This window comes from Mucilaginibacter corticis (assembly GCF_007558865.1).
Classification (GTDB): Bacteria; Bacteroidota; Bacteroidia; order Sphingobacteriales; family Sphingobacteriaceae; genus Mucilaginibacter; species Mucilaginibacter corticis.
Genome location: NZ_VLPK01000003.1, coordinates 1 through 690,073 on the forward strand (window position 1 = coordinate 1; position 690,073 = coordinate 690,073).

Annotated in this window: 655 protein-coding genes, 5 tRNA genes, 2 other RNA genes, 2 pseudogenes and 1 riboswitch; of the genes and pseudogenes, 283 read left to right on the plus strand and 381 right to left on the minus strand. The window is 41.8% G+C overall.

The genetic code is table 11. The annotated features are described in order from the left end of the window. Positions 1-1,190 (plus strand): carboxypeptidase-like regulatory domain-containing protein (locus FO440_RS15300; RefSeq protein WP_144249167.1); only part of this gene is annotated, 1,190 nt, incomplete at its 5' end. A gap of 42 nt (positions 1,191-1,232) precedes the next feature. Here FO440_RS15300 and FO440_RS15305 read toward each other — a convergent pair. Beyond that, positions 1,233-1,514, minus strand: a complete 282-nt coding sequence (locus FO440_RS15305; RefSeq protein WP_144249168.1) for a hypothetical protein — start codon at positions 1,512-1,514, stop codon at positions 1,233-1,235. A gap of 244 nt (positions 1,515-1,758) precedes the next feature. Beyond that, positions 1,759-2,817 carry a nucleoid-associated protein gene (locus FO440_RS15310; RefSeq protein ID WP_144249169.1) on the minus strand — a complete coding sequence of 353 codons (1,059 nt, stop codon included), beginning with the start codon at positions 2,815-2,817 and terminating at the stop codon, positions 1,759-1,761. Between the two features lie 75 nt (positions 2,818-2,892). Here FO440_RS15310 and mnmE point away from each other — a divergent pair, with 75 nt between their 5' ends. Then, a complete protein-coding gene (gene mnmE / locus FO440_RS15315) occupies positions 2,893-4,254 on the plus strand; it encodes a tRNA uridine-5-carboxymethylaminomethyl(34) synthesis GTPase MnmE (protein ID WP_144249170.1) in 1,362 nt (453 codons plus the stop codon). A 304-nt stretch (positions 4,255-4,558) separates the two neighbouring features. After that, a complete protein-coding gene (locus FO440_RS15320) occupies positions 4,559-5,617 on the plus strand; it encodes a site-specific integrase (protein WP_222103995.1) in 1,059 nt (352 codons plus the stop codon). Between the two features lie 3 nt (positions 5,618-5,620). On the opposite strand, the gene FO440_RS15325 is transcribed toward FO440_RS15320, so the two are convergent. Continuing rightward, positions 5,621-6,307 (minus strand): ATP-binding protein, encoded by a 687-nt coding sequence (locus FO440_RS15325; protein WP_144249172.1) that lies wholly within the window; start codon positions 6,305-6,307, stop codon positions 5,621-5,623. A 390-nt stretch (positions 6,308-6,697) separates the two neighbouring features. Between FO440_RS15325 and FO440_RS15330 the strand changes: the two genes are divergently transcribed. Beyond that, on the plus strand, positions 6,698-7,969 hold the full coding sequence (locus tag FO440_RS15330) for a glycoside hydrolase family 71/99-like protein (protein WP_144249173.1): 1,272 nt from the start codon (positions 6,698-6,700) through the stop codon (positions 7,967-7,969). A gap of 59 nt (positions 7,970-8,028) precedes the next feature. Here the strand turns inward: FO440_RS15330 and FO440_RS15335 are convergent, their stop codons facing one another. The 4 genes from FO440_RS15335 to FO440_RS15350 all read right to left on the minus strand — a co-directional run bounded on the left by FO440_RS15335 (position 8,029) and on the right by FO440_RS15350 (position 15,120). After that, positions 8,029-9,258 carry a PQQ-dependent sugar dehydrogenase gene (locus FO440_RS15335; protein WP_144249174.1) on the minus strand — a complete coding sequence of 410 codons (1,230 nt, stop codon included), beginning with the start codon at positions 9,256-9,258 and terminating at the stop codon, positions 8,029-8,031. Between the two features lies 1 nt (position 9,259). After that, a complete protein-coding gene (locus FO440_RS15340) occupies positions 9,260-10,510 on the minus strand; it encodes a PQQ-dependent sugar dehydrogenase (RefSeq protein WP_144249175.1) in 1,251 nt (416 codons plus the stop codon). Between the two features lie 119 nt (positions 10,511-10,629). Then, a complete protein-coding gene (locus tag FO440_RS15345; protein ID WP_144249176.1) occupies positions 10,630-12,075 on the minus strand; it encodes an arabinose isomerase in 1,446 nt (481 codons plus the stop codon). Between the two features lie 9 nt (positions 12,076-12,084). Further along, positions 12,085-15,120 carry a glycosyl hydrolase gene (locus FO440_RS15350; protein WP_144249177.1) on the minus strand — a complete coding sequence of 1,012 codons (3,036 nt, stop codon included), beginning with the start codon at positions 15,118-15,120 and terminating at the stop codon, positions 12,085-12,087. A 167-nt stretch (positions 15,121-15,287) separates the two neighbouring features. Between FO440_RS15350 and FO440_RS15355 the strand changes: the two genes are divergently transcribed. Together FO440_RS15355 and FO440_RS15360 are read left to right on the plus strand one after the other, a co-directional pair. Next, a complete protein-coding gene (locus tag FO440_RS15355; RefSeq protein ID WP_144249178.1) occupies positions 15,288-15,677 on the plus strand; it encodes a DUF6864 domain-containing function in 390 nt (129 codons plus the stop codon). Then, positions 15,670-15,984: a hypothetical protein gene (locus FO440_RS15360; RefSeq protein WP_144249179.1), complete on the plus strand. Its 315-nt coding sequence runs from the start codon at positions 15,670-15,672 to the stop codon at positions 15,982-15,984. Before FO440_RS15355 ends, FO440_RS15360 begins: the two co-directional genes overlap by 8 nt. Positions 15,985-15,997: 13 nt before the next feature. On the opposite strand, the gene FO440_RS15365 is transcribed toward FO440_RS15360, so the two are convergent. From FO440_RS15365 to FO440_RS15400, 8 genes are all read right to left on the minus strand, one after another. Next, a complete protein-coding gene (locus FO440_RS15365) occupies positions 15,998-17,203 on the minus strand; it encodes an MFS transporter (RefSeq protein ID WP_144249180.1) in 1,206 nt (401 codons plus the stop codon). Positions 17,204-17,367: 164 nt separating this feature from the next. Further along, complete coding sequence (gene gap, locus FO440_RS15370) at positions 17,368-18,345, minus strand: type I glyceraldehyde-3-phosphate dehydrogenase (protein ID WP_144249181.1); 978 nt, start codon at positions 18,343-18,345, stop codon at positions 17,368-17,370. Then, positions 18,329-19,213 carry a GlxA family transcriptional regulator gene (locus FO440_RS15375; protein WP_144249182.1) on the minus strand — a complete coding sequence of 295 codons (885 nt, stop codon included), beginning with the start codon at positions 19,211-19,213 and terminating at the stop codon, positions 18,329-18,331. The genes gap and FO440_RS15375 overlap by 17 nt, the downstream gene beginning before the upstream one ends. 196 nt (positions 19,214-19,409) lie before the next feature. Further along, a complete protein-coding gene (locus FO440_RS15380; protein WP_144249183.1) occupies positions 19,410-20,573 on the minus strand; it encodes a glycoside hydrolase family 130 protein in 1,164 nt (387 codons plus the stop codon). A gap of 76 nt (positions 20,574-20,649) precedes the next feature. Then, the gene (locus FO440_RS15385; protein ID WP_186292699.1) at positions 20,650-21,702 is read right to left on the minus strand and encodes a LamG domain-containing protein; all 1,053 of its coding nucleotides are present in this window, start codon (positions 21,700-21,702) and stop codon (positions 20,650-20,652) included. Between the two features lie 22 nt (positions 21,703-21,724). Continuing rightward, a complete protein-coding gene (locus FO440_RS15390; protein WP_144249185.1) occupies positions 21,725-23,236 on the minus strand; it encodes a RagB/SusD family nutrient uptake outer membrane protein in 1,512 nt (503 codons plus the stop codon). Between the two features lie 18 nt (positions 23,237-23,254). Further along, complete coding sequence (locus FO440_RS15395) at positions 23,255-26,662, minus strand: SusC/RagA family TonB-linked outer membrane protein (RefSeq protein WP_144249186.1); 3,408 nt, start codon at positions 26,660-26,662, stop codon at positions 23,255-23,257. 199 nt (positions 26,663-26,861) lie between these two features. Further along, the gene (locus FO440_RS15400) at positions 26,862-27,965 is read right to left on the minus strand and encodes a FecR family protein (RefSeq protein ID WP_144249187.1); all 1,104 of its coding nucleotides are present in this window, start codon (positions 27,963-27,965) and stop codon (positions 26,862-26,864) included. Between the two features lie 138 nt (positions 27,966-28,103). Between FO440_RS15400 and FO440_RS15405 the strand changes: the two genes are divergently transcribed. The 6 genes from FO440_RS15405 to FO440_RS15430 all read left to right on the plus strand — a co-directional run bounded on the left by FO440_RS15405 (position 28,104) and on the right by FO440_RS15430 (position 35,865). Next, a complete protein-coding gene (locus FO440_RS15405; protein ID WP_144249188.1) occupies positions 28,104-28,655 on the plus strand; it encodes an RNA polymerase sigma-70 factor in 552 nt (183 codons plus the stop codon). A gap of 168 nt (positions 28,656-28,823) precedes the next feature. Further along, positions 28,824-29,243 (plus strand): response regulator, encoded by a 420-nt coding sequence (locus FO440_RS15410; RefSeq protein ID WP_144249189.1) that lies wholly within the window; start codon positions 28,824-28,826, stop codon positions 29,241-29,243. 250 nt (positions 29,244-29,493) lie between these two features. Next, positions 29,494-29,847, plus strand: coding sequence for a hypothetical protein (locus tag FO440_RS15415; protein WP_144249190.1), 354 nt, complete (start codon positions 29,494-29,496; stop codon positions 29,845-29,847). A 218-nt stretch (positions 29,848-30,065) separates the two neighbouring features. Further along, the gene (locus FO440_RS15420) at positions 30,066-31,361 is read left to right on the plus strand and encodes a Gfo/Idh/MocA family oxidoreductase (protein WP_144249191.1); all 1,296 of its coding nucleotides are present in this window, start codon (positions 30,066-30,068) and stop codon (positions 31,359-31,361) included. Positions 31,362-31,395: 34 nt separating this feature from the next. Further along, positions 31,396-34,776, plus strand: coding sequence for a DUF1080 domain-containing protein (locus tag FO440_RS15425; RefSeq protein ID WP_144249192.1), 3,381 nt, complete (start codon positions 31,396-31,398; stop codon positions 34,774-34,776). A gap of 12 nt (positions 34,777-34,788) precedes the next feature. Continuing rightward, complete coding sequence (locus FO440_RS15430) at positions 34,789-35,865, plus strand: Gfo/Idh/MocA family protein (RefSeq protein ID WP_144249193.1); 1,077 nt, start codon at positions 34,789-34,791, stop codon at positions 35,863-35,865. An 83-nt stretch (positions 35,866-35,948) separates the two neighbouring features. On the opposite strand, the gene FO440_RS15435 is transcribed toward FO440_RS15430, so the two are convergent. The 4 genes from FO440_RS15435 to FO440_RS15450 all read right to left on the minus strand — a co-directional run bounded on the left by FO440_RS15435 (position 35,949) and on the right by FO440_RS15450 (position 39,906). Beyond that, the gene (locus FO440_RS15435; protein WP_144249194.1) at positions 35,949-36,788 is read right to left on the minus strand and encodes a DUF2911 domain-containing protein; all 840 of its coding nucleotides are present in this window, start codon (positions 36,786-36,788) and stop codon (positions 35,949-35,951) included. Positions 36,789-36,937: 149 nt separating this feature from the next. Continuing rightward, positions 36,938-38,674 carry a phospho-sugar mutase gene (locus FO440_RS15440; protein WP_144249195.1) on the minus strand — a complete coding sequence of 579 codons (1,737 nt, stop codon included), beginning with the start codon at positions 38,672-38,674 and terminating at the stop codon, positions 36,938-36,940. Between the two features lie 202 nt (positions 38,675-38,876). Then, positions 38,877-39,638, minus strand: a complete 762-nt coding sequence (locus FO440_RS15445; RefSeq protein ID WP_144249196.1) for a C1 family peptidase — start codon at positions 39,636-39,638, stop codon at positions 38,877-38,879. 192 nt (positions 39,639-39,830) lie between these two features. After that, positions 39,831-39,906, minus strand: a tRNA-Lys gene (locus tag FO440_RS15450). A 193-nt stretch (positions 39,907-40,099) separates the two neighbouring features. Here FO440_RS15450 and FO440_RS15455 point away from each other — a divergent pair. Next, a complete protein-coding gene (locus tag FO440_RS15455) occupies positions 40,100-41,533 on the plus strand; it encodes a family 43 glycosylhydrolase (RefSeq protein ID WP_144249197.1) in 1,434 nt (477 codons plus the stop codon). 30 nt (positions 41,534-41,563) lie between these two features. Here the strand turns inward: FO440_RS15455 and FO440_RS15460 are convergent, their stop codons facing one another. The 3 genes from FO440_RS15460 to pyrE all read right to left on the minus strand — a co-directional run bounded on the left by FO440_RS15460 (position 41,564) and on the right by pyrE (position 44,341). Continuing rightward, complete coding sequence (locus FO440_RS15460; RefSeq protein WP_144249198.1) at positions 41,564-43,186, minus strand: ABC-F family ATP-binding cassette domain-containing protein; 1,623 nt, start codon at positions 43,184-43,186, stop codon at positions 41,564-41,566. A 95-nt stretch (positions 43,187-43,281) separates the two neighbouring features. After that, positions 43,282-43,683, minus strand: a complete 402-nt coding sequence (locus FO440_RS15465) for an SRPBCC family protein (RefSeq protein ID WP_144249199.1) — start codon at positions 43,681-43,683, stop codon at positions 43,282-43,284. 7 nt (positions 43,684-43,690) lie between these two features. Further along, complete coding sequence (gene pyrE, locus FO440_RS15470; protein WP_144249200.1) at positions 43,691-44,341, minus strand: orotate phosphoribosyltransferase; 651 nt, start codon at positions 44,339-44,341, stop codon at positions 43,691-43,693. Here pyrE and FO440_RS15475 point away from each other — a divergent pair. After that, complete coding sequence (locus FO440_RS15475; RefSeq protein WP_144249201.1) at positions 44,340-44,978, plus strand: NUDIX hydrolase; 639 nt, start codon at positions 44,340-44,342, stop codon at positions 44,976-44,978. The genes pyrE and FO440_RS15475 overlap by 2 nt on opposite strands. Here FO440_RS15475 and coaD read toward each other — a convergent pair. From coaD to FO440_RS15495, 4 genes are read right to left on the minus strand one after another with little or no spacing between them, the layout of a single operon-like run. Beyond that, complete coding sequence (coaD, locus tag FO440_RS15480) at positions 44,947-45,408, minus strand: pantetheine-phosphate adenylyltransferase (protein ID WP_144249202.1); 462 nt, start codon at positions 45,406-45,408, stop codon at positions 44,947-44,949. The genes FO440_RS15475 and coaD overlap by 32 nt on opposite strands. 45 nt (positions 45,409-45,453) lie before the next feature. Continuing rightward, complete coding sequence (locus FO440_RS15485) at positions 45,454-46,464, minus strand: hypothetical protein (protein WP_144249203.1); 1,011 nt, start codon at positions 46,462-46,464, stop codon at positions 45,454-45,456. 45 nt (positions 46,465-46,509) lie between these two features. Continuing rightward, positions 46,510-47,043, minus strand: coding sequence for a 16S rRNA (guanine(966)-N(2))-methyltransferase RsmD (gene rsmD, locus FO440_RS15490; protein WP_144249204.1), 534 nt, complete (start codon positions 47,041-47,043; stop codon positions 46,510-46,512). Beyond that, a complete protein-coding gene (locus FO440_RS15495) occupies positions 47,019-47,828 on the minus strand; it encodes a DUF3822 family protein (RefSeq protein WP_144249205.1) in 810 nt (269 codons plus the stop codon). The genes rsmD and FO440_RS15495 overlap by 25 nt, the downstream gene beginning before the upstream one ends. Positions 47,829-48,115: 287 nt before the next feature. On the opposite strand from FO440_RS15495, the gene FO440_RS15500 reads away from it, so the two are divergent. Further along, positions 48,116-48,340: a hypothetical protein gene (locus FO440_RS15500; protein WP_144249206.1), complete on the plus strand. Its 225-nt coding sequence runs from the start codon at positions 48,116-48,118 to the stop codon at positions 48,338-48,340. Positions 48,341-48,498: 158 nt separating this feature from the next. Here FO440_RS15500 and FO440_RS15505 read toward each other — a convergent pair whose 3' ends face one another. After that, positions 48,499-48,714, minus strand: coding sequence for a hypothetical protein (locus FO440_RS15505; protein ID WP_144249207.1), 216 nt, complete (start codon positions 48,712-48,714; stop codon positions 48,499-48,501). 1,400 nt (positions 48,715-50,114) lie between these two features. On the opposite strand from FO440_RS15505, the gene FO440_RS15510 reads away from it, so the two are divergent. Together FO440_RS15510 and clpB are read left to right on the plus strand one after the other, a co-directional pair. Continuing rightward, on the plus strand, positions 50,115-51,545 hold the full coding sequence (locus FO440_RS15510) for an ATP-dependent DNA helicase (RefSeq protein WP_144249208.1): 1,431 nt from the start codon (positions 50,115-50,117) through the stop codon (positions 51,543-51,545). 168 nt (positions 51,546-51,713) lie between these two features. After that, entirely contained in the window at positions 51,714-54,329 is a 2,616-nt protein-coding gene (gene clpB, locus FO440_RS15515) for an ATP-dependent chaperone ClpB (protein ID WP_144249209.1), read from the plus strand. An 84-nt stretch (positions 54,330-54,413) separates the two neighbouring features. Here the strand turns inward: clpB and FO440_RS15520 are convergent, their stop codons facing one another. The 4 genes from FO440_RS15520 to FO440_RS15535 all read right to left on the minus strand — a co-directional run bounded on the left by FO440_RS15520 (position 54,414) and on the right by FO440_RS15535 (position 59,332). Then, positions 54,414-55,454 (minus strand): CsgG/HfaB family protein, encoded by a 1,041-nt coding sequence (locus FO440_RS15520; protein WP_144249210.1) that lies wholly within the window; start codon positions 55,452-55,454, stop codon positions 54,414-54,416. A 264-nt stretch (positions 55,455-55,718) separates the two neighbouring features. Next, positions 55,719-56,933, minus strand: a complete 1,215-nt coding sequence (locus FO440_RS15525; protein WP_144249211.1) for a homoserine dehydrogenase — start codon at positions 56,931-56,933, stop codon at positions 55,719-55,721. Beyond that, on the minus strand, positions 56,933-57,988 hold the full coding sequence (locus FO440_RS15530; protein WP_144249212.1) for a homoserine O-acetyltransferase family protein: 1,056 nt from the start codon (positions 57,986-57,988) through the stop codon (positions 56,933-56,935). The genes FO440_RS15525 and FO440_RS15530 overlap by 1 nt, the downstream gene beginning before the upstream one ends. Positions 57,989-58,033: 45 nt before the next feature. Then, positions 58,034-59,332, minus strand: a complete 1,299-nt coding sequence (locus FO440_RS15535; RefSeq protein WP_144249213.1) for an O-acetylhomoserine aminocarboxypropyltransferase/cysteine synthase family protein — start codon at positions 59,330-59,332, stop codon at positions 58,034-58,036. A gap of 243 nt (positions 59,333-59,575) precedes the next feature. Beyond that, positions 59,576-59,685: riboswitch (SAM riboswitch) on the minus strand. Positions 59,686-59,978: 293 nt separating this feature from the next. Here FO440_RS15535 and FO440_RS15540 point away from each other — a divergent pair. Then, positions 59,979-63,977 (plus strand): T9SS type A sorting domain-containing protein, encoded by a 3,999-nt coding sequence (locus FO440_RS15540; protein WP_144249214.1) that lies wholly within the window; start codon positions 59,979-59,981, stop codon positions 63,975-63,977. A 3-nt stretch (positions 63,978-63,980) separates the two neighbouring features. Further along, positions 63,981-64,235: a hypothetical protein gene (locus FO440_RS15545; RefSeq protein WP_144249215.1), complete on the plus strand. Its 255-nt coding sequence runs from the start codon at positions 63,981-63,983 to the stop codon at positions 64,233-64,235. A gap of 87 nt (positions 64,236-64,322) precedes the next feature. Here the strand turns inward: FO440_RS15545 and FO440_RS15550 are convergent, their stop codons facing one another. After that, entirely contained in the window at positions 64,323-65,438 is a 1,116-nt protein-coding gene (locus tag FO440_RS15550; RefSeq protein ID WP_144249216.1) for a trans-sulfuration enzyme family protein, read from the minus strand. A gap of 109 nt (positions 65,439-65,547) precedes the next feature. Between FO440_RS15550 and mqnE the strand changes: the two genes are divergently transcribed. The 10 genes from mqnE (at position 65,548) to FO440_RS15600 (ending at position 73,543) form a co-directional block, all read left to right on the plus strand. After that, positions 65,548-66,741, plus strand: coding sequence for an aminofutalosine synthase MqnE (gene mqnE, locus FO440_RS15555; RefSeq protein WP_144249781.1), 1,194 nt, complete (start codon positions 65,548-65,550; stop codon positions 66,739-66,741). A gap of 93 nt (positions 66,742-66,834) precedes the next feature. Next, on the plus strand, positions 66,835-67,452 hold the full coding sequence (locus FO440_RS15560) for a histidine phosphatase family protein (protein ID WP_144249217.1): 618 nt from the start codon (positions 66,835-66,837) through the stop codon (positions 67,450-67,452). 7 nt (positions 67,453-67,459) lie between these two features. Then, positions 67,460-68,203 (plus strand): menaquinone biosynthetic enzyme MqnA/MqnD family protein, encoded by a 744-nt coding sequence (locus FO440_RS15565; protein ID WP_144249218.1) that lies wholly within the window; start codon positions 67,460-67,462, stop codon positions 68,201-68,203. A gap of 60 nt (positions 68,204-68,263) precedes the next feature. Continuing rightward, positions 68,264-68,824 (plus strand): hypothetical protein, encoded by a 561-nt coding sequence (locus FO440_RS15570; protein ID WP_144249219.1) that lies wholly within the window; start codon positions 68,264-68,266, stop codon positions 68,822-68,824. A gap of 276 nt (positions 68,825-69,100) precedes the next feature. Beyond that, on the plus strand, positions 69,101-69,577 hold the full coding sequence (locus FO440_RS15575) for a hypothetical protein (protein ID WP_144249220.1): 477 nt from the start codon (positions 69,101-69,103) through the stop codon (positions 69,575-69,577). Positions 69,578-69,755: 178 nt separating this feature from the next. Beyond that, positions 69,756-70,391, plus strand: a complete 636-nt coding sequence (locus tag FO440_RS15580) for a peroxiredoxin (protein WP_144249221.1) — start codon at positions 69,756-69,758, stop codon at positions 70,389-70,391. A 136-nt stretch (positions 70,392-70,527) separates the two neighbouring features. Next, the gene (locus FO440_RS15585; protein WP_144249222.1) at positions 70,528-70,725 is read left to right on the plus strand and encodes a cold-shock protein; all 198 of its coding nucleotides are present in this window, start codon (positions 70,528-70,530) and stop codon (positions 70,723-70,725) included. 111 nt (positions 70,726-70,836) lie between these two features. Further along, the gene (locus FO440_RS15590) at positions 70,837-72,090 is read left to right on the plus strand and encodes an MFS transporter (RefSeq protein ID WP_144249223.1); all 1,254 of its coding nucleotides are present in this window, start codon (positions 70,837-70,839) and stop codon (positions 72,088-72,090) included. Between the two features lie 140 nt (positions 72,091-72,230). After that, positions 72,231-73,145, plus strand: coding sequence for an oxygen-dependent coproporphyrinogen oxidase (gene hemF / locus FO440_RS15595; RefSeq protein ID WP_144249224.1), 915 nt, complete (start codon positions 72,231-72,233; stop codon positions 73,143-73,145). A 2-nt stretch (positions 73,146-73,147) separates the two neighbouring features. Then, complete coding sequence (locus FO440_RS15600; protein ID WP_144249225.1) at positions 73,148-73,543, plus strand: hypothetical protein; 396 nt, start codon at positions 73,148-73,150, stop codon at positions 73,541-73,543. Positions 73,544-73,592: 49 nt separating this feature from the next. Here the strand turns inward: FO440_RS15600 and FO440_RS15605 are convergent, their stop codons facing one another. Next, a complete protein-coding gene (locus FO440_RS15605) occupies positions 73,593-74,636 on the minus strand; it encodes a glycosyl hydrolase (protein ID WP_144249226.1) in 1,044 nt (347 codons plus the stop codon). Between the two features lie 427 nt (positions 74,637-75,063). Here FO440_RS15605 and gyrA point away from each other — a divergent pair, with 427 nt between their 5' ends. Genes gyrA through FO440_RS15620 form a run of 3 tightly spaced genes read left to right on the plus strand, consistent with a single transcriptional unit; the run spans position 75,064 to position 80,036 of the window. Next, positions 75,064-77,637 (plus strand): DNA gyrase subunit A, encoded by a 2,574-nt coding sequence (gene gyrA, locus FO440_RS15610; protein WP_144249227.1) that lies wholly within the window; start codon positions 75,064-75,066, stop codon positions 77,635-77,637. 3 nt (positions 77,638-77,640) lie between these two features. Further along, positions 77,641-78,759 carry a tetratricopeptide repeat protein gene (locus tag FO440_RS15615; protein WP_144249228.1) on the plus strand — a complete coding sequence of 373 codons (1,119 nt, stop codon included), beginning with the start codon at positions 77,641-77,643 and terminating at the stop codon, positions 78,757-78,759. Positions 78,760-78,767: 8 nt separating this feature from the next. Continuing rightward, on the plus strand, positions 78,768-80,036 hold the full coding sequence (locus tag FO440_RS15620) for a tetratricopeptide repeat protein (RefSeq protein WP_144249229.1): 1,269 nt from the start codon (positions 78,768-78,770) through the stop codon (positions 80,034-80,036). Positions 80,037-80,187: 151 nt separating this feature from the next. Here FO440_RS15620 and FO440_RS15625 read toward each other — a convergent pair whose 3' ends face one another. Beyond that, entirely contained in the window at positions 80,188-80,391 is a 204-nt protein-coding gene (locus FO440_RS15625) for a hypothetical protein (RefSeq protein WP_144249230.1), read from the minus strand. Between the two features lie 166 nt (positions 80,392-80,557). Between FO440_RS15625 and FO440_RS15630 the strand changes: the two genes are divergently transcribed. The 4 genes from FO440_RS15630 to FO440_RS15645 are packed head-to-tail and all read left to right on the plus strand — an operon-like array spanning position 80,558 to position 83,520. After that, entirely contained in the window at positions 80,558-81,028 is a 471-nt protein-coding gene (locus tag FO440_RS15630; RefSeq protein ID WP_144249231.1) for a DUF4442 domain-containing protein, read from the plus strand. Between the two features lie 5 nt (positions 81,029-81,033). Then, entirely contained in the window at positions 81,034-81,504 is a 471-nt protein-coding gene (locus FO440_RS15635) for a GNAT family N-acetyltransferase (RefSeq protein WP_144249232.1), read from the plus strand. Then, positions 81,501-82,124 carry an AlbA family DNA-binding domain-containing protein gene (locus FO440_RS15640; protein WP_144249233.1) on the plus strand — a complete coding sequence of 208 codons (624 nt, stop codon included), beginning with the start codon at positions 81,501-81,503 and terminating at the stop codon, positions 82,122-82,124. The genes FO440_RS15635 and FO440_RS15640 overlap by 4 nt, the downstream gene beginning before the upstream one ends. 16 nt (positions 82,125-82,140) lie before the next feature. Further along, positions 82,141-83,520: an MATE family efflux transporter gene (locus FO440_RS15645; RefSeq protein ID WP_144249234.1), complete on the plus strand. Its 1,380-nt coding sequence runs from the start codon at positions 82,141-82,143 to the stop codon at positions 83,518-83,520. A gap of 5 nt (positions 83,521-83,525) precedes the next feature. Here FO440_RS15645 and FO440_RS15650 read toward each other — a convergent pair whose 3' ends face one another. Genes FO440_RS15650 through FO440_RS15660 form a run of 3 tightly spaced genes read right to left on the minus strand, consistent with a single transcriptional unit; the run spans position 83,526 to position 85,250 of the window. Further along, positions 83,526-84,128: a DNA-3-methyladenine glycosylase gene (locus FO440_RS15650; RefSeq protein ID WP_144249235.1), complete on the minus strand. Its 603-nt coding sequence runs from the start codon at positions 84,126-84,128 to the stop codon at positions 83,526-83,528. After that, positions 84,125-84,775, minus strand: coding sequence for an alpha/beta hydrolase (locus FO440_RS15655; RefSeq protein WP_144249236.1), 651 nt, complete (start codon positions 84,773-84,775; stop codon positions 84,125-84,127). The genes FO440_RS15650 and FO440_RS15655 overlap by 4 nt, the downstream gene beginning before the upstream one ends. Continuing rightward, the gene (locus FO440_RS15660; RefSeq protein WP_144249237.1) at positions 84,768-85,250 is read right to left on the minus strand and encodes a GAF domain-containing protein; all 483 of its coding nucleotides are present in this window, start codon (positions 85,248-85,250) and stop codon (positions 84,768-84,770) included. Before FO440_RS15660 ends, FO440_RS15655 begins: the two co-directional genes overlap by 8 nt. Before the next feature lie 74 nt (positions 85,251-85,324). On the opposite strand from FO440_RS15660, the gene FO440_RS15665 reads away from it, so the two are divergent. The 5 genes from FO440_RS15665 (at position 85,325) to FO440_RS15685 (ending at position 94,866) form a co-directional block, all read left to right on the plus strand. Beyond that, the gene (locus tag FO440_RS15665) at positions 85,325-86,035 is read left to right on the plus strand and encodes a DUF3291 domain-containing protein (protein WP_144249238.1); all 711 of its coding nucleotides are present in this window, start codon (positions 85,325-85,327) and stop codon (positions 86,033-86,035) included. Next, entirely contained in the window at positions 86,032-86,280 is a 249-nt protein-coding gene (locus FO440_RS15670; RefSeq protein ID WP_144249239.1) for a hypothetical protein, read from the plus strand. Before FO440_RS15665 ends, FO440_RS15670 begins: the two co-directional genes overlap by 4 nt. A gap of 343 nt (positions 86,281-86,623) precedes the next feature. Beyond that, complete coding sequence (locus tag FO440_RS15675; RefSeq protein WP_222103996.1) at positions 86,624-88,282, plus strand: alpha-L-rhamnosidase-related protein; 1,659 nt, start codon at positions 86,624-86,626, stop codon at positions 88,280-88,282. Positions 88,283-88,602: 320 nt separating this feature from the next. Beyond that, complete coding sequence (locus FO440_RS15680; RefSeq protein WP_144249240.1) at positions 88,603-91,731, plus strand: AsmA family protein; 3,129 nt, start codon at positions 88,603-88,605, stop codon at positions 91,729-91,731. A 579-nt stretch (positions 91,732-92,310) separates the two neighbouring features. Further along, positions 92,311-94,866: an NACHT domain-containing protein gene (locus FO440_RS15685; RefSeq protein WP_144249241.1), complete on the plus strand. Its 2,556-nt coding sequence runs from the start codon at positions 92,311-92,313 to the stop codon at positions 94,864-94,866. A 10-nt stretch (positions 94,867-94,876) separates the two neighbouring features. Here the strand turns inward: FO440_RS15685 and FO440_RS15690 are convergent, their stop codons facing one another. From FO440_RS15690 to FO440_RS15705, 4 genes are all read right to left on the minus strand, one after another. Next, on the minus strand, positions 94,877-96,832 hold the full coding sequence (locus FO440_RS15690; protein ID WP_144249242.1) for an alpha-amylase family protein: 1,956 nt from the start codon (positions 96,830-96,832) through the stop codon (positions 94,877-94,879). 150 nt (positions 96,833-96,982) lie between these two features. Beyond that, positions 96,983-98,992, minus strand: a complete 2,010-nt coding sequence (locus FO440_RS15695; protein ID WP_186292700.1) for a serine hydrolase — start codon at positions 98,990-98,992, stop codon at positions 96,983-96,985. 260 nt (positions 98,993-99,252) lie between these two features. After that, positions 99,253-101,358: a plastocyanin/azurin family copper-binding protein gene (locus FO440_RS15700; protein WP_144249244.1), complete on the minus strand. Its 2,106-nt coding sequence runs from the start codon at positions 101,356-101,358 to the stop codon at positions 99,253-99,255. Positions 101,359-101,375: 17 nt separating this feature from the next. Continuing rightward, positions 101,376-102,830, minus strand: a complete 1,455-nt coding sequence (locus tag FO440_RS15705) for a 3-keto-disaccharide hydrolase (RefSeq protein ID WP_186292701.1) — start codon at positions 102,828-102,830, stop codon at positions 101,376-101,378. 292 nt (positions 102,831-103,122) lie between these two features. On the opposite strand from FO440_RS15705, the gene FO440_RS15710 reads away from it, so the two are divergent. Further along, on the plus strand, positions 103,123-104,739 hold the full coding sequence (locus tag FO440_RS15710; protein ID WP_144249246.1) for a Na+/H+ antiporter: 1,617 nt from the start codon (positions 103,123-103,125) through the stop codon (positions 104,737-104,739). 3 nt (positions 104,740-104,742) lie between these two features. Here the strand turns inward: FO440_RS15710 and FO440_RS15715 are convergent, their stop codons facing one another. The 8 genes from FO440_RS15715 to FO440_RS15750 all read right to left on the minus strand — a co-directional run bounded on the left by FO440_RS15715 (position 104,743) and on the right by FO440_RS15750 (position 113,030). Continuing rightward, positions 104,743-105,513: a tetratricopeptide repeat protein gene (locus FO440_RS15715; RefSeq protein ID WP_246104238.1), complete on the minus strand. Its 771-nt coding sequence runs from the start codon at positions 105,511-105,513 to the stop codon at positions 104,743-104,745. After that, entirely contained in the window at positions 105,503-107,281 is a 1,779-nt protein-coding gene (locus tag FO440_RS15720; protein WP_144249247.1) for a BatD family protein, read from the minus strand. Before FO440_RS15720 ends, FO440_RS15715 begins: the two co-directional genes overlap by 11 nt. 5 nt (positions 107,282-107,286) lie before the next feature. Further along, positions 107,287-107,994, minus strand: a complete 708-nt coding sequence (locus FO440_RS15725) for a tetratricopeptide repeat protein (RefSeq protein WP_144249248.1) — start codon at positions 107,992-107,994, stop codon at positions 107,287-107,289. Beyond that, positions 107,991-109,031 carry a vWA domain-containing protein gene (locus FO440_RS15730; RefSeq protein WP_144249249.1) on the minus strand — a complete coding sequence of 347 codons (1,041 nt, stop codon included), beginning with the start codon at positions 109,029-109,031 and terminating at the stop codon, positions 107,991-107,993. The genes FO440_RS15725 and FO440_RS15730 overlap by 4 nt, the downstream gene beginning before the upstream one ends. 1 nt (position 109,032) lies before the next feature. Further along, positions 109,033-110,052, minus strand: a complete 1,020-nt coding sequence (locus tag FO440_RS15735) for a vWA domain-containing protein (protein ID WP_246104239.1) — start codon at positions 110,050-110,052, stop codon at positions 109,033-109,035. Continuing rightward, positions 110,024-110,998, minus strand: a complete 975-nt coding sequence (locus FO440_RS15740; protein ID WP_144249250.1) for a hypothetical protein — start codon at positions 110,996-110,998, stop codon at positions 110,024-110,026. The genes FO440_RS15735 and FO440_RS15740 overlap by 29 nt, the downstream gene beginning before the upstream one ends. Before the next feature lie 4 nt (positions 110,999-111,002). After that, positions 111,003-111,884 carry a DUF58 domain-containing protein gene (locus tag FO440_RS15745; RefSeq protein ID WP_144249251.1) on the minus strand — a complete coding sequence of 294 codons (882 nt, stop codon included), beginning with the start codon at positions 111,882-111,884 and terminating at the stop codon, positions 111,003-111,005. Positions 111,885-111,974: 90 nt separating this feature from the next. Next, positions 111,975-113,030, minus strand: a complete 1,056-nt coding sequence (locus tag FO440_RS15750; RefSeq protein WP_144249252.1) for an AAA family ATPase — start codon at positions 113,028-113,030, stop codon at positions 111,975-111,977. A gap of 238 nt (positions 113,031-113,268) precedes the next feature. Here FO440_RS15750 and FO440_RS24890 point away from each other — a divergent pair, with 238 nt between their 5' ends. The 3 genes from FO440_RS24890 to FO440_RS15760 are packed head-to-tail and all read left to right on the plus strand — an operon-like array spanning position 113,269 to position 114,833. Beyond that, positions 113,269-113,658: an SGNH/GDSL hydrolase family protein gene (locus FO440_RS24890; RefSeq protein ID WP_246104240.1), complete on the plus strand. Its 390-nt coding sequence runs from the start codon at positions 113,269-113,271 to the stop codon at positions 113,656-113,658. Between the two features lie 8 nt (positions 113,659-113,666). Further along, entirely contained in the window at positions 113,667-113,930 is a 264-nt protein-coding gene (locus FO440_RS24895; protein ID WP_246104241.1) for an SGNH/GDSL hydrolase family protein, read from the plus strand. 54 nt (positions 113,931-113,984) lie between these two features. Continuing rightward, positions 113,985-114,833: a 3-keto-disaccharide hydrolase gene (locus FO440_RS15760; protein ID WP_144249253.1), complete on the plus strand. Its 849-nt coding sequence runs from the start codon at positions 113,985-113,987 to the stop codon at positions 114,831-114,833. Between the two features lie 11 nt (positions 114,834-114,844). Here the strand turns inward: FO440_RS15760 and FO440_RS15765 are convergent, their stop codons facing one another. From FO440_RS15765 to FO440_RS15775, 3 genes are all read right to left on the minus strand, one after another. Next, positions 114,845-115,684, minus strand: a complete 840-nt coding sequence (locus FO440_RS15765; protein WP_144249254.1) for a hypothetical protein — start codon at positions 115,682-115,684, stop codon at positions 114,845-114,847. Between the two features lie 44 nt (positions 115,685-115,728). Continuing rightward, on the minus strand, positions 115,729-118,182 hold the full coding sequence (locus FO440_RS15770; protein WP_144249255.1) for a bifunctional YncE family protein/alkaline phosphatase family protein: 2,454 nt from the start codon (positions 118,180-118,182) through the stop codon (positions 115,729-115,731). Positions 118,183-118,544: 362 nt separating this feature from the next. Continuing rightward, positions 118,545-119,114, minus strand: coding sequence for a DUF6580 family putative transport protein (locus FO440_RS15775; RefSeq protein WP_144249256.1), 570 nt, complete (start codon positions 119,112-119,114; stop codon positions 118,545-118,547). A gap of 145 nt (positions 119,115-119,259) precedes the next feature. Between FO440_RS15775 and FO440_RS15780 the strand changes: the two genes are divergently transcribed. Next, a complete protein-coding gene (locus FO440_RS15780) occupies positions 119,260-120,030 on the plus strand; it encodes an SRPBCC family protein (protein ID WP_144249257.1) in 771 nt (256 codons plus the stop codon). A gap of 76 nt (positions 120,031-120,106) precedes the next feature. Here the strand turns inward: FO440_RS15780 and FO440_RS15785 are convergent, their stop codons facing one another. The 7 genes from FO440_RS15785 to FO440_RS15815 all read right to left on the minus strand — a co-directional run bounded on the left by FO440_RS15785 (position 120,107) and on the right by FO440_RS15815 (position 128,194). After that, positions 120,107-121,408 carry an amidohydrolase family protein gene (locus tag FO440_RS15785; protein WP_144249258.1) on the minus strand — a complete coding sequence of 434 codons (1,302 nt, stop codon included), beginning with the start codon at positions 121,406-121,408 and terminating at the stop codon, positions 120,107-120,109. 12 nt (positions 121,409-121,420) lie between these two features. After that, positions 121,421-124,459, minus strand: a complete 3,039-nt coding sequence (locus tag FO440_RS15790; RefSeq protein WP_144249259.1) for an amidohydrolase family protein — start codon at positions 124,457-124,459, stop codon at positions 121,421-121,423. Between the two features lie 191 nt (positions 124,460-124,650). After that, on the minus strand, positions 124,651-124,995 hold the full coding sequence (rplT, locus tag FO440_RS15795; protein WP_144249260.1) for a 50S ribosomal protein L20: 345 nt from the start codon (positions 124,993-124,995) through the stop codon (positions 124,651-124,653). Positions 124,996-125,069: 74 nt separating this feature from the next. After that, positions 125,070-125,270, minus strand: coding sequence for a 50S ribosomal protein L35 (gene rpmI / locus FO440_RS15800; RefSeq protein WP_144249261.1), 201 nt, complete (start codon positions 125,268-125,270; stop codon positions 125,070-125,072). Positions 125,271-125,343: 73 nt separating this feature from the next. Further along, positions 125,344-125,910 carry a translation initiation factor IF-3 gene (gene infC, locus FO440_RS15805; protein ID WP_144249262.1) on the minus strand — a complete coding sequence of 189 codons (567 nt, stop codon included), beginning with the start codon at positions 125,908-125,910 and terminating at the stop codon, positions 125,344-125,346. A gap of 1 nt (position 125,911) precedes the next feature. Beyond that, positions 125,912-127,837 (minus strand): threonine--tRNA ligase, encoded by a 1,926-nt coding sequence (thrS, locus tag FO440_RS15810; RefSeq protein ID WP_144249263.1) that lies wholly within the window; start codon positions 127,835-127,837, stop codon positions 125,912-125,914. Positions 127,838-127,966: 129 nt separating this feature from the next. Further along, positions 127,967-128,194: a hypothetical protein gene (locus tag FO440_RS15815; protein WP_144249264.1), complete on the minus strand. Its 228-nt coding sequence runs from the start codon at positions 128,192-128,194 to the stop codon at positions 127,967-127,969. Positions 128,195-128,353: 159 nt separating this feature from the next. Here FO440_RS15815 and FO440_RS15820 point away from each other — a divergent pair, with 159 nt between their 5' ends. After that, positions 128,354-130,591: a glycoside hydrolase family 2 protein gene (locus FO440_RS15820; RefSeq protein ID WP_144249265.1), complete on the plus strand. Its 2,238-nt coding sequence runs from the start codon at positions 128,354-128,356 to the stop codon at positions 130,589-130,591. 77 nt (positions 130,592-130,668) lie between these two features. Here FO440_RS15820 and FO440_RS15825 read toward each other — a convergent pair whose 3' ends face one another. The 10 genes from FO440_RS15825 to kdsA form a co-directional block, all read right to left on the minus strand. Beyond that, complete coding sequence (locus FO440_RS15825) at positions 130,669-131,265, minus strand: DUF4468 domain-containing protein (RefSeq protein WP_144249266.1); 597 nt, start codon at positions 131,263-131,265, stop codon at positions 130,669-130,671. Positions 131,266-131,467: 202 nt separating this feature from the next. Beyond that, the gene (locus FO440_RS15830) at positions 131,468-132,043 is read right to left on the minus strand and encodes a DUF4468 domain-containing protein (protein ID WP_144249267.1); all 576 of its coding nucleotides are present in this window, start codon (positions 132,041-132,043) and stop codon (positions 131,468-131,470) included. A 92-nt stretch (positions 132,044-132,135) separates the two neighbouring features. Next, complete coding sequence (locus tag FO440_RS15835) at positions 132,136-132,864, minus strand: (Fe-S)-binding protein (protein WP_144249268.1); 729 nt, start codon at positions 132,862-132,864, stop codon at positions 132,136-132,138. Between the two features lie 12 nt (positions 132,865-132,876). Then, positions 132,877-134,178: an MFS transporter gene (locus tag FO440_RS15840; protein ID WP_144249269.1), complete on the minus strand. Its 1,302-nt coding sequence runs from the start codon at positions 134,176-134,178 to the stop codon at positions 132,877-132,879. Between the two features lie 30 nt (positions 134,179-134,208). Further along, positions 134,209-135,543, minus strand: a complete 1,335-nt coding sequence (locus tag FO440_RS15845) for an MFS transporter (protein WP_144249270.1) — start codon at positions 135,541-135,543, stop codon at positions 134,209-134,211. Between the two features lie 126 nt (positions 135,544-135,669). Next, entirely contained in the window at positions 135,670-136,182 is a 513-nt protein-coding gene (locus FO440_RS15850) for a GNAT family N-acetyltransferase (RefSeq protein WP_144249271.1), read from the minus strand. Between the two features lie 12 nt (positions 136,183-136,194). Continuing rightward, positions 136,195-137,433 (minus strand): Na+/H+ antiporter, encoded by a 1,239-nt coding sequence (locus tag FO440_RS15855; RefSeq protein WP_144249272.1) that lies wholly within the window; start codon positions 137,431-137,433, stop codon positions 136,195-136,197. Between the two features lie 100 nt (positions 137,434-137,533). Next, positions 137,534-137,615: transfer RNA gene (locus FO440_RS15860), tRNA-Leu, on the minus strand. Positions 137,616-137,777: 162 nt separating this feature from the next. Then, complete coding sequence (locus FO440_RS15865) at positions 137,778-138,707, minus strand: KpsF/GutQ family sugar-phosphate isomerase (RefSeq protein WP_144249273.1); 930 nt, start codon at positions 138,705-138,707, stop codon at positions 137,778-137,780. A 28-nt stretch (positions 138,708-138,735) separates the two neighbouring features. Next, positions 138,736-139,518 carry a 3-deoxy-8-phosphooctulonate synthase gene (gene kdsA / locus FO440_RS15870; protein ID WP_144249274.1) on the minus strand — a complete coding sequence of 261 codons (783 nt, stop codon included), beginning with the start codon at positions 139,516-139,518 and terminating at the stop codon, positions 138,736-138,738. Positions 139,519-139,785: 267 nt separating this feature from the next. Here kdsA and hscB point away from each other — a divergent pair, with 267 nt between their 5' ends. The 3 genes from hscB (at position 139,786) to FO440_RS15885 (ending at position 142,326) form a co-directional block, all read left to right on the plus strand. Next, entirely contained in the window at positions 139,786-140,319 is a 534-nt protein-coding gene (gene hscB / locus FO440_RS15875) for a Fe-S protein assembly co-chaperone HscB (RefSeq protein WP_144249275.1), read from the plus strand. Positions 140,320-140,708: 389 nt separating this feature from the next. Continuing rightward, positions 140,709-141,974: a fasciclin domain-containing protein gene (locus tag FO440_RS15880; protein WP_144249276.1), complete on the plus strand. Its 1,266-nt coding sequence runs from the start codon at positions 140,709-140,711 to the stop codon at positions 141,972-141,974. Positions 141,975-142,246: 272 nt separating this feature from the next. Next, a tRNA-Leu gene (locus tag FO440_RS15885) sits at positions 142,247-142,326 on the plus strand. 136 nt (positions 142,327-142,462) lie between these two features. Here the strand turns inward: FO440_RS15885 and FO440_RS15890 are convergent. Both FO440_RS15890 and FO440_RS15895 read right to left on the minus strand, forming a co-directional pair. Further along, entirely contained in the window at positions 142,463-142,684 is a 222-nt protein-coding gene (locus tag FO440_RS15890; protein WP_144249277.1) for a hypothetical protein, read from the minus strand. A gap of 159 nt (positions 142,685-142,843) precedes the next feature. Next, positions 142,844-143,734: a winged helix-turn-helix domain-containing protein gene (locus FO440_RS15895; protein ID WP_144249278.1), complete on the minus strand. Its 891-nt coding sequence runs from the start codon at positions 143,732-143,734 to the stop codon at positions 142,844-142,846. A 118-nt stretch (positions 143,735-143,852) separates the two neighbouring features. Between FO440_RS15895 and FO440_RS15900 the strand changes: the two genes are divergently transcribed. Continuing rightward, positions 143,853-144,953 (plus strand): WD40/YVTN/BNR-like repeat-containing protein, encoded by a 1,101-nt coding sequence (locus tag FO440_RS15900; RefSeq protein WP_246104242.1) that lies wholly within the window; start codon positions 143,853-143,855, stop codon positions 144,951-144,953. Positions 144,954-145,025: 72 nt separating this feature from the next. Here FO440_RS15900 and FO440_RS15905 read toward each other — a convergent pair whose 3' ends face one another. Both FO440_RS15905 and FO440_RS15910 read right to left on the minus strand, forming a co-directional pair. After that, positions 145,026-145,412 carry a DoxX family protein gene (locus FO440_RS15905; protein ID WP_144249280.1) on the minus strand — a complete coding sequence of 129 codons (387 nt, stop codon included), beginning with the start codon at positions 145,410-145,412 and terminating at the stop codon, positions 145,026-145,028. 108 nt (positions 145,413-145,520) lie between these two features. Further along, complete coding sequence (locus FO440_RS15910) at positions 145,521-146,627, minus strand: acyltransferase family protein (protein WP_144249281.1); 1,107 nt, start codon at positions 146,625-146,627, stop codon at positions 145,521-145,523. A gap of 401 nt (positions 146,628-147,028) precedes the next feature. Between FO440_RS15910 and FO440_RS15915 the strand changes: the two genes are divergently transcribed. Further along, positions 147,029-148,204, plus strand: a complete 1,176-nt coding sequence (locus tag FO440_RS15915; protein WP_144249282.1) for a hypothetical protein — start codon at positions 147,029-147,031, stop codon at positions 148,202-148,204. A 46-nt stretch (positions 148,205-148,250) separates the two neighbouring features. Here the strand turns inward: FO440_RS15915 and FO440_RS15920 are convergent, their stop codons facing one another. Next, the gene (locus FO440_RS15920; RefSeq protein WP_144249283.1) at positions 148,251-151,019 is read right to left on the minus strand and encodes a family 78 glycoside hydrolase catalytic domain; all 2,769 of its coding nucleotides are present in this window, start codon (positions 151,017-151,019) and stop codon (positions 148,251-148,253) included. 145 nt (positions 151,020-151,164) lie between these two features. On the opposite strand from FO440_RS15920, the gene FO440_RS15925 reads away from it, so the two are divergent. The 6 genes from FO440_RS15925 (at position 151,165) to FO440_RS15950 (ending at position 159,068) form a co-directional block, all read left to right on the plus strand. After that, complete coding sequence (locus FO440_RS15925) at positions 151,165-152,199, plus strand: basic secretory protein-like protein (RefSeq protein ID WP_144249284.1); 1,035 nt, start codon at positions 151,165-151,167, stop codon at positions 152,197-152,199. Between the two features lie 88 nt (positions 152,200-152,287). Continuing rightward, positions 152,288-153,457: an alpha/beta hydrolase gene (locus FO440_RS15930; RefSeq protein WP_144249285.1), complete on the plus strand. Its 1,170-nt coding sequence runs from the start codon at positions 152,288-152,290 to the stop codon at positions 153,455-153,457. A 136-nt stretch (positions 153,458-153,593) separates the two neighbouring features. Continuing rightward, a complete protein-coding gene (locus tag FO440_RS15935) occupies positions 153,594-155,858 on the plus strand; it encodes a GH92 family glycosyl hydrolase (RefSeq protein WP_144249286.1) in 2,265 nt (754 codons plus the stop codon). Next, the gene (locus tag FO440_RS15940) at positions 155,858-156,799 is read left to right on the plus strand and encodes a DUF6282 family protein (RefSeq protein ID WP_222103997.1); all 942 of its coding nucleotides are present in this window, start codon (positions 155,858-155,860) and stop codon (positions 156,797-156,799) included. Before FO440_RS15935 ends, FO440_RS15940 begins: the two co-directional genes overlap by 1 nt. A gap of 51 nt (positions 156,800-156,850) precedes the next feature. After that, positions 156,851-157,954: an aldose epimerase family protein gene (locus tag FO440_RS15945; RefSeq protein WP_144249287.1), complete on the plus strand. Its 1,104-nt coding sequence runs from the start codon at positions 156,851-156,853 to the stop codon at positions 157,952-157,954. Between the two features lies 1 nt (position 157,955). Beyond that, positions 157,956-159,068: an aldose epimerase family protein gene (locus FO440_RS15950; RefSeq protein ID WP_186292702.1), complete on the plus strand. Its 1,113-nt coding sequence runs from the start codon at positions 157,956-157,958 to the stop codon at positions 159,066-159,068. A gap of 128 nt (positions 159,069-159,196) precedes the next feature. Here FO440_RS15950 and FO440_RS15955 read toward each other — a convergent pair whose 3' ends face one another. Further along, complete coding sequence (locus FO440_RS15955) at positions 159,197-159,415, minus strand: hypothetical protein (protein ID WP_144249289.1); 219 nt, start codon at positions 159,413-159,415, stop codon at positions 159,197-159,199. A gap of 157 nt (positions 159,416-159,572) precedes the next feature. On the opposite strand from FO440_RS15955, the gene FO440_RS15960 reads away from it, so the two are divergent. From FO440_RS15960 to FO440_RS24725, 3 genes are read left to right on the plus strand one after another with little or no spacing between them, the layout of a single operon-like run. Then, a complete protein-coding gene (locus tag FO440_RS15960) occupies positions 159,573-160,358 on the plus strand; it encodes a cupin domain-containing protein (protein ID WP_144249290.1) in 786 nt (261 codons plus the stop codon). A 20-nt stretch (positions 160,359-160,378) separates the two neighbouring features. Next, positions 160,379-161,038, plus strand: coding sequence for a serine hydrolase domain-containing protein (locus FO440_RS24720; protein ID WP_222103998.1), 660 nt, complete (start codon positions 160,379-160,381; stop codon positions 161,036-161,038). A 9-nt stretch (positions 161,039-161,047) separates the two neighbouring features. Continuing rightward, on the plus strand, positions 161,048-161,941 hold the full coding sequence (locus FO440_RS24725; RefSeq protein WP_222103999.1) for a hypothetical protein: 894 nt from the start codon (positions 161,048-161,050) through the stop codon (positions 161,939-161,941). A gap of 15 nt (positions 161,942-161,956) precedes the next feature. On the opposite strand, the gene FO440_RS15970 is transcribed toward FO440_RS24725, so the two are convergent. Beyond that, positions 161,957-162,550, minus strand: a complete 594-nt coding sequence (locus FO440_RS15970; RefSeq protein WP_144249291.1) for a TMEM175 family protein — start codon at positions 162,548-162,550, stop codon at positions 161,957-161,959. A 210-nt stretch (positions 162,551-162,760) separates the two neighbouring features. Between FO440_RS15970 and FO440_RS15975 the strand changes: the two genes are divergently transcribed. Further along, on the plus strand, positions 162,761-162,946 hold the full coding sequence (locus FO440_RS15975) for a hypothetical protein (protein ID WP_144249292.1): 186 nt from the start codon (positions 162,761-162,763) through the stop codon (positions 162,944-162,946). Positions 162,947-163,045: 99 nt separating this feature from the next. Here the strand turns inward: FO440_RS15975 and FO440_RS15980 are convergent, their stop codons facing one another. From FO440_RS15980 to FO440_RS15995, 4 genes are all read right to left on the minus strand, one after another. After that, a complete protein-coding gene (locus FO440_RS15980; protein WP_246104243.1) occupies positions 163,046-163,843 on the minus strand; it encodes an NIPSNAP family protein in 798 nt (265 codons plus the stop codon). A gap of 12 nt (positions 163,844-163,855) precedes the next feature. Next, the gene (locus FO440_RS15985) at positions 163,856-164,722 is read right to left on the minus strand and encodes an ABC transporter permease (protein WP_144249293.1); all 867 of its coding nucleotides are present in this window, start codon (positions 164,720-164,722) and stop codon (positions 163,856-163,858) included. Then, a complete protein-coding gene (locus FO440_RS15990) occupies positions 164,722-165,687 on the minus strand; it encodes an ABC transporter substrate-binding protein (RefSeq protein WP_144249294.1) in 966 nt (321 codons plus the stop codon). The genes FO440_RS15985 and FO440_RS15990 overlap by 1 nt, the downstream gene beginning before the upstream one ends. Positions 165,688-165,768: 81 nt before the next feature. After that, positions 165,769-166,878, minus strand: a complete 1,110-nt coding sequence (locus FO440_RS15995; RefSeq protein ID WP_144249295.1) for a serine hydrolase domain-containing protein — start codon at positions 166,876-166,878, stop codon at positions 165,769-165,771. 88 nt (positions 166,879-166,966) lie between these two features. On the opposite strand from FO440_RS15995, the gene FO440_RS16000 reads away from it, so the two are divergent. The 8 genes from FO440_RS16000 to msrB all read left to right on the plus strand — a co-directional run bounded on the left by FO440_RS16000 (position 166,967) and on the right by msrB (position 178,799). Then, positions 166,967-168,121: a methionine aminotransferase gene (locus FO440_RS16000; protein ID WP_144249296.1), complete on the plus strand. Its 1,155-nt coding sequence runs from the start codon at positions 166,967-166,969 to the stop codon at positions 168,119-168,121. Between the two features lie 58 nt (positions 168,122-168,179). Continuing rightward, the gene (locus tag FO440_RS16005; RefSeq protein WP_144249297.1) at positions 168,180-168,956 is read left to right on the plus strand and encodes an amidohydrolase; all 777 of its coding nucleotides are present in this window, start codon (positions 168,180-168,182) and stop codon (positions 168,954-168,956) included. A gap of 64 nt (positions 168,957-169,020) precedes the next feature. Continuing rightward, entirely contained in the window at positions 169,021-171,570 is a 2,550-nt protein-coding gene (locus FO440_RS16010; RefSeq protein WP_144249298.1) for a GH92 family glycosyl hydrolase, read from the plus strand. A gap of 14 nt (positions 171,571-171,584) precedes the next feature. Beyond that, positions 171,585-171,923 carry a TfoX/Sxy family protein gene (locus tag FO440_RS16015; protein WP_144249299.1) on the plus strand — a complete coding sequence of 113 codons (339 nt, stop codon included), beginning with the start codon at positions 171,585-171,587 and terminating at the stop codon, positions 171,921-171,923. Between the two features lie 117 nt (positions 171,924-172,040). Then, positions 172,041-174,356: a penicillin-binding protein 1A gene (locus FO440_RS16020; protein ID WP_144249300.1), complete on the plus strand. Its 2,316-nt coding sequence runs from the start codon at positions 172,041-172,043 to the stop codon at positions 174,354-174,356. Between the two features lie 38 nt (positions 174,357-174,394). Further along, positions 174,395-177,598, plus strand: a complete 3,204-nt coding sequence (locus FO440_RS16025; protein WP_144249301.1) for a DPP IV N-terminal domain-containing protein — start codon at positions 174,395-174,397, stop codon at positions 177,596-177,598. Between the two features lie 36 nt (positions 177,599-177,634). Further along, positions 177,635-178,246, plus strand: coding sequence for a fasciclin domain-containing protein (locus FO440_RS16030; protein ID WP_144249302.1), 612 nt, complete (start codon positions 177,635-177,637; stop codon positions 178,244-178,246). Positions 178,247-178,322: 76 nt separating this feature from the next. Then, a complete protein-coding gene (gene msrB / locus FO440_RS16035) occupies positions 178,323-178,799 on the plus strand; it encodes a peptide-methionine (R)-S-oxide reductase MsrB (RefSeq protein ID WP_144249303.1) in 477 nt (158 codons plus the stop codon). On the opposite strand, the gene FO440_RS16040 is transcribed toward msrB, so the two are convergent. Next, positions 178,789-179,145: a GIY-YIG nuclease family protein gene (locus FO440_RS16040; RefSeq protein WP_144249304.1), complete on the minus strand. Its 357-nt coding sequence runs from the start codon at positions 179,143-179,145 to the stop codon at positions 178,789-178,791. The genes msrB and FO440_RS16040 overlap by 11 nt on opposite strands. 84 nt (positions 179,146-179,229) lie before the next feature. Here FO440_RS16040 and FO440_RS16045 point away from each other — a divergent pair, with 84 nt between their 5' ends. The 10 genes from FO440_RS16045 (at position 179,230) to FO440_RS16090 (ending at position 189,572) form a co-directional block, all read left to right on the plus strand. Continuing rightward, the gene (locus FO440_RS16045; protein ID WP_144249305.1) at positions 179,230-180,003 is read left to right on the plus strand and encodes an XRE family transcriptional regulator; all 774 of its coding nucleotides are present in this window, start codon (positions 179,230-179,232) and stop codon (positions 180,001-180,003) included. 68 nt (positions 180,004-180,071) lie between these two features. Continuing rightward, positions 180,072-180,434: a hypothetical protein gene (locus FO440_RS16050; protein WP_144249306.1), complete on the plus strand. Its 363-nt coding sequence runs from the start codon at positions 180,072-180,074 to the stop codon at positions 180,432-180,434. 150 nt (positions 180,435-180,584) lie between these two features. After that, entirely contained in the window at positions 180,585-180,956 is a 372-nt protein-coding gene (locus tag FO440_RS16055) for a hypothetical protein (RefSeq protein WP_144249307.1), read from the plus strand. 74 nt (positions 180,957-181,030) lie between these two features. After that, positions 181,031-182,164 (plus strand): aminotransferase class I/II-fold pyridoxal phosphate-dependent enzyme, encoded by a 1,134-nt coding sequence (locus FO440_RS16060; protein WP_144249308.1) that lies wholly within the window; start codon positions 181,031-181,033, stop codon positions 182,162-182,164. Continuing rightward, positions 182,154-182,759: a dethiobiotin synthase gene (gene bioD / locus FO440_RS16065; RefSeq protein ID WP_144249309.1), complete on the plus strand. Its 606-nt coding sequence runs from the start codon at positions 182,154-182,156 to the stop codon at positions 182,757-182,759. Before FO440_RS16060 ends, bioD begins: the two co-directional genes overlap by 11 nt. A gap of 12 nt (positions 182,760-182,771) precedes the next feature. Then, positions 182,772-183,665, plus strand: coding sequence for a 3-hydroxyacyl-CoA dehydrogenase family protein (locus tag FO440_RS16070; RefSeq protein WP_144249310.1), 894 nt, complete (start codon positions 182,772-182,774; stop codon positions 183,663-183,665). Positions 183,666-183,714: 49 nt separating this feature from the next. After that, positions 183,715-184,008: a YXWGXW repeat-containing protein gene (locus tag FO440_RS16075; RefSeq protein ID WP_144249311.1), complete on the plus strand. Its 294-nt coding sequence runs from the start codon at positions 183,715-183,717 to the stop codon at positions 184,006-184,008. Positions 184,009-184,230: 222 nt separating this feature from the next. Continuing rightward, positions 184,231-186,768, plus strand: coding sequence for a T9SS type B sorting domain-containing protein (locus tag FO440_RS16080; protein ID WP_144249312.1), 2,538 nt, complete (start codon positions 184,231-184,233; stop codon positions 186,766-186,768). 11 nt (positions 186,769-186,779) lie between these two features. Next, complete coding sequence (locus tag FO440_RS16085; protein WP_144249313.1) at positions 186,780-187,748, plus strand: PorP/SprF family type IX secretion system membrane protein; 969 nt, start codon at positions 186,780-186,782, stop codon at positions 187,746-187,748. A gap of 9 nt (positions 187,749-187,757) precedes the next feature. Continuing rightward, a complete protein-coding gene (locus tag FO440_RS16090; protein ID WP_144249314.1) occupies positions 187,758-189,572 on the plus strand; it encodes an OmpA family protein in 1,815 nt (604 codons plus the stop codon). On the opposite strand, the gene FO440_RS16095 is transcribed toward FO440_RS16090, so the two are convergent. After that, positions 189,573-190,550 (minus strand): GlxA family transcriptional regulator, encoded by a 978-nt coding sequence (locus FO440_RS16095; protein ID WP_246104244.1) that lies wholly within the window; start codon positions 190,548-190,550, stop codon positions 189,573-189,575. 139 nt (positions 190,551-190,689) lie between these two features. Here FO440_RS16095 and FO440_RS16100 point away from each other — a divergent pair, with 139 nt between their 5' ends. The 6 genes from FO440_RS16100 (at position 190,690) to FO440_RS16125 (ending at position 194,634) form a co-directional block, all read left to right on the plus strand. Next, positions 190,690-191,115, plus strand: coding sequence for a VOC family protein (locus FO440_RS16100; protein ID WP_144249315.1), 426 nt, complete (start codon positions 190,690-190,692; stop codon positions 191,113-191,115). Positions 191,116-191,170: 55 nt separating this feature from the next. Then, positions 191,171-191,668 (plus strand): DinB family protein, encoded by a 498-nt coding sequence (locus tag FO440_RS16105; protein WP_222104000.1) that lies wholly within the window; start codon positions 191,171-191,173, stop codon positions 191,666-191,668. 11 nt (positions 191,669-191,679) lie between these two features. Next, positions 191,680-191,892, plus strand: a complete 213-nt coding sequence (locus tag FO440_RS16110; RefSeq protein WP_144249317.1) for a hypothetical protein — start codon at positions 191,680-191,682, stop codon at positions 191,890-191,892. A 23-nt stretch (positions 191,893-191,915) separates the two neighbouring features. Continuing rightward, positions 191,916-193,292, plus strand: a complete 1,377-nt coding sequence (locus tag FO440_RS16115) for an MATE family efflux transporter (RefSeq protein ID WP_246104245.1) — start codon at positions 191,916-191,918, stop codon at positions 193,290-193,292. 121 nt (positions 193,293-193,413) lie between these two features. Beyond that, complete coding sequence (locus FO440_RS16120) at positions 193,414-194,199, plus strand: 3-keto-disaccharide hydrolase (RefSeq protein WP_144249318.1); 786 nt, start codon at positions 193,414-193,416, stop codon at positions 194,197-194,199. 189 nt (positions 194,200-194,388) lie between these two features. Beyond that, positions 194,389-194,634 (plus strand): hypothetical protein, encoded by a 246-nt coding sequence (locus FO440_RS16125; RefSeq protein ID WP_144249319.1) that lies wholly within the window; start codon positions 194,389-194,391, stop codon positions 194,632-194,634. 17 nt (positions 194,635-194,651) lie between these two features. Here FO440_RS16125 and FO440_RS16130 read toward each other — a convergent pair whose 3' ends face one another. The 4 genes from FO440_RS16130 to folB form a co-directional block, all read right to left on the minus strand. Further along, positions 194,652-197,408 (minus strand): PKD domain-containing protein, encoded by a 2,757-nt coding sequence (locus FO440_RS16130; RefSeq protein ID WP_144249320.1) that lies wholly within the window; start codon positions 197,406-197,408, stop codon positions 194,652-194,654. Positions 197,409-197,917: 509 nt separating this feature from the next. Continuing rightward, a complete protein-coding gene (locus FO440_RS16135; protein ID WP_144249321.1) occupies positions 197,918-198,553 on the minus strand; it encodes an MgtC/SapB family protein in 636 nt (211 codons plus the stop codon). Next, a complete protein-coding gene (locus FO440_RS16140; protein WP_144249322.1) occupies positions 198,554-199,960 on the minus strand; it encodes an FAD-binding oxidoreductase in 1,407 nt (468 codons plus the stop codon). 22 nt (positions 199,961-199,982) lie between these two features. After that, positions 199,983-200,351: a dihydroneopterin aldolase gene (gene folB, locus FO440_RS16145; protein WP_144249323.1), complete on the minus strand. Its 369-nt coding sequence runs from the start codon at positions 200,349-200,351 to the stop codon at positions 199,983-199,985. An 83-nt stretch (positions 200,352-200,434) separates the two neighbouring features. Here folB and FO440_RS16150 point away from each other — a divergent pair, with 83 nt between their 5' ends. Continuing rightward, the gene (locus tag FO440_RS16150; protein ID WP_144249324.1) at positions 200,435-201,616 is read left to right on the plus strand and encodes an acyl-CoA dehydrogenase family protein; all 1,182 of its coding nucleotides are present in this window, start codon (positions 200,435-200,437) and stop codon (positions 201,614-201,616) included. A gap of 72 nt (positions 201,617-201,688) precedes the next feature. Next, positions 201,689-203,818: a tetratricopeptide repeat-containing sensor histidine kinase gene (locus FO440_RS16155; RefSeq protein WP_186292703.1), complete on the plus strand. Its 2,130-nt coding sequence runs from the start codon at positions 201,689-201,691 to the stop codon at positions 203,816-203,818. On the opposite strand, the gene FO440_RS16160 is transcribed toward FO440_RS16155, so the two are convergent. After that, positions 203,783-205,135: a GH1 family beta-glucosidase gene (locus FO440_RS16160; protein WP_144249326.1), complete on the minus strand. Its 1,353-nt coding sequence runs from the start codon at positions 205,133-205,135 to the stop codon at positions 203,783-203,785. The genes FO440_RS16155 and FO440_RS16160 overlap by 36 nt on opposite strands. A 289-nt stretch (positions 205,136-205,424) precedes the next feature. Between FO440_RS16160 and FO440_RS16165 the strand changes: the two genes are divergently transcribed. The 9 genes from FO440_RS16165 to FO440_RS16205 all read left to right on the plus strand — a co-directional run bounded on the left by FO440_RS16165 (position 205,425) and on the right by FO440_RS16205 (position 212,511). Then, entirely contained in the window at positions 205,425-205,988 is a 564-nt protein-coding gene (locus tag FO440_RS16165) for a methyltransferase family protein (RefSeq protein ID WP_144249327.1), read from the plus strand. A 3-nt stretch (positions 205,989-205,991) separates the two neighbouring features. Further along, positions 205,992-206,450, plus strand: a complete 459-nt coding sequence (locus FO440_RS16170; protein WP_144249328.1) for a DinB family protein — start codon at positions 205,992-205,994, stop codon at positions 206,448-206,450. Positions 206,451-206,522: 72 nt separating this feature from the next. Beyond that, positions 206,523-206,930: a lipoprotein gene (locus FO440_RS16175; RefSeq protein WP_144249329.1), complete on the plus strand. Its 408-nt coding sequence runs from the start codon at positions 206,523-206,525 to the stop codon at positions 206,928-206,930. Positions 206,931-206,932: 2 nt separating this feature from the next. Next, positions 206,933-207,583 carry an SCO family protein gene (locus tag FO440_RS16180; RefSeq protein ID WP_144249330.1) on the plus strand — a complete coding sequence of 217 codons (651 nt, stop codon included), beginning with the start codon at positions 206,933-206,935 and terminating at the stop codon, positions 207,581-207,583. Continuing rightward, on the plus strand, positions 207,580-207,999 hold the full coding sequence (locus FO440_RS16185) for a c-type cytochrome (protein ID WP_144249331.1): 420 nt from the start codon (positions 207,580-207,582) through the stop codon (positions 207,997-207,999). Before FO440_RS16180 ends, FO440_RS16185 begins: the two co-directional genes overlap by 4 nt. Positions 208,000-208,178: 179 nt before the next feature. Next, positions 208,179-208,570: RNase P RNA component class A (gene rnpB, locus FO440_RS16190), an RNA gene on the plus strand. Between the two features lie 150 nt (positions 208,571-208,720). After that, positions 208,721-209,365, plus strand: a complete 645-nt coding sequence (locus FO440_RS16195; RefSeq protein ID WP_144249332.1) for an START domain-containing protein — start codon at positions 208,721-208,723, stop codon at positions 209,363-209,365. Positions 209,366-209,733: 368 nt separating this feature from the next. Beyond that, complete coding sequence (locus FO440_RS16200; protein WP_144249333.1) at positions 209,734-211,113, plus strand: sigma-54-dependent transcriptional regulator; 1,380 nt, start codon at positions 209,734-209,736, stop codon at positions 211,111-211,113. A gap of 120 nt (positions 211,114-211,233) precedes the next feature. Next, positions 211,234-212,511: a DNA polymerase Y family protein gene (locus FO440_RS16205; RefSeq protein ID WP_222104001.1), complete on the plus strand. Its 1,278-nt coding sequence runs from the start codon at positions 211,234-211,236 to the stop codon at positions 212,509-212,511. A gap of 142 nt (positions 212,512-212,653) precedes the next feature. Here FO440_RS16205 and FO440_RS16210 read toward each other — a convergent pair whose 3' ends face one another. Genes FO440_RS16210 through FO440_RS16225 form a run of 4 tightly spaced genes read right to left on the minus strand, consistent with a single transcriptional unit; the run spans position 212,654 to position 215,960 of the window. Continuing rightward, entirely contained in the window at positions 212,654-213,262 is a 609-nt protein-coding gene (locus FO440_RS16210) for a hypothetical protein (protein ID WP_144249334.1), read from the minus strand. Between the two features lie 24 nt (positions 213,263-213,286). Continuing rightward, positions 213,287-214,552, minus strand: coding sequence for an adenosylmethionine--8-amino-7-oxononanoate transaminase (gene bioA / locus FO440_RS16215; RefSeq protein WP_144249335.1), 1,266 nt, complete (start codon positions 214,550-214,552; stop codon positions 213,287-213,289). Continuing rightward, entirely contained in the window at positions 214,549-214,989 is a 441-nt protein-coding gene (locus FO440_RS16220) for an NUDIX domain-containing protein (protein ID WP_144249336.1), read from the minus strand. The genes bioA and FO440_RS16220 overlap by 4 nt, the downstream gene beginning before the upstream one ends. Next, a complete protein-coding gene (locus tag FO440_RS16225; RefSeq protein ID WP_144249790.1) occupies positions 214,989-215,960 on the minus strand; it encodes a cation diffusion facilitator family transporter in 972 nt (323 codons plus the stop codon). Before FO440_RS16225 ends, FO440_RS16220 begins: the two co-directional genes overlap by 1 nt. Before the next feature lie 235 nt (positions 215,961-216,195). Here FO440_RS16225 and FO440_RS16230 point away from each other — a divergent pair, with 235 nt between their 5' ends. Next, positions 216,196-217,389 carry a pyridoxal phosphate-dependent aminotransferase gene (locus FO440_RS16230; RefSeq protein WP_186292704.1) on the plus strand — a complete coding sequence of 398 codons (1,194 nt, stop codon included), beginning with the start codon at positions 216,196-216,198 and terminating at the stop codon, positions 217,387-217,389. Positions 217,390-217,466: 77 nt separating this feature from the next. Here FO440_RS16230 and FO440_RS16235 read toward each other — a convergent pair whose 3' ends face one another. From FO440_RS16235 to FO440_RS16250, 4 genes are all read right to left on the minus strand, one after another. Then, complete coding sequence (locus tag FO440_RS16235) at positions 217,467-218,027, minus strand: porin family protein (RefSeq protein WP_144249337.1); 561 nt, start codon at positions 218,025-218,027, stop codon at positions 217,467-217,469. Between the two features lie 418 nt (positions 218,028-218,445). Then, on the minus strand, positions 218,446-221,610 hold the full coding sequence (locus tag FO440_RS16240; protein ID WP_144249338.1) for an efflux RND transporter permease subunit: 3,165 nt from the start codon (positions 221,608-221,610) through the stop codon (positions 218,446-218,448). Positions 221,611-221,640: 30 nt separating this feature from the next. Next, a complete protein-coding gene (locus tag FO440_RS16245) occupies positions 221,641-222,819 on the minus strand; it encodes an efflux RND transporter periplasmic adaptor subunit (protein ID WP_144249339.1) in 1,179 nt (392 codons plus the stop codon). Positions 222,820-222,892: 73 nt separating this feature from the next. Beyond that, positions 222,893-224,221 (minus strand): TolC family protein, encoded by a 1,329-nt coding sequence (locus FO440_RS16250; RefSeq protein WP_144249340.1) that lies wholly within the window; start codon positions 224,219-224,221, stop codon positions 222,893-222,895. Positions 224,222-224,579: 358 nt separating this feature from the next. Here FO440_RS16250 and spt point away from each other — a divergent pair, with 358 nt between their 5' ends. The 12 genes from spt to FO440_RS16310 all read left to right on the plus strand — a co-directional run bounded on the left by spt (position 224,580) and on the right by FO440_RS16310 (position 237,109). Then, positions 224,580-225,788: a serine palmitoyltransferase gene (gene spt / locus FO440_RS16255; protein WP_144249341.1), complete on the plus strand. Its 1,209-nt coding sequence runs from the start codon at positions 224,580-224,582 to the stop codon at positions 225,786-225,788. A gap of 80 nt (positions 225,789-225,868) precedes the next feature. Beyond that, positions 225,869-226,987, plus strand: a complete 1,119-nt coding sequence (locus FO440_RS16260; RefSeq protein WP_144249342.1) for a hypothetical protein — start codon at positions 225,869-225,871, stop codon at positions 226,985-226,987. Beyond that, positions 226,984-227,970 carry an NAD-dependent epimerase/dehydratase family protein gene (locus FO440_RS16265; protein ID WP_144249343.1) on the plus strand — a complete coding sequence of 329 codons (987 nt, stop codon included), beginning with the start codon at positions 226,984-226,986 and terminating at the stop codon, positions 227,968-227,970. The genes FO440_RS16260 and FO440_RS16265 overlap by 4 nt, the downstream gene beginning before the upstream one ends. A 46-nt stretch (positions 227,971-228,016) precedes the next feature. Then, positions 228,017-229,339 (plus strand): inositol-3-phosphate synthase, encoded by a 1,323-nt coding sequence (locus FO440_RS16270; RefSeq protein WP_144249344.1) that lies wholly within the window; start codon positions 228,017-228,019, stop codon positions 229,337-229,339. Between the two features lie 2 nt (positions 229,340-229,341). Beyond that, positions 229,342-229,806, plus strand: a complete 465-nt coding sequence (locus FO440_RS16275; protein WP_144249345.1) for a phosphatidylglycerophosphatase A family protein — start codon at positions 229,342-229,344, stop codon at positions 229,804-229,806. Between the two features lie 207 nt (positions 229,807-230,013). Then, positions 230,014-232,572: a DUF5686 and carboxypeptidase-like regulatory domain-containing protein gene (locus FO440_RS16280; RefSeq protein WP_144249346.1), complete on the plus strand. Its 2,559-nt coding sequence runs from the start codon at positions 230,014-230,016 to the stop codon at positions 232,570-232,572. A gap of 4 nt (positions 232,573-232,576) precedes the next feature. After that, positions 232,577-233,326, plus strand: coding sequence for a CDP-alcohol phosphatidyltransferase family protein (locus FO440_RS16285; protein WP_246104246.1), 750 nt, complete (start codon positions 232,577-232,579; stop codon positions 233,324-233,326). Further along, a complete protein-coding gene (locus tag FO440_RS16290) occupies positions 233,326-233,901 on the plus strand; it encodes a DUF4833 domain-containing protein (protein ID WP_144249347.1) in 576 nt (191 codons plus the stop codon). The genes FO440_RS16285 and FO440_RS16290 overlap by 1 nt, the downstream gene beginning before the upstream one ends. A 6-nt stretch (positions 233,902-233,907) precedes the next feature. After that, positions 233,908-234,528, plus strand: a complete 621-nt coding sequence (locus FO440_RS16295; RefSeq protein WP_144249348.1) for a sterol desaturase family protein — start codon at positions 233,908-233,910, stop codon at positions 234,526-234,528. A 1-nt stretch (position 234,529) separates the two neighbouring features. After that, a complete protein-coding gene (locus tag FO440_RS16300) occupies positions 234,530-235,468 on the plus strand; it encodes a phosphatase PAP2 family protein (protein ID WP_144249349.1) in 939 nt (312 codons plus the stop codon). 159 nt (positions 235,469-235,627) lie between these two features. Next, entirely contained in the window at positions 235,628-236,431 is an 804-nt protein-coding gene (locus tag FO440_RS16305; RefSeq protein ID WP_144249350.1) for a hypothetical protein, read from the plus strand. Between the two features lie 117 nt (positions 236,432-236,548). Further along, entirely contained in the window at positions 236,549-237,109 is a 561-nt protein-coding gene (locus FO440_RS16310) for a CAP domain-containing protein (RefSeq protein WP_144249351.1), read from the plus strand. On the opposite strand, the gene FO440_RS16315 is transcribed toward FO440_RS16310, so the two are convergent. The 10 genes from FO440_RS16315 to argS all read right to left on the minus strand — a co-directional run bounded on the left by FO440_RS16315 (position 237,106) and on the right by argS (position 245,942). Further along, positions 237,106-237,309: a DUF1456 family protein gene (locus FO440_RS16315; protein WP_246104247.1), complete on the minus strand. Its 204-nt coding sequence runs from the start codon at positions 237,307-237,309 to the stop codon at positions 237,106-237,108. The genes FO440_RS16310 and FO440_RS16315 overlap by 4 nt on opposite strands. A gap of 24 nt (positions 237,310-237,333) precedes the next feature. After that, on the minus strand, positions 237,334-238,635 hold the full coding sequence (locus tag FO440_RS16320; protein WP_144249353.1) for a DEAD/DEAH box helicase: 1,302 nt from the start codon (positions 238,633-238,635) through the stop codon (positions 237,334-237,336). Positions 238,636-238,729: 94 nt separating this feature from the next. Then, complete coding sequence (locus FO440_RS16325) at positions 238,730-240,106, minus strand: putative oxidoreductase C-terminal domain-containing protein (protein WP_144249354.1); 1,377 nt, start codon at positions 240,104-240,106, stop codon at positions 238,730-238,732. Between the two features lie 13 nt (positions 240,107-240,119). Then, positions 240,120-240,668: a DUF4337 family protein gene (locus FO440_RS16330; protein WP_144249355.1), complete on the minus strand. Its 549-nt coding sequence runs from the start codon at positions 240,666-240,668 to the stop codon at positions 240,120-240,122. A gap of 76 nt (positions 240,669-240,744) precedes the next feature. Next, on the minus strand, positions 240,745-241,026 hold the full coding sequence (locus FO440_RS16335; RefSeq protein WP_144249356.1) for a hypothetical protein: 282 nt from the start codon (positions 241,024-241,026) through the stop codon (positions 240,745-240,747). A gap of 38 nt (positions 241,027-241,064) precedes the next feature. Continuing rightward, positions 241,065-241,742: a pseudouridine synthase gene (locus FO440_RS16340; RefSeq protein WP_144249357.1), complete on the minus strand. Its 678-nt coding sequence runs from the start codon at positions 241,740-241,742 to the stop codon at positions 241,065-241,067. 3 nt (positions 241,743-241,745) lie between these two features. Beyond that, the gene (locus tag FO440_RS16345; RefSeq protein WP_246104248.1) at positions 241,746-242,216 is read right to left on the minus strand and encodes a nucleoside triphosphate pyrophosphohydrolase family protein; all 471 of its coding nucleotides are present in this window, start codon (positions 242,214-242,216) and stop codon (positions 241,746-241,748) included. A gap of 634 nt (positions 242,217-242,850) precedes the next feature. Then, entirely contained in the window at positions 242,851-243,624 is a 774-nt protein-coding gene (locus FO440_RS16350) for a 3-keto-disaccharide hydrolase (protein ID WP_144249358.1), read from the minus strand. Positions 243,625-243,760: 136 nt separating this feature from the next. Continuing rightward, entirely contained in the window at positions 243,761-244,003 is a 243-nt protein-coding gene (locus tag FO440_RS16355) for a hypothetical protein (RefSeq protein WP_144249359.1), read from the minus strand. Positions 244,004-244,178: 175 nt separating this feature from the next. Further along, on the minus strand, positions 244,179-245,942 hold the full coding sequence (gene argS / locus FO440_RS16360) for an arginine--tRNA ligase (protein WP_144249360.1): 1,764 nt from the start codon (positions 245,940-245,942) through the stop codon (positions 244,179-244,181). Between the two features lie 165 nt (positions 245,943-246,107). On the opposite strand from argS, the gene FO440_RS16365 reads away from it, so the two are divergent. The 3 genes from FO440_RS16365 to FO440_RS16375 all read left to right on the plus strand — a co-directional run bounded on the left by FO440_RS16365 (position 246,108) and on the right by FO440_RS16375 (position 250,140). Beyond that, on the plus strand, positions 246,108-247,559 hold the full coding sequence (locus tag FO440_RS16365; protein ID WP_144249361.1) for an arginine deiminase family protein: 1,452 nt from the start codon (positions 246,108-246,110) through the stop codon (positions 247,557-247,559). 44 nt (positions 247,560-247,603) lie between these two features. Continuing rightward, complete coding sequence (gene ctlX, locus FO440_RS16370) at positions 247,604-248,593, plus strand: citrulline utilization hydrolase CtlX (protein ID WP_246104249.1); 990 nt, start codon at positions 247,604-247,606, stop codon at positions 248,591-248,593. A 152-nt stretch (positions 248,594-248,745) separates the two neighbouring features. Next, positions 248,746-250,140 carry an arginine decarboxylase gene (locus FO440_RS16375; protein ID WP_144249362.1) on the plus strand — a complete coding sequence of 465 codons (1,395 nt, stop codon included), beginning with the start codon at positions 248,746-248,748 and terminating at the stop codon, positions 250,138-250,140. Positions 250,141-250,191: 51 nt separating this feature from the next. Here FO440_RS16375 and FO440_RS16380 read toward each other — a convergent pair whose 3' ends face one another. Together FO440_RS16380 and FO440_RS16385 are read right to left on the minus strand one after the other, a co-directional pair. Further along, on the minus strand, positions 250,192-250,428 hold the full coding sequence (locus tag FO440_RS16380; RefSeq protein WP_144249363.1) for a hypothetical protein: 237 nt from the start codon (positions 250,426-250,428) through the stop codon (positions 250,192-250,194). A 144-nt stretch (positions 250,429-250,572) separates the two neighbouring features. Next, the gene (locus FO440_RS16385) at positions 250,573-252,168 is read right to left on the minus strand and encodes an aryl-sulfate sulfotransferase (RefSeq protein ID WP_144249364.1); all 1,596 of its coding nucleotides are present in this window, start codon (positions 252,166-252,168) and stop codon (positions 250,573-250,575) included. A gap of 262 nt (positions 252,169-252,430) precedes the next feature. Here FO440_RS16385 and FO440_RS16390 point away from each other — a divergent pair, with 262 nt between their 5' ends. From FO440_RS16390 to FO440_RS16425, 8 genes are all read left to right on the plus strand, one after another. After that, on the plus strand, positions 252,431-252,682 hold the full coding sequence (locus FO440_RS16390) for a hypothetical protein (RefSeq protein WP_144249365.1): 252 nt from the start codon (positions 252,431-252,433) through the stop codon (positions 252,680-252,682). Positions 252,683-252,699: 17 nt separating this feature from the next. Continuing rightward, entirely contained in the window at positions 252,700-253,527 is an 828-nt protein-coding gene (locus FO440_RS16395; protein WP_186292705.1) for a beta-propeller domain-containing protein, read from the plus strand. Positions 253,528-253,887: 360 nt separating this feature from the next. Further along, on the plus strand, positions 253,888-254,595 hold the full coding sequence (locus tag FO440_RS16400; protein WP_144249367.1) for a 3'-5' exonuclease: 708 nt from the start codon (positions 253,888-253,890) through the stop codon (positions 254,593-254,595). 1 nt (position 254,596) lies between these two features. After that, positions 254,597-256,288, plus strand: a complete 1,692-nt coding sequence (locus FO440_RS16405; RefSeq protein ID WP_144249368.1) for an ABC transporter ATP-binding protein — start codon at positions 254,597-254,599, stop codon at positions 256,286-256,288. Positions 256,289-256,385: 97 nt separating this feature from the next. Next, complete coding sequence (gene rnr, locus FO440_RS16410; protein WP_144249369.1) at positions 256,386-258,524, plus strand: ribonuclease R; 2,139 nt, start codon at positions 256,386-256,388, stop codon at positions 258,522-258,524. Positions 258,525-258,545: 21 nt separating this feature from the next. Next, the gene (locus tag FO440_RS16415) at positions 258,546-259,520 is read left to right on the plus strand and encodes a polyprenyl synthetase family protein (RefSeq protein WP_144249370.1); all 975 of its coding nucleotides are present in this window, start codon (positions 258,546-258,548) and stop codon (positions 259,518-259,520) included. Between the two features lie 89 nt (positions 259,521-259,609). Continuing rightward, entirely contained in the window at positions 259,610-261,151 is a 1,542-nt protein-coding gene (locus tag FO440_RS16420; RefSeq protein ID WP_144249371.1) for an alpha-amylase family protein, read from the plus strand. A 15-nt stretch (positions 261,152-261,166) separates the two neighbouring features. Next, complete coding sequence (locus FO440_RS16425; protein WP_222104002.1) at positions 261,167-263,479, plus strand: GH92 family glycosyl hydrolase; 2,313 nt, start codon at positions 261,167-261,169, stop codon at positions 263,477-263,479. A 98-nt stretch (positions 263,480-263,577) separates the two neighbouring features. Here FO440_RS16425 and rpmA read toward each other — a convergent pair whose 3' ends face one another. From rpmA to FO440_RS16445, 4 genes are all read right to left on the minus strand, one after another. Then, positions 263,578-264,021: a 50S ribosomal protein L27 gene (gene rpmA / locus FO440_RS16430; protein ID WP_144249372.1), complete on the minus strand. Its 444-nt coding sequence runs from the start codon at positions 264,019-264,021 to the stop codon at positions 263,578-263,580. A 47-nt stretch (positions 264,022-264,068) separates the two neighbouring features. Then, positions 264,069-264,377 (minus strand): 50S ribosomal protein L21, encoded by a 309-nt coding sequence (gene rplU, locus FO440_RS16435; RefSeq protein ID WP_144249373.1) that lies wholly within the window; start codon positions 264,375-264,377, stop codon positions 264,069-264,071. Between the two features lie 73 nt (positions 264,378-264,450). Next, entirely contained in the window at positions 264,451-264,870 is a 420-nt protein-coding gene (locus tag FO440_RS16440) for a hypothetical protein (RefSeq protein WP_246104250.1), read from the minus strand. A 134-nt stretch (positions 264,871-265,004) separates the two neighbouring features. Continuing rightward, positions 265,005-266,399: a dicarboxylate/amino acid:cation symporter gene (locus FO440_RS16445; protein WP_144249375.1), complete on the minus strand. Its 1,395-nt coding sequence runs from the start codon at positions 266,397-266,399 to the stop codon at positions 265,005-265,007. A gap of 65 nt (positions 266,400-266,464) precedes the next feature. On the opposite strand from FO440_RS16445, the gene FO440_RS16450 reads away from it, so the two are divergent. The 3 genes from FO440_RS16450 to FO440_RS16460 are packed head-to-tail and all read left to right on the plus strand — an operon-like array spanning position 266,465 to position 268,118. Next, positions 266,465-266,992: a hypothetical protein gene (locus FO440_RS16450; RefSeq protein WP_144249376.1), complete on the plus strand. Its 528-nt coding sequence runs from the start codon at positions 266,465-266,467 to the stop codon at positions 266,990-266,992. A gap of 48 nt (positions 266,993-267,040) precedes the next feature. Beyond that, entirely contained in the window at positions 267,041-267,541 is a 501-nt protein-coding gene (locus FO440_RS16455; RefSeq protein ID WP_144249377.1) for an RNA polymerase sigma factor, read from the plus strand. Next, positions 267,528-268,118 carry a hypothetical protein gene (locus FO440_RS16460; RefSeq protein ID WP_144249378.1) on the plus strand — a complete coding sequence of 197 codons (591 nt, stop codon included), beginning with the start codon at positions 267,528-267,530 and terminating at the stop codon, positions 268,116-268,118. Before FO440_RS16455 ends, FO440_RS16460 begins: the two co-directional genes overlap by 14 nt. Before the next feature lie 3 nt (positions 268,119-268,121). On the opposite strand, the gene FO440_RS16465 is transcribed toward FO440_RS16460, so the two are convergent. Beyond that, on the minus strand, positions 268,122-268,826 hold the full coding sequence (locus tag FO440_RS16465) for a hypothetical protein (RefSeq protein ID WP_144249379.1): 705 nt from the start codon (positions 268,824-268,826) through the stop codon (positions 268,122-268,124). Positions 268,827-268,981: 155 nt separating this feature from the next. Between FO440_RS16465 and FO440_RS16470 the strand changes: the two genes are divergently transcribed. The 6 genes from FO440_RS16470 to rseP all read left to right on the plus strand — a co-directional run bounded on the left by FO440_RS16470 (position 268,982) and on the right by rseP (position 275,806). After that, positions 268,982-269,935 carry a glycosyltransferase family 2 protein gene (locus FO440_RS16470; protein ID WP_144249380.1) on the plus strand — a complete coding sequence of 318 codons (954 nt, stop codon included), beginning with the start codon at positions 268,982-268,984 and terminating at the stop codon, positions 269,933-269,935. Between the two features lie 109 nt (positions 269,936-270,044). Then, the gene (locus FO440_RS16475; protein ID WP_144249381.1) at positions 270,045-271,013 is read left to right on the plus strand and encodes a glycosyltransferase; all 969 of its coding nucleotides are present in this window, start codon (positions 270,045-270,047) and stop codon (positions 271,011-271,013) included. A 7-nt stretch (positions 271,014-271,020) separates the two neighbouring features. After that, on the plus strand, positions 271,021-271,755 hold the full coding sequence (locus FO440_RS16480) for a hypothetical protein (protein ID WP_144249382.1): 735 nt from the start codon (positions 271,021-271,023) through the stop codon (positions 271,753-271,755). 3 nt (positions 271,756-271,758) lie between these two features. Then, a complete protein-coding gene (locus FO440_RS16485) occupies positions 271,759-273,258 on the plus strand; it encodes a GH3 auxin-responsive promoter family protein (protein WP_144249383.1) in 1,500 nt (499 codons plus the stop codon). An 8-nt stretch (positions 273,259-273,266) separates the two neighbouring features. After that, positions 273,267-274,457 (plus strand): 1-deoxy-D-xylulose-5-phosphate reductoisomerase, encoded by a 1,191-nt coding sequence (locus tag FO440_RS16490; RefSeq protein ID WP_246104251.1) that lies wholly within the window; start codon positions 273,267-273,269, stop codon positions 274,455-274,457. A gap of 11 nt (positions 274,458-274,468) precedes the next feature. Beyond that, positions 274,469-275,806: an RIP metalloprotease RseP gene (gene rseP, locus FO440_RS16495; RefSeq protein WP_144249384.1), complete on the plus strand. Its 1,338-nt coding sequence runs from the start codon at positions 274,469-274,471 to the stop codon at positions 275,804-275,806. Between the two features lie 210 nt (positions 275,807-276,016). Here the strand turns inward: rseP and FO440_RS16500 are convergent, their stop codons facing one another. After that, on the minus strand, positions 276,017-278,614 hold the full coding sequence (locus tag FO440_RS16500; protein WP_186292706.1) for a M1 family metallopeptidase: 2,598 nt from the start codon (positions 278,612-278,614) through the stop codon (positions 276,017-276,019). A 329-nt stretch (positions 278,615-278,943) separates the two neighbouring features. On the opposite strand from FO440_RS16500, the gene FO440_RS16505 reads away from it, so the two are divergent. Continuing rightward, positions 278,944-280,254 carry a cytochrome ubiquinol oxidase subunit I gene (locus FO440_RS16505; protein ID WP_144249385.1) on the plus strand — a complete coding sequence of 437 codons (1,311 nt, stop codon included), beginning with the start codon at positions 278,944-278,946 and terminating at the stop codon, positions 280,252-280,254. 123 nt (positions 280,255-280,377) lie between these two features. Continuing rightward, entirely contained in the window at positions 280,378-281,397 is a 1,020-nt protein-coding gene (locus FO440_RS16510; RefSeq protein ID WP_144249386.1) for a cytochrome d ubiquinol oxidase subunit II, read from the plus strand. A 4-nt stretch (positions 281,398-281,401) separates the two neighbouring features. Here FO440_RS16510 and FO440_RS16515 read toward each other — a convergent pair whose 3' ends face one another. After that, positions 281,402-283,603 carry a GH92 family glycosyl hydrolase gene (locus tag FO440_RS16515; RefSeq protein ID WP_144249387.1) on the minus strand — a complete coding sequence of 734 codons (2,202 nt, stop codon included), beginning with the start codon at positions 283,601-283,603 and terminating at the stop codon, positions 281,402-281,404. A 161-nt stretch (positions 283,604-283,764) separates the two neighbouring features. Between FO440_RS16515 and FO440_RS16520 the strand changes: the two genes are divergently transcribed. Continuing rightward, positions 283,765-286,479, plus strand: coding sequence for a PQQ-dependent sugar dehydrogenase (locus tag FO440_RS16520; RefSeq protein WP_144249388.1), 2,715 nt, complete (start codon positions 283,765-283,767; stop codon positions 286,477-286,479). An 83-nt stretch (positions 286,480-286,562) separates the two neighbouring features. Beyond that, a complete protein-coding gene (locus tag FO440_RS16525; RefSeq protein WP_144249389.1) occupies positions 286,563-286,997 on the plus strand; it encodes a hypothetical protein in 435 nt (144 codons plus the stop codon). Positions 286,998-287,083: 86 nt separating this feature from the next. On the opposite strand, the gene FO440_RS16530 is transcribed toward FO440_RS16525, so the two are convergent. From FO440_RS16530 to FO440_RS16575, 10 genes are all read right to left on the minus strand, one after another. Beyond that, positions 287,084-287,623: a hypothetical protein gene (locus FO440_RS16530; RefSeq protein WP_144249390.1), complete on the minus strand. Its 540-nt coding sequence runs from the start codon at positions 287,621-287,623 to the stop codon at positions 287,084-287,086. A gap of 183 nt (positions 287,624-287,806) precedes the next feature. Then, on the minus strand, positions 287,807-288,166 hold the full coding sequence (locus FO440_RS16535) for a response regulator (protein WP_144249391.1): 360 nt from the start codon (positions 288,164-288,166) through the stop codon (positions 287,807-287,809). Positions 288,167-288,501: 335 nt separating this feature from the next. Then, complete coding sequence (locus FO440_RS16540) at positions 288,502-288,843, minus strand: HopJ type III effector protein (protein WP_144249392.1); 342 nt, start codon at positions 288,841-288,843, stop codon at positions 288,502-288,504. 48 nt (positions 288,844-288,891) lie between these two features. Then, positions 288,892-289,470, minus strand: a complete 579-nt coding sequence (locus tag FO440_RS16545) for a YdeI/OmpD-associated family protein (RefSeq protein WP_144249393.1) — start codon at positions 289,468-289,470, stop codon at positions 288,892-288,894. 29 nt (positions 289,471-289,499) lie between these two features. Further along, complete coding sequence (locus FO440_RS16550; protein ID WP_144249394.1) at positions 289,500-290,063, minus strand: DUF4256 domain-containing protein; 564 nt, start codon at positions 290,061-290,063, stop codon at positions 289,500-289,502. Then, positions 290,056-290,433: a DoxX family protein gene (locus FO440_RS16555; protein WP_144249395.1), complete on the minus strand. Its 378-nt coding sequence runs from the start codon at positions 290,431-290,433 to the stop codon at positions 290,056-290,058. Before FO440_RS16555 ends, FO440_RS16550 begins: the two co-directional genes overlap by 8 nt. A gap of 6 nt (positions 290,434-290,439) precedes the next feature. Beyond that, the gene (locus tag FO440_RS16560; RefSeq protein ID WP_144249396.1) at positions 290,440-290,907 is read right to left on the minus strand and encodes an SRPBCC domain-containing protein; all 468 of its coding nucleotides are present in this window, start codon (positions 290,905-290,907) and stop codon (positions 290,440-290,442) included. A 6-nt stretch (positions 290,908-290,913) separates the two neighbouring features. Further along, positions 290,914-291,237, minus strand: a complete 324-nt coding sequence (locus tag FO440_RS16565; RefSeq protein ID WP_144249397.1) for an ArsR/SmtB family transcription factor — start codon at positions 291,235-291,237, stop codon at positions 290,914-290,916. Between the two features lie 74 nt (positions 291,238-291,311). Continuing rightward, on the minus strand, positions 291,312-293,702 hold the full coding sequence (locus FO440_RS16570) for a GMC family oxidoreductase N-terminal domain-containing protein (protein ID WP_144249398.1): 2,391 nt from the start codon (positions 293,700-293,702) through the stop codon (positions 291,312-291,314). 67 nt (positions 293,703-293,769) lie between these two features. Then, the gene (locus tag FO440_RS16575) at positions 293,770-294,327 is read right to left on the minus strand and encodes a hypothetical protein (protein WP_144249399.1); all 558 of its coding nucleotides are present in this window, start codon (positions 294,325-294,327) and stop codon (positions 293,770-293,772) included. Between the two features lie 234 nt (positions 294,328-294,561). On the opposite strand from FO440_RS16575, the gene FO440_RS16580 reads away from it, so the two are divergent. Beyond that, positions 294,562-295,296, plus strand: coding sequence for an AAA family ATPase (locus FO440_RS16580; RefSeq protein ID WP_144249400.1), 735 nt, complete (start codon positions 294,562-294,564; stop codon positions 295,294-295,296). A gap of 19 nt (positions 295,297-295,315) precedes the next feature. Here FO440_RS16580 and FO440_RS16585 read toward each other — a convergent pair whose 3' ends face one another. Genes FO440_RS16585 through FO440_RS16595 form a run of 3 tightly spaced genes read right to left on the minus strand, consistent with a single transcriptional unit; the run spans position 295,316 to position 297,259 of the window. Continuing rightward, a complete protein-coding gene (locus tag FO440_RS16585; protein ID WP_144249401.1) occupies positions 295,316-295,768 on the minus strand; it encodes a hypothetical protein in 453 nt (150 codons plus the stop codon). A gap of 12 nt (positions 295,769-295,780) precedes the next feature. Continuing rightward, positions 295,781-296,866, minus strand: coding sequence for a sensor histidine kinase (locus FO440_RS16590; protein ID WP_144249402.1), 1,086 nt, complete (start codon positions 296,864-296,866; stop codon positions 295,781-295,783). A gap of 24 nt (positions 296,867-296,890) precedes the next feature. After that, positions 296,891-297,259, minus strand: a complete 369-nt coding sequence (locus tag FO440_RS16595; RefSeq protein ID WP_144249403.1) for a helix-turn-helix domain-containing protein — start codon at positions 297,257-297,259, stop codon at positions 296,891-296,893. 259 nt (positions 297,260-297,518) lie between these two features. Here FO440_RS16595 and FO440_RS16600 point away from each other — a divergent pair, with 259 nt between their 5' ends. Continuing rightward, complete coding sequence (locus FO440_RS16600) at positions 297,519-298,898, plus strand: helix-turn-helix transcriptional regulator (RefSeq protein WP_144249404.1); 1,380 nt, start codon at positions 297,519-297,521, stop codon at positions 298,896-298,898. 58 nt (positions 298,899-298,956) lie between these two features. Here FO440_RS16600 and FO440_RS16605 read toward each other — a convergent pair whose 3' ends face one another. The 5 genes from FO440_RS16605 to ald form a co-directional block, all read right to left on the minus strand. Beyond that, on the minus strand, positions 298,957-299,712 hold the full coding sequence (locus FO440_RS16605) for an MBL fold metallo-hydrolase (RefSeq protein ID WP_144249405.1): 756 nt from the start codon (positions 299,710-299,712) through the stop codon (positions 298,957-298,959). A 105-nt stretch (positions 299,713-299,817) separates the two neighbouring features. Then, positions 299,818-301,827, minus strand: coding sequence for a glycoside hydrolase family 71/99 protein (locus FO440_RS16610; protein ID WP_144249406.1), 2,010 nt, complete (start codon positions 301,825-301,827; stop codon positions 299,818-299,820). 69 nt (positions 301,828-301,896) lie between these two features. Then, a complete protein-coding gene (locus FO440_RS16615; protein WP_144249407.1) occupies positions 301,897-302,766 on the minus strand; it encodes an inositol oxygenase family protein in 870 nt (289 codons plus the stop codon). A 22-nt stretch (positions 302,767-302,788) separates the two neighbouring features. Further along, positions 302,789-304,414 (minus strand): sodium/sugar symporter, encoded by a 1,626-nt coding sequence (locus FO440_RS16620; RefSeq protein WP_144249408.1) that lies wholly within the window; start codon positions 304,412-304,414, stop codon positions 302,789-302,791. Positions 304,415-304,947: 533 nt separating this feature from the next. Continuing rightward, positions 304,948-306,060: an alanine dehydrogenase gene (gene ald, locus FO440_RS16625; protein ID WP_144249409.1), complete on the minus strand. Its 1,113-nt coding sequence runs from the start codon at positions 306,058-306,060 to the stop codon at positions 304,948-304,950. 220 nt (positions 306,061-306,280) lie between these two features. On the opposite strand from ald, the gene FO440_RS16630 reads away from it, so the two are divergent. After that, a complete protein-coding gene (locus FO440_RS16630; RefSeq protein ID WP_144249410.1) occupies positions 306,281-306,865 on the plus strand; it encodes a DUF6992 family protein in 585 nt (194 codons plus the stop codon). 159 nt (positions 306,866-307,024) lie between these two features. Next, positions 307,025-307,432, plus strand: a complete 408-nt coding sequence (locus FO440_RS16635) for a hypothetical protein (RefSeq protein WP_144249411.1) — start codon at positions 307,025-307,027, stop codon at positions 307,430-307,432. Positions 307,433-307,503: 71 nt separating this feature from the next. On the opposite strand, the gene FO440_RS16640 is transcribed toward FO440_RS16635, so the two are convergent. The 6 genes from FO440_RS16640 to FO440_RS16665 are packed head-to-tail and all read right to left on the minus strand — an operon-like array spanning position 307,504 to position 311,870. Beyond that, complete coding sequence (locus tag FO440_RS16640; RefSeq protein ID WP_144249412.1) at positions 307,504-308,427, minus strand: hypothetical protein; 924 nt, start codon at positions 308,425-308,427, stop codon at positions 307,504-307,506. Positions 308,428-308,451: 24 nt separating this feature from the next. Beyond that, positions 308,452-309,048 carry a 4'-phosphopantetheinyl transferase family protein gene (locus FO440_RS16645; RefSeq protein ID WP_144249413.1) on the minus strand — a complete coding sequence of 199 codons (597 nt, stop codon included), beginning with the start codon at positions 309,046-309,048 and terminating at the stop codon, positions 308,452-308,454. Further along, the gene (locus FO440_RS16650; protein WP_144249414.1) at positions 309,045-309,302 is read right to left on the minus strand and encodes an acyl carrier protein; all 258 of its coding nucleotides are present in this window, start codon (positions 309,300-309,302) and stop codon (positions 309,045-309,047) included. The genes FO440_RS16645 and FO440_RS16650 overlap by 4 nt, the downstream gene beginning before the upstream one ends. Continuing rightward, positions 309,302-310,576, minus strand: coding sequence for a beta-ketoacyl-[acyl-carrier-protein] synthase family protein (locus tag FO440_RS16655; RefSeq protein WP_144249415.1), 1,275 nt, complete (start codon positions 310,574-310,576; stop codon positions 309,302-309,304). The genes FO440_RS16650 and FO440_RS16655 overlap by 1 nt, the downstream gene beginning before the upstream one ends. 8 nt (positions 310,577-310,584) lie before the next feature. Beyond that, positions 310,585-311,040, minus strand: coding sequence for a 3-hydroxyacyl-ACP dehydratase FabZ family protein (locus tag FO440_RS16660; RefSeq protein WP_144249416.1), 456 nt, complete (start codon positions 311,038-311,040; stop codon positions 310,585-310,587). A 29-nt stretch (positions 311,041-311,069) separates the two neighbouring features. Next, positions 311,070-311,870 (minus strand): SDR family oxidoreductase, encoded by an 801-nt coding sequence (locus FO440_RS16665; protein ID WP_144249417.1) that lies wholly within the window; start codon positions 311,868-311,870, stop codon positions 311,070-311,072. Between the two features lie 130 nt (positions 311,871-312,000). Here FO440_RS16665 and FO440_RS16670 point away from each other — a divergent pair, with 130 nt between their 5' ends. The 9 genes from FO440_RS16670 to FO440_RS16710 all read left to right on the plus strand — a co-directional run bounded on the left by FO440_RS16670 (position 312,001) and on the right by FO440_RS16710 (position 319,688). Next, complete coding sequence (locus tag FO440_RS16670) at positions 312,001-312,492, plus strand: hypothetical protein (protein ID WP_144249418.1); 492 nt, start codon at positions 312,001-312,003, stop codon at positions 312,490-312,492. 4 nt (positions 312,493-312,496) lie between these two features. Then, entirely contained in the window at positions 312,497-313,396 is a 900-nt protein-coding gene (locus FO440_RS16675) for a hypothetical protein (RefSeq protein WP_144249419.1), read from the plus strand. A gap of 5 nt (positions 313,397-313,401) precedes the next feature. After that, positions 313,402-314,541, plus strand: a complete 1,140-nt coding sequence (locus tag FO440_RS16680) for a beta-ketoacyl-ACP synthase III (RefSeq protein WP_144249420.1) — start codon at positions 313,402-313,404, stop codon at positions 314,539-314,541. Positions 314,542-314,594: 53 nt separating this feature from the next. Beyond that, the gene (locus FO440_RS16685; RefSeq protein WP_144249421.1) at positions 314,595-315,002 is read left to right on the plus strand and encodes a hypothetical protein; all 408 of its coding nucleotides are present in this window, start codon (positions 314,595-314,597) and stop codon (positions 315,000-315,002) included. Positions 315,003-315,063: 61 nt separating this feature from the next. Continuing rightward, on the plus strand, positions 315,064-316,107 hold the full coding sequence (locus FO440_RS16690) for a BtrH N-terminal domain-containing protein (RefSeq protein ID WP_144249422.1): 1,044 nt from the start codon (positions 315,064-315,066) through the stop codon (positions 316,105-316,107). Next, positions 316,080-316,835, plus strand: a complete 756-nt coding sequence (locus tag FO440_RS16695) for an ABC transporter ATP-binding protein (protein ID WP_144249423.1) — start codon at positions 316,080-316,082, stop codon at positions 316,833-316,835. Before FO440_RS16690 ends, FO440_RS16695 begins: the two co-directional genes overlap by 28 nt. 1 nt (position 316,836) lies before the next feature. Next, the gene (locus FO440_RS16700) at positions 316,837-318,129 is read left to right on the plus strand and encodes an ABC transporter permease (protein ID WP_144249424.1); all 1,293 of its coding nucleotides are present in this window, start codon (positions 316,837-316,839) and stop codon (positions 318,127-318,129) included. Positions 318,130-318,136: 7 nt separating this feature from the next. Further along, entirely contained in the window at positions 318,137-318,400 is a 264-nt protein-coding gene (locus FO440_RS16705) for a phosphopantetheine-binding protein (RefSeq protein WP_144249425.1), read from the plus strand. 232 nt (positions 318,401-318,632) lie between these two features. Further along, positions 318,633-319,688: a carboxypeptidase-like regulatory domain-containing protein gene (locus tag FO440_RS16710; RefSeq protein WP_144249426.1), complete on the plus strand. Its 1,056-nt coding sequence runs from the start codon at positions 318,633-318,635 to the stop codon at positions 319,686-319,688. A 149-nt stretch (positions 319,689-319,837) separates the two neighbouring features. Here FO440_RS16710 and FO440_RS16715 read toward each other — a convergent pair whose 3' ends face one another. From FO440_RS16715 to FO440_RS16750, 8 genes are all read right to left on the minus strand, one after another. Beyond that, positions 319,838-320,200, minus strand: a complete 363-nt coding sequence (locus FO440_RS16715; protein WP_144249427.1) for a hypothetical protein — start codon at positions 320,198-320,200, stop codon at positions 319,838-319,840. 1 nt (position 320,201) lies between these two features. After that, the gene (locus FO440_RS16720; RefSeq protein WP_222104003.1) at positions 320,202-321,266 is read right to left on the minus strand and encodes a beta-ketoacyl synthase chain length factor; all 1,065 of its coding nucleotides are present in this window, start codon (positions 321,264-321,266) and stop codon (positions 320,202-320,204) included. Between the two features lies 1 nt (position 321,267). Beyond that, positions 321,268-322,467, minus strand: a complete 1,200-nt coding sequence (locus tag FO440_RS16725) for a beta-ketoacyl-[acyl-carrier-protein] synthase family protein (protein WP_144249428.1) — start codon at positions 322,465-322,467, stop codon at positions 321,268-321,270. Next, entirely contained in the window at positions 322,468-323,100 is a 633-nt protein-coding gene (locus tag FO440_RS16730; protein ID WP_144249429.1) for a hypothetical protein, read from the minus strand. It abuts the gene before it with no gap. Between the two features lie 180 nt (positions 323,101-323,280). Continuing rightward, a complete protein-coding gene (locus FO440_RS16735; protein WP_144249430.1) occupies positions 323,281-324,408 on the minus strand; it encodes a beta-ketoacyl-[acyl-carrier-protein] synthase family protein in 1,128 nt (375 codons plus the stop codon). Beyond that, positions 324,408-324,824, minus strand: a complete 417-nt coding sequence (locus FO440_RS16740; RefSeq protein ID WP_144249431.1) for a 3-hydroxyacyl-ACP dehydratase — start codon at positions 324,822-324,824, stop codon at positions 324,408-324,410. The genes FO440_RS16735 and FO440_RS16740 overlap by 1 nt, the downstream gene beginning before the upstream one ends. Beyond that, positions 324,821-325,549 carry a 3-oxoacyl-ACP reductase FabG gene (fabG, locus tag FO440_RS16745; RefSeq protein ID WP_144249432.1) on the minus strand — a complete coding sequence of 243 codons (729 nt, stop codon included), beginning with the start codon at positions 325,547-325,549 and terminating at the stop codon, positions 324,821-324,823. Before fabG ends, FO440_RS16740 begins: the two co-directional genes overlap by 4 nt. Positions 325,550-325,634: 85 nt before the next feature. Further along, on the minus strand, positions 325,635-327,173 hold the full coding sequence (locus FO440_RS16750) for an HAL/PAL/TAL family ammonia-lyase (RefSeq protein ID WP_144249433.1): 1,539 nt from the start codon (positions 327,171-327,173) through the stop codon (positions 325,635-325,637). Between the two features lie 207 nt (positions 327,174-327,380). Between FO440_RS16750 and FO440_RS16755 the strand changes: the two genes are divergently transcribed. Then, positions 327,381-328,100, plus strand: a complete 720-nt coding sequence (locus FO440_RS16755) for a carboxypeptidase-like regulatory domain-containing protein (protein ID WP_144249434.1) — start codon at positions 327,381-327,383, stop codon at positions 328,098-328,100. A 12-nt stretch (positions 328,101-328,112) separates the two neighbouring features. On the opposite strand, the gene FO440_RS16760 is transcribed toward FO440_RS16755, so the two are convergent. Then, entirely contained in the window at positions 328,113-329,393 is a 1,281-nt protein-coding gene (locus FO440_RS16760; protein WP_144249435.1) for a phenylacetate--CoA ligase family protein, read from the minus strand. 18 nt (positions 329,394-329,411) lie between these two features. Then, complete coding sequence (locus FO440_RS16765) at positions 329,412-330,293, minus strand: alpha/beta hydrolase family esterase (RefSeq protein WP_186292707.1); 882 nt, start codon at positions 330,291-330,293, stop codon at positions 329,412-329,414. Between the two features lie 145 nt (positions 330,294-330,438). Here FO440_RS16765 and FO440_RS16770 point away from each other — a divergent pair, with 145 nt between their 5' ends. Further along, complete coding sequence (locus FO440_RS16770; protein ID WP_144249437.1) at positions 330,439-330,675, plus strand: hypothetical protein; 237 nt, start codon at positions 330,439-330,441, stop codon at positions 330,673-330,675. 75 nt (positions 330,676-330,750) lie between these two features. Here the strand turns inward: FO440_RS16770 and FO440_RS16775 are convergent, their stop codons facing one another. The 4 genes from FO440_RS16775 to fdhD all read right to left on the minus strand — a co-directional run bounded on the left by FO440_RS16775 (position 330,751) and on the right by fdhD (position 335,167). Beyond that, entirely contained in the window at positions 330,751-331,395 is a 645-nt protein-coding gene (locus tag FO440_RS16775; RefSeq protein WP_144249438.1) for a peroxiredoxin family protein, read from the minus strand. Positions 331,396-331,656: 261 nt separating this feature from the next. Then, positions 331,657-333,972 carry an FdhF/YdeP family oxidoreductase gene (locus tag FO440_RS16780; protein ID WP_144249439.1) on the minus strand — a complete coding sequence of 772 codons (2,316 nt, stop codon included), beginning with the start codon at positions 333,970-333,972 and terminating at the stop codon, positions 331,657-331,659. A 3-nt stretch (positions 333,973-333,975) separates the two neighbouring features. Further along, positions 333,976-334,152 carry a DUF7009 family protein gene (locus FO440_RS24520; RefSeq protein ID WP_394348380.1) on the minus strand — a complete coding sequence of 59 codons (177 nt, stop codon included), beginning with the start codon at positions 334,150-334,152 and terminating at the stop codon, positions 333,976-333,978. A gap of 127 nt (positions 334,153-334,279) precedes the next feature. After that, positions 334,280-335,167 (minus strand): formate dehydrogenase accessory sulfurtransferase FdhD, encoded by an 888-nt coding sequence (gene fdhD / locus FO440_RS16785; RefSeq protein ID WP_144249440.1) that lies wholly within the window; start codon positions 335,165-335,167, stop codon positions 334,280-334,282. Positions 335,168-335,244: 77 nt separating this feature from the next. Between fdhD and FO440_RS16790 the strand changes: the two genes are divergently transcribed. After that, a complete protein-coding gene (locus FO440_RS16790) occupies positions 335,245-335,487 on the plus strand; it encodes a MoaD/ThiS family protein (RefSeq protein WP_144249441.1) in 243 nt (80 codons plus the stop codon). A gap of 12 nt (positions 335,488-335,499) precedes the next feature. Then, positions 335,500-335,919 carry a molybdenum cofactor biosynthesis protein MoaE gene (locus FO440_RS16795; protein ID WP_144249442.1) on the plus strand — a complete coding sequence of 140 codons (420 nt, stop codon included), beginning with the start codon at positions 335,500-335,502 and terminating at the stop codon, positions 335,917-335,919. Positions 335,920-336,076: 157 nt separating this feature from the next. On the opposite strand, the gene FO440_RS16800 is transcribed toward FO440_RS16795, so the two are convergent. The 10 genes from FO440_RS16800 to FO440_RS16845 form a co-directional block, all read right to left on the minus strand. Next, positions 336,077-337,144 carry a HesA/MoeB/ThiF family protein gene (locus FO440_RS16800; protein WP_144249443.1) on the minus strand — a complete coding sequence of 356 codons (1,068 nt, stop codon included), beginning with the start codon at positions 337,142-337,144 and terminating at the stop codon, positions 336,077-336,079. Positions 337,145-337,146: 2 nt separating this feature from the next. Beyond that, on the minus strand, positions 337,147-338,313 hold the full coding sequence (locus FO440_RS24730; protein ID WP_222104004.1) for an NTP transferase domain-containing protein: 1,167 nt from the start codon (positions 338,311-338,313) through the stop codon (positions 337,147-337,149). Further along, positions 338,294-338,770, minus strand: a complete 477-nt coding sequence (moaC, locus tag FO440_RS16810; RefSeq protein WP_144249444.1) for a cyclic pyranopterin monophosphate synthase MoaC — start codon at positions 338,768-338,770, stop codon at positions 338,294-338,296. Before moaC ends, FO440_RS24730 begins: the two co-directional genes overlap by 20 nt. A gap of 2 nt (positions 338,771-338,772) precedes the next feature. Then, entirely contained in the window at positions 338,773-339,975 is a 1,203-nt protein-coding gene (locus tag FO440_RS16815) for a molybdopterin molybdotransferase MoeA (RefSeq protein ID WP_144249445.1), read from the minus strand. Between the two features lie 59 nt (positions 339,976-340,034). Next, positions 340,035-341,024 carry a GTP 3',8-cyclase MoaA gene (gene moaA, locus FO440_RS16820; RefSeq protein ID WP_144249446.1) on the minus strand — a complete coding sequence of 330 codons (990 nt, stop codon included), beginning with the start codon at positions 341,022-341,024 and terminating at the stop codon, positions 340,035-340,037. Positions 341,025-341,094: 70 nt separating this feature from the next. Then, positions 341,095-342,162: an aldose epimerase family protein gene (locus tag FO440_RS16825; protein ID WP_144249447.1), complete on the minus strand. Its 1,068-nt coding sequence runs from the start codon at positions 342,160-342,162 to the stop codon at positions 341,095-341,097. A 9-nt stretch (positions 342,163-342,171) separates the two neighbouring features. Further along, a complete protein-coding gene (locus FO440_RS16830; RefSeq protein ID WP_144249448.1) occupies positions 342,172-343,035 on the minus strand; it encodes an HAD-IIA family hydrolase in 864 nt (287 codons plus the stop codon). Between the two features lie 19 nt (positions 343,036-343,054). Next, positions 343,055-344,092, minus strand: a complete 1,038-nt coding sequence (locus FO440_RS16835) for a hypothetical protein (RefSeq protein ID WP_222104006.1) — start codon at positions 344,090-344,092, stop codon at positions 343,055-343,057. 72 nt (positions 344,093-344,164) lie between these two features. Continuing rightward, on the minus strand, positions 344,165-346,333 hold the full coding sequence (locus FO440_RS16840) for an outer membrane protein assembly factor BamB family protein (protein ID WP_222104007.1): 2,169 nt from the start codon (positions 346,331-346,333) through the stop codon (positions 344,165-344,167). A 23-nt stretch (positions 346,334-346,356) separates the two neighbouring features. Continuing rightward, positions 346,357-347,715: a glutamine synthetase family protein gene (locus FO440_RS16845; RefSeq protein WP_144249449.1), complete on the minus strand. Its 1,359-nt coding sequence runs from the start codon at positions 347,713-347,715 to the stop codon at positions 346,357-346,359. 68 nt (positions 347,716-347,783) lie between these two features. On the opposite strand from FO440_RS16845, the gene FO440_RS16850 reads away from it, so the two are divergent. Further along, positions 347,784-348,188, plus strand: coding sequence for a gamma-glutamylcyclotransferase family protein (locus FO440_RS16850; protein ID WP_144249450.1), 405 nt, complete (start codon positions 347,784-347,786; stop codon positions 348,186-348,188). A 190-nt stretch (positions 348,189-348,378) separates the two neighbouring features. On the opposite strand, the gene FO440_RS16855 is transcribed toward FO440_RS16850, so the two are convergent. Beyond that, positions 348,379-349,389: a glutamine synthetase beta-grasp domain-containing protein gene (locus FO440_RS16855; protein WP_144249451.1), complete on the minus strand. Its 1,011-nt coding sequence runs from the start codon at positions 349,387-349,389 to the stop codon at positions 348,379-348,381. A 409-nt stretch (positions 349,390-349,798) separates the two neighbouring features. On the opposite strand from FO440_RS16855, the gene mdh reads away from it, so the two are divergent. Beyond that, positions 349,799-350,737 carry a malate dehydrogenase gene (gene mdh, locus FO440_RS16860; protein WP_144249452.1) on the plus strand — a complete coding sequence of 313 codons (939 nt, stop codon included), beginning with the start codon at positions 349,799-349,801 and terminating at the stop codon, positions 350,735-350,737. A 55-nt stretch (positions 350,738-350,792) separates the two neighbouring features. On the opposite strand, the gene FO440_RS24525 is transcribed toward mdh, so the two are convergent. From FO440_RS24525 to trxB, 10 genes are all read right to left on the minus strand, one after another. Further along, complete coding sequence (locus tag FO440_RS24525; RefSeq protein WP_186292709.1) at positions 350,793-350,945, minus strand: hypothetical protein; 153 nt, start codon at positions 350,943-350,945, stop codon at positions 350,793-350,795. A gap of 95 nt (positions 350,946-351,040) precedes the next feature. After that, a complete protein-coding gene (locus tag FO440_RS16865) occupies positions 351,041-351,532 on the minus strand; it encodes a gamma-glutamylcyclotransferase family protein (RefSeq protein ID WP_144249453.1) in 492 nt (163 codons plus the stop codon). A gap of 72 nt (positions 351,533-351,604) precedes the next feature. Continuing rightward, positions 351,605-352,726, minus strand: a complete 1,122-nt coding sequence (locus FO440_RS16870; protein ID WP_144249454.1) for a Gfo/Idh/MocA family protein — start codon at positions 352,724-352,726, stop codon at positions 351,605-351,607. A 147-nt stretch (positions 352,727-352,873) separates the two neighbouring features. Further along, positions 352,874-353,437, minus strand: coding sequence for a DUF4199 domain-containing protein (locus FO440_RS16875; protein WP_144249455.1), 564 nt, complete (start codon positions 353,435-353,437; stop codon positions 352,874-352,876). A 12-nt stretch (positions 353,438-353,449) separates the two neighbouring features. Beyond that, the gene (locus FO440_RS16880; protein WP_144249456.1) at positions 353,450-354,118 is read right to left on the minus strand and encodes a hypothetical protein; all 669 of its coding nucleotides are present in this window, start codon (positions 354,116-354,118) and stop codon (positions 353,450-353,452) included. Continuing rightward, positions 354,118-355,377: a dihydroorotase gene (locus FO440_RS16885; protein WP_144249457.1), complete on the minus strand. Its 1,260-nt coding sequence runs from the start codon at positions 355,375-355,377 to the stop codon at positions 354,118-354,120. The genes FO440_RS16880 and FO440_RS16885 overlap by 1 nt, the downstream gene beginning before the upstream one ends. A 10-nt stretch (positions 355,378-355,387) precedes the next feature. Next, complete coding sequence (locus FO440_RS16890) at positions 355,388-357,472, minus strand: BatA domain-containing protein (RefSeq protein WP_144249458.1); 2,085 nt, start codon at positions 357,470-357,472, stop codon at positions 355,388-355,390. A gap of 110 nt (positions 357,473-357,582) precedes the next feature. Beyond that, positions 357,583-358,347 carry a hypothetical protein gene (locus tag FO440_RS16895; protein WP_144249459.1) on the minus strand — a complete coding sequence of 255 codons (765 nt, stop codon included), beginning with the start codon at positions 358,345-358,347 and terminating at the stop codon, positions 357,583-357,585. 12 nt (positions 358,348-358,359) lie between these two features. After that, positions 358,360-360,663 carry a family 20 glycosylhydrolase gene (locus FO440_RS16900; protein ID WP_144249460.1) on the minus strand — a complete coding sequence of 768 codons (2,304 nt, stop codon included), beginning with the start codon at positions 360,661-360,663 and terminating at the stop codon, positions 358,360-358,362. A 139-nt stretch (positions 360,664-360,802) separates the two neighbouring features. After that, a complete protein-coding gene (gene trxB / locus FO440_RS16905) occupies positions 360,803-361,759 on the minus strand; it encodes a thioredoxin-disulfide reductase (protein WP_144249461.1) in 957 nt (318 codons plus the stop codon). A gap of 154 nt (positions 361,760-361,913) precedes the next feature. Between trxB and FO440_RS16910 the strand changes: the two genes are divergently transcribed. The 7 genes from FO440_RS16910 (at position 361,914) to FO440_RS16940 (ending at position 369,268) form a co-directional block, all read left to right on the plus strand. After that, positions 361,914-362,297 carry an NADPH-dependent FMN reductase gene (locus tag FO440_RS16910; protein WP_144249462.1) on the plus strand — a complete coding sequence of 128 codons (384 nt, stop codon included), beginning with the start codon at positions 361,914-361,916 and terminating at the stop codon, positions 362,295-362,297. Positions 362,298-362,604: 307 nt separating this feature from the next. Next, on the plus strand, positions 362,605-363,882 hold the full coding sequence (locus FO440_RS16915) for an erythromycin esterase family protein (protein WP_186292710.1): 1,278 nt from the start codon (positions 362,605-362,607) through the stop codon (positions 363,880-363,882). Between the two features lie 16 nt (positions 363,883-363,898). Further along, on the plus strand, positions 363,899-365,113 hold the full coding sequence (locus FO440_RS16920) for a TraB/GumN family protein (RefSeq protein ID WP_144249464.1): 1,215 nt from the start codon (positions 363,899-363,901) through the stop codon (positions 365,111-365,113). Between the two features lie 17 nt (positions 365,114-365,130). Then, positions 365,131-365,706 carry a hypothetical protein gene (locus FO440_RS16925; protein WP_144249465.1) on the plus strand — a complete coding sequence of 192 codons (576 nt, stop codon included), beginning with the start codon at positions 365,131-365,133 and terminating at the stop codon, positions 365,704-365,706. 43 nt (positions 365,707-365,749) lie between these two features. Then, entirely contained in the window at positions 365,750-366,511 is a 762-nt protein-coding gene (locus tag FO440_RS16930; RefSeq protein WP_144249466.1) for a peptidase associated/transthyretin-like domain-containing protein, read from the plus strand. 101 nt (positions 366,512-366,612) lie between these two features. Next, complete coding sequence (htpG, locus tag FO440_RS16935; RefSeq protein WP_144249467.1) at positions 366,613-368,496, plus strand: molecular chaperone HtpG; 1,884 nt, start codon at positions 366,613-366,615, stop codon at positions 368,494-368,496. A 253-nt stretch (positions 368,497-368,749) separates the two neighbouring features. Further along, a complete protein-coding gene (locus FO440_RS16940; RefSeq protein WP_246104252.1) occupies positions 368,750-369,268 on the plus strand; it encodes a DUF4251 domain-containing protein in 519 nt (172 codons plus the stop codon). A 36-nt stretch (positions 369,269-369,304) separates the two neighbouring features. Here FO440_RS16940 and eutC read toward each other — a convergent pair whose 3' ends face one another. The 5 genes from eutC to dinB form a co-directional block, all read right to left on the minus strand. Further along, complete coding sequence (gene eutC, locus FO440_RS16945) at positions 369,305-370,060, minus strand: ethanolamine ammonia-lyase subunit EutC (RefSeq protein ID WP_144249468.1); 756 nt, start codon at positions 370,058-370,060, stop codon at positions 369,305-369,307. Further along, positions 370,057-371,433 carry an ethanolamine ammonia-lyase subunit EutB gene (locus tag FO440_RS16950; RefSeq protein ID WP_144249469.1) on the minus strand — a complete coding sequence of 459 codons (1,377 nt, stop codon included), beginning with the start codon at positions 371,431-371,433 and terminating at the stop codon, positions 370,057-370,059. The genes eutC and FO440_RS16950 overlap by 4 nt, the downstream gene beginning before the upstream one ends. Before the next feature lie 2 nt (positions 371,434-371,435). Next, a complete protein-coding gene (gene eat, locus FO440_RS16955; RefSeq protein WP_144249470.1) occupies positions 371,436-372,791 on the minus strand; it encodes an ethanolamine permease in 1,356 nt (451 codons plus the stop codon). A 529-nt stretch (positions 372,792-373,320) separates the two neighbouring features. After that, a complete protein-coding gene (locus tag FO440_RS16960) occupies positions 373,321-375,720 on the minus strand; it encodes a PAS domain S-box protein (RefSeq protein WP_144249471.1) in 2,400 nt (799 codons plus the stop codon). Between the two features lie 103 nt (positions 375,721-375,823). Then, the gene (gene dinB / locus FO440_RS16965) at positions 375,824-377,008 is read right to left on the minus strand and encodes a DNA polymerase IV (RefSeq protein ID WP_144249472.1); all 1,185 of its coding nucleotides are present in this window, start codon (positions 377,006-377,008) and stop codon (positions 375,824-375,826) included. A 74-nt stretch (positions 377,009-377,082) separates the two neighbouring features. Between dinB and FO440_RS16970 the strand changes: the two genes are divergently transcribed. Together FO440_RS16970 and FO440_RS16975 are read left to right on the plus strand one after the other, a co-directional pair. Continuing rightward, positions 377,083-377,700, plus strand: coding sequence for a 2'-5' RNA ligase family protein (locus FO440_RS16970; RefSeq protein ID WP_144249473.1), 618 nt, complete (start codon positions 377,083-377,085; stop codon positions 377,698-377,700). A gap of 110 nt (positions 377,701-377,810) precedes the next feature. Continuing rightward, complete coding sequence (locus FO440_RS16975) at positions 377,811-378,011, plus strand: hypothetical protein (RefSeq protein ID WP_144249474.1); 201 nt, start codon at positions 377,811-377,813, stop codon at positions 378,009-378,011. Between the two features lie 94 nt (positions 378,012-378,105). Here FO440_RS16975 and FO440_RS16980 read toward each other — a convergent pair whose 3' ends face one another. Together FO440_RS16980 and rlmB are read right to left on the minus strand one after the other, a co-directional pair. Further along, entirely contained in the window at positions 378,106-378,474 is a 369-nt protein-coding gene (locus FO440_RS16980; RefSeq protein WP_246104253.1) for a DUF1801 domain-containing protein, read from the minus strand. A 109-nt stretch (positions 378,475-378,583) separates the two neighbouring features. Beyond that, positions 378,584-379,348, minus strand: coding sequence for a 23S rRNA (guanosine(2251)-2'-O)-methyltransferase RlmB (gene rlmB / locus FO440_RS16985; RefSeq protein WP_144249475.1), 765 nt, complete (start codon positions 379,346-379,348; stop codon positions 378,584-378,586). 324 nt (positions 379,349-379,672) lie between these two features. Between rlmB and dnaB the strand changes: the two genes are divergently transcribed. Next, positions 379,673-381,229, plus strand: a complete 1,557-nt coding sequence (gene dnaB / locus FO440_RS16990; RefSeq protein ID WP_144249476.1) for a replicative DNA helicase — start codon at positions 379,673-379,675, stop codon at positions 381,227-381,229. A 159-nt stretch (positions 381,230-381,388) separates the two neighbouring features. Here dnaB and chrA read toward each other — a convergent pair whose 3' ends face one another. Next, positions 381,389-382,594 (minus strand): chromate efflux transporter, encoded by a 1,206-nt coding sequence (gene chrA, locus FO440_RS16995; protein ID WP_144249477.1) that lies wholly within the window; start codon positions 382,592-382,594, stop codon positions 381,389-381,391. An 87-nt stretch (positions 382,595-382,681) separates the two neighbouring features. After that, the gene (locus FO440_RS17000) at positions 382,682-383,020 is read right to left on the minus strand and encodes a tetratricopeptide repeat protein (protein WP_144249478.1); all 339 of its coding nucleotides are present in this window, start codon (positions 383,018-383,020) and stop codon (positions 382,682-382,684) included. Between the two features lie 46 nt (positions 383,021-383,066). Here FO440_RS17000 and FO440_RS17005 point away from each other — a divergent pair, with 46 nt between their 5' ends. From FO440_RS17005 to FO440_RS17025, 5 genes are all read left to right on the plus strand, one after another. Further along, the gene (locus FO440_RS17005) at positions 383,067-383,804 is read left to right on the plus strand and encodes an electron transfer flavoprotein subunit beta/FixA family protein (RefSeq protein ID WP_144249479.1); all 738 of its coding nucleotides are present in this window, start codon (positions 383,067-383,069) and stop codon (positions 383,802-383,804) included. A 23-nt stretch (positions 383,805-383,827) separates the two neighbouring features. Further along, positions 383,828-384,805, plus strand: a complete 978-nt coding sequence (locus FO440_RS17010) for an electron transfer flavoprotein subunit alpha/FixB family protein (RefSeq protein ID WP_144249480.1) — start codon at positions 383,828-383,830, stop codon at positions 384,803-384,805. Positions 384,806-384,831: 26 nt separating this feature from the next. Then, entirely contained in the window at positions 384,832-385,434 is a 603-nt protein-coding gene (locus FO440_RS17015) for a bifunctional nuclease family protein (RefSeq protein WP_144249481.1), read from the plus strand. A 179-nt stretch (positions 385,435-385,613) separates the two neighbouring features. After that, entirely contained in the window at positions 385,614-386,879 is a 1,266-nt protein-coding gene (locus FO440_RS17020) for a nucleoside permease (RefSeq protein ID WP_144249482.1), read from the plus strand. A gap of 25 nt (positions 386,880-386,904) precedes the next feature. Next, on the plus strand, positions 386,905-388,026 hold the full coding sequence (locus tag FO440_RS17025; RefSeq protein WP_144249483.1) for a DUF3667 domain-containing protein: 1,122 nt from the start codon (positions 386,905-386,907) through the stop codon (positions 388,024-388,026). Here FO440_RS17025 and FO440_RS17030 read toward each other — a convergent pair. Both FO440_RS17030 and FO440_RS17035 read right to left on the minus strand, forming a co-directional pair. Further along, on the minus strand, positions 388,023-388,595 hold the full coding sequence (locus FO440_RS17030; protein WP_144249484.1) for a porin family protein: 573 nt from the start codon (positions 388,593-388,595) through the stop codon (positions 388,023-388,025). The two genes, FO440_RS17025 and FO440_RS17030, sit on opposite strands and share 4 nt — an antisense overlap. Before the next feature lie 84 nt (positions 388,596-388,679). After that, positions 388,680-390,308: an acyl-CoA carboxylase subunit beta gene (locus FO440_RS17035; protein ID WP_144249485.1), complete on the minus strand. Its 1,629-nt coding sequence runs from the start codon at positions 390,306-390,308 to the stop codon at positions 388,680-388,682. Positions 390,309-390,469: 161 nt separating this feature from the next. On the opposite strand from FO440_RS17035, the gene FO440_RS24530 reads away from it, so the two are divergent. Next, a complete protein-coding gene (locus tag FO440_RS24530) occupies positions 390,470-390,607 on the plus strand; it encodes a hypothetical protein (protein WP_186292711.1) in 138 nt (45 codons plus the stop codon). Between the two features lies 1 nt (position 390,608). Here the strand turns inward: FO440_RS24530 and FO440_RS17040 are convergent, their stop codons facing one another. Continuing rightward, positions 390,609-391,193 carry an LOG family protein gene (locus FO440_RS17040; RefSeq protein ID WP_144249486.1) on the minus strand — a complete coding sequence of 195 codons (585 nt, stop codon included), beginning with the start codon at positions 391,191-391,193 and terminating at the stop codon, positions 390,609-390,611. Further along, complete coding sequence (locus tag FO440_RS17045) at positions 391,190-391,828, minus strand: hypothetical protein (RefSeq protein ID WP_144249487.1); 639 nt, start codon at positions 391,826-391,828, stop codon at positions 391,190-391,192. Before FO440_RS17045 ends, FO440_RS17040 begins: the two co-directional genes overlap by 4 nt. 115 nt (positions 391,829-391,943) lie before the next feature. On the opposite strand from FO440_RS17045, the gene FO440_RS17050 reads away from it, so the two are divergent. Further along, positions 391,944-392,504 (plus strand): glycoside hydrolase family 108 protein, encoded by a 561-nt coding sequence (locus tag FO440_RS17050; protein ID WP_144249488.1) that lies wholly within the window; start codon positions 391,944-391,946, stop codon positions 392,502-392,504. Positions 392,505-392,591: 87 nt separating this feature from the next. Here the strand turns inward: FO440_RS17050 and guaB are convergent, their stop codons facing one another. From guaB to FO440_RS17070, 4 genes are all read right to left on the minus strand, one after another. Then, the gene (guaB, locus tag FO440_RS17055; RefSeq protein WP_144249489.1) at positions 392,592-394,061 is read right to left on the minus strand and encodes an IMP dehydrogenase; all 1,470 of its coding nucleotides are present in this window, start codon (positions 394,059-394,061) and stop codon (positions 392,592-392,594) included. Between the two features lie 231 nt (positions 394,062-394,292). Next, positions 394,293-395,246 (minus strand): alkaline phosphatase family protein, encoded by a 954-nt coding sequence (locus FO440_RS17060; protein ID WP_144249490.1) that lies wholly within the window; start codon positions 395,244-395,246, stop codon positions 394,293-394,295. 430 nt (positions 395,247-395,676) lie between these two features. Further along, positions 395,677-396,963, minus strand: a complete 1,287-nt coding sequence (locus FO440_RS17065; RefSeq protein WP_144249491.1) for a M16 family metallopeptidase — start codon at positions 396,961-396,963, stop codon at positions 395,677-395,679. Beyond that, positions 396,956-398,203, minus strand: a complete 1,248-nt coding sequence (locus FO440_RS17070) for a M16 family metallopeptidase (RefSeq protein ID WP_144249492.1) — start codon at positions 398,201-398,203, stop codon at positions 396,956-396,958. Before FO440_RS17070 ends, FO440_RS17065 begins: the two co-directional genes overlap by 8 nt. Before the next feature lie 115 nt (positions 398,204-398,318). On the opposite strand from FO440_RS17070, the gene FO440_RS17075 reads away from it, so the two are divergent. Continuing rightward, complete coding sequence (locus FO440_RS17075) at positions 398,319-398,867, plus strand: hypothetical protein (protein ID WP_144249493.1); 549 nt, start codon at positions 398,319-398,321, stop codon at positions 398,865-398,867. Between the two features lie 32 nt (positions 398,868-398,899). Here FO440_RS17075 and FO440_RS17080 read toward each other — a convergent pair whose 3' ends face one another. The 4 genes from FO440_RS17080 to FO440_RS17095 all read right to left on the minus strand — a co-directional run bounded on the left by FO440_RS17080 (position 398,900) and on the right by FO440_RS17095 (position 404,713). Further along, complete coding sequence (locus FO440_RS17080) at positions 398,900-399,244, minus strand: phosphoribosylpyrophosphate synthetase (RefSeq protein ID WP_144249494.1); 345 nt, start codon at positions 399,242-399,244, stop codon at positions 398,900-398,902. A gap of 103 nt (positions 399,245-399,347) precedes the next feature. Continuing rightward, a complete protein-coding gene (locus FO440_RS17085) occupies positions 399,348-400,703 on the minus strand; it encodes a dihydrolipoamide acetyltransferase family protein (RefSeq protein WP_144249495.1) in 1,356 nt (451 codons plus the stop codon). A gap of 43 nt (positions 400,704-400,746) precedes the next feature. After that, a complete protein-coding gene (locus tag FO440_RS17090; RefSeq protein ID WP_144249496.1) occupies positions 400,747-401,994 on the minus strand; it encodes a competence/damage-inducible protein A in 1,248 nt (415 codons plus the stop codon). A gap of 4 nt (positions 401,995-401,998) precedes the next feature. Continuing rightward, positions 401,999-404,713, minus strand: a complete 2,715-nt coding sequence (locus tag FO440_RS17095) for a putative LPS assembly protein LptD (RefSeq protein ID WP_246104254.1) — start codon at positions 404,711-404,713, stop codon at positions 401,999-402,001. A gap of 94 nt (positions 404,714-404,807) precedes the next feature. On the opposite strand from FO440_RS17095, the gene FO440_RS17100 reads away from it, so the two are divergent. Together FO440_RS17100 and FO440_RS17105 are read left to right on the plus strand one after the other, a co-directional pair. Continuing rightward, complete coding sequence (locus FO440_RS17100; protein WP_144249498.1) at positions 404,808-405,710, plus strand: N-acetylmuramoyl-L-alanine amidase family protein; 903 nt, start codon at positions 404,808-404,810, stop codon at positions 405,708-405,710. A 116-nt stretch (positions 405,711-405,826) separates the two neighbouring features. Then, the gene (locus FO440_RS17105; protein WP_144249499.1) at positions 405,827-406,777 is read left to right on the plus strand and encodes an MlaD family protein; all 951 of its coding nucleotides are present in this window, start codon (positions 405,827-405,829) and stop codon (positions 406,775-406,777) included. Positions 406,778-406,826: 49 nt separating this feature from the next. Here the strand turns inward: FO440_RS17105 and FO440_RS17110 are convergent, their stop codons facing one another. The 4 genes from FO440_RS17110 to FO440_RS17125 all read right to left on the minus strand — a co-directional run bounded on the left by FO440_RS17110 (position 406,827) and on the right by FO440_RS17125 (position 410,242). Continuing rightward, a complete protein-coding gene (locus FO440_RS17110) occupies positions 406,827-407,738 on the minus strand; it encodes a ribonuclease Z (RefSeq protein WP_144249500.1) in 912 nt (303 codons plus the stop codon). A 21-nt stretch (positions 407,739-407,759) separates the two neighbouring features. Then, entirely contained in the window at positions 407,760-408,137 is a 378-nt protein-coding gene (locus FO440_RS17115; RefSeq protein WP_144249501.1) for an STAS domain-containing protein, read from the minus strand. A 53-nt stretch (positions 408,138-408,190) separates the two neighbouring features. After that, on the minus strand, positions 408,191-409,135 hold the full coding sequence (locus FO440_RS17120) for a phosphoribosylaminoimidazolesuccinocarboxamide synthase (RefSeq protein ID WP_144249502.1): 945 nt from the start codon (positions 409,133-409,135) through the stop codon (positions 408,191-408,193). A 147-nt stretch (positions 409,136-409,282) separates the two neighbouring features. Continuing rightward, positions 409,283-410,242, minus strand: a complete 960-nt coding sequence (locus tag FO440_RS17125) for a PhoH family protein (RefSeq protein WP_144249503.1) — start codon at positions 410,240-410,242, stop codon at positions 409,283-409,285. Positions 410,243-410,344: 102 nt separating this feature from the next. Between FO440_RS17125 and FO440_RS17130 the strand changes: the two genes are divergently transcribed. From FO440_RS17130 to FO440_RS17140, 3 genes are read left to right on the plus strand one after another with little or no spacing between them, the layout of a single operon-like run. After that, the gene (locus FO440_RS17130; RefSeq protein ID WP_144249504.1) at positions 410,345-411,130 is read left to right on the plus strand and encodes an SAM hydrolase/SAM-dependent halogenase family protein; all 786 of its coding nucleotides are present in this window, start codon (positions 410,345-410,347) and stop codon (positions 411,128-411,130) included. Beyond that, on the plus strand, positions 411,127-411,654 hold the full coding sequence (locus tag FO440_RS17135; protein WP_144249505.1) for a DUF4870 domain-containing protein: 528 nt from the start codon (positions 411,127-411,129) through the stop codon (positions 411,652-411,654). Before FO440_RS17130 ends, FO440_RS17135 begins: the two co-directional genes overlap by 4 nt. Beyond that, positions 411,654-413,045, plus strand: coding sequence for an MBL fold metallo-hydrolase (locus FO440_RS17140; protein WP_144249506.1), 1,392 nt, complete (start codon positions 411,654-411,656; stop codon positions 413,043-413,045). Before FO440_RS17135 ends, FO440_RS17140 begins: the two co-directional genes overlap by 1 nt. Here FO440_RS17140 and FO440_RS17145 read toward each other — a convergent pair. The 9 genes from FO440_RS17145 to FO440_RS17185 all read right to left on the minus strand — a co-directional run bounded on the left by FO440_RS17145 (position 413,042) and on the right by FO440_RS17185 (position 421,855). Next, on the minus strand, positions 413,042-413,617 hold the full coding sequence (locus FO440_RS17145; RefSeq protein WP_144249507.1) for a Maf family nucleotide pyrophosphatase: 576 nt from the start codon (positions 413,615-413,617) through the stop codon (positions 413,042-413,044). The two genes, FO440_RS17140 and FO440_RS17145, sit on opposite strands and share 4 nt — an antisense overlap. 155 nt (positions 413,618-413,772) lie before the next feature. After that, the gene (locus FO440_RS17150; RefSeq protein WP_144249508.1) at positions 413,773-414,306 is read right to left on the minus strand and encodes a GNAT family N-acetyltransferase; all 534 of its coding nucleotides are present in this window, start codon (positions 414,304-414,306) and stop codon (positions 413,773-413,775) included. A 513-nt stretch (positions 414,307-414,819) separates the two neighbouring features. Next, complete coding sequence (locus FO440_RS17155; RefSeq protein ID WP_144249509.1) at positions 414,820-415,356, minus strand: carboxymuconolactone decarboxylase family protein; 537 nt, start codon at positions 415,354-415,356, stop codon at positions 414,820-414,822. An 11-nt stretch (positions 415,357-415,367) separates the two neighbouring features. Continuing rightward, entirely contained in the window at positions 415,368-415,946 is a 579-nt protein-coding gene (locus tag FO440_RS17160; RefSeq protein WP_144249510.1) for a carboxymuconolactone decarboxylase family protein, read from the minus strand. 23 nt (positions 415,947-415,969) lie between these two features. Beyond that, positions 415,970-416,518, minus strand: coding sequence for a carboxymuconolactone decarboxylase family protein (locus FO440_RS17165; protein WP_144249511.1), 549 nt, complete (start codon positions 416,516-416,518; stop codon positions 415,970-415,972). A gap of 21 nt (positions 416,519-416,539) precedes the next feature. Next, positions 416,540-417,799, minus strand: coding sequence for an MFS transporter (locus tag FO440_RS17170; protein WP_144249512.1), 1,260 nt, complete (start codon positions 417,797-417,799; stop codon positions 416,540-416,542). A 1-nt stretch (position 417,800) separates the two neighbouring features. After that, positions 417,801-420,569, minus strand: coding sequence for a TonB-dependent receptor (locus FO440_RS17175; RefSeq protein ID WP_144249513.1), 2,769 nt, complete (start codon positions 420,567-420,569; stop codon positions 417,801-417,803). Between the two features lie 21 nt (positions 420,570-420,590). Next, positions 420,591-421,160: a carboxymuconolactone decarboxylase family protein gene (locus FO440_RS17180; protein WP_144249514.1), complete on the minus strand. Its 570-nt coding sequence runs from the start codon at positions 421,158-421,160 to the stop codon at positions 420,591-420,593. Between the two features lie 155 nt (positions 421,161-421,315). Continuing rightward, positions 421,316-421,855, minus strand: coding sequence for a hypothetical protein (locus FO440_RS17185; protein ID WP_144249515.1), 540 nt, complete (start codon positions 421,853-421,855; stop codon positions 421,316-421,318). Between the two features lie 343 nt (positions 421,856-422,198). On the opposite strand from FO440_RS17185, the pseudogene FO440_RS17190 reads away from it, so the two are divergent. Together FO440_RS17190 and FO440_RS17195 are read left to right on the plus strand one after the other, a co-directional pair. Further along, a pseudogene (locus FO440_RS17190) lies at positions 422,199-424,436 on the plus strand (GH92 family glycosyl hydrolase). Between the two features lie 103 nt (positions 424,437-424,539). Continuing rightward, the gene (locus FO440_RS17195) at positions 424,540-425,727 is read left to right on the plus strand and encodes a M23 family metallopeptidase (RefSeq protein WP_144249516.1); all 1,188 of its coding nucleotides are present in this window, start codon (positions 424,540-424,542) and stop codon (positions 425,725-425,727) included. Positions 425,728-425,751: 24 nt separating this feature from the next. Here FO440_RS17195 and FO440_RS17200 read toward each other — a convergent pair whose 3' ends face one another. The 13 genes from FO440_RS17200 to FO440_RS17260 all read right to left on the minus strand — a co-directional run bounded on the left by FO440_RS17200 (position 425,752) and on the right by FO440_RS17260 (position 438,624). Further along, positions 425,752-426,273 carry a KdsC family phosphatase gene (locus tag FO440_RS17200; RefSeq protein WP_144249517.1) on the minus strand — a complete coding sequence of 174 codons (522 nt, stop codon included), beginning with the start codon at positions 426,271-426,273 and terminating at the stop codon, positions 425,752-425,754. A 172-nt stretch (positions 426,274-426,445) separates the two neighbouring features. Continuing rightward, positions 426,446-426,688, minus strand: a complete 243-nt coding sequence (gene iscX / locus FO440_RS17205) for a Fe-S cluster assembly protein IscX (protein WP_144249518.1) — start codon at positions 426,686-426,688, stop codon at positions 426,446-426,448. Positions 426,689-426,704: 16 nt separating this feature from the next. Continuing rightward, complete coding sequence (locus FO440_RS17210) at positions 426,705-427,037, minus strand: 2Fe-2S iron-sulfur cluster-binding protein (protein ID WP_144249519.1); 333 nt, start codon at positions 427,035-427,037, stop codon at positions 426,705-426,707. Between the two features lie 19 nt (positions 427,038-427,056). Beyond that, positions 427,057-427,839, minus strand: a complete 783-nt coding sequence (locus tag FO440_RS17215) for a Rossmann-like and DUF2520 domain-containing protein (RefSeq protein WP_144249520.1) — start codon at positions 427,837-427,839, stop codon at positions 427,057-427,059. Between the two features lie 99 nt (positions 427,840-427,938). After that, positions 427,939-430,416, minus strand: coding sequence for a cytochrome c biogenesis protein CcsA (gene ccsA / locus FO440_RS17220; RefSeq protein WP_144249521.1), 2,478 nt, complete (start codon positions 430,414-430,416; stop codon positions 427,939-427,941). A 13-nt stretch (positions 430,417-430,429) separates the two neighbouring features. After that, positions 430,430-430,840, minus strand: a complete 411-nt coding sequence (locus tag FO440_RS17225; RefSeq protein ID WP_144249522.1) for a cytochrome c maturation protein CcmE domain-containing protein — start codon at positions 430,838-430,840, stop codon at positions 430,430-430,432. Positions 430,841-430,941: 101 nt separating this feature from the next. Beyond that, a complete protein-coding gene (locus FO440_RS17230) occupies positions 430,942-432,615 on the minus strand; it encodes a gliding motility-associated C-terminal domain-containing protein (protein ID WP_144249523.1) in 1,674 nt (557 codons plus the stop codon). Between the two features lie 192 nt (positions 432,616-432,807). After that, complete coding sequence (locus tag FO440_RS17235) at positions 432,808-434,247, minus strand: Glu/Leu/Phe/Val family dehydrogenase (RefSeq protein ID WP_144249524.1); 1,440 nt, start codon at positions 434,245-434,247, stop codon at positions 432,808-432,810. 152 nt (positions 434,248-434,399) lie between these two features. Next, positions 434,400-434,609, minus strand: a complete 210-nt coding sequence (locus FO440_RS17240) for a CcmD family protein (protein WP_144249525.1) — start codon at positions 434,607-434,609, stop codon at positions 434,400-434,402. Next, positions 434,610-435,284, minus strand: coding sequence for a cytochrome c biogenesis protein (locus FO440_RS17245; protein ID WP_144249526.1), 675 nt, complete (start codon positions 435,282-435,284; stop codon positions 434,610-434,612). Positions 435,285-435,326: 42 nt separating this feature from the next. Beyond that, positions 435,327-436,550 (minus strand): carboxypeptidase-like regulatory domain-containing protein, encoded by a 1,224-nt coding sequence (locus FO440_RS17250; RefSeq protein ID WP_144249527.1) that lies wholly within the window; start codon positions 436,548-436,550, stop codon positions 435,327-435,329. A 112-nt stretch (positions 436,551-436,662) separates the two neighbouring features. After that, positions 436,663-437,880: a carboxypeptidase-like regulatory domain-containing protein gene (locus FO440_RS17255; protein WP_144249528.1), complete on the minus strand. Its 1,218-nt coding sequence runs from the start codon at positions 437,878-437,880 to the stop codon at positions 436,663-436,665. Between the two features lie 60 nt (positions 437,881-437,940). Continuing rightward, positions 437,941-438,624, minus strand: coding sequence for a heme exporter protein CcmB (locus FO440_RS17260; RefSeq protein ID WP_144249529.1), 684 nt, complete (start codon positions 438,622-438,624; stop codon positions 437,941-437,943). A gap of 66 nt (positions 438,625-438,690) precedes the next feature. Between FO440_RS17260 and FO440_RS17265 the strand changes: the two genes are divergently transcribed. Next, positions 438,691-439,176 (plus strand): methylated-DNA--[protein]-cysteine S-methyltransferase, encoded by a 486-nt coding sequence (locus FO440_RS17265; RefSeq protein ID WP_144249530.1) that lies wholly within the window; start codon positions 438,691-438,693, stop codon positions 439,174-439,176. Here the strand turns inward: FO440_RS17265 and FO440_RS17270 are convergent. The 8 genes from FO440_RS17270 to FO440_RS17305 all read right to left on the minus strand — a co-directional run bounded on the left by FO440_RS17270 (position 439,160) and on the right by FO440_RS17305 (position 448,572). Continuing rightward, entirely contained in the window at positions 439,160-441,094 is a 1,935-nt protein-coding gene (locus FO440_RS17270; RefSeq protein WP_144249531.1) for a hybrid sensor histidine kinase/response regulator, read from the minus strand. The genes FO440_RS17265 and FO440_RS17270 overlap by 17 nt on opposite strands. 29 nt (positions 441,095-441,123) lie before the next feature. Continuing rightward, positions 441,124-441,711 carry a chemotaxis protein CheB gene (locus FO440_RS17275; RefSeq protein ID WP_186292712.1) on the minus strand — a complete coding sequence of 196 codons (588 nt, stop codon included), beginning with the start codon at positions 441,709-441,711 and terminating at the stop codon, positions 441,124-441,126. Continuing rightward, a complete protein-coding gene (locus FO440_RS17280) occupies positions 441,701-442,531 on the minus strand; it encodes a CheR family methyltransferase (protein ID WP_144249533.1) in 831 nt (276 codons plus the stop codon). Before FO440_RS17280 ends, FO440_RS17275 begins: the two co-directional genes overlap by 11 nt. Before the next feature lies 1 nt (position 442,532). Beyond that, positions 442,533-445,979 carry a response regulator gene (locus FO440_RS17285; protein ID WP_144249534.1) on the minus strand — a complete coding sequence of 1,149 codons (3,447 nt, stop codon included), beginning with the start codon at positions 445,977-445,979 and terminating at the stop codon, positions 442,533-442,535. Between the two features lie 113 nt (positions 445,980-446,092). After that, complete coding sequence (locus FO440_RS17290; protein WP_144249535.1) at positions 446,093-446,500, minus strand: hypothetical protein; 408 nt, start codon at positions 446,498-446,500, stop codon at positions 446,093-446,095. Between the two features lie 7 nt (positions 446,501-446,507). Then, complete coding sequence (gene gldC, locus FO440_RS17295; RefSeq protein WP_144249536.1) at positions 446,508-446,837, minus strand: gliding motility protein GldC; 330 nt, start codon at positions 446,835-446,837, stop codon at positions 446,508-446,510. Between the two features lie 5 nt (positions 446,838-446,842). Then, a complete protein-coding gene (locus FO440_RS17300) occupies positions 446,843-447,109 on the minus strand; it encodes a hypothetical protein (protein ID WP_144249537.1) in 267 nt (88 codons plus the stop codon). 116 nt (positions 447,110-447,225) lie between these two features. After that, complete coding sequence (locus FO440_RS17305) at positions 447,226-448,572, minus strand: DEAD/DEAH box helicase (protein WP_144249538.1); 1,347 nt, start codon at positions 448,570-448,572, stop codon at positions 447,226-447,228. An 88-nt stretch (positions 448,573-448,660) separates the two neighbouring features. Here FO440_RS17305 and FO440_RS17310 point away from each other — a divergent pair, with 88 nt between their 5' ends. Next, positions 448,661-449,245 (plus strand): NUDIX hydrolase, encoded by a 585-nt coding sequence (locus tag FO440_RS17310; RefSeq protein WP_144249539.1) that lies wholly within the window; start codon positions 448,661-448,663, stop codon positions 449,243-449,245. An 18-nt stretch (positions 449,246-449,263) separates the two neighbouring features. Here the strand turns inward: FO440_RS17310 and FO440_RS17315 are convergent, their stop codons facing one another. Further along, complete coding sequence (locus tag FO440_RS17315; RefSeq protein ID WP_144249540.1) at positions 449,264-449,632, minus strand: type II toxin-antitoxin system VapC family toxin; 369 nt, start codon at positions 449,630-449,632, stop codon at positions 449,264-449,266. 6 nt (positions 449,633-449,638) lie between these two features. Further along, a complete protein-coding gene (locus tag FO440_RS17320; protein ID WP_144249541.1) occupies positions 449,639-449,863 on the minus strand; it encodes a hypothetical protein in 225 nt (74 codons plus the stop codon). Between the two features lie 97 nt (positions 449,864-449,960). On the opposite strand from FO440_RS17320, the gene FO440_RS17325 reads away from it, so the two are divergent. Continuing rightward, positions 449,961-451,295, plus strand: a complete 1,335-nt coding sequence (locus FO440_RS17325; protein ID WP_144249542.1) for a dihydroorotase — start codon at positions 449,961-449,963, stop codon at positions 451,293-451,295. 90 nt (positions 451,296-451,385) lie between these two features. Here the strand turns inward: FO440_RS17325 and FO440_RS17330 are convergent, their stop codons facing one another. The 3 genes from FO440_RS17330 to FO440_RS17340 form a co-directional block, all read right to left on the minus strand. Beyond that, positions 451,386-451,823 (minus strand): SRPBCC family protein, encoded by a 438-nt coding sequence (locus FO440_RS17330; protein WP_144249543.1) that lies wholly within the window; start codon positions 451,821-451,823, stop codon positions 451,386-451,388. Positions 451,824-451,858: 35 nt separating this feature from the next. Continuing rightward, positions 451,859-452,296, minus strand: a complete 438-nt coding sequence (locus FO440_RS17335) for an EVE domain-containing protein (RefSeq protein WP_144249544.1) — start codon at positions 452,294-452,296, stop codon at positions 451,859-451,861. Between the two features lie 251 nt (positions 452,297-452,547). Beyond that, complete coding sequence (locus tag FO440_RS17340; protein WP_144249545.1) at positions 452,548-453,507, minus strand: helix-turn-helix transcriptional regulator; 960 nt, start codon at positions 453,505-453,507, stop codon at positions 452,548-452,550. Between the two features lie 52 nt (positions 453,508-453,559). Here FO440_RS17340 and FO440_RS17345 point away from each other — a divergent pair, with 52 nt between their 5' ends. The 3 genes from FO440_RS17345 to FO440_RS17355 all read left to right on the plus strand — a co-directional run bounded on the left by FO440_RS17345 (position 453,560) and on the right by FO440_RS17355 (position 455,848). Further along, positions 453,560-453,973 carry a putative signal transducing protein gene (locus tag FO440_RS17345; RefSeq protein ID WP_144249546.1) on the plus strand — a complete coding sequence of 138 codons (414 nt, stop codon included), beginning with the start codon at positions 453,560-453,562 and terminating at the stop codon, positions 453,971-453,973. Positions 453,974-454,040: 67 nt separating this feature from the next. After that, the gene (locus FO440_RS17350; protein ID WP_144249547.1) at positions 454,041-455,057 is read left to right on the plus strand and encodes a N(4)-(beta-N-acetylglucosaminyl)-L-asparaginase; all 1,017 of its coding nucleotides are present in this window, start codon (positions 454,041-454,043) and stop codon (positions 455,055-455,057) included. A gap of 38 nt (positions 455,058-455,095) precedes the next feature. After that, entirely contained in the window at positions 455,096-455,848 is a 753-nt protein-coding gene (locus FO440_RS17355) for a copper homeostasis protein CutC (RefSeq protein WP_144249548.1), read from the plus strand. An 18-nt stretch (positions 455,849-455,866) separates the two neighbouring features. On the opposite strand, the gene FO440_RS17360 is transcribed toward FO440_RS17355, so the two are convergent. Next, positions 455,867-458,704: a TolB family protein gene (locus FO440_RS17360; protein ID WP_144249549.1), complete on the minus strand. Its 2,838-nt coding sequence runs from the start codon at positions 458,702-458,704 to the stop codon at positions 455,867-455,869. Positions 458,705-458,816: 112 nt separating this feature from the next. Here FO440_RS17360 and hscA point away from each other — a divergent pair, with 112 nt between their 5' ends. Together hscA and FO440_RS17370 are read left to right on the plus strand one after the other, a co-directional pair. Next, the gene (gene hscA / locus FO440_RS17365) at positions 458,817-460,673 is read left to right on the plus strand and encodes a Fe-S protein assembly chaperone HscA (protein WP_144249550.1); all 1,857 of its coding nucleotides are present in this window, start codon (positions 458,817-458,819) and stop codon (positions 460,671-460,673) included. A 141-nt stretch (positions 460,674-460,814) separates the two neighbouring features. Beyond that, positions 460,815-461,405 carry a hypothetical protein gene (locus FO440_RS17370; RefSeq protein WP_144249551.1) on the plus strand — a complete coding sequence of 197 codons (591 nt, stop codon included), beginning with the start codon at positions 460,815-460,817 and terminating at the stop codon, positions 461,403-461,405. A gap of 14 nt (positions 461,406-461,419) precedes the next feature. Here FO440_RS17370 and FO440_RS17375 read toward each other — a convergent pair whose 3' ends face one another. After that, positions 461,420-462,127: a DNA alkylation repair protein gene (locus FO440_RS17375; protein WP_144249552.1), complete on the minus strand. Its 708-nt coding sequence runs from the start codon at positions 462,125-462,127 to the stop codon at positions 461,420-461,422. Between the two features lie 120 nt (positions 462,128-462,247). On the opposite strand from FO440_RS17375, the gene FO440_RS17380 reads away from it, so the two are divergent. Next, positions 462,248-462,784 carry a DUF4251 domain-containing protein gene (locus FO440_RS17380; protein WP_144249553.1) on the plus strand — a complete coding sequence of 179 codons (537 nt, stop codon included), beginning with the start codon at positions 462,248-462,250 and terminating at the stop codon, positions 462,782-462,784. Between the two features lie 68 nt (positions 462,785-462,852). On the opposite strand, the gene FO440_RS17385 is transcribed toward FO440_RS17380, so the two are convergent. Continuing rightward, positions 462,853-463,140: a hypothetical protein gene (locus FO440_RS17385; RefSeq protein WP_144249554.1), complete on the minus strand. Its 288-nt coding sequence runs from the start codon at positions 463,138-463,140 to the stop codon at positions 462,853-462,855. Positions 463,141-463,235: 95 nt separating this feature from the next. Between FO440_RS17385 and FO440_RS17390 the strand changes: the two genes are divergently transcribed. Further along, positions 463,236-464,387, plus strand: coding sequence for a tetratricopeptide repeat protein (locus FO440_RS17390; protein WP_144249555.1), 1,152 nt, complete (start codon positions 463,236-463,238; stop codon positions 464,385-464,387). Positions 464,388-464,436: 49 nt separating this feature from the next. Here the strand turns inward: FO440_RS17390 and FO440_RS17395 are convergent, their stop codons facing one another. Next, positions 464,437-465,021 carry a riboflavin synthase gene (locus FO440_RS17395; RefSeq protein ID WP_144249556.1) on the minus strand — a complete coding sequence of 195 codons (585 nt, stop codon included), beginning with the start codon at positions 465,019-465,021 and terminating at the stop codon, positions 464,437-464,439. Positions 465,022-465,082: 61 nt separating this feature from the next. Between FO440_RS17395 and FO440_RS17400 the strand changes: the two genes are divergently transcribed. After that, entirely contained in the window at positions 465,083-465,550 is a 468-nt protein-coding gene (locus tag FO440_RS17400; RefSeq protein WP_186292713.1) for an NUDIX domain-containing protein, read from the plus strand. A gap of 516 nt (positions 465,551-466,066) precedes the next feature. On the opposite strand, the gene accC is transcribed toward FO440_RS17400, so the two are convergent. From accC to FO440_RS17415, 3 genes are all read right to left on the minus strand, one after another. Next, entirely contained in the window at positions 466,067-467,545 is a 1,479-nt protein-coding gene (gene accC / locus FO440_RS17405) for an acetyl-CoA carboxylase biotin carboxylase subunit (RefSeq protein WP_144249557.1), read from the minus strand. A 125-nt stretch (positions 467,546-467,670) separates the two neighbouring features. After that, positions 467,671-468,183 carry a c-type cytochrome gene (locus FO440_RS17410; RefSeq protein ID WP_186292714.1) on the minus strand — a complete coding sequence of 171 codons (513 nt, stop codon included), beginning with the start codon at positions 468,181-468,183 and terminating at the stop codon, positions 467,671-467,673. 76 nt (positions 468,184-468,259) lie between these two features. Beyond that, on the minus strand, positions 468,260-469,102 hold the full coding sequence (locus tag FO440_RS17415; RefSeq protein WP_144249559.1) for an SDR family oxidoreductase: 843 nt from the start codon (positions 469,100-469,102) through the stop codon (positions 468,260-468,262). A gap of 104 nt (positions 469,103-469,206) precedes the next feature. Between FO440_RS17415 and FO440_RS17420 the strand changes: the two genes are divergently transcribed. From FO440_RS17420 to FO440_RS17430, 3 genes are all read left to right on the plus strand, one after another. Further along, positions 469,207-469,569, plus strand: coding sequence for a BlaI/MecI/CopY family transcriptional regulator (locus FO440_RS17420; protein WP_144249560.1), 363 nt, complete (start codon positions 469,207-469,209; stop codon positions 469,567-469,569). 4 nt (positions 469,570-469,573) lie between these two features. Further along, positions 469,574-471,241, plus strand: a complete 1,668-nt coding sequence (locus FO440_RS17425) for a M56 family metallopeptidase (RefSeq protein WP_144249561.1) — start codon at positions 469,574-469,576, stop codon at positions 471,239-471,241. A gap of 122 nt (positions 471,242-471,363) precedes the next feature. Continuing rightward, the gene (locus FO440_RS17430; protein WP_144249562.1) at positions 471,364-472,125 is read left to right on the plus strand and encodes a DOMON domain-containing protein; all 762 of its coding nucleotides are present in this window, start codon (positions 471,364-471,366) and stop codon (positions 472,123-472,125) included. 100 nt (positions 472,126-472,225) lie between these two features. Here FO440_RS17430 and FO440_RS17435 read toward each other — a convergent pair whose 3' ends face one another. Continuing rightward, entirely contained in the window at positions 472,226-473,311 is a 1,086-nt protein-coding gene (locus FO440_RS17435; protein WP_144249563.1) for a DNA topoisomerase IB, read from the minus strand. A 284-nt stretch (positions 473,312-473,595) separates the two neighbouring features. Between FO440_RS17435 and FO440_RS17440 the strand changes: the two genes are divergently transcribed. Then, positions 473,596-474,627, plus strand: coding sequence for an aldo/keto reductase (locus tag FO440_RS17440; protein WP_144249564.1), 1,032 nt, complete (start codon positions 473,596-473,598; stop codon positions 474,625-474,627). A gap of 86 nt (positions 474,628-474,713) precedes the next feature. On the opposite strand, the gene FO440_RS17445 is transcribed toward FO440_RS17440, so the two are convergent. Continuing rightward, a complete protein-coding gene (locus FO440_RS17445) occupies positions 474,714-475,727 on the minus strand; it encodes a threonine aldolase family protein (protein ID WP_144249565.1) in 1,014 nt (337 codons plus the stop codon). A 42-nt stretch (positions 475,728-475,769) separates the two neighbouring features. Between FO440_RS17445 and FO440_RS24535 the strand changes: the two genes are divergently transcribed. Both FO440_RS24535 and FO440_RS17460 read left to right on the plus strand, forming a co-directional pair. After that, positions 475,770-476,471 carry a hypothetical protein gene (locus FO440_RS24535; RefSeq protein ID WP_186292715.1) on the plus strand — a complete coding sequence of 234 codons (702 nt, stop codon included), beginning with the start codon at positions 475,770-475,772 and terminating at the stop codon, positions 476,469-476,471. 81 nt (positions 476,472-476,552) lie between these two features. Beyond that, positions 476,553-478,493, plus strand: coding sequence for an endo-alpha-N-acetylgalactosaminidase family protein (locus tag FO440_RS17460; RefSeq protein ID WP_144249566.1), 1,941 nt, complete (start codon positions 476,553-476,555; stop codon positions 478,491-478,493). Between the two features lie 24 nt (positions 478,494-478,517). Here FO440_RS17460 and FO440_RS17465 read toward each other — a convergent pair whose 3' ends face one another. Together FO440_RS17465 and FO440_RS17470 are read right to left on the minus strand one after the other, a co-directional pair. Next, positions 478,518-479,735, minus strand: coding sequence for a glycosyltransferase family 87 protein (locus FO440_RS17465; protein WP_144249567.1), 1,218 nt, complete (start codon positions 479,733-479,735; stop codon positions 478,518-478,520). Positions 479,736-479,913: 178 nt separating this feature from the next. Next, positions 479,914-481,128 carry a BaiN/RdsA family NAD(P)/FAD-dependent oxidoreductase gene (locus FO440_RS17470; protein WP_144249568.1) on the minus strand — a complete coding sequence of 405 codons (1,215 nt, stop codon included), beginning with the start codon at positions 481,126-481,128 and terminating at the stop codon, positions 479,914-479,916. On the opposite strand from FO440_RS17470, the gene FO440_RS17475 reads away from it, so the two are divergent. The 7 genes from FO440_RS17475 (at position 481,127) to purE (ending at position 485,708) form a co-directional block, all read left to right on the plus strand. Then, positions 481,127-481,735: an NADH-quinone oxidoreductase subunit A gene (locus FO440_RS17475; RefSeq protein WP_144249569.1), complete on the plus strand. Its 609-nt coding sequence runs from the start codon at positions 481,127-481,129 to the stop codon at positions 481,733-481,735. The two genes, FO440_RS17470 and FO440_RS17475, sit on opposite strands and share 2 nt — an antisense overlap. Beyond that, positions 481,728-482,210 (plus strand): NADH-quinone oxidoreductase subunit B, encoded by a 483-nt coding sequence (locus tag FO440_RS17480; protein WP_144249570.1) that lies wholly within the window; start codon positions 481,728-481,730, stop codon positions 482,208-482,210. The genes FO440_RS17475 and FO440_RS17480 overlap by 8 nt, the downstream gene beginning before the upstream one ends. A gap of 4 nt (positions 482,211-482,214) precedes the next feature. Continuing rightward, positions 482,215-482,766 carry a GNAT family N-acetyltransferase gene (locus FO440_RS17485; RefSeq protein WP_144249571.1) on the plus strand — a complete coding sequence of 184 codons (552 nt, stop codon included), beginning with the start codon at positions 482,215-482,217 and terminating at the stop codon, positions 482,764-482,766. A gap of 24 nt (positions 482,767-482,790) precedes the next feature. Continuing rightward, the gene (locus FO440_RS17490; RefSeq protein ID WP_144249572.1) at positions 482,791-483,255 is read left to right on the plus strand and encodes a hypothetical protein; all 465 of its coding nucleotides are present in this window, start codon (positions 482,791-482,793) and stop codon (positions 483,253-483,255) included. 112 nt (positions 483,256-483,367) lie between these two features. Beyond that, entirely contained in the window at positions 483,368-484,510 is a 1,143-nt protein-coding gene (locus FO440_RS17495) for a 5-(carboxyamino)imidazole ribonucleotide synthase (protein ID WP_144249573.1), read from the plus strand. Positions 484,511-484,521: 11 nt separating this feature from the next. Further along, positions 484,522-485,163: a hypothetical protein gene (locus FO440_RS17500; RefSeq protein ID WP_144249574.1), complete on the plus strand. Its 642-nt coding sequence runs from the start codon at positions 484,522-484,524 to the stop codon at positions 485,161-485,163. A 44-nt stretch (positions 485,164-485,207) separates the two neighbouring features. Continuing rightward, the gene (gene purE / locus FO440_RS17505) at positions 485,208-485,708 is read left to right on the plus strand and encodes a 5-(carboxyamino)imidazole ribonucleotide mutase (protein ID WP_144249575.1); all 501 of its coding nucleotides are present in this window, start codon (positions 485,208-485,210) and stop codon (positions 485,706-485,708) included. A 183-nt stretch (positions 485,709-485,891) separates the two neighbouring features. Here purE and FO440_RS17510 read toward each other — a convergent pair whose 3' ends face one another. Together FO440_RS17510 and FO440_RS17515 are read right to left on the minus strand one after the other, a co-directional pair. Beyond that, on the minus strand, positions 485,892-486,308 hold the full coding sequence (locus tag FO440_RS17510) for a hypothetical protein (RefSeq protein ID WP_144249576.1): 417 nt from the start codon (positions 486,306-486,308) through the stop codon (positions 485,892-485,894). Between the two features lie 35 nt (positions 486,309-486,343). Next, on the minus strand, positions 486,344-486,907 hold the full coding sequence (locus FO440_RS17515; RefSeq protein WP_144249577.1) for a YqgE/AlgH family protein: 564 nt from the start codon (positions 486,905-486,907) through the stop codon (positions 486,344-486,346). A gap of 117 nt (positions 486,908-487,024) precedes the next feature. On the opposite strand from FO440_RS17515, the gene pdxH reads away from it, so the two are divergent. The 3 genes from pdxH to FO440_RS17530 are packed head-to-tail and all read left to right on the plus strand — an operon-like array spanning position 487,025 to position 489,385. Continuing rightward, positions 487,025-487,672: a pyridoxamine 5'-phosphate oxidase gene (gene pdxH, locus FO440_RS17520; protein ID WP_144249578.1), complete on the plus strand. Its 648-nt coding sequence runs from the start codon at positions 487,025-487,027 to the stop codon at positions 487,670-487,672. Beyond that, complete coding sequence (locus FO440_RS17525; RefSeq protein ID WP_144249579.1) at positions 487,669-488,166, plus strand: NADH-quinone oxidoreductase subunit C; 498 nt, start codon at positions 487,669-487,671, stop codon at positions 488,164-488,166. Before pdxH ends, FO440_RS17525 begins: the two co-directional genes overlap by 4 nt. Positions 488,167-488,197: 31 nt before the next feature. Beyond that, positions 488,198-489,385, plus strand: a complete 1,188-nt coding sequence (locus tag FO440_RS17530) for an NADH-quinone oxidoreductase subunit D (protein WP_144249580.1) — start codon at positions 488,198-488,200, stop codon at positions 489,383-489,385. 141 nt (positions 489,386-489,526) lie between these two features. Here the strand turns inward: FO440_RS17530 and FO440_RS17535 are convergent, their stop codons facing one another. Then, entirely contained in the window at positions 489,527-490,636 is a 1,110-nt protein-coding gene (locus FO440_RS17535) for a S1 family peptidase (RefSeq protein ID WP_144249581.1), read from the minus strand. 14 nt (positions 490,637-490,650) lie between these two features. Further along, entirely contained in the window at positions 490,651-491,223 is a 573-nt protein-coding gene (locus FO440_RS17540) for an RNA polymerase sigma factor (protein ID WP_144249582.1), read from the minus strand. 223 nt (positions 491,224-491,446) lie between these two features. On the opposite strand from FO440_RS17540, the gene FO440_RS17545 reads away from it, so the two are divergent. From FO440_RS17545 to FO440_RS17555, 3 genes are all read left to right on the plus strand, one after another. Then, on the plus strand, positions 491,447-491,698 hold the full coding sequence (locus FO440_RS17545; protein WP_144249583.1) for a hypothetical protein: 252 nt from the start codon (positions 491,447-491,449) through the stop codon (positions 491,696-491,698). A gap of 164 nt (positions 491,699-491,862) precedes the next feature. After that, positions 491,863-492,075: a hypothetical protein gene (locus FO440_RS17550; protein ID WP_144249584.1), complete on the plus strand. Its 213-nt coding sequence runs from the start codon at positions 491,863-491,865 to the stop codon at positions 492,073-492,075. A gap of 286 nt (positions 492,076-492,361) precedes the next feature. Beyond that, a complete protein-coding gene (locus FO440_RS17555) occupies positions 492,362-492,547 on the plus strand; it encodes a hypothetical protein (protein ID WP_144249585.1) in 186 nt (61 codons plus the stop codon). 63 nt (positions 492,548-492,610) lie between these two features. On the opposite strand, the gene FO440_RS17560 is transcribed toward FO440_RS17555, so the two are convergent. Then, positions 492,611-493,087, minus strand: a complete 477-nt coding sequence (locus tag FO440_RS17560) for a PA2169 family four-helix-bundle protein (RefSeq protein WP_144249586.1) — start codon at positions 493,085-493,087, stop codon at positions 492,611-492,613. An 85-nt stretch (positions 493,088-493,172) separates the two neighbouring features. Next, positions 493,173-493,343, minus strand: coding sequence for a phosphatidate cytidylyltransferase (locus FO440_RS17565; RefSeq protein ID WP_144249587.1), 171 nt, complete (start codon positions 493,341-493,343; stop codon positions 493,173-493,175). Between the two features lie 183 nt (positions 493,344-493,526). Here FO440_RS17565 and FO440_RS17570 point away from each other — a divergent pair, with 183 nt between their 5' ends. The 4 genes from FO440_RS17570 to FO440_RS17585 all read left to right on the plus strand — a co-directional run bounded on the left by FO440_RS17570 (position 493,527) and on the right by FO440_RS17585 (position 497,056). Then, a complete protein-coding gene (locus tag FO440_RS17570; RefSeq protein ID WP_144249588.1) occupies positions 493,527-495,029 on the plus strand; it encodes an ATP-binding cassette domain-containing protein in 1,503 nt (500 codons plus the stop codon). A 193-nt stretch (positions 495,030-495,222) separates the two neighbouring features. Next, a complete protein-coding gene (locus FO440_RS17575; protein ID WP_222104008.1) occupies positions 495,223-495,405 on the plus strand; it encodes a helix-turn-helix domain-containing protein in 183 nt (60 codons plus the stop codon). A gap of 8 nt (positions 495,406-495,413) precedes the next feature. Further along, positions 495,414-495,665, plus strand: a complete 252-nt coding sequence (locus FO440_RS17580; RefSeq protein WP_144249590.1) for a hypothetical protein — start codon at positions 495,414-495,416, stop codon at positions 495,663-495,665. Positions 495,666-495,931: 266 nt separating this feature from the next. Continuing rightward, positions 495,932-497,056: a CofH family radical SAM protein gene (locus tag FO440_RS17585; RefSeq protein ID WP_144249591.1), complete on the plus strand. Its 1,125-nt coding sequence runs from the start codon at positions 495,932-495,934 to the stop codon at positions 497,054-497,056. Positions 497,057-497,117: 61 nt separating this feature from the next. On the opposite strand, the gene FO440_RS17590 is transcribed toward FO440_RS17585, so the two are convergent. From FO440_RS17590 to FO440_RS17600, 3 genes are all read right to left on the minus strand, one after another. After that, entirely contained in the window at positions 497,118-498,101 is a 984-nt protein-coding gene (locus FO440_RS17590; protein WP_144249592.1) for a glycosyl hydrolase, read from the minus strand. 117 nt (positions 498,102-498,218) lie between these two features. Then, positions 498,219-499,058, minus strand: a complete 840-nt coding sequence (locus tag FO440_RS17595; protein ID WP_144249593.1) for a ferritin-like domain-containing protein — start codon at positions 499,056-499,058, stop codon at positions 498,219-498,221. A gap of 13 nt (positions 499,059-499,071) precedes the next feature. Further along, entirely contained in the window at positions 499,072-499,773 is a 702-nt protein-coding gene (locus FO440_RS17600; RefSeq protein WP_144249594.1) for a ferritin-like domain-containing protein, read from the minus strand. Positions 499,774-500,119: 346 nt separating this feature from the next. On the opposite strand from FO440_RS17600, the gene scpB reads away from it, so the two are divergent. From scpB to FO440_RS17615, 3 genes are all read left to right on the plus strand, one after another. Then, positions 500,120-500,680 (plus strand): SMC-Scp complex subunit ScpB, encoded by a 561-nt coding sequence (gene scpB, locus FO440_RS17605; protein WP_144249595.1) that lies wholly within the window; start codon positions 500,120-500,122, stop codon positions 500,678-500,680. Between the two features lie 129 nt (positions 500,681-500,809). Further along, positions 500,810-500,995: a hypothetical protein gene (locus FO440_RS17610; protein ID WP_144249596.1), complete on the plus strand. Its 186-nt coding sequence runs from the start codon at positions 500,810-500,812 to the stop codon at positions 500,993-500,995. 74 nt (positions 500,996-501,069) lie between these two features. After that, positions 501,070-502,188, plus strand: a complete 1,119-nt coding sequence (locus FO440_RS17615; RefSeq protein WP_144249597.1) for a GNAT family N-acetyltransferase — start codon at positions 501,070-501,072, stop codon at positions 502,186-502,188. Positions 502,189-502,284: 96 nt separating this feature from the next. Here FO440_RS17615 and FO440_RS17620 read toward each other — a convergent pair whose 3' ends face one another. The 8 genes from FO440_RS17620 to FO440_RS17655 all read right to left on the minus strand — a co-directional run bounded on the left by FO440_RS17620 (position 502,285) and on the right by FO440_RS17655 (position 508,986). Next, a complete protein-coding gene (locus tag FO440_RS17620; protein ID WP_144249598.1) occupies positions 502,285-502,626 on the minus strand; it encodes a helix-turn-helix domain-containing protein in 342 nt (113 codons plus the stop codon). A 63-nt stretch (positions 502,627-502,689) separates the two neighbouring features. Continuing rightward, a complete protein-coding gene (locus FO440_RS17625) occupies positions 502,690-504,048 on the minus strand; it encodes a UDP-N-acetylmuramate--L-alanine ligase (RefSeq protein ID WP_144249599.1) in 1,359 nt (452 codons plus the stop codon). A gap of 159 nt (positions 504,049-504,207) precedes the next feature. Next, entirely contained in the window at positions 504,208-505,056 is an 849-nt protein-coding gene (locus tag FO440_RS17630) for a universal stress protein (RefSeq protein WP_144249600.1), read from the minus strand. Between the two features lie 187 nt (positions 505,057-505,243). Then, positions 505,244-506,080 (minus strand): 50S ribosomal protein L11 methyltransferase, encoded by an 837-nt coding sequence (gene prmA / locus FO440_RS17635; RefSeq protein WP_144249601.1) that lies wholly within the window; start codon positions 506,078-506,080, stop codon positions 505,244-505,246. Next, positions 506,077-506,550, minus strand: a complete 474-nt coding sequence (locus tag FO440_RS17640) for a hypothetical protein (protein WP_144249602.1) — start codon at positions 506,548-506,550, stop codon at positions 506,077-506,079. Before FO440_RS17640 ends, prmA begins: the two co-directional genes overlap by 4 nt. 93 nt (positions 506,551-506,643) lie before the next feature. Next, on the minus strand, positions 506,644-507,408 hold the full coding sequence (gene tpiA / locus FO440_RS17645; protein WP_144249603.1) for a triose-phosphate isomerase: 765 nt from the start codon (positions 507,406-507,408) through the stop codon (positions 506,644-506,646). 103 nt (positions 507,409-507,511) lie between these two features. Next, entirely contained in the window at positions 507,512-508,672 is a 1,161-nt protein-coding gene (locus tag FO440_RS17650; protein WP_144249604.1) for a GlmU family protein, read from the minus strand. A gap of 65 nt (positions 508,673-508,737) precedes the next feature. Then, positions 508,738-508,986 carry a type B 50S ribosomal protein L31 gene (locus FO440_RS17655; RefSeq protein WP_144249605.1) on the minus strand — a complete coding sequence of 83 codons (249 nt, stop codon included), beginning with the start codon at positions 508,984-508,986 and terminating at the stop codon, positions 508,738-508,740. Between the two features lie 247 nt (positions 508,987-509,233). On the opposite strand from FO440_RS17655, the gene bla reads away from it, so the two are divergent. Next, positions 509,234-510,139, plus strand: a complete 906-nt coding sequence (gene bla / locus FO440_RS17660) for a class A beta-lactamase (RefSeq protein ID WP_144249606.1) — start codon at positions 509,234-509,236, stop codon at positions 510,137-510,139. Between the two features lie 65 nt (positions 510,140-510,204). Here bla and FO440_RS17665 read toward each other — a convergent pair whose 3' ends face one another. The 3 genes from FO440_RS17665 to FO440_RS17675 form a co-directional block, all read right to left on the minus strand. Next, the gene (locus FO440_RS17665) at positions 510,205-510,981 is read right to left on the minus strand and encodes a DUF6348 family protein (protein WP_144249607.1); all 777 of its coding nucleotides are present in this window, start codon (positions 510,979-510,981) and stop codon (positions 510,205-510,207) included. Between the two features lie 55 nt (positions 510,982-511,036). Continuing rightward, complete coding sequence (gene mce, locus FO440_RS17670; protein ID WP_144249608.1) at positions 511,037-511,447, minus strand: methylmalonyl-CoA epimerase; 411 nt, start codon at positions 511,445-511,447, stop codon at positions 511,037-511,039. A gap of 219 nt (positions 511,448-511,666) precedes the next feature. After that, the gene (locus FO440_RS17675) at positions 511,667-513,145 is read right to left on the minus strand and encodes a TonB-dependent receptor (protein ID WP_144249609.1); all 1,479 of its coding nucleotides are present in this window, start codon (positions 513,143-513,145) and stop codon (positions 511,667-511,669) included. Positions 513,146-513,410: 265 nt separating this feature from the next. Between FO440_RS17675 and FO440_RS17680 the strand changes: the two genes are divergently transcribed. The 3 genes from FO440_RS17680 (at position 513,411) to FO440_RS17690 (ending at position 515,580) form a co-directional block, all read left to right on the plus strand. Beyond that, positions 513,411-514,622 carry an IscS subfamily cysteine desulfurase gene (locus tag FO440_RS17680; protein ID WP_144249610.1) on the plus strand — a complete coding sequence of 404 codons (1,212 nt, stop codon included), beginning with the start codon at positions 513,411-513,413 and terminating at the stop codon, positions 514,620-514,622. A gap of 104 nt (positions 514,623-514,726) precedes the next feature. Further along, positions 514,727-515,140, plus strand: a complete 414-nt coding sequence (iscU, locus tag FO440_RS17685) for a Fe-S cluster assembly scaffold IscU (RefSeq protein ID WP_144249611.1) — start codon at positions 514,727-514,729, stop codon at positions 515,138-515,140. Positions 515,141-515,253: 113 nt separating this feature from the next. Beyond that, positions 515,254-515,580: a HesB/IscA family protein gene (locus tag FO440_RS17690; protein ID WP_144249612.1), complete on the plus strand. Its 327-nt coding sequence runs from the start codon at positions 515,254-515,256 to the stop codon at positions 515,578-515,580. A gap of 116 nt (positions 515,581-515,696) precedes the next feature. On the opposite strand, the gene FO440_RS17695 is transcribed toward FO440_RS17690, so the two are convergent. Next, the gene (locus FO440_RS17695; protein ID WP_144249613.1) at positions 515,697-516,317 is read right to left on the minus strand and encodes a nuclear transport factor 2 family protein; all 621 of its coding nucleotides are present in this window, start codon (positions 516,315-516,317) and stop codon (positions 515,697-515,699) included. A gap of 280 nt (positions 516,318-516,597) precedes the next feature. Between FO440_RS17695 and FO440_RS17700 the strand changes: the two genes are divergently transcribed. Both FO440_RS17700 and FO440_RS17705 read left to right on the plus strand, forming a co-directional pair. Continuing rightward, complete coding sequence (locus tag FO440_RS17700) at positions 516,598-518,511, plus strand: AMP-dependent synthetase/ligase (RefSeq protein ID WP_144249614.1); 1,914 nt, start codon at positions 516,598-516,600, stop codon at positions 518,509-518,511. A 33-nt stretch (positions 518,512-518,544) separates the two neighbouring features. Next, positions 518,545-518,751: a hypothetical protein gene (locus tag FO440_RS17705; protein WP_144249615.1), complete on the plus strand. Its 207-nt coding sequence runs from the start codon at positions 518,545-518,547 to the stop codon at positions 518,749-518,751. 3 nt (positions 518,752-518,754) lie between these two features. Here the strand turns inward: FO440_RS17705 and FO440_RS17710 are convergent, their stop codons facing one another. The 4 genes from FO440_RS17710 to FO440_RS17725 form a co-directional block, all read right to left on the minus strand. Then, positions 518,755-519,534, minus strand: coding sequence for a hypothetical protein (locus FO440_RS17710; RefSeq protein ID WP_144249616.1), 780 nt, complete (start codon positions 519,532-519,534; stop codon positions 518,755-518,757). A gap of 256 nt (positions 519,535-519,790) precedes the next feature. Then, positions 519,791-520,474: an HAD family hydrolase gene (locus FO440_RS17715; RefSeq protein ID WP_144249617.1), complete on the minus strand. Its 684-nt coding sequence runs from the start codon at positions 520,472-520,474 to the stop codon at positions 519,791-519,793. A gap of 37 nt (positions 520,475-520,511) precedes the next feature. After that, on the minus strand, positions 520,512-521,666 hold the full coding sequence (locus tag FO440_RS17720; protein WP_144249618.1) for an SDR family NAD(P)-dependent oxidoreductase: 1,155 nt from the start codon (positions 521,664-521,666) through the stop codon (positions 520,512-520,514). Positions 521,667-521,732: 66 nt separating this feature from the next. Then, positions 521,733-522,626, minus strand: a complete 894-nt coding sequence (locus FO440_RS17725) for a helix-turn-helix domain-containing protein (RefSeq protein ID WP_144249619.1) — start codon at positions 522,624-522,626, stop codon at positions 521,733-521,735. 78 nt (positions 522,627-522,704) lie between these two features. On the opposite strand from FO440_RS17725, the gene lysS reads away from it, so the two are divergent. After that, positions 522,705-524,426, plus strand: coding sequence for a lysine--tRNA ligase (gene lysS / locus FO440_RS17730; RefSeq protein ID WP_144249620.1), 1,722 nt, complete (start codon positions 522,705-522,707; stop codon positions 524,424-524,426). A 175-nt stretch (positions 524,427-524,601) separates the two neighbouring features. Then, positions 524,602-524,814, plus strand: coding sequence for a hypothetical protein (locus FO440_RS17735; protein ID WP_144249621.1), 213 nt, complete (start codon positions 524,602-524,604; stop codon positions 524,812-524,814). A 39-nt stretch (positions 524,815-524,853) separates the two neighbouring features. Here FO440_RS17735 and FO440_RS17740 read toward each other — a convergent pair whose 3' ends face one another. Next, a complete protein-coding gene (locus tag FO440_RS17740) occupies positions 524,854-525,414 on the minus strand; it encodes a DUF2892 domain-containing protein (RefSeq protein WP_144249622.1) in 561 nt (186 codons plus the stop codon). Between the two features lie 73 nt (positions 525,415-525,487). Here FO440_RS17740 and ung point away from each other — a divergent pair, with 73 nt between their 5' ends. Beyond that, positions 525,488-526,168, plus strand: coding sequence for a uracil-DNA glycosylase (gene ung, locus FO440_RS17745; protein WP_144249623.1), 681 nt, complete (start codon positions 525,488-525,490; stop codon positions 526,166-526,168). Between the two features lie 89 nt (positions 526,169-526,257). On the opposite strand, the gene FO440_RS17750 is transcribed toward ung, so the two are convergent. After that, positions 526,258-526,728 (minus strand): Lrp/AsnC family transcriptional regulator, encoded by a 471-nt coding sequence (locus tag FO440_RS17750; protein ID WP_144249624.1) that lies wholly within the window; start codon positions 526,726-526,728, stop codon positions 526,258-526,260. Positions 526,729-526,850: 122 nt separating this feature from the next. On the opposite strand from FO440_RS17750, the gene FO440_RS17755 reads away from it, so the two are divergent. From FO440_RS17755 to FO440_RS17770, 4 genes are all read left to right on the plus strand, one after another. Next, the gene (locus FO440_RS17755; protein WP_144249625.1) at positions 526,851-527,501 is read left to right on the plus strand and encodes a metal-dependent transcriptional regulator; all 651 of its coding nucleotides are present in this window, start codon (positions 526,851-526,853) and stop codon (positions 527,499-527,501) included. After that, entirely contained in the window at positions 527,498-529,381 is a 1,884-nt protein-coding gene (locus tag FO440_RS17760; RefSeq protein ID WP_144249626.1) for an Nramp family divalent metal transporter, read from the plus strand. The genes FO440_RS17755 and FO440_RS17760 overlap by 4 nt, the downstream gene beginning before the upstream one ends. A 101-nt stretch (positions 529,382-529,482) precedes the next feature. Further along, the gene (smpB, locus tag FO440_RS17765; protein WP_144249627.1) at positions 529,483-529,935 is read left to right on the plus strand and encodes an SsrA-binding protein SmpB; all 453 of its coding nucleotides are present in this window, start codon (positions 529,483-529,485) and stop codon (positions 529,933-529,935) included. After that, the gene (locus FO440_RS17770; protein ID WP_144249628.1) at positions 529,935-530,177 is read left to right on the plus strand and encodes a hypothetical protein; all 243 of its coding nucleotides are present in this window, start codon (positions 529,935-529,937) and stop codon (positions 530,175-530,177) included. Before smpB ends, FO440_RS17770 begins: the two co-directional genes overlap by 1 nt. Positions 530,178-530,184: 7 nt before the next feature. Here FO440_RS17770 and FO440_RS17775 read toward each other — a convergent pair whose 3' ends face one another. Beyond that, complete coding sequence (locus FO440_RS17775; protein WP_144249629.1) at positions 530,185-530,841, minus strand: protein-L-isoaspartate(D-aspartate) O-methyltransferase; 657 nt, start codon at positions 530,839-530,841, stop codon at positions 530,185-530,187. A 188-nt stretch (positions 530,842-531,029) separates the two neighbouring features. Between FO440_RS17775 and FO440_RS17780 the strand changes: the two genes are divergently transcribed. Continuing rightward, the gene (locus FO440_RS17780; RefSeq protein WP_144249630.1) at positions 531,030-531,338 is read left to right on the plus strand and encodes a hypothetical protein; all 309 of its coding nucleotides are present in this window, start codon (positions 531,030-531,032) and stop codon (positions 531,336-531,338) included. A 5-nt stretch (positions 531,339-531,343) separates the two neighbouring features. Here the strand turns inward: FO440_RS17780 and priA are convergent, their stop codons facing one another. Then, complete coding sequence (gene priA / locus FO440_RS17785; protein WP_144249631.1) at positions 531,344-533,833, minus strand: replication restart helicase PriA; 2,490 nt, start codon at positions 533,831-533,833, stop codon at positions 531,344-531,346. Positions 533,834-533,836: 3 nt separating this feature from the next. Continuing rightward, entirely contained in the window at positions 533,837-534,220 is a 384-nt protein-coding gene (locus FO440_RS17790) for a DUF423 domain-containing protein (RefSeq protein ID WP_144249632.1), read from the minus strand. A gap of 195 nt (positions 534,221-534,415) precedes the next feature. On the opposite strand from FO440_RS17790, the gene FO440_RS17795 reads away from it, so the two are divergent. Next, the gene (locus tag FO440_RS17795; protein ID WP_144249633.1) at positions 534,416-535,891 is read left to right on the plus strand and encodes a hypothetical protein; all 1,476 of its coding nucleotides are present in this window, start codon (positions 534,416-534,418) and stop codon (positions 535,889-535,891) included. A gap of 120 nt (positions 535,892-536,011) precedes the next feature. Beyond that, entirely contained in the window at positions 536,012-537,481 is a 1,470-nt protein-coding gene (locus FO440_RS17800; protein ID WP_144249634.1) for a DUF5723 family protein, read from the plus strand. Here the strand turns inward: FO440_RS17800 and tsaB are convergent. The 5 genes from tsaB to mscL form a co-directional block, all read right to left on the minus strand. Further along, on the minus strand, positions 537,478-538,164 hold the full coding sequence (gene tsaB, locus FO440_RS17805) for a tRNA (adenosine(37)-N6)-threonylcarbamoyltransferase complex dimerization subunit type 1 TsaB (RefSeq protein ID WP_144249635.1): 687 nt from the start codon (positions 538,162-538,164) through the stop codon (positions 537,478-537,480). The genes FO440_RS17800 and tsaB overlap by 4 nt on opposite strands. A 78-nt stretch (positions 538,165-538,242) precedes the next feature. Then, positions 538,243-538,485 (minus strand): membrane protein insertion efficiency factor YidD, encoded by a 243-nt coding sequence (gene yidD, locus FO440_RS17810; RefSeq protein WP_144249636.1) that lies wholly within the window; start codon positions 538,483-538,485, stop codon positions 538,243-538,245. Beyond that, positions 538,482-538,862 carry a ribonuclease P protein component gene (gene rnpA, locus FO440_RS17815; RefSeq protein WP_144249637.1) on the minus strand — a complete coding sequence of 127 codons (381 nt, stop codon included), beginning with the start codon at positions 538,860-538,862 and terminating at the stop codon, positions 538,482-538,484. The genes yidD and rnpA overlap by 4 nt, the downstream gene beginning before the upstream one ends. A 72-nt stretch (positions 538,863-538,934) precedes the next feature. Next, positions 538,935-539,093: a 50S ribosomal protein L34 gene (gene rpmH / locus FO440_RS17820; RefSeq protein WP_144249638.1), complete on the minus strand. Its 159-nt coding sequence runs from the start codon at positions 539,091-539,093 to the stop codon at positions 538,935-538,937. Between the two features lie 153 nt (positions 539,094-539,246). Continuing rightward, positions 539,247-539,654, minus strand: a complete 408-nt coding sequence (gene mscL / locus FO440_RS17825) for a large-conductance mechanosensitive channel protein MscL (protein WP_144249639.1) — start codon at positions 539,652-539,654, stop codon at positions 539,247-539,249. A 158-nt stretch (positions 539,655-539,812) separates the two neighbouring features. On the opposite strand from mscL, the gene rpoN reads away from it, so the two are divergent. After that, positions 539,813-541,288 (plus strand): RNA polymerase factor sigma-54, encoded by a 1,476-nt coding sequence (gene rpoN, locus FO440_RS17830; protein ID WP_144249640.1) that lies wholly within the window; start codon positions 539,813-539,815, stop codon positions 541,286-541,288. A gap of 69 nt (positions 541,289-541,357) precedes the next feature. Here rpoN and FO440_RS17835 read toward each other — a convergent pair whose 3' ends face one another. From FO440_RS17835 to FO440_RS17850, 4 genes are all read right to left on the minus strand, one after another. After that, positions 541,358-542,377 (minus strand): PorP/SprF family type IX secretion system membrane protein, encoded by a 1,020-nt coding sequence (locus FO440_RS17835; RefSeq protein WP_144249641.1) that lies wholly within the window; start codon positions 542,375-542,377, stop codon positions 541,358-541,360. A gap of 196 nt (positions 542,378-542,573) precedes the next feature. Continuing rightward, a complete protein-coding gene (locus tag FO440_RS17840) occupies positions 542,574-544,667 on the minus strand; it encodes a T9SS type B sorting domain-containing protein (RefSeq protein WP_144249642.1) in 2,094 nt (697 codons plus the stop codon). Between the two features lie 87 nt (positions 544,668-544,754). After that, positions 544,755-548,345 carry a PKD domain-containing protein gene (locus FO440_RS17845; RefSeq protein WP_144249643.1) on the minus strand — a complete coding sequence of 1,197 codons (3,591 nt, stop codon included), beginning with the start codon at positions 548,343-548,345 and terminating at the stop codon, positions 544,755-544,757. A 90-nt stretch (positions 548,346-548,435) separates the two neighbouring features. Further along, positions 548,436-548,885, minus strand: a complete 450-nt coding sequence (locus FO440_RS17850) for a response regulator (RefSeq protein ID WP_144249644.1) — start codon at positions 548,883-548,885, stop codon at positions 548,436-548,438. Between the two features lie 114 nt (positions 548,886-548,999). On the opposite strand from FO440_RS17850, the gene FO440_RS17855 reads away from it, so the two are divergent. After that, complete coding sequence (locus tag FO440_RS17855) at positions 549,000-551,192, plus strand: sensor histidine kinase (RefSeq protein WP_144249645.1); 2,193 nt, start codon at positions 549,000-549,002, stop codon at positions 551,190-551,192. Here the strand turns inward: FO440_RS17855 and FO440_RS17860 are convergent, their stop codons facing one another. After that, positions 551,193-552,950, minus strand: a complete 1,758-nt coding sequence (locus FO440_RS17860) for an ABC transporter ATP-binding protein (protein WP_144249646.1) — start codon at positions 552,948-552,950, stop codon at positions 551,193-551,195. Then, entirely contained in the window at positions 552,940-554,682 is a 1,743-nt protein-coding gene (locus tag FO440_RS17865; RefSeq protein WP_144249647.1) for an ABC transporter ATP-binding protein, read from the minus strand. The genes FO440_RS17860 and FO440_RS17865 overlap by 11 nt, the downstream gene beginning before the upstream one ends. 101 nt (positions 554,683-554,783) lie before the next feature. Between FO440_RS17865 and FO440_RS17870 the strand changes: the two genes are divergently transcribed. The 3 genes and pseudogenes from FO440_RS17870 (at position 554,784) to FO440_RS17880 (ending at position 556,570) form a co-directional block, all read left to right on the plus strand. After that, complete coding sequence (locus tag FO440_RS17870; protein WP_144249648.1) at positions 554,784-555,386, plus strand: GNAT family N-acetyltransferase; 603 nt, start codon at positions 554,784-554,786, stop codon at positions 555,384-555,386. 67 nt (positions 555,387-555,453) lie between these two features. Continuing rightward, positions 555,454-555,675 (plus strand): annotated as a pseudogene (locus FO440_RS17875) (CDGSH iron-sulfur domain-containing protein); the annotation flags it as partial. Between the two features lie 94 nt (positions 555,676-555,769). After that, the gene (locus FO440_RS17880; protein WP_144249649.1) at positions 555,770-556,570 is read left to right on the plus strand and encodes a tRNA pseudouridine synthase A; all 801 of its coding nucleotides are present in this window, start codon (positions 555,770-555,772) and stop codon (positions 556,568-556,570) included. A gap of 74 nt (positions 556,571-556,644) precedes the next feature. Here the strand turns inward: FO440_RS17880 and FO440_RS17885 are convergent, their stop codons facing one another. Next, positions 556,645-556,857 (minus strand): VF530 family protein, encoded by a 213-nt coding sequence (locus FO440_RS17885; protein WP_144249650.1) that lies wholly within the window; start codon positions 556,855-556,857, stop codon positions 556,645-556,647. Between the two features lie 47 nt (positions 556,858-556,904). Continuing rightward, on the minus strand, positions 556,905-557,564 hold the full coding sequence (locus FO440_RS17890) for a bifunctional 4-hydroxy-2-oxoglutarate aldolase/2-dehydro-3-deoxy-phosphogluconate aldolase (RefSeq protein WP_144249651.1): 660 nt from the start codon (positions 557,562-557,564) through the stop codon (positions 556,905-556,907). 335 nt (positions 557,565-557,899) lie between these two features. On the opposite strand from FO440_RS17890, the gene FO440_RS17895 reads away from it, so the two are divergent. Beyond that, positions 557,900-558,913 carry a sugar kinase gene (locus tag FO440_RS17895; protein WP_144249652.1) on the plus strand — a complete coding sequence of 338 codons (1,014 nt, stop codon included), beginning with the start codon at positions 557,900-557,902 and terminating at the stop codon, positions 558,911-558,913. A gap of 77 nt (positions 558,914-558,990) precedes the next feature. Further along, a complete protein-coding gene (locus FO440_RS17900; RefSeq protein ID WP_144249653.1) occupies positions 558,991-559,443 on the plus strand; it encodes a YhcH/YjgK/YiaL family protein in 453 nt (150 codons plus the stop codon). 49 nt (positions 559,444-559,492) lie between these two features. Here the strand turns inward: FO440_RS17900 and uxaC are convergent, their stop codons facing one another. The 9 genes from uxaC to FO440_RS17945 all read right to left on the minus strand — a co-directional run bounded on the left by uxaC (position 559,493) and on the right by FO440_RS17945 (position 570,282). Beyond that, the gene (gene uxaC / locus FO440_RS17905; RefSeq protein WP_144249654.1) at positions 559,493-560,899 is read right to left on the minus strand and encodes a glucuronate isomerase; all 1,407 of its coding nucleotides are present in this window, start codon (positions 560,897-560,899) and stop codon (positions 559,493-559,495) included. Positions 560,900-560,972: 73 nt separating this feature from the next. Next, on the minus strand, positions 560,973-561,995 hold the full coding sequence (locus tag FO440_RS17910; protein ID WP_144249655.1) for a glycoside hydrolase family 130 protein: 1,023 nt from the start codon (positions 561,993-561,995) through the stop codon (positions 560,973-560,975). Positions 561,996-562,012: 17 nt separating this feature from the next. Further along, the gene (locus tag FO440_RS17915; RefSeq protein ID WP_144249656.1) at positions 562,013-562,231 is read right to left on the minus strand and encodes a YidH family protein; all 219 of its coding nucleotides are present in this window, start codon (positions 562,229-562,231) and stop codon (positions 562,013-562,015) included. A gap of 57 nt (positions 562,232-562,288) precedes the next feature. Further along, positions 562,289-563,059 carry an HAD-IIB family hydrolase gene (locus FO440_RS17920; RefSeq protein ID WP_144249657.1) on the minus strand — a complete coding sequence of 257 codons (771 nt, stop codon included), beginning with the start codon at positions 563,057-563,059 and terminating at the stop codon, positions 562,289-562,291. Positions 563,060-563,069: 10 nt separating this feature from the next. Beyond that, entirely contained in the window at positions 563,070-564,089 is a 1,020-nt protein-coding gene (locus tag FO440_RS17925; protein ID WP_144249658.1) for a class I fructose-bisphosphate aldolase, read from the minus strand. Positions 564,090-564,206: 117 nt separating this feature from the next. After that, positions 564,207-566,462 (minus strand): DUF7133 domain-containing protein, encoded by a 2,256-nt coding sequence (locus FO440_RS17930; RefSeq protein WP_144249659.1) that lies wholly within the window; start codon positions 566,460-566,462, stop codon positions 564,207-564,209. A gap of 234 nt (positions 566,463-566,696) precedes the next feature. Beyond that, the gene (locus FO440_RS17935; RefSeq protein ID WP_144249660.1) at positions 566,697-567,098 is read right to left on the minus strand and encodes a c-type cytochrome; all 402 of its coding nucleotides are present in this window, start codon (positions 567,096-567,098) and stop codon (positions 566,697-566,699) included. A gap of 1,131 nt (positions 567,099-568,229) precedes the next feature. After that, positions 568,230-569,111, minus strand: a complete 882-nt coding sequence (locus tag FO440_RS17940; protein WP_144249661.1) for a YitT family protein — start codon at positions 569,109-569,111, stop codon at positions 568,230-568,232. Positions 569,112-569,133: 22 nt separating this feature from the next. Beyond that, on the minus strand, positions 569,134-570,282 hold the full coding sequence (locus FO440_RS17945; RefSeq protein WP_222104009.1) for an FG-GAP repeat domain-containing protein: 1,149 nt from the start codon (positions 570,280-570,282) through the stop codon (positions 569,134-569,136). A gap of 232 nt (positions 570,283-570,514) precedes the next feature. Between FO440_RS17945 and FO440_RS17950 the strand changes: the two genes are divergently transcribed. From FO440_RS17950 to FO440_RS17960, 3 genes are all read left to right on the plus strand, one after another. Then, positions 570,515-570,970, plus strand: coding sequence for an RNA polymerase sigma factor (locus tag FO440_RS17950; protein ID WP_144249663.1), 456 nt, complete (start codon positions 570,515-570,517; stop codon positions 570,968-570,970). Then, positions 570,960-571,457 (plus strand): hypothetical protein, encoded by a 498-nt coding sequence (locus FO440_RS17955; protein ID WP_144249664.1) that lies wholly within the window; start codon positions 570,960-570,962, stop codon positions 571,455-571,457. Before FO440_RS17950 ends, FO440_RS17955 begins: the two co-directional genes overlap by 11 nt. A gap of 124 nt (positions 571,458-571,581) precedes the next feature. Beyond that, positions 571,582-573,129 carry an MFS transporter gene (locus FO440_RS17960; protein ID WP_144249665.1) on the plus strand — a complete coding sequence of 516 codons (1,548 nt, stop codon included), beginning with the start codon at positions 571,582-571,584 and terminating at the stop codon, positions 573,127-573,129. Here FO440_RS17960 and FO440_RS17965 read toward each other — a convergent pair. Both FO440_RS17965 and FO440_RS17970 read right to left on the minus strand, forming a co-directional pair. Next, entirely contained in the window at positions 573,110-573,484 is a 375-nt protein-coding gene (locus FO440_RS17965) for a DUF779 domain-containing protein (RefSeq protein ID WP_144249666.1), read from the minus strand. The genes FO440_RS17960 and FO440_RS17965 overlap by 20 nt on opposite strands. A gap of 83 nt (positions 573,485-573,567) precedes the next feature. Next, complete coding sequence (locus FO440_RS17970; RefSeq protein ID WP_144249667.1) at positions 573,568-575,070, minus strand: aldehyde dehydrogenase family protein; 1,503 nt, start codon at positions 575,068-575,070, stop codon at positions 573,568-573,570. 154 nt (positions 575,071-575,224) lie between these two features. Here FO440_RS17970 and FO440_RS17975 point away from each other — a divergent pair, with 154 nt between their 5' ends. Then, complete coding sequence (locus FO440_RS17975) at positions 575,225-576,157, plus strand: AraC family transcriptional regulator (RefSeq protein ID WP_144249668.1); 933 nt, start codon at positions 575,225-575,227, stop codon at positions 576,155-576,157. 11 nt (positions 576,158-576,168) lie between these two features. Here FO440_RS17975 and FO440_RS17980 read toward each other — a convergent pair whose 3' ends face one another. The 4 genes from FO440_RS17980 to FO440_RS17995 all read right to left on the minus strand — a co-directional run bounded on the left by FO440_RS17980 (position 576,169) and on the right by FO440_RS17995 (position 579,572). After that, positions 576,169-576,669 (minus strand): RICIN domain-containing protein, encoded by a 501-nt coding sequence (locus FO440_RS17980; RefSeq protein ID WP_144249669.1) that lies wholly within the window; start codon positions 576,667-576,669, stop codon positions 576,169-576,171. Between the two features lie 20 nt (positions 576,670-576,689). Then, positions 576,690-577,145 carry a DsrE family protein gene (locus FO440_RS17985; protein WP_144249670.1) on the minus strand — a complete coding sequence of 152 codons (456 nt, stop codon included), beginning with the start codon at positions 577,143-577,145 and terminating at the stop codon, positions 576,690-576,692. Positions 577,146-577,169: 24 nt separating this feature from the next. Then, positions 577,170-578,069 (minus strand): c-type cytochrome, encoded by a 900-nt coding sequence (locus tag FO440_RS17990; protein WP_144249671.1) that lies wholly within the window; start codon positions 578,067-578,069, stop codon positions 577,170-577,172. An 84-nt stretch (positions 578,070-578,153) separates the two neighbouring features. Beyond that, the gene (locus tag FO440_RS17995; protein WP_144249672.1) at positions 578,154-579,572 is read right to left on the minus strand and encodes an alpha-L-fucosidase; all 1,419 of its coding nucleotides are present in this window, start codon (positions 579,570-579,572) and stop codon (positions 578,154-578,156) included. A 257-nt stretch (positions 579,573-579,829) separates the two neighbouring features. Between FO440_RS17995 and FO440_RS18000 the strand changes: the two genes are divergently transcribed. Continuing rightward, entirely contained in the window at positions 579,830-580,741 is a 912-nt protein-coding gene (locus tag FO440_RS18000; RefSeq protein WP_144249673.1) for a molybdate ABC transporter substrate-binding protein, read from the plus strand. Between the two features lie 60 nt (positions 580,742-580,801). On the opposite strand, the gene FO440_RS18005 is transcribed toward FO440_RS18000, so the two are convergent. Both FO440_RS18005 and FO440_RS18010 read right to left on the minus strand, forming a co-directional pair. Then, positions 580,802-582,175, minus strand: coding sequence for an aspartate kinase (locus tag FO440_RS18005; protein ID WP_144249674.1), 1,374 nt, complete (start codon positions 582,173-582,175; stop codon positions 580,802-580,804). Between the two features lie 59 nt (positions 582,176-582,234). Continuing rightward, positions 582,235-584,367 carry a formylglycine-generating enzyme family protein gene (locus FO440_RS18010; RefSeq protein ID WP_222104010.1) on the minus strand — a complete coding sequence of 711 codons (2,133 nt, stop codon included), beginning with the start codon at positions 584,365-584,367 and terminating at the stop codon, positions 582,235-582,237. Between the two features lie 101 nt (positions 584,368-584,468). Here FO440_RS18010 and FO440_RS18015 point away from each other — a divergent pair, with 101 nt between their 5' ends. The 4 genes from FO440_RS18015 (at position 584,469) to FO440_RS18030 (ending at position 588,003) form a co-directional block, all read left to right on the plus strand. Then, on the plus strand, positions 584,469-585,053 hold the full coding sequence (locus FO440_RS18015; protein ID WP_144249675.1) for a Pycsar system effector family protein: 585 nt from the start codon (positions 584,469-584,471) through the stop codon (positions 585,051-585,053). Positions 585,054-585,204: 151 nt separating this feature from the next. Further along, positions 585,205-585,591 (plus strand): VOC family protein, encoded by a 387-nt coding sequence (locus FO440_RS18020; RefSeq protein WP_144249676.1) that lies wholly within the window; start codon positions 585,205-585,207, stop codon positions 585,589-585,591. Positions 585,592-585,732: 141 nt separating this feature from the next. After that, on the plus strand, positions 585,733-587,157 hold the full coding sequence (locus FO440_RS18025) for an inorganic phosphate transporter (protein ID WP_144249677.1): 1,425 nt from the start codon (positions 585,733-585,735) through the stop codon (positions 587,155-587,157). Between the two features lie 24 nt (positions 587,158-587,181). Next, on the plus strand, positions 587,182-588,003 hold the full coding sequence (locus tag FO440_RS18030) for a universal stress protein (RefSeq protein WP_144249678.1): 822 nt from the start codon (positions 587,182-587,184) through the stop codon (positions 588,001-588,003). A gap of 89 nt (positions 588,004-588,092) precedes the next feature. On the opposite strand, the gene FO440_RS18035 is transcribed toward FO440_RS18030, so the two are convergent. The 4 genes from FO440_RS18035 to FO440_RS18050 all read right to left on the minus strand — a co-directional run bounded on the left by FO440_RS18035 (position 588,093) and on the right by FO440_RS18050 (position 591,026). Continuing rightward, positions 588,093-588,995 (minus strand): helix-turn-helix domain-containing protein, encoded by a 903-nt coding sequence (locus FO440_RS18035; protein ID WP_144249679.1) that lies wholly within the window; start codon positions 588,993-588,995, stop codon positions 588,093-588,095. A 67-nt stretch (positions 588,996-589,062) separates the two neighbouring features. Beyond that, a complete protein-coding gene (locus FO440_RS18040; protein ID WP_144249680.1) occupies positions 589,063-589,875 on the minus strand; it encodes an SDR family oxidoreductase in 813 nt (270 codons plus the stop codon). Between the two features lie 105 nt (positions 589,876-589,980). Beyond that, complete coding sequence (locus FO440_RS18045; protein ID WP_144249681.1) at positions 589,981-590,289, minus strand: hypothetical protein; 309 nt, start codon at positions 590,287-590,289, stop codon at positions 589,981-589,983. Positions 590,290-590,306: 17 nt separating this feature from the next. Next, on the minus strand, positions 590,307-591,026 hold the full coding sequence (locus FO440_RS18050) for a hypothetical protein (protein ID WP_144249682.1): 720 nt from the start codon (positions 591,024-591,026) through the stop codon (positions 590,307-590,309). Positions 591,027-591,224: 198 nt separating this feature from the next. On the opposite strand from FO440_RS18050, the gene FO440_RS18055 reads away from it, so the two are divergent. From FO440_RS18055 to FO440_RS18065, 3 genes are read left to right on the plus strand one after another with little or no spacing between them, the layout of a single operon-like run. Next, the gene (locus FO440_RS18055; RefSeq protein WP_144249683.1) at positions 591,225-591,677 is read left to right on the plus strand and encodes an SRPBCC family protein; all 453 of its coding nucleotides are present in this window, start codon (positions 591,225-591,227) and stop codon (positions 591,675-591,677) included. Then, positions 591,658-591,981, plus strand: coding sequence for an ArsR/SmtB family transcription factor (locus tag FO440_RS18060; RefSeq protein ID WP_144249684.1), 324 nt, complete (start codon positions 591,658-591,660; stop codon positions 591,979-591,981). Before FO440_RS18055 ends, FO440_RS18060 begins: the two co-directional genes overlap by 20 nt. 12 nt (positions 591,982-591,993) lie before the next feature. Further along, a complete protein-coding gene (locus tag FO440_RS18065) occupies positions 591,994-592,464 on the plus strand; it encodes an SRPBCC family protein (protein ID WP_144249685.1) in 471 nt (156 codons plus the stop codon). A gap of 111 nt (positions 592,465-592,575) precedes the next feature. Here FO440_RS18065 and FO440_RS18070 read toward each other — a convergent pair whose 3' ends face one another. The 4 genes from FO440_RS18070 to FO440_RS18085 are packed head-to-tail and all read right to left on the minus strand — an operon-like array spanning position 592,576 to position 598,982. Beyond that, the gene (locus FO440_RS18070) at positions 592,576-593,685 is read right to left on the minus strand and encodes an efflux RND transporter periplasmic adaptor subunit (protein ID WP_144249686.1); all 1,110 of its coding nucleotides are present in this window, start codon (positions 593,683-593,685) and stop codon (positions 592,576-592,578) included. 4 nt (positions 593,686-593,689) lie between these two features. After that, positions 593,690-596,923: an efflux RND transporter permease subunit gene (locus FO440_RS18075; protein WP_144249687.1), complete on the minus strand. Its 3,234-nt coding sequence runs from the start codon at positions 596,921-596,923 to the stop codon at positions 593,690-593,692. Between the two features lie 5 nt (positions 596,924-596,928). Further along, complete coding sequence (locus FO440_RS18080; protein WP_246104256.1) at positions 596,929-598,392, minus strand: TolC family protein; 1,464 nt, start codon at positions 598,390-598,392, stop codon at positions 596,929-596,931. A gap of 26 nt (positions 598,393-598,418) precedes the next feature. Continuing rightward, a complete protein-coding gene (locus FO440_RS18085; protein WP_144249688.1) occupies positions 598,419-598,982 on the minus strand; it encodes a TetR/AcrR family transcriptional regulator in 564 nt (187 codons plus the stop codon). Positions 598,983-599,315: 333 nt separating this feature from the next. On the opposite strand from FO440_RS18085, the gene FO440_RS18090 reads away from it, so the two are divergent. The 3 genes from FO440_RS18090 to FO440_RS18100 are packed head-to-tail and all read left to right on the plus strand — an operon-like array spanning position 599,316 to position 601,877. Beyond that, the gene (locus FO440_RS18090; protein ID WP_144249689.1) at positions 599,316-600,323 is read left to right on the plus strand and encodes a sugar kinase; all 1,008 of its coding nucleotides are present in this window, start codon (positions 599,316-599,318) and stop codon (positions 600,321-600,323) included. Further along, positions 600,320-600,940: a bifunctional 4-hydroxy-2-oxoglutarate aldolase/2-dehydro-3-deoxy-phosphogluconate aldolase gene (locus FO440_RS18095; RefSeq protein WP_144249690.1), complete on the plus strand. Its 621-nt coding sequence runs from the start codon at positions 600,320-600,322 to the stop codon at positions 600,938-600,940. Before FO440_RS18090 ends, FO440_RS18095 begins: the two co-directional genes overlap by 4 nt. A 22-nt stretch (positions 600,941-600,962) precedes the next feature. Further along, positions 600,963-601,877: a hypothetical protein gene (locus FO440_RS18100; protein ID WP_144249691.1), complete on the plus strand. Its 915-nt coding sequence runs from the start codon at positions 600,963-600,965 to the stop codon at positions 601,875-601,877. Positions 601,878-601,948: 71 nt separating this feature from the next. Here FO440_RS18100 and FO440_RS18105 read toward each other — a convergent pair whose 3' ends face one another. The 4 genes from FO440_RS18105 to FO440_RS18120 all read right to left on the minus strand — a co-directional run bounded on the left by FO440_RS18105 (position 601,949) and on the right by FO440_RS18120 (position 606,986). After that, entirely contained in the window at positions 601,949-603,097 is a 1,149-nt protein-coding gene (locus FO440_RS18105) for a metallophosphoesterase family protein (protein ID WP_144249692.1), read from the minus strand. 200 nt (positions 603,098-603,297) lie between these two features. Then, complete coding sequence (locus FO440_RS18110; RefSeq protein WP_144249693.1) at positions 603,298-603,744, minus strand: M15 family metallopeptidase; 447 nt, start codon at positions 603,742-603,744, stop codon at positions 603,298-603,300. Positions 603,745-604,069: 325 nt separating this feature from the next. Next, positions 604,070-606,571: a glycosyl hydrolase gene (locus FO440_RS18115; RefSeq protein ID WP_144249694.1), complete on the minus strand. Its 2,502-nt coding sequence runs from the start codon at positions 606,569-606,571 to the stop codon at positions 604,070-604,072. Positions 606,572-606,737: 166 nt separating this feature from the next. Then, positions 606,738-606,986, minus strand: a complete 249-nt coding sequence (locus tag FO440_RS18120; RefSeq protein ID WP_144249695.1) for a hypothetical protein — start codon at positions 606,984-606,986, stop codon at positions 606,738-606,740. A gap of 309 nt (positions 606,987-607,295) precedes the next feature. On the opposite strand from FO440_RS18120, the gene FO440_RS18125 reads away from it, so the two are divergent. Beyond that, the gene (locus tag FO440_RS18125) at positions 607,296-608,255 is read left to right on the plus strand and encodes a hypothetical protein (RefSeq protein ID WP_144249696.1); all 960 of its coding nucleotides are present in this window, start codon (positions 607,296-607,298) and stop codon (positions 608,253-608,255) included. A 400-nt stretch (positions 608,256-608,655) separates the two neighbouring features. Here the strand turns inward: FO440_RS18125 and FO440_RS18130 are convergent. Further along, positions 608,656-608,729: transfer RNA gene (locus FO440_RS18130), tRNA-Ile, on the minus strand. Positions 608,730-608,851: 122 nt separating this feature from the next. Here FO440_RS18130 and FO440_RS18135 point away from each other — a divergent pair. Genes FO440_RS18135 through FO440_RS18145 form a run of 3 tightly spaced genes read left to right on the plus strand, consistent with a single transcriptional unit; the run spans position 608,852 to position 610,965 of the window. Continuing rightward, a complete protein-coding gene (locus tag FO440_RS18135; RefSeq protein WP_144249697.1) occupies positions 608,852-609,796 on the plus strand; it encodes a sugar phosphate isomerase/epimerase family protein in 945 nt (314 codons plus the stop codon). 56 nt (positions 609,797-609,852) lie between these two features. Then, on the plus strand, positions 609,853-610,485 hold the full coding sequence (locus FO440_RS18140) for an HAD family hydrolase (RefSeq protein WP_144249698.1): 633 nt from the start codon (positions 609,853-609,855) through the stop codon (positions 610,483-610,485). Next, positions 610,486-610,965 (plus strand): DinB family protein, encoded by a 480-nt coding sequence (locus tag FO440_RS18145; RefSeq protein WP_144249699.1) that lies wholly within the window; start codon positions 610,486-610,488, stop codon positions 610,963-610,965. It begins immediately after the preceding gene. Between the two features lie 2 nt (positions 610,966-610,967). On the opposite strand, the gene FO440_RS18150 is transcribed toward FO440_RS18145, so the two are convergent. Further along, positions 610,968-612,146: a proline dehydrogenase family protein gene (locus tag FO440_RS18150; protein ID WP_144249700.1), complete on the minus strand. Its 1,179-nt coding sequence runs from the start codon at positions 612,144-612,146 to the stop codon at positions 610,968-610,970. A 139-nt stretch (positions 612,147-612,285) separates the two neighbouring features. Between FO440_RS18150 and FO440_RS18155 the strand changes: the two genes are divergently transcribed. Then, positions 612,286-612,492 (plus strand): RNA-binding S4 domain-containing protein, encoded by a 207-nt coding sequence (locus FO440_RS18155; RefSeq protein WP_144249701.1) that lies wholly within the window; start codon positions 612,286-612,288, stop codon positions 612,490-612,492. 44 nt (positions 612,493-612,536) lie between these two features. After that, complete coding sequence (gene aroB / locus FO440_RS18160) at positions 612,537-613,595, plus strand: 3-dehydroquinate synthase (protein ID WP_144249806.1); 1,059 nt, start codon at positions 612,537-612,539, stop codon at positions 613,593-613,595. An 11-nt stretch (positions 613,596-613,606) separates the two neighbouring features. On the opposite strand, the gene FO440_RS25130 is transcribed toward aroB, so the two are convergent. Together FO440_RS25130 and FO440_RS18170 are read right to left on the minus strand one after the other, a co-directional pair. Next, positions 613,607-613,903, minus strand: a complete 297-nt coding sequence (locus FO440_RS25130; RefSeq protein ID WP_144249702.1) for a type II toxin-antitoxin system RelE/ParE family toxin — start codon at positions 613,901-613,903, stop codon at positions 613,607-613,609. Continuing rightward, on the minus strand, positions 613,904-614,104 hold the full coding sequence (locus FO440_RS18170) for a DUF2683 family protein (RefSeq protein ID WP_144249703.1): 201 nt from the start codon (positions 614,102-614,104) through the stop codon (positions 613,904-613,906). It lies immediately after the preceding gene. A 320-nt stretch (positions 614,105-614,424) separates the two neighbouring features. Here FO440_RS18170 and FO440_RS18175 point away from each other — a divergent pair, with 320 nt between their 5' ends. The 6 genes from FO440_RS18175 (at position 614,425) to FO440_RS18200 (ending at position 621,076) form a co-directional block, all read left to right on the plus strand. Next, positions 614,425-615,339 (plus strand): prephenate dehydratase, encoded by a 915-nt coding sequence (locus tag FO440_RS18175; protein WP_144249704.1) that lies wholly within the window; start codon positions 614,425-614,427, stop codon positions 615,337-615,339. Between the two features lie 44 nt (positions 615,340-615,383). Then, positions 615,384-616,514: a bifunctional 3-deoxy-7-phosphoheptulonate synthase/chorismate mutase type II gene (locus FO440_RS18180; RefSeq protein WP_144249705.1), complete on the plus strand. Its 1,131-nt coding sequence runs from the start codon at positions 615,384-615,386 to the stop codon at positions 616,512-616,514. A 7-nt stretch (positions 616,515-616,521) separates the two neighbouring features. Then, complete coding sequence (gene aroA / locus FO440_RS18185; RefSeq protein WP_144249706.1) at positions 616,522-617,802, plus strand: 3-phosphoshikimate 1-carboxyvinyltransferase; 1,281 nt, start codon at positions 616,522-616,524, stop codon at positions 617,800-617,802. A gap of 96 nt (positions 617,803-617,898) precedes the next feature. Next, a complete protein-coding gene (aroC, locus tag FO440_RS18190) occupies positions 617,899-618,996 on the plus strand; it encodes a chorismate synthase (RefSeq protein WP_144249707.1) in 1,098 nt (365 codons plus the stop codon). 251 nt (positions 618,997-619,247) lie between these two features. Continuing rightward, positions 619,248-619,868, plus strand: coding sequence for an HAD family hydrolase (locus FO440_RS18195; RefSeq protein WP_144249708.1), 621 nt, complete (start codon positions 619,248-619,250; stop codon positions 619,866-619,868). Between the two features lie 20 nt (positions 619,869-619,888). Continuing rightward, positions 619,889-621,076, plus strand: a complete 1,188-nt coding sequence (locus tag FO440_RS18200) for a serine hydrolase domain-containing protein (protein ID WP_144249709.1) — start codon at positions 619,889-619,891, stop codon at positions 621,074-621,076. Between the two features lie 182 nt (positions 621,077-621,258). Here FO440_RS18200 and FO440_RS18205 read toward each other — a convergent pair whose 3' ends face one another. After that, the gene (locus FO440_RS18205) at positions 621,259-621,771 is read right to left on the minus strand and encodes a DinB family protein (RefSeq protein WP_144249710.1); all 513 of its coding nucleotides are present in this window, start codon (positions 621,769-621,771) and stop codon (positions 621,259-621,261) included. A 209-nt stretch (positions 621,772-621,980) separates the two neighbouring features. Here FO440_RS18205 and FO440_RS18210 point away from each other — a divergent pair, with 209 nt between their 5' ends. After that, positions 621,981-623,408 carry a L,D-transpeptidase scaffold domain-containing protein gene (locus FO440_RS18210; RefSeq protein WP_246104257.1) on the plus strand — a complete coding sequence of 476 codons (1,428 nt, stop codon included), beginning with the start codon at positions 621,981-621,983 and terminating at the stop codon, positions 623,406-623,408. A 137-nt stretch (positions 623,409-623,545) separates the two neighbouring features. On the opposite strand, the gene FO440_RS18215 is transcribed toward FO440_RS18210, so the two are convergent. The 3 genes from FO440_RS18215 to FO440_RS18225 all read right to left on the minus strand — a co-directional run bounded on the left by FO440_RS18215 (position 623,546) and on the right by FO440_RS18225 (position 627,641). Beyond that, positions 623,546-624,328 carry a murein L,D-transpeptidase catalytic domain family protein gene (locus FO440_RS18215; protein ID WP_144249712.1) on the minus strand — a complete coding sequence of 261 codons (783 nt, stop codon included), beginning with the start codon at positions 624,326-624,328 and terminating at the stop codon, positions 623,546-623,548. A gap of 179 nt (positions 624,329-624,507) precedes the next feature. Further along, entirely contained in the window at positions 624,508-625,083 is a 576-nt protein-coding gene (locus FO440_RS18220) for a nitroreductase family protein (protein WP_144249713.1), read from the minus strand. A 125-nt stretch (positions 625,084-625,208) separates the two neighbouring features. Further along, on the minus strand, positions 625,209-627,641 hold the full coding sequence (locus FO440_RS18225; protein ID WP_144249714.1) for an alpha-ketoacid dehydrogenase subunit alpha/beta: 2,433 nt from the start codon (positions 627,639-627,641) through the stop codon (positions 625,209-625,211). 299 nt (positions 627,642-627,940) lie between these two features. Between FO440_RS18225 and FO440_RS18230 the strand changes: the two genes are divergently transcribed. The 4 genes from FO440_RS18230 (at position 627,941) to FO440_RS18245 (ending at position 631,666) form a co-directional block, all read left to right on the plus strand. Then, on the plus strand, positions 627,941-628,345 hold the full coding sequence (locus FO440_RS18230; protein ID WP_144249715.1) for a DUF1573 domain-containing protein: 405 nt from the start codon (positions 627,941-627,943) through the stop codon (positions 628,343-628,345). Positions 628,346-628,484: 139 nt separating this feature from the next. After that, positions 628,485-629,717: a pyridoxal phosphate-dependent aminotransferase gene (locus tag FO440_RS18235; RefSeq protein ID WP_144249716.1), complete on the plus strand. Its 1,233-nt coding sequence runs from the start codon at positions 628,485-628,487 to the stop codon at positions 629,715-629,717. A 169-nt stretch (positions 629,718-629,886) separates the two neighbouring features. Further along, positions 629,887-630,256: a transfer-messenger RNA gene (gene ssrA, locus FO440_RS18240) on the plus strand. Between the two features lie 189 nt (positions 630,257-630,445). Next, a complete protein-coding gene (locus FO440_RS18245) occupies positions 630,446-631,666 on the plus strand; it encodes a site-specific integrase (protein WP_144249717.1) in 1,221 nt (406 codons plus the stop codon). Between the two features lie 125 nt (positions 631,667-631,791). Here FO440_RS18245 and FO440_RS18250 read toward each other — a convergent pair whose 3' ends face one another. From FO440_RS18250 to FO440_RS18275, 7 genes are all read right to left on the minus strand, one after another. Beyond that, positions 631,792-632,289 (minus strand): hypothetical protein, encoded by a 498-nt coding sequence (locus tag FO440_RS18250; protein ID WP_144249718.1) that lies wholly within the window; start codon positions 632,287-632,289, stop codon positions 631,792-631,794. Between the two features lie 242 nt (positions 632,290-632,531). Further along, entirely contained in the window at positions 632,532-632,696 is a 165-nt protein-coding gene (locus tag FO440_RS24540) for a hypothetical protein (RefSeq protein WP_186292716.1), read from the minus strand. Between the two features lie 205 nt (positions 632,697-632,901). Beyond that, positions 632,902-633,414, minus strand: coding sequence for a hypothetical protein (locus FO440_RS18255; RefSeq protein WP_144249719.1), 513 nt, complete (start codon positions 633,412-633,414; stop codon positions 632,902-632,904). A gap of 6 nt (positions 633,415-633,420) precedes the next feature. Beyond that, positions 633,421-633,795 carry a hypothetical protein gene (locus FO440_RS18260; RefSeq protein WP_144249720.1) on the minus strand — a complete coding sequence of 125 codons (375 nt, stop codon included), beginning with the start codon at positions 633,793-633,795 and terminating at the stop codon, positions 633,421-633,423. A 21-nt stretch (positions 633,796-633,816) separates the two neighbouring features. Beyond that, on the minus strand, positions 633,817-634,692 hold the full coding sequence (locus FO440_RS18265) for a hypothetical protein (protein WP_144249721.1): 876 nt from the start codon (positions 634,690-634,692) through the stop codon (positions 633,817-633,819). A gap of 80 nt (positions 634,693-634,772) precedes the next feature. Then, entirely contained in the window at positions 634,773-635,159 is a 387-nt protein-coding gene (locus FO440_RS18270) for a single-stranded DNA-binding protein (RefSeq protein WP_144249722.1), read from the minus strand. Positions 635,160-635,609: 450 nt separating this feature from the next. Further along, the gene (locus FO440_RS18275; protein WP_144249723.1) at positions 635,610-636,224 is read right to left on the minus strand and encodes a GIY-YIG nuclease family protein; all 615 of its coding nucleotides are present in this window, start codon (positions 636,222-636,224) and stop codon (positions 635,610-635,612) included. Between the two features lie 94 nt (positions 636,225-636,318). Between FO440_RS18275 and FO440_RS18280 the strand changes: the two genes are divergently transcribed. After that, the gene (locus FO440_RS18280; protein ID WP_144249724.1) at positions 636,319-636,627 is read left to right on the plus strand and encodes a hypothetical protein; all 309 of its coding nucleotides are present in this window, start codon (positions 636,319-636,321) and stop codon (positions 636,625-636,627) included. 145 nt (positions 636,628-636,772) lie between these two features. Further along, positions 636,773-637,690 carry a D-2-hydroxyacid dehydrogenase family protein gene (locus FO440_RS18285; protein ID WP_144249725.1) on the plus strand — a complete coding sequence of 306 codons (918 nt, stop codon included), beginning with the start codon at positions 636,773-636,775 and terminating at the stop codon, positions 637,688-637,690. 18 nt (positions 637,691-637,708) lie between these two features. Here FO440_RS18285 and FO440_RS18290 read toward each other — a convergent pair whose 3' ends face one another. Then, a complete protein-coding gene (locus FO440_RS18290) occupies positions 637,709-638,413 on the minus strand; it encodes a hypothetical protein (RefSeq protein ID WP_144249726.1) in 705 nt (234 codons plus the stop codon). A 421-nt stretch (positions 638,414-638,834) separates the two neighbouring features. Here FO440_RS18290 and FO440_RS18295 point away from each other — a divergent pair, with 421 nt between their 5' ends. The 5 genes from FO440_RS18295 to FO440_RS24900 all read left to right on the plus strand — a co-directional run bounded on the left by FO440_RS18295 (position 638,835) and on the right by FO440_RS24900 (position 643,165). Further along, complete coding sequence (locus FO440_RS18295; protein WP_144249727.1) at positions 638,835-639,164, plus strand: CoA-transferase; 330 nt, start codon at positions 638,835-638,837, stop codon at positions 639,162-639,164. Positions 639,165-639,222: 58 nt separating this feature from the next. Then, positions 639,223-641,754 (plus strand): hypothetical protein, encoded by a 2,532-nt coding sequence (locus tag FO440_RS18300; RefSeq protein WP_144249728.1) that lies wholly within the window; start codon positions 639,223-639,225, stop codon positions 641,752-641,754. Positions 641,755-641,756: 2 nt separating this feature from the next. Beyond that, positions 641,757-642,434, plus strand: coding sequence for a DUF4198 domain-containing protein (locus FO440_RS18305; RefSeq protein WP_144249729.1), 678 nt, complete (start codon positions 641,757-641,759; stop codon positions 642,432-642,434). Between the two features lie 59 nt (positions 642,435-642,493). Continuing rightward, entirely contained in the window at positions 642,494-642,622 is a 129-nt protein-coding gene (locus FO440_RS25135) for an Lrp/AsnC ligand binding domain-containing protein (protein ID WP_144249730.1), read from the plus strand. Between the two features lie 195 nt (positions 642,623-642,817). Next, positions 642,818-643,165, plus strand: a complete 348-nt coding sequence (locus FO440_RS24900; protein ID WP_246104258.1) for a CoA-transferase — start codon at positions 642,818-642,820, stop codon at positions 643,163-643,165. Between the two features lie 230 nt (positions 643,166-643,395). On the opposite strand, the gene FO440_RS18320 is transcribed toward FO440_RS24900, so the two are convergent. Continuing rightward, positions 643,396-643,887, minus strand: a complete 492-nt coding sequence (locus FO440_RS18320; RefSeq protein ID WP_144249731.1) for an Lrp/AsnC family transcriptional regulator — start codon at positions 643,885-643,887, stop codon at positions 643,396-643,398. Between the two features lie 687 nt (positions 643,888-644,574). On the opposite strand from FO440_RS18320, the gene FO440_RS18325 reads away from it, so the two are divergent. The 3 genes from FO440_RS18325 to FO440_RS18335 all read left to right on the plus strand — a co-directional run bounded on the left by FO440_RS18325 (position 644,575) and on the right by FO440_RS18335 (position 647,242). After that, entirely contained in the window at positions 644,575-645,042 is a 468-nt protein-coding gene (locus FO440_RS18325; protein ID WP_144249732.1) for an Lrp/AsnC family transcriptional regulator, read from the plus strand. Positions 645,043-645,141: 99 nt separating this feature from the next. Continuing rightward, entirely contained in the window at positions 645,142-646,683 is a 1,542-nt protein-coding gene (locus tag FO440_RS18330; protein WP_144249733.1) for a S8 family peptidase, read from the plus strand. 331 nt (positions 646,684-647,014) lie between these two features. Then, the gene (locus FO440_RS18335; RefSeq protein ID WP_144249734.1) at positions 647,015-647,242 is read left to right on the plus strand and encodes a hypothetical protein; all 228 of its coding nucleotides are present in this window, start codon (positions 647,015-647,017) and stop codon (positions 647,240-647,242) included. A 103-nt stretch (positions 647,243-647,345) separates the two neighbouring features. On the opposite strand, the gene FO440_RS18340 is transcribed toward FO440_RS18335, so the two are convergent. The 36 genes from FO440_RS18340 to FO440_RS18505 form a co-directional block, all read right to left on the minus strand. After that, a complete protein-coding gene (locus tag FO440_RS18340; RefSeq protein WP_144249735.1) occupies positions 647,346-648,290 on the minus strand; it encodes a zeta toxin family protein in 945 nt (314 codons plus the stop codon). 26 nt (positions 648,291-648,316) lie between these two features. Beyond that, positions 648,317-648,592 carry a hypothetical protein gene (locus tag FO440_RS18345; protein WP_144249736.1) on the minus strand — a complete coding sequence of 92 codons (276 nt, stop codon included), beginning with the start codon at positions 648,590-648,592 and terminating at the stop codon, positions 648,317-648,319. 94 nt (positions 648,593-648,686) lie between these two features. Beyond that, positions 648,687-648,917 (minus strand): hypothetical protein, encoded by a 231-nt coding sequence (locus FO440_RS18350; protein ID WP_144249737.1) that lies wholly within the window; start codon positions 648,915-648,917, stop codon positions 648,687-648,689. After that, entirely contained in the window at positions 648,914-649,492 is a 579-nt protein-coding gene (locus FO440_RS18355; protein ID WP_144249738.1) for a hypothetical protein, read from the minus strand. Before FO440_RS18355 ends, FO440_RS18350 begins: the two co-directional genes overlap by 4 nt. Further along, a complete protein-coding gene (locus FO440_RS18360) occupies positions 649,461-650,240 on the minus strand; it encodes a DUF4099 domain-containing protein (protein ID WP_144249739.1) in 780 nt (259 codons plus the stop codon). The genes FO440_RS18355 and FO440_RS18360 overlap by 32 nt, the downstream gene beginning before the upstream one ends. 3 nt (positions 650,241-650,243) lie before the next feature. Continuing rightward, the gene (locus tag FO440_RS18365; RefSeq protein ID WP_144249740.1) at positions 650,244-651,404 is read right to left on the minus strand and encodes a zincin-like metallopeptidase domain-containing protein; all 1,161 of its coding nucleotides are present in this window, start codon (positions 651,402-651,404) and stop codon (positions 650,244-650,246) included. After that, entirely contained in the window at positions 651,397-651,831 is a 435-nt protein-coding gene (locus FO440_RS18370; protein WP_144249741.1) for a M23 family metallopeptidase, read from the minus strand. Before FO440_RS18370 ends, FO440_RS18365 begins: the two co-directional genes overlap by 8 nt. A gap of 2 nt (positions 651,832-651,833) precedes the next feature. After that, positions 651,834-653,798: a type IV secretion system DNA-binding domain-containing protein gene (locus FO440_RS18375; protein ID WP_144249742.1), complete on the minus strand. Its 1,965-nt coding sequence runs from the start codon at positions 653,796-653,798 to the stop codon at positions 651,834-651,836. 58 nt (positions 653,799-653,856) lie between these two features. Next, a complete protein-coding gene (locus FO440_RS18380) occupies positions 653,857-655,143 on the minus strand; it encodes a type II toxin-antitoxin system HipA family toxin (protein WP_144249743.1) in 1,287 nt (428 codons plus the stop codon). 7 nt (positions 655,144-655,150) lie between these two features. Continuing rightward, the gene (locus FO440_RS18385) at positions 655,151-655,438 is read right to left on the minus strand and encodes a helix-turn-helix domain-containing protein (RefSeq protein ID WP_144249744.1); all 288 of its coding nucleotides are present in this window, start codon (positions 655,436-655,438) and stop codon (positions 655,151-655,153) included. Between the two features lie 50 nt (positions 655,439-655,488). Then, a complete protein-coding gene (locus tag FO440_RS18390; RefSeq protein WP_144249745.1) occupies positions 655,489-656,250 on the minus strand; it encodes a metallophosphoesterase in 762 nt (253 codons plus the stop codon). Positions 656,251-656,317: 67 nt separating this feature from the next. Then, positions 656,318-656,863, minus strand: coding sequence for a nucleotidyltransferase (locus FO440_RS18395; protein WP_144249746.1), 546 nt, complete (start codon positions 656,861-656,863; stop codon positions 656,318-656,320). 2 nt (positions 656,864-656,865) lie between these two features. Then, the gene (locus FO440_RS24735) at positions 656,866-657,030 is read right to left on the minus strand and encodes a hypothetical protein (protein ID WP_222104011.1); all 165 of its coding nucleotides are present in this window, start codon (positions 657,028-657,030) and stop codon (positions 656,866-656,868) included. 31 nt (positions 657,031-657,061) lie between these two features. Further along, positions 657,062-657,259, minus strand: a complete 198-nt coding sequence (locus FO440_RS25140; RefSeq protein WP_394348381.1) for a DUF4138 domain-containing protein — start codon at positions 657,257-657,259, stop codon at positions 657,062-657,064. Beyond that, complete coding sequence (locus tag FO440_RS18400) at positions 657,165-657,857, minus strand: DUF4138 domain-containing protein (RefSeq protein WP_246104259.1); 693 nt, start codon at positions 657,855-657,857, stop codon at positions 657,165-657,167. The genes FO440_RS25140 and FO440_RS18400 overlap by 95 nt, the downstream gene beginning before the upstream one ends. Before the next feature lies 1 nt (position 657,858). Continuing rightward, positions 657,859-658,929, minus strand: coding sequence for a conjugative transposon protein TraM (traM, locus tag FO440_RS18405; RefSeq protein WP_144249747.1), 1,071 nt, complete (start codon positions 658,927-658,929; stop codon positions 657,859-657,861). Positions 658,930-658,934: 5 nt separating this feature from the next. After that, on the minus strand, positions 658,935-659,345 hold the full coding sequence (locus tag FO440_RS18410; protein WP_144249748.1) for a hypothetical protein: 411 nt from the start codon (positions 659,343-659,345) through the stop codon (positions 658,935-658,937). Continuing rightward, positions 659,323-659,937: a conjugative transposon protein TraK gene (traK, locus tag FO440_RS18415; protein ID WP_144249749.1), complete on the minus strand. Its 615-nt coding sequence runs from the start codon at positions 659,935-659,937 to the stop codon at positions 659,323-659,325. The genes FO440_RS18410 and traK overlap by 23 nt, the downstream gene beginning before the upstream one ends. Positions 659,938-659,946: 9 nt before the next feature. After that, complete coding sequence (locus tag FO440_RS18420) at positions 659,947-661,092, minus strand: plasmid transfer protein (protein WP_144249750.1); 1,146 nt, start codon at positions 661,090-661,092, stop codon at positions 659,947-659,949. Further along, a complete protein-coding gene (locus FO440_RS18425; RefSeq protein WP_144249751.1) occupies positions 661,089-661,868 on the minus strand; it encodes a hypothetical protein in 780 nt (259 codons plus the stop codon). Before FO440_RS18425 ends, FO440_RS18420 begins: the two co-directional genes overlap by 4 nt. 58 nt (positions 661,869-661,926) lie before the next feature. Further along, the gene (locus FO440_RS18430) at positions 661,927-662,562 is read right to left on the minus strand and encodes a hypothetical protein (RefSeq protein WP_144249752.1); all 636 of its coding nucleotides are present in this window, start codon (positions 662,560-662,562) and stop codon (positions 661,927-661,929) included. Continuing rightward, positions 662,559-662,804 carry a hypothetical protein gene (locus tag FO440_RS18435; RefSeq protein ID WP_144249753.1) on the minus strand — a complete coding sequence of 82 codons (246 nt, stop codon included), beginning with the start codon at positions 662,802-662,804 and terminating at the stop codon, positions 662,559-662,561. The genes FO440_RS18430 and FO440_RS18435 overlap by 4 nt, the downstream gene beginning before the upstream one ends. An 8-nt stretch (positions 662,805-662,812) precedes the next feature. Beyond that, entirely contained in the window at positions 662,813-663,472 is a 660-nt protein-coding gene (locus FO440_RS18440) for a hypothetical protein (protein WP_144249754.1), read from the minus strand. Then, the gene (locus FO440_RS18445; RefSeq protein ID WP_144249755.1) at positions 663,469-664,131 is read right to left on the minus strand and encodes a hypothetical protein; all 663 of its coding nucleotides are present in this window, start codon (positions 664,129-664,131) and stop codon (positions 663,469-663,471) included. The genes FO440_RS18440 and FO440_RS18445 overlap by 4 nt, the downstream gene beginning before the upstream one ends. Continuing rightward, on the minus strand, positions 664,128-664,790 hold the full coding sequence (locus tag FO440_RS18450) for a hypothetical protein (protein ID WP_144249756.1): 663 nt from the start codon (positions 664,788-664,790) through the stop codon (positions 664,128-664,130). Before FO440_RS18450 ends, FO440_RS18445 begins: the two co-directional genes overlap by 4 nt. Then, entirely contained in the window at positions 664,787-667,210 is a 2,424-nt protein-coding gene (locus FO440_RS18455; RefSeq protein ID WP_144249757.1) for a TraG family conjugative transposon ATPase, read from the minus strand. The genes FO440_RS18450 and FO440_RS18455 overlap by 4 nt, the downstream gene beginning before the upstream one ends. Continuing rightward, positions 667,188-667,484 (minus strand): plasmid transfer protein, encoded by a 297-nt coding sequence (locus FO440_RS18460; protein WP_144249758.1) that lies wholly within the window; start codon positions 667,482-667,484, stop codon positions 667,188-667,190. The genes FO440_RS18455 and FO440_RS18460 overlap by 23 nt, the downstream gene beginning before the upstream one ends. Continuing rightward, entirely contained in the window at positions 667,484-667,756 is a 273-nt protein-coding gene (locus tag FO440_RS18465) for a DUF4134 family protein (RefSeq protein ID WP_246104260.1), read from the minus strand. The genes FO440_RS18460 and FO440_RS18465 overlap by 1 nt, the downstream gene beginning before the upstream one ends. Positions 667,757-667,816: 60 nt before the next feature. Then, complete coding sequence (locus FO440_RS18470; RefSeq protein WP_144249760.1) at positions 667,817-668,056, minus strand: DUF4134 family protein; 240 nt, start codon at positions 668,054-668,056, stop codon at positions 667,817-667,819. A gap of 2 nt (positions 668,057-668,058) precedes the next feature. Continuing rightward, complete coding sequence (locus FO440_RS18475; protein WP_144249761.1) at positions 668,059-668,331, minus strand: hypothetical protein; 273 nt, start codon at positions 668,329-668,331, stop codon at positions 668,059-668,061. Beyond that, a complete protein-coding gene (locus tag FO440_RS18480) occupies positions 668,328-668,633 on the minus strand; it encodes a hypothetical protein (RefSeq protein ID WP_144249762.1) in 306 nt (101 codons plus the stop codon). The genes FO440_RS18475 and FO440_RS18480 overlap by 4 nt, the downstream gene beginning before the upstream one ends. Further along, entirely contained in the window at positions 668,626-669,258 is a 633-nt protein-coding gene (locus FO440_RS18485; RefSeq protein WP_144249763.1) for a ParA family protein, read from the minus strand. Before FO440_RS18485 ends, FO440_RS18480 begins: the two co-directional genes overlap by 8 nt. Continuing rightward, positions 669,255-670,157: a relaxase/mobilization nuclease domain-containing protein gene (locus FO440_RS18490; RefSeq protein ID WP_186292718.1), complete on the minus strand. Its 903-nt coding sequence runs from the start codon at positions 670,155-670,157 to the stop codon at positions 669,255-669,257. Before FO440_RS18490 ends, FO440_RS18485 begins: the two co-directional genes overlap by 4 nt. A 58-nt stretch (positions 670,158-670,215) precedes the next feature. Next, complete coding sequence (locus FO440_RS18495; RefSeq protein WP_144249765.1) at positions 670,216-670,587, minus strand: plasmid mobilization protein; 372 nt, start codon at positions 670,585-670,587, stop codon at positions 670,216-670,218. 573 nt (positions 670,588-671,160) lie between these two features. Then, entirely contained in the window at positions 671,161-671,559 is a 399-nt protein-coding gene (locus FO440_RS18500; protein WP_144249766.1) for a GNAT family N-acetyltransferase, read from the minus strand. Position 671,560: 1 nt separating this feature from the next. After that, positions 671,561-671,905, minus strand: a complete 345-nt coding sequence (locus FO440_RS18505; protein WP_144249767.1) for a YciI family protein — start codon at positions 671,903-671,905, stop codon at positions 671,561-671,563. A gap of 128 nt (positions 671,906-672,033) precedes the next feature. On the opposite strand from FO440_RS18505, the gene FO440_RS18510 reads away from it, so the two are divergent. Next, the gene (locus tag FO440_RS18510; protein WP_144249768.1) at positions 672,034-673,500 is read left to right on the plus strand and encodes an aminotransferase-like domain-containing protein; all 1,467 of its coding nucleotides are present in this window, start codon (positions 672,034-672,036) and stop codon (positions 673,498-673,500) included. Between the two features lie 92 nt (positions 673,501-673,592). Beyond that, positions 673,593-675,683 (plus strand): sensor histidine kinase, encoded by a 2,091-nt coding sequence (locus tag FO440_RS18515; protein WP_144249769.1) that lies wholly within the window; start codon positions 673,593-673,595, stop codon positions 675,681-675,683. Positions 675,684-675,882: 199 nt separating this feature from the next. Here the strand turns inward: FO440_RS18515 and FO440_RS18520 are convergent, their stop codons facing one another. Then, on the minus strand, positions 675,883-676,656 hold the full coding sequence (locus FO440_RS18520) for a DNA-formamidopyrimidine glycosylase family protein (protein WP_144249770.1): 774 nt from the start codon (positions 676,654-676,656) through the stop codon (positions 675,883-675,885). A gap of 86 nt (positions 676,657-676,742) precedes the next feature. On the opposite strand from FO440_RS18520, the gene uvrA reads away from it, so the two are divergent. Then, on the plus strand, positions 676,743-679,253 hold the full coding sequence (uvrA, locus tag FO440_RS18525; RefSeq protein WP_144249771.1) for an excinuclease ABC subunit UvrA: 2,511 nt from the start codon (positions 676,743-676,745) through the stop codon (positions 679,251-679,253). A 282-nt stretch (positions 679,254-679,535) separates the two neighbouring features. On the opposite strand, the gene FO440_RS18530 is transcribed toward uvrA, so the two are convergent. From FO440_RS18530 to FO440_RS18580, 11 genes are all read right to left on the minus strand, one after another. After that, positions 679,536-680,300, minus strand: a complete 765-nt coding sequence (locus FO440_RS18530) for a sulfatase-like hydrolase/transferase (RefSeq protein ID WP_186292719.1) — start codon at positions 680,298-680,300, stop codon at positions 679,536-679,538. Beyond that, on the minus strand, positions 680,254-680,922 hold the full coding sequence (locus tag FO440_RS18535) for a sulfatase-like hydrolase/transferase (RefSeq protein ID WP_186292720.1): 669 nt from the start codon (positions 680,920-680,922) through the stop codon (positions 680,254-680,256). The genes FO440_RS18530 and FO440_RS18535 overlap by 47 nt, the downstream gene beginning before the upstream one ends. Positions 680,923-680,938: 16 nt before the next feature. Beyond that, positions 680,939-681,223 carry a hypothetical protein gene (locus FO440_RS18540; RefSeq protein WP_144249774.1) on the minus strand — a complete coding sequence of 95 codons (285 nt, stop codon included), beginning with the start codon at positions 681,221-681,223 and terminating at the stop codon, positions 680,939-680,941. Continuing rightward, positions 681,216-682,415, minus strand: a complete 1,200-nt coding sequence (locus tag FO440_RS18545; RefSeq protein ID WP_144249775.1) for a peroxiredoxin family protein — start codon at positions 682,413-682,415, stop codon at positions 681,216-681,218. The genes FO440_RS18540 and FO440_RS18545 overlap by 8 nt, the downstream gene beginning before the upstream one ends. A gap of 12 nt (positions 682,416-682,427) precedes the next feature. Next, positions 682,428-683,882: a SusD/RagB family nutrient-binding outer membrane lipoprotein gene (locus FO440_RS18550; protein WP_144249776.1), complete on the minus strand. Its 1,455-nt coding sequence runs from the start codon at positions 683,880-683,882 to the stop codon at positions 682,428-682,430. A 5-nt stretch (positions 683,883-683,887) separates the two neighbouring features. Beyond that, on the minus strand, positions 683,888-687,016 hold the full coding sequence (locus tag FO440_RS18555; protein WP_144249777.1) for a SusC/RagA family TonB-linked outer membrane protein: 3,129 nt from the start codon (positions 687,014-687,016) through the stop codon (positions 683,888-683,890). A gap of 30 nt (positions 687,017-687,046) precedes the next feature. Beyond that, positions 687,047-687,358, minus strand: coding sequence for a TlpA disulfide reductase family protein (locus tag FO440_RS24905; RefSeq protein WP_246104261.1), 312 nt, complete (start codon positions 687,356-687,358; stop codon positions 687,047-687,049). Beyond that, positions 687,315-687,596 carry a hypothetical protein gene (locus tag FO440_RS24910; RefSeq protein ID WP_246104262.1) on the minus strand — a complete coding sequence of 94 codons (282 nt, stop codon included), beginning with the start codon at positions 687,594-687,596 and terminating at the stop codon, positions 687,315-687,317. The genes FO440_RS24905 and FO440_RS24910 overlap by 44 nt, the downstream gene beginning before the upstream one ends. Positions 687,597-687,627: 31 nt before the next feature. After that, positions 687,628-687,699, minus strand: a tRNA-Cys gene (locus tag FO440_RS18565). A gap of 255 nt (positions 687,700-687,954) precedes the next feature. After that, positions 687,955-688,455 (minus strand): DNA/RNA non-specific endonuclease, encoded by a 501-nt coding sequence (locus FO440_RS18570; protein ID WP_144249778.1) that lies wholly within the window; start codon positions 688,453-688,455, stop codon positions 687,955-687,957. A gap of 386 nt (positions 688,456-688,841) precedes the next feature. Next, on the minus strand, positions 688,842-690,073 hold a 1,232-nt coding region (locus FO440_RS18580; RefSeq protein WP_222104012.1), incomplete at its 5' end, for a carboxypeptidase-like regulatory domain-containing protein.

Consider the following 690,073-nt stretch of genomic DNA (forward strand, 5'->3'; position numbering starts at 1 on the left):
TAGCGGATTCTGAAAAAGTAAACAGGGCCTTAGACAACCTGATGCTTACGCAGGGCTACCGCAGGTTTGAATGGAAATTATTGGATAGTGCACTGAAATCTAATCCTATATTTAAATCTGAAGGCTTAAAGGCTACCATTTCAGGTTTGGTAACCGACCTGAGAAACCGCCCGTTACCAAACGCGGCAGTGCTGCTGGTTTCATTAAACGCCCGCATTAAAAAAACAACCACTACCGATGCCAATGGCAGGTTCAATTTTGACAACTTATTATTTGCCGATAGCGCTAAGTTTGCAGTGCAAGCCAGGGATTTGAAAAATACTGACCATGTTATTATTATTTTAGACAGCATACCCCAAATTAAGATCGCTGCCCAGCAAAGTTTTGCAGATATAAATATCATTAAAGCCAACTTACAAAAAGCCGAGGATGAGGGCACCCCATTGAAGTTAACGGGGCATATTTTAAAGCAGGTAAATATTAAGGATGTTAAATTGAAGAATGAACCAGGGGTCGCAACCCAGGGAATGTTTTCAGTGCCTGATGAAGAGTCGGCAGATAGAGTCATACCTATGAATCATCCGGAACTTTATCCTACAACGCAAACTTTTTTGCAAACAATGATCCCTGGTGTTACCTGGCAGTTAGATAATAAGGGGCATACCAGGTTATTAACTATGCACAGGACGGTTAACTTTTCAAATAGCCCAGCTGATGCAGAGAGTAATGATCTTATACCTCTTCTCAACGGCCGGCCATCAAGCTATGAAGAAATTGAAGATCTTCAACCGGACGAGATCATCAAAATATTATTAGTGACAAAAAATGAAGCTATTAAAAATATATTGAGAACAGGCAATTCTCATCCTGCGGGTTTTATATTATTTATCACTAAAGTACCCGGTGCACGCAAGCAATACATTCCTAATATGGCTAACATATCGCCCAAAGGCTATAACAAAGTACGCCGGTTTTATTCACCGCGTTATGAAAGGCCGGATGCCGGGAATAAACAGCCCGACCTGCGTTCAACCATTTACTGGAACCCGTACGTTAATACGGATGCCACAGGAAAAGCAACATTTGATTTTTACAATGCCGATGGCCCCGGAAAGTACAGGGTAGTGGTGGAGGGCATTAATGCCGCCGGCGAATTAGGCAGACAGGTGTATACTTATAAAGTTGAGTGATGTAAAATAATATGTTAAGCTGTAAAGCAATCGTTATTATGACTAATAACGTCCTAATTGTTCGCCGCGGCCTATCGTTTTATTGGTTTCATAGTAATGCTCGGAAGGTTTCCTTTTTAGTTCCGGATCATATTCAGGGTCGGGTTTTGTTAAATAATAAACCAATACGCACCAAACAAAAGGCAGTATCACAACAAGCAAACCATTTACAATTTTTTGATTTTTGGTGAATAAAGTACTTTTAACCACCCGGCTAACAAAGTAAGATGCTATACTTAAATGGGCAACTATTAAAATTAGTAAAGTGATATTGCCGGCGTTCATTGTGCTTATTAAATTTTCCTTCTAAAAATAACCGATTTTCTGGTTTAAAATATTAAACGTAATTGTTTTATATACAGTATTTTATATGATTTTTAGCTATAAATTTACTGACGTAAAAGTTATACCAAACTGTATCATGAAATCCTTGATAGTAAATTAATTATTTTATTATCAATGAATTGCAAAAACAGGTGTACCAAATGTTCCAACTGTTACACACTCACGTGGTACAGATGAGACAGCCTTACTGCTCTTCTTTAAAAAACACCTTGTAGTAATTCATGGCCTTTTCATCATCAAAACCTTTTTCAATCAGCTTGTTGTCGCCATGTATGTAAATGTGAAAGTTCTTATCCAGCTTTAACACGCTTTTATATACGCGCGCCTGCTTTTTGACCGCGTTGTCCGAGATCTCGAAGGTATCCCCAATACGGGTGTCAAATTCGTCCTCATACTGGCTCTTAAATGTTTTAAACGACTCGATAGCTTTTGGGTTACCAATCACCTCATCGGCAAACTCATCCATATCAAAGGTTTCTTTTTCCTTAAAATACTTCATCGAGCGATTAAGCAGGTCTATTTTATCGGTTTTGTTCATATCAAACTCTTCGTCTATCTTATTAGTGACAAAGTTCTTGTAAATGCCTAAAGCGTTGCTGGTTTGGTTATAGCTGTCGTTACGGATCTTAAGCTGTAAGAAATCGTCTTTCCAGTAAACAGCGGTATCCTGCCCGCGATTGCTGTTATCAATCACCACTACCTTATAGCCATTCTCTTTTTCGATATTGAAGATCAGGCAGCCTTTATCCAGTTTGTTAATATTGATAGCATTCTCTTCATAATCAATCGCGAAACCACCTTTCTCGGGGTATACCTTTAAATAGGTTTCCTTATTCTCTGATTTAAAGATCCCAATAGCATCCAGCAGATTACCCTCTATCTGCACATCCTTAAAGTAAGCCACATACAACTCGCCGGATTTGATGTTGGGATGATTAGCAACCTTATACAGGTGTTTGGCTATCTGTTCAGACGCTTCATGAAACCTTTCCTTATCCTCAAACATCTGTGAGGCAAAGTGATGGATCTCGTTCAATGCCAGGTCGCCGCTGCTGTGCATCAGGTGATAAACCTCGACAGCTTTGCTAAACGGCGACAGGAAATACTGCTTTAACAGGCTTGCTATCAGCTCGTCTTTTAAAACAAGTGGATGGCCTGACAGTGCATACATTTCACTTAGCGCCTGGTTGCCAACGTGATGTACAGAAATAGTATTGAGCGAAGCTTCAAATGAGGTTACCATAATTGGGGCGCAATTTACTTTTTTTACTTTAGGGTTATAGCTATTGTTGCCGCTAATTTGCGACCTTTGCCGCCAATGACTAATACTGAAGAAACCATTGTTGCTTTAGCCACCCCGGCAGGTACAGGGGCTATAGGCGTTATCCGCTTATCGGGCCCTGACGCCATACTTATCGCCAATAGCGTGTTTAAAGGGAAGGATTTGACCAAACAAGGATCGCACACCATCCATTTCGGCAATATATTTGACGGCAACGTAATACTGGATGAAGTATTGGTGTCATTATTTATTGCCCCAAAATCATACACCCGCGAAAACGTGGTAGAGATCTCCTGCCACGGATCTAACTTCATTATTGAATCTATTATAAAACTGCTGATCAAAAAGGGGGCACGCTCTGCCAAAGCCGGTGAGTTTACTTTGCGAGCCTTCCTGAATGGTCAAATGGACCTATCGCAAGCCGAGGCTGTTGCCGATCTAATCGCTTCTAACTCGAAAGCATCGCAACAGGTTGCCTTACAGCAATTAAGAGGAGGATTTAGCAGTCAGCTACAAACCTTGCGCGAACAATTGGTGCAATTTGCCTCGCTGATTGAACTGGAGCTTGATTTTGCCGAAGAGGATGTAGAGTTTGCTAATCGTGACCAGCTAAAAAAACTGATCTACGAGATAGGTAAAGTTATAGGCGCACTGATACAATCGTTCGAGTTGGGTAACGCTATTAAGCATGGCGTAAATACCGTTATAGCCGGCCGGCCAAATGCAGGTAAGTCAACCCTGTTAAACGCGTTGTTAAACGAAGAACGAGCCATTGTAAGCCACATACCTGGTACCACACGCGATACGATAGAGGAAGTGTTAAATATAAACGGTATTAACTTCAGGCTGATTGATACCGCTGGCATCCGTGAAGCTACAGATGCTATTGAAAAGATAGGGGTAGAGCGTACCATGGAAAAGATCGAGCAATCTGCATTGCTGGTGTATGTATATGATGCGGCACAGATAACCAAGGACGAACTTGACAGTGATATTGCAAGCCTGCAACGCCCCGGGGTAACCATGCTGATATTAGCCAATAAAGCAGACTTACTTACGTCAGAACAATTAGAAGGTTTGAGTCAATCACATACGCTAATTATATCCGCAAAGGAAAAAACGCACATTGATGAGCTGAAGTCAAAAATATACCATTCGGCAGTAAAAGACCAATTGGATGCAAACGAAACTTTAGTAACCAACATACGCCACCTTGAAGCGTTGCAAAAAACAGCAGATGCCCTCGGAAGAGTATTAAGCGGGATAGATACCGTTACTTCGGATTTTCTGTCGATGGATATAAAACAAGCCCTGCACTACTTAGGTGAGATTACGGGTGTGGTTACAACTGATGATCTGTTGGAGAATATATTTAGCAAGTTTTGTATCGGAAAGTAGTCGTGTTTCATTGATTTTCAATTATTTGCATTTCAATGCTCCCAACGCAGTTTATTTTTCAATGAGTGGTAATAATTTGCATTGATCTTCCCATTTTGTGTGCCGTTTTTGTAACGCGACACTAATTCAACACCAAAACGTCACCAATTTAGCCCACCATTCGTGGGCTTTTATTTTTGCTCTGTGTTTCTGCTGCTCGTTCTTTTGTGTGTATTGAATGGGGACATTCGGTGACAAAAAATCGTAAATTATTATGGCAAGCATTAGCATCAGAGAAAGAGCATTGAAAGACGGAAAGTCGAGATTGGTACTTGATTATTATTTACCGGGGGGAAAACGGAAAACCGAAAAGCTGGATTTAACCGTAATTGATAAACCGACAACCCGCGAAGAAAGAGAGAATAATAAAACTGCCCGACACTTAGCTGATAAAATCCGTTCAAAAAGATTTTTGGAAATCAGTAACAAAAAATATGGTTTCGCTGATAATCAAAAATCACAAGGTAGTTTTCCCGATTACTTTAAAAAAGAGGTAGAAAAACGTAAGCGCACAGGAAGCCATGGCAATTGGCAAAGCACCTACCAGATATTATTAAAGTTTCTTGACGGTAAAGATCTGACTTTTGAAGAAGTGGACACCGACTTCCTGGAAAAATTTAAAAAGCATTTGCTTGAAGCAAGAATAACCAAAAGTAATACACGCTTGGCACGTAATTCAGCATTGTCATATTTCAACAAAGTGAAGGCCGCTCTTAATCAAGCTTTTGATGATAAAATAATTCAGGATAAAATCGGTCAGCGTGTAAAAAGCATCAAAGAGCAGGATACACACCGTGAGTACCTAACCATTGAAGAACTAAAAAAACTGGTTGATACCGAATGTGAAAGCGATTTACTAAAACGGGCCTTTTTATTTAGTGCGGCTACCGGTCTACGGTGGTCGGATGTTAATTCAATTACCTGGGCTAACATTGAGTATTCAGATGAATTACTGTGCCATCAGTTAAGGTTTGTACAGCAAAAAACTAAAGCTGCTGAAATTTTACCAATCAGCAGTCAAGCGCTTGAGTTTGTCGGTGAGCGAGGTAATGATGTAGATCGCGTGTTTAAAGGATTAAAATATTCTTCATGGCATAATTTAAAACTTAGAGAATGGGTGATGAGGGCGGGTATACGTAAAACAATTACTTTCCATTGCGCACGCCATACCTACGCTACCTTAATGCTTACCCACAACGTTGATATTTTCACTGTTTCGAAATTATTAGGCCACAGAAATCTAAAAACTACGCAAATTTACGCCAAGGTAGTTGACCGCAGAAAGGTTGATGCCATTAATCAGTTACCGACATTTAGTTTTTAGAATTTATGAGTGATTATTCAATATATCGACAGGAGGGAAATAACAAGGAGCCAGCGCTTGATCCATTCCCATAAAAACTAAAATGTTTTTTAAGAAACTTACCGAACGACTTTCAGAGATATATCTAAACAACAATGGTAAGGTATTATTTAGAAAAAATTGCGTACTAGCCGCGTTCGAGCGATGCCTTAAGCCTAGATATAAGTAAAAATCTTCAACAGCATTGCTTTTTTGACGAAATCTATCCATCGGAAGATAACTTACTGCTACAATATTACCTGGCAAAATAATCCTATCTTGAATTTCTTCAATTGGCTTATCGTTTATTGAAAATTCATAATACCATTTTAAGATTCGAGTACCTTCTTTATAGGCGTCTAGATCTAGGCCATTATTCTTTTGAGTAAACTTAAAAACATCAGTATTTATTTGATATGTTATATTATAAGAAAAGGTTATAGCCCGAGGCGCTCTTTTCCCCGTGTCTTTAAAATATTTTATGTCTTCAAAAATTTTTACTAGGTAGGATAGTATTGTACTTTTACCTGTACCATTAGCGCCAATTAAAACAGAAGTGTAAGGTAAATCTGTTGGCTCTCGTTCTTCTAGAGGAACAAATACTAACTGGTCGGCGGGAATGTGGCCTAAATAGCTCTGGTCATCAAAATTTAATTCAATTAGCCGAAACATTTTCAAATGATAAGGTTACTAATGTATTTTAGTAAACTTTAAAAATATGAGAAGACCACTTATCTTCCAAATTATCATTGAAAAGATCTGAAATATTTAATTCAAAATTACTATTGAATATTTTATAAACAAACGTCGCAGTAAATCTCAAATTAATTACTCAATCAGACAACAGGAATTTTTATCACCGATTTTAAAACTGCTTGATTTAGCAATGATTTTCCGCTGTTTTCATCGGTTCGGTGACAGATTGGTAACGCAATAGCATTAACTTGCTGAGAATCTGCACTACTTCACTTTCTGTATCGGGAAATAGAGAGTAATATCTCCATAATATTTTGTTACTCATTCAGAATATCTGATTAACTTGCTATTTATTATAGTTAAGACATGAGAACCAATAACCTGCAGATTTGGTTGATGGCGGTATTGCTGTCAGCAGTTTTTAGTTGTTCGAAGAAAAAATCAGTTGTACCTAATCCATCCAAAGACACCACTACTGTAGTTGTTAATAAGCCGTTGCCAACAAGCGATGTTGTGGGTAAGGTTATTGTAGGTTACCAGGGATGGTTTGCAGCAACAGGCGATGGTTCGCCAATTAACATGTACTGGCACTGGGCGCAAACCTGGGAACAACAGCCTTCGTCAACCAATGTCGCTATTAAATCCTGGCCTGATGTCCGCGATTATGCAACCACTTTTCCTACACAATTTGCTAATTTAAACAATGGCCAGCCGGCTAATGTATTTTCATCTTTTAGTGATCAGACGGTGGATATCCAGTTTAAATGGATGAAACAATATGGCATTGACGGTGCGGCATTACAGCGTTTTAATCCGAGTGGCCTGGAAGGGCCAATACGCGATGCCATGGCAGCAAAAGTAAAAAAAGCTGCAGAGGTAAACGGCGTTAAGTTTTACATCATGTATGATGTTAGCGGTTGGACAAATATGCAAACCGAACTCAAAGCCGATTGGACAAACAAAATGTCGGCATACATTTCATCAACTGCTTATGCAAAACAGAACGGCAAGCCTGTAGTATGTATCTGGGGCTTTGGTTTCAATGATGATAATCATAATTTCAATACCACAGACTGTATCGATGTCATCAAATGGTTTCAAAGTAAAGGCTGTTATGTAATAGGGGGAGTGCCCACGCATTGGCGTGAGCAAAATAGCGACTCAAGACCTGATTTCCTAAGCGTTTATAAAACTTTCAATATGCTGTCGCCATGGATGATAGGGCGTATTGGTAATGCTGATGACTCGGATAATTTTTATGTAAACGTTAATAAAGATGATCAGACATATTGCAACGCTAATGGTATTGATTACCAACCTTGCGTTCTACCCGGTGATCTTCAGGAACGTCAGCGCGCTCACGGCGATTTTATGTGGAGACAGTTCTATAATATGAAAAGGTTAGGGGCGCAAGGTCTTTACATATCTATGTTTGATGAATTTAATGAGGGAAACCAGATCGTAAAAACAGCCGAATCACAAGCATTCGTTCCATCAGGATCAAATTTTATGGCCTTAGATGAAGATGGAACACCATGTTCTTCGGACTATTATTTAAGATTGACCGGAGATGGAGCTAAAATGTTCAAAGGTGTGATTTCATTAACCACAACAAGGCCTACAAAACCAACGCTTTAAACTGTCTAAAGTGGACCACTAAAGAAAGAGTAAAAGTAGCCACTGGTGTGGCTAATAATCTATTTTATGATCTTATAAATTGCGCCTTTTACATCATTCAATAAAGTACCACCGTTCGTGATCACGTACAACTCGCCTGACGGATCTTCGCCCCAACTGGTTATTTTTAGGTTTTCGGGATAGTTTTTTAGTTCAACTTTTCCCCTTTGCCATGCTGCACCTGTTTTTTCGATGTAGTAAATCGGCCCTGTCCAATCGGCAAAGAAGTATTTACCTTTAATAGCCGGCAGTTGCTTTCCATTATAGACATAACCACCAATAACACAGATACCGCTTTTATGGTCATATTCAGAAATTGGTTTTATGGTGCCTGTAAAATCACAATCCTCTTTGGGGTTAAAACAATGATCGCCCTCAACCATCCGCCAGCCATAATTACCACCTTTTTCTATGATATCAGTTTCTTCCCATGCACCCTCTCCGACGTCACAGGTAAACATTTGCTTAGTTGCTTTATCAAAAGAGAACCGCCACGGGTTGCGTAAACCATATGCCCATATCTCCGGCCTGACATCAGTTTTTCCGGCAAAAGGATTATCCTTTGGCACAGTGTAAGTAGAATCGCTATTAACGTTTATGCGTAGTATCTTACCCAGCAGCGTATTTTTATTTTGACCGTTGCCGATAAGGCCGTGCTTATCACCGCCGCCACCGCCATCACCCATGCCGATGTACAGATAACCATCAGGCCCAAATTTTAGGCAACCACCATTATCTCCCTGGCCGGGTTCATCGGCAGTAAATAAGATTCGTCCGCTGTCGGGGTCAACTTGTGTTGAATTTGACGATAATGTGTATTCAGCTACAACATCTTTGTGGTCTGATTTATCAGCAGTAGCGGGCGCGCAGTAAAAAACGTATATCTTCCTATTCGAGCTAAATTGGGGGTGAATAGCAAAGCCCATTAAACCCCTTACATCAACAGGCATAGTTTTAACCAGTTTGCTGCTGATGTCTAACAAAGGTGCATCGGTTAATTTCCCGTCTTTAATCAGCCGTATCTTACCTGTTTGTTCGGCCACAAGTATATCACCATTACCCGGGAATGCCATATCCAAAGGCGATTGCAAATCTGTAACAACTTGTCTGACGTTTAGCGTCAAGGTAGGTGCGGGTAAATCGGCATTAGCCACTTTAATTTTTTTGGAAACGTACGAAGGGAGTAGCAATATGCTAACTCCCCCCGTTAAAAGAATAATAAATAATTTGTTACTAAAGCCTTTTGCCATGCTAATTTTTTATGATCTTATAAATACTTCCGGTGGTAGCGCCCACAGGTCCCGGGCCTGTATCCGTATTGGTTAAAAAATATAACTCGCCTGACTGATCTTCGCCCCAGCCGGTGATCTTAGCGTTTTCAGGATAATTTTGTATCGTGATCTTACCGCGCAACCATGTATTACCGGATTTTTGAAGATACCAGATCGGGCCGGTCCAGTCACCAAAAATATATTTGCTTTTTAATGAAGTTACCTGTTGGCCATTGTAAACATAGCCACCTATAACGGATACGCCTTCACGGTGATTATATTCGGTAATTGGCGGCGTAAGTCCGGTAAAATCGCAGCCCTGGGCAGGGTTGTGGCAATGGTTGCCTTCAACCAGGCGCCAACCATAGTTAGCGCCTTTTTCAAGAATATCAACCTCTTCCCAGGTATCCTGACCAACCTCGCCGATGAATAGCTTTTTAGATACTTTATCTATCGAAATACGGTATGGGTTACGAAAACCATAAGCCCAGATCTCTGGCTTATAACCTGCTTTACCAACAAAAGGATTGTCTTTAGGAACCGAATAGGTAGAATCAACATTAACGTTAATGCGTAAAACTTTACCTAACCATGTATCCATATTTTGTCCGTTACCGATAGGACCATGCTGATCATGCTGACCGCCACCATCACCAAACGTAACATATAAGTAGCCGTCGGCACCGAATACAATACCGCTGCCATTGTGGTTACCGTCGGGTTTATTTTGAGTTAAAATAATGCGTTCGCTGTTAGGGTCTGCCTGGTCTGAATTAGGCAACATTTTATATTCTGCAACAACATCGGTATGATCAAACTTACGGTTGTTTGCCGGGTTTTGAGTTGTTGTAGGCCTGCTGTAAAAAACATAAAATTTCCCATTCGAGCTAAATTTAGGATGCAACACCACATTTAACAAACCGCGTTCTTCATAACCGGTATTAACCTTTATCATTTTGCTTTTCAGGTCGAGCACAACAACATCTGTGAGTTTACCATTTTTAAGTAGCCGGATCTTGCCGGTTTGTTCGGTTACCCAGGCTTTGCCGTTTTCAGGAAAGATCAAAGCTGTAGGTGCTTGTAAACCATCGGTTACTTTTTCTGATTTAACAGTTATGGTTGCAGGGTCACTGTTTTTAGTAAATGAGGGCAACGTAAACACAGTTGCTAACACCAGTAGCGAACTTATTGATGCGTAATATATAGTTTTAACCGGCGTGACTTTCTTCATAAAAAATAAGGTGTGTTAAATTAATGTTTGTTGTTGGTTTGGGCAACAATTTTACAATATATCACTCAGATTAAAAGATAACAAACCTATATTTCTACGCAAACGATGTCGGGCTTTACCTAACAGACTTTGATATATTCAAGGCCAAGCAAATTACTCAGCTTTTGTATTTTCGACGCAATATGGCCATTACCGATAGCGCAATGATGTGCCGGTCCATGTGAGTTCCAGGCTTCAACAAACCCACGGGCACCAATACTGAATTTATACCGGCTGTTGGTATTGCCAATTTCTAAAATTGGGCCTGCAACAGATTCGGCTTCGGCTACCAGCAGCATTATTTTACCATCCACAGTTTCAACTACAGATAACAGCGTCACCGGGCCATATTTTACCGACATCTCTGCCGATAAACCTTTACCCACTTTACCATGATAAACCTGTAAGGGTTTAACTTTTATTTTACCTTCGGCGATGGCTGGATGACAAGGGCCGTCATGCCCCATTAATACCACATCATCATTAAAATCCATAGCATAATACTCGGTAAATGATCCGCCAGCACCAAAGCTATCCATGATTTTCATCGCTTGTACGTTCTTTATCTCGTATTCGCCTGCAACAGGTACGTTGTGCCCTGTAAGTAATGAAGTGCCTAAGATCACTGAACTCATGGTATCTTCATTGGCAGGATTACCTGTGCCTTTATGATAGTAAGCGATAGAACCTAAATTATATTTAGCGACCAATTTATCCAGAGCCACCGCAGTTAACGCAGCGCGTTTTACTTCATCTTCAGAACAATCGCTTTGCACATCAAACCATTTATTGATCGTTTGGATCTTGTCATCTATTTCTACAGGTGTTACGCTATTTCGTAATCCTGATAACTCATCTACTTCAATAATTTCAATATGCCCGCCAAAAGTGACGCACTGCAAAGTCAGGTTTGAGTAGATATCCAGCATACCGCCATAATAATTACCCATTACACCTAAAGTGTTATTGTACATAGTGTGAGCAACTTTTGCTGCTGCTACCCATTCTTCAACCTCCTGCCAAACATGCGGATCGTTATTTAACATACCGGTTATTTGATGAAACGGGATATTTGAGCGTTTAAAAACATTTGCTATTTCAGGCACAGGGCAAGCCGAACAATAGGCCAGCCATTCGCCCGTCATTGTTGTACGGTTATTCAGCTTATTAAAGGTTGAGTAATCAATGGCCGCCTCGGGTGCCAGGTTCAAAACAATAACCGGTACTTTGGCTTTTTTCACCACCGGCAACACAGTTGACGATAGGGCATAAGTGGTAACATATAAAAATATCAATTCTACGTCTTCACGTTTGAACTGACTGCCTGCTTCAAATGCCTTTTGCGGTGTATCTATTAAACCAAGATTGACAACTTCAGCACCATAATTACCCAATTTGCTGCTTACGATATCTATATACCCATGTAATCTTTGTTTTAATCCTTCAAATTGTTCCCAATAGATATCTAAACCGATGCCGAATAACCCGATCTTAATTGGCTGAGTTGTTTTTTGTACAGATGTCATTATTATATTTTAGTTACTTTTTTGGATGGTTACCGGACCTAAAAGCCCTGAACTGTATAAAGGTGAATTTTTATTATAGAAATGGTATGTGGCGAATGTATACCGTTTACCTGGTCTTGGCAAGCCTTTCATTAGCCAGTCAGGCCATTGATCATTTACTATGCCATCGTTAGCAATTTTATCATCCCCAATCAGCCGATTTGGCCAACGGTTTGCAACTTCAATTTCGAGTTTGTTTTGCTTTTTTAAAGCGGATGCTGATATCTCAACGCGCCATGGGGCGGTCCATAATACACCCAGATCTTTTCCATTTAACTTAACCCTTGCCAGATCTTTAACATTACCAAGATCAATAAAAAATGTAGCTTTTTTGTCAGAGGCGATATTTGCCGGAAAGTCAAAAGATTTGGTATATGTTGCTATGCCCGAGTAATACTTTATTCCGTCTTCAGGCCTTGAGATCCAATCGCTTAACTGATTGAAAATTATGTTTTTAGGCCCGCCCCATTTTGCATCAAAAGAAACATTCCATGGGCCATCAATCTTGGCAACAGTCGTAAGAGTATTGAAGTTTTTATTTTTCAATGACGGGGCTGTTCGTACGTCTTTTGTGAATACAACAAAATAGCTTTGGTAAGCATCTAATCGAACAGGGATTATAGTATGGTCACCCTGCTTTTTAAATTGAGGTAATGCCTGTGTTTTGCCTGTTAGCGGATCCCAAAGTTGTGGTGAGCCTTTTATGTTGCGGAATGAAGCATTAGCGTCTACAGGGTTGTCTGACCGGTTTGAAATAAAATACGCATCCCAATTTGAATTGGTACGACGGGTGTAGCGGATAGGCCCGTTTGATTCAAAATCCGGGCTGACGTTCATTTTCTTCAAAATGTTTGCCGTTAGCTCATATTTAGGATAAAGATTGTCTAATTGCTTGTCGAGCTCACCGCCCCAAATAACCCTGCCTTTTCCGTAAGTATGAACAGATTGTGTTGTCGCATCAATATTTGTTCCCCAAACTAATTTAACAAGGGTTGCAATCTCCGCATCACAAGCCGGATAATTTGATAATCCCGGCGATTTTAAAGGAGGCTCACCTACAACAGTCGCACCAGCTTTAACCAATTCTGTTATTTTTTTTAACAGGGCAGGTGTCATGGTTTTTACTGCCGGTAATACCAATATGCGATAACTTGCACCGCCAGGGAAAACAATACTGCCGTTAACAACACCAGCTTTATAAAGTTGGCCCGGTGAACATCCGTCAAAATTATAACCTTTCCTGTCAGGGATTGTATCGTTACCTTCCATAGCAGAAAATGGTGGCCGGAATACATGTGGCGAACCTTCAGGGGTTAAATACAACACATCTGCAACCGTTCTGCCTTGCTGTAAAATATAGCTGCAACGGGTGATGTATTTATGATAATCACCTACCATGGGCCACCAGGTTTGGTTACGGTCCCAATGTACACCATAAGGACCCATCGTAGCGCCCGGACGTAAAGAGTCCGGAAGGAACTGGTTTTCAAACGTGTGATAAACAAACCTATTTACACCGGCTGCAAAGGCCCAGTCGCCCTGGTTTTTCATTGATCCTGGATATTGTTTCCAACCTTCATCATTCTGCGCGGTAAAAGACTCGGCAGGCGTAAGCGACTTGCCGTTAACATGCGCGATAGATGTTGCCTCAACTACACTAAAAGACGAATTAAACCCCAAACCTTTGCTCCAAAACTCGCTCATGGGCACATCGGCTACTGCGCCAAGCTCCAGATCGGCAGTAGGGTTCATATCATATGGCTCGATAGATAATCCCATGCCATTTCTGTGCGCATATTCTTTTACCGCTGCTGCGTGATATTCTAATATCAGTTCTTGAGAAGTTTGGCGCAGGTCCCACAAAAAACGCTCGCTTATTTCGCGGTTGCCAACAATATTACCTGCATAAACAGGGTAGTAGGGTAATGGATCGTAACCGCGTCTTTTTATAAACTCGGCCCGAAAGTGCGGTGTCCAGTTTTGTGAGCCCATTTCCCAGCTATCCATGTGCAGACGTTTTAATCCACCTGCCACTTTAGGATCAGGATTGCCTACCTTGCGTATTAGCTTGCCTATGTAATTATCCAAGTGATCGTTTAATGCTACCGTGTCAAATTTATCAGACTCAAAACCTAAACCAGGAACAGGGGCAGGCCGCGTTATCGCACCATTATTACGACGGCCAAACCGCATGATCGTCCAGTTGCCGGCGGGTGGTGTCCAGTTCAATGTGCCGTCAGGTTTTAAATATTTTGTCAGGTCGACGATCTTATTTTTATCGATCACCGCTTGTTTGGTGGTCTGCGGGTAATCAGCAACCGAAGGCAGGAATTGCTTTACACCCTGTACTGATGAATAAGGTGCACGGTAATACAATGCTTTTTCGTCAATATCCTTGATCTTTTCTGAGACTTCGGGCGTGGGATAAGCCAGCACCGCCACATCTTCGTAAAAATCGTCCCATTGTTTTTTTAGCTCTGTTGTAAAAGCGCCGTCGCCAAAGTATGGGCTTTTAGGTGGTGGTACTGGTAGCACGATTTTATCAGCCTGGCCGCCTTTTACATTTACCGAACTTGAAACCAGGTGTTGCATAGACTGCCCGGGCTTTACCCAAGGGCCGCCGCTGCCTGTCCAACCCGGGCCGATACCTAAGGTTATTTCAATACCCAAACGTTCACTCTCGCGCACAGCATGTTTAAAAAGTTCCTGCCATTGGTCACTCAAAAAATCGACCGGCCCGCGCGGTATGCCAACATTAACTTCAAGGAATATCAAGTTACCTATACCGGCTTTTTTCATGGCCTCCAAATCCTCGGTTATGGATTGCTTATTCATATTGCCATCCATGAAATACCAGTAGACACCGGGCTTGGCAGTATTTGGCAGGTTTACAAAACCCGCTTTTAAAGCTTTAACAGCAAGAGGGGCAATTTGCTGACTATAACCGCAGACGCAGCAAGCCGATAGAATCAGGGTTAATAAAAGTCTGTTTTTTACAAGCAACATCAGAAATTTGGTTTATCAGGCATTGGTTGACGTAAAGATAGCAGGTTGTATTTAAACAACTATCCTTAACAGTCTAACAGTTACACAAGCAATAATTAAAAGCAAAGTCAAAAAAATAATCGTTTAGATATAAGCTATTTAGATAAATTTTGTGATATTTTTGAGTTATGTCAAATATCGTATCTAATACAAATGCCAATATAAAAGTTACCGCCAAATCGGGAGATCTGGAAGTAATAGGAGATGGAACCGTAGTAGTTTCTACCGAACGGCCATTGTCGCTTTCTATAGATGATTTTGAAGTTAAATTTAATTTTGAAAATGATCTGACGGATAAAGCCCGGAGATATTCGGCTGATGTAGCTCAAAGTGTTTTAAGCATTAAAATGATCAATTTTAAAAACCCATTGGGCGAAGGTATAATGGATCCGTGGAAAATTGGTGTTGCGTACAACCGCGCTTGCTATTTGTCATTTTGGGTTTGGACACCTGATGAGAACGCGGAATCGAGAATTATGAATTACGCTATATATTTAGGAGAGCCTGCAAATGGGTAAACTTTCAGACATACCGGTAATTGAAGAAAAAAAATCTGCCCGCCAACCCAGGCTTAGTAGTGATATAGCCGGCAAGGTAACAGAGACTTTAGGCACCGGGGCAAATGCCAAAGACTCGATTGTGTATTATACCATAAAGTGGGCTTTTATAGCAGGTACGATAATTTCTGTTTGTGTAATGATCAATTACTGTGTGTACAGAGACAAAGTATCTGATTTTACCGACGATGTGAAGAAAATCTGGGAAATGGTGGTTCCGATTATTACTTTGGCGTTAGGGTATCTTTTTGGCAAATCGCAAAAATGACACATCAGCATTTTTAAGCGTATACTTGCTTCACACTTTGCTGTCTGTTCATTCTGAACAAAACAAACATGACCACACCGGATAGTAATATAAATACCAGGTAACTATAACTCAGATTAAGCTCGTCTTTAGCCGGAATTATCGACACGACCACATAGGTTAATAACGACAGAATAACATAAACCATTCCGCCTGTTAATCCACCCGACATACCTGCGTTTTTTGGGAACCGGCTAAGGCAGTATGTAAAGTAATTATTGTAAGTAAAGCCTGCACCCACATGGATAAGGAATGCGAATAATACCATCGCATAAATGTTGGTGATAAAGTTGATACTGACAATCATCATCAATACAAACAATAATTGTAAAGCGATATTCACAGACAGTTTGCTGAAAAACGGACGGCTGATCAGAGCTTTGCCAATAAAACCGCCAACCATCCAGGCGAAACCTAATATTAACGAGCAATAACCTGCAACGACAGGCGTAAAATTAAAATGATGCTCAACAATAAAAGGTCCGGTCATGTTGTACATGATCACCATTGAGTAAGCAAAACTTAACATCAGGATGCCTAAACTAAAAGTTGTAGTTTTTATCATTTCGGCATACAAGCCTGCTATAGTTTTTAAGTGGAATACCGTTGGCTTCTTTAAGGTTTCGCCACTGTAAATGATCTCAAGAATAGCTATAACCAATGCTATAGCTGCCAAGAAGTAAAAGTTTGACTGCCAACCTAATGTGCTTTGAAAATAACCGCCAATAAACGGCGCCACAATTGGCCCTGCCGACCAAATGATGGTGAACATGCTTAGGTAGTTTTTAAGCTCATCACCTTGATAAACATCAACAAAATAGGCGCGTTTAGCTACAACAATCATAGCTACTGTTATACCGTGAATTATCCGCATAGCGTAGATCAGGTAAATATTATGCGTAATCGCGATAACAACACTGGACAGTATAAACACAATAAGCGCTGCTAAACTAAATTTATAACGACCATATGAATCTAAAATACTACCCAGGAAAAGCTGCGAAGTACCGTAGCTGATCAGGAATAACGTAAGTGTGAGCTGTACCTGTATGCTGCTGATATGCATATCTGCTCCCATACTTGGCAGCGAAGGGATATAAATATCAGTAGCGAAGCCGGATAGTGGTAACAGCGCAAATGCAAGTATGGTAGAGATACGCCGGTTACTTTCTTTTAACATGCTGGTATTAGTTTAACGTGGCGCAAAAGTACAAATAGCAAAAATGGCTATTGTTGGCTCAAGGTAAATTATACACCGGCTCATTAAAAGCAAAACGGAAGAAGCTTAAATACCTCTTCCGTTTCGCAGGATATGAATTATCCGTTGTTTATTTTGGTGACGCTTTAAATCTGGCTAACCAATTCGGCAATTCTGTTTGAGATACCTACTTCATTATCATACCAGGCAACAACCTTTACCATTTTACCAATAGCTTTGGTAAGGTTACCATCAACGATAGAACTATGGGTATTGCCTAATATATCTGCAGACACAAACTGTTCTTCAGTATATTCTAATATTCCTTTTAGTGAACTATCTGCATATTGTTTTATTACAGCATTAAGGTCTTTAGCCGTTACCTCTTTTTTCAGGTTGATTGACAGGTCTACTATAGAACCATCAATTACAGGCACGCGGTAGGAGAACCCGTCAAGCTTACCTTTCAATTCAGGTAATACGTCGCCAATGGCTTTTGCCGCGCCGGTAGTGGTGGGGATGATAGAATGTGGGGCAGACCGCGCCCTTCGCAGATCCTTATGCGGTGCATCCTGTAAGTTTTGATCCGCAGTAAAAGCATGTACAGTTGCCATATAACCAGATTCAATACCAAACTCTTTATCAAGTATATATAAAACCGGTGCTATACTGCCGGTTGTGCATGATGCTGTCGAGTAGATATTATCATCTCCGATAAGGTGATTATTCACACCATGAACAATTGTTTTTATACCACCAGTAGCAGGTGCGGTGATCAACACTTTTTTAGCACCTGCGTCAATGTGTGCCTGCGCGGCAGACCTGTCTGTAAAGCGCCCGGTCGATTCAATTACAGCATCAATGCCCAGATCTGCCCAAGGCAAGTTCTTCGGATCTTTTTCGCTTAATAACTGTGTTTTTTTGCCGTTAACTATTAAAGCGTCATCACTCCCCTCAACTGTGCCCGGAAAACGCCCGTGGGTACTATCATATTTTAACAGGTGAACCAACGTTTGCAGATTGGTGAGGTCATTGATTGCAACGACTTCAATATCCTGTTTATCTTGTAAGGCCCGCAGCGTCATACGCCCGATACGGCCAAATCCATTAATTGCAATTTTCATATTTCTGTAGTTTTAAAAATCTTCTGTAATCTGATGGAGAAACCATCAGGTGTCTTAAAAACAAGCGCCTCATAGACACCAATCCACCCAGTCCGCAGCGTAAAGCTATTTCTTCAAGAGGTTCATCGCTTTGTTCCACATATAAACGAGCCTGCTCAACACGTAATTTTTCGATGAATTTTGCCGGTGATATATCCGTTTGACGTGTAAAAACACGGGTGAAATTTCTTGAGCTCATATTCATTTTTTCGGCCAGTCGGCCAACATCCAGTTGCTCATGTAACCGCCCTGCCAGTTTTTCTTTTAGCGATATGGCTAATGCCGATGTATCAACAAGGTTGCCAAATTGTACCTGGTAGGGGGGCCTGTTTAGGTAAAAAAATATAAGCTTCCGCGCAATGTCAGCAGCTACGCCACGGCCGCAATCTTCTTCTACCATAGCCAGGGCAAGGTCTATTCCTGATGATACACCACCTGATGTATACAACTGTCCATCACGAGTATGAAAAAAGTTCCGGTCGGGCTTTAAACCTGATCTTTCTAAAATTGTCATTCCGACACCGATAACACCTATCCTGCGGATATGACTATGCGCACTTGTCAACCAGGTATAAAATTCTTCGAAATTTGCCTGCGTGTCATTACCTGTGATCAGCAGTGTATCTATACTCTCGTCCAAATCTTTTAAGTCCGCAAAATCGATCCTAATACCACCTGTACTTATTACTGCTCCGGCAACCGGTGAAACCAATAGAATATCATAAAGATTACGTAGCCTGTTTGCGTGATGAAAAACATCTGCCGGGCCTGCAAAGTCCATCAATATATTGCCGGACATCACTACTATAGCGACCTTCTTTTTAAGCATGATCAAAATTATAGATTACTAAAACTGTCTCAAAGGACATAAATTATACAATTTACGCCATGTATTGAATACAGCATAATATTAACTACCAATATTTAATTAGTTGATATAAGAGGAATTAAAGGTTGATAAAATAAGAAAGCGGCGAGAAATGATTTATTCCTGCCGCTTTCTTATTTTATATGTAGTGCTAATATTAATTAGCTGCTGTACTAACCGGATCAGGCAATGCCGGATTAGCCGGATCATAAACAGCAACAGCTACTCTTGAATCGGCGCAGCCGTAATACAAGAACCATTTCTTTTTAAAATAAACCATGCCCTCAATAAAGACAGTTCCGTTTACATATTGCCCGCTCTTTTCAAATGGTTTCATAGGGCGTAAAAAGGGTAAATCGAGCCTGGTTACAAACTTTGAAGGATCACTACTGTCAAAAAGAGCTTGCCCGGCGCAATAGGAATTGGCATTGAATCGCTCATCACGGCCTTCTTTTGCTTTGTTTTTCCCGTTATAAAAAAGGATGATTCCATTTTTTGTCATTAATGCAGGCGGGCCGCATTCGGTGAGGTCGCTGTCAAAATATCCATTTCTTGGCGACATTAATTCTTTTAGCTCACCATTGGCATCTACCACCGGATTCCAGTTAACCAGATCGGTAGATGTAGCCGCGTATACGTGGTGTTCGCCCCAGTATAACCAATATTTGCCTTTACTTTTAATAATAACCTGTTTGCCATTAACAACCTGGGTTAATATAGAAGCAGATTTACTGGCGATATTAAAGAATTTGCCATTGTAAGCCTTTCTAAAAATCGGTCCATACTTTTTCCAATGGATCAAATCGGTTGATTTGGCAACACCTAAGCGTGGTACATCACGGTTCCATTCCGTATAAAAAACAACATAGGTACCCGTTGTTGTAACCGCTACCCGCGGATCTTCACAGCCACCCGGCCATTCATATTTTTTTGCTATATCATTATCGGGGAACAAGACAGGAGTGGGGCGTCTTTTGTAAGTAATTCCGTCACTGCTTTCGGCATAACCAATGCGCGATGTACGAAAACCTATTCCTGTTCCATAAAGATCTTCGGCGCGGTACATCACCACGATCTTGCCGTTTTTTACAGTTGCTGCCGGGTTGAATGTATCGTTAGCTTCCCAGGCGACTTCTTTTTTACTTACAGGATCTAAAAATCGCGAATCTTTATTAGGGGAAATAATAGGATCGATATCCTCAGAACGTACAAAACCGCCAAATGCCCATTTGGGTAATTTGTTTTCTACATTTTGCGCATAACAGTTTATAGATGCTAACAGCAGTATTGCCAGCCTAATACTTATCCAGTTTTTTCTCATTTCTTATTGGTTTATCAAATAAATATAGCGGCTTTTTACAGCATGCTATATTTTTATGTGTATGCTAATTAATTTATTATGGCTGTTCCATCACATAAAGTGAATTAACCTCTGCATCGCTCAATACTTTATTGTAAAGGCGAATATCGTCTAACGATCCCTGGAAATAACTGGCGCCATAAAAATAGTTGGGGTTTGAGGTATCGCTAAAGTTATAAGCAGTTTTTGGTAGTTCATTACCGATACAGACATTTACGATAGTTTTTGGCGCTATCAAATTACCGGTAGTAGTTACGCTTTTTACTAATTTGCCGTTGATGTAAAAAACAATGGTACCAGGGGTGAAGGTAACGATCAATTGGCTCCAGGTATTTAGCTGCACAGCGCCGGGATTATCATCAACATCATGTATACCGGCATCGGTTGACACAGTCAGGAATGGAAAGTTGTTGCCTTGTAACTGGAACTTATAGCCAAAGTAATGATCGACAGAGAAAATGTAATTACCATTACTTGCTACAGTTGGTTTAACCCATACGCTTATGGAAAAACTACTTGGATACAATGAATTATTATAAGGTATTTCAACATATGCCCCTTTATCAAATGCATAGGCTTTGTTTGCAGCGCCGTACCTGTCAGTAGTAAGTATGGGTACAGTACCTCCGTCAGTTGCAGCAGCAGCAGTTGCACCAATGTAATTGGTCTTTAGTGCACCGTTATGGCCATTGCCTGAGGCATCGGTAACGTCGCCGTCAAATTTCCAATACGCAACCAGGTTTTCAGGAGATACCTCGAGTATCAACTTGTTCTTAAATGCAATCTCGGCACGTATAAGATTGGCGTTTGCATTATTTACCTCTTGCTGGGTAAATGCACCTGTTTTAACTTGAGTTGCCAGGTCTATAGCTTGTTTAAGCGTAGCTTTTGAGCCTGTTGCATAGTCACCGGCTTGCTTTCCTTCAGTAGCACTATTGTACAAAGTGTTTGCCGAATCTATTTGTAAGCTAAGTTTTGCTTTATCAGAATTAGTATTACGTGAATCCTCATTCTTTTTACAAGATTGGGTCAATATTATTACAGCCGTCAATAACATAACAGCTTTTATCAATTTGGTTAGTCGTTTCATGTTCATTTTTAATTAAAACGTGTTACAAGCCTAATTTCGGGTTACTATCTCTTTCGCTTTGCGGGATAGGGAAATATTTATTGGTGTTATAATTAAATAACGGCACATCTGACAAAGCCGAGTTGGCATAAGCAGATCCATAACGAATAATATCAAAGAAGCGATGAAATTCAAGCGCCAATTCAGAACGTCTTTCTCTGCGGATAATGTCGCGTAACTGCGACTGATCTGTCGTAGTAATATCAGGTAGTAGGCCTGCAGGTACAGTACCAAAACCAGGTAAAGTATTGTCGTACAAATAACTTTCACGGGCGCGTTTTCTCACACGATTAAGTGGAGCTAACGCCTGGGCACTACTACCGGCTTCATTTAAAGCCTCGGCTTCAATTAACAACACATCAGCAAAACGGATTGCAGGATAGTTTAAATTACCATCGCCTTTGATATTTGTTGCAATTTCTGATAAAGGTTGACAGTCTTTTTTGCTGAGATAGCCGGTGCTTGTCCAGCTCGGATCAAATGTACTGTCAAAATATGGATGGCCGGCGCGGGCTACAGTATAATCCAAACGTGGATCATCAACCCCGCCCGGCGATTTTTCAAAATTACTTACAAGGCTTTGAGTTGGATAAAAGAAACCATAGCCGTTAATTGTGCGTGGTGCAAACCATTGGTTAAGCGTATTACCCTGAAAGGGTGTTAAACCGGTTTGGTGCATCACGGTAAATACGGCTTCATTATTGTTTTTTGTAGCTGCGCGAAAATTATCTGCAAACACCTGCAACAAGCTATAAACATTCAGATCATCAACTGCTTTTGCCGTTGATGCAGCCAAAGCCCATTTTTGCTCAAACAAATAAGTTTTTGCTAAAAGGGCTAATGCCGCACCTTTTGTAGCGCGGCCAATATCGCCCCCTGTTTGCGTGGTTGGCAGGTCAGCCGCTGCATCTGTACAATCTTTTTCAATTTGTGCGTAAACGGTAGCTTGGGGTGATATTGGTTTTTGTGCCTCCAAAGGTGTCTCAACCGTTAAATGGAGTGGGATATTACCATAAGTGGTAGTAAGGACAAAATAGTAATAGGCTCTTAAAAATTTAGCTTGCGCCAAAGCCTGTGTTTTTACCGTCGCGCTTATCCCGGTTGCATTTCCTGATGTTAATCCATCAGTAACCACATTGCAGGCAAAAATGCCCTGATAGTACCTTTTCCACAAACCTTCGACAGCAGAATTTATCGGCGTGATATTAAAATCATTGATCAATTGAAAATCAGCCTGATCGCCCGCACTTCCGCCTTTTATGGCATCGTCAGAGGCTACATCCCCCAAAACCCAAATTGTATTTGAGGATGCATCCGTAAAACTTAAAGGCGTGTAGGCAGCATTTATTGCCAACAGCGTATTAGCATCACTGTTAAAGAAATTCTTGTCGGTGTATTGACCCTTTATAGATTGGTCTAATACCTTTTTGCAACCCGTAGCAATAATAAGCAGGGAGGCAACCAAAAATATATAGAGGTTATGTTTTGTTTTCATCTTTCTGTAAATTAAAGGTTAGAAATTTGCGTTGATACCGGCTGTTAATATGAGTGCCGACGGATAGGTACCCCAATCAATTCCTACGCCTCTGGTGTTGTCGCCTGCGTTATTATCATTGAAGTATTGTTCCGGATCAAGGCCTTTGTATTTGGTAAAAGTGAGCAGGTTTTGCCCGCTTACATATATCCGCACAGACGATAACCCGAGCGGTTTTAAAGCGTTTTTACCTAACCTATAACCTAATTGTACATTCTTAAGCTTTAAATATGAACCACTTTCTAAAAAACGGGTTGATGGTTGCTTATTGTTAGCGGCATCAGACCATGACAGTAAAGGATTGCTATTGCTTGTGCCCGGGCCTGTCCAGCTTTGAGTGGCAGTGGCTTGGGTGATGTTAAACGGACGATAAAAACCTTCTAATTCGGTCATTACCTGGTCGTATATTTTATTGCCATAAACGCCCTGGAAGAATACGCTCAGATCCCAGTTTTTATAACTGACATTGGTGGTTAAGCCATAGGTTAATTTAGGGATAGCGCTACCGGCAAAAACACGGTCATTTCCATCAATAACACCGTCACCGTTCACGTCTTTATACATCACGTCGCCTGGGCGTACTCCCGGGCCCTGGTAAGCGTGTGTAAAAATTTGCTGAGTATTTTGGAAAATACCTTCCTGTTGTAACAAGTAAAATGAACCTATGGGATGGCCAACATCTGTACGCGTGGCAAAAACACCATTATCTATGCGGCCACCAGGAAGGGATGGGTTGCCACCTAAAGAAACGACCTCATTTTTCTCTGTTGCCAGGTTACCATTAATACCTATATTCCAATCATTACCTATCTTAGTACGATAGTTTATATCCAACTCAAATCCCTGGTCACGCACTTTACCCGCATTAATAAATGGAGCGGAAGCTTGCCCGGCGCTGCTTGGTAATTGCAGTGGCAGTAATACATTGTTGGTGTTTTTTATATAATAGTCGGCAGTTATTTGCAAGGCGCTGTTAAACAAACCTATGTCTAAACCAATGTCCTGTTGAGTGGTGACTTCCCACTGGATCTTTGGGTTACCAATAGCGCCAATAGTAGAACCCTGATTGGTCACACTGTTAAAAGGATAGTAATAATTGCCGAAAAAGGTTGACAGGTATGGGTAATCATTCAAAGCCTGTTCATTACCCAATTGGCCTACGTCAACCCTCAATTTAAGGTTTGATATTGGCTTTATATCTTTCATAAAATCTTCCTGGTCAATGCGCCAGCCTAATGAGCCCGAATAAACCGATTTTGAGCGGTTTGTTGGGTCTAATTTAGATGAAGCATCCCAACGGTAATTGAAACTGGCCAGGTATTTATTATTATACTGATAATTTACACGCCCAAATAAAGAAGAAAGGCTGTGAGAACTTTCAATACCGCCATTTTGCATACCGGCTAAGCCACCCAAACTCAGGTATTGAAAATCAGGAGTTTGGTTTACAAAACCTACACGAGACGCACTCAAGTCTTGTACATCCTCTACAACTGTTTCTGTACCTACAATAAAGCTGAAATCATGTTTATCCAGCTTTAAATCATAATTTGCGGTATTTGTCCAGTTGTAAGTAAAGTCGAGTGTTTGCGTTTGAGCCAGTGACGCCGGGGTGTTGAAACTTCTGTCAGCGCCGTACGTTCCAAAAAACTGCTTATAATTTACTTGCCTCAGGTTTACGCCCAAATCAGATTTGATTCTTAAGTTTTTTATAGGTGTTAATTCACCAAAAACATCCCCTAATACCGAGTAGTTATAATGATTATCATCTGTAGAAGCCGCTAACTGTATGGGGTTAATGCCATCGCCTAAAAAATTACCTAAAGTTGCGTTTTGCTTAGGTAAATCTACAAACTGCCCGTTGGGTCCGTAAACAGGCGTACCCGGCGTGCGGAACAAAGCATAACGTACTACACTTGGTTGTGCGCCGGTAAAGCCATCACCTGACGAACCAACCACGCGGGTTTTCTCATAAACCAGGTTTAAATTGGTGCCAAATTTTAAATATTTTGTAGGGCTGCTATTGATTGCTGTACGTAGGTTGTAGCGCCTGAAAGATGAGTTTTCTATCAAACCATTTTGACTGAAAACGTTACCCGAAACAATATAATTTGAAGTGGCATTGCCTCCGCTTACTGATAAATTGATATTTGTTACCGGTGCAGGCCGCAACAGTTTTTTTAGCCAGTTCACATCAGACAGCGTAGCGGCAAGGCTATCGGAAATACCAGGCCGCCCATCATTTTTTGCTGCCATATTATATGCGCTTACGTATTGCGCATTGTTGGCCATTTTAATTAAATGCGTGGCCGATTGTACGCCGGTATAGGCATTTACACTTAATTTAGCTTTACCCTCGCTGCCATGTTTGGTAGTAATAATAACCACGCCGCCGGCGGCACGGGCACCATATATGGCTGCAGACGATGCATCTTTCAAAATATTGATACTTTCAATATCGTCTGGTGCTAGCTGGTCAATACCGCTTAATTGATTGCCATTGGTAGTTGATACAGGACTATTCGCAACCGGCACACCATCAATTATATAAAGTGGGGTTATGCCATTAATAGTGTTTAAGCCACGTACCTGTACACTAATGCCACCGCCGGGAGCACCATTGTTTTGTGTTACGGTAACACCTGCCGCTTTACCCTGAATGATTTGGTCAACACCACCAACAGGTATACCTGCAAGGTCTTTTGTGCTGATAACAGAAACCGCACCGGTAAGATCTTTTTTGCGTTGTGTGCCGTAGCCAGTAACAATTACCTCATTTAAATTACCGGCATCTTCAGTAAGGGTAATAGTGATCGCCGACTTGCCCGCGGTTTCAACTTCCTGCGTTTTAAAGCCGATATAGGTAACTACCAATATGGTATTGTCGGGAACGGTAACGGTAAAATTTCCATCCGCGTCGGTTTGCGTTATCGAGCTGCCGTTCTTAATAGCTATAGTTGCGCCCGGTAGGGGTTCGCCCTTCGTATCTACTACCTTACCCTTTATGGTAATATCGGCCGTTTGCGGGGCAGATTGCCGGGTTATCACAATAAGGTTATTATTTAATATCCTGAATGATAAGCCTGTATTTTTAAAAGCGTTATCCAGAATTTGAGGTACGGTAACATCTTTAACATCGATAGTTACTTTCCTTTGGGCTATGGCCTGGTTGTTATATAAGAATGTATAACTGCTTTTTTGTTCAAGCATCTCGAATAGCTTGTCGAACTTGACGTTTTTTACAGTTAGGTCTAATTTGTCTTGTGAGCGTACCGCCGCAGAAACATGCATTAAGGCGATAAGTATAAAGAATGTTGTTAGTTTCACACACAATAGTATTTTTTTGCCAATAGCAGGGTCAATGAAATAACTTAAAGTTTTTTTCATACTTTTGAATTGTTGAGGTTAATAAAATCTAAAAAAGCCTGGTATCCAGTCAGATATTTGGGTAGCATCGGATAACCCCAATAGAGGAAGTGTTCCCGCACTTCCTTATTTTTTTGAGGTTAAAAAGCTGTCGTGAAAATAAATTTACGTCATGTGTTTTTTCCTTTCTTCTCCTTTAAGTTTATGGTTATATGGCTGGTTACCATATGTGTATTTGGTTGTTTTTTATATTATAATGAAATGGCTCGGTAAATTGCAGATCGCGCATTACTTCGTTAATATCTTCATCTTTAAAGGCGCCTGTAAACTGTTTTGCTGAATAGTTATCATTATCAAATTTTATTTCAACATTATACCAGCGTTCCAGTTGCCTGGCAAGGTCGCTAAAGTTCTCTTTTTTAAATATCAGCTTATCGCTTACCCAAGCTGTTTCAGTGATGGCAGCATCCGGTAGTTGCGGCAATAAAGTTGTTTTGTCGGTAGTTGTTGAAACAGAATCAATCAGCTTGTTTTTAACCGCAAGTTTTGTTTTAAATGATACAGCGGCATTTGTACCGATGGTAACCTTTTCGTTTGGATATAAGATCACATTATCTCCGGGTTTATCACTGTTTAAAACCTCAACTTTTCCGCGGATAAGCGTCGTTTCCATATAAGCATCACCCTGGTAAGCTTTAACATTAAAGGCGGTGCCTAAAACCACCACATTCAGCTTACCTGCATGTACAATAAAGGGGTGTTCTGTGTCATGCTTAACATCAAAATAAGCTTCTCCATTTAAGGTCACTTCTCTTTTTCCGTTAATCACCAGGTTTTCCGCATATTTTATTGTGGAACCTGAATTTAACCAAACTGTAGTACCATCAGGCAGGGTAGTATGTATGCGTTTACCATAGTGCGTTGCCACTAATTGCTGTTGCGGATTTGCCGGTATGGTTTTAAAACGCTTTAACAGTATCGTCCCGGCTGTAAATAACACCAGTAATGATGCCGCAACCATCCACCAGGTTATGCGCTTGCCGTTTAGCGGAGTGGGTTCGTGGTTGAAAATATGCCTTTCTATAAATCTGCCTTCGTTGGTTAATGAATAGTCCAGCTTTTTCAAACCTCTCTCAAGCGCACCGCGCTCTTCAATGGAGGCAGCTACCGGTGTATCCAGTTTTAAGCGTTTAATATTATCATGATCATCCCGCAATTCGGGTTGAGCAAGAAAAATAAGTTCCAGCTCATTAGCTTCTTCAGGTGAGATATCACCCGATACAGAACGTGCTATTAAAAACCAAACTCTTTCTTCTGATGTCATAATATTATTAAGACACAGAAAAATCAAAATACCCCCAAACAAAAAATATTTTATTTAAAATTAAAACGTTTTTTACCCGGGTTGGTTTATTGAATAAATACCATACCTTTATTTTCTCTTATAAACCGTGCAGCTCCTATGCAAGTTATACTTCATGAAGAATTAAGTCATTCTGCATTGCAGGATGAACAGGTCTTTAAAGAACTGTATAGGGAGTATTTTGTAAAATTATACAGGTTCACCATTTCAATTGTGCACTGTCGCGAATCGGCCGAAGAAATTGTACACGATGTATTGATCAATCTCTGGAAAAAAAGAAGCTCGTTTCATGAGATAGAAAATTTAAATACCTACCTGTATGTATCGGTAAAAAACCTGTCGCTTAATTATCTGAGAAAACAAGGCAAGCATGTTTATGTAGATGATGACGTTTTGTATAATAAAACTGCTTACACATCTGTCGATCCTGAAAGTGTAATGATCAGTAAAGAAAAGGTAGAAGCCTTAAATGGTTTCATCAATAATCTGCCTTTAAAGTGCAAACTCATATTTAAGCTTATTAAGGATGATGGCATGAAATATAAAGAGGTGGCTGCACTTTTAAATATATCTGTAAAAACTGTCGAGAATCAATTAACCATAGCTATAAAAAAAATATCAGTAGCTATCAGGAAAAGCGATACGCTTTAATTTTAACCGGCATAAATAAAAAAACTTATTATTAATAATAACAAGTGCAGCAATATTCGGCTTATTAAATAACTGCGGCTAAGCTATTTTGTGGGAAAATACACCAATGTTGATATTATGATTCACCTTAATAATAAAATATTTCGTTTATTAGCTTCAAGGCAACCCATGAATAGCTTATCAACTAAGAAAATTTTGTTTGTGCTTGACTATGATGTGATTTTTCACCGCATCCTGACTTTTGCCAATAAAAGAAATGATTATAAAGGGATCTATTTTTATACACAGGCAGATCATTTACTCAGCTATTTAAAAGAACACCGAAGTGACACAGCCAATCTTCCGGATGTGTTATTTTTAGAGATCCCGCCTTCAAATGATGGTTGGGTATTTTTAGATGCCTACGACGAACTCAGAGTAGGTATGAGCAAAAACATCGCTGTTTACATAGTATCATCATCTGTAAGGCAATATGATAAGCAACGCGCCTTAAGTTATGGCTTTGTTCTTGATTATATTTTCAAACCGCTCCCAATGGACAAATTTCGTGAAATTGCCGGTTTTAAGTCCTCATCGACCGAAATTTAGAAAATAGGTAAGATTTTGAACATCGTTGTTTAATTATAAATTTAATTAGTGGTAAGCCATATTAATTAAACACATCATTAGCTTTCTTAATACTTCAAATTAGACCAAATTCGTTTTCGTTTATTGCTTAATGGGGTATTTTTTTATCTCTCAGATAAGGTATATTTTACTGTAACTTTTTTGATATCAATAAGTTGCGTATAAAATCACTATGTATATTTGGTATACCATACCTTGAAAAATTACGATTATGAAACATTGGGAAATTATCCTGACCAATTATTTGCCGATAATTATATTTGGCTTAATCAGCTTATTTGCAGCTTATCTTTATTTGTTTCTTAAAAGCAGGTATTACAATCAGTTAGACGGATTAAGCAAAGTAAAATTAGAGAACCAAATCGCCATCATCCATGCAGAACTTGATCGCCTGGAAGTTCAGATAGATAGGGCAAGCCTTACTATTAAACAAAAATATGATTTACTATCAAGCGCACTTTATAGTAAAGCAAGTAAGGTTTTAACCCTCTCCATCACTTTTACCATACTGGCAATTATCGCGGGGTTTTTATTACGACTTCCGGTTTTAAACAGAATTGCCTGAACACCGACTTTTTAATTATTATTTATTTGGATCAGCACCTTTCGCGTATAAAAGTTGACCTTGCCTGTTAACCAAACCTCATTTGTGTTAACATATAAAATATTGCCATTTGTTGCATTTTTGCATTAATTACATAACTTTATAAGCGATAACAAGTATATACAAGCTATAGTATATACTTGTCCTTGTACCTAACTGTTTTGTCCAAACCTGCAACTATGAACTCCAAAAAAACGGAAAACCCAAACCCGCGTAGGGATTTTATTAAAAAATCAGCAATTGGCGTAGCCGCTTTCACTATTGTACCACGTTATGTATTGGGTGGTACAGGCTTTACACCGCCAAGCGATCAGCTGACTAAAGCCGTTGTTGGTGTTGGTGGTATGGGCCGTAATCATTTTGAGTATGAAGGTACACGTGTTGTCGCCATTTGCGATGTTGATAAAAAACATCTTGCCGAATGCGTGGAGATATTAGATAAGGACTTTAAAATTAAAGGCGTTAAAACTTTTGGCGATTACCGGGAACTGTTACTATTACCCGAAGTTGATATTGTACATATAGCAACCCCACCACACTGGCACGGTATCATCAGTGTTGATGCCGCCAATGCCGGAAAAGATGTATGGTGCGAAAAACCCATGACACATAGCATAGGAGAGGGCAAACGTGTAAAGGAAGCAATGGAGCGGCAAGGCAGGATCTTTCGTATCAATACGTGGTTTCGTTTTAAAGACGCATTCTATGGTATGGGTACCACCGTGCAACCGATCAAAAAATTAGTAGATAGCGGGTTGTTGGGCTGGCCGTTAAAAGTCACAGTAGGTAAACATACCGGTTACGACTGGAAATTTTACTGGGTGGGCAAAGACCACCTTGAGCCACAACCGGTACCGCCCGAATTGGATTACGACACCTGGTTAGGGCCGGCGCAATATAAACCTTATAATATACATCGTACACACCAGACATTTCGTGGTTATTGGGATTATGATGGTGGTGGCCTGAGTGATATGGGGCAACATTATATTGACCCTGTTCAATATTTTTTAGGAAAAGATGATACAAGCCCTATATCTGTAGAGGTTGATGCCCCGCAACAACATACAGATGCTGTAGGTACATGGCGAACAATAACTTATACCTATGCAGACGGGTGCCAGATTGTACTGGATGGCGAAGGTAAAGACATTGATGTACCTTATATTCAAGGCCCTAAAGGTAAATTATACCCGGGTTTTAAATCTGACATTCCTGATTTGGAACGTAAGCTGGCCGCCTTCCCTGAACCCGCACCGCAATTATCCGTTTTTACAGACGCGGTTAAAACACGTCAAAAATTTGCACTTAACGAAGCGAATGCCTTCCGTTCATGTACAATTGTAAACATGGGGATGATTGCCTTAAAATTAGGCAGGTCTTTAAAATTTGATCCCGAGAAATTGGAATTTATAAATAATGATGCGGCAAACCGGATGATCAATCCTGTAATGCGCGCGCCTTTCAGTATTTAACGCAGTTCAGTATAACTATTTCAAAACTATCATAATGGTAAAAAAAATATACCTAATATCGTTAGCTGTTGCTTTGCTCCAAAATATGGTTCATGCGCAGGATAATAAAATTGACGCCGTACTTGCCCAAATGCCCGCAAATAATGCCGGTGCATATAAAAACAATGTAGAAAACATCGCCAGCCTGGGCGAAGATGGATATGTAACCCTTATAGAAGGCCTTAAAGCGCCGGGTAAAGATAATAACGCTTCCATTGAGTATACAGTTGGCGGTTTTTCTGCCTATGCAACGCAAACCGGTAAAGAGGATCTGCGCAAAATGAGTGTTAATGCTTATATAAAGGCATTACAAAAACTAACAGACAAACAGAATAAGTCATTTATCATCAGCCAGTTTGATATTGTAGGTAAGGATGATGCTATCGCTTGTTTAAAACCATATTTAACAGATAATGATCTTGCTGATCCTGCCGCCCGGGCATTGGTTAAGATCAATACACCTGCGTCAAAAGCAGCTTTGTTAAGTGCTTTAAGTAAATCAAGTGGCAATGCCCGGCTTTTTATTATTGAAGCATTAGGCGATAGCCGTTTAAAAGAGGCGGCGGCACCAATTAACAAATTAGCTACGGGTAATGACCCATCAGTTACCAAAGTCGCGTTGTATGCATTGGCTTATATCGCTTCTCCATCGTCTGAACCGGTAATGGCTGTAGCAGCTCAAAAATGCGGGTATAAATATGAGAGCACCAATGCAACAAAATCATACCTGATCTATGCCGAACAACTAACAAAAAATGGCAATTCCTTATTAGCTAAAAAAATCGCAACTAACCTGACAGCTAAAACAGCAATCCCAGGAAATGTCCGCGCTAATGCTTTGCAATTATTAGTTAAAACTGCTGCAAATCCGCAACTGATACTGTTAAATGCCGCCGGCAGTGCAGACCCACAATATCGTGCAGCCGCACTCCGGTTAGCACTTCCTTATCTGACACCCGCAAATACCGGTTTATGGGTTAAAAAACTGATCAGTGTAAATGATCAGTCAAAAGTCGATATCTTATATATGTTCGGTCAAAGTACCGCCAAAAGCGCGTTACCAGCCATCCTTGAGCTTGCTAAAAGTAAAGACCCTAAAGTTAAACAGGCCGCTGTCAATACCGCTGTCAGCATAGGACAGCAGGAAGTATTAGGTAACCTGATCAAATTAATGGGGCAGGGCGATTCGGATGATATAGATGTCATTACAGAAGCAATATCTCACATGAAAGGCGCTACCGTAGCCGCGCAAGTTGCCGCCGCTATTCCTGCCGCTAAACAGAGTGTGCAGGTAGCTTTGATCGGCATTCTTGACACGCGTGCTGCAAATTCACAGATCAACACCATTTTTGAACAGCTAAAAAGTAAAAATTCAAGAACCAGCCATGCCGCTTATGCGGCCCTTGCCCATGTAGTGGTTAAAGAAAACGCACCTCAACTATTTACGTTGCTTAATGAAACTAACGGATTGGATGAAGAAGCTGTGCAAGATGCCATCATAGCTGCATTAGGCGGTAAGGGTGACCATACTAAAGAAGTAGATCTTACCCTTCAACATATGGCTTCTGCCCCTCAAAATAAGAAGTTACTGTTCTATAAAATTCTTGGCTGTCTTGGTGGCGAAAAAGCTTTGAAAATAGTTACCGCTGGTTATGATAGTGGCGATGCAGAAACTCAAAAGGTATCATTAGCAGCTTTAGCTGCTTGGCCTAATGATGGCGCCGCGGCAGAGCTATTAAAGATAGCACGTGAAAGCAAAGATCCGGCTGCTCAAAGCAGCGCTGTTTATGGTTATTTACGCATGGCTGAACAAGATGTCGTTCCGGACGAACAACAATTGCTGCTTTTGCGCAATGCAATGTCTGTAGCGCAAACCCCTGAACAGAAAAAGCAGATCCTGAAAGACATGGCGCAGGCTAAATGTTTTAACACCATTATTTTTGCCGGTAAATACCTGGATGATCCTGAATTACAACAACAAGCTGCCCGTACGGTGATGACTGTTACCCTGGATAGTGTTTATGAAGGTGATGTCATAAAAACATTGTTAAACAAAACTATTCAGGTTATTAATGGCAGCAGGCAGAAAGATGCTATCCGTAAATACCTGGCTGATATGAAACCGGGCGAAGGTTTTGTTTCTTTATTTAACGGAACGGATCTTACCGGCTGGAAGGGTTTGGTAGCTGACCCTATAAAACGTGCCGCGATGGATGCCAAAAAACTTGCAGCCGAACAGCAAAAAGCTGATGCCGAAGCCAAAGTAGACTGGAAACCGATTAATGGTGAACTATTATTTGAAGGCAAAGGCTTCCAGAACTTATGCACCGTGAAAAAATACGGCGACTTTGAAATGTATGTTGATTGGAAAATTATTGACGATCATAAAGGCGAGGGTGATGCAGGTATTTATCTGCGCGGTTCGCCACAGGTACAGATCTGGGATACTTCCCGCAGAAATGTTGGCGCGCAAGTAGGTTCGGGTGGTTTATACAACAACCAGGTGAATGAAAGTAAGCCGTTAAAAGTTGCCGATAATAAACTGGGGGAATGGAATAACTTTCATATCATCATGAAAGGCGACAGAGTTACTGTTTACCTGAATGGCCAACTGGTAACCGACAATATCATTCTTGAAAACTATTGGGACAGAAAGATCCCTATATTTGCTGAAGAGCAAATAGAACTGCAGGCCCATGGATCGCCGGTGGCTTACCGTGATCTCTACGTAAAGGAATTACCAAGTGTAAAACCTTATGAGCTAAGCAAGGAAGAGCAAAAAGATGGTTTTAAAGTACTGTTTGACGGCACAAATATGTTTAACTGGACAGGTAATACGGTTGATTATACCATTGATAGCGGCAACATGGTTATACACCCGAGGCCGGGAAAAGGATCGGGAGGTAATTTATATACCAAAGAAGAATTTAGCGACTTTGAATACCGTTTTGAGTTTAAGTTGACTCATGGCGCAAACAATGGCTTAGGTATCAGAGCACCGCTTGAAGGCGATGCCGCTTATGTAGGTATGGAGTTACAAATACTGGATAATGAAGACCCGATGTATAAGGACTTGCATGTATACCAATACCATGGCTCTATTTATGGTACCATATCGGCTAAACGGGGCTACCTAAAACCGGTAGGTGAGTGGAACTATGAAGACGTAATTGTAAAGGGCCCTAAGATAAAAGTGATATTAAACGGGACCACGATATTAGATGCCGATATTACCGAAGCACGTAAGAATGGTGCCGCTGATGGCAAACCCCATCCCGGATTGCAGCGTGATAGTGGACATATCGGCTTCCTGGGCCATGGCGATGTGGTATCATTCAGAAATATCAGGGTGAAGGATCTGAGCGGCAAAAAATAACGAATAATAAAAATGTCTGAAAAAAATATAAAAGTATTAGTTGTTGGGTGCGGAAATATGGGTGCTTCGCATGCCATAGCTTACCATAATCTGGATGGATTTGAGATATGCGGATTAGTATCTACAGGAAATAGTAAGGCAGTGTTGAATGAAAAATTAGGTGGCGGCTATCCTTTATTTAACGATTATGATGAAGCGCTGGCGACTACAAAGGCCGATGCTGTTTGTATTTCTACATACCCGGATACTCATGAAGAATTTTCAATAAAGGCGTTTGAAAGCGGATGTCATGTGTTTATAGAAAAACCGCTTGCCGATACTGTTGAAGGGGCAGTACGCGTAGCTGAAGCTGCAGAAAAGGCAGGTAAGAAACTGGTGGTTGGTTATATATTACGCTATCATCCGTCATGGGAAAAATTCATTGAGATCTCAAGGCAGATGGGTAAGCCGCTTGTTATGCGGATGAATCTTAACCAACAAAGCCATGGCTCTAAATGGACCGTGCATCGTAACCTGATGAATAGCCTTAGCCCCATAGTAGATTGCGCGGTACATTATATTGATGTAATGTGCCAAATGACACGCTCAAAGCCTTTACAGGTAAGCGCGATAGGCGCAAGGCTTACCGATGATATCCCCGCATGGAATTATAATTACGGACAATTACAGATCCGTTTTGAGGATGGCTCGATAGGGTGGTATGAAGCAGGATGGGGGCCAATGGTAAGCGAAACGGCTTTTTTTATTAAAGATGTTTTCGGGCCAAAAGGAGCGGTATCAATTGTTGCTAAAGAGGCGACTAAGGAAGGTAAATCTGATTCGATAGATGCGCATACGCAAACAGAATCTTTAAAAGTGCACCATGCAGACCTGGATAAAAACGATGAATTTGTTAAGGCAGACGAGTGGATAGATCTGCGTGATGAGCCAGACCACCAAGAGCTTTGTAAACGTGAACAAGTTTTTTTCCTGAAAGCCATCCGCGAAGACCTGAATTTGGATGACCCTACGGCAGACGCAATAAACAGCTTGCGCATAGCTTTTGCCTGCGATGAATCGGTGAAAACCGGTAAGGCTGTGGAATTATAATATCTTTAATGAGATATTAAATTGGTTATCAGAAAAGGTTTATGACTTGTAACTAATATTTCTGATTACTAATCTCTAATTAACTATTTCTTCGCTTGTTCGATCACTTCAGTATTTAACCGTATATACTCGTCACTTTTATCTTCGGTTGCTGCCTTAACACCTTCCTGTGCGGTGGCTATTGCGGCAGCTTTGTCACCCTTTTTTAACAGTACACGCGCTTTCCATAGTTTAGGTACGTATGGCGAAAATGCTTTATTCTTCTCCAGTTCGTTAGCCCAGGCAAGGGCTTTGTTCATATCTTTATTATTGTTGTAGTAATAAATAATAGCCTCGTAATAGGGTTTCTTATCAGTATTCATAGCCGAATCTATTCGCGCCATAACTTTTGCATCAATATCTGTTGCCAGGTGAATGGTAAAACCGCTGTGTTCCCATTTCATTTGCAGATCGCAGGCAGTAGGGGTTACATTGTTAAAAGTAAGCGTCATGGTTTCAGTTAAAGCCGACAGATGCTCGGTTTTTACTTTTAACCGTAAAAAATCATCGGCTTCTTTGTAAGCATAGGCACCCCATTGTTTAGCTTGCTTAATAAAAATAATTGTCCATTCCTTTTCGTCCGGTATACTGAAAAAGCCATATTCGCCGGCAGGTACCTTTTGGCCCTCAATCGTAACATCATCCGTAAACTTTATTATCGTTGCCGAGTTAGCACCTGTACGCCAAACAGCCCCATAAGGTTCCATGCCTCCAAATATTTTGCGGCCCTTTACGTTAGGGCGTGAATAGGTCAAATTAATCTTGCCAAGGCCAAAGCCCTGAACAATTGTTGTGGCCGAACTGGGTTGCGGGGTTATTTGTGAATAGCTTTTTGCTGTTATAATTAGTAAAATCGCGCAGATACAAACGTATAACTTCTTCATTGTTGTCAGGTTTAATAATGCTAAGTTATTAAATAAGACTATACTTTTAATGACTTTAGCGATGTAGTATTGCAGAATAATATCTACCATAAATAAAAAACCGCCTCACAATTACTTATGAGACGGCTTTTATTTAATATCAGACAGGGTTAAACGCCAAGGTCTTTTATAATAGCATCTATCTTTTGTTCAAGCTGCTGATCTGTTTCTTTGTATTTGTCAGTGCTGCTTAATTTACCGTTTACACTACAATAAAATTTAATTTTAGGTTCAGTGCCTGATGGGCGGGCAGATATAATGCTGCCATCTTCGGTAATAAATTGCAATACATCTGATTTTGGCAGATCAATTGGTTTAGTTGTATTACTCGTCAGGTCGGTTTCAACACGACGCTCATAATCCTTCAGCGTAACCACTTTTGAGCCACCCAAAGTTGCCGGCGGATTGGTGCGGAACGTCTCCATCATAGCTTTGATATCCTCGGCACCGGTTTTACCTTTTTTAGTGATCGAGATCAGTTTTTCTTTAAAGAAACCGTATTTAACATAAGTTTCAAGTAATGCCTCAAATAAGCTGCTGCCCTGGTCTTTGTAATAAGCCGTCATTTCTGCAATAAATGCGCTTGAAACAACCGCATCTTTGTCACGTACCAGTTCGCCTATCAGGTAACCGTAGCTTTCTTCGCCTCCGCCTATAAAGGTTTCTTTGCCTTCAAGCTGTGTCATCAGCTCACCGATGTATTTAAAGCCGGTTAAGGTATTAAAGCATTTTACATTTTTTGCCGCAGCAATGGTATCTATCAGGTTTGAGGTTACAATGGTTTTTACAATGTACTCTTTACCTGTTAATTTGCCTGCTTCTTCCCAGGCGCTTAACAAGTAATTGATCAGCATACTGCCGGTTTGGTTGCCGTTAAGTAGTATAAACTCGTTATCGGTATTTTTTACCGCAATACCAACACGGTCGGCGTCAGGGTCGGTAGCCAGTACCAGGTCGGCATCCACTTCTGCCGCTTTTTTCAAAGCCAGTGTTAAAGCTTCTTTTTCTTCAGGGTTTGGATAAACAACGGTTGGGAAATTACCATCCGGAGTAGTTTGTTCGTCAACCAATATCACATTTTCAAAACCGAACATTTTCAGTGCTTTTGGCACCAACGTAATACCTGTACCGTGTATCGGCGAGTAAACGATTTTTAAATCTTTTTGGCGATTTATGGCATCACTGGAAACCGACAGCGCCGTGATTTTTTCAAGATATGATTTATCTATCTCTTCGCCGATCAATTCGATATTCTCGTCAACGCGGTCAAATTTAACCTCATCAATACTTTTAATTGCAGCAACTTCGTCCATTACTGCAGTGTCTTCAGGATGTACAAACTGACCACCGTCGGCACCATACGCCTTATAGCCGTTATATTCTTTAGGGTTATGAGATGCCGTAACCATTACTCCACTTTTGCAACCCAATTGCCTGATGGCAAATGATAGTTCGGGCGTAGGCCTAAGTTCTTTAAAAAAATAAACATGTATGCCGTTGGCCGAAAATACTTCGGCAGTAATGCGGGCAAACAGGTCAGAGTTATTACGGCTATCATGCGCAATGGCTACACTTACTTTTTCGCCGGGGTATTTCTTTTTAAGGTGATTGGCCAGCCCTTGTGTGGCAGTGCCGATAGTATATTTATTGACACGGTTTGAACCCGGTCCCATAGTGCCGCGCAAACCGCCTGTACCAAATTCAAGGTCGCGGTAAAAAGCATCGGTCAGCTCGATAAAAGCACCTTCGTCAAGCTGCTTCTGAATTTGTTGTTTTACATCCGTATCATAGCTTCCCTGAAGCCATACGTTTACTTTTTTTAGGATTATTGGATCTAATGACTGCATTTTTAAAAGTGGAAATAATACTGCGGAAATTACAAACTATTGTCTGAATTGTTGTGATAAATAAAAATATTTGCAGATTTGCTTTCATGGCCGATCTTATTATTTCAGGTCCGCGGCGAGCTTACAAGCTTATCACGAACCTGAAATATAAAAAGAGTATGATTAGCGATTATTATTTCCTTACAGATCTTTTAATATCTATTTAAGACGCTTGCCTGATTGTCCAGAAATCAGTTGCCAGATTGGTATTGGTAAGATACTCATATGGTAAAGTAAACCTTCCTTTGTTACCCCAGTTTTCTCCCCACGAGTTAGTTAAGATCCACACGCTTTTAGTATCATCAAAACCCTCAAGTACCACGCAGTGACCACCTACCAGTTTAGAGCTCTTGGTTGGCATGGGTACTATACCTGTTTTAGCAGCATCTTCACCCTCAAATTCTGAATAAACACTAAACCCGATGATTATAGGATAACCTTCTGTAAGGCAAGCTTTCAAATCGCCAATTTTAGTATTGTCTACCCTGAAATATTGTATGGCTTTATTTTTAAGGGCCGACTTATATACCGCTTTGGCTGGCTTCTTTTTAAATTTAGCGATGTCGTAAGGCCACAACTTTTCGTCGGCTGCACCATTATTGGCTAACACTTTTAAACAATCTCTTATTTGAGCGCCGCTATCCGTTTTTACAGTACCTTCAATAACCCGCTCGTCATAATAAATTTGCAATCTTGCTGGTGCGAAATCTGTTAAACCCTGTTTTAAAATTTCCTGTCTTAGTATCCTGGCTCCGCCGTTACCCGTGCAGCAACCTAATTGCCCCTGGTCTAAAATGGGATTTTTCGGGTTAAACACATCAGCGCTTTTTGGAACCTTAAGCCCGGTTGGTGGTACATAAGGCAAATCGCGGAAGTCGCCAAAATCCGGTATATAACCGTATTTGGTAATTGATCTTTGTTCCATAATGATTGATTTTATTGGGTATTAAGTTTTTGATTTATAATAGCTTATGTTAAAGTTACATAAAAGGAAAAGTCAAATTATAATAATAATTAAAATCAATAATTGAATAGGTTTTAGATCAGAAAATATTTGGAAGTAGCTTAAAAAAATAAAACCGCTTCTAACGTAATTAGGAGCGGTTTTTTATTTAAGTGGTGACCTGGGAGAGGATCGAACTCTCGACCCACTGATTAAGAGTCAGTTGCTCTACCGGCTGAGCTACCAAGTCTGATTTTGACCGGGTGGCAAATATACAGCAATATAATAAATTGTCAACTTAGTTTGTTGTTATTATTTAAAACGATACCCAATTGGTTCAAAGTACAATTGATCAATAAACATCGGGCTTGCGAATCAGCGCATCCTGCTCAATCATTTATTTTTATTATTTCTATTTACCGGGATAGTTGCTACTTTTAAAAATGAATCTTAAACACAAGGTATTTTTTTGGTTGGCCGTAGTTTGCCTGCCTTTCTCATTAACTGCGCAAACTTTTAGCAACTTCAATAAAAAGGGTGAACAGGTAACCAAGTTTAGTAAACTGGGCGATGCTGTTGATGCGCACGATGGAGAGATAGCTTATTTTAACGGTACTTATTACTTGTATGGCACCAGTTATGGTTGCGGGTTTGAATGGGGCCATAAAGACGCGCCATTTTGTGGATTTGAGGTTTATTCATCTAAAGATATGGTGACTTGGACAGATAAAGGTACTTTGTTTGATGCCAGTACACCGGTTTGGCAAACACGTTGTAATGGCAATACTTATGGCTGTTTCAGGCCACATGTTATCTATAACAGCAAAACTAAATTGTACGTGCTCTGGATAAATGTTTATGATAATCGTGTGGGTTATCGTGTATTTACAAGTAAAACCCCTGTCGGCCCATTCGTTGAGCAGGCAGAACCGAAACTGGCTGTAAATGCCGACGCTGCTGTGGGAGGCTTAAACAACGGCGACCATGACACCTTTGTAGACGACGACGGGAAAGCTTATTTGGCTTATACGGATTGGCATGCCAAAGGAGCTATCGCTATTGAACAATTGAGTGATGATTATCTTACCGGCACAGGCAAAGTGGTGCAGGCAGTAACCAAGGAAAGCACAGAAGCCCCGGCCTTATTTAAGCGGAAGGGAATTTATTACCTGATATACTCAGACCCAAACTGCGGTTATTGTGGCGGAACGGGTGCGTCTTATCGTACTGCTAAATCGCCATTAGGTCCATGGTCAGAAGGGATTAAGATCAGTGATAATTCATGCGGTGGGCAACCTTCGTTTGTGTCATCCATTAAACTAAAAACAGGTGATGTGTTTTTATTTGGAAGCGATCTGTGGAACAATGCTGCAAAGAATGAATCGCTGGCTAATTATTACTGGGCGCCATTAAAATTTAATGAAGATGGTTCTATAAAACCTATAGCCTGTCAAAATACCGTAGCTGTGCCCGGAAGTACCAAAACAGACGAGAGCTTGAATTATGCGCCGGGTTGCGATATTAACGCTGCAACTAAGCGTACCACAAGTTTTAAAGCTGCTAAAACCGGTTTGTTAACCAATCTCAGCCTATCAACTTTCAAATCGGCTTATCCCGACGCAGAATTACAGATAACTATTTCTGCAGAAGGTAGTGATCAGCCTTTAAAATCATTTACCGTGAACGCCGGTAGATTAAGCTGGTCACCTAAGAATCTGGTTTTGCATCCTGAAATTAAGGTTATAGCCGGTAAAACCTATACTATCAGCATAAGCTCTACTATTTCAAAAGGATGTTATGGTTTGGAGTATGACAGGGCGACGAAGGATAGTGCCGAACCTGCATTTTTATATAAGTTAACTATAGCAAGCAAATAACTTGCTTGCTATAATTAACACACGTTGCGTTTAGGCGTAACGTTCTTCTTTCAGTTTTTCAATAGCGTCACTATTGATGTACTCGTCGTAGCTCATCAGTTTGTCTATAACACCACCAGGGGTTAATTCCACAATGCGGTTAGCAACGGTTTCAACCAACTCATGATCCCGTGAAGTGAATAGGATAGTGCCTCTGAAGTCCTTCATGCCGTTATTCAGTGCGGTGATAGATTCCAGGTCAAGGTGGTTGGTAGGTTCATCAAATAGCAGCAAATTGGCTGATTGCAGCATCATACGGCTAAACATACAACGCATTTTTTCACCACCTGATAATACCGAGCTTTTTTTCAGTACTTCCTCGCCCGAAAATAACATACGGCCCAGGAAACCACGGATAAACTGATCGTCCTTTTCGCCTGGTGAGAATTCACGCAACCAGTCTATCAGGTTTTCGTTATTATCTTTAAAATATTCGGTATTATCCATCGGGATATCGGCCGGGTTAATGGTTACGCCCCACTTAAACTCGCCTTTAAAATCTTTATCACGACCGGTTAATATATTGTAGAAAGCAGTAGTGGCTAAGCTATTGTTAGACAATACAGCGATCTTATCGCCTTTATTAACCATCAGGTTGATGTCTTTAAATAACACTTCACCGTTAAGTGTTTTACTCAATCCTTCTATCTGTAAGATTTGGTCGCCGGCTTCGCGTCCCTGGTTGTTAAAGATAATTCCCGGATATTTACGGTTTGACGGTTGGATCTCGTCCAGATTGATCTTATCCAAAGCCTTTTTACGGCTGGTTGCCTGTTTTGATTTTGATGCGTTGGCACTAAACCTGCGGATAAACTCCTGTAACTCTTTAACCCTGTCCTCAGCTTTTTTATTCTGATCGGCACGTTGTTTCAAGGCCAACTGGCTTGATTCGTACCAGAAAGAGTAGTTACCCGTAAAGATGGTCATTTTACCAAAGTCAATATCCACAATATGCGTACAAACCGAATCCAGGAAGTGTCTGTCGTGCGATACTACTAATACAATAGCTTCATAGGTTGCCAGGAAATCTTCCAGCCAGCTAACGGTATGAATATCCAAATCGTTGGTAGGCTCATCCAGGATCAGTATATCAGGATTGCCAAAAAGCGCCTGGGCCAATAATACACGTACTTTTTGTGTACTGTCCAGATCTTTTACCAACTGGTAATGAAACTCTTCTTTAATACCTAAATTACTTAATAAGGTAGCGGCATTGCTTTCTGCATTCCAGCCATCCATTTCGGCAAAAAGGTTTTCCAGTTCGCCTGCGCGCTCGCCATCGGCATCTGTAAAATCTTCTTTAAGGTAGATGGCATCTTTTTCCTTCATTATTGCATACATCTCCTTGTGGCCCATCATCACAGTTTCAATAACCGGGAACTCATCAAAAGCATAGTGGTTCTGGCTTAAAACTGCCATACGCTCGCCGGGGGTAAAGGCCACCGATCCGCTGGTTGGGTCAACCTCGCCCGAAAGAATTTTTAAAAATGTTGATTTACCCGCGCCATTGGCACCAATAATGCCGTAGCAGTTACCCTGGGTAAATTTTAAATTAACATCTTCAAATAAAGTACGCTTACCATAGCGTAAAGTTAGATTTGATACATTGATCATGCTGCACCTGTAATTTGCGGCAAAGGTAGGTTTTTTTTAGTGATTAGCGGTTGGAGATTAGAGATTAGTTAAGCGAATTGTGGTAGATGGCGACATTAACTTATCCTCATTAAGGATTCAAGGCTTTCTGTTTCATGATCTGCCAGTTTTTGAAGCGGACCTGATGCTACCAGTTTCATCATCATGTTTAATTCAGCAGTAATGCTGAATGTTACGTTTGTTTTATCGCTGTCTGCTTCAAGCACCCAGTTAAGTTGTACCGGGAAAGGTGGGTTATCAACTGCTGTGATATTTACTGCCTTATTTTCTACGCGCTCGGTGATCCGTAACGATAGTTTAATGGTATTTTGTACCGTAAAACCGGCCTCATTATAGCTGGCTGACCAGTTTTGTACACTATCAGGCATTAACTGCCCATGGTTATTAAAGTCAGATAAGAAACCATAAACAGCTTCCGGCGAAGCGTTTATAACCTTTTTACTTTCGAAAGTTGTCATATTGTTATTAAGCAGTTTCCGTTCCCCAGGTTGACGGGCTTTCGCGCCACTCTCTTAAAATCTCAACATCTTTGCGTGAAATGTATTGATGCTGCTCGGCATAATTAATTAATGCCGAATAATTTGAAAGCGTAATAAAAGGGCAATTGGCGGCCTTGAAATTCTCGGTAGCTATATCAAAGCCATAGCTGAATATTGCGGCTAAACCAGCTACATCATAACCCGCTTCGCGCAAAGCAGCTACAGCCTGTAAACTACTGCCGCCGGTCGATATCAGGTCTTCAATAACCACTACACGCTTACCGGTAAGTATATCGCCTTCGATCATATTCCCGCGGCCGTGTTCTTTTGGTTTTGACCGAACATAAATAAAAGGTAATCCAAGTTCCTGAGCTACCAATGCACCTTGAGGGATGCCTGCAGTAGCAACACCTGCAATACAGCCTACAGAACCAAATTTTTCCTGGATAGCTTTAGTTAATTGCTGGCGAATGTAAGTACGTATAGGGGGATGAGACAGTGTAATCCGGTTATCGCAATAAATTGGCGATTTCCAGCCCGATGCCCATGTAAAAGGATTATTAGGTTGTAATTTAATTGCTTTAATTTGCAACAGAAATTCCGCTACCTGTTGTTCGGTTTCACTAATATTAAACATGGCTCAAAAATACAGAATTTATATTAACCAGAAAGTTATCTTATTAACAGAATCTGAACCAATTCAAACAGCTAATTATCAAAAGATTGATAGCCAGACATTTGATCTTAAAATAATTTATACCTGGATATTGGCCCATAAAAGCGAACTGTTTTATGTTCTGTGTAAAGATGCCAAAGCATTTTTAAAACAGGTTAAGCAGAGTGTTACTGTTATTGAAGCGGCAGGCGGCCTGGTGAAAAATGAAAACCGCGACCTTTTATTCATCTATCGTAATGATAAATGGGACCTGCCCAAAGGAAAAATTGAAAAAGGCGAAACTGTTAAAGAAGCCGCCGTGCGCGAGGTAGAAGAGGAGTGCAACATAGTTGTTAATAAACTTGGCAAAAAGATCTGCAAAACTTACCATGTTTATATTTATAAGGACGAGGTGGTTTTAAAGAAAACCCATTGGTATAAAATGAAAGCGAAAGGCCAGAACAAGTTAAAGCCACAAAAAGAAGAGGGGATAACAGACGTACGCTGGTTTAAACCAAATGACATTGATGCGATATTGAGTAATACTTTCCCGTCTATTCTTGATGTATTGGCAGCAATGGATCTGATTACAGATAAGCCAGTGCTTCTTTCGGAATAAACTGGCTTACATCGCCGTTGTAGCGCAATATCTCGCGTACAATAGTCGAACTGATAGATGAGTAACCCGGTTTGCTTACAATAAAAATACTTTCGATATCCGGCATAAGCGAATGATTCATTTGGGCTATGGCTTTTTCATATTCAAAATCAGATACCGTACGGATGCCTCGGATCATATAAGCGGCGCCAATACTTTTACAAAAATTAACCGTTAAGCCTTCGTAAGCTATGATATGAATTTTAGGCTCAGTTTCAAAAATGGCCCTGAGCATCTGCTCGCGTTTTTCTATACTTAAAAAACCTGGTTTGGCGCTGTTGCTGCCAATACCTATATAAATTTTATCAAATAAGCCTACCGATCTTTTCACAATATCAACATGAGCTTTGGTAACCGGGTCAAACGATCCGGGGAAAAGGGCTATTTTCATGGTCTGTTGTATTTTACGTAAAGATAAATCTAATATGGTTTAGTTCTACCTTAATTTTTGGATAAATCCGTAATGCGGCGCCGGCGTCTTTCCGTTGGGGATATTGTTATACGCCTGGTAAAATATGTTGCTATTGTTTTGGTCAATCCCTTTAAATAATCTCCCTATCGCTTTTTGAATTTCCTGGTTCTCTGCCTTTAAAGCAACGCTGTCCGTCAATTTAATTGCCGACTTATAACCGATCAAAGGGAAAACACCTTTATGACCTTCCTCTTCCATTATCTCCGGGCTGATAGAAAAAATTTGCGGTTTAGTTTTAACCAGGCCAATTATAAACGGGAATTGGTACCTGGCATTTGCTTCGTCAATTATTTTTGAATAAAAGATCTTCATTTCGCTATTGTTTTTGTACGTAAAGCGGTCGCCACCAGGGTTAACTAATTGCGATACCAGGATCATATTGTTTGTAGCGTCCAGCAAATCACCTCCGTTATAAAGGCCTAAAGCAGTTTTGTAATATTCCTGGGGTGTTTTATTAAGAATATTGTAATCACCAATCTGCAGGATGTTTATTTTCCAGTTATCTCCATATTTTCCATAAATAACCGTTATTAAACAATTAACAGGTAGGTTCTTGGTTACCAGTAAAGATATATATGTCTGCTCATTTACTGCTTTATAAGATAATATATAATCCGCGTCGTTTCCTTTATTTGACGTGATGGTATCAGGTATATTAGCGGTAGTATTTACTTTATAATACTCATCAAGTACCTCGTAATCTTTTGCCTCATATTTTTTAGCCGATCTGTTTATAATGCTATCAAGATTGCCTTTTGCCCTTTTAACCAATTGGGCAGATAACAATGCCTTTACCGCGCCAATATTTTTGGTCATTATGCCGGTAAAAAGTTTTTGGTTCAGATCAGCTATTTGCTTTTTAACGTCGCTGTTTATATCGCCATTAGTCCAGGTGCCGGTTTTGTCTGAATGACAACTTTGCATTGACACAATAAAGCAGGTGGCAAATAATAGATATATAATATTTCTTTTCATTTGTTAAAATTGGTACAAGTCGGGGGGATTAAAAACGCAATATTATTAATTTTTAAAGAATGAAAATGATGAATGTCCATATTTTCGTTGTTCTACAAAAGCAGGGTGGTTGCTCAAGTTTTGCATTGACTGATGCTCTACGATCAGTAAGCCATCCGGCAGCAGAAGATTTTTGTCAAATATAATCTTAGGTATTTCAGGTATATGGTTCAGATCATATGGCGGGTCGGCAAATACCAAGTTATATTGCTCGGTTTCAAGCTGCAGGTATTTGAAAATGTCAGCTTTGTAGGTTTTTATTTGTGTTAAGCCGTGTTGGCGTGCAATGTCCTTAACATAATTAATGCAATGGATGCTGCGATCAACAGCAATGACCTGATCTGCCCCGCGAGAAGCAAATTCATAAGAGATATTACCCGTACCACAAAAAAGGTCAAGTACTTTTATGTTGTCAAATTCTATTTGATTTTGCAGGATATTGAACAGCGCTTCTTTTGCAAGATCAGTAGTGGGGCGTACAGGTAAATTTTTTGGCGGGTTAAGCCTCAGACCCTTTAAAGTACCTCCGATGATACGCATAGAGTCAATGCCGCTAAATTCAATATTTGTTTTGAGTTGATGTGTCCCGGTAATTCTAAAATTTGCGGGTCAAATGAAGAAACTGACTCAAAAAACCTGCTTAAAAGCGCGTTGTATTTTCCTTCGGAAGCAATATTGCCGCTTAATTTAAGATTAACCTGGTTAGGTGATAAACCTAATTCTTCGCTCACAAACGCGGAAAAATAAGCAATGTCGTTTTCGTCGGTAAACTCAAAACTGTTGTAAAAACGGATGTTATTATCTTTGAAATACAGAAAATCGACTTTGCCGTTTTCCGCATACAGGTAAAGTTGGTTGTTTAAAGGTGAGGCTTGAGCTATTGCCGCAATCAGGCCTTTGCCTGAATACACAATTTTGTCCAGGCCGAAATGCTGAACCGCTGCAACTGTTTTTTCGTCGACTTTATAAATTATAAAGTTTTGTTTATCCAGTCTTTGTGCTAAAACTTTTTCGTTAGATTTTACATCAAGCAGCAGGGCATAGTTGGCAATCTGGTCTTCGTTGAAAAGCGGGGCGGGCACCAACGTAAAACCACTTCCTTTTAAACCAATAATTATCTCTTTGTAGTTTACCGCTAATTCTTCAGCCAGATCCTGCGGATCTGATAACTCACTTAAGCCATAATCTGTTCCCAATGCAACTAATTCTTTTTCATAAGTTATGGCATACGAAAAAGAATTGGAATCAATTTGTAGCAATAACCTGTAATAGGCCGACCGGTTAAGGTCAAATGAAAGATCGCGGAAAGTGTTTTGTTCGCTCATGCTGTTAACAAAAGTAATATTCTTTTATTATTTTGCTGTTTCCTGCATAAAATAATGAAATGGGCTTCAAAGGACAGAATACTATATTTATTCATCATTATGGCAGGCTTTGTTTTAAAAACCCAGGCTTTGAAAGAACAAAGATAACAAAAATGGTTCATCGATATAGTGTGAAATATCCGGGAGATCAGATCTTCGCTATAACGTGCCCGGGGATAAAAAAATATTATTCTTAAACAACATAATCAATAATAAGAACGTTGATATACACGCAACCCTAAAAAACTATGACTATAAGAATACCACAAACAGCATACGAAAAAGTACTAAAAGCAGTTGTAGAAACAATACCCCGCCACGCCATTAAAATAACTTATGTAAGTTACAGTTACATTTTAGAAGCTGAAGAAACTATCATACAAAGTTTATACGCTGCCGTTAATGAGAAGCTAAATTATCTGGAACAAATCAAACTAACGTTTGACCAAAAGATAGATTTAAACCCGGCTTAATAATGCCAAAGGCATGGAAATAATTTCAATGTTAATTCTACTTAATAAGATGTCAGGATTGCATACCCTTGTTTGAAATTATTGCACGAATTTTGACGTAGTCTAATAAAATTTGAATGAGCTATTAACCTGCCATTGGGGGCGGGTTTTTAGCTTTTTTATTCGCTTTTATAGGCAACATCAAAGCTAAAATCATTTGCAGATTGTCCGGTTAAGGTTTCAAGCAAATCCATAAACTCAATTAATTTCATTACTTTACTATCTGAATCATTGATAATAAATCTGATAGTATCCTGATGTAAAATAGCCTTATTGCCATCAGTCAACGTTTCATTTATTTCATCCACAAGGGTAGGTAGGGGTGTGTTAATCATAGTTTAAGGGTTTTGGTACAAAAATACATTCACGTAAAAAATCGAAAAAAATATTTGGTAACTTTTTTGTGATAAAATACTGATAGTTAGAGATGTTAGGAATAAATTAACTCTTTTTTAATAGATTAAATTATTTGAAAAAAAATAAAATGAACTTTGGCGAGATAATAATTACAGCCTAAGCTGAATTCAAAAACGGTTTAATATTAGCGGGTCTAAGCCTGGCAAAATCATATATGACGATCAACCCCGGTGGTTGAAACAATTATTGCCTACGAGACGTATTACAGCCTGACCACAAGATATTATCTCAAATCAGATATATAGAGAGAATATTATGTAAGTCTGATTAATTAATAACTTTTAAAATTGAATGACCTAACCTTAACAGTATGATTGCACTTTACCAAAAAATATTACTGAATAAACTTACCTATGGGATATCCTTTATTTCAACATCCCTGTTACTTGTATTATACACATTTTATACTACCCTCTTGACAGTGGCGGCATTTGCTTTATCATTTGCCATATTAAGCGCAAATAAATATCAAGCAAATAAACGCCGGTATTGACACCTATTTAATAACCAAATTTCATTGATTTACAAAAAAGCCCCTGCAAGATGACATGGGCTTTTCATTAAATTTATTTTTATAAAAAACTATTAGAAATAATCAGTGTTATTATTCTCACCCACTGAAAAATTTAATTGTTTAATAAAATGAGGATAGTTGTAATATGGGTGCTTGTATGTAACGTTGTTTATACCTTGGCTCAACATTTTGAGGTGTTACTGAAGAGGTAATATACTGCAAACTCTCGGAGTTTACACATGCGTTCCACGCATGGTAAAAAATATATTTTAAACATTTGGGGAATATCTATATCCAATTAAAATATTAATTATTAGTTTCGATTTCTCAGAATAATTAACCTAAAATTAATCAGATATGGCTTCCGTTAAAAGAAGGCAGGATAATCAGCTTATTACTGCAAATTCAATGTTTAGTTTAATCTTTAATAATGGGTATCCACCCGAAGGGACAGAAATCAATATCAAAGCAATAGTTATTTCTATGAAAATTACATTTCTTATTTACTGTTTTTTATTCTTAGTTCATTAGTTAAGCTTGTTTATTAGGTAAATTTAGGTTTAACCCATAGTTTATACATGATTGCTACGTGAACATGATTATGGTCTAAACTTGACGACGGGGCATTCGTCAATCAAAAACAATATTCAATTAGTTGCATTTATTATATATGATTAATAGTAGGGGTATTATTGATCAATTATTCATTGAAAAAAGGGCTGATCAGGAATGGTCAGCCTTTTTGCTTTGACCATTTGGCTCAAATTATTCTTTACTTAGATCAGTAATCCGCATTTTTGCTATGTGTCAACAACAGATCAGATCCGTAAAGCCTTTCCGCACGAACCTACAGCCCAGCAACAAGAACTGTTTAGCAGGTTAAATACCTTTTTGTTAAAAGATGATGGCGATGAGTGTTTTATATTAAAAGGATATGCCGGCACAGGTAAAACCACCATTGTCGGTGCGTTAGTAAAAGCGTTAAGAAGTTACAACTACAAATCGGTACTATTGGCACCAACAGGGCGCGCTGCAAAGGTGATCACAAGTTATTCGGGGCGTAAGGCATTTACCATCCATAAGCGCATCTATCGCAAAAAAACAGCGTTGAATGTTGATGAATCGTTCACAATTTCTGATAACCTGGCAAGCAATACTCTTTTTATTATTGACGAGGCATCAATGATATCAGATCAGCTTAGCGGCAATAATCGTGATACCTTACTGCATGACTTAGTTAAATATGTTTATAATAAAAAAAACTGTAAGCTGATGCTGGTTGGCGACACCGCGCAATTACCCCCGGTAGGTTCTTACAGCAGCCCGGCGCTCGACGAGCAGTTAATGAAATTAGATTATAGCCTTACCGTATTCAGTTATGAACTGACTGATGTATTGCGCCAGGGTAAAGACTCCGGGATCTTATATAATGCCACCCGCATCCGTGATATCATCCGCCAGGAAAAAGAGATCATACCCAAAATAACTACCAAAGGTTATACCGATGTTTTCAGGATGACAGGCGAGCGATTGGAAGAGGGATTGGAATACGCCTACAATAAATATGGCAATGAAAATACACTGGTAATATGCCGCTCAAACAAAAACGCTAACCTTTATAACAAGCAGATCCGTGCGCGACTGTTATGGCGCGAAGAAGAGCTAACCGGCGGCGACCAGTTGATGGTGGTTAAAAACAATTATTTCTGGCTGCAGGATCAGGAGGGGGGAAGCACCGGTTTTATTGCCAATGGCGATATAGCCAAGGTCAGGAAAGTACGTCGGATAGAGGATATGTATGGCTTTAGATTTGCCGATGTGCAACTGGAATTTATTGATTATGCCGAAGACCCGGTTTTAGATTGCAAGGTATTGTTAGATACTTTGTATTCAGAATCACCAGCTTTACAACCGATAGACCAGAAACGGTTTTACCTGGAAGTAATGAAAGATTACGACCACATCCCTAACAAACGCGCCAAGCACCAGGAATTGAAACTTAATCCATATTATAATGCCCTGCAAATAAAATTTGGTTATGCCATTACTTGCCATAAAGCGCAGGGCGGACAGTGGGATGCTGTATTTGTTGACCAGGGCTACCTTACCGACGATATGGTAAATACAGATTTTTTAAGATGGTTCTACACCGCCTGTACCCGCGCGACCAAAGAATTATTCCTGGTTAATTTTAACGATCAGTTTTACGGTGCCCCTATTGAACGGCCATTTTAACAATGGTGTTTTCTGTTAATTTTTAATCATCTGCCTTGTTGTTATAATGGCTGATTCTTCAATTATTCGTAGACAAAAAGTCATTTTATTTAAAAAGTGAATGCCATTATTTCATAAACATGGTTGTGGCAAGTGATTTGATTGTAAGCTAATACAACAATAATAATTATGAATTTTAACAATTTTACCATAAAGGCCCAGGAAGCCGTTCAAAAGGCTTCAGAGATTACAACCGGTAATCAGCAGCAGGCAATTGAGCCCGCTCACCTGCTAAAAGGTTTATTACTGGTTGATGAGAATGTTATAACCTATTTACTAAAAAAACTAAATGTTAACCTTAACAGGTTAAACGATATTTTGGATGAGCAGATAGCGTCGTTCCCGAAAGTTAGTGGCAGCAACGTTTACTTATCATCTACTTCTAATTCGGCTTTGCAAAAAGCTACAGGTTACCTAAAAGAATTTAAAGACGAGTTTGTATCTGTCGAGCATATCCTGTTAGGTATTTTAAGTGTCAGCGATAAAACCAGCGCCGCGCTTAAAGATTTCGGGGTAAACGAAAAAGACCTGAAAAAAGCTATTATTAGTTTGCGTGGCGATAATAAAGTTACCGATCAAAATGCCGAAGCAACTTATAACGCTTTAAATAAATATGCCCGTAACTTAAATGAATATGCCGAATCAGGCAAGCTTGATCCGGTAATCGGCCGAGACGAAGAGATCAGAAGGGTGATCCAGATCTTATCGCGCCGTACAAAAAACAACCCTATTTTAGTTGGTGAGCCTGGTGTAGGTAAAACTGCCATAGCAGAAGGCATCGCTTTCCGGATCATTAAAGGCGACGTACCAGAAAGCTTAAAAACTAAAACAGTTTATTCGCTTGACATGGGCGCGCTTATTGCGGGTGCCAAATACAAAGGCGAGTTTGAAGAGCGCTTAAAAGCCGTTATTAAAGAAGTTACCCAGGCAGATGGCGAGATCATTTTGTTTATAGATGAGATCCATACCCTGGTTGGCGCAGGTGGTGGCGAAGGTGCTATGGACGCAGCCAATATATTAAAACCAGCCCTGGCAAGAGGCGAATTAAGAGCCATAGGCGCAACAACGCTGAATGAGTATCAAAAATACGTTGAGAAGGATAAAGCCTTAGAACGCCGTTTCCAGATGGTGCTGGTTGATGAACCTGATACAGCCGACGCGATTTCTATTTTGCGTGGCTTAAAAGAACGCTACGAAGCGCACCATAAAGTGCGCATTAAAGACGAAGCTATTATAGCCGCCGTCGAAATGTCGCAGCGATATATTTCTGATCGTTTCCTGCCGGATAAAGCGATCGACCTGATGGACGAAGCTGCCTCTAAATTACGTTTAGAGATGGATTCTGTACCTGAAGTTGTTGATGAGCTTGAACGCCGGATAATGCAACTGGAGATTGAGCGCGAAGCGATAAAACGTGAGAAAGATGATAAGCGTGTAAAAGAATTAGGTGAAGAGATTGCTAATCTATCCGCAGAGCGGGACTCGTTACGTGCCAAATGGCAGGGTGAAAAAGATGTGGTAGATGGCATTAATCTTAAAGTTGAGCAGATAGAAAATTATAAGCTGGAAGCAGACCAGGCCGAACGCGCCGGCGATTATGGGAAAGTAGCCGAATTACGCTATGGTCGCATAGTTGAAGCGCAGGAGGAAGTTGAAAAGCTGAAGGATGCTTTGTTAGGTAACCAGTCTGAAAACAGGATGCTGAAAGAGGAAGTTACTTCGGACGATATTGCAGGTGTGGTTTCACGCTGGACAGGCATTCCTGTTTCAAAAATGATCCAAAGCGAACGCGAGAAATTACTGAATCTTGAGGATGAGCTACACAAACGTGTTGCCGGTCAGCATGAAGCTATCGAGGCTATCAGTGATGCCATCCGCCGCAGCCGCGCAGGTTTGCAGGATAAACGTAAACCAATAGGATCATTTATATTTTTAGGTACCACAGGTGTTGGAAAAACAGAACTGGCAAAAGCTTTGGCTGAATACCTGTTCAATGACGAGCATGCTATGGTGCGCATTGATATGAGCGAGTACCAAGAACGTCATGCTGTGTCAAGGCTGATTGGTGCCCCCCCGGGATATGTAGGCTATGATGAAGGTGGACAATTAACAGAAGCAGTACGCCGCAGGCCTTATAGTGTTATACTTTTAGACGAGATTGAAAAAGCGCACCCGGATGTATTTAACATCTTGTTACAAGTATTGGATGATGGCCGTTTAACCGATAATAAAGGCCGGTTAGTGAACTTTAAGAACACCATTATCATCATGACCTCAAATATAGGTTCGAATGTTATACAGGAGAATTTCCAGGATTTTGAGGATAGTGATAAAGAGAAGGTAATTGCCAAAACTAAAAATCAGTTATTTGACCTGTTGAAGCAAACCATCAGGCCCGAGTTTTTAAACCGGATAGACGAGATCATTATGTTCACCCCGCTTAGCCGTGATGAGATTGGTGATATCGTGAAACTGCAATTTAACCAGGTACAGCAAACGCTTGCAGAAATGGGCATAGAGATCGAAGCATCAGAAGAAGCTTTGGACTGGCTGGCGCAATTGGGTTATGACCCGCAATTTGGTGCAAGGCCTTTAAAAAGGGTAATTCAGAAAAGAATATTAAACGAATTGTCTAAACAAATACTGGCTGGCAAGGTTGATAAGGACAGCAAGATAAAACTGGATATGTTTGATAACCAGTTCGTATTTCTAAACACCAATGAGCATGCTACTGCCGATAAATAAAAAATAATTAACCCATCATATATAGTTAAAAAGCCACCCGTTTATATACCGGGTGGCTTTTTTATGAATTACTGATGATGGTTATTACTTTGCCTTCATTTCAACTTTCCCCGAATCAAACCCGGTCACTTCGTATTTGGCACCTATTTTTTTACTCAACTCATCAAGGAAAGCATCGGCTGTACCACCATAGCTCACGGTAAAACTACCAACGCCAGATGATAAAGCTTTTTCCATTGATTTGTAGTTAGGCATAGTTGAGATCATACCTGCAAGACCGTTAAATGACGCATAGTTCGCATTTGATAGCGTTACCTCAATTTCATTTACACCACCGTTATGGCTGGTATTGCCCGGGATATTGTCGGCAGTAATATTTAATGAATCGCGTACATGGGCCATATATTCAACCGCGTGTATAACACCGTCTTCCATTACTGCGGCAACTGCAGGGTCGCTGTTGTCTGTCGATACCAAACCTAATACCGAAACACTATTACCTGTTTTTGATTGAACCCTGATCACCTTTGAGGTAATCACATCACGAGTTTCCGGATTTACCAGTTTCAGGTTAAAACCTATCTTTACCACTTTTTTGCTGGCGCCAACACCCATTACATTTACACCTTTGCCCTTTACACTGTATTCAATTACCTCGCCGGTTGCTACTATCTGCGCGCCGAGTTGTTTACCTGCTTTTGGTGCTTTTTTGCTACTTAGGGCAGTGGTTCCTGCATTTATTTCCTGGGTAAGATCATCATTGTTTTTCAGCGTTTCCAAAACACGGAAACAGTTTACACCTTGTAATGCATTGGTAAGCATGGTGGCCATGTTGTCACCCAAAGTAACCGGGATCTCATCTGCCCTTGGGGCATTACCACCACCGCCTGTAAGCATAGATAGCGCTTTAAGGCCGTTATTGGCATTGGCGTTTCTTTGAACGTTCTTGTCGTTTACACTGGTAGTGGTTACGTTAAAACGGGTAACACTGATCCGTGCCCGTTTCTCAAGCGGCATGCCCGAGCATTGCTGCTTTACTTCTTCGTAAGTTACTTTTTCATCTTTTTGTGCATAGGCCTCGGTGGCCAAAATAATTGTGATTAAACAGAGTAATGCTTTTTTCATCTTGGTTTAGATTTTAGGGATAAATAATTAATAATTAAAGTTTGTTAATTGTGAAATAATGAGGCAATCGTTTTAAGTAATTAGCGATTTCCTTCTATTAAATTTATATAATTATTTAATAATCAAAGCATTGTTAATAAAAAATTAAAGTTTTATAAACCTTATCTTAAACAATATTCAAGCTTGCTTATGTATCTAAATATCTATAAACAAAAAAAGGAGCCTTGTGTAAAGCTCCTTTAATACATCTTAATTTTAAAGTTGTTATACGATTGCGGCCAAACTAATGCCGGCTAATTGATCAGCAAAAGCGATAAACGCGTTATCAGCGTTGATAGCATCCTGGTGCTCAATTAACTTTTTCAGGTTCACTTTACCGGTAACATATTTGTAGGTACCCGAGTAATAACGTTCATTAATGGTTTTGAAATCAAGCAGATCAACCAATTGCTCGTTATCATAACGCAAGTAGATATTCAGTTCGATATCATTGGTGAAATTCAAACCTTTACTTTCTTTGGTTTTCTTGTATTCGTATTGGTAATCGTAGCGCAGCGCTGCAATGTCAGATAGCACAGCCGATCCGGTAGGGTGGCCGCCCGCACCTTTTCCGAAGAAGAATTGCTGGTCTGCAAACGCAGCCTGTACGGTTACACCGTTATATTCGTATTCAACGTTATATAAAAACTCAGTTTCGGTAACAAACTTTGGTAAAACAAACAGGGTTACGTGCGCGTCGTCCAGTTCTTTAGCAACCGGAACCAGTTTTATCTTCAGGTTCTTTTCGCGAGCGTACTGGATATCATTTGCCCCTAAGTTCTGGATGCCAAAATTAAACACATCTTTAGGATCTATCACTACGCCGTAAGCGTGTGCCGCAGCTATTACCAGTTTATATTTAGAATCGAAACCACCTACATCTGAGATAGGGTCAGTTTCTGCAAAACCAAGGTCCTGCGCTTGTTTTAATGCCGAAGCGTAATCTAAGTTCTCTAAAAATCCTTTAGAAAGAATATAATTTGATGAACCGTTAAAGATCCCGCTGATAGAGTGCAGCAATTCGTTATCATAATATTCCTCCAGGTTACGGATGATAGGGATACTGCCACAAACCGCACCTTCATAAAGTAAAGAGGTGCCATATTCGTTTTGTAACGCTATCAACTCATCAAGATAAGTAGCAATCATCTTTTTACTGGCTGATACCACATTTTTGCCGGTTTTTAAAGCCGTAGAGACAATATCGAAAGCAGCCTCTGTATCGTTGATCAATTCTATAATGGTATTGATCTCGGGGTTGTTTAATAGCTCGTTTTTATCAGTAGTGAAATAATGCTCTGGTAGCGAGCGTTTTTTGGTAGCATCTTTAATAGCTATCTTTTTTATTTCAAGATTCAGATTTTTTGTTTTGATGATATCGTATAAACCCTGGCCAACAACTCCGAAGCCAAACAGGCCTATATTTAATTTTTTGCTCATTATGCGGTTTGCTGTAATTGGATGATCTTTCCTTTTACGTCTGTTTTAAAAAATGATGTAATTATATTAGTTAATGCTTCTGTCTCAATTAAAAATCCGTCATGACCGTAATACGAATCAAATTCAGCATACGCGGATTTCGGGATATGCCTGAATAGGTATTGTTGTTCTTCAATTGGGAACAACAGGTCTGACTTAATACCGATAACCAATGTACGCGCTGTAATCAAAGCCAAAGCTTTCTCAATACCGCCGCGATTACGGCCTACGTTGTGCGAGTCCATTGATTTACTTAAATACCAATAGCTGTAAGCGTTAAAGCGGTTAACCAGTTTATCGCCCTGGTAATTTTGATAACTGGATGCTTTATAATTATCGGTAACACTGTCATTGTCTTCCTGTTGCCTGATACCATAGGTTTTATAACCACGGTAGGAGAGCAGGGCCATAGCCCTTGCAGCCTTTAAACCCTTTGCACCACCCGTAGGTGTATTTGCATTAAAGGTTTCATCCGCGGCAATAGCCAGGCGTTGCGACTCATTAAATGCGATACCCCAGGGCGAATGACGTGCGTTGGCTGCTATGATGATCAAGTTTTTTATAAAACCAGGCTCAATGATGGCCCATTCCATTGCTTGCTGCCCGCCAAGCGAGCCGCCAATTAAAGTATGGATACCTTCAATACCTAAATGTTTAGCCAATAATTGCTGACTTTTTATCATATCACGTACAGTAACCTGCGGAAATGATAAATAATAAGGTTGACCTGTTGCCGGGTCAATGCTTAACGGGCCGCTTGTACCATAGGCAGAACCCAGCATATTGGCACAAACAATAAAATGTTCGTTCGTGTTAAAGTAGTCCTTTTCGCCAAATAGGCCCTTCCACCAATCCAACACATCAGAGTTTGCTGTAAACGCATGGCATACCCATACTACGTTATCTTTATCAGCATTTAATGTACCGTAAGTATGGTAAGCTACTTTAAGTTCCTGCAGTTGCAAGCCTGATTCAAGCTCAAATGGTTGTGAATGTTTATATATACCTGTATCCATTAATTATGTAACCCTCTCCGTATAGGAGAGGGTATTATTGTTATACTATTTTATTTTATTAAATGCCTGTTCAAAATCGGCTTTGATATCATCAATATGCTCAATACCTACCGCTACGCGCAATGAAGTAGGCGTAACACCTGCTGATAATTGTTCTTCTTCAGAAAGTTGCTGGTGCGTGGTAGCTGATGGCTGTATGATCAACGTTTTTGCATCACCCACATTAGCAAGGTGGCTTACCAATTCTAAACTGTCAATAAATGCGCCGGCTTTTTCTTTATCACCCTTTATCTCGAAAGATAAAACCGCGCCAAAACCGTTCTTTAGATATTTTTTAGCCAGGTCATGATATGGCGATGATGTCAATCCCGGGTAATTAACTTTAGCTACCTGCGGATGCTGTTCCAACCATTTTGCCAGTTCTAATGAATTATCAACATGGCGTTGTACGCGTAATGACAATGTTTCTAAGCCCTGTAATAACAACCACGAATTAAATGGCGACTGTGCAGCGCCAAAATCACGCAGGCCTTCAACACGTGCACGGATGATGAACTGAATGTTGCCAAACGGCCCGTTAACGCCAAACACATCAGCAAAAACTAATCCGTGGTAACCTTCTGACGGTTGTGTAAACTGCGGGAATTTACTATTGCCCCAGTTATAATTACCACCGTCGACAATAACCCCGCCGATAGTTGTACCGTGGCCGCCTATCCATTTGGTAGCAGACTGTACCACCACGTGTGCGCCATGCTCTAACGGGCGGAACAGGTATCCGGCTGCGCCGAAAGTATTATCAACTATTAAAGGCAGGTCATGCTTTTTGGCAACGGCTGCTACTTTATCAAAATCGGCAATGGTAAAGCCCGGGTTACCTATGGTTTCAAGGTAAATGGCTTTTGTTTTATCGTCTATTAAAGCTTCTATATTTTCGGCAGTATCGTCCTTTGCAAAACGTGCCTCAATGCCTAAACGCTTAAAGGCAACTTTAAACTGGTTGTATGAGCCGCCGTAAAGGAAAGGTGAGCTTACAAAATTATCACCAACACCTAATATATTATTCAATGCCAGGAACTGCGCCGACTGGCCCGAAGCTGTTGCCAGCGCCGCTACGCCACCCTCTAATGCCGCTATGCGTTTTTCAAACACATCGGTAGTAGGGTTCATAATGCGGGTATAGATGTTACCAAACTCTTTCAGTGCGAACAGGTTAGCGCCATGCTCGGCGTTTTTAAATACGTATGAAGTTGTTTGATAAATAGGTACCGCGCGTGAGCCTGTAGTTGGGTCGACTTCCTGGCCGGCATGTAATTGTAAGGTTTCGAATTTTTGAGCAGACATGATCTTTTTTGTTTTAAAGGTTTAATGAATTTTAACAATTGGTTTGTGTTTAGTCAGCAGGATAAATTATCCATTGACAGCACACGTGATTTTTTTTCGGGATAGAAAAAAGAGAAACGTATTAACCGTGTATCAACAACAGCAACACATGCAGCAACCGGTATTGTTGTATGCAGGCATAGTGCGTTTAAGCGCGTTAATAATGTTTACAGGATGGGGACTTGCTAAATTTTCCATGTTGTTAATTTATATTTCCCGGGATATTTACCGGGCCAGGAATTGGCACCTTCTCTAACCTTAGAGGGTTGCCAGCGGGTCACGGAGCCTGATCTCTCGCCGCTTCTTTATAAATCAAAACCTTTATTAAGGGAATTGATCGTTATTGTATTGCTACCAAATATGGGGCAAATATATAGGCTTAAGTTTTATATACAAAATTTATTTTACTTATGCACTAGTTGTATAGACTGATCGCGCTAAAAATAAATATTCCTAAAATGTTTATTCGCAAAAAAATTAGCTAATCATTAAAAAATTTGGAAATATTAGTTAAAAAGTCGATGCTATTTATATATTTGTTAGGTAAATGCTTGATTATTAACAATAATTCAACATTTATATTATTAGTTAATTTAAACCCCTGATTTTGAAAAGACTTTTACTTAAAATAATAAGTGCGGTTGCGCTTACATTTCTGTTTTTTTTTAATTCGGCAAACGCCGCTACATTAACTATAGCTTCTGTTGGAACAACTGCCGGCAGTAATGGATTGGCTGCAAATCCGTTAAGTATCAATCAAACAGGTATTGCGGTGATGGGTTTTTCAGCTAAAAGTAGCGCAGGTACCATTAGTGCTACTCAATTTGTATTTACCGGCAGCGCTGCAATAGGTACTAATTTATCAAATTTTAAATTATATAGCTCTACAAATAGCACTTATACATCTGGTACAGACCCTCTTGTAGCAGGTGCCACTTCTGTAATTTCAGGCTCTACAATAACTTTTTCATTTCCGGCTGCATCAGCACCAATAACAACAACAACAACATATTATTTTTTAATAGCCGATTACACAGTAACAAGTTCAGCAAGCAGCACTTACACTTTTAGTGTAACTGGCGCAACCAGTGCAGGTAACACGCTTTCAGGCCTTCCTAAAAGTGGGCCAACATATACACTTTCTTCTTACACTTGCGATTGGTTAGGTTCAACTACCAATACAGCCGCGGCAAATAACTGGAATACTGCTTCTAATTGGAGTAATAATCATATACCGGCTACTTATGATATTGTTAATATTGCTGTAAACCAATTACCAAACTACAACCCTGTTATTAATAGCGGTGTAACAGTTAACGTTAGCGCAATTAATTTCGGTGGACAGTTTACAACTAATAATGGTACTGCAACTCCGTTATATACTTATCCAGGTATAACAGTTACCGGAACGCTTAATGTTAGCGGAGATATATCAACACCGCCGGATGGATTTCCGGGTAGTGTCGGTACTTCTACTCCGATCCCATTAAATCAATACACGCTTAGTGGTGCCGGTACGGTAACTGCTAACAATATATCGGTTTCAGGAGTTTATGGTTCTCAAGCCGCCGAAAATTGCATACAGGTAATTTATAGTTCGGTTGCTTCGCTTACAGTAAATGGTGATGTGACTTTATTATCTGAAGATTGGAGAAGTAGCGGATTTGGTGCAACTACTTATCATCATTATGCCAATTTTATTCAAACGACCGGTACTGTTTCAATTGCTGGTAAAATAAAAACAACTCCTACTACTAATACAACTACTTATACCACCAGTACTTTCCAGGTTAAACCTACTGCAACGGCTACGCTATTACTTGCCGATGCAGCAGTGTTGTCTAATTTATCAGCTAATGGCACAAATGTGATAGATGTTGACAATACAGGAGTTACAGTAAATTATAACGGTGCAAGTCAAACAGTTTACACGTCCTCGGCGCCTAATGTTTCGTTAGGAGTTCCCTATTATAACTTAATTTTATCAGGCACCGGAACAGCAACGCCCGGCACAGGGACAGTTACAGTAGCAAATGATTTTACCACCACAGCAACAGCTGCCAATTTTAACACCAATAATACTGCTTTAACGGTAAGTGATATTTCATATATTAAAGGTGGTACAATGACCTTAGGTTCAGGTAATTTTACAACAAGCAATGGTTTGGACGTATATGGCAGTTCAGTATTTAATGCCGGTTCAGGAAATATACTTGACGGTAATTTTTTCAGAGTGAATGTTGATTTAGGCTCAGCCACAGTTAATTTCAGCACAGGTACAACTACAATAGGTAATGCTATGCAACTTTATGGTGGTACAGTAAATGCTGGCTCAGGACCGATCAGTATTGCCGCAGCAAGCCAAATTTATACAGGCGCAACATTAAATGCAGGCACTGCGGCCGCATCATCTTTCACATTTACAGGTGCATATACAAATAACACGGGCGGTGCTTTTACCGCCGGGGGTGGCAATGTTTACTATAACAGTGCCTATACTAATAATGGAACTTTTACCGCAGGTACCGGTACCGTCAATTTTAATTTCGGAGGTGGACAAGCACTTGCTGACAACAGTACGGCAGGTACATTATTTAATAACGTATCATTTAATGGCGCAGGAACAAAAAAAATCACTAACGGCGTTTTTGGCGTATCATCAATCGGGGTATTGACTGTTGGCACAGCAACAACCAAATTTGATCCGGGAGGCTTTCTTACCATGTATGCCAGCAGCAGTAATCCGCTTGAGTATGCGCAAATAGCACCTGTTACCGGCCAAATTATCAGCAATCTTAATTACCAGGTATATTTCCAGGGCGGTGCAGGTTATCGTAACTATCGGTCTATGGCCGCGCCGGTTTATACAGGAGCTTTCAGCACTTCAAATGGCACATACCCGCTCTCCACTCTTAAAGGATCATTTATCATAACCGGAACAAGTGGCAGTACTAACGGGTTTGATAAATCATTTAATAACGGTTTTACACTTAAAACCTACAGTCCAGCTACAGGTTATTCATTTATAACCTCACTTTTAACAAATCCTACTATTGCAACAGGAAGCGGATTTTACATGTATTACAGAGGCAATCGTACAGTACCTTCTACTGGTGTTACTGCCACAGATCCCTTTGGATCAAAAACAAACAAATCGTCTACCGGGTCTTACTCTATACCCGAGAGTGTAACATATACTTATACCGGCATACCTAACCAGGGGCCTTATTCAGTTTCTATCTTGGCAGCCCCAACGGCACCTGCTACATCTCCATATTATTTCTTAGCTAACCCTTACGCAGCGACATTGGATGCTAACGCTGTTATTAACAGTGCTGTGACCGGCGTTATTTATTTTATAAATCAGAAAACATGGGTATGGAACCCGTCAGTGGCCAATTATGCCGTATATAGTTCTATAAATCCTTTGCTTATAACTAATGGTGCCAAGCAATACTTGGTGCCCGGTCAGGGCTTTTTTATACAAGGAAACAATCTTTCGGGTTCGACAAAAACATTGACAATTACTGAAAATATGAAAAGCGTAAATAATAACAGTAATGCCGCCCGCTTTTTATACACCGCAGACCCTGTTGCTAAAGATGAAATGCCAATTTTTAGGTTGCAATTTATTAAAGATCGCATTTTATCAGACGAGATAGCAGTAGGGCTTACAGACAGTGCTAAAGCGGGGTATGATAAAAATGATGCCACACACCTTGAAGGTACCAGCCTCACGCTATCAAGCTTAACACCCGATAATCAATATTTGGCTATTGACGTTAGGCCTTTTACAGCTAAAAGCACGGTGATACCATTGTATATTACTCCGGATATTGATACTACTTACAGCATGAAGTTATCATACAAAAACACTTCGATGAATAATTTCAAGGTGTTGTTAGCTGATAGCTTGCTTGGTAAAACAACTGATATAAGCAATGCCGCTTATACTTTTAAAGTGACCCCAGGTACTGCCAACACATATGGTAAAAGGTTTAAATTATTTGTACAGGCCCAAACCGCGCCTGTAGTTTTCGCTGATTTTAGAGGTAGTATTGATAAAACCAAAACGGTAACCCTAAAATGGACAAGCGAAAACACCGTAGGAAATATTCATTACCAGGTGCAGCGCAGTGCAGATAAAACTACGTTTACCGACATTGGCAGTACAGTACTAAGCCCATCAACAGAAGAGCCGGTAAAAACCACTTATACAGTTTTAGATAAAGCGCCGCTGGTTGGCTTAAACTATTACCGTTTGGTACAAACAGATATGTTTGGCAATGTTTTATATTCTGACACGATAACGGTGGCCAACAATCCCGGCTTTAACAATGGCGTAGCAAAAACAGGTTTTATTTTATATCCAAACCCTGTAAAAGATGTACTCTCAATAGTGAGCGATAAAAGCTTCAGCAAAAAAGTGGTGATGAAGGTTTATGATACGCAAGGCATTTTAAAGTTTACGCAAACCTATAATGATGGTATCACTGCGCAAATACCTGTACAGGCCAATGTAAACAAGCTGCAAACAGGGGTTTATGTAGTACTGATTACCAATAATGAAAAAGAATTGGTAGCTTTGAAATTTAAAAAGCAATAAAAAATGTTAAAGAGTAAATTGTGCAGCGCGTCTTTTTGGAGTAAAGGTGCTTTAACAGCTTTGTTTTTATTGATCTCCCTGGCAACTTTAGCCCAGCCAGGTGGCCCAGGTACTGGCGACTGCGGTACAGATACCACAGGTGGACCCGATGATCCGTGTCCGCTTGATACATGGGTTGTACTGTTGGCCATTATTTGTGTAAGCTTTGCAGTTTACCAGTTGCACCAAAAGCAAAAAAAAGCTTTACAAATAAGCTAAAAGGCAAAAGGTTTAACGTAAAAGGTATTTTAGCTTTTCGGTGATTTTGCCTTTGATATATGGTAAAAAAACCTTTCACCTTTAACCTCAACGCATGGCTTGTGCCAGATCGTCAATCAAATCATCTATATGCTCCAGTCCGACTGAGATCCGCAATAAATTAAACGGCGTTTTGGTGTCAGGGCCTTCCATTGTTGCCCGGTGCTCTATTAAACTCTCAACCCCGCCAAGGCTTGTGGCTTTAGTAAATAATTTCAGTTTATTAATAACCCTGTTAGCTTCTTCAGGGCCGTCTTTTAAGCAAAACGACAATACGCCCCCAAAACCGTTCATTTGTTCTTTAGCGACGCTATAATTAGGGTGCGTCGGCAAACCCGGATACAATACCCGTTCAACTTTTGTATGCGTATTTAAAAATTCGGCCAGTAACTGCGCGTTATGTACGTGGCCACGCATGCGGTAGGGCAACGTTTTAATACTACGCACTAAATAATAGCAATCGGCAGGCGAGGGGATAGCCCCACCCATTTGCTGTACGTTGCTGATCTTTTGCCACCAATCATCATTCTTAGCAGTAATTAGTGCACCGCCCATTAGGTCGCTGTGCCCGCCAAAGTATTTGGTGGTCGAGTGCATTACCAGGTCGGCACCTAACGCTAATGGCTGCTGGCATATCGGCGTGGCAAATGTATTATCGCAGGCTACTTTAATACCGTGCTGTTTGGCAATGGCGATAACCTTTTTAATATCCGTTACTTTAAGCAAAGGATTTGAAGGTGTTTCAATCCAGATCAAACCCGTATTAGGTTTAATGTGTTGCTGTAAAACTTCGGTATTGTCAATGTCGATAAAATCAAACTCTAAGATTCCTTCAAACAACTGCTTTAGCTGGTTGCGTAAGCCATGGTACATATCGTCAGGAGCGATGATGTGTGTACCTGGTTTCAAAGACTGAAAAACAGTCATGCCGGCTGCATTACCTGATGAAAACGCGGCGGCGGCTTCACCACCTTCTAATTTAGCCAACACGTTTTCTAAAGCCGTACGGTTGGGGTTTGCAGACCGGCTGTAAATATAACCTTCGCGAAAACTGCCGTCTTCCAAACGCTCAAACGTTGTTGATAATACAATAGGTTGTATAACTGCTCCGGTTGTGGCGTCGGTATGGTTGCCGGCATGTATGGCTATGGTTTCCGTTTTCATAACGCAAACTTAGTTTAATCGCTGTAGAAGCACAAAATAATACGTTGTTACAACAGATATTACATCAGCATTACAGTAACATTTCTTACTTTTGAAAAAAAGTTTTTTGATGGGAGCTGAAGATAATTTACAAGTATTATTACAGGATCCGGGTTTATCTGCTGATTTAAAACACATTGCCCAAAAGGTGCTTAACCATGAGCGTATAACTTTTGACGAAGGCGTTTTACTTTTTGAAAAAGGTGAGTTAGGATATTTGGGTGTGTTAGCTAATTACATCCGCGAGGAGCGCCACGGCGACAAAACTTATTTCAACCGTAACTTTCATATCGAGCCTACCAATCTTTGCGTTTACGACTGCAAATTTTGTTCGTACTCACGCCTGCTGAAACAAAAAGAAGAAGGCTGGGAGTACACCATGGACGAAATGTTTGACATGGTTACCAAATATGATAATGAGCCCGTTACCGAAGTACATATAGTAGGTGGCGTTTTACCGCAATATGATGTGCCATTTTATGTAGAACTGTTTAAACGCATAAAAGCCCATCGCCCCGAGTTGCATGTTAAGGCATTAACGCCGGTTGAATATCATTATATCTTTAAAAAAGCTAAGATAGATTACGCAACCGGCATGAAAATGATGCTGGATGCCGGCCTGGAGTCAATCCCCGGTGGAGGCGCTGAAATTTTCCATCCCGAAATAAGAGAACAGATCTCAAAAGATAAATGTACTGCCGACCAATGGCTGGCGATACACGAAGAATGGCATAAACTAGGCGCACGGTCAAACGCTACCATGCTGTACGGGCATATTGAAGAATATAAGCACCGTATTGATCATATGGAAAGGCTGCGCCAATTACAGGACAGGACAGGAGGGTTCCAAACCTTTATTCCGTTGAAGTTTCGCAACAAAGACAACCAGATGTCTGATGTACCTGAGTCTACCGTTGTTGAAGATCTGCGCAATTATGCTGTCGCGAGGATCTACCTGGATAACTTTGACCACATTAAAGCATATTGGGCCATGATCAGCCGTACCACAGCGCAGTTATCATTAAACTTTGGCGTTGATGATATTGATGGTACGTTGGATGATACCACAAAGATCTACTCGATGGCCGGTGCCGAAGAGCAAAACCCGGGCATGAGCACAAAGCAACTGGTTGAACTAATAAAACAAGTTGGCCGTTACCCCATTGAGCGGGATACACTATACAATGTGGTTACCGACTACAATGACTACCAGTTTGCCGACGAGCCAAAACCACAGTATTATAAGCTGCCGGTTATAAATTAGTTGATGTGTCATTGGTCATTAGATAATTGGTTCTGTTTGATCTGAACATTGTATCTAATGACCAATGACACAATGACCAATGACTAAATAGGAATGATAAAAACGCTATATATTGTCCGTCACGGGCAAACAGATCTGAATAAACAAGGTATTGTACAGGGCCGGGGCAGAAACACCGACTTAAACGACGAGGGACGCAAACAGGCTAACCAATTCTTTGAAGCCTATAAATCTGTCCCTTTTGATAAGATCTATATTTCAGAACTTAAGCGTACGCAGCAAAGTATTCAGCAATTTATTGATTTTGGGATCCCTTTTGAGAAATTATCAGGCCTGGATGAGCTGGCCTGGGGTATTTATGAGGGTATGCCCAGCACACCCGAAACCAAAGCCGCTTTTTTAAAATTAATGCGCGATTGGATAGCCGGCAACCTTGACGAAAAGTTTGAAAACGGCGAAAGTCCGAACCAAGTCAGGTTAAGGCAGTTAGAGGCGCTGCAAATTATAATGAGCCATACCGAAGAAAACAATGTGTTGATTTGCATGCACGGCCGGGCTATGCGTTTATTATTATGCCAGCTAACCGGCAAACCACTTACCGAGATGGATACCTTCCCTCACCAAAATCTGGTACTGTATAAAGTTACTTTTGACGGCGAAAAGTTTGAGATCATCAGCTTCAACAATGCCGAACATCTAAAAAACGACTAACACTTCTGTGAAAAAAATTAAAATATCAGCTGTAAGCTACACTAATACCAAACCATTTTTATACGGTATACAACATACCGATGTCATTAATAAAATAGACCTGAGCCTTGATATCCCGTCAGACTGTGCTCAAAAACTGATAGACGATAAAGTTGATATTGGCCTGATACCCGTGGCTGCCACGCTTAACTTGCCACATTGGGAAATTGTAGGTAGCCATTGTATTGGCGCGGCTGGCGCGGTAAACTCGGTATTTATATTCAGCAACTGCGATATTAAGGATGTAACCCATTTACAGCTCGATCCTGAATCGCGCTCATCAAATAATTTAGCCAAGGTTTTATTAAAAAACTTTTGGAAGATACACCCCGAGTTGATCACCAACGCGCCCGATTATGCTGACACAACAGAGACAACTACAGCTTTTGTACAAATAGGGGACAGGACCTTCGGCAAAAAAGAGAAGTACCCGTTTGTGTACGATCTTTCAGAAGAGTGGCAAAGGTTTACCGGCCTGCCATTTGTATTTGCTGCCTGGATAGCCAATAAACCTATTCCGGCTGATTTTGCAGCCGAATTTGACCAATCACTAAAGTTTGGATTGGATCACCGTGCAGAATTGCTTAAAGAGCTCCCTAAACGGCCGGATTTTGACATGGAAGATTACCTGATGCACAAACTCGATTTTGATCTTACCGAAGACAAACGCAAAGCACTGCATCTTTTCCTTGATTACATAAAGGCTTTGTAACAATAGGCTGACAGTTTAAACCAAGCTGTACATAACTAATCCTACAGTTACCATATCATTATGGTACAATTAGTTATGGCGGGTTTAAAAAAGATTAGTACAAGTTTAAAGGTGGTTTTGTCGTTACTGGCATTACTGGCTGTAGCTTATACTGTAAACTTATTTACCGGGCATAAACAGGTCATTTTGGCTGACACTGACACTATAGCAGTAAGCCATCCACTGCAAAAGCTTGTAAAACACCACAGAAACAAGCAACATGCGCAAAGGCCGTCTGCCATAAAGGAAATTGACCACACCCCGAAAATTGTACAATTGCCGGCGACACAAACCAAACCTGAAATAATTAAACCTTCATTACGGGTTGCTTTACAGAATCCAGAATCCCCTAAATCTGATACTTTGGTCAATACTAACAACTTTATATATACTACCTATGTACAACCCAATGTAACAGGTGTAGTTAAATTGCGAGATCAGGATAATTTCTACGCTAATACATTAACAAATATCCCTGCCAACTCAAAAGTGCAGGTGTTAAAAAGAGGGCAGACCTACTACCAGGTGGCCTATAATCATACAATCGGCTTTGTGCCAAAGTGGACATTAAAAACCAAGTAGCCTATGGGAATTTTTTTAGAATTATAATATCTGCCGCTGTTTTGGGCAGAAAATGGTTAAAATCATTGTAAACAGCGTGTTACAATGCAGTTTTGTCATTTTTTTATGATCTACAATATTTACATATTGTACAAAATACACTAAGTAATTTAAAATATTTTCAATTTAATATCTAATAAGTTTATAAATTATGAAATATTCACAAAAGTTTAAAATTTTTTAATTAATATTAAACTCGGCCGTACTTTTGTTGTCAATAATACAAATTCACACACTATGAAAAAGTTATTTATAACCGCAGTGATCGCTACCATGTTTAGTGTAACTGCATTCGCGGATGGCGGAAAAAAAACATCAACAGAAACAGGTGAAAACAATGTATCATACTCAGCGCTTACTCAATTCAAATCAGATTTTGAAAATGCAAGCAATGTAGTTTGGATAGTTACATCTACCTCTCAAAGCGTAAGCTTTACACAAAACAACGCTAAATACACTGCTTATTATGATTGGAACGGTCAGTTCTGGGGTTTAGCTCAGGATGTTAGCTTAGCAACCATAACCAAACCGGCAAAACAAACCATCGCTAAAGAATATAGCGGTTATGACGTAGCAAATGTTACCAGGTTTGAAGCACAAGACGGTGAAGAAGCTGTTGTATATTTTGTTAAACTTAAAAATGCAACGAGCGAAATTGTTGCAACTATATCACCTGTTGATGGTGAGATCAAAAATATTGATACAATTAAATAATTAATTGTTCACTAATTTTCAAGCCCCGTTAGGCAATTGCTTAACGGGGCTTTTTTTATACTTAAAATTAAATAATGTAATGTCTATGTAAATAGTAGTTTAATTTTAAAATAGCCATTGTTATTTTAAACAATCGCAGTAACTTTAAAAAAATAATTCTATTTAAAAACGTACAATCATGAGTTTAAGATTAGGCGATAAAGCCCCAAATTTCACAGCACAAACCTCACTTGGCGAGATCAATCTATACGATTATCTGGGCGATGGGTGGGGTGTATTATTTTCGCACCCGGCAGATTACACACCGGTTTGTACAACCGAACTGGGCAGAACTGCAGCTTTAAAAGACGAGTTTGCAAAACGCAACACTAAAGTACTGGCGTTAAGCGTGGATTCGGCTGAATCACACAGGGGTTGGATCAAAGACATTAATGAAACACAGAATGTTGAGGTTACCTTCCCGATAGTTGCAGACGAAGACCGTAAGATAGCCGAAGAGTATGACATGATCCACCCGAACGCGTCTGTAAACGCTACCGTGCGCTCATTGTTCATCATCGGGCCGGACAAAACTATTAAGCTGATCATCACTTACCCGGCATCAACCGGAAGAAATTTCCAGGAGATATTACGTGTGCTTGATTCGTTACAACTTACTGCATATCACAGCGTAGCAACACCTGCCGATTGGAAAGACGGAGAAGATGTGGTAGTGGTGCCTGCTATAAAAACTGAAGATATCCCGGCAAAATTTCCTAAAGGATATACTGAAGTTAAACCATACTTACGTTTAACCCCGCAACCTAACAAATAATTTTATTTGGATAATCAAATAATTTTATATATTTGGAAAAGCAGGGTATATTATTCCACTGATTATTAATACCATTTTGTATTCAGCCTGGTTTAGCTATATATCTAAAACAAACTTTTAATACTATTATATTATTATGAAAACAGGAAAAGTAAAATGGTTTAACACACAAAAAGGTTACGGCTTTATTGTTACCGAAGACGGCAAAGACCTGTTTGTGCACTTTAAAGATGTACAAGGCGGTGTAAATGCTATTAAAGATAATGATAGCGTTGAATATGATGTGGAAGACGGAAGAAAAGGATTACAGGCAGTAAATGTAAAGAAAATATAATTTACTAATCCCACCCAAAGAAACCTCTGTAAGCCCAGGGGTTTTTTTTTGTCAAAAAATTTAAAAACCTGCCTATTTCGCTTACATTAGGCCACCCAATTATATCGTATTATGACTGATGCCGCCACACCGGCCAAAATTTCACGGAACGTTACTTTTTTAGTATTGGTAGCCTCATTAGGTTACTTTGTAGATATTTATGATCTGGTTATCTTTTCCATTGTACGGTTAAGAAGCCTGCAGGAAATTGGTGTACCCGCTACAAGTATAGAAACCGAGGGTAACTACATCATCAACATGCAGATGTTTGGCCTGTTAATGGGCGGGATATTATGGGGTGTTATTGGCGATAAGCTGGGCAGGATAAAGGTTTTGTTCGGATCGATATTTTTATACTCGATAGCCAACATTGTTAACGGCATGGTGCATGATGTTAACAGTTACGCTGTTATCCGCCTGGTTGCAGGCATTGGCCTGGCCGGCGAATTGGGAGCGGGCATAACCTTAGTAAGCGAAACTTTAAGTAAAGAGCGCAGGGGATATGGTACCACTATTGTAGCCATGATAGGCCTTTTAGGCGCTGTAGCAGCTGCTTGGGTAGGCCAATATAACTGGCGCACGGCTTACTACGTAGGTGGCGGCCTGGGCATAGTTTTGCTATTACTGCGGATGGGTACTTTCGAATCGGGCATGTTCAAAAACATGTCAGACAAGGATGTTTCAAAAGGCAATATCCTGATGTTATTTAATAACGGTAAACGGTTTTTAAAATACCTGTATTGCATCCTCATCGGCGCGCCGTTATGGTACGTAGTGGGTATATTGGTTACAAAAGCACCCGAGTTTGGTAAAGCATTGGGATCTACAGAACCTTTAAGTGCCGGTACAGGAATACTTTTCACTTATGTGGGCATTTCGGTAGGTGGTGTATTTGCGGGTTTGCTGGCGCAGTATAGCCGCTCGCGTAAAAACACCATGTTTATTTTCTTGTTACTGTCGCTTATTAGTGTAATGTTTTACCTGAGTGCAAAAGGCATTACGCCAACGCAGTTTAAATGGCTTTGCTTCTTTATGGGCTTTGCAGTAGGGTATTGGGCTACGTTTGTAACCATAGCTTCCGAGCAATTTGGTACCAATATCCGGTCGACCGTTACTACTACCGTACCCAACTTTGTACGTGGGTCATTGATCCCCATCAATTTTGCATTTACCGCATTAATGGTACATTTTGGCCGCATCAGCAGCGGCTATATCATGATGATCATCCTGACAGGTGTCGCTTTATTTGCGACAAGCCAGTTAAAAGAAACTTTTGATAAGGATTTGGATTATATTGAGGATGAGGGTGCGAATTTACTTTCGTAGATTCCTTTTTATCATTTCGAAGCGAAAAATCTTAAACGTTTTGTTATTAATCGCACTTGTAAGATTTCTCACTCTTTCCTCGTTTCGAAATGACAAGTCAATTATAGTCTAATTCCAAAAAAATCGCATTTTTGCGCTCAATGATCACTAAAGAACAAATCGCTGCCGATTACCAGATTATCCAGAACGAAATATGCGCTGCTTTAGAGTTTACGGACGGCAAAGCCAGATTTGAAGAAGAAAAGTGGGAGCGGGAAGGCGGCGGTGGCGGACGCACGCGGATTATCCAAAACGGCAATATCTTTGAAAAGGGCGGGGTAAACTTTTCGGCTGTCGACGGACAACTGCCCGAGGTGATCAAAAAAAGCCTGAAAGTGGACAGCGATGATTTCTTTGCTACCGGCGTATCTATTGTTATCCATCCCAATCATCCGCTGGTGCCCATTATCCACATGAATATCCGCTATTTTGAAATGCCGTCATCATTTGCTGCGGGAAAAGAGCCGATAAGATGGTTTGGCGGCGGTATTGACCTTACCCCGCATTATGTTGTGGAGGATGATGCAAAGTTCTTTCACAGTAGCTTAAAAGCAGTTTGCGACCGATTTAATACCACGTTTTATGACCGGTTCAAAAAATGGGCCGACGATTATTTCTTTATCAAACACCGTGACGAAACGCGCGGCGTTGGCGGCATATTTTATGATCGTTTAACCGCCACTGATAATCTGAGTTGGGATGACCTGTTTGCATTTTCAAAAGCGGTGGGCCGGTCATTTATCCCTATTTATACCGAACTGGTTAATCGCCATAAGCAGGAAACTTTTACAGCCGACCAGCAGCAATGGCAATACCAGCGCCGCAGCCGTTATGCCGAATTTAACCTGGTGTATGATGCCGGAACAAAATTCGGACTGGAAACTAATGGCCGGATAGAATCAATCCTGATGAGTTTGCCGCCGACTGCAAAATGGTTGTATAACTACCAGCCAAAGCCGGGCAGCGAAGAAGAAAAAACATTATCCCTGTTAAAAAAGGGTATTAACTGGGTATAAACATGAAAAAGCTGCCGGTAATATTGATCTTATTTGCGCTGTTGTCTTTTAAGCAACAACCTGCATCCTTAAAAGGAACCTGGGAATACCGTGGCGGTAAATACAACTATAAATTATCGGCTGCGCCAAAAGGCTATTCGCAGCAAAGAAAATATACCGATGCTAAGTTCGACGCCTTTTTGTACGAACCCGACCAACCCACTGTCAAATATGAAAGCGGTGATTATACTTTGGCCGGCGACAGTTGCCTGGAAACCCAAACCTTTTGCCTTCAGGATCAAAGTATGATTGGTAAAACTGTGCATTACCAATATACCATCATAAAAGACACCCTAAAATTAAAAGGAACTTTACCTAACGGCGCTGTTATTGAAGATTATTGGGTAAAGACGAAGTAAGATTATTTATCAAAGCGTCATTGCGAGAAACGGGGGATAACTGATTAACCTACCGCATCTTATCCAGCGTAATCGCCGATGTATCATCCATCAGCGCTTTGTAATGCAGGTTGTCAACAATATTAACTTTTGCGCCCGGCCAGCTATGCCACTGTAAAAAATAGGGGGCTTTTCCTTTAAAAACTTTCAATACTTCCAGCTCGTCAAATTTTCCGTGCGATTCTTCAATCGGGCCTATTTCAGCTTCGGTAACCGGCTTGCCTAATTTGATCAATTCGGGGTAATCATTAAATGCGGGGACTTTAGGATAATTATCTATGGCCACGATATCCACATACTTGTCACCGGGATAAAATGCAGCAGGGGCAGGGAAGTAGTTACCGGCAATATTAGGCGCATAGATCCAGATCAGGTTATCCAGGCCGTAATCTACGGTCAGCGTTTTATACAGGTCTATCCAAAGTGCCGCATAGTCTTTTTGATTGGTCGGGTTTTTAACATCATTTGTTCCCCACCAAAACCAGGTACCATTCATCTCGTGGAATGGCCGCCATAATACCGTTACTCCTGCATTTTTTAGTTGTTTCAATGCTTTTGCAACATTGGCTAACTCGGCACGATAACTGTCTTTTTCCTTCGACTCGGGTGCGTTTTTTAATAGTTTTTTCAGGTCGATAATATTTTTATTATCAACCGTATTTAACCGAACGTTATAACCCGCGGTAAACGGGCAGTCGGCATGCCAGCTTAAGGTTACCAACCCACCACTTTGCCAGTGCTTTAAGGCATATTGGTTGGTTTGCACAAAATCAATATTTGGGAAATAACCATAATCCAGCCCCAACAAAGCAGGGTAATGACCGGTAGAATCGTACAGGCGCTGAAAATTCTTTTTATATTCCAACGCCACATCAAGCGATTGGCTGCATTGCTGCCCAACAATAACCTGGTTATTTTTAACAATGGTTTTGAAGTACTGTAATATGCCTTTTTTGCTTCTGTCAGTTAGTTTTGGGATAGGCGTTTGAGCCATAATCAATTGACTGATTATCAACAGAAAAACTATAGCGGCTAAGCGGATCACGGTTTTCATTTTTTTGGCTCTGCGTTTTTTTAATTAAGGTACATAATTAGTCACATAATTATGTAATCGATTTCTTTGGTGGTGTAATATTGTCAGTGACTTTGTCCCATTTTGTCCCACCAATTTTTAACAAAAATCTAATAATCAACAATTTAAATCAAAATACTGTCCCACTTGTCCCATCTGTCACACACTTACGTGGGACAAAATTACATTGTAAAAACTCCGAATAACTCTTGTAAACCATCGCCTAATGTTGACTAATCATGATATGTGGAAAAAAGTGCAAATTATTGAGGTTCAAATATGTGTTAGACTGCCATTTTGTTGGTAAAAAAAGGGTGATAAATCAACTAAATTCTTAACTTCGCAGGTCGTATAAAAAATCCGTTTTTTACGATCAATTATAAAGCAAAATATCTACAAATAAATAAAAATGGCTGAAGGTACAGAGAACGATAATCCGAACAAAGAGGACAGAATTATTTCTATAAATATTGACGAAGAAATGCGATCGGCTTACATTGATTATTCAATGTCAGTTATCGTATCGCGTGCATTGCCTGACGTGCGCGACGGTTTAAAACCCGTACACAGGCGTGTGCTTTTCGGTATGCTTGATCTGGGTTTAAATAATAACAAACCTTATAAAAAATCGGCCCGTATTGTGGGCGAAGTGATGGGTAAATATCACCCGCATGGTGATTCATCTGTATACGACACCATGGTGCGTATGGCGCAGGAGTGGAGCTTACGTTATCCGTTGGTTGAGGGCCAGGGTAACTACGGTTCAATTGACGGTGATAATCCTGCGGCAATGCGTTATACTGAGGCAAGGCTTGAAAAGATTGCCGAGGAAATGCTGGCCGATATTAATAAAGACACCATAGATTACCAGTTAAACTTTGACGACTCGTTACAGGAACCAACTGTATTACCTGCAAAGTTCCCTAATTTGCTGGTTAACGGCGCATCGGGTATTGCAGTGGGTATGGCCACTAACATGGCTCCGCATAACCTGTCGGAAGTAGTTGATGCCACTATGGCATTGATCGATAACCGCGATATTGAGGTTACCGAGCTAATGAAATATGTTAAGGGCCCTGATTTCCCAACAGGAGGTATCATATATGGCTTTGAAGGCCCGCGTGAAGCGCTTGAAACCGGCCGTGGCCGTGTAGTACTGCGTGCCCGTGCAGAAATTGAAACCTACGGTAGCGACCGTGAACGGATCATCGTATCAGAGATACCTTACCAGGTAAATAAAGGGCTGATGATAGAACGTACTGCCGACCTGGTTAATGATAAGAAACTGGAAGGCATATCTGCCATTCGCGACGAATCAAACCGTGAAGGCATCCGGATAGTTTACGAGATAAAACGCGAAGCAAATGCAGCTATCGTATTAAATAACTTATTCAAATACACAGCGTTACAAACTTCATTTAGTGTAAATAACATTGCACTGGTACATGGCCGCCCAATGCTGCTAAACCTGAAGGATCTGATCCATCACTTTGTTGAGCACAGACATGAGGTTGTTATCCGCCGCACTAAATTTGAGCTGGCCGAAGCACAAAAACGCGCGCACGTTTTGGAGGGCTTGCTGATAGCCTTAGATCACCTGGATGAGGTTATTAAATTGATCCGCGCATCACAAACGCCTGATGAGGCCCGAGAAGGCTTAATGAGCAACTTTGGCTTAAGCGATATACAGGCACGTGCCATACTGGACATGACCTTGAGAAGGTTAACCGGACTGGAACGCGACAAGATCAAAGACGAATACGAAAGCTTAATGAAACTGATAGACCATTTAAACTCGATTTTAGCAGATGAAGGTTTAAGGATGCAGATCATTAAAGATGAGCTGGCCGAGATCAAAGATAAATACGGTGATGAGCGCAAAACAGAAATGGTGCATTCGTCAGCAGAAATGCAAACCGAAGACTTTATTGAAGACGAAAATGTTGTAATAACAATATCCAGAGAAGGATACATTAAACGGACATCGCTTACAGAATACCGCAGACAGGGCAGAGGTGGCAAAGGATCAATTGGCAGCAACAGCCGTGATGAAGATTTTATTGAGCACCTGCTGATAGCCTCAAACCATAATTACATGCTCTTCTTTACAGAATCGGGCCAATGTTTCTGGTTAAGGGTGTTTGAAATTCCGGAAGGATCTCGTACTTCTAAGGGCCGTGCTATACAAAATATCATAAATATCCCTAAAGAAGAAAACATAAAAGCCTATATTAAGGTTGTTAATTTGAAGGATACTGAGTACCTTGAGAACAACTTTATCATTATGTGTACCAAAAAGGGTGTGATCAAGAAAACTTCGTTAGAAGCTTATTCAAGGCCACGCGCAAACGGTATCAACGCTATAAATGTTAACGAGGGCGATTCGTTATTAGAAGCAACGTTAACAACTGGCAGCAGCGAAATTGTAATGGCGTTGCAATCGGGTAGGGCGATACGCTTTAACGAGGCTACGGTAAGGCCAATGGGCCGTACCGCTACAGGCGTTAGGGGTATTACTTTAGATAGCGATAATGACGAGGTTGTAGGCATGATCAGTATCGATAACCCTGAAACTACCGTATTAGTAGTGTCTGAAAAAGGTTACGGTAAACGTACCGATATTGATGACTATAGGGTAACCAACAGGGGTGGTAAGGGTGTAAAAACACTTAACATAACTGAAAAAACCGGAAACCTTGTAGCCATAAAAGGTGTTACTGATGATGAAGATCTGATGATCATTAATAAATCAGGTGTGATCATTCGTATCGCTGTAAGCGAACTGAGGGTAATGGGACGCGCTACACAAGGAGTGAGGTTAATAACATTAAAAGGCAATGACGAAATTGCGTCAGTAGCTAAAATAGAGCATGACGATGAGGAAGAGGTAACAGATGTTGAAAATTCAGGCGAAAACCCGGATACAAATTCAACACCTGATACTGATGCCGAATCAACATCTCAAATTGACATAACTGAATAAACAATGAACGGCCGTAAAATAACAATATCGGTTTTATTGATCCTGTTTACTACATCTTTTGCATTCGCTCAATCAGAAGTGCTAAAAGGTGTAGTAAATAATTTAGCTTATTATAAGCAAAAAAAGGAACTCAAGAATTTAGCTAATGCTAAAAAATCCATAGATAGCTTACTTAAGTTACAGCCTGATACTAATATACTTGATCAGAACGTTTATCGCGCAGTTATCAACTCTGCTATTTTATATATCGACTCGACGAATACACTCGGCCAACCCGAAAACTATTTCAGAAAAACAGTTGAACAGGTTGATATCTTAAATACCCGCAAAAAGATCTATAAGTATCAGCCCGAGATGGATTTTGTGAGGGAATGCTTAGCTAATGTTTACATTCGCAAGGCTTTTGCCTATATCAAGATATCTGACTATACTAATGCCGGTACCATGTTCTTAAAAGCGCACAGATATGTACCTGCATTTAAGCCCCTTAATGCCTACATAGCGTACACTAATAATAAGTTGGGTGATGTAATTACAGCTGCTAAGTATTACGACAACCTCATCAAGACAGATAGTGCTAAAACTGACAATATTGAAGCTGCATCAAATGTATATAAAGCTATAGGAGATACGGCTAAAGCTATTGATGTACTTAAACGAGGCAGACGGTTAGCGCCGAACGACAAGTTTTTATTACTGGATGAAGCTAATATCTATAACAACAAACGCGACTATGAAGCATTAGGTCCGTTATTGCCGCAATTACTTGATATTAACCCAAATAACCCCGATATTGTATTGGTTGCGGCAAATTGTTATGAGCATTTACATCAGTACGATAAGGCCGAATCGTTGTATTTACAGGCTATTGATTTAAATAGTTCTGCATACGAACCGATATTTAATTTAGGTTTGCTTTATTTAAAAACAAGTGCCTTAAAAAAGAATGGTGACGCCGGTAAAAATTTAGCATATGCACAGCAATGGCTTGAAAAAGCAAATGAAATATCTCCGAATGATGTAAATTGCCTGCAGGTTTTGCAGCTTGTTTATGCTAAAACCGACAATAAAGATCAACTAGACAAAATAAATAATAAACTAAAACAGTTAACTAATCAATAAATTAAACTATGAGAATTAAATTTTTGATAGCAGGCTTATTAGGCGTAGCCAGTACCACGGCATTTGCTCAAAAATATGAGTTAAATTACGCCAAGGATTCGTATGTAAAGTATGTAACTTTAAACAAAGTAAAAGCAACTTTTGCCGAAGCTGATAAAAATCTTAATGAGGCTAAAATAGCAATTGAAAAGGCAGGAGCCAATTCTAAAACCGCAGAATTGCCTTTAACTTACGCGGTAAAAGCGGCAGTTTATGCAACTTATGCATTACGTGACAGTGCTAAAGCTGTTTCATATTTTAATGATGCCGATGCTGCTTTAAAAAAGGCCAAAGAATTAGACGCCAGCGGCGAGAACAAAGTATTAACAAATGATGCCGCCAATAACTTGGCGCAATACCAGTTAAATAGGGGAATAATAGACTTTAAGGATAAAAAATATGATGCCGCCTATAAAGATTTCGATTATTTCCACCAACTTTTTCCTGAAGATACAACTGCTTTATATTATTCAGGCTTAGCTGCAGTAGCAGGTAAAAATTATCCGGCCGCTATTACCTCATACTCGAAACTTTTACCGGTTACTTTTTCTAAAAAAGAAAGCATTTACTCTGATATGGCAAGTATTTATCTAATGCAAAAAGATACTGCAAGCGCTTTGAAAATATCTGCAGAAGGTGTAGAAAAGTTCCCAACAAGCGCTGAATTAAGAAGAAGAGAAATTGAGGTTAGTTTACAAGCAGGTAAAGCTCAGGATATTCTTACTAAAATACAGGCTGCTATAGCTAACGACCCCAAAAACAAAAACCTATACTATTATGCGGGTTTAGTTTATACTACTGAAGGTGGCAATGCCGGTGCAGAAATCACTAAATTAAAAAAGGCAGGCAAAGATGCTGCGGCAATACCAGCTACTCTACAAACAAAAAAAGATGAGGCTTACGCAAAAGCAGCAGAAATGTATAAAAAAGCAGTAGATATCGATCCTGAGTTTTTTGAAGCTAATTTAAACTTGGGTTATGCATACTTGGCGCCGGCAATTGATCAGTATAACGCTGCAAACCAATTACCACCAAGTAAACAAAAAGAATACAATGCGGCCATTGCAAAAGCAAATGCGCTGTTTGAACAGGCAAAACCTTATTTATTAAAAGCTACCGAATTGAATCCAAAATCTAAAGATGCTTTGATCAATTTAAAAAATTATTACCTGGGTACTAAAAACGCAGCAGAAGCAACTGCAACTCAGAAAAAAATAGAAGCATTACCTGGTAACTAATGTTTAGAGCCTGCCTGAAGAAAGGGCAGGCTTTTATTAGATAACATTACTTAACATAATGTTAATTATGTGATAATTTATATAATATAATTAGCATAAAAAAAAAGCCCAATAAATTGAGCTTCATTTTGATTGAACGTATCCGATTAATTTACATTTTCTTAGTAGTGTCAGTTGACATTTTTCCGGTGTCTTTTTTAGTAGTATCTTTTTTACCGGTATCCGGGCTTGCCATTTTACTGGTGTCTGTAGACGTCGAATCAGATGTGCCGGCTTTTTTTTCTGAACTACAACCGACTGCTAATGATCCGATCATTGTCGCGACAAGCGCGAAACTTAAAATTTGCTTTTTCATAAGTATAGATATTAGTTTTTTAATGTTAACTGAATTATTAACCCAGTTTTAAAGTCATTGTTTACAATAATCTATATGTTCACATATTCACTACGGCATCATCAGAAATTAATTTATGAGCTATTACTGATCGATATTTAATTTTTATTACAGATATTTAAGCGTTATGGTAATATCAGAAAGATTATCCAAATGGGGAATGCGCATCTACCCTCCTCTTTTTTTTCAACGCATTTGGGTAGTTAAAATTGATAAAAGATTTAGGGGCGTTACCGTACGGATAAACAAAAGCATTTTTAACAGGAACTACAATAATTCTATATTTGGCGGTACTATATTTTCTGCAGCCGACCCATTTTTTCCGTTGCTGTTTCACCAGATATTTACCCATAAGGGCTACAACGTAATAGCCTGGTCAAAATCGTCAGAGATTCAGTTTTTAAAACCCGGATTAACTAAATTGCAGTTTAAGATCCATATAAGCGAGGAAGAAATAGCTGAAGCTGAACACATATTAAACACAGGTGGCAAATACATTAAATCGCATCCCATTGATATATATAACACCAGTGGCGAAGTGTGTGTGTCACTAATGAATGAGGTTTATTTAAGAAACTTAAATTTTATCGAAAAATAATTGTGATGAAGGTTATAGTAAACGATAAGGCATTTTTAGATAAAGGCTACAGTATATCTACCGATAAAAGCCTGCTAAATTTTGATGTGATATATAAATATCTTGACCAGGAATCTTATTGGGCAAAAGGCATACCTGCGGCCACCTTAAAAGTCTCAATAGAAAACTCCTTTTGCTTTGGCGTATATTATGATAACGAACAAATAGGTTTTGCAAAAGTAATAACCGATAAAGCTACATTTGCCTATATTGCTGATGTATTTATTCTGCCCGAATTTAGAGGCAAAGGCTTGTCAAAATGGCTAATACAAACCATAGTTAATCACGCCGAGTTGCAGGGATTAAGGCGATGGTCATTAGCTACTGCAGATGCACATGGTTTATACAGCCAATTTGGATTTACAGAAATAACCCGTCCGGAAAGATGGATGGAAATATTTACGCCCTACCAGGTACCTAACAAAGAAGAAAAATGAACGTAAAGAAACTGATATTTGAGGGCGAAGGCGTAACACTTGATTTTAAAAAAACCATAACCAGCTGCGAAAAAATTGCGCGCACCATGGTATCGTTCGCTAATAATAAAGGCGGCCGGCTATTAATTGGCGTAGCTGACGATGGCACAATAAAAGGTGTAAAATCTGAAGACGAAGAGCGTTATATGATAACAAAAGCCGCACACCTTTTCTCAAGGCCGGCATTAGAACCGTTGTTTGAAGAGATCTATGTGGACGATAAACTGGTACTGGTTGTTGATACAGCCGAAAGCACGTTAAAACCACACTATGCGCTTGCTGAAGATGGTAAATGGTGGGTATACGTAAGGGTAAAAGATAAAAGCGTTTTAGCCAGTAAAATTGTTGTTGATGTGTTAAAAAGATCGGCAGATAATGCAGGCGTCTTAATCGAATATTCGTCTAAAGAAAAATCGCTGTTAGAGTATCTTGAAAAAATGAACCGCATCACTGTTAAAGAATATTGTGAATTGATAAAAGTTGGCCGCAGGGCTGCTCAGCGCATTTTGGTTAACATGGTGCTGTCGGGTGTCATCAAGATCCACACAACCGAAAAAGACGAGTATTATACTGCGGCTTAATATAAAGCTACATTTCATGTTATCTGTTTACAAAAAACACCGGGCGCATTATGGCGACAACCTCAGGTTGGCTATACCGGTTGTGATATCACAATTGGGCCATACCCTGGTTCAAACATCAGATACCATTATCGTTGGTCATTTTGCGGGTACGGTTAGCCTGGCCGCAGTGTCATTAGCTTCGAGTATTTTTGTAGTCCCGATGATCATCGGCATTGGTATCTCCTATGGTTCCACTCCCCTAATTGCCCAATATAACGGCCGTAAAGAGTTTAAGGAATGCGGGCAGCTATTGTCAAATAGTTTATTTATTAATTTGATAACCGGCTTTATTCTTTTTGGACTGGTTTGTTTGGGTTCTATTTATTTCCTGGATCAGTTACATCAATCGCCGCAGGTTTTAAAACAGGCTAAACCGTTTTTAATGCTGTTGGGGTTATCGGTAATACCCATGCTGGTATTTAATACGTTTAAACAGTTTGCAGAGGGCCTTGGCTTGACCAAACAAGCCATGATGATATCTATATGGGGTAACATCTTCAATATATGCCTGGGGATAACTTTTGTTAAAGGCCTGTTTGGCATCCATCCTATGGGCATAATGGGTGTTGGTTACAGTACACTAATTGACCGTTGTACCATGGCAATTGTTATGGCTGTTTATGTTTTCAGGTCGCGTAATTTCAAACAGTACCTTAAAGATTTTGCGATAAGAAACATCGACCGCATCAGTAGTTTCAAGATCTTAAAGATCGGTGCTCCTGTGGCCCTACAATATACATTTGAGATCAGCGCGTTCAGCGCGGCAGCCGTTATGATCGGCACTATTGGTTTAGATCAGCTTGCAGCTCATCAGATAGCCATCAATATGGCATCTATTACTTACATGATGTCAAGCGGATTGTCTGCCGCTGCTGCCATAAAATCAGGAAACTACTTTGGTGTTAAAGATCATCATGGGCTTAGGTTGTCTGCCAATGCAAGCTATCATATCGTGCTGATTTTCATGAGTATTACCGCGCTGATATTTACCTTCGGCAATAATGTTTTACCATGGATTTATACTTCAGATAAAAATGTTATACTTATTGCATCACAGCTACTTATACTTGCTGCAGTATTTCAATTATTTGACGGAGCGCAGGTTGTTGGCCTTGGGATTTTAAGAGGCATGGGCGATGTTAATATACCTACCGCAATTACGTTTTTGGCTTATTGGATAGTTGGCCTGCCCATTGGTTACTTTTGGGGTATCCGCCTGGATTGGGGCATTGCAGGCGTTTGGTACGGACTGGTTTTAGGGTTGATGGTATCTGCAGTATTACTATTTATCCGCTTTAAAATGATTAGTAAACATCACAGAAACAACCAATCTGTTATTATAGCCCAGGATTAGCTCGGTTATTTATTGGACTTGCTTACATACGGATTACCTTTAATATAAAATCTATAAGGTAAAAGCGCGTCTTCTTTTGCATAAGCAACTCCTACCCGTGGCACAGTTGCAATATTTTCATTAGGGATAACCATTCCCCGGTCTTCAATCCATAATGTATCACTTTGTAAACTGATTCCGTTTATTTTGCGGGAGATGCCAAGTGCCAGGGCTACAGATCCGGGACCAGAAGTAATGCTTGGTTTAACTACATTCATACTTCGCCTAAACTGCATAATATCCAATCCATCAGTTGGTTGTATGGCTCTAATTAATATAGCATGTGGTGTACCTTCTATCGATGTTACCACATTAAACATTTCATGAATGCCATAACAGAGATAAACATATGCTATCCCACCTTGCTGGTACATGGTTTCAGTACGCGGAGTTAAACGGTTGCCGTAACTATGTGATGCACGATCTATAATCCCGTTATAGGCCTCTGCTTCAACAATATATCCACCGGTAAGCGCATCATCAATATAGGTAAATATATACTTACCCAACAGCTCCCGACTAATAGTCAAAACGTCATTACGTTGATAAAATGATGGCGCAAGCTTCATTTTTTCTTTAAAATACCTTTCAATAATTTATTAATCTCTTTGGCTTTATCAAATATCATGATATGTGTACCGCCTTTTATTACCATATCACTATTTATGCGCTTGTAATTGAACACATGATCACAGTCGCCAACAATATGGTAGACATTGGCCGGAATAACTTCGTTTTTCCAGGCTAAGACAGCATCCATTGCCCATTTCACAAATTTAGGCGACGACTTTTTCAACATATTGTTAAACAGCCAGGCATCATTGGCAGACATTTTACCAAATATAGGTTTAATGAGTACACCTAAATTTGTCAGTAATACTCCGGGCAGTAGACGCTGAACAGGTATAGCTTTAAAGAATTTAAAATATGCCGGGGCTTCATGAACAGTCTTAATACTTGATATAAGGATCACTTTGTTAAGCCTTACCTGTTTGGCAATTTCTATAGCTAGCATTCCGCCTAAAGAATTACCAATTAAAATTGAATTATCGTCTATAAAATACTGATGAATAAGTTTTTGTGCATACGTGTTTAAAGTATCTGTCTTGTGAGGTTCTATCCAGTCAACAGGTATTACCTCGTTATCGCCAAGGTCGATGTTATTGTAAATACGGGTATCAGCCCCAAGGCCTGCTATCAGGAATATCTTACTCATTAAAATTGATCAGCTTTAAAACCTCGTTAAGGTATTTTGCATCTGTTTCATCAAACTGCGCTAAATTTTCGCTGTCTACATCTAACACCCCAACTACCTCATTGTCGTTAAAAAGCGGCAAAACAATTTCAGACCGCGACGCAGAACTGCATGCTATATGTCCCGGAAAAGCATCCACATCAGGAACTATCAATGTTTTGGCTTGCTGCCATACCTCGCCGCAAACACCTTTGCCTTTAGCAATACGTGTACATGCCACTGGTCCTTGGAATGGCCCCAATACCAGTTCTCCGTTTTTAACCAAGTAAAAGCCTACCCAAAGCCATTTAAACTGCTCTTTTAATGCAGCGCATACATTTGCCAGGTTGGCAACCAGATCAGGTTCGCCAAATAACAGGGCTTCTATTTGCGGGATAAGCGATCTGTATTGCGCTTCTTTATCGGTTGATGTTATAATTGTCAGGTCTTCTGCCATGAAACAAAGGTAAGTAAGGCGTATTAAAAGTAAATAAGACGAATCTCATATTTAATCTTTTATTTAGCAATTCAATGATCGTCAGCCTTACCATAGTACGTTATAAAAAAGCGCTTATACCGTTTGCTTTGCTGGCCATGGCCATACACCGGTTGCCTTTAATGCTGCAAAAGGGCTGCTCATTCTGGAAATTGCTGGGAAGCGGTAAAAACGGCACCTTTGATACCAAACCCGACTGGCAACAATGGGGACTTTTAGCTGTTTGGGATAAACCAGAGAGTTTTTATCAGTTTCACAACCAGTCATTCATAGCCTTTTGGTGGAATTTTTTCTTGGTAGAAAAGTGGACAATATTGTTGACCCCGCTGCAAAGTCATGGTAAATGGGACGGTAAAGAACCTTTCGGTAATGAGCAAATGGGTATGGAAGATGGGCTCATCGCCGTGCTGACACGCGCTACGATCCGTTTAAACAAACTAAAACACTTTTGGGGTAACGTGTACGGTGTTTCGGATTTAATGGCCACAGCGAGGGGCTTTATAGCCTCATTTGGCATTGGCGAGGCACCCTTGTACCGTCAGGCCACATTTTCTATTTGGGAAAGCCTGGAAGATGTCAAGGCATTTGCTTACCGGTCGAGAGAACATAGCGAGGTTATAAAAAGAACCCGTGCCGAGAACTGGTATAAAGAAGAACTTTTCGCAAGGTTTAAACCCATTGCTACCTTTGGCACCATAAAGGGCAAAGATCCCTTGGGAGATCATATTAATTTATTAAACAAATGAGAGTAATAGCAGAACTACCGCATCCTGAATTTAAAATAACCATCTTTTACATGAACCAGAAATTTATTGTAAAAGCCGAACGTGGTATTTTAGAACAGAGCTACAAAATACCTGAAATGGACCTGACAGATGGCGTTAACAGCGTATTTGAATTACTGGATGAAGAGTTTTTAAAAACCATCGCGGCACGTTTTATAGAAATGGGTAAAGATTTTAAAGCCAGTTATCACAGATATAACTATTGATAGAAATAAATTACATAATAAATTGATTAACAATAATATATAAGTAAAAGTTTAAATTATGAAATGGTAGCCAAATATAATTTGCTGTGCCATATTTTAAAAAAACGGACATTTCGACAAGAAACGGGGAGAAATCCATACAAGACAGGTCGGTTACATATCTGTGTTTAGATCTCTCAAATCGTTCGAGATGACATTTTTTATTAATCGCATTACTCTCGGTGTTTTCTTCAATCCTCCCATTTCACTCCCATGTTCAATCTTTAGGCCATTAGATAAGATTGAATAGAAGGTTTGTATATTGCAGCTACTAATCATTATAAACAAGCTTTAATTAAACAACATGGCAACAGGCAGAATAATATCCGGGCGCATGCTCTTATTAACTTTTATGGTGATATGCCTGGTAAACCATGTAAATGCCCAAGATGTTTACGCCCCCTACCGGCAAAATTGGCTTAAAAAGGCAGAGCAATATAAGCCGGTTCTAAAAGAAACTGTAAAACAACCTTTTGGCATTGTTAAGTTAGAGAAAGATGCGTCCGCTTTCCAGGGATGGAAAACGGTAAGCGCGGGTGGCATGGATCAGCTTTACAACAAGCCGTTTAACAAAGGCACCAGCGGCATTGTAGTCGACTTTGGCGAACACATGACGGGTTACTGCACCTTTACCCTTAAAACTTTAAGAAGCGATATGGACGCGCCGCTACGCTTGAAACTAACCTTTGGCGAAGTGCCTGCCGAGTTAGCCACCCCATTTGATCCGTATCCCGGTGGTTTAAGTCGCGCCTGGCTGCAGGATGAAACGGTTACCGTTAGTGTTTTACCGGCAACAATTACCATTCCGCGCAGGTTGGCTTCCAGGTATGTTAAAATAGAATGGCTTGGCTCGTCATCAAATTTCGAGTTTGGTTTCTCTGATATCCAGTTTAAAGCGACTACTTCTGTCAGCATCACTCCACCCGCTTTGGCGGCAGGTACACCGCAGATTATAAAGGACATTGACAGGGTTGGCTCAAATACTTTAAAAGAGTGCATGCAAACTGTTTATGAGGATGGCCCGAAGCGCGATAGAAGGTTATGGATCGGCGATCTGTATCTTGAATCGTTAGCCAATCAGTACTCATTCAAAAATGACGGCCTTACCAAACGCTGCCTTTACCTGTTAGCAGGTTTAGCTAATGATGATGGCATCCTAAATGCTAACGCGTTTGAAGAGCCCGTACCACACGCGCAAAAAAGCCGACTGCTTGATTATTGTTATTTATTCAATGTTGCACTGAAAGAATATGTAACCGCTACCGGTGATGTAGAAACAGGTAAAGATCTATGGCCCGTAGCAAAGAAACAATTGGATATTGCCAAAATGTACGCAGGTGCTGACGGCATGATGGATTATCAAAAAGCGGAAAGAGAATGGTGGGTATTCTTCGACTGGAAAGACGGGCTGGATAAACAAATACCGCTACAGGGCATAACCATATATGCCCTGAACCAAACCTATGCTTTAGCCAAGCTGTTGGGTAAAGAAAACGAAGTTGCAGAGATTCCCGCTATTACTAAAAAATTAAAGGAAGCTGCCCATAAAAACCTATATGATAAAAAAACAGGGGTGTTTGTCAGCGGAACTAACAAACAAGTATCGTACGGAGGACAAGCCTGGATGGTATTGAGTGGCGTAGCTACCAAAGCCGAGGCTCAAAAAGCGCTTAAGACGCTACCGTCTTTACCTGATGCGGTACGGCCCGGCGCACCCTACATGTTCCACTATTACGTAGCTGCATTGATCGAAAGCGGTTTGAAAGCCGAAGCAAAAGAAGCAGTAACAACTTATTGGGGCGGCATGGTGAAAAAAGGCGCGGATACTTTCTGGGAGGTATATGACCCGGCGGATGAATTTAAATCGCCTTATAACTTTTTCCCGGTAAATAGTTACTGCCATGCCTGGAGCTGCACTCCCGTATATTTTATCAGGAAATACCCGGAGATATTTCAACAGTAAAACCCGGTGTAAACTTTTGACAGGATTACTGATTCAAGGTGATTCACTTTTAGTGATTCACTCATTAAAAAAGGGTCGAAAAATGCCATTTTTTAGTTAATTGATTATCAATTATTTAAATAGGTATTACACTTAAAAATCCTGACTTTTAGTGGTGATCCAAACTGATCCACTCAATTTGACAAAGCACTTGTTTACAGTACATTAACTAAAAAAGGTGATCCGGTGATCCATATTTTAAAGTGGATCACTCACATAGCATATCAGCAGTACAATGAAGGATAATTAGCTTATCTTTACAGCGTCTTATTGCAATTTTCATGAAGATCCATTTTAAAAGTATCTTGCTTAAAACTCTTAAAGTAACAGGTATAAGTATAGTAAGTTTACTTGCTTTGATGTTCCTCCTTCCCTACCTGTTCCCGCAAACCATTACACAAAAAATAAAGCAATGGGCCAATGGTAGTATCAACAGCCAGCTTTCGTTTTCGGGCACCAGCTTATCTTTCTTTAAAAGGTTCCCATCGCTTACCCTTACGCTAAGCGATTTTTCATTACAAGGCAGTGCCCCGTTTCAAAAAGACACGTTAATTGCCGCTAAAGAGATCTCATTAGCTATTGATATCAGTTCGATATTTAAAAGCAAGATCAATATCAACAAAATATACCTGAGCCAGGCTAACATAAACATCTTGGTGGACAGTTCCGGTAAGGCCAACTACAATGTTTACCGGGCTAAACCTAAAGCAACACCGTCAGCTAACGATACCAGCAGCGCGTCATTAGGTATTGAGCAGATCCTGATCGAGCAAAGCCATTTGTATTATAACGATAAGTCACTACCCCTGCTGATCAATGCCCGCAACTTTAACTACAAAGGCAGCGGCGACCTGAGCAAGGATCTTTTCGACTTGCACTCGCATACCGAGATCGGTTCAATCGATTTTTACTATGGCAACCAACCGTATGTGATCAACAAAAAAGTAAACGCCGACCTGGTGACAAGTATCAATACCAAATCGCTTGCGTTTAGCTTTCAAAAAAACGACCTGATGATAAATGAACTGCCTGTTCAGTTTAAGGGTCGGTTCGAGTTCCTGAAAGATGGCTATGACATGGATTTCAAGGTATCCAGCTACCAAAGCGACCTGAGCGATATCTTTACCGCGATGCCCGCAGCCATAGCTAAATGGGGCGATGATACTGATATCAATGGTACAGGCAATATCCAGTTGTCACTTACGGGCAAATACATAGCATCAAGCAATGTAAGGCCTGACCTGAACTTCAGCATGAAGGTAAACAATGGTTATATCGCCAGTAAAAACACCCCATTACCTGTAAAGAACCTGTACATTAACATGAATGCGCAGGTACCCGGCCTTAACCCGGATAATCTTAGGCTCAACATTGATTCTGTTCATTTCAACATTGGCAAGGATTACTTCAATTCGGTATTCAAAGTAAAAGGTATCAAATCGCCTGAGATCTACGCCAAGGTCAATACCGAAATTGATCTTGACAAATGGGGATCGGCCTTGGGGGTTAAACCATTTAAAATAAAGGGCCGCTATGCCTTACAATTATTAGCACAGGGTAAGTATATCACCGGCTTGCAAAAAAGAGGACTGCGCCATGTCGATACGGTTATTACCAGCATCCCGAAGTTTACATTGCACTCAACGTTTAAAGATGGTTATTTTAAGTATGCCAAATTGCCTCAAGCCATTGATCATATCAGTTTTGACATTGATGCCAACTGCCCTGATAACAATGTAAAGCACGCCAAACTTCAAATAAACGATATCAATATTGCTGCATTAAGCAATTACATTAAGGGACATTTTAGCTTGAATAACACTTCAGGAATCTTCATAAATACCGCTGCCGATATCAAATTCAATCTGGGCGATATCAAAAATATTTACCCGGTTGACGGACTGGACCTTCGTGGTATCATAAACGCGAACGTTAAAACCAAAGGGAAATATGCCCCCTCCCATAACTTATATCCTGTAACTAAAGCTGATATTAACTTAGCTGACGGCTATATACAAACCAAGTACTATCCGCACCCGGTTAAGGATATACAGGTTAGTGCAAGCATTGTCAATAATACGAATTCGTTAAAAGGATTAAAGGTTAATATTAAACCGGTTTCGTTAAGTTTTGAGGGCAAACCGTTTGTTCTTAAAGCTGACTTGAAGAATTTCAACGACCTTGAATATCGCATAAGTTCACAAGGCACAGTGGACATTGGTAAGATCTATAAAGTATTTGCTGTTAAAGGATATGATGTTAAGGGATTGATCACCACCAACTTTTCATTAAAAGGCAAACAAAGCGATGCAACCGCCGGCCGTTACGATCAGTTAAATAATAAAGGCTCAATACAGGTTAAGAACCTGGTTCTGACATCAGACTTGTTCCCGAAACCTTTTCTGATTAAATCCGGCATCTTTAGCTTTAACCAGGATAAAATGAACTTCGACAGTTTTACAGCTAATTATGGCCGCTCTGTCATTGTGCTGAACGGCGCTCTGTCAAACGCGATAGATTATGCGGTTAAGCCAAACTCGACATTACAGGGCGTGTTCAATTTAACAAGCAGCAACATCATTGCTGATGATTTTATGGTATTCGCTGATAGCGCCCCCCCTTCGTCCGGTCAAAAAGCCACAGGCAAATCAACAGGCGTGATACTTATTCCGGCCAATCTTAATTTAACTTTTACAGCAGATGTGAAGAGTGTTAAATATAATGGCCTTAATATAAATGATGTTAAAGGACAGATGATTATTAATAATGGGCAGTTGTCATTAAAACAAGCCGGTTTTAACCTGATAGGCGCACCAGTTGTAATGGATGCCGACTATCAAAGCATAACCCCTACCAGTGCTCTGTTTAATTATCATATAAACGCCAAAGATTTTGATATACAAAGAGCCTATCGTGAAGTGAAGCTATTTCATGATATGGCATCGTCTGCTGCTTCTGCGCAAGGTATCGTAGGTTTAGATTACCAGTTAAGCGGCAAACTTAACGGTGATATGAGGCCGGTTTATCCTTCATTAAAAGGTGGCGGAGTACTATCAGTCAAAAGTGTAAAGATAAAGGGGTTTAAACTGTTTGGAGCTGTCGGTAAACAAACCGGGCACGACAGCCTGGGCAAAGGTGGCGATGTGTCTAAAGTTGAGATTAAAACAAGCATTAAGAATAATATCATGACCATTGAGCGCACTAAAATGCGGATTGCAGGGTTTAGGCCAAGGTTTGAGGGCCAGGTGGGCTTAGATGGCAAATTAAACTTACAATTCAGGCTTGGTTTGCCTCCATTGGGCATATTCGGAATACCTATGACCATCACCGGCACCCAGGACAACCCTAAAATACATTTAGGCAAAGGCAAAAAAGAGGATGAGTTAGAAGAAACAGAAGATGATAAATAATACTTATTTCTCATTCATGATTTACTTTTAAAATGCTTAAACTGTTGGTCTTATTTGTTCATTTTATTCATTCGTCACACAACTGCTGTTTAGATTTAAGGTATTCCATATAATTGTATTTATCTTAATCTTAACATTTATGATTATAAACATTTACTCCATCTCAAGTTCAGAAAAGACTTTATCTGATTGCTATGTACAATCTACAGCGGGATCAATAAATTATATTTATCGCTCCCAAAACAAACAGGGTCTTTTTTAGTCATCGTTATATAATAATGTTAACTATAGGTATAATATAATTTCATATATTATCCTATTGTTATAATTTAAATTATAATAAGCTCTGACTAATACAATTTTTGATGTTAGTTGATTACATTGCTATGTGTAGTATATAATCTTTGTTTGTACTTAAACCTTATACCAATCTTTGAAATAACCATTATGATCATAACCTGTAACCAACTACCTAAAATCATGGATGCTAAATTGATTAACGCTTAAGTACAACCGGTGATAATATGCAACAGGTTGAATTAGTTATGAAAGGATTTAGTACAGTGGAGAGAATAGATAATGAATAAAATTTCATTACCAAAGTATGAAGAATTAAAAAAGTTAATGCTTATCAACTCGGGCATTGTGCACATGCTGCCGTCTGATTGTAAAACATTATCTGATAAAATATTTAAGAAAAATGGTAATCGCATTAGCGAAACCACCTTTAAACGCATATATGGCTTTGCTTTTAGCAAGTACAGCCCTTCATTATTTACGCTGGATGTTTTGTCCAGATATTGTGGTTATAAAAGCTGGGCGGCGTTTTGCGAAAAACAAGACAAAGACGAAACCACACCTGCAAAAGAACTAAGCTGGCAGACATTAAAACAAAATGCTGATAAAATAACCGGCTTTGCGTTACAGGCTTTAAAAAACAAATCAGGCATACCTTATAATCAAACCATTGAGCGGGAGTTTACAGATCATCATTTTGATGAATTTCTTAATTCTAATCTCACAGGTACCATATTGTGTGCACCCTCTGGTTACGGAAAAACAATAGCTCTTTGCCAATGGGTCGAGAAAAAAGCCGCCATTGACGCGTTAAAAGGTAATAATGATATTGTATTACTGTTTAGCAGTAATGCTGTTATGAGCGTTATAGTTAGCGGCAAAGACATCCACGACTGGATGCTGGCTTTACTTGGCTATGATACGGATAATGACATCAGCGTTCTATTAGATGTAAAGCAACGTAAAGACGCTAAGTTTTATCTGATCATTGATGGGTTTGATGAGCATATGTTTAAGGGCGATCATTTTAAAATAATCCTTAACCAGCTTGTTGATATTTTTTCGTTTTATCAGCATCATGATTGGTTTAAACTGATATTGACTACCCGTACCGCTACCTGGATAAATAATCGGCACGAGCTTGAAATAAATAATAATACGTGGTTTACAGGGTTTGGACAAGATCCGAATTATATAAATATCCCTTTACTTAACTTGCAGGAAATTAAGTTTTTATGCAATCAAATTAACTTAAATATTGAAAATGCTATACCCAATGACATTATAGAAAGTTTCAACCATCCCTTATATTTTCAATTTTATTATCAGCAGCATAAAGAGTTTTCTTCGCAAACCAATATTGATCACATCAGTTTTTATGAGATCTTGTCTACTTTCATTTTAAAGAAAGTATACCTGGGGCACTACTCTACCGAAAAAATACTCCTGATTAAAACCCTGGTTGAAGAATTAGACATAGCAAATGATGTTTATATTATAAATAAACTAAAGGTTGCAGGCGATATTAAAAAATCGCCCCATGCCTATCAGGAGCTTATAAACATTGGATTTATCAGGGAGTTTGCTGAAAACAATAACTATCTGCAGCATACCTATATTGTATTTGGCAATACAGATTTTATGGAGCATAGTATTGCCAAAACATTGCTTTATAACAACGGGAACTTGCTGGATATTGATCTTATAAGATCAATAAACAGTTTATTAGCTAACAATAAACACAAAGTAAAAGTACTGAAGTGGTGCATTATGCACGCTATCAAATCAGGGCAGTTAAAAAATATCGAATACATAACAAACGTACAATTAACTACAAATGAGAAATCTGAACTGATCACCTTCCTTGGTGAAGTATTACAAACCGAATACGCATCTACTACCGGAAATGACTCGATCATAAATTACTTTAAAAATTCATTTAGTGATGAGCTGTTTGATTATTTCTTCGGATTGGAATTGGTAAATACTGATTACAGGAAGTTCCTTCATGTTCTATTGAAATTCGACCAGTCGAATCAAAAGAAAGTGCTTATTCATTCTACATTAGCGATTATTGCAGCTATACAGCTTGATCTTAATGATCTGGAAATAAATCTGGCAAAACTTAAAGCGTTTCCAAAAGCCGAATATGAGATATTTGCCGTTAATCCATTAAGCTGCCTGGATGCTATTTATTACCAGTTAAAATATGGAATAATTAAAACCGAGGCATTAATTGATCTGACCAAGCTATATTTTAAAAGGCCCTATGATATTAGTATAAAAGAAAGCGCATCGAATGATATGCTTTACCTTTTAGGTTTGTTTACAATGTTATTGTGTAATAATCCTAAAAAAACATTGCGCTTTATTAATTTCCTTGATAAGAATTATCGAAGTAAAATAAAAGAAAACGATAATTCGCAATATGGCTTCTTCATAAAAATATTTAAGGCAAACGCTTATTTGGAACTTGGCGACCAAGCAAAGGTTTCTGAAACGTATCAATCTATTGCGATTGACTATGAAGAAAATGAAGATCTATTAACACCATATATGAAAATCCTTTTTCATAGTGTAAAGATCAAAACTTTGCTAAACACCACGGAAGAAAGCCTGGTATCAAATGAAATGGAAAACATTAATGATATTGCCCTAAACTCCGGGTACAAGTTTCCGAAGCTTTATATCACATCTATGTTATTACAGAGCATAACGTTACAAAACTCATCGCCCGCTTTTTATAAACAGCTTAATATTGACTTTAATAATATTATAAAAGAGTGCGGCCTAAATCCTCAATTGTTTCTTGATTATATAGCTATCAACAGAAAATAGCGTTTTACTTTTATAAAGAAGTTATTTTATACAAATGGGCACCCTCCTCATTAAACCCCACCTCAAAGTTATTAGCGCCACTAATGTCTTTATCACCGAGTATTTCTGTTAGCTGATAATTTCTGTTTGCAGCAAGCCCTAATCGCTTTGCGATCAACATAATATTTGCAGGTTCCTTTTTGTAATGGAATACAGCCAGGTAGATATTCTTGGCGTCTTTCCTTATAAATGCCTGTGCAGCTGCTCCGCCTTCACCACCTTCTACAGGCATAAAGGCCTTTCCACTCTTTATTAGCTCTTTAAGCTCGGGCCGTTGTATCCATTCTTTAACCTGTTTTTGCCACGTTGCGTCTTTGCTATAATCGTCGCCTAATATTACTGATCCGGTAATTAAACCCGACACCAGCCTGATCTTGTTGGTGCCTACGCTTTCTTTTTGAAAGATCAAATGATCAGCATCTACATAATCGTACAAATAAGTTTGCCACCAACCATAGGTAACGCTGTTAAGGGTGTATTCAGCATCCTTAACAGAGTGAAAGGCATCGCAGGCTATCCTGCGCATATTCACGTATTTTGCTGTTGCCAGCGATGGCGAAATAGCCGCGTAAACCAACATCGAATTATCAAGCGTTTTAATAACGGTTTCCATTCCCACCCGGTAGGCTTGCATACCTGTTGTGATTTTAGGGTCGTAAAACTTAGTAGACTCCGCCGCGCCATGCCCCAGGAAATCGATCTTGATCATTTTAAAACCACAATCTTTTAATTTGCCCAACACATAAGCTATCCGTGCTTGTGTCCCTGGATGGGTTGGGTCTAAAGCTCTACCTCCATCCAGATCATGAAATCCTTTATCAGTTTTTGTCCACATTTCAGAAAACTTGTAATTACTTCCTTCTGCTGTACGGTCTGGGTTTGTCGATTTAAATCCCCAGTCGGTAAACGGGGCCCAGTAAACTCCAGGCTGCAGGTTTCTGTCCTTGCAATAATTTACAAATTCTTTAAGCTTTGAAAAGTCACCCCTTATTCCCCCCTTCACCATGTTATCCCAAAACGAATCCAGGTCTATATATGCAGTTCCATCAGCATTACGAAATGCGGGGATCTGTTTGTCAAAAAAGTCGGCCACGGCGGTCGCTTTATCGTAACTGATGTGCTCGGCAATTACGCCCCAGCTATTCCAGCCTACCGGCGTAGCTTTAGTCCATGGTTTAATATATCTGCCTTCCACTAAATTTCCGGTACGTGCATATGTTTCCAGGCCGGTGCGCCAGTCAGAAAAATAACCGATAAACATTTTTGGAGATAAGATCTTATCCCCTTTTAAAGAACCATGCGCCATCGAGTCGCGCGTAATGGTTACGTTATTCAATCCACCCCAAATTTCAAGCTGGTTAATGTGACTCTTAACTCCTTTACTTTTAACTCCGGTTTTCCAGTTATCATGATTTAAAGAGCCTAATATCAATCCTTTTCTTGATTCATTATCATAAACCACTCCTACTTCAGCGCTGGTAACGGGTTGGCTGTTCAAGTCCTTAGATTCATACCTGATAAAAGTATCATTATCAAAAGGCACAAATAATGACTGCGCTTGGCTATTGGTGTAAAGATCAGCTTTAGTTGTTATTACTGGCGCCATGTAATTAGAACTCAGGTCATGACCATCAATCTCCAGTTCGGTTATAACAAATTCCTTGTTTGGATAGCAGTAAAAACGCTGGATCATAACAGGCGCATCTGCTTTGGTTGAGGTCAATATTAAAACCTTTCCTGTACCAATTTTATCATGTACGACTTCTGTTTTTATAGCATGCTTTTTAAAATCGCTGCGTTGATATTTGGTATCGCCTAAGGCAAATGCGGCAGAAGCATTTGAGATAATAAATTTACCATTGTATTTTATACTGATCAAACCGGTATTAGCATCAACGATTAATTGATTGCCTTTGCCAAAAGGCATTGCCTGTTGTTTAGTAATCGCTGTTCCTGAAGCACAGAAAAACACGCTGAACAGAAGGATTATTGCAATATTTATACGCAACATAATTGATAAAATTTGTGATAAAGATATAGCTATGCCATTATATAATTTTGGCATACTGTTACGTAATCATTGCTTTGTTTGAAGCGTGAGTTTCCTTACAGAAAAAGAATCATTTCCAGAGAATAGATAATAAATTGTTCTGCCATCCTTGCTCATCCAGTTAACGGGTAAACAACCCGATTCTCCCGGCCCCATATCCCATTCTCTTGTGTAAAACACTGTTTTCCATGGCCCCCAAGGGTTAGGCGATTCAAATATCCCTAAACCACCTTTAAACCGTGGCCCCTGCTCCTCTTTGTCGTTTGACAGAGGTACTACCTGGCACCATAAATATCTTTTCAACCCGGCGTCAAAGGTCATACCAGAGCGATAGGTTTTTCCGGGATTTACATAAACAGGCTTTCTGCGCCTGATATCAATTGACCATAAAGGTTTTCCTGAATTACCGTAACCGGCAAAAAATTCATACGCTTTCCAATCCATGATCTGAGTGTTTTTCACCCTGGTAAGAACCATTTGGTCTGCGTATTTATAAGCGCTGGCATCGTCTACCGAATAGGTATAAACATAACCATCCCTTGCGCCTGTATTGTTTTTTCCGTAGTTGATAAAATTCGGGCATCCAAAACTGGTATCAAATTTCCAGTCGGCCCAGGTCCATGTTTTACTATGATCTGTCGAACAAGCTAACCGGGCGTTGTTAACATTGCGAACCCACATATATAGTTTGCCATCAACCATAATCATACCGCTTGGCTTTGCGCCGGCCGGCCCTTGTCCGACCCGATCTGCCGATTGTGTTCTGATATTGGCGCCTGTTAAATTTGGAGGTGTGCCGGATACCACAGCTAAACCCATACTTAATTTAATATCGGTTTGTGGTTTAAACCCATTACCGTCTCCATAGGCTGTATACATTAACCCGTCATCACCCCAGGTTGATGGCCAGCAATCGCCGCCTTCGGCCATTCTGATCACTTCATTCGCAGGTGCAAATTTTGCAGATACAATAAAATCGCTTTTTGGATAAGGTGGCTCATCAACCGCATCAGCTATCGGGTTAAAAATATTGTTCTCTATAAATTCCCAGTAACCTTCGCCGGTTGTGCCTTTGTTCATCGTTTCTCCCATTCTTACCAAAATGATATTCAGACTAGGAATTACCAATAATAATTGTTCGCCGGCACCAGCACCCCAAAACGCGTCCCTTGGCAAAGATTTGAAGGTCCCATCGTGATTTGTGAACCACCCAAGTACGGCGGTGGTCTTGGGTTCTCTATCATCATTCGTAAGGTTACTATTTAAAGCGGGCATGGTGGTTGCGTCGACATTTAAGGCTCGTTTTATAACTGTTGAATCAATAATCTGTGTGCCTTGCCAGCTCCCTTTTTTCAATATTAGCCTCCCTATTCTTGCGACTGCGTCAGCCGTAAAAGCAGCGCCGCCCCATCCTGCTACCAGATCAAGGCTATCGACCTTATAAGTGGTGTTATAGCCCATGGAGTAAGTATCTTTCTTTATCCCTACCCTACTAAATATACGCTTGTCTAAATAGTCTCTGATATCTTTATATGACGTTTTTTGCAGGCTTTTAGTTACCGCATAGTTGAGCATGGCAATACCAGGGTTACTGTAGGCAGATCCCGTCCCCGGTTTAAATAGTACTTTTGCGCTGTCGCGTGATAAGGTAAACGGATCCGGCTTTTGTCTCCAAAATGCACCTTTCCAACCCGGAAGGTCCATATGCCGGTCTTTTTTCTGACTAATTAATTTTTGTTCCTCTTCGTCTGTTGCCTCCGCGTCCTCCAAACCAGATGTATGGGTATCTAACTGTCGGATTGTAATTTTTGATTTTACGTCGAACTTTTTCCAGGATGGTATGTACAAACAAGCCGGCGCGTCCGGGTCAATGTATCCATCGGCTATGGCAGCATTTAAGGACATGCCACTTATCAAAGCTTTTGCTAATGATGATGTACCACTTGTTTTTACAGAGTCTTCCCACCCTTTGGCAAAAGCCTGGCAAATTATTTTATCGTCTTTAATGATAAGTAATTTGTGTGTTCCCCCTGCCATAAGCCGTTTTTTAAAAGCGTCCAATTTAGCACTTGAAATTCCGACATCTTCAGGCTTGGCACGCGCCCATTCAAATGCTTTTTTATCCTGTGCTAGAAGGGCAACGGGTAAACAGACAAGTAGGATGCAAAGTTTAATTGATCGCATTAAGGGAACTAATTGGTCAATCTAAATTAGTCAATTTAACTTCCCTAAAACAACAATGGTGATAACGACCTGAGTCATTATCACCATTGTTACATTTAATTTGGTATTAAATACTATTCAACTGTCAATGTACCCTGCATCACATAAAAGTGGCCGGGTACGGTACATACATAAGTGTATTTACCTGCCTTTGGAGCCACAAAATAAATAGTTTGTGATGAGCCCGGGCCTACCAATGTAGCATTGAACAATATTTTAGGTGTATTAGCTATGTAATTTAATTTAACAGCCTGCAAGCCTAACTTGCTACCCAATTCGCCTACCGCAATAGCTTCGCCTTGCGGAACAACCACAAAATTATGCGGCATATCGTCATTATTGGTAAAGGTTAATTTAACCTTGCTGCCTGCTTTTAAGGTTAGGTCTGTTTTGTCAAACTTCAATCCCGGTTTTGTACCGATAGTAATAGTCTGATCAATTGTTGTCCATGAAGCAGGTTTAGTGGTCTGATTCTTTTTAAGAGCGACACCACCCACAGCAGCAGCTTTAGCGGTTGAAGGCGCGGCTTTACCCATTTGCATGTTCATGCCTGCCATATCGTGTGCCATTTTAGGTTTTCTTTTTGGTACATTCAATTTTTCGCCATCAGGGATATTGTTAAGGGTGTAGTAAGCAACAGGGTGTAATAATGAGAAACTGCTGTCTGCAGATACTACTGCTTTATCTACCTTAATCTCGTGAATATATTTTTCACGCAGGCTATCTGCAACTAAACGTACTTTTAATCCGTCCTCTGATACAATAGCAGCATTGATATTACTTACTTTCTCACGGATGGTAGCACTACCATAAACCGGGTGATATTTATAAGTAAAACCTGTAATAGTGTAGTTATCAGGATCAGCTGCTGCTTTTTTATCAACCGGCTTAGTAAATTCAATTTCAAATCCATCAGGCATCGCTCTTACCGCTTTCATTTCGAACGGCGTTGTCTTTGCCCAAACCAAACGCTCTAATCCAAATATTTTCTGACCGGTTGATCCCCAGCCACGGCTGGTTTGGCCAACAAATAATGAATTGTCTGCACCCCAGGCTAACCTTAAAACGCCCGATTCAAAACCTTCACGGAACGGAATTGCAGCGCCTTGATACTGACCTTTTACCTGCTCTAAAAATATACGGTTAATACGGCTTTGTGCTTGGTCGCCTACCAACACCTGGCCTGCAAACGGGCCAAAGCTATCATTGTTAGGGATCTGGATCATTGACGAGGTTGAGTTACCCAACGTACCATGAGGCACCCAAACAGCAGGAGTTTTATAGCCTTTTTTAATATCCGAAGCTACTTCCCACAAGGTTTTAAACGGACGTTTAGGATCCCTGTCTTCTATTTTTCCTTCAGGATCATTAAAACGTGGGTTAACGCGTGAATAAATATCTTCAGTACGTACTTTAACAGGTGATGCCGGATCAGTAGCCCAACGCAAACCTGCAGGGTGCATAGCAAAATCACCACGATCTAATTGCATGATATAGCCCGATCCTACCCAGTCCCCTTGATTTTCAGCATAAAAATATTTGCCGTCAATTAAGCCCTGGCCTGCCGGTGAACGGAAACCCGTAGCATAAGGGTTCATGGTACCATCCGGTTGGATCTCTAAACACCAGGCTCTCCATTTTACTAAACTTTTACCGCGCCACCACTCGTCATCAAAACCTACGTTAAGGTTTACCATCATGTTACCGTTAGGCATAATTACCGGGCCGTAAGAATACTCATGATAGTTACCTGATACCGGCCATGAATAAACAATCTCGTAAACATCAGCTTTACCATCACCATTCTTGTCGATCAACTTGGTTAATTCACCACGTTGTACACAGTAAAAAGCACCGTCTTTGTAGGCAAGTCCCAATACTTCGTGCATACCGGTTGCAAACTTTTTATAAAAAGGCAGGCTGCCGTTTAGCTGGTACGGGTTTTGAATGATCCATACATCACCACGACGGGTTGAAACACCCATATCGCCGTTAGGCATCAACGCAAGTCCGCCAACCTCAAGTTCAACACCTTCGGGAACCGGCAAGGTTACTATACGGTAATAATCTTTTTCGGTATGCACTGCTTTTTCCGGGCTGTTTTGTGCGAATGTGGCAGTACAGCCAACGCCTGCAGTAACAGCAGCAGTAAATAATATATTTTTAAAAATAGCTTTCATTTTAATGTCTTTTTAAATTACCAGATCAATGAATATTGAACAGAAGTCCCTTTATCGGTATTTTTTATCGGCAGCAACAATTCCTTACCTTTTGCAGATGCACGTAAAACCGGCTTATCGCTTTTTTCAAATTGTACGTAATAGGTAAAGTCGTCTATGCTGAATAAACCATTGCCAAGATCTGTAATATCGTGAGCGTCTGCCACGCGGGTAAACAGATCTTTTGGTGCAGGTCCGTCAACACTTATCTTACGGGTAAGCATTTTACCGTCATCGCTGGTAGTTTTATCATTGATGCTAATACCATCAAAAATATATTTAAAAGTAGGTAAACCGGCTTCATCAAGCTCATAACCTTTAGCACGGTAAACACCGGTAGCTAAAGTGTCAGGCCATGCCTGGGTGTCGCTGTGAATTGAAGCTAATGCAGGTTTATCATTCAGGTGGATAACGCTGCCTATTGGGTTTGCATTACCATCGCCACGAGACAACCACATTGGTGAAGCATCAAGGAAAGCACCTTTCCATATGTTATAAATAGCACCGTTTTCAAGGTCATATCCAAAACTGATATTATGTAACAAGCCTACACTTACAGAATGTGTAACCCTTTTACCAGGGATATCAACAAAGCTGCGGAAAACAACAGGCTCGCCTTTAACATCAACCGTTACCGGTTTATCATTTTCGTCCCATACATTTCTTGAGCCATCAACCTGGCTGCTGTTAACTGTAGTATTGTATTTAAAGTTTTTGAACGCCACGGCTCCATGATCGCCTTGTAAACGTAGCGGGCCTGTAGCAGCCTCATTTGCAAATGCCGAACCACGGGTTGGCGCTTGTAATTCAGCATTTTCAATAATAACAACACCATTTAAAATGATTTTTACAACACGCGCGTTTGCTATTTTCTTGCCTGAAGCGTCAAACTTTGGGGCCTGGAAAAGAATACGGATATTTTGCCAAAGGCCAGGCGCGCGGCTTACGTTAATACGCGGGGCAACACCATCAAAGCCAAATTGGCCTGCCGGGCGGCTTTCGTCCCAACGCTCATAAACGGCACCAAGATCACCACTGGTAAGAGCTTGTTTTCCCCAGCTGTCAAGCAACTGGATTTCATAACGACCTTGCAGATAGATACCTGAATTTGATTCTTTAGGCATCATAAAATCAACGCTCAGGTCAATATCACCATGCTCCATGTTGGTAAAGATATCTTCATTTTTCCCTTTACCCGGTATGCTTACCAGTATACCGCTTCCATCTTTTTTAGTAATGGTATTCGGCTTAACAAAATCGGCCATAACTGAGCCTGCAATTGACCAGTTAGCACTGGGACTTTTAAATGCTGAAAGATCATTTAATGAAATTTGAGCTGTTGAACCGCCTTGCGCTGAGGCAAAAAACGGAATGAATGTGGCCCATAAAAACACGTGCAATGGGATACACTTTAGCAAGTACTTGTTTTGCATATTGTTTAAATTAAATAAGGCAATCAGAAAGATTTGCATTTATTGGTTTGATTACAAATATGTAATTAATAACTTAATAATCCCAACACAACTATCTCAAAAAAAATACACACATTGACAAAAATTTCAACAAAAATCATTGCTAATGAACCTGAATTATCCATCTTGTATTTACAAGTGAGTATAATTGTATTTATTACACTGTATTTAAGTAATAATTGGTGCTTAAAATTAATGAGTAAACCATTAAATACGTTAACATATTTTGGCTGTTTATTGTATTTTTATTGCTATGCATAATACCGTAATTCAATACACCTGCCTTATCGCTATTATTTTATTTAGTGTGATGCTGGCGCAAAAAATAAAGATAGCCTATCCTATTTTATTGGTTTTAATTGGGCTTCCGCTTGGTTTTGTGCCTTTTTTAAGAGGTGTGGAAATACAACCCGAACTTATCTTCGTTATATTTTTACCTCCGTTACTCTACGAAGCTGCGTGGAATACCTCATGGAAAGATCTCTGGAAATGGCGCAGGGTGATCAGCAGCTTCGCATTTCCGGTAGTTATCATTACCTCATGTGTGGTGGCGTTTGTTTCTGCCGCTCTTATCCCCGGTTTTTCCTTGGCTACAGGCTTTTTATTGGGTGGTATTGTTTCACCGCCTGACGCGGTTTCAGCAAGCGCGATACTTAAAAACGTTAAAGTACCCAAACGTTTTATTTCTATTGTAGAGGGTGAAAGTTTACTAAACGACGCTTCGAGTTTGGTGGTCTTCAGATTTGCCTTGGCGGCAGTTTTAACCGGAAGTTTTGTATTCCGTGATGCGGCGACAAATTTTGTGCTGGTAATTGTAATGGGGGTTTTAATAGGTTTGGCAGTGGCACTTATTTTTTATGCCATTCACCGCTGGTTGCCCACATCAAACAATATGGATGTAGTGCTCACCTTTATTACACCCTATGCCATGTATATGGCTGCAGAGGAGTTTCATTTTTCGGGCGTATTAGCGGTGGTAAGCGGTGGCCTGTTCTTATCATTCAGACAGCAGCAATTCCTGTCGCACCGCAGCAGGTTGCAAGGCGTAAACGTTTGGGAGGCGGTAGCTTTTGTGCTTAACGGCATTGTCTTTATTCTGATAGGCCTGGAATTTCCCGTAGTCATTAAAAACCTTGGGCCTGATGGATTAAGACCCGCTATTTTATACAGTGCAATTATAACCGGGACTTTAATAATCACACGGTTTGCCAGCACCTTCGGGGCCATTGTGGTGACAATAGTGATGAGTAAGATCATTACCGTTGCCGACCCTAACCCGGGATGGAAAGCCCCTATCCTATTGGGCTGGACAGGCATGCGTGGCGTAGTATCTTTGGCCGCTGCATTAAGTGTCCCGGTTGTGTTAAGTCCGGGCCATCCGTTCCCAAACCGCGACCTTATTTTATTTATCACGTTTAGCGTGATACTGGTTACGCTGGTTTTACAAGGCCTTACTTTACCCGCAATGGTAAAGCTGGTCAATATGCCTGATCCGGATTTTACAGATATATCTATAGCGCAGCAAAGACAGCTCGTGCGCAAAAAACTATCGCATTTGTCCCTAAAGATACTGGATGAGGAATATCATGAGCAAGCCATGCATAACGCCATGGTGAAATCAGTTAAATTGCGTTATAGTGCCGATATGGAATTATTAAAGGATTGGGAAAAAGATGACAATGTAGATCGCGCTGAAGAATATTACAAAGATTATAGGGCTATCATGGCTCACCTACTCAGCGAACAACGCAAGCTATTACTCACCTTAAATAAAAAGGAAAATATCAGCGATACATTGATCAGGCATCAGCTGGAATTGTTGGATCTTGAAGAAGAAAAACTACGCCAACATTTTGAGGCCGGAGAATAACTATCAGATCTCTTTAACGTCTGCCAGTTTTAGCCAGCCTTCGTTACCGTTTGCAAGTTTGATCTTTAGCCAACCGTTGTTGTTATCAGATATATTTACTTTGGTGCCGTCATGTAACACAAACAAAGTTGCTGCCTGCTCTGCAGGGCTGCCTTTTACATTTACTACGCTGGTAAAAATTATAGCCTGCTTGTTATCGTTAAAATAACTTACCTGGCTGCCGGCTACAAACACCGCAAATATCCCCAGGAAAAATAAAACCAAGGATGCAAAGAATGAAACCTTTTTAACAGTAAAAGAGTTGCTAAAGAAATAAAGGATCAATGTACCCGAGCCTAATAGTATCAACACGATAGCAACAATGGCCAAAGCATTAGCAGATATAGCTAACATAAACCCTTTCCACCATTTTGACAAGAAAAACTCGGGGGCTTCATCTATTTTATCTGTGGTTTTGGCATTAGCAAAACGGATGTTAAAATTGATATCATCATCACCAGGAGATAATCGGTGCGCCTTTTCATAATATAACAGTGCCGATGGCAGATCACCATCTTTGTAATAAGCATTACCTAAATTAAAGTATACAGGCGCAGAATAGCTCCCTGCATTTATGATCTGAGTATATGTGCTAATAGCTTCTTTATAATGGTTTTTGTTATAAAAACTATTGCCTTTTTCAAAGGCCGACTGCATATCATCAGCAAAACACAATGCCGGCAAAAACAGCATTAGCACAAAGCAAAGCGATATTTTAAGCTGGTTATATTTCATTTTCAATAGCATCAATGGTGTTCTTTGCCTTTTCGTAAACTTCATTTGTCGATATATGCGTCACAGGTGCATATCGCGCCATCTCGCATAAGTCAAGCGTATCAAGCAATTGAGCAACTACGTTCTCATTTACAGCTTTTGCTTTAAGGGCAGAACTAATTGTTTCCCTGTCAAGGTCAGCGTAGCTGATATTTAATTTATCACTTAAATAACCATATAAGCCTTTAAATACTGCCTCGTAAAATGCTTTAATATTATTTGCCTGCAGTTCGGTTTGTGCATTTGCCAGATGTTTAGCCGCAACCTTACTGGCTCTGCGGCTTTTTACTTTTACCACGTCACTGTTTTCTTTACGCACCCGGTTACGATATACAAAAGCACCTGCGCATGCAATCGGACCTAATAACAACAGCAGGTAATAAGGCAAAGAACCATAAAAACCGTCGCCTTGCTTAATTGATCCGGCATTACCTGTTTTAATGTAATGGATATCTTTATCCAGCAACTTAACATCTTGTTTATCGTCAGAAAAAGCAGTAACGTTATTTTCAGTCAGACCTTTATTAACCTTTATATTAAAAGCCTTTGTAGACAAGCTGGTATATTTGCCGTTAGCCGGATTAAAATAAGAAAACTTAACTTCAGGAATAGTAAAATCGCCTTTATGCCTTGGTATTAGCAGGTAATTGTAGATCCGGCTGCCTGCGCCGCCGTTAACTGTATCCGTTATCTTAGGATCATACTTTTCAAAATCGGCAGGGAAAGCCGGGTTAAGGTTTTTAAGTAATTTAATATTACCTGCGCCAGTAACTTTTATTTTATAGTTTAAAGCCTCGTTGGCTTTCAATTCGTTTTTGTCAACGGATGCTTCTACATTAAAATTACCTACTGCTCCCGTATAACTATCAGGTTTACCTGCCTCAGGTAATGGCTTTACATGTATAACTACTGGTAAGCTTTTGGCTGTATAGTTTACATCCTGTACATTTCCACCAAAAAACTGATCCATAATATCGCCGGTAGCTACACGCACTCTTGCAACAAACGAAATTTCAAACGGATCAATAATTATATTACCGGCATGTTCAGGAAACAATAACACCTGTTTAACATCAGCAACGTTATATTTTATGCCTTTGTAAGTTTCAACACGAGGTTGTTGCTGTTGCAACTTAACATCTTCATTCCAAAAGCCTGTTAAATCAGGTAGCTTATTTACCTGGTTCTGTAAAATATCAACTCGGAAATAAACCTTATAGGTCAACGTTATTTTTTGGCCCTGGTAAACATTGTCTTTATCAACCACAGCCCTTAAAAACAAGGACTTTGATAAATCCTGTGTATTTGCATTTGAAGCTCCGCTTTGTCCCCCTCCTCCATTATTTTGCGGAACAGGCTGGCCTTTTACCACCCTGATCTGAATAGAATTAGAAGTTACCTTAGTACCATTAGCAACAATCGAAGCAGGGCCAATAGTAAAATTACCCTCTTTAATGGCCATCATAATATAGCTGATAGTAGTACTTTGTGATGATTGACCATTAATAGACTCGAAACTATTTGACACATTTGGCCCGCTTAAAATATGTAAGCCGGTAACATTTGGTGGGGTAAAATCGTCAGCATTGGTATTTATGGTGTATGAAACCTCAAATTGCCCACCTGTTCCCACCACAGTTTTACTGGCTGTGCCAATAAATTTTGCCTGCCCAAATACTTGCGCAGAAAGCAACACTAAAAGTGACAATATGTAATAGCGGATCTTCATTGATATTACCAGTCTTTTAAGATTTTACCGCCAGTACCTTTAACTTTTTTATTCTTCAATTTATCCTGGGTTTGTTTTTCGTCATTATTCAGCGCGTCCAGCATCCGTTGTGCATCTTCTTTGGACAATTTATCAGGCTGTGGTTGTTGCTGATCCTTTTTTTGCTGGTCTTTTGGTTTATCCTTGTCCTGGTCCTTGTCGTCTTTTTTCTGCTGATCCTTTTTATCCTGATTAGGCTTATTGTCTTTATTTTGGTTCTTATTATTCTTATCCTGCTGCTGTTGCTTTTTTAACTGTTCTTGCGCATAGGCCAGGTTGTAGCGCGTCTCTTCATCCTTAGGGTTATTAAGCAATGACTTTTTATATGCTTCGATACTTTCTTCAAGTTTTTTATTTTCAAGTAAGGTATTGCCCAAGTTATGATATGCCCTGGCTGTTACTGATTTATTTCCACCCGATTCCGCTATTTTATTAAATTGTTCACCAGCTTTGTTAAATTGTTTCTGTTTATAAAATGCATCGCCCAAATTAAACTGCCCCTCAACACTTCCGTTTTTCTTTTCAACGGCTTTGCTGTAACTCTCAGCAGCTTCTTTATATTTTTTTTGCTGATAAAGGTCATTACCATTTTTTACATAGCCTTTTTCTTGTGCAAAAAGCGTGTAATATGGTAGTATGACCATGACCATCAGTATTAATACTAACTTTTTCATGCGCTTTTTACCTCAAATAACTTCAACCTGCTTAATCTTAAACTTCTACGATTGGTAATAAAAAATTCGACTACCAAACATAAAAAAGCAAACCCTAAAAAGAACTGGAAACGATCTTCAAAATCTTTAAAAGATTTAGTATCATAAGTTTTTCGCTGCATTTTATCTATCTGCCCCATTACTATGTTTAAACCGCTGTTTGCATTAGTTGCCCTTACATAAGCCCCATTGCCCGCTGCAGCAATTTCTTTACACATATCTTCATTAAGTTTACTTATAACAGTTTGGCCCGTAGTATCTGTGTGAAAACCCACCTGTTTACCATCCTGATATTTAGGGATAGCTGCACCCTCGGGAGAGCCCATTCCTATTACGTGAACAGAAACATCTTTATCTACCGCATTTTTGGTAGCAGCAACCGCGTCATCTTCATGATTTTCGCCATCAGTTATTATGATCATTGCCTTACCTGTTCCGTCATTAAAGTCAAATGATTTCATCCCCAGATCAATAGCCGCGCCGATTGCGGTGCCTTGAGTGGGTACCATACTGGTATTAATAGTATTGAGAAATAGTTTGGCGGCCGAGTAATCAGTGGTCATTGGTAATTGCACATAGGCTTCGCCGGCAAATACAACAATGCCGATACGGTCGCTGTGTAAGTTATCTATTAATTGAGCTATAGCTTGCTTGGCATTTTCAAGACGATTGGGCGCCATATCTTGCGACAGCATGCTGTTTGAAACATCCAGCAAGATCATCAGGTCTGCACCTTTACGCTTTTCTTCCTCCATTTTAGACCCGATTTGCGGATCAGCAATGCCAATGATCAAAAACACATAAGCCAGCATAAATAGGATGAATTTTAAACGTGGGGTTGAAAAAGAAACATCGGGAACAATTTTATCTATCACATTTCTATCGCCCAGTTTTTTGATCGCTTTAGTTTTCCAACGCGTAACCCTGATAAAAAGTAACAGGAAAACAGGGATAGCAGCCAGTCCCCATAAATATTCTATATGTGCAAAACGTAGCATTTTATGTTAAGGCTCCTTTTAGTAATGTATTTTTAAAAACAAATTCAAGCACCAGGAACAACAGCGCCAATAGAGCAAAGGGTAAAAACACCTCGGTCTTTTTACGATACTCAGTAACATTGATCTTTGCCTTCTCTAACTTATCTATTTGTTCGTAAATACTTTTTAGTTTTTCGTTATCTGTAGCTCTGAAATATTTTCCACCGGTTATATTGGCTATTTTGGTTAATGTCGGTTCATCAACATCAACCGCCATACGCTGGTACTGTACACCCATTGCAGTTTGTACCGGGAACGGCGCAAAGCCATGTGTACCTAAACCAACAGTATAAACCCGCACACCAAATTGTTTTGCGATCTCGGCAGCTGTAATCGGTGGTATGGACCCCATATTGTTTGATCCATCAGTAAGTAATATTACTACCTTACTTTTCGCTTCGCTGTCTTTTAACCGGTTTACTGCAGTTGCCAGGCCCATACCAATAGCCGTACCGTCGTTGATCATTCCATATTTAATATCGCTAAACAGGTTGATCAACACCGAATGATCAATAGTTAAAGGGCATTGCGTAAAACTCTCACCGCTAAATATTACCAGCCCGATACGATCATTGGGACGATTTTTAATAAAATCAATTGCGATGTTCTTTCCAGCTTCCAGCCTGTTGGGTTGAAAATCTTCGGCAAGCATACTGCCGGAGATATCAGAGGCAATAACAATATCAATCCCTTCGGTAGTTGAGTTTTGCCAGCTTAAAGCGCTTTGCGGACGGGCCAAAGCAATTATCAAAGCTATGAATGCCAGCGATCTGAAAATAATCTCTAAATGGCGCAATTTCGGCATCACACTTTTTACCGGTGTGGAAAATCCTTTTATTGCCGACATATTCAAGTAGCCGTATAATTTCTGTTGACGCCAGATATACCAGGCAACCATTGCAGGTAGGATGAGCATTAACCAAAAAAATCCCGGATGTGCAAATTCAATATCCTTAAACATTAACCTTCCCTCCTTCAGCATCAGCCTGGTTAACTACACTTTGCTGTGTTTTCAGCACAAATTCAATAGCGTTATCCAGACTTCGTTCGTTTTCAAGTGGTAACGGTTTTTCTTTAGCAAACTTTACAAGGTCAGCCATTACCAGGATCTGTTGCAACATATTACGGTATTCACCAGTGATATCACGGTTATTTAAAGCCGTTAATATTTCGTCTGTAGTTTTTTCATGGGTTTTAATGTTATAACGTTTTTCAAGATATTCACGAATGATATCCGTTAGTTCGCTATGGTACAGCTTAAACTCTTCCTGCTGCCATAGCTTTTTATCACGCAATTCCTTCAATTTATCAATAGCAACTATATGTATCGGGATGCTTGGTTTGGTAATTTTAATAACAGGCTGTTGTTTAGGTTTATTACGTAAATAAATAATCAGACCAATAATTAACGCTGTAACTACTATCGCTATGACAATCCATGTCCAGTTATCTTTTACCCGGTCAAAAAATGTGTAGTTTACCAAGATCGGCTGTTTAATATCATAAATAGATTTTGTTGTATCTATTTTTACTGTTTGCACCTGCAACATCAATTCGTTACTTTTAATAACGCCAATACTTGAGCCAAACGAAAATAATGGAAACTTATAAATGCCCGCGTCGAAGCTTGTTATAACATAGCTGCGGATAATGGTTATCCTGCTGTAATCTTTTTTGTCGGGTATAGTATCGGGCTTATTGGCGCTTACTATTTGTACCTTATCTGTAATGGTATCTGTAAATACCGGGAAGTTTACATGTGCCTTTGCCGGTTGATTTACTTCAAGGAATAGCCTGGTTTGGTCGCCTATCTTTATAGTATAATCCTGTAGTTTGGCCTCTACTTTTATATTTTGCGCCTTTGCAATACTTGACAGGCAGGCTAATAATAAGGCAAGCAGGGTATAATTAAAAAACTGTTTCTTCATTTGCTCACCGTTTTCTTTCCCGTTTTTTAAATAGTGTCATTAATGGTTTGACGTAAGTTTCATGCGTACCTATTGATGTAGTATCCACTCCCGATCTGCTGAAAACATCTTTCAATTGAATGGTTCTTTTTAATGCTTCCGTTCTAAAAGCCTCGCGTACCTTTTTATCGCCTGTATTAACCCACATTAGCTGCCCGGATTCTTCGTCTTTAATTGGTATCAAACCTAAGTCGGGAAATTCTTCCTCATGTTTGTCATACAGCCTTAAAGCGATAACGTCATGCTTTTTATTGGCGATTTTAAGCTCGGCTTCAAAAGCCGGGCTGATAAAATCTGATATAATAAAAGCGGTACATTTTTTCTTAATGGCCGATGTAAAATATTTTAAGGCCACCCCTACGTCTGTTCCTTTATTTTCTGGCTTAAAGTCTATCAGTTCCCTGATGATCATCAGGATATGGCTACGACCTTTTTTGGGTGGGATGAATTTTTCTATCTTATCGCTAAAAAATATCACACCCACTTTATCATTGTTTTGAATAGCCGAAAATGCCAGTACGGCACAGAGTTCTGTAGCCAGATCCTGTTTTTGTTGGTTGATGGTACCAAAGTTTTCAGAACCACTAACATCCATCAGCAGCATTACCGTAAGCTCACGTTCCTCGTCAAATACTTTAACATAAGGATGGTTAAAACGTGCCGTAACGTTCCAGTCGATAGTCCGGATCTCATCTCCTACCTGGTATTCACGCACTTCGCTAAAAGCCATACCGCGCCCTTTAAACGCAGAATGGTATTCGCCCGAAAACAGGTGATTACTTAAGCCCCGGGTTTTGATCTCTATTTTCCGAACTTTTTTTAATAGTTCCTTGGTGTCTTTTGCCATTTTTCTTGAGAGTCAAGAACCAAGACGCAAGAACCAAGATAGATTTGTTATAATCTTACCTCTTGATTCTTGTCTCTTGGTTCTATCTGCTTATGGTACCTCTACCGCGTTTAGTATTCCTGTTATAATGTCCTCGGTGGTCATGTTCTCAGCTTCGGCTTCGTAAGTTAAACCTATACGGTGGCGTAACACATCATGGCAAACAGCACGCACATCTTCCGGTATGACATAGCCCCTGCGCTTAATAAACGCGTATGCTTTTGATGCCAGGGCCAGGTTGATACTTGCCCGTGGCGACGCGCCGTAACTGATCAGGTTTTTATAATTTGCCAGCTTGTATTGTTCAGGGAAACGTGTTGCGAAAACAATATCAATAATGTATTGCTCTATCTTCTCGTCCATGTATACCTCGCGCACTACTTTGCGTGCCTTAACAATATCATCAGGGTGAATAATTGCATTTGGTTTTAACATCCCTTGCGGGGCGATATTTGACCTAACTATTCGCTTTTCATCTTCCTTGCTTGGATAGCCAATAACTACCTTTAACATGAAACGGTCAACCTGGGCTTCAGGTAGTGGGTAGGTTCCCTCCTGTTCAATCGGGTTTTGCGTGGCCAATACCAGGAATGGGTTAGGCAGCGGGAAAGTTTTCTCGCCGATAGTTACCTGTCTTTCCTGCATCGCTTCAAGCAACGCGCTTTGTACCTTTGCAGGCGCACGGTTTATCTCATCAGCCAAAATAAAGTTAGAAAATATAGGCCCCTGCCTTACAATAAACTCCTCTTTCTTCTGATTATAGATCATGGTACCCACCAAATCGGCAGGTAACAGGTCGGGCGTAAATTGGATCCGGCTAAAATCTGCCTGGATGGCTTTTGACAAGGTATTAATAGCTAATGTTTTTGCCAAACCCGGCACACCCTCTAGAAGAATATGTCCGTCGGCCAGTAGACCTATCAATAAGCGGTCGACCATATATTTCTGGCCAACTATCACTTTGTCCATTTCCATTCTCAGCAGGTCAACAAAGGCGCTTTCACGCTGGATCATTTCATTGATAGCCCTGATATCTGTTGAATAAGACGAACTGCCGGCAGGCACGTCTGTTGAAGGATGCGTTATATTGCTAATTGATTCTTCCATTAAATAGTTATTAATTTTTGGTAGGCAAACTTAAAAAGCAAATCATTTTTTTGCCAATAAAAAACTGCTTTTAAATGTTAAAATTTGTTAAATTCAGTTAAAGCCTGTCAAATTTTGCCAAATATGGTTATAACAAACCGATTAACGGGTTAGTATTTGTATTAAATTTAGTACTTAAGCCAATGTTTAATTATTTGCATTAATTTGCGTAGCCAATTACACCAAATTATACCAGGAAATGAAAAAGTATTTTGTCGCTTTTGTGAGTGTATGTTTATTTATTTCGACAACATTTGCCCAAACACCTAAGCCACCATTTTGGGATGACGTACAAACCATAAAAAAATATGATAAAATGTTTGCACCTCCTGAACATCCGGTGTTGTTTGTGGGTAGTTCGTCTATTCGTAAATGGGATGATGCACAATGGGTGTTTGCTAAATATAACGCGTTAAATCGTGGCATAGGCGGCGCAGTAACTAATGATATTATCTATTACCTGAATGATCTTGTGTTTGCTTATCAACCAAGGCAAATTGTATTGTATGTCGGCGAAAACGACCTGATGGACAATATCTCGACCGCGGACTCGGTTTATAACCGCCGGTTAAACTATACCATGCAATAAGGACCCAAATGCCCGATGTGCCTATTTTGTACATCGGGATGAAACCAAGCCCGTCCCGCGAAAAAATAAGACAGGCAGAAATTGACGCCAACCTAAAGATCAAAACCTTTTTAGCTAATGAAAAGAATACGGTTTTTGTTGATGTAATGCCATTGATGTTAAAAGACGGAAAAACGCAACCTGAGCTTTATTTAGGTGATATGCTGCATATGAAAAAAGCAGGGTATGCTATTTGGGAAAAGGCAATCAAAAAATACCTTATAAAATCATAAATACTTAGTATACATTTAAATACAGATTATATTTGATCAGTTAAATCACCAATTATGTACCGAAAATATATCATCTTGTTGTCGTTAAGCGTTGTTGCATTTGGTTTTACACTACCCCTAAAAACCAGCGAATGGAAACCTTTATTTAACGGAAAAAACTTTAGCGGCTGGGATATCTATCTCGGACCGGATTTGGATGATAAAGGTAATGCCATAACAAAAATTCCGCTTGGATTAAATAATGACCCGAGGCATGTTTTTACAATTGTAAAGGAAGATAACGAAAGTATTATCTGGGTTTCCGGAGAAAACTGGGGTGCTATCATAACCAAAAGCGAATACGAAAATTACCACCTGCAGTTACAGTTTAAATGGGGCAAGTTACAATGGGGACAAAAAAAGAGCGGGCATAAAGATAGTGGTTTGCTTTATCATTCGGTTGGTAAATATGGTGCTGATTATGGAGCATGGATGCGCGCGCAGGAGTTTCAGATAGAAGAAGGTAATTGTGGTGATTTCTGGGGATGTGCAGGCGGAACAGCGGATATACCGGCGATAAAAAGATCAGAAAGCGATTACATTTACAGCCCGCAAGGCGAGCTTTTGACGTTTAGTGAGGGAAATAAGCAAGGTAGACATTGTACCAAGCAAGGTGTTAGTGCAGAGAATCCAGCGGGCAAATGGAATACGCTTGACCTTTATTGCCATGGTGATACCAGTATCCACGTGGTAAATGGAAAAGTAGCAATGGTTTTATATCATAACAGCCAGGCAGATAACGGCAAGTTATCCCCGCTAAATAAAGGTAAAATTCAATTGCAATCAGAAGGTGCCGAAATATTTTATCGACACATTAAGATGCAATCCATCAGCCAATTACCTGCTGAATTGATCAAGCAATAAGTGCAGTAAACTTATCTGCCTATATTAAAAGCGACCATTGCTCTTATGGAATAACCGTTTTGTGTACCGGCTGTACCGATATCGCGGATAGCTTCTGAACCTAAAACAGTGCTATGGGTTGCATAAAATACCGGTCCGCCGGAAAGCGAAAAAGAAAAACGCGAATACATAGGCGCATAATTTAATGACGGGCCAAGTAATAATTTTGCACCGCCTTCTGCTTCATCTGTTTCCCAAAAGCCTTCCAGATCCTCACCAACAGCTTCTATACCGGCAAAGAAAGCACCCGCTATACGATGCTGGTAGCCAATGCTCGAGATCAGATCAATGCCGTCCCGATCTTTAGCAAACGCTTTTTCAAATTTAAGGTTACCACCTATCCGCCATGTTGGCGATTCGAATGCAGCCGTAATCCGGCTAAATACAGCTCCGACACTTGAGAAATCGCGGTTAGCGCCAAGTCCCACGCCAAAACGTGCGCCATAAAAGCTTTTACCACCTACAAAATCGCGGATCACTTCGGCTTGCTGGGCACTTGCGGTGCTACCCGTACGCGAAAAACCGAGATCGGCATTCGCCAATAAGGTAAACCTATTACCCAAATAACCTTTTACAGCAAGTTGCTGATCTACTCCGTCGTAACCAAATGGGCCTGCGGTACGCTCGGCGTAATTACCGGACGCGCTAATGCTTACAAATGGTGTTTCTGAAGTAAATGTATTAACTGAAAACAGAAACGGTTGCGCCGCGTTACCTACCGCATTCATAGACTTACTAAAAGATGGTAATTGTGCCATTACTGACGAGCTTATCAGTGCAATAATTAGCAAGGTTAAAATACTTTTTTTCATAAAGTTGATCTTAATAGCTGTATTTAATATTTTTTTGATTTTGATCAATCGTCATCATCTTTCTTTTTCTTTTCCAGGATCACGAACGCGCTGCGCTTAGGTGCAGGCATAACCGCATCTTCACCTTTTACCGATTTCCAGATCACTTCATTCAAAGCCAGATCAGGCGCTGCATCTTCTTTTTTGAAGTTAAAGCTGTCTGACTGTTTGCTGCTTTTGTTTACAGCCACATTACGGCTTGTAAGATCTACTTTAGCCGGAATAGCTTTAAAGGGTGACAGATCAGGTGTAGCGGTAAAACATTCGTACATGGGTAATGCGGCCGCATCATATTGGCTCATAGGTGGTAAGCCCAATATCAGTTCAATAGTACGTAATACACCGGATGTTGAATACATGCTATGAACGACTGTATTACGCTTGACATATGGCCCAACTACATAAACCGGTGACCGGTGTGCATCTATATGATCAGGGCCGTTTTGTGCATCATCTTCTAATATAAAAACAACCGATTCTCTCCATAATGAACTGTTAGACAAGTGATCTATCAGTTTACCTACAGCCAAATCATTATCAGCAACAGCAGCTATGGGCGTTATCGCACCTCTTTTTTGTCCGCTGGTATGGTCATTACTGATCCTGATGGTGCTCAGTTGTGGCACAGCTCCGGCAGTTTCGAGCGAATCAAAATCATGAGCCCATGCGTCATAACGTACCTGATCCGGTATATTCAGGTCAAAACCCGGCGCAGCCGCACACATATGCCCCTGTAATGTTTTATATTTTGTTTTTCCGAATTCACCAAATTCGCCATAGCTACGGAAACTTACCCCGGCCCGCTGGCAATAATCCCATATATAACCGTCATTTGGAAAAAGCGCAGGCCTTGCCCCTTCGTACCCGGTTGATCCGCCACGGTTGCCATAAGTTGTTGGCCATGTCTTTTCAATCGCGTCTGTGGCATAAGCTGCCATACTCCAGTTATGTCCGTCGGCACTCACTTCTGCGTCCACATAAAAGTTATCCATCAGTACATAATTATCTGCGAAAGCATGCTGATTAGGCGTAACCTCATTGCCAAATATACATAACGACCTGTCTCCGTTGCCTTTACCCATATCACCCAATACCTGGTCGTAGGTGCGATTTTCCTTAATGATATAAAATACATGTTTAATTGGCGACTGTTGTCCTGGTTTACGTGGTATAGGGTTCCCGGTTTCGCCCGCTGCCATAGCTACTTTGTCGTTATTAAATGGAGTATTAGCATATACCTGTTTTGTGTAAGCCTTTAATTGTGTTTCGTTCGGTGCGTCAATGATTGACAACGTTCCTTTGAATAAACCTGCTATGTATTGCAAGCGGCTATTTGCAGTACTTCCCACATGCACACCGCTATTATCTTCCTTGGCATAAGGTTGCGGACCTTTTGGGTTAGCTATTGATGTTAAGCCCTTACCGTTTGTTATCAGTATTTTATTACCGGTTAACTTAACATTGGTTGGATACCATCCTACCGGGATAAAGCCCATGCTTTTGCTGTTAGCCGCAGATGAAACATCAAAAACTGCAACGCAATTATTATCAGCATTGGCAATGTAAAGTGTTTTTTCGTTGACTGATAACGCGAGGCCATTAGTTGTTGAGCCGGTAAGGTTAGTAGGATAAAGCGACGTAACCAAGGTCTCAATCACTTTACCGGTTTTTGTATTGATTATTGATACCGAATTATCATTGGCGTTTGCCACGTATAATAAAGTTCCTTTCTTATTCAATAACAATTCGTTAGGGTGGTTACCTACAGTGATATTGCCCTTGATGGTTTGTGACTGCGTATCAAACAATACCAGTTGGTTACTTCCCCAAATGGATATATATAACGTTTTTTCATCCGGCGAAAGCAGGCAGCTATAAGCCATTTCCGGTAACTGTGAAGCATTAATAACTTTCCGGGTTTTCAGATCGATAGTATATACGCTATTATCTTCTTTGGTAACGGTGTACAACCGCGACATATCCCGCGTAATCGCTATACCTGCTGGGCATATTTTACTTTTTGGCCAGGCATCACCAAGGCGGATAGTATCCGGAGTTTTTAATTTGTGGTTGCTGACGTTAAAATCCAATATTACATTTTCATTTCCTCCTGATACATACAGATTTTTCTCATCGCTGCTAAAAGCCAGGCCGTACCATGACATACCCAGCTCTTTTTCAGACAATACCTTCTCAGCTTGCGGATCGATCAACTGCAGCGTTTGGGTGCTTTGACCATTGTTTGTAACCGCTAACAGTTTTTCTGAAGCACTTAACTGCATATTTAAAGGCAAGTCACCCAACTGAAGCTGCCTCCCCGCCGGGCTCAGTTTCCAACCGTTTGGCAGCAAGATCTGTTCGGTTTCTTTTACTTTACCGGGTATTTGAGCCCACAAAGAATTGAACATGAACAAAGCTGCTGAAAACAGCGTCCCTGTTATTTTGATTAAGTTTTTCATATACAATAGGTTAACATTGTAAAAATAACTTTATTTTATTAATCTTTCAATCCTGTCGGAATAACTCCTGAGGGATATTCGGCCTCGATCTGGTCAAATGTAGATTGCTTTATTAGCTGTACTAAAGATTATATACCAATTGCAAGATAAACGCCACTACGTTTAGACAATGAAACATCTGTGTTAAGTTTACATTAAGAGCCGCCTTATGAGTTATTACGTGTCTGTAGGTTCGCTTAATAAGAAATATTAATTACTATTGATGTAACCGGTATAAGATATTGGTTATGTAATATTATGACTTTAACCCATAAAAAAAGCGCCCGGTTTACCGAGCGCTTTTAAATTATAATAAGTTTAGTCTAAAGGGCAAGTTCACGGCCAGTGCGCAGCACTGTGTATTTACTTTTAGCGAATTCAAACCCACCAAACAAGATCGCACAATATATTAAATCGCCATAAAACATATTTTTTTCAAACGGTATAGCATTATGTAATGACAATGCGTAACCTGCCCAGGTATGTGCATATAGTGTACCATATAACCATGGCAGATCCATTACCAACCAGTGATTAACCACAGTAAATAACGAAACCGCAAATACACTTAACGCATTTACTTTTTTGATCAGGCTTCCAGCAAATACGACGAATGCAAAAAACAGGTAGACCCATAACGAACCGGAATACCATGTCAACGTTGAAGTATACATATAATTTACAGCCAGGTCACTTAAAAACAAGGTGATCAATACAACTGCGTATGCTTTCCACTTGTCGGTAAAATAAGCGCCGCCAAATAGAGCGATGGCACCGACGGGTGTTAAGTTACTCAATGCCTGATATTTAACATTAACTAACCGCATAGTGGCCGCCAGTATTATCAGCAGCACAAGCACTATTGTACGGACATCGATCTTCTTTAATGACATGCAGTAAAATTACGTATTTATCCTAAAATTACTAAACAATTTAATAAATGCTATTATTTGTTAATTAATGTGTTTGAGATTTAAATAAACTAAAAGAAAACTACCCGGCCTGTATGCTGTTAAATAACTATAATATAATATCATTATGGCAACAAACACATTATACCCGGTTAAACGCTACAATACTGTAACCGAACCGGTAAACATAAATTTAAACTGGCCCGAGCGTTATATTTTCATCGCTACAGGTGTGAAACTTACATTTTCGGGTTTGGGTAATTTATTTACAAGCCCGTTATCAAGTTTATTCAAATTAGGCGTAGGTGGTTACTTATTAAACCGTGGCGTTAGCGGCCACTGTGCCATCTATTCAAAAATTGGTAAAAACACCCAGGATCCGGTTAATATCACTATCCGGAGCGCATTCAATATTAATCAGCCGCGACAAAAAGTATATGAGTTCTGGCGCAAGCTGGATAACCTACCACTGTTTATGAACCACCTTGAAAGTATCGACTTAATTGATGATACCCGGTCACACTGGGTACTGAAACTACCTACAGGGGTTGGAACCATAAGCTGGGACGCCGAAATTGTTAAAGATAAACCTGGCGAAGTTATAGGCTGGAGTTCATTGCCTGACTCGATCATTGATAATGCCGGTAAAGTATTTTTCAGGGATGCCGCGGATGGCAAAGGTACGGTGGTGGATATTGTTATTACTTACCAGCCACCAGCAGGTGGTGTCGGCGCAAGCATTGCGCACGTGCTAAATCCGTTGTTTAAAAATATAGTTGATAACGATGTGCGTAATTTCAAACAGTATATGGATATTGAAAACACATTAAAGCCACTTGCCAGCAATAACAATACGCATAAATCAGCTTCTCATAAAACGGCAACCCACAATAATTAAGCTGATAAGCTTTAAATAAAAGAAAATGCTTCCACTAATCAATTAATGGGAGCATTTTATTTTAGGCTGGAATCTATCAGTCAGCTTTTATACCATATTTATTGCTGAATTTTTTGTACAACTGTTTATGCAAATTATCCAGGTTAATGTTTCTGCCTTGAATAAAGGCCTGTTGTACATCCAGCGTGATCATATCCAAAGCGTCACCGCCTGATATGAACAGGTTAGCGTCTTTTCCTACTTCTAAAGTTCCGGTAGTTTTATCGATTCCTAAAATTTTAGCATTATTTATGGTGATCATACTCAATGCCTGTTCCTTGGTTAAACCATAACCGACTGCCTGTCCTGCCTCGAACGGTAAATTACGCTGACGCCAAAAGCCCGTACCGGTTAAGCCGTATTCAACGCCGGCGTCCTGTAGTATTTTAGGTAATTTGTAAGGCAGGTAAACATCATCTTCATCCCTGGCAGGCAAAGTTTGTGTTTCGCGGATGATTACTGGCACATTGTTTTGTTTTAACAGATTGGTCACCAGGTAAGCTTCTTTACCGCCAACAATCACAGCCTTGATGCCTAATTTATTGGCAAGTGTTACAGCCTCAATAATTTCTTTAGCGCCATCAACATTAATGAACAACTTTTTGCTGCCATTAAACAAGCCCTTTAATGCTTCAAATCTCAGGTTGACGACGTCGGGCTTTGCTGTAGCATAAGCTTTGGCGGCTGTGAAAAGATTGTTGATCTCGTCAAGTTGTTTTAGTCTTGCTTCATCCGGCGACTCGGCATTAGCATCAGCTACAGTTGCTCTTCTGCGTGGTGGCCTAACCACCGGCCAGTTTAAATGCACCGCGATATCTGTTTTATAAGCTGCGTCTTCCCAGTTCCAGGCATCCAACTGTACAACAGATGACTGGCCTGATAATGTACCGCCATTAGGTGTAGGCTGTGCCAGTAAAATACCATTTGATCTTACGGTCGGGATAACTTTTGAATCAGTATTATAGGCTACTATAGAACGTACATTCGGGTTCAGGTCACCTGTTTCTTCATCGTCAACAGTCCCCTTTGCCCCTTCTTCAATTTCAACTAAGCCCAGCGTAGTAACCGGGCAAATAAAGCCGGGGTAAACTTGTTTGCCGGCAGCGTTAATTATATCAGCTCCGCCGGTATTGGGTGCTGTGCCCTCGCCTACTGCTGTTATCTTGCCTTTATCAAATGCGATGTAGCCATTGTTGATTACCTGACCGTTACCCAAATGGATGGTAGCACCGGTAATGACGATTGGTTTTGATTGTGGTTTGGCAGGCGAGATGTTAGCCTGCGCATATACAAGGACGGTGCTCAGCAACAATCCTCCAAAAATTAATATTTTTTTCATGGTGTTGTGTCCTTATTTAGATTTAAGCATTCCGTTATAATCATCAGCTACCACATAGGCACCGTCTTCAATTGTATCGCAATCATAAACAGGTCGCTTACGGCCACCAACACCGGCCGGTTGTGTGGTAGCTCCTTTATTTTTGGCTGCTAACATTTTTTGAATGATTCGGGCCTCATCAGCCTGTAATTCTTTTTGTTTAGCTGCATCTTTGTCGTAATCCCAATAAGGGACACCATCTACATAAGTTTTTTCGGCAACAGCGTAAATCGATAAGGGATCTGTCGACCAGACAACCAGGTCGGCATCTTTGCCAGCCTTTAAGCTGCCGATCTTATCATCAACATGCAGCATTTTTGCAGGATTAAGGGTAACAAGCTTCAGCGCTTCTTCTTCGCTCATATGGCCATAGGTAACCGCTTTACCTGCTTCCTGGTTTAGGCGACGGGCCATTTCTTCATCATCAGAATTAAAGGCGGTAACCACACCCATATCATGCATGATCTTGCCGTTATATGGAATAGCTTCGCTAACCTCGTTTTTGTACGCCCACCAATCAGAAAAAGTAGAACCGGCAATGCCGTGTGTTTTCATTTTATCGGCCACTTTATAACCTTCAAGAATGTGGGTAAACGTATTTACTTTAAAGCCCATCGAATCGGCCACGTGGATCAGCATATTGATCTCTGACTGCACGTACGAGTGGCAAGTGATATGTCTTTTATCTTCCAGTATCTCTACCAGGGCATCCAGTTCAAGGTCGCGGCGTACATGGTTGCCTTTTACGGCAAGCGCCGCTTTATATTCCTTAGCACGGGTAAAGGCATCAACATAAACCTGCTCAACCCCCATACGCGATTGAGGGAAACGGGTATTAGGGCCGCCCGGTATGTTAAAGTTACTTTGCTTCACATTTTCGCCTAAGGCAAATTTGATAAAACCCGCAGCACCATCCAGTTTCAATTGTTCGGGCAGCACCCCCCATCGGTGTTTGATCAGCATAGTTTGACCGCCGACCGGATTTGCCGATCCATGCAGGATATGCGACGTGGTAACACCGCCCGCTAATTGACGATAAAGGTTAATATCTTCTGAATCCAACACATCGCCTATCCTCACTTCTGAGGTAACAGACTGTGTTCCTTCGTTAATACCACCTGTAGCAGCAATGTGCGAATGCTCATCTACTATACCAGCGGTAATATGTTTGCCCGTAGCATCAATCACTTTGGCATTACCTGCCGATAAATTTTTGCCTACCGCTTTGATCTTTCCGTTTTCAATCAATACATCGGCATTTTTTATGATGCCTTCTTTCTCGTTTGTCCAGACGGTCGCGTTTTTAAATAAAACCGTTTCGGCCTTTGGAATTTCAGCATTACCAAAGGCGGCGAACGGATATACAACCGGCCCATAACTTAGATCAGGCTTTGGCTGTTCACGGTGTTCGGCCGCAGGTACCGGACCTGAATACACAGCCGACCAATTGGTTGAACTGCCGTCAGGCAAAGTAGCGCCGCCGGTTAAAGTTAAAGGCGAGGTATTCGAGATGTAACCATTTAAGCGGATAGTCCCGGAAGGTTTGTTTTTCAGGTCGAAATATAAAGTAACCATATCGCCATTGCGGATAAAAGTACCGCGGGCACGCACACTGTCAGCACCAGTACGCTGGGCACTCAAATCATACGAGCCGGGATTGCCCGTGACCTTCAGTTCTATACCTGCCAATCCATCACCGCTTAGTTTATAATTGCCTGCCAGGTTAATGGCGCTTACCCGGCTTACTATATACTGCCTGCCTTCTACCCAATTCTCATAGATCACATTTTCTTTTTTAAACAGATCGTCAGACGTGATCAGGAAGTTGGCCATTTTGCCTTTGGCAAGTGTGCCAACCTTATCGCTTACACCTAACATTTCTGCGGGGATCTCGGTAAGTGATCTTAAGGCCTGTGCTTCGGTCAAGCCATGCTCAATGGCAGTGCGCAGGTTTGTCCAAAAATCGCGTGGGTTATTTAAACCGAACGAGGTTATTGCAAAACGGATGCCTGCCTTTTCCATCAGTGCCGGATTGTTAGGTGCAAGTTCCCAGTCTTTTAACTGTTCGTAAGAGATCTTACGGGCTTGTAGCGGATCCTCCACATCAAAAGCATCAGGGAACGTAAGCGGAATAATGAAACTACTGCCGGTTGCTTTCATGGCATCCATGCGGCGGTATTCGTCGCCATCTGTTTTATACACGTATTTCTTACCAAACTCTTTGGCTATTTTATCGGCACGTAATACCATTAATTGATCACCAGCCTCAAATATCTGCGGTAGGTTTTGCTGACGGTTAAACTCGGCTAATGAAATATTATATTCTTCTTTCTGGCTATTGTACCATTGCGCATCAAGATAAGTTTGCCTGATCAGGGCGATACTCCCCATTAATGAAGATGGATAGTTAGTTGCCGCTGTACCTTTTGAAAATGAATAATTTGCAGCCGCTTCGTCCTTCAAAACAACCAGGTTATCACGTTCATCGCCCAATGTTGCAACAACTGATGTACCTCTTGCAATGCCGTCATGAATTAACGATTGTACCGCACCAAATCCATTCTTTTTAAATGCCTCGGCTTTTGATCCGTCAGAATGAAATATCGACTTTACATTCATTTCCGGGCGGATGGCTTCGTTCCAGCCATAAGCGCCTGGTTTTGTTGATAAGGGTGTGATGGTACGCCCGGTAAAAGCTTGGCGCGGCGCATCAGGTAAACCGTAAGTTGTGTAAGCATCAATCAGGCTTGGATAAATATATTTTCCTTTAAGGTCGACAACAACATATCCCTTCGGGATAGCTGTACCGGCACCTACAGATTCAATTACCCGGTCTTTAATTAATAAAGTGCCGTTCTGAATAGTTTGCTGCGAGTTTACCACTATAGTGGCGTTTGTAAAAGCGTATAACCCCGGGCGGATATCCTGTACGCCATTAACAGGAAAGGTTTGCTGCGCTTTTGAGTAGTTAAGCAAAAGCACAGCAAAACCACAAAGTATAAGTTTCTTCATGTGATTAATTAGGAGTCAGTTAAGTATCACCGAATATAATTGTAAAAAATAAGTTTTTTACGTAGTAACAGAAATGTTAGATAGAGGAAAAACATAGCTACTCAATCAAAAGTAACAGGCAGCCAAATATTTATAAACAAAAAAGACCCGCATTACTGCAGGTCTTTTTTATAATATTTAAAATATACGACTTATTTCACCGCGTCAACCACTGCTTTAAAAGCATCAGGGTTGTTCATAGCTAAATCAGCTAATACTTTACGATTTAAACCAATGTTTTTAGCGGCTAATTTACCCATTAATTGTGAGTAAGATATTCCGTGCTGACGGGCACCTGCGTTGATACGCTGGATCCATAAAGCTCTAAATTCTCTTTTCTTGGTTTTACGGTCGCGGTAGGCGTATTGTAAACCTTTTTCTACTGTGTTTTTAGCAACGGTGTAAACCTTGCTGCGTGATCCCCAATAACCTTTGGCGAGGATCATGATCCTTTTTCTGCGTCTTCTCGACGCTACGGCGTTAACTGAACGTGGCATTTTGTTTGTTTTTTGGTAGTGAGTGTCTTTAAAAGATCTTTAATACTCTAATACCTGGTTAATTAATTTGTTAATTACTTTCCGATTGCAAGCATACGTTTTACGTTACCCATATCAGCATCAGAAACTAAACTGGTGTGAGTTAGGTTACGCTTACGTTTTGTAGACATCTTGGTTAAGATGTGGCTTTTGTATGCGTTCTTTCTTGCAATTTTACCGGTTCCAGTAAGCTTAAAACGCTTTTTAGCACTGGAATTGGTTTTCATTTTTGGCATATCCGTTATTTATTTGTGTTAGTTACCTGCGTTATCTCAACGCGTTATCTTTATGTGCAACAGCACGTTATAATTACTTTTTAGCTCCTTTTGAGGCTACGGTTAAAAACATCCGCTTTCCTTCCAGTTTTGGCAACTGCTCAACTTTGCCTACTTCTTCTAAAGCCTGTGCAAAACGCAGTAACAATATTTCGCCCTGCTCTTTGTAAACAATAGCACGGCCTTTAAAATGTACGTATGCCCTAACCTTTTCGCCGGCTTCTAAAAATTTGGTAGCATGCTTTAATTTAAAATCAAAGTCATGGTCATCAGTATTAGGGCCGAAGCGAATTTCTTTTATAACTGTTTGCTTGGCATTGCTCTTTATCTCTTTAAGCTTTTTCTTTTGTTCGTAAATAAACTTGTTATAGTCAGTTACTTTACAAACCGGCGGAACGGCGTTTGGAGATATCTCTACCAGGTCTAATTCCTGCTCTTCGGCAATAGCCAAAGCATCTTTTAGGGAATAAACACCCTGTTCTACATTGTCGCCTACTAAACGAACTTCTGCAGCCCTGATAAATTGATTAATGTTGTGTTCGGCTTCTTTTTTCTTGAAAGGAAGCCTTGGTCCTCTGTTGAAGGGTTTGTTTAATGCCAAGTTATACGGTTATTTCTTTAATTATTTGTTTTTTAAATTCTTCTATACTCATTCTTCCCAAGTCGCCCTGACCATGTTTACGAACAGAAACAAAGTTTTCTTCTGCTTCTTTTTCGCCTACAATCAGCATATATGGGATCTTTTTGACTTCGGCATCACGGATCTTTCGACCAATTTTTTCATCCCTAAAGTCAATCAGCCCGCAAATATCGGAATCTTTTAACTCATCTGAAAGTTTTTTTGCATATTCTTCATATTTTTCAGAGATAGGCAGGATAATAAATTGTTCGGGCGATAACCAAAGCGGGAAATTACCGGCACAATGCTCAATTAACACAGCCACAAATCGTTCCAGTGAGCCAAATGGCGCGCGGTGGATCATTACCGGGCGGTGTTTCATGTTGTCGCTTCCGGTATATTCTAACTCGAAACGTTCAGGCAGGTTATAATCAACCTGGATAGTGCCTAATTGCCATTTACGGCCAAGAGCATCCTTCACCATAAAATCAAGCTTAGGACCGTAAAACGCGGCTTCGCCTAATTCAACTACAGTTTTTAAACCCTTTTCGTCAGCAGCTTCAATGATAGCGCTTTCTGCAAGCGCCCAGTTCTCGTCGGTACCAATGTATTTGGCCTTATTTTCCGGGTCGCGAAGCGATACCTGCGCAGTATAATCTTCAAAGCCCAAAGCTTTGAATACATACAATACCAGGTCTATCACCTTCATAAATTCTTCTTTCACCTGGTCGGGACGGCAAAATAAATGCGCGTCGTCCTGTGTAAATCCGCGTACGCGGGTTAAACCATGCAGTTCACCGCTTTGCTCATAACGGTATACAGTACCAAACTCGGCCAAACGAACCGGAAGGTCTTTGTATGACCGTGGTTTTGTTTTGTAGATCTCGCAATGGTGCGGGCAGTTCATCGGTTTTAAGAAGAACTCCTCTCCTTCCTGCGGAGTTTTTATCGGCTGGAAAGAGTCGGCACCATATTTTTCATAGTGGCCTGAGGTTACATATAGATTTTTATGACCTATGTGCGGAGTGATCACCTGCTCATAACCCGCTTTAACCTGCGCTTTTTGTAGGAAACTTGCCAGGCGTTCGCGCAAGGCAGTGCCTTTTGGTAACCACAAAGGCAGGCCCATGCCTACTTTCTCTGAGAAAGCAAACAGTTCCAGTTCTTTACCCAGCTTACGGTGATCGCGTTTCTTAGCTTCTTCCAGCAAATGCAGGTAATCTGTTAACTCGCTTGCTTTGGGGAATGTTACGCCATAAATACGGGTTAGCTGCTTACGGCTTTCGTCGCCGCGCCAGTAAGCGCCGGCAACGCTCATTAACTTAACAGCCTTTATGAAACCAGTGTTAGGGATGTGCGGCCCGCGGCAAAGGTCGGTGAAGTTACCCTGTGTATAAAAAGTGATCGAGCCGTCAGGCAGGTCCTTGATCAGGTCCAACTTGTACTCATCATCCTTTTCAGTAAAATAAGTTATAGCATCAGCCTTTGAAACAGGTGTGCGGACAAATGTTTCTTTAGTTTTTGCTAGCTCAATGATCTTATCTTCAATTTTCTTGAACTCCTCTGACGAAAATTCGCGGTCGCCAAAATCTACATCATAGTAAAAGCCGGTTTCAATAGCCGGGCCGATACCAAATTTTGTTCCCGGGTATAAGGCCTCAAGCGCCTCAGCCATTAAGTGAGCAGACGAATGCCAAAAAGTTGATTTACCTTGTGTATCGTTCCAGGTTAACAGTTTTACGTGCGCGTCTTTTTCAATCGCGCGGCTTGCGTCCCAAACCTGGCCGTCAACTTCGGCTGCTAATACGTTACGGGCTAAGCCTTCAGAGATCGACAGTGCGATCTCCATGGCAGTGATCCCTGCGTCATACTGACGTACGGACCCATCGGGTAGTGTAATATTAATCATCTACAACTATGATTTAAAGTTTATAAAATTACGTTTTGCGGTCACCTACGTGTGTGACCTGTTATTTGTGTGCGAATTTACAATAATTTTAGAATTATAATGGCTCTTATAACGGTATAGTTAAACAGCCTATCGTAATTTCTTTTCGTAATGCTCCCTTACATGCCGATTGATATACGTAGTTAACCCAACCCCTTTCTCAGCCAGTATTTTCATCTCGGCAATAGCAGCGGGGCCGGCACTTTTATTGGTATAAACATAAACCGACCCATCCCTGAATTTTACACTAATGCTGTCGGCCTCTGTTTCGTAGGCAATTACTCCTGTATCAAGATCAGCCGATCTATACTTTTTCATATCTATCGTGTAGCAAATCAATTGCCAAATAATCTTTGTTATGACTTAACGGACTGTAAATGTCTTTAGATAATGGTAAGGCATCAGCAGTGCGGTTTCTTAAAAAGTTTATTTACTTTTAGCGCAATTAATCAACCTGATAACTTCCTGTTTTAACTTATGAATCTGAAAAAAGTATTTACTTTATTGCTCTGTACCGGATTTTCGTCCGCGTTATTTGCCCAAACCTGGCAGCCTAAAACCGCTCCGTTAATGAGCAAGTTTGCCAAGGACGTAAACCCCGATCATGTATTGCCCGAATATCCGCGCCCTCAACTGGTGCGTAAAGAATGGCTTAACCTTAACGGCATCTGGCAATACCAGCCCGGCGCTGCCGGCGACGCGTTGCCTACCGGCAAACTAACCAAAACTATCCTTGTTCCATTCCCGGTTGAGTCGGCCTTGTCTGGTGTAAGAGAACATCATGACCGTTTATGGTATCGACGCAGCTTTACTGTACCCGCAGCCTGGAAAGGCAAGAACGTTATTTTACATTTCGGCGCAGTTGATTTTGAGTCGGAGGTATTTGTAAACGGCAAAAGCTTTGGTATACACAAAGGCGGTTATGACCCGTTTGCGTATGATGTTACGGCCGCCCTGAAAGGTACAGGCCCCCAAGAACTTACCGTACGTGTTTACGATCCAACTGATAACGGGGGCTATCCGCGCGGCAAGCAAACGTTAAATCCGCAGGGAATAATGTACACATCTGTTACCGGTATCTGGCAAACAGTTTGGGCCGAGCCCGTTGCTAAAACCAGCATCAGCGAGATCAAGATCGTTCCGGACGTTGATAACTCAGCTGTTAAGCTAACTGTTAATACAACAGGTAATGCCGCAGGTGCATCGGTTTCGGTAAAGGTAAAAGATGGCAACAACGTGATTAGCACGGTATCTATAAAACCTAATGTTGAAACCAGCGTTAAGGTGGCTAATCCTAAACTGTGGTTGCCCGATAGCCCGTTCCTTTATAACTTAGATATCGCGCTAAACAAAGGCGGCGCAAGCACTGACGCGGTATCCAGCTATTTTGGTATGCGTAAGATCTCTGTTCAAGAAGAAGGCGGCTTTAAAAAACTGTATCTGAATAATAAATTTCTGTTCCAGTTAGGCCCGTTAGACCAGGGCTTCTGGCCTGATGGCGGCTACACTGCCCCTACCGACGCAGCCTTAAAGTACGACCTGGAAATGATCAAGAAATTTGGTTATAACATGGTGCGTAAGCACATTAAATATGAGCCTTATCGCTGGTATTACTGGGCAGATAAGCTGGGACTATTGGTTTGGCAGGATATGCCTTCGCCAAATTCATATACCGAGCATGTGCCTCCTGTTGACACTGCCGAGTTCAGGTCTGAATTAACCCGTTTGATCAAAACCCACTGGAACTCGCCAAGTATTGTAACCTGGGTGATATTTAATGAAGCACAGGCACAGCATAATACAGCAGGCTTAGTAAGCATGGTACATAAGCTTGACCCGTCGCGTTTAATTAACCAGGCCAGTGGTGGTAACCACTTTGGTGTTGGTGACTTTCTGGATATCCACAGTTATCCGCCACCGGCAGTACCTTTCAGCAAGACACAGGTTTTGGCCTGCGGTGAATACGGTGGTATCGGTTTCATCATCCCAGATCATACCTGGAAAGTTGGTGACACCTATATCATGATCAACAACAAAAATGATTATACCGATCTGTACAATAAGTTTGCAGACGACTTAACGCTTTATAAAACCAACATGGGTTTAAGTGCAGCGGTTTACACAGAAATTACCGATGTTGAAGTTGAGTTAAATGGTTTACTAACTTATGATCGCGAGGTGATTAAAGGTGATATCGATAAGATCTACGCGGCAAATTATAAGGTGATCCATGACAACCTTTATATTAAAGAGGTTTTACCATCATCACAAAAACAAGCCCGCGAGTGGAAATACACCACTGACGAACCGCAAGGCGAATGGTTTCAAACCGCGTTTAACGATGCATCATGGAAAACAGGACCGGCTGGTTTTGGCAGCAAAGGTACACCGGGCGGTAACATAAAAACCAACTGGACTACAGACAACATTTGGCTGCGCCAGGAATTTACATTGGGTAACCTGACAGCCGAACAAAAAGATAAACTGGTGTTGTACGTTCACCATGATGAGGATTGCGAAGTTTATATCAATGGTGTTAAAGCTGCCGCTATCAGCGGATATTCATCTGCCTATACCGTAGTGCCAATGAATGCCGAAGGCAAAGCCGCAATTAAAACCAACGGCAAAAACATTATAGCTATTCACTGTAAACAAACGGTTGGTGGCCAATATATCGATGCCGGGCTTTCAATACTTAGCAAAACTAAGCTATAATAAGGCTATTAACTATAATATAAACAAAGAGGCTGTCTCAAAAGTGAGACAGCCTCTTTATATTTTAAAGTTTACCGTTAAAAATTATCAGCATCATTCAGATTATCAGCATCACTTACGGTTTGATTTATTGATGACATGATATTGCCAGCCAAAACATTTAAGCTTTGAAGTGCTCTTTTCGATTGATTTTTGTTAAAAGGGTTTACACCACCCGATAAAGCAAGGTCGGTTTTATTGCCGAGCAAATAATTCATTAACTTTTCCGCATAAAGTAAGTTTTTCACCTTGTTCGTATCTTCAGTTTCAATAACAATATTGTAGATGCGTGTTCGATATCTGCCATTTTTGCAATCTATCTGAATAGTCATATCGACATCGTAATCCCGTTCCATTTCTAATATACTTTTAAATGTCAACAATTCCCGCCCATTGCCAACAACACGCCCAATAACATCGTCCTGAATTTGGATACTTTTAGTATTTTTATAATGCTTTATAAACCACAATTGGGCATTGCCAAACAGTTGTACATTTGATTTACCCGGCGCGCTAAAAACTTTTTGATACATGACATCTCCGTTGATAAAAGGTGTATTTAAACCAACAGTGTCTTTTTGTGCAAATGTAGTCTTGGCAAATAGTATAAATATTAATAGCGGTAGCTTTTTCATGGGTGATGATTAGGTTGAAGAATTAAGGCGTTTTAACTTTGACAGCAGCTGTTAAACTTCGTTTAACAGCTTTGAAAATAAAAAAAAGATGAAATTGAACTAACAATTTCATCGTTATGAATAGTCTTAAAATACTTGTCAGATTCTATCTGGCTTAAGAATATTATTGTATAAATTATGACAATAAACCAAATCCGGTTAATTATTTGCCGGTCATAGTCTGATTAATAGATGCCATAACGTTATCAATTAAACCATTTAATTTACCAAGTGCTCTCTTTGAATTATTTTTGTTAAAAGGAACCGGGTTATAACCTTCGGCATTTTTAACCTTTTGGCCTAAAATATAATTCATCATATCTTCTGCTTTACAAAACTCTCTTTCTTTGGTGGGATCACTTTGGTAACCGTAAACAATGTTATATATACGTACATTATAACCGCCGTCTTTACTATCAATTTGGATCATCATTTTTACCTTACAATCAACATCCGTACTGAACGGGCCATCAAACGTTAAAAATTCAGTACCATTGCCTATAACTTTCCCTGTTGGCTTGTCTTTAGTTTCAATTCCTTCGGCGCTTTTATAACGCTTTACAAACCACGATTCAGAATTGCTGTAAAGTTGATCTGCTGATTGGCCCGCTACGTTGTAGGACTTTTCGTAAACAATTTCGCCGTTTTTAAATGGGACATTCGGCATCTCGAGCTTCTTTTTTTGAGCGAATGTAATTTGGCTGATCAGTACAAATGTTAGTAAAAATAACTTTCTCATAAATGATTAATTAAGGTAATATTTATAATTGGCTGCCGCTGTTATGGCTAATGATTTAATTCGTTTAACATAACGAAAATTTATTTAAAACATTATACATTACCCCAACCATTTGCTAGTACATCGGCAAGGTGCATGGTTTTAATGGGCAAGCTGTTTTTGTCGATGTAGCTTTGCAGGTGTAACAGGCAGGAAGCATCGGTCGAAATAATGTAATCCGCTTCAACACCAAGTGCATAGTCTACTTTCTGTTGTGCCATAGCGCTTGATATAGCGTCAAACTTAACCGTGAATGTACCACCAAAACCACAACAGGTATCGCCCTGCGGCAGGTCGACCAGTTCAAGGCCTAAAACTTTTGATAATAATTGACGAGGTTCCTGTTTGAGCTGGCATTCGCGCAAAGCTGCACAGCTATCATGATAAACAGCACGGCCATCCAGTTCGGCACCGAAGTAATCAAACTGTAAGATATTCACTAAAAAGTCTGACAGTTCATAAATATTGCCTTGTATGGTTCTGCATTTGTTATGAATAACTGTATTAGTGAACAAGTCGTTATAATAGTTCTTAACCATACCTGTGCACGATGCTGATGGCGTTACAATAACGCTATCGTCCGAAAATCCATTCAGAAATTTACTGCCTACTTCTTTGGCATCGTCCCAAAAACCGGCATTGAAAGCGGGCTGCCCGCAGCAAGTCTGATCCGGATTATATTCAACAACACAGCCTGCCTTTTCAAGTAACTTGGCCGTATTAAAAGCAGTTTCGGGAAATAACTGGTCTATGAAACAAGGAATAAATAGTTCAGTCTTCATTGGCCGCTAATTTCAACTTTTTTTTCGGATTTTCTTTTCTTGTTGATGCAAAGAAATTAGCAATACCAAACCAATCATAAAGAAAACACAAAGCATTAGTGCCGAGTTACGCATGTTCCCGGTAAGCTCTTCAATAAATCCAAAACTGAACATTCCGCCTACAATTGCCAGCTTCTCAGTCACATCATAAAAGCTAAAAAAAGATGCAGTATCGGGGATATTTTGAGGCAGGTATTTAGAATAAGTTGACCGGGAAAGCGATTGGATCCCTCCCATGATCAGGCCTACAATACCGGCTAAACCATAAAATTGAAATGCAGTTGTAGTTAAATAAGCACCCACGCAAGCCAGTATCCAAACGACAACCACACCTGCCAGCACCAATACGTTACCATATTTCTCAGACAGCTTGGACATCAGGTTGGCGCCGCCGATGGCAACAAGCTGAATTATCAGCACAACTGTAATCAAGTTCGGCGTAGGCAAATTCAGTACTTTGGCGCCAAAACTTGCGGCAACCAGCATAATGGTTTGTACGCCCATCGAGTAGAAAAAGAATGCTGGCAGATAACGTTTTAACAAAGGCATATTCTTAACCTGCTGCCATACTTTCCCTAACTCAATAAAACCGCCCTTTATAATATTTTGATGATTGGAATGTGCATTGGGGCTGCCTTTTGGCAATACAGTGAATGGAATGTATGCGAACCCTATCCACCACACCCCTACCATCAAAAATGATAGCTGCGCCGCGCCAGATGCTGATAACCCAAAGTTTTTTGGAAAAAGTACAAATACAAAACAAATGATCTGTAGTAAAACGCTGCCTATGTAACCATAGGTAAAGCCTTTAGCGCTTACTTTATCCTGCATATCCAACGTTGCAATTTCGGGCAGGTATGAATTATAAAATACAAACCCGCCGGTATAACCTATTGCCGCGAGGCCAAAACAAATGATACCAAACTCTAAAGTACTCAGCTTAAAAAAGAATAGACAGCAGCATGATATTGCACCCAGCCACGTAAAGCACTTCATGAAGATCTTTTTGTTTCCCTGGTAATCGGCTATCGAGGTCAAAATGGGTAACAGCAGTGCCACAATCAGGTAAGATGCAGCAAGAGCGTAATCTGACAAAGCTGTATTTACAAAACTTTTACCGAAAAACATCACCCTATCCCCGGTAGCTTTATTAGCTGTTATAGCCACGTAATAAGCCGGAAAAATAGTTGATGTAATAACCAGGTTATATGCCGAGTTAGCCCAATCAAAGAAGGCCCAGGCGCGAATAGTTTTTTTATCGTTCTTCTCCACTGACTGATATCTTGAGTGAATATTTCTTCATTAAACTACTTCTGCATGTAATGTGGTCGATTCATTTTTAGCTTTCTTTTCGGCGGCAAATAAGGCTATCAATAATATCAGTCCGACAACAAAAAAGCAATCCAACGCTAATGCCGAATCGCGCATTTCGTGGGTATAATCCTCTACTAAAGCAAAAACAGCAAGGCCTACAACAATAGATAGTTTCTCAGTTGCATCATAAAAACTAAAATAAGATGCCGTATCCGGAATATTCTCGGGTAACAATTTGGCATATGTCGAACGGGATAAAGACTGGACGCCGCCCATTACTATCCCAACTGCGAATGCCGCTACATAAAATTGATTTTGGTTAGAAATATAGTAAACACTCAAACAAGTCAATGTCCAAAAAACTACCAGAACTATTAGCGCTTTTGTATTACCATATTTATTTGAGGCTAAAGAAGTAAGCCACGCACCAATTATGGCTACCACTTGTATGATCAGGATAATAGTGATCAGGTCATCGTCTTTCATGTGTAATTCTTTTGCAGCAAATTCGGCAGCAACAAGCATAATGGTCTGCACACCTACAGAATAAAAGAAAAACGCAGGTAAAAATCGTTTAACTAAAGGCATATTTTTTATTTTACCGAACACCTTGCCCAACTCTTTAAACCCACCTGTAATTACGTTGAATTTATGGGATCCGGCGTTAGGCTCACCTTTAGGTAATATCTTAAAAGGAATAATGGCAAAACCTATCCACCATAAAAAAACAATGATAAAGGAGATCCGCGCCCCCATATCTTCAGTGATTCCAAATGAACTGTGGAATAACACCCCTACCAAACAAACCAATTGCACTACAATGCTGCCTGCAAAGCCATAGATAAAACCTTTGGCGCTAACGTCATTCTGTTTATCTAATGTGGCTATTTGTGGCAGATAGGAGTTATAGAAAACAAATCCCCCGCAATAGCCAATGGTAGCTAAACCAAAGCATATCATTCCAAACTCTATCGGACCGCCTTCTTTTAAAAAGAACAAACCGGCGCATGCCAAAGCACCTACCCAGGTAAATAATTGAAGGTATAATTTTTTAGCTCCGCGATAATCAGCAATTGATGTTAGTATTGGTAATAAAAGTACAATGAGCAAGTACGATACTGCTAAAATGTAATTTTGCAATACGGTATTAACAAACTTATGACCAAAGAAGCTAACCGTGTTTTTACCGTAAACGGTATTAGCTGTAATGCCTACGTAATATGCGGGGAAAATGGTGGACGTGATCACCATGTTGTATGACTGGTTTGCCCAATCGAACATACACCATGCCCAAATAGTTTTCTTGTTGTTTTTTTCTTCCATGTAGAAGCTAAAAGTATATATTTTTTGGCAGTTACAAAACTATGCTTTGTTGGTGATAAGCATCATTTTTACTTATAACGCGGTTTCCGTTTTGGTGGAGTTTTTTGTTAGCCGGACTTACTCTAATTATTTTAACAAAGCATATAAATGCTCATCCATAACCTCACCATTTTTTACTATCGCATTTTTAAGGATTCCCTCTTTTTTAAAACCCGCTTTCTCGAGAACACGCATAGAGGCCGGGTTATTATCATTTACAATTGCCTGGATCCGGATGATATCAAAATTATGAAAGGCATAGTTTGTAATTAAATTGACGGCTTTAGTCATGATTCCTTTGCGCCAGTGATCCTGGCCGAGCCAATAACCCAAGGTGAATGTTTTATAATGAATATCGTGTTCTGGTTTTAGTTCTATAGCTCCCGCTACCTGTTCGTTAATAACAATGGCAAAATTTGTTATGGGACTTTGATCATGCAGCATTACTACCCAATTAGCTGCATCGGCCAAGGTATAGGGATATGGGAAGCGGTCAAATAAATAGCGCGAAATATTGTTGTTATTTGCCTGTTGCTGCAATGATATCTCATCGCCGGCTTGCCATTGCCTTAATATGAATGTATTTCCTTTCAGTTCCATATAATTGGGTATTTACTTCTTTAGTCGTTTTACTATCCACGGCAAGGTAAGCCCCTGGCCCAGTAAAGAAAGCAATACCACAGCGATAGACAGAAAAACAATCTCGTTTCGCATAGGAAAAGGTGCGCCATTCTCCAGGGTGACAGGTAAGCCTATCGCGATTGCTAACGAAACAATGCCCCGCATACCCGACCAGGTAATAATAAAACTTGTCTTTGAATCAAACAAGGCATCCTCACTAACTTTACGTTTACCTTCAAAAGCTCTTTGCAGATCGAATTGCTGAAGGTAAACCCTGATCAATCTTATTACGATAGTTACAGCAGTTATAATTGCTGCATAACCAATAAACGGCCATATTTGAGCCGATGCCATATGCTTCAACACTAAAGGAAACTGTAAGCCTATCAGCAGGAAAATAAGTCCGTTAAGCAAGAATGTGATCACTTCCCAAAAGTAACGGGACTGCTCTTTAAACTTCTCCGGGAACTTTTCACGACTTAGGCGCGACATCCCCAAGCCTAACACGACTACACCGATAACACCTGATACATGAAAATGCTCGGCTACAAGGTAAGTTACAAATGGCATTAAAAGCAGCAAACTTGCCACTACCATGGCATTGCCTTTAAAATATCTTAGTGTATAAGCCAATATTCTTGCCATTACTACCCCGATCACGAAGCCGCCGCCCAATACAATTAAAAATTGCACAATACCTTTCCACCAAACAAAGGCAATACCTGTAACCGCCGCCACAGCAAAACGATAAGCCACCAATGCCGAAGCATCATTAACCAGGCTTTCACCTTCAAGAATGGTTACGGTTTTATGAGGCAGGCCCAAGCCCTTGGTGATTCCCATAGCGGCGACAGCATCGGTAGCCGAAAGAATAGCGCCTAATACAAAAGCCAGCGGCCATGAAAGGCCTGCTATGAGGTAATGCGCGGTAACGGCTATCCCGGCAGTTGTCAGGAACACCAATCCAATGGCCAGTGTGCCGATGGTATTACGGTTGGTACGGAACTCTGCAAACGAGATGTTGAACGCGGCATCATACAATAAGGGAGGCAGGAAAAGCAGCATAATGATATCCGGGTTCAGTTCGATACCCGGCATGGCCGGTACAAAGCCAACACCTATGCCAACCAATAGCAGTAGCACAGGTACCGGGATCTTTACCTTTTCGGCAATGCCCGACGCCCCGATCATCAGCGCCATGATGACTAATATAACGGTGTAGTTTTCCATCAGTTTAACAAAAGTATTATTGCCGGGTTAAACTACCAACGTTAATTGGTTTAATTGAAAATAAAAAAGCCATTAACTGTATGAGTTAACGGCTTTTTTGTGCGGAAGAAGGGACTCGAACCCCCACGCCGTGAAGCGCCAGATCCTAAGTCTGGTGCGGCTACCAATTACGCCACTTCCGCTTTAGGATTTTTAAGAGCGACAAAGATATGATTATTTAAGTGATTTCACAGATATTTTTGTGAGATTTTGCCAATTGATGCGGATTGCATTGATTCTAATAGAGTTAGCAATTCAATAAATTTTTCGGTTGAATGTACAATAGACAATATTAGTACATCATATTATTGATTATAGATCTGGTAAACGCCTACTATCTTCCTATTATTACCTACCAACACGTTAGTTATCTTCTTATCCATCATTAGACCCTCTATCTGGCTTACAAATTCGTCGCCGTCGACGATTACGGGATTGGTCGTCATCATATCTTCAACAGATAGTTTGGATGCGTCGGGGTTTTTAAGCAGCGCTCGGCGCAGATCGCCATCGGTTATCAGGCCTGATATATGATTTTTATCACCTACGATTACCATACCAAGCTTACCTTCTGACATACGCAGCAGCACGTCTGTAAAATGTGCATCGGTTTGTATGAACGGCAAATTATCTGTACGCATCAGGTCTTTTACTCGGGTAAGCAGTTTTCGGCCCAGACTGCCGCCCGGGTGAAAACGGGCGAAGTCTTCTTCCTGGAACTTGCGCGACTCCATCAAAGCAATAGCCAGAGCATCGCCCATAACCAATGCTGCCGTGGTTGACGATGTTGGCGCCAATGCCAGCGGGCAGGCCTCGCGGGTAATTTTAATGTTTAAATGGTGACGGCTATTTTTAGCGATAGTTGAATTAATATTACCTGTTATGCTGATAATCACGTTCTTATTCCATTTAAGGAATGGGATGACTTTTAACACTTCGTCAGTCTCGCCCGAGTACGAGATCAGGATCACTGCGTCTTCAGAACCGATTATACCCAGGTCGCCGTGAAAAGCATCGCCGGGGTGCAGAAAGAAGCTTGGCGTGCCTGTGCTTGACAGTGTAGCTGCTATCTTTTTACCGATCAATCCCGATTTACCAATGCCGATAACGATAACCTTACCGCTGCTGTTCAATATGGCCTCAACCACTGTAGTAAAACTATCGTCTATCAGCCCAACCACATGCTGCAGCGATTCTATCTCGACCTCAAAAACCCTTTTGGCAATATCTTTCATGACCTCAACACACCCGGTTATACCTTATTTAGTAGTTAATTAACGGTTTTATCACTTCTTCCAGTTGGTGCAGTTTAACCATGTTAGGGCCATCGCTCAGTGCGTTGTCCGGGTCAGGGTGCGCTTCCATAAAGTAGCCGTCAGCGCCAAAAGCTTTAGCGGCAAGGGCCATCATAGGTACAAAGGTGCGGTCACCGCCGGTTTTGCCCCCTGCCCCACCCGGGCGCTGTACAGAGTGCGTACAGTCCATACAAACAGGGTAGCCAAAGGCTTTCATGTCATAGATGTTCCTGAAATCGACAGCCAGGTTGTTATAGCCGTACATGTTGCCACGTTCGGTTAAAATAACCTGTTCATTACCGGCCTCAACAACCTTCTGTGCGGGGTAAAACATATCCTGGCCTGATAAGAACTGCGCCTTCTTTACATTCACGATCTTGCCGGTTATCGCGGCAGCTACCAATAGGTCCGTTTGGCGGCATAGAAACGCCGGTATCTGCAGGATATCAACAACCTGTGCGGCTACAGCAGCCTGGTATGGCTCGTGGATATCTGTAGTAACAGGCAGGTTAAACTTCTCTTTTACGTTTTGCAGCATCTCCATGCCTTTCTCAATCCCCGGGCCGCGGTATGAATGTATGGAAGTGCGGTTAGCCTTATCAAACGATGATTTAAATACTACCTGTATCGGGTACTTCTGCCCCAATTCAGCCACCTTATCGGCAACGGTATATAAAAGATCCTGGTTCTCCATTACACATGGGCCCAATATAAAAAACGGCTTCTGCCGTATCTGTTCAAACAATGCCATGGTGCAAAGATGAGAATTTTTATCATTAGCCACTAATCGCCTTTGTTTATTGCTAAAGACGTAGCGTTTGTCTTAAGAGAGTATGACTACTGTACCAAACTGAATGTGTCCCGGTGATACATGTTGATACACCTGTTTTTGTAAATGCCTGATAATTAAAAAACTAATTTTGTGAAATTACTTTCATGATACATTTTGGTACAATTTTACAGTAAATTCATACTTAAAAATCTCGTAATATAATGCGCTATCCCGTACTTTTGCATTATGATCAATTATTTTGACTTTTACGCCATTCCGCAATCATTCAATCCTGATACTGTACAGCTAAAAAAGAAGTTTTACGAGCTGAGTAAACAATATCATCCCGATTTTTACGCCAACGAGGGTGAGGCTAAACAGCAGGAGATCCTGGAACTATCAACCCTGAACAACAAGGCTTATCAAACACTTTCAGACCCCAACAAGCGATTGGAATATATTTTGCGCTTGCATGACCTGGTATCAGAAGGTGCTAAACCACAGCTGCCTTCAGATTTTTTAATGGAGATGATGGATATAAACGAACGTATTATGGAAGTTGAAGACGCTACCGAGTTAGGACACATAACCGGCGAAGTGCTTGCTATTGAAGGCGATATGAACGAAGAATTAAATACACTTACTACCTATTACGAACAATTAGACGATACCGCCAAAGAAAGCCGTTTAAACGAAATTGCAAATGTGTACTACCGCCAAAAATATTTGTTGCGTATTAAGGAGAGCATGACCAATGTGTCGCAGCGGTTATCCATTTAGCCTATTAGTATAGGCCATCTTTTGTGGTTTTTCAGGATATCCGGTATGTATAAAAAAAATCCCTCAACATAAAATACCATATGCACCGCTTTAGCATAAGTTGCCGGTAATGAACGACGCCCCTTCAATAACGATACTTAAGTAGAGAATTTTGTCACTTTTATGATATATTTACAATCTTTTATGATATATTTACAATATAAATATTAGTTGTACAACAAATTTGCCAACTTGCCGTTAGGTGAACAAATGAATATTTTTTTATAAGATTAAATATTCACCTACCCCCCCTAAAATTAGTTATATAAAGCCATTTGATTAGTAAGATCACTAATTTACTAAACTGACTTTAGTCAATTCTACCAATTTATTTATTAACCAATCTATTTATGAAAAAACAAAAACGCATTATGAAAACATTTTTATTTGGGAAACGCTTTGCGGCAGTTGTAGCAATTGCGCTTATGGTCCAAACAGGCTGTAAAAAGGAGAAAGGCTACTACGACAGCAAGCCTGTCGCAGGTTCAGGCAACTTAACCGCTTATGATTATTTAAAAAGCAAGCCAGGAATTTATGATTCGTTATTATTAGTTGTTAACGCTTTAGGTTACCAACAGACTTTAACTGACAGTAGTGTTACGGTATTCGCGCCGTCTAACCAGAGTTTTAAAATCGCCATTTCAAACTTAAATACTATCCGTCAAAGTCTTGGACAAGCCCCTGTTTATTTGACCCAGCTTGCCAAGGGCGGCGACGCTATAACTGACCCTAAGGCCAAGAATAAGGCTAACCGTGACAGGGCACAGTTAGATACCATGGTTTCGATGTATATTATCCGGAATCAATACACGTCTACTGATTTCTCGGTTGGTGACGGACAGACTGTAGCCACCGTTCGTAATAATTACCCTATGCATGGCCAACGGATTTATGGAGATGCTGAAGGTTATGTAGGCGGAGGTGCCGCGTTGGTTGAATATGCCGATACTAAAAGGAGCTTATTCGTTTCCAATTGGTCAAAAAGCACCACCTCGTCGGTTGATATTAAAACAAAAAACGCTATTGTTAACCTGATGAGTGATGATCACGTATTTGGTTTCGATTCGTTTGTATCGCGGATGACGCTGATACCTGCCCCACCTGATGTTATTAACCCTAAAACAGATAGTTTGTGGGTTGTTTTCCCTGCCGGTTCAGGGTATACTGACGGACAAGTATCGCCTGGTGAGGTATATAAGAATCTTTTTGACAATACCGTGGGTACAAAATTTATCTGTTACATCAGCGTTCAAAACAACTGGTATCCTATATTGTATTGGAAACCCGCAAAGCCTACACCTGTAAATAGTTATTCGATGACCAGTGCCAACGATTCTAAGGAAAATAATCGTAACCCAAGAGCCTGGAGAGTACAAGGTACGCTTGCTGATCCCGCGAACGATACAGTCCCCGATGAGCAATGGGTAACCTTAGACGTAGAACAGGAACAGGACTGGAGTTCGAACTATCAATTAAGAAGTTGGTCCTTTAATAACACGGTGGCTTATAAGGCATACCGCCTGGTTTTACTTCAAACCGGTGACGGTCTGAATCCTCCGGATCAACTATTCCAGATTTCTGAGTGGACAATGAATTATCAAGATCCTAATCAATAAGAAATTTCTGACAGCTTAGAGCTACAAACAACAAAGCCATGTAAACTAACACTTTACATGGCTTTATTGTTATAACGACCCTTAACCGAGAGAATTCATCGCCTTAAGAGATACCGCATTTTTAATTTAACTCAATCTCATAAATGCCACAGGCCATAAAAGGAATTTAAAAAATATTTAATATAGACAAAATACCTGTTGCGAATTAAGGAGAGTTTAAATACATTTGCATCCCGCTTCTGAGGGTTGAAAGACATCATCAGATTAAGCATGCCCAGCTGGCGGAATTGGTAGACGCGCTGGTCTCAAACACCTGTGGGAAACCGTGCCGGTTCGACTCCGGCGCTGGGTACAAAGCCTTGACGTGAAAACATCAGGGCTTTGTTATTTTTTGGGGGTTCGAGTCCCTTCTTCCGCATATTTTTGAGAATAGCAGATTATCAAGTTAACGGCTTTTCGTTTTATTTTATCAAATCAAGAAATTTATATCAGGCTTTTTTATTTTGTTTGCGATGATTAATCCATTCAAGTAACAATGGCCTAAATTCGGTCATAGGTGTTATCTCACCATGTAATTCAACATTTGGATAGTTTAATGTAAGGTCGGGGTCTGCCCAATCAAAAGAAATACATTCCTCATATTGAATTTCGTTTAACGCGTTATCTATTTCTTCAATTATGCGTTCATATTCAACAATATGTAGATCCAATATGAATCTTAATTTATAAAACTTTTCATTATAGTAAGCTTTATTTTCCGTGAATTTGTCGTCATTTATAATGTGGGCCTCTTATATTGGCTCAATTCCACGTGCATTTTCAATGATATTTTTAAAGAAATTTAGTATTCCCATATAAATAAATTCTCTTTAAGACCCAACTTCAAGCCTATATCCCTTCCCACGCACAACAACAATATTAGTATTGGGGTCAGCTTCTAATTTTTTTCTGAGTTTTGAGATGAACATATCCAGGCTACGCCCTACAATAATGCCTTCATCTTCCCAGATCTCTTTTTGCAGCCGGCTTCTTTCAATGATCTCATTGGGCGATAACGCTAAAATTCGGAGTATGCGCGTTTCAGTTCCGGTCAGCTCTGCGGTATTCCCATTTATTGTCAGTTGCCGTTTTTCCGCATCAAACAAAACAGAGCCAAAAGTGAGTACCCCTGTGTGCTGATTATTATGTAAGTCTCTCCGCGGTTTAAACGATCTGAAAAACACAAAACCGATAAATGCTAAAACCGGCAGGCTACCCAGAAGATATTTGTTCTTTACCGCATTTATTCCTGTCGGTTTAAATTTTATATTGATGGTATAAGATGCTTTGGGTTGTTTCCTTCCTCTGCACGCTATAATATCGTCTTTTTTATTTCCGGATATAGCAAATCCGTAGGCTACACCGGCATTGCCACGGTTCAAAACATTAACAATATAATCACCTGCGAGTGGGTCTTTAGCTAATAAACGTTGGGTAGTGTTTACCAGGGAGTCCGCCTGGAAAGTAAGCTCATTTTCAAAACTGACCTGGTATTCATTTTTGGCGATCTTTTTTACCGGGAGCACCCTTGATGTACGGTCGCCGGATTGTGTGAGCAGTTCATCTCCTATCCTTCGGAGTAAAACTTCCCTCCTTGAAATAGCAAAATCGTCACTGCCGTTCATGCTGAAAGCCACACAGATCACAGCTACAAACGAAAGCAGTATCAACCCGAACAGGTATTTACGCTTCCCCGGGAAGAGTTTTTGGCTAAGACGCATACTGTCAATATTTTATTTACAAAGTTTGCATTTTTATTTACAATCCAAATTATCCAAGCCGAAAAACATCAAAGTAATTTTGCAGTATCAAATTTATAAGGACATGAAAAATAAAAAAATGAAAAGATTATTTGTGTTTGTTCCGGCCTCATTAGTGGTGTTATTTCTGCTAAATTCTTTTGTGGTAAAAGAAAATAAAACTGAGAAAAAAACAATAAAGCGGACTAAATCAGCGATTTTGAACATAATTTTCAGATCTACTGATGGCGGACAAACATGGCAGAACATTAGCGAAGGGCTGCCCGAAAATTTACAGAGAACAGGTGTGTGGGGCAAAGGCTTATTTACAAATGACCGTGGGCTCTATTTACGTGCCGGCAATGGGGTTTATCACAATGAACCAAATTCGACTACTTCTTTTTGGACAAAAGATCTTTTTCCAGGTGGACAACGTAACATTGCCCCCGGCAAGAATGGGATACTTGCTTATGATTTTAGGGGGCAATTTTTACAAAAAATAAACGGAACGACTGATTGGTCACCTACCTATACGAATTTCCAGGAGCAAGCCTTGCGCATAGACAAAACAGCAGATTGGATGTATAAGAATTATAAAGAGCGCGAAGTACGCAGCGTTTTTGAAACTGCCGGGGGCACCGTTTTCATTAGCTCGAACAACATGCTTTTTAGATCAACCAACGGTGGAAAAACCTGGAAACAAGTACATGTTGGAGATGGCAGCATGAAGTTGACAGAATCAAACGGTGTACTGCTGTCTACCAGCTTTGACGGAATATTAAGATCGACTGATGATGGCCAGACCTGGGAACGTGTGATCGGTGAAGGGGGTGCCGGCATAGCTGTGGAACATATAGATGGCGGATTTGCTGCTATAGCCCATAACACAATAACCCAAACAAACAGGATACACATTTCACTGGATAATGGAAAAACCTGGAATATCATAGGTGAAGAACTTCAGCCTTCTTGGAGTAGCCTATTCATGCAACAAATATTCGGGCTTCAGTCTTCATGGAGTATTTTATCAATCAAACAAGCCGGCAAATATTTAATCTGTGGCCGCTCAAACGGTATATTCCGGTCATCTGATATGGGCAAAACATGGACGAAACTATCACTTCCTTCTATACAAAATAACGGTTTCAATTTATCTGTTTCAGGCGATGTAATTTATATCTTACCCAACAAAGGATGTTAAAAGGTATTAATTAACCTGTGATTGGTGTTAGCGGGAATGATAACACCAATCATAGGCTAATTAATTATTATGCTACTTTGCAATACCTTTCAGCGTTAATCGTTTATGGTAAAAAATATAAGAGCACGCTAATACGGCAATTAATATCAGCATAAATGCCCAGTCTTTAATGGCAAAGCCAGAAGCATAAAAAGAATAAGTCGCGCCGATAAGGTCGAACGTAAAACCCGCGTACGCCCATTCTTTAAGTCGTGGAAAACCCGGCGTAAGGATAGCTATTATGCCTAACACTTTGGCTACCGCTAAAAGATGCAATACATACGGCCTATACCCTATTGCTGCCAGCATTTTTGTACCGTCAGGGTTGTCCATAAAGCTTGACACTGCCGAAAACAGCATCATGGCCAGTATCAATACGGTCGAGATCCAGTAAATAACGTTGATAGTTGTCTTGTTCATAGTACTTATAATTTAGGTTAAGTTTTTAATTAGTCAGGGTTTTCTGATGTCTAATATAAAGCTTTTATTATAATATGAACACTTACAAGAGTAGATTATACGCTCATCCTACCCAAGCTTTTTACGCAGCCATTTGCGTACCGGCTCGTCATACCATTTCAATGCGGCGTAGGCCAAAACTATAGCGCCTGTCAAAATAAGTAAAGCGTACGGCCAGGCCTGTACAATGGTTGTGCCTTTATGGTTGCTGATCCACGCGACATAAAAATAAACCAGCGGGTAATGTACCATGTAAAGCGGGTAAGACAACTCGCCTAAAAATTTGCAGATCCTGTTTTCTCTTTGCGTTTGAATCTCACCGCTTGCGCCAATGTATACAATCAACGGGAAAACAATGATGATACAAACAGATTCATAAATGCCATTCATCCAAAGATGCTCGGCGCCGCCAATGCGCGGCATATATAGTATGATAACTATTAAAAGACTGCACCATAAAAAGGCGTTTTTAATTTGGGCCGGTTTTATTATGCGTGACATTAACAAGCCAGCAAAAAAGGGATATATGGTACGCGTAAACCCAATGCGTACCTGTGGCACATTCAGTGTCCAGCCGCCGCTTACGTCGCCGTTTGTAATTGCCAGGTGTGCCAGCGCTATAGCAGCAATTCCTACCAAAACAGCTAAAGCTGTTTTTGAAAACTTCCTGATCCATACGGCATACAAAATATTGGCTATGTATTCAAAGAACAACGACCATCCCACGCTATTCAGCGGGTGCATCTCTTCCCAGCCGCGTATATCAAGCGATAACGGTACAGGCAGGATAGTATAGCCGACCAGCATCACCAGCAACATTTTCCATAACGGAATAGTATGAATAAGCGGCCACAATGTCGAATCTGTAAAATAGAAACCTATGGCACCCATTGTCATCCCCAAAACCACCATAGGCTGCAGCCTTTCTATACGACGTTTGAAAAAACTACCTACGGTCATTTTATTCCAGCGGTCGTCATAAGCGTAACCGATCACAAATCCTGATAATAAAAAGAAAAAATCGACAGCCAGGTAACCGTGATTAACAAGTTTATCTAAATTGCCGGTAGCCAATGGCTCGCACAGGTGAAAAGTTACAACAACTATAGCCGCGACACCGCGAAGACCGTCTAATATGGGATAGTGTGGCTTGGTGGCCAGCTCGTTATTATTCATTAATAAAATTAAGTATACAGGCTATAAATAAAACCGGCGCAAAATATAAAAACAAATGCATCGGTAGCCCCTTAGGCGTGAAAAATATTCGTATCACTCTTTTGAGATCTTGAAGCTGAAGCTAATTCAAGTAAAAATTAATTATTAAATCGCGCCGAAAAATATTTTTTTTCAGTCTTATGAAAGCACATCCTGTTACAACATCATATCTCTAAACACCACCTATTATTAACGTTATTTGCATTTTTAATAAATAACATTTACCTTAAAATAATTTTTCTAATTGACTGATTTATAGACCATCAATTTTACTAAGCCGCTAAAAAGGATAGATCAATCCTTAATATGGTCCCGGTATGCCGAAACCGGATTTAAGTAGGCGGTTACCTTATCCTTTTACCATGCGTACAATTAACCCCAACCGGCTAATTTTTGTTGGCTTTAGTCAATTGATCCGGCATTTAAGTTTTATTTTGTTTTTAATTTTTGCACCGGCATCTAGTTTTGCTATTGGTGTGGAAACTGCAAAAATTGACTCGCCGGTAGTTGCGGCCGCCCCGCCTCTTGTATCAACCACTGTAAAAGACACAATTATTAGTGTAAAAAGCTTAGGTACTCAACCCGATTCGGCCAAGTTAAAGCAGGTTATTGCCATCAGGCTTTCAACTACAAAAGACGCTGAAACATTCAGCACCTTGTATATTGATGGCATTGCTTTGCCCAAATTAAAACCATGGAAAATCAACGCCGGTGATAAGATATTATTCTTCCCGTTGAATACTGATGTACAAGAAGTTTTACTTAATTTTTTACAAAGTAGTCCTTTTGAAAAATCTGTCATCCCGGTTTACTTTAGTGTAGGCACGCCAAAACAGGCTTTAATTAACAATAAGATCCCTGTTTATGTTGAAGTAAGGCAACGTATTGCCACCTGGTGGATCTGGTTAGCAGCAGTGGTCTTGATCGCGCTTGCAATAGCAGCGCTTAAATACAATATTTTAAAGGATGATAATAATCTATATTATAGCCTTGGCCGTACGCAACTTTTCTTCTGGACGCTGCTTGTGCTTACCGCTTACATCATGATCTGTTTAAAAACAGATACCATACCCGACCTGCCGCTATCAGTACTGGGCATTTTGGGTATAAGCGTTTCAACAACAGCCGTGTCAAAACTCATTGAAAATAAAAACAAGGCAGGTATCCCGATAGACAAAAATGCTAAAAGCGAGGGTTTCTTTCTGGATATTCTTTCTGACGGCAGCAGTATCAATATTCAGCGTTTCCAGAATGTAGCTTTCAACCTGTTTTTTGGTGTCGTATTTTTACAGAAAGCATTTGCAAACCATATCATGCCTGATTTTGATCAGAACGTATTGATCCTGATGGGTATCAGTGCAGGTACATATGCAGGCTTAAAGAATACAGAAGCCACAAAAGAACAATCAGAACCTGCAAAGCAAACAGGGGATGATATCACAACACCAACCACGCCGACTGCGCCCCCTCCAACGAGTCCGCCGCCTACTGCACCTGTAGCAACAGATCCGCCGCCAAGCAGCGGGGATCCACAATAAAATATTAGCAAAGCCCTGGTATTAACATCAGGGCTTTGTTGTCTGATTATTTCACCTCGAACAGATAGCTACCTGATCCGCAATTAATTATCTCACTACCCTTTTCTGTCAAAGTAATTTTTGCAGGTTTACCGTCAACATAAGCTTTCAGGCCGTCTTTTACCGGCAGATACACATTCGCCTTTTCATTCGGCGGGATAGTTACATGCAACGTAAATGTACCGCCCTGTTTTTTCCAGCTGCTAGTAACCCAGCCGTAAGGCGTATGGAAACTACCCGAAGCGCTGGTAATATCACCGACAGGTTGCGGCCTGATCTTTAATAATTTAAAGCCAATACTGCCATCTTCCTGCCCTATCCCAGCTAAACCGCTGTAGAACCACTCCATAATATGGCCAAGCATTAAGTGATTGTTAGATACATTTTCAAGCGCCGGCCATGATTCTGTTAACGCGGTGGCTCCTTTTTTTAGCTGATAGCCATAACCCGGTACATCATCGCGGTTATTCATGGCATAAATAATTTGCGATTGTCCGCCCTTATCCAACGCGTCTATCAAAAAATGAAAACCAATGTCGCCTGCGGTCAACGCGTATTTATGCCGCCTGATAGAGTCTGTTAAATTTTTAAGCACTGTGCTTTTCTTATCATCGTCAACCAGCCCAACACTTAAGGGCATCGCCATAGCTGTTTGACTGCCTGTAGCATAAACTTTAGTAGCATCGTTATAGAATTTATTATTAAAAGTTTGCTTAGTGGCAGTTGCCAGCTTTGTATAAATAGCAGCATCACCAGGTTTGTTTAGTACTGACGCCATTTTACTGAGCAATATAATATCATAATAAAAAATGGCTGTTGCGGTAAGCGCTTTAGGTGTCAGTTGCGCTTCGCCGGGCTGGTTGGGTCCATAATCAAACCAATCGCCTAAACCGTATGATAACAGGTGATGATCAGATCTGCTGTCCAGGTAATCAACATACTTCTTCACTATGGGATAGGCTTTTGCTAATATATCTTTATCGCCATACCAGTTATACAACTGCCAGGGCAAAATAACGGCACTGCTGCCCCATTCCGGCGAATCCAGGAATCCCCCTTCAAACCTCACAAACTCAGGCGCTATATCCGGTACAAAACCTGCCGGGTTTTGTGCGTCTATCAAATCAAAAACAAGTTTGCGGTACAGGTTATAATTATCCAAATTATAATGAATAGAGTTACCCATCAGGTAATCTTGTTCCAACCAGCTCAATTTTTCGCGATGCGGGCAATCTGTAACCACACTTTGATAATTACTTTTTATAGCCCAGTTTATCAGTGTGTAAATGCGGTTAAATAATTCATTTGAGCATTTAAATGTACCGTTTTGCGGCGATGAGTTGCGGGTATGTAAAGAAGTTAATTGCTCAATAACCGGAAGATCACTCACCTTATCATTCGGAACAGCGCCTTCAAACTGTACGTACCGGAAACCATAATAAGTAAATTTCGGCCTGAAGATTTCTACACCATCTCCTTTTAGCGTATAAGAAAAGCTGTATGGGCCACCGGTAGCATCCTGGTTAGCCAGTTTGTCTTGAGTCAGTATTTCGGCCGGGACCAATTTTACAGTTTGACCTTTGCGGCCTTTAACTTTCAATTCAATAATTCCCGAAGCGTTTTGCCCGAAGTCATATACATAAACTGATGTCTTTGGCTCACTGATCTTTTTCACCTTAAAAGAATCCATAACGGCCACCGGGTAATCCGGATCGGCAAGCAAACGACCGGTTGGGGCCTTTACCAATTCTGCTTTTTTCCAATGACTGTCGTTAAAGCCGTTTTTATCCCATCCCGGCTGTTCTAAACGGGCATCATAATCCTCACCGCCATAAATACTGCTAAATGTTACAGGCGATGGTGCAGTCGCCCAGGTATTGTCACTCACAACATCAGCGTTTGTACCATCTACGTACTGAATTTTTATCCTGCAGATCAGTTTGGGCATACCAAAGGCGTCTGTCATTTTAAAATACCGTTCGCGGTTGATATTATAAAAGCCGTTACCTACAATAACCCCTACAGTATTATTTCCCTGATTTAATAGCGAAGTGATGTTTAGTACATTATACAAACAGGTTTTATCATAATAGGTCCAGCCCGGTGTTAAAAAGCCGTTGCCCGCTTTCTTACCATTCACTGTCATATCATATTGCCCCAAGCCACTAACAAAAGCATACGCGGCTATTACTTTTTTATTAGCTGTAAATTCTTTTCTGAATAACGGGATCACCGGCCTTACTTTTGCTTTATTTCCGAGGTGTGCCACCTGACCGTCATCAAGCCCATGTACGCCGGGAACAACCCGCATTGAATCCGGCAGATCCTCATATCCTATCCATTGCGCGCCGTGCCAGTCGGCAGTACTTTCAAGCCCGGTGCAAAAGCTTGAAGTTTTACTCCATGCAGATGCCTGTTTATTTTTATCCCATACTTTCACCTTCCAGAAATATACTGTACCGGGTTTCAAGTCTTTACCGGTAAAAGGAACCAATACGCTTTTATCACTTTTAATAAGCTGTGAATTCCATACGTCATAAATGCCATTTTTTAATTTATCGGCCGATGTGGCTATAACTACCTGGTAAGCGGTTTGATAATTATCATTCTCAGGCGATGACATTTCCCAACCGAAATAAACACCTTTAATAGACACGCCTAACGGATTAATTTTATTACCGCACAAACTTTTTACAATGCTTAATTGCGCATAAGCATTACAGTAAAACAGGCAGCATATTGTGCCGTAAAAAAACGCTTTCCGTACTATTTTCATGTTATAGGTGGCTTATTTTATAAAACTAAAAAATATTTGCGTTTAATACCTACATCCCCTATAGCTATGATCCCAATTTACTGTAGCCTATTTTTTACATAATCACAATTTTACGGTAGCTATATTTATAGCCAAACTAACTGATATGATCAAAAAATTCTCAAACCTTGCATTAGCATTAATGCTTTGCAGCGCAGCCATGGCGCAAACCACTCCGACACCTACAAAACCCGCAGGACAACGCAGGCGTAACGAACCCCGCCCTTATACGGTTACCATTACCAATAACTCAAAAAAAGTAAAGCTTGATACAGTACAAACCGCACAACTTACCAAAGCTTTTATGGATGTATACCCACCGTTTGCAGGCGCAGATGGCTATCGTACCAAAAGAGAGGTTACCTTAACAGTTACCGATACTTTAAAAAGTGACCTGACCGCTAAAGCCGGCGAAATTGTTGTCAGCGGTAAATGGCTTAAAAAGAAAAAGAATTTTGACGCGTTTGAATCAACGTTAAATGCCGAGCTTAAGAAAAACTGGGTATCGGTAGATACCATCAAGAAAGAAGGTTACCAGTTAGTTTTCATCGACAAAAATTCAAAGTTTGACCCGGTTATCCAAAAAAATCTGATAGATACTTATTTCGAGATCTACCCTAAACTGGTTAGTCTGTTCAACGATAAATCGACCCACGAAGTGGTGTTTGTTACAGATACCGCTTACAAAGGTGTTGCTGAAACCAGCGGAAGCCGCATATTATTCTCAACCAAATACATGAACAGCCACCCTACAGATATTGACGTGGTAACGCATGAAGTAATGCATATTGTACAAGGTTACGGATATGGATCGGGCCCGGTTTGGTTAACAGAAGGCATTGCAGATTTTATCCGTTATGAATACGGTGTAGATAACGTTGGCTCAAAATGGTATTTACCCGCATTTAAACCAACCCAAAGCTATAAAGATAGCTACAGGGTAACAGCACGCTTTTTTGAATGGATAAATCAGAAGGTAAAACCGGGAATGATTGTTCAGATAGATAAAGAATTAAGAAACCATACCTATACAGAGGCAACCTGGGCCACACTATGCGGTAAATCTTTAGACGATTTATGGGCAGACTACGCAAAAGACCCTACAGTTGAACTTAAATATAGCAGCAAAGCTAAAATTTAATTTCAACTACCTGTGAAAGCAAAAGCCTGGTGCTAAGCGTGCCGGGCTTTGTTGTTTTTATACTAAATTTAGCCAACCATAAAATCTGATGATCAAAATATACTACTCCTTTAAAGCTTGCACTTTATTTAGCCTGATATTGCTTTGCAGCGTGACGGCCTTTTCGCAAACTAATTTAAGCCGTGAAAAAGCTGCGGCAATAGCGGTTGCCGAATTAAAAAGTCAAATGGAATTGCAGAAAGCTAAATCTACTATTGACTGGGCGGCTAAACAGATCACATATAAAAATTACACTTTAAAATTTACTACCCAGATCTTTGGCGATAAACCTGCCGACGGCCGGAGCCTGTACATATCATTACACGGCGGAGGTGGCACCACAGCGGCCGAAAATGATCAGCAGTGGGAAAATCAGAAAAGGCTGTATAAACTTAAAGAAGGCGTTTACTTTGTGCCGCGCAGTCCGGCAAATACCTGGAATATGTGGCATGATTACCCAATGGACCAGCTAATAAGCGAGGTGGTTAAAGGCGAAATTGTGATGGATAATGTTAACCCGGATAAAGTTTACGTAATGGGTTACTCTGCCGGGGGCGATGGTGTATTTCAGTTAGCGCCCCGGCTTGCTGATTACTGGGCAGCAGCTGCGATGATGGCCGGCCATCCGGGTGATGCGCAGATATTAAACCTGAAGAATATTCCTTTCGACGCTTTTGTGGGCGGTAAAGACGCGGCTTATCACCGCAATGAGTTGGTGGCCCAATGGGGCTTGCGTATGGACAGCCTTGCCAAAGTTTATCCGGGAAGTTTTATTCACGAAACACACGTTTACCCCGACATGCCGCATTGGATGAACAGAAAGGACACCATTGCCGTACCATGGCTGGCATCATTTACCCGTAACGCTCTACCTAAAGATGTGATCTGGATCCAGGATGACATTTTACGTGATCAGTTTTATTGGTTGGGAACACCAATTGAAAGCGCTAAACAAGGCTTAAAAGTTCATGTGGCTGTAACAGGCAATACTATTAATATCATCGAAAACCAGGATGAGGTACTATACTTATACCTTAATGATGATTTGTTGAACCTGGACAAAAAAGTGTCGGTTACCATAAACGGCAAAAAAGTATTTAATAAAAACGTGCCCCGTAATGCTGAAGTGATCAAACAATCAATTGCAGCAAGATTAGATAAGAGTTTAATTTTTAGTGGCAAACTAATTATTAAAAACGGGCAGGTTAGTACTTTATAGAAAGTACTAAGTAAGTTAATTATTACAATAAGACATTTTGGCTTAAAAGTTTTATTTATTTCCTATAATTGGGGTGTCAAATCGCTTTTATTTTGGAGCGATACCCTATAACCCAAACTATATTAGGCTACAAAGCATGAAACTTAAGTATCTTTTTTTTGCACCCCTGTTTTTTATTAATTCGGCATTTGCACAGCAGTTGGATCTTGTGCATTATGTAAATACGCTGCAAGGCACAAACTCTCAGTTTAAATTAACCAGGGGCAACACCTATCCTACTACAGCATTACCGTTTGGTATGCACACCTGGACACCACAAACCGGTAAAAACGGCGACGGTTGGAAATACCAGTATTTTCTTGACCATATCCGCGGATTTCAGCAGGCACACCAGTGTAGTTCGTGGACCAATGATTACGCTGTTTTTTCATTAATGCCCATGACCGAATTGGTTGTGGAAGAAAACAAACGCGAAGCCAAGTTTAGCCATGCCAATGAAATAGCCAAGCCCAATTATTATAAAGTACAGTTCGATAACAAGATCACTACGGAGATCTCGCCGACAGAACGCGGTGCGCATTTAAGATTCACCTATCCGGCAGGTAAAAAAAGCTTTTTGGTATTAGATGGCTATACCAATATCAGTGGGGTTAAAATTTATCCGAAAGAAAACAGGATAACAGGCTATGTAAATAACGGCCGCGGGTTTCACAAAGGCTGGAAAAGTTATTTCGCCATGAAGTTTGACCAGCCGATAAAAGCATATGGCACATGGGAAAATAAAGGGAATACTACCAAGGCTGATTCGACCGAAGCTGAAGGTTTGGGTAAAGGCGCTTACATCGAATTTAAAGCCGGCGCTAAGGTGCAGGTAAAAACGGCATCGTCATACATCAGCCTTGAACAAGCCGAATTGAACTTGAAAAGAGAGTTAGGCGCTGATAAAACATTAGAACAAACCAAAGCAAACGCCGCCGCGGTTTGGAATAAATCATTAGGAAAAATTGTTGTTGAAGGCGGCACGCAGGCCGACAGGGAAACATTTTACTCTTGCTTTTTCAGGGCCAGCCTATTCTCACGTAAATTTTATGAGATTGATGCTTCAGGTAAACCGGTTTACTTTAGCCCGTACGACGGCCAGGTACACCCGGGCTATATGTACACCGATACAGGTTTCTGGGATACTTTCAGGGCGCAGTTCCCGCTTAATACACTTATCCAGCCCGAAATGCATGGGCGTTACATGCAGGCTTTAATTGATGCCTACAAGCAATGCGGCTGGCTGCCGTCATGGTCGTTCCCGAGTGAGGGCGGCAGTATGATAGGTAACCATGCCATCTCATTATTGGCAGACGCCTGGGCAAAAGGCATCCGCACATTTGATCCTAAAGAAGCCTTGGAAGCTTATCTGCATGAAGCAACAAACAAAGGCCCCTGGGGCCCGGCAAATGGCCGTGACGGCTGGAAAGAATATTACGAATTAGGTTATGTGCCTTATCCAAAATACCGCGAAGCAACTGCAAAAACCTTAGAGTATGCTTATGACGATTGGTGCGGTTACCAATTGGCAAAAATGACCGGCAATAAATACTATATGGACATATTTGCCCGCCAGATGTATAACTACAAAAACGTATATGACGCTTCAACCCGTTTTATGCGCGGTAAAGATATCAACGGGCAATGGACACCAAATTTCGATGCTATTGAATGGGGCGGCCCTTTTACCGAAGGTAACTCATGGCACTGGACCTGGTGTGTTTTCCAGGATACTAAAGGCTTGATAGACCTGATAGGTGGTAATAATAATTTCAATGCAAAGCTTGACTCAGTATTTAGCGAGCCTAATAAAGTAAAAGTTGGTACCTACGGTGGTATGATCCATGAGATGACCGAAATGGTTGCTGCCAACATGGGCCAGTATGCGCATGGTAACCAGCCTATCCAGCACATGATCTACCTGTATGATTATGCCGGCGAGCCGTGGAAATCACAATTCCATGCCAGGGATGCAATGTATAAATTGTACAACGCTACAGAAAACGGTTACCCGGGCGATGAGGACCAGGGTCAAACATCGTCATGGTATGTGTTGAGCGCTTTGGGTTTTTATAGTGTAACGCCGGGAACAGGTGAATACGCCATAGGCAGCCCGATGTTTAAAAAAATCACCCTTAATTTAGAGAACGGAAAGAAATTTGTTATCGACGCACCTGCCAATGATAAAGAGCACGTCTATATCCAATCTGCAACCTTAAATGGCAGCACCTTTAACAAAAACTTCATTACACATAATGAACTGACCAACGGCGGTGTTTTAAAACTGGAAATGAGCGATAAGCCTAATAAACAAAGGGGCATTGCTGACAGCGACAAGCCGTTTTCATTAACCAAAAACTAATGCTGAAAAAAGCGGGGATCATATCAGCAGGTTGTTTACTGTTAGTCAATTTTGTTTTGGCTCAAAAAATAATACATCCTGCTGATACTAACTCCTTGGCCGGTACTATTGATTTTCATTGCCACACCGGCCCCGACGTCTCTCCCCGGTCCATAAATGATCTTGACCTGGTTAGGCTGGCCAAAAAGGATGGTATGCGCGGCATTGTCCTCAAAAACCATTATGCAATAACTTCGGACAGGGCGCAACTGGCCATGCAGGAGATTGGCGGCATTGAAGTATTTGGCGGTATCGCACTTAACTTATCCGTAGGCGGTATTAATGCCGAGGCGGTTCGCCGTATGGCGCAGTTTGATGGGCACCGCGGCAAAGTTGTATGGCTGCCGACTGTTGATGCAGAAAACAGCTTTGAACATGGCCCAGGCCCCAGGAAATTTGTCCCGGTGGTAAAAAACGGCAAGCCTGTCCCTGAACTTGCAGAAGTATTCCGGGTTGTAGCAGAAAACGACCTGATATTAGAAACCGGCCATTCAACGCCTGCAGAGTCATTGCTACTTATCCCTGCTGCTAAACAAGCAGGCGTTAAAAAAATTGTAGTGACACATGCCATGCTGCTGGGCGCAACACTTAGCCAGGTAAAGCAAATGGCGACGATGGGCGCAGTTGTGGAGTTTTGCTGGCAAACCTACCTATCAAAGTCTAATGGGAAAATTATTGTCGATAATAAAGCAGTCGCCAATTGCGCGGAAGTCATAAAAACTGTAGGTGCAGAACATTTTATTATTGATTCTGATCTGGGCCAGAAAGGTAACCCTTTGCATCCTGATGGCATGCGGGCCTTTATAGCCGCACTTAAAGCAAATGGGTTAAGTGAGCATGAAATTGATTTGGTAGCCCGTAAAAACCCTGCGCAATTACTTGACCTTGATACCGGGAAGTAAAACCTGTACCTTTATTGTACTTCTGTTATAAACCAATCTTAATTATACCTGATGAAAAGACTATTTTTTTCAATCTGCCTGCTTTGTTTATTTTTAATAACTACTGATATAAGTTTTGCAAAGACTCCAATTAAGCCAACCATCAGCAAAACATATTATGGTGAGTTGGAAGGGCAAAAAATATATCAGTATACATTAACCAATAGCAACGGTATGCAGGTTAAGGTGATCAATTACGGCGCTACCATTACCGATATCATTACACCTGACAAGAACAAAAAAATGGGCGATGTAGTATTGGGTTTTGATTCACTTAAACAATATGCGGGCCGTGATAACGCGTTGCTGGGCGCTGTTGTAGGCCGGGTGGCTAACCGTATCGCCAATAAAAAATTCACGCTTGATGGCAAAGAATATGTGCTTATGTCAAACATTCATGGCGGGCCAAAAGGCTTTGATAAACAAGTATGGAATATTGAAGAAATACCCGGCAAAGATGTGGCTTTAAAATTGACCTATTTCAGTAAGGATGGTGAGATGGGTTATCCCGGTAATCTAAACGTTACCATGATATATACGCTTACCAACAACAATGAACTGAAACTCAACTATAGCGCAATTACCGATAAAGCTACACCCTTAGTGCTGACCAATCATACTTATTTTAACTTGTCGGGCACAACTGATAAGGTGTCCGACTGGCAATTAACCATCAACGCAGATAAATACCTTGAGGCCGATAAAGACGTAATGCCAAGCGGGAATTTATTAGATGTAAAAGGTACGCCATTTGATTTTACCCAGCCCAAAGCCGTAGGTAAGGACATTGCTGCTACAGCGAATGGTTATGACCTGAGCTACGCTTTGCGAAACAAATCGGGCAAGTTGGCTTTGGCTGCAACTGCTTTCGAGCCTGTCAGCGGCCGGCAGATGGATGTATATACTACCGAGCCAGGTCTGGTTGTATACACCGGCAATCACTTTAGCGAACGGATAATTGGCCGCAACGGTCAGCATTTTAATAAGTGGGGCGCTCTATGCCTGGAAACACAACATTATCCCGACTCGCCCAATCATGCTAATTTCCCCAATGTCATCTTACGGCCGGGCGAAACTTTTAAATCTGAAACCATTTACAAGTTCTCGACCAGATAAAATGAAAACCCTGTTTGTGTTGGTTTTAGGATGGTGCGTAATCAGTAATTGCGCAATTGCGCAGCACAAACAAAATCCGTCAGGTACTAAGATTTTCTTTGGAGAAGCCGAAGGCCAAAAGATCTACCAATATACCTTGCAAAACAGCAATGGTATGCAGGTGAAGGTGATTAACTACGGTGCTACCATTACTGATATCATTATACCCGATAAAAATGGCGAAATGGGAGACGTGGTATTGGGATTCGATTCACTCAGTCAGTACCTCAGTAAGGATAATGCCCGTATGGGGGCAATCCGCGGCAGGGTTACCAACCGTATTGCCAATAATAAATTCAGCATAGATGGTAAGGAATATAAAGTAATTACCAGTAAAAATGGTGAAGTACTTGGCCTAAACAAACGGATCTGGAATATTGAAGAAATACCCGGCGATAAGGAAGCAGGATTAAAAGTAACCTATTTAAGCAAAGACGGCGAAGAGGGTTTTCCGGGGGATTTAGACCTAACAGTGATCTATACATTAACAAACAAAAACGAGCTCAAAATAAATTATAAAGTAACTACTGATAAACCAACACCCGTAGTACTTACCAGTCACTCCTATTTTAATCTTTCGGGTGGCAAGGCAGATAAGGTACTGAGTACCGAAATGCAATTTTTTGCTGACCAATACCTGGAAACTACCAATGGCGGGATCCCGACAGGTAATTTGCTGGATGTTAAAGCAACTCAGTTTGACTTTACCCAACCTAAGCAAATAGGCAAGCGCATAGCCGATTTTAATAATGGTGATGGTTATGATCTTACTTATGTGTTACATAATCAAACCGGCAAATTAGCTTTAGCTGCTATTGCTTATGAACCCATTAGTGGCAGAGTAATGAAAACTTATACTACCGAGCCCGGCGTTGTTTTTTACACCGGTAATGGATTTAATGATAAAGTAAGAGGAAAAGGCGGTAAGACGTTTACCAAACACGGTGCTTTTTGCCTTGAGACCCAGCATTACCCCGACTCGCCTAATCAACCTAAATTTGCGAATGTAATATTAAGACCGGGCGAAATATTTACATCAGAAACTGTTTACCAGTTTTCGGTGCGTAAATATTAAGTACAAACTAAAAGAATGCTGTCAAAAACAAAAAAGTCCAACATATAATGTTGGACTTTTTAAATTATCGGGTAGCGATACGGTACCGTCTTTAATAAAGTAAAGAGTTACGCTCGTTGAAGATCAATTTATGATTGTTGTTTTTCGCCGGCTAATGGAAGGCTTGATATGTAAAGAACAATGCCAATACCAAACACAATAAATCCGCCGTAGGCTAAACCTGCAGAAGCGCTTATTCCGCTTCCTGAATCGGCAGCGTTTAGTGCATGGTCAGGGGTAAGAACAAATGAGCCAACCACTATCAATATACCAATTAATGTAATTATAAGTCCTAAAGTCTTTTTCATATCAGTTGTACAAAACTATTAATGCGCAAATATATAAACTTTGTGTTTTAATTAGATATCTAAAACAATTCTTTTACCCTCCAATTTTTTATAGCGGTTATCTAATTATGAATAACTTCTGTTACATTTACTTACCAATACATCAATAAGCCTGTTAATGAAAGTAATTATTGCCGTTTTATTCATGGCACCATGGTTATGCGTTCATGCGCAAACTAATGAATTACAGTCTGGTGTTTATAGCTGGGGCAACAGCAAGGATGAAAAAATTGGTATTGTTGAAAAACGACAGGTATTAAACGGTAAAACACTTGATCTTCAACATTTCGAGATCTACACACTTACCCTCCGTCCCGGCAAAACTTATATACCACTGGTTACTGATGAGAATAACGAACAGCTTATAGTTGTAAAAAGCGGCAATATCAAACTCCGGCTTAAAGATACAGCTCAAACCGTTAGCGCAGGCAGTATAGCCCTGGTTTTGGCGGGCGATAAGATCAGCTTTCAAAATCAAACGGCAACTGCGGCAACCTGGTATGTTATTAATTATAAATCGGTAAACCCCGTTAACACACAACGTGGATATGGTGGGGGGCCGTCGTTCATAAAAAATTGGGATCAGCTTAAAGTCAATATATCTCCAAAAGGCGAAAGCCGGTCGTTATTTGACAGGCCGACAACTATGTTTGAGCGGTTTGAAGTGCATGCCACCGCATTAAATCCAGGGTATGCCAGTCATGATCCACATACGCATCGCGTAGAAGAATTGATATTAATGCTGACCGGCGATGTGCAGGAAACTATTGCACAGAATAAATTTAATGCCCATGAGGGCGATTGCATTTATTTACAATCTGAAATATTGCATGGCCCGAAAAATATCAGCAATAAACAGTGCTATTATTTAGCCATACAATGGCATAATTTAAAAACAGATTAATCAACCCAATTAATAGCCGTATGCCTGTACAACGACGAGAATTTTTAAAAAACGCTGCTATCGGTTTAGCAGGTTTAAGTTTGGCGCCTATCTTTAGTGAAACATTATTTGCAATACCCCCTGCAGCCGCACTAACACATAGTCTGCCCGAAGAACAAGGCATATTATCGGCAAGTATATTGGAGTTTATTAACGCCGCCGAGAAGAATAACCTGCAGTTGCATAGTCTGATGATAGTGCGCAACGGTAAAATAGTTACACAAGGCTGGTGGGACCCATATAAACCTGATCTTAAGCATGTGCTTCACTCGTTAAGTAAAAGTTTTACTTCTACAGCTATCGGGTTTGCTGTAAGCGAGGGTTTATTATCAGTTGAGGATAAGGTGATCAAATTTTTTCCCGGCGATGTACCATCTGCACCTAATCCACATTTGGATGAAATGCAGGTTAAGCACTTGCTCACCATGACCACCGGCCATGACGCGGATACATCAGGCCCTATGCGAAAAGGAACTGAAGTATGGACAAAGGTATTCTTATCAACCCCAATTGCACACCAGCCCGGCACTTATTTTCTTTACGATACGGGTGCCACTTATATGCTATCGGCCATTATTACTAAATTAACAGGCAAAACGGTATTAGAATACCTTACCCCCCGCCTATTTACCCCGTTATAAATTACCGGTATGGATTGGGAAGTTAGTCCGCAAGGTATTAATACAGGTGGCTGGGGTTTGCGTGTTAAAACCGAAGATATTGCCAAACTAGGTTTGCTTTACCTGCAAAATGGGAAATGGAACGGTAAGCAGGTTTTATCGGCAACGTGGGCAGAAGCGGCCACAACTTATAAAGTACCTAATGCCAATCCTAAAGGAAAAGATGAGAACAGCGACTGGCAACAGGGGTATTGCTATCAATTTTGGCGCTGCCGTCATAACTTTTTCAGAGGTGATGGCGCGCAAGGCCAGTATTGTCTGGTGTCGCGTGATCTGAATACGGTCATAGCTATCACCAGCGAAATTGCAGATATGCAGAAAACGCTGAATTATGTTTGGGATCATCTACTTCCCGGTATAAAAAAGGATGCACTACCGGCAGATGGTGTTAACCAAAACGCGCTTAAGCAAAAATTGACCACCCTTACCTTATTACCGCAAAAAACAAGTTTCGGAGAAAGTACAAAAACTTTAGTATCGGGCAAAACATATACCATTAAAGACAATGCGGTAGGTATTAGCCAGGCATCATTAACGTTTAATAAAAACGAATGCGTTTTTACATTAAAGAATAATCAGGCCGCACAAAGTATAACCTGCGGATTAGATCATTGGGTAAAAGGTGAAACGACAATTCCCGGTGCGTCTGTTGCAAGCAATACCCCCCAGAAAATAGTAGCTGCCGGTATTTGGACCGATGATAAAACATTTGTGATTACCTTACAATACTATGAAACCCCAAATTCTGACCTCATCACCTGTCGCTTACAGGACAACGCTATCCACATTGAGTTTTTAAACGGCATGGCTGCAAGAAATGGCAGTACTAAAGATAGTCGCCCTGCTTTAGAGGGAAACGCGTAGTATATTGAAAGCTTGTTATTTTGTATGCTGATCGTCGGCCAGTTTTTTTTCTATCCGTGTATCAGGTATAAACCAAATGCAAGCTACAGCTACGTATAATGCTAAGCTTACATAAGTATTGATCCAGGCAAATCCTATCGCTACAACGTAAAATACAATGGAGATCCTTCCTTTACGGTCAGTACCTAAAGCAGCTGCCAATGCCGAATTTGGACCTTCATGCTTTAACAATACAATAACCAATATAGCATAAGCTATTGCATTCATTAAAAGCACAATACCATACATAGCCATGGGCCAAAGTAATGTGAAAGGGTTTTCGCCCAGCCAGGCGCTTACAAACGGCACCATTGACAACCAGAAAAGCAAATGCAAATTAGCCCATAACACTGCGCCGTTTATAGACTTTACAATATGGAACATATGGTGGTGATTGTTCCAGTATATGCCAACATATATAAAGCTGATAATATAGTTTAATAACACCGGCCATACATGATGTAATGATTCCAAGTCGGGCTTTTCAGGGGTTTTAAGCTCTAACACCATTATAGTGATGATAATGGCTATAACCCCATCGCTAAAGGCTTCGAGCCTTCCTTTACTCATATTCGCATTTATAGATCGCATAGCTTAAAAGTATAAATATTATTAAATAGCAGGCGAAATCTCTTTAAATAAATCATTGTACTGCTGTTTTCCAAATTGGGAAAAATGAGCTTGAAATTCAATTGTAACAAAATTGTTGCAAATCAAAAATATACGCTATATTAGTGACGGCTTAAACAGAAAAAAGTTCACCTAATTTTTTAAACTAAAATGTACGAAAAAAAGTCCCCCTCGCTTTTTTTTACAAGGCTTGTAGTAGCCTTATTAATTATTGTTCTGCTATCAGGAATGACAGAAGTTGCCTATATAGCAGCGTCATATAAAGACCAAAACGGCTTTAAATCGACAGGACAGAAAGCTACAATTCCGCACGAAACCCTTCATCGCTTAAAATAACATAGCAGATGGTATGATGCTCATAATTTCTAAACGATCAATAACAACAAAAAAGGGATAACGTCAAGCTATCCCTTTTTTATTTGCCTGTAACAGATTTTAATAATCCGAGTAGTCTGTTGGATAAAGGAACAAGCTTTCTGATCTTGATACGTTTTTCTGGTATTCGGGCATTTTGCCTAATGCTTTGAAATGTTCATCATCAAAAAACAGCTTCCATTTATCTTTATTATCCTGAAGCCCGTTAAACGTGGTTATGTACATCAGGTTGGGCATATGACTACCTGCTATCACTTCACCATAAAACATAGCGTTAAAGTTGTATTTCTTAAATACCGAGATCTCATCGCCCACATTAAACATTTTAACTTTACTGGCATTGTATTTTTCTGTCGCGCTTTCATAGCTGCGCAGTTCGTAAATACGGTCGGCTTTTTTTGCGGTAAGGTTAGGCACGTTTGGCTCAGGTGCTCCCGGGAATGCACGCAGCACAATGGTTTCTATACGTGTATAAGTAGGGTCATTGTACGATGCATCTAAATAATCTTTCCCGGCATTCAGGTAATCCTGGTCTTTTAACAACTTTTGATCTGTATTTTCTAAGGCATCAAAAGTTTTGTAAGCTGTATATACATAGATTTTTTTATCAACGCTATCCGGCTTTAAGACTTTAAACACGCCAACATTTTTTATACCTGCTTTATGCATTGCCGGCAGATACGCGTTTTGCAGGTAAGCATCTAACCTATCCTCTTGGGCTTTGCTTTTATAATGATATATTTTAAGCTGATAGTAATATTGCGAGGCTGCCTGCACGTACAGGCCGGAGAACAAACAAGATGCAAACACAAAAAGCGCGACAAGCACTATTGGGCAATTTTTATAAAACATTTTCATTTTAGGTGATAATTAATCTTTTATGTGGTTTAAACGTGGTAAACTTACAATTAACAATACAAATACAGCGGTAACCAGCTTCAATAAATTTGCATCAACCCCAATGTATAAAGTTAAGGCTAACACCAACTGAAAAATGATAGCGCCTGCCAATACCAACAACAATATCATCCATACGGATGTAATATGCAGCCAGCCTATTAATGTTTCAGCAATTATGACCGACCCCAACCCTACTATCACTATCCCGATGCCCATGCTGATATCTGCAAATCCCTGGAATTGCGTTATCAGATAACCGCTTACCGCTGTTAAGGCATTGGCCAGCGCCAAACCTATGATTTTCATCCTGTCGGTATTTACACCTAATGCGCGGATCATCGACTCGCTATTTCCCGTCGCGCGCATGGCGATACCAAAATCTGTTTTTAGCAGGTAACCGATTAGCAAAGTAATTGCCCCTACAAATAATAACAATATCCAAAATGTATTCTGATTTATATTGGTTGCAATTTGGATCAAAGTAAATATAGACGATGTGCCGATAAGAGGCAAATTAGACCGCCCCATTAAAGTTAAATTAACCGAATATAAGGCGGTCATGACTAATATACCCGCTAATAACGGATTGATCTTCAATTTGGTATGGATAAGCCCGGTAATTGCTCCGGCCAACCCGCCGGCAAATAATACAGCAGGTAAAATCAGATATCCGGGGATATGCCGGGTAAGTAATATTGCAGACACCACGCCACCTAATGTATAGCTGCCATCGGTAGTAATATCGGGGATATTAAATATCTTCATAGATATATAAATCCCTAACGCTATACCCGAAAAGCAAAGCCCCTGCAATAAGGCGGTAAGGTAAAAATCCATTATTTTACAGCTTCAAAATTTGAAGGTATGGCAATATTGTACTTTTTAACGGCGGCCGGATTATACACCCGTTTCCTGATCTTTACCATTTCAGGTTTTAAGCCGTCTGTTTTATGAGTTTTAAGGTATTGAGCAGCTTGCTCGCCTGCCTGATACCCCCATTGATAGATATCTGCACCAAAGGCAGCTACCGCGCCGCGTTGTACTAATCCGGCCTCGCTGGTAAATATCGGCACATTGGCTTGGTTACAGTTTTTTAATATAGTTTCAAACGATGCAAATACTGTATTGTCAGGATTGGCAAAAAATGCGTCTATCTTTTTATCCAACAGGGCTTGGGTAACTAATTGCGCATCGGCTGATGAATTTAAAGGTAGAGCGATAAGAGTAATATTTAATTTATCCGCTAAGGATTTAATTCGTTGCATGGCATCTGCCGATTGCGGTTCGGCCTGGTTATAGATCATCCCGATAACCAGTTTGCTCCCTTTTGGTTTTAACAATTTAGGGATGATAGAGAATGAAGTATCAATGTATTGCAGATCCTCAACCGCACCAAAAAGGTTAGCCGGGGCTTTACCATCCTTACCGATCACTTTCATACGTTCAGGCGTTGGCGAAACCATTTCAAAAATCGGGATGGTCTTGGTGTTTTGCACAGCAGTAACCGATGATAAAGTTGTACAGGTAGCCAACAGGTCCACATTTTCTGATACAAAATAGTTGACGATCTGTGTCAGGGTAGGAATATTACCCTGCGCATTACGATATTCTATCTTGACCGTCTTTTTTTCTTCACTGAAGCCTTCTTTTTTCAGAGCATCAGTAAACCCGGTCCGTGCTTGCGCAATGGTAGCGTCTTCAAAAGCATCAACAAAACCAACAACCGGCGCATTGTTTGCCTTGGGCGATTTACAGGCGGCAAACAGTACAGTAAACAATATAAGGGGCAGATATTTTTTCATGTTACTAAGTTAGGTAAAGCTGGCAAAGTAGCGAAATGCAGGTATTAATATTTACGTCACAATTGAGTTGACTAAGACATATTAAAAAAAATCTCTCAGTAACTTTTTAGCGACTTCGTTTAAATCAGTACTACCCTGATTATAATTACGCATAATGATCACCGAATATTTTGAATCTAAATCGACAACAAACTGCGCTGTATAACCAGGGACGAAACCATCATGTTCTATCAAATTTTGACCGATACCCGAATGCATCATCAAAGCCAAACCGTAGGTGTCGCTTACGTTAGATATATCTTCCATCTTTCTGATACTTGATTTGCTTAATATTTGTGGCTTTACTATAAATGATGTTACAAACTTAGCCAAGTCTGATGGTGTTGAATAAAGCGAACCGGCCGGCAAGCCATACCCCATTCCTGATTGTTGTTTAAAAGGTATATCGATATATACAACGCCCGATACATTTTCCAACCCTACGGCCAGCTTTGTTATTTTAGTATCGGGTACTAAAAGGTAGGTATCGTGCATTTGCAGTGGTTCAATAATCCTTCGCTGTAACATGCTGATATAACTTTCGCCGCTGGCTCTTTCTAAAGCCAGTCCCAGAATTGCATAACCAATATCCGAGTACAAAAATTCTTTACCTGGTTTTGAGGCAAAACTTGTTATAGGTATAGCACGAAGTAATAATCGCTCCCATTGGGTTGGGTCGCCGAAGTAATATGAATCCGGATCGGGATGGCGTTTAATTCCTGATGTATGCGATGCTAACTGTTTAAAGGTGATTTTATACTTGTCTGAATAGCCTTTCAATTGAGCTATCTCAGGAACATATTTTCTTACATCATCATCCAGGCTAATTTTTTTATCCTCAACCAATAGCATTAATAAAGTGGCTGTAAAAGTTTTGGTAATAGACCCGATTCGATAATTAGTACCGGTGTCAGCTAAAATATTCCTGTCCTTGTCTGCATAGCCAAACGCGTTTGCCCATATTACTTTATTACCCTTAATTACAGCTGCCGATATACTGCCATGTAAATCATCCCAGGCTACATCATTTTTTAAGCGGTTGCTAAATTTTGAAATAACTTCATTTTCATGAGCGGTCAACTGCGAAAAACCGGTCATCGGAAGAAATAAAAAAATAAAAATTATGGCTGATAAGTTGATTTTAGGTGTCATGTATTCAGGCAAATAATGATCTTAAAGATACTGTCATTATTATCATTTTCAAATATGGTTTAAATGGTTTTGCTTACTTTAGCCAAACATGAGTACTATTACATCTAAACTACCCCAAGTGGGCACTACCATATTTACCACCATGTCTGCACTGGCGGCAGAAGTTGGTGCCATTAATCTTTCACAAGGCTTCCCTGATTATGATTGTTCGCCCGAACTGATCGAGCTGGTTAATAAAGCCATGAAAGATGGCCATAATCAATATGCGCCTATGGCAGGCGTAAAAGCATTACGCAACCAAATAGCTTACAAAACACAGAAATTATACGGAGCCAGTTATGATCCGGATACGGAAATAACCATTACCGCAGGTGGTACGCAGGCAATATTTACCGCCATTAGCGCTATAGTTCATCCAAATGATGAGGTAATTGTTTTTGAACCTGCGTTTGATTGCTATGCCCCTGCCATTAAATTAATGGGTGGTGTTGTTAAATCATTGGAACTTGAGCCGGGTAACAATTACCGTATCGACTGGGCCATGGTAAAAAAACTGATCAATAACCGTACAAAGCTGATCATCCTTAATTCGCCGCATAACCCTACGGCAACCATTTTGCATGAACAGGATATTAACGAACTAAGCGCGATTGTAAAAAACCAGAATATTTTTATACTGAGCGACGAGGTATATGAACATTTGATTTATGATGGCGAAGTACATCATAGCATGGCCCGTTACCCCGAATTACGGCAACGCAGCTTTATAGTAGCATCGTTTGGTAAGTTATTTCATGCCACCGGCTGGAAGGTTGGCTATTGCCTTGCCCCTGCTTATTTGATGCACGAGTTTAAAAAGATCCACCAGTTTTTGGTTTTCAGCGTAAACTCTGCCGTACAATATGCCATAGCCGAATATTTAAAAAATGAAGACACTTATTTAAACCTCCCGGCCTTTTTCCAGCAAAAAAGAGATCACTTCAGGAACGGGCTGGCTGCAACGCAATTTGAGCTGTTACCATCAAGCGGATCATACTTTCAATCAGTTAAATACGGGCACCTCACAGATGAGAGTGACACTACATTTGCTTTAAGGTTAACAAAAGAAGCCGGGGTGGCTTGTATCCCTACTTCTGTGTTTTACACAAAGGGTACAGATCATCGTGTTTTGCGATTTTGTTTCGCCAAAAAGCAAGAAACATTGGATGATGCCGTTAATAGATTGTTAGATTTTAAACTTTAATGCAGAAATTGCGTATTAGTTATTAGTTAAACCAATTAAAGCCGTTACAATATTTGCTATGGAGAATTTAAAGATCACATCTTTTCAGGGATATCTGTTTTGGGAAAAAATAGACCAAAATCTGCAAAACATTGCCTTGCGGCTATCTGGTATTCGCGAAAAAACTGATCTGATCATACTACCCGAAATGTTTAACACCGGCTTTACCATGAACGCGTCAGAACTGGCTGAGCCCATGGGCGGTAAAACCATGCAGTGGATGCATAAAATAGCCAAACAATATGATTGCGTGGTTACCGGCAGTCTGATCATTGCCGAAAAAGGTAAATACTACAACCGTTTAATATGGATGCTGCCCGAAGGCACCTGCAATTATTATGACAAAAGGCATCTCTTTGCACTGGGTAAAGAACATCATACTTACACCGCAGGCACTAAAAAGTTAATAGTTGAACTGAAGGGCTGGAAGATCTGCCCAATGATCTGCTATGACCTGCGTTTCCCGGTTTGGATGCGAAATGTAAAAGAAACTTATGATCTGCTTTTAATAGTAGCCAACTGGCCCGAACGCAGGGCTTTACACTGGCGCACATTGATCCCGGCCCGTGCCGTCGAAAATCAGGCTTATGTTATTGGGGTTAACCGTGTGGGGCACGATGGTAATGAAGTGTATCATTCTGGCGACTCGACCTGTATAGACCCTAATGGTAATGTGGTTTATTACAAACGCGACGAGGAAGATGTTTATACATTTACCATAGTAGCCGATGAAATTCAAAAAACGCGTCGTGCTATGCCTTTCCTGAAAGATGCCGACGAGTTTACACTGCTTTAGCCTGCTGATTTTCTTATAGATCTCTGCTTAATTAGTAATTTGCGTTCCAATTAATATTCGCAAAGTGATAAAAGTTTCCCGTGTCTTATTTTTAGCCGTGTTGGTTGTCAGTCTTAATGCATCGGCGCAAAAGAAAAAAGATTACACGTCCTACGTTGATCCTTTTATAGGTACCGGCAGCCACGGCCACACTTATCCGGGTGCGGTGATGCCATTTGGAATGGTTCAGTTAAGCCCCGATACGAGGTTAGAGGGCTGGGATGGCTGCTCAGGCTATCACTATACAGATTCTGTGGTTTATGGCTTTTCGCATACTCATTTAAGCGGTACCGGTATTTTTGATTATTGCGATATCTTGTTTATGCCCACCACAGGCACACCGCAGTTTAACAACAAAGATTATAGTTCGCCTTTCAAGAAAAAAAATGAATTTGCATCTCCCGGCTTTTACAAGACCAGGCTTGATAAGTATAACATTGATGTAGAGCTAACTGCTACTACCCGTGCAGGGATGCATAAGTATACCTATCCATCAACAGAACGGGCTAATATTATTATCGACCTTAAACACCATGACCAGGTTTTAAATTCATGGATCGAGATCATTAATGACCACGAGATCCGCGGCTACCGCGAATCGAGAAGCTGGGCTAAAGATCAGCATGTTTACTTTTATGCCAAATTTTCAAAGCCGTTTAAAACGTACGGCATAGCTGTTAATGACCAGCTACAAACCGGTTTAAAAAAAGCCGAAGGAAAAAACATTAAGCTTTATATCCAGTTTGATAATCCTGGTGAAGTTGTATCTAAAGTGGGCATATCAGCCGTAGGCACTGAAGGCGCTTTGAAAAATCTTGACGCAGAAATACCCGACTTTGACTTCAAAAAAGTTTTAAAAGCCGCTAAAACCACCTGGATAAACGCGCTTGCAAAAATTGAGGTTGAAGGCGGCGGCCCCTCTTCACAACAAGAACAACAACAAGCTGCCGACGCGATGGCAAATAGTGATAGCCGACCAGCAGGTAAAAAATCTGAACCGATTGATTATGGTAAAATCAAGCGCATCATATTTTATACTGCTTTATACCACAGTATGTTATCGCCAAATATCTACAGTGATGTTGATGGTCAGTACCGTGGCATGGATCAAAAGATCCATACAGCAGATGGATTTGATTATTATACAGTGTTTTCTTTGTGGGATACTTTCAGGGCAGAACATCCGCTGCTTACCTTAATAGACAAAAAACGTACGCTTGATTTTGTAAAAAGTTTCCTGGCTATTTATGACCAGCAGGGTTTACTTCCAATCTGGTCATTAGCGTCAAACGAAACCTATTGTATGATAGGCAATCATTCTATCCCGGTTATTGTTGATGCCTATGCAAAAGGCATCAGGGACTTTGATGCCGAAAAAGCGTTTGCTGCCATGAAGGCCTCGGTTAACCGCAATCAATTTGGTTTGGATTCTTATCGTAATAACGGATTGGTTTTAGGCGATAACAACAAAGAATCTGTTTCAAAAACATTAGAATATGCATATGACGACTGGTGTATAGCCCAAATGGCAAAAATGTTGAACAAGTTACAGGATTACGCGGAATTTATACAGCGCGCGCAGTATTGGAAAAACGTGCAGAATAAAGATAATGGCTTTGTACAAGCCCGGGTAAACGGCGATTGGTTTAAGCCTTTTAACCCTACTGATGTTAATAAGAACTATGTGGAAGGTAATGCCTGGCAATATACCTTTCTGGCACCACAAGATGTAAACGGACTGATCAACCGTATGGGCGGCATGGCTAAATTTAAATCGAGCCTGAATGAACTATTCACTACCACTGCCCCATTAACAGGTACCGAAACATCAGACATTACCGGCCTGATAGGCCAATACGCGCACGGTAACGAGCCAAGTCATCATATGGCTTATTTGTTTAATTTCACAGATGATGCCGACAATACACAGTTTTTCATCAACAAAATATTAAGCGAACAATACAGCAATAAACCCGATGGATTGGCCGGTAACGATGATTGCGGGCAAATGTCGGCATGGTATGTAATGAGTTCGTTAGGGATCTATAATATCGCCCCGGGTCAGCAACAATTTCAAATTGGTTTGCCGCAATTTGATAAAGCGGTTATAAATCTTGAAAATGGAAAAAAATTCACCATCCTCAACTCCGGGGCTTCTGTAGCGCGTAATAACATCTATCTGCAGGGCATGAACCTGAACAAAAAGTCGTACGACAAATTATACCTTGACTATGCGGACATAGCCAACGGCGGAGATTTTGAGGTTTACGCCGGTCGTTTAGCTAATAAAATATTTATGCAAGACCTTGAAAAACCGGTTTCAGCGATTACTGATGATCTGATTGTACCTAACCCGGTTATTACCTTATTAAATACATTTGCCCCTCCAACGCATGCCGAGATCAGAAGTAATGATATTGAGGCCAACGTTATTTATTATACTATGGATGGGTCTGTTCCTACCACTTCATCAAACGTGTATAGCAAACCTATCCCGGTAACGGCAAAAACAACAATTAAAGCTATTGCGGTTAAAAACGGAAAATCAAGTTTTATTACAGAAGCGCATTTTTAATTAAAGAAGTTATTATGGCCTACGACGAACAATTAGCGGATAAAATAAGAGAAGCATTAGCTGCACATAATATTACTGACGTTGAAGAAAAGAAGATGTTTCGCGGGCTCTGTTTTATGGTTAACGGCAAGATGTGTGTTTGCGCCAGTCAAAATGAAATGCTTTGCCGCATAGGTCCCGAATACGTTGACGCATTGGAGTTAAACGGCGTACGCGGGATGATCCGCAACGGTAAAACATTAAAAGACTTTGTGTTTGTAAGCAATGAGGCCATGAAAACAAAAAAAGAGTTTGACAGTTGGATAAGCAAAGCCCTATCATTTAACAAATTTGCCAAAGCAAGCAAAAAGTAAAATCTCTAAAATAGCCGTTACAAAGCTTTGCTTATGAAATTTTAATATTAAAATTGCGTTGTTACGTATTTACAAACCGGCCATTATTTTGAGCCAATAATTTTACATCTTTACCGAATGTTCAGACGTATAAAAAACCGATACCTGAGATACTTTGTCATCTTTATCTATTCTGTTATTATTTTCTTTTGTGCTGTTGAGTTAAACTTTCTTTGGCTGTTTGGCTACACGCCTGATATGCAGGACATTAAAACACCAAGTATGTCTGTTGGCTCGCAGGTATATACTGCCGATGGTAAATTGATTGGCGAATACTATCATGAAAATCGCTCGCCGGTTGAATATAAAGAGATCTCGCCAAGCATTGTACACGCGTTGGTAGCTACAGAAGATGTAAGGTTTTACAAGCATGGCGGTGTTGATTTTTATTCGTTTTTAACCAGTGTCCTTTCTACTGCCAAAGGCGATAAACGCGGCGGCAGTACCATTACCCAACAGCTGGCAAAAAACCTTTTCTCTACCCGTAAAAGAAAATCGCAGGGCTTGCTACGGCACGTACCTGTTTTGCGTACGCTGATCTCAAAATGTAAAGAATGGTTAACTGCTTATAAAATTGAGCACATTTATAATAAAGAAGAGATCCTGACACTTTATTTAAATACTGTTCCCTTTGGTAACAACTCTTTCGGTATCAAAACTGCAACATTAAAATTCTTTGATAAAACACCTGATGCCGTTACCCCTGCCGAAGCAGCTACGCTGATCGGTATGCTTAAAGCAACGTCAACTTATAACCCCATCAATAACCCTGACCGGTCTCTTGAAAGAAGAAATACCGTATTGGGGCAAATGGAGAAATATAATTACCTGACCAAAGCCGAGTTTGACAATTATAGTAAAATGCCCCTCGGTTTGAATTTAAGTTATGTTGAAAATGATTCGCATGGCGATTCTTATATCCGTGAGGCAGTTGAACGCTGGTTAAAAAAATGGTGTAAAGACAATGATTATGATCTTTATGAGGACGGTTTAAAGATCTATACCACCATCGATTCGCGTTTGCAGGAGTATGCAGAAGAAGCCGTTGCCGAAAAAATGAAAATGCTGCAAAAGCGTTTTGATAATATCTGGGGAATCAAAAACCCTTGGCGCGATTCGAAAGGAGTTGAGATCGTAGATTTTTTACCTAAAGCTGAGCAGCATTTGCCTATCTATAAATTATTGTTAGCCAAATATCACGGCGACATGACACAGGTAAATAAATACTTTGAAACGCCTAAACGCATGAAAGTATTTACCTGGAAAGGTGAAAAAGACACTACTTTTTCAAGTGTCGATTCTATAAAATACTATACCCGTATATTAAACACCGGTATGATGACCATTGAGCCGTCAAGCGGAAAAATTAAAGTCTGGGTGGGCGGTATCAACCATAAATACTTTAATTATGACCACGTAAACCAGGCAAAAAGACAGGCTGGTTCAACATTTAAACCTTTTGCTTACTTAACAGCTTTGGACAATGGTTATTCGCCATGCGACAAGTTTACAGACCAACCAGTTTCTATAAAATATACCGACGAAGGCAAAGACCAGGTTTGGGCGCCAAACAATGCCGATTTCCATTTCAGTTACCAGGAGATGTCATTACGCTGGGCTATGGGTAAATCTGTAAATTCAATCACAGCACAACTCACCGAAAAAGTAGGCTGGGATAAAATCGTAAGCTATGCGCACAAATGCGGTATTGAAAGCCCCTTAAAAGCAGTCCCTTCTGTTTCATTAGGATCAAACGATGTCTCTGTATATGAAATGGTACGCGCTTACAGTACCTTCCTGAATAAAGGCGAAAAAATTGACCCGCTGTTGGTTACCAAAATAACCGATCATGACGGAAACACTATACAGGAGTTTGTTTTGAAAACAGAACGCGCCATAAGTGAAGAGGTTGCATGGCTGATGCTCTACATGTTTAGGGGTGGTATGGAAGAACCGGGCGGAACATCGCAGGCATTGTGGGAGTACAACGGTTTATGGAAAAAAGACAACCAGATTGGCGGTAAAACCGGCACTTCGTCTGACTATGTTGATGGCTGGTATATGGGTATTACTAAGGACCTGGTTACCGGGATTTGGGTAGGTGCCGATGACCGTAGCGTTCATTTTAACACTTCTGAAAGTGGTGAAGGATCACACACCGCGTTACCGATATTCGGTAGTTTTATGGAAAGAGTATATGCTGATAAGCAATCAGGTTATACTTATGGGCCATTCCCAAAACCATGGACAAAAATTACCAAAAGTTATGATTGCCCATCTCCAAGGATCTCTGCCGATACAACTGCTAATGATAGTTTAAAAATGCCTTTGGATACAGTAAACGGTTTTCAGAACACCGATCCAAAACCGCCCGGCGAGCAACAGGTAAATTAAATATGATTTAGTAAATTAGCCGCGATTTATTAGAATTTATGGATAGCAACTTCTCCCCTATAAATAAGGTAAAAAAATATTCATTTATTTTAATTTGCTTTATCGGCTTGTTGCTAAATAGTCCGTTTTCTAAAGCGCAATATTTCGGGCAAAATAAAGTGCGCTACAAGAACCTTAAATTCAAGGTTTATAAAACCCCGCATTTCGAGATCTATTACTATCTGAAAAACGATAGTATGATCAAACGCTTTGCACAGGAAAGCGAATTGTGGTACACCCTACACCAGCAGGTTTTCAGGGATACGTTTAGAAATGCTAATCCTATTATCCTGTATGCCAATCACCCCGATTTCCAGCAAACTACGGCTATTGATGGCGAAATAGATGTGGGCACGGGCGGTATCACCGAAGGTTTGAAGAACCGCGTGGTTATGCCGGTTATGGAAAATAATCAAATGACCAGGCACGTAATCGGCCACGAATTGGTTCACGCCTTTCAATATCATTTGCTGTTGGGGAAAGAAGATAATCAATACGAGAATATTAACAATCTCCCGTTATGGATGATCGAGGGTATGGCCGAGTATCTTTCATTGGGTAAAAAAGACTCGTACACCGCCATGTGGATGCGCGATGCTTACCTGAATCATGATATCCCCACAGTTAAAGACCTTACCGAGAGCAATAAATACTTCCCTTATCGATACGGCGAGGCGTTCTGGAGTTTTATAGGATCGACTTATGGCGATACTATTATCACACCTTTTTTTAAAAACACAGCACGCTTTGGCTTGTCATACGGTATAAGGCGCACTTTTGGCTATGATGATAAAACGCTGTCACAACTTTGGAAAACCTCGATTGAAAATACCTACAAGCCTTATTTAAAAGATACAGTACAAAAGCCTGTAGGTCAGCTAATTGTAAGCGATAAAAATTCAGGTAAAATGAACGTGGCCCCTGCCATAAGCCCTGATGGCAAGTATCTGGCTTTTTTATCCGAAAAGAACCTGTTTACAATAGACCTCTTTTTGGCCGATGCAAAAACAGGTGTAGTCATCAAAAAGCTCACCAGTAAAGTATCGAACACCCATATCGACGAGTTTAACTTTATTGAATCAGCGGGTACGTGGTCGCCGGATGGTAAGAAGTTTGCGTTCAGCGTATTCAACAAGGGCAGAAACCGGATGCTGGTGGTTGAAGTACCAAGCGGGCGTATACTTGAGGATGTCTCAATGGAAAAGGCCGAACAGTTCAGTAACCTGTCATGGTCGCCTAAAGGTGATGAAATAGTTTTCCAGGGATTATCAGAAGGCCAAGTAGATCTATACCTATATAACTTCAACTCGAAAAAAGTCACGCAGTTAACTAATGATAAGTATTCAGATTACCAGCCAAGTTTTTCAAGGGATGGCAAAAAGATCGTCTTCGCAAGTGACCGTACAACTTATGATCGCACATTATCGCAGGACATAACTTTTAACCTGGCAGAATATGATCTGGCTACGGGTAAGATAACCGATATACCTGTATTTAACGGGGCAAATAATTTAAACCCACAATATTCGTCAGACGGCAGCGAGATCTATTTCCTGTCTAACCGCGATGGTTTCCGTAATATGTACCGCTATAATATTTCCAGCGGTAAAACCGAGCAGATGACGGATTTATTTACCGGTATTTGCGGTATAACAGAATTTTCGCCGGCTTTAAGTATATCAGCTAATAATGATATTGTTTACTCCTATTATCGTGCTCAAAAATACTCGTTATATAATGCAAAGGCATCCGAATTTACCCCGAAAACTGTTGGCGGTGCAGAAACTAATTTCGACGCTGCCATGCTGCCGCCTGCCCGTGCAGTCGGAGTCGATCTGATCAACTCTAATCTTAAAAATTATTTAGCTTATCAAAAGATCCCGACCGATTCGATTAAAAATCAACCCTATAAGCCAAAGTTCAAATTGGATTATTTGGCGAGTAGCGGTGTTGGTGTATCAGTAAGCTCATATGGTAACGGTGGATTAGCCAGTGGTGTTCAGGGTATATTCAGCGATATTTTGGGCCGCAATCAGATCTATGCAGGCGCTGCTATAAATGGCGAAATATATGATTTTGGGGCACAGGTTATTTATATCAACCAGGAAGGCCGATGGAACTGGGGTGGCGGCTTATCGCATATTCCATACCAATTTGCAAATTATAATGTTGTTAATACCACGCATATTTTCAATAACAAAACGATACCGGTTACCGAAGAGCGGTTTGATATTATACGCATTTTTCAGGATCAGGCATCTTTGTTTACATCCTACCCGCTTTCTAAATCAACCAGAATCGAGTTTGGCGGAGGGCTTTCCCGATATTATTACAGGGTTGACCGGTACAGTACATTCTACGATACGTCCGGCAAGTTCATTGATAATCAAAAGAATCATATATCAAACCAAACTTATAACACAGATCCCTCAAATACGGGTACTGCCCTAATTCCATTTACCACTTATCAAGTAAATGCTTCACTTATTGGCGATAACTCTTTTTTCGGTGTAGCTGCTCCTCTTGACGGATTTCGTTATCGAATAGAGGGCGAAATAGATATGGGTACATATAAATTTTTTGCACCTACAATTGATGTTAGAAAATATGTGCGTGTAGCACCGGTTACCTTTGCTGCGCGTTTATATGGCTACGGCAGGTTTGGAGCATCATCAAATAACAATAGCGGCCTTTATCCATTATTTATAGGTTATCCTTTTTGGATACGCGGGTATGAGGCACAGACTTTTTATGGAACCAATAATAAAACGCCAACTAATAATTTTACGATAAATCAACTGTCAGGTGATAGAATGGCAGTTGCTAATTTCGAAGTCAGGTTACCATTTACAGGGCCCGAAAAATTAGCACAGATCAAATCAAAGTTTTTATTTACTGATTTGAACCTATTTTTCGACGCCGGCTTAGCCTGGAGTGCCGGTGATAAGGTTGAATTTAAATCAAACCCTTCTATTTTAGGTACAAAACCACTTGTTGATATAACAGGTAAACCTATATTAGATGACAAAGGCATACCGCAAACAACAAATATTTATTCAAAAGTACCTGCAACCAGTTTAGGATTGTCGTTAAGGATAAACATTTTTGGTTATTTTGTGCTGGAGCCTTACGCTGCAATACCATTTAACCGCACTGATGTGGGTAAGCCAGTTATAGGATTAGGGTTTACTCCGGGTTGGTAATTTTAAACATAAAAGTGATTTTGGGGTTATAGGTTCATGAGGAAGTTAGTTTTTTTAATAGGTTTACTACTAAACGGGGCTGTGTTATTTGCCCAAACAACAATAAATACAGATTCAACAGTTAAACAGACATCTAAGTTATCCGGATCTTCGCTAAAACAGACAGAGGGTGCCGCTATGTTGGCTACTAATAATATTATTACAAATATTTCCGCTTCACCCGAGTTAAGCAATTTTTATAAAGTAATAAAAGCTACCGGTTTAAGTGAAACATTAACAAGCCAGGGACCCATAACCGTATTTGCACCAAATAACCAGGCATTTAATAATCTGACATCCTGTAAGTTGGATACGCTACTCACACCACAGCGCAAATATGACTTGATAGCTATGATCACTTATCATACACTTGCAGGCAAGGTTACCTCAAGGGATATTGTGCATCAGATAAATACCAACAAAGGCCTGGCAACTTTTACTACCATTACCGGCAGCAAACTAATGGCTCGGTTAGATACCAACCGCAATATTGTTTTGATTGACGAACATGGTGGTGAAAGTATAATAAGCCGTTTTGACCTTGAACAAAGTAACGGCATGATCCATATCATCACGGGTGTGCTGGTGCCTAAATTTAAAACCATTTAAGGTGTCATAGCGGTGACAAACCGATTAAAATATTATTACGTAGTTTCAGTTATAATCCTACAAAAAAACTACAGAAATGAAAAGATCAGTTTTAGCAATAGTCACACTATTTGCAGTTACGGCATTTGGTTGCCAAAACAGCAACGGACAAGTCAATGAAAAAAGGTTAAGCAAACCTGCCGCCGAGTGGAAAAGACAATTGGACGCGAATGCTTATCACATCATGGTTGAGAGTGGTACCGAACCACCTTACCATAATGCGTATTACGATAATCACCAGAAAGGTGTTTATGCAAGTGCGGCTACGGGAGACATATTATTTAGCTCGGACGATAAATACGATAGCGGCACCGGCTGGCCAAGCTTTGTTAAGCCGGTTGATATGAAAAAAATTAAAATAGTTGTCGATAACAGCTTCGGCGAAACACGCGAAGAAGTTATTGAACGTAGTACGGGCTTACACCTGGGCCATGTTTTTGACGACGGCCCTGCAGACAGGGGCGGCAAAAGGTATTGCATGAACTCCGGCGCGCTCAAATTCATTAAAAAGTAACTGAACTACGGCGCGAGTTGATAGACGGGCGCAACTGCGGCCTGGTACGTACGCCGCTTTCAAAGTTTAATCCAATGGTCAGATCTACCCAATCAGGGTTTACAGGTCTGATCATTTTTTCTTTTTGGGGCCTTGTGTAAGTGCTTACAGTTTTAAAGCGTTCCATTGCCAATTCTTCAGAATTGATCTCCTCAAAATATACTAATCTATTTAGTTGCTGTGCGCTATCGAAAAAAAGCGTAGGCATTTCGCCATAAAATTTCAGTGTTTTTAATAGATCTGAACAAAGCCCTACGTGTAAATTGTTCCTGTTTCTGTCGGTAATGATATAGATAAAGCGTTTCATTTGATAATAAAATTTGCTGTTTAAAAAATAATTACTAATTTTATGAGCATAAAAATACTAACTATTTTAGCAAATGCAAATTTTATGACAAAAATTTCATCAAATATTAAATTTCTTAGGAAAAAGAAAGGCTTAACACAGCAACAGTTTGCAGATCAGGTAGGTATAAAAAGATCATTGGTTGGCGCTTATGAAGAAGAAAGAGCCGAACCTAAATATGATTTGCTAAAAAATATAGCATTATTTTTTGATATAACGGTGGACGATTTTATAAATGAAACTATCGACGATAAATTTCTGGCAAAACCCAAGCCCAACCAGGCAGGTTTACGTGTGCTTAGTATCTCTGTAGATAAAGAAGATAATGAGAATATTGAAATGGTTCCGTTAAAAGCCAGCGCGGGATACATGAACGGCTATGCCGACCCGGAATACGTAGCACAATTACCTAAACTATACCTGCCTATGTTTAAACAAGGCACTTACCGTGGTTTTGAAATAAAAGGCGACTCAATGTTACCGCTGGTTTCAGGCACCACTATTATAGGCGAGTACGTAGAGAATTGGGGCGACATCAAAGCTTCTGAAACTTATGTTATCATCTCGAAAAACGATGGCGTGGTGTATAAGCGTATCGGCAATAAGTTTAAGGATAACAAAAAACTGAAACTGGTATCTGACAACCCGGTATATGAACCTTATGAAATTAATGGCGAGGATATTTTAGAGGTTTGGAAAGCAAAAGCATACATATCTACACACCTGCCCCTGCCTGCACCTGAGCCGACAATGGAAAGCCTTACCAATATGATGGCGCAGATGCAGCGATCTATAGCTAAACTTGAAGGCAACAATTAAGTTACATATATAATATTAAACCTTAGTCATTTATCTTTATCAAAACCTCACATTAAATCTAAAGAAAAATGAAAAAATTAGTATTAGTATGCGCTTTCGTATTGGGGATTAGCGCGCTTAGTTTCGCCCAGGGTGGCGGCAGGCAAAGACAAACACCTGAGCAAATGACAGCCAGATTGAAAGATTCGTTATCATTAACCAGTGACCAGGTTACAAAAGCAACAGCAATTTTTGCAGCACAGGCAAAATCGCAGGATAGTTTAAGAGCGGCAAACACCGGCGGCGACAAATCAGCTATGAGGCCTGCACAAGCTGCGTTAAGAAAAGCTACCAATGATAAAATAATGGCTATTTTAACGCCTGATCAGGCTGCTATGTATAAAAAACAATTAGCCGCCAGGATGGCTGCAAGACAACAAGGTGGCAATTAAAAATAATTGCATAATTAAAAAGCGACTTTCGGGTCGCTTTTTTGTTTTGTGAAAATCTCACTTAAACGACAGCAACAATTAAGTTACACATTGCTTATTAGGTATATTACTATCTACCTTTAATTAAACAACAAACCAAAACATACCGAAATGAAAAAATTAGTATTAGTATGCGCTTTTGTAATTGGCGCAAGCGCAGTTAGCCTGGCCCAGGGCGGCGGCAGAATGAGAATGACACCCAAAGAACAAACCGACCAGCTAAAAGAAAAAATAACCGGCATAACAGATGACCAGGCAACAAAAATTACTGCTATTTATACCGAAGCTGGTAAAAAAAGAGATAGCATAAGGACCGCAGCAAATGGCGACAGACAAGCTATGATGGCCGGAATGATGAAAATGATGCCTGCCACCAATGCAAAGATCAAAGCTGTACTAACAGATGAGCAGGCAAAAGCATATCAAAAAATAGTTGACGAGCGTGCGGCACAAATGAAAGCGCAAATGCAAGGCAGTAACTAATTGTAAAATCATATTAATAAAGAAAGCTCCGATAAAACCGGGGCTTTCTTTATTTTAGCTGAAATTTTTTTGAGTTGACATCCGCAGAAAATTATATCAAAAACAGGCTTTCGGACAGGCAGCAGTCGGGCAGTTACAGAACGCTTAAACCTGAAAATAAGCTAGCAGATTTTTGCTCGAACGATTACCTGGGTTTTGCACGTTCGCCGGTTCTTAAAAGTAAGATTGACGAAGAAGTATCAAATTATTTTAACCTTAACGGATCTACCGGGTCAAGGTTAATATCAGGCAACCTTGCTTATACAGAAACCTTAGAAAAGGAGATTGCCGCTCTATTTAAGTCAGAAGCCGCTTTATTATTTAATTCTGGTTACGATGCCAACGTTGGTTTGTTATCTTCGCTACCTCAGCGCGGTGACACCATCATCACAGACGAACTGATTCATGCGTCTGTAATTGACGGCTCACGACTAAGCCACGCCAACCGCTACACATTTAAACATAATGACCTTGCCGCTTTGGAGGCCAAACTGCAAAACGCCAAAGGAATAATTTATGTTGTTGTAGAGAGCGTATATTCCATGGATGGTGATACTCCTCCCCTTGCTGAAATATTATCATTGACAGAAAAATATAACGCGAATTTAATAGTTGATGAAGCACATGCAGTTGGCCTTTATCAAACAGGTATTGCCACGCAATCAGGTTTGCAGGACAGGGTATTCGCCCGCACAGTTACATTCGGCAAGGCATTAGGTTGCCACGGCGCTGTTATATTGGGCAGCAATTTGTTACGCGAATACCTGATCAATTTTGCACGCTCTTTTATTTATACTACTGCAGCCCCGTTTCACCAATTGGTGTGTATAAAAGTTTCATGTTCTTTTTTACAGTCTTCAGGTGAGCAAGTAGCCACATTACGTTATAATATTGATCTGTTTAAACAAGCACTTAAAATATCGTCAGAAAGCTCATACTCGCTGATTGACAGTGATAGCTCCATACAATGCATCTTGTTAAAAAGCAATCAAAAAGCTGTAGAAACAGCCGCACATTTACACAATAGTGGTTTTGACATTCGCGCGATAATGAGCCCTACCATACCGCAAGGCAGCGAACGGATAAGGATTTGCATTCATTCATTCAACACTGCCGATCAAATTATTCAATTGACAAATAAAATTAATCACCTGCTAAATGAGCAATAAGCCGTTATTTATAACCGGGATAGACACAGGTATTGGTAAAACCATCGTATCTGCAATATTGGTGGAGAGTTTACAAGCCGATTACTGGAAACCCGTACAATCAGGTGATCTGGATAACAGCGACACTTTAAAAGTAAAAAGCCTGGTTTCAAATTCAAAAACCACATTTCACCCTGAAACTTACCGGTTAACGCAGCCTTATTCGCCGCATAAGTCGGCTGCACTGGATGGCATTGTTATTGATCCTGAAAAATTTAGCATACCGGTTACTGATAACCAATTGCTCATTGAAGGAGCCGGCGGTTTAATGGTGCCGTTAAACAATGATTTTTTAATGATCGACCTGATAAAACAACTTAATGCTGATGTAATATTGGTTGTGAAACATTATTTGGGCAGCATAAATCACACATTACTATCGTTAGATGCGTTAAACAACAGGAACATACCTGTAAAAGCGATCATATTTAATGGCGACGGGGATGAATACTCAGAAGATATTATCACAAAATACGCAAATTGTAAAACGATACATATCCCGCAGATTAAAGATATAAGCAAAGAAAATATAGCCGCAGAAAAGGTAAGTTTATAATAAAATACCGCTATGAAAAAAATTGCAGTAATAGGTTCCGGCACAATGGGTAATGGCATAGCCCACTCGTTTGCGCAATACGGCTTTGATGTTGCTTTAGTTGACATTAATTCCGAGGCTTTGCAACGGGCCTTGCAAACCATTGCTGTAAATCTTGATAAGCAGGTAAAAAAAGGAACTATAGATGACCAGTTAAAAACTGACACATTAAAAAGGATCATTACATACACAGATCTGGCTGAAGCTGTAAAAGATGCCGACCTGGTTATTGAAGCCGCTACCGAAAACCAGGATATCAAGCTTGAATTGTTTAAACAGTTAAGCAGCATTTGCAAGGCCGATACTATCCTGGCGTCAAATACCTCATCTATCTCAATTACATTAATAGCTTCGGTAACAAAAAACCCGGCGAATGTGATCGGGATGCATTTTATGAACCCGGTGCCTTTAATGAAGTTGGTTGAAGTAATAAAGGGTAAAGAAACTTCGGCCGCTACTACTAAAATCATCATGCAATTAGCCAAACAGCTGGATAAAATACCGGTTGAAGTAAATGACGCGCCAGGATTTGTAGCTAACCGTATTTTAATGCCGATGATCAATGAAGCTATTTACACCTTGCACGAAGGAGTTTCAGGCGTTGAAGAAATCGATACGGTAATGAAACTGGGTATGGCCCACCTCATGGGCCCATTACAACTGGCAGATTTTATTGGCCTTGATGTTTGTCTTGCTATACTAAATGTATTATATACCGGTTTCAATAATGCTAAATATGCACCTTGTCCTTTGCTTGTTGATATGGTAACAAACAAAAACCTCGGCATGAAAACAGGCAGCGGGTTTTATAAATATACGCCCGGCAGCAAAGAACTGGTGATAGCAGACCAGTTCAGCAAACACTGATTTTAAACTTTTTCAAAAAACAATTGTCAATAAAGTAAATATTGACAAAATGAAAAGCATTGCAAAACTCGGAATATTATTAGCCTTAACCGGCAGCTTATTAACCTCATGTACGGGCCAATATTATTATGTAGCGACACGCCCGGTCGAACCTTATTATGTCAGGCCGGTGTCCCCTTATGCTAACGCGGTTTGGGTAGACGGCGAATGGATCTGGCAAGGCGGACGATATGCATATGTTGGCGGACATTGGGAACGTCCTCACGGTCGTAGGGCTTGGGTAAGAGGCAGATGGGTATCAGGTCAAAGAGGTTATGCCTGGCATAGAGGGTACTGGAGATAATCAAAAACGGCCTGTTATTAAAAATTAACAGGCCGTTTTTGATTGGCAATATGTCATTATAAGTAATATTTACGGGTCAAAATATCGTTTATATCAATAGTTTTTAGCGGCAATTTATTTAACTGTTGTGTTAGTATTGTTAATATTTAATTTATGTTAATATTAAATAATTACGGTATTGCAATATTTCTATATATTTAAGCCATAAACAAGCCTAAAAAAATGCGGCGACTGTACTTGGCCTCGAACGATAAAAATAACGCATCCCATTTAAACATTAACTCCAAAAAATGGCTGTTCAGCTATTTTTTAATACTGTTGTTGCTGCCACAAATTTTACTCGGTGAAGGTAGTAAGGAATTAAACTCAAACGGTGGTTACCGTGCATACCTTTATTCAAGCCCATATTCTACCGACTCATTCCCGTACCCAACATTAGGTACAATGAAAGTATACGTTAAAGCCGGCGAAACAATATATGTAGGCTCAAGCGCACAAGGCGTGGGCAATGGTACCATTAATTTAAGAGCGCCGGATGGAGGCACTTACACATCAGGTTCATCAAAAACAATAGGACGTATTGTTAATAGAAACCAGGAAGCAGCCGGTCCTGCTCCTAATGTCGGCGGTTACACTGCATATACACAGATCGTTACAGCCGCCCAGGAAGGTGTCTGGGAAATAGATTTTTTATCTCCTAATACCGGCTCTAACGGAGAGATACTTCCAATAACACTACCGGCCAATAGCGCCTGGACACAACCGATAGGTCCGAATATTGCAGCCTTTGATGTTTCTGTAAGAAATACAGGTAATACCGCATTTTTAACCGGACGCGTGTTTACCAATGTATTTTCCGGAATATTAGGATCATTTAATGTGGGTTTTAATGGTATCTTCCACGTACTTACCCGCGACGGTTATCAGTATGTGTTAGATAATAACGGTCAAGCCGGTGATGGCTTTTGTTTCTTTGCGAATAATAAAGGATTTAAAAAAGCTGATGGCACAGCAAGCTATCTAAGCATTGACAGCCTGGAGAATGCCCCGGTTCATGACCCCAGGCTTCCGGATACTCAGTCGGATGTAACGCACAAAATATTTTTCAACACACCTGCCAATGATCTGCCTGCAAATGCAAATACTCCAGGCGGGGGAACCACATGGCTGATAAATCCACCTTTTATTCCGTCAGTAAGTGCTTTTACAACAGTCGGAACAGAAGGCACACCTGGAAAAATGGGGACGGCCCCATTAGGAGGAACTATCAATTTTACAGCTACCGCAAATGGATTATATACTATTTTTATTGATGTTAATAAAAACGGGATATTTTCAGATCCTGTTGACAGAATAATATCAGGCGTATCAATCATTGGTCAAAATGCTGTGAAATGGGACGGCCTGGACGGATCAGGTAACAAAGTACCTGCAAGCAGTACTGCCTATAATGCCAACGTTATCTTAACCATGTTTGTGGCAGAGGTTCACTTTCCATTTTTCGATGTTGAACGTAACGTTAATGGTATTAAGCTTACTCGTACAACCGGAAGTAATTCGCCGGATTATACGGTTTATTGGGACGACAGCAAAATCATTCCGGATAGCGGCAGTGTCGCCTCTTCTCCTCTTAAAAACTTAACAGGTATAAACAGCCTTATTAATGGACACAAATGGGGATCGCCGGCTGCTACCGCTAACCAGCCCGGAGATTTTGGTGACAACAAAGGCATTGATACCTGGGCCTATGTAAGTACAGCGCCTGTAAATGCTTCTATTAATTTCATTGTACAGGAAGCTGATCTGGAAGTAGTAAGTTTAAAATCAGATATTACAACAGGCTGTGTTGGGCAAGATGTCAATTATATTGCAATAGTAAAAAACAATGGCCCTACCAATGTTTCCGGAGCTACGTTTGCATTTACTTATCCGAAAGAATTAACCGGCGTAAAAATAACAAGCACGGCTACTACAGGTACAACCACCATTACTTCTGCCGATTCAACACAGGCCGGTAGCTATAAGGCAATAATGGACATACCAAATGGATCCGTACGGACATTTACTTTATCAGGCAAGGTTACAGGTACACCAACAGGCTCGTTAGATGTTTCTGCAAGCATTTTGCGCACCACTGATATAACAGACCCTGATGCTACAAATCCTGATTCAGCAGTTCCAACTGATGCTTCAGGCGAATGCGATTCAGATCCATCGGGTGCAGGTTGTAACAATATTAAAACCGTAAGCAGTACATTTTTAGCGCTGCCGGATGCTGGGCCTGATCAATCTGTAGATAAAAACACCGTCGCAACATTAAGCGCTAATGCTGCCGGCGCCTGGGCACAGGTAGGCGAAACACCATCTAAAGCAGTTATAGCCAACCCGACAAGCCAGCAGACTAACGTATCCGGTTTAACAACTATAGGCCGTTACACATTTACCTATACCAATGTCAACGGTTGTGCAGATACGGTAGTTGTAAATGTATCATCGCCTGACCTTGGCGGCACAAACGTGATCACCCCTAATGGTGATGGCAAAAATGATACTTATACCATACCTGATCTTAGCTTTTATCCGGGCAGTAAATTGTCTATATATAATCGTTGGGGCAATGAGGTGTATCATTCAGACAATTATGACAATAGCTGGGCCGGACAAGGCTTGTCAGACGGAACATATTATTACTTGTTTGACAGAAAAGACCCAAGCGGCAAAATAAAAAGGTTTAAAGGTTGGATATATTTAAAACACTGATGATGAGGTTGATGAAAAAATATATCTTATTCATACTACTATTTGGCATTGGCAAAACTTATGCACAGCAAACGCTGCAGCTAAGCCAGTATATTTTTAATGGCTTAGCGGTAAACCCTGCTTATGCCGGCTACAAAGATAATTGGACTATAAACCTTGGCAGCCGACTGCAATGGCAGGGTGTTAATGGCGCGCCGGTAACCAATACTTTATCTGTTGATGGTATTGCCGATTCAGAAAATAAAAACATAGGCTTAGGCTTATTGGTGATGAATGACCGGCTGGGCCCGGAAAACAACTCGTCTGTCTATGCAAACTATGCCTATCGCATAAAATTAAATAATGACGACTCACAACGTCTTTGTTTTGGTATAGCCGCCGGGATTGTACAATACAGCATTGATCAAAGCTTGTTTACTCCAACAGATGCAAATGACCCAAGCCTTTCTACCGGTGTTCAAAATAAGATCTCGTCAGATTTTAGGTTTGGTGTCTATTATTATTCGCCGTTATTTTATATTGGCGGATCAATTCTTAACCTGATACCTGATGACAGGCCTGACCCAAATTCAATATTCGTAAAGAACGTTAGGGCAATGTATTTAACGTCAGGATTTATCATCCCGGTATCGTCGCAGGTTAACTGGAAACCTTCGGTACTTTTTAAGGAAGATTTTAAGGGCCCTACCAACTTAAATGCGGGTAGTTACTTTTTAATAAGCGATCTATTATGGGTGGGCGCATCTTACAGCACCGCTGTTACGCTCTGGAAAAAATCAAATTTACAAACCGATCTGAATAAAACAGATGCGCTTACCGCCGCTGTAGCAATAAACATTTCGCCTTTATGCCGCTTTGGTTACTCGTATGACATTGGTGCCGGTAAGGTAGCCGGGTACCCGGCAGCATCGCACGAAATTTCATTTAGTTTAGGTTTTGGAAGAAAGAAAGGCAGAATATTAAGCCCTCGTTATTTTTAAGATGATCGTATGAAGAAAGTAGCTTTCATAATTCTATTAGCAACTACCTTTTTAGCCCGGGTTAGCGCGCAAGAGCAGCCTACCAAGCAAAAGTTAGCTGATAATTTATTTGAACGCTATGAGTATTTTAAAAGCCTGAACATTTATCTTGAATTAGCCAACAAAAGCCAACCAAAATACGCTGTTGTTGAGCGCATTGCAGATTGCTATCGCCTGATGAATGATTATGAAAATGCCGAAATATGGTATCAAAAAGCGATAGCCTACCCCGAAGGGGCAATTATTGATCATTTTTACTATGCCGAGGTATTATTGCGAAATAAAAAGTTCGCTGATGCACGTGAACAGTATAAAGTTTATTACCAGGTAGAAAACGGCGATCAGTTGCCTTTTAAATTAGCTACCTGCGACTCGGCTGAAAAATGGATCAATAACCCGTCGACCGCATTTACCGTTATCAATGAGCAAAAGTATAATACTAAATACTCCGACTGGGGATTAAACTATGAAGGCCCGAGTGGTTTTGTCTTTACATCAGACAGGATCTTGCCCAAGCAAAAAAATGATATTTATAACCGTAACGGTAATGGATACTTCAAAATGTACCATACAACCGGCGAGAACGGTGTTGGCCTGCTTGAATTAAAAACAGAAAAGAACCCCATTTTTGAGGCGGTTTATAATGTTGGGCCAATGGTGCTCACCAATTCGGGCGATACTGCTTACATCACTATTACCACTACCCTGCCTAAAGGAAAATTATCTGTCGATGCAAAAGTTAGCGGTGGTACCGAGTCGTTATATACCCGCCGCCTTCAATTGATCGTAGCTACTAAAACGGCTGGTAAGTGGACAAATTTTAAAAGCTTTCCATATAATAACGTAAACGAGTATTCGGTTGGACATGCAACCTTATCTAAAGATGGAAAAGTTATTTACTTTACATCTGACATGCCCGGCGGGCAAGGTAAAACAGATATCTGGTATTGCATTAAACAACCTGATGGCACCTGGGGACAACCGGTTAACTGTGGTAACGTTATTAATACTAAAGAAGACGAGTTTTTCCCGACTTTAAACGATAACAACACCCTGTACTTTTCATCGAATGGGTTACCGGGTATGGGTGGGCTTGACATCTTTAAAACAAAAGGCGAAAAATCAACCTGGATCAAGCCTGTCAACTTAAAAACACCGGTTAACAGTACCAGCGATGACTTTTATTTTGTAACGCGCGATAGTTTAAGCGGCTACTTTTCTTCAAACCGTGAAGGTGGCAGCGGTAGTGATGATGTATATAGTTTTGGTTATAAACCGCCGCCGGAAACTAAGCACCCGGCAAAAAATGCTTTGACGGCAAAAAATGGACAGGTATCATCTTCATCTAAAAATGGAAATGGAAAGCCGACTTTAGCTAACAGGTCTGCACAAGAACCTTTAGCAAGGATCGTATCGTTGAATAAGGGCGACGGCTTTATTATCAAGAATATATATTACAACCTTGATAAATCTAATATTCGCCCTGATGCTGCTGTAGAGTTAGATGAACTGGTACAAATTTTAAAACAACGCCCAACCATACGCCTTGAAGTTGGCGCACATACAGATTCACGCGCACCTGCGGCTTACAATATGGCGCTATCTATCCGCAGAGCGCATTCTGCAGTTGATTATCTTGTCGCGCGTGGCATTGCGTCAGACAGGCTGGTACCCAGAGGGTATGGCGAAACACGCTTGTTAAACAATTGTACCAAGGGCCGTTTTTGTACCGAAGCAGAACATCAGTTGAATAGAAGAACTGAATTACGGATATTGAGCGAATAATTAGCTGATATAAAACTTTTCGCGGTACCCTGTCGGTGTCATGCCTACAGTTTTTCTGAATATTTTACGGAAAGCTTTTGGGTCGCTATAACCAGAGTTGATCATTACCTCCGTCATTTGCTGGTTGGTTTGTACTAATAGTTTTTTGGCAGCCTCTATCCTTGTTTTTTGCAGGTATTCTATTGGTGTTATACCGGTTACCTGTTTAAAGCGGCGGGCTATATTTCTGCGGCTGCCGGGTATTTCTTTGATCAATTCTTCAATAGTGCCGGCATTATGGTACGCGGCTTCTATGTTTTGTTGTGCCATGGCAACCAACTCGTCATTATGCGCTTGTACCGGCGAAAACGTACTGAAATACGTTTGCTGTTCCCTATCCATATCGATAGAGAATAATTTGGCTGTGCGCACGGCAATATCTTTACTGCAATACTTTTGCAACAGGTGCAGCATTAAATGAAAGCTTGATGTAGATCCCCCGCTGGTATATAAACCGCCATCGCCGGTTACAACCTTGTCGGCCTGCAATTTAACAGTTGGAAAGGCATGCGCAAACTGCGGGCAGGCATCAACATGTGTAGTAGCTGTTTTACCGTTTAAAAGCCCTGTAGCTCCTAATAAGAATGCACCGGTGCAAACACAAGCCAATTCGGCACCGGCCTTAAATTGCTGTTGCAGCCAGGGAATGTATTTTTGATTCTCGCCAATAGCCTGTACAATATTAGCCGCGTTAAATGCGGGTATAAATATAAGGTCCTGTTTTTGTGCTTCGCAAATTGACTCAATCCTGTAACCTTTAAATTCGGCAGCATGGTTTGTATCTATCTCGTCCATACAAAACAGCGAAATATTAAAAGCAGGGGCTTTATCATCGTCAGCGTAAAACCGGTTTACACTCTCAAAAACATCAAGGATAGCAGCTACGCTTAATAGCCTGTACCTGTTGGTCAATAAAATGCCTAATTGTATCATCTGCATTAGTTTAGTATGCGATAAATATAAAAAAATGTCCTGAATACCCCCTATAGTTGACATTTATACACACCTTAAATCTGATAAATTGCCCTTACCTTAGTATTATCAAAAAAACATAAACCACACTTTAAAACATTACATCATGGCTAAGATCAATCCTTATTTAAACTTTTTAGGTAACACTGAAGAAGCATTTAACTTTTACAAGTCCGTATTTGGCGGCGAGTTTTTAGTGCTACAACGTTTTAAAGACACACCACATGGTGATAGTATGTCTGCCGAAGATAAAGAACGCATTATGCACGTCGCTTTAATGGTTGGCGATAATATGCTGATGGGTACCGATGTCCTGGAATCCGCCGGGCAAACACTAACTTTCGGGAACCATCTTTCTATTGCTATCGCTCCGGAAAGTATTGAAGAAACAAACGCTATATTTAATGGACTGGCAGCAGGAGCACAAGTAGAAGTACCATTAGAGAAAATGTTTTGGGGAGCAACATTTGGTATGCTTACCGATAAATTCGGTGTAAAATGGATGGTAAATTATGATGAGAATCAAAAATAGAGTTTAACCAATGAACCTGCCGCGGTTAAGGTCGCATATTAAAAACCGCATAGCTATGAAAGATCTGTTAAAAGAACTGCAAGACACAAAAAGCGAACTGACAAATCTAATTTCGTCAATAAGCGAGGATGACTTTAATGCCATTCCTTTTGAAAGCTGCTGGACACCCTCGCAGGTTACAGAGCATATTATAAATGCTGTTGGAGTAGATATGCTGTACGGCGAAACAAAACCAACACCGCGTAGCCCTGACGATAAGATAGCTGAAACAGCCAAACTTTTTTTGAATATGGAGATTAAAATGGAATCGCCCGGTTTTATTTATCCGTCAGGCAAACAGCATAGCAAGGCAGAAATGCTGGATATTGTAAACAATAAATTTACAGGCCTGATCAATGCTGTAAAAACGCTTGATCTGTCTTTAACCTGCACCGCGTTTGAGATACCGGGCTTTGGTGAATTTACACGGTTGGAGTTTATCTGGTTCTATATATACCATACACAACGGCATATCTTTCAATTAAAAAATATAGCAAAAGCATTAGCCGGATAAATAATTTGCCTATGACTGTAGAGGTTTTTAAAACAAATGTCGACGAGGTTGAATCTTCCGAAATACTGATCCGGAAAGTTTTGGATCATTTCCCTGAAAGTCGGGTAAATTTTGATATGGAGGATTGTGACAAGATCCTTCGTGTGGAAGCACGGAAAGTAATTCCCGAAAGAATAATTGAAATACTGAATGCACACGGGTACACCTGCGAGGTATTGACCTGATAATTTAAACTGACCTTTTCATAGTGACTATAAAAAACATTATTTCTGTAATCCGCCAGTCGCTTAATGGCGAAACCCAGGATTATACCACGGGCAGTATCCGCAAGGCGGTATTCTTGCTGGCAGTACCTATGATACTGGAGCTAAGCCTCGAGAGCGTATTCGCCCTGGTCGACATCTTCTTTGTGGGTAAACTGGGACAAAATGCCATTGCCAGCGTTGGGTTAACAGAATCTGTTATCACCATAGTTTACTCTATTGCCATAGGCTTAAGTACAGGCGCAGGTGCTGTAGTGGCCCGGCGTATCGGTGAAAAAAATGCAGACGGTGCAGCCCATGCCGGCGCGCAATCGCTGATTATCGCGTTCATCATTTCAGCAGTGTTAACCGTTACCGGTATGATATATGCCGGCGATATTTTAGGACTGATGGGCGCGAGTAAAGAAGTAGTTGCCGATGGCGCCATATTTACGCGCATCATGTTTGGCGGCAGCCTGGTTATAATCCTGATCTTCCTCATTAATGGCATATTCCGTGGCGCGGGTAATGCCGCAATGGCCATGAAAAGTTTGTGGATAGCCAGTTTGACCAATATCATCTTATGCCCTATCCTGATCCATTTTTTTGGTTTAAAGGGCGCTGCCATGGCAACTGTTACAGGCCGCACATCGGGCGTAATATACCAGTGCTACCATTTAATTAAAGGAAACGGTATTGTAAAATTTACGGCCTCGCATTTTAATTTTGATTCGCCTGTTATCAAAACCATTATTAAAATTGCATGGCCCGCCACATTGCAATTTATAATATCCAGCGGCAGTTGGATAGTTGTAGCCCGGCTTGTAGCAGAGACCGGCGGGACAGCCGCATCTGCAGGTTACCAGGTTGCCATACGTAATGTGGTCTTTTTTATTTTGCCGGCATGGGGCTTGAGTAATGCCGCTGCTACTTTACTTGGCCAAAATCTTGGTGCAAAAGAAATTGACCGCGCCGAAAAAAGCGTTATGATAACCGCGAAGTATAATGCCATTTTTATGGGGATAGTAATGGTTGTTTTTTTATTATTCTCAAGCCCTATCATTAATATCTTCACAAAGGATGTGGCCGTTGTTAAATTTGGTGTGCAAGCCTTGCAAATCTTTGGTTCGGCATATATTTTTTATGGGATAGGCATGGTAATGACCCAGGCTTTAAACGGTGCAGGCGATACCAAAACCCCTACCTGGATAAATTTCGTTTGTTTTTGGTTGATACAAATACCGTTGGCTTATTATCTTTCTGAAAAACTAGACATGAAAGCCACAGGGGCGTTTATATCCATCCCCATAGCAGAAACTTTACTCGCTTTGGCTGCCTGGTATTATTTCAAGAAGGGAAAATGGAAAGAGGTTAAAATATAATTTGCCGGTTAAGTAAATGTAATGTTACGTTAGCTTTAATTATTAATTTAAAAACTATAATTGTTAGTGTTTTAAACTGATACAAAAATCTGATAGATTTGAGGTAACCAAAAATAACCTCATGAAATATAACCTGATTTTAACAGCAGCGTTGTTCTGCTTATCGCCAATTGTGTATGGGCAAACAACTACGGCCACAATCAATCAAGCCAACCTTGCTTCTTCAAACCCAACAAATGCCGAGATCTTTAGCCCTGTACCAAATGTTGTTACACCAGGCAAAACTTTTGGTACGGCGCCTTCTGACGCTATAATATTGTTTGATGGAAAAAACCTTGACGCATGGGAGTCAGCCTCTGATCAATCAGCTGCGAAATGGAAAATTAACGGTGATGTGCTTACGGTTGACAAATCGACCGGTGACATTGAGACTAAGAAAAAGTTTACCAGCTATCAGCTACATATTGAATGGAAAATACCTGTAGACATTACAGGTACCGGACAGGCAAGAGGCAACAGCGGTATTTTCTTGTCAGGAAAGTATGAGATACAGGTTTTGGATACTTACAATAACGATAACAAAACCTATACAAACGGGATGGCAGGAAGCGTATATCGCGAGTCTATTCCATTAGTAAACCCGGCACACAAAGCGGGTGAATGGAACGTTTATGATATCGCTTATACCGCCCCTGAATTTAATGAGGACGGTACAGTTAAAACACCTGCAAGGGTTACTATTTTCTTTAATGGCGTATTGGTTCAAAACAATGTAGCGATTAAAGGTGCCACTTCTACTGATAAGCAACACGTTTATACCCAGCATGGTCCCGCCCCATTAAGGTTACAGGCACATGGCGACAAAAGCGCGCCCATCAGTTACCGGAACATCTGGATAAGAGAATAATTTTTAAAGCAATGGATTGATATTTCTTGAGTATCAATCCATTGCTTTTTACTTTTTATAAGAAATTAAAACATTAACAAATATTAACACCTGTGTAGTGCAATAATCTATAAATTGCGTCGTATTAATTAAAAATCCTGTTGCCATTTGATAAAACTTCGACTTTTCAAATTATTTAATCATCACAACATGAATTATAAAGTGAAATTGGCCGATGGTACTACACACCTTATTGAAATAACTACCGGTTATTTTAAAAACTGGCGGGTGTGGAAAGTTAGAATAAACGGAAAAGCAGCCATGCTTTATAAATTAGGCAGCGAATGGATGCAGCGTAATGAAGATTACCTGGACAGCTACACATTAAAAGCGATTGGAGAATTTATTGACACTATGATCTTGCCGCCTGGAAACACGGCATCATTGGCATCTTAAAAATCTCACATTTAAATTTACCGGATTATAGTAACATAACCGGATAAAGTCTTTCGCCCATGCCTGGGGTTAATAATATAGTAATAAACACCTACAGGTAACTCAGCATTATTGAATCGTCCATTCCACGGTATTTTATAACCAAGCGATGTATATACTTTCTGCCCATAACGGTTAAACACATCAACAGTACAATCTATATAAGTATCCAGGTATTTTATCACCCATGTATCATTTACGCCATCATTATTTGGCGTAAAGGTATTAGGCACAACCGGCAACTGTAAAACCTTTACTTTTAAACTATCAGTCACAGAACATCCTTCTGCATTGGTTACGGTAAGTATATATTTCTGATCGTCATTTAAGCTAACTACCGGATCTGGGATATGGCTATTACTTAAACCTGTTGCCGGGTACCATGAATAAGTAACACTATCGCCGGTCGCGGTAGCATGTAAAGTGGTTGCCCCTCCTGCAAGTATGGTTGCATCCGGCCCGGCATCAACAGTAGGTATTGGTTTAACAGTAATATTTTTTGTAAGCGTATCGGCACAGTTGTTAACTGAAGTGTAAATGCAAGTTATGGGAAAAGTACCAAGGCCTGCAACCACCGGATCAAATACAGTACCACTCACTCCCGTTCCGGTGTAAGCCACCGTACCAGCACTGCCCGTATTTTCAATTGATGTAAGCTGTACCGGGCCATTATTTAAACAAACCGAGTCTGGTGGTGCGAAGCTAATTACAGGTGGTTGTAAAACAGTTATAGTTTGCTCTTTAACTTCGTGGCAAACATCTGCATCCCCAGTAAATGCCTCAAGCCTTACAGTATAAGTTCTACCCGTTTGAGGGTAAGTATGCCGGTACATTTTACCTGGATGAGGATCATTATCTATTTCCTGTACAGAGAGATCAGTAGTATCAAAATACCAGATCAATTTTGTGATGTTTCCAATAGTGGCTTTTGAATTATTTACAAAGAAAACATCGCGGTTAGCACATAATGGTTGGTCTTTAATCACATCAAAATCAGGTATGGGCGATCCGTTTACCTGGAGTGTTTTGGTGGTGCTTACAACACACCCATCGGCCGAGGTAATAGTAAGTTTTACCTGGTATTGTCTAATCTGTCCATAATAATGTTGCGGATTCTTTAATGTTGATGTATTTGGGTTGTTAGCCGTGGCATTAGGGTCACCAAAATCCCACAGATAAGTAAAGTCGGCAATATTGTTATCAGCTATGGTAGTGCTGTCTGTAAATGTTGCCGACAGGTCTGCATAGCAAACCTTTGGCAGTGTGAAATTAACCACCGGTAAGGGGCTTATTTTAATGCTTTTGCTAAATGTTGTTGTACAGCCTTTATCTGTTTTAATGGTAAGTTTAACCACATAATAATCTGCTTTGGCATAAATATGCTGAAACGGTGTATTATCGGTTTTGGTTTCTGTGGTGCTGTCGCCGTAATCCCATACGCGTGATATGATCTTACCTTCGGGGCTAACGGATTTATCTGTAAATGTTACTGCTCTTGTTTCACAATCGGGTGTGGATGTATCAAAATCAACGTTAACATACGGGATAACATGGATAATTTTAGTAGCTGTTTCTGTACATTCATTTTGATTAGATACCGTTAATGTTACGGTTTTGTCGCCGGGAGTTTTATAGAGATGTGATGGATTTTCCTCCGTTGATGTTTGCCCATCACCAAAATCCCATTTGCGGCTGGCAATTGTTGATACCGATTCTGTCGACAAGTCTTTAAAAACAGAGGTATCGCCCTGGCATATCGTCTCGGCAACCGAAAAAGCAGCCACTGGTGGGGGGAATACCAATATATCGATCTGGTTTGATGCCACAACACATTTTGAAATATTAATACTACCAGCGTCCCCCTTTACCAGTCTGTAGGAATAATAGCCGGCAACTGTCGGCGACGGAAAAGTGAACGAAGGATCTGTCCCTCCAATTCCCTGATCAACCCATACACCATTGACTAACTGTTGAAGCTTTTGACTAAAACCCTTATCAAGCATGTTAGTAGTTTTAATAGTTATGAGTTCCGGCGTATTTGCACAATATGTTTTGACACCTTGATCAACAGCAATGCCTATTGTTGTACCATACGGGCTAAAGGTAATGTCGTCAATAGCAAGGTCATTACCCCCACCGCCCGGTGCATTATTGATCATTTTTATCACAACAGAATTTGCACTTGCAGGGGTTTTGAATGTAGAAGCATATTGTTTCCAGTTATTATTTGCAATATCTCCCGTACCAAATGAGAGTAAAGGTGTGCCATCCAAAGCTTCAATTTCAAATGTTACATTAGGTAGAATGCCGCCAATGCAAATATTTTTTATAAACGCACCAAACTGATACGTCGTACTACCACATAAGCCGTTAACAGTTCGGGTATAAAAAAGGCCGGGGTCATAACTGGCGTTAACAATCATCATGTAACCGTTAGGATCACCCGTATGGTCAGTTGTGCGAACCCAACCGGGGTTCATACCTTCAGTAGAATTAGCTATAGTATAAAAATCATCTTCAGGGGATATATGTACATATTGATACGTCGTAATACCTGAATCAGGCTTTAAAGCCCCGGCATATTGATTAACACCCGAGCCAAAGGTTATATGAACAATAGGATCACCCAAACTTTGGGCATAACTTTGATAGCTAAAACTAAAAAGTAATAAGCTGGCATAAATAATTACACGCAAGTTTTTATAAAAAGTTATGCTATCAAAGCATTCTGGCATTGGTAATCTGGTGATTTATTAATTGGTAAGGATAAATATATTACAAATCAGACGGATACCTAGCACCAATCCTCGTAAATCTTCTATTTTTTAACAGACATGAGCAAAAAACGCAAGAAAATGAATAACGTTTATATGTATAATTTTTTCTTAAAAAGCAATGTCACTAAAACACAACCTATTTATGACCAAATATTGACAACAAACCTTGCTTTAGAGGAAAATTTTAATAATTATTTAATATTTATTCGCGTGTAAACATTTACATTTGTGTAACAATATTAATATAAAAATACAACACACCCCTTATTTGTATTACTCATGGTTCTGCCGTTACAAGATCAACAAGACAATCAAACAAATACCAGGCACTATCCTGTTTGCCCCAAATGCAAAAAACAAATGGAAGATCGAGTACCAAGGGGCAGTTTAGTTAAAACCTTCTTTTTCTGGATGCCATTAAAAAGATACAAATGTTATAGCTGCCAAAGAAAGCGCTACGTTTTAGCCTAAAAAGACCTTACCTGCGGCATTTGCAGTAATTCTTCATCGAACTTGTTAATATGCTTTTTATGACCGGTTACTACTAACGTGACCTGTAAGCTATCACCCGATTTATTAATCTGCCTGCGCTTGGCAACCAGGTGGTGTGATTTTGCAGTAGCTTCAACCAAATGCAGATTTTCATAATCTGTATTGGTAAATACAATTATAAATAGCTTGTCATGGTGTACCCTATCAATATATTTCTCTAATAAAGAAAATAGCAACAATACAGCTAATGTAACTATTGTTGTGATCAGGGCCAGCGGATAATTGCCGGCACCGGCAGCCATGCCTATTGCAGCTGCTACCCATATTACCGCGGCTGTAGTTAAGCCGCTTACACCGGTATTATCTTTAAAAACCACACCAGCACCAATAAAACCAATGCCGGTAATAACATTAATATTTACACCTAAACCGGCTTGCTGGGCAACCATAGTAAACAATGCCGAACCGAGCGTGATCAATATAATGGTACGAAAACCCGCGGTTTTATTTTTATACTGACGCTCAATACCCAACAACCCGCCGCAAAAAACAGCAAACCCTATTTTTAAAAGATCCTCATCGGTTATTTGAAATCTTAGCGGCAACTCCATTTATTCCTGATTAAATATTTTCCCCGGGTTTAATATGTAATTTTTATCGAATACATTTTTTATCCCCCTCCACAGTTCAAAATGTATTGGCGAATACTTTATCGGCATAAAATCTTTTTGCACCAGGCCAATGCCATGCTCGCCGGATAGTGTACCACCTAAAGATACGGTTAACTCGAATATTCCACGTATGCCGTCTTTTAATTTAGTGTTCCAGTCCTCGTCGCTCATTTTTGCTTTCACAATATTTACATGCAGGTTACCGTCGCCTGCATGTCCGTAGCAAACAGATTCAAACCCGTATTTCGTCCCTATCTCTTTAATCCCTTTTATTAGTTGCGGCAATGCGGCGCGTGGTACAACGGTATCCTCCTCTTTATAAACTGAATTTGCTTTAACAGATACCCCCATTACTCGCCTGATGCGCCATAATTCTTCTTTTTGCGTGGCAGTATCCGCAAACAAAACATTTGTACAGCCAAATCCTTCTAAGACAGCGTTTATCTTTTCGCAATCAGTAAACACGGTGTCCTGATTATTTCCATCCACTTCTATCAGTAAAAAAGCCACGTCTTTTTCTGCCAGATCAAAAGCTATTCCGTCATTTTTTATTACCCATTCAATACCCCGGCGTTCCATAAACTCGAGGGCAGATGGTACGATCCCGGCCCTGAATATAGCTGATACGGCATGGCAAGCATCATCATTTGAATTAAATGAAGCCAACATCAACGCATCTACCGTTGGCGCGGGGATCAGTTTAACCACTATTTTGGTTACTATCCCTAATGTGCCTTCCGATCCGATGATCAACTGGGTTAAATTGTATCCTGAAGAATATTTTAAAGTGTTTGCACCAGTCCAGATCACCTCGCCCGATGGCAAAACCAATTCGAGGTTTAAGATATATTCACGTATGGTGCCGTATTTAACAACCCTTGGCCCGCCCGAGCCGTGCGATACATTACCGCCGATAAAACAACTACCCTTACTTGCCGGGTCAATAGGATACAACAAACCTTTAGCTGCTACCTGGTTCATAAACTCCTCGGTAACTACGCCCGGTTCAACTGTGGCCTGCAGGTTTTGTTCATCAATATTCAACACCCGGTTAAAGCGCTCCATGGCTATAAGCAGCCCGCCCATAACAGGTAACGCGCCACCGCTAAGCCCTGTCCCTGCGCCTCTTGGCGTTACCGGGATAAGGTGTTCATTACAAAGTTTTAATAATGCAGATACCTGTTCGGTAAATGCTGGTTTAACAACAACTTCAGGATAATACCGCAGATCTTCGGTTTCATCATGGCTGTATCGTTCTAAACCGTCCTGTTCAGTAACAACAAAATCTTCACCTACAATTTGTTTAATTGCGGTTAATATATCATCAGTTATTTTGTTGTAGGTCATTTACTTATAAAACAGGGAGATGCTATGCGTTGATTGCATTTGCAGGATACTGAACAGTAACGCTCGAATATTTGGTTTTCGCGCCCACCAAAGGGTTCATTTTTTTAACCCTTACCTGTATCCTGTCAACAAATGTGTATTGATTTTTTATTTCATCGATAATAGCCTGCGCAACGGTTTCGATCAGCTTTTTGGTCAGCTTCATCTCCTCGCATGCAATATCATACAATTGTTCATAATTAACAGAGTTGTTTAAATCGTCGTCACTGATATTGGCAGTTGGCGTAAACTCAACGTCAATATCAACAACAAACCAATTTCCTAATTTCTGTTCTTCAGGATAAAAACCATGAAAGGCAAAAAATTCCGCACCGTGTAAGGCTATAATCATGCTCAAAAGTAAATTAACAATTACAAAATATCCAATGTAAGTAACCTTTCATTAAATTTGTTTTTACACCCTAAAAAAATCCCATGGCAAAGACTGATCTTTTTGAATCGCCGGATTATTACCAATTGGACGAATTATTTACCGATGAACATAAACTGATCCGTAAAAGCGTACGCGATTGGGTAAAAAAAGAGGTAAGCCCCATTATTGAGGATTACGCCCAGCGTGCAGAATTTCCAAAACATTTGCTGAAAGGATTAGCAGAAATTGGCGCATTTGGCCCAACTATCCCCGCAGAATACGGCGGCCTTGGACTTGACTATACCGCTTACGGGATAATTATGCAGGAAATAGAACGCGGCGATTCCGGCATCCGTTCAACTGCTTCAGTACAGGGTTCGCTGGTGATGTACCCTATTTTTGCCTACGGATCAGAGGATCAAAAAATGAAATACCTGCCCAAATTGGCTACCGGCGAATTGATGGGCTGTTTTGGGCTTACAGAACCTGACCACGGATCAGATCCGGGCGGCATGACCACCAATTTTAAAGACGCAGGCGACCATTACCTTTTAAACGGCGCTAAAATGTGGATCTCGAACGCGCCGTTTGCCGATATTGCCATTGTTTGGGCCAAAAACGAACAAGGTAAAATACAGGGATTGATTGTAGAACGTGGCATGGAAGGTTTTTCGACGCCCGAAACGCATAACAAATGGTCGTTACGTGCATCGGCCACAGGCGAGTTGGTGTTTGATAATGTGAAAGTTCCTAAGGAAAACCTACTGCCAAATGTATCGGGACTAAAAGGCCCGCTGGGTTGCCTTAACCAGGCGCGTTATGGTATAGCATGGGGTGCCATTGGCGCCGCTATGGATTGTTATGATACCGCTTTACGCTACGCAAAAGAGCGCAAGCAGTTTAACAAACCTATAGCAGCTTTTCAGCTGCAGCAAAAAAAATTGGCCGAAATGATAACTGAGATAACCAAAGCACAGTTATTGGTTTGGAGGCTTGGTATTTTAAAGAGCGAAAACAGGGCTACTCCTGCCCAGATCTCTATGGCAAAACGTAATAGTGTTGAGATAGCTTTAAACATAGCACGCGAAGCAAGACAGATATTAGGAGGCATGGGAATAACCGGCGAATACCCGGTAATGCGCCACATGGCGAACCTTGAGTCGGTTATTACGTATGAGGGTACACATGATATCCATTTACTGATAACAGGACTGGATATTACAGGAGAAGAAGCATTTAAATAGACACATTAAACAACACTTATAGCTGTAATATCCATTTGAGTATTATATTTGTGAGACCTATAACCCTAAAAATTGATCTGTAAACCGAAATATTTTTTTGTTAAGTTTATACGTAACACCTGGTTATTGGCCCTCGCTTTTATGACCATAACGTCGTGTAACCAAAAAGATACACAAGCTGATGGTAATACAGCAGACTATAAACGGTTGGATGGACATATCGATACGCTTTTTAATTCAAACCGTGCGGCTGAAGGCATACACTTGCTTGATTCAATTGTAAATCATGCTGATAATTTAACCGTCGACGATAAATTTAGCATATACTGGTTTCGTTACATCTATTACCAGCAATACGTACACGACAGTAAAAAAGCTTTGCTATATGCCGACACACTGCTAACCATTGCCAATCAAAGTGTAAACAATAAACAGTACACTTCTTTATATGTAACCGCAAACTTTGCTGCGGGCGATGCCTGCTTTACACTACAAAAATATACCGAGGCTTACCAACATCTTTTCCAGGGTTACCTGATCGGAAAAAACACTTTAAACCGTAATGTTCTTTCTGACTATACTTACCGGATGGGTATGATTACCTATAAAATGGGGAATTATGGCCTGGCTAAAGATTACTTCATTAAAAGCAACAATTACTATGATATGAAGCCGCATGATTTTGCGACTTTTTATCATAAGCAAGAATTGATAGATAATATTGCTTTAGCTTACCAAAGTAACAAACAGACAGACAGTGCATTAATATATTTTGATAAATGTTTAACGTTAATTAACGAAAATGCCGGCCAGTTTAAAACCAGTAAAAAGCAATTAGACATGGCGCGTGGTGTGGTGTACGGAAATAAAGCCGAAGTATACACTGCAAAAGGTGATTATAAGCAAGCTACCGACTTATTAAAACAAAGCATAGCAATAAATTTACAGCCCGGGTATGATAATAACGACGCTGCCATAGCACAAACAAAATTAGCGCAGATATATTACAACAATAGGCAGGATACCGAACTGTTTAGCTTATTGACCTTGATTGGTAAACAGCCTTTTAGTTTTAATAACCCGGATGTTGCAATTCATTGGAACCATTTAATGAGCGATTATTATATCCGCAAAAAAGATTTGTCAAAAGGGCTTAAATATCTGCGGGTATACCATACCGTTAAAGATTCTAATATCCAAAGGATAAACCTTTTAAAACAAAGCAACGTCAGTAAGCAACTGGATAATTACGATAAACAACAACAAATTGAACAGTTAAGCGATAATAATAAAATACAACGCATATTATTATTCGTAATAATTATCGTGGCAATAATGGCGCTGATAATCATTATGTTGATATACCGTAACTGGCGAAGATCACGAAGGGATGTATTGACTGTTAACCTGCTGAATCAACAGATCAACAATCAAAATGCAGAGCTTGGAAAAGCCCTTAATGACATTAAGTTAAACAGCCAGGAGAAAGACCGGATATTGCGTACGGTAGCGCATGACTTGCGTAACCCAATAGGCGGTATAGCGGCATTAATATCTGTAATGGCAGATGAAGATTGTACGGACGAGCAAAGGGAAATGATCAATCTGGTTAAAGAAACGTCTTATAATTCGCTTGAGCTGATCAATGAAATATTAGAGGCAACAAATGTAAACGCGCTCGAATTAAAGCCCGAGCCTGTTGAGATCAATTCATTGGTTAACAAAAGTGTCGAGCTACTGCGCTTTAAAGCGTCAGAAAAAGACCAGCAAATATTTTTTGAACCTTTATCAAGCCCTGTTGAATTATTAATAAGCCGTGAAAAGATCTGGCGGGTAATCAGCAACCTTATCAGTAATGCCATAAAATTTAGCCCAGACGGCGCACCGATATTTGTAAAAGTTGTTCAGGAAAACGTTAATATAATCATATCGGTACTGGATAACGGCATAGGCATCCCTGACGAAATGAAAGACCAGGTATTTAATATGTTTACTACAGCGCAAAGACCGGGCACAGCGGGCGAGAAATCATTTGGGCTGGGGCTTTCTATCTGTAAACAGATCATTGAAAAATCGCACGGCAAGATCTGGTTTGACAGCAGCAGCAGGGGCACTATATTTTATATCAGCCTGCCTCTCCCCGGCAAAAACGGCAAGCAGACAAAATCAGCTCAACAACGCGGCATACCACAAGCCGGATGATTTTACTATACGCTGCTGCGTCTCAAAATCAACGTAGATAATTCCAAACCGGGGATTATAACCCTCCGCCCATTCAAAGTTATCAGTGAGCGTCCATATAAAATAACCATCTACCTTGCAGCCCTCGTTTTTTGCCTCTAAAACCTGCCCTAAATATTCCTGCAGGTAAGCTACACGTTTCGGGTCGTCAACTTTTTGATCGATCACCTCGTCAGCAAAAGCGGCACCACTTTCGGTAAGATAGATCTTTTTAATTTGCGGGTATTGATTGTATTTTTTTAAGATATGATAGATTGAAGCCGGGTAAACCTCCCATCCCATCGCGGTTGTGGCCACCTTCCTTTTTTCAGCTTTAACCAAGCTGGCATGGATATAAGGTGTAAAAAACGAATACTTTACAATTTCGCGGGTATAATTTTGCAGACCGATGAAATCAAAATCAAATCTTACACCGTCCATATCACCGGGTAAGATATATTTTTCCATACCTGACAAGACCGTCAGTTCTAATGGATAACCCAGGCCCAATACCGGTTCAATAAACAAACGGTTAAGCAGGGCATCTACTCGTACGGCAGCGGCTACATCTCTTGGCCCGTCAGAATAAGGTTCAATGTGTGAGCATGAAAACGTAGTGCCTATTATCGCATTCGGCAAAATCTCGCGCAATTTTCTCCCCCCTGCGGCCATACACAATACAGCGTGATGAATAGCCGGTAAAAAGCTTTTTATACCTGTACGCCCTGGTGCATGGATCCCAAAGAAATAACCGGCACCTGTAAACACCGCCGGCTCGTTCATTACCATCCAATGTTTAACCCTGTCGCCAAAGGCGTTGGCACAAACGGTTACATATTCGCTAAACCAGTTTACTATCGCGCGATTAGTCCAGCCGCCTTGTTGCTCAAGTTTATGCGGCAGGTCCCAATGATATAAGGTAAGCCAGGGCTCTACCCCCTGCTCAAGGCAATAATCAACAACGCGGTTATAGTAATCTATACCGGCCTGGTTAATTTTCCCTGTTCCGTCTGGCAAAATACGCGCCCATGCAATAGAGAACCTGAAATTAGGAATGTTAAGCTGTTTGATCAGGTCTATATCGTCCTGGTAACGATTGTAGAAGTCTGTAGCTACGTAATGGTGATGGCCTTTTAATATTTTACCCTTTTGAGCAGAGAAAACATCCCAAATAGACTCACCTTTCCCGTCGGTATCATGTGCACCTTCAATTTGGACAGCAGCGGTTGATACGCCCCAGATAAAGTCCTCGCCAAAAAGCTGCTTGTTAAGTGGTGTATCCTGAATATTAGATTTCATTAAATTGAGCTACGCAACGCCCAAATTGTGCATTATAATTTTATAAAAGAAACAGTAGCAAAAATAAATTAGTGAATAAAAGAAGATCTCATGCTTTTTAAGATCATCCACTCACGTAAGCTGTTGAATAAATTGACTATGAATTTCATAACAGATTGATTTATGTACACTACTAATTTACGCCGCCAGTGTATGTTTATAATGACGTTAACATTATGTTATTGTTAAGCCGATAAACCTTGATTATGCTTAAATAATCACTATTTTAGGCACAAAAACAAACCTATTAATGCATATTTCATACTACCAGATCGCAGAAATATTTGGCTTATCAGAAATTATATTGTTGCTGGTGAAACGATCAAGAAAAGGCTCTTCTAAAAACCAAGCGGACAACCGGTCATTAATATACCTTTGGATAGCTATTACAGGCTGTATCGCATTAGGCGGGTATATTGCAATAATTGGTATCTGGCCGTTTCCTGATGCCAGGTTGGTAATGGATATTGGCCTGGCCGTAGCTATCATTGGTTTTATTATCAGGTGGACAGCCATTTTACAACTGGGTAAAATGTTTACGGTAGATGTCGCCATCAGCAGTCAGCATAAATTAAAAACCACAGGGTTATACAAAATAGTACGCCACCCCAGTTATTTAGGTTTAATGATGATCATTTGCAGTATAGCGTTGTGCCAGGCCAGTATACTATCTTGCATTGTAGTTATTATCCCAACGTTCATTGCTTTAATTTACCGCATACAGGTTGAAGAAAAAGCCTTGATAATCGAATTTGGCGCTGATTACATACAATACACAAAAACTACAGCACGTTTAATTCCCGGTATTTATTAAATTATGATGAAAGATTATTTCACCCGTTTATTTCAATATGACCTGCATGCTAATCAGTTAATTTTAAAAGCAATCAGGTCAACAGGTAACCCGCAGCAATCCATCTTGTTATTTGGCCATTTGCTGGCCGCGCAGCAGCGCTGGTTGGCGCGTTGCGAATATTCTACCGCGCCCGAGGTTGAAATCTTCCCAAAAGCAGAGACCATTCCCTTTGAAGAAGTATTGGCCGATAACCACAATCGTTGGATCACCTATTTAAACACGACTGATGATGACGATTTCGATAAAACAATAACCTATAAAACAACAGCCGGCGTTGAATTTTCTGATAAACTGGTGGATATGATAACCCAGGTTACCAACCATGGCACACATCACCGCGCGCAAATTGGGCAGCAACTTAAACTTGTAGGTGTTGAACGGCTGCCCGCTACAGATTATATCCATTTTATCCGCAATTAATTAATCGCCGGCCATAGTAATAAGGCCGTATTGATGTAATTTTGAGGCCGACATGATACTGCTATAATTTTTATGAGAAAGATATTTTTGTTTGCATTTGCCGCTTTGGCACTAACCGCCTGTAATGATCCTAAAAGCCAGGAAAAAGCCATTTTAGATGACGTGATTAAGATCCACGATAGCGTAATGACTTATGATGACCAACTGATGCACAATAAAATGAAGTTGGATACCCTGATGAACATCGCTAAGAACGAAGAAGCAAAAGCCAGGATCAAAGACCTGGTAGGCCGGTTAAACAAAGCCGACAGTTCAATGAGCAACTGGATGAATAAATTTGACGCGGCACAAAAAGGAAAATCGCATACAGAAATAATGAATTACCTGTCAGAGCAAAAGAAACAGGTTAAAGCGATAGATTCGGTAGTTAAAAGCGCGGTTACTGAGTCTGCCGAATATTTAAAACCATTTAAAAAGTAGCGATGAAGAAATTAATTGGGGCCATTGCTATTGTTCTAACTTATAGTGCCTGCAAATTTAATACAGCGCAAACCACGCTGCCTATTTATGGCAACCGCACACCCGTAACAAAAACGGTAGACGGCAAAACCGAAACTGACACCGTATACCAAACCATCCCGGCGTTTAAAACGGTTAACCAGTATGGCGACAGCATCACCAATAAAAGCCTGGATAACAACATTTATGTAGCCGATTTTTTCTTTACCACCTGCCCTTCCATCTGCCCGGTTATGCACCGTAATATGCTGACTGTTTATGATGCTTTTAAGAGCGAAAAGGGTGTGAAAATAATTTCATACTCTATTGACCCTAAGCATGATAGTGTTAATGTCTTAAAGCAATATGCAGACAAGCTGGGTATTGCCGGTAATACCTGGTGGCTATTGCAGGGCAAGAAAGACGAGATCTACAAACTATCAGAAAGTTACCTGGTGCGCAGGCCAGAGGAGGACGCTAAGCAACTGTTTATCCATGATGGCTATTTCCTGCTGATAGATAAACAAAAACGGATCCGAGGTACGTATGACGGCACCCTGCCCGACCAGGTTAAACAGCTGATAGCCGATATCAAAACCTTGAAGGCCGAACCTGATCAAATTAGCGGCAAATGAAATTAAAGGTAATAAGCGTTATCTGTTTGTTGCTGGGTGTGTTATTTTTTTCATGCCAGACCGATGACGAGATCACTTTTAAACGCTATTATACTACGGGCAGCATAGTTTACCAAAATAGTTGCCAAAACTGCCACGGTAAAAACGGAGAAGGTCTGTCTGCTTTAATGCCACCGCTTACTGATTCTGTTTTTTTGAAAGCAAATAAGGCCTCTTTACCGTGTTTTATTAAATACGGCTTAAAGGAGAAATTGCTTATCGTCAACAAAAAACCATTCGAAGGCAATATGCCTGCCATGGATCTTGCCCCTATTGAAATTGCCGAAGTACTTACTTATATAACCAATTCGTTCGGTAATAAAATGGGCGTTGTTACGGTACAGCAGGTAAGTTATGATCTGGATAAGTGTAAATGATTTTAGTTCCCCTCTTGAGAGGGGGCGCGTAAGTATGTGCGGCTGCAGGGGTGTGTTAACCGCGCAAAAGGACACACCCCTACACCCCTCTCTCCATAGGAGTCCTACGGACAAGAGGGGAATCACACAAGTCCTCCGCTTTATCTTCCCGACTTTCCGACTAAAAACCCTACCTTTATAGCGCAAAACGTTCTATCGCTGTCCCGATAGCTATCGGGACGGAGGAAAGTCCGGGCAACACAGAGCATCCTGCTTCCTAACGGGAAGGCGCCGGCAGCCGGCGACAGCAAGTGCCACAGAAAATATACCGCCTGTAAGGGTAAGGGTGAAAACGTGAGGTAAGAGCTCACGGCTTTTCCGGGCGACCGGGATTGCGGTAAACCTCAGGAGTTGAAAAACCAAATAGGTCTTGAAAGTGAAGCGGCTCGTTTCCTGTCCCGGGCAACCGGGGCCGTCAAGATGGGTAGGTTGATTGAACCTGCCGGCAACGACAGGGCCAGATTAATGATAGAAGCCGTCCCGATAGCTATTGGGGCGATACAGAACCCGGCTTACAGATTTGCTGCTGTACAACGCCTCTTCCGTTTGGAGGGGGCGTTTTTTGTTAGCCCCACAACAACCAGGCCTGTAAAATAGGTTGTTATAGTAATATTACATTCCTATAACCTAAACGTTAATTTTAAGTTATGCTCTAAAATATTATTTGTTCACATTTGTACTTGTGTTCAAAAAACTAATCCTTCTATTTTTATTATTTGCCAATTGCGCCCTTGCACAAACTGGTGGTAACTGGGATCTGAAAAAAACCGACGATGGCGTAAAGATCTATACCCGCGAGGTTGAAAACTCAAAGATCAAAGCCATAAAAGTAGAGTGTACGCTTGATGCTTCGCTTACACAAATGACAGCGGTTTTGATAGATATAAAGAATGGCGAAGACTGGCTTTATCACGTAAGCACCAGCTATGTGATCAAACAGGTATCCCCGCAGGAATTATATTATTATTCGCTGGTTGAAATGCCCTGGCCCATCACTAACCGTGATTTTATTGCCCACTTGAAAGTAAGTCAGGATCCAACTACTAAAACAGTCAGTATTGATGCCCCCTGCCTGGCCGATATGGTGCCCGTAAAACCCAAAATAGTACGCGTGACCGACTCGAACGGCCAATGGCTGTTAAGCCCCCTGGGAAAAGATAAGATAAAAGTTGTTTACACCCTCCATGCCGATCCGGGTGGCAGCCTGCCTGCCTGGCTCATCAACCTGTTTGTAACCGAAGGGCCTTTACAGAGCTTCAGAAAACTAAAGGTAGTGCTGCAAAAACCGGTTTACAAAAATGCTAAGCTTGATTTTATCACCAATTAATTTAATTAATAAATGGTGGCGCTATATTGTCATTATTTGTCCTTGATTTATACTGAAAAAAGTCGATAAATCTGTGCCAAACTGTATCATGAAAGCAATTTAACAAAGTTAGTTTGTTAATTGTCAGCTATTTAAAAAAACAGGTGTATCAATGGGTATCACCGGGACACATTCAGTTTGGTACACCTGGTTAAACCAGGCAAACAGCATGCGCGGAGCGGGCATTGTGTTGAGGTTCCGGTTTAACCTGTGCCATAAAATGAAAAAATAACGTTTCAGCGTAAAACAAGTCGCGCCAAAAAGTGTTTAGTTTCCTATACATCTATTATATTAGTAAACGTTATTACAACAGACTATCTGAACAACACATGGCCAAAATTTTAATAATTGACGATGAGCGCGCTATCCGTAATACCCTGCGCGAAATACTTGAATACGAAGACTACGAAGTTGAAGATATAGATAACGGCATCGACGGGCTGGAACTGATCCGCAAAAATGATTATGACCTTGTACTATGCGACATCAAAATGAGCCGCATGGATGGCATGGAAGTGTTAAGCGAAGGCCTGATCATTAAGCCTGATCTTCCTTTCATCATGATATCGGGCCATGGCACAGTTGAAACCGCGGTTGAGGCCAGTAAGAAAGGCGCATTCGACTTTATCTCAAAACCACCCGATCTTAACCGCCTGCTGATAACCGTACGTAACGCTTTAGACCGCGGCAGCCTTGTTGTTGAAACTAAGGTACTTAAGCGCAAAGTATCAAAGGTGCGCCCCATACTTGGCGACTCGACCCCGATAGCCAAGATCAAGGAAACCATTGAACGTGTTGCCCCTACTGATGCCCGCGTGCTGATAACCGGCGCGAACGGTAGCGGTAAGGAGCTTGTGGCTCGCTGGCTGCACGAAAAGTCAAACCGCTCAAACGCGCCGTTGATAGAGGTTAACTGCGCGGCCATCCCATCGGAACTGATAGAGAGCGAATTGTTCGGGCATGAGAAAGGCTCTTTTACCTCGGCTATCAAACAGCGCATAGGTAAGTTTGAGTCAGCATCGGGCGGTACGCTCTTTATGGATGAGATCGGCGATATGAGCCTGTCTGCACAGGCCAAGGTACTGCGTGCACTACAGGAAAACAAGATAACCCGGGTAGGCGGCGAAAAGGAAATTGATGTAGACGTACGCGTAGTAGCAGCAACAAACAAAGACCTGTTAAAAGAGATCGAAGCCGGTAACTTCCGTATGGACCTTTACCACCGCTTAAGCGTGATCCTGATCCATGTACCGCCGCTGACCGAACGTAAGGACGATATCGGCCTGCTTACACAAAGCTTCTTAGAGGAAATCTGTAATGACTATGGCATGCCGGTTAAAAAGATCTCGGACGGGGCACTTGAGGCGCTTAAAGCCCAGCCATGGACGGGTAACATCCGTGAGCTGCGCAATATGGTTGAGCGTTTGATCATATTAAGCGATAAGACTATTACTGAAGATGACGTAAAATCGTTTGCTAACCCATCTGCGCCTGTCGCCGCAACGGCAGAGGCAGCCGCACCGCAAACTGATTACAACCAGTTTAAAAACTTCCAGGACTATAAGGACTTTGCCGAACGCGAATACATTAAATTCAAGTTGGAAAAGAACAACTGGAACGTATCAAAAACCGCTGACGATATCGATATACAGCGCAGCCACTTGTACAGTAAAATTGAAAAATACGGGTTGAAGCGTGGCGAGTCATAAATCGCACTTATCATTCTAATTATTAAAGAGGTGCCCCGATATATCAGGGCACCTCTTTTTATATCTCAACATTATCCTTATTAAATTTGCTTTTACTAATATTTTTAGCAAATTTGCTATGTGAATCAAAACTCTGTTGAAGTAAAGACCGAATCGCGGGTGCTGTTTATTGATATGAACAGCTATTTTGCCCGGTGCGAGCAGCAAGCCAACTACTGGCTGCGCAACAGGCCTGTAGGCGTTTGTGTTTACACAGGCAAATACGGGTGCGTTATTTCATTATCAACAGAGGCAAAAGAACGAGGCCTGAAGGCCGGGATGCGTTTAAACGATGCCATGGCTGTTTGCCCTGACCTGGTGCCGGTAGAGAGTAATCCTACCCGCTATCGCGAATACCATACAAAAATCATTAACCTATTGCTTGAGTACTCAAAGGATGTTGTAGCTAAAAGCATTGATGAAGCTATTATTAACCTTACCAATTACCCGCACCTTGACCCTTTAACAATTGCAAAGCAAATAAAACGTGCTATTTTAGAAAGAGTTGGCGATTGGTTAACATGCTCGATAGGTATTGCGCCTAATGCATTTTTAGCTAAACTCGGCTCGGTTCGTGGTAAAAAATTGGATGGCTTGCTGATGATCACCCATCAAAATATTGATGAGATATTACGGCCCCTTAAATTAGGCGATATGCCAGGCATTGGCGCCAATATGAGTTACCGTCTTGAACGTGCCGGGATCAAAACACCGTTGGAAATGCGTTACGCCGGCCCCGACAAGTTAAAAGCTATCTTTAAAGGCATTGAGGGTATCTATTGGCATTATCGCCTTAATTTTATTGAAACCAATATAGCTGCGCATGATTACCGTGGTATGCAAGCCATGCGACAGATCTCGAAAGAAAAAAGACAGCATATTAATTATATCGACCAGTTGTTTATGACGCTTTGCCTCACGCTTGAAAAGCGCATGGTTAAGCATAAGTTTTATTGTAAGTCGGTAGGGTTTACTGCACGTTATGATGATGGTACCCGCTGGGACGATGCCTTTGCCGTTACTACACCTGTACAAGACGCCATCAGCTTGATGCGCATGATTCGGTTAAGAGTTGACAAGTTTGAAAAATTGCATAACACCGGGCATATCTTTAATACTGAAATCACCCAGATGCGCGTTGGTGTTACCAACTTTGTAAACAACGGCAATATGCTTTACAGCCTGTTTGAAGATATGGACCGCAAGGAAACCGCGCTAAAGACCATGCATGAGATCAAGGATAAATTTGGCTCTGATAAATTGATCCGCGCTATTGAAATGACGGATGGCAAAGTGATAAAGGATGTGATCGGGTTTGGATCTGTTAAGGATTTAACGGAACTGGATTATAAAAAATGATCCTACAAAAGCGAATCTGCAGATCAATTTAAACTTCAATAAGATATTTATAAACAATTATAAATAAGAAACTTATACAGATTTACTTAACTTTATAAATACTGAATGAATTAAGCCCCTTAATTCGCTGAATTGAGTATAATTAATTTACTTCCCCATCCAATGCTACCACCCAGTCATTAAATAATCGGGTTTCCATTTCAACGGCTTTATCTGCATGCAATTGCCATTGCGGCGAGAATTGTTTAAGCTGATTGATCATCTCTTCTAAATGGCCTTCTTCTTCAAGTATGATAGATTTCACGTTGATCTTGCTGCCTGCACTATCCAAAGCGTCCTGGTAGATCGGGTAAAGCTCATCAGCGCGTACTTCAATGGCATAAGTAACCAAAAGATAGGCGGCAAAACGCAGCTCTTTACCTGTTAACTGTAATTCTCTCTTCAAATACCGACATACTTCCACATCCAGCATATTCAGGTAGTATTTGCTGTAGTTTGAAGCCACCAGGTATTCGTCAGCATAGGTTGGACAAAGTTCTTTTCCCGTCTTTTCTATCTGCTTTTTTAAATAAAAAGCGTGGCGGTGCTCTTCGGCCGCATGTTTTAATATGATGTAGGTAACCGTAGTAGGGTCTTCGCTGGCCGAGATCTTGCGTGCGCCGGTATTTTCCATTAAGGATAAGGTATTTAACCAGCGTGCATGTAATTGGTTATCAGCTATTATTGTCGGTAGTATTTTGTTTAAGCTCATAAGTTCTATAATTAATCAGCCCTGCTAAATTTCGTCCAGCGCCTGCTCAATTTTGCTGTAAATGTAATCCAAGTCGGCGTTGCTAATGCAATATGGAGGTAAAATGTAAATTATATTGCCAAGCGGGCGCAAAATAATACCGGCATCTAAAAAGTAATAATACAACCTGTCGCGCAGCGAACTGAAATAAGAAGTATTATCGCCTGTCTCCCATTCCATTGCTATAATAGTTCCTATCTGACGCACGGTTTTTATTTTCGGGTGATTTTTAACCCGTTCACCGAATTGAGTATGAGCGTTTTTTATCCGCTCCATATTTTCGGCTGTCGCCGGATCTAAAAACAAATCCATACTTGCCAGAGCCGAAGCGCAAGCTACCGGGTTAGCAGTAAATGAATGCCCGTGAAAAAGTGTTTTTAGTTTATCATCAGACAAGAAAGCGTTGAAGATATCTTCGGTACAGGTTGTCAATCCCAAAGCCATTGTGCCGCCTGTCAGGCCTTTTGAAAAACACATAATATCAGGCTGTTCGCTGATATGGCTTGTAGCAAACGGCTTACCTGTACGCCCAAACCCGGTAAATACCTCATCGGCAATACTCAGTACGTTTTCTTTGCGGCAATGGGCCAATAACTCGTTTAAGTATTGTGCCTCGTACATTACCATACCTGCAGTACCCTGAATAAGCGGCTCAAAAATAAAGCAGGCTAACTGTGATTTAAGGTTTGAGATTTGAGATTTGAGGCTTTCGATATTATCTGCATCCGGCAGATCAATAAACTCAACCTCAAACAATAAGGTGTCAAACGGCGCGGTAAAAGCACTGCGTCCGCTTACCGCCATGGCTCCAAAGGTATCGCCGTGATATGCGTTTTTAAAAGCCAGCATTTTGGTACGTGTACGGCCCTGGTTACTCCAATATTGCAGGCACATTTTAATGGCTACTTCTACAGCTGTCGAGCCGTTATCAGAATAAAAAGCTTTCTTTTGGTTGTTGGGTATAATTGCCAGTAATCGTTCTGCCAGTTCTATTGCCTTTGGATGCGTAAAGCCGGCAAAAATTACGTGCTCTAACTGTAGCAACTGTTCGCCTACTTTTTTAGCGATGTAAGGGTGCGCGTGTCCGTGAATATTTGTCCACCAGGACGATATGGCATCAATATATTTTTTGCCGTTCTCGTCAAACAGGTAAGCACCTTCTCCCCTTACAATTGGTATAGGCATACCAGCGGTTTTCATTTGGGTATAAGGGTGCCATATTACTTTTAAATCACGTTCTGCCAGGCTCATATCTTATCTATTAAAAGTTTTGCAACATATTGGTCAATCGGGAAAGTAAAATCACTTTCTTTCAGATCCTGCAATTTTATCCAGCGGAAGGACTGTAATACATCTCCTTCGCCATCAAAATCAAACGGAATTGTTTTTATAACCAGATCCAAAGGTGCTATATTTTTCACCAGGTAATAAACGCTGATGATCTGCGAATCATTAAAAGCCGATTTTACAAAAAAATCTGTTGTATAAAAATGACTGATCACTTCTACTTCGGCATTACATTCTTCAACAAATTCGCGTTTTAAGCCTTCAGTCATACCCTCGCCGTACTCTAAGCCGCCGCCCGGGAATTTGGTAAACTGCATGCCGTATTCCTGCTCATCGCTTATCAGTATTTCCTGCTGATCGTTTATCAGCAAGCCATAAACACGCACATTAAATTGATACATTATTCAAAGTGTTTTTTGTTCCGGATCACTCTGTCCATTGTCCAGGCTATATCCTCGGTTTTAGGCTCGGTCCTGACCGGGCAATTAGTCATATTACAATAATGACAGCAATCAGGTAAACAAGGGTCGGCATGAATAAACAGCTCGGTTTTTGTAACCTCGCTATTTATCAGCTTATCTACCATGGATACCTGCTCATGCACCTGGTTCAGATCGAAATAATAAGGCAATGTAAGGTGACAATCGATATGCAGCTCATTACCATACTTTTGCGCACGAAAATTATGGATATCGATCCACTCGTTACGTCGCTTATCGTTTAAAAACTGAACGACATTATTTACCACGTCAAAATCAGCCTCGTCCATTAACCCACCTACCGATTTCCTGACCAGCTTATATCCTGTAAATATGATGAACAGCGCTACCGGTATAGATAAAATACTATCCAATAAAGCAATTTTTGTAAAGCTGATCAGTAACAAGCCAACTACCAATCCGCCGCTGGTAACCATATCAGTCAGCAGGTGCCTGCCGTCAGCCTCGATAGTGATAGAAGGGATAGATTTACCCCTCCGAATCATATAATAGCCCAATGCACCATTAATTACACCCGTAATGCCAATGATGACAGCACCGACCATCAAGTCATGTATAACATTGGGGTGAACAATGCCATCAATTGATTTTACAATGATACCCAAACCTGCTATCAGGATCAGTGTCCCCTCGATAAAGACAGAAAAGTACTCAACCTTACCATGCCCGTACGGGTGGTTTTCGTCACGTGGTTGTGATGATAGATAAATACTAAAAAACGCGAACGAACTGGCAACTACGTTTACCACGCTTTCGGCGGCATCAGTCAGTACAAAGTTTGAGTTGGTTAAAAAGTATGCGGTAAACTTGGCCAGCATCAATACAATGCCGGTGATCAGCGAAATCAGGATTATCTTTTTCTGTTCTTGCAAAGCAGCTTTATTAAGCGCCAAATTTAGGTTTTTTAAATATAAAAGGTGAAGATTAGTTTACCTAAGATTGGTTAATTGAAGATTAAAGACTAGTCCGGTCAGGCCGTATTCTGTCTAATTTAATTCCAACTCCAGTCGCAAATTACCAATCTTTAATCTTCAATCTTAATCACTAATTAACTAATCTCTAATCACCTTATTTCATATATTTGCCGCGATAATAAAAAAAACAACTATGAGTGCATTAAGTAACAGGATCAACAACCTGTCAGAATCAGCTACAATTAAAATGGCCAAAATGGGCCGCGAACTTGCCGCTAAAGGTATTGATGTGATCAACCTTAGCTTTGGCGAACCGGATTTTAATACTCCCAAGCATGTTAAGGAAGCCGCTAAGAAGGCAATGGATGACAACTACACCTATTATACCCCGGTACCGGGATATCCTGAACTGCGTAAAGCTGTTGCTGCCAAGTTGAAGAACGAGAATGGACTGGATTATGATTTCAGCCAGATCGTTGTTTCAACCGGTGCTAAACAATCAATAGCCAATGTTTTGTTTTGCCTGGTAAATCCGGGTGACGAGGTGATCATCCCTACCCCGTACTGGGTATCATATTCTGAAGTTGTAAAATTGGTAGAAGGCGAAAGCGTTTTTATTGATACTACCGTTGAGCAGGATTTCAAAATAACCCCAGAGCAGTTAGAAGCCGCAATTACGCCTAAAACAAAAGTATTTTTATTTTCATCGCCTTGTAACCCAACAGGCAGTGTATATAACAAAGCCGAATTAGAAGGCCTGGTTAAAGTATTTGAAAAATATCCTGAGATCTATATCATATCTGATGAAATTTATGAGCACATCAATTTTGTTGATAAACATGAGTCTATAGCCCAATTTGAAAGCGTAAAAGATCGCGTTGTTATTATTAACGGCTGGTCTAAAGCATTTGCTATGACCGGATGGCGTTTAGGCTACTCAGCATCAAATAAAGAGATCGCTGCCGCCTGCGATAAATTACAGGGACAGATCACGTCTGGTACTTCATCTATCAGCCAGCGTGCAGGTATCGCTGCTTACGAGGGCGGATTAGAAACCGTATTAGAAATGCGCGAAGCTTTTAGAAAACGCCGCGACGTGGTATATAAATTAATGAGCGAGCTTGATGGTGTTAAAGTAAACCTGCCTGATGGCGCGTTTTACTTCTTCCCTGATGTTACTTATTATTTTGGCAAAAGCTACAATGGCAAAACCATTAATGATGCCGACGAACTGAGTATATACTTATTAGAAGAAGCACATGTATCAACGGTAGGTGGTGATTCATTTGGCGACAAAAAATCCATCCGTATGTCATACGCGGCTTCTGAAGAAAAGTTGGTTGAAGCAATGGCAAGAATCAAAGCTGCTTTGGCAAAATTATCTTAATCGATAGCGCAAGCATAAAGAAAGCCGCTTTGCAAATTGCAAAGCGGCTTTCTTGTTTTTAAGTAAATGTTGTGTAATTACAATCCAAATCCGTAGGCGACACGAAGTGCTGCCAAACCGTAGCTGTTACCTTGTCCTGAAAAGTTTTCATAACGTGCACCAACATCCCAATGTTTAGTTGCATAACCAATTCCGGGAGTTAAGATCAGCTTAGTGTCTTTGTTGGCAAATTTCTCATCAATTCCTTGTGGTAAAAAAGTCTTGGTTTCAATACCGGCACCAACTTCTGCACCGAAATAAAGATTGTCGGTAAAGAAAGCCTTAATACCTAATTTGATAGGAACCATACCTAATGACTGATACTTGGTAGTAGTGTTAGGCTCTGATTTTCCGAAGAAATTGTAATAACCTGATGTTAAGGTAAGCGCTAAGTCTTTGTCTAAACCGTATTGCAACCTTGCTGTACCACCTAATTCAAGGTTAGAATAATTATGCGCATTGCCTGTTGCAAGGCCACCTTCAACGCCAAATCCGAAACGCAATTTGTTTGGGGTAATAGTTTGTGCTTTTACATTAGTTCCGATAAATAGCGCGAAACCTGTTATGGCCACTGCTGCTAATTTTGTTAACTTTTTCATTGTTGTGTTTCTCTTTAGTAAAATAAGTATAGATTAAATTATTATCAGCACTTAATCAAATACTTTGCCATTGTGCCAAAATCAGGCTCTTTTTAACATTTGGCATTAATGCCTCATACAGCGCACAAAACCCTTTATTAACAATTGTTAATAGCTTACAGACTGATAATGAGCGATAAAAACAAAACTGACAAAGAAACTATTCATAGTATTAAATTAAAGTTAACCGGCTTAGTAAAATGGAATAATCTGCCTTTTATAATATGCAATTTGTCTGTTATAAACTGCCTTATTAGTATGTATTACAGCTAATAACTGTATCAATAAGGCTACAAAACCTGATTTATATGATAATAAAAGGCTATAAAACAAAAAAGCTCCCGGATCTTACGGAAGCTTTTTTGTTAAGTATTATTTATTAATGGATCTCGTCAGGATCTTCTTTATAATTCTTCTCCAGTTCGGCTAATTTTTCTTTACCGTATGCAAAACGGGTTATCAGGAAGAATAATACCGGCACTATAAATATTGCCAGTGACGTAGCTGTAAGCATACCGCCAAACACCGTCCATCCTATTGTTTTACGAGCCTCGGCACCCGCACCCGATGCAAAAAGCAACGGCGCAACACCCAGGATAAACGCAAGTGAAGTCATAATGATCGGCCTTAGACGTAACCGTACAGCTTCAAGGGTCGCTTTCTCCAGTTCCATCCCCTTGTCAACACGCTCTTTGGCAAACTCCACTATAAGGATCGCATTCTTAGCCGCCAAACCAATTAGCGTGATCAAACCTATCTGTGCGTAAATATTATCAACCAGCCCTTTATTAAGCGTCAGGAACAATATCGCACCAAAAGCACCAAGCGGTACAGCTAATAATACAGAAAATGGTACAGACCAGCTCTCATACAAAGCAGCCAGGAAGAGGAACACGAAACCAATAGACAAGGCAAAAATGTAGACCGTCTTTGATCCGGATAATTTCTCTTCGCGGCTAAGTCCCGAAAATTCATACCCAAAACCTTGCGGTAACGTTTGAGCTGCTACTTCTTCAAGCGCTTTTAACGCGTCACCACTACTATAGCCCGCTTTAGGGTTACCATCTATTTCGGCAGACCTGAACAGGTTGTAGTGCGATATCAATGGCGCGTTCTCCATCATCTTGTAAGAGGTAAGGGTACTTAACGGCACCATTGTACCGGCCTGATTGCGCACGAAATATTGTCCAAGATTATCCATATTAGTACGATAATTGGTATCAGCCTGCGCTAACACCCTGAAGTTACGGCCATATATGGTAAAATCGTTAATATAGGCACTACCCATATAAGTTTGCAGCGCGTTATTGACATCCGAGATCAGTACACCTAATCGTTTAGCCTTTTCGCGGTCGATTGTTAATTGATAAGCAGGTGTGCGCGCGGTGAAGAATGAAAATGCCTTGCCTATTTCGGGCCTTTTATTTACAGCCGCGATAAAAGCCTTCAACACATTCTCAAAGTTTTTGATGTCGCCACCTGCTTGTTTTTCTTCAAGTATGAAAGAGAAACCTGCTGTTGAACCCAAACCCGGAATAGCCGGTGGCGGAATAACAACTACGCTCGCTTCTTTAAACCTTGATAGTTTTTTCTGCAACCTATCTACCAACTGCAACGATGTCTGCTTACGCTCATCCCAATTTTTAAGCTGTACAAATATTGTCGCGCTGTTTGATTTTGTAGCGAAACTTACAACGTTCAACCCACCCAAAGCCGCGTAATGCGCTACTTCAGGCACTTTGTCCAGCGTATCCATCATCGCGTGCAATACAGCGACTGTACGTTCTGTTGATGAGGCTTCCGGTAAGTCATAAGTAATATAGATCCGGCCTTCATCCTCGGTCGGGATAAAGCCTGTTGGTTTACTCTTGAAAAGCAGGATAGTACCAACGATGATACAAACCAGTATGATGATAATAAATTTTGAGTTTTTAATACCCCTGTCAACCCCGTTACGGTATTTACCGGTGATCCTGTCAAACCAGGCATTAAATTTAAAGAAGAATTTATCAAGGCCCCCTGATTTTTCATCAAGCTTATGCGGTTTCAACAAAAGTGTACATAATGCCGGTGTTAATGACAATGCCACAAATGCCGATATCAATACTGATATCGCGATAGTTATAGCAAATTGCTGATACAACCGCCCTACTATACCCGGAATAAACCCTACCGGTACAAATACCGCGGCAAGGATCAAAGCAATTGCAATAACCGGTGCCGATATATCACGCATGGCATGCAAGGTAGCATCTGCAGGGCTCATATCCTTTTCGTCCATGTAGTGCTGCACTGATTCCACCACAACGATCGCGTCATCCACCACAATACCAATAGCCAGTACGAAACCAAACAGTGTAAGTGTGTTAATGGTGAACCCCAATGGTATAAAGAAAATGAACGTACCTATAATTGATACCGGAATAGCCAATACCGGGATAAGCGTTGTACGCCAGCTTTGCAGGAATAAAAATACCACCACAATTACCAGGACCAAGGCTATAACCAGCGTTTCAACTACTTCTTTTACAGAAACCTTTACCACGGTTACAGATTCAAAAGGAACCACATAATCAACACCGGCCGGGAAAGCTTTCTTTAGTTCGGCCATGGTAGCATAAACATTGTCAGCAGTTTCAAGCGCATTACTGCTTGGCGCCTGGTATATTAACAGGTACGATGCTCTTTTTCCATCAACAAATGAGTTACCTGCATAGTTAAATTTACCTAACTCGATACGGGCTACATCTTTCAAATGAACCACGGCACCTGTACCCGGCTGTGTACGCACGATCACATTGCCAAATTCTTCAGGCTGTGTTAAACGGCCCTTAACAATTACAGAATATTCAAAGGTCTGCCCTTTTTCTTGCGGGGTAGCTCCTACTGTACCTGCGGCAACCTGCGCGTTTTGCTCATTTAAAGCGGATGTTACATCGGCGGCGGTCATTCCAAGAGCTGCAAGTTTATCTGGCTTTAGCCAGATCCGCATACTGAAATCATCCGCACGTGATACCACGTCACCTACCCCCTTTGTTCTAAGCAATGCGTCCTTAATAAATACGTTAGCATAGTTATCAAGGAAAGTAACATTATGGCTGCTTGTAGGTGAATAAATAGCCACAAGCATTAATATACTCGGGTTACGTTTACGTACCGTCAAGCCCAAACGCTGCACTTCCTGCGGCAATGTAGGTGTTGCAATACCCACACGGTTTTGCACGTCAAGTGCTGCAATATTAATATCTGTACCAACCTCAAAGTTGGCTGTCATGCTTAACGCGCCGTTATTTGTACTGTTACTTTGCAGGTAGGTCATGCCCGGCGTACCGTTAACCTGTGTTTCAATCGGCGTTGCAACAGTTTGCTCAACCGTTAGGGCGTCAGCACCCGTGTATGTACCGGTTATAGTAACCGTTGGCGGCGTAATTTCAGGATATTGGCCAATTGGCAAAGTGCCAATGGCAATCAAACCAACTATTACAATAACTATCGAAATAACAATTGCCGTAACGGGTCTTTTTATAAAGGTCTCTGCGATCATCTAAAATTCAATTTTAAAAAATACCCGTAATTAGTTTTTAGCCGGTTTACCACCTGCTGCCGCCGGCTGTACTGGAATACCCAATGTTACTTTGCCGCTATCGCGCAAACGCTGAAAACCATCGGTAATAACTTTATCGCCATTTTGTACACCGCTAAGAATAACCACTTTGTCACTTAAACGCGGGCCCAATGATACTTTATGTTGTAAAGCGATGGTATCCCTTTTCTCTCCGCCCTCTTTTTGTTTCATAGTAGTATCTTTGGTTACAAAAACAAAAAACTCACCCATTTGCTCAGTAACAGCTTTGTAAGGGATGATCACCCGGTTTCCTGACCCGCTGTTTAACACTTTAAGCGCGGTGCTCATGCCATCTTTTAAGATAGCCTTATCATTAGGAAACTGAAGCCTAACTTTTATCGATCCGGTCTGGTTATTTACCCCTCTGTCGATAGCTAAAATTTTACCCTGTTTATCATAGATGGAAACACCATCAGGTAATACAAGCCTGAAGGTAGAATCAGTACTTTTTTTCTGCAGATCATAAAAGCGATTAATATCCTGCTCATTGATCACCACATCAACACCAATTGGGTTTTCACTTGATATAGTATTTAATAATGTGGTCCCTGCTCCTACCTGGCTACCCAATCTAACCTGCGATATACCTATACGGCCTGTAACAGGCGCGGTTATGGTAGCGTAAGAAAGATCTGTTTTAGCTGATGATAACGCAGCTTTGGCCACATCAACCTGCCCTTTTGATGTTTCATAGGTAGCCACAGCCTGGTCTACAGTTTGACGCGCCACAGCATCACTTTTCAAAAGCATGTTATAGCGGTCAACATCTTTTTGAGCCTTAACCAAATTTGCATTGGCATTAGCCAGGTTAGCTTGCGCCTGTGCTACGGCATCAAGAAACTTGCGCCTGTCAATTTCATAAAGCGGCTTGCCTTTTTGTACAACATCACCCTCTTTAAAGAAGATCCCTGTTATAAAACCGGATACCTGTGCACGCAATTCAACATTATTTAATGACACCACAGTTCCCTGGTATTGGTCATAGTAAAGCGCGTCGCCTAATTTAGCTTCGGCAACGTTTACCGCTGTTGGCGGCGGCGCTGCATCTTGCTTTGCCGAATTATCTTTACATGATGCCCATGCTAACATTGCAACCGGGGTTAACCAAATTATGTACCTTTTTTTCATCAGTATGAGGGTATTGTTGTGTGTTATATATTTATTGCAACATGTGCAATATCAAATGATTATTAATTAAAATTTACTCGACAGCAAGTGTACCTAACGCTTTTTTCAAATCGATTTTGCTTGACAGTAACTGAAACAGCGAGTTATAATAATTCAGCTCTGACGTACGCAGGTCTGATTGTGCCACAATAACATCCAGGTAAGTTTTAACACCTTCGCGATACTGCAGGCTTACTACATTATATACATCTTTTGCCAGGTCTACGTTTTGCTTAAGTATCTGCCAGTTGATATAGTTACTCTTATAGCTGGCCAAAGCCTGTACGTATTCTGTATTAATGGTATTTTGCGAGTTGATCACATCCAGGTCTGTACGCTGAACGTCAAGCTTTGCTTTGCTCAGATTTTGCAATCGTTTTGTTCCCTGGAAGATGGGTAATGATAACGACAAACCTCCATACGCGCTTGGGAATGCGTTTTTATAAAGATCAGAGAAATGTGTATTTAAATAAACTAAGTTATAACTGCCCACAGCAGATAAAGACGGCAAAAACCCCCAGCGGTAATAATCTACATTTAAGTTTTTAAGATTTTTTTGTGTTAATAACAACTGGTACTCAATGCGGTTATTTACATTTAAAGTTTGGTTGGTATCAATATACGCCTCTTTCTCATAAGTGGTCGAATCGTATGACAGTGTGATATCATTCTTCGTATTAAGACCCATTATCTGTTTTAGATAAGCTAACTTGGCGTTAATGCTTTCAGAGGTTTGTTTTCGCAATGCGATCTCGTTGTTTAACGCTATGGTGGCTTGTTTATAATCTATTTTATCAACTACGCCTGCCTGATACCTGTTATAAGCATCTTTTAGAGACCTTTGCAGCCTTAACATGTCCTCGTTAATGATGTTTAATTGTTTCTCAGACAACAACACATCAAAAAATGCTTTGCTTACATCAGAAACTACATTGATCTGACTGCTTAATGTGTTTTGTTTATAATATAAGCGCGAGTAGTTGGCTGTTCTTGATGCCAGCAATACGTCATTATTATATATAACCTGGCTGGCTTGTAAACCCAGGCTTGAATACTCGTCAATACTTGATACTACACCCGGTGTTGTAGATTGTACCGGGCTTCCTTTAAAATAATGGTCGTAAACACCTGATGAATTAACCTGAGGTAACCACGCCGATAAGCCGATGCGGATATCGCGCTCATTGATCTGCTGATCTATGGATGCCTGCTTTACTGCCGGTTGATTCCGTAAAGCAAAAAGTATACTTTGCCTTAGTGTTATTACGTTAGTTAACGTATCTGCACGGTTTTGTGCAAACATTTTAGAAGCATTTAGAATTAATACGGCATTAATTATTAACAACAAGTATATTTTTTTCATGATAGCAGGAATGATCAGACGATCGGTAAACAACAAAAACAGGTATAAGTTTTCCTGTTCTTCACATGTTTAAATAATTAGGGAATGCGAAGATGGAATATTTAAATATAAATAAAAATCCACAATAATAATTTTACGTAAAAAGTACACAAAACTTTTCAAATGGCATGTTTTTAGCGCTTTTTTAAAAAAAATGAAAATTATAGACACTAAATAAACAAAAAATTTAATTAATTTGCCGAGTGAGAAGTTCGTTCCATTTTGAAGAAAAGTGGAATGTTTAAAAAAATTACCTACTAAATATAGGTTATAAACTTATTCATGGTATTTTTACAAAAAATTTAAGCAGGGTTAATACATGGTTAAAAAACTACATGAGAAGATTGCTCAATTTAAAGATGCAGCAATGATCAGGGAGAAAGGGCTGTATCCTTATTTCAGGCCTATTGAGTCTGCGCAGGATACAGAAGTGATTATAGATGGCAAGCGTGTGTTAATGTTTGGCTCAAACTCTTATCTGGGACTTACCAATCATCCAAAAATTAAGGAAGCATCAAAGAAAGCAATTGATAAATATGGTACAGGCTGCGCAGGATCAAGATTTTTAAACGGGACGCTTGATATACATATTGAGCTTGAAAACAGACTGGCCACCTATGTAGGCAAAGAAGCCGCGGTGTTATTTAGCACCGGTTTCCAGGTAAACTTAGGTGTGTTATCATGCGTTACAGGCCGTAACGATTATTTAATATTAGACGAATACGATCACGCATCATTAATTGATGGCAGTCGCCTTTCTTTTTCAAAAGTTATTAAGTATGCCCATAATGACATGGCAGACTTACAACGCAAATTAAGCATATTACCTGAAGAAGCTGTTAAAGTTATTGCCGTTGACGGTATTTTTAGCATGGAAGGCGATATTGTTAAATTACCTGAAATTGTTGAAATAGCTGACCAGTTTGGCGCAAATATCATGGTTGACGATGCCCATAGCTTGGGTGTTATTGGCCACAAAGGTGCAGGTACTGCATCGCACTTTAACTTAACCGATGATGTTGACCTGATCATGGGTACTTTCAGTAAATCATTAGCATCATTAGGTGGTTTTATTGCTGCCGATGCCGATACTATTGATTATATGAAACACCGCGCACGTTCATTAATGTTTAGCGCGAGTATGACCCCGGGGTCGGTAGCCAGCGTTATCGCGGCACTGGACATCATTGAGTCAGAGCCTGAGCGTATCCAAAAACTTTGGGATAATACCAACTATGCAATGAAGCTTTTATTAGACGAAGGTTTTGACCTTGGCCCTACCGAAAGCCCTATACTGCCTATTTATGTAAGGGATAATGATAAAACCTTCCTGGTTACTAAACACCTGCAATCATCAGGCGTATTTGTTAACCCGGTTGTGTCTCCTGCTGTACCTTCAGACTCATCTTTACTGCGTTTCTCATTAATGGCAACGCACACTTTCGAACAGATTGACGAGGCCGTTGAAAAAATAACCAAAGCCTTTAAAGATGTTGGTGTAGTAATGGGCGTCAAAGAAAGAATATAATTAAAAACCGATATAAAATGCGGCTATTTAAAAAAGTAGCCGCATTTTTTGTTTACTATCAATAAATTTCTGCCAGTTAAATGAAAAAAATAATTCCCGTAAATTCAAAAAAAGAACTTACAGCATTTATTGATTTCCCGCATGATCTGTACCGGGACGACCCTAATTACGTGCCTGAATTATTTATAGCACAAAGAGATCTGCTAACTATACACCCTTTTCATAAACACAATAAATTACAGGGATTTTTGGCTTATGATGGCGATAAAATAGTCGGCCGTATAGCGGCTATATTAAATAACAGCCATAACGAATACAACCATGTTAATGATGGTTTCTTTGGATTTTTTGATTGTATAAACGACCAAGAAACAGCTAACCTGCTTTTTACTACTGCTACTAACTGGTTAAAAGACAAAGGCGTAACCGGAAAATTTTTAGGTCCTGTAAATTTTTCAACTAATGAGCCTTGCGGCTTATTAATTGAGGGTTTTGATAGCCCGCCCGTTTTAATGCAAACCTATAACGCGGCCTATTATGCCCAGTTAATTGAAGGTTTTGGCTTTGGAAAAGATGTAGACCTGATTGCCTGGCATTGGGATGGTAACAACTATGATGATAAATCGGTAAGGTTGCTTAATGCCTTGCAGGAGCGCTTAAAACGTAATAACATTATCATCCGTAAAGTAGACCTTAAAAACTTTAAAGAAGAGACTGTAAAACTGCGTAGCGTATACAATTCGGCCTGGGATCAGAATACCGGGTTTGTTCCATTATCTGATGAAGAATTTGATTACCTGGCTAAAGACCTAAAACTGATACTTGACCCAGATTTTGCATTAGTAGCAGAACAGGACGGCAAAATTGTAGCTTTCGGCCTTGCGTTGCTTAATTACAATGAAATTTTCAGAACTATTAAAAACGGGCGCCTGTTCCCTACCGGGATATTTAAATTATTATTTGGCAAAAAGAAGATACAAAGCCTGCGTATCTACGCTTTGGGTGTGATTGATGGCTACCGTAAAATGGGTATTGAAGCTTGTTTATATGGCACCATTATTAAAAACTACACAGCGAAAGGATTAAAATGGGCCGAAGCCGGATGGACCCTTGAGCATAACACGCTCATCAACGAGGCCATCATAGCCATAAAAGGCGATCCGTACAAGAAGTATCGCATGTATCAAAAGCAAATATGAAAGAAAAGGTTTTAATAACCGGGGCAAGTGGCTTTGTTGGGTACCATCTGATTATTGAAGCATTACAAAACAACCTTGAAGTGTATGCGGCTGTAAGGAAAAACAGCCGTGTTGATCACCTGAAAGGTTTTGATATTCAATATATCAACCTGGATTATGAAAACCTGCAATCCCTTAAAGACACTTTGCAGGAAAAACAGTTTGACTACATCATACATGCCGCGGGCATTACCCGTGCGATATCTGAACAGGAATATAATCTCATAAATGCTACTTACACTGCCAATCTTGCAAATGCAGCCGCAGATACCGGAGATAAATTAAAAAAGTTTGTTTTAATAAGCAGCCTGGCAGGAGTTGGGCCTTTGCAAACCTTAACCGGCATAATTACAGAAGAAACACGCCCCAACCCTATCACCGCGTATGGCCGGAGTAAATTATTAGCCGAAAGAAAACTTAAAGCGGTTAAAAATTTAAACTATACCATACTAAGACCCACTGCTGTATATGGCCCGCGCGATACCGGGATCTTTATCTTCTTTAAACAGGTAAGTAATCGCATAGAAGCTTATATAGGTAAAGGGCAACAAAAATTGAGCTTTATTTATGTTGTAGACCTGGCCAAAGCAAGCATCCTGGCGCTCAAAAACGGCAACATGCAAACCTTTAATTTATCAGACGGAAACTTTTACGACAAGCATGAACTTGGAAAGTTATCAAAAGATATACTAAATGTTAAGACAGTGAAGTTTCATCTTTTAGTAAACTTTGTAAAATTAATTGCCGGCGTATCAGAAAAAGTAAGTTCTTTGAGAAATAAAGCCCCTATTCTAAATATCGAAAAACTGAACGAACTCACGGCTGTTAACTGGTCGTGCAGTATTGAACTTGCAAAACATGATCTGAAATTTTATCCGCAAAACACACTTAAGGACGGCTTACAGCAAACCCTTAAATGGTATAAGGATAATAATTGGCTTTAATACACAATCTGCATATACACTATAATCTACATATTAAATTTACACAATGAAAAGCACCATTAAACCTGCCGAGGGTAAACTTGGCATTTTATTACCGGGATTAGGGGCAGTAGCCACTACACTAATTGCCGGCGTTGAAGCAGTTAAAAAAGGAATATCACAACCAATAGGTTCATTAACACAGATGGGCACTATCCGTTTGGGTAAAAGAACAGAAAACCGTCGTCCAAAAGTTAAAGATTTTGTGCCTTTGGCAGACCTTAATGATATTGTATGGGGTGGCTGGGATGTATACGAAGATAACGTATACGAATCTGCAATGAATGCAAAAGTACTTGAGCCTGGATTGCTTTATTCTGTAAAAGAAGAGTTAGAGGCTATCAAACCAATGAAAGCCGCTTTTGATCAAAACTATGCAAAAAACTTAACCGCTACCAATGTTAAAACCGGTACCCGTTATGAGTTGGCGCAACAGGTTATGGAAGATATCCAAAACTTTAAAGAGAATAATGGCCTTGACCGCGTAGTTTTGGTATGGTGCGGATCGACAGAGATCTATTACGAAGCATCGGATGTTCATAGCTCGCTTGAAAAATTTGAGCAGGGCTTAATTAACGATGATAAACTGATTGCTCCAAGTATGATCTATGCTTACGCGGCTTTGAAATTAGGTGTACCTTTTGCTAACGGCGCTCCAAACTTAACAGTCGATATCCCTGCGCTGATCGAGCTGGCACGTATCACCGAAACACCTATCGCCGGTAAGGATTTCAAAACAGGTCAAACTTTAATGAAAACTATCTTGGCGCCAGGTCTTGCTGCAAGATCATTAGGTGTTAACGGTTGGTTCTCTACCAATATTTTAGGTAACCGCGATGGTTTGGTATTAGATGATCCGGATAATTTTAAAACTAAAGAAGTTTCAAAATTAGGTGTATTAGAAGATATTTTTAAACCGGAAGATAATCCTGAATTATATGGTGATATTTTCCACAAGATCCGTATTAACTACTACCCTCCGCATGGCGATAACAAAGAAAGCTGGGACAACATCGATATTTTTGGCTGGTTAGGTTACAAAATGCAGATCAAGATCAACTTTTTATGCCGCGACTCTATTCTTGCTGCTCCTATCGCATTAGACTTGGCTTTGTTTAGTGATTTTGCAAAACGCGCAGGAATGAGCGGCGTACAAGAGTGGTTATCATTCTACCTGAAATCTCCGCAGACTGCTCCTGGTTTACCTGCAGAGAACGATATATTTAAACAATTAATAAAACTGGAAAACACGTTACGCTACTTAATGGGCGAAGATCTGATAACCCACCTGGGCCTGGATTATTACGAAGAACTGGTTGAAGTAAAATAAGCATGTTGTTTCATAAACTGGCCGCTACTGTTTTTGGCATTGGTTACTTAGGTAAGGGTGTCGGCACAATAGCGGCCTTTTTTGCTTGCGTATGTTGGTACCTGCTTTGGCACAACAACGCAATGATAATGCCCGCTATCCTGCTTACTGCTATTGTAACAGCGTTGGGCATTTGGAGTGGCAATAAGGTCGAACCTATCTGGGGCAAAGATCATAACCGTGTGGTTATTGACGAAGTTGCCGGGATGTTTGTAAGCTTACTTTTTGTACCAGTTACCTTACCTTACATTACAGCTGGCTTTATTCTTTTTAGATTTTTTGATATTTTAAAACCTCTTTTTATCAGGCGCCTTGAAGCTTTGCCGGGCGGATGGGGCGTTATGGCTGACGATCTGCTGGCCGGAGTTTATGCTAATATTATTTTACAGTTAATTGTGTGGTTAAACATACTTAATGTCAGATTTTAGTAAAACCTGTTAAATATTGTTAATCCCCGGCAGTTTTTGACTTTTTGACCACAGAAGTCTATTGTAATTCTTTAACTTTGCCCCTGTTTACCGAACTAAATTGTACGCTTATTCTGCGGCATTGTACTACCCTCTAAACTTATTTTAAAATAAGCTGGATTGTATAAAAGAGTAGCACTACAAACACGGTTTGTATTATATAAGTACATGGATTTTAAAAGTTTACTCAGAAAGTTTTCATTTTTAGCTTTCTTATTATTTTATACCACCTCGTTATTTGCACAGGTTACTAAGGTTACAGGCGTTGTAACCGACGGCGGCAGCAAAGGTAATGACCCAATGCCGTTTGTTACGGTTGGTTTTGCCGGCAGTAGCATTGGCGCACCTACAGATAATGATGGTAAGTTCTCAATCTCTTCTGATAAGCCATTCTCGCAGATCAAAGCAACTTTTATTGGCTATAAAGATGTTGTTATCAGTATCGCACCTGGAAAAACACAGACGATCAACATCAAGTTGGTACCTTTACAGCAAGAGCTAACCGAAGTTGAGGTAAAAGCGGGCAAGAAACCACGTTACCGTAACAAGGGTAATCCTGCTGTCGAACTGATACGTCAGGTTATAGCGCACAGGGAACAAAACCGCCCAAGACATTATGATTATGTTGAATATAAAGAGTATGATAAAATGCAATTCTCTATTGTCAACTTATCTCCTAAAATTGCCGAAAAGAAATTTTTCAGAAAATACAAGTTTGTTTTAGATAATCGCGACAGCACGACCGTACCGGGGAAATCATTATTACCATTATTCCTGGACGAAAAAATATCGCAATATTATTATCGCAAAAATCCTGAAAAGGAAAGAAATATTATCATAGGCCAGCGAAATGTTGATTTCGGCGGATCTATTGATGCCGAGGGGGTGAGCCAGTTTTTCAAATACATGTATAACAAGGTTGATATCTATGACAATAGCATCAACCTGATCACCAATAACTTCCTGAGCCCTATTGCCAATGGCGGTCCGCAGCTTTATAAATATTTTATAACTGATACCATTGAAACCGAGGATAAAAAGAAACTGGTCGAATTAAGCTTTACGCCTCGTAATACCGAGGATATGCTTTTTGAAGGCAAGATTTACATTACGCTGGACAGTAACTATGCTGTACAAAAGGCTAAATTAGGTATCAACAAAAACATCAACCTTAATTTTGTAAAATCAATGACCGTAAACCTGGATTTTGAAAAAAATCCGGATGGCAGGTATCATCTAAGCAAAAGTAATACACTTGCCGACTTTGGGGTTACCAAAAAGAAATCAGGTGGTGTATTTGGTATCCGTACCATTACTTATAAAAACTACATAGTCAACAAGCAGCAGGCGGATACGGCTTATGTTTCAGGCGCTGACGACCAGGTATTGTCTGATGCGGTTAAACATAGAAGTGAGCAGTTCTGGCAGCAAAACCGGCTTGATACTTTAACAACGGCCGAATCAAAGGTTTACAAAAATATTGACAGTCTGAAAAACATGCCGTCTTTTAAGCGGACGTTGGATATAGCTACCCTTTTACTGGCCGGATATAAATCATTCAACTGGTTTGAAGTTGGTCCGTCTAACACCTTTTACAGTTTTAACCCTATTGAGGGCTTAAAACTGCGTTTAGGCGGTCGTACTACGCCTGAACTGAGCAAGCGATATTATTTTGAAACCTATGCAGCCTACGGTTTTAAGGATGAAAAATGGAAGGGCTTTTTAAGCGCGACCTATTCGCTTAATGATAAGTCGATCTATAAGTTCCCACAAAACTATTTAAGGGCAAGCTTTCAGCGCGATACCAGGATACCGGGAGCTGCCTTGCAGTTTGTGCAGGAAGATAATTTCCTGTTATCATTTAAACGTGGTGTGAATGATAAATACCTGTATAATGATTTTTACAAGTTCGATTATGTGCACGAGTATGAAAACCATTTTTCATACGGGTTGACCTTGAAAAAATGGACACAATCGCCGGCGGGCTCGTTATATTTTGTTAATAATACAGGAACAATAAATAACTTGACAACAGCTGAGGTGGCAGTAAACCTGCGTTATGCACCAAATGAGGGCTTTTACCAGGGCAAGATCTACCGTGTGCCGATACCAAGCAAATACCCGATATGGACTTTGGATTACACCCGTGACTTTAAAGATGTTGTAGGTGGGGCTTATAATTACCAATCATTGCATTTGCGCATTGAAAAGCGTAATTACCTGTCGCAATTAGGCTACATGGATATGGTTGTTGATGGCGGAAAAATATTCGGACAAGTACCTTATCCGCTGTTAACTATCTTCAGGGCAAACCAGACTTATGCTTACGATATATATTCGTACAACTTAATGAATTTTCTTGAGTTTGTGAGTGACCGGTACGCATCTATTAACCTGGATCAGCACTTTATGGGCTTCTTTTTTAACAAGATACCTTTGTTACAGAAACTAAAATTACGTGAGGTAGCGTCTTTTAAAGCCATATATGGCCAATTAAGCGATAATAACAACCCTGCGCTGCATCCATCACTGTATCAGTTCCCGGTAACAAGTATAGGTCAGCCTATCACCTATTCTTTGGGTAATACGCCTTACATTGAGGGTAGTGTTGGTGTCGAAAATATTTTTAAATTTATACGCGTAGACCTGGTCAGGAGATTCAATTATTTAGATCATCCGGACGTTTCGCCATATGGCATACGTGTAAGGGCGAAATTTGATTTTTAATACCATGGCCGCAGATCAACAGTTAATGGAACAACAACCATCCATACGTACAAATCTTCAATTGGGTATCTATAAGGTAATAGATCCCTTTGTGAAACTTTTAATAAAACTGGGCCTTACCCCTAACGCTGTAACTACCATTGGTTTTGTACTAAATGTGGGTGTAGCCGCAATATTTGTTATAGGCGGCGAAGAAGGTAACAGGGGTGATTTGAGCTACATCGGCTGGGCAGGTGGCTTAATTTTATTTGCAGGCCTGTTTGATATGCTTGACGGACAGGTTGCAAGGCTTGGCAATATGAAATCGACTTTTGGCGCTTTATATGATTCGGTGCTGGACAGGTATAGCGAGCTGATCATGTTTTTTGGTATCTGTTATTACCTGGTGGCGCATCACTATTTTTTAAGCTCGATGTTTGCATTTGTTGCCATGATTGGCTCCATGATGGTTAGCTACGTAAGAGCGCGTGCAGAGGGCCTGGGTATTGAATGTAAAGGCGGTTTAATGCAGCGGCCGGAACGAGTAGTAACCATTGGTCTATTTGCCATACTTTGCGGACTAAGCTCATTATATATTGGCGGTAATTATAAATTGTATATACCGGGTATTAAATTCCATGTTTTTGAAACCATGTCAATTTTCACCATCCCTATTACCATACTGGCTGTATTGACTAATATCACCGCCTTTAACAGGTTAAAAGAATCAAAAATCAACTTAGAAAAAAAAGAGAGCGGCGACGCTACAGATTAATGAGATTATCAATTTTACTACTATTAGCCCTTTACTCTTACTTACCTTTAACTAAAGCCCAGAGTAAAGCGTCCAACAAATCTGTCGCAGCAGAAAGTATCGATCAGCATGAGGAAAAATTTCCAACTCCGCCCGAAAGCGGAAACCGGTTATTTTATCTGCAACGTGATCCTAACACAAATACTGTTATTTATGATCTTAATATACATAACGGGCAAATAGACGAAGATGAGCCTTTACACGTTTATTGGATAAAGTATGCAGACAAAGGACAAAAGGAAGAACTCAATTATATTCAGCGTAAATTTGCGTATGGTGTAACAACCAAAAAATTACCGAACGATCAATATGATGTCAGATTTGTATCATACAAAAAATTTCCGCTGCTTTTGATGAAGGCAAACGACGGAAAATATCATATCTTCGCAACGATTGCGCAAAAACAAATGATGCTTGACCACATCTTTGTTAAAATTGTGGGCGGCTCCTTTTGGATCCCAAATGTTGTTTACGTAGAGTTAAAAGGAACAGATCAAACTACAGGCAGAGAAATTATAGAACGTTTTAAACCCTGATATAACATGGCAAAAAATTTCATATCAAATTCACAGGAATCGACCAGGATGTTTAAAAACGACCTGTTGGAAGCTTTATCAAAAGTTCATTACCTGGTACCGGTATTTATTTTTGTACCGGTTATATTAGTCAGCACTTACATAGCGCTGTTTGTTAAAGATATTAATGTGCTTACCTACTTTGGGCTTTTCTTTGTAGGGCTTTTTGTATGGACGTTTGTTGAGTACATTATGCACCGCTTTGTGTTTCATTATGTACCAAAAAACAAAATTGGCTTAAGGCTGCATTTTATATTTCACGGTGTACACCATGATTACCCAAGCGATGCTAAAAGACTGGTATTACCCCCATCTGTAAGTATCCCGCTGGCAACAGGCTTTTATTTTTTATTTAATGCCATATTGCCTGCCAACTACGTGTTCGGGTTTTTTCCGGGCTTTATTTTGGGCTACTTATTTTATGACATATCGCATTATGCCATCCATCACTTTAACTTTAAAGGAAACATCTGGAAAAAGATAAAGCAACACCACATGTTGCACCATTATCAAAGCCCCGACAGAGGTTACGGTGTAAGCTCGCCATTGTGGGACAAGATTTTCCGGTCAGATTTTATAAAAAAATAGAATGAATGGTGCTGTTAATCAAAGCCCGGTAATTAGTGCCAAATCCATAATAACCGTTTCGCTGCTATCTATAGCTTATTTATTGCTATCAACCTGGGTAGTAGGTTTTAAATCAGACCAGGTTGTATTGGTGGTTATTTTTAACAGCCTGTTTTACATCTCTGACATCAGCCGCAAGTTTATTATCGGCTTCTCGGTTTTTATAGTTTACTGGATCATTTTTGATTACATGAAAGCTATCCCTAATTATACTATCAGCAACGTACACATTGCCGATCTGTATAATTTTGAAAAGCACTTATTCGGCATTAACTATAAAGGACATTTATTAACGCCTAACGAATATCTAAAAGTCAACGCAACTACGTTTTTAGATGTAATTGCCGGTATATTTTACATCTGCTGGATCCCGGTACCGCTTAGCTTTGCGGCTTATTTGTTTTTCAAGAACAGGCGCGAATTTCTTTCTTTCGCATTGACCTTTTTACTGGTAAATCTGCTCGGCTTTGTAATATATTACTCCTTCCCCGCTGCACCACCATGGTACATCCAGGAACACGGTTTTATTTTCCATCCCAACACTCCTGGCAATACAGGTGGATTAGCCCGGTTTGATGCCTATTTTAACGTGCACGTATTTCAGTCTATTTACCAAAAGGGATCGAATGTTTTCGCGGCAATGCCCTCATTACACTCGGCCTATCCGGTTATAGTTATTTACTACGGCTTAAAAAATCGTTTAGGACTAATAAATATTGTTTTAGTAACTGTTATGGTTGGTATCTGGCTTACGGCAGTTTACACCAGTCACCATTATATTCTTGATGTATTGGCCGGAATCACTACAGCTGTAATAGGTATCAACCTGTTTAATTTCCTGTTCACCAAAGTGCCTGTGCTAACAGAGTTCTTAGATAAATACGAAGCTTTTATCCGTTAGTAAAACAACAGTGTACTGTTTTGTGTACTATGTATTGTATTAATAAATACATTCTGCGGATAGTAGTCATTTTTTTATAACCAATCCCCTATTGGCTTCCTCTATTGTATAACAGGCATACTATTTGAATAGTTTCTTTTAGCTGTTAAAGCGGTTTATATGAAGAAACTTATTTTACTTATCACTATCCTGTTTTACGGCATAAAATCCTTCGCTTTTACATTACCTGCTGATAGCACAGTTAAACAGTCGCAACCTATTGATAGCTTGGTAAAACAATCGCAACCTGTCATGCCCGTATTAGACGGATTACTACTACAAGTACAAGGTGCTATTACCGATTCTGTAAGATCAGGATTATATAATCAGATAGCGCACGAATATTTAAAGTACGATAGCCTTAGTGCTAAAAAAAGAAAACTATATCAAGCACAAGCCTTAAATTATACCTACAAGGCTTTGCATTTATATTCAAGGATGCACGATACACTTGGCTTACGCGATTGCTATAATGGACTTGCCAAAGTCTATAAATCACAAAAAAAGTATCCGCAGGCAAAGTGGTTCATTTTACAATCAAATTCATTATCGCGGGCTAAAAAAGATGTGCCTAACATCATGTCGTCGCTTATAGTACTGGCAAATATCAAAATGGAGATAGAAGACTATACCCTTGCCATGCATGATCTGGATGAGGTGTTGAAGTTATCGAAAGCCAATCATGACCCAAAGGCCGAATCAAATGTGCAGGAAAACTATGCCATGCTCTACTCGCATATGCAAAACTACACCAAGGCTACCCTCGCCCAAAAAAGGCATGACTTTATTGAGGACAGTCTTCTAAAAAAAGAAGAACAAGCCATAGCTAAAACACAGGATACGCTGCAAACAAAAAAAAAGTTTATACAAGTCAGCAGAAAAGTTTACAAAAGCAGCTCTTCCAAAAGGATAGCCTCAATATAATACTGGTTGTTATTGTCGGCCTGATCAGTTTATTGGCCATGGTTAGGTACACCAGGCGCAGGCGTCGCAAAAGACGAAAGCATTAAACTTCATGAATCAATTGCTGTCATAACCAATATGAAGTATTTAATTTTAGGGATAGCGCTAATATTTTTAACCCAAAGCGTACACAGCCAAAACCCCGGCACCAATAAATTCAAAAAAGAGTTTTTACAGGCAATTAACCGCACCCGGCAAAAAGGATGCACTTGCGGTACTACCTATATGCCGCCTGCCCCGCCGCTGGTATGGAACAACCTACTTGAAAAAGCGGCTAAAGGCCATGCGCAGGATATGGCACAAAATCAATACTTCAGCCATGTTAGCCGCGATGGCCGTACTACATTTAATCGTGTTGAAAATGCAGGTTACACACGCACAGGTTATAAAAGCTTTACTGTTGGCGAAAATATTGCGCAGGGCCAACCTACTATTGCCGTGGTACTGCAGGGCTGGTTAAACAGCGAGCGTCATTGCAGAAACCTAATGAACCCCGACTTTAAAGAAGTAGGTATTTGGCTATACGATACCTATTGGGTGCAGGACTTTGGCGGACGTGAAGAATTTTCGCCCGAAATGAAACGCATGATAAAGAGCGGAAAAGTTAAAATAATACATGAAGACCCGCGCGGGCGTTAAGGCCTTGGCCCTCTTTGATGAATGATAAGCCCGTTTAAAAAGTTGCGCAAGATCTGGTCGCCGCAGGGTTTAAAATTAGGGTGATCTTCTGCCCTGAATATGGCACCTAATTCTGTCTTGGTAATCCTGAAATTAGCTAATGCCAAAACTTTCACAATGTCATCATCTGTAAATTTCATGGCTACCCTAAGCTTCTTCATTATGTCATTGTTACTCATAGCATTCTATCTTGATATTTCGATCTTTACTTTTTTATTCTTTATTTTCTTGCCTCTTAAATGGTGTACCACTTTCTCTATCTGCGTACGTTTTACCGCTGCGTATGACGTGTTATCCAAAACTTCTATTAAGCCCAGGTCCTCTTTTGCCAACTGGCCTTTTTTAAGTAATAAGCCTACAACATCCACTTTGTTAACTTTATTTTTTTTGCCTGCGGCGATATACAATGTTGCCCATTGCGTAATTTCAGGTAAAGATAGCTTTTCAGGCAATTCTTCGATCTGCGGATTTTGTTTAATGTAATTCTGCTTTTCGTCTTCGTTCAGGATCAGGTACGCAGTCCCCTTGGCATGCATCCGTGCTGTACGGCCGTTGCGGTGCGTAAAAGCCTCTTCGTTATGTGGTAACTGGTAATGGATAATGAATTCTATCTCAGGAATATCCAAGCCGCGCGATGCCAGGTCGGTGGTGATCAGTAAACGGTGGCTGCCGTTTCTGAATTTAAGCAAGGCCCGCTCACGATCATCCTGCTCCATGCCGCCATGAAATATATCATGGATGATGCCCCTGTTCCAAAGCAGATCGCTTATGCGTTCAACCGCTTCACGATGGTTGCAAAAAACCAGCGTAGTTTTATTACCTATCTTACAGATTAGCGAGAATAAAGCGTCCAGTTTATCGGCAGCTTCGGCTATTACGGCTTTGAGTTGCAAGTCTGGCGTATTGGATTTATTTTTCAGGAAATCCAACTCTATAGGATCAACAACACCCGTAAAGTCAGGTATGTCAGGCATTCGTGTAGCCGAGGTTAAGATTCGCCTGCCTAAATGCTCTAACTGCCGGATAATGATAGTCATATCCGTTTGAAAACCAAACTCTAAAGATTTATCAAATTCGTCAAGCACCAAAGTATGGATAGCCTCCGGGCTAAAGTTCTCATGGCGTAAATGATACGCTATTCGGCCGGGTGTACCAATCAATACAGCAGGCGGCTGCGACAGGTTATTCTTCTCGATTTTAGTAGCGTGGCCACCGTAACAGCAATTCACCTTGAAGCCGCTGCTTATGGTTTTAAATACCTGCTCAATTTGCAGCGCCAACTCTCGCGAGGGCACCATAATAAGCACCTGTACCAGGTTAACATCTGTACGTAACGATTTTAGCACAGGTAATAAAAACCCAAGCGTTTTGCCGGAACCGGTGGGCGACAACAATACCAGGTCACGTTTTGGGTCAGCATTGATTGCCGCGTTTTGCATTTCGTTTAATGCCGTGATCTTTAGATTTTCGAGCGCTTTTTTTATCATCAGGCAAAGATACACTAAGATTTATAGGATTAACGGATTACAGGATCTCGTACTGATCAAAATCCTATCATCTAAACAATTTTATAAATCTTAATTAGTTCTTACCGCCCTTAGCCAATGCCAGCGCTGTAGTGGTGGTATAATACTTGGCTATCATGTTGGGGACTTCCCATTCGGGGATATCGCCTTCGCGCAGGTAGTCCAGGTATTTTTCTGTAACGCGACCAAAATGCGCTTCATGGCCGTCTTTGTATTTATCAGGAATGATAACTTCCCAGCCTTTAGGTTCTTTTTTCAGTGTAACACCGGGATATTTATCCTGTACATCTTCCAATTTTTCCATCAGGTCTTTCTCATAATCAGGACCCGGGTTTACCGGTTCGATGTATAAAACAGGAACATATTTTTCCGCTTCTCCTTGTCTCACATACAGATCAGCCTTAGTACCGTGCAGTACAGAGTTTTGGCTGTCCCCGCTTCCCTGTGGCGCGGCGTAAGCCCATTTTGCGGTCAGTTTAATATTGGTGCCAAACAAGCTATAGTTTACTGATCCGTTTGCATACACCTTTAGCAAAGTGTCTTTCTCAACATATTTTTTTAAAAAATCAGGGAAGCCGTTAGATTGGGTTATGGTGTTAAATTGTTTCAGGGTTATGTAAGAAGGCCATCTTTTGGCGCTGTTAAACTTAATATCCCGCTTATAACTAATTGTTTTATCCGGAAAGCATTCCCATTGTGTCAGATCTACCAGGTGTACGCCAACATCCTGCAAGCCCTCGCCTTGTTGCTTGGTATCAAAAAACCAATCGGGCCTGCTTAATACATTGCCTGATACATATTTATAAAAGTAATGGATACTTTCCATTTCAACAGCGGGCTGTTGCGGCGTTCCTTTTTTAAGCTGACCAAATATCTCGGGGATCATGGCAAACTCACGTTGCAGGGCATTGGTAATTTCATAACGCTCGGTCATGATATCGTATAAGACCAGCTTTCTTTTCGCGGCTTCGACAAACGCGCTTTTAAGCATTTCAAAATGCTCGGCATCAATAGCCATAGGTTTATCACCCAAAACATTAAAACCCGCGTCTATCGATCTTTTAATGTACTCTGTTTTCTTTTGATTATTACCGGCCATCACTACGACGTTCCCTTTTTTCTCGGCTATCATTTTATCAAAAAAATCATTACCGGTATAAACTATTTCAGCCCAGTGTGTAGGATTGTCTTTGCGGAGATTATAGGCATCAATTTTATCAAGGTGCGATTTTACATCCGGCCCTTTAGGGGCATAAACGTAAACATCAGATGCAATATCAGGCAGGTCTGTTTTTTGTACCAGGGCCGCATGGAAATGGCCGGGGTCCAAAGTAATTAACTTTACTTTTTCATTTTCTTTAAGTTGCGCGTTGGCAGAAAACCCAAAAAGAACTGAGCAAATTACAGCGCAGCTACCTACAATATTTTTCATAAAATTTTATAGATTAAAACCATACTCCCTGTATTAAAAAGAAAACACCAATACACGCAAAACCAATACTTACCAGCCACAAGCTTTTACGCTTAACAATAATTGATATGGCGCCTATGGCAATAGAAATTTGAAACAATGTTATGCCACGTGCAAAAACACTGTGTTTGGCAACATGAGTGTTTGATTCTTTTTGAAAATCTTCGGCTTTTTCTTTTATTTCGGCCTGCTCCTTCTTATTTTCCTTAATTTTTTCTTCATCAGCGGCAATTGGTGTTTTGCCCATAGCCAATAATATTTTACCAGTTTGGTTAAGGGTTTCTGATTTGATGCCTTTGGCCTGGTAATATGCCCACTGATCTGACGAGTGGATCTGTGCAAGCATGGCTTCGTCAGCATGTTCGCCGGCCAGTAAGCCTGTTATGGCAGCCAACACGGCAATTAACGCTGTAGACAAGGCTACAAACAACACCCATCTATCTTTTCCTTCTGACAGGATATGATGTGCGTGTTCGTTACTTTGCTCATGAATATGTTCAGCGTAATTTTCTATTTCATCCATTTGTAAATTATATAAGGGTATTTTTTATAAAGGTAAATTTAGCATATTTTACCTGCAACACCGTTGTGTAAAGAATTTACACCGCTTTATTATTATTAGCGCCCGAAGCGTTTTTTATCTGTATAAAACCGGCTATTTCGGCCGCGTCCTGGTGTGTCAGGTCACCCAAACCCGTATACTCCCACTGCTTCATATTATCGTCAAATATAATATCGCCTATGCTGTTACCGTTTTCAGTTAGTTTAAAAATACCTGTTGCACAAAGGTTACTACCGGGTATAAACTGGCTTACCGGGGTGATGGTAATTTTATGCTCGCCGGCATCATTAACAATAGTGTAATATATGGTAGCTGTCATGCAGTAACTACAAAGCAGCATTTACTTTGTTTGCGCTTTTACCAGTCCATTAAAACCATAACCCGGTTAAATTCTTTATGTACCGGCGCTGGTATGATTATGGACTGATGAGTAACCGGGTGGTTAAACATCAGCTTTGAAGCGTGCAGCAGCAATGTGGTCATTTCCCACTTTTCTCTAAACAGTCTGTTTTGTTTATTGCAACCGTGGGTTGTATCGCCAATTATAGGATGGTTAACATGGCTCAAATGTTTCCTGATCTGGTGCATCCGGCCGGTTTCAGGCTTAACATCTATTAATGAGTATCTTGATGTGTCATGTTTACCCAGCGGGACGGCTATCTCCGCGCGGCTTAAAGTTTTGTAAGCAGTAAATGCTTCCTGCAAGGTGCCATTTTCTTTCTTGAGCGGATAGTCAATCTCTTCAACGTCAGGAGTATAGCCACGCACAATAGCTAAATAGTTCTTTTGAACCAGATTATCAGAAAATTGCTGCTGCATGGCTATTTCAACCTGTTTATCCAACGCGAATAGCAATACACCACCGGTGGCCCTGTCTAACCGATGAACCGGGCTAACTTTTAAGCCAACCTGGTCCCTTAACAATTGCAGCGCAAATTCTTCGGCATCGGCAGCTATTGACGAACGGTGTACCAGCAAACCATGCGGCTTGTTAATCGCTATCAGGTGTTCATCACGATAAAGTATATCGAGCATGGATTATCCCAATATCTTACCCAGATCAGCCGGCGAATAATTGATCGATTTTAAAGTTTTATTATCCTGTGTTCTGTAAACCAGGAATAACCCGTCAATTTCTTTATGATAAGATTCTGTATTGTCTTTTCCTTTATAGTGCGCTATGGTGTCGTTTGCTTCTTCGACATTTTTGCACGCTTTGCTCATATTTGAGCGGTGTACTTCATCAAAAAGCTCTTTAAATTTCTCGCCCAGACCAAACTCTAAAACAGCGCCCGACAATACATATTGAAGATCGCAAAGTGCATCGGCAATTTCAACCATATTGTTATCATCAATAGCCTGTTGCAATTCTTTCAGCTCTTCGGCTAAAAGCTCAACGCGCAGCTTGCAGCGCTCCGGAGACGGGATGGTTGGCTCCGGTAATATAGGATGTTTAAATGTGGTATGAAACTCGGCTACCTGGTTTAATGAATTTAAATCTTTGATCATGACGTAATTAATGGTTAAACGGACTTACACAATTTGGTAATGCCGGCAGATTGCTAAGTTATAAATAACCTTATACTTGTCAATGATAGTTAATAAATTCACGGAACGTAAACTGCGCCTTTTTTGTAGTTACTGCTATATGCCGTTTTAATATTAAAATATTCGTCACGGGCATCAGTAAGTGTTAAATATTATAATCAGAGTTCCATACCCCAACAGCAAAAACTCGATATGGCGCGGGGTGATGGCTAAAAATAGAGGTATTATCTACGGTTTGCTTTTGCTCAGAACAGGCAAAAAGCAACAAACAAAAAACTAAGGGGAGTTTTTTCATGTACTATTAGCAAAGAATTAAAAATCAATAATTTAAATCCTCCGAATATAATAACAATTGCATATTAAATCAATATTATTACTACAAATTGATTAAAATTTATATTATTTAATTATTGTAACCAATGCTATATTTTCATTATCTATTATTTAAATATTTTCAATAAACATATCCTTACATTAAAAATCTATCAATTTAATACTTCAACGGAATAACAAATTTATTATTTCATAAAAAAACGTTACTTAACTGGTGGAATGTACACCAGTTAAGTAACGTTAAAAAAATATTTTTATAATATTATAATTCTCTAACCCAAATGTTGCGATAGCTTATCGGCTCGCTATGGTCGCCATGGGCTTGCAATTTTATTGGCGCAGGTCCATGTTTTGCATTATTATATGATGCTTTACCAATATATTGAGTTGGCCCTAATAACGAAACATCGTTTTGTACCAGTACGCCATTATGAAATACTGTAGCTTTTGCCGGAGTTTTAACTGTACCATTCTCATTAAAGGTTGGGGCGGTCCATATAACATCATAGCTTTGCCATTCGCCCGGTGCTTTGCTGGCGTTAACCAATGGTATAAATTGCTTGTAAATACTGCCTGCCTGACCGTTTACATAGGTTTTGTTATTGTATGAATCAAGTACCTGTAGTTCATAACCGGCATCGCCTTTACCTAACGATGCCAAGAATACACCGCTGTTGCCGCGTGCCTGGCCGCTGCCCGTAATATTTGACGGTATACGCCATTCTATATGTAACTGATAGCTTGAAAATGATTTTACAGTTTCAATATTTCCGCTGTGTTTGTTAACTGTCAATATCCCGTCGGCAACATTCCATTCAGCCGGTTTACCACGGTCGTCGGTCATTGTCCATTCATTCAGGCTTTTGCCGTCAAATAACACTACAGCGTCTGAAGGTGCATCGCTATTGGTTTTTCCCGGTGTTACCACCTTTGGCACAGGTTCATAAAATTCTGTATCTTCCGGCTTTTGTGCATAGGCCGATAATGTACCTGCAGCAAGCATTACCGACAGTAATAATGTTTGTTTTCTGTTCATAATTTAAAGAGATGTTTGTTCATCAAACATAACAAAAAAAATCATCCCATATAATTAAGATGATAATGTGTTCAAAATATCAGAAATGTATACTAATTTCAGGTCACCAGGCGAGTATTAAACAATACAACAGCATCTATGCCGCCCGCACAACATGTAAGTTTAAAACTTTGAGGTGTTTTGGTGTATCAAAATAATGGCTTTTATTGCTTTCAGTAAATCCTGTGCCATTGTTTTTATCATTTAAATGAGTAACCATGCATACAATTACAACAGCAATAACTAATAGTACATTGATCTTGATCTTTCTTAATCGTTGTTCATTATTAACATAATTATCAGAGGATTTCATAGGTTCAGGTAAAAGTTTTGTTTTCATATCCAGATATTATAATATCTTAAACTTAATATTATTTCATAAGCAATAATTAAGCCAGTATTATAATTTCTCGGCGCAAATATAATTATTTTAGTAGACGATAATATGACTTAAGATTATATTTAGAATAAATTAAGCACCTTATTTTCACCTCCCCAAATAAAAAGTAATCCTATTACATTCGCTCAGGTACCACTATACCTAACAATGCCATGCCTTTGTTGATCACCTTTGCTGATGCTAAAGAAAGCTGCAACCTGAATTGTTTAACCAATTCGTCTTCGGCTTGCAGGATAGAGTGCTCGTGGTAAAATTTATTGTATGCCTTGGCCAGTTCATATACATAATTAGCTATAGCACCGGGGTTAAAACCAGTGGCGGCCTGTTTAATTACATCCGTAAATTGCGTTAAAATAACAATCAGATCGCACTCTGCGGATGCAAGTTCTGTAGGCTCTGCTTCTACATTAGTAATATTAGCCCGGCTCAATACAGATTTTATCCGTGCATGGGTATATTGTATAAATGGCCCGGTATGCCCTTGGAAATCAACCGACTCGTTAGGGTCAAACAGCAACCGTTTTTTAGGATCAACCTTTAACAAGAAATACTTTAACGCGCCCATACCTATTGTATGGTATAGCTCTGTTTTCTCTTCTTCGCTAAAGTCGTTTATCTTTCCTAATTCTTCAGTTACCTTTTTGGCGGTACTTTCCATTTCAGCTATCAGGTCGTCGGCATCAACTACTGTTCCTTCGCGCGACTTCATTTTACCTGAAGGCAAGTCGACCATCCCATATGATAAATGAAACAAGCCCTTAGCCCAGCTTTTACCCAGTTTCTGCAAGATCAGGAACAGTACTTTAAAGTGATAATCCTGCTCGTTGCCCACTACGTAGATAGACTCGTCCATCTTAAAATCGTCATACTTTAACCGGGCGGTACCCATGTCTTGGGTGATATATACTGAAGTACCGTCGGCACGTAATACCAGTTTCTGATCAAGGCCGTCTTCAGTCAAATCGATCCAGACAGATCCATCATCCTTTTTAAAGAAAACACCGCTTGCCAAACCCTCTTCAACAATATCTTTACCTAATAAATATGTATTGCTTTCATAATAATATTTATCAAAAGCCACACCCAGCTTTTCATAAGTTTTGGCAAAACCTTCGTATACCCAACCATTCATGGTTTGCCAAAGGTCAATCACTTTATCATCGCCCGCCTCCCATTGTAACAACATTTCCTGCGCCTGTTTAATTAGTGGCGCATTCTTTTTTGCTTCTTCCTCTGTTTGGCCGACTGCCTTTAGTTCTTCTATTTGTTTTTTATATTCTTTATCAAAAATCACATAGTACTTCCCTACCAGGTGATCACCTTTTTCACCTGTCGACTCAGGCGTTTCGCCATTACCCCACTTCTGCCAGGCCAGCATTGATTTACAAATGTGGATACCCCTATCGTTCACTAAATTAGCTTTGATCACTTCATACCCCGCGGCGGTTAGGATCTGTGCTACTGAAAAACCCAGCAGGTTATTACGCACATGGCCCAAATGCAACGGTTTGTTGGTGTTTGGCGACGAATACTCCACCATCACCTTTTTACCGTTTGGTTTAAAAATGCCAAAATCATCGGCATTGACCGTTTGATATAGTTGCGTGATCCAATAAGCGTTGGATATGGAAATATTTAAAAATCCTTTTATTACGTTAAATGCCGATACATCTGCCAGTTCGTTTTTCAGGTACTCTCCTATTTCGTTGCCTGTTTGTTCGGGCGATTTACGCGAAAATTTGGTAAACGGAAAAGTAACTATGGTAACCTGGCCCTCAAACTCTTTACGGGTTTCCTGCAGGCTTACGTCGGCAGGTGTTATATCTGTTTGATATAATTGTTTAACGGCTTTAACGGTGACATCAATAATAAAATTCATGCGGCAAAATTAACAAAACCCCTCTAAATCTCCCCAAGGGAGAGACTTAATTAATATTACTTTTAATTACCACTTCAATAACACAGTAAAGTCCTCCCCCTCGGGGAGGATTTAGGAGGGGTATATCAAATTTTCTCGATAGCTTTGTGTTGCTAAATAACATCTATGATATTACCCGATAGCGATTTCAAATTAAATGTAAGTTCAGAAATTGGCGACCTGCGCGCGCTGCTTATCCATAGTCCTGACAACGGGCTGGGCCGTGTCGTCCCTTCAAAAGCGCAGGATTGGCTGTTTGAAGATATTGTGCACCTGGACAGCATGCGCAAAAATGAATATGACTACTACATTAAACTACTACTGTACTTTCTTGATCCTGCCAAAATAAAGGGCAAGCTAAAAGAGATTGATGCCCGTGAAAACAACCGCGACTTCTTCAAACCCGACAATAAAAACTTTTACGCCTCTGATAAAGTAATTGAGATCCAAACCCTGCTGGCAGATATTTTGGCCGATGAGGATATTCGGAATAAGCTTACGGCTTCTGTATGTGCCATTGAAAGCTGCAACTATCGCCTACAGCAAAACCTAACAGATACCGATCCGGTTGAGCTGGCTAAGATCTTTATATCGGGCTCATTAAACACCAATGAAATGATCTTCGCGCCTATCCCCAACCTGATATTTTCGCGGGATATTGGTATTGCTATTAACAACTTTATGCTTTTAAATAAGCCCGCTAAAAAGGCGCGTTCGCGCGAGACTTTGCTGGCGCGATATATCTTTTTTAACCATCCGCTGTTTGAAGGTTACCGCGACAATATCCTGGAGATACCCGAAACCGTACAGCATTTTTTACGCCCCGGCGAAGACCTTGACGAAAAAACCACACTTGAAGGCGGCGACGTAATGATGATCAGCCCCGGCCACTTAATTATTGGCTGCAGCGAACGGACATCGGCCAGTGGTGCTAACGAGGCGATAAAACTATTGTTTGCCAATAATGTGGTGGATAAGATAACGGTAGTAAAAATTCCATACCGACGTGATTATATGCACATTGATACTGTATTTACCCAGGTTAAACGTAATGTGTGGGTGCTGTTGCATTCGCTAGCCGTCACCCAAAACCCGGTTGAGGATAGCGAACCCATTGCCTGGCTGGCCGATAAAAAAACAAAGGACAAGGACCGCACGGATATCTTGCAGTTTGAAAAAGGTAAAAAGAAACCGCGCACCTTTAGCTGTATTGAAGATCTGTTAAATGACATCAGCCAAAACGATCTGCAAAGCACAGAGCCAACCAAATTTATTTACTCAGGCAATGACACTTTCCCCTATGATGCCCGTGAGCAGTGGACCGACTCCTGCAACCTGCTGGCTATAAAAGAAGGTGTGGTTTTAGGCTATGACCGTAACGATAAAACCATAGAGGCCTTTAAAAAGAATGGTTTCCATGTAGTAAAAGTTAAGGACCTGCTAAAGAAGTTTGAAAACGACGAGGCCGATCCGCAATTGCTGAAAGATACGCTGATCCTGATGCCATCTGCCGAACTTTCAAGGGCACGCGGCGGGTTTCACTGTATGAGTATGCCATTGCAAAGGGATAATTTATAGTCATTGGTTATCGTGTCATTAGTCATTGCAAATTTCAATACTTAATGATAACTATAATGACCAATGACGCAAAGCAAATGACTAATGACGCGAAGCAAATGATTAATAACCAATCCACCTCAAACCTGTTAATGATACGCCCGGTAAGTTTTGGCTTTAACGAGCAGACTGCCGAAAGCAATGCATTCCAAACTCGTGGTGCCGATCAGCAAAAGGTGCAGGCCAACGCGCTTGCAGAATTTGACGGACTGGTAAAAGTTTTGACAGATAACGGCGTAAATGTGACCGTGATTAACGATACGATGCAACCGCATACCCCCGACTCTATTTTCCCAAACAACTGGATATCTTTTCACGCCGGCGGCGATGTATTTTTATACCCCATGCAAGCCGTTAACCGCAGGCTGGAACGCCGTGAAGATATCGTCAAAATATTAGCTACTCAATTTAATATTAAACACGTTATTGACCTGAGCCGTTTTGAGCATGAAGACAGGTTTTTAGAAGGTACAGGCAGTATGGTACTTGACCGCGAAAATAAAATAGCCTACGCCTGCCTTTCGCCCCGTACCGACAGAAACGCACTGGCAACTTTTTGCCGGCAAGCAGGTTATAAAGCGGTTAGTTTCCACGCCTTTGACGAAAACGGCCTGGCCATTTACCACACCAACGTATTAATGTGCATTGGGAGCCAGTTTGCTACTATTTGTTTAGATAGTATAACTGATACTAATGAAAAACAATTAGTTATAAATTCATTAAAAGCCACTAACAAAGAGATCATCGAGATATCTTTTGACCAGATGAACCACTTTGCGGGGAATATGCTTGAGATAAAAAACGTGAATGAAGATACCCTCATCGTCATGTCGAAGAGCGCTTATAACTCATTAACCACGCATCAAATAAGCGCCTTATCCAAATACGGAAAATTGATCTATGCTGATATTAGTACCATTGAAACCAACGGTGGCGGCAGCGCGAGGTGTATGATTGCCGAGGTGCATTTACCCGTTTTAGTCCGTGGCCGATAGTCCATAGACCATGGTAAAATAGGCACCAAATCAAATGACTAATGACAGAATGACCAATGACACATAATAATTACATTTCAACTATAAAATTTCCATTAATAAATAGCCGTTAATTCCGTTAAAAAATTACATTTTTGCCAAAAATTTTATAAATGCAGAGTTACCAGGAATTTCTTGACTTGAGCGTTGGCTTTCCGCAGGAAGGCTACGAGATCATCGACGATGAATTATACTTCCATGATCTTAATTTAATGGAGATGATCGAAACGTATGGCACTCCCCTGCGTTTTACCTATCTGCCTATGGTCACTAAAAAGATCCAGCAGGCAAAATTGCTGTTTCAGCAGGCTATCATAAAAAACAACTATCGCGGCAGCTATAAATATTGCTATTGCACCAAAAGCTCGCACTTTAAACATATTGTTGAAGAAGCTTTAAGAAACGATATCCACCTGGAAACATCATCAGCTTTTGATATGCCGATGATTGACGCGCTTGAAAAGAAAGGCGTTATTACCAAGGAGATGACCGTTATCTGTAATGGCTTTAAAACTTTTCAGTACAAGCAATATATTATCGACATGCTGCATGATGGCTTTAAAAACATCATACCTGTATTGGATAATAAGGAAGAGTTTAACCTGTACGACGACGAGGTAGAACTGACCACCCCGTGCAACCTGGGTATCCGGATAGCCGCGGAAGAGCAGCCGGATTCGCAGTTCTATACTTCGCGCTTAGGCATCCGTATGGAGGATATCATCGATTTTTATTATAATAAGATCGAGCAAAATCCTAATTTCCAGGTTAAGCTGCTGCATTTCTTCATCAATTCAGGTATTTCTGATACGCCATATTACTGGAACGAGTTAGAGAAATACGTTACGCTGTACTGCAAGTTCAAGAAGATCAACCCCGCGTTAGATACACTGGATATCGGCGGTGGTATGCCATTTAAAGATTCGCTGGTATTTGATTTTGATTATGAGTACATGATCAACGAGATCGTGAGCCGGATAAAAGAAATCTGCGCCGAAAACGATACTATAGAGCCGGATATCATTACCGAATTTGGTAAATACACCTGCGCTGAAGCATCGGGCATCTTATACAAAGTATTGGGCCGTAAACAGCAAAACGACCGTGAGCGCTGGCTGATGCTGGATGGCTCATTTATTACCAACCTGCCTGACGTTTGGGCCTTGAACCAAAAGTACGTCCTGCTGCCTATAAACAACTGGGACTCTGAATACGAACGTGTTAACCTTGGCGGCATTACTTGTGACGGCCAGGATTATTATAACCAGGAAGCACACATGAACAGTGTGTTTATGCCAAAAACCCGTAAGGTGCAATACCTGGGCTTTTTTAATACCGGTGCCTACCAGGAAGTATTGAGCGGCTACGGTGGTATCCACCACTGCCTGTTGCCATCGCCTAAACACGTTATCATCCGCCGTAACCGCGACGAGACTTTTAATTTTGAGGTGTTTGGCGAAGAACAAAACAGTAAACAGGTATTGAAGATATTAGGCTACACAACCTAATATCTTTACTAAATATATTTAGCCCGGTAGCAAAACTACCGGGCTTTTTGTTTAATCTCCAATTTTTTCAACATCATCTATTTCTTCATCATATACCTTTTTTAAACTTTGCTGATAAGCGTAATAATCAGTTGGCAGTACTTTCACGTATTCGGGCTTATCGCTAATGTTTACCGTTTTTTTCTTGCCGCAATTTGGGCAGGTATAAACTTTTACGTATTCGTGAATATCAAAATGAACGGCAGGATATTTATGGCGGCAAAAAAATTGCGCAATGCGTTTTATCATAAGTAGTCACCGGCGTGTGATATCGCCGTATAACTAATACATCGTGCCGAAAAAATAAAACGTTGGGTATACCACCGCTCATTTATTGGTTAAAAGACCAATAAATGAGCGGTGGTTATTTGTTTGATTTAGCTACAAAACTTCTTAATACGCGTTGTTATTAACATATAACGGTATCCTATACACCCTGTGCCAGCCCCAGCCGTTAGAATTATTTACGCTTGCCTGGAACACCACTTTCTTAGTGGCATAGTCAACCTCTACAATTTTACCGCCGGATCCATTCTTGTTTTGCACATTAAACCCGGGCGAGAAAAGTATGTGGTTTGAACCCGGTAGATAAAATACTGAAGAGACTATTGCCGAATAGGTTTCTATCCCGCGTTCCTTTCCATACTCCCACACTTGCTGAATAGTCATATTGGCTTTGTTGATCTTATATTCTACCGCACGGCTATAGTTAGGTAGTGATCCGTCAAAGTTTCTTGTCGTGCCGTTATCAAATAGTAACAGATCGCCGCTTGGCAAAATTGTCGGGCAATGCTGGTAATAATTCCATTCAAAATCCGGGCTGTTCTTATTGCCGCTTAAAATATCCGCATTTGTAATTTTATTGCCCGATGCGTCAAGTGGTGTAAGCAGATAATTATTCAGATCTTCGCCGCGTTGGTTTTTACCCCAGCCCTTATGCGGGCCAATTATCCATTGTACATGATTATCATAGCTTAACTTGAACACGCCCTGAACACGGCCCGATATGATGATGGTATTGTCTGACGGATCATAAATTACAGCGTTAACATGAATCCAGTCTTGCGGGTCATTATTAAGTGTTTGCCGATATTCGTTTAATGATTCAAGCAGGTTCCATTCATTTACTATATTACCGCTTGTCCTGTCAATTTCTAAAATATGATCTTCAATAGTTGGCGAACCATCAGCATGCGTGCTGCCATCTTTGTTAACCGTGATCAGGAAGTTACCATCGGGCTTTTCATAAACATTATGGTGAAAAGAATAACCGGGGAACGACCACGAATGAATTATTTTGCCCATCATATCTACCTCATAGATCTTACCTGATGATGAATCGGCAAAGTAAAGATCACCGTTCTTTAGCCTTGCGATACCACAATCATAAAACAGGTTCTTTAAATTATCATTCTTTGAAAAATCAAGGCACCAGCGGATCCTGCCATAACTATCCATTATATAAGGTGTTTGCGGTGGGTTTGGCAAACCGCTGAAACTGCTCACCAGGTTAAAGCCCGGCTCCATGTTTGCCCTATCGGCAACATCAATTGTCATAGAGGTCGGCGTGTTCACCGGTAAAGCGGCAGTTCTGATATGCAGCTTAGCTTCGGCTAATACATTTCCCTGGCTATCTTTAAATGATAGGTCTATGATGTTATCCCAATTGGCATATAAGCCTAATACCGGGATATTATGTGTCAATCCAACATCAGAAAATTCCTGTGTAATTTCAGAACCTAATCCATCACGTCCCTCCACTTCAATTTTTGTATGGCCGGGCACTGTGGTTGTATACGAGATAATAGCCGATAATGGCGCATTGCCGGATGGATTAAGCTTAATAGATTCGGCCGGGATATTAAGCACCACATGCGGCAAGGTTTTGGTAGTGTCGGTAGTTGTGCTTGTAGGTTTAGTGGCAGTTTTATCTTTTTTACAGGCAACAGCAAAAAGCACCACAAATAATAGTAGTAAAATTCTTTTCATACTTAAGTTTAAATTAAAAGGGGGCAGCAAGCAGGTTTATAGACGCTTAGCTATCAGACAAATGTAATAAATATTTATATTTTGTAACATAAAATTTACATAGACTATATATTTACAAACATTGGCAACGATTGCGTTAATTTTCCTTACTGATAACTATCATCGTCGTTTAAAAACTCTTAATATCGTTTAATCAATTAAATTGGACATTCTTTACTGAATACCTTAACCTGCTATTTGATAACAAGCAAACCTAATTACTATGAAAAAAAGTGTCGTGATTCTCCTTGCTTTAACAATTTGTTCATCCATAGCTTGCTCGCAGCAAAAAAATAAGACAAATGCTACATCTAAAGATAAAACGCCGTGCATGGATGTGCTTAACCTGTTTACAGCCGCTAATGTGCCCGCTATGGCTTCCGAAGAAGAATTGGCACCACTATCAGTTCGACAGAGGAAACCCCGGCAAACCTGCCCGGAAACGGTTTGGCCCAACACCCAATGCTGTATGTAGGCGAAAATTGTGACCGAATGTTCCTGATTAAAGACGGCAAGGTTATCTGGACTTATAATACAGGCAAAGGTCCTGAGTTTGATGATGTGTGGATGCTATCAAACGGTAATATTTTATTTAGCCGAATGAAATATGTCGCGCTGATAACGCCGGATAAAAAAGTGCTTTGGAAAATGGATTTTAAAGTACCGCAAGGCGCAGACCATACCGAAGTGCATACCTGCCAGCCAATTGGTTTGGACAAAGTAATGTTTGTGGTAAACGGCCTGCCCGCAAAACTCTGTGTAGTAAACTACAAAACAGGTAAAGTTGAGGTTGAGCACGAACTGCCGTTTAACAAACAACCGGATCAACAAGGGATCCACGGTCAATTTCGCCGTGCCCGTGTTACCGTGCAGGGTACTTACCTGGTATCCTACCTGAGCGACGGCCGTATAGTTGAATATGATAACGATTTTAAACCCATCTGGAGCTACGATACGCCAAAGCCATGGGCCGCAATAAGGTTAAAAAATGGCAACACGCTGATTACAGACGAACAAGATTGGCTGACCCGCGAGGTTAACAGCAAGAAGGAAACCGTATGGGAATTTAATTGCAAAACCGATCTGCCTGCCGAATACCAATTTACATCAGCGCCACAAACCTGCACCAGGCTGGCAAACGGCAATACCATCTTCACCTCGCGCGGGCAAAACGGAAAAGGCCCGCAAATGATCGAAGTAAATAAAAACAAAAAAGTGGTTTGGGTACTGCATGACTGGCAAACCGTAGGCGACGGTACTGCCGTACAAATTTTAGATGATCCGGGCATTCCGGAAATTCCGGGTCAGTCTGAACATTAGGCATATTTTACAGCAAGTTAAGGATGCTTTACCATACTTTTTTTCAAAGTTCAGCTTAATGACATACACTACAAACTATTGAATTGTAGTGTATTATAAAATAAACAGACATAATTGGTGGCGCTATTTTGTCAGCAATTTTGTTTCATTTTGTTTCATCGATTTTTATCAAAGTATTTATTTCCAATAAATTAACTAAAAATCTTGTTTCATTTGTTTCATCTGTTTCACACTCGAGTGAAACAAAACACATACTGACCCGACCCGCTTTCATCTGTCAACATCTTGTCAGTTGTCCTATTTAATTGCCGCGTTTACAAACCCAATCATTATATTGGCTGTATTTATATTGCTACCCGCATGCTTGAACAGTACGACCTGAGTAATTTACTGGTATTGGATATTGAAACCGTGCCCCAATACAGCACGCACGACGAATTGCCTGATCATTTTAAAAAGCTTTGGGACCTCAAGACCCAACGTATCCGCAAGGATGAAACCGCCGAAGATTTCTATGAAAGCGCCGGCATCTGGGCCGAGTTTGGCAAGATCATCTGTATATCGGTAGGCATATTTACCGGTGGTGCAGAGCGTGGCTTACGGATCAAATCATTCGCCGGGCATGATGAAAAGAACCTGTTAGAGCGATTCTCGGCCATGCTGAACGGCCAGCCGCCAAGTTTGATATTAGTGGCACATAACGGCAAAGAGTTTGACTTTCCGTATATCTGCCGCCGGATGCTGATACATGGACTCCCCTTGCCCAAACAATTGGATATAGCAGGCAAAAAGCCCTGGGAGATAGGCCATCTGGACACTATGGAATTATGGAAGTTTGGTGATTATAAAAGTTATACCTCATTGAACCTACTTACCGCCATATTTAACATCCCTACCCCAAAAGATGATATTGACGGCAGTATGGTTGGTGGCATATACTGGAACGAGAACCAGTTAGAGCGCATCTGCACCTATTGCCAGAAAGACGTGGTAGCTACCGCGCAATTGCTTAGGCGCTACCGCGGCGAAGCATTGATACCCGATGAAAATATCACCATAGTAGCATAATATGCTGACCGTAAATGACCTTTCTATCAAATTTAAAACAGCAAACGGTTTGTTTGACGCGGTTAAGGGCATCTCATTCAGCCTCGGCAAAGGCGAAACCATTGGCATAGTCGGCGAATCAGGTTCTGGTAAATCGGTCACCTCGCTGGCTTTGATGTGCTTATTGGACAAGAGTAACTCAACTATATCGGGTAAGGTGATGCTGGATGATATCAGTATTTTTGATCTGCATGAAGACGAAATGCGGGCAGTACGCGGTAACCGCATGGCTATGATCTTCCAAGAACCAATGACCTCGTTAAACCCGGTGCTTACCTGCGGTTTCCAGGTTATGGAAGCCATACAGCTGCATTTAGGCTTAAGCAAAGCTGATGCAAGAGCGCTTACCATACAGCTATTTAAGGAAGTGCAACTCCCGCGCCCCGAGGCGATATTTGACAGCTACCCGCACCAGTTATCAGGCGGGCAAAAACAGCGGGTAATGATCGCCATGGCACTTTCCTGCGATCCTGACATATTGATCGCCGACGAACCCACCACCGCCCTTGATGTCACCGTGCAAAAGACCATCATCGATCTGCTGATAAAGCTAAAGGAGGAACGCGGTATGAGTTTGATCTTCATATCGCATGATCTTGGCGTTGTCAACCAGATTGCCGATCGTGTGCTGGTGATGTACAAAGGGCAAATAGTTGAGCAGGCACCTACAAAGACTATATTTAAAGACCCGCAACATTCCTATACCAAGGGCCTACTGGCGTGCCGGCCATCGGTAAAATACCACCTTAAACGACTGCCGGCAATTGCCGACTTTATGAATAATGATGCCAGCATCGGTAATATCCGCGAAGCGTATAACTATCCTAAAAAAGAAATAACCGAGCGTAAAGAAAAGCTATATAGCCAACAACCTTTGGTACAGGTAAAAGATCTGAGCACCTGGTTTCCTGTTAGTTCAGGCATTTTTGGTCAATCAAAAAAGATGGTGAAAGCAGTTAATGGAGTAAGTTTTGATGTTTACCCCAGCGAAACGCTGGGCCTAGTTGGCGAATCGGGTTGCGGTAAAACCACTTTAGGCCGAAGCATTTTGAGGTTGATTGAACCAACAGCCGGCAGTATCAACTTTGAAGGGAACGATCTGCGCAGCTTAAACAAAACCGACCTGCGTAATATCCGGAGTAATATCCAGATCATTTTTCAGGACCCTTACTCGTCACTTAATCCCGGGCTCACCATCGGCGAATCCATCATGGAGCCGTTACAGGTTCATAACCTCTACAACAACAATACCCAACGCAAGCAAAAAGTGCTTGAACTGCTGGACCGTGTTAACTTATTGCCCGAGCATTTTAACCGCTATCCGCACGAGTTTTCGGGCGGGCAGCGACAACGCATAGTTATTGCCCGCGCGCTTGCCCTGCAACCTAAATTCATTATATGTGATGAATCGGTTTCGGCACTTGATGTATCGGTACAGGCACAGGTATTGAACCTTATCCGTGATTTGCAACAGGAATTTAACCTGACGTACATCTTCATCTCGCACGACTTGTCGGTTATCAAACATATATCAGACCGTATGATGGTAATGAACAAAGGCGAGATAGTTGAGATTGGCGATCCTGATGATATTTATAATTATCCGAAGGAAGAATACACAAAGAGGCTGATTGGCGCAATACCGGGGTTTTGAAATGCTATTCACAATTATGACCCTGTAATTTCATAACTCGCTGGTCAGTACTCACAATATCGTACTTAATCACGTATCTTCGCATAAATACATATCTATGTCTAACAAAAAGAAACACAGCGCAACAATAAATACGGTACTCACCCAAATGGTACTTGATATTTTTGAGCAAAATGGCAATACACCACTTAATTACAAACAGGTATCGGCAAAATTGAACGTGCGCGATCCTGATGCAAAATATACCATACTTGATATTTTAAAAGAAGAAGCATTTAAGCAAACCTTAAAAGAAGTATCTCCCGGCAAATTCCAACTCATCGAGCTTAAAACCTTTGTTGAAGGCAAGGTCGACCTGACCAATGATGGTTCTGCCTTTATTGTTACGGACGACCCTGACGAGAGCGATATATTCGTCGCCCCGCGAAAACTAAGAAACGCACTAAACGGCGACCGCGTTAAGGTTTATGTTTATGCTAAAAGCAAAGGCAAGCGCCAGGAAGGCGAAGTGATAGAAATACTGCAGCGCGCTAAAATGGAGTTCACAGGTATTGTGAAACTATCAGACAGGTACGCGTTCTTCATCCCAGACGACCGCAAGATGATGCACGACATCTTTATCCCCATGGGCGAGCTTAATGGTGCAAAGAACGGCATCAAGGCAGTCGCTGAAATTACCGACTGGCCGGCACAGGCTAAAAACCCAGTAGGCCGCATCAAACACATTTTGGGTAATCAAGGCGAGAATGATACCGAAATGAATGCTATTCTCGCTGAGTATGGGTTCCCTTTATCTTTCCCTGCCGAAGTTGAGCATGATGCAGAAGCGATAGCCGCGGATATAACCCCACAGGAGATTGCCAAACGAAGAGATTTCAGGGACGTCATTACTTTTACCATCGACCCGTTTGATGCCAAAGATTTTGACGATGCGATATCTTTTAAAATATTGGATAACGGCAATTACGAGGTCGGTGTACATATTGCGGACGTATCGCATTATATCATTCCGGATTCGGCCCTGGATAAGGAAGCCTTTGATCGCGGAACATCAGTTTACCTGGTTGACAGGGTTATACCAATGTTGCCGGAGCGGTTGTCAAACGGTTTATGTTCTCTACGGCCTAATGAGGATAAGCTATGCTTTGCCGCCGTATTTGAGCTGGATGAAAAAGCAAATATCATTACCGAATGGTTTGGTAAAACAGTGATCAATTCTAACAGGCGTTTTACTTACGAAGAAGCACAGGAAGTTATTGAAACCAAGCAGGGAGATTACACCAGTGAAATTTTAAAACTAAACGAGCTGGCTTACATCCTGCGCGACCGTAAATTTAAAAATGGCGCCATCAGCTTTGAAACCACCGAGGTTAAGTTTATACTGGATGATAAAGGTAAACCTACCGGCGTTTACGTAAAAGAGCGTAAAGACGCACATAAGCTGATCGAAGACTTTATGCTTTTGGCTAACCGTAAGGTAGCCGAGTTTGTGAGCAAAAAAGGCAAGGGCAAACAGAAATATACATTTGTATACCGTGCGCACGACGCGCCAAAACCTGACGCTATTGCCAGTTTCGCTAATTTTGCCTCAAGATTTGGTTATAAGATCAATACAAAATCTGACAAGGAAACTGCCAAATCCCTCAACTTTTTAATGGAGGATGTGGAAGGCAAAAAAGAGCAAAACGTGTTGACACACCTGGCTATCCGCTCGATGGCTAAGGCTATCTATACCACAAAAACAAGCAGCCACTATGGTTTGGCGTTTGATCATTATACACACTTCACCTCTCCCATCCGCCGTTACCCGGATGTGATGGTGCACCGTTTATTGCAACATTATTTGGATGGCGGCCAATCTGTCAATGCAGAGCATTACGAGAAATTGTGCCAGCATTCATCACAAATGGAGAAAAAAGCTGCCGATGCAGAACGCGCATCTGTCAAATACAAACAGGCTGAATTTTTGAAAGACCAGGTAGGTAATGTCTACAGTGGCGTTATCTCGGGCGTTACAGAATGGGGTATGTATGTAGAGATCATTGAAAATAAATGCGAGGGCATGATCAGGCTGCGTGATATCTCTGATGATTTTTATACTTTAGACGAGAAAAATTATGCGATCATCGGCCAGCGCAAAAAGAAAGTTTACCAATTGGGTGATGAAGTGCAAATACGCGTTAAAAACGTCGACCTGACTAAAAAGCAGATTGATTTTTCGCTGGTACAGGATTAATTGCTCCTGTAAACTATAACTATGAGAAAACTACAAGATCTACAACTACTGATTGACGAAGCGGTAACTAATCTCCGATACCCGGCTTATCCTGCCGAGTTGTATGAGCCAATTCAATATATTTTAAGCATGGGCGGCAAACGCATGCGCCCTGCCCTGCTTTTAATGGCTTGCGATCTGTTTGGCGGTGACGTAGAGAACGCCGTATTGCCCGCGTTGGCTATAGAGGTATTTCATAATTTCACCCTGATGCATGATGATATCATGGATAACGCGCCTTTGCGTCGTGGCAAGGTAACCGTGCATGAAAAGTGGAATAAAAACGCTGCCATCCTATCCGGCGATGTGATGCTGATACAAGGCTACAAGTTGATGATGAACGTTGAGGACAGGCTATTGCGGGTAATATTAAACATATTTAATGATACCGCCGTAGGCGTGTGCGAGGGCCAGCAGTTAGACATGGACTTTGAAACCCGCAGTGATGTAAAAATAGACGAATATATTTACATGATCCGCCTTAAAACAGCGGTGGTATTGGGCGGCGCTTTAAAAATAGGATCGATAATTGGCGGCGCTGAAATAAAAGACGCAGAATTGATAGCTGAATTTGGCGAGAACCTGGGCTTGGCTTTTCAATTGCAGGATGACCTTTTAGACGTTTATGGCTCGCCCGAAAAATTTGGTAAACAGGTTGGCGGTGATATCATCTCCAACAAAAAGACCTTCCTGCTGCTCAAATCGCTTGAACTGGCAAATGCAGATCAGGTTGCCGAACTGAATAAATGGATCGACGCCAAACAATTTGATAACCAGGAAAAGGTAAAAGCGGTTACTACGATTTACAACGATCTGCAGGTAAAAGATCATGCGGAAACTGCCATGCAAACCTATGCAGAAAAAGCTTTTGACGCGCTTGAAAAGATCAATCTACCTGAACAGAACAAACAATACCTGCGCAAATTTGCAGACAGTTTGATGGTAAGGGAATATTAGAACTGCTTAGTATCAGCTTTTTTACAGCGGTGGTATTGCCTTATGCCGATAATAATCAGCATATTTAGGTAATCCAATATAACCTGTGTATGAAAGCTTTTAAGCTATCGCCGGTCAATAGCCTTGCCGGTAATAACTCACGACGCATATTTTTAAAAAACGGAGCCGTGTTAAGTTTGGCTTTAGCGGGCAACCCGTTGCTGAAATTATCCTCTGTCGTTGCAGCAAATCCGGCCAAGGATTATATAAACGGGTTGCAAGTCGGCATGGCATCATTTGCTGACGAGGGCATAGATACCGTATTGGATACCTTACAAAAACGCGGCGCTATCAACACCATATTTCTGAATACTTTTACTTATGGCGATGGTTTATCGGGTCGCCAGGTAAGCGGGCAACCATTTCCTGACCATGGGCCGCAGGAACCTGATAAAAATTATCATGGTGGTAATTATGCCATTCCCAATATCAAATACTATCAAAACACAGTTTTAAAGGATACCCGGTCGCCGGAATATGGCAATCGCGATTTAGTTGCCGAAGTGATAAAAGGTGCACATAAACGCGGCATGAAAGTTTTTGCCACTATTGAAGACCAATGGCGCGACGATGTACCCGGAATAGACGAGTGCCATGAAGTTGACCTTATGGGTCGTAAAGCAAAGACAACCTGTTTGTTTAATCCAAACGTTCGTGAGTTTTGGACGGCACTGGCTACAGACACTTGCGCCAGTTATGATTTGGATGGCATTGTGTTCTTCAATGAGCGTAGCGGCCCGTTATTGAATGCATTAGGAGCCAGCCATTTGGTTGGCAATGTTGATCCGTCAAAATCTACCTGTTTTTGCGAATATCACCAGGCAGCAGCTAAGGCGAAGGGCATCAGCTTTGAACGGACAAAAGAAGGTTATCTTAAACTAAATGAATTTGCAAAAGCCTGTAAAGCCGACCAACGCCCAAGCGATGGGTATTATGTGGAATTTCAGCGTATCATGCTTGAATATCCGGAAATAGTTGCCTGGGACAGGTTATTCGACTTTGGCAAGCACCAAATTGTTGACGACGTTTACAAAGCCGTAAAAGCGTTGAATAAAAAGCAATTGGTTGGTTTACATATTGAGCACGTTAATTCATTCAATCCCTTTTTCCGCGCTACAAGGGATTATGAAGATCTGGCTAAACGGGTTGATTTTTTGAAGATAGTAGTTTATAATAATTGCGGCGGAGAGCGTTACCAGCATTTTATTAAAAACATCCACTCAACCATGTTTAAAGATATCCCGCTGGATGAATTAATGCGCTTTAACAACCATTTGCTTGGTTATGGGCCAAGTGAAGCATCATATGAAGGCCTGCCAAAAGCTGGCCTATCTCCTGATTACGTTTATCGCGAAACGCAAAGAGCTTTAAATGGGGTAAAAAATAAATGCCTGATCCTGCCCGGCATCGATATTGGTATCCCGGTAGGTAAAGATAGCCGAAAGCAATCGCCTGACGATGTATACCAGGCTACTATGGCTGCTTATAAAGCCGGCGCAAACGGCATAATATTGTCGCGTAAATACTCTGAAATGAACTTAAACTTAATTGATGCAGCGGGTCGTGCAATCAGCGAAGCGACAAAAGGTTAAAAGATATAAACCATAATGAAAGAAGAAAATAAAGACGGATTATCGCGTCGTAAATTTATGCAAGCCGGTGGCTTAATTGCTGCTGCTGCAGCAATACCAACGCAACTAAAAGCATCAACAGATAAAACAAACGAAACAGAATCAATAGCTGCGCCTGAGGAAGATTTCCTGCAATATATTGACCCGACAATAGGCAATATAGCGCCCCTGCTTAACACAAACCGGCCCGTGGTGCATCTACCCAACCAAATGGTTCGAACGCATCCAAGGCGGCAGGATTATTTGGATGATCAGATCACAGGTTTCCCGTTGCTGTCCTTAAATGTTATCACGCCGCAAACCATCTTTTCAGTACGCCCGGCAAAAGGCCGTTTAGACGATTCGGCGTGGAACGACCGCATGACCTATGACCATGATATGGAAATCACCAAACCCTGGTATTATTCTACCATGCTAATAGAAAAAGGTATTCGTGTGGAGAATACGGTTAGCAAAAAAGGCGGGATTTATCGTTTTACTTTCCCAAAGGGCGTCGAAAAACATCTACTCCTCACCCATTGCTATGATAATGGGCTTTATGATGTTACCGATAATACCATAAGCGGAACTGAATTTGTAAACGATGCCATACATTCGCAAAAAGGTAAGGCTTACATGTATGCAGAATTTTCAGGACAACCTAAAAGTGCCAAGTCAGAAGGTGATAAAGATTGGGGTAAATACACAGTCCAGGGAGCATTAGCTACACCTAAAATGATGGATGGGAAAAAGGTGGCTATGAGCTACTCTAAATCTGATCCTGACCAGGTAGAGTTTCGTTTTGCGGTTTCATTTGTCAGCATTGAACAGGCTAAAGCGAATTACGTGAAAGAAATTGCAGGACTAACCTTTGATCAATTGGCAGAAAAAGGAAAAGCTGTCTGGAAAAAGACCATAAACCAAATAAAGGTTGAAGGTGGCACTGCCGGTCAGCGACGTACTTTCTATACTGCATTGTATCGCAGCTATGTGAGGATGGTTGATATCAATGAGTACGGCAAGTATTACAGTGGTTATGATGATAAAGTACATGATGATAAACGCGCTATGTATACCGAAGATTATACCTGGGGCGATTACATTGCGCAACATCCGTTAAGAGCGTTGCTAAATCCGGAACAGGAAGGCGATATGCTGCAATCTTACGTAAATATGTACGAGCAAAGCGGCTGGGTTCCGGAGTATCCAAAGGTGTATGGCGACAGGCCGGGTATGTTTGGCTTCTACTCGGCAGTGATGTTTTTGGATGGGTATCGTAAAGGCATCCGCAACTTCGATGCTAAGAAAGCACTAGAAGGCATGCTTAAAAATGCCGAACAGGCTACCATGCTGGCCTCAACCAATGGGCCTAAAGGCGCGCTTGAAGACTTTTATCACGAAAAAGGTTATTATCCTGCCTTGCGCATTGGCGAAACTGAAAGCGATCCGTTTGCCAAACAACATCACAGTGCACGTTCTGCGGTAGCTGTAACATTGGCTGCCAGCTATAACGATTGGGCGGTAGCACAACTGGCCAAAGAGTTAGGGAATGATGAAGTTTATAAGCGCTATTTACCTAAAACCCTCAATTACAAAAACCTTTGGAGCAAAGATAAAATGTTATTTATGCCTAAGGACGATAAAGGTGAATGGGTAGACATTGATCCTAAAATGCAAGGACAGTCTTATTATAACGAAAACAACGGCTACACTTATAAATGGGGTGTACAACACGACATACCGGGTTTAATTGAATTAATGGGTGGTCAGGATAAATTTGAAGCAGAACTGGATCAGCTCTTTCGTGAAGGTTTGGGCACAAGCCGTGCAGCATTTTTAAATAAGTTTCCGGACATGACTTCGCTGATAGGCCAGTTCTCTATGGGTAACCAATGTTCGTTTCAGATCCCGTACCTTTTTAATTACACTAAAAACCCATGGAAAACACAAAAATGGACAAGGTTTATACTTGATGTTTATTTTAAAGATAACGTTTTGGGTGTAGCCGGCGACGAAGATGGAGGTTCCATGTCATCAGTAGTTGTATTTGCGTCAATGGGTTTCTTCCCTGTTCAGCCCGGATCACCAACGTATACCATTACAAGCCCGGTGTTTAGCAAGGTTACTATCGACCTGCATAACGGCAAGACCTTTACATTGATTGCTAAAGGAGCATCAAAGACTAAGAAATACATCCAGTCGGCCAATATGAATGGCAAAAAATTAGATAAACTGTGGTTTTCGCATCAGGATTTAATAAGCGGCGGTACTTTGGTTTTAGAAATGGGCGAAATGCCGGTACAGGCGTAATATAACCAAACGCCATACTGAACAAATTCGGTATTACGTTTAAACGATAAAGCCCGTATCAATGATACGGGCTTCTTATATTTTGAGTAGTAATCTGATTACTCAGCAGCCGGAGCTTCTTCAGCGTCAGCAGCTTTTTTCTTTGGAGCAGCTTTCTTTTTTGGAGCTTCTTCAGCAGGAGCAGCAGTTTCTGCTACAACTTCAGGAGCAACTTCAGCAACAGGTGCTGTTTTAACTTCTGCTTTTGCTTTTGGTGCCGGAGCTGCATCTTCTGCTACAGGTGCAGTTGCAAAAGGAATTACAGAAACGTATGAACGGTTATCTGCTTTCTTTTTGAAAACTACTTCGCCTGCTGCTAAAGCAAATAAAGTGTGATCTTTACCGATACCTACGTTAAGGCCCGGATTGTGTTTGGTACCACGCTGACGTACGATGATGTTACCTGCAATTGCCGGCTGACCACCAAATATCTTGATACCTAAACGTTTGCTATGTGACTCGCGGCCGTTTCTTGAACTACCGGCCCCTTTTTTGTGTGCCATTTCTTATATTTTTATGAAACTTAAAAAGTTTCGTTTTAAAAATCTGATTATAAAGTTATACCGGTGATCTCGATCTTGGTAAATTGCTGACGGTGACCGTTTTTCTTTTTGTAACCTTTTCTTCTTTTCTTTTTGAAGATAATTACTTTATCACCTTTTAAATGAGACAGGATCTTAGCCGATACCTTTGCGCCGTTCAAATCAGTTCCTAATTTGAAAGCACCTTCGTTTTCTGCTAACAACACATTGTCAAATTCAATACTAGCGCCCTCGTCACCTTGTAATCTGTGTACAAAGATCTGCTGGTCTTTAGCAACTTTAAATTGCTGTCCTGCTATACTTACTATTGCGTACATGGTTTGTTAATTAATGTTTTTAAAATTCGAGGTGCAAATATAGGTATTACATTTTCAATATGCAACACGCCTTTTATTTTTTCTCGTTTTGCTCTTCAGTTGAAATAACCTGCAAAATTTCTTTTATCAGCCCCTGGTTAGCGTCTATCAAACGCTGGTCGCCAACAAAGTTTGCATCAAATACCACTTTTTTACTTTTGCGTTTGTATTTAAACTCAATGATGTAACGCACCGGTTTAGGGCCTGTTTTTATGCTGTCGCCGGTTTCATCCGCAGGGAAATCCCAAAAACCCAGATCAGCAGCTTTACGGTGCAGGTAAAGCAGATCTTTTTCGTTAAGGTGCAAATGAATTTTAACCAGCGAGTCGCGATTATTCAGGTATTGATAATTGCCTGTTTTAGAGTCGTACTTGTTTAACAAACTATCACGATCGCCGTACTGAATGCTCATTGAATCAAACTCCACAAATTTATACGGTGCATTTTTTAGCATATGCCCGTAATAATATAAACAGTAAAAAAGAAATGGAAGGATAACGCTTAGCGCCAGGAATATTCGTTTTGATCTTGAAAGCATGGGTGTTAATTATGGAATTATTGAGTTATCGAGTTAATGAATTATTGATTTTATTCTATTGATATCGGATTACCATCTGCCAGCTCTCCTTCCCACTTGCTTACCACTGCAGTAGCCATAGCATTACCTAATACGTTGGTTGCCGATCTCCCCATGTCTAATAAGGGGTCGATACCAATCAGTAATGCTAATCCGGCTTCAGGGATATTGAACATGGCGATAGTTCCCGCTATTACCACTAATGATGCCCGCGGCACACCCGCTACCCCTTTGCTGGTTAACATCAGCGTTAACAGCATGATCAACTGCTGGGCGAAAGATAAATGAATGCTGTAAGCCTGCGCCAGGAACAAAGATGCAAACGTCATATACATCATTGAGCCATCCAGGTTAAATGAATATCCCAGCGGCAATACAAAGCTTACTATTTTATTGCTGCAGCCAAAACGCTCCATCTCAATTAATACCCGCGGGTAGGCTGCCTCGCTGGTTGATGTGCCGAAAGCCACCAGCATGGCATCTTTAATATTATTAACCAGTGTAAATACACGGCTCTTTAAAACAAAAAATCCGGCTAAGATGATAGCGACCCAAAGTATAATGAGTGAGAAGTAAAACTCGCCTATAAATACAGCGTAGGTTGATATGATACTCAATCCCTGCTTAGCTACAACAGCTGTAATAGCGCCAAATACAGCCAACGGGGCAATCTTCATTACATAACCAGTTATCTTTAAAATAACATGGGCTATCGCGTCAAAAGCTTTAATAATTATCTCGCCCTTTTCGCCAATTGAGGCCGTCGCGACGCCAAAGAACAAGGCAAACACTACTATCTGCAAAATCTCGTTATTCGCCATCGACTCAAAAAAACTTTTCGGGAAAACATGGCTGATAAAATCTTTTAAGGATAATGCAGTTTTTTGTATCCCGGTATTAAGGTGGCTGTCGGGCAGCATCAGGTGCATTTCGTGTCCGGGTTGAAACAGGTTAACCAGTAACATGCCCAACAATAATGACACCAATGTAGCACTTAAAAACCAGAGCAATGTTTTTCCGCCTATTCTGCCTACGGCTTTAATATCCCCTACTTTAGCCACACCTACAACCAACGTAGTAAATACCAGCGGCGCCACGATCATTTTTATCAAACGCAAAAATATATCGCTTAAAATGGTGAAGTATTCTATCTTATCTTCCCTGATGCCGTCGTTAAGTTTGCGTATTTTGGTGGCAGAGATCCGTTGCGATTTAAGGTCTTTATAAACAACTGACGTAGTATCTTTCAATAACACCAGTTTATTATCAATAACTTTGATGGCTGTTTCGGCGGCACTGATTTTGTTATTGTATGTGGTAATTACAGCTACGTTATATATGTAACCAACTATAACACCTAATATAAGTGCAATAAAAATGTAAAGCGTGAGTTTGCTTTGTTTCATTTATAAATTTAACGGTGCGAAGCTACAACTAATTACTATTTTGCTAAAAATATAAATTTTTAAAGATGAGCACAGCCACTTATGGCTTACAGGATATTAAAAAAGAATTGCAGCACCTGTCCGGCTTGCAGGTAGCCGAATTGTGCCTGCGCCTTGCCCGGCATAAAAAAGAAAACAAAGAGTTATTAGCCTATTTACTATTCGAGGCTGATAATGATACCGCTTTTATTGAAAAAGTAAAGGCTGAGGCCGGTTTCATGTTTAGCCAGTTGCCGGTGCGTAGTTATGAGGCAGCAAAATACCTGCGTAAAATATTGAGGCTGATTAGTAAATACACTAAGTTCATGTCATCAAAAGAAGCCGAGATAGACCTGTTACTTAATTTCTGTACTAACTATATTCAATATGCCGACAGGCGTACAGCCTACAAGCCCTTGCGCTTGATATTGGTAAGACAGGTAGAAAAAATACGTACCGCCATAGGTAAGCTGCATGAAGATCTGCAATATGATTTTATTAATGATTACAACACGGTACTTGATGATGCCGAAAAAAAACTAAGCTGGTTTAACAAGAGCAATTATTTGTTGTAACATTCCTCCTATCTTAGCATCTAAACAGAAAAAAACTGATCAATAACTGTGGCCGCCGAAAAGGAAATTGTCTTTAAGCAAATATTTGAAGCTAATTCAAAAAAGATATTCCATTTGTGCTATGGTTACACCGGGGATGATGATGCTGCGAACGACCTGCTACAAGAAACATTTTTAAAAGTATGGCAAAACCTGGATAAATTTCGTAACCAGGCAATGATCTCGACATGGATTTACCGTATTGCGGTAAACACTTGTTTAACTTATCTTAGATCAGAAAAACGCCAGGCTAAAGACGAGCTGACACCGCTGATAGCCGAAACCAAAATTGAAGAAGTATCAGAAAAAACCGAACAGGTTGCTTTATTGTATAAATGTATATCTAAACTCGAAGAGTCGGAACGGATAATTATTACAATGGTGCTTGATGAATTACCTTATCCTGAAATTGCAGAGATATCGGGCATATCCGAAGGAAACCTAAGGGTAAAGATTTTTCGTATTAAACAGAAATTGACAGAATTATATAATCAGTATGAAAGACTTTGATCATTTAATGTCGGTTTGGCAGGAACAGCCAAAAAAGGATCAGCTTTCAGTAGATGATGTGCTGAAACAGGTGAAGAAGGGAATGAGCGGGCTAAGCAGGAAACTGTTTTGGAACATTACCAGTATGGCAATTTCATTAGCCGGGATATTTGTTGTAATGGTGTTTTTTGTTTTTAACTCATGGGTTACTTACCTGGGCATATCTATTATACTGCTTACTATGATATTGTATGTAATTATGATGGTAAGAGATTACCGCATCATCAACAAGCAGGATATTACCATTGACCCGGCAAGCTATTTACAGGATCTTAAGGAATATCAGAAAAACCGTGCTAAAGTATACGGAGGTTTATACTACCTGTATGTTTGTTTAATAAGCGGCGGCCTCTTGCTATATTTCTATGAAGTACTTCAAAGCGCGTCAACCATGTTTAAAATAATAGCCTATACTTTAACCACCTCCTGGTTATTGTTTTGTACTTTTTATTTAAAAGGACGCTTTGTTAAAAACGAACAAGATAAGCTTAACCTGATAATAGACCGCCTGATAAGGCTGCAAAATCAGTTCGATTAAAGTTTATTTCACAACGCCGGTAGCGGCCCAAAACAACATATAAGTTTTAGAAAGATTTTTGAATTTCACTCCGGTTAATACCCTTTTAGCATCCGGGTGTACATTAAGCGCATGGATATTATGATGCTCGGTTTCTGTTAAGGTACTTTTATTGCTCCATTTGGCCATGTCATGTACCACATAGCTAAAATCGGGATCATCAGCAGACACATCATTGGCCCAATCGGGTACGGTTATTTGCTTCACCTCTGCCCCATCGGTATAGATCAGGTCATATTCAATTTTAGAACTACCGTAAGCGCTTGTAAGACATACGTACAGATCGCTGTAATTGTGTTTCGGAACTTTTATGGTAAGGGAATTGGTATCTGCTAATAATTTTGCCTGGCTCTTTGTCCCTTCGTTATTAGCATAATGTAATAAAATAGCAGGATGATGTTGATCAGCCGGGATCAAAGGATCATCCGGAATAGCCTTAGGGTTTGTCTCATTATTAAATAAAGCAGCAGCCATCGTAAGGTATCCGTTCTCACGATCTACACCTTTGTCCCAAACTACTAATTTACCTCGTGTAAGTGTAGTTACCGGGCGAACGTTTAAAAGGTCATCCACATTGATCTGGATAATTTTACCCGACTGGTATGTATAAGCAGAACTAACTATTAAACTGCTGATAATTAAGGTTGCAAACAAATATTTATTACGCATATGATAAAGGTAATATTTCTTGCTTATTTTGCGTTTATGCCGGTTTAACATTATTTAACCAGCAGGGAGGTATCTCCACTTAAAATCAATGCACATTTTTTATATTTTTGCATGGGTTTAAAATAAGCAGCAGCTTTAGCCCTATCACCAAATCAATGGATATATCAGTAGTAATACCTTTATATAACGAAGTTGAATCATTACCCGAGCTTACCTCATGGATAAGCAAAGTGATGGATGAAAACAGTTTCCTTTACGAGATCATCTTAATTGACGATGGCAGCACCGATGGTTCATGGGAAATGATCAACAAGCTGCGTTTAAATAATCCTTTTATTAAGGGTGTCAAATTCAGGCGCAATTATGGTAAATCAGCAGGACTTAATGTAGGCTTTGAGGCCGCGCAGGGCAATGTTGTGATCACCATGGATGCCGACCTGCAGGACAGTCCCGACGAGATACCTGAGCTTTATCGCCGCGTTACCGAAGAGAAATACGACCTGATATCGGGCTGGAAAGCTAAACGTTATGACCCGTTAAGCAAAACTATCCCTACCAAATTATTTAATCTGGCTACCCGTAAAATGTCGGGCATAAATAATCTGCATGATTTTAACTGCGGACTGAAAGCTTACCGTAAAACGGTGATCAAAAATATCGAGATCTACGGCGAAATGCATCGTTATATCCCGGTAATTGCCAAATGGGCCGGTTTTACAAAAATTGGCGAACAGGTAGTTGAACATCGCGCCCGTAAATACGGTACTACCAAGTTTGGTATGAGCCGTTTTATCAATGGCTTTTTAGACCTGCTTTCTATATTCTTCGTTGGTAAATTCGGCAAGCGCCCCATGCACTTTTTTGGCGCTATGGGCAGTCTAAGCTTTTTTGCCGGTTTGATCTGTGCTATCTGGATCATCAGCGACAAATTGTATGATATTGCACATCATATCAAATACTCGCGCGAGGTAACGGCGCAGCCTTTATTTTACATTGCATTAGTGGCTATTATTATTGGTTCGCAATTGTTTTTAACCGGCTTTGTGGCCGAACTGGTAGCCCGCAGCGCCCCCGAGCGAAATCATTACCAGATAGAAGACAGGATCTGATGTACTGATGTGTGGATATGCAGATAGAATATCCCATTTATCAACAACATAAACCCAATTAAAAAAAATCTGCACATTTGCACCTACGCACATCTGCATATCTATACATATGTTTTTTTCCATCATCATACCATTATATAACCGACCGCAAGAAATAAAAGAGCTGCTTGAATCGCTTACAAAGCAAACCTATAAAAACTTTGAGGTATTGGTTATTGAGGATGGTTCTGTTGATGATGCTGAAGATATTGTAAACAGCTTTACCGATCAGTTAAACGTACGGTATTTTGTAAAGGAAAACGCGGGCCAGGGTTTTGCGCGCAATTACGCTTTCGAGCGCGCCAAAGGCGATTATTTTATCATTTTCGATTCTGATTGCCTGATTCCTGCAGATTACCTGGAGATAGTCAATAATTCACTTGCCAAAAACTGGCTTGATGCCTATGGCGGTCCCGATGCTGCGCATCCGTCATTTACGCCCGTGCAAAAAGCTATCAGTTATTCCATGACCTCGCCTTTCACAACCGGTGGCATCCGTGGCAATAAAAAGAGTATAGGCCAGTTTCACCCGCGTAGCTTTAACATGGGCATATCAAGGCAGGTATGGGAGAAAGCCGGCGGTTTTATCATCACCCGCTCGGGCGAGGATATCGAATACAGCATCCGCATCCACACCATGAATTTTAAGATCGGCCTGATACCACGCGCAAAGGTTTATCATAAGCGCCGTACCAGCCTTTACCAGTTTTATAAGCAGCTTCATTTCTTTGGCAGGGCGCGTATAAATGTTTATAAGTTCTTCCCAAACGAGCTAAAAGCCGTTCATTTTTTCCCGGCAATATTCACATTGGGTGTATTTTTTACACTTATTTCGAACATTTTTAGCTGGCCAATTGCTATATTGTGTAATGTTATTGCCGTACTATTAATTTTGTTGATATTTTTTCACTCTTTAAGTAAAAATAAGTCGGTAAAAATTGCATTTTTGAGCGTACTGGCTTCCTTCATCCAGTTAACTGCTTACGGGCTTGGTTTTATGCAGGATTTTTGGAGACGGGTAATATTAAAAAGATTTTAAGCAAGATATGTATCATCCCTTTTCGGTAGTAGAAACAACAAAAACAGCCTGGACTATCTTTAAGAAGAATTTTGCAACCATAATTGTTTATTCAATTGCAGCTTCTTTCTTATTGCTGGTATTAGGCGGCGTTGTTGAGTTTGTAATTGCTCCCGAAGAATTTACCGGCAAAATGATCGTATCGCTTTTTATGGTCTTTGTGCAAACCTACACTACGCTTGGTCTTTATAAACTGATCTTTACGGTAATTGACAGCGAGTATTATGAATTTGAATTTTCGCAGATCTTACCGCCTTTTAAAAGCATCATGAGTTACTTGGGTGTTATTTTTTCGATGGCATTCGTAGTTACTACATTTCACCTGTTAATGTCAAAGATGGATGATTATCCTTACCTGCAGCAGTTGATTGAAGATGTGGCTGCCATTGCAGCTTTATATTTTGCCCTGCGGATAATGTTCTTCATTACCTTCATCATTGATGATAAATCCGGCGGGCTTGAATCATTGCGCCAAAGTTTCCAACTGACAAAAGGATATTTCTTTAAGATACTGGCTATGCTGGGTATAATATTACTGTTTATTGCATTACCTGCCGCTTTATCACAGTATAAAGGCTTAAGTTTTATATCAATAGCAATTATAATTACCTACCCTTTTGTTAATATTATTCTTGCGGTAACTTATCGCAAACTGATATACAGCCACCAGGATGTGGACGACGATATTGCCGAAACTAATTAAGCGATGGGTTTAAAGTCCATATTAAGCAATGTGTTTGCGGCATGGGTTAATAAAGACCTTAACCGTATCCGTAAAAATGCAGTAGCCATACAGAAACAAACTTTTGAGAACCTGATCAGCAAGGCTAAAAATACCACCTTTGGACAAGATCACCATTTTGACCAAATTAAATCTTACGACGATTTTAAAAGGCAGGTCCCGCTGCGCGATTATGAAGAGCTTAGCCTCTACATTAAACGCGTGGTTAATGGCGAAGCCGATGTACTTTGGCCAGGCAAACCTACTTATCTTACCAAAACATCGGGCACAACATCGGGGGTAAAGTATATTCCTATCAGCAAAGAAAGCATGCCCGAGCATATCAGGGCCGCGCGTAATGCTTTGCTAAACTATATTCATGAAACAGGCAAGGCAGATTTTGTAAACGGCAAGATGATATTCTTACAGGGTAGCCCGGTTTTGGCAGAAAAGGCCGGTATCCCAACAGGTAGGTTATCAGGTATTGTAGCGCATCATGTCCCCGCTTATTTACAAAAGAACCGTTTACCCAGCTACGAGGTAAATTGTATTGAAGACTGGGAAGAAAAAGTCGACGCCATTGTACAGGAAACCGTTACAGAAGATATGCGCCTGATCTCTGGCATCCCGCCCTGGTGCCAGATGTATTTCGACAGGCTTTCGGCCGTATCGGGCGGAAAAAAGATAAAAGACATCTTTCCCAATTTTAAACTATTTGTTTACGGCGGTGTAAATTTTGAACCGTACAGGGTACGCATGCAGGAAAGCATTGGTTTTGCTATCGATTCGATTGAAACATATCCCGCGTCAGAAGGTTTTATCGCGTTCCAGGATTCTCAGAAAGAAAAAGGCTTGCTGCTACTGGTTGATTCGGGCATATTTTATGAATTTGTACCAACCGACGAGTATTTTAATGAAAACCCAACCCGCGTTAGCTTACAGGATGTTGAACTGGATAAAAATTACGCGCTGATATTAAATACCAACGCTGGATTATGGGGCTATAGCATTGGCGATACTGTTAAGTTTGTTTCTAAAGATCCATATAAGATCGTAGTGACCGGGCGCATTAAACATTATATATCCGCATTTGGCGAGCATGTTATAGGTGAGGAAGTAGAACAGGCGCTAATGAGCGTGGCTAACCAGGAAGGGATTGAGATCATTGAATTTACGGTAGCACCACAAGTTAACCCGCCCGCCGGAGCTTTACCTTACCACGAGTGGTTCATTGAATTTGGCACCGCGCCAAAAAACGTCAAAGATTTTGCTTTAAAAGTTGACAAGGCCTTGCAAACAAAAAATATTTACTATTTTGACCTGATTGACGGTAACATTTTGCAACCTTTGATTGTCCAAAGCGTAAAGAGGGATGCGTTTATTAATTATATGCGCTCGCAAGGCAAACTTGGGGGACAAAACAAAGTGCCAAGATTAGCCAACGACAGGAAGATAGCAGACGGATTAAAGGAGTATATAGTTTAAACACCACATTGAGTACCAGTATTAAAAACATTGCCATTCTTGGCTCTACAGGGAGCATAGGCACACAGGCTTTAGAAGTTATAGGTGCAAACCCTTCTCTGTTTAAAGCTTATGTTCTTACGGCAAATTCCAGCGCTACCTTACTGATACAGCAAGCCCTGCAATTTAAACCCGCCTACGTAGTTATTTGCGACGAAAGCAAATACGCCGAAGTAAAGGAAGCTTTATCCAATACCGATATTAAGGTTTTAACAGGTATTAATGCAGTAAATGAAGTTGTTGCCCAGGCAGAAGTTGATACGGTTTTAACCGCCATGGTAGGCTTCGCAGGTTTGCAGTCTACTATCGCGGCCATTAAGGCCGGTAAAGATATCGCGTTAGCCAATAAAGAAACTTTGGTGGTAGCCGGGGAGTTGATCACCGATCTGGCCAAACAGCATGATGTAAAGATTTTACCGGTCGACTCTGAGCACTCGGCCATTTACCAATGCCTGGTTGGTGAAGAAAATAACGCGATAGAGAAGATCATTCTGACCGCATCAGGCGGCCCGTTCAGGGGTAAAACTCTGGCACATTTAACCAACGTAACCCGCGAACATGCTTTAAAACACCCTAACTGGGTAATGGGTGCCAAGATCACCATTGATTCTGCCACGCTGATGAACAAGGGCCTTGAAGTGATCGAGGCAAAATGGTTGTTTGACCTGGCTGCTGATCAGATAGATGTTATTGTGCACCCTCAATCCATTATTCACTCGATGGTGCAGTTTGAGGATGGCTCGATAAAAGCGCAAATGGGCTTGCCCGATATGAAGCTACCCATACAATACGCGCTGGCCTACCCTGCCCGTTTAAAAAATAATTTTAAACGGTTTAGCTTCACAGACCACCCGACTTTAACGTTTGAAAAACCTGATCTGGAAACGTTTCGTAATTTAGGTTTGGCATTTGAGGCGCTGAACAAAGGTGGTAACATGCCTTGTATTATTAACGCCGCCAATGAAATTGCCGTAGCCGGATTTTTAAACAGCGCGGTAGGTTTTATAGCCATGAGTGATGTTATTGAAAACTGTATGCAAAGCATTAGCTATCAAACACAACCTACCCTTGACGATTATTTGAATACTGACAAAGAAACACGCATATTTGCGCACAATTTAATAAACCGGATGTCATCAAAAGCATCATATATAATTTGAAATAAATAAGAATGAGTATAGTAATTATGGTTGGCCAGTTTGTACTGGGGCTTTCGATTTTAGTGATATTGCACGAGCTGGGCCACTTTTTAGCCGCAAGGGCTTTTGGTATTAAGGTAGATAAATTTTACCTGTTTTTTGACGCATGGGGATTTAGCCTGTTTAAGTTTACTTATAAGGATGTTGAGTATGGTATAGGCTGGCTGCCATTAGGCGGCTACGTAAAAATTGCCGGTATGATAGATGAATCAATGGATACTGAGCAATTGGCAGGCCCGCCGCAACCGTGGGAGTTCCGCTCAAAACCGGCCTGGCAGCGTTTAATTGTAATGCTGGGCGGTATATTTGTAAACATAGTATTAGCCATCTTTATTTTCTGGATGCTTACCGCGCGTTATGGTGAAAGCTATATTGCAAACTCAAGCGTTAAATATGGCATTGTACCGGGTACTATCGGTAAAAAGATGGGCCTTGTGGCAGGCGATAAGATTATAGCCGTAAATGGCAAAGCTGTGGACCGCTTTGAAGATCTGATGAGCTCAAAAGTATTGTTGGATCATACGGTTTTAACCGTACAAAGAGGAAACCAAACACTCAATCTTACAGTTCCGGCAAATGTTATAAATGATCTGTCTGACTATGGCCTTGAGCAATTCATCAGCAGCTTACCACGTACTACTTTTGCTATTGATTCTGTTTTACCAAACAGTAAAGCACAGGAAGCCGGTTTAATGCACGGCGACAGCATTATCGCCGTAAATGCTGCTAAAGTGGTTTATTTTGACCAGCTTCAATCCCAACTACAGGCTAACAAAGAAAAAGCCGTAGACCTAACCGTGCGCCGTCATAATGAAACCAAAACTTTAAAAGCTACCGTTACCAAAGAAGGCACCATCGGCGTGCGCCTGGCTTATGACCTGCCGAAAGAACAGACCATTAACTATGGCTTCTTCGGGTCGTTACCGGTTGGTGCAGACAAAGCCTGGAATAATTTTTCAGGCACAGCAAAAAGTATCGGTAAAGTTTTTAAAGGCGATGCTAAATTTAATAAAGTAATAGGCGGGCCGGTTGCTATTGCAACTCAATTTGGCTCGCGTGTAGACTGGGTTCACTTTTGGACACTAGTTGGCTTATTATCTATCGCGTTAGCATTTACAAATCTGTTGCCTATCCCCGCGCTTGACGGCGGCCATGCCATATTTTTAATAGTTGAAATGATCAAAGGCAAACCGCTTAGCGATAAGTTTTTAGAACGCGCCCAACTGGTTGGCTTTGTTTTAATATTATCATTAATTGTATTTGTTTTTGGCAATGACATTGTTAAACTGGTAATGAAAGGCCGGTCTTAATAACAGATAAACTTAATTAACAAAGAAGGCGTTACCAATGGTAACGCCTTCTTTGTTTTTACAGTAGTATTAAAATCGCTATCCTTGCGACAATAAATAATCATTTATTACCTATACCTAATAGCCAACAATGATCGATACACCGCAAAAAAATCGGCGTTACAAAACCGCTGTTTCGTAACGCCGATCATTAAATATTTATTGATGTCTCTATTTAAACTCTTCGTTAGTTAAACCTGTGTTAACCAATACATTGTTTACTTTAAACTCAACAGGTACACCCAGTAATACGGTTTTGGTGTTGTATGGAATTTTAACACCGTTCACCTCGCGGTAATCGCTAAACTCATTTGCTGACGCGTTTGGTATATCTGTGATCTGTTTTACCTTAAGGCCTGTTTTGTAATCAAAGTATGATTTTACTTTTATCCCGTCAGGGTGCGTAACCGTAACCAGGTAAGCCAGCTTTTCGCCTACGGCACGAATTGTATTATCTAAGGTTAAAGTATAGCCTGATTTATCGTAATCCAATTCAGGGAAGAAGCCAAAACGATCAACCAATTGATGCTGGTAAGCCTTTGGCGCAGGGACAGGCTGGTTTTGCTGCACCACGCTTACACTATCGGCATTGCCTTTTAAATGCAATAACACAAAGTTATTATAGGTTGGGGCTATAGCGCTATAATTAAATTTATCAGGTGATTTATAACGGTTGGTCACTTCTACCGAAACTCCTTGTAACGGTCCGTCAGACTTTATGGTCATATCTTTAATAGCCTTTACTTTATCTGCACCGCCAATGGCATCCAGGTAATTTTTAATTACACCTGCTGCGGTAACACTCTTATCTATCTGCGCACCACTGAAGGAGTTATTTTCAGGATCGGTATCAGGCAATACATGCTCAGGATCAAGTGTTACAAGCAATATTTTTGATATTGACTTATATGGGAAGGTCCAGGTGCCGCCGCGCTGCCAGATCTCGGCAGGTAGTTTAACCGTTCCGGTTTTACCGTTCTCTTCTTTTATTAAAGCGGTAACCGGCAAGGCCAGTTCGCCTAAATTCTCAATGGTGATTAACGAGCCTTTCGACGCGTCGTTGTCATTATAGTCTATTGATTTTACAGCCTGGTCAAGCGACATGGTACCCATAAACCATTCGTTCCAGAACCAGCTCAGGTCCTCGCCTGCCGCGTTGTCCATGGTATGGAAAAAGTCCCACGGTGTTGGGTGTTTAAAGGCCCAGCGTTTTATGTAAGTTTTAAAAGCGTAATCAAACCGCTCTTCACCCAATATCTGCTCACGCAATATGGTCAGGCCCAAAGCAGGCTTTTCATAAGCGGCATAGCCTAAATAATCAGGCTGAATAACATCAGGCGTGTTCATGATCGCGTCTGCATCCGGGGAAAACATAGCCGGCGCTGATTTCTGAACATCCTCTTTTTGATAATACTCGCCATTGTTAAATACCTTGGTATCTACCTTATTGATAAAGGTGTTAAAACCTTCATCCATCCAGGCAAACTTACGCTCGTTTGATCCTACGATCATCGGGAACCAGTTGTGGCCAAACTCGTGGTTGGTTACTTCCCAAAGCTCGCCGGTTTGCGATTTCCATCCGCAGAAAACAATTCCCGGATACTCCATACCACCTACTACACCGGCTACGTTTGTTGCTACCGGGTAGGTAAACTCATACCACTCTTTCGAGTAAAGTTCTATACAGTTTTTCACGTATTCTGTTGATCTGCCCCAGGCTTTGTCGCCATTTACCTCAACCGGGTAAATAGACTGCGCCAGCGCTTTTTTACCGCTTGGCAGGTTTATTCTTGCCGCGTCCCAGATAAATGCCTTAGAAGCCGCCCAGGCTACGTCGCGTGTATTTGTACATAAGAAGTGCCAGGTTAAAGTAGATTTCTGCGGATAAGAAGTTTTACTGGCGATATCGGCCTCGTCACGGATGCTTACCGTTTTATCACTGTTCCGCGCAGCCGCCAATCTTTTAAGAGCTGTTGCAGATAGAACTTCGTTAGGGTTTAGCAATTCGCCCGATCCTGCAACAATTAAATCTGCAGGAGCCGTAACAGTGTAATCAATATTGCCGTACTCCAGGTAAAACTCAGATGCGCCCATGTACGGAATGGTATTCCATCCGCTGATATCATCATACACTTCCATACGCGGGTACCATTGTGCAATTTCATATACCCAACCGTTTTTGGTGTTCAGGCGGCCCATGCGGTCGGTACCATATTCAGGCACATCAAAAGCATAGTCAATTTTAATATCTATTTTTTTACCGTTTGCCTTAAGCGAATCTTTCAGTTTGATCTGCATACGGGTATCTGTAACCAGGTAATCAACCTTTTCGGCCTTGCCGTTGCTTACAATATACACGCCTTTTATCTCGTCGCCATTGGTATAAGTTTTATTGGCAAAGCGTCCGCCGGTAACCGGGCTGGTCGCCTGCGCGCGCGAATCTTCGCGGTAAATATTCTGATCAACCTGCAGCCATAAAAAGGGCAGGCCGTCCGGGCTGTTATTTGTATAAGTGATGAGCGCAGTACCTGTAACCCTGTGTTTAGCGGTATCAAGGGTTACATTCAATTTATAGTCGGCACGGTTTTGCCAGTATTTGGCACTTGGCGCACCACCGGCAGTACGAAACTGGTTACCGTTTTGCTGGTAAAATAATGCCTTAAATACTTTATGCTGATCGTATTTTGAATGCGCGGTATCGGTTTGTGCCCGTGCAGAGAACGCGCTTATTGCTAATGAAAGCGCAAAAATCATTTTGTTAATTTTCATGTTGTTGTATGAGTATGAGATCGGTTAAAGATATGCTATCAGTGTATATTATCAAAATGTTAGATAACGAAGGGGCGAAAAGGTTACACACCTCTCCCTAAATCCCTCTCCAAAAAAGAGGGACTTAAATATTAATGTCTTGTGTCTAACCCCCCCTCTTCTTTGGAGAGGGCTGGGGAGGGGTCAAAATCAACAAAATTACGCCATCATCTTCAATAAAATCAGGCAATTATCAATTTAAAATCAATCTGTATTAGCTTAATTTTTTAAGTATAACAAGTCTGTTACGCATAAGCTTTATCTTTGAGCATCTTGTTTATCACAAAAACATGAATGATTTTTTAGCCGCCAGATCGCAAATGGCCCTTTCACTGGGCTTTCACATCATCTACTCGTGTATTGGTATGGTGATGCCTGTTTTCATGGCGATATCGCACTACAAATACATTAAAACACAAAACCCGGTCTATAAAAACATCACCCAGGCATGGAGCAAGGGCGTAGCTATATTTTTTGCGACCGGAGCGGTATCGGGTACTATGCTCTCGTTCGAGTTAGGTTTGTTATGGCCAAAATTCATGCAGCATGCAGGGCCCATTTTCGGGATGCCTTTTTCTTTAGAGGGCGTGGCATTTTTTATTGAAGCGATAGCCCTCGGATTTTTCCTGTACGGATGGAAAAGGCTTAATAAATGGTTCCACTGGGCTACAGGTGTAATGGTTGGCGTAAGCGGAATTTTATCGGGAATTTTGGTGGTATCTGCCAATTCGTGGATGAACAGCCCATCGGGATTTGACTATGTAAATGGCCAGTACCTTAACATCGACCCTATAAAAGCCATGTTTAACGGCGCCTGGTTCTCTGAAGCCCTGCATATGACCATTGCGGCGTTTTCGGCCACCGGCTTTGCCGTTGCTGGTATCCACGCGCTGATGATCTACCGGAAACAAAATATTGAGTTTCATACCAAAGCCTTTAGGATAGCTATAGTATTTGGTGCGCTGGCTGCCATATTGCAGCCTTTAAGCGGCGATATATCAGCCAAGCACGCCGCCAAAAGGCAGCCGGCCAAATTAGCTGCGATGGAGGCCTATTTTCATACCCAGACTTATGCCCCGTTGGTTATAGGCGGCATTCCGGATACGGTTGAAAAAAAAGTAAACTACGGCATTGAACTGCCGGGCGTATTAAGCTTTTTGGTGAACGATAACTTTAAGCAGGAAGTTAAGGGATTAGACCAGATCCCTGCTAAAGATCAGCCAAATGTGCCCGTTACGCATTATGCTTTCCAAATAATGGTAGGCATTGGCATGTTAACCATGCTGATAGGCATTTTATATTTTATTGCTGTCTGGAAAAAGCGTGACTGGCTATCAAGATCTTGGTTTTTAAAACTGTTTATTATGGCTACCCCGTTGGGATTCATTGCCCTGGAAGCCGGCTGGACAGTTACCGAAGTTGGCCGACAGCCATGGATAATCCAGGATGTAATGCGTACGGCTGATGCCGTTACGCCTATGCCGGGCATTCAGTATTCGTTTTATTTATTCAGCTTTATATATTTTACGTTGAGTTTAGCGGTAATATTTTTGCTGCAACGCCAAATTAAAATGGTACCTGAGATTTATGATGTTAAATAATAGAGACAAGAATCAAGACATAAGAATCAGGATAAACGGCCGTTTTAAACGGCTCGCATATCTTGATTTATTTAACTATTATTTTCTTGATTCTTGCATCTTGACTCTTGATTCTAAAAAAACATGTTAACCGTAGTAATTATCTTCCTGTTCTTCGCTATACTGCTGTACTTCCTGCTTGGAGGGGCTGATTTTGGCGCGGGGATAATTGAGCTTTTTACATCAAACGATAATAAGCACCGTACCCGCAGCACCATGTACCAGGCCATTGGCCCGATATGGGAGGCTAACCACATGTGGCTGATCATTGCCGTGGTAATTATGTTTGTGGGTTTCCCGGATATTTATAGTAAGATGTGTACGTACCTGCACATTCCACTGCTGATCATGCTTTTGGGGATCATCGCGCGGGGAACGGCTTTCGCTTTCCGTAACTATGACGCCATAAAAGGCGAACGTACGCAATACCTGTACAACAATATCTTTGTTTATTCAAGCTTTTTAACGCCGTTGTTCCTGGGGATAATTGCCGGTAGCGCCATATCCCGGCAGATAGATTTTGCCGCAACCGATTTCCTTTCGGCATACGTGTATAGTTGGTTCAACTGGTTCTCTATCGCTGTTGGTTTATTTACAGTGGCGCTTTGCGGTTTCCTTGCCGCCATTTACTTGATTGGCGAAGCCGACGACGATTACGATGTTAAACGCTTCATTAAAAAAGCCAAGATACTAAACGGCATCGCTTTCTTTTGCGGGGGATTGGTCTTTCTCGCTGCCGAAACAAATAATATCCGCATGGCACACTGGATCTTCGGCAACCCGGTTAGCTTAACCGCTGTAATTGCGGCATCAGTATCGCTGGTATTACTTTGGATAACGGTAAGTAAAGGGCGCAAACAGATCCCGCGCATTTTTGCCGCGTTCCAGGTGAGTATGATCCTGCTATCTGTAGGCTATACGCATTACCCTAATTTTGTTATGGGTAAAAACGGTCAAAACTTTTCATTACTTACCGACCATGCAAATGCAAACACCATTGATGATCTTGGCGCTGCTTTATTAGTTGGCAGCTTATTTATATTACCTGCGCTGTTCTATCTATTCTACAGTTTCAGAAGCAGGCGCGGCGGCGGGCACGATTAAGCCGTTATTTCGTCGCGATAGCTATTGTACCGCCATTTTTAAACAAGTCATGCGATACAAAGTAACCGCCTATAGGTTTACCATCAACCTTTATTGAGGTAATCCCCCTGCCCTTACCGGGTTTTGATATGGTGATGTATTTACCATTACTGGTACGCCATTTCACCTCGTCGAACAACGGTGCGGTCACAATATATTTTGGATCCGTTGGCGATACGGGATATAAGCCAAGCGAACTAAATACAAACCACGCCGACATCTCGCCTGCATCGTCCATACCCGCCAATTCGATATCTCTTGGACCTATACCGTACAGGTTATTCATGATGTTATCCAACACCTTTTGCGTCTTTTCAGGCTTGCCGATAAACGTGTAAGAGAAAGGCGCTTCATGATCGGGCTGGTTACCCTGGCAATACTGGCCGATAAAAGTTTCAACATTACGGGCTATGTAATGCGGGTTCCACGGAGTGGTGAAGAATGAATCCAGCTTGGCCTCAAACTTAGCAGGACCGCCATAAAGCTCGATCAAACCCGGCATATCATGCGGCGCGAAGAAAGATACCTGCCAGGCATTAGCTTCGCGGAATTGCCACTCGTAATATGGATATTGCGGGTTAAAATTCTGCACCCATCCCCCATTCTCAAGCCGGCCACGCATAAAGTTAACCGACTTATCAAATACATTCTTATAGTTTTTAGACCTCGCCATCAGTTTCCTGTAATTGGCAGTGTCACCCAGTTTTTTAGCTATCTGGGCAATCGAATAATCATCATACGAGTACTCTAAAGTTTTTGATACCCCTGCCCTGCCTTTAGCGGTTTCAGTAGCGTTCTCAATTTCAGGGTCAGAGATGTAGCCTTTTTGCAAGTACTCATCCAGGTATTGCCTCCCCCCGCCACGCGGATTAGTTGGCGGCACATAAGCGTTATTTAACAGGATCTTGTAAGTGTCTTTGATATCAAATCCATCAATCCCGCGCAGGTAAGCGCCTGCAATAGATGATGCCCCATGATCGCCATGGAAAAATGTAGGGATATAGCCTGTCTTATCGCCTTTGTCTTCTAATGATTTGATCACATTAAGGGTAACATTTGGCGTTACCAGTTCAAGCAGCACATCCTTGTTACGGTAGGTATCCCATAATGATGGCTCGGTGTAGTAAGTGATCCCGGTATTTACTACCTTTTTATCGATATCCGTAAAATCCCCGTTCACATCACTGCGGATAACCGGCCATAAAAACGAACGGTAAAAGCACGAGTACAACATGCGCTTTTGCTTTTCGGTACCGCCTTTAACCTGTATGGTTGACAGCAGGTTTTCCCAGGTTTGGTTAGCGTCGCTGCGGATAGTCGCAAATGATTTATTGCCGACTTCTTTATCCAGATTCATTTTGGCATTGGCAGTACTCACAAATGAGAAACCTATTTTCAATTCAACGGGTTGCTTACCGTCGTCAACCAGGTGCACTATGGCATTGCCGCTCGGCGCGCTCACCTCTCTGTTCCTAACTGTTTTTGTGGTTGTACCGTGGGTATCTGCCAGGCTGGCGATCTTTGAACTGAATACCGCGTAGAAATAAATATTCTCTCCACCCTGAAAACCTTTAACCGCGTAATCGCCATCCTGGTTTATCTCCCAGCTGCTAACACCGCTTAACGCTTTTGACAGATCAAACAATATCTGCCTATCCTTATTGTCCTTATAATCAAACTTATAGTAAGCGCATCTTAAAGTTGATGTCAGCTGCACGTTAACGCCGTAATCCTCCAGATAAACCTGGTAATAACCGGGTGACGAGCTTTCATTTTTATGCGAAAATTTTGAACCTATGGTGGCACCCGGCTTTGACATTGGCAAAATAGGCACGTTGCCAAAATTCCAGTGCCCTTTATTGGTGTGGGTAAAAGATACAATGGTCGAATCCTCATACTCATAACCCGCGCCTGCCGGCTGGTATTTGGTCATGGGGCTAACCTGCACCATAGCGTTTGGCAATGAACTGCCCGGGAACGTTAACCCCGACCATGGCCGCCAGTTTTTAGGCGCTACATAACCCAGTATCTTAGGGTCGGCAACGGCTTCTGTACCTACAAAAGTGTTTACATATTTGGTGTAGGTAGTCGTCTGCGCATTAACCGCGGTCGACGCTATAATGGTCAACGCAGCAGCATTTAAAACATTTTTAAGGCGGGCTCTCATTTTTAAGGGTTGTTGGTTCACTCAAATATATACAATAGCGTTTTGGGTGTTTATTTTATGTTAAAAATGTTACTGTTTTTAATGGATGTTAAATTGTAAAATAGTAGAATTGTAAAGCAAAACCTAAGTTAATTAGTCGTACAAATAACTAAATCTCTTTCATGCATAAATTAAAATACTTTAAAGCCGGCATAGCCGCATGCTGTACTATTGGTATTTCGGCAGCTTTACTCGCTTTTAATACGCCTGACAATGGTGTACCCGCACCATCTAAAAAACAAATAAAAAGCAAGGCCAATCAGTTAAATGCGCCGGCGCTAAAAAAGCCCGAGGATAACCGGTTTGTAAAAACCGTATTGTCAAACGATTTGAATGAACCTATGGAGCTGGCCGTAACTACAGATGGAAGAGTATTTTTTATTGAACGTTCGGGTAATTTTTATGTGTACACCGCTGCGGATAAAAAAACAACGCTGGTTTATAAGTTCCCGGTTAAAGCGGTAGATAAGATCCTGCAAGGTATGTTGGGTATGACCATTGATCCGGATTTTAAAACCAACAACTATATCTATTTCTACTACTCGACAGACAAAAACGGCGGCCTGGTAAACCGGCTGGCACGCTATACCATCAGCAAAGCCAATCAAATAGATTTTCAATCGGAAAAAACACTGCTTGATGTCCCGTTAGATGCCGAAGTAAGCGCGCACTCGGGCGGTGGTATGGCCTGGGATAAAAACAAAAACCTGTATTTATCTACCGGTGATAATACCGTGCCCTTCGAGTCGGACGGTTATGCCCCTATCGACATGCGCGAAAACCGCCAGACGTTTGATGCCGAGCGCTCGGCAGGTAACACCAACGATCTGCGCGGCAAGGTACTGCGTATCCACCCGGAAGCTAATGGCACTTATACCATCCCCGAAGGCAACCTGTTTAAAAAAGGCGAGGCTAAAACTCTGCCCGAAATTTACGTAATGGGCTGCCGTAACCCCTACCGTATCTCGGTAGACGAAGCGACGACTACGCTTTACTGGGGCGAGGTTGGCCCGGATGCCGGCACCAATGGTAAACAAGGCCCGCGCGGCTATGACGAGATTAACCAGGCCAGAAAAGCCGGCAACTTTGGCTGGCCATTTTTTGTGGGCAATAATAAACCTTACAATAAATATGATTTTACCACCAAAGCTATCGGTGAGTTGTTTGATGTAAACGCCCCCGAAAACGCGTCGCCCAATAATACCGGTTTAAAGATCCTTCCGCCTGCACAAAAAGCCATGGTTTGGTTTCCTTATGATACTTCGCCCGAGTTTCCGATATTGGGTAAAGGCGGGCGTTGCATTATTGGCGGACCAGTGTACCATTATGATCCGACGCTTAAATCAAAAACTAAGTTTCCGCAGTACTACGACAAGGTTTTATTTGTGGGCGATTACATGCGCAGCTGGATCTTCGGCGTACGCATGGACGATAATTTGAACTATACCGACCTTGACCAACTAATGGAAACCAACGGCGATTTCAGGCGACCTATTGATATGAAATTTGGCCCGGACGGGTCATTCTATGTACTGGAATATGGTTCGGCCTATGGTTTGGATAATCCTGACGCGCGCCTGGTACGGGTAGATTACAATGCCGGTAACCGCGCGCCGGTAGCCAAGATAGCGACACAGGACACCATCGGTTTAATTCCATACAAAGTTGCGCTTAACCAAAAGAGCTACGATTTTGATGCGGGTGATAAATTAAGCTACAAATGGATCCTGAATGGTAAAACTGTAATATCTACAGTAGAAAAGCCGGTTTACACTTTCCGTAAGAACGGCGTGTACAAAGTGACGCTAAAAGTTACTGACGCCGCGGGTGCAAGTTCGACCGATACCAAGGTGATCAAGGTGGGTAATACTTTACCACAGGTGGCTATCAGCACTAATTCAAACAGCAGCTTCTTCTTCCCCGGCGAGCAGACCTTTGATTATAATGTGGCGATAAAAGACCGTGAGGATAAGATCATCGACCCGAAAAGAACCAAGATAACAGTGAACTATATTGCCCGGGTTGAGAATAACCAGGCCACGGCGGCAAACTATAACTATGGCAAAGCATTAATGGCTAAAAGCGATTGTAAAGCCTGCCACGCCGTTAATACCAAGGTATTGGGCCCTGCCTTTGTTGATGTTGCCAAGCGCTATGCAGGCAATAAGGAAGCGGTTAATACGCTGGCATTAAAAATCATTAAAGGCGGTAACGGCGTTTGGGGCGAGCATGCCATGAGCGCGCACCCGCAGTTAAGTAAAGACGATGCATCAGAAATTGTGAAATACATTTTAACACTTAATGATGCCAAGCCTGCCGCCAATTTACCGCGACAGGGAACGCTGACCTTGAAGGACCATGTAAGCAACAATAACGAAGGCAGGTATATTTTAACTGCGTCATACACAGACAAAGGCGGCGCCATTACGCCGCTTACCACAACCGAATCGCTTGTGCTGCGCCCGGCTAGAGTACAGATAGGCAATGCGGATGTGCTTAATAATATCGAGAAACATGAGCAGGCGGCTTTTGCGAATGAAAACGGTGCATACTTTGCCCTGAAGAATGTCGACCTTAAAAATATAGGCCAGTTAACGTATAGCTACTTTTCGAAAAAACTGAACGGTACCATAGAAGTGCATACCGGATCGCCCGAAGGGCCTGTTATCAGCACACTAAACTTTGCCGCTGCAGATGGCCAGCAACATACAGAACAAAGCACCGCGATCAGCGATCCAAATGGCAAACATGACCTTTATTTTGTGTTCACCAAAAACCCGAAATCGGCCAAAGGCGAAATTGAATTGTATTGGGTGAGTTTTGAGAAAGGGAAGTAAATTACATCAAGTTGTAAGTAATCTACCCCAAATGCTGGTGCTGCATACTTGCATCAGCATTTGGCTTTTATAATTAAAATCAGATGTTTCAAATAGATTACCAAATAATAACACAATCGTTTGATAGAGTCGAATTTTTTACGGAAGTTGACCTTAGATATGATTTTCTTTTAGGTAGTATTTACTTCGTTACAGATGATAAAGTGATAGATATGGGATGGGAATGGATACCTCTTTTAGATTTTTCATTTTGTTTAACACAAATAGTAGTGGGGATTAGAAATGAAGAAAGTATAACCGAAACATTTGAGTTCACTGAATCAGCTGAGACAATTACATTTTTAAAAGACAAATCAAATGTGAGTATTATTCCTTCATTTTCGACAAATACAATCATTGTAAAATTTGATGAGTTTGAGCAAGAGGTTAAAAATTTCCAAAATAGCATTAGAAATTTCATAATCAAGAATATAGGTAGTCACAATCTTGGCGACACACTTAAAAAATATCTCAAATGAAAATATTAATTTTCCTTTACTTGTTAAAGTTACATTTCACTAAACTGAAACATGTGCATGGGGATAATATCGTACACCCGCCAATCTTAATGCAGTTTCCTGGTATACTCTGATAACCTGGTTATTTTTCCGTCTTTTATCAGCAGATCATTAGTAACATCTAAAGAATCTTTAACCTCTTTTTTGGTTTCCCAAACCTGCCTGTACCAAAGCGTTACCCATTCTTCACTTTTATCTTTCGATATAACAGATTCCCAATCCTGCATTTTTACCTTAACTGTTTTATAGCTGCTCCAATCGCTCACGAACATTGCTTTTAGACTATCTTTAGGCAGTTTTTTATCCGGCCCGTCAAACTGCAATAGAATAGAATCGCCAAAATATTTCATCGATTCATCCATTTTTCCTGCTTCCCAGGCTTTTAAGCTTTTTAATGCGATCAGCGTATTTGCGGTATTGCCTGCCTCCCAATTATCGGGATGTTTGATGGTGTAAGGATACTGCGCTGTACTATCTGAAGCAGGCGTATCTTGTGTGCCTGCGGTTTTTTCTTTGCAGCCATACATCGTGGTAATGGCCAGGGCGAATGATAAAACGCCAGGTAATAGCAGTTTTTTAGTTTTCATCTGTTTAATATGGTTAGGGTAAGCAATAAATAGCCAATATAAACAATTTGATTTAATTAATTGATTATGAAATCGTTTTGCATCGAAATAACAACAGGTCGTTCAAAAAGTGGATTGATAAGTATTTAAGCTTGCGCAAAGCTAATGACGGAGAGAAAGAGATGCTGTATGTGCTTTTATAGTTTAATTAAGCAGCCGCTCAACAGTAGCAAGTAATTTCTGCAGGTTAAAAGGTTTGGCCAGACATACATCGGCACCGCAAAGTTCAGAGTAATGATCCAGCTTGGGATGTGATGAGATCAAAACAAGAGGAATATGTGCAACAGCAGGTTTTGAACGCAGGTAGATACAAACGATGTGGCCGCTTATTACCGGCATTTGCTCATCTATGATAAAGCAATCGGCATCAAGACACAGCAAAGCTTCAAGCGACTGGATATGATGTATGGCGGTAACACGGTAACCCGCATGTATTAACACCTCCTGTTGTATATTGAGAAGTTCCTCATCATCATCAATAACAACAATATGTTTAGATTGCATGGGCGAAAGATACAACGGTGATGCCTAATAGCTCAAGCGTATTCTTAAAATGTTTGACTTTTGACAGATTATGCTATCCTTAGCTACTCATTAATTTCTGTCTCACTGCAGTTTTATTGATAAAAAACCACCAAAATTCAATTGTTTGATAAACAGACATTTACACACTTTTCAGCTATAAATTTACTAATTAATACACTGGCTCATTTTGGCCCACCAATTTTTTGAATAACCTATTTATTTTCAATAGATTAATAAAAAAACTATCCCACTTGTCCCATCTGTCACACACATGCGTGGGACAGATGGCATCTTGCCCGAGCGTAGTAATGCTGCTATCTTAAAACCAGTGCGTCACCCTCAAAAACCACACCCTGCCAGCCATGTGCCATAAACTGGCGGATATTCTGATGATTTATTGCATCTGGGTTAGCCAATACCGATTGGTAGTGTTCTGCAAATAAATACAGGGTATCTTCCTTGGTTAGATTATTCAATTTGGCAAATGAAAAGACTTTGGCACTGCCCTGGTTTTGCGTTGCCTCGTTGTAAACGTCGCCATTTTTAAATGCAGTTGGCTGATGCCGGTAGTAAGTTTCAATAAATTTGATCACATCAGCAAAAGACAGCGAACCTGCTCTTAGTGAAGCTATTAATCCGGGTAGTTTTTCTTCCATTATTCAATAATAATTTTGCCCGAAAATAGCATTTAAAAACAAGGTTCACTAATCATCTAAACCTTTTCTATTAAGGATTTTGGGGATGTATTTTTCGATCCGCGACTCGCGGGTTTTAACCTGCTTGGGTGCCGAGAAATGCAACAGATAGGCCCTTTGCCGCCCCGGTGTTAAGGCGTTAAAAGCAGCTTGCAGATCAGGCATATTATCCAGCTTATACTTAAATTCGTCAGGCATGCTAAACTCTTTGTTTTTTTTAAGCTCGACCTTTAAACCGGCCTTTTCAACTTCTATAGCTTCAAAAATATGAGCCTTCAAAACAGGTTCTAACTCTATGATCTGGCTGATATCTGTAAACCTGGCTTGCCGTGCCGCCTGTACATTTTCTGTTTGCTGGATCAGGATGCCGGTGCTATTATTTAACAGCGCACCTTTAAAAAACAACAGCCCGCAGTATTCTTTAAATGTGTGGATCAGTACAACATTACTTCCTTCAAAAGTATAGCAGGGACATCCCCATTTTAGCTCCTCAGTAAGCCCGCAATCAAGGGCTATCGTCCTCAATTTGCTGATCTCCTGTTGCCATTTTTTAGCCTTATCGAAATAAAAATCAACCTTAGGATTCATGTTATTTGTCGTTTAATATCAATTTATATTTAAACCTTTAGCATACCGCGAAAACTGCGGGCAGCGTAATAAGATTCTGCACCATTATGATATGTAAAAACGATATCATACCGACGATCACAAAAGACGGCACCGCCAAGTTTCCTGATATCGGCTGGAGTTTTTATCCAGCTTGATGTTTTCAGATCGAATTTTCCCAGTTGTTGCAGCGCACGATATTGCTCTTCTGTTAGCAACTCAATACCCATAGCTATAGCCATACTTACAGCACTATTTGCAGGTTTATATTCCTTTCTTGAGTCTAAAGCTTGTTGATCATAACAAAGGCTTCTGCGGCCTTTGGGGCTTTCAGCAGCGCAATCACAGAACGTGTACTCATCCGTTTCCTGATCATAGCCGATAACATCAGGCTCGCCACCTGTCTCTTCCATTTGGTTAAGAGACCATAGCGCCTCGGTGTTCGATTCGAGCTTTATTTTCACTTTGTCCCAACCGATGTTTTCATGTCGACTTGAGTTTTTCTCAAACCGCGACTTCAGTATATCCAGTAATTCATCAATCCGCTCTGATAATAGTTCTTTTGTATTACTCATAACTTAATTTTCTATCTGCCGGCCGTAAATACCATGACAGTACCGTAAAAATAGCCAACACGACAGGTGCAATAATTTGTATAGTAACATTATTACTCGCGATATGTGAGATCACCGCTCCTGTCATCGTAAAAAACAAACCCGCATACGCCCACTCTTTGAGCAATTTAAATTTCGGGATCAATATCGCAATTATGCCCAATATCTTCCAGATACCTATCAGCGAGATAAAGTAAGTTGGATACCCCAAAGGTTTAAAACCTTCAACCACTCCTTTTACCTCTAAAGCCTGCGCTACCCCACCTGAAAAGATACAAAATGATAATATTGCAGTAATTATCCAATACCAAACTAATCTATTCTTCTCCATTTTCGTTTATTTTAAGGCCGTTAATATTTCTTGTATGCGGTTATGCGCCATATTTATGCCCTGGGCAAAAGGCAGCTTTAACACCTGGTCTCTCTGCGTAATTGATTCATAAATTACATGCATATTTAACTTGCAGGTATCACCGGTGACATGTTCAAATTCATATATTTCAAGCTGTACACCAAACGGCGTATTTTCCATTTCAAATGTTCGGATGATCTTTTGCTCGGGCACAAGCTCATGGATCACGCCATTTGCCCTGAACGCCAAATTCCCTTTTGCATCACTTGTTTCAATTTGATAACTGCCGTGCTTTTCGCTTTCCAATTTAATCACTTTGGTTCCCATCCATTGTTCCACAATTTCAGGTTCGGTAAAAGCTTTAAAAAGTAATGGCAATGGCAGGTCAAATTCCCTGGTTATCCACAAATCCTGCTGACCGTCCTTTGCGTCGATCTTTGTTTTCAATTCCATCTTCTGCTATTGTTTTGGTTTATAATTTTTCATCACTTCTTCTAATTTGTTGAACCTGTCATCCCACATTTTGCGGAACGGCTCAATAAAGTCGGCCACTTCTTTCATGTTTTTAGCATTTATATGATAGTAAATTTCCCTGCCTGTTTGCTTTTGTTCAAGCAATTCGCACTCAGTTAGGATTTGCAGGTGTTTTGAAACTGTGGGCCTCGCCGTATCAAAGTTTGAGGCAATTGCGCCGGCCGTTAGCGATTGCGTGGCCACTAAAAGCAATATAGCCCTCCTGGTCGGGTCGGCTATTGCCTGGAATACATCTCGTCTTAAATTCATTATGTAGCTATTTGACTACAAATATAAATGTAGTTATTTAACTACGCAAATTTTCTGAGATTATTTTTTCGTTTTTAATTGGCTGCAATGATAGGCCCTGCATAATGCGCCAGACTCATTACGGTGATTTGAGGGTTAACACCTAAACTTGTCGGAAAGACGCTGGCATCGCAGACAAATAAATTATCGTAGCCATAAACCTTAAAGTTTTCGTCTACTACGCCAGTGGCAGGATCGTTACTCATTACATTACCGCCTTGCGGGTGCCCTGTGCCGGTTGAGATATCGGGGGATGCCTTTATGTTTTTACGAAAATTCTCCTTCAATTCTGCCACCGTTTTATACTCATAATAGTCAAAGGTATTAGGCATAACCCGTTCAGCGCCGCCTGTTAAATAAATTTCGGCAGCTTTTTCTAACCCGGTCATCAGGCTTTCAAAATCGTCTTCGGTAGGTACATAATTAATATCACGACCAAATAAACCTGCAATCTTCACTTCGGCGTTTGACGCCGTACCAACCAACACGCCCGTACAAGCCATATTACCGTAATGCAACATATTGTTAAAATGCTGATCAAACCAGCCCGGCATAGCAGTAGATTGAAACATAGGCGGGTTATACCATGTTTCCATCACAAACCTGCGATCATTCGTTTTAAGGAAATGCGAGATCTGCAATCCATCATACGAGTTGACGGTATCTTTATAAGCAGCTGTTATTTGTGTACCGAGATTGAATGCCAATTTTTTGCCCGCATTGGCAATACCCAATTTTGACTTAAGCAGTAAAATGCTGGAAGAAATAGCACCGGCAGATGATACAAAAGTATTCCCTTTGATGGTAATAGAACGTCCGCTTTTAAACTTGCCGGTGAGCGAAACGATCCTTGTTCCACTTTTGTTAAAGCTAATGGCCTCGCAGTTAGTAATGATCTGGAGCGAACCGGGGTGCGCCATTTGGATCTGTGGTAATATAGTGTCAAGCATTGAAAGCTTTTTACCATATGCGCACCCCATGTTGCAATAGCCCGAGCCCAGGCAACCATTAATATTTGCCATTACCGAATCAAGTTCAGGCTTGGTGTAACCCAATTTCGCGCAAGCTTCTGCAAACAACCTGCCACCGGGATTTAGAAACCGGTCGTCAGTCATTATAGGCGTGTGCGATACTTTCATCAATTTGTAAACAGCTTCCATCGATGCGAGATATCGTGTCCTGTCTAACTTTATGCCCATTTCATTTATCCATTTATCAAGAATATAATCAGGAGTTTCAAAGCAAACCGCATTGTTAACCGTGGTAGAACCACCAACACAGCTGCCCTGAAATACCTGGAAACGAAAATCTCTTGATAATTGCAAAGCGCCGTTGGCATATAATCTGCTCACCTGGTCTACCTCATCTTCAGTAAATGTCGATGGTTTTTCAAATCCCCCGCGTTCAACTAATAACACTTTGCGGCCTGCTTCAACAAGCTGGTATGCAAGAATGGATGCGCCTGCGCCTGATCCTACAATAACCACATCGGCAGTTATCTCACTTGATTTTACATCAGCATCATCCAATACCTGCAAACTGTTGGCCGGTGATGGCGTTACCGGGAAGATCCGTTTGCGCTCATCAACATCCTTTCTTTTTGAGAAAGGCACATAACCAATACTTTCATATACCGTCGGATCACTATAGTAACCCATAAAACATATTTGCTTGGTCATCCTGATCGCGGCTTGTATTATCTCTCCGTACCAGGCTGGCAAGTTCTGAAATTCAAAATCAGTAATAAATCTTTTTTTAAGAAAATCTAATCGTGCTGCGGGCTGCATCAAACTAAGCATGGGGTTAAGCGACAGTAAAGGATAAATTTCCATTGCTGTGAGCACCAGTTTCATCACCCATTTGTTGGTAGCCTCAAAGCTTGAAAGATAATTATCTACATTGGTTGCCATCTGTAATGGTTCAATCTGTAGCTTGTACAAATCTGTGTCACCTGATATACAAACCTCGGCCATAGCCTGCAGCGTTTGAAATTGCTGGATAGAAAGGTATTTCAGTTTGTACCTCGCTATACCGGCAGCCCTGAATAAAAACCAAAGTCCTGTAAACGCAACCGCATAGGTAATAACCTGTGCCAGATGAGTGGTGCCAACAGGCGCATCTTTACCCCTGATCCATTCAATGGCTGTCCATATAATAGCAATACCAAGGATCCATTTAAACAAGCGGATCAGCGGGCTAAACCGGCGTACATCACCAATGGCAAGTGCAAGCAACAGAACAATTAGAAAAGCCTGTAAAATGGAATTAGCCGATAAGATAACATAGGCCTGGCCAGCTAATGACCCTAAAAATGCCGGGGTAAGTTTAGGGTAAAAGTTAAAAAAAAGTGTAAGTAATGACAGGATAAGAAGGAACTTTAAGAAAGACTTCAAATATTTTTCTTCCGGGGTTAATTCACTGTTCATAACATTAAGGTTTATAAAGGTTAAAACATTAAGCCATAGCTATTATCAGAAAAAATTGAGCAAATGCTTACCAGGGCAGGTACTGAATTTCTTTAGGATGGCCCAATAAAAAATAACAGTAAAACAGGTTAAGATTTTCACCAAAGGTCAGGTATGCTTTACATAGCATCAGGCTATGATCGCCCTCGTTGGGCAACACCACAAAATCACGGATCACTTTGAAAAAACTGAGTGTAAACTTATGCAGCGGGATATCATAATTAAAATGCGCCAGGTGCAGATATGGCTGGTAAAGTTTATGATAAGGTTCGTCCTTTACGTATGATGTACGGAAATAGCCTAATTGATTTGGCCGTACCCTGTGCAAGCCTACCTCCCATTGTCCCAGGTATTTTTGATGATCCTGTATCACGGTTTCGTTGTAACCATAATTAGCGCCGTTTCTTTTATAAAAGCCTTTTTTAAATTTTTCGCCCGATATTTTACCAATCGGCTCATGGTTCCATCCGCAGTAAATAAACCCGTTCAGTTTTTCAATATCCGGTGGCGTACCTGTAAGCAGTATATTCTCTAATGTAGCTTTATCGCATTGCGCAAGCGTTTCGAAAGTCCATTTTTGTGCCATGATATATAGAGTTAAGGTTTATAAAACGTGACAAAATATTTTTTAACCAACACGGCTTATTGCCGGCTTAATTAAGCGACCGAAAAAACAAAGCAAACAGCTTATTATTATAATTGATAATCAGCAAGTTAAAAACTATTTTTTATATTTCAAATACGTATAAATACGCAAATTACAACAGCTGCAACTCAACTCAGAATTGTATGTTTGTTATGAAACAATAAGCTACCACTTATGCCATCATTATCGCGCATATCATTCTCTGCTCCGCAGGATAACAGTTACCTGCAGAACATTCCAAGTCTTAACAAGGGTTTACAGCTCACGCTGAAAAGTAATGTAACCTTTTTTGTTGGCGAGAACGGCTCAGGTAAATCAACTTTATTAGAAGGTGTAGCAGAACAATGTGGTTTCAATTTAAGAGGCGGTAACCGGAATCATAACCTCAATACCGGGCATCGGTTTGAGGGCTATGAATCAGCGATAGCCTCACATTTAAACTTGTCATGGTCGCCACGCAGGGTTACCGAAGGATTTTTTATGCGGGCAGAGAGCTTTTTTAATTTCGCATCGTATATAGATGAATTGGCATTAGAGGATAATCGCATTTTAAAAGCGTATGGCGGCCGCTCATTGCACAACCAATCGCATGGGGAATCGTTCCTGTCGTTATTTTATAACCAGTTTGAAGCAGGGATCTATATCCTTGATGAGCCCGAAGCAGCGCTGTCACCTGCCAGGGTACTGGCATTTATGACAGTAATTCACGAACTTGAGCAAAGCGGCAGGGCACAATTCCTGATAGCTACCCACTCCCCTATACTGATTTGCTACCCGGGTGCTACGATTTACCAGTTTGACGAAAACGGCGTTCGCGAAACCGGGTATCAGGATACTGAACATTTTAGCCTTACCAAATCATTCTTAGACAACCCAGCGTTGTACTTGCGCCACTTAATGAACGAGTGATCACAGGTTTGTAAACTACTTATTGTTCGTTTTTTGGTAACTGCAGTTTGTCAAGTTCTTTCTTAGCCTTTTCTATTTTTTTGAGCAGCTTTTTTTCTGTTTTACGATCGCCTTCCAGCTTTTTAGCAGCATCTTCGGCATCACTGGTTTCACTTGCGGCCTTTTTTGCCTGCTTTTCGGCCAGCTTTACATCGTCCATATCGCCGCCAACCGCCTGTTCAGACCGTTTTTTGCTTTTCACCTGCGCCGCATGCGATCTTTCAAGTGCACTTTCCAATTTTACAGAGTCAACAGGTATTTTTGTTCTGACTTCTAACAATTGTGTTTGCAGATCAGCAATGTTCAAATTAATTTTTTTGATCTGCTTGTTTATTTTAGCGGTGTCTGTTCCATCTTCTCTGTGTGAGACTATGCCTGCATGTAAATGGGTGAAAGCAAATACTACAACCAATGTTAAAATTATCTTTTTCATTTTGTTGGGGTTTTAATTTAAAGAGGGACATGTTATATCAATAATAAATGAAGTACCTATACCTATTTCGCTTTTAACAGATAGTTTACCGCGATACTTTTCAAGGATTTCTTTCGCAAGGATAATTCCCAGTCCAAAACCGTCTTTCATTTCTTTATGTGTTTTTAAGCTGCTGGTATTGTTAATTATACGTTGTACCTGTTCGCAAGACATACCGGGCCCGGTATCACGGATTAATAGCCTGGTATAGTCTGTTGATTTTTTGAGCGATATGCCTATTACACCATTTTCGGCAGTGTATCTTATGGCGTTATCCAGTAAGTTGCGGCATACAACGTCCAATATGCCCGGGTCATAGGTTAATACCGCATGTTCAGGTAAATCTAAAACCAACCCGATATTTAGGTCACTTAGCCTATCTTTATAATAAACGGCATATTTTGAAAAGAATTTATTGAGATCAATAGACTCGGGCTGCTCAGTAAACCGTCCCCTATCATCGCTTATCCGCATCAATAATGAATTAACAATATTGAAAATATAATCTACCTGGTTATTCATCTTGAAAAACAGGTCCTCAATATCCAGGTCAGACAAGTTCAGGTTTTCATACCCATCAATAATTTGCTTGATGCAACCTAAAGGGCTCCGTACATCATGCGCGATAACGGCCAGCAAAGAGTCTTTTTGTTTTATGGTGTCTGTAAGCTCATTGGTTTGTGTTTTAAGCTCATCGACATTTAAAAAAGTAATAGCATGCTTATTTCCAATAATATGTTTGTAAACATCAAACCATCTGTACACGTTATCTGCGCAATGTATTTTAGATACCACGTGAATGGTTGGATCATTACTATTCAAGGCGGATATTAACGCATTATCCCAGCTTTCAATAACTTGTTCCCGATAAACCGGATCAGGATAAGCCTTTTCAAACCAGGTTAGCTTATCAGGCATTTCATCTATAAAATAACCAACCTGCGATTGAAAAGCGCGGTTAATATAAACCGGTTCATCTGCTTCGTTGGTTAGCATCATTGGGGTGATCATCTGATCAAGAGTTTGATTTAATTCTGTAGGTTCTATAAGATATTTCATATATAAATGCAATAAACTGGATCACTAAGCCGACAGCTTATTACACTGCAGTTCTTTGTAAAGCTCAATTACCTTACGCTGTAATACCAGTATCTCCAACTCCCTTGCGGCAAGCTTTCGTTTTAGCTCATTTAAAGCCGGACCGGTTAATAATTGGGGTACTGTTTCATCGTCAACGCCTAACAATTGTGTTAGCGGCACTTCGTAGATTTTAGCCAAACGCTCAATGCTTGATAAAGTAATAGCTGTGATACCTGCCTCAATTTTTGAAATTGACGGAGCAGAAATCCCCATCCTGCAGGCCAGGTATTCCTGGCTCCATTCGCGCTCATGGCGCAATTCTTTTATCTTTTTGCAGAATGAGCTTTGTATTGTTTTTTGCAATGCACTCATAATGACACAAAGAACCCGTTTAACTCGTTTAACAAAGAAAAAACAGCTACGCACATCTACCCTTAAATCATAACATTTTGATTATCAAGAAATAACATTTATTTAGCTATACAACTGCAAATAAAACAGGCTATTCAATGATTGCTGTTTTTGTAATAATTTCGGGATATGTGTAGATGTGAGTAGTCTTTTTTATGGTAAATTCAGTATAAGTTGTTCATTTTGCAGGTAATTTAAACTTGACTGACTATTTATTGTAATGAATGTAACTTATACCAAAACACAGGGAAGAAAAATTCTTTTAGTATTCCTGATCTTCACAATTATTTTTGCCGTAACCGCACTTGTCGTACAAAAAAACATCACTAAAAAACTAAACGCCGTATCTAATCTTGCTACTAATGTAGAGCATAGTCAATCTAAACCGGAGCAAGCATTGTTACTACTCCACCAGGCTGAAGATGATTTCCAGGCGGCGTTATTTAGTACCGATAGTAAGAAGATCGTATCCTACAAAGAAAAGCTGTCAAAAGCGTTCAATGAGATAGATACGCTATTAAAAGAGAAACCTGACACCTCGCATTTAACTTCAAGCCAAAATACCGAGATCAAAAACTGGTATAAAAGAAAAATTGAGTTGTCTGACAAATTATACTCGCTCAGGCACAGTTTTGATTCATTGCTGATGGTTTACACCGATTTGCATGATAACGCTAACAGTATAAACCAAGACCTTAATACCAATAACGGTGTGCTGCAAAAAAGCAAAGAGAATATAAGTGTTGACACCAGCCGCCATATTATTGCACCGGCTAAAAAAGGACTTCTAAAGAGGATAAAAGAAGCCATTATTAACAAAAATAACAATTACTCGGTAGAAATTAATCACAATAAAAGCGCGCAAATCATTGATACTAAAACGCAAAGGTTATTAGCCGATAACAAGAATGCCTACGCGAAAAAGCTGGAGAGGTTGCAGCAGCAAAACGCCAAGTTATTAGGCATGCAGCGCGAATTAAACAGGTTAAACACTTACATCAGTAACGAGTTAGAAACCATTATTAACCGCGTAAAAGACATCAATTATATTATGGCGCTTGGTTTTAAAGAAATGGCGCTTAAAAACTACCAGGACACCACCACCATTTTAAACCGCTTTTACATGGCCGCATCGGTGCTATTACTTGCTTTCGCGATATCGCTGATCATATTTATTAACCAGATCAACAAAGCCGAGGTATTATTAAGAAGAGAAAGTGAACTATCAGTATACACGGCTCAGCAAAAAATAGATGAGCTATTGACAAAGATCATGGGCGATGAGGATAAGCACTCCGTCGCTAAAATGGAGGAGTTAAAAGAAATTGTTGAACTGGCTATCAATAATAACCCGGCTTTTTTAACCAAGTTCAACGAGTTTGACCCGGAGTTTAGTAAAACTTTGTTAACCATGGCCCCAAACCTGGTGGCCAGCGAGCTTGAATTTTGTACCTTACTAAGATTAAATTTCGAAACTAAAGAAATTGCCCGCTACACCAAATCATCTGTTCGGGCAGCTGAAGGTAAAAAATACCGGATCAGGAAAAAATTAGGGATCCCGTCTGATCATGATATCAATGTTTGGATGGCCCAGATATAGGTAAACAAGAAGGCTTCAGTATTACTGGAGCCTTCTTTGTTTATTTGGATAAGCTATTTTATTTAGCTGATGGATACCAATTTCTTATCCGCACATCAATATTTTTATCGCCTGCGTTAACCAGCTTTTTAAATTCGTTGATGTCCTGACCGCGATAATGATATGGGTATACCACTTTTGGTTTAAAAGCCAAAACGCCTTGTGATGCAGTTTTAACATCCATGGTATATGGCAGGTTCATACAAACAAAAGCGATATCTATATTCTTTAATGATCGCATTTCGGGAATATCTGATGTATCTCCGGAGATATAAATATTTTTGCCACCAATTTTCAGAATATACCCATTACCCCTGCCCTTGGTATGGAATGCTGTTGGCGATTCTGGTAGATTATACATGGGTATCGCGCTGATAGCTATTCCTAATTGTGTGATAGTTTGCCCGTTTTTGAGTATTACCAATTTTGATTTATCGGTAGTAGCCAGCAGTTTATCTGCCACGGCCTGCGGAACCAATAGTATAGCATGTGCTGTATTAATGGCATCAATTGTTTTAGGGTCTAAGTGATCGGGATGAATGTCAGTGATCAAGATTATATCTGGCTTTCCCAAGCCTTTATAAGCATCGGCACCACCTACCGGGTCAACATAAATATTTTTGTTTTGATAAGTAAGTACCAACGACGCATGGTTAACCGGCTGGATAGTTAATTGTCCACCTTTTACAGTTTCATGATCAGGCGCTATTAATTGTGCTTTCGCAGATAATATCCCCAGAGATATTAATAATGTTAAGATCAATTTAAATTTCATAATGGCAATTGTGTTTTGTGTAATACTAAACAGGCTTTTTTCAGAATATGTTTTTCATAGTACGTTGATCATGATTATGGAGTTGCTTTAAGTATGTGAAACATGTTAATTCTTCCAAGCACACCTGAAATTAAAACGACGGTTTGGCGCACTATCACCTGTAGTGCTCATTGATATAATATCGCTAAGGCTTTCGGCATTATCACTCCAATGGTAATCAAAGCTTAAACTATTTGCCTGTAGTTTGAGTAAAGTTCTTGGTATTGCTACTTCCAATTTATTCCCTTTATATCTATAATTAACCTTAGCTACTTCAACCCAATGATCACCGGGCGCTTTCACGTCATAACGATATAGCGTTGTGGTTTTATCATCTATCACTTTTTTATTGATCATAAAATCATAACCGTACCAACCTGTATTGGTGTTTTTGTCAGCATCAATAAATAGCAGCATCCAGTTTTTACCGGATGATGGTGTAAGCGCCTTGTCTGTCTCAGCATAGAAATTGATGTTAGTTTTATCTATCCCTATTTTACAAGTTAAAATATCATTACGGCCGGATGTATCTGTATAATGCAAACCGCCGTAACCATTGTTATTGCGATGGGCAATATCTCCTTTTGTATCGCGATACTCTGTTTTTATGGCTGTCCAATCGTTAAAATCACCATCAATTTTAATTTGTGCTATACCTTTTAATTCAGGTATGGGCCGTACACCTTTGTATCTTCTTATGTTTTCGGCCATTTGCATATAATAATTATCTGTATAACCACCTTTCATAGGCTGGATGCTGCGGTTAAACTCTGCATTATATTGGTCTACGAAAAAGAATGAATTTTTACGTCGCATAAAATCGAAAGTAGATCCTGCGTCCGGCTGATATTTACCTGCCGTCCATTCATTCCAGTCGTTAATATATAAAAATGAAGGATCTGCTTTTAAGGCTTCATCCCAACGTTCCTGGAAATAGATACCGTAACCTTGCGGGTTGGCCACTTTCTTTTTCAGCCATGGCACGTAAGTATCAACAGGGAGGTCTCGAGCATTTAACTGCGGCTCGCCATTGGCTCTCGACCATGACTTGCCTATCATACTTGCCGGGTGCTGTGCCGGTGTAACTGCATATTCTTCGCGTTCGCCTTTATGGGTAGCCATCAAGCTGTCAGGATTTAAGGACCTTACTTTTTTATCGCCCAGATCATAACCAAAACTCCAGTTATCTTCGGTACCTACATACCTTTTCCCGGCCCATTTATAATAACCCCACCACATACTACGCGGTGTAAAAGTGTTCTTAACTTCCTGCGTATAATCTGTATAAAATTTATCCGTGTAATCTTTATTTCCGTAATGCGGATTATTTTTTTCCGTCAATGCAGCTTCATCATAATGCGGATTTGGATTTTGCTGAACATTGCCTATAGCATCTTTTGCCTGAGGGCTTCCGTTGTACAATAATAGTGGTTTGCCATCCCAATAAAACCAAAGATTATGGTATTTATTGACCTTGTAAATCTTGTCGTATAGATCTTGCACTACCGTGATAACAGGGCCATTATAGGCCCAAAAACAAAACTGCGGTACTTTATTGCCTCCAGCTTTCATCTTTTCCATTACCGTAAAAATGGTTTCCCACTCGTCCCAGTATCTTACCGCGTTGGTAACATCAAATATTAAAACATCCACCCCGGCGTCTGTCAACATGGACATATCCTTACGAATAACGTACTCATCCCTGCTTAAGAAATAACCCATCTCAGGTTCACCCCAATGATATGACCCTTCTTTCCATTGCGGGTTTTTGGCATCTATGCGGGCGTTTGAATCTGCAGCAAGAACTTTGGTCACATCAGCTGAGTACGGGCTTTTCATGTTTGCGAGGTTATTACTATGCCAGGTGATATAAAATATGCCTACTATCCGCTTATGATTTTTTTTAACCGGTCCGGCAAGATCTATTGTCGGCATGGTCCTGCCTAAAGCATCTGTAGCAACCCAGGTGTCGCTGTACAAATCGCGATAGGTATTGGATTCGGCGGCAATATTTTGCGCATTAGCGTATACTACACACAATAACAACAGCAACAACAACCAGACTTTGTTTTTCATTTTAGATGAGCAGACTTAATAAAACGCAAAGAGCCCTTCATTGCTGAAAGGCTCTATCATATTTTTTATTTACAACTTTACCGTTGCAGGCAAATACTTGGCTATCAAATCCTCATAATACGGCTTTAACTCTGAAACAACAGGAGCTTTGGGGCTTTTTGAGTAAAGATCATACGGGTTAAACTTATCTACCCATTCAAACATTTCCCTATCATGCGCATTCAGCAAATGATTGTAAGCCTGTTCACGATGCTGTGAATAAAATGAGTGATAGCGGATCATATACAAGGCAGGCTCTGGCAAATAATCTTTGGTAAGGTGATATAGATATTCATCGTGCCCCCACGACATATGTACATTATCTAAACCGCAATGGTGCGAGTAGACACCATATTTTGTATTGAACCTTTCGTCGTGAATATCAGGATTAGCGGCAAAAAATTCTGGGTAAACAATTTTATCAGAAAAAGCGCAACCAACCGGAAAAGTATCCCCTACTACATTCCATTGCGGTTCGCCAAACAGGCAAAGCACTTTACCAAGATCATGAATAAAACCTGTTAATATAAACCAGTCAGGGTAACCGTCTGCACGAATAGCTTCTGCTGTTTGTAACAAGTGTTGTAACTGGTCTAATGAAATATCCGGGTCTGAGTCATCAACCAATGTGTTTAAAAACTCCATTGCTTTCCACCATGGCATTTCCATTTTATCAAACTTCAGGAAATTGGCCTTTTTAGCTAGTACATTATCATAAGTCTGGTATTTATGATTAAGCCGGTAAAATTCACGTACGCCGTCAATTTCAGGACTGTCATAATTTCTAAACTCTTCTTTCTTTTTAGCCGGCCCTGTTTCCGGATATCTTTTTAAAACATCATCTTCCCAAACATCTAAACTTGATAGTGGGGATAGCTCATTTTCATTTAGATTTTCCATATCTGTTTGATTTTAAATAAAGTTACCAAAAAACTGTATACAATGCAGTTAATATCCCGCAAATTGCTACTGAGGCTACAACGAAGCCGGGCGTTACCTTAAACATACTTTTATCAATCTCCAATCCTTTCTTATTGTCTTTACTTTCCGGATCTAAAAGGCTTACAATTACCGTTACCAACATCACAATTGCAAATACCCAGGTCATCCTATTTAAAAAAGGTATTGGCTCAATAGCGCCGTGGGTTAGTTGTGGCAAATACTTAAACAGCACCGATAATGGGATAGTAATGACAGCAGTAATTAATGCAGCCCTTGAAGTAGTCCGTTTCCAGAAAAAACCTAAAAAGAAAATAGTGAATATACCCGGCGATATAAACCCAACATACTCTTGTATGAATTGGTAAACCTGGTCGAAAGTACGCAATGTAGGTGCTATCAACATCGCTATTATCGAAGCGAATACAACAGTCAACCTACCGATATTAACCATCTTTTTTTCAGACGCGCCTTTATTAATATACTTTTTATAAACATCAAGCGTAAAAATGGTAGCTATACTATTGCTTTTGCCCGCTAACGACGCTACAATGGCAGCTGTAAGTGCCGCAAATGCCAGTCCCTTTAGGCCTGATGGCAATAGATTCATCAATATAGGATATGCATGATCGGGCTTAACAACGTTGCCGTCCATCATTTCTGTATGAAAATAGCCATGCTGATATAATACAAAAGCGGCTATACCCGGAATAACAACAATAACCGGGATCAGCAATTTAAGAAACGCTGCGAAAATTAAACCGCTGCGGCCGGTTTTTAAATCGGCACCTAAAGCGCGTTGTACAATATATTGGTTACAGCCCCAATAGTTCAGGTTGTTAATCCATAAACCACCGGCCAAAACCGCTATACCAGGCAGGTCATCATAGTATTTATCACCTTTATGAAATATCATGTGAAAGTGGTCTGACGCCTGTTCTCGTAAAAAAGGCAGGGAATCGAAAACAGTTTTAACGCCAAGTTTATCTGATATTTGATTCAAAGCCATGTAACAAGTTATCAAACCGCCCATCACTAATACAAATACCTGTATTACATCGGTATAGCCAATAACTTTCATCCCGCCGAGGGTTATAAATGCCGAAAATATAGCTAAACCTATTACACACACATTAAATGATATACCGGTAATTGTTTCAATAGCCAATGCGCCCAAAAAGAATATGGATGTAAGGTTTACAAATACGTAAATCAGTAACCACAATACGGCCATAACGCCGCTAACCAGATCATTATACCGCTGCGACAAAAATTGCGGCATGGTATAGATCTTATTCTTAATATAGATAGGCAGAAAAAATATCGCGACAATAATTAACGTAGCCGCCGCCATCCATTCGTAACTTGCTATGGCCAAACCCATAGCAAAGCCTGAGCCTGACATTGCTATAAAATGCTCTGAAGATATGTTTGATGCAATAATAGATGCCCCAATGGCCCACCAGGTTAATGATCCCTGTGCTAAAAAGTAGTCTTTGGTGTCTGTATTTTTAGCTTTCTTGCTGTAATACACCCAGTAACCGTAACCGGATACTACAATAAAATAAATAAAAAATACAATGTAATCGCTTACGGATAAATGGTTCATGTATAGTTAGAAAATTAGGCTATTAATTGGCACTATCGAAGTACCGCAAAATTATTGTGATAAACAAATTACCACAACTGCTAAATATACATGATTATAATGAGTATTGAAATCTGCACCTGTTGTATCAAATAGATAACAATAAGCTATAATACAAGATATAGTCTATTCGATTGTGATACTAATTCTCCATTTCGGGGGCGGGTCCCGCTGTGTTTATCCTATTAATCAGTTCAAGGCTTCCAAATTCATTAATCGCATACGACGCATTACTGGTATCAGTATCAATTTTGTAACGGGTTTTGATTGGGCTCTTTTTAGATTTTAATGGCACTATAATGGCAGCCAGTAATAAGATTATCTGTGACGTAATGATTAGCATATTATTTCATTTAATTGCGCGTATGGGTTCATTGACCAAAAAGAATGCCAAATTTAATTTTTGCTTAGAAATTAAGGACTAAATATTCATTAAATGACAAAGCCCTGTTTTGATCTCTCAAGCAGGGCTTTGTCTTTAATACTTAGTTGGCTTAGTTGTTAAACACAGGCTCAACAAATGGATATTTATAAACATCGGCAACTGCTTTATAAGCAACCGAACCATTAAAGGTGTTTAGTCCTTTCAAAAGCGCCGGATTATCTGAAAACGCTTTATAATAGCCCTTATTAGCTATCTGTAATGCATAACCTAAAGTAGCGTTAGTAAGTGCGATGGTTGAGGTATTTGGCACAGCACCAGGCATGTTACCTACCGAGTAATGTAATACATTATGTTTTACATAAACCGGGTTATCATGTGTGGTTGCATGATCCGCAGTTTCAAACATACCGCCCTGGTCAATAGCAATATCTACAATAACAGAACCTGGTTCCATGGTAGCAATCATAGCCTCGGTAACCAATTTAGGCGATTTTGCACCGGGGATTAAAACAGCACCGATAACAAGGTCTGAATTTTTAACTGCTTGGGCGATATTACTTGAATTTGATGCTAAGGTCGAGATCTGGTATCCAAAGATATCGTCCAGTTGGCGCAACCTATCTAAGTTGTTATCAATTATAGTTACATCGGCACCTAAACCTATTGCTATTTTTGCTGCATTTGTACCTGCAACACCACCACCAATAATGGTAACCTTGGCACGACGAACTCCCGGTACACCGCTTAACAATACACCTTTACCACCATTTGGTTTTTCCAGGTAGCTTGCCCCTACTTGTACAGACATACGGCCCGCAACTTCGCTCATCGGAGTAAGTAATGGCAACGCGCCGTTTGGCAGTTGAATAGTTTCATAAGCGATAGCAGTAACTTTAGATGCTAACAAGGCGTCTGTTAACTTAGGCTCGGCCGCCAAATGAAGGTAAGTAAACAGTATCAGATCACTACGGAAATATTGAAATTCAGATTCAATTGGCTCTTTAACCTTCATAACCATTTCGTTACTCCAGGCCTCGGCCGCAGTATCAACCAGGGTTGCACCCGCCTTTTCATAACTATTATTGGTAAACCCCGAACCTTCGCCCGCTGTTTTTTGGATGAACACCTTGTGGCCGGCGGCAACTAAAGCCTCTACGCCTGCGGGTGTAAGCGCCACCCTATTCTCGTTGTTTTTAATTTCTTTTGGAACACCAATAGTCATTTTCTGTAATATTACTTTATGAGATGAATAAACAACAGTAATAACCCCATAGAGGCTATTACTGATTAGCGATTTGTCTGAGACAGTTAATTTCAGGTCACAATATTAAACAAATAATTCACCATTAACTACAAGCTTGCCAAATTTTATTTGGCGATATTATTTGTTTAAATTGTTATGACAAAACAAACAGAAGCTACAAAGGTTTACTTTATACACTATGCAAAAACTTTTTATTCCGTTCTTGTTATTTATCAGCATAAAATGCTATGCACAAGACAGTTTACAGAATTTAAATTTCAACAGAAACCACATTAAAAATACGGGCATGCAAGTATTAGGCGCCTGGGCCACGGCAAATATTGTAACAGGTGGCATTGGCTGGGCCGTCACAAGCGGCAAAATAAAATACTTTCACCAAATAAATGCACTGTGGAATGTAGCCAACCTTGGCGTAGCCATTTTAGGTTACGCAAATACCATAAAAGATAAAGACAGAATTTATACCGATCAGGAAAGTTTACAGGAGCAAAATAAATTAGAAAAGATCTTCTTAGTAAATGGCGGCCTCGACCTGATCTACATCGGGATGGGTGCCTATTTAGTTCATCGGGGAAACATGAATAACTCAGATCAATCAAAAGGTTATGGGTCGGGAATTATTATGCAAGGTGCATTTTTGTTATTATTTGATACGATAATGTACACATCTGAAATACATACCGGTAATAAACTGCGCAATTTTTTGCTTAAAAATCCTGTTACATTTGATGGAAAAAAAGTTGGAATAGTAATTAATCTTTAATAACAAAAGCTCTGAAAATCAAAACATTTAATGCAAATAGGCTATCCGCATACTTAATATTAAAACAGTTGTTAACATAAATATAATATTAAATACACATTGCAGTAACTTAACTTTGCAAAACAATATTTTTAACTTTATTGAACCACGATATTTCAAATGAAAAAAACTAAACCAGATTCTACAGCAAAGAAAGCCAAGAAGGCTTTAAAGAAAGATTTAAGTGATAAAATTTCAGCACAAATAAAAGCATTAGTTGGCGAAATTGGCCCGGGCTTTAAAAAAGCAGAAAAATCAATTGAGAAAGCTGCAAAAAACTTAGCAAAGAAATTATCAAAATTAAAAAACGATAAAACCAGCGCTAAGCCAGCTCCTGTTAAAAAAGCCGCTCCTGCAAAAGCAGCAAAACCACAGGCTGTTGCTGTTGAAACCGAGCCGATCAAAGCTCAACCGGCAAAGACTACACCTGTGGCAAAAACTTCACCAGTGAAGGCTCCGGCTGCAAAGGCCCCGGCTAAATCAACTACTGCTAAACCGGTTGCTCCAAAAACCGAAGCTAAAAAATAGCTACCAGTTAAAACAGAAACGGCGCTAAATTAGCGCCGTTTCTGTTTTAAATCCATCTTAAATTCAGGAAATCACTTTTTCTTATCGCCAATAACGTTAAGTACAATGGCACTGTTATGAGGTATACCAAGTGTATAACCTGGGATAACCTGGAAATATGTTTTTAAATACCCATCAATAATAGCCTTAATGGTATGATTGGTAGATTTTTCGAATTCGGGGAATACATAAGTCATTGATTTTTGGTAATGGATCTCACCTTGTTTATCCACCGTAGCCCAAAACGAATACGAGAATCTTTCATAGGCTTTCTTTATATGAATGGTATATTCAGGAAACATATATTCTTCTGATCTATCCCATTTATTCATCACATCAGCCTGTACCTCTTGTTTGGCAACCGTAGCTAAAGGGTTCCTGCTGATAAACTGTACAGGTTTACGTCCTGCAAAAAAACTGTCAACACTGGCATCTATGTGAGCTATGCGTTTAACAACATATAGGCTATCTTTCTTTAAAGGCTTTTTTAGTTCCTCTGCAGTTGTATGCAACACGTTCTTTATATAGTTATCAGCGTACAAGGTCATGTATACGTTCGACTTTACGTAATAAACCGTTTTGCCCTCAACTTTTAAAACCTGAAACCTCAAACTATCCTTAGTAATACTCATCGCTTTAAACCAGGCACCTGAAATATTAAAGATGGAATCATGGTCAAGCGTTACCGCGAACTTTAAAAACTTATCCTTATCGGGATTATAAACATTAGCCCATTTATCCGAATAAAACATTAGTTTCCATATCGGCTCCAACTGATAACCGTCTTTGTTAAAAATAAGTCCGGTATCAAAACTTCGGCGCACTTCGGTGTAGTTAATTCCTACCACACTTTTGAAAGATATTTGATTATCAACCGGGTTTTGAAACTTACAGGCAAAACCGGTAATTGCGACAAAAAGAAATAACAAATATGGACGTATAGAGGCAGACAGCATACTGTAAAAATGCAGAATTATTTTTTATTCCGAAATTTGAAATGAATAAGACACGTAACAACCATGATGGGCGAAAGAAACAGCTATGTTTAACTCCTGTCCATCTTTCATTAAAACAGGATATCCTGTTGGATGTTTTTCGACAGATACATTCGAAATTTTCAAATCATTCAACAAAAGAGACCTAACAGCTTTTGATTGATTTTCATAATCAGATGCTTCGATCTTCAAAAAATTCCATTTTACGTCGCCTTGAGTAATTACAGTCGAAATAAATTCAGGCCTTGTTACCGAAAGGAATGGCAGGCTCATGTCTTCTGCTAAAATCCAACCCCTATAATTATGAACGTTTTCAGTTTTTAACGATACGACAATATCTAAACTTACTACCTTGATTTTAGCCGGAGCGAATATCAATTCAGGATTAATACGTTTTAGATATTTATATGCAGACTCTTTTGCAGACCATATCAGCCAAACAAAATTAATCAATGTAATTTCATTCGGATTATATAAGTCAAACTCTGTAGGGGTAATAAATTTAGAGTAAAATGCAGGCGATTGGGTGCGTTGTACATCAATTACATTTAGCGCGACAATATCATTACCTGCGCTTATCACGCGGTTTTATTGATCTTTTCTGAAATTACATCAATGCAATTTCCAACATTGTACATTTTTTCGGCAGCATCAAAATCAATTTCAATATTGTATTGCGCTTCGGCATCTATAATAATATCAACCAGGTTAGCCGAGTTGATCTTTAAATCTTTTATAAGGTCTGTTTCTTCATTGATCCCTGCCAACATCTCTTTGCTTTCCGTGTACGGGGCCAGTACTTTTTTTAACTCACTTAAAATTTCTTTTCTATCCATTAGTTGTTATTATATTTTGAGATAATTAAACAACTGTTAACATCACCAAAACCAAAATTGGCCTTTGCAACAGTATTAATTACCTTCTCTACTTTAGTTGTAGGTAAATTGTTTGCCCCAATTATATCTAAAATTTCCGGTATTGGGTCTTCTAAATTTAAATTAGGGTGTATAAAATTATGTTTTAACTGCAAAACAGCGGCAACAGTCTCTATAGAGCCGGCCGCGCTTAAAGAATGCCCCACCATTGATTTCAACGAATTAACCATCGGGAAATCATCACCACTGCGTCCTAACGCCTTCACCCAATTTTGGATTTCAAGCTTGTCGGCTATTGTAGCGGTTAAATGGCCGCTAACCAGGTCGATCTCATCGGCACTGATATTTGCATCGGCTATAGCTTCTTTTATACACCTGATTACTCCTTCAGGCCCCGGTGCTGTCATGCTGCCACCGTTTTTTTGTCCGCCCGAATTTGTTGACCCTCCTTTAAGTTCACCATAGATCTTTGCACCACGTGCCAATGCAAACTCCAGGTCTTCCAATATCAGTGCCCCCGCGCCTGATCCGGGCACAAAACCACCGGCAGATGCACTCATCGGCCTTGATGCGCGTTCCGGTTCGTTATTAAATTTACGTGATAATACACGCATAGAGTCAAATCCGCCAAAAACATAACGGTCTACATATTCACAGCTACCAACCACCATGCGTTTTGCCATACCAAACTTAATATACTCATAACCCATTAAAATGGACTGCGTACCGGTAGCACAGGCGGCAGAATTATTAATGATCTTGTTGCCTAAACCCAGCCTGCCTGATATATAAGCGGTAACCCCGCTATTCATGATCTGCTCTACCACGCGCGAACCTAATTTCTTCGATTCGCGGGCATCAACCCTGGTTATGGCATTTTTGATCACGTCGGTATCGGCAACGCTGCTGCCAAATACACAGCCGGTTTCCCAGAGTGTATCCTCGCTTACAATCTCGTTGCCTGCATCTGTCCAGGCATCCAGAGCTGCCTTTATACCATACGCTATGCCTTTTCCCTTTAACCCATACAGACTTGTTTCTGTAATGTAATTGCGCAGTTGCTCCCATTCAAACTCGGGCATCCCGCTTACCTGGCAATTAAATTTAAGGTCTTCATACTCTGGCACAAACCGGATCCCCGATATTCCGTTTTGTATGGCATGCAAAAAATCAGGAATATTTAACCCATTCGGCGATACAATCCCAAGGCCTGTAATTACAACACGGTTACCCATTTATCATTTTATTTAATGGCATTTTTAATGATGCCTGAAAATACTCCTTTTGCTACTAATTCACCAACCGCGTTATGCATTTCTACCAAACATTTTAATTTACCGAAACGGAAATATTGCTTTTTTGATGTTACCACAACCTTTTCGCCGGGCAGCACCATTTTAAAGAACTCAACATTGGTTGAGGTTAGTAAGGGAAATGAATTTTCGTCCATTGCTCCCCCCTCCTGTTTTGATCCACTGACCATTAAGTATATCCCCAAAACAACCAATCCTATCTGTGCCATTATTTCTGTAATGATAACACCAGGCGTTACAGGGTTGCCGGGGAAATGATCCTCGTAAAAGAAAGCGTCCCTTTTTAAAGTATAATTTCCTGTCACCCCGTTCTCATCCAATGATGTAATATCATCAACAAATAAAAAGGACGATTTATAAGGTAAATAGTTTAATATGTCGTTCATGTATTCTTATTCTGATGCCAAATAAATGGCTATCTGCAATGTTCACCTCCGTCTACATGGATCACTGTTCCGTTTATCCAGGCAGCCTCATCTGTGCAAAGCAGGTATATAACATTTGCTACGTCTTCTGGTTTTGTTATTCTTCCTGACGGATTACGGGCAGTTGCATGTGCTATTAACTTATCGCTGCCAGGAATCTTTTTTAATGACGGCGTGGCTGTAATACCGGCTTGTATCAGGTTGGTTTTTAAACCGTGTCCGGCCAGTTCGACTGCCATGTAAGTTGTCAAACTCTCTAATGAAGCTTTTGCGATAGATACGGCAGCATATCCTTCCCAATACTTATATGACCCTTCGCTGGTTAACCCAATGATCCTGCCGTCGTTGTGAAACAAATCAGCAGCTATCAGGTCTTTGGCCCAATCCAGCATACTGGTAGCCATAGCATAAGTAGTTAACTGGATATCATCCTGGGTTAATGCTTCTTTATCGCCATCTGCAACCAATGGCTTCAGGTTACCACGGGCTATAGAATGCAACAGTAACTTAACCTTATTCTTTTTATCGACAGCAAACTGCTTAATAAATATGGCACGAGCGACCAGGTCAAGCGCGTTGATATTATGAGGTGCAATCACCACTTGATTTGCAGCGGCTATTTGCGAAAGCTTTTCCTTTAACTCCCTTTCGGCAGCTGCTGTTTCCCGGTAAAGCAGCGCGATGTTCATACCATGCCGGGCCAGTTTTTCAACAGCTGCAAAGCCAAACCCACTTGATCCGCCTAAAATTATGGCCCAGTTGTAAGAAAAATTTTGGTTATTATTTTGCACTTAACTTTTGTAAATATTAAAGTCTAAAAGTAACGCAATTCCTGGTAATTTAAAGCTTGTATAGTCTACTTAATTAGGCAAAACAGTATTATTAGCTATATTTGTTGCAACTGAGCGCCAAAAACTAAATATGAAAATAAGAATAATATTTGCCTTGCTGATACTTTTGCCGGGCATGGTTGTTCTGGGTAAAAGCAGCCAGCAAAAGCTGGACAAAGCTGCCTTTTACGCTGTGATGGACCGTGGAAATTTAGAAGAAGTTAATAAGGAGATAGACTTGGTTACAGCTTCTTCATCGCCTGAAAAAGAAGGATATGCCGGGGCGTTATTAATGCGCAAAGCCGGGTTGGTGAAGCTGCCTGCGCAAAAGTTAAAATTCTTTAAGGCCGGCCGCATAAAATTCGACACCGCCATATTAGCCGACAAAGACAACCTCGAATACCATTTCTTGCGTTTCGCGATACAGGAACATGCCCCCAAAATAGTTAAGTACCGTGCAGACATTGAAGCCGATAAGCAGATCATCATAAAAGCCTATAAAAATTTATCGCCTGTGGTACAGCACGCCATTATGGATTATACTAAAAATTCAAAACTTTTGCTGGCAAGCGATCTTAATTAGACTGATGAGCAAAAAAGTATTAGCTATATATTATTCTCAGTCGGGCCAATTAGGCGAGATCATTGATAACTTCACACAACCGCTTATCGATGCGGGTATCACTGTAGAGAAAGTGCGCGTGCGATTAGTTAATGAGCCAAACTTCCCCTGGACAGCCGATACTTTTTTTAGTGTGATGCCCGACTGTCAGTTGGATGTCCCTGCAGAATTGCAGCCTTTTATTCTTAAAGAGCAGAAATATGACCTGGTGATATTAGGTTACCAGGCTTGGTTTTTATCGCCCAGCATACCTTTTAACTCGCTGTTGCAAAATGCGGAGTTGAGGGCTGTATTAAAAGACACCCCCGTTATTACAGCAACCGGGGCGCGTAATATGTGGCTAAGCGCATTTGTACGGGTTAAAAAACTGATCCATGCTACAGGCGCTAAAATAGTGGGTAACATAGCTTTGGTTGATACGCACCCAAACCCGGTAAGCTTTATTACTATCTTCCATTGGATGCTGCACGGAAAAAAAGACAGCTATCTAAACATTTTCCCCCCTCCCGGTGTTTCTGATGCGGATATTAAATATACCAAAGTATTTGGCGAAAGCGTTATACCACATCTGCTGGATAATAACTGGGACGGATTACAGGGCGAATTAGATGTGAATAAAGCTGTGGTACTAAATTATAACCTTATGGTTATTGAAAGTACCGCAAGCAAGATATTTAAGGTATGGGCTAATTTCATTGCTAAAAGAAAGAACAAACTGCCCTGGATAAGGGCTTATAAATATTACCTGTTAATTGCGTTTTTTGTGGGTGCACCTATTTTGATAACACTAGATGCTATATTATTCAGATTTACTTCGCCTAAGCGTATCAGGGCGAAGAAACAATATTATTTAAATTTAAATTAACCGGTATGCCCGTTTATATTACTAATACGTCTAAATTTTTACCGAATGAACCCGTTCCTAACGACGATATGGAACTTTACCTGGGTTATATTAATGATAAGCCGTCAAAATCTAAAAGCATAGTACTGCGTAACAACGGTATAAAAACACGTTTCTACGCGCTAACAAAGGGCGGTAAGCCAACGCATACCAATGCTGAAATGACCGCCCTGGCTGTTAAAGAATTATTTAAGGACAATCTTGCAGAAATGCAGGAAACCGAACTGCTGTCATGCGGTACTTCATCGCCAGATCAGATGATGCCGTCGCATGGGGTGATGACGCATGGCTGGCTGCCCGAAATTGGCCCTATCGAAGTGGTATCTCCGTCAGGGGTATGTTGCGCGGGGATGCACTCGCTTAAATATGCTTACCTGGCCATAAAATCAGGGGAGGTTAAATCGGCGGTAGCTACAGGTTCAGAGCGTTTTTCGGGCCTGCTGGTTTCTGACGTATTTGAGGAAGAGGCACAGAAACTGAAAGAGCTGACAGACAACCCGTTCATTGCCTTTCAAAAGGACTTCTTACGCTGGATGCTGTCAGACGGTGCATCGGCTTTTAAATTAAGCGACGAACCAAATAACGAGGGTTTAAGTTTAAGGATAGACTGGATAGAAGGTGTATCCTACGCTAACGAGATGGAAACCTGTATGTATATGGGTGGCGAAAAGCAGGCCGATGGTACCCTGAAAGGGTTTATGGACTATACACCCGAGGAGATCATGACCAAATCCATCTTCAGTGTTAAGCAGGATATTAACCTATTGAGCGACAATATCGTCCCGCTGGGCGGTAAAAAGATAAAGGAGATCTTTGAGAAGAAAGGCCTTACCGCGGGAGATATCGACCATTTTTTACCGCATATCTCCAGCAACTTCTTCCGCAGTAAGATCTATGACCTGGTTGAGATCTATGGTGGCGGCATCCCTTACGAGAAATGGTTCATTAACCTTTATACCGTAGGCAATGTGGGCGCGGCATCTGTATATTTGATGATAGACGAACTGTTTCACAGCGGCAGGTTAAAGAAGGGCGAAAGGATCTTGCTATTAGTACCAGAAAGCTCGCGTTTCTCTTATATGTACGCTATGCTTACAGTTTGTTAAGGATCTGTGAACTACAACATACATCGCCTTGCAGATGACAAATATCAATAACAATGAAAAAAGAAGACGTTCCGCAGGATTTAGGGGCTCTTGGTAAAATAACCAAAGAGGTTTGCTATGCTACGGACGATTCCGGGAAATACACCACACAGTTAAGTAACGGCTGGGATGTCAAAGCCACCGCTTTAGATACAGCCTGGCAGAACGTTGAAGAACGCATAGCGGCAGCAAAGCAAAAGGTATTGGCCAATGAAGCCAGTCCTATCCTGTTTTTTATGGAGAAGGCCCTGATGGATACAGAAATACTGGCCGGCTACACCGGGTTTTGGCAATGGCAGGTAAAAAGGCATTTAAAACCCGACGTTTTTAAAAACCTGTCTGAAAAAAAGCTACAGAAGTATGCCGGGGTGTTTAACGTCAGCGTCACCGATCTTAAAACAATGACCGTTAATGAAGCTTGATATCTTAAGCAACCCTCTCTTCGCTGCGCGGAAAGAGGGTAACCAATATATTTTAATTTGAATGTCAGCTACTACGCTATCCTTTAACCACATCCAGGCAGCGCACTGCGAAAACGGTGTAACTGTAAGCCTGTTAAAAAATAGTGGCATCGGGCAAATAACCGAGCCTTTAGCATTTGGCATCGGCGCGGGTTTATTCTTTGTATATATCCCATTACTAAAAATCAACAACGGGCCAGTCATAGCCTTTCGCAGCATGCCGGGTCTGATATTTAACCGCACCTGCAAAGCATTGGGCATCCCGGTGGTCCGCAAAAAGTTCCGTTCGAAAGAGACTGCTGAAGCTTTTTTAAACGAATGCCTGGAAGCAGGTCATCCTGTTGGCTGCCAGGTTGGAGTTTATTACCTGCCATATTTCCCAAAAGAATACCGTTTTCATTTCAACGCCCATAATTTAATTGTTTATGGCAGTAATGATGGCAACTATATGGTGAGCGACCCCGTAATGGAAGGTACAAACGTAATGACGGCTTATGAGCTTGAACGCGTACGCTTTGCCAAAGGGGCTTTGGCACCCAACGGACAATTGTATTACCCGAAAGAAACCAGGACGGTTACGCACGAACAAATGAAAAAAGCCATCATCAGCGGAATAAAAAGAAATGTTTTTAACATGATCTCGCCGTTTATGGGGCCAATTGCCGGGGTAAACGGCATCAGGTACACCGGCAATAAAATAAAACAATGGCGTGATAAGCTGGGTTTGAAAGAAGCCGGATCGTATTTAGCACAATTGGTGCGCATGCAGGAAGAGATAGGCACAGGCGGCGGCGGGTTTAGGTATATTTACGGCGCATTTTTGCAGGAAGCACATGCCTACGTACCTAATGACGAATTGTTGGAGATCTCTAATTCGTTTACTGCATCCGGCGATCTTTGGCGCACCGCGGCTGTACAGGCTGCGGGTATTTACAAAGGCCGCATAGGCAGCCAGGAAGATTTTAATACAATGGGCGATTATTTATTAGAGATCGCCGAGATAGAAAGAAAAGCTTTTACAGCGTTAAAAAACATAAAATGGCAGCAGACCAACCCTTCGCGATAGCTATTGAGCATATGGGTTTCAGGTACCCTGACAATGCTGCTGTCTCCTTTGCCGATCTGAATTTAAAGGTAGAAAAAGGAATACGTTTCGGTTTGTTTGGGCCCAACGGCGCGGGTAAAACCACTTTAATGAACCTGATGACCGGCGTGCTTTCTGTTAACGAAGGCAGCATCAAACTTTTAGGGAAAGAAACAGGTAAGCAAAACAAGGAAGTAAATACGCTTTTTGGCTTTGTCCCGCAGGATTTTTCTTTTTACCAGGAGCTGTCACCTGCCGAAAACCTGGAGTTTTTTGGCGCATGGGCCGGTTTAACCCAAACTGAAATAACCAATCGTACCGATGAATTGCTACATATCTTAGGTTTAGAAGATGTGCGGAACAAGCCTGTCGAAAAATTTTCAGGCGGGATGAAGCGCCGGGTAAACCTGGCTATCGGGGTTATTCATAACCCACAGGTATTGTTTTTGGACGAGCCTACGGTTGGTGTTGATGTGCAAACACGGCAGGCAATTATCAATTACCTGCTTAAACTGAATGAAAGCGGCACAACGCTGATCTATACTTCGCACCAATTAAATGAAGCCGAGGACCTTTGCGAACAAATTGCCATGATTGACGAAGGTAAAATAATAACCCAGGGCCATATTGACGATGTGCTGAAAGCGCATAATCACGATAGCCTGGAAAATCTGTTTATTAATTTAACCGGCAAAGCCTACCGAAACTAAAATGTTTAAACTCTGGATTTCCATAAAAAAAGATGTTCGCATTTTGCTTCGCGATAAGGTAGGCATCTCGTTGATGTTTGTTATGCCTATTATTTTGGTGGTAGTAGTTACCAGTATTCAGAACAGTACTTTTCAGCTGGTTAATAAAAACAAACTACCCATCGTAATTTGTAATACCGATACCGGTAAGGCAAGTACACAGTTTATCGAATCCGTAGGTAAGATCGGGTTGTTTACAGTTACGCAGATCCCGAAGGAAAAAGCAAAAACTATCACCGACGAAATGCATGGTAAAGACGCTTTGTTGGGCATAGTTATCCCGTCAAATTTCTCGTCAGAAGTTGATAAAAAAGCTAAATCCGCATCCGACAAAGCCATGGTGGCATTTAGCGGGCAGGCTGACAGCATAAAAACTATTGCAAAAAGCACTAAAACAAATGAGATAGATCCGCTGACATTGTACTACAACCCTGTTTTACAAGAATCATTACGGTTCTCCATCCAGGGAGCCATTGGCAGTTGCCTGCAATTGGTACAAACCCGCGAAACTTTAAGGACACTCTACTACGCATCAAACGAAAAAGAACTGCCCAAAAGCCTTGAAGATGAAATGCTGAACAGCAACACCACCATCAATATGCTGCCGGTATCAAAAGACGGAACGCGTACCACACCAAACGCATCGCAACATAATGTACCATCGTGGACCATCTTTGCCATGTTTTTTGTCATCATGTCGCTTGGCGGCAGTGTGGTGAGAGAGAAGGTGAGCGGCAGCTTTATTCGCCTTAAAACCCTACCTACCAATTACCTGGTTGGCTTATTGTCAAAGCAGATCACTTATTTGGCTGTAACACTTTTGCAGGCCGCTGTTATATTTTCTATGGGGATGCTTTTATTCCCTTACCTGGGGCTGCCTGCTTTAAACTTGCCATCAGACCTGTTTGCCTTATTTTTAGTAACGCTGGTATGCGGCTGGTGCGCAGTTAGCTACTCGATATGTGTAGGCGTATTTTCTGAAACGCAAGAGCAGTCTAACGGGTTTGGTGCTGTATCCATAGTGATACTGGCTTGTGTAGGCGGGTTAATGGTACCCAGTTTTGCCATGCAGGGACTTGCCAAAACCATGGCAAACTTTTCGCCCATGCATTGGGTATTACAGGCTTACTATACTTTGTTTTTAGAGGGCGGTAAATTAAAAGATGTGTTAAACAATATCGGCTCGCTGTTTATTATTACTGTAGTTATTCAATTCATAACTTATTTAGGATTGAAACGAAAAAATTTGATATAATTACCCCATGGAAAAAGAAGCGCTGAAAGAACAGTTAAAAGTACAGATCATACAGTTTTTAAACTTAACAGACCTTAGCCCTGCCGATATAAAAGATGATGAACCTTTATTTGGCGATGGATTGGGTTTGGATTCTATCGACTCGCTTGAGCTGATCGTTTTATTGAAGAAAGAATACGGCATAGATATCCGCGACCCAAAAGAAGGCCGCAAGGCACTGGTAGATATCAATACTATGGCCGATTATATTGAGGTGCACAGGACGAAATAACTACTAAGCAAAACTTACGAAGTTTTTAAAACTTCGTAAGTTTAATATAAGCAACCTAATAAAACACTACCCGTTTTCAACCAATACCGACTTGGTCGCTTTATTACCGGATAAATTCACTGATATTATACGATGTTCATTATTTTCATTTTGACATTGTAAATAGCCCATTACAAATTTCATTTAAGTAGTTTTTTGTTTTAACTTGGTTTAACCACTAACCTTTTTTACAATGAAAAACCTTATTAAATGTATCATCTTAATTTTGGCTGTTTGCCTGTTTAAAAGCGCCAGTGCAGCCGAAAACCATGCTGTGTCGGGCACCGTAACCAACCAAGATGGTCAGCCGCTTCCGGGCGCTACGGTAATTTTGAGCAATGACAAAATTACTGCCGCGGACGACGACGGAAAATTTGTTTTTCATGAAATTGAAGCTGGAACGTACACACTTTCTGTAACCATGGTTGGTTATGATGCCTACACAAAAAAAATAAAAGTTAAAAATACTCCTGTAACATTAAACTTAATATTAAAGGCCCAAACAAAGACGCTTAATGAGGTAAACGTGACACCAAAAATCAGCACTAAGATCAGTGCTAAAATAATGACAACTGAGGAAACCGAGGAAGAGCAAAAGAAAATGTTGGGTCCAACACCCGACAACCATATTTACGACACCGAAGGTAATGTGGTGGATTCGGCCAAAGCTGCAGATATGCTAAGATCTTATGACTATGAAATGGCGCTTCGTAAACTAAAAGGGCAAGACGCTTTTAAACATGTAATTATAAAAACTGACACCAGGGTACAGTTAATGTCATATCAATATATGAGAACGCTACCCTATTTAAGGGTACAAAGCCCTAAATTACAGGATGGCCTGACGTTGGATCTGAAACCTTTAGTTAAGCGGATAGATACGGCCACTCTTAGCGGGAAAGCAATAATTATGATATTTTGGTGCCCCGAATGTTACAGGGGCTCAAAATCTGATCAATACCGCGAGGTTAATGACGCGATTGCACCTTTTGCTAACTCAGATAAATTGCAGGTGCTGGCCCTTACTAAAGCGCAAACTTACCAGGCTAATGACGCGCTTAAAAAAAGCCCGATATTAAATGCCCGCATGCTCACAGAAGCTTCATCCGTTACTTATAAATATGATCTTGATGATACACCCGTTATTATCATGACAGACACAAAGCATAAAATAATTTTCTCTATGGCCGGATGGAATCCAATAACTCCACCGGTGCTGCATAACTTATTGAAAAGTATCCCTATTTAAGCTTTGTATATCAAACCATAGTTTAATCCAGCCATACAGCTATACCATAGCCGATTAAGTAATAAAGTCTTAGCCCTGTTGCATGAGCAGGGCTTTTTATTTTGCATAACTTACCCAATACTTACAATGCTCTTAAGCAGTTACACTGACTATAAAATAACAAACGTACCCTGTAATTTCATGCAGGAAATTTCGCCGGACGAAAGGCTTGAATTCACTTTAATATCGTTATCTGTCAGTTGATAAGCAATATTTAATTGAAGTGATTGTGCAGACGGCTGGATCAGCGTCAGGAACTTGATATTATCAGCTTTTACCAGGCGTAAAGTAATATTCAAGGCATCCGCCAAAACCTCCTTTACTGTTTGCAGCATGCACGCACCCGGCACAACCGGCTGATCGGGGAAGTGTCCGTTAAAGATCTCATTCACCTCATCTATCTCTAAAACAGCATTGATGGTGTTGTCCTGGTGACTAACAGCAAGTATCCTGAATATTGGTTCTTTAAGCATATCAGCAGGCAGATAACAACATTAATGAATGATAACTATTTTGATAATGGTTATAGATCAATACTTTTTTTGGCGATTTATTTTTTATCTCGCCATCGGCAACTACAGCCGGCACCTCACCTCTTTTTATCACATTTGATGCCAGCCACAAGGCAAATGACATGGATGTAGGATACTCGCCGCATAAGTGTTTGTAATAAGCTTTTGAACTATTGGCGAACAATGATCCATCTAACGCTTCATAAACCGCGTCATTTTTCAGATCGCCGTTTTTGCCGGTGATAATAAGGTCGATATCTTGAATAGTCAGATTATTCTTAGCCAGAAACGCTTCGATCTGCTTTTCAATATCTGCATTACTTTTGGGTTTGTAAAATGTCTTTGTACTTACCAATTCAGCAAGGTTTTCTGTTGATGGCTTATCGTTCAGCAGAAAAAACACCGCGCCTTCGCCGCCTATGGTACCTTTTGATTTTGTGTTATATAACTCAAAATTAGAAAGCGGCCAGCGCTTATACAGCCCCAAGCGGGTCAGGATCTTGAACGCGGTATCGGTCATTTCTTCGGTGCCGCCTACCAGTATCTCATTGGCGTCGCCCTCTTTCAAAAGCATTATGGCATCAAGCAAAGCGCTTTCAAAAGAAATTCCCTTATGAACAAATGTATTGTTGTAATTGTGGCATTTTAGCATCAGGGCTATTTGTGCTGCAACTGTATTATGTGTGGATTGGATAAAAGCCGTAGGCGGCAGCATTTCTTCCTGCAGTTCAATAATGCGGGTCAGAAAAGATACGGTGTCCTCCTGGCAACCAAGGGCCGTACCGGTTATAATTGCGCCCGGCATTTCAATCCCCGCATCCTTTAAGCATTGCATAGCCGCGGCCACACCCATTTTTATAATCCGGCTCATGCGACGGGCCAGTTTTGGATCGACAAAATCTTTGTAATCGGGCTCAATGGCGGAAAGCCGTGTGCCGGTGTATTCAATCGGTTCAGTTAAAAACGGAACATAGCCAAAGGTTTTTTGGGCAGATATGGCAGCTGTCGAGCGAATATAAATCTTCATATTAAACAGCCGAAAATATTAATGATGTACAATTACCACCAAACCCGAACGAATTAGACAGCACGTTTTTTATGGGCTGGCCTTCCAGATAATGTGTTTCGGGCGTGAGCGGCACATCTTCCATGGGCGTTTTAAAACGCAGGTTGGGATAGATCAATCCATGCTTAACCGCCAATACAGAGAATACAGCTTCAACCCCACCGCTGGCACCTAAGGTATGGCCGGTAAAAGATTTGGTCGAGCTCATAGGCGGATAATCAGGGCCGAACAGGCGGGTAATGGCCGTACCTTCCGCGCTGTCATTATTGGGTGTGCCGGTGCCGTGTAAGTTGATATAGTCAATATCCGAGGGTTGCAATCCCGCTTTTGATAAAGCGCCCTGCATGGCCATGTACGAACCCGTACCGTCGGGTGAGGACGCCGTTTGATGATAAGCGTCGTTACTATTGTTGTAACCACTTAAAGTGCAGCAGAGGGGCTTATTTAGCGTTTTAGCCACCTTGTCAGACACTAATACCACATAACCCGCGCCTTCTCCAAGGTTCAGGCCCTCACGGTGATCGTCAAAGGGCTTGCAGTATTCTTTATCCAGGATCATCAGCGTGTTAAAACCATTAAGGGTGAATTTGGCAAGCGCGTCTACCCCGCCCGCTATAACCACATCCAAAATATCATTCTTTATCAAACGAGCGCCGTAAAATATCGCGTTAGCTGAAGATGAGCAGGCGGTGCTGATAGTAGTCATGTAATCGCTTATGCCTAACTGATCGCCTACAACCTCGGTCATGCTGCCGCATTCGTGGTCAAATACATTGCGGAGTTTGCCTTTATCGTTATCGTTCAAAAAATCAACAAAGAAATCTTCACTTTTATCCATACCGCCAACGGTATTGGCAGATACAAAGCCCGAACGCAGATCGGCAAAGCCGGGGATGGCGGCGTCATTTAAAGCCTCGCGCGCAGCCACCAGGCTTAGTAATTTGGTACGGCTAAGTTTTGACGAGATCCCGGCCAATTGAGCAAGCGCTTCATTACCCAGCTTTACTTCGGCTACAGGCAGGTTACCGCGATGAATAGTATTCAACAACGTGATATCGCCCATGCCGGCTTTTTCCTGTTGGAACGCGGCCAGGTTTTCGGCCACATTATTGCCAATTGCTGTAATAATCCCTACGCCTGCAATATAAACCGGCTCGTTCATTTATATTTTATCAATTATTAAATTATCAAATATGTTGTTCAGGTTCTTTTTTGAAAACTGCACCGAATTTGCTTTTTCTTCTTTCTCTACCAAAAACAAAACCGCTTTATAATCATCGCCCAGCACATCAACCCAGCCGCAAATACAGGCCTCTAAGATCCCGTTGTTCAGCAGGTTATTTACGTAGGTTTCTATAAAAGCAGCGTCGAACTTTTCAAATATAAAAAATGCATCCTCGCCTTTAAAATTATTGCGGATACATATTTCGCCTGTCACGATATTAGGCAGCGTGTACACAAAAAGCGCGGGGCTGGGGATATCATTTACACTCTCCATATATTTCAGGTCGCTATCCAAACTGGCATTGGCATTGGTCAAGATCAAACCAACTTGTTCCGGCGCATAGGATTTTATATCAGTACCTCTTAATAAGACCTCGGCAGCCAGCCAACCCAATTTGCTGAGGTTGTCCATCTTGTAAAATTTGGGATAAGTAACCTCCAAAAACTGGTAAGCTGATAACAAAAATGAAGGTACATCAGCGCCCCGATCTTCAAAAACAGGGACTTCGTTTTTGTAGATTACATTTTTGCTGATGGTGCAATAAGATGTTATGTTATTATTTATATACAAGTATTTATATATTTGATTATAAATTATTTATAATTATTAAAATGCCAGTTTGGCAGTATCAATTGATCATATTTAATTGTCATCTCGAGCATAGCGAGAGATCTATAAACAGATGTACAACCAACCTGTCTTGTATAGATTTCTCACTCGTTCCTCGTTTCGAAATGACATCGGTTTTTATCATTTACTAAACACCACTGCAGCGTTACACCCGCCAAAACCTGACGCTGTTTTTAAACAGGTCTTTAAGCGTTTTGGCGTCAACGCAGTACAAACATTTACCGGGCTGCTTACTCCTATTTTCTCAAATCCTAAAGTTGGCAGTATCACATTTTGTTTTAATGATTGGATGGAGATAATCGATTCTATCAACCCAGCGGCACCCAAGGTATGCCCATAATAACCTTTCAGACTATTGGTCGGAACAATACTTAATCCCGCTAAGGCAATAGCTTTAGCTTCCATTTCGTCATTATAACTGGTTGCTGTTCCGTGCGCCGAGATCAGATCGATATCATCAGGGACCAAACCGGCCATACTCAATGTTCTTTCAATAGCATCAGAAAGCTCTTTTCCGGTGCGTGAAGGTGCCGAAATATGGTTAGCGTCATTACTTACCGCCCCACCTAAAACTTTGATCTTACCGGCATATTTGGCGTTTGTTGATAAGATCATAGTTGCCGCACCTTCGCCAAGGGTTATACCCGTCCTGTTCTCGTCAAATGGCTTACAAGGCTCAGAACTAATTGCCTGGAAAGACTGAAAGCCCGATAACACAAACCTGCTGATCACATCCGCGCCAACTACAACCGCATTTTCATACTGACCTGATTGCAATAAACGCGCCCCGGTCAGTATTGCCATGATACCCGAGATACATGCATTTGATACCACCAACGGCTGGTTTACAAAACCAAAATGCACAGCAACTTTTTTAGCTGATGTATGCAACGCTATGCGATCTTTCAGATCCGGCGCGGCAGGATCTGTTTCCAAAAGGCTAATATTTCCTTTGGCTGACGATACGATCAGGATAGTTTTTTCATCGGTAGCATCTATGTCAGCAATGGCTAAAACATCTTTAATAGAAGATACAAGTAATCTTTCAAACTTGCTGTTTATAAATTCTTTATTATCTTCACTTTCGTTATAGTTAAACAGCGAAACATGTACAGACTCATCAGATAGGGCCGGATCATTATGTTTTTTAATCCCGGAAATACCTTGTTTTACCCGCTCGAAATTTTGGGTAGTTGTAGTGCCTATAGGCGAATAGATATTATCGGCAACTATGTAAACCGCAGGCATTATTGATTGATAAATATTTTCATTTCGCATTGCGCCACCTCCACTTCGTTACACCATATTTTACCGGATACTATACCGGCAGCAAATACCTGTACTTCTATTTTTACCTCGGTCAACAGCACATCCCCTACTTTGGGCAAACTATAAATTTCAAAGTTTTTCACCTGGCCTATATAGCCATTTAACACGGGACGATTCTCGATACGCGCCATATTGCCGGATCCGGCGGCGGCGGTTTGGGCCATATTTTCCATTAATCCGGCTTCGCTAAACTCGCCGTTTATTACAAAAACATTGTCACCGGTAATGGTAAAGCTGGTTTTGGTAATGTTATCGTCAGAGAACAACAGTTCATCTACCATTACAAATGGTGGTTTTTGGGGGATAAGGGATAATATGCTTATGCCTTCTGTCATGAATATAAACCGCCGTTAATTGATAATACTTCGCCGGTAATATAGGATGCTTCTCTTGAAGCTAAAAATCCAACCGCGTGCGCTACTTCTTCAGGTAAGCCAAAGCGATTAACCGGGATATTTCTTTTCAATTCCTTTTCGTCCAAACCCTCGGTCATGTCTGTTTTAATAAAACCCGGTGCCACCGCGTTAACGGTGATACCACTGCGGCCAACCTCTTGAGCCAACGCTTTGGTTGCCCCTATTACACCTGCCTTTGCAGCCGAATAATTGGTTTGCCCGGGCAAGCCTTTTAGCCCTGATAAAGAAACTACGTTAACAATACGGCCATAACGGTTAAGCATCATACTATCCAGAACAAGGCGCGTAACATAAAAAAAGCTGTTAAGGCCCGTGTTGATCACGTTGTCCCACTGCTCATCCTTAAGCCAAACCATCAGGCTATCATCACGGATACCGGCATTGTTCACCAGCACCTCGATGTCTTTGTCCTCATTAGCGTTTATCCAACTATCCAGCACTTCTTTTATGCTTTCCCTATCCGCTACATCAAACTGCAGTAATTCGCCGTCACTGCCCGCTTCCCGCACCAATTGCAGGGTATTGTTAGCTTCTTCGGTATTGCTTTTATAATTAATGAGCACATAGTAACCCATAGCAGCCATTTTAGTACAGATAGCCCTGCCTATTCCCCTTGAACCACCTGTTATGAGTGCACATTTCATTGTTATTCTGTGTTTCGCCACCTCACCCTAAATCCCTCTCCAAAGGAGAGGGACTTGGATTATATTTTTTTTAAAGCCCTTCTCCTTAAGAGAAGGGTTGGGATGCGGTTAAAAAATCTTTAACCCGCTCCATATCCTTATACTTCGGCGTGTCTTCTACAAACTTTGGTAATATCGCCCTTACCTCGTTATACAACGCCAATGTTTTTGGCGCCAGTTTTTCCTGGCAGGCCAAATAATCAATAGCCTGTAATATAGTCATTAATTGTATGGTTAATACTGTAAAAGCGTTATCTATCACCCTGCCTGTCATTAAAGCCGCGTTGCAGCCCATGCTCACAATATCCTGGTTATCATTATTGTTAGGGATGCTATGTACATACATCGGGAAGGATAATGTCTGATTTTCGGCCACAGTAGATGTTGCCGTAAATTGCACACCCTGCATCCCGAAGTTTAAGCCTAAAACACCCAGGTTTAAAAACGGCGGGAACTTCTGGTTCAGCTTATCATTCAGCAGGTAGTTTAACTGGCGTTCTGACAACATGGATAGTTTGGTAATAGCTATTTTAAGCTTATCCATTTCAAGTGATACGTAATCACCATGGAAGTTACCACCGTGAAAAACGTTTTGGTTTACGTGGTCAATTACCGGGTTATCATTAACCGAATTAAGCTCATTTACCAACACTTCTTCGGCTTTCGCGATGGTGTCATGGATAGGGCCCAGTACTTGAGTTACACAGCGTAACGAATAGTATTCCTGTACTTTATCTTCAAAAACATCATGAGCGATATTGTCCGGCTGATATAAATGATCCGTACGGCTGCGGATCATCTTGCTGCCGTCCAAAATATCGCGCAACACTGCGGCAATTTTATTTTGACCCTTATGATGCTTTACAATATTCAGTTCGTGCGAGTAATGATCGTCATAAGCCTCGACAACTTCATTCGTCATGGCCGAAAACATGGCCGACCAGCCCAGCAGTTTTTGCGCCTGGATGATATTCACCATGCCAATACCCGTCATGGCCGATGTACCGTTGATGGTAGCCAATCCCTCGCGCACGTGGATACTAAGCGGTTTAATGTTTAATTGCTTAAAGATGTCGGCAGTCGGGTGTATTTCGCCGTTGTAGATCACTTCACCCTCACCTATCAGTACCAAACCCAAATGGGCCAGTTGCACCAGGTCGCCGCTGGCGCCAACTCCACCATGCTCGTAGATACATGGGGTTACATCGTTATTAATTAGCGCGGTAAGCAATTCAACAATATCGGTATGCACACCTGAATATGCCTGGATCAAACTATTTAAACGGGCTATCATTAAAGCTTTAGCCAGTGTAGGCATTAACAAATTGCCACTGCCCGAGCTATGACTGCGTATGAGGTTATATTGTAAACTCAACAGGTTTTCTTCGCTTACCTTATATTGGGCCATAGGGCCAAAACCGGTATTTATCCCATAAATTAATTTATTGGACGAAAAGTTTTGTAAGAATTTAAAATTGGTCTCAATTTTTGTTAAAGCTGAGGGTGACAAGGAAACCGGCTTTTTATTAAACACAATATCGTTAAAGTCGGCTAAAGAAAGGACGTCCTGTCCAATAGTTATCATAGGCTAATGTTAATAATCAAAATCTTTAAACCCAATCATCGCCTAATAGTTTGCGTTGACGGATGACAAATATATTGAAAATAGTGATTAGTGATTGCCTATAGGTAATTAGTTGGTAAACTGCTATAGGTTAAAAGATGTTAAAGCGATTTTATAAATATCAATACCTGATTATGTTTGTAAAGATCTGAACATCAAACCTCAACAATGCGCATTCTGTTTATAGCAATAATAACGTTAGTCTGTTTAAATACGTATGGGCAGACTATAAATGGCATTGTTACCGACAAACAAACCGGCCAGGCAATCAGCGGCGCTTTAATTACATCATCAGAGTCAACCGTAATCAGCGATTTACGTGGCAATTTCAGCATCGCCATAAAGGAAATTAACGACACCATCGGGGTGAGTATGGAGGGATATATCCCCTATCAAATCTCAAACCTAATAGCAAACTCTGCTATTTCTATAGCTTTAGATAAAATCCCGATAGCGCTTAAAGAGGTTAAAGTATCTGCAAAAAGAGACAGGCTCACAGATTCATTAAATAATCGCGAGATGTTCGCAAAAAGCTTTAATTCGTCTGCACCAAAATTTAAAGATATTGTAAGGGTGTCGCAAGGACTTGGCGTTGTGCCCATCGCTGGGGTAACTATAGTACCGTCAGAACTTGTTAAGGCTATAACCTACAAGCATAGCCGTGAATATAAATTCAAAAAAACATTAATTAATGACGAGCACTACAAGTACATAGACAACCGGTTCAACAAAAGCATGGTTATGGCGATCACCAAGTTACAAGCTGATTCGCTATCCGATTTTATGGAAAAATACCGTCCTACTATCAATGCTATTAAAAAGATGACAGATTATGACATCAGGGTTTATATAAAAAAGAGCCTGATTGAATTTAAAGGCAATATTTAACATTACATACAGCTATACCCGCTTATCAATAAATTTCACCGCCTTGCGCACGGCCTCGGGGAACTGCATTTTCTGGATCTCGACGGCAGTTACATAATTAACATGCGGACTAACCCGCAATCGTGCCTGCAGGTAGGCCCTGATGCGGTTATCGCAGGCCTTACTATCGTCTAAAGGTAACAGGTGTAGCAATACTTCATCCATACCAATATCGTTGGAATATACCTCTACCACATAATCCAGCACCTCTTCCATTTCATTAAGTAGGTCGAACATTGCCGGTGGGTATAAGGTTGTGCCCTTGAACTTGATCATCTGCTTTTTACGGCCAATAATCGGCGACAGACGCATACTGGTTCGGCCACAGGGGCAAGGCTCGTCAAAATACATGCACATATCGCCCGTTTTATAGCGCAATAATGGCATACCCTCAACACCAAGTGTAGTTATAGTTAGCTCGCCGGGTGTATTTGCAGGTACAGGGTTATTGTCCTCATCTAACAGTTCGGCAATTAGCAGGTCGGGTTGTAGGTGACCGCCATGTCCCTGGCTGCATTCGGTAAACGCGGTCTGCATTTCGGTCGAAGCGTAGGTAGAATATAATTGAATATCCCAGGCTTCGGTTATTTTTTTACCGAGGATATTTAATGAGAAATCGGTGTTACGGATATTCTCGCCTATACAAATGGCTTTTTTTACGGATGTTTGATTAAGGTCGATGTTATAATCCTTAGCAAACTGAATCAGTTTTAAAATGAACGACGGCACAGCAACTATAGCCGTAGGATTTAGCCTGCGGATAGTTTCCAGTTGCATAGAAGGCACACCGGGCCCTAAACGGATGATCCCCGCCCCTAACTTGCGCAAGCCGGAATAATAGGCTATGCCTGCCATAAACTGCCTGTCAAGCGTCAGCATCAGCTGGTAAATATCGTGCGGACTACCATCAGCACAGGTAAAAGAATTGTATTCGTTTAGTGTTAAGCGATTCAGGTCGTTCTCAGTAAGCGCAATGGTGACCGGGCTGCCTAACGTGCCTGATGTAGAGGCATACTCAATAACTTTATCTTTAGGTACACATAAAAAATCGTTATTTCGCTGTTGCAGATCGTCCTTACTTGTAGTGGGGACCTGCGCGAGATCATCAACAGATCTGATGGTATGAATATTTATCTGATGCTGAGCAAACAATTCTTTGTAAAACGGCGAGTTCTGGCTAACGTATGCCAATAACTGCTGTAGTTTTTGTTCCTGGTCTGTTTTCACTTGATCTGCCGCGGTAGTGGTACTCATTTAACAAAGAAAACAAATTTAATGCGAAAGCTTATACGGTTTAAAAAAATCCCAGATCACCTCACAGGCGTTCAAATTGCGGGTTGTTTTACCTACAATAAATTGGGGCAAATACTGCCAGCCGCCCGGCCATGTATGCCCACCATTAACTACCGAATAGCTGATCACTTTAAGCCCGTTTTCAGGATTACGGTATTCTTCCTTTAAAATACTGGTACCATCACGCGCCGTGTCGGGGATATCAGTTACTATGGGCTCTTTCTCACATTTATCCAGTTCAACCCATTTACTAATGATATCCTGGTGTGAAAACACGCGCCTGCCAAAAAGTTTACCGCCATTGTAGGCTACTATCGGATCTGTCGTGCCGTGTATATACAACGCAGGCATGGGCCTTTGCAAGTCGTAGCCTTCACCGACATCCAATGATGCAGCTACTATCGCCACAGCAGCTATACGTTGATTTAACTGGCAGGCCAGCCTCGCAGTCATGAAACCACCGTTTGATATACCGGTTACATATACCCTATCCGGGTCGGCATTGTAAGTTTTTACGATGTACGTTATCAGTTGATCTATAAATTTAACATCATCAATACCATGCAGGTCTGCACCGTCATGCCAGATATGTTTAGATGCCGGGCAAACAACAATAAACTTGTCCCGGTCTGCCATGGGCCTGAAATCGGCTAAATGAAACATACCTTTAGGGCTTGCAAAGCCGCCATGCAATGAAATAACCAATGGCATTTTCCCTGCTTTGTCGGTCGCCGGAATGTAAGTTAAAAATGATCGCTTATTGCCGTCTATAACCATATCGCCATTAATCAACTGCTTAGACGCTTGTGAGAAAGTTAATACCGATGAAAATGTTAAAATTAAAAAGAGAATAATGCGCATATAAGCCGTTAAGTTGTCTTGATAAACAATTACCATTAAAAACGTTTATTTTCACCGCATAGTTTTAATTAAAACCGTTTGGCCTGTTTTAAGTTATAACTACAGTTAAACAACCCGGTTAAACACAACACAAACTTACAACACAATGAAAAGTATCAAATTATTTTTAATAGCGGCCATAACGGTATGCACCATCAGCTTAGCGCAGGCGCAGATACATTTACCGCCGCCACCACCACATCCGCCGCACCCGCCATTGCCGCATATACATTTAAGGTTAAGAAGGCCGCCACCGCCGCCAAGAGGGCCAGTAGCGAGAAGACATGTGGTGAGACGGCACTATTATTACCGTCATGGTGTGCGCCATTACCGCACATACTAAAATGAAAAGGCCGCTTATCGTTAAGATAAAGCGGCTTTCTTTTCAACTGTAAACCAAACCAAATAGTATTTTTATTTATGCAGACTGGCTGCGGATATTCGTAAGTGATGCGTTGTATACGGAAGCTATAATATCATCGGCTATAAACGTGTTCGTAAGATCGCGGTCGATATGGTCATAAACGATATGACGCTCGGTATCGATAACATAAACCGCCAATAAAGGAATGTTTACGTCGATGCCTGAAAACGTATTCCAGGTTGGGTCTTTTTCAGAATAGATCCTGAATTTTTCTGCTATCTCGTTATTGATATCGTGATAAAAATTCAGCGACAAGCTGTGATCCCAGGTCAATTTAGCCAGTTGCTCATCGTTAGCCTCGTCTGTTAAAATTAACAGGTTACCGCCGTTGGCTTTTATTTCGTTTTGGATAGTATTTAAACGTTGTAATTGGGTTACGCCTCTATCCCCCCAATGTTTTGAGTAAAAAGCGATAGTCAGCGGCTTGCCATACAAATGTTTTAGAGTAATGGGTCCACGACTTACGGCACCATTGTAGAAAGTCTTCCACCTTTTATAATCTGTTACCAGGTTAATATCAGGTATTAAGTTTCCGGTTCTTACAGGCTTTAATTTTTGATATGTTTTGTAAGCAAGATCGTTGTCCGGAATGATCTCTGACAGGTCGAAGAATGGATATTTATTTATGGTAGTTAGCATTTTAATAGAATTGAGTACTGAATTTGATTGATAGACGCAGGGACGGCCAAAGGATTTTTAGCTGCAACAATAACACATTCGGAAACCTTTTGACTGCCTGCCCGAGAGGATTTCAATATGGGGTATTGTTTTAATGCGTATCATGATGTTTTTCAATTACAAATCAAATATACTACTAAATCCATATACTTTATAGTAATTAATAAAATATTTCATTATCAACTGATAAACAGACAAATAAAATTCATTTTCAGAAATTAATTAATGGGATATATGCTTTTTGATCTTGATCAAAACCAATTTTGAGGTTGGCGTATTGCTTTTCTTAGCCACGCTGTCAATAGGCACAAGTACATTGGTTTCGGGGTAGTATGTAGCGGTATTGCGTTCGGGGATATTGTAGGGAACAACTACAAAAAGATGGGCGACACGTACTTTGCCACCGTGGTAATTATACAGATCAACCAGTTCCCCTTCTTTAAAACCGGCTAAACGTATATCCTTACGATTCATGAATATAACCCGGCGCTCGTTATGGATACCGCGATACCTGTCGTCTAATCCATAAATGGTGGTATTAAACTGGTCATGGCTGCGGATGCTGGTCATCATATATTCATCATCGGCCAGTTTATGTTCGGGCAGTTTATTGATGGTGAAGGCCACCTTATCGCCATACTTTTCGGTTTTAAATTTCCCTATCCTCGGACCATTTGGCAAGTAAAAACCTCCTGGCTCACGGATCCTCTTATTATAATCATCAAAACCGGGAATAACTTTTTCTATATCATCCCTTACAGCATCATAGCTGTTAGCATACCTATCCCAATCAATAACTGTACGGCTGCCAATGGTAGCTTTGGCTAATTTGCATACTATCTGGTTTTCATTCAGCAAATTATCAGATATTGGGTCAAGTATCCCTTTTGACATCTGCATAATGCCCATAGAATTTTCGCAGCTTATAAACTGCGGTTCACCATTTATCATATCCTTATCACTGCGTGAGAAGGTGGGCAATATGATAGACTCCTCGCCATGTACCAGGTGGCCCCTATTTAATTTAGTTGATACGTTAACAGTAAGTTTCATCTTACGCAATCCCTGCGCGGTATAGGTGGTATCCGGCGTAGCCGAAAGAAAATTACCACCCATAGCAAAGAAAACCTTTAGTTTACCCTCGTTCATAGCATGGATGCTTTCAACAACATCGTAACCGTTTTTGTGCGGTGGTTCAAAACCAAATACTTTTTTGAGCTTAGCCAATTGTTCAGGCTTGGGTTTGTCCCAGATCATCATGGTTCTGTTACCCTGCACGTTGCTGTGGCCACGCACCGGGCATAAACCTGCACCGGGTTTGCCTATACTACCCTTAAGCAGGGTAAGATTAACTATCTCGTTAACAGTCGCCACGCCGTTTTCATGTTGGGTGATACCCATGGCCCAGCAAATAATAATGCGCTTTTTGTCTTTTAACATGTCGGTAGCTTCCTGTATTTGTTTTACAGGTACACCGGCAGCAACGGCTAATTCATCAATGTCATATGTCGCAAGCTGATGAAGGATTTCAGTATAGCCAACCGTGTTATATTTAATAAACTCGTGGTCAAATACTGTCCCCGGGGCTTTTACTTCTGCATCATATAACAGTTTTTCTATGGCTTTTAACAGGGCCATATCACCGTTTATTTTCACTTGCAGGTAAAGATCGGCCAGTTGGGTATTAATGCCTAACACGCCTTTAACTGTTTGCGGGTTTTTGAATCCCATTAAGCCGGCTTCAAGCAGCGGGTTTACGGCGATTATTTTCGCGCCGTTCCCTTTGGCTTTTTCAAGCGCGGTAAGCATCCTTGGGTGATTGGTGCCCGGGTTTTGCCCCATGATGATGATTACGTCTGTTTCATAAAAATCATTTAGGGTAACGGTGCCCTTACCTATGCCTATAGCCTCTGCCAACGCAACACTTGTAGATTCATGGCACATATTTGAGCAGTCGGGCATGTTATTGGTACCAAATTCGCGCACAAACAACTGATAAGTGAATGACGCTTCATTACTGGTACGTCCTGATGTGTAAAATGCGGCTTCGTCGGGCGATTTTAAATTATTTAAATGCCCGGCTATCTTTTTAAAGGCTTCGTCCCAGCTTATCGGCTGGTAATGTGTACCCCCTTTTGGCAGATAAACCGGTTCAGCTATCCTGCCCTTTTTACCTATCTCATAATCATTGAGTTGGGCAAGGTCGGCTACAGAATTTTGGGCAAAAAACACCCCTGTCAGCTTTTTAGTTGTGGCTTCTTCTGCCAGTGCTTTGGCACCATTTTCACAATATTCTGCTATTGGCGACCGGTCGTCGTCCGGATCAGGCCATGCACAGCTTGAACAATCAAATCCTCCCTTTTTATTCATGTGAAACAGGGCCTCCATACCACGTTTAGGGCCTGCCTCATGCAAAACATCATCCATGGCGGCAACAACTGCAGGTATTCCCGCTGCCCATTTCTTAGGCTCGGTAACCTTTAGATCCAATAATTCTTCCGGATTTTCTGCCGCAGGCTGATCTTTTGTTTTATACATAAATTATTTAAAGGATAGCGGATTTGGATAATTATCGTTTTGATCCTCAGATACATTATCCAAACCGGTAAAATCTTTTTCAAGCAGCAATTGCACTTCGCCATAGCTGCCTTCAAAGCTTACAGTATCATTATTGGCAAATTGTGCTATCATTATTTTGGGTATATACAGTGTCATGATTTCATTTTTTAAAGTTCACAGATAATTCATTATCTACTGTATTCTGCAAAACATAGGCCAATTTGTTATTTACATTATCCACATACTGTTTATAAGCCCATAAGCTTGTAATAGCTATTTTGTTAGTTTACAAACTGTTCCGTTGATTTTTAGGCGTAATTTCTTGCATAGGCAATATTATACGATGTGCCGCAGTGTATATATTAAACCGATGATTGCGTAAAAATCCAACTAAGGTGATATTAAATTCTTCTGCCAACTGAACTGCCAAACTTGACGGCGCACCTACCGCGGCAATAATTGTGATGCCTGCCATAGCAGCTTTTTGCACCAGTTCAAAGCTGGCACGCCCGCTTAATAGTAAAACGGACTGTTTTAAGGGCAGTATATTTTGATTTAATGCCGCTCCTATTAATTTATCCAAAGCGTTGTGTCTGCCCACATCTTCCTTGACCATCAATAATTTACCTGACAGATCAAACAAAGCGCAGGCATGTAAGCCGCCGGTTGTCACAAATATTTCCTGGTGTTCTGCCAATATCTCCGGCAGTTCATGCAATAACTCTGAACTGACCAGATTATCATCAGCCGAATATGAAAAAGGGCTTACTGTACGGATAGCATTGATAGAACCCTTACCGCAAACCCCACAGCTTGAAGTAGTATAAAAATTGCGTTCAGTATTTTTTAATTGAGGGATAATACCTTCTTTCAGGCTTACCTGTATTACGTTCTCTTTATTTTCGGCACAAGTTATAAATGAGTAACCAGTCTCAGTCACGTCAGAAAGTTGTGTAATAATACCTTCGGTAAATAAAAAACCGACGGCCAATTCCGCATCGTTACCGGGTGTACGCATTGTAACGGATATATTTTGCATCTGGCGCTGGTTTGTTTCGCCGTATTCAAGCCTGATCTCCAGCGGTTCTTCAATTGCAAGCGAGTCCGCCATGTTACTGCTCAAAGTAGCATATACTTTGGTAACCGGTAATTTTACAGTAGAATTTTCAGGCATGTTTTATTTAACAACTGATAAAATTGATTGTTTACTTTACAGCGATCTTTCTTGCATATATTTGTATACTAATATATATGAAAGTTAACATACTGGCATTTGGCATTGCGAAAGATATTTTTGGTGGCCCGGCAATTGATGTTGAGTTGTTTAATGACGCCACGGTTTTTAACTTAAAGTTCCTGTTAGAAAAACAATACCCGCAATTAAAAAAACTGGCAACTTACATGGTTGCCGTTAATAACGAATACGCCCTTGACGGTGACACCGTACACGAGCGTGACGAAATAGCTATTATTCCGCCCGTTAGCGGCGGATAAATCCCAATAGCTATGAATAAACAGATCAAACTATCGGTTTCTACATTGAACGTAATGGAATGCGTTGATTGGGTAATGTCGCCCGAATGCGGCGGCATAGATGTATTTATCGGGACGGTACGCAACGCAACCAAAGGCAAAACCGTTGTACGGCTTGAGTTTGAAGCTTACGAGAAAATGGCAATAAGCGAATTAGAAAAGATCGCCGACCAGGCATCAATAAAGTGGCCGGTGCAAAAAATGTTGATCCATCACCGCACTGGTGTTTTACAGATCGGTGAGATCCCTGTAATTATTGCTGTAGCAGCCGCGCATCGTCACGCTGCATTTGAGGCATGCAGATACATTATCGATACCCTTAAACAAACTGTCCCTATCTGGAAAAAGGAAATATTTGAAGATGGCGAAGTTTGGGTAGCAGTGCACCCGTAATTTAATGATTGAATTAGTGATTGAGTGAGTGGTTAGGAGTGAATGGTCAATTTTTAAGCGTAGCTTAACATAATGTCTCTCTAATCTCTAATCTCTAATCTCTAATCTCTAATCTCTAATCTCTAATCTCTAATCTCTAATCTCTAATCTCTAATCTCTAATCTCTAATCTCCGATTCAAACCACGTTTTTAAGCCACCTTCCAGCGAATACACTCTTGTTTCCGGCGATTTAAGCCTGATCTGTTTTACGGCTTCGGCACTTCTTTTGCCTGATGAACAATAAAGCACCTTAACTTTAGAATTTGTGAGGTACGCCATGTTTTCATCGATCTCATCTGCTTCGAAATGGATACCGCCGATATTGATCTCATCGTGTTCTTGGTCGGTGCGGATATCAACCAGTTCTAATGTATTGTCTGCCAACCCTTTTTTCACTTCAGCGACCGTTAATGTTGGTGCATCTGTAGAATGCTGTAATGAAACGATATTAGTATTGGTAATTTTTCCAATTTTAATAATACGGCTTTGCAATGTCAGCGCATCAAATACCATTACTTTGCCTGCCAGCAATTCGCCTGTTTTAGTAATATATTTAATAACCTCATTAGCTTGCACGCAGCCAATGATACCTGCCAGCGTAGGTATTACACCCCCATCGGCACAGTTGGGTATTTGCGCGGCATTAACCTTTGGGAACAGGTCGCGGTAATTAGGCGATTTTGTGCCGTCCGCATTAGCTACATTCCAAACTGCAGCCTGACCTTCAAACTGGTAAATGGCACCGTATACAACGGGCATACCTGCAATTACGCAAGCATCATTAATAAGGTAACGGGTATCGAAATTATCTGTACCGTCAACTACAATATCATACCCGCTGATGGTATCCATTACATTGGCTGACGTGATCTTTACATCATGAGGTATCAGCAGAACTCCGGGATTTTGCACCCCGAGTTTATTACAGGCCAATAACGCTTTCTTTTGCCCTATGTCTTTAGGTGCATATAATACCTGGCGATGAAGATTGCTAACAGAAACCACATCAAAATCAGCTATGCCAATTTTACCAACCCCTGCCGCAGTTAAATACTGCGCCGCGGGGCAACCAAGCCCCCCAGCCCCTATGATCAAAACCTTTGCCTGCCGTAATTGCTGTTGGGACGCTTCACTAAAGCCCGGCAACGTTATCTGGCAACTATATCTTAAAAAATCGGGTTCCATGATTATGCGGACGCTATTTTTTGATGGATCTGGCGTGTTATTTTTTCAAAGTCTTCGGGTGTATTAACATTGGTTAACGCTTCGGCGCTTTCAGGTTTTAATAAATGTGTATCACTGTTAATTAAAACCTTGCGCGGGCATGAATACCCCTGCGACAGAAACGACAACAATACCAGGTAACTCTTGGGCTCCCAAATAGTAATTAATGGTTCGGGAAACCCGTCAAAAGCGCTCTCATAAGCGGTAGCAATTGAAGACGAACTTCTGTTCTTTATTAAATGACCAAACGTATCCCCGTTTAGCAGTGGCATATCGCAAGCCACAACCAACCAGGCAGCATCAGGTTTTTCGCGAAATGCAGATAAAATAGCGCCAAATGGCCCTAAGCCTGTAAAAGTATCAGGCAGGGCGTTATAACCTGCAGTTATATCCTGCTTTTGTTCTGCCCGGCAGGATATATATACTTCTTCGCAATATTGCTTTACGAGGTCGGCCATGTAATAACGCTGTTCTTTTCCGTACCAGTTAATGGCGCCTTTATCTATGCCCATCCGTAAACTTTGCCCACCTGCCAGTACCAAACCGTTCAGTACAGGCTTTGCCTGCTGCATTCTGGCCTTAAAAAAATTAATGATCTTTTCGGTTTCGTCCAACCGGTAAAGGGGTATTTGCTGCCAATTAGGTAAGGCTTCTTTTATAAAATCAAAAACATCGTCAACATTGTCTGCCAGCAAGATCAGCTCAACATTGGTTAATTGTTCTACCCGTTTTTGCAGGGACGTCATTTTGCTATTATAAATAACAACAACCTGCGCTTTTGCCTGTTGGTGATTACCATTTACCAGCACTATATCGGCATCTGCAAACTGCTGTTTAAAATTTACCGGTTTTAAAGCTTGGCTATAATTAAATTGATGGTTATTTAGCTGATCTGTATATTCTAAAACAGCACCGTTGGCCAATCGGCCGGGAAGTTGGGTAACCTCATCATTATGTGAGGCATCCGCGTAAGCGCATTTATATTGAGGGGACAAGGCGGCAATAATATCGGCCGCTAAAAGTTTAATATTGATACATGGCGCGCCGATTATCGCCCATTCATTGCGCCCAAAATTCCCAATGGCAGGGTTGGCAAGCGAGGCGTGTTTTTTATGCTCTTTTGAAATCACGTTTACCTCCTGTTTTTTCTATCAGCTTGGTTTCTTTGATAACAATATCGTGGCTCAAAGCCTTACACATATCATAAATAGTTAGCGCGGCGATACTCGCCCCTACTAAAGCTTCCATCTCGACACCTGTTTTTGCGGTAATAGTTGCGGTACAATCAATAACTACTTCCTGATCATCGTTTAACTGTATATCAATTTTACAATTATCTAAACCTAAGGGATGGCAAAGCGGTATTAGGTCGCCGGTTTTTTTGGCAGCCATAATGCCGGCAATAATAGCTATTTGAAACACCGAACCTTTTTTTGTTTGCAGATCACCATTGGTTAGTTGCTTTAAAACCTCATTTGGCAGGTACACCATGCTGCGCGCTGTAGCCGAACGCCTGGTGATCGTTTTTTCAGAAACATCAACCATGGTGGCTTTGCCTGTATTATCTAAATGAGAAAATTCGCTCATTGTTATAGTTGATTAAATAGCCATATAGGATAAACTTCACCCTTTTTAAATTCGCTTTTCTCTAAAGGCAATTCCATAAAGGCGTCTGTATCTGCTAAGTTAGCAAAATCGCCCGAACCATTTCCTTCTACAGGCGCGGCTAATAGTTGTCCCTGTTCGTTGAAATGTAATTTAACCTGTAAATAGTATTCTAATTGCGGCTGAAATGAAAAATCATCAGCCAAAACAGCATACATAGTTTTTTTTGGAGACAAACCCAACGAAGCGTTTAACCAGGGAATAAAGTACCGCTGTGTACACATAAAAGAAGCAATCGGGTTACCCGGAAAAGCAAATACCACTACCCCATTACTATGTTTACCAAACCAGAATGGCTTACCGGGGCGCTGCTGTACTTTGTGGAATAGTTGTGCAACCTGTAATTCTTTCAATGCCTGCGGGATATAATCGAATTTACCCATAGAGATACCGCCGCTTAATAAGATAACATCAAAATTTTGAAGACATAAACCTAATTGCTGCTTGATAATTTCCGGTTCGTCAGGAATATGCTTTACCAAAGCCTTTAACCCTTGCTGTGCTAAAATTGCCTGCAACATGTAACTGTTTGATCGGCGGATCTGGTAAGCCGATGGCGTTGCCCCTACCTCAACCAATTCATCACCTGATGATAATATAACCACTCTTGGGATTCTTTTAACGCGCAGTTCTGTTTCGCCAACTGATGCCACCAGGCTGATAACCGCCGGTGTGATCAATTGTCCGGGAGTAAGAATGATCTCGCCTTGCTTTTTATCAGCGCCTTTTAAGTGCTGGTTCTGCCCTTTTTTTATTTCGCTGGTAAGCAGGGTTGCCTTGCCGTCTTTTATCTCCACATCTTCATAACGAATTACTGTATCAACCAAATCCGGCAGCGCGGCACCTGTCATGATCTCAATGCACTCGTCTATGCCTTCTATGTCCGTTGGTATGTCACCAGCGGCTTGGGTTGCTTTTATCGTAAACATATTTATGCCTTGTTCAACCGCTTTAAAATTGATAGCGATACCATCCATCGTTACGCGGTTAAACGCAGGCAGGTCACGGTCAGTTTTTATATTTTCGGCCAGTACTCTGCCTAAAGCTTCGTCAAACAAAACTATTTCCGCGCCGTAATCAGCGGCATTTTCAAGTATAATTTGTTCGGCTTGTTGAACCGTTATCATAGATTATCTATTTTGATATCGGAGGCACAAAGTATTGTGTCTCTACATTAACATTATCTTTATCCGCCAATTGTAGCCATAGATTCATGCACGCCGGTCTTTTCAACTCTTAAACGCTCAGCTTCCCAACCATCTACGGGCCTGTTACTAAAAGCTTTCAGTAATTCCTGCTCTATCTTTCCATCACTCGCGCCCGACCGCATCAGATCTTTAATATTTAGCACACCATCATCATACAAGCAATTTTTTAAAGTCCCCTGTGGCGTTACCCTGATACGGTTACAACTGCCGCAAAACGTACGCGAATAAGCGGCAATTATACCCACTGTACCTTTATGCCCGGGGACGTGATAATTATATGATGTGGAGTAAAGCGGATCAACCAATTTGGTGATCGTTGGATAATGTGCTTCTATTTCGTTCAGTATCCGTACATGATCCCACTGTAAACCATTGTAAACATGGCCATCGCCATTAAAAGGCATCTCTTCAATAAAGCGGACACTAACAGGCAGATCCTTTGTCAATTCGACCATGGGGATAATATCCTGCGTGTTTTTGCCGTCCATTACTACCGCGTTAATTTTTATTTCGATGTTGTGCTTTAATAACTCATCAAGGGTGTTCATCACATTGGCAAACTCATCACGGCGCGTAATTGTAAAAAAACGATTAGCGTCTAACGTATCCAGGCTTAAGTTGACTGAACTAACGCCCAATGCTTTCATTTCGGCTACATGGGGCGCTGTCAGAACTCCGTTGGTGGTCATGGTTAACTCTTTTAAACCATTTAACTTTGAAAGTCCTGTTAGCAACTGCATGATATCCTTGCGTACAAATGGCTCGCCGCCGGTAATGCGGATCCTTTCAATACCCATGTGTACCAACAAGCCGCAAATCCGCAGCATTTCGTCATTACTCATCAGCTCTGTGCGCGACAGCCAGTTCAAACCGTCCTCGGGCATACAGTAAAAGCAGCGCAGGTTGCACCTGTCTGTTACCGCAAGACGCATGTAATTTATTACCCGGCCGTGATTATCTGTCAGCAATTATATCCCTTATTAGAAACCATAAAGTTAACACAACAATGTGTTATTTGATTGTAATAAGATGGACTGACTACACAGAAAACTTAAAGGTAGTGAAGGTATTATACACCTCGCCGGGTTTTAGCACAGTTGACGGAAATTGCGGCTGGTTCGGCGAATCAGGAAAGTGTTGTGTTTCTAAAGCGAATGATGTTTGCCTGTCATCCTTAGCATTACCCCTGATGATGTTGGTTCCCGGGGTAAAATTGGCTGTGTATAGCTGCATACCGGGCTGGTCTGTAAAAACCTCCATCTTTATCCCGGTTTTATCACCAATGGCCGTGGCTACATGTACTTCCTTACTATGCTGATTCAGCACAAAGTTATGGTCATAACCATTAGCGTTTTTCAACTGTTCGTTATCATGGTTAATCCTTGTACCAATTTTTTCAGGTTGAGTAAAATCAAATGGAGTGTCTTTTACTGTTGCTATATCGCCGGTAGGGATCATAGTTTCATTGATCGGCGTATAGCCATCCGCATTTATTTGCAATGAATGATCCAGAATATCGCCATTGCCCTCACCATTCAGGTTGATATAGGCATGGTTGGTTAGGTTAATGATAGTAGTTTTATCAGTAGTAGCCTGGTAGGCTATCGTCAGCGCGTTATCATCAGTAAGTGTGTAGGTTACTTTAACATTTAATTTACCGGGGTAGCCTTCTTCCATATCCGCAGAAAAGAGAGTTAGCACCATAGTTTGCGCATCGGTTTGCTCCGCATCCCAAACTTTAACACTGAAGTTATCTTTACCGCCGTGCAAACTGTTCGGGCCGTTGTTTATAGCTAAATTATATTCTGTACCGTCTAAAGTAAACTTACCCTTAGCTATACGGTTGGCATACCTGCCCACTACCGCGCCATAATAGCATTCCTGTTTTAATAAACCTTCAATGGTATCAAAACCAACTATTACGCTGGTTAAATCGCCTGCCTTGTCCGGCACCCAGGCGCCAACTAAATAAGCGCCATAGTTGGTAACAGCCACCTGCATTCCTGCTTTATTGGTAAGTGTATAGAGTTGAATCTGTTTACCATCTATTATTGTATGGTAAGCAGCAGTATTGGGTATAGTTGCAGCAGTTGGATTGTAAGCCATCGAATTAAATTAAAACATATCTTTTTCTACAACCGCGCTCTCGCAGATGTAGGTTGGTACTATACCGGTTGTGGTGATCCTGTTATCTACCTCATGGGCCAATGTATTGCCCGACAATACCAATACCGTATCTAAACCAAACTTATTACCGCCTAAAATATCGGTATGCAGGGTATCGCCCACCATTACAATATCTTTTTTGCTGATGGGGCGATAATCCCGGATCAGATCATAAGCAAACATGAATATTTGCGAATCGGGTTTACCAAAACGGATAAATTTTTTGCCAACCACAATCTCCATCATTGTTGCAAGGCCGCCAATAGCTATGGATACTTCAGATACCGTTACCGGGTATGCATTATCTGTATTTGCCACAATTGCGGGTATTGTACGCCTGCGCAATACATTCACAGCAATATTCAGATCGTTACGCCAGTCGAAACCCTCATCATCTAAAAATATAACCGCGTTAATTTTATCAATATTGGTACTGTTTACCTGGCTGATGGGTATGGTATGCAGACCTAAACTTTCAATGTAATGCGCAGAATCTTCGGTACCCAGGTAAGCTACTATCCCACCCTCCACTTTAAGATCAAGGTATTCTTTGGTCAGCATCCCTGATGAGATGATCCTGTCGGGAGTTATGGCGTGCAAGCCTTTTTTATGGTACGAATCGGCCAACTGCGCCGGGCTGCGTGAAGCATCATTTGTCACAATGTAGTATTCCTTATTTTGTTCCTTCAAATAATCAAAGGTTTTACCTATACCCGGTACAAGGCCCTCATAATTTTTTAGTACGCCAAACGCATCAAAAAAGATAACATCATACTTGTCAATTATGGTTTTAAAGTTATCGATACGTTTCATGCAGCTATAATGGTTTTATTTATTTCAAATTTAAAGTTCTGATGATCTTTTCGGCATCAAAATCCCTGTCTACCGATGGCAGGTATAGCTCAAATGCCTCGCTTTGCAGTTTTTTGGCGTATTGTTCGTTAAAAAAGTATTTACCGTCTTTAATAACATAATTAAGGATAAAGAAACGGTAGGCTTCTTTCAAGAACCTGATCTCATTAGCAGTTAAAGGATTTACCTGGTGATATTCTTCGAGGAATAAAATAAAACGGTCTTCCATCAGCGTGTTTATTCCGTAACTAAATACCGTACGGTCGCCGATATCTGATACTACCCTGCTTAAAAAATAAAAATCAAGGATCCGGTAGCTCATCCTGAACCAGTCATAATCCCAGCGCGAATACAGATTCATGTTACTGTCAACCGAAAAATTACCAATGTTCCAGTCAATAAAAACCGGGATGATCTCGAAAGCGCTCATGGTATATTTAGAGCGGTTACGCAAGAATGTTTCGCAATGGTATTTCAGGAAATCAACCTGCATAGCGGTACCAAATCTTTTTTCATTAATTTCTAACTGGTGCAGCAACGAATAAATATCCGTACGCAATGTCTTGGACGATTTTGGCAGTACATTCTTTATCCGTGAACAAGCCTTGTGGAACTTACCTACCTGCTGACCCAGCTTGCGGATATGATCTTCTTCTAACCGGCGGGGCATACGATCAAAGATTCGGGTAGGGTTATAAAACACAACCCAGGCGTCCACTTTACGGTGTTTGTAATGGTGGATATATACCCTGTTATTTTTTAATAATGATTTGGCAAGAAAGTTCTCAAACGGGTAAAGCAGGTTGTTTGACAAACTGTGTATAATGCGATGATCTTCTTTAAAATGCTCGTACTTACCAAAATAAGATAGCTTGGCTATAATAATATCATCATCATCAAAGGTTATCTTGAATACACGATTGGTTGAAACCATCGCACTGATATCTTCAATTTTATTTATCTTTTTTGAAGCATCATATCCTTCCCACGCAGCTTTAATAATTATAGAATAGTCCATTCGGTTTATATATTCAAAGGACCGCAAAGATATAACACAAATGATTTAATAAGGCTGATTTTTTAATTTATACTATTTAACAGGAAGTGCAAAAGCCACGTAAGCATCGCCCGACGGCACGCCCAGTTTGCCGCCGCCACACGCTATTACCAGGTATTGTTTGCCGTTTAGCAGATATACACTTGGTGTAGCGAAACCCGCCGCCGGCAGTTTGGCTTCCCATAATTGCTTGCCATTCCATTTATCAAATGCGCGGATCTTTGCATCTTTTGTAGCCGCGATAAACACAAGCCCGCCTGCTGTAACCACCGGGCCGCCATAGTTTTCTGTACCTGTTATAGGCACGTTCTTATCTTTTAAACGTTCTTCTTCGCCTAACGGGATTTTCCAGGCTATTTTGCCTGTGTTTAGATTAATAGCATTTAAAGTACCCCAGGGCGGTGATATGGCAGGCAAGCCTTCGGAAGTTAAGAATTTGTTATACCCTGTCATTTCATAAGGCAGATCAAGGTAGGGATCAAGCGGTGCCGGGCTGGTTAATTTGCGCTGCCCTTCTTTTTCGTCGCCGGTAATAAAAGCTACAATGGCTTCACGCTCCTGCAATGAAACATCCTTAAACGACGGCATCATTCTGCGGCCTGTTTCCAGTAGTGTTAATATCTGATCTTTGTTGTATTTTTTTTCGATGTTTATTAATGACGGATAATTACCTGATCCTTTCCTGTCTTGCCCATGGCAAGCCATACAATTTTTGGCAAACAAGCGTTCGCCGGCAGCGGCAAAAGTTTCTATTTTATCCGGTGGTTTAACAGCATCAACCATGGTGAGTATCCAAGGCATTTCATTAGCATTGATATAAATTAAACCCGTTTGCGGATCATATGCAGGGCCGCCCCACTCCGCGCCACCGTCAAAACCCGGAAATATCACCGACGGAATCTTTCCCGGCGGCAAAAACATGCTACCGTTGCGATAACCTTTTAACCGGCTCAATACTTCGGCTTTTGATTGCTCGGATATATAAGGGTTGATATCATTATCCGTAAAACTTTGCCTTACATAAGGCTGTGGCAATGTCGGGATGGGCTGCGTTGGCCATGGTTTTTCGCCATCCAGTTCGCTGACTGTCGGTACCGGCTTTTCATGAACAGGGTACAACGGTATACCTGTCACCCTATCCAGAATAAATAAAAATCCATGTTTAGTTGGCTGGGCCACAGCATCAATAGCCTTACCCTTTCTTTTTATGGTGACCAATGCCGGCGCGGCAGGCAGGTCCTTGTCCCACATATCATGATGGATCACCTGGTAATGCCATTTTAATTTACCTGTAGCAGCATCTAAAGCCAGCAGAGTATTTGCAAAAAGGCCTGAACCTAACCGTTTACCACCGTAAAAATCAAAAGACGCCGAGCCGGTGGGCGCATACAGTATCCCGCGCTTCTCGTCCATACTAAAACCTGTCCAGCAATTAGCACCGCCGATATGTTTCCACGCGTCTTTATCTTCCCAGGTATCGTAGCCATACTCTCCGGGATGAGGCACGGTGTGGAAGATCCAGCGTCGTTTACCTGTGCGCACATCAAAAGCCCTAATACTACCGGGGGCAGCGTTGGCGCTTTCGTTAACACGGCCACCAACAATATAAAGATCCTTGTAAATTATTCCCGGTGATGTACCGGCAATGTACCATGTCTTGTTACTCAATTCCAGGTCATCATGCAGGTCTATCCAGCCTCCTTTACCAAAGTCTTTTTCCAGTTCGCCGGTTTCTGCATTAACCTCATAAATGTTCGAACCGGCGCCGTATAATATTCTTTTATCATTCCCGCTTTGCCAATAAGTAACACCGCGGCTGTTGTTAACACCCAGGTTGGTATTAGGGGGCAAATAATTTTCAGGGTTAAATAACCACTTTTGTTTACCAGTTTCCGCATCCAGCGCTATCAACCGTAATCGTGGCGTAACTCCATATAGTATTCCATCAACAATTACTGGATTACATTGAATTTGAGACGAACCTTTAACATCAGCATCTTCTGTGTGGTGAATCCACGCCACCTGTAATTGGCTAACATTGCTTGTGTTTACCTGCTTTAACGAAGAGTAACGGATGGATTTTTTTGACCCGCCATATACCGGCCAGCCTGTATTTTGATCGGTTTGCGCCTTTATTTCACCCGAAATAAAAAGCATAGCAATAACTAACAAACAGGCAGCAGCCTTTTGAATAAAATGCATTTAAGTACGGGTTATATTTTGGTTTATATTATTTCAAAATACCTTTTCAGCTCCCAGTCTGTTACACTTTTGGCGTATTGCTTACACTCCCATAAACGGGTTTTTGTAAAATGGTCAACAAAATCTGCACCTAATATTTCTTTGGCAATGGCCGACTGCTGCATATCTACCGTAGCCTCGTACAAGTTAGGCTGTATTTTTCCGTTTGCCGAATTTTGATAACCGTTACCAATAGTTTGCGGGATATCCAAACTCAATTTATTTTTTATCCCGTACAATCCCGAAGCCAGCGCCGCAGCCATTGCAAGATACGGATTGGTATCCGCGCCCGGTATACGGGTTTCTAAACGGGTATATCCTTTTGCCGAGTTTATTACCCTGAAAGCTACCGTCCTGTTCTCTACAGCCCAGGTAATGGTTGTTGGTGCCCATGCACCTTCTATCAACCGTTTGTAGCTGTTTATGGTCGGCGCGTACATAGGCAATATATGCGGCAGGCAGTATAATTGCCCGGCCAGGTATTGTTTATGCAGTTCGCTCATTTTATTGGCGTCAGTGCCATCATAAAACAAGTTGTTAACATGCTCTTTATCCCATAAGCTTTGATGGATATGGCCACCGCATCCCGGCAAGCTCTCGTTCCATTTGGCCATAAATGTGGCTGTTATGCCGTGTTTATAAGCAATTTCTTTAATAGCTGTTTTCAATAGTACTGCCCTATCCGCCGCTTCAATTACGTGCGAGTGCAGTATAGCAGCTTCATAAACACCTGGGCCTGTTTCCGTATGAAAACCTTCCAACGGGATATTAAATTGTGTTAACAGATCAACTATATCCCTGCAAAAATCACTATTCTCTGAAGTGCGTAATATCGAATAACCAAACATCCCAGGGGTAAGCGGCTCTAAATTGGTAAAGCTTTTGGCTTGCAACGTTTGGGGTGTCTCTTTAAAATTGAACCATTCAAATTCCTGCGCAAATTCGGGATGATAACCCATTGCCTCGCATTGTTTGGTAACGCGCTTTAACAAACTGCGCGGACAGGCTTCCAAACCATTACCATCAACATCGCTAAAATCGCCTAAAAAGAAAGGTAAATTATCCTGCCATGGCACGGTGCGGAATGTAGACAGATCAATATGACAGGGTTTATCCGGGTAACCGGTATGCCAGCCTGTTAATTGTACACTATCATAACAAACATCACTGCTATCCCAGCCAAAAACCACATCGCAAAATCCATAACCACTTTGCAAGCCATCAAGAAACTTTTTTGAATGAATAACCTTTCCACGTAATACGCCATCAATGTCTGCAAAGGCAAATTTTATCTTTTGTATGTTATTTTCTTGTATATATGCTGTAATTTGATGCTCGTTCATGGTATAGGTAAATTATCATCCCAATATTAAGCAAGATAGCTAACCTAACCTAAAATTTATATTTAAAAATGATAAATGATTTGTTATTTGTGTATGGTTCACTGTTAAGCGCTGATAATGAATTTGCAAACTATCTAAGCCAGAATGCCACTTTTTATGGTGACGGCAAGTTTAAAGGTAGATTATACGATATGGGCAAATATCCCGGGGCTGTATTAAGTAATGATCAAGCTTACGACATTTCAGGATCTATCGTAAGGTTAAAGAATCTTGAACAAGTACTAAAGGTATTGGACGATTATGAAGGATTTGGAGAGGACCAGGAACAGCCAAATTTATTTATAAGAGATTTGTTACCGGTTATAACATCGGATGAGCCTGTTAATTGCTGGGTCTATTTATATAATCTTTCGGTTAACGGACTTATGGAGATCAAATCAGGAAATTATATAAATTATTTGAAATCGCATTAAACATAATGTCATTGCGAACGAGCCCACCTGCAGGTGGGCAGGGAACGAGTGTGGCAATCTCTATATGTCAAGCGGATAACTATCGGGCAGAGATTGCCACGCTATCGCTCGCAATGATAACTTATATATATACAAAAAAAGCGATGGGTTTAAAACCCATCGCTTTTTGATTAATATCTATTAGCTAAAATTAAACTTTAGCTGTTTTTACAGTTTTGATGATAACTGCAGCTACTTTGTATGGATCGGCAGCAGAGTTAGGACGACGATCTTCTAAGTAACCGCTCCAGTTGTGGTCAACTGCGTAAAGAGGGATGCGGATAGAAGCGCCACGGTCAGATACGCCATAGCTAAAGTCGTGGATTGAAGCTGTTTCGTGTTTACCGGTTAAGCGTTGATCGTTATCAGCACCATAAACAGCGATACACTCAGCAACTGCAGGACGGAAAGCCTCGCAAACTGCTTTAAATTTAGCTTCGCTGTTAGCAGTACGTAATAATGTATTTGAGAAGTTAGCGTGCATACCTGAACCATTCCAGTCTAATTGACCCAATGGTTTGCAATGCCAGTTAACAGCAACGCCATAGCTTTCGCCTATTCTTTCTAACAAATAACGTGCAACCCAGATCTGGTCACCAGCTTCTTTAGCGCCTTTAGCAAAGATCTGGAATTCCCATTGTCCGGCAGCAACTTCTGCGTTAATACCTTCAACGTTTAAGCCCGCTTCTAAACAAACGTCCAAGTGTTCTTCAACAATTTCACGACCGAAAGCATTGTTAGCACCTACAGAGCAGTAGTAAGGGCCTTGCGGACCTGGGTAACCACCTGCCGGGAAACCAAGAGGTTTATCGGTTTTTGGATCCCAAAGGAAGTATTCCTGCTCAAAACCAAACCAAAAATCATTGTCATCATCCTGGATTAGTGCACGGCCGTTTGACTCGTGTGGTTGTCCTTTTGAATCCAGTACTTCGCACATTACCAGGTAAGCGCTTTTTCTTTGCGGATCTGGAACCACAAATACCGGTTTTAAAATACAATCTGAAGAACCACCTGGTGCCTGCTCGGTTGACGAGCCGTCAAAGCTCCAATTGTCTAAATCTTCTACTTTTCCGCTAAATTCTTTAACGATTTTTGTTTTGCTTCGAAGGCTTTGAGTTGGTTTGTATCCATCAAGCCAGATGTACTCGAGTTTTGTTGCCATGTTGTTTAATTATTTATAAAAGTTGATTCCAGATTTGTAATTAATCGCAACGATTAAGTTTATGCAAGCAAATTTATATTAATAATTCTATTTTTTGCAATTTTTACCAAAAAAAGATAAAAAAAATGAAAATTGTCGTTAAAAAACTATTCATCATTGTTAAAAAAGGCAAAATATTGCAATAAAAAATATAATTATTGCCATTTTACCAATTTCTTCAAAATTTTATTTCTTAAACAATCATTTATATAATTAGAGCCCGGTATATCATAACTTAAAATTATTATCCTACGGTAAAGCATTTTACTGATACTTAATGCTATTTTAACAATGCACCGACACTATTTTATAATTTTTTATTAAAATTGCACGCAATTTATATCCTCTCATCAAATCAAAATAATACTATATGAAAATAACAGTTGTTGGTGCCGGAGCTGTTGGCGCTACTTGTGCGGATAACATCGCCAGAAAAGAATTAGCCGAAGAACTTATTTTATTAGACATTCGTGAAGGCTTTGCCGAAGGTAAGGCTATTGACATGATGCAAACCTCTGCCCTGTTAGAGTTTGATACCAAAATAAAAGGCGTTACCAATGATTATGCTGCCACTGCTGATTCTGAAGTGGTGATCATCACCTCAGGCCTGCCACGTAAACCGGGCATGACCCGCGAGGAACTGATTGGTGTAAACGCAGGTATTGTAAAAAGCGTTACCGAAAATATTTTAAAACATTCGCCAAATACCATCATCATCGTGGTTTCAAACCCGATGGATACCATGAACTACCTTACACTGAAAACTTCAGGCCTGCCTAAAAACCGTATTATTGGTATGGGTGGCGCTTTGGACTCTGCAAGGTTTAAATATTACCTGAGCCAGGAACTTGGCTGTTCGCCTGCTGATCTGAACGCCGTTGTTATTGGCGGACACGGTGATACTACTATGATCCCATTAATTCAGCACGCTACCTGGAACAGCATACCTGTTACCCAGTTTTTAAGCCCAGAGCAGCAAGACAAAATAGTTAAAGCTACTATGGTTGGCGGTGCTACTTTGACCGGCTTGATCGGTACATCAGCATGGTACGCACCGGGCGCAGGCACTGCGTTTATGGTTGAGGCTATAGTACGCGATCAGAAAAAACTGATCTCATGCGGGGTGGCTTTAGACGGCGAGTACGGCCAGAAAGACATTTCGCTGGTAGTGCCGGTTATCCTGGGCAAAAACGGTTGGGAGAAAATCGTAGACTTTAAATTATCAGGCGATGAGCAGGCCAGCTTTAACAAGAGCGCTGATGCCGTTCGTGCTATGAACCAGGTTTTAGCAGACAGCAACCTGATCTAATAAACCTGTCAGGAAACAAAAAAGGGCTTCGGAGAAAAACCGAAGCCCTTTTTTGTTAGTTATAATGGCCGCGAACCCAATGACGGCCGCCATAAGGGCCAACATCATAATGTCCGGGTACCCAGCCCGCGCGATGCGTTCTTACCACACATGAGCTAAAGCTTGCTGCCATGAGCAAGAGTAAAGCCAAACTTTTTAATGATTTCATAATGATAGATATTTTAAGTTTTTCTATCATTTCTGACTCCGCAAATTATCGTTGGTTTAATTTTAAGTGATAAAACGGATAGGATGCGGCTTTGCTTATAAATTTTTCAACCGGCGTTGCCGGCGTATCTCGTCAGGGTCTACCTTGTAGGGCATAAGCGCTATTTGAGTTATATAGGTAGCAGGCAAGTTGGCATCCTTTGCCAGCTTTAATATTTTGGCGTGATACCAGTCATAAGGCAATAAATGCGTGATAATGGCATGCGGTTGTGTCACAAAAACTTCGGCATGGTATATATTATCATTCAGGTCGAAGCATAAAGCAGGCTCGAGTTTTAAAACCGAACTCCACATCGGGTCATAAAAATCAGAGCGTTCTTCGTCGTCCAGTTCAATTAAAAGCCCCCAAACTACTGCATCCTGCTCAAATGACTTTACCACATTAGCTTTTGCCGACTCATCCTCGCCGGCACTGTTAAAAACAAAACTATATCCCGGTAATTTGGCAACACCTATATTGTGGGCAGATGGAACGGTCTTTTTAAACTTCTCCACATTCATGTTGCCGGCATAAGCAAATAGTATCATAATTTATAAGTATTGGCTTATAAATTAACGCACGGGGATAGGTATTGTTATGAAAAAAAGCATTTAATCCGGTTAAGATAAATTCAAGTCCACCTTCTTTCCTGTCTTAACTGCAAGATATATCGCATCGATGATCTTCAGGTCTTTTACCGCTTCATTACCATCAACAGGCACCGGCGGTTGTGCACCGTTAAATAAAATATCGGCAAAGGCATCCATTTGTACGGTTTGATGAGTAGTAACCGGCTGATCAAGTTCGCCTTTAAAAGTGCGTCCTTTTATTGGCCCGTAGCCTGTAGATGGCTGCATTTCGGCCCAACCCTTTTGGCCGTTCAGATAAAATTTATCTAAGTTGTTCTGACTATAGGTTGATAAGCACGAGGCCGTCGCCCCGCTCGGGAAACCGAACTGGAACTGTATGGTTTCGTCCACTCCTTCTTTAAACTTTACGGGGTCGGTTTTGGTTTCTTGCGCGGTTACCCAAATAGGTTCCTCGCCGGTCATGTAGCGAGAGCCGTTAATGGCATAGATCCCGATGTCCATTAAAGAGCCGCCACCTGCCAGTTCTTTATTTAGACGCCACTGTGTAGGGTCGCCTATTTCAAAACCGCACAGACCTTGAAAAAATAAGATCTTTCCAAATTCCCCCGCCTTACGCATCCGGATAATCTCTAATGTATGCGGTTCAAAATGCATGCGATAACCTACCAGCAACTTCACCCCTGCCGCATTACAGGCATCCACCATGGCCTGCCCCTGTTTAGCATTAAGTGCCATTGGTTTTTCACAGATAACATGTTTGCCTGCTTTTGCTACCGCCAGGGCCATATCATGGTGCAAACCATTGGGCGTTGTTATATATACCGCGTCAATATCGGGGTTGTTCTTTATCTCATGATAGGTTTGATAGTTATAGCAATTTTTAGCGGGGATATTAAAACTGTCCTGCCAATCCGTTAGTTTTTTAGGCGTACCACTTATGGCACCCACCAGTTTAGCTTTGGTACAGTATTGCATAGCACCTGCAACGCGGGTACCATAGCCACCCAAACCCATAATGGCTACACGCAGCACCTTGCCGTCATATGGCTGATGCGATGCATTTTTATCATTGGCCCAGACATGAACAGTACCCAATTGCAGGGCCACCGCAGATACCCCTAATTTCTGCAGAAAATCGCGACGTGAATTCATAATTGACAATGCTTATAATCAATTAAATGTAGTCATTTTTAAATAATTAACATTTTCAATATCGCCTGGTTTTATAAATTACCATTAAAACAAAGAGGGTGCATCATTTATCAATGATGCACCCTCTTTTATCTATTTTAGAATAAGTTATACAGTGGGATCCGTCGCATTTTCAACTATATCCCTGTCAGTACGTTCTTTTTTAAAAATCGTTGCTCCTATCAGGCCAATTATAGCTCCGAAGATCGGATATACAACGGCGGTACCGAAAGCGGCAAACAATGGCCCCCATTTTTTAGATATTTCCATTGCTTTATCAATTTGCTCAGATGACATTTTTCCCTGCTCTTCCATTTTTGTGCGGGAAAGTTCCATTGCTTTATCAAAAAAAGATGGGCTTAAAACAGTGCAGTACAAATAAATAAATACTGCCATAACTAACCCTGTGAATAATGCATATCTGAAAGCTACTGAAAATCCTTCTCCAAAAGTCATGAAACCGCCAATCTGATCCCTAAATTCTTTTTGTGATAAAAATAAAAACAGAATAAAAGGAATATAGGTTAGGTATTTTAATGAAGAGTTGGGGTCGACATTAAAAAGCTCAAATACATAAGTAATTACAATAGCTACCAAAGCATTTATCAATGCCCATTTAGTTGCCATTTTTGTGGGATTGTTTTTCGCAACCGGTATTACTACTTCTTCCATGATGGTTATAATTTAAATAAATGACTCTAAAATAGCCAGCACCGGCATGTCAAATTCCTGGTCGACGGCATTGTCAGCAATGACATTTTTCTCATCGGCGGTTGGGCCTGTATTTTGAAAAAAGCACATCATCGGATAAAACAACTCTTTTAATTCTGAATCTTCCGGCAGTTTATTGGCAACTTTAGCTATTTCAGCGGCAGGGCTTTCCATCAAGATCTGGTTAGCTATTACCGGTTCATAAATACGGTATTCGTCCTGGAACTCGTCTTCATCAACCAACAAAAACTCCTTCAGGTAATCTTCCAGTTCGGGTTCAATATCTTCGTCCTCGCATTCATTCAGGTAAAGCAGAAGGTTTAATAACTCCGTACCCCTGTCTAATGTTTGCTCCTCGATATCTTCCCATTCAGGTGTATCCAGGTAATCTTCTTCCAGGCGTTTTACGTCAGAGCTGAAAAAATTGATCATCAGCAGATCAAAAAACACTTCACGTAAAACTTCCAGCTGTGGATAATTGTCAAACACTTCGTCCAAAGCATCAACCTTGGTTAAAAAGTCTTCTTCCAATTCAAATACCGACTGAAAATCGGCGTGTATAGCACTAACTTCAAATCCGTTATATTTTGAAAATGCCTGCAGCGCAGCGCCAATTGCTATCTCTATTTTTGGGTCGATCATTATTTGTTTGATTTATATAAGTGATTATTGTTACAGGTTAACAACACTTGTCCTGTTAAGTTCTGCCCCAGGTAAGGCGAGTTGTATGATTTAGATAGATTGTTTTCTTTATTATACTCCCATTCGGCATCTTTATCAAATACCACCAGGTTAGCTTTTTGCCCGGCTGCAATAACCGGAACTTCTATATCCAGTATCACACGCGGGTTAATGGCCAGTTTTTGTACGATCAGGTCAATAGATAAGCCTGCTTTTAAAGCCAATGCAAACGCGGTTTGAAAACCGATTATACCGTACTCGGCAACCTCAAATTCAACATCCTTAAACTCAATTTCATGAGGCGTATGTTGCGATACAATGGCATCAATAGTACCATCTTTTAAACCGGCTATAAGCGCGTTAACATCAGCATGAGTACGCAAGGGTGGCTTAACTTTATAAAGGCTGTCAAAACCAGCTAAAGCATCGTCAGTAAGTATAAGATGATGTGCAGCAACGTCGCAACTTACTTTTAACCCTTTTTTCTTTGCTTCCCTGATCAGTTCTACAGACCGCGTGGTTGATATGGTGCTAAAGTGAATTTTTGAATCGGTATATTCAGCAAGGTAAAGATCGCGGGCTATCATTAGTTCTTCAGCTAAAGATGGGATGCCTTTCATGCCCAGCAGGGTGCTCATTTCGCCTTCGTTCACTTTAGCTTTTCCGGCTATAGCGGTATCTTCAGGATAAGAAAAAACAGTAGCTTCAAAACCTTTGGTGTACAATAAAGCACGTTCCATCAGGCCGGCATCCTGCACCGGGTGGTCGCCATCTGTAAAAGCTTTAGCGCCGCTCAGGTACATATCGTACATTTCGGCAAGGTCTTTTCCTTCGCGCTTATGCGATAAAGTTCCTAAAGGATAAACATCTACCAGGTTACCTTTGGCGCGGTTAAGCAAGTATTCAACTTCGGCTTTTGAGTGCACCGGCGGCTGTGTGTTTGGCATCAAAGCTATCCCGGTAAAACCACCGGCAGCAGCTGCGGCTGTTCCGGTTTGCAGGTCCTCTTTAGTTTCAAGCCCTAACTCGCCAATGTTGCAGTTAAGATCAAAAAAACCGGGGGACAGTTGTTTGCCGGTTGCATCATAAACGGTAACGTCAGTTTTAATGTCCGTGCCGATCTCTGTAATAGTTCCGTTTTTTATTAAAATATCAACAACCTGTTGATCAAATGGTGAGTTAGGGTCAGTTATTGTAGCGGATTTGATAAGCAAATTCATTAGCGCTGCTTTATGTATGGATTGAGGTTGATTCTTCTTTTTGCGAAAACGCCTGTTTATCGGCCCCGGCTGTTACGGGGACGTACATGGTAAGCAATATTTCGGCAGCCAGAAAAATCAATGCCAAAATTATACAAAGTTTCCATAATTGTACACCAAAATCTGCCCGGCTTACAATATCTTTTACAGAGCCTTTATTAACATTGATCACGTTATCCCTGGCGGGTAATATTTTATCGAGTTCGGCAGGTGTGTAATAGCTCAGGTCTGATTCGATCCTGTTATCATTAAAAGCCATTACAGACACTATGCTGTCCTGCTTTTTAAGTTCATATATACCGGTTTCCTGCAATTGGTCTGACACATATAATAGTGTGCTCCCCTCCTGTTGTTTCACATCGGGGATGATACTTTGCTTGCCTTTAACCAACTTTAGCAATTGTTTTTCTGATGTTTGTATGGGTGCTGTCTGAAGCGTTTCGTCACGGCCCAAGGTATAAAACAAAGGCTGATCACGCCCGCTCAGCAAAGCTATCCTAAACATGATGGGCACAAACAGCGCATGGCGCGGCAGGTTACTAAAATCTTCATTTAAAGGTACAGCAGCTACGTACACTTTACCTTTGCCATTATTATATCCCGCCCAAAAGGATTGTCCGCCCGGCAACTGCATTAAATTTTCATTACCGCCCGACGCTGCACCAAGCTGGTAATATTTTTTCACAACAGGCAGATCAGGATTTTTTGGGAAATCTTCAAATATGTTTTTAAACACAGGGTTTTGCAGATTTAGTGCCGATACTTTAATGTTTTCAGTCAACAACTTTTCCGGATATGAAGCCCCTAATGGTTGCAAGAATGACCGGTGGCTTGGCAAGTCGGCATCTGTCGCGGGGAAAACTACCAGCGTACCACCTTTGCTTACATAAGTTTTTAACTGTTGCGCCAAGCCTGCCGACACTGATTTAACATCGCTCACAACAATTAAGGGATGTGCACCAAGCCCCGTATAATTGACATTGCCTGCCGGGACACGGTTAACGTTAAAGAACTGATCAGTTGCAAAAACCGCTTTTAAATAGGGATTAGCAGTACCATCATCAATTAACAGCACCTGCATTTGTTGTTTTACATTAAAGCTAAAGTAAAACTGATTATCAAAAGTCACCGGATTATCCTGCAATGAGATCTCGGCACGCTGCCAGCCTGCTTTCAGGCCCGAAAATGTCACTGTATCATTTTGGATGGCGTGTGCACTGATAGTGTAACCGCCTAATGCCTTTTGCTCGCCGTTAATAGTTAATTTTAACGGGATCTTTATCGAGTTTTCGCCGGCATAGTTATGTAGCTTTACCACCAGTTTTTCAGTTTCGCCGGGGCGATGGATGGCGCTCAACAGCCATACCGAATCAACCGCTACATTAGCCTGCGTACTTGCATTGAGTTGGATAAGGCTGGCATGTATGCCGGTGTCAATTTTTAAAAGCCTGCCATTGGTAATGTTTTTCTGAAAATCAGATATAATATCTATCGACCGGCTTGCGCCGGGCTGCATATTTAATAAACTTTGCTGCCTGTCAATTACCTGTTGTAAACTACGGCTGCGCGGGCTAATCTTTACTTCGTCTACGGCATCGTTAAATTCATCGCGGCTTAGCAATCGCTGGTGTTTACCTTCAAAATCCTGAGTAAGCAGTTGGAATTTATCGTTCATTGAATAGGCCGATGCAATTTCTTTGGCGCGGCGTTTGGCTTCATCCAGCAAAGACCCTTCACGATTAAGCGTTTGCATAGAGTATGAATTATCTAAAAAAACACTAACAATACGCTGTGCGCCCGCGTTGGCATTGTTGTTTTTAGAAATATAGGGCCTTGCAAAAGCCAGTACCAAAAATGTAAGCGCCAGTAGACGGGCTGCCAATATCAAACGTTCTTTTAAATTTCTGCGGGATGATTGCTGCTCCTGAATCTCTTTAAGGAACTGCACATTGCTGAAATATACCTTTTGGTAACGCCTGAAATTAAATAAATGAACCAGTACAGGAATAGCCAGGGATATGAATGCAAATAAAAAAGCCGGGTATAAAAAGTGCATTTTTTGATGTGCAAATGGTAGATATACAAATGTGCAATTTTAACCGCAACAATTGATACGATTAAAACAAAATGGCGCAGCGTGTACGTGAAAAGAATTAACGAAAATTCTTAATCAGAATTATGGTGCCTTCTTTTGTGTTTCTTTTTATGCGACTCTGTTTTATGGTGTTTGCTTTCTGATTTTTTTGTGGAGGTATGCTTTTCCTCGCTTTGCTTTTTCTGTGGCTGGCTTGTTACGCTTTTATCCTTTACCGCGGTTGAATCTTTACTTAGCTGTTTAACATTAAAGCTATTATTGTATAAGGTGTATTCCAGCTTGCGCTTTGCTCCGCTTGGTTTGGCAGATGGTCCGCTTCCCTCATAAATAGGAAACTCCCTGATAAACTTACCTTCTGATATGTAGAAATTATCGTTACCACGATATCCTTTTCTTTGCGAACTGGTTAATTTGGGGAAATCAAGTTTCTCGACCCTGCTTTCGTAAAACTCAAATGCGTAAATACCGGTGTAATTGGTAGTATCATTACGTTTAGCCTGGATCAGTATCTCCGGGTGCCCGTCAATATCCATATCGGCATTATAAACATCTACTATTTTGCCGTTCAGGTCGCCTGTTGTGGTAGTATATTTTCTGCCTGCCGAATCAGAATGCAGGATCATGAATGCACCGGTATCTGCAGAACCCCTACCCCAGCTAAAAATATCATAATATTGGCCGGGCGATACCTCTATCAATTTATGAAACCTGAACGGGTCTGTTAAAACCGGGGCCTTGGGGACATTGCTAACAGCAACCGGTTTTTTCTCGTCTTGCGAACAGCCCGCTACAACCAAACTGCAAATCAATATATAAAAACAAGATCTTATGTTCATATCTCTCCCGTATTAATTAAACAGCAAATCAGACCCTAATTCGCCGGTTGGTTTGCCCGGTATAGTAATAAATACTTTAAGGCTGCCGGTAGTACCTATGTTAAAGTATTTCAAAGTAAACTTATGAAACCCTTTTTGCAAGGCAACAGCACCATTTTTACCACTTACCGGGTGTTTACCATCATTATCAACCACCAGTTGGTCGTCTATCAATATAGTTGATCCATCATCAGAAGTGGTTGAAAAACCATAAACACCATCACTATCAATACGGATATAACCGTTGTATATTATGCCAAAACCAGTAGCTTTTCTGAATTGGTTGATATTAAAGCTCTTAGCAATCAATGAATCTGCACCATCAGCAGATAGTTTAAGATTATTGGTACTGTTAAATTCGCCCGGGAAAAACTCATAACGTAACCCTTGATTGGTTCCTTTGTAATTAACCGGGGCCAGCGGGGCTTTATTATAAACAACTGTTTTAGTTACCACACTGCGTTTGCCGGTTGGGGTAATAACAATGGTTTGAATTTCGCGGTATTGATCAATCGGCACATTGTAGGTCATAGGGATATTAAACTCGTTGTCCGTTTCGCGCGGGGTGTAGCCATCAATGGTATAATAAACCTTTGCCCCTTTTACCGATGGTTTTAAGTCAACAGTTACCTTATCAGCAAAATATGCTGTATCCTTCGCACCAATAGCTGAGGGCACACGGTAATCGAAGCTGTTCTTATCCAACCAGGCTAAGTGAGATGGTAAACGGGTTTCAGAAAAGTCTTTAAAGTTTTTGTTAGCCAGTGGTGTCCAGGCAATTTCAGATAAGGCCAACATACGCGGCAGCAACATATATTCGGCCTTATTTTCTGTTGGGATATATTCAGTCCACAAATTGGCTTGCACCCCTAATATATGTTTTTTCTGATCGTCACTTAAAACTTCAGGAGTTGGATCATACCGATATATTTTTGTTATTGGTTCGTTACCACCAATGCTTAACGGCTCGGTACTAAAAAAGCCTTGAGCATGGTCAATATAGAGGCCGCCGCTACTTGGGGTCATGATCACATCATGATTTTGTTTAGCTGCCGCGATACCGCCTTCTTCGCCTCTCCAGCTCATTACGGTTGCATTAGGTGCTAAGCCACCTTCTAATATCTCATCCCAGCCAATAATGCTTCTGCCTTTTGAGTTTACAAATTTTTCTATCCTATGGATGAAATAGCTTTGCAAGCCATCCTCGTCTTTCAGCTTAAGTTTTTTAATCAGTTGCTGGCAAAATTTCGATTCCTTCCAGGCACTTTTGGGTGCTTCGTCGCCACCGATATGTATGTATTTACTTGGAAAAAGATCGATCACCTCGGTCAATACATCTTCTAAAAAGCCAAATGTTTGTTCAGAAGGGCAATAAATGTTTTTAAACACGCCCCAGGTTCCCTGTACCTTATAACCCGATTCAGGTTCGCAACCCAATTCAGGATATGAAGCCAAAGCAGCCATAGCGTGCCCGGGCATTTCAATTTCAGGCACTATGGTGATGTACCTGTCGGCGGCATATTTAATTACGTCCCGAATCTCATCCTGTGTATAATACCCACCAACCGGAGTATTATCATACTGCTGTGGTGTACGATCATGATAGTTGCCGATAACCGTTTCCGCACGGCGTGAACCGATCTCTGTTAACTTAGGATATTTCTTGATCTCGATGCGCCAACCCTGGTCGTCCGTTAAATGCCAGTGAAAAGTATTTAGTTTATAAGCGGCCATCAGGTCGATATACTTTTTAACAAACTGTACAGAGAAGAAGTGACGGCAGACATCAAGCATTAAACCACGGTAACCGAAACGCGGATAATCTTCTATCTGTACACATGGCAGTTTAGCCGTAGCGCCCCTGTCCGCAGGGATCAGTTGTATCAGGGTTTGGATGCCGTAAAACAATCCTGCACCTTTTGCGGCAATAGTTACATTGGTTGGAGTGATGGTTAGGCGGTAACCTTCGGCCGGTAAGCCATCAGTACCTGCGCTGGTTAATGTGATGCTATTGCTTACGCTTTGTCCGCTGTTTTGTTTAAGCGCGACGTGCAGCATAGCTGTATTTTTTAAATAATCTGATAAAAAAACAACGGCTTTGTTGTCAAGCGTATCGGCCAGCAACTGTGTTTCCTGGCTAAGTACAAATGTACCTATCGATTTTTTTACAGATACGGGTGCAGGTATTATCCCCATGTTGGGGTCCGTGTCTTGTGCCTGGACTGCTATTGAAAGAACAAATGTGGTAACCAGCAGTAAAAGTGTTTTTTTATACATAATTATAGATCGGTCAATAATTTAAAGATGGTGAAGTTAAAAGATTTTAAAAAAATATCGCACTCTATCCTGTAAAAAATATGCCACAAAAAAAGGCTGCCTGTATAGACAACCTTTATGTTTAAAGTTTTATTGCACCTTACGCGGTAACCACATGCTCTTTGGCGGCCAGATAACGTTCTGCGTCAATAGCGGCCATGCAACCTGTACCTGCTGCCGTAACAGCCTGGCGGTAAATATGATCCTGCGCGTCGCCGCAGCAAAATACGCCTTCAATATTGGTTTGGGTCGATCCCGGTTTGGTAATGATATAGCCGGTTTCGTCCATATCTATCCAGCCTTTAAATATCTGGGTATTTGGCGAGTGACCGATAGCCACAAAAAAGCCAGTAACGTCTAAAGTTGTCTCTTCGTTGGTTTTATTATTGATCACTTTAACGCCATTCACGCTTTGGCCATCGCCTAAGATCTCCTGGGTTTCGGTGTTGTATAGTATCTCGATGTTTGGTGTATTCACCGCACGATGAACCATGGCTTTTGATGCACGGAACTCATCACGGCGTACGATCATGTAAACTTTGCGAGCTAACTTAGCCAGGTAAGTAGCTTCTTCGGCAGCAGTATCGCCGGCACCTACTATGGCAACGTCCTGTCCTTTAAAGAAGAAACCGTCGCAAACGGCACAAGCCGAAACGCCAAAACCGCTGTATTTTTGTTCAGACTCCAACCCTAACCATTTTGCGGATGCCCCGGTAGAGATAATAACCGTATCAGCCAGGATGGTCTTGGTTTCGTCAACCACCACTTTGTGCGGCAGGCTTGAAAAATCAACCGAGCTTACATAGCCAAAACGGATATCGGTACCCAGTCTTTCCGCCTGCTGACGGAAATCTTCCATCATTTCAGGACCCATGATACCTTGCGGATAACCCGGAAAGTTTTCTACATCGGTAGTTTGGGTAAGCTGGCCGCCTGCAAGCATACCTGTGTACATTACAGGTTTCAGATCAGCACGCGACGCATATATGGCTGCAGTATATCCTGCGGGACCCGACCCGATGATCAGGCATTTAACATGTTCAGTAATTTCAGACATTGAATTAAAAATGAAGCACAAAAGTAGCACAATTTGCCGTGCTCATCAATAGGTGTTAGTCACTATATTGCCATTAGATTTAAGGATGGCTGACTTAATTATTTTATCACTCTTTAATTTAAAACAGATGTAATAAATTGCCGCCATCAATATTATGAAAAACATTTTAGCCATATCGGGCAGTCTGCGTGAGGGTTCATCAAACCACGCCATCTTAACTTATTTGGGCTCTGTATTGCCTGCCGGTATCGATTATAATATTTATAATAATCTTGCCCAGATACCGCCGTTTGATCCCGGTTTGGATACAGATAGCCCACCCAAGCCCGTAGCCGATTTAAGGAAAAAATTAGCCGAAGCTGATGGCCTGATCATCTGTACGCCCGAGTATGCCTTTGGTGTTCCGGGCTCGTTAAAAAACATGCTCGACTGGCTGGTATCAAGCAGTACCCTGGTTAATAAACCTGTAGCCTTGATCACCGCATCATTGGGCGGCGAGTACGCGCATGCCTCCTCATGCTCACACTGGGCGCTTTAACTGCCAAACTTTCTGACGAGACCAACTTGCTGATCCAATTTGTAAGATCAAAAGTGGATAAGGATGGAAATGTCACCGACGCTGAAACGATTGAAAGATTAAAGCACTTATCAGAGAATTTTGTCGCAAGTATTACATAACTGATAAATAAGCCCCTTTCCTCATTTCACATACTTATTAGTATTATTTATGTTAAATAATACTAAATCAATAGTTAGTTAAGGTATTTTTCCTTAAAATTATATCCTGTATTTGTGTTTAGTTTAAACCTTATCGCAAATTTCCTGCTGAACCTATATTTATGACAATGGCTAATTCAAAATGGTCTGCAAAAAAATTTGATGCGGTAACGCATTGCTGCAATATTATTTTAGGCATCGTCGCGACTATTCTTTTGAACACCTTTTGTTATGGCCAGCCAAACAAAGATCAGCCGCCTAAATTTGATCTCAACGGCCTGACATCAACCTATTCAAAAAATTATTTCATCTCAATATTTGACAAAAAAATCCCTGATTCTGTACAAATTGTCGGACTGGGCGAAGTTAGCCATGGCGGATACGAACCTCTCGCTTTTAAGGTAAATATGGTTAAATACCTGATTGAAAATAAAGGTTATCGAAAAATACTTTTTGAATTTTCAGACATAGGGGACATAAGAGCAATGCGAAACTATTTAACGCATAAAACCGATAATGATACGTCATACATTAACCAGTGGGTTAAAAAAGAGGCGTTTATGAATGCATATACAGCAGTCTTTCCCGATCTGCTTAAATGGATAAAACTGTATAATGACAAACACCCTAAAGATATGGTGCAGATCATGGGTTTTGATATTCGCAACGAGCAGTTGGATATAAACTTTGTGCTTAATAAATACATTATACCCTATAATTCGCAGCAAAGCCAACAATACGTATATCAATTAACTTCAAGCACATCAGATCCGGATAAAATTTCGCTTATCAACAAATGGTTCAAATCAAATGAAATCGATCTCAAAACCAAGCTTAATAAAGAAGATTTTTATTGGCTGTCCTTCTATGTTAATAATGTAACAAATGGTTTAACTTATGTTATAAAGAACTCAAAGACTAAAACCAGTAAATCAGATTCGACGAATTTATTTCGCGATAGCGTGATGTCCGAAAATGTTAAATACCTAAGCGGGAAAGAAAAAAGTATAATTTGGGCGCATAATGGACATGTAGTAAGATTTGAGAGAAGGTATATGGGGAATTATTTAAATCAGTATTTTAAAAACAAATATTATGTGGTCGCAACTGATTTTTCAAAATATGCAGCTGTTGAGGTTACCAATCCGGACTCTGTTAAAGACCTGGTTGACAAAAAGCATCCTTCCAAAATATTTAAATCTGCCCCCAGTACGGCTGCTTATAATATCCTTGATAGGTACGGGGTTTCAGAAGGAATTTATTTTCGCCAGGATCTGATCAGGATGAATATTAAGGAAGATATCAATGTCATAGATGTGGCGGGGGTCCCTATTTACATTCCTGAATTTAACAACCCTGCTGATGCATTGGTCATATTTTCAACCATTTATCCAAACGCCAAATAAAACCAACCTATACCACATGAAAAAAAGCTGCCTTTTGATTGTACTGATTTTAGCCTTTGCTAATGTGAATGCGCAAAAGATCCAGGAAATTGCATCGAAAAATATTGATGAAGCTATCCCGATGTTTAATAAAATTTCGGATTTTAAAAACACCGACGATATTAAACTATTAGGGTTAGGTGATGTGGCAGATCTTGCCAAAGAAACTAAAAAGTTAAACACCGCATTTACTGCTTACCTTATTATTAAGAAAAACTTCAGGAACATTGTAATTCCCGGAGACGATTGGATGCTCAGGCCTTTAAATGCTTACATGACCTCTTCGGCACCTGCAGACAGCGCGGCATTATTATCCTTATTATCAACCAGTATCCCTCCGTATCCTAAATTTGCTAACACAGAGTTTTTTGAATTGATAGCATGGATAAAAAAATACAACCTAGCCCACCGGCAGGATATGGTTAACTTTTTTGGTGTGGCACCTAATACCGCTATACCGCCGTCTTATTTTCTATCGGCTTATGTATATGCAATTGATAAAGCCTATGGCCAGAAGTTAAGCGATAAATGGAGCGAAAACACTGCTTCTGACTCTGTAGCCTACGCAGATATAAAAACCTGGCTAACAACAGTTAAAAGCACCGGTTTGTCGAAAGATAACCAGGCCTTAGTTGCAAAATGCAATGCAGATCTGCTGCATAATAAGGCTGTGGTGAAAATTTTATCCATTGATCAAAAGTTTCCGCCGAAAATTTTAAATGACAGAGCCCGGTACATTGCCAACCGCATTTTAGAAAAACTTGATAAAAAAACTATTTTCTATGGCTCAAACGTGGAAGTGATGAGGGCTGATTTGGCATCGAGCATGGTTTTGAATAATACACCGGTTTACACTGCTGGTAAGTGCCTCGGTGAAGATCTTAGGGAAAAATACAATGTATTTATTACTGATTTTACCGACACCGCTAAACTACCTATGGTTTATTTTACAGCAAAAAAGATCAACGATGAAGTATTAACCGGCCCGGAAAAAGCCAAAGATTTGTATAAGAATAACGACTACCTTGATGATAAAAAAGATAAAAATCTGTTAAAAGGATATCAGCCTGAATTATTACCTTATCTTAAAGAACAAGTTAGCCAAGCTGTTGTCGACAAGGATGGCTATGCTGCAGACGGCTTATTTTTGCTTTCAAACCTGTCGAAAATAGATACAGATTTTCATTTTTAACCCAATACCAGATATTTATGAAAAAACTAATCTTTACCGTAATCGTATATTGCTGCATCTGCAATCTGAAAGTTTACAGCCAACTAATTGTACGCAACTGGGGGTTTGAACAATATGATGCAATAGGAGTTGAAATTGGCTGGACCCAGATCAATACCAGACAACAATACATTCTTGACCAGGACACTATCATATTTCATTCAGGCAAAAGATCATATTCTGTTGAGGCAAAGTCTGACACGGCGAAAGACCGCGGGATGGGCGGCGCTGGCACCATGTATCTTTCACATACGATTAGCCAAAAAAGAAAGATCAAAGTTTCTGCTTTTATTAAAACCAAAAATTTAACTGAAGGAGCGGCTGGGATACTAGTTATACTGAATGGTGAAAAAGGGCAAGTATTTCAGGCAGATAACCACGAAAAAAGCCCCACCGGGACTACAGACTGGACTAAGTATGAATTAGAACTGCCTTTAACCGCCGATGTAAGATCCGTAAGCTTTGCTTTTGTAATGACAGGCAAAGGCAAGGCCTGGTTTGATGATGTGCAGGTAATGGTAGACGATCAGGTAGTTGACGATAAAACGTGGTAAAGAGCAATACAAAAACTCAATAATTAGATCAATAAGGAAAACTATGGATCTGTTATCATTTATCAGGAATGCTTATGTACGTTATTTTTTAACAGCGTTGGTTTTACTGACGGGTCACTTTGCCTACGGACAAAACAGGACAGGCATTGTAATAGGTGAATCGAAACCATTGAACGGGGCAACGATTAAAAATATTAATTTAAATATGCTTGCCATAAGCGGCGATGAAGGCGCTTTTATACTAAAGTTAAACAATGGCGACACGGTTGTAACCAGCTATTTGGGTTTTAAAACCGATACATTGGTTTTTTATGAACAAAGCTCGCTGTTAATTACGCTAAAACCCCTTACCAATAAAATAGGCGAAGTAGTAATTAAAGGATTTAAAATAAGTCCGCTTGAAAAACTCAGAAAAAACCAGGAAGATTACAAACAGATCTACCGCATTGGCGACGATAGCCATATGTTCAATGCACTTGGGGGCTTCGGGTTCGCGGGTTTTGCAATAAGTATCGACGCGCTGTACAGCCATTTTAGCAGGGCAGGAAAAAACGCGCGTAAACTGCAAAAAACACTGGTGAGGGATTATTATGCGGATATTGTAGACTCCCGCTTTACAAAGGACCTGGTAACCAAATATACGGGATACGAAGGGCAGCAGTTAGATCAGTTTATGATTGACAACCGCCCGACCTATGATTTTATCAAATACGCGTCTGAGTACGATGTGATAAAATATATACAGAAAATGGCTAAAGAAAACCCGCCTGCTGCTGTTACTGGCAGAATACAAAATAATTTGTGATTCTCCTCTCTGCCAATTTGACAATCAATTGACCTTTGGAACATTGATTGATAAGCAGGATTGTTACCAAACATTTAATCCAAATAATCAATAATAAAATTATGCAAGAAAAAGGAACCATTTCGATCCACACCGAAAACATTTTTCCGATAATTAAGAAATTCCTGTACTCTGATACCGAGATATTTTTACGCGAGCTGGTATCAAACGCAATTGACGCTACCCAAAAAATAAAACGCCTGGCATCATTAGGTCAATACAATGGCGATCTTGGCGATCTGCGGGTTGAAGTTGCTTTTGACGAGGCAAAAAAAACCATCACTATATCTGACAATGGCTTGGGTATGACTGCCGATGAGATCAAAAAATACATTAACCAGATAGCATTTAGCGGTGCTACCGAGTTTATGGAGAAGTTTAAAGAAGCCAAAGACGCTAATGAGATCATCGGCCGTTTTGGTTTAGGCTTTTACTCGGCCTTTATGGTGGCTGATAAGGTTGAGATCGAAACCCTGTCATACCAGGAAGGCGCTGAACCTGCCCACTGGACCTGCGACGGAAGCACCGAATTTGAAATAAGCGAGGGCAATCTTGTAGAACGTGGTACCGAGATCACTTTACATATCAACAAAGATTCGGAAGAGTTTTTAAGCAAACAGCGTTTACAGGAGATTCTGGATAAATACTGTCGTTTTTTACCTGTGCCTATTAAATTCGGCACAAAGACAGAGTCGGTTGAGGATGGTGTTGACGAAGAAGGCAAACCAAAATATTCTTCGGTTGAGGTTGATAATATTATCAACGAAACCAACCCTATCTGGACCAAAGCCCCTGCCGACCTGAAGGATGAAGATTACCTGGCTTTTTACAAAGAGCTATATCCTTTTAGCGAAGATCCGTTGTTTTGGATCCACCTGAATGTTGATTATCCGTTCAACCTGACTGGTGTATTATATTTCCCGAAACTGAAAAAAGATTTCGAGATCCAGCGCAACAAGATCAAATTATTCTCTCGCCAGGTGTTTATTACCGACGAGGTGAAGGACATTGTTCCCGAGTTTTTAATGTTACTGCACGGAATCATCGATTCGCCGGATATTCCGCTGAATGTATCACGCAGTTTCTTACAGGCCGATAGCAATGTTAAAAAGATCAATAGCTATATCACCAAAAAAGTAGCTGATAAATTGGCAGAGCTGTTTAAAAACGATCGTAAAGCTTACGAAGATAAATGGACTGACATAGGCCTGTTTGTAAAATACGGTATGGTAAGCGAGGATAAGTTTTATGACAAAGCAAAAGATTTTGTTTTACTGACCAACACCGCCAAAGAAAACTTCACCTTAAACGAGTACAAAGATAAAGTTGAAGCGGTACAGACTGACAAAAGCGGCCAGTTGGTTTATATTTATACTAATGATCCATCCAAACAGGACGCGTTTATACAATCGGCCAATAAAAAAGGTTATGATGTATTATTGATGGATTCGCCTATCGATACGCACTTCATCAGCCATTTAGAGCAAAAATTGGAGAAAACCTCGCTTAAGCGTGTTGATGCCGATGTAGCTGATAAACTGATCGGCAAGGATGATGTTCCTGAGCATATTCTGACTGAAGAACAGGCTACTAAAGTGAAAGCAATTTTTGATAAGGCCATTAACCGCCCTGCTTACAAGGTTGAGCTGGAAAGCCTTAACCCTGACGAACTGCCGGTAACTGTTACCATGGATGAGTTTATGCGCCGTATGAAAGATATGGCAGCCATGGGCGGCGGTATGGGCTTTTATGGCAGCATGCCCGACAATTACAAAGTTGTGGTTAACGGCAACCACAAACTGGTAAGCCGCATACTGCAGGACGAAAACGAAGACGTACAATCGCAACTGGCTAAACAAGCGTTCGATTTAGCACTACTTTCACAAGGTCTGTTAACCGGCGCAGATCTGACCGAGTTTGTTAACCGCAGTGTTAATTTGATATAACGATCAAGCATTCGATATCAAAGCCGCTCACATAATTGTAAGCGGCTTTTTTATTACCCAAGATTGTCATTTCGAACGAGGAGAAATCTATACAAGGCAGGTCGGCGACATATCTATGTATAGACTTTTTTAATTTTAACTAACCAACTACTCGGCTATATTCTTGCTTTTATCAAATTATTATACTTAACTTTATATAAAGTAACGAAACCCAATCGTTATAAACCTGTTAAACCTTTTAAATTCTGTTGTTATGAAAAACTTAAAATTGTTATGCATTTTAATTATGGGTGCCATCGGTATAAACTTAAGCTTTGTACAAGCCACCAAAATTGACAAGAAAGCCGAAAAAGTGGCTAAAATTAAACGTTTGATCACATCCGGTAATTACGTATTTGTAGCCAATTACGCCATACCTATGAGTATGCCGGCACGTAATTTAACAAGCAATTATGATGTGACCATAACCAAAGATAACCTGGATGTTTACCTGCCCTATTTCGGTCGTGCTTATGCAGCACCAAGAGATCTGACACAAGGCGGCCTTAAATTAAAGACATCAAACTTTGATTATAAAGCAGTAGAAAAAAAGAAAGGCTGGGAAATAAACATTACACCTAAGGATCAAAACAACCCTCCGGGTGTTAAGGATGTGCGCTCAATGCAATTATCCGTAAGCACTGATGGCTATGCTTCGCTAAGTGTAACATCGCTCAACAAACAGCCTATCTCTTTTAACGGTTATATTGACGAGATTCCAAAAGATAAATAATTTTCATACTTATAGCGATGGGTTTAAAACCCGTCGCTATTTACCGGATAACAATCCCGCGTTATCCTTCAATTCCACACCTGATAGCTTTCTTTTAAAAGCCTCCTGAACCAGGTAAAAGATCTTTTTAGATGCCTGTTTATAGTTAAGGCCATTGGGCCTTATATTTGAAACACAGTTACGTAATTCGTCCGTTAAACCCGGTTTAGGGTTGTACGTAAGATAAGCGCCGATACTGTCTGCCGAACTCAGACCAGGCCTTTCTCCTATCAATACCAGCGACAGCTTTGCCTTTAAACTCGAAGCGATCTCATCGCCTATGGCTACCCTTGCCTGCTTTACCATCACGATATCAGCCAACATAAAATCAGCGGTTCTCAGTAAAGGTATTAGCTGTTGTAAAAGGCCCATCACGTTGAGATTGATAGCTGTAGCCGAAAGTCCATCGGCAATAATAATGACAACATCCGTTGGTTGGGTATGATCTGCTAATTCTGCTAAAGATTCTTCGTTTAGTTTGCGGCCAAGATCAGGCCTTTGCAGGTACTGTTCGCGGTAGCCGGCCATGCTATGCAGGTAACGTACAGGCAGAGTAAATTGCTTAAGCTTTTCAGTCAAACCGTTCAGATCTAATTCAGAATATACCGCGTCGCGGGCATGGGCATGGGCCAGCTTAAATTCAAGCGACTGTTTTAACGGTATGCTTGTACCGGCCCTGCCTATGGCTATCCGCGCTGCGGTAAACTCCTGCAGGGCAATTAACGGATCGGATGGTTTGATCACCTTTTTCATAACCTTCCTCCTGCCAATAACCCGTGCGAATCATTAACCGACAACAAATTACCTTTATCGTCAACAATTCCTTGTTTTATCAGCCATTGCTCAAACTCGGGTGCGGGGCGCAAACCCAATACTTTGCGCAGATACAGTGCGTCGTGAAATGAGGTCGACTGGTAATTCAGCATAATATCATCTGATCCGGGTATCCCCATTACAAAATTGCAGCCAGCAACACCAAGCAAAGTCAATAGGTTATCCATATCATCCTGATCGGCCTCGGCATGGTTGGTGTAGCAAGCATCAACACCCATGGGCAGGCCTAATAACTTGCCGCAAAAATGGTCTTCTAACGCTGCGCGGATAATTTGCTTGCCATCATATAAATATTCGGGCCCGATAAACCCTACCACTGTATTTACCAATAGCGGGTTATATTTACGGGCGACGGCGTAAGCCCGGGCCTCGCAAGTTTGTTGGTCGACCCCAAAGTTTGCATTTGCCGACAGGCAGCTGCCCTGCCCGGTTTCAAAATACATCACATTATTGCCTACAGTGCCCCGATTTAAAGACAGCGTAGCCCGGTAAGCTTCGTCCAATAAAGCAAGGTTCACCCCAAAGCTTGAATTTGTACGCTCCGTACCGGCTATGGATTGAAAGCAAAGATCAACCGGCGCGCCTTCGTTGATCAATTGTATGGTAGTTGTAATATGGCTAAGCACGCATGACTGCGCCGGAATTTCAAATTGCTGCCTGAAGGTATCTATCAGCCGCAACAGGTCGGCGACCGCCGCAGGACTATCAGTAGCCGGATTGATACCGATAACCGCGTCTCCGCTGCCATATAGCAAGCCATCGATGATGCTCGCAGCAACGCCTTTAGGATCGTCCGTAGGATGGTTTGGTTGCAGCCGGGTTGAGAAATGCCCTTTGAGCCCAATGGTATTTCTGAAACGGGTTACCACCTCGCATTTTTTAGCCACCGCTATCAGGTCCTGGTTACGCATTAGTTTTGACACTGCCGCTATCATCTCGGGCGTTATACCTGTCGAGATCTCTTTCAGCGTATCGCAAGTGGTATGATCACTTAGCAGCCAATCACAAAAATCGCCTATGGTGAGGTGGCTTATGGGTTCAAAGGCTTTGGCATCATGCGTGTCGATGATCAGCCTTGTGATCTCATCTTTTTCGTAAGGGATAACCGCTTCATTCAAAAAGGTTTTTAAAGGCACATCGGCCAAAGTGATCTGTGCCGCCACACGTTCTTCATAACTTGCGGCGCAGATACCGGCCAGTTCGTCGCCCGACCGGTATGGCGAAGCCTTGGCCAGCAGATCTTTCAAATCTTTAAACCTATATACTTTGCCTTTTATGGTATGCCGGTACATGGTTAACTTTTTCCTTTTATCATACTTTCCGCCTGTACCATCAGCACATCGTCCAATATCTTGACCTTATGTTTACCCATCAGCATAAAAATGATGATAGCCACAGCAAGGATCGCGAAGAAGATCAGGCTTACCGTTACATTGAACCAAATAATGACAAACAAACAGATCAGCGATATCACCAATGCGATAGCCGGGGATGCGGGGTAAGCGGGTGCGATGAACGTACGCTCTAAATCAGGTTCTTTTTTACGGAGGATGAACAGGCTCACCATACTCATCATATACATTACCACCGCGCCCAATACCGACAGGATAATGATCTGAGCGGTAGTACCGATATAAATGGCAATAAAGCTGATCAGCCCGCCTGCTATTAGCGACCAATGCGGTGTTTTAAACCGGTGGTTGATCTGTGCCAGTCCTCGTGGTAAATAACCACTGCGGGCCATGGCAAACACCTGCCTTGACGATGCCAGTATGGTACCATGCAATGAGGCTATCAACCCAAACAAACCAATGCTGGCAAATATTTTAGTTAACCCATTGCCCTTGCCTAAAACTATTCCGATAGCTTCGGGTAATGGATAATCAAGACCGCTTAGTTTGCGCCAGTCGGTAATGCCGCCGGTAAGTATCATTACAGACAAGGCCAGCAGTACCAGTGTGACAATGGCCGATATATACCCTTTGGGGATATTCTTTTTGGGCTCCTGAACTTCCTCAACCACCATAGCCATGCCTTCTATCGCCAGGTAAAACCAAACGGCAAAAGGCAGCGCGGCAAACACGCCCGACCAGCCGAATGGCATGGGATTAGCCAGATAGTTATTCATCTTAAAATGCGGTGATACCACGCCCATATAAAGCAACAGCTCGGCGACAGCAAGCAAGGTTATAAATACAGAAAACGTTGCCGACTCTTTAACCCCCGAAATATTCAGCACAATAAACGCAGCGTTAAACAGCATAGCCGACTGCATTATAGGGATAGCCGGATACAAGAAATGCAGATATGCGCCCAGCGAAACCGCTATGGCCGGCGTTGCCAGCAGGAAATCTATCAACGTAGCATAACCTGCGATCAGCCCGCCAAATGGCCCCATTGCGCGGTAGGCGTAAGCAAAAGCTCCGCCCGCATGCGGGATGGCTGCTGTAAGTTCGGTATAGCTGAATATGAAGGTAACATACATTATGGTGACCACCAACGTAGCTATCAGCAGCCCAATGGTGCCTGCCACGCCCCAGCCCAGGTTCCAGCCAAAGTACTCGCCGGATATCACCAGGCCCACGCCGATAGCCCATAAATGCACAGGCTTTAATACCCGTTTTAACTGCTCCGTACCGGTACCTGCCATAAGCCTGTGTTTGAGTAAATTATTGCCGCCTTAAGATAAGCAAAGACGGCTGTAATTCAAAATGCAGTTTACACGTACATAGATAAGTTAAGCGGTAGTAATTTTTGGCATTTTCCGGGTACCCGTGTTTTTACCGGTAGTAAAAAATGCCGTTTTCCAGGTATTGTGCCTCATGCCGGTAGTAAAAATCACCTTTTTTCGGGTATTACGGCTTATGCCGGTAGTAACATTTTTAATTAAATAGCTGTAATAAAGAACTTTATGTATTTTTCCTGATTATCGCATCAGTTTTTTTGATCCTTAGAAACTTAAGTTTTATTGATCGGCAGCGGTGTAATTATTAAGAGTTCATCACAATAGTAATAAAAATACGGATTGCTTTTGGTGACATTGTTTTACTCACCCTGTCCAGCATAACTACGTCGTTCAAGACTCCATTGGATGGTGAGTAATTGATAAGTCATAATTCACCCTGCAATGGACTTCCTGTAACCTATTCGCCACTAAATCCTTCAAAAAAAGGGTTAAATCATGCTTTATCTAAAGGTAGGGTGAACCAAAAGGTACTACCAACGCCCGGCGCGGTTTCCACCCCTATTTCGCCTTCATGCCGTTTGATGATCTCCGCGCAGATGTACAGCCCCAAGCCCAGGCCGCTGTAAACTTTACTTTCTGTTTCGGCGCGGTAATAACGGTTAAACAGGAATGGGATCTTGTCTGCGCTGATACCCGGCCCCGTGTCTTTTACCGAGATCTTAGCAAAACCGGGGATTTTCTCTATAATAAGATAAATATTTTTTGAGCCGCTCGCGTATTTTACCGCATTATTCACCAGGTTTACAAGCACCTGATCAATACGGTGCTCATCAGCGTAAACCTCTAATTGTTTATTCCCCTGTATGATCAGTTCATGCTTGCCGGCTATACGTACATGGTTACAGCATTTATTCAACATATCGGCAATTACGAAGGTCGACTTATTTAAAGCCAGCTGGCCGACATCCAACCTGTTCACCTGCAACAAGTCGTCTATCAGGTTACTTATCTTTTCCATGCTGCGGTTAGCCTGTTCCAATAATTTAACGTGGATAGGCGCGGTAAATTCGGCCTTCATCCTGTCCAATAACTGAAGCGTGCTTTTCAGGCTGGTGAGCGGTGTCTTTAATTCATGGCTGGCAATGCTCAGAAAATCATCCTTGCGCTGCTCCTGCAGTTTACTCTCCGTAATATCAGCTATCACACCAAAGAAATTTCCCTCTTTATGGGCGTCGTTTTTATAAAGCCTGCCCCGGGCCCGTAGCCAACGTAATTTTTTATCGTGCAACCCCTCTACCTGGTATTCCTGGTCGTACACCGCGCCTGTGCTCAGCGTATTTTCCACAGCCTGCCGTACCTTTTCGCGGTAAGGTTCAGTGATCAGATCTATCGCGGCGCTTAATGGCATGTTTTCATCCGGCTTATAGCCAAAAAGCTCTTTCAGCCGTACAGAGGGAAAAAACTTGCCCGTATCTGCATCTATATACCAGGTAGCCAATCCTGCTGAATCAATAGCAAGTCGTAATTGTTCTTCGCCCCATTCAATGGCTTGCCGCGCCAATACCTGGCCGGTCACTTCAACCGCCACATCCATTACGCCGATAATACGCTCACCATCCTTTAACGGCCGGTAGCTGAAATTGAAATAGCGGGTTTCCATCCCGCCGTTGCGCAGCATACGTACAGGCACCTCGTTCCCGTCAGATGATATCCCTTTGTTATAGATGTCAAAAAGCAACTCTACCGCCGGTTCGCCCTTCAATTCAGGCATCGCTTCCAATAAAGGGCGACCGATAATGCCGCTATCCTTGCCCAAAATGTCTAATATATTCTGGTTAGCCAGATCGACCACCAGGTCAGGGCCACGAAAAACGAGTATCGCTACCGGGGCCTGCTCCACCATACGCTTAAAGTCTGTTTCTGATTCGGTTAGGCGCAAATTTGTTGTACCCAACTCGGCTATCATCTTCTGCAATTGACTCTGTGCTTCAGAAAGTTCTTCATTAGTAACGCTTAGCTCTTCGTTTGCAGCAGCCATTTCTTCATTTACCGACTGTAATTCCTCGGAGCTTTGAGCCAATAGTTCCTCTGCTTTTTTACGTTCGGTTACATCGCGCGTGGTACCTGCTACCGCCTCAACCTCGCCGTTCTCATCAAATACCGGGTTTAATATATAATCATAAATACGCCTGCCTAATGTAGCATGCGGAAAAGCCACTTCACCGCGTACAGATTTTTTAGTCGCTTTTATAAGGTCTATCTCCCTTTCGTGCATTGCGGCATGCCAGGGCTCGTAACCGTTTTCCAGTAATTTTTTTCCGATAGCCGTATCCCAGGTTTTGCCCCACATGGATAGTAAAGCTTTATTTGCATACGTAAAACGATAATCAAGATCGAACACGTACATCAGATCGGGTGAAGTTGAAGTAATGGTTTCGTAAACCCTCCGCTGCTGCTCAGACTGCTCTTTTGCTTCCCGGAGTTTTTCTTCGGCCTGTTTACGTTCTGTAATATCGCTAGCTACGCCGAACCATTCTATGATCTCGCCTTCATCATTTAAAATAGGTACAGCCCGCGAAAACGTCCATCCGGGTGTGCCATCTGCCCGCCAAACCCGGTGCTCTAACTGAAATATCTCTTTTTTCTGAATAGCTTCATCAATGGCTGCCTGCACCATGGCCAGATCATCGGTATAAACATTCCTGGTTTGCCAACCTGTGATGGGTTCATCCGTATCTTTTAAAAAGCCACGTCCGTCTAATTCCCTCATTACCTTCCAGTCGGCACTTAAGCTGTAGATAACGTCAGAAGTAGCTGTAACCAACGCCCTTAAGCGTTGCTCGCTGGCTGCAATTGCCTGCTTGTTTAAATTATTATCGGATGGCTCGGTCATATTTTAAAATAGATACAGAGCATAAAACAGCGGAAATAAAAATTTGTTTCCTGCCAAAACGAGTTGATTATATCTTATGTGGGTTGTAATGTTAGCGTATCGCTCAGTCCTTCAAAAACGGGTTAAAATTCCGTGTCCCGATAGCCATGCCTGCCGCGCGGCAAACGGTTTTGTCGCCAAATTTAAAGTTGATCTTGTCCATGGCCTGGTACAGTTTAATGCGCTCTTCGTTATCCTCAAAAAGATTGATCTGGTAGCTGCCTGGGCATAGGTTGCTTAGTTTAACGCCTATCAGGCGGATGGGCCGGTGGCCGTTCCAGGCTTTTTTTAGCAGGTTTTTGATGCCGGGGATAAGGATATGTTCGGCTGCCGTGAGGGCAATTTTTTCCTGTACGGTATGGGTTTCAAAATTGGCAAAGCGGATCTTTATAGCCAGGCATGATGCCACCTTGTTTTCCTTGCGCAGTTTATAAGCCAGCTCTTCGGTCATGGATACCAGCACGGTTTCCAGCGTTTTGGCGTCGTTCACGTCTGCCTCAAAAGTATTTTCGGTCGAGATAGATTTACGGTCGCTATGCGGAACGATCTCGCTTTCGTCTATTCCGTTTGCCCGTTCCCAGATGTAGCGGCCGTGCTTGCCGAATACCGTTTCTAAAAACTTCAATTCCACCCGCTGCAGGTCGCCTATTTTTTCAATGCCAAACTGATACAGTTTCTGGCAGGTCTTTTCGCCCAGCATGGGGATCTTGCGGATAGACAGCGGCGCCATAAACTCCTTTTCCTTACCGTGCTCTATCAACAATTGCCCGTTTGGTTTGGCGGCATTGGTTGCCATTTTAGCCACCGTTTTGCATGACGCCATCCCGAAGGAAATAGGCAGCCCTGTTTCACGGATAATGCGCTGCCGCAGATCTGTAGCCAGTTGGTAACAATCATGAAAGCGGTCCATACCGGTAAGGTCGATATAAAATTCGTCGATAGATGTTTTTTGGTACAGGGGTACGCTGTCATGGATGATCTGCGTTACCTCGCGCGAAGCCTCGCTGTACCTGCCGTGGCTGCCGCGGATAATGGTGGCGTGAGGGCATAATTTCATGGCCTGTTTCATGGGCATGGCCGAGTGGATGCCAAACTTACGCGCCTCATAACTGCATGATGCCACTACCCCCCTGTCGGCCGATCCGCCTATCAGTACGGGCTTACCTATCAGGTCGGGATTAAACTTTCGTTCAACCGATACGAAGAACGAATCCAGGTCAATATGCACAATGCAGCGCTTAGCTTCCATGCAACAAATATAAAATTAATTTGCATAAATACTAAAAATATTAGTATTATTGTTTCCCATTAAATTTTAAGGCGATGAAAGGATATACAGACTTTTTAATGTTGCTTTCTCCTTCGGACAAGGTTAAAGCTGTGGTGCATGATCATAAATTTTACGCGGCTAAAATCATTGGCAATTATGAAAGTATGCACGCTACGGCGCATATCTCCATTAAGATGATGCACAGCCAGAAAACATTTTTAACCGAGCCGCAGATCCTGGCTTTCAGGAAACGGCTTTGCCTTATCCCGCCGGTAACGCTTACCATTGATGGCTTTGATTATTTTAATCACGGCGAAGATTTTAAAACCATTTACGCGCGTATCCGCAACTCGCCCGAAACCGGGCATTGGTTTAAAATGCTGAAACAGCACTTACACATTAAAGAGTTTATGGTGCCGCATATCACCATCTGCCGCAATATCCCTGTGGCCGACTTCGAGCAACTATGGCCGCACTTTAAGGCTTTGGTGTGGACGGAAACTTTTACCGTAAACGCCCTAACCGTTTTACAGCGCGAAACCTTTGCCAGCTTTGCCAAGTGGGAGCCTTTTACCGAGCTACAATTTGAAGGTAAAACACAGTACAGCCTTGCCCCGCCAAAACCATCGCTGATAAAACCCATACAGAGCCAGCAAACCAGTTTGTTTTAAGTTGTTAGGTAAATGTTAATAAATAGTATTAACACCAACCCAAAATAGGTATTTATACGCAATCTATTAGTTATTAAACCACGTAGGTTTGTTGTATTAAATTTATGATTATGAACACAATAGCAAAATGTAACGCAATACTTGAAAAGATCATGTCTGCACATACAGACTTCTTTAACGGCGATAAATCAATATTTGACTACGTGGGTGTTGTCAAATCAAGGTTTATAAAGGTATATATTATTGATGCTGATCTGCCGGATAGCATTGGCGACGAGATAGCGCAATATTACTACGTGGTAAATTTTTAATAGCGCGGTAAACGCCTAAATTTTTGGTTGCTAACGCGACGTATACATCTACCAACATCTACATCTGCGAAAAACTAATTGCCGGCCCAGCAGGTTACCTGATCTTAATGGTACCTGAACGGTATAGATCAAGCGCCTGTTTAATAATGGCCTCGATGGTATCAACGGGCAGGTCCTGGTTTGGGTCGAACAGCATGATCTTCATGCGCGAACGTTTTTCAATGATAAGTCCGGGATGATCGATACGTTTACCCTCAACTATCCCGATATAAGGCTGATGGCTGGTTTTATGCACCCATAAATAGCAAAACATTTTACCCTTATAACAGAAAAACGGCATCCGGTATTTCCACTCGGCAGTGATATTTTCATCCTGTTTTAAGATAATGCTCCGCAAAGCCAGCAAACATGAGTTAAATGGTTCGGAGTGTTGCAGGTAGAAATTATCGAGGTCGCTGATCATAATCTAAAAAAACGTGTCATTTCGAAACGAGGAACGAGTGAGAAATCTTATACGTTTTGCTACTTAGCGCTTGTTTAAGATCTCTCACTACGTTTCGAGATGACAACTTTTATTGAGGCATTCTTTGACGAATAGCTTCGTAAAGTATTATCCCCGTAGCTACCGACACATTCAACGACTCGATCTCGCCATACATCGGGATCTTAGCCAGGTGATCTGCTATGCGGATAATATCGTTACGTACCCCATCCTCTTCAGATCCCATGATAATAGCCGTAGGCGCGGTATAGTCGGGTTTATAAATATATTCCTCAGTTTTTTCGGTACAGCAAACCAGTTGCAGGCCCGATTCCTGTAAAAACTTAATGGTTTGCATAAAATTGTCATGCCTGCAAACCGGGATCTTGTACAGCGCCCCGGCAGATGTTTTTATCGCGTCGGGATTGATCTGTGCCGATCCTTTGGCCGGTACTACAATGGCATGTACGCCGCTGCACTCGGCCGTACGGGCAATAGCACCCATGTTGCGTACGTCGGTTATCGAGTCGAGTACCAAAATCAATGGCACCTCTCCTTTTTCAAAGATCTGCGGGATAATATCTTCAACCTTTTGGTAGGTTATCGGCGATATGAAAGCGATAACCCCCTGGTGGTTCTTCATGGTGATGCGGTTCAATTTCTCAACCGGCACCTGTTGCGCTATGATCTGGTATTCGGCCAGCAGCTCTTTAAGCTCGGCCAGTAAGCCGCCGCCAATACCCCGCTGTATGTATAATGATTCAATTTCTTTACCTGCCCTAATGGCTTCAATAACCGCGCGGATACCAAAAACTACCTGGTTACTTTCGCGGGGCTCCCTGTTATTATTATACATTTTGTTTATCTTCTAAAAAAACCAAAAGTAGCTATATTAATTGGATTGGCACTTATTGAACCGATGTGCCGTTTTGGTCATTTTTTAGTAATTAACAATTACCAAACTTTATCCACACTACGCTAAATAATTGGCTTTCAATTGTATTTTAAAGATACTAACAGGTAATTAACATTCGTTGTTAATTATCTAATTACCAACATATTTTTTGTTAATTACAAACAGGGTAAAATCGCATACTGTAAACATTGTTTTTAAAAACGAAAAAACTTCTCAACGTAACGTTGAAGAATTAGCTAAATTTTTGTATATTTTTGTTGCCTTATGAATTTTGATAACGACCAATATAACAAGGCTAACACCAACGACAAACGTAACCGCTTAACCAGCCCAACCCCTTATACCGGGCTTGGCAAATTACCCCCACAGGCAGTTGATCTTGAAGAAGCTGTGCTGGGCGCATTGATGTTAGAGAAAGACGCGCTATCGTCAGTGATCGATATTTTAAAGCCCGAAGTTTTTTACCGCGACAATCACCAGAAGATCTTTAAGGCGATACAATACCTGTTTGAAAAAACGTCCCCGGTTGATATTTTGACCGTAACCTCGCAGCTGCGCAGCCAGGGCGAGCTGGAAATGATCGGTGGTGCCTATTATATTACCGAGCTGACCAACCGCGTGGCATCTGCCGCCAATATTGAGTTCCACTCGCGTATCATTATTCAAAAATTCATCCAGCGCGAGCTGATCCGAATCTCGACAGAGATCATCAATACCGCTTACGAAGATACTACCGACGTACTGGACCTGTTAGACAAGGCCGAAAAGAACCTGTTTGACATTGCCCAGAATAACCTGCGCCGCGACTCGCGCAAAATGGACGATTTGTTGCAGGAAACCTTAAAAGAAATTGAAGCATTAAAAGATAAAAAAGATGGCCTTACCGGTGTACCTTCAGGTTTTACAGACCTTGACCGCATGACCTCGGGCTGGCAAAAATCCGACCTGGTAATTATAGCTGCCCGCCCCGCGATGGGTAAAACGGCTTTCGTATTAACCTGCGCCCGTAACGCCGCGGTCGATTTTGAAAAGCCGGTTGTAGTTTTCTCGCTCGAAATGTCGTCTGTTCAGTTGGTTAACCGTCTGGTATCCGGCGAAACAGAGATAGAGCAGGAGAAGATCCGTAAGGGTACTTTGGAAGAATGGGAATGGCAACAGATCCACTCTAAAATAGGCCGCTTAGAACAAGCCCCGCTAATTATTGACGATACCCCGGCGCTGAATATATTTGAGTTCCGCGCCAAATGCCGCCGTTTAAAATCGCAATATGATGTCCAATTGATCATCATTGATTACCTGCAATTAATGCAGGGAAAATCGGCAGATGGCAAAGGCGGTGGTAACCGCGAGCAGGAGATCGGTAGTATTTCGCGTGCGCTGAAATCAGTAGCTAAAGAGCTGAACGTTCCGGTAATTGCACTATCGCAATTAAGCCGCGCGGTTGAAAGCCGCCCCGGTGCTTCAAAACGCCCTATGCTTTCGGATTTGCGGGAGTCGGGCTCTATCGAGCAGGACGCGGATATGGTACTCTTCTTATATCGACCTGAATATTACGGGCTTGATGTGGATGAAGACAACAACCCAACCAAAGGCGTAGGCGAGGTAATCATTGCCAAGCACCGTAACGGCGAAACCGGCATTGTGCGCCTGAAATTTGTTGGCAAGTACGTTAAGTTTACCGACCTTGATACCGGCGACAGTTTCCCGGCATCGGGCGACGCCTTTAGCGGACTTAACCCGTCGACAGACTTTGATAAGCCAAGCAACTTTATTATCCGCCCGTCAAGAATGGATGATATTGATGACGAGCCACCGTTTTAACCCCCCAGCCCCCTGAAGGGGGAGTTTGAAAAGCTTTTTGTCATTTCGACCAATGGGAGAAATCTTATACATGCGCTTGGTAGCACAGCGTTTAAGATTTCTCACTCGTTCCTCATTCGAAATGACATCGAAATAAATAATTGTTTCCCGTTTAGGGTGTTAAGGGGCTAACACCAATCCTAACACCACGCCTATCAATATTACTACCGGCGCTTTTATTTTGGTGAATTGTAGTAGCAGAAACGTACCTACCATTAAGCCATAGGCCATCCAGTTGCCGCCAAAGGGCCTTGTCAGTAAAATAAACGCGGTTGCCATAAAGCCTACCGCTACGGCGTTAATGCCGCTAAGCGAATTCTTTATCCGGGTGATCTTTTTCAGGTCCTCCCAAAACGGTACAATGAATAGGATCAGGATCATACCCGGCAGGTTGATACCTATCACGGCTATCACGCTGCCCAATATCTCGCCCGCCATGCCGTAGCCTTTGTTGCCTAAAGTTATGCCTCCTAAAAAGGATGTAAAAGAAAACGTAGGCCCCGGCAAGGCCTGCTGCAAGGCATAGCCCGACAGAAATTCCGAGCTGCTGAGGTAGTGTTTCAGTTCTACAAACTCGGTGTACATTAGCGGTACCAATACCTGCCCTCCGCCAAATATCAGGATACCGTTACGGTAAAAATTCTCGAACAAACGTATAGGCAAACTAAATGGCGACGTACGGTTAATGACCGCACCCAAGGCCGCGAACGTAAGCAGAATACCAATGAAGTAAGCAACCTTATTGGGATTAACATTGGCGAATAGTTTAACGCGCAACTCGCTCTCCTGCGGCTGTGTCTCTAAAGCCGAAGAAACTATACCCCCCAGCAAGATCAGCAAAGGGAAGGCATAAGGGTTTTGCAGGATAAGCGTAACTATCAGCGAGCCTACGGCCAGCATAATGCTCACTTTTGTTCTTAAAAACTTATGGGCGAAGGTATAGGTAGCATAAGCGACGATCCCTACCGCCATAGGCTGAATGTAGCGCAAAATAGCGGCTATCTTACCCTGGTTGGCAAACATCTTATAACTGATCGCAGCCATACACATGATAGCCGCCGACGGCAATATCCACATTAAAAAGGTGATGATAGCCAGCGGCAGGCCGCCCACCTTCCAGGCTATCCCCACCAGCGTCTGCGTCGACGACGGGCCCGGCAATACCTGCGCCAGGGCATTCAGTTCCATCAACTCTTCTTCGGTAATATAGCCGCGTTTTTGCACAAACTCGCGCAACATAATGGCTATATGGCCCTGCGGGCCGCCAAATGCACTTAAGGTGTAAATAAATGCATCACGCAGAAAAAGAAGTTGGCGTTTTTTCATAACCCCTCTTTGATCTCCCCAAAGGGGAGAAAACATAAACTATTTATAAAAAGCCCTCCCTCTCGGGGAGGGTTGGGAGGGGTGTCTCTAATAATCATCGTCATCATCATAACCAATCGCTTCGCGGTAAACGGCCTGCAATTCAGAAAAAGCATGATTGTCACGCTTGGCTTTGGTTATTTCCATGCCTTTTTCGTAGGTTTTCACGGCATCATCCTTGCGGTTTAGCGCCTCATACAGCTTGCCTAAATGATAATAAGTACCGGAATATTGCGGGTGATTGTTAACCAGGTCCTCATAATACTCCAATGCCTTATCTACCTGGTTTAAACGGAGATACTCTGTCGCCAGCGCGTATTTTAAAAACTCGTCGTTGGGTTCGTTTTTTATAAATTCAAGTAATTTATCTAACCTGCTTATCTCCATTTTTATACGCTATCTTTTTTAACTAAATTTGTAAAAAACCTCTGTTATGACTATCCTGGTGTGTATAAGTAATGTCCCTGATACAACGACAAAAATAACTTTTACTGATAATAACACGCAATTTAATACCAACGGGGTTCAATTCATTTTAAACCCTTATGACGAAATTGCCCTCGCCCGTGCTGTAGAACTGACCGATGGAGGCAAAGGTACGGTAACCGTTATCAATGTAGGCGAAGCTAATACTGAACCTACCATCCGCAAAGCACTGGCCATTGGGGCCACTGATGCCGTGCGCATTAACGCCAAGCCACATGATGCCTGGTTCGTAGCTTATCAAATAGCACAATATGTTAAAGCAAACCCTTTCGACCTGATATTGACCGGCCGCGAATCGATAGATTATAACGGTTCAAAGGTTGCGGGTATGCTGGGTGAATTATTGGACCTGCCGTCGGTTTCCATTATCAAAAAATTAGAACTTGAAGGTGATAAAGCCGTTGTAGAACGCGAAATTGAAGGCGGTAAAGAAATACTGACCATCCCCTTCCCGTTTGTAGCCGGAACTGCCGAAGGCGTAGCCGAACCTAAAATTCCCAATATGCGCGGCATTATGTCGGCACGCACTAAACCTTTAACGGTTATTGAACCTGTGGATGTGAAAACAAATTCAGAGATCATCAGTTATGAAACACCGGCACCCCGCGGACAGGTAAAATTAGTTGCAGCAGACGATGCCGGTAAACTAATTGACTTGCTGCATACAGAAGCAAAGGTTATATAATTTAATACCAGACAACATAAACTATGTCAGTTTTAATATATGCGGAAAACGCTGATGGCAAATTCAAAAAGTCAATTTTTGAAGCCGTAAGCTATGCCCGCGCAATTGCCGATCAACAAAACACCGCTCTTACCGCCATATCTATCGGCGATGTAAATGCTGATGAACTAAACTCGCTGGCCAAATATGGGGCAGATAAAATATTAAATGCAGCCAACGCACAGTTAAAGAATTTTGTGAACCAGGCCTACGCCTCTGTGATTGCCGAAGCAGCCAAAAAAGAAGGCGCGGATATCGTGGTGTTATCTAATTCATTCTCCGGCCGTGGCCTGGCACCAAGGCTTGGTGTTAAATTAGATGCAGGTGTAGTTGATGGCGCGGTAGAATTACCCGAGCTAAATGGTGGCAAATTCACAGTAAAAAAGACAGCATTTTCTGGCAAGGCATTCGCGGTTGTCGAACTGACATCGGCCAATAAAGTGATAGCGCTTACACCAAACTCTTACAAAATAGTTGAGGCTGCAAAAGCAGAAAAGGTTGAAGGCTTTAGTGTTGAAACCAACGAGTCGGACTTTAAAGCCATGCTAAAAGAGATTGTACGGTCGACCGATAAGGTTTCTTTACCTGATGCTGAGATCGTTGTATCCGGCGGGCGCGGCTTAAAAGGGCCCGAAAACTGGGGCATGATTGAAGAGCTTGCAAACCTGTTAGGAGCAGCTACGGCCTGTTCAAAACCTGTGTCCGACTCGGGTTGGCGGCCGCATAGCGAACATGTTGGACAAACTGGTATAGCTGTCAGTCCAAATTTGTATATTGCAATAGGAATTTCGGGTGCTATACAGCACCTGGCGGGTGTAAGCTCGTCGAAAGTTATTGTGGTAATAAACAAAGATGCGGAAGCTCCTTTTTTTAAAGTAGCAGATTACGGCATAGTTGGTGATGCCTTTGAAGTAGTACCAAAATTAATAGCAGCGATTAAAGAACATAAAGCCTTAGTATAAAGAGGATTGTTGTGATGGGTAATAACATGAAAAAAATTAAGCTTGATATTGTTGGCTTGTCATATAGCCAAACACAGTCGGGCGCATATGCATTGGTACTGGGCGAAGTTAGCGGCAGACGCAGGTTACCTATTATTATTGGTAGTTTTGAGGCACAGGCCATTGCCATCGAGATTGAAAAAATGACACCAAGCAGGCCCTTAACACATGATCTGTTTAAGAGCTTTGCCGAGGCTTATCATATTATGGTGCAGGAAGTGATCATCTATAACCTTGTAGATGGTATATTTTTCTCAAAGCTGATCTGTAGTGACGGTAAAAAAGTAATGGAGATAGATGCCCGTACCTCAGACGCCATAGCTGTTGCCGTAAGGTTTGACTGCCCTATTTTCACTTACGAATTCATCCTGTCAAGCGCGGGTATTGTTATTGAAGGCAACGACTTTGTTTACCTGGAAAATATCACCGAAACTCCTGAAGAGGTTACTCCCGTTTCTACAACCGCGCCAGGGTTCAGCGCCTTAAGTACCGATGAGCTAAAAACCAAGTTACAGGAAGCACTTGCTGATGAATCATATGAAAAGGCGGCCAAGATCCGAGATGAGCTGAACAGGCGAAAAGCGTCTTGATATCGGATTTCGGATTTTCAATTTCGGATGTATTTTTTATTCACAATTAAAATCTTTTGTAGTTTTTAAATCCGAAATCGCACATCCGAAATCCGAAATTATTTATTGCCATTCCCTTTTAATTCACTACTTTCAGATTTTGAATTTTAACTGATCATAATTGATTTAAATCCGCCTATATGACTATTAAGTTTCGCTTAATACTGATGAATTTCATGCAGTTTTTTATTTGGGGATCATGGCTGCTTACCGTGGGCGCTTACTGGTTTCAAAATAAAGGATGGTCTGGTGCAGAGTTTGGGGCAATTTTTTCAACTATGGGTATCTCATCCATATTTATGCCGGCAATTGCGGGCATTATCTCTGATAAATGGGTAAATGCCGAAAAGCTTTATGGCGGTTTACATATTGCCGGCGCCATAGTTCTTTTTTGCGTGCCGATGGTAAACAGCCCTACCTTGTTTTTTTGGGTGATATTGATCAATATGTTGTGTTATATGCCCACGCTATCCTTATCCATTAAAGTTGCTTATTCGGCTTTAAAAGGCGAAGGTAAGGATGTGGTTAGTGTTTACCCTCCTATACGCGTATGGGGTACCATAGGCTTCATAGCTGCCTTGTTAGTGGTTGATGTAACCAAAAGTGAAACTACCGCAAATCAATTTTATATCGCATCTGCAGTAGCCCTTATGTTGGGTTTGTTTTCGTTCACGTTGCCAAAATGCCCGCCTTTATTGGGTAAAACCGGCAACAAAACTTTGAGGGACGCTCTCGGCTTAAATGCCTTTGAGTTATTCAAGACACCGAAATTCGCTATCTTTTTTGCATTCTCGTTGCTTTTGGGCGCGGCCTTACAACTTACCAATGCTTATGGAACCACTTATATCCTGGACTTTGCAAAAACGCCTACTTATAAAGGCTTATTTGCTGTAGAACACTCAGGCGCTATTATATCTATCTCGCAGGTATCTGAAACACTATTTATTTTAGCCATCCCTTTCTTTTTACGCAAGTTTGGTATCAAAAATGTAATGTTGTTTAGTATGCTGGCCTGGGTATTACGCTTTGGCCTGTTCGCATTTGGCAACCCTGCCGAAGGCTTATGGATGATCATCCTGTCGTGCATTGTTTACGGTATGGCATTTGATTTCTTTAATATATCCGGATCGCTCTTTATTGAAACACAAACCACACCTGAGATCCGTGGAAGCGCACAAGGTTTATTTATGATGATGGTGAACGGTTTCGGCGCTTTTTTCGGCAGCATCGCCAGCGGCTTTATTATCGATAAATTTTTCTTGCACGCCGATGGTAGTAAAGACTGGCATGGCATATGGCTTTGCTTTGCCGCTTATGCGTTAGTTATAGCCGTAATTTTTCCATTTGTATTCAGGTATAAACATAACATGGCGTTAGAGCGCGCCATACAAAATGCACAACATTAACAACTGATCCAACCGCTCTTATCCCATGAAAAAACATTACCGTAAAGAAAACGATTGCTTAAACTGCGGAGCTGAACTTAAAGGCAAGTTTTGTTATGTGTGCGGGCAGGAAAACCTGCAGATAAAAGAAAGCTTTGGCCACATGATGAACCATGCCATAAGCGATTACTTTCATTTTGATCATCAGTTTTTCCATACGTTAAAGCCACTGTTATTTAAGCCCGGTAAGCTAACCAACGAGTATATGGCCGGCAGGAGGGTACAATACTTGCACCCGGTAAAAATGTATATTTTCATTAGCCTGGTGTACTTTGTATTATTATTTCAAAGCGGATTTGAACCGGTAAAGATCAAAGATGGCAATGATGGTAAAGTCAAAGGCAAGAAAGCCCTAATAGCAACTAATAAAGAATTAGACAGCATTAGCAAAGACCCAAATACGCCGGACATAGCTAAAGGAATTATTTCAAAAGTAAAAACTAAAGTCGACTCCAACTTAAGCAAAATAGATACTACAGATAAAGACGATGACGACGATGAAAATACAGTAAGCGCTAATCATCAAAAAACACACTACAGTATTTTCGGCGATGATGTTGACGATCCAAAACGTAAAAACGACACTACTTACGAACTCTATTTAAACTCGCAGCAAAAATTACCTGCTGACCAACGGGATGGTTTTTTTCATCGGCTAATCAGGAAAAGAGAATATGAATTAAATGCCAACGCTAAAGAAGTAAAAGCGAATTTAGTAGAAGGATTAAAGCATAATACACCTAAAATGATGTTTTTGCTGTTACCCTTATTTGCTTTGCTATTAAGGATAACTTTCTGGAAGAATAAGAAATTCTATGTAGAGCACCTGATCTATTCATTCCATCTTCATTGCTTTATATTCTTATTTTTAGCAATAATGATGTTGCTAAAAATGGCCACGCCCGCTGCATGGCACGGCGTTACTACCTGGTTAGATTTAGCGTCAACACTTATTATCATATGGTATATTTATACCTCGCTGCGTGCAGTATACCATCGGTCATCAGGCAGGACGATATCAAAAATGATAGGCTTATCCTTCAGCTATTTAGTCGTATTTAGTTTTTGTATGCTGAGCTTAGTAATAATTGTGGCGCTGTTTGATTAAAATAACCGGTACGCTAACGAAAGATTAAACAGGTTGATCTTGGTTGAGCCTGCGCTATAGTCCTGTTTGCTTAAACCGGCTTCGTAACGCAGATCGACAGACAGGTCGCGGATATCAACCCCAGCACCTAACTGCCAGGCATAATTTTGATCTTTATAATTAAGTTTGGTGATATTGCTTGCCGCGTTGCTATAGCTTTGGTCTTTATTAATAGCAAATGAAACTACAGGACCAGTGTAAAACCTTGCACCTAATCCCAAAGCGCCAATTTTACCACCGAATAATAAAGGCACATCCACACTGGTAAATTTGGCCTTGATATCGTCTACAGTTACATTTTTACTGGTTACATAAGCTTCGGGCTGAAAATTAAAACCAAGCGCGCCAAACCGTGCCCAAAGTCCCCCTAAATAACCTGCCTGGTTACTGGTATTAAATGTCCCGCTTTTTGACAGGCTGGTTAAATTCATGCCGCCTTTTATCCCAAACTGGAAACTCGGGATAACTTGTGCTTGGGATACATATGCCGTGGTAAGGCAGATAGCTAACGTAATAAATAGTTTTTTCATAGCTTTTAAGTTCAGATCGCGAAGATAGAATTTTACAATTATTTCGTAAACGTTAAATCTTAACTTAAAAGTATATTTTGGGGATTATGTTTGGATTATCCCGACATTAAACTGCTTTTCGATAGGTGCATGATTTGCAGCTTCAATCCCCATCGATATGATCCTGCGGGTTTCCAACGGATCAATAATGCCATCAACCCAAAGACGGGCTGCTGCATAATAAGGTGTGGTTTGTGCATTGTATTTGTCTGTAGTTTGTTTTAGCAATTCAGCTTCTTTTTGTTCATCAACATCTTCTCCCCTGCCTTTCATACTTGCTGACAGCATTTGCACCAATGTTTTAGCAGCCTGCGACCCGCCCATTACCGCGATCTTAGCGGATGGCCAGGCGTAGATCAGGCGCGGATCATAAGCTTTACCACACATGGCGTAATTACCTGCACCGTATGAGTTACCTATAACAAAAGTAAATTTGGGCACAACCGAATTAGCCACCGCGTTAACCATTTTGGCGCCATCCTTTATTATCCCGCCCTGTTCAGACCTGCTGCCTACCATAAAGCCGGTAACATCCTGTAAGAAAACCAGCGGGATCTTCTTCTGGTTACAATTCATGATAAACCGCGTAGCCTTATCTGCCGAGTCCGAATAGATAACGCCGCCAAACTGCATCTCGCCTTTTTTTGACTTGAGCACTTTACGTTGGTTAGCCACAATGCCTACCGCCCAGCCATCCACACGGCCCAGGCCGCAGATAATCGACTGTCCGTAACCTTCTTTATATTCTTCCAGTTCAGAGTCGTCCAGCAGCCTTAAAATGATCTCGCGCATGTCATAAGCCTTTTCCCTGTTATCCGGCAGCAGGCCGTAAATGTCTTTCATATTGAGTTTTGGCGTGGCAGGTTTTATGCGATCAAAGCCTGCTTTTGTAAAATCACCCGTCATACTCATGATCTTGCGTATAGCATCTAAACAAGCCTTATCATTAGGCTGTTTGTAGTCGGTAACGCCTGATATTTCGCAATGAGTAGTAGCGCCTCCCAAGGTTTCATTATCAACGTCTTCCCCTATGGCTGACTTTACAAGGTATGATCCCGCCAGGAAAACAGAACCTGTACCTTCAACTATCATGGCCTCATCGCTCATGATAGGCAGGTAAGCCCCCCCGGCCACACAGGCACCCATAATAGCCGAGATCTGGATGATGCCCATACTACTCATTAAAGCGTTATTTCTGAAAATACGCCCGAAGTGCTCTTTATCCGGAAATATCTCGTCCTGCAAGGGCAAGTACACACCCGCTGAGTCGACCAGGTAAATGATGGGCAGGCGGTTTTCCATGGCTATCTCCTGGGCGCGCAAATTCTTTTTGGCAGTGATAGGGAACCACGCTCCTGCTTTTACAGTAGCATCATTAGCTACAATAACACACTGCCTGCCGGATACATACCCAATGCCCGTAACTACGCCTCCCGACGGGCAGCCACCATGTTCGGCGTACATGCCATCCCCTGCAAATGCCCCGACTTCCAGCCAATGCGAATCTTTATCTATTAAATAAGCAACCCGTTCGCGGGCCAGCATTTTGCCTTTTTCTTTTTGTTTTGCAGCCGCTTTCTCGCCGCCGCCCTGGTAAATTTTCTTTAACCTGGTGTTTACTTCAAACACCATTTGTTTATTCAGGTCTTCTTGTTTATTAAATTCGATATCCATAGCAGCTTGTAACAGAAATACAATTTAGGTAAAAAACGGTGGGCGCGATTATTTTTTATACGCTACAGCTAAAAAACGATTTTGTAACATTTATATTACAAAAAACTTGATTGTGTGGATATCATTTCGTTAATTAGCATAACTGACCAATTAATTTAACAATGATACTACTAACCATTGCCTATTTGTGCAAACGTTATAATGTGTTGGCACGTGTGTACAGCATGGTGTTCATTACTAAAATACCTGCAGTTACGTTGGCGGCATGCCTCGCCTACCAGCCTGTAAAATCTATTTAATTTAAGTAAGATTTCTGTCCCTGAACCAAACTTCGTCGGGTTTTACCTGGGCGTTTCCCATCAGATCGATCAATTCTATAGCGTTTGTTGAGGTAATTACCAATTTGCGATTTGCCGGTTTAAGAAACCCCTGTTCAACCATTACATCCATCTGCTGTAGTAACAGATCATAAAAGCCGTTTACATTCAATACACCTACAGGGTGATGGTGCAATCCCAATTGCAGCCAGGTCAACACCTCAAAAAACTCTTCAAGCGTACCGAAACCGCCGGGCAGCATTATCACGCCATCGCAAAGGTTATTCATCATTTGCTTGCGCTGGTGCATGTTGTCAACAATATGTAGTTCGGTTAAACCGGTATGGCCAACTTCCTTATCCATTAAAAACTGAGGGATAACACCAATGGCCTTTCCGCCACGCTTTAAAACGGCATCTGCTATAATGCCCATTACCCCTACCTTGCCACCGCCAAAAACAAGTGTGATGTTTTTATTCACCATAACTTCGGCTAATAGCTCAATGGATTCGTTTAAAGCAGGATCATTGTTAAAGTTGGCGCCGCAGAATACACAGATGGATTTCATTTCGAAATAGGTGTTTGATTGGTTAAAGCAACTATCAATGGCATTCGATACTCTTCGTCCTTTTCCATTAATTGAACAAGTTTTTCATTTTCATTAATGTTTAAAAAAACTTCTGCTTCATCATCATTATTTACATCAAAAAATAATTTATACTTAGTAAAACCGTCATTGTCTGTCGGTTTATTGCCTGTTGAAATTACAAATTTTTCAAGGTCCACATATTCTGCATCAACCTCTCTTATGAATAAATTTGCAGAATCAGTTTTTAACTTATAAATAGATGTCAATGCATGTAAAAAATTATTGCTGACTTTTCCTATTGATGTAATTTTCATACCAGTAGAAAAGCCATCTTTGTTAGTTGCTTTATTTGGTATTGATAACGCTAACCCAACGGTATCTTTATTATATAAAGCTTTAAGTGTATAGGTTTCATTATTGGGTGTGTGTTTCTTGTCAACAATTTTTAATATGACATCCCCACCCCAGTTATTGTTTGGTGATGGATCAAGTAATTGGCTGAGTTCAATTCTATTGTCAATGTCATTGCTTTTTGGCTTACATCCTATTACCAAAATCACAATTATTAATAAAAAAAACTGATTGGAAGAGAAGAAATTGGAGATAAAGTTCATATGGTAAAGATATATTTTACAATATGAAACTTGCAAGATTAATCATATCAAAAAAGTTATAACTTCCTTATATTCAAAATATACTGTACATTAGTATAAATCTAAATTATCGATCATGGCACAATTTGACCCTGCGTATGCTATAACTATGCACAACGAAGGCGGCTACGCCAACAATCCCTCAGATCACGGCGGCGAAACTTATAAAGGTATTGCCATAAAGTTTTGGCCCAACTGGCATGGCTGGCCTATTGTACATAGTATTGCCGCAACGCATCCCGCAAGCTTAAACACCGCGCTGGCTGCCAACGCAGATCTGCAGCAGATGGTGCAATCATTTTATAAAGCTAATTTCTGGGATACCGAATCACTGGACAATGTGACCGACCAGCAAGTTGCCAACCAGCTTTTTGATATTGCAACCAATATGGGTACGGGGATAGCCGCAAGGTTTATGCAGGAAGCTGTAAATACGCTTAGCCCGGGTAAGCTTACGGTAGATGGTCAGATTGGCCCGTTAAGCCTTGCTGCCTTAAACGGTGCAAACCAGCAATCACTTTATAATGCTATTATACAATTGCGTAAAGCAAGGTACCAGGCCATTATTGCCAAGGACCCGTCGCAGCAACAATTTGCCAACTCATGGAATAGCAGGATGCCTGCTTATGTCGTTTGATTTTATAAAGTCGTTAATCTAAAGTCTTTAGTCCCGAGTCAAATAAATTACTTATGACTTCAGACTAAAGACTTTAGACTTGAAAAACTATCTTGTATAGTTAGGTGCTTCTTTAGTGATAGTAATATCATGCGGGTGCGACTCGCGGATACCTGAAGCTGTAATACGGACAAATTTAGCTTGCTGTAAGGTTTCGATATCCTTCGCACCGCAATAGCCCATACTTGCACGCAAGCCACCAACAAACTGGTAGATCACTTCAGACAAGGTGCCTTTGTATGGTACACGGCCTACAATACCTTCGGGAACAAGCTTTTTAATATCGTCTTCAACATCCTGGAAATAGCGGTCTTTTGAACCTTGTTCCATGGCTTCTATCGAGCCCATGCCACGGTATGATTTGAAACGGCGGCCTTCGTAAATAATGCTTTCGCCGGGCGACTCTTCAACACCGGCAAATAATGAACCTGCCATAATGGTACCTGCACCCGCAGCAATTGCCTTGGCGATATCGCCTGTGTGTTTGATACCACCGTCGGCAATTACCGGTACACCTGTGCCTTTTAAAGCCTTGGCACACTCATAAACCGCATACAATTGCGGAACGCCTACACCGGCTATGATCCGGGTGGTACAGATAGAGCCCGGGCCAATACCAACTTTAACACCATCTGCGCCGGCTTCGGCTAATGCTGTGGCGGCTTCGCCGGTGGCTACGTTGCCTGCAATAACCTGCAGGTCGGGATATTTGGCTTTTACTTCTTTTAATTTATCGATAACACCTTTCGAATGGCCGTGAGCCGTATCAATAGCGATAACGTCTACACCTGCTTTTACAAGGGCATCTACCCTATCCATCGTATCGGCGGTAACACCAACTGCCGCGCCTACGCGTAAGCGGCCATGCTCGTCTTTACAGGCATTAGGGAAGTTTTTGAATTTCTGAATATCTTTAAAGGTGATCAAACCTATCAATATGCCGTTATCATCAACAACAGGCAACTTTTCGATCTTATATTGTTGTAGTATTTCTTCAGCTTGCGAAAGGTTGGTGCCTTTTGCTGCCGTGATCAGGTTGGTTTTGGTCATTACTTCCTGAACCGGTTTACTCATCTCTTTCTGGAAACGCAGGTCGCGGTTGGTTATAATACCTTTCAACTTGTTTGTTTCGTCAACAACCGGGATGCCGCCTATTTTGTATTCGCGCATGATCTTTACCGCGTCGCCTACGGTTGATGCTTCATGCAGGGTAACCGGGTCCTGGATCATTCCGCTCTCAGAGCGCTTAACTTTACGTACCTCGTCTGCCTGGCGGTTAATGCTCATGTTTTTGTGCAGCATACCCAAGCCACCTGCCTGCGCCATGGCAATAGCCATTTGCGATTCGGTAACGGTGTCCATCGCAGCGGATACCAAGGGAACATTTAATCTGATGGTACGGGTTAGAAATGAGCCGGTGTTTACGTCGCGCGGTAAAACTTCTGAATAAGCCGGGAGTAATAGTACGTCGTCGTAGGTTAAACCTTCTCCGACAAATTTTGATGGGTCTGACAGCATAGCAAATAATTATTTTGGAGGTATTATTTGCCGGGCAAAGCTAATGAAATATTCCGGATTAGGAAAGTGATGCTACGAAATTGTTTGAGATTTACACTGCCGTGTCAATTGCAAAACACGATGCCTGACAAGCGTGTTTATTTAACGCGTGTGACCCGATAGCTATCGGGAATACTGCCACCATATCTTTTATTTTATTTAATTACCTAATAATGAAAATATTAAAAGCAATTACTTTACCGTAACTGTTGGTATCGCGTCACCCACCTCATGGCCTGCATTTGCTTTAAAATCAAAGCCTAACAGCATTGATAAGGTTTGGGCCAGTTGTTTATGGTAAGTAGTTGTTGGGCTTTTCATTTCTCCTGCCGGCGGGGTATCAGGCCCTATCACTGCAAACCACGTTTGTTCAGAGTGTGGTGTTTTATCTCCATGATCTCTCCAATTTTCTAAAGGCACGTCTCCACGACCGTGGTCGCAGGTAATCAATAAGGTAGTCTTGTTTTTATATTGCGGATCGCTTTGAATATAATCCCATATCTGTTTAATAAAATCGTCCTCTTTGTGGGCCTCTTTTAAATACAATTTATATTGACCACCATGTGCCATATCATCAGTTTCATCAAAAGCAATGTACAGTACTTTAGGTTTGTATTGTTTTAAATATTGTTTAGCAAATTCAAAGGTCAAAAAGTCAAGCCGGGTGTCTTCGCCAAGCAGCTTTGGCACTTCCCGCTGGATACTGTTTAAGTACTTAATATTTGAATTAGCATCAGGGTTTAACAAGTCTGTATAACCCGAATTAACCAACAAACCCGAGCGTTTTTCATTTAGGATAGCAGGAAATACTTCCCATGATGAAAATGCCGCAACTTTATCCTGGTAACCTTTTTGTTTGTTGATATACTCCAAAACATTCATGTTTGGATTGGTTATCGGATCGTTTGTATTCATCCTTACATCCGGGAAACCGGTAAAAATTTCATTATAACCGGGATAAGAGAATTTATAAGGATTAGCTACTTCATCTTTACTACCAAGATCTCTGTTACCATATAACTGGCCTTTTTGTGCAATAACCGACCAAAAGAAAGGCAATAACATTTCGCGTCGCTGCTGCGGTGTTTCTGCCCAAAACATTTTCCTGATCTCGTCTTTATCATCTGTAAATTTTGAATTTATCAATGCAGAATCAGCACCGCGGTAAAGTTATTCCCACCTGAAACCGTCAAGCGTAACAATTACCAGATTCTCTGTCTTATGCGACTGTGCGTTAATGTTTATAAACGTTAAACCTGCCAGGATAGTTAACAGTATTTTTTTCATTTTTGATAATTATTGAGGTTTGTTTTCTGGCCCCGGGAGGATAACCCAGCGATTTACCGTATTATGGGCGCTTTGATAAATACCGCTTTTTTTAGTCAGCATTTGCGCAAAACCATTTAGCGTGACCAGTAATAGTAAAAATATAAGACACTTGATTTTACCCGGCATTTTGAAAGTAGTTGTAATAAACAATACTGCCGTAAAAATAAAATCATTTATAGGAGCTTATATTATCAAATCATTATGATTTAAGTTAGATGGGTAAATATTTATGTATAAAAATATATTACTAATACTTCCCTACTATTACCTTATAAAACTGATCAAAGTTGAGATATTGATTAGCCAGTTTCAATAATTCATCAGCAGTAACTGTTTTTACGATCTGGGTATAACGATCATAATAAGCATAATCCAAACCCGAGAAATACAGGTTTTTAAACTTATCGGCGTGCGAGAATACATTTTCCAGGCTGCCTAATAACGAACCCAGCATATAATTACGCACCAGTGCCAGTTCATCATCCGGGATCAGTTCTGTTTTTAACAGGTTGATCTCTTTCTCTATTTCAACCGTAGCTGCCTTGCAAACATCGGCACCTACTTCCGTAGCTATAAACAAGGCCCCACCCTGTTTATAAGACGTTATACCCGACCCAATGCCATACGTATAGCCTTTGTCTTCGCGGATGTTATTCATCAGCCTGGAGCCAAAATAACCACCTAAAACGGTGTTCAATACTTGTACAGCAGGGAAATCCGAGTGTTCACGGTTAATAAACGGCAAACCCATGCGGATAGCAGATTGCAGGGCTTCCGGCTTTTCTACAAAATAAAAATGTTCGGCAGCATGGTTAACTTTTGGCTGGGTAATATCAGCAGCGGCCGGTTGGTTTTTCCATTCGCTTTCAAAAGTAGCGGCTAGCAGGTCAAGCGCTTTTTGCTCAACTTTACCGGCAATAATAACGGTACAGTTTGAAGGCTGGTACATTTGCTCATAATGCACCAACAAATCTTCACGTTGCAAAGTATTGTAAGTTTCAACCTCGGCAGTTAAGCCGTAAATGGTATCGCCATAAAGTGCCTTATTAAAAGTACGGCGGGCAACAACGTCATTTTTTTGCAGGCTAACCTGTAGTTTTTGCTGTTGATTGCGGATAAAGGTTTCTAATTCCTTCTGCGGGAAAATTGAGTTAGTTAAAATGTCCTTTACAACCGGCAGTGTTTTATCTAAATGTTTGGTTAAAGAATATAAGGTAACCAGCGACTGCTCAAAGCCATAATCGACTGACAGGAACGCGCCATAAAAATCAATTTTATCAGCAATTTCAGCGGCAGTTAAACTGGCAGTACCGTCAGTAAGCATGGTATTGGCTGCCATGTTTAGCAAGGGCTTAGCCGGGTCAAAACGCAGGTTATTAAAGATCCATTCTATCCGTACCAGTTCCTGATCGCCTGAATTAAAGCAGAAAATTTCAGAACCGTTGGCTAACGATTTTTTTTCTGGTCGTAATAAATTTATATTTTCGATAGCCCTAAATTCGGGTGCTAAAGTTCTGTTTAAAGTATTAGTCATTAGTTTGCTCGGCAAGATAGATTAATGTAGATGAGTTATCCTTTCTGAACAACTTGTTTGCTTCTTCTTTTATTTGCGCCGGGGTTACCGCCAGAAATTTTTCAGTTTCGTTGTTGAACAGATTGGCGTCGCCCAACAGTTCATAATAGGCCAGGTTCATGGCTTTGTCTAACAATGACATTTCTGAAAATATCATGGTCGATTCTGTTTTGTTCTGAACCTTGGTCAGCTCATCAGCCGGTACTTCATGTGTTTTCAGTAATTCTACTTCTTCCCATAGTGCCGCCTCGGCCTGCTCAATGGTTACACCTTCGGTTGGCTTGCCTTCCAACACAAACATACCTTTATCCAGGCTGCCAAACACATAAGCGTGAACCTCGCTAAAAAGCTGTTTATCCTTCACCAAATTACGGTACATACGCGACGAATTACCGCGTGAAAGAATATCAGAGATCAGCTCGACCGCGTAAAATTCCTTTTCACGCCTGCCCGGCATCTGCAGGGCTATATATACATCATTAACCGGTACTTTAGCCGTAATGGTTTCGCGACGCACTTCGTGTTGTTGTGGCTCCTGCGGTAAATTACGGGTATATTTTTCGCCTGCCGGGATTGGGCCGAACCATTTTTGCGCCAGCTCTTTAACCTGCTCCAGCTTAACATCACCACCCACAACCATAATGGCGTTTTGCGGGTTATAGTGTTTTTTAAAGAATGCTTTTACATCTTCAATTTTAGCGTCGGCAATGTGTTCGATATTTTTACCGATGGTATCCCAAAGGTATGGGTGCTTTTTATAAACCATTGGCCGTAAACGCAGCCAAACATCGCCGTAAGGCTGGTTCAGGTAGCGCTGTTTAAACTCTTCTATCACCACTTTGCGCTGTACTTCAAGGCTTTCTTCGCTAAAAGCCAGGCTCAGCATACGGTCGCTTTCCAGCCAAAAAGCAGTTTCTAAATTGGCAGATGGCAGGGTGATATAGTAGTTGGTAATATCGTTACTGGTAAAAGCATTGTTCTCGCCGCCTACCTTTTGCAAAGGACCGTCGTAATTGGGGATATTTACAGATCCGCCAAACATCAGGTGCTCAAACAAGTGCGCAAAACCGGTCTGCTCGGGGTTCTCATCGCGCGAGCCAACATCATACAATATATTAACTACGGCCATTGGGGTGGTACTATCTTCATGAACAATAACGCGGAGGCCGTTGTCCAGTGTAAATCGGTTGAATTTAACCATATATAAGTTATTCGTTATAAAAGTAGTGGACAAATGTATTGATTTTAGGCTATTTGTATAAGTAAGCGTAATGTTATATTTTTTATTTTCGTTTACCGAAGGATATTAAACCAGTATGAACCAGGCCGAACTCATTAAGCAAATAACCGCCACTATAGGTAAATTAAAGGTGCTTGAGTTAGGCAAAATACTCCACAACAAAAACTTCAACTTACGCGATCTGATAGACATTACCTTATATCCTGACGATGCTATTGCATTCAGAGCAGCCTGGTTACTTGAAAATGTATTTTTACAATACCCCGAGGTTTACCTGCCTGATCTGGATTATCTTTTATCAAAAATAAACCTGGTAAAATCTGCCGGGGCTAAAAGGCATTATGCTAAAATCGTTATGCACATAACAGACAGGCGTGCGCAGGAGATCATTAAGGAAAAAGTAAACGAACTGGACCTTGAATCAACGATAACGCAATTGTTTGATTGGATGATAGACCCTGAAATAAAGATAGCTGTAAAGGCTTTTGCTGCCGAAGCTTTGTTTAACCTGCGCCACCATTATTATTGGATTACAGAAGAACTGGCTAACCAATTACAGTTTTTGATGCGTGATGGAACTGCGGCTATACAAAGCCGTGGAAAAAGGTTGTTGAAAGAATTATAGAGACGCAATGCATTGCGTCCCTACAATATATTTTACGCCTGCGGCTTATCGCTGCCGTGCAGGTTATGGCTCACCATGTAGTGATGCAATTTGGCTTCTATGGCCGATGAGCTATCATCAGCATAAGTGCCATAGGCGTTCACAATAAGCCCCTTTAAATTATATTTTGGCGAACTGACCGCGTAAACAATTGACATATCGGCGGGGTTACTTGCACCCTCAAAACGATAAAATTCATCTATCGAAAAATCGTCAGCGGTCATGTGTATGTTTTTCGATTTGTCGTCAATAGTGTCGCCTTCCATGCTTAAGTTAGCCGTATATCCTCTTTTCATCAAATCATTAGTGGCATCCACTAAAGTTTCATAATTTTCCATGATAGTGTAGTTTAAATACAGGGCAACAAAACGTAGCCCTGTAGTTATTTAAACTACAAAACAGGCATGGTTGTTTGAATTGTTCAGAAAGATTTTTGCAGACTTAAATGGTTCTGTTGGTATCCCAATTTTCAAGATAATGTGCTATCCTGCTTAAAAACGAGCCACCTAAAGCACCGTCAACCACACGGTGATCATACGATAACGACAGGAACATCATATGCCTTATCGCTATTACATCGCCCTGCGGAGTTTCAATAACGGCAGGCTTTTTCTTGATAGCCCCAACCGCTAAAATAGCAACCTGCGGCTGGTTAATTATTGGCGTGCCCATTACGTTACCAAATGTACCCACGTTGGTAATGGTGAAGGTTCCGTCTTTTACATCATCAGGCTGTAGCTTGCCGGTACGTGCCTTATTAGCCAGGCTGTTTACCGCTTTGGTTATGCCAAGCAGGTTTAATTCTTCGGCCTTTTTAATTACCGGCACAATTAAATTACCACTCGGTAAAGCAGTAGCCATGCTGATATTTATAGCAGCTTTTTTAATGATCTGCGTACCGTTTACAGATACGTTAACCAATGGGTAATCTTTAATGGCTTTCACCACAGCCTCAATAAATATAGGGGTGAAAGTTATTTTTTCGCCTTCGCGTTTTTCAAAGCTGTTCTTTATTTTTTCGCGCCATTGTACCAAAGCGGTCACATCGGCTTCAACAAAAGAAGTAACATGCGGCGAGGTTTGCTTGCTCATTACCATATGTTCGGCGATTAAGCGGCGCATCCTGTCCATTTCAATGATCTCGTCAGCACCTGACGCTGATACTGCCGGTTTTACATATTCTGATCCTGAGGCTTCCGGCTGAGTTTGGGCCGGCGACGCGGTCCTGCTGCGCACATACCTTAATATATCATCTTTAGTTAAACGCCCTTCGGCACCCGTGCCGGGGATACTATCCAACTCTTTAATATCTATGTTTTCCTGCAACGCGATATGCTTCACAAGCGGCGAATAAAATCTCGATTCGCTTCTGAACTCGGACGGCGTCGGTGTTGGCACATCAGCAGCAACCTGCGGACGTTGCTCTAATTGCTCAGTGCCGGGGATATCCTGTGGCTCGGCTGTTGCAGCAGCTACGGGTTCCTGGACAATTGGCTGTGGTGCAGCTTCGGGTTGTGCAGGTGCAGGTGACGCAGGAGTTTCCTCCTGTTCAGGCTCATCTGTTTCAATAATAGCTATAACAGAACCTACCTGTGCAACTTCATCCTCTTTAAAACGCTGTTCAACCAATTTACCTGCTACAGGCGATGGTACTTCAGAGTCTACTTTATCGGTGGCAATTTCCATTACTGCGTCGTCGGCCTTAATGTAATCACCTGGTTTTTTAAGCCATTTAATTACAGTTGCTTCTGCAACACTTTCACCCATCTTCGGCAATAACAGTTGGTATTTAGCCATAAATAAAATATAGTTCTTTGCTCAAAATTAGAAAAATAGTTGTTTACTTCTCAACATCTTTCAGTAAATTATTCAACATGAATAATGCGCTGGTAGCGCTGCGTTCTATATTTTGCTGGCGTTTATTGCCAAATGTGAATTTCTTTTTAACTGTCTTTTTTGCGGATGCTACTGCAATCCAAACAGTTCCAACCGGTTTATCAGGCAAACCGCCATCGGGCCCGGCAATACCCGTTACCGCAATAGCGTAATCCGACTTAAAATTTAACAGTGCGCCTTCAACCATTTCAACAACGGTTTCCTCGCTTACCGCGCCGTGTTGCCACAAGGTTTCATTTTTCACACCAAGTATGCTCTCCTTTAACTCGTACGAATAAGAGATCGCTCCGCCAAAAAATACTTTTGACGAACCCGCGTGCTGGGTAAATAAATGTGATATATAGCCGCCTGTGCAGCTTTCGGCAACAGAAAGGGTAAGCCCTTTTTCGGTCATGTAATTTAATATCGCCTTTTCAAGCGGGATATCTTCTTCGGCCACAACAAAGTTGCCTACACGTTCTACGATCTTCGCGGCGTAGTCATTGATCTCAGCGCGTAGTTCGTTTTCGTTATCGCCATGCCCGCTTAGCCGTAACCTTACCGAACCCAGTTTTGGCAGGTAAGCCAGTTTAATATGTGCGGGTAATGAATCTTCAATATCAGCTATCCGTTCGGCCAGGAATGATTCTCCTTCGCCAACAGTCAATATCGTTTTATGAATGATGACAGGCAGTTTAAATAACGTCTTTAATTTCGGGATCACTTCTTCCTCCATCAAATACATCATTTCAAACGGCACCCCCGGCATTGACATATAAATTTTGCCATCCTGGTTAAACCACATACCCGGAGCCGTGCCATTTTTATTGACGATAACCTCACAATTTGCCGGTACTTGCGCCTGCAGTCGATTTATATCAAGCATCGGGCGGTTATATTTCTCAAATATGCGCAGCACGTTATCCAGTGCCGCTTGGTTTTCAACCATCCCTACGCCAAAATATTCGGCAAGGGTGTTTTTAGTGATATCGTCTTTTGTAGGTCCAAGTCCGCCTGTAATTAATATAATATCTGCCCGCTTTGCCGCTTCGGCTAACGCAGTCAGGATGTGTTGCTTATCATCAGACACAGACGAGATCTGTTTTACACTAATACCTGCATTATTAAGCTGCTGCGCCATCCATGCCGAATTGGTGTCGACAATCTGGCCTATTAGTATTTCGTCGCCTATGGTTATAATTTCTGCAAGCATTATTTTATTGATTGAAGTTTGTGTTACTGGTATAATCGCTCCGTTTACTCAGTTTTAACGCTTGCAAAATAGCTGATTTTACCTTTAATGTAACATTATATGATTTATAATAACCAAACGGCACCCAGTTTACCGACAGGTCCCAACAATGCAGATCCCGATAAATAGCGAATGAGGTTGCGCTACTTATTTGCCTGGCTACCAGGTCATAGTTGGTATTAAACTGCACCTTCCATTTAGGTGTGAGGCTAAAATCCCCGCTCAGCATGACCGTATTTGATCGCGTACTCCTGAAATAAGCATCAGAAAAACTGAAGTTGTAATTTATCACTAGGTTCCACGGTATGTTAAAGTCTACATAGGCGTAGGGGTCACTATTTAAAAGCGCCAGGCTTTGCCGTTGGGCATCGGTAGCATTTGCCAATGTGTTAGGCATATTGGGGTTATAACCGGGCAGATTATTATTGTTGTTTGTTGAAGGGTGGAAAGATGCCGGATTTAAACTGCCGCTTACACTAAAGCCAAATTGTGTGAGCTTTGGTAACTTTCCGTCCTGCCAGGTATAGCGGTTTATCTGCCTGGCGTAAGTGGTGATCTGCCCGTTGGATATAGAGTCACGGATATAAGTAACATAAGGATTAAGTACGCCGTTAAAACTAATATTTACCTTATCATGCAATACACTGGTATGGCCTGAAAACGATATTGGTTGTAACTTGAAAGAATCCGCAGCGAAGTTATAAAACGATGATAAAGACAGGCTTTGCAATAGCTGTATCTTACTGGGTGTCTGTGACGTATCGGTACTCTTAGGCCGCAATTTTGCTTCAAGGTTATTATCAATATTAAAGCTTATACCTGCCTGCCTGCCACTTGCAGGTCCACCATATACCGAATTATTAAAAATTGAGTAACGCTGATAAACCACAGGGTAAGGGACAGTAGCATTGCTTACAATTAATTGATTGTAACTTCTGTCAAGGCTTGAATAATCAGGCGAATAACTAAAACCGATAGAAGGTGTTATAATATGACGTATGGCCATAAGCTTACTGTTCTTAAAGGTAACCATACCATATATTTTGGTAGATAAACCCGCGCCTAAATTATAATTACCAACCCTTCTGAAACCCGGTACAGTATCGGTAACCAATGAATCGGCCCTTGCATAATGCTCGCGTATAGTTTGAAAATACCAGCGATCTGTATAATTAGCGTTTACGTTAAATTGGAAATACTTAAGAACGTTAAAGCTTAACCCAACCGGAATTTGATGCTGAATACCATTTTGCATCCGTTTGGTAAGTGTTTCGCTGGTAAACAACTCTGTTTCGGGCACGTTATTTATTTTGTTTGTTGCCGTCATGTTGTACGAAAGAGTTATTTTTTGATACCATTTTTGCTCGCCCACCCTGTCCTTCGAGTCGAAAGGATTGATACTGGACATGCTAAAGTTAATATTCGGCAACTCTAACGAAACCGTTTTTGCTGTAAGGTCCTGGCTATGCGAAATACTGGTGGTTAAATTAAACGGCGTACCATCCCAGGTTCTTGAATAAGCTATACTTGAACGCAAAGCGTTTTGTGTAAGTTGTTGCAGGTTATATCCTAAAGATGCCCCATTGTTTTGAAAATAGCTGGATGTACCCGCGTTCACCGACGCGCTAAAAGTACTACCGGGGCTGGCATTAGGGTTTTGGCTATGCTGCCAGTTAATGTGAAAATCTTTTGCAGCAGGGTCGCCGGGCAATCCGTTATTATGCGAACTATAGCTTAACGTTAAATTACCATTGTATTTATAACGTTTCATATAATCAAGCGAACTACTTACCTCGTATGATCCGTTTGAGTAATAAGTACCCAGGTTAGTAAGATCGGCATAGTCGCCAAAGCCTAAATAATAACCAAAATCACGCAGGAAAAAGCCGTACGTGGCATCCTCGCCAAAAGTTGGCAGCAGCACACCAGACGACCTTGTGTTAGGCTTAGGGAAAAAACCAAACGGAATACCTATAGGAATAGGAATACCTTCGATCTCAAGGTAAGCCGGGCCTGAAATGATGTGGGTCTTCTCGCCTATACCCCGGGTAATAACTATACCGTAATCGGGATCCTCGCCTTTTGAGGGCTTATCGCAAGCACTGAATATAATATTATGGTAAGCAACCTCATCCTCATTCAATTTTTTGGCCTGCCCGTGCGAAATATAGTTACCATCCTGCTCGGTAAATACGTTATGTACCAACCCTTTTTTTGTTTCATAATTAAACAGCAGCGAGTCTGAAGTGAGCGGCGAATCTTTGCCTTGTTTTGAAATAGGCCGGCCAATATAACGTCCGGTTTTAGGGTCTCTGCGCCCGCTGGCATATATCAGGTGGTTCTTTCTATCTATCCTGATATAATCGGCATCAAGTTCAAAATCGCCATAGGTTACACGGGCATTGCCTATGCGGTAACTTATTTCTGTTTTAACATCATTATAGCTGGAGTCTGCAATGTCCTTTATCTCGGTTGTATCTGCGGCAACTCCTTTTTTTGTGGTGTCATTTGCAATAACCAATCGTGAAGTGTCGTTTTTACGTGCAGAACTTACCTTAGATTTTTTACCTTTATTATAAAGTTTAGGATATTTTGCTGAATCAATCGGTATAATTGTATCTGAAACACGTTTATTTATGGTAGCCCTGCCTTTATGTGCAAAAGCTATTATGTTTACCATTAAAATAATTGCAAATAGAAAAATTAAGTTGATGAATTTCAAAATTGGTTATGAATAGTATTTTTGCAAAAAAAGTTAACAGCGTTCAAAAATAATGAAAAATAAGGCATTGAAAAGATTGATTTTTGGATTAGTGGCATTACCGGTGTGCTTTTCTCTATTTTCCTTTACTTTACTTCCAACAACAAAAATTGATACCGTTGTAAATAGTGGCTTTAAACTAAAAACCATTATTGTTGATGCGGGTCATGGCGGTGCTCCTACCGGCACGGGCCATTTTTCGCATGGGGCATCAGGTTCTTTTTCAACCGAAAGAGGTGTAACGCTTGCGGTGGCACTTAAATTGCAAAAAGCGATCGAAAAAAACGTAGATGGCGTTCATGCGGTACTTACCCGTAAAACAGAAGACGATGTATCTTTTGAAAAACGAGCTGAAATTGCCAATGAAAACAAAGGCGACCTGTTTATTTCTCTTCACTGCAACGCCCTGCCCGATAGAGTTATCAGAGAACGTGTGGGTACTAAAAGAGGTAAAGGTGTTTACAAAACCGCACGGGTAGCTGATAAGTCAGGTAAAGGAGTTTTAATGTTGGTATATGCTTTAAAACGCACCAAAGAGCAGCAAAATGAAATTAAATCAAATACACTTGAAGAGGATATTGACGATGGAAGCGCTGTTGATCCAAATGATCCGATAACTGTTATATTAACTAATGAATATAACCGGCGATTTAGACTGCGAAGTATAAAATTTGCAAATATTCTTGCTTCTGAATTTGTTGATGAGGATGAGCGAAAATTGGAGGGGGTACGTGAACAAAGCCTGTATGTGCTTTGCCACAGTGCAATGCCATCGGTTTTGATAGAGATAGGATATATTACCAATCCTGAAGAAGAGCAGTACCTGAATTCGGAAGAAGGACAAGACGCAATTGTAAAGACCATTGTGCAGGCTATAAAAATTTATAAGGACGATGTAGAACAAGTAGCAAAATAATTGGTTATAGTGGTGTAAGATCTTTGCAGTTGAACAGGAAATAACGACCATTTAGACAACATTATAGCTGATGCCAAACATTTACCATCTGCAATCTATTATCACAAATCTATAATATGAAGATATCTAACGAAACCAAAATAGGCGCTTTAACTACTGTTGCCATAACTATATTGATACTGGGTTACAGCTTTTTAAGAGGTAACGATGTCTTTTCAGGATCTAATAAATTTTATGCCATTTATAAAAGCGTTGATGGATTAACGGTATCAAAACCTGTGTTGGTTAATGGTTTCCAGATAGGCCATATATCTAAAATGCAACTGGGCGAAGATGGTCGTACTACCGTCGAGTTCAAAATCAAATCAGAATATAATATCCCGGTTAATACGCTTGCTAAACTGGTAAGTTCTGACCTTTTAGGTAACAAGGCGGTTGTTTTCTTATTAGGCGACAGTAAACAATATGCCGAAAACAAAGATACTTTACGTGCGGATATACAGGGTAGCCTGGCAGAAAGCCTGCAACCTATCCAAACCAAGGCTGAAAACCTGATGACCAAACTCGACTCGTCATTAGCGGCTGTTAATAAGATCCTGAACCCCAATTTTCAGAAAAATGTCGACCGTAGCTTTGCCAGCATCGCCAATTCATTGCAGACATTAGAGGGCACAACCAAAAAAATCGACAACTTGGTAGGATCACAAACCGGACATATCAACGGCATCCTGGCAAATGCCGAAGCGGTATCAGGCAACTTAAAGGTTACTACCGCTGGCTTGAATAAAGTTACCGACAACTTCCAGAAATTTAGCGGCGACCTTGCCAATTCAAACATTAAACAAACGCTTGATAACGCCAACAAAGCTACTGCCGATCTGCAAGCTACTATGAGTAATATCAACAGTACCAAAGGCTCGTTAGGCTTATTGTTGAACGATGATCATCTGTACAAGAACCTGCAATCAGCATCAGAAAACATGAACGCGCTGTTTATTGATCTTAAAGCCAATCCTAAACGTTATGTACACTTCTCGGTGTTCGGCGGGGGTAGTAAAAAGGATTAGTGGCCTATTCAAAAGGTCAAGCTTAATTTAGCGTAATAACATAGTAATTTTAAACCGTAAAAGTCTTCCCCTCAATAGCCAGGTTTGTTTCCGGGAAAATGCTTTGGGCTTCTTCAAGCAATTCGTCAAGGGTTTTATAGCGAGCAGAGAAATGACCTATCAGCAGTTTTTTTGCATGCACAGTTAAGGCTACTTCAGCTGCTTGCAGGGCGGTGGTGTGGTGAGTTTCTTTAGCCCTGTCCAGCATATTATTCAGGAAAGTCGCTTCGTGGTACAGCAGGTCGACATTGTCTATCTGCTTAAAATATTGCTGGTTGTACAAAGTGTCAGAACAATAGGCATAAGCCTTTGGCTCATCCGAATCGGTGGTCAGCGTATCATTTTTATAAAGTTTACCTTTTAGGTCGGTGTAATCAGCGCCTTTTTTTAAAGCAGTAAAGTATTCGACAGGTACTCCTATTCTTTCCAACTCGTCTTTCAACAATTTGCGCAGCCGTTTTTTCTCCCTGAATAAAAACCCGGTACAGGGTATGCGATGATCAAGCGGAATGGTTTCGACAATTACGTCTTCGTTTGAAATGATTGTTTGGGTCTTGGTAGGATCGGTCGCTGTAAATTCTATTTCATACTGTAGCGTTGTTTCAGAGTATTTAAACTGCAGATCAATAATTTCTTTAAGCTGAGGCGGGCCAAATAGCTTCAGCGTTTTTTTCCGTCCGTTTAAGTGCAGTGATGATAACAACCCGATGAGGCCCAGGTAATGGTCGCCATGCAGATGGCTGATAAAGATGTGGTCTATGCGGCTTGCTCTTACATCAAACCTTAGCATTTGCTGTTGCGTACCTTCGCCGCAATCAACAAGGTACAGGCGCTCATTAATATTAAGTACCTGCGATGTAGGGTTTCGATTATAAATAGGCGTTGCAGAACTACTTCCAAGTATTGTTACCTCAAACTTCATATCAGGTAAACAATGTAAGTATTATCTTGCTTCTTTTTTTAATTCTTTTTCTATCTCTTCCATAAAAATAACATCTACACCTTCTTCAGGTGTCGGAACGATAGTAAGAACATTTTCTAATTGAGAAATAGTGATCAGGCGCGCAACTGCGTCAGTTAAGCCTGTAAGAATAAATGATCCGCCCGAATTTTTGCATAATCTGTGGCCAACCAATAAACTGCTTAAGCCTGATGAATCTGCAAATTTAATTTGTGACAGGTCAAGGATAATGTTTCGCTGGCCTTCAGTATTGATCAATATCAATTCAGATTTTAATTGCGGAGTTATCAATGAATTTAATTTAGTTTCATTGAGTTTTAGCAAAATGTATTTCTCGTGTTTATCAACTGCAAACTTCATTTTCTTAATCCAGTTATTTAAGTGCTAATATAAGTATAATTCATAAATAAAAACTATAATGAAATTAACGCTTGGTTAATTGCATTTTCCACCCGGTTTAATACGTCAGTCCCTTCAGGTTTTACAAAGGCCTCGCCGGTTATTTTTTCGTAAAGCTCAATGTAACGTTCTGATATGGATGCTACTTTTTCCGGTGTCATAACAGGTACTACCTGCCCGTCTTTTCCCTGGAAATTATTTTCTATCAGCCATTTGCGCACAAACTCTTTTGAAAGCTGTTTCTGCGGTTCATTATTAGCCTGTCTTTCTTCATAACCCTCACTATAAAAGTAGCGCGATGAATCAGGCGTGTGGATCTCATCGATCAGGTAGATCTTACCATCAGCTTTACCAAATTCGTATTTGGTATCTACCAGTATCAAGCCTTGTTTAGCGGCAATCTCGGTACCGCGTGCAAACAAAGCTCTCGTATACTTTTCCAGTTGCTCATAATCCCCGGCAGATACAATGCCTTTGGCTAAAATATCTTCTTTTGAGATATCCTCATCATGCCCTACCGCGGCTTTTGTTGTAGGTGTAATGATGGGTTCAGGTAGTTTATCATTTTCTTTTAAACCTTCTGGTAAGCTAACACCGCAAACCTGGCGTCTGCCGGCAGCATATTCACGCGCGGCATGACCTGCAAGGTATCCGCGGATCACCATTTCAACTTTAAACGGCTCGCAAATGCGACCGATGGTCACACTCGGGTCGGGTACGTTAACCACCCAGTTAGGAACAATATCAGCAGTGGCTTTTAAAAATTTAGCCGCTATTTGGTTTAGCACCTGCCCTTTATAAGGGATTGGCTCAGGCAGCACGACATCAAATGCCGAGATCCTGTCGCTCACCACCATTACCAGGTATTTATTTTCTATCGTATATACATCCCTGACCTTGCCCTTGTAAAAACTGGTTTGGCCGGGGAAATTAAAATGTGTTTCTTTTATTGCATTCATTTTGAGAGTCAAGAATCAAGAGTCAAGAGTCAAGAATTTTTACAATTTCTATCTGATCACTTAACGCGAATTAATTTTTTTAAATTTTAGACCGAAAAAGTCAAGAATAAAACACTTTTCTTGGTTCTTGATTCTTGACTCTTGAGTCTATTGTATATCCCCGTAAGCTGCTAAGATCTTACGCACCAGTTTGTGCCTTACTACGTCTTCGCCGCTCAGGTAAACTATATCTATTCCTTTTATGTCTGTTAATATCCGCAACGCGGTGTGCAGGCCTGATTGCTGTTTTTTTGGCAAATCTATCTGTGTAACATCACCCGTAACAATAAACTTGGCAGACGGCCCCATACGCGTTAAAAACATTTTTAACTGCATATCGGTAGCATTCTGCGCCTCATCTAATATCACAAAACAATTATCAAGCGTACGGCCACGCATAAAGGCAAGCGGTGCTATTTCTATAGTGCGGTTCTCTAAATACAATTTCAGTTTTTCAGCCGGGATCATATCGTCCAGCGCATCGTACAAGGGTCGCAGATAAGGATCAATTTTTTCTTTCAGGTCACCCGGTAAAAAACCCAGGTTCTCGCCTGCCTCAACCGCAGGGCGGGTAAGGATAATCCGTTTGATCTCTTTGTTTTTTAACGCCCTTACCGCCAGTGCAACCGCCGTATAGGTTTTACCCGTACCGGCAGGGCCAATGGCAAACAGTATATCGCTTTTATTGATACAATCAACCATTTTGCGCTGGTTGGCTGTACGCGCTTTAACCATAACACCATTAGGGCCAAATACAATTACTTCGCCGGTAGCAAACTTATCGGCAGCAGGATCAGCAGGTGTCGAAGTATCTGCTTTTGAACCCAATACCCTTTCCAAATCGGTTATGTTCAAATTTTCAAACTTCTCAATATGCTGGATCAGGTGGTTAAACTTTTCCTCGAAAATTACTAATTCCCGCTCGTCACCTAATACCTTTACTTCACTGCCTCGGGCTACGATTTTAAGCTTTGGATATTGTTTTTTTATGATCTCGAAGTGATCATTGTTTGGACCCCATAAAACAGCGGGGTTTATATTTTCAATTGATATTTTAAGCTCGTTCAATAGTAAATTTGATTATTTGTTGCCGGTTTTTATGAATTAAAAATTGAATATTTGCAGCGTCTAACGCTTGTACAAGATTAGCAATAAATATTTAAAAAATTAATGGCAATAATAACTTTAACTACTGATTTGGGTGATAAAGACATTTATCAGGCTGCCCTTAAAGGAAGCATATTGAAATTATTGCCCACAGTAAATATTGTTGATATTACCAATAGTGTTGCCGCTTACAATGTACAACAAGCCGCATTCATTTTAAAAAATAGTTTCTATTATTTTCCGGATGGTACAGTACATCTTATCGGCATTGATACCGTTTACAGCGACCATACACGGTACCTGGCTTTGCACTACAAGAACCATTATTTTGTAGGATCAGACAACGGCATTTTCTCGCTGATGTTTAATCATGAGCCTGACGAAATGGTAGAGATAAACATTATGCAGGATCTTAAATTTTTGCACTTCCCCCTTGCGGATATTTTTGTTAAAGCCGCGTGCCACCTGGCCAAAGGCGGTAAACTGACAGAAATAGGCATCCCGGTAAGCAGTATTGAAAATAAAATGACGCTGCAGCCGGTGATAGAAAAGAGCCTGATAAAAGGTGCTGTAATTTATATTGACTCTTTTCAGAATGTAATTACTAATATTACCAAAGAGTTTTTTAACAAGGTGCAACAGGGCAGGCAGTTTACGCTTTATTTTAAACGTAACGAAACCATCAATCACCTTAGCTGGCATTACAGCGAGGTGCCCGAGGGAGAAAAGCTTTGCCTGTTTGGCATTAGCGACCACCTTGAAATTGCTATTAATAAAGGCAACGCCGCCGGCCTGCTGGGTCTTAATTTAGGCGACAGCGTAATTATTGATTTTGACTATACAGCATGAAGAAACATTTAATATTAGTTTGCCTGTTATGTTTTTTGTTTTCGGCCGCCTTTGCGCAGCCAAATTCTGATTCGGTAGCTTACCAGCAGCAACGCGCAAAAATTAACAGCATGCTGGCTATCCGCACTCAAAAGTTTGGCCAGTATGACAAAAGCCTGGGCGAGCATACCGGCATATTCGGCCTGCAAACCAAGAAAGATATCCGCCGCAGCAATGATATTCTGATGGATATTGTTAAAACAGACAACGATATTTATAAACAGCTTAAAATATTATTAGAGTACCGGGCGTTTCAACAAAACCAGGCTGTAGATAAGTCGAAGGAAACAGAGGGTACCGCGCTTGAGTCAATGTACACCATAACCAGGTTACAAAACCAGCTGCAAAAATTAAAAAAAGAACAAGACGAGAATATCAGGCTACAGGATAAAGCATCACTTAACTTTAAGATCATTGTTTTTATACTGGTTGGGATAATACTATTCCTGCTTAGGAACCAGATACGCCGAAAAGAAAAATCTTAATGAAATTAACCATACACGGTGCTGCCCGGCAAGTTACGGGCAGTATGCATTTGCTTGAAGTTGGCCAATATAAAATATTAATAGATTGTGGCCTTGATTATGAAAAAGACCGCAGCATTCAATCTAACGAGGATTTTCCGTTTAACCCTGCGGATATTGACGTAGTGGTGTTAACCCACGCGCATATCGATCATTCGGGTAACATTCCCACCCTGGTGCGTATGGGCTTTAACGGACAGATCCTATCCACCGCTCCTACTGCCGACCTGACCGAGCTATTATTGCTTGATTCGGTAAATATCTTTATGAATAAAGCCCACAAAGGCCGCAAGCATGGCAAAGGCAAGTTTGGCACCAACGCCCAGCCATTATACCTGCAAAAGCATGTAATGGATGCCATGGACCGCTTTGTCACCATTGGCTTTAATAAACCGTTCCGCATTACCGGCGATATCGAGCTGACCTTTGTGCCCGTAGGGCATTTGCTGGGTGCAGCCGCCGCGATATTCAAAATAAACGATAACGGTACAGAAAAATCCATTGCTTTTACCGGCGATATTGGCCGTAAAAACTACCCGGTGCTTGATGATCCGCAAGCTTTACCGCCGGTCGATTTTATGGTGACCGAGTCAACCTACGGCGGGCGTATGCACACCAAAGATAAATCGGTCGAGGAAACACTGATAGAGGTTATCGATAAATGCTGTATCAAAGAGCAGGGGCGCATGATCATCCCGGCGTTTAGCATCGGGCGTACGCAGTCATTGGTTTATTCGTTGAATAAGATCTTCAGCAGTGGCTTATTGCCGCCTGTAAAGGTATTTGTTGACAGCCCGATGGCAAGCATAGCGACGGGCATCTTCCGCAAATACCATAACCTGGTTAACAAAGAAGCGCAGGAGTTTTATAAAGCGCAGGGTGATGAGTTTGAGTTTGATAACCTTACCTATGTTGAAACGCTGAAGGACAGCCGCCAGATCTCTAACTATTTTGAGCCTTGCATCATTATTTCTTCGGCCGGGATGCTGGAAGGCGGACGGATCCAGGACCACCTATTCTACAACATACAGAATTATTACTGTACTATATTGTTTATTGGCTATTGCGCTAAAGGTACTTTGGGCCACCGCTTATTGCGCGGCGATTCTATCGTCCATATTAAGGACCGTGATCTGGCCGTTTACGCCACCATTAAGCAAACAGACGTACTGAGCGCCCACGGCGACCACGAAGACCTTGTAAACAACGTAAAACAGCAGGACAAGACCAAGTTGAAAAACGTTTACCTGGTGCACGGCGAAGAAAGCAGCATGCAAGCCCTAAGCGACAGTTTAACTGCCGATGGCTACACAGTTACAATCCCAGAAAAAGGTGTGAGTTATATACTTTAGTCTACCAACTTTATCAACGCCTGGTATAACTTCTCGGTAGGTAAACCAACCACGTTGGTGTATGAGCCGTTTATTTTTACAATAGACGTTACCCCTACCCACTCCTGGATGCCGTATGAACCGGCTTTGTCCATCGGTTTGTATTTGCTTACATAGTTGGTGATCTCTTCGTCTGTCAGCGTACGAAAGGTAACGTCAGACACATCATAAAAGCTATGGTACTGCTGCTTATAAAACAGGCAAACACCGGTTATTACCTGGTGCACCTTACCCGACAGCATTTTCAGCATTTCTATAGCGTGCTGTTCGGTTTCAGGCTTACCTAATATGTGGCCGTCAATGCTTACAATGGTATCGGCGGTTAGCACCAACTCATCGTCATTAACCGACTCATCAAAAGCCGTAGCCTTTTTTTGGGCAATATATACTGCTATTCCCTCGGGTGTTAAATTGTCGGGATATGACTCATCAACCTCTTTCAGCACGATCTTAAAATCAAGATCCATCAGCTTTAACAGTTCCTTTCTGCGGGGCGATTTTGAGGCCAGTATAATAGGTGGAAATTTATTCATTTTAATATTAGTCCTTGCGGCAGCAAAGGTAAGCTTGTTTCACGCGAGTGTGAAACAAATGAAACAGGTGAAACAAGTTTTTTGATCAACTATTTTAAAATCAACAGATTAATTAAAACCGGTGAAACAAAATGAAACAAAAAGTCTTTAAATTTTTATAAAGTTTTACTCATCTTAACCAAAGGCAATACCTCGCCGTCGGGTAACGGTTCATCAATTTTTTGTACGGCCTGATACCCCATGGCTTCATACAAAGGCACGCCGGGTAATGTGGCCCCTAACTGAAATTTGTTAAACCCGGCATTTTTTGCGGCTTTTTCGCAAACCTGCATAATATGCCGGCCAACACCCCTTCTGGCCCAATCAGGGTGAACAAAAAAAGCACGGATCCTGGCCGCGTCTTTTGCGGGATCAAGAAGCGAGTCTTCCACTTCTTTATGCTGATCGCCGCCATATAAAGTATTACGTTTACTCCAACCGCCGCAACCTGCAATAGCACCGTCCACTAAAGCAACATAATAAGTACCGTCAATGATCAGTTGCGTATCTATCCCAAAAATATATTTAATAGCGCTTTCAATTTGACCGGGCGTATTGTAAGCGGTACTTAGCCCGCGTACCGAGTTTCCAATTAATTGCTGCAGCAGCGGGATATCATCAAATGTAGCAAGCCGGGTATCAATATTCATTATACAATTGGTTTATAATCCTGCAAATGTAAAAATGCAAAGGATTAAAAACATCCCGAATGGTCATTATATCGGCAATTTTTTAATTAGTAATGATCAGCTATAACAACTTTTGATGGTACATCTTAGAAGTAGCACAACTGTATAAGAGAATATAATATTAGAGCGGTTAAGACAAAAGCCGCAATCTTCCGGCTTGCGTTTTTTGAATTTAGGTGTGACCCCATTTGGACTATCTTCGAACCACTTTCTGCAAGATCTAAAGGAATAACCAGTCTTATTTGACCGGTTCATCCAAGCTTCAGGGACAGCCTTTGGATAATTATCCAAAGGCTGTCGTAATAAATCTTCTTAGATTCTTTCCCATCCCGGGAACGAAATGGCAGATTTTGTAGCCCCAAAGGGAGATACGTTGAACACTTATTCGAGTTTTTAAAGTGAGGTACGAACTTTAAAATAATCGAATCAATATAGAATGGCGATGTTCAAATTCACTTCAATGATTTCCAATACTTACTTCCCGTACCCTACAAATGCCATACGTTCGCCCATTTCTTTGTAGGCTTCGTTTGGCTGTGGTGCCCAGGTGCCCAGGCCATCTACATAACGGTTAAACATACAAAATGCAGCGGCAATGAGCACGGTATCATGAATTTCCTGGTCGGTAGCGCCGGCTTCGCGGGCGGCGGCAATGTCTTCGTCGGTTACATTTTTGCCGCCTTTTTGTACCTGGTGAGCAACGTTCAGCAGGGCGCGCAGCTTGTCTGATACCGGGGTGTTCGGCAACCCGGCTTTGATATCGTCAATCAGGTTTAGGCCGGTTTGCAGGTGCGCCGCTGCGGCTGCCGCGTGCGAGGTGTGACAAAAGTGACATTGATTCCAGTAAGATACCGATGCGGCTATGATCTCTCGCTCACCACTCGTCAGGCCCGACGGACCGCGCAGTAAGGTTTCAGCAAGGGCCAGAAGTGGCTTGGCTGTTTCGGGGCGAAAGTCTAATAATCCACGTATGCCCGGGAGTTCTTCGTTATTCAGTTTAATATGTGCCATTGTATTTAGTTTTAAGTTGTTTGAGTCAGTTCCATTTCACTTACTTTAACCGGCGGCGTGCCGTAGCCTTCGCGGGCGCGTTGTTCGCCCATTTTGTCGTAAAGCTCATCATTGTGCGGTTGCCAGGTAGCAAGGCCATCAACATAACGGTTATACATGCAAAACGCAGCGGCAATCAGTACAGTGTCATGAATCTCTATATCTGTTGCGCCTTCTGCACGTGCTGTCATTACGTCATCTTCAGTCACATTTTTTCCGCCCGATTGCACTTTTGCCGCAATCTTCAGCAATGATTTTAACTTATTGCTGATGGGTGCCGTGTTAGCGTCGGCCAATACCTGTTTCACAGTCCCGGCATCGTTACCCAACTGGTGCCTGGCAATGGCGCCGTGAATATTGGTGCAGTAATAACAAGTGTTGAGGTTTGATACATAGGTGGCAATCAGTTCGCGCTCACCGGCTGATAATGTTGGATGCGGATCATGCAGCAACACTTGCACTAAGCCATTTAATGGTTTTGCAGTTTCAGGGCGATAAACAAACAGACTCCTTATTCCGGGATAATCGTTTGATAAATTGATGTGTGGCATGGTTATGATTTTATAGGTTAATATTAATTGTAAACGCTGGATTGATACCCTTCTTCTGCACGGCGCGGCGCACGGTCAACATAAAATTGCCGGTCTTGCGGTGCCCATGTGCCCAGCCCGTCAACATAGCGGTTAAACATACAAAACGATGCAGCAATCAAAACCGTATCGTGGATCTCAACATCTGTTGCGCCTTCCGTCCTGGCTGCTTCTATCTGCTCTTCGGTTACATTTTTGCCACCCTTCTGTACGCTTGCGGCAATGCTTAACAGGGCTTTCATTTTAGGCGACAGATCAGTAGATTGAAAATTGTGTTTGATACTATCTATCTGCTCAATATTGCAATTAAGGTAATGCCCCGCCAGCGCACCGTGTACATTCTGGCAAAAAAAGCAATCATTCAGGTAGGATACGTAGGTGCCTATCAGTTCCCGTTCGCCGCGTGTAAGGGTGTTGTTATCGTCGCGCAGCAAAAGCTCGACTAATGCGTTTAGCGGCACCTCTGTTTCGGGGCGATAGGCCATCAGCCCGCGAATGCCGGGCAGTTCGTTATTTAATTTTATATGTGCCATTTTTCAGAATTTTAAAATGAATTATTTGGATGCGGGCTGCTGTGCCGGTTTTAGGTCTTTGCTGAAAAGTGTTATCAGTAAACCTACTAAAAATACCAATGAGAAGATAAATAGCGCATTACCATATCCCCCCAAACTAATTACAAGCACACCTACAAATAATACCGCAGTAGCGGTAAACAAGCGCCCTGCGTTAAAACAAATGCCTGTAGCTGACGAACGGATGCCCGTAGGAAACAGCGCCGGAATATAAACCGACAAAATGCCCTGGCTTGCACCGAAAAACAGTGCCAGTACGCCAACTTCAGCATAAATAATTGGCGAAAAAGTGCTGTTGGTTTTAAATAATATGAACGACAGTGCGGTGCACACGGCAAAGCAGGTGATCATCGATCGTTTTAAGCCCATCAGGTTTACCAGCCAGCCGGAAAAGAAACCGCCGGTTAGTCCGCCCATGCCCAAACACATCATGCTTAATCCGCGTGCTTTGCTGGCATCACCAACGCTGATGCTTTGCACCCAGGTTGGCATCCAAGAAAAAATTGCCCAAAGCCCTATCAGCATCGCACCGAAGATCAATGAGCCGGTCAGCAACGTTTTTCGGTTTTCGGGCGATGATAATTTGGCTGAAGCTAACGGGGCTGATTTTTTTTCTGATCGATGCTTTTTCCAAAGGTCTGACTCGGAAATGGTCCATAAAGCAAGCAATGCCAGCAACACTGGCAGGGTGCCAACCAAAAATCCCTGGCGCCATGTTTTGGTGAAGTTGTTAATTACCCCGGCCGAGAAAATACCCACCGGGAATGCAATGGAAAGAATACCGGTGTACACCGCTTTTGATTTTTGCGGCCACACCTCGCTTACCAAAGTGAAAGCAATAACCAGGTCGCCGCCTACGCCAAAGCCGCTCATAAAACGGCAGGCCATAATACCGCTCCAGCTGGTCATATAACCGGTTAAAATGGTAAAAATGCCATAGCTTGCCGTTGCCAGCACCAGGGCCATTTTACGGCCGATCTTATCGCTGATCAATCCCCAGAAAAAGCCGCCGGCCGCCCATCCATAAATGAATAAGGAGTTGATCAGCCCGCTCAGGTAGTTCACTTCTTCCGGGCTTTTGTTGCCCTGCATTTCTTTCACCACGGTGGGCAGGTAAACCGACATAAGGGTTGATATAGCCCCGCCGGCGGCGCTGCTTGCAAAACAAATTACAAAAAGGGCCGCCAATTTTACCGAGCTTAACTGCTTTGGCTCCACTGCGTTTATGGTTATTGCTTCCATATTATTTTAATAAATTATCAAAGGTTACTGCTACATAGTAGATAGCGCCTATAGCAGGCGATCCGTAGGCTTCATAAATATGTTTGTTGAATATGTTGCTTCCGCCCAGTTTAATGGTTGCTCCTGCTTTTGGCAGTTTTTTGTTCACTTGCAAATCAACCAGTGAGTAAGCATCTATGCGGCCGGGATTGTTGGCATTGAAGGTTCCGTACCAGTCGAACGCGCTTTGCCAGTGCCAGTTTACATTAAAGCCATAGCCATTGCTAAAGTTGCTGTTGGCAAACGTAAAGTTGCCGCTCCATTTTGGAGTGTTGAAAGCAGCTACGTTGTTTTTGTTTGCGGTACCCAGGTCGAACACAGAAAGGGTGGTGTTAGCGCCCGCGCTATATCCATGAGGAAACAAATAAGTCAGGCCTGCACCTGCACCCTGCTCAGAAACCTTATCGGTTGAGTTGGTGTACAACTGGTAAGCATGCACTTTGCTATTTAAGATATCGCTTGCTGCTGCGGCATTAATTTTACCATCAGCACCAATAACATTATTCTGTGGTTGGATCACTACGCTGTTAAGGATGAAGTTATTATAACTGCTGTAGTAGTAATTAACGTCGATCAGTAATTTGTCTTCGATCACGCTTTTATAGCCAAACTCAAATGCTTTTTGTTTTTCAGGTTTGATATATGCCACGTTTGATTTTTGAAGCAGATCCTTATTAGCAGCAACGGCATCAGGGAATGACGCTCCACCGGCTACGGCCGCGCCAAATGCCGCACCAAATTTGCTTACTGAGGCCGCGGTGAATGAATTTTGATAAACAGTTAGATCTTTACTATTTGCCGGCGCGCCACCTAAAATAGTAATGGGGCCTACGTTCAGATGGATGAACTGGTCTACCGGGGTCGGGTTGCGGAAACCTGTTTGGTATGATGCACGGAAATAATTCTTTTTATCAGCGCTGTAAACGGCAGAGAAACGCGGGGTAAAGCTACCGTCGAAGTTCTCGTTCTTATCGTAACGCAAAGACGCCAGTAAGCTTAGCTGATCGTCAAACACTTTTTTACCAACCTGTGCATATGTACCGTATTCTTTGATGGTGATTTTTTTATTTTTATCGTCGAACAAGCTTCCGTTGGTGAACATATCATAATCGCGGAAACTGCCGCCGGCCTGCAAATCAAAGATCTTGATGAGGCTGCTAAAATCGTACTGACCTTCGGTATTGTAGAACTTGCTGTTACTGAATACACCTGCACCGCTTAATCCATAGTTGTGGATCGATGCATCTTTAGCACTGTTAAATGCAGCAGTACCCGGCAGGAAACGGCCCTGATCGGCAAAAGCGCGGGCGGCGGCATTATCATGCCCGTTTACGCCGTTTACCGTTCCGTTAAAGGCATTCTGGTAACGGGTAAACCACATCGCGTCGGCCTGGTCAGGTGTTACTACGTTGCCACTCATGTCCTGTACCCAATCGCGGTTAATGAATTGCGCCAGCGAACGGGTGTTGTAAGAGTCATGCGAATTCTCGATCACCGCGTAGGTTCTCAAAAAGAAATTGCTGCCTTTTAACTCAATACGGTGTGTTTGCAATACGAAGTTATTCAGGTCGAAACGGCTGCTGCCGGTATAGCTGGCTGTACCGCGACCGTAATTATATTGGTAAATAGCCTCGATGTTGTTGTTGAATTTGTACTCAAGCGCGCCGTTCAGTTTCAGGCTATAAACGCCATAGTTCATCAGGTCCTTTTCTTCATAGCCGGTACGGGTTACCAAGCCAATGCCGGGTAAAGTTTTTGAAACCTCGTCGCCATAAATATTTAAAGCGTCACGGCCGGGATTGTTTGGTCCTCGTTGTGCAGGAGGGGTTGCTGCGCTGATGTCGGTATAATTGTTGGCATACCAGTCTGTACCGCGTAAGTATGAAGCATTGATCTTGAAGGCAAATTTGTCGTTAAACGCTTTAGCATAACGTAATGCAAAATCATAAATTGGTTTTGCGCCAACACCTGTCTCGCCAATGTGGTTCAGGCCATATTTAGCTTGAAGCGATAAGCCCTGGTATTCAAAGGCATCTTTAGTATGCATCAACAACGCACCGTTAAAAGCCATTGGCCCGTACAAAGCAGAAGCAGCGCCGGGGATGATCTCAGCACTTTCAATATCCAGATCCGAAGCGCCGAACAGGTTACCCACGGCAAAGTTTAAACCGGGGGTTTGGTTATCAACCCCGTCAACCAGTTGCAGAAAGCGCGAGTTGCCGGTATTGTTAAAACCACGGGTATTTACCTGTTTGTAGGTAATGCTGCTGGTTACGGCCTCAACGCCCTTTAACGATTCCAGTCCATCATAAAAATTAAATGAAGGGTTTTCGCGGATGGCTTTCTGGTTCATTTTTTCTATACTTACAGGCGAACTTAAAATGCTTTGATTTACCCGGCTGGCAGCGGTAACAACCTCGTTCAGCACCACGGCCATCTGTTTCAAACTGATATTGGTGGTTTGGCCCGGCGCGCTTACAGTAATTTCCTTATTGGCATAACCAACATTGGTGATCTGTAAAACAATAGGAAATTTAAGCCTATCGGCATTAATGCTGTAATTACCTTTTGCATCGGTAAGGGTGCCTGCAATTTTACCCTTAACACTGATACTTGCGCCATTGATGGGTAAATTGGTAAGAGTATCGGTTATATTACCCGTTACGCGGATTTGTTGCGCATACAGGTTTACGCCGCTCAATAATAATAGAATTAGTAAAAGTTTTTTCATTGTGATTTTGGGGATTTATGGTTATTGTTGATTTTTTTTCAAATGATCATAGCCTTGGGGCAGGCGCATGTATCCATGGTTTTTTAACCGTTCAGCCAGCATATCAAAATACGCCGGACTATCAGGCAGGGCGGTAGCCAACCCATCCACATAGCGGTTGTACAGGCAAAACAAGGCCGCTATAAGCACCGTATCATGAATTTCCAGATCGGTAGCGCCGGCTGCGCGTGCGCGTTCAACATGTTCAGGCTTTACCGAGCGGCCGCTTTCACGAATCTTATCGGCAATTACCAGCAAGGCCTTCATTTTTTCGCTTAAAGGGGCAGATTCAATGTCGGTCTTTATGCAGGCGCTGGTTTCGGTTTCGCCTAAAAATATATCGGCGGCGGCTGTGTGCGCGGCGGTACAAAATTTACATTCATTGCCATTTGATGTTACGGTGGCAATCAATTCGCGTTCGCCCTCGGTAAGGGTCGATTCGCCGCGCAACAGGATCTGGGTAAGTTCGCGAATGGGCTGGGCGGTATCTTTACGATATTCCAATAAGCCGGTAATACCCGGCAGGTGTGCTTCAACTGCTATGTATGGCATTGTTTTAAAAATAAAATTGAATAAAAGCCGGACGGCAGCCTTCGCCATGTATTCTTGGAACTATCATTGCACAGTAAAGCGCTGGATGAATTCAGATCAAAAAATACATGAGGATTTAAAAAGGCTCCGTTCGTGTTAAAAATGATTGACAGGGATTAGCAGTCAGCTTTGGGCGGTTCCTCGGGTATGCGCAACGTATTTGACAATAGTTTAGCCGTTGGTTGTATGGTAATTGTCTTTAAGCGGTGTACAGGAATATTAAAAGCGAAACGATTAAAATCAACCTGCGCTTTTTCATTAAGATTTAGTTTGATAAACGGAATGTGATTCTTTTTAGGCACAGGGATATTTTTAATGCCTTTAGCCAAAAGAACATTCCAGGGTGAGACTTTTGTGGTCTGGTAATTTGAAGCACACGTTAGGTAAGTGGCGCTGCACGTCGTTCTCATATGGACGTAATTACACCTGGCTTTATCAAATTGAATCTTGCCTCTTACTTTCCCGAATGTCGCACAATAGGTTAGGTTAAGCGAGTCGATACGGGTTTTTGCCTTTGTAATATCAATGATAATATATTTGTTTTTGCTGGTTTGCCCATTAAAGAACGTGTCCGACAGGTATTTATGCAAAAGCACGTTCCCACCTGTACTGAACAGATGGGACACCAAAAGTGCCATGGCAATAAACTTTTTCAATACGGGTTAAATAATTGGGTAGCCTAAAGATGAAACATAATTGTTACGTTTCAAAATTTTTTTTTAACTCGTAAATAAGTATAGCTAATGATCGTCGCGTAATCGTTCGATCTTAAAATTATATCAAAGTGTGGTAATCCCAATTGAATTCGAACTAAAGTCAATGCTATCAGAGATATTCTTTCACGTGTTATTTTTAAGATGAGTTATCTTATCAATAAATATACACATCAGCAGTTAAGAATGTAAACTATTAGGTATTTGGTTATATTTACCTTTGAATCTATAAATCACCAATTACTTCCATAAATCAATAATGAAAAAACAGATCTTTTTAGCCGGGATGCTGGCTGTTTTTAGCTTAAGTACGTTTGGCCAGGCCCGTAAACAGGCTGTGGTAAACCTTACTAAATATGTCGACCCTTACATCGGCACCGGTTTTCACGGGCACGTATTTGTTGGGGCCAGCGTGCCTTTTGGCGCGGTACAGTTGGGGCCTACCAACATGTCCGAAGGTTGGGACTGGTGCTCGGGCTATCATATTTCTGATTCTACCATTATCGGTTTTCAGCATACGCACCTTAGCGGCACCGGCATAGGCGACCTGGGCGATATTTCTTTTATGCCGACAACAGGCCCGGTAAAGGTTATTAAAGGCAGCTTAAAAGATCCGCAAAGCGGATACTTTTCACTTTTCAGCCATAAGGATGAGGTAGTAAAACCCAGCTATTATAAAGTTAAGTTAAAACGTTATGATATCGGTGTTGAGCTCACCGCCAGCACTCGCGTGGGTATGCATAAATATACCTTCCCGGCATCGAACGACGCGCATGTGGTTATTGACCTGAAAGAAGGTATAGGCTGGGACGAATCCATGGAAACTTATATCAAGCAGGTAGATAAAAACACCATCGAAGGCTATCGTTTTTCAAAAGGCTGGGCTAATGACCAGCGCATTTATTTTACCGCGGTGTTTTCAAAGCCGATCAAATCATTCAGCGTTTATAACGATGCCGAAGGCAAACCGGGCACACAGCTTAAGGGCAAACGTGTTAAAGGCGTAGTAAGCTTTGCCACCACAAAAGGCGAGGTGGTTTATGCTAAAGTAGGTATCTCGCCGGTAAGCTCGGCCAATGCCATGCTCAACATCAAAGCAGAGATACCCGGATGGGATTTCAATAAGGTTGTTGCAGCAGCCGATATGGCCTGGAACAAGCAGTTTGCCAAGATCATTATTAAAACAGATTCATTATCACAACTTAAAAAATTCTATACCGCTTTTTATCATACCATGATAGCGCCTTCTATATTTAATGACGTTAACGGCGATTATTGGGGAACTGATAAAAAAGTGCATAAAAACGTAGGTTTTAATAACGTCACCACGTTTTCGTTGTGGGATACCTACAGGTCAAACAACCCATTATCGACCATTATCCACCCCGAGCATACTAATGATATGATCAATTCTATGCTCACCATTTAACAGCAACAAGGTACTTTGCCGGTTTGGCATTTAATGGCTAACGAAACCAATTGCATGGTGGGTTACAGCGCGGTGCCAGTCGTTGCAGATGCGTTGCTGAAAGGTTATAAAGGTTTTGACGCGAACCTGGCTTACGAGGCCATGAAGACCACCGCAATGAAAGATGACCGCGGAATTAAGTTTGTAAAAAGGTTGGGCTACATTCCGGCTGACAGTACAGCCGAATCAGTTTCAATGGGTTTGGAATATGCTATTGATGATTGGTGCATAGCCCAGGTTGCCAAAAAAATGGGCAAGGCAGATGACTACGCCTATTTTAGCAAACGCGGGCAATACTACAAAAACTATTACGACCCGAAAGCCGGGTTTATGCGCGGCCGTTTGTCAGAAAACCAATGGCGCACGCCTTACAGCCCGTTCATTTCTATACATGAACACGGCGATTTTACCGAGGGCAATGGCTGGGAATATACTTTCCTGGTGCCGCAGGATGTTGAAGGCCTGATTGCACTTTTAGGAGGGCCGGACAAGTTTAACACTAAGCTCGATTCGTTATTTATTGCCGAAGGAGATATGGGTAAATTTAAATCGCCTGATGTGTCCGGCTTAATTGGCCAATATGCGCACGGTAACGAGCCGGGGCACCCCATGACGTATTTATATGATTATTCGGGCAAGCCATGGAAAACAGCCGAAAAAGTGAGATTTATTTTAGATAACTTTTATACCGATAAAACAGACGGCATTATAGGTAATGAAGATGTAGGCCAGATGTCGGCGTGGTATGTGTTATCGGTGCTTGGTTTTTACCCGGCTAACCCGGCAAACGGATTATATGTTTTTGGCAGCCCGGTTATTAACGAAGCAACACTTAAACTAAAAGACAACAAAACTTTTCATGTTATAGTTAAAAACAATGGCCCGAACAACAAGTATATCAACGCCATGAAATTAAATGGTGTTAACTACACCAAAACCTACTTTAAACATACCGATGTTATGAAAGGCGGCGTACTGGAAATTACCATGGGCAGCAAACCGGGCACTGTTTGGGGCGTGGGTGATGCTAATAAGGCGGTATCTGTGTTGAAATAAAAACTATTACACTGAGTGAAGGACCTGCCGGAACCGGGTTTCGACAGATTCTTCACTTATTTTATAAAGGTCAAATTCTACCACTGTCACATCTATCAAAAACATGAACTATTTTGTCAGCAAGTTTAAATTTGTTCCGGCTAAACGTTTACTGTTTTTTGCTTTGTTTTTTATAGGCGCATTTACTGCGGCTGCACAAGTCAATGACGCGCCCGTCGAGGTGCTTATCCCCCACGCCCCTGCCTTTTTTAAAGGCAGCGATAACCGGTGCCATGCAGAATACGAGATCCATATTACCAATTTCTATGAATCTACCGGGCCGTTAACTATCAAGTCATTATCGGTTTATGGAGATTCATCTAAATCACCGGTAGTAGTTTTCTCCAAAGAAGAACTGCTGAAGCTGCTCAATTTTGAAGAAATGCCAAAAACCGGTACAGACCTGATTATAGCACCGGGCAAGCGAACCGTTCTTTTTTTATGGCTGACAATTAAACCGAGCGAACCACTACCAAAGAGTTTACATCATGTTATTGATTTTACTGATTCGACTAAACAGATCCACACACTTAACGGCGCAGAAACGCGGATAGATCAGCAGCCTGTATTAGCGCTTGGTGCCCCTTTACGCGGACACATGTGGTTTGTTGATGAAGGGCCAGGTAATCCTAAATCTCATCATTGGGGCAGCATGCTTGCACAAAATGGGGTGATAACTATTCCGCAGCGCTTTGCTATTGATTTTTTTGGATTAAACGATGCAGGCCATGCCATAGAAGAACAACCTGATAAGCTAAACCAAACCAACAACAAGCAATGGATAGGTTACGGTACTGAGGTGCTTGCCGTGCAAGATGGTATTATTAAGGACCTGCGCGATGGCATAGCTGACCATGCGCCGTTAGCGCCTTTGCCCCAGCCAACCGAGATCACAGCCCGCGGTGTTTACGGAAACTTTGTTGTTTTACAGATAGCTCCGGGCATATACGCGCATTATGCACACTTACAGAATAATAGTATTCGTGTTAAAATAGGGCAATATGTAAAAAAGGGGGACGTATTAGGTTATTTAGGGGATTCCGGAAACGCGGGAGGGCCTCATCTTCACTTTCATGTGTCAGATAAACCTACATTTGAATTATCAGAAGGTGTACCTTACGTAATTTCTACTTTTAATGTAGTGGGTAGTACTGATGAGGGATCGATGCTAAATCCTGCCTCAAAATTTCAGAAAAATCCGGTAGCGGTAAAAAACGCGTTACCGCTTTTTGGAGACATTGTGCAATTTTAGAAAAGCCAAATCAGAAACACTGATTTACCAGCTATAAGACTCTTCGCTCATCCATTTATCCTGCACCTTTAACACTTTCTCGATCACGTCACGGGCGCAGCCTTTTCCGCCGCCAAACGGCGATACATATTGGCTTACCGCTTTGATTTCTTCAACCGCGTCTGCCGGGCAAACGGGTAAGCCTGCCAGCTTCATTACCCCCAGATCAGGGATATCGTCGCCCATGTAAAGTACATTGGTCGGCAGTATGTGTTTTGATTCCAGGTAATCTTTAAACTTATTGGTTTTTACGTGGGCACCAATAAAAACATCGGTTATTCCCAAACTGTTTAAGCGGTATATAGCCGTTTTTGAGCGGCTGCCCGATATGGCGCAAACATTATAACCGCATTTTACCGCCAGTTGCAGCGCGTAACCATCTTTAATATTAAAGGCACGACTTTGTTCGCCGGTCTCGCTTACAAATACAGAACCATCAGTCAGCACACCATCTACATCAAAAATAAAGGTGGTAATATCTTTTAGCTTGCTTAGGAATGATTCCATTTTTTAGTTTGTAGTTATCAGTGTGCAGTTGGCAGTAATTATTTAGTTTGCAGTTTTAAGTAGGCAGTTTGCAGCTATTTGGTTAACAGTTTGTTGTTAGCAGCATCTTCAATTTTATACAAATTAAGTCCTCAAAAAGCCAACTGCAAACTAAAAACTGCCAACTAATGAACTATTGATTATCCCGCCATTCATATACCCATGCCGATTGGATCTGCTCCAGGTGGCCTTCGGTTGATTGCTCGCGGGTACCGGCAAAGTTTGGCAATTGCAATACCCACTCTAACAGGTCGGTAAAGCGGATGCGGTAGATCTTTGATTCGTTAAAATCATCGCCAAATTTTTCATAAAGCGACATGGCAATGTCTTCATGGTCGTTCCAATGGATAGGAAGGGCAAATTTATCGTCTGTCATTATGTTTGGTTTAGTATTAATGGCCTAAAAACTGTGATTGATCCGGCAGCGTAACTTCAATATCGCCGTCTATCATTACGCACTGGCAGCCTAATCTTGAAGTGATACGCGGGTTAACGGCACGGTCAATAAAATCTTCTTCCTTATCAGAGATCTCCTGTACATTGTCGCCGCCCTTGTTCACATAAATATGGCAGGTACTGCACCCGCAAACACCGCCGCAGTTATGTTGTAACTCGATACCGTTTTCAAGGCAAACATCCAATACAGACTCTCCTTCGGCTATCGGCAGTTCAACACTTTCATGGCCTGCTTCCTCAAAGTTTATCTTTACTTTAAAAATATTCATTTTGGCAAAAGTAACAAAATTACTTATCCCCGTGCGGGTCAATGTCCATTTTGATAATACCCTGACTTAACAAGGTGTACAATTGCTGCAAATCGGGATTATCCTGAAGCAATTGCAGATGATTATCCATGGTATTTTGGTCGTGGCGTATAGCTGGGCCGGTTTGCATGGCGGCAGGCAGGCCGGTTTGTACTTTTTCTGCCGTCTCCAGTATCAGCGGTCTTATAAGGTCGATATCAAGCCCCTGCTGCGTTAAAATCTGCTGCGCCATGGTGTACAGGTAATTGGGGAAGTTATTGGCAAATACAGCCGCTAAATGCAATATCCGGCGTTGTTTGCTGTCTATATCATAAACGCTGTTGCTAACGGTTTGCGCCAACTCGCGCAGTTCTTTAGCAATGTTTTTATCCGCAGCTTCAATGCAAATGGGTACGTTCCTGAAATTCACTTCCCTTGTTTTGCTAAACGTTTGCAGCGGGTAAAATACCCCCACATTATCGGCAAAAGCCAGCAGCGCGTACAGATCTGTAGCGCCCGATGTATGTACCATTAATTTTTGATGCGGCTCCAATTGCTCGGCCATTATGCCAATAGCATCGTCTTTTACGGCTATAACAAAAATGTCTGTCTCGGGGTCTATCTGGATCAGATCGTCAAGCGGTTCGGCTTTTACGTGGTAAGCCAGCAATGCCGCGTGTTGCATATTGCGGCTGTATACCTGCACAATGCGGTGCCCTGCGTTTTTAAACGCGGCAGCCAAATGTGTAGCAACATTGCCCGAACCGATGATGGTGATACGCATACCCCTCTAAATCTCCCCCAAGGGAAGACTTTTAATATCTTATTATTTAAATACTATTACTTAGTAAAAGCCCTCCCCTTTGGGGAGGGTTGGGAAGGGTTAAACAGTCTTCAACTCCTTATTCCTTCTAAAAATAGACAGCAATATCCCAATAACCATAATGATAGTACCCGACCACAAAAAGTTAATATCCGGAAACTGGATGGCGCGCATAACTATCCACTTTTTGGCGCTTTCAGGTTGCTGATAAAGTGTGATCTCTACCTTGCCTTTTTGCGGCAACACCTTGGTAAAGCGCAGTTTCAGTCCGGCATCTTCTACCTTTCGCGCAAAGTCAAATGCGTTGTTACTGCGGATCATATAGATCGGTTCGGCATCATAAGTTTTACCGTTGGCATTAACCTGTAGCTTAGCAGATATGGCTACATCTTTATCGGTAAGCGCTATATCCTGTACCTTGTCTACCTTGCCTATGCTCTTTAAAACAACATAGCCATCCCTAAAACGGATAGTATCACCTACCGCTACTTCGTAAGGTATCGGCGCGTCGTATTTTTTATCGTCGTCGGCTTCATCATGGCCTGCTGCTTCTGTGCCCTCGCCAACTGCTATGGCGTTAGACATATTAACGTGGGTGTACAGATCGCTAAATAAATAATGCTTGGTATCCGGCGACGAGATCAGGCCCATTTTGGCATTAGCCTGCGCGTTGGGTTTCAATAAAAACTCTTCGGTAACCTTTCCTGCCGCGTCTACAACTTTATAGTTTACTTTAAAATAATGATTTGGCACCGCTATCGAGTCGCCTATGTAAGTAACCGTATATTTACCCATTACTACCGGGGTATTTTTATACAGTATGATATTTTCGCGCGGATTATTTTTCACCTTAACAAAATCCGCCCCGAAATCCTGTCCGGTGGTATTTTCAGAGATCACCTTGCTGGTACCTGCCGATATCAGCGCGCCTACCATAATCAGCCCGAAACCGATATGTGCCACTGCCGAACCTGCAAGTTTAAACTTGCCTTTAAAAGCATCTATCAATACCTTTCCGTTAGCTAATACTGAATAAATAGCGCCAACCATGATCAGGATAAATACAAATTGCAGCTTATTCGCACCCGTAAGGTAAATAACCGGCAAAGTAATTAGTGCGGCAACTACCAAATAAACCAACGTAGAGATAAAGAATTTAACGTTGTCTGTTTTCTTGTATTTCAAGAATTGCGTAAAGCCGGTTAATAAGGTTATTACTACTGCGAACGAAGCCTGTACAATATTATAATGCTTTACAGGATCTGACGGTGGTGCCAGTTTGGTACCGAATATGGCGTTCCACACGGGGATAGATGACACTACCACAAGGTGAAAGCACGATAAGCATAAAAATATCGAACCTACAAACATCCAAAACTCCCGTGAGTAAGTTTCTTCATCCTTGGTGGTGCGTGGTAATTCTTTCCAGCGGATGGCTAATAGTACGATAGTAAGAATTAAAAATACTACAACATCTACAACTAAATGCCAGAATATACCGGCATCTACAAATGAGTGCACAGATGTTTCGCCCAAAATACCGCTGCGGGTTAAAAACGACGCGTATAATACCAGTATAAAGCTTGTTAACGTTAATATAGTGGCAGTAATGTATGAGTGTTTGGTATTTTTGTAAACGATCATTACGTGTACAGCACCTACCAGTACCAACCACGGGATGATAGAGGCATTCTCTACCGGGTCCCAGGCCCAAAAGCCGCCGAATGAAAGTGACTCATAAGCCCAAAACGCGCCCATGATAATACCCGTACCTAAAACCATCATCGCGAATAACGAGTATGATAATGCAGGTTTGATCCACTCGGTATAACGTTTTGTCCAAAGCCCGGCAATGGCGTAAGCAAAAGGCACCACCATTGATGCAAAACCCAAAAACAACGTTGGCGGGTGTATCACCATCCAATAGTTTTGCAGTAAGGGGTTCATGCCGTTACCGTCCTTTATATAGGTTAAATAATTATGGTAAAGCGCAGGGTTGGTAGCAAATATGGGTGCAGATTGTTTAAGATCAATAGCCTCGCGCAGCAAAATAAATGGTGACGTACCTATGCGGCCTCCCAATATTTCAACACCTATCAGCATTGTAGCCAATATGGCTTGCGATAAGGCTATCACAGCCATTACCGGGCTCTCCCATGATTTTGCCTTGCGTACTAAAACGCAGCTTAACACAGCTTGCCAGAAGTTCCATAACCAGAAACTTCCCTCCTGTCCGTCCCAAAAACTTGAAATGATATAGTGGGTGGGTAATGCTCTTGATGAGTGCTCCCACGCATAATAATATTCAAAAAGGTGATTAATAATGATATAATACAAACAAGCACCTATGCCTACTACAGATATAGCGTTAACATAAATACCGATACGCCCTAAACGTTTCCACGAAGTATCGCCGGGATTGGTAGTTGCAAAATAGTAGCTTATTGCCGCAAATAATGACGAGCCAAATGCCAGTATAGTAAAAAACTGGCCCAGGTGGCCCGGTAAAAGGTGTTCGCCTTTAAAAGGATTATCCATTAAAAATAATATGTTATATGCTGGCCTGTTTAGCTTTGGCCTCTGTAATTTCTACCTGATCTTTGGTGTATTTAGATGGGCATTTCATCAATATATGCATTGCATGAAATTCGTTACCTTCCATTTTCCCGGTCAAAACAATTTGCTCTGATCGTTCAAAATCCTGTGGTTTAGAGCCGGTAAACACCACCTTACATTCCTCGCCGTTATTATCTTTCATATAAAAAGAAAAATAGTTGGCATCCTTGGTAGCGTCATATACTAATTTTTTATCTTTATTAAGATGACCTACTACATGCAGTTCGCTATTGGTATTGGCAGCATCTTTAAATGAGCCGTAAGTGCTTGAGTTAGAGTAAACACTTATGATAACAGCTATAGCAATAGCTATAACAACAAGGCCAAATATGGAAGATTTTTTCATTTATGGTTTATTTCCTGTAACAAAAGTTTACAAAAGTACAAAACGTACAGGGAATAATGTTTATTGCTAGCGATATATACTATTTAGAATCAATCTTAATACTACCGGATAATTTCTACATATCCGCTTTTGGTGATCTTGGTATGATAGTAGGTATCCAGTCCGGTAAACAGCCAATAGTAAGTACCGTCAGGCAAGGGGCGGTTATTTAAATTACCATTCCAAAGATCGGCCTGCGACTTAGCGTTGTAAACCAACTGCCCGTACCTGTTATATACATTCAGGTTATTAAACTGCACAAAGCCTTCAATGTGTAAACTAAATGTATCATTCACCCCGTCGTTATTGGGTGTAAACAAATTGGGAGCGGCAATAACATAAGGTAATGGAGGTAAAATAGTAATATCAACACTTGCAATGCTTACACATCCCAATTTATTTTCAACCTTAATATAATATCTCCCTGTTTTATCAATGGCCGTATAATTCTTAATCGGTATGGTAGCGGAGGCATCCATGTAATAACTATAGGTCAGGCTATCAACCCTGTCAAAAGCTGTGGTAATATCAAAAGTATCCGGATACCTTACAGGCGACGGCTGATTAACTTTTATAAAGGGAGCCGTTAACTTAACATGTGTAGGCAGCGTAACGGTACAACCATCCGGACTAAGCCCTTGTATAAAATAAGTACCGGGTAAGGCCACCCTTTTGGGGTCAGGGATGGGTGTACCTGCTACGTCAGAAAAATAGCTATATGTTAAACCGGGTGTGCTCCCCGCAGTTATATAGGGCGCCGTTAAGTCGACACCCGTTTCAGGGCATCCACTTACAGTATCTACCAAATTTAACTTATAGCCGTTGGATATTTTATTGATGACAGTGTACAATATGTCTTCGCAGCCAACGTCAGGGTAAGGCGTAATCTTTAAAGCAATTTTAGTTAAATCAGGCGGTGGCGGCGAGATCTCCAGCGTTTGGCCCGATCCTAGTTCTTCTGTCATGTCGCCGTTATACCATTTGTAATCTAAAAAACCCACCGGTCCTTTTAAAATAATTTCCTTCTCTCCCTCACAATATGCATTACCACCTATAGGTTGTGCCTGGTTTGCTTCATCAATATCAAGGTATGCGTAGCCAAAGTGTTTGTGAAAGGTACAGTCGTTGGTTGTAAATTCAATCCGCATTTTTTTACCTGCATAAAGCCGCATATCTAAACTTGCGGTTGACCAGTTTTTGAAATAAACGGGCGCGGGTGTACCGTCACTATCTTTTAGTACACGCTTAGATAGCTGAAAGCCCGGCAACTCAGAGCCGGCCACAAAATCAAACGATGGACAATCAGCATACTTATCATCTGTAACATCATAAATGCGAGCAGTAAACCGGGGCTGTTCAAAAAATTTATGCGGCGGGTTTTGCAAAACTACCGCGTAGTTAAAGTTGATGCTATAGGAATATGCTTCAGCAGGTACAACAAAACTGTAAGAAACCCTTTCAGCCTGGGCACCGGCCGAATCATTGCCTAACCTGATAGAATAGTTACTGCCATTGGGGCAAAGGACCGGGAAACCACCATAATAATCAATTTTACCGGCAGCATCAAGCTTACCGAATACGGTATGACGGCCCGGAATTGGGTTGGAGGCGCCCACAAGAACAGTGCTTGAGGTTGAATCGGCGTTTACAACTACCCTACCCGCAGCACAATTCCAATAGTTAAAAGAGCCATCCTCAAAGCCGATATTAGGCGGTAATTGAGCAAACGCCCTCATACTTATCAACAAGAATAAGACAAACAGGTACCTGGTCACTATAATTGGCTTAACAGTATGAATTTACGAAAACATTTGTTTACGTATCCTCTTTTTAGTTAATACGTTAGCTAACTAAAAACCGTTGCCCGGCAGTAAAAAAGGGCAGACTGATAAGCCTACCCCTGTTTGTCTTTACATTTGATCTTCTTTTTATGGCCAGATACCTAAGTTTTGGTATGATACTGCTATTTTATTAATAACGCCAACCAGGGCCGCGGTGCGCAGGCCGTCTATTTTTTCATTTGATTTATAAACCTCTCTTATCTCGTGGTATGAGCGGATCATGGTGTCTTCCAGTCCTGAGTTTACCAGCTCTAATTCTGACGCGCCTTTAACTATGGTGGCGCGCTGAAGCGGGGTTAAAGCAAGGCCGGTAATTCCCTCAACCATGTTTACCAGGTTAAGGTTTGAGTTTTCTTCAAACCTGCGGTTGATACGGCCAAATGCCACATGCGACAGATTTTTTAACCACTCGAAATAAGACACGGTAACACCGCCGGCATTAGCGTACATATCCGGCACTACTAAACCGCCCATCTGGTAAAATATGGTTTCGGCTTCAGGACTGGTCGGACCGTTGGCACCCTCTACAATAACCTTCGCCTTTATGTTGCGGATATTGCTAACGGTTAACTGGTTCTCTAAAGCGGCAGGCACCAGGATATCGCAAGGCTGCTCCAGGCCTTCCAGGGTGTTTTTAAATTCTTTTTTAGCACCGGGGTAACCCAATATTGAGCCGGTTGCTTTACGGTGCTGAAAAACAGCTTCAACATCCAGGCCGTCTTCATTATAAATAGCGCCCTCGAATTCGCACAAGCCAACTATCAAAGCGCCAAACTCGGCAAGGAACTTGGCAGAATAATAACCCACATTACCTAAGCCCTGCACAATAACCTTTTTGCCGGAGATGCCGGGTGTTAAACCTATCTTCTGCATATCCTCGGCCACGCTTACACATTCGCGCGCGGCAATGGCCACGCCCCTGCCGGTAGCTTCGCGGCGACCCTGTATGCCATGCAATGCTATAGGCTTTCCGGTGACTGCGCCCATGGCATCTAATTGGCCGGGATTCATGGTAGCATAGGTGTCGGCTATCCAGCTCATTTCGCGCTCGCCCGATCCATAATCAGGTGCAGGCACGTCAATACTGGGGCCTATAAAGTTTTTCTTGATCAGTTCTACCGTATAGCGGCGGGTAATATTCTCAAGTTCTTGTACGGTGTAGTTTTTCGGATTTATTTTTATACCGCCCTTTGCACCACCAAAAGGAACATTAACAATAGCGCACTTGTAGGTCATTAGCGCGGCAAGTGCCATTACCTCGTCTTCGTTTACCATTTCGCTGTAGCGGATACCGCCCTTTGTTGGTGACTGGTGGTGCGAGTGCTCTACGCGCCAGGCATCTATCACTTCAAAACCATTACCCCTGCGGATAGGGAAACGGAAGCGGTAAACGCTGTTGCATGATTTTATCTGGTCTAATAAACCGGCGTCGTGTTTGGTAAATTGTGCGGCGTAGTCAAAATTGCTGCATACATCAGCAAAGAAATGAGTATCCAGGGTTAAGGATGATGAATTAATGGTAGCCATAGCTCGATGTTATAAATATGAATTTGTTAATAAACGATGCAAATTTGATACATATTTTATCAAAATCGCAATTTATTATCACTGATGACAGTATACTTATATCAACAACAGTATGAAAACTATGTTTAAACAGCTACGGACTATTTTTCAGGCTATTTTTCTTTTTCGATTTTTTTTAACCGACGGTCTATTGAGAACAGGTAAATTGATAATCCGGCAAAAATTATAACAATTGTAGCTATAACAACATATATTTTACCCGAGCTGCGAAATGCATCGGCCATTTCAACAGACTGTGGTTGTTGTGCAAAAGTTGTCACGAAAGACAGGAGTAGTAATAATAAGATAAGTGACTTCTTCATTTAATTTATGTTGTTTCTTTTGTTCTCAATTAAACGGATACGGTAACGCAAGGTGGCAATCCAAACTGCCATAAAGCTCCAACCCATCATAGCAGGATAAAAAGCCAGTTTCATACCGTTATCCAAATCATATTTACCAAATGCAGGGTTACCGCCGCTGCCCGGGTGCAATGAATCTGTTAACCGTGGCAACACAAATATCAGCACGATCATTATCGGGAAAGCGAATATGTTGTAAATGGCAGAGATCTTTGCCCGCTTTTGTTCTTCGTCTATCGAGTTGCGTAATACCAGGTATGCGCAATACAGTAAAAAGGCTATGGCGGCGCTATTTTGCTTAGGATCACCGCTCCAAAACTCTCCCCAGGTATATTTGGCCCACATCATACCGGTTATCAACCCCATGGTAAAAAATACGAGACCGGTATTTACACATTCAACAGCTGCCAGGTCATACTCTTCTTTACCTGTATTTAAATATTTGATGCTAAAGTACACCGAGATCGAAAATACAGATAGCATCCCCATCCACATAGGTACGTGGAAGTACAGGTTCCTTATAGTTTCGTGAAGAACGGGTAACTTAGGAACAGGCAGTATTAAACCGGTTATAAACGTAGAGAGTATCAGCAATACTACCAGTACCTTCCACCAAGTTTGATATATAAATTTCATGTTGATTAGTTGGCAAATGTAGTAATAATTTGTATTGACCGCTTATTTATGTTGTGTGTCGTCAAAGCTTTGCGTCGGCACATAATCAACCGGCAACAGCTCTGATAAGCGCGACTGGCTCCAGGTACCTTCATAAAGCGGCTCACCGTTTATCACTATGCCATTTTTATCAAATAAAGCATAAGGATTTTTATTGTCAGGCAGCGTAATTACACTTATCTCATAATTAGGCATATCCAGCGGCCTGAAAATATCTTTGTAATTAGCCTCATCACGTTTGCGGGTGTACATTACGTACAAGTAATTTGGGAAGGTTATGGCATATATACCAGGTGTTGGTGTGGACCTCAATAGCTCGAATGAAAAATAAGGGATCTGCGTAAGCCGGTCCATATAATATTTTGAGAGATTAGCTATCTCAACCCAATGATTGGCAGAATCAATACGGTTAATACTTTTGAATTTGTTTATTTTCTGGCGGATCACCTCATCAGACGGGCGGGTGGGGTTAAGGTACCTGGTTAATCGGTGTACTTCAAACCCCTCTTCTTTCAATTTATCTGTATACAACGACCGGTAAAAATGCATTGCCGATCCATAATAAGCAATATCACGATTTTTAGCCCAAAGCTTTTTTTGACCGGGCGAACCCGGCAGATCTTCAAACAACCGTTCGCCACCATAGGTGATTATGTTTGCAACGCCGTCACTTTTAAAATCCTTGAGTAAAAACTTAACCCTGTAGCCAAGGCCGCGGTTTTCTATCACTAAAAACTTATCGGTCTCAGCCTCTAAGATCAGTTTTCTTTTGCTGTAGGTAAAGTATAAAGCATCGGGATTCAGGATTTGGCAAAGCTTCGCGTTCTCATCCGTACCTATAAATTCTTTTTTAAATTGCTCGAAATTTCTTCGCCAGTCTGCTTTACTGTTGGTTGATATCACCACCTCTCTTAACTGGATGGTCTTGGGCTGCATTTCAACATCCACGTTTATGGACTCGTCCCCTACCTGCACCTTTTTAACAAAGTCTTCAAATCCAACCGCAGTTACCACAAGGGTATATTGGCCCGGTCTAAGCTTAGCTAATTCGAATGTACCGTCGTTAGCACTGATGGTGCCGAATGATGAGTTGCTTAAAAAAACACTTGCCCTTGCTACAGGCGATTTAGACTCTTTTGTTACGATCTTACCGGTAATGCTTACACTTTGCGCGACAGTAAAAACAGGCAACAAAATACACCATACCACTAACCGGAAAAACCGCATAGATAAATTGACATTAAGGTTTTTTTAAAAAACGCTAATTAAAACATTTACCGCTAAATTATTGATCAAAAGAAACATAAAAAATGTTAAATACAGACATTCTAATCTCGTTCTAATCTTTACTTAATGGAACTTGGGGCTGTTTGTTATAGGGGGTGTAATCAACCGGTAATAATACAGAGATCCGGGCCTTTGACCAGTTACCTTCATATAAAGGGCTATTGCCTACAACCGTTCCGTTACCATCAAGGGTTATATTGGTGTTGCCATTTATCAGGCTTACAATGGTTGTGGGATAGCTCAGATCATGAGGAACATGGTATACATCCCTGTAATAAGTATCGTCCCAGCGCATGGTGTACACTACATATAAATGATCAGGGAACGAAACGTTGGTTAACCCCGGTTTGTCCGAACTATGAACAATATCTTTCACAGCAAACGGCCCAAGAAACTTTTGATGAGTGTAGTGCGATGCTTTTTGCATCTGTGTCCAATATAAAAATGAATCGTCCTTAGCATCTTTGGCTTTTTCCAAATTTTGCTGTATCACATCATCGGCAGGGCGTTTGGTGTTAATCTCGCGGCGCAAGCGGTAGATCTTGAATCCTGCATCTTCCAGGCTATCTTTAAAAAGCGACCTGTAAAAATGCATGGCCGAGCCATAATAAGCTTCATCACGCTTTTGGTGCCATTTTTTTATTTCATAGCCCCGGCCGGGCAATTCTTCAAAAACTTCGTTACCACTGTAAACTACATTACCGGTAAGTAATTCGCTTTTAAAGTTTTTAAGGAGAAACTTAACCCGGTAACCTAAAGCATGGTTTTCAACGATCAAAAACTCGTTGGTATAAGCCTCAAGAACGGTTTTATTTTCTGTATAACTAAAATTCAATACCTGCGGGTTAGTTATTTTACAATCCTGGGCATTATCATCCGTACCTATAAAATCCAGTTTAAATTGGTCAAGGGCCTTCTTTTTATCGGCTTTTGAAATACCTGATATAACAACCTCTTTTAGCTGGGTAGTTTTTGGCGACAATTCGATATTTAAGTTAACAGGATTATTGTTTAATGTGACTACCTCTGAATGATCTTCATAGCCTACGGTAGAAACTACCAGGTTATACTGACCCGGCTTAAGCCCGTTCAGGGTAAATGCCCCATCCTTATCCGTCGAGGTGCCAAAAGACGAATTGCTTAGAAAAACACTTGCCCCGGCTATCGGCGTTTTTGTATCTGCTGCAGATATTTTACCTGTTATCGCTACATTTTGCGCCAGGGTAATTACAGGCAGCAACATCAAAAACATTATTCGGAATAATTTCATGCGGAAGAATTATACGCTTGTTTTAAAGTTTATTAAAACGCACATCGGGTGTTAGTATTGTTAATCTCGCCATAAATATGGAAAGAGTAATAAAGCTGTTGCTATCACTATCGCGTTTATGGCGCAAAGCGCTCCTATATCGCCATAGCTCAGGCTACGCTCAATGCCGTCCATAGCATTTTTGCTCAGGCGGATCAGCATTAAAATAACAGGGATAATAACCGGAAAACTCAATATAGCCATTAAAGTACCGTTATTGCCCGCTTTTGACGCGATGGCAGATATCATGGTAAACACAGTAGAAAAACTGATACTGCCCAAAATCACTACCAGGAAATAAAACAACGGATCGCCAATGGTATTGGTAAAAAAAAGCAGGTAAACTATCAATGCCAATGTGCTGAGTAACGACATCAGCAAAATATTGTAAATAGTTTTTGAAAGGATAATAGCGTGCGGGCTGGCAATTGAGTAATAGTACAGCAACCTGTTCTTACTCTCCTGCATAAAACTTTTGGCTATAGCGTTAACCGATGCAAACAAAATAATGATCCAGAACAGCACATTCCACACCACTTTATAGCCCTGGCTTTTATCAAAACCCGGTGTTAGGTTAAAAGATATATAACATATAAACACCGTAGAAACTACATACAGCAACACGCCGTTAAACGCGTATTTTGATCGCCACTCCAGCACTACTTCTTTTTTAAAAAGCTCCCACGTTTGGTCAAAGAGTTTCATGGGGTAAAAATAGTGATTAGAGATTAGTTAATTGGTGATTAGTTAAAAAGGAAGTAATTTTACATTATGCCAGTTACCTATTATAAAACGCCCGTGGGCATTTGCTCGATAACAGAAGAAGATGGCTTTATAAGCCGGGTACATATTTTGGATGAAGAACACGAGCCTACCCCGGCAGAAACACCTTTACTAAAAGAGGTTGTAAAACAAATGGACGAATATTTTGCAGGCACACGCAAGGTATTTGATTTCCCGATAAAACAGGCAGGCACTGATTTTCAGCAACAGGTTTGGCAGGAACTGTTAAAAATAGATTACGGAACCACTATCAGTTATAACCAGCAATCTCAACGGATGAAAAGCCCGCTGGCTATCCGCGCTATCGCGTCGGCAAATGGTAAGAACAACCTTTGGGTTGTTGTACCCTGTCACCGGGTTATCGGCTCAAACGGCAGCCTTACCGGTTACGCGGGCGGCTTATGGCGCAAGCAATGGCTGCTTGAACATGAAGCTAAAATTATGGGTATAGGCCAGACTAAACTGGCCTTTTAACCAATAAGTTTTCTATTTTTTTGTGCAGTTGAGCAGATTGAAATGGCTTTGGTAACACATCATCCATACCTGAATCTAAAGCTTCCTGCTGCTCATAATCAAATGACGCGGCCGACAATGAAATTATTGGAATGCTGCGTTTAGGCTCATCAAATTCGATCCTTATTTTTTTGGTAGCCTGGTAACCATTCATTTCCGGCATGTGCGTATCCATCAATATGATATCGAAGTCTTTTTCTTTTAGTTTTTCAAGTACTTTAACACCGCTGTTTACAATCTCAACATGCGCATCCCAATCCTCTAAAATTTTTGATAAGAAAAACTGGTTAACCAGATTATCTTCAGCGACAAGGATTTTCACGTTGGTAAACGGTGTGAAGTCTTCATCTGCAACTATCGCTTTTTCATTTTTTGGTTTATTTGCAATGGTGTACCAATTAGTAAAAGTAAAGGTACTGCCGCTGCCGGGCCTGCTCACCACAGTAAGATCACCGCCTTTAAGATGGGCCAGTTTTTTTACTATGGCTAAACCTAAGCCTGTACCGCCATATTTTGCAGCCGTATCATCTGAGGCCTGTTCAAAAGACTCAAAAATATCATCCAAACGATGTGCGGGGATACCGATACCGGTATCTTCCACCTCAAACTGAAGCTGTACGCCATCTGTTTTTTTATCAAGCATCTTTACTTTGAGCTTAACATGCCCGCGCTTGGTAAACTTAATAGCATTACTTAACAGGTTCATCAGGATCTGGTTCAATCTCAATGAATCTATCATCAGATACTCAGGGATAGTGGGATCCATATCCAAAAAGAACTCTACACCTTCTTCATCAGCTTTAAATTTAAGCAAACGATATACGGAGTCAACCAGGTCTGAAAGTTTATTGGGTGATCTGATAATACTGAATTTCCCGGCATCAATCTTTGAGATATCCAACACATCATTGATCACGCCAAGCAATGATTGCGAAGAAACCTCTAACAGATCAAGCATATTGCTTTGCTGATCATTTATATGTGTTTTGCGCAGCAAAGAAGTTAATCCTATAATACCGTTAATGGGCGTACGCAATTCATGGCTCATGTTAGCCAGGAAAGTTTCTTTTGTTTTCTTACCGTACTCGGCCAGTTCTTTTGATTTGATCAACTGGTTCTCATAACTTTTTTGCGGCGTAATATCATTGATATTAAAAAACAATGTTTTGTTGCGATACGCTACACGGCATTCCACAAATATGGGGGCCTTTGAGAAAGTAGCAAACTGATAATCTAAAACTGCCAGGCTAAGGTTTTCTTTTATGATCTCACCCAGGCGTTTACGGAAAGGCAGCTTATCTTCTTCAACAACCGCGTCAATGATGCTTTTGCCGATCATCTCAACCGGTCTAAAGCCGAGTATGGTTTCAACAGCCGGGTTAATGCTTTTTACACGTAGTGTTTCGGCATCGACAACACAAATAATATCAGCCGAGTTTTTTACCACCAAAGCAAAATTTTCAAGCTCATCATTTTTTTGTTTTACCTCGGCCTGCGCGCGGGCAAGCTGTATAAATGAATCTACCTTAGCAGCAGTTACATAAGGGTCAAGCGGTTTGTACAGATAATCAACCGCGCCGACACCTAAGCCTTTAACGGCATATTTGGCATCTTTTGATATCGCGGTAACAAACAATACCAATATATCCTTGGTGCGCGGGTTTGATTTTAGCATTTCTACAAACTCAAAACCATCCATCTCGGGCATTTGAACGTCGACAAGTGCTATGGCAATATTATTTTCCCATGCGATTTTAAGGCCATCGTTTGGCGATGTGGTGGTGAAAAGTTTTATGTCGTTTCGGCTTAACAGTGCCTCAAGCGCAACAATATTTTCTTCTCTGTCGTCAACAATAAGGATATTTACAGGGGTGGGCATTTGCAATTATAAACGTTAGTTTTTTAATATTATTTCTGAAAAAGTTCAAATATATCCTTCGTGTTCAAGATGTATTCTGCCGCGTTTTTATTGATAGCAGCCTGCGGCATTTCTTTCATTTCAGCATCATCCGGATCCTGGGCTATGGTTAACGAACCGTTTTTACGTAATTTTAGCAGTCCTTCTGCGCCATCGGCGTTTGCGCCTGAAAATAGAACTGCTGTACATCGATTTTTATAGATTTCTGAAGCGCTTTCAAAAGTTACATCAATTGATGGCTTTGAATACCAAACGGCCTCAGATACATCTAAACTAAAAGACTTGTCCTTTTCAATTAGGGTATGGTAGTTGGCAGGCGCGATGTATATAGTATTTTTATTTAAAACGTCCTTATCCGTAACTTCTCTCATCAACATACGGCTATTATCGGCAAACAGTTTTTCTATCTCACTAAAAAAGTTTTTTTTTCTGTGAATTATAATTATTACGGTCTTGTTTAAATTTTTAGGAAATAATTTTACGCATTGGTAAATTGGCTTGAACGAACCGGCAGAACCACCCAGCAGAAGCAGTTCTGTATTGCGCCAGCGTTGTATTATGTTATCATCAAGAGCCAATTTTTTGATATATATTTTCTTTTTGATTAATTACCTTAAACTTCTTCCTGAAATTGTCTGAGCGGATGGTCTCTTTGGCGCCCAGGCATAAAAAACCAAGTGGCGCCAGGCTTTTGTAAAACAGATCAAGTATCCGCTCCTGTAATGCTATTTCAAAATAGATGAACACATTACGGCAAGTTATCAGCTGAAATTCGTTAAACACATTGTCTGATACTAAATTATGAACCGAAAACAGCGTATTTTGTTTCAATTCGCTGTGGATACTGGCCGCGTCATACAGTATGGTAAAGTGATCTGTTATAGATCCTTCAAGCCCTGCAAGCTGGTAATTTTCTGCATAACTTTTTATTTTGCGCAGGCTATAAATACCTTTTCTTGCTTCTTTAAGGCATTCTGTATTAATATCTGTACCGTATATAAATGATTTCTTTCGCAAACCGGCTTGTTGTAGTAGTATCGCAAGTGAATAAGCTTCTTCTCCTGATGAGCAGCCAGCACACCAGATCTTGGCATGCTGATATGATGCCAGGTATGGTATTACCTGCTTGTTGAAAGACGAATAAAAAGTAGGATCGCGAAACATCTCGGTAACATTTACCGTGATCTCTTCTAAAAACTGCTGAAAGAAACCATTGTCATTTACCAGCGTATGTTTCAGATCATAAAACTGCAGCTTTTTCAGCTGCATGATCCTGGTCATTCTTCTTTTTAACGATGCTTTGGTATAACTGCCAAAGTCAAACCCATAGATCTGTTTTACCAGGTCAATGACCTCGGTTACCTGTGGGGCTGTTATCGTTTCGGCGGTATCATGCATGTTATTTATCAAGCCATAATTGCATTAATGCAATCAGTCTATCCATATCAACAGGTTTTGTAATATAATCGTTTGCACCTGCCTCAATACATTTTTCACGATCATCCTTCATAGCCTTTGCAGTTAACGCGATAACTGGCAATCTGGCCCATTTACTTTGTTTCCTGATATATCGCGTGGCCTCGTAACCGTCCATCTTTGGCATCATGATATCCATTAATACAATATCAATGTCGCTCATCTCTTCCAGTTTGGCAATGGCTTCTTCGCCGTCGCCGGCTATCTCCACATTCATATCATAGCCTTGTAAAGCACTGCTTAACGCAAAGATGTTACGCATATCATCGTCAACTATCAATACTTTTTTGCCTTTAACTCCGTCTTTTCCTGACACTGCTGTAATTTTATTTACAGGCGTACCAATAGTTGTACCAGTTTGTTGCGGTGTGGTACTTATTTTATTTAAAAACAGGTTTACTTCATCTATCAGCCTATCTGACGATTTATTGGTTTTTACCACCATAGCGTTTGCATATTTCATCAAACGGCTTACCGATGTCTTGTCAAGCTCCATAGCAGTGTTCACAATAACAGGCAATGATGCAAAACGCTCAACCTCCTTGATCTTATCCAATAGGTCAAGGCCTGAAATATCAGGCAGGTTAAGGTCAAGTATCACGCACTGGTATTCGTTATCATGCAGCATCTTAAAGGCCGACTCACCATCAAAGGCCTGGTCTACCGTAATGCCGTTTGCCTGCATCATTTCTTTCAGTGCCTGGCTTTGCGCTTTATGATCTTCAACCAATAATATCTGTTTGAATTTGGTACCGCTATTGGCCATAATATCGCCAAACAGTTTATCAAGCGTACCTGTATCAATTGGCTTTTTAAGGAAGCTTATAGCACCTTCTTTTCGTACCCTGGTAGCCGCGGCATCGCCTGCCGACATGAGGTGTACCGGAATCCCGGCAGTTTCAGGATCGTCTTTTAATTCTTTCAGGATTTGCCATCCATCTTTACCCGGCAGCATAATATCCAGTATTACCGCGTCCGGCATATTGTCCTTAACGGTCTGCACCGCGGTGGTACCTTCATTCACAATGACCGATTTATAACCATGATCGCGCGAGTAATCCTGCAAGATATTGGCAAAATTCTTATCGTCTTCAACAATCACTACCAAAGGATCGCGGCCATGATTTACCGGTAACTTTTTAACCGGTTTCAGTATTTCTTTTTCAGGCTTGAAAGTTTCAACTGTTGGCAGTTCTTCTTCATGAGTTGCGGCAACGTCTTTGGCTTTTACAGGTATGGTCAATGTAAACTCGCTGCCCTCGCCTTGCTTACTTTGCAGTGTAATTGCACCACCCAATAAAGCGGCCAATTCACGGCTTATAGATAGGCCCAAGCCTGTGCCACCATACTTACGGCTGGTTGAGCCATCAGCCTGTTGAAATGCTTCAAAGATCAGTTTTTGTTTATCAGCGGGGATACCTATACCCGAGTCGCGCACAGCGAAACTTATGGTTTGCGGCGATTTACCCGGCTCGACATTTATGGCTATAGATCCACCGTCAGGTGTAAATTTAAACGCGTTTGATAACAGGTTTTTGATCACCTGCTCAACCCTTACTTTATCTGTAAATACTGTAGGGGCAATATTCTTAGCGCTTGTTGTAAACTTGATTTTTTTGTTGGTAGCAACCTCGGCAAACAGGCTTTCCATATCAGCCAGTATTTCTGATACCTTAATGTCCTCATTTTGCATATCTAACTTGCCCGATTCAATTTTGGACAGATCCAAAATATCATTAATCAGCGTCAGCAGGTCATTACCGGCGTTAAAGATCACACTGGCATATTTTATCTGGTCTTCTGATAAGTTAGCCGGTTTGTTATCTTTCAGTATCCGCGCCAATACCAAAATACTGTTTAGCGGCGTACGCAGCTCGTGGCTCATGTTAGCCAAAAACTCAGATTTGTATTTGCCGGTAGTTTCAAGCTCTTCAACCTTAATGTTGATGGCAGCACGCGCTTCTTCAATAGCCTGGTTCTTCTCTTCCAGCAGGCTTGCTTTTTCTTCCAACTCGGCATTGATGGTACGCAATTCTTCCTGTTGTACACGTAACTCTTCTTCTGATGCTTCCAACATTTCTGTTTTATTCATCAGCTCTTCGTTGGTTACACGCATTTCCTCTTGCTGTGCCGCCAATTCTTCTGCCTGTTGCTGGGTTTCTTCAAACAGGTCATGCATAATGGTGCGGGCCTGCGCTGTGTTTACGGCAATGCCTATATCATTACCAATAATTTCCAGGTAATTACGGTTATGATCTTTTAATTCATTGCTGAAAGCGACTTCTAAAACACCTTTCAATTTTTTATCGAAAAAGAAAGGCAGTACATAGGTCTCTACCGCACCGTCAAATACTACCGACGATTGAAGCTCAAGCTTATCATTAAGCTTGCCTTTTACCACAGCAGCCTTACCGTTTTTTGCAACCTGGCCTATCCAGCCCTCGCCTAATGCAACCGTATTTTTAATTACGTTAAAGTTTGAAAACGCATATGTTGAATACAGATCCAGGTGGCTTTCTTTATCATTATACAGGTATATGGTACCGGTTAAAGCTTTGGTATAATCACATACTTCTGATAAAATATTTCCGGCTAATTCTTTCTCGCTTTGCTGGCCCTGCATTGTTTCGTTGAGCAAACCAGTACCGGTGAGCAGCCAGTTTTTAGCCTCGTTTTCGTTTAATACTTTTTCCAGTTCAATATTCGTGATCTTAATTTCGTCTTCTATTTTCTTTTGCGCAGCAAACGATGCCTGGATAAAACGGAACAAGAACAGAATAATGAACAGGAAGATTATGCAGCCAACAATTATAAATATAATAGCATTGGTTGATGCTGTTTTTGAGCTGGCTTTACGCGCATTTAGTAATTGGCTTTCAGTATCAATAACATGTGCAATTACCTTACGGATACTATCCATATTTTGCTTACCATTGGCAAACATGTTATTTTGCACCATGTAGTCAAGCCCTTTTGTATCGCGCGCGTCAACATTGGTCTTCAAGATATTTAGCTGATCACTTACCAGGTGGGTTAAAGAGTCTACCCGTCTAACCTGTATAGGGTTGTCAGGTATCAGTGATCTTAAATCTTCCAGATCTGAGTGAATGCTTGGTAAAGCAGCGTTGTACGGGTCAAGAAAAAGCTTTTTGTCGGTAGCACCATAGCCACGCATACCTGTTTCGGCATCAATTAAAAGCTGCAGCAGGTTGGTTGATGTTTTGATCACCTTTTGAGTGTGATCAACCATTACGGTGTCGCTTTCTAATTGATCAATACTGTTGTATGATAATATGCCAACAATAAATACAAGTACGATAGACACGGCAAAGCCTATTAACACCTGGTTACGGAAAGATAATTTTAGCATCTATAGATAGTTTGGTATTACAAATATGTAAAAAAAGTCTATTTGATTTACGTTGTGCGAAAGTAAACTGCTGAATTTATTAATTATTAGTCAACCACCGTTTTTAAATAGAGCTACCTGGAATATTTTGATGTTTTTACCATTGATCCAGCAAGCGCGATAACCGGGCCTGCAAAAAGCAAGTACCAGCCCCATTTAAACTTGATCTGCCCTGCCAAAAATCCGGCGAATGATTTAAAAGGAATAAAACTAAAAGTGGCATGCACTTTCATAAACGCGGCCACTAACAATAACAGCACTAAAACCAGCGAAATCCATCCGGTAAGTTTTACCAGTTTTATCTGGTTTAATATTACGCCCAATATGCCTACTACGGATATTAACAATACTACCATACCGTAAGGCCGGTTCAAATCATAAACATCCCAATTCATGAGATGAAAAGGACGAAGCAACGGGCACCAGGTACCGGCCATTAATAAAACAAAGCCTATAAATGATATCAGCGATGGCAATCTCATAACGGGTTTATTTAGAGATCTCCATTTTTTCGGCGAAGTGGGCGCAATAATCGCGCAGGTCTTCTATGATATTGGTTTCGCCGGTGGCGCGTAAAAAGCTGTCGCCCATGGTCATTAGTGTCTGGTAAAAAAATACTTTCATCTCGTCGACAGGCATATCTTTTGTCCAAAGATCAATACGCAAGGCGTTTTTATAGCTTTGATCCCATAAGGCCAGCATCATTGATTTTACAGGCACAGCCTCTTTATTGGTCGAGTCGGTTGATTCCCATAGGATATTTTCGGGCACATTATTTTCGTCAAGTTCGACGGTTACTTTTATTTCAGCGGTTTTCATCTAAGTTATTTAACAAGTAAAAATAGTATTGCGGCCAAAGTTATAAAGCTTAGTTCAATCAGCCATAACTTTTTAAGCTCGGGGAAGAAATTACGGAACATTAGATCCATAAATGACACTACAAAGGCAAACAGCAAAAATATCAGGCTAATGGCCCCACCCAAATGCGGAAACTTCATACCCGTAATGGCAGCGCCATTTATCCAAACGTAAACTGACAGAATCAGAAAAAAAGCGGTGGCGAAGTTTAGCGGGGTAATTTTGGTTTTCATTTGTTATGCTGATAAAGCGGCTGTCATTTCGAACATAGTGAGAAATCTATATATTGCCAATTAGCACGTGTATAGATTTCTCCTCGTTCCTCATCGAAATGACATTTTGTATTTTCTTAATGTCTCTTTTTAAAATTCTTTGGCTTACCTTTTTTTGGTGGGCCATTCTCGCCGGTACGCTTGGCACGTTCAGCCTGGAATTTTTTCTTTTGATTTAATGTTTTCTTTTCGTGGAAAGCGCCCTTAAAATCAGGATCTTCACGGCGCTTTTGCATATCAATTTCCTTATTCTGATCCTGGCGTTCTTCGTAAGGTGTTTCCTCAACAAAAACCTCGTCGGGTATGGTAAATACCGGTATAGTTTGCCTGATCAGCTTTTGGATCTTATTTAAATAATATTCTTCTGCAGGGTTACAAAAGGTAATGGCTTCGCCCGATTGCAGCGCACGGCCGGTACGACCGATACGGTGTACATAGTCTTCTATTACAACCGGCACATCAAAATTGATCACATGACTCACATCGCTCACATCAATTCCGCGCGACGCCACATCTGTAGCCACCAGGATCTTCACCTCGTCGTTTTTAAAAGCGTTCATGGAATTGATACGCGTATTTTGCCCTTTGTTAGCATGCAACACCCTTACCTGCCCCTCGCCAAACTTGCGGAGTAAAAACTTATATACATCCTCTGCCGCGGTGCGGGTTTTGCAAAAGATCATCAACTTGGTTATATCGCCTTCGTCCTTCAGCAACTCGCGCAGCAGGTTGATCTTGGTTTTCATGTTAGGCACATGATACACTTTTTGCGTAACCGTTTGTGCCGGCGTTGCCTGCGGTGTAACCTCAATAACCGTAGGAAACTCCAGGAAATTTGCCGAAAGTTCATGGATCTTATCAGACATGGTAGCCGAAAACAGTAGGTTTTGCCGTTTTAAAGGTACTATCTCCAATATCCGGTTTATCTGCGGCATAAAACCCATATCCATCATCTTATCGGCTTCGTCCAACACCAACACCTGCAAAGTTTTAGTAACGATATGACCTGCCAGGTAAATGTCCATAAAGCGGCCGGGCGTGGCAACGATAATATCCACGCCTTTATTAATGATCTCGATCTGTGTTTTTGGACCGAGGCCACCGTAAACAGATACAATGCGCAGATCAGTATACTTTGCATAGGCTTTGACATTATCCTCTATCTGCATAGCCAGTTCACGCGTTGGCGCTATGATGAGCGCACGGGCATGATCACCCTGCGCATATTTAAGCCGCATAATGATAGGCAAAACGTAGGCGGCAGTTTTGCCCGTGCCTGTCTGGGCGATACCCATTACATCCTGTCCGTTCAATATCGGCGGAATAGCTTTTTGCTGTACAGGGGTCGGTTCGGTATAACCTGAATCGGCAATGGCATTTAAAATTTGCCTGTTAAATTTAAAATCTTCAAATGTTGCTGCCATGGCGCAAAGATAGGGTTTTCTTTGAGGGTAAAGGCGAAAGCTAAAAGCTTAAAGGTTTTTCTGCGCTTAAAATCCTAATTTTAGCGCCATGCAGACAGATAACAAAATACAAAAATGGACCGTACTGAACGAACAGAATGTATCCCCCAGCCCGTGGTTCCCGCTGCTTAAGCATACTGTTAAACTGGCTAACGGTAGTATTATTGACGATTATTATTACTCGCCGCTTGGCGATGTGGCACAGGTTCTTGCTGTTACCAAAAACAACGAGGTGGTATTGGTTAAACAATATAAACACGCGTTAGGCGAAATTTTAATAGAGCTGCCGGGCGGCATGCAACAGAAAAATAAGACCATCATTGAATCGGCATTGAACGAACTGGAAGAAGAAACAGGGATCAGGGCAACTGCTGATCAACTGATATCGCTGGGCAAAATAGCCAATAATCCAACCAAACTTAACCAGGTAACTTATGGTTTCATACTTTTTGATGCCGAGTTTAATTCGGCACAAAAACTAGATGCGACAGAAGACATACAGGTTTTGACCAAACCTGCGCCCGAGGTTTTAAAAATGGCTTTAAACGGCGAGATTTGGGTGACAGATTCCCTTAACTTTATTTTAAAGGCTGCTTTGACTTATCCGGATGTTTTTGGATTAACGGAAAGATAACGTGCTCGATATCATTTATTAAATAAGTTTAATATCCGGTAAAAAATTAAAGTCCTTTACATTATAAGTGAATAGCGGAATTTGATGAACGACTGCTGTTGCGCCAATAATCGCATCGGGTATTTGAAGATTATGGCTTAGTTTGAAATGCTCTATAAAATCAGCAGCTAAATTAGAGGTGTTGTTATCTATTGCCACAACATTATAATATTTCATTCTCTTTTTCATCTGAGCCAATTCTGTTTTATTGCTCATTCCCTGATATAACTCCATCACAGTAATGACGGAAACAGCTATCTGACTTAATCCAATTTCTTGAAGTTTATCAATTGTGTCTTGTCTGCCATTAAAAGCATGTATAAAAATATTGGTATCACAAAGCACCATTGCTTATTACCCGTTTTTTCTACTCCAGGCCTGGTTACGAATATCCTCTATGGTACGTGGATTGTTAGCCCAAATGCCAAATAACGGTATAGGATCGATATTTTTATCTCCGTTGGTTACAGGTATATCTTCATGCGTCAAAACATTAACAGAATTTATGTCAAACGCCTTCAACAAAGCAGATAATTTTTCCATCTCTTTATCACTGTCTATCTCTATTGTTATTCTCATACCAGTTTATCATTATCAACGTAATCAAAGTTACTAATTTTATTTTTGAGTTTATGAGGATTGACACATTCTGATTCTTTCAAACTATATTTGTCTCATGGCATCCATCCTCATCAAATCAGCAACCGTAGTTAACGAGAACAAACAATTTATCGCAGACATCCTGGTTAAAGATGGCCTGATAGAAAAGATCGCTCCGCAGATCAACGTGACTGCAGATCAAACCATTAATGCTGAAGGCTTACACTTATTGCCCGGCGCAATTGACGACCAGGTGCATTTCCGCGAGCCGGGACTGACACATAAAGCTAATATCCATTCAGAGTCGCGCGCTGCTGTGGCGGGGGGTATCACCTCTTTTATGGAGATGCCCAATACAGTACCCAATACACTAACGCAAGAATTATTAGAGGATAAATACCAGATAGCTGCGCAAAATTCGTTGGCTAACTATTCGTTTTTCATGGGCGCATCTAATAACAACCTCGACGAAGTTTTGCGCACCGACATAAAAAACGTTTGCGGCATTAAAGTTTTCATGGGCTCATCAACGGGGAATATGCTGGTGGATAACCCGGTTACTTTAGAGCACCTTTTCGCACAAGCGCCCATGCTGATTGCTACCCACTGCGAGGATGAGGCTACCATTCAAAGCAATTTAAATCATTATAAACAACTACTGGGCGAAAACATCCCGGTTAGGCTGCACCCTAAGATCCGCAGCGAAGAGGCTTGCTATTTATCATCGTCTATGGCTGTCGCGTTAGCAAAAAAACACAACACAAGGCTTCATATTCTGCATATCTCGACAGAAAAAGAAACGCATCTTTTTGACAATACCACACCGTTAAAAGACAAACGCATTACTGCCGAGGCCTGCGTACACCATCTATGGTTTAGTAATAAGGATTATGAAACAAAGGGCAACCTGATAAAATGGAACCCTGCTGTAAAAACCGAGGCCGACCGCGATGGCATTTTAGCCGCAGTATTGGATGGCCGGATAGACGTAATAGCAACCGACCATGCCCCCCATACCATTGAAGAAAAAGCCCTGCCTTACCTGCAGGCACCGTCAGGCGGTCCGTTGGTACAACACGCGTTGCCGGCCATGCTTGAGCTATACCACCACGGCAAAATAACGTTGGAACAAATAGCCGAAAAAATGGCGCATAACGTAGCCATCTGCTTCGAGATTGAAAAACGCGGCTTTATCCGTGAAGGCTATTTTGCCGACCTGGTACTGGTAGACCTGAACAAACCATGGCAGGTAAATAAAGACAATATTCTGTACAAATGCCAGTGGAGCCCGTTTGAAGGAACAACCTTTAAATCAACTGTCAAACACACCATCGTATCAGGCAACCTGGCCTGGAGTGATGGCAAGTTTACTACAGATGTGAGTGGTAAACGGTTAAGTTTTGCACGATAGACAAAAAGGGTGTCACACTGAGGCACTCGAAGTGTAAGCGCGCGGGCCTGCCCCCATGCTTCGAGGCCTCAGCATGACACCCGGGCTATCTTAGTCCGCTTTACCACTTTCCACCATATCCCTCATCGCACCAAAAATATGCTGCCAGTTTTGTTCTGAATGTTGTTTGGCATCTTCGGTTTTGATGTTGTCCTGGCCTATTTCTAAAATGGTTACCCCATCTTTTTCTGTAAGCTTGTAACTTACGTTCTGGTAGTTTTCGGGTTTATCTTCGGTGCCGCTCATACTGCTCCAATAGCTATATTTTACGTAGGTGCCGGGCGTTATCTCCAGAATCTTTCCGTGATCCTGGTAGGTTTTACCTTCCCATTCGCCGGTCCAGGTTATATCACTGCCCGTTTTCCAGTCAGATTTTTGGTCGGTGCCAAAAAAATATTGCTTAACAATTTCTGCATCTGTTAATGCTTTCCAAACTTTTGCCGCCGGGGCCTTAATGTCAATGGATGTTTTTAAACTGATGTTTGCCATGGTGATTGTTTTTATTTAAGAATTTTTAAACAGCTTTATTGTTTGATGATGGTTGTATTTTCTTTTAGCATTTCGGTTTTTATCAAGTCAAAATCGTGCTGATTTATCTCAAAGAAACCAAAACGGAACGGATATCCCCACGAGTTTTTATTGGGGATAAAATCAAGCTTGTCAATAAGCGGAGTTATGGGTGTTTGTGTGACTTCGTAGAATTTAATATTACGGCGAAAAGGTATAAAATCTTCGGTCATTTTACACTGGTAAACCTCGTTGTCGGCTGCCTGCCCTATGGCGGTAAAGGCCTGGCAAACTTCATTGCCTTTAAAGGTTTGTTTGGGCGAATAAAAAATCACCCAATCGCCCGCTTTCATACGCCTTAGCGGACCGGCCTTGCCATGATTAGCCTGCATAAAACCACCGGCTATGTGATCTTTTGATACAACGGTTATCCAATACCGGGTGCTGTTTTCCATATTACCAATTATTTGATAACACAAAATTAGGGCCGCTATTGACAACTGTATGTCAGCAGGAAATAAATTGATCTATGATTACTCACCCGATCTGCGCTTCGCTGGATCACCCTCTCTTTGCCTTCGGCAGAAAGAGGATTGGTTTATTTTTTTCAATTAGATTATTTGCCCTCTTTCCCGCTTGCGGAAGAGAGTGCCGGCAAGCGAAGTCCCGATAGCTATCGGGATCGGAGTGAGTCGACGGCGATTACTCAGTATGCAACCGAATTAAAATTCCGTTGCATCAATTTCTCGGCAAGTTCTCTCACCCGGTCTTTCAAACTATCAGGCGTAATTATTTCGGCGCGTTCGCCATACATCATGTACCAGCGCGCAAAACCTTCTAAAGATTCAGTTAAAAAGGTCATTTCTACAGCATCGCCAACCGTTTTTTCAGATATAAATCCGCTGAAATATTTTTGGTTTTCAAGATGCGGGTGTATGGCTTTATCCACCACAATCACTACCGCGTCAAGTACCTTTTCTTTGGTCTTTTTAGTGATGTAGTCCTTTAGGGATGGGTGTTCGTCAGTATAATATTCATCGGTGATCGACAGGTTTTTTATCCGGTCTATCCTGAAATCGCGGTAATCATTGCGCAGGCGGCAATAACCTATCAAATGCCAAAAGCCTGCCATGTAAAATATGCCTACAGGCTCAACAAAGCGTTTGGTATGCTCCTGGCTATGCTGGGCAAAATAATTAAGCGACAAGACATTTTTCAACGCTATGCTGTTCAGTATAGTTTGAATATGGTCGTTATTGCCGGTGACAGGCCGTTCAATCGTTTTCACAACCGCTATCCGGTCGTCCATACTTTCCAATAGATCCTTTTCAGTAGTTTTTAATATCGCCCTCACCTTATACATGGCCGATTTATAATTTGCCGATGTCGACGTATCCGTCAGTTTCTCTACAAATTTTTCGGCAGTTAAGAAGGCGGTAGCTTCTTCTTTGGTAAACATAACCGGTGGTAGGCGGTAGCCATCCATAATGGAATACCCTACCCCGGCTTCACCAATTAAGGGGATGCCGGCTTCTTCCAGCGTTTTTACATCGCGATAAACCGTGCGCAGGCTGATATTGAAACGCTCGGCAATATCAGACGCTTTTACAACCCTGCGTGATTGCAATTGAATTAAAATAGCCGATATGCGGTCGATGCGATTCATTACCGCCAAATTAAAAAAAACTAACTACATTAGCTAAACCTAACCGTTAATTATGGAAGACAAAATTGTAACCCTCGAATCTTATTACGACCCAATGCTTGCCCAGATCATTCGCGGGCGGTTAGAGGCTAATGACATTCCATGCTTTATTGCCGATGATAATACACTTGCTGCAAATCCATTTTATAACCAGGCCATAGGCGGCATCAAAATAAAAGTATTTGAGCGCGATCTGGAAAAATGCAAAGCGATACTGGCAGAAGATGTTGAAATTGCACCTGGTGAAGAAGGACTGATCACCTGCCCTAATTGCAAATCAAAGAATGTGTATTACGGCCCGGCATCCGTAAAAAAGAACTGGTTTAGCATTTTGATATCGTTTGTACTAAGTACTTATCCTTTTTATTTGCGTAAAACATGGATCTGTACAGATTGCGGTGCAAATTTTGACCAACCTGCTGAATAATTTAGTGTTTTTTATAATTATCTGCACGGCCTGATGGCTGTACGGCGCTAATTTTTTATATTGCACTATGTATAACCGCAGAAAATTCATAAAACTATCCTCTATAAGCGCTTCCCTTACAGCAATTTCGGCATCGGGTGTGGCAAAATCTGTTTTGCACAATGCACCGGCAAATCTGCCCATCGTGATATCAACCTGGGATTTTGGTGTTGCTGCCAATAAAGAAGCCTGGAAAATTTTAGAAAAAGGCGGTCGCGCGCTTGACGCTGTTGAAGCAGGCGCGCGCGTACCCGAAGCGGATATGAACAACCACAGTGTCGGCCGGGCGGGCTATCCTGACCGTGACGGGCATGTTACTTTGGATGCCTGTATCATGGACGAACAAGGTAACTGTGGTGCTGTAGCAGGTATGGAGAATATCGCCCACCCTATATCGGTAGCACGTTTGGTGATGGAAAAAACACCCCACGTTTTGTTGGTTGGCGATGGCGCACGCCAGTTTGCTATTGAGCATGGTTTTAAGAAAGAAAAACTACTGACCCCTGAATCAGAAAAAGCATGGAAAGAGTGGCTGATAAAGCATGAGTATAAGCCAATAATGAACAGCGAGAACCAAATGCCCGGCGGCAAATACAACCATGACACCATTGGTATGCTGGCTATTGATGCCAAGGGAAATATATCAGGCGCATGTACTACCAGCGGTATGGCCTGGAAAATGCATGGCCGTGTTGGCGACAGCCCCATCATTGGTGCCGGGCTATATGTGGATAACGAAGTAGGCGGCGCGACATCAACCGGCGTGGGCGAAGAGGTGATCCGCAATGTGGGCAGCTTTTTAGTGGTTGAACTGATGCGCCAGGGCTACTCGCCCACTGACGCTTGTAAAGAAGCTTGTAAACGGATCATCAAACGGAAACCGGATACATCAAAAGAGATCCAGGTTGGATTTTTGGCGATTAATAAAAAAGGCGAATATGGCGCATACGCACTGCATAAAGGTTTTACCTATGCGGTGTGTGATGCTAAAAAACAAGATTTAATAATACCGGGAGAGAGTTTCTACGAAACAGTGAAGGATTAATATTTAACTAAATTATTAACCCCCTAATTATCTACCAAATGATCTTATTAGAGGTATGCGCCAATTCGATTATGTCGGCAATGGCGGCGCAGGAGGGTGGCGCACAAAGAGTTGAGCTTTGTGAAAACCTGAACGAAGGCGGTGTTACACCGTCGCCGGGTCAAATTTCAATTGCACGTAAAAAGCTTCATATAGAACTTTATGTATTGATTCGTCCGCGGGGCAGTGATTTCCTGTACACCGATATCGAGTTTGAAACCATGCTTGCCGATATACAGTATTGTATTGATTGCGGCTGTGACGGTATTGTAACCGGCGTACTCAATGCCGACGGAACCATAGATAAAAAACGCTCGACACAATTGGTGCAGCTGGCAAAAAAGGCCGGGCTGGGTGCTACGTTTCACCGGGCGTTTGATATGTGTGTTGATCAAATGCAGGCTTTAGATGATATTATTGATATGGGATATGACCGTATCCTAACCTCGGGTGGCAGAAGTACCGCTATTGAAGGTTCACGCATAATTGCCGACCTGGTAAAAAAGGCAAATGGCCGTATCTCCATCATGGCAGGCAGCGGCGTTTCAGAATTAAATGTTGCAGACCTGATCCTTTTTACCGGCGTGAAAGAAATTCATGGCACTTTACTAACCCGGGTAAAAAGCCAGATGCACTATAACAACGACCACATTGTGATGGGTAGTGATATTGGCGACGAATACGCTTATGAAATTACCGGTGTTGACCGCGTTAAAAATGTCCTTGCAAAAGCAAACGAAAAACCTGCTTAAGACTTTATCCGGTCTGTATTAAAAGAAGCTGACAGGCAATACAATCTCAACTACATCGCGCCCGGTATTGCCGGTAAAAATATTCTGGTCTAACAAATGGCTGTAACGCACTCCAAACGTTAACGACTGTTGGTTAAACCATTTGGTATCAAAATATAGTTCAACACCTGTAGATCTAAAGTTTCTTGTTGCCATGGCGGTATTACTGATGTTAAAGCTGCCGCGGGTATAATCATAAAACAGGTTACCCCTTAAGCGCAACAAATAAACCGTATTTGCTATGCCCGCATCCGGGTATGCTATCGGGAAATGATAATCTACGCCTATCTTGTTCATGGTCTGCAAATTCTCTGCAGCGTATCCCCTGCTAAACGGAAAATCATTTGAGAAGCTAACTGTGCTGCCTTGCGCTTTTTGCTGATGAGCACCGCTGATCAGCAGGTTATGATTAACAAATAATCCGGGTAAATAAAATGTACCTATTGCTAAAAACTGGTTAGCGTATACCCCGCTGATGGCTGTTTTATAATTTAAAACAAAGCTTTCTCCAAAACGGGGATAGATATTTTTCTTTGCCTGCTGAATGGTATTGGAAAATATAACCGTATTGTTCAAGTAAGTATAAGACGTATTTAAAATACGCTGATATACTTCCTGAAACGATGTTGTACTGTAATGCACAGAACTGCTTAAATTTAAAGAAGTTAATTGTCTGCCATTACTTAAATTTAACGGAAGCTGCACCCCGGCATGGATATCGCTTTCGTTCCAGTATATATTTGTAGATTGATACAACGCGCGCCTGTCAAGCGTGTAATCAAAGCCGGCCAGCAGGTAAGGGAACCAGGCACCGTAAGCTACGTCGAAACCAAACTCTTTATAACCCTCATCGCGGTTATAGTTAAACACCACCTGCGATTGAAAAGTATTCAATACGTTCTCGCCTTCTAAAGTAACCGTATAATTGGGGTCGCTAAAGTCGGGCACCAGGCTATGAAAATTAAAAAGATGATAGGCGTTATTGTAATTGGTGACAGGTAAAGGCTTGTAAGGCACAGTGGCCAATACATCGGTAGACGAATCTCTTTTTAAAGCTGATATATTAAAGCTGGCTAAGCCGCCCGGGATAGCGTTACCGGGTAAAGCCTTCCATTGCGTGGGGTTGTTTTCATTTTGCCGTACCTGGTAGCCAAACGCTGTAAACTCAACCCAAGCCAGTTTTTTTTCAGTTATAGCCGGTTCATATTTATTGATCCCGGCATGGTCTATCGCATATAGTTTGCCGGTACCTGTATTAATCGCAAATAAGCGATCGTTTATACCGGTGGTTGCCGAAAAATAAATGGTATCGCCATGTACAATCGGGAAAGCTATTGGCTGGTAAGAAAACGCCAGGAGATATTTGGCATCGCCTGTTTTAATATCAATAAGCGCCAGGCTCATTTGGCCCTTAGTATTGCGCACGGCAGCTACTATCTGTTTACTGTTATAATATTTTGGATAAGTATAAAAAAGGTTTTCTTTATCCGGTACTACAGAAATAAGCGCGCCGTTATGCGCATTTAAAATATGCAGGTGATTTTTACCCGACGGGTCAACCTGCACCGCTACTATATTTTTACCATCATTACTAAAAGCAGGCGAAAAATACTTGGTGCGCTTAGTGAGACGCTGTTCTTTACTGGTTTTAAGGTCTAATACCTCTATCTCGCTGTAATCCCTGTAACTCCAACGCGCGTCAGGGTGCAATGCCGAATAAACTATTTTACCGTCATGGTATGCAAAATAATTATCAAGCGATACTGACCGTACGCTAATCGCTTTTTCTTTACCATTGGTATTGATCACAAATTGCGGTAAATGATCATAGGTGCTTTTCAGGTAAACAAGCGTGCTGTCATTAATATAAGCAGGGTATTCCTGGCTGCTGATAAAATGCTGATGTTTATCAGCGATCAACGCTTTAGACAAAGTGCTATCAGACAGCTTACCTGTATAAAGCCGCTTAAAATGATCAAAGCCGTTGTTTGTAAATTGGTCGAAGCTTTGCCCCGAGTATTTTTGAATGGCACGCTGCATCGGAAAAAACAAACCTTTATAAGCCGCGGCGTCTTGTGTTACCTTTTTCCAGAAATCATCGCCATACTTTTCGCGGCCGTAAGCCACCATCATATAGCCCATAGGGTACCAATCAGGTATATAATCAACAAACGACCCGTTACGCAACTTCATCCAACTGTAATCACGTTTGGCATCCCATAATGCGCGGTAGCCATTAAAAAAATAAGGTAACCGGCCCCTGCCCTGTTCGCTTACTTGGGTTTCATTAAAAACAGCATCGCCTTCAAAAAACCAATCGGGTATGGCAATATCATTACCAAGCGCCTGCCCGCTCTCGCCAAAAACGGTATGCAGGGCTTTTGATAAACCCACGTTAAAATTGTTGTACTGCTGTACATGCCTGAACTCGTGGATAGCCAATTGGGTTGACCACGGTAAACTGCCTATCTCAAAGCTATTCTGATCGGGCGTTAAATAAAATTCGCTCCTGAAAGGTGCCAGCCCTACATAAGCATTTGATATAGTGGTTTGATTTTGCAGCAGTATGCTTACCGGCTTTTGTTTGTAACCAATGGTGGGTTGTACCGCGCTGTTCATGCGTTGCACAATGTCAGCTACCCGCGACGCTACAGAATCCATCCCCGCAGGGAAAATAACCTTGGCAACCGGTACATTCACCTGTTTCCATTTAATGGATGGCGGGTTGCCGCCAAACTCCTGCGCCCTTACAGTTACAGCGGCTGCAACAAAAAACAAGAATAAAAATATACTTAGTTTATACGTACGGGTTAGCATCAGTGGTTGAAAGGTACAACAAAATTAGAAAAACAAATAAGTCAATTCACAATAACATGACATACCGTGCGCCAAAACTGACTACATTTGTCCCTCTGGTAACGCATAAGTAATGGCTAAAGTATCTATCAACCTGGCAACAGGCTCTATACAAAAAGAAGAAATTATAGTAGGCATTGATCTGGGCACCACTAATTCGTTGGTGGCTTTTATTAACCCTGACAAAAACGCGCAGGTAATTAATGATACCGGCAAAGGTGTGCTGGTGCCTTCCATTGTACATTTTGGCCCTGCAGGCGATGTTACTGTGGGTAACGAAGCGAAAGAGTTTTTGATAACAGACCCGTACAACACCATATTCTCTGTAAAAAGATTACTTGGCCGGAGTTATAAAGACATTGAAAATTACAAAGACTTTTTTAGCTATAAAGTTATTGACGACGATAGCGAAAGCCTAGTAAAAATAAACGTAGGCGATAAGTTTTATACGCCTATTGAACTTTCGGGCCTGATATTAAAAGAATTAAAGGCACGTGCCGAGCATGCTTTAAAAACCCCTGTAAACCGCGCTGTTATTACCGTCCCTGCTTATTTTAACGACTCGCAGCGCCAGGCAACACGAGATGCCGGCAAACTGGCCGGGCTTGATGTTTTACGCATTGTTAACGAACCTACCGCCGCGAGCTTAGCTTACGGCATAGGCTTAAATCCCGAAGAAACAAAGACGATAGCGGTTTACGACCTGGGCGGCGGTACATTTGATGTATCTATCCTGCAGATCCAGAGCGGCATTTTTGAAGTACTGTCAACCAATGGCGATACCTTTTTGGGCGGTGATGATTTTGACCGTGCCATTGTTGATTACTGGATAGAAAAAAACCAGCTTAATAAAGCCGAATTGGTTGCTAACCATGAGCTGGCACAGGAATTACGTTTAAAAGCAGAGGAAGCCAAGAAAGCATTTAGTCACCAAAGCTTGTTTAACGAAAAAGTGGGCGACATTTGGTGTACGCTTGACCGTGATACCTTTGAGCAGCTAATATTACCCAAAGTACAGCAAACCATTACCGCCTGTGAGAACGCTTTACGCGATGCAAAATTAAGCATTGAACAAATTGATGAAGTAGTGATGGTTGGCGGATCTACCCGTACAGGGCTGGTGAAAAAGATGGTGGGCGATTTCTTTAAACGCCCGGTGCATGACGAAGTGAACCCTGACGAGGTAGTTGCTTTAGGCGCGGCTATCCAGGCTGATATTTTGGCCGGTAACCGTAAAGATATTTTATTGCTGGATGTTACGCCCCTGTCCCTGGGTATCGAGACTATGGGCGGGCTGATGGATGTGATCATACCGCGTAACAGCAAGGTACCTACTAAAGCGGGAAGGCAATACACCACTTCAAAAGACGGGCAGGTAAACATGAAGATAGCGGTTTACCAGGGCGAGCGCGACCTGATCAAAGAAAACCGTAAACTGGCCGAATTTGAATTGAAAGGTATCCCGGCAATGCCGGCAGGTTTCCCTAAGGTGGATATCAACTTTTTACTGAATGCCGATGGGATCCTGAAGATCCAGGCGATAGAACTACGCTCAGGCGTTAAGCAGGAGGTTGAGGTTAAACCAACTTATGGTATTACCGACGACCAGGTAGAGCAAATGCTGATGGACAGTATAACCCACGCCAAAGAGGATGTGAGCCAGCGGATGCTGATAGAGGCCCGTACCGAAGGCGAGCAAATGGTGTATACGGTTGAAGGCTTTATTAAAAAACACGGAGCCTACCTGTCTGCCAATGAGATAACCGCTACAGAAAAATATATCGCCGACCTTAAATCTATTTTAGCTACCGGCGAAAAAGACGCGATACTAAAACAGATAGACGCGGTTAACGAGTTTACCCGTCCCTTTGCCGAGCGCTTGATGGATCAGGCTATCAATACGGCTATGAAGGGAAAGAGTATAGAATAAGTTATAGGTATTTGGCTGCTTTAATTATATTTGAGAGCCAACACTCTTTTTATGATTAAATACTTCAAAACCCTGCTATTTCTGCTTTCAGTTATTTTGTTTTCCTCTTTAGCCGACAATTCGTTCGCCCAATATCCGGGGATGGCAAAAGTTTATTCTAATATAAATCAACAAATGATGAATCAGCGGATGAACAGCTTGATGATGATGAATTTAAATAATCGAAATGACATACATAACTCGAAATATGAGTATAACGTATTGATGAAAGACAGTACGCAGCTTAAAGTCAAATCAAAAATGTTAAGCGATACAGGCTCACGTAAAAATTATTTGTTGCTTGTGGATAAAAAATATCCAAAATCTGATCCGAAAAGAGAGCAAAAAATATTTCCGGATCAAACTGTTAAAATTACCCGGACAGAAGAAATTGGCAATGGAAGTAAACCGTTTGAAATCAATGGCATAGCTAAAGATAGTTGCTGGATGTTTAAAGTAATTACCGGCCGGATAAACGCCTATTCTTATTTAAGTGAAGTGGATATGTTTTTTCAACCTGAAACTATTTGTGGAATACAGTTAAATGACGGACCTATTGTGAAATTAAATGCAGATGAACTAACAACCATGGTTGGGAATAAAGAAGATGCACTTAAATTCATCAAAAAGAAAAATTATTATAAAGCAATAAAGCGTTACAATAAAGACTTTGAAAAGGCCGATACAAAATAAAATCCAGCTATTAGCTAACACTTCACCGTCTTTTTCTTTTTACCCAAATTACCTTTAACTTTTACTTTATCAATATAATCTGTAGCTAAAGGCACTTTGCAGGCAGTACCTTCTTTTATTATCGTTACCGGCCCTATCCGGTTAGCAACCGCAATGGCCTCTTCAGTTAAAGCGGTTACATAACTGCCAACACTAATAATAAAGGTATTCATGCCTGATCGTACCCTGTTTGGCGCAGTATGTATAGTTTTCTCAACCCTTGCCAATAAACCTTTTAATTGTCCTGTATCCAGTTCACTGTCCGGTTTAAGCGCTACAATATTGCTTAATGTAAACCATCCCGCTGATGCAATGTGTTCCTGCGGATTGTCTATCCACCCAACTGCCAGTTCATACCCATAGTTACCTTCGGCAGCTACCCATGGCACAGTATAATCAGCAATATTGTTTGATACAGCTTGTTGTACCCAGGTTTGCAGGTCATCTTTTGTCATCTGTTTATCGTCGGCAACTAACCCGGCAAGGTACATGGCATCGGCATTACCTGTGGCATAAAGCTCTTTGGCTAAATGATAATCTTTTTTAATTTTTTTTTGGATGATCTTTAAATATTCAACCTTTACGCCGAAAAAAGGCTCTTTTACGCCATGCTTTAACAACACTTTTTTTATGCCTTCACTGCCGTGTGATTTCAGTTCGGCCATTACATCTTCAACAGTCATAACAGTTTCATAATTAGCACATTTAATGTAAAAATAACATTTCTTAAAAAAAGATAGGCACACCTTTTGTTATGATGTTGATAGTTTATTATTTTATCTATTTATCTAACATCTAAGAAAATGAAACGCATATTATTGTTAATCGTAGCTGCAGTAGGTATTCATACTGCTTACGCTCAAGACCAACCAAAAACATCGGCAGCAGACATTAAAAAAATTGTCGATACAAAAAAATTCAAGTTTAATGCTACAACCGCTACTTTGGAAGTTGACCCTGACCATACCAGCGGATCAACAGGTGTTTCCGGAGTTCCGGATAATCATTATGATTTGACCGGGTCATACTATGCTAAGCTGACACCAGACTCAGTAGCATCTTATCTTCCTTTTTATGACAAGAGTAAAACAACAGCTGCAGGCGAAACCAGCAGTACTACTATACTGGAAGATCCCAACAAATCTTTAGCTGCTACTTATGACTTTAAAGTAAAAGAGAAGAAAGATGGTAAAGTGGATATTACTGTAAATCCGAAAACTGATACTGATAAAGCCAGTAAATATGTTTTTGAGTTTGCACCTGATGGCACAGCAAAATTGGAACTAACTGTTAATAATTACAAGGTGATCACTTACACAGGTACCGTTACCGCGATGTAATCGGTCATTTTAACCAACAAAAAAATCCCCCACAATTAAATTGTGGGGGATTTTTTTATTTAAAGTAATTAAACTTTTAAAGCTTCCTGCTCTTTTAAAGCGCTGATGTTGTTTTTATTGCTGAAAGCATCTGTTTTACTTGCAAAGTCCTCCAACAAACCGGCTATAGTATCCAGGTTGTCTGACACACGCTGGTGCATATCAGGCAGGTCGTTTTCTAATTTTTTGTCGCCAAGATCAATATTGTCGACTTCAATTTTTGTCAGTTTGGTTATAATAGCCTGCTGGCTGTTTTTAAGGTCCTCTAATTCATGGACTATCTTTTCCATCAATGCAAATTTCTTTAACGTATCCATAGGTTGTGTTTTTAGTTAATACTTCAATTACAACATCATTAACCAAAAATTGTTCCGAATTTGGAAATATCGTTTATAACTAATAATTTAGTTAAATGAAAAACCTATTCCTTCTTTCCCTTTTAAGTATAGTAATTATCAATGTTTGCAACGCGCAGCAACCACGTAAAGCGGATGATGCCCGGTTATTAGATTATTACCAAAACCAACGCTTTGCAGACGCACTAACCTATCTTAAAAGCGTTTACACCGAACCTGTAACCGATGCAAAAGAACTATCAAGACTGGCATATACATCAGCAATGGCACACCGACTGCCGGAGGCAGAAAGTTATTATCAACAGATGTATGATAAAGATACAACCAATGTATCTGTAATATACAACCTGGCCAATATCAATCAGCGACGTAACAATAACTCAAAGGCCGAACTTTACTTTAAAAAGCTGGTGGTTATCGATTCAACAAATTTTAATGCCTACAATAATTTAGCACAGCTGTATCGAGACAAAGGCGACCTGACAAACGAAACAATAAATTTTGAAAAAGCAAATCATTTAAATCCGGTTGATGCCGATGTAGCTTTTGACCTAAGCCAGGTTTATATGATGCAGGAACAATCGCCAAAGGCGGAAAAAATATTAACTACAGCTATTGCAGCCGACCCGCAAAATGTGTTGCTGCAGCAAGCTATGCTTAAACTTAATTATATTGAAGGTAAATGGCATGAAACAGTAGCCACCGGCGAACAGCTTTTGTTGGCGGGTGATAGTTCTGTTTCGACCATATCAAAATTAGGCCGGGCTTATTATCAGGTTAAAAACTATACCTGCGGTATCGCCGTGCTTACATCATTACCAGAAACAAACCAAACCGAAAACACGGCTTACACCACCGCTATTTGCTATAAGATGCTTAAGGATCAGAAAAACGCTATCCTGCATTTCAATAAAGCCATTGATATGAGCATCTCAAAAGGCACCGCTACCTACTACAGTGAAATGGCCGACAGCTATGAAAATACCCGCCAGCTTAAAAAAGCGCAGGTCGCCTACCAAAAAGCGTTGCTGTATGATGAAAGCCCCCTAACCTATTATTACTTGGCGACATTGCTTGACACCAAACTGAATGATAAACGTAACGCGTTAAAATACTTTAAGAAATACTTGGCGGCACAACCCGGTAAAAAACAACAGGCCTATATTGATTACAGCGCGCAGAGGATTACTGCTTTAAGCAGTAAATAATTTAGATAGCGATGGGTTTTAAACCCGTCGCTATATATAATTATAGTATTTAACGGTTCATTAACCGGGCAACATATTTGCCTATAATATCAAACTCCAGGTTCACAACCGACCCAACCCTTACATTGTGCAGATTGGTATGCTCAAAAGTATAAGGAATAATAGCCACCGAAAAACTGTTGGCCTGCGAGTTCACAACCGTTAAGCTGATACCGTTAACGCAGATAGAGCCTTTCTCTACGGTTACATTACCGATAGACGCGTCATATTCAAACGTATATTCCCAGCTGCCGTCAAGTTCATCAAACTGTGTACAGATTGCTGTCTGGTCTACGTGGCCTTGTACAATATGGCCGTCAAGCCGGGCATTCATTTGCATGCAGCGTTCAAGATTTACCGGCTCGCCTGTTTTCAAATGGCCCAGGCTGGTTTTGTTCAGCGTTTCTTCAATAGCGGTTACGGTGTGTTTACCATCAGCCACGGCTACCACCGTAAGGCACACACCATTATGCGCTACCGATTGGTCTATTTTCAATTCGTTTGATATAGTCGATTCGACCGTGATGTGTAAATTACCATGTTCCGCGCGCAGGTCGGTTATTTTTCCTAATGTTTCAATTATTCCGGTAAACATATTGCCCTTGTGGAGTTAAATTGCAAAACTAATTATATTAATTCAGGTTTATTAGTCACGTATGCATATCTCTAATCAAAGCGCAGGAATTTTACTGTACCGCAACAATAACGCCCGGCTTGAAGTTTTCCTGGTGCATCCCGGCGGGCCATTCTTTAAAAACAAGGATGAAGGCGCCTGGTCTATCCCCAAAGGCGAGTTCCTGGATGATGAGGACCCGCTGCTGGCCGCACGGCGCGAATTTTTAGAAGAAACAGGCCAAAAGCTGGTGTCCGATAAATTTATTGCGCTATCGCCTATCAGACAAAAAAGCGGTAAAACAGTAGTCGCCTGGGCAGTTGAAGGTGATATTGATCCGGTTGCGATTGTAAGCAACCTGTTTGAAATAGAATGGCCGCCCAAATCAGGCAAACAAGCCAGCTTTCCCGAGGTTGACCGTGGCGGTTGGTTTAGCTTTGATGAGGCTAAGATAAAGATCAACCCTGCGCAGGTAGCGTTGATTGATGAGTTGGTTTCAGTGTTGAAATAGATATATAGTAATTGAGATGATCCGTCCGCTCAATCGCCGCGGGTATGCTTTGTTCTTTTCCTTGATGAAAAGAACCAAAAATCAAGTCAGCAAAGAGGCTTCTTTGCGCTCATAGCCTTTGCCCGGCAGTACAGGTAAAACCTCGGGCCGCGCCTCTTTTGCCCCGCTATCGCACCCACACCTCCCACGCTTCAACAAAACCTGCGAATGCCAGTTCCTACGCACAAAGCCACCATTGTTTTACCTTCCCCCACCCGAAGCTTTTTTGCTGACATTTCTGTTATAAACAATGATTTCGTATCTGAATAAAATTAAAAAAAGGAGTGTAAAGGCCTGCCAATTCGCCGGGCCGGGAGTATGGCCTGTGCGGATGAAGCGATCGAATTGGCTTGATGTTTGGTTACTTTGCATCTAAGGTAAAGTAACTGGCCTCCGCGGCCAAGGGCGGACTGCTTATCTCAATGTGCACTGTATCCGGTATAAGCAAGAATAATCCAATTCTTTGAAAATTATAAACTAAAACACTCTCCTATTCTTAACCCAATTCGACACCCCATCAACCGAAACATCAACCGTATTTTTGGTAGCGCTTAACAGTCGCTCCATTACCAAAGCAGCAATTAAAGCCTCATCTTCATTACCGGTGTGCAATACTTCAGGTGTAAAGTATTTCTTTACAAAATGGGTATCAAAATTACCCGATGTAAAAGCCTTATGCTGCATTACAAATTTACCGAAGCCGAGTGTGGTGGTGATGCCCGTTATCTGGTATTCGTTTATGGCGCGTACCATGCGTTCTATCGCCTCAGCACGGTCTTTACCGTAGGCGATCAGTTTGGCAATCATCGGATCATAATAGATCGGGATCTCCATACCTTGTTCAAACCCATCATCCACCCTGATACCCGGGCCTTTTGGGGTGATGTAACTTTGCAGTGTGCCGATATCCGGAAGGAAATTATTGGCAGGGTCTTCGGCGTATACGCGTAGTTCTACGGCGTGGCCTATTATTTCCAGGTCGTCTTGCTTAAAGCTGATGGCCTCTCCCCTCGCAATTTTTATTTGTTCTTTTACCAGGTCAATACCGGTTATCAGTTCTGTCACCGGGTGCTCCACCTGCAGGCGGGTATTCATCTCCAGGAAATAAAAGTTAAGCTTATCGTCCATGATAAACTCGACCGTACCCGCACCGGTATAATTTACTGACCGTGCCACATCCACCGCGCATTTACCCATAGCCTTGCGGATCTCGGGGGTTAATATAGCCGATGGCGCTTCCTCAATTACCTTTTGATGCCGGCGCTGTACCGAGCAATCGCGTTCAAACAGGTGGACGATATTGCCGTGCGTATCGCCCAGTACCTGGATCTCGATATGTTTGGGTGATGATACATATCGCTCAATAAAAACAGAACCATCGCCAAAAGCCGATGTAGCTTCTGAAACAGCCAGTTGCATTTGTTCCTCAAAATCGGCCACGATATCAACAATACGCATGCCTTTACCGCCGCCACCAGCCGCCGCTTTTATCAGGATGGGGAAACCAACCTCAACCGCACGTTTTTTTGCTTCATTTACGTCAGTGATCGCCTCTTCGGTACCGGGTACCATTGGGATATTGTATTTCATAGCCGCAGCCTTGGCCGACAGTTTATTACCCATGATCTCCATAGCTTCGGGCGATGGGCCAATCAAAGTCAGTCCAGCCTCACGCACCTGCCGGGCAAAAGCGGCATTCTCACTTAAAAAACCATAGCCGGGATGAATACCCTCCGCGCAGGTTTGGCGGCAGGCATCAATGATCTTTTGGCCAACTAAGTAGGATTGGTTTGATGGGGCCTCGCCGATATATACAGCCTCGTCGGCGTAACGAACATGAAGCGCGTCCCTGTCGGCAGCTGAATATACCGCCACGGTTTTAATGCCCATCTCGCGCGCCGAACGCATTACTCTTAAAGCGATCTCACCCCTGTTGGCGATCAGTATTTTTTGCATAAAAACAAATGTAGCAGATTTGATTAAACGACAATGGAAAGCTCATTTTTTGTAACCGGATTTTTGACTAACAAAAATGCCTTCCGTTTTATCCGGAAGGCATTTTTTTATTATTTCTTATTAGCTTAGCGGCCACCACCTTGTGGTGCAGGCTGGCCGGCCGGGGCACCCATACCCGGTGCCGGCGGATGCGGCGCATCACCACGCTTAGGCCATATTGCTGTCTCTAAATGCGCAACCCCATTGTGGCAGGTATAGCAATTAACGCTACTCAATTTAGCTACGCCCAGGCTATCTTTCTCGCCTTTAAAATATTTTTTGTTCAGTTTGGCTGCCATCACATACATTTCGCGCGCCATTTGTTTTTCGGGCTTGGCATCACTTGCAAAATTCATCCCTTTACCGTCGGCATTACGCTCGTGGCAAAAATTACATTTTACACCTAAGGCTGCTGCCCAGTTATCCATGATATGATCTACCTGTTTAAAAGTTAATTTTTTTGGCAATACCTTTAAATTGGTTATCGGCGGGTCAACACGTTGCTGTTGCGGCGGTTGCTGTATAAACGTCATTGAAGCCAGGACGATCATTCCCGAAAACAACCCTATGGGAATAAAGAGCTTTTTATTAAAATGCATGTTTGTCATATTTAAGTCACCTAAATTAGCCGATTCTTTTCAATGTTCCAACAATTATTTGAATGTATTGTGTTTATTACACATCAAAATTTTTAACTAATTCTTCGCTCAACGTCCATAATTGATTGCGCGCATCTGCATCGTCGGCAATAGCGGCAACTTTAGCTACATTCTTCTTTACAAAATATTGGCCGCTTTTGCTATCCAGCTTATTCTCAGTCGCCAGGTACACAGATGTTTCAGCGCCTTTTTCAGGTGTGATCATAAATGGAGTCGCCAGTGAAAAAATTAATTTTAACCGCCCTGTAAGTTTGGAGTTAAATTGTGTCTTCACAACGCCGGGATGCAGTGCATAGGCGGTAACCCCTTTTGCAGCATAGCGCTCGGCTAATGATTTTGTGAAATAAATATTGAAAAGTTTACTGGTACCGTACGCTTTCATTCCCGAATAGCTATCCGGGTTTTGTAGTTGGTCAAACCGGGGTTTGCCCATTTTATGCATATCAGAACTCACGTTGATAATACGCGCATGGCCGCGCTCCAGCAATGGGATTAACCGTTTGGTCAGCAAAAAATGTCCCAGGTGATTTAAAGCGAAGGTCATTTCAAAACCGTTCTTACTTAAAGTAAAATCATTAAACATACCGCCGGCATTGTTTATAAGCACGTTTATGTTGAATAATTTGGAGTGCAACTGATCAGCAGCGGTTAAAACACTTTCAAGATCGGTAAGGTCACAATGAACTATAAAGATGTTTTTGTTCCCCGTTTGTTTGATGATCTCTTGCTTAAGGCCCTCACCTTTTTGCACATCCCGCACCAGTAAGTAAAGTGTATGTTTTCTTTCGGCCAAAGCAAACGCCGTAGCCTCGCCAATGCCTGATGTTGCACCTGTTAATACGGTAGTTGTAATTGCCATGCTGTTAAATTATGTTAAAATGGCTAATAAACTGTTAAATTATTAAAAATAAATTTGGACAATTACGAATAGTTCGTAGATTTACGAAACAATCGTAAATAGTTATGGAAAAATTATCAGTACAGGAAGAAGAAGCCATGCAAGCCGTATGGCAATTAGGCGAAGGATTTATTAAAGATTTTTTGGATGTAATGCCCGAGCCGAAACCACCCTACACTACCCTGGCATCAACCATTAAAAACCTGGAACGCAAAGAATTTTTATCGGCCGAAAAAATGGGCAACTCGTTTCGGTACAAAGCAGCTATAAAAGAAGAAGAATATAAAAAACGCTTTATGAGCGGTTTTGTAAGCGATTATTTTGAAAACTCATATAAAGATCTGGTTACCTTTTTCGCCAAAAACAAAAAAATAAGCGCCAGCGAATTAAAAGAGATCATTAACCTGATTGAGAACCCTAAATCCTGAAACCATGCCTGCATTATTTGTTTTTCTGCTAAAAGTAAATATAGCGCTGCTGGTATTTTGCCTGGGCTATTACCTTGTGCTGCGCAAGCTTACTTTTTACACGCTTAACCGGGTGTACCTGGTTTTAGCTATCCTAATATCATCAGTTTACCCTGTAATAAACATCAATAATTTTGCACAGCAGCACCGGCAATTAATTGCCCCTGTACAAAAGGTTGCCATAAACTGGCAGATGCCGGCCCAACGTTTTGCCGAAGAGCCCGCTTATTGGTATTGGGCCGGCATTTTGTTTTGGCTGGGTGCAATAGTTTTTGCCGCGAAGTTGGCTATGCAGTTATTATCGTTATACAGGCTATACCGTAATTCATCACCCGGCAAGATCCAGGACCATGCAGTACGCATCACAGCAGCTAATGTAAGCCCCTTCTCTTTCTGGCAAAACATTTACATTAACCCGGATAATGTTGAAACCAAAGACCTGAAAAGCATTTTACAGCATGAGCAGGTACACGTTAATCAATGGCATACGCTGGATATTTTACTGGCCGAGATCAGCGTGATATTTTACTGGTTTAATCCCGGCGTATGGTTCATGAAAAAAGCCGTACGTGAAAATATAGAATTTATAACCGACCGCAAGATCCTGCAAAAAGGCACGGATAGCAAAGCTTACCAGTACAGTCTGCTTAACGTAAGCATTGCAGCTACCGCTTCGGCCGGGATAACCAACCACTTTAATTTTTCAACCTTAAAAAAACGTATAAAAATGATGAACGCTAAAAGATCTTCAAACCTAAACCTTACACGCTACGCGTTTTTAGTACCGGCTGTTTTGATATGCCTGTTTGTTTTCAGCATATCAAAAGCCGAATTGGTTAAAAACACCAAGGTAACCTATAAAAAGGTTGCTGCATCAGTAAATAATCTTGTATCCGCAGCCGCACAACAGTCTGTGATCATAAAGAAAAAATTTGCGCTTACAGACACTAACAAAAAAATCAGGAAAGACGTTACTTATCGTATTACTACCGATACCGGTGTGCATAAAAGCTTTAGCTACAGTCAACACGGCGATTCATCTGCATATTATGTAGATGGTAAAAAAGTAACCAAAGAGGAGTTTCAAAAACTACAACCCGGCGGTGATTTCCAAAATATGCAGGTAATGGATGATCATGTTCAAATAAATCCTGACGGCAAAAAGATAAATGTCGTTAAAGTGAATGGAAAAGTTATTGTTGTAAACCGGGCCACCGTACACCCAGTGATCATTAAATCAGGAAAAGACTCAATAAAAACCAATGTTGTTTATACTGTCAGAACGGATGATGACAGTGATTCTGATTCGAAAACAGGTACAAAGGTTTATAAGTCTAATATAAATTATACTTATTCAACTGATGATAAAAATGATGCCGCCAAACAAAAGACCATAGATGTGGTATTAAGCCCGCCACCAGGTCAAACCGACTTTAACAACAAATTAATTTTAATAAACGGCAAGGAAGCCGACGCTCGGAAGTTAAAAAAGCTGTCGGCATCAGATATTGAAACAGTTACTCCGTGTAAGGGACAAGATGAGGATCCAAGCGATGGCATAACCTACATTAAAAAATATGGCGATAAAGCTAAAAATGGAGTAACATGGATCACCACTAAAAAGAATAAATAATAAGATCAGTTAATTATAGTGCAGCCACGCCGGGGATCGGTGTGGCTTTTTTGTTAAACTTTTTAAGCTATCCTATTAATGACTTGTTTTAATTAAATTTGATATACTAACCAAAGCCTATCATGAAAACATTAGTTATTGCAGTAATTTCGCTTTTTAATACAACTTTATTGAATGCACAAGACGTATTATCAGGTAATAAATACAGTTTACGGGCACCGGCTAATATAAAAATTGATGGCATGCTTACCGAGTGGAATGGCAAGCTAAAAGAATACAGTAGCCATACTCAATTCTACTACGCTGTATCAAACGACGACAAATACCTTTATTTAACCATACAGATTACTAAAAGAGAAATTATTGATCGTATTATGAATGGTGGAATAACCTTAACCGTAAATAAATCCGGCACCAGGACAGACCCTAACAGTATACATGTTACATATCCTGTAGTTGACCATCCTATTTTAACAGTTAGATACGCACCGGATGTAAAACATGGCGGTACTGCTACAGTGGCCAGTTTAGATAGTTTTGTTAATGAAAAAAATACACAACTAGCAGCCAAAACAAAATTCATTAAAGTGTTGGGCGTAAAAGGTGTTGATAGTTTGATCTCTGTTTATAACAAGGATGGAATTAAAGCTGCAAGCAAGTTCGATAAGCAATTAAGTTTGAACTATGAATTGGCTGTCTCGCTTGCTGACCTTGATCTGGATATTAAAAATCCACAGAAATTTAGCTACCAGGTGATGATCAACGAGGTAATGCCTATTGATATGACTGCTAAAGATCACAAACCGGGCGAAATATATGTTTCAGTAACGCTGCCCGGACAGACTGCTACTGATTTCTGGGGTGAGTATACGTTAGCTAAGTAATAAAATAATTGCATTTCGACCAACGGGAGAAATCTACACACTGCTTTTTCACCTATCTTGTAGACCTCTCACTATCGTTCGAGATGACACATTTAAATTTTCAACTCGCTTCTGCCAGTTTTTCTTTATCCAGCAGTTCAAGCAACGCCTTTTCGGCTACGTTTAGTTCTGAGGCTTTGATGTCTTTATCTTCGTCAAGGTGTTTAATATAATTGAACAGCGTGCCTTCTTCGTAGCTTTTTATTACCGTAGGGTGAACGTAGTATTTTTTGCAAACCGTGCGGGTATTACCCAGGTTTATGGCTACTTCGTCTAACACACTTACTATTTTTTTCTTGCACTCGGTTACCGTATCAAACTCGCCGGCTTCCTTGAAGGCATACAGAGCGCTTACGCTGCCTGCCCAGGTCCTGAAATCTTTTGCGGTGAAATCTTCGCCGGTAATATCTTTTAAATAGGTATTGATATCGCCCGACCCAATCGAGCAACGCTTACCCTCGGCATTATAAAACTGGAACAACTCTTTACCCGGGATATCGCGGCATTGCTTTACCAGTTTGGCCAGTTTACGGCTTTGCAGCGATACCTTATGAAAAACGCCTTTCTTGCCTTTAAATTCAAATTTAAGGCTGCTTCCATCTATTTTAACATGCCTGTCCTGCAGGGTAGTTAAGCCGAATGAGCCATATAGTTTTTTGTAGGATTCATTACCCACCCTGATACTGGTCAGTTCCATTAAGCGAACTACCAATGCCACCACTTTTTCATGATCAAGATTATGCCGTGCCAGGTCCTTATCTACCCGCCTGCGGATATCAGGCAAGTGCGCGGCAAAAGTTTGCAGGCGGTGGTATTTTGACTGGTTGCGGATCTTGTTCCAGTCGGCATGGTAGCGGTATTGCTTGCGGCCGGCGGCATCTGTACCGGTAAACTGTAGGTGCCCATTGTCATAAGGCGAGATCCAGACATTGGTATAAGCCGGCGGGATAACCAGTTTATTGAACCGGTTGATCAACTCTTTATCCTTAACCATTTTGCCATCGGCATCCAGGTAAGTCCACCCCTCGCCTGCCTTTTTACGTGTATAACCGGGGCTTGAATCTGCAACATAACGCAGGCCCACGGCTTTGGCGGTTATTTTAGGGTCGCGGCCAATTTTTTCGAGTTTTTTTACCAATCTGTCCATTGATGATACAACGATTGATGCAATAATAAGTTTGACAAATAATTACCGGAAAAACCCTCTTTATGCCAAGGCAAAGAGAGGGTCGACGAGCAAAGCGATGTCGGGGTGAGTCGACGGCGCGTTATTGCCTGGCACAGTCGCGGACTCACCCGGTCTGCGCTACGCTGGACCACCCTCTCTTCACCTTCGGTAGAAAGAGGGTTATTTTTTACCATCCCCTGACCTTTTATTTAAACACAATAGCCAATTTTATGGTTTAACTCACAACAAACCAATCAACTTTTATGAAATACAATTTTTTAGGAAATACCGGTGTGCTGGTATCCGAGATCTGTTTTGGCACCATGACCTTTGGCGGTAGCGAAGAAGGTATTTGGGGCAATATAGGCCGTGTACAACAGGATGAAGTTAACCAGATGATGAAAACCGTTGTAGACGCGGGCATCAATTTTATCGACACCGCCAACGTGTATTCGTTTGGCAAATCTGAAGAGCTATTGGGCCAGTCAATTATCGACCTTGGGCTTAACCGCAATAACCTGGTTATCGCTACCAAAGTTCGCGGGCGCATGAGCCCGGATGTGAACGACGTTGGCTTGAGCCGCTTTAACATTTTTCAATCGGTTGATGCCAGCCTGAAACGCCTGCAGCTTGATCACATTGATATTTTATATGTGCACGGTGTGGATATCATGACACCTGTGGAAGAAACTGTTCGCGCCTTGAACGATATTGTACTAACCGGCAAAGTACGTTACATTGCCATTTGCAACTGGCCTGCCTGGATGGTAATGAAGGCGCAGGGCATTATTGAAAAACACGGTTGGAATAAATTTGTGGGACTGCAGTATTTCTATTCCTTGTCAGGACGTGATATTGAGCGCGAGATTGTACCGATGGCGCAGGACCAAAACCTGGCTATTTTCCCGTGGAGCCCGCTGGCCGGTGGCTTCCTGTCGGGCAAGTACACCCGTAATAACGAAACAGCTGGTGATTCGCGCCGTGATAAATTTGATTTCCCGCCGATAAATAAGGAGAAAGCTTATGATATTATTGATGTACTGGCAGAAATTGGTAAACAACACAATGTATCTGTAGCGCAGTTGGCGTTAGCCTGGGTGCGCCTGCAAAAAGGCGTTACCAGCACCATAATCGGCGCTAAAACTATCGATCAGTTAAATGATAATTTAAAATCTGTCGATATCGAACTATCAGCAGACGAACTAAAAAGAATTGACGAAGTAAGCGCCCTGCCAAAAGAATATCCGGGATGGATGGTTGAAAGGCAAATGAGCGACAGGTTGTTGAAAAAGTAACCTATACCGTAGAGACGCAATACGTTGCGTCTCTATACTTTCGAAAAAAAATGTAAGAGGCGCAAAGTATTGCGCCTCTACGTTGTTTATAGATTCCTGATCACCCGTACCACGTGCTCTACCTGCTCGGGGTGGACATCCAGATGCAGTACAAAGCGGATGCGGTGTTTATCGGTTGACATGGCGTGAATGCCATACTCCGCCAATTTTTTCAACACCAAATCAGCCGGCTCAACGGTATCGAATAAAATAATATTGGTTTCGGCGGGTAATACATTGCTTACTGCCGCCGATCTTGTCAGCGCTTCGGCAATGATCTGCGCGTGGGCATGGTCTATCTTTAAACGTTCTACATGATGATCTAATGCGTAAATACCTGCAGCCGCTAAAAAACCCGCCTGGCGCATGCCACCGCCCAATACCTTGCGGATCCGCCGCGCGTATTTGATGGTATCCTTATCGGCCAATAAAACAGAACCTACCGGCGCACCTAATCCTTTAGATAAACAAACCGAAATACCGTCGAAATATTTACCATATTCGATAGCTTTATCACCAGTATAAGCAAGGGCGTTAAAAATGCGCGCCCCATCCAAATGCAGTTTAAGCCCTTTTGCTTTGCAAAGTGTGGCAATAGGTTTTATTTGATCGAGCGTATAGCAACTGCCACCACCTTTGTTCACCGTATTTTCTAAAACAACCAGGCTGGTGCGCGGGTAATGGATATTTTCGGCATTGATCTCCGGCTCGATCATTTCGGGGGTTAGTATCCCGCGGTAACCATTTAGCAAACGGGTTGACACGCCCGAATTAAACGCTATACCCCCACCCTCGTAACGGTAAACGTGCGCGGTTTGGTCGGCAATCAGTTCGTCAAGCGGCTGGGTAAAACATTTAATTGCTATCTGGTTGGTCATGGTGCCCGACGGGCAATATAGCCCGGCTTCCATACCGAAGATGGCTGCAGTTTTTTCTTCCAGTTCGTTAACGCTTTCATCTTCGCCAAAAACGTCGTCGCCAATGCGGGCATTAAACATGGCTTCGCGCATGCCGGCGGTGGGTTTGGTTACGGTATCGCTGCGTAAATCAACAGTAGTCATATTAAATATGTTAAAAATGCGTTATTTGTATTTTTATATCTTATGCGCCCAATTTTAATCATTTTATGCCTGATGCTGTTGGGTATAACAGCAAAATCACAATCATGGCAGCCCGGCTATTTTTATGATGTTAAAGGAACAAAAAATACTGGACTTATACGTGTAGACCCGCGCGGAAAAGGCCCTATTAAAGACGAAGGTTTTATTGAATATAAAGAGAATGCTAAAGCCGAATCTATCAAACTAAGCGCCAGCGACCTGCGCTCATTTGTTGCAGGTAAAGACAGCTTTATTGTAGCGGCCGCACCAAGGCAGGGCTGGTCAAAATACGATCTTGACTTTGTGCAGGTGGTGGTTGATGCTCCGCTTAGGTTGTTTATAGCACAGGGAGGCTCGGGCGGTGGCGGCGGTGGTTTTAGCCCCGGTTTGAGTATTGGCGCAGGTGCAGGAGCCGGAACAGGTGGCTATGGCGGCGGCTTCGGAGGAGGAGTTGGCGGCGGCGTGTCCATCCCGATCTTTGGCGGCGGTGGTGGCCGGGGCGACGGCAAAGCACAATATTTTTATGGCGCTAATACCGCCGAAATGCAGCCCATCACTAACGAAAACTTTATTGACGTAATGAGCGAGATCATGGGCGACGAGCCCGAGGTGGTAGAAAAGATCCAAACCAAAAAATTTGGGCCTAATAATATGGCGAAGCTGATCGCTTATTTCAAGCAGGTGCAGGCCAGTCATGGGCAGTGATTAGTAATTAGAGGTTAGTTAATCAGAGATTAGTTTTTTATTTGCTATAGTTGTTTATCCATCTTTGCAATGTAACCTCTCATGAAATATCTGTTCGTTTTATTTGCATCGTTTATTTTCACTGATAGGATTCTTGCGCAGGGAGTTCAAACAGCTTATCCTTTCGGGAAAGATCTTTCGCAAACCATGACCTACAAGATCATGCTGCGTTGCGCTACTGCCGACCAGGTATCAAACCTTGACCTTGGCGCGGTATTAAAATACATCAAACAAATAGACAACATAACCAGGGGGCTGCCTAAAATAGTGATACTTGGCGGTTACCAGCAAGACGGTCATGACCATCAATACCCATGGTGGACCCCGGCGGACAATACCCTCTTTGCACCCGGCGGGTTAAAAGGAAAGCCGGCGCTAAGCTGGCTGATGAAAGAAGCTATTAAATACCATACCCATTGCACATTTCATGTTAACCCGTTTGATGCTTATATGGAAAGCCCAAAATGGAATTATTACGCGGGCAAAGATCTGATCTGCAAAGAAACGGACGGAAGCTATGTAAAGGGTGGCAAATGGTGGGGCCGGCAAAGCTATTTTGTGGATCTGGTGAATGAATGGAGATCAGGTGTTACAAAAGAACGGATAGATGATCTTATCGCTACTTTTCCGCAATTAAAGGAGACAGGCGTTTTATATTTTGATAACGTAACGCAATACCCGGCAAGCCCTTACCATCATCAAACAAGTGATGACCAGCGAAACATTATCAAACAGATTGCGCTGTACCTGAAGCAAAAATATGGTATTCAACTGATCGGCGAGTATGCCGATAAACAGCTATACGGTTATCTTTCGCAGGGCATCACCTGGGATTGGGGCGAATATTCGTTAGGCATCGATCAGATGGAAGTACCACCCTACCTGATATGCGGCGGACGCGATATCGCTCATGATAAATTATTGAACCAACGGCTCGATATCAAACCCGCGTTGCAGGTATTTGGCAGCAGTGTGCAGTTTGAAGACATCCAGTTTCAACACTTCCCTGAGCGCGCTCAACGCGAATTTGTACACCATACGCTTACCTATTTTAACCTGAACCGCTTATTACGCGAAAAATACACTGCTGATAATGGCAACTACACGCTGTATCTGTCTGACAACACCATCAGCAATTATAAAGACAGTTTACAAACTATAACCCGGGATGGTAACCTGATCAAATCAGGCTATGATGTTTTCATGCCGGTTTACTGGCTTGATCATTTAGAAACGATGTGTTATTCGTTAAAGGGAAATACACGCACCTGGACATTCCCAAAAACCTGGAATAAGGTAAAATCAGCAGACCTTTATCTGATTACGCCAGATACCATAACGTTAAAAGAAACCGGCAGAAATATCACAGGTCTCTCCATAGCATTAGCCATGAAAGCAGGAGAATGCTTGAGTATAGTTCCGCATGGTACAGACATGCGTCATATCCGGACCATATATCAACTTCCTGCAACAGGTATAGTTGCTTTTAATGGACGGGATAGCACAACAAAAGGCAGTTGGGTGGGCAGCTATGGTAAATCAGGTTACGATATTATTGGCGGCAAGCATAACCTGCCTGCTTCCGTAAGCGTAAGCTATTTGGCCAACCATACAGAGACATGGGATTCTAATCCGACGGATCCGCGTGCGCCTTACAAGTCCGCTAAAAAAGACGGGCGCGTTGCTGCGGGTAATACAGCGGTACTCCATGAGATAATTGACGTCAGATTAAAAGACCGGTTAAGGAAAAAAGTATCGCTTTATTTCCTCGACTGGCAACACCATCACCGGCAAATATTGGTTGATGTGATTGATACTGACACCAAAAAGGTATTACAATCAAACGTATTATCTGATTTTGACAACGGTAGCTATTTAAATTACGCCATAACAGGACATGTGCAGTTTCGTTTAACCCGCTTTTTTTATGATGGTTATAAGAACCCCGGCTACCCTACTTTTTCCGGCATTTTCTTCGACTGATTGTACCTAATCTTTAATCTTCAATTAACTGATCTTCACTAACCAATCTTTATTCATTAGCCGTTCGTATTGCTGATCAATCTTTGAGTTTTGCACTACGAAATCTTTAAACAACAGTTCGTAAACTATTTTGGCCCAAATGATAATTACCGGCCAGGCTTTCATAGAATAGCGGGCAATGTAGGGTTGCCGTATAAACTTAGGCACAGCGTCTGTAAGGCCCAACCCGGTTAGTACCAGCACCAATACCAGTAAGATGATATTTGTGGTGGTATAGGGCTTGTCCTGGATCAGCATCCATATAAACACACCTGTTACAGCAATGATGTAGGTTGGATGCTCGGCGCCTGTGCTGAAAATCACAATAAATATTAATGCCGATGCCAGCACCTGTGCCCGGTACATAAACGATTTGTACTGGCTAAAGCGCAATAACGGCAATAAAAACAATATGGCCCCGGCAATGATAAACGGCGGGTTTGGTATATTGATATTACCTGTGATACGCCTTACTACCCCCATTACGCAAATATCCTGCGGCGAATCAAAATAAGCATTCAAACCAACCTTTCTGTGTAAGTTGGCAAACCATTCGGCATATGAGTTAAGCACGAACGACGGGCTGCTTATGGCCATTGGTAAGACCAAAAATACTACGAACCATATGGCCGACCATAATATAAACTTACCCTTGTTCCTGGAGAACAGGAAGAACGTAAGCCCTATTACCGGGTAAAGCTTGATCAAAAATCCTAATACTATGAACAGCGTAGCCCATTGGTCTTTACCCCGCTCTACCAATATAAAGCTAAGCAATATCATAGCCGTTATGGCCGGGTTAAACTGCATATAAAATACCGAGTTGGCATATTCTATAGCGCAGAGCAGCAATAATTGGTTCTTCTGCCGGGTGGTAAATGGCAATAAGTGTATGGCTACTAAGATGGCTATCGCGTTAGCCAATTCCCACAATAAAAAGCCCAGGCCATGCGGTAACAAAGCAGATGGCGCAATTATGGCCGTAAAAGTGGGGCCATAAAAATATTCGTCGCCATACTCGTTCGGGTAAAACCCGTACAGCGTTTTTTCTTCGCGGGCATGATAGTATGAGGCGCGGAAGATCTTGTAATTATTATCGATATGCCGCGTGTATTTAAACAGGCAGGTATAAGCCGCTACCGCGATATATAATACCCAAAGCCATTGGTAGCCGCTTAAATAAAGAACCCGTTTGTTGCTCATGCCGGCAAATATAAGTGGTGAGTGGTGAATAGTGAGTGGTGAGTGATAAAAAGTGAATGGTTAGTGGTGAATGGTTTGATGTGTAAAATTAAAAACAATCAACTTATCTTTAATCTTCAATCACCAATCTTTAAAATTAAAGATCGACAGGCCTAATCTCTAATTAACTAATCTCTAATCACAAATTCTGCGCTATCACAAACCCACTGGCCCAGGCCCACTGAAAATTGTAGCCGCCCAGCCAGCCGGTAACATCAACACATTCGCCGCCAAAAAACAGGCCCGGTACTTTTTTAGCTTCCAGCGATTTTGACGACAGCTCATCTGTAGATACGCCGCCGCGCATTACTTCGGCTTTGTCATAACCCTTATCGCCGGCAGGCTTAACCTTAAAATTATGGATCAGGGCATCAATAGCTTCAAAGTCGGTTTTGCTTAATGATGCCAGGTTCTTGTCTACCGGTAAATAGCCGCTTAAAGCCTCGGCAAATTTGCGGGTATAAATACCCGAGAGGTAATTAAGCAATGTCTTTCTGCCGTTTACTTCGCGTTCTTCCTGTATCAGTTGTGTGATGTTTTCATTTGGCAGCAAGTCAATATAAATAAACTCCCCCGCTTTCCAGTATGACGAGATCTGTAATATCGCCGGGCCGCTCAAACCCCAGTGTGTAAACAATATGTTTTCTTCAAAGCTGGCCCTGTCGTTCCACACCCGGCAAAAAATACTATTGCCCGACAGTTGCTCATACCATTGCTGGTCTTTACCCGTAATGGTGAGCGGCACCAGCGCCGGGGCGGTATCAATAATTTTCAGGCCGAACTTACGGGCTACGCGCAGTCCGAAATCTGTAGCGCCCATTTTTTGTATGGGCAAGCCGCCGGCAGCTATAACAACCTTTCCTGCTGATAAACGTGTCTCGCGCCCATGCTTCTCATACACAACTTCAAAACCTCCGTTGCTTTGTTCAACGCTTTTAACATCGGCTTCGCAGCGGATCTCCTGGCCCAGGTCATGACACAGGTTTGTAAAAACCTGGACAATATCTTTAGCTTTATCACTCACCGGGAACAATTGGCCCAGCGTTTTTTCTTTACCTGTAATGCCATAAGTTTCAAAAAAACTAATGGTATCATCCACCGTCCACTGCGCAAAGGCCGACTTGCTAAAGTGTTCATTTTGTGAGATAAACTGCTTGGGCGAAGCGTACAGATTGGTATAATTACACCGCCCGCCGCCACTGATCAGGATCTTGGCACCTACTTTATCGTTCTTCTCCAGGATCAGTGTACGCTTGCCTAAAAAACCTACCTGTACGGCACACATCAATCCACAGGCACCGCCGCCAATAATTATAGCATCAAAATCTGTTTGTTTTATTAAATTTGCCGGCATGGTTGAAGTTTCGCAAATATCAGAATTTGGAAAGATACTTATCTTTTTAATAACAGGAATTATTGCTGTCGGCCTGATGTTTTTTTTGAACCGATTGATCGCGCCCAGCAACCCAACTACCGAAAAGCTGACATCATACGAATGCGGTGAAGAACCGATAGGTAATGCCTGGCTCCCTTTTAACTCGCGCTTTTACGTAATAGCACTGATATTTTTATTGTTTGATGTAGAGATGGTATTCATCTTTCCGTGGGCGACGGTGTTTGGCAGTCATGAGATCATAACCGCCGACGCGCGCTGGGGCTGGTTCTCGTTAGCAGAAATGTTTATTTTCCTGGGGATATTGATACTGGGCCTGGTTTACGTTTGGTGCAAAGGCGACCTGGATTGGATAAAACCCAAACCGGCTGTACCAACCACCAACGCAAATATCCCGGCATCATTATATGATCAGTTAAACATTGAACAGGGTACATTTAAAGTAAGGCCCTTTGCTGCAGAACCTGCTTTAGCAACAACGACAGCGCCCGTAGCAGCAACTACAGAACCTGCGCCTGTACGCAAGCCTATGTTTAAACCCACCTTTAAAAAACCGGCAGATGAGTAACGATATCAACAGCGAAGGCGGCGGCGTAGTTGTCACCAAATTAAATGACCTGCTAAACTGGTCAAGATTGTCATCGCTCTGGCCAATGGGCTTTGGCATTGCCTGCTGCGCGATAGAAATGATGGGATCATACGCGTCTACCTACGATATGGACAGGCTGGGTGTTTTCCCGCGGCCATCAGCCCGGCAGTCGGACGTGATCATTATTGCCGGAACGGTAACCTTTAAAATGGCCGAACGCATTAAACGCCTTTACGAACAAATGCCCGAGCCAAAATATGTCATCTCCATGGGTTCATGTTCTAATTGCGGCGGCCCGTATTGGCAGCATGGCTACCACGTGGTTAAGGGTGTTGACCGTGTTATCCCGGTTGATGTATATGTACAAGGCTGCCCGCCGCGCCCCGAGGCATTGATAGGCGCCATTATTGAACTGCAGAAAAAAATAGAAGGCGAAAGTTTGGTAAAAAGCTAATGTCATGGACAAGGCTACAGGATTTAGCAAACTCTTTACCGAACGGCTTGCCTTGCGAAAATTAAAAGCCGAAGATGCCGATGCCTTATTTGCACTAAGAACCAATAGCGACGTTAATCAATATCTCGACCGACCCGAAACTACCGGTATCAGCCAGGTTCTTGATTTCATTAAAAAGATCCAGACCAGTGTTGATAGCGGCCAATCTTTCTATTGGGCAATTACATTTCCGGCTGATGATAAACTGATAGGTACCATCTGTCTCTATAATTTAAGCGAAGATCATATAGAGGCTGAAATAGGCTATGAGCTATACCCGGATTTCCAGGGAAAAGGATTAATGCAGGAAGCCATGGCAAAAGTTATCGGGTTTGGCTTTAATAATCTCGGGGTTAAAACAATTACGGCTTTGCCCCATGAAAAAAATGAACGTTCAATAATGCTATTGAAGAAAAACCATTTCGAAATTGATAACGCTCTTATGGATAAAAACAAAAACAACGAGGAGTTTGATAATTTGCTTTGCTATTCGCTTTTTAAAAATGTGAGCAAATAATATCGGCGCTTAATAAATTCAATCATGTCAAAATCTAACGATAACAAAATAAAAACACTACTTACCATCCTTTGGTTAAGCCTTTTAACCGGTACATTGGATGGCATTGCAGCCATATTACTTAATTTAAGTTTGGGTCCTGAAACTATCTTTAGATATATAGCCAGCGGCATGTTTGGCCGTGCCGCTTTTGAAGGCGGTACCGAAATGATAGTTTCGGGCGTAATATTTCATTATTTGATCGCTATTTTATTCACAACGGTATTTTACAGGCTATACCCGCTGTTTAACACGGTATTTAAAAATAAATACATCGTAGCCATCGTATTCGGGGCATTAGCGTGGGTAATTATGAATATTGCAGTGATCCCTTTAAGCAAAATAGGCCCCCACCCTATTAAGATACAAGACGTTATAACCGGGCTGTTCGCGTTGATATTATGTTTGGGATTGCCGATTGCTACGGTGGCGGATAAACAGGAAAATTAAATATTTTAATGGCGATGGGTTTAAAACCCATCGCTATGGTGTGCACACCTCTCCACAAAACCAAAATTCCTCATCAATTTTTGAAAGATTTAGGGTAAACTTGCAGTTGAAAATGAAAGCATTTTACGGAGATCTTAAACTTGGAATTTTAGGCGGCGGTCAGCTTGGCCGTATGCTGATACAGCAAGCCATTAATTATAACGTAACCGTTAAAGTACTCGACCCTGATCGCGAGGCACCCTGCCGTAAACTATGCGACGAATTTACAGTTGGCTCGTTAGGCGATTATGAAACCGTGTATAAATTTGGCAAAAAGGTCGACCTGCTTACTATCGAGATAGAAAAGGTAAATGTAGACGCGCTGGAGCAATTGGAGAAAGAAGGTGTGTTGGTATACCCCCAGCCAAGAATTATCCGTCTGATACAGGATAAGGGCCTGCAAAAACAATTTTTTAAAGAGAACAACATACCCACTGCCGAGTTTAAGGTGATCTCGTCCATTGCGGACCTGAAACAGCAAACCGATATCCCTTATCCTTACATTCAAAAACTAAGACGCGATGGTTATGACGGTCGCGGCGTATATAAGGTGTCTGACGAAACTTACCTGGCTAACGCTTTTAAAGAACCCAGCCTTGTAGAGTGCTTAATTGATTTTGAAAAAGAAATAGCAGTTATTGTGGCCCGTAACGAAAGCGGCGAGGTGAGTACTTTCCCATTGGTTGAGATGGAGTTTAACTCGGAAGTTAACCTGGTGGAGTTCCTGATATCGCCGTCTACCCTTTCGTTCGAGATCCAGCAGGAAGCCGAGCGCATCGCCAAGAAAATAGCCGAAGATCTAAAGATCGTTGGCTTATTGGCTGTCGAAATGTTTTTAACAAAAGACGGGCAGATCCTGGTGAACGAACTTGCCCCGCGCCCGCATAACAGCGGACACCAAAGTATTGAGGGCAATGTTGTATCACAATTTGAGCAGCATTTAAGGGCGATTTTTGACCAGCCCATGGGCGATACCGCCTGCTTAGGCAACGCGGTGATGATAAACGTATTAGGCGAACCCGGTTTTGAAGGCCCAGCCGTTTACCAGGGGATCGAAAAGATCTTAAAATGTCCCGGAGTATATGTGCATTTATATGGCAAGGCATTAACCAAACCGTTCCGCAAAATGGGCCATGTTACCGTGGTAGATAATGACCGCGAGAAAGCGATAGAAAAAGCCCGCTTTGTGCAGAAAACGCTTAAGGTAGTTGCCTGATCAACTTACGAATGAGAAAAATAGTTTCTTTCTTAGTTTTATTCCTTTTGTCGATACCTGCTTTCTGCCAGTTAATTTATACACAAAATCTTAAGCAGATAGCGCAAATTAATTTCCCGGGGCAACCTGTTGTTAAGGAATTGCCTAACGGGATAACCATGTACTATCTTAAAGTAAATAGTGAGATCTATTTTGCACAGGTTGCTTCTTATAAAAAAACGTTAAGCCAGCTTTTCACCAACAATGTAAATCAAAAAATATATGACACTTACATCCATGGTAATGTAAATACAGCAAAAGGCAAACTTTTATATAAGAAAAAAATCTCGATAGCTAATCTTGACGCGGTAGCATACACTTACACTTCTAAATTGCCTAAAAAAGAGCTTTACGCTTACAGTCGTTTAGTTTTTTTAAATGATAAACTGCTTAATATTTCGCTGCTGTCAAGAGACTCTTTGCCGGACAACGATACCACGCTAAACGCATATTTTAATTCGTTAAAAATTAACATACCTGCTAATAAAATTGTTACTGATAATGGCCCTGAACTGTTAAGCCGTTTTGGTTATGTTATTGGTATAGCGGCAATCTTATTGGCAGGAGTAATACTGGTTTACAAAAGATCACTTCAAAGAAAAAATCTCAGTTAGGATGGGTTTTAGCTTAAAGTGTATTATCTTCAATTATTAAAAATATGAATTCTCCAAAAATAGGTATAATCATGGGCAGCAAATCGGATCTTCCGGTTATGCAGGATGCCGCTGATGTTTTAACAGAACTGGGTGTTGAGTACGAAATAACTGTAGTATCGGCACACCGCACGCCCGACCGTATGTTCACTTACGCCCGCGAGGCCGCAGGCCGTGGCATCAAGGTAATTATTGCCGGTGCCGGTGGTGCCGCGCATTTACCGGGTATGGTGGCCTCATTAACGCATTTACCTGTTATTGGCGTGCCAGTTAAGTCAAGCAACTCTATTGATGGCTGGGATTCTATCCTGTCTATCCTGCAAATGCCAAATGGTATCCCTGTTGCCACGGTAGCTTTAAATGCCGCTAAAAACGCGGGCATCCTTGCCGCGCAGATCATATCAACCGCCGACGAAACGATAGTTAAAAACCTGATCGTGTTTAAAGAAAACCTAAAGAAAAAGGTTGAGGAATCGGCAGAAGAGATGTTAAAAGATCTTAAATAATAGAAGGTGTCATTTCGATAGAGCAATGCGGGGAGATTGCGGGAAGCTGCGAAAGAGAAATCTTCTACAATATACAAGGCGGAAATGCACGGTGTAGAAGATTTCTCCTCACACCAAAGCGCTATACCCTTCACCGTTCGTTCGAAATGACACTGCGGTTTCCTTATCCCGAAATTACGTTATTTAATCAAACGCCACCGTATCCACCCCAGACACCTTATTCACATGGCAATTACATCCGCCGGATAATTTCAGGGTAACGGTTTTGGTTTGATTGGTTGAAGGATCAGTTGCTGATACCAGCACGTCATCGCCCTCGGTTGATAGTTGTGATTTGGCACTGTCGTCAGCAACTAAATAATAGCCATAAGCCAAGTCTATGATTGTTGAACCAGGGTCGATAATTTTTAAATGCGTACGCAGATTAGTAACACTGTAATTTTGCACAGTAATAGCATTCCCATTTTTATCGGTAAATTTTATGTTGATGATGGCAAATATGTCGGTACATACCTGTGTGCCGCAGCCGGCCTTTTGTTGGTTTTTATGGCACCCCAAACAACTGCCAATAAATAGCAGGATCAAAAGTTTTTTAAGCATAACAACTAATCTCTAACCTCTAATTAACTAATCTCTTAATTCAACTGCGGATTCTCGGGGAAATTAGCAATGTGCGCGTACCTGCTGCCCAGGCTAATAACCACTTCTTTCCACATATTTTGTTCTGAAACGTTAAATATGGTATCGGCGCTACACTTCTCGGCAACTATCCAGCTATTTTCTTTTAATTCTTCATCAAGTTGGGCGGGTGTCCAGCCGGAATAGCCCATAAAAAGCTTTATTTCTGATTGGTTTAACCGGTAACCGGCTATCTGTTCTTTAACAGATTCAAAATCGCCGCCCCAATATATTCCGGGGCAGATCTCAATGCCGCCCTCTATTTTCTCGGGCACGCAGTGAATAAAATGCAACGTATTGGCTGCTACCGGCCCGCCTACGTAAACTGGCAGTTCTGAATATGCAGTATCGGGCAAAACATCGCCCAATAAATAGTCGCTTTGGTGGTTAAGAATAAAGCCCATGGCCCCGCTGTCGGCATATTCTGTTAACAGGATAACCGATCTTTTAAAATTCGGATCCGTCATAAAGGGTTCCGAAATTAACAAGCGGCCTGCCGCAGCTGTGATAGAATTTAACATAAACGTAGTTTATAATATAGATTGGTTTAACAATGTAACGTAAAATATGTTCAAACCGTTACCATTGAAATACAATTATAACTATTTACGGTATATTTAATTTGTAAGTTTGCACAAATGAATAAAGAAGAACTACAAAATTTAAGACAGGATTACAGTGCTGCCACCCTATCGGAAAAGAGCATAAATGTAAACCCGATAAAACAGTTTGATATATGGTTTAATGAGGCCGTAGCAGCCGAAATACATGAACCTAACGCCATGACCCTGGCAACCGCAACTGCTGATGGGCGCCCGTCGGCACGGATAGTTTTGCTGAAAGGGTTTGACGCCAATGGCTTTGCTTTTTACACCAATTACTTAAGTCGCAAAGGCAAAGAGCTAACCAAAAACCCCAATGCCGCTATTGTATTTTTTTGGGGCGAATTAGAGCGCCAGGTACGTATTGAAGGCACTATTGAAAAATTAAGCAAAGAGCAGTCTGAACAATATTTTCACTCTCGTCCTAAGTTAAGCCAGATAGGCGCGCTGGCATCGCCGCAAAGCCAGGAAATTGCTGGCCGCGATGAATTGGAAGCTAAAATGAGCCAACTGGAGGGCGAGTACGCCGATAAAGAGGTGCCCAAACCATCATACTGGGGCGGTTACATTTTAAAGCCACGCCTGATCGAGTTTTGGCAGGGACGTCGCAGCCGCCTGCATGACCGTATTGTATTTAAAAAGATAGATAACAAAAGCTGGAAGAAAGTACGCCTTGCACCATGAGTTTTGAGGATATTAAATTATTGCTAACCAATACATTCGGCGCGGACGTTATAGAAGGCGAAGAAACCGGCGGCTTACAACCGGCGTTATTGATAGCGCCCGACCGGATAGCAGATGTTTGCCTTGAGTTGCGCAATAATTCAAAAACCTATTTTGATTTTCTGTCATGCCTTACCGGCGTTGACTATGGTGTTGAGGCCGGTCGCTTTGGTGTGGTTTATCACCTGGCATCCATCCCTTATAAATTGCAGCTTACGTTGAAGATCAGCAAGGAACATGATCGTACCAATGGCGAACCTGTTTTTAAAAGCGTGACACCTGTTTACCGCACCGCCGACTGGCATGAACGCGAAGCGTATGACCTTGTAGGGATATTTTTTGAAGGCCACCCAGACTTGCGCCGGATTTTATTGCCGGATGATTGGGAAGGATATCCCTTACGTAAAGACTATAAGACTGCAGAGTATTATAAAGGAATAAAGATTGATTTTTAGCCCCCCAGCCCCCTAAAGGGGGAGTTTGACGATGATAAATACAGCTTTAGAGAACTATAATCACAAGATCGCTGCAGCCAGCGTTGAGGACATGGTGCTGAACATGGGGCCGCAACACCCGTCGACGCATGGGGTTTTGCGGCTGGAGCTGATCACCGATGGGGAGATCGTTAAAGAGGTTATCCCACACATGGGTTACCTGCATCGCTGTTTTGAAAAACATGCCGAGTCGCTTACCTATCAGCAAACTATTCCGTTTACCGACAGGCTGGATTACCTGGCATCCATGAATAACAGCCATGCCTGGGTAATGGGTGTTGAGCGCATGCTGGGTATCGACAAAGATATCCCAAAACGGGTAGAATATATCCGCGTACTGGTATGCGAAATGAACCGTATCGCGTCGCACCTGATAGCTATTGGCACCTATGGTATTGATATTGGTGCCTTTACCCCTTTCCTTTGGTTGTTTAAGGACCGTGAGCATATTATGGGCATGCTTGAATGGGCCTCGGGCTCGCGCATGCTGTATAATTATATTTGGGTTGGCGGCTTGTTTTACGACCTGCCCGTAGGCTTTGAAGAACGCGCCCGCGAGTTTGTTAATTACTTCAGGCCCAAAATGGCCGAGCTTAATCAGTTGCTAACAGAAAATCAGATCTTCATCAGCCGTACTGCAAATGTTGGCGTATTGCCGCGTGATGTAGCCATTAACTATGGCTGCTCTGGCCCTATGCTGCGTGGTTCCGGTTTAAAATGGGACCTGCGCCGGATAGATAATTATTCGGTTTACCCGGAGATAGATTTTGAGATCCCGGTAGGTAAAGGCGAAATGGGTACCGTTGGCGATTGCTGGGACCGTTACAAAGTGCGCGTCGATGAGATTGAACAATCATTAAGGATCATGGAACAATGCCTTGACCGTTTGCAAAACGAGTTAAAGCGCACCACCGATTTTGACCCGCGCGCTAAGCTACCCCGCAAACTCACCCCAAAACCACAGGACTACTATATAAGATGCGAAGGCGCAAAAGGCGAACTCGGTTTTTACTTTATGCATACCGACGCGCGTTCAGAGATACCTTTCCGCGCAAAAGTACGCGCGCCCAGCTTTAACAATTTGTCTGTATTGCCGGAGATTGCCAAAGGCGTTATGATTGCTGATTTGATAGCTATTGTAGGCAGTATTGATTTTGTTTTGGGGGAAGTAGATAGATAGACCTTGATTTTAGGATTTAAGGATTTCCTTGATTTGATAATTAACATTAATCATGGTAATCATCAAATCCTAAAAATCAAGGTCAAACAAGAAAGGCGCCTTACAGCGCCTTTTCCAGTCCATAGGTAAATGGAGTATTTATCAGTTATAAACTTTAACCATAAATACAAAGTTCTTGGTCTTTTCTGTTTTTTGCGCTTCGCTTAGGCCGGCAAGAGTATTCTTTTTGTTTAGGATAACTTTCTTGTCCAGCGAATCTGCAGGAATATTTTTGATGGCATTTAACAGGTATCTTGATTTGATGGCAAAATGCTCACCTTCAGCCTGCGATTGCTTGGCATCTGTAATACCGATGATATTTCCTTTACTGTCCCATAGCGGGCCGCCGCTGTTGCCGGGATTGATCGGTATAGTAACCTTATAATGTACGCTGTCGCCGTTCTGACCAACCAGTGATGATAACGAACCGGGGCTGTAAGCAGGATATCCGTCAGGATAACCATAGGTAGAGATCTGCTCGGCTATATTACCTTCCGCACGTTTAAAGGTGTAAGGTACAGCATCAAGGCCTTCAAAAGTCTTATCAACTATTTTCAGGATAGCAATATCATGCTGCGGCTCGGCATATAATACCTCTGCCTTGTAGCTATCGCCCTGTGCGTTTTGTACAGAAACCGCGTTGGCACCATCTACCACGTGGTAGTTGGTAGCGATCAGACCATCGGCAGTAATAGCAAAACCGGTACCGGTAAAGGTGGATTTATCAACAACGGGTTTACCTTTTACTGATTTATCTGATTTAATAGCGTTGATAGAACGGCTTAAGTTGGTGTTTGATCTATCCAGCCTTTCTACCTTGTTTTTCAATTCGATGATGTTCGGGTTATCGCTGTTGGTTAGTTTACCGGTAAACAGCAACACGCTTAACACGGTAAATATAGCCACCGACGCGGCAACCGAGATCTTTGAATGATGGTTACGCCACATCTGCACGATCCACATCGGGTGGATCATCAGATTTTCTTTCAGCGTGTGCACATCTATTTCATCATGGATAGCGTTAAGGCGGCTTTCCATTTCAACACGTTCGCCGTATTGTTTTAAAAGGCTTATAAAAAGTTTATGTTCCACAACTTTTCCATCCACCTCGGCATCCTCCTTGCGCAGCAATTCAAATTTCTTACGCTCATCCGGTTTCATTTCACCGTTAAGGTAACGTTCAATTACTTCTAAAAGCTGGTCATCACTCATTTTCTTACTCCTTTTTATTTCTGCTGAAAAAATAGTTTCTTCAGCCTTTGCAGGCACTTATATTTTTGCGTTTTGGCATTGTCTGCATTGGTATAACCAAAACGTTCGCAGATATCCTGCATTGATTTATTGTGGATATAAAAGTCCTCCATAATGGTTTTGCAGGGTTCGCCTAATAACCTTAACGCGCTTTCCATTTTGTTAAACTGGATATCGCGGTCACTATGCTGGTCTACCTCCTCTTCCTCTATCGGCAAAAACTCCTGGAAATCCCTGATATCCCCGCCATATCGGTTAAGCTGACTCAACCTTTTTAACCACAGCCTGCGGCAAACCGAATAGATATAAGTTTTCAGCTTACTACTTAATTCAAAATCGCCGGCTTTAACCTTATTATAAAGAACAATTATTGCTTCCTGATATATATCCTTAGCATCATCTTCATCGCCGCTATTATTAATGATCAATTGTAATACCATCGGAAAATAAGCTGTGTAGAGCTTTCTTAATGCGCTTTCCGAATTATTTAGTATCCCAAGAATAACCTCGCTGTCTGTTGGCGTTGAATCTTTTAACTGTTTATTCACTATTAATACTATTTATACAAAATTGTAACCCATTGCAGGTAAGAAAAATCTAAATTAAATAAATATTGTGTTTGGCCTTTCAATATTTTGCCCTCATTGCAGCCCAAGGTACTAACATTATCATTTGCAAACAGTTAAAAAAGCGTAATAAATTGGTTTGGCATGTTTAATGTGTGGTGTTTTTAAATTATTAAACAAATTATACTTATTTAAACACACAACCATGAAAACTACATTAAAAAACGGCTTCTTAGCTTTAGTTATTGCAGCATCATTTGCTGCATGTAAAGGCAAAGGGTCAAGCGGTGGTGCTGATTCTGTAAAAACTGATTCATCAAGCGTTACCACTACAACAGATTCTGTTAAAAAAGACACCAGCTCTGCCACGCCTGATTCATTGAAAAAAGACACCACCATCAGCACACAAAAAACTGAGGTAAAAACCAAAACTACCGAAACCCACAACAAGAAATAAGTACTTTTAATTGCAAATTGATAGGGACACGCCTTAAAATGCCGTGTCCCTTTTTTTATGCGAATTATTTATGCATGATACGCTGTATAATTGGGTCACCTTTTAGTAAAAAATGTATTAATACCAATAAATCACATTTATAAACAACAACAAAACGACAAAAAATGAAAAATGCATTCAAAATTGCCGCGGTTGCTTTAACAATCACCGCTTTTGCAGCTTGTAAAGGAAAAGGTTCTGCTGGCGCTGATTCTGTAAAAACTGATTCAGTTAAAAAAGACACTACAGTTAAAGTTGATACTTCTAAAAAAGACTCAACTAAAAAAGACACTACTGTAAAAACTACTACAGTTAAAAAAGATTCTGTTAAAAAATAATTTTAACAATTTTAAAAGCTGATTACTTAGTTTTTTTTAGCAAAAGGTAACTCATTTGGGTTACCTTTTTTGTTGCCTGATATTAATAATATCAGATCAAACGATAGTACTATTATTACTAAAACTGTTATAAAACACCGATATAAAAAATAATTTTAGCAACTTTTATACTTGATTATTAGTTTTTTAGCAAAAGGTAACCCACTATTTTACAAATAGTGGGTTACCTTTTGTGTTTTACAGTATTAAGAGAAAAACTATATAGTCACTTTTTAAAAAACTTAACATGAAAAATTCATTAAAAATCGCTGCTTTAGCTCTTGTTGTAGCTTCTTTCGCAGCTTGCAAAGGTTCAAGCTCAACTACTACTACTGATTCAGTAAAAACTGACACTACCAAAATGGCTGACACTTCTAAGAAAGACACAACCAAAATGGACACTACTAAAAAAGATACTACTAAAAAAATGTAATCTTTGTTAGTTACAAAACAAAAAAGCCTCCGGAAGTTCATCCCGGAGGCTTTTTTGTTGCTGTTAACTTTGTTGAGGATTAAGTTCAACAACCGAATCACGCAGGGCTTTGATCTCGTCATGCGATTGATCGATGATCGCCTTTTGATCGTTCAGGATATCCCTGATATATGCCGGTAGATGCTGTTCGTTCAAGGCTGTTTGGTAAGCTTTTTTGATAGCGTCTTCGCCAAACTCGCAATCTTCTAAAATACTTCTTTCGCTATGGCCCCTAAATGCTGCCTTAACTTCAAGCCAGGTACGGTGTATGGCACCGCTAACGGTTGTGGCATTTTCAACATCGGCACCCAATACCTCAATCTCTTCGGCAAGGGTTGATTTCAGCTGCTGGCTTTCCAATATCTTATTGTTAAACACAGCTACCAGGTTGTCATCGTTATCCTTAGTTTCTTTAATGGCATTCATGTAGCCTTTGATCCTGTCATTGTTGATCTGTACCAGATCATTCAATGTTTCGATAGTTGCTTTGTTGTTTTCCATGGTTTTGATTATTTATTTACCATGTGTGTAACCAAAAGCTTGCCAATAATTAACTTTTGAATAAATTAATATCAAAAAAGTAAAATCATTTACCACCGCCCATAAACAGCGAGATGATCCAGATAATTACGCCAATTACAACTACTACTGCTAAGATGCCTACAAATACGCCGGCTTTAAAAATACCGGTTATAACAGAACAGCTGCTAAGCGCCATCATGGTTAGTACTAAAAGGGAGATGTTTAATTTTTTCATGGTTAATAGGGTTTTAAATTACAGCAATAACTAACATTACGCACCAAATGTTTTTGGGCGGAGTAAACATTGTTTATACATCATGTACATCAATAGCTACACAGCATACTACATCGATAAAATTGCTTAATTATTGGCGTGATAAGTTGGGCTTATTGGCACAGATGCCTAATTTTACCGGCTATGACATCTCCTGTATTTTCTGCACAAAACATCACCGTAAGGTTTTTAAATAATGTATTGTTTGATCATTTAAACTTTACTATCAACAAAGGCGAGAACTGGGCCCTGGTAGGCGAAAGCGGATCGGGCAAAAGCGCTTTGCTGCAAACCATAGCGGGTAATTTCAATATTACAGGCGGCGAGGTCCGTTATCACTTTTTCGAGGATTATCTTGACCGGCATCCCGGCAATCCCGAAAACTTAACACACCATAAACTGGTGGCCATGGTTGAGGCTAAGCATCATTTTAAAAACCTATCGAACACCGGCGATTTTTATTACCAGCAGCGTTATAATTCGTCTGACAGTGAGGATGCCTTAACCGTTACCGAATACCTGCATACCATAAAACCCGCTCCGCGGGCTGATGTGTATTGGGATTTTGATAAGATCATAACGACCTTAAAATTAGACCGCTTAAGCCGCAAGCAGCTCATCAAATTATCAAATGGCGAAACAAAACGCCTGCGCATTGCTGCTGCCTTATTGAAAAACCCTGTTCTATTATTGCTGGATAGCCCGCTTACCGGCCTGGATATTGAAACGCGGCAGGAGTTTAATGCTATTATTAACGAGATCATTGCATCGGGTATTACTGTTGTGATGGCTACATCGCCTTATGAGATCCCTGATGCTATTACCAATGTGGCCGTATTGAAAAATGGTGTGATCACTCACGTTGTTACGAAGGCTGATTTTAGCCCTAAACTGGTAGAACTGCAGCAAACTGATAACATTGACAAGGATGAATTACGGTCGCTTTTAAATACCGGCGCCGCATCTTTTGATTACGGGAAGATAATCAGCATGAATAAGGTACATGTACAATATGGCGAAAACGTGATCTTGAATGATGTGGACTGGCAGGTAAACCCCGGCGACCGCTGGGCGCTGCTTGGGCATAATGGCGCCGGTAAATCAACCCTGCTAAGTTTAATAAACGGCGATAACCCGCAGGCCTATGCCAATGATATTATCCTGTTTGATAAAAAACGCGGCAGCGGCGAAAGTATTTGGGACATTAAAAAGAAAATAGGTTTTGTATCGCCGGAACTGCACCAATACTTCCCGACGGATAACAGTTGTTTGCAGGTGATCGAATCGGGTTATTATGATACCCTGGGCCTTTTCAGGCCAAGCAACAAAGAACGTGCGGAAATAGCCCTGCGCTGGATGAAAGCTTTAGAGATCGATAAATACGCGCGTACGCTGTTAAAAAACATCCCGGCCAGTGCGCAACGCTTATGCCTGCTGGCCCGTGCACTGATCAAAAACCCGCCCCTGCTGATATTTGACGAACCCTGCCAGGGCATGGACACACACCAGCAGCAACATTTTAAAAGCCTGGTAGATACCATTTGCGGACTGAGTAAGGTTACACTGATCTACGTGACCCATTACCAGCATGAGATACCGGAGAGCGTGGACAAGGTTTTGAAATTGGAGAAGGGGAATGTGGTGTAACAATATCAAATTGTTTATATTTTATTGTTATAATTTAATTAATTTAATAATAAGAAATAACAGGAAACTATTTTCCTTCAAATTACGTTAATTGGGTAACGAGGCATATCGTTCCAACCTCTTCTGTAGCTTATGCATCGGTTACCAATTAATTTGAAGGAATAAAATGCCATTGAACCTCAAAAAAACATTAATGAATATCAGGCTTAGGCGCGAAAACTTGCACTACAGCCAGGAATACGTTGCATCAAAACTAAAATTAACCCAGCACGCCTACAGCAAAATAGAATGTGGCGTCACAAAAATAACCCTGGAAAGATTAGTACAAATATCAGACGTGTTGCTAACGCTGCCGTCTGCTTTAATTGAAATCTAGTGCGAGAGATGCGGTGGAACCAGTATGAATATGCTGAGCTGGATTTTTACAAAGATATAGACCTGTTAGACGAAGATTTTGCTGAAATACTTTCGCCTACCCCGGTTAAATCCATCAGGCAGTTTTTTTGGATAGAGCGCGATTATATCAGTCCGGATCTGATAAAACCCGTTTTAATTTTTAATAAGGAGCTTGAAATTCCTTCCAACATTATTTTCGCCATAGGGCTTAAATATGCCAAGCACTTTCTGCAATGGTAAGTCATCAGCAATGCAACTTCGCACGTTTCGTACCTGACGGCACGAATTTTACATTTGGTTTTTTTGCTACCGACCTTTAGCACCTACGGTGCACGGAATCTTGTTAGTAGGCCGTAAGCCATAACGGCCATTAGCGCCACGACACGGTCAATTGTGACAAACATTTACCAACAAATGCTTTGTTAGCTTTCGGTAAAGTTTTTCAATAAAATACCTTTTACCTATCCGCTTTCACCTTTAACCTTACTACTTTGTATATTTGCTGTATGAATACTGCCGATCTGTTACAACGCGCTTCGCGGTTTGAGTTTTTGAGTATTGAGGAAGGCGTTTACCTGCACTATAATGCATCAACAGCCGACCTGATGTATGTGGCAAACGAACTGCGTAAAAAGCAGGTTCCGCATGGCAAGGTAACCTGGCAGATAGACCGTAATGTTAATACTACCAACGTTTGTATAGCTAACTGCAAGTTTTGCAATTTCTTCCGTCGCCCCGGCCACGAGGATAGCTATATCACTGATATTGAAACTTATAAACAAAAGATAGAAGAAACGTTCCGCCTGGGCGGCGATCAGCTTTTGCTGCAAGGCGGCCACCACCCCGACCTGGGCCTGAGTTTCTATACTGATCTGTTTAAAAAGCTGAAAGAATTATACCCTACGCTTAAACTGCACTCGTTAGGCCCGCCTGAAATAGCGCACGTAGCCAAACTGGAGAACATGAGCCATATCGATGTGCTGCGTGCCATGAAGGAATCGGGATTAGATTCACTGCCGGGCGCAGGTGCGGAAATATTGAACGACCGTGTACGCAGGCTGATATCAAAAGGTAAATGCGGCGGTAAGGAATGGCTGGACGTAATGCGCGCCGCGCACCAGCTGAACCTGCCAAGCTCGGCCACCATGATGTTTGGCCACGTAGAAACCATTGAAGAACGTTTTGAGCACCTGGTATGGATCCGCGAGGTACAGTCAGAAAAACCTGAAGGGCATCATGGCTTTATCGCGTTCATCCCCTGGCCGTTCCAAGATGACGGTACTTTATTACGTAAAGTGCGGGGTATCACCAATAACGTTACCGGCGATGAATATATCCGCATGATAGCCCTGAGCCGTATTATGCTGCCGAACATTAAAAATATACAGGCCTCATGGTTAACCGTTGGTAAACAGGTGGCACAGATCTGCTTAAACGCAGGCGCTAATGATTTCGGGTCCATCATGATCGAAGAGAACGTGGTATCCGCCGCAGGTGCGCCGCACCGTTTTACCGCTAAAGGTATCCAGGATTCTATCAAAGCCGCAGGGTTTGAGCCGCAACTCCGCAACCAAAAATACGACTGGCGCGAAATGCCGACACAGTTGGAAGAACAGGTGATTAACTATTAATCATTGGGTCATTACGTCATTAGTCATTGGAACATGTACTAATGACGTAATGACCCAATGACTAATGACTACTCACCGCCCTCATCTTCAACCGTTTAAGCGACAACGGTGTTTGGTCTAATGTATGGCCCACGCCGCCATCGGGCAGGTTAAAATAGCAAACGTACAGGCAACCGTAATTACAAGTTTTTACCCAATCGTAAATAGCGTCAATATATTCGGGGCAATCGCCTACTCCGTGTAATTCGTTAGGTTTATTTCCTTTAGGGGCAACATTACCAAACTCGCCTATGCAGGTTGGCTTTTTATGCTGATTGGCAAAACTTGCCTGCCACTGCAGCATGTAGTCGCCTTTGGTTATCCTGTCCAGCATTTGTTGTTGAGTAGGGTCTTTGTCTCCCCAGATCATCCCGTATGTATCAGACCCGATAACATCTACCACATCATCACCCGGATAAAACGGCACAGGGTTTGGGTTACCGGCATTTACACACCACACGATATTAACTATTTGCCCGTTAACCGCTGCCGATTTAAATCCTTTTTTGATCAGTGGCACCGCCCTGCGCCAGGCGGCTATAAACAGATCGGGTGTTTGCCGCATAGGGTTCATGTTAAACTCCCACCATAACCGGGCGTACACGGCTTTCGGTCCGTACTTAGCCAGGCATCTGCCCAAAGAAATGAAAGTACTATCTTGTGATCCCGATATGATCTCCTTTAAATATTCATTATAATTAACGCCCATATCGGTAGGTATCAATGGCACGCCCACATCAATGGGGCGGTCGAAATGGTTTGCCTTCCAGGCTGGCACGCCACTCTCTTTAGCCCAGAGCCAATCACCATTAGCAATATTCTTCCAGCTTGAACGCCCCATCCAGGTACCCATTATTTCCTGTTTGATGCCGTACTGCTCTATGCTTTTGCCGCTGTTACCGGTTAGGGTTCTGCTGTGTTTGTATGATGGAGTATCTATATGTGATATAGCAAATGTTTTAACACCGCTAAATACTACCAGGCATACTAAGATTGATTTGATCATGTCGCTTTTATCCCCGTATAAAAATGCAATTTAAATCCCGATCCAGGTAATCTGCAAAAGGCATAAAACAAAAACGCCCCGGCAAGCCGGGGCGTTTTTAACATAGGTATTTCAATATTATTTTACACCGAATGGCGCAACTAAAGCAACAACCTGTGCCGAAGTTAACGGCTCATCGAAACTTGCTGTAGCAGCCGCAATGCTTACATTACCGCTTACACCTGCAAGGCTGGTAATAGTTACACCACCCTGTTTGATATTGTCTTCACCTGCATAGTTACCGTCAACAGCGCCTATACCGGTATCGTTAGCGCCAACTATCCACGGTTTGGTAGTTGATGCACCTCTTGCCCTACGGATCTGGCGGATGGCAGAAGCGTGGCGTGCTTCAACAGAGTGGATGTTCAATGCCGGGGTTAAAGCTCCGTTGTTTCCTAACAAGAAACCTGCCTGGCCTTTATACGCACGTACGCCGGTATCTTCAAACGCTTGCGCTACCGCAAAGAAGGTATCCAGGTTTGTTAATACAGTTGGAAAAGTACCGCCTGCTGTAAAATCATAAACCCCGTTATTACCTTGTGTACTTTGAGCAACCGCAGCAGACATTAACACACTTTGTAAAAACTTAACGTGTGCATTTTCATGACCCTGGATAAGTGTGATATATCCTTTTTCTGATGCAGAGAAGCCTAATGACGAAGCTGCACCTGCATTGTAAAATGCAGATTCAAGATATTCTAACTTCAAGGCATAGTTTAACACATCAGTTACTGATGGTGTAGCAGCCTGGCCATAAGCCTTTTTAAACAGGGTGCTGAAAGCAAACGGCATAGCAGCAACCGCCACTTTTGAACCAAAGCTTGTGATATTTTTTATCGCTGCGCGACGTGGGCTGATCCTGTCCTGGAACTCGGGATCTGCCTTTTCAATTTCTTCTATTATTCCAAATAAATTCATGACTTTTCTGTTTTTAAGATGCTACGTAACCATAATTAGACGCACTCACTTTGGTAGTAAGGTATGTATTTGCTATCGGCAATACCTGGGCAATGGTTTGTTGTTTGTCTAAACCATTAACGTCAAGTATTGTAGCGTCAGCAAAGCTTCCCGGACTAACTAAATTGCGGATGTATGAAGCATGACGCGCTTCAACTGATACAATTTTTCCTGCTATCAGTAAATAATCAGCGTTTTGAATTAAGTAACCTGCACCATTATATGCACTTACGCCTGTATCCTCAAATGCTTTTGCGGCAGCTAAAACGCTATCGCGTTTTGAAAAGTCAATTGCGCTAAAGTTAGGTGTTAATGATTTAATGGCATTTGTACCTAAAGCTGCCTTAAAAAATTCGCGGTGTGCAACTTCGTGGTCACGAATATCTGTTAATAAAGCAATCTCATCAGCAGTAGCGCCTGTGTACATGTGGGCCGCAACATTGATATAAAATGCCGCTTCTAATTGCTCAAGTGCGTAAGCATAGTTAAGTATGGCAAGATCACCTTTAGCGCCAATGTCAACACCTGTTGATGTAGTCGGGCCCGGGTTTTTGTCCTTGTGGCATGAGGCTGCTGCTAATACGCCAATTGTGGCGACACCTGCCCCGGCATAACGTAAAAACGACCGTCTGGCCAAGTTTACATCATCTTTCTCAAATAATTTTTCTGTTTCCATGAGTGAATTGTTGAATTTGATATTTTAGTATTTAAGTAATAATTTGCTGGTTGTCTTTTTTAACCTACGTGTAATCAAACGGCCTCGGTTTTCATATTGTCAATACATTGTTACTCCTTTGAGGAATTATTGAATTTTTATTAAAAAAGATATTTCAATATTAAAAAAATCATAATTTCGGTTATAGTTCCCCGTTGCCAAAAAGCATACCAGTAATACGAATAAGTGATGTTTGGATTTAATTTCTAATTAAATAATTTAAGAACCGGTCTTATTTAGCTATAACCGGTTGCATTTTTAATTAAAAACTTGTTACACGTTTGAGGAATATTAATTTTACTGCATAATGGAGAATCCTGAATTGTATATAGAGGCTCTTGTTTTTGCTTCAGAACAAAGCATCCGTGTTGAAGAAATTTTATACTGCCTGCAGGCTGCCTTTGAGCGCGATTTTACAACCGAAGAAATAAATACGAGCCTTACAAATATTAAGAACAAATACCTGGCAGATAATTTTGCCATTGAGCTTACCCATGTAAATAACGGGTACCAGTTTCTTACTAAAAAAACTTATCACCCGGTTATCAGTTTACTGCAACTACAACGGTCAAAAAAGAAGCTGAGCCAGGCTGCTTTAGAAACGCTTTCCATCATTGCCTACAAGCAGCCCGTAACTAAAACCGAGGTGGAGCAGATCCGTGGCGTAAACTGTGATTACTCCATACAAAAATTGCTTGAAAAGGAATTAATCGCAATAAACGGGAAGTCTGAAACCATTGGAAAACCAATTTTATATGGCACAAGCTCACTTTTTATGGATTATTTTGGAATAAATAATATTGAAGAATTGCCTCATATAAAAGAACTTACAGATGGTTCAAGTTCAATTGGCGAGCAGCAGGAATAAATTTTAAATGTTTTTTTTTTCAAATTGAATTTTCGTTATTTTTACTAATAATAAGAACACACATTTACAGGAAGATTTTATAAATTATTAAGCTTATCCTAATTTTAATTTTATAATAAATATCACCCCATGGGAACGCCAAAAAAAAATGCAGACAAGAACATTCCTAAAAACACGGATGCAGAAGATGATGATGACGACTTGGAAGTAACGCCAAAGAAAAAAGTTGTTGACGAAGACGACGATTTTGACGGGCCTTTGGATGACCTGGGCTTTGAAGAGTTTGGTGATGATGACGAAGACGACGATTATTAATAACTATATTAGCTAACGTATTTTAAAGCATTCAGAATACCTTTCTGGATGCTTTTTTTATTTAAAATCCATTCATGACCGTTATTGAAGTTACAGATAAAGCCACAAAAAAAGCATTTTTAGATACTGCCCGCATCATTTATAAAAATGATAATAACTGGGTTTGCCCGCTTGATAATGATGTTGAAGCTGTTTTTGACCCGCTTAAAAATAATTTTCATAAATACGGTAAATGCACCCGGTGGATCTTAAAAAATAACAAAGGCAACCTGATTGGAAGAGTTGCCGCGTTCATTAACAATAAGAAAGCATATCATTATGAACAGCCTACCGGCGGGATGGGATTTTTTGAATGTATCAATGACGAAAAAGCCGCTTTCCTTCTGTTTGACACTGCTAAGAATTGGTTAAAAAATAATGGCATGCAGGCCATGGATGGGCCGATTAACTTCGGCGAAAATGATACTTTTTGGGGGTTGCTGGTCGAAGGCTTTTCACCACCGTCATATGGCATGAATTACAACCCACCTTACTACCAGGTGATTTTTGATAACTATGGCTTTAAAAAAATGTACGAACAGATCACCAATCACCTGGATGTACATAAGCCATTCCCGGAGCGTTTTTATAAAATAGCTAAATGGGTTAGTCAAAAACCGGGCTATGAATTTAAACATCTTGAAACAAAACAGATAGAAAAATTCGCGGCCGATTTTATTGAAATTTATAACGATGCCTGGGCCGACTTTGAAAATTTTGTCCCGATAAATTACAATACCATATTAGAAAGTTTTAATAAAATGAAGCCTATTATGGATGAAAACTTAATACTATTTGCCTATGTAAATGGCGAACCGGCATCGTTCAATATAGTTTTGCCGGATGCCAACCAAATGTTAAAGCCGCTTAACGGAAAACTTAACCTGGTAGGGAAGCTTAAATTTCTGTATTATAAGTGGAAAGGCGTAAACCGTATGCGGGCCATAGTAATGGGTACCAAGCAAAAGTTCCAAAATCATGGCTTAGAATCTGCATTGTTTATCAAACTGGGCGAGTATGTGCTACCGCTTAATCAATACGATGTGTTAGAATTATCCTGGGTTGGAGATTTTAATGAAAAAATGGTGGCGTTACACGCTTCGATGGGTGCAACTTTTGCCAATAAGCATTTAACTATGCGTTATGTTTTCTAACCTGTAAACGACAAAGAGCAAAGAAAAAAGGCTTATACGCATATATTCCATATACGTATAAGCCTTTTAATTTTATGGATAGTTAAGTTTTTAAACTTAAGCTGTTATTTTATTGTGACGCAGTTCTTCAAAAAGTTCAATAACTTTCTTTTGCAGTTCAATTATTTCTATTTCTCTGTCTGTCAGCTTTTTATTAACAATATCTAACTCATTAACAAATTTTTGTTCTTGCTCCAGATCGTTAAATGTAAGTAATTGAACAACCGACATTTCGAACAAATTTGATATTTGCTCAAGGCGCGACAGGTTGATATCGGTAATACCGGTTTCTATTTTAGAAAAAGCAGGAATAGAAATATCTAACCTTTTTGCTACATCTTCCTGGCTCCATGCCTTTTGGTGACGTAATAGTCTGATTTTTTTTCCTAGTGACTTCATTTCAGGGGATAAGGGTTTCTCAATAGTTAATAAAGTTACTAATTATTTTTTATTTACAACTATTTATTCTAATATTTTATTTTTTAGATCAACCAGGTTTATCCCGCCGAAGTTCCCTGAGCTCATCATCAGCAAGTTAGCATTAACTAACTTCAATTTTTGAAGCTGGCTTAATAGTAATTGCGGATCATTAAAAAACGTCAGATCGTCCTTTAAAAACGCGGCTTTAACTGTCTCAGCAGGATAAGGTTCCATCTTTTTTTGCTCGAAAGTTTTCTTATCAATAAATACTATTGCTTCATCAGCCTCGTCCATCGTACCGGCATATTCTGCTAAAAAATCCTTATTTAAACTGCTAAAGGTGTGCAACTCAATACAGGCTATCAGTTTCCTGTCCGGAAACTGCGTCTTTACCGCATGGATAGTCGCCAGTAACTTTGACGGCGAGTGTGCAAAATCTTTAAAAACTGTCCCGCTATCATTTTTACCTACCAGCTCCAGCCTGCGTGCCGCGCCTTTAAACGTTGTGATATGGTTATAAAATTCGGCTTTAGCAATGCCCAAGTCTTCGCAAACCAGGCGTGCGGCTTGCATATTAAGCAGGTTATGCTCGCCGAAAACTTCTAAAGGGTATTTTTCGCCGTCTGACAGAATTGTAGTAACCCCGTTTTCAATGCTATATTCAGGCAGGGCATAAGGCTGTTTGATTGCGTTTGATTCGTCTTCGGCAACAACTTCCTCTAAAACCTTATCCGTTTTACTGTAGATCAGCGTACCGCCGGGCTGTATGGTTTCGATAAAGATCTTAAACTGGTCGATATAACTTTTAAACGTCGGGAACACGTTGATATGATCCCAGGCTATCCCGCTGATAACCCCGATATTAGCTTTATACAAGTGAAATTTAGGCCGCCTGTCAATCGGCGAAGCCAGGTATTCATCACCTTCAATTACAATGATTGGGGCCTCTTTGGTTAGTTTCACCATGGTTTCAAAGCCTTCCAATTGCGCGCCCACCAGGTAATCAAAGTCTTTGCCGGCTGCCTGCAGCACATGTAATATCATTGATGTAATGGTAGTTTTGCCGTGACTACCCCCTATTACAACCCGCAATTTATCTTTTGACTGCTCGTAAATATATTCGGGGTATGAATATACTTTTATACCCAGTTCCTGCGCCTTTAGCAACTCGGGGTTATCAACGCGCGCGTGCATTCCCAGGATTATCGCATCAAGATCTTTGGTGATCTTTTCGGGGTACCAGCCGTTTTCTTTGGGTAAGATACCATATTTGGCCAGCCGAGAAACCGATGGCTCAAATAACACATCGTCAGACCCGGTTACTTCAAATCCTTTTTTATGTAAGGCAATGGCAAGATTGTGCATGGCACTGCCGCCAATAGCTATAAAATGTACCCTCATATAATTTAGCAGACGCTTTTATCCGCTGCAAATAAACACAAAAACGCTTGGCTTAACAAGCCTTATCACTTCACCCCTCCCAAACCCTCCCCAATGGAGAGGGCTTTGATTAGCTTATTTAAATTCTCCCTACCGGAGGAGATCAGAGGGCAAACCTCATTACTTCAATAACAACACTGGTACAGCTGCGCTTTCTGCCAGTTGCTGCGAGACACTGTCATGCAACAGCGACTGGAAAAAGCTATACTTATGCGGCAAGGCAATTACAAGTTGAGCGTCATTATCCGTAGCAAAATGGAGTATCCCGTTTATCACATCTGTATTGTTTACGTAGCTGTAGGTTGGTTGATAAGGCGACAACATTTTATGCAAAGCGGTTTCCTCGGCCCGGCGCTCTGCATCGCCGGCAAGGTGCCTTGAATCTTTATCAATGTTTACCACCAGCAGTTCAAATTTTTTCTTATCCAGCAAGCGTTTCAAGGATTCAAGCGGTACGGTTTCTTTAACCTTATCAAAATCGCAGGCAACAACTACGCGCCTGATATTTTCAAAATCATAAGACGGCGGCACTACAATTACCGGCACCGGGCTGGCTTTTGATATTTTTATTACGTGGCTACCCACCTGCGAATCGTTTTTACTGGTATTACCCTTGCTGCCTAAAATTACCAAATCGGCATTTTTGTCTTCTACATTTTCAATAACGGCACGCAGCAGGTGCGACCGGTTAAGGTGAGTGGTAATTTGAACTCCTTCCCTAACCAATTTACTTAATTTATGCTTTAAATGTTCCAGGTTTTTTATCCTGTCGGCAGCATTTTGCTCTATCTCCTCCTCTCGTAATTGCACCATATCCGGGTTAGGCAGCATCGTCTCCAGTGGCGAGACATAGTAAGCATTTAACAAAACAATGTGCTCAACATTGGTTTGTTTACTTAGTTCGGCGGCAAATTCTGCAGCGTGTACGGACGCGCGCGAAAAATCGATGGGTACAAGATAGGTCTTCATTATATTAGAATTTATAAAATATATGTCTTTTTGACTTTTTAGGTCTAAAAGTTAGTATATACAAAATTACTTGGTCTTTAGGTTCTCTTTGTCAGATAAAACACATAAATATAAATAGAGTTTACGTAGAATTAACAACAAAATTGTTGTTCTGCGTAATCAAATAATGAAGATTAGAACCGGAAGATTATTTGATAAACTTAGCGGCCACCCACTCTTTATCCTTTTTGTGGATAATGTATTTCAGGCCGTATTTGCGGGCTTCGTCAGTAATGATATCAAGGTCTGGGGTTTCATAAAACCCGCTGAAATAGATCTCGCCATCGGGCTTTAAGGCTTCCGCGTAGCGCGACATCTGATCGATCAATATATTGCGGTTAATGTTGGCCAGGATAACATCATATTGCTCGTCGGGAATAGCTTCTTTTGATCCGCAGAGCGCGGTAATGTTATCAATATGGTTTAGCTGCGCGTTCTCAATAGTGCTGTCATAACAAACCGGGTCATAATCAATAGCCACTACACGCCCGGCACCAAGCTTGGCAGCCATTATCGCCAGGATACCGGTACCGCATCCCATATCCAATACCTCTTTGCCGGCAAAATCATTCTCAAGCATTAATTGCAGCATCATGGCTGTAGTTTGATGATGGCCGGTGCCAAAAGCCATCTTGGGGTCAATCACTATCTCATACTTAAACTCGGGCCTTGGCTCGTGGAAAGTAGCGCGTACAAACACCTGGTCGCCAATGGTTATGGGTTCAAAATTACTTTCCCATACTTCGTTCCAGTTTTTTTGGGGGATAAGCGTTACTTCGTAACTGAACGTAAAAAGGTCGCGGTAGGGCAATAAGGTTTCTCGAACCAGTTCCTCGTTAAAATCATCAGCCGGGATATATGCCTTAAAACCCAGGTCCACCTCCTCAAACGTATCAAAACCTACCTCGCCCAAAGCATTGATCAAAAGGTCCTGCTGGTAATCTTCGGTAGTTATGGTAGTGAAAAGGAGTTCGTAGTAATTCATGATTCGTTATCAGTTTCGGCGACGGGTTGCGTTTTTCTAAACGCTTTCCAGTCTAACAGGTACAGTAATAAAAAATTGATCACCCAATAAAACAGCTGCACCCCTGTCATAAACCAGCCGATATCAATAAAGCGGCTCTTTTTTGTTTCAGGATCCCAGATCGCATAAGCCAATCCGAAAGCAAATATCGCGCAAATCAAAATCAAAGTTATAAAAATAAGAATAGCCGATTTTGGTTTCGCTATGATCTTTCTCCATAGCGGCATTACAATTAAGAATTGGGTAAGTAAGGCAATGATTATTTGCGCGGGCGCAAATATTTTATAATAAGAGATGAGGCCGTAAACAGAGTCTTCGCCCATGTTCTCGGCCGCGTTAACGTGGTGAAAAACAGGGGTGAATTTTATAAATAAAGCAAACGCCCAAAAAGCAAATAAAGGGGGCAGTATAACTTTAATAAAATACTTCATTTTAGTAGCAAGTAGTTAGTATCAAGCAGCAAGACATTGATTTTGTTTAAAATAGTTTCACTTATCTTGATACTAATTACTCAATACTAAGTCTTAGTTAAAAGCTTTTACAATATCGGTAAAATCGCGTGATTTTAGTGACGCGCCGCCGATTAAACCGCCGTCTATATCCGCGCAGCCAAATAATTCTGAAGCGTTTTTAGGGTTGCAGCTGCCGCCATATAGTATGGTAGTAGCATCGGCAACCGACTGATCATATTTAGCGGCAATTTCCTTGCGGATAAACGCGTGGATCTCCTGCGCCTGGTCTGACGTTGCGGTTACACCTGTACCAATGGCCCAAACAGGCTCATAAGCCAAAACCAATTTAGCAAATTGTGTGGCATCTAAATGAAAAACACCTTCAACCAATTGGCTTTTTATTACATCAAAATGCTGGTTTGACTCGCGCTCCTGCAAAGTCTCGCCGATGCAGAAGATCGGTTTCAGATCATTAGCTAAGGCTGTATCCGTTTTTTTAGCCAGCAGCTCATTGGTTTCGCCAAAATACTGGCGACGCTCTGAGTGGCCTAAAATAACGTAAGCAGCGCCAACAGATTTAACCTGCCTTGCAGACACCTCGCCGGTATAAGCGCCGCTTTCTGCCTGGTGCGCGTTTTGCGCGCCGATAGAAACCTTTGCCGAACCTTTAGCCAGCTGAACCAGGCTATGTAAATGAATAAACGGGCTGCAAACCACAACTTCCTGCGTTCCGGTAGCTTCGTCTTTAACCATATTTACAACTTCAGAAAACAAAGACAAACCTTCGTTATAATCTAAGTTCATTTTCCAGTTTCCGGCAACAATTTTTTTTCTCATGATTGGTTTTTTAATAGACCATGGTCCATAGTCAATGGACCATAGTATGGTGATTTATAATTTATTTTAACCATGGACTATCGGCCATGGACTATCGACTTATTTAAAATACTTTTCTATACTTTTCTGTAAGCGTAAAAACTGTCCTTAACAGTTCCTGTTCAATTTCATCAAACGGACGGGTGCGACGTTCATAAACCAGCTGGGCGGTTTCAAACATTTTCTTGATTGAATATACCTCAAAACCATGTGCTCCGCCCCAAGCAAAATCAGGCACAAAGTTACGCGGGTAACCTGCACCAAAAACATTAGCACTTACCCCTACGACTGTACCTGTGTTAAACATGGTATTAATACCGCATTTAGCATGATCGGCCATGATCAAGCCACAAAATTGCAAACCTGTTTTACGGAAACGCTCTGTAGTGTAATCCCAAAGCTTTACCTCGGCATAGTTATTTTTAAGGTTTGAGTTATTGCTGTCGGCACCGATATTGCACCATTCGCCTAACACAGCATTGCCCAAATAACCTTCATGCCCTTTAGATGAATAGCCCCAGATCACGGCGTTATTGATCTCGCCGCCAACGCGCGAAAAAGGCCCTATGGTAGTTGCACCATAGATCTTACTACCCATTTTAATTTGAGAGTTATCACAAAGCGCTAAAGCGCCCCTGATATTTGTACCTTCCCAAACGCTGCTGTTTTTACCTAGGTAAATTGGGCCATTTGTGGTGTTAAACGTCGAGCATTCGGCAGTTGCGCCTTCTTCAGCAAAAAAATCAGCACCTATAATGGTATTAGTATCGCTGATTTTAACACTTTCACGGCCTTTGGTTAATAGTTTATAGTCTTTACGCAGCTCGATATCATTCTTACTGAAGATATGCTCTGGATGTTTTATACTGATAAAAAACGGATTGTAATTGGTAACGTTACTAAACTCGCTATCCGTAGCACCCTTTGCTGCTATTAAAAACTCGCCCTGTTTTAATGCCTCGCCTGTTTTAAGCTGGCTGATGGCTTCAAGTAATCCCTCATCAGGGCAAACAGAACCATTGATATACAGGTCATCAATCCCTGTTTTCACGGGATATTTAGCTTGCAGATAAGGTTGTGTCTGGAAAGAATAGGTTGTATCCAGGTGTTTGGCCCATTTCTCGGCAATGGTGAGTATACCAATGCGCAGATCAGCAACCGGGCGGGTGTATGTTAACGGTAGAAGTGTTTGGTGTGCGTTATCGTCAAATAGGATAATTGCCATGGCGCAAAAATAAAAAAAGTCCCGACTGCAAAGCCGGGACCGGGAAATATTTTATCAACAAGCTATTAGTTCTTGTTGTAACGGGTACGGAATTTATCAATACGGCCCGCAGTATCAACCAGTTTCATTTTACCGGTGTAAAAAGGGTGCGATGTATGAGAAATCTCTAATTTTACTAACGGATATTCGTTACCGTCTTCCCATTTTACAGTTTCACGGGTGTCGATACATGATTTAGTGATAAAAGAATAGTCGTTAGACATATCTTTAAATACAACTAATCTATAGTTTGATGGATGCAGATCTTTTTTCATCTTTATAATTTGTTCTATGTCGGTGATGAAGCTATCATAAGCATTAATTTGCCTTTGGCAGCTTATGATGGTTTCATCTTTATAATTCTCTTCTTCTTTCTAATAAAAGAGGTGCAAATGTAGTGATATAATTCAAAAGTAAAAAGTCAAAATTAAAAAATTATTAACAGTTTGAAAAATGGGTATTGAAGATGAAAGATTGGTAGTTTTGAGGAAGTTACTTATGTCTTATCTTAATTATCCAGTAATGACAACTTGTAAGTCATTATTAGTAAACATTTCATTCGCTTTGGTCTTTCTCTTCCAAACCAATTTATCATTCGGGCAGAATGTACTGCAAGCAAAGATCGGCCAATGCGCAAAAAATGCAAATGGCAACGTTGGCGTTTACGCATTGGTGTTGGAAACCGGCGAAACAGTTTCTTACAATGGCGATAAAAAGTTCCCGATGCAAAGTGTGTACAAATTCCCCATCGCTATGGCTGTGCTTGACAGGGTTGATAAAAAACAGCTATCCCTCAACAAAAAGATCAGTGTTACCAAAGCCGACTATATCGCTAAGATCGGGCATAGCCCGCTGCGTGATAAATTTCCAAACGGTACGGACATTGCTATTAAAGACCTGGTAAAATACAGCGTTTCAGAAAGTGATGGTTCAGCATCTGATGTATTAGTGCGGCTATTGGGCGGCACAAAGTTCGCGAATGAATATGTTCATCGACTGGGTGTAAAAGATATAGCGATAGCTACAACAGAGAAGATCCAGGTTGAAAATGACACGATACAATATCAAAACTGGGCTACCCCAAAGGCAATGACCAGTCTTTTAAACATTTTCTACACCCGACATAAACTTTCTGCAAGCAGCAGGGCTGTGTTGTTAAATGACATGATCACCTCAACTCCCGGCGCTAAAAGATTAAAGGGTTTACTGCCTGTGGGAACCATTGTAGCGCACAAAACCGGCACGGCAGGCACCTTCAACGGCTTAACAAGGGCCACAAACGATGCCGGGATAATCACACTACCCAACGGCAAACATTTGGCGATAACGGTTTTTATAGCTGACTCGCACTCAAGCGAAGAAATACGGGAATTGACTATAGCAAAGATCGGTAAGGCTGCTTTTGATTATTGGGGCGGTGGAAAGTAACGCGATAGTCTGAAGACTATTTGCATAATAGTTCGAAGTCACAGACTTCGAACAGCGGGGGAAAATCAGGAACTTATATTATTCACTTTATCGTATGCGTCACATCGTCTGAACAAGATAAACTGTTTCATACCTTTAAATTCACCGGGCATTTCCCAGCTCTTAGCATAATTGAAAATTTCTTTTTCGCCCAACTCCCAAGGAACGTTATTAAAAAGGCATTCGCCAATAATCTCCCCATCGGCCCTTTTTGAAATATAAACCTTTAACCAGTTTATTTTGTTATTGCTTAACCGACTTGGAATTTTATCCTTTAATAAATCAAAAATCAGTTCGGTTTGCGGTTGTTCACTCCATTCACCTTGTATCAGTAAGTCTCCTAATTTGGGATGAAACAACATATATTCGCCATTTATCATCGCCATAAAGTCAAGGTCAGGGTCGTGACTATCCGTAAAACTGTCAATTATGGTTACAAATGTTGAAGTTATATAATTGTTTAAAGCAGTATTGGTTTGATCTTCAATTGAGAGTCCGGCACCCACAATACTTTCTATTATTCCGTCAGGAAAATATATCGCGTGCGAAGCAGATACCATTAGATGCATTATGCTTGGATGGCTGTCTGGGTTTTCTACTACCATTACACCTATTTCTAAATCATTATTCACGATTATAGACAGGTATTGTGTATGTCTTTCAACCCGATATCCCATTTCAACAAGCCGAGACTCAAGAGCAGCCAACACATATGCATTTTTATTCAACCGGGGCAGCTCATTTCTTTGTACATCTTCAGGTGTTTCAGTTATTTTTTTCTTAAAAAAATCAAATAAGCCCATTCGTTTTGTTGTCTTGTGTTATTACCAGAGAAGTAAAATACGCTATATCATAAAGTTATGGATTAGGCACTAACTCCTGCACCAACTCTACCAACACCCCACCCGCGGTTTTAGGATGTACAAAACAAACCAGCTTATTATCAGCGCCGGGTTTAGGTTCATCGTTTAGCAAAACAAAACCTTCACCTTTAAGTCTGGCCATTTCGGCTTTAATATCATCAACCTCAAATGCGATGTGATGGATCCCCTCTCCTTTTTTGGCGATGAATTTGGCTATCGGGCTATCGGCAGATGATGCTTCAAGGAGTTCTATTTTGTTGGGGCCGCTTTGCAAGAACGCGGTTTTAACACCTTCGGTGACCACCTCTTCAATTTTGTAAACAGTGGTATTTAATAGTTTTTCATACAGGCTGCCGGCAGCTTCAAGATCGCTTACGGCAATGCCAATATGTTCTATTTTGTTCATATACAAATATATAAATATTTTAGAAGTATGGTGGCGCTATACTGTCAGAAAATGGCTGCACAAAAACACACCTGTAAGTCAGGAAAAGTGTACCAAACTGTACCACCAAACCGAATTACGGAAATTAATCTATTCATTTGCAACAACATACAAAAAAGGTGTACCAAACTGTATCACCGGGAGACACTCAATTTGGCACACGTGATCGGGCTGCAAAACCTACTGAGCCGTCGTGTTTTCCGTCGGCTGATCTAACGCATTAGCCGTGCCGGTAGCGCATGGGTAACCAAACAGGCAACGCTCCTTGATCATGGCCGCTACTTCGTTAGGTACGTATTGCTCCCAGCCTTCAACACCCTGCTTGATCAGTTGCAGCACAATGTCGGTCTGCACATGCAGGTTACTTTCGTTATAGTTGCGGATATCCTCGATCTTGTTATTGGCTATCAGGTAACGGTACAGGTCAATGAGGTGCGGTGGCGGGTAAAAGCGCAGGCAATTCATGATCACGCCGTTACGCAGCGTAGGGTATATAAACAGCTTCACCTTACGGCTAAACAGCGTAGCAAACGATTCAAGGATGCCACCCGGCAGGTCTTTATAATGCTCCTCAGAGAAGATGTACTCCAGGTTGGGATAGCCCAGCACCACGCCCATTTTAAGGCTGGTGATCTTTGACAGGTATGCTACCAGCTTATAATACTCGTGGAAGTTAGAGATCAATACCGTTTGCCCAAGCGAGCAAAGAATGTCTACACGGTCAAGGAAGTCTTTTTCGTCGATCTCGGCGCTTTCGTCGGCGTTACGCTCTTTCAGGGCTTGCAGCGTTAGTTCGCTCAATACCACCACATTCGCTTTATCTACGTCGGGCTCTTCTTTAAACTGCTTTACACCTGTAGTCAACATATCTAAGTGCACATTAATAATCGGGCGGAAACGGCCGCGGATAACGCAGATATGCTTTTTATACAACGCTTCTGAGGGTTGCTGGTTCTCGCCATCAGGCCCGAACAAAGCGGCGTCTGAGAAGCCGTATTTTACCAGGTGCAGGCTCATCAGGCGGTTATCCACCTTCTCAAAGTCAGGCCCTTCAAACCTGATCATGTCTATTTGGATACGGTCCTTAGCCAGCTCGTCCATCAGCGACAGCAGGAAGATATTCGGCGTGGCATGGTAATAAAAGCAGGCATAAACCAGGTTTACGCCCAGTACGCCTACCGCTTGCTGCTGCAGGTTACTGTCATTGTCCATCAGCTTAACATGTATTATTACATCGTTAAACGGGCCGTTGGGCTTTAACTGAAAGCGTACGCCCATCCAGCCGTGGGCCTCGTTTGTTTTGTGATAGTTAAGGGTAGATACAGTATCTGAAAAAGCGAAGAACGTTGTGGTATCGCCCCGTTGCGAGGCTAAACGCTCTATCAATAAGTTGTATTCATGCTCGAGCATGGCCATCAGGCGCGACTCGCTTACATAACGTTTAACCTTTAGCGCACCATAAATAGCGTCAGACACGGTCATGTCATAAGCCGACATGGTTTTAGCTATGGTACCTGATGATGCGCCGGCTTTAAAAAAATTGGCCGCTACGTCCTGGCCCGCGCCAATTTCGGCAAATGATCCGTAAATTTCGGGGTCGAGGTTGATGGCAAGGGCTTTTTGTTTTGTGCCAATATCTTTATTATACGTGATATTCATACACTTAAGTATTTGTAGTTAACTGTTGCCATTGTGTTGGTAAGAACGACTTAAAATTACGCTTTTTTAAGACACGGGAACCTAATTTTTTGAAAAAGATAAGGCAGGCGGTTTTCAAGATGTGTTGATATCCGTTTTTTTGGTACAGATATTCTTTAGATCATACAATGCTCAAATTATTAGTTTAAGATGACCATTTTGCCCTATATTGAATGATTTTAAATTAAAATGTTTGCATATCTTTGTACTATTAATATATTTAGATATGAATATCCCGATTTACCTTGATAACAATGCTACGACACCTATGGATCCACGGGTGCTGGAAGCTATGATACCTTACTTTACCTCAAAGTTTGGTAATGCTGCCAGCCGTAACCACCCGTTTGGATGGGTAGCCGAAGAAGGTGTTGATTACGCACGTGAGCAAGTGGCCAAGTTAATAGGTGCCAGCGAAAAAGAGATCATCTTTACATCAGGTGCTACAGAATCAGACAACCTGGCTATAAAAGGTGTTTTTGAAATGTATAAAGAAAAAGGTAACCACATTGTCACTACGGTTACTGAACATAAAGCTGTATTAGATGCCTGCAAGCACGTTGAAAAACTGGGCGGCAGGGTAACTTATCTTCCGGTTAAAGAAGATGGTTTGGTTGATCTTGCTGTACTGGAAGCCGCTATGACAAACGAAACTATTTTAGTTTCGATCATGTATGGTAACAACGAAATAGGTGTTATACAGCCTATAAAAGAAATATCAGCCATTGCGCACAAATATGGCGCCTTGTTTATGACCGATGCTGTACAGGCTGTTGGTAAAATACCTGTTGATGTTAACAAAGACGGTATTGACCTGCTGGCTTTATCGGCACATAAATTTTATGGCCCTAAAGGTGTAGGCGCATTATACGTACGCCGTAAAGGACCGCGTGTTAAAGTAACCGCGCAAATGGACGGTGGCGGCCACGAACGCGGTATGCGTTCGGGTACCTTAAACGTACCGGGCATTGTTGGTTTAGGTAAAGCTGCCGAACTTTGCATGCTTGAAATGGAAAGCGAAGCCAAACGTTTATCTGCTTTACGCGATAAATTACAAAATGGCTTAACCGTGTTAGAAGAAAGCTATGTAAACGGTAACGTTGACCATCGTCTACCGCATGTGGCTAACATCAGCTTCAAATATGTTGAGGGCGAAGGTTTGATGATGGCGATGAAAGACCTGGCTGTTTCTTCAGGATCAGCCTGTACATCAGCATCGTTAGAGCCATCATACGTATTAAAAAGTTTAGGCTTATCTGATGATCTGGCACACTCTTCGATACGTTTTGGCTTGGGCAGGTTCACTACCGAAGAGGAAGTTGATTACGCTATCGAGGTAACTAAAAAAGCGGTTACACACTTACGTGATCTTTCACCGCTTTGGGAAATGTTTAAAGAAGGCATTGACCTTGACTCGATTGAGTGGGCAGAACACTAAGCCCCCCGGCCCCCTAAAGGGGGAGTATGGAGGGATTAAAATATAATTAAACATAAACAACTCTTATTCCCCCTTTAGGGGGTTAGGGGGCAAAACTTAATAAAATGGCTTATTCAGATAAAGTAATTGATCATTACACTAACCCACGTAACGTTGGTACCTTAGACAAAAGCAGTCATAAGGTAGGTACCGGCCTGGTTGGTGCACCCGAGTGCGGCGACGTAATGCGCCTGCAAATTGAAGTTGGGGATGACAACATCATCACCGACGCAAAATTCAAAACTTTTGGCTGCGGTTCGGCTATCGCTTCATCATCATTAGCTACCGAGTGGTTAAAAGGTAAAACTATCGACGACGCTATGAAAATTGACAACATGGATATTGTTGAAGAACTGGCATTGCCGCCGGTAAAAATTCACTGCTCTGTTTTGGCAGAAGATGCTATTAAAGCAGCAATTAACGACTTCCGCGTTAAAAACGGCATGGAAGCAATTGAGCTTGAAAAATCACACCACTAAGAATTACAGTAGCAAGTATATAGTATCAAGTAGTAAGACATTTGATACCATTAACATAATCAAGCTTTTAATTTGTCTTGATACTGGGTACTTGATACTCAATACTAACAACTATGGTAACTGTAACTGATAAAGCGAAAAGTAAAATAGATAACCTGATGACGGATTCGGGGCTTGATGCCTCTTATTTCCTGAGGGTTTCTGTTCAGGGCGGAGGATGTTCGGGGTTATCTTATAACCTTGACTTTGATAACGAAGAAAAAAAGGGCGACCAGTTTTTTGAAGACAAAGGTGTGCGCATGGCTTTAGATATGAAATCGTTCCTGTACCTTGCCGGTACCGAGCTTGATTTTTCGGATGGCTTGAACGGTAAAGGATTTAACTTCCATAACCCTAACGCCAGCCGTACCTGCGGTTGCGGCGAGAGTTTCTCTGTATAAAGAGAGATTACACAGATTTTGATACAAAAAACACCGATCTTGTTTTACAAGATCGGTGTTTTTTGTTTATGGCAATTGTAGAGACGCGATACATCGCGTCTCTAATCTATAAATTGTTACAGCATACCGTTACCGTGCATCATCACATCCGAGATCTTCTGTTTCACGCTTAAAACCTGGTCTATCATCTCATCATTAACCCGCAAGATATCATATCGCGCAAAGCGAATATCTTGTTCATTATATTCTAATTGAACGATAACCATATCCCCTTCTCCTATCACGCGGTAAACTTTGCAGTCTTCCATCAATTCATATCTTGCTCTAACCAAATCTTTATTGGTCACGGCATTTGCGTTCAGATCAATTACAAATCCATCAAATTCAGGATGATTAACCTCCTGCACTACGTCCCAATGTTCTGCAAGTTGGCCATTCTGCAATCTAAAAAGATCAAGCACCAACATTTGCTTACCCATAAATGCAATGTACAGTAAACCGGCAACCAGGTCGCCATCTGCTAATAATAGTTTTACAGGCGATGTTTTTTCTGTGGATGGTGGCAAGGTTTTCAGGAAGCAGATCATTTCCCGTATTCCCTCCCTGCCGTCTTTTCCGGCAGGGCTATGTTGAATATAATCTTTGCGAACGTAAACATCGATCAGTGATTCATTCCGTTCTTTTATAATTTCTTTATAAAATTGAGCCACTACGGCTTTGTTGGATTTTGTTTCCATATCAAATTGTTTTGGGCAGTTATAAAATTGCCCGGTAAATATTTTAGTATTAAAATTTAGAATTAGCGCAATAGCGCTTCATTACCGACGATACCGGCAACGTAAAACCTGTTTAACAGGCCGGATTTTTGGCAATCCTGATTTGATATGTGGTGATAGTAATTATGCAGTGAAGGTAACAAAAGCTTACATCAGAACAAAAAATCAGTGAAATCATTTAACCAATCGGCGAAATCAAAAAAAAATATAGTTTTGCTAAAGCAATCAACCAATTTAAACAATGACTTTAGTTAACGAGCGTACTACCGTACCCAGCCTGATCCGTTATTTGGTAAAAAATATCCACCCGGATACCCATAACTTTTTAAGTCATAAAGTTGGTGACGCATGGGTTGATATCACCTATCGCGAAGCATTGAACAGGATAGACGCTATATCTGCCTGGTTTATTAACATCGGCATAAAAAAAGGCGACCGGCTGGCACTGATCATTGAGAATGGCCCTGACTATATCTATTATGACCAGGCCTTGCAGCAGATAGGCGCGGTAAATACATCCATATACCCTACCCTTACTGAAACCGAAATAGAATATATTTTAAATGACTCGGGCGCGCGGACAATCATTTGCGGCAACCCGTTTCTGTTCAGGAAAGTTCTTAAAGTTGCCAATAATTGCGCCGCGTTAGAGCGGATCATCCCCGCATTTGATGATTACGAAAAGCACCTGGAGAAACAAAAATTAAACGCCGGCGTGATTGGCTTTAAAGACTTAATTACAACAGGACTTACGCTGGTAAATCAGCATCAGTCAGCAATTAACAGCGCGCGCGAAGCTATATTACCTACTGATCTTTCCTGCCTGATCTATACTTCCGGGACAACCGGCACACCTAAAGGGGTTATGCTTACGCACCATAACCTGGTTGAGAACGTACGAGTATCTTTGATCCAGATCCCTATTATTGAAAGCACGGATGTATTTTTATCTTTCCTCCCATTATCGCACGTGTTTGAGCGTACGGCTACTTACCACGTCTGTTTATACTCGGGCGCTAAAATAGCCTTTGCGCAAAGCCTGGAGCTTTTGGCAAAAAACATGGGCGAGATTAAGCCCAATGTGATGAACTGTGTACCGCGTTTGTTAGAGCGTATACATGACCGCGCTATGAAAAACGGCACCAGCGCTGGCGGTTTAAAATCAAAGATCTTTTTGTGGGCATTAGAGGTTGGCAAGAAACACCGCATAGCTAACGAAGATGGCAAAACATCTGGCCCGATACTAAATGCGCAACACGCCCTGGCAGAAAAACTGGTTTTCAGCAAAATAAAAGAGCGCACGGGTGGTAACTTAAAGATCATGCTATCGGGCGGCGGCGCGCTGCCTAAAAACATCGGCGAGTTTTTTGGCGACCTAGGCATTAAGGTATTAGAAGGCTTTGGCCTTACAGAAACATCGCCGGTAATGGCGGTAACCGAAGTGCACCGCCAAGTGTATGGCACCGTTGGCCGCATTGTCCCGGGCATTGAGGTGGCCATACAAAATGTAGATACCAAACAGATCTATACCGTGCAAACGCACGACTCATTTAAAGAAAGCTTTGAGTCGGAAGAAGGCGAGATCATTGTACGGGGGCATTGTGTGATGAAGGGCTATTTAAACAAACCCGAAGAAACGGCGGCTACAATTGATAAAGACGGCTGGCTGCACACCGGCGACATTGGCCGTTACTACAAAGGCAATCTGCAAATTACCGACCGTCTGAAAAATATGCTGGTTAACGCCTACGGTAAAAATATATACCCTACACCTGTAGAAAACACTTACCTGAAAAGCCCTAAAATTGAAGGCGTGTTTTTGTTAGGCGATAAACGCGAATATATCACCGCCATCATTATCCCCGCAAAAGAAGCCTTGCAGGAACAATTTGGTTTAAAAGAGGATTTCTTTGAAAATGCAGATCCGTTTATTGAGGATAAGGAGATAAAAGACTGGCTTAACAGTGATATCCGCAAACTATCTAACGAACTGGCCAAATTTGAGCGGATAAAAAACTTCAAAGTAAAACGCAAACCTTTTAGCATGGAAGACGGCGAGATCACTCCTACCATGAAACCCAAACGCAAAATCATTGAAAAGAAATATGCTTACGCGATAGAGGATCTGTATAAAGGAGATGTGGAAGCGGATTAAGGAATAATTAGTAAAATATTGAAAGCTATCAAAATGAAAATAAAGCCAAATAATGAATTTACTAATGCGATTACGAAAATTAAAGAATCATTAAACAATTCGATATCAGAAATTGATTATTTAAAGAATAAATATATAAATCAAGAATTAACTGATTACGAAAAAAATTATTTAGAACATTTCGATTGCATTAAATTTCTTTTAACTGAATTAAAAAATGACATACGTTATAAAGATTAACAATTAAAAATTATTTATATCTACACCATTATTCTTCAACCAATTGCTGTCAAACCTTCCGCTTGGACCTTTGATCCAATGATTTATCAAAGGAATCATTTTGCCTTTTTTATAAATATTTGTTTGTTTATGCAGAGCCCCGCCTTGGGCTGACGGTGTATATATTGAAATAAATTCGCGCCCACTTATTTGGGTTTCTATTTTTATTTTATCCCAATGTTTCGCCCATATACCGTCCGGTTTTCTTGTTAAATAAATAGTTTTAATAGCATCATTTTTCTGCAAATACTTAATTATGTTGTCTGTATTCCATTCAACTTGGTTCAAATTATGAAGATCAGACAGACCACCAATTTTACCTTTTTTTCCATCTTGGATTAAATTAAACTCATTATTCTGGTACAAAATAGTGTCATCACCCAAAATTTCATATTCACTATTATTATGGAATAAACATAGAATCAAATCTGCAAATGTCAACCTTAATTTATTACATAACGTAAATATTTCATTTAATTCAGGATTCAAAACTTCAGCTGGCTTACCTCTTAATTGCATTCTTGGGTTATCTATCAAAACTTCGTTATGAATAAATAAATTTTTTAATCCTGGCCATAAATAATTCCTGCCGTAAAAAAAATCTGCAAAGTTTTCCTTTGTATTAGGATTGTTTGTTCCTAAAAACATAACTTCTGGTTGATAAGGGGTAATGTCAAGTATAGCATTATGGGTTTGAAAGCCACACTTAAAATCGGTTTCGTAAAATTTATGATAAATAGACATGGTTTTTTAGGATATCTTTTAATATACTAAAAAGAATTATGGTTTTTATCATCAAATTGTCATTCCCAAACAGTTGCCTATTTAGACGATCAATTAAAATTAATAAATTGTGGCGCAATATTGCCAGTGATTTTTGTCCCATTTTGTCCCACCATTTTTAAACAAGAAATTAACCATCAGCCACTTAACTAAAAACGCTGTCCCACTTGTCCCATCTGTCACACACTTCCGTGGGACAATTGTGACATAAACCGAACTACACAAATCCCAAAATATCCCTGATGCACTCCACACTTTTAAACATGCCGCTATCAATGCTGTGTTCAATTTCTTCGTGGGCCCAGGTGATATGGTAAGGCACATGGATGGCGTAGCCGCCGACATTTAGCACCGGCAGGATATCGCTTTTAAGGGAGTTACCTACCATCAGCAACTCACTGGGGCGGATGTCCAAGTGTTTGATCAGTTTTAAATAGTTGGCATCATCCTTTTCGGACATTACCTCAACATGGTGAAAATAATTGGCGATGTTTGATTTTTTAAGTTTACGCTCCTGGTCAAGCAGGTCGCCTTTGGTGGCTACCACCAGCCGGTATCGTCCTTTCAGCGCCCGAAGCACTTCTTCTACCCCATCCAGCAGTTCAAGCGGCTGGTTAAGCATTTGCTTGCCCAGCTCAATGATGTCGCCAATGGTTTTAGCGCTGATCATGTTATTGGTTACGGCCATGGCTGTTTCTATCATGGATAGCACAAAACCCTTAATACCGTAACCATATAATCCAAGATTGCCTATTTCAACTTTCAGCAACTCGCGTTCAAGTTCATGCCGTGGCAGGTATTCTTCCAATAAAGTACAAAAAGCTTCTTCCGACTGCCTGAAATAAGGTTCATTTACCCAAAGTGTATCATCAGCGTCAAAAGCTATTACTTTAATGTCCATATAGCAAAGGTATCAAACAGAAACCATTTGCAAAATACTACCATGGGCTTTCCTGATCTGCGGCTTCAATATCTTGGCTAAAAAACTTCCCGGTAGGCCCATCGGCGCCGAGGGTGGCATACTTAACAATAATTGTCGCGGCATCTTCAACCGTCCCCGGCCCATTATGTCGGTTAAAATCTGTTTTTGTCCAGCCCGGATCAACCGCATTTACCTTAAATGCGGTATCCTTTAATTCATAAGCCAAGTGGACGGTATAAGCATTCAAAGCAGTTTTTGACGGCCCATAAGCAGCGCCTTTAACGTTATAGTATTTCCAGTTTGGATCGCTGTGCAGGGTTAGCGAGCCTAAGCCTGATGTCACATTCACTATTCTTGGCTCAGGCGATTTTCTAAGTACCTCAATAAAGCTCTGAATCATATTTATAACGCCAAAGAAATTGGTATCAAAAACCTTCCTGATAGATGATAACGGCTCGGACGTAGGTGGTTGCGGTACATTGCCAAGTATACCGGCATTGTTGATCAATACATCAAGTTCAGTTATCTTTTTACTGGCTGCTTTAACAGATGCAGGATCGCTTACATCAAGCTGTAATAATTCGACGTTATTAAGCCCTTCGGTTTTTAGTTGGTTTATGGCCTCCTGTCCATTGTGAAGGTCGCGGCTACCCAGGTATACAAAATATCCTTGTTGCAGCAGTTGTCTGGCTGTTTCAAAGCCAATGCTTTTGTTGGCTCCTGTAATGAGTACTTTTTTCATATTAGTTGTGTTTATGGTCAGCAGCTTTGGCAGCATATCCGTAATATCGCGGATGCTCCAATGCTCCATGTACCTGTTGTTTTTTAAGGTGATGATATCGATAATGTTAATGTCTACAACTTGGCCGCTGGGTTGCACGCCCAACAGCGGCGCAATATGTCGTCCGCGGATAGTTTTGCGCGTAACAACCTTTTCGCCTTCGGCTACTTGGTCATATATAATCACTTCCCTTTCGGTTAGTGCTTGGTGCATGATATTGATGGTAAAGTCAAGTATCCCTTGCGGACCCGGCGCTGTACCAGGCGGAGCGGTATAGTTAATAAAATCGGGGTGGATAATTTCAAGCAATGCTTCAACATTGCCTTGTTGCATAACTTCTTTATTGAAGCGGAGTACGGTTGCCTTGTTTGCTGATTCTTGTTCTGTCATTAATAGTTGTTTAACAAAAACAAAGGTAGGCCGGCGTTTTTCAGTAAAACTGCACTTAAGCAGGCATTAATGGTACATTTCGCGGATCTGCTTTCTGTAACCCGCCGGGGTTTGGTCACTCAACCTTTTAAAGAAACGGTTAAAGTAGGATGCATCTTCAAAGCCCAGGCTAAAAGCGATCTCCTTGATGGATTGATCGGTATGAAAAAGCAGGCGCTTGGTCTCTAACATCAAGCGGTCGTGAATATGAGCAATAGCAGGCTTGCCGCTTTGCTCTTTAACTAATTCGCTTAAATACCCGGCAGATATATTCAGCATATCCGCATAGGCAGATACCTCATGGTAATCCGTGTAATGCTCTTCAATTTTTGAAAGGTATCTTTTCAGCACAACACGATCCTGCGCGGTATCCTTTTGGCTAAACTGTTCGGTGTATAACCTGCTCAGGTAAATAAACAATATGCGCATATAGCCCATCAGCATGCTTTGCTGCCAATTGCCGTGAGCTTTATTTTCGGCATATATTTTCTCCAGCATATCCTCAATAAACAATACATCAGCATCATTCAGGATAAGTTCGTGGCCGTTATCCGGGTTCTGTATAATAGGTAGCTGCCGCAGCAGGCTATTTTCTTCAAGTGCTAAGAAATCATCAGTAAAACAAAGCGTCATGCCGGTTAATGGTTTGGCTTCTTCTTTTAGATGTACCTGGTGTGGCACCGTAAAATAGAATGTATTGGGCTTTAGCTTATAGGGCGTCATGTCTATCCAATGGCGCGTCGAACCATCCTTTACAAACGCACAGAAATAATAACCCTTACGGTGCGGGATCAAAAAATCCTCTAACCGGTAATTAACAATACAATTTGCCTTGTTAACAGTAAAGATTCTGCTGCCGGTATTTACATCGGGCGCAAGGGCATAACTGGGTATGGCTACTTCGGTATCAGTTTGGTACATATTCAAAGTTAAGCTTATCCTAACATACAACCGGAAAAAATCCTATTTTTGCACCTCAATAAAATATCGTCACAAAAAATGAGTATTGCATTATCCGAACAGGAAATTATTCGCCGCGAATCTTTACAACAATTACGTGCCCTGGGCATTAACCCGTATCCTGCAGAAGAATATAAGATCACCACTTCTGCACAGGATATCACCGATAATTTTCAGACTAATCCGGATAATTATAAACAGGTAGCTATTGCCGGCCGTATCATGATGCGCCGCATAATGGGCAATGCCTCTTTTTTTGAACTGCAGGACAGCTCGGGCCGTGTGCAGGTGTATATTAAACGTGACGATATTTGCCCGGGAGAAGATAAAACCCTTTACAATACCGTATTTAAAAAGCTACTGGATATTGGTGACTACGTAGGTGTTAAAGGCTACGTTTTTATCACCCAAACCGGGGAGATCTCTGTACATACACAAGAGTTGACTATCCTGTCAAAATCATTAAAGCCGCTGCCTGTCGTACGCAGGGATGATGAGGGCAATATTTATGACGCCTTTACCGACCCGGAAATGCGTTACCGCCAGCGTTATGTTGATTTAACGGTTAACCCCGAATACAAACAGATCTTTATTAAAAGATCAAAAGTGATAAGCGCTATGCGCAATTACTTTAACGCCCAGGGATGGATGGAGGTTGAAACCCCTATCCTGCAAGCTATACATGGAGGCGCGGCAGCGCGGCCGTTCGCTACGCACCATAACACTCTGGACATGCCGCTGTTTTTGCGCATAGCCAACGAGTTATATTTAAAAAGATTGATCGTAGCCGGTTTTGACGGCGTTTATGAGTTTGGTAAAATGTTCCGTAACGAGGGCATGGACCGTACGCATAACCCTGAGTTTACCGCTATGGAAATATACGTGGCCTATAAAGATTATATCTGGATGATGGCCATGGTTGAAGAATGTTTAGAGCAGGTAGCGCGCGCGGTACACGGCATTGCCGCGGTACAGGTTGGCGCTAACGAGATAAACTTCGCCGGCCCTTACACCCGTTTAACCATGTACGAGTCTATCCAGAAATATACTGGTATTGACGTATCGGCCATGGACGAAACAGGCTTACGTGAAGTATGTGCCGATTTAAAGATAGAGGTTGATGCCAGTATGGGTAAAGGTAAACTGATCGATGAGATCTTCAGCGCCAAAGTTGAAGCTAACCTGATACAGCCTACTTACATTACCGACTACCCTATAGAAATGACCCCGTTGGCTAAAAAACACCGTACCAAAGATGGTTTGGTTGAGCGTTTTGAGTTGTTTGTGAACGGTAAAGAAATAGCGAATGCCTACTCAGAGTTGAATGACCCTATTGACCAGCGCGAACGTTTAGAGGAGCAATTGATATTAGCAGGCCGCGGTGACGATGAGGCCATGGCAATGGACGACGACTTTTTACGTGCCCTGGAATATGGTATGCCGCCAACTTCAGGCCTGGGTATTGGCATTGACCGCCTGGTGATGCTGCTAACTAACCAAAGCACTATACAGGAAGTATTATTCTTCCCGCAAATGCGTCCTGAGAAAAAGGCAAAAGTTGCCACGGCCGATGATTTTGTAAAAATTGGTGTACCGGCAGAATGGGTACAGGTACTCAATAAAATGGGCTTTAATACCGTTGAAGAGTTAAAGGCTGCAAACCCAAACAAAGTGTTTAATGATCTGGGCGGTATGCGCAAAAAGCTAAAACTTGAAATTACTATGCCTGCGAAGGAAGTAGTGATGGCCTGGTTTGAATAGTACTATTGTATTAATCGCAGATTGAGCGTATTGATCATAAAATCCGATTAATCTGCGATCAAATTAATTATCCACCAGTGTTATTAACAATTCTTTAATGTAATAATAAAATGTGGGAAACTTTGGCATTTAATGTGTTACGTATTTTTACAATCACACATTGATGCAAAGACTTATGACTAACTCAATATTAGAAATAACCGACAACGAATACCTGATAAAACTGAACAGATCAAACTTCAATTTATCATTTATAAGAAGCCTTTTAAAAATGGTTGAGGTTGCAAACCCGACGGAGGACGTTTATTCGACGCCTGACAGGAACATCAGCTACAATCAAAATCACTCGTCAGAGCCTGATTATTTTAGCTCGCTTGAAGAAAAATAGGCTGTAAAACAATCTCTGTTTTACAGCCTATTTTATTTATTAAAACTTTTGTCTAAAGCCTCCTCTTTGGCTTGTTACTACTTGTTTGTCCATTTGGGCCATTTGCTGCTTCATCATTTTTATCTGTTCTGTAAGCAGTTTATTCTTATCATCTTTTGATGCTTCCTGCAAATACATCTGTGCTTCGCGCTTGTTGCGTTTAGCCATTGATATACCTGCCAGGCTTAATTTAGCCAGTGCCGTATTGTGCGACATGGTCATGCCCAACTGTAAAGCTTTCTTAAAAAATTTCTCAGATTTTAAAGGCGCTTTGCGCGATTCTATCAAACCTAACAACAGGTTATAATAACCATGCTGATTTTTATGTAATTGTTTTTCGTAATCTGATATTTTCAGTAACCACTCTTCGGCTTTGTCAGACTTTTCTTTACGTAGAAAATACTGTGCTATGATCATGTTCTCATTAAAGAAGAACGATAACAATATCACACCGCCCAATAATAACACCAATATCCCCCATCCCCAAAAACTAAACACGCAAAGTGCTACAGCGGCACCAAAAAAAACGCAGGCTATAATCAGCCGAACTATATTTGACATAATTTGTTATCCTCTAAATTTGAGTGCAAATATCCGTTTATTTGTACTCTTAACCAACATTTCATAAATATTTATGGCAATTGAATTAGAAGCCTCATGGCTTGAAGTTTTAGGTGATGAATTTGAGAAAGATTACATGCTAAAGCTGAGGCAGTTTTTAAAGGAAGAAAAGCAGGCAGGTAAAATCATCTATCCAAAAGGCGGCGATATTTTTAATGCCTTTGCTAAAACTCCGTTTGATGAAGTTAAGGTGGTGATATTAGGCCAGGATCCCTATCACGGGCCTAACCAGGCACATGGCTTATCTTTTTCCGTACAAAGAGGCATAGCAACCCCGCCATCGCTACAGAATATCTACAAAGAGCTGGCAACAGATATCCCCGGCTTTACCATACCCAAAACCGGCGATCTGACCGAATGGGCAGAGCAGGGCGTATTATTATTAAACGCCACATTAACAGTACAGGCGGCTATGGCCGGTTCTCATCAGAAAAAAGGATGGGAACAATTTACAGATGCCGTCATCAAAACCATCTCTGATAAAAAGGAAGGTGTGGTATTTATCCTTTGGGGCGCCTATGCACAATCAAAATCAGTTTTGATTGATGACACTAAACACCTGGTGATCAAATCAAGTCACCCGTCTCCGATGGCAGTAATAAAAGGTAATTTCTTTGGATCAAAACCTTTCTCAAAAACAAATGCCTATTTACAGCAGCACGGCGAAAAACCGATTGACTGGCAGATACATTAATGTTAGTTGATTAGTTAATTAGAGGTTAGAGATTAGTAATTAGCACACCCCTAATCTCTAATTAACTAATCTCTAATCTTTGCCAAGGCCTAATACTCCAACGGTACTATCGGTTCTTTTTTGCTGGTTGACATGATCATCATGGTTTGAAAAGTTTTAACCACGCTTATGCGGCTGATCTTTTCCATAATCAGTTGCTCATATGATTTAATGTCACGCACATAAACCTTGAGCAAAAAATCGCACTGCCCTGTTACGTGGTGGCATTCTGTAACCTCCTTAATGTTTAATATCTCATTAATAAAAGTCTGGATGGTATTTTTCTGGTGAAAGTCAAGTGAAATCTGGATAAATGTTTTAATACCCAGGCCCAGCTTTTCCTCGTCAACCAGGGCATGGTAACTCTTTATATATTCTGAATTTTCCAGTTTACGTACACGCTCAAGGGTAGGCGCCGGCGACAGACCAATTTCTGTTGAAAGCTGAAGGTTTGTTATCCTCCCGTTTTCCTGTAATGTTTTAAGTATTTGTAAGTCAATCTTATCTAATTCTGCTGCCATGATAAAGTCAATAAATCAGAACAAATTACAAAATTTAATTCGTCAATATCAAGATATGTAAAATATAATTTTTTAAACATTTATTTTTAGACAAGTCTAAATTTTTTGTTAGATTTGCTTAAATGAATACTTTAGCCGAAGAGAATTACTTAAAAGCAATTTATCACCTATCGTTAAACGATGTTAATGTAAGCACCAATCAAATTGCTGCAGCATTAAACACAAAAGCAGCGTCGGTTACAGATATGCTTAAAAAACTGGCCGATAAAGAGCTGATCAATTACGAGAAGTATCAAGGCGTAACGCTAACTTACACAGGCGAAAAGATCGCTTTGCATATCATCCGCAAGCACCGGCTTTGGGAATATTTTTTAGTAGAAAAGCTTCATTTTAAATGGGACGAGGTACATGAAATGGCTGAAGAAATGGAACATATCTCGTCTGTTGAACTGATTGACCGGCTGGATAAATTTATGGACTACCCCAAGCACGACCCCCACGGCGACCCTATCCCCGACCGCGACGGCAATTTTAAAAAACATGAGCTTACACCAATCGCCTCGCTTAATGTTAATGAAAGCGGTGTGATCTCGGGCGTGCGCGACCACTCGCCTACCTTTCTGCAATACCTTGAAAAACAACAATTGGTTATAGGCAAAAAAATAAAAGTTACAGACATAATTGAATACGACAACTCTATGATACTACAGGTTGAAAATATAACTACTCACATCAGCCGCGAAGTGGCTAAAAATTTATTGATAGCCATATGAGTAAACCATACAATGAATCATTAGGGAATGTACACGGGTCTGTAACTACCGAAAATAAAACCGGCTGGAAAAAGATCCTGGCCTTTATCGGCCCTGCTTACCTGGTAAGCGTCGGTTATATGGATCCGGGCAACTGGGCTACCGACATAGCAGGTGGCAGCGCGTTCGGGTATAAGCTGATCTGGGTATTATTCGCGTCAAACCTGATAGCGCTTTTACTGCAATCATTAAGCGCAAGGTTAGGTATAGTGCGCGGGCTTGACCTGGCACAGGCATCAAAGATCACCTATCCGCGATTTGTTAACTTTTGTCTATACATACTGGCGCAGATAGCCATCATAGCCTGCGACCTGGCAGAGATTATCGGGATGGCTATTGGCCTAAACCTGCTGTTTCATTTGCCGCTGATATGGGGCGTATCGCTTACCATAACAGATACCTTGCTAATGCTCTTCCTAATGAATAAAGGGATGCGTAAGCTTGAATCCTTCATCATATCCATGATATTTATTGTAGGGCTATCTTTTTTAATAGAGATGTTTATTGTTACTCCCGATGTAAAAGAGGTTGCTTTAGGATTTATACCCGGTAATTTAACCGGCAGCGCGTTATATGTTGCTATTGGTATCATCGGCGCAACGGTAATGCCGCATAACCTTTACCTGCATTCGTCATTAGTGCAGACGAGGCAAATAACCCGTACAGATCAGGGTATAAAAACAGCCATAAAGTTTAACCTATTTGATACGGTGATCGCGCTTAACCTGGCGTTTTTAGTAAACGCGGCTATCTTGATACTGGCAGCCAGCGCATTTTTCAAGAACGGTTATTTCCAGATAGCAGAGATACAGGATGCTTACAAGTTATTAGAACATATTTTTGGCAAAACGGCACCTGTTTTATTCGCCATTGCGTTAATTGCCGCGGGCCAAAGTTCTACCATAACCGGGACTCTTGCCGGGCAGATCATCATGGAGGGCCATATCAACCTGCGTGTTGAACCATGGCTGCGCCGATTGCTGACAAGGATCCTGGCTATTGTACCTGCTATGTTTACCATCATTTATTCCGGCGAGGATGGCTTAGGCAATCTGATCATCTTGAGCCAGGTTGTTTTGAGTTTACAGTTGGGCTTCGCGGTTATCCCGCTGATCCATTTTACATCCGACAGGAAAAAGATGGGGAATTTTGCCATCAGCTTAAAAGTTAAAATTGTAGCCTGGGCAAGCGCCATTTTAATTGTGGGCCTTAATGCCAAACTGGTTTACGAGCAAATAAATACCTGGGCCAAGGCCTCGCCATCAACCGCGTTTTGGATGTACGTATTGGTAATACCTGTTGTGATAGGTATTGCGCTGTTATTGCTCTATGTTTTTTTAAGGCCGCTATTGTTTAAACATGCCGATGTACCAACGTATATTCCCCACGGTATCGCCGGAGAAATTGATAACCTGGATGCTATAGTATATCATACCATTGGCGTGAGTATTGATTTCTCAAAAAATGACACCAACTCCATCAGGCATGCTATTATGCAAGGCGGCAAAAAAGCGCATTATATTTTAATACACGTTGTTGAAACCGCCGGCGCACGTTACTACGGCGACCAGGCCATGGATCACGAAACCCAAAGCGACGTAGACAATTTAAACCGGTATGTTGAAGCACTCGTTAAACTGGGATATAAGGCCGAAGCAAAAATTGGCTACGGTATGGCTGCCACCTCCATTACCGAGATTGTGAATAACCGGAAGATTGACTTTATTGTTATGGGATCGCACGGGCACAAGGCATTGAAGGATTTGATATTTGGTACAACCGTAAACAAAGTGCGGCACATGGTTAATATACCAGTGCTGGTTGTAAAGGCGCAAGTTTAGAGGTTAAAGATTGGTTGATCAGAGATTAGTTATACCAAGTTCTCCAACTAATCTCTAATCACTAATTAACTAATCACTAAATTCTTTAAGTTTGCAACCTGATGAGCGACGATAAAATATACATAAAGAATAAAAAGGCTTATTTTGAATACCATATCCTTGACAAGTATACTGCGGGGATAAAACTGTTAGGTACCGAGATCAAATCTATCCGCAGCGGAAAGGCTAACTTAAACGACGCGTTTTGCACGTTTATTGACGGGCAGCTTTATGTGCGTAACTTACATATTGCCGAATACACGTTCGGATCATTCTATAACCACGAAGCTAAACGCGACCGTGTTTTACTCCTTAATAAAAAAGAGCTAAAAAAACTGCAAACCCGCGGCGAAGAAAAAGGGCTTACCATAGTTCCGCTTGCGCTGTTCATCAGCGAGCGCGGCTTTGCTAAATTAGAGATAGGCCTTGCACAAGGTAAAAAGACCTTTGATAAACGCGAAACCCTTAAAGAACGTGACACAAAGGTTGAAATGGATAGAGCGATGAAGAGATAATGGACTATCTAAAAACAATTAATTCAATAATAACCATATTGGAAGAAGCGGGTCACATTGACATTGCTGAGAAAATTTCCTTATTAGAAGATAATGCGTCTGTTGGATCAGAACTGTTAATGTCCGTCACTTACGAATTGCTAAATGTAATTAAGTCAAACTCTGAATTGAATATATTAATTGGAACAAAAGTGATAGGATTGAAGAAATACTGCTGGTCAATAGGGTTGCAAGTAAAATAACCCCAACTCACCATGCTCGTTCTCCCACCAAAGGCACAAACCTGAAAGTGTCCAGCACGTGTTTTTCGTAGTCGTGCTCACCGGTTTTTAGTATGGTAACCATTTTTTGCGCGTTTTCATCTCCTACAGGGATAACCAGGATGCCGCCTATATTCAATTGATTGAGTAATATTTCCGGCACTGTGGGCGCGCCGGCTGTTACAATAATTTTATCATAAGGTGCGTGATTTGCTATACCTTTTGACCCATCGCCTAAAAAGAATCTGGCTTTGTAGCCCATACGGGGCAATAAAGAACGGGTACGTTCGTATAGTTTTTCCTGCCTTTCGATAGTGTAAACTTTGGCGCCAACCTCTAATAAAATGCAGGTTTGATAGCCCGAACCGGTACCTATCTCTAATACCTTGTCGCCTTTTTTAATATGCAGTAATTCTGTTTGATAAGCAACCGTGTAAGGCTGCGAAATAGTCTGGCCCTCACCTATCGGGAAGGCAATGTCTTTATAAGCCTGGTTCCAGAAAGTTTCATCGAAAAAAAAGTGACGGGTAACTTTACCAATGGCATTAAGTACCTGTACGTCCTCAATACCCTTCTTTTTTAACTCTTCTACCAGCTTTTTTCTTGCTCCCTGTTCGCGGTAATTATCAATATACTTATAAGCCATTATACAAACAAAGTTATACAAAAAGCAGGTTGATTTATGGGCTATATATTGCCCGTAAACAAAATATAACGGGTGTGCCTGACAAAGAACCAATTAAAATTATTTAAAATAATTAGCCCTGTGTGTAGCGAAAATTATCCAGTGACCGTTTCATCAAATAAACCATCACTTACAATTATTTTAAACCTATGAGCAAGTCGCTAACCTTAAATTTATCGTTGATAATTGCCGTTATAATTATCATCTTGTCGTGTAAGCAAAATCCGGATACTACAATCAGTGCTACTATTATTGACCAAGGCCTGCCGGCTGCCGATGGCTGTGGGTGGATGCTGAAAATTGATGATAAACTTTACAGCCCTACAAACCTGCCCGAGAAATATAAAAAAACCAACACCAATGTTGAGATCACGTACAAGTTACTGTCAAGCCAATACCAATGCGGCATAGCGGCTAATTTAAAATATCCGCAGATCGAACTAAAAACCATCAAATAAACTGATCAATACGGATCAACATCAGGCTGTACTATGCTGCCCTTGCTTAGTTTAGTGGTTTGAAACTGGGTGATAATATCTCTGATAGTAGTTTTTACTTTATTGATAGATACGCCGTCCTTCTCAAACTTGAGCATAATGGATTGGATGTAATAGTTACGAATGCGGCTAACCAGCGGCACTTGTGGGCCTACCACACGCTCTTCGCCAAAATGCTTTCGCAATTCGTTACTCAGGTAGGTAGCTTGGTTATATAATATATCCGAATTTTTATGTTTAACATCCAGGTTGATGATTCGGTAAAAAGGCGGGTAATGAAAACCGCGACGTTCCTCCATTTCGGTAAAATACAGATCGCTATAATCGTTCTCTATCACCTGCTTGATCACCCTATGTGCCGGGTCATATGTTTGTATCACCACCTTGCCTTGTTTACCCCTGCGCCCTGCCCTGCCACTTACCTGGGCCAGCAACTGATAACTGCGCTCATTAGCGCGATAGTCGGGGTACTTCAGCAAACTGTCGGCATTGATGATCCCTATTACGGTTACACCCGCAAAATCAAGCCCTTTGGCAACCATCTGCGTACCTACAAGTATGTCTATCTTTTTCTCTTCAAGATCATTCAGGATATTTTGCAACGAGTTACGCGACCGCGTGGTATCCAGGTCCATGCGCGTTATTCTTGCATCGGGTAATAACAAAGTCAGTTCATCTTCCACCTTTTCGGTACCGAAACCCCTGTACTCTAAATGTGTAGACCCGCATGCCGGGCAAATAGATGGCGTATCTTCTTTGTAGCCGCAATAGTGGCAATGCAGTTTACCGCTATGTTTATGATAGGTAAGGCTTACATCGCAGTTAATACATTTTGGCGTATAGGCACAGATCCTGCACAGCAAAACCGGCGCGTATCCCCTGCGATTTTGAAACAGGATAACCTGTTCTTTATTGGTAAGTGCCTGTTGTATATCAGTCATCAGCACGCTTGTAAAATGCGACTGGATGGTTTTCTTTTTAGTTTCTTCGGCAATACTCACCACCTCGATAACCGGCAGATGTACGCCACCGTAGCGCTCGGTCAATTCTGCTAAACCATACTTATGCGTACGGGCGTTAAAATAACTCTCGAACGATGGTGTTGCTGAACCCAGCAACACCTTACCCTGGTGCATATTTGCCAGGAATATAGCCGCATCACGGGCATTATAGCGCGGTGCGGGGTCAAATTGTTTGTAGGATGTTTCGTGTTCCTCATCGACAATGATCAAACCCAAGTCTACAAACGGCAAAAAAACAGACGAACGCGCGCCAAGCACCACCTTATATTCATTGTTCAGCACTTTTTGCCAAACCTCGACACGCTCATTATCATTAAAACGCGAATGGTAAACACCTATACTACTGCCAAAATACTGGCGCAGGCGTTCAATAATGTGGGTGGTAAGCGCTATCTCGGGCAACAGGTAAAGTACTTGCTTGCCTTGTGCTATCATTTGCTCAATCAGCCTGATATAGATCTGGGTTTTGCCTGATGACGTAACGCCATGCAGCAAAACCACATCCTTTTGTTCAAACTGCTGTTTAATGCTTACTAATGCCGCTTGTTGCTGATCGCTTAACTCAAAATTAGCGTCCAGATCTTCCTCCTCAAAATAAAGACGGCTTACATTCTTTTCTTCTGCAATAAAAACTTCTTTCTCAATTAACGAATTGATACTTGCTGCACCGGCGCCGCTCTCTTCAATCAGTTCACTTTTTGATATGGCTTTTTGGTGTCGCGCCAGTTTAATGTATGCTAACACGGCATCGGCCTGCTTTGGGGCGCGTTTCTCTAAGATCCCAAAAAGTTCTTTTAAATTGTCCTGTCCCTGGTAGGCAGGATTAAGCGTTAAAAAGGTGCGTTTGCGGGGCTTGTAACGGTCGCTTACCTCTTCAGATATGTTGATGATATTCTTTTCAAACAATTCTTTTAAAATGGGCATTACTGTTTTTTGGCTCAGCAGCTTTGAAATATCACTTATGGTTAATTCGGGTTGAATATCAAGCGCCTCCACAATCAGATATTCCTTATCATGCAAAGCCGCCCTGTCATATTCAAATTCTTTATTGAGGGCGATCTTTGTTTCGCTGGCCAATTTTAGGGCTGATGGCAAAGCCGCATTCATTACCTCGCCATCATAGCACATATAATATTCGCCCAGCCATTTCCAGAATTGCAGTTGCCGGTCGGTTACTACAGGCCGGTCGTCCAGTATCTCCAATAAATATTTAGCTTCGTATTTTTCAGGCGGATGTTCGGTAATGGCCGTAACAATAGCGGTATAGAGCTTACTCTTGCCAAACTGCACCACTACCCTTTTGCCAACTTCGATGATGTTATTCAATTCGAACGGCACACGGTAAGTGTAATTTTTAGCTATGGCAAGCGGTAAAATTACTTCTACGAAAAGCGTTTTGCGATCTGTGTATTGAGCGTCGGCAAATTCAAGCATAATTTATTTACTCTTGGCAGCGGCCACAGCAAGCGAGAACCAACCAATAATAAAAAACAGGCCGCCCAACGGTGTTATAGGGCCTATTACTTTTGATTCGATGTGCAACAAGTCACGGCAGGCCAGTAAATATAACGAGCCTGAGAAAAATACAATCCCAATGGTAAACATGTAATAGCTTGTTATTACCCAACCGTTTTTACCTTTTGCAAAAACAGACAGGAACAGTAATGCAAAAACGTGGTAAAAGTTATATTCAACGGCGGTATGCCATACTTCAAGCTGCGCCGGCGCGATGAGCGCTTTTAGCCCGTGCGCCCCAAAAGCCCCTGCTATAACTGCCACCATACCTAATAGCGCCGCTGTAATAATTATTGATCTGTTCATGAAAAATATAAATGGCTAAGTTAACCAATTGAAAGTATTACTTGAATGCCTCGCTGTAAAAATCTAACTTGCATCGCAAACTATTACATGAGACGATTTATTATTATTACAATAATTTTGCTTATAGCCACAGCTGCTATAACAGCTGTCTATTTTAAAAAACTAAGAACAACAGGCCCCCATACCGCCGAAACAATGCGTACCATTCCAGACAACGCGGCTCTGGTATTCGAGTTTAACAACGATAATGGGTTTTACGATATTTTTGCTGGAAACAAACTATTTGCAGCAGTTGTTGGCAAGCAACAAATTGACGACCTGGATACATTGCGCAGCCAATTGCTGACCAATGCCCCGCTTCAAAAGTTCTTTGACGGACAAAATATTTTCGTCTCGTTACATCCGTTAAAAAATCATACAATAGAACTACTTGTCACCATCGCTGCCGACAAAGGTTTTGAGGTAACTGATATTGACAAGCTGCCAGGGCAATCAAACAAAAGCCTGCTGGTTACCGCGGTAAACTTTAGCGGCAAAAAAGGATATATTCTTTATTCGGGAATCTTAAAAAAGAGATTTTACCTGGTTAGCCAGGAAGACGGAATCTACGCGGGAAGTTTCTCAAAAGAACTGGTTGAGCAAAGCGCGCAATACGTTCCGCAAAAAGCTAAAAAGCTTTTTTTGATGTTGCCTGATCAGCAAAATGCAAATTCGCTGGCTAATTTGTATATAAACTACAGCCGCTTAAACTCTTTATTTGAAGCACTGTTTAAAAACAAGAATACCGATATTTTTAAAAGCTTTAAGATGCTGCCAGCCCTTGCGGCATTGAATTTGAATTTCAAAAATGACGCGTTAATGTTTACCGGTTTTTCAAATATCCAGCCAGATCAGCCTTCGTCATATTTAAACTTGTTTGCCAACCAGCAGCCCGTAGCCAATCACTTAAAAGATATTTTTCCATCTACCACCGCTTACAGCATCAGCTTTGCGGTGTCTGATCCTAAAAAATTCAAATCAGACCTGTCCGACTGGTACACCAAAGCAAAGCTGCAAAATCAAAAAGACTCAATATTTAGTAAAGTAACAAAAGAAACCGGCGTCAACTTAATAGCTGAATTTAACCGGGTGCTAAGCAACGAATTTGCCGTAGTAACAACCCGTTACATGGAGAAATATGCCATCATTAGCCTAAACAATGGTTCATTGTTTAAACCTATCATGAAAAACATCAGTAATATGGCTACCGATGAGATAGGCCAGGTAAACTATAACAAATTACCATTTTTTTTATTGGGCGATGCGTTCAGTGTATTCCATAAACCATGGTTTATGATAGTTGACAATTACCTGGTATTAGCTAACAGCGAATCAGAATTAAAAAGTTATTACGATTCCTATTTCAACCGCAAATTTCAAAGTAAAATACAACAGTATAACCAGTTTAATGACCTGGTAGCAGAAAAAAGTAATGTGACCTGGTTTATCAATTTTAAAAATGCCGACCCAGTTTTAAAACAGGACCTGAATGATCAATTCTACAATAATTTTGATAAAAGTGAAACAGGATGGAAAAATTTTTATGCGGCTTCGTATCAATTGATTGCTTCGGACAAAAATTTTTATACTTCTTTTTGCATGAATCTTAACCAAACAGATATTCAGCCATAAAACAAATCTTAATAGTTAACGTTTAGTTGAAAAAGCCCTTAATTCAACTTATTTTAGAAATAGTAGCTTTTGAATTTTACCTTTACGAACAAATTGATTAGCTCCTGATTACCTTTTTGAATGAAAAAAAGTTTATTTATCTTTTGCTTCTTCTTAATAACAGTTAAAGTTTTTGGGCAGCAGTTTTCGCAGTATAATACGGGCTCGTTATATGAGTCGTTTGAGAATCCGTCGCAGCGTGCGTTTATCCCTGATACAACACGCCAGTTCGCCTTTAACTTTTTCATTCCCAATTTTACCGCCAATTTATTGGTAGTTGGCAACGGACAGGAAGCTTTAAAAACCCGAGCGTTTTCTGCATACTACAATACGGCCAACCTTTTAACCGGCAAGGGCGGCTACAATCATATTAATATAAACGCCAATGCTTACAGCATTATGTTTAAGGTATACGCCAGCGAAAGTGGCGATGTGGAATTAGGCTTTTCTTTAAATACCAAAGCCGAGGCAAAAGGAGTTTTTACAGACGAGACTATTTCTTTATTTAACGCTTATACCAATTTTCCTAAAACCACATACACTAATTTGTTTAATGACAATTTTTATTACCAGGCATATAATCAAATTGGCTTTACCTATCGTGAGCAGGTTACCAAACGATTTGCTTTTGGTATTAAATTAAACGCTTTGTCAGGTATCGCCTATCGTCAAACCACGGTTGATCACTCAAGTGTTACATTTGATAAGGAGTCAGACCAGGCAACCATTTTTGCCCAGGGCACAAGCTATACCAGCATTATTCCTAAGGGAACATCAAACAAGGCTGTACTTTTACCTGATTTTTTAAATCCGGGGGCCTCAATAAGCATTGGTACATCATACCTTGATGATAACGCGTTTAAATGGCAGGTTAATTTAAAGGATCTTGGATTTATACACTGGAACAAAAAATCAAATGTAAGCACCTTTAATGGTAGTGGCGTGGTATCAGGTTTCTCTTCCAGTCAGCGCGAAACTAATATCTTTAACCGGTTAGACAGCCTTACCAATAATGATGGCAGTACCAAAGTGAAAGGCTTTAATACACCTACCAACGGTTTGTTAGAAGTAAGTGTTAACAAAACCTACTGGTTAAGTGATGACTTTGATAAAAACTTTAAGTTTTCGCCTACGCTGGTAGCATCTAAAGAGCTATTCTATTCAGGCTTTACCGCCGCATTAGTTGCCCCGGTACAGTATAGTAAATATATCGTATCACTTACCACAACATACAACGACCTGAAATTACTGGGTTTTGGCGGACAATTTATGTTTAAAGCCAATAACGCAGAGTTTTTTATTGGCAGCGAAAGGGCCTATCAAACGGCTTCGTTGACACGCAGGGCCATACGTGGTAAAACAAACAATGCCCAACCGCAAACACAAATAGATCTGCCAGGCTATAGTGGTATGGATATTTTCCTTGGTGTATCGTTTAAATTCGGGCCGGATATTGAGCACCGTTTAAATTCAAGCTCGATACCTATGGGAGAAAAAGGCTTTTTAGGCAAAATGTGGGATGGTATATTCCACAAGGACCATAACTACTAACCTTTTTTTTGCGTAACTAGAAAATCTTTCAGGTAGTACGGCTCAAAATAAGCCACATCTTCAAAATCCTGTTTAATAAATTTTTCAGCGGCGCTTTTTGTAAGATGAGTTGCCGAATTTGTAAAATCTGTTATAAATTTCGCATTGGCGTTTTTGCCTAACACATCACGGCATTTATCTGCACCGTCACCAAAAAACGCAATTTTGTTGTTTTTTAATTCAGTCGCAAAACTATGCTCATCTATAATTTCTGCTGATGTTGGTTTTATAACATTGCCATTTATATCAAATAGCGCTGTATACACTTCCATCCTGCGGGCATCAATCATAGGGCAAAGCAAAGTTTGGCCGTCAATATCCAAAGTACCAGCAATTCCATGCGCCATCGCGTCAAGCGTGTGTACAGCTATCAAAGGTTTATCTAAAGCGAAGCATAAACCTTTGGCTGTTGATACCCCAATACGCAACCCGGTATATGATCCAGGCCCGCTGCTTACTGCCACCGCACCTATATCAGCATACTTTAACCCTGACGATGCAATTAATTCATCAATATATAATGTAATTATCTCGGCATGGATATTACGCTCATTAAGCTGTTTAACGCCAATAACCTCGCCATCCCTGGCTAAAGCGACAGAGCAAACAGTAGTTGCGGTTTCTATTTGAAGTATTGTAGTCATTGGTTAATAGTCATTGGTCATTAAAGCAAGTTCACTCACTCACTCACTCACTCACTCACTCACTCACTCACTCACTCACTAAGGTACCGGGTCATGTCCGTGGCCTCCCCATGGATGGCAGCTGGCAATACGTTTAATGGTTAGCCACCCGCCCTTAAACGCACCGTGTTTCTTAATAGCCTCGACACCATACTGCGAACAAGTTGGCGTATAACGGCATGAAGCACCTGTAAGCGGCGAAATAAAATACTGGTATATTCTTATTAGCAATACAAAAAAACCACCTATAACGGCTTTAAATATAGCTGCTACGGCTTTCATTTTGCAAGTTCGGCGTTAAGCTGGGTTAAAAGTTTCAGCATTTTTTTTTCGATCAGCTCGTAAGGTGCAATTTCCTTTCCGATGTAACCAATTGAAAATACTATTCTTTTATCAGTAGCAAACAGAAGATCGTATAATTGTTTTTTGTTTAGCCGGTAGGCTTCGCGCATACGCCTTTTTATTACGTTACGGTCAACCGCACGTTTAAAACGCTTTTTGGATACCGAAAACACAATTTGCGCCGGAACCTGCTGTTCGCCGGGCATTAAAAGCCAGGAAGCTTTAAAGGGATAACATAAAAAAGAAGAACCGTTATGAAAAAGCTTCTCAATAAGCTTCTTATTACATAACCGTTCTTCTTTTTTAAAGGTATACATAGTTACTAATTATGAACCGTGATTTATTATAACAGGTTCAAAACTCCTTGTAACAGGGAAGTAACCGGATATTTATGCTTTATGGCGACTCTCGCTTGATACAGTTAGCTTTTTTCTGCCTTTAGCTCTTCTTGCTGCTAAAATTCTTCTACCGTTAGCAGTAGACATGCGCTCACGGAAACCGTGTTTATTTCTTCTTTTTCTTTGAGAAGGCTGGAACGTTCTTTTCATGACTTTTTTATTCTATTTGTTTTTTAAAAACAAGAGCGCAAATGTAGCGTAATTATTTAGTTTTTCAAAACATACATTTGAAAAAAGTTAATAGCCCCATGTTGATAATTTAATGTTTGATTATTAGATAACGCCAAACAATAAACTGTGCCTTTATTTTTTAGCTAACAAATCGCGGATCTCGGTAAGCAATGTTTCTTCTTTTGTTGGAACAGGTTCGGCAGCAGGTGCAGCCTCTTCAGGTTTTTTAAGCGAGTTGATTGCTTTAACTACCATAAAAATGCAGAAAGCTATGATCAAAAACTCTAAAACGGTATTGATAAAGTTACCATAACTGATAGCTACCGGGTCAATTTTCTTGGTCGGGTCGCCGGGTTTTAAGACTAACTTCAAATTTTTAAAATCAATGCCACCGGTAAGGTAACCAATAGGCGGCATAATAATGTCGTTTACCAGCGAGGTCACAATTTTACCAAAAGCAGCGCCAATGATAACACCGACAGCAAGATCAACAACGTTGCCACGCATGGCAAACTCTTTAAATTCTTTTACAATAGCCATAATTTTTGTGAGTTAATTAAGTTTGTAATTAAAGTTAGCATAAAAATACTGACCTAACCAAACAAAGTTTGTTTTTCGGCCTTTAGTCATAAAACGCTTTCCTTTTAACTAATTTTTAAAGTTATAGGTAATTCATGTAGATTTGCCATATCTGATTTATGCTAAAACAAAACCTCCAACAGAAATTACTACAAAAGCTATCGCCACAGCAGATACAGTTTATTAAGCTGCTGCAGGTGCCTACCGTGTCGTTAGATACACGGATAAAAGAGGAGTTGGAAGAAAACCCTGCTCTTGAAGATCTGAGCCTGACTAACTTAAATGAGCCCGAGGACCAGTACCCTGACCGCGACCCCGAAGATGATAACTTTAACAGCGATGAGGAAAGGGGCGAAGCTGACGAATTTAATATTGACGATTACCTGCAGGAAGATAACGTAAATGAATACGGATCACGTTATGACCAGAATGGTGATGACGAAGATGAGCGTAAAGAAATACCTTTTGCCGTACAAAGCTCATTTTTTGAGTTATTGCAGTCGCAATTGGATATGCTGCCGATGTCTGATAAGGATTTTAAAATAGCTAACCAGATCATAGGCAGTCTTGATGACGACGGTTACCTGCGCAGGCCTGTTACTTCGCTTACTGACGATTTGGCCTTCTCGCAAAACGTGATGGCCGAAGACGAAGAGGTTGAAGATATGCTAAAGCTGATACAAAGCTTTGACCCTCCCGGCGTTGGTGCACGCAGCTTGCAGGAATGCCTGTTGATACAGTTACGCAGAAAAGACATAAACGACCCCATCATAAAAAAAGCCATACTGGTTGTAGAGCATCATCTGGATGAATTTACCCGCAAGCATTATGATAAGCTTGAAAAATCATTGAACATGACCTCGGTTGAATTACGCGGCGTAGTAAATGAGATATTAAAGCTTAATCCAAAACCGGGCGACTCGAACGAGGTTAACACCAAGCAGATGCAGGTTATCCCCGATTTCCACATCAAAAATAGTGATGGTGTATTGATACTCACCCTTAACTCAAAAAACGCACCCGAACTTAGGGTAAGCCGCTCTTATCAGGAGATGTTTCAGCATTATGATAAGGCATCTCAAAAAGATAAAAAACTAAAGGAAGCGGTACAATTTGTAAAGCAGAAACTCGACTCGGCTAAATGGTTCATTGATGCTATAAAACAGCGTCAGCAAACATTGCTAAAAACAATGAATGCAATTATGCATTACCAGTATGATTTTTTCCTGACCGGTGATGACAAGAACCTTAAACCGATGATATTGAAAGATATTGCCGATAAGATAGGCATGGATATCTCTACTGTGTCGCGGGTTGCCAATTCAAAATACGTACAAACCGAGCATGGTACATTCCTGTTAAAATCATTCTTTTCTGAAGCGATACAGACCGAAAGCGGCGAGGAAGTTTCAAACAAAGAAGTTAAAAAGATCCTGGAAGAACATATAGGCAAAGAAGACAAACGTCACCCGCTTGCCGACGAAAAACTAACCGATATACTAAAAGACGCCGGCTACAACATTGCACGGCGCACCGTAGCAAAATACCGCGAGCAAATGAATATCCCGGTAGCGAGGTTGAGAAAGGAACTATAGTTTGCAGTTTTTAGTTAACAGTTTGCAGTATTTGATTTGCCAACTGCTAACTAAAAACTGCAAACTGATCTAAAATCCGTGCTGCGGGCAGGTAACCTTATAGCGGTTATTCAATAATATGCCTATCACAATTTCGTGCGAGCCGTAGCTTACATTGTTTAAGGCCGATGTGGTGATATCGTAAGAATAACCAACGTTAATAAACGAGCTTAAGTTAAACCCGGCTAATGCGCCAAATGAGTCGCCATGACGGTATGAACCTCCTATCCAAAATTTATCCTGGAAAGACATTTTTAAATTAACATCATAGGTTAGCGGTACAGGCTGGATCTCTTTTATCAGGAAAGATGGCAACAGCGTTATATCATCTGACACATATAATTTAGTACCTGCTGTAAAGAAATAGTGCGGCACAGTTTTACTTGCGTTTACCGCCTGGGTTGATGTACTAAAATATAGATTTTGTGTAAGTAACTGCTGAACAGAAACACCGAAATAATAATCGCCCGAATATAACCAGGCTCCTAAGCCCAGATCGGGGTGCCATTGGCTGTTGTTACCATTTGCTATAGCAGGGTCAAACGGATCGGCTAAAGTAACATCAGCAGTGTTTAAGTTGGTACGGTTAAAACCCGCGGAAACACCAACAGCTAAATTCAGCTTTGGGGCCAGACCCAAATGGTAGGCATAAGTTGCAGCAACGTTAGTTTGCGTTATTGAACCGGCCTTGTCAGTGACTACCATAAAGCCAATGCCATGATGCGGTTCTGAGGCCTGGTAGTTTTGCGTATATAATCTGCTTGACGGGTTAATTTCTCCCCCACCCGGAAAGGCAGTAGCATCACCATTAATAAAATTATCGCCAATTGGCGCGTTTACAGTTAAAAAACTGGTAACCGGGGCACCGTTTAAGCCACTCCACTGGTTACGATAACCTAATTTGGCATCCGTGTAATTCTCAATACCCGTTACAGCCGGGTTTAACAGGTAGTTATTAAATACATATTGCGTGTATTGCGGCAGCTGTTGGGCTATTACAGTATGTATACCAAAAGCAAAAAATATCAACAGGTAAATAATTTTCTTCATCAAAAATCTATGCTGCATGTTTTTACACACATATTTATTTAGTGGTAAGTATACTTACTACAATGTTAACATAATAGGTTTATACTGTAATTATACTATAAAAGTTATAATTTATAAGACGAATATAGCTTTTCTAAAATGATCTGACAGCTAAATAATCGTAATATTTATGCCCTACAATATACAGTTTTAATCATTATCTTAAAATAGCCAAATAGCCCGTCACAGGTTTTGTAGAATTTCCAAGTTTTATAATATAATAATAGGTACCAACCGGTAAGTTTGTTCCGTTAAGTTTTCCATTCCAGGGGATAGGATATCCATTAGAGTAATAAACTTTTTGGCCGTAGCGGTTTAATACCTCTACTGTGCAATTTGTGTACAGGTCTAAGTGCTTTATTTCCCAGTTATCGTTAATACCATCACCATTTGGCGTAAAAGCGTTGGGCGGGTTTACCGTTCCGGATATAATTTCCAATACACCCGGCATATATGATATAGTATAATTAGTGGCAACTGCCCCACTTACGTTAATTGGGTATAACCCTACCGGCGACAATTTACCAGCAGTGGTAGTTACTACAGGCAGGCTTGTTAATTGTGTCGAATCTTCCGAGTTTACAAAGCCTGTGTATTTCACTGTAAAAACGGGGTTGTCATCACCCAAAAACTTGTGCTTATTGTCCGCGGTAATGGTTAACGGCGCAGGTGTTACTATTCCGCTTATTGGGGTATTTACAGTTGTCGCCCCCGTGCTGGTTAGTTGTATATTACCGGTGTAATTACCAGCAGGCAATTTTGATTTCAACCTGACGTAAATGGGAGTGGACGGTATATCCCCTACCGATCCTACAGTAACCGTATTACTAAAATTCATATTGTCTGTACTTACTTCAAAACTATCAGAGGCCGTAATTACTAAACCCTCTTTAAGGTAAGCGGCCGATATATTTATTGTTTGGGTAATTCCATCTGTACCGTATTGCTCAGACAAGGCCGGGATGATTCCCGGATCAGTGATAACAGGCGCAGGATTTACAGTAACTGTAAATACAATCGGAACGCCATTACAACCTATACCCGCAGATATAAAATTACCGGTAGAGTTAGGTTGCCCCTGCCATGGGATTGATGATATTATTTGATTATTTGACGTATTGATCATAGTAACCATATCTGGCGTAACGCTGGTTACATAAAGCAAATTACCGCTTGGGCTAACAGATATACCCTGTGGGGCGCCCTGCACAGGTATTGTCTGCACTACCAAATTCGTTGCCGTATTAATTACGGATACAGATTTAGACAGAAAGTTTGAAACATAAACTGATTTACCATCAGGAGTAATAGCTAAACTATAAGGTGCCTGGCCAACAGGGATAGTGGTAGCAGCAAAGGTTTTGGAATTAATTGCTGATACTGTATTTAAGTAATCATTGGTAAGGTAAACGGTATTGCCGTCTGCACTTACAACTATGCCGTCGGGGCTTAAACCTATCGGTATTGTTTTAATAATTGATTTATCTGCAGTATTTATTGCATAAAGTGTACCTGTAGCTGCAATACCATCTGCAGTAACATACAATGTTTTACCATCATTACTTATGGCCACACTCAAGGCATAAGTAATGGGGATATCAGACACCGTATTATTTGTCAGATCAATGATCGATACGGTATTGCTTGATTTATTGGCTACATAAGCTTTTTTTCCATCGGGGCTAACCACTATTGAACCGGCATTTCTTCCGACAGGAATGGTAGAAATAACCTTGTTTTGCGCAGCATCTATTACAGAAACGGTACCTATACCGGCATGCCCATATACGTCATTTATGCTTAATACATAAACCCTTGTTCCATCAGGGCTTACTGACACTGCCCATGGCTGATTATCTACCGGAATATCTTTTACAAAATTTCCGTTGGCCGTATTAAATACAGATACCGTATTTAAGGATGAATTGGCAATATAAGCATATCCGTCAGACGTAGGTGTAGCCGTTATGGTTGCAATAATTGGTGTGGTTCCTTTATTTATAGCAGTAAATGAGGGGATATCGCCAACACCATTGCTTTTTAAACCCACAGCCGTATTATTATTAACCCACTTATAAGAACAGCCTGCCGATGAGAAGGAAGGTAATGCAACGACGTCGCCATTTGAAACGATTACAGAATTTTGAGCTATTACCTTTATCGGGAATAAAAAAACGCAAAACAAGCCCAAGGCAAAAAACCACCGGCTTAGTGCATATTTAAACTGACCAGGAATTAATGCAAACTTCAAAGTTTATAATACAGGCAACTAATTTATTAAATCTATTGGATGATAGTACCTTATATCGCAATATTAATATAGCCGACGTGTTTAACATCAGCGTATTATGGTTACATATCCGGCAATAGGTTTACGACCACTATTTGGGCTGATGATATAATAATAAGTACCTACGGGTAATCCGTTACCATTTGTTTGGCCATCCCAAGGTTTAGCATAACCATTTGAGAAAAATACTTTTTGCCCGTAACGGTTAAAGATCTCGACAGTAACGTTTGGATATTCGTTCAGGTATTTGATCTCCCAGGTATCATTTATACCATCACCGTTAGGGGTAAAAGTATTTGGAATGACAGGCACTTTCAAAACCTTTACAAACGTTTTTACCGATACCGGGCAACTTTGGTCTGACGTTACAGTTAAAGTATAAGTAATATCGTTTAATAAAGTTACAACCGGGTTTGCAACGGTATCCTGGCTTAACCCTGTGGATGGTGACCATTTATAGCTAAGCTTGCCGCCGCCTGCAACACTTGCAACCGGCCGTAACGTAATCTGTGCACCTTCCAGAACCGTGTATTGCGCAGGTAATGATACATCGGGTGTAGGATTTACCACAACCTGGAAACTTGTTGCGTACAAACAACCGGTATTTGCAGTAAACAAATAATTGATGGTATAAGTGCCCGGCCCTGCTGTTTTAGGATCAAACGCCCCTGCCGATGTTATACCCGTACCTGTAAATGTGCCGGTACCAGCAATGTTTGAATTTCCGGTGATGTTTACGGTAGCATCGTCCTGGCATAATACCAGCGGATCAGGCAGCGCAACTTTATTTATAACCAACGCTACTACGGGATTTGGCTGTATGATTATTGTTTTTTGATATGGTGTCCAGCAGGTTTGCCCAGAATAAGCATGTAATACTACGTTATAACTTTGCGATAGGGTAGTATTATTTATCCCGTAAAAATGACTGTATATTTTATTATTGTGCATAGTAGTTTTGTCAAACACAACGCTATCGGTAGGGTGATTGGCATAATCAAAGAACCATACCAGTTTAATTACATTGCCTATGTTACCCACGGTAATTGCTGAAACATCTGTAAACGATACACTGTCACTACTGCAAAGGTTTGCCTCACTTTTTACAGTAAAACCGGCGTCGGGATTAGCCCCTGTTACCGGGAATGTTTTTGTAATGGTCGAGTCGCACCCGTATTTTGATGTTACTGTTAATTTGGCCGTGTAGTTGCCTTGCGCATGGTAAATGTGTTTGGGCGCTTGTTCTGTTGATGTATTTGAACTACCGCTTGACGGGTCGCCAAAATCCCATTTATAAGTAAAATCGCTTTCCGTATTATCGGCAATAGTACTTATTGAAGTAAACTGAGCGTATGGGTCATGCAGGCATATATCCGGCACAGTAAAGTTGGCAACAGGTAGCGGGTTTATTGTTAAAGTTTTTGTTAACGTATCACTAATGCAGCCCAGGTCTGTAACAACAACCAATTTTACTTTGTACGACCCTACTTTTGTATAAGTATGTGTAACCGGTTTACCATCCGTCGATGAAACTTTTATACTATCACCAAAATCCCAGTTCCAATTAATGATGTTTCCTTGCGTGGCTTTGGATGCAGCACTGTTAAACGTAACCACCCGGCCCGAGCAATCGGGCGTTGACGACTCAAATCCAGCTACCGGAAGGGTTGCTATCGTTACAGTTGTAGGTGCCGATACGCTTGAGCATCCGCTAAAATCAGCAATGGTTAAACGTACAGGATATTTGCCGGGTGCAGCATATTTATGTTTAGGGTTTTGCAGTGTTGATGTAGTATTGTCGCCAAAATCCCATAACCAACTTTTAATAGCTGCTGCTGTTACAGGTGTTTTATCTGTAAAAGCTGTCGAATCGCCCAGACAACCGGTTGGGGCGACGCTAAAACTAATGCCCGGCGGATCAGTGATCGAGAAATCATTTTCTATATCCAGATTTGATCCGCATACATCAGCTACCGGGTTAAATACAGTAGCAATTACATCATGTGTGCCGGCAGTAAGGTTTACCAGCTTATTATACTCATAGGTATAAAGCAATATGCCATTTTTTGTGGTAGTTGTTTTTACTACCGGGTTTGCATCTGTATATAGAAGAGTACCGTCCATATTCCAGTTAATACTGGTTGTCTGGAAAGGAATAGTTACCTGTAGCTTATAAGCGACGTTACTGCAACCGGCTATCTGGTTAACGGTTGGTGTTAGTGGGTTTTGAAGCGCCACATATTCATTCAGATCCTGCAGATTGGCACCAGCGCCATAACCATACGACTCATTGGAGCCAAACCCGTAAGCAATAGCGTTAAATGATGCCGAGGCATTGATGGTATGCGTACCTGCTGTAATTGATGTTGTATTACTGACCGCCTGCGGCCCCGATATCACCTTAATTTGTGCGTATGAATAGTTGGAGTTTGGAACAGCGATAAACTTATTGGCGTAAGACACCCCATCAATTGTAACTGATGAAGCTGCCGAAGTGGGAATAATTACATTAACGTAACTTTGTAAAATGGCATAATATCCCGTTGAGTAAAGTGTAACGTGGTTAAGGCCCTGTTCTACAGGGCTCAGATAGATCATTTCAGGGTCACCAATATCGCCCTTTCCAAGGGTACAATCTAATTCCTGGTTTTGTGTAGGCGAATATTGCACCACCTGTATTGGTTTATCGGCTGAGATACTATTGGGGGCAGTTGAGCTAAATTCATAATACAGACCGTTAGTAAAAGATGTTGTGCTTAGCGCCATCCCATTTAAGGTTACCGCGGTACTCGGGTCGCTTAATACGATGCGGAACACATCATAGGGCCTGTTTGCAAGCGGAGCGGTGATGTAGTTTTTTCCCCAGGTTGATGTTGGGTAAACCTGTTGAAATAAGTTATCAGAACTAAAATCATTGGTTTTATTTGCCACACAGCCTATCCCCATCCTTGAACTGCCCGAAAACACTGCTATTTTTTTGCACGAACCCGTAGCCGTACTTATAGATTGGATCTTTGTCCCGGTAAGATCAAGCGCTGCAAGACCCTGGTATATCTCGCCTTTGTTTAAAGATACATTAAAAGGTACACCCGCAGGCGACCCATCTGTTAGGTCCGCCGATGGTGTTATGGATACCGTTGTATTATCCTCGGTTGCTATGACGGCAAAGGTTGAAAATGCGGGGTTATCATCCGGCGCATTCGATAGTTGCTTATAATTGAGCGATAGGTAATCTTTACCCATAGCGTTAACCGGCAAAAGCAAAGTCGCGCCTGATACTTTTGAAGCATAGATATGGGCATAAACCGCTATTGGCCTGGCTGATTTAATATGGATACCCTGGGTTGAAAACTTACCAATACCGGATAAATAAGCGCTGCTGGGGATCTTGATAATGGTTACAGCATTAGCGGTAACATTAAAATTTTGCAGTAAATTGTCACCTATTTCAACACTGCCAATTGTTGAAATATCTGACGTAATATATAGCACCATACTGCTTGCTCCGTTGCCGGCAATACCGGCATTATGCAACATATAAGCGGTCCAGAACTCTGTGCCTTTATTAGTTTGCGCATAAGCTTTAAAGTCTACAATTAGTAACAGGGGAATTACAAGGATGTAAAAGACCTTCTTCAAGTGTTTATAATTTAGAAAAGAAACGTTTATTTCGAATAATTGGTATCACAATATACGTACCTTTTACCGAATTGATCTTACTATTATAAACTATAAACCAGGTCTGCCTAAGGCATCAAGCGCGGCATTAGCCAATTGTAGTTTATGGGCAAGGTCCTTATTTTCTTTACGGAGATTATAAATTTCGAGCGCGTTTTCGATATACATTTTAAGTTCGTCGTTTTGCCAGGGCTTAACCAAATATTTATAAACCTGGCCGCGGTTAATGGCGTCCATTACTGCGTTTATGTCTGAAAAACCGGTTAACAGTATCCTTATGGTATCCGGGTATACAGGTAAAATAGATTCTAAAAATTCGATCCCTGTAGTGCCCGGCATACGTTGGTCTGTTATAATAACACCTATCTCCTGGCTGTCAAGCACCTTGCGCCCCTCCTTTGCCGAACTGGCGGTAAAGATCTCAAAATCACGCCTGAACGACGCCTTAAAACTGTTAAGATTGTTAATTTCGTCATCAACGTATAATACACCTATTGCCATGATCAAACTTTAACGGTTATTGTATTTTTATATTTTATTTCACAGGATGCATAAATTTTTAATATTCTATGCATTTTTATTTGCTATTATTGGCCGCACCACTGCTTTGTAAAAATGAAAAAAATATTGTTAATCTTAGCTTTCCTGGTACAAAATATTGGCGCGTTTGCATCAAAACCTGATACTTTAGTTATTCGTGACAGCGAGGCGCATTACCTCACCAATCAATATTTCCTTGAATTAGAAGACCCTTACAATACCTTACAAGCGAAAAACGTCATCAATGACAGCCGGTTTCACAGCATAAGTTCGTCGTTTCCGCGCCTTAAATATTCTAAATCTGTTACTTGGTTAAAGTTTACTATAAAAAACAACACCAGCAGGCAATACCTGCCAATAACTATCAGTAAAAGTATAATTGACGAGTTTGACATTTATTATATAGAATCAACAGCGGATACCGCGGATCATAGATTATTATTAAATCACCTTTCATCTACCGATCCACGGTTTAATTCAAATCTTTTAACTCAAAGCATCACGTTGATCAATGTGCCGCTTGCGTTAAATTCAACACAGACATTTTATGCACGGATAAAGAGTAACGCATCGTCGGTCATCCCGATCGAGATAAATAGTGCCGATCAATTTACGCGAAAGCGGAATGCCGATATCATGATAAATGGTGCCGTTATTGGCATGTTCATCATTATGGCGCTGTATAACCTCATGCTGTTTATAAGCGTTGGCGACAGAAGTTATTTATTCTACGTTATTTATATCATATTCCTTGGCTCTACGCAATCGTTGATCCTCGGCATCGGCAGTAATTTGTTTCCAAATGACCTTAAAACATTAAACAATTATATTACACCGTTACTAAGGATCTGCTTTGGCTATTCTTTACTGTTATTCGCCGGCGAATTTTTACAATTCCGTCAAAACCTTAACAGATATTATAAATTTTACTTGTTGCTGTATGTATTATATGGCTTACCGGTAATAGCAGTAATTGCCGGATTACCACATATAGCTTATACATTAATAACTATTTCTGCCCTGGTAACTTGCATAACTCTGTTGTTCCTGGTTTCAATCCTCTATTCGCGCGGATTTAAACCGGCAAAATTTTTCATTTTAGGCTGGGGACTGTTTTTAATATCCCTTGTAATTTCAATTACACGTAATGGCGGTGTGGTGCCGTATAATCATTTCACACTTAATGTGTTGTTATACAGCTCACTGATAGAGTTAATACTTTTCTCCGTAGCCTTGGCGGACAAGATAAATTTTTACAGGCAGCAAAATACCGAGTCACAACTGGCAGCTCTGGCTATTGCTAAAGAGAACGAACGTCTGATAACCGAACAGAATATATTTTTAGAAAATAAGGTAAAAGAGCGCACGCAAGAACTGATCCAAACCAACCAAAATTTATCCATCACGATAGATAACCTTAAATCGGCACAGGTACAGTTGATAGAAACGGAAAAAATGGCCTCTTTAGGTTTGCTTACCGCGGGTGTGGCACATGAGATAAATAACCCCATAAATTTTGTAAGCGCCAATATTAAACCGCTGCGTTTAGATTTTAACGAGATTTTCAGCCTTTTAAAAAAATACGAAACCGCAGCTAACAATGCCGAAACCGCCGGTTTACTGGTAGAAGCCAACGACTACAAGAATAAAATAGATGCCGATTTTGTTAAGGACGAAATACTTACTTTGTTGGATGGTATAGAAGACGGCGCTTCCCGCACTGCAGAAATAGTGCAAAGCTTGCGCACCTTTAGCCGGTTGGACGAGCTGGTATTATTGCCCACCAACATCAACACTGCCATATTGAGCACCCTAGTGATATTAAGAAGCGCCATCCCCTATTACATCGAGATAAAACCTATACTGGATAAATTAGCGCCGCTAAACTGCTATCCGGGTAAAATAAACCAGGTACTGCTAAACCTGATCAGTAACAGCATACAAGCTATCAAGGCCAAAGAAACACATCTTAACGAGTGTATTACGATATATACGCATGACCATCCGGATTATATTACCATTGAAATTACAGATACAGGCATAGGCATGACACACCAGGTAAGGCAACGCATATTTGAACCTTTTTTCACTACAAAAAACGTAGGCGAAGGAACAGGTCTCGGGCTGTCAATTGTATTTGGTATTATTGAAAAACATAATGGTAATATCAATGTGCAATCGGCAGCAGGCAAGGGATCGACATTTAAAATTACTTTGCCCAAAAACCTGGCCGATACCGTTACCAAACCTGATGAGCCTGCCGAATAATTAACTTACACGTTTGCCTTTAAGCAACATATTCACAGCATCATCTAAAGAGCCGGCCCTGCCAACTTCGCCCGAGTTTACAAAATAGATCTCGTCGGCATTCTCAATGGTATTTAAACGGTGTGCAATAATTACCCGTGTAGTATGTGCCGGCAAATTATTCAGGATATCGCCCAATAATTTTTCGGTAATGGTATCGATATTGGCCGTAGCCTCATCCAGTATCAAAAGATCAGGGTTACGTAAAACAGCCCTCATAAAAGCTATTAGTTGTTTTTGACCTAAGCTGATGCTATCTCCGCCTGATGATACAGTTGTATCCAACCCGTTATCAAATATGGCCAGCAAACTACCTAAGTTAGCATCGGCAATTACCTGTTCCATTTGTTCGGTAGTATGGTCTTTGTAAAGCGGGTTCCCATATAAAATATTGTCACGCACGGTACCGGTAAACAAAAATGGCTCCTGCAAAATAAAGCCTATTTTTTGCGAGCGTTCATCGTCGTCATAACTCCTTATATCCTTTCCGTTCAATAAAACCGTTCCTTTATTAGGATCATACAATCTTGCTATTAATGAAGCAGTTGTGGTTTTACCGCCACCTGTAGGGCCAACCAATGCGTAAGTTTTGCCGCGCTCCATTTTAAAGCTTACGTTGTGTAAGATCTCATGATCATTAGCATAACCAAAATGTACATTTTTAAACTCTAATAATGTGGCTGATGATTCGGCTTTAGTATCCGCAACACTTATAAGATTTGTCTCCAAACCTAATATCTGCGAAATCCTGTCCCAGGCAGCCATAGCGGTCTGGAAGTTTGCCCACAATGCCGCCAGTTGCCTTAACGGATTATAGAACAAGGTAACATATGACAGATAGGCAATAAGCAAACCGATGGAAAAACCATTGCCTATCATGTAAATACCATACACCAATACCGTTAACTGTGCTACGCTTGAAAAGAAGCTGTAAACCGGCATAAAAACGTTATTGGCCAGACCGGCGCTTATGGCGGTTTTATAATTTTGCCGGTTGGCATCGTCAAAACGCTTCCTGAAATAATCGCGGCGGTTAAAGGCTATAATTACCTTAAAATTGTTCAAACTTTCCTGTATCTCGGCACTCATACCGCCCACGCTCTTTAAATTCCTTGCGTTTGTTCTTTTAACCCAGGGCGATACAATGGTGGTAAAGATCAATATCAGCACCATAGGCGCAATAGCTGCCAAACCTAATTGTATATGAATGATCAAAAGGAAAATACCCGCGCCGGTCATGGTGGCTATACTACCAATAAACTGCACTAATGACTGCGAGAAAAACTGGTTCAGTTTATCCGTATCATTATTTACGCGCGATATCAGGTCACCCGCCTTGTTCTGGTTAAAAAAATCAACAGGTAACAGCTGCAGCTTATTAAAAATTGCGTTGCGTAGAGTAAACAACATGCGTTGCCCTACCCCGCCCATTAATTTTGTTTGCGCGTAACTGGTCCCCAATGCCACCAGGTACATGGCCAATAATATGCCTGACGATACCAGCACGCCATGATATTGCTTCTGCTGCACGTAGGTGTCGATAGTATGGCCGATAATAAGCGGCCCTAACAGGTTAAGCGTAGAGTTTACCAGGATAGCCACTGTGGCTAACAGCAAAGTAGGTTTCTCGTTCGAGATCAGCTGCAGCAGTTTTTTAAGTGCCGATAAGTTTGATGTTTTTTCGGCCTGCTCTGATAATTTGTTCAAATTATAATTCATAATTGCTGGTGCTTTGTTGTGAATTAAAAATTTGTACATACTCCGGGCTGCTATCCATTAAATGACTGTGCGAGCCGCTGGCTACTATTTCGCCCTGCATCAATAAAACAACCTGGTCATAATGTTCAATAGCCGCTATTTTTTGTGTTACCGAAACCAATGTTATTTCGGGATAGTTGTTTTGCACGTTGGCCAGGATATTCTTTTCAGTATTGGCATCAACACGGGCTGTAAAATCATCAAGCAATAATACTTTTGGATTAACCGCCAAAGCCCTTGCCAGCATGATGCGCTGCTTTTGCCCGCCCGACAGGCTTGATCCCCGTTCAGAAACTATGGTATTCAATCCCTCGGGCAAACTGTCAATAAAATCTTTCAGTTCGGCGGTATCTATCGCTTTTTGTAATGATTCGTTGGTTACGGTATCGCTAAACGCTATGTTCTCACGAATACTCATGTTAAAAATTATACTGTCCTGGAAAACAAAGCCCACCTGGCTATGAAACGCCTCGCTGTTATAGCTGGCCAGATCTTTACCATCAAACTTTATCGTTCCGCTATCGGCATTAATAAGACCCGTAAGCAAATAAAGCAGTTGGGTTTTACCGGCAGCCGTTGGCCCCAATATGGCTATTTTTGACCCTGCTGCTATGTTGAGCGATATATCTTTAAGTGCAGGCTTTTGTCCATAAGTCAGCGTAACATTTTTTAACTCAATATCGCCTTTTATAGTGTCTGTTATAATGCCGCTATCTTCCATATCGGGCGCGTCAAGTATAACACTGATCCTGGTGTATGATGCCGTTGCCTGGGCAATGATATTACTCATGAAACCTATTACCAGTATCGGGAAGATGAGCATAGACAGGTAGCTGTTAAAAGCAGCGAAATCGCCCAAAGTCATGCTGCCGGAAATTACATAGTGCCCACCCAACGCCAATATGGTAAGCGCCGACAAGTTTGCTGTAAACGTAATGATAGGGATCAGCCCGGCAAACATCCTTAAAATAGAAAGGCCAAAATCGCGCGCTTTGGTGTTCGCCTCTAAAAACTTCATAGTTTCAAGCGTTTGCGAATTGATAACCCGTATCAGCGCAGCGCCCAAAATACTCTCGTTGATGATCTTGTTTAACCAATCAATAACCTGGCGGCTTTCAACAAACAAGGCCCGCACCTTTTTCAGTACATAAAAAAACGTACCGCCTATTATGGGGATAATGGCGATAACAGTTAACGCCAGCCGCCAGTTAATAGTAAGTAACAAAATACTTGCACCAACAATAATAAATACGGATGACGCTATAGATACGATAGCCTGTGATACAAAGAGTTTTATCGAATCTGTATCGGCAGTTAAATTGGTAAGCAATTTAGATGGATTGGCTTTTTCAATAAAAGCATGGCTTTGCCGCGAGATCTTATCAGAAAGGCGGGTGCGCAGATCGCGAGCTACACGCTCTGACGCGTAGGTTTGAATAATGCTCTGCAAATAAGCAAAGATAAAAATGAGCACCACCGCGCCGCTAAACTGCGTAATGATGTGTTTAACATTAAAATTTTTATGCGTGTAGGCATCAATGCCTGTGGCTATAATTTTAGGCAGTAAAAGGTTAATACCATTACTGAATAAAGCAAACAGCATAAGCAAGGCAACCAACCCGAGGTAAGGCTTCAGGATGCTAAAAATACCCGGCGGCTTTTTTTGATCTATTTGATGTTTTTCTGGCGGCATGTATGTTTATTTGTCAAAGATTGTGCAATTGTTTCAATTATCAATAACCATATGACGATTGTTGCAATAAAACATTTTAACATTTTTTAAAAATTCAACAAATGGCTTTAAACTTTAATAAAACGGCAGAATATACGTTAGAAGATGAGAGCGTGTTATTAAGGCCGCTGCAAATAACCGATGTGCTTAACCTTTTAAACATTTCTGTTAATGAGCCTGAAACCTGGGATTATTCATCAAAATCTGCCGCAGGCGAAGAAGCTTTGAAAGCCTATATTGAAGAAGCATTGGTTGCCCGCGGTGCGGGTACCGAGTACCCTTTTATTGTATATGATAAAAAGAATAATGCCTATGCCGGCAGCACACGTTTTTATGATATCCAGGTAAATAATGGCGCTTTGCAGTTGGGTTACACCTGGTACGGCAAAGATTTCAGGGGAACAGGTTTAAATAAACATTGCAAGTTTTTGCTATTACAGTTCGCTTTTGAAACTTTAGGTGCAGAACGAGTTGAGTTCAGGGCCGACAACCGGAACCAGCGTAGCATTGCCGCCATGAAAAGCATAGGCTGTACGGTTGAAGGCGTTATCAGGAGCCATATGCCCCTGCGCGATGGTAGTCGCCGTGATTCCATTATACTAAGCATCCTGAAAGACGAATGGTACAACACTGTAAAACAGAACCTTAGCAACAAACTAAGATAGTTTCTGAATAACAGATAGTCAGTAAATGGCTTGCGCTTTAAATTATATTTGTTGAAACATAATTTATATAATGAGCACAAAACTTACCATTAATAACAACGGATCTGTAAAGATTGAAGGCGATTTTGAAATAGTTGATATGCAAGGCAACAACTACGGCCTGCAAGGCCGTACAGTAGTGTCTATCTGCCGCTGCGGCCTGTCGGCCAATAAACCATTTTGCGATGGTTCGCACAGGGGACATTTTGAGCACGAGGCCATAGCATTTGATTTGCCACCAAGAAAGTTTAACACCACTCCCAACCCTCCCCTAAGGGAGGGCTTTATCGTAATTTATAAACCGTATATTTAAAGCCTCCCCTTGGGGGAGATTAGAGGGGTTTATGCGCTACTTTATCCACATTGGTTATCATGGTACTAAATACAGTGGCTGGCAAAAGCACCCGGGAGTATTGAATGTACAGGAAGTACTGGAAACCGCGCTAAGCAGTCTGCTGAAAACGCCGGTCGCCATTGTTGGTTGCGGCCGTACCGACGCGCAGGTACATGCCAGCCAATTCTTTTTCCATATGGATGTGGAGAAGGAATGGGACTTCGATCTGTTCTTTCGCCTCAATAAGGTACTGCCTGATGATATCGCAGTGTTTGATATTATCCCGATGGAGGGACTGCCCCACGCGCGTTTCGATGCCATCCAACGGTCTTACGATTACTTTATCCATACCTATAAAGACCCGTTTTTAAGCGAGTTTAGCGCGTTGTACTTAGAGATAAACTGGGATCTTGACAAAATGAAAGCGGCGGTCGCCCTGCTACCGCTGTATAACGATTATCGCGGTTTCTGCAAAAGCCCGGACCGTAATGATCATACCATCTGCAACGTAACCACAGCCGCTTTATATGTAGATGAGCGTGGCGACAAGCTGCGTTTTCAGATCTCGGCCAATAGGTTTCTAAGCAAGATGATCAGGATCATCATGGGCCGGTTGTTAGACATTGGCCGTGGTAAAATGAGTGTTGATGAATTTGAATCTTATCTCATCAGTAAAGAAACACCTGCTGTGATCATTCCCGCTTATCCGCAAGGGCTGTATTTGTCGAAGGTTACTTATCCTTATTTAGAGCTGGAGCCCAGAAGCATTTTTGCTTTACTAAAAGATGAAGATAGCTGGCAATTGGTCTGAACTATGATTTATAGGATTGAAGGATTTTAGGACGAAGCGAAATCCAATAATCTTTGCATCTTAAAAATCTTAGTCTATTTACCCTTTAAATACAACTCTTCAACCTTCTTTCTTGCCCAATCAGTCTTGCGTAAGAACTTCAGGCTTGATTTGATACTTGGGTCCTCCAGAAAGCAATTGATACGGATACGATACCCCAATTCCGGCCAGCCATATTTGGCCACCAGTTCGGTAAGGATGCTTTCAAGCGTTTTGCCGTGCAGCGGGTTGTTGGGTTGATCGGTCATATATGTTCTCCATAGCGATGGGTTTAAAACCCATCGCTATAATGTTATTATCTGCTTTCTTTTACTATGGTTATAGCCTGTTTAGTTGCCTCGGTTAAAGCTGCGTATTGTTTGCCTTCCATCACTGCGTTACTGATCAACTGGCTTCCCATACCTACTGCACAAACACCGGCTTTAAACCATCCGCCTATGCTTTCCTTTGTGAGCTCTACCCCACCCGTCGGCATAAATAACAGGTCAGGGAACAAGGTTTTGATACTTGATAAAAAGGCAGGCCCTAACATATTGCCCGGAAACAGCTTGATGATCTTAGCGCCCAATTGCTCGGCTTTGATGATCTCGGATGGTGTCATACAACCGGGTAGCCAAAGGGTATTGTTTTTATCAGCTACTGCTATTGCGTCTTCCACTAAACCGGGACTAATAATGTAGTCGGCACCGGCATCTATAAAAGCCTGTGCGCTTGCTCCATCTTTTATGGTACCGATACCCAGGTACATTCCGCTTAGTTCTGTATCGCAAACCCGGCGCAGCCTGGCAAAGTTCTTCAGTGCTGCCTCGCCCCGGTTGGTATATTCAATTGTTTTAATGCCGGCCGCATAAAGCGCATGTAAAATATGCACGCTAACCTCTTCATCCTTATTAAAATATAGGGGCAAGATCCCTTGCTCGGGGATCAGTTTTAAAATCGCGGCTTTCTTATCCATTTACCAAACAATTGGGTAGTAAATGTAGAAAAGAATATTCAAAACCATGAAGTGGTATCATAATATTAACGCAAACGATGGCGTCAGTACAAGAACTCACCCGACCAACGCTTTGCTCGGTCACCCTCTCTTCCGCAAGCGGAAAAGAGGGTTATGAAAAAAAAAAGCCCTCTTTCTGCCAAAGGCAAAGAGAGGGCGGTCCAGCGAAGCGCAGACCGGGTGAGTCGCCGCAAACGATGGCGTGCATTTCACTATAAAACCTTTCTTAATTAGTTTGCTTTAATGTACTTTTGGTTACCACAGTAAAAACAAACCAAATAAACAGTCAATTATCAATGCCAAAAAAAGTTGTCACACTCGGAGAAATAATGATGCGGTTATCGACCCCTGATCATAAAAGATTTGTGCAAACTGAAAGCTTTGATATTACCTATGGCGGCGGCGAGGCTAATGTTGCCGCGGCGCTTTGTAACTATGGTTTAAATGGTGTGTTCATTACCAAAGTGCCCGATAATGCTTTGGGGCAATCAGCTATCAACCATCTACGCCGATATGGTGTCGACACGCAATTTATAGCCCGTGGCGGCAAACGTTTGGGCCTTTATTTTTTAGAGCCGGGTGCTTCTATGCGGGCCTCGCAGGTTATATATGACCGTGCGGGCTCATCGATAACTGACGCTGACGCAAGCGAGTTTGACTTCGATAAAATATTTGAGGGTGCTGACTGGTTCCATACATCAGGGATCACACCTGCAATAAGTGATAAAGGTACCGCGCTAACATTAGCTGCATTAAAAGCAGCCAAAGCAAAAGGTATTACCACCAGTCTTGATTTAAATTACCGTAAAAAGCTATGGACGGCAGACAAGGCGCGAGAGGTACTGACCCAGCTTTGCCAGTATGTAGATATGTGCATAGGCCCCGATGCCACGCTTGGTTTCCATATTGGAGATACAGACGTTAACCTGACTGATTTAAAGCCGAAAGACTATAAAACCGTATTTGGACATATGAGAGAAAAATACGGATTCAAATATATTGCATCGGGCCTGCGCGAAAGCCACAGCGCTTCTGACAACCGGATCAGCGCTGTGATATACGATGGCAGTACCCTTTATCAAACTAAACAATACGATGTGCGCATAGTAGACAGGGTTGGCGCGGGCGACTCGTTTGCCAGCGGGCTGATCTATGGATTGATCACAGGAATGAACGCTGCCGATGCAGCTGAATTTGGCGTAGCAGCATCTGCATTAAAACATACTATCCCGGGGGATATGAACCATGCCACCTTAAGCGAAGTTGAAGAACTGGTTAAAGGTAACGGCTCAGGCAAAATACAGAGATAAATTAGTGAATGGCTAATAGTTAGTGGTGAATCACAATTAACTATTAGCCATTTACTACTCACCACTAACAACTCACAATGATAATAGACACACTTACCAATGCCGAACGTTATTACGGCTTGCATAAAAACTTCAAGACCGCATTTGAGTATTTAACCGCGGCCAACCTTTTGGCTTTAGAAAATGGCGTCATTGATATCGCTGATGGCGTAAAAGTGATCGTATCTGAAGATCCGGGGAAAACAGTAGAAAGCACACTACAAAAATTTGAATGCCATAACCAAAATATCGACATACAGCTTTGTATCCGGGGGCATGAAACTATGGGTTGGAAACCCCGTGCCGATTGTAAACAGGTAGTAAGCGAATACAATGATGAAAAAGACTTTATGTTTTACAGTGACAAGCCGGACACTTACTTTTCATTAAAGGGCGGCCAATTTGTGGTCTTTTTTCCCGAGGATGTACATGCCCCAATGATTGGTGATGGGTTGATCAAAAAATTGGTAGTGAAGGTGCGGATTAATTAACAAATAACATCCATGTAGAGACGCAAAGTATTTCGTCTCTACATTTAATCTATTCATAAAAGCCGAAATATTCCCTGGCATTATAATAACAGATATCCTGCACTATCTTGCCTGTCCATTCAATATCATTTGGCAGCTCACCATTCTCAATATCGGTTGCTAAAAGATTGCACAGTATCCTGCGGAAGTATTCATGCCTCGGGAATGACATAAAGCTACGAGAATCTGTAAGCATGCCAACCAGACGACTTAGTAATCCAATATTTGATAGCGAATTTAACTGATCTATCATCCCATTTTTTTGATCCATAAACCACCATCCTGATCCAAATTGAATCTTACCTGCTACTGAACCATCGTTGAAATTACCGGTCATGGCAGCAAAAAGGTCGTTATTTACCGGGTTATTGTTATAGATTATGGTTTTCGCCAGGCGATTATCAGTATCCAATCTGTCCAAGAACTTAGAGAGACTTTTTCCTTGTGTAAAATCCCCTATCGAATCCCAGCCGGTATCGGGTCCTAAGGTAGCCAGGCCACGGGTATTGTTATTGCGCAACGCACCTAAATGATATTGCTGTACCCATCCTTTTTCATGATCCCATAACGCAAATTGGTAAAGCAGCGCAGATTTAAATTTCAAATTCTCATCGGCCGTTATAACGGTATGGTTTCTTATTTTAACAAAGATGTCTTTGATCTCTTGTTCTGTATAATCAGCGGCGTAAATATGGTCAAGCCCATGGTCGGACAGTTTACTGCCATTTGCTGCAAAATAATCATGGCGGCTTTTAAGCGCATGCAGGTAACTGTCAATAGCTGTGATCTTCATATCTGCCACTGTTTCAAGCTGATCGATATACCCATTTAAAGTTTGCAGGTTATCTGCGTTCATTGCCTTGTCAGGCCTGAAAGATGGCAATACTTTTACCCCGAAATCATCTTGCCTTATTTTTTGGTGATGTACCAGGCTATCAAGTGGATCGTCTGTTGTTCCAACAACTTCAACCTTAAACTTTTTTAGCAAGTTTCGCACACTATATTCCGGCGATTGCAGTTTCTCAGAACATTCATCATAGATCTTTTTAGCTGTTGCCGGCGATAAGATCTCGGTAATCCCGAAGTAACGTTGCAATTCTAAATGTGTCCAATGGTAAAGCGGATTACGTAAGGTATAAGGTACGGTAGCAGCCCACTTTTCAAACTTTTCCCAATCACTTTTATCACCTGTAATATATGCTTCATTTACGCCGTTTGCCCGCATGGCACGCCATTTATAATGATCGCCATTTAGCCAGATACGGGTAAGGTTAGCAAATTGTTTATCCCCGGCAATTTCATCAGGCGGCAAGTGACAATGGTAGTCAATGATCGGCATTGATCTGGCATAGTCGTGATATAATTTTTGAGCGGTCTTGCTTTCCAGTAAAAAGTCGTCGTCAAGAAAATTCTTCATCGTTGGGTAAATAATTTGCAGAGAACAATTATACTTTTTATAACCTGCTTTACCAACTCAAAAAAGACACAAACTATGCTATCGTTTGCGGAGAGGCATACGATAATAATTCTTTAACCAACGCTTGCAAACTTACTGATGCACAAGCCACAATATCATCGCCGGCACCATAATAAATGTACAAAGTGTTGTCAAACAAAGCGGTCCCGGTGGGGAAACAAACATTATCTACATCGCCTGCCAGTTCATATTCCTGGTCAGGTTTAAATAATGGATAAGGCAGCCTTGCTAATTCTTTTTTAGGATCATCCAGATCAAACAGTGCAACGCAGGCAGAATATTCATATCCTCCATCAAAATACTGTACTCCGTGATAAATTACCAGCCAGCCATGCGGAGTTTCAACCGGCGGACAACCGCCACCTACATAGTTGATCTCATGCTGATATTTAGGTGTCAGTAAAATATTGTCGCTTAAATGGGTAAAATAATCTTTCCAGAAATCGGCAGTTAAATCATCTAAACTATCTACAGCAACAAGTTGAATATCAGGTTTGATCCTGTGTAAAAAAGTGAGTTTGCCATTTATCCTTCGGGGAAAGAAAACAACATCTTTGTCCATTAGTATGGTATCGGGCGCGTTATAATCTTTACGGTAACGCTCAATAATACTTGTATTGGTTTTTGCGAACTCATCAAACTCATTGCAAGTTAATTTAGGTACGATGATGCCCTGTTTTTCAAAACTTTTCAGGTCTGTTGATGTCGCTAATGCTCCGAGCGCGTCATTGCCATCAAAAGCGATGTACGAAAGATAATAGGTATCACCTATCTTAACTATTCGCGGGTCTTCCATGCCATGCTGCTCATAGTCAAATTGCGGCGATATCAGCGAATGGGTTAAGCGTTCCGCAATTTTTAGCGGTCCGTCCAATCTGCAGTAACCTATGGTAGAGTAATTTCCTTTACGTACCGCGCGGTAAAACAAGTGTACGGCATCGCCTTCTTTTATTACAGCAGGGTTTAAAACGCCTTCATTTTCAAATTCAAGATCTGTAGTAGTAAGGATAATTCCTTCTTTTTTTACCGTTATCATTTAGATGGCGTAAAGGCTTAACTTGACTTTTTAGATGTGACTACAATTACAATACCACCAATTAGTAATACCCCACCCAGGTAAGGCGGCCAGTTAACCGTCTTTTCACGGTCGGCTGATATTTGGATAGGGCCGGCATCAATTACTTTTTCTTTTTTGGTATAAGTAAACCCGATCCATACAATCATTACTATGCCAAGTACAATCAATACAACTCCAATTAGTTTAGTGCTCATAATATATGTTTCTATACTAATGGAATAATTGATTAATTGTTTAAACTATCTGAGTAATTAAAAAGCATTATCATACTTACCTTTTTTATCCAAGCAGGCTATAATACCCTGAACAACGCGTTTGGTTTCATTTGGGTCTTTTATACAAACCGAGGCCACACCGGCTTCTTTCGCCGGATAATCGTTACCGCCGGGGAATATGGCATCACCAATAAATATCATTTCGCGCTTGCGGATGTTTAAGATCTCTTTCAGCTTTTTAATTCCGTAAGCTTTGTCAATACCCGGTTTAGTGATATCCACCGATGTTGCACCACCTAAATTCACTGAAAACTCGGGGATGGTTTTACTAAGTGCGGCCTGTATTTTTTTACGTTTGGCAAAACCGGGGTCCCACCCTTTTTTTTCCTTTAATGGTGCTTGTTGGCCCAATGCCGAGTAGGTGATCTGGCTGCCCCTGTCTTCAATTTGCTCGCCCCAGGTTTTCTCCGGTTTAAAGCCCTGTTCCTCAACTGCAGCGTTTAATGAACTGATGATCTTCTTTTTTTCAGCATCAGTAAAATCCTCTGAATACAATTTTTTCCAGCCTGATTTATACTGATAAAATTTAGTACCACAGGTTGGCAATATCGAAAGGTTTTTAAAAGCTTTCTTGTTGGATAAATGAGACAACACCTGCTTTTCAAACTGGGGCCAATCGCCACCGGATATGATAGCTACTTTGGCAACATCAATTAAAGCATTCAGAATCTTTATCATTTCTCCGTCAATGGCTGCCTTACTTTCTGCAAGTGTGCCATCAAGGTCAAATACAATCAGCTTTTTCATATCATTAAGTTTATTGATCAAGATCGACACTATATTGCCCTGCACGAGCGGCACTATCCATGCTCGCCCTGAAATAAAGCATATCCTGTGCGGCTTTTACATTTTCTTCTTTACCCTTCCATAGCTCTAAAGTTGGCTGCTGTAAAGCGCGCGAAAACGAAAACGTAAGCGGCCATGGCAGTTTGCTTTCAAACTTTGCATGCATAGCCTGCAAGTGCGCTGTTGCTTCCTGTGGCGATTGCCCGCCTGATAAAAACGCCACACCCGCAACTTCTTTAGGCACAACCGATAAAAGGCAATTAACTGTAGCGGCTGCCACTTCATCTGTGCTGTTTTGTATCGTGCAATCTTTACCGGCAATTACCATATTGGGTTTTAATATCAATCCCGGCAGGTATACATCATGTGCATTTAATTGTTCAAACAATTCTTTAATAGCTTGCTGGGTGACTTCGTAGCAACGTTCAATGGTATGGTCGCCATCCATCAAAACTTCGGGTTCAACTATGGGTACAATATCGTCGTCCTGGCATAGGCGGGCATATTTAGCCAGCGATTCGGCATTTGCCTTGATATTAGCAGGGGTAGGCAAACCTTTTCCAATTGTGATCACAGCCCGCCATTTTGCAAAACGCGCGCCCAGGCCGTAGTAATTATTCAGGCGCAGGTCCAGGCCATCTAAGCCATTGGTGATCTTTTCCTCCGGCGAACCCGGCATATCAATCGTCCCTTCATCTACTTTTATACCGGGGATAATATTTTGATGCTTCAATACATCAACAAATAAAACCTTATCATCCGTCGACTGGTAGATGGTTTCATCAAACAATATTGCCCCGCTAATATATTCCCCTAATCCGGGTGTCGTCACAATTAATTGGCGATAGAGCCTGCGATATTCTTCTGTTTGCGGGATACCGACCTTTTCAAAACGTTTGTTACAGGTTGGCAAGCTTTCGTCCATTGCTATCAGGCCCCTTTCGCCTGCCATCAATACTGTTGCTGTGTGTTTAAGTTCTTCGAGATTCATATTAGACATTATAATAGCTAAACAACAAATGTTACAATTAATTGTGTTTAATTTTAAAGTCATAAAAAAGGGGATCAACCTATTAGTTGATCCCCTTTTCATCATTTAATCATTACCCTAATTCCTTCTGAGAACAGGCTTTGTAGCTTCAAGCTCCGGCATTTTATAGCTCGTAGTTCTGCCAACTGTAGCATCCCTAACTTTTTGAACATCCTCAGGCAATACAATGTTTCCTTTATTACCAAAGTCACTTCGGATATAACTTAACACCGATGCTATATAATTGTTATCATTGCCACCTAACGCAGGCATCGCATCATTATAAGTAGTACCCCTTATCGGCCCGTTTAGGCCGTACAGCAAAATACGGATGATCCTTTCAGGCGACCCGGCATTTACATCAGGGTTTCCGGCCAAAGCAGGTGCTGTCAAAGCCGCACCACCTGTATGAATACCTTTTGCATCAGTTCCATGACAGGTAAAGCATAGCTGCTTAAAAATAATTGCGCCTTGTGCAACCAATTTTGCGCCTTGCTCGCTCATGGCTTTTTGTCTTGCCAATTGCTCTGCACGTGCCCTGATCTTATTTTCATAAGTTCTTTGCGATGATTTAAGCACAGGATCATCCGGATAATCTTTGATCAGCCCGGCAATGATATCTTTCGATTTGTCAGAATTTACAAAACGCATAGTCAATAGCAATTGTAAACGTACATCTGCGCTTGGGTCGTTGCTCATTTTAGCTAACAGGTTTATTGCCTCGCTGTCCTTTTTCATAAAGTCCTCACCTATCCAAACAGTAGTTTTACGTACCTCGGCATCTTTATCTTTTAAGGCAGTAGCAAATGTTTCGGCATCCATCGCATCTAAACCATTCAGAGTCCATAATGCATGGATACGTGCCAATTGTCCACCATTTACAGCCAAAGCCTTTAAAGTCGGAACTACAGATTTATCACCTCTTACAACCAAAAGCTTTTGAGCATTATCTCTCCACCATCCATTTTGGCTATTTAAATGATCAACCAATTGCGCGCTGGTTTCTTCCAGCATGTGTGGTTTTTCTTTTGATAATTTATAATCGTCATGCACCAGGCGGAAAATGCGGCCGCGACCTATGTTATTCTGCAAGCCTTTTTGCTGAATTTTTGGACGCAGGTAGCTATCGGCTTTTGTCCATTCACTTTCCTGAATAATGCCGTGGTACATATCCACAATGTACATACAACCATCAGGACCTGTTATGGTATTCACCGGCCTGAAATTTAAATCTGTCGACGCCAGGAACTCTGATTGATCATAAGCATTTTTAAGGGTGATCTTACCATTGGTGTTGGTTACCTTACTTCTGCGGATCAAACGGCCCACCGGTTCACAAATAAACAGGTCGCCGCGCATATCCGCAGGCAATTTGTCGCCTCTGAATATTGACTGTCCATTACTTGCTGTAAAGTGATTAAGCGTACTATCCTTTAAACGCAATCTGCCGAAACCGCCTTGTACGTCGGGCGTGGTTACAATAGGCCATACCGGAACGAAACTCTCGTCGTAACGGTCGCCAAAATCAAATTGTCCGTAATGGATATTTTGCTGGTATAGGTAAGCAGGGTCTTCGCCACCTGCCGATGAATAAAACATCCTGCCATAATCATCGTTTGCCAATCCCCATTGTCCTGCCGAGCCTTCAACCAGCGTATCAGGTATCACATGATCACCTTTAAGGGTATATCTAACCGGATCGTAAGTCAAATACATCCTGTTGTCCAGGTTCCAGATCAAACCGCTTTTTTGGTGCTCAAGGTTATTGGTATTGTTACCATTATTTTCATAAGCCAGCCAATGTTTATCGGCTACGCCGTCGCCGTTGGTATCCTGGAAACAGTAAACGCTGTTTGTCCAGGTTTGGCTCACCAGCAAACGGCCATGATCAAGCGGTTGTAAGGTACGCGGCAACATCAGGCTATCGGCAAATACGGTCATTTTATCCATTACACCGTCGCCGTTAGTGTCTTCCAATAATTTTATCTTGCAGATCTTATTACGTTCGCCGGTGCCGTTAACATCAAGCATGTAGGTGTTTAATTCGGCAACATACATACGAGCGTCACCATCCCATGCAATGGCTACGGGCTGGCTAACCATTGGCTCGCTTGCCACCAGTTGTAAATGGTAACCGGGCGGTACATAAATATGCTTCATTTCCTCTATAGGAGATTTCGGCGTGGGGTCGGGATGCATATCCACCAGTATCCTGCCTGACGCGTCGCGCTGAACGGGGTATGGCGTTACAGTCTTTTGTACCGATTTACAGGTGTAAAACAGTACAGCAGATGCACTGATCACACCTAAAAGCCATTTGTAATTTTTTCTCATAATTAAGGTTTAATATTCTTTTCAGTAAATATTTAAAACATGGCATAGCCAGCAATCCACTCGGCCTGATTTAAAGCCTTGTGCATCAGCAAGCAATTATATAAAAGTATGTTTAGGTTATAATTGGTATAATCTTAAAAGCCGGGATAGTAATCTATATAAATATTTGATTGCTATACCGGCTTTATGCTTTTGGGTACGATCAGATCTGTACCCAAGATCTATATGCTTATATTATTTAAGCGATAAAATGTATTGTATCATTTTTTTAACGTCTGCCGGTGGCACAGAAGGGTGTGGCGCCATCGGTACTTCGCCCCAAACACCGCTACCACCTGCTATTACTTTTTTAGATAACAGGTCATAATTTGCTGCAGTAGCAGGATATTTTTTGGCTACGTCTTTATAAGCAGGGCCTACCAATTTAACATCAACTTTATGGCAGCTTAAGCAATCGTTTTTTGCTAATAATTGTTTTCCTTCTTCAAGCGTAGCAGCGCTTGGCTTAGCAGATGATACAGTAGTCTTTTTAACAACTGTAGTTTTTTTTGTGGTTTTTACCGTTGTTTGCGCAAATGACGTACTTACAGCAAACATTGCAACAACAAGGGTAGTTAAAATAGTAATCCTCTTCATGATGGTATTAGTGTGTAATTAATTGATTTATTATCCTGTACGACTTATTATTAATTAAGAGGTTTAACCAGGCGCTCAACAACGCATTAGCTTTTCTAACTAATAAATGGTATCGAAAACAAAGTTAATTAATATGACTTCAAAAGCAATAGCCGCATGTCTGCTTTGGCCGCTAAGTAGCCTGAATGAAGTTATTAAAACTGCTTTAGAATCTAAGTAAATGCATTTTTGAAGCTAAAAAACCACTTTTTTGCTTAATAGGATTGATTCTAAATTTCAAATAAATCATACAGGGCGATATTTGTAGTGTATTTGTTACGCTAAGTACCTCTGTAATGCAACAAAAAAGGGGGATAGCGCCTGCTATCCCCCTTTTTATAAACAGGGTATAAATACCCGGTTATTTAGTTTGCTCTTCTTGACTCAGCTTTTTTTGCCTGGTAAGCCAAAGGAACAATAATTGCTGCTAACAATGCGACTACTTCTAATACTACTAACATGGTGTTTTGGGTTTTAAAACTTAATGATTAACTACTTGATTTCTTTACAGGAAGCAAATTTTATAATTCTGATTTACATCCTTTCGTACTGCCTGCGTCACAAAATATGCCATAAAATTTCCGGGGCATTTCATCAAAAGAAAGTCATTTTTTGAAATCATGTTATTAAAAAAATCATTTATAAATGTCAGATTTTAACCAAATAATATTTGCCTTTTAAAGTTGGTTTATAAAAAAAGAGGCGCTTAGAAAATGAAAAAATATTTTTTTGATAAAAAAACAGAATCAGGCTAAAAAAACGCTGACAAATGCAAAAATTGATGTTTTAAGAGCGCTAGAATCGCCAAAATCAGTCAAAAATTGTTTTTGGGATAGAAAATATCTTCATTTTTTAGCTTTTGACCAAAAAAACCCCAACCAAATGCCCTTTCATCGCATCCTTAATAAAATGAAAAAAAAATTCACGCCATTTTGACACAAGACTGACACGACTGCCAAATACTGACAAATAATCCGAAAAAAGAGTTGATTTTGTTGAAAATAACGGCTCATCAGTAAAAACAAGGTACAGAAACCACAAAATCAGGCTATGCCAAACTTCGTTGTGAAAACAGTAGTAAAATACCTGGATTTAATGATCAAGCGCGCGGCGTTTAATTAATCCGCCTTTAACTTCGGATACTGAGTTGGTAACGATAAATGCCGTAGGATCTATTTGTTGCACCCGGGCAACCAGCCGCTGCACCTCGAGCCTGGTTATTACGGTCACAATAATATCCACCTGTTTTTCGCCAATTTCTGTTTTACCAAAACCACGTTCGCCTTTGTAGATAGTAACGCCCCGGTGCAGGTGCCGCATAATGACATGCTTGATCAGTTCGCTTTTTGGGGACACTATAGTGACAGACGTAAATTCATCAAAACCCTGTACAATGTAATTGATGGTTTGTGTAGCCGCAAGATAGGTCAATATAGAGTACAATGCCGACTCTATCCCCAGAAAAAAAGCCGCTACACCGAATATAAATATATTGATAACCAATATGATCTGCCCGATAGATAAGGGTGAACGCGGATTGATATAAACAGCCAGCAACTCAGTTCCGTCAATCACGCTGCCACCGCGCATAGCCAAACCTATACCCGTCCCCAGGAAGAACCCACCAAACACAGCCGTAAGTAATTTATCATGTGTAACCATCGGGAAATTAACCAGGTACAATACAATGGATAAAAGCACAATAGCGATAGTTGTTTTAAACGCAAACAGCTTATCCACCCGTTTATAACCCAACCAAATAAACGGAACATTGATCACCAAAATAAGCACAGATATGGGCCAGCCGATAAGCGAACTGATTAACAGCGAGATCCCGGTAACGCCACCATCAATAAATTCATTGGGGATCAAAAATCCTTTTAAACCAAAGGCGGCACTGGCTATGCCTACCGCTATCATTATTATACGTGTAATTTCTATTCGTCTATAGGCTTGTTTCCTGGTTATAGTCATAAAGTTTTAGTGCTGGTAATACTTAACGGATATTTTCAAAGTAGAATATACCCTTTTTATTTGAAATCACAATATCTTTCAGTTTATCCCTATTCATATCCTGTACTACCACATGCAGGCCCACGCCCGAATCATTATCTATTTTATGCGGCACAAAATAAGGTGGTTTACCCGGGGTATATTCAAACCAATACAAAACAGCCGGTTCATGCGATCCGGGATCCGTGTCGGTATCGTTATGCGCAAACCAGCGTTTACCGGTAATTATATCCGGATGGCCGTCATTATTGATATCTGTTAATGCTACGCCATGCGTTTCAGAAAACGATTTGTCAATTTCATGCCGGTTCCATGATATATTACCCTGTATATCCTTTACCTGTTCATACCACCAAATACCATATTTATGTGCAGACGCGCTGATGATATCATTCAATCCGTCGCCGTTAACATCCAGCACATACATCTCAGAACAGTCGTCGCCAAAATCAGCCGGGTGAAAAATCCAATTAGGTTGTTTCCTGTCAGCCGGGGCTTCCCACCAGCCACCTTTTATGATCACATCATTACGCCCATCCTTATTTATATCACCCAAACCAAGACCGTGCGAGTACCGGTCAGTTCCCGGAGCATCTACAGCACTTATAGGATACCTTGTCCAGGTAGTATCTCCTTTTTTTGTCGGAGGGCTTAACCAAACTATTTGTTTGGCATTGATATCGGCACATAAGATATCTACACGCCCGTCGCCGTCTACATCCACAAAGTTTGGCGACTCGTTCCCTACCCCTACATTGTCCATTATGGCATGTTTTTTCCAGAACCCGCTTTTGTTTTTAGGATTTTCGTACCATGCTGCTGGTGTACCCGGGTAACCTACTACTACCAGGTCTATCCAGCCGTCCTGGTTAACGTCTATGCTGTAATTTAAAAACGATGTGCTGTATTCCGTACCTGGGTTTAAGGGTTTCGCCGGCGAAATCTCATGTCGTTTCCAATCAGGTGCTTCAAACCAGCAGGTTCCCGCCAAAATATCTAATTTACCATCGTGGTTAACATCACCAACGGCTACACCTTCTGATATAAAATCATTGGTTATAACGTGCTTTTTAAAATGCGTTGTTGATTGCCCTTGGGCATAATTAGCTAATAATACGGCTAATAGTGCCAAAAATGATCTAATATTATTGTGTACCATAACCAAATTATTTTATAGTCGTAAAAAGTGTTTTGTAGTGCAGGTTAGCCGGGATGTAAAGCTCAACATGAATAATTAAGTTGTTGTTTTTCACCCACGTTGGTTATTACGCTTAAAGAACCGTTTAAAGTTCGGCAAAGTTTACATATTTTTAAATTTGTAAGCCATATAACATACAGGCTGATTATTTGGACAAGAAATAATTATGGTGAAACCGGAAAACGCAATATTGCAAACCAAATCATTAAGCATGCATAATCTTTATGATGCTTATGCAGGGATGCTGTTGGGGTATATTTTTGAAATTGTAAAAGATAAGGCGCTGGCCGAAGAATACCTGGTAAAGACATTCAGCGCGATACACAGTAATTTTGATAAAATAAGCTGGGGCGAAACCAGTAACTGGTGCCAGTTGCAAAGTTTTGCCAAAAAGGAATTAATTGCCTTTAACAAATCAGCCGGGTTAACGAAACCGGCCGGCACGCTGCCCAACAGGTACCTTGACCTGATGAGCGAAGAACAAAAACTGGTATTTTGTAATATTTACTACTGTAAAAAAACTACTATTGAACTTGCCAAAGAATTAAATAAGCCGGAAGCTTTGGTAAAAAAATTATTAAAAGAGGCATTTGCCATTATTAGGGACAGACATGAAGATTAGGGAGTATATAGAGAGCGGGGTGTTAGAGTCCTATGTGTTAGGCGCAGCTTCTGATGAGGAAGTTCAAGAGCTAATGCAATTAAAAAAACAGTACCCGGAAATACAGGACGCGTTATTTGAGTTGGAAACCGACCTGGAACGTGTTGCACAATATATGGCAATTACGCCGCCGCCGGGAATATTTACAAAAATTGAAGACGAGATAAATTCGCTTAAATACAGGGAAGAAACTGTACCCAAATTAAAAAGGCGCGATGCGGGCAAGAGCAAATTTGACAGAACGCCGGGCAGTCAATTTATTGAAGTGGAATCTGAGAGCAGCCACATGCGCGTGCATAAAGCCTGGAAATGGATATTTATTGCCGTGTTTGCGCTCAGTAAAATATTTTTAATAGGCTTTATTTATTATTACTTAACCAACCGCCAGGCACAGGATCAGATCCAGGATCTAAAGATTCAGCTTAAACAATACCGTACGGTTAAATAACCGGTTATATCAAATATTTATCATAAAAGCGGATAGCCTGTGGTTAACCGCTTTTTTAGTTTTAACTTGCTGATAGTATTTCAGAAATAGTTAAACCCATTTAATACCAACCCGTTAACTTATTATGGCAACAGTAGCGTTACGCAGTACCGCGGGTAAATGGATCATGGTTTCAACCATCCTGGCTTCGGCTATGGCGTTTATTGATGCTACCGCTTTAAACGTTGTTTTGCCTTCACTTCAAAAAAACTTAAAGGCTACCGGTGCCGATCTGTTCTGGATACTAAATGCTTACCTGTTAATGCTGGCTTCGCTTATTTTAATAGGTGGCGCCATGGGCGATAAACTGGGCCGTAAAAAAATCTTCATGGCCGGCATTTTTATTTTTATTATAGGTTCTGCAGCCTGCGGGTTATCTGCCAGCGTTATTTTATTGGTGATCTTCAGGGTTGTGCAGGGTATCGGCGGCGCTTTAATGATACCGGGCAGTTTATCCCTTATATCATCATCTATTAATGCTAAAGAACGCGGCAAGGCTATCGGCACATGGTCGGCATTTACCACCGTGGTCACTATGGGCGGGCCGGTACTGGGCGGTGCTTTGGCCGATGCCGGTTTATGGCGCTACATCTTTTTTATTAATGTACCAATTGGTGTAGCTGCTTTATTAATGCTTGCCTTTAAAGTAAAAGAGATAAAAGATGAAGACAACAAAGCCGGACTTGATTTCCCCGGAGCGATAACCATTGCTTTAGGTCTCGCGCTGATAACCTTTGGATTTTTACGCGTACCGGCGGTTGGTCTGCATCATATACAGGCTTATGGATCCTTGGCAGCCGGGATGCTTTTCTTAATAGTTTTTATCCTGATAGAGGTAAAAAGCCCAAACCCAATGATGCCGCTTAAGTTGTTTAAAAATTCCACGTTTAGTGGAGCTAACCTGCTTACGTTTTTCCTGTATGCCGGTTTAGGCGCAGGCATGTTGTTCTTATCGCTTAACCTGGTGCAGGTACAAGGTTATAGCCAATTACAATCCGGATTAACGTTTTTGCCGTTTACAGTACTAATGGTAACTATTGCACGATTTGCAGGCAGCTTAGCCGATAAGCACGGGCCGCGTTTGTTTTTAATTGCAGGGCCCGCGATAGCAGGCTCGGGCTTACTTATTTTGTCGTTCATTAAACAAACTACCGGGCCATCAGCTTATTGGACCACCTTTTTCCCCGGAGTATTGGTGTTAGGCTTGGGGATGTCATTTACTGTAGCACCACTAACCGCCGCGGTAATGGGTTCGGTAAGCGATCATTTTTCAGGCACAGCATCGGGAATTAATAATGCCATGACAAGGATAGCAAGCGTTTTTGCTAATGCGATATTTGGCGCATTGGCTGTGTTGTTCTTCTCGGGCGCGTTACAAAAACAGATCAGCACAATACCGTTGAATGCAAAGGACCGGCAAACGGTAATGCAGCAAGCTTCCGATCTGGGTAATGCCAGAGTACCGGCAACGATCAACGCCGCCTATAAAGCGGTTATTGAAAAAGCATATCATACTGGCTTTATCAGCGCTTACAGCAATATTATGCGGATCTCGGCAGCATTAGGTTTTTTGGGTGCGCTGATGGCACTGATCTTTATCAGGAATAAAACACTTAGTCCGCCAGGTAAGTAACAGGTTCAAGTTGCGGTAATTCATCATCAGTAAATAAACGCGACCGGATCATAAATCTATAGCCGGTTGGAATCTCGATAGAAAAGCTTGACCCGCGACCTTTGGTAATATCAACAGTAAGTTGCGTATGCTGCCAGTATTCAAATTGATCATTGCTCATCCAAAACTCGCAACCGTCAATTTCGCCTAATTTGACGTCACTACCACCCAGCTTAAAATCGCCTTTTTCAAAACACATAGGCGACGAACCATCGCAGCAACCGCCACTTTGATGAAACATCAATTCGCCAAACCTGGCTTTCAGATCGGCCACCATAGCCGAAGCTTGGGGTGTTATCAAAACTCGCTTTATCATTTTATCGCTTTTAAAAATAAAGGCACACCTGCAAGGTACGAATACCCTGCAGTATGTGCCCGACTAAACCAAAAGTCTGTTTCTTAAAAAAAGCCTAATTTATTTTTATCGTATGATATCAGCATGTTTTTGGTTTGGCGGTAATGGCCCAGCATCATTTTATGATTCTCGCGGCCAAAACCTGATTTTTTATACCCGCCAAACGGCGCGTGGGCCGGGTAAGCATGGTAATTATTAACCCAAACCCTGCCGGCCAAAATAGCCCGCGGCACCTGGTAAAGCTCGTGTGCGTCCCTCGTCCATACGCCCGCGCCTAAACCATAAAGTGTATCATTTGCTATCGCGATAGCCTCTTCTGTAGTTTTAAAAGTGGTAACGCATGCTACAGGGCCAAAAATCTCTTCCTGGAAAATGCGCATTTTATTATTTCCCTTAAAAATAGTAGGCTGGATATAAAAACCACCTTCAAGGTCGCCATCCATCTTTTTAATGTCGCCGCCGCACAAAACTTCGGCTCCTTCTTCTTTACCTATGTGCAGGTATGACTGGATCTTTTCGTACTGGTCATTCGATGCCTGCGCACCCATCATGGTAGTGCCATCTAACGGGTGGCCCATTTTAATGGCATTGGTACGCTCAATAACCCGCGACATAAACTTGTCGTAAATATTTTCATGTACCAAAATGCGCGACGGGCAGGTACAGACCTCGCCCTGGTTCAATGCAAATAACACCGCGCCTTCAATGGCTTTATCAAAAAATGCATCGTCCGCGTCGGCTACCGATTCAAAAAAGATATTGGGCGATTTACCGCCCAGTTCCATAGTAACCGGGATCAGATTTTCTGAAGCGTACTGCATTATTAAACGCCCGGTGGTGGTTTCGCCTGTAAACGACACCTTGGCAATGCGTGGCGATGAAGCCAGCGGTTTACCTGCTTCCGGACCAAAACCGGTAATGATATTTAATACACCCGCAGGTAAAATATCACCGATCAGTTCCATTAATACCATGATAGATGTAGGGGTTTGTTCGGCTGGTTTTACTACACAGCAGTTACCCGCTGCTAATGCCGGTGCAATCTTCCAGGAAGCCATCAGCAATGGGAAATTCCATGGGATGATCTGTCCTACTACGCCCAACGGCTCATTAAGGCATATACTTACCGTGTTTTCATCATGTTCTGATATCCCGCCTTCTTCGGCCCTGATAACACCCGCGAAATATCGGAAATGATCTATTACCAGCGGCAGATCGGCCGCACGGGTTTCGCGGATAGCTTTACCGTTGTCAATAGCTTCAACAACAGCAAGGTATTCTAAATTCAATTCAATAACATCTGCTATCTTATTAAGCAAACCAGCTCGGTAAGCCGCCGACGTTTTACCCCATGACGGAAAAGCAGCGTGCGCCGCATCTAAAGCCAACTCAACATCTTCCTTGCCTGATCGTGCCGCTTTGGTAAATACTTTACCATCAATAGGCGATACGTTATCAAAATATTCGCCCTTTACGGGTGCGGTAAATTTACCGCCAATAAAATTCTCGTACTTCTCCTTAAAAGAAGGTTTTGAAGCTATGCTCATAATTCTTTAGTGTTTAAATGGTAATACTAAGGTATGTGGCCGCCGCTATTGACAATTTGCATTATGTTGCCAATAAGTAGCACAATAGTGTCAATTTTATTGAAAGCTTGTTAGTGTTACAGATGTTGTATAACTTGCTGTGAATTATGAGGCCATGGATAACAAGAACCTGTTATTACCGCTAAATTTATCGCAAGGCAGAGAGTTACAAACGCTGGTAGAAAACCGAAAGGCTTATACCATGGATACGTGCGAACTGAATGTTTTTGAAACCTACCAGCGCAGTGAATTAGTGCCTTTAACTTTTGACGACCTGGTTATTACCAGCATGTTGCGCGGTAAAAAGGTAATGCACTTGTTTGATAAACCCGGGTTTGATTACCTGCCGGGCGAGACGGTTATCGTCCCTCCTAACATCACCATGACTATTGATTTTCCTGAAGCTACATCGCAGCAACCATCGCAGTGCACAGCTTTAGCCATCAGCAACCAGGAGATAAAAAACACCATTGATTTTTTAAACGAGAATTACCCGCGCGAGGATAAAAACGCGTGGCGGATCAACTACAACCAGTTTCACTTTTTTAATAATTTTGAACTGGCACAGTTGATCAATAAGTTGATCCGTATCAGCACTGGTGATGCCTTAACAAAGGATGTATTAGCAAATTTAACGCTGAAAGAACTGCTCATCCGCGTTATGCAGATGCAAAATTTGCATGAGGTGAGCGATAACCTGCATCAGCTATCATCAAATAACAGGTTTGCTTATGTGCTTGAATATATTAATCTTCATTTAAGCGAAAAATTAAATATTGACGCGTTGAGCCAGTTGGCATTTATGAGTAAATCAAGCTTTTTCCGGGCGTTCAAGCATGAAATGGGCATCTCACCGGTTGATTACATCATTAAAGAGCGGATACAACTGGCCAAACAATTAATGAATAATCCTAAGTACAGTATATCTGATGCCTGTTTCAGGGCCGGCTTTAACAATCTTAATTATTTTTGCAGGATGTTTAAACAAACCGAGGGCATAACACCCGGTATGTTCAAAGCACAGTTTAAAACAACCTGGCTTAATTAACAATAACTTATTTACATAGTAGGCGCCTGCTCATAAATAAACCATTGCTGATCGGTAGTGCTGCGTTTGGCAGCCAATATAATTGCCGAATTTACCGTACCTTTAGAATCAGCAGGAGTTACATATAGGTCTGTTCCTTTTAGTTTGATCAGGTAAGTATCTTTTTTAACATTGATAAACTCGTACTGCTGTTTTTTGTCGCCTGCCGAAAAAGGCTGCTCCTCAAAAGCAACATTGGCTCCGGCCTCTGCTATCGGCTGAAAAGTTTTATTGGTAAGCAAGTTCTGCAGTTGATAGGTATTTGCATCGGTCTTTTTAAAATTCCAGGTCATGCATTTCCAGTTTTCAGGATAGTATGCTACTAAAGGTGTACCATTTTTTGAGGCGGCATCTTTTACACGCAGCAGCATGCCTGTCTGTACATTCTTGATGGCATAGTTGCCTTTAATATCCTGCGACGATGCAAAAAATGAATAGCTTATTAAAGATAGTATCAGAAGCAATCTTTTCATGACCTTATAATTTTAATTGTTTATGGATGTACTATTGTCCAGCCTTCGTTACCACGTATAATGATTTCGCCATTACCGCTTGGTACGTAGCCTATAAAATCGAACAATGTAGCTTTGTCAATTTTTCTTTCTTTGATAGTATTTTCACATTCGGCAAGTATTACACCTTTTGCTTGTAGAGCCAGCAATGTTTCCTGGTAAGGGTTTGATTTTAAAAACATGGTATAACCACCTGCAAATGCTACCAGCTCAATTTCAACTTTACCTTTAATCCTTGGGTCCTCGAGCGCGTTATTGATGTTGCGCAAGGTCATTTTTATTTTGGCTGATGCTGTATCGTCAACAAAATATAAAGCTTTATAGTGCGCCTTTGTAGCTTCAGCACCTTTAAAATCAGAACCCTTAGTTTGTGCCGAGGCTGATTTGAATGATGCAACAGCAATAAGGATGGCAAAGTATTTAAACAGGTTTTTCATAATCATGGTTTTTACAAATATAAGTTAGTTTTTTTTAGTTGTCGATTTTTGGGCGTCTGCAATTGGCTGATAAGGCCCATATTTATGTTGTTGTTCGCTAAACGGATCAGCATAAGGCGCGAACGGAAAATCAATTGGCTTTTTGGTAATATCCTTCCAATCGTCATGCTGATCAAAATGCGGGCGTGACTGCGAGTTAACAAATGCTGCTACATCCCATGCTTCTTCATCAGTTAACTGAGGTGCCTTATAGGTAGTACCAAAAGGCATATTACTTTTAACAAAGGCCGCAAAAGTTGTCAGTCGGTATAATCCGGCCCCATCATTATAACTATCATCGCCCCACAGTGGAGGAAAAGTATAAACCATTTTATCAGGAGCTAACAATCCCTGCCCTGTTACTCCATGACAAGCCTGGCATTTTTGTATAAATACAGCCTTTCCTTTTAAGGGATCAGCCGCATGGTCTAAATAAGCAAGTTTTAATATACCGCTGGTGCCCGGCGCTTTTACAGTTGTTTTTCCCAACCATTTAAGATAGGCTATCATGGCCTTCATTTCTTTACTTGTGGTATCTAACTTTTTACCGTTAAGGCTACGTTGCATACAGCCGTTTATCCTGTCGGCAATGCTCATAATATTATTGGTACGCGCCATATATTGCGGATAAGCGGTAGCCGTTGCAGACAGGTTTAATCCATATATCTTAGCACCCGCATTGTTATGGCAGTTCTGGCAATTCATTCCGTTTGTTAAATGCCCCACCTTGCCATTCGGTCCAAAATAGTAAGCAGTGCGCGCTATCAGATCTTTACCGTACAAGATCTGTTTTTCCGCGCTGCTGGTCTTACCAATGATTCCCTGCGATCTTGCTGCGATCGAGCCCAGTAAAATAGCTATCGTAAGTAAAATCTTTGAGGCCATGCTTGAACAGTAAATTAACGCAAAAAAGCGGATAGCTTAATAGCCACCCGCTTTTTAATTTGTAATTTATTCTTTACTTAATCACTATCGCTGTTCGTTGTATACCTCAAACTCCGCAATTGATGGTTGTTCTTTGTAGCCTATTATCTGCATACGTACTTTATTGGCCCAGATACGGTTAAAACGGTGAAGTTTAATTTTACCTGCTTTATCACCATCAAGTATGGGTTTCCATGAACCTGCTGAATAATATTCCAGTTTGTATTTATTGATATTGGCTTTCTCCTCAGCAATTACTATGGTATTTAACGCTGTTTCGCGCTTAAAGCTAATCTCATACCAAGGTTGCTTAACAACAGGATTTGAGATCCATGAAGAGCCAAAATTGTCATCATTTGCAAAATCGCTGATATTTGAATCGTCGCTCCAGCTTGAATTGGCCGGCTGGTTCTTGGCTAAGTTTGACGATATGATCGGCAGATCGATATCACCTATCGGTGCTACCGGGCCCTCATTTTTCCATAGTTTACCAATAGCATCTAAACCTGCTAAAGCATTAGCGTCAAATAAACCATCGCGGTTTGGTGCAACGTTCAGTATGAAGTTACAACGGTCGTTGTTTAATTTGATCAATTGTTCGTTAACCAATTTAGCAGCGTCCTTAACCGGGGTTGTTGGGAAATCTGTTTTCCAGAACCAGGCGCTTTGGATAGGCAAACATGCTAAAGATGGCATGAAGTTGCTCTCTTTTTGCATCCGCTGGCCTGCACCCATTTCGTAGGTTTTAATATCTGTATAGTATAAACCTTGTCCTGGGTATTTAGCACCGTTCAGGTCCATCAGCAAACAATCAGGCTGTAGTTTTTTTACCAGGTGATAGATATCCTCAAATGGCACGTCATCATAAGAGATCCTTGACCATGGTGCGTCCCAGCCATCAATGATCAGGGCTTCAATTTTACCATATTTTGTAAGCAGTTCTGTCAATTGGGTTTTCACCATTTCGATATGGCTTAGCTGGATCTGGTTAGGCCTTAATTTATGGTGTGTATCCAGTATTGAATAATACAACATCACCTTTAACCCATTTGCCCTGAACGCCTCAACATATTCTTTCACCACATCCCTTTTTAACGGACTGTTCATTACATTGTAATCAGTGCTTTTGGTATCCCAGATACAAAAACCGCTATGGTGCTTGGTGGTTAAGCATCCGTAAGTCATGTGGGCTGCTTTTGCCGCCTTTGCCCATTGATTACAATCCAGTTTGGTTGGATTAAACAATGCAGGCGAAGCTTCCGGATCAGGCCAGTCGGCATCCATATAAGTTGGAATATTAAAATGGATAAACATCCCAAACCGCAGGTCAACAAATTGTTGCTGCAGTTGCTTTAAATGTTGCCTTTGTGCTTCGCTATAATTGTCCGTTGCAGTTTGTGCCTTAGCAGCAAAAACGGTAAGGAAAAAAGCCAGCAATACCAGTTGTAGTTTTCTTGATATCATTTGTTAAAATATTTTTTCAGACTAAATTTTTATAATCAGCTATATCAAAGAAAGCAGATTACCGCCAAATAAAATTTTGCATAATTGTCCAATCATTAATCTATTTTGGCATGGCTTAACCAAGATTTATGCATTAAAGAATAAATCAGATAATTATTTAAATGTGATCAAGTAATAACCATAATTACCTAAATAATCAATATTATTGCCGTTCCTTAATTAATTATTTACAGTCCTCCTAAATATATTAATTTTTCATGTCTGCTAAAAAAACCATTATTGCACTTAGCCTCATAGCAACTTCACTTATTGTTAAGGCACAGAATCACCGGTTTGATCCGCCCTGGAACAAGCCATTAGAAAGCAAAGTTATGTTTACCGTACCCGGTATTGATAATGTACCTGATTTGTATGGCGATATCAGCGACCCGCAATTGGTCATATTTTTTGCAGGTAACCAGTTTATGTGTGTGGATGAATTATTAGCGGCTTTTAAATTAAAGTATCCGCAATACCAGCGTGTATTTGCAGAAACCCTGCCGCCGGGCATATTAGCAAACCAAATTGCAGGTGGATCTGTAACCATTGGCAACATGCGGATCACCTATAAACCGGATATATACACTGCCGGAAAAAACGCCATCGACAAAATGGATATTTTCACCAAAACAGAAGCCTACGCCAACAACCGCTTAGCTATAATGGTAAAGAAGGGTAATCCTAAACAATTAAAAAGCCTAGTTGATTTGGGTGGAAAAGATATACGGGTTAGCATGCCAAACCTGCAAACCGAAGGTATTGGTAAGCAAATTGAAGCTGCTTATGTAAAAGCCGGCGGCGAAAGCTTGCGTAAAACTATCCTTGAGGATAAGGTTAAAGATTCTACCACATATTTAACCAAGATTCATCATCGCGAAACCCCAATGCGCATTTTGTATGATCAAAGTGATGCCGGCCCGGTATGGTATAGCGAGGCCTATTATCAGCAAATGATTGGCCACCCGATTGACTTAGTTGAACTGCCGCAAAATGAAAATGTACCCGCTCAGTACGTTGCCGGATCATTAAAAACAGCGCCCCACCCACAGGCAGCTAAAGATTTTATGGATTTTTTGATAAGCGCCGAGGCTAAAGTTATTTACAAAAAATACGGCTTTTCGACCAATTAACTTTACTAAATCCCGCCCTGATGAAGCGCGAGTGCTTTATCAGGACGGTTATAAGAAAATTTAACCCACCGCCTTATTCAGGGCGATGATAGCTGTTTTAAACTGATCGCGGGCTATTACAAACTGGATATTTACTTTACGCAAAGCTACGCCGGCGCTCACGATGTTGATATCGTCTTTAGCTAAAGCGGCAGCCGCATTGGCCAGTAAACCCGGCTTATCCATATTTGAGCCTAATAAACAAACCATAGCTACTTTTTCAACAGATACTTTTTCAAACTTGGTTTCAAGGTCGGTGATCAGGTCTTGCTTAAAGTCGTTTTCCCAGATCACAATAGTGATGCTGTTGGCGCTGGTGGCTTTAAATGTGTAGCTGATTTGGTGTTGGGCAAACAACTGCATAATTTCAAGGTCACTGCCTACGCTGCCCACCATCAAAGCATCATATATATCTATCAATAACAACTGGTCGGTACCGGTTATCACTTCTACCCTTTTTAATGCCGATACATAATTTTTAGTGATCAGTGTACCGGGATGCGCGGGTTCAAACGTATTTTTTATCCGCAGGTCAATGCCGTTTATTTCTAAAGGTTTTGATGCTTTTGGATGGATGGCTTCCATACCAACATCTGCCAATTGATCGGCAATATCGTAGTTGGTATAACCTACCGGTTTCACATTATCTATACCAACCAAACCCGGGTCGGCTGTTGACAGGTGATATTCTTTATGAATGATGGCCTCCTGTGGTTTTACAATTTCGGCTATCTTACTAAAAGTAACTTCAGAATAACCACGGTCAAACTCGCGCATAATACCTTCTGTGCCTTTAGCATACCCGGTTACTATACAAATACATTTTTCAAGTTCGATATTTGCAAAAGCATCTTTTATACGCTCATCAATAGTTAAAGCACGTTGATCATCAAAGCCGCTCAAGTCAACCAGTTTTGCATTAAGGCCTTTGGCCGTTAAAATATTGGTCAGTACATAAGCGGAGTGCGTTTCGCCTATAGATGCCAGAATCTCGCGTGCGGCGAGCAGAATCCCCTCATTTAAATAGCCTGATGCCAGCATAATGGCGGCACTCTCTAAATAAGTTTGCGCTTTGGCAACGTGTTCTTCGATAAACTTATCGGCTGTTTCAACATCAAGGCCCAGTCTTGCGTACCCGGCGTTGATGGTTTTTAAATGCGCTACAAGCTCTTTTAGCGGCTCGTGAAAATTCTCTTTTAGCACTATCCTGTGGTAAACACCAGGGGCTTTAGTTTTTTTATTTTCTAAAAGTAAATTAGTTACGCCGGAGAAGGCTGATACAACCAAAACACGGTTATATAATTGATCGCCTGTGCGTTCAAAATAAACAATATTGTTAATCACCTCCTGCAGGGCACTCATAGATGTGCCGCCTATTTTCTCTACGGTAAGCATGTCAGATCAAATTAAAAGGGCGAAACTATAGAATTTTAAGGAAATACCATTTTAAAATTCTAATTACTGTCCATTACACATCTGAACCCAATTGTAGCGGCACGATCTAAAGATGGTGCCATCAACAGATATTTACCGTATTTATTTAGTTCTAGCGCCGGCGGGAAATACCAACCCGACGTTTGCGCATGGTAATAGCTGCTGCCTTTTAAAATAGCCGACCTGCTATGTTCATCGGCATATTCATCGGTCCATTGCCATACATTGCCTAACAGGTCCATAACGCCAAACGGGCTTGCACCATTTGGATACGCATTTACGTTAGTTGGTCTGCGCATATCACGGGTTGTATCAGGTTGCGGAAATTTATCTGCTGATTTATCATTTCCCCAGGGATACAACCTGCCATCAGTACCCTGCGCAGCGTATTGCCATTCCCACTCATGCGGTAAACGCTTACCTGCCCATTTAGCATACGCCCGGGCATCGTCCAGAGATACCCATGTAACAGGCTGATCAGCTGTCCCTAAAAGGTATGTCCCGTTAACCCAATCTTTTAAAAAGTTATGATCATCCAGCGGATGATATTTAGTCGCATCCATAAACCGTTTAAACTCTTTATTGGTTACCGGGTATTTGTCGATATAAAAAGATGGGATCTCCATGGTATGTTTTTGGGTTCGCGACGGATGGCATTCCCAGGGATGCTGTACACCAACGGCCAGCGGTAGCTCATTCCCTTCGATCATCACCCCTATCGACTCAAACTGGTAATTACTCGCAGCCGGAATTTTAACCATTCCTTCGAGAGTTTTTACAGGTGGTTTTGTTTTTGCTATCGGGATGATCTGTTGCGGAATAGGTTTCCAATCTGCCGAATAACTTTTAAGCGTACGTTTGCTTAAACCGGACATTTTACTTAAAGTGGCATTCAGGTTAGCTGGTGTCATGCCGTTTTTTGTTACCAAAATCGCGCTGTAGCCATAACCTTCAATAGGAAAACTCAAAACAATTTTGTCGCCTTTGATCTCAGGCTTAATTTCATGACCGTTCCACAGATCATAATATTTTTCACTTTTATGGTAAGGTAAAGTTATTTGAGCACCGTTCGCATCGGTACTGTCACGGTTAATAAAAGTATAAACCGTTTTGTCCCGGTCAGGAAATTTGGAGGCAAATACCCCCCTCTGCAACACCGGGATATAAGGTTCCCAATCTTTACTTGCCCAGATATCCGGAAGGGCTTTATAAATTGACGAGATCCGCCTAATAGCTTCTGCATACCTGTCGGGGATTTGGTTCCATACGGTCCATACATTTTCCCACGAGTTATAGCCTATTCCGTTAAAAAATGCCGTTTGCAGATCATCAGTTTTATTTACAGCCCACCTATTGGTGATATTTACCTGGTGCTTTGGCTCAAACCACCTGTAAACACTAACACCGGGCATATACTCGTAATTAAAGAAATACCCCCAGCTTAGCCTGTTCCACTCTATCATTTTTAAATTGCCCAATGATAGCTCGGGCTGCAATGCAAGCGGATAATTTTCATTCTTACTTGCCTGGTAAAAATCATCAGATACGCCTAACATGGTATCGCCGTTCATACCATCGGCACCCAGGTCTTTCATTTCTTTAACCAAAGCGTTGGGCATTGACATTTTGATCCGGCGTGTTCCATGATCCCAGATCATGATCGGGAAAAACACCCGGACACCGTTAGCCCTAAAATCAGCTATCATTTGCCTTACTGTCTTTTTTCCACCCGGCAGATCGGCCGTCAGATCAAACTGGTTACGGTTATCCACCCCAATATTAGGATACGTTGGCCATATCAATACCGCGTCAATACCGCCGTAACGTTTTTTCAGATCAGTCAGGTAGCGCGTAACGGTATATTTATGATTTACAGGGTCATAAAAATAGCGGTCGTGCGCCATCATCTGTACATAAATGAAAGTATGATTGATCCATTTAAGCTTTGGTTCACCATAAAACGAACTATCATATTTTATGGTTGCTCTCTGTTTATCCCGCCAATCTTTTAAATTAGCTAACCATTTATCCCGCTGTTCGGGGCTATCGGGGCCTTTAAATAATTCTTTCATATAACCGGAGTATGATGGCTCCTGCGCCCATACATGAGTGCTTAATAACAAGATTAAAAACAGGCAATATTTCTTAAGCATAACTTTAGTCGGGTTATTAGTTGGTTGATTTAAAAGTAGAATACTTTTTTCAAATTCAGAAAGCCCGAAGATTTATTAAATTTACACCTGATAAAAACATTATGCCCAATAAGGAAAACCCGACAGAACAACCCGTAGTAATAGATAATACCAACATGGCTTCGGTTATTGAAACGCTGTTGCGGGTTACTGATAATAACGACCATAGGTTAAGTGACATGGCCGATAATAAGGCCCAGATATTGATCACGGTTAATTCCATTATCATATCTGCCATTATCAGCTTGCTGTTAAGAAACCTTAAGGACAACCAGTTTTTGGTGTTGCCATCGTATATCCTGCTTTGTGTTAGTTTATTGACCATGATCCTGGCTATATTAGCTACGCGGCCTTCTATCCCCATGGGGCGCTTTACTGCAAAAGATCTGGCTGATAAAAAGGTAAACCTTTTGTTTTTTGGCAATTTTTATAAAATGAAGCTTGATGATTATGCCAAGGGCATGAAAAGTATCCTGAATGATCCGGAGTTTTTATATGATATACTGATCAAAGATGTTTATTCGCAGGGCGTAGTGCTTGGCCGCAAATATCGCTTACTCAGGGCCGCCTACAGCATTTTTATGTTCGGGCTAATCGTCGCTATAGCTACGTTTATCATATCGTCCATGCGGAATAACGCATTGTAAGGCCCATCTGCTTTAATTTCTTTTTTTCCTCAAAACCGGCTTATTTATCCGGACCATATTTCTATTACCCAAAACTTAATAAAAGGGTAATATCCGCATAATGCTGTGGTACTTAGCTTTATCATAGTTAAAAAAACAATAAAATCTACCTATGGAAGCTAATGCAAACGCGCTAAACTGGTTCGAGATACCGGTTGATGATCTTGAACGCGCACAAGAGTTTTATGAAGAAATTTTTGATATGAAAATGATTGCCCTACCCGAAATGCTTGGGATGAAAATGGCCGGTTTCCCTATCGACATGCAAAGCGGCAAAGTTGGCGGCGCTTTGGCCGAAAGCGAGAACCACATTCCATCAGAAGACGGCGCGATCATCTATTTAAATGCAAACCCTGATATCCAGACCATCTTAGACAGAGTTGAAGATGCAGGTGGCGAAATAAACTTACCAAGAACCGAGATAGGCGAAGGAATGGGTTTTATGGCCCTGATCATTGATATCGAGGGAAACCAGGTAGGACTGCACGCGCAAAATTAATCTTTTACTATTACAGCCGGGCTTTTTAACAATAGGTCCGGTTGTAGTTGTTAACAATTTGATAACCTGCACTTTGGTCTAAGTAAATATGCGTTGTATTTATTTGGCTAATTAACAATCACAATTACCTTATTTAAGATCATGCATTTTATATTGAATGTTATTACGCTCCCCTTTCTTGGCGAGATAGATTTAAGCGGCTCTATTTTGGTCGTTTTTTTTCTTTGTTTACTGGCGGTTGTCGGTTTTGAATTTGTTAACGGTTTTCATGATACCGCCAATGCGGTAGCAACGGTTATTTACACCAGGGCACTTAAACCGGTGGTTGCAATCCCATGGTCGGGATTTTTCAACTTCTTGGGTGTGTTTCTTGGCGGTGTGGCAGTTGCCATGAGCGTATTAAAACTATTACCGCTTGATGCTTTGATGTCACTGCCCGTAAGTATAGGTGCCTGTATGGTGCTTTCAGTATTGGTAGCCTCAATCATCTGGAATTTAGGTACCTGGTACCTGGGTATCCCTTGCTCAAGCTCTCACACTTTGTACGGTGCGCTAATTGGCTCAAGCCTTGCTTTTACTTTTTTTTACGGCGGCCCGGGTGTTAACTGGGACAAAGCAAAAGAAATTGGCCTGTCATTAATCTTATCGCCTGTATTTGGCTTTGGCGCGGCAGCCTTGCTAATGTTCCTTATAAAGGATGTATTTAAATCAAAAGCACTGCTGCATATCCCTACGGGCGAAAATGACCGCCCTCCGTTTTTAGTACGTGCGCTGTTGATCACTACCTGTACCCTGGTTAGCTTTTTCCACGGAAGTAATGACGGACAAAAAGGTGTAGGCTTATTAATGCTGATCCTGATCGCATTTTTACCGGCAAAATTTGCTGTAAATCATAGCATATCAAGCGACAAAATGTTGCTGTCACTAAACACTACAGAGCAGGTATTAAGCAGGGCCACAATTACAGGTGATGCAGGCAAAGCAGAGATCATGAAGACTGATTCGGCTATTGACAGGGCAAAAGGTGAATTAACCATTGCCGAAGCCCAAAAAGGCAAATCTCCTTATAAGATTCGTAAGGAATTAAAATCTGTGATCAAAGATCTTGGCGTAGTTACAGCTGATACGAATATTAAATTTACAGATGCGGACAAAACAATTCTGACCTCCGACTCAAAAAATATTACCAGTATTACAGACTTTGCCCCAATATGGGTAATAGCCACTATATCTATTTCTTTAGGCTTAGGTACAATGATCGGCTGGAAACGTATTGTAGTTACCATTGGCGAGAAAATTGGTAATGAGCATTTAAATTATGCCCAGGGTGCTTCATCAGAGATCGTTGCTGCATCTACTATCGCTATCAGTACATCATTAGGTTTACCGGTAAGTACCACGCACGTACTATCAAGCGGTATAGCCGGATCAATGATGGCTGCCGGCGGAACTAAAAACTTAAATAACGGTACTTTAAAAAGCATCGGTTTGGCCTGGGTACTTACTTTGCCTGTATCAATGCTGTTAGGATTATTGTTATTCGTCCTTTTCCGCCTGTTTATTTAAACGTACCTTTAACCTAAGAAGAAAATGAAACAGATACTTGTTGCTACCGATTTTTCATATTGCGCAGCCAATGCCATGGAATATGCTATGGCTTTAGCAAAACTACTTAAAATGGAAGTTTGCGTAATACACGCTATACACCCTACCGAAGGTGTTAATAACAATATTTACAATGCCATTTATATTGACGATTACTATGACAATAAAAAACAGGCGTTAAAAGAATGGGCCGGTAAATTTACTTCGAGAGAAGAATATAGGGATATTGATGTGATCACTATCTGCGGTGTAGGCTTCCTGAAAAATGTCATCACAAATTATATTGCAGAACACCGCGTAGAGCTATTGGTTATGGGCATAACCGGCTCGACAGGCATAACCGGCATTGTGGGCAGTAACGCCAGCATGATGGTATCGCTGGTTAAAACGCCGACGCTGATCGTTCCGCTTGAAAGCAAGCTATCTGAAAACCCGGTGATCACCCTGGCTACAGATTACGAAACAAGACTGTCTGCCGAGGACGTTAACGCCTTGAATGAAATGGTAGAAGCATTTAAATCTGATAAGATGAACGTATTATACGTTACCGAAGGTGCCCAAAAGAAAAATATCGAAACCATTGAACATAAACTGCAGGACCTGATCAAAAACGCTAAGCTTGAGTTTAACTATATCCAGGACAGCCGCCCGTTAAACGGCATTATGGATTTTGTGGAGAAAAACGAAACCGATATACTTTGCCTGGTAAAACATCACCATAACATAGTTTACCGTTTGTTTACCAGAAGCACCGTAAATCAGGTAATGAACAAATCTGTAAAAGCCATATTGGTTTTACACGAATAGGCATCAGCAATCTTACAAGCTCTAAAAGCGTTGTTATTTGAGTACCATACTTCAAATAACAACGCTTTTTTTATGCTATTAAAACAGGTTTAATTAACATGTCTGTACGCGCTGGGCGATTTACCGGTTTTTGTTTTAAAGATCTTGGTAAAGTGCGACGGGTGCTCAAACCCTAAGCCATAAGCTATCTCACTGATAGAGTTATTAGTGCCCCATAATAACGATTTTGCTTTGTCTACCAGTTCAAGATGGATATGCTCCTGCGTAGTTTTCCCTGTAAATTTATTCAACAAATCAGATAAATAATTGGGCGACAGGTTAAGCTTTGACGCAAAATATTTAACACTTGGCAATCCAACATCGATCAAACTGCTTTGCGAAAAATAATCTTTTAGCAATGTTTCAAACTGCTGCACTACATCCGAGTTGACTTTTTTTCGGGTGTAAAATTGACGATCGTAAAACCGGTCGCAATAATTAAGCAATAGCTCGATATTACTCACAATAAGCCCCTGGGTATGTTTATCGATATTTTGCGCGTACTCCCTTTCTATCTTAGCTAAGCAATCTTTAATGATCTGCTTCTCGTCTTCAGATATATGCAGGGCTTCATTAGCCTCATAATTAAAAAATGAATACTGGTGGATCTTTCTACCCAGATCCGTGCCATGGATCAGGTCGGGATGGATAAACAGCGCCCAACCTTCGTCCACTGTAACATTAGCCCCGGGCGCAATTACCTGCCAGGGTGCGGTAAACATCAACGAACCTTCATTAAAATCATAGTGGCCTTTGCCATATTTTAAGTATCCCTCAAACTTTTTACAGGATATCGTATAAAATCCAAAGCGGTAAAATCCGTCGGTTTTAGGGCGTTTAGCATAAAAGTCGGTATGTTCAATCACGCTGATCAACGGATGTTTGGGCGGCGTGTATTGAACCAGCCTATGCAGGTCGCTTATATTTTCAAGGTCGATATAGTTTTCTGACATATTGTTACAGTAATATAAAGTTACACTAAAAATTTGGCTGCCCCAGATCAGGGCAGCCGTTGATTTTTTAGAAACCGGTTTGCGCGGCCATCATTTTCTTGAACTCCACATCACTCATTTGCCTGCGTGATTCAACAAGATGCGCTGCCTCCTGGCTCGTAGGGTAGCGTAATTTTTCAGTGCCGTCCGTTGCTGCTTCGTAAATCGTATCAGCTACTTCATCAAGGTTTTCAGACATAGGCCAGTTGTCTAACATCTTAATAAAATTATCAAACGGAGCCTGGTAATCATCAATACCGTTCGCATTAATCAGCGTCATCGAGCGGCCTGAAAATTCAGTTTTATAACCGCCCGGTTCAACAATTTTTAAGCGGATACTCAATGGATTTAATTCATATTGAATGGATTCTGTCAAACCTTCTACCGCGAATTTGGTAGCATGATAAAACGATGAGAAGGGAAACGTAACCCTGCCCCCTACTGATGATACGTTGATGATCACACCGTATTTATGTTTACGCATGCCGGGCAACACGGCTTGAGTAACCGCTATCAGCCCAAAAACATTTACATCAAATTGTTTTTTGATGTTTTCTTCTGTAGCGGGTTCAAGCGCACCTAAAGCACCGTAGCCCGCGTTGTTAACCAGCACATCAATTTTGCCGAATTTTTCTATGCCCTGCGCTACCGCTGTTTTTATTGTGGCCTTGTCAGTAACATCCAGTTTAGATACCAATACATCATCAAGATTGGTCAGTTCGGTTTCCTTTTCAGGTGAACGCATGGTTGCTATCACGTTCCAGCCATTTTTATGAAATAAATTAGCTGCTGCCCTGCCAAAGCCCGAAGAAGCACCTGTTATCAATACTGTCTTTTTCATTTGTCGTTATGTTTTAATTTATAAGACAAATGTCCGGCTAATGCCAAAGAGCCATTTATATGTTTCTACTCATCGCTTATACATTTTAAGGATTGTAACCGGATATCATTGCTCAAACAATTCCTCTGCAGTTTTCCGGGTAAGGCCATAATAAAACTTTTGGCCGGGATAGTATTTTTCACGCAATTCAAAATTTTCAAATGCAGGTCCTCCGGGGATATCAACGTATTGCTTTGGGTCTCTGCTGGCAACGATCCAATATTTTGACCTGCCATTTACCCTTACTTCAAGCGACGGATCATAATTCCCCTTGTCCGTACGCCAATATTGCGTTAACTTAAAATCCGGGCGGTATTTCCAGCCCCGCTTGCTGTAATATGCGCTATCCACAGACCATGATGATAGTTCTGACAAGCTTTCGTTTTGTGTTGCTATAGCGATAGGCTACCATCTTTAAGCTTTAAAAATTTAGCTACCGGGTACGGTTCTTTTTCGATAAAATCAATTCCCGAATAACCATTATACAGTTTTCTTGAGTCGATAACTTGATCTGCAAGATGTAGCACCCTTAATCTTGAATAATTGCCCATCGTGGCTGTAAGGGCGCATCTATCCATCTTCGCACTGTTACCATTATTGTATATCTCAAAACCTATTTCATCAGGTTTATCACTGCGGATGCTCACTTTTAAATAAGGATTTGACCTGTTTAAAAATTGCTCGATAAAAATATATACGGATAATTGTTCTACCTCGGGATGGTTAGGGTCAGGATGTGATACCACCCCTCTGCACTGGTCAGCAGGGTTATAAGCATTAGCATTCTCACTATCACCGGCCCAGAACAGCTTTCCCCATTTTCCGTCAATGGCCGATGGTGAGATCTCGCTGTATTCTATTTTGTTATCCACCACTGGTTCAACAGCAATAAAATTTATAAGATATGTCTTTCCATGATACTCATACCCCACCCTTATCAGCCCCCTTGGTCCACCTGTCCCTTTATCGCCGGTTTCAACACCATTCGGCCATAAACTAAACACTATTCCATTGTGAATACCCCATGTTTTGTTGTCTGATCCTGCACCGGGACGGATCCAATCTGTTTTGCCGGTTAAATTTTGTGCATTTAAACCGGTGCCAAAAATCATCAATAAAAATATTGTGCATACAACGCTTGGTTTTGTCAGCATATGAGAAATAAGCTTCATTATATAAAATCAAACTTCTAAGGTACATAGCATAACGTGTTTATCCATCACCTAGACAATTCGTTAAAAAAATAAAAAAATAAATTTGCGTAACCCAAAAGTTACTTATATATTTGAGTAACTTAAAAGTTACCCATTATGGCGAAAATCATAAAACACCAGTATTTCTTCTCCCATCCTGTCGAAACGGTTTGGGAATACCTAACCAATTCTGAACTCATGGGCCAATGGCTCATGAAAAACAATTTCGAGCCCGTGGTCGGCCATGAATTTCAATTCAGGACCGGCGGAAAGGCAAACCTGAACTTTGACGGCATCTTTTATTGCAAAGTATTAGAGATCGATCCGTTAAAAAAATTAGTGTACTCATGGAACTGCGGCCCGGGCGAAGGCAAGATCACGCTCGAATCGGTAGTGACCTGGCAACTGGAAGCTAAAGAAAACGGAACAGAAGTATTTTTAGACCACCGCGGCTTTAACCAGGAAGAGAACCTTGATATGTATCATGGCCTGATGCATGGCTGGTTAGAGAAATTCCAGAATATTGAAAAACTTTTAAACCCGGCAAAAGATGGCAATACCAACGCTTGATACTTTCCAGGTGATTGGCGACCCCAGCAGAAGGAAGATGCTCATGCTGCTATCTGAAGACAGCCTGACCATTAACAGCCTTGCTGATAATTTCGACATGAGCCGCCCTGCCGTTTCAAAGCACGTAAAGATCCTGGAAACAGCGGGCTTTATTTCGATCAAGGACCTTGGCCGAGAACGTTATTGCACACTTAAAAAAGATGGTTTTGATGAACTGAAGGCCTGGCTCAATTATTTCGACCAGTTCTGGGCATCGAAACTGAAAAACCTGGAGACTTTATTAAACAAGAAATTACCCAACTAAAACCCTATAAACATGACAACAGCAGATTTTACTACTACCTTAACGGTAGACCAAAGCCCGGAAGAAGTTTTCGGCGCCATTAATGACATCCGCGCCTGGTGGTCTGAAGACTTTAAAGGCAATTCTGAAAAACAGGATGATGAATTTGAGGTACGCTTTGCGGACATGCATTATTCTAAACAAAAACTAACAGAAGTTATTAAAAATGAAAAGGTTGTTTGGCTGGTTACAGAGAGCCATTTAAGTTTCCTTGAGGATAAAGATGAATGGACCGGCACCAGGATCATCTTTGAGATCGCACAAAAAGATGGTAAAACGCAATTGAATTTCACCCATATTGGTTTAATACCCGAAAGCGAATGCTATAACGACTGCTTTAAGGGCTGGAACTATTTTCTGCACCATAGCTTGTTCAACCTGATCACCACGGGCAAAGGGCAACCGCATCGCCTGGAAGACGCAACAGTAAAAACAGAAGTGTAGTTACATTTCAATAACATAAAAGAGCCGACTTTAAAGAAGCCGGCTCTTTTATGTTAAATTCGTCATTTTTTACTAAAGGCATAAACCATGACGATCTGTTATACGATAGATTTACATATTAGCTATCGGCTTGCCGTTTTTGATCTCCTCACTGCTTTTAGCTACATATAGCGCGTTGACTTTTAAACTTTTTCCGAACACCTCGGCCAAACTGTCGGTCACCCGGCCAAGACGTACCGGCACTCTTTTAGCGATATTTGAAGAATCTTCAATCATAAAGATACCATCGGCCGAGTTAACTACCGCGCCTTTAGGTACCACGAACGCATTTGCATCAGCATCCAACCCGATCACCGCTTCAGCAACCATGCCAGGGGATAATCTACGATCATCATTTATAACATCCAGTTCGATATGTTCAGAACGCAATGACTTGTCCATTACACCGGCCCTCCTGGCAATCTTCGCGCTAAACGGTTGGTCAGGGAAAGCTTTTACGGTAAATTTTACCACATCATTTAATTTGATAAAATTTTTATAGGCCTCAGGAATCTCAATCACCAGGCGCAGGTGTTGTTGCTCTGCAAGTGTAAAAATGGGTAATTCTGAGCCTTTTCCGGCAGGGCCGATATAAGCACCCAGGTTTACATTCCGTGCGCTTATTACGCCATCAAAAGGTGCACGGATGGTTAGATATTGCGCGATAGTTTTGTTTGCTTCATAATCAGCTTTCGCGGCTTGCATTTGTGCAAGGTCTGAGTTACGTTTTGCGCTGGCTATGTCTACATCATTTTTTGATATGGTGCCGGGTGTTTTGCTGGCATCAACAATACGCTCATAAGTTGCATTACTTTGCTCATAAATTGCCTGCTGTGCTTTATATTTTGACATAGATGCTGCTAGTTGCTGCACCAGTTCGGGTGCTTCAAGCGTGGCAAGCACCTGGCCTTTTTTTACTTCAGAACCCACATCAGCCGTCAGGTTTTTCACGTAGCTGTTAACCTTGGCGTAAATATCCACCTGACGGTAAGCAGTCAGCTCAGAAGGTATCTTAAGTTCAGTATGCAATGAGCCTTTTGATAAGGCAAATGTTGCCGGAACAGCTTTGGCCGCAGGCGCTGCCTTTTTCTCGGTTTCTTTACTTTCCCCGTCAGACGACGAGCAGCCTGCCCAAAATAATGAGGCAACGGCAATAGTGATAATTATAGCTTTAGTGTTCATTTTTTTATGCTGTTAAAGAGTTGATATATTCCATGCTTTCCTCGTCGTTAGCTTCAAGGGAAACTGATTTTACAGATGCTTTTTCCTGTGCCCAGGCAAACACCAGCGGCAGGATAAATAAAGTGGCAAATGTTGAGGCGATTAGTCCGCCTACCACGGCCCTACCCAGCGGCGATGTTTGGTCGCCTGCCTCACCTAACCCGCTGGCCATAGGTATCATACCTACAACCATTGCCAGGGCGGTCATTAAAATAGGTCTTAAGCGTAACGCTACGGCTTCGCGTGCCGAAAGCAGCGAACTACTATTGATTAACCTGATCTGCTCGGCATTTGTGATCAATAGTACCGCGTTAGAGATAGATACGCCCACCGACATAATTATACCCATGTAGGATTGCAGGTTAAGCGTAGAACCCGTAATGAGCAACATTACAAGCGAACCTATAATTACAGCAGGCACAGTAGTCAAAATAACGGCCGACACCCGGAACGATTGGAAGTTGGCTGCCAGCATCAGGAAGATCACTACAATGGCAACCAGCAAACCGTTTTGCAGGCTGCTTAGCGTGTCTGTTAATGTTTGGCTCAACCCCACCAGTTCGGCAGTAGTACCGCGCGGTAGTTCACCCAGTGATGCTATTGCTTTTTGTACATCTGCCGATGCCTTACCCAGATCCTGTTTATTCAGGTTAGCAGTTACAGAAAGTATAGGCAGCGCGCCAATGTCGTCATTTTCGCCATAAGTGGTATCCTGCTTAATGGTAGCCACGTCGCTCAATACCGGGCGGCTGCCATTGGCAAGCAAAGGTATTTCGCCGATATCATTAATGCTTTGCATTTTATTTTCGGGCACCTGCACCTGTACGTTATAGCTATTGCCTGATTTTTCATCGGTCCAGATGCTCCTGTCGGTATACCGTGAAGAAGAAGTAGAAGCAATTAATGAGCGCGATACATCATTTACATCAACACCTAATTGTGCCGCGCGCTGGCGATCGATCTCGATATTAATAGCAGGATATTTATTGGATTGCCCTAATTGTACATCACGCAGGTAAGGGATTTCCTTTAGTTTAGCTATCAGTTTGGCGGCGTACAACTCGTTCATCTTTTTATTACGGCCGGCAAAACGTACCTCGATCGGGGTTGGTGATCCCTGGCTCAAGATCTTATCGGTCAACTCGATAGGCTCAAAAGACAGCTTGATATCCGGAACTTGTTTGGCCACCTCGTGGCGTATTTTTTCCTTCAACTCATCAAGATTAGTATGATAACCTTCTTTAAAAGCCACCTGGAGGACTGCCTCTTGCGGACCGGCCATCCAAAGGAAAACCGGGTTGGTAGAAAACAGGTTTGGGTGAATACCCACATAGGCAGACGTGATCAGGATGTGATCGTCGCCCACAATATTCTTAATGATCTGCGTGGTTTGTAATGTTTTATCTTCGGTCCGTTCGATACGGGTACCCTCTGCCGCACGGATCCGTACCTGGAACTGTCCGCCATTTACCTTAGGTAAAATATCCTTACCGATATGGTTCAATAGTAAAGCGCCTATGATGATCGACACTATCAGATAGACCAGCACAACGGGTTTACGCAGCGGCATGATCCGGTCAATAAAATTAAGGAACCGCAAACGTAGGCGATCAAAACTGCTCAGTTTATCTGCAGGTGTATGTTCCAGTTCTTTTACGATCTCTTCTTTTTGGCTCCAGGTATGCTCTTCATCTCCCTTTACCGGTTGGTGCGCTTTTTTAGCATGGCTTTTCATGATCCAGTTAGCCATTACAGGCACAAAGGTTTGTGCAAGGAAATAAGAAGTAACCATGCTGAAACCGATGGCTAATGCCAATGGCAGGAACAACCCTCCCGGTATGCCGCCCATAGTAAACGCAGGTGCAAATACGGCAAGGATACAGAAAAGTATCAGCAATTTAGGAAAAGCTATCTCTTTACAGGCATCCCAAATGGCCAGGCGCTTTGGCTTACCCATATCAAAATGCTGGTGTATATTCTCTATGGTTACCGTACTTTCATCTACCAGGATACCTATGGCCAGTGACAAACCGCTCAAAGTCATGATATTGATGGTTTGCCCGAAAAGGCTAAGAAATAACACGCCGGATATAATAGATGCAGGGATGGTCAGGATAACGATAGTTGCACCGCGCCAGTCGCCCAGGAAAAGCAATACCATCAATCCCGTAAGGATAGCACCTATGGCGCCTTCTGATATTAGGCTTTTTACAGCGTTGATCACGTAAACAGACTGGTCAAAAGAATAGGTCAGCTTTACATCGTCCGGTAATTGCGACTGCATTTTTGGCAACGCTTTTTTCAGTTTCTGTACTACCTCCCAGGTAGAAGCATCGGCATTTTTGGCTATACTCATATAAACAGACCGCTTACCATTTACTAATGCGTAGCCGACAGTAATATCGGCACCATCCTCTACCGTAGCAACGTCGCGGATATAAACGTTACCTACACTACCTTTAAATAAAGGGATATCACCAAAATCTTTGATCTTATGAATCGTGGTATTGGTGGGTGTGATATAGTTTTTATCACCCACACGAACGTTTCCTGATGGAGTTGTCTGGTTATTAATGGCTATTGCCCTTACTATCTGATCCGGCGTAAGGTTATGGCTGCGCAATAAAGCAGGGTCAGGTTTGATTACTACCGTACGGATATTACCTCCGAATGGAGGCGGCGATAATAATCCGGGAATAGTTGTAAACGCGGAACGTACATATACGTTGGCCAAGTCAAGCAACTCGTTGTTGTTGCGTTTATCGCTGCTCACGATAACCTGCCCCACGGGAAGTGTCGAAGAGTCAAATCTTATTATGAATGGCGGATTGGAACCGGCAGGAAACAATGCCTGCGCACGGGCACTAGCGGCTGATGTTTCAGCTTCAGCCGCAGCCATATTAGTGCCCGGGTAAAAGTTAAGTTTGATAAGCGCCAGGCCCTGTATGTTCTTGGTTTCGATACTTTTTACGCCGTTAACATACAGCAGCGTATTGATATACTGCTTGGTGAAAAAAGTTTCCATCTGGTTTGGTGTGAAACCGCCATAAGGGTGCGCGATATATAAAACAGGCAAACCTAGCTGCGGAAAAATATCGATCTTGACAGACTTGATGGCGCTGATCCCGAAAAATAAAAGTGACACTACCAGCACCATGATGGTGATAGGTTTTTTAAGTGCAAATAAAATTAAGTTCATGGTGTTTAAAGGTTACTGGAAAATATATTGAAATCGCCGGTTGCCGCTGCTTTTAGTAGCAGGGCTTGCCAAACGTTGTTATAGGCAATGTCGCGGTCTGTTTCTGCCCTTACCAATGCATACAAAGCTTGGGTAACATTTACCAGGTCGGTAAGGCCGTGGTTATAAAGCACCAGTTTTTGATGATAAGTATCGTTGGCTGCCTTTACCTGCTGCGGCGTTTCATAATAATCTGCAATGGCATTTTTAAGTTTAGTATCGGCAAAATTATTCTGTGTGATGAGCTGCTGCTTTGTAAGTGCCAGCTCGTCTTTTAAGCCTTCGCTTATAAATCGTTGAGATTTAACCTGCTGTTTGGTGCGCAGCGGTTGCGTAATATTCCACGTAACCCCCAGCGCTACGACATAGTTGGTACGGTCAGGACTTAAGCCCGACGACAGGCCACTATCATAATTAGGGTGAGCGGCAGAATAAGTGTAATTAAACCCCGATCCCCTGGTTTGCATAGCTGCACCTAATGTAAACGTTGGCAAAGCCAGTGTTTTATAATATTTAGCCTGGTCATTGCTATACAGAATCCGGTTTTTGTAAAAAGAAAGTACCGGGTGATTAGCCGCCAAAGAATCGTAGGTCAGCGGGAGCGTTTTGGGCAGGTTGGCTATAAAAACAGTGTCAGGCTCTATCTTCTGCGGTTCTGTGCCAAGTAGTTTTACCAGCGCGCTATTTTGATCGTCTTCATAAGTCATAGCGTTTAACAGTATGCTTTTTGAGTTTGATACCTCTGCATTGGCTTGTGATGAATCTACGCCGGCGATCAGGTCTTTTTTTGCTTTCCTTACAATCACCTGCCTGAGCGTGTCTGCACGGTCAAGGTTTTTGTGATAAGATGCGGTTAGCCTGTGGGCGGCCAACAAGTTAAGGTAAGCCGCAGCTACCCGCACTTCGTGCTGAAATATCTCTTGTGAAACGTCACTGGCATCAAGATCTTGTTTAGCGCCTGCCGTTAAGATCTTTTGCTTTGAACGGCCGAACGCGTAAAAATCCCAGTTGATATTGGCCAGGTAAAGCGAACCGAAAGCGGCATTCCAATTTTGGCTGGCCAGCGGTATACCGCCGGATGAGATTCCTGCCGGACCAAAACCATAGGCCGGGCCATTAATACCATTTGCTGTACCATAATCTGCCTGTGCAGATAAATTGAAGTTAGGCAGATAATCTAATTTTGCCTGTACAACAGACGCGGTTGAAGCTTTTACATAAGCCTGTTTGGCTTTTATGATGCCATAGTTGTCAAGCGCTGTCTTAATGGCTTGCTTAAGTGTTAAAGGGGTTTGAGCTTTTATTGTAGTGCTGAACATAACGAGAGCGAGAACAAAAATCCTTACCGGGGAAGTGATGCTTCCAAAAAATAAAGGACGTAAGTATCCTACCCCCGGCATGCCGGAGCTCTTTAATTGTGCTATTTTCATGGCTTTGTTGTTTTTAGATAGCTGGCCTAAACCAGCTTGCGTACAATTTCTTTAGCGTTCTCTAACGATTGATGTGATTTAGTAATGTAAGTAAGGATGAGCCCACCTTCCAGGTGCAGGAAAACGCTTTCTGCAAATTGTTCATCGTTTAACAACCTGTCCTTTGGCCTGTTCATTTGCTTAACCAGTTCAATGACGTGGGCCTTTAGGTTGTTTTTGAATTTAGACGTTCGTTCCAAAACATCAATTTCATCTTTTGGCATTTCTGCGCTAATTTTATTCCAATGGCAGCCGCCGTAATTGGATTTGATCTGCCGGCCAATACGATAATCAAATATGGCGATGAGCCTGTCAAATGGGTCAGTAATGTCCTTACTAAATTCCGCTAGGCCATCAAACCATTTGTCATAGATCCGGTCGAGGTAGGCCAAAAGCAATTCGCTTTTTGAACTGAAGTGATTGTAAAGAGATGGCTTTGAGATACCGGCCTCTTCAATGATCTGATTAATACCGGTAAGATTATAACCTTGTTCATAAAACAACCTATCGGCCGTTTCCATGATCTTATCAAATACTACTACTGGTTTCATAGAGCAAATATACGTACAACAAGTTAACTTACAAGTCTGTTAAATTACTATTTGATTTAATAACATTTTGCTGACATATCCATTTGCCAATAATACCGTGCAATGAAACAGGATGAAGCAGGATCTCACGAAGAACTGAACATTTAAATGACTTGCAGGCTGACTAACGACAACGAATTTATAATTCACTATCTTGCAGCAACCAATAAGCGTATAATTTTAATATGACACATCACTCGTTTTTTAATTTGCATGGCGAAGGTAAAGGCCGCGCGATTAAGCCAGGGCTGGTTTACAACCCTTTTTCTGTTTACAAATTCAGTGTAAAGTGATATGAGCTTTTTAACTTTTGGCGAGATCATGCTCAGGCTTACTCCACCGGTAAGCGGAGAAAAATTGTATGGCAGTTCCGTTTTCGCAGTCAACTATGCCGGTTCTGAATCAAACGTTGCCAGTTCATTGGCAATATTGGGTAATAGCGTACAGTTTATTACTAAAGTGCCCGACAATACAATTGGCGACAACGCTATCCGCTCATTAACAAATTATGGTGTAGATGTTGCCCAAATAAAAAAAGGCGGCGAACGTTTGGGTACTTATTTTGTTGAGTTGGGGTCTTCAATCCGCCCGTCAAGGGTTATCTATGATAGAAAATTCTCTGCTTTTAGCCAGATCGATGTTAATGAATTTGATTGGCAGGAGATCCTTGAAGGGAAATCCTGGTTATTTGTGTCCGGCATCACCGCTGCTGTATCCGATAGCTGCGCGGAGGCCACCATTGCCCTTGTAGCGCAAGCAAAAAAATTAAATGTGAATGTGGCGTTTGATTTTAATTACCGGCGTACGCTATGGAGTGATAATTTAAAAGCCAGGCAGGTATTTGACCGCATACTTGAACATACTGATCTGTTGTTAGGAAACGTTGGCGGATTAATAGATGTTTACGATATGAAGATTAACGGCAGTAATGAAACTGAAATGGCTCATCACGGTATACAATTGACTGCTGCGCAATTTGGACTTAAACAAATTGCCTTTACCATTCGCGAACATAATTCTGCATCAAGCAACAGGCTTGGCGCTGTTTTCTTTAACGAAGGCAAAACTTACATATCACCCAATTACACAGTTGATATTACCGACCGCTTTGGCAGCGGGGACGCATTTGCTGCAAGTATACTTCATGCCTTAAACAAAGGCTGGGATAATCAAAAGATCATCAATTTTGCAGCCGCGGCTTTTGCCTTAAAACATACTATACCCGGCGATCAGCATACCAGCCCGGAACACGAAATAATTTCAATTATGGAGGGTAATACCTCCGGTCATGTTATCAGATGAAATCATCCATTATAAATCATATCGAATCGGCCAAAGTGGTGGCCATTATCAGGTTAGACGATACCGATACTGTTCGACCCGTCATCAAGGCGCTCATTGAATCTGGTATCTCTGTTTTAGAAATCACCAGCAATACACCCTCTTTTTGCGAACATATTACCTGGGCCCGGCAAAACTATCCGGATACACTAATTGGTGCAGGGACAGTAATTACCCCGGCATTAGCCCGGGAGGCTATTCAGGCAGGTGCCCAGTTTTTAGTAACACCTAATACTGATATTGAAGTTTTAAAAGTGGCACAAAACGCCGGGGTGGTTACGCTTATGGGCGCCATGACGCCTACCGAAGTGGCAGTTGCCGTTACCAACGGCGCCGACTTTGTGAAAGTTTTCCCGGCTGGGCCATTGGGTATTGATTACTTTAAGGCATTGCTTGGCCCTTTTAAAGGGGCAAGGTTTTTAGCTGTCGGCAGTGTTAACACAGCAAATGTGGCCGAATGGTTAAAGGCAGGCGCAATAGGCGTTGGTGTTGGCGGGTCATTTACCAGCGGAACGCAAGAGCATATTAAAGAAAAGGTAACCGGGTTATTGGCGCAAGTTAAACAAGCCGCTCTATAAAAAATCAGCTTAAAGATCAAACATGGTATTTCAAGAGGTTTTAAATAAAAAGCGCAGAAAACTTATTCCAGAATTTGATAAGCTTTTGGAGTTATGTTATAATAACCAAACTCATCCCGGTGATTTATTATTAATGCATCAAAATGGTTATTATTATCCAGAGGTTCATAATTGGACTCATACAAGTGAGAAATTATCGCCTTATGTTATGGGTCCGGATAATGAAGGGCATTCTGAACAAACCCACTACGACTTTATAGGTAGATATATAAATTCAAACCTATTAACACAACCGTTATCGGATTATTTGAACAGTGTTAAGTTTGATTCTAATACAACTGAAGAATTAAAAAAACTAGAGGATGACGAAGCTTATAGTATTCAAAACGAAATGCTTATTTATCTGAAAATTTGGGAGTCCGATGCCTTTATTAAAAGTCTTTATCAATTGGCAAGAATTGCAATTGGCGAATCTTATGATTGGCATTTTAAAATAAAGGAAAGCCCTAATGATAAAACAGCTACTGGCACTCGTGGAGAAATATTAAGAAAACAAATTATAGATAAATTTAAGTTGATTTTACCCAATCTATTTAATTCATTCGATGCCGCCTATAAGGCGCAAATTAGAAATGCTATAGCTCACTCGCAATATATCATTTTGGGACGAACAATAACGCTAAACAATTACAAAAAAGGGAGTGATTATAACAATTTGCCAAGTATTTCATTTGATAAATGGACAGAAGTATTTCACGAAACGATTATATTGCATTTTCTCTATAATAAACTCCTTGCCAAAGTGCTAAACATTTATGACCAGATTGCATCGCAGAATAACAATTTCTTTCAAATAAGGATTAATCGTGAAGATCCCATCATATCTACTGAATATCGACAAGTAAAATATGATCCAATCTTTAAATATTGGAGATAACTCCCCACTGGTCGAAGTTTTTAAAACAAAACAGGCTTGCTATTTGAACAAGCTTGTTTCGTTTAAAAAGATTACAAGTTGATAACCACATTGCCTGGCAAGAACTGGGCTGCTGCAGGATAAGTAAACGTATCACCTTGTGAGGCTTCACCATTTTTATCCACCAAAGTAATAGTACCGTTGATATTGTCCTTATCCACCGATAAGGTCATAAAGCCATGATCTTTATCATTACCAAACATTAATTTCGCACCAGTATTGTCATCTACATCACCTGCTGCAGCTGTTAAATGGTGCAAGTGATAATAGCCGCCATTTCCGGCTACGAAGAACGGTGTAACCCGGTCTTCAATAATCTCTTTTTCAATCCGCTGTACATTATGCACATGAGCTGTCAGTACCATATTAGGTACGCGTCTAGAATCATTAATTGCATGTTGCAACGCATCTGCCATTGCCGGGCTGCCACTATGATGATCGTCAAATGAATAAATCGGATGGTGAAGGCTTACAATCAGCGCTTTATCTTTTGACGCAGTATATAGTTCATTAGTCAGCCATTGCTGCTGTACAGAATCTATTGAACCATGTTCCGGAACATTTGTATACATGCCGACTATGGTTACGAACGGGGATATTAAAGTGTAGTATACGTTAGGCAATGACAAGGTTACCCTTGGAGCATCTTTTGAAATTGGATCGACATGCGGCTTTGCTGTCGTAAAATATTGTACCCATCCGTCAAGCGACGTTTGCGAAGCATCTATCGGGTCGCCGTCATGGTTGCCCGGAATTGCGAAGATTGGTACATTATAATGATCGTATGGCTCATAAAACTGGTCATAATATTTATCTATTTCGCCATTGTAATATACCAAGTCACCTAAATGATAAAAAAACGATGGAGCATCGTCCCCTTTATTCAGGTCGCCTTTCATTATACTCGCTACATTGGCCTGGTATTCGGCATTTTTGATGCCACCCGTGTCACCGACTGTATGAAACACAATCTTGCCCAGTGCCGAGGCTTTTGCTGTTATCCCAGGGATTGCATCTTCAATATTGTAATGATAAGGGGGTTGACCCAACGGCGGGGGTAATTGCTGAAAACGTTGGGTACTGTGAGTAAGTGGCGACAATGGGTGTATACCAGGATGTGCCTGTGATTGTTTTCTAGGTGGGCGCTGACGGGTCTGACCCTGCATAAGTGGACTGCTCATAATTGCTTTAGGTTTAATATTTATATCAAAACAAATAATTTACTATTAAATTTCTATTAGATACACATTAAATAACAATCTCATTATCAAAAGATAAAACCAATAGCTGTCCCCCACCACTGGTCGAAGTTTAAAAACTTCGACCTAAAATGCCGCAAGCATTCTGCTTGCATCAATTAAACACAGGCTGAGAGCTTACATTATCCTATATTTGTTGCGGGTGGCGTTGCTATACCGTGCAATTGGTTATACTTGGCTGTCCATGCAAGCATATCTGTTATATTCAGCCCGTCATCAAAATGAACAGGATCGGGCTTGCCAAAGTCGCCACCCCACCTTAGTCCGGCAGCCTTCACTTCATCAATAAACTGGCGTATAACCCCGGTTGCTGTTTGCATTTTTGTAGAGTTATAAAAAGCGCCCGCCAGTTCAAGGTTACAATCAATGGCATGGCCTATCATATGGTTACTATGCGTAGCCGGCGTTACAATAGCCCCCGGCACGTTGGCATCAACCCGGTAAGAAGAGTTTACAAACACGGTGATATTATACTTCTGTGCAATAGCATTCATCTTGATCAGGCTTGGTTCAAAATCCTCATCAATGGTGCAATCGTTTTTAAAATTGGATGCGGTAAATTTTTTCATTGTTGACAGGTATTTAGGTGCTCATGAAAATATAGCTCTGTTACTAACTGGTTTAAAGGCTATTAACGGTTGGAAATAATAATTTAAGATAAAAATAATTCAGCACTTTTCAAAACCGGTAAATTAATTTCCGTCACTGGTCGAAAGTTTAACAAATCGGCCTAAAATGTAGCAGGCATGCTGCTTTCGAGTGCCTTAATAAACGATAATAAAAGACATAATTACAACGAAATTTTGAACATGCGGCTTCTGTACATTATACCACGGATTACACGGAAGTCCATGGTATTAAGCGATATCAAGTTATGCTGAACGTTTCTCCTTCCTAACCGCCGTTCATCAACCGCACGGGTCCGATCAGCCCGGATGGTATGAGTGGCGCGTCTTTTGAAAAATAATTCCAGGTCGTAAAGCCATACCTGCCTTTCGATGGCCTTGGCTGATTATTTAAGAACCAATCCGGGAAAGCTTTTAAAAATTTGCCGCTGTTGTAAAAATAGCCGTTTGGTGACCATTCACAATCGTCCGGATCCTGCTCGTCACCGATGAGCCTGTTCGCCCAGACGTTAGTCACTTCAACGGTTAGGACATTTCCCTTTGTTTTAATCAAAGCTTTAGGTATGGTAACTCCCCAAGGTGCCGTCCATACCACCCCAAGATCTTTTTTATTGAGGTACACATGCGCAATGTGCTTTACTTCCCCAAGGTCCACATACAGTTCATGGCTGATCTCGCTTTCAGGCACATCGAAACTAATGTTGTAGACCGCAGTACCGCTAAAATATTTTATTTTTTTGTCTGCACTTTTTGTCCAATCCTGGAGTCCCTCAAAAACTATCGGTTCTTTGGGACCACCCCAGGCGGGATCAAACCGGACCTGCCAGTTGCCGGTTAATGCCTGCAGCGGTTTTAATACTTTAAAATTGCTACCGGCTAAACCACCAGACCTCTCATATTTCTTCCTAAAGACTACAAAATAGCTCTCCGCATCTTCAAAATTCAAAGCGATCTGCGTATGTGTCCCGTTGTCTTCAAAATTTGGCAGGTCGCGGATCTCACCGGTTACCGGGTTCCATAGTTCCGGTTGCCTGCCGCTAACCTGGAACCGGCAATAAGCGTAGCCACTGGTATGCGCCGTATTAGCGATAAAAAAGATGTCTGTATTTTCTGCCTTGCGGTGCGCGTAATCTATCTTCAGGCCCTCGGGCTCCTCCAAAACCACCAGATCGCTGTCTGATTTCACCGGGATGCCCATTTGTAATAAGGCGCTGCAACGCTGCCAGTACGTAACCGTGGCTTTCGCGGCTTTCCACCACGTTTGCGTCCGGTCAAAATGCGTCCCCCACTGGCCCATAGATGCGCCAGGCAGGTATTTGCTATCCCAGGGCTGGTGCGTAAAACGGTGGATGACGAAACGGTTTATCCCTTCGCAAAAAGCTTTGTCGCCTACAGGCTTCAGCCATGCCGGGTATTCATCCCACTTACTGCTAACCGGCTGTCCGGTGAAGGCTTCTGCCATAATTACATTTTTACCCGTTTTACGGATCGCAGCGATAACAGATTCGGTCATGTAACTGGTGAACTTACCGTCATCGGTCCAGAATTCACACATGGGATCTGATACCTGCGGCGTTATTTCATCAAGGCGCCATGGCCCGCCGTAAGCCTCTGAAAAATAGTCGAGCCCTGCCGCTTTCAATTTCGCGGCTACTGTTTTAAAATATACATCCCTGAACAGGGCTTCAGTCACCCGTTCAAAGTCATACCTGAATTTAATGGAGTCTTCCCGGCTGCCGATCGTTCTACCTGCGAAGGTCGCCAGGTAGGGCACGATATCGTAACCCGTGTATTTGGAGAAAACTTCCCGCATTTTGGGTGTCCAGGTTACGGGATCGATCTCGTAACTATCGTAAAATATACCTGTTAAGGTGTTCCCTACATATTTGCCAACATGCTTTTTGATCTCGCTAAGCATGTGGTCTGTTTGAAAACTCACCGCTTCGGGATCCATCTTATCGCATTCTAACCCGGTTGCCCTCGGCTGCGCGGGTTGTATAACTGCACCGGTGGTCGTATGACCGAACCGATAGATCATCCATTTCCCGGGAGGTGCATGCCAGTCCAGGTTCCCATCCGTATCCATTTTAGCGCTCAGGTCAATGATGCTATCTTTAGCCACGGTTCCTGTAGCCGGCATAGCCAGAACGGAAATGTCTTTATAATACGATTTGCGGGCCTCTATCAGCAGGTTTTCCAGTTTCCCGGTTACCGGGTCATAAGAAGGGAAACGCATATTTGCATGCGGATCGACCACCGGCTTATCCAGTCTTATCGATAACCGACCATTACCTTCGATTTGCCTCGTACTCCAGCAAACTTCCTGCATAGATTGTTCCGGTTTGATCCACGGTCCTCCGCTGGAAGTGTAGCCCGGGCAATTGTATAACGCTATTTTGATATTCAATCGTTTTGCTTCCGACATGGCGAATTCGACCAGTTTCCACCAAGGTTCTGTCCAGGCTACAATTTCAGGCGTCGGCGACCCGGCTATCGTGCCATTCCAGGGCGTGTTAATGTCAGCTAAAGACGCCAGCATGGCCAAGCTAAACCCTTCCTTTTTAAGAGCTTCCAGATCTTTGGTGATTCCTGCTTTGCTTACATTGGAACCCATCCACATCCAAAGGATGCCAGGTTTCGCGGATTCCGGCGGGTTACGAAAAAAGTATTCAGGATCGGGCCGGGTTTGAGACCTTGCGACTAAATTAAATAGTATATTTAGCAGCATGACCATACCGCATACAGCGAAACGTAAGTTTCCTTTTTTCATATCATTAATTTGGTTTAAGCAATTGGCGTGCTATTCTGTAAAAGTAGCTTTCAAGAACCATCTATCTTATACCTATAGTTACTTTTTTTTGTACTTTTTGCGATGATCAAATAGTGTAGAATATGGAAATGGTTGACAGTTACCAAATCCGCTCTGCCATTTTTGCCTAGTTGGAAACATCAAATACTCCGTGCAGGACCAGGCGACGGTTATCGCTGAAAACTTTATCCTCCAGCCATTTCAGGACCAATTTGTCCTTGATTGCGAAATCCCCGGTAATTTGTCTTTTGGAAACAAAGTGGGGAGAATCTATGAATTTCCGATCTCCTTTTTGATAGACGACATACTTTACATTAAAGGTGCCGTCAACCTTTTCATGGTGCGAATAAATTTTTGCACTTACGGTCGTAGCCATAATTTACAGTAATTAAGACGCCAGATCCCGTTACGTATTTGTTACATGGAGGCGTCAAGTTCAACAAAAAATTATGTAAATCCCGTAACAAATATGTAACAGCCACGGTGCCACAGGTGACCCTGACCAGCATATGCGAGACGAAAAAACCCGCTCTACGTGTGTAAAAAGCGGGTTTTTAACGTTGTGCGCCCACCTGGGCTCGAACCAGGGACCAAAAGATTATGAGTGTTGCACCCTCGAACCAACTGAGCTTGGAAAGGGACATATTTGCCTTTATAAAACAGAAATGCGCCAAATGTGCGCCAAATGTATACAGAACCCAAAATCGTCACAACAAATGATTTACAAACAAGATCATACATTACCTTCTATCTAAACAACAAACGAATAAGAGAGTATAACGGAAAGAGCCTTAACTTAACTATTAATCCCAATCGCGCTTCATCAATAGGTGAACGTAACAAACTCCTAAGACAGTTACAGTTTGAGTTACTGAAGGCGCTACAAACCAATAACTACCCAGCTACACCAGCAGTAATTGATATACCTGTCGAAGAGCCTGGAACACAAATATTATTAAAAGCAGCACTTGACAAGAAGCTAAATGCAAGTCTGAGCAAGACCTATAAACGAAACTTAAGATTGATTTATGAGCAATTTATAAGATTCTTATCAGAAGAAGAGCGCAACTCGCCTATAACCAACCTTACGACTATGCGGATTGAACAATTTCTATCAAATTACAATTCGTCAGGAACATATTATATGGACAGACGCAGGGATTTAGGAGTTTTATTTGCTTCAGTTGGCCGTATGCTTGATAAAACGCTTCATGTAGTTAAAAAGACCGAACCAGCAAGGGTCAAAGCGAGGCTGCATAGAGCATACGATAAGGAACAGATTAAACCGATACTTGAATATCTTAAAGTTAAAAACTATAATCTGTATTTATGCTGTCTATTCACTTATGGGGCGTGGCTAAGACCTGATGAAGAAGTAAGATTGCTAACAAAGGAACATTTTAAGAGCGATAACACAGAGGTACACTTGTCAGGTTCCGAGAATAAGGGTGGTAAAGTCCGTGTCGTCTACTTACCAGAATACATTAGAGACGAGATTGTGCCGATCTTAAACCAAATTGATAGATCAGATAATATATTCACTGGCAGCACAAAGCCGTTTAACGATGCTTACTTTAATACCCTAAATGAGCTGTTTCCAATAATTTCAAATTCTTTGCACTTCCCTGTACAGAAACAGGTTTGATATAAAATATGGGAATGGAAGAATACATAATTAAGCAAGCAAAGTTAGGACTGGTGCTTTTGAAGCGCATGAAAGACTACGGCATAAACCCTCAACCTCTACACAGTCCATTTATTCCGTTTCCTTTCTTGCTTTATCGCACCAAACCTGAGTGAGTGGCTTATTAATTATGCTTATCTTAGCTTAAAAACTGCGCCAAAACTGCGCCAAATCACAGATTGTTAACCTTAAAAATGAAGCCTATGTAGAAAACAAAAGCAATCACTACAAGAACAAAAATGAAACCCTTTATTTATTAATCAAATTCAAAATCTGCATTTCTGACTTATAAAGGCACTTTTACGCTTATTTGGATATAAAACAATAAGGTCCCACAGTAAATACTGCAGGACCTTTTAAGTGCGCCCACCTGGACTCGAACCAGGGACCAAAAGATTATGAGTCTTCTACTCTAACCAACTGAGCTATAGGCGCGCAGAAACTTTGTTAAATTTCAGGCTGCAATGTTACAACTTTGCCTTCAATTTACAAAGTCTATTTTATTAAAAATAGCATATTTTTGATGACGGCGCTTTTAAGCCTAACTTTTGCCAATTATGAATAAGCTATCACAAAATCGCAGGGAAGCCTTACAAATTATGGGGCTAACTGCCGGCTCCGCCTTGTTAAACAAACCCGCATCAGCTATGACTGCTACAAAAAAGACCGGACCCTCATTTAAATACTCACTGAATATGAGCACCATACGCGGACAAAATTTAGGGTTTATCAAAGAAATTCAGACTGCTGCAAAGGCCGGGTTTACTTCTGTCGAGATCTGGCTGGATACGTTTAATACCTATCTGCAAAACGGTGGTTCAATCTTAGAGGCAAATAGACTGCTTGACGATATGGGCGTGAAAGTTGAAAACGCCATCGGTTTTGCCGAGTGGATGGTGGACGACGAGGCTAAACGAAAAGACGCATTAGCGCAGCTTAACCGTCAGATGGACCTGCTGGCGAAGATAGGTTGTACACGTATTGCCGCCCCGCCGGCCGGCGCTACCGGGTTGCCGTTGATTGACCTGAACATAATTACAGATCGTTATCGTGCTATATTGGATCTGGGCGACAAAACCGGCGTCACACCTATGGTTGAAATGTGGGGAGGCTCACACAACCTTAAGAAAATAAGCCAGGTATTATACATTGCTGCCGAAAGCGGGCATAAAAACGCATTGGTACTTTTAGATGCTTTCCATATTTACAAAGGCGGATCGAGTTTAGATAGTTTGCCCTTTGTAGGCAAAAATGCTATAGAAGTATTCCACATAAATGATTATCCGGCAGATATAGCACCCGAAAAAATATCAGAACCTGATAGAGTTTACCCCGGCGATGGCATTGCCCCGCTGAAACAAATATTGCAAATCATTAAAAACCCCGATAAACCTGTAGTGATTTCGCTGGAAGTATTTAATGAAAGTTATTATAAGCAAGACCCTTTACTGGTTGCTAAAACAGGGCTGGCAAAAATGAAAGCGCTAACAGAAAATTTATAACCTGTTTATATTTTATTAGCTATAATTGCAACGAAACAAAGCACCTTTACTGATTTATGAAACCCATTAAGAATATCATCTTTGATTACGGCAACGTAATTTTTAATATAGATTTTAACCGCGTTGCCGCAGCATGGAAAAAGTTGGGTATTACTAATGCCGATGAATTTTACGGGCACAGGCAGCAGGATGATGTTTTCAATGCCTTAGAACGCGGCCAGATCAGTCCTGCGGCTTTCAGGGACCGTATCAGGGAGTTAACGCACAAACCCGAACTTACAGACGAGCAAATTGACGATGCCTGGAACCAGATATTTGTTGGAATCCCAAAAGGTAATCATGAAATCTTGCAACAGATTAAGGATAAATACCGCACCTTTTTATTAAGCAATATCAACGCAATCCATTACGATTACGTGCATGATTATTTAAAGCGTGAATATAACATGGTTGATAACAGTCATCTTTTCGAAAAAACTTATTACTCGCATCTGGTAGGTAAACGCAAGCCTGATGCAGAAATCTTTGAACAGGTATTGCATGAAAACAACCTCGACCCGGCAGAAACCTTATTTATTGATGACAGTCCTCAACACTTAGAAACTGCCAAAAAACTTGGTCTTCAAACTTATTTAATGACCGCGCCTGATAATTTGCAACAATACTTTAAAACAAACGGCTTACTATAAATGCATAATTTATTATCGGCTCAGTATGATGAAGTAAAGGGGGCGCGGGCAGCATTATTTGCTTATTGTGATACCATCAGTGATATTGATCTATTAAAAGGTATTGCGGAGTTTAATAACACATCCATTTTAAGCCTGTTAACACATATTGCAAATACTTATATGCATTGGCTGGCCCAGTTTGATGAAAATAGCGATTTAATTTTCTTTGATGATCTATCAGTTAGCAAGTTAACTGATGTTATAACAATATATGATCAAATAGATCACGTAGTCTCCGATTTTTTAGATCGTTATAGTGCGGATTATACAAAACCCATCACTCAAAAACTCCCCCGGCGGGATCATGTTTTAACAGTCACGCCGCTTCAGTTATATACTCATGCCATAACACACGAGTTTCATCATAAAGGACAGGTATTGAGCATGAGCAGGTTATTGGGTTATATCCCGCAGGATACTGATGTTATCCGGTTTTAGTCTTACAGTTTTCTTCTCTTCTTTTCCTTTACAATCAAACTTAACTCACGGCTCATTTGGCCGGCAATGGCTGTGTTCTCCTGTGCACGGCGGAAAAGATAGGGTAATACCGCTTTTATCGGTCCATAGGGAACGTATTTGGCCACATTGTAATCAGCATCGGCCAGGTTAAAGCTCAGGTTATCGCTCATACCCAATAGTTGGGCGAAATAGACATGCGGGTTTTTATGGTCGATATTTTTAGCGTCTAACTGTTCGGTAAGCCGGCGGCAGCTGTCCTCATTATGTGTGCCGGCCACAAAGGCAATGGTATTGATATGATCGGTACAATAATCAAGGGCCAGGTTAAAATCCCTGTCGCTGGCTTCTTTAGTCGGTTGTATGGGCGATGGATAACCTTGCTCTTCTGCCCGTTTGCGTTCCTTTTCCATGTAAGCTCCGCGCACCAGTTTTGCACCCAGGATAAAGTTTTCTTTCACAGCCACCTCATTATCGTTCATTAATGATTCTAACTTATCATGCCTGTAAAGCTGGTAGGTATTATATACAATGGCTTTTTGCTTGTTGAATTTGCGCATCATGTTCAGCGCCAGCAAATCAATAGTATCCTGGATCCAGGTCTCCTCTGCATCTATCATTACAGGCACGTTAACCGCGTAAGCTTTCTCGCAAATAGCCAATACACGATCCTGCACTTTTTGCCATTCCTGTTGTTCGGAGGTGGTGAGTGCGATACCGGCGTCAAGTTTTTCTAATAAACCAAAACGGCCAACGCCGGTCACTTTAAATACAGTGATGGGAATGGCTTTATTTTTGGCCGCGCGCTTAATTGTACGAATGATCTCTTCGCGGGTGTCGTCAAAAACCTGTTCGTCGTCTTCCCCTTCAATCGAGTAATCCAATATCGTACCTACCCTTCCGCTTTCAAGAGATTTTATGGTTGCTTCGCATTCGCGGATAGTTTCTCCGCCACAAAAATGATTAAATATGGTAGCCTTGATTAATCCCTTTATAGGCAAGCCTATCTTGATGGCAAAATTGGTTATGGGCGGCCCAATCTTTACAAGAAAATTAACATTAATAATCTTAAACAACCAGTAGGCACGTTTCAGATCAGCGTTTGATGAATGGCGGAAAGCGATCTCCGTGTTCTCAAAAGATAGACTTTGTTTTTGAGTCATAGTAAGTATAAGTGGCTCGTTGTATTACCGCATATCAAACCAATAAGATAAGCAGCTATGAACCGTTAGCGTACCGCAAAATTATAAAATGATAGTTAGATAACTCAATATTCTGCGAATAGTTTATTTTTGCGCCCTGATGATAGAATTTAAAGTTACCGGCGATTATATCCCAATGATACAATTACTAAAAGCTACCAACCTGGTATCGACAGGCGGCGAAGCGCAAATAGTTGTAGATGAGGGAGAAGTAAAATATAATGGCGAAGTTGACTACCGTAAACGCTTAAAAGTAAAACAAGGCGACGTGGTTGAATTTAGAGGTAACACAATTAAAGTGATTTGATTTTTATGAGTACAATAGATACTGATACCTGCACAATTGATGTTATGGACACCATACAAAGCAATAAATACAATATATATTTCGAGAATAGCCTTAGCGAACTGGCAAATTTTATAGAGCAGGGCCGGTATTCGCGTTTTTTTGTTTTAACGGATGAAAATACGGCAGTGTATTGCCTTCCGCGCCTGAGGGAGAAATTAGGCAATCCTGATAATTTTGATGTTATTGAAATAAATGCCGGCGAAGAAAGCAAGGATATTGATTTTTGCATAGGTGTATGGAAAATGCTGATAGACTTTGGTGCAGACAGGCAAAGTTTATTAATTAACCTGGGCGGCGGCGTAATAAGCGACCTTGGTGGTTTTGCAGCATCAACTTTTAAACGTGGTATTGACTTTGTACACGTGCCTACTACCCTATTGTCTCAAGTTGACGCGTCTGTTGGCGGTAAAACAGGTATTGATATTGACAGTATTAAAAACATTATAGGCACATTTACCCAGCCTAAAGCGGTATTTATAGACTATGAATTTTTAAGGACGCTACCTGCTCGCCAGATCTTATCGGGCACTGCCGAGATGCTGAAACACGGCCTTATCTGCGATGCTGATTACTGGAACCTTTTAAAAGAAAGCGACCTGAATAACCCCACTGCCGAGTTAGTTTATAAATCGGTAGCTATAAAAAACAGGGTGGTATTGGAAGATCCGCATGAAAAAAACATCCGCAAATCATTAAACTTTGGGCACACCATTGGCCACGCGGTTGAAACTTACTCGCTGATCAACGATGAAGATTCACTTTCGCATGGTGAGGCTATTGCAATCGGTATGATCTGCGAGGCTTACCTGTCCTACAAAAAAACAGGCTTAAGCCAGGCTGAATTAACCGAAATAACTGAAACTTTAAGCAACCTATACCCAAGATATGAGCTAAAAACCGAGTACAATGATACTTTGTTAGAATACATGCTTAAAGACAAAAAGAACCAAAACGGTAAGATAAATTGCACACTGTTAAGTGCCATCGGACAGTTTAATATCGATAACATTTGCACCAATGAAGAATTGCTGGAAGGCTTGAATTATTACGCAAGTTTGTAAATATTCACAAACTATTGCTGAGGGAGAATTGGCTCTTGCCTGTTGTCCCAAAAAAACAATAGATGTATTGAGGTATCGGTAATTCGATAAAATAGAGAAGTTTGTTTACTAATCAGTGCGATTCTAACATTTTTATCAATCATACTACTCTTAAACATAAAAGGGTATTGCGTAATAAGACTGATTGTTTTCTCCGTTTTGGAAACAAATTTTTCTGCTGACTTACGTCCAAATTTATTATCAATAAAATTATATACGTATTTTAATGTTTCTTTGGAACGAGGAGTATAATAAACATTTAGGCTCATTTATGCCAACATGTCTTTTATACCAGTATAAGGAGTTAATAAGCCGTTATCTGCTTGTTGCAATGATTCTTTAATACCGTTAATTACATAATCAGAATATTCTTCTTCCTGTTGTACGAAAGATATATTCATTGCTTTCATTACAGCTTTTAAGGCCGTGAGCTGATCTGCATTTTGAGGATATACAATTAAAGCGTCCATACACAAATATAAGTATATACTTAGCAAATACAATGCAAGTTGACTAATCAAATAAAACTAAGTCAATTTAAAAATATCATCGTAAAAATTGTTATATCTATATTTTTTTCAAATAAATAAAATATTCTATTGACAAGTCAAATTTTACTGCTACATTTACGCCGTAATTAAAAAAACAGAATGAAATTAACAAGTGCATATTTTTATGGTTACTACTTTTACTTTACCAAGTAAGAGCCGGGACTAATATGCACTAAACACATATAAAAAAATTGAAAAGTCCCGGCATAACAGCCGGGATTTTTTGTTTTAACGCAGTTATGAAAAAAGATAAACCAAGAGTTGCTATACAAGGTATCCGCGCTTCGTTTCACGAAGAAGCAGCTTTTAAATATTTTGGAGAAAACATCCAGACTATTGAATGCAACTCTTTTAAACGAACATTTGATGCCTTAGAAAACAACGAGGCTGATTATGTAGTGATGGCGATTGAGAATAGCATTGCAGGCAGTATATTACCTAACTACTCTTTGCTGTTAAACTACAACTTTCCGGTTATTGGCGAAATTTACCTGCCTATTCAATTACACCTGATGGCATTGCCGGGTGTGGCTTTTGAGAATGTCAAGTACGTAACCTCGCACCCCATAGCCATACGCCAGTGTATCGACTTTTTTGACGAATACCCGCACCTTCAAATTGTTGAAAGTAATGATACCGCGGCCTGCGCCAAACGCATTCATGACGAAAAGCTTACCGATACGGTAGCCATTGCCAATTCGTTAGCGGCTAAATTATATGAGCTTGATATTTTAGAACGCAGGATAGAATCAAACAAGAAAAACTTTACCCGTTTTTTAATACTGACTACGCACGAAAGGGCGGTTAAAAAACCTGCCAATAAGGCTTCATTATGTTTCCAGGTAAGTAACCAGGTAGGCGCGCTGGCAAAGGTGTTAAATATTTTTGCCAACCAGGGCGTAAATATGAGCAAGATCCAGTCTATGCCGGTTTTAGGTAAACGTAATGAGTATAACTTTTATGTTGATGTAGAGTGGGAAGAAACCAAGCAGTATGACAGTGCTGTTAAACAGATTTTAAAGTATACACATAACTTTAATATCCTTGGCGAGTATCAACGCCATGATGATGAGGGAACTGCGGAAAAACCACTTAATATTGCACCTGCCAAACCCGAACGCAAATACATCAGCATAAAAAAATTAGTTAAATAAGAAGCAATCAACCAAATTATAAAGAGATTATAATACTATAAAAAATGAAACTTAATTTAAACATCCAACCATTAGATACCTGGATAACAGCAACTAAAGAACCTCTGTTAATTGCCGGTCCGTGCAGCGCAGAAACTGAAGATCAGTTGGTAGCTACAGCTCATTTATTAAAAAATACCGGCCGCGTTACCGCGTTACGTGCAGGTATCTGGAAACCACGTACCCGTCCGGGCGAGTTTGAAGGTATAGGCAGCATTGGCTTAGAGTGGTTAAAACGCGCAAAGGCAGAAACAGGCTTACCTACTGCTGTTGAGGTTGCTACCGCAAAACACGTTGAAGAAGCATTAGCCGCAGGCGTTGATATTTTATGGGTAGGCGCCCGTTCAACCGCCAACCCTTTTACCGTACAGGAAATTGCAGACGCTTTAAAAGGTGTTGATATCCCTGTAATGGTTAAAAACCCGGTTAACCCTGATATTTCATTATGGATTGGCGCTTTAGAGCGTATCAATAACGCAGGTATAACTAAACTGGCAGCTATACACCGCGGGTTCTCATCTTACGAAAAATCAGCTTTCCGTAATGAGCCAATGTGGGATATCGCTATCCACCTAAAAACACTTGCACCGCATTTACCATTGATCTGTGATCCAAGCCACATCAGCGGCAATCGCGACCTGATCGGTTATGTTTCGCAAAAAGCTTTAGACCTGGATATGCAAGGTTTAATGATCGAGTCACACATCGACCCAAGTGTAGCATGGACTGATGCTAAGCAACAAGTTACTCCGGCTGCTTTGTCTGAATTGATCGATCATTTAACACTACGTAAACCTGAAACCAGCAATGAGCAGGTTAATGATAAACTGAGTGAGCTACGTAACAACATCGATAAAATTGACGACCTGTTGATCCAGAAGATTGCTGAGCGTATGAAAATCGCAGAGCAAATTGGTAATTACAAAAAAGATAACAACATTACTATTTTACAAGTTGGCCGTTGGGATGAGATCCTGACCAAACGCGTAAACTATGGTAAAGCATTAAAATTAAGTCCTGATTTTACAGAGAAATTATTGGAGCTGCTACATAGCGAATCAATCCGCAAGCAAACAGAAATAATGAACGCGGATCAGGCAGCTGGTCAGCAAGCAGAAAAACTTACGCACGTTTAATAAAACCATGAGTCAGAATATTCTGCTTACAAAAACTTCTAAATCAATAACCGGCGAGGTACACTTAACCGGATCAAAAAGTGAGTGCAACCGTGCGCTGGTTATTGAGGCTTTAAGTAATGCTAAGGTGCGTGTTGAAAATATATCAGAAGCTGCTGATACCGTTACTTTGCAAAAGGTTTTAGGCTTGACACTGCAAACCGTAGGTTATGAGTCACAGCCTATTACACAGTTAGCCGAACATAAAATTGTAAATATTGGCCCTGCAGGTACGGCTATGCGTTTCTTAACTGCTTATTATACTTTGCAGGATGAAGAAGTAGTACTGACCGGCAGTGAGCGTATGAAACAACGCCCGATAGCTATTTTAGTTGATGCCTTACGCACCTTAGGTGCCGAGATCAGTTACGAAGAAAACGATGGGTTCCCTCCCATCCGCATAAAGGGTAACATTCAGCAAGCTACGGATAAGATCAGCATAAAAGGCAACATCAGCAGTCAGTATATTACCGCATTGTTGTTGATCGCACCTAAATTGCCGATGGGTTTAGAAGTACATATCGAGGGTGAACTAACGTCTCGCCCTTATGTAGAAATGACCCTGGGAATGTTGGAGCAGGCGGGTATCAGGCATGAATGGAATAATAATGTGATCAGCATCCCGCGTCAGGAATTTAAAGAGACTGTTTTGCCGGTTGAACCTGATTGGAGCGCGGCATCCTATTGGTATTCGATAGCTGCATTGGCTGATGAAGCTGACTTGTTTTTACATGGTTTAACTTCATACAGCCTGCAAGGCGATAGCGTGATCACCGAGATCATGGCTAACTTCGGGATAACTTCACAGTTTAGGGATGGCGGTGTGCATATTAAAAAGGAGCCAAAGCAGATAAACCGCAAGGAGTTTGACTTAAAGAAATGCCCGGACCTGGCTCAAACCATTGTTGTAGTATGTGCTGCACTAAATCATGAAGCTACCTTCACGGGTTTAGAGACTTTAAAGATCAAAGAAACAGACCGTATTGCAGCACTGCAAAACGAACTGGCAAAAATGGGCGTTAAACTGATCGAGGATAACGAAACTTATACACTCGATTGCAGCGGTAAGTTCATTCCGCAACGTATGTTTATCAATACTTACGACGATCACCGCATGGCTATGGCCTTTGCGCCGCTGGCATTGTTGATACCCGAGTTAGAGGTTGAAGACGCGCTGGTAGTTGAAAAGTCATACCCCGCCTTCTGGACCGACCTTGAAAAGGTAGGTTTTGAAATAAAAGACATATAAGCTTAAAGATAAAAGCAGAAAGGTAAAAGCCTTAGTATGCTTTTACCTTTAAACATTCAATCATTCACTAAATCACTCATTCACTCAATATAAAACATGGCAGGCAATTCTTTCGGGCAATTATTCAGGATAACCACATTTGGCGAATCGCATGGCGAGGCCATTGGTGTAATTATTGACGGTTGCCCGTCGCATTTACCGGTTGACCTGGAATACATCCAGGGCGAACTGGATAAACGTAAGCCTGGCCAGTCTAAGATCACTACGCAGCGCAAGGAGAGTGACACCGTACGGATTCTTTCAGGGGTATTTGAAGGTAAGACAACGGGTACACCTATCATGATGCTGATCCCTAATGAGGACCAGCGCAGTAAGGACTACAATCATAATACCGACGTGTTCCGCCCGTCGCATGCCGACTATACTTACCAGACCAAATACGGTATCCGTGATCACCGTGGAGGCGGCCGGTCATCAGCCCGCGAAACCGCGGCGCGCGTGGCGGCAGGTGCTCTGGCCAAGCTACTACTTAAAACGCAGGGTATTGAGATAGTGGCCCATGTAAGTAGTGTAGGCAAGATCAACGCGCCTAATGTCGAGATCAAAAGCGCGCAGGAGTTTATTGATGAACGTGAGAAAAACATAGTACGCTGCGCCGATCCGGCAACGGCCGAAGAAATGATAGAGTTCATTGACTCGGTGCGTAAGGATGGCGATACCGTTGGCGGCAAGGTAAGCTGCCATATACTGAACTGCCCCGTTGGCTTGGGCGAGCCTGTATTTGATAAGCTGCACGCCGAATTGGGCAAGGCTATGCTGAGCATCAATGCCGTGCACGGCTTTGAATTTGGTTCGGGATTTGAAGGCAGCGAGATGCGCGGTTCTGAACATAACGACATCTTCGTTAAGAACCATTTAGGTGGTGTGAAGACTATCACCAACTACTCGGGCGGTATACAGGGCGGTATCAGCAATGGTATGCCTATCGACTTTAAAGTGGCCTTTAAACCTGTTGCTACCATCATGCATAACCAGGCAACGGTTGATGCCGCAGGCAACGCCGCTGAGATATCAGGCAAGGGCCGTCACGACCCTTGTGTAGTGCCGCGTGCCGTACCTATTGTTGAGGCCATGGCCGCGCTGGTTATTGCCGATCACTGGCTGAGAAACCGTAATACCATATTACCTCAATAAGCGCCAGGTGTTCCAACGAGAATGTGATACACCTGGAACACCTGTTTAATTAACCAATTGTAAATAAGCACTTTGACAAAAGTAGTGGAACACTTTGGCACACCCTTGTTCGTCAGGGTTTTTAAGCTTAAATCTCATTTAATTTACTGATAATCAAACGACTTAAAAACAGCATATTTTGCTGATTTTTGACGAGTGAATCACCTAATTTTGCTGAACTCTTCTTATGAAATTTACGCTCAAATTTAATTATGAAACGTGCTTTAATATTAGATCTCGATAACACCATTTACCCGGTTAGCTCCATTGCCGAAAATTTGTTCGTACAATTTTATGCGCTCCTTGAACAAGACCCGAACATAGATACATCGATTATTGAAGCCGCAAAATCCGAAATGACCCGCCGCCCGTTTCAACATGTTGCTGATGATTTCAATTTCAGCCCTGCTTTAAAAATCAAGGGCATCGAATTGCTAAAAAGCATTACTTATAATAGCCCGATGAAGCCCTACGCTGACTATCATCATATCCAAAGCAGCGGCTTAGATAAATTTTTAGTGACAACCGGTTTTACCAATTTGCAGTATAGCAAAATAAAACAGCTGGATATAGTTGATGATTTTAAAGAGATCAGAATTGTTGACCCCGAAGTAAGCTCTAAGACCAAACTGGATATTTTTAAAGAACTGATGGATAAATACCGCTATACGCCTGCAGATCTTTTGGTTATCGGCGACGATCCGCAATCAGAAATAAAAGCAGCAATCACGTTAGGAATCGACACCTTTCTATATGCTTCAGATAACCATCACCCTGATGCTGTAACTACTTATCGTGGTGATAATCTGGAAAAAGTGTTAGCTATACTATAATTTGCTGCGTATATTCGTGTATGCCAGCCACTATCCAATTTTATAAAAGCCTCTGCAAAAGCTTATTTGCTGCGACTTTATTCCTTGCTGCAACTGTAGCCGCTTACGCCCAAATCCCTGCAAACCAACCTGTACCTAAAGGCTTTTCAAAAGCTGACATACAAGCCGTTGATAAAGCGGTGAATAATTTCATGCAAAAATACCATGTACCGGGTTTATCCTTCGCGATAGCAAAAGGCGATAGCTTGAAAATAAGACGCACTTATGGATATGCCGATACCGCCAAAAAAGAAAAAGTAAAACCTTCAAACCGTTTCAGGATAGCCAGTGTCAGTAAACCTTTTACCTCGGCAGCCATCATGTTGTTGATCGAACAGGGCAAGTTGCATTTAACCGATAAGGTTTTTGGTGCAGGCGGTGTCCTTGGTACTACCTATGGCAGCCAGCCGTATAAACAATGGGTAACCGATATTACCATTCAAAACCTGTTAGAACATACCGGAGGTGGATGGAACAGGGATGGCGACGACCCTATGTTTTTACATACCGAAATGAACCAGGCGCAACTGATCAGTTGGGCCGTAGATAATATGCCTGTAACTAAAAAACCAGGGACATACTACTCCTATTCAAATTTTGGTTATTGTTTATTGGGACGGGTGATAGAGAAAGTAAGCGGAACACCTTACGAACAGTTTATCAAAAAGAATATCCTTGCCAAATGCGGTATCAATACCATGCAGATAGGTGGCAATACTTTGGCCGAACAGAAACCGGATGAAGTTTACTACTATGGCAACAAGGGCGATGACGACCCTTATAAAATGGATGAACGCCGGATGGACTCGCACGGCGGGTGGATAGCTACGGCTACAGATCTGGTTAAATTTTTAGTCCGTTTAAATTATAATGCCTACAAACCCGAAATATTAACAACCGCTACCCTTGCCGAACTATATACACCATCGCTACCCGGTTCTGATTATGCAAAAGGTTGGTTAACAAACAGCGACAATAATCACTGGCATAACGGCAGCCTGCCCGGCGAACAGGCATTAGTAGTAAACACAGGCAGCGGGTTTAGCTGGGCCGTACTGGTTAACACCCGCACCGACGGTAACTTTAGCGGCGATCTTGATCAATTAATGTGGCAAATAAAGGAAAGTATTAAAAGCTGGCCTGATGTTGATTTGTTTGGAAATAAGTAATTGAACAATATTTAATCCCCTGCATCTAAGAAAATATATTCCCTCCCCACGGGAGGGGTGTGTCGGAAATACGTACTGGCAGGGAGGGGTTTAGCCGCTTCATTAACCCCTCCCTGCACCCTCCCAAGGGAGGGAATCGCGCTATCCCCGCGTTTTAGTACGGCTATTTAAATACACCATCACTATCCCTGCAACACCCTTGTCGTCACCAACAACTGCCCCACATGCCGCATAGTATGCTCGGCAGCATGAACGTATAAGCCCATTACTGTTGATGGTAGCTGCGCACGGCCCACTCCCCTTTTTTCAGTCAGTGTTAATTCATCTGTTTCGCTTAATTGTTTAATGGCCTCGTCAATCTGTCGGTTAAATATTTCCAGTAAAGTAATCACACTGTAGCCTGTTTCGGGTTCTTTTCCTTCTAAAGCCAACTTGGTTAATTGGTGTGGGGTTAGCGCTTCGGCCCTTGCATAAGTAAATAAACGGTCAAGCACGCCGTTTAAATGCTGTAAATGAAATGCCGGCGAGGCCAAGCCCGCGGGCTTCACCCATAAAAAGATCTCGGGGAAACCGCTCATCATTTCATTAACTTCATCGCGGGCCTGCAGCAAAGCGTGGGCAACCGGCTGTAAAAGCGATGGTATGCCTTCTAAGGGCCCGCGCAGCCATACTTCACGTTTGTTGGTATCTGCCATATTTTAGTTGTAAGTGTTTTAAATAATTAGCCATATTTTAGCGCCCAAATATTATGCCCCCTTTAATAAGTGGTATAGCTATTGCTATTAACCATTTGTATTAATTTAAATGTATGCTAACTGGTACCAAAAAGGTAATTAAAGTAATTGTAATTCTATTTCTTTCTGTCACGGTAATTCTTCAAAGCTGTAAAAAAAAGCGCTCAGATATGGGCAAGATCCTGTTTCAGAAAACCAAAAATAAAGTTTTTAATGACGTTGATCCCGATAGCCTTACCGAAGTATTTAAAAAAGTACTTGCCGAAGACAAATCAAAACTTAATTACCCACAGGTTTTAGCGGCCCATTACAGCAAAAATGGTTACGACCCGGTATTTGTGATGGACCATATCTTTAATAAAGACCTGACATCTGCCGTAGGCTATTTTAAAAGAGCTAATGAACATGGCCTTAATCCTGAACTTTTTAAGGCTGATGAGATAAACAAACTGATCAATAAATTTTTCGACCCGAAACAGATCAAAACCGTCGACGATGCTTACAGGGCAATTGCCGAACTTGAGATCTTTACCGCTAATTCGCTGATCAGGTATTCAAACGCTATTGAGTACGGCGTGATCAACCCAAAATACATCTATGCCCGTTATTATACCGCTACCCAAAGGCCCGATAGCAACGCTATTGCAAAAGTATTTGCCATAACCGATATGAAACATTACCTGGACAGCATCCAGCCTAAGGATTCGGCCTACATCGCTATGCAAAAGCAACTGGCAAGCGGTGCAGTGGCAGAGGGAATGTCGGCAGAAGAAACAAAGCGCTTTATTGTACTTAACCTGGAGCGTTTAAGGTGGAAAAACAAGCCAAAGGAAAAAAGATACGTGATCGTAAATATCCCCGATTATAAGTTAGATGTGATTGACAGCGGCAGATCTGTATTAAACATGAAGGTTTGTGTTGGCCAGGGGCGTAATATGGATGGCGAAAAAACTTTAATGAATTATGTGGATACGGATAAAATGGACAACCCAAATCGCCATTCTACCCCACAGTTGAACAGCATGATCCATAGCGTAGAGGTTAACCCTATCTGGAACATTCCGAAAAGTATTGCCACCAAAGAAATCATCGTAGCCGCGGCCGACGATAAATTTTACCTGGATAACAAAGGCATCAGCGTTTATAAACATGGTAAACTGGTTGACCCGGATGATATAGATTGGTCGACAGCCGAAAAGGAGGATTATGACTTTAAGCAGCAGCCCGGAGATAATAATTCCTTAGGGAAAATAAAGTTCCTGTTTAATAACCAAAGCAGCGTTTACCTGCATGACACCCCAGCAAAAGACGCCTTTAGAAAACGTATGCGCGCCGTAAGCCATGGCTGTGTGCGCCTGGGCGATCCGCAGGGATTAGCGTTAAGGCTGTTTGGAGCAGGTAAAAAGTACGACACAATAGCAGAAGATATGGGGATGGATAACCCCGAACCTACTACCATTAATTTAAGGCCGAAAGTGCCGGTATACATCACCTACGTAACAGGCTGGGTTGACCCCGCCGATGGTTCATTACAGGTAAGGCCGGATGTTTACGGGCTGGATATTGTATTGTATAATGCGTTGGCGAATGTTAAGTAAAAGCAGTGACGCTCTTAAAAAAGGTTGTGATTTCGAAGCATAGCGAGAAATCTTGTAAAAGCGATCCGTGGCGTTGCGTTTAAGATTTCTCATTCGTTCCTCGTTTCGAAATGACAACGGGGGATAATGCGGATAATTTAGTTGCTCGCTAATACGCTGGTACTATCCGGAGCGCTAAAGCTCGAAAAAATATCCTCGCTTAAATATTTTGAGGTGTAGTTAGCATCATTGCCGTTGATGAAGAACACGGTTTTACCTTTGATGGTATTAATAACCTGGTCAACCACGTGCGGCGATACCGCCGGGCAGCCAAAGCTTCGGCCTAAACGGCCCATTTCGGCTATGGCGCCTTCTCCTACATAATCAGCGGCATGTACTACAATGCCACGCGCGCGGGCGCTGCCATTAAAGCCTTCGTCTAAGCCATCCAATCGTAACGAACGGCCGTGTTTGCCCATATATACATCATCAGCAAGGTAAAAGCCTAAACTGCTTTGATGCGAATCATTAATATCTGAAAAAGTGGTGGCCATATCATCGCCGCTTCCTTGTCCGTGGGCCACCCATGTGTTTAATAAAAGTTGTTTGCTTAACAGGTCAATAATCCACATACGTTTTTGGCAGCTTGACTTGGCAAGATCAACCACGGTAATAATAGAGCTGTTTTGCGGTAATTTGTTAGCCGATTTAATGTTAAAATAACCGGTTAACGCTTTTTGAAATACTTCAACATCTAAACCTGTTTCCTGCAGGCGGGCCGTTTGGTAAACGGTATTAACATACTGCGCAAACAACTCTTTTGCAGTAGGTGCGGTTTTAAAACTTGCATTGTTTTTATTTGTCTTTACGGGGGTCCAGCCAATAATAATTATAAACCCTACCAATGAAACGCAGCTTATCCACCAAAAATGTTTTCTCATACTTTGTTGAGTTCTAAGTTAAAAAATTCAATAAAATTAAAGTGTGAGTTGGAAAATTGGTTGTGCAAAAGTACTAATATTAATAAATAATCAAAATTATTAACAATTAATTTAAAATACCCCAACTACCATAACGGTAATTAAGCATACTTGCGTTTTACGAAAAGATAATTAAAAGGTTACACCCATTTAACCTTGTCGGTTAAAGGTATCCGCCTTACTCCCTGCGGATATTCATCAGCGTGGCCCAAATACAGCACACCCATAACTTCGTCCTCGTCGCGCAATTGTAGAAACGCTTTCATGGCAGGTTTTAGTATCATGCCCCCGGTACCCCAGTATGAGGCCAGGCCCAAAGCCGTAGCACCCAATAACACATTTTGAACAGCGCAGGCAGAAGCGGCTAACTCTTCAAACGCGGGGATCTTAGGCAGATCACCCCGGCGCATTACAGCGATTATAACGTGCGATGCTTTATCGCCCTGGTGGGTAAGGTTGTCATAAACGCCCTGCGTGAAGCTTTCGGCGTCTGTGTTACGCTTATACATTTCGGCATGTTCATGGCAAAAATCAGCGGGGTTATTATATACCACAAAGCGCCATGGCTCGGTAAGTCCGTGGGTAGGTGCCCAATCGGCTAAAGCTAATAATTCCTGGATCTGTTCGTCGGCAATTTTTTTGCCGTTCATCATGAAAGGCTTAACCGTACGACGGTTTTTAATGATGGTGGATATGGTGGTGAAGTTGGTGTTCATAAAATAATAAAGTAAAAAACGCCGTCATTGCGAGCGATAGCGTGGCAATCTCTGAACTTTGCATTTCGGGAATGTCCTATGTAGAAATTGCCACGCTATCGCTCGCAATGACGCTCAATAAAATATTAATATATCGGCGGATACTTAGACGGATTACTTTCGCTCATCATTTCATAAACTCCTTCGATAATATCGTCGACAGATGGTTTGCTGAAATAATCGCCGTCCGATCCATAAGGCGGCCGGTGTTCTTTAGCACTGATAGTTTTAGGCGGTGAATCAAGCGCGTAGTAGCCGTTCTGCAGCTCAAGGATCTTTTGTAAGATATATGCAGATGCCGAACCCGGAAGATCCTCATCTACTACCAGCAACTTATTGGTTTTCTGCAAAGAGCTACCGCAGATATTATCTATATCAAAAGGATATAAAGTTTGCGGATCTATAATTTCAATACTGATGCCTATCTTTTCCAGTTCTACAGCTGCTTCCTGCACAATACGGAGGGTTGAACCGTAAGAAACAACGGTCATATCCGTACCTTCTCTTAATATCTCTGCTTTACCCAGCGGCACAGTAAACTCGCCTACGTTTGCAGGCAGTTTTTCTTTAAGGCGATACCCGTTAAGGCATTCTATTACTAAAGCAGGTTCATCACTGCGAACCAAAGTATTGTACATGCCGGCAGCCTGTGTCATGTTGCGGGGTACACAGATATGTAATCCGCGCAGCGCGCCCAACACAATACCCAATGGCGAACCCGAATGCCAGATACCCTCTAACCTATGGCCGCGCGTACGTATAATAACCGGCGCTTTTTGCCCGCCCGCTGTGCGGTAGCTTAAGCTGGCCAGGTCATCGCTTAATACAGTAAGCGCATATAAAAGATAATCTACATACTGAATTTCGGCAATGGGTTTTAAGCCACGCATCGCCAGGCCCATTCCCTTGCCTATTATGGACGACTCACGGATGCCGGTATCGGTTATCCGCAGGTCGCCGAATTTACTTTGCAGGCCGGCAAAGCCCTGGTTAACGTCGCCAATAGCGCCAACGTCTTCGCCGAAAGCTACCAAGGTTTTATCACGCTCAAAATTGGCGTCAAAACAGGCGTTCAATACTTCCCTGCCGTCAATAAGCGGTGCGTCGTCTGCATATTCGGCAGGCACTACATTGATTTTTAACGGAGATGATGCCGAACCGGTAAACAATTTAGCGTTATAGCGGTCGGTGTTCTTTATATTCTCTTCATTAAGCCATTTGCTTAAAGCAGCTCTTTCGGCTGATGTTTGCCCCGCGGTTATCCGTAAAGCCCTGCGTGCAGCGCCTACGGCATCTTTGCGTCCCGGATCGATACAAGCCAATAACTCTGCCGATACTTCGCCTAATTCGTTTTTATAGGCTGAAGTGTTTGCCAGCTCGTTTATCAGGTGAACAGCCTCATCAATATCCGCTTTTATTTTATCGCCCAGGTTGTTCCAGGCTTCACGCTGGCATTCGCGTACATATTTTTTGGCTTCGTCCTCTAAAACGGTGAGATCATCGTCATTGATAATGGCTGATTCGATCATCCAGTCACGCATTTTAAGCAGGCAATCGTGCTCACCTTCCCAGGTCAGGCGGTCTTTTGTTTTATAACGCTCATGCGATCCTGAAGTTGAATGCCCCTGCGGTTGTGTCATCTCAACCACGTGGATCAATACCGGCACGTGTTCTTCGCGGCATACGTTTATGGCATGTTCGTAAGTTTCGCAAAGCGCTACATAGTCCCAGCCGCGTACTTTAAATATTTCATACCCATTAGTACCCTCTTCGCGCTGAAAACCTTTTAGTACCTCAGAGATATCTTCTTTAGTAGTTTGAATGCTGGCAGGTACAGATATGGCGTAGGCATCATCCCAGATAGAAATTGCCATAGGCACCTGTAACACACCAGCCGCGTTAAATACTTCAAAAAACAAACCTTCGGACGTTGCACCGTTGCCTATGGTACCAAAGGCAACCTCATTACCGTTAACAGAAAATGTATCTAAAGATTTAAGTTCTTTATTTTTGCGATATAGTTTTGAAGCATACGCTAAACCTAACAAGCGCGGCATATGCCCGCCGGTGGTCGACATATCAGACGAGCAATTCATGCTGTCAACCTGGTTTTTCCAGCTGCCATCCTCATTAATAAAACGGGTAGCGTAATGACAGTTCATCTGCCTGCCCCCTGATGACGGATCTTCTTCCACATCAGGGTGTGCATAAAGCTGGGCAAAAAACTCTTTAAGGTTGCTCATGCCTGTGGCAAACATAAAGGTTTGATCGCGGTAATAACCGGCGCGCCAATCGCCTTTACGAAACACCTTGGCCATAGCCAGCTGGGCAACTTCTTTACCGTCGCCAAATATGCCAAATTTGGCCTTGCCCGTAAGTACTTCGCGGCGGCCTATAATACTGGCCTGCCTGCTTTCGTAAGCTATACGGTAATCATTAATTACAATGTTCTTGAAATCATCAAAACTTAGTTCAGCAAGATCAATTTTACCGGTACCAGGATTTGTAGTTTCGGGCATAAGCATATGTTTAGCGCGTAAAAATATAAAATTCTATAAAGTTATTGGCATTACAATAACCCAAACATTCACATTAAGGTAATAGTTTTCCACCAGGTTAAAGTTTACCATTTTTAGAGTGCTGGCTGTTAAGGCTAAAAGACCAAATTAACAAGGTTTTTTAATTGTATAAAAAGCGTTACAAATAACCAAAAACCTATATTAACAAGGTAATTCAACCGCATAACCGCCGATTTTATGTTAAAACTATTATGAATTCACATTAAACCTTTTATATTTGTGATATTCAAACAAGTATCATGAAAAAACTAATACTATTGTGCGCCGTGGTTTTAGGCTTTGCCTTTAACGCATCTGCTCAGGATGATCAGAAAGCCGAATTTAAATTTAACGAAGAAAAACATGACTTTGGTAAAGTACCACAAGGCACACCTGTAACTACTGTATTTACATTTACCAACATAGGACAGGAGCCCCTTATTTTAACCGAAGTTAAACCTACTTGTGGCTGTACTATTGCAGATTACACCAAAACCCCTGTTAAAAAAGGCGAAAAAGGTAAGATCACTATCACTTATAATGCGGCAGTAGCGCAACCATTCAATAAAACTATTGTGGTAACATCAAACGCTAAAACCCCGCAAAAATACCTTAACATCATTGGCGAAGTTGTGGCGAAAGCGGCGGCACCAAGTACGAGGTAGCGATTTAAGACTTACACCCTTGATCTCTGCATAAAAGATAAGGGTCATAAAAAGAACAAAAAAAGGCCCGAATTATTCGGGCCTTTTTTTGTTTGCATACTAACCTGTTTATAATATTATATTTTATTATTTTTGCCAAATGCCAAATATATCCCGAAAAGGGCAGCGAATGCCCGCTTCACCAATAAGAAAACTAACACCCTTTGCCGATAAAGCTAAACTTGAAGGTAAAACAGTATATCATCTAAACATAGGCCAGCCGGATATTGAAACGCCCGCAGGCATGATCAATGCAATAAAAAATATCGATTTTAAAGTTTGGGCATATACGCCATCTGAAGGTACGCTATCCTATCGTAAACAACTTACCAAATATTATAATAAAGCGGGCTACAATATTACTCCCGAAGATATTATTGTTACCTCTGGCGGATCTGAGGCAATATCAATAACATTTATGACCTGCCTTGACGCAGGCGACGAGGTTATTGTACCCGAGCCATACTACGCTAATTACAACGGTTTTGCCAGCCAAAACGATGTTATAGTAAGGCCTATTATGTCGTACATTGAGAATGGATTTGCATTGCCTCCCATCAGTGAATTTGAGAAAAATATAACCGACAGGACCCGCGCCATATTTATCTGCAGCCCAAATAACCCTACCGGTTATCTATATTCGCGCGAAGAAATGGAAGCACTCAAGGCATTGGTTTTAAAACATGACCTTTATTTGTTTGCCGATGAGGCCTATCGCGAATTTTGCTATGGCGACCAGCCTTTTATATCGCCCATGCACTTGGATGGACTGGAAGATAATGTGATCATTATTGATACGGTAAGCAAACGTTATAGCGCCTGCGGAGCACGCTTAGGCTGCATTATCAGCAAGAACCGTAAGTTTTGGGAGATAGCCATAAAATTTGCGCAAGCCCGGCTTAGCCCCGGCATGGTTGAGCAAATTGCAGGCGAGGCCGCTATTGATACGCCCGACGAATATTTTGAACGCGTAAAATCCGAATATACTACCCGTCGTAACACCGTAGTAAATGCCCTTAACCGTATGGAAGGTGTGTACTGCCCTAATCCCGGTGGCGCGTTTTACGTGATGGCGCAGTTGCCTATTGATAATTCTAACAAGTTTTGCCAGTGGATGCTGGAAGAATTTAGCTATGAGAACCAAACCGTAATGATGGCGCCTGCTACCGGCTTTTACAGCACACCGGGTGCCGGTTTAAAAGAAGTAAGGCTTGCCTACGTTTTAAACAACGATGACCTTGCTAAAGCCATGAAATGCCTTGAAGAAGCTCTTAAAGTGTATCCGGGCAGAACAGTTGGCCGCGAACATTTAGTGGTAAGCAGCTGGCATTAATACAGTTTGCAGTGGGCAGTTTTCAGTTGGCAGTTGACGCGGGTAGTTGGCAGTTAGCCTATTTACTGAGTGCTAATTAAAATATTGCAAACTGCCAACTAATTACTGCCAACTGAAATGTATATTTGTAACTGCAAACTGCCCACTGGTAACTGCGGTTTCACAAAATGGGGTCGACCGGAATTGACAGGATGGAGATGAGTATGTAAGCATGCAGCGCGTTGGATGAATTAGCGCTTTAATCTGAACGTTCAAACTTACAAATGGCGAAAATAACTACGCCTTAGCTGCCTAATTTAGAATTAGCATAGCTTTTGTCCCGCCGATTTTCCGTTTCATTGGATCGGCAATCGGGGCATCGTAAAATGAAAATAGCCTGCTTAAGGGTGTGCATAGCAGGCGAAACAAAACACCTAAGGAAGACGGTACAGGTAAGCAGCTGACCTTCCCCTTCCCTACAATTAAACAGATGCTAAGCACGTAGAAAGCATATCTTATACCATGTTTGGACGAGGGTTCGAATCCCTCCGGCTCCACCAAGACGGTTAATTTTGACCAAAAAACGCCTAAAATCATCGATTTTAGGCGTTTTTTGCATTAAAACAGCCTAAAACCGCCCATAATCGCTCAATCTGAAAAGGGTCTAAAAAGAGACCTATTTATAATCCGTAATTTTAGGTCTCGCTGAACTCTTAAAAATTACGCGTAACTAACTAATTTTCAAAGAGATGATTACTACTTTTTCACTAAATTTTTCAATCAAAAAAAGCAAGATTTCGGCCGATGGGACCGCTCCAATTTATATCCGTTTGACAATAGAAAAAGAGCGTATTGAATTCACCACCCGAAGGTCCATTGCGGTTAATCGGTGGAATGCCAAAGCACAAAAGATGATTGGCAGTAATGAGGAAGCCAAAGCGTTCAATTCTTATTTAAAAGCGCTAGAACAACAAGTGTATGACGCTCATCGTCAACTCGTTCTCAACCAGCAGTCAGTTACCGTTCAAATATTGAAAGAAAAAATTTTTGGGGACGAAGAGACACCTGAAATAATTACGATCATGCCGGTATTTGAAGAGCACAATAAAAAAATGAGGGCGTTGGTTGGGAAAGAATACGCTGAAGGGACAATGAAACGCTATGAAACAAGTTTAAAACACACCTTAGATTTTATCAAATGGAAGTATAAAACCATGGATTTCGAGGTAAATAAAATCGATTATAATTTCGTTTCCAATTATGATTTTTATTTAAGGTCGGAAAGAAAATGCTGCAATAACAGTGCTGTGAAATATTTAAAAAACTTTAAAAAGGTGATTAAAATTTGCCTTGGTAACGGCTGGTTGGAGAAAGACCCCTTTTTAAATTACAAAATCAGGATTACAGAAGTTATACCTGAATATCTGACGAAGAACGAGCTAAAAAAAATCGCGGAAAAACATTTTGAAAATGAAAGAATAAACCAAGTGAAGGACGTCTTCCTTTTTAGTTGTTATACAGGCCTAGCATATGTCGACGTTCAAAAACTAAGAAGGGATGAAATTGTGATCGGTGTGGACGGACAAAAGTGGGTATTTACCAATCGACAGAAAACTGACTCCAGTTCGAGGATACCCTTACTGCCCAGGGCTTTAGAGATATTAAAAAAATATGAAAATCATCCCAAATGCCTGAACGAGAGGAAGCTTTTGCCGGTTTTATGTAATCAAAAAATGAATGCTTACTTAAGGGAAGTAGCAGATTTGTGTGGTATAAAAAAGTCTTTTACTTATCATACCGCCAGGCATACATTTGCGACCACAGTTACCTTGAGTAACGGTGTACCAATTGAAACAGTATCAAAAATGCTCGGCCATAAAAATTTAAAGACAACTCAGCATTATGCAAAGATATTAGACATGAAAGTCAGTGAAGACATGAGGGTGTTAAAGGAAAAATTAGATTTTTAAAGATGGTGTTACCGGTGACAAGTGGTCTAGGATATTACGAAAAAAATTTATGATTGGCCGTTAGGTCCGCAAAAAGCTCGTAATTTAGGCAGGCAATTTAGCGGGCCATAAGTGCCTGATAAGTACTATTTAATTATTAATTTAATTATCCAGATCACCAGCCCCACATTAACCAACCCTAATAACCATAAAATACTTTTTATTAGTTCAAAACGCTTGTTTTTCAACTCAAGGCTGCGGATCATTTCTTCCATTATCCCCAAAATCTTTTCATAGGTCATCTTTTCATTCTGATGGAGAAGATTTTCCTGCTGAAGCTTGCTCAAATCCGCCTGGGCATTGTTGGTGCTTTCGGAAACCATGTACTTAGCTGTAAAACCACCATTTTTGATCAAAAGAATTGCTTTCGGCTCTCGGATGATTAACCCAGGGAGTTCATCTTCTTTGGTGTATTCCAAAGCATTCACCAATTGGGCGTCTAGCAGCAACGTTACAATTGCATGTGCTAAAGGCTCGTCACCATCGAAAATCTTCAATAATTGCTCCCGGCTTAATTTGTCATTGTTACCAAACGCCTCTAATACCGTATCGAGCATCCCGGCCTCATATTCATTAATTTTCATTAAGGTGAATTTACGCAAATTTATATTGCGTAGTTAATTGATTATTTAAAAACGACTTTGAAGCACTACGAAAAGATCTTGGATTTAAAAATTTAGTGCGGGTTCGGAAAGTGTAATGAGAAGCTCGAAATCGACTTGAAAAAAATCAGTTGTCATAGAGATTAAACGTTTCTTTTGCTACTTTTCTTTCGAAAAGAAAAGTAGTGCGAAAATAAAAAAAAGGGCTTTCGCCCTTTCATATATTATATTTCAATTACTTTGCCATCCTGACAATCTTTAGCTTCGTTATCTGCATCCGCTCGTAATTCAAATATTTTATTATTTCCGTTCTCATCGGTGACAATGATGGCGTATTCTGCGCCACCAAATGTTTCAATTACAATATAACTCATGGTTTGTATTGACATTAATTTATTTTATGTTTATTTTTTTTTGCATAGTCTATTACAACCCCACAAGAATAATGTCCATACACCAAAAGCAAGGGCGAAGGCAGGAAATGGATTATGGGCATTTAATGCCCCTAACAATGCACCTGTAGAAATGACACAGGTTATGATAAGGTATATCGCTATTTTCATTAGAATTTACTTTTAAATGTTGAGTTAAATTTTACTGGTTCGTTTTATCTTTCGTGCTGACTTTGATAGTTCTTGCAAGCCTTTCCAGTTTGTTGCCTTTGCTGCCATCAACCATGAAAAGATAGTCGTTTGGCTTTATGGTATCAATAATTCCTTCTTCGCTTGTCAGATATTCATATTCATGCTTGAGCAATTTTAAATAAGCACCTAATAGCAAATCCCTAAAATTCAGCTCATCATCTTCCGTGACATTTGGGCAGTTAATAAATTTGTCGGAGATTTTGTAGGTTTCGGTGTTTTCTCCATGATTTAAACAAATCAATTTTGCGCAACTAATCGCATTTTTAATAAAATCACCATTACAATAATTAGATCTGTATAAGTCAAAGCTATTTAGTTCAATTCCAACCATTTTGGCATCTTCATAGACATTTCGCCACCAATCATCATCAACATTAAAATAAGCGTATTCCTGCAATGCTTTTTCCCTGCCGTTTTCAGTGAGTTCTTCAAACTCGTATAAGGCAATTTCTATAGTTTTCATGGCACATTAAGTAAATAATAGGTCAACCGCATGTTTAAATTTGGGGTCATTGTGTTTACCAAGTGTTACATACTGCAATAAACCATGTGCGACGTATATGCCGTTGTAGCCATCGAATAACTGGTCGGCAAAAAGGTTTGGGCTGTGGTCAAGCTGTTTATTGTACTTTGCCAAGATTCTTTGCACTTCTTCCGCCAGTGCGAACCACATTTCAATGCTGAACATTTGGTCTTTCCAGACCGTTATTAATTTGTCTTTGTTGTTTAACACCGATTCGGTCTGTTCATTTAAAAATGCCAAAAAATTTGGGATTTCGTCAGTCAATAAGCTGTGCAAAAGCCTTGCTTTTTGCACGTTGGTTAATAGATTTAATGGTTGCATAATTTTGTTTTAAGGGATGGTTTAGCACCATCCCTGTTGTGTAGCAAATAATTTGATTTCTTTAATGGTTACCTTATGGCAACCGATGCGGATGAAGTGTTTATTAACTTCATTGATTGAATATCGTTCTAAAAACAACTGACCGCAACTGGTGCAACCGCCTTTGGTATTTGTTTCAACCACAAACTGGTAAAGCTGGCGCCCGGCGGGTAATGGAAACCTGACACCTTGGGTAGTTTCGACCTGACCTGTTTTCGCATTAAAACGTAAGTAATCTAAGCCATCATAAGTACGCAGGTAGTCCCGTTTAAAACTTCTCCAATCTTTTAGAAGTTTATTTTGCGCCTTTAATCGCTTGCTCCGCTCCTTTTTTTCTTTAGCTTCCTGTTGCTCCCTTTCAATTTTTAAATAATCGGAGAATTGGGCGAGGTTTTCAACCATTGCAACTTTTGTGAGTGCTTCGGGAATTTGGAACCCAAAAAAATCAGCATACCTTTTAGCTTGTCCGAAAGCCTGTTGCATTTCGAGTAAGTATTTTTCAGGTTTACGGGCTGTACCTAAATGATGGGCAATTTGTATGATCTGCTCTCTCCAGACTTCAAATAGTTCCTCTTTTGACAAGGTTGGGTCAGGTACAAATATTTTGGTTAAATGCGATGATGCACTCGCAACGATAGAAACGTGCTTACTTGTCGTTTTACTGTATTTTTTTTCAGTAAATAAAATCGCCTTGTCGCCTTGCTGATTACTAACATGTTTGGCTATCATAAAATGCTCCCCGTAGGAATAAATAGCTCCCCCTGCAAAAAACAAGTTTGATGATGTTGCCGATACGTTAACATCAGTACGATTTGCCCATTCATGCGCCACATCGTATATATCCATTCTTCTTTTCATGGTCATTCGTTTTCAGTCAAAATTCAGGTTGTTGGATTTGAAAAGCCGTCTATTACTCGTGTATAGACGGCTATACTCGCTTAGTTAAATTGCTGACTTGGTTGTACTACCTTGTTTTTGTCACCTGCTTGCTTAGGCGCGTTTTTATCACTTTGTGACTTTGAAGATTTGGTTAGCATGGTGATTTCGTCGGTGCGGAATTTCAGGCTTGCCATTGGTTCACCGTCTTTGTTTACCCAAGGTTCAGCGGTCATAAATCCTGACAGGTGAACGATCATTCCTTTTGTTAAATAAGTAGCGATGTTTTCACCCCGCCAATAGGTGCAATCCACAAAGGCGGTTTCTTCTTTTTGCTCGCCTTGTGATTTGTAACGACGATTTACAGCTACCCTGAAACCTGTTACATTTTTGTCTGCGTTTACCGCCCTTACGGTAGCATTTGCTACCAGTCTTCCTGTGATTTCCATAACGTTTTGTTTTTTAATGAATAAATTTTGTTCGTTATTTCTTTCCGCCTTTCCCTTTGCGCGACCCTTCCCCGGGTAGTTTTTTTCAAAGAAAAAAGGGTAAAAAAGAAAGCAAAGACAGGTGTGGGTGTTAAGGCACGGGAGAACTATAAGTCCCGGAGGTTGGCCGCAGCGGAGCGGAGGTCATTATGCGTTCGTACGTGACTGCACTCACGACCTCCGCGTCCTTTTTTGCCCTTATTTCTTGGAAAAACTATATGGACATTCTATTATCGGTTAATTGATTGCAGGGGCCGGCGGCGCCTGCTGCGGGGCGGAAAAAATGGCTGATTTTGGGAAGCGTTTTTTTGCGCATGGCCCGGTTAACGATTGGACCGGAGATCCTTCGGAGAAGATCGGAGGGGAAAGCGTGGCCCCGGGATGGGGTCCCGGGGAAACCGCATGGTTTTTTTAGGTGGTGATTTGGGCGCCGGTCACTTTGTTTTTGCCGTATTTTTCCTGGTATTGCTTGTATAGTTTTCGTTTGATGTCGAGGTAATGTGGTTCTTGCGGGCTGACGTGGATGAGCTGGATGACGGCGATGGGCGGGTTGGGTTTTTGGAAGTGTTTGCCGAGGGACCTGCCGAGGGTTTTGGTGGAGCCGATGTGGTAGTGGCCGGGATATTGGAGGATGTAGATGAGCCAGTTGTCGCTTTTGCCGAAGAGTTGGGGGCAGTTGGGCAGGTAGTAGCATATTTTGTTTTTTTGAGTGTCGTAGTTATATTTTAGTTGTTGGCGGATGTGTTGCTCGTCGGTTTCGAGGTAGTGTCCTCCCCTGACGTTTTGCCAGCGGTATTTTTCCATGTAGTGGAGGGTCATCCAGTTTTCGTATTGGTTGATTTGGCTGATGTGTTCGATGGTGATTTCTTTGATCAGAAGGAGGCTTTGGGGCGGGTATTGTTGTGTCCATTTGGCGCCTTGGCCGGCAAGATGTTGCTGGTAGCGGGTTTGGGGTTGGTCGGCCTGGCCGACGTAGTATTTGTCTTGTTGTAGTTTGAGGAGGTAGAGGTAGGTTTTTAACGGCATGTTCAAAGTTATGTCGTGCTTTAGGTTTTTGGTGGTAGTTAAATCAATCAAACATTGGGCGGGTTCTGTGGTTGTAGTTTATTAAAAAGAAAAGATGGACGACGCTGCTTTCAGAGAACAATTCAAACCGGTGCATGTGCCTGCTGGATTTGATCAGGCGGGCAATTTGCAGGATAAGGTGGTATTTGCTTTGGCAGAGATCGGCGCAGGTACGGCTGATGCGGTTTCACGTAAACTGGAAGCGCTGGAACCGGATATCCCGGAGAAAGAAATCATCGCGAAGGTACACCTGGTGCTGACCGGATTATATAAGAAGGGACTTATAGCCGGGAACGAACATAACAGCGGGCTTGTCTACAATTTGCATAAGATTACCCAGGCAAACGAGGGAAGTGTAAGATAGCTGCCAATATTGCCGTGGCATGTTACTCTGATCAGCGCGAAGGCTGAATGTTTATGCGGGCTTTTAGCGTGTCCTGTTAAAATTCATTTTTTTTTCCGGATTTGGATATTTCGAACTTGTTCCTATTTTTTGGAGATTTGGGGCTATGAAAATTGCTGTACTGGACGATTATCAAAATGTGGCTTTACGATTTGCGGACTGGTCGGGTTTGGAAAAACGGGCGCAGATCACGGTGTTTAACCGGCCGGCTGCTTTGGAGGAACTGGTGCCTTTTGAGGTGCTTTGTGTGATGCGGGAACGGATGCCTTTGAACCGGGAGGCGCTGGAGCAACTGGTGAATTTGAAGCTGGTGGTTTCGACGGGGATGCGGAACGCTTCTTTGGATGTGGGGGCTTGTAAGGATCTGGGGATCGCGGTGGCTTTTACGGAGTATGTCGAGAGCGGGGCGCCGGAGATGACCTGGGCCTTGCTGATGGCGCTGGCCCGGAATATTCCCGTTGAGGCGGAAAACTTTAGGAGCGGCGGCTGGCAGACGACGATCGGTGTGGATCTGAGGGGAAAAACACTGGGAATTCTGGGGCTTGGGCGGATCGGATCGAGGATGGCGCAGTTCGCGAAGGTGTTCGAGATGAAGGTGATCGCCTGGAGCGAGAACCTGACGGAGGAGAAGGCGCATCGTGCGGGCGCGGAACTGGTGAGCAGGGAGCGGTTGTTTAAGGAGGCGGATTTTCTGAGTATTCACTTGGTGCTGAGCGGGCGGTCAAAGGGTATTGTCGGCGCCACTGAACTTGCTTTAATGAAACGGAGCGCTTTTCTGATCAATACTTCGCGGGGGCCGCTGGTGGATGAGACGGCGCTGGTGGACGCTTTGCAGCATGAGCGGATCGCGGGGGCTGCTTTGGATGTGTATGACCGGGAACCTTTGCCTGCTGACCATGTGCTGCGTAGGTTGAGGAATGTGGTGGCGACGCCGCATGTCGGCTATGTGACGGAGTATACGTACCGGGTTTTTTACCGGGATACGGTGAAGGCGGTGGAGAATTGGCTGCGCGACAGAATTTAGTGATAAGCTATTTTTACATTACTTGTTGAGTGCCAGTTGCTGGGTGCCGAGGGCGGCCTGTATCGCGCTGCTTTCTTCCGGGCTTAATTCAGCCAGCCTTAGCGGCTTTAAACGTATGCTGTAGATTTTGATGAGCTGCTTATTCGCCCGTGAGCTGTCGGCGTAGTCTAAATTGATACAAACGAAGGAGCTGCGCGAGATAAAGTTTTTGTAGGTGATGGCGGTTTGTTCCGCCCGGGTATTTTTGGCCGCGGGTACCAGGCTTAAGGAGGTATCCTGGTTTAAGGGAGTGTTTTTGGGCTCAAGGTATACTTTTCCGCGTATATAATGGCCGTAGGTGATGGCGCTATGGATGCTAAACGCGGCGGCGTTGCCGTTATTGGCAAGGGCGTAGCTGAATGTTACGGAGTCTCCTTTAGTGGACCTGGCGATGAGGGGCTGCTGCATTTCGAGCAGTGCGTAACCGGGCTGGTGACGGGCGGGGGTGTCTGCTTTTGGCGGGGTTTGAACGACGTTTTCGGGCACGGCGGCGCTTTCAGCGATGAGTTCGAGGTAGGCGTGGACCAGGTCGTAGGCTCCGGCGCCGGTAAGTACGACAAACCCGGTAAGCAGCAGGGTCTTATACCAGCCCCATTTTTTCTTATTGTACCAATCCCGGATAAACGCAACGGTGATGATCCCGGCACCGGTAAAAAACAGGATTATAGTAATGGTTAAACTCATGATAATGGCATTTGGTACGTCAATATACCATAAAAAAGCGATCCTTTACGCTGATTTACAAATTGCGATTATAGGTGATCGGTTTGTAAATTTATAGCTACCGGGAATACCGGGCTGCTATTTCTGCTGCGGTGATGCTGAACGCCAGGTTTTTAAACAGAACAGGCTTTACTAATAATTAAAGGATGTCGTTGCCTTCGGTTACCAGGCAGCATATTTTGCTGTTTAGCAGACCTTATTCAGCAAGATTTCCCAAATGTGGGATAATTAAAACAATCCTGTTTGAAAAGGACATTTTTGACGCACTCAAATGTTCTTTATCGTCTCTTCATGACGTAAATATGGAGATCAGTTAAGTTAAAATCCTATTAAAAGCGCTGCGTGTGAGTTGCGGCGCTTTTCAACTTGCTGAGCATTTCCCATGTATACTATTTTTAAAGATGCGCGGCAGGCGACCGCGGATATTCCGGACGGCGCCACGCTGATGCTCGAGGGCTTCGGCCTTTGCGGGATCCCGGAAAACGGGATCGCGGCTTTATTGATTTCGGGCGTTAAAGATCTTACTTGTATATCTAATAATGCGGTCTTTGAAGATTTTGATATCGGCTTGCTGCTGCACAGGCAGCGGTTTAAGAAAATGATCACTTCATATGTTGGTGAGAAATATTTAATGCCCCGACACCAAGTGACCTGGTTTGGTTTCGCTTTCTGCTGGAAAATAAATTCCTTGAAAAATTTGGAATTTTACTAAAGGAATTTATTATATTTAGGCGTAATTACCTAATTACTAATTGCTTAAACCTTACAACATGATCAAATATCTTTTTAAAGCCGCTCCACTAATCGCAGCCCTTCTACTCCTTTTAGGAGTAAACAATTTTTCAGTTGCGCAAATTGCTGCAAAGAATCCAGTAAAACTCACGCACGGACAACTTGTTGAACCCCAAAATGAAGCACTTGCAAGAAATAAAATAGATCCGGCGGATTACACAGGGGCCATTCCAATTACTGACATGGACTTCTGTATTGATTTGCAAAAGAAACTCTATGCAAAGCTGCTCGACGCGGCGAATGGCACCCTGGATAGTTTAAGCGATAGTCGTACCGGTTTGAAACAATTTTATCTCGCGTTTTGGGGCCAAAATCAGTACCAAACAAAATTGAATGAGTTAAACGATTTAATCGCAGATTTGGAAAAGCTCAAGTCCAATCCAAAAACTATACCTGCTAGTCCACTTGCTAAAAAAATTGCTTGCACAGCAAAGAAACTGTGCGAGTCCAGCAACTATCAAGCTGTAGCCAAACTTAATGAAAGACAATCTTATCTTCAGGTTGATGTTTACCAAGATGAAGCTGTTCGAAAGTTCGTTGAACGATTTTTCTGCGATGATTGCGATGCATCCTTGCAAAACCTGAGGAAAAGCGATGACTATTTCACGCAGCTTAATGAGCTACGTCAATTGTTCTTGAACCCACCCCAATTAGATGCAGCATTCGAATTTCGCTGTGCCGGCGATGCCAATCCCTTTAATCAGTATTTGAATGAGATAGACAATAATCCATTATATCATTGGTTTGTTCAAAATAAATGCAGCGATGCGCTTTTTTGGATTTCGGGCGGCAGTTTCCGTTTGACCGCATTTTCGGAGTCTGTTAAATATGACTGGCCGAAATTGATTCTTTTTGACAAGATCCTTGATCAGAAAATAGATTCTATCAAGCGCTGTTGCGAAGATGATCCGGAGAAAATACAAACCCTGATTAATGCGCTTAAATCAGGCAAAGTCAGGTATAAGCATTCGGGGGGGTATCTTTTGGGCTTTAAGGACCGAAAGGATATGTTAACTGATGTCTCGTTTGTCAACCATATCCTGATACCTATAATTCAGGATCAGAATTGTTGTGGTACAGGTTATGTTGAGCCCTATAAACGCAAATTTATAATTAATTACGACGCAAGTAACGATTACCGAACTTCCAATTCGTGTTTACGACCATCGGTTTCAGAAGATGAACAAATTGTAATTGCCGTCAATAATATTCCCGCGGAGAAAAATGTGATCATTAGCGGAACCGATATCACAATAGATAATAAGTCAAAAGCACAGATAGCAATTTCCGATATTGGGACGCAATTAGGCTCTGCCTACACAGCAATAAGCGGATTGCCGGCACTTGGTACAGTACTCAACACCAATCCGGTTGTCGTTCCGCCCAATCCAAACATCACCTTAAGTGCAAATTACACCAATGTGCCGCTGCATGCTAATGTACATATGCCGAACTACGCGGGACAAACTCGAAAAATTCTAATTGGCTTTAATATTAAAATAGGCAAACATACCTTGAAATTTCCCGGCGCAAATAAGCGGGATATTCTGGAGGCCTATATAGCTACGGTGGCAGGCGCCGATAGGCCAATTTTTTTACAAGGGTTAACATTCTTTTTGGCCAAATGTAATTCTCAATCAATTAGTATTAAAAACCAATCAGATTTATTAAAAATACAAGAATCGCAAGCGAAACAGGAAGTCGATGATCTAATCAGCCAATTTAAGAAGTTCATGGATGAAAATGCCGAGCGGAAAGCTGCGCCTGCTGTGATCAATAACATGAAGATTGTCCTTGCCTATTTGATCCCTAATCTGGATAACGTGCAGATTAAAGATGCTGAAATCAATGACAAAAGTGAAACGCCTCAATATTCGACAGTCCTTTCAACGTTTGATTTTATTACCGGGCCTAAGGAAAAAGACTATGTATTGACGGAAGAAGCGCCGAAGCCTGGTAAATCAGGCGCAGGGGCTAAGCCATCGGGAGATGCTAGTGATTCAGTCAAAGTCAACAAGTTGAAAGGAAGTTTTAGTGTGGCCAAGAAACACATTGTACAAGTGAGCGGAGGTATCGGAATTACTACCAACGATTATGTGATGAATGACGCGGCAATCGTGAATAATCAGCTTGTGGTCACGCCGAAAGACCAACAAGTCAGCTTTATCATCGGATTGCACTTTTTCCCCGCCGGAGCATTCAATTTGGACAATAGCTTTCTGGGCATTAAAAACAAAAAAAACTTGGAGGGACATTTCTGGAACAGGTTTTCCATCTACACCGGGGTGGGCATTCCCGACCCTTCCAGGAACTTCTATGGGGGGCTAAGTCTTGATTTGGTGCCTGGCATCAGGTTGACCGGGGGTGAACATTTTATTCGTTATACCAAGTATCAAATTACGAACAATGTGATTACCGATCAGGCAGGTGCATTCCGTGGTGCCGGCCCCTTCTTTGGTTTAGCTGTTGATGCAGATTTCGTTGGCAAATTGTTTACCTTATTTAAATAGTGATGAAAGCAATCAAATTTTTAGTTTTATTGGCTCTGCTGTGCGCAGGCTGTAAAAAATATAAAGGATTAAGGGATGACGTAAAAGGTGGCCTATACCTACGCGGAAGATTATTTTACAAAGGTGACTATGCAAAAGCGGATACACTTAGCCCACTGCCACTTGGCGGCAAAACGGTAAAAATCGGGTATTCAGGGGATCATGGAAACAACTATATTAATTCAACTACTACTGACGCAGACGGTTATTTTACGTTTACGAATTTGGGCACCGATAGCACCTATTTCGTATTTGCCCAGGACACCGAAGACTCTATCGGCTTATATGGGAAGCTGATTTGGAAATTAAAGGCTTCATTAAATACAACCCTCGTGATGATGCCTTCTGATTCGCTTCAGAATGGAATCGTATATCATGTCACAGACGGAACCGACGCGGTAAGTAATTGCCAGGTTTGCCTGTTTCGGTCACAATCATTGTCTTCTACAGGAAATTGCGACTTGGCAACCTACACCCTAACAACAAATGCTAATGGAATTGCTTACCTGATGAATATTCCCACGGGAAATTATTATACACTTTTACAATTTAAAATTGATTCGACAAAGAGCCTAAAAGGCTCAGACAATTTTAACGTAGGTTTGGCTGGCATTGCCAAGAGAACGGGGGTAGTAAAGTAAAATAGGGGTAAAACAAAATAAAGAAAACGGGGCCAACTCGTTTTATGTAATGCTACCACTTGACCGGCTCCTTCGACTTCCTGCTGCGGGTGGCGTGCCGGGATATGGATGAAAATAACTTGATAATAGATGAAAATCTGTCTAGGTTGGCCATTAACCGACTTAATGGTTTTTTCGGAACAAACTAGCAAAAGGGTCATCCTGCAATCTGAGAACGGCATATTGGGTATGGGCCCCTATCCTACCGGGGAACGGTATCGGCTGACCTGATCATTGCTGGCAAACTAACGGTTACGTTGCTCCCTTGCGCTTCGATTTTCAATTCGGCGGAGAGTTTCACGATGACCTGAGGCGGGCAAATCGGCCTGACGAAACTCGGCGCCATGGAGGTTTCCATGCGCGGGGATATCGCCAACTGGAAGTTCCCGGGTAAAATGGTGAAAGGGATGGGCGAGGCCATGGACCTGGTGGCTTCGACGGGCCGTATCATTGTCGCTATGCAGCACGGGGATAAGTACGGCGCTTCCAAGCTGCTCCGGGAATGCACTGTGCCGCTGACGGGGTACCGTTGCGTACAACGGATCGTAACCGAACTGGCCGTCGTAGGCGTTCAGCCGGAAGGCGGCTTCCTGCTACAGGAGATTGCGCCAGGCTATACCCCGGAGGATATTATTTCCGCGACTGCCGCCCCGCTGGCGGTCAGCGATCAGCTGGCGCTGATCGCCTGGTAAACAGCATGCGCAGGAAACTTTGCTGCGGATCCGGTAAAAACCGAACAGCGTGCTGAAATTATTTTTTTTATTGCCGGATGGGGACAATACTTCCACATTTGTCCCATTAATCGCCTTCAATTCCCTGCCAAACAGGGTTCTTCATATAGGTTATCAGCAATGGTAAATTTGGTTTTAAAATTTAGTTGGTGGCTAGCAGGGTTCCGCGAGGGAACCCTGTCAAAGCCGGTTCAAACTGCGGCCCGTTTGGGGACGGTCAGCTTGTAACCCAAATCCCGTTTCGCTTCTTTCATTACAAATGTGCTTTGTACCGAGCCGACGATCTTCAGCTGGAACAGCTTTTTCATCAGGAAATGGTGGTAACTTTCCAGGTCACTTACGGCGATCCGCAAAATAAAATCATATTGCCCCGACATGTGGTAACATTCCACCACTTCGTCAAATTGAATGATCTCCTGTTCAAAGGATTCGAGGATGTCCCCTGAATGGTCCTTTAATTGTACATGGGTAAAGGCCATGGTCCGGCGGTCAATCTTGGTATGGTCCAGCACGGCGATGTAGCCGCGGATAATGCCGAATTCCTGCATGCGTTTGACGCGGTCAAATATGGGACTGGAGGTTTTATGTAATTTTTCACCGATCTCTTTATTGGTCAGCCGGGCGTTCTCCTGCAGCAATTGCAGGATCTTGATATCTACTTCGTCGAGGGTATAACTGTGCATAACAGGATTTTTTTCTGAAATTTGATTAAAAACAAGATTTTTTATTGGTTTAATTGGTTGTACTTCAAGTACTTAACGCAAGTTAATGAATTGTTCAAATAAAGCAAGAACGCAGGATAAAATACTGCGGCCGGCCCGCTTAGCAGCATGGTAAACTGAATGTTTCGCGGATTTGGGAAAGTGCCGCCCGATCGGTCAACTTTGATTCCAAATTAGGTTCGTTTGGGGTGGCGGGAGGCCGTCGCCCTTTTTTAAATTTCACAGCATGATCGAATTTCCGGAAGATTTGTATTATTCCAAAGACCATGAGTGGTTGCGGATCAATGGCGATACAGGCAGCCTGTGATTCGATAAGCCCATCGTTCTTTAAAACAATTTGACACTGCTTTAGCAAACGGGAGGCCGGGGCTGCCTTCCGTTTTAAAAAACTCAACGTATCGTTCTTACTTGTAAACCAGATTTATTACGCACAAAAGAAAGTATCCGGGAAGTGGCGTTGCTTCCCGTTTATTTTTTTTCAAAATCCCGGTAAAATTTGCGGAAAAACCACACTCAACAGCAAATAATACTGAATCGGAAAAATATTCTCACGTTTAAATGATTCCGGGCAATTTCGTCCCATGAATAAAAGAACGGTCATTTCATATCACCCTTCACCGGGTATAAATCCACGCTGAAAATTAAAATATGAGAACCCTTGACGCCACCGATATCAAGATCTTAAATATCCTGCAGGAGAACGCCGACCTGGATATCAAGCAGATCGCCGGCATGATCGATAAATCGATTTCGCCGACCCACCAGCGCATTAAGAACCTGTACAAGGACGGCTTTATCAAAAAAAGCGTGGCGGTACTCGATCCGCAAAAGATCGGCCGCGGAACGCTGATGGTCACCCAGGTACGGCTCAATGTACATGCAAGCGAGGGGATCGTGGCCTTTGCCGAGGCGGTAAATGCTTTTCCGGAAGTAAATACTTGTCTCCACTTATCCGGTAAATACGATTTCCTGCTACTCGTATCGTTCCGCAGCCCGCAGGAATATAACCAGTTCCTGAAACATAAACTGGCCGTGCTTCCCGGTGTCGCCAAAGTACAAAGTTCACTGATCCTGGAGGAGTTTAAAGCGAACGGCCCCTACATTGTGGAACCCTGAATCCGCAGCATGATATCCTGCAAAAACCGCCGGTGCAGTATGCTATCCTGAATTTAGCGGCTTTGTTCGGGGTCTAAGCGAAAATTTGAAAATTGCCCCATGTTTAAATTAACCACTCCTACTTTCATCGGGCTTTTCGGCCTGATCAGTTTTCAAAGTTTCGCCCAGGCGCCGGACTGGCAGCACCTCGACCTGCAACAGGACCATGTCTTTGGTATCAGCACGGACAAAGCCTACCGTGAACTGCTGAAAGGCAAGAAAGCCAAACCGGTCGTTGTCGCTATCCTGGACAGCGGCACGGATACCAGCCACCGCGACCTGAGCAGCGTCCTTTGGAACAATCCCCGGGAAAAACCCGCTAACGGACGTGATGACGATCATAACGGCCATATTGACGATACTCATGGGTGGAGCTTTATCGGCGGTGCCAAAGGTGACGTTCAATACGATAACCTCGAACTTACCCGGCTGATCCGTCGTGGTGATGGCAAACAGCGTCCTGAACTGCAAACCGACTTCGACAACCAGCGCAGCCAGGCGCAGGCGACCGTGGCCGGGATCACCCGTTTCCGCGACGTGCTGGATACCATCGTCCATCATATCAATAAACAAGTACCGACTTTAGAAGACTTCCGGGCTTACCAGCCGGAGGGCGCGGCGCAGGCGCATGTAAAAAGTATTTTACTACAGCAGTTGCAGGAAGGTACGTATAATAATTTCAGAAAGCAGCAACTGGAAGAGGGACTCGCGCATTTCCGGGAGCAGGCCGATTACCAGCTGAACCCTGAATTTGATCCCCGTCCTGTTGTCGGTGATGATTATAATAATTCTGCAGAAACAAATTATGGTAACCGGAATGTGTTCGGGCCTTCCGCTTTGCACGGCACCCATGTCGCCGGGATCGTCGGCGCACGCCGGAGCGATACTTCCAAAGTGCGCGGCATCGCCGATCATGTCCGGTTAATGATTGTCCGGGCAGTACCTGACGGCGACGAACGCGACAAGGATATCGCCAACGGGATCCGCTATGCCGCGGATAACGGAGCGAAAGTGATCAATATGAGTTTTGGCAAACCTTATAGCTGGGACAAACCCGCCGTTGACGCAGCGGCTAAATATGCCTTATCCAAAGACGTCTTATTGATCCAGGCCGCGGGCAATTCAGGCGAGAATATTGACAGTACCGCTAACTTCCCTACTCGGGTTTTTGCGGACGGCAGCGGCACCGCCGGCGCTTGGATCGTGGTCGGCGCTTCTGGCTGGCAGGATGACGAACACCTTGCTGCTTCCTTCTCTAATTATGGCAAAACCGCCGTAGATGTTTTTGCGCCGGGCGAACAGATCTTATCCACCGTTCCGGGTAATGCCTATGTCCGCGAGAACGGGACGAGCATGGCGGCGCCTGTCGTAACCGGACTGGCCGCCCTAATCAGGGAATACTATCCCAAGCTGAGCGCCATGCAGGTAAAGGAGATCATCCTGCAATCGGTAAGCAAGGTCTCACATCATGTTACGATCAATAAAAACGGCCAACCCGTCAGCGTTCCTTTCAGCGATCTGTGCCGCACGGGCGGAATCGTAAATGCTTACGAAGCGCTCCGGCTGGCTGAGACCTATACAAAAGAAAAAAAGAGTACCTGAACGAAATAACCGCCTTTCAGGGCTACAACGAAACGCTAAGTTCTTTATTACAAATCTGAAATCTATACAATTTAATAGGGGTAACATTAAGTTGAAATGCGCCGGGAGCGTCCGGCGCATTTATTTTTGTTATGCCCCATTATAATTATATGAGCAACAACACCTGAAAATAATTGCCATATGGAAACCCTATCTCAAAAAATTAGTTCATGACGGCATCGCCGTAGTGAAGCTATAAACTATCTATCCGTTTATAGCCGTTTATAAACGTGTAAATGCTCATTTTCATGGCCAACTGTCCATACGTTTGTACCAACAAACAAAAAAGAAAATGAGACTATTATTTGTATTTGGTTTCTTCGTAACCTATGGAGCGGTATTAACCGCAACCGTAAACAATCCATGGCCAAACTTCAGCGGCGTAATCATCTTGTGGTTTATGATTTATTTGATCACGGCACCTGCCCGCAGGCGCAGGGAATACTGGGAGAACAGAAGGGCGCTCCAGGAGGAATACTGGCGCAGCTCCATCCGCTATCAAAACAGGTATCGGTATTAGGACACAATACCTTATAGATCATAAAAAATTATGGGAACCGGGGAATTGGAATAAAAAAGGGTAAGTTCTATTTTTGAAAATTAAACTTACCCCTCTGGTTTTGTTAACGCCCCCGTGAGCGTTTTATTTCGGAGCCGGTTTGCTTTAAAGTATCGGCTTGAGGTGCGAGGCTCATTTGCAATTCCAATTGTGTGGGGTAGACCGAATTCATTGCATTTCGAAACGTTGCTATCTCAGATTTGCTTGCATTTCTTTTATGCATCATTTCAAGAACGCTCTGACACTGATCATCAAAATAAGCCAGCATTTCAGAGGTCCACTTTTTATCGATCTCTTCTTGTAAAATACGAACTGAGTCAGTTGGGTTAGTTGCAAGTAAAGTCAACCCCTGCATATGTCCATCGGCATCAGGGCGAAAAGACCGAGTATATAATTGCAGTTTGTGATATAGATTTTCTATCTGTACGGCGTATAAGGTTGGAGCAAGTAAAAAGTATCGGGAATCATGTGCAGTTTTACCAACCAGCCTTCCGCTGTTTTCTTTGAATTTCATGTCTTCAAAGCGTGCATGGGTATTAATCAAACTAAACTTTGGGTGAATAGCTAATATTTTGATTTCAACACGATAATCTTTTTCACGGAGATCAGTAATTGTCTGGTTCATTTTATGACCAGATGAAAACGTTGTTTCGAGGATATAGTTCAAACGGTTAGCTTCGCAATATGAGCGTAAACCTTCATTCCATTCTTGTGCGTATTGCGCTGTTATTTCCGGATAAAATTCTTCGAAGTTTCGCTTGATTTCTTGAGCTTTCGGGTGAAAGTCTCTTAAAGTATCTGCATTGCAAACAACTACATTACAGGCAAGTTCTTCAACAGCTAGTATTTCTAACTCGGTTTTACCGGCACCAGGTTGTGCACCGAGGATAATTACTGTAGGAGTTTTTGAAGGTTTGATACCCTTTGTATATAATTCAATAACTCCCCTTTGCAGGATGTTAAAATCAGTAACCGAAAGATAATATTGACCTTTTAAAGCCTTTGACAGATCCGTCGGTACGGTATCGCTCCCAGTTAAAGTTTTTTTTTCTCGTCTTGTAGTATGAGACTATAATTGCTAATTATGGCCTCCATTTTTTCAAGTGATTTAAAGTTTTCAGTGTTGCGCAATTCTTTTATTGCTTCATCACCTAGGGCTTTCAGTTCATTTAGTCGTTTTTGGTCGGGATTTAGTTTCTTGGATTCCAAAAAACTTTCCCGGCCTGCCAATGCGACCAACCCATTTAATATAGAACTGGCACTTTCTGTTAAACGATACCAATCCAACGGATTGCGTTGTTTAATTTCCATGATCTGTCTCATTTCATTCAAATTTAATAAATATTAAGCTGTTAATTGTAGTACAGCTAAATTAATAGCCGGGACGAAAAGTAGTGGTAGATAACTATGGGTGATTTTTATTTGGAGTCCTTGAACGCATGTAGTTTTCGAAGCGTTGTTCAAGCGCGCGTTTTGCGGCTTGTTTTTGGGAGCGGCGCTGCCAGCACCAAAAGAAGAGGATCCAAATGCCAAAGGCAATGGCGAAGGCTGGAAATGGATTGGGAAGATTTAAGGCGCCGAGGAGTGCGCCGGTGGAGATCAGTGTGGTTAAGATAAAATAGATAAAGGTTTTCATGGGCTTGGGAACTGGTTGGATAATGACCGTTGCCGCCATTGCGCAAGGTAATTTTCGTGATCTTTTGGACTGGCGGTTTTGCAATTAAACCGATAGCCGGATAACCGGCTAAAAGATGATAGCCTTAATTCATCTTGTGACATTCGGTAGGCCTTTCTGCGAAAATTGATGATGGCCAGCTCATTCGAAAAACGGATCGTTAGTGGTTGTTGGCAGATCGCGGCAGCCACGATCAGTTCGGTGGCTTTATCCAGCGGGGTGTTTCCAAAAACCAGTATAAAGCTTTTATTTTGCAAGTTTTCATTGATCCATCGGAAATGGTGATTGTTGGGGCGGATGCCCATGGAAAGGAATAAAACATTAGCGGGCTTCGGATGAAAATAATTAAAAGCCACTGCTTCCATTCCGGAAGAACAAATGATGACATTAGAAATCAGGTTGAGGTTTTGGTTTTGGGAGAGCCAGCAGCGTTCAGAAAAGGGGACGCGGTGATACGGGTGATCGTATATCTCCACCGCGTCCCCATAGTCGAACGTCCGGATCTCACCGGGAGGTCCGGGATCGGTTGTAGCCACGGGATTGTTCACTGTTTGCACTGCGTTTGTTTTCCTGTTGCTGCATTTCATTTTGGGCGGCTTTGAAGCCCTTGCTGTTATTGACTTCGGCACTCTTGTCCTGCTTTCGGTTGACGATCGCATTGATCGTATGATAAAGCACAAAGGAGACCCCGCCGTCTACGAGGATCGAAGCCATTAAGTGAATCCGGTTGGAACGAATGCCCTTGGGTTCCGCCGCCGAAAACTGGACCGCCGTCCCATCGCTCATTTCCACTTCCTTGCCCTTTTTGAACTTTTCCTTTTGCTCCTGGGTCAGCGGTTCGTTGTTGATCTTGTCCGGTGCCTGCACGAGTTCCGTATCCGTGACGATAAACTCATTGGTCTCCTTATCATATTCGACCAGCACTTCTGCCAGTTTACCGTCATCATCAAATACGGTCCTTTCCAGGTTCACCTCCTCCCCTCTGATCAGCTTATCCGCGTCTTCAGGCGAAAGCCAGCCGGGACCCTGCACATCTTTATAAATGGGGTGCAGCATGAGCTGCAATTCCCCGTCAGCTCCCGGTTTCAGCGAAACTTTGGCATCCAGCGCAGGGATTGTAAATCCGTCCGAACTGAGGTTTTCAAGACGCAGCATCGCGGTGCGCCTGCCGGATAAAATGGCATCCATGTCTTCCTTATCGAGATTGAGCTTGCCATTTTCCGCCAGGCCGACCTTCTGCAGTTCTTCCAGCGGAAGGTCCTCTTCTTCAAACAATCGTGTCATGGTTTAGCGTTTCATTTTATAACCTGTGGATACTTCTTCCCCCAGCGTGGGTTCCATCTCCTGTTCCTGATCCTGCTGCTGTTGCGGTGCATTTTTTTTGGCTTCCAGTAGCGAGGTATACAAATTGTCTTTGGCACTGAGCTTAAATTTCTCGCCGTCCTTTTCCATTTCAAAGACTTTATTTTTGAGCGGCCTGATCACGGTGTATTGGGCTTCATTGTATTGGATGACATCACCTTTTTCCAGTTGAGCGGGCGATGTTTTAAGTTGCTGTTCCAGTTTGGGCTCAAAATTCAGGACGTAATCCGCCATTTTTTGCGCGTCCGAAGCCGCTTTAAACAGTTCTTTGGGATCTTCCTTGATTATTTGCGCAAATGCCTTTAAGTAGCCTACGTGGTCGCCTAAATCATAGGGCAAGTTCAGCTCACTACTGATAAATATGGACGCTAAGTTTGCCCGCAATTCCTCCTTAATTAATACATCTGTACCATTACTATCGGGTTTGCGGTTGAGGCGATCTTCATGACCTGTCCAATGAGTAAGTTCATGAAGTGCAGCTGCATAATACAATTCAGCCGACGGGAACACGTCTTTAGCCGGAATAAATACGAGATCGTTATGAGAATTATACATTGGTGCTGAGATCTCTTTTTCAAGAAAGGCATTACTGGCATCCATAATTGCCTGTGCCCGTTCTATGGGCGATAGTGTCTGCGGTTCAGGTTCATAGGGCGGCAAATCCTTGAGCTGGCTGCCATTAAACAGCCAGGCATCGACCAATTGGGGTTTGTCAAGCGTTACCCGTTCTGTTTTAGGGTAGCCGTTTTCTTTTTTAACCTGCTCCCCATTTTCCATGACCGGCTGGGTGATGTTACTGGAAAAGAAATTAATGAGCGTCCCTTTTGATTCTTTGAGTACGTGGGTTTTGTTAAAAGAGGCCTGGTTGGCGGTCATCCAGCGGGGATCGCTTTTGTCCCTCATCATCAGGATCAATGCGGCGGGGCCGGTGTACTTTTTACCGGTAGAGGGATTAAAAGGCTGCGCGAACTGGGAGGTTCTCTCCGGGTTCATGGCTTTCTGGAAGATCGATTTGTTTTCTTCGATCGCTTTGATCATTCTTTCGGAAGTCTGTTCCGGCAGTGGTTTGAATTCTTGTTTACTCATGATAATTGTATTGAAATAGTTGAACTAAAAATTTGATAGGATTAACAGCAGCACCATTGATGGTGATGGCGAAGTGCAGGTGCTCGCCGGTCACAGTTCCTGTCGCGCCGGTGATGCCGATGGGCTGGCCTGCGGCAACAGTTGCGTTTGAATTCACAAAAATTTGTGAAAGATGGCCATAAAGGCTTTGAAAGGCACCATGGTCGATTTTGATGTAGATGCCTGATAATGTATTATAATTAGTCTTGGTTACGCGTCCGTTTGTGATGGCATATACTGTGTCCGAATGTGCTTTGAGGTCTACGCCTGCGTGAAAAGTGTTTATTTTGGTGATGGGGTGCAGGCGGTAGCCGTAGCCCGAGGTCAGGGCCAGTTTTTTCAGGGGCAGGCTGATCTGCAGCAGCAGGCCCAGCAATAAAAGTTTCATGTTTATTTCTTTTGGAACTGTTTGATCACGCCTTCCACTTCCTTGTTGATCTTGTTGAAGTTGTTGCGTAAGATCTCTTCCTTTTCGCCGGCAAAATCATAATAGACCGGCAGGTCCCGGTAGCCCTTTTCTTCTGCTTCCAGTTCCTTTTTATCGAGGTTGATCTTACAATTGATCGCGGAGGTATCAAATTTCCCGGTATAGTTATCCTGCACGTCTGCAGCGATCAGCCCTACCAGCTCCCCCGTATTCAAGGCCGCCATTTTCCCGGCGGGGATCAGCGCCTCCAGTTTTTCATTCAGCGAACTGGATACTTTATTGCGGTCAATGGACAGGCTCTCCCCGATTTGTTTGGATTTACCGAACAGGCGCTCCAGCCAGTCCAGTGTCTCTTTGTTTCGAACTGAACCCGCCAGCACGTTCCCGACTACCGAAGTGATGGTCGCCGCGGTATCCTTGCCGTAATGCAAATTAAATTGCGGCAGCTCCTGTAAACCCATCAGGATCGCCACTTTATTGCTCCGGGCCGTCGCGATCAGGTTCTCTATTTTGTAAGTAAACAGGGTCGGGATCTCGTCGATGATCAGCATGGTCGGCAAATTGCCTTTGCTGTTGATGAGCTTGGTAATCCGGTTCAATACGACCGAATAACAGGCGGAATTGATGCTTTGGGTATTCGGGTCATTGGCGAGTACCAAGATCCCGGGATGCTCCCGGCCGGAAACCTTCAGATCAAAATCATCCCCGGAAAACACCCAATAGGTTTCTTTGGTAGCCAGACGGCTGATAAAGATCTTCAGCGTGCCGACCTGGCCCTCTAGCTGGTCGAACGCCTTCGCCTCAAATGCGCTCTTGAAGGGGGAAAGTAATGGTACCAGTTCGGGTTCTGAAAAAAGCGTATTAAATATAGCTTCGTAGGAATGATTCAAAAAGGCCAGGACGTGCGGAAAGCTGGAATATTTGCCGTCAGCATATTTACTGAAGAAATACACACAGGCCGACAAAAAGTTGATGGCCGACTGGGTAAAAAACTGGTCGCTGCCACCTGACTTATCCCCTTTCTTCAACGCTTCCACCAAAGCTTCTGCACTTTCCGAGGCATCTGCCAGCGTCCTTAAGTAATCCCGTTTCCAGGGATTGATCCGCCGGCTCTTTTCGACGTCGTTGAGGTTGACCACATGGAAAGCATGCTGTTTACATTTCCCCTTCTTCCGGACCTCCAGGTACTGGTAATAGGCGATCTTACCCAAATCCGGGAACTTGAAATCATAGACCACCCCGGTAAATTCCTTGGCGATCAGTTGGCGGATAAAGGGATTCACGATCCCAAAGCTTTTACCCGAACCCGGCGTCCCGATCAACAGGGTACCACGGAAGGGATTGACGATATTGACCCAGCCGTTCCGCACCCTGCCTTTAAAATAAAACTGCATGGGGATATTCACGGAATAAGGGGTCTGCACCGGTTTGACCTGCTGCATAAAACTCTCCCCTTCCACGTTCCATTTATCCTTTCCTAAACCCGAACGGATCATCTTGGAAATGTTATCCATTGCCAGGCTGGTGAGTACCGCACCGAAAAAGGAAGAAACTAAATACAGTAAATTAAAAATACTTGTATAAGGTAAAATTAAACCGGAAGGCCGGTTATAGAACCAGAGACTGCCAAAAAACAAAAGCAGGCCCAGGGTCAAGGGATAAACAATATGGTTCTTGGGATCCAGGTCCACCTTCTTTTTTGCCAGCGTGCCGATGCTCACCAAACAGATCAGCAACAGGGTCGAAAGTTTACTATAAACCAGGTTACGGTAAATGACGATCCCATCCAGTTTATGCCATAGACCGGCGAAGATCCCCCAAACCGGCGCTGCCTGATAAATAAAAATACAGGCCTCCAAAGCAATAGAAAGGTAAACGCAGCACTGCAAAAAACCATGCAGTTTCTGCTGATCGCGCGTTTCTTCCATAAAACATATTAAAATAAAAAAGCCCTGAACAGGTCTTTAATGAAAATCTGGTAACAGATTATCGTCCGCGTTTCCGGCTGATAGTGAATTGCGGATGTAAAGTAAAGGCAGGCGCCATTTGTTCCTGTTCGTGTCGCGGAATGCCTAATTCCTGCGCAAGATCACGCCAATTTTCTGTTCCCGACCTCACCTCTTCAATAATTTTATCCATCCCGGCTTCATTCAGTTGAAAATACGCGCCGACACTCCTTGCCAAATCTAAATTCAACGCATTACTGTCCATATCTATATTCAATCCCAATCCGGATTTATCGACTGATGGGTTCAAATCATAGGCCGGTGACAAGCGCCAGCCTTTGTCGCTCAGTAAAAAACCATGGTTCCGTAAATGGTCGTCTGTATTTGAAATGGCGATATTAAAAACGATTCGTCGCCAGAGCTGGTGCAAATCCTCCTTAAGACTAGAACCGTTATTTTGCACAAAGTCGGCAATTTCAAGATAGCTGGGTGTATAATCCCGGATCAAAGTCTCATCGTAATTGGTCATAGTCATTGCAGATGAAAAATGGATTCGCCCTTCGCCTTCCCTATCAAAACGCTTTGTAAAAAAGGTTCGGTACTTTCCAAAAACATGCTCCAGTTTACTTTCAGCCATTTTCACCCCGGATTGTCCCGCCAACAAATAAGCCAAATACTCCCAGGCGGCTTTATCGGTAATATCATTAGCCGAAGGGAATTTAGCAATCCATAAAGCACCTTTTTCATCAACCACATTAGCCTTGGGCCGCGCCCCGCCTAAGGATGATCCAGGCGCCAGTAACAACTCCAGCCATTTTTTCTCTTCTCCGTTGGTATCTTCCTCAAAAACTTCTGCACTGTATTGTAAATCCCTGATGGACGTCCAGGGAGGAGCCGGCTGATGATCGTCATTATCTAAAAAAGGACCATCCTTTTCTAATTTGTAACGCAACGCTCCCATTCTGGTAAAATCATGAACGCCTAAGAGAAAATCAATCTCATATAACGTTTTATTATTCACTTTATCTTCTTTCGCTTTTTGGCTTGCGCGCCTTTGCATGAGTTTTCGGCCCCAGGAATCAGGCATGGAATCTGAGAAAACACCAAAATTTTGTCTTTCTACTGGAAATTGTGGCCCATCATAATGGAGAATTTCCGGATCTATCAATATGCTATTATTTTTTTTCAACCATCCAGGATCATATTGAAAGCCGAATGTCTTATAAGTTTTGGCTTGAGTAGCTTTCAAAGTTCCCATGAACTGTGGGCCACCTAATCCTATCCAATCAGCATAAATATAAATATCTGTTTTACTATTAGTAACCATAATCACATTATAATAGTTTACTATCCTGAAGCTTTCTGCCTAGAACATCATCGGACGCTACTTTTAAAATGTCTTTCTGCAGGCCTAAAACCCTTAGCACATTAACGTAAGCACCAATTGAAATACTTGGGTTACCACGCTCTACTTCCCGCAAGGTGCCACGATCCATCGCGGCACGCTCCGCAACCTGTAACATTGTTAATCCGCGACGCTTACGTGCTAATTTTAGGTTTTCTCCTAAAATCCCTATTATTTGCTCCTGTTTCGGGAAAACTACATGTTTCTTGAGTGCCATGATGCTTATTTTTACCAAATATAAATAAAATGGTCATAATAGGCATCATTTTATATTTCTAAACGCTTATCAGGATTGAAGAGCATATGCTCATTGTATTTCACATAACCCAATTGATTAGTTAATAATTTAGTTGGTCCAATTTCAAATTCAGGGATATTTTGGTGATGGTGCCCGTAAATCCAGTAATCAGGTCCAACTGAACTAATCATTGTTTTCAGCTCAACTGCAAAGGCTTGATTCAGCACGCTGCCTAAATATTCCGGCGGATAATTGGTAAAAGTCGGCACATGATGGGTCGCAACGATAGTAATCATACCTTCTTGTTTGGTTTTTAGCTCATGTTCAATCAGTTCCAAAGAGTGCTTATGTTCTGCTGATAAATGTTCCGCTGTCAACCACTCCTTTTTATATTGAATCAAATGAAAGTCATTCATCGCCTTGGCGATTGGGATTCGTTTTTCAGGGCTGATATCTGTCCAGAGTGTGGCAAAGATCAATCGTACATGCTCATGCCTGATCACAAAATCATTTACCAGGAATACATTGTGCCTGATTTCCTCCTGAAAATGACCTCGCTTTTTAAATAAATCATAATGATAATATTCGTGGTTCCCGGCTATCCAGTACGTAATGCCAAAATTTTCAGACACATAATCGAAGAACCAGTCATATTTTGGAAGTTCCTTAAATAAGGCAATATCACCTGCTAAAACCAAAATGTCGGCACCCGTTTTTAAAGGGTTGTTACGAATAAAATACTCGTTCTCTAAAAATTCCAGGTGCAGGTCAGATGCGTATTGAATAGTCATAGCACAAAAATACCATCAAAATCCTCACATGATGGTAGATAAGCTATATTTTAGAGACTAAGCAGCTTTATCTTTTCCGGCCTTTGTAGCTGCGGTCTTCGTCATGGTCGTTGTCAATGTTATTTTCAAGATCGGTTTCTTGTTCCCGCATCTCCTGAATCCGTTTTAAAGCGATAACGTCAAGCTGATCTTTTGGCCGATCAACTGCTTTTTTGTTGTCGATAAGTTGGCTGATGTGTAAGAATGGGATAATCGTATCTTCAAGTTCTGCGGTGGCTGCCATTTCCAGGCATTCGTCAAAACTATAATTATCAATCCCTTTCATATCGGTCATGATATCCAATCTAACTGAATTATTGAGATGAAAATCGGTCCAGCCTGGCACGAATTGCATAGTTTCGAGCATGGGATAGTCGGGCATATCACAGTCCACAAATGCCTGGCGGAGATTTTTCCTATTGGCAGAAGTATCTTTAAGCCAAACATCAACATCTCCCGTAAAACGGTCATAACCATGCAAGTTGATTGCTAATCCGCCAACAACAATATATAGTACATTATTATCATTCAACGCTGCAAATAACTTGATAATTTCTTCATCGAAAATGTCCATGATTATCTGCGTATAAGAGGTTTGTGCGTAATTTTCGCTTGCTTTAACGTGTGGTGCATTTTGTAAAGCGTGCAAAACATTAAAAACCGCTCCATGTGGGTTCTTTTTAGCCCGGCCTTTAGCTGTGCGGTTAGGGCGGGATCGTTATCCTGGATCTTAGTTTCCATAATTGCTAATGTTAACAAATTTAAGAATTTATTATAAAGGAATTACGTCGGCTTTTAATAAATCCTTATACGGTATTTGAAGCGTGATGACACGACCGGAGATTTGTTTTTCGCGGAGTTCGATGTTCATGACTTTATTTCCGGGATAGCTCAATTTTTTGAATACGATGATGTTGCGGTAGTATTTGCTGAATGCCGGTTCCGTGAACAGGGTATATGCCGGTTTGATCTCCAATGATTGAACATTGGATGCTTTGGTGACTTTTTTTGTCGTCGATCTTATACCGCAGTTCATCGATATCATAGCGGAGATTGGTGTTGTTTTGAAAACTGAGGTCCACGAACAGGTAATCGCCAAAGGTGTAGAGGTGATTCAGTTTCGCGTTTATCCCAAAAGCTTTGGTTTTTTCTTTTGGTTTGGGCGGTTTTTTGGCCGCAATCTCCAGGCATAAGGCTTTTAGCTGGTTGGTGGACAAACCAATATTTTCAAGATCCAGTGGCCGGGTGTCTTTGGGTTCGATATTAATTTCCGTTGGAACATCGCTGCCGCCGATGATGACATGGTACTGGGCGATGAATTTTTCACCGGTGATGGTGACCACCGCGTCGTCTTCCGTTTTTACAGAATCTTTAATTTTAATGCGTAAAACGTTTTTAAGGGGCAGGTCGCCGACGATGTGTCTGGAAGAAATATCCACGTATTGGATCGGTTCGGGAGAAATAAAATGAACCGTTAGGTTTGCGGGTAAATAAACCGTTGGCAGGTTGTTTTGTCCCTGAACACAATAAGTAAAAAGGGATAAGAGTATGGCTAAGATATAGTTCATGTCAGTAGTTTTTTTGAGCGTTTTGCAACGCATCAGGGTCGATTAAATAGATATAAGAATTGTATTTCATGCGGGCCTTATTCTTTCGGATGATACCCGCGATGGCGCTGGAAGTCGATTGAAACATTTTACCCGCAGCGCTCATCACGAAGCTGGTCGTGCCCGAACCGATGTCCACGCCCTGGATAGAACTGCTGCCCAGGTCCTTACTAAAGTCCCGGAACGCGGACGCAGGGACATAGAGCCCGGGCAGGCCGTCGAGGTCGTAAACTTCTAATTTTACGGGCAGGATCTTTCCCGAACTAAGAATGGTTTTGATGGAAAGGGTCACCCGCTGTTCGGAAAAACCGCTGATACTGGCGTAGATATAGGTATCCTTCGGAACTAAGAGCTTACCCGCGACGATATCATCCAATAATCGTAGTCTTAATCTTGAACCTGCATAGCCGGTCATATTCTCGTCGATTACGGCTTTGATAAAGGTTTTGTCCTGGTCAGGCATGACTGTATTAAAGCCTTCGCTGCCGGCGTCCGCTTTGCTGACAGCAAAGATTTTTTGATCAGCTTCCAGTTGCTTTCGTTTGGCCGCTGCCTGTTGTTTTTGTCTTTCAGCTTTGGCAGCCGGGTCATTTTCCTTGTTCAGGCTGTCCATGTAAGCCATTTGCTTTTTAAAAGTTTCCATAGGATCGTCCGGTTTGTCAATGGCAATCTTAGGTTTAGGCTGCCCCGCGCTATGATTGAGCATTTCAACGGCCTGCCTGTCGCCGAATTTTGCATGGACCGCTTTACGAAGCGAGTCCAGTTGCGGAGGTTTCTCAGGGGAGATCGCCGCCACCGGGGAACTCCCATCCGCTTCTTTGAAGGTATTTCGGAAAGCATCCAGCTTATCCTGCAGGTTTTCCTTCCGGACAACAGAAGATACCTGACCAACGGCGCCATTGAGCTCCTCCTGTTTTTTTTCCGCGGGCTTTTTGCTGCCCGGGCCGGAATGCCAGATATAGAAAAACAGGCATAAAAAGGGCAATAAGATGATAGGCAGCACGTATTTGGGCTGCCGGAGATTGAGTTTCATATGCTTTATTTAAAGGATGGGTAAATATGCCGGAGACTATCCAGCGTCCGGATCAGGCGTATACTATCCGTTGTATTCAGCTGTTTTTTAGCGCTGATGCTGTCGACGACTTTTTTCAGCCTGATGGTTTCTTTAAGCCGGGTGCCCGCCTCCAGGATCTTGTCGAAACCGTCTTGAAATGGCGCCGTGATGCCGACAGGTTTTGAGGGAGCAACCTGATGAATAAAATTATTGAAAGCCAGCACAATGGAAACAACAATTAAAATAACCATACAGGCGAAAACGCTTTTCGGGAACCGCCTGAGCAGCGTGAAAGTTGTTGTTTTAACTTTGTCAAAATAGGGTTTGAACTCTTTCCTGATCTCGCTGAAAACGGTGTCTTTCGGGTCCCGGTCAGAACGTATTTTTGTCCACATTTTCAAGGTCTTTATTTTCCAGGGTTTTCCAGCCGGTGATCAGTACACCATGCGGGTTATTGTTACTGCGCGGGATATCCTTCAGGTAACCCTCGGTGATGAGCGAGCGTACTACGGTACTGCTGCGCCGGTCGATTTTCAGCTTGCCGTAATAGCGGAAATATTTCCGGGGGATGTCCAAAGCAATGCTGTCGGTTTGCAGGGTCAGTACCGAACTGGAGGATAAGATCGAATTAAAAAATCCTTTTTCTTTCAGATCGTTATATTGCTGCATCCCGGATTCATCGACCAGGTACATCGCTTTTTTGAGCTGGTATTCCATATACTTATCATCCGGCGTCAGCGAAAAGAAAAGGGAATGATACAGGTCAACATCTGCGCGGTATTCCGCAGGGCGGTTCATTTGCACATCGGTCTGGCGTGCCAGCACCGGGATGTTATTATCCAGGATATAAACGCTCTGCCGTGCGTTAGCAACCTGTTTATAAGCATAAGCGCAGGAGATCGCGGCGATCATAATGGCCGTTAAAAAACTGCCGCCCGCCACGAAAGTGGCCAGGCGGATCTTGGCTTCTATGTTTTTAATGATCATGGTGATAATTTAGAGTAAGGTACTGGCGGCTTTCGCGGCTCCATGGAGCGTACCGGCGCCACGGCCAAAATTGGAAGACGCGGAACTGATCCCCGAAGTGGAAATAATCCAGGTGGAAATACTGGGTACGGTAAACATACAGATGGCGCCGATCACAAATACCACGATGACCGTACCGAAGGACAGGATCCCGTTACCAGCGAAAAAGGCCATTTTCTCAAAATCTGCCTTGGTGCCGTTCTGGCCGACCAGTTCCTGGTATTTGCTGATTTCGGATTCCAGGGCGTATTCCTGCATCAGGCCGCAGAGGTACATGATCAGGTAGGCGATGCCGGAATACAGGTTAACGGACACAAAGCGCGCGATCCAGGTACTGAAACTGTCACGGAACGCGGGCAGGATACTGACAGCAACCGCGAAGGGCCCCAGGATGATTAGGATACTGGAGTAGATGATCTGGATCAGGAAAATAATATACACGGCCAGTCTTAACAGCCAGATCGCCAAAATCTCCAGTAACTGGCTGATCAGTAACTGCATCCCGATCGTGAGCCGGTTCTTGAGTTCCAGTAAGGGTGAGACGACATCGGAGATGCCTTGTTTAACGGTACTGCTGACCGCGTCCCAGGCCCGGTCATACCAGGTATCGCTTTCCTTCGCTGCCACTTCGGTTTGTGCCTGGAAGGTATAGAGTGAATTGGCGACGGCCTGCATCAGGTTAGCGCGGTTAAAGCGCAGGTCGTTGATGGTATTTTGTTCACTTTCGAACATTTGCTCGGTCTGGGCGGAGACCAGATCGGTCGGGAAGGCGACCATTTTTACAAAAGTCCCCCACCAGAGGATGATCATGGCCAGCCCGAAGGGCCGGAGCAGGGGCATGACCTCGAGCTGCTTATCCCCGACCATCATTTCATAGGACCGGATGGCGAAATAGATGATCATAAAGATAGCGGCCAGCGCCTTTGCGTCGGTTATGAACAGGTCAAAGTGGGTCCAGATCGATTCTTTCAGGCCAGTGAGGAAGGTCATGACCCCGGTTTCGTAAACGCCGTCGCCCTGGAAAAACTGCAGGGTCTTCGTCTGGTCGGCGGTTTGCGCGAAAACGGGCATAACAGCCAGTAATAAAAGGATTGAGATAATGGTTCGTTTGCTCATTGTATTTTTTGTAAGATCTTTTTAGCAATGGAGATATCGGTCTGCGGTGTCCAGTCCGGCACGCTGGCGTTATTTGATTTTAGTGTTTGCTGCTGCGCGGCGAGATCAAGTGTGGATTGTGCGGACGAGGTCCGGACCGACCAGACTCCTGCCAGTTTCCTGTATTCATTGAGCAGCCGGTAATAGGCTAAAATTCTTGAACCCCTGTCCATATCGGCGGTATGCGCAGCCTGGATGCGCTGTTTGAGCATATTCAATTCGTTCCCGTACCAACTTAAGGTGCCTTCGGAAACTAATTTGCTGTTGGCTTGCGGGCTAAGGCCCGCCGAAAGTTTTACCGGGTTAAAGTTAAGTACAGGATCAAACTGGTTTTTATAATACAATAGCCAGAGCGGATCGAGGTCACTGACCAAACCTGAGGTCGCTGCGACTTGGGACAATGCCGTGGTTTTGACGGTATCGGATTGCAATTTGTAATGGTTATCTGTGTTACTCATGGCTGCGACAAAGGCAAGTCGCTGGGTTTGCGGGCCGTTGGGGCTCAAGGGCCGGAGGTCCGTCTTATGGTAATCGGGATGAAAAAAGCCCCATACAAGCCAGTAATAAGGATTAAGGCTCAGGAAGCCGGGTGATGGTTTGAATTTGTTTTGGTCCCATTGCTGGTAGACCATCCGCTGTTCCTGGTAGCGGAGCGCTTCGTCATTGACCACAGACTGGCCTAACAGCCGGAAACAACAAAGCAGGCCGAAGCCTGCTAATACAATCGTTTTTTTCATAATAAAATGTAACTAAATGAAAAAAGCAGCGGGTGGCTGCTTTTTAATGGTCTAATATTTAATCCTGTAACCTCGGGTTTTCTTGCGGGGTATATTCACGCACCCATGATTCGTTCTTAAGAATAATGTTACGCGTTTCATCATTTAGCCTCTGGTTGGCGTGGGCGAATTCAGCAAATTTTATCGGATAAGTCAAATCTGACGGTTTGTAACTTCGAAGTGTAGACTTGTCGAACTCCATAACAAGAAGATTTTCGCCTGCCGTTCCGGTATATACAAAGTCAGATCTGTCAAAATAAAAATAGTAGAGCGCTATATTTTTAAAACTTTCATTAAAATTCAGTTTTATATTGCCTGCGCTTATAACCAAACCTGCCTGATCTATTATCCTTGCCGCGACTCTTTTATAAGATTGCGTGGGTGAATCCAGAAATAAGGCGATTAATGACGTTGCGTAGCCCGCATCTCTTGCCTCATCGATTAAATCTTTAAAAGAAGCATCATTAAAAACCGTTTCAAGGATGATACTTTTTTTTGCGGCAATGCTTTCTCTTACATCAGTTTTCGTACTGCTTTTCGATACATCAGTCATAATCATGATGAAATCTTCCAGCTGCGCCATCCTGCTACGGATAAAGCTCGATTTACCGGCGGCATTGCAACCGGCAACCATAATTAATTCCGGCCTGTTCATCGCCTGCCAAGTTTCTTAATGATGGTATCTTTGATTTCAACCGGAATGTTATGATCATTTGTAATCACTTCGATATCCACTAAAAACCGCTCACCGTCGGGCATTTCTTTGGTATAGTATTCTCCGTCACCCGAGTATTGCGCGTAGAAAGGATTACCTAATTCAAAGGCGCGCTGACGCCCTAATTCGTGAATATTGTTGATGTTTTTTAATAACTCATCGACTTTAGTTGGTCTTTCCATAGTGCAATTTACTTTAAATATTTAGCGTTTGAAATAATTTGTTGGACAAACAACTTGTCTTTATAGATAAAGCCGGCAAATGGATTGAGCGCGGCGATGGTGCCTTTTTCCCTAGCCCAGTACATCGCCCGCCAGGCACCGTAAGCCAACCCGTCGAGGACCTGCAGCTGGGTGATCACTTTCCGGAGCAATTCGTCCCGGGCATTGTAATCGGCCAACATATTGCCACCTGAGTTTAAAATAGAGCCGGAAACATCACCGACCAGCGCGGTGGCCTTCAGCTTCATTTGAGCGGAAATATTGGTCGCAAATAACAACAGCGCCGGATCTGATCTTGCCAACGTAAGGCACTGACCGGAATAAGAAGTAATATCTGCAACGATGACCGCAAGATTTTTGACTGCAAGGCCGTTTTTGAGCGCGGAGTTCACATTGGATAAAGCCTCATAGATCATGGTCTGCGCCAGTACAACCGAACCAACGTTCAGGTTGATGTTATCCAGGCTGGTACTGATCTTTCCCAAATATTGCTGGTGCGTCACTTCCGCCGAACTGCGCACCGCGGCATTGGAAAGTACGGACTCATAAACCTTTGGGTCAACAACATATTCCTGCGCAAAGCAATGAGCCGAAAGAAAAAGGCCGGAGATTAAAATCTTTATTTTCATGGCTTAAGATATTTGGCATTTTGAATGATCTCTTTACTGATAGTCCTATCGGCATTGACAAAATTCTGAAAGGGATTCGCGGCTTTCAGAAGGTCACTGAGCGTGGCATATTGCAGGTTATTCACGAGCGTGCCCGAAATATCCTGGATACGGCTCAATTCGCTGAGCACGTATTCAAAGAGCAATTTACGATCCGAGGCTTTTAATTGGTTGACGTCGCCAATACTAATGGTCAGCCCTGCGATATAACCCGCCAGGTCCCTGGCGCACCCGGCAAATTCTATTTCGGTCTGCAAACCCAAAGCGATCAGCGCCGGGTTCTTTTCAGCCAGTTTGATGATCGCCGCCTGGTTACTGATGATGCGGTTGACCATAGGCGTCGCGTAGATGTCGATATCTGCCACGTTGATCGCCGTTCCCAAAGCATTATAGCGTTGCTGTAGTTGACGGTACCTGAGTTTCAACTTATCGAGCAAGGTCAGGTTCGCCTGTTCGTTGGCAGCTGCTGTGATTTGCTGGTTTTTAGCTTTGACTTGTTGTTTATTTTCATCAATGGACTGGTCGATCAGCAGGTGCATGCTGGCTATGTCCAAGGTGCTGCGCTGCGCAAATCCACCAAACGGACCTAGAAAGATGATGATATACAATAGCTTTTTCATGGTTTGAGGTATTTGGCGTTATTCAAGACATCGTTCGCGATCCGCACGTCCTGGTTCTGCCAGGCTGCCCAGGGATTGAGCGAACGGAAAATCCCGTTTAATTTTGCCCAGTACATGGACCGTCCCATGCCGTAAGCGATCCCGCGCAGGATCCGCAATTCATCTGCGATATGGTTCAGCATTTTACTCCGCTCGCCCGAATCCATCAGGTTATCGCTCCCGCCCTTAAGTACAAAGGCGCTGACATCCGCCGCCAGCACAGCCGCCCGGGTCTCGAAATCCCTGGCGCCCTGTTCGGCGAACAGCAGCAGGACCGGATCGGTTTTGGCGAGCTGCACGGCCTGGCCGACATCGTTTACTATATCCGTTCCGCATTCGGCGATCTCTTTAATCGTAGAGAGGTTGTTGATGACGGAGGCGACTTCACTGAGCCCTTTATAAATTTTATTTTGCATGTCGTTAACGATCACCAGTTGTCCCGTCACGGCTAATTGTCCTTTCTGGATCAGGCTCAGCCGGTCATTGGTGGTGCCCAGTTGGCCGTTTATACTCATCGTATTACCGACGATAGCGGCGGAGGTAACCGGGTCGACGACGAGCTCCTGTGCAAAAGCGTTGCCTGCACAAAGGCAGCACACGAGCAGCATTAAATTTTTCATGGTTTTGTTGAATTAACTTGGTTAATAAATGCGGGGAGTGACAAGTTGCTTGCTTTAAGATCGCGGACAAAGGCGTCCAAAGCGCCGGGATAAGAACCGTAATTTTTAGCGTAAATTTCGATCGCCGACTTTTCGGGTTTTTCCGTAGAGAAGGTCAGGTATTGTTCCAGGCTGACTTCAACGCCATAGACCTCGCCAACGGCACCGCGACGCATATAGACCTCTTTAAAACGGCCGCGGCCTTCGGTGTTGTCCAACTGGTTAATGGTAAAGATCTTGCGGCGTTCAATCTCATTGATAGAAAGTAAAGCGGCGATTTCATTATAATTATCCCGGAACTTGGTCTGGTCGAGGAGACAGATCGTATCTGAATTGCTGATGATGCTGTCTTTCACAATCGGGTTACCCAGAATATCGCCCAGTTCCTGGGTGACGACGATGGCCTCACCCCAAAACTTCCGGACCGTTTTATACAGATACACCAGGTAGGAAGCCATGATCGGGCTGGCGATGGCCTTCCAGGCCTCCTCCGCGATCAGACATTTGCGGCGGCCGGTCCGGTAGCGCATTTTCTGGATAAACACGTCCATGATGATGAGCGTAACGATCGGGAACAAAATTTTATGGTTCTGGACATTGTCGATCTCGTAGACGATAAAAGGTTCTTCAAAGAGCGAATCATCAACCGCTTCATTCAGGATCGCCTCAAACTCGCCCCCACGGTAAAACTTTTTCAGCACATAGCGAAATTCCTCCAAGTCAAACGGGATCGCTTCTTCGCGTTTGATCTCCGGGATCTTGTCTAAAGCATATTCATAAAAAGTATTGAAATTGAGCTCCGGTGCATTTTCATTAAATTTCTTTGTGTAATAGGCACTCACTAAGGCCGACAGGACGTCGCGCTCTATGGTTGACAGGGTACCATCCGCCCCTTTCCAAAGTAAGCCAATGAGCGTAATTAAAAAATCTTTCTTTTCAATATTGTACTCGCCTGCTTTGATCGCAAAGGGATTCATCGTGATCGGCTTTTGATCAGTATAAGTAATATACTTCCCCTTAAAATAAGCGCATAAGCCCGAATAGGAATGCCCCACATCAATGATCACCACGTCCATCCGGTATTGGATATATTGCTCCACCAGCGCGTTCATGAAAAATGATTTGCCGCTTCCGCTAGGTCCCAAAACGAATTTGTTCCGGTTATTGATCCTGCCGGTACGCATCGGTAAATCAGCGGGGTCCATTCCTACCGGGATCCCCTGACGATCCGTAAAACGGATCAAAAAATCAGAGGGCTCATCTTTTTGCAGTGATTCTTTAAAAAAGAAACAGGCCGCGGCGTCGCTGGTGGTCAGGAACCAGTCGTATTCTTTCAGTTCCACCGCGTTCCCGGGAATGGCCGAACGAAACAGCTCCAACTGGTTGTACGCGCTTTTGCTGGGCTGGATCCCCAAATTAAAAAGTGAACTTTCGATAAAGTTGGCCGCCTTGTCTAATTTATCCTGCGGGGCAACCACCAGCATATTAAAATGGCAGTTGACCACCAATTGATTTTCACGGGCGACATCATTTAATAACAGGTCGATATCCTCGACGCAGAGATCATTCGCGGGGTCCGGAATGCCGGAATGCCGCTTTTTCTTTTGTTCCAGTTTTCGCAGCATGGTTGGCTGCCCGATGACGTCGATCACCTGGTTGTAAACAATCGAGCGGCAGCCGGGAACTTTAAACAGAAAAGCAAACAGGTCCAGCGGGAAACCCTTCAAACTCTCCTTATCGTGCATTTCGATATGCGTTGCTACCTGCGGCGGGAGGTCCACACTGTCGATATTGACCAGGCTGATGCTTCTTGCAGCGACCTCTCCCATCTGCACTTCGTTGTCATTCGGGCTTAAATTATTAAGGGAAATATTTTCAGAACTAAAGTCCATGCTGAGCACTTGCAATAAAAGCAAATTGATCTCCGCCTCCTTCAATACGATGGCGCCGGTCAAAATATCAAGTACCTTTACAACAGCCTGCCGGAATTCCCTTAACGATTTGGGGTCAAATACATAAAAGGAATTCTTTTTGATACGTTTGGTAATGGTCAGGTAAGTAGTGACCTGCATGAATTCACGGCCTTCAAAATGCGCGTTATAACGTTGCTGTAAATAGCTTTCCGCTTTTTTTGCATGATAATTTGTCCGGCTGATGATATCCTGCTTTTGCAGCAGGTAGCCGTCACCCAGTACTTTTACGACATTGATCAAAGCATGATGGAACTCATCGTAACCGGCAGGGTAAGCTGAATACCGGATCACCGGGTTGGTCATTTTCAGGATCACGGAGTAGTCACCTCCCGCACCGATCAGCAGGTCATATTCCCCTTTGGTATCGACCCCGATAAATGGCATCTCAAATTGTGTTTTTCCGGCCATAATGGTTGATCTGGTTAAGAATATAAATTTTTTTACTCCGGGTCTTGGTGTGCAAACCTTTCTTTTGCCGTGAGGCTGTAAACAACAAGCCCCCGGTAATGCTGCCGATCAGCAGGATCGCGCCCAGCCACATATTGACCAGCGACATCGTCAGGGCGCCGATGACCAAACCCGCCAGCAGGGAGCCGATCCCCCAGTAAATGAATTTGCCGCGGAAACCGCGAAAGATAAGGGGCTTTTGCAGCCCCTTATACACCGGGAATTGCTTTGCCATCAGAGCCCGAAAAACGCTTTGACCACTAAGGAAGAAACCACCAGGAAGACGCAGCTCCCGCCCCAGCCCATCAGTTCCTTATTAATATCCTGGTCGCCGCTGTTCCATTTGGAATAGACGCGAATGGCGCCGATGATACCAACAATCCCGCCTATCACCAAAGTTATGGTGGTCACCGGGTCGATATAAGTTTTTAGGGTGGTGGTAGCGGTGTTCAGGCCGTTAACCCCGCTTTGTGCAAAGGCAGTGATGCTTGCAAGGACGAACAGCACGACTGTCGCCCAGATTTTTTTTAAAGTTTTCATGGATTAAAAAGATAAATAAGATGAATATCAGATACCAAACAGGGCGCGCAGGAAGGCGCCTGAAAGTACCATAAAAATGGCGGCAAAGAACCAGGCGGCCACGTCAGCGGTAATTTCCCGTTGGCCCATCTGCCAGTTGTGATAAATCCTGACCGCGCCGGCAATTCCCAGGATCGCGGCCAGCACCAGGCAACAGTCAAAAGCCGAAAAATAAGTGCTCGTTAAGTCCCTGCTTACCTGGTTCATTTCGTCGATTCCCGGCTGCATGACTAAAAGCTGACGGCACGGGTGTAAACGAGCATATCCTGCCTGGCCAGCCCGAAGGTTTCTTTCAGGCTCCTGCCACCGGAGGCGATCATGGATGGCTGCGGCTTAGCCCGGGATACCGGCTCCGCTGCTTTCAGCACTTCCGGGGAAAAGCTGAGTTCGTTCTCCGGAGTTCCCGCCGGCGCCCTAGCACGGGCGAGGTCCATAAAGATGATGGCGAGGTAATACAGCATATAAATGCCGCAGACCCAAAGGCAGAAATGTAACCAGTTCATAATTCGAGTTTTTGAAGGTATTGTTTAACAATGGTTTTGATCTCGGGGTGCTGTTCGAGCAGCACTTTCACGGAATAACAGATCAGGCGGTTGACCTCAACTCCCGTCGCCATTTTAAAATGATGAAGGGTACGGGCGGTTGCTTCATCAAATCGGGAATGCACCACGCTTTTATGCCCGTTCATATCATAGGCCCGGAGCGATTCAATAACAGGTGCGGTCGGCTTTTCGCCGGGCAGCGGTGTATCGGGTTTGGCCATCCGGTCCCGGAGCTGGTCGGCCAGCGTTTTCATTTTATTCATGTTCTTGGTGGATATGTTCTTTATAGATCTTATCAAAAACCGGCAGGACGATCGGGTAAACCGACAGCGGGGTCTGGAGCGTGCTGGTGCGCTGGAAATCGATGCGGTCCGGCAGGCAGCCGGTAACGCTACCGAACTTTTTCAATTGTTCGTCCACATCGGCCTGGGTCTCATATTTCACATTCGCCTTGATCCGGTTGGGAACGTAAACGATCCTGACTTCAGGATTTATTTTGCGCAAGACGACGGAAAATAAAATGGTTGATTCAAAACTGAACTCATCATAGGCAAAGGGACAGATCACCAGCCCGGCAGATTTAAAAACCGGCAGCAGCCCGTCATCGTCCAGCTTGCCCGGCAGATCGATCAGGGCGATATCACCGGGATTGGCGGCCAGGATCTCTTTCATTCCCGGGTAGGTTTCCAGCTCCAATGCGACCACCTCGTAGGGTTCTTCATTTTCCAGGATCTTTGCTTTTTCGTATTTCTGCCAGACGGATTGCTGGTAATCCATATCCATTACGGTCACTTTGCATTTCCGGACGATCGCCAGGTAATTGGCCAGTAAGATCGTCAGGGTGCTTTTTCCGCAGCCGCCTTTTTGGTTCCCGATAATAATGATCATGGCTTTTTATTTTTCTTTTTTCGTTTTTTGCCGTGCACGGCTTCATCATCGGCATCGCTTTGCAAGCTGACCTTAGGTATATGCACCTGTTCATCTTGCGCGGTTTGCGCGGTTTTCCACTGGCCCAGCAATTGTTTCAAAGGCAATACTTCGCTCCCTTTGTATACTGCTTTTCCCGCGTGATCGATGATGGAATAGCCATAAGGCGGTTTGTTTTCCGAGGCGTGAAAGATCAAAACGATACCGAATTTCTGCCGCAGGTAGTCCTCATCGGGGTATTTCAACAGGATTGCTTTCAACCAGGCGACCCGTTTCGGATCAGGTTTATCGGCAGCCAATCCTTCAGTCACCCGTCCTGCCAGCTGATCGGATAATGGCGCGTCATCCCCCATGTTTTTCAGGAGCATCCTGAACTGGGCTACTGTCGAATAGCGATAGGCAAAGGCCTTTTCGATCAGGGTCGTTTGATCCTGCCGCATGATCCTGTTCATCGCCGCTACCGCCCGTAACTTTTCAAAATCGCTGTTGACCTTTTTCCCTTGCCGGTTGACACGGGTCGAAACGATGTGCACATGGTTATTAGCGGTATCACCATGAAATACGATCAGGTAGGGCTGATCACCGTAGCCCATTTCCTGCAGCCATTTTTCCGCGATCGCAGTTAATTGGATTTTATCGTAGCTTCTGCCTTCGGCGGAGATCGTGGCATGGAACTGCGGGGATTTAACGCGCCTGTTTAAGGCAGAAACCGCTTTCAAAGCATTCCGGTAATCTTCCGGCCGCAGATCCTGCAAGCCCCCCAGCATCCCAAATCCGGATACCTTCATCAACTCGCCGAGTCCCCTGTCAATTTTGTCGGTGTTGTAGGTAACCGCGGAAAAAGAGGCGGAAGATGCCAAAATGCGGACGATCATATAGCGGGATACTTGATAGCGGGCGATCTTGTAGCCAGCTACATTATAGCATCGTCCTGATGATTTTTCGAAGGACAACCTCCAGTTCTTTTTGACGGCCGAGGTATTGTTCCAGCAATCCGTTAAACTGCTCAGCTACTTCAGCCGACAATATTTCTTTCAATTGCAGGATGTTCGCATATTTTGCAAGCTGATTGATATTATTACCCGATCTGCCTAACTCCGCCCCTACTTGATCCAGGCCGGCAATGAGCTCCCGGGCATTGATCACAACAGCTTTATTTTTCAATAAGCTATTTCTGACCAAATCACTTTTCCGGATACCTAAAGTCTTTTCCATTTCCAGCACGAGCTTGTATTCTTCCTCCGTGAAACGGGCATCAATTTTCCTGGTACGTTTTTCCGTGTTTTTCATAAAAGAAGGATGGAGTTCCGAGATACTGATTCCCCCGGAGGGCAAGATCCGTTTTGGCTGTCGGACAAAACGACATCTTGCCGTTTGAAAAACCAAAATGTTGCCCGCTATTTTGTAGCAGGGTGCCGGCCTGCGGCGGGACAGCCTGCTACCTTATAGCAAGAAATATTGGGTGCAGCAATATGGCGGCGGGCTACTTTATAGCGGGGAAATTTCGGGCAACAAAAAGGGGGCTTGCGCCCCCGTGTTGACCTTGTTTTTTGAACCATTCGCTGAACTCGAACAAGGGTTTAATATTTTTTTCGGAACTACTCATCTCGGTTTCTACAAACCGGGCTCTCGCCTGCGACCGCGCTTTCGCTGTTTTGCTTCGCGGTATTTCCTATGTTCTGGTAGGATAATACTTCATTCCCGGATGTCAAAGAGCCTTAATTGATGATTCAAAATTGGGGATAGGAAAGGGAGGCTTTTCCCAAGTTTGGGAACTTGGTATGGAATTATTTTTTTCAGGAAATTTGCGTGGTACCTGGGTATGCGGGTGGTATATAGGCCAGGTTTTGGCGTATTTTGTGATCAACGCTCCCTTTTGATCACGAAGCCATTGTCAATTCTGATCATACCGATTTTTTCATAGTAATTGATGGCTTCGGGTGCAGCCACCAAGATCAGCGTCACCGATTCGCCCAGCCGCTCTCTGGTGAGTTTGACCAGTTTTCTGCCAATGCCCTGATTTTGAAATTCAAGATCAACTGCCAAATCTGATAAGTAGCAGCAATAGCAAAAATCTGTCAGCGCCCGCGATACGCCAACGAGTCGGTCCTCCTGCCAGGCTGTAACTACTAAATTTGAATTGGTGTACATTTGCCGGATGCGTGCCGGGTCTGTTACCGGCCTGTTGATCCCCGAGCTGCGGTAAACCCGGATAATTTCTTCCACGGGAGGTATTACGGTTGTCTTGTAAGTAATATTCATTTTAGAAATTGTGCTGAAATTCCCTCAGTTCGGCATAACCTCCGGCTTCATATATGGGACAGGAGGCCGTTATCGCTGTAGCCTCATCGAGGTCCGTAGCGTTCAGCAATAAAAATCCGCCTATAATTTCGCTTCCTACACGATGAATGTTGTTTTGAACAAGGTTGCCGTTACCGGTGAGGAGCCGTCCCTCGAGCGTTAATGCGTCTCCGCCTGCAAGTTTGCCGCTCGTGCGCCATTGAGAAAACCATTCCTCCCAATGCTGCCTGTGCTGTCTTTCAAATTCCGGGCTATGTTCTTCGGTCCGCCCGTCGGGCTCCCGGAATAATACGATAAATTTTTTCATATTTTGTTTTCTGAGCAACAAAACTACATGCCTTTTGGCGTACGGGAATGGTCCACTTTTTAAATATTCGGGGGTCCAATCTGTCTATCTGCCCATTTACATCTATATTTACTCATCAATTACTGAATATGCGAGCCCTGGCGTCCCTGATCGTACTGGATAAATATGCAGCCCAGCCTGTTTACCTGCAAATCGCAGATCAGCTGCTGGTGCTGATCAAAAACGGAACGATCGGTCCCGGGTACCGCTTGCTGAGCAGCCGTTCACTGGCCATAGCCTTAGCTGTACACCGTAAGACGGTGGTAAGGGCCTACGAAGACCTGACCGCCCAGGGCTGGCTGCAATCGGTAAGGGGTCACGGAACATATGTTAACAGGCAGCTTCCGATACCGGATAGCCAAAGCTTTTCCGAACGTCCGGTTCTTAACGCCGACCCAAACAAAAAGGCAGGCTTTGCTTTAGCGCCTGCGGAACACTTACAGCGAACGGTTATAAAAATAGATACGGCCTATCATCTTGACGACGGATACCCGGATCTGAGGCTGGCGCCACTACAGGAACTATCCAGGGCTTTCCAGACCCAGCTGCGGTCAAATCATGCTTTCGGGCGTCTTGGTTACGGGGATCCACAAGGTTCGATCCGCCTGCGGGAGGTGCTTTCCGATTACTTGAATGAAACCCGGGGCTTAAAAACGACCGCCGGAAATATATTGATCACCAGGGGTACCATCATGGGGCTTTACCTGGCGAGCACTGCGCTGCTGAAACCCGGCGACACGGTAGCGGTTGGCGCATCCGGCTGGAAGGCAGCCGATACCAATTTCCTACAGGCCGGCGCAAAGCTGGTGCGGATCCCGGTCGACGAACACGGGATCCTAACTGAGCGCCTGGAAGAAATATGCGCACAGCAAACGCTCCGGATGGTGTATGTGACGTCACACCACCATTACCCCACTACCGTAGCGCTCCGTGCCGACCGCCGCCTGGCACTGCTCCGGCTTTCCGAAAAATACCGTTTTATTATTTTTGAGGATGATTACGATTATGATTTCCATTACCTGAATAAACCCTTAATGCCGCTTGCGAGCGCCGATCATGCCGGGATGGTGCTGTATTGCGGATCATTTAATAAATCGATCGCCCCCGGGATCCGGGTGGGCTATTTGGCAGGATCAGAGAATGTCATCGCCAGTCTTTCCTTATTGCGGCGGATCATTGATCGCCAGGGTGATGTTGTACTGGAAAATGCAATGGCGGAGCTATTGCAGCTGGGCATCATCCAGCGGCATTTGCGAAAAGCCATCCGCACCTACCGGGAGCGGCGTGATCTCTTTTGTAATTTACTTACAAGGCACCTGGAAGATAAAGTGAGTTTCATGATTCCTGAGGGTGGGCTGGCGGTATGGACGGTCTTCGACCCGGCAATCGATTTAAAGAAATTAGCCGCGTCAGCTTTGAAAAACGACATTTTCCTGAACGACGGCTCGGGGCAAAGTATTTCCGGCGCAAAGGCGCATGCGCTCCGTCTCGGGTTCGCCTCGTCCAACGCGGAGGAACTTGAACATATCGTAACAACGCTGCGTAAAATTATCTGATGGCTGTATCGACCGGCATACTGGTGCGCGTTTGGTCTTGAAAATAAGGGTTAAATGGCTTACTTTAGCGATCAGTATTCGCATCGCCCCTTATGGAACACCGTTTTAGCCGCAATTTAAAGCTGGGCTACAGTTTTTCTTTTATCATGCTGGTCGCTGTCGGCCTGCTTTCTTATTTTTTTATCCGGAATTTGCTGCAGAGCGACCGGGCAGTTGCGCACAGCAACGCGGTCATTTTCAATCTTGAGCGGACTTTGTCGCTGATGAAGGATGCGGAAACGGGCCAGCGCGGTTATTTACTGACGGGCCGCGAGCAGTTCCTGACGCCTTACCTGGGCGCTTACCCGCAGGCGCTGCAATTAGTCGGAGCGGTCACCGCCCTTACCCGGGACAACGCACAGCAGCAGAAAAACATGGCGGCGGTAAGGGCGGTCATGCTGCAGCGGATGACCGGTTTGGAAGCGGTCGTAGCGAAAAAGCGGCAGGGCCTGCCGGTCAGCGCATCGGACCTGGATGCGGGTAAAGCGGCGATGGACAGCCTGCGGAAAGCGATCGAGCGGACCGAGCAGGCGGAACAAACTTTACTGGCGGAACGTTCGGGTCTTTTGAACCGTTATGCTGTCTGGACGCCGGTGCTGATCATCGGCGCTATTTTGATCGCCCTGGCGATCGGCCTGTTTTCCTATTTCCGGGTGTCTGCCGATATCCGGGAGAAGGACAGGCTGCGCGTGGAACTACAGCGAAAGGAAGAAGAAACGGCCGCTTTTAACGAGGAGCTGACGGCAGCGAACGAGGAGATCACGGCGGCGAATGAGGAACTGTCAGCGATCAACGGCGAACTGGCGGAGGCCAGGGAAGAGCTGGTTGCTGTCAATGAGAACCTGGAGCAAAAGGTAAAGGAGCGGACAAGGGAGCTGGCTGCCAGCGAGGAAGAGACCCAGGCGCTGAACGAGGAACTGGTAAGTATCAACGAGGAGCTGGCTTCGGCCAACGAGGAGTATATGGCCACGAACGAGGAACTGCTGGAAAACCGCGAGGCGCTGATCGCCAGCGAGCACCGTGCCCGCAATATCGTCGCCGGCGCGCCTTTCCCGATCGGGGTCTACGCGGGACGGGAAATGCGGATCGTCATGGCCAACAAGGCTATTTTGGATGTCTGGGGCAAGGGTTCCGGGGTGATCGGACAGACGTATTATGAGATTTTACCGGAACTGGAAGGCAGCGGCATTTATGAGCAGCTGGACCGGGTCTTTATGACGGGTGAAGCTTTTCATGCCCGTAACCAGCGGGTCGATATTGTAGTGGACGGGAAACTGCAGCCTTATTATTTCAATTACAGTTTCACGCCGCTGCTGGACACCTTGGGACAAATCTATGGCGTGATGAACACTGCCGCGGAAATCACTGACCTGGTAATGGCCAAGGAACAGGTGGAACAGAGCGAGCGCGAACTGCGGGGAATCAAACTGCAGCTGGAAGCCGAGCTGGAGGTGAGCCGGGAACTTCAGCGGCAAAAGGATGATTTTATCGGCATGGCCAGTCATGAACTTAAAACGCCGATCACTTCCCTATCGGCAGTGATCCAGTTGGCCCAGGTCAAACTGAAAAATAACCCGGATCCTTTCCTGGCCCAGGCGATGGATAAGGCCGTCGTGCAGATCAAACGGATGACCGGTATGATCAATGGTTTCCTGAATGTATCCAGGCTGGAATCGGGTAAGATCGAAATCATCAAAACAACCTTCGATATCGGCGGGCTTTTAAGGGAAGTGGTCGATGAGATCAAACTGACGGCGAGCACCCACCCTGTGGTGCTGGATAACTGCCCCTTCCTGGAAATCGCCGCCGACCGCGATAAGATCAGTTCGGTAATTTCCAACCTGGTTAGCAACGCGATCAAGTATTCAGACAAGGGTAAAACGGTCACGGTTAGCTGCAGCTCTTCCCCTGTCAGCGTAACGGTCAGCGTCAAAGATGAGGGTATGGGGATCGCGCCGGAGGACACCGATAAGATCTTCGACCGCTACTACCGGGTCAAAACCGAACATACGCAACACATCGCCGGTTTTGGGATCGGCCTGTACCTGAGCGCCCAGATCGTGCAGCTGCACGATGGCCGGATCTGGGTCGAAAGCGAGACCGGCAAGGGTTCGACTTTTTATTTCAGCCTGCCGCTGGGCTAATTTATTAATCATTACCGGATCCGGAGATTTCGCCCAGGAACGTTGATCCAGTAAATTACTATTTGCATCTGCCGTTATTAGCATCCGCTGGAAGCGTACACGAGGAACAATTTATGCCCGTGTTTCAGTATTTCAGGCCCCTCATTTACATTGACATGCGGGGGGTTCCGGTCGCCAAACTATTCGTGTGCTTAGCGCTTCAGACAAATAACTGCTGCGCCTTAGTATAGTAGGTCGTCCGTCCGCCGATCTTATCCTTTATAATTTCTTCGCCTTTCGCCGTCACTTTTAACGCAGGGTTATGGATAGCCATAAAATCGCGCAATTCCCCTGTAAGTTCATCACCGTTGGCTTCGGCAATATCTGCAATTGCCTTTTCCAATACCACCCGGATACTTTTGAAGAGCCGAACCGCATCCTTTTCGGGAATCGCATTGGCGACCGAAAATGGCGAAATGCGGGCATGATAGAGAATCTCGTCGGTATAAGAATTGCCTATTCCCCGCATTACCTTTGGGTCCATCAGCAGGGTTTTGATCACTGAACGTTTTTTAGCCAATAGTGCCACAAAAGTGGTTTTATCCAGCGCTAGTGAATCCGGGGACTTAGCGGGTTTTGGCTGCAAAGTTGGGGTGGCGGCTTTTTGCAGGTCAACAACCGCAAAGCCCCCGCCACCTTTGAAATGAAAGGCCATGATCTGGAAGCGCGGCGTTTCATCACCGTCCAAACTGATGAGTTCACCCCGGAGCATCAGGTGCAGCCCTAAAACCTGGCCGCCGGAAAAATGAAACTGCAGGGTCTTACCCTCACGGGAAACACCGGAAAGCTCGCGACCTTCCAGCGCTGACTTTAGTTCCGCTACGGTAACATTGAGTTTTTTAGCCACGGTCACCTCTACATGTTCCAGGACTTTGCCTTTGAATTTCCGGGTAAGGATCTGCGCGAATACGGTCAGGTCGGGTAGTTCAGCCATGATGGTCTTTTTAAGGTCAACAGGGAAGCAGCTAAACTGTTCCCGGAAACATAAAAACAATGGCGCCGGGCACTTGTTAACAAAGCATGGAATTTAAAGGGTTTGTAAAAGTTAAGGGAGCGCGGGAACATAACCTCAAAAATGTCAGCCTGGAAATTCCGCGAGACGCGCTGGTGGTATTTACCGGTATTTCCGGCTCAGGAAAATCATCACTTGCGTTTGGTACACTTTACGCTGAGGCGCAGCGCCGTTACCTGGAATCCGTTTCCCCTTATGCACGTCGTCTGTTCAACCAGATGGCCATACCTGAAGTGGATGAGATCGAAGGCCTGCCGCCGGCCGTGGCTTTGCAACAGCAACGCGGCTCGGCCAGCACCCGTTCTTCGGTCGGCAGCGTAACTACCTTATCTAACCTGCTGCGCATGCTCTATTCCCGCGCCGGGGATTACCCCGAAGGACAAGGTATTATCTATGCCGAATCCTTTTCACCCAATACACCCGAAGGCGCCTGCCCCGAATGCCATGGGCTGGGCAAGGTTTACGAGATCACCGAACAAACCATGGTGCCGGATGACACCTTAACCATCCGTGAAAAGGCGATCGCCGCCTGGCCATCAGCCTGGCAGGGACAGAACCAGCGCGACATCCTGACGACCCTGGGCTATGACATTGATCTCCCCTGGAAGGACATTCCCCGAAAAGACCGGGACTGGATCCTATTTACTGAGGAACAGCCGGTTGTGCCCGTCTATTCCGGCTACACCCACGAAGAGATCCAGCGCTTCATCAAAAACAAAAGGCAGCCGGATTACATGGGCACCTTTACCGGGGCCCGACGCTATGTGCGCCATACGTTTGCCAATTCGCAAAGCGCGCTGATGAAAAAGCGCGTCAGCCAATATATGCTGAGCAGCGAATGTCCGCTGTGCCACGGCAAAAGGCTGAAGCAGGAATCGCTCAGCATTAAATTTGCCGGCTATGATATTGCCGAACTGTCGGGACTTGCGCTGAATAAACTGGCGACGATCTTCCAGCCCTATGCCAAGGGGGATGCACCGGCACTGAAAAAGTTGGAAGCGAAAAACCCGGAAAAAGTAATTGTCGCCAGACGTATCGCCGAAGATTTTTTAGCACGGCTGCAGGTGATGCTCGACCTGGGCCTGGGTTACCTGACCATCGAGCGCAGTACGCCGACCTTGTCGCCGGGTGAGCTGCAGCGCTTAAGACTGGCCACTCAGGTGCGCTCCAATCTGTTTGGTGTGGTCTATGTGCTCGACGAGCCTTCAGCAGGTCTGCACCCCGCCGATACGGAAGCTTTGCTTAGGGCCCTGGATAAATTAAAGGCGTCCGGTAATTCACTCTTTGTTGTGGAGCACGAGATCGATGTCATCCGGCATGCCGACTGGATCGTGGATGTCGGCCCCGCGGCCGGCGAAAAAGGCGGCCACATCCTCTATAGCGGATTACCGGAAGGCTTAAAAGAGATTGAGGCTTCGCTGACCCGGCATTACATTTACGGAGCAGCAGCCAAACCGGCTAACGATCCACGGGAACCCAAGGGCTGGTTAAAACTGGAGGGCGTTACCCGGAATAACCTCTACCAATTAAATGCGGAATTTCCGCTGGGGGTATTGACCAGTGTGACCGGCGTATCCGGCTCGGGTAAAAGCAGCCTGGTTAGCCAGGTAATGGTGGAACTGGTGGCCGAACATTTAGGCGTCAAGGTAGATATCACCGATGAAACCGACGCGGACCCCCTCGAACAAACCGAGGTCCAAACGCCCGGGGGACACATCAACGCCGGTATGGATCAGCTCAAACGCCTGGTCGTGGTCGACCAGAAACCCATCGGCCGCACGCCACGATCTAACCTGGCTACCTACACCGGCCTGTTCGATCACGTGCGCAAATTGTTCGCCGCTACACCCATGGCGAAAGCTAAAAAATACGACGCCGGGCGCTTTTCCTTCAACGTAGCCAAGGGCCGCTGCCCGCATTGCGAAGGTGAAGGTTTTGTCATGGTGGAGCTGCTGTTCCTGCCCAGCGTTTACACGCCCTGCCCGACCTGCAGCGGTACGCGTTATAATCCCAAAACGCTCGAAGTAAAATATAAAGACAAGCACATCGCCGAAGTGCTGGCCCTGACCGTAGACGAGTCGGCCAATTTCTTTGATGAAGAGCCCGCCATCAGCCGCGCGCTGGAGGTCGTCCGCGAAGTCGGTCTCGGTTACCTGCGCTTAGGTCAGCCGGCCACCGAACTGTCCGGCGGTGAGGCGCAGCGCATCAAGCTGGCCACCGAACTGCAGCGCGCGCAGCACGGGCAAACACTTTACATTTTAGACGAGCCCACTACGGGCCTGCATCCTTCGGATGTCGAACGGCTCATGCTGCAACTGAACCGCCTGGTGGATGCAGGGAACACCGTAATCCTGGTGGAGCATGATATGAGCGTTATCGCAGCCAGCGACTGGGTGATCGATATTGGGCCGGGTGCCGGTGAAGATGGTGGACAGATCGTCGCCACCGGGACACCTCCGGCTATCGCCCGGCATAACGCCAGCCGCACTGCGCCCTACCTGGCCAAACAGCTAAAATAAAAATCCGGGCCCGACAATGGATTAACTAAAGGGGAACTCAGACAAAGCATGGCTTAATGATCGATATGGATGGTGTGATCTACGCCGGGGAACAACTAATTAAAGGTGTAGACATTCATCGTTTTGTCCAACAACTTTGCAAGAGCCGCGCCAATGGCGTTGACACTTGCGAAGCTGGTGATGAAGGTTACTGAAAAACATATCTTTACCAGCGCCATAGTGACCGCAAAGCCCGGAGAATGCCGGAATAACTATGGTCGATAAAAAACCGCCTCTTCAGGTTTATTTTCTATACAGCTTTACCTGCCTGTTAAACGCCTGTCTGATCTTTTTATATTTTGGTGTCTCAGCTACGTTAATGTTCTCAGCGGGATCCGTTTTGTAATCATATAATTCACGCGCTACAATGGTGTCAGCTTTCAGGTCGATCCATTCCGTATAGCCAAAAGCGTTGGTATGTACGGCATAACCCATTGTCTTAGGATACCCTTTAAACTGCATATCATCCGGGAACTGGCTGAAAGCCATCCCGCTGCCCCGGTATGCTTTTGCTTTCAATATAGCGGCAAAACTATTTCCGTCAGTCTCCGGTTTCGGCAAACCGCATAGATCGCTCAATGTAGCATAAAGATCGATCAGTTGCACCACCGTGTCTGAAGCTTTTGGCTGATACCGCAGGGATGGATCGGAAATCATAAGGGGAACCCGGGTATCCGTTTTTGAATTGGTGGTCTTACCCCACATCCCATGTTCGCCAAGATGAAAACCATGATCGCTGAGTAAAACAACCACTGTGTTTTTGTCCAGTTTGAGCCGGTGTAATTCCGCGAGCACTTTTCCTACCTGTTTATCGGTATAGCTTACAGACGTGTAATATCCCCTGACCAGTTTCGCTGATAATTCTTTGTTGATCGGATCCAGTTTGGGAATATCCGTATATCCGCGCAATTCAACAGAATTATGTATGGAAAATTTGGGCACATTCAAAGCTTTGGCACTGTCAGGTGAAAGCAGGTATGTTTTGTTTTGGTTCCTGCCAGTACGCAAGGGGCACGCTAAAAGGCAAATGCGGCCGCCTGAAACCTACCGCCAGGAAAAATGGTTTTGAACTCATATGCTGTAATTCCTTTACGGCTGCGGCGGCGACCATTCCATCGATGTAAGCGCTGTCAGGCACATCTGCGGCTTCGGAGACGGTTGCTTTCGGCGCATGTACCAGGTTGGAATCCAAAACGTACTTACCCAGATTAGTGGTAACCCCATATAACCCGGGCGCGCTCCATGAAGGCGGATCCTGGGCTGCCAGGGGATCGTGATAAATCTTTCCGATCTGCCGGGCATAATAACCATGGTTCTTAAAGTACTGCGGCAAGGTAACCACATTGGGGAGTGCGGTACGAAAATGCGTTTCCAAATTCCAGACTTTGGTGTGGTCAGGCTTTTTGCCGGTCATAAAGGAGGCCCGGGAAGGCGCGCATACCGCTTGCTGGCAATAGGCGGATCTGAATAGCGTGGCGTGCCTTGCCAGATCATCAATAAAGGGCGAAAAGGCATTCGGGTCACCATAACAACCCAATGCCGGGCGCAGATCATCCACAACGATGAACAATACATTTTTCTTTCGCTGCGCCAATGCTGCTGATGCGAAAAACAGCAGGCACAGTGACACTCCGCTAATTAAGCTGTTAATTCGCATAAGAGACAATGGTACCATTGAATATTTTCAGGGGAGGATAAACAATCTCCGTACATTCCCTGATTTTGAGCTGGTGGACTTTACTTTGAATACCTCTTAACAAAAACATCAACGCATCTTTGACGGAGGCTTTATCTGTACAAATTCGAAGCTCTTCAAACACCTGCCTGGTCAATGCTGAAGCTTTAACCGGATCGCTCAATCGCTTACAGGCTGCCTGGTAGACGGCGGTCCAGTAAACATCATAAAACATCTCAAAGGTGTAATTATCCATGTCGCTTAAATTTTTCTGCAAGGAGCTTATCAATTTCTTCGTTAAAATCTTCTATAAACTGCTGGTAATAGTTCCCCGTAGCAGGCCCCGTAAATCCTGTATAAATCTGATCTACTTTTCCTTTTTTGTCAATAAAAAGAATGGTTGGAAAAGACAGAAAAGTATTCAGCGCCGGAAAAGCCTGCGCCACCGCATTTTTGTCCGCTAAGCCTCCAAAAACTTCCGTGTAACCAATTCCAAAGCGATTCTTAAAATTCTCCATCGCCTTGTGCACGTAGGCTTGATCCATTTTGCGCTCAAACTGTACCCCGACAATGGCCAAACCACGGTTTTTATTTTTCTCATACCAGGGCGCCATAAATGCGGCCTCATCCATACAGTTAGGGCACCAGGTACCGCCAATAGTCACAATAACCACTTTGTTTCTAAATTGATCGTCCTTCAGTGATACGTTATTGCCGTTGATATCCGGCAGGGAAAAGTCGAATGTGGTATACCCATCTTTCAGGTAAGTGAGTTTATAGGGATCCGGCAAAGCTGCATTTACGTTCTTAAGAGCTTTAAAGCTCCTGCCATTAGCCGTACCGGTGACATGGCCGCTATTGTCAAATGTGCCGGTGTAATAAGCGGGGCCGCTGCCAATAAAGGAGGACAGGTAAAAGCTATTCCCCTCAACGATGCCTTCCAGGTAGCGGGAGTCGCCGCTAATGCTCAGAAAGGTAGCATAAAGTTTATTGCCTTCTTGTTTAAACAAGCCTACTTTGTTTTCATCACTTTCGCCGGCTCTCTCAAAGCTAACATCGTACTTTCCGGTAATATCTCCGGCTGGTTTTTTGCCCTTATCTCTAAACCTGTAAGTATCTCCATAAGTAGCGGTCACCGACGTAGCGTGCCCGCTGCCATCCTTTTTGCGCAGCAGGCCGGTAAGCTGTTTACCCTCTATTTTTAAAGCCAGTTCGTTGTCAAACTGGTCAAAATTAATAAACAAAGAATCGTTCACTTTCCGCAGGCCGCTGGCAGCAAAATGTTCCTTACCGTTGATAAAGTAAGCGTTATTATTCTTGATCTCAAAGTTGAAGGGGACCTCGCTCCCATTTGGCAACTTTAAAACGCCCCGGTAAGAGCCTGCGCCTTGCGCAAAACCGGCGGAGGAAATAAAGACGAACAGTATGAATAATTTAAAACCTTTCATATTCTCCAATCTTTAATTTACATCAAACCAAAGTTTGGTAGTAAGCAGATCAGGCCCCTGGTCTGTTATGGCCGCCTTATAGCTGGCACCATTCAAAGACTGCTCTGTCCCCGGATAAATAAACCGAACCGGAATTTTACCATTCAGCGTACCCGCCACCGCAGGTGTTAATTGCGGATAGTCTAATCTTCGCCATTCGGCAAAAGCCTCAAGCCCCTGGCCAAAAAGTGCAATCCATTTTTGATTACCGATAGATTTTTTATAGTTCGAAGCGTCGTATTTTACTGAAGCCTGGGCCAGGTATGTATTAACGGTGGTACTTTCTGTAATACCGTATTGATTTAAAGATGCCGTTACCGCCTGGTTATACAGATCGGCAGCGTTGCCGGTGATTAGGCCACGTGCCACGGCTTCGGCCTGGTCAAACAGTACCTCGGCATAGCTGATAATAACGGCGGGTGCATGCGGTGCCAAAAAATAGACACCCGGTTTAGAAGTTTTAGTGAATCCCAGGTTACTGGCATCGCCAACTAACAAGCCGTTGGGTATCCCTACGTAGGTTTGCGGCGTAGCGTCTTTCGTAGGACTTGCATAAATAGGTAAACGCGGATCTTTTAGTTCAACTAATTTATCGACGATGGTTTTACTGATGCGGTAATCATCACGCGTATCAAATAAGTTGCTGATGGGGTTCTGATTAGGAGAATCCAGGTACACTAGTTCCGCGATGTCCGCATTTGAATTAATATAACCGCTTCCCTCTGTTTGTACGTCGGCTAAAACCTGCCTGGCTTTATCCGGTTCACGGTCGGAAATACGGAGTGCGATTCTTAAGCGAAGCGAGTTGGCAAATTTTTTCCATTGTGTGATATTATTGGCAGATGCACCGTAGATCAGATCACCTGCAATGGCTTTGCCTTTGGGGTCAAGATCAGCTTCTGCAGCTTTCAGATCATCCAGCAAGGCAAAATAAACATCTCTTTGCTTGTCATACGCAGGCGTTAGGTATTGCTCTATATTGGTAGCTTGTTTATACGGAATATCGCCATATTGATCGGTAAGCAAAGTAAACACCCATGACCGTAAAACCAGCGCCACGCCCTTGTAATTAGGGTTTGCCTGGGCATCTGCCAAACTAATGATCTTGTTAAGGTTAACTATACTCTTGGAGTAACCGATGCCCCACAGGTCCTGGAAAGAGGTATTGCTGTAGATATACCTGTCGGGATCTGTGTATTGAATTTTTGCCCAGTATTGTACAAACAGCAGGCTGGCATCCATGTTATTGGCCGTACCCCAATAAGTGTCAGCCGTGTTTTTTATAGCTGCGGTCAACAGGTAGTCCGGCTGTGGGTTTTGTGTTGCGTTTGGATTTTTATTAATGTCTACCAGCTCTTTTTTGCAAGACGCGGCTGTAAGCAACATTAGCGAGCCGGAAAATATTAAGAATATGTATTTAAGTTTCATGATTATTAAAATTTAAGGTTAATATTAAAACCAATGTTGCGTACGGTTGGCAGGGTCAGGTCTTCCAGGCCCTGGCCATTGCCGGTATTGAAGGCAGTTTCAGGGTCTATATTAGGCGCGTTTTTATGAATGATCAATAAATTGCGACCCACTGCCGCAATACTGGCTGCCTGGAAACCTATGGCTTTTGCCCATTGCTGCGGAATGGTATAACCTAATTTGATCTCCCTTAATTTGATGTAAGTTGCATTGTAAACAAACGGCGCATCGGCGTTGGTTAATGCTTTGTAGTACGATTGGGCCGATATTACTGTCGTATTTTTGCTGCCGTCGGCATTTACACCATCAAAGATCATCCCATCGTGATTTACCGTCGTTCCCGTAGTATATGTTAAACCGCCATTTGCAGCTCCCCGCCCCGGCAGAGTAGATGCCAATATGCCGGTGTAGGTACCGGTAGCATTGGTGCCTGAATAGATCGAACCGCGAACATGAGCATCTATCAACACACTTAAATTAATGCCTTTATAAGTAAAGCTGTTGCTAATGCTGCCCAGCCAGTCCGGCGTATACTTACCCAGGTATTGGTTAGTAGGATTAACAGCAGGCGTACCATCTGCACTGATGATAAGCTGTCCGTTCGCATTTCGTTCAAAAGTAGTTCCGTAAATGGAGCCATAAGGCTTACCAACTGCTGCCAGCACCTGCACGGTACCGTCAGAACCTAAAAGATAACTTTGCAACCTGCCTTCAGGGTCAAGCGATACTACCTTGCTATGGTTGCGTGAATAGTTTACGTTAATATCCCATTTAAAATCTTTCAGCTTTACAGGTGTTAAGCCTAATACTATCTCTAAACCTTTGTTATTAATTGTACCGCCATTGATCAGTTTTTGCGTATAGCCGGTTGTCTGACTAACGTTAACACTCAAAATCTGGTTAATACTGTTGGTATTGTAAACACTTGCATCCAACCTTATCCGGTCGTCAAAAAAGTTAATTTCCAATCCGGCCTCTGCAGATGTTGTAGTTTCCGGCTTTAAGTTTGGATTAAGGTCTGTACTGTTTGCACTTTGCTGCGGATTGGTACCGAATGGCGCAGTAAAGTCATAGGTATTGAGCAGTTTGTAAGGTTGCGTATCGTTACCAACTTTTGACCAGCCGCCACGGATCTTCAAATAGCTCAACACATCGCTTTTAATATCCAGCGCCTGTGACAAGATCAAACTTCCGTTAACTGATGGGTAAAAATAAGACAAGTTTGCTTTAGGTAATGTTGATGACCAATCATTACGGGCGGTTACATTTAAAAAGGCATAATCCCTGAATCCAACTTGCCCTGAAGCGAAATAGCTGTAAACTTTATATTTGCTATAGACATTGGATGATATAAGCGGGTCCCGCGAATTGCTTAGTGTGTACAGACCGCTTACCGCTAACTTTGGCGCTTTTTGATCATTTTCTTCATAGGAGTTTACGCGTATGTTACCTCCAAGGAGCGCGTCAACAGAAAAATCACTGTTTAGTTTTTTAGTATATTGTAGCCGGCCCTCGGTATTGGTTTCAGAAACATCATAGCCATCTTCTTCATAAGAGCCAAATGGTGTGCCATTGGTGCCGTAAGCTATCCTGATCTTACGGCGGTCATTATAATAATCTGTACCGGTACGGAAATTTGCAGATAACCCGTCGATGATCTTATAATTCAATTCTATGTTCCCGATAAAACGGTTCTTTGTTTGCCCAACCGTATTTTGATAAGCCAGCCAATAGGGATTACTGTAATAACTGTTATTCCAGTTAAAGGTATTGCCATTAGCATCCAGGTAATTCTTTAATTGAGTTACATCAACCTGGCGGCCAAACCATGTAAATTCAAGCATGGTACTGGTTGACCTTTTACCGCCCGATCCTGGTATATGGCTGGCATCGTCTTTAATATAATTAGCAACTGTTGACAGGGTTAATTTGGGGGTAAGCTTGTAAGTGGCGTTAAGGATGAATGAGTTTTTGCCCTGTTCTGAATTAGGAATCACACCGGTTTGGTGCAGGTTATTGTACCCAAGCCTGAAATCATATTTATCGCCGGAGCCTGCAAGTGAAACGCCATTGTTTACAGCAACACCTGTTTTAAAAAAGCTGCGTACGTTATCAGGATGTGCTATAAAAGGTACAGCAACCCCATTTGAATTAAATTGTGGTATCAGCCTGCCATCCAGCGGCGGGCCCCAGCTTTCATCCACACCGTCATTAACGCCGCCGCCTTTACCGTCAACATAACTGAATTTACCATCTGAGCCCTGGCCAAATTCGTTTTGATATTTTGGTAAACCCAGTAAGTTTGAAAAAGAGGTGTTGGAATTAATGGTAACACCGAAACCTTTGGCGCCTTTGCCGGTTTTTGTTTTAATTAATATAACGCCATGTGCCGCACGCGAACCATACAGCGCAGCAGCGTTGGGGCCTTTCAGCACGGTTAATGATTCTATATCTTCCGCGTTAATATCTGCAATCGCATTCGCAAAATCCCTTGAACCTGCATTGCCCAAAAGCTGGCTGTTATCAACCGGGATACCGTCAACCACAAATAAAGGCTGGTTATCCCCCGCTATGGAAGTTTCACCGCGAATAACGATCCGCGACGAACCCATATCGCCCTGGCTGCTGGTCACATTTACCCCGGCAATTTTACCGGTCAGCGCGTTTACCAGGTTAGTTTCTTTAGCCTCGGCTATGTCTTTGGCTTTTAAGCCTTGCACGCTGTAGCCTAGAGTCTTTTTCTCTTTAGAGATGTTGAGCGCGGTCACCACAACTTCGTTAAGTGAGTTTTGCCCGTCCTGCAAAATGATCTGCAGGCTTGTTGTGTTTTCCTTTATCGTAATTTCCTGCGTTTCAAAGCCAATATAAGTTACTTTTAACAGATCGCCAATATGCGCGTTAATGGTGAATTTGCCTTCGGCATTGGCGATGACCGTGCTTGAATTGGTAACGTCGTTTATGGTTACGCCGGCTAAGGGCGATCCGTCTGATTTGGCGGTCACCACCCCGCTGATGGCAAGCGATTGCGCGGTTGCTTGCCGGGTGACGAAAAATGGCAATAGTAATGCCAACAAAAGTTTGTAATGTTTAAACATGATCAATTAATTAAGGTGTATTAATTCTTTTTAATTAGAGCCGCCGGCAACAAGGGCAGCTACTGTTTTTTGCATACCTGCAAACTCCTGCGGGTCATACAGGCGGGTCAGGTAAACTATCTTTCCGGTTTCGTCAATAACTACATTTCGGGTAACGCCGCTTTTTTTATCCGCGAAGCGCCCAAAAATTTCTGCACCGGGATCAAGTGCTAATGGATAGGTGATCTGCATGTCACGGTGAAATTCCTGAACTGTTTTTAACGGTTCGTCCCTGTCCACACCGATCAATACCAAACCTTTATCCTGGTAAGCTTTCCAGATATCCTTTTCCAGGTGCGGCATTTCTTCCCGGCAGACACTGCACCAGCTGGCCGTAAATTGCAGGATGACAATTACCCTGCAGCTTTTTTAAAGAAGTTTTTGTACCGTCGTTTAATACCAGTTCAAAGTCCGCCGGAGCCTGGTCACCAACTTTAACCACGTAACCGCGGTCATCTGTACCGGTCAAATGCACAACCTGTGCGTTCGCTACCGAAGCGATAAGTAGAGAAAAAGTGAGGCTGATGAGTAAATTTTTCATTTTCATAGGTAGTTTTAATTATTAATACTTGAGGCGTGAGAACGGGATCGAACCGTTGTATGGAGTTTTGCAGACTCCCACCTTACCACTCGGCCACTCCGCCTGGTGTCAGAAAAATTTAGTAACAACAGCCGACCCACATGTCCAGGCGACAGATTTTAAAGATGGAAAGCAGATAGTCTTGTTGAAAAAAATACATAAAAATGACAATACACTATAAAGTCTATCGATATAGTAGACAATGCAAATGTAAGGAATAAATCAATAAGTCAAAATTATTTTTCTTCTGTGTTAGGCATTAGGTAAGCTTCCACTTTGCCTTGGTACCTCAATATCTTCCAACAGTAAGCCGGAACCGTTACCCTGCCATATTTTCTATACTGCCAAAGCTACCACACCATATTTCAACTTTGCGCGCGCTGATGGCAAGCTTACGAGTATGATCTTCGAGTACTTTCCATGTTTGCTCATTCAGATGCTTGGCTTGAGGCGTCATGTTAGAGAAGTAAAAACATTCGCGCATTTGATCAATATCGCAGGCGTTATCAGCGGCGTCCATGTTATGTCCCCGATCATACCTTTCGTTTCCCCGCTTATAATCATCTTTCAAATCGGTGTAATCCGCAAGCTTGGGATCAGCTTTAAAGTCATTGGTACGTTTAACATGGCCAGGTGTCTTGGTATTACAAATGCTTTCTGTACTATCTACCCAATATACTTTTACAGGATAAAGTAACACCTTATCGAATGTCGTGGTGTAGCGTTTGTGATGAATGGTAATAGTATCTTGCGAGTAAGCGAATGATGATAGCAGAAATATTAGCTTTACCTGTTGAACTATCGGCGAAATTGTTAATATCCATTAAATTAACAGCTGTGGTGTCCGGTTCGGAATGGAAATCCAACAAAAGATAGGCACAATAATTCAATTGATGCCTAAGTCTATCGTTTAAAAGGTCTGCTCATGACGCTCTATTTCTTTCTGTAACCTTGCAATTTTCGCTTCCGGGTATAGATATGGAAACTGCAAACTATCTGATCGAACAGGCCCATCTGTATTGCCCCTATTCTAAAGCTATTAAAGGAAACGTAGTTGTAGAAACCGTATTAATTTAAAGTTGTTTTTGATTGATCACGATCAAAACGATCTGGCTCTGGTTTTGTCATAAGAACAGGCGAAACACCATCTTTAATATATTCGAAATTCCTCTTACAAGAATCAACTTTGAATTTATTTATGATGTATTATTCTACTTTATAATTGTAAATCACCCTTCCTATTTGACCGTTGGCATCAATGCCTTCCACAACTACCCTATATCTTCCAGGTCCGTTGGCGTTGTAAAAATCAAATTTTGCTTTTCCGGTTGCATCAGTGTTAATGTATGGGCTCCAGTAAATGGTTGTGCGCGGGTCAGGCTGCTTGTCCTGGCTATTTAATTTGTCATAACGTGGAGAGTAAAATTGGCGCACTTTATTATACCCTTTCGGGCTTATGTTGGCAATACCAGGGTTATACTGCTTACGTTTATATGCAGGTTTGGTGACAATCAATACGATTCCGGCAGCATTGCGTCCACTGCCTCCGCTCCCACCTAAATTACTAACCATAGCCTGGTTAGTTCGTACAATTAATATTTTGGCAACGTCTTCGGGTAAAAGGCTACCGGTTAAGAGCCGATCGAATTCTGGCCGGTCGATTGGTCTTCCATCAAGAACTATTTCTATTTCTTTGCCTTCCGATGGGTCAGTCTTTGATGTTGTATGAAATAGATTATCCGATGGCCTAACGCTCACGAGATGATGGTAGCCATTCTGGTCAACTTCAATTCGAATACCTGGCAACCTACTTTGCATGAACATTAATAGCATTGGATAATCTTGAGGATTTGGAATGGTAATTATTTGGTCAGCGGACTGTTCGTCAGGTAGTTTGATCATAGCCTGCGGAGCGACTTCATCACTAACTTGATCTATGTTTATTCGTTGGCTTCTGATATTTACTTGCTTTAAAATATGGTCTGTTAGTTTCGCTGGTCTGCCCTCATCTTCGGCTTTTTTCAGGTTTGCCTTGGTAATGGCAACATCCTCTTGGTTATATTTTTTGTTGACAGCAACCTGTGGTATGCTGTCTAAAGTGATAATGGCATGGTCAGTATTTTTCGAATCCCTGACCTGTACCGCAAACTTAGTGCTATCGGCAAATAATAAGTTATCAAACCTGAATCTGCCGTTAGCATCGGTAATGGTTGTTTTGTTAATGCGGGCGTTTAACGAAACTAATAACACTACAGCGGTTGGCAAAAAGTGGTGACTCAGGTCTGTAACAGTTCCGGCTATAGTAGTCTTTACCCCCTCGGCTTTAAATACGGGGTTAGTCTTCACTACGCTGTCCAATAGCTGCCATCGAAATCGTCGATACCCCTGCGTAAGCATCAGGTTATCAAGCGCCCTGTTCACTTTGTCAGAATCCGCGG

What these genes read in the sequence shown, in the direction of transcription:
- FO440_RS16230 (WP_186292704.1), top strand. Translation starts at nt 216,196, where the DNA reads ATGAGTGCATTAAGTAACAGGATCAACAACCTGTCAGAATCAGCTACA.
- FO440_RS15850 (WP_144249271.1), bottom strand. Translation starts at nt 136,182, where the DNA reads ATGGAACTGAAAGGAAATACATTCATATTAAGGCAATGGCAAGCCGGC.
- FO440_RS18395 (WP_144249746.1), bottom strand. Translation starts at nt 656,863, where the DNA reads ATGGACATTTTCGATGAAGAAATTATCAAGTTATTTGCAGCGTTGAAT.
- FO440_RS16600 (WP_144249404.1), top strand. Translation starts at nt 297,519, where the DNA reads ATGAATGTAACTTATACCAAAACACAGGGAAGAAAAATTCTTTTAGTA.
- FO440_RS15710 (WP_144249246.1), top strand. Translation starts at nt 103,123, where the DNA reads ATGCATAATACCGTAATTCAATACACCTGCCTTATCGCTATTATTTTA.
- FO440_RS24530 (WP_186292711.1), top strand. Translation starts at nt 390,470, where the DNA reads ATGATACTACTAACCATTGCCTATTTGTGCAAACGTTATAATGTGTTG.
- FO440_RS16830 (WP_144249448.1), bottom strand. Translation starts at nt 343,035, where the DNA reads ATGAAACGTATCGATAACTTTAAAACCATAATTGACAAGTATGATGTT.
- mqnE (WP_144249781.1), top strand. Translation starts at nt 65,548, where the DNA reads ATGGGAGCTGAAGATAATTTACAAGTATTATTACAGGATCCGGGTTTA.
- rlmB (WP_144249475.1), bottom strand. Translation starts at nt 379,348, where the DNA reads ATGTATAATAATAACAGGGAGCCCCGCGAAAGTAACCAGGTAGTTTTT.
- FO440_RS16030 (WP_144249302.1), top strand. Translation starts at nt 177,635, where the DNA reads ATGAGGAAGTTAGTTTTTTTAATAGGTTTACTACTAAACGGGGCTGTG.
- coaD (WP_144249202.1), bottom strand. Translation starts at nt 45,408, where the DNA reads ATGAAAATAGCCCTTTTCCCCGGATCGTTTGACCCGGTTACCAAAGCT.
- FO440_RS17045 (WP_144249487.1), bottom strand. Translation starts at nt 391,828, where the DNA reads ATGAACTTTATCTCCAATTTCTTCTCTTCCAATCAGTTTTTTTTATTA.
- FO440_RS17720 (WP_144249618.1), bottom strand. Translation starts at nt 521,666, where the DNA reads ATGACAGAACAAGAATCAGCAAACAAGGCAACCGTACTCCGCTTCAAT.
- FO440_RS17475 (WP_144249569.1), top strand. Translation starts at nt 481,127, where the DNA reads ATGGTTGAAGTTTCGCAAATATCAGAATTTGGAAAGATACTTATCTTT.
- FO440_RS24535 (WP_186292715.1), top strand. Translation starts at nt 475,770, where the DNA reads ATGCGCCCAATTTTAATCATTTTATGCCTGATGCTGTTGGGTATAACA.
- FO440_RS16460 (WP_144249378.1), top strand. Translation starts at nt 267,528, where the DNA reads ATGAAAGACTTTGATCATTTAATGTCGGTTTGGCAGGAACAGCCAAAA.
- FO440_RS17170 (WP_144249512.1), bottom strand. Translation starts at nt 417,799, where the DNA reads ATGGAAGCAATAACCATAAACGCAGTGGAGCCAAAGCAGTTAAGCTCG.
- FO440_RS18550 (WP_144249776.1), bottom strand. Translation starts at nt 683,882, where the DNA reads ATGAAACTTAAATACATATTCTTAATATTTTCCGGCTCGCTAATGTTG.
- FO440_RS17795 (WP_144249633.1), top strand. Translation starts at nt 534,416, where the DNA reads ATGCGTACCATTCCAGACAACGCGGCTCTGGTATTCGAGTTTAACAAC.
- dnaB (WP_144249476.1), top strand. Translation starts at nt 379,673, where the DNA reads ATGAATTTTGATAACGACCAATATAACAAGGCTAACACCAACGACAAA.
- FO440_RS18140 (WP_144249698.1), top strand. Translation starts at nt 609,853, where the DNA reads ATGAAACCCATTAAGAATATCATCTTTGATTACGGCAACGTAATTTTT.
- uxaC (WP_144249654.1), bottom strand. Translation starts at nt 560,899, where the DNA reads ATGAAGAATTTTCTTGACGACGACTTTTTACTGGAAAGCAAGACCGCT.
- FO440_RS17280 (WP_144249533.1), bottom strand. Translation starts at nt 442,531, where the DNA reads ATGCATGATACCGCCGAAACGATAACAGCCCCACAGGTAACCGAGGTC.
- FO440_RS17575 (WP_222104008.1), top strand. Translation starts at nt 495,223, where the DNA reads ATGAATATCAGGCTTAGGCGCGAAAACTTGCACTACAGCCAGGAATAC.
- FO440_RS16315 (WP_246104247.1), bottom strand. Translation starts at nt 237,309, where the DNA reads ATGAAGAAGCTTAGGGTAGCCATGAAATTTACAGATGATGACATTGTG.
- FO440_RS17695 (WP_144249613.1), bottom strand. Translation starts at nt 516,317, where the DNA reads ATGGAAACAAAATCCAACAAAGCCGTAGTGGCTCAATTTTATAAAGAA.
- aroC (WP_144249707.1), top strand. Translation starts at nt 617,899, where the DNA reads ATGGCAGGCAATTCTTTCGGGCAATTATTCAGGATAACCACATTTGGC.
- eutC (WP_144249468.1), bottom strand. Translation starts at nt 370,060, where the DNA reads ATGAAAAAGGTGATCAAACCATCCGATCCGTTAATTGCCCTGCAGGAG.
- FO440_RS17285 (WP_144249534.1), bottom strand. Translation starts at nt 445,979, where the DNA reads ATGCTAAAATTATCTTTCCGTAACCAGGTGTTAATAGGCTTTGCCGTG.
- FO440_RS17255 (WP_144249528.1), bottom strand. Translation starts at nt 437,880, where the DNA reads ATGAAATTATTCCGAATAATGTTTTTGATGTTGCTGCCTGTAATTACC.
- FO440_RS16415 (WP_144249370.1), top strand. Translation starts at nt 258,546, where the DNA reads ATGAGAAAACTACAAGATCTACAACTACTGATTGACGAAGCGGTAACT.
- FO440_RS15405 (WP_144249188.1), top strand. Translation starts at nt 28,104, where the DNA reads ATGCAAGTTATACTTCATGAAGAATTAAGTCATTCTGCATTGCAGGAT.
- FO440_RS15845 (WP_144249270.1), bottom strand. Translation starts at nt 135,543, where the DNA reads ATGGAAGAAAAAAACAACAAGAAAACTATTTGGGCATGGTGTATGTTC.
- FO440_RS17410 (WP_186292714.1), bottom strand. Translation starts at nt 468,183, where the DNA reads ATGCATTTTAATAAAAAGCTCTTTATTCCCATAGGGTTGTTTTCGGGA.
- FO440_RS16635 (WP_144249411.1), top strand. Translation starts at nt 307,025, where the DNA reads ATGAAAAAAACTAAACCAGATTCTACAGCAAAGAAAGCCAAGAAGGCT.
- FO440_RS18460 (WP_144249758.1), bottom strand. Translation starts at nt 667,484, where the DNA reads ATGGCAAAGCAATTCCCGGTGTATAAGGGGCTGCAAAAGCCCCTTATC.
- FO440_RS16505 (WP_144249385.1), top strand. Translation starts at nt 278,944, where the DNA reads ATGAATGATTTTTTAGCCGCCAGATCGCAAATGGCCCTTTCACTGGGC.
- ccsA (WP_144249521.1), bottom strand. Translation starts at nt 430,416, where the DNA reads ATGGATAATCCTTTTAAAGGCGAACACCTTTTACCGGGCCACCTGGGC.
- FO440_RS17325 (WP_144249542.1), top strand. Translation starts at nt 449,961, where the DNA reads ATGGCATCCATCCTCATCAAATCAGCAACCGTAGTTAACGAGAACAAA.
- FO440_RS18145 (WP_144249699.1), top strand. Translation starts at nt 610,486, where the DNA reads ATGCATAATTTATTATCGGCTCAGTATGATGAAGTAAAGGGGGCGCGG.
- FO440_RS24735 (WP_222104011.1), bottom strand. Translation starts at nt 657,030, where the DNA reads ATGGAAACTAAGATCCAGGATAACGATCCCGCCCTAACCGCACAGCTA.
- FO440_RS16575 (WP_144249399.1), bottom strand. Translation starts at nt 294,327, where the DNA reads ATGGCACAAAAATGGACTTTCGAAACGCTTGCGCAATGCGATAAAGCT.
- FO440_RS17755 (WP_144249625.1), top strand. Translation starts at nt 526,851, where the DNA reads ATGAATACTTTAGCCGAAGAGAATTACTTAAAAGCAATTTATCACCTA.
- FO440_RS16795 (WP_144249442.1), top strand. Translation starts at nt 335,500, where the DNA reads ATGAATAAACAGATCAAACTATCGGTTTCTACATTGAACGTAATGGAA.
- FO440_RS18495 (WP_144249765.1), bottom strand. Translation starts at nt 670,587, where the DNA reads ATGAAAAACACGGAAAAACGTACCAGGAAAATTGATGCCCGTTTCACG.
- FO440_RS16045 (WP_144249305.1), top strand. Translation starts at nt 179,230, where the DNA reads ATGACAAAAATTTCATCAAATATTAAATTTCTTAGGAAAAAGAAAGGC.
- FO440_RS17725 (WP_144249619.1), bottom strand. Translation starts at nt 522,626, where the DNA reads ATGTACCAAACTGATACCGAAGTAGCCATACCCAGTTATGCCCTTGCG.
- FO440_RS18425 (WP_144249751.1), bottom strand. Translation starts at nt 661,868, where the DNA reads ATGAAAAAAACGATTGTATTAGCAGGCTTCGGCCTGCTTTGTTGTTTC.
- tpiA (WP_144249603.1), bottom strand. Translation starts at nt 507,408, where the DNA reads ATGAGAAAAAAAATTGTTGCCGGAAACTGGAAAATGAACTTAGATTAT.
- FO440_RS17975 (WP_144249668.1), top strand. Translation starts at nt 575,225, where the DNA reads ATGGATAACAAGAACCTGTTATTACCGCTAAATTTATCGCAAGGCAGA.
- FO440_RS17525 (WP_144249579.1), top strand. Translation starts at nt 487,669, where the DNA reads ATGAGTTTTGAGGATATTAAATTATTGCTAACCAATACATTCGGCGCG.
- FO440_RS15665 (WP_144249238.1), top strand. Translation starts at nt 85,325, where the DNA reads ATGATCGTCAGCCTTACCATAGTACGTTATAAAAAAGCGCTTATACCG.
- FO440_RS15520 (WP_144249210.1), bottom strand. Translation starts at nt 55,454, where the DNA reads ATGAAAAAAGCATTACTCTGTTTAATCACAATTATTTTGGCCACCGAG.
- FO440_RS17655 (WP_144249605.1), bottom strand. Translation starts at nt 508,986, where the DNA reads ATGAAAAAAGATCTGCATCCATCAAACTATAGATTAGTTGTATTTAAA.
- FO440_RS15615 (WP_144249228.1), top strand. Translation starts at nt 77,641, where the DNA reads ATGAACGGCCGTAAAATAACAATATCGGTTTTATTGATCCTGTTTACT.
- FO440_RS17920 (WP_144249657.1), bottom strand. Translation starts at nt 563,059, where the DNA reads ATGAAAAAGCTGATTGTATTTGACCTTGATGGCACACTTGCAGAAAGT.
- FO440_RS18215 (WP_144249712.1), bottom strand. Translation starts at nt 624,328, where the DNA reads ATGAGAAAACATTTTTGGTGGATAAGCTGCGTTTCATTGGTAGGGTTT.
- FO440_RS16910 (WP_144249462.1), top strand. Translation starts at nt 361,914, where the DNA reads ATGAAAAACATTTTAGCCATATCGGGCAGTCTGCGTGAGGGTTCATCA.
- FO440_RS18110 (WP_144249693.1), bottom strand. Translation starts at nt 603,744, where the DNA reads ATGAAAAAATTTACCGCATCCAATTTTAAAAACGATTGCACCATTGAT.
- FO440_RS17925 (WP_144249658.1), bottom strand. Translation starts at nt 564,089, where the DNA reads ATGAATCTCGAAGAACTTAAACACACAGCAACAGTATTGATGGCAGGC.
- FO440_RS16050 (WP_144249306.1), top strand. Translation starts at nt 180,072, where the DNA reads ATGAAAAAATTAGTATTAGTATGCGCTTTCGTATTGGGGATTAGCGCG.
- FO440_RS15600 (WP_144249225.1), top strand. Translation starts at nt 73,148, where the DNA reads ATGAAAAAGCTGCCGGTAATATTGATCTTATTTGCGCTGTTGTCTTTT.
- FO440_RS15525 (WP_144249211.1), bottom strand. Translation starts at nt 56,933, where the DNA reads ATGAGCAAAAAATTAAATATAGGCCTGTTTGGCTTCGGAGTTGTTGGC.
- FO440_RS17630 (WP_144249600.1), bottom strand. Translation starts at nt 505,056, where the DNA reads ATGAAGACCTATCTTGTACCCATCGATTTTTCGCGCGCGTCCGTACAC.
- FO440_RS17680 (WP_144249610.1), top strand. Translation starts at nt 513,411, where the DNA reads ATGAATATCCCGATTTACCTTGATAACAATGCTACGACACCTATGGAT.
- FO440_RS15745 (WP_144249251.1), bottom strand. Translation starts at nt 111,884, where the DNA reads ATGGCAAAAGACACCAAGGAACTATTAAAAAAAGTTCGGAAAATAGAG.
- FO440_RS16465 (WP_144249379.1), bottom strand. Translation starts at nt 268,826, where the DNA reads ATGCGTAATAAATATTTGTTTGCAACCTTAATTATCAGCAGTTTAATA.
- rpmI (WP_144249261.1), bottom strand. Translation starts at nt 125,270, where the DNA reads ATGCCAAAAATGAAAACCAATTCCAGTGCTAAAAAGCGTTTTAAGCTT.
- FO440_RS18305 (WP_144249729.1), top strand. Translation starts at nt 641,757, where the DNA reads ATGAAAGCAATCAAATTTTTAGTTTTATTGGCTCTGCTGTGCGCAGGC.
- FO440_RS15765 (WP_144249254.1), bottom strand. Translation starts at nt 115,684, where the DNA reads ATGAAAAAAAGTATTTTAACCTTGCTAATTATTGCACTGATAAGCTCG.
- FO440_RS16090 (WP_144249314.1), top strand. Translation starts at nt 187,758, where the DNA reads ATGAAGAAAGTAGCTTTCATAATTCTATTAGCAACTACCTTTTTAGCC.
- FO440_RS16525 (WP_144249389.1), top strand. Translation starts at nt 286,563, where the DNA reads ATGTTTCAAATAGATTACCAAATAATAACACAATCGTTTGATAGAGTC.
- FO440_RS17715 (WP_144249617.1), bottom strand. Translation starts at nt 520,474, where the DNA reads ATGGACATTAAAGTAATAGCTTTTGACGCTGATGATACACTTTGGGTA.
- FO440_RS17290 (WP_144249535.1), bottom strand. Translation starts at nt 446,500, where the DNA reads ATGAGATTGCCATCGCTGATATCATTTATAGGCTTTGTTTTATTAATG.
- scpB (WP_144249595.1), top strand. Translation starts at nt 500,120, where the DNA reads ATGGAGAATCCTGAATTGTATATAGAGGCTCTTGTTTTTGCTTCAGAA.
- FO440_RS17300 (WP_144249537.1), bottom strand. Translation starts at nt 447,109, where the DNA reads ATGAAAACCAAAATTACCCCGCTAAACTTCGCCACCGCTTTTTTTCTG.
- FO440_RS15435 (WP_144249194.1), bottom strand. Translation starts at nt 36,788, where the DNA reads ATGAAGAAGTTATACGTTTGTATCTGCGCGATTTTACTAATTATAACA.
- bioA (WP_144249335.1), bottom strand. Translation starts at nt 214,552, where the DNA reads ATGAGCCTGGCAGAACGTGATTTAAAAGTAATATGGCACCCTTATACC.
- FO440_RS15440 (WP_144249195.1), bottom strand. Translation starts at nt 38,674, where the DNA reads ATGCAGTCATTAGATCCAATAATCCTAAAAAAAGTAAACGTATGGCTT.
- FO440_RS17245 (WP_144249526.1), bottom strand. Translation starts at nt 435,284, where the DNA reads ATGAAATTTATATATCAAACTTGGTGGAAGGTACTGGTAGTATTGCTG.
- FO440_RS16340 (WP_144249357.1), bottom strand. Translation starts at nt 241,742, where the DNA reads ATGCTCGATATACTTTATCGTGATGAACACCTGATAGCGATTAACAAG.
- FO440_RS18330 (WP_144249733.1), top strand. Translation starts at nt 645,142, where the DNA reads ATGTTTAAATTAACCACTCCTACTTTCATCGGGCTTTTCGGCCTGATC.
- FO440_RS16915 (WP_186292710.1), top strand. Translation starts at nt 362,605, where the DNA reads ATGGCTAATTCAAAATGGTCTGCAAAAAAATTTGATGCGGTAACGCAT.
- FO440_RS17105 (WP_144249499.1), top strand. Translation starts at nt 405,827, where the DNA reads ATGAAGATATCTAACGAAACCAAAATAGGCGCTTTAACTACTGTTGCC.
- FO440_RS17480 (WP_144249570.1), top strand. Translation starts at nt 481,728, where the DNA reads ATGAGTAACGATATCAACAGCGAAGGCGGCGGCGTAGTTGTCACCAAA.
- FO440_RS17495 (WP_144249573.1), top strand. Translation starts at nt 483,368, where the DNA reads ATGAAAGCATTTTACGGAGATCTTAAACTTGGAATTTTAGGCGGCGGT.
- FO440_RS15985 (WP_144249293.1), bottom strand. Translation starts at nt 164,722, where the DNA reads ATGGATTTTTACCTTACCGCCTTATTGCAGGGGCTTTGCTTTTCGGGT.
- fabG (WP_144249432.1), bottom strand. Translation starts at nt 325,549, where the DNA reads ATGAAATGTGCACTCATAACAGGTGGTTCAAGGGGAATAGGCAGGGCT.
- kdsA (WP_144249274.1), bottom strand. Translation starts at nt 139,518, where the DNA reads ATGGCATTGTTTGAACAGATACGGCAGAAGCCGTTTTTTATATTGGGC.
- FO440_RS15705 (WP_186292701.1), bottom strand. Translation starts at nt 102,830, where the DNA reads ATGCAAAACAAGTACTTGCTAAAGTGTATCCCATTGCACGTGTTTTTA.
- FO440_RS15475 (WP_144249201.1), top strand. Translation starts at nt 44,340, where the DNA reads ATGGCTCAAAAATACAGAATTTATATTAACCAGAAAGTTATCTTATTA.
- FO440_RS16365 (WP_144249361.1), top strand. Translation starts at nt 246,108, where the DNA reads ATGATATTACCCGATAGCGATTTCAAATTAAATGTAAGTTCAGAAATT.
- FO440_RS16685 (WP_144249421.1), top strand. Translation starts at nt 314,595, where the DNA reads ATGAAAAAAGAAGACGTTCCGCAGGATTTAGGGGCTCTTGGTAAAATA.
- FO440_RS16040 (WP_144249304.1), bottom strand. Translation starts at nt 179,145, where the DNA reads ATGAAACGCTTTATCTATATCATTACCGACAGAAACAGGAACAATTTA.
- FO440_RS18175 (WP_144249704.1), top strand. Translation starts at nt 614,425, where the DNA reads ATGAAAAAAGATAAACCAAGAGTTGCTATACAAGGTATCCGCGCTTCG.
- FO440_RS16085 (WP_144249313.1), top strand. Translation starts at nt 186,780, where the DNA reads ATGAAAAAATATATCTTATTCATACTACTATTTGGCATTGGCAAAACT.
- FO440_RS17750 (WP_144249624.1), bottom strand. Translation starts at nt 526,728, where the DNA reads ATGGCAGCAGAATTAGATAAGATTGACTTACAAATACTTAAAACATTA.
- FO440_RS15365 (WP_144249180.1), bottom strand. Translation starts at nt 17,203, where the DNA reads ATGTTAAAAGAAAGTAACCGGCGTATCTCTACCATACTTGCATTTGCG.
- FO440_RS16570 (WP_144249398.1), bottom strand. Translation starts at nt 293,702, where the DNA reads ATGAACAGTGAATTAACCCCGGAAGAAAAATATTTGAAGTCTTTCTTA.
- FO440_RS15945 (WP_144249287.1), top strand. Translation starts at nt 156,851, where the DNA reads ATGAAAAGACTATTTTTTTCAATCTGCCTGCTTTGTTTATTTTTAATA.
- FO440_RS16135 (WP_144249321.1), bottom strand. Translation starts at nt 198,553, where the DNA reads ATGGAGTTGCCGCTAAGATTTCAAATAACCGATGAGGATCTTTTAAAA.
- FO440_RS18040 (WP_144249680.1), bottom strand. Translation starts at nt 589,875, where the DNA reads ATGAAAAAGACAGTATTGATAACAGGTGCTTCTTCGGGCTTTGGCAGG.
- FO440_RS17035 (WP_144249485.1), bottom strand. Translation starts at nt 390,308, where the DNA reads ATGGATATCGAATTTAATAAACAAGAAGACCTGAATAAACAAATGGTG.
- FO440_RS16275 (WP_144249345.1), top strand. Translation starts at nt 229,342, where the DNA reads ATGTTGTTTCATAAACTGGCCGCTACTGTTTTTGGCATTGGTTACTTA.
- FO440_RS16510 (WP_144249386.1), top strand. Translation starts at nt 280,378, where the DNA reads ATGTTAACCGTAGTAATTATCTTCCTGTTCTTCGCTATACTGCTGTAC.
- FO440_RS17735 (WP_144249621.1), top strand. Translation starts at nt 524,602, where the DNA reads ATGACTAACTCAATATTAGAAATAACCGACAACGAATACCTGATAAAA.
- FO440_RS17040 (WP_144249486.1), bottom strand. Translation starts at nt 391,193, where the DNA reads ATGAAATCCATCTGTGTATTCTGCGGCGCCAACTTTAACAATGATCCT.
- FO440_RS16545 (WP_144249393.1), bottom strand. Translation starts at nt 289,470, where the DNA reads ATGAATCCTAAGGTTGATTTTTATTTCGATAAGGCTAAAAAATGGCAA.
- FO440_RS16220 (WP_144249336.1), bottom strand. Translation starts at nt 214,989, where the DNA reads ATGTATCAATTTAATGTGCGTGTTTATGGCTTGCTGATAAACGATCAG.
- FO440_RS18205 (WP_144249710.1), bottom strand. Translation starts at nt 621,771, where the DNA reads ATGGCAGATACCAACAAACGTGAAGTATGGCTGCGCGGGCCCTTAGAA.
- FO440_RS18000 (WP_144249673.1), top strand. Translation starts at nt 579,830, where the DNA reads ATGTCTGCTAAAAAAACCATTATTGCACTTAGCCTCATAGCAACTTCA.
- FO440_RS16895 (WP_144249459.1), bottom strand. Translation starts at nt 358,347, where the DNA reads ATGAACATAAGATCTTGTTTTTATATATTGATTTGCAGTTTGGTTGTA.
- FO440_RS18515 (WP_144249769.1), top strand. Translation starts at nt 673,593, where the DNA reads ATGGAACACCGTTTTAGCCGCAATTTAAAGCTGGGCTACAGTTTTTCT.
- FO440_RS17700 (WP_144249614.1), top strand. Translation starts at nt 516,598, where the DNA reads ATGACTTTAGTTAACGAGCGTACTACCGTACCCAGCCTGATCCGTTAT.
- FO440_RS18485 (WP_144249763.1), bottom strand. Translation starts at nt 669,258, where the DNA reads ATGATCATTATTATCGGGAACCAAAAAGGCGGCTGCGGAAAAAGCACC.
- FO440_RS16780 (WP_144249439.1), bottom strand. Translation starts at nt 333,972, where the DNA reads ATGTATAAAACAAAAGATCAGCCTGCGGCAGAAAATCCGGAAGAATTA.
- FO440_RS15585 (WP_144249222.1), top strand. Translation starts at nt 70,528, where the DNA reads ATGAAAACAGGAAAAGTAAAATGGTTTAACACACAAAAAGGTTACGGC.
- FO440_RS18150 (WP_144249700.1), bottom strand. Translation starts at nt 612,146, where the DNA reads ATGACTCAAAAACAAAGTCTATCTTTTGAGAACACGGAGATCGCTTTC.
- FO440_RS15785 (WP_144249258.1), bottom strand. Translation starts at nt 121,408, where the DNA reads ATGAAAAAAATATTAATTTTTGGAGGATTGTTGCTGAGCACCGTCCTT.
- FO440_RS18070 (WP_144249686.1), bottom strand. Translation starts at nt 593,685, where the DNA reads ATGAACACTAAAGCTATAATTATCACTATTGCCGTTGCCTCATTATTT.
- FO440_RS17435 (WP_144249563.1), bottom strand. Translation starts at nt 473,311, where the DNA reads ATGGACAGATTGGTAAAAAAACTCGAAAAAATTGGCCGCGACCCTAAA.
- FO440_RS16550 (WP_144249394.1), bottom strand. Translation starts at nt 290,063, where the DNA reads ATGAGTAATACAAAAGAACTATTATCAGAGCGGATTGATGAATTACTG.
- FO440_RS17030 (WP_144249484.1), bottom strand. Translation starts at nt 388,595, where the DNA reads ATGAAAAAACTATTTATTACGTTAGCTATCTGCCTTACCACGGCATAT.
- FO440_RS16080 (WP_144249312.1), top strand. Translation starts at nt 184,231, where the DNA reads ATGCGGCGACTGTACTTGGCCTCGAACGATAAAAATAACGCATCCCAT.
- FO440_RS16705 (WP_144249425.1), top strand. Translation starts at nt 318,137, where the DNA reads ATGGAAAAAGAAGCGCTGAAAGAACAGTTAAAAGTACAGATCATACAG.
- FO440_RS17070 (WP_144249492.1), bottom strand. Translation starts at nt 398,203, where the DNA reads ATGGTTAAATTCAACCGATTTACACTGGACAACGGCCTCCGCGTTATT.
- FO440_RS17615 (WP_144249597.1), top strand. Translation starts at nt 501,070, where the DNA reads ATGACCGTTATTGAAGTTACAGATAAAGCCACAAAAAAAGCATTTTTA.
- FO440_RS17595 (WP_144249593.1), bottom strand. Translation starts at nt 499,058, where the DNA reads ATGAATTTATTTGGAATAATAGAAGAAATTGAAAAGGCAGATCCCGAG.
- traM (WP_144249747.1), bottom strand. Translation starts at nt 658,929, where the DNA reads ATGAAACTCAATCTCCGGCAGCCCAAATACGTGCTGCCTATCATCTTA.
- FO440_RS24725 (WP_222103999.1), top strand. Translation starts at nt 161,048, where the DNA reads ATGGATTGGGAAGTTAGTCCGCAAGGTATTAATACAGGTGGCTGGGGT.
- FO440_RS16075 (WP_144249311.1), top strand. Translation starts at nt 183,715, where the DNA reads ATGAAAAGCATTGCAAAACTCGGAATATTATTAGCCTTAACCGGCAGC.
- FO440_RS17870 (WP_144249648.1), top strand. Translation starts at nt 554,784, where the DNA reads ATGGCTTTAAACTTTAATAAAACGGCAGAATATACGTTAGAAGATGAG.
- FO440_RS16675 (WP_144249419.1), top strand. Translation starts at nt 312,497, where the DNA reads ATGAGCAAAAAAGTATTAGCTATATATTATTCTCAGTCGGGCCAATTA.
- FO440_RS15645 (WP_144249234.1), top strand. Translation starts at nt 82,141, where the DNA reads ATGTTATCTGTTTACAAAAAACACCGGGCGCATTATGGCGACAACCTC.
- FO440_RS16345 (WP_246104248.1), bottom strand. Translation starts at nt 242,216, where the DNA reads ATGATCAAAGATTTAAATTCATTAAACCAGGTAGCCGAGTTTCATACC.
- FO440_RS15460 (WP_144249198.1), bottom strand. Translation starts at nt 43,186, where the DNA reads ATGATCAATGTATCAAATCTAACTTTACGCTATGGTAAGCGTACTTTA.
- FO440_RS18520 (WP_144249770.1), bottom strand. Translation starts at nt 676,656, where the DNA reads ATGGCTGAACTACCCGACCTGACCGTATTCGCGCAGATCCTTACCCGG.
- FO440_RS17145 (WP_144249507.1), bottom strand. Translation starts at nt 413,617, where the DNA reads ATGAATAAATTTCCACCTATTATACTGGCCTCAAAATCGCCCCGCAGA.
- FO440_RS16870 (WP_144249454.1), bottom strand. Translation starts at nt 352,726, where the DNA reads ATGAATTCACGTCGCGATTTTCTGCAGAAATTAGGGGTATCTGCGGTG.
- FO440_RS15500 (WP_144249206.1), top strand. Translation starts at nt 48,116, where the DNA reads ATGACTATAAGAATACCACAAACAGCATACGAAAAAGTACTAAAAGCA.
- FO440_RS16590 (WP_144249402.1), bottom strand. Translation starts at nt 296,866, where the DNA reads ATGAAATATCTTATAGAACCTACAGAATTAAATCAAACTCTTGATCAG.
- thrS (WP_144249263.1), bottom strand. Translation starts at nt 127,837, where the DNA reads ATGATTAATATTACACTACCCGATGGGTCCGTACGTCAGTATGACGCA.
- FO440_RS17980 (WP_144249669.1), bottom strand. Translation starts at nt 576,669, where the DNA reads ATGAAAAGATTGCTTCTGATACTATCTTTAATAAGCTATTCATTTTTT.
- FO440_RS17620 (WP_144249598.1), bottom strand. Translation starts at nt 502,626, where the DNA reads ATGAAGTCACTAGGAAAAAAAATCAGACTATTACGTCACCAAAAGGCA.
- rplT (WP_144249260.1), bottom strand. Translation starts at nt 124,995, where the DNA reads ATGCCACGTTCAGTTAACGCCGTAGCGTCGAGAAGACGCAGAAAAAGG.
- FO440_RS15735 (WP_246104239.1), bottom strand. Translation starts at nt 110,052, where the DNA reads ATGCTGAAGGAGGGAAGGTTAATGTTTAAGGATATTGAATTTGCACAT.
- FO440_RS17610 (WP_144249596.1), top strand. Translation starts at nt 500,810, where the DNA reads ATGGGAACGCCAAAAAAAAATGCAGACAAGAACATTCCTAAAAACACG.
- FO440_RS17005 (WP_144249479.1), top strand. Translation starts at nt 383,067, where the DNA reads ATGACTATCCTGGTGTGTATAAGTAATGTCCCTGATACAACGACAAAA.
- FO440_RS16760 (WP_144249435.1), bottom strand. Translation starts at nt 329,393, where the DNA reads ATGAGTACCACTACCGCGGCAGATCAAGTGAAAACAGACCAGGAACAA.
- FO440_RS16350 (WP_144249358.1), bottom strand. Translation starts at nt 243,624, where the DNA reads ATGAACAGAAAACAAACATTATTACTGTCGGTAATGCTTGCTGCAGGT.
- mdh (WP_144249452.1), top strand. Translation starts at nt 349,799, where the DNA reads ATGAAAATAACAGTTGTTGGTGCCGGAGCTGTTGGCGCTACTTGTGCG.
- folB (WP_144249323.1), bottom strand. Translation starts at nt 200,351, where the DNA reads ATGATTATAGCCTTACACGGTGCGGAATTTTTTGCCTTTCATGGTTTT.
- FO440_RS17150 (WP_144249508.1), bottom strand. Translation starts at nt 414,306, where the DNA reads ATGAATATTGATACCCGGCTTGCTACATTTGATGATATCCCGCTGCTG.
- FO440_RS17320 (WP_144249541.1), bottom strand. Translation starts at nt 449,863, where the DNA reads ATGAGAATAACAATAGAGATAGACAGTGATAAAGAGATGGAAAAATTA.
- FO440_RS16480 (WP_144249382.1), top strand. Translation starts at nt 271,021, where the DNA reads ATGTATCATCCCTTTTCGGTAGTAGAAACAACAAAAACAGCCTGGACT.
- FO440_RS18035 (WP_144249679.1), bottom strand. Translation starts at nt 588,995, where the DNA reads ATGTCAGAAAACTATATCGACCTTGAAAATATAAGCGACCTGCATAGG.
- FO440_RS16095 (WP_246104244.1), bottom strand. Translation starts at nt 190,550, where the DNA reads ATGCAGATGATACAATTAGGCATTTTATTGACCAACAGGTACAGGCTA.
- FO440_RS16200 (WP_144249333.1), top strand. Translation starts at nt 209,734, where the DNA reads ATGGCCAAAATTTTAATAATTGACGATGAGCGCGCTATCCGTAATACC.
- FO440_RS17770 (WP_144249628.1), top strand. Translation starts at nt 529,935, where the DNA reads ATGGACTATCTAAAAACAATTAATTCAATAATAACCATATTGGAAGAA.
- FO440_RS17625 (WP_144249599.1), bottom strand. Translation starts at nt 504,048, where the DNA reads ATGAGGGTACATTTTATAGCTATTGGCGGCAGTGCCATGCACAATCTT.
- FO440_RS15760 (WP_144249253.1), top strand. Translation starts at nt 113,985, where the DNA reads ATGTACCGAAAATATATCATCTTGTTGTCGTTAAGCGTTGTTGCATTT.
- FO440_RS17640 (WP_144249602.1), bottom strand. Translation starts at nt 506,550, where the DNA reads ATGAAGTATTTTATTAAAGTTATACTGCCCCCTTTATTTGCTTTTTGG.
- accC (WP_144249557.1), bottom strand. Translation starts at nt 467,545, where the DNA reads ATGCAAAAAATACTGATCGCCAACAGGGGTGAGATCGCTTTAAGAGTA.
- moaC (WP_144249444.1), bottom strand. Translation starts at nt 338,770, where the DNA reads ATGAGCGAATTTTCTCATTTAGATAATACAGGCAAAGCCACCATGGTT.
- FO440_RS18170 (WP_144249703.1), bottom strand. Translation starts at nt 614,104, where the DNA reads ATGGACGCTTTAATTGTATATCCTCAAAATGCAGATCAGCTCACGGCC.
- FO440_RS25130 (WP_144249702.1), bottom strand. Translation starts at nt 613,903, where the DNA reads ATGAGCCTAAATGTTTATTATACTCCTCGTTCCAAAGAAACATTAAAA.
- FO440_RS18350 (WP_144249737.1), bottom strand. Translation starts at nt 648,917, where the DNA reads ATGAAAACCTTTATCTATTTTATCTTAACCACACTGATCTCCACCGGC.
- FO440_RS17560 (WP_144249586.1), bottom strand. Translation starts at nt 493,087, where the DNA reads ATGGAAAACAACAAAGCAACTATCGAAACATTGAATGATCTGGTACAG.
- pyrE (WP_144249200.1), bottom strand. Translation starts at nt 44,341, where the DNA reads ATGTTTAATATTAGTGAAACCGAACAACAGGTAGCGGAATTTCTGTTG.
- FO440_RS18440 (WP_144249754.1), bottom strand. Translation starts at nt 663,472, where the DNA reads ATGAAAATAAAGATTTTAATCTCCGGCCTTTTTCTTTCGGCTCATTGC.
- FO440_RS18450 (WP_144249756.1), bottom strand. Translation starts at nt 664,790, where the DNA reads ATGAAAAATTTAATGCTGCTCGTGTGCTGCCTTTGTGCAGGCAACGCT.
- FO440_RS15915 (WP_144249282.1), top strand. Translation starts at nt 147,029, where the DNA reads ATGCGTACAATTAACCCCAACCGGCTAATTTTTGTTGGCTTTAGTCAA.
- FO440_RS18505 (WP_144249767.1), bottom strand. Translation starts at nt 671,905, where the DNA reads ATGAAAAAATTTATCGTATTATTCCGGGAGCCCGACGGGCGGACCGAA.
- FO440_RS17565 (WP_144249587.1), bottom strand. Translation starts at nt 493,343, where the DNA reads ATGAAAAAATTAAACATCTCCCTTTTAGTACTAACCATGATGGCGCTT.
- FO440_RS15905 (WP_144249280.1), bottom strand. Translation starts at nt 145,412, where the DNA reads ATGAACAAGACAACTATCAACGTTATTTACTGGATCTCGACCGTATTG.
- FO440_RS16835 (WP_222104006.1), bottom strand. Translation starts at nt 344,092, where the DNA reads ATGGACTATTCTATAATTATTAAAGCTGCGTGGGAAGGATATGATGCT.
- FO440_RS15390 (WP_144249185.1), bottom strand. Translation starts at nt 23,236, where the DNA reads ATGAAAACAAAACATAACCTCTATATATTTTTGGTTGCCTCCCTGCTT.
- FO440_RS17000 (WP_144249478.1), bottom strand. Translation starts at nt 383,020, where the DNA reads ATGGAGATAAGCAGGTTAGATAAATTACTTGAATTTATAAAAAACGAA.
- FO440_RS16210 (WP_144249334.1), bottom strand. Translation starts at nt 213,262, where the DNA reads ATGAGCTTAAACAAAATACTACCGACAATAATAGCTGATAACCAATTA.
- FO440_RS24900 (WP_246104258.1), top strand. Translation starts at nt 642,818, where the DNA reads ATGGAGGTTTCCATGCGCGGGGATATCGCCAACTGGAAGTTCCCGGGT.
- FO440_RS15535 (WP_144249213.1), bottom strand. Translation starts at nt 59,332, where the DNA reads ATGTCTGCTCAAAAATTCGAAACCTTACAATTACATGCCGGCCAGGAA.
- FO440_RS18055 (WP_144249683.1), top strand. Translation starts at nt 591,225, where the DNA reads ATGGCGAAAATCATAAAACACCAGTATTTCTTCTCCCATCCTGTCGAA.
- FO440_RS16170 (WP_144249328.1), top strand. Translation starts at nt 205,992, where the DNA reads ATGATGAAAGATTATTTCACCCGTTTATTTCAATATGACCTGCATGCT.
- FO440_RS15790 (WP_144249259.1), bottom strand. Translation starts at nt 124,459, where the DNA reads ATGAAGAAACTTATACTTTGTGGTTTTGCTGTGCTTTTGCTTAACTAC.
- FO440_RS17160 (WP_144249510.1), bottom strand. Translation starts at nt 415,946, where the DNA reads ATGCCACACATCAATTTATCAAACGATTATCCCGGAATAAGGAGTCTG.
- FO440_RS18275 (WP_144249723.1), bottom strand. Translation starts at nt 636,224, where the DNA reads ATGCCGTTAAAAACCTACCTCTACCTCCTCAAACTACAACAAGACAAA.
- FO440_RS15995 (WP_144249295.1), bottom strand. Translation starts at nt 166,878, where the DNA reads ATGACACCTAAAATCAACTTATCAGCCATAATTTTTATTTTTTTATTT.
- FO440_RS15360 (WP_144249179.1), top strand. Translation starts at nt 15,670, where the DNA reads ATGGGTAAACTTTCAGACATACCGGTAATTGAAGAAAAAAAATCTGCC.
- FO440_RS16880 (WP_144249456.1), bottom strand. Translation starts at nt 354,118, where the DNA reads ATGATCGACCCAAAAATAGAGATAGCAATTGGCGCTGCGCTGCAGGCA.
- FO440_RS17465 (WP_144249567.1), bottom strand. Translation starts at nt 479,735, where the DNA reads ATGAGCAACAAACGGGTTCTTTATTTAAGCGGCTACCAATGGCTTTGG.
- bioD (WP_144249309.1), top strand. Translation starts at nt 182,154, where the DNA reads ATGAGCAATAAGCCGTTATTTATAACCGGGATAGACACAGGTATTGGT.
- FO440_RS18125 (WP_144249696.1), top strand. Translation starts at nt 607,296, where the DNA reads ATGTATACAGAACCCAAAATCGTCACAACAAATGATTTACAAACAAGA.
- FO440_RS18500 (WP_144249766.1), bottom strand. Translation starts at nt 671,559, where the DNA reads ATGAATATTACTTACAAGACAACCGTAATACCTCCCGTGGAAGAAATT.
- FO440_RS18085 (WP_144249688.1), bottom strand. Translation starts at nt 598,982, where the DNA reads ATGAAACCAGTAGTAGTATTTGATAAGATCATGGAAACGGCCGATAGG.
- FO440_RS16420 (WP_144249371.1), top strand. Translation starts at nt 259,610, where the DNA reads ATGAAAGCTTTTAAGCTATCGCCGGTCAATAGCCTTGCCGGTAATAAC.
- FO440_RS15640 (WP_144249233.1), top strand. Translation starts at nt 81,501, where the DNA reads ATGAACGTAAAGAAACTGATATTTGAGGGCGAAGGCGTAACACTTGAT.
- FO440_RS16235 (WP_144249337.1), bottom strand. Translation starts at nt 218,027, where the DNA reads ATGAAAAAGTTAACAAAATTAGCAGCAGTGGCCATAACAGGTTTCGCG.
- FO440_RS17535 (WP_144249581.1), bottom strand. Translation starts at nt 490,636, where the DNA reads ATGAGTGATGACCAGCTTTTAGAAGTAATTGAACGTTACCTTAACGGT.
- FO440_RS17545 (WP_144249583.1), top strand. Translation starts at nt 491,447, where the DNA reads ATGAAAACTACATTAAAAAACGGCTTCTTAGCTTTAGTTATTGCAGCA.
- FO440_RS15835 (WP_144249268.1), bottom strand. Translation starts at nt 132,864, where the DNA reads ATGAAGACTGAACTATTTATTCCTTGTTTCATAGACCAGTTATTTCCC.
- FO440_RS16630 (WP_144249410.1), top strand. Translation starts at nt 306,281, where the DNA reads ATGCAAAAACTTTTTATTCCGTTCTTGTTATTTATCAGCATAAAATGC.
- FO440_RS16540 (WP_144249392.1), bottom strand. Translation starts at nt 288,843, where the DNA reads ATGGAAGAAAAACTACCCGGATTAATAGCTTCACTAAGAGCAGGTTCG.
- FO440_RS17240 (WP_144249525.1), bottom strand. Translation starts at nt 434,609, where the DNA reads ATGAAGAAGTCACTTATCTTATTATTACTACTCCTGTCTTTCGTGACA.
- FO440_RS15305 (WP_144249168.1), bottom strand. Translation starts at nt 1,514, where the DNA reads ATGAACGCCGGCAATATCACTTTACTAATTTTAATAGTTGCCCATTTA.
- FO440_RS16925 (WP_144249465.1), top strand. Translation starts at nt 365,131, where the DNA reads ATGAAAAAACTAATCTTTACCGTAATCGTATATTGCTGCATCTGCAAT.
- FO440_RS17650 (WP_144249604.1), bottom strand. Translation starts at nt 508,672, where the DNA reads ATGGCAATTATCCTATTTGACGATAACGCACACCAAACACTTCTACCG.
- FO440_RS16385 (WP_144249364.1), bottom strand. Translation starts at nt 252,168, where the DNA reads ATGAAAAGAATTTTACTACTATTATTTGTGGTGCTTTTTGCTGTTGCC.
- FO440_RS16020 (WP_144249300.1), top strand. Translation starts at nt 172,041, where the DNA reads ATGTTCAGACGTATAAAAAACCGATACCTGAGATACTTTGTCATCTTT.
- FO440_RS17995 (WP_144249672.1), bottom strand. Translation starts at nt 579,572, where the DNA reads ATGATATCAAGAAAACTACAACTGGTATTGCTGGCTTTTTTCCTTACC.
- FO440_RS15950 (WP_186292702.1), top strand. Translation starts at nt 157,956, where the DNA reads ATGAAAACCCTGTTTGTGTTGGTTTTAGGATGGTGCGTAATCAGTAAT.
- FO440_RS16670 (WP_144249418.1), top strand. Translation starts at nt 312,001, where the DNA reads ATGAAAATAAGAATAATATTTGCCTTGCTGATACTTTTGCCGGGCATG.
- FO440_RS17015 (WP_144249481.1), top strand. Translation starts at nt 384,832, where the DNA reads ATGAAAAAAATTAAGCTTGATATTGTTGGCTTGTCATATAGCCAAACA.
- FO440_RS16330 (WP_144249355.1), bottom strand. Translation starts at nt 240,668, where the DNA reads ATGGATGAAATAGAAAATTACGCTGAACATATTCATGAGCAAAGTAAC.
- guaB (WP_144249489.1), bottom strand. Translation starts at nt 394,061, where the DNA reads ATGCTGTCAGACCCATCAAAATTTGTCGGAGAAGGTTTAACCTACGAC.
- FO440_RS17235 (WP_144249524.1), bottom strand. Translation starts at nt 434,247, where the DNA reads ATGGCTACCATTAATTCATCATCCTTAACCCTGGATACTCATTTCTTT.
- FO440_RS17665 (WP_144249607.1), bottom strand. Translation starts at nt 510,981, where the DNA reads ATGGGCTTATTTGATTTTTTTAAGAAAAAAATAACTGAAACACCTGAA.
- rpoN (WP_144249640.1), top strand. Translation starts at nt 539,813, where the DNA reads ATGCTAAAACAAAACCTCCAACAGAAATTACTACAAAAGCTATCGCCA.
- FO440_RS15685 (WP_144249241.1), top strand. Translation starts at nt 92,311, where the DNA reads ATGAATAAAATTTCATTACCAAAGTATGAAGAATTAAAAAAGTTAATG.
- FO440_RS16585 (WP_144249401.1), bottom strand. Translation starts at nt 295,768, where the DNA reads ATGAAAAAGATAATTTTAACATTGGTTGTAGTATTTGCTTTCACCCAT.
- FO440_RS18090 (WP_144249689.1), top strand. Translation starts at nt 599,316, where the DNA reads ATGAGCTTTTTAACTTTTGGCGAGATCATGCTCAGGCTTACTCCACCG.
- FO440_RS16765 (WP_186292707.1), bottom strand. Translation starts at nt 330,293, where the DNA reads ATGCGCATTATTCTCTTTTTAATTTTAACATTTTCATCGGTATTAACT.
- FO440_RS16285 (WP_246104246.1), top strand. Translation starts at nt 232,577, where the DNA reads ATGGCCGCAGATCAACAGTTAATGGAACAACAACCATCCATACGTACA.
- FO440_RS17740 (WP_144249622.1), bottom strand. Translation starts at nt 525,414, where the DNA reads ATGTCAAATATAGTTCGGCTGATTATAGCCTGCGTTTTTTTTGGTGCC.
- FO440_RS17020 (WP_144249482.1), top strand. Translation starts at nt 385,614, where the DNA reads ATGACTATTAAGTTTCGCTTAATACTGATGAATTTCATGCAGTTTTTT.
- bla (WP_144249606.1), top strand. Translation starts at nt 509,234, where the DNA reads ATGACAACTTGTAAGTCATTATTAGTAAACATTTCATTCGCTTTGGTC.
- FO440_RS17780 (WP_144249630.1), top strand. Translation starts at nt 531,030, where the DNA reads ATGAGCAAGTCGCTAACCTTAAATTTATCGTTGATAATTGCCGTTATA.
- FO440_RS17140 (WP_144249506.1), top strand. Translation starts at nt 411,654, where the DNA reads ATGAAATTAACCATACACGGTGCTGCCCGGCAAGTTACGGGCAGTATG.
- FO440_RS18335 (WP_144249734.1), top strand. Translation starts at nt 647,015, where the DNA reads ATGAGACTATTATTTGTATTTGGTTTCTTCGTAACCTATGGAGCGGTA.
- FO440_RS18445 (WP_144249755.1), bottom strand. Translation starts at nt 664,131, where the DNA reads ATGAAAAAGCTATTGTATATCATCATCTTTCTAGGTCCGTTTGGTGGA.
- FO440_RS17250 (WP_144249527.1), bottom strand. Translation starts at nt 436,550, where the DNA reads ATGCGGTTTTTCCGGTTAGTGGTATGGTGTATTTTGTTGCCTGTTTTT.
- FO440_RS17935 (WP_144249660.1), bottom strand. Translation starts at nt 567,098, where the DNA reads ATGAAGAGGATTACTATTTTAACTACCCTTGTTGTTGCAATGTTTGCT.
- FO440_RS17200 (WP_144249517.1), bottom strand. Translation starts at nt 426,273, where the DNA reads ATGGAATCATTCCTAAGCAAGCTAAAAGATATTACCACCTTTATTTTT.
- FO440_RS16875 (WP_144249455.1), bottom strand. Translation starts at nt 353,437, where the DNA reads ATGGAAGAAGTAGTAATACCGGTTGCGAAAAACAATCCCACAAAAATG.
- FO440_RS16265 (WP_144249343.1), top strand. Translation starts at nt 226,984, where the DNA reads ATGAAAGAAAAGGTTTTAATAACCGGGGCAAGTGGCTTTGTTGGGTAC.
- FO440_RS16520 (WP_144249388.1), top strand. Translation starts at nt 283,765, where the DNA reads ATGCATAAATTAAAATACTTTAAAGCCGGCATAGCCGCATGCTGTACT.
- purE (WP_144249575.1), top strand. Translation starts at nt 485,208, where the DNA reads ATGAATTCTCCAAAAATAGGTATAATCATGGGCAGCAAATCGGATCTT.
- FO440_RS15925 (WP_144249284.1), top strand. Translation starts at nt 151,165, where the DNA reads ATGATCAAAAAATTCTCAAACCTTGCATTAGCATTAATGCTTTGCAGC.
- FO440_RS15935 (WP_144249286.1), top strand. Translation starts at nt 153,594, where the DNA reads ATGAAACTTAAGTATCTTTTTTTTGCACCCCTGTTTTTTATTAATTCG.
- FO440_RS16580 (WP_144249400.1), top strand. Translation starts at nt 294,562, where the DNA reads ATGCCATCATTATCGCGCATATCATTCTCTGCTCCGCAGGATAACAGT.
- FO440_RS18030 (WP_144249678.1), top strand. Translation starts at nt 587,182, where the DNA reads ATGAAACAGATACTTGTTGCTACCGATTTTTCATATTGCGCAGCCAAT.
- FO440_RS15955 (WP_144249289.1), bottom strand. Translation starts at nt 159,415, where the DNA reads ATGAAAAAGACTTTAGGACTTATAATTACATTAATTGGTATATTGATA.
- FO440_RS17710 (WP_144249616.1), bottom strand. Translation starts at nt 519,534, where the DNA reads ATGTCTATTTATCATAAATTTTACGAAACCGATTTTAAGTGTGGCTTT.
- FO440_RS17910 (WP_144249655.1), bottom strand. Translation starts at nt 561,995, where the DNA reads ATGATAACGGTAAAAAAAGAAGGAATTATCCTTACTACTACAGATCTT.
- FO440_RS17025 (WP_144249483.1), top strand. Translation starts at nt 386,905, where the DNA reads ATGAAAAAACATTACCGTAAAGAAAACGATTGCTTAAACTGCGGAGCT.
- FO440_RS17340 (WP_144249545.1), bottom strand. Translation starts at nt 453,507, where the DNA reads ATGAATCGCATCGACCGCATATCGGCTATTTTAATTCAATTGCAATCA.
- FO440_RS15730 (WP_144249249.1), bottom strand. Translation starts at nt 109,031, where the DNA reads ATGCTACGTTTTGCACATATAGAATATTTATGGGGACTGGCTGCTATC.
- FO440_RS15465 (WP_144249199.1), bottom strand. Translation starts at nt 43,683, where the DNA reads ATGACAACTTTCGAAAGTAAAAAGGTTATAAACGCTTCGCCGGAAGCT.
- FO440_RS17885 (WP_144249650.1), bottom strand. Translation starts at nt 556,857, where the DNA reads ATGACCGATCAACCCAACAACCCGCTGCACGGCAAAACGCTTGAAAGC.
- FO440_RS18290 (WP_144249726.1), bottom strand. Translation starts at nt 638,413, where the DNA reads ATGAGTTTAACCATTACTATAATCCTGTTTTTTACCGGTGCCGGGATC.
- rpmH (WP_144249638.1), bottom strand. Translation starts at nt 539,093, where the DNA reads ATGAAAAGAACGTTCCAGCCTTCTCAAAGAAAAAGAAGAAATAAACAC.
- FO440_RS17485 (WP_144249571.1), top strand. Translation starts at nt 482,215, where the DNA reads ATGGACAAGGCTACAGGATTTAGCAAACTCTTTACCGAACGGCTTGCC.
- FO440_RS17175 (WP_144249513.1), bottom strand. Translation starts at nt 420,569, where the DNA reads ATGAAAAAACTTTTACTAATTCTATTATTATTGAGCGGCGTAAACCTG.
- mnmE (WP_144249170.1), top strand. Translation starts at nt 2,893, where the DNA reads ATGACTAATACTGAAGAAACCATTGTTGCTTTAGCCACCCCGGCAGGT.
- FO440_RS18255 (WP_144249719.1), bottom strand. Translation starts at nt 633,414, where the DNA reads ATGAAAACTATAGAAATTGCCTTATACGAGTTTGAAGAACTCACTGAA.
- FO440_RS16000 (WP_144249296.1), top strand. Translation starts at nt 166,967, where the DNA reads ATGAGTACTATTACATCTAAACTACCCCAAGTGGGCACTACCATATTT.
- clpB (WP_144249209.1), top strand. Translation starts at nt 51,714, where the DNA reads ATGAATTTTAACAATTTTACCATAAAGGCCCAGGAAGCCGTTCAAAAG.
- FO440_RS16710 (WP_144249426.1), top strand. Translation starts at nt 318,633, where the DNA reads ATGAAAAACCTTATTAAATGTATCATCTTAATTTTGGCTGTTTGCCTG.
- priA (WP_144249631.1), bottom strand. Translation starts at nt 533,833, where the DNA reads ATGCTTGAATTTGCCGACGCTCAATACACAGATCGCAAAACGCTTTTC.
- FO440_RS18360 (WP_144249739.1), bottom strand. Translation starts at nt 650,240, where the DNA reads ATGACACGATTGTTTGAAGAAGAGGACCTTCCGCTGGAAGAACTGCAG.
- hemF (WP_144249224.1), top strand. Translation starts at nt 72,231, where the DNA reads ATGATCACTAAAGAACAAATCGCTGCCGATTACCAGATTATCCAGAAC.
- FO440_RS18195 (WP_144249708.1), top strand. Translation starts at nt 619,248, where the DNA reads ATGAAACGTGCTTTAATATTAGATCTCGATAACACCATTTACCCGGTT.
- FO440_RS18115 (WP_144249694.1), bottom strand. Translation starts at nt 606,571, where the DNA reads ATGAAAAAAGGAAACTTACGTTTCGCTGTATGCGGTATGGTCATGCTG.
- FO440_RS17880 (WP_144249649.1), top strand. Translation starts at nt 555,770, where the DNA reads ATGCGCTACTTTATCCACATTGGTTATCATGGTACTAAATACAGTGGC.
- FO440_RS16245 (WP_144249339.1), bottom strand. Translation starts at nt 222,819, where the DNA reads ATGAAAAAAAGGTACATAATTTGGTTAACCCCGGTTGCAATGTTAGCA.
- FO440_RS15385 (WP_186292699.1), bottom strand. Translation starts at nt 21,702, where the DNA reads ATGAAACGACTAACCAAATTGATAAAAGCTGTTATGTTATTGACGGCT.
- FO440_RS15620 (WP_144249229.1), top strand. Translation starts at nt 78,768, where the DNA reads ATGAGAATTAAATTTTTGATAGCAGGCTTATTAGGCGTAGCCAGTACC.
- FO440_RS16125 (WP_144249319.1), top strand. Translation starts at nt 194,389, where the DNA reads ATGAATTATAAAGTGAAATTGGCCGATGGTACTACACACCTTATTGAA.
- FO440_RS15750 (WP_144249252.1), bottom strand. Translation starts at nt 113,030, where the DNA reads ATGGAAGAATCAATTAGCAATATAACGCATCCTTCAACAGACGTGCCT.
- FO440_RS18480 (WP_144249762.1), bottom strand. Translation starts at nt 668,633, where the DNA reads ATGAATAAAATGAAAACGCTGGCCGACCAGCTCCGGGACCGGATGGCC.
- FO440_RS15940 (WP_222103997.1), top strand. Translation starts at nt 155,858, where the DNA reads ATGCTGAAAAAAGCGGGGATCATATCAGCAGGTTGTTTACTGTTAGTC.
- eat (WP_144249470.1), bottom strand. Translation starts at nt 372,791, where the DNA reads ATGGCAGGTACCGGTACGGAGCAGTTAAAACGGGTATTAAAGCCTGTG.
- FO440_RS16105 (WP_222104000.1), top strand. Translation starts at nt 191,171, where the DNA reads ATGAAAGATCTGTTAAAAGAACTGCAAGACACAAAAAGCGAACTGACA.
- smpB (WP_144249627.1), top strand. Translation starts at nt 529,483, where the DNA reads ATGAGCGACGATAAAATATACATAAAGAATAAAAAGGCTTATTTTGAA.
- FO440_RS16615 (WP_144249407.1), bottom strand. Translation starts at nt 302,766, where the DNA reads ATGGAAAATCTAAATGAAAATGAGCTATCCCCACTATCAAGTTTAGAT.
- FO440_RS18380 (WP_144249743.1), bottom strand. Translation starts at nt 655,143, where the DNA reads ATGGTTACTAATAGTAAAACAGATATTTATATTTATGCTGATTGGATA.
- FO440_RS17215 (WP_144249520.1), bottom strand. Translation starts at nt 427,839, where the DNA reads ATGCGTATCACCATCATCGGTTCGGGCAATGTTGCTACACATTTGGCT.
- spt (WP_144249341.1), top strand. Translation starts at nt 224,580, where the DNA reads ATGGTTAAAAAACTACATGAGAAGATTGCTCAATTTAAAGATGCAGCA.
- FO440_RS15990 (WP_144249294.1), bottom strand. Translation starts at nt 165,687, where the DNA reads ATGAAAAAATATCTGCCCCTTATATTGTTTACTGTACTGTTTGCCGCC.
- FO440_RS17270 (WP_144249531.1), bottom strand. Translation starts at nt 441,094, where the DNA reads ATGCCCACCCCTGTAAATATCCTTATTGTTGACGACAGAGAAGAAAAT.
- tsaB (WP_144249635.1), bottom strand. Translation starts at nt 538,164, where the DNA reads ATGACTACAATACTTCAAATAGAAACCGCAACTACTGTTTGCTCTGTC.
- FO440_RS15895 (WP_144249278.1), bottom strand. Translation starts at nt 143,734, where the DNA reads ATGCGTCTTAGCCAAAAACTCTTCCCGGGGAAGCGTAAATACCTGTTC.
- FO440_RS17355 (WP_144249548.1), top strand. Translation starts at nt 455,096, where the DNA reads ATGATCTTATTAGAGGTATGCGCCAATTCGATTATGTCGGCAATGGCG.
- FO440_RS17775 (WP_144249629.1), bottom strand. Translation starts at nt 530,841, where the DNA reads ATGGCTTATAAGTATATTGATAATTACCGCGAACAGGGAGCAAGAAAA.
- FO440_RS16160 (WP_144249326.1), bottom strand. Translation starts at nt 205,135, where the DNA reads ATGAAATCTAATATTCAGGATACACCACTTAACAAGCAGCTTTTTGGC.
- FO440_RS17370 (WP_144249551.1), top strand. Translation starts at nt 460,815, where the DNA reads ATGGCAAAAGTTTATTCTAATATAAATCAACAAATGATGAATCAGCGG.
- FO440_RS16605 (WP_144249405.1), bottom strand. Translation starts at nt 299,712, where the DNA reads ATGAAATTTAAATTGATCTTAACATTATTAATATCTCTGGGGATATTA.
- FO440_RS16680 (WP_144249420.1), top strand. Translation starts at nt 313,402, where the DNA reads ATGCCCGTTTATATTACTAATACGTCTAAATTTTTACCGAATGAACCC.
- FO440_RS17580 (WP_144249590.1), top strand. Translation starts at nt 495,414, where the DNA reads ATGCGGTGGAACCAGTATGAATATGCTGAGCTGGATTTTTACAAAGAT.
- FO440_RS15445 (WP_144249196.1), bottom strand. Translation starts at nt 39,638, where the DNA reads ATGGAACAAAGATCAATTACCAAATACGGTTATATACCGGATTTTGGC.
- FO440_RS17555 (WP_144249585.1), top strand. Translation starts at nt 492,362, where the DNA reads ATGAAAAATTCATTAAAAATCGCTGCTTTAGCTCTTGTTGTAGCTTCT.
- FO440_RS17230 (WP_144249523.1), bottom strand. Translation starts at nt 432,615, where the DNA reads ATGAGGGCGTTTGCTCAATTACCGCCTAATATCGGCTTTGAGGATGGC.
- FO440_RS18060 (WP_144249684.1), top strand. Translation starts at nt 591,658, where the DNA reads ATGGCAATACCAACGCTTGATACTTTCCAGGTGATTGGCGACCCCAGC.
- mce (WP_144249608.1), bottom strand. Translation starts at nt 511,447, where the DNA reads ATGAACAAAATAGAACATATTGGCATTGCCGTAAGCGATCTTGAAGCT.
- FO440_RS17440 (WP_144249564.1), top strand. Translation starts at nt 473,596, where the DNA reads ATGAAATACAATTTTTTAGGAAATACCGGTGTGCTGGTATCCGAGATC.
- FO440_RS16855 (WP_144249451.1), bottom strand. Translation starts at nt 349,389, where the DNA reads ATGGCAACAAAACTCGAGTACATCTGGCTTGATGGATACAAACCAACT.
- FO440_RS17590 (WP_144249592.1), bottom strand. Translation starts at nt 498,101, where the DNA reads ATGATCAAATCAATCTTAGTATGCCTGGTAGTATTTAGCGGTGTTAAA.
- FO440_RS17900 (WP_144249653.1), top strand. Translation starts at nt 558,991, where the DNA reads ATGATAATAGACACACTTACCAATGCCGAACGTTATTACGGCTTGCAT.
- FO440_RS17385 (WP_144249554.1), bottom strand. Translation starts at nt 463,140, where the DNA reads ATGGATACGTTAAAGAAATTTGCATTGATGGAAAAGATAGTCCATGAA.
- FO440_RS16300 (WP_144249349.1), top strand. Translation starts at nt 234,530, where the DNA reads ATGAATGGTGCTGTTAATCAAAGCCCGGTAATTAGTGCCAAATCCATA.
- FO440_RS18370 (WP_144249741.1), bottom strand. Translation starts at nt 651,831, where the DNA reads ATGAAACTTTTATTGCTGGGCCTGCTGCTGCAGATCAGCCTGCCCCTG.
- FO440_RS16800 (WP_144249443.1), bottom strand. Translation starts at nt 337,144, where the DNA reads ATGGAACCCGATTTTTTAAGATATAGTTGCCAGATAACGTTGCCGGGC.
- FO440_RS16250 (WP_144249340.1), bottom strand. Translation starts at nt 224,221, where the DNA reads ATGAAAAAAATATACTTGTTGTTAATAATTAATGCCGTATTAATTCTA.
- FO440_RS17950 (WP_144249663.1), top strand. Translation starts at nt 570,515, where the DNA reads ATGGTGAAACCGGAAAACGCAATATTGCAAACCAAATCATTAAGCATG.
- FO440_RS15355 (WP_144249178.1), top strand. Translation starts at nt 15,288, where the DNA reads ATGTCAAATATCGTATCTAATACAAATGCCAATATAAAAGTTACCGCC.
- FO440_RS15980 (WP_246104243.1), bottom strand. Translation starts at nt 163,843, where the DNA reads ATGAAAATGTTTTATAAAAATTGCCCAATAGTGCTTGTCGCGCTTTTT.
- FO440_RS16530 (WP_144249390.1), bottom strand. Translation starts at nt 287,623, where the DNA reads ATGAAAACTAAAAAACTGCTATTACCTGGCGTTTTATCATTCGCCCTG.
- FO440_RS16500 (WP_186292706.1), bottom strand. Translation starts at nt 278,614, where the DNA reads ATGAAAATTAACAAAATGATTTTTGCGCTTTCATTAGCAATAAGCGCG.
- FO440_RS17395 (WP_144249556.1), bottom strand. Translation starts at nt 465,021, where the DNA reads ATGTTTACCGGAATAATTGAAACATTAGGAAAAATAACCGACCTGCGC.
- FO440_RS15350 (WP_144249177.1), bottom strand. Translation starts at nt 15,120, where the DNA reads ATGTTGCTTGTAAAAAACAGACTTTTATTAACCCTGATTCTATCGGCT.
- FO440_RS15420 (WP_144249191.1), top strand. Translation starts at nt 30,066, where the DNA reads ATGAACTCCAAAAAAACGGAAAACCCAAACCCGCGTAGGGATTTTATT.
- FO440_RS18410 (WP_144249748.1), bottom strand. Translation starts at nt 659,345, where the DNA reads ATGTGGACAAAAATACGTTCTGACCGGGACCCGAAAGACACCGTTTTC.
- FO440_RS17890 (WP_144249651.1), bottom strand. Translation starts at nt 557,564, where the DNA reads ATGGATAAGAAAGCCGCGATTTTAAAACTGATCCCCGAGCAAGGGATC.
- FO440_RS17955 (WP_144249664.1), top strand. Translation starts at nt 570,960, where the DNA reads ATGAAGATTAGGGAGTATATAGAGAGCGGGGTGTTAGAGTCCTATGTG.
- FO440_RS17225 (WP_144249522.1), bottom strand. Translation starts at nt 430,840, where the DNA reads ATGAAAAAATCTTCCATATTTGGCCTTGTTGTTATAGCTATTGCTATA.
- FO440_RS17390 (WP_144249555.1), top strand. Translation starts at nt 463,236, where the DNA reads ATGAAAAACCTATTCCTTCTTTCCCTTTTAAGTATAGTAATTATCAAT.
- aroB (WP_144249806.1), top strand. Translation starts at nt 612,537, where the DNA reads ATGGACACCATACAAAGCAATAAATACAATATATATTTCGAGAATAGC.
- FO440_RS16970 (WP_144249473.1), top strand. Translation starts at nt 377,083, where the DNA reads ATGAAAGGATATACAGACTTTTTAATGTTGCTTTCTCCTTCGGACAAG.
- FO440_RS15690 (WP_144249242.1), bottom strand. Translation starts at nt 96,832, where the DNA reads ATGCCTTTTGGCAAAGGCAATCAATTAATCGTTGATGCTAATACCGGT.
- FO440_RS16885 (WP_144249457.1), bottom strand. Translation starts at nt 355,377, where the DNA reads ATGAATTTGCTTATCAAATCCGCTACAATAACTGACCCTAACTCACCA.
- FO440_RS16015 (WP_144249299.1), top strand. Translation starts at nt 171,585, where the DNA reads ATGGCCTACGACGAACAATTAGCGGATAAAATAAGAGAAGCATTAGCT.
- rnpA (WP_144249637.1), bottom strand. Translation starts at nt 538,862, where the DNA reads ATGTATACCTTTAAAAAAGAAGAACGGTTATGTAATAAGAAGCTTATT.
- FO440_RS15415 (WP_144249190.1), top strand. Translation starts at nt 29,494, where the DNA reads ATGAAACATTGGGAAATTATCCTGACCAATTATTTGCCGATAATTATA.
- FO440_RS18265 (WP_144249721.1), bottom strand. Translation starts at nt 634,692, where the DNA reads ATGAAAAGAAGAATGGATATATACGATGTGGCGCATGAATGGGCAAAT.
- FO440_RS17100 (WP_144249498.1), top strand. Translation starts at nt 404,808, where the DNA reads ATGAAAAATAAGGCATTGAAAAGATTGATTTTTGGATTAGTGGCATTA.
- FO440_RS15455 (WP_144249197.1), top strand. Translation starts at nt 40,100, where the DNA reads ATGAATCTTAAACACAAGGTATTTTTTTGGTTGGCCGTAGTTTGCCTG.
- FO440_RS15725 (WP_144249248.1), bottom strand. Translation starts at nt 107,994, where the DNA reads ATGAAAAAGTTAGTATTAATACTGATGGTCATGGTCATACTACCATAT.
- FO440_RS16610 (WP_144249406.1), bottom strand. Translation starts at nt 301,827, where the DNA reads ATGAAAAACAAAGTCTGGTTGTTGTTGCTGTTGTTATTGTGTGTAGTA.
- FO440_RS15380 (WP_144249183.1), bottom strand. Translation starts at nt 20,573, where the DNA reads ATGAGAAAAAACTGGATAAGTATTAGGCTGGCAATACTGCTGTTAGCA.
- msrB (WP_144249303.1), top strand. Translation starts at nt 178,323, where the DNA reads ATGAAAAGATCAGTTTTAGCAATAGTCACACTATTTGCAGTTACGGCA.
- FO440_RS15740 (WP_144249250.1), bottom strand. Translation starts at nt 110,998, where the DNA reads ATGAAGAAACAGTTTTTTAATTATACCCTGCTTGCCTTATTATTAGCC.
- FO440_RS17330 (WP_144249543.1), bottom strand. Translation starts at nt 451,823, where the DNA reads ATGGCAAACATCAGTTTAAAAACATCCATTGACATTAAGGCCCCGGCG.
- FO440_RS18365 (WP_144249740.1), bottom strand. Translation starts at nt 651,404, where the DNA reads ATGAGTAAACAAGAATTCAAACCACTGCCGGAACAGACTTCCGAAAGA.
- FO440_RS16975 (WP_144249474.1), top strand. Translation starts at nt 377,811, where the DNA reads ATGAACACAATAGCAAAATGTAACGCAATACTTGAAAAGATCATGTCT.
- FO440_RS15715 (WP_246104238.1), bottom strand. Translation starts at nt 105,513, where the DNA reads ATGAAATATAACCAGCTTAAAATATCGCTTTGCTTTGTGCTAATGCTG.
- FO440_RS16890 (WP_144249458.1), bottom strand. Translation starts at nt 357,472, where the DNA reads ATGCACTTTTTATACCCGGCTTTTTTATTTGCATTCATATCCCTGGCT.
- FO440_RS16555 (WP_144249395.1), bottom strand. Translation starts at nt 290,433, where the DNA reads ATGGAGAAGAATAGATTAGTTTGGTATTGGATAATTACTGCAATATTA.
- iscU (WP_144249611.1), top strand. Translation starts at nt 514,727, where the DNA reads ATGGCTTATTCAGATAAAGTAATTGATCATTACACTAACCCACGTAAC.
- FO440_RS24895 (WP_246104241.1), top strand. Translation starts at nt 113,667, where the DNA reads ATGCCCGATGTGCCTATTTTGTACATCGGGATGAAACCAAGCCCGTCC.
- FO440_RS16715 (WP_144249427.1), bottom strand. Translation starts at nt 320,200, where the DNA reads ATGCTTAAAGAACCAATATTCAGGATACTTGCTGTTAGTCACCAGGAC.
- FO440_RS17155 (WP_144249509.1), bottom strand. Translation starts at nt 415,356, where the DNA reads ATGGCACATATTAAACTGAATAACGAAGAACTCCCGGGCATACGTGGA.
- FO440_RS17490 (WP_144249572.1), top strand. Translation starts at nt 482,791, where the DNA reads ATGTCAAAATCTAACGATAACAAAATAAAAACACTACTTACCATCCTT.
- FO440_RS17075 (WP_144249493.1), top strand. Translation starts at nt 398,319, where the DNA reads ATGAACCAGGCCGAACTCATTAAGCAAATAACCGCCACTATAGGTAAA.
- FO440_RS15780 (WP_144249257.1), top strand. Translation starts at nt 119,260, where the DNA reads ATGGCAACAAACACATTATACCCGGTTAAACGCTACAATACTGTAACC.
- FO440_RS16770 (WP_144249437.1), top strand. Translation starts at nt 330,439, where the DNA reads ATGAAAAGTATCAAATTATTTTTAATAGCGGCCATAACGGTATGCACC.
- FO440_RS17335 (WP_144249544.1), bottom strand. Translation starts at nt 452,296, where the DNA reads ATGGAAAACAGCACCCGGTATTGGATAACCGTTGTATCAAAAGATCAC.
- htpG (WP_144249467.1), top strand. Translation starts at nt 366,613, where the DNA reads ATGCAAGAAAAAGGAACCATTTCGATCCACACCGAAAACATTTTTCCG.
- gap (WP_144249181.1), bottom strand. Translation starts at nt 18,345, where the DNA reads ATGAAAATTGCAATTAATGGATTTGGCCGTATCGGGCGTATGACGCTG.
- FO440_RS18230 (WP_144249715.1), top strand. Translation starts at nt 627,941, where the DNA reads ATGAAAAAACTAATACTATTGTGCGCCGTGGTTTTAGGCTTTGCCTTT.
- FO440_RS18010 (WP_222104010.1), bottom strand. Translation starts at nt 584,367, where the DNA reads ATGCTTAAGAAATATTGCCTGTTTTTAATCTTGTTATTAAGCACTCAT.
- FO440_RS17085 (WP_144249495.1), bottom strand. Translation starts at nt 400,703, where the DNA reads ATGGCTAAATACCAACTGTTATTGCCGAAGATGGGTGAAAGTGTTGCA.
- FO440_RS18455 (WP_144249757.1), bottom strand. Translation starts at nt 667,210, where the DNA reads ATGGCCGGAAAAACACAATTTGAGATGCCATTTATCGGGGTCGATACC.
- FO440_RS17585 (WP_144249591.1), top strand. Translation starts at nt 495,932, where the DNA reads ATGAATACTGCCGATCTGTTACAACGCGCTTCGCGGTTTGAGTTTTTG.
- FO440_RS17445 (WP_144249565.1), bottom strand. Translation starts at nt 475,727, where the DNA reads ATGACTACTGTTGATTTACGCAGCGATACCGTAACCAAACCCACCGCC.
- FO440_RS15530 (WP_144249212.1), bottom strand. Translation starts at nt 57,988, where the DNA reads ATGGATACAGGTATATATAAACATTCACAACCATTTGAGCTTGAATCA.
- FO440_RS18375 (WP_144249742.1), bottom strand. Translation starts at nt 653,798, where the DNA reads ATGGAAGAAACGCGCGATCAGCAGAAACTGCATGGTTTTTTGCAGTGC.
- FO440_RS17915 (WP_144249656.1), bottom strand. Translation starts at nt 562,231, where the DNA reads ATGAGCACTAAACTAATTGGAGTTGTATTGATTGTACTTGGCATAGTA.
- FO440_RS15485 (WP_144249203.1), bottom strand. Translation starts at nt 46,464, where the DNA reads ATGAAAAGAAATATTATATATCTATTATTTGCCACCTGCTTTATTGTG.
- FO440_RS17855 (WP_144249645.1), top strand. Translation starts at nt 549,000, where the DNA reads ATGAAAAAAATATTGTTAATCTTAGCTTTCCTGGTACAAAATATTGGC.
- FO440_RS18270 (WP_144249722.1), bottom strand. Translation starts at nt 635,159, where the DNA reads ATGGAAATCACAGGAAGACTGGTAGCAAATGCTACCGTAAGGGCGGTA.
- FO440_RS16025 (WP_144249301.1), top strand. Translation starts at nt 174,395, where the DNA reads ATGGATAGCAACTTCTCCCCTATAAATAAGGTAAAAAAATATTCATTT.
- FO440_RS17600 (WP_144249594.1), bottom strand. Translation starts at nt 499,773, where the DNA reads ATGGAAACAGAAAAATTATTTGAGAAAGATGATGTAAACTTGGCCAGA.
- FO440_RS17360 (WP_144249549.1), bottom strand. Translation starts at nt 458,704, where the DNA reads ATGCTAACCCGTACGTATAAACTAAGTATATTTTTATTCTTGTTTTTT.
- FO440_RS17860 (WP_144249646.1), bottom strand. Translation starts at nt 552,950, where the DNA reads ATGAATTATAATTTGAACAAATTATCAGAGCAGGCCGAAAAAACATCA.
- FO440_RS15575 (WP_144249220.1), top strand. Translation starts at nt 69,101, where the DNA reads ATGAAAAAGTTATTTATAACCGCAGTGATCGCTACCATGTTTAGTGTA.
- FO440_RS17065 (WP_144249491.1), bottom strand. Translation starts at nt 396,963, where the DNA reads ATGACTAATACTTTAAACAGAACTTTAGCACCCGAATTTAGGGCTATC.
- FO440_RS18510 (WP_144249768.1), top strand. Translation starts at nt 672,034, where the DNA reads ATGCGAGCCCTGGCGTCCCTGATCGTACTGGATAAATATGCAGCCCAG.
- FO440_RS15630 (WP_144249231.1), top strand. Translation starts at nt 80,558, where the DNA reads ATGGTAATATCAGAAAGATTATCCAAATGGGGAATGCGCATCTACCCT.
- FO440_RS15700 (WP_144249244.1), bottom strand. Translation starts at nt 101,358, where the DNA reads ATGAAAGCTATTTTTAAAAATATATTATTTACTGCTGCTGTTACTGCA.
- FO440_RS18555 (WP_144249777.1), bottom strand. Translation starts at nt 687,016, where the DNA reads ATGTTTAAACATTACAAACTTTTGTTGGCATTACTATTGCCATTTTTC.
- FO440_RS17930 (WP_144249659.1), bottom strand. Translation starts at nt 566,462, where the DNA reads ATGAGAAAAAATTACAAATGGCTTTTAGGTGTGATCAGTGCATCTGCT.
- FO440_RS16325 (WP_144249354.1), bottom strand. Translation starts at nt 240,106, where the DNA reads ATGAAAAATATTGTAGGTAGCTGCGCTGTAATTTGCTCAGTTCTTTTT.
- FO440_RS17835 (WP_144249641.1), bottom strand. Translation starts at nt 542,377, where the DNA reads ATGAAGAAAATTATTTACCTGTTGATATTTTTTGCTTTTGGTATACAT.
- FO440_RS16165 (WP_144249327.1), top strand. Translation starts at nt 205,425, where the DNA reads ATGCATATTTCATACTACCAGATCGCAGAAATATTTGGCTTATCAGAA.
- FO440_RS18320 (WP_144249731.1), bottom strand. Translation starts at nt 643,887, where the DNA reads ATGCACAGTTATACCCTCGACGAAGTAGATATCAAGATCCTGCAATTG.
- FO440_RS18015 (WP_144249675.1), top strand. Translation starts at nt 584,469, where the DNA reads ATGCCCAATAAGGAAAACCCGACAGAACAACCCGTAGTAATAGATAAT.
- FO440_RS15820 (WP_144249265.1), top strand. Translation starts at nt 128,354, where the DNA reads ATGAATCTGAAAAAAGTATTTACTTTATTGCTCTGTACCGGATTTTCG.
- FO440_RS16720 (WP_222104003.1), bottom strand. Translation starts at nt 321,266, where the DNA reads ATGAAGATTTATATTCGCTCGACAGCTGCCATATCTGCCCAAAAAACC.
- FO440_RS16755 (WP_144249434.1), top strand. Translation starts at nt 327,381, where the DNA reads ATGCGCATTCTGTTTATAGCAATAATAACGTTAGTCTGTTTAAATACG.
- FO440_RS17310 (WP_144249539.1), top strand. Translation starts at nt 448,661, where the DNA reads ATGCAGACAGATAACAAAATACAAAAATGGACCGTACTGAACGAACAG.
- FO440_RS18155 (WP_144249701.1), top strand. Translation starts at nt 612,286, where the DNA reads ATGATAGAATTTAAAGTTACCGGCGATTATATCCCAATGATACAATTA.
- rnr (WP_144249369.1), top strand. Translation starts at nt 256,386, where the DNA reads ATGTCTAACAAAAAGAAACACAGCGCAACAATAAATACGGTACTCACC.
- FO440_RS18065 (WP_144249685.1), top strand. Translation starts at nt 591,994, where the DNA reads ATGACAACAGCAGATTTTACTACTACCTTAACGGTAGACCAAAGCCCG.
- FO440_RS16470 (WP_144249380.1), top strand. Translation starts at nt 268,982, where the DNA reads ATGGATATATCAGTAGTAATACCTTTATATAACGAAGTTGAATCATTA.
- FO440_RS17990 (WP_144249671.1), bottom strand. Translation starts at nt 578,069, where the DNA reads ATGGCCTCAAAGATTTTACTTACGATAGCTATTTTACTGGGCTCGATC.
- FO440_RS16620 (WP_144249408.1), bottom strand. Translation starts at nt 304,414, where the DNA reads ATGAACCATTTATCCGTAAGCGATTACATTGTATTTTTTATTTATTTT.
- FO440_RS15975 (WP_144249292.1), top strand. Translation starts at nt 162,761, where the DNA reads ATGTACGAAAAAAAGTCCCCCTCGCTTTTTTTTACAAGGCTTGTAGTA.
- FO440_RS16535 (WP_144249391.1), bottom strand. Translation starts at nt 288,166, where the DNA reads ATGCAATCTAAACATATTGTTGTTATTGATGATGATGAGGAACTTCTC.
- FO440_RS18285 (WP_144249725.1), top strand. Translation starts at nt 636,773, where the DNA reads ATGAAAATTGCTGTACTGGACGATTATCAAAATGTGGCTTTACGATTT.
- FO440_RS15310 (WP_144249169.1), bottom strand. Translation starts at nt 2,817, where the DNA reads ATGGTAACCTCATTTGAAGCTTCGCTCAATACTATTTCTGTACATCAC.
- argS (WP_144249360.1), bottom strand. Translation starts at nt 245,942, where the DNA reads ATGAATTTTATTATTGATGTCACCGTTAAAGCCGTTAAACAATTATAT.
- FO440_RS16260 (WP_144249342.1), top strand. Translation starts at nt 225,869, where the DNA reads ATGAAAAAAATAATTCCCGTAAATTCAAAAAAAGAACTTACAGCATTT.
- FO440_RS18345 (WP_144249736.1), bottom strand. Translation starts at nt 648,592, where the DNA reads ATGGAAATTAAACAACGCAATCCGTTGGATTGGTATCGTTTAACAGAA.
- FO440_RS15590 (WP_144249223.1), top strand. Translation starts at nt 70,837, where the DNA reads ATGACTGATGCCGCCACACCGGCCAAAATTTCACGGAACGTTACTTTT.
- FO440_RS16100 (WP_144249315.1), top strand. Translation starts at nt 190,690, where the DNA reads ATGGCTAAGATCAATCCTTATTTAAACTTTTTAGGTAACACTGAAGAA.
- FO440_RS17985 (WP_144249670.1), bottom strand. Translation starts at nt 577,145, where the DNA reads ATGAAAAACCTGTTTAAATACTTTGCCATCCTTATTGCTGTTGCATCA.
- FO440_RS15855 (WP_144249272.1), bottom strand. Translation starts at nt 137,433, where the DNA reads ATGGAAAACTACACCGTTATATTAGTCATCATGGCGCTGATGATCGGG.
- FO440_RS18200 (WP_144249709.1), top strand. Translation starts at nt 619,889, where the DNA reads ATGCCAGCCACTATCCAATTTTATAAAAGCCTCTGCAAAAGCTTATTT.
- FO440_RS16335 (WP_144249356.1), bottom strand. Translation starts at nt 241,026, where the DNA reads ATGACAGCTACCATATATTACACTATTGTTAATGATGCCGGCGAGCAT.
- FO440_RS15680 (WP_144249240.1), top strand. Translation starts at nt 88,603, where the DNA reads ATGAAGATCCATTTTAAAAGTATCTTGCTTAAAACTCTTAAAGTAACA.
- ung (WP_144249623.1), top strand. Translation starts at nt 525,488, where the DNA reads ATGGCAATTGAATTAGAAGCCTCATGGCTTGAAGTTTTAGGTGATGAA.
- FO440_RS17120 (WP_144249502.1), bottom strand. Translation starts at nt 409,135, where the DNA reads ATGAATGCAATAAAAGAAACACATTTTAATTTCCCCGGCCAAACCAGT.
- FO440_RS17570 (WP_144249588.1), top strand. Translation starts at nt 493,527, where the DNA reads ATGACATCTCCTGTATTTTCTGCACAAAACATCACCGTAAGGTTTTTA.
- FO440_RS16790 (WP_144249441.1), top strand. Translation starts at nt 335,245, where the DNA reads ATGAAAGTTAACATACTGGCATTTGGCATTGCGAAAGATATTTTTGGT.
- trxB (WP_144249461.1), bottom strand. Translation starts at nt 361,759, where the DNA reads ATGTCTGAAATTACTGAACATGTTAAATGCCTGATCATCGGGTCGGGT.
- FO440_RS15430 (WP_144249193.1), top strand. Translation starts at nt 34,789, where the DNA reads ATGTCTGAAAAAAATATAAAAGTATTAGTTGTTGGGTGCGGAAATATG.
- FO440_RS17415 (WP_144249559.1), bottom strand. Translation starts at nt 469,102, where the DNA reads ATGGCAATTACAACTACCGTATTAACAGGTGCAACATCAGGCATTGGC.
- FO440_RS16440 (WP_246104250.1), bottom strand. Translation starts at nt 264,870, where the DNA reads ATGCTAAAAAATGCACCGTATAAATTTGTGGAGTTTGATTCAATGAGC.
- FO440_RS15375 (WP_144249182.1), bottom strand. Translation starts at nt 19,213, where the DNA reads ATGCTTAAAAAGAAGGTCGCTATAGTAGTGATGTCCGGCAATATATTG.
- FO440_RS18180 (WP_144249705.1), top strand. Translation starts at nt 615,384, where the DNA reads ATGAAACTTAATTTAAACATCCAACCATTAGATACCTGGATAACAGCA.
- FO440_RS15825 (WP_144249266.1), bottom strand. Translation starts at nt 131,265, where the DNA reads ATGAAAAAGCTACCGCTATTAATATTTATACTATTTGCCAAGACTACA.
- FO440_RS18120 (WP_144249695.1), bottom strand. Translation starts at nt 606,986, where the DNA reads ATGGCTACGACCGTAAGTGCAAAAATTTATTCGCACCATGAAAAGGTT.
- yidD (WP_144249636.1), bottom strand. Translation starts at nt 538,485, where the DNA reads ATGAAAGCCGTAGCAGCTATATTTAAAGCCGTTATAGGTGGTTTTTTT.
- FO440_RS16850 (WP_144249450.1), top strand. Translation starts at nt 347,784, where the DNA reads ATGATAAATGATTTGTTATTTGTGTATGGTTCACTGTTAAGCGCTGAT.
- FO440_RS17305 (WP_144249538.1), bottom strand. Translation starts at nt 448,572, where the DNA reads ATGGCAGCAACATTTGAAGATTTTAAATTTAACAGGCAAATTTTAAAT.
- FO440_RS18420 (WP_144249750.1), bottom strand. Translation starts at nt 661,092, where the DNA reads ATGAGCAAACGAACCATTATCTCAATCCTTTTATTACTGGCTGTTATG.
- FO440_RS16980 (WP_246104253.1), bottom strand. Translation starts at nt 378,474, where the DNA reads ATGATCAGCGACCTCGATAATTTCTACCTGCAACACTCCGAACCATTT.
- FO440_RS16655 (WP_144249415.1), bottom strand. Translation starts at nt 310,576, where the DNA reads ATGGGTAACCGTGTTGTAATTACAGGCCTTGGGATTGTATCGCCGAAT.
- FO440_RS15605 (WP_144249226.1), bottom strand. Translation starts at nt 74,636, where the DNA reads ATGAAAACCGTGATCCGCTTAGCCGCTATAGTTTTTCTGTTGATAATC.
- FO440_RS16185 (WP_144249331.1), top strand. Translation starts at nt 207,580, where the DNA reads ATGAAATTAAAGGTAATAAGCGTTATCTGTTTGTTGCTGGGTGTGTTA.
- FO440_RS17865 (WP_144249647.1), bottom strand. Translation starts at nt 554,682, where the DNA reads ATGCCGCCAGAAAAACATCAAATAGATCAAAAAAAGCCGCCGGGTATT.
- FO440_RS16310 (WP_144249351.1), top strand. Translation starts at nt 236,549, where the DNA reads ATGAAGTATTTAATTTTAGGGATAGCGCTAATATTTTTAACCCAAAGC.
- FO440_RS17265 (WP_144249530.1), top strand. Translation starts at nt 438,691, where the DNA reads ATGCCAGTTACCTATTATAAAACGCCCGTGGGCATTTGCTCGATAACA.
- FO440_RS15425 (WP_144249192.1), top strand. Translation starts at nt 31,396, where the DNA reads ATGGTAAAAAAAATATACCTAATATCGTTAGCTGTTGCTTTGCTCCAA.
- FO440_RS17430 (WP_144249562.1), top strand. Translation starts at nt 471,364, where the DNA reads ATGAAAACATTAGTTATTGCAGTAATTTCGCTTTTTAATACAACTTTA.
- FO440_RS15815 (WP_144249264.1), bottom strand. Translation starts at nt 128,194, where the DNA reads ATGAAAAAGTATAGATCGGCTGATCTTGATACAGGAGTAATTGCCTAC.
- FO440_RS17345 (WP_144249546.1), top strand. Translation starts at nt 453,560, where the DNA reads ATGGAAGACAAAATTGTAACCCTCGAATCTTATTACGACCCAATGCTT.
- FO440_RS16650 (WP_144249414.1), bottom strand. Translation starts at nt 309,302, where the DNA reads ATGGATAGAAAAGAAATTTTAAGTGAGTTAAAAAAAGTACTGGCCCCG.
- FO440_RS17550 (WP_144249584.1), top strand. Translation starts at nt 491,863, where the DNA reads ATGAAAAATGCATTCAAAATTGCCGCGGTTGCTTTAACAATCACCGCT.
- FO440_RS24905 (WP_246104261.1), bottom strand. Translation starts at nt 687,358, where the DNA reads ATGCCGCACCTGGAAAAGGATATCTGGAAAGCTTACCAGGATAAAGGT.
- FO440_RS18300 (WP_144249728.1), top strand. Translation starts at nt 639,223, where the DNA reads ATGATCAAATATCTTTTTAAAGCCGCTCCACTAATCGCAGCCCTTCTA.
- FO440_RS18225 (WP_144249714.1), bottom strand. Translation starts at nt 627,641, where the DNA reads ATGCCCGAAACTACAAATCCTGGTACCGGTAAAATTGATCTTGCTGAA.
- FO440_RS15400 (WP_144249187.1), bottom strand. Translation starts at nt 27,965, where the DNA reads ATGACATCAGAAGAAAGAGTTTGGTTTTTAATAGCACGTTCTGTATCG.
- FO440_RS17165 (WP_144249511.1), bottom strand. Translation starts at nt 416,518, where the DNA reads ATGGCACATATAAAATTAAATAACGAACTGCCCGGCATTCGCGGGCTG.
- FO440_RS18295 (WP_144249727.1), top strand. Translation starts at nt 638,835, where the DNA reads ATGTATACTATTTTTAAAGATGCGCGGCAGGCGACCGCGGATATTCCG.
- FO440_RS16640 (WP_144249412.1), bottom strand. Translation starts at nt 308,427, where the DNA reads ATGCTGTCTGCCTCTATACGTCCATATTTGTTATTTCTTTTTGTCGCA.
- FO440_RS16150 (WP_144249324.1), top strand. Translation starts at nt 200,435, where the DNA reads ATGGCAAAGACTGATCTTTTTGAATCGCCGGATTATTACCAATTGGAC.
- FO440_RS17460 (WP_144249566.1), top strand. Translation starts at nt 476,553, where the DNA reads ATGAAATATCTGTTCGTTTTATTTGCATCGTTTATTTTCACTGATAGG.
- FO440_RS15650 (WP_144249235.1), bottom strand. Translation starts at nt 84,128, where the DNA reads ATGAAGCTTGCGCCATCATTTTATCAACGTAATGACGTTTTGACTATT.
- FO440_RS18100 (WP_144249691.1), top strand. Translation starts at nt 600,963, where the DNA reads ATGGTATTTCAAGAGGTTTTAAATAAAAAGCGCAGAAAACTTATTCCA.
- FO440_RS16445 (WP_144249375.1), bottom strand. Translation starts at nt 266,399, where the DNA reads ATGAAACAAAGCAAACTCACGCTTTACATTTTTATTGCACTTATATTA.
- traK (WP_144249749.1), bottom strand. Translation starts at nt 659,937, where the DNA reads ATGATCATTAAAAACATAGAAGCCAAGATCCGCCTGGCCACTTTCGTG.
- FO440_RS16960 (WP_144249471.1), bottom strand. Translation starts at nt 375,720, where the DNA reads ATGACCGAGCCATCCGATAATAATTTAAACAAGCAGGCAATTGCAGCC.
- FO440_RS18470 (WP_144249760.1), bottom strand. Translation starts at nt 668,056, where the DNA reads ATGCAGCCGGGAATCGACGAAATGAACCAGGTAAGCAGGGACTTAACG.
- FO440_RS15330 (WP_144249173.1), top strand. Translation starts at nt 6,698, where the DNA reads ATGAGAACCAATAACCTGCAGATTTGGTTGATGGCGGTATTGCTGTCA.
- FO440_RS16920 (WP_144249464.1), top strand. Translation starts at nt 363,899, where the DNA reads ATGAAAAAAAGCTGCCTTTTGATTGTACTGATTTTAGCCTTTGCTAAT.
- FO440_RS16110 (WP_144249317.1), top strand. Translation starts at nt 191,680, where the DNA reads ATGACTGTAGAGGTTTTTAAAACAAATGTCGACGAGGTTGAATCTTCC.
- FO440_RS17315 (WP_144249540.1), bottom strand. Translation starts at nt 449,632, where the DNA reads ATGGTGCTTTGTGATACCAATATTTTTATACATGCTTTTAATGGCAGA.
- FO440_RS16750 (WP_144249433.1), bottom strand. Translation starts at nt 327,173, where the DNA reads ATGATAACTATTGGACAGGACGTCCTTTCTTTAGCCGACTTTAACGAT.
- FO440_RS16565 (WP_144249397.1), bottom strand. Translation starts at nt 291,237, where the DNA reads ATGAATTTAAGACGAGATGTATTCCAGGCAATAGCCGACCCGACCAGG.
- FO440_RS15830 (WP_144249267.1), bottom strand. Translation starts at nt 132,043, where the DNA reads ATGAGAAAGTTATTTTTACTAACATTTGTACTGATCAGCCAAATTACA.
- FO440_RS16425 (WP_222104002.1), top strand. Translation starts at nt 261,167, where the DNA reads ATGAAAGAAGAAAATAAAGACGGATTATCGCGTCGTAAATTTATGCAA.
- FO440_RS17260 (WP_144249529.1), bottom strand. Translation starts at nt 438,624, where the DNA reads ATGAAACTCTTTGACCAAACGTGGGAGCTTTTTAAAAAAGAAGTAGTG.
- rseP (WP_144249384.1), top strand. Translation starts at nt 274,469, where the DNA reads ATGAGTATAGTAATTATGGTTGGCCAGTTTGTACTGGGGCTTTCGATT.
- FO440_RS17705 (WP_144249615.1), top strand. Translation starts at nt 518,545, where the DNA reads ATGAAAATAAAGCCAAATAATGAATTTACTAATGCGATTACGAAAATT.
- FO440_RS17970 (WP_144249667.1), bottom strand. Translation starts at nt 575,070, where the DNA reads ATGAGCATAGCTTCAAAACCTTCTTTTAAGGAGAAGTACGAGAATTTT.
- FO440_RS17050 (WP_144249488.1), top strand. Translation starts at nt 391,944, where the DNA reads ATGGCACAATTTGACCCTGCGTATGCTATAACTATGCACAACGAAGGC.
- FO440_RS17425 (WP_144249561.1), top strand. Translation starts at nt 469,574, where the DNA reads ATGCCTGCATTATTTGTTTTTCTGCTAAAAGTAAATATAGCGCTGCTG.
- FO440_RS16240 (WP_144249338.1), bottom strand. Translation starts at nt 221,610, where the DNA reads ATGATCGCAGAGACCTTTATAAAAAGACCCGTTACGGCAATTGTTATT.
- FO440_RS18430 (WP_144249752.1), bottom strand. Translation starts at nt 662,562, where the DNA reads ATGAACAGGCCGGAATTAATTATGGTTGCCGGTTGCAATGCCGCCGGT.
- FO440_RS17790 (WP_144249632.1), bottom strand. Translation starts at nt 534,220, where the DNA reads ATGAACAGATCAATAATTATTACAGCGGCGCTATTAGGTATGGTGGCA.
- FO440_RS17850 (WP_144249644.1), bottom strand. Translation starts at nt 548,885, where the DNA reads ATGGCAATAGGTGTATTATACGTTGATGACGAAATTAACAATCTTAAC.
- FO440_RS18075 (WP_144249687.1), bottom strand. Translation starts at nt 596,923, where the DNA reads ATGAACTTAATTTTATTTGCACTTAAAAAACCTATCACCATCATGGTG.
- FO440_RS15930 (WP_144249285.1), top strand. Translation starts at nt 152,288, where the DNA reads ATGATCAAAATATACTACTCCTTTAAAGCTTGCACTTTATTTAGCCTG.
- FO440_RS18385 (WP_144249744.1), bottom strand. Translation starts at nt 655,438, where the DNA reads ATGGCACTCAAGAAACATGTAGTTTTCCCGAAACAGGAGCAAATAATA.
- FO440_RS15625 (WP_144249230.1), bottom strand. Translation starts at nt 80,391, where the DNA reads ATGAAAAAGCAAATTTTAAGTTTCGCGCTTGTCGCGACAATGATCGGA.
- rsmD (WP_144249204.1), bottom strand. Translation starts at nt 47,043, where the DNA reads ATGCGTATCATCGGAGGTACTTTAAAGGGTCTGAGGCTTAACCCGCCA.
- FO440_RS16270 (WP_144249344.1), top strand. Translation starts at nt 228,017, where the DNA reads ATGAAAAGCACCATTAAACCTGCCGAGGGTAAACTTGGCATTTTATTA.
- FO440_RS15910 (WP_144249281.1), bottom strand. Translation starts at nt 146,627, where the DNA reads ATGAATAATAACGAGCTGGCCACCAAGCCACACTATCCCATATTAGAC.
- fdhD (WP_144249440.1), bottom strand. Translation starts at nt 335,167, where the DNA reads ATGCCTGAAAATTCTACTGTAAAATTACCGGTTACCAAAGTATATGCT.
- FO440_RS15880 (WP_144249276.1), top strand. Translation starts at nt 140,709, where the DNA reads ATGAAAAAACAAAAACGCATTATGAAAACATTTTTATTTGGGAAACGC.
- FO440_RS17110 (WP_144249500.1), bottom strand. Translation starts at nt 407,738, where the DNA reads ATGAAGTTTGAGGTAACAATACTTGGAAGTAGTTCTGCAACGCCTATT.
- FO440_RS17135 (WP_144249505.1), top strand. Translation starts at nt 411,127, where the DNA reads ATGAAGAAACATTTAATATTAGTTTGCCTGTTATGTTTTTTGTTTTCG.
- FO440_RS17500 (WP_144249574.1), top strand. Translation starts at nt 484,522, where the DNA reads ATGAGAAAAATAGTTTCTTTCTTAGTTTTATTCCTTTTGTCGATACCT.
- FO440_RS15410 (WP_144249189.1), top strand. Translation starts at nt 28,824, where the DNA reads ATGAATAGCTTATCAACTAAGAAAATTTTGTTTGTGCTTGACTATGAT.
- FO440_RS15495 (WP_144249205.1), bottom strand. Translation starts at nt 47,828, where the DNA reads ATGAGCGAACAAAACACTTTCCGCGATCTTTCATTTGACCTTAACCGG.
- FO440_RS18540 (WP_144249774.1), bottom strand. Translation starts at nt 681,223, where the DNA reads ATGGATAATTACACCTTTGAGATGTTTTATGATGTTTACTGGACCGCC.
- FO440_RS16930 (WP_144249466.1), top strand. Translation starts at nt 365,750, where the DNA reads ATGGATCTGTTATCATTTATCAGGAATGCTTATGTACGTTATTTTTTA.
- FO440_RS17510 (WP_144249576.1), bottom strand. Translation starts at nt 486,308, where the DNA reads ATGCTTAAAAAACTTTTGATCCTGCTATTTATTGGCAGTTGTTTGGGG.
- FO440_RS24720 (WP_222103998.1), top strand. Translation starts at nt 160,379, where the DNA reads ATGCCTGTACAACGACGAGAATTTTTAAAAAACGCTGCTATCGGTTTA.
- FO440_RS15720 (WP_144249247.1), bottom strand. Translation starts at nt 107,281, where the DNA reads ATGAAGATCCGCTATTACATATTGTCACTTTTAGTGTTGCTTTCTGCG.
- FO440_RS16375 (WP_144249362.1), top strand. Translation starts at nt 248,746, where the DNA reads ATGCAGAGTTACCAGGAATTTCTTGACTTGAGCGTTGGCTTTCCGCAG.
- FO440_RS16900 (WP_144249460.1), bottom strand. Translation starts at nt 360,663, where the DNA reads ATGTATAAAAAAACACTTTTACTGCTGGTTACCACATTTGTTCTTTCA.
- FO440_RS17380 (WP_144249553.1), top strand. Translation starts at nt 462,248, where the DNA reads ATGAAACGCATATTATTGTTAATCGTAGCTGCAGTAGGTATTCATACT.
- FO440_RS15900 (WP_246104242.1), top strand. Translation starts at nt 143,853, where the DNA reads ATGAAAAGATTATTTGTGTTTGTTCCGGCCTCATTAGTGGTGTTATTT.
- iscX (WP_144249518.1), bottom strand. Translation starts at nt 426,688, where the DNA reads ATGACAGACGATAAATTTGCCCTTCCTATCCATTGGAACGACCATGAA.
- FO440_RS24540 (WP_186292716.1), bottom strand. Translation starts at nt 632,696, where the DNA reads ATGTCAATACAAACCATGAGTTATATTGTAATTGAAACATTTGGTGGC.
- FO440_RS18135 (WP_144249697.1), top strand. Translation starts at nt 608,852, where the DNA reads ATGAATAAGCTATCACAAAATCGCAGGGAAGCCTTACAAATTATGGGG.
- FO440_RS18245 (WP_144249717.1), top strand. Translation starts at nt 630,446, where the DNA reads ATGATTACTACTTTTTCACTAAATTTTTCAATCAAAAAAAGCAAGATT.
- FO440_RS17115 (WP_144249501.1), bottom strand. Translation starts at nt 408,137, where the DNA reads ATGAAGTTTGCAGTTGATAAACACGAGAAATACATTTTGCTAAAACTC.
- FO440_RS15660 (WP_144249237.1), bottom strand. Translation starts at nt 85,250, where the DNA reads ATGGCAGAAGACCTGACAATTATAACATCAACCGATAAAGAAGCGCAA.
- FO440_RS16740 (WP_144249431.1), bottom strand. Translation starts at nt 324,824, where the DNA reads ATGACAGAAGGCATAAGCATATTATCCCTTATCCCCCAAAAACCACCA.
- FO440_RS15970 (WP_144249291.1), bottom strand. Translation starts at nt 162,550, where the DNA reads ATGAGTAAAGGAAGGCTCGAAGCCTTTAGCGATGGGGTTATAGCCATT.
- FO440_RS16950 (WP_144249469.1), bottom strand. Translation starts at nt 371,433, where the DNA reads ATGTACCGGCATACCATAAAAGGCAAAGTATATAGGTTTAAAGATTTG.
- aroA (WP_144249706.1), top strand. Translation starts at nt 616,522, where the DNA reads ATGAGTCAGAATATTCTGCTTACAAAAACTTCTAAATCAATAACCGGC.
- FO440_RS15560 (WP_144249217.1), top strand. Translation starts at nt 66,835, where the DNA reads ATGATAAAAACGCTATATATTGTCCGTCACGGGCAAACAGATCTGAAT.
- FO440_RS16690 (WP_144249422.1), top strand. Translation starts at nt 315,064, where the DNA reads ATGTCAGCTACTACGCTATCCTTTAACCACATCCAGGCAGCGCACTGC.
- gyrA (WP_144249227.1), top strand. Translation starts at nt 75,064, where the DNA reads ATGGCTGAAGGTACAGAGAACGATAATCCGAACAAAGAGGACAGAATT.
- FO440_RS16865 (WP_144249453.1), bottom strand. Translation starts at nt 351,532, where the DNA reads ATGATACTATTTGCTTATGCCGGCAACATGAATGTGGAGAAGTTTAAA.
- FO440_RS15580 (WP_144249221.1), top strand. Translation starts at nt 69,756, where the DNA reads ATGAGTTTAAGATTAGGCGATAAAGCCCCAAATTTCACAGCACAAACC.
- FO440_RS16695 (WP_144249423.1), top strand. Translation starts at nt 316,080, where the DNA reads ATGGCAGCAGACCAACCCTTCGCGATAGCTATTGAGCATATGGGTTTC.
- FO440_RS17675 (WP_144249609.1), bottom strand. Translation starts at nt 513,145, where the DNA reads ATGAATATCACGTATAATAAAGATATTGGCACAAAACAAAAAGCCCTT.
- FO440_RS16700 (WP_144249424.1), top strand. Translation starts at nt 316,837, where the DNA reads ATGTTTAAACTCTGGATTTCCATAAAAAAAGATGTTCGCATTTTGCTT.
- FO440_RS16390 (WP_144249365.1), top strand. Translation starts at nt 252,431, where the DNA reads ATGAAAAAAAGTGTCGTGATTCTCCTTGCTTTAACAATTTGTTCATCC.
- FO440_RS16180 (WP_144249330.1), top strand. Translation starts at nt 206,933, where the DNA reads ATGAAGAAATTAATTGGGGCCATTGCTATTGTTCTAACTTATAGTGCC.
- FO440_RS15505 (WP_144249207.1), bottom strand. Translation starts at nt 48,714, where the DNA reads ATGATTAACACACCCCTACCTACCCTTGTGGATGAAATAAATGAAACG.
- FO440_RS16120 (WP_144249318.1), top strand. Translation starts at nt 193,414, where the DNA reads ATGAAATATAACCTGATTTTAACAGCAGCGTTGTTCTGCTTATCGCCA.
- FO440_RS15775 (WP_144249256.1), bottom strand. Translation starts at nt 119,114, where the DNA reads ATGTCATTAAAGAAGATCGATGTCCGTACAATAGTGCTTGTGCTGCTG.
- FO440_RS15570 (WP_144249219.1), top strand. Translation starts at nt 68,264, where the DNA reads ATGGTACAATTAGTTATGGCGGGTTTAAAAAAGATTAGTACAAGTTTA.
- FO440_RS17940 (WP_144249661.1), bottom strand. Translation starts at nt 569,111, where the DNA reads ATGACTATAACCAGGAAACAAGCCTATAGACGAATAGAAATTACACGT.
- FO440_RS15325 (WP_144249172.1), bottom strand. Translation starts at nt 6,307, where the DNA reads ATGTTTCGGCTAATTGAATTAAATTTTGATGACCAGAGCTATTTAGGC.
- FO440_RS16940 (WP_246104252.1), top strand. Translation starts at nt 368,750, where the DNA reads ATGAAAAACTTAAAATTGTTATGCATTTTAATTATGGGTGCCATCGGT.
- ctlX (WP_246104249.1), top strand. Translation starts at nt 247,604, where the DNA reads ATGATAACTATAATGACCAATGACGCAAAGCAAATGACTAATGACGCG.
- FO440_RS18280 (WP_144249724.1), top strand. Translation starts at nt 636,319, where the DNA reads ATGGACGACGCTGCTTTCAGAGAACAATTCAAACCGGTGCATGTGCCT.
- FO440_RS16380 (WP_144249363.1), bottom strand. Translation starts at nt 250,428, where the DNA reads ATGATAAAACGCATTGCGCAATTTTTTTGCCGCCATAAATATCCTGCC.
- FO440_RS17965 (WP_144249666.1), bottom strand. Translation starts at nt 573,484, where the DNA reads ATGATAAAGCGAGTTTTGATAACACCCCAAGCTTCGGCTATGGTGGCC.
- mscL (WP_144249639.1), bottom strand. Translation starts at nt 539,654, where the DNA reads ATGGCTATTGTAAAAGAATTTAAAGAGTTTGCCATGCGTGGCAACGTT.
- hscB (WP_144249275.1), top strand. Translation starts at nt 139,786, where the DNA reads ATGATCAATTATTTTGACTTTTACGCCATTCCGCAATCATTCAATCCT.
- FO440_RS16140 (WP_144249322.1), bottom strand. Translation starts at nt 199,960, where the DNA reads ATGACCTACAACAAAATAACTGATGATATATTAACCGCAATTAAACAA.
- FO440_RS16815 (WP_144249445.1), bottom strand. Translation starts at nt 339,975, where the DNA reads ATGATAACGGTTCAACAAGCCGAACAAATTATACTTGAAAATGCCGCT.
- FO440_RS17350 (WP_144249547.1), top strand. Translation starts at nt 454,041, where the DNA reads ATGTATAACCGCAGAAAATTCATAAAACTATCCTCTATAAGCGCTTCC.
- FO440_RS15340 (WP_144249175.1), bottom strand. Translation starts at nt 10,510, where the DNA reads ATGAAGAAAGTCACGCCGGTTAAAACTATATATTACGCATCAATAAGT.
- FO440_RS17760 (WP_144249626.1), top strand. Translation starts at nt 527,498, where the DNA reads ATGAGTAAACCATACAATGAATCATTAGGGAATGTACACGGGTCTGTA.
- FO440_RS18210 (WP_246104257.1), top strand. Translation starts at nt 621,981, where the DNA reads ATGGGCAAGATCCTGTTTCAGAAAACCAAAAATAAAGTTTTTAATGAC.
- FO440_RS16130 (WP_144249320.1), bottom strand. Translation starts at nt 197,408, where the DNA reads ATGCCAGAATGCTTTGATAGCATAACTTTTTATAAAAACTTGCGTGTA.
- FO440_RS16175 (WP_144249329.1), top strand. Translation starts at nt 206,523, where the DNA reads ATGAGAAAGATATTTTTGTTTGCATTTGCCGCTTTGGCACTAACCGCC.
- FO440_RS15670 (WP_144249239.1), top strand. Translation starts at nt 86,032, where the DNA reads ATGAGAGTAATAGCAGAACTACCGCATCCTGAATTTAAAATAACCATC.
- prmA (WP_144249601.1), bottom strand. Translation starts at nt 506,080, where the DNA reads ATGAATTACTACGAACTCCTTTTCACTACCATAACTACCGAAGATTAC.
- FO440_RS18005 (WP_144249674.1), bottom strand. Translation starts at nt 582,175, where the DNA reads ATGCTTACCGTAGAGAAAATAGGCGGCACATCTATGAGTGCCCTGCAG.
- FO440_RS18545 (WP_144249775.1), bottom strand. Translation starts at nt 682,415, where the DNA reads ATGAAAGGTTTTAAATTATTCATACTGTTCGTCTTTATTTCCTCCGCC.
- FO440_RS17420 (WP_144249560.1), top strand. Translation starts at nt 469,207, where the DNA reads ATGGAAAAATTATCAGTACAGGAAGAAGAAGCCATGCAAGCCGTATGG.
- FO440_RS16280 (WP_144249346.1), top strand. Translation starts at nt 230,014, where the DNA reads ATGGATTTTAAAAGTTTACTCAGAAAGTTTTCATTTTTAGCTTTCTTA.
- FO440_RS16845 (WP_144249449.1), bottom strand. Translation starts at nt 347,715, where the DNA reads ATGAACGAGCATCAAATTACAGCATATATACAAGAAAATAACATACAA.
- pdxH (WP_144249578.1), top strand. Translation starts at nt 487,025, where the DNA reads ATGAATAAAGAAGAACTACAAAATTTAAGACAGGATTACAGTGCTGCC.
- FO440_RS15770 (WP_144249255.1), bottom strand. Translation starts at nt 118,182, where the DNA reads ATGAAAAACTTAATCAAAATAACAGGGACGCTGTTTTCAGCAGCTTTG.
- FO440_RS15345 (WP_144249176.1), bottom strand. Translation starts at nt 12,075, where the DNA reads ATGACATCTGTACAAAAAACAACTCAGCCAATTAAGATCGGGTTATTC.
- FO440_RS15635 (WP_144249232.1), top strand. Translation starts at nt 81,034, where the DNA reads ATGAAGGTTATAGTAAACGATAAGGCATTTTTAGATAAAGGCTACAGT.
- ald (WP_144249409.1), bottom strand. Translation starts at nt 306,060, where the DNA reads ATGACTATTGGTGTTCCAAAAGAAATTAAAAACAACGAGAATAGGGTG.
- FO440_RS17095 (WP_246104254.1), bottom strand. Translation starts at nt 404,713, where the DNA reads ATGGTAAACATAATAGCTTTTGCACATAAAGGCAGGGCTACCATAAAT.
- FO440_RS18050 (WP_144249682.1), bottom strand. Translation starts at nt 591,026, where the DNA reads ATGATTTTTGGCACCGGTTTAAATGCACAAAATTTAACCGGCAAAACA.
- FO440_RS15675 (WP_222103996.1), top strand. Translation starts at nt 86,624, where the DNA reads ATGGCAACAGGCAGAATAATATCCGGGCGCATGCTCTTATTAACTTTT.
- FO440_RS18250 (WP_144249718.1), bottom strand. Translation starts at nt 632,289, where the DNA reads ATGAAAATTAATGAATATGAGGCCGGGATGCTCGATACGGTATTAGAG.
- FO440_RS24890 (WP_246104240.1), top strand. Translation starts at nt 113,269, where the DNA reads ATGAAAAAGTATTTTGTCGCTTTTGTGAGTGTATGTTTATTTATTTCG.
- dinB (WP_144249472.1), bottom strand. Translation starts at nt 377,008, where the DNA reads ATGGAAGCTAAGCGCTGCATTGTGCATATTGACCTGGATTCGTTCTTC.
- FO440_RS16840 (WP_222104007.1), bottom strand. Translation starts at nt 346,333, where the DNA reads ATGCATTTTATTCAAAAGGCTGCTGCCTGTTTGTTAGTTATTGCTATG.
- FO440_RS16595 (WP_144249403.1), bottom strand. Translation starts at nt 297,259, where the DNA reads ATGAGTGCATTGCAAAAAACAATACAAAGCTCATTCTGCAAAAAGATA.
- FO440_RS16475 (WP_144249381.1), top strand. Translation starts at nt 270,045, where the DNA reads ATGTTTTTTTCCATCATCATACCATTATATAACCGACCGCAAGAAATA.
- FO440_RS15395 (WP_144249186.1), bottom strand. Translation starts at nt 26,662, where the DNA reads ATGAAAAAAACTTTAAGTTATTTCATTGACCCTGCTATTGGCAAAAAA.
- rpmA (WP_144249372.1), bottom strand. Translation starts at nt 264,021, where the DNA reads ATGGCACACAAAAAAGGGGCCGGTAGTTCAAGAAACGGCCGCGAGTCA.
- FO440_RS17800 (WP_144249634.1), top strand. Translation starts at nt 536,012, where the DNA reads ATGAAAAAAAGTTTATTTATCTTTTGCTTCTTCTTAATAACAGTTAAA.
- FO440_RS17400 (WP_186292713.1), top strand. Translation starts at nt 465,083, where the DNA reads ATGCATATCTCTAATCAAAGCGCAGGAATTTTACTGTACCGCAACAAT.
- FO440_RS16725 (WP_144249428.1), bottom strand. Translation starts at nt 322,467, where the DNA reads ATGAACGAGCCGGTTTATATTGCAGGCGTAGGGATTATTACAGCAATT.
- FO440_RS15550 (WP_144249216.1), bottom strand. Translation starts at nt 65,438, where the DNA reads ATGAAAACGGAAACCATAGCCATACATGCCGGCAACCATACCGACGCC.
- FO440_RS17690 (WP_144249612.1), top strand. Translation starts at nt 515,254, where the DNA reads ATGGTAACTGTAACTGATAAAGCGAAAAGTAAAATAGATAACCTGATG.
- FO440_RS16735 (WP_144249430.1), bottom strand. Translation starts at nt 324,408, where the DNA reads ATGCCTGCGGTTTACATAGTTGCCGATAATATCTATTCGCCTATAGGC.
- FO440_RS16395 (WP_186292705.1), top strand. Translation starts at nt 252,700, where the DNA reads ATGTTCCTGATTAAAGACGGCAAGGTTATCTGGACTTATAATACAGGC.
- FO440_RS16405 (WP_144249368.1), top strand. Translation starts at nt 254,597, where the DNA reads ATGCTGACCGTAAATGACCTTTCTATCAAATTTAAAACAGCAAACGGT.
- FO440_RS18400 (WP_246104259.1), bottom strand. Translation starts at nt 657,857, where the DNA reads ATGAACTATATCTTAGCCATACTCTTATCCCTTTTTACTTATTGTGTT.
- FO440_RS15960 (WP_144249290.1), top strand. Translation starts at nt 159,573, where the DNA reads ATGAAAGTAATTATTGCCGTTTTATTCATGGCACCATGGTTATGCGTT.
- FO440_RS24910 (WP_246104262.1), bottom strand. Translation starts at nt 687,596, where the DNA reads ATGAAAAATTTACTCATCAGCCTCACTTTTTCTCTACTTATCGCTTCG.
- FO440_RS17010 (WP_144249480.1), top strand. Translation starts at nt 383,828, where the DNA reads ATGTCAGTTTTAATATATGCGGAAAACGCTGATGGCAAATTCAAAAAG.
- FO440_RS17375 (WP_144249552.1), bottom strand. Translation starts at nt 462,127, where the DNA reads ATGACTGTTGAAGATGTAATGGCCGAACTGAAATCACACGGCAGTGAA.
- FO440_RS18025 (WP_144249677.1), top strand. Translation starts at nt 585,733, where the DNA reads ATGCATTTTATATTGAATGTTATTACGCTCCCCTTTCTTGGCGAGATA.
- FO440_RS24525 (WP_186292709.1), bottom strand. Translation starts at nt 350,945, where the DNA reads ATGAAATCATTAAAAAGTTTGGCTTTACTCTTGCTCATGGCAGCAAGC.
- FO440_RS18235 (WP_144249716.1), top strand. Translation starts at nt 628,485, where the DNA reads ATGCCAAATATATCCCGAAAAGGGCAGCGAATGCCCGCTTCACCAATA.
- FO440_RS16825 (WP_144249447.1), bottom strand. Translation starts at nt 342,162, where the DNA reads ATGGCTTACAATCCAACTGCTGCAACTATACCCAATACTGCTGCTTAC.
- FO440_RS18325 (WP_144249732.1), top strand. Translation starts at nt 644,575, where the DNA reads ATGAGAACCCTTGACGCCACCGATATCAAGATCTTAAATATCCTGCAG.
- hscA (WP_144249550.1), top strand. Translation starts at nt 458,817, where the DNA reads ATGGCTAAAGTATCTATCAACCTGGCAACAGGCTCTATACAAAAAGAA.
- FO440_RS17210 (WP_144249519.1), bottom strand. Translation starts at nt 427,037, where the DNA reads ATGAATATTTTTAAAGTAAAGATAAACTTTGAGGAAGCAGGCCATGAA.
- FO440_RS17470 (WP_144249568.1), bottom strand. Translation starts at nt 481,128, where the DNA reads ATGCCGGCAAATTTAATAAAACAAACAGATTTTGATGCTATAATTATT.
- FO440_RS16305 (WP_144249350.1), top strand. Translation starts at nt 235,628, where the DNA reads ATGAAGAAACTTATTTTACTTATCACTATCCTGTTTTACGGCATAAAA.
- FO440_RS16660 (WP_144249416.1), bottom strand. Translation starts at nt 311,040, where the DNA reads ATGAACGACATATTAAACTATTTACCTTATAAATCGTCCTTTTTATTT.
- chrA (WP_144249477.1), bottom strand. Translation starts at nt 382,594, where the DNA reads ATGAAAAAACGCCAACTTCTTTTTCTGCGTGATGCATTTATTTACACC.
- FO440_RS16355 (WP_144249359.1), bottom strand. Translation starts at nt 244,003, where the DNA reads ATGAAAACAAAACTTTTACCTGAACCTATGAAATCCTCTGATAATTAT.
- FO440_RS15865 (WP_144249273.1), bottom strand. Translation starts at nt 138,707, where the DNA reads ATGAAAGATATTGCCAAAAGGGTTTTTGAGGTCGAGATAGAATCGCTG.
- FO440_RS17515 (WP_144249577.1), bottom strand. Translation starts at nt 486,907, where the DNA reads ATGTTAAATTCTATCACAGCTGCGGCAGGCCGCTTGTTAATTTCGGAA.
- uvrA (WP_144249771.1), top strand. Translation starts at nt 676,743, where the DNA reads ATGGAATTTAAAGGGTTTGTAAAAGTTAAGGGAGCGCGGGAACATAAC.
- FO440_RS16320 (WP_144249353.1), bottom strand. Translation starts at nt 238,635, where the DNA reads ATGATAAAAAAAGCGCTCGAAAATCTAAAGATCACGGCATTAAACGAA.
- FO440_RS18260 (WP_144249720.1), bottom strand. Translation starts at nt 633,795, where the DNA reads ATGCAACCATTAAATCTATTAACCAACGTGCAAAAAGCAAGGCTTTTG.
- FO440_RS18220 (WP_144249713.1), bottom strand. Translation starts at nt 625,083, where the DNA reads ATGAACACCAACTTCACCACCATATCCACCATCATTAAAAACCGTCGT.
- FO440_RS18095 (WP_144249690.1), top strand. Translation starts at nt 600,320, where the DNA reads ATGAAATCATCCATTATAAATCATATCGAATCGGCCAAAGTGGTGGCC.
- FO440_RS15545 (WP_144249215.1), top strand. Translation starts at nt 63,981, where the DNA reads ATGTTAAAGAGTAAATTGTGCAGCGCGTCTTTTTGGAGTAAAGGTGCT.
- FO440_RS15695 (WP_186292700.1), bottom strand. Translation starts at nt 98,992, where the DNA reads ATGGCAGGGGGAACACACAAATTACTTATCATTAAAGACGATAAAATA.
- FO440_RS16055 (WP_144249307.1), top strand. Translation starts at nt 180,585, where the DNA reads ATGAAAAAATTAGTATTAGTATGCGCTTTTGTAATTGGCGCAAGCGCA.
- FO440_RS16290 (WP_144249347.1), top strand. Translation starts at nt 233,326, where the DNA reads ATGAGATTATCAATTTTACTACTATTAGCCCTTTACTCTTACTTACCT.
- FO440_RS16070 (WP_144249310.1), top strand. Translation starts at nt 182,772, where the DNA reads ATGAAAAAAATTGCAGTAATAGGTTCCGGCACAATGGGTAATGGCATA.
- FO440_RS16485 (WP_144249383.1), top strand. Translation starts at nt 271,759, where the DNA reads ATGGGTTTAAAGTCCATATTAAGCAATGTGTTTGCGGCATGGGTTAAT.
- FO440_RS16295 (WP_144249348.1), top strand. Translation starts at nt 233,908, where the DNA reads ATGGCAAAAAATTTCATATCAAATTCACAGGAATCGACCAGGATGTTT.
- FO440_RS18475 (WP_144249761.1), bottom strand. Translation starts at nt 668,331, where the DNA reads ATGAACTGGTTACATTTCTGCCTTTGGGTCTGCGGCATTTATATGCTG.
- FO440_RS16515 (WP_144249387.1), bottom strand. Translation starts at nt 283,603, where the DNA reads ATGAGAGCCCGCCTTAAAAATGTTTTAAATGCTGCTGCGTTGACCATT.
- FO440_RS18080 (WP_246104256.1), bottom strand. Translation starts at nt 598,392, where the DNA reads ATGAAAATAGCACAATTAAAGAGCTCCGGCATGCCGGGGGTAGGATAC.
- FO440_RS17960 (WP_144249665.1), top strand. Translation starts at nt 571,582, where the DNA reads ATGGCAACAGTAGCGTTACGCAGTACCGCGGGTAAATGGATCATGGTT.
- FO440_RS17530 (WP_144249580.1), top strand. Translation starts at nt 488,198, where the DNA reads ATGATAAATACAGCTTTAGAGAACTATAATCACAAGATCGCTGCAGCC.
- FO440_RS15655 (WP_144249236.1), bottom strand. Translation starts at nt 84,775, where the DNA reads ATGAGTAAGATATTCCTGATAGCAGGCCTTGGGGCTGATACCCGTATT.
- FO440_RS17895 (WP_144249652.1), top strand. Translation starts at nt 557,900, where the DNA reads ATGCCAAAAAAAGTTGTCACACTCGGAGAAATAATGATGCGGTTATCG.
- gldC (WP_144249536.1), bottom strand. Translation starts at nt 446,837, where the DNA reads ATGAAAACCGCTGAAATAAAAGTAACCGTCGAACTTGACGAAAATAAT.
- lysS (WP_144249620.1), top strand. Translation starts at nt 522,705, where the DNA reads ATGAGTATTGCATTATCCGAACAGGAAATTATTCGCCGCGAATCTTTA.
- FO440_RS17090 (WP_144249496.1), bottom strand. Translation starts at nt 401,994, where the DNA reads ATGCTTGCAGAAATTATAACCATAGGCGACGAAATACTAATAGGCCAG.
- FO440_RS18435 (WP_144249753.1), bottom strand. Translation starts at nt 662,804, where the DNA reads ATGGAAAGACCAACTAAAGTCGATGAGTTATTAAAAAACATCAACAAT.
- FO440_RS16450 (WP_144249376.1), top strand. Translation starts at nt 266,465, where the DNA reads ATGAGCACAGCCACTTATGGCTTACAGGATATTAAAAAAGAATTGCAG.
- FO440_RS18105 (WP_144249692.1), bottom strand. Translation starts at nt 603,097, where the DNA reads ATGAGCAGTCCACTTATGCAGGGTCAGACCCGTCAGCGCCCACCTAGA.
- FO440_RS15920 (WP_144249283.1), bottom strand. Translation starts at nt 151,019, where the DNA reads ATGAAAATAGTACGGAAAGCGTTTTTTTACGGCACAATATGCTGCCTG.
- FO440_RS16005 (WP_144249297.1), top strand. Translation starts at nt 168,180, where the DNA reads ATGGAGAATTTAAAGATCACATCTTTTCAGGGATATCTGTTTTGGGAA.
- FO440_RS17180 (WP_144249514.1), bottom strand. Translation starts at nt 421,160, where the DNA reads ATGCCATACATAGCAGTTGAAGCACACCTGCCGGGTATTACCGGCTTA.
- FO440_RS16775 (WP_144249438.1), bottom strand. Translation starts at nt 331,395, where the DNA reads ATGCTAACTACCATAAATAAATATCCATTCTTCGACCTGTCAGAGATC.
- FO440_RS18390 (WP_144249745.1), bottom strand. Translation starts at nt 656,250, where the DNA reads ATGACTATTCAATACGCATCTGACCTGCACCTGGAATTTTTAGAGAAC.
- FO440_RS17195 (WP_144249516.1), top strand. Translation starts at nt 424,540, where the DNA reads ATGAACTATTTTGTCAGCAAGTTTAAATTTGTTCCGGCTAAACGTTTA.
- FO440_RS18020 (WP_144249676.1), top strand. Translation starts at nt 585,205, where the DNA reads ATGGAAGCTAATGCAAACGCGCTAAACTGGTTCGAGATACCGGTTGAT.
- FO440_RS16400 (WP_144249367.1), top strand. Translation starts at nt 253,888, where the DNA reads ATGCTTGAACAGTACGACCTGAGTAATTTACTGGTATTGGATATTGAA.
- FO440_RS17080 (WP_144249494.1), bottom strand. Translation starts at nt 399,244, where the DNA reads ATGGAAAATTATGAAACTTTAGTGGATGCCACTAATGATTTGATGAAA.
- FO440_RS15335 (WP_144249174.1), bottom strand. Translation starts at nt 9,258, where the DNA reads ATGGCAAAAGGCTTTAGTAACAAATTATTTATTATTCTTTTAACGGGG.
- rplU (WP_144249373.1), bottom strand. Translation starts at nt 264,377, where the DNA reads ATGTACGCAATAGTAAGTATAGCAGGACAGCAATTTAAAGTTGCTAAA.
- FO440_RS16560 (WP_144249396.1), bottom strand. Translation starts at nt 290,907, where the DNA reads ATGGAATTGAAAACAAAGATCGACGCAAAGGACGGTCAGCAGGATTTG.
- FO440_RS17130 (WP_144249504.1), top strand. Translation starts at nt 410,345, where the DNA reads ATGGCAATAATAACTTTAACTACTGATTTGGGTGATAAAGACATTTAT.